General features: G+C 73.5%; 714 protein-coding genes, 8 tRNA genes, 4 pseudogenes and 1 riboswitch (1 of these 727 only partly in view). Of the genes and pseudogenes, 287 read left to right on the top strand and 439 right to left on the bottom strand.

Features of this window, described 5'->3' with window-relative positions:
* Window positions 1–628, bottom strand: partial view of a radical SAM family heme chaperone HemW gene (gene hemW / locus D1781_RS11990; protein ID WP_119482498.1) — the 5' portion only. Its footprint begins 605 nt before the window's first position; only the first 628 of its 1,233 coding nucleotides appear in the window; the start codon lies at window positions 626–628; its stop codon lies beyond the left edge, outside the window.
* A 34-nt stretch (window positions 629–662) separates the two neighbouring features.
* Between hemW and D1781_RS11995 the strand changes: the two genes are divergently transcribed.
* Complete coding sequence (locus tag D1781_RS11995) at window positions 663–1,361, top strand: HAD family hydrolase (protein ID WP_233551306.1); 699 nt, start codon at window positions 663–665, stop codon at window positions 1,359–1,361.
* A gap of 11 nt (window positions 1,362–1,372) precedes the next feature.
* Here the strand turns inward: D1781_RS11995 and D1781_RS12000 are convergent, their stop codons facing one another.
* The 3 genes from D1781_RS12000 to lepA are packed head-to-tail and all read right to left on the bottom strand — an operon-like array spanning window position 1,373 to window position 4,385.
* Complete coding sequence (locus D1781_RS12000; RefSeq protein ID WP_158590081.1) at window positions 1,373–1,873, bottom strand: DUF1990 family protein; 501 nt, start codon at window positions 1,871–1,873, stop codon at window positions 1,373–1,375.
* A gap of 35 nt (window positions 1,874–1,908) precedes the next feature.
* The gene (locus D1781_RS12005) at window positions 1,909–2,544 is read right to left on the bottom strand and encodes a DUF1990 family protein (protein WP_119482500.1); all 636 of its coding nucleotides are present in this window, start codon (window positions 2,542–2,544) and stop codon (window positions 1,909–1,911) included.
* Window positions 2,541–4,385, bottom strand: a complete 1,845-nt coding sequence (gene lepA, locus D1781_RS12010) for a translation elongation factor 4 (RefSeq protein WP_119482501.1) — start codon at window positions 4,383–4,385, stop codon at window positions 2,541–2,543. Before lepA ends, D1781_RS12005 begins: the two co-directional genes overlap by 4 nt.
* 45 nt (window positions 4,386–4,430) lie before the next feature.
* On the opposite strand from lepA, the gene D1781_RS12015 reads away from it, so the two are divergent.
* Both D1781_RS12015 and D1781_RS12020 read left to right on the top strand, forming a co-directional pair.
* Window positions 4,431–4,934: an NUDIX hydrolase gene (locus D1781_RS12015; protein ID WP_119482502.1), complete on the top strand. Its 504-nt coding sequence runs from the start codon at window positions 4,431–4,433 to the stop codon at window positions 4,932–4,934.
* Window positions 4,935–5,030: 96 nt separating this feature from the next.
* Window positions 5,031–7,166, top strand: a complete 2,136-nt coding sequence (locus tag D1781_RS12020) for a RecQ family ATP-dependent DNA helicase (protein WP_119482503.1) — start codon at window positions 5,031–5,033, stop codon at window positions 7,164–7,166.
* Between the two features lie 54 nt (window positions 7,167–7,220).
* On the opposite strand, the gene D1781_RS12025 is transcribed toward D1781_RS12020, so the two are convergent.
* Window positions 7,221–8,360 carry a pyridoxal phosphate-dependent aminotransferase gene (locus tag D1781_RS12025; RefSeq protein WP_119482504.1) on the bottom strand — a complete coding sequence of 380 codons (1,140 nt, stop codon included), beginning with the start codon at window positions 8,358–8,360 and terminating at the stop codon, window positions 7,221–7,223.
* A 151-nt stretch (window positions 8,361–8,511) separates the two neighbouring features.
* Between D1781_RS12025 and rpsT the strand changes: the two genes are divergently transcribed.
* Window positions 8,512–8,772: a 30S ribosomal protein S20 gene (gene rpsT / locus D1781_RS12030; RefSeq protein WP_119482505.1), complete on the top strand. Its 261-nt coding sequence runs from the start codon at window positions 8,512–8,514 to the stop codon at window positions 8,770–8,772.
* Between the two features lie 61 nt (window positions 8,773–8,833).
* Here the strand turns inward: rpsT and D1781_RS12035 are convergent, their stop codons facing one another.
* From D1781_RS12035 to leuS, 5 genes are all read right to left on the bottom strand, one after another.
* Window positions 8,834–10,672 carry a helicase HerA-like domain-containing protein gene (locus tag D1781_RS12035; protein ID WP_119482506.1) on the bottom strand — a complete coding sequence of 613 codons (1,839 nt, stop codon included), beginning with the start codon at window positions 10,670–10,672 and terminating at the stop codon, window positions 8,834–8,836.
* A gap of 48 nt (window positions 10,673–10,720) precedes the next feature.
* The gene (holA, locus tag D1781_RS12040; RefSeq protein ID WP_119482507.1) at window positions 10,721–11,740 is read right to left on the bottom strand and encodes a DNA polymerase III subunit delta; all 1,020 of its coding nucleotides are present in this window, start codon (window positions 11,738–11,740) and stop codon (window positions 10,721–10,723) included.
* Between the two features lie 10 nt (window positions 11,741–11,750).
* The gene (locus D1781_RS12045) at window positions 11,751–14,063 is read right to left on the bottom strand and encodes a ComEC/Rec2 family competence protein (protein WP_119482508.1); all 2,313 of its coding nucleotides are present in this window, start codon (window positions 14,061–14,063) and stop codon (window positions 11,751–11,753) included.
* Window positions 14,060–14,668, bottom strand: a complete 609-nt coding sequence (locus tag D1781_RS12050) for a ComEA family DNA-binding protein (protein ID WP_199706577.1) — start codon at window positions 14,666–14,668, stop codon at window positions 14,060–14,062. Before D1781_RS12050 ends, D1781_RS12045 begins: the two co-directional genes overlap by 4 nt.
* Window positions 14,669–14,751: 83 nt before the next feature.
* The gene (gene leuS / locus D1781_RS12055) at window positions 14,752–17,292 is read right to left on the bottom strand and encodes a leucine--tRNA ligase (RefSeq protein WP_119482509.1); all 2,541 of its coding nucleotides are present in this window, start codon (window positions 17,290–17,292) and stop codon (window positions 14,752–14,754) included.
* A 160-nt stretch (window positions 17,293–17,452) separates the two neighbouring features.
* Here leuS and D1781_RS12060 point away from each other — a divergent pair, with 160 nt between their 5' ends.
* Window positions 17,453–18,058: a DedA family protein gene (locus D1781_RS12060; RefSeq protein ID WP_119482510.1), complete on the top strand. Its 606-nt coding sequence runs from the start codon at window positions 17,453–17,455 to the stop codon at window positions 18,056–18,058.
* Window positions 18,059–18,123: 65 nt separating this feature from the next.
* Here D1781_RS12060 and D1781_RS12065 read toward each other — a convergent pair whose 3' ends face one another.
* The 4 genes from D1781_RS12065 to D1781_RS12080 are packed head-to-tail and all read right to left on the bottom strand — an operon-like array spanning window position 18,124 to window position 21,440.
* Entirely contained in the window at window positions 18,124–19,080 is a 957-nt protein-coding gene (locus D1781_RS12065) for an ABC transporter substrate-binding protein (protein WP_119482511.1), read from the bottom strand.
* Window positions 19,081–19,084: 4 nt separating this feature from the next.
* Entirely contained in the window at window positions 19,085–19,822 is a 738-nt protein-coding gene (locus D1781_RS12070) for an ABC transporter permease (protein ID WP_119482512.1), read from the bottom strand.
* Window positions 19,822–20,523 carry an ABC transporter permease gene (locus tag D1781_RS12075; protein WP_119482513.1) on the bottom strand — a complete coding sequence of 234 codons (702 nt, stop codon included), beginning with the start codon at window positions 20,521–20,523 and terminating at the stop codon, window positions 19,822–19,824. The genes D1781_RS12070 and D1781_RS12075 overlap by 1 nt, the downstream gene beginning before the upstream one ends.
* Window positions 20,523–21,440 (bottom strand): ABC transporter ATP-binding protein, encoded by a 918-nt coding sequence (locus D1781_RS12080; protein WP_119482514.1) that lies wholly within the window; start codon window positions 21,438–21,440, stop codon window positions 20,523–20,525. Before D1781_RS12080 ends, D1781_RS12075 begins: the two co-directional genes overlap by 1 nt.
* A 130-nt stretch (window positions 21,441–21,570) precedes the next feature.
* Between D1781_RS12080 and D1781_RS12085 the strand changes: the two genes are divergently transcribed.
* Entirely contained in the window at window positions 21,571–22,638 is a 1,068-nt protein-coding gene (locus D1781_RS12085) for an App1 family protein (RefSeq protein WP_407641667.1), read from the top strand.
* Between the two features lie 22 nt (window positions 22,639–22,660).
* Here D1781_RS12085 and D1781_RS12090 read toward each other — a convergent pair whose 3' ends face one another.
* Complete coding sequence (locus D1781_RS12090) at window positions 22,661–24,052, bottom strand: glucose-6-phosphate dehydrogenase (protein ID WP_119482515.1); 1,392 nt, start codon at window positions 24,050–24,052, stop codon at window positions 22,661–22,663.
* A gap of 106 nt (window positions 24,053–24,158) precedes the next feature.
* Here D1781_RS12090 and D1781_RS12095 point away from each other — a divergent pair, with 106 nt between their 5' ends.
* The 4 genes from D1781_RS12095 to D1781_RS12110 all read left to right on the top strand — a co-directional run bounded on the left by D1781_RS12095 (window position 24,159) and on the right by D1781_RS12110 (window position 28,125).
* Window positions 24,159–25,316, top strand: a complete 1,158-nt coding sequence (locus D1781_RS12095; RefSeq protein WP_119482516.1) for an acyl-CoA dehydrogenase family protein — start codon at window positions 24,159–24,161, stop codon at window positions 25,314–25,316.
* A 67-nt stretch (window positions 25,317–25,383) separates the two neighbouring features.
* Window positions 25,384–26,823 (top strand): MFS transporter, encoded by a 1,440-nt coding sequence (locus D1781_RS12100; protein ID WP_119482517.1) that lies wholly within the window; start codon window positions 25,384–25,386, stop codon window positions 26,821–26,823.
* Window positions 26,824–26,893: 70 nt separating this feature from the next.
* Window positions 26,894–26,969, top strand: a tRNA-Ala gene (locus tag D1781_RS12105).
* A 172-nt stretch (window positions 26,970–27,141) separates the two neighbouring features.
* Complete coding sequence (locus D1781_RS12110) at window positions 27,142–28,125, top strand: helix-turn-helix domain-containing protein (protein ID WP_119482518.1); 984 nt, start codon at window positions 27,142–27,144, stop codon at window positions 28,123–28,125.
* A gap of 3 nt (window positions 28,126–28,128) precedes the next feature.
* On the opposite strand, the gene rsfS is transcribed toward D1781_RS12110, so the two are convergent.
* The 9 genes from rsfS to rplU form a co-directional block, all read right to left on the bottom strand.
* Window positions 28,129–28,494, bottom strand: a complete 366-nt coding sequence (gene rsfS / locus D1781_RS12115; protein ID WP_119482519.1) for a ribosome silencing factor — start codon at window positions 28,492–28,494, stop codon at window positions 28,129–28,131.
* Window positions 28,495–28,502: 8 nt separating this feature from the next.
* Window positions 28,503–30,086, bottom strand: coding sequence for a hypothetical protein (locus D1781_RS12120; RefSeq protein ID WP_119482520.1), 1,584 nt, complete (start codon window positions 30,084–30,086; stop codon window positions 28,503–28,505).
* A complete protein-coding gene (gene nadD, locus D1781_RS12125; protein WP_267899806.1) occupies window positions 30,083–30,694 on the bottom strand; it encodes a nicotinate-nucleotide adenylyltransferase in 612 nt (203 codons plus the stop codon). The genes D1781_RS12120 and nadD overlap by 4 nt, the downstream gene beginning before the upstream one ends.
* A 17-nt stretch (window positions 30,695–30,711) precedes the next feature.
* Window positions 30,712–30,903 carry a hypothetical protein gene (locus tag D1781_RS12130; RefSeq protein ID WP_119482522.1) on the bottom strand — a complete coding sequence of 64 codons (192 nt, stop codon included), beginning with the start codon at window positions 30,901–30,903 and terminating at the stop codon, window positions 30,712–30,714.
* Window positions 30,904–30,970: 67 nt separating this feature from the next.
* Window positions 30,971–32,245 (bottom strand): glutamate-5-semialdehyde dehydrogenase, encoded by a 1,275-nt coding sequence (locus D1781_RS12135; RefSeq protein WP_119482523.1) that lies wholly within the window; start codon window positions 32,243–32,245, stop codon window positions 30,971–30,973.
* Window positions 32,246–32,298: 53 nt separating this feature from the next.
* A complete protein-coding gene (gene proB, locus D1781_RS12140; RefSeq protein WP_119482524.1) occupies window positions 32,299–33,099 on the bottom strand; it encodes a glutamate 5-kinase in 801 nt (266 codons plus the stop codon).
* Window positions 33,096–34,607: a GTPase ObgE gene (gene obgE, locus D1781_RS12145; protein WP_119482525.1), complete on the bottom strand. Its 1,512-nt coding sequence runs from the start codon at window positions 34,605–34,607 to the stop codon at window positions 33,096–33,098. Before obgE ends, proB begins: the two co-directional genes overlap by 4 nt.
* Window positions 34,608–34,689: 82 nt before the next feature.
* Entirely contained in the window at window positions 34,690–34,971 is a 282-nt protein-coding gene (gene rpmA, locus D1781_RS12150) for a 50S ribosomal protein L27 (RefSeq protein WP_119482526.1), read from the bottom strand.
* A gap of 10 nt (window positions 34,972–34,981) precedes the next feature.
* On the bottom strand, window positions 34,982–35,290 hold the full coding sequence (gene rplU / locus D1781_RS12155) for a 50S ribosomal protein L21 (protein ID WP_119482527.1): 309 nt from the start codon (window positions 35,288–35,290) through the stop codon (window positions 34,982–34,984).
* A 203-nt stretch (window positions 35,291–35,493) separates the two neighbouring features.
* On the opposite strand from rplU, the gene D1781_RS12160 reads away from it, so the two are divergent.
* Complete coding sequence (locus D1781_RS12160) at window positions 35,494–35,757, top strand: DUF4031 domain-containing protein (RefSeq protein ID WP_119482528.1); 264 nt, start codon at window positions 35,494–35,496, stop codon at window positions 35,755–35,757.
* A 148-nt stretch (window positions 35,758–35,905) separates the two neighbouring features.
* Here D1781_RS12160 and D1781_RS12165 read toward each other — a convergent pair whose 3' ends face one another.
* The gene (locus D1781_RS12165) at window positions 35,906–38,428 is read right to left on the bottom strand and encodes an Rne/Rng family ribonuclease (protein WP_119482529.1); all 2,523 of its coding nucleotides are present in this window, start codon (window positions 38,426–38,428) and stop codon (window positions 35,906–35,908) included.
* Window positions 38,429–38,712: 284 nt separating this feature from the next.
* Here D1781_RS12165 and D1781_RS12170 point away from each other — a divergent pair, with 284 nt between their 5' ends.
* A complete protein-coding gene (locus tag D1781_RS12170) occupies window positions 38,713–39,318 on the top strand; it encodes a vitamin K epoxide reductase family protein (protein WP_325048825.1) in 606 nt (201 codons plus the stop codon).
* 63 nt (window positions 39,319–39,381) lie between these two features.
* Here the strand turns inward: D1781_RS12170 and ndk are convergent, their stop codons facing one another.
* From ndk to D1781_RS12195, 5 genes are all read right to left on the bottom strand, one after another.
* A complete protein-coding gene (gene ndk / locus D1781_RS12175; RefSeq protein ID WP_119482530.1) occupies window positions 39,382–39,804 on the bottom strand; it encodes a nucleoside-diphosphate kinase in 423 nt (140 codons plus the stop codon).
* Between the two features lie 22 nt (window positions 39,805–39,826).
* Window positions 39,827–40,198 carry a DUF4233 domain-containing protein gene (locus D1781_RS12180; protein WP_233551307.1) on the bottom strand — a complete coding sequence of 124 codons (372 nt, stop codon included), beginning with the start codon at window positions 40,196–40,198 and terminating at the stop codon, window positions 39,827–39,829.
* Complete coding sequence (locus tag D1781_RS12185) at window positions 40,195–41,556, bottom strand: bifunctional folylpolyglutamate synthase/dihydrofolate synthase (RefSeq protein WP_119482531.1); 1,362 nt, start codon at window positions 41,554–41,556, stop codon at window positions 40,195–40,197. The genes D1781_RS12180 and D1781_RS12185 overlap by 4 nt, the downstream gene beginning before the upstream one ends.
* Window positions 41,549–44,941, bottom strand: a complete 3,393-nt coding sequence (gene ileS, locus D1781_RS12190) for an isoleucine--tRNA ligase (RefSeq protein ID WP_119482532.1) — start codon at window positions 44,939–44,941, stop codon at window positions 41,549–41,551. Before ileS ends, D1781_RS12185 begins: the two co-directional genes overlap by 8 nt.
* A 176-nt stretch (window positions 44,942–45,117) precedes the next feature.
* Window positions 45,118–46,290, bottom strand: a complete 1,173-nt coding sequence (locus D1781_RS12195; RefSeq protein WP_119482533.1) for an MFS transporter — start codon at window positions 46,288–46,290, stop codon at window positions 45,118–45,120.
* 217 nt (window positions 46,291–46,507) lie between these two features.
* Between D1781_RS12195 and valS the strand changes: the two genes are divergently transcribed.
* The 3 genes from valS to D1781_RS12210 are packed head-to-tail and all read left to right on the top strand — an operon-like array spanning window position 46,508 to window position 49,787.
* Complete coding sequence (valS, locus tag D1781_RS12200) at window positions 46,508–49,066, top strand: valine--tRNA ligase (protein ID WP_119483248.1); 2,559 nt, start codon at window positions 46,508–46,510, stop codon at window positions 49,064–49,066.
* A 12-nt stretch (window positions 49,067–49,078) separates the two neighbouring features.
* Window positions 49,079–49,525: a GNAT family N-acetyltransferase gene (locus tag D1781_RS12205; protein WP_119482534.1), complete on the top strand. Its 447-nt coding sequence runs from the start codon at window positions 49,079–49,081 to the stop codon at window positions 49,523–49,525.
* A gap of 1 nt (window position 49,526) precedes the next feature.
* The gene (locus D1781_RS12210; protein ID WP_199706579.1) at window positions 49,527–49,787 is read left to right on the top strand and encodes a hypothetical protein; all 261 of its coding nucleotides are present in this window, start codon (window positions 49,527–49,529) and stop codon (window positions 49,785–49,787) included.
* A gap of 79 nt (window positions 49,788–49,866) precedes the next feature.
* On the opposite strand, the gene D1781_RS12215 is transcribed toward D1781_RS12210, so the two are convergent.
* The 3 genes from D1781_RS12215 to D1781_RS12225 form a co-directional block, all read right to left on the bottom strand.
* Window positions 49,867–50,121: a hypothetical protein gene (locus D1781_RS12215; RefSeq protein ID WP_119482535.1), complete on the bottom strand. Its 255-nt coding sequence runs from the start codon at window positions 50,119–50,121 to the stop codon at window positions 49,867–49,869.
* A 28-nt stretch (window positions 50,122–50,149) separates the two neighbouring features.
* Window positions 50,150–50,413 (bottom strand): hypothetical protein, encoded by a 264-nt coding sequence (locus D1781_RS12220; RefSeq protein WP_119482536.1) that lies wholly within the window; start codon window positions 50,411–50,413, stop codon window positions 50,150–50,152.
* A gap of 355 nt (window positions 50,414–50,768) precedes the next feature.
* A complete protein-coding gene (locus D1781_RS12225; RefSeq protein ID WP_119482537.1) occupies window positions 50,769–51,374 on the bottom strand; it encodes an ArsR/SmtB family transcription factor in 606 nt (201 codons plus the stop codon).
* Window positions 51,375–51,459: 85 nt separating this feature from the next.
* Here D1781_RS12225 and D1781_RS12230 point away from each other — a divergent pair, with 85 nt between their 5' ends.
* Entirely contained in the window at window positions 51,460–53,478 is a 2,019-nt protein-coding gene (locus tag D1781_RS12230; RefSeq protein ID WP_119482538.1) for a M3 family metallopeptidase, read from the top strand.
* Here the strand turns inward: D1781_RS12230 and D1781_RS12235 are convergent.
* The 4 genes from D1781_RS12235 to D1781_RS12250 all read right to left on the bottom strand — a co-directional run bounded on the left by D1781_RS12235 (window position 53,466) and on the right by D1781_RS12250 (window position 57,192).
* Complete coding sequence (locus D1781_RS12235; protein ID WP_119482539.1) at window positions 53,466–54,314, bottom strand: aminoglycoside phosphotransferase family protein; 849 nt, start codon at window positions 54,312–54,314, stop codon at window positions 53,466–53,468. The genes D1781_RS12230 and D1781_RS12235 overlap by 13 nt on opposite strands.
* 52 nt (window positions 54,315–54,366) lie before the next feature.
* On the bottom strand, window positions 54,367–55,647 hold the full coding sequence (gene clpX / locus D1781_RS12240) for an ATP-dependent Clp protease ATP-binding subunit ClpX (protein ID WP_119482540.1): 1,281 nt from the start codon (window positions 55,645–55,647) through the stop codon (window positions 54,367–54,369).
* A 235-nt stretch (window positions 55,648–55,882) separates the two neighbouring features.
* Window positions 55,883–56,560: an ATP-dependent Clp protease proteolytic subunit gene (locus D1781_RS12245; protein WP_119482541.1), complete on the bottom strand. Its 678-nt coding sequence runs from the start codon at window positions 56,558–56,560 to the stop codon at window positions 55,883–55,885.
* Window positions 56,561–56,580: 20 nt separating this feature from the next.
* On the bottom strand, window positions 56,581–57,192 hold the full coding sequence (locus tag D1781_RS12250) for an ATP-dependent Clp protease proteolytic subunit (RefSeq protein WP_119482542.1): 612 nt from the start codon (window positions 57,190–57,192) through the stop codon (window positions 56,581–56,583).
* 274 nt (window positions 57,193–57,466) lie between these two features.
* Here D1781_RS12250 and D1781_RS12255 point away from each other — a divergent pair, with 274 nt between their 5' ends.
* The 6 genes from D1781_RS12255 to mnhG are packed head-to-tail and all read left to right on the top strand — an operon-like array spanning window position 57,467 to window position 63,584.
* The gene (locus tag D1781_RS12255; RefSeq protein ID WP_119483249.1) at window positions 57,467–60,322 is read left to right on the top strand and encodes a Na+/H+ antiporter subunit A; all 2,856 of its coding nucleotides are present in this window, start codon (window positions 57,467–57,469) and stop codon (window positions 60,320–60,322) included.
* Window positions 60,319–60,732 carry a Na(+)/H(+) antiporter subunit C gene (locus D1781_RS12260; protein WP_119482543.1) on the top strand — a complete coding sequence of 138 codons (414 nt, stop codon included), beginning with the start codon at window positions 60,319–60,321 and terminating at the stop codon, window positions 60,730–60,732. The genes D1781_RS12255 and D1781_RS12260 overlap by 4 nt, the downstream gene beginning before the upstream one ends.
* Window positions 60,729–62,279 carry a Na+/H+ antiporter subunit D gene (locus tag D1781_RS12265; RefSeq protein WP_119482544.1) on the top strand — a complete coding sequence of 517 codons (1,551 nt, stop codon included), beginning with the start codon at window positions 60,729–60,731 and terminating at the stop codon, window positions 62,277–62,279. Before D1781_RS12260 ends, D1781_RS12265 begins: the two co-directional genes overlap by 4 nt.
* Complete coding sequence (locus D1781_RS12270; RefSeq protein WP_119482545.1) at window positions 62,276–62,821, top strand: Na+/H+ antiporter subunit E; 546 nt, start codon at window positions 62,276–62,278, stop codon at window positions 62,819–62,821. The genes D1781_RS12265 and D1781_RS12270 overlap by 4 nt, the downstream gene beginning before the upstream one ends.
* Window positions 62,818–63,234, top strand: a complete 417-nt coding sequence (locus tag D1781_RS12275; protein ID WP_119482546.1) for a monovalent cation/H+ antiporter complex subunit F — start codon at window positions 62,818–62,820, stop codon at window positions 63,232–63,234. The genes D1781_RS12270 and D1781_RS12275 overlap by 4 nt, the downstream gene beginning before the upstream one ends.
* The gene (gene mnhG, locus D1781_RS12280; RefSeq protein WP_119482547.1) at window positions 63,231–63,584 is read left to right on the top strand and encodes a monovalent cation/H(+) antiporter subunit G; all 354 of its coding nucleotides are present in this window, start codon (window positions 63,231–63,233) and stop codon (window positions 63,582–63,584) included. The genes D1781_RS12275 and mnhG overlap by 4 nt, the downstream gene beginning before the upstream one ends.
* 46 nt (window positions 63,585–63,630) lie before the next feature.
* Here the strand turns inward: mnhG and D1781_RS12285 are convergent, their stop codons facing one another.
* From D1781_RS12285 to D1781_RS12315, 7 genes are all read right to left on the bottom strand, one after another.
* On the bottom strand, window positions 63,631–64,080 hold the full coding sequence (locus D1781_RS12285; RefSeq protein WP_119482548.1) for a GNAT family N-acetyltransferase: 450 nt from the start codon (window positions 64,078–64,080) through the stop codon (window positions 63,631–63,633).
* Between the two features lie 11 nt (window positions 64,081–64,091).
* A complete protein-coding gene (gene tig, locus D1781_RS12290) occupies window positions 64,092–65,561 on the bottom strand; it encodes a trigger factor (protein ID WP_119482549.1) in 1,470 nt (489 codons plus the stop codon).
* 67 nt (window positions 65,562–65,628) lie between these two features.
* A tRNA-Pro gene (locus D1781_RS12295) sits at window positions 65,629–65,702 on the bottom strand.
* Window positions 65,703–65,846: 144 nt separating this feature from the next.
* Window positions 65,847–66,368, bottom strand: a complete 522-nt coding sequence (locus D1781_RS12300; RefSeq protein ID WP_407641668.1) for a Dps family protein — start codon at window positions 66,366–66,368, stop codon at window positions 65,847–65,849.
* Between the two features lie 77 nt (window positions 66,369–66,445).
* Window positions 66,446–66,982 carry a DoxX family protein gene (locus D1781_RS12305; protein WP_119482550.1) on the bottom strand — a complete coding sequence of 179 codons (537 nt, stop codon included), beginning with the start codon at window positions 66,980–66,982 and terminating at the stop codon, window positions 66,446–66,448.
* Between the two features lie 87 nt (window positions 66,983–67,069).
* Window positions 67,070–67,666, bottom strand: coding sequence for a PepSY domain-containing protein (locus tag D1781_RS17785; RefSeq protein ID WP_199706581.1), 597 nt, complete (start codon window positions 67,664–67,666; stop codon window positions 67,070–67,072).
* A 65-nt stretch (window positions 67,667–67,731) separates the two neighbouring features.
* Window positions 67,732–68,136, bottom strand: a complete 405-nt coding sequence (locus D1781_RS12315) for a hypothetical protein (protein ID WP_119482551.1) — start codon at window positions 68,134–68,136, stop codon at window positions 67,732–67,734.
* A 213-nt stretch (window positions 68,137–68,349) separates the two neighbouring features.
* On the opposite strand from D1781_RS12315, the gene D1781_RS12320 reads away from it, so the two are divergent.
* Window positions 68,350–68,823, top strand: coding sequence for a hypothetical protein (locus D1781_RS12320; protein ID WP_147392090.1), 474 nt, complete (start codon window positions 68,350–68,352; stop codon window positions 68,821–68,823).
* A 6-nt stretch (window positions 68,824–68,829) separates the two neighbouring features.
* On the opposite strand, the gene D1781_RS12325 is transcribed toward D1781_RS12320, so the two are convergent.
* The 5 genes from D1781_RS12325 to D1781_RS12345 all read right to left on the bottom strand — a co-directional run bounded on the left by D1781_RS12325 (window position 68,830) and on the right by D1781_RS12345 (window position 71,216).
* Window positions 68,830–69,030, bottom strand: coding sequence for a hypothetical protein (locus tag D1781_RS12325; protein ID WP_119482553.1), 201 nt, complete (start codon window positions 69,028–69,030; stop codon window positions 68,830–68,832).
* A gap of 64 nt (window positions 69,031–69,094) precedes the next feature.
* On the bottom strand, window positions 69,095–69,274 hold the full coding sequence (locus D1781_RS12330) for a hypothetical protein (protein WP_119482554.1): 180 nt from the start codon (window positions 69,272–69,274) through the stop codon (window positions 69,095–69,097).
* A gap of 24 nt (window positions 69,275–69,298) precedes the next feature.
* Entirely contained in the window at window positions 69,299–70,576 is a 1,278-nt protein-coding gene (locus D1781_RS12335; RefSeq protein ID WP_119482555.1) for an excalibur calcium-binding domain-containing protein, read from the bottom strand.
* A 121-nt stretch (window positions 70,577–70,697) separates the two neighbouring features.
* A complete protein-coding gene (locus tag D1781_RS12340; protein WP_119482556.1) occupies window positions 70,698–70,934 on the bottom strand; it encodes a hypothetical protein in 237 nt (78 codons plus the stop codon).
* Window positions 70,935–70,946: 12 nt separating this feature from the next.
* Window positions 70,947–71,216 carry a hypothetical protein gene (locus D1781_RS12345; protein WP_119482557.1) on the bottom strand — a complete coding sequence of 90 codons (270 nt, stop codon included), beginning with the start codon at window positions 71,214–71,216 and terminating at the stop codon, window positions 70,947–70,949.
* A 109-nt stretch (window positions 71,217–71,325) separates the two neighbouring features.
* Here D1781_RS12345 and D1781_RS17595 point away from each other — a divergent pair, with 109 nt between their 5' ends.
* Window positions 71,326–71,490 carry a hypothetical protein gene (locus D1781_RS17595; protein WP_158590082.1) on the top strand — a complete coding sequence of 55 codons (165 nt, stop codon included), beginning with the start codon at window positions 71,326–71,328 and terminating at the stop codon, window positions 71,488–71,490.
* A gap of 33 nt (window positions 71,491–71,523) precedes the next feature.
* Here D1781_RS17595 and D1781_RS12350 read toward each other — a convergent pair whose 3' ends face one another.
* The 3 genes from D1781_RS12350 to D1781_RS12360 form a co-directional block, all read right to left on the bottom strand.
* Window positions 71,524–72,723, bottom strand: coding sequence for an LCP family protein (locus D1781_RS12350; RefSeq protein WP_119482558.1), 1,200 nt, complete (start codon window positions 72,721–72,723; stop codon window positions 71,524–71,526).
* Window positions 72,724–72,939: 216 nt separating this feature from the next.
* A complete protein-coding gene (locus D1781_RS12355) occupies window positions 72,940–73,143 on the bottom strand; it encodes a hypothetical protein (RefSeq protein WP_119482559.1) in 204 nt (67 codons plus the stop codon).
* 250 nt (window positions 73,144–73,393) lie between these two features.
* Window positions 73,394–73,810, bottom strand: coding sequence for a hypothetical protein (locus D1781_RS12360; protein ID WP_119482560.1), 417 nt, complete (start codon window positions 73,808–73,810; stop codon window positions 73,394–73,396).
* Between the two features lie 68 nt (window positions 73,811–73,878).
* Between D1781_RS12360 and D1781_RS12365 the strand changes: the two genes are divergently transcribed.
* The 4 genes and pseudogenes from D1781_RS12365 (at window position 73,879) to D1781_RS12375 (ending at window position 76,331) form a co-directional block, all read left to right on the top strand.
* Window positions 73,879–74,412 carry a hypothetical protein gene (locus D1781_RS12365; protein ID WP_119482561.1) on the top strand — a complete coding sequence of 178 codons (534 nt, stop codon included), beginning with the start codon at window positions 73,879–73,881 and terminating at the stop codon, window positions 74,410–74,412.
* Window positions 74,413–75,006: 594 nt separating this feature from the next.
* A pseudogene (locus D1781_RS18170) lies at window positions 75,007–75,147 on the top strand (recombinase family protein); the annotation flags it as partial.
* A gap of 204 nt (window positions 75,148–75,351) precedes the next feature.
* Window positions 75,352–75,993: a tyrosine-type recombinase/integrase gene (locus tag D1781_RS12370; protein WP_158590083.1), complete on the top strand. Its 642-nt coding sequence runs from the start codon at window positions 75,352–75,354 to the stop codon at window positions 75,991–75,993.
* On the top strand, window positions 75,942–76,331 hold the full coding sequence (locus D1781_RS12375; protein WP_119482562.1) for a tyrosine-type recombinase/integrase: 390 nt from the start codon (window positions 75,942–75,944) through the stop codon (window positions 76,329–76,331). Before D1781_RS12370 ends, D1781_RS12375 begins: the two co-directional genes overlap by 52 nt.
* Here D1781_RS12375 and D1781_RS12380 read toward each other — a convergent pair.
* From D1781_RS12380 to D1781_RS12410, 7 genes are all read right to left on the bottom strand, one after another.
* Window positions 76,328–77,554 carry an SIR2 family protein gene (locus tag D1781_RS12380; protein WP_158590084.1) on the bottom strand — a complete coding sequence of 409 codons (1,227 nt, stop codon included), beginning with the start codon at window positions 77,552–77,554 and terminating at the stop codon, window positions 76,328–76,330. The genes D1781_RS12375 and D1781_RS12380 overlap by 4 nt on opposite strands.
* Window positions 77,555–77,666: 112 nt before the next feature.
* Window positions 77,667–77,737: transfer RNA gene (locus tag D1781_RS12385), tRNA-Gly, on the bottom strand.
* Between the two features lie 85 nt (window positions 77,738–77,822).
* Window positions 77,823–78,443 carry a YdeI/OmpD-associated family protein gene (locus tag D1781_RS12390; protein WP_119482564.1) on the bottom strand — a complete coding sequence of 207 codons (621 nt, stop codon included), beginning with the start codon at window positions 78,441–78,443 and terminating at the stop codon, window positions 77,823–77,825.
* 147 nt (window positions 78,444–78,590) lie between these two features.
* Entirely contained in the window at window positions 78,591–78,902 is a 312-nt protein-coding gene (locus D1781_RS17605) for a hypothetical protein (protein ID WP_158590085.1), read from the bottom strand.
* A gap of 70 nt (window positions 78,903–78,972) precedes the next feature.
* On the bottom strand, window positions 78,973–80,415 hold the full coding sequence (locus D1781_RS12400) for an amidohydrolase (RefSeq protein WP_233551308.1): 1,443 nt from the start codon (window positions 80,413–80,415) through the stop codon (window positions 78,973–78,975).
* Window positions 80,412–81,503 carry an Fpg/Nei family DNA glycosylase gene (locus D1781_RS12405; RefSeq protein WP_119482565.1) on the bottom strand — a complete coding sequence of 364 codons (1,092 nt, stop codon included), beginning with the start codon at window positions 81,501–81,503 and terminating at the stop codon, window positions 80,412–80,414. The genes D1781_RS12400 and D1781_RS12405 overlap by 4 nt, the downstream gene beginning before the upstream one ends.
* A 1-nt stretch (window position 81,504) precedes the next feature.
* Window positions 81,505–82,002 carry a ribose-5-phosphate isomerase gene (locus D1781_RS12410; RefSeq protein WP_119482566.1) on the bottom strand — a complete coding sequence of 166 codons (498 nt, stop codon included), beginning with the start codon at window positions 82,000–82,002 and terminating at the stop codon, window positions 81,505–81,507.
* A gap of 208 nt (window positions 82,003–82,210) precedes the next feature.
* Between D1781_RS12410 and pepN the strand changes: the two genes are divergently transcribed.
* Genes pepN through D1781_RS12425 form a run of 3 tightly spaced genes read left to right on the top strand, consistent with a single transcriptional unit; the run spans window position 82,211 to window position 86,361 of the window.
* The gene (gene pepN, locus D1781_RS12415) at window positions 82,211–84,817 is read left to right on the top strand and encodes an aminopeptidase N (RefSeq protein ID WP_119482567.1); all 2,607 of its coding nucleotides are present in this window, start codon (window positions 82,211–82,213) and stop codon (window positions 84,815–84,817) included.
* Complete coding sequence (locus tag D1781_RS12420; RefSeq protein WP_158590086.1) at window positions 84,810–85,979, top strand: mechanosensitive ion channel family protein; 1,170 nt, start codon at window positions 84,810–84,812, stop codon at window positions 85,977–85,979. Before pepN ends, D1781_RS12420 begins: the two co-directional genes overlap by 8 nt.
* Window positions 85,972–86,361 (top strand): globin, encoded by a 390-nt coding sequence (locus D1781_RS12425; protein WP_119482569.1) that lies wholly within the window; start codon window positions 85,972–85,974, stop codon window positions 86,359–86,361. The genes D1781_RS12420 and D1781_RS12425 overlap by 8 nt, the downstream gene beginning before the upstream one ends.
* 11 nt (window positions 86,362–86,372) lie before the next feature.
* Here D1781_RS12425 and D1781_RS12430 read toward each other — a convergent pair whose 3' ends face one another.
* The 3 genes from D1781_RS12430 to D1781_RS12440 form a co-directional block, all read right to left on the bottom strand.
* Complete coding sequence (locus D1781_RS12430; RefSeq protein WP_119482570.1) at window positions 86,373–86,786, bottom strand: hypothetical protein; 414 nt, start codon at window positions 86,784–86,786, stop codon at window positions 86,373–86,375.
* The gene (locus tag D1781_RS12435) at window positions 86,783–86,968 is read right to left on the bottom strand and encodes a hypothetical protein (RefSeq protein ID WP_119482571.1); all 186 of its coding nucleotides are present in this window, start codon (window positions 86,966–86,968) and stop codon (window positions 86,783–86,785) included. Before D1781_RS12435 ends, D1781_RS12430 begins: the two co-directional genes overlap by 4 nt.
* Window positions 86,969–87,046: 78 nt before the next feature.
* On the bottom strand, window positions 87,047–87,502 hold the full coding sequence (locus tag D1781_RS12440; RefSeq protein ID WP_119482572.1) for a MarR family winged helix-turn-helix transcriptional regulator: 456 nt from the start codon (window positions 87,500–87,502) through the stop codon (window positions 87,047–87,049).
* 61 nt (window positions 87,503–87,563) lie between these two features.
* On the opposite strand from D1781_RS12440, the gene D1781_RS12445 reads away from it, so the two are divergent.
* Window positions 87,564–88,469 (top strand): alpha/beta hydrolase, encoded by a 906-nt coding sequence (locus D1781_RS12445; RefSeq protein ID WP_119482573.1) that lies wholly within the window; start codon window positions 87,564–87,566, stop codon window positions 88,467–88,469.
* 14 nt (window positions 88,470–88,483) lie between these two features.
* On the opposite strand, the gene D1781_RS12450 is transcribed toward D1781_RS12445, so the two are convergent.
* Window positions 88,484–89,158, bottom strand: coding sequence for a hypothetical protein (locus D1781_RS12450; RefSeq protein ID WP_119483254.1), 675 nt, complete (start codon window positions 89,156–89,158; stop codon window positions 88,484–88,486).
* Window positions 89,159–89,216: 58 nt separating this feature from the next.
* Here D1781_RS12450 and D1781_RS12455 point away from each other — a divergent pair, with 58 nt between their 5' ends.
* The gene (locus tag D1781_RS12455; RefSeq protein WP_233551431.1) at window positions 89,217–90,068 is read left to right on the top strand and encodes an acyl-CoA thioesterase; all 852 of its coding nucleotides are present in this window, start codon (window positions 89,217–89,219) and stop codon (window positions 90,066–90,068) included.
* 73 nt (window positions 90,069–90,141) lie between these two features.
* On the opposite strand, the gene D1781_RS12460 is transcribed toward D1781_RS12455, so the two are convergent.
* The 5 genes from D1781_RS12460 to msrA form a co-directional block, all read right to left on the bottom strand.
* The gene (locus tag D1781_RS12460) at window positions 90,142–90,612 is read right to left on the bottom strand and encodes an acyl-CoA thioesterase (protein ID WP_119482574.1); all 471 of its coding nucleotides are present in this window, start codon (window positions 90,610–90,612) and stop codon (window positions 90,142–90,144) included.
* Window positions 90,613–90,628: 16 nt separating this feature from the next.
* Window positions 90,629–92,311: an energy-dependent translational throttle protein EttA gene (gene ettA / locus D1781_RS12465; RefSeq protein ID WP_119482575.1), complete on the bottom strand. Its 1,683-nt coding sequence runs from the start codon at window positions 92,309–92,311 to the stop codon at window positions 90,629–90,631.
* A gap of 58 nt (window positions 92,312–92,369) precedes the next feature.
* Entirely contained in the window at window positions 92,370–92,924 is a 555-nt protein-coding gene (locus D1781_RS12470) for a single-stranded DNA-binding protein (RefSeq protein ID WP_119482576.1), read from the bottom strand.
* 177 nt (window positions 92,925–93,101) lie between these two features.
* Entirely contained in the window at window positions 93,102–93,827 is a 726-nt protein-coding gene (locus tag D1781_RS12475; protein WP_147392092.1) for a hypothetical protein, read from the bottom strand.
* Window positions 93,828–93,912: 85 nt separating this feature from the next.
* The gene (gene msrA / locus D1781_RS12480; RefSeq protein ID WP_119483257.1) at window positions 93,913–94,440 is read right to left on the bottom strand and encodes a peptide-methionine (S)-S-oxide reductase MsrA; all 528 of its coding nucleotides are present in this window, start codon (window positions 94,438–94,440) and stop codon (window positions 93,913–93,915) included.
* A gap of 103 nt (window positions 94,441–94,543) precedes the next feature.
* Between msrA and D1781_RS12485 the strand changes: the two genes are divergently transcribed.
* The 3 genes from D1781_RS12485 to D1781_RS17355 all read left to right on the top strand — a co-directional run bounded on the left by D1781_RS12485 (window position 94,544) and on the right by D1781_RS17355 (window position 96,793).
* Window positions 94,544–95,734 (top strand): hypothetical protein, encoded by a 1,191-nt coding sequence (locus tag D1781_RS12485; RefSeq protein WP_119482578.1) that lies wholly within the window; start codon window positions 94,544–94,546, stop codon window positions 95,732–95,734.
* A 21-nt stretch (window positions 95,735–95,755) separates the two neighbouring features.
* Window positions 95,756–96,535, top strand: a complete 780-nt coding sequence (locus D1781_RS12490; RefSeq protein WP_119482579.1) for a hypothetical protein — start codon at window positions 95,756–95,758, stop codon at window positions 96,533–96,535.
* Between the two features lie 69 nt (window positions 96,536–96,604).
* The gene (locus D1781_RS17355; protein WP_147392093.1) at window positions 96,605–96,793 is read left to right on the top strand and encodes a hypothetical protein; all 189 of its coding nucleotides are present in this window, start codon (window positions 96,605–96,607) and stop codon (window positions 96,791–96,793) included.
* A 34-nt stretch (window positions 96,794–96,827) separates the two neighbouring features.
* Here the strand turns inward: D1781_RS17355 and D1781_RS12495 are convergent, their stop codons facing one another.
* The 4 genes from D1781_RS12495 to D1781_RS12515 form a co-directional block, all read right to left on the bottom strand.
* Window positions 96,828–97,313 carry a hypothetical protein gene (locus D1781_RS12495; protein WP_147392094.1) on the bottom strand — a complete coding sequence of 162 codons (486 nt, stop codon included), beginning with the start codon at window positions 97,311–97,313 and terminating at the stop codon, window positions 96,828–96,830.
* A gap of 145 nt (window positions 97,314–97,458) precedes the next feature.
* Window positions 97,459–97,531 (bottom strand) — tRNA-Arg (locus D1781_RS12500).
* 249 nt (window positions 97,532–97,780) lie between these two features.
* Window positions 97,781–99,295, bottom strand: a complete 1,515-nt coding sequence (locus tag D1781_RS12510) for a DUF2029 domain-containing protein (protein WP_119482582.1) — start codon at window positions 99,293–99,295, stop codon at window positions 97,781–97,783.
* 83 nt (window positions 99,296–99,378) lie between these two features.
* Complete coding sequence (locus D1781_RS12515) at window positions 99,379–100,521, bottom strand: acyltransferase family protein (RefSeq protein WP_119482583.1); 1,143 nt, start codon at window positions 100,519–100,521, stop codon at window positions 99,379–99,381.
* Between the two features lie 323 nt (window positions 100,522–100,844).
* On the opposite strand from D1781_RS12515, the gene D1781_RS12520 reads away from it, so the two are divergent.
* Entirely contained in the window at window positions 100,845–101,945 is a 1,101-nt protein-coding gene (locus tag D1781_RS12520; RefSeq protein WP_158590087.1) for a capsular polysaccharide synthesis protein, read from the top strand.
* On the opposite strand, the gene D1781_RS12525 is transcribed toward D1781_RS12520, so the two are convergent.
* The 5 genes from D1781_RS12525 to D1781_RS12545 form a co-directional block, all read right to left on the bottom strand.
* A complete protein-coding gene (locus D1781_RS12525) occupies window positions 101,946–102,575 on the bottom strand; it encodes a hypothetical protein (RefSeq protein ID WP_119482585.1) in 630 nt (209 codons plus the stop codon).
* The gene (locus D1781_RS12530; RefSeq protein ID WP_119482586.1) at window positions 102,572–104,449 is read right to left on the bottom strand and encodes a S16 family serine protease; all 1,878 of its coding nucleotides are present in this window, start codon (window positions 104,447–104,449) and stop codon (window positions 102,572–102,574) included. Before D1781_RS12530 ends, D1781_RS12525 begins: the two co-directional genes overlap by 4 nt.
* A 168-nt stretch (window positions 104,450–104,617) precedes the next feature.
* Window positions 104,618–106,063, bottom strand: coding sequence for a serine/threonine-protein kinase (locus tag D1781_RS12535; protein WP_119482587.1), 1,446 nt, complete (start codon window positions 106,061–106,063; stop codon window positions 104,618–104,620).
* Window positions 106,064–106,133: 70 nt separating this feature from the next.
* Window positions 106,134–106,391 (bottom strand): DUF6458 family protein, encoded by a 258-nt coding sequence (locus D1781_RS12540; protein ID WP_119482588.1) that lies wholly within the window; start codon window positions 106,389–106,391, stop codon window positions 106,134–106,136.
* 176 nt (window positions 106,392–106,567) lie between these two features.
* Window positions 106,568–106,885 carry a DUF7882 family protein gene (locus D1781_RS12545; RefSeq protein ID WP_119483259.1) on the bottom strand — a complete coding sequence of 106 codons (318 nt, stop codon included), beginning with the start codon at window positions 106,883–106,885 and terminating at the stop codon, window positions 106,568–106,570.
* Window positions 106,886–107,185: 300 nt separating this feature from the next.
* Here D1781_RS12545 and D1781_RS12550 point away from each other — a divergent pair, with 300 nt between their 5' ends.
* Genes D1781_RS12550 through D1781_RS12560 form a run of 3 tightly spaced genes read left to right on the top strand, consistent with a single transcriptional unit; the run spans window position 107,186 to window position 110,080 of the window.
* Window positions 107,186–107,827, top strand: a complete 642-nt coding sequence (locus D1781_RS12550) for a hypothetical protein (protein WP_119482589.1) — start codon at window positions 107,186–107,188, stop codon at window positions 107,825–107,827.
* A complete protein-coding gene (locus D1781_RS12555; protein WP_119482590.1) occupies window positions 107,811–108,395 on the top strand; it encodes a signal peptidase I in 585 nt (194 codons plus the stop codon). Before D1781_RS12550 ends, D1781_RS12555 begins: the two co-directional genes overlap by 17 nt.
* Window positions 108,392–110,080: a choice-of-anchor G family protein gene (locus D1781_RS12560; RefSeq protein WP_119482591.1), complete on the top strand. Its 1,689-nt coding sequence runs from the start codon at window positions 108,392–108,394 to the stop codon at window positions 110,078–110,080. The genes D1781_RS12555 and D1781_RS12560 overlap by 4 nt, the downstream gene beginning before the upstream one ends.
* A 10-nt stretch (window positions 110,081–110,090) precedes the next feature.
* Here the strand turns inward: D1781_RS12560 and D1781_RS12565 are convergent, their stop codons facing one another.
* Window positions 110,091–111,185, bottom strand: coding sequence for a spore photoproduct lyase family protein (locus D1781_RS12565; protein ID WP_119482592.1), 1,095 nt, complete (start codon window positions 111,183–111,185; stop codon window positions 110,091–110,093).
* 146 nt (window positions 111,186–111,331) lie between these two features.
* Between D1781_RS12565 and D1781_RS12570 the strand changes: the two genes are divergently transcribed.
* Window positions 111,332–112,258, top strand: a complete 927-nt coding sequence (locus D1781_RS12570) for an aldo/keto reductase (RefSeq protein ID WP_119482593.1) — start codon at window positions 111,332–111,334, stop codon at window positions 112,256–112,258.
* 223 nt (window positions 112,259–112,481) lie between these two features.
* Here D1781_RS12570 and D1781_RS12575 read toward each other — a convergent pair whose 3' ends face one another.
* The gene (locus D1781_RS12575; RefSeq protein WP_158590088.1) at window positions 112,482–113,384 is read right to left on the bottom strand and encodes a 2-deoxy-5-keto-D-gluconate 6-phosphate aldolase domain-containing protein; all 903 of its coding nucleotides are present in this window, start codon (window positions 113,382–113,384) and stop codon (window positions 112,482–112,484) included.
* Between the two features lie 91 nt (window positions 113,385–113,475).
* On the opposite strand from D1781_RS12575, the gene orn reads away from it, so the two are divergent.
* Window positions 113,476–114,087 (top strand): oligoribonuclease, encoded by a 612-nt coding sequence (gene orn, locus D1781_RS12580; protein WP_119482595.1) that lies wholly within the window; start codon window positions 113,476–113,478, stop codon window positions 114,085–114,087.
* Between the two features lie 58 nt (window positions 114,088–114,145).
* A tRNA-His gene (locus tag D1781_RS12585) sits at window positions 114,146–114,221 on the top strand.
* 43 nt (window positions 114,222–114,264) lie between these two features.
* Here the strand turns inward: D1781_RS12585 and D1781_RS12590 are convergent.
* Both D1781_RS12590 and D1781_RS12595 read right to left on the bottom strand, forming a co-directional pair.
* Window positions 114,265–114,483, bottom strand: a complete 219-nt coding sequence (locus D1781_RS12590) for a hypothetical protein (protein WP_147392095.1) — start codon at window positions 114,481–114,483, stop codon at window positions 114,265–114,267.
* Window positions 114,484–114,551: 68 nt separating this feature from the next.
* Window positions 114,552–114,791: a hypothetical protein gene (locus tag D1781_RS12595; RefSeq protein ID WP_119482597.1), complete on the bottom strand. Its 240-nt coding sequence runs from the start codon at window positions 114,789–114,791 to the stop codon at window positions 114,552–114,554.
* Between the two features lie 104 nt (window positions 114,792–114,895).
* Here D1781_RS12595 and D1781_RS12600 point away from each other — a divergent pair, with 104 nt between their 5' ends.
* Window positions 114,896–115,246 carry a metallopeptidase family protein gene (locus D1781_RS12600; protein ID WP_119482598.1) on the top strand — a complete coding sequence of 117 codons (351 nt, stop codon included), beginning with the start codon at window positions 114,896–114,898 and terminating at the stop codon, window positions 115,244–115,246.
* A 99-nt stretch (window positions 115,247–115,345) separates the two neighbouring features.
* Here D1781_RS12600 and D1781_RS12605 read toward each other — a convergent pair whose 3' ends face one another.
* The 7 genes from D1781_RS12605 to D1781_RS12635 form a co-directional block, all read right to left on the bottom strand.
* Window positions 115,346–115,624 carry a hypothetical protein gene (locus D1781_RS12605; protein ID WP_119482599.1) on the bottom strand — a complete coding sequence of 93 codons (279 nt, stop codon included), beginning with the start codon at window positions 115,622–115,624 and terminating at the stop codon, window positions 115,346–115,348.
* Window positions 115,621–116,214 (bottom strand): nucleoside/nucleotide kinase family protein, encoded by a 594-nt coding sequence (locus tag D1781_RS12610; RefSeq protein WP_233551310.1) that lies wholly within the window; start codon window positions 116,212–116,214, stop codon window positions 115,621–115,623. Before D1781_RS12610 ends, D1781_RS12605 begins: the two co-directional genes overlap by 4 nt.
* Window positions 116,211–116,969: an energy-coupling factor transporter transmembrane component T family protein gene (locus D1781_RS12615; RefSeq protein WP_119482600.1), complete on the bottom strand. Its 759-nt coding sequence runs from the start codon at window positions 116,967–116,969 to the stop codon at window positions 116,211–116,213. Before D1781_RS12615 ends, D1781_RS12610 begins: the two co-directional genes overlap by 4 nt.
* On the bottom strand, window positions 116,966–118,396 hold the full coding sequence (locus D1781_RS12620; protein WP_119482601.1) for an ABC transporter ATP-binding protein: 1,431 nt from the start codon (window positions 118,394–118,396) through the stop codon (window positions 116,966–116,968). The genes D1781_RS12615 and D1781_RS12620 overlap by 4 nt, the downstream gene beginning before the upstream one ends.
* On the bottom strand, window positions 118,393–119,007 hold the full coding sequence (locus tag D1781_RS12625; protein ID WP_119483264.1) for an ECF transporter S component: 615 nt from the start codon (window positions 119,005–119,007) through the stop codon (window positions 118,393–118,395). The genes D1781_RS12620 and D1781_RS12625 overlap by 4 nt, the downstream gene beginning before the upstream one ends.
* A gap of 280 nt (window positions 119,008–119,287) precedes the next feature.
* A complete protein-coding gene (locus tag D1781_RS12630) occupies window positions 119,288–120,832 on the bottom strand; it encodes a molybdopterin-dependent oxidoreductase (protein WP_233551311.1) in 1,545 nt (514 codons plus the stop codon).
* Window positions 120,833–121,150: a hypothetical protein gene (locus D1781_RS12635; protein ID WP_119482602.1), complete on the bottom strand. Its 318-nt coding sequence runs from the start codon at window positions 121,148–121,150 to the stop codon at window positions 120,833–120,835.
* Between the two features lie 96 nt (window positions 121,151–121,246).
* On the opposite strand from D1781_RS12635, the gene glgX (D1781_RS12640) reads away from it, so the two are divergent.
* From glgX (D1781_RS12640) to treZ, 3 genes are read left to right on the top strand one after another with little or no spacing between them, the layout of a single operon-like run.
* On the top strand, window positions 121,247–123,469 hold the full coding sequence (gene glgX / locus D1781_RS12640) for a glycogen debranching protein GlgX (protein WP_119482603.1): 2,223 nt from the start codon (window positions 121,247–121,249) through the stop codon (window positions 123,467–123,469).
* A 7-nt stretch (window positions 123,470–123,476) separates the two neighbouring features.
* Window positions 123,477–125,855 carry a malto-oligosyltrehalose synthase gene (treY, locus tag D1781_RS12645; protein WP_119482604.1) on the top strand — a complete coding sequence of 793 codons (2,379 nt, stop codon included), beginning with the start codon at window positions 123,477–123,479 and terminating at the stop codon, window positions 125,853–125,855.
* On the top strand, window positions 125,852–127,600 hold the full coding sequence (treZ, locus tag D1781_RS12650) for a malto-oligosyltrehalose trehalohydrolase (RefSeq protein ID WP_119482605.1): 1,749 nt from the start codon (window positions 125,852–125,854) through the stop codon (window positions 127,598–127,600). Before treY ends, treZ begins: the two co-directional genes overlap by 4 nt.
* Window positions 127,601–127,669: 69 nt before the next feature.
* Here treZ and D1781_RS12655 read toward each other — a convergent pair whose 3' ends face one another.
* On the bottom strand, window positions 127,670–129,004 hold the full coding sequence (locus tag D1781_RS12655; RefSeq protein ID WP_119482606.1) for an MFS transporter: 1,335 nt from the start codon (window positions 129,002–129,004) through the stop codon (window positions 127,670–127,672).
* A gap of 90 nt (window positions 129,005–129,094) precedes the next feature.
* Here D1781_RS12655 and D1781_RS12660 point away from each other — a divergent pair, with 90 nt between their 5' ends.
* Window positions 129,095–130,309 (top strand): NAD(P)/FAD-dependent oxidoreductase, encoded by a 1,215-nt coding sequence (locus D1781_RS12660; RefSeq protein WP_233551313.1) that lies wholly within the window; start codon window positions 129,095–129,097, stop codon window positions 130,307–130,309.
* 4 nt (window positions 130,310–130,313) lie between these two features.
* Here the strand turns inward: D1781_RS12660 and D1781_RS12665 are convergent, their stop codons facing one another.
* The 7 genes from D1781_RS12665 to D1781_RS12695 form a co-directional block, all read right to left on the bottom strand.
* A complete protein-coding gene (locus D1781_RS12665) occupies window positions 130,314–130,934 on the bottom strand; it encodes a class F sortase (RefSeq protein ID WP_119482607.1) in 621 nt (206 codons plus the stop codon).
* A gap of 47 nt (window positions 130,935–130,981) precedes the next feature.
* Complete coding sequence (locus D1781_RS12670; RefSeq protein ID WP_119482608.1) at window positions 130,982–131,815, bottom strand: DUF4397 domain-containing protein; 834 nt, start codon at window positions 131,813–131,815, stop codon at window positions 130,982–130,984.
* A gap of 61 nt (window positions 131,816–131,876) precedes the next feature.
* Entirely contained in the window at window positions 131,877–133,808 is a 1,932-nt protein-coding gene (locus tag D1781_RS12675) for a hypothetical protein (protein WP_119482609.1), read from the bottom strand.
* 5 nt (window positions 133,809–133,813) lie between these two features.
* Complete coding sequence (locus tag D1781_RS12680; protein ID WP_267899800.1) at window positions 133,814–135,064, bottom strand: DNA polymerase IV; 1,251 nt, start codon at window positions 135,062–135,064, stop codon at window positions 133,814–133,816.
* 169 nt (window positions 135,065–135,233) lie between these two features.
* Window positions 135,234–135,734 (bottom strand): GNAT family N-acetyltransferase, encoded by a 501-nt coding sequence (locus D1781_RS12685; RefSeq protein WP_119482610.1) that lies wholly within the window; start codon window positions 135,732–135,734, stop codon window positions 135,234–135,236.
* A complete protein-coding gene (locus D1781_RS12690; protein ID WP_233551320.1) occupies window positions 135,731–136,303 on the bottom strand; it encodes an isoprenylcysteine carboxyl methyltransferase family protein in 573 nt (190 codons plus the stop codon). Before D1781_RS12690 ends, D1781_RS12685 begins: the two co-directional genes overlap by 4 nt.
* Window positions 136,300–137,391 carry a type III polyketide synthase gene (locus tag D1781_RS12695; RefSeq protein ID WP_119482611.1) on the bottom strand — a complete coding sequence of 364 codons (1,092 nt, stop codon included), beginning with the start codon at window positions 137,389–137,391 and terminating at the stop codon, window positions 136,300–136,302. The genes D1781_RS12690 and D1781_RS12695 overlap by 4 nt, the downstream gene beginning before the upstream one ends.
* A 75-nt stretch (window positions 137,392–137,466) precedes the next feature.
* On the opposite strand from D1781_RS12695, the gene D1781_RS12700 reads away from it, so the two are divergent.
* Window positions 137,467–138,483, top strand: a complete 1,017-nt coding sequence (locus D1781_RS12700) for a magnesium and cobalt transport protein CorA (protein WP_119482612.1) — start codon at window positions 137,467–137,469, stop codon at window positions 138,481–138,483.
* Window positions 138,484–138,534: 51 nt separating this feature from the next.
* On the opposite strand, the gene D1781_RS12705 is transcribed toward D1781_RS12700, so the two are convergent.
* The 3 genes from D1781_RS12705 to D1781_RS12715 are packed head-to-tail and all read right to left on the bottom strand — an operon-like array spanning window position 138,535 to window position 140,623.
* Window positions 138,535–138,978, bottom strand: coding sequence for an OsmC family peroxiredoxin (locus tag D1781_RS12705; RefSeq protein WP_119482613.1), 444 nt, complete (start codon window positions 138,976–138,978; stop codon window positions 138,535–138,537).
* A 49-nt stretch (window positions 138,979–139,027) separates the two neighbouring features.
* Entirely contained in the window at window positions 139,028–139,945 is a 918-nt protein-coding gene (locus D1781_RS12710; RefSeq protein ID WP_233551322.1) for an oxygenase MpaB family protein, read from the bottom strand.
* A gap of 24 nt (window positions 139,946–139,969) precedes the next feature.
* Window positions 139,970–140,623 (bottom strand): hypothetical protein, encoded by a 654-nt coding sequence (locus tag D1781_RS12715; RefSeq protein WP_119482614.1) that lies wholly within the window; start codon window positions 140,621–140,623, stop codon window positions 139,970–139,972.
* Window positions 140,624–140,799: 176 nt separating this feature from the next.
* Between D1781_RS12715 and D1781_RS12720 the strand changes: the two genes are divergently transcribed.
* Window positions 140,800–141,780, top strand: a complete 981-nt coding sequence (locus D1781_RS12720; RefSeq protein ID WP_119482615.1) for a TIGR03557 family F420-dependent LLM class oxidoreductase — start codon at window positions 140,800–140,802, stop codon at window positions 141,778–141,780.
* Between the two features lie 64 nt (window positions 141,781–141,844).
* On the opposite strand, the gene D1781_RS12725 is transcribed toward D1781_RS12720, so the two are convergent.
* Entirely contained in the window at window positions 141,845–142,081 is a 237-nt protein-coding gene (locus D1781_RS12725) for a DUF3072 domain-containing protein (protein WP_119482616.1), read from the bottom strand.
* Between the two features lie 60 nt (window positions 142,082–142,141).
* Window positions 142,142–142,813, bottom strand: a complete 672-nt coding sequence (locus D1781_RS12730; RefSeq protein WP_119482617.1) for an HAD family hydrolase — start codon at window positions 142,811–142,813, stop codon at window positions 142,142–142,144.
* 30 nt (window positions 142,814–142,843) lie between these two features.
* Here D1781_RS12730 and D1781_RS12735 point away from each other — a divergent pair, with 30 nt between their 5' ends.
* Window positions 142,844–143,338: a metallophosphoesterase family protein gene (locus D1781_RS12735; RefSeq protein WP_119482618.1), complete on the top strand. Its 495-nt coding sequence runs from the start codon at window positions 142,844–142,846 to the stop codon at window positions 143,336–143,338.
* On the opposite strand, the gene D1781_RS12740 is transcribed toward D1781_RS12735, so the two are convergent.
* Window positions 143,281–144,282, bottom strand: a complete 1,002-nt coding sequence (locus tag D1781_RS12740; RefSeq protein ID WP_119482619.1) for a hypothetical protein — start codon at window positions 144,280–144,282, stop codon at window positions 143,281–143,283. The genes D1781_RS12735 and D1781_RS12740 overlap by 58 nt on opposite strands.
* Window positions 144,283–144,380: 98 nt before the next feature.
* Window positions 144,381–145,217 carry a DUF3097 domain-containing protein gene (locus D1781_RS12745; RefSeq protein WP_233551324.1) on the bottom strand — a complete coding sequence of 279 codons (837 nt, stop codon included), beginning with the start codon at window positions 145,215–145,217 and terminating at the stop codon, window positions 144,381–144,383.
* Between the two features lie 143 nt (window positions 145,218–145,360).
* Between D1781_RS12745 and D1781_RS12750 the strand changes: the two genes are divergently transcribed.
* A complete protein-coding gene (locus D1781_RS12750) occupies window positions 145,361–146,161 on the top strand; it encodes an NAD-dependent epimerase/dehydratase family protein (protein WP_119482621.1) in 801 nt (266 codons plus the stop codon).
* Between the two features lie 116 nt (window positions 146,162–146,277).
* Here the strand turns inward: D1781_RS12750 and D1781_RS12755 are convergent, their stop codons facing one another.
* The 4 genes from D1781_RS12755 to D1781_RS12770 all read right to left on the bottom strand — a co-directional run bounded on the left by D1781_RS12755 (window position 146,278) and on the right by D1781_RS12770 (window position 150,647).
* On the bottom strand, window positions 146,278–146,742 hold the full coding sequence (locus D1781_RS12755; protein ID WP_119482622.1) for a nucleoside deaminase: 465 nt from the start codon (window positions 146,740–146,742) through the stop codon (window positions 146,278–146,280).
* A complete protein-coding gene (locus tag D1781_RS12760; protein WP_233551325.1) occupies window positions 146,739–148,211 on the bottom strand; it encodes a purine-cytosine permease family protein in 1,473 nt (490 codons plus the stop codon). Before D1781_RS12760 ends, D1781_RS12755 begins: the two co-directional genes overlap by 4 nt.
* A 93-nt stretch (window positions 148,212–148,304) precedes the next feature.
* Window positions 148,305–149,129: an SDR family oxidoreductase gene (locus D1781_RS12765; RefSeq protein WP_119482624.1), complete on the bottom strand. Its 825-nt coding sequence runs from the start codon at window positions 149,127–149,129 to the stop codon at window positions 148,305–148,307.
* A 72-nt stretch (window positions 149,130–149,201) separates the two neighbouring features.
* The gene (locus tag D1781_RS12770; protein ID WP_199706585.1) at window positions 149,202–150,647 is read right to left on the bottom strand and encodes a phytoene desaturase family protein; all 1,446 of its coding nucleotides are present in this window, start codon (window positions 150,645–150,647) and stop codon (window positions 149,202–149,204) included.
* A 74-nt stretch (window positions 150,648–150,721) separates the two neighbouring features.
* Between D1781_RS12770 and D1781_RS12775 the strand changes: the two genes are divergently transcribed.
* The gene (locus D1781_RS12775; RefSeq protein WP_119482626.1) at window positions 150,722–151,006 is read left to right on the top strand and encodes a GNAT family N-acetyltransferase; all 285 of its coding nucleotides are present in this window, start codon (window positions 150,722–150,724) and stop codon (window positions 151,004–151,006) included.
* A 17-nt stretch (window positions 151,007–151,023) separates the two neighbouring features.
* Window positions 151,024–151,515: an FBP domain-containing protein gene (locus tag D1781_RS12780; protein ID WP_119482627.1), complete on the top strand. Its 492-nt coding sequence runs from the start codon at window positions 151,024–151,026 to the stop codon at window positions 151,513–151,515.
* Here D1781_RS12780 and D1781_RS12785 read toward each other — a convergent pair.
* Both D1781_RS12785 and D1781_RS12790 read right to left on the bottom strand, forming a co-directional pair.
* Window positions 151,512–152,375, bottom strand: coding sequence for an NAD-dependent epimerase/dehydratase family protein (locus tag D1781_RS12785; protein ID WP_119482628.1), 864 nt, complete (start codon window positions 152,373–152,375; stop codon window positions 151,512–151,514). The two genes, D1781_RS12780 and D1781_RS12785, sit on opposite strands and share 4 nt — an antisense overlap.
* Before the next feature lie 75 nt (window positions 152,376–152,450).
* Window positions 152,451–153,959 carry a DUF7059 domain-containing protein gene (locus D1781_RS12790; protein WP_119482629.1) on the bottom strand — a complete coding sequence of 503 codons (1,509 nt, stop codon included), beginning with the start codon at window positions 153,957–153,959 and terminating at the stop codon, window positions 152,451–152,453.
* Between the two features lie 322 nt (window positions 153,960–154,281).
* Here D1781_RS12790 and D1781_RS12795 point away from each other — a divergent pair, with 322 nt between their 5' ends.
* On the top strand, window positions 154,282–155,115 hold the full coding sequence (locus tag D1781_RS12795; protein WP_158590089.1) for an alpha/beta hydrolase family protein: 834 nt from the start codon (window positions 154,282–154,284) through the stop codon (window positions 155,113–155,115).
* An 11-nt stretch (window positions 155,116–155,126) separates the two neighbouring features.
* Here D1781_RS12795 and D1781_RS12800 read toward each other — a convergent pair whose 3' ends face one another.
* Both D1781_RS12800 and D1781_RS12805 read right to left on the bottom strand, forming a co-directional pair.
* The gene (locus tag D1781_RS12800; protein ID WP_119482631.1) at window positions 155,127–155,855 is read right to left on the bottom strand and encodes an AAA family ATPase; all 729 of its coding nucleotides are present in this window, start codon (window positions 155,853–155,855) and stop codon (window positions 155,127–155,129) included.
* Complete coding sequence (locus D1781_RS12805; RefSeq protein WP_119482632.1) at window positions 155,852–156,358, bottom strand: GNAT family N-acetyltransferase; 507 nt, start codon at window positions 156,356–156,358, stop codon at window positions 155,852–155,854. The genes D1781_RS12800 and D1781_RS12805 overlap by 4 nt, the downstream gene beginning before the upstream one ends.
* Window positions 156,359–156,506: 148 nt before the next feature.
* Here D1781_RS12805 and D1781_RS18140 point away from each other — a divergent pair, with 148 nt between their 5' ends.
* Window positions 156,507–157,439 carry a GNAT family N-acetyltransferase gene (locus tag D1781_RS18140; protein WP_119482633.1) on the top strand — a complete coding sequence of 311 codons (933 nt, stop codon included), beginning with the start codon at window positions 156,507–156,509 and terminating at the stop codon, window positions 157,437–157,439.
* Between the two features lie 77 nt (window positions 157,440–157,516).
* Here the strand turns inward: D1781_RS18140 and D1781_RS12815 are convergent, their stop codons facing one another.
* From D1781_RS12815 to D1781_RS12860, 10 genes are all read right to left on the bottom strand, one after another.
* Window positions 157,517–158,020 carry a hypothetical protein gene (locus tag D1781_RS12815; protein ID WP_119482634.1) on the bottom strand — a complete coding sequence of 168 codons (504 nt, stop codon included), beginning with the start codon at window positions 158,018–158,020 and terminating at the stop codon, window positions 157,517–157,519.
* A gap of 316 nt (window positions 158,021–158,336) precedes the next feature.
* Entirely contained in the window at window positions 158,337–159,860 is a 1,524-nt protein-coding gene (gene gatB / locus D1781_RS12820) for an Asp-tRNA(Asn)/Glu-tRNA(Gln) amidotransferase subunit GatB (protein ID WP_119482635.1), read from the bottom strand.
* The gene (gene gatA / locus D1781_RS12825; RefSeq protein ID WP_119482636.1) at window positions 159,860–161,416 is read right to left on the bottom strand and encodes an Asp-tRNA(Asn)/Glu-tRNA(Gln) amidotransferase subunit GatA; all 1,557 of its coding nucleotides are present in this window, start codon (window positions 161,414–161,416) and stop codon (window positions 159,860–159,862) included. The genes gatB and gatA overlap by 1 nt, the downstream gene beginning before the upstream one ends.
* A complete protein-coding gene (gene gatC / locus D1781_RS12830) occupies window positions 161,416–161,727 on the bottom strand; it encodes an Asp-tRNA(Asn)/Glu-tRNA(Gln) amidotransferase subunit GatC (protein ID WP_119482637.1) in 312 nt (103 codons plus the stop codon). Before gatC ends, gatA begins: the two co-directional genes overlap by 1 nt.
* Window positions 161,728–161,824: 97 nt before the next feature.
* Window positions 161,825–162,427: a GDSL-type esterase/lipase family protein gene (locus tag D1781_RS12835; RefSeq protein ID WP_119482638.1), complete on the bottom strand. Its 603-nt coding sequence runs from the start codon at window positions 162,425–162,427 to the stop codon at window positions 161,825–161,827.
* Window positions 162,424–162,924: a GNAT family N-acetyltransferase gene (locus tag D1781_RS12840; protein ID WP_233551326.1), complete on the bottom strand. Its 501-nt coding sequence runs from the start codon at window positions 162,922–162,924 to the stop codon at window positions 162,424–162,426. The genes D1781_RS12835 and D1781_RS12840 overlap by 4 nt, the downstream gene beginning before the upstream one ends.
* Window positions 162,921–165,236, bottom strand: a complete 2,316-nt coding sequence (gene ligA, locus D1781_RS12845) for an NAD-dependent DNA ligase LigA (protein WP_119482639.1) — start codon at window positions 165,234–165,236, stop codon at window positions 162,921–162,923. The genes D1781_RS12840 and ligA overlap by 4 nt, the downstream gene beginning before the upstream one ends.
* Before the next feature lie 57 nt (window positions 165,237–165,293).
* Window positions 165,294–166,391, bottom strand: a complete 1,098-nt coding sequence (mnmA, locus tag D1781_RS12850; RefSeq protein ID WP_119482640.1) for a tRNA 2-thiouridine(34) synthase MnmA — start codon at window positions 166,389–166,391, stop codon at window positions 165,294–165,296.
* A gap of 88 nt (window positions 166,392–166,479) precedes the next feature.
* Window positions 166,480–168,387, bottom strand: a complete 1,908-nt coding sequence (locus D1781_RS12855) for a S53 family peptidase (protein WP_119482641.1) — start codon at window positions 168,385–168,387, stop codon at window positions 166,480–166,482.
* A gap of 136 nt (window positions 168,388–168,523) precedes the next feature.
* Window positions 168,524–169,663 (bottom strand): cysteine desulfurase family protein, encoded by a 1,140-nt coding sequence (locus D1781_RS12860; protein WP_119482642.1) that lies wholly within the window; start codon window positions 169,661–169,663, stop codon window positions 168,524–168,526.
* A gap of 20 nt (window positions 169,664–169,683) precedes the next feature.
* Between D1781_RS12860 and glgX (D1781_RS12865) the strand changes: the two genes are divergently transcribed.
* Complete coding sequence (gene glgX, locus D1781_RS12865) at window positions 169,684–171,708, top strand: glycogen debranching protein GlgX (protein ID WP_233551327.1); 2,025 nt, start codon at window positions 169,684–169,686, stop codon at window positions 171,706–171,708.
* A 400-nt stretch (window positions 171,709–172,108) separates the two neighbouring features.
* On the opposite strand, the gene glgP is transcribed toward glgX (D1781_RS12865), so the two are convergent.
* On the bottom strand, window positions 172,109–174,694 hold the full coding sequence (glgP, locus tag D1781_RS12870) for an alpha-glucan family phosphorylase (RefSeq protein WP_119482643.1): 2,586 nt from the start codon (window positions 174,692–174,694) through the stop codon (window positions 172,109–172,111).
* Window positions 174,695–174,823: 129 nt separating this feature from the next.
* Between glgP and D1781_RS12875 the strand changes: the two genes are divergently transcribed.
* The 3 genes from D1781_RS12875 (at window position 174,824) to D1781_RS12885 (ending at window position 181,000) form a co-directional block, all read left to right on the top strand.
* Window positions 174,824–176,929, top strand: a complete 2,106-nt coding sequence (locus D1781_RS12875; RefSeq protein ID WP_407641669.1) for an alpha-1,4-glucan--maltose-1-phosphate maltosyltransferase — start codon at window positions 174,824–174,826, stop codon at window positions 176,927–176,929.
* 51 nt (window positions 176,930–176,980) lie between these two features.
* The gene (gene glgB, locus D1781_RS12880; RefSeq protein WP_119482645.1) at window positions 176,981–179,215 is read left to right on the top strand and encodes a 1,4-alpha-glucan branching protein GlgB; all 2,235 of its coding nucleotides are present in this window, start codon (window positions 176,981–176,983) and stop codon (window positions 179,213–179,215) included.
* Between the two features lie 321 nt (window positions 179,216–179,536).
* Window positions 179,537–181,000, top strand: a complete 1,464-nt coding sequence (locus D1781_RS12885; RefSeq protein ID WP_119482646.1) for a sugar transferase — start codon at window positions 179,537–179,539, stop codon at window positions 180,998–181,000.
* Window positions 181,001–181,180: 180 nt separating this feature from the next.
* Here D1781_RS12885 and D1781_RS12890 read toward each other — a convergent pair whose 3' ends face one another.
* On the bottom strand, window positions 181,181–182,146 hold the full coding sequence (locus D1781_RS12890) for a tetratricopeptide repeat protein (protein ID WP_119482647.1): 966 nt from the start codon (window positions 182,144–182,146) through the stop codon (window positions 181,181–181,183).
* A gap of 5 nt (window positions 182,147–182,151) precedes the next feature.
* Window positions 182,152–183,885 carry a hypothetical protein gene (locus D1781_RS12895; protein WP_119482648.1) on the bottom strand — a complete coding sequence of 578 codons (1,734 nt, stop codon included), beginning with the start codon at window positions 183,883–183,885 and terminating at the stop codon, window positions 182,152–182,154.
* 242 nt (window positions 183,886–184,127) lie between these two features.
* Here D1781_RS12895 and D1781_RS12900 point away from each other — a divergent pair, with 242 nt between their 5' ends.
* Together D1781_RS12900 and D1781_RS12905 are read left to right on the top strand one after the other, a co-directional pair.
* Window positions 184,128–185,549, top strand: a complete 1,422-nt coding sequence (locus D1781_RS12900) for a DivIVA domain-containing protein (protein ID WP_233551329.1) — start codon at window positions 184,128–184,130, stop codon at window positions 185,547–185,549.
* A gap of 16 nt (window positions 185,550–185,565) precedes the next feature.
* The gene (locus tag D1781_RS12905) at window positions 185,566–186,633 is read left to right on the top strand and encodes an AI-2E family transporter (protein WP_119482649.1); all 1,068 of its coding nucleotides are present in this window, start codon (window positions 185,566–185,568) and stop codon (window positions 186,631–186,633) included.
* Window positions 186,634–186,996: 363 nt separating this feature from the next.
* Here D1781_RS12905 and D1781_RS12910 read toward each other — a convergent pair whose 3' ends face one another.
* From D1781_RS12910 to rpsB, 10 genes are all read right to left on the bottom strand, one after another.
* Window positions 186,997–187,734, bottom strand: coding sequence for an alpha/beta hydrolase (locus tag D1781_RS12910; RefSeq protein ID WP_199706587.1), 738 nt, complete (start codon window positions 187,732–187,734; stop codon window positions 186,997–186,999).
* Window positions 187,731–188,006, bottom strand: a complete 276-nt coding sequence (locus D1781_RS12915; RefSeq protein WP_119482650.1) for a hypothetical protein — start codon at window positions 188,004–188,006, stop codon at window positions 187,731–187,733. The genes D1781_RS12910 and D1781_RS12915 overlap by 4 nt, the downstream gene beginning before the upstream one ends.
* 2 nt (window positions 188,007–188,008) lie before the next feature.
* A complete protein-coding gene (locus D1781_RS17975) occupies window positions 188,009–188,602 on the bottom strand; it encodes an aggregation-promoting factor C-terminal-like domain-containing protein (protein WP_233551330.1) in 594 nt (197 codons plus the stop codon).
* A 142-nt stretch (window positions 188,603–188,744) separates the two neighbouring features.
* Window positions 188,745–189,287: a DivIVA domain-containing protein gene (locus tag D1781_RS12925; RefSeq protein ID WP_119483289.1), complete on the bottom strand. Its 543-nt coding sequence runs from the start codon at window positions 189,285–189,287 to the stop codon at window positions 188,745–188,747.
* Between the two features lie 64 nt (window positions 189,288–189,351).
* Entirely contained in the window at window positions 189,352–190,371 is a 1,020-nt protein-coding gene (locus tag D1781_RS12930) for a phosphatidate cytidylyltransferase (protein ID WP_119482651.1), read from the bottom strand.
* Window positions 190,372–190,374: 3 nt separating this feature from the next.
* Window positions 190,375–190,929, bottom strand: coding sequence for a ribosome recycling factor (gene frr, locus D1781_RS12935; RefSeq protein WP_119482652.1), 555 nt, complete (start codon window positions 190,927–190,929; stop codon window positions 190,375–190,377).
* A 42-nt stretch (window positions 190,930–190,971) separates the two neighbouring features.
* Complete coding sequence (gene pyrH / locus D1781_RS12940; protein WP_119482653.1) at window positions 190,972–191,670, bottom strand: UMP kinase; 699 nt, start codon at window positions 191,668–191,670, stop codon at window positions 190,972–190,974.
* 51 nt (window positions 191,671–191,721) lie between these two features.
* Window positions 191,722–192,834: a phage baseplate protein gene (locus D1781_RS17790; RefSeq protein ID WP_199706589.1), complete on the bottom strand. Its 1,113-nt coding sequence runs from the start codon at window positions 192,832–192,834 to the stop codon at window positions 191,722–191,724.
* 147 nt (window positions 192,835–192,981) lie between these two features.
* The gene (gene tsf, locus D1781_RS12950; protein ID WP_119482654.1) at window positions 192,982–193,809 is read right to left on the bottom strand and encodes a translation elongation factor Ts; all 828 of its coding nucleotides are present in this window, start codon (window positions 193,807–193,809) and stop codon (window positions 192,982–192,984) included.
* A gap of 93 nt (window positions 193,810–193,902) precedes the next feature.
* Window positions 193,903–195,015 carry a 30S ribosomal protein S2 gene (gene rpsB / locus D1781_RS12955; protein WP_119482655.1) on the bottom strand — a complete coding sequence of 371 codons (1,113 nt, stop codon included), beginning with the start codon at window positions 195,013–195,015 and terminating at the stop codon, window positions 193,903–193,905.
* A 434-nt stretch (window positions 195,016–195,449) separates the two neighbouring features.
* Here rpsB and D1781_RS12960 point away from each other — a divergent pair, with 434 nt between their 5' ends.
* On the top strand, window positions 195,450–195,929 hold the full coding sequence (locus tag D1781_RS12960; RefSeq protein WP_119482656.1) for a murein hydrolase activator EnvC family protein: 480 nt from the start codon (window positions 195,450–195,452) through the stop codon (window positions 195,927–195,929).
* Window position 195,930: 1 nt separating this feature from the next.
* Here the strand turns inward: D1781_RS12960 and D1781_RS12965 are convergent, their stop codons facing one another.
* From D1781_RS12965 to D1781_RS17615, 12 genes are all read right to left on the bottom strand, one after another.
* Window positions 195,931–196,845, bottom strand: coding sequence for a tyrosine-type recombinase/integrase (locus D1781_RS12965; protein WP_119482657.1), 915 nt, complete (start codon window positions 196,843–196,845; stop codon window positions 195,931–195,933).
* A gap of 82 nt (window positions 196,846–196,927) precedes the next feature.
* Window positions 196,928–197,782: a metallophosphoesterase gene (locus D1781_RS12970; RefSeq protein ID WP_119482658.1), complete on the bottom strand. Its 855-nt coding sequence runs from the start codon at window positions 197,780–197,782 to the stop codon at window positions 196,928–196,930.
* A 9-nt stretch (window positions 197,783–197,791) separates the two neighbouring features.
* Window positions 197,792–198,973: a DNA-processing protein DprA gene (gene dprA, locus D1781_RS12975; RefSeq protein WP_119482659.1), complete on the bottom strand. Its 1,182-nt coding sequence runs from the start codon at window positions 198,971–198,973 to the stop codon at window positions 197,792–197,794.
* Entirely contained in the window at window positions 198,970–200,532 is a 1,563-nt protein-coding gene (locus D1781_RS12980) for a YifB family Mg chelatase-like AAA ATPase (RefSeq protein ID WP_233551331.1), read from the bottom strand. Before D1781_RS12980 ends, dprA begins: the two co-directional genes overlap by 4 nt.
* Window positions 200,529–200,888, bottom strand: coding sequence for a YraN family protein (locus D1781_RS12985; RefSeq protein ID WP_119482660.1), 360 nt, complete (start codon window positions 200,886–200,888; stop codon window positions 200,529–200,531). The genes D1781_RS12980 and D1781_RS12985 overlap by 4 nt, the downstream gene beginning before the upstream one ends.
* A gap of 100 nt (window positions 200,889–200,988) precedes the next feature.
* Window positions 200,989–201,402 carry a nitroreductase family deazaflavin-dependent oxidoreductase gene (locus D1781_RS12990; protein WP_119482661.1) on the bottom strand — a complete coding sequence of 138 codons (414 nt, stop codon included), beginning with the start codon at window positions 201,400–201,402 and terminating at the stop codon, window positions 200,989–200,991.
* Between the two features lie 154 nt (window positions 201,403–201,556).
* Window positions 201,557–201,880, bottom strand: coding sequence for a DUF2469 domain-containing protein (locus tag D1781_RS12995; RefSeq protein WP_119482662.1), 324 nt, complete (start codon window positions 201,878–201,880; stop codon window positions 201,557–201,559).
* A 12-nt stretch (window positions 201,881–201,892) separates the two neighbouring features.
* Window positions 201,893–202,585, bottom strand: a complete 693-nt coding sequence (locus D1781_RS13000) for a ribonuclease HII (RefSeq protein WP_199706591.1) — start codon at window positions 202,583–202,585, stop codon at window positions 201,893–201,895.
* Window positions 202,582–203,322, bottom strand: coding sequence for a signal peptidase I (gene lepB, locus D1781_RS13005; protein WP_119482663.1), 741 nt, complete (start codon window positions 203,320–203,322; stop codon window positions 202,582–202,584). The genes D1781_RS13000 and lepB overlap by 4 nt, the downstream gene beginning before the upstream one ends.
* A gap of 82 nt (window positions 203,323–203,404) precedes the next feature.
* Window positions 203,405–203,755, bottom strand: a complete 351-nt coding sequence (gene rplS / locus D1781_RS13010; protein ID WP_119482664.1) for a 50S ribosomal protein L19 — start codon at window positions 203,753–203,755, stop codon at window positions 203,405–203,407.
* Window positions 203,756–203,926: 171 nt separating this feature from the next.
* Entirely contained in the window at window positions 203,927–204,313 is a 387-nt protein-coding gene (locus tag D1781_RS17610; protein ID WP_158590090.1) for a VOC family protein, read from the bottom strand.
* A 5-nt stretch (window positions 204,314–204,318) separates the two neighbouring features.
* Complete coding sequence (locus D1781_RS17615; RefSeq protein ID WP_158590091.1) at window positions 204,319–204,789, bottom strand: hypothetical protein; 471 nt, start codon at window positions 204,787–204,789, stop codon at window positions 204,319–204,321.
* Window positions 204,790–204,921: 132 nt separating this feature from the next.
* Between D1781_RS17615 and map the strand changes: the two genes are divergently transcribed.
* The gene (gene map / locus D1781_RS13020) at window positions 204,922–205,689 is read left to right on the top strand and encodes a type I methionyl aminopeptidase (protein ID WP_119482665.1); all 768 of its coding nucleotides are present in this window, start codon (window positions 204,922–204,924) and stop codon (window positions 205,687–205,689) included.
* A 44-nt stretch (window positions 205,690–205,733) separates the two neighbouring features.
* Here map and trmD read toward each other — a convergent pair whose 3' ends face one another.
* The 7 genes from trmD to D1781_RS13055 form a co-directional block, all read right to left on the bottom strand.
* Window positions 205,734–206,423: a tRNA (guanosine(37)-N1)-methyltransferase TrmD gene (trmD, locus tag D1781_RS13025; RefSeq protein WP_119482666.1), complete on the bottom strand. Its 690-nt coding sequence runs from the start codon at window positions 206,421–206,423 to the stop codon at window positions 205,734–205,736.
* Window position 206,424: 1 nt separating this feature from the next.
* The gene (gene rimM, locus D1781_RS13030) at window positions 206,425–207,039 is read right to left on the bottom strand and encodes a ribosome maturation factor RimM (protein WP_119482667.1); all 615 of its coding nucleotides are present in this window, start codon (window positions 207,037–207,039) and stop codon (window positions 206,425–206,427) included.
* Complete coding sequence (locus D1781_RS13035; protein ID WP_119482668.1) at window positions 207,039–207,275, bottom strand: RNA-binding protein; 237 nt, start codon at window positions 207,273–207,275, stop codon at window positions 207,039–207,041. Before D1781_RS13035 ends, rimM begins: the two co-directional genes overlap by 1 nt.
* The gene (rpsP, locus tag D1781_RS13040; RefSeq protein ID WP_119482669.1) at window positions 207,275–207,745 is read right to left on the bottom strand and encodes a 30S ribosomal protein S16; all 471 of its coding nucleotides are present in this window, start codon (window positions 207,743–207,745) and stop codon (window positions 207,275–207,277) included. The genes D1781_RS13035 and rpsP overlap by 1 nt, the downstream gene beginning before the upstream one ends.
* Window positions 207,746–207,919: 174 nt before the next feature.
* Window positions 207,920–208,894 (bottom strand): NAD-dependent epimerase/dehydratase family protein, encoded by a 975-nt coding sequence (locus D1781_RS13045; RefSeq protein ID WP_119482670.1) that lies wholly within the window; start codon window positions 208,892–208,894, stop codon window positions 207,920–207,922.
* Window positions 208,891–211,455, bottom strand: coding sequence for an alpha/beta fold hydrolase (locus D1781_RS13050; RefSeq protein ID WP_119482671.1), 2,565 nt, complete (start codon window positions 211,453–211,455; stop codon window positions 208,891–208,893). Before D1781_RS13050 ends, D1781_RS13045 begins: the two co-directional genes overlap by 4 nt.
* On the bottom strand, window positions 211,452–212,477 hold the full coding sequence (locus tag D1781_RS13055; RefSeq protein WP_233551332.1) for a 3-oxoacyl-ACP synthase III: 1,026 nt from the start codon (window positions 212,475–212,477) through the stop codon (window positions 211,452–211,454). Before D1781_RS13055 ends, D1781_RS13050 begins: the two co-directional genes overlap by 4 nt.
* A gap of 136 nt (window positions 212,478–212,613) precedes the next feature.
* On the opposite strand from D1781_RS13055, the gene D1781_RS13060 reads away from it, so the two are divergent.
* Window positions 212,614–213,753 carry a glutamate--cysteine ligase gene (locus tag D1781_RS13060; RefSeq protein ID WP_119482673.1) on the top strand — a complete coding sequence of 380 codons (1,140 nt, stop codon included), beginning with the start codon at window positions 212,614–212,616 and terminating at the stop codon, window positions 213,751–213,753.
* A 57-nt stretch (window positions 213,754–213,810) separates the two neighbouring features.
* On the opposite strand, the gene D1781_RS13065 is transcribed toward D1781_RS13060, so the two are convergent.
* On the bottom strand, window positions 213,811–214,611 hold the full coding sequence (locus tag D1781_RS13065) for an LLM class F420-dependent oxidoreductase (RefSeq protein WP_119482674.1): 801 nt from the start codon (window positions 214,609–214,611) through the stop codon (window positions 213,811–213,813).
* A 225-nt stretch (window positions 214,612–214,836) separates the two neighbouring features.
* On the opposite strand from D1781_RS13065, the gene D1781_RS13070 reads away from it, so the two are divergent.
* The gene (locus D1781_RS13070) at window positions 214,837–215,259 is read left to right on the top strand and encodes an ester cyclase (RefSeq protein WP_119482675.1); all 423 of its coding nucleotides are present in this window, start codon (window positions 214,837–214,839) and stop codon (window positions 215,257–215,259) included.
* Window positions 215,260–215,332: 73 nt separating this feature from the next.
* Here D1781_RS13070 and D1781_RS13075 read toward each other — a convergent pair whose 3' ends face one another.
* The 5 genes from D1781_RS13075 to ffh all read right to left on the bottom strand — a co-directional run bounded on the left by D1781_RS13075 (window position 215,333) and on the right by ffh (window position 219,552).
* Window positions 215,333–215,860 carry a YbhB/YbcL family Raf kinase inhibitor-like protein gene (locus tag D1781_RS13075; RefSeq protein ID WP_119482676.1) on the bottom strand — a complete coding sequence of 176 codons (528 nt, stop codon included), beginning with the start codon at window positions 215,858–215,860 and terminating at the stop codon, window positions 215,333–215,335.
* A 55-nt stretch (window positions 215,861–215,915) separates the two neighbouring features.
* Window positions 215,916–216,872 carry an epimerase gene (locus D1781_RS13080; RefSeq protein WP_119482677.1) on the bottom strand — a complete coding sequence of 319 codons (957 nt, stop codon included), beginning with the start codon at window positions 216,870–216,872 and terminating at the stop codon, window positions 215,916–215,918.
* Window positions 216,869–217,480 (bottom strand): DUF4166 domain-containing protein, encoded by a 612-nt coding sequence (locus D1781_RS13085; protein WP_119482678.1) that lies wholly within the window; start codon window positions 217,478–217,480, stop codon window positions 216,869–216,871. Before D1781_RS13085 ends, D1781_RS13080 begins: the two co-directional genes overlap by 4 nt.
* 3 nt (window positions 217,481–217,483) lie before the next feature.
* Entirely contained in the window at window positions 217,484–217,876 is a 393-nt protein-coding gene (locus D1781_RS13090) for a PPOX class F420-dependent oxidoreductase (RefSeq protein WP_119482679.1), read from the bottom strand.
* Between the two features lie 107 nt (window positions 217,877–217,983).
* Window positions 217,984–219,552, bottom strand: coding sequence for a signal recognition particle protein (gene ffh, locus D1781_RS13095; protein ID WP_119482680.1), 1,569 nt, complete (start codon window positions 219,550–219,552; stop codon window positions 217,984–217,986).
* A 62-nt stretch (window positions 219,553–219,614) separates the two neighbouring features.
* Here ffh and D1781_RS13100 point away from each other — a divergent pair, with 62 nt between their 5' ends.
* The gene (locus D1781_RS13100) at window positions 219,615–220,736 is read left to right on the top strand and encodes a serine/threonine-protein kinase (protein WP_119482681.1); all 1,122 of its coding nucleotides are present in this window, start codon (window positions 219,615–219,617) and stop codon (window positions 220,734–220,736) included.
* A 6-nt stretch (window positions 220,737–220,742) separates the two neighbouring features.
* Here the strand turns inward: D1781_RS13100 and D1781_RS13105 are convergent, their stop codons facing one another.
* A complete protein-coding gene (locus D1781_RS13105; RefSeq protein ID WP_119482682.1) occupies window positions 220,743–222,686 on the bottom strand; it encodes a vWA domain-containing protein in 1,944 nt (647 codons plus the stop codon).
* A gap of 87 nt (window positions 222,687–222,773) precedes the next feature.
* Here D1781_RS13105 and D1781_RS13110 point away from each other — a divergent pair, with 87 nt between their 5' ends.
* Window positions 222,774–223,289 carry a helix-turn-helix domain-containing protein gene (locus D1781_RS13110; protein ID WP_119482683.1) on the top strand — a complete coding sequence of 172 codons (516 nt, stop codon included), beginning with the start codon at window positions 222,774–222,776 and terminating at the stop codon, window positions 223,287–223,289.
* Here the strand turns inward: D1781_RS13110 and D1781_RS13115 are convergent.
* Together D1781_RS13115 and D1781_RS13120 are read right to left on the bottom strand one after the other, a co-directional pair.
* Window positions 223,286–224,275 (bottom strand): NAD-dependent epimerase/dehydratase family protein, encoded by a 990-nt coding sequence (locus D1781_RS13115; protein ID WP_119482684.1) that lies wholly within the window; start codon window positions 224,273–224,275, stop codon window positions 223,286–223,288. The genes D1781_RS13110 and D1781_RS13115 overlap by 4 nt on opposite strands.
* 46 nt (window positions 224,276–224,321) lie before the next feature.
* Window positions 224,322–224,663 (bottom strand): nucleoside triphosphate pyrophosphohydrolase family protein, encoded by a 342-nt coding sequence (locus tag D1781_RS13120; RefSeq protein WP_119482685.1) that lies wholly within the window; start codon window positions 224,661–224,663, stop codon window positions 224,322–224,324.
* 104 nt (window positions 224,664–224,767) lie between these two features.
* On the opposite strand from D1781_RS13120, the gene D1781_RS13125 reads away from it, so the two are divergent.
* Window positions 224,768–225,676: an aldo/keto reductase gene (locus tag D1781_RS13125; RefSeq protein ID WP_119482686.1), complete on the top strand. Its 909-nt coding sequence runs from the start codon at window positions 224,768–224,770 to the stop codon at window positions 225,674–225,676.
* Between the two features lie 54 nt (window positions 225,677–225,730).
* On the opposite strand, the gene D1781_RS13130 is transcribed toward D1781_RS13125, so the two are convergent.
* Entirely contained in the window at window positions 225,731–226,333 is a 603-nt protein-coding gene (locus D1781_RS13130; RefSeq protein WP_119483301.1) for an HD domain-containing protein, read from the bottom strand.
* Here D1781_RS13130 and lipB point away from each other — a divergent pair.
* From lipB to D1781_RS13145, 3 genes are read left to right on the top strand one after another with little or no spacing between them, the layout of a single operon-like run.
* Window positions 226,326–227,048 carry a lipoyl(octanoyl) transferase LipB gene (gene lipB, locus D1781_RS13135; RefSeq protein ID WP_199706593.1) on the top strand — a complete coding sequence of 241 codons (723 nt, stop codon included), beginning with the start codon at window positions 226,326–226,328 and terminating at the stop codon, window positions 227,046–227,048. The two genes, D1781_RS13130 and lipB, sit on opposite strands and share 8 nt — an antisense overlap.
* Window positions 227,045–228,097 carry a lipoyl synthase gene (gene lipA / locus D1781_RS13140; RefSeq protein ID WP_199706595.1) on the top strand — a complete coding sequence of 351 codons (1,053 nt, stop codon included), beginning with the start codon at window positions 227,045–227,047 and terminating at the stop codon, window positions 228,095–228,097. Before lipB ends, lipA begins: the two co-directional genes overlap by 4 nt.
* Before the next feature lie 52 nt (window positions 228,098–228,149).
* Window positions 228,150–228,662 (top strand): gamma carbonic anhydrase family protein, encoded by a 513-nt coding sequence (locus tag D1781_RS13145; protein ID WP_119482688.1) that lies wholly within the window; start codon window positions 228,150–228,152, stop codon window positions 228,660–228,662.
* A gap of 107 nt (window positions 228,663–228,769) precedes the next feature.
* On the opposite strand, the gene ftsY is transcribed toward D1781_RS13145, so the two are convergent.
* A complete protein-coding gene (gene ftsY, locus D1781_RS13150; RefSeq protein WP_233551333.1) occupies window positions 228,770–229,633 on the bottom strand; it encodes a signal recognition particle-docking protein FtsY in 864 nt (287 codons plus the stop codon).
* An 89-nt stretch (window positions 229,634–229,722) separates the two neighbouring features.
* Here ftsY and D1781_RS13155 point away from each other — a divergent pair, with 89 nt between their 5' ends.
* Window positions 229,723–230,604 (top strand): NAD(P)-dependent oxidoreductase, encoded by an 882-nt coding sequence (locus D1781_RS13155; RefSeq protein WP_119482690.1) that lies wholly within the window; start codon window positions 229,723–229,725, stop codon window positions 230,602–230,604.
* A 3-nt stretch (window positions 230,605–230,607) separates the two neighbouring features.
* A complete protein-coding gene (locus tag D1781_RS13160; protein ID WP_119482691.1) occupies window positions 230,608–231,411 on the top strand; it encodes a shikimate 5-dehydrogenase in 804 nt (267 codons plus the stop codon).
* A 242-nt stretch (window positions 231,412–231,653) separates the two neighbouring features.
* Here D1781_RS13160 and smc read toward each other — a convergent pair whose 3' ends face one another.
* The 3 genes from smc to D1781_RS13175 all read right to left on the bottom strand — a co-directional run bounded on the left by smc (window position 231,654) and on the right by D1781_RS13175 (window position 236,849).
* Window positions 231,654–235,040: a chromosome segregation protein SMC gene (gene smc / locus D1781_RS13165; RefSeq protein ID WP_119482692.1), complete on the bottom strand. Its 3,387-nt coding sequence runs from the start codon at window positions 235,038–235,040 to the stop codon at window positions 231,654–231,656.
* Window positions 235,041–235,127: 87 nt separating this feature from the next.
* Complete coding sequence (locus D1781_RS13170) at window positions 235,128–236,084, bottom strand: acyl-CoA dehydrogenase family protein (RefSeq protein WP_119482693.1); 957 nt, start codon at window positions 236,082–236,084, stop codon at window positions 235,128–235,130.
* A 207-nt stretch (window positions 236,085–236,291) separates the two neighbouring features.
* On the bottom strand, window positions 236,292–236,849 hold the full coding sequence (locus tag D1781_RS13175) for a hypothetical protein (RefSeq protein ID WP_119482694.1): 558 nt from the start codon (window positions 236,847–236,849) through the stop codon (window positions 236,292–236,294).
* Between the two features lie 159 nt (window positions 236,850–237,008).
* Here D1781_RS13175 and D1781_RS13180 point away from each other — a divergent pair, with 159 nt between their 5' ends.
* Complete coding sequence (locus tag D1781_RS13180) at window positions 237,009–237,686, top strand: response regulator (RefSeq protein WP_233551334.1); 678 nt, start codon at window positions 237,009–237,011, stop codon at window positions 237,684–237,686.
* Entirely contained in the window at window positions 237,686–239,065 is a 1,380-nt protein-coding gene (locus D1781_RS13185) for a sensor histidine kinase (protein ID WP_119482696.1), read from the top strand. Before D1781_RS13180 ends, D1781_RS13185 begins: the two co-directional genes overlap by 1 nt.
* A 264-nt stretch (window positions 239,066–239,329) precedes the next feature.
* Here the strand turns inward: D1781_RS13185 and D1781_RS13190 are convergent, their stop codons facing one another.
* The 3 genes from D1781_RS13190 to D1781_RS13200 form a co-directional block, all read right to left on the bottom strand.
* Window positions 239,330–240,016 (bottom strand): DUF1345 domain-containing protein, encoded by a 687-nt coding sequence (locus tag D1781_RS13190; protein ID WP_119482697.1) that lies wholly within the window; start codon window positions 240,014–240,016, stop codon window positions 239,330–239,332.
* Between the two features lie 6 nt (window positions 240,017–240,022).
* Entirely contained in the window at window positions 240,023–241,849 is a 1,827-nt protein-coding gene (locus D1781_RS13195) for a thiamine pyrophosphate-requiring protein (RefSeq protein WP_119482698.1), read from the bottom strand.
* Window positions 241,850–241,934: 85 nt separating this feature from the next.
* Window positions 241,935–242,774, bottom strand: a complete 840-nt coding sequence (locus tag D1781_RS13200; RefSeq protein WP_158590092.1) for a DUF1206 domain-containing protein — start codon at window positions 242,772–242,774, stop codon at window positions 241,935–241,937.
* A 166-nt stretch (window positions 242,775–242,940) separates the two neighbouring features.
* On the opposite strand from D1781_RS13200, the gene D1781_RS13205 reads away from it, so the two are divergent.
* Window positions 242,941–244,257, top strand: a complete 1,317-nt coding sequence (locus D1781_RS13205) for an APC family permease (protein ID WP_119482700.1) — start codon at window positions 242,941–242,943, stop codon at window positions 244,255–244,257.
* Here D1781_RS13205 and mutM read toward each other — a convergent pair.
* The 6 genes from mutM to D1781_RS17795 all read right to left on the bottom strand — a co-directional run bounded on the left by mutM (window position 244,221) and on the right by D1781_RS17795 (window position 248,147).
* Window positions 244,221–245,171 carry a bifunctional DNA-formamidopyrimidine glycosylase/DNA-(apurinic or apyrimidinic site) lyase gene (gene mutM, locus D1781_RS13210; protein WP_119482701.1) on the bottom strand — a complete coding sequence of 317 codons (951 nt, stop codon included), beginning with the start codon at window positions 245,169–245,171 and terminating at the stop codon, window positions 244,221–244,223. The two genes, D1781_RS13205 and mutM, sit on opposite strands and share 37 nt — an antisense overlap.
* Window positions 245,164–245,796, bottom strand: a complete 633-nt coding sequence (gene rnc / locus D1781_RS13215) for a ribonuclease III (RefSeq protein ID WP_119482702.1) — start codon at window positions 245,794–245,796, stop codon at window positions 245,164–245,166. Before rnc ends, mutM begins: the two co-directional genes overlap by 8 nt.
* A 58-nt stretch (window positions 245,797–245,854) precedes the next feature.
* Entirely contained in the window at window positions 245,855–246,058 is a 204-nt protein-coding gene (gene rpmF / locus D1781_RS13220; protein WP_119482703.1) for a 50S ribosomal protein L32, read from the bottom strand.
* Window positions 246,059–246,060: 2 nt separating this feature from the next.
* Window positions 246,061–246,591, bottom strand: a complete 531-nt coding sequence (locus D1781_RS13225) for a YceD family protein (RefSeq protein WP_233551335.1) — start codon at window positions 246,589–246,591, stop codon at window positions 246,061–246,063.
* A gap of 64 nt (window positions 246,592–246,655) precedes the next feature.
* On the bottom strand, window positions 246,656–247,972 hold the full coding sequence (locus D1781_RS13230) for an aspartate aminotransferase family protein (protein ID WP_119482704.1): 1,317 nt from the start codon (window positions 247,970–247,972) through the stop codon (window positions 246,656–246,658).
* Window positions 247,973–247,985: 13 nt separating this feature from the next.
* On the bottom strand, window positions 247,986–248,147 hold the full coding sequence (locus D1781_RS17795; protein ID WP_199706597.1) for a hypothetical protein: 162 nt from the start codon (window positions 248,145–248,147) through the stop codon (window positions 247,986–247,988).
* 99 nt (window positions 248,148–248,246) lie between these two features.
* Here D1781_RS17795 and D1781_RS17620 point away from each other — a divergent pair, with 99 nt between their 5' ends.
* On the top strand, window positions 248,247–249,425 hold the full coding sequence (locus D1781_RS17620; RefSeq protein WP_158590093.1) for a hypothetical protein: 1,179 nt from the start codon (window positions 248,247–248,249) through the stop codon (window positions 249,423–249,425).
* A 69-nt stretch (window positions 249,426–249,494) separates the two neighbouring features.
* Here the strand turns inward: D1781_RS17620 and D1781_RS13240 are convergent, their stop codons facing one another.
* Window positions 249,495–250,970, bottom strand: coding sequence for a glycosyltransferase family 2 protein (locus D1781_RS13240; protein WP_158590094.1), 1,476 nt, complete (start codon window positions 250,968–250,970; stop codon window positions 249,495–249,497).
* Between the two features lie 63 nt (window positions 250,971–251,033).
* Here D1781_RS13240 and cofD point away from each other — a divergent pair, with 63 nt between their 5' ends.
* The 16 genes from cofD to D1781_RS13320 all read left to right on the top strand — a co-directional run bounded on the left by cofD (window position 251,034) and on the right by D1781_RS13320 (window position 269,622).
* The gene (cofD, locus tag D1781_RS13245) at window positions 251,034–252,002 is read left to right on the top strand and encodes a 2-phospho-L-lactate transferase (protein ID WP_119482706.1); all 969 of its coding nucleotides are present in this window, start codon (window positions 251,034–251,036) and stop codon (window positions 252,000–252,002) included.
* On the top strand, window positions 251,999–253,147 hold the full coding sequence (locus D1781_RS13250) for a benzoate/H(+) symporter BenE family transporter (protein WP_199706599.1): 1,149 nt from the start codon (window positions 251,999–252,001) through the stop codon (window positions 253,145–253,147). The genes cofD and D1781_RS13250 overlap by 4 nt, the downstream gene beginning before the upstream one ends.
* A 291-nt stretch (window positions 253,148–253,438) precedes the next feature.
* Window positions 253,439–254,851, top strand: coding sequence for an NAD(P)/FAD-dependent oxidoreductase (locus tag D1781_RS13255; RefSeq protein ID WP_119482707.1), 1,413 nt, complete (start codon window positions 253,439–253,441; stop codon window positions 254,849–254,851).
* The gene (locus D1781_RS13260; RefSeq protein ID WP_119482708.1) at window positions 254,848–256,476 is read left to right on the top strand and encodes an amidohydrolase; all 1,629 of its coding nucleotides are present in this window, start codon (window positions 254,848–254,850) and stop codon (window positions 256,474–256,476) included. The genes D1781_RS13255 and D1781_RS13260 overlap by 4 nt, the downstream gene beginning before the upstream one ends.
* A gap of 611 nt (window positions 256,477–257,087) precedes the next feature.
* Window positions 257,088–257,672: a DUF805 domain-containing protein gene (locus D1781_RS13265; protein WP_119482709.1), complete on the top strand. Its 585-nt coding sequence runs from the start codon at window positions 257,088–257,090 to the stop codon at window positions 257,670–257,672.
* A 21-nt stretch (window positions 257,673–257,693) separates the two neighbouring features.
* Window positions 257,694–257,915, top strand: coding sequence for a hypothetical protein (locus tag D1781_RS13270; protein WP_119482710.1), 222 nt, complete (start codon window positions 257,694–257,696; stop codon window positions 257,913–257,915).
* A 58-nt stretch (window positions 257,916–257,973) separates the two neighbouring features.
* Window positions 257,974–258,699, top strand: coding sequence for a DUF4129 domain-containing protein (locus D1781_RS13275; RefSeq protein WP_119482711.1), 726 nt, complete (start codon window positions 257,974–257,976; stop codon window positions 258,697–258,699).
* Window positions 258,696–259,229: a hypothetical protein gene (locus D1781_RS13280; protein ID WP_119482712.1), complete on the top strand. Its 534-nt coding sequence runs from the start codon at window positions 258,696–258,698 to the stop codon at window positions 259,227–259,229. The genes D1781_RS13275 and D1781_RS13280 overlap by 4 nt, the downstream gene beginning before the upstream one ends.
* A complete protein-coding gene (locus tag D1781_RS13285; protein ID WP_233551337.1) occupies window positions 259,219–260,205 on the top strand; it encodes an AAA family ATPase in 987 nt (328 codons plus the stop codon). Before D1781_RS13280 ends, D1781_RS13285 begins: the two co-directional genes overlap by 11 nt.
* Window positions 260,202–261,464: a DUF58 domain-containing protein gene (locus D1781_RS13290; RefSeq protein WP_119482713.1), complete on the top strand. Its 1,263-nt coding sequence runs from the start codon at window positions 260,202–260,204 to the stop codon at window positions 261,462–261,464. The genes D1781_RS13285 and D1781_RS13290 overlap by 4 nt, the downstream gene beginning before the upstream one ends.
* Window positions 261,461–261,994: a hypothetical protein gene (locus D1781_RS13295; protein ID WP_119482714.1), complete on the top strand. Its 534-nt coding sequence runs from the start codon at window positions 261,461–261,463 to the stop codon at window positions 261,992–261,994. The genes D1781_RS13290 and D1781_RS13295 overlap by 4 nt, the downstream gene beginning before the upstream one ends.
* A 1,751-nt stretch (window positions 261,995–263,745) precedes the next feature.
* The gene (locus D1781_RS13305) at window positions 263,746–265,845 is read left to right on the top strand and encodes an ATP-binding protein (RefSeq protein WP_119482716.1); all 2,100 of its coding nucleotides are present in this window, start codon (window positions 263,746–263,748) and stop codon (window positions 265,843–265,845) included.
* Window positions 265,838–266,491 carry a hypothetical protein gene (locus D1781_RS17360; protein ID WP_147392097.1) on the top strand — a complete coding sequence of 218 codons (654 nt, stop codon included), beginning with the start codon at window positions 265,838–265,840 and terminating at the stop codon, window positions 266,489–266,491. The genes D1781_RS13305 and D1781_RS17360 overlap by 8 nt, the downstream gene beginning before the upstream one ends.
* A 17-nt stretch (window positions 266,492–266,508) precedes the next feature.
* Entirely contained in the window at window positions 266,509–267,567 is a 1,059-nt protein-coding gene (locus D1781_RS13310) for a ComEC/Rec2 family competence protein (protein ID WP_158590095.1), read from the top strand.
* Between the two features lie 234 nt (window positions 267,568–267,801).
* Entirely contained in the window at window positions 267,802–268,671 is an 870-nt protein-coding gene (locus D1781_RS13315) for a helix-turn-helix transcriptional regulator (RefSeq protein ID WP_119482718.1), read from the top strand.
* Between the two features lie 72 nt (window positions 268,672–268,743).
* Complete coding sequence (locus D1781_RS13320) at window positions 268,744–269,622, top strand: aldo/keto reductase (RefSeq protein WP_119482719.1); 879 nt, start codon at window positions 268,744–268,746, stop codon at window positions 269,620–269,622.
* A 105-nt stretch (window positions 269,623–269,727) separates the two neighbouring features.
* Here the strand turns inward: D1781_RS13320 and D1781_RS13325 are convergent, their stop codons facing one another.
* The gene (locus D1781_RS13325; protein ID WP_119482720.1) at window positions 269,728–270,792 is read right to left on the bottom strand and encodes a VanZ family protein; all 1,065 of its coding nucleotides are present in this window, start codon (window positions 270,790–270,792) and stop codon (window positions 269,728–269,730) included.
* Between the two features lie 130 nt (window positions 270,793–270,922).
* Here D1781_RS13325 and D1781_RS13330 point away from each other — a divergent pair, with 130 nt between their 5' ends.
* The 5 genes from D1781_RS13330 to D1781_RS13350 all read left to right on the top strand — a co-directional run bounded on the left by D1781_RS13330 (window position 270,923) and on the right by D1781_RS13350 (window position 275,179).
* On the top strand, window positions 270,923–272,245 hold the full coding sequence (locus D1781_RS13330; protein ID WP_119482721.1) for an NAD(P)/FAD-dependent oxidoreductase: 1,323 nt from the start codon (window positions 270,923–270,925) through the stop codon (window positions 272,243–272,245).
* Window positions 272,246–272,274: 29 nt separating this feature from the next.
* Window positions 272,275–273,204: an RNA polymerase sigma factor SigJ gene (gene sigJ, locus D1781_RS13335; protein ID WP_119482722.1), complete on the top strand. Its 930-nt coding sequence runs from the start codon at window positions 272,275–272,277 to the stop codon at window positions 273,202–273,204.
* 72 nt (window positions 273,205–273,276) lie between these two features.
* On the top strand, window positions 273,277–274,026 hold the full coding sequence (locus D1781_RS13340) for an SDR family oxidoreductase (protein ID WP_119482723.1): 750 nt from the start codon (window positions 273,277–273,279) through the stop codon (window positions 274,024–274,026).
* Window positions 274,023–274,436, top strand: coding sequence for a hypothetical protein (locus D1781_RS13345; protein WP_119482724.1), 414 nt, complete (start codon window positions 274,023–274,025; stop codon window positions 274,434–274,436). Before D1781_RS13340 ends, D1781_RS13345 begins: the two co-directional genes overlap by 4 nt.
* A complete protein-coding gene (locus tag D1781_RS13350) occupies window positions 274,433–275,179 on the top strand; it encodes an SDR family oxidoreductase (protein ID WP_119482725.1) in 747 nt (248 codons plus the stop codon). Before D1781_RS13345 ends, D1781_RS13350 begins: the two co-directional genes overlap by 4 nt.
* A 15-nt stretch (window positions 275,180–275,194) precedes the next feature.
* Here D1781_RS13350 and D1781_RS13355 read toward each other — a convergent pair whose 3' ends face one another.
* From D1781_RS13355 to D1781_RS13385, 7 genes are read right to left on the bottom strand one after another with little or no spacing between them, the layout of a single operon-like run.
* Window positions 275,195–276,070 (bottom strand): serine hydrolase domain-containing protein, encoded by an 876-nt coding sequence (locus tag D1781_RS13355; RefSeq protein WP_119482726.1) that lies wholly within the window; start codon window positions 276,068–276,070, stop codon window positions 275,195–275,197.
* Window positions 276,071–276,123: 53 nt separating this feature from the next.
* Complete coding sequence (gene pdxA / locus D1781_RS13360) at window positions 276,124–277,146, bottom strand: 4-hydroxythreonine-4-phosphate dehydrogenase PdxA (protein WP_119482727.1); 1,023 nt, start codon at window positions 277,144–277,146, stop codon at window positions 276,124–276,126.
* The gene (locus tag D1781_RS13365; RefSeq protein ID WP_119482728.1) at window positions 277,147–278,247 is read right to left on the bottom strand and encodes a four-carbon acid sugar kinase family protein; all 1,101 of its coding nucleotides are present in this window, start codon (window positions 278,245–278,247) and stop codon (window positions 277,147–277,149) included.
* Between the two features lie 34 nt (window positions 278,248–278,281).
* The gene (locus D1781_RS13370) at window positions 278,282–279,121 is read right to left on the bottom strand and encodes an aldo/keto reductase (protein WP_119482729.1); all 840 of its coding nucleotides are present in this window, start codon (window positions 279,119–279,121) and stop codon (window positions 278,282–278,284) included.
* 54 nt (window positions 279,122–279,175) lie between these two features.
* Window positions 279,176–280,444 carry a Bcr/CflA family efflux MFS transporter gene (locus tag D1781_RS13375; protein ID WP_119482730.1) on the bottom strand — a complete coding sequence of 423 codons (1,269 nt, stop codon included), beginning with the start codon at window positions 280,442–280,444 and terminating at the stop codon, window positions 279,176–279,178.
* 42 nt (window positions 280,445–280,486) lie between these two features.
* Entirely contained in the window at window positions 280,487–281,524 is a 1,038-nt protein-coding gene (locus D1781_RS13380; RefSeq protein WP_119483314.1) for a methionine synthase, read from the bottom strand.
* 20 nt (window positions 281,525–281,544) lie between these two features.
* Window positions 281,545–282,537 carry a DUF1852 domain-containing protein gene (locus D1781_RS13385; protein ID WP_119482731.1) on the bottom strand — a complete coding sequence of 331 codons (993 nt, stop codon included), beginning with the start codon at window positions 282,535–282,537 and terminating at the stop codon, window positions 281,545–281,547.
* Between the two features lie 123 nt (window positions 282,538–282,660).
* Here D1781_RS13385 and D1781_RS13390 point away from each other — a divergent pair, with 123 nt between their 5' ends.
* Complete coding sequence (locus D1781_RS13390) at window positions 282,661–283,602, top strand: LysR family transcriptional regulator (RefSeq protein ID WP_119482732.1); 942 nt, start codon at window positions 282,661–282,663, stop codon at window positions 283,600–283,602.
* A gap of 23 nt (window positions 283,603–283,625) precedes the next feature.
* Here D1781_RS13390 and D1781_RS13395 read toward each other — a convergent pair whose 3' ends face one another.
* Entirely contained in the window at window positions 283,626–284,000 is a 375-nt protein-coding gene (locus D1781_RS13395) for a hypothetical protein (RefSeq protein WP_119482733.1), read from the bottom strand.
* A gap of 308 nt (window positions 284,001–284,308) precedes the next feature.
* Between D1781_RS13395 and D1781_RS13400 the strand changes: the two genes are divergently transcribed.
* The gene (locus D1781_RS13400; protein WP_158590096.1) at window positions 284,309–284,932 is read left to right on the top strand and encodes a TetR/AcrR family transcriptional regulator; all 624 of its coding nucleotides are present in this window, start codon (window positions 284,309–284,311) and stop codon (window positions 284,930–284,932) included.
* 15 nt (window positions 284,933–284,947) lie between these two features.
* Here the strand turns inward: D1781_RS13400 and D1781_RS13405 are convergent, their stop codons facing one another.
* Together D1781_RS13405 and D1781_RS13410 are read right to left on the bottom strand one after the other, a co-directional pair.
* On the bottom strand, window positions 284,948–285,268 hold the full coding sequence (locus D1781_RS13405) for a hypothetical protein (RefSeq protein WP_119482735.1): 321 nt from the start codon (window positions 285,266–285,268) through the stop codon (window positions 284,948–284,950).
* An 82-nt stretch (window positions 285,269–285,350) separates the two neighbouring features.
* Window positions 285,351–285,833 carry a MarR family winged helix-turn-helix transcriptional regulator gene (locus D1781_RS13410; protein WP_119482736.1) on the bottom strand — a complete coding sequence of 161 codons (483 nt, stop codon included), beginning with the start codon at window positions 285,831–285,833 and terminating at the stop codon, window positions 285,351–285,353.
* Between the two features lie 85 nt (window positions 285,834–285,918).
* On the opposite strand from D1781_RS13410, the gene D1781_RS13415 reads away from it, so the two are divergent.
* A complete protein-coding gene (locus D1781_RS13415; RefSeq protein WP_119482737.1) occupies window positions 285,919–286,416 on the top strand; it encodes a pyridoxamine 5'-phosphate oxidase family protein in 498 nt (165 codons plus the stop codon).
* Window positions 286,417–286,447: 31 nt separating this feature from the next.
* Window positions 286,448–287,167 (top strand): NAD(P)-dependent oxidoreductase, encoded by a 720-nt coding sequence (locus D1781_RS13420; protein ID WP_119482738.1) that lies wholly within the window; start codon window positions 286,448–286,450, stop codon window positions 287,165–287,167.
* Between the two features lie 103 nt (window positions 287,168–287,270).
* Here the strand turns inward: D1781_RS13420 and D1781_RS13425 are convergent, their stop codons facing one another.
* On the bottom strand, window positions 287,271–288,296 hold the full coding sequence (locus D1781_RS13425; RefSeq protein WP_119482739.1) for an aldo/keto reductase: 1,026 nt from the start codon (window positions 288,294–288,296) through the stop codon (window positions 287,271–287,273).
* 154 nt (window positions 288,297–288,450) lie between these two features.
* On the opposite strand from D1781_RS13425, the gene D1781_RS13430 reads away from it, so the two are divergent.
* The gene (locus D1781_RS13430; RefSeq protein WP_233551339.1) at window positions 288,451–289,044 is read left to right on the top strand and encodes a TetR/AcrR family transcriptional regulator; all 594 of its coding nucleotides are present in this window, start codon (window positions 288,451–288,453) and stop codon (window positions 289,042–289,044) included.
* Between the two features lie 242 nt (window positions 289,045–289,286).
* Here the strand turns inward: D1781_RS13430 and D1781_RS13435 are convergent, their stop codons facing one another.
* The 3 genes from D1781_RS13435 to D1781_RS13445 are packed head-to-tail and all read right to left on the bottom strand — an operon-like array spanning window position 289,287 to window position 290,961.
* Entirely contained in the window at window positions 289,287–289,808 is a 522-nt protein-coding gene (locus D1781_RS13435; RefSeq protein ID WP_119482741.1) for an AAA family ATPase, read from the bottom strand.
* Window positions 289,805–290,356 carry a GNAT family N-acetyltransferase gene (locus D1781_RS13440; protein ID WP_119482742.1) on the bottom strand — a complete coding sequence of 184 codons (552 nt, stop codon included), beginning with the start codon at window positions 290,354–290,356 and terminating at the stop codon, window positions 289,805–289,807. The genes D1781_RS13435 and D1781_RS13440 overlap by 4 nt, the downstream gene beginning before the upstream one ends.
* Window positions 290,353–290,961, bottom strand: a complete 609-nt coding sequence (locus D1781_RS13445; protein ID WP_119482743.1) for a hypothetical protein — start codon at window positions 290,959–290,961, stop codon at window positions 290,353–290,355. Before D1781_RS13445 ends, D1781_RS13440 begins: the two co-directional genes overlap by 4 nt.
* Before the next feature lie 429 nt (window positions 290,962–291,390).
* On the opposite strand from D1781_RS13445, the gene D1781_RS13450 reads away from it, so the two are divergent.
* Window positions 291,391–292,140 carry a hypothetical protein gene (locus tag D1781_RS13450; RefSeq protein WP_158590097.1) on the top strand — a complete coding sequence of 250 codons (750 nt, stop codon included), beginning with the start codon at window positions 291,391–291,393 and terminating at the stop codon, window positions 292,138–292,140.
* 12 nt (window positions 292,141–292,152) lie between these two features.
* Here the strand turns inward: D1781_RS13450 and D1781_RS13455 are convergent, their stop codons facing one another.
* The 3 genes from D1781_RS13455 to D1781_RS13465 form a co-directional block, all read right to left on the bottom strand.
* Entirely contained in the window at window positions 292,153–292,884 is a 732-nt protein-coding gene (locus tag D1781_RS13455; RefSeq protein WP_119482745.1) for a DUF2071 domain-containing protein, read from the bottom strand.
* Complete coding sequence (locus D1781_RS13460; protein WP_119482746.1) at window positions 292,881–293,222, bottom strand: metalloregulator ArsR/SmtB family transcription factor; 342 nt, start codon at window positions 293,220–293,222, stop codon at window positions 292,881–292,883. The genes D1781_RS13455 and D1781_RS13460 overlap by 4 nt, the downstream gene beginning before the upstream one ends.
* Window positions 293,223–293,286: 64 nt before the next feature.
* Entirely contained in the window at window positions 293,287–293,835 is a 549-nt protein-coding gene (locus tag D1781_RS13465; protein WP_119482747.1) for a hypothetical protein, read from the bottom strand.
* A gap of 213 nt (window positions 293,836–294,048) precedes the next feature.
* Between D1781_RS13465 and D1781_RS13470 the strand changes: the two genes are divergently transcribed.
* Window positions 294,049–294,744 (top strand): hypothetical protein, encoded by a 696-nt coding sequence (locus D1781_RS13470; protein WP_147392099.1) that lies wholly within the window; start codon window positions 294,049–294,051, stop codon window positions 294,742–294,744.
* Between the two features lies 1 nt (window position 294,745).
* Here the strand turns inward: D1781_RS13470 and D1781_RS13475 are convergent, their stop codons facing one another.
* On the bottom strand, window positions 294,746–295,612 hold the full coding sequence (locus D1781_RS13475; RefSeq protein ID WP_147392100.1) for an alpha/beta fold hydrolase: 867 nt from the start codon (window positions 295,610–295,612) through the stop codon (window positions 294,746–294,748).
* Window positions 295,613–295,827: 215 nt separating this feature from the next.
* Between D1781_RS13475 and D1781_RS13480 the strand changes: the two genes are divergently transcribed.
* Window positions 295,828–296,529, top strand: coding sequence for a glutamine amidotransferase (locus D1781_RS13480; RefSeq protein WP_119482750.1), 702 nt, complete (start codon window positions 295,828–295,830; stop codon window positions 296,527–296,529).
* 115 nt (window positions 296,530–296,644) lie between these two features.
* Here the strand turns inward: D1781_RS13480 and D1781_RS13485 are convergent, their stop codons facing one another.
* From D1781_RS13485 to D1781_RS13505, 5 genes are all read right to left on the bottom strand, one after another.
* Window positions 296,645–297,535: an ABC transporter permease gene (locus D1781_RS13485; RefSeq protein WP_233551341.1), complete on the bottom strand. Its 891-nt coding sequence runs from the start codon at window positions 297,533–297,535 to the stop codon at window positions 296,645–296,647.
* Window positions 297,532–298,458, bottom strand: a complete 927-nt coding sequence (locus D1781_RS13490) for an ABC transporter permease (RefSeq protein ID WP_199706601.1) — start codon at window positions 298,456–298,458, stop codon at window positions 297,532–297,534. The genes D1781_RS13485 and D1781_RS13490 overlap by 4 nt, the downstream gene beginning before the upstream one ends.
* Window positions 298,455–299,615 carry an ABC transporter substrate-binding protein gene (locus tag D1781_RS13495; protein ID WP_158590098.1) on the bottom strand — a complete coding sequence of 387 codons (1,161 nt, stop codon included), beginning with the start codon at window positions 299,613–299,615 and terminating at the stop codon, window positions 298,455–298,457. Before D1781_RS13495 ends, D1781_RS13490 begins: the two co-directional genes overlap by 4 nt.
* A 41-nt stretch (window positions 299,616–299,656) precedes the next feature.
* Window positions 299,657–300,784 carry an ABC transporter ATP-binding protein gene (locus tag D1781_RS13500; protein ID WP_119482752.1) on the bottom strand — a complete coding sequence of 376 codons (1,128 nt, stop codon included), beginning with the start codon at window positions 300,782–300,784 and terminating at the stop codon, window positions 299,657–299,659.
* A 211-nt stretch (window positions 300,785–300,995) separates the two neighbouring features.
* Entirely contained in the window at window positions 300,996–302,657 is a 1,662-nt protein-coding gene (locus D1781_RS13505; protein WP_119482753.1) for an amidohydrolase, read from the bottom strand.
* 77 nt (window positions 302,658–302,734) lie between these two features.
* On the opposite strand from D1781_RS13505, the gene D1781_RS13510 reads away from it, so the two are divergent.
* Both D1781_RS13510 and D1781_RS13515 read left to right on the top strand, forming a co-directional pair.
* Entirely contained in the window at window positions 302,735–302,929 is a 195-nt protein-coding gene (locus D1781_RS13510) for a hypothetical protein (protein ID WP_119482754.1), read from the top strand.
* Window positions 302,930–303,178: 249 nt separating this feature from the next.
* Window positions 303,179–303,415, top strand: a complete 237-nt coding sequence (locus D1781_RS13515) for a hypothetical protein (RefSeq protein ID WP_233551342.1) — start codon at window positions 303,179–303,181, stop codon at window positions 303,413–303,415.
* A 149-nt stretch (window positions 303,416–303,564) separates the two neighbouring features.
* Here D1781_RS13515 and cofC read toward each other — a convergent pair whose 3' ends face one another.
* The 4 genes from cofC to D1781_RS13535 all read right to left on the bottom strand — a co-directional run bounded on the left by cofC (window position 303,565) and on the right by D1781_RS13535 (window position 306,609).
* Window positions 303,565–304,278 carry a 2-phospho-L-lactate guanylyltransferase gene (cofC, locus tag D1781_RS13520; protein WP_158590099.1) on the bottom strand — a complete coding sequence of 238 codons (714 nt, stop codon included), beginning with the start codon at window positions 304,276–304,278 and terminating at the stop codon, window positions 303,565–303,567.
* Window positions 304,275–305,090, bottom strand: coding sequence for a coenzyme F420-0:L-glutamate ligase (gene cofE, locus D1781_RS13525; RefSeq protein WP_119482757.1), 816 nt, complete (start codon window positions 305,088–305,090; stop codon window positions 304,275–304,277). The genes cofC and cofE overlap by 4 nt, the downstream gene beginning before the upstream one ends.
* Window positions 305,087–306,055 carry a TIGR03557 family F420-dependent LLM class oxidoreductase gene (locus D1781_RS13530; RefSeq protein WP_119483320.1) on the bottom strand — a complete coding sequence of 323 codons (969 nt, stop codon included), beginning with the start codon at window positions 306,053–306,055 and terminating at the stop codon, window positions 305,087–305,089. The genes cofE and D1781_RS13530 overlap by 4 nt, the downstream gene beginning before the upstream one ends.
* Window positions 306,056–306,147: 92 nt before the next feature.
* Entirely contained in the window at window positions 306,148–306,609 is a 462-nt protein-coding gene (locus D1781_RS13535) for an Lrp/AsnC family transcriptional regulator (protein ID WP_119483323.1), read from the bottom strand.
* Window positions 306,610–306,690: 81 nt separating this feature from the next.
* Between D1781_RS13535 and D1781_RS13540 the strand changes: the two genes are divergently transcribed.
* Window positions 306,691–307,173 (top strand): DUF2000 domain-containing protein, encoded by a 483-nt coding sequence (locus D1781_RS13540; protein ID WP_119482758.1) that lies wholly within the window; start codon window positions 306,691–306,693, stop codon window positions 307,171–307,173.
* 83 nt (window positions 307,174–307,256) lie between these two features.
* On the opposite strand, the gene D1781_RS13545 is transcribed toward D1781_RS13540, so the two are convergent.
* The 4 genes from D1781_RS13545 to D1781_RS13560 form a co-directional block, all read right to left on the bottom strand.
* On the bottom strand, window positions 307,257–307,712 hold the full coding sequence (locus D1781_RS13545) for a GNAT family N-acetyltransferase (RefSeq protein ID WP_119482759.1): 456 nt from the start codon (window positions 307,710–307,712) through the stop codon (window positions 307,257–307,259).
* Window positions 307,709–308,347, bottom strand: coding sequence for an MOSC domain-containing protein (locus tag D1781_RS13550; protein ID WP_119482760.1), 639 nt, complete (start codon window positions 308,345–308,347; stop codon window positions 307,709–307,711). The genes D1781_RS13545 and D1781_RS13550 overlap by 4 nt, the downstream gene beginning before the upstream one ends.
* On the bottom strand, window positions 308,340–308,831 hold the full coding sequence (gene coaD, locus D1781_RS13555; RefSeq protein ID WP_199706603.1) for a pantetheine-phosphate adenylyltransferase: 492 nt from the start codon (window positions 308,829–308,831) through the stop codon (window positions 308,340–308,342). The genes D1781_RS13550 and coaD overlap by 8 nt, the downstream gene beginning before the upstream one ends.
* An 83-nt stretch (window positions 308,832–308,914) precedes the next feature.
* A complete protein-coding gene (locus tag D1781_RS13560) occupies window positions 308,915–311,104 on the bottom strand; it encodes an ATP-dependent DNA helicase RecG (protein ID WP_199706605.1) in 2,190 nt (729 codons plus the stop codon).
* A 77-nt stretch (window positions 311,105–311,181) separates the two neighbouring features.
* Between D1781_RS13560 and D1781_RS13565 the strand changes: the two genes are divergently transcribed.
* On the top strand, window positions 311,182–311,739 hold the full coding sequence (locus tag D1781_RS13565; protein ID WP_119482762.1) for an RsmD family RNA methyltransferase: 558 nt from the start codon (window positions 311,182–311,184) through the stop codon (window positions 311,737–311,739).
* A gap of 129 nt (window positions 311,740–311,868) precedes the next feature.
* Here the strand turns inward: D1781_RS13565 and thiL are convergent, their stop codons facing one another.
* The 9 genes from thiL to leuC form a co-directional block, all read right to left on the bottom strand.
* Window positions 311,869–312,882 carry a thiamine-phosphate kinase gene (gene thiL / locus D1781_RS13570; protein ID WP_119482763.1) on the bottom strand — a complete coding sequence of 338 codons (1,014 nt, stop codon included), beginning with the start codon at window positions 312,880–312,882 and terminating at the stop codon, window positions 311,869–311,871.
* Complete coding sequence (locus tag D1781_RS13575; RefSeq protein ID WP_119482764.1) at window positions 312,879–313,355, bottom strand: DUF3515 domain-containing protein; 477 nt, start codon at window positions 313,353–313,355, stop codon at window positions 312,879–312,881. Before D1781_RS13575 ends, thiL begins: the two co-directional genes overlap by 4 nt.
* Window positions 313,352–314,434, bottom strand: a complete 1,083-nt coding sequence (locus tag D1781_RS13580; protein WP_119482765.1) for a D-alanine--D-alanine ligase family protein — start codon at window positions 314,432–314,434, stop codon at window positions 313,352–313,354. Before D1781_RS13580 ends, D1781_RS13575 begins: the two co-directional genes overlap by 4 nt.
* Window positions 314,435–314,457: 23 nt before the next feature.
* A complete protein-coding gene (locus tag D1781_RS17365; protein ID WP_147392101.1) occupies window positions 314,458–315,276 on the bottom strand; it encodes a hypothetical protein in 819 nt (272 codons plus the stop codon).
* Window positions 315,277–315,480: 204 nt separating this feature from the next.
* Window positions 315,481–316,476: an NAD(P)H-dependent glycerol-3-phosphate dehydrogenase gene (locus D1781_RS13590; RefSeq protein WP_119482767.1), complete on the bottom strand. Its 996-nt coding sequence runs from the start codon at window positions 316,474–316,476 to the stop codon at window positions 315,481–315,483.
* 142 nt (window positions 316,477–316,618) lie between these two features.
* Window positions 316,619–317,410 (bottom strand): lysophospholipid acyltransferase family protein, encoded by a 792-nt coding sequence (locus D1781_RS13595; protein WP_119482768.1) that lies wholly within the window; start codon window positions 317,408–317,410, stop codon window positions 316,619–316,621.
* 10 nt (window positions 317,411–317,420) lie between these two features.
* Window positions 317,421–318,743: a UDP-N-acetylglucosamine 1-carboxyvinyltransferase gene (murA, locus tag D1781_RS13600; protein ID WP_407641675.1), complete on the bottom strand. Its 1,323-nt coding sequence runs from the start codon at window positions 318,741–318,743 to the stop codon at window positions 317,421–317,423.
* Between the two features lie 80 nt (window positions 318,744–318,823).
* A complete protein-coding gene (gene leuD / locus D1781_RS13605) occupies window positions 318,824–319,426 on the bottom strand; it encodes a 3-isopropylmalate dehydratase small subunit (RefSeq protein WP_119482769.1) in 603 nt (200 codons plus the stop codon).
* Window positions 319,426–320,901 (bottom strand): 3-isopropylmalate dehydratase large subunit, encoded by a 1,476-nt coding sequence (gene leuC, locus D1781_RS13610; RefSeq protein WP_233551343.1) that lies wholly within the window; start codon window positions 320,899–320,901, stop codon window positions 319,426–319,428. Before leuC ends, leuD begins: the two co-directional genes overlap by 1 nt.
* A 355-nt stretch (window positions 320,902–321,256) precedes the next feature.
* On the opposite strand from leuC, the gene D1781_RS13615 reads away from it, so the two are divergent.
* Both D1781_RS13615 and D1781_RS13620 read left to right on the top strand, forming a co-directional pair.
* The gene (locus tag D1781_RS13615) at window positions 321,257–322,270 is read left to right on the top strand and encodes a DUF6177 family protein (RefSeq protein ID WP_119482770.1); all 1,014 of its coding nucleotides are present in this window, start codon (window positions 321,257–321,259) and stop codon (window positions 322,268–322,270) included.
* Window position 322,271: 1 nt separating this feature from the next.
* Window positions 322,272–322,592 (top strand): hypothetical protein, encoded by a 321-nt coding sequence (locus D1781_RS13620; RefSeq protein WP_119482771.1) that lies wholly within the window; start codon window positions 322,272–322,274, stop codon window positions 322,590–322,592.
* A 200-nt stretch (window positions 322,593–322,792) separates the two neighbouring features.
* On the opposite strand, the gene D1781_RS13625 is transcribed toward D1781_RS13620, so the two are convergent.
* From D1781_RS13625 to D1781_RS13645, 5 genes are read right to left on the bottom strand one after another with little or no spacing between them, the layout of a single operon-like run.
* Complete coding sequence (locus D1781_RS13625) at window positions 322,793–323,524, bottom strand: hypothetical protein (protein WP_119482772.1); 732 nt, start codon at window positions 323,522–323,524, stop codon at window positions 322,793–322,795.
* Between the two features lie 25 nt (window positions 323,525–323,549).
* A complete protein-coding gene (locus D1781_RS13630; protein ID WP_119482773.1) occupies window positions 323,550–325,727 on the bottom strand; it encodes a Tox-REase-5 domain-containing protein in 2,178 nt (725 codons plus the stop codon).
* Window positions 325,724–326,086 carry a DUF6507 family protein gene (locus tag D1781_RS13635; protein WP_119482774.1) on the bottom strand — a complete coding sequence of 121 codons (363 nt, stop codon included), beginning with the start codon at window positions 326,084–326,086 and terminating at the stop codon, window positions 325,724–325,726. The genes D1781_RS13630 and D1781_RS13635 overlap by 4 nt, the downstream gene beginning before the upstream one ends.
* A 7-nt stretch (window positions 326,087–326,093) precedes the next feature.
* Window positions 326,094–326,405, bottom strand: a complete 312-nt coding sequence (locus D1781_RS13640; RefSeq protein WP_233551344.1) for a pore-forming ESAT-6 family protein — start codon at window positions 326,403–326,405, stop codon at window positions 326,094–326,096.
* Window positions 326,406–326,428: 23 nt separating this feature from the next.
* Window positions 326,429–326,761: a hypothetical protein gene (locus D1781_RS13645; RefSeq protein ID WP_119482775.1), complete on the bottom strand. Its 333-nt coding sequence runs from the start codon at window positions 326,759–326,761 to the stop codon at window positions 326,429–326,431.
* A 272-nt stretch (window positions 326,762–327,033) separates the two neighbouring features.
* Here D1781_RS13645 and D1781_RS13650 point away from each other — a divergent pair, with 272 nt between their 5' ends.
* Genes D1781_RS13650 through D1781_RS13675 form a run of 6 tightly spaced genes read left to right on the top strand, consistent with a single transcriptional unit; the run spans window position 327,034 to window position 334,896 of the window.
* On the top strand, window positions 327,034–327,981 hold the full coding sequence (locus D1781_RS13650) for an FHA domain-containing protein (RefSeq protein ID WP_119482776.1): 948 nt from the start codon (window positions 327,034–327,036) through the stop codon (window positions 327,979–327,981).
* The gene (locus tag D1781_RS13655; RefSeq protein ID WP_119482777.1) at window positions 327,974–328,222 is read left to right on the top strand and encodes a hypothetical protein; all 249 of its coding nucleotides are present in this window, start codon (window positions 327,974–327,976) and stop codon (window positions 328,220–328,222) included. Before D1781_RS13650 ends, D1781_RS13655 begins: the two co-directional genes overlap by 8 nt.
* Window positions 328,219–329,538: an EsaB/YukD family protein gene (locus tag D1781_RS13660; protein ID WP_119482778.1), complete on the top strand. Its 1,320-nt coding sequence runs from the start codon at window positions 328,219–328,221 to the stop codon at window positions 329,536–329,538. Before D1781_RS13655 ends, D1781_RS13660 begins: the two co-directional genes overlap by 4 nt.
* Window positions 329,535–330,359, top strand: coding sequence for a hypothetical protein (locus D1781_RS13665; protein ID WP_119482779.1), 825 nt, complete (start codon window positions 329,535–329,537; stop codon window positions 330,357–330,359). Before D1781_RS13660 ends, D1781_RS13665 begins: the two co-directional genes overlap by 4 nt.
* Entirely contained in the window at window positions 330,356–334,279 is a 3,924-nt protein-coding gene (eccCa, locus tag D1781_RS13670) for a type VII secretion protein EccCa (protein WP_119482780.1), read from the top strand. Before D1781_RS13665 ends, eccCa begins: the two co-directional genes overlap by 4 nt.
* A complete protein-coding gene (locus D1781_RS13675; RefSeq protein ID WP_119482781.1) occupies window positions 334,276–334,896 on the top strand; it encodes a hypothetical protein in 621 nt (206 codons plus the stop codon). Before eccCa ends, D1781_RS13675 begins: the two co-directional genes overlap by 4 nt.
* Window positions 334,897–335,070: 174 nt before the next feature.
* Here D1781_RS13675 and D1781_RS13680 read toward each other — a convergent pair whose 3' ends face one another.
* Complete coding sequence (locus D1781_RS13680; RefSeq protein ID WP_119482782.1) at window positions 335,071–336,819, bottom strand: TIGR03767 family metallophosphoesterase; 1,749 nt, start codon at window positions 336,817–336,819, stop codon at window positions 335,071–335,073.
* Between the two features lie 258 nt (window positions 336,820–337,077).
* Between D1781_RS13680 and D1781_RS13685 the strand changes: the two genes are divergently transcribed.
* Entirely contained in the window at window positions 337,078–338,037 is a 960-nt protein-coding gene (locus D1781_RS13685; protein ID WP_158590100.1) for an arginase family protein, read from the top strand.
* Here D1781_RS13685 and D1781_RS13690 read toward each other — a convergent pair.
* The 3 genes from D1781_RS13690 to D1781_RS13700 form a co-directional block, all read right to left on the bottom strand.
* The gene (locus tag D1781_RS13690; protein ID WP_119482784.1) at window positions 338,018–338,488 is read right to left on the bottom strand and encodes a hypothetical protein; all 471 of its coding nucleotides are present in this window, start codon (window positions 338,486–338,488) and stop codon (window positions 338,018–338,020) included. The two genes, D1781_RS13685 and D1781_RS13690, sit on opposite strands and share 20 nt — an antisense overlap.
* A 38-nt stretch (window positions 338,489–338,526) precedes the next feature.
* On the bottom strand, window positions 338,527–339,585 hold the full coding sequence (locus tag D1781_RS13695) for a TerC family protein (protein ID WP_119482785.1): 1,059 nt from the start codon (window positions 339,583–339,585) through the stop codon (window positions 338,527–338,529).
* 141 nt (window positions 339,586–339,726) lie between these two features.
* The gene (locus tag D1781_RS13700) at window positions 339,727–341,025 is read right to left on the bottom strand and encodes an acyltransferase family protein (RefSeq protein ID WP_233551345.1); all 1,299 of its coding nucleotides are present in this window, start codon (window positions 341,023–341,025) and stop codon (window positions 339,727–339,729) included.
* A gap of 291 nt (window positions 341,026–341,316) precedes the next feature.
* Between D1781_RS13700 and D1781_RS13705 the strand changes: the two genes are divergently transcribed.
* Window positions 341,317–341,883: a hypothetical protein gene (locus D1781_RS13705; protein WP_119482786.1), complete on the top strand. Its 567-nt coding sequence runs from the start codon at window positions 341,317–341,319 to the stop codon at window positions 341,881–341,883.
* A 129-nt stretch (window positions 341,884–342,012) separates the two neighbouring features.
* On the opposite strand, the gene D1781_RS13710 is transcribed toward D1781_RS13705, so the two are convergent.
* The 10 genes from D1781_RS13710 to D1781_RS13755 all read right to left on the bottom strand — a co-directional run bounded on the left by D1781_RS13710 (window position 342,013) and on the right by D1781_RS13755 (window position 351,778).
* On the bottom strand, window positions 342,013–343,761 hold the full coding sequence (locus D1781_RS13710; RefSeq protein WP_119482787.1) for a DEAD/DEAH box helicase: 1,749 nt from the start codon (window positions 343,759–343,761) through the stop codon (window positions 342,013–342,015).
* A 93-nt stretch (window positions 343,762–343,854) separates the two neighbouring features.
* A complete protein-coding gene (locus D1781_RS13715) occupies window positions 343,855–344,907 on the bottom strand; it encodes a TIGR03617 family F420-dependent LLM class oxidoreductase (RefSeq protein ID WP_199706607.1) in 1,053 nt (350 codons plus the stop codon).
* Complete coding sequence (locus tag D1781_RS13720) at window positions 344,886–346,898, bottom strand: aldo/keto reductase (RefSeq protein WP_119482789.1); 2,013 nt, start codon at window positions 346,896–346,898, stop codon at window positions 344,886–344,888. Before D1781_RS13720 ends, D1781_RS13715 begins: the two co-directional genes overlap by 22 nt.
* 176 nt (window positions 346,899–347,074) lie before the next feature.
* A complete protein-coding gene (locus tag D1781_RS13725; RefSeq protein ID WP_119482790.1) occupies window positions 347,075–347,371 on the bottom strand; it encodes a putative quinol monooxygenase in 297 nt (98 codons plus the stop codon).
* Between the two features lie 63 nt (window positions 347,372–347,434).
* A complete protein-coding gene (locus D1781_RS13730; RefSeq protein ID WP_119482791.1) occupies window positions 347,435–348,046 on the bottom strand; it encodes a DnaJ family domain-containing protein in 612 nt (203 codons plus the stop codon).
* Window positions 348,047–348,098: 52 nt separating this feature from the next.
* Window positions 348,099–348,848, bottom strand: a complete 750-nt coding sequence (locus tag D1781_RS13735) for a hypothetical protein (protein WP_119482792.1) — start codon at window positions 348,846–348,848, stop codon at window positions 348,099–348,101.
* The gene (locus D1781_RS13740) at window positions 348,845–349,438 is read right to left on the bottom strand and encodes an RNA polymerase sigma factor (protein ID WP_158590101.1); all 594 of its coding nucleotides are present in this window, start codon (window positions 349,436–349,438) and stop codon (window positions 348,845–348,847) included. The genes D1781_RS13735 and D1781_RS13740 overlap by 4 nt, the downstream gene beginning before the upstream one ends.
* Before the next feature lie 63 nt (window positions 349,439–349,501).
* Window positions 349,502–350,953: a serine/threonine-protein kinase gene (locus D1781_RS13745; RefSeq protein WP_147392102.1), complete on the bottom strand. Its 1,452-nt coding sequence runs from the start codon at window positions 350,951–350,953 to the stop codon at window positions 349,502–349,504.
* Between the two features lie 113 nt (window positions 350,954–351,066).
* The gene (locus D1781_RS13750; protein ID WP_119482795.1) at window positions 351,067–351,237 is read right to left on the bottom strand and encodes a CsbD family protein; all 171 of its coding nucleotides are present in this window, start codon (window positions 351,235–351,237) and stop codon (window positions 351,067–351,069) included.
* Window positions 351,238–351,292: 55 nt separating this feature from the next.
* Complete coding sequence (locus tag D1781_RS13755; RefSeq protein WP_119482796.1) at window positions 351,293–351,778, bottom strand: Asp23/Gls24 family envelope stress response protein; 486 nt, start codon at window positions 351,776–351,778, stop codon at window positions 351,293–351,295.
* 147 nt (window positions 351,779–351,925) lie between these two features.
* On the opposite strand from D1781_RS13755, the gene D1781_RS13760 reads away from it, so the two are divergent.
* From D1781_RS13760 to D1781_RS13770, 3 genes are read left to right on the top strand one after another with little or no spacing between them, the layout of a single operon-like run.
* Window positions 351,926–352,477, top strand: coding sequence for an RNA polymerase sigma factor (locus D1781_RS13760; protein ID WP_158590102.1), 552 nt, complete (start codon window positions 351,926–351,928; stop codon window positions 352,475–352,477).
* On the top strand, window positions 352,474–353,067 hold the full coding sequence (locus D1781_RS13765) for an Asp23/Gls24 family envelope stress response protein (protein WP_119482798.1): 594 nt from the start codon (window positions 352,474–352,476) through the stop codon (window positions 353,065–353,067). The genes D1781_RS13760 and D1781_RS13765 overlap by 4 nt, the downstream gene beginning before the upstream one ends.
* Window positions 353,064–353,339 (top strand): hypothetical protein, encoded by a 276-nt coding sequence (locus D1781_RS13770; protein ID WP_119482799.1) that lies wholly within the window; start codon window positions 353,064–353,066, stop codon window positions 353,337–353,339. The genes D1781_RS13765 and D1781_RS13770 overlap by 4 nt, the downstream gene beginning before the upstream one ends.
* Before the next feature lie 13 nt (window positions 353,340–353,352).
* Here D1781_RS13770 and D1781_RS13775 read toward each other — a convergent pair whose 3' ends face one another.
* The 3 genes from D1781_RS13775 to D1781_RS13785 all read right to left on the bottom strand — a co-directional run bounded on the left by D1781_RS13775 (window position 353,353) and on the right by D1781_RS13785 (window position 355,639).
* The gene (locus D1781_RS13775) at window positions 353,353–353,673 is read right to left on the bottom strand and encodes a hypothetical protein (RefSeq protein ID WP_147392103.1); all 321 of its coding nucleotides are present in this window, start codon (window positions 353,671–353,673) and stop codon (window positions 353,353–353,355) included.
* 88 nt (window positions 353,674–353,761) lie between these two features.
* Complete coding sequence (locus D1781_RS13780) at window positions 353,762–354,607, bottom strand: helix-turn-helix transcriptional regulator (protein WP_119482801.1); 846 nt, start codon at window positions 354,605–354,607, stop codon at window positions 353,762–353,764.
* Between the two features lie 93 nt (window positions 354,608–354,700).
* Window positions 354,701–355,639, bottom strand: a complete 939-nt coding sequence (locus D1781_RS13785; RefSeq protein ID WP_119482802.1) for an SDR family oxidoreductase — start codon at window positions 355,637–355,639, stop codon at window positions 354,701–354,703.
* Window positions 355,640–355,817: 178 nt separating this feature from the next.
* Here D1781_RS13785 and D1781_RS13790 point away from each other — a divergent pair, with 178 nt between their 5' ends.
* Together D1781_RS13790 and D1781_RS13795 are read left to right on the top strand one after the other, a co-directional pair.
* Complete coding sequence (locus D1781_RS13790; protein WP_233551346.1) at window positions 355,818–356,570, top strand: FadR/GntR family transcriptional regulator; 753 nt, start codon at window positions 355,818–355,820, stop codon at window positions 356,568–356,570.
* A 138-nt stretch (window positions 356,571–356,708) separates the two neighbouring features.
* Window positions 356,709–357,470, top strand: a complete 762-nt coding sequence (locus D1781_RS13795) for an SDR family NAD(P)-dependent oxidoreductase (protein WP_119482803.1) — start codon at window positions 356,709–356,711, stop codon at window positions 357,468–357,470.
* 21 nt (window positions 357,471–357,491) lie between these two features.
* Here D1781_RS13795 and D1781_RS13800 read toward each other — a convergent pair whose 3' ends face one another.
* On the bottom strand, window positions 357,492–358,793 hold the full coding sequence (locus tag D1781_RS13800) for an L-fuconate dehydratase (protein WP_119482804.1): 1,302 nt from the start codon (window positions 358,791–358,793) through the stop codon (window positions 357,492–357,494).
* A 1-nt stretch (window position 358,794) separates the two neighbouring features.
* Window positions 358,795–359,784 (bottom strand): aldo/keto reductase, encoded by a 990-nt coding sequence (locus D1781_RS13805; RefSeq protein WP_119482805.1) that lies wholly within the window; start codon window positions 359,782–359,784, stop codon window positions 358,795–358,797.
* 126 nt (window positions 359,785–359,910) lie between these two features.
* Here D1781_RS13805 and D1781_RS13810 point away from each other — a divergent pair, with 126 nt between their 5' ends.
* Genes D1781_RS13810 through D1781_RS13825 form a run of 4 tightly spaced genes read left to right on the top strand, consistent with a single transcriptional unit; the run spans window position 359,911 to window position 363,249 of the window.
* Window positions 359,911–360,939, top strand: coding sequence for a zinc-dependent alcohol dehydrogenase (locus tag D1781_RS13810; protein WP_119482806.1), 1,029 nt, complete (start codon window positions 359,911–359,913; stop codon window positions 360,937–360,939).
* The gene (locus D1781_RS13815; protein ID WP_119482807.1) at window positions 360,936–361,694 is read left to right on the top strand and encodes an SDR family oxidoreductase; all 759 of its coding nucleotides are present in this window, start codon (window positions 360,936–360,938) and stop codon (window positions 361,692–361,694) included. Before D1781_RS13810 ends, D1781_RS13815 begins: the two co-directional genes overlap by 4 nt.
* The gene (eda, locus tag D1781_RS13820; RefSeq protein WP_119482808.1) at window positions 361,691–362,323 is read left to right on the top strand and encodes a bifunctional 4-hydroxy-2-oxoglutarate aldolase/2-dehydro-3-deoxy-phosphogluconate aldolase; all 633 of its coding nucleotides are present in this window, start codon (window positions 361,691–361,693) and stop codon (window positions 362,321–362,323) included. Before D1781_RS13815 ends, eda begins: the two co-directional genes overlap by 4 nt.
* A complete protein-coding gene (locus tag D1781_RS13825) occupies window positions 362,320–363,249 on the top strand; it encodes a sugar kinase (RefSeq protein WP_119482809.1) in 930 nt (309 codons plus the stop codon). Before eda ends, D1781_RS13825 begins: the two co-directional genes overlap by 4 nt.
* A 37-nt stretch (window positions 363,250–363,286) precedes the next feature.
* Here the strand turns inward: D1781_RS13825 and D1781_RS13830 are convergent, their stop codons facing one another.
* From D1781_RS13830 to D1781_RS13855, 6 genes are all read right to left on the bottom strand, one after another.
* Window positions 363,287–363,640, bottom strand: a complete 354-nt coding sequence (locus tag D1781_RS13830) for an L-rhamnose mutarotase (protein WP_233551348.1) — start codon at window positions 363,638–363,640, stop codon at window positions 363,287–363,289.
* A complete protein-coding gene (locus tag D1781_RS13835) occupies window positions 363,637–364,818 on the bottom strand; it encodes a mandelate racemase/muconate lactonizing enzyme family protein (protein ID WP_119482810.1) in 1,182 nt (393 codons plus the stop codon). Before D1781_RS13835 ends, D1781_RS13830 begins: the two co-directional genes overlap by 4 nt.
* A gap of 28 nt (window positions 364,819–364,846) precedes the next feature.
* Entirely contained in the window at window positions 364,847–365,782 is a 936-nt protein-coding gene (locus D1781_RS13840; protein WP_119482811.1) for a carbohydrate ABC transporter permease, read from the bottom strand.
* Window positions 365,779–366,717: a carbohydrate ABC transporter permease gene (locus tag D1781_RS13845; RefSeq protein WP_119482812.1), complete on the bottom strand. Its 939-nt coding sequence runs from the start codon at window positions 366,715–366,717 to the stop codon at window positions 365,779–365,781. Before D1781_RS13845 ends, D1781_RS13840 begins: the two co-directional genes overlap by 4 nt.
* On the bottom strand, window positions 366,714–368,084 hold the full coding sequence (locus D1781_RS13850) for an ABC transporter substrate-binding protein (protein WP_119482813.1): 1,371 nt from the start codon (window positions 368,082–368,084) through the stop codon (window positions 366,714–366,716). Before D1781_RS13850 ends, D1781_RS13845 begins: the two co-directional genes overlap by 4 nt.
* Window positions 368,085–368,204: 120 nt before the next feature.
* Window positions 368,205–368,939, bottom strand: coding sequence for a FadR/GntR family transcriptional regulator (locus D1781_RS13855; RefSeq protein WP_158590103.1), 735 nt, complete (start codon window positions 368,937–368,939; stop codon window positions 368,205–368,207).
* A 185-nt stretch (window positions 368,940–369,124) separates the two neighbouring features.
* Here D1781_RS13855 and D1781_RS13860 point away from each other — a divergent pair, with 185 nt between their 5' ends.
* Window positions 369,125–369,988: an amidohydrolase family protein gene (locus D1781_RS13860; protein ID WP_158590104.1), complete on the top strand. Its 864-nt coding sequence runs from the start codon at window positions 369,125–369,127 to the stop codon at window positions 369,986–369,988.
* A 223-nt stretch (window positions 369,989–370,211) separates the two neighbouring features.
* Window positions 370,212–370,667 carry a DUF6069 family protein gene (locus D1781_RS13865; protein WP_119482816.1) on the top strand — a complete coding sequence of 152 codons (456 nt, stop codon included), beginning with the start codon at window positions 370,212–370,214 and terminating at the stop codon, window positions 370,665–370,667.
* On the opposite strand, the gene D1781_RS13870 is transcribed toward D1781_RS13865, so the two are convergent.
* Genes D1781_RS13870 through D1781_RS13885 form a run of 4 tightly spaced genes read right to left on the bottom strand, consistent with a single transcriptional unit; the run spans window position 370,631 to window position 375,832 of the window.
* The gene (locus D1781_RS13870) at window positions 370,631–371,626 is read right to left on the bottom strand and encodes an ABC transporter permease (protein WP_119482817.1); all 996 of its coding nucleotides are present in this window, start codon (window positions 371,624–371,626) and stop codon (window positions 370,631–370,633) included. The genes D1781_RS13865 and D1781_RS13870 overlap by 37 nt on opposite strands.
* Entirely contained in the window at window positions 371,623–372,552 is a 930-nt protein-coding gene (locus tag D1781_RS13875) for an ABC transporter permease (RefSeq protein WP_119482818.1), read from the bottom strand. Before D1781_RS13875 ends, D1781_RS13870 begins: the two co-directional genes overlap by 4 nt.
* Window positions 372,549–374,192, bottom strand: a complete 1,644-nt coding sequence (locus D1781_RS13880) for a dipeptide ABC transporter ATP-binding protein (RefSeq protein ID WP_119482819.1) — start codon at window positions 374,190–374,192, stop codon at window positions 372,549–372,551. The genes D1781_RS13875 and D1781_RS13880 overlap by 4 nt, the downstream gene beginning before the upstream one ends.
* Entirely contained in the window at window positions 374,189–375,832 is a 1,644-nt protein-coding gene (locus D1781_RS13885; RefSeq protein WP_119482820.1) for an ABC transporter substrate-binding protein, read from the bottom strand. The genes D1781_RS13880 and D1781_RS13885 overlap by 4 nt, the downstream gene beginning before the upstream one ends.
* A 253-nt stretch (window positions 375,833–376,085) precedes the next feature.
* Here D1781_RS13885 and D1781_RS18080 point away from each other — a divergent pair, with 253 nt between their 5' ends.
* The gene (locus tag D1781_RS18080; RefSeq protein WP_119482821.1) at window positions 376,086–376,772 is read left to right on the top strand and encodes a DJ-1/PfpI family protein; all 687 of its coding nucleotides are present in this window, start codon (window positions 376,086–376,088) and stop codon (window positions 376,770–376,772) included.
* Between the two features lie 47 nt (window positions 376,773–376,819).
* On the opposite strand, the gene D1781_RS13895 is transcribed toward D1781_RS18080, so the two are convergent.
* Window positions 376,820–378,880, bottom strand: a complete 2,061-nt coding sequence (locus D1781_RS13895; RefSeq protein ID WP_158590105.1) for a right-handed parallel beta-helix repeat-containing protein — start codon at window positions 378,878–378,880, stop codon at window positions 376,820–376,822.
* A gap of 151 nt (window positions 378,881–379,031) precedes the next feature.
* Between D1781_RS13895 and D1781_RS13900 the strand changes: the two genes are divergently transcribed.
* The gene (locus D1781_RS13900) at window positions 379,032–379,745 is read left to right on the top strand and encodes a FadR/GntR family transcriptional regulator (RefSeq protein WP_158590106.1); all 714 of its coding nucleotides are present in this window, start codon (window positions 379,032–379,034) and stop codon (window positions 379,743–379,745) included.
* Window positions 379,746–379,751: 6 nt separating this feature from the next.
* Here D1781_RS13900 and D1781_RS13905 read toward each other — a convergent pair whose 3' ends face one another.
* Window positions 379,752–380,255, bottom strand: a complete 504-nt coding sequence (locus D1781_RS13905) for a MarR family winged helix-turn-helix transcriptional regulator (RefSeq protein ID WP_119482824.1) — start codon at window positions 380,253–380,255, stop codon at window positions 379,752–379,754.
* Between the two features lie 238 nt (window positions 380,256–380,493).
* On the opposite strand from D1781_RS13905, the gene bla reads away from it, so the two are divergent.
* Window positions 380,494–381,456 (top strand): class A beta-lactamase, encoded by a 963-nt coding sequence (gene bla, locus D1781_RS13910; protein ID WP_233551349.1) that lies wholly within the window; start codon window positions 380,494–380,496, stop codon window positions 381,454–381,456.
* Between the two features lie 77 nt (window positions 381,457–381,533).
* On the opposite strand, the gene D1781_RS13915 is transcribed toward bla, so the two are convergent.
* The 4 genes from D1781_RS13915 to D1781_RS13930 all read right to left on the bottom strand — a co-directional run bounded on the left by D1781_RS13915 (window position 381,534) and on the right by D1781_RS13930 (window position 385,953).
* A complete protein-coding gene (locus tag D1781_RS13915; RefSeq protein ID WP_119482825.1) occupies window positions 381,534–382,862 on the bottom strand; it encodes an FAD-binding oxidoreductase in 1,329 nt (442 codons plus the stop codon).
* 69 nt (window positions 382,863–382,931) lie between these two features.
* Window positions 382,932–383,879 carry an alpha/beta hydrolase gene (locus D1781_RS13920; RefSeq protein WP_119482826.1) on the bottom strand — a complete coding sequence of 316 codons (948 nt, stop codon included), beginning with the start codon at window positions 383,877–383,879 and terminating at the stop codon, window positions 382,932–382,934.
* A 74-nt stretch (window positions 383,880–383,953) separates the two neighbouring features.
* Window positions 383,954–385,048, bottom strand: a complete 1,095-nt coding sequence (locus D1781_RS13925) for a mandelate racemase/muconate lactonizing enzyme family protein (RefSeq protein ID WP_233551350.1) — start codon at window positions 385,046–385,048, stop codon at window positions 383,954–383,956.
* Complete coding sequence (locus tag D1781_RS13930; protein WP_119483351.1) at window positions 385,045–385,953, bottom strand: 5-dehydro-4-deoxyglucarate dehydratase; 909 nt, start codon at window positions 385,951–385,953, stop codon at window positions 385,045–385,047. Before D1781_RS13930 ends, D1781_RS13925 begins: the two co-directional genes overlap by 4 nt.
* Before the next feature lie 79 nt (window positions 385,954–386,032).
* Between D1781_RS13930 and D1781_RS13935 the strand changes: the two genes are divergently transcribed.
* From D1781_RS13935 to D1781_RS13945, 3 genes are all read left to right on the top strand, one after another.
* Entirely contained in the window at window positions 386,033–386,770 is a 738-nt protein-coding gene (locus D1781_RS13935; protein ID WP_119482827.1) for a hypothetical protein, read from the top strand.
* A gap of 234 nt (window positions 386,771–387,004) precedes the next feature.
* The gene (locus tag D1781_RS13940; RefSeq protein ID WP_119482828.1) at window positions 387,005–388,042 is read left to right on the top strand and encodes an isopenicillin N synthase family dioxygenase; all 1,038 of its coding nucleotides are present in this window, start codon (window positions 387,005–387,007) and stop codon (window positions 388,040–388,042) included.
* A gap of 63 nt (window positions 388,043–388,105) precedes the next feature.
* The gene (locus tag D1781_RS13945; RefSeq protein ID WP_119482829.1) at window positions 388,106–389,209 is read left to right on the top strand and encodes an epoxide hydrolase N-terminal domain-containing protein; all 1,104 of its coding nucleotides are present in this window, start codon (window positions 388,106–388,108) and stop codon (window positions 389,207–389,209) included.
* Between the two features lie 6 nt (window positions 389,210–389,215).
* On the opposite strand, the gene D1781_RS13950 is transcribed toward D1781_RS13945, so the two are convergent.
* Both D1781_RS13950 and D1781_RS13955 read right to left on the bottom strand, forming a co-directional pair.
* On the bottom strand, window positions 389,216–389,479 hold the full coding sequence (locus tag D1781_RS13950) for a hypothetical protein (protein WP_119482830.1): 264 nt from the start codon (window positions 389,477–389,479) through the stop codon (window positions 389,216–389,218).
* Between the two features lie 174 nt (window positions 389,480–389,653).
* A complete protein-coding gene (locus D1781_RS13955; protein WP_119482831.1) occupies window positions 389,654–390,625 on the bottom strand; it encodes a zinc-binding dehydrogenase in 972 nt (323 codons plus the stop codon).
* Window positions 390,626–390,720: 95 nt separating this feature from the next.
* On the opposite strand from D1781_RS13955, the gene D1781_RS13960 reads away from it, so the two are divergent.
* Window positions 390,721–391,281 (top strand): TetR/AcrR family transcriptional regulator, encoded by a 561-nt coding sequence (locus D1781_RS13960; RefSeq protein WP_233551351.1) that lies wholly within the window; start codon window positions 390,721–390,723, stop codon window positions 391,279–391,281.
* A gap of 25 nt (window positions 391,282–391,306) precedes the next feature.
* On the opposite strand, the gene D1781_RS13965 is transcribed toward D1781_RS13960, so the two are convergent.
* Entirely contained in the window at window positions 391,307–392,245 is a 939-nt protein-coding gene (locus D1781_RS13965; RefSeq protein ID WP_119482833.1) for a DMT family transporter, read from the bottom strand.
* A gap of 161 nt (window positions 392,246–392,406) precedes the next feature.
* Between D1781_RS13965 and D1781_RS13970 the strand changes: the two genes are divergently transcribed.
* Both D1781_RS13970 and lgt read left to right on the top strand, forming a co-directional pair.
* Window positions 392,407–393,042: a hypothetical protein gene (locus tag D1781_RS13970; RefSeq protein ID WP_147392105.1), complete on the top strand. Its 636-nt coding sequence runs from the start codon at window positions 392,407–392,409 to the stop codon at window positions 393,040–393,042.
* A 79-nt stretch (window positions 393,043–393,121) separates the two neighbouring features.
* A complete protein-coding gene (gene lgt / locus D1781_RS13975; RefSeq protein ID WP_119482835.1) occupies window positions 393,122–394,021 on the top strand; it encodes a prolipoprotein diacylglyceryl transferase in 900 nt (299 codons plus the stop codon).
* Here the strand turns inward: lgt and D1781_RS13980 are convergent.
* Window positions 394,012–394,560 carry a putative immunity protein gene (locus D1781_RS13980; protein ID WP_119482836.1) on the bottom strand — a complete coding sequence of 183 codons (549 nt, stop codon included), beginning with the start codon at window positions 394,558–394,560 and terminating at the stop codon, window positions 394,012–394,014. The two genes, lgt and D1781_RS13980, sit on opposite strands and share 10 nt — an antisense overlap.
* A complete protein-coding gene (locus tag D1781_RS13985) occupies window positions 394,557–394,973 on the bottom strand; it encodes a RidA family protein (protein WP_119482837.1) in 417 nt (138 codons plus the stop codon). The genes D1781_RS13980 and D1781_RS13985 overlap by 4 nt, the downstream gene beginning before the upstream one ends.
* A gap of 78 nt (window positions 394,974–395,051) precedes the next feature.
* Between D1781_RS13985 and D1781_RS13990 the strand changes: the two genes are divergently transcribed.
* On the top strand, window positions 395,052–395,435 hold the full coding sequence (locus D1781_RS13990; protein ID WP_119482838.1) for a hypothetical protein: 384 nt from the start codon (window positions 395,052–395,054) through the stop codon (window positions 395,433–395,435).
* A 33-nt stretch (window positions 395,436–395,468) separates the two neighbouring features.
* Here D1781_RS13990 and D1781_RS13995 read toward each other — a convergent pair whose 3' ends face one another.
* Genes D1781_RS13995 through D1781_RS14015 form a run of 5 tightly spaced genes read right to left on the bottom strand, consistent with a single transcriptional unit; the run spans window position 395,469 to window position 399,465 of the window.
* A complete protein-coding gene (locus tag D1781_RS13995) occupies window positions 395,469–395,990 on the bottom strand; it encodes a VanZ family protein (protein WP_119482839.1) in 522 nt (173 codons plus the stop codon).
* 49 nt (window positions 395,991–396,039) lie between these two features.
* The gene (locus tag D1781_RS14000; RefSeq protein WP_119482840.1) at window positions 396,040–396,651 is read right to left on the bottom strand and encodes a response regulator transcription factor; all 612 of its coding nucleotides are present in this window, start codon (window positions 396,649–396,651) and stop codon (window positions 396,040–396,042) included.
* Window positions 396,648–397,790: a sensor histidine kinase gene (locus D1781_RS14005; RefSeq protein ID WP_147392106.1), complete on the bottom strand. Its 1,143-nt coding sequence runs from the start codon at window positions 397,788–397,790 to the stop codon at window positions 396,648–396,650. Before D1781_RS14005 ends, D1781_RS14000 begins: the two co-directional genes overlap by 4 nt.
* Before the next feature lie 20 nt (window positions 397,791–397,810).
* A complete protein-coding gene (locus D1781_RS14010) occupies window positions 397,811–398,554 on the bottom strand; it encodes an ABC transporter permease (protein ID WP_119482842.1) in 744 nt (247 codons plus the stop codon).
* Window positions 398,551–399,465, bottom strand: a complete 915-nt coding sequence (locus D1781_RS14015) for an ABC transporter ATP-binding protein (protein ID WP_119482843.1) — start codon at window positions 399,463–399,465, stop codon at window positions 398,551–398,553. Before D1781_RS14015 ends, D1781_RS14010 begins: the two co-directional genes overlap by 4 nt.
* A 250-nt stretch (window positions 399,466–399,715) precedes the next feature.
* Here D1781_RS14015 and D1781_RS14020 point away from each other — a divergent pair, with 250 nt between their 5' ends.
* Window positions 399,716–400,789, top strand: a complete 1,074-nt coding sequence (locus D1781_RS14020; RefSeq protein ID WP_119482844.1) for a GAF domain-containing protein — start codon at window positions 399,716–399,718, stop codon at window positions 400,787–400,789.
* On the opposite strand, the gene D1781_RS14025 is transcribed toward D1781_RS14020, so the two are convergent.
* A complete protein-coding gene (locus D1781_RS14025; protein ID WP_233551352.1) occupies window positions 400,786–402,090 on the bottom strand; it encodes an alpha/beta fold hydrolase in 1,305 nt (434 codons plus the stop codon). The genes D1781_RS14020 and D1781_RS14025 overlap by 4 nt on opposite strands.
* Window positions 402,091–402,158: 68 nt before the next feature.
* Between D1781_RS14025 and D1781_RS14030 the strand changes: the two genes are divergently transcribed.
* Genes D1781_RS14030 through D1781_RS14040 form a run of 3 tightly spaced genes read left to right on the top strand, consistent with a single transcriptional unit; the run spans window position 402,159 to window position 404,276 of the window.
* Window positions 402,159–403,373 (top strand): nuclease, encoded by a 1,215-nt coding sequence (locus tag D1781_RS14030; RefSeq protein ID WP_119482845.1) that lies wholly within the window; start codon window positions 402,159–402,161, stop codon window positions 403,371–403,373.
* Between the two features lie 40 nt (window positions 403,374–403,413).
* Window positions 403,414–403,626, top strand: a complete 213-nt coding sequence (locus tag D1781_RS14035; protein WP_119482846.1) for a hypothetical protein — start codon at window positions 403,414–403,416, stop codon at window positions 403,624–403,626.
* Complete coding sequence (locus D1781_RS14040; RefSeq protein ID WP_233551353.1) at window positions 403,623–404,276, top strand: HAD-IA family hydrolase; 654 nt, start codon at window positions 403,623–403,625, stop codon at window positions 404,274–404,276. Before D1781_RS14035 ends, D1781_RS14040 begins: the two co-directional genes overlap by 4 nt.
* Here the strand turns inward: D1781_RS14040 and D1781_RS14045 are convergent.
* Complete coding sequence (locus D1781_RS14045) at window positions 404,262–404,891, bottom strand: flagellar biosynthesis protein FlhF (RefSeq protein ID WP_119482847.1); 630 nt, start codon at window positions 404,889–404,891, stop codon at window positions 404,262–404,264. The genes D1781_RS14040 and D1781_RS14045 overlap by 15 nt on opposite strands.
* 96 nt (window positions 404,892–404,987) lie before the next feature.
* Between D1781_RS14045 and D1781_RS14050 the strand changes: the two genes are divergently transcribed.
* Window positions 404,988–405,614, top strand: a complete 627-nt coding sequence (locus tag D1781_RS14050) for a class I SAM-dependent methyltransferase (protein ID WP_158590107.1) — start codon at window positions 404,988–404,990, stop codon at window positions 405,612–405,614.
* An 86-nt stretch (window positions 405,615–405,700) separates the two neighbouring features.
* Here D1781_RS14050 and D1781_RS14055 read toward each other — a convergent pair whose 3' ends face one another.
* Complete coding sequence (locus D1781_RS14055) at window positions 405,701–406,243, bottom strand: acyl-CoA thioesterase (RefSeq protein WP_199706702.1); 543 nt, start codon at window positions 406,241–406,243, stop codon at window positions 405,701–405,703.
* A gap of 165 nt (window positions 406,244–406,408) precedes the next feature.
* Entirely contained in the window at window positions 406,409–407,164 is a 756-nt protein-coding gene (locus tag D1781_RS14060) for an SDR family NAD(P)-dependent oxidoreductase (protein ID WP_119482850.1), read from the bottom strand.
* A gap of 136 nt (window positions 407,165–407,300) precedes the next feature.
* Between D1781_RS14060 and D1781_RS14065 the strand changes: the two genes are divergently transcribed.
* The gene (locus D1781_RS14065; protein WP_199706609.1) at window positions 407,301–408,173 is read left to right on the top strand and encodes a helix-turn-helix transcriptional regulator; all 873 of its coding nucleotides are present in this window, start codon (window positions 407,301–407,303) and stop codon (window positions 408,171–408,173) included.
* Window positions 408,174–408,176: 3 nt separating this feature from the next.
* Here D1781_RS14065 and D1781_RS14070 read toward each other — a convergent pair whose 3' ends face one another.
* The 4 genes from D1781_RS14070 to D1781_RS14085 all read right to left on the bottom strand — a co-directional run bounded on the left by D1781_RS14070 (window position 408,177) and on the right by D1781_RS14085 (window position 411,165).
* Complete coding sequence (locus D1781_RS14070; protein WP_119482851.1) at window positions 408,177–408,893, bottom strand: anti-sigma factor; 717 nt, start codon at window positions 408,891–408,893, stop codon at window positions 408,177–408,179.
* Window positions 408,880–409,506, bottom strand: a complete 627-nt coding sequence (locus tag D1781_RS14075; RefSeq protein ID WP_325048833.1) for an RNA polymerase sigma factor — start codon at window positions 409,504–409,506, stop codon at window positions 408,880–408,882. The genes D1781_RS14070 and D1781_RS14075 overlap by 14 nt, the downstream gene beginning before the upstream one ends.
* 7 nt (window positions 409,507–409,513) lie before the next feature.
* A complete protein-coding gene (locus D1781_RS14080; RefSeq protein WP_233551355.1) occupies window positions 409,514–410,200 on the bottom strand; it encodes a DUF4397 domain-containing protein in 687 nt (228 codons plus the stop codon).
* Between the two features lie 137 nt (window positions 410,201–410,337).
* On the bottom strand, window positions 410,338–411,165 hold the full coding sequence (locus D1781_RS14085; RefSeq protein WP_119483364.1) for an SDR family NAD(P)-dependent oxidoreductase: 828 nt from the start codon (window positions 411,163–411,165) through the stop codon (window positions 410,338–410,340).
* A gap of 85 nt (window positions 411,166–411,250) precedes the next feature.
* Between D1781_RS14085 and D1781_RS14090 the strand changes: the two genes are divergently transcribed.
* The 4 genes from D1781_RS14090 to D1781_RS14105 all read left to right on the top strand — a co-directional run bounded on the left by D1781_RS14090 (window position 411,251) and on the right by D1781_RS14105 (window position 414,934).
* Entirely contained in the window at window positions 411,251–412,243 is a 993-nt protein-coding gene (locus D1781_RS14090) for a LysR family transcriptional regulator (protein WP_158590108.1), read from the top strand.
* Window positions 412,240–413,166 (top strand): AraC family transcriptional regulator, encoded by a 927-nt coding sequence (locus D1781_RS14095; RefSeq protein WP_119482854.1) that lies wholly within the window; start codon window positions 412,240–412,242, stop codon window positions 413,164–413,166. Before D1781_RS14090 ends, D1781_RS14095 begins: the two co-directional genes overlap by 4 nt.
* A 107-nt stretch (window positions 413,167–413,273) precedes the next feature.
* Window positions 413,274–414,194, top strand: coding sequence for an SDR family oxidoreductase (locus D1781_RS14100; protein WP_119482855.1), 921 nt, complete (start codon window positions 413,274–413,276; stop codon window positions 414,192–414,194).
* The gene (locus D1781_RS14105; protein WP_119482856.1) at window positions 414,191–414,934 is read left to right on the top strand and encodes an SDR family oxidoreductase; all 744 of its coding nucleotides are present in this window, start codon (window positions 414,191–414,193) and stop codon (window positions 414,932–414,934) included. The genes D1781_RS14100 and D1781_RS14105 overlap by 4 nt, the downstream gene beginning before the upstream one ends.
* Window positions 414,935–414,965: 31 nt before the next feature.
* On the opposite strand, the gene D1781_RS14110 is transcribed toward D1781_RS14105, so the two are convergent.
* From D1781_RS14110 to D1781_RS14120, 3 genes are read right to left on the bottom strand one after another with little or no spacing between them, the layout of a single operon-like run.
* Entirely contained in the window at window positions 414,966–415,202 is a 237-nt protein-coding gene (locus tag D1781_RS14110; protein ID WP_147392108.1) for a hypothetical protein, read from the bottom strand.
* A gap of 45 nt (window positions 415,203–415,247) precedes the next feature.
* Entirely contained in the window at window positions 415,248–415,808 is a 561-nt protein-coding gene (locus tag D1781_RS14115) for a GNAT family N-acetyltransferase (RefSeq protein ID WP_119482858.1), read from the bottom strand.
* 56 nt (window positions 415,809–415,864) lie between these two features.
* A complete protein-coding gene (locus D1781_RS14120; protein WP_233551439.1) occupies window positions 415,865–416,560 on the bottom strand; it encodes a Type 1 glutamine amidotransferase-like domain-containing protein in 696 nt (231 codons plus the stop codon).
* A 77-nt stretch (window positions 416,561–416,637) separates the two neighbouring features.
* On the opposite strand from D1781_RS14120, the gene D1781_RS14125 reads away from it, so the two are divergent.
* The gene (locus D1781_RS14125) at window positions 416,638–417,693 is read left to right on the top strand and encodes a DNA topoisomerase IB (protein WP_119482860.1); all 1,056 of its coding nucleotides are present in this window, start codon (window positions 416,638–416,640) and stop codon (window positions 417,691–417,693) included.
* A gap of 97 nt (window positions 417,694–417,790) precedes the next feature.
* Here the strand turns inward: D1781_RS14125 and D1781_RS14130 are convergent, their stop codons facing one another.
* The 3 genes from D1781_RS14130 to D1781_RS14140 form a co-directional block, all read right to left on the bottom strand.
* Window positions 417,791–418,969: a sialidase family protein gene (locus D1781_RS14130; protein ID WP_199706611.1), complete on the bottom strand. Its 1,179-nt coding sequence runs from the start codon at window positions 418,967–418,969 to the stop codon at window positions 417,791–417,793.
* A gap of 250 nt (window positions 418,970–419,219) precedes the next feature.
* Window positions 419,220–419,402: a hypothetical protein gene (locus tag D1781_RS14135; protein WP_119482861.1), complete on the bottom strand. Its 183-nt coding sequence runs from the start codon at window positions 419,400–419,402 to the stop codon at window positions 419,220–419,222.
* A gap of 132 nt (window positions 419,403–419,534) precedes the next feature.
* The gene (locus tag D1781_RS14140; protein ID WP_119482862.1) at window positions 419,535–420,467 is read right to left on the bottom strand and encodes an NADP-dependent oxidoreductase; all 933 of its coding nucleotides are present in this window, start codon (window positions 420,465–420,467) and stop codon (window positions 419,535–419,537) included.
* 140 nt (window positions 420,468–420,607) lie between these two features.
* Here D1781_RS14140 and D1781_RS14145 point away from each other — a divergent pair, with 140 nt between their 5' ends.
* The 3 genes from D1781_RS14145 to D1781_RS14155 all read left to right on the top strand — a co-directional run bounded on the left by D1781_RS14145 (window position 420,608) and on the right by D1781_RS14155 (window position 424,508).
* Window positions 420,608–422,020 carry an MFS transporter gene (locus D1781_RS14145; protein WP_119482863.1) on the top strand — a complete coding sequence of 471 codons (1,413 nt, stop codon included), beginning with the start codon at window positions 420,608–420,610 and terminating at the stop codon, window positions 422,018–422,020.
* 178 nt (window positions 422,021–422,198) lie between these two features.
* On the top strand, window positions 422,199–422,909 hold the full coding sequence (locus D1781_RS14150) for an RNA polymerase sigma factor (protein WP_158590109.1): 711 nt from the start codon (window positions 422,199–422,201) through the stop codon (window positions 422,907–422,909).
* A gap of 66 nt (window positions 422,910–422,975) precedes the next feature.
* Entirely contained in the window at window positions 422,976–424,508 is a 1,533-nt protein-coding gene (locus D1781_RS14155; protein WP_119482865.1) for a glycosyltransferase 87 family protein, read from the top strand.
* A gap of 15 nt (window positions 424,509–424,523) precedes the next feature.
* On the opposite strand, the gene D1781_RS14160 is transcribed toward D1781_RS14155, so the two are convergent.
* On the bottom strand, window positions 424,524–424,940 hold the full coding sequence (locus D1781_RS14160) for a VOC family protein (RefSeq protein WP_119482866.1): 417 nt from the start codon (window positions 424,938–424,940) through the stop codon (window positions 424,524–424,526).
* A 181-nt stretch (window positions 424,941–425,121) separates the two neighbouring features.
* On the opposite strand from D1781_RS14160, the gene D1781_RS14165 reads away from it, so the two are divergent.
* Window positions 425,122–425,574: a hypothetical protein gene (locus tag D1781_RS14165; protein ID WP_119482867.1), complete on the top strand. Its 453-nt coding sequence runs from the start codon at window positions 425,122–425,124 to the stop codon at window positions 425,572–425,574.
* A gap of 40 nt (window positions 425,575–425,614) precedes the next feature.
* On the opposite strand, the gene D1781_RS14170 is transcribed toward D1781_RS14165, so the two are convergent.
* The 4 genes from D1781_RS14170 to D1781_RS14190 all read right to left on the bottom strand — a co-directional run bounded on the left by D1781_RS14170 (window position 425,615) and on the right by D1781_RS14190 (window position 428,297).
* Entirely contained in the window at window positions 425,615–426,034 is a 420-nt protein-coding gene (locus D1781_RS14170) for a GNAT family N-acetyltransferase (protein WP_119482868.1), read from the bottom strand.
* Window positions 426,035–426,085: 51 nt separating this feature from the next.
* Complete coding sequence (locus D1781_RS14175) at window positions 426,086–426,502, bottom strand: hypothetical protein (protein WP_147392109.1); 417 nt, start codon at window positions 426,500–426,502, stop codon at window positions 426,086–426,088.
* 74 nt (window positions 426,503–426,576) lie between these two features.
* Window positions 426,577–427,623 (bottom strand): LacI family DNA-binding transcriptional regulator, encoded by a 1,047-nt coding sequence (locus tag D1781_RS17625; protein ID WP_158590110.1) that lies wholly within the window; start codon window positions 427,621–427,623, stop codon window positions 426,577–426,579.
* 89 nt (window positions 427,624–427,712) lie between these two features.
* A complete protein-coding gene (locus D1781_RS14190) occupies window positions 427,713–428,297 on the bottom strand; it encodes a TetR/AcrR family transcriptional regulator (protein WP_119482871.1) in 585 nt (194 codons plus the stop codon).
* A gap of 130 nt (window positions 428,298–428,427) precedes the next feature.
* Here D1781_RS14190 and D1781_RS14195 point away from each other — a divergent pair, with 130 nt between their 5' ends.
* Entirely contained in the window at window positions 428,428–429,294 is an 867-nt protein-coding gene (locus D1781_RS14195; RefSeq protein ID WP_233551357.1) for a helix-turn-helix domain-containing protein, read from the top strand.
* A gap of 27 nt (window positions 429,295–429,321) precedes the next feature.
* Here D1781_RS14195 and D1781_RS14200 read toward each other — a convergent pair whose 3' ends face one another.
* Together D1781_RS14200 and D1781_RS14205 are read right to left on the bottom strand one after the other, a co-directional pair.
* Complete coding sequence (locus D1781_RS14200; RefSeq protein WP_119483369.1) at window positions 429,322–430,863, bottom strand: CoA-acylating methylmalonate-semialdehyde dehydrogenase; 1,542 nt, start codon at window positions 430,861–430,863, stop codon at window positions 429,322–429,324.
* Window positions 430,864–430,989: 126 nt separating this feature from the next.
* Entirely contained in the window at window positions 430,990–431,580 is a 591-nt protein-coding gene (locus D1781_RS14205) for a TetR/AcrR family transcriptional regulator (RefSeq protein ID WP_119482873.1), read from the bottom strand.
* Window positions 431,581–431,706: 126 nt separating this feature from the next.
* On the opposite strand from D1781_RS14205, the gene D1781_RS14210 reads away from it, so the two are divergent.
* From D1781_RS14210 to D1781_RS14220, 3 genes are all read left to right on the top strand, one after another.
* Window positions 431,707–432,282: a hypothetical protein gene (locus D1781_RS14210; RefSeq protein WP_119482874.1), complete on the top strand. Its 576-nt coding sequence runs from the start codon at window positions 431,707–431,709 to the stop codon at window positions 432,280–432,282.
* Window positions 432,279–433,742, top strand: a complete 1,464-nt coding sequence (locus D1781_RS14215; protein ID WP_119482875.1) for a dihydrolipoyl dehydrogenase family protein — start codon at window positions 432,279–432,281, stop codon at window positions 433,740–433,742. The genes D1781_RS14210 and D1781_RS14215 overlap by 4 nt, the downstream gene beginning before the upstream one ends.
* 68 nt (window positions 433,743–433,810) lie before the next feature.
* Entirely contained in the window at window positions 433,811–434,113 is a 303-nt protein-coding gene (locus D1781_RS14220; protein WP_119482876.1) for an EthD domain-containing protein, read from the top strand.
* 84 nt (window positions 434,114–434,197) lie between these two features.
* Here D1781_RS14220 and D1781_RS14225 read toward each other — a convergent pair whose 3' ends face one another.
* Together D1781_RS14225 and D1781_RS14230 are read right to left on the bottom strand one after the other, a co-directional pair.
* The gene (locus D1781_RS14225; RefSeq protein WP_199706613.1) at window positions 434,198–434,911 is read right to left on the bottom strand and encodes a TetR/AcrR family transcriptional regulator; all 714 of its coding nucleotides are present in this window, start codon (window positions 434,909–434,911) and stop codon (window positions 434,198–434,200) included.
* Window positions 434,908–436,203 carry an MFS transporter gene (locus tag D1781_RS14230; protein ID WP_119482877.1) on the bottom strand — a complete coding sequence of 432 codons (1,296 nt, stop codon included), beginning with the start codon at window positions 436,201–436,203 and terminating at the stop codon, window positions 434,908–434,910. The genes D1781_RS14225 and D1781_RS14230 overlap by 4 nt, the downstream gene beginning before the upstream one ends.
* Before the next feature lie 100 nt (window positions 436,204–436,303).
* Here D1781_RS14230 and D1781_RS14235 point away from each other — a divergent pair, with 100 nt between their 5' ends.
* From D1781_RS14235 to D1781_RS14245, 3 genes are read left to right on the top strand one after another with little or no spacing between them, the layout of a single operon-like run.
* Window positions 436,304–439,390 carry an alpha-mannosidase gene (locus D1781_RS14235; RefSeq protein ID WP_119482878.1) on the top strand — a complete coding sequence of 1,029 codons (3,087 nt, stop codon included), beginning with the start codon at window positions 436,304–436,306 and terminating at the stop codon, window positions 439,388–439,390.
* 55 nt (window positions 439,391–439,445) lie between these two features.
* Window positions 439,446–440,045 (top strand): TetR/AcrR family transcriptional regulator, encoded by a 600-nt coding sequence (locus D1781_RS14240; RefSeq protein ID WP_119482879.1) that lies wholly within the window; start codon window positions 439,446–439,448, stop codon window positions 440,043–440,045.
* Window positions 440,042–441,187 carry an SGNH/GDSL hydrolase family protein gene (locus tag D1781_RS14245; protein WP_119482880.1) on the top strand — a complete coding sequence of 382 codons (1,146 nt, stop codon included), beginning with the start codon at window positions 440,042–440,044 and terminating at the stop codon, window positions 441,185–441,187. The genes D1781_RS14240 and D1781_RS14245 overlap by 4 nt, the downstream gene beginning before the upstream one ends.
* 48 nt (window positions 441,188–441,235) lie before the next feature.
* On the opposite strand, the gene D1781_RS14250 is transcribed toward D1781_RS14245, so the two are convergent.
* On the bottom strand, window positions 441,236–441,703 hold the full coding sequence (locus tag D1781_RS14250) for a MarR family winged helix-turn-helix transcriptional regulator (RefSeq protein ID WP_199706615.1): 468 nt from the start codon (window positions 441,701–441,703) through the stop codon (window positions 441,236–441,238).
* A 139-nt stretch (window positions 441,704–441,842) separates the two neighbouring features.
* Between D1781_RS14250 and D1781_RS14255 the strand changes: the two genes are divergently transcribed.
* The 3 genes from D1781_RS14255 to D1781_RS14265 all read left to right on the top strand — a co-directional run bounded on the left by D1781_RS14255 (window position 441,843) and on the right by D1781_RS14265 (window position 444,348).
* Entirely contained in the window at window positions 441,843–442,400 is a 558-nt protein-coding gene (locus D1781_RS14255) for a YceI family protein (RefSeq protein WP_119482881.1), read from the top strand.
* A 109-nt stretch (window positions 442,401–442,509) separates the two neighbouring features.
* On the top strand, window positions 442,510–443,730 hold the full coding sequence (locus D1781_RS14260; RefSeq protein ID WP_158590111.1) for an MFS transporter: 1,221 nt from the start codon (window positions 442,510–442,512) through the stop codon (window positions 443,728–443,730).
* A gap of 27 nt (window positions 443,731–443,757) precedes the next feature.
* Complete coding sequence (locus D1781_RS14265) at window positions 443,758–444,348, top strand: TetR family transcriptional regulator (protein ID WP_119482883.1); 591 nt, start codon at window positions 443,758–443,760, stop codon at window positions 444,346–444,348.
* Window positions 444,349–444,427: 79 nt separating this feature from the next.
* On the opposite strand, the gene D1781_RS14270 is transcribed toward D1781_RS14265, so the two are convergent.
* Both D1781_RS14270 and D1781_RS14275 read right to left on the bottom strand, forming a co-directional pair.
* On the bottom strand, window positions 444,428–445,864 hold the full coding sequence (locus D1781_RS14270) for a DUF1996 domain-containing protein (protein WP_119482884.1): 1,437 nt from the start codon (window positions 445,862–445,864) through the stop codon (window positions 444,428–444,430).
* Between the two features lie 200 nt (window positions 445,865–446,064).
* The gene (locus D1781_RS14275) at window positions 446,065–447,579 is read right to left on the bottom strand and encodes an FAD-dependent monooxygenase (protein WP_158590112.1); all 1,515 of its coding nucleotides are present in this window, start codon (window positions 447,577–447,579) and stop codon (window positions 446,065–446,067) included.
* Between the two features lie 201 nt (window positions 447,580–447,780).
* On the opposite strand from D1781_RS14275, the gene D1781_RS14280 reads away from it, so the two are divergent.
* Window positions 447,781–448,572: a GNAT family N-acetyltransferase gene (locus tag D1781_RS14280; protein WP_119482886.1), complete on the top strand. Its 792-nt coding sequence runs from the start codon at window positions 447,781–447,783 to the stop codon at window positions 448,570–448,572.
* Between the two features lie 35 nt (window positions 448,573–448,607).
* Here the strand turns inward: D1781_RS14280 and D1781_RS14285 are convergent, their stop codons facing one another.
* A complete protein-coding gene (locus tag D1781_RS14285) occupies window positions 448,608–449,114 on the bottom strand; it encodes a GNAT family N-acetyltransferase (protein WP_119482887.1) in 507 nt (168 codons plus the stop codon).
* A gap of 189 nt (window positions 449,115–449,303) precedes the next feature.
* Between D1781_RS14285 and D1781_RS14290 the strand changes: the two genes are divergently transcribed.
* The gene (locus D1781_RS14290; RefSeq protein ID WP_158590113.1) at window positions 449,304–450,203 is read left to right on the top strand and encodes an MBL fold metallo-hydrolase; all 900 of its coding nucleotides are present in this window, start codon (window positions 449,304–449,306) and stop codon (window positions 450,201–450,203) included.
* 39 nt (window positions 450,204–450,242) lie between these two features.
* Here the strand turns inward: D1781_RS14290 and D1781_RS14295 are convergent, their stop codons facing one another.
* From D1781_RS14295 to D1781_RS14310, 4 genes are read right to left on the bottom strand one after another with little or no spacing between them, the layout of a single operon-like run.
* On the bottom strand, window positions 450,243–450,914 hold the full coding sequence (locus D1781_RS14295) for a response regulator (RefSeq protein WP_119482889.1): 672 nt from the start codon (window positions 450,912–450,914) through the stop codon (window positions 450,243–450,245).
* A complete protein-coding gene (locus tag D1781_RS14300) occupies window positions 450,911–452,140 on the bottom strand; it encodes a sensor histidine kinase (protein WP_119482890.1) in 1,230 nt (409 codons plus the stop codon). The genes D1781_RS14295 and D1781_RS14300 overlap by 4 nt, the downstream gene beginning before the upstream one ends.
* Window positions 452,141–452,143: 3 nt before the next feature.
* Window positions 452,144–452,968, bottom strand: coding sequence for a hypothetical protein (locus tag D1781_RS14305; protein ID WP_119482891.1), 825 nt, complete (start codon window positions 452,966–452,968; stop codon window positions 452,144–452,146).
* The gene (locus D1781_RS14310) at window positions 452,965–453,921 is read right to left on the bottom strand and encodes an ABC transporter ATP-binding protein (protein ID WP_119482892.1); all 957 of its coding nucleotides are present in this window, start codon (window positions 453,919–453,921) and stop codon (window positions 452,965–452,967) included. The genes D1781_RS14305 and D1781_RS14310 overlap by 4 nt, the downstream gene beginning before the upstream one ends.
* 252 nt (window positions 453,922–454,173) lie before the next feature.
* Here D1781_RS14310 and D1781_RS14315 point away from each other — a divergent pair, with 252 nt between their 5' ends.
* Window positions 454,174–454,680, top strand: coding sequence for an RNA polymerase sigma factor (locus D1781_RS14315; protein ID WP_119482893.1), 507 nt, complete (start codon window positions 454,174–454,176; stop codon window positions 454,678–454,680).
* Between the two features lie 10 nt (window positions 454,681–454,690).
* Window positions 454,691–455,491 carry a hypothetical protein gene (locus D1781_RS14320; RefSeq protein ID WP_119482894.1) on the top strand — a complete coding sequence of 267 codons (801 nt, stop codon included), beginning with the start codon at window positions 454,691–454,693 and terminating at the stop codon, window positions 455,489–455,491.
* Window positions 455,492–455,636: 145 nt separating this feature from the next.
* On the opposite strand, the gene D1781_RS14325 is transcribed toward D1781_RS14320, so the two are convergent.
* Window positions 455,637–456,416, bottom strand: coding sequence for a GNAT family N-acetyltransferase (locus D1781_RS14325; RefSeq protein WP_119482895.1), 780 nt, complete (start codon window positions 456,414–456,416; stop codon window positions 455,637–455,639).
* A 286-nt stretch (window positions 456,417–456,702) separates the two neighbouring features.
* Between D1781_RS14325 and D1781_RS14330 the strand changes: the two genes are divergently transcribed.
* The gene (locus D1781_RS14330; protein ID WP_119482896.1) at window positions 456,703–457,971 is read left to right on the top strand and encodes a glycosyltransferase; all 1,269 of its coding nucleotides are present in this window, start codon (window positions 456,703–456,705) and stop codon (window positions 457,969–457,971) included.
* A gap of 15 nt (window positions 457,972–457,986) precedes the next feature.
* On the opposite strand, the gene D1781_RS14335 is transcribed toward D1781_RS14330, so the two are convergent.
* Entirely contained in the window at window positions 457,987–459,963 is a 1,977-nt protein-coding gene (locus tag D1781_RS14335) for a helix-turn-helix transcriptional regulator (RefSeq protein WP_119482897.1), read from the bottom strand.
* Window positions 459,964–460,112: 149 nt separating this feature from the next.
* Between D1781_RS14335 and D1781_RS14340 the strand changes: the two genes are divergently transcribed.
* The 9 genes from D1781_RS14340 (at window position 460,113) to D1781_RS14380 (ending at window position 468,977) form a co-directional block, all read left to right on the top strand.
* Window positions 460,113–460,361, top strand: coding sequence for a hypothetical protein (locus D1781_RS14340; RefSeq protein ID WP_119482898.1), 249 nt, complete (start codon window positions 460,113–460,115; stop codon window positions 460,359–460,361).
* Between the two features lie 131 nt (window positions 460,362–460,492).
* A complete protein-coding gene (locus D1781_RS14345) occupies window positions 460,493–461,620 on the top strand; it encodes a glycosyltransferase (protein WP_119482899.1) in 1,128 nt (375 codons plus the stop codon).
* On the top strand, window positions 461,610–462,503 hold the full coding sequence (locus tag D1781_RS14350; RefSeq protein WP_233551359.1) for a 1,4-dihydroxy-2-naphthoate polyprenyltransferase: 894 nt from the start codon (window positions 461,610–461,612) through the stop codon (window positions 462,501–462,503). The genes D1781_RS14345 and D1781_RS14350 overlap by 11 nt, the downstream gene beginning before the upstream one ends.
* 169 nt (window positions 462,504–462,672) lie before the next feature.
* Window positions 462,673–464,487: an AfsR/SARP family transcriptional regulator gene (locus D1781_RS14355; RefSeq protein ID WP_158590114.1), complete on the top strand. Its 1,815-nt coding sequence runs from the start codon at window positions 462,673–462,675 to the stop codon at window positions 464,485–464,487.
* Window positions 464,488–464,587: 100 nt separating this feature from the next.
* A complete protein-coding gene (locus D1781_RS14360) occupies window positions 464,588–465,982 on the top strand; it encodes an FAD-binding oxidoreductase (protein WP_119482901.1) in 1,395 nt (464 codons plus the stop codon).
* Between the two features lie 13 nt (window positions 465,983–465,995).
* Window positions 465,996–466,490: a nuclear transport factor 2 family protein gene (locus D1781_RS14365; RefSeq protein WP_119482902.1), complete on the top strand. Its 495-nt coding sequence runs from the start codon at window positions 465,996–465,998 to the stop codon at window positions 466,488–466,490.
* On the top strand, window positions 466,487–467,503 hold the full coding sequence (locus tag D1781_RS14370) for an acyl-CoA dehydrogenase family protein (RefSeq protein WP_119482903.1): 1,017 nt from the start codon (window positions 466,487–466,489) through the stop codon (window positions 467,501–467,503). Before D1781_RS14365 ends, D1781_RS14370 begins: the two co-directional genes overlap by 4 nt.
* Window positions 467,503–468,258 carry an MBL fold metallo-hydrolase gene (locus D1781_RS14375; RefSeq protein ID WP_119482904.1) on the top strand — a complete coding sequence of 252 codons (756 nt, stop codon included), beginning with the start codon at window positions 467,503–467,505 and terminating at the stop codon, window positions 468,256–468,258. The genes D1781_RS14370 and D1781_RS14375 overlap by 1 nt, the downstream gene beginning before the upstream one ends.
* 80 nt (window positions 468,259–468,338) lie before the next feature.
* Window positions 468,339–468,977 (top strand): MBL fold metallo-hydrolase, encoded by a 639-nt coding sequence (locus D1781_RS14380; RefSeq protein ID WP_119482905.1) that lies wholly within the window; start codon window positions 468,339–468,341, stop codon window positions 468,975–468,977.
* Between the two features lie 22 nt (window positions 468,978–468,999).
* Here the strand turns inward: D1781_RS14380 and D1781_RS14385 are convergent, their stop codons facing one another.
* From D1781_RS14385 to D1781_RS14395, 3 genes are all read right to left on the bottom strand, one after another.
* Window positions 469,000–469,704, bottom strand: a complete 705-nt coding sequence (locus tag D1781_RS14385; RefSeq protein ID WP_119482906.1) for a helix-turn-helix transcriptional regulator — start codon at window positions 469,702–469,704, stop codon at window positions 469,000–469,002.
* A gap of 40 nt (window positions 469,705–469,744) precedes the next feature.
* The gene (locus D1781_RS14390; RefSeq protein ID WP_119482907.1) at window positions 469,745–470,152 is read right to left on the bottom strand and encodes a nuclear transport factor 2 family protein; all 408 of its coding nucleotides are present in this window, start codon (window positions 470,150–470,152) and stop codon (window positions 469,745–469,747) included.
* An 89-nt stretch (window positions 470,153–470,241) separates the two neighbouring features.
* Window positions 470,242–470,871, bottom strand: coding sequence for a TetR/AcrR family transcriptional regulator (locus tag D1781_RS14395; RefSeq protein ID WP_119482908.1), 630 nt, complete (start codon window positions 470,869–470,871; stop codon window positions 470,242–470,244).
* Between the two features lie 91 nt (window positions 470,872–470,962).
* On the opposite strand from D1781_RS14395, the gene D1781_RS14400 reads away from it, so the two are divergent.
* The 3 genes from D1781_RS14400 (at window position 470,963) to D1781_RS14410 (ending at window position 473,797) form a co-directional block, all read left to right on the top strand.
* Window positions 470,963–471,709: an SDR family NAD(P)-dependent oxidoreductase gene (locus tag D1781_RS14400; RefSeq protein WP_119482909.1), complete on the top strand. Its 747-nt coding sequence runs from the start codon at window positions 470,963–470,965 to the stop codon at window positions 471,707–471,709.
* 134 nt (window positions 471,710–471,843) lie between these two features.
* Window positions 471,844–473,028 carry an MFS transporter gene (locus D1781_RS14405; RefSeq protein ID WP_119482910.1) on the top strand — a complete coding sequence of 395 codons (1,185 nt, stop codon included), beginning with the start codon at window positions 471,844–471,846 and terminating at the stop codon, window positions 473,026–473,028.
* A 52-nt stretch (window positions 473,029–473,080) separates the two neighbouring features.
* Window positions 473,081–473,797: an SDR family oxidoreductase gene (locus tag D1781_RS14410; protein WP_119482911.1), complete on the top strand. Its 717-nt coding sequence runs from the start codon at window positions 473,081–473,083 to the stop codon at window positions 473,795–473,797.
* A gap of 117 nt (window positions 473,798–473,914) precedes the next feature.
* On the opposite strand, the gene D1781_RS14415 is transcribed toward D1781_RS14410, so the two are convergent.
* Window positions 473,915–475,609 carry an AMP-binding protein gene (locus D1781_RS14415; protein WP_119482912.1) on the bottom strand — a complete coding sequence of 565 codons (1,695 nt, stop codon included), beginning with the start codon at window positions 475,607–475,609 and terminating at the stop codon, window positions 473,915–473,917.
* 49 nt (window positions 475,610–475,658) lie between these two features.
* Window positions 475,659–476,537 carry a LysR family transcriptional regulator gene (locus D1781_RS14420; RefSeq protein WP_199706617.1) on the bottom strand — a complete coding sequence of 293 codons (879 nt, stop codon included), beginning with the start codon at window positions 476,535–476,537 and terminating at the stop codon, window positions 475,659–475,661.
* A gap of 117 nt (window positions 476,538–476,654) precedes the next feature.
* Here D1781_RS14420 and D1781_RS14425 point away from each other — a divergent pair, with 117 nt between their 5' ends.
* The 5 genes from D1781_RS14425 (at window position 476,655) to D1781_RS14445 (ending at window position 480,183) form a co-directional block, all read left to right on the top strand.
* Entirely contained in the window at window positions 476,655–477,374 is a 720-nt protein-coding gene (locus tag D1781_RS14425; RefSeq protein ID WP_119482913.1) for an SDR family oxidoreductase, read from the top strand.
* 220 nt (window positions 477,375–477,594) lie between these two features.
* On the top strand, window positions 477,595–477,822 hold the full coding sequence (locus tag D1781_RS14430) for a hypothetical protein (RefSeq protein ID WP_119482914.1): 228 nt from the start codon (window positions 477,595–477,597) through the stop codon (window positions 477,820–477,822).
* Window positions 477,819–478,559 (top strand): hypothetical protein, encoded by a 741-nt coding sequence (locus D1781_RS14435; RefSeq protein WP_119482915.1) that lies wholly within the window; start codon window positions 477,819–477,821, stop codon window positions 478,557–478,559. Before D1781_RS14430 ends, D1781_RS14435 begins: the two co-directional genes overlap by 4 nt.
* 359 nt (window positions 478,560–478,918) lie before the next feature.
* Window positions 478,919–479,305 (top strand): hypothetical protein, encoded by a 387-nt coding sequence (locus D1781_RS14440; RefSeq protein WP_119482916.1) that lies wholly within the window; start codon window positions 478,919–478,921, stop codon window positions 479,303–479,305.
* A 143-nt stretch (window positions 479,306–479,448) separates the two neighbouring features.
* On the top strand, window positions 479,449–480,183 hold the full coding sequence (locus D1781_RS14445) for a hypothetical protein (protein ID WP_119482917.1): 735 nt from the start codon (window positions 479,449–479,451) through the stop codon (window positions 480,181–480,183).
* Between the two features lie 123 nt (window positions 480,184–480,306).
* Here the strand turns inward: D1781_RS14445 and D1781_RS14450 are convergent, their stop codons facing one another.
* The 4 genes from D1781_RS14450 to D1781_RS14465 form a co-directional block, all read right to left on the bottom strand.
* A complete protein-coding gene (locus D1781_RS14450) occupies window positions 480,307–480,999 on the bottom strand; it encodes a response regulator (RefSeq protein WP_119482918.1) in 693 nt (230 codons plus the stop codon).
* Complete coding sequence (locus D1781_RS14455) at window positions 480,996–482,210, bottom strand: sensor histidine kinase (protein ID WP_119482919.1); 1,215 nt, start codon at window positions 482,208–482,210, stop codon at window positions 480,996–480,998. The genes D1781_RS14450 and D1781_RS14455 overlap by 4 nt, the downstream gene beginning before the upstream one ends.
* Window positions 482,207–483,136 carry a CPBP family intramembrane glutamic endopeptidase gene (locus tag D1781_RS14460; RefSeq protein ID WP_119482920.1) on the bottom strand — a complete coding sequence of 310 codons (930 nt, stop codon included), beginning with the start codon at window positions 483,134–483,136 and terminating at the stop codon, window positions 482,207–482,209. Before D1781_RS14460 ends, D1781_RS14455 begins: the two co-directional genes overlap by 4 nt.
* 212 nt (window positions 483,137–483,348) lie before the next feature.
* Entirely contained in the window at window positions 483,349–483,891 is a 543-nt protein-coding gene (locus D1781_RS14465; RefSeq protein WP_147392110.1) for an SMI1/KNR4 family protein, read from the bottom strand.
* A gap of 946 nt (window positions 483,892–484,837) precedes the next feature.
* Between D1781_RS14465 and D1781_RS14470 the strand changes: the two genes are divergently transcribed.
* Window positions 484,838–485,056, top strand: coding sequence for a hypothetical protein (locus tag D1781_RS14470; RefSeq protein ID WP_119482922.1), 219 nt, complete (start codon window positions 484,838–484,840; stop codon window positions 485,054–485,056).
* A gap of 47 nt (window positions 485,057–485,103) precedes the next feature.
* Here D1781_RS14470 and D1781_RS14475 read toward each other — a convergent pair whose 3' ends face one another.
* Window positions 485,104–485,916, bottom strand: a complete 813-nt coding sequence (locus D1781_RS14475) for an arginase family protein (RefSeq protein WP_119483378.1) — start codon at window positions 485,914–485,916, stop codon at window positions 485,104–485,106.
* Window positions 485,917–486,076: 160 nt separating this feature from the next.
* Here D1781_RS14475 and D1781_RS14480 point away from each other — a divergent pair, with 160 nt between their 5' ends.
* Complete coding sequence (locus tag D1781_RS14480) at window positions 486,077–486,451, top strand: Lrp/AsnC family transcriptional regulator (protein ID WP_199706619.1); 375 nt, start codon at window positions 486,077–486,079, stop codon at window positions 486,449–486,451.
* Between the two features lie 54 nt (window positions 486,452–486,505).
* Here the strand turns inward: D1781_RS14480 and D1781_RS14485 are convergent, their stop codons facing one another.
* Window positions 486,506–487,093 carry a GNAT family N-acetyltransferase gene (locus D1781_RS14485; RefSeq protein ID WP_233551360.1) on the bottom strand — a complete coding sequence of 196 codons (588 nt, stop codon included), beginning with the start codon at window positions 487,091–487,093 and terminating at the stop codon, window positions 486,506–486,508.
* A 358-nt stretch (window positions 487,094–487,451) separates the two neighbouring features.
* Between D1781_RS14485 and D1781_RS14490 the strand changes: the two genes are divergently transcribed.
* Complete coding sequence (locus D1781_RS14490) at window positions 487,452–487,634, top strand: hypothetical protein (RefSeq protein ID WP_119482924.1); 183 nt, start codon at window positions 487,452–487,454, stop codon at window positions 487,632–487,634.
* Window positions 487,635–487,754: 120 nt separating this feature from the next.
* On the opposite strand, the gene D1781_RS14495 is transcribed toward D1781_RS14490, so the two are convergent.
* Window positions 487,755–488,291, bottom strand: coding sequence for a TetR/AcrR family transcriptional regulator (locus D1781_RS14495; RefSeq protein WP_233551361.1), 537 nt, complete (start codon window positions 488,289–488,291; stop codon window positions 487,755–487,757).
* 138 nt (window positions 488,292–488,429) lie between these two features.
* Between D1781_RS14495 and D1781_RS14500 the strand changes: the two genes are divergently transcribed.
* The 3 genes from D1781_RS14500 to D1781_RS14510 are packed head-to-tail and all read left to right on the top strand — an operon-like array spanning window position 488,430 to window position 490,985.
* Window positions 488,430–489,167: an SDR family oxidoreductase gene (locus D1781_RS14500; protein ID WP_119482925.1), complete on the top strand. Its 738-nt coding sequence runs from the start codon at window positions 488,430–488,432 to the stop codon at window positions 489,165–489,167.
* Window positions 489,164–490,066: an alpha/beta hydrolase fold domain-containing protein gene (locus D1781_RS14505; RefSeq protein WP_119482926.1), complete on the top strand. Its 903-nt coding sequence runs from the start codon at window positions 489,164–489,166 to the stop codon at window positions 490,064–490,066. Before D1781_RS14500 ends, D1781_RS14505 begins: the two co-directional genes overlap by 4 nt.
* 31 nt (window positions 490,067–490,097) lie before the next feature.
* Window positions 490,098–490,985 (top strand): SDR family oxidoreductase, encoded by an 888-nt coding sequence (locus tag D1781_RS14510; protein WP_119482927.1) that lies wholly within the window; start codon window positions 490,098–490,100, stop codon window positions 490,983–490,985.
* A 55-nt stretch (window positions 490,986–491,040) separates the two neighbouring features.
* Here the strand turns inward: D1781_RS14510 and D1781_RS14515 are convergent, their stop codons facing one another.
* Window positions 491,041–491,991 (bottom strand): helix-turn-helix domain-containing protein, encoded by a 951-nt coding sequence (locus D1781_RS14515; RefSeq protein WP_119482928.1) that lies wholly within the window; start codon window positions 491,989–491,991, stop codon window positions 491,041–491,043.
* Between the two features lie 245 nt (window positions 491,992–492,236).
* On the opposite strand from D1781_RS14515, the gene D1781_RS14520 reads away from it, so the two are divergent.
* Genes D1781_RS14520 through D1781_RS14530 form a run of 3 tightly spaced genes read left to right on the top strand, consistent with a single transcriptional unit; the run spans window position 492,237 to window position 495,049 of the window.
* A complete protein-coding gene (locus D1781_RS14520) occupies window positions 492,237–493,034 on the top strand; it encodes an alpha/beta fold hydrolase (protein WP_119482929.1) in 798 nt (265 codons plus the stop codon).
* A 9-nt stretch (window positions 493,035–493,043) separates the two neighbouring features.
* Window positions 493,044–493,937 carry an aldo/keto reductase gene (locus D1781_RS14525; protein ID WP_119482930.1) on the top strand — a complete coding sequence of 298 codons (894 nt, stop codon included), beginning with the start codon at window positions 493,044–493,046 and terminating at the stop codon, window positions 493,935–493,937.
* Window positions 493,934–495,049 carry an epoxide hydrolase family protein gene (locus D1781_RS14530; protein WP_119482931.1) on the top strand — a complete coding sequence of 372 codons (1,116 nt, stop codon included), beginning with the start codon at window positions 493,934–493,936 and terminating at the stop codon, window positions 495,047–495,049. The genes D1781_RS14525 and D1781_RS14530 overlap by 4 nt, the downstream gene beginning before the upstream one ends.
* 53 nt (window positions 495,050–495,102) lie before the next feature.
* Here the strand turns inward: D1781_RS14530 and D1781_RS14535 are convergent, their stop codons facing one another.
* Window positions 495,103–496,029, bottom strand: coding sequence for an oxidoreductase (locus D1781_RS14535; protein WP_119482932.1), 927 nt, complete (start codon window positions 496,027–496,029; stop codon window positions 495,103–495,105).
* A gap of 101 nt (window positions 496,030–496,130) precedes the next feature.
* Here D1781_RS14535 and D1781_RS14540 point away from each other — a divergent pair, with 101 nt between their 5' ends.
* Window positions 496,131–496,709 (top strand): TetR family transcriptional regulator, encoded by a 579-nt coding sequence (locus tag D1781_RS14540; RefSeq protein ID WP_119482933.1) that lies wholly within the window; start codon window positions 496,131–496,133, stop codon window positions 496,707–496,709.
* A 9-nt stretch (window positions 496,710–496,718) separates the two neighbouring features.
* Here the strand turns inward: D1781_RS14540 and D1781_RS14545 are convergent, their stop codons facing one another.
* Window positions 496,719–497,438, bottom strand: coding sequence for an alpha/beta fold hydrolase (locus D1781_RS14545; protein WP_119482934.1), 720 nt, complete (start codon window positions 497,436–497,438; stop codon window positions 496,719–496,721).
* Window positions 497,435–497,866 (bottom strand): nuclear transport factor 2 family protein, encoded by a 432-nt coding sequence (locus D1781_RS14550; RefSeq protein WP_158590115.1) that lies wholly within the window; start codon window positions 497,864–497,866, stop codon window positions 497,435–497,437. Before D1781_RS14550 ends, D1781_RS14545 begins: the two co-directional genes overlap by 4 nt.
* Before the next feature lie 127 nt (window positions 497,867–497,993).
* On the opposite strand from D1781_RS14550, the gene D1781_RS14555 reads away from it, so the two are divergent.
* On the top strand, window positions 497,994–498,575 hold the full coding sequence (locus tag D1781_RS14555) for a TetR/AcrR family transcriptional regulator (protein WP_119482936.1): 582 nt from the start codon (window positions 497,994–497,996) through the stop codon (window positions 498,573–498,575).
* A 39-nt stretch (window positions 498,576–498,614) separates the two neighbouring features.
* Here the strand turns inward: D1781_RS14555 and D1781_RS14560 are convergent, their stop codons facing one another.
* The 4 genes from D1781_RS14560 to D1781_RS18085 form a co-directional block, all read right to left on the bottom strand.
* Entirely contained in the window at window positions 498,615–499,688 is a 1,074-nt protein-coding gene (locus D1781_RS14560) for an alpha/beta hydrolase (protein ID WP_119483382.1), read from the bottom strand.
* A 61-nt stretch (window positions 499,689–499,749) separates the two neighbouring features.
* Window positions 499,750–500,946, bottom strand: coding sequence for an MFS transporter (locus D1781_RS14565; RefSeq protein WP_158590116.1), 1,197 nt, complete (start codon window positions 500,944–500,946; stop codon window positions 499,750–499,752).
* Window positions 500,947–501,003: 57 nt separating this feature from the next.
* Entirely contained in the window at window positions 501,004–501,933 is a 930-nt protein-coding gene (locus tag D1781_RS14570) for a LysR family transcriptional regulator (protein ID WP_119482938.1), read from the bottom strand.
* Between the two features lie 42 nt (window positions 501,934–501,975).
* On the bottom strand, window positions 501,976–502,110 hold the full coding sequence (locus D1781_RS18085; protein WP_267899802.1) for a hypothetical protein: 135 nt from the start codon (window positions 502,108–502,110) through the stop codon (window positions 501,976–501,978).
* 75 nt (window positions 502,111–502,185) lie between these two features.
* Between D1781_RS18085 and D1781_RS14575 the strand changes: the two genes are divergently transcribed.
* Together D1781_RS14575 and D1781_RS14580 are read left to right on the top strand one after the other, a co-directional pair.
* On the top strand, window positions 502,186–502,833 hold the full coding sequence (locus tag D1781_RS14575; RefSeq protein ID WP_119482939.1) for a TetR/AcrR family transcriptional regulator: 648 nt from the start codon (window positions 502,186–502,188) through the stop codon (window positions 502,831–502,833).
* A complete protein-coding gene (locus D1781_RS14580; protein ID WP_119482940.1) occupies window positions 502,830–503,786 on the top strand; it encodes an SDR family NAD(P)-dependent oxidoreductase in 957 nt (318 codons plus the stop codon). The genes D1781_RS14575 and D1781_RS14580 overlap by 4 nt, the downstream gene beginning before the upstream one ends.
* 54 nt (window positions 503,787–503,840) lie before the next feature.
* Here D1781_RS14580 and D1781_RS14585 read toward each other — a convergent pair whose 3' ends face one another.
* Window positions 503,841–504,629, bottom strand: a complete 789-nt coding sequence (locus tag D1781_RS14585; protein WP_119482941.1) for an SDR family NAD(P)-dependent oxidoreductase — start codon at window positions 504,627–504,629, stop codon at window positions 503,841–503,843.
* 84 nt (window positions 504,630–504,713) lie between these two features.
* On the opposite strand from D1781_RS14585, the gene D1781_RS14590 reads away from it, so the two are divergent.
* Complete coding sequence (locus D1781_RS14590) at window positions 504,714–505,199, top strand: MarR family winged helix-turn-helix transcriptional regulator (protein WP_233551364.1); 486 nt, start codon at window positions 504,714–504,716, stop codon at window positions 505,197–505,199.
* A gap of 30 nt (window positions 505,200–505,229) precedes the next feature.
* Here the strand turns inward: D1781_RS14590 and D1781_RS14595 are convergent, their stop codons facing one another.
* Window positions 505,230–506,030 (bottom strand): helix-turn-helix domain-containing protein, encoded by an 801-nt coding sequence (locus tag D1781_RS14595; RefSeq protein ID WP_233551366.1) that lies wholly within the window; start codon window positions 506,028–506,030, stop codon window positions 505,230–505,232.
* A gap of 82 nt (window positions 506,031–506,112) precedes the next feature.
* Between D1781_RS14595 and D1781_RS14600 the strand changes: the two genes are divergently transcribed.
* Window positions 506,113–506,784 carry an SDR family NAD(P)-dependent oxidoreductase gene (locus D1781_RS14600; protein ID WP_119482943.1) on the top strand — a complete coding sequence of 224 codons (672 nt, stop codon included), beginning with the start codon at window positions 506,113–506,115 and terminating at the stop codon, window positions 506,782–506,784.
* Window positions 506,781–507,587 (top strand): SDR family NAD(P)-dependent oxidoreductase, encoded by an 807-nt coding sequence (locus D1781_RS14605; RefSeq protein ID WP_119482944.1) that lies wholly within the window; start codon window positions 506,781–506,783, stop codon window positions 507,585–507,587. Before D1781_RS14600 ends, D1781_RS14605 begins: the two co-directional genes overlap by 4 nt.
* Before the next feature lie 148 nt (window positions 507,588–507,735).
* On the opposite strand, the gene D1781_RS14610 is transcribed toward D1781_RS14605, so the two are convergent.
* Window positions 507,736–508,845 (bottom strand): hypothetical protein, encoded by a 1,110-nt coding sequence (locus D1781_RS14610; RefSeq protein WP_147392111.1) that lies wholly within the window; start codon window positions 508,843–508,845, stop codon window positions 507,736–507,738.
* Window positions 508,846–509,024: 179 nt separating this feature from the next.
* Entirely contained in the window at window positions 509,025–509,666 is a 642-nt protein-coding gene (locus tag D1781_RS14615) for a TetR/AcrR family transcriptional regulator (protein ID WP_119482946.1), read from the bottom strand.
* A gap of 214 nt (window positions 509,667–509,880) precedes the next feature.
* Here D1781_RS14615 and D1781_RS14620 point away from each other — a divergent pair, with 214 nt between their 5' ends.
* The 3 genes from D1781_RS14620 (at window position 509,881) to D1781_RS14630 (ending at window position 511,348) form a co-directional block, all read left to right on the top strand.
* Window positions 509,881–510,204: a DUF1330 domain-containing protein gene (locus D1781_RS14620; protein WP_119482947.1), complete on the top strand. Its 324-nt coding sequence runs from the start codon at window positions 509,881–509,883 to the stop codon at window positions 510,202–510,204.
* 13 nt (window positions 510,205–510,217) lie between these two features.
* Window positions 510,218–510,982 carry an oxidoreductase gene (locus D1781_RS14625; RefSeq protein ID WP_119482948.1) on the top strand — a complete coding sequence of 255 codons (765 nt, stop codon included), beginning with the start codon at window positions 510,218–510,220 and terminating at the stop codon, window positions 510,980–510,982.
* A gap of 159 nt (window positions 510,983–511,141) precedes the next feature.
* Window positions 511,142–511,348 carry a hypothetical protein gene (locus D1781_RS14630; RefSeq protein WP_119482949.1) on the top strand — a complete coding sequence of 69 codons (207 nt, stop codon included), beginning with the start codon at window positions 511,142–511,144 and terminating at the stop codon, window positions 511,346–511,348.
* A gap of 118 nt (window positions 511,349–511,466) precedes the next feature.
* On the opposite strand, the gene D1781_RS14635 is transcribed toward D1781_RS14630, so the two are convergent.
* Together D1781_RS14635 and D1781_RS14640 are read right to left on the bottom strand one after the other, a co-directional pair.
* Window positions 511,467–512,111, bottom strand: coding sequence for a hypothetical protein (locus tag D1781_RS14635; protein ID WP_119482950.1), 645 nt, complete (start codon window positions 512,109–512,111; stop codon window positions 511,467–511,469).
* 236 nt (window positions 512,112–512,347) lie between these two features.
* The gene (locus tag D1781_RS14640; protein WP_119482951.1) at window positions 512,348–513,310 is read right to left on the bottom strand and encodes an NADP-dependent oxidoreductase; all 963 of its coding nucleotides are present in this window, start codon (window positions 513,308–513,310) and stop codon (window positions 512,348–512,350) included.
* Between D1781_RS14640 and D1781_RS18090 the strand changes: the two genes are divergently transcribed.
* Window positions 513,200–513,973 carry a TetR/AcrR family transcriptional regulator gene (locus D1781_RS18090; protein ID WP_199706623.1) on the top strand — a complete coding sequence of 258 codons (774 nt, stop codon included), beginning with the start codon at window positions 513,200–513,202 and terminating at the stop codon, window positions 513,971–513,973. The two genes, D1781_RS14640 and D1781_RS18090, sit on opposite strands and share 111 nt — an antisense overlap.
* Window positions 513,974–514,121: 148 nt before the next feature.
* Here D1781_RS18090 and D1781_RS14650 read toward each other — a convergent pair whose 3' ends face one another.
* A complete protein-coding gene (locus tag D1781_RS14650; RefSeq protein ID WP_119482952.1) occupies window positions 514,122–514,703 on the bottom strand; it encodes a TetR family transcriptional regulator in 582 nt (193 codons plus the stop codon).
* A 45-nt stretch (window positions 514,704–514,748) separates the two neighbouring features.
* On the opposite strand from D1781_RS14650, the gene D1781_RS14655 reads away from it, so the two are divergent.
* From D1781_RS14655 to D1781_RS14675, 5 genes and pseudogenes are all read left to right on the top strand, one after another.
* Window positions 514,749–515,816 (top strand): NAD(P)-dependent alcohol dehydrogenase, encoded by a 1,068-nt coding sequence (locus D1781_RS14655; RefSeq protein ID WP_119482953.1) that lies wholly within the window; start codon window positions 514,749–514,751, stop codon window positions 515,814–515,816.
* Window positions 515,813–516,256, top strand: coding sequence for a nitroreductase/quinone reductase family protein (locus D1781_RS14660; protein WP_119482954.1), 444 nt, complete (start codon window positions 515,813–515,815; stop codon window positions 516,254–516,256). Before D1781_RS14655 ends, D1781_RS14660 begins: the two co-directional genes overlap by 4 nt.
* 263 nt (window positions 516,257–516,519) lie before the next feature.
* Window positions 516,520–516,855 (top strand): hypothetical protein, encoded by a 336-nt coding sequence (locus D1781_RS14665; RefSeq protein WP_119482955.1) that lies wholly within the window; start codon window positions 516,520–516,522, stop codon window positions 516,853–516,855.
* A 230-nt stretch (window positions 516,856–517,085) separates the two neighbouring features.
* A pseudogene (locus tag D1781_RS17990) lies at window positions 517,086–517,211 on the top strand (DNA-binding response regulator); the annotation flags it as partial.
* A gap of 251 nt (window positions 517,212–517,462) precedes the next feature.
* Window positions 517,463–517,720, top strand: coding sequence for a hypothetical protein (locus tag D1781_RS14675; RefSeq protein WP_147392112.1), 258 nt, complete (start codon window positions 517,463–517,465; stop codon window positions 517,718–517,720).
* A 241-nt stretch (window positions 517,721–517,961) separates the two neighbouring features.
* On the opposite strand, the gene D1781_RS14680 is transcribed toward D1781_RS14675, so the two are convergent.
* The 3 genes from D1781_RS14680 to D1781_RS14690 all read right to left on the bottom strand — a co-directional run bounded on the left by D1781_RS14680 (window position 517,962) and on the right by D1781_RS14690 (window position 520,603).
* On the bottom strand, window positions 517,962–518,204 hold the full coding sequence (locus D1781_RS14680; protein WP_119482957.1) for a hypothetical protein: 243 nt from the start codon (window positions 518,202–518,204) through the stop codon (window positions 517,962–517,964).
* Window positions 518,205–519,264: 1,060 nt separating this feature from the next.
* Window positions 519,265–519,645: a hypothetical protein gene (locus D1781_RS14685; protein WP_119482958.1), complete on the bottom strand. Its 381-nt coding sequence runs from the start codon at window positions 519,643–519,645 to the stop codon at window positions 519,265–519,267.
* Between the two features lie 175 nt (window positions 519,646–519,820).
* Window positions 519,821–520,603, bottom strand: coding sequence for an alpha/beta fold hydrolase (locus D1781_RS14690; protein WP_119482959.1), 783 nt, complete (start codon window positions 520,601–520,603; stop codon window positions 519,821–519,823).
* A gap of 1,207 nt (window positions 520,604–521,810) precedes the next feature.
* Here D1781_RS14690 and D1781_RS14705 point away from each other — a divergent pair.
* Window positions 521,811–522,104 carry a hypothetical protein gene (locus D1781_RS14705; protein ID WP_119482962.1) on the top strand — a complete coding sequence of 98 codons (294 nt, stop codon included), beginning with the start codon at window positions 521,811–521,813 and terminating at the stop codon, window positions 522,102–522,104.
* Between the two features lie 117 nt (window positions 522,105–522,221).
* Here D1781_RS14705 and D1781_RS14710 read toward each other — a convergent pair whose 3' ends face one another.
* The 3 genes from D1781_RS14710 to D1781_RS14720 are packed head-to-tail and all read right to left on the bottom strand — an operon-like array spanning window position 522,222 to window position 524,516.
* A complete protein-coding gene (locus D1781_RS14710; protein ID WP_119482963.1) occupies window positions 522,222–522,917 on the bottom strand; it encodes an NAD(P)H-dependent oxidoreductase in 696 nt (231 codons plus the stop codon).
* A 44-nt stretch (window positions 522,918–522,961) separates the two neighbouring features.
* Window positions 522,962–523,816, bottom strand: a complete 855-nt coding sequence (locus tag D1781_RS14715) for a fumarylacetoacetate hydrolase family protein (RefSeq protein ID WP_119482964.1) — start codon at window positions 523,814–523,816, stop codon at window positions 522,962–522,964.
* A 13-nt stretch (window positions 523,817–523,829) separates the two neighbouring features.
* A complete protein-coding gene (locus D1781_RS14720) occupies window positions 523,830–524,516 on the bottom strand; it encodes a GntR family transcriptional regulator (RefSeq protein ID WP_233551370.1) in 687 nt (228 codons plus the stop codon).
* Window positions 524,517–524,587: 71 nt separating this feature from the next.
* Here D1781_RS14720 and D1781_RS14725 point away from each other — a divergent pair, with 71 nt between their 5' ends.
* A complete protein-coding gene (locus tag D1781_RS14725) occupies window positions 524,588–525,112 on the top strand; it encodes a YbhB/YbcL family Raf kinase inhibitor-like protein (protein WP_119482965.1) in 525 nt (174 codons plus the stop codon).
* Between the two features lie 262 nt (window positions 525,113–525,374).
* Here D1781_RS14725 and D1781_RS14730 read toward each other — a convergent pair whose 3' ends face one another.
* The 6 genes from D1781_RS14730 to D1781_RS14755 form a co-directional block, all read right to left on the bottom strand.
* Window positions 525,375–525,833, bottom strand: coding sequence for a nuclear transport factor 2 family protein (locus tag D1781_RS14730; protein ID WP_119482966.1), 459 nt, complete (start codon window positions 525,831–525,833; stop codon window positions 525,375–525,377).
* Window positions 525,834–525,890: 57 nt separating this feature from the next.
* Window positions 525,891–526,673: an SDR family NAD(P)-dependent oxidoreductase gene (locus D1781_RS14735; protein ID WP_119482967.1), complete on the bottom strand. Its 783-nt coding sequence runs from the start codon at window positions 526,671–526,673 to the stop codon at window positions 525,891–525,893.
* Window positions 526,674–526,693: 20 nt separating this feature from the next.
* Entirely contained in the window at window positions 526,694–527,902 is a 1,209-nt protein-coding gene (locus tag D1781_RS14740) for an MFS transporter (RefSeq protein ID WP_119482968.1), read from the bottom strand.
* An 84-nt stretch (window positions 527,903–527,986) separates the two neighbouring features.
* Entirely contained in the window at window positions 527,987–528,577 is a 591-nt protein-coding gene (locus D1781_RS14745) for a TetR/AcrR family transcriptional regulator (protein ID WP_119482969.1), read from the bottom strand.
* 55 nt (window positions 528,578–528,632) lie between these two features.
* Window positions 528,633–529,187: an RNA polymerase sigma factor gene (locus tag D1781_RS14750; protein ID WP_119482970.1), complete on the bottom strand. Its 555-nt coding sequence runs from the start codon at window positions 529,185–529,187 to the stop codon at window positions 528,633–528,635.
* Between the two features lie 61 nt (window positions 529,188–529,248).
* On the bottom strand, window positions 529,249–530,388 hold the full coding sequence (locus D1781_RS14755) for a lactonase family protein (RefSeq protein ID WP_119482971.1): 1,140 nt from the start codon (window positions 530,386–530,388) through the stop codon (window positions 529,249–529,251).
* A gap of 166 nt (window positions 530,389–530,554) precedes the next feature.
* On the opposite strand from D1781_RS14755, the gene D1781_RS14760 reads away from it, so the two are divergent.
* On the top strand, window positions 530,555–531,130 hold the full coding sequence (locus D1781_RS14760) for a CGNR zinc finger domain-containing protein (protein ID WP_119482972.1): 576 nt from the start codon (window positions 530,555–530,557) through the stop codon (window positions 531,128–531,130).
* 193 nt (window positions 531,131–531,323) lie between these two features.
* On the opposite strand, the gene D1781_RS14765 is transcribed toward D1781_RS14760, so the two are convergent.
* Window positions 531,324–532,142: an SDR family NAD(P)-dependent oxidoreductase gene (locus tag D1781_RS14765; protein WP_233551372.1), complete on the bottom strand. Its 819-nt coding sequence runs from the start codon at window positions 532,140–532,142 to the stop codon at window positions 531,324–531,326.
* 111 nt (window positions 532,143–532,253) lie between these two features.
* On the opposite strand from D1781_RS14765, the gene D1781_RS14770 reads away from it, so the two are divergent.
* The 6 genes from D1781_RS14770 to D1781_RS14795 all read left to right on the top strand — a co-directional run bounded on the left by D1781_RS14770 (window position 532,254) and on the right by D1781_RS14795 (window position 536,754).
* On the top strand, window positions 532,254–533,018 hold the full coding sequence (locus tag D1781_RS14770; protein WP_119482974.1) for an enoyl-CoA hydratase/isomerase family protein: 765 nt from the start codon (window positions 532,254–532,256) through the stop codon (window positions 533,016–533,018).
* Window positions 533,019–533,100: 82 nt separating this feature from the next.
* A complete protein-coding gene (locus D1781_RS14775; protein WP_119482975.1) occupies window positions 533,101–533,670 on the top strand; it encodes a TetR/AcrR family transcriptional regulator in 570 nt (189 codons plus the stop codon).
* A gap of 41 nt (window positions 533,671–533,711) precedes the next feature.
* A complete protein-coding gene (locus D1781_RS14780; RefSeq protein WP_119482976.1) occupies window positions 533,712–534,527 on the top strand; it encodes an SDR family NAD(P)-dependent oxidoreductase in 816 nt (271 codons plus the stop codon).
* Between the two features lie 196 nt (window positions 534,528–534,723).
* Window positions 534,724–535,506, top strand: coding sequence for an alpha/beta fold hydrolase (locus D1781_RS14785; protein WP_233551374.1), 783 nt, complete (start codon window positions 534,724–534,726; stop codon window positions 535,504–535,506).
* A gap of 220 nt (window positions 535,507–535,726) precedes the next feature.
* Window positions 535,727–536,035, top strand: a complete 309-nt coding sequence (locus D1781_RS14790) for a hypothetical protein (RefSeq protein ID WP_119482978.1) — start codon at window positions 535,727–535,729, stop codon at window positions 536,033–536,035.
* 197 nt (window positions 536,036–536,232) lie between these two features.
* Window positions 536,233–536,754, top strand: a complete 522-nt coding sequence (locus tag D1781_RS14795) for a helix-turn-helix domain-containing protein (protein ID WP_233551376.1) — start codon at window positions 536,233–536,235, stop codon at window positions 536,752–536,754.
* A gap of 116 nt (window positions 536,755–536,870) precedes the next feature.
* Here D1781_RS14795 and D1781_RS14800 read toward each other — a convergent pair whose 3' ends face one another.
* Window positions 536,871–537,704 carry a hypothetical protein gene (locus tag D1781_RS14800; protein ID WP_147392113.1) on the bottom strand — a complete coding sequence of 278 codons (834 nt, stop codon included), beginning with the start codon at window positions 537,702–537,704 and terminating at the stop codon, window positions 536,871–536,873.
* A gap of 492 nt (window positions 537,705–538,196) precedes the next feature.
* Here D1781_RS14800 and D1781_RS18180 point away from each other — a divergent pair.
* A pseudogene (locus D1781_RS18180) lies at window positions 538,197–538,271 on the top strand (hypothetical protein); the annotation flags it as partial.
* 60 nt (window positions 538,272–538,331) lie between these two features.
* Window positions 538,332–538,625: pseudogene (locus D1781_RS18185) on the top strand (tyrosine-type recombinase/integrase); the annotation flags it as partial.
* Window positions 538,626–538,689: 64 nt separating this feature from the next.
* Here the strand turns inward: D1781_RS18185 and D1781_RS14810 are convergent.
* Window positions 538,690–538,762 (bottom strand) — tRNA-Glu (locus D1781_RS14810).
* A 142-nt stretch (window positions 538,763–538,904) separates the two neighbouring features.
* Entirely contained in the window at window positions 538,905–540,158 is a 1,254-nt protein-coding gene (locus D1781_RS14815; RefSeq protein ID WP_233551443.1) for an FUSC family protein, read from the bottom strand.
* Between the two features lie 60 nt (window positions 540,159–540,218).
* Between D1781_RS14815 and D1781_RS14820 the strand changes: the two genes are divergently transcribed.
* Window positions 540,219–540,857: an MBL fold metallo-hydrolase gene (locus tag D1781_RS14820; RefSeq protein WP_119482981.1), complete on the top strand. Its 639-nt coding sequence runs from the start codon at window positions 540,219–540,221 to the stop codon at window positions 540,855–540,857.
* A 61-nt stretch (window positions 540,858–540,918) separates the two neighbouring features.
* Here D1781_RS14820 and D1781_RS14825 read toward each other — a convergent pair whose 3' ends face one another.
* The 4 genes from D1781_RS14825 to D1781_RS14840 are packed head-to-tail and all read right to left on the bottom strand — an operon-like array spanning window position 540,919 to window position 543,659.
* Window positions 540,919–541,641, bottom strand: a complete 723-nt coding sequence (locus D1781_RS14825; RefSeq protein ID WP_119482982.1) for an ABC transporter ATP-binding protein — start codon at window positions 541,639–541,641, stop codon at window positions 540,919–540,921.
* Window positions 541,638–542,456 (bottom strand): molybdate ABC transporter permease subunit, encoded by an 819-nt coding sequence (gene modB / locus D1781_RS14830; protein ID WP_199706627.1) that lies wholly within the window; start codon window positions 542,454–542,456, stop codon window positions 541,638–541,640. Before modB ends, D1781_RS14825 begins: the two co-directional genes overlap by 4 nt.
* Complete coding sequence (gene modA / locus D1781_RS14835; protein WP_119482983.1) at window positions 542,443–543,237, bottom strand: molybdate ABC transporter substrate-binding protein; 795 nt, start codon at window positions 543,235–543,237, stop codon at window positions 542,443–542,445. The genes modB and modA overlap by 14 nt, the downstream gene beginning before the upstream one ends.
* Window positions 543,234–543,659: a TOBE domain-containing protein gene (locus tag D1781_RS14840; RefSeq protein ID WP_233551378.1), complete on the bottom strand. Its 426-nt coding sequence runs from the start codon at window positions 543,657–543,659 to the stop codon at window positions 543,234–543,236. Before D1781_RS14840 ends, modA begins: the two co-directional genes overlap by 4 nt.
* An 83-nt stretch (window positions 543,660–543,742) precedes the next feature.
* On the opposite strand from D1781_RS14840, the gene D1781_RS14845 reads away from it, so the two are divergent.
* The 4 genes from D1781_RS14845 to D1781_RS14860 are packed head-to-tail and all read left to right on the top strand — an operon-like array spanning window position 543,743 to window position 547,429.
* Window positions 543,743–544,798 carry a ThiF family adenylyltransferase gene (locus tag D1781_RS14845; RefSeq protein ID WP_119482985.1) on the top strand — a complete coding sequence of 352 codons (1,056 nt, stop codon included), beginning with the start codon at window positions 543,743–543,745 and terminating at the stop codon, window positions 544,796–544,798.
* Between the two features lie 3 nt (window positions 544,799–544,801).
* Window positions 544,802–545,992 carry a molybdopterin molybdotransferase MoeA gene (locus tag D1781_RS14850; RefSeq protein ID WP_119482986.1) on the top strand — a complete coding sequence of 397 codons (1,191 nt, stop codon included), beginning with the start codon at window positions 544,802–544,804 and terminating at the stop codon, window positions 545,990–545,992.
* Window positions 545,993–546,014: 22 nt separating this feature from the next.
* Window positions 546,015–547,019, top strand: coding sequence for a bifunctional molybdenum cofactor biosynthesis protein MoaC/MoaB (moaCB, locus tag D1781_RS14855; RefSeq protein WP_119482987.1), 1,005 nt, complete (start codon window positions 546,015–546,017; stop codon window positions 547,017–547,019).
* The gene (locus D1781_RS14860; RefSeq protein ID WP_119482988.1) at window positions 547,016–547,429 is read left to right on the top strand and encodes a molybdenum cofactor biosynthesis protein MoaE; all 414 of its coding nucleotides are present in this window, start codon (window positions 547,016–547,018) and stop codon (window positions 547,427–547,429) included. The genes moaCB and D1781_RS14860 overlap by 4 nt, the downstream gene beginning before the upstream one ends.
* A gap of 171 nt (window positions 547,430–547,600) precedes the next feature.
* On the opposite strand, the gene D1781_RS14865 is transcribed toward D1781_RS14860, so the two are convergent.
* Window positions 547,601–547,849 (bottom strand): MoaD/ThiS family protein, encoded by a 249-nt coding sequence (locus D1781_RS14865; RefSeq protein ID WP_119482989.1) that lies wholly within the window; start codon window positions 547,847–547,849, stop codon window positions 547,601–547,603.
* On the bottom strand, window positions 547,842–548,900 hold the full coding sequence (moaA, locus tag D1781_RS14870) for a GTP 3',8-cyclase MoaA (RefSeq protein ID WP_407641670.1): 1,059 nt from the start codon (window positions 548,898–548,900) through the stop codon (window positions 547,842–547,844). Before moaA ends, D1781_RS14865 begins: the two co-directional genes overlap by 8 nt.
* Before the next feature lie 72 nt (window positions 548,901–548,972).
* On the opposite strand from moaA, the gene D1781_RS14875 reads away from it, so the two are divergent.
* The 3 genes from D1781_RS14875 (at window position 548,973) to D1781_RS14885 (ending at window position 552,245) form a co-directional block, all read left to right on the top strand.
* Window positions 548,973–549,566 carry a molybdopterin-dependent oxidoreductase gene (locus D1781_RS14875; RefSeq protein WP_119482990.1) on the top strand — a complete coding sequence of 198 codons (594 nt, stop codon included), beginning with the start codon at window positions 548,973–548,975 and terminating at the stop codon, window positions 549,564–549,566.
* 13 nt (window positions 549,567–549,579) lie between these two features.
* Window positions 549,580–550,290 (top strand): ferredoxin reductase, encoded by a 711-nt coding sequence (locus tag D1781_RS14880; protein WP_199706629.1) that lies wholly within the window; start codon window positions 549,580–549,582, stop codon window positions 550,288–550,290.
* 128 nt (window positions 550,291–550,418) lie between these two features.
* Window positions 550,419–552,245 (top strand): endonuclease/exonuclease/phosphatase family protein, encoded by a 1,827-nt coding sequence (locus D1781_RS14885; protein ID WP_147392114.1) that lies wholly within the window; start codon window positions 550,419–550,421, stop codon window positions 552,243–552,245.
* Window positions 552,246–552,314: 69 nt separating this feature from the next.
* On the opposite strand, the gene acs is transcribed toward D1781_RS14885, so the two are convergent.
* A complete protein-coding gene (gene acs / locus D1781_RS14890) occupies window positions 552,315–554,285 on the bottom strand; it encodes an acetate--CoA ligase (protein WP_119483394.1) in 1,971 nt (656 codons plus the stop codon).
* 173 nt (window positions 554,286–554,458) lie between these two features.
* On the opposite strand from acs, the gene D1781_RS14895 reads away from it, so the two are divergent.
* Both D1781_RS14895 and D1781_RS14900 read left to right on the top strand, forming a co-directional pair.
* Window positions 554,459–555,712: an FAD/NAD(P)-binding protein gene (locus D1781_RS14895; protein ID WP_119482993.1), complete on the top strand. Its 1,254-nt coding sequence runs from the start codon at window positions 554,459–554,461 to the stop codon at window positions 555,710–555,712.
* 103 nt (window positions 555,713–555,815) lie between these two features.
* Window positions 555,816–556,073, top strand: coding sequence for a hypothetical protein (locus D1781_RS14900; protein ID WP_119483395.1), 258 nt, complete (start codon window positions 555,816–555,818; stop codon window positions 556,071–556,073).
* A 3-nt stretch (window positions 556,074–556,076) separates the two neighbouring features.
* On the opposite strand, the gene D1781_RS14905 is transcribed toward D1781_RS14900, so the two are convergent.
* On the bottom strand, window positions 556,077–556,757 hold the full coding sequence (locus tag D1781_RS14905) for a GOLPH3/VPS74 family protein (protein WP_119482994.1): 681 nt from the start codon (window positions 556,755–556,757) through the stop codon (window positions 556,077–556,079).
* A 116-nt stretch (window positions 556,758–556,873) separates the two neighbouring features.
* Here D1781_RS14905 and D1781_RS14910 point away from each other — a divergent pair, with 116 nt between their 5' ends.
* From D1781_RS14910 to D1781_RS14925, 4 genes are read left to right on the top strand one after another with little or no spacing between them, the layout of a single operon-like run.
* Window positions 556,874–557,233, top strand: coding sequence for a GntR family transcriptional regulator (locus D1781_RS14910; RefSeq protein WP_199706631.1), 360 nt, complete (start codon window positions 556,874–556,876; stop codon window positions 557,231–557,233).
* The gene (locus tag D1781_RS14915; RefSeq protein ID WP_119482996.1) at window positions 557,230–558,147 is read left to right on the top strand and encodes an ABC transporter ATP-binding protein; all 918 of its coding nucleotides are present in this window, start codon (window positions 557,230–557,232) and stop codon (window positions 558,145–558,147) included. The genes D1781_RS14910 and D1781_RS14915 overlap by 4 nt, the downstream gene beginning before the upstream one ends.
* The gene (locus D1781_RS14920) at window positions 558,144–558,857 is read left to right on the top strand and encodes a hypothetical protein (RefSeq protein WP_119482997.1); all 714 of its coding nucleotides are present in this window, start codon (window positions 558,144–558,146) and stop codon (window positions 558,855–558,857) included. Before D1781_RS14915 ends, D1781_RS14920 begins: the two co-directional genes overlap by 4 nt.
* 18 nt (window positions 558,858–558,875) lie before the next feature.
* Window positions 558,876–559,586 carry a hypothetical protein gene (locus D1781_RS14925; protein WP_119482998.1) on the top strand — a complete coding sequence of 237 codons (711 nt, stop codon included), beginning with the start codon at window positions 558,876–558,878 and terminating at the stop codon, window positions 559,584–559,586.
* A 69-nt stretch (window positions 559,587–559,655) separates the two neighbouring features.
* On the opposite strand, the gene D1781_RS14930 is transcribed toward D1781_RS14925, so the two are convergent.
* The 4 genes from D1781_RS14930 to D1781_RS14945 all read right to left on the bottom strand — a co-directional run bounded on the left by D1781_RS14930 (window position 559,656) and on the right by D1781_RS14945 (window position 563,070).
* A tRNA-Gln gene (locus tag D1781_RS14930) sits at window positions 559,656–559,727 on the bottom strand.
* An 88-nt stretch (window positions 559,728–559,815) separates the two neighbouring features.
* Window positions 559,816–560,769 carry a cytochrome b/b6 domain-containing protein gene (locus D1781_RS14935; RefSeq protein WP_119482999.1) on the bottom strand — a complete coding sequence of 318 codons (954 nt, stop codon included), beginning with the start codon at window positions 560,767–560,769 and terminating at the stop codon, window positions 559,816–559,818.
* Window positions 560,766–562,268 carry a glutamate--tRNA ligase gene (gltX, locus tag D1781_RS14940; RefSeq protein ID WP_119483000.1) on the bottom strand — a complete coding sequence of 501 codons (1,503 nt, stop codon included), beginning with the start codon at window positions 562,266–562,268 and terminating at the stop codon, window positions 560,766–560,768. The genes D1781_RS14935 and gltX overlap by 4 nt, the downstream gene beginning before the upstream one ends.
* A 31-nt stretch (window positions 562,269–562,299) precedes the next feature.
* Complete coding sequence (locus D1781_RS14945) at window positions 562,300–563,070, bottom strand: fumarylacetoacetate hydrolase family protein (RefSeq protein WP_119483001.1); 771 nt, start codon at window positions 563,068–563,070, stop codon at window positions 562,300–562,302.
* 142 nt (window positions 563,071–563,212) lie between these two features.
* On the opposite strand from D1781_RS14945, the gene D1781_RS14950 reads away from it, so the two are divergent.
* The gene (locus D1781_RS14950) at window positions 563,213–564,067 is read left to right on the top strand and encodes an Fpg/Nei family DNA glycosylase (protein ID WP_119483002.1); all 855 of its coding nucleotides are present in this window, start codon (window positions 563,213–563,215) and stop codon (window positions 564,065–564,067) included.
* Between the two features lie 132 nt (window positions 564,068–564,199).
* Here D1781_RS14950 and D1781_RS14955 read toward each other — a convergent pair whose 3' ends face one another.
* The 8 genes from D1781_RS14955 to D1781_RS14990 form a co-directional block, all read right to left on the bottom strand.
* A complete protein-coding gene (locus tag D1781_RS14955) occupies window positions 564,200–565,303 on the bottom strand; it encodes a branched-chain amino acid aminotransferase (RefSeq protein ID WP_119483003.1) in 1,104 nt (367 codons plus the stop codon).
* Entirely contained in the window at window positions 565,300–566,361 is a 1,062-nt protein-coding gene (locus D1781_RS14960) for a 3-isopropylmalate dehydrogenase (protein WP_119483004.1), read from the bottom strand. Before D1781_RS14960 ends, D1781_RS14955 begins: the two co-directional genes overlap by 4 nt.
* Before the next feature lie 98 nt (window positions 566,362–566,459).
* The gene (locus D1781_RS14965) at window positions 566,460–568,070 is read right to left on the bottom strand and encodes an APC family permease (RefSeq protein ID WP_199706633.1); all 1,611 of its coding nucleotides are present in this window, start codon (window positions 568,068–568,070) and stop codon (window positions 566,460–566,462) included.
* 132 nt (window positions 568,071–568,202) lie between these two features.
* Entirely contained in the window at window positions 568,203–569,795 is a 1,593-nt protein-coding gene (gene serA, locus D1781_RS14970) for a phosphoglycerate dehydrogenase (protein ID WP_119483005.1), read from the bottom strand.
* Window positions 569,796–570,031: 236 nt separating this feature from the next.
* Entirely contained in the window at window positions 570,032–571,198 is a 1,167-nt protein-coding gene (locus tag D1781_RS14975; protein WP_119483006.1) for a mannitol-1-phosphate 5-dehydrogenase, read from the bottom strand.
* A 43-nt stretch (window positions 571,199–571,241) separates the two neighbouring features.
* A complete protein-coding gene (locus D1781_RS14980) occupies window positions 571,242–571,586 on the bottom strand; it encodes a hypothetical protein (RefSeq protein ID WP_119483007.1) in 345 nt (114 codons plus the stop codon).
* Window positions 571,583–572,005: a hypothetical protein gene (locus tag D1781_RS14985; protein ID WP_119483008.1), complete on the bottom strand. Its 423-nt coding sequence runs from the start codon at window positions 572,003–572,005 to the stop codon at window positions 571,583–571,585. Before D1781_RS14985 ends, D1781_RS14980 begins: the two co-directional genes overlap by 4 nt.
* Window positions 572,002–573,240 carry an MFS transporter gene (locus tag D1781_RS14990; RefSeq protein WP_233551380.1) on the bottom strand — a complete coding sequence of 413 codons (1,239 nt, stop codon included), beginning with the start codon at window positions 573,238–573,240 and terminating at the stop codon, window positions 572,002–572,004. The genes D1781_RS14985 and D1781_RS14990 overlap by 4 nt, the downstream gene beginning before the upstream one ends.
* Before the next feature lie 28 nt (window positions 573,241–573,268).
* On the opposite strand from D1781_RS14990, the gene D1781_RS14995 reads away from it, so the two are divergent.
* On the top strand, window positions 573,269–573,583 hold the full coding sequence (locus D1781_RS14995; RefSeq protein WP_233551382.1) for an ArsR/SmtB family transcription factor: 315 nt from the start codon (window positions 573,269–573,271) through the stop codon (window positions 573,581–573,583).
* 9 nt (window positions 573,584–573,592) lie between these two features.
* Here D1781_RS14995 and D1781_RS15000 read toward each other — a convergent pair whose 3' ends face one another.
* Window positions 573,593–573,988 (bottom strand): PPOX class F420-dependent oxidoreductase, encoded by a 396-nt coding sequence (locus tag D1781_RS15000; RefSeq protein ID WP_119483010.1) that lies wholly within the window; start codon window positions 573,986–573,988, stop codon window positions 573,593–573,595.
* 42 nt (window positions 573,989–574,030) lie between these two features.
* Between D1781_RS15000 and D1781_RS15005 the strand changes: the two genes are divergently transcribed.
* Entirely contained in the window at window positions 574,031–574,426 is a 396-nt protein-coding gene (locus D1781_RS15005; protein WP_233551384.1) for a DoxX family protein, read from the top strand.
* Here the strand turns inward: D1781_RS15005 and D1781_RS15010 are convergent.
* The 12 genes from D1781_RS15010 to D1781_RS15065 form a co-directional block, all read right to left on the bottom strand.
* A complete protein-coding gene (locus tag D1781_RS15010; protein ID WP_119483011.1) occupies window positions 574,416–575,477 on the bottom strand; it encodes a C40 family peptidase in 1,062 nt (353 codons plus the stop codon). The genes D1781_RS15005 and D1781_RS15010 overlap by 11 nt on opposite strands.
* A gap of 358 nt (window positions 575,478–575,835) precedes the next feature.
* Complete coding sequence (locus D1781_RS15015) at window positions 575,836–576,966, bottom strand: C40 family peptidase (protein ID WP_119483012.1); 1,131 nt, start codon at window positions 576,964–576,966, stop codon at window positions 575,836–575,838.
* Window positions 576,967–577,250: 284 nt separating this feature from the next.
* Window positions 577,251–578,276 (bottom strand): ketol-acid reductoisomerase, encoded by a 1,026-nt coding sequence (gene ilvC / locus D1781_RS15020; RefSeq protein WP_119483013.1) that lies wholly within the window; start codon window positions 578,274–578,276, stop codon window positions 577,251–577,253.
* Between the two features lie 23 nt (window positions 578,277–578,299).
* Entirely contained in the window at window positions 578,300–578,809 is a 510-nt protein-coding gene (gene ilvN, locus D1781_RS15025) for an acetolactate synthase small subunit (RefSeq protein WP_119483014.1), read from the bottom strand.
* Entirely contained in the window at window positions 578,806–580,743 is a 1,938-nt protein-coding gene (locus D1781_RS15030) for an acetolactate synthase large subunit (RefSeq protein WP_119483015.1), read from the bottom strand. Before D1781_RS15030 ends, ilvN begins: the two co-directional genes overlap by 4 nt.
* Before the next feature lie 32 nt (window positions 580,744–580,775).
* A complete protein-coding gene (ilvD, locus tag D1781_RS15035; protein ID WP_119483016.1) occupies window positions 580,776–582,491 on the bottom strand; it encodes a dihydroxy-acid dehydratase in 1,716 nt (571 codons plus the stop codon).
* Window positions 582,492–583,164: 673 nt separating this feature from the next.
* A complete protein-coding gene (locus D1781_RS15040; RefSeq protein WP_158590118.1) occupies window positions 583,165–584,544 on the bottom strand; it encodes an NtaA/DmoA family FMN-dependent monooxygenase in 1,380 nt (459 codons plus the stop codon).
* Between the two features lie 75 nt (window positions 584,545–584,619).
* Entirely contained in the window at window positions 584,620–585,510 is an 891-nt protein-coding gene (locus D1781_RS15045; RefSeq protein ID WP_158590119.1) for a nucleoside hydrolase, read from the bottom strand.
* Between the two features lie 8 nt (window positions 585,511–585,518).
* The gene (locus tag D1781_RS15050; protein WP_119483018.1) at window positions 585,519–586,394 is read right to left on the bottom strand and encodes an ABC transporter permease; all 876 of its coding nucleotides are present in this window, start codon (window positions 586,392–586,394) and stop codon (window positions 585,519–585,521) included.
* The gene (locus tag D1781_RS15055) at window positions 586,394–587,266 is read right to left on the bottom strand and encodes an ABC transporter permease (protein ID WP_233551386.1); all 873 of its coding nucleotides are present in this window, start codon (window positions 587,264–587,266) and stop codon (window positions 586,394–586,396) included. Before D1781_RS15055 ends, D1781_RS15050 begins: the two co-directional genes overlap by 1 nt.
* Window positions 587,259–588,095 (bottom strand): ABC transporter ATP-binding protein, encoded by an 837-nt coding sequence (locus D1781_RS15060; protein WP_119483019.1) that lies wholly within the window; start codon window positions 588,093–588,095, stop codon window positions 587,259–587,261. The genes D1781_RS15055 and D1781_RS15060 overlap by 8 nt, the downstream gene beginning before the upstream one ends.
* A gap of 43 nt (window positions 588,096–588,138) precedes the next feature.
* Window positions 588,139–589,287, bottom strand: coding sequence for an ABC transporter substrate-binding protein (locus D1781_RS15065; protein WP_119483020.1), 1,149 nt, complete (start codon window positions 589,285–589,287; stop codon window positions 588,139–588,141).
* Between the two features lie 167 nt (window positions 589,288–589,454).
* Between D1781_RS15065 and D1781_RS15070 the strand changes: the two genes are divergently transcribed.
* Both D1781_RS15070 and D1781_RS15075 read left to right on the top strand, forming a co-directional pair.
* Window positions 589,455–590,120: a haloacid dehalogenase-like hydrolase gene (locus D1781_RS15070; RefSeq protein WP_119483021.1), complete on the top strand. Its 666-nt coding sequence runs from the start codon at window positions 589,455–589,457 to the stop codon at window positions 590,118–590,120.
* A 911-nt stretch (window positions 590,121–591,031) separates the two neighbouring features.
* The gene (locus D1781_RS15075; RefSeq protein WP_119483022.1) at window positions 591,032–591,370 is read left to right on the top strand and encodes a hypothetical protein; all 339 of its coding nucleotides are present in this window, start codon (window positions 591,032–591,034) and stop codon (window positions 591,368–591,370) included.
* An 85-nt stretch (window positions 591,371–591,455) separates the two neighbouring features.
* Here D1781_RS15075 and otsB read toward each other — a convergent pair whose 3' ends face one another.
* From otsB to D1781_RS15105, 6 genes are all read right to left on the bottom strand, one after another.
* Complete coding sequence (gene otsB / locus D1781_RS15080; RefSeq protein ID WP_119483023.1) at window positions 591,456–592,286, bottom strand: trehalose-phosphatase; 831 nt, start codon at window positions 592,284–592,286, stop codon at window positions 591,456–591,458.
* Window positions 592,286–593,767, bottom strand: a complete 1,482-nt coding sequence (locus tag D1781_RS15085; protein ID WP_119483024.1) for an alpha,alpha-trehalose-phosphate synthase (UDP-forming) — start codon at window positions 593,765–593,767, stop codon at window positions 592,286–592,288. The genes otsB and D1781_RS15085 overlap by 1 nt, the downstream gene beginning before the upstream one ends.
* A 12-nt stretch (window positions 593,768–593,779) precedes the next feature.
* Complete coding sequence (locus tag D1781_RS15090; protein ID WP_119483025.1) at window positions 593,780–594,565, bottom strand: fructosamine kinase family protein; 786 nt, start codon at window positions 594,563–594,565, stop codon at window positions 593,780–593,782.
* Window positions 594,566–594,651: 86 nt separating this feature from the next.
* A complete protein-coding gene (locus D1781_RS15095; RefSeq protein ID WP_119483026.1) occupies window positions 594,652–596,865 on the bottom strand; it encodes a YhgE/Pip domain-containing protein in 2,214 nt (737 codons plus the stop codon).
* On the bottom strand, window positions 596,862–599,675 hold the full coding sequence (locus D1781_RS15100) for an MMPL family transporter (protein WP_119483027.1): 2,814 nt from the start codon (window positions 599,673–599,675) through the stop codon (window positions 596,862–596,864). Before D1781_RS15100 ends, D1781_RS15095 begins: the two co-directional genes overlap by 4 nt.
* A 63-nt stretch (window positions 599,676–599,738) precedes the next feature.
* Window positions 599,739–600,317 (bottom strand): TetR/AcrR family transcriptional regulator, encoded by a 579-nt coding sequence (locus tag D1781_RS15105; RefSeq protein ID WP_233551388.1) that lies wholly within the window; start codon window positions 600,315–600,317, stop codon window positions 599,739–599,741.
* Between the two features lie 108 nt (window positions 600,318–600,425).
* Here D1781_RS15105 and D1781_RS15110 point away from each other — a divergent pair, with 108 nt between their 5' ends.
* A complete protein-coding gene (locus D1781_RS15110) occupies window positions 600,426–600,686 on the top strand; it encodes a hypothetical protein (protein ID WP_119483028.1) in 261 nt (86 codons plus the stop codon).
* A gap of 71 nt (window positions 600,687–600,757) precedes the next feature.
* Here the strand turns inward: D1781_RS15110 and D1781_RS15115 are convergent, their stop codons facing one another.
* Window positions 600,758–601,669, bottom strand: coding sequence for a DUF559 domain-containing protein (locus D1781_RS15115; protein WP_119483029.1), 912 nt, complete (start codon window positions 601,667–601,669; stop codon window positions 600,758–600,760).
* Window positions 601,670–601,816: 147 nt separating this feature from the next.
* A complete protein-coding gene (locus D1781_RS15120) occupies window positions 601,817–603,022 on the bottom strand; it encodes a mechanosensitive ion channel family protein (RefSeq protein ID WP_233551390.1) in 1,206 nt (401 codons plus the stop codon).
* 110 nt (window positions 603,023–603,132) lie between these two features.
* Between D1781_RS15120 and D1781_RS15125 the strand changes: the two genes are divergently transcribed.
* The 3 genes from D1781_RS15125 to D1781_RS15135 all read left to right on the top strand — a co-directional run bounded on the left by D1781_RS15125 (window position 603,133) and on the right by D1781_RS15135 (window position 605,848).
* Window positions 603,133–604,920, top strand: coding sequence for a glycoside hydrolase family 15 protein (locus D1781_RS15125; RefSeq protein WP_119483030.1), 1,788 nt, complete (start codon window positions 603,133–603,135; stop codon window positions 604,918–604,920).
* A 122-nt stretch (window positions 604,921–605,042) separates the two neighbouring features.
* Window positions 605,043–605,498: an SRPBCC family protein gene (locus D1781_RS15130; protein WP_119483031.1), complete on the top strand. Its 456-nt coding sequence runs from the start codon at window positions 605,043–605,045 to the stop codon at window positions 605,496–605,498.
* Window positions 605,499–605,632: 134 nt separating this feature from the next.
* A complete protein-coding gene (locus D1781_RS15135) occupies window positions 605,633–605,848 on the top strand; it encodes a hypothetical protein (RefSeq protein WP_119483032.1) in 216 nt (71 codons plus the stop codon).
* Here the strand turns inward: D1781_RS15135 and D1781_RS15140 are convergent.
* Entirely contained in the window at window positions 605,845–607,518 is a 1,674-nt protein-coding gene (locus D1781_RS15140) for an amidase (protein WP_119483033.1), read from the bottom strand. The genes D1781_RS15135 and D1781_RS15140 overlap by 4 nt on opposite strands.
* A 26-nt stretch (window positions 607,519–607,544) precedes the next feature.
* Window positions 607,545–607,616: riboswitch (Fluoride riboswitch) on the top strand.
* Window positions 607,617–607,637: 21 nt separating this feature from the next.
* Between D1781_RS15140 and D1781_RS15145 the strand changes: the two genes are divergently transcribed.
* The gene (locus tag D1781_RS15145; protein WP_119483034.1) at window positions 607,638–608,045 is read left to right on the top strand and encodes a fluoride efflux transporter FluC; all 408 of its coding nucleotides are present in this window, start codon (window positions 607,638–607,640) and stop codon (window positions 608,043–608,045) included.
* Window positions 608,042–608,419: a fluoride efflux transporter FluC gene (locus D1781_RS15150; protein ID WP_119483035.1), complete on the top strand. Its 378-nt coding sequence runs from the start codon at window positions 608,042–608,044 to the stop codon at window positions 608,417–608,419. Before D1781_RS15145 ends, D1781_RS15150 begins: the two co-directional genes overlap by 4 nt.
* A 46-nt stretch (window positions 608,420–608,465) precedes the next feature.
* On the opposite strand, the gene sufU is transcribed toward D1781_RS15150, so the two are convergent.
* Genes sufU through D1781_RS18000 form a run of 3 tightly spaced genes read right to left on the bottom strand, consistent with a single transcriptional unit; the run spans window position 608,466 to window position 611,067 of the window.
* The gene (sufU, locus tag D1781_RS15155) at window positions 608,466–608,900 is read right to left on the bottom strand and encodes a Fe-S cluster assembly sulfur transfer protein SufU (protein ID WP_119483036.1); all 435 of its coding nucleotides are present in this window, start codon (window positions 608,898–608,900) and stop codon (window positions 608,466–608,468) included.
* Window positions 608,897–610,192: an aminotransferase class V-fold PLP-dependent enzyme gene (locus D1781_RS15160; protein WP_233551392.1), complete on the bottom strand. Its 1,296-nt coding sequence runs from the start codon at window positions 610,190–610,192 to the stop codon at window positions 608,897–608,899. The genes sufU and D1781_RS15160 overlap by 4 nt, the downstream gene beginning before the upstream one ends.
* Window positions 610,193–610,233: 41 nt before the next feature.
* Entirely contained in the window at window positions 610,234–611,067 is an 834-nt protein-coding gene (locus tag D1781_RS18000; RefSeq protein ID WP_233551393.1) for a hypothetical protein, read from the bottom strand.
* A 249-nt stretch (window positions 611,068–611,316) separates the two neighbouring features.
* Between D1781_RS18000 and D1781_RS15165 the strand changes: the two genes are divergently transcribed.
* The 3 genes from D1781_RS15165 to D1781_RS15175 all read left to right on the top strand — a co-directional run bounded on the left by D1781_RS15165 (window position 611,317) and on the right by D1781_RS15175 (window position 614,010).
* Window positions 611,317–612,288: a MetQ/NlpA family ABC transporter substrate-binding protein gene (locus tag D1781_RS15165; RefSeq protein ID WP_119483038.1), complete on the top strand. Its 972-nt coding sequence runs from the start codon at window positions 611,317–611,319 to the stop codon at window positions 612,286–612,288.
* A 68-nt stretch (window positions 612,289–612,356) separates the two neighbouring features.
* Window positions 612,357–613,364 carry a methionine ABC transporter ATP-binding protein gene (locus D1781_RS15170; RefSeq protein WP_119483039.1) on the top strand — a complete coding sequence of 336 codons (1,008 nt, stop codon included), beginning with the start codon at window positions 612,357–612,359 and terminating at the stop codon, window positions 613,362–613,364.
* A 1-nt stretch (window position 613,365) separates the two neighbouring features.
* Window positions 613,366–614,010: a methionine ABC transporter permease gene (locus D1781_RS15175; protein WP_119483040.1), complete on the top strand. Its 645-nt coding sequence runs from the start codon at window positions 613,366–613,368 to the stop codon at window positions 614,008–614,010.
* Between the two features lie 24 nt (window positions 614,011–614,034).
* Here D1781_RS15175 and D1781_RS15180 read toward each other — a convergent pair whose 3' ends face one another.
* Window positions 614,035–614,721: a LysE/ArgO family amino acid transporter gene (locus D1781_RS15180; protein WP_119483041.1), complete on the bottom strand. Its 687-nt coding sequence runs from the start codon at window positions 614,719–614,721 to the stop codon at window positions 614,035–614,037.
* A 69-nt stretch (window positions 614,722–614,790) separates the two neighbouring features.
* On the opposite strand from D1781_RS15180, the gene D1781_RS15185 reads away from it, so the two are divergent.
* Window positions 614,791–615,702 (top strand): LysR family transcriptional regulator ArgP, encoded by a 912-nt coding sequence (locus D1781_RS15185; RefSeq protein WP_119483042.1) that lies wholly within the window; start codon window positions 614,791–614,793, stop codon window positions 615,700–615,702.
* A gap of 39 nt (window positions 615,703–615,741) precedes the next feature.
* Window positions 615,742–615,984, top strand: coding sequence for a DUF3263 domain-containing protein (locus D1781_RS15190; RefSeq protein WP_119483043.1), 243 nt, complete (start codon window positions 615,742–615,744; stop codon window positions 615,982–615,984).
* A gap of 57 nt (window positions 615,985–616,041) precedes the next feature.
* Here the strand turns inward: D1781_RS15190 and D1781_RS15195 are convergent, their stop codons facing one another.
* From D1781_RS15195 to D1781_RS15205, 3 genes are all read right to left on the bottom strand, one after another.
* Complete coding sequence (locus D1781_RS15195) at window positions 616,042–617,322, bottom strand: MFS transporter (RefSeq protein ID WP_119483044.1); 1,281 nt, start codon at window positions 617,320–617,322, stop codon at window positions 616,042–616,044.
* A 116-nt stretch (window positions 617,323–617,438) separates the two neighbouring features.
* Window positions 617,439–618,419, bottom strand: a complete 981-nt coding sequence (locus tag D1781_RS15200; RefSeq protein WP_233551448.1) for a helix-turn-helix domain-containing protein — start codon at window positions 618,417–618,419, stop codon at window positions 617,439–617,441.
* 177 nt (window positions 618,420–618,596) lie between these two features.
* Window positions 618,597–618,669, bottom strand: a tRNA-Lys gene (locus tag D1781_RS15205).
* Between the two features lie 57 nt (window positions 618,670–618,726).
* Between D1781_RS15205 and bcp the strand changes: the two genes are divergently transcribed.
* The gene (gene bcp / locus D1781_RS15210; protein ID WP_119483046.1) at window positions 618,727–619,206 is read left to right on the top strand and encodes a thioredoxin-dependent thiol peroxidase; all 480 of its coding nucleotides are present in this window, start codon (window positions 618,727–618,729) and stop codon (window positions 619,204–619,206) included.
* Between the two features lie 7 nt (window positions 619,207–619,213).
* On the opposite strand, the gene D1781_RS15215 is transcribed toward bcp, so the two are convergent.
* Window positions 619,214–619,615 carry a hypothetical protein gene (locus tag D1781_RS15215; protein WP_147392115.1) on the bottom strand — a complete coding sequence of 134 codons (402 nt, stop codon included), beginning with the start codon at window positions 619,613–619,615 and terminating at the stop codon, window positions 619,214–619,216.
* Window positions 619,616–619,866: 251 nt separating this feature from the next.
* Here D1781_RS15215 and D1781_RS15220 point away from each other — a divergent pair, with 251 nt between their 5' ends.
* A complete protein-coding gene (locus D1781_RS15220) occupies window positions 619,867–620,115 on the top strand; it encodes a WhiB family transcriptional regulator (RefSeq protein ID WP_119483048.1) in 249 nt (82 codons plus the stop codon).
* Between the two features lie 105 nt (window positions 620,116–620,220).
* Here D1781_RS15220 and D1781_RS15225 read toward each other — a convergent pair whose 3' ends face one another.
* Genes D1781_RS15225 through D1781_RS15245 form a run of 5 tightly spaced genes read right to left on the bottom strand, consistent with a single transcriptional unit; the run spans window position 620,221 to window position 624,739 of the window.
* A complete protein-coding gene (locus D1781_RS15225) occupies window positions 620,221–621,711 on the bottom strand; it encodes a sensor histidine kinase (protein WP_119483049.1) in 1,491 nt (496 codons plus the stop codon).
* 38 nt (window positions 621,712–621,749) lie between these two features.
* On the bottom strand, window positions 621,750–621,962 hold the full coding sequence (locus tag D1781_RS15230; RefSeq protein WP_119483050.1) for a hypothetical protein: 213 nt from the start codon (window positions 621,960–621,962) through the stop codon (window positions 621,750–621,752).
* 2 nt (window positions 621,963–621,964) lie between these two features.
* The gene (locus tag D1781_RS15235; protein WP_119483051.1) at window positions 621,965–622,843 is read right to left on the bottom strand and encodes an aminodeoxychorismate lyase; all 879 of its coding nucleotides are present in this window, start codon (window positions 622,841–622,843) and stop codon (window positions 621,965–621,967) included.
* Between the two features lie 13 nt (window positions 622,844–622,856).
* Window positions 622,857–624,110 (bottom strand): nucleotide-binding protein, encoded by a 1,254-nt coding sequence (locus D1781_RS15240; protein WP_119483052.1) that lies wholly within the window; start codon window positions 624,108–624,110, stop codon window positions 622,857–622,859.
* Window positions 624,107–624,739: a hypothetical protein gene (locus tag D1781_RS15245; protein ID WP_119483053.1), complete on the bottom strand. Its 633-nt coding sequence runs from the start codon at window positions 624,737–624,739 to the stop codon at window positions 624,107–624,109. Before D1781_RS15245 ends, D1781_RS15240 begins: the two co-directional genes overlap by 4 nt.
* 123 nt (window positions 624,740–624,862) lie before the next feature.
* On the opposite strand from D1781_RS15245, the gene D1781_RS15250 reads away from it, so the two are divergent.
* Window positions 624,863–625,138 (top strand): helix-turn-helix domain-containing protein, encoded by a 276-nt coding sequence (locus D1781_RS15250; protein ID WP_119483054.1) that lies wholly within the window; start codon window positions 624,863–624,865, stop codon window positions 625,136–625,138.
* Between the two features lie 15 nt (window positions 625,139–625,153).
* Here the strand turns inward: D1781_RS15250 and D1781_RS15255 are convergent, their stop codons facing one another.
* Complete coding sequence (locus tag D1781_RS15255; protein WP_119483055.1) at window positions 625,154–625,723, bottom strand: hypothetical protein; 570 nt, start codon at window positions 625,721–625,723, stop codon at window positions 625,154–625,156.
* A 271-nt stretch (window positions 625,724–625,994) separates the two neighbouring features.
* Between D1781_RS15255 and D1781_RS15260 the strand changes: the two genes are divergently transcribed.
* Entirely contained in the window at window positions 625,995–626,429 is a 435-nt protein-coding gene (locus tag D1781_RS15260) for an Rv3235 family protein (RefSeq protein ID WP_119483056.1), read from the top strand.
* 173 nt (window positions 626,430–626,602) lie between these two features.
* Here the strand turns inward: D1781_RS15260 and secA are convergent, their stop codons facing one another.
* Window positions 626,603–629,470 (bottom strand): preprotein translocase subunit SecA, encoded by a 2,868-nt coding sequence (secA, locus tag D1781_RS15265; protein WP_119483057.1) that lies wholly within the window; start codon window positions 629,468–629,470, stop codon window positions 626,603–626,605.
* A gap of 219 nt (window positions 629,471–629,689) precedes the next feature.
* Here secA and D1781_RS15270 point away from each other — a divergent pair, with 219 nt between their 5' ends.
* From D1781_RS15270 to D1781_RS15280, 3 genes are read left to right on the top strand one after another with little or no spacing between them, the layout of a single operon-like run.
* A complete protein-coding gene (locus tag D1781_RS15270; RefSeq protein WP_119483058.1) occupies window positions 629,690–630,994 on the top strand; it encodes an ABC transporter substrate-binding protein in 1,305 nt (434 codons plus the stop codon).
* 19 nt (window positions 630,995–631,013) lie between these two features.
* Window positions 631,014–631,970, top strand: coding sequence for a carbohydrate ABC transporter permease (locus D1781_RS15275; RefSeq protein WP_119483059.1), 957 nt, complete (start codon window positions 631,014–631,016; stop codon window positions 631,968–631,970).
* Complete coding sequence (locus D1781_RS15280) at window positions 631,967–632,869, top strand: carbohydrate ABC transporter permease (RefSeq protein WP_119483060.1); 903 nt, start codon at window positions 631,967–631,969, stop codon at window positions 632,867–632,869. The genes D1781_RS15275 and D1781_RS15280 overlap by 4 nt, the downstream gene beginning before the upstream one ends.
* A 58-nt stretch (window positions 632,870–632,927) precedes the next feature.
* Here the strand turns inward: D1781_RS15280 and hpf are convergent, their stop codons facing one another.
* The 5 genes from hpf to mtrA all read right to left on the bottom strand — a co-directional run bounded on the left by hpf (window position 632,928) and on the right by mtrA (window position 638,520).
* Window positions 632,928–633,623, bottom strand: coding sequence for a ribosome hibernation-promoting factor, HPF/YfiA family (gene hpf / locus D1781_RS15285; protein WP_119483061.1), 696 nt, complete (start codon window positions 633,621–633,623; stop codon window positions 632,928–632,930).
* A 173-nt stretch (window positions 633,624–633,796) separates the two neighbouring features.
* A complete protein-coding gene (locus tag D1781_RS15290; RefSeq protein ID WP_119483062.1) occupies window positions 633,797–634,435 on the bottom strand; it encodes a ComF family protein in 639 nt (212 codons plus the stop codon).
* 59 nt (window positions 634,436–634,494) lie between these two features.
* Window positions 634,495–636,168 (bottom strand): LpqB family beta-propeller domain-containing protein, encoded by a 1,674-nt coding sequence (locus D1781_RS15295; protein ID WP_119483063.1) that lies wholly within the window; start codon window positions 636,166–636,168, stop codon window positions 634,495–634,497.
* A complete protein-coding gene (mtrB, locus tag D1781_RS15300; protein ID WP_119483064.1) occupies window positions 636,165–637,835 on the bottom strand; it encodes an MtrAB system histidine kinase MtrB in 1,671 nt (556 codons plus the stop codon). The genes D1781_RS15295 and mtrB overlap by 4 nt, the downstream gene beginning before the upstream one ends.
* 4 nt (window positions 637,836–637,839) lie before the next feature.
* Window positions 637,840–638,520, bottom strand: a complete 681-nt coding sequence (mtrA, locus tag D1781_RS15305) for an MtrAB system response regulator MtrA (protein ID WP_119483065.1) — start codon at window positions 638,518–638,520, stop codon at window positions 637,840–637,842.
* Window positions 638,521–638,702: 182 nt separating this feature from the next.
* Between mtrA and D1781_RS15310 the strand changes: the two genes are divergently transcribed.
* The 6 genes from D1781_RS15310 (at window position 638,703) to D1781_RS15335 (ending at window position 644,597) form a co-directional block, all read left to right on the top strand.
* Window positions 638,703–639,860: a DUF7847 domain-containing protein gene (locus tag D1781_RS15310; protein WP_119483066.1), complete on the top strand. Its 1,158-nt coding sequence runs from the start codon at window positions 638,703–638,705 to the stop codon at window positions 639,858–639,860.
* Window positions 639,857–640,495 (top strand): DUF4129 domain-containing protein, encoded by a 639-nt coding sequence (locus D1781_RS15315; RefSeq protein WP_119483067.1) that lies wholly within the window; start codon window positions 639,857–639,859, stop codon window positions 640,493–640,495. Before D1781_RS15310 ends, D1781_RS15315 begins: the two co-directional genes overlap by 4 nt.
* Entirely contained in the window at window positions 640,492–641,697 is a 1,206-nt protein-coding gene (locus D1781_RS15320; protein ID WP_119483068.1) for a DUF4350 domain-containing protein, read from the top strand. The genes D1781_RS15315 and D1781_RS15320 overlap by 4 nt, the downstream gene beginning before the upstream one ends.
* On the top strand, window positions 641,694–642,641 hold the full coding sequence (locus D1781_RS15325) for an AAA family ATPase (protein WP_119483069.1): 948 nt from the start codon (window positions 641,694–641,696) through the stop codon (window positions 642,639–642,641). The genes D1781_RS15320 and D1781_RS15325 overlap by 4 nt, the downstream gene beginning before the upstream one ends.
* A 94-nt stretch (window positions 642,642–642,735) precedes the next feature.
* The gene (locus tag D1781_RS15330) at window positions 642,736–644,067 is read left to right on the top strand and encodes a DUF58 domain-containing protein (RefSeq protein ID WP_119483070.1); all 1,332 of its coding nucleotides are present in this window, start codon (window positions 642,736–642,738) and stop codon (window positions 644,065–644,067) included.
* Window positions 644,068–644,171: 104 nt separating this feature from the next.
* Entirely contained in the window at window positions 644,172–644,597 is a 426-nt protein-coding gene (locus D1781_RS15335; protein ID WP_119483071.1) for a PRC-barrel domain-containing protein, read from the top strand.
* On the opposite strand, the gene D1781_RS15340 is transcribed toward D1781_RS15335, so the two are convergent.
* The 3 genes from D1781_RS15340 to D1781_RS15350 all read right to left on the bottom strand — a co-directional run bounded on the left by D1781_RS15340 (window position 644,581) and on the right by D1781_RS15350 (window position 647,049).
* Complete coding sequence (locus tag D1781_RS15340; RefSeq protein WP_119483072.1) at window positions 644,581–645,177, bottom strand: hypothetical protein; 597 nt, start codon at window positions 645,175–645,177, stop codon at window positions 644,581–644,583. The two genes, D1781_RS15335 and D1781_RS15340, sit on opposite strands and share 17 nt — an antisense overlap.
* 212 nt (window positions 645,178–645,389) lie before the next feature.
* Complete coding sequence (locus D1781_RS15345) at window positions 645,390–645,935, bottom strand: hypothetical protein (RefSeq protein ID WP_147392116.1); 546 nt, start codon at window positions 645,933–645,935, stop codon at window positions 645,390–645,392.
* 118 nt (window positions 645,936–646,053) lie between these two features.
* Complete coding sequence (locus D1781_RS15350; RefSeq protein WP_119483074.1) at window positions 646,054–647,049, bottom strand: stage II sporulation protein M; 996 nt, start codon at window positions 647,047–647,049, stop codon at window positions 646,054–646,056.
* 106 nt (window positions 647,050–647,155) lie between these two features.
* Between D1781_RS15350 and D1781_RS15355 the strand changes: the two genes are divergently transcribed.
* A complete protein-coding gene (locus D1781_RS15355; protein ID WP_119483075.1) occupies window positions 647,156–647,977 on the top strand; it encodes an RDD family protein in 822 nt (273 codons plus the stop codon).
* A gap of 5 nt (window positions 647,978–647,982) precedes the next feature.
* Here D1781_RS15355 and D1781_RS15360 read toward each other — a convergent pair whose 3' ends face one another.
* From D1781_RS15360 to D1781_RS15370, 3 genes are all read right to left on the bottom strand, one after another.
* Entirely contained in the window at window positions 647,983–649,128 is a 1,146-nt protein-coding gene (locus D1781_RS15360) for a hypothetical protein (protein WP_119483076.1), read from the bottom strand.
* 164 nt (window positions 649,129–649,292) lie between these two features.
* Window positions 649,293–650,795, bottom strand: a complete 1,503-nt coding sequence (ahcY, locus tag D1781_RS15365) for an adenosylhomocysteinase (RefSeq protein WP_119483077.1) — start codon at window positions 650,793–650,795, stop codon at window positions 649,293–649,295.
* Between the two features lie 166 nt (window positions 650,796–650,961).
* Entirely contained in the window at window positions 650,962–651,183 is a 222-nt protein-coding gene (locus tag D1781_RS15370; protein ID WP_199706635.1) for a DUF3499 family protein, read from the bottom strand.
* A 72-nt stretch (window positions 651,184–651,255) separates the two neighbouring features.
* On the opposite strand from D1781_RS15370, the gene D1781_RS15375 reads away from it, so the two are divergent.
* Window positions 651,256–651,696 carry a metallopeptidase family protein gene (locus D1781_RS15375; RefSeq protein ID WP_119483078.1) on the top strand — a complete coding sequence of 147 codons (441 nt, stop codon included), beginning with the start codon at window positions 651,256–651,258 and terminating at the stop codon, window positions 651,694–651,696.
* Window positions 651,697–651,824: 128 nt separating this feature from the next.
* The gene (locus D1781_RS15380; RefSeq protein WP_407641671.1) at window positions 651,825–652,613 is read left to right on the top strand and encodes a polyprenol monophosphomannose synthase; all 789 of its coding nucleotides are present in this window, start codon (window positions 651,825–651,827) and stop codon (window positions 652,611–652,613) included.
* Window positions 652,614–652,658: 45 nt separating this feature from the next.
* On the opposite strand, the gene D1781_RS15385 is transcribed toward D1781_RS15380, so the two are convergent.
* From D1781_RS15385 to D1781_RS15410, 6 genes are all read right to left on the bottom strand, one after another.
* Window positions 652,659–653,891 carry an acyltransferase family protein gene (locus tag D1781_RS15385; protein WP_119483080.1) on the bottom strand — a complete coding sequence of 411 codons (1,233 nt, stop codon included), beginning with the start codon at window positions 653,889–653,891 and terminating at the stop codon, window positions 652,659–652,661.
* A 94-nt stretch (window positions 653,892–653,985) separates the two neighbouring features.
* Window positions 653,986–655,527 (bottom strand): DUF5719 family protein, encoded by a 1,542-nt coding sequence (locus tag D1781_RS15390; protein WP_119483081.1) that lies wholly within the window; start codon window positions 655,525–655,527, stop codon window positions 653,986–653,988.
* Window positions 655,518–658,550 (bottom strand): glycosyltransferase, encoded by a 3,033-nt coding sequence (locus tag D1781_RS15395; RefSeq protein WP_158590120.1) that lies wholly within the window; start codon window positions 658,548–658,550, stop codon window positions 655,518–655,520. The genes D1781_RS15390 and D1781_RS15395 overlap by 10 nt, the downstream gene beginning before the upstream one ends.
* A 139-nt stretch (window positions 658,551–658,689) precedes the next feature.
* On the bottom strand, window positions 658,690–659,010 hold the full coding sequence (locus D1781_RS15400) for a WhiB family transcriptional regulator (protein ID WP_119483083.1): 321 nt from the start codon (window positions 659,008–659,010) through the stop codon (window positions 658,690–658,692).
* A 485-nt stretch (window positions 659,011–659,495) separates the two neighbouring features.
* On the bottom strand, window positions 659,496–660,455 hold the full coding sequence (galE, locus tag D1781_RS15405; RefSeq protein ID WP_119483084.1) for a UDP-glucose 4-epimerase GalE: 960 nt from the start codon (window positions 660,453–660,455) through the stop codon (window positions 659,496–659,498).
* Between the two features lie 64 nt (window positions 660,456–660,519).
* Window positions 660,520–660,858, bottom strand: a complete 339-nt coding sequence (locus D1781_RS15410; RefSeq protein ID WP_119483085.1) for a hypothetical protein — start codon at window positions 660,856–660,858, stop codon at window positions 660,520–660,522.
* A 79-nt stretch (window positions 660,859–660,937) separates the two neighbouring features.
* Here D1781_RS15410 and D1781_RS15415 point away from each other — a divergent pair, with 79 nt between their 5' ends.
* Window positions 660,938–661,630: an SOS response-associated peptidase gene (locus D1781_RS15415; protein ID WP_119483086.1), complete on the top strand. Its 693-nt coding sequence runs from the start codon at window positions 660,938–660,940 to the stop codon at window positions 661,628–661,630.
* Window positions 661,631–661,735: 105 nt separating this feature from the next.
* Here the strand turns inward: D1781_RS15415 and D1781_RS15420 are convergent, their stop codons facing one another.
* Both D1781_RS15420 and D1781_RS15425 read right to left on the bottom strand, forming a co-directional pair.
* Window positions 661,736–662,605: an endonuclease domain-containing protein gene (locus D1781_RS15420; protein ID WP_158590121.1), complete on the bottom strand. Its 870-nt coding sequence runs from the start codon at window positions 662,603–662,605 to the stop codon at window positions 661,736–661,738.
* Window positions 662,606–662,930: 325 nt separating this feature from the next.
* Entirely contained in the window at window positions 662,931–663,668 is a 738-nt protein-coding gene (locus D1781_RS15425) for an HAD-IIB family hydrolase (RefSeq protein ID WP_119483410.1), read from the bottom strand.
* A 276-nt stretch (window positions 663,669–663,944) separates the two neighbouring features.
* Here D1781_RS15425 and D1781_RS15430 point away from each other — a divergent pair, with 276 nt between their 5' ends.
* The 4 genes from D1781_RS15430 to D1781_RS15445 all read left to right on the top strand — a co-directional run bounded on the left by D1781_RS15430 (window position 663,945) and on the right by D1781_RS15445 (window position 668,949).
* A complete protein-coding gene (locus D1781_RS15430) occupies window positions 663,945–665,465 on the top strand; it encodes a sugar transferase (protein WP_119483088.1) in 1,521 nt (506 codons plus the stop codon).
* A gap of 564 nt (window positions 665,466–666,029) precedes the next feature.
* Window positions 666,030–666,692, top strand: a complete 663-nt coding sequence (locus D1781_RS15435) for a response regulator transcription factor (protein ID WP_119483089.1) — start codon at window positions 666,030–666,032, stop codon at window positions 666,690–666,692.
* Window positions 666,689–667,933: a sensor histidine kinase gene (locus tag D1781_RS15440; RefSeq protein WP_119483090.1), complete on the top strand. Its 1,245-nt coding sequence runs from the start codon at window positions 666,689–666,691 to the stop codon at window positions 667,931–667,933. The genes D1781_RS15435 and D1781_RS15440 overlap by 4 nt, the downstream gene beginning before the upstream one ends.
* On the top strand, window positions 667,933–668,949 hold the full coding sequence (locus D1781_RS15445; protein WP_119483091.1) for a hypothetical protein: 1,017 nt from the start codon (window positions 667,933–667,935) through the stop codon (window positions 668,947–668,949). Before D1781_RS15440 ends, D1781_RS15445 begins: the two co-directional genes overlap by 1 nt.
* On the opposite strand, the gene D1781_RS17630 is transcribed toward D1781_RS15445, so the two are convergent.
* Together D1781_RS17630 and D1781_RS15450 are read right to left on the bottom strand one after the other, a co-directional pair.
* Complete coding sequence (locus D1781_RS17630) at window positions 668,946–669,119, bottom strand: hypothetical protein (protein WP_158590122.1); 174 nt, start codon at window positions 669,117–669,119, stop codon at window positions 668,946–668,948. The two genes, D1781_RS15445 and D1781_RS17630, sit on opposite strands and share 4 nt — an antisense overlap.
* Before the next feature lie 83 nt (window positions 669,120–669,202).
* The gene (locus D1781_RS15450; RefSeq protein WP_119483092.1) at window positions 669,203–671,152 is read right to left on the bottom strand and encodes a carboxypeptidase-like regulatory domain-containing protein; all 1,950 of its coding nucleotides are present in this window, start codon (window positions 671,150–671,152) and stop codon (window positions 669,203–669,205) included.
* A gap of 114 nt (window positions 671,153–671,266) precedes the next feature.
* Between D1781_RS15450 and D1781_RS15455 the strand changes: the two genes are divergently transcribed.
* A complete protein-coding gene (locus tag D1781_RS15455) occupies window positions 671,267–671,566 on the top strand; it encodes a hypothetical protein (protein ID WP_119483093.1) in 300 nt (99 codons plus the stop codon).
* Window positions 671,567–671,620: 54 nt separating this feature from the next.
* Window positions 671,621–671,869 (top strand): hypothetical protein, encoded by a 249-nt coding sequence (locus D1781_RS15460; RefSeq protein ID WP_119483094.1) that lies wholly within the window; start codon window positions 671,621–671,623, stop codon window positions 671,867–671,869.
* Window positions 671,870–671,873: 4 nt separating this feature from the next.
* On the opposite strand, the gene D1781_RS15465 is transcribed toward D1781_RS15460, so the two are convergent.
* Window positions 671,874–672,773: an FHA domain-containing protein gene (locus tag D1781_RS15465; RefSeq protein ID WP_119483095.1), complete on the bottom strand. Its 900-nt coding sequence runs from the start codon at window positions 672,771–672,773 to the stop codon at window positions 671,874–671,876.
* Window positions 672,774–673,223: 450 nt separating this feature from the next.
* On the opposite strand from D1781_RS15465, the gene D1781_RS15470 reads away from it, so the two are divergent.
* Window positions 673,224–675,812 (top strand): helix-turn-helix transcriptional regulator, encoded by a 2,589-nt coding sequence (locus D1781_RS15470; RefSeq protein ID WP_158590123.1) that lies wholly within the window; start codon window positions 673,224–673,226, stop codon window positions 675,810–675,812.
* Between the two features lie 219 nt (window positions 675,813–676,031).
* Complete coding sequence (locus tag D1781_RS15475; RefSeq protein WP_119483097.1) at window positions 676,032–676,580, top strand: YdcF family protein; 549 nt, start codon at window positions 676,032–676,034, stop codon at window positions 676,578–676,580.
* Window positions 676,581–676,592: 12 nt separating this feature from the next.
* Here the strand turns inward: D1781_RS15475 and D1781_RS15480 are convergent, their stop codons facing one another.
* Window positions 676,593–676,844, bottom strand: coding sequence for a hypothetical protein (locus D1781_RS15480; RefSeq protein WP_119483098.1), 252 nt, complete (start codon window positions 676,842–676,844; stop codon window positions 676,593–676,595).
* 279 nt (window positions 676,845–677,123) lie between these two features.
* Here D1781_RS15480 and D1781_RS15490 point away from each other — a divergent pair, with 279 nt between their 5' ends.
* The gene (locus D1781_RS15490; RefSeq protein WP_158590124.1) at window positions 677,124–678,599 is read left to right on the top strand and encodes a glycosyltransferase family 2 protein; all 1,476 of its coding nucleotides are present in this window, start codon (window positions 677,124–677,126) and stop codon (window positions 678,597–678,599) included.
* An 82-nt stretch (window positions 678,600–678,681) separates the two neighbouring features.
* Here D1781_RS15490 and D1781_RS15495 read toward each other — a convergent pair whose 3' ends face one another.
* The 3 genes from D1781_RS15495 to D1781_RS18095 all read right to left on the bottom strand — a co-directional run bounded on the left by D1781_RS15495 (window position 678,682) and on the right by D1781_RS18095 (window position 679,761).
* A complete protein-coding gene (locus D1781_RS15495; RefSeq protein ID WP_199706637.1) occupies window positions 678,682–679,161 on the bottom strand; it encodes an SHOCT domain-containing protein in 480 nt (159 codons plus the stop codon).
* Window positions 679,162–679,202: 41 nt separating this feature from the next.
* Entirely contained in the window at window positions 679,203–679,346 is a 144-nt protein-coding gene (locus D1781_RS17635; RefSeq protein WP_158590125.1) for a hypothetical protein, read from the bottom strand.
* Window positions 679,347–679,635: 289 nt separating this feature from the next.
* On the bottom strand, window positions 679,636–679,761 hold the full coding sequence (locus D1781_RS18095) for a hypothetical protein (RefSeq protein WP_267899803.1): 126 nt from the start codon (window positions 679,759–679,761) through the stop codon (window positions 679,636–679,638).
* 248 nt (window positions 679,762–680,009) lie between these two features.
* Here D1781_RS18095 and D1781_RS15505 point away from each other — a divergent pair, with 248 nt between their 5' ends.
* The 3 genes from D1781_RS15505 to D1781_RS15515 all read left to right on the top strand — a co-directional run bounded on the left by D1781_RS15505 (window position 680,010) and on the right by D1781_RS15515 (window position 682,795).
* Window positions 680,010–681,041: a M4 family metallopeptidase gene (locus D1781_RS15505; RefSeq protein ID WP_119483102.1), complete on the top strand. Its 1,032-nt coding sequence runs from the start codon at window positions 680,010–680,012 to the stop codon at window positions 681,039–681,041.
* The gene (locus D1781_RS15510) at window positions 681,038–681,304 is read left to right on the top strand and encodes a protealysin inhibitor emfourin (RefSeq protein ID WP_147392118.1); all 267 of its coding nucleotides are present in this window, start codon (window positions 681,038–681,040) and stop codon (window positions 681,302–681,304) included. Before D1781_RS15505 ends, D1781_RS15510 begins: the two co-directional genes overlap by 4 nt.
* Before the next feature lie 138 nt (window positions 681,305–681,442).
* A complete protein-coding gene (locus D1781_RS15515) occupies window positions 681,443–682,795 on the top strand; it encodes a DUF4832 domain-containing protein (RefSeq protein ID WP_119483104.1) in 1,353 nt (450 codons plus the stop codon).
* A gap of 72 nt (window positions 682,796–682,867) precedes the next feature.
* Here D1781_RS15515 and pelF read toward each other — a convergent pair whose 3' ends face one another.
* Genes pelF through D1781_RS15530 form a run of 3 tightly spaced genes read right to left on the bottom strand, consistent with a single transcriptional unit; the run spans window position 682,868 to window position 686,900 of the window.
* The gene (gene pelF, locus D1781_RS15520; protein ID WP_119483105.1) at window positions 682,868–684,670 is read right to left on the bottom strand and encodes a GT4 family glycosyltransferase PelF; all 1,803 of its coding nucleotides are present in this window, start codon (window positions 684,668–684,670) and stop codon (window positions 682,868–682,870) included.
* On the bottom strand, window positions 684,667–685,413 hold the full coding sequence (locus D1781_RS15525; RefSeq protein WP_119483106.1) for a hypothetical protein: 747 nt from the start codon (window positions 685,411–685,413) through the stop codon (window positions 684,667–684,669). The genes pelF and D1781_RS15525 overlap by 4 nt, the downstream gene beginning before the upstream one ends.
* Window positions 685,410–686,900, bottom strand: coding sequence for a hypothetical protein (locus D1781_RS15530; RefSeq protein WP_147392119.1), 1,491 nt, complete (start codon window positions 686,898–686,900; stop codon window positions 685,410–685,412). The genes D1781_RS15525 and D1781_RS15530 overlap by 4 nt, the downstream gene beginning before the upstream one ends.
* 178 nt (window positions 686,901–687,078) lie before the next feature.
* Between D1781_RS15530 and D1781_RS15535 the strand changes: the two genes are divergently transcribed.
* Window positions 687,079–687,450 carry a hypothetical protein gene (locus D1781_RS15535; protein WP_119483108.1) on the top strand — a complete coding sequence of 124 codons (372 nt, stop codon included), beginning with the start codon at window positions 687,079–687,081 and terminating at the stop codon, window positions 687,448–687,450.
* A gap of 21 nt (window positions 687,451–687,471) precedes the next feature.
* Here the strand turns inward: D1781_RS15535 and D1781_RS15540 are convergent, their stop codons facing one another.
* Window positions 687,472–688,389 (bottom strand): right-handed parallel beta-helix repeat-containing protein, encoded by a 918-nt coding sequence (locus D1781_RS15540; RefSeq protein WP_119483109.1) that lies wholly within the window; start codon window positions 688,387–688,389, stop codon window positions 687,472–687,474.
* A gap of 532 nt (window positions 688,390–688,921) precedes the next feature.
* Here D1781_RS15540 and D1781_RS15545 point away from each other — a divergent pair.
* The gene (locus D1781_RS15545; protein WP_119483110.1) at window positions 688,922–689,611 is read left to right on the top strand and encodes an arsenate reductase/protein-tyrosine-phosphatase family protein; all 690 of its coding nucleotides are present in this window, start codon (window positions 688,922–688,924) and stop codon (window positions 689,609–689,611) included.
* 72 nt (window positions 689,612–689,683) lie between these two features.
* Here D1781_RS15545 and D1781_RS15550 read toward each other — a convergent pair whose 3' ends face one another.
* Together D1781_RS15550 and D1781_RS15555 are read right to left on the bottom strand one after the other, a co-directional pair.
* Window positions 689,684–691,000 (bottom strand): UDP-glucose dehydrogenase family protein, encoded by a 1,317-nt coding sequence (locus D1781_RS15550; RefSeq protein ID WP_119483111.1) that lies wholly within the window; start codon window positions 690,998–691,000, stop codon window positions 689,684–689,686.
* A 161-nt stretch (window positions 691,001–691,161) separates the two neighbouring features.
* Window positions 691,162–692,463, bottom strand: coding sequence for a WcaI family glycosyltransferase (locus tag D1781_RS15555; RefSeq protein ID WP_119483112.1), 1,302 nt, complete (start codon window positions 692,461–692,463; stop codon window positions 691,162–691,164).
* 1,126 nt (window positions 692,464–693,589) lie between these two features.
* Here D1781_RS15555 and D1781_RS15565 point away from each other — a divergent pair.
* The gene (locus D1781_RS15565; protein WP_158590126.1) at window positions 693,590–694,948 is read left to right on the top strand and encodes a polysaccharide biosynthesis tyrosine autokinase; all 1,359 of its coding nucleotides are present in this window, start codon (window positions 693,590–693,592) and stop codon (window positions 694,946–694,948) included.
* Window positions 694,949–695,446: 498 nt separating this feature from the next.
* Here the strand turns inward: D1781_RS15565 and D1781_RS15570 are convergent, their stop codons facing one another.
* The 6 genes from D1781_RS15570 to D1781_RS15595 all read right to left on the bottom strand — a co-directional run.
* Window positions 695,447–696,514: a glycosyltransferase family 4 protein gene (locus D1781_RS15570; RefSeq protein ID WP_158590127.1), complete on the bottom strand. Its 1,068-nt coding sequence runs from the start codon at window positions 696,512–696,514 to the stop codon at window positions 695,447–695,449.
* A 2,221-nt stretch (window positions 696,515–698,735) separates the two neighbouring features.
* On the bottom strand, window positions 698,736–699,950 hold the full coding sequence (locus D1781_RS15575) for an O-antigen ligase family protein (RefSeq protein WP_158590128.1): 1,215 nt from the start codon (window positions 699,948–699,950) through the stop codon (window positions 698,736–698,738).
* Window positions 699,951–700,005: 55 nt separating this feature from the next.
* Window positions 700,006–701,100, bottom strand: coding sequence for a glycosyltransferase family 4 protein (locus tag D1781_RS15580; protein ID WP_147392122.1), 1,095 nt, complete (start codon window positions 701,098–701,100; stop codon window positions 700,006–700,008).
* 274 nt (window positions 701,101–701,374) lie between these two features.
* Window positions 701,375–702,592 carry an acyltransferase family protein gene (locus tag D1781_RS18175; protein WP_407641672.1) on the bottom strand — a complete coding sequence of 406 codons (1,218 nt, stop codon included), beginning with the start codon at window positions 702,590–702,592 and terminating at the stop codon, window positions 701,375–701,377.
* A 225-nt stretch (window positions 702,593–702,817) separates the two neighbouring features.
* Window positions 702,818–703,801: a GDP-L-fucose synthase family protein gene (locus D1781_RS15590; protein ID WP_119483119.1), complete on the bottom strand. Its 984-nt coding sequence runs from the start codon at window positions 703,799–703,801 to the stop codon at window positions 702,818–702,820.
* Window positions 703,798–704,074: GDP-mannose 4,6-dehydratase (locus D1781_RS15595; protein ID WP_199706639.1), on the bottom strand; the 277-nt coding region annotated here is incomplete at its 5' end. The genes D1781_RS15590 and D1781_RS15595, both read right to left, overlap by 4 nt.

Genomic DNA, 704,074 nt, shown 5'->3' on the forward strand with positions numbered 1-704,074 from the left:
CGAGGCTGCGCCGCCAGTCGTCGAGCGTCTCGCCGGGCGCGCCGTAGATGAGATCGAGGCTGACGTCGAGGCCCGCGTCACGCGCCCAGCCGACGACGAGCGGCACCCGCTCGGGGTCGTGGGTGCGGTCGAGCGCGCGGAGCACGGACGGCACCGCGGACTGCATCCCGAAGGACACGCGGGTGAACCCGCCCGCCGCGAGCGCCGCGAGCCCGGCCGCGTCGACGGAGTCCGGGTTCGCCTCGGTCGTGACCTCGGCGCCGGGCGCCAGCCCGACCGCGTCGCGCACGGCGCCGAGCATGTGCACGAGGTCGGCCGGGGGCAGGAGGGTCGGGGTGCCGCCGCCGAAGAACACCGTGCTCGCCGGTCGCGCGGGCAGCCCCGCGGCGTCGAGCACGCCGGCCGCGAACGCGACCTCCTCCGCCGCCTGCCCCGCGAAGTCGCCCCGCCGGGCGCCGCGCAGCTGGTCGGACGTGTAGGTGTTGAAGTCGCAGTACCCGCAGCGCACCCGGCAGAACGGCACGTGGAGGTAGAAGCCGAGCGTGCGGTCCTCCGCGCCGGCCCGCACGGAGTCCGGCAGCAGCCCGTCCGCGGGCGCGGGGTCGGCGATGGGCAGGGCGGAGGGCACGGTCCCCCATTCTCGGCTCCGGGAGACTGGTCCCGTGCGCACTCCGCCTCTTCCGACCGTGCCGTCCAGGACCGTGCTGTGGGACGTCGACGGGACCCTGCTGCTCAACTCGACGAAGGCGGGGACCTTCTACCACGACGCGATCCGCGAGGTCGCTGGCGTCGGCCCGGCGCCCGACGAGCCGCACGCCGTCGAGCACGGCAAGACGGACGCGCAGATCATCACCGAGCGCCTCGAGCGCTGGGGCGGCGATCCCGCGCTGTTCGGCGCGGTGTCGGCGCGGATGGACGAGCTCTCCGACGCCTACCTGACCGACGCCGCGCGGCGGGTGGCGGCGCCCGGCGTCGACGACGCCCTGCACGCGGTCGCGGGCGCCGGGTGGACGAACGGGCTGCTGACCGGCAACTCGCGGCACCGGGCGCGGGTCAAGCTCGCCGGGGCGGGGCTCGACGTCGACGCCTTCGACTGGGACCGCTCGTACTTCGGCGACCGCTTCGTCCGGCGCAGCGACCTCACCGCGGCGGCCCGCGACGACCTGGACGGCGCGACCGCGGTGATCCTCGGCGACACCCCCGCGGACGGCGAGGCCGCCGACGCGGTCGGGTTCCCGTTCGTCGCCGTGGCGACCGGCGTCTACTCGGTGGAGGACCTTCGCGCGACGTCCGCGGTCGTCGTCGTGCCGGACCTGGTGGAGGGCCTCCCCCTGGTGCTGGAAGCCCTCGGGCGCCTCTGAGCGTATCTTCCCTACAGGAGCGCGGAGAGGTAGCGGTCGCTGAAGCGGCGCTGCAGCGCCGCCCCGACGGGCGCGGCGAGCGAGTACGGGAAGGCGGGGCGGGAGAGCGCCCGCAGCTCGAACACCGTCTCCGGGCCGGCGCGGCGGACGAGGAACGCCTCCTCGCCCGACTCCGGGTGCCCGGGCAGGGTGCCGTAGGCGAAGCCCACGACGTCGTCCTCCCGCAGCACGCGCGTGACGCGCACCGGCGCCGTGACCGTCCGGCCGAGGATCGGCACGACGACCGCGCCCTCGAGCCCCTCCGACACCGGCGGCGCCTCGGAGCCGCTGACGGCGAGCACCCGGATGCCGCTGCGGCGCTGCACCTGCCAGTCGAGCACGGCGGCCGCGGCGGCGTCGAACGTCGCCGCGGTGCCGATCACCGACCGGCGGAGCAGGCGCCGGTGCCCGCCGGGCGTCGCGTCCTCGAGCACGGAGCCGGGCAGGAAGTCGAAGGTGAACGGCCGCAGCACGGCCTCATCCTCCCGGACGGCCGGAGGCGGGTCGCTCAGCCGGCGTTGGAGGGGTGGAGCGCCCGCACGATGCGCTCGTCCACCTTGCGCTGCAGCACGTCGGCCGAGTTCCGCGCGAAGCGGCCGAGCCGCGACGGGGACGCCTCCCAGAGCGAGCGCATCGTCACGAAGACGCCGTCGTCCGGGTCGTGCTCGACGACGAGGAACCGCTCCGCGCACTCGGTGTGCCCGCTCATGGAGCCGTAGACGAAGCCGATCCGGCCCGGCTCGTCGACGATCGACAGCACCTTGACGCGACCGCTCGCCGCGACGGGCTCGGTCGTGGAGACGGACGCCGTCATCCCCGGTGTGATCCACGGCGTGCCGTCCTCGAGGAACAGCGGGCCGGCGCCGCGCGGGGACGAGGTCACCGGCTCGGCGCGGACGTCCTCCACCCGCCAGCCGGCGGACCGGAGCGCGCCCCAGGTCATCAGCGCGCGCCCCGCCAGGTCGAAGCGGCGGGCGCCGCTGCCGATGCGGTGGCGGTACTCCGCGGAGCGGAAGCCCGCGGGCGGGAAGGAGACGACGTCGGGGCGGGCCGTGACGCCGATCGCGGCGTAGTTCATGCCGGTGTCGGCGGCGACCGCGCCGCCGCGGCGCAGCGGTCCACCGACCGCGCGGACCGCGCTCACTTCTTCGAAGCCTCTGTGTCGCCGGAGAGCGCTGCGATGAACGCCTCCTGGGGGACGTCGACGCGACCGATGGTCTTCATGCGCTTCTTGCCCTCCTTCTGCTTCTCGAGCAGCTTCCGCTTGCGGGTGATGTCACCCCCGTAGCACTTTGCTAACACGTCCTTCCGCATGGCCCTGATCGACTCGCGGGCGATGATGCGGGCTCCGATCGCGGCCTGGATCGGGACCTCGAACTGCTGCCGCGGGATGAGCTTCTTCAGGCGCTCCGTCATGAGCGTCCCGTAGGCGTAGGCCTTGTCCCGGTGGACGATCGCGCTGAACGCGTCGACCCGCTCGCCCTGCAGCAGGATGTCGACCTTCACGAGGTCCGCGACCTGCTCGCCGACGGGCTCGTAGTCGAGCGAGGCGTACCCCGCGGTGCGGCTCTTCAGCTGGTCGAAGAAGTCGAAGACGATCTCGCCGAGCGGGATCGTGTACGAGATCTCGACGCGCTCCTCCGACAGGTACTCCATGCCGATCAGCGAGCCGCGGCGGCTCTGGCACAGCTCCATCACGGTGCCGACGTAGTCCTTCGGCGCGAGGATCGCGGCCTTGACCATCGGCTCGCGGACCTCGGCGACCTTGCCGACCGGGTACTCGCTCGGGTTCGTGACGGTGACCTGCTTGCCGTCGTCGGTGGCGACCTCGTAGATCACCGACGGCGCGGTGGCGATCAGGTCGAGCCCGAACTCGCGCTCGAGGCGCTCGGTGACGATCTCGAGGTGGAGCAGGCCGAGGAAGCCGCAGCGGAACCCGAAGCCGAGGGCGACGGAGGTCTCCGGCTCGTAGACGAGCGCCGCGTCCGACAGCTTCAGCTTGTCGAGGGCCTCGCGCAGCTCCGGGTAGTCGGAGGCGTCGATCGGGTAGAGCCCGGAGAACACCATCGGCTTCGGCTCCGTGTAGCCGGCGAGCGGCTCGGCGGCGGGCTTCGCGGCGGCCGTGACGGTGTCGCCGACCTTCGACTGGCGCACGTCCTTCACGCCCGTGATCAGGTAGCCGACCTCGCCGACGCCGAGGCCCTTCGTCGGCGTCGGCTCCGGGGACGAGACGCCGATCTCGAGGATGTCGTGGGAGGCGCGGGTCGACATCATCTGGATCCGCTCGCGCGGGTTCAGCTTGCCGTCGACCATCCGGACGTAGGTGATCACGCCGCGGTACGCGTCGTAGACCGAGTCGAAGATCGCCGCGCGTGCCGGCGCGTCCGGGTTCCCGACCGGGGCGGGGATGCGCTCGACGACGCGGTCGAGCAGCGCCTCCACGCCCATCCCGGTCTTGCCGGAGACGCGCAGCACGTCGGCGGGGTCGCCGCCGATCAGGTTCGCGAGCTCGGCGGCGTACTTCTCCGGGTCGGCTGCGGGCAGGTCGATCTTGTTCAGCACCGGGATGATCTCGAGGTCGTTCTCGAGCGCGAGGTAGAGGTTCGCGAGCGTCTGCGCCTCGATGCCCTGCGCGGCGTCGACGAGCAGGATCGCGCCCTCGCAGGCCGCGAGGGAGCGGGACACCTCGTACGTGAAGTCGACGTGGCCCGGGGTGTCGATCATGTTCAGCGCGAACGTCTCGTCGCCGACCTGCCAGGGCATGCGGACCGCCTGGCTCTTGATCGTGATGCCGCGCTCGCGCTCGATGTCCATCCGGTCGAGGTACTGGGCGCGGGCGTCGCGGTCGGAGACGATCCCGGTGATCCCGAGCATCCGGTCCGCCAGCGTCGACTTCCCGTGGTCGATGTGGGCGATGATGCAGAAGTTCCGGATGCGCGCCGGGTCCGTCGCGGCGGGCTGGAGGGGCGTGAGGGCGCGGGGCATGGCGCCGACAGTCTCCCCCATGCGGCGGCCGACTAGCGTCGGGCCGTGCCGACGCCCGACTTCATCCTGCAGCTCCGCGACCGGATCGGGCACACGCCGCTCTGGCTCGTCGGCACCACCGCGGTGGTCGTCGACCCTTCGACGAGCTCAGGACACCGCGGGGACCGGCTGCTGCTCGTGAAGCGCGCCGACACCGGCGAGTGGACCCCCGTCGCCGGCATCGTCGAGCCCGGCGAGCACTCCGCCGACGCCGCCGAGCGCGAGGTGTGGGAGGAGGCGCGCGTGCGCGCCGTCGTCGAGAAGCTCGCCGCCGTCGGGGTGACGCGCGAGTACGAGTACCCGAACGGCGACCGGACCCGGTTCACGGACCACACGTACCGCCTGCGCTACGTGTCGGGCGAGCCGTCGGTCGGCGACGACGAGTCGACGGACGTCGGGTGGTTCCCCCTCGACGCGCTGCCGGAGATCCCGGAGCGCTACCTCGACCGCATCCGCCGCGCGCTCGCGCCGGGCACCGAGACGATCCTCGTCCGCGACGCCGAGGGCTGATTCCGTTTTGAAGGAGTTCCTCGCGCCGGCCGCGAAGAACTCCTTCAAAACGGAATCGGGCGAGGGGATGTCACCGGGGGCTGGCACCCTCCCGGGGTGACCGACAGCGCGACCGAGACCGCGACCGACACCCGGGCCGACGCCCTCGCCGTGCTCCGCACGCTCGTCGGGCGGCCCGACGCCGACTTCCACGAGGGCCAGTACGACGCGATCGCCGCCATCGTCGACGGCTCGCGCCGGGCGCTCGTCGTGCAGCGGACCGGATGGGGCAAGTCCGCCGTCTACTTCGTCGCGACGAGGCTGCTGCGCGACCGCGGAGCCGGCCCGACCCTGCTCGTCTCGCCCCTGCTCGCGCTGATGCGCGACCAGGTGGCGGCCGCCGCTCGGGCGGGGGTGCGGGCCGCCTCCATCGACTCCGCGAACGCGCACCTGTGGGACGAGGTGCGCGAGCGCCTCGCCGCGGACGAGATCGACGTGCTGCTCGTCTCCCCCGAGCGCCTCAACAACCCGGACTTCCGCGACACCCAGCTGCCACAGCTCGTCGAGCGGACCGGCCTGATCGTGATCGACGAGGCGCACTGCATCTCCGACTGGGGCCACGACTTCCGCCCGGACTACCGGCGGCTGCGGGAGCTCGTCGCGACCGCGGGGAGCACCCCGGTGCTCGCCACCACGGCGACCGCGAACGGCCGGGTCGTGGAGGACGTCGTCGCGCAGCTCGGCGGCGCGGAGGACGTGCTGACGATCCGCGGGCCGCTCGCGCGCGCCTCCCTCCGGCTCGGCGTGCTGCGCACGCGCGACCAGGCGACGCGGCTCGGCTGGCTGATCGAGCACATGCGCGACCTGGAGGGCTCGGGCATCGTCTACGCGCTGACGGTCTCCGCGGCGGAGGACACCGCGCGGCTGCTGCGCGAGGCCGGGTACGACGTGCTCGCCTACACCGGCAGGACCGAGAACGCGGAGCGGGAGGCGGCGGAGCAGGCGCTCAAGGAGAACCGCGTGAAGGCGCTCGTCGCCACCAGCGCGCTCGGGATGGGGTTCGACAAGCCCGACCTCGGCTTCGTCGTGCACCTCGGCGCGCCCTCGTCCCCCGTCGCGTACTACCAGCAGGTCGGGCGCGCCGGCCGCGCCACCGCGTCCGCCGACGTGCTGCTGCTGCCCGGCAGCGAGGACGAGGCGATCTGGTCGTACTTCGCGACCGCGAGCATGCCGACCCAGGAGCGGGCGGAGGCGGTGCTGCGCGAGCTCGACCCGGAGCGGCCGACCTCCACCCCGGCGCTCGAGTCGCTCGTGGACGTGAAGCGCAGCCGGCTCGAGCTGCTGCTCAAGGTGCTCGACGTGGACGGCGCGGTGCAGCGCGTGCGCGGCGGGTGGGTCTCCACGGGGCGGGAGTGGACCTACGACGCGGAGCGGTACGAGCGGATCGCCGCCGCGCGCCGCGTCGAGCAGCAGCACATGCTCGACTACGAGGCCCTGCCCGCCGGCGAGGAGGGCTGCCGGATGGAGTACCTGCAGCGCGTCCTCGACGACCCGACGGCCGCGCCGTGCGGGCGCTGCGACTCCTGCGCGGGCGTCTGGTTCCCGACCGACGTCTCCGGCGACTCCTCGGGGACGGCGGGCGCCGCGCTGCACCGGGTCGGCGTCGCCGTGGAGGCCCGCAAGCAGTGGCCGACGGGGGCCGACTCCCGCGGCCTCCCCGTCAAGGGGAACATCGCCCCGGGCGAGCGGCCCGAGGAGGGCCGGGCGATCGCCCGCCTCACGGACCTGGGCTGGGGCGGCACCCTGCGCCAGCTGCTCGCCTCGGGCGCGCCGGACCAGGAGGCGCCCCGACCCGTCGTCGACGCCGCGGTCGCCGTCCTGCGCGAGTGGGGCTGGGCCGAGCGGCCGGTCGGCGTCGTCGCGATGCCGTCGACCCGTCGGCCGCTGCTCGTCGGCTCGACCGCCCGCGCGCTCGCGGAGATCGGCCGGCTCCCCCTGCTCGGCGCGCTCGAGCCGACGACGGGGGCGGTGCCCGGCGGCAGCGGCGGCGCGAGCCTCGCTCGGCTGGCGGGGGTCTGGTCGGCGTTCCGCGTGCCCGACGACCTGCGGGAGCGGCTCGCCGAGGCGGCCGGCCCCGTGCTGCTCGTCGACGACGCGGCGGACAGCCGGTGGACCCTCACCGTCGCGTCGCGGCTGCTCCGCCAGGCGGGCGCTCCCGGGGTGCTGCCCTTCGTGCTCGCCCTGCAGGCCTGACCTCCGTCTCGGAGGCAGGTTCTCCCTGCAGGACGGAGGAGGCCCCGGAGCGGGTCAGGCGGGGCTCGGGAGGCGTCGGAGGCCCTCGAGCAGGTCCTCGCGGCTCGCGGCGGCGCAGACGCGGATCCAGCCCTCTCCCGCGGCGCCGAACGCGCTGCCGGGCGCGACCGAGACGCGGCGCTCGAGCAGGAAGCGCTCGGCCCAGCCCGTGACGTCGCCGCCGGTCGCGTACGAGAGGTCGATCCAGAGGTAGAAGGCGCCGTCGGGCTCCCGGTAGCGGATGCCGCGCTCGTCGAGGAGGGCCGTCGCGGCGCGCAGGTTCTCCCGGTAGTGCGCCGCTGCCGCGGTGACGGCGTCCTGCGGACCCTGGAGCGCGGCGACCGCCGCGCGCTGCGCCGGGGAGTTCACGCAGGAGATCAGCGCCTCCTGGAAGCTGCGGAGCAGGCTCGCGGGCGTCGGCGGCGTCACGAGGTACCCGACGCGTCCGCCGGTCAGCGCGTAGGTCTTCGAGAACGACTGCACGGTGAGCACCCGGCTCGGGTCGATCGACGCGGGGCTCACGTGCGGCAGCCCGTAGGTGAACGCCTCGTAGACCTCGTCGCTCACGATCCACAGGTCGTGCCGCTGCGCGAAGCCGACCAGCTCGCGCACGACCTCCTCCGGGAACACGACCCCGAGGGGGTTGGACGGCGAGTTGAGGATGATCGCCCGCGTGCGGGGCGTGACGAGGGCGTCGAGGTCGGCCGCGCGCGGGAGGAAGGCGTGCTCCGCGTCGAGCCGGTACGGCACCGGGACCGCGAACTGCATCCGCGGCGCCATCGTGAAGGTCGTGTAGCCGGGGTCCGGGATCAGCACCTCGTCGCCGGGCGCGAGGATCAGCCCGAGCGCGAGGTAGAGCGCCTCCGTCGCACCCGGCGTGACCCACACCTGGTCGGCGCCGACGTCGACGCCGTTGTCCCGCCGCAGCTTCGTCGCGATCGCCGACCGCAGCTCAGGGATGCCGCCGTTGCCCGTGTACCGGGTGTCGTCCGCGAGCCACGCGGCGCTGCCGGCCTCCAGCACGTGCGGGGCGACGGGCAGGTCGGGCTCCCCCACGGCGAGCGCGATGATGTCGTCGAGGGTCAGCGCGATCTCGAGGATCCGGCGGATGCCGCTCTCGGGGACGGCCAGGGCGTTCGGGGTGTAGGACGGCATCGGAGCCATTGAACCGCCGTCGCGCCGTCGCCGCCGTGCTGATAGGCTGCCGGTCGGCTTTCGGGCACCGCGCGCCCTCCGCGCCGCCCGTCGAGGCTCCTCCCCCACTGGAGCGGCCTCCCACCGATTCTCGAACAGCAGGAGCATCCGCATGGCCAACATCAAGAGCCAGATCAAGCGCATCGCCACGAACAAGAAGGCGACCGAGCGCAACAAGGCCGTCAAGAGCGAGCTGAAGACGCACGTCCGCAACGTCCGCGCCGCGGTCGCCGCCGGGGACAAGGAGAAGGCCACCGCGGCCCTCGGCCTCGCGGCGAAGAAGCTGGACAAGGCCGCCTCGAAGGGCGTCATCCACAAGAACCAGGCGGCGAACCGCAAGTCGGCCATCGCCAAGCAGGTCGCCTCGCTCTGAGCCGACCTCCGAAGGGGCCGTCCACCGAGGTGGGCGGCCCCTTCCGCGTCTCCGGGAACGGTCAGCGGCCGCGCCTGCGGGTGCCGAAGATGCCGTTCAGCACGTCGCCGAGCATGCGCTGGGTCGACCGGTTGCCGAGCACCTTCGTGACGACCGAGACGCCCTGCTGCAGCGCGCGGTCCCGGGCCGCGGCCTGCCGCTGCTGCTCGCGGCGGGCCGTCGCGAGCTCCCGGTCGGCCTCGCGGCGGTCGGCCGCGTCCTTGCGCGCCTCGGCGGCCGCGGCCTTCTTCGCCGCGGCCTCCTGCTTCGCCTGCGCTTTCGCGTCCTTCGCCGCCCGGTCAGCGGCCGCGGCGGCGTTCATCTTCGCGGTGAGCACCTCGAACGCGGTCTCCCGGTCGAGGGCGGTGCCGTAGACGGCCTGCAGGGGCGACGCCGCGACCGCGGCCCGCATCGCGTCCGGCGCGCTCGGCGCCATGGACGCCTGCGGCGCCCGGAGGCGCGTCCAGGCCACAGGGGTCGGCGCGCCGTTCTCGTTCATCACCGTGACGACGGCCTCGCCGATGCCGAGCGTGGTGAGCACCTCCTCGAGGTCGTAGGCCGACCGCGGATAGGTCTGCACCGTCGCCCGCAGCGCCTTCGCGTCGTCCGGCGTGAATGCCCGGAGCTGGTGCTGCACCCGTGAGCCGAGCTGGCCGAGCACGTCGCCCGGCACGTCCTTCGGCGTCTGCGTGACGAAGACGATGCCGACGCCCTTGGAGCGGATGAGGCGCACGGTCCGGACGACCTGGTCGAGGAAGTCCTTCGACGCGTCGGCGAACAGCAGGTGCGCCTCGTCGAAGAAGAACACGAGCTTCGGCTTCTCCGCGTCGCCGACCTCGGGCAGGTCGTTGAACAGGTCGGCGAGCAGCCACATGAGGAACGTCGAGTAGAGCGCGGGCCGGTCGGCGACGCCCGGCACCTCGAGCAGGCTCACGATCCCCCGGCCGTCCGGCGCGGTCCGCAGGAACTCCTTCGTGTCGATCTCCGGCTCCCCGAAGAAGCCCTCGGCGCCGGCGTCGGCGAACGCGACGAGCTCGCGGAGGATGACGCCGACGGTGGCGGGCGAGATGCCGCCGAGGCCGGCGAGGTCGGCCTTCCCCTCGTCGCCCGTCAGCCACTGCAGGACGGCCCGGAGGTCCTCGAGCTCCGCGAGCGCCAGCCCGTGGTCCTCGGCGTAGTGGAAGACGAGCGCGAGGCTCGACTCCTGCGTCTCGTTCAGCCCGAGCACCTTCGACAGCAGGAGCGGCCCGAAGCCGGACACGGTCGCCCGGATCGGGACCCCGGTGCCGCTGCCGCCGAGGGAGAAGTACTCGACGGGGAAGGCCGCGGGCGACCAGTCCTGGCCGATCGCCGCGGTGCGGGCGGCGAGCTTGGGGTTCGCGGTGCCGGGCACCGCGACGCCGGACAGGTCGCCCTTGATGTCGGCCGCGAACACGGGCACCCCGTGCGCGGACAGCTGCTCGGTGAGCGCCTGCAGCGTGCGGGTCTTGCCGGTGCCCGTCGCGCCCGCGATCAGGCCGTGGCGGTTCAGCATCCCGAGCGGCACGCGGACCTGCGCGTCCGGCACGGGAGCGCCGTTCAGCAGGGCGCCGAGCTCGAGCGCCGGCCCCTCGAACGCGTACCCGCGCCGGATCGCGTCGACCTGCTCGTCGTCGAGCGGGCCGGCGGGCGCGGGGCCGGAGGCCGCCGGAGCGGTCGGCGGTGCCGCGGTCGCGGCCCGGGCCGCTGCCGCCGCCGCCGCCGCGGCCGCCGCCTCCTGGGCCCGCGCGATCGCCGCCTGCGCCTCGGCCTGCAGCCGCGCCGCCTCCGCCGCCGCGGCCTCCGCCGCCGCCTTCGCCTGCTCGACCGTCGGATCACTCATGGGGCGATCCTGGCATCGCTCGGGAGCGCGCGGCAGGGAGGTCGCCGGTCAGGCGGTCTCGCCCCGCCGGGCGATGAGGCGCACCAGCCGCTCGACGGCGAACTCGGGGTCGCGGGCGCCGCTCTTGACCCGCTCGTCGGTCTCCGCGGTGAAGACGATCGCCCGGCCGAGCCCGGCGGCCTCCCAGCCGGCCGCGTCGCGCCGGGCCCGGTCGACCTGCCACGGCGCCATGCCGTGCTCGGCGGCGATCTTGGCGGCCTGCCCGCGCGCGTCGAGCACCTTCGCCATCGCCCGCAGCTTCGCGGCCAGCGCCGCGATGATCGGCACCGGGTCCGCACCGCTGTCGATCGCGTGGCGCAGGAGCACCAGCGCCTCTCCCCCGCGTCCGGCGAGCGCCGCGTCCGCGACGGCGAAGGCGTCGGTCTCCATCCGGCCGGCGTAGTAGGTCTGCACGGTGCCCTCGCCGATGTCGCCGGCGGTGTCGGCGATCAGCTGCTGGCAGGCGCTCGCCAGCTCGCCGAGGTCGCCCTGGAACGCGGAGACGAGCACGCGGAGCGCGCCCGGGCTGACCCGCCGGCCGGCGGCCCGGAACTCCGCCGCGGCGAAGGAGGACCGGTCCGCGTCCCGCTTCACCTCGGCGCAGGCGATCTCGATGCCGCCTCCCGCGCCGCCGCGCACGGCGTCGAGCAGCTTCTTGCCCCGCACGCCGCCGCCGTGCCGGAGCACGAGCGTCGCGCCCTCGTCCGGCGCCTCGAGGTAGCGGAGCGCCTCGTTCAGGAACGCCTCCGAGAGGCGCTCGACGGCGGCGACGCGGATGAGGCGCGGCTCGCCGAACAGCGACGGGCTCGCCAGCGTCGTCAGGTCGCCGGGCACCGCCGAGGAGGCGTCGAGGTCGCTCACCTCGAGGCTCGGGTCCGCGGCCGCGAGGGTCTCGCGGATCCGCCGGATCGCCCGTTCGGCGAGCAGCTCCTCCGGGCCGGAGACGAGCACGACCGGAGCGGGCCGGGCCTCGTTCCACGCGACCTGCGGGATCCGCGCGGCGGATCGCGTCGCGGCCCGGGCTGCCATGCCCTCGAACCTACTCGGCCGGGGTCCACACGGCGGCCGTCACCGGCCGCTCGGTCCACACGACCGCCCGCCCCTGCCGCCGGGCGACGAGCACGAGGCCGTCCTGGTCGGTGCGGACCGGCTGCATGCCGGTGCTCCGGAGGATCCCGAGCAGGCGCCGCGTGGGATGGCCGTAGTCGTTGCCGGCCCCGACGGAGACGACGCCGATCGGGGCTGCCGCCGCGGCGTAGAGGGCCGGGCTCTGGTCGGCCGAGCCGTGGTGCGCGACCTTCACGACGTCGACGTGGGGCACGGGTCCGGCGGCGAGCAGGGCGTCCTGCGCGGCCTCCCCGAGGTCGCCGGTCAGCAGGGCGGAGGCGCCGCGGCCGGTCACGTGCAGGGTCACGCTCGCCGGGTTCCCCGGCTCGATCCCGTCGAGCGGGTCCGGCGGCCAGAGCACGTCGAGCCGGAGGTCGTCGAGCCGTGCGGTCTCGCCGCGGTGCACCTGCTGCACGGCGGCGCCGGCGCGCTGCAGGTCGCGGCGGAGGGCGTCGCCCTCGGGGCCGTCGCTCGGCCCGACGAACGCCGTGCCGACCCGGCCGGCGAGCGCGCGGGCGGCGCCGACGTGGTCCGCGTCCCAGTGGGTGAGGACGAGCAGGTCGATGCGGTCGACGCCGAGCCGGTCGAGGCAGGCCGTGATCGGCGGCGCGTCGCGGCCGGTGTCGACGACCGCGAACCGGCCGTGCCCGCCGTTCAGCACCAGGCCGTCCCCCTGCCCGACGTCGCACGCCGCCAGGATCCAGTCGTGCGGGGTGCCGGTGAGCCGCCCGACCGCGGCACCGGCGACGCCGCCGACGACCGCGAGCAGGCCGACCGCCGCGACGACCCCGCCGAGCAGGCGCACGCGGCCGGGCGCGCGGCGGGCGAGCAGCAGGACCCCCGCGACGAGCAGCGCTCCGGCGAGCGCGGCGCCCAGCGCCCCCGCCGGCCAGCCGAGCTGCGGCAGCCGGGCGGTCGTCCTGGCGACGAGCCCGATCCAGGCGGCCGGCAGCCAGGCGAGCAGCGCGGCCGCCGAGGCCAGCGGCGGTGCGATCGGGCCGAGCAGGCACGCGAGCAGCCCGAGCACGGTCGCCACGGGCGCAGCGGGCTCGGCGAGGAGGTTCGCCACGACGCCGAAGACGGGCACGCCGGGCTGGAGGAGGACGAGCACGGGCTGGCACGCCGCCTGCGCGGCGACCGGCACCGCCAGCACGAGGGCGAGCCGGCGCGGCAGCACGCGGCCGAGGCGCTCCGCGAGCGGCGGGGCGAGGAGCAGCAGGCCGGCGGTGGCCGCCGCGCTCAGCACGAAGCCCGGGCTCCAGGCGAGCCAGGGGTCGACGAGGAGCAGCGCGAGCACGGCCACCGCGAGCGCCGGGACCCCGGCGGCGCGCCCGCCGCGGAGCGCGCAGAGCAGCGCCACGGCGGCCATCGCCGCGGCCCGCTGCACCGACGGCTGGGGCGTGACCAGGACGACGAACCCGGCGAGCGCCGCGCCCGCGAGCACCACCCGCGCCGTGCGCGGCAGCCGGAGGAGCCCGGCGAGCGCGAAGACCGCGACGGTGACGACCGCGCAGTTCGCCCCGGAGACGGCGGTGAGGTGCGTGAGCGAGGAGTCCCGCATCGCCTGCTCCAGGTCCGCCCCGACCCGGCCGGTGTCGCCGACCGCGAGGCCGGGCAGCAGCGCCGCGCCGTCGCCGGGCAGGGCGCTCGTCCGCTCGACGAGCCCGGCCCGCAGGGCCGTCGCCGCGAGCTGGAGCGGCGGCGGTGACCGGACGACCCGCACGGGGCCGAGCACCGAGCCGATCGCGGCCGCGCCGTCGGTCGGGGCGGCCGGCCGCAGAACGACCCGCGCTCGCACCGAGGCCCCCGGGCGCACCGCCGCGCCCGCGCCGTCGGCGAAGAGCAGGACCGGTACGTCGACGTCGTGGGCCGCGACCCGCGTCACCGCTCCGCGGAGCATCGTGCGGGCGCGCAACGCGCCGGCCGCGCTCGCCCCGGTCGTCGCGCTCCGCTCGTCGATGCGCACCGTGGCGACGACGGGACGTCCGAGCGGCAGCTCCGGCGGATGCCGCCGCGCGTCCCCGGCTGCGACGGCCGCCAGGACCAGGGCGGCGAGCAGCGCACCGACGACGAGCAGCGCGGCGCCGCGCGTCCGCAGCCGGGTCGCGAGGACGGCCGCGGCGGCCACGAGCGAGGCGACGATCCCGACGGGTGCCGCCGCGGGCGCGGCGACGCCGACGAGCGCGACGAGCCAGACGGCGGCGGCCGGCAGCAGGAGGCCGGACCGGACGAGGCGCCCGCTCACGGCGTCACGAGGTCGCGCAGCCCCGCGATGGTCTTCGGGCCGATGCCGCCGACCTGCGCGAGGTCGCCCACGGCGCCGAACGGCCCGTGCGCCTCCCGGTAGGCGACGATCCGCGCGGCCAGCGCCGGACCGATCTGGGGCAGGGCGTCGAGCTGCTCCGCCGTCGCGGTGCTGAGACTCACCGGCGCCGCGCTGCCGCCCGCGGCCGCGGGCGGGGCGGACGAGCGCGGCGCACCGCGCTCCGGGACCGCGACCTGCTGCCCGTCCACGACGCGGGCCGCCAGGTTGACGGCGCCGAGGTCGGCCGACGGACGGGGGCCGCCCGCCGCGGTCACGGCGTCGATCAGCCGCGCACCGGTCGGCAGCGCGACGAGGCCCGGGCGGCGCACCGCCCCCGTGACGTGCACGAGCACCGGGGTCTGCGCGGGGCTCGGCTCCGCGTGCCGGACGGCGACGGGTGACGGCTCCGTCGTGCTGCCCGCGGCCTGCCCCGCGGCGACGAGCACGGCCGCGACGAGCACGAGCAGCGCCGCGCCGGCTGCGAGCGCCAGGGGCAGCCGCCGCTCCCGCGGCAGGGCGGCCAGTCGCTCCCGGAGTCGATCCACGCGGGGACGCTAGAGCCCGCTGCGACCGCGGGGGCGGTCCGCTCCCTCCCCGGCCCGGATCCGGGCTGGGGAGGGGGCGATGGTCACTCGGTGGCGATGCTGACGACCTTCGGCGCCCGCACGACGACGCGCGCGATGCGGCGCGAGCCGACGGACCGCTGCACGAGGTCCGACGCGGTGGCGAGGCGCTCGAGGTCCTCCGCCGTGATCTTCGGCGAGACCTCGAGGCGGTCGCGGACCTTGCCGTCGACCTGCACGATCGCGGTGACGGACTCCTCGATCAGGAGGGTCGGGTCGGGCTTGCGGAAGCCGGCGAGGGCGACCGACGGCGGGTAGCCGAGCCGCTCCCACATCTCCTCCGCCGTGTACGGCGCGAAGAGGCTGAGGGCGACCGCGATCGTCTCGACCGCCTCGCGCACGGCGCCGTCGGCCCCGCCGGGGCCGCTGTCGATCGCCTTCCGCGTGACGTTGACCAGCTCCATGATCCGCGCGATCACCACGTTGAACTTGAACGTCTCCGCGAGGACCGGCAGATCGGCCAGGAAGCGGTGGGTGTGGCGCCGCAGCGACTCGTCGCCGCTCGACCAGACCACGTCCGGCGCGCTCGTGACGTCCATCGCGAGCCGGAGGGCGCGGTTCAGGAACTTCACCTGGCCGCCGGGGCGCACGTCCTCCCAGTCGATGGTGTCCTCGGGAGGGCCGGCGAACGCCATCGTGAGGCGGATCGCGTCGACGCCGAAGCGCCCGAGCTCGTCGGAGAGGCTGACGCCGCCGCGGCTCTTCGACATCTTCGCGCCGCCCGCGAGCACCATGCCCTGGTTCAGCAGCGCGCTGAACGGCTCGGTGAAGTGGACGTAGCCGAGGTCGAACAGCACCTTCGTGATGAACCGCGCGTAGAGCAGGTGCAGGATCGCGTGCTCGACGCCGCCGACGTACTGGTCGACCGGCGCCCACTTGTCCGCCTCGGCGGGGTCGAAGGCCTTCGTGTCGTCGTTCGCGGACAGGAACCGGAGGAAGTACCAGGAGCTGTCGACGAACGTGTCCATGGTGTCGGCGTCGCGCTTCGCGGGCGTGCCGTCGATCGGGTTCGGCACGTTCACCCAGTCGGTGGCCGCGCCGAGCGGCGAGGTGCCCTTCGGCTTCAGGTCGAGGCCCTCGGTCGACGGCAGGACGACCGGCAGCTGGTCCTCCGGCACCGGGATCTCGGTGCCGTCGGCGGCGTGGATGATCGGGATCGGCGTGCCCCAGAAGCGCTGCCGGGAGATCAGCCAGTCGCGCAGGCGGTAGCTCTTCGCCGCGCGGCCGGTTCCGGCGGCCTCCAGCTCCTTGATCGCCTGCTCGATCGCGCGGGTCTTCGACAGGCCGTTCAGGCTGCCGGAGTTCACCAGGCGCCCCTCGCCGGTCAGCGCGACGCCGGTGACCGCGGGGTCGACCGACTCGATGTCGGGCAGCTCGCCGTCCGGCGGGATCACCGGGATCACGCCGGTCACGGGCTGGAACGTGTCCACCACGACTTTGACCGGCAGGTCGAAGGCGCGGGCGAAGTCGAGGTCGCGCTGGTCGTGCGCGGGCACGGCCATGATCGCGCCGGTGCCGTAGTCGCTCAGCACGTAGTCGGCGGCCCAGATCGGCAGCCGGTCCCCCGACACCGGGTTGATCGCCCAGCGGCCGAGAAAGACGCCCGTCTTGGTCCGGTCCGTGCTGAGCCGCTCGACCTCGGTCGTCGACTGCACGCGCGCCAGGTACGCGGCGAACGGCTCGGCGATCTCGGCGGGCTGGCCCTCGACCAGCTCGGCGGCCAGGTCGGAGTCGGGCGCGACGACCATGTAGGTCGCGCCGTGGATCGTGTCGGGCCGGGTCGTGAAGACGGTGACCGGCTCGTCGCGGCCCTCGATGCGGAAGTCGATCCGGGCGCCGTTGCTGCGCCCGATCCAGTTCCGCTGCATCGCGATGACCTTCGCGGGCCAGGTGCCCTCGAGCTGCTTCAGGTCGTCGAGCAGCCGGTCCGCGTAGGCCGTGATGCGGAAGTACCACTGCGTGAGCTTCTTCTTCTCGACGACCGCGCCGGAGCGGTCGCTCGTGCCGTCGGGCAGCACCTGCTCGTTGGCGAGCACCGTCTGGTCCACCGGGTCCCAGTTGACCCAGCTGTCCTTCCGGTACGCGAGCCCCTTCTCGTACAGCTTCAGGAACAGCCACTGGTTCCACCTGTAGTACTCGGGGTCGGAGGTGTGGAGCTCGCGGCTCCAGTCGAAGCTGACGCCGTAGCGCTCGAACGACGCCTTCTGCTGCGCGATGTTCGAGTAGGTCCACTCGCGCGGGTCGGAGCCGCGCTTGATCGCCGCGTTCTCCGCGGGCAGGCCGAACGAGTCCCACCCGATCGGGTGAAGCACGTTGAAGCCGCGCTGCCGCCAGTAGCGCGCGGTGATGTCCCCGAACGCGAACGCCTCGGCGTGACCCATGTGCAGATCGCCCGAGGGGTACGGGAACATGTCGAGGATGTACTTGCGCGGGCGCTTGTCCTCGGGGTCGTCGGTGCGGAAGAAGCCGCCGTCCCGCCAGATCGGCTGCCACTTCTCCTGCAGCTGCGCGAACGCGGGCAGCTCGTCGGGCGTCGTCTCGGGCATCGCGGTCCTTCGTGTTTCAGGCGTGTTTCAGGCGCGGGACAGCTTTCAACTGTAGAGGTCGCTGCAGGTGCGCCCGTCCGCGTACGGGCTGCCGAGCGGGCGGACGGCGCCGTACGCTGGCCGCGACGACGAAGGAGCGCCACTGGACGCCTGGCTGACGATGCTGCTGGAGCATCTGGCGGAACTCGGCGGATGGCGGTACGTCGTCGCCTTCATCGGCATGTTCTGCGAGACCAGCCTCTTCGTCGGGCTCGTCATCCCGGGCGACACGATCGTGCTGTTCACCGCGACGGCCGGCCGCGGGTTCGGCGAGTGGCTCGCGCTCGTCACCGCCGTCGTCTCCGGCTCCCTGGCCGGCGAGACGGTCGGCTTCGTGATCGGCCGGTTCTTCGGGCCGCGCCTCATGAGCAGCCGGCTCGGCAGGCGGATCGGGCAGAAGCACGTGCTCCGCGCGGAGCGCTGGCTGGACCGCCGCGGCGGCGTCGCGATCCTGGTCAGCCGGTTCCTGCCCGTGATGCACGCGCTGATCCCGGTCACCGTCGGCGCGAGCCACTACCCCTACCGCCGATTCCTCGCGTGGACCGCGCCCGCCTGCGTCCTGTGGGCGGCCCTCTACGTGTCCGTCGGGCAGGCCGCCGGGTCCAGCTACCGCGCCCTGGCGCAGGAGCTCCACTTCGCGGGCTGGCTCGTGCTCGGCGGCGTGGTGGTCTTCCTCCTCATCGCCTGGTTCGGCAAGCGGCTGCTGCACCGCCTCGAGCGGCCCTGACCGACCGCCGGCACGGCGGAGGGCCGGCACCCCTCGCGGAGTGCCGGCCCTCGTCGGAGTACGGGTCAGAAGCCCTTCTCGGACAGCCAGGCCTTCGCGAGCGCCTGGTAGTCGGGCTTGTCGCTGCCCGACGCCTTCGTGTTCAGGTCGAGCAGGTCCTCGGTCGTCAGCTTCGCGGAGACGCCGTCGACGATCGACTCGAGGTCGCTGGTGGCCTTGCTCGTCGAGACGATCGGCACGACCTGCTGGGACGCGAAGAGGTTCTTCGGGTCGGTCAGCGTGACCAGCTTGTTCTGCTTGATGGACGGGGTCGTCGAGTAGATGTCGGCCACCTGCACCTGGTCGTTCAGCAGCGCCTTCAGGGTCGTCGGGCCACCGCCGTCGTTGATCGCCTTGAACTTGACGTCCTTCAGGCCGTAGACGGACTGCAGCCCCTTGATGCCGTCGGGCCGCGTCGCGAACTCGGGGTTCGCGGCGATGGTGACGGTGCCCGCCTTCGACAGGTCGGCGATCGAGGTCAGTCCCTTCTCCTTCGCGAAGGAGGAGGTGACGTTCAGCGAGTCGGAGTCGGCCGCCTCCGCGAAGTCGAGCGCCTTCGCGTTCAGCGTGCCGATCTTCGCGTCGATGCCCGACTTCACGGCGTCGCCCGACTTCGCGTTCGCCGTCTTGTCCAGGTAGGACAGCAGCGAGCCCGCGTACTCCGGGACCAGGTTGATCTCGCCGTTCTGCAGCGCGGGCAGGTACGCCGCGCGCGCGCCGATGGCGGGCTTGTACGAGACGCTGTAGCCCTTGTTCGCGAGCGCGCCGCCGTAGATGTAGCCGAGGATCTCGTTCTCGCCGAAGTTCGCCGAGCCGACGACGATCGACTTCGCGTCGCCGGAGGCGGTCGCGCCGCCCGATGCCGCGGCGCTGCTGCTGCTCCCGCCGCCGATGCTGCTCGAGTTCGCGCATCCCGCGAGCCCGAGGGTGAGCGCCGCGGCGACCGCCGCGGTGCCGAGGAGGCCTCGTCGTGTGATGGACATGGTGCTAGTTCCCTTCCGAAACAGGTGTCCCGGTCGGGACCGACAGGCGTCGGCCCCGTGCTGTGGTGGTCCCGCGGCCGCGGGACACCCCGCGCGGCGCGGCGAAGCGCTGGACGACGGCCAGCAGGCCGTCGACGAGCAGGGCGAGCACGGTCACGAGGATCGCGCCGGCCGTCATCTGCACGTAGTCGTTGGCGGCGAGGCCGCCGAGGATGAAGTCACCGAGGCTGTTGATGCCGAAGTTCGACACCAGGGTCACCGACGCGATGATCTGCAGCGTCGCGCCCCGGAGCCCGCCGAGGATGAGCGGCGCCGCGAGCGGCAGCTCGACGCGCCGGAGGATCTGCCACTCGGTCATGCCCATCGCGCGGGACGCGTCGATCGTCTGCCGGTCGACGGCCTCGAGCCCGGCGTACGCGCCGGCGAGCAGCGGCGGGACGCCGAGGAGGACGAACACGAACACGGCGGGCGGCAGGGCGAGCGACACCAGCAGCAGCACGGACAGCAGCCCCAGCGTCGGCACCGCGCGCACGACGTTCGCGACGACGATCGCGAAGCCGCGGCCCCGCCCGGTGTGCCCGATGTAGAGCCCGACGGGCAGCGCGACGGCGGCCGTGAACACGAGCGCGAGGAACGAGAGCCAGAGGTGGGCGCCGAGCTCCTCGGCGATGCCCGCCTGGAAGTTCACCGCGGCCCAGTGCTCGGGGTCGAGGATCCACTGGATCGCCTGGAGGAAGAGCATCAGAGGTTCGCCCCCACGCCGCCGGGAACGGCCGTCGCGAGCGTCTTCGCCGCTCGGGAGGTCAGGCGGCGCCCGCGGTTCCACGGCATGAGGGCCCGGCCGATCAGGCCGATGACGACGTCGAAGACCGCGGCGAGGACGAGCACGGCGACGAGCCCGGTGACGACCTCGGTCGCGAAGCTGCGCTGGAACCCGTCGGTGAAGAAGCCGCCGAGGCTCGGGATGCCGACGAGGGCGGCGACGGTGGCGAGGCTGATCGTGCTGACCGAGACGACGCGGATCCCCGCGAGGAGCACCGGGCCGGCGAGCGGCAGCTCGACGCGCCAGAACAGCTGGGGGCCCGAGAAGCCCTGGGCGCGGGCGGATCCGCGCACGTCGGCGTCGACGCTCGCGAAGGCGTCGGCCGCGGAGCGGACCATGATCGCGACCGCATAGATCAGGAGCGCGATCGTCACGTTGAGCGGGTTGAGGATGGGCAGCCCGAGCACGACCGGGACGAGCACCACGAGCGCGATGCCGGGGATCGTGTAGAGGACGTTGCCGAGGGTCAGCAGCACGCCGCGGGCGGCGGTCGAGCGGGAGGCCCAGTAGCCGAGGGGCACGGAGACCACGAACCCGAGGACGATCGCCGGCACGCAGAGCGCGACGTGCGCCAGGGTCGACGACCAGATCAGGTCGAGGTGGCTCCACACCCAGTCCATCAGGCGTCGCCCGCCTGGTCCGTCTTGTTCGAGACGCTGCGGGACTTCGGGCCGGCGCCCGCGGCGAGCGCGTCCGCGAGCTCCAGGCGGCCGCCCGGCGCGGCGATGAGGCCCGCCGGGTAGCCGGCGGCGTCGACGAGCAGCACGTCGTCGCCGGCGCCCCGCTCCTCCGCGGTGAGGCGGCGCTTGCCGCGCTTCGCGCCGACGAAGTCCGCGACGAAGTCGTCGGCGGGGTTCGCGAGGATCTCGGCCGGGGTCCCGATCTGGGCGACGACGCCGCCGCGCTTCAGGATGACCACCTGCGTGCCGAGCAGGAAGGCCTCGTCGATGTCGTGGGTGACGAACACGGTCGTCTTGCCGAGCTCGCGCTGCAGCCGGAGCAGCTCCTGCTGCAGCTCGTCGCGCACGATCGGGTCGACCGCGCCGAAGGGCTCGTCCATCAGCAGGATGTTCGGGTCGGCGGCGAGCCCGCGTGCGACGCCGACGCGCTGCTGCTGGCCGCCGGAGAGCTGGCCCGGGTAGCGGTTCGCGAGCGCGCGGTCGAGGCCGACGCGGTCGAGCAGCCCCAGCGCGTCCTGCCGCGCCTTCGCCTTCGGCGTGCCGGTCAGGATCGGCACCGTCGCGACGTTGTCGATCACGGTGCGGTGCGGCAGCAGCCCGGAGTTCTGCATGACGTAGCCGATGCGGCGGCGCAGCGCGACGGGCTCGACGCGCGAGACGTCCTCCTCGTCGATGAGGATCTGCCCGTCGCTCGGGTCGACCATCCGGTTGATCATGCGCAGGAGCGTGGTCTTGCCGCAGCCGGACGACCCGACGAAGACGGTCGTGGAGTGCGACGGGACGACGAGGGAGAAGTCCTCGACCGCCGTGGTGCCGTCGGGGTAGGTCTTGCGCACGTGTCGGAACTCGATGCTCATGTCAAGCCCCTTCCGGTCCGCGTGAGCCCGCTCAATATACGGACCGCTCCGGACATCCAAGCGCGCCCCCGGCCGTCGTGCAGGTTTGTGACGCCCCGTGAGCACGGGAACCGTCTGGAAGACTCGCGTCGTGGCCCCATCGACGCGTCGCCCGTTCCGCCGGCGCACGCCGCCTCCCACGGTCGAGCAGGCGATCGGCCGCGCGATGCGGATCGACAGCGCGGTCCGGGAGTTCCGGGAGCAGCGCGCCCGCCGCCGGGGTCGCGTCCCGCTCGTCGTGCCGTACACCGGCTACGGCTCGACCTCGTGGGTCCGCGTGCTCGGCCGGGTGCTCATCACGACGCAGCTGCCGTCCGAGTCGCCGCAGGAGTCGTTCCGCGGCTGGCGCAGCTTCACCGGCATCCCGATCGACGGCGCGCCCGTCCGCGTGGAGATCGGCGACACCGTGCACCACGTCGTCGCGGACTCCGGCGGCGTCATCGACGTGCGGGTGGCCGTGGAGCTGACGCCCGGCTGGCACCGCATCGTGCTGCGGACCGAGGGCGCCGGCGCCGAGTCGGCCCCGGTCGAGGCCCCGGTGTTCGTGCTCGACCCCGCCGCGCCGTTCGGCGTCGTGTCCGACATCGACGACACGGTGATGGTCACCGCGCTCCCCCGCCCGCTGCTGGCGGCCTGGAACACGTTCGTGCTGAACGAGCACGCGCGCACGCCGACGCCGGGCATGGCCGTGCTCTACGACCGCATCCGCAGGACGCACCCCGCGGCGCCCTTCCTCTACCTGTCGACAGGCGCCTGGAACGTCGCGCCGACGCTCCGGCGCTTCCTCGGCCGGAACCTGTACCCGCCGGGGCCCCTGCTGCTGACCGACTGGGGCCCCACGCCGGACCGCGTGTTCCGCTCGGGGCGGGCGCACAAGATCGAGCAGCTCGAGCGCCTGTCGGAGGAGTTCCCCGACATGCGGTGGCTGCTGATCGGCGACGACGGGCAGCACGACGAGGAGACCTACAGCGGGTTCGCCGCCGAGCACCCCGAGAACGTCGCCGCCATCTGCATCCGGCAGCTGTCCGCGGGCGAGGCGGTGCTCGCCGGCGGTCGCTCGAAGGAGGACCGGCGCGAGGAGACGACCTCGGTCTCGTGGGCCTACGCCCCGGACGGCGGCGGCTTCGCCGTCGCCCTCGAGGAGATGGGCCTGCTCTGAGCCGGCGGCCGGCGGGCGGCCGTCAGCTCCAGGAGGCCGGGCCGCTGCTGCCCGCCGCGTAGTCCTCCAGCGGCACCTCGCCCGCCTTCCAGGCGTCGAGGACGGGCTGGACGATGTTCCAGCACTGCACCGCGACGTCGCCGCGGATCGACAGGGTCGGGTCGTCGCCGAGCACGCCCCGGATCACCTCACCGTACTCGGTGACGGCGCTCTTCGGCAGGCGGCCGCTCACCTCGACCGGCTCGAGCTGGAAGGGCATCTCGCCGCCGCCCGAGGTGAACTGGAACTCGATGCGCGGCGGCTTGAAGCCGAACCGCAGCACCTCGGCGTGGCCGTCGCCGGTCTGGCCCTCGGGGCGGAACCGCACCGGGCGGTAGGTGACGCGGATCTCGTTGGCCGGGTCGCCGATCGCCTTGCCCGAGCGGAGGACGAAGGGCACGCCGCCCCAGCGGGCGTTGTCGACCTCGAGGGCGATCTCGGCGAGGGTCTCCGTCTCGTTCGCCGGGTCGACGCCCTCCTCGGCGACGTAGTCCGGCAGCCGCTTCCCGTCGACCTCGCCCGCGGTGTAGCGGCCGCGCCGCGACGGGGCGTCGGTGTTCGGGAAGACCTTGCCGCCGGTCCACACGTGGGTCACGGACAGCACCGCGGCGAGGCTGTTCCGGAGGTGCTCGGGATCGAGGTCGGAGGGCGCCTCGCAGGTGGTGACGGCGAGCACCTGCAGCAGGTGCGACTGCAGCATGTCGCGGAGGGCGCCCGCGGTGTCGTAGTACCCCGCTCGTCCTTCGAGGCCGAGCTTCTCGTCGTAGACGATCTCGACGCGCTCGATCTGGTCGGCGTTCCAGGACGACTCGAGCAGGCGGTTGTTGAAGCGCGTCGCGAGCATCGCGAGCGCCGCGCGCTGGCCGAGGAAGTGGTCCACGCGATGGATCCGCTCCTCCGGCACCACCTTGCGGAGCGCCTCGTTCAGCGCGACCGCGCTGTCGGCGTCGTCGCCGAAGGGCTTCTCCACCGCGAGCACGGTGTGCTCCGGCAGGTCCAGGTCGGCGAGCACCGCGGCGACCTTCGAGACGATCGCCGGCGGGAGCGCGAAGTAGACGACGAGGTCGCCCTCGACCTCGCCGAGCAGGCTCCCCCAGTCCTCCTCCGACGTCGGGTCCGCCTGCACGTAGCGGGTGGAGGACAGGATCGCGTCGACCGCGTCGCCCGTCGCGCCCACCTGTTCGAAGGCGCCGGAGATCGTCTCGCGCCACTCGTCGGCGCGGTCCGAGCGGCCGCTGCCGACCACCTTCAGGCCGTCGACGAGCCGCAGGTCGGACTCGTCGCCGCCCGCGATCAGGCTGCCGATGCCGGGCAGGAGCAGCCGCTTCGTGAGGTCGCCGCTCGCGCCGAGGATGATCATCGTGGTGGAGGTCACGCCGGGAGCGTAATGAGCAGCCGCTGGGCGTGGGGTGCGACCCGGCCGGGCGTCCGCGGTCCGTCCGCCGCGCGGCCGCTCGCGCGGGCGCGCGTAGCGTTGCGGCGTGCCCACCCCCGCCCTCGCCGACGACCTCCTGCAGCGCGTCGCGTCCCGCGCCGCCGCGCACGACCGCGACGGCTCCTTCCCGCACGACGACCTCGCCGAGCTCCGGGCGGCCGGCTACCTCGCCGCGCTGGTCCCCGCCGACCTCGGCGGGTGGGGCCTGACCCTCGAGCAGCTGACGCGCGAGCAGTCCCGGCTCGCCGCCGCGGCGCCGGCGACGGCCCTCGCGGTGGGCATGCACCTCGTGTGGACCGCGGTCGCCAAGACGCTGCACGACCGCGGGGACGCCTCGCTCGACTTCCTGCTGCGCGAGGCGGCCGCCGGCGAGGTGTTCGCGTTCGGCGTCAGCGAACCGGGCAACGACCTCGTGCTGTTCGGCTCCACGGTGGAGGCGGTGACCCGCGAGGACGGCTCGGTGGCCTACACGGGCGTGAAGACCCCCGTGTCGCTCTCCCCCGTGTGGACGCGGCTCGGCACCTTCGGCCTCGACGCCGGAGGCGACGAGGGCCCCCGCATCGTCTGGGCGTTCCTCGACCGCGACGCCCCGGGCATCGAGATCGACGAGACCTGGGACACGCTCGGGCAGCGGGCGACCCGCAGCGACACGACGCGGCTGCACGGCGCGGTCGCGCGCGCGGACCGGGTGGTCCGGCGCCTGCCGCCCGGCCCGAACCCCGACCCGCTGATCTTCGGCGTCTTCGTGAACTTCGAGATCCTGCTCGCGAGCGTCTACGCGGGGATCGCGCACCGCGCGGTCGAGCTGGCCGCGGAGGCGGCGAAGCGCCGCACGTCGCTGAAGCTCGGCGGCGCGCCCCGGTCCGACGACCCGGACGTCCGGCGCCGCGTCGCGACGGCGGCCCTGCTCGACGACGGCCTCGACGCGCAGATCCGCTCGCTCGCCCGCGACGTCGACGAGCGGGCCGACCACGGCGGGCGCTGGTTCGCCAAGGCCTCGGGCCTCAAGGTCCGCGTGACCGAGCAGGCGAAGGCGGTCGTGGACCAGGCGGTCCTCGTGGGAGGTGGCAGCGGCTACGCCGCGTCCTCCGAGCTCTCCCGCCTCTACCGGGACGTGCTGGCGGGCGCCTTCAACCCGTCCACGCAGGACTCGGCGCTCGGCACGATCGCCACCGCGGTGCTCGGCCCGGTGTCGCCCGCCTGACCCTCCGCCCGACCCCCTCCGCTGGACGTCGTCCGCGCCCCCAGGCGCGGGTTCCTACGCTGCCGCGGTGACCGACGAACCCCCGGCCCGGCAGCGGCACCCGAAGCTGATCCTCGCGATCTGCTGCCTCAGCCTCTTCATCGTCACGCTCGACGCGACCGTGACGAACGTGGCCCTCCCGACGATCGGGAAGGAGCTGCACGCCGGCGTCACGAGCCTGCAGTGGACGCTCGACGCCTACACGCTGACCCTCGCCGCGCTGCTCGTGCTCGCGGGCTCGAGCGCGGACCGGTTCGGGCGGAAGCGGGTGTTCCGCATCGGTCTCGTCGTGTTCGGGCTCGGGTCGCTCGCCTGCAGCGCCGCGCCCTCCGACGGCGCGCTGATCGCGGCCCGGGTGCTGCAGGCGCTCGGCGGCACGATGCTGAACCCCGTCTCGCTCTCGATCATCACGAACGCGTTCCAGGACCGGAAGGCGCGGGCCGGCGCGCTCGGCGTGTGGGGCGCGATCAGCGGGGTCTCGCTCGGCTTCGGCCCGCTCGTCGGCGGGCTGCTCGTCGAGACGGTCGGCTGGCGGGCGATCTTCTGGGTCAACGTGCCCGTCGTCGTGGCCGCGCTCGTGCTGACGACGCTGTTCGTGCCGGAGTCCCGAGCGCCGAGGCGCCGCCGGTTCGACCCGGTCGGCCAGGTGCTCGTCGTCGTGCTCCTCGCCGGCACGGTGTTCGGGATCATCGAGGGCCCCGAGCTCGGGTGGGCGTCGCCGGCGACCCTCGGGGCGTTCGCGGTCTCCGCCGTCGCCCTCGCGCTGTTCGTGCCCGCGGAGCTGCGGCGGCAGGAGCCGCTCATCGACCCCCGGTTCTTCACGAGCATCCCGTTCTCCGGCGCCGTCGTGGCCGCCGTGCTGGCGTTCGGCTCGTGGAGCGCGTTCCTGTTCTCGAACACCCTCCTCCTGCAGGACGTGAAGGGCTTCTCGCCGATCCTCACCGGCCTGCTGTTCATGCCCGCGGGGATCGCGATCCTCGTCGCGTCGCCGGTCTCGGGGCGGCTCGTCGGCTCGCTCGGCACCCGGCTGCCGATGTCGCTGGCGGGCCTGCTCATCGCCGCGGCGGCCGTCGCGCTCGCCCTCACGACCTCGTCGGCACCGGTCGCGCTGCTCGCCGTCGTCTTCGCGGTGTTCGGGCTCGGGTTCGGGCTCGTGAACGCGCCGATCACGAACACGGCGGTGTCCGGCATGCCGAACGACCAGGCGGGGGCGGCGTCCGCGATCGCGTCCACCGGCCGCCAGGTCGGCACGTCGCTCGGCATCGCCCTCGCCGGTTCCATCACCGGCGCCTCCGGCGCGGGCGGGCGGGTGCCGCGCTCGTTCGCGACCGACGCGCACCCGCTGTGGTGGACGGTCGCGGGCGCGGCGCTGGCGATCGTGGCCATCGGCTCGCTCAGCAGCTCGAAGGCGGCGGAGCGGTCGAGCGAGCGGCTCGGGGAGCTGGTCGGCGGTCGCTCCGCGGTATGACGCGCGAACCGGGTGATCGGCGCGGCCCGGCGTCGGTGTACACTCGACAGGCCGCTCCGGCGGCATGTGAGGGTCTGTGGCGCAGCTGGTAGCGCACCTGCATGGCATGCAGGGGGTCAGGGGTTCGAGTCCCCTCAGATCCACCATCGCGAAGGCCCCGTCCACGAGGACGGGGCCTTCGTCGTCCTTGATCTCGAGGCTCGCTGCGCTCGCACCTCGATCAGCGGTGTGCGGCGCTACTCCCCCGCCGCGCGATCGGCAAGCCCTCGACACCCGGGCGGTGCGCGCGGAGGATGCGAGCCCATCGAGGGAGGACGCATGACGCTGCACGGCGCGATGCCGCCCTTCACGGCTCCCTCGTCGATCGACGCGGACGGCGCGCTGCCCCGGCCGCTGATCGACCGCCAGCGGTTCGCCGGCCCCGCGGGGATGCGATCGATGCCGGTCGAGGGGCGGTTCGAGAGCCGGGACGCGGAGGGCTTCGAGGCCGAGCTCGCGCGCGTCCAGCTCGGGCCGCTCGTCCTGCGCCGGACGCGGATGACCCCGCACCGCGCCATCGTCGACGGGAGCGACCCCGAGGCGGACGGCGACATCCTCCGGCTCCTGACCGTGCGGAGCGGAACCGTCCACGCGGCGCCGCCGGGCGGCCGCCCCCAGCGGCTCGGCACGGGCGACGCGATCTTCACCAGCCGCACGAGGACGTACGCCTACCAGGCGGACGAGCCCGTCGTCGTGGTCACGGCGACGCTGCCCGTGTCGAGCCTGCCGGCCGTCGTGCAGCACCTGGAGGGCCTGCCGATCGGCCCGCTCCCCCACACGCCGCTCGTCGACGCGGTCGTCGAGCTGCTCTGGCACCTGTCCGCACGGCTCGACGAGGCGTGGACGTTCGACGCGGAGCTCGCCGCGCGCGGGCTCATCGACCTCCAGGCCGCGATCCTCACGGAGCTCATCCCCGCGCAGACCCCGCCGCCCGGGCCCGGGCGCGTCCACCGTGCGGCGGTGGAGTACATCGAGCGGCACCTCGCGGACGCCGACCTGCGGCCGCCGCAGATCGCCGCCGCGCTGGGCGTGAGCCTCCGCTACCTGCACCGGGCGTTCGACGACCGGGACCTCACCGTCGCGCGGTTCATCCGCGAGCGACGGCTCGAACGGGTCGCCGCGGCGCTGCGCGCGGCGGAGCGGCGCCCAGACCTCAGGGCGCTCGCCCTCCGGCACGGCTTCGCCGACCAGGAGCAGCTCGCCCGCGCGTTCCACCGCCGGTACGGCACGTCGATGACGGCTTACCGGGCGGCCGACCGCTGAGGGTCAGGACGCGGCGGCGCGCTCCTCGATCGGGATGACCGGGCAGTCGCGCCACAGCCGCTCGAGGGCGTAGTACGCGCGGTCCTCCTCGAGGAAGACGTGCACGACGACGTCGCCGAAGTCGAGCAGCTCCCAGTGACCGGAGCCGCGTCCCTCCCGCCGCTTGAGGGTGATGCCGCTCGCGCCGAGCCGTTCGTCGACCGCGTCGGCGATCGCGCTCACGTTCCGCTCGCTGCTGCCGGACGCGATGAGGAACGCGTCCGTGAGCGGGAGACGGCCGGAGACGTCGAGCGCCACCAGGTCCGTCGCGTTCCTCGAGAGGGCGGCTTCCGCCGCCTCCTGCACCTGGGACCTGATCTGCTGCTCCATCTGGAGGATCAGAATAGCTTGAGCACCCAGCTGCCGACGAGCAGAGTCACCACTCCCACAGCCATCGCACCGGCGACGATCGCGAGGACCGTCGGGAGGATGTTCCCGCCGCGGTGCGGCTTGGTCGAGAAGCCGCGCTCGTGCGGGGCCCCGCTGACCGCCTTCTTCGCGCTCACGGGGGCGACGCCGGCCGACGGCTCGTCCTGCGACGCCTCGTACAGGCGGTCGATGTCGGGCGAGTCGTAGAGGTCGCTGTGCGCGCCGGTCGTCGACAGACTGCGCGGCAGGTTCATCGAGCCGGTGATGAAGATGTCGCCGTTGGCGCTGACCGCCTGGGTGAGGTCCGGCTGCGGGTCGTTCGGCAGGATCAGCGCGTTCGACGAGCCGTGCGAGCCCTGGACCGAGCGGCTCAGGAGGCCGGTGAACCCCTCCTGCACCTCCTCCTCGTCCGCCCACGCGAGGGCGGGGCCGGCGGGGGCCTGCTCCTGCGGCTGGGGCTGCTGGCGCGCCTTGCGGATCAGCGCCTCGAACCCGGCGAGGTCGGTGACCTCGCTGGGCGGGCCGATCTGGTCGCTCTGGAACTGGGGCGCCTGGAACGGCGACTGCGCGGCGGCGAAGGGCTGCGCAGGGGTCGGGCCGGGAGCGGAGGACCGCGGCTCGTAGGCCTGCGGCTCCCAGTCGTCCTCGTCGTCGTCCCAGCCCTGGTCCTCGGCGCTCCACGCCTGGGCGGGCTGGATGAAGGCGGGGTCGACCCGGGCCGTCGGCCACTGGTCGCGCGGATCCGCGGGCGTCACCGGCACGGGGCTCGAGAAGGTGATCGCGTCGTCCCCGACGGGCTCGCTGAACGCCTGCGGGAGGCTGATCGGGTTCGTCGTGCTGGACGGCTGCTCGAGGTCGACCGGCTGCCGCGGGATCGCGACGGTCGGCTCGGGCGTGTACGGCTCGTCGTAGTAACCGTCGTCCTCGTAGTCGTAGCCCTCGAAGCCGGCGGGCTGCGGCGCGGGCGCGGCGCTGCGCGGGTCGGCGAAGAGCTCGACGGGCAGGCCGTCCTCGCGCACGTCGGCGCTCTCCTGCTCGCGGCGCTGCCGGCGGGTCAGCCCGGACGGGGCGTCGAGCACGGGCGGCTGGCCGAACGCCGCCGGCTGCTGCGGCGCGGCGGGCTGCTGCGGCTGCTCGGGGCGGCCGCCCAGCGGCGCCTCGCGGCGGAGCACCGCGTCCCGGACGCGGTCGAGCAGGTCCCCGTTGATGCCGGCGGCGTCCTGGCGCGGCGCGCTCGGGGTCTCCGGCACGCCGGAGCGGAACGCGTCGAGATCGGGCGCGGGCGGCGTCTGCGGCTGCTGGCCGCGGGTCAGCGCGGCCCAGATGTCCTGCGTGTCGCCGACGTCGAACCCCTGGTCAGGGGCGAACTGCGGGTTGTACTCGCCGGGCTCGAAGTCGACCACGCCGCTCGGGTGCGGCTGCTTCTCCGCGAGCGCCTCCGCCGCGCGCCGCTCGGCCTCGCGCGCGGCGCGGCGGCTCAGCGGGGCCCCGGAGGAAGCGTCGACGCCGCCACCCGCGCCCCCGCGCGTCTGCTGGTCCTGCCAAGACGTCATGCTTCGCTCCTGTACAGCCGGTGCTTGCTGATGTACTGAACCACACCGTCCGGGACGAGGTACCAAACCGGTGCGCCGTGTCGCACACGCGCTCGGCAATCCGTCGACGAGATGGCCAGCGCGGGCACCTCGAGCACGCTGACGTCGCCCTGCGGGAGCCCGGAGACCGACAGCTGGTGCCCAGGCCGCGTCACCGCGACGAAGTGGGCGAGCTCCCACAGCTCGTCGAGGTCCTTCCACGTCACGATCTGCGCGATCGCGTCCGCGCCGGAGATGAAGAAGAGGTCCGCGTCCGGGTGCTGCGTCTTGAGGTCGCGCAGCGTGTCGACCGTGTAGGTGACGCCGCCGCGGTCGATGTCGACGCGCGACACGGTGAAGCCCGGGTTGGAGGCCGTCGCGATGACGGTCATCAGGTACCGGTGCTCGGCCTCGGTGACGGGCGTCTTGTGCCACGGCTGCCCCGTGGGCACGAACACGACCTCGTCGAGGTCGAAGACCCGCTGGACCTCGCTGGCGGCGACCAGGTGGCCGTGGTGGACGGGATCGAAGGTGCCGCCCATCACGCCGATGCGGCGGCGGGTGCTCCCCGGAGGGCGGGCGGCGGTCAGCGCGCTGACGACGACCCCTACTTGTGGCCCTGCGGAGAGCCGGAGCCCGCCTTGCCCTGCACCCGGTTGCCCGCGTCGCGGTAGGACCAGGTGACGGCGGCGAGCAGCGCGAAGACGCCGATCGCGACGATGGGGAACACGACGCTCGGGACGGGGAGCGCCTGCTCCTCGTACACGGCGGCGAGCACGGCCGAAGCGACGACGGACATCGGTTCCTCCTTCACGCGCCCGGACGGGCTGTCCGAGTGTAGAGCCCGATGCCGGGCCGGCCCGCCGCTAGCCGCGCGTCTGGCCGGTCCCGCGGACGTGCCACTTCGTGCTCGTCAGCTCCGCGAGGCCCATCGGGCCGCGGGCGTGCATCTTCTGCGTGGAGATCCCGACCTCGGCGCCGAACCCGAACTCGCCGCCGTCCGTGAAGCGGGTGGAGGCGTTCACCATCACGACGGCGGAGTCCACCTCCGCGAGGAACCGCTCCGCGTTGCGGTAGGACTCCGTGACGATCGACTCGGTGTGATGCGTCGACCAGGCCGCGATGTGGTCCATCGCCGCGTCGAGGTCGTCGACGACCGCGACGGCGAGGTCCATCGAGTAGTACTCGGCCGCCCAGTCCTCGTCCGTCGCGGGCACCGCGTCGGGCACGACGGCGCGGGTGCGGTCGTCGGCGTGCAGCGTCACGCCGGCCTCCCGCAGCCGACCGAGCACCGGCGGGAGCAGGCGCTCGGCCGCCGCCGCGTGCACGAGCAGCGTCTCCGCCGCGTTGCAGACGGCGACGCGCTGCGTCTTCGCGTTCAGCACGATCGAGGTCGCGAGGTCGACGTCCGCGCTCTCGTCGAGGAACACGTGCACCACGCCGGCCCCGGTCTCGATCACGGGGACCGTGGACTCCTCGACGACCGTCTTGATCAGCCCGGCGCTGCCGCGCGGGATCAGGAGGTCGACGAGGCCGCGAGCCCGCATCAGGGCGGTCGCGCCCTCCCGGCCGAACTCGTCGACGGTCTGCACCGCGTCCGCCGGCAGCCCGACCGACGCGAGCGCGTCCTGCACGACCGCGACGAGCGCCGCGTTCGAGTGCTGCGCCGCGGTGCCGCCCCGCAGCACGACCGCGTTGCCGCTCTTGATCGCGATGGCGGTGATGTCGACCGTGACGTTGGGGCGGGCCTCGTAGATCGCGCCGACGACGCCGAACGGCACGCGCACCTGGGTCAGCTGCAGGCCGTTCGGCAGCGTGCTGCCGCGGACGACGTCGCCGACGGGGTCCGCGAGGCGGGCGATCGCGAGCACGGCGTCGGCGAGCGCCGCGACGCGCCGCTCGTCGAGCGTGAGGCGGTCGACGAGGCCGGCCGAGAGCCCGTTCTCGTCGGCGGCGGCGAGGTCGCGCCGGTTCGCCTCGATGACCTCAGCGGTGCGGGCGAGCAGCGCGTCGGCGATCGCCTCGAGCGCCCGGTTCTTCTCGGCCGTCGTCGCGGTGGCGAGGCCCGTCGACGCGGCCTTCGCCGCCCGGAACCGCGCCTCGGCGGTGTCGAGGCCGCGGCTCTCCAGCACGTCCGTCATGCGGCGAGTGTAGGCCCGGCCCTGCTCTCCCCGGATCCGGGATCCGGGGCGCGTCAGCGGGTCGGGGCGGCGGCCCGGGCGGGCTCGAACCAGGTGCCGACCCGCTCGCCCGCGAGCGCCGGCTCGACGCGCTCGGTCGCCGTCAGCAGCACCGCGATGCCGTCCTCCGCCGCCATCCGCGCCGCGGCGAGCTTCGTCGCGGCTCCCCCGGTGCCCACGCCGGTGTTCGTCTCGGTGACGAGCACGTCCGTCAGCGGGTCGCCCGCCGCGACGAACGGGATGCGCTCGGCGCCCGGCTCGCCGGGGGGCCGCGTGTAGAGCGCGTCGACGTCGGAGAGGAGCACGAGCAGGTCCGCGCGCAGCAGACGCGCGACGAGCGCCGCGAGCCGGTCGTTGTCGCCGAACCGGATCTCGTGCGTCGCGACGGTGTCGTTCTCGTTCACGATCGGCAGGATCCGCAGCGACAGCAGGGTCTCGAGCGCGCGCTCCGCGTTGCCGCGATGGGTCGGGTCGGCGATGTCGCTCGCGGTGAGCAGGACCTGGCCCGCGGTGATGCCGAACCGGTCGAGCCGCTCCTGGTACCGCTTGATGAGGAGGCTCTGCCCGACCGCCGCAGCGGCCTGCTGCACGGCGAGGTCCGTCGGGCGCTCCTGCAGCTGCAGGAACGGCATCCCCGTCGCGATCGCGCCGGAGGAGACGAGGACGACGTCCGCGCCGCGCGCATGCGCGCCGGCGAGGGCGTCCACGAGCGGCCCGAGCTGCCCCGCCCGCTCGCCGCTGATGGAGGACGAGCCCACCTTCACGACGATGCGCCCGGCGGTCTCGATCGACTCCGGCGTCGCGGGCGCGGTCATCGCGCCTCCTCCTCGCGGACGGCGCGCTCGGCGAGGCGCTCCTCCTCGAGGTCGGCGCGCGCGGCGGCCTTCGCGTCCATCCGCTCGCGGTACTCCTCGCGGCGCCCGCGCGTGGTCCGGCGGTCGGAGCCGTTGATGCGCTCGTCGGTGCCGCGGGGGCCCGTGACCAGCTCGGCCATCGAGGTGAGCGTGGGCTCCCAGTCGAACAGGATGCCGTCGCCCGGCCCGATCACGACCGCGGAGCCGGGGCGGGCCCCGGCCTCGAACAGCGCCTCCTCGACGCCCAGCTTCGCGAGCCGGTCCGCGAGGTAGCCGACGGCCTCGTCGTTCGTGAAGTCGGTCTGCTGCACCCACCGCTGCGGCTTCGCGCCGAGGACCCGGTAGACCGTCTCGGTACCGCCCTCCACCCGCACGGTGAACGGCGTCTCGTCGACCGGCTTCGGTCGCACGACGATGCGGGGCCGGAGGGCCTCGTCCGCCGCGCGCTCGGCGCGGTCGGTCTCGATGACGGCCGCGAGGGCGAAGGAGAGCGCGGAGAGGCCCTCGTGGCTCGCGGCGGACACCTCGAACACCCGGTAGCCGCGGGCCTCGAGGTACGGGCGCACCAGCTCGGCGAGGTCGCGGGCGTCGGGCGAGTCGATCTTGTTCAGCGCGACGACCTGCGGCCGGTCGAGCAGCGGGCGCGCGCCGGCCGGGACCGGGTAGGCGGCGAGCTCGCCGAGCACCACCTCGAGGTCCGTGATCGGGTCGCGGCCCGGGTCGACGGTCGCGCAGTCGATCACGTGCACGATGACGCTGCAGCGCTCGATGTGCTTGAGGAAGTCGAGGCCGAGGCCGCGGCCCTCGCTCGCGCCCTCGATGAGGCCCGGCACGTCCGCGATCGTGTACCGGACGCTGCCGGCCTCGACGACGCCGAGGTTCGGCTGCAGCGTGGTGAAGGGGTAGTCGGCGATCTTCGGCCGCGCGGCCGACATCGCCGCGATGAGGCTCGACTTGCCGGCGGAGGGGAAGCCGACGAGGGCGGCGTCCGCGATCGTCTTGAGCTCGAGGCGCACGTCGACGACGTCGCCCTCGGTGCCGAGCAGGGCGAAGCCGGGCGCCTTGCGCTTCGGGTTCGCGATCGCCGCGTTGCCGAGGCCGCCCCGGCCGCCCGCGGCCGCGAGGTAGCGCATGCCGGGCTCGGCGAGGTCGGCGATCGGCTCGCCCGACTCGTCGGTCACGACGGTGCCGACGGGCACCGGCAGCTCCACGGGCTCGCCGTTCGCGCCGTCGCGGTTGTCGCCGGCGCCCGGCCGGCCGTTCGCGGACGAGCGGTGCGGCGACCGGTGGTAGCCGAGGAGGGTCGTCACCTGCGGGTCCGCGACGAGGACGATGTCCCCGCCGTCACCGCCGTTGCCGCCGTCCGGGCCCGCGAGGGGCTTGAACTTCTCGCGCCGGATCGACACGCAGCCGTTGCCGCCGTGCCCCGCGCTGAGGTGCAGCGTCACCGCGTCGACGAACGTCGCCATGGATCCCCTCCTCGTCTTCCTGCCGATATGCGGAACGGGCGGGTCCCGAAGGAGCCCGCCCGTTGCCGATGAATGCGTCGCGTCAGGCGCCGGCGGTCTCCAGGACTGCCTCCGCCGGGACGACGATGTTGACGACGCGACGGCCGCCCTTCGCGCCGAACTCGACCGAGCCGGCCTCGAGGGCGAACAGCGTGTCGTCGCCGCCGCGGCCGACGTTCGCGCCGGGGTGGAAGTGCGTGCCGCGCTGGCGGACGATGATCTCGCCGGCCTTGACGACCTGACCGCCGAAGCGCTTCACGCCGAGCCGCTGCGCGTTGGAGTCACGACCGTTGCGGGTCGAGCTCGCGCCCTTCTTGTGTGCCATGGTCTGCTCCTCAGCCGATCGCGGTGACGCGGACGCGGCTGAGCTCCTGACGGTGGCCCTGACGCTTCCGGTAGCCGGTCTTGTTCTTGAACTTCTGGATGATGATCTTCTTGCCGCGCGTGTCCTCGATGAGCTCGGCGGTGACCGAGATCTTCGCGAGGTCGGCCGCGGCGTGCGTGACCTTCTCGCCGTCGACGAGCAGCACGGGCGCGAACGTCAGCTTCCCGTCCTCGCCGGCCTTCTGGCGGTCGACGGTCAGGACGGTGCCGACCTCGACCTTCTCCTGACGCCCACCGGCGCGCACAATCGCATAAACCACTTCGAGCCCCAACTCTTCGTTCACTGGTTGCCGCTCCGCTCGCAGCACTCCACGAGGGGGTGCCGCGCAGCAGGGCCGACCAAGTCGGATCGGTGCTCGTCGGGCCCACACGCACGGGCGGCCCACGCACCGACCGTCGATCGTACCGCATGGGCGCGGCGCCCTCCACCCGGGTCCGAGGGGCGCGGTGGGACGATGACGACGTGGCAGTGCTCGTGGACGTCCCGATGTGGCCGGCGCACGGGAGGCTGTGGGCCCACCTCGTGAGCGACGCGTCGCTCGAGGAGCTCCACGCCTTCGCGGAGCGGGCGGGCCTGCCGCCGCGCAGCTTCGACCAGGACCACTACGACGTGCCGGAGGAGCGCATCCCGGAGCTCGCCGCGCTCGGCGCGGAGCGCGTCTCGGCGCACGAGCTCACCCGCCGCCTCATCGCCTCCGGGCTCCGCGTGCGCGCGAAGGACCGCTGACGATCCACCGGACCTGATCTCGGGGCTCGCTCCGCTCGCACCCCGATCAGCGGAGGGGCACGGCACCCCGATGGTCGAGGTGCGAGCGCCGGCGAGCCTCGAGACCGCCGTGGCGACGATCCCGAGGCTCGATCGAGGACGAGCGGGCTCAGTCCTCGCCGGCGGTGAGGGTCGGCGTGGAGACGCGGCGGCTGCGGCGGCGCCCCTGGCCGGCGGCCTTCGGTGCGGGCAGCGCCTCGAGGACGGCGTCGAGCAGCCCCTCGGCCTCGCGCTTCGCCGGACGTTGGGGCTCGCGGTGCTCGGCGGGCAGGTCGAGGACGATCGCCGGCTGCTCCGGCGCCTGCTCGGGCGCCCGCTGCTCGGGCGCCCCGCGCTCCGGGGCCTTCCGCTCCGGCGCCCTCCGCTCGCGAGCCCGCTGCTCGGCGGTCCGCTGCTCCGCGGCCGGCTCGGCCGGCTGCTCCTCGTGCTGCTGGTCGTGGTGCTCGCCGTGCTCGGCGAGCTTCGTCAGCGTGGCGCCGGCGATCTGCGCGAGCGCGGTCTTCGCGCCCTCGGTGATCGCGTGCGTCGCGGGCTGCTTCTGCTGCTGGGGCTGCACCTGCTGCTGCTGCTGGCCGCTGTTGCCGTTGCCGTTGCCGCCGCGCCCGCGGCGCCGACCCTGCTGCTGCTGCTGCTCCTGCTTCTCGAGGCTGGAGTTGCCGTCGCCGATCGACTCCGCGAGCCCGACGCCGAGGCGCTTGCGCGTCATCTGCACGAGCCCGAGGGAGGTGACCTCCGCGACCTGGTGCTTGGTGCGGTCGCGCGACAGGCACTCGACGAGCCGGCGCTGGACCAGGTCCCGGTTGCTCTCGAGGACCATGTCGATGAAGTCGATGACGATGATGCCGCCGATGTCGCGCAGGCGGAGCTGCCGGACGATCTCCTCCGCGGCCTCGAGGTTGTTCTTGGTGACGGTCTCCTCGAGGTTGCCGCCGGAGCCGACGAACTTGCCCGTGTTGACGTCGATGACCGTCATCGCCTCGGTGCGGTCGATGACGAGCGATCCGCCGGACGGCAGCCAGACCTTGCGGTCGAGCGCCTTCTCGATCTGCTCGTGCACGCGGTGCGCGCTGAAGACGTCGGTGCCGCCCTCCCAGCGCTCGAGGCGGTCGAGCAGGTCGGGGGCGACCTGCTGCAGGTACCGCTCGATCGTGGCGCGCGGCTCCTCGCCGTCGACGATCAGCTTGGAGAAGTCCTCGTTGAAGACGTCGCGGACGATCTTCACCAGCAGGTCGGGCTCGCCGTGGAGCATCGTCGGCGCCTGCGCGGTCTCGACGAGGTGCTCGATCTCGGCCCACTGGTTCGCGAGCCGCTGCACGTCGATCGTGAGCTGCTCCTCCGTCGCGCCCTCGGCGGCGGTGCGGACGATCACGCCGGCCGAGTCGGGCAGCGCGTCCTTCAGGATCTTCTTGAGGCGCGCCCGCTCCGTGTCCGGCAGCTTGCGGGAGATGCCCGACATGGAGCCGTTCGGCACGTAGACGAGGTAGCGGCCCGGCAGGGAGATCGCGGAGGTGAGCCGCGCGCCCTTGTGGCCGATGGGGTCCTTCGTGACCTGCACGAGCACCTGGTCGCCGGACTTCAGCGCCAGCTCGATGCGGCGGGCCTGGGAGCCCTTGTCGCCGAGCCGGTCGCTCGCCGCCTCCCAGTCGACCTCGCCCGAGTAGAGCACGGCGTTGCGGCCGCGGCCGATGTCGACGAACGCCGCCTCCATCGACGGCAGCACGTTTTGCACGCGGCCGAGGTAGACGTTGCCGATCAGGGAGAGGTTCTGGCTCTTCGCGACGTAGTGCTCGGCGAGGATCCCGTCCTCGAGCACGCCGATCTCGACCCGGTCGCCGTTCGTGCGGACCAGCATGACCCGGTCGACGGCCTCGCGGCGGGCGAGGAACTCGGCCTCCGTCACGACGGTGCGTCGGCGGACGGCGTCGCGGCCGTCGCGGCGGCGCTGGCGCTTCGCCTCGAGCCGGGTGGAGCCCTTCAGCTTCTGCGGCTCGGTGATCGGCTCGCGGACCGGCTTGGCGCGGGTGACGACCTCGGTCGCGGCACCGCTGCCGGCGCTCGCGGGCGCGTCGGTCTCGCTCGAGCCGCGGCGGCGGGTGCGGCGACGGCGGCGCGAGCCGGCGGCCCCGTCCTCGTCGTCGCCCTGCTCGTCCGCGTCGTCCTCGGCGGGCTGCTCGACGTAGCGGGGCAGCGCCGGCGGCGCCTGGAACAGCACGGCCAGCTGCGGCCGCGCGGGCGCCGCGGCGGTCGGCTGCTCGTCGGTCGCCTGCTCGTCGGAGGGCTCGGTCGACTCGGGGCCGGCGGGCACGATCACGTCCTGCTCGCCCTGCTCGTCGGCGGCATCGTGCGCGCCGTCGCCGTCCGCGTCGTCCTCGACCGGCACCGCCTGCGGCACGGCGGGCGGCGGCAGGACCTCCTCCGGGGCCGCGACGTCGTCGCCGGACCCGGTCGTGCCGTCGGCCGCGCCGCTGCCCTCGAGGCCGCCGGCGACGCCGTCGCCCTCGGTGCCGATCGGCTGCGGCGCGTCGGCGTCGCTCAGCGGCATCGGCTGGAAGGTCGCTCGGCGCCGACGTCGCGGCGCCCGCTCCTGGCCGGCCTCGTCCTGCTCCGTGTCGTTCTCGTGGTACTCCACCATCGCTGGTGCACTCCTCACGCGGCTGCGGCTTCCGCCGCCACCGTGTTCACCTCGGTCCGCGACGCCCTGGGGCCGCCGGTCCGGGAACTCTCGATGTCGTGGCGCACCGGGGCGGTACGCCGGTGGCGGGACAAGCGCCGCCCCGCCCGGTGCATCGGCACCGCGGGGCTCGGTCCGAGGACCTGTCCAAGCGTTCGGCTCCGGGTCACCGGAACCTCCCTCGAGTATCGCACGAAGGCCGCGTCGACGCGGCAGGCCCCATACCCGGTGCGATACTGCCAGCCGTGATCGAGCGGATGAGCCGACCTTCCCTGCCGCTCGCGATCCTCCTGATCGTGGGCGGGGTCGTGGGCCTGATCGCCGCGTTCGCGCTGACGCTCGACAAGTTCGACGCCCTGGCGCACCCGGGCATCAAGGCGTCCTGCGACTTCTCGGTCCTCGTGCAGTGCACGAAGAACCTGAACTCCCCGGTCGGCTCGGCGTTCGGGTTCCCGAACCCGCTGCTCGGCCTGACGATGTTCCCCGCGCCGATCATCGTCGGCGTGGCGTCCCTCGCGGGCGTGCGGTTCCCGCGCTGGTTCTGGGCGCTGTTCAACGTCGGCATGGCGTTCGCGATCGGCTTCGTGATCTACCTGATCTCGAACAGCATCTTCAACTTCGACCTGCGGACGCTCTGCCCGTGGTGCATGGGGGTCTGGTCGGTCGTCATCCCGATGTCCCTCGCGACGACGCTCTACAACCTGCGGGAGCAGAACCTCCCGCTCGGGTCCCGCGTCGCCCGGGTCGCCGGCGGCCTCTACAGCTGGACGCCGATCATCACGCTCGTCTGCTACGTGATCTTCGCCGTCGTCGCGCAGGTCAACCTGGACGTCCTGAACCGCCTCTTCTGACGGCGGCGGGCCGCTCCCCCGGGCCGACGGGGCTGCGCCGCGGACGCGGCGCAGCCGTGCGGGTCAGCCGAACCAGAGGGCGAGCTCGCGCTCGGCGGACTCGGGCGAGTCGCTGCCGTGCACGAGGTTCTGCTGCACGCGCAGGCCCCAGTCGCGGCCGAAGTCGCCGCGGATCGTGCCCGGGGCCGCAGTGGTCGGGTCCGTGGCGCCCGCGAGGGAGCGGAAGCCCCCGATCACGCGCTGCCCGGCGACGCGGACGGCGACGATCGGGCCGGACTCCATGAACTCGACGAGCGGCTCGTAGAACGGCTTGCCGACGTGCTCCTCGTAGTGGCGCTCGAGCAGCGCCCGGTCGGCCTCGACCATGCGCAGGTCCGTGATCGAGTAGCCCTTGGCCTCGATGCGACGGAGGATCTCGCCGGTCAGGTTGCGCGCCACGCCGTCCGGCTTGACGAGGACGAGGGTCTCCTGGATCGCTTCGGACATGCTGCTCCTCGGTTCGGGTGGGTCAGGCGGTGCGACGGTCGATCCGCGCGCCGACAATCATGCTGTAGGTCCAGATGGCGGCGAAGACGAGGCCGACGAGGCCGACCGGGATGCTGACGGCGAAGGTCGCGATCAGGACGACCTGCACGATCCAGCCGAGGACGATGCCGGCGCGGCGCCGGGCGAGGGCCGCCGCGATCGCGATCAGCACGATGAGCGCGCCGCCGCCGCCGAGCGCGACGGGTGCCGGCAGGTCCCGGAGGCCGAGCAGGGCGAGCGCGGCGAGCAGCACCACGACGAGCTCGGTCGCGAGCAGCATCGCCGCGAGCGTCGCGACGACGCTGCGCGGCCTCCTCGCGCGGGGCGCCCGGCCCCGCGGCGGCTGCTCGCTCACGGCCACCCGTGCTCGCGGACCCGCTCGAGCACGGCCGCGATGAGCGTGATCGAGCCGAACACGACGACGCCCGGCTGCACCGGGTCGTCCGGCGCCCCGGCGTGGTCGGCCGCGAGCTCCTTCGCCGTCTCGAGCGCCCGCTCGAGGTCCGGCTCCACGACGACGCGCTCCGCGCCGACGACGCCGACCGCGGTCGCGGCGAGCGCGTCCGGGTCCGTCGTGCGGTCCGAGGGCGCCGTCGTGACGACGAACTCGTCGACGAGGTCGGCGGCGGCGCGGATCATCCCGGTCGCGTCCTTGTCGGCGAGCACCGCGAGGACGGCGACGACGTGGCCGAGGCGGAACGACTCCCGCAGCCCGGCGACCATGGCCGCGACGCCGTGCGGGTTGTGCGCCGCGTCCACGACGAGCAGCGGGTCGGAGCCCGCGACCTGCAGGCGGCCGGGCGAGGTCGCCCCGGAGAGCCCCTCCTGCAGCACGTCGCCGGTGAGCGGCTGCTCGCCGCCGCCGAGGAACGTCTCGACGGCCGCGATCGCGACGGCCGTGTTCTGCGCCTGGTGCGCGCCGAGCAGCGGCACGAAGAGCCCCTCGTAGCGGCCGGCGCGGCCCTGCACGTCGACGAGCTGACCGCCGACCGCGGGGGTGCGGGACAGGACGCGGAAGTCGCGGCCCTCGAGCGCGACGTCGGCCTCGGAGAGCTCGGCGGCACGGTCGAGCTCCGCGAGCGCCTCCGGCCGCTGCGCCGCGGAGACGACGGAGCGGCCGGGCTTGATGATCCCCGACTTGGTCCGCGCGATCTCGGCGACGGTGCGGCCGAGCCGCTCGGTGTGGTCGAGGTCGATCGGCGTGAAGACCGCGACCTGCCCGTCGGCGACGTTCGTCGAGTCCCACTCGCCGCCCATCCCGACCTCGATCACCCCGACGTCGATCGGGGCGTCGGAGAAGACGGCGTACGCGAGCACGGTGAGCGCCTCGAAGAAGGTGATCGGGGGCTCCCCCGCCGCAGCGAGCTCCGCGTCCGCGAGCTCGAGGAACGGCTTCGTCTGCCGCCACGCCTCGACGAGGTCCTCCTCCCCGATCGGCCCGCCGTCGACGACGATCCGCTGCCCGAGGTAGCCGAGGTCCGGGCTGGTGAAGAGGCCGGTGCGCAGGCCGTGCGCCCGCAGCACGCTCTCGATGATCCGGGACGTGGAGGTCTTCCCGTTCGTGCCGGTGATGTGCACGATCGGATAGTTCCGGTGCGGGTCGCCCATGAGCTCGAGCGCCTTGCGCGTCGCGGAGAGGCGCGGCTGCGGCGCGACCTCGCCGACGCGGCCGTAGATCTCGTCGAGCATGGTGTCGAGCGGTGAGTCAGGCATCGAGCACCGATCCTCCCGCGCGGCGCAGCTCGAAGCGCGCGCCCTCGGCCGCTCCCCAGCTGCCCGGAGCGAGCCGGGTGAGGTGGCCGTCCGCCCAGCGCAGCACGCGGTCGGTCGTGCCGGCGTCGGCCCGGGCGACGTCGAGCGTCGTCGCGAGCGTCTCGGACCGCACGAGGTCGCCGTGCGCGGCGAGCATCGCGAGCAGCTCGTCGTCGCCCTCGACGGCCAGGTCGACGCGGTCGGTGACCTCGAGACCGGCCGCGCGCCGGGCCTGCTGGACGTCGCGGATGAAGTCGCGGGCGTGGCCCTCGAGCTCGAGCTCCGGCGTCGTGGCCGTGTCGAGCAGCACGAAGCCGCCGCCCGGCAGCAGCCCGAGCGCCGTGCCCTCGGTCGCGCCGGAGCGCTCGAGCACGAGCTCGTACTCGCCGTCGAGCAGCGGCACGCCGCCGGCGACGACGCCCTCGCCCTCCTGCGCCCAGTCGCCGGCCTTCGCCGCCCTGATGACGGTCTGGACCTGCTTGCCGAGGCGGGGGCCGAGCGCGCGGGCGTTCACCGCGAGCCGCTGCGCGACCCCGTACCTCGCGCCGCTGCCGGCGTCCTCCTCGACCAGGTCGACGGCCTTCACGTTCAGCTCGTCCTGCAGGATCGCGGCGCCCGAGCCGAGGTCGGCGGCGTCCGCCGCGACCACCGTGAGCCGTGCGAGCGGCAGGCGCACCCGCAGGCCCGCCTCCTTCCGCAGCGCGAGGGCGGAGGAGACGATCTGCCGCAGCCGGCCCATGCGGGCGACGAGCGCGGGGTCGCTCGGGAACGCCGTCGCGTCCGGCCAGTCCGTCAGGTGCACGCTGCGCCCGCCGGTCAGGCCCTTCCAGACCTTCTCGGCGACGAGCGGCAGCAGCGGCGCCGCCACGCGCGTCATCGTCTCGAGCACCGTGTACAGGGTGTCGAACGCGTCGCGGCTGTCCTGCGACAGCCCGCCCGCCCCGGCGCGCACCGCCCAGAACCGCTCCCGCGACAGGCGCACGTACCAGTTCGTGAGCAGGTCGGCGAAGTCGCGGAGGCGCTGGGTCGCGCCCGTCGTGTCGTACCCGTCGAGGTCCGCCTCGAGGCCGCGGACGAGGTCGCCCGTCGCCGCGAGCACGTACCGGTCGAGCGGGTGGGTCGAGTCCGTGCGCCGCTGCGCGTCGTAGTCCTCCGCGCCGGCGTAGAGCGAGAAGAAGTAGTAGGTGCTCCAGAGCGGCAGCAGCACCTGGCGCACGCCCTCCCGGATCCCCTCCTCCGTCACGATCAGGTTGCCGCCGCGCAGCACCGGGGAGGCGAGCAGGAACCAGCGCATGGCGTCGGAGCCGTCGCGGTCGAACACCTCGGACACGTCCGGGTAGTTCCGCAGCGACTTCGACATCTTCTGGCCGTCGTTGCCGAGCACGATGCCGTGGCTGACGACGTTCTTGAACGCGGGCCGGTCGAACAGCGGCGTCGTCAGCGCGTGCATGACGTAGAACCAGCCGCGGGTCTGCCCGATGTACTCGACGATGAAGTCGGCCGGGTGGTGCGAGGAGAACCAGTCCGCGTTCTCGAACGGGTAGTGGACCTGCGCGTACGGCATCGAGCCGGAGTCGAACCACACGTCGAAGACGTCCTCGATGCGGCGCATCGTGGAGGCGCCGGTCGGGTCGTCCGGGTTCGGCCGGGTCAGCTCGTCGATGAACGGGCGGTGCAGGTCGACCTCGCCGTCCTCGTTCCGCGGCAGCCGGCCGAAGTCGCGCTCGAGCTCCTCGAGGGACCCGTACACGTCGGTGCGCGGGTGCGCCGGATCGTCGCTGCGCCACACCGGGATCGGGCTGCCCCAGTACCGGTTGCGGCTCACCGACCAGTCGCGGGCGCCCGCGACCCACTTGCCGAACTGGCCGTCCTTGACGTTGTCCGGCACCCAGTTGATGCGCTGGTTCAGCTCGCCCATGCGGTCGCGGTACTCCGTCACCCGGATGAACCAGCTCGACACGGCCTTGTAGATGAGCGGGCGGCGGCAGCGCCAGCAGTGCGGGTAGCTGTGCTCGTAGGAGCGCTCCTGCAGCAGCCGGCCCTTCGCCCGCAGGGCGCGGATGAGCGGCCGGTTCGCCTCGAAGACCTGCAGGCCGACGACCTCCGCGAGGTCGGTGCCCTCGAACATCGGGAGGAAGCGGGCCTTCTCGTCGACCGAGATGATCGTCGGGATGCCGGCCGCGGTGCCGATGAGCTGGTCGTCCTCGCCGTAGGCGGGCGCCTGGTGGACGACGCCCGTGCCCTCCTCCGTGGAGACGTAGTCGGCGACGAGCACCCGCCAGGCCTGCTCGGTGCCCCACGTCGCGGCGTCCGCGTAGACGTCCCAGAGCCGGTCGTACTGCACGTCCTGCAGCTCGCGGCCGAGCAGGGTGCGGGTGACCGCCTCCCGCGCCGCGGCGGCGGAGGCGTAGCCGAGCTCCTTGAAGTAGTCGCCGACCCGGGCGAGCGCGACGAGGTAGTCGGCGACGAGCACCTCGGCCGCGAGCGTCGTCGTGCCGCTCGGCGAACCGGTCGAGTCCGGCGCCTCGGAGTCGGAGGAGCCGTTCGGGCCGGCGGGCACGACCGCGTACTCGATCTCGGGGCCGACCGCGAGCGCGAAGTTCGTCGGGAGCGTCCACGGGGTGGTCGTCCAGGCGAGCGCCCGGACGCCGGTGAGGTCGAGCGCCTCCGCCTTCTCGCCGACGAGCGGGAACGTGACGGTGACCGACGGGTCCTGGCGGCGCTGGTAGACGTCGTCGTCCATCCGCAGCTCGTGGTTCGACAGCGGGGTCTCGTCGTTCCAGCAGTAGGGCAGCACGCGGAAGCCCTCGTAGGCGAGGCCGCGGTCGTGCAGCGTCTTGAACGCCCAGAGGACGCTCTCCATGAACTCCGGCTCGAGCGTCTTGTAGTCGTTGTCGAAGTCGACCCAGCGGGCCTGGCGGGTGACGTAGTCGCGCCACTCCCCCGTGTACTTCAGCACCGAGGCGCGGGCTGCGGCGTTGAAGGCGCCGACGCCCATCTGCTCGATCTCGTCCTTGGTGGTGATGCCGAGCTGGCGCATCGCCTCGAGCTCGGCGGGCAGGCCGTGGGTGTCCCAGCCGAAGCGGCGGTGCACCTGCTTGCCGCGCATCGTCTGGTAGCGCGGGAAGACGTCCTTCGCGTAGCCGGTCAGGAGGTGGCCGTAGTGCGGCAGGCCGTTCGCGAACGGCGGCCCGTCGTAGAAGACCCACTCGGGCGCGCCCTCGCGGCGGTCGATGGAGGCCTGGAAGGTGCCGTCCTCGGCCCAGAACGCGAGCACGTCGCGCTCGACGTCGGGGAACCTGGGGCTCGGGCTGACCGCCTCGCCGCTGTCCTTGGGGTACGCCATCCCATCCTCCGTGCACGTCTCCGGTGAACGCTGTGCACGGGGACGCCTGCCGGCGCGGTACCACCCCGCTTGGCGCTCGCGCGCCCTCTCTTGCCGCGGCTGTGACGGGCCGGCCCGCCCGGTTCTACCCCCGCCTCGCGGCGGGCTCTTCCGGGGACTCCCCGGTGATGGCCGGATCAGCGTCGCTGCGGCGATCCTACGGGCTCGGCCCGCGAGTTGCGCAGCACGACCGCGAGGCAGATCGCGCAGACCAGCGCGAGGAGCAGCAGCAGGAGCGGCTCGGGCGCGACGGCCGTGAGCGCGGCGAGCAGGACCGGCACGAGGAAGCCGACGTAGGTGGCGCTGTAGTAGACGGCGGTCAGGGCCGCGAGGTCCTCGGGCGGCGCCGTCCGCTGCACCTCCGTCAGGCCGGAGACGAGGCAGATCCCGTAGGCGGCGCCGAGGACGGCGGCGACGGGGACGCCGAGCAGGGGCTGCTGCAGCAGCGCGACGAGGGCGGCGCCGAGCACCCCGACGACGGCGACGGCGAGGCCGACCGCGAGCTGCCGACCGCCGGTCGCGCGCCCGATCCGGGCTGCGAACGGCTGCACACCGGCGCCGAAGGCGAGCGCGACGACCGCGAGCAGCGTGGCGTAGCCGATCGCGCCGCCGCCGAGCCGCCCGGCGATCGCCGCGGGCACGACGGCGAAGGCGACGCTCGCGCACCCGAACACCCAGGGCGCGGCCGGCGCGACGACCCCCAGGAAGCGGCCGCGCACGGCGCGGGGGACGCGCACGAGCAGCACGCCCGCCTCCCGGGTCTCCGGCGCGGCGAGCAGCACCGCCGCGCAGACCAGCGTGAGGACGACGTGGATCGCGTAGGGCAGCTCGGTCGGCGCCGGTCCCCACTGTGCGATCACGCCGGAGACCGCGGGCCCGAGGCCGAAGCCCGCGGTGAGGGTGAGGGACGCGCGGCGCGCCGCGACCGGCGCGGGCAGCGCCGTCGACAGCTCCTTGATCCAGCTGCTGCCGACGACCATCGCCGCGGCGACGCTCGCGCCGGAGACGAGGCGCCCGACGGCCAGCGCGGGGATCGACGCCGCGCCGAGGCCAAGGACGACGCTCGCCACGACGCCGAGGGCCGCGCCGACGAGCAGCACGGGCTTGCGGCCGAAGCGGTCCGACATCGGACCGGCGATCAGGAAGCCGGGGATGATCCCGACGATGTAGGCCGCGAACAGCAGGTCGACCTCGACCTGCGTGTAGCCCTCCTGCTGCCGGTAGAGCAGCAGCAGCGGGCTGAAGTGGTTGCCGCCCCAGGCGAGCGCGAAGACGGCGGGAGCGACCCGCCACCACGCCCGAGCCCGCACGGCGCCACGCTACGGCCTGCGCGGATCCGCAGTTCCTCCGCGACACGCCGAGCCGAGCACCTGCCGACGCGGCGTGTCGCCCGAGAACTGCGGATCGGCGGAGGATCTGCGGATCCGCGAAGGCTCGGTACGCTGGAGGTCCGCCCGACCGGGCGGACATCTGAGGCACCTGCGACACGGTGCCGCCCACACCGCGAACCGAGGTCCCGCCGTGCCCATCCCCGACAAGCCCGCGCTCGAGGGCCTCGAGCAGAAGTTCGCCGCGGCGTGGGAGCAGGAGGGCGTCTACCGCTTCCCCGGCACGGAGGGCGGCCGCGAGGGCGTCTACTCGATCGACACCCCGCCGCCCACCGCCTCCGGCTCGCTGCACATCGGGCACGTGTTCTCCTACACGCACACCGACCTGACCGCGCGGTTCCAGCGCATGCGCGGCAAGCGCGTCTTCTACCCGATGGGCTGGGACGACAACGGCCTGCCGACCGAGCGCCGCGTGCAGAACTACTACGGCGTGCGCTGCGACCCGTCGCTCCCCTACGACCCCGACTTCACGCCGCCGGCCGAGGGCACGGCGAAGTCCACCCGCGCGGGCGACCAGGTGCCGATCTCCCGCCGCAACTTCATCGAGCTCTGCGAGCGGCTCACCGTCGAGGACGAGCAGCAGTTCGAGGAGGTCTTCCGCACGGTCGGCCTCTCCGTCGACTTCACGCAGTCGTACCGGACCATCGGCGACGAGGCGCGGGCGATCAGCCAGCGCGCCTTCCTCGACAACCTCGCCCGCGGCGAGGCCTACCAGGCGGAGGCGCCGAGCCTCTGGGACGTGACGTTCCGCACCGCGGTCGCGCAGGCCGAGCTCGAGGACCGCGAGCAGCCCGGCGCGTACCACACCGTCGCGTTCGACGGCCCCGAGAGCCAGGTGGTCATCGAGACCACGCGCCCGGAGCTGCTGCCGGCCTGCGTCGCCCTCGTCGCGCATCCGGACGACGAGCGGTACGCGCCGCTCGTCGGGAGGACCGTGCGCTCCCCCGTCTTCGGCGTCGAGGTGCCCGTGGTGACGCACCACCTCGCGCAGCCCGACAAGGGCACCGGCATCGCGATGGTGTGCACCTTCGGCGACCTGAACGACGTCACCTGGTGGCGCGACCTGCACCTGCCGAACCGCGCGGTGATCGGGTTCGACGGCCGCTTCGCGAGCGAGCCGCCCGCCGCGATCGAGTCGCCGGAGGGCCGGGAGGCCTACGCCGAGCTCGCGGGCAAGACGGTGTTCTCCGCGCGCGCCGCGATGGTCGAGCTGCTCCGCGACCGCGGTGCGCTGCTCGCCGACCCGCGGCCGATCACGCACCCCGTCAAGTTCTTCGAGAAGGGCGACCGGCCGCTCGAGATCGTGTCGACCCGGCAGTGGTACCTCACCAACGGCGCGCGGCAGCCGGAGCTGAAGCAGCGCCTGCTCGACGCGGGCGAGCGGCTCGACTTCCTGCCCGACTTCATGCGGGTGCGCTACGACAACTGGGTCGGCGGGCTCACCGGCGACTGGCTGGTCTCGCGCCAGCGGTTCTTCGGCGTGCCGCTGCCGGTCTGGTACCGCCTCGACGGCGACGGCAACCCGCTGTTCGACGAGGTGCTCGTGCCCGAGGCCGACGCGCTGCCGGTCGACCCCTCCACCGACGTGCCGCCGGGCTTCACGGAGGACCAGCGCGGCGCGGCCGGCGGCTTCGTCGGCGAGGTCGACGTGATGGACACCTGGGCGACCTCGTCCCTCACCCCGCAGCTCGCGGGCGGCTGGCTGCGCGACCCCGAGCTGTGGGAGGCGGTGTTCCCGTTCGACCTCCGCCCGCAGGGGCAGGACATCATCCGCACGTGGCTCTTCTCGACGCTGCTGCGCAGCGAGCTCGCGTTCGGCGAGCTGCCGTGGAAGGCCGCCGCGATCAGCGGGTTCATCGTGGACCCCGACCGCAAGAAGATGTCGAAGTCGAAGGGCAACGTCGTCACCCCGGCGGACATCCTCGCCCAGCACGGGTCCGACGCGGTCCGCTACTGGGCCGCCTCCAGCCGACTCGGCACGGACGCCGCGCTCGACGTGACGAACCCGACGCAGATGCGGAAGGGCCGCCGCCTCGCGATCAAGGTGCTGAACGCCGCGAAGTTCATCCTCGCCTTCGACGGCGAGGCGGACCCGGCGCTCGTGACCGCGCCGCTCGACCTCGCGGTGCTGGCGGAGCTCGACCACGTGCTCGAGCAGGCGACCGCGGCCTTCGAGGCCTCCGACCACGCCCGGGCGCTCGAGATCGTCGAGCCGTTCTTCTGGACGTTCTGCGACGACCACCTCGAGCTCGTCAAGGAGCGCGCCTACGCGGGCGACGGAGCCGGCGGCGCGTCGGCGGTCGCCGCGCTGAAGCTCGCTCTGGACGCCCTGCTGAAGCTGCTCGCACCGGTGCTGCCGTTCGCGACGGAGGAGACCTGGCGGTGGACCCACAGCGGGTCGGTCCACGCCCAGGCCTGGCCGTCGACGCTCGGTCTCGACGGCGACCGGACGCTGCTCACGACCGCGGGAACCGCGCTGATCGGGATCCGCCGCGCGAAGACGGATGCCAAGGCGTCGCAGAAGTCGCCGGTAGCATCTCTGGTCATCAGCGGTCCCGAGTCCGTGCTGAAGGGCATCGAGCTCGTGGCCGACGATCTGAAGGCGGCGGGTCGGATCGCGCAGGCGGAGCTCCGGGTGGACGACTCGGTCGACGCGGTGGAGGTCTCCGACGTCGTGCTCGTGGACGACGCGCAGTAGGGGGAAGCACGGATGACGATCACGATCTCAGGGCTGACGGAGCGCGAGTTCTTCGCCTGGTACGGCCTGTTCTCAGAGTACGCGGCCGGGGCCGGCGTCGCGGTGACGGACGAGCACGTCATGCGCGTCTGGACGGCGATCCAGGCGCCCGGCGCGCACGCCGCGGTCGCGCACGACGAGTCCGGCGAGGTCGTCGGCTTCGTGCACGCCCTGCCGTTCGAGCGCCTGCTGCAGGGGGACGGCGGCCTTCAGATCGAGGACCTCTTCGTCGCGCAGGCGCAGCGGAACGGCGGCGTCGCGACGGCGCTGGTCGAGCACGTCCGCAGCAGCGCCGAGGCGCAGCAGCGGGGGCTCCTGCGCTGGGCCGTGCAGGCGGACGACGCCGCGGCCAAGGCGCTGCAGGAGAAGTTCGCGGACGCGTCCGGCGGCTGGGTGCTGCAGACCGTCCCGGTCGGCTGACGTGCAGCTCGGCACGCGCTGGCCGGTCGGCGCCGAGGCGCCCGGCCGCATCCCCGCGCCGATCCGGGCCGCGGTCCGGACGGTCGAGGCGGAGCTCGCGGACGCGGAGCAGCCCACGGCCGGCTGGGCCTGGACGCTCACGTACCTCGAGGGGAGGCCGATCGTCGACCTCGACGACGGCACCCGCATCCGGATGATCGACGACGAGGTGGCCCTGGTCACCTCGATCGAGCTCGACGAGTCCGACGAGGACGAGGACTAGCCGCCGCACCTCCGGCGGAACGACGAAGGGGACCTGCACGCCTCGCGTGCGGGTCCCCTTCGCCGTGCTGGAGCCGGGTTCACCATGTCGGGCCGGCCCAGGCGCGCTGCTCGAACGCGTCGCGCGACGCGGTCGCGGCCTCCGCCTGCGCGGCGGCGGCGCGGTCGGCACGGACGGCGCGGTCGGCACGGTGCCGGCGGTGCCGCTCGCTCCACAGGATCAGCTGCGCGCCGAGGGCGACGGCGAGGCGATCGGTCGTGGACAGCGCGGGCAGCTCGTGCAGCTCGGGCTCGACGGGCCGCACCTCGCGGGCACGGGTCGTGGTCGTGGTCATCGGTTCTCCTCCTCTCGGTCTCTCGGGGTCACCACGTCGGGCCGGCGTGGGAACGGTGCTCGAAGGCGGCGTCGCGGTCGTGGGCCGCGCGCTCGTCGGCGCGGGTGCGCCGGGAGGCCTCGGCCCGGGCCTCGGCGAGCCGGTGGGACGCGTCGTGCCGCTGACCCCAGAGGATCAGGGCGAGCCCGAGGCGCAGGGCGACGCGGTCGGCGGTGCCGAGCGGGGGCAGCTCCCCCTCCCAGCGCGCCGGTTCGAGCGCTCGGGCGCTCGGCAGGGTCCGGATCTCGGACATGGTGGTTCCTCTTCTGGTTCCGGGCGCGCGGGAGCGCACCGAGGGCCCGCCGGGCACGGCGGACGGGAGCCCGACATCGGGCGGGCGCCCGGCGAGGCCGGGCGAGAGGCGCTCAGCGATGGAGCGCGAGCGTCGTCAGGACGACGACGGGCGGTGGCGCCGGAGGCGGTCTACGGTCTCGGGAGTCCCGAGTCGGACACGACGCTCAGCAGGCGACGAGGACGCCGGCGCGGAACGTGGCCGGCGCATCGATGGAGTTCATCGGGATCATTCGGCTCACGCTCCTTTCACGATCGGCGTTCGAGCACCGTACCGGTGCGGCTCAGGCGAGCACAACCCCGTCTTCGGCGCGTCGTCACGATCCCTCCTCCCTTGATCCGGGAACGGCCTCGGCAGCACCCTCCGCGCCGACCACCGGGAACCCCCGGAACTGCAGGTCGACCCGACGCGCGCCCTCCGCCGGCTCCCGCTGCCGCCAGCGCTCGAACACGGCCCAGACCTCGGCACCGAGCTCCTCGAGCTCGGCGGGCGTCAGCCGCAGGGCCGCGGAGCCGGTCTGGGCCGCGCGGACCCACTCCTCCGGCTGGCTCGACCGTGCCGCCCAGTAGGCGGCGAACCGGCGGTTCTCGTTGTCGATGAACTCCCGCTCGACGAGGTCCCCCGCCTCGCGAGCGCCGGGCGCGGCGTCGAACACGGCGTCGGCCAGCTCGATGGGACCGGGCACGCGCTCCCACCACCGGTCGCGACCGTTGCCCCGCTCCGGGTCCTCGCGCACGTAGCCGTGCTTCTCGAGCTGCCGCAGGTGGTAGCTGGTGGAGCCGCTCGACTCCCCCAGCCGCGCGGCGAGCGCGCTCGCGGTGGCGGGACCGAGGCTCGTCAGCTCGCTGAAGATGCGCACGCGCAGCGGGTGGGCGAGCGCCTTGAGCGCCTCCACCCCGATCCGACGAGCCACCTCGGCCATGCGTCGATGATAGGACTCCGAAGACCTCTTTGCAAACGCCTCTTTGCAAACAGGTGTTCGCAGTCCGGCTGCCTAGGATCGCGGCGTGAGCGACAACCCGTTCCTCGTCCGCAGCACCCTGCCGGCCGCCCTGCCGGACTTCGCCGCGATCCGTGAGGAGCACTACGAGCCGGCGTTCGAGATCGGGATGCGGGAGCAGCGCGAGGCGGTCGCGCGCATCACGGGCGATCCCGCTCCCCCGACCTTCGCCAACACGCTCGAGGCGCTCGAGCTGAGCGGCCCGGTGCTCGACCGGGTCGCCGCGGCCTTCTTCACCCTCGCCTCCGCGCACGCGACGCCGTTCGTCCGCGACCTCGAGGGGCGGATCGCGCCGCGGCTCGCGGCGCACGCCGATGCGATCCGGCTCGACGGCGCCCTCTTCGCGCGGGTGGACGCCGTGTGGCGGGACCGCGACGGGCTCGAGCCGGAGCAGCGGCGCCTCGTCGAGCGGACGCGGACGGAGCTCCGGCTCGCCGGCGCCGCGCTCGACGAGGCCGCCAAGGCCGAGCTCCGCGTTCTGAACGAGCGCCTGTCGACCCTGTCCACGAAGTTCGACGCCGAGCTCGTCGCGGACACGAACGACCTCGCCGTCCACGTCGAGGACGAGGCCGAGCTGGCAGGGCTCGCCGCGGACACCGTGTCCGCGGCGCGCCAGGCCGCCGCGGGCCGCGGACTGGACGGGTGGCTGCTGACGCTCGTGCTGCCCACCGGCCAGCCCGTGCTCGCGGACCTGCAGCACCCCGGCCTGCGCGAGCGCGTGCTCGCCGCCTCTCGAGCGCGCGGTACCCGCGGCGGCGAGCACGACACGCGTCAGGTCCTGCTCGAGATCGTCCGGCTGCGCGCGCGCCGGGCACGGCTCCTCGGCTTCCCCCACCACGCCGCGCTCGTCGCCGTCGACGAGACCGCAGGGTCGTCGGAGGCGGTCGCGGCCCTGCTCGACCGGCTCGTCCCCGCGGCGATCCGGAACGCGCGGCGCGAGCAGCAGGAGCTCGGCGGGGACGTCTCGGCGGCGGACTGGGCCTTCCGCGCCGAGCAGCGGCGGCGCGAGGCGTACGACGTGGACCTCGCCGCGCTCCGTCCGTTCTTCGAGGCCGAGCGGGTGCTCCGGGACGGCGTCTTCGCCACCGCGGAGCGCCTCTACGGCGTCCGGTTCACCGAGCGACCGGACCTGCCCGGCTACCACCCGGACGTGCGGGTGTTCGAGGTCGCGGACGACGACGGCCCGCTGGGGCTCTACCTGCTCGACCTCTACACCCGGGACGAGAAGCGCGGCGGCGCGTGGATGAACTCGCTCGTGGACCGCGCCGCGCTCGTCGACGAGCCGCTGGCCGTCGTGATCAACAACCTCAACGTGCCGAAGCCCGACGCGGGGACGCCGACGCTGCTGCCGCTCGACAGCGTGGAGACGCTCTTCCACGAGTTCGGCCACGCGCTGCACGGGCTCTTCGCGACGGTCCGGTACCCGAAGCTGGCGGGGACGAACGTGCCCCGGGACTTCGTGGAGTTCCCGAGCCAGGTGAACGAGATGTGGGTGCTCCACCCCGACGTGCTGCCCGGCTACGCGCGGCACGTGGAGACGGGCGAGCCGCTGCCCGCCGACGTCGCGGAGCGGCTGCGGGCGACCTCGGCGTACGGGCAGGGCTTCGCGACGACCGAGTACCTCGCGGCGGCGGTGCTGGACCAGGCGTGGCACCGGCTGACCCCGGAGGAGGCGGACGCCGTGTCGGACGTCGGCCGGTTCGAGGCGGACGCGCTCGCCGCGGCGGGCTTCGACCTGCCCGCCGTCCCGCCCCGGTACGCCTCCACGTACTTCGCCCACGTCTTCGCGGGCGGGTACAGCGCGGCCTACTACGCCTACATCTGGAGCGAGGTGCTCGACGCCGACACGGTCGCCTGGTTCGAGGAGCACGGCGGGCTGCGGCGGGAGAACGGCGACCGCTTCCGGCACCTGGTGCTCGCCCGCGGCAACGCCGAGGACCCGCTCGCGGCGTACCGGGCGTTCCGCGGCCGCGACGCCGCGATCGAGCCCCTGCTCGCCCGCCGCGGGCTGGATCAGTCCGCGTAGTCCTCGCGCAGCCGCTGCAGCGTGCGACGGCTGCCGGGGTCCGGCAGGGTGATCAGCGCCTTCCAGAGCGCCCAGCCCGCCGCCCGGGTCCAGGTGTCCTCGTCGAGGACGGTGGCCTCGCGGAAGACGGCCGCGGTCGCGGCGTCGAACGAGACCCAGGCGATCACGAGATCGGAGGCCGGGTCGCCGACGGCGCAGCCGCCGAAGTCGATCACCGCGGAGAGCCGGTCCGCGTCGACCAGGAGGTTGCCCGTCGCGACGTCGCCGTGCACCCAGACCGGCGGCCGCTCCCACCGGGTCGCGAGCGCGCGGTCCAGCAGCCGGGTCGCCCAGCGGGCCTCCTCGGCGTCGGGCAGGGCGCCGATGGCCGCCTCCGCCTCGTCGCGGTAGACCGCGAGGTCGGCGCCGCGGAAGAAGTTGTGGGCGCCCGCGGCCGGCGCGCCGGTCGTACCGGCCGCCCGCAGCGCGGTGAGGAAGGCGGCGAGGTCCCGCGCGAAGCGCGCCGCGTCCACCGGCGGTGCGGCGAGCGCGGTCTCCCCCGTGATCCAGCGGTTCACGGACCACGGCCACGGGAAGCCCGCTGCGGGCCGCCCGAGCGCGACGGGCGCGGGGATCGGCAGCGGCAGGACCGACGCGAGCACGGGCAGCCAGCGCTGCTCCCGATCGACGGCGGGCACGTAGCGGACGGCGCTCGGCAGCCGGACGGCGAGCGCGTCGCCGAGCCGGAACGTCCGGTTGTCGTGCCCGCCCGGGACGACGGCCCGCACGGGCAGGTCCGCCCACGCCGGGAAGCACTCGCGGACCATCGCCGCGACGAGCGCGTCGTCGATCGTCATTGTGGCGGTCTCGAGGCTCGCTCCGCTCGCACCTCGACCGGCGGGGGCGGGGCTACGCGGACTTCTCCGCGGGGCGCACGCGACCCCGCGGCACGATCGTCGGCGCCGCGTTCTTCTCGACCGCGTCGCGGGTGATGACCACCCGGGCGACCTCGTTCGACGACGGCACCTCGAACATCACCGGCCCGAGCACCTCCTCGAGGATCGCGCGGAGGCCGCGGGCGCCCGTCTGGCGCAGCACGGCGAGGTCGGCGATGGCCTCGAGCGCGCCGTGGTCGAACTCCAGGTCGACGCCGTCGAGCTCGAACATGCGCTGGTACTGCTTCACGAGGGCGTTCTTCGGCTCCGTGAGGATCTCCATCAGGGCCTCGCGGTCGAGCGGCAGCACCGTCGTGACGACGGGGAGCCGGCCGATGAACTCCGGGATCAGGCCGAACTTGTGGAGGTCCTCGGGCAGCACGTCGCTGAAGAGCGTCTTCTCGTCCACGCGGGAGCCGAGCTGGGCGCCGAAGCCGATGCCCTTCTTGCCCACCCGCTGGCCGATGATCTGCTCGAGCCCCGCGAAGGCGCCCGCCACGATGAACAGCACGTTCGTCGTGTCGATCTGGATGAACTCCTGGTGCGGGTGCTTGCGGCCGCCCTGCGGGGGCACCGACGCCGTCGTGCCCTCGAGGATCTTCAGCAGCGCCTGCTGCACGCCCTCGCCGGACACGTCGCGGGTGATCGACGGGTTCTCCGCCTTCCTCGCGATCTTGTCGACCTCGTCGATGTAGACGATGCCGGTCTCGGCCCGCTTGACGTCGTAGTCCGCGGCCTGGATCAGCTTCAGCAGGATGTTCTCGACGTCCTCGCCGACGTAGCCCGCCTCGGTCAGCGCCGTGGCGTCCGCGACGGCGAACGGCACGTTGAGTCGCTTCGCGAGGGTCTGCGCGAGGTAGGTCTTGCCGCAGCCCGTCGGGCCGATCAGCAGGATGTTCGACTTCGCGATCTCGATGTCGTCCTTGATCGAGTCGGCGGCGGTCAGCGCGCCCTTCGCGCGGACGCGCTTGTAGTGGTTGTAGACCGCGACGGAGAGCGCCTTCTTGGCCGCGTCCTGGCCGATCACGTACTCCTCGAGGAAGGCGAAGATCTCCTTCGGCTTCGGGAGGTCGAACTCACCGGGGCTCTCCTCGGCGGCCTCCGCCAGGCGCTCCTCGATGATCTCGTTGCAGAGCTCGACGCACTCGTCGCAGATGTACACGCCGGGACCGGCGATCAGCTGCTGGACCTGCTTCTGACTCTTGCCGCAGAACGAGCATTTCAGCAGGTCGGCGCTTTCGCCCATACGAGCCATGGAGCGTCTTCTCCCCCGGGTGTCGATCGATTGGCGATGAGCCTAACCCGCGTCCCGACAGGCGGACGCGGTGCGTCGTGGCGGGTCGCAGCCCCCGTTCGCGGCCCGCGGAACGGGCGGGGCGGATGTGGCCCGTGTGACGGGAGTGGCGGCGCGTCGACCGCGGCTGCGCCGGCGGACGCGGAAGAACCCCGGACCCTGCCGGGTCCGGGGCGCTTCCGTGGAGCGGGCTCGATCAGGCCGGTGCGAGCGCCGGCGTCGCCGGGACCTGCTTGCGGCTCGAGAGCACCTGGTCGATCAGGCCGTACTCGAGCGCGTCCTGACCGTTCAGGATCTTGTCGCGCTCGATGTCGCGGTTGACCTGCTCGATGGAGCGCTTCGAGTGCTTCGCCAGCGTCTCCTCGAGCCAGGTGCGCATGCGCAGCACCTCGGCCGCCTGGATCTCGATGTCGCTGGCCTGGCCGCCCGACCCGCCGGAGGTGGCGGGCTGGTGGATCAGGATCCGCGCGTTCGGCAGCGCGAGGCGCATGCCGGGCGTGCCGGCGGCGGCGATGACCGCGGCGGCCGAGGCGGCCTGACCCAGCACGACCGTCGAGATCGGCGGCCGGATGTACTGCATCGTGTCGTAGATCGCCGTCATGGCGGTGAAGGAGCCGCCGGGCGAGTTGATGTACATGCGGATCACCTGGTCCGGGTCCTGGCTCTCGAGCACGAGGAGCTGGGCCATGATGTCGTCCGCCGACGCGTCGTCGACCTGCACGCCGAGGAACACGACGCGGTCCTCGAACAGCTTCGCGTACGGGTCCTGCCGCTTGTAGCCGTAGGCCGTGCGCTCCTCGAAGCTCGGCAGGATGTAACGGCTCGAGGGCGAGGCGGCGGTGCCGCCCGGCTCGGCCGAGTTGATCCAAGTCATTCTCTGTGTCTCCCCGGTGTTCAGAGGTCTGCGGCGCTGACGGAGGTCTTGGCGTCGGTGCCGCCGCCACCCGTGACGTCGGCGGCGGAAGCGCGGATGTGGTCGACGAAGCCGTACTCGAGCGCCTCGTCCGCGTTGAACCAGCGGTCGCGGTCGCCGTCGGCGTTCACCTGGTCGACGGTCTTTCCCGTCGCCTCCGCGGTGATCTGCGCGAGCCGGTTCTTCATGTCGATGATGAGCTGCGCCTGCGTCTGGATGTCCGACGAGGTGCCGCCGAAGCCGCCGTGCGGCTGGTGCAGCAGCACTCGCGCGTTCGGCGTGATGTAGCGCTTGCCCTTGGTGCCGGCGGTGAGCAGCAGCTGCCCCATCGAGGCGGCCATGCCGATGCCGACCGTGACGATGTCGTTCGGGACGAACTGCATCGTGTCGTAGATCGCCATGCCGGCCGTGATCGAGCCGCCGGGCGAGTTGATGTAGAGGTAGATGTCCTTCTCGCTGTCCTCGGCGGCGAGCAGGAGCAGCTTGGCGGCGATCTCGTTCGCGTTCTCGTCGCGAACCTCGCTGCCGAGCCAGATGATCCGATCGCGCAGCAGGCGGTCGAAGACGCTGGGCGTCGGGCTGAAGTCGGCCATTCGCAGCCTTCCATTCGTATGGTCTCGAGGCCTCGTCTCCTCCAGGAGCCGGGGCGTGGTGACCACGGTAGTGACCGCCTCCCCGGCGGACGGTCCTGTTCGCCGTCGGCGTTGCCGTGCTGCCCTGGGCTGCACGGGCGCTCCTTCATGGCGGACTCATGCCCGCCTCCGGGTCGCCGCCGACGCTGGTCCGGGTAGCCTCGAAGCAGCCGGTCGGTCAGCCGACGGGAGTCCGACGCCCGCCCGCCTCGACAGACGGGAGCACGCCGTGTTCATGCTGCTCACGCTGTTCGGGCTCACCGCCGCGGTGCTGCCGCTCATCACCCCGCGGCTCGGGACGAAGGCCTTCCTCGTCGGCGCGGTGCCGCCGACCGCCGCGTTCGTCGCGACGCTCGCGCAGACCGCCCAGGCGCAGGGGCCGGGCGTCCGCGAGCGGTTCGGCTGGCTGCCGCAGCTCGGCTTCGCGCTCGATCTGCGCCTCGACGCGCTGTCGTGGACGCTCGCGCTCGTCGTCACCGGGGTCGGCGCGCTCGTCCTGCTGTACTGCGTCTCCTACTTCCGCGACGACGAGCCGGGCCTCGGCCGCTTCGCCGCGACGCTCACGGCGTTCGCCGGCGCGATGTACGGGCTCGTCATCGCCGACGACGTCTACCTGCTCTTCACCTTCTGGGAGCTGACGAGCGTCCTCTCCTACCTGCTGATCGGGCACTACTCGGACCGCCGCGCCAGCCGGGGCGCCGCGCTGCAGGCGCTGCTCGTCACGACGCTCGGCGGGCTCGCGATGCTCGTCGGCCTGGTGCTGCTGCAGGACGCGGCCGGGCGGACGACGCTGTCGGGCCTGGTCGCCGCGCCGCCGGTGCTCACCGACCCGCGGGCGATCGCGGGGATCGCGCTCGTGCTCGCGGGCGCGGTGACGAAGTCGGCGATCTGGCCGTTCCACTTCTGGCTCCCCGGCGCGATGGCCGCGCCGACGCCGGTCTCCGCCTACCTGCACGCCGCCGCGATGGTGAAGGCGGGCGTGTACCTCGTCCTCCGCCTCGCCCCCGCGTTCGCGGCCGCCCCCGGCTGGAGGGAGACGCTCGTCTCCCTCGGCGTCGTCACGATGCTCGTCGGCGGCGTGCGGGCGCTGCGGGAGCACGACCTGAAGCTCGTGCTCGCGGGCGGCACGGTCGCGCAGCTCGGGTTCCTCATGATCGTGTCGAGCCTCGGCACCGCCGGCAGCGAGGTCGCCGGCGTCGCGCTGCTCGTCGCCCACGCCCTGTTCAAGTCGACCCTCTTCCTCGTCACCGGCATCGTCGACCACGCGGTCGGCACCCGCGACCTGCGCCGCATCTCGGGCCTCGGCAGGCGGCTGCCGGTGCTCGCGGGCACCGCCGTGCTCGCCGCCGCGTCGATGGCGGGCATCCCGCCCCTGCTCGGCTTCGTCACGAAGGAGGCCGCCCTCATCGCGCTGGGGCACGGCCCGCAGCCGTGGGGCGCGATCGGCCTGGCCGGCGTCGTCGTCGGCTCCGTCCTCACCGTCGCCTACGCCCTCCGGTTCGTGTGGGGCGCGTTCGCGACGAAGCGCGGCGTCGTGCAGACCGAGGTCAGCCCGGAGCGGCCCGCGTTCCTCGCGCCGCCCGCGGCCCTCGCGCTGGCGTCGCTCGTGCTCGGTCCCCTGGCGGGCCTCGTCGTCGAGCCCGCGGCCGTCCGCGCGGCGGCGGGGCTGCCCGGGGAGGCCGAGCACCTGGCCCTCTGGCACGGGCCGACGCTCGAGCTGCTCCTGTCGACCATCACCGTCGCCGGCGGCGTCGCGCTCTTCCTGCTCCGGGTGCCGGTCGCCCGGCTCCAGCAGCGGGTGCGCCTCGGCTTCACCGGGGAGGACGCCTACCGGCGCACCCTCCGCACCCTCGACATCACCGCGACGCGGGCGACCGCGACCATCCAGACCGGCTCGCTGCCCTTCTACCTCGCGATCATCCTCACCGTCTTCGTCGGCGCCACCGCAGCGGTGCTGCTCTCCACCGGGATCCTCGCCGCGCCGCCGCTGTTCGCGACGGCCGCGCAGAGCGTCACCGCGGTGCTGATGGTCGTCGCCGCGCTCGCCGCGACCGCCGCCGGGAAGCGGTTCCAGGCGGTGGTGCTGACCGGCGTGACCGGGCTCGGCATGGCCGTGCTCTTCGGGCTGCAGGGCGCGCCGGACCTCGCCCTCACCCAGGTGCTCGTCGACCTCGTCACGCTCATCGCCTTCGTGCTCGTGCTCCGGCGGCTGCCCGCCCGGCTCGGCGTCGCGCACGACACGGGCAGCCGCCCGGCGGTGCGGATCCTGCTCGGCGTCGCGGTCGCCGCGGTCATGGTCGCGGTCGTGCTGACGACGCTCGCCGCCCGCACCGCGACGCCGATCTCCGAGGCGTTCGAGCGGCTCGCGGTCGAGATCGGGCACGGCGACAACGTCGTCAACGTGACGCTCGTCGACATCCGCGGCTGGGACACCTTCGGCGAGATCACCGTGCTGGTCGCGGCGGCCACCGGCGTCGCCAGCCTCGTCTTCGTCGGCGGCCGCAGCGACCGCCTCCCGTCGCTCGGGCGCGGGAAGCGCGCGGGCCTCCTCGGCCGCCGCCGCTCCGTCGACCCGGAGGTGACGAGCGGCACCTGGCTGCTCGCCGGTCGGACGCTGCGGCCGGAGTACCGCTCGATCCTGCTCGAGGTGGCGGTGCGGCTGACCTTCCACGCCACGATCGTCGTCTCCGTGTACCTGCTGTTCGCGGGGCACGACCTGCCGGGCGGCGGGTTCGCGGGCGGCCTCGTCGCGGGCCTCGCCCTCACCGGCCGCTACCTCGCGGCCGGCCGCTTCGAGCTCGGCCTCGCGGCGCCGCTGAACGCGGGCGTGCTGCTCGGGCTCGGGCTCGTGCTGGCCGCGGGCACGGCGGTCGTGCCGCTGCTGCTCGGCTCCCCCGCGCTCACCTCGCACTACGTCGGCGCCGACCTCGGCTGGTTCGGGAAGGTGTCGTTCAGCACCTCCTCGATCTTCGACATCGGCGTCTACCTGATCGTGGTCGGCGTCGTGCTCGACGTGCTGCGCTCGCTCGGCGGCGAGGTCGACCGCGCCTACGAGGAGGCGGACGAGTCCCGGGAGGCGGTGCCGCGATGAGCGTCTCGATCGCGCTGCTCGGCGCCATGGCCGTGCTGTACGCGTGCGGCGTCTACCTGCTGCTCGACAAGAGCGTGACGCGCATCATCATCGGCGTCCTGCTCATCGGGAACGCGACGAACCTGCTGCTGCTCTCGCTGGCGGGCCCGCCCGGCGCGCCGCCGATCGCGGGGTCGGGCACGTCCTCCGACCCGCTCCCCCAGGCGCTGATCCTCACGGCGATCGTCATCACGTTCGCGGTGTCCGCGTTCCTGATGGCGCTCGTCTACCGCTCGTGGCGCCTGGCCCAGGAGGACCGGGTCGAGCGGGACGCGGCCGACGTCGCGATCGGCCAGGGCGACGCGCCGGAGCCGGAGGAGGCGTCCGCGGACGAGGAGAGCGAGTTCGACCGGCCGGGGGCCGAGCAGTGACCGCGCTCGTCCCCCTCGTCGTCATCCTGCCGATCCTCGGCGCGGCCGGCGCGCTCGTCGCCTCCGGCCGCCCGCGCCTGCAGCGCACGATCGCGGCCGTCACGCTGACCGCGGTGCTCGGCATCGGGATCGCGCTGATCGCCGCGGTCGCGGACGGCGGCATGCTCGTGATGCCCGTCGGCGGCTGGCCGGTGCCGTTCGGCATCGTGCTCGTCGTCGACCGGCTGTCCGCCCTGCTGCTGACGGTCTCGGCGGCGGTGCTGCTCGCCGTGCTCGTCTTCTCCATCGGACAGGGCATCGCGGACGGCGACGACCGGGAGGCGCCGGTCTCGATCTTCTACCCGACCTACCTCGTGCTCGCCGCCGGCGTCTTCGACGCCTTCATCGCGGGCGACCTCTTCAACCTCTACGTCGGGTTCGAGATCCTGCTCGTGTCGAGCTACGTGCTCATCACCGTCGGCGGGACGGAGCCGCGCATCCGCGCGGGGACGACCTACATCGTGGTCAGCCTCGTCTCCTCCACGCTGTTCCTCGCGGCGGTCGGCGCCGTCTACGCGGCGACCGGCACGGTCAACATGGCGCAGATCGCCGAACGCGTGCAGGCCCTGCCGCCCGGGGTGCAGGTGCTGCTGCACGTCATGCTGCTCACCGCGTTCGGCATCAAGGCCGCCGTGTTCCCGCTCTCGTTCTGGCTGCCGGACTCCTACCCCACGGCGATCGCGCCCGTCACGGCGGTGTTCGCGGGCCTGCTGACGAAGGTCGGCGTCTACGCGATCCTGCGGACCGAGACGACGCTCTTCCCGGGCCCGGAGCTGAACCCCGTGCTCCTCGTCGTCGCGGGGCTCACGATGCTCGTCGGCGTGCTCGGCGCGATCGCGCAGGCCGACATCAAGCGCATGCTCTCGTTCACCCTCGTCAGCCACATCGGGTACCTGATCATGGGCGTCGGGCTCGGGACGGCGGCGGGGACGGCCGCCGCGATCTTCTACACGGTGCACCACATCGTGGTGCAGACGACCCTGTTCCTCACCGCGGGTCTGATCGAGCGGCGGGCGGGTACGACCACCATCACCCGGCTCGGCGGCCTGCTCGCCGCGTCGCCGCTCCTCGGCGTGCTCTACCTGGTGCCCGCGCTCAACCTCGGCGGCATCCCGCCGTTCTCCGGCTTCCTCGGCAAGCTCGGCCTGCTCGAGGCCGGAGCGGCGGCGAACGACCCGCTCACCTACGCCGTCGTCGGGATCGCGGTGCTCACCTCCCTGCTCACGCTCTACCCGCTCGTGCGGGTCTGGAACGTGTCGTTCTGGCGGCCCGCCGCGCAGGTGGCCGAGGGGTCGCGCCTGACCGACGAGCTGCACGAGGACCCGTTCCGGCCTGCGACCGTCGACACCCGGTCGCTGGCCGCCCCGATGGTGCTCGCGACCGCCGGCATGGTGCTGCTCGGCGTCGGGATCACCGTCTTCGCGGGCCCGCTGTACCAGTACGCGAGCGACGCCGGCGCGACGCTGCAGGACTGGCCGGTGTACGTGCGAGGGGTGCTGGGCCGATGAGCGAGCGGAAGCGGACCACCCGCTGGACCACCGGACCGCCCCTCGTCGTCGGGCTGGTCGTGCTGTGGCTGCTGCTGTGGCGCTCGGTCGCGCCGCTGACGATCGTGACCGGTGTCGTCACCGCCCTCCTCGTCGTGCGGGTCTTCGAGCTGCCCCCGGTGCCGCACATCGGCCGGTTCCGACCCGTCGCGTCCGTCGCGCTGCTCGGGTGGTTCCTGTGGTCGGTGGTCGTGGCGTCCGTGCAGGTCGCCGTGCAGGCGTTCGCCGCGCTGCGCCCGGCCTCGCGACCGCGGTCCGGGGTGATCGCCGCGCAGCTGCGCACCCGCGACGACCTGGTCCTCACCCTCACCGGCATCATCACCTCCCTGATCCCGGGCACCGTCATCGTCGAGGTGGACCGCACCGAGTCGGTGCTCTACCTCCACGTCCTGCGCGGCGGCACGCCGCAGCAGCTCGAGGCGGCGCGACGCGGCGTCCTCGACGCGGAGCGCCGGCTGGTCCGCGCGATCGGCTCCCCCGGCGAGCAGGAGGTCGTCGCATGACCCCGCACGACGTGCTCGTCGCCGTCGTCGGCGTGCTCTTCGCCGCGGGCGCCGCGCTGACCGTGCTCCGCGTCGTCCAGGGCCCGACGATCCTCGACCGGATGATCGCGTCGGACGTGCTGCTGACCACGATGACGCTGGTGCTCGGCGCGTTCATGGCGCTCGAGCGGCGCACCGACCTGATCCCGGTGCTCCTCGTGCTCGCCGGGTCGTCGGCGTTCGCGACGATCGCGGTCGCCCGGTCCGTCTCGAAGCACGACCGACCCGAGCCGGAGCGCACGGAGGGCGACCCGCTCGCGACGGTCGGCCACGCGGAGGCGGTGCTGGAGCGGACCAAGCAGCAGGTCGCGGACCTCGACGACGAGGGGCTCGACCGCGACGACCTCCGCCCGACGGGAGGGACCGACCGATGACCATCGTGACCGACCTGCTCCTGCTCGCCGCCGCGCTGCTGACCCTCGCCGCCGGCGTGGGCCTCGTCCGCTTCGGCGACGCGCTCGCGCGGCTGCACGCGGCGACCAAGCCGCAGGTGCTCGGCCTGCTCTGCGTGCTCGCGGCCGTCGCCGTGGGCAACGGCCGCTGGGACCTCGTGCCCGCCCTGATCCCGGTGATGGGGCTGCAGCTGGTGACGATCCCCGTGTCGGCCCACATGGTCGCGCGCGCCGCGTACCGCACGGGCAACTACCGCGACGACCTGCTCACGGCCGACGAGCTGGCGCCCGCCGTGGAGCGGGCCGGCGAGCGCGAGGCCGACGCCTCCTGATCCCTCCGTTTCTTAGGCAGGACCTGCCTACGAAACGACGTTGGGGTCAGGACGGCGCGGGCCAGCGGAGGAGCAGGTCCGGCGCGCCCTCGTCGTTGTCGCCGTCGGTGCGGCCGGCGACGACGAAGCCGTGAAGGGCGTAGAAGGCGCGGGCGGGCGCGTTGCTGACGAAGACCCACAGCCGCAGGCCCGACGGGCGCAGCCGCTTCGCGTGCCCGAGGAGGGCCGTGCCCACGCCCCGGCCCTGCGCCGGCGGCGCGACGTACAGGTCGGCGAGCAGGTCGCCCTCCAGCACGAGGAAGCCCGCGGTCTCGCCATCGAGCCGCGCGAGCCGGACCTCCGCGTGCGGCAGCACGTCCGCGAGCAGGTGCGGGAGGTAGTCCTCATCGGGGTGCACCGCGGGCGGGAACGCGTCCCCCGCGGCCGCCCGCGCGGCGAGGTGGATGCGCGCGAGGGCGGGCGCGTCGTCCGCGCCCGCCCTCGTCAGCTCGATCATCGCGTCGAGGCTCAGGCCTCCGTCGCGGGCTCCACGTCCGCCTTCTTGCGGCTGCGGCGCTTCGGGGCCGGCTTCTCGGCCTCGGCCTCGGCGTCCGCGGCGTCGTCGGCGATCTGCTCGGCCTCGACGACCGTGTCCAGCTCGGCGGACGGCACGGTCTCGACGGGCTCGTCGGTCTCCTCGTCCACGACGTCGGCGACGTCGTCGGCGACGACGAAGTCGCTGAGGTCGACCGCGGCGCCGTTCGTGTCGACGACCTCGACCTTGCCGAGCAGGACGCTGATCGCCTTGCTCCGCGCGACCTCGCCGAACATCGACTGCAGCTGGTTGTTCTGCTGCAGGACCTCGATGAACTCCTGCGGCTGCATGCCGTACTGCTGCGCGGACTGCACGACGTACTGCGCGAACTCGTCCTGCGAGACGCCGATGTTCTCCTGCTCGGCGACCTTGTCGAAGAGCAGCTGCGAGCGGAACGCCTTCTCGCTCGCCTCCTTCACCTCGGCACGGTGCACGTCGTCCTCGAGCCGGCCCTCGCTCTCGAGGTGGCGGTGCACCTCGTCCTCGATGAGGGAGGCGGGGACGGGCACGTCGACCTGCGCGAGGAGCGCGTCGGCGACCTTGTCGCGGGCCTGCGAGACCTGCTCGAGGCGCTTCTGCTGCTCGACCTGGCGGACGACGTCCGCGCGCAGCTCGTCGAGCGTGTCGAACTCGCTCGCCATCTGGGCGAAGTCGTCGTCGAGCTCGGGCAGCTCGCGCTCCTTGACGGCGAGGACCGTGACGGCGATCTCCGCCTCCTCGCCCTCGTGGTCGCCGCCGAGCAGCGTGGACTTGAAGGTGGTCGACTCGCCGGCGGTGAGCGACTCGAGGGCCTCGTCGATGCCCTCGATCAGCTCGCCGGAGCCGATCTCGTAGGAGATCGCGTTGGCGCTGTCGACCTGCTCGGCCCCGATGGTGGCGGTGAGGTCGATCTGCACGAAGTCGCCGGACTTCGCGGGCCGCTCGACCGTGCTCAGCGTGCCGAACCGGCCGCGCAGCTCGTCGATCTGCTGCGCGACGTCGGCGTCGGACACCTCGATCGGGTCGACGATGACGGTCAGCTTCTCCAGCGACGGCAGCTCGATCTCGGGCCGCACGTCGACCTCGACGGTGACCTCGAGGTCGCCCGAGAAGTCCTTGGCGTCCGGCCACGCGGTGATGTCCGCCTCCGGCCGGCCGAGCGGCTGGATGTCGTTCGCGGTGACGGCCTCGCGGAAGAACTTGTCGAGGCCCTCGTTGACCGCGTGCTCGAGCACCGCGGGGCGGCCGACGCGCTGGTCGATGATGGGCGGCGGCACCTTGCCCTTGCGGAAGCCGGGGATCTGCACGTCCTCGGCGATGTGGCTGTAGGCGTGCGCGATGCTCGGCCTGAGCTCCTCCGGGGTCACGGAGATGGCGAGCTTCACCCGCGTCGGGCTCAGCTTCTCGACGGTCGTGGTGACCATGGGGGTGTTCCTCGATCCTTGTCGTGGTCTGAAGTGGTCGCGCGTCCGGGACGCGTCCCGCTGTCGGTCGGGGCGACAGGATTCGAACCTGCGGCCTCCCGCTCCCAAAGCGGGTGCTCTACCAAGCTGAGCTACGCCCCGCGGATCGACCTCCGCGAGGAGCGCCGCGGTGGAACCGGAAACGACCGGCGGCGAGTCTAGCGAGTCCCGCCCGACCTGCGGCCGGACAGGGGAAGGGGCCGCCCCGGAGCTCGTCCGGTGCGGCCCCTCGGCCCGGGATGCGGCTCAGTCGGTCGCGAGGTGCGCGGAGAGGAACCAGCGGTCCTCGACGAGCCCGCGCTCGATCTCGATGGCGACGTCCTGGCTGCTGAGGTCGATGTCGTCGAGGCCCTCGACGGCGTCGCGCACGACCTTCACCGCGGCGTCGATGTCGGCGACGACCTGCTCGATGATCTGGCCGTAGTTCTGGAAGCCGTCCTTCATGGGCGGGAGCGGGTTCTTCGCCGCGATGGTCTCGACGCGGGCGTCGATCGGCAGCCCCAGGGCGACCGTGCGCTCGGCGGCGAGGTCCGCGTACTCGCGGGCGTGGTCCACGACCTTGTCGAGCAGCTTGTGGACGGCGATGAAGTTCTCGCCGCGCACGTGCCAGTGCGCCTGCTTGCCGTTCAGGGCGAGGGCCTGCATCGCGATCACGACGGGGGCGAGGAACTGCGCGGTGCCGTTCACGTCCTCGGCGCTGGCCTGGGTCTGGTCGAGGACGGGCTCCGCCTTGGCCTCGACGTTGGTGGGCGATTCGACGTTCGTCACGTGACTGTCCTTCCGTTCGTCTCCGGGAAGTCTCCCGAGTGCATCTGGGCACCGCCCGAATGCACGCTGTGCGCCGTTCAGGAGGCGGGGGCGGAGCTGCTCTCGTCCTCGAGCGTCGTGTCCGCCGGCTTCGCGCGCTTCGCGTACTCGGTGACGGCGAAGGAGCCCGCGACACCGGCGGCGATGGCGAAGAGCCCCGCGCCCGCGCCCCACTTCGACTTCCCGAAGAGCGCGTCGAACGAGATCTTCCCGGGGCCGTCGGCAGCGATCGCGGCGGCGGCCGCGGCGAGCACGGCGTTGAACTCCCAGCCGCCCGCGCTGTTCCAGACGCCGTTCTGCAGGTGCACCTTCCGCACGGCGGTGGTCATCACCGCGATGAGCGCCGCGGAGGCCGCCGGCGTCGCGGCGCCGAGCGCGAGGGCGGCACCGCCGAACGTCTCCGCCGAGGCCGACGCGATCGCGTTCTGCCGGGGCGGGTGGATGTCGAGCGACTGCATGAAGCCCGTCGCGCCCTCGATGCCGGGGCCGTCGAAGGCGCCGGTGAGCTTCTGCAGGCCGTGGCCCACGAACAGGCCGCCGACGGTGAGGCGGAGGATCAGAGTGCCGAGCGCCATGGAGGGGTCCTCTCTCGAAGTGCCGCAGTGGGAGCGACGCTAGGAGGCCCTCCTTGTGACGAACCTCCGAGACGACGCCCCTGCGGGCTACGACCCGGTCGCCGGCGAGGGCGTCGCGTCCGCCCGGTCGAGCAGCACCGAGCCGTTGACCGCGTCGATGCGCACGTCGTGGCGCACCCCGTCCGCGTCGAGCACGTCGCCCTGCCAGGCGACCCGGTCGCCGTCCTCGTCGAGCTCGATCGCGGTGACGCGGCCCCCGGGCACGGCGGCGAGCATGCGGCCGTGCGCCGAACTCAGCCGCACCGACGCGGCGGCGACGAGCGCGCGGTTCGCGGACTGCTCGTCCGCGTCGGTCGTGTCGTCGCTCGGACCGGCGAGCACCGTGCCGTCGGCGGCGAGGTGCAGCTCCCGCACCGAGCCGTCGGCGAGCACGATCCGGACGTCCCACTCGGTCCCGTCGGACTCGTCCTCCACCTCGACGACGGTCCCCTCCCCCGCGTCCCGCTGCGCGAGGGTGGCGATCGCCGCGACGCTCGGGCCCCGCGTCGAGGTGGGGGTCGGCGACGGCGAGGCGGTGCGTGTCGGGATGCCGAGCACGGGCTGCCCCGGCGTGCACGCGGCGAGCGCGCCGACGGTGAGCGGGATCACGGCCGCGAGCGTCAGGATGCGGATGGGTGTTCGCACGGCGTTCTCCTCGATGGGTGCTCCACATCGAACCGGTATCGGCCGAACGCCGGCTGCGAGCCCGCTCAGGACTGGGGCAGGAGCGCCGAGGCGGGTGCGAGCGGCACCACGCCCTCCGCGAGCCGGAGCAGCCCGGGCTCGAGCGCGACGAGCGCGTCGGCCTGGAGCCGGGTGACGGCGAGGTAGGTCGCGGGCACCGGGTCGTCGAGCCCGAGGTCGGCGGCGATGCGCCAGGCGGTCCGCAGGGAGACCTTGTCGCCGAGCACGCGCATCGGTGTGCCCGCGATGGTGCGGAGCAGCTCGAGCGCGTCCCGCTCCTCACGCCTCCCGGTCCGCACCTCGTCGTAGAGGATCCGGAGGGCGTCGGAGCGCATCGCCGCCGGCGCGACGAGCTGGTCGCCGTCCGGGGCGCCGCGGCCCGCCTCCGCGAGCCGGACCGCGACGAGCGCGTCGATGCCGTAGCGGGTCATGCGCGGGCCTCCTCGTCCGACGGGCAGCCGTCCGCGCCGACGCTACTCCCGGCCCGTGTTGCCACTTCTGGCAACCTGAGGAGGCCTTGAGGTCGCGAGAAGTGGCAACGCCCTGCCCTCCCTGCCTCGCCGTCTCCCCGGACTGGGGATCGTGCTGCGCCCCGAGGCCGCCGACCCTGGTGCCGCGCACCCGCGCGCGGGAGGGACGGCACGATGAGCCTCAGCACTGCTGCGGGAGGAAGCGCACCCGCTCGGCTGCTCCCCCTCGCCGTGGCGGCCGTCGGCGTCGCCGGTCTGGCCGTCGAGGCCGGCCGGGTCGGCCTGCTGCTGCTCGTCGAGGGCGCGGATCTGCTCGTTCCCGCTGCCGCGGCCGTCGCCGCCCTGAGCGCCGGCGTCGCACTGCTCCTGCACCGACGTTCGGCGATGTGGGGCGGCCTGCTCGTCCTCGGTGGAGCGGCGATCTGGGCCGGAGCGGGCCTCCTCGCTCCCCTCCTCGCGGGCGGGACGACGGGCGAGTACGTGCCCTATCGCGCCGCGGGCGACCCGGTCGCGTGGTCGCTGCTGTGGTCGACCGTCGTGGTGCCGACGCTGGCAGCCGCGGGTGCGACCTTCGCCCTGCTGGGTGCCGCCGCCGCGATGCTGCGACTGGTCGGCCGTCTCACCCGCGCCGCCCGAGGGCAGGGCTGACGCCGCTCAGTCGGCGTCGGGCCTCGCGCGGCGCTGGCCGCGGAGCCGCAGCAGGAAGATCACGGCGCCGACCACGGCCAGCACGATCCCGAAGAGCATGAACGGCTGCCCGGGGTAGAGCACGATCAGGATGATCCCCATCCCGAGCTCGACCAGACCGCCGAGGCCGAACAGGCCGTAGCGCACGGGCTTCCGCTGTTCGGTCATGCCTCGACGGTACCCGCCGGTGATCGCGCCGCCTGCCCCCGGGCGGAGCCGCGGACGGCCTGCTTCATCCGAGCAGCAGCGTCAGGCCGATGAGCACGAACACCGCGCCCATCGCCAGGACGCCGAGCAGCAGGCCCGTGGCGAGCCGGCTGCGGCTCCCTCGTCGTGCTCTCGGCAGCATCGGCACGCTCGCGACGATCATGGCCGCGCCCAGCAGGAGGACGACGGAGGCGCCGTCATCCACGGGAGTCGTCGTGGACGCGCCGACTCACTCGCAGACGATGCCGTCGTGATCGCGGTCCTGGTACCAGGCGTACTCCGGGTCCACGCCGCGGACGTACGGCGCGTGGTTCGGGTGCCGCTTCAGCTCGGTGCACGTGCCGTACTGGGGATCGGTGCCGTGCGGCTTCGTCACCACGTGGTGCGCGGCGGGCTTCGCCTTCGGCTTCGGCTTGCCCACCAGCGCCGTCAGGTTCGGCTTGCCCGGCTTCGCCACGAACGGGTTCGCGCAGTAGGTCGCGAGGTCCGTGGTGAGGGCGGTCCGCTCCTTCGCGTCGACGGACAGCCCCCATCGGGACTTCACCGCGATCCAGTCCTTCACGTACGCGCAGCGGTAGGACGCCGCCGAGGGCAGGTAGGCGGTGGGCTCCTTCGAGCCCTTCGCCCGGTGCGCCTGCGGCGAGATCGCGACGAGCGCGGGACCGTAGCCGAGGTCGTTCGCGAACGCGGTGCGCTTCTTCGTCGACCAGCCGGCGGCGCCGCTCGTCCAGGCCTCCTGCAGCGGGACGAGGTGGTCGACGACGACCTTCTTCGGGCTGCGGACGACCCGCCCGTCGTACGGCGAGCGCCAGCGGCCGGACCGCACCGTGTCGCGGTGCACGGTCGCGCGCTTCGTCGACTCGGTCTTCAGCACCTCGGTCCGGGTCGTCTCGCCGTCGCGGTTCGCGTCCACCCGCTGCGGGAACCGCTTGGCGGAGTAGGAGGCGCCGCGCGTCTCCGCGCCGACACGGAGTTTTCCGAGCAGCGCGCTCGCCGCGACCTGCCCTTTCTTCGCCTTCACGACGTGCTGCCGGACGGTGGCGGTGAACCAGGTGGTCGGGTAGACGTCGTAATAGGAGCCGCGCTCGATGTCCGACTCCGTCGTGACCTCGACGTGCGCCGGGCCGGCGGCGGCCGCTCGGTGGACGCTGACGACGCGGTCGCGGAAGCCGCCGATCTCCGGAGCGTCGACGAGCACGCCGTCGATGCGGAGCTCGCTGGTCCAGTCGCTCGTCCCCTGCAGGAACGGTCCCGCGGAGGAGTAGACGACGGTGAGCGTGCCGTTCACCCAGCGCACGGTCGTCTTCGGGATGACCGGGCCGGGCACCAGCGCCGGCGGCGCCGGCAGGACGGGGCGCGTCGGCGCGGGCGTCGCCGAGTCGGTCGGCGCGGGCGTCGCGGAGTCGGTCGGCGCGGGGACGTCGGCGAGGGCTGCGGTCGGGGCGAGCACGACGGCTCCCGACAGCAGGACGGCGGCGGCGGACAGGACGGCGAGGGGTCGCTTCATCACGGCTCCTTAGGAGAGGTCGAGCGGGCACACCGTAACGACGCACCGCCCGATCCGGGAGGGCGCCACGGCGCATCTGACCCAGTCCCCCTGGGTTCTCCGGGCATGCCCGAGGGGTCCGCTAGCCGACGCCCGTGGACCGCTTCAGCCGTTCGACTAGCTCGGCGCGCTCCCGCAGGAGCGCCGCGCGGTCGGCGTCGGCCCGGTCCTCGCCGAGCCTCGCCATCGGTCCCCCGCCGCGGAGGCCGCGCTGCACCATCTCGCGCGTCTGCCGCTCCAGCTCGTCGAGGTCGCGGTCGATCGTGCGGATGCGGCTGATGAGCACGGCCTCGTCGCCGGTGATCCGGATCTCGTCCATGCGGCCTCCGCGTCAGTCCGTCGTCCGTGCCGCGAGGGCGGCGCGTTCCACGGCACGGGTTCGAAGGCGGTCGCGCCGGAGTCGGAGCGCCGCCGCTACCGCGGTGAACGCGGCGAGGGCGAGCAGCCCGTCCGCGATCGTCGCCCACGGATCTCCGAGGTCCGGGTCGAACACCACCAGCGCGACGAGGGGCGGCACGGCGACGCACGTCGCGATCAGGGCCTGCACCACGCGGCGGTGGTGGACGGCTTCGAGGATCGCCTCGACCTCGTCATCGTCCATGCGCGCAGTATCTGGGATCGGAACCCGCGGGCCGGGACGCGTCGCGATCTGCAGCGGGTACTCAGTGCACTCGCCGTCATCGATCAGTGCGCAGGCGGACCATTTCCGCATGACACCCGAGGAGACGCAGCGGCTGCTCGCGGATGTCGAGGCGGACCGCGTCGAGCCGGAGCACTACTCGCGCCGCTCGCGCGGCCGGTTCGTCGTGCCGATCGCGGTCGCCGCGGCCGTGGTCGTCGTGGCGCTCGTCGCGGCGGTCGCCCTGACCCGCTGAGCGGAGCCTGTCGCGCGGTCTCGCCGGGCGTGCTCAGCGGGAGCGGTTGACCACCGAGCACGTCTGCTGCGCGGCGGTCCGCCCGCGCAGCCCCGAGATGGTGCGCTTGTCCGGCGCAGCCTTCGTCACGGAGGGACTGCTCCTCGGGCTCGGTCGCGCGCCCACCTGCACGGCGCCGACGCCCAGGGCGTCGGCGTCGAGGACCACGGGTCGGTCCCGCTGGACCCGCTTCACGAGCCGGTCCGCGAGCACCGGGTCGGGGACGACCTTGTCGGGGTTCGCCGGGTCGGGCACGGTCGGGTACTGGACGAACACCATCCGGTCGAGGTCGACGGACTTCAGCGCCACGGCCATCCGCACGAGCGTGCCCACGTCCGCGAGGGAGGTGGAGAGCGTCACCGTGTCGGCCGTCGTGGTGGCGAGCGAGTACAGCTTCGCCGGGTCTGCGAGCGTCCCCGCCGACGTCATCTTGCGCAGCAGCGCCGACATGTAGGCCTGCTGCGACTGGATCCGCGCGAGGTCGCTGCCGTCGCCGATGCGGTGCCGGGCGCGGAGGTAGGCGAGCGCGGTCCGGCCGCGGATCGTGGAGACGCCCTTCGGCAGCCGCAGGCCCGACTTCGGATCGTTCACGGCCGTCGTCACGCAGACCGGGACGCCGCCGACCGCGTCCGCCATCTTCACGGTGCCCTCGAACGTGAACAGCCCGGCGTACGGGATGTCGACGCCGGTGAGGGACTCGACGGTCGTGACCACGCAGCCGAGACCGCCCCGCGAGTACGCGACGTTGAGCTGCTGGGCGGACATCGCGGAGTAGGTCTGCCCCGTCTTCGCGTCGACGCACTTTGGGTGCGCGATGACGAGGTCGCGGGGCAGGCTCACGACCGTGCCGCTCGTGTGGTCGGCGGAGACGTGGACGAGGATGTTCACGTCGTTCAGGGCGGCCTCGCGGGCCTTGCCGAAGCCGTGCTGACCGGCCGCGTTGTCGGCCCCGACGAGCAGCACGTTGAAGGCGCCGTCGATGGCGGTGGGCGGCGGCACCGTCTCCTCCGGGCTGAGCGGCACGGCGCCGTCGCCGGCCCGCTTCGCGACCCGCCAGAGCGCGAAGCCGGTGAGCGAGACACTGCTGATCGCGAGCACCGCGACCCCGACGAGCAGCGCCCGAGCGACGGCCGGCCAGATCGACCGCGTGGCGCGGGCGCCGTGCCGCACCACGGCGGTCGGCTTGAAGACCATTCGCGTCACCTCCGCACCCCGGGTCGACGGCGGACCGGGAGCGTGGCCCGGATGCTCCCAGCAGACCGATCCCGCGAGGCGGCGACAAGCCGGTGCTGCGCGATCGGAGCCCGGTCCGTGCTCCTCGACGGCGTGCTCTCCCTCATGCACCGGGATGTCCGCTCGGACGGCCTCCGTCACATCCCCGATCGCCGTGAGCAGCGCCTCCGCAGCGGGTCAGTGGTCGAGCAGCAGGATCAGGACGATGCCCATCGCGAAGCCCGCGACGGCGCCCGGCAGCAGCGAGAGCACGCGTCGAGCGTCCGGCGAGCGCTGCTGCCACCTCGGCGAGCCGCGCTTGGCCCGGACGACGAGCGGCCGGGCGGCGTACCCGACGCCGTAGGTGAGCTCGATGCTCACGAGGAACCAGGGGAAGCCCACGAGGTGATCCTGCACCCCTGCGGATCGACGTCCCAGCGGAGGGGATGACGGGAATCGAACCCGCACCACCAGTTTGGAAGACCTTCGACCGCACACCCGAGTTCACCGTGCGCCGCCGTGCGGTGCCGTGAGAAGTGCTGGTGAACCGTGCAATTGCATTTCCGCAAGCACGGTGTCGCACGGCACCGCACGGTGAAGAACGGCACGTCGCCATGGCGCGCTGGAGTGCTTCCGGAGTGGAGAAACCGGCTCAATCGATCGACAGGAGGCCGCCCACCGTCGACGCGAAGGTCGACAGCACAAGGAGTGCAACCGGCCCGCGGAGGGCGCCGACCTGGTCCTTCAGGACAGCCAGCGCAGCGCGCTCCTGCATCAGCTCGGGGTACTGCTGCGACGACCTCGGGCGCCCGAGCGCCTTCTCCTCTTCAGCGACGAAGTGGGCGCTTAGCGCTTCGCCGTTCGCGTTGTTGTCGTCGGGCACCCACTTGAAGACACCACGGTCGTGCTCCTCGATCGCGGCCGACCATGCCTGCTCAGCGGCGATGTACCCGTCGATCCGCGCCAGTACCCGAGCGCGCCCTCGCACTGCCGCGATGGCACCCCACACCAACGACCCGAGCTCACCGAGTCCGCCGAGGATCGTGAGGACGTAGGCCAGTGCGTGCACGAGGTGAAGGTAGAGGGCCGGGGCGACAGCGTTCCGCCGTGTCAGTACTGCCCGCAACGATCGGTGTCGTGGACATCGCCAACGTCATCGCGCTCGGCGCCTTCCTCTTGTCAGCCGTAGGTGCGTCGGTCGCTCTGTGGCAGGCCGGGATCGCGAGCCGTGCGCGCGCTGACGCGCAAGCTGCGAACGCTGCTGCCGCCGACCACGAGGCCGCGGCACTTCGCGCTGCTCAAGAGGCGGCTTCCGCAGCGAACCGGTCGGCCGAGGAGGCGAAGCGGTCGGCGGACGCGTTGGAGGAGGCGAACGAGCTCGCTCGTGCCGCGATGCCGAAGGACCGCTGGAAGCTGACCCACGTCGGCGGCGTCCGCTACTCGGTGCAGAACGTCAGCGGCGGCCTACTGATGGGCGTGGTGGTTGTCGGCCTCCGGTCGGAGGATGACGCCCGGGTCACGATGGACGGCGAGCGCTCTCGCGATGTCGTAGACGGTGAGTCCGTGACGTTCACCGTCTTCACGGCGTCGTCAATGGGGCCGGCGACGGTGGTCGTAGGGTCCGTGGACGTCAACGGTGTGCGAGACCGCTTCACGCGCACCATCAGCTGAGCCGGATCGAGGTCCTACGCTCCCCGGACGACCGACGAGCCGATCGGCCTCATCGCCTGTCCTCGCTGCCTCACGCCAAAGCAGGACGTGGGTGAGGATCTCGAGGGGCGCGAAGCGCGGTTAGAGTGCCCGGCCTGCGGCTACGTCGCCCTCTCCGCGTAAGCAGTGTCGAACCTGAGTTCTACGGTGTGCCCATGGACACCGAGACGAGGCAGGAGTGCGCGCGGTGCGGCGCCGCTCAACTCGTCGTAGTGATGATCCCCGGGCATGCTGACGTGGAGGCCGTCGTCTGCCTCGCGTGTGGTGCGACTCAGCCGGATTAGAAGGAAGGCACAGCCCCGGGGTTAGACGAGAGGACTCCGAGCTCGCGGATGACATAGTCACGAGCCTTCCGCCGGTCACGTTGCCACTGCGTCACGACTGCGCCCTTATCGGCTGCACGATGCGCTCGCTCCCCGGGACCCGACGCGTCGGCGAGAGCAGTGATCTTGTAGTTGAGCCAGTCCCACAGCACCATCTCGCGCCGACCGAGAACAGCAACGAGGGCGTTCGTGGCGAAGGTCACGGAGATGTCGGTTCGCCGACGCGAACCGCCGCGGCTGGTCCCTCGTCGTACTCGACAACGCCCTCGTCCTCACTACGCCCGGTGGACGTGCGATGGCGAACGTGCTCAACACCTTCGCCGAGTTCGAGCGGGACCTGATCTCCACCCGCACCAAGGAGACGCTCGCTGCGCGGAGAGCTGAACGGGCGTCGCACGGCGATCCCTGCCGGGCTGCTCCGTCGCACCGTCGTCAGCCGCGACGGTGGTGCCTCCTTCGGCGCGATCGCCGCCGAGCTCACCGACGAGCGGGTGCTGTCGCCGACCGGCCTGCCGACCTGGCACGAGTCGACCGTCCGCCGCGCCTACGCGACCGCGACCCGGACGGCGGTGCCGGCATGACGCTCGCGACGGACCTGATGACGCGCACCGTCGCAGAGGTCGTCGCGGCGTCGCTAGCGGCCAGTAAGCCGCGTATGAAGGCGAGCACATACTCCGGGTACGAGCAGCTGTACGCGACGCGGATCCTGCCCGTGTTCGGCCACCAGCGCATCACGGCCTTGACGAGTGAGGCAGTGGAGGCGTGGCTGGCGGACCTGGTCGCGTCCGGCCGGGAGGCGAGCACGGTGCGGAACCACTACGTCGCCCTGCACAAGGTGTTCCGGTACGCCCTCCGCCACCGGATCGTCGCCCACGACCCGTGCGCCGCGGTCGAGGTCCCCCGCGCGGGTAACCGGGACGACTTCGCGCCGGTCTTCCTCACCCCGGCCCAGCTCGAGACGATCGCGGCGGACCTCGACGCACACGACCCCTACGGCGCCGTCGTCCGATTCGGCGCCTGGACGGGCCTCCGGGCGGCCGAGATCGCCGGGCTGCGGGTACGCGACGTGAACCTCGCTGCCGGCCACGTCGAGGTGCGGCAGACGATCCGCAAGGTGAACGGCGCCTGGCACACGGATACCCCAAAGTCCGCCCGATCACGCGGAACGTGCCGATCCTGTCTCGGGCGCTCACGGCGGAGCTGCGGCGGTACCTACTGACGCACCCGACCTCGGGCGACCCGGACGCGCTGTTCTGGCCCGGCCGGGCGAACGGCAGCAGGCGGCTGGACTGGTCGCGGCCGATGGACGTCGGCGGGCTCCGCCGGTACTACCTGGTCCCCGCGGCGGAGCGGGCGGGGCTTCCCCACATGCGCCTCCACGACCTCCGCCACACCTTCGCATCGCTGACGCTGGGCGCAGGGTTCACGGCGTTCGAGGTCAGCCGGTGGATGGGCCACGCCTCGACGTCCACGACGACGGACGTCTACGGCCACCTCATCCCGACGGATCGCTCCGCTCAGATCGACCGGTTCGAGCGGTTCGTCGGAGGCATTTAGGGGCGCTGTCGCACGTGCAGCGGAATGCTTTCCAAGCCTTCTTCGGCGAATTTGGCTAGTGCAGGCCGCGCGTACTCACTTGAAACATGCAGATGCAACTTCGGCTGCGCGGTCTGCGCCTGGTAATTAAAGTGCTCTGCCGCCTGCAAAAGGGCCGACTGGTAACTTCCCCGGTGTTCCCAGCCAGTCATATCCGCGAAACCAGGGTCTACGACATAGAGGCTCCTGGGCGCCGAGCTGTTGAGCCAGCGCGATAGAGCCACATTCACATGGTCGTCGCGGAACGAGTAACCGATAACTAAGACCCGCTCCGCCGTGCGGAGAAGATCGTCGAACGCCCTAAGCATGGCAAGAAATGGCCCACGCGCACGAACTTTGCCCCGCGCACCGAAAACTACTCCCGGCCCACCCGATCCGGAGAATTCGAAGTTTTCAATGGGGCCCTGCCGAATGGTCACGAAGGGCTCCGACACGCCTCCTGGGCCATCGCGCTCAAGGAGCAACCAGTCGATCGATCCGTGCAACTTCAGCAGCCGCACAAAAGCACCTGCATCCCAATCCCAGTCCTGGGCGCCTGCCCAGGTTGTGATTCCCGTATCGCAGACCTTGCCCGCGGCCTCCGCCGCCAGCTCGATAGAACGGTCGTAGTTGAGCGTGACAATGTCGACCGGCGCTCCGCCGTTTATGTCTAAGAGCGGCTGCAGATAGTCAACTTCGGAGGGCTGAACTTCCACGAGATCCACGAGAGCGACGAGCATCTGCTTCTCGAGCTCCTTGAACGTTCGCTCGCTATCCTTAGTTCCGGTCACAGCGTGAACAAGCTGTTCAATTAGTTTCCCGGCGTCATTGAATCCGCGCGTCTGCTGCAGGGCCTTCTTCAGATTCTTGTCGAAGAACGGAGGAATACGCGCTGGTGCTCCGATGGCTTGCAATGCGGAGGACCACTCAACGAACGGCGCCACTTCGAGCGCTTCTTTCTCGCTCAACATCTGGACAGCACTGAAAAGCTGCTCGATGTCGATCCCGTCGTAGGGGTTCGCGCCCGAGGCCGACCTGTGAGCAATCATCGCTCCGACGGCATAGTTGAACGCATGCACGACGCCGCGGTGCACATTCATCGGGCTCGCCCCAAGAATAGCGCCGATCTTCTCGCTCATCGAGTTCGAAGCGGGAACACCCGCATCAACGCTCGCTCCGGCGCCAAGCAGAACCAACGTCTTCACGCGCATCACGCTAGCGACGACCGCCGACAGCGCGAGTGCTTTTAGAGTGGGTCGTGTTCGACCACGGGAGAAGCATTCTTAAGAACTCTGCTCTCACCAAGGCTCTCAGCGGAGGGGATGACGGGAATCGAACCCGCACCACCAGTTTGGAAGACTGGAGCTCTGCCATTGAGCTACATCCCCGCTGCGCCGGCGCACGGCCGACGACGGCGCCCATCGTAGCCGGGCGGCTCGCCGGAGCGGATGCTCCGCGCCGCTCCCGCCGCAGCTACACCCGGTCGGCCGGACGCCACTGGTTCGCCCGGCGTCCTCCCGCCGCCTCCGACACGATCGCGGCGATCCGGCGCTCGCGGGTCGGCGCCGTCTTCGCCGTCGACAGCCACTCGAGCAGCGCGTGGCGGGCGGACCTCGGGAAGCCGTCCCACGCCGCCCTCGCGGCCGGGACCGCGTCGAGCCCGGCGGTGAGGTCGGCCGGCTCGATGCCCTGCTCCACCTCGTCCAGCGCGGTCCAGCGGCCGCTCGCCACCGCGGCGTCGATGACCGCCTGCCCGGCGGGTCGCATCAGGCCCGCGGCGAGCAGCCGCTCCACCCGCTCCTTGTTCGGGCGCGACCAGGCGCTGGTCGGCTTCCGCGGCGCGACGTACTGCAGGGAGCGCTGCTCGTCGAACGACCTGCCTTGACCGTCGATCCAGCCGAAGCAGAGCAGCTCCTCGACGATCTCCGCGTAGTCGATTGTGCGGTCGGGTCCCTTCGGCACGACCAGCCAGACGCCGCTGCTCGTCGCCGCGTGCTGCTCGAGCCACCGGCGCAGCTCGGCGCGGTCGCGCACGGGCACCTGGGGCGCGTTCCTCCCGGTCGCCGCGGACCTCGGCCGCTCCGCCGTCGCCATGCGGCGATTCTGCTGTGAGGCGCCGACACGCGGAAGGCGCTCCGCCACGCGGTAGCCCGACCGCTGCGCGTGGGTGGACCTACCGCGCGGAGGTCGCGCCACCGCGCGTCGAGGTGCGAGCACCGCGCGAGACGCGCGAGCCCGCCCTCAGTCGAGGTCGAGGCTCAGCAGCCAGGTCTCGTCCGCGGCGCGGGCGGCGAGCACGAGGGCGAGCCGGATCTCCTCCGCCCTGGCGAGCAGCGCGGCGGCCTCGTCGGTGACCGCGTCGAGCGCCTCCGAGTCCGTCTCGGCGCCCATCCGCGTCACGGCCACCGCGAGCGCGGCCGTGACCGCCGCCTGCTCCTCGAAGAGCGCCTCGCCCGTCCCGGCGGCCGACGCGGCGCCCGGAGCCGGGAACCACGCGCGCAAGGCGTCGGCGGCGGAGCGCATCTCGGTCTCCGCGGTGCTGAGCATCGTCATGCCGGGATGGTGGCCACGACCCGCGTCCGCCGCGTGGCCCAGCTGTGAACTCGCGGTGAACGCGGGCGCGTCAGAGCGCCTGGTGCGCGATCCGGCCCCCGACGAGCGTCATCGCGACCGCGTCCGGATCGAGCTCCTCCACCGGCAGGTCGAGCGCGATGAGGTCCGCGGCGTCCCCGACCCGCGGCTGCGCGCGACCGCGGGCGGAGGCGTCGAGCGCCTCGGCGAGGTCGATCCGCTGCTCGGGGTGCCAGACCGGCTCCCCCGGCAGCGCTCGGTCGACGGCGGCGCGGATCGCGCGCCACGGATCGAGCGGCGCGACCGGGGCGTCGGAACCGAACGCGAGCGTCGCGCCCGCGTCGAGCAGCGCGCGGAACGGGTAGGCACGCCCGGTGCGGCCGGGCCAGTGCTCCGCGGCGACCTCGCGGTCGTCGAGCAGGTGCGCCGGCTGCACGCTCGCGGTCACGCCCAGCGCGGCGAAGCGCGGCAGGTCCGCCTCGGCGACGAGCTGCGCGTGCTCCATGCGGCCGCCGAGCCGCGCCGCCGCGAAGGCGTCGAGCGCGACGCTCACGGCGGCGTCGCCGATCGCGTGCACCGCGGGGACGAACCCGGTCTCCTTCGCGCGCCGGAGGAGGTCCAGCAGCTCCGCCTCCGGCACCGTGAGCAGCCCGCGGCCGCCGTCCGGGTACGGGTGCGCGCAGAAGGCGGTGCGGGTGTTGAGCGCGCCGTCGATGAGCGTCTTCAGCGGCCCGACCGTGAGCAGTCCGTCCGCGCCGAGCACGGTGCCCGTGCGGAACCCGAGCCCCGCGGCGAGCTCCAGGTCCGGCGGGTACACGCCGGCCTCGATGCGCGGCCCGGTCCAGCCGTCCGCGACGCGGGCGAGCCACGGGTCCAGGTTCCAGGTCATCTCGAGGTCCACGACCCCGACGACGCCGCGGCGCACCGCCGCGTCGAGCAGCTGCGCGACCGCCTCCGCCGAGCGGCCCGACGCGAGCGCGTTGACCTCGCGACCGACCGCGAACGCGGGCTCCTCGCGCAGGATCCCGTCCGGCCCGGGCTCGACGCCGAACCGGCGGGCGGCGAGCGTGTTCAGCCAGACCGCGTGCACGTCGTGGCTGATCAGCACGAGCGCGCGGTCCCCGCCGACCCGATCGATCGCCTCCCGGGTCGGCCCATCCGGCCACAGCCCGTCCTGGAACCCGATGCCGACGATCGGCACCTCCGGGTCCGGCCACGCGGCGAGCAGCACCGGCAGCGCGGCCTCGACCCGGCCGAGCGCGTCGGCCGCCGTCGGGGCGCCGCCGAGCGCGATCCACTGCGCGGCGAGCGCGGCCTGGGTCACGTGGACGTGCTCGTCCCACAGCCCGCGGAGCAGGACGCGGCCGTCGAGGTCGAGGGTTGGTGCGGCGCCCGCGTCGAGGTCGGGCGCCAACGCGGCGATGCGGCCGTCGCGGACGTGCACGTCGAGGACCGCGCCGTCGACCCGGGCGCGGCGGAGGAGCAGCTCCGTCACGCGTCGGGCTTCGTCTGCCAGCCGGGCGCCCAGTACAGGTTGCGGCCGCCCATGTCCTCCATCACGACCGTGCCGCGCCCGCGCGGGCTCTTCTGACCCGTCCGCTTGTAGACGTAGTGGCGCTCGTCGCGGCTCGCCATCGCACGGCGGTAGTCCTCCTCCGTCTTCAGGTCGTCGCGGGTCATCATCTGCCCCGTCTCGACGCCGACGGCGAGCAGGTGCGCCCAGTCCTTCCAGAGCTTCCGCAGCGCCGCCTCCGGGATCGACTTCCCCGGCGCGTGCGGGTTCAGGCGGGCGCGGAACAGCAGCTCGGCGCGGTAGACGTTGCCGATCCCGGCCACGACGGACTGGTCCATCAGCTGCAGCCCGATCGGCGTCGCGGACTTCCGCACGCGGGCGACGAAGCGGTCCTCCGCGCCCTTGCCGGAGTCGTGCATCGGGTCCGGGCCGAGCTTCGCGAGCAGCTTCTCGACCTGCTGCGGGTCGAACACCTCGCAGGCGGTCGGGCCGCGGAGGTCGGCGACGGCGGTCTCGGTGAGCAGCCGGAGGCGCACCTGACCGATCGGCGGGGGCGGGAACTCGCCCTCCTCCGGCTCGACCTCGCGCTCCGACTCCGACATGCGGAGGCGGGTCAGGCGCGGTGCGCCGATGGAGGCGAGGGACGACTCCGGCAGGGCGTCGACCTTGAGGTTGCGCTCGGCCGGGCCCTCCTCGGCGACGGCGAGCAGCGCGGCGGGCGCCTCCTCCAGCGCGCCCTCGCGGAGCCCGGTCGTGTCCTCGACCATCGTCCCGCGCTGGTTCGTCTGCCCCATCCGGCCGTTCGCGGAGGTGAAGGTCGGGTCGGCGGTCACCTGGCCCGCGAAGTCCCACGCGCCGTAGAGGCCGAGGTGCACGTGGAGCGTGCGCTCCCCCTCGAACTCCAGCAGCAGGTGCTTGCCGACGGCGCTCGACGCGAGGATCTCACGGCCGTCCAGCTCCTCGGCTCCGGCCGCGAAGCGCCCCTGCGGGCTGGACGCGGCGACGCGCTGCCCGACGAAGTTGCGGCGGAACTGCAGCGCGATCCGGTGGATCGAGTGGCCCTCGGGCACGTCAGGCCTGCAGGGAGTCGACCTGGTGCCCGGCGATGGCGCCGGTCGCCTCGTACTCCGCGAGCTGGGCGATGCGGCGCGCGTGCCGCTCCTCGCCGGAGAACGGCTCGGCGAGGAACAGGTCGATCAGGTGCACCGCCTCCTCCAGCGTGTGCTGGCGGGCGCCGATCGCGCAGACGTTGGCGTCGTTGTGCTGCCGCGCGAGCAGCGCCGTGGACTCGTTCCAGATGAGGGCGGCGCGGATGCCGCGCACCTTGTTCGCCGCGATCTGCTCGCCGTTGCCGGAGCCGCCGAACACGACGCCGAGCGCGTCGACGCCCTTCGCCCGGTCGTTCAGCACGCCGACCGCGGCGTTGATGCAGAACGACGGGTAGTCGTCGAGGGGCTCGTAGGTCTCCGGGCCGTGGTTCACGACCTCGTGCCCCTGGGACTCCAGGTGGTCCTTCAGATGCTTCGTGAAGTCGAGTCCGGCGTGGTCCGTGCCGAGGTGCACCCGCATGCTCCCGATCCTATGGCGGCGCGTTCCCCCTCCCTCCTGTGCGCGGATCCGCAGATCCGTCGCGACACGCCGTGCCGGAGCGCACTCCGATCGGCGTGTCGGAGCAGAAGTGCGGATCGGCGGAAGGAATGCGGATCCGCGAATCGGGCAGGCGGCCGGGCTGCGTAGGGTTGTCGGCCGAGAACGCGACGCGGATCGAGGAGTCACCATGCCCGGAGAGAACCTGACCAGGGTCGAGGCGGAGGAACGGGCCGCGATCGTGCAGCCCTCGGCGTACGAGGTCGAGCTCGACCTCACCAAGGGCCCCGAGGTGTTCGGGTCGAGGACGACCGTGCACTTCACCGCGACGCCCGGCGCCTCCACCTTCATCGACGCGATCACCCGCGACGTGCGCTCGGTGACGCTGAACGGCACGGCGCTCGACCCGGCCGAGGTGAGCGACGGCGTGCGCATCCAGCTGCCCGACCTGCAGGCGGAGAACGTGCTCGTCGTCGACGCGGACGGCGTCTACACGAACACCGGCGAGGGCCTGCACCGCTTCGTCGACCCCGTGGACGACGAGGTCTACCTCTACACGCAGTTCGAGGTCCCCGACTCCCGGCGGATGTACGCGGTCTTCGAGCAGCCGGACCTCAAGGCGACGTTCCGGTTCACCGTCACCGCGCCGGCGCGCTGGTCCGTCACCTCCAACCAGGCGACCCCGGAGCCCGAGCCCGCCGGCGACGGCGTCGCGACCTGGCGGTTCGAGCCGACCCCGGTGATCTCCTCGTACATCACCGCCCTCATCGCCGGGCCCTACCTCTCGGTGACCGACGAGCTGACCAGCGCCGACGGCCGCACGATCGCGCTCGGCGCCTTCGCCCGCGCCTCCCTGTTCGACCACCTCGACGCGGACTACGTGTTCGAGAAGACGAAGCAGGGCTTCGAGTTCTACGAGCGGATCTTCGGCGTGCCGTACCCGTTCGACAAGTACGACCAGCTCTTCGTGCCGGAGTACAACGCGGGCGCCATGGAGAACGCGGGCGCCGTCACCTTCACCGAGACCTACGTCTTCCGCTCGAAGGTCACGGACGCCACCCGCGAGCGCCGCGTCATCACGATCCTCCACGAGCTCGCCCACATGTGGTTCGGCGACCTCGTGACGATGCAGTGGTGGAACGACCTCTGGCTGAACGAGTCGTTCGCCGAGTTCATCTCCACGCTCGCGACCGCGGAGGCGACGGAGTGGAAGGAGGCGTGGACGACCTTCAACATCCTCGAGAAGAACTGGGCGTACACGCAGGACCAGCTGCCGTCGACCCACCCGATCGTCGCGGAGATCCGCGACCTCGAGGACGTGCAGGTCAACTTCGACGGCATCACCTACGCCAAGGGCGCGTCCGTGCTGAAGCAGCTCGTCGCCTACGTCGGCCGCGAGCCGTTCCTCGCCGGCGTGCACGAGTACTTCGTGAAGCACGGCTTCGGCAACACGACGCTGAAGGACCTGCTCGTCGAGCTCGAGGCGACGAGCGGCCGCGACCTCACCGCCTGGAGCGAGGCGTGGCTCGAGACCGCCGGCGTGAACACGCTGACCCCGGAGATCGAGACGGACGAGGGCGGCTGGATCACCTCCTTCACGATCAACCAGTCCGGTGCGGAGGGGTACCTGGCCTCGCGGCCGCACCGCCTGGCGGTCGGCTTCTACGAGCTGGTCCCCTCGCACGGCCCGGACACCGCTTCGCGGCGCCCGGGAACCGGCGGAGGGGGCCCAGGCGAGCGGCTCGTCCGCACCGAGCGGTTCGAGCTCGACGTGGACGGCGCCTCGACCGACGTGCCGGAGCTCGTCGGCAAGCGCCGGCCCGCGCTGGTGCTCGTGAACGACGACGACCTCGCCTACGCGAAGATCCGCCTCGACGAGGAGAGCCTCGAGACGGCGATCGACCATCTCGCGGCCATCGAGTCCCCGCTCGCCCGCTCGCTCGTCTGGAGCGCGGTGTGGGACGCGACCCGGGACGCGGAGGCGCGCCCGCGCGACTTCGTGCGCCTGGTGCTGAACAACGTCGGCAGCGAGACGGAGTCGACCACGGTGCGGCAGGTGCTGCAGCAGGCGCTGCTCGTCGCCTCCGGCTACGTGGCGCCGGCGGTGCGCGAGGAGACGCTCGTCGCGCTCGGCGACGGCCTGCAGCGGCTCGCCTTCGCCGCGGAGGCGGGCTCGGACGCGCAGTTCCAATTCGTGCGCGCCCTCGCCTCCGTCGCCCGCACGCCCGAGCAGCTCGGCGCGGTGCGCGGCCTGCTCTCGGGGAGGACGCCGCTGCCCGGCCTCGACGTCGACACCGACCTGCGCTGGGAGCTGCTGATCGCGCTCGTCGCCGGCGGCCAGGCCGACGGCCCCGAGATCACGGCGACGCTCGCCGCGGACGACACCGCCACCGGCCGCGAGTCCGCCGCGCACGCCCGCGCCGTCATCCCGACCGCGGAGGGGAAGGCGGCGGCGTGGGCGTCGGTCGTCGACTCGGCCGCGCTGCCGAACGCGACCGTGCGCGCGACGACGCTCGGCTTCCGCCGCGCGATCGACCTCGGCCTGCTCGAGCCGTACGTGGAGCGGTACTTCGCGACCGTCGAGCAGCTGTGGGAGGACCGCAGCTACGCGATCGCCGAGACCCTCGCCCGCGGCCTCTACCCGTCGCCGCTCGCCTCCCGCGCGCTCGTCGACGCGTCGCAGCAGTGGCTCGACGCGCACCCCGACGCCGCGCCGGCCCTCCGCCGCGTCGTCGTCGAGAACACGGCGTCGGTGCAGCGCGCCCTCGCCGCCCAGGAGCGTGATGCGCGTGAGTGACCTGCTGCTGCGGATCCCCACCGTGTCGAGCCTCTGGTCCGACCTGTTCGCGGTCGACGACGGCGACTGGGGCAGCACCTGGTGGGGCAAGGTCGTCCAGGTCGTCGTCATCCTGCTGATCGCCGGGATCGTCCGACTGGTCTCGCACCGCGTGATCCAGATGGTCGTCAACCGCATCGTGAGCGGGGCCAAGCGCCGCCGGGGCGCGCAGGACACGCAGGCGCTGCTGAACTCCCCGGTGAGCGCAGCGCGCGTCGTGCAGCGCACCCGCACGCTCGGATCGGTGCTGAACAACGTGCTGGCGGTCGTGATCATCGTCGTGGCGCTGATCTCGATCGTGACGGTGATCAACTCCAACATCACGAGCGCGTTCTCCCTGATCACGGCGGCACTCGGCGCCGGGCTCGGCTTCGGTGCGCAGAACCTCGTCAAGGACGTGCTGACCGGCCTGTTCATCGTCTCCGACGACCAGCTCGGCGTGGGCGACATCGTCGACACCGACCTGGCGACCGGCATCGTCGAGAACGTCGGCATCCGCGTGACGCAGATCCGCGACGTCAACGGCGTGCTCTGGTACGTCCGCAACGGCGAGCTCACGCGCATCGGCAACCGGTCGCAGGGCTGGTCCCGCGCGATCGTCGACGTCACCGTGCCGAACACGGCGGACGTCGAGCAGCTGCAGCACCGCCTGCTCGACGCCGCGAAGGCCGCGGTCGCGATGCCGGAGTACCGCGGCAGCGTGACGGAGACGCCCGAGCTGTGGGGCCTCGAGTCGGTGACCGCCGACGGCGTCGTGCTCCGCATCGTCGCCCGGACCACGGCGAACCAGCGCGACGACGTGGCCTGGGCGATCCGCACGCACCTCCGCGAGGCGCTGGAGGACGCGGGGATCAGCGACGTGCGGCTGTCGAGCGACCGGCTCGCGGAGTTCGAGTACGCGGGCGCCCTGCGAGGCGTCCGGCCTCCGCGCACCGGGTCGACCCCGATCCCCCGCCGTCGCACGACGCGGCGAGCGTCGCCGTCGATCGAGCCGACGCCGTCCGGCTCCGTGCCGCCGCAGCGTCCTCGGACGACGGCGCGCGGCACGAACGGCGCGTCGGGCGCCTCGGGCGCGACCGGGAGGACGGGTCCGAAGGCGTCGGACGACGGGTCCGATGGCTGAGGAGGCGGGCAGCTTCTACGCGGCGGTCGGCGGGCGGCCGACCTTCGAGCGGCTCGTGCGCCGGTTCTACGCCGGCGTCGCGAGCGACCCGGAGCTGCTCGCCCTCTACCCGGAGGAGGACCTGGAGCCGGCGATCCAGCGGTTGACGGGCTTCCTCGAGCAGTACTGGGGCGGTCCGACGACCTACAGCGAGCAGCGGGGGCATCCGCGGCTCCGGATGCGGCACATGCCGTTCAAGGTGAACCCCGCGCAGCGCGACCGGTGGCTGCACCACATGCGCGACGCGGTCGACGACCTGGACCTGCCGCCGCTGTACGAGGCGGAGCTCTGGGGCTACCTCGAGCGCGCGGCGCACGCGATGGTCAACACCTTCGAGGACTGACCCGGGCGGCCTCAGGCGCGGAGGAAGAGCAGCAGCCCCTGCGCGGCGGACAGCGCGAGCACGAGCACGGGCAGCAGCAGGTGCACGAGGGCGGTCGTGACCTGCTCGGCGGAGCCCGGCGCCGCGAGCAGCACCGGCGGCAGCGCCCAGACCGCGACGGCGGCCAGCAGCGCGACCTGCACGACCGCCCACGGTGCTCCGACGCTCCTCCCGCCGCGCTCCAGCGCGGAGGCGACCGCGGCGAGCGAGGTCGCCCAGACGAGCCAGATCCCGAGCACGACCCAGTTGCCGATCGCGTCGTCGACGAGCACCCGCGCGGCCGGGCCGCGCGCGCCGAGCGGCACGAGCCAGAGCAGCGCGACGGCGAGCACCCCGGCGGGCAGCAGCCACGACAGCACCACGGTGCGCCGGGCCGCCGCCGTCATGCCAGGACGAGCCGCAGGACGACGATGCCGATCGCGAGCGCCGCGACCGTCGCGACCACCACGCCGAGCAGGGCGACGAGGCCGATCAGACGGCCGGCGGCCCGGGCGACCCCGAGCGCGAGCAGGCCGGTCAGGAGCACGACCAGCGGCGAGCGCGTCGTCGCCTCGGTGTCCGTGCTCACGGTCGCACGGTACGCCCGGTCCTGGGGAGCGAGCAGCCCCTCTTCGGGCGGCCGTCCGGCGCCCGCGCGGCCCCGGCGCTACCCGGCCGGGGTGCCCACCCGCGCCTCCTCGAGCGCGCTGCGGAGCCGGGCGAGCACCCGCGCGGTCGCCGCCAGGTCCGCCGCGTCCGCCGCGGGCTCGACGAGCTCGGCGAGGAGCGCCCCGAAGGTCTCCTCCGCCTGCTCGAGGACCGAGGAGCCCGCGGCGGTCAGGACGAGCACCGAGGACCGGCGGTCGCGCGGGTGCTGCTCGCGCGCGATCCAGCCCGCCCGCTCGAGCCGGTCCATCCCTTTGCTGATGGCGCCGAAGCCGGCGGCGAAGTTGGTCGCGACGTCGGCGACGCGCGCCTCCGCGTGCCCGCGCAGGTAGCGCAGGAACTCGAACTGCGAAGCCGCCAGCCCGTGCGCGGCGCGGAGCCGTTGGTCTGCGGCGTTGTACAGCCGCGTCTCGCACCGCACGAGGTCGTCGAACAGGTCGGCCGAGGTCGATGCCATGGCATGTAGTCTACTCTCCATGCCGTGGAATGGATCAGCGGCGAGGAAGAGGCGGGGACCGATGAGCAGATCGCAGCGCGAGCACCTGGACGCACTCCTGCGGAGCGCGCCCGGAGCACCGGCCGACGAGAGCGTGGAGGGGATGCGCCGCGCCTTCGCGGCACTCATGGCCGGGTTCCCGGCGTCGCCGGAGGTCGGTCGCTCGGAGACCGTGCTGGGCGGTCGACCCGCGCTGCGGCTCGACCCCGCGAGCCCCTCGATCGACGGGGTGCTGCTCGCCTTCCACGGCGGCTCGTACGTGCTCGGATCACCGGCCACCGCCGCCGGCCTGACCTCGGAGCTCGTGCGGCGCAGCGGAGCACCCGCGATCTCCCTCGACTACCGGCTCGCCCCGGAGCACCCCTTCCCCGCGGCGATCGAGGACGGGGTCGCCGCGTACCGGGAGCTGCTGCACTCGGGCGTGCAGCCGGGCGCGATCCTCCTCGTCGGCGATTCCGCCGGCGGCGGCCTGGCGGTCACGACGTGCTTGGCGGCCCGTTCCGCGGGTCTGCCGATGCCGGCCGGGATCCTGGCGTTCTCGCCCGGGCTCGACCAGACGCGGAGCGGCGAGAGCATGCGCACGAAGGCCGAGCGGGATCCCCTCCTGAGCCTCGACGGGATCGAGCGGACCGGTCGGCTCTACCGCGGCGGCCACGACGCGACGGATCCGCTGCTCTCCCCCGCGGTCTCCGCGGACCTGCACGGGCTGCCGCCGATGCTGCTGCAGGTCGGCACGAACGAGCTGCTGCTCGACGACTCGGTGCGGCTCGCCGAGCGGGCGCGGGACGCAGGGGTGGACGTGGTGCTCGACGTCGTCGCGGACGTGCCGCACGTGTTCCCGGCGTTCTTCGCCGCCCTCGAGGAGGCGGACAAGGCGCTGGACCGCGCCGTGCTCTTCGTGCAGCAGCGGCTCCGACGTCGACCCTGAGGTCCGCGGCCGGCTCAGCCCTGCAGCGACCACCCGCGGCGCTTGACGAGCACGTGGCCGCGGAGCGCCGACAGGCGGGTCCACGGACCAGTCTCGAAGACCGGGATCTCCTCGTCGGCCTCGCCGAGGAACCCGAGGCTGTGCGCGGCGAACGCGGCGCCGGCGGGCACGTGCTCCACGGACGGGATCGGGCGACCCCAGACCTCGGCGCGGACACGGCGCACGATCGCCTCGCCGGCATCGGCCGGCAGCAGCTCGGCGACCTCGACGATGCCCGCCTTGGCGACGTCCTGCAGGGTGCCCGCGTCGGCGCTGTCCACCGGCTGCCATCCGGCCCGCGGCGGCGCGACGCCCGCCCAGGTCACCGTCGCGACCTCGGCCGGGATGCCGATCAGGACCGTGCCGTCCTCCGGGTCCGGCACGGCCGAGTCGAGCCGCGCGACGAGCGACGCGATCGGGACGACGGCGTCGAGCACCTGGTCGACGCGGATGCGGACCGTGCGCAGGCCGAGCACCGTCGGTGTCTCGTCGAGCAGCCCGCCGGGGTGCAGCACCGCGGTGTAGACGGCGAGCACGCCGCCGCCGGCGATGAGCCGGACCGAGGCGCGGTCGATGCGGTCCGCGCGGGCGAGGTAGGTGCGCAGGTCCGCGAGCGCCGTGGCGTCGGGCAGCATGAGGAAGCGGTCCATCGGGCTCACTAGACTACCCAGGGCACTGGAGGTGGGGATCCTGGAACCGCTGCCCGCGATGCTCGCCGCGTTGAACCTCGTCGACACGGGTGCGCGGACGAACGAGGACATCTTCACCGGCCCGTCGCAGTGGAGCCCGCAGGGCCGCGTGTTCGGCGGCCAGGTGCTCGCCCAGTCGGTCGTCGCCGCGTCGCGCACCGTCGGCGAGGAGCGGCCGATCCACTCGATGCACGGGTACTTCCTGCGCCCGGGCGACCTCGAGGTGCCGATCACGTTCGCGGTCGACCGCATCCACGACGGCCGGTCGTTCTCCACCCGGCGCACCCAGGCGTACCAGCACGGGCTGCCGATCCTGTCGATGATCGCGTCGTTCCAGACGGTGGACGAGGGGCTGGACCACCAGACGCCGCTGCCGGAGGGGCTGCCGGACCCGGAGTCGCTGCCGGACGAGCGCGAGCAGCTCGCCGCCATCGACCACCCCATGGCGCGGTTCTGGGCGAACGGGCGCCCGTTCGAGCTGCGGCACGTCGACGGGCCGATCTACGTGGAGCCCGGCGACGAGCGGACCGCGCAGCAGGCCGTGTGGTTCCGCTCGCGCGGGCGCATGCCGGACGACCCCGCCGTGCACCGCGCCTCCCTCGCCTACGCCAGCGACTACACGATCCTCGAGCCGATCTGGCGGCGTCACGGCGTCGCCTGGGCGACGCCCGGGCTGAAGGCGGCGAGCCTCGACCACGCGATGTGGTGGCACCGCCCGGCCCGCGTGGACGAGTGGCTCGTGTACGTGCAGGAGTCGACGAGCGCGAGCGGCGGCCGCGGCCTCTCGCACGGCCGCATCTACACGCGCGACGGCGCGCTCGTGGCATCGGTCGCCCAGGAGGGCATGACCCGCGTCCCTGCCTCCGCCTAGCCGCGAGGAACCGCGCGAGCGGCGGCCGGCTCCCCGGGTGCGGGAGGGACGGCGCCCCCGGGACGCAGGCGAATCAGCGGCGGGCGCTGAAGACGACCGGCGGTTCGAGGTAGGGCGACCACGCCTCCCGCTCCCCCGCGGTGATGCGGCGCGGCTTCTGCGTCGCGGCGTCGACGAGCACGAGCGTCGACGCCGCACGCGTGGTCAGCTCGCGCGGCTCCACGCCCTCCGGGCTCCAGACCTCGTAGTTCACGTCCAGGCTGGCGCCGCCGAGCCGCGCGATCCACACCTCGCAGTCGAGCGGCTGCCGCCCGTACGGGATCGGCCGCAGGTACTCGATCTCCTGGTGCGCGATCAGGCTCAGCGTGTCCGACCCCGGGCGCCCGTCGAGGATCGCGGGGCCCGGGTCGTCGGCGGCGTCCGACGCGGCCCAGAAGGCCTGGATCCGCACCTCCTCGAGCAGCCCGAGCATCGCCGCGTTGTTGACGTGCGCGTAGGCGTCGATGTCGCTCCAGCGGAGCCGGATCGGGACGTGCAGCCGCATCGGTCGCCGCCGCGCGTCAGGCGCGCGTCAGCTTGCGGTACGCGCCGCGGCCGACGCCGACCGACTCGGGCCCGAGCCGCTCCGCCTTGTTCTCCTCGTAGGCCTGGAAGTTGCCCTCGAACCAGTACCAGTTGCCCGGCTGCTCCTGGGTGCCCTCGTAGGCGAGGATGTGCGTCGCGATCCGGTCGAGGAACCACCGGTCGTGGGTGATGACCACCGCGCAGCCGGGGTACTCGAGCAGCGCGTTCTCAAGGCTGCCGAGCGTCTCGGTGTCGAGGTCGTTCGTCGGTTCGTCGAGCAGCAGCAGGTTGCCGCCCTGCTTGAGCGTCAGCGCGAGGTTCAGGCGGTTGCGCTCACCGCCGGAGAGGACGCCGGCCGGCTTCTGCTGGTCGGGGCCCTTGAACCCGAACGTGGAGACGTAGGCCCGGGACGGGATCTCCTGGTTGCCCACCTGGATGTAGTCGAGCCCGTCGGAGACGACCTGCCAGAGCGTCTTCTTCGGGTCGATGCCGCCGCGGTTCTGGTCGACGTAGGAGATGTCGACCGTGCTGCCGATGGTGAGGTCGCCGCCGTCGAGCGGCTCGAGCCCGACGATCGTCTTGAACAGGGTCGTCTTGCCGACGCCGTTCGGGCCGATGACGCCGACGATGCCGTTGCGCGGCAGCGTGAACGTCAGACCGTCGATGAGCACCCGGCCGTCGAAGCCCTTCTGGAGCTTCTTCGCGTCGATCACCTGCGAGCCGAGGCGCGGGCCGACCGGGATCTGGATCTCCTCGAAGTCCAGCTTCCGCGTGCGCTCCGCCTCCGCGACCATCTCCTCGTAGCGCGCGAGCCGGGCCTTCGACTTTGCCTGCCGGCCCTTCGCGTTCGACCGCACCCAGTCGAGCTCGTCGGCGAGCCGCTTGGCGAGCTTCGCGTCCTTCTTGCCCTGCACCTGGAGGCGCTCGCGCTTCTTCTCGAGGTAGGTCGAGTAGTTGCCCTCGTAGGGGTAGAGACGACCGCGGTCGACCTCGGCGATCCACTGGGCGACGTTGTCGAGGAAGTACCGGTCGTGGGTGACGGCGAGCACGGCGCCCGGGTACTTCTGCAGGTGCTGCTCGAGCCAGAGCACGCTCTCGGCGTCGAGGTGGTTGGTGGGCTCGTCGAGCAGCAGCAGGTCCGGCTGCTGGAGCAGCAGCTTGCAGAGCGCGACGCGGCGCTTCTCACCGCCGGAGAGGAACTCGACCTGCGCGTCGCCCGGCGGCGTGCGGAGGGCGTCCATCGCCTGCTCGAGCTGCGAGTCGAGGTCCCAGCCGTTCGCCGCCTCGATCTCGTCCTGCAGCTTCGCCATCTCGTCGCCGAGCTTCTCGTAGTCGGCGTCGGGCTCGCCCATCTCGAGCCCGATGGCGTCGAAGCGCGCGAGCTTCGCCCGCAGCTCCGCGACGCCGTCCTGGACGTTCTCGAGCACGGTCTTCGACTCGTCGAGCTCCGGCTCCTGCATGAGGATGCCGACGGTGTAGCCCGGCGTCAGCTTGGCCTCGCCGTTCGACGGGGTGTCGAGGCCCGCCATGATCTTGAGGATCGTGGACTTGCCCGCACCGTTCGGTCCGACGACGCCGATCTTCGCGCCGGGGAAGAAGGACATGGTCACGTCGTCGAGGATCAGCTTGTCGCCGTGCGCCTTGCGGGCGCGGACCATCTGATAGATGTACTCCGCCATGCCTCGATCCTAACTTTCGCAGGAGGCCGGGCCTCGCGGGTCGTCCGCGGGGCCGGGGTCAGAAGGGGGTGTCGTCGGCGGGCCAGTCCCCCGCCGGAGCGTTCGGACCGACCGGAACCGGCTCGCGCCGCGGCGGCTCCGCCTCCGGGCGAGCGCCCCAGTCGCCGGCGCTCACGCCGTCCGAGCCGACCGGCCCGGACGGGCTCGGGCCCTGCACGGTCCCGGCGGAGGGCGACTCCGTCGCTCGACGCCTGCCGCCGTCCGTGTAGCTGCTCGTCCCCCACCGGAGGTCGTGCCCGAGCGCCGTCGCCCGCAGCTCGGCGTTCCGGGACCGGCCGCCGCCCTCGACCGGGAACTCGTGCACCGTGAGCACGCCCCGGACGATCACCTGCTGGCCGCGATGCAGGGAGGCGTGCGCGTTCCGCGCCAGGTCGTGCCAGGCGGCGACCCGGAACCAGCTCGTCGTCCCGTCGGACCAGGAGCCGTCGGGTCCGCGGCGACGCTCGGTCGTCGCCAGCGTGAAGTTGAGCACGTCGCCCTTCGCCGTCGCGTGGAGCTCCGGCTCCTGGCCGATCCGCCCGACCAGGGTGATCGTGTTGTCGTTGTCCGCCATCGCGGCCCCTCCTCGATCCGTCCAATGGGTGCGCGGCCCCGGGGAGCCCGTGCCGTGGACGTGTCCGGGGCCGCGCGGGACCGATGGTGGAGCACCCGGAGGGCCGGCGACGGGACGCCGCAGGCCGGATCCCGCCTCTCGGGAGGATCCGGCCTGGGGAGGAGCGGACGGCGGGCCCTAGGCCAGCAGGGCGAGCGAGTCCTCGGTCCTCGCGGTCCTCGTGAGGCCCGTGTACGACGAGTACATGACCTGGTAGCCGTCGGCCGGGTCGAAGCCGTAGACGATGAAGTCGTCGGGGCTCGCGCCGTCCTGGTAGGCGTCGGCCCGGTACAGGCGGATCAGCACCCGGTCGTAGCCGAAGAAGCCGTCGCTCTTCACGGCGACGTCCTTCGCGCTCCCGATCCCCTCGGCGCCGCCGTGCGCCGCGACCCAGGCCTTCGCCTCCGGGATCGTCGCCGCGACGTCCCCGCGCTGGATGCGGTGCCGGTACTCGACCGTGAAGGCGTCGACCCGCTTCTTGGCGTACGCGGCGCTGAACGACGTGACCTTCTTCAGATAGGTCGCCATCGAGTAGTCGCGGACCACGTCGACGGAGACGGTCTTGATCCGGAGGTACGCGGTCCGGGAGTACCCGAGCACGGCCGAGTACACGACCGTGTCGGAGCGCTTCCCCGGCTTGATCATCCGCACGCGGTACGTGGCCGGCACCGAGTGCCCGTACCGGACCACCTTCTTCGCGCCCGGCGTCGCCGCGATGCTGAGCCGGTAGTCGGCCCGGTTGTAGGTCACCAGGTCGCCGCGGGTGAGCGGGTCGCGGTACGCCGACGCGTGCGCCGGTGCGCCCGCGAGGAGCGTCGCAGCGACGCCGATCGCGGCGAGCATGCTGAGGACTGATCTGCGCACGGGACCTCCTGGAGCCGCTTCCCTGCAACGAGCCTGAACGGGGACCGTATCCCCGGTCCGAGCCGCGAGGGAAGCGGCGCGCGGGTCAGGCGGCCTTGACGTACCGGGCGTACGAGCGGCGGACCTTGTTCACCTTGGGCAGCGCCACCGCGAGGCAGTAGCCCTGGTTCGGGTTCTTGGCGAAGAAGTCCTGGTGGTACTCCTCCGCGCGGTACCAGTCGCCGAGCGGGGCGAGCTGCGTGACGATGCGGCCGTCCCAGATGTCCGCGGCGCGCTCGATCGCGGCCTGGAACAGCGCCTTCTGCTCGTCGTCGGCGTAGAACATCGCCGAGCGGTACTGGGTGCCGACGTCGTTGCCCTGGCGGTTCAGCTGGCGCGGGTCGTGCAGGGTGAAGAAGACGTCGAGGATCACGTCGCGCGGGATGACGTCGGGGTCGAAGGTCACCGCGACCGCCTCGGCGTGGCCGGTCAGGCCCGTGCAGACCGTCTCGTAGTCGGGGTTCTTGAACGAGCCGCCCGTGTACCCGGACACGACGTCCGAGACGCCGTCGAGCGAGCGGTAGACGGCATCGAGGCACCAGAAGCAGCCGCCGGCGAGCACGAAGGTCTCCATGACCATCCCTTCGGAGTTGTTCGTTCCTGACAACCCGCCGGGACTCGGGGGCATTCCACCGCGCCTCCCGTCGGGGTCGTCCCCCTTCTGTACCATCCGCGGCATGTGGCAGGACGTCCTCGCCTGGTTCCAGTCCCCGGGCGGCGCCCGGGTCCTGCAGACCGCGATCATCCCCGCGCTCGCGATCCTCGTCGCCGGGCTGCTCGCCGCGGCGATCGCGCGGTCCGCCGTGCGTGCGCTCATCCGCCGGTCGGAGCGCACTGAGGCGTCCGCCGCGATCGGCGCGCTCGTCGCCGCCGGACGCGCCGCCGCCGGCCCTGACGCAGAGCGGAGCACCGATCGTCGGGCCGCGCGACTGCGCGCGGAGGCCGACGTGCGAGTGCGGCTGCTGCCGCTCGCCGGGTCCGACGTCGCCGCGGACTGGGCGTCCGCACGGCTCGACGCGCTGCAGCAGCGACCGGCGGACGCGTCGACCGCTGCCGCGCTCGACGAGCTGCGCGACCGGCTCGTGGAGTGGGCGGGCCGTCCCGCGCGTGCCAAGCGCGTCTTCGCCGTCTCCCCCGTGCCCGCGCGGGACGCCGAGCAGGCGGCCGCGCCGACGCCTCGGACCGAGCAGGCGGCGCCCGCGCCGGCACCCGCAGAGCGACCCGCTCCCCTGCCGGAGACGGCGCGCGCCGAACCCGGACCGCGTGAGGAGCCCGCCACCCGCGAGCGGTTCACCCGCCCGGCCGAGCCGACCGCGACCGGGGCGGAGCCCGCTCCTGCAGCGTCCGCTCCCGCCGCTGCCCCGGCGCAGCCCGACCACGAGCCCGCGGTCGCCGTCGCGTCGACCACCGTCCCCGCCTGGCGGCGGACCCGGGCCGGTGAACGCCTGCAGCAGGAGCACGACCGCGCCCGCACGCCCGAACCGGCCGCTCCGGCGCCGGCCGCTGCTCAGGCCCCCGCCGCGGCTCCGGCTCCTGCCGCGGAGGAGGAGCCCGAGCAGCTCGGCACCGCGCCCGTCCAGGTGCCGCAGGCCCACCGCGCGCACGGCACGCCGTCGAGCGACGCGAACGACGCCGTCCGGCTCGAGGCCCACCAGCAGGCCCGTCACGCGCGCCCGACGGACGAGGCGCCCGCCGCCACCGGCGTCGTGCCGACGCCGGTCGCCGACCCCGCTCCGGCGTGGCTCGACACGTACGACGACGAGGCGCAGGTCACGCAGAACCTCGACCTGAAGACGCCGCCTCCGGTCGCCGCGTCCGCGGTCCGCGACCGGGGCGGCCCCGGCGAGGACCTCGTCCCCCGGTCCTGACCCGGGCGCTACCGTGCAGCCGTGACCTCCGAGCAGCGGTGGCCGATCGGCCGCCCCACACCGGACGTCGGGCTCTGGACCGGCGCGGCCGCGATCGCCGTCGCCGTCCTCACCGGCGTCGAGTTCGCGATCCGCCAGCTGGCCGTCGGTCCTCGCCCGCCGCTCGACGACGTCGCCGGGCTGGTCGCCTTCAACCAGCGCACGAGCGCGGGCACGCTCGGCGTGATCCTCACGGACACCGTGCTGATGGCCGTGATCCTCGTGTTCCTCAGCGGCTTCCGGCAGCTCATCGTGCAGACCCGGCGCGACGTGCAGTGGATCGCGGACATCGCGTTCGCCGCCGGGATCGCCTACGTGGTCGTGACGCTGATCGGCGACGGCCTGGAGGGCGGCGCGGCGCTCGACGCCTCGGTCGACGGCGGGAACGGCACCGTGATCCGCGCGCTGACCGTCGGCCACGCGCTGTTCTTCGGCTCGATCGGCTGCGTGCTGACCGCGGTGGTGTCCTTCGCCTCGGGCTACATCACCCTGATCTCCGGCGCGCTGCCCCGGTGGACCGGGCGCCTCGCCGTCGTGGTCGCGGTGCCGAACCTCGTGCTCGTCGCGACGGCCTTCGGCGGCACGGACGACACCTCGTTCCGCGCCGCGGGCGGCTGGGGCTCGGTCGCGCTGGGCACCGTGCCGTGGCTCGTGTGGATCGTCTCCGTCGGCGTCGTCGTCATCCGGGAGCGGGAGCACCACCTCGAACGGGCGAAGGTCGCCCGGGATCGCACGACCGCCGCGCCGACCGCCCGCGGCTGATCCGGTCGGCCGGTCCCCGGGACGAGCGGCGACCGCTCCGAGAGCGCAGGTCTGCTCGATGATGACGACATGGGCTCTCCGGTCATGCTCGTCCTCGCCGCGGTGCTCGTGCTCGTCGCGATCGCCCTCTCGGCGATCGCGATCCGTCGGAACGGCTGGCGCGGTTCGCCGGCGACGGTGCGCGAGCGCCTGCTCGTCTACGTCCCCATCGGGCTCTGCGTCTTCTTCGCCGGCCTGCTGCTGCTCGGCACGCCGTGAGGGGGCGAGCGGACGGGCCAGCTCGCCGAGCGGATCAGTGCGCGGTCCGCTCGAGCGTGTCGAACCAGGCGCGGGTCACCTCGCGCCAGGCCGCGAGGGGCTGCAGCCGGACGATCCCGCGCGCGTCGTGGTCCCACTCCTGCAGGCCCGCCTCGTGCTCCATCTCGTACCGCCTCGCGATCGCGTCTGCGTCGATCACGACGACGGGCTCCGGCACCCGTCCACGGAAGCTGCGCGGGTAGGGCTTCAGCTGCTCGGCGATGGAGGTGACCCCTGACGTGCCCTCCGCGTAGCGGACCGGGAACCGGATCGCGGCCAGCGTCGCCGGATCGGCCCCCGGATGGTCGCGGACGAACGCTCGGTACTCCCACACGGGCAGGTCCGGCCGATCCGGCGACGCGGGGCCGGCGAGCTCGCCCATGAGGAGGTTCTCGAGATCGAGGTCCGGATGGTCCCGGAGCAGCTCCTGCCGCAGGGCTTCGCGCTCCTCGTCATCCATCACGGGGTCCCACCACGGCACGGCTCGACTGTCGCACGACCCGCCCGGGATCGACCGCGGATGTGAAGGACGGGGCCCGATCTCTGAAGCGCCAGGATCCGTTTTGAAGGAGTTCTCGGCGGCGAGGCGCGAGAACTCCTTCAGAACGGAAGGGGCGGAGCGAGCGCGCCCCGAGCAGGACTCGAACCTGCAACCTACGGATTAGAAGGCCGTTGCTCTATCCATTGAGCTATCGGGGCCGGTGGGCCGGACCGAGTGTAGGGCGCGTGTCCGCGGCCGAGTGCGGCTCCGGCGTGCGCGCCGCCGCGACGACCGGCCGCTCGACGAGACGGTGCTCTCGTTCGACGGTGGACGGGGACCGCATGCGCACCGGGCCCGAGCCCCGCTCCCCCTGGCCGCAGCGCACCACGTCTCGGCCGTGACGCTGCTGGCGGGACTCGCCTTCCTGCTGCGGGGACGGACGGCGGCGGTGAAGCACCGCGCCCGCGTCATCCACGACGCGTGGTGAGCCCTCCCGAGCGGATGACGAGGTCGTCGACCCGGAAGAGCTCCCGGTCGCGCCGGACGATCGCCCGGTTCGCCGGCGTCAGCCCGAACACGTCGCCGCGGACGAGCAGGTAGGCGTCCGCCGACCGGAGGTAGCGCATCGCGCTGCGCTGCCACACGGGGTTCCGGGGCCGGAACACCGCCTTGCCGCCCGGCGGCGTGAGCACGTAGCCGTACCCGCTCGGGTCGGAGCGGAACACGCAGCCGTCGCGGAGGTCCGGCGTCAGCCTGTTCATGAGGATCAGGATCGTCGGGTCGTCCGTGACGATGCAGCCGTCGATGCGGTCCGCGGCGGCGGTGAGGGCGGCGAGCGGCGCGACCTTCTGGTTCGAGCGCTCCACGACCTGCCGCAGGTCGACGCTCACCGCGAGGAGCAGCGCGGCGACGACGGACACGGCGAGCACGATCCTGCGCCCCCGCCGGACCCGGTCGGCGATCCACACCGTCCCGACCCCGCCGATGAGCGCCAGCGGCGCCGCCGTGAGCACCGCGTAGTGCTGGAAGTAGGAGGGCGAGAGCAGCAGCACGGCACCGGTCGCGACGAGCAGTGCGACGAACCGTCGCGCCCCGGGCGTCGCGAGCGCGAGCAGGGCGAGCACGACGACGAGCCCGACCAGCCACGGCGTCAGCTCCGGGCCCCACAGGGACGGGATGCCGCTCGTGCCGTCCTTCGACGCGATGCCGAGCATCGACCCGAGCCGCTGGTCGAGCGGCGTCCCGGTCGACTTCGGCCGACCGAGCTGCGCGAGCACCACCTGGCCCCACATCCGGGACGGAGCCGCGGCGAAGAAGGGCACGTAGCCGGCGATGCCGGCGACGGCCGTCCCGAGCACGAACCAGCCGATCCGGCGCCCGGCGAGCAGCGCCAGGACGACGAAGGGCACGACGTACCAGATCTTGAAGTCGATCGACACGCCGGCGGCGACGCCCGCGAGCAGCACCCAGCGGCGGGCGGACCGACGCGAGGCGACGTCCAGCAGGACGAGCGAGGCGAGGATCCCGGTCGTGCCGATCACCTCGAGGGTGATGGTCCGCTCGTCGTACGCGGCGGCGAAGGAGAGCGCGTAGAGCGTGCCCCCGACGAGCATCGCGGCCGGCCCCCAGCGCCGCAGCGCGACGGCGACGAGCACCCCGTTGAGCGCGCCGACGAGGGCGAAGACGGTCCGTCCGATCGCGAAGGCGGTCGCGTCGCCCGTGAGGTTCGCGAGCAGCGCGAACGGGGCGGAGGCGACCACGACGCCGGGCGGCTGCAGGAAGAGGACGTCGCGGTAGAGCAGGTTGCCGTGCACGAGGTTCAGGGCCGCGCTGAAGTGCACGCCGTCGTCGTACGTGCCGTAGAACAGCGGGCTCGGGTCGAACAGCATGTGGAGGCGCCCGATCGCCCCGATCGCGCCGACCACGAGCAGGACGACGACGGCCGGCCACCGTCGCCGTCTCGACACGGCGAGCGGCGGCATGCGAGCCATTGTGTCGGAGGCTCCGACTCGCGGCGCAGCGGCCCACGGGCCGCAGGGGATTCGACCGAGCGGTCGGTCGCGACCTAGCCGCGGACCGATCCGGCCATCTCGCGCGGGCGCTCGCCCTCGCGCTCGCGGGCGTCCCGTCCCTCCGCGGCGCCTGATGCGGCCGGCGCCGTCGCCCCGGGCCGGCGCCGGAAGAGCGCCAGGCTGGCGGGCTCGACCGCCCAGCGGGTCGCCGCGCGGACCGCGGGCGTCGCGAGGAGGAAGGCCAGCGCGACCGCGCCGACCGTGATCGCGAGCGCGCCGATCCCGCCCAGCCCGATGAGGTAGTCGTGCACGCCGGCGCTCTGCGCGACGCGGACGACGAGCCCGTGCAGCAGGAACGGGTACATCGTGAACGCCCCGAGCGCCGTCAGCCAGCTGCGCCGGCGCGGGACGAGCGCCAGGGCGGCGACGACCATGACGGCCGTCACGAGGTCGATGCCCGCGGCGAGGACGAGGTCGACGGGGAGGGACACGCCGAGCTCCGCCGCGTCCCACTGCCGGTCGAGCCAACGGACGTCGAACGCCGGCGCGAGGAACCACGCCACGACCCCCGCCGTCACGAGCACGGCGCCGGCCGCGAGGCGCACGCCGCGGGCCCGGAGCGCAGCGATGTGCTCGGGCTTCAGCGAGAGCCCGATGACGAACCACGGCAGCAGCTGCAGCACGCGTGCCAGCGCGAACCCGGTGTCCGTGATCGTCACGGTGGCGACGAGCGAGACGGCCGTCGACAGCAGGATCGGGCGCGGCAGGCTGCGCAGCAACGGCGCGCTCGCGCGCCAGACGAACAGCGCGAGCAGGAACCAGGTCACGTAGATCGGGCCCGAGAAGTGCAGCTGGAACGGCTTGTCCGCCGCCCACGACGACACCGCGGCGTACGCCGTCTGGAAGACCAGGTAGGGCACGAGGACGGTGAGCACCAGCTTCCGCCACTGGTCCGGCCGGCCCTCGAAGCCGCGCGAGAAGTAGCCGCTGAGCAGCACGAACGCGGGCACGTGGAAGGCGTACACGACCATGTAGAGGGCCTTGACGGCCTGGAAGTCGTCGATGGCCGGGTACCAGTCGTGGCCGATCACGACGAGGACGATCAGCAGGAACTTCGCGTTGTCGAGGAACGGGTCCCGAACGGTCCGGTTCGCGGCGCGTGCGGAGGCACGCGCGATGTTCCGCACCGCCGTCATGGCGACGATGCTCTCGACGAGCGCTGAACGCCGCCTTGGTGGCACCTGAAGAGCCGCCCTGCCCTTGTCCTCCTCCGCGTCAGCGGCAGCGGCAGCCCGCACCGGTCGGGCGGAAGCCGCACACGCGGTGGACGTCGCCGTGCGTCGGCTCGCGGTCGAGGCGGGGCGGTCAATGGGGGCGCGGATCCGCGTGCGCGGGCGACCTCCGGAAATGGTCGCGGCAGTGACGTCCCGCGCGTGCCGGTCCCGATGGACGGCGACGCCGCTGCTACCTTCGCGCCCATTCCGACGACCTCCGGCGAAGCAGGTGCACGATGCGAACGGTGACGGCGGCCCTGATGGCCGCGACGCTGCTGCCGGGCGGCGCGCTGCAGAAGCAGGTGGGGAGGATCGCCTACCACCGGCGCCGCCCGGTCGTCGCCCAGCGGGCGTTCGCGGGCGCGCTGCGCACCCGGCCGGACCGCGAGACCTGGCTCTACGCGGCGTCGACCGAGGAGCGGCTGAAGCGCCCCGACCGCCGCGACGCCGACGTCGCGATCGCGAACGAGCGGTTCCCGGCACCGGACTACGACGCGCGTGCGGCCTTCGCGGTCTCCACCGCACGGCCCTGGGAGCGGGACGCCGTCGCGCGGTTCGCCGCGGAGCACGCCGACCGGCTCGCCGCCGCCGCGCTCGAGCTGCGCGAGTCGGCGCGCGACACGGGCCGGGGCCGCTTCGCGTTCGTCTACTGGAACAGCCTCGACCGCCCGGACGTCGTGCAGCACTGCATCGCCTCGATGCGGGCCCACCTCCCCGCGGACCTGACCCTCGTCGAGCTGCACGACGGCAACCTCGCCGACTGGGTCGACATCGACCGCCGGATCCTCGACCTCGTCGACATCCCCGCGCACCGGGCGGACCTCATCCGGCTGCACCTGCTGTCCACCTGGGGCGGGATGTGGCTCGACGCGAGCTGCCTGCTGAACCCGGACTTCCCCGCCTTCGCCGGCACGATCCGCGACGAGGACCTCTTCCTCTTCACCTACCGCGGCTCCCGCACCGGCAACTGGTTCATCTGGGGCACGCCGGAGTCGTACCGCCTCCAGCTGCTGCGGAGCACGCTCGACGCCTGGTTCCTCGACGGCCGCCGGTGGACCAACTACTTCATGTTCCACGACGTGGTCGAGATGCTCTACTGGACCGACCCCCGCTACCGCGCCGAGTGGGACGCCGGCATGCACCTCCGGCCGGACCGCGCCTTCGACTGCCACAAGACGCTCGGCCGCTCGGTGACGGACGAGGAGTGGCGCGCGGTGCGGCGCCGCAGCCCGATCAACAAGCTCAGCTGGCGCAAGTACAACGCGCCCGAGCTGCGCGCGGACCCGACCTCCGGCATCGCGCGGCTGATGGCCGAGCCGCTGCCGGCGGGGCTGGTGTCCGCCTGATCAGGACGGTCGGCAGGCGCCCGTCCGGTCGGTGAGCAGCGCGCCGGTCTCCCGGAGGAACGCCGGGATCCATCCGCCGGGCGGCGTCTCGTCGACCGTCGACACGGTCGTCTCGAGCGCGGGGGTGCAGCGGCCGAGCACGAGCCGCGCGTCGAGCAGCGCAGAGCGGTCCGTGACGACGAGGACGCGGTACCAGCCCTGGCGCCCGGCGAGGCGGGCGATGAGCCGGGCGTCGGATCGCGCGTGCTGCTCCGCGGCGATCTCGCAGTAGACGCCCCGGTCCGGTCGGCAGATCCTGAAGTGCCGGTTCTCGTCCGTGCCCCACTCGCGCGCGCGCTCCGGGATCGACAGGAGGACGGCGGACGCCCGCCTCTCGGCGAGCATGCGGAGGGCGACCGCCTCCTTCGCCGCCGTCACGGGCGCAGGCACGAAGACGGCGTCGACCTCGTCGGGAGCGGGATCCCCGCCGGGCACGACGAACAGGAGCGCGCAGGCGAGCGCGTAGAGGCCGGCGCCGAGCAGGGCGATCGCCCCGATGACGCGGAGGCGACGGTGCACCGCGCGGCGCGCAGCGCTCCGTCGCGCCGTGAGGCGGGCGACCGCCTCCCCCGGTACGACGGGCCCGGTCACGACGCCTTCGCGCCCGCCCAGCCGCCGAGGTAGGTCAGCAGTCGTGCGGTGACGAAGCCGGCCTCGTACCCGCCGAGCGCCTGGAACCGCTCCAGCGGGCTGCCGTCCTGGGTCAGACCGGCTGCCTCGTAGTTCGCGACGGCGATCACCGGCGGCGCCTTCCGTCCGCGGAGCCCGTCGATCTCGGCGCCGAGCTGATCGCGCGCGAGATCGGTCGCGTGCCCGAGCGCGCCGTCGAACTGGATGTCGGTGATCTGGAAGTTCCGATCGAGGACCGCGTTGTTGTAGTACTTCTCGACGAGCAGCTGGTTCCGCACGTAGTTGTTCAGGCCGTAGGCCATCGCGGCGTAGGCCCCGTTGTCCGAACCGCTCTCGATGTACTTCTGCAGCGCCGGCTGGACCGCCTTCTGCTGCGCGGCGATCGCCACGTCGATGTCCGCGTTCGCGATGCCGTTCACGACGACCTCGGTCGACAGCCCGCGGGAGTCGGCGATCTCGCTGACGACCCCGGACGTGGTGAAGGCGGCGTAGTTCGCGTCGGCACCGCGCCGGAAGAAGTCGCCGACCTGGTCGAGGTCCACCTTGGTCGCGAGCTTCCCGCCGGGGTTGTCGCGGCCGACCTCGAAGACCGCCTTGGCCGACTCGATCTGCGCCTTCGCGAGCTCGAGGTAGAGCACGGCGGTGATGAAGTCGGTCAGGGTGGCCTCGAGCTGGTCGCCCGACTGCGACTTCAGCCGCTTCCCGGCCGACTCGATGCGGGCGCTCGCGAAGTCCAGGAGGCTGTACGCGTCGAAGGCACCGGCGTACGCGTTCACGAGGCCCTCGACGTCCGAGGTGCTGCGCGGCCGATAGGTGCCGAGGCTGTCGAGGTAGGAGGAGAAGGCCGCCTCCGTCGCGCTCGTGTCCGTCGCGCGGTCGACGATCGCGTTCAGACCCGAGAGTCCCTGCGTCTGCAGCGGGGTGAGCAGCTCCGCCCCCGCCGCGACCGTCTCCATCAGCGCGGCGGCCTGCTGGGCCTCCACGAACGCGCCTGCGACGAGCCCCTGCTTGCGGAGGTCGGCCGCCTGATCGGCGGCGGTCTTCGCCTGCTTCGGCACCCCGCTGGAGTCGAGGCTGCTCCGGACGGCGGCGCTGACGTCGCCGTAGTCCTGCACCGCCGCGCGGTAGCGCCCGAGCGCCGCGGTCACCTGCGCGTCGACCTTGTCGTACGACCGGTCGTCGAGCCGGGGATCGCCGTCCGCGTCCGGCACCGCGAGCCGCTTCCCCGTGAGCTCCCGGTAGGCCTCGTAGACGTCGCCGACCTCGACGACGTCGACGCCGAGCTGCCGTCCCTCGCGCACGACGTCGACCTGAGCGCCCTTCTCGTCCGGGCTGTTGCGCTGTCCGAGCGGGATGAGGACCTTCGTGTACTTCGCCTCGGCGGCGCCCTTGACCTTCTCCGGGATCCCGCCGACCGGCCCGATCGTCCCCGTCGAGTTGATGGTCCCGGTCATGGTGACCTTCGGCTTCAGCTTCTCGCCGCGCTCGAGCGCGAGCAGTCCGACGGTCTTGAGCGCGCCCGCGCTCGGCCCGTCGATCGCGCCGGTGATGCGGAAGCCGTACCGCCCCTCGAGCGGCTGCCCCGTGAGCAGCGTCGAGGTGATCGCGGCTCCCCAGGACGCGGCGCGGGAGGAGTCGCCGAGCCCGCCGACCTCGTCCTCGGAGAACTCGAGCCGGAAGCTGTGGTCCGCGGACGGGCGGCGCGAGATGACCTCGGTCCCGACGCCGCCGCTGTCGCCCTGGACGAAGAGCGGGTGGATCGTGATCGATCCGCTCGTGACCGCCTTGCTCTCCTCGGGGTCGGGAGCGGTGGTGCACCCGGCGAGGAGCAGCATCCCCAGGCCCAGCGCGGTCGCAGCGGTCCTCTTCGAAGCAGTGCGCACGGTGCGGCTCCATCGTCGATCCGGATGCCCGCGCCTCGGCGACCGGACGGGCTACACCACTGAACCGGTTCAATACATGAACGTCAACCCCGGACGGGTGACGCCTGCCAACAGGACGGGTCAGTGCCGGCCCGGGCCGCGCCCCGGCGTGCCCGCAGGCCCGCCCTTGCCCTTGCCCTTGCCGCCACCGCCGCCCTTGCCCTTCGAGGCGCCGGCGACCTTCCCCCCGCCGTTCGCCGCGACGGGCTTCTCCTTCGCGTGCTCCTGCCCGGACTGCTGGGCGGGGCCCCTCGGTCCGGAGCCCGCTCCGGGTGTCGAGGCGGACCCGCTCGAGACCGCGACCGACGCTCGCGAGCCCGCCGCGCGCTGCGGGCGCTGCCCGGACCCCCCGCCGTCGCTGCTGGCGGCCGATGCCCGGACGGCCGCGACGGCGTCGATCGTGACCGACCGCGTCGACGCGGCTCCGACGTCGAGGGTCTGCGGCGCGCGGTCCGCGGGCTGCACGGCCGCCGTCGTCACCGCGTCACCCGCGGACGGCACCGCCGTCATCGCGACGCCGGCGGTCGCAGCGACCAGGACGAGGGCGGCGAGCACGCCGGTCGACCCCTGCAGCGCGGCCTCCAGCCGACGCGGTCGCGGCGGTGCGATCACCGCGATGGGCACGGTGTCGATCGCCTCCGTCGGGTCGGGGTCCGCGTGCGCGGCGCCCACGGCGCCGAGCGACCGCAGCCGCGCGGCGACCTCGGCAGCGGAGGGGCGCGCGTCCGGGTCGCGTCGCGTCATCGCGGTGAGCAGCGACCGCCAGCCGTAGCCGAGCCGGCTCGGCACGTCGGGGTCGCGCAGCAGCCGCGCGGAGAGGGACTCCACCGCGGGCCCGGGGAAGGCGGCCTCCCCCGTCGCGGCCTCGAGGAGGGCCAGCCCGAGCGAGTAGACGTCCGAGGCGGCGCCGACGGTGCGGCCGTACGCCTGCTCCGGGCTGAGGTACCGCGCCGTGCCGAGCAGCAGGCCGGCGGTCCGCGTCGAGGCCGACTCGAGCAGCTTCGCGAGGCCGAAGTCGGTCAGCTTCGCGCGGGTGCGCCCGCCGTCGTCGCCGGCGAGGAGCACGTTGCCCGGCTTGACGTCGCGGTGCACGATCCCGAGGGCGTGGAGGTGCACGAGGCCGTCCGCGACGTCGACCGCGACGTCGGCGAGCTCGGCCGGCGGGACCGGGCCGCCGGCCATGCGCTGCTGCAGCGTGCCGCCCTCGACGAGCTCCATCACGAGCCAGGTGCTCTCGCTCGTCACGACCACGTCGTGCAGGGCGACGAGCGCCGGGTGGTCGGCCATCGCGAGCAGCTGCGCCTCGCGACGACGGCGGTGCTCCGCGATCTCGTCGGGCTCGGCGGGAAGGACCTTGACGGCCACCCAGCGCTCGAGCGCGGCGTCCCAGGCGCGGTGGACCGCGGCGTTGCCGCCGCGCCCGATCACCTCGTCGAGCCGGTACCGCGAGGTGGCGTCCGCCGAGACGTCGGGCCGGGCCGATCCAGCCGGGTCGGCGGGGTCGGCGGGGTCGCTGACGATCGTCACTGCTGCCTCCGTGGCGCGGGGCGCCGAGTCGTTGCGGCCGACGGTGCGGGCCGGCCCGGACGCTGGAGGCCTACAGGCCGTCGGAGTCGACGGTGCGGGAGGTGCGCTGGTCCACGACGGGCGTCGAGGAGCCCGCGGCCGTGCGGGAGGTGGTCACGGTGCGGCGGCCGCGCAGCGTCAGCGCGAGGCCGACGAGGAACACCACGAGACCCGCGACCATGAGGATGTAGCCCGCGGTGTTCAGGCTGATGAGGGAGGTCTGCACCTTGACCGCGAAGGCGAGGATCGCGCCGATCACGAAGAGGACGACGCCGGTTCCCATGGTCATGAGGACTTCCGATCTGCGGGTGTCGATCGATGGGCGGGAGGCGACCGAGGGTCCGATCGCCCGGGATGCGGACGCCGTGCGGGTGGCGCCTGCTGATGAGCGGTCGATAGAACTACCGGAGAATGCTGAATACCTGCCGAGTAGACCCTTCGGGCCTTCGAACCCGGGATGCGACGTCAGGTGCGCTTGGTGCTCGTGGACCGGGCGAGCCGCCCGTCCTCCATGGTGACGATCAGCCCCCGCGAGCTCTGCGCGGACTCCGTGAGCTGCTTGATCCACTCCGGGTCGATCTCGGGCACCCGCGAGCCGTTGAACCGGAAGTACAGGTCGCCTTCGGGGTGCAGCCAGATCGAGCTGCGGCCGCTGCCGGCCTCGATGCCGTCGATCCAGGACATCGAGAACCGCTCCTGGTTCCGGAGCCGCTGCACGATGACCAGCTGCAGATGCGCCAGCAGCCGATCGTCGAACTCGACCGTCCAGTTGCCGTAGGTCATCGTGCCCAAGGTCCTGCTCGTCCCCCACCCTCGATCCGGCGTCCGCCGCCACCGCACCGTCAGCCGGGCAGGCCGATCCGACCGTAGGAGGCGCCGGCTCGGGCGAACGGGGGCTTGACGCGAGCGGTCGTTCAGCGATATATCGCCACCCCTCCCCCTTGATCTGGGTACAGGGGACGGTGAGGCCGCGCACGTCGGATCGTGCAGCGCGTCGCGTCAGCCCCTGCACGACCGCGCCCGGCGTCGAGCCTGATGTCCGCCCCGCGCGACCACCGCGGAACCCGAACAGGAGCCGGACCGATGACCTCCCCGACCGCGCAGCGACGCCGCCGCCGTCGCCTCCTCGCCCTCGCCTCGGCCGGGCTCGCCCTCTGCATCGGCGTGAGCGTCACCTCGCTCGCAGCCTGGCAGCAGTCCGTGAACATCGCCGGCGATCGTGGCGCCGGTGTCGGCTCCTCGCTGCTCGACATCGAGCTGAGCCTCGACGGCGGAGGTCACTGGACATCGGTGACGGCGACCTCGACCGGGAGCCTCCGGTTCGACACCGATGCGTCGCTGCTCACCCCGGGAGACACGGTGTACGCGTCCGTCCTGCTCCGCGCCGCGGTGAACTCGCGGGGAGCGAAGGTGAAGCTGAACGGCGGCAGCCTGACGTCCGCGACGCTCCTCACCGTCCTGCGCTACGCGGCGAAGCTGAACATCGGCTCGGCGGACTGCAAGCGGACGACCTTCCCGTCCGTGGGCGACGTCCTCGTCGGAGCGGACTCGCTGCTGTCGACGAGCGCGTCGGCCGCCTTCGACGTCCCCGCTCCGACCGTCGTCGGCGACCCGGGTCAACCGGTCGGACTGTGCCTCGCCGTGTCGCTGCCGGACACCGTCTCGACGGTCTACGGCGGTCTGAAGGCCACTCCTGTCTGGCGACTCGATGCGACGTCGATCTGACCGGAGCGCTGCGAGCGCGGCTTCGCGGCTGACGGACGGCCTGCTGCTCTGCTGCGGTGTCGCCGGTCTCGTCTGCGTCGCCTGGTGGGCGCTGTCGCTCGGCCTCGGCCTCGGCCTCGTCTCGTTCGCGACCGGTTCGATGTCGCCGCGCTACCCGACCGGTTCGATCGCCGTCACCGCGCCGGTCGCCCTCGACCGGGTGCAGGTCGGCGACGTGGTCACGGTGCAGCGCGGCGGCGGTCTGCCGCCCATCACGCACCGCGTGGTGTCCGTCCGGCTCGCACCGGGCGGCGGCCGCGCCGTCGTGGCGCTGAAGGGCGACGCGAACCGCGTGGAGGACCCGGCGCCCTACACGGTCACCGCCCTTCGCAAGGTGGTGCTCCCGCTGCCGCCGGTCGCGGACGTGCTGCGGTACACCGCCTCCCCGGCGGCGGTGATCGGGATCGGCGCCGTGATCGCGGGCTGCCTGGCTTCGGCCTTCTGGCCGGAGCGGATCCGGCCGCGGCACCGTGGGGACGTCCCGCCGCGGCGAGTCGTACCGGTGCCGGCCGGACGGCGCGACGCATGACGCAGCGGCGTCAGCGGCTGCGGGCCGCGCATCGTGTCGCAGCGGGGCTGGCGGCGTTCTCGGCCGTCGCGCTCGTGCTCACCGTCGGCGTGCACCCGACGTACGCCTCCTGGGTGTCCACGACGACGCTGGGACCCTCGGTCGGCACCGCCTCGTCGTCCTGCACCACGCCGGGCGTGTACCGCACGACCGCGACGAGCCGCTACCTCGCCGGCAGCGTCGCGGGGACGCCGATCGGCGGCAGCGCGCTCGCGCCGATGACGGCCGACAACCCCGCCTCGGCCGTCGTGCTGCCCTCGAGCGCCGTCCCGCGCGGCACCGACGCGGGCACGACCGCGGTGAGCGCTGCAGCGGTCGCCTCGGCCGTCCCCGCCCTCGCGTCGGCGACGGGCGCGCAGACCCAGTACGCCGGCGCGACGAGCTCGGGACGCTCCGACGCGGCGAGCGGCGCCGTCACCGGCAGCGGCGCGGTGGACGCGAGCGCGATCGCTGCCGGCACCGCCCCGGCGGTCGGCGCGATCGACGTCAGCGGGCTGCTGGCCGGTGTCGCCGGCGGGAGCGCGGCCGCGAGGCAGCTCACGCGGCTTCGGCTGACGACCGGCCCCGCGGCGGCGACCGCCGCGCTGAACGAGTGCGCGCGGCGCTGGGGCGCCCCGCTCTCGAGCGCGCTCACGCGCTCCGCGACGGCGCCCTCGCTCGTCCTCCGGGCCCGCGCGGGCGCGGTGAAGGACCTCGTCGACTCGGCCGCGGACCGCTCGGCCGTGAGCACCGTCGTCGCCTCCGTCACGGCGGGCTCTGGCACGAGCAGCGCCGAGTCCGCCATCGGCGCCGCGGCGGGCAACGACCTCGTGGGCGCGCTGCGATCCGCCCTCGGACTGCTCGCCTCCCTCGTCGGCACGCCGTCGACGACCGTCAGCGTGACCACCGACCTCAGCGGGGTGACGACCGCGGCGCAGCGCGGCGTCGACGCGCCCGCCGGCGGGCTCCGCCTCGACGGCGCCACCGGCGACCTCACCGCCGACCTCGCGGCGCTGAGCGGCAGCGCCGCCGCCGCACCGAACACGACCGTCGTCTCCACCGCGACGACGAGCGCGATCACGTCGCGGCTGTCCGGCGCGAGCGGCGTGCTCGTCGACGGCGTCGACGCCGCCTGGGACGCGGCGCTCGCCGGGACGAGCGTCACCGTGGACGTCGCGGTGCCGCTGACCGGCGTCGGCACGGTGACCGCGCGGCTCACGGGCACCGCGGCGCAGTTCGCGGCCGGGACGGAGACCGTGACCGGACCGGCGGTGACGCTGCTGCCGAGCACCGCCCTCCCGGTCGGCCTCGACCTCTCGGCGATCACCTCGATCGCGCCGGCGCTGCTCACGCCGTCGTCGAAGGCCCCCGTCTCGACGCTCGTCGTCGCGCCGCTCACGAGCGCCGTCGCAACGGCGAAGTCGGGCCTCGACGGGACCCTGTCGACCACGCGGTCCCTGCTCGCGGGTCAGCTCGCCGTGCTGCCGACCCTGCTGTCGGTGACCGTGAACGAGCAGCCGGACGTCACGCCCTTCCCGTCCCCCGTCCCCGGCCTGGGCAGCGGGTACCAGGTGACCGCGCTGCGGGTGAAGGTGCTCGGCGGCAGCGCGCTGGACCTCGCGGTCGCCGCCGCGTCGGTCGGTCCCGACCGCACCGTGAACGAGTGAGGCGGCCGGTTCAGAAGGCGTAGCGGACGCGGCAGAACGGCAGCTCCTCGGCGAGGATCGCGAGCAGCTGCTGGAGGTGGACGCGCTTCTCGGAAACGCGGTACCGCACGTTGATCGCGCCGTTCTCGCTCCGCTTCGGCTCCTGCAGACCGGGCTGCCAGAGCACCTCCTCGGCCTTCGGGTGCCAGCCGAGGTTGACCTCGTGCAGGGCCGCGTTGTGCGTGAGCATGATCACCTCGCACGCGAGCTGCGCCTTCGCCGCCGGGCCGATGCCGTCCGCGAGCTGCCGGAACAGCTGCCGCCACTCCTCCTGCCAGCCCGGGGCGACGATGACCGGCGAGAAGTTCACGTGCACCTCGTACCCGGCCGCCACGAAGTCGTCGATCGCGGCGATCCGCTCCGGCACCGGCGTCGTGCGGATGTCGGTGAGCTTCGCCATCGCGGCGGGCATCAGCGAGAAGCGGATCCGGGTGCGCCCCTGCGGCTCCCAGTCGAGCAGCTCGCGGTTCACGTACTTCGTCGCGAAGGACGCCTTCGCCGTGTCCAGCGTCGTGAACACGTCGACGAGGTCGTGCACGTTGTCGCTGACGAGCGCGTCCGCCGAGCAGTCGCTGTTCTCGCCGATGTCGTAGACCCAGTCGTGCGGGTCGCACTGGTTCGGCTCGGGCTTCCGGCCCTGCTTGCCGACGTGGCGGTGGAGCGCGCCGGCGATGCGGTCGATGTTCGTGAAGACCGTGATCGGGTTGCTGTACCCCTTGCGGCGCGGGACGTAGCAGTAGGCGCACGCCATGGCGCAGCCGTTCGCGGTGGAGGGCGCGATGAAGTCCGCGCTGCGGCCGTTCGGGCGCACCGTCAGCGTCTTCTTCACGCCGAGCACGAGCGCCTCGCGCTTGATCCGCACCCAGCGGCGCACGTTCGCCTCGTCGCCGTGCAGCTCGGGAATCCGCCAGTGGCTCTCCACGGGCACGATCTCGGCGTCCGGCCACCGCGCCGCGATCTCGCGCCCGCGCGGCAGGTCGAGCGCCGCCGGCTCCGCGTAGATGCGCGAGACGTCGATCAGGGGCGCGGTGGTCGCGCTCGCGACGGGCGCGGCGGTGGTGGTCATCGGATCAGCGTGCGTCCGGGCACCGACACCGGCCGGGTGCCCGCTGCCGGGCGCCGGCCCCGCGTCCGCCGGAGGCGACCGGTGCGGCGGCTGAGCGCGGCCTCCGCACGGACCGGTTCCCGGCGGCGGGTGGCACCATCGGCGTCGTGAAGCAGCTCGACCTCCCCCAGACCGACCTCACCGCATCCGACGTCGTCCTCGGACTCATGCGGATCCCGGACATGAGCGACGAGGAGATCCGCACCCTCGTGCGATCCGCGCTCCACGCGGGGGTGACGATGTTCGACCACGCCGACGTGTACGGCGGCGACCACCTCTGCGAGCGCCGGTTCGGCGAGGCGATGGCCTTCTCGCCCGCCGAGCGCGAGCAGGTCGTCCTCCAGTCGAAGGTCGGCATCCGCGACGGGTACTTCGACTTCTCGACGGAGCACATCCTCGCCTCGGTCGACGAGTCGCTCGCGGCGCTGCGCACGGACCACCTCGACGTGCTCCTCCTCCACCGGCCCGACGCGCTGGTCGAGCCGGACGAGGTGGCGGCCGCCTTCGACGCGCTCGAGTCGGCCGGGAAGGTGCGGCACTTCGGCGTCAGCAACCACACGCCGTACCAGGTGGAGCTGCTGAAGCGGTCGGTCCGCCAGCCGCTGGCGTTCAACCAGGTGCAGCTGAGCGTCACCCACGCGAACCTGATCGCGGCGGGCGTGGCCTCGAACATGGCCGACCTCGACCAGTCGATCGACCGCGACAACGGGATCCTCGACTACGCGCGGATCAACGGCATCACGCTGCAGGCGTGGTCGCCGTACCAGGCGGGCTTCTTCACCGGGACCTTCATCGGCGACCGCGAGCACTACGCGGAGCTGAACGACGTGCTGGACGAGCTCGCGCAGCGGTACGACGTGACCCCGACCGGCATCGCGACGGCGTGGATCACCCGCCACCCCGCGCAGATGCAGGTGATCCTCGGCACGACGAAGCCGGAGCGCGTCCGTCAGGCCGCCGCGGGCTCCGACGTGCGCCTCTCCCGCCCCGACTGGTACCGCCTCTTCACGGCCGCGGGGCACACCGTCCCCTGAGGCGCCTCCCCCTGCGTCCCCGGGGGCCTGCTCGCGAGCACGACGGCAGGACGCAGACGCTCGCTCCGTCTTGTCGACGTCGCCGGGTCCTGCCGTCGTGCCCCCGCGAGCGATCCGGCAGGACCTGCTCACTTCAGCAGGACGAGACGCGGCCTCAGGTCCTGCTGGAGTGAGCAGGTCCTGCTCGATCGCTCTCCTGCGCCGATCGGGGGCGGGAGGCGGGTCAGCCGCGGGCGTCGAGGTACGTGCGGACGAAGTGGGTGTAGTTGTCGGCGACCTGCTTGCGGGCGGTCGCCTCGTCGATCCGCTCGGCGAGCCGGGCCTCGAGGGCGTCCCACCAGTTCGACCGGCCGATGGCGAACCCGACGAAGCCCTCCACGGGCGCGGCGACGCGCAGCCACTCGTCGAGCTGTTCGGTCGGCGCGTGCCGGCCGAGCACGATGCAGCGGCCGTCGCGCCCGTCGCGCCGCGCGGCCGCGGCGATCCGCTCCGCGTCCTCCCGCTGCGCGAGGCCCTCGATCTTCCAGATCGCCGGCTCGACGCCGTGGTCCTGGAGGAACTCGATCGCCGACACGGTCAGGCCCGGCCGCAGCTCCCGGTCGTAGCGGTCCGTGTCGCCGTCGACCTTCGCGCTGTCCTCGTCGGTCGCCGGCACGAGCAGCTCGACGATGAGGTCGAGCCCGGCGCGGCGGGCCCAGGAGGAGATCGTCGCGACCTTGTCCGCCTGCGCGGCGCGCTGCTGCGGGTCGAGGCCCGGGTTGTCGCGGATCAGCACCTTCGGGTGCTTCGAGCCGAAGAACTCGGCGTGCGTGCGCCAGTCGTGGCCGTAGGCGAAGTCGAACCACTCCTGCCCGCTCGCCTCGATCGGCATCGCCAGGCTGACTCGGTCGTCGGCCTGCGCGAGCACCGCGGGCGAGGCGCCGTACTGCTCGTCGACGAGGAACCCGGGGCGGGCGCCCTCCGGCAGGCCCGGCACGGCGTCGAGCAGGCCCCGGTAGACGAGCAGCTTGTTCGCCGCGATGCTCGCCGCCTGCTCCGGCGTCGGCGCGGACTCGAGCTCGTACAGCTTCTGCTCGATGCTGTCGCGCTGGTCCATGGCGAGGATGAAGAGGAGCGGTTCGGTCACCACAGCATGCTGCGCCCGTCCCGCTGCGCGTCGCGTGCGAGCGGCGGCGCACGACCAGGTGGCCGTCGGGGCCCTCGTTAGGATCGAGCCCATGCCTTCCGGTGACCGTCTCGTGTGGATCGACTGCGAGATGACCGGGCTCGACCTGGCGGTCGACGAGCTCGTCGAGGTCGCGGTCGTCGTGACCGACTTCGAGCTGAAGGTCCTCGACCCCGGCTTCGACGTCGTGATCAAGCCGTCGGAGGCCGCGAAGGCGCAGATGGGCGACTTCGTCACGAAGATGCACACCACCTCTGGGCTGCTCGAGGCGATGGAGCAGGGCGTGAGCCTCGAGGAGGCGCAGCGGCAGGTGCTCGAGTACCTGCAGCGCTTCGTGCCGCAGGCGGACACCGCGCCGCTCGCCGGCAACACGATCGGCACCGACCGCGGCTTCCTCGCGAAGTACATGCCGGACGTCGACCACTTCCTGCACTACCGCAGCATCGACGTCTCCTCGATCAAGGAGCTCGCCCGCCGCTGGTACCCGAAGGTGTACTACGCGGCGCCCGCGAAGCACGGCGGCCACCGCGCGCTCGCCGACATCCTCGAGTCGGTGCGCGAGCTCGACTACTACCGAGCGACGCTGTTCGTGCCGCAGCCGGGGCCGACCTCCGAGGACGCCCAGGCGTCCGCGACGCGCATCAGCGAGGCCTTCACGGCGTGAGCCGCGGCTCCGCCGCTCCGGTACACTTCTCGAGGTCCCGCGGCGACGCGGGCGCGTGGTGGGCGTAGCTCAGTTGGTAGAGCGCTGGCTTGTGGTGCCGGAAGTCGCGGGTTCGAGTCCCGTCGTCCACCCCATCCCCTCCCGGTCCCGGACCGGTTCTCGACTCGGCCGCGCCGGTCACTCCTCGCGGTCGTCGTCGCCGCCCCGGTCGCGGCGCCGCCGGTCCTCGTAGGCCGGCAGCAGCAGGACGAGCGCGAGCAGGCCGAGCGAGCCGCCGATGAACGGCAGCGCGTCCAGGTCCTGGCCGCGGGACAGCTGGATGGAGATCCTCGCCGCCGAGGAGATGATCAGCCAGAGGGCCATCGCGGCGTAGACGAAGGTGATCGTCGTCCTCATGCGCACCAGCCTGCGGTACACCGGATGGACGTCTTCCGCACGCCGCCCCTGCCGCGTGCGCGATCGGGCTACCGCTCAGGCCCGGCCTCCGCGTCCGCCGCGGCCTCCGCCTCCCGGTGCCGGGTGAGGCGCCGGTCCTCGTACGCCGGCAGGAGGAGCACGAGGCCGACGAGGCCGATCCCGCCGCTGATGAACGGCAGCGCGTCGACCTCCTGCCCCGCGCCGAGCTGGATCGCGATGCGCGCGCCCGCGGCGATCAGCAGCCAGAACGCCATGAGGACGTAGACCACGAGCAGGAGCGACCGCATGGTCCCAGGATGGCGCACCGCACCGAGGGCCCCGGCCGGATGCGCGCGACGCCGTGCCCGTGCTGCGCACCGCGCGCCGGACCGCGCCCGGCTAGCGTCGGAGGATGCCCGTGCAGCTCCCCGCCGACGAGTTCGAGCGCCTCGTGGAGGCGGAGCTCGACGCGCTGCCGGCGGACATGCTCGAGGGGCTCGAGAACATCGCGTTCGTGATCGAGGACGAGCCGGACGACGACGAGGACCTCTTCGGGCGCTACGAGGGGGTCGACCTCACGCAGCGCGGCCAGTACGGCTTCGGCGAGCTGCCCGACCGGATCGTGCTGTTCCGGCTCCCCCACCTCGACGCGGCGGAGTCGCTGCAGGAGCTCCGCGACGAGGTGCGCACGACGCTCGTGCACGAGATCGGCCACTTCTACGGCCTCGACGACGACCGGCTCCACGAGCTCGGCTGGGCCTGACTCCCGGCGCCCTGCGACCGCCGCCCGGATGCACGACGCGCTCCGCGTCGTCGCGCCGGGGGCGGGACGACGGGGAGCGCGTCGCGGCGGGAGCCGGGATCAGAGGTGCTCGGACTCCTCGTTCGGGTCGGCCTGGCCCTGCAGGTTGTCGCTGTCCTTCGCGTCGAACGAGTAGCGGACGTACTGCTCGCCGTTCAGCTCGCGGGTCTCGCCCGCGGCGTACTCGAACATCGCGTCGGTGCCGTCGACGAGCGCGTACTGGGTGATCCGGGGCTCCGGGGCGCCGTCCTGGAGGAACCGGTGCTCGGTGGTGCCCTCCAGCGGACCGTCGAGGTACTCCGCGACGTACTTGGCGGGTTCGGAGGAGGTGTCGCTCATGGCCGACGAGGATAGTGAACGTCTCCGGTGCGCGCGCCGAACAGCGCCTGCGCGAACCGTCGGCCGTCGACGACGAGATCCGCGGAGCGCACCGGGTCCTCGCGGGCGATGAAGGCGCGCTCCTGGCGCGCCCACCGCTCCCAGTGCGGCGCATAGCCCTCCCCGTCGCGGTCGAGGGCGCGGGCCCGCCGCTCGGGCGACGCCAGCTCGACCCAGATCCGCAGGTCCGCGAACGCCGCCGCGCGGCGCGAGAGCGCGCCGCAGCCCTCGACCACGAGCGGCCCGGGCGGCAGGCGGAGGGCTTCTGCGGGGCGGTCCGCCGCCCAGTCCCAGCGTCGGAGCCCGGTCGGCGCGCCGGCCGCCCGCGGCACGAGCGCCCGGTCGACGAGGGCGTCGGCGGCGGCGGTCAGGCCGTCCCAGCCCGGGTACGCGTCGTCGAGCCGGAGCAGCGCTCCGTGCCGGGCGAGCGCGGCCGCGAAGGTCGTCTTGCCGGACCCGCTGCGGCCGTCGACGAGCACGACCGCGTCCGGCCGGCCGCGTAGCGCGCGCTCCGCCGCCGCGAGCGCGAGCGCGGGGTCGATCCCGGTCACTGGAGGAGCACGAAGCGGTAGGTGCCCGCGATCAGGCCCGCGGCCACCGCGCCCCCGGCGACGACGAGCCCCGCGAGCAGCACCGCGAGGTCCGGGCGGCCGAACCGGGACGGGCGCGACCACGTCCGCGGCCCCGGCGCACCGAGCCCGCGCGCCTCCATCGCCGTCGCGAGCGCGACCGCACGCCGCAGGGCCACGACGAGCAGCGCGAACGCCTGCCCGGGCAGCCGGCGCACGCGACCCCGGTCGCCCACGCCGCGGGCGCGGCGGGCGAGCGCGATGGTCCGCCAGTCCTCGCCGAGCACCTCGAAGAGCCGCACGCCGGCGAGTCCCGCGAGCACGAACCGGTCGGGCAGGTGCAGCCGCTGGCCGAGCGCGTCGGCGAGCCGCGTCGCGTCGAGGTCGGTGAGCAGCACGACCGCGGGCAGCGCGACGGCGAGCAGCCGCAGGCCGGTCGCGATCGCGAGCGCGATGGAGCCGTCGCTGACGGCCACGAGCCCGATCCGCAGGTGCACGGTCCCGCTCTCCCGGCCGTACAGCAGCACCGTGAGCGCGACGAGCACCGAGGCGACGGCGACCGCGGCGGTACGCGGAGCGAGGCGCCCCAGGGGCACGCGCGCGAGCGGTGCGAACAGGGCGACGAGCACGACGGCCGCCGTCGCGGTCACCGCGTCGAGGCTGAGCAGCAGGACCAGGTCGATGAGCAGCACGACCCCGATCGCGGTGAGCGGGTTCACGGCCGCGACGCGGGTCACGCCGACACCTCCGCGGCCCGCCCGACCGGCACGACGCGGTGCGCGGCAGCGGCGAGCAGCGGGTCGTGCGTGACGGCGAGCACGCCGGTGCCGTCCGCGACGACGTCCGCGAGCAGCCGGACCAGGGCGGCCCAGGTCGTCGCGTCCTGCCCGAACGTCGGCTCGTCGAGCACGACGAGCCGCGGCGCCGCGGCGAGCGCGCTGCCGACCGAGAGCCGCCGCTGCTGGCCGCCGGAGAGGGTGAAGGGGTTCGCCTCGGCCAGCGGGGCGAGCCCGAGCCGGTCGAGCAGGTCGTCGACGCGGGCCCGCCGGCGCGCCTCCGGGACCTTGAGCGCCCGCAGGCCGACGCCGAGCTCCTCGCGCACGGTGCCGGTCAGGAACTGGTGCTGCGGGGACTGGAAGACGACCGCGATGCGCGTCAGGAGGTCGCGGGACCGCCACCGCTCCGGCTCGCCGCGGAGGCCGGCCGCGAGCGCCGCGGTCGGTCCGACGCGCCCCGAGACGGGCGGGAGGAGCCCGCCGAGCGTGAGCCCGAGCGTCGTCTTCCCGGCGCCGTTCGGTCCCACGACGGCGGTCAGCCGACCGCCGTCCAGGCCGAGGTCGCCGATGCGCGCCACCGGTCGGCCGCGTCCGACGACGAGGCCCTCCGCGCGGATCAGGCCCTCGCCGGGCGCCGCCGGCACCGGCACGACGGGACTCAGGCCCGGCACCCACACGCCCGCGGCGGCGAGCGCGGGACCGTGGGCCGCGAGCACCGCGCGCGACGGCCCGTCGGCCAGCACGCCCTCGCGGCCGAGCACGACGACGCGGTCGACGGCGTCCTGCCACGTGGCGACGCGGTGCTCGACCACCACGAGGGTCGCGCCGGACGCCGCGACGCCGCGCGCGACGGCGTCGCGCACCTCCTCCACGCCCTCGGGGTCGAGGTTCGCGGTCGGCTCGTCGAGCAGCACGAGGCCCGGCGCCATCGCGAGCACGCCGGCGAGCGCGAGGCGCTGCTTCTGGCCGCCGGACAGGGCCGTCGCCGACGCGTCGCCGGGCACGGCGAGGCCGACCTCGGCGAGCGCGGCGGGCACCCGCCGCCGGATCTCCTCGATCGGCACCCCGAGGTTCTCCGGGCCGAACGCGACGTCGTCGGCGACCCGGGGCAGGATCACCTGCGACTCGGGGTCCTGCAGCACGAAGCCGGCCCGGCCGGGCGCCGGGCGGCGGCCGTCGATCAACAGCTCGCCCCGCGCCTCCCCCTGGTCGTCGCCGAGCACGCCGGCGAGCGCCGCCAGCAGCGTCGACTTGCCGCTGCCGGAGGCGCCGAGCAGCAGGACACGCTCCCCCGGCTCGACGACGAGGTCGAGCCCGTCGACCGCCCAGGCGAGGCGGCCGCCGTGGCGCCAGCCCCAGCCGCGCGCCTCGATGCGGGCGGCCGTCACACCGCGCGTCGGGCGGCGCGTCCGCTCGCGAACCGGTCGAGCACGCCCGTCGCCGCGATCGCGCGCACGAGCGGCGAGCAGACCAGGCCGACGACCGCACCGGACACGACCGTCGAGACGGCGTAGACGACGGCGAAGGCGGGCGTGGACCCCGCGTAGTAGAGCGGGAGGTCGACGAGGCACTCCCCGATCCCGGCGCCGGCACCGGCGAGCAGCGCCGCGACCGGGCCGAACGAGCGGTACAGCAGGATCGCGAAGACGATCTCGGCGCCGAGACCCTGCACGAGGCCCGACAGCAGCACGACCGCGCCGTAGTAGGGGAAGACGAGCAGCTCGAGCGCCGCGGCGACGAACTCCGCGTACAGCGCCGCGCCGGGCTTGCGGACGATGAGGCCGGCGAGCGGGCCCGCGATCAGCCACGGCCCGTTCAGGACGCCCTGCAGGCCGGGGAGCAGCGGCTTCAGCGCCTCGCCCGGCCCGGTGGAGAGCGCGATCCACGCGATGAAGATCACCGCGCACGCGACGGCGACGACGCTGGCGACGACGATGTCGACGACGCGCCAGCGGAGGGTGCGACCGGTGGTGGTCGCGGTGGATGACGTGATGGTCATGGTGCCCGCCTCGGAAGGATCGAGCACGGGCGGTGTGAAGAGTCCTCCCTGCGCCGGCATGATCCGGATCAGGTCTGGGGCACGGCCGTCGGCCGCGCCCCACGGTCGGAGCTTGGAGCAGCTCCCTCTCAGCCCGGCTCACCGGACTCCCGTGTCACGCCGATCCTAGGCCCTTCGTTCTGCAGGCACCCGTCGCCCAGACAGCTCGCACGGATCGAGGCCGCGCTGGTGGCCCTCTCCGTCTCGGAGGCGTGACGTGCCTACGAAACGAAGTCGTTGGTCAGGTGATCGCGACCCGGACCGTGTGCAGCCCGGTCGCGCCGTCCGGCACCTCGCCCTGCACCTTCGCCGTCTGGACGAGCCCGTCGGCGTCCGTCGCCCGCACCCGGAGCACGTGGTCGCCGGGCGTCGCCGTCCACCGGTACCGCCACTGCCGCCAGACGTCGACGGACCAGTCCCCCGCGAGCTCGCAGTCGCGCCACGGCCCGTCGTCGACCTGGAGCTGCACCCGGGCGATCCCGGTGTGCTGCGCCCAGGCCACCCCGGCGACGGTCACGACGCCGGCCCGCGTGGCCGAGCGCGGCCGGTCGATCCGGCTCGACACCTTCACCGGCGCCTGCGCGCTGTAGCCGCGCGTGGTCCAGTAGGCGGTCGACCGGTCGAAGCGGGTGACCTCGAGCCGCGTGAGCCACTTCGTCGCGGAGACGTACCCGTACAGGCCGGGCACGACCATGCGCACCGGGAACCCGTGCAGCTGCGGCAGCGGCTCCCCGTTCATCCCGATCGCGAGGATCGAGTCCCGGTCCGGGTCCTGCAGCACGGACAGCGGCGTGCTGGCGGAGAAGCCGTCGGCGCCGGAGGAGAGCACCATGTCCGCGCCGGCCTTCGGCGTCGCGCGGGCGAGCAGGTCGCGGATGCTCGTGCCGAGCCAGACGGCGGTGCCGTTCAGGGTGCCGCCGACCTCGTTCGAGACGCACATCAGCGTCGTCGGCGACTCGTGCATCGGCAGCCGGGACAGCTCCTCGTAGCCGATGGAGAAGGGGTGCTCGACCTCGCCGGCCACCTCGAGCCGCCAGGACGCCGGGTCGATCGCGGGCGGGGCGAGCGCGATGTCGATGCGGTAGAAGTCCGCGTTCGGCGTCACGAGCGGCGTGAGCCCGGGCACGTCGAACGAGTCGCCCGCGGCGGGAGGCGCGGCGGTGCGCGAGGGCGTCGGCAGCGTCACGGCGGCGATCGCCCGCTGCGTCCCGCGCTGCCCCGCCGTCACGGCGCGGGCGACCGCGCCGGCCGCGATGCCGACCGCGGTGGAGACGATCGCGCCGCGGAGGAAGTCGCGTCGACCGCGCTCGGCGCCTCGGGTGACGAGCGCCGACAGAGAGGCGCCGCCGACGACCGCCGCGACGATCGACGGCGCCGCGTCGGGCAGGCTCGCGCCGGTCCGGGTGACCGCGGCTCCGGCCGCGACCACGCCGATCAGGGCCACCGCGACCGCGCCGAGCGGGCGCCGGCGGCGCTGCAGCAGCCCGGCCAGGGCACCGAGGCCGAGCACCACGACGAGCAGCACCGCGATGAGGAACGGCTTGTCGCCGGTGCCGAACGCCGCGATCACCGCGCTCTTCAGGAACCCCGGCGTGAGGTCGATCACGAGCGAGCCGACGGACAGGACCGGGCTCGCCGCGGCGCTGAACACCGCGGCCGTCAGCTCGCCCGCCCCGAGCGCGAGGGAGGCCGCCGCGACGCCCGCCAGCGCGGCGAGCGCGCTCGACGGCCGCTCGGCCGAGGGCTCCTCGACCGGTCGCTCGAGCAGCGGCGCGGGCTCCGTCACCTACTTCTTCAGCGCCTTCACGACGCGCGCGAGCGCCTTGCCCGAGACCCACACGAGCGGGATCGCCACGGCGGCGAGCGCCACCGGGTTCGCCTGGAACCGCACCCCGAGGCTGTCGCCGACGTAGGCGCCGACCGGCACGGCGTAGGCGCCGCCGCCTCCGCCGCCCTCCTCCTCCGGGCCGCCGCCGCCGAAGCCGTACGCGACGAGGGCGACCGGCACGAACGTCGTGCCCTCGATCTCGCGCTCCTCGCCGTAGGCGACCTGGGCACCGAACTGCTTCAGCGTGTCCGCGATGCGGACCGGCAGGGAACTCATGGGGCGACGGTAGACCCCTTCTCCACGGGCCGCGCTCTCCAAGGGCGGCGCCGATACCCTCGTCGCCGTCCACGCCCCCGTCACCTTGGAGCCGCCGTGCAGCCCTGGCCCGGAACCGCCTACCCCCTCGGAGCGACCTTCGACGGGACGGGCACGAACTTCGCCCTCTTCTCGGAGGTCGCGGAGCGGGTCGAGCTCTGCCTGTTCGACGAGGACGGCACCGAGACGCGCGTCGACCTCGTCGACGTCGACGCCTACGTCTGGCACGGCTACCTCCCGCAGATCCAGCCGGGCCAGCGCTACGGGTTCCGCGTCCACGGGCCGTACGACCCGGCGAACGGCCTGCGCTGCAACCCGAGCAAGGTGCTGCTCGACCCGTACGCGAAGGCCACGGTCGGCGCGTACGACTGGGACCAGTCGCTGTTCTCCTACACGTTCGGCGACCCCGACTCGACGAACGACGACGACTCGGCGGGCAAGGTCATGCTCTCCGTCGTCGTCAACCCGTTCTTCGACTGGGCCGGGGACCGGCCGCCGAAGACGCCCTACAACGAGACCCTCGTCTACGAGGCGCACGTGAAGGGCCTCACCTACCGGCACCCCGACGTGCCGGAGGCGGAGCGCGGCACGTACGCCGGCCTCACCAACCCGCACGTCATCGAGCACCTGCAGAAGCTCGGCGTCACCGCGATCGAGCTGATGCCGGTGCACCAGTTCGTGCAGGACTCGACGCTGCTCGAGAAGGGCCTCCGCAACTACTGGGGCTACAACACGATCGCGTTCTTCGCGCCGCACAACGAGTACGCCTCCGCCGGGCAGCTCGGGCAGCAGGTGCAGGAGTTCAAGTCGATGGTGAAGGCCATGCACGACGCCGGCATCGAGGTGATCCTCGACGTGGTCTACAACCACACCGCGGAGGGCAACCACCTCGGCCCGACCCTGTCGATGCGCGGCATCGACAACGCCGCCTACTACCGCCTCGTCGACGACGACAAGCGGTTCTACATGGACTACACCGGCACGGGGAACTCGCTGAACGTGCGGCACCCGCACGCGCTGCAGCTGATCATGGACTCCCTGCGCTACTGGGTCACCGAGATGCACGTCGACGGCTTCCGCTTCGACCTCGCCGCGACGCTCGCCCGCGAGTTCTACGAGGTCGACCGGCTGTCGACCTTCTTCGAGCTCGTGCAGCAGGACCCGATCGTCAGCCAGGTGAAGCTGATCGCCGAGCCGTGGGACATCGGCCCCGGCGGCTACCAGGTCGGCAACTTCCCGCCCCAGTGGACGGAGTGGAACGGCAAGTACCGCGACACCGTCCGCGACTTCTGGCGCGGCGAGCCCTCCACGCTCGGTGAGTTCGCGGCGCGGCTCACCGGTTCCGCCGACCTCTACGAGAACGACGGGCGGCGCCCGGTCGCCTCGATCAACTTCGTCACCGCGCACGACGGCTTCACGATCCGGGACCTCGTCTCGTACAACGAGAAGCACAACGACGCGAACGGCGAGGGCGGCAACGACGGCGAGTCGCACAACCGCTCCTGGAACAGCGGGGTGGAGGGCGAGACCGACGACCGCGAGGTGCTGACGACCCGCGCGAAGCAGCAGCGCAACTTCATCGCGACCCTGCTGCTCAGCCAGGGCGTGCCGATGCTGCTGCACGGCGACGAGCTCGGGCGCACGCAGGGCGGCAACAACAACACCTACGCGCAGGACAGCGACATCGCGTACGTGCACTGGGACCAGGCGGACGCGCCCCTGATCGAGTTCACGGCCGCCGTGTCCCGCCTCCGCAAGGACCACCCCGTCTTCCGTCGGGCGCGGTTCTTCGACGGCCGCCCGCAGCGCCGGGAGGAGGGGGCGCCGAAGCCGGACATCGAGTGGCTGCGCCCGGACGGCTCCCCCATGCAGCCCGAGGACTGGGACAGCGGCTTCGGCCGCGCCGTCGGCGTGTTCCTGAACGGCGAGGGGCTGCGCGACCGCGACGCCCGCGGCGAGCGCGTGACGGACGTCGACTTCCTCCTCTACTTCAACGCCGACCCCGACGTCGTGAAGTGCAAGCTCCCTGCGAGGACGTACGGAGCCTCCTGGGACGTCGTCGTGGACACGAGCGGCCGCAACACCGATCGTGGTCCACTTCGTGCGGGCAACCAGCTCCCCCTCGACGGGCGCTCGCTGGTGGTGCTCCAGGCCCATCAGGACCTCGAGACCGAGCCCGACCACTCGGTGGCGGCGTCGCTCGCCGTGCTCGCCAACGCCCAGGCGACCGGGCAGGCCGCCGCGCAGGTCGCCTCCGATCTCAAGCCCGACAAGAACTAGGACCCCCGTGACCGATCCCCGGCCCGCTCCCGTCTCCACCTACCGCGTCCAGGTCCGCGCCGCGTTCGACCTCCACTCGGTCGCCGAGCTCACCGACTACCTCGCCGACCTCGGGGCGGACTGGGTCTACCTGTCCCCGCTGCTCGAGGCGGAGCCGGGCTCCGACCACGGGTACGACGTGATCTCCCACGAGCGGGTCGACCCCGCGCGCGGCGGCGACGAGGGCCTGGTCGAGGCCGCGAACGCCGCGCACGGCAAGGGCCTCGGCGTGCTCGTCGACATCGTGCCGAACCACATGGGCGTCGCGACGCCCGCGAAGAACGCGTGGTGGTGGGACGTGCTGACGCACGGCCGCGACTCGCGGTACGCCGACGCGTTCGACGTCGACTGGGACTTCGGCGGCGGGAGGCTCCGCATCCCGGTGCTCGGCAGCGCCGACGACGTCGACGCGTTGAAGATCGAGGGCGACGAGCTCGTCTACTACGACAACCGCTACCCGATCGCGCCGGGCACGGCCGACGACGGCGCGGACGCGCGGACGGTCCACGAGCGGCAGCACTACGAGCTCGTCGACTGGCGGCGGGCGGACTACGACCTGAACTACCGCCGGTTCTTCGCCGTCAACACCCTCGCGGGCATCCGGGTCGAGCTGCCGGAGGTCTTCGACGCCTCCCACCGCACGATCGTGTCCTGGATCCGCGACGGCCTCGTCGACGGGCTCCGCATCGACCACCCGGACGGGCTCGCCGACCCGAAGCGCTACCTCGACGACCTCGCCGAGGCCACCGCCGGCCGCTACGTCCTCGTCGAGAAGATCCTCGAGGGCGACGAGCCGCTGCCGGAGGACTGGGCCACGGCCGGCACGACCGGCTACGACGCGCTCGGCGACGTCGACCGCGTGCTGATCGACCCCGCCGGCGAGGAGCCGCTCACCGCGCTCGCCGCGCGGCTCGGAGGCCCGACGGACTGGAAGGCGCTGATCCACGACACCAAGCGCGAGGTCGCCGACGGCATCCTCCGCTCCGAGGTGCTGCGGCTCGTCCGCACGGCGGCCGACCTGACGGACGGCTGGGCCCCCTCCGCCGGTTCCGACGCGTCGCGAAGCGACGGGGCGGCCGTGCGAGGGGACGACCCCGAGCGCCTCGCCGACGCGGTCGGCGAGCTGCTCACCTGCTTCCCCGTCTACCGGTCCTACCTCCCCCGCGGCGTCGAGCAGCTCGACGCGGCGGTCGAGGACGCGAAGCGGCACCGGCCCGACCTCGCCGCGGAGCTCGACGTCGCCTCCCGCCTGCTGCGGGACCCGTCGACCGCGGTGGCGCAGCGCTTCCAGCAGACGAGCGGCATGGTCATGGCGAAGGGCGTGGAGGACAGCGCGTTCTACCGCTTCACCCGCCTCGGCAGCCTGACCGAGGTCGGCGGCGAGCCCGACGACTTCGCCGAGACCGTGGAGCGCTTCCACGAGCGGCAGGCGCGGCGCCAGGCCGACTGGCCCGGCGCGATGACGACGCTGTCGACGCACGACACGAAGCGCGGCGAGGACGTCCGCGCCCGCATCGACGTCCTGTCCGAGACGCCCGAGGAGTGGGCCGAGACCCTCGACGCGCTCGAGCGGCTCGTCGGCTTCGGCGACCCGACGTTCGCGAACCTGCTCTGGCAGGCGACGGTCGGCGCCTGGCCGATCGAGCGGGACCGCCTCCAGGCCTACGCCGAGAAGGCGTCGAAGGAGGCCGGCGTCTCGACGACGTGGACCGCGCCGGACGAGGCGTTCGGGAAGCGGCTCACGGCCGCGGTCGACGCCGTCTACGACGACGAGACCGTCGCGACCCTGATCGAACGGGTGTCGGCCGGGCTGGACGCGCCCGGCTGGTCGAACGGGCTGTCGATGAAGCTGCTGCAGCTCGCCGCGCCCGGCGTCCCCGACGTCTACCAGGGCAGCGAGCTCTGGGAGCAGAGCCTCGTCGACCCGGACAACCGGCGCCCGGTGGACTTCGCGCTGCGGCGCGAGCTCCTCGCGGAGATCGACCAGGGCGCCCTCCCGGCGCTCGACGAGGTCGGCGCCGCGAAGCTGCTCGTCGTCGCGAAGACCCTCCGCCTGAAGCGCGACCGCCCGGAGCTGTTCACCGGCTACACGCCGCTGACCGCCTCCGGCGAGGCCGCGGACCACCTCGTCGCCTTCGACCGCGGAGGCGCGATCGCCCTCGCCACCCGCCTGCCGGTCGGCCTCGCCGAGCGCGGCGGCTGGGGCGACACGGTCGTCGACGTCGGCAGCGCGCCCGTCGTCGACGTGTTCACGGACCGCGAGTACCAGGGCGGCGAGCTGCGCGTCGCCGATCTGCTGGAGCACTACCCCGTCGCGCTGCTCGTCGAGGTCGGAGGAAAGCCGTGACCGTCCCCGTTCGCCACCCCCTCGCCGTCTGGGCGCCGAAGCCCGAGCGGCTCCGCCTCCGGCTCGGCGAGCAGACCCTCCCGATGACCCGCGCGGACGACGGCTGGTGGACGCCGGAGGGCGTCGACGACGTGCCGGCCGACGCGCGGTACGGGTACCTGATCGACGACGAGCGGACGCCGCGGCCGGACCCGCGCTCCCGCCGGCAGCCCGACGGCGTGCACGAGCTGTCGCAGCGCTTCGACCCGGCCGCATTCGGCTGGACCGACGCCGCGTGGACCGGTCGCCCCCTCGCGGGCGGCGTGATCTACGAGCTGCACATCGGCACGTTCACGCCCGACGGCACGCTCGACTCGGCGATCGACCGGCTCGACCACCTCGTCGACCTCGGGATCACGCACGTCGAGGTCCTGCCGGTGAACGCGTTCAACGGCCGCTGGAACTGGGGCTACGACGGGGTCCTCTGGTACGCCGTGCAGGAGACGTACGGCGGTCCGGAGGCGTACCAGCGGTTCGTCGACGCCTGCCACGCCCGCGGGCTCGCGGTGATCCAGGACGTCGTCTACAACCACCTCGGCCCTTCGGGGAACTACCTTCCGGAGTTCGGGCCCTACTTCTCCGAGGGCGGCGCGAACACGTGGGGCACGTCGATGAACCTCGACGGCCCCGAGTCGGACGAGGTGCGGCGCTACATCATCGACAACGCGCTGATGTGGCTGTCGGACATGCACGTCGACGGGCTCCGGCTCGACGCGGTGCACGCCCTGGTCGACAGCCGCGCGCAGCACCTCCTCGAGCAGCTCGCCGAGGAGACGGCGGTGCTGTCCGCGCACCAGGGCCGGCCGCTCACGCTGATCGCCGAGTCGGACATGAACGATCCGACCTTGATCACCTCGCGGGAGGCGCACGGCTACGGCCTCGACGCGCAATGGAGCGACGACTACCACCACGCGCTCCACGTGGCGCTGACCGGCGAGACCACGGGCTACTACTCGGACTTCGAGGGCCTCTCCGTGCTCGCCCGGGTGCTGACGCACGGGTTCGTGCACGACGGGACCTACTCCTCGTTCCGGGAGCGCCACCACGGCCGCCCGATCGACCGGCTGACGATGCCGACGAACCGGCTCGTCACGTTCGCGCAGGACCACGACCAGATCGGCAACCGCGCGGAGGGCGACCGGCTGTCGCAGTCCCTCTCCCCGCAGCGCCTCGCCGTCGGTGCGGTGCTGAACGTGATGACGCCGTTCACGCCGATGCTGTTCATGGGCGAGGAGTGGGGCGCCACGACCCCGTGGCAGTTCTTCACCTCCCACCCGGAGCACGACCTCGGCGAGGCGACGGCGAAGGGCCGCATCGACGAGTTCGCGAAGATGGGCTGGGACCCGGACGTCGTGCCGGACCCGCAGGACCCGGCGACGTTCCAGCGGTCGAAGCTCGACTGGTCGGAGCCGGAGTCCGGCCACCACGCGGGCCTGCTCGACCTGCACAAGCGGCTGATCCTGCTGCGCCGCCGGCTGTCGGACCTCACCGACCCCCGCTTCACCACGACGGAGGCCGCGGCGGACGACGAGGCCGGCGTGATCGTGCTGCAGCGCGGCGGCGTGACCGTCGCGGCGAACCTCGGCGCCGAGGAGGCGGGCGTCGCGGTGGACGGCGCGCTCGTGCTGAAGACCGCGGAGGCGGTGGCGGTCGAGGACGGCACGCTCACCCTCCCGCCCGACAGCGCGGCGATCCTCGTCGCCTAGCCCCGCGCTTCCCGCGTGCGGTCCGGTCGACCGGGCCGCCCGCGGGGCGCAGGGGGACGCTCTCGGGGCTCAGGCCCCGGCTGGGCGCGGCGGGCGCCTGCGGTCGGCGACCACGAGCGCGGCCGCAGCGCCCGCAGCCAGGGCGGCGGCCGCGCCGTCGGCGAGGTCGACCCCCGTCACGCCGGCGAGCACCACGAGCGCGGCGACGCCGAGCGCCGTGCCGAGCTGCGCCGCCGTGTTGACCGCGCCCGTCGACCCGCCGACGAGCGCCGCGGGCACGTCCGTGGCGATCGCGGTCGCCGGAATCGAGGCGATCCCGAGCCCGATCCCCACGACGGTGGTGACCGTCGCCGTGCCGAGGACGGACGGCGGGGTGAGCCCGAAGGCCGAGTCGCCGATCGCGATCCCGACGAGGCCGACCGCCGCGGCGCTGCGGGGCCGCAGCGCCGCGCCCAGCCGGGGTGCGACGAGCGCGCCGACGACGGCCCCGATGCTGGTCGGCAGCAGCGCGAGCCCGGCGACGAGCGGCGACACGTGCAGCTCCTCCTGCAGCTCGACGGTGGCCAGCACGGCGACGGGGCTGGTCGTCGCCGTGTTCACGAAGGACGCGAGCACGCCCGTCCGGAGGTTCGCGTCGCGCAGGCCGCCGGCGGGCAGCAGGGGCGTCGACGTCCTCCGCTGCTGGCCCACGAGCAGCCCGGCGAGCACGAGGCCCGCGACCAGGAGCGCGACGCCGCCGGGCCTGGTGGCCGGCTGCTCGGCGAACGACGCCCCGAGCACCAGGGAGCCGACCGCCGCGACGAGCAGCAGCCCGCCCGCCGCGCCGAGGCGCAGGACCGGGTCCCGATCCGACCGGACGGCCGCGGTGAGCGGCGTCAGGGCGAGCAGCAGCACGGCCGCGACCGGTCCCGCGATCCAGAGGACGGCGGGCCAGCCCGCGACCTGCGTGAGCAGCCCGCCGACGAGGAAGCCGCACGCCCCGGCGGTCGCACCCGCCGCCGTCCACCCGCCGAGCGCCCGTCGCCGCGCCGCAGGGTCCGGCGCTGCGGCGAGGAGCAGCCGGAGCGCGGAGGGCACCGACACGGCGGCGGCGCAGCCCTGGAGCGCCCGCGCCGCCGCGACGGTCCCGACGCCCGGCGCCAGCGCCCCGAGCACGCCGATCACGCCGAACGCGGCGACGCCGCCGAGGAGCAGGCGCCGGTGGCCGAAGCGCTCCCCCGCCCGCGCGCCGAGCACGAGGAACGCGCCGAAGGCCGTCGGGTAGGCGCTCGCGAGGACCGCGGCCGCGGACGGCGGCGCCGACAGGTCCGCCGTGATCGACGGGATCGCGGTCGTGCCCGACGTCACGCCGAGCACGTCCACGAACTGCACGAGGCAGAGCGCGAGGACGAGGGGACGGCGCATCCCGGCACGCTACGGGCGGCCGGCGACAGGGCCCCGGGCGACCCGGATCACCTTCGAAATGCACTCAGCGGGTGGTGCTTGAGTGCACTCGTGACCCGATACGAGTACGTCATCGTCGGCGGCGGCATGATCGCGGACGCCGCGGCGAAGGGCATCCGCGAGCTCGACCCCGACAGCGCGATCCTGGTGCTCGGCGACGACCCCGACGAGCCCTACACCCGGCCCGCCCTGTCGAAGCTGCTCTGGATCGACCCCTCGTTCACCGAGGACCAGGTGCCGCTCGGCACCGGCGCCAGCGGCGCCGAGGTCCGCACCGGGGTGATGGTGGAGTCGATCGACCCCGAGGCGAAGACCGTGACGGTGTCCGGCGCCGCCGACGGCCGGGACGAGACCCTCGAGTACGGCGCCCTGCTGCTCGCCACCGGCGGGTCGCCGATCGAGCTCGACGTGCCGGCCGGCGACCGCGTGATCTACTTCCGCACCTTCGCCGACTACCGGCACCTGCGCCGCCTCGCGGAGGACCGGCCGCACGTCGCGGTCGTCGGCGGCAGCTACATCGGCACGGAGATCGCCGCCGCGCTCGTGCAGAACGAGTGCCGCGTGACCCTCGTGACGCCGGACTCGGTGCTGCGCGAGAAGGTCCTGCCCGGGGACCTCGCCCGGCGCTTCCAGGGCTGGTTCGAGGACGCGGGCGTCGAGATCGTGCCCGACACCCGCATCGCCTCGGGCGAGGCGACCGAGGACGGCGTCGTCCTGACCACCGAGGACGGCGGCTCGATCGAGGCGGACGTGGTCGTCCTCGGGCTCGGGATCACCCCGAACACGGCGCTCGCGGAGGCGGCCGGGCTCGATGTCGAGGACGGGATCGTCGTCGACGAGCACCTGCGCACCTCGAACCCGTCGATCTACGCCGCGGGCGACGTCGCGAGCTACCCGGACGCGCTGCTCGGCCGCCGCCGCATCGAGCACGTCGACCTCGCCCGCAAGCAGGGCCGGGCGGCGGGGCGCGCGATGGTCGGCGACGAGACCCCGTTCACCTACACGCCGTACTTCTACTCGATGGTGTTCGGCCACCGGTACGAGGCCGTCGGCACGCTCGACTCGTCGCTCGACACCGTCGCCGCCTGGGCGGAGCCGCTGGACAAGGGCTCCGTGTACTACCTCGACGGCGACGCCGTGCAGGGCGTGCTGCTGTGGGGCAACTCCTCCGACGCCGAGCCGGACGCGCGGGACGGCGCGAAGGAGGCGCTGGCGGAGCCGACGCGGTTCTCCCGCGAGGAGCTGGCGGGCCGCACGCTCGCCTGAGCCGTCAGGCCCGCAGGGTGGCGTACAGCACGAGGTTGTCCGTGTAGCTGTGCGCCATCGGGTCGAAGGGCTCGCTGCAGGTGATGAGGCGCAGCTGCGCGTCCGGCGTCGGGCCGTAGACGGCGTCGCTCGGGAAGAGCGCCTTCTTCACCACGTGGCTGCCGTCGACCGAGAACCGCACGGTCCGGCCGTCGGACATCCGCACCTCCACGAGATCGCCGGGGCGCAGCTGCTTCAGCCGCACGAACACGGCGGGGCCGAGGATCGTGTCGAGGTGGCCGACGATCACCGCCGCGCCGACGTCGCCCGGCACGACGCCCTTCGCCCACCAGCCGGCGGTGTCCGCGAGCTCCGGCGCGACGAGCACGCCGCGGGAGTCCTGGTGCAGCCGCTCGAGCCCGGAGTCCACCCCGATCTTCGGGATGACCAGCCGCACCGGCGTCGCCGTGCTCCGCGTCGGCGCCTGCGAGACCATCGGGTCCTGGAACCGGCCGGTGCCGCCGCGGGCCTTCCGGCGCTCCGCGGCCGTCATCGACGCGAGGCGCTCCTGCTCGGCGCGCACCTGCTCCGCCGCCGCGCGCTGATCGGTCGCGTGGCGCCACGCGACCGCCGCGCCCCCGCCCATCGCGAGGATGAGGACGAGGAGCGCGCCGAGGACGCGGAGCCGCGCGGTCAGGAGTGCTGCACCTCGCTCCGCCGCCGCGCCATCGCGCCGAAGGCGGCGACGCCGCCGGTCGCGGCCAGCGCGGCGAGCAGCAGCGCCAGCGGGGCCTGGTCGCCGGCGAGGCCGCCGCCGCCCGCGGCGAGGGATCCGACGGGCGTCTCGGTCGCCGCGGCGCTGTCGAGCGCCGGGGAGACCGTCAGGTCCCCCTTCGCGTCGTCGATGACGAAGAACGTGTGCGCGCTGCCCGCGGTCACCTTCTGGGAGACGGTCTGCGTGTCGGAGCCCGCCTTCAGCTCGAGCGAGGCGGTGCCCGCCGGCACGGTGGCGTACTTCGTGACGTCGCCGAAGCCCGCGCCGCTCGCGACGGTGGTGGAACCGGCCGTGACGTCGACGTCCTTGTGCGTGACGGACGCCTGCACGACGCGGACGCGGGCGTCGCCGCCGTTCACCGCGTCGAGGTCGTCGCTGAACACGGTGGTCTTCAGGTCCGCGTTCTTGCCGATCGCCGCGAGCGTCTCGGCCTTGCCCGCCGTGATGTCGACCTTGCCGCTCACCACGGGCGTCGCGTTCGGGTCGTTCTCGCCGGCGGGGACCATCGCGAGCGCGTAGGTGCCCTGCGGCAGCCGCATGTACTTCGAGACGGCGCCGTAGCCGACGTTCTGCAGGCGGAACAGCGTCACGTCGCCGTTCAGGCTCGACAGCGTGATGTTCACGGCGGCCGTGTCGGGCGACATGTGCGCGAGCCGGACCCAGCCGTCGCGGGAGGCGGCGGAGGCGGGTGCGGCGGGCAGCGCGACGGCGACGAGCGCTGCGGCCAGCACGGCGAACAGGGGGCGACGCATGCTTCTCACGGGGAGCAGAGTATGGCCGCGCCGCCTTGGCGTCCCCCGAGCGTTCTGCCGATCACCCGTTCGGGACGAGGTCCGGATCGGGCGCGAAGACGGCGGTGATGCCGTCGTCGGTCGCGTCGATGGACCGGGTGGCGAAGTCGCCGCGGAGGTCGGAGAGGAACCGCAGCAGCACGCCCGTCTTCGTGCCGTCGCCGGGCACGCGCCGGCCGTCGATCTCGCTGACCGTGACCGCGGTGCGGACGCCCGAGTCGTCGCCGGGGACCGTGCCGAAGCCGCTGATCGTGATCGAGTGGGCGGTCACGAACTGCGCGAGCACGAGCGCGATCCGGGTGTCCACCTGGCCCTGCAGCAGCCGGGCGCGGTCCTGCCCCGCGACCTCGACGCGCGGGTTCCCGGCGAGCTGCGCGCCGACCGTCCGGCGGATGCGCGCGGCCTCCCGGCCCGCCGCCGTCGTCGGCTGCGGCGGGGCGGCCTCCTCCGCGGGCGCGCGGACGGCGCGGACGGCGAGTCGCGTGGCCCCGGTGCCGAAGGAGGCCGCCTCCGCGGAGCGGTCGAGCGCCGCGGCGGCCGCGCCGGTCGGCCGATCGGCGAGCGCGGCGTCGACGACCACGTAGTCGGCGCGCCGCCACGACGGGGAGCTGGGCACGCCGTCGGGCAGCGCGGCGTACCACCCGACGTCCGCGCGGCCGGAGGCGGCGAGGTCCGGCCATGCGCCGAGCGGCACCAGCACGGTCTGCCCGGCCGGGACGCTCGTCCGGATCCAGCGCTCGGCCCGGGCGAGCGGCTGGTCGGGCCCCCGCACGAGCCCGGTCAGGCCGACCAGCCAGACCACGACCGCGGTGACGAGGACCGCGCCGACCGCGGTGAGCCACGCCGAGCCGAGCACGCTGCGGACGAACATCGGGTGGCCGAGCGCGGCGACGCCGACGTCCGCCGCTCGCGCCGTCGCCGCCGCGACGACCGGCAGCAGGAGCACGAGCGGCACCGCGGCGTCGCCCCCGAGGGGCCAGAAGGCGGCGAGGGCGAGCACGGCGGCGACGACCGCGACGCCGCGGTCGCGCGCCCCGACGACGGCGAGCACGACGGCGGCCAGGGCGACGACGAGCGACACCGGGTCGACCCGGAGCCAGAGGGCACCGGCCGCCGCGCCGAACCCGGCCCCCGGCGGCTCGGCCGACGTGAGCGCGTCGAGCCGCGCTGTCGCGGCCGTGGCCGGCAGGGCGGCGACCGCCGCCATGCCGCCGGCGAGCAGGACCGCGCCCGCGCCGAACCCCGCGCCCGCGGCGACGAGCGGGTGCCGGGCCTCCCCCGTCCGGCCGCGCAGCCGCAGCACGAGCAGCACGGCCAGCGGCGCGACGGCGAGCAGGACGACGGGCGCGGACGCCGCCGCGACCGCCGCGGACACGCCCGCCGCGACGAGCGCCGGGACGGTTCGGCCGAGGGCGAGCCCGACGGCGAGGAGCAGCCACACGGCGGCGACCGCGACGGCGGACACCGTCGCGTGCGCCTCGACCGCGATCGAGGCGACGCCGAACACGGCGGTCGCCAGCCCGGCGGCGACCCCGCCGGCGCCGAGGCGACGCAGGACCCACCAGACCAGCACGGCCTGGGCGACGGCGAGCAGCAGCATCGCCCCGTGGGCGGCCGCGAGCACGCCCTGCACCGTGCCGCCCTGCAGCAGGTGGAGCAGGCCGCCGAGCTGCAGCCGACCGAGCGTCGGTGCCGGCAGCCACGACGTCGTGCCGGCGAGCGCGCCGGGCGCCGACGCGAGCCAGGCGCCCGCGAGGTCGAACCGCGCCGCGCCCGTCGGCACCCGCTGCGCGACCGGGCTCAGCGACTGCACGACGACGAGCAGGACGACCGCGGGCAGCAGGGACAGCACCGGGGTGAGCACGGCGGCCGCACGGCCGACGGGCCGGGGCAGCGCGAAGCGCGACGGCGACCGGTGCCGCGAGGTCTCCCGCCGCCTGCCCTGCGCCTCCACCCGCCTCAGCCCTCGCTGTCGGCGAGGCGCTCGCGGTCCGCGGGCCGGTCGAGCAGCGCCGCAGGCATGACGGCCCCCCGGCCGAAGCGGAGGGCGGCGCGGTCGGCGGCGTGCTCCACCCCGCGCCACTGCTCCTGGTCGCTCCAGAGGCCGAGCAGCTCGTCCTCGGCGCGCACGAGCTGCTCGCCCCGGGTGCCGAGCAGGCGGACCGCTCGGCCGCGCAGGTCGGCGGCGTCGAGCAGGGCGACCGTCTCCTCGTGGATGCGGCGCGCGAGGTCGGTCGCCTCCGGGACGGTGTGCGAGCGGGTGATGGTGGTGAAGTCGGAGAAGCGCACCTTGAGCGAGATCGTGCGGGCCCGCCAGCCGCCCTTCCGCAGCCGCACCGCGACGCGGTCGGCCTGGTCGAGCAGCTCCCGCTTCAGCGCGGCGACGTCGCTGATGTCGGTCGAGAACGTGTTCTCGTGCCCGATGCTCTTGTCCGCGCGGCTCGTCGTGACGCGACGGGCGTCGCGGCCCCACGCCAGGTCGTGCAGCTTGCCGCCGGCCGCGGCGCCGACCCATCCTTCGAGCACGTGCCGGGGCGTGTCGGCGAGGTCCTGGACCGTGCGGATCCCGCGGCGCTCGAGCGACTCCCGCGTGGCAGGACCGACGCCCCAGATCGCGCCGATCGGCAGCGGCCGGAGGAAGTCGAGGGCGCCCTCGGGCGGCACGACGAGCAGCCCGTCGGGCTTCGAGCGGGTGGAGGCGAGCTTCGCGATGAACTTCGTCGCGCCCGCTCCGACGCTGCAGGTCAGCCCGGTCTCGCGGCGCACCCGGGCGCGCAGGTCGGCGGCGATCTGCGCGGGCGGCCCGAACAGGCGGACCGCCCCGGCGACGTCGAGGAACGCCTCGTCGATCGACAGCGGCTCCACGACCGGGGTCACGTCGTGGAAGATCCGCATCACCCGGGCGGACGCGTCGCGGTACTTCTCGTAGTGCGGGTGCAGCACGACCGCGTTCGGGCAGAGCCGCAGGGCGCGCCCGACGGGCATCGCGGAGCGGACGCCGTAGCGGCGGGCCGCGTAGTTCGCCGAGCTGACGATGCCCCGCCCGCCCTCGTGGCCGATGATCACCGGCCGGTCCACGAGCTCGGGGTGGTCCAGCAGCTCGACCGATGCGAAGAACGCGTCCATGTCGACGTGCAGCACGGTGGCGCGCGAGCTGTCGACGTCGGCCGCGGAGACCTGCCGCTCGCCCTCGCCGCCCTTCGCCGTCACGGGCTCATTCTCCCGGTTCCCACCGACCTTCCGGGCCGATGGTCTCGAGGCTCGCTTCGCTCGCACCTCGACCAGCGAAGACTGCCGACTGGACGACGTCGACGCAGGGCGCGGCCCGTTCAGGGCCGCGGGGCGTCACGGCTGCGCCGCAGGGGCGGCGGCGCAGCCATCAGCTCTGCCGCAGGGGCTTGACCATCTCGAGCTCGAGGGAGGGCGGGTCGAGGGGGTACGGGGTCGTCCTGCCGGTCATCACGAAGCCGCGGCGGCGGTAGGCCTCGACCGCGCGCGGGTTCAGCTCGTTCACCTCGAGGCGCAGCTGGTCGCCGTGCTGCAGCGCCCAGCGCTCGACGGCGCCGAGCAGCGCGTCGGTGACGCCGGCCGCCGCCCCGCGCACGTCCGGCGCGACGTAGACCGCGACGAGGGTGGGGGTGCCCTCGGCGATGATCCCGGACATCGTGCCGAGCCAGCGCCCGTCCTCCTGCTCGGCGACGAGCCTGACGCCCGTGGGGCGCCCGCGCGCCTGCCGCTGCCAGTGCGACACCGGGTGCCGCTCCGCGGTCGCGAGCGTCTCGAGGTAGGCGATCGGCGTGTCCGCCAGCATCTCGAGCCGGAGGGCGCGCAGCCGCACCCAGTCGCGCTCCTCCACCTCGCGGACGCGGAAGGCGGTCATCGCACCGGCTCCGCGAGCGCCTGCCGCAGCGCCCGCTCCTCGGCGGGGATGCGGAACCCGAGCAGCAGCACGGCGTTCAGCACGGTGAAGACCACCGCGGTGAGCCAGGCCGTCGCGATGAGGGGCAGCACGACGCCCTCCAGGACGACGGCGACGTAGTTGGGGTGCGGGATCAGCCGGTACGGCCCGCGACGCACGAGCGGCAGGCCGGGCACGACGATGACCCGCGTGTTCCAGCGCGGTCCGAGGGTCCTGATGCACCACCAGCGCAGCGCCTGCGACCCGAGCGCGAGCACCGCCATCGGCACGGCGAGCGCCGTGATGAACGGCCGGCCGGCGAGCAGCGGCTCCAGGGCGCACGCGAGGATCAGCGCGGTGTGCAGGGCGACCATCGGCGGGAAGTGCCCGCGGCCGGACTCCCGGCCGCCGCGCTCGAACGCCCACCGCGCGTTGCGGGCGGAGACGCCGAGCTCGAGGAAGCGCTCGACCGAGGTCCCGGCGAGCAGCAGGAGGTACGCGGTGTACGCCGCCCACCACCCGGCGGTGCCGGCGAGCAGCGCTCCGCTCACGCCGCGACCAGCGCCGCGGCGGCCCTGGGCCACCGCAGCAGGACGAACTCGGCGCTGACGCCGGGGCCGAGCGCGAACAGCAGCCCGTGCTCGTCGCCCGCGTGCGGCTGCCGGAGCTCGTCCGCCAGCACGAAGAGCACGCTCGACGAGGAGAGGTTGCCGACCGCGGCCATGGAGGCCCAGCTGCGGTCGAGGGCGCCGTCGGGCAGGCGCAGCCCCCGCTGGAAGGCGTCCAGCACCTTCGGGCCGCCGGGGTGGGCGATCCAGGTGCCCACGTCGGGCACGGCGAGCCCCTGGTCGTCGAGGAAGGCGGTGGCGTCGTCCGCGAAGTTCGCGTCGATCACGTCCACCACGCCCGCGGTGAGGATGACGCGGAACCCGGTCTCGCTCGGGCGGAAGCCGATCACGCCGCCGCTGCCCGGGTAGAGCCGGCTGCGCGTGGCGACGACGTCCGGCCCGGTCACGCCGTCCCGGACGGCCCGGTGCGCGCCGACGAGCACGACGGCCGCTCCCCCGTCGCCGAACAGGCCGCTCGCGACGAGGTTGTCGGTCGAGTCGTCGTCGCGCTGCACGGTGAGGGAGCAGAGCTCGACGGAGACGAGCAGGGCGACGCCGTCCGGGTGCCCCTCCAGGTAGTCGTGCACCCGGGCGATGCCGCTGGCGCCCGCGACGCAGCCGAGGCCGAACATCGGCATCCGCTTGACGTCCTCCCGCATCCCGAGTCGCGGCACGAGGAGCGCGTCGACGCTCGGCGCGGAGACGCCGGTGACGGAGGTGAAGACGATCAGGTCGACCTCGTCGGCCCGCACGCCGGCCCGCAGCAGCGCGGTGCTGGCGGCGGCCTCGGCGAGCCGGGTCGCCTCCTCCACGAACCGGTCGTTCGTCTGGCCGAAGGTGAGGGCGTCGCGGTACTGCTCGAGCGGCAGCACGAGGTGCCGCGTGGCCACGCGCGTCGACGCGTGCATGCGGCGCATCAGCGCCTGCCGGGCGGGGTCGTGCGCGACCATCGGCGCGAGCACGTCGGTGATCGCCTGCTGCGGGTACGCGTGCTCGGGCAGGGCCGTCGCGACGCCGGCGATGCGGGACACCCGCCGAACGGTACCCCGGCATCCCGTGGGCCCGGCGTGCACGGAGCGGACGCCCGCCGTCACTAGTCTCCGCAGGTGCCGATCATCGACAACGCGGTGTACGTCGACGGGAAGCGGACGCCCGATCCGAGCAGCCTGTCCGAGACGTGCGACCTCGTGCGCGCCCGGCACGGCTTCGGGTGGATCGGCCTGTACCGGCCCGACCCCTTCGAGCTGCAGTCCGTCGCGGACGAGTTCGCGCTCCACCCGCTCGCGGTCGAGGACGCGCAGGAGGGGCACCAGCGCCCGAAGATCGAGCGCTACGGCGGCGACCGCTTCGTCGTGCTCCGGCCGGCGCGCTACATGGACGAGCAGGAGCGCGTCGACTTCGGCGAGGTCGACCTGTTCCTCGGCCCCGACTTCGTCGTCGCCGTGCGGCACGCGGAGGCGCCGGACCTGAAGGCGGTCCGGGCGCGGCTCGAGGCGGAGCCGAAGCTGCTCGCCGCCGGCCCGCTCGCGGTGCTGTACGCGGTCGCCGACCGCGTCGTCGACGACTACGGCCCGGTCGTGAACGGCCTCGAGAACGACATCGACGAGATCGAGGACCAGCTGTTCGCGGGCGACTCGGCCGTCTCGCAGCGCATCTACGAGCTCACCCGCGAGGTCATCACGTTCCAGCGGGCGATCGCGCCGCTCTCCGGGGTCCTGTCGCAGGTCCGCACGGAGATCGACGGCCAGGAGGACCTGATCGAGGTGCGCCGCGGCCTGCGGGACGTGCTCGACCACGTCGTGCGGATCCAGGAGCGCGTGGAGGGGTTCCGCGTCCTGCTGCAGAACGCGCTGACCGTGAACGCGACCCTCGTCGGGCAGCGGCAGAACGACCAGATCGAGAAGCTCACCCGCGACTCGTTCGAGCAGGGGAACCAGGTCAAGAAGGTGTCGTCCTGGGCGGCGATCGGCTTCTTCCCGGCGACGCTCGCGTCGATCTGGGGCATGAACTTCGAGGACATGCCCGAGCTGCACTGGAGGTACGGCTACCCGGTCGCGCTCCTCGCGATGCTCACGCTCGGCGTCGTGCTCTACCTCAGCTTCAAGCGCCGCAACTGGCTGTGACGGCAGGAGCGGGGCCGGTCGCGCGACCGGCCCCGCTCCCGCACGGCGGCGCTACTCGACGAGCGAGGCGCGCAGCTCGATGTCGACGCCCGTGAGGGCCTTGCTGACCGGGCAGCCGGCCTTGGCCGCCTCGGCGGCGCGCTGGAAGCCGGCCGCGTCGAGCCCCTCCACCTCGCCCTTGACGGTGAGGACGATGCCGGTCAGCTTGAAGCCGCCGGCGGCCGTGTCCGGGCCGAGCGAGACGTCGGCCGTGACCTCGAGGCTGTGCGGCGTGCCGCCCTCCTCGGCGACGTCGGCGGACAGCTGCATCGCGAAGCAGGCGGAGTGCGCCGCGGCGATGAGCTCCTCGGGGCTCGTGTACCCGTCCGCGCTGTCGGCGGCGCGGCGGGGGAACGAGACGTCGTACGTGCCGACGCCCGAGCTGCTCAGCTCGACCTGACCGGAGCCGTCCTGCAGGCCGCCGTCCCAGGCGGTGCGTGCGGTGCGAGTGGGCATGGTGATCCTTCCCGTGCGGTGCGGGCCGGTTCCGGCCCGTCGAGCAACGCTAGGCAGCAGAGCCTGAGCGTCGGGCCGCGTCGCGCTCCTCGAGCGCCCGGAGGCGGATCCGGGCCTGACCGGGCGCCGCGGCCTCGCCGAGCAGCCGGGCGGTGGAGCGGAGCACGAGCCGCGTCGCCGTCTCCTCGACCGGCAGCACGGGCCGCTGCCGGAGCATCGTCCGCGCCCAGTCCGGCAGGGTCGCGACGGCGCCGCGGTAGAGCGGCGGGTAGGTCGGCCGCAGCGCGCGCGGCAGCGGCGGCCGCCGGATGAAGCGGACCGCCTCGTGCACGCGGTCGTCCGCGCGGAGCAGCCCGGCGTCGCGGATCGCGGCGAGGCGCTGCTCGAGGCCCGCGACGCTCCGGGGCGGGTCGGGCACCCCCATCAGCTCGCCGGCGATCGCCCAGTCGCGGACGTACGCGTCCGCACCGCCGGGGATCGGTCGGTCCGAGTACCGCTGGAAGGCCCGGAGGAAGGAGTCCGCGAAGGCGATGTGCACCCACGACACGAGGTCCGCGTCCTGCGCGGCGTAGTCGACCTCTCGGCCGTCCCCGGTCGTGTAGCGGCCGCGCACGCGCTCGTGGAGGTGCCGCACCCACGTGCTCGCCCCCTCCGCCTGCGCGCGGGAGCCGTAGGTGACCGTCGTGATCCAGCGGATCGTGCCGTTCAGCCGGCCGAGCGGGTCCTCCCGGTAGCGCGAGTGGTCGTGCACGCCGGCCATGGCACCGGGGTGCAGCGCCTGCATGAGCAGCGCCCGGGGGCCCGCGACGAGGGTCGCGATGCTGCGGTGCACCTCCCACACCGCGCTCCCCTCCGCGAAGTACCCGGCGTCGTCGCCGCGCGACAGCTCCTGCACGTACGGCGGCACGCCGGAGGGCTGCCCGGAGAGCACCTGGAGCACACGGGCCTTCAGCGGATCGGTCAGCACCCCCGCATCCTCCGCCGCGCCGCCCTAGAAGTCGCCGCCGAAGTCGCCGCCGCCGAAGTCGCCCCCGCCGCCGAAGTCCCCGCCCCCGAAGCCGTCGAAGGCGCCGCCCGCGTCCTGCGCGAAGTCGCCCGCGCCATCGGCGAAGTCGTTCACGCCGTCGCCCACGTCGGAGGCGAAGTCGCCGATGCCCGGCATCACCATGTCCGCGATCGCGGAGCCGATCACCACGCCCGCGACCGTGCCGAGCAGGGAGCCGCCGATCATGGTGCCGAGCCCCGGGCCCCGGCCGCCGCCCATCGCGCCGCCGCCGCCGAGCGTGCGCTCGAGGAAGCCCGGCTGCCGCAGCTCGGACCGCGTGGCGCTGCGCGCGAGCGTGCGGGGGTCGTCGGTCGCGGGCCGGTCCGCGGCCGCCGCGTTCTGCGACAGCTCCTCGAACACGAGCCGGCGCTGCTGCGGCGTCAGCCGCGCGAACGCCTCCGCGTGCACCTCCTCCACCGCGTCCGGCGGCGCGGTGCGCAGCAGGTAGCGGTAGCGGTCGACCGCGATCTCGTCCTCGCTCCGCGCCGTACGCGCGGGCCCGCGGCCCTGCGGCGCCGACCCGTACCCGGACCAGCCGCGGCGCTGGCCGCTCTGCCCCTCGTCGTTCAGATAGCTCTTGAGACGGTCCAGCAGACCCATCGTCGTCGTCCCCTCCTCAGGCCGTCCGAGCACGCTACGGGCCCGCGTTTCGAGCGACGGCCGAAGACCCTGTGGATCGCCTATGACGCCGCGCACCGGGTTCCCCCAGCGGGCATGCGGCGGACCATCACGGAGCCGTTCGTACGCTCGGCCGCGACCGACAGAGGAGGGACCCCATGACGCGGTTCGGCTACACGTTGATGACGGAGCAGAGCGGCCCGAAGCAGATCGTGCGCTACGGCATCCAGGCCGAGGAGGTCGGATTCGACTTCGCGGTGTCGAGCGACCACTACTCGCCGTGGCTGACCGAGCAGGGGCACGCGGGCTACGCGTGGTCGATGCTCGGCGCGATCGCCCACGCGACCGAGCGGATGGAGCTGATGACGTACGTCACCTGCCCGACCGTCCGCTACCACCCGGCGGTCGTCGCGCAGAAGTCGGCGACGCTGCAGATCCTCGCCGACGGCCGGTTCACCCTCGGGCTCGGCTCCGGCGAGAACCTCAACGAGCACATCACGGGCGAGGGCTGGCCGCCGGTCGCGCAGCGCCAGGACATGCTCGAGGAGGCCGTGCAGATCATCCGCGCGCTGCACACCGGCGAGCTCACCACGTGGGAGGGCGACTACTTCCGCGTCGACTCCGCCCGGATCTGGGACACCCCGGACGGCGGCGTGCCGATCGGCCTCGCGGTCGGCGGCGAGAAGGCCGTCGACCGGTTCGCGCCGCTCGGCGACCACCTCATCGCGACGGACCCGGAGCCGGAGCTGCTGCAGGGCTGGGACGCCGCGAAGGGCGACCCCTCGTCGCGGAAGATCGGCCAGATCCCGATCTGCTGGGCGCCGAGCAAGGACCAGGCGATCGACATCGCGCACGAGCAGTTCCGCTGGTTCGCCGGCGGGTGGGCGGTGAACGCCGATCTGCCGACGCCCCACGGCTTCGCGGGCGCCAGCCAGTTCGTCCGCAAGGAGGACGTCGCCGAGCAGATCGCGTGCGGCCCCGACCTCGACGAGCTGGTCGAGGGCGTCAAGCCGCTGTGGGAGGCGGGCTTCACCGACGTCGCGGTCGTCCAGGTCGGCGACGTGCTGCAGCAGCGGTTCCTCGACGAGGTCGCCGGCCCCCTGCTGGAGAAGCTGCGCGCGGCGGCGCCGAAGGACTGAGCGTCCGTTCGTCACGACGAAGGGGCTCCGGCGATGCCGGAGCCCCTTCGTCGTGCGTGCGGGATCAGGAGTCGGAGCCCTGTCCTCGACCGGTCTCCTCCTGCAGGCGCTCGATCGTCTCGGACGCCTCCGCCTTCGTGATGTCGGCGGGGATCTGCTCCCCCGCCTGGCGGGCGAGGGTGTCGATGTAGCTCTTCTGCGCGCCGGTGGCCGGCTCGTCGCCCGTCACCCAGTCGCTCGGGTCCTTCTCGGTGCTGCTGTGCTCGGGGCCGCCGAGCATCTCCGTGGAGTCGTCGCTCATGGCCGAGAGGTTAGAACACGTGTCCGACAGGCGGCTGAGGACCGGGCCCGGCGCGCGCGATCAGTCGCGGTAGAGCGGGCTGCGGTCGAGCCCGGCCAGCAGCGCCGCCACGTCGTCGTAGACCGCGACGGCGCCCGCGTCGCGCAGCTCCGCCGCCCCGTAGCCGCCGGAGAGCACGCCGATGCAGCGGACGCCCGCGTTGACGGAGGACTCGGCGTCCCAGGCCGCGTCCCCGACCATCACGGCGTCCTCCGCCCGCACCCCCGCCTTCTCCAGCGCCACCCGGATGACGTCCGGCGCGGGCTTCGCGGCCTCCACGTCCTCCGAGGTGGTGACCTCGGAGACGGTGTCGCCCGGGTCGAGCACCTCGATGATCATGTCGAACTCCTCCTGCGGCGCCGAGGTCGCGAGCACGACCTGCAGCCCGCGGTCCGCCAGCTCCCGCAGCAGCTCCTGCGACCCGGCGAAGCGCCGCATCCGCTGCCGCTGCGCCGCGTAGTGCACCGCGTGCCGCTCCTTGACCGCGTCGCCGAGGCGCTCCGCGTCGTCGTCGAGCAGCGTGTCGAGCAGCGTCGACGAGTCCATGCCGATCGCCCGGTGCACCCGCCAGGCGTCGACGGGGTGCCCGACGTCCGCGCACGCCCGGAGCCATGCGTCGACGTGCAGGAAGTTCGTGTCGACCAGGGTGCCGTCGATGTCGAGCAGGACGGCCGTGCAGGTGGCGGTGGGCATCCGCCGATCCCATCAGCCGAGGATGGGAGCGTGCCCACCAGGTTCCTCGTGCTCGCCGACACCCACCTGCCGAAGCGCGCCAAGCGCCTGCCGGACGCGGTGCTCGCGGCCCTCGACAGCGCGGACGGCGTGGTGCACGCGGGCGACTGGGTCGACGAGGCGACCCTCGACCTGCTCGAGTCGCGGTCGCCGCGCGTGATCGGGGTCGCCGGCAACAACGACGGCCCGGGCCTGCACGCGCGGCTGCCGGAGGTGGCGCGCGCCGAGGTCGAGGGCGTGCGGCTCGCGGTCGTGCACGAGACCGGTGCCGCGACCGGGCGCGAGCGCCGGATGGACGAGCGGTTCCCGGACGTCGACGTGCTCGTCTTCGGCCACAGCCACATCCCCTGGGACACCACGACGCCGCGCGGGCTGCGGCTGCTCAACCCCGGCTCGCCGACGGACCGCCGACGGCAGCCGCGGTGCACCTACGCGCTGCTCGCGCTCGACGCGGGCGCGGCGTCCTGGGAGCTGCTCGCCGTCTGACCGTCCCACCACCGCAGCACGCGGAGCGCCCGGAGGGTGATCCAGCGGCTCGGCGCGCCCTCCTCCTCGCCCTCCATCTCGAACAGCACCGGGCCCATCCGGTGCTGCTCCATCCGCCAGAGGCCGCTCGGCAGCCGCTTCGCGCGGAGCAGCTCGACGGCCTCGGCGCACCGCTCGTCCCGCTGGGTGCGGGCGCGCCGGAGGTGGTCGAGGGCCCGGAGCACGTCGTAGTACCAGCGCGTGGGGAACGCGGGCATCGCGAAGCGGGGGTCGATGACCGCGCCCGTCGAGCGGCGCCGGAGGAGGTGCCGCTCGAGCAGGTGCTCCTCCCCCGCGAGCCGGGCCGCGTGCGCCTCGGCGGAGACGCCGCCGGCCTCCTCCCACGCGAGCAGCCCCTCGAGCACGCAGATCGTGGAGTGGAACGAGGACGGCGTGGCCGGTCCCTCGGCCCAGCAGTTCCAGCCCCCGTCGTCGAGCCGCCGCCCGAGCAGCTTCGCGACGATCGCGTCGCCGCCCTGGCCGAAGTACGCGGCGCTCGCCAGGGCCGTGCCGTTGACGCAGGGCTCGGTCTCGCCGTCGAAATAGGGCGGCACGTCCCCCTTGTCCCATCGGACCCCGTCCCGCACCCGCTCGACCGCGACGCGCACCGGCTCGGAGGAGGGGTCGGCGCCGAGGTCGCGGAGCAGCTCGAGCGAGAAGTGCGTGGCCGACCAGGCGTCGAAGAACGGGCGCGACTCGTCGACCCAGCCCGGCCGGTAGACGCCGCCGTCCCAGAGCCCGTCCTCGGCCTGCTCGGCGAGCAGCCGGGCGCCCCAGCCCTCCGTCGCGACCCTCGCGCGCTCGGCGGCGACCTGCTCCGCCGACGCGTCGGTCAGGTCCCGCAGCGCCTGCCAGCGCACCGCCGGGTCGCCGGCGAGCAGGTGCTGCAGCGCGTCGTCGCTCATCGCGCGACCGTAGCCCCGTGGGCCGACGCGCGGTACCCGTGGCCTCGCGCGGTCCGCATGCCGACCGCGCGACGCCGCAGGGACCGCGCGACGGGCGATCAGGCGGTGACGAAGTCGATCAGCTGCTCGACGCGGCCGAGCAGCGCGGGCTCGAGGTGGCCGAAGTGGTCGACGCGGCCGAGGATCCGCTGCCAGGCCCGGGCGATGTCCGCCTGGTCCTCGTGCGGCCAGCCGAGCGCCTCGCAGATGCCGTGCTTCCACTCGGTACCGCGCGGGATGACCGGCCACGCCTTCAGGCCGAGCCGCTCCGGCTTCACGGCCTGCCAGATGTCGATGTAGGGGTGCCCGACCACGAGCACGGTGTCGCCCCACGGCCGGACCGCCGCCTCGGTGAGGCGGGTCTCCTTGCTGCCCTTGACGAGGTGGTCGACGAGCACGCCGACCCTCCGGTCGGGCTCCGGCTTGAAGACCCCGAGGACCTCCTCGAGGTGGTCGACGCCCTGCAGGTACTCGACCGCGACGCCCTCGATGCGGAGGTCGTGGCCCCACACCTTCTCGATCAGGTCGGCGTCGTGGCGGCCCTCGACGAAGATCCGGCTGCCGCGGGCGACCCGCGCCTTGGCACCCTCGACGGCGAAGGACCCGGAGGCGCTGCGCAGCGGCCCGGTCGACTTGGGCTGCGCCTTCGGCACCCGCAGCGCCACCGCCTCGCCGTCGATCAGGAAGCCGGGGCCGATCGGGAAGACGCGCACCTTGCCGCGGCGGTCCTCGAGCTTGACCATGCGGCCCTCGATGCCGACGACGGCGCCCACGAAGCCGCTCGCGACCTCCTCGACGACGACGCCGCGCAGCGCCTCCACGACCTTGGGCGGCGGCGCCTTGCGCTTCCAGCCGTTGTCGGCGAGGACGTCGGTTCCGTAGCGGTCGAAGGTCACCCGACGACGGTAGGCGGCGGTCGCGGACGGGCGCGGAGGACGGTCGCGTGTCCTTCCACCCGTCTCCTCCCGCATCCGGGGATCCGGCGTCGACGTGACCGGATCCCCGGATGCGGGGAGAAACCGGGCTCTAGCGTGGGCGCGTGGCCGAGATCCTGATCACCGGCGCCGCGGGCTCGATCGGCACCGCGACGACGCCCCTCCTCCGCGCGGCCGGGCACCGCCTCCGCCTGCTCGACGTGCAGCGGCCGTCGGCGGCGACCGACGCCGACGACGTCCGCATCGCCTCCGCCGTCGACGACGACGCGATGCGGGCGGCGGCAGCGGGCACCGACCTCGTCGTGCACCTGGCGAGCTTCGCCTCCGAGCGGCCGTGGCGCGACATCGTCGACGTGAACGTCGAGTCGACGCGCGTCGCGCTCGACGCGGCCCGGGACGCGGGTGCCGCGATCCTGCTCGCGAGCTCCGTCCACGCCGCGGGCTTCGTGCCCTCCGACGAGGCGGGACCGGGCATGCCGCGCACCCGACCCGACACCTACTACGGCTTCTCGAAGGTCGTCGCGGAGGCGCTCGGCGACCTGTACGCCGACCGGTTCGGCATGCGCATCGTCTCCGCGCGCATCATGACGTTCGGCGACCGGCCGCACACCGCGCGGTCGCGGTCGACCTGGCTCTCCCCCGGCGACTTCGCACGGCTCGTGGAGGCGGCGATCGCCGTACCGCCCGGGAACCACGTGGTGTGGGGCGTCTCCGCGAACGCGCGGCGCACGGTCGACCTCGAGCCCGGTCGGGCGATCGGCTACGAGCCGCAGGACGACGCGGAGACGCACGTCGAGGCGCTCGCCGCCGAGCTCGGCCTCGCCTCCCCGGACGGGATCCGACCGGTCGGCTCCGATCCGCTCGGCGACGCCTTCACGACGAACCCGCTCGGCGAGGCCTGGTAGCCCGTTCGCGGATCCGCAGTTCCTCGACGACACGCCGCGTCGGGGCCGCCCGGAGCGGCGTGTCGCTCAGGAGCTGCGGATCGGCGGGAGATCTGCGGATCCGCGAACCGCTCAGGTCACTCCTCGCCGATGTCCTCGTTCCAGAGCGTCGGGTTCGCCGCGATGAAGTCGCCCATCATCGCGATGAGCGCGGGGTCGTTCACGACGGTGACGTGGGCGCCGTGCTCCGCGATCCAGTCCTGGCCGCCCGTGAAGCTCACGTCCTCGCCGACGATCACGCGGCCGATGCCGAACTGGCGGACGAGGCCGGAGCAGTACCAGCACGGCGACAGGGTCGTCGCCATGGTGGCGCGGCGGTAGGAGCGCTGGCGCCCCGCGGCCCGGAAGGCGTCCGTCTCGCCGTGGACGGAGGCGTCGTCGTGCTGCACCCGCCGGTTCCGCCCCGCGCCGAGCAGCCGGTCGTCCTCGTCGAAGAGCGCGGCGCCGATGGGGATGCCGCCCTCCTCCAGCCCGATGCGGGCCTGCTCCGCGGCGACCGCGAGCTTGTCCGCGTCGGTCGGGTAGCGCCGCTCGTCGCTCATGCCTCACTCGCGTCGACGTGGGCGGGCTCCTCGTAGCCGCCGGCCGGCAGGGCCGCGCCGCGGAGGGGCTTGAAGACGGGCACGAGCGCGAAGTAGAGCACGACGGCGAGGACGAAGCCGACGAGCGGCGTGAGGTCGCCGACGCCGTAGTCCGTCACGAAGCCGCCGCTGATCCGCTCGGTCGGCGCGACGAGGACGCCGGTGTAGATCGTCTGGTTCGCGAACAGCCAGATCGACAGGACGATCGCGACGACCATCGCGATCACGCCCGCCGGGTTCCGGTAGCGCGCGTCGTCGGCGAGGAACGCGGCGATGCGGGTGCCGCGCCGGTAGTACCGGTCCGCGAGCACCACGCCGAGCCAGGGCGCGATCCAGTAGGCGATGACGAGCAGGAAGTTCTCGTACGAGTTCTTCGGGTCGGTGCTGGCGATCAGGGCGATGACGAAGCCGAGCACGCCGAAGGCGCCGGCGACGATCGCGCGGCGCAGCGCGAGCGGGATGCGGATGCCCACGGCGAGGAAGCTCATCGCGCCCGAGTAGATGTTCAGCGCGTTCGCGGAGATCGCGCCGAAGAAGATCGCGAGCAGCGTGAGCTTGCCGATCACGGCCGGCATCACGGCGCCGGAGGTGAAGAGGTCGGTGGGGTTCCCCTCCCCGAAGCCGACCGCGGTCGCGGCGGCGGCGCCCGCCGCCATGAGCACGGTGCAGGAGACGAAGTTGCCGAGGCCCGCGGCGAGGCCGATCCTGACCGGCGAGGTCGTCGGCGGGAGGTAGCGCGTGTAGTCGGCGGCGTACGGGTTCCAGCCCGCCGCGTAGCCGAAGGCCGCGGACAGCGCGACCGTGAAGCCGCCGAACCCGGCGGTCAGGCCCGCGGGGCCGCCGTTCGACCCGGCGCCGAGGTGCCCGTTCACGAGCGCCGCGACGGCGGCCAGCAGGAAGACGATCCCGAGCACGACGGCCGCGTACCGCTCGAAGCGCTGCACGAAGTCGTGCCCGATGACGGCGACGCCGACCTGCACGACCACGATGACGACCAGCGCGAGCCAGATCGGCATGCCGGTGAGGGTCGCGAGCGCGAAGGCCCCGCTGACGGAGTTCGTGGCGAACCAGCCGAGCCCCGCCATCACGGTGTTGAGGCCTGCGGGCAGGATGTTGCCGCGCGTGCCGAAGGCGACCCGGCCGAGCACCATCTGCGCGACGCCGTCGCGCGGCCCCCACGCGGAGAGCAGGCCGTGGGTCAGCGCGCCGAGCGCGTTGCCGATCACGAGCGCGAGCATCGCCTGCGGGAAGCCGAGGCCGAAGAACGCGACCGCGATGATTCCGACGTAGATCGTCGCGAACTCGAGGTTCGGCGCGGTCCAGGTGGCGAGCAGCTGCCACGGCGACCCGTGGCGGCGCGCGAGCGGGATCGCCTCGATCCCGCCCTGCTCGACGAACGACTGCTGGGCTGCCGGCGGGGCCGTGGTCACGCCCCGCAGGCTACGTCCCCCGCTGCGCGCGCCACGAATCCGTCACGAGGCCGAAACACGATCGGCCCTGCACCGGATCGGCCCTGCTCGCGCTCAGCCCTGCGCGCGCTCCGACAGGGGCTGCCACTGCTCCCAGGTCTCGATCCGCTTCGCGTAGTCCGCCTTCGCGATGCCGAGCGGCGAGCGGCCGAAGAACACGCGCAGCGGCGGCTCGGCCGCGTCCACGAGCTCCAGGATCGGGCCGCGCGTCGCCGCGGGGTCGCCCGGCTCCGCGTTCCGCTGCGAGCGCTGCTCCATGACCTGCTGCCGCACGTCCGCGTACGCGGGCAGCTCCGCCGAGCGCTTCGCCGAGGGACCGGCCCAGTCGGTCGCGAAACCGCCGGGCTCGATCAGCGTCACCTTGACGCCGAACGGCGCCACCTCCTGGGCCAGCGACTGCGAGATGCCCTCGAGCGCCCACTTCGACGCGTGGTACGCGCCGACGATCGGGAACGCGCTGATGCCGCCGATCGACGACACCTGGATGATGTGACCGGATCCCCGCTCGCGCATGCCCGGCAGCACGGCCTGGGTGACCCACACCGCGCCGAACAGGTTCGTCTCGAGCTGGGCGCGCAGCTCCTCCTCCGAGACCTCCTCGACGAAGCCGAAGTGGCCGTACCCGGCGTTGTTGATCGCGACGTCGATGCGGCCGAACCGCTCCTGCGCCTGCCGGACCGCCTGCTCGACGGCGGCCTTGTCCGTCACGTCGAGCGCGAGCGGGAGGATCGCGTCCCCGTACCGCTCGACGAGGTCGGACAGGGAGCCCGTGTCGCGCGCCGTGGCCGCGACGCGGTCGCCCCGGTCGAGCGCCGCGACGGCCCACTCCCGGCCGAAGCCGCGCGAGGTGCCCGTGATGAACCAGACCTTCTCCGCCATGCGGACCAGTCTTCTCCCGGCCGGCTGAGCCTTCCGCGCACGCTGCCCGGCCGTCGCCGGCGCGGCGGGCCGTCAGGGCGCGAGGCTCGGCGGGGTGCGCACGCCGAACTCGCGCTGGAGCAGGGACCGCGCCGCGAGGTACCCGCCCTGACCGTGCACGCCCGGACCGGGTGCGGCCGCGGCCGAGCAGAGGTAGAGCCCGTCGGCGAGGTGCCAGGGATCGGCGGTGGGAAGCGGCCGCGCGAGCAGCTGCCGCAGGGTGACCGCGCCCGCGGCGAGGTCGCCTCCGGCGAGGTTGCGGTCCCACGCACCGATGTCGCGGGCGCTGCTCGCGGTCGACGCGAGCACGAGGTCGCGGAACCCGGGCGCGACGCGCTCGATCTCCGCGGTGATCAGCTCGGTGGGGTCGAGGGTCGAGCCGTTCGGCAGGTGCGTGTACGTCCACAGCACGTGCTTGCCGGCCGGCGCGCGGCTCGGGTCGAGCACGGAGGGCTGCGCGACGAGCACGTAGGGGCGGTCGGGCACCCGGCCCGCCGCGACCGCGCGCTCGGCGGCGGCGATCTCCGCCCGCGTGCCGCCGAGGTGCACGGTCGCGGTCGTCCGCGTCGCCTGGTCGCGCCAGGGCACGGGCCCGTCGAGGGCGTAGTCGACCTTCCCGATGCCGGCCCCGAACCGGAAGGTGCGCAGCCACGCGCGGACGGCGCCGGGGAGGCGCGCGCCCGCGAGCCGGAGCACGGCCGGCACGCTCGTGTCGAGCACGACGGCCCGGGCGGGCGGCAGCTCGGCGAGGTCCTCGACCGCCCGGCCGGTCTCGATCCGGCCGCCGTGCGCGACGAGGTCGGCGACGAGCGCGTCCACGATCGCCTGCGTGCCCCCGACCGGGACCGGCCAGCCGCCGGCGTGCCCCTGCACCGCGAGCGCGAGCCCCGCGGCGGCGGGCGGCAGGGTCGGCATCGGCCGGACCGTGTGGGCCATGGCGCCGGTCAGCAGCGCGGGCGCGTCCCGCCCGCGCCAGCGCCGCTGCCACAACGGGCCGCCCTGGTCGAGCGCGGCGAGACCGAAGCGCACGGCGACCAGGGGGTCCGGCGGCACCCGCAGCACGGGTCCCAACGTGAAGCGGGCGATCGCGCGGGCGTGCGCGACGGACGGGCCGAGCAGCCGCGCGTAGGCGGGTCCGTCGGGCCCGAGCCCGGCGGCGGTGCGGCCGAGGTCGCGCCAGGCGAGCGCCGCCGTCCCGTCCTCGAACGGATGCGCCCAGGACAGCTCGGGGGTGCGCAGCGTCACGCGGTCGCCGAGGCCGAAGCGGCGGAAGAACGGGGAGGCGACCGCCATCGGGTGCACGGCGGCGCCGAGGTCGTGCCGGAAGCCGGGCAGGGTGGTCGCCTCGGTGCGCGCCGCCCCGCCGGGCCGGTCCGCGGCCTCGACGACGAGCACGGAAAGGCCCGCCCTGGCCGCGGTCACCGCGGCGGCGAGCCCGTTCGGGCCGGACCCGACGACGACGACGTCCGGATCGGTCACGCGCCGATCCTCCCCCATCCGGCCGTGCGCGCCCCCGGTTGCCCGGGCGTCCCGGGCGCGTGCAGGATGACCGCATGACCGAGATCTCCGTCGAGCACGACGCCGAGCACGACCGCTACGTGGCACTGCTCGAGGGCGAGCCGATCGGCGAGCTCGTGTACCGGGACACCGCGGAGGGGCGCGTCTTCACGCACAGCGGCATCGTCCCGGAGCACGAGCACCACGGCTACGGCACGCAGATGGTGCGGGCCGGGCTCGACGACACCCGGCAGGCCGGCATCCGGCCGATCGGCCAGTGCCCGATGGTGCGCAACTTCCTGGCGGAGCACCCGGACTACGCGCGACCCCTCGAGCGCTGACGCCTACCCTGAAGGGGATGCAGCCGCTCACCGAGGACCAGATCCGCGAATCCTTCGTCAACACCACGAGGGGCGAGGCCGAACGGGTCCCGATGCCGGGTCTGCACGAGATGCTCTGGAACGACCGCGAGTACCTCGGCTGGCACGACGCGAAGGCGCCGCAGCGCGCGTACCTGACCGTCTGGCAGGGCGATCGACCGGTGTCGTTCGCGCTCCGCGCGGCGGAGCGGCGGATCCGCGGCGGCATCAGCGCCATGTGCTCCCTCTGCCACACCGCGCAGCCCGGCGACCAGGTCACCCTGTTCGCGGCGCCCCGCTCCGGCGAGGCGGGCCGCAAGGGCGACACCGTCGGCACCTACATCTGCGCCGACCTCGGCTGCAGCGCGATCATCCGCATCGCGCCCCCGGCCGCGCCGATGCAGCTGCCGCCCGAGGAGATCGTGCAGCGCCGCATCGACGGGCTGAAGGAGCGTCTCGACTCGTTCGCCCAGACGGTGCTCGCCGGCTAGTCCCGCGACCCGCGGGCGAGCTCCTCGACGAGGGTCGGCCGGGTCGGCGTCCAGCCGCCGATCGTCCGCGCCTTCGTGCCGGAGGCCTGCTGGTCGAGCAGGAGCGCGGCCGCGAAGGGGGCGCCGAGCCGCTCCTCCGTCGCCGACGGGTCCTCCGTCGCGATGCCCGCGTCGCCGGCGACGGCCGCGGACAGCTCCGCGACGGTCGGGTTCACGCCGCCGACCCCGAGCACCGGGCCGAAGCCCTCCCCCGCCGCGACGACGACGGCGTAGAGGCGCGCGAGGTCGTCGACGTGGATCGTCGTCCAGTGCTGCTCGCCCGAGCCCAGCGTCGTCAGGCGGCCGTCGTCGGTGCGCGGCTGCTGCGCGAGCAGCTGCGGGATGCCCGTGCCGCCGTCCCCGTAGACGATGCCCGGGTGGATCACGGTGAGCGCGACGTCCGCGCCCTCCAGCGCCTCGATGATCCCGGTCCGCCAGGCCGTGAGGGCGGGCGGGTCGACGGGGTCCGTCTCGGTGAGGTCGTCGCCGGCACCGTAGACCCAGACGCCGCCCGTGTGGACGTAGGGCCGGCCGGTGCCGCCGAGGGCCCGCACCGCGGCGGCGGCCACCCTGCGGTCGAACCCCTCCGCGTCGTCGCCGGCGGCCGCGAGGTGGATCACGCCGTCGGCCTGTGCGAACGCGGCGGCGATCGCGTCGGCGTCGCCGAAGTCGATCGCGACGGCGGCGGCGCCGGCCCGCTCGACGGCGAGCGCGGCGTCCTCGCTGCGGACGAGGGCGGTGACGCGATCGCCCCGCTCGAGCAGGCGCGGGAGGACGGCGGATCCGATGAGGCCGGTGGCCCCGGTCATGACGACGTGCATGGAGCCAGGCTCGCACCCGCCTCCTGAGCGCTCGACGGCCGGGCGGCGCACGCCGGGCCGGGAGCCGGCGGCGCGTCAGCCGAGGGCCAGGAAGCCCTCGAACCAGAGCTCGCGGACCACCGGCAGCACCGCGGCGCGCGTGTCGTCCGGGTCGGCGTCGAGCAGGCGTGCGACCGCGTCCGCGATCGCCCCCACCGGCAGCTCCCCGTCGCAGGCGCCGACGACGGCCGCGGCGACCGTGTCGACGCGGCGGACCCGGGCGAACCCCGTGCCCTGCCGCAGCTCGATCACGGTCGGGTCGGCGTCGCCCGGCCAGTAGTGGCGGTGCTCGGTCACGTCGGGCGCGACGACGAGCACGGTGTCCGCGAGCGCGTCGTCGGGCAGCGCCCGCTGCAGGTCGTGCGCGGCGAGGCCCGCCTCGATCGCGGCGCCGATCCCGCTGCCGACCGCGCCGTCGAGGTGCTCGAACCGGCGCAGCGTCGCCGTGCCGCGGGGCGCGCGGAGGGTGACGTACCCCGCGCCGATCGCCGTGACGCCGCGCGCCGCGAAGTCCTCGAGCCAGGCGCGCACGAGCGACCGGTACCGCGCGGTGCCGGGCTGCGCCCCGCCGTCCCGCACCCACGTCTCCGCGTACTGCGCCGGGTCGAGCAGGTCGCGCTCGACCACCCAGACGTCGAGCGGGCCCGCCCAGTCGAGCACCCGCTGCCGGGCGGCATCCAGGTCGCCGCGCACCTCCCAGTTGCCGAGCAGCTGGGCGACGCCGCCCGGCGCGAGGTGGTCGGCCGCGCCCCGGACGAGCGCCTCCACGAGCCCGTCGCCGGCGAACCCGCCGTCGCGGTACGTGTAGGCCGGCACGCCGTCCGCGCCCCGCGGCGTGATGACGAAGGGCGGGTTCGTGACGATGCGGTCGAAGCGCTCCCCCGCGACCGGCTCGTAGAGCGACCCCTCGCGGAGGTCGAGCGCGACGCCGTTCAGCGCGGCGTTGAGCCGGGCGAACTCGAGCGCCCGCGCGGAGACGTCCGTCGCGACGACGCGCGACGCGCTGCGCGCGGCGATCAGCCCCTGCACCCCGCTGCCGGTGCCGAGGTCGAGCACCGACCCCGTCCCGGTGCCGACCAGGATCTGCGCGAGGGTGCCGGATGCGGCGCCGGCGCCGAGCACGTGCTCCTCCGGCAGCTCGCCGCCGAGCGCCATCTCGCCGGGGTCGGAGGCGATCCACCACGCCGCGACCCCGGACTCGTCGGCCAGCGCGTAGGGGCGGAGGTCGACCAGGGCCCGCGCGACGCCGTCGGCCAGGCGGATCAGCCCGAGCCGCTCGGCGCCCACCGTGCCCGTGCCCGGCAGGGCGCGGTCCACCTGGTCGGCCGGGCGGTCGGCGCCGAGCACGAAGAGCGCGCCGAGGACCCCGGCGGGCGACGGCTCGCGGCGGGCGAGCTCGAGCAGGGCGGGCACCGGGTCGTCCCGGCCCAGCGCCTCGGCGGCGACGGGACCCCACGCGGCCTCGAGCCCCTCGACCGTGTACCGGGCCGCATCGAGGTCGGCGCGGAGCGAGGCGAGCAGGTCCGGGTCGGCTCCGAGAGGCACCGCGCCATTCTGCCGGACGCGCGCGAGCGGCGATCCGCTGGTCAGCGGGCGGTTCGGCGGGATGCGCGACGTGATCGGCTACGGCTCACGCGCCGCGCATCCCGCGGTACGGCGGCGCTGCGGCCGCTCGTGGTCGCCGCGGGCTGCGAGTGAAGAGAGAACAGGTGCCGCGGCGTCCGGGTCGAGGCTACGGGCCCGCCGGGCGCCGCGCGGACCGCTGCGTGCGCCCCGTTCCGGGGGTGGTCGATCACGATTCGGTACGGATCGGGCCCCGGGTCCGGGTGCGGACGGACCACCCGTCGGCGCGTCGCAGAATTGGTGCGTGCCCATCCGCCTCCCTCGTCGCGCGCTCGCGGCGATCGGGGCACTGCTCGTGACGGCCGCGATGGCGGGCTGCGCCGCGTCCTCCACCGAGGTCCCCGGGGCGCGACCCGTCGTCGCGGCGACGCCCGTCGCGGAGCCCGCCGACCTCCGTGCCGCCGGCGCCCGGCTGGTCGACGACGCGCGGTCCGCCTCCCTCGTGATCGTGCCGAAGCGGCCGAACGGCGGCCTCGTCGTCTTCCTCCACGGCTGGGGGCAGACGCGCTGGTCGCTGCTGAGCCGGCGCGAGGAGGCCGGCGTCGCGCACGCGGTCAGCGAGGCGGGGTTCACGATCCTCGCCGCCGACGGGCTCGGGAAGGCCTGGGGCGACCCCGCGAGCCTCGACGACTACCAGGACCTCATCACCCGCACGAAGAGCACCTACCGCCTGCGCGACGTGTTCCTCATGGGCGAGTCGATGGGCGGTCTCGCCACCATGCAGCTCGCGCGCCGGCTGCCCGACGTGCGGGCCGCGACGGCGTGGTTCCCCGTGTGCGACCTCCGCACCATGCACCAGCCGCGGTTCCAGGAGTCGATCCGCGACGCGTGGCGGGGACGCAGCCGTGCCGCCGTCTCGCCGGTGCGGGTCGGGGACACGCCCCTGCTCGTCTGGGCGTCGCCCGCCGACACCGTCGTGAACGCGACCACGAACGCGGCGGTGTGCGTCGCCGAGGCGAAGGCGGCCGGCGCCGACGTCACCTACTTCCGCACCACCGGCGAGCACGGCGACCCGTCGAACTACCAGCCGACGACGGTCGTCACCTTCTTCGAGAAGTACCGCACCCCGGGCGCCTGACCCGCGCCTCGTCAGAGGTGCCGGAGGAAGGCTCGCGGCGCGGCGAGGAAGGCGCGCCACTGCTGCACGAGGTCGGTGTCCTCCCACCGGGTCCGTCGGAGGCCGTGCTCCCCGACCTCGAGCACGTCCGCGCCGGGCAGCCCAGCGAGCAGCGGCGAGTGGGTCGACAGCAGCACCTGGTTCCGGTCGTCCTCGAGCAGGTCGACGAGGTGCGCGAGCAGCGCCATGCAGCCGGAGAAGGACAGCGCGCTCTCCGGCTCGTCGAGCACCCAGAGGCCGGTTCCGGCGAACCGGCTCCGGAGCAGGGCGAGGAACGACTCGCCGTGGCTGATCTCGTGGAAGCGGGGGTCGGGCGGACCGTACGGGCTCGACCCGACCTGCTCGAGGTACGTGAAGACGCCGTGCATCGTCTCGGCGCGGAGGAAGTAGCCGAAGCGCCCCGAGCCGCCGTTCCGGACGAGGGTCAGGTGCTCGTGGAGCTGGGACTCGCTCGGCCTGGTCGCGTGCAGCGTGTTCGGCGAGCCGCCCTCCGGCGACAGCCCGTAGGCGATCGCGACCGCCTCGACGAGCGTCGACTTCCCCGCCCCGTTCTCACCGACGAGCACGGTCGCGCGTCCGAGGTCGAGGCCCTCGCTCAGCAGCTGCTGCACGGCGGGGATGGTCGCGGGCCACGCTCGCCGGTCGATCGGAACCGCGTTCGCCTCGACGCGGCGGACGGGGAACCGCAGGAAGGCGGTCATCGCAGCAGGCGGCCGTAGAGGCTGGTGTCGGCGTCGAGGTCGTGCTGCAGCTCGATCCAGCCGAGCCGCTCGTAGAGCCGGCGGGCCGGGCTCGGGCGTCGTCCGGTGCCGAGCAGCGCGCACGGCTCCGGTCGGTCGGCGACGAGCGCCGTCATCAGGGCCGCGCCGATCCCCCGCCCGCGCGCCTCCGGCAGCACCGCGAGCTCGACGACCTCGAGGTGGCCGCCGAGCCAGGTGTCGGCGAGCTCCGACGAGACCCGTTCGGCCACGTGCTCGTGCCACCACTGCCCGCGGTCCCCGGTGTACGCGTACGCGAACCCGACGAGCCGGCCCGCCTCCGCCGCGCCGACGAGGGTGAAGCCCTTCCGCGCGCGATGCATCGCGAGCTGCTCCTCGCGGAACCGCGGGTTCACCCCGAGCCCGTCCGCCGCGAACGCGGCCCGGTACACGGCGTCGACCGCGTCGTCCTCCGCGTCCGTCACCAGCTCGAACGTGCTCGGCATCGCCCACCTCCGCTCGCGACGCCACCCTAGGAGCGGGCCGGCCGGTCCGCACGCTCGAGCTGCGCGCTGCAGTCGCAGCTGTGCGGGAGCGCTCGCGCGCAACTGGGACCGCAGCGCGCAGAGGAGGCCGCGGCGCGAGGATGGCGCGATGACGACGATGGTCCGCGAGGTCCTCGAGCCGGACGTCGACGCGCTGCAGGAGCTGCTCGAGGCCTGCACCGACCACACGCAGCAGGTGACCGGCTACCCGACCGGCCCGTCCGACGCCCTCAGCACGCTGCTGCAGGTTCCGGAGGGCGCCGCGGCCGATGCCAAGCGCGTGCTCGGAGCCTGGTGTGGTGGACGGCTCCTCGGCGTGGTCGACATCGTCCTCGCGCACCCCGACGCGCGGACGGCGACGATCGGGCTCCTCCTCGTGCACCCCGAGGCGCGCCGGGCGGGCCTCGGCGGCGCGCTGCAGTCCGGAGCCGCCCGCGTGGCGAGCACGGCCGGGCTCGACCGTCTGCGCGTCGGGGTGGTCGACACGGCAGCGCCCGGAGCAGCGGGGTTCCTCGAACGGTCCGGGTGGATGCCCGAGGGCGATGCCGTGCCCTACCGGTACGACCGGCTGACCAGCATCGCGAGGCACTGGAGCGTGCCGGTCCGCGAGGATGGCGTGATGACGTCCGAGCAGGGGTACGGCGACGACCACGAGTCCGGCTGGTCGTTCGGGCTGCACCACGTGCTGCTCGCGATCCCGGCCGGCTCCGAGGACGCGCTCCGCGCCTTCTACCTCGGTGTGCTCGGCATGGCGGAGGTGGCCAAGCCGCCCGCGCTCGCCGCGCGCGGCGGCCTCTGGGTGCGGGCGGACCGGCTCGAGCTGCACCTCGGCGTCGAGGCGGACTTCCGGCCGGCGAAGAAGGCGCACCCGGGCATCCGCGTGCGGGACCTCGACGCGCTGGTGCGGCACCTCGAGGCGAACGGCGTCGCCGTCGAGCGGGACGAGTCGCTGTTCCCCGGCCACCGCCGGTGCTACGCGGCCGATCCGGTCGGCAACCGCCTGGAGTTCATCGAGCGCGACGGCACCGTCCCCTCCTGGTGATCCCGTTTCGAAGGAGACCTCGCGCCGACCAGCCGAGGACTCCTTCAAAACGGAATGGAGCGGAGCGGACGCGGCGCTCAGCCGTGCGAAGCCGCGAGCGCGACCGCGCAGCCGAGGGCGAGGACGGACCAGACGCCGTAGGCCGTCCACGACAGCGCGCGGGTCCGTCGGACGCGGCGGCCTCCCGACGTCTCCGCGTCGATGGCCGCGGCCTCCCGACGCAGCGCGGCTCGGTCCACCGCGAGCTGGGTGGTCAGGGCGGCCGCGGGGATCACGGCGATCAGCGCCTGGACCGCCATCCCGAACGCGATCTGCCACACGACGGCCGACAGGGCGCTGAACGGGGTCGCTTCGTCGGACGCGATGCCGGCTCCGACGAGCACGGTCTCCGTCGCCCGGGCGAGGCCGAGCGAGCCCGCGATCGTGAGGAGGACGATCGCCAGCCACCGGTCCGCCCGCCGGAGCGGGGTCTCGACCAGCGCGGCACCGGCTCCCGGCACGACCGGGGCGGAGGCGGCACCGCGCTGCCTCGCGAGGAGCACCGCTCGGACGACGACGCCGTACGCGAAGCCGACCGGCACGAGGAGCAGGGCGCCAGGAGCACGAGGGGCGCGAGCAGCATCGCCAGGCCGCCGAGCAGCCAGGACGCGACGACCCATCCGACGACGACCGCATCGGCGATCAGCGCCCGGCGACCGTCGCGCCGGGGCGCACGGACCGGGAGCGGCGCGATCGCGGTCATGGCCGGAGGCTAGCCGACGCCCGGGCAGCCGCGAGCAGACGTCCGGACGGCACCGAGCCCGCGCTCGGGCGCCGTTCGACCCCTCGCCTTGCCGAATCGTTTTGAAGGAGTTCTCGCCTCGATCGCGCGAGAACTCCTTCAGAACGGAAGGCGGGTCAGGCCTGTGCCCGCTCCAGCACGAGCTCGCGGACGCGGGCGGCGTCGGCCTGGCCGCGCATCGCCTTCATGACCGCGCCGATCACGGCGCCGGCCGCCTGGACCTTGCCGTCCTTGATCTTCTGCAGGACGTCGGGCTGGCTCGCGAGCGCCTCGTCGATCGCGGCGATCAGCGCCGAGTCGTCGGAGACGACCTTCAAGCCGCGCGCCTGCACGACCTCCTCCGGCGAGCCCTCACCGGCGACGACGAGCTCGAGCACCTGGCGGGCCAGGCGGTCGGTCAGGTCGCCGTTCTCGGTGAGCGCGATCAGCTCGGAGACGTGCAGCGGCGAGACGAGCGTGCCCGGCTCGACGCCGCGCTGGTTCGCGATGCGGAGGATCTCCCCCAACCACCACTTGCGCGCCTGCGCGGGGGCGGCGCCCTTCGACACCGTCTCCTCGAGCTCGGCGAGCACGCCGGCGTTGAGGATGTCGCGGAACTCGCCGTCCGTGAACCCGTAGTCGGCCTGGAGGCGGCGACGGAACGCGGCGGGCGACTCGGGCAGCGCGGCGCGCAGCTCCTCGATGAGCGCGAGCGACGGCTCGACCGGCAGCAGGTCCGGCTCCGGGAAGTACCGGTAGTCGTCCGCGTCGGACTTCGGGCGGCCCGCGCTCGTCGAGCCGGTGTCCTCGTGCCAGTGCCGGGTCTCCTGCACGATCGTGCCGCCCGCGGCGAGGATCGCGGCCTGCCGCTGGATCTCGTAGCGGACCGCGCGCTCGACGGAGCGGAGGCTGTTCACGTTCTTCGTCTCGGTGCGGGTGCCGAGCCTCTCCTGGCCCCGCGGGCGGAGGGAGACGTTCGCGTCGCAGCGCAGGTTCCCGCGCTCCATGCGCGCCTCGGAGATGCCGAGCGAGCGGACGATGTCGCGGATCGTCGCGACGTACGCCTTCGCGATCTCCGGCGCGCGGTGCTCGGCGCCGAAGATCGGCTTGGTGACGATCTCGACGAGCGGGACACCGGCGCGGTTGTAGTCGACGAGCGAGTGGTCCGCGCCCTGGATGCGGCCGGTGGCGCCGCCGACGTGCGTCAGCTTGCCGGCGTCCTCCTCCATGTGGGCGCGCTCGATCGGCACCGTCCAGAGCGTGCCGTCCTCGAGCTCGACCTCGACGGTGCCCTCGAACGCGATCGGCTCGTCGTACTGGCTGATCTGGTAGTTCTTCCCGAGGTCCGGGTAGAAGTAGTTCTTCCGCGCGAACCGGCTCGTCGGCGCGATCGAGCATCCGAGCGCGAGCCCGAGCGAGATCGAGTACCGCACCGCCTCCGCGTTCACCACCGGCAGCGCGCCGGGCAGGCCCATGTCGACGGGCGCCACGAGGCTGTTCGGCACCGAGGAGTCGACGCCGGGCGCCGCCGGGTTCGGGGCGGGCGAGAACATCTTGGTCGCCGTGGAGAGCTCCACGTGGACCTCGAAGCCGAGGACCGGCTCGAAGCGCTCCAGCGCCTCGTCGAAGTCCATCAGCACGTCCGTCGCGCCAGTCGCCATCAGCGGGTGCCTCCGTCCGGTTCGGTGCCGAACCCGGGCGGCGGCACGGGTCGGCCGAGCTTCGGCGCGCGGGACAGCAGCGGCGCGCCCCACTCCGCCTCGAGCAGCGCCTCCACGGTCGCGCCCACCCGGTACAGGCGGGCGTCCTCGCGGGCGGGCGCCATGAGCTGCAGCCCGACGGGCAGGCCGTCCTCCGGCGCGAGGCCGATCGGGAGGCTCATGCCCGGGATGCCCGCGAGGTTCGCGGGGATCGTCGTCACGTCGTTCAGGTACATCGCCAGCGGGTCGTCGACCTTCTCGCCGAGCGGGAAGGCGGTCGTCGGCGCGGACGGCGACACGAGCACGTCGGCCTGCTCGAACGCCGCGGTGAAGTCGCGCTGCACGAGCGTCCGCACCTGCTGCGCGCTGCCGTAGTAGGCGTCGTAGTAGCCGGCCGAGAGCGCGTAGGTGCCGAGGATGACGCGGCGCTTCACCTCCGGCCCGAAGCCCGCCTCGCGGCTGAGCGCCATGACCTGCTCGGTGGTCGAGCGGCCCGGGTCGACGCGGAGGCCGAATCGGACCGAGTCGTACTTCGCGAGGTTGCTCGACGCCTCCGCCGGGAGGATCAGGTAGTAGGCGCTGATCGCGTACTCGAAGTGCGGCGCCTGGACCTCGACGATCTCCGCGCCCGCCTCGGCCATGCGCTTCAGCGCCTCGCCGAATCGCTGCCGCACGCCGCCCTGGAAGCCGGAGCCGTCGAGCTGGTGCACGACGCCGACGCGGACGCCCGCGAGCGAGCCCTCCGCCTTCCCGCGCCGCGCGGCGGCGGCCATCGACGGCCACTCGTCGGTGAGGCTCGTGGCGTCGTGCGGGTCGTGCCCGCCGATCACGTCGTGGATCAGCGCGGCGTCGAGCACCGTGCGGCTGACGGGCCCGACCTGGTCGAGGCTCGACGCGAGCGCGATGGAGCCGTACCGGCTCACGCCGCCGTAGGTGGGCTTGACGCCGACCGTGCCGGTGACGGCCGCGGGCTGGCGGATCGAGCCGCCGGTGTCCGAGCCGAGCGCGACGGGCGCCTCGAACGCGGCCACCGCGGCGGCGGACCCGCCGCCGGAGCCCCCGGGGATGCGGCTGAGGTCCCACGGGTTGTGGGTCGCGCCGTACGCGGAGTACTCGGTGGAGGAGCCCATCGCGAACTCGTCCATGTTCGTCTTGCCGAGCGGCACGAGCCCGGCGGCGCGGAGGCGCGCGACCGGGGTCGCGTCGTACGGCGGCACCCAGCCCTCGAGGATCTTCGAGCCCGCCGTGGAGGGCATGTCGAGCGTGCAGAGCACGTCCTTGATCGCGACCGGCACGCCGGCGAGCGCGGACGGCGCGCGGCCCTCGGCGCGGAGCCGGTCGATCTCCTCCGCCCGCGTCAGCGCGGCCGGGCCGGCGACGTGGAGGAAGGCGTGCACGTCGGGCTCGACCTCGGCGATCCGGTCGAGGTGCGCGCGGGTCGCCTCGACGCTCGAGACGTCGCCGGCGTCGAGGTGCTCGGCCAGCTCGGCCGCGGTCCACCGGGTCAGCTCGCTCATCACTGCTCCTCGCCGAGGATGGCCGGCACGCGGAAGCGGCCGTCGGCCGCGTCAGGGGCGCCGGAGAGCACCTGCTGCTGCGTCAGCACCTCGCCGACGACGTCGGCGCGCAGCACGTTGACGAGCGGGATCGGGTGGCTGGTCGCGGGCACGTCCGGCGTCGCGACCTCCTGCACCTTCTTCACCGAGTCCACGATCTGGTTCAGCTCGCCGGCGAGATGCTCGATCTCGGCCGGTTCGAGGGCGATGCGGGCGAGACCCGCGAGGTGCTGGACGTCGGCGACGGAGATCACCGGGGTGGCGTCGGGCATGGATTCGATCCTATCGAGGCCCGCCGTGCGCCCCTCCCGCCGTCGCGCGGTCCCTGCGGCGACGCGCGGTCGGCATGCGGACCGCGGGACGCCGCGGCTACCGCGCGACGGGCGGGGCCGCGAGCCAGGCGAGCAGCGGCTCGGTGACGAGCGCGGCGAGGAGGGCGTAGCCGGCGGCGTCCGGGTGGAAGCCGTCGCCCGAGTGCACGGGGCGCCGCCAGACGTCCGCCTCCGCCGTGGCGGCGAGGACGGGGACGAACGGGACGCCGAGCGCCGCGGCCTCCGCGGCGAGCGCCGCCTCGAGGAGGCGGAGGCGCTCGTTCTGCTCGTCGTCGTCGACCGCGGGCGGCCCGACGAGCAGGAGCGGGACGGGTGCGAGCCGCCGCTGCGCCTCGCGGAGGGCGTCGACCGCTGCGGCGGGCGGCAGCCCGACGTCGGGATGCGTGTCGTTCGCGCCGAACGACAGGACGACGCGCGGGTCCTCGGCGGCCGTCAGGCGGGGCCGCGCCTCGATGGCGAGCCGCCGGACCGTCTGCACGGACGTCGCGCCGCGCACGCCGAGGTTGTAGGCGGTCAGGTCCATGCCCCGCGCGATCCCGGCGGCCGCGACCCGGCCGACCCAGCCGAGCGCGGCCTCGTCCCCGGTGCCGGCCACGAGGGAGTCGCCCGCGAAGCAGACGCGCACGTCCCGCACGGTCACGCCAGGTCCTTCGCGAAGTACAGCCCCTCCGCGATCACCCCGGCGTACGGCGCGTACGCCGGGACGGGCCGGTAGCCGAGGCGGCGGTACAGGCCGATCGCCTCGGGCTGCCGGTCGCCGGTCTGCAGGATCACGCGGGTGGCGCCGGCCGCGGCGGCGTCCGCCTCGATCGCGCGGACGAGGAGCGCGCCGACGCCCCTCCCCCGGGCGGCGGGAACGGTGATCAGCCGCTTGAGCTCCCACTCGACGGACGGACCGTGCTGGAGCCGTCGGAGCGCCGCGTGCCCGAGGACGCCTCCGTCGGCGTCGATCGCGAGCCGCACGGACGTCATCGTGGCCGGGTCGATCGCGAACGCGCGAGCCCGCGCCGCCTGCTCCTCCGGGGTCGCGGACCGGCCGACGTGCGCGTAGCGGTCGCCCATCTCGGCGTCCAGGGCGTCGCGGAGGGCAGCCGCTCGCGGGTCGGCCCAGTCCACCTGCTCGAGCCGGACGGTCACGCCTCCTCGTCGCCCGCGCTCGCGGGTGCGACCGCGTCGGGGCCGCCCTCGAGCAGGCGGCGGAAGCCGTCCGCGTCGAGCTGCGGCGTGCCGAGCGCCTCCGCCTTCGTCAGCTTGCTCGCGCCCGGATTCGCCCCGATCACCACGAACGCGGTCTTCTTCGAGACGCTCGAGGCCGCCTTGCCCCCGGCGGCGAGGATCGCCTCCTCCGCCTCCTCCCGCGTGAAGCCCTCGACGGTGCCGGTGACGACGACGGAGAGGCCGGCGAGCGGACCGGCCGGTGCCGACTCGACCGCCTGCGGACCGGGGTGACCGGGGATCTCGAGCCGGACGCCCGCCGCGGCCCACCGGTCGACGATCTCGGCGTGCCAGTCGACGCCGAACCAGTCGATGAGGGCGTCGGCGATGATCGGCCCGACGCCGTCGACGGCGGCGAGCTCGTCGCGGGACGCGGCCCGGATCGCCGCGAGCGAGCCGAAGTGCTGCGCGAGCGCCCGTGCCGCGACGGGGCCGACGTGCCGGATCGACAGCGACACCAGGTAGCGCCACAGGTCGCGGGTCTTCGCGATCTCGAGGTTCGCGAGCAGGTCGACCGCCTGCTTCGACGGGAAGCGCGCGTCCGCGTCGAGCGGGGCGCCCGCCTCGCGGGCCGCCCGCCGCTCGTCGGCGTTCGCGTTCCGCTGGAACGGCGCGAGCCGCTTCTCCGTGCCGTCCTCGTTCAGGCGCGGCATCCCGGTATCGGGGTCGCGCGGCACGACGCGGATCGGCAGCAGGTCGTCCATCGAGAGGTCGAACAGCCCGGCCTCCGTGACGAGCGGCGGGGTCTCCGGGATCGACGGCTGCGTCAGCGCCGCCGCGGTCACCTCGCCGAGCGCCTCGATGTCGAGCGCGCCGCGCGAGCCGATGTGCTCGACGCGCCCGCGGACCTGGGCCGGGCAGCTGCGGGCGTTCGGGCAGCGGAGGTCGACGTCGCCCTCCTTCGCCGGCTTCAGCGGCGTGCCGCACTCCGGGCACCGCTCCGGCATCACGAACTCGCGCTCGGTGCCGTCGCGCAGCTCGACCACCGGCCCGAGCACCTCGGGGATCACGTCGCCCGCCTTGCGCAGCACGACGGTGTCCCCGATCAGGACGCCCTTCTCCTTGACGACGTCCTGGTTGTGCAGGGTCGCCTGGCGCACCTCGGAGCCCGCGACGAGCGCCTTCTCCATCACCGCGAACGGCGTGGCCCGGCCCGTGCGGCCGATCGAGACGACGATGTCGAGCAGCTTCGTGTGCACCTCCTCCGGCGGGTACTTGAACGCGGTCGCCCAGCGCGGCGAGTGGCTGGTCGCGCCGAGCGCGACGTGCAGGTCGAGGTCGTCGACCTTGATGACGATGCCGTCGATCTGGTGCTCGACCGAGGCCCGCTGCGCCCGGTACTGCTCGATGAAGCCCCACACCTCCTCGACCGTGTCGAAGACCCGGTAGTGGGTGGAGGTGGGCAGGCCCCACTCGGCGAGCAGGTCGTACACCTGGCTCTGCGCGGTCACCGGGGTGTCCCGCTCGATCTGCTCGACGGGCCAGGCGCCGATCCCGTGCACCAGCATCCGGAGGCCGCGGATGCGCGCCTCCATCAGCGCGAGCTTCTCCGGCGATTTGCCCTCGGACTTCTGCCGCAGCGACCCCGACGCGGCGTTCCGCGGGTTGGCGAACAGCCGCTCCCCCGCCTCCGCCTGCCGGGCGTTCAGCGCGTCGAAGTTCTCGACGGGGAAGAAGATCTCGCCGCGGACCTCGACGAGGTCGGGGTGCCCGCTGCCCTTCAGCCGGAGCGGGATCGTGCCCATGATGCGGACGTTCGGCGTCACGTCCTCGCCGGTGATCCCGTCGCCGCGGGTGGCCGCGGAGCTGAGCACGCCCCGCTCGTAGCGGAGGTTGATCGCGAGGCCGTCGATCTTCAGCTCGCTGAGCCAGCGCACCGGCGCCTCGGGCAGCGCCTTCGCCGCGTCCCGCTGCACCTTCTCCGTCCACGCCTCGAGCTCGCCGCGGCTGAAGACGTTGTCGAGCGAGAGCATCGGCTCGCGGTGCACGACGGGCGCGAACAGCGTCGTCTCGGGCGCGCCGCCGACGGTCCGCGTCGGGCTGTCCGGCCGGAGTAGCTCGGGGTGCTCCTCCTCGAGCGCCTGGAGGCGGCGGACCAGGGCGTCGTAGTCCTGGTCGGACGCGGTCGACTGGTCGCCCTCGTAGTACTCGTGCCGGAGCCGGTTGATGCGCGCGGTGAGGTCGGCGACCTCACCGGCCGCGTCGACGGAGGCCGGGGTCGCCGTGTCGCTCATGCGGCGAGCATAGGGGCGCCCACCGACAGCTCCCGGAGCGACGAAACGCGGCTCCGATCAGGTAGCGGGCACCGCGGCGACCGTGCGGTCGACCGTGATCTGACCGAGCACGCGCGTGCCGTCGTAGAGCACCGCGCTCTGCCCCGGGGCGAGCCCGAGGATCGGCTCGTCCGGCCGCACGACGAGCTCGGCGCCCTCGAAGGCCGCCGTCGCCGGCACCGGTTCGGCGTGCGCGCGCACCTGCACGTCGCAGCGGAACATGTCCGCGCCGGGCCGCGGACCGGCCCACGACATCCGCGCCCCGGCGAGCGCGCCGACCGCGAGCGCCTCCTTCGGCCCGACCACCACGGTGTTCGACGCGGGCTTCACCTCGAGCACGAACCGCGGGCGACCGTCGGGCGCCGGTCGCGTCAGGGAGAGCCCCCGGCGCTGGCCCACCGTGTAGGCGAGCGCGCCGTCGTGCCGGCCGACCTCCGCGCCCGTCTCGTCGACCACCGGGCCGGCCTCGCTGCCGAGCCGGCCGGCGAGCCAGCCGCGGGTGTCGCCGTCGGGGATGAAGCAGATGTCGTGGCTGTCCGGCTTCGACGCCACGCGGAAGCCGCGCTCCGCCGCCTCCGAGCGCACGACCGCCTTCGACGGCGTCTCCCCCAGCGGGAACATCGCGTGCGCGAGCTGCTCGGCGGTCAGCACGCCGAGCACGTACGACTGGTCCTTCGCCTCGTCGGAGGCGCGGTGCAGCTCGCGCCGGCCGTCCGGCCCGGTGCGCACGACGGCGTAGTGCCCGGTGCAGACGGCGTCGAAGCCGAGCGCGACGGCGCGGTCGAGCAGCGCGGCGAACTTGATGCGCTCGTTGCAGCGCAGGCAGGGGTTCGGGGTGCGACCGGCGGCGTACTCGGCGACGAAGTCGTCGACGACCTCCTCCGCGAACCGCGCGCTGAAGTCCCAGACGTAGAACGGGATGCCGATCCGGTCGGCGACGCGGCGGGCGTCCATCGCGTCCTCGATCGTGCAGCAGCCGCGCGCGCCGGTGCGGAGCGTGCCCGCGTTCCGGTTCAGCGCGAGGTGCACGCCGGTCACGTCGTGCCCCGCCTCGACGGCGCGCGCCGCGGCGACCGCGGAGTCGACGCCGCCGCTCATCGCCGCGAGCACCTTCATGCCGACCAGGCTCGCACGGTTCGGGCCCGCCCCGGCGCCGACCTCCGTCTCGCAGGCAGGACGTGCCGACGAGACGGAGGCGACGACGTCAGAGGCGGCCGAGGGCGACGAGCGCCGCCGGGGTCAGCTCCCCGAGCCCGGTCGGCAGGTCGTAGCCCCGCCGCGCTGCGAGCGAGGAGTCCCGGTCGAGGGTGACGAGCAGCGTCGGCGAGTGCCGCATGGTGGAGGTGACGGCGACCGCCCGTCGGGTCGCGCTCGGCGCGACGTCGCGGAACACGGCCGGGGTCGAACGGCCGAGGGCGTAGAGCGCCGGGTTCGCGAAGCCGATGCGCCGGCCCGTGGCCTGCTGGGCGAGCGCCATCTGCGCCGCGACGATCGGGGTCGCGAGCGAGGTGCCGCCGGCCGCGGTGGTCGTGTAGCGGCCGGACGGGCCGCTCGGGCGGAACCCGACCTGGAAGCCGGTGGTCGAGGCGGCGAGGGCCGCGACGTCGGTCGAGGTCCGCATGCCGCCCGCGAGGCCGGCCGGGACGACGCCCCGCTGGTAGCCGGGCGCGGCGAAGAGGCTGCTCGCACCGCCGCCCGCGCCGGCGGCGAAGTCGCCGGGCAGCTTCGGGGACCACTTCGCGTGCGGCTTCCCGGACAGGACCGAGACGTTCTCGCCCCAGACGGTGGTGAAGACGCGCTTCCCCTTCTTGTCGACGCCGACCGCCGTGCCGCCCACGGCGGTGACGAACGGCGACGACGCCGGGAAGTCGACGGCGGGGGTGCCGAGCAGCGCGCTGTCGTCGCCGAGGTCGCCGCTCGCGAAGTAGAGGCCGACGCCCTGACCCGCGGCCTGCAGCTGCTGGTGCAGCATCACGACCATGCTCTGCTTCGTCGCCGGGTCGGCGGAGGAGTCCGCAAGGGTGTCGAGGCCCGTCGCGCCCCAGCTGTTCGAGACGATCGACGCGAGGCCGCCGTCGAGCACGCGGGACATCGCGACGTCGAAGCCGGAGCCGCAGTCGCCGGCGCCGACGAACACGAGCCGGGCCTTCGGCGCGACCGCGTGGATCGCCTCGAGGTCGAGCGCCTGCTCCGGCTGCCAGTCCGCGGCGGAGCAGCCGAACGACTCCTCCGTCGCCGCGGGACGGATCTCGGTGTAGGCGGCGGCGGGCAGGCCGTTGCGCGTCGAGTAGGTGGCGAGGTCGCGCCGCATGGACGGCGAGCCGAACGCGCCGACGACCGCGACGGTCTGGCCGGCACCGTCGAGGCGGGACCCCTTCAGCCCGTACATCGCGCGGAGCTGGGCGGCGCTGTAGCCGCAGAGCGGGGTGCTCGCGGTGCGGGCGCCGTAGGCCTTCCGCGGGAGCTTCACGACGTGCTGGCGCCAGTAGGCGGAGCAGGGCGAGACCGTCGGCCGCTTCGTCGCCTTCGCCGCGGGCCCCGCGGTGAACCGCGGGTGGGCGAACGTGACGGCGGCCACGGAGCGCGCGACCGGCTGCGGCAGCGTCGCGGCGCGGACCGGCGCGACGCGCTGCTCGCCGTCGACGTCGAACACGTGGAGGCGGGTGGCGAAGAACGCGTCGACCTGTGCGGCGGAGCCCTTGAGCAGGAGGAAGAGCCGGCTCGACGGCACGGTCTCGACGGTGAGGCCCGCGGCGCGGACGGCGTCGGCGACCGTGTCGACGGTCGCCTGCGTCGGGGCGAAGCGCGCGGTCCACTCCTCGGGCGACAGCACCTGCCGGTACTGCGGCGAGCCCGGGGTCGAGACGGCGAGCGCGAAGGCGCGGGCGGCGGGCTCGTCGGGCAGCTGGAGGGCGAGCTCGAGCTCGACGTCGGTGGACGCGGCCACGGCGCCGCTGTCGGCGGTCGCGGACGCCCAGGCGGGGCGGGCTGCGGGCACGGCGACGCGGCGGGTGTCGGCCTGCGCGGGCGAGGCCGCGAGCAGGGAGGCGGCCGTGACGGCGGCGGCGAGGAGGACGGCGGTTCCGCGGGCGTGCGGGAACGGACGGGGCACGGGGAGGACCTCTGGGGCGAGGAGGCGGGCGCTGGGTGGGCGCCGGCTCCGGACGGGTCACCCGGAGCGGGGCGACTCTACGGTCGGGCGCCGACGCCGGACAGGCCCCCGAGCGAGGGGTCGGCTGCGCTCGGGATCAGCGGGCGACGGCGGGCGCGAGCGCCGGCAGCGCGGCGAGGAGGGCGTCCACGTCCGCCTCGCTCGACGAGTGGCCGAAGGTGATCCGCAGGGCGCCCAGGGCGGCCTCCTCCGGCAGGCCCATGGCGAGGAGCACGGGCGAGATCCGCGTGACGCCGGCGAGGCAGGCGGACCCCGTGCTCACGGAGATGCCGGCGGCGTCGAGGAGGAGCAGGAGCGACTCCCCCTCCGCGCCCTCGACCGTCACGTGGAGGTTGCCCGGCAGGCGGTCCTGGCCAGGGTCGGCGCCGCGCAGGACCGCGCCGGGCAGCTCCGCGAGCAGCCCGGCGAGCGCCCGGTCGCGGAGCGCCGCGACGCGGGCCGACTCGGCGGCGAGCCCGGCGACCGCCTCCTCCGCCGCGACGGCGAAGGCGAGGGCCAGGGCCGCCGAGGGCGTGCCGGAGCGGAGGCCGCGCTCCTGGCCGCCGCCGTGCAGGATCGGCGCGAGCGGGGCCGCGCGCCCGGCGAGCAGGGCGCCGACGCCGGCAGGTCCTCCGACCTTGACGGAGGAGAGGCTCATCAGGTCGGCGCCGCTGTCGTCGAACCGCGTGGGCACGGCACCGAACGCCGCGATCGCGTCGACGTGGACGGGTACGCCCGCGGCGTGCGCCACGGCGACGAGCCCGGGGACGTCGTTGACGGAGCCGACCTCGTTGTTCGCCGCGAGCACCGTGACGACCGCTGCGTCGGGCGCCGCCGCGAGCGCGTCCGCGAGCACCGCGGGCACGAGCCGCGCGGTCGCGTCGACCGGGACCTCGACGAGCCGGGCGCCCTCGCGCCCGAGCGCCTCCGCGGTCTCGACGGTGGCGGCGTGCTCCCCGCCGGGCACGAGCACCGCTCCCCCGCCGCGGGCGCGCCAGGCGCCCGTGATCGCGAGGTTCACCGCCTCCGTGCCGCCCGAGGTGAAGAGGACCTCGACCGGCTCGCACCCCGCTGCCGTGGCGAGCCGCTCCCGCGCCTCCTCGAGCAGCGCGCGGGCCGCCTGCCCGTGCCGGTGCACGGACGACGGGTTCCCGACCGTGCCGAGGGCCTCGGCGAGCGCGAGCGCGGCCGCGGGGCGCAGCACCGTGCCCGCCGCGTGATCGAGGTAGACGGACATCGCGTCATTAGGGTAAGCGCGTGCAGGCCGCCGAGACCGCCGTGATCGACCGGTACCGGGACCTCGGGGTCCGCCAGGGTCCCGACGGCGGCGTGCTCCGCGTGGCGAGCGCCACGGCGACCGGCATGGAGCTGTGCCTGCTGAGCGAACGGGACCCCTCCTGGGTCGAGCGCCGCGTGCGGATGCAGCGCGGCGACGACGGGATCTGGACCGGCGGGTCCGCCCTGCTGACGCCCGGGCGGCGGTACGCGATCCGCGCCGCCGGGCCCGCGGGCCCGCGCGACGCGTTCGACCGCTCGCGGCAGCTGCTCGACCCGTACGCGCGCGGCATCGTCCGCATCGACCAGGACTCCTGGCGCAGCGTCGTCGTCGACGACCGCTTCGACTGGGGCGACGTCCGCAAGCCGCGCACCCCGCTCGCCGAGTCCGTCGTCTACGAGGCGCACCTGAAGGGGCTCACGAAGCAGCTCCGGAGCGTGCCGCGAGCGCTGCGCGGCACCTACGCGGGCCTCGCCCACGAGTCGACGATCGCCTACCTCAAGGACCTCGGGATCACGGCCGTCGAGCTGCTGCCCGTGCACCAGTCCGCGAGCGAGCAGCGGCTGCAGAAGCAGGGCCTCGTGAACTACTGGGGCTACAACACCGTCGGCTACTTCGCGCCGCACGCGCAGTACGCCTCCCTCGCCGCGCAGTCCGCCGGCCCCCAGCAGGTGCTCGACGAGTTCAAGGGCATGGTGAAGCACCTCCACGCGGCCGGCATCGAGGTGTGGCTCGACGTCGTCTACAACCACACCGCCGAGGAGGGCCCGGCTGGGCCGGTGCAGAGCTTCCGCGGGCTCGACAACAGCACGTACTACCGGCAGGACGAGGGCCGGTACATCGACACGACGGGCTGCGGCAACAGCCTCGACTGCTCGCACGAGCAGACCCGCCGCCTCGTGCACGACTCCGTCCGGTACTGGGCGGAGGAGATGCAGATCGACGGCTTCCGGTTCGACCTCGCGGTCACGCTCGGGCGCGACGAGCACGTCACCTTCACGCCGCACGCGCCGCTGCTGCAGGACCTGCTCGCCGACCCCGCCCTCGCCGACGTGAAGCTGATCGCCGAGCCGTGGGACGTGGGGCTCGGCGGCTGGCAGACCGGCGGCTTCCCGAAGGGCTGGTCGGAGTGGAACGACCGCTACCGCGACACCGTCCGCGACTTCTGGCTGACCGACACGGTCGTGACGCGCAACGGCGGCCTCGCCCGGACCGGGATCGGCGCGCTCGCGAACGAGCTCTCCGGCTCCTCCTGGCACTTCTCCGCCGACCGCGGCCCGCTCGCGAGCGTCAACTTCGTGACGGCGCACGACGGGTTCACGCTCGCGGACCTCACCGCGTACAACGCGAAGCACAACCTCGGCAACGGCGAGTCGAACCGCGACGGCACCGACAACAACCGCTCGTTCAACTTCGGGATCGAGGGCGCGACGCGGGTCGAGCGCGTGCTCGCGGACCGGCGGCGGGCGATGCGGAACCTGCTCGGCACGCTCCTGCTGTCCGCGGGCGTGCCGATGCTGCTCGCGGGCGACGAGCTCGGCCGCACGCAGCGGGGCAACAACAACGCCTACTGCCAGGACGCGCCGGTGAACTGGGTCGCCTGGAACCTCGCGGACTGGCAGACGGAGCTGCACGACGTGGTGCGGCGGCTGATCCGCATCCGCCGCGAGCACCCCGCCCTGAGGCCGGCGGAGCACGCCGACGCGACGAGCGCGAACCGCATGTCCTGGTTCAACGCCGACGGCCTGACGATGGACGAGGCGGCGTGGAACACGCCGGAGAACCGCACGCTGCAGTACCTCGCGCAGACGGAGGGCGACGCGACCCTGCTCGTCGTCCACGGCGACGAGACGACGATGCGCGCGGCGCTGCCCGAGGTCGAGGGCGTCGAGGACTACGAGCTGCTGTGGACGAGTGCGGACGACACCGCGTTCGGCCTGCACTCGGCGCCGGGCGAGCACATCGCGATCAGCGGCCCCACCCTCCTCCTGTACGCCGCCCGCTGAGGCCGAGCCCGCACCCCGCGTCGAGCGATCCAGCAGGACCTCGTCGCTCCAGCAGGACCAGGAGGGCCCGCACGTCCTGCTGGACCGCGGATGTCCTGCTCGATCGCTCTCACACCCGCGCAGGAGCCCGCGGCAGAGCCCGGGGGTCCCTCCGTCCTGCCGGCGCGGCTCGGTCCTGCTGAGGCGCTCGACCCCGGGCCGCGTCGAGCGATCCAGCAGGACCTCGTCGCTCCAGCAGGGCCAGGAGGGCCCGCACGTCCTGCTGGACCGCGGATGTCCTGCTCGATCGCTCCCCCACCCGTGCAGGAGCAGGGCGGCAGGACCCGGCTACGACGGCAGGACCCGGAGGCGCCCCGGTCCTGCTGACGCTCCTGGGTCCTGCTGTCGTGCGCCGGGCCCGTCAGTGGGCGACGGAGACGAGGCCCATCTCGGCCGGGTTGGCCAGGTACTCGTTCTTCGGGACGACGCGCACGTTGTAGCCGAAGGAGCCCGGCCGCGAGAGCGTGACGGTGCCCGCGAAGGTGTGCGAGCCGTCGAGCACGATCGCGCCGGTCGTCGTCGCGACCGCGTCGTCCTCGAGGGGCGCCAGCTCCACCGTCGCGGTGTTCACCAGGTCGTCGCCCTCGCGGGAGGTGCCGTAGACGACCTCGACCGCCACGTCCTCCGGCTTCAGGGACCCGAGCTGCACCTGCGCGCGCACGTGCAGCCGGTCGCCGACCTGCGGCACGCGGGCGAGGCCGCCGGACTCCACGTGCACGACCGAGACGCCGCTCCAGGCGCCGGACACGACGCCCTTCCACGCGGCGAGCTCACGGCCGCCCGCGTAGTCGCCTGCGGTGATCGCCTCCGCGGCCTTCGCCGCCGGGGTGTAGAGCCGCGTGACGTACTCGCGGACCATGCGGTCGGCGGACAGCTCCGGCGACAGCGACGCGAGGGTGTGCCGCACGTTCGCCATCCACCGGGTCGGCACACCGTTGCTGTCGCGGCGGTAGAAGCGCGGCGCGATCTGGTTCTCGATCAGGTCGTACATCGCCTCGGCCTCGAGCTTGTCGCGCTCGGCCGCGTCGCCGGCGGCGTCGGCCGACGGGATCGCCCAGCCGTCCTCGCCGTCGTAGTACTCGTTCCACCAGCCGTCGAGGATCGACAGGTTCAGCACGCCGTTCAGCGCCGCCTTCATGCCCGACGTGCCGCACGCCTCGAGCGGACGGAGGGGGTTGTTCAGCCAGACGTCGGTGCCCGGGTAGAGCACCTGCGCCATCGCGATGTCGTAGTTCGGGAGGAAGACGATGCGCCGCCGGACCTCCGGGTCCTGCGTGAAGCGCACCAGCTTCTGGATGAGGCGCTTGCCCTCCTCGTCGGCCGGGTGCGACTTGCCCGCGATCACGATCTGGATCGGCCGCTTCTTGTGCGTGAGGAGCGCGGTGAGCCGCGCCTCGTCCTCGAGCATCAGCGTCAGCCGCTTGTAGGTCGGCACGCGGCGGGCGAAGCCGATCGTCAGCACCTCGGGGTCGAGCAGCTCGTCGAACCACGCGGGTGCGGAGGCGCCCGGGTTCTCCTCGTGCCACGCCGCGGTCACCCGGCGGCGGGCGTCCGCCACGAGGTTCGCGCGCATCCGGTTCCGGACCGCCCACAGCTCGGCGTCGCTCACGCCCGGCCCCGCCCAGTCCGCCGCGGTCGTGTCGGAGGTGCCGAGCTTCCGCTGCGACAGCTCGAGCAGCTGCGGGTCGGTCCAGGTCGGCGCGTGCACGCCGTTCGTGACGGACGTGATCGGCACGTCGGAGGAGTCGAAGCCCGGCCAGAGACCGTTGAACATCCCGCGGCTCACCTCGCCGTGCAGCTGGGAGACGCCGTTGGCGTGCTGGCCGAGCCGGAGACCCATGACGGCCATGTTGAACACGTCGTCGGAGCCGCCCGGGTAGTTCTCGGTGCCGAGCGCGAGCACCTCCCACACGTCGACGCCGGGCAGCAGCTCGCCGGAGAAGTACTGCTGCACGAGACCCTTGTCGAACCGGTCGATGCCGGCGGGCACGGGCGTGTGCGTCGTGAAGACCGTGCCGGCGCGGACGACCTGCAGCGCCTCCGCGAAGGTGAGCCCGTCGTGGATGAGCGTCGAGATGCGCTCGAGGCCCTGGAAGCCCGCGTGGCCCTCGTTGGTGTGGAACACCTCGGCCTCGGGGCGCCCGGTCAGCTCGGTCCAGATGCGGAGGGCGCGCACGCCGCCGATGCCGAGCAGCACCTCCTGCAGCAGGCGGTGCTCGCCGCCGCCGCCGTAGAGGCGGTCGGTGACGTCGCGGAGGGCGTCCTCGTTCTCCGGGATGTCCGTGTCGAGCAGCAGCAGGGTGACCCGGCCGACCACGACCTGCCAGATGCGCGCGTGCAGCGTGCGCCCGTGCGGCAGCGCGAGCGAGACGAGCGCCGGGGCGCCGTCCGCGTGGCGCGTGAGGGTGAGCGGCAGGCCGTCCGGGTCGAGGACCGGATACGCCTCCTGCTGCCAGCCGTCCGCGGAGATCGACTGCTTGAAGTAGCCCGACCGGTAGAAGAGGCCGATGCCGGTCAGCGGCAGCCCGAGGTCGGACGCGCTCTTCAGGTGGTCGCCGGCGAGGATGCCGAGCCCGCCCGAGTACTGCGGCAGGGCCGCGGCGATGCCGAACTCCGGCGAGAAGTAGGCGATGTGCGCGGGCGCGTCGGAGAGCGACTGGTACCACCGCGGCTCGCTGCTGTACGTCGCCAGGTCGTCGCGGAGCGCGTTCGCTCGCGCGACGAAGTCGGCGTCGCCCGCGAGCGCCTCGAGCCGCGCGGGGCTGACGGCGCCGAGCAGCGCCACCGGGTCGCCGGCGATCGACTGCCAGATCTGCGGATCGATCTCCGCGAAGAGCCGCCGCGTCGGCTCGTGCCACGACCACCGGAGGTTCGCAGCGAGCTCGTCCAGCGCCGACAGCGACGCGGGCAGCACGGTTCGGACGGTGAAGCGACGGATTGCTTTCACGGGGCGTTGGCTCCTCGACGTCGGCTGGCTCCGTCACCCTAGAGCGTCCCGGTGACGCCGATGGAAGCGCTTGCATCCGCGTCGTGCGGCGCCCATGCGGCTTTCAATCGGTTCTCCTATGGTGTGCGCGTGGCTGACACCCAGGCAGCGGAAGGCGGACCGGCGACGACGCGGTCGCGGAGCACCGGCGTGCGCTCGGCGCAGGCGCGGCGCACGTCGAAGAAGGCGGAGGCCTGGACCCCGGTCCTCGGCCGCATCCCGATCCTCGACCTCTCCCCCCAGCAGCCCGACGACCTCTGGCCGGCGAAGGCGTTCGACGGCGAGGTGGTGCCGTTCGGGGCGACGGTGTTCAAGGAGGGCCATGACGTCATCGGCGCCGGGCTCGTGCTCACCTCGCCGACCGGCCGCATCGTGCGCCGCCCGATGGTGCAGGTGAACCCGGGGCTCGGCCGGTGGGCCGCCTCCGCGAAGGTCGACGAGGTCGGCCCGTGGACGTGGCGGGTCGAGGCGTGGCTCGACGACTGGGGCACCTGGCTGCACGACGCCGGCATCAAGATCCCCGCCGGGATCGACGTCGAGCTCATGTTCGAGGAGGGCGCGCGGCTGCTCGAGCGCGCCGCCGAGGAGGGCACGCGCGGCGAGGACGCGCCGGCGCTGTTTCGCGACACCGCGGGCGCGCTGCGCGACGCCGGGACGGACCCGCAGACGCGCTGGGGCATCGTCACCGAGGGCCGCGTCGCCGACACGATCGCGCTGGCGCCGATCGCGAGCCTGCTGACCCACGGCCCGGTCCGCACGCTGCGCGTCGAGCGCCTCCGCGCGGGCTACGGCGCCTGGTACGAGTTCTTCCCGCGCTCCGAGGGCGCGATCCGGCACGACGACGGGTCCTGGACCTCCGGCACCTTCCGCACGGCGGCGCTGCGGCTGCCCGCCGTCGCGGAGATGGGCTTCGACGTCGTCTACGTGCCCCCGGTGAACCCGATCGGCCGCACCAACCGGAAGGGCCCGAACAACACGCTCACGGCGGGCCCGAACGACCCGGGCTCCCCCTACGGGATCGGGTCGGAGGCCGGCGGGCACGACGCGATCCACCCGGACCTCGGCACCGAGCAGGACTTCCTCGACTTCCTCGACGCGGCGAAGCGCCTGAACCTGGAGGTCGCGCTCGACATCGCCCTGCAGGCGTCGCCCGACCACCCGTGGGTGCAGGAGCACCCGGAGTTCTTCACGACGCTCGCCGACGGCTCCATCGCCTACGCCGAGAACCCGCCGAAGAAGTACCAGGACATCTACCCGCTGAACTTCGACAACGACCCCGAGGGGTCGTACGCGGAGATGCGCCGGGTCTTCCAGGTGTGGATCGACCGGGGCGTGCGGATCTTCCGGATCGACAACCCGCACACGAAGCCGCTCGCCTTCTGGGAGCGTCTGCTGCACGACGTGAACGCCGCGCACCCGGACGTGATCTTCCTCGCGGAAGCCTTCACGCGCCCGCCGATGATGCGCGGGCTCGCGAAGGTCGGGTTCCAGCAGAGCTACACCTACTTCACCTGGCGGAACACGAAGGAGGAGCTGACCGAGTACCTGGTCGAGCTCTCCCAGGAGACGGCCGACTACATGCGGCCGAACTTCTTCGTGAACACGCACGACATCCTCACGCCGTACCTCCAGTTCGGCGGCTGGGCGGCCTACAAGATCCGGGCCGCGCTCGCCGCGACCTCGGTGCCCGTCTGGGGCGTCTACTCGGGCTACGAGCTGGTCGAGAACGTCGCCCGGCCGGGGGCCGAGGAGAACATCGACAACGAGAAGTACGAGTACCGGCCGCGCGACTGGGCGAAGGCGGCGATGCTCGGCACGACGCTCGCGCCCTACATCGCGCGGCTCAACGGCATCCGCCGCAGCCACCCGGCGCTCGGGCAGCTGCGGAACATCCACTTCCACTGGACCGAGTCGGACGCGGTGATCGCGTACTCGAAGCACCTCGACGCCGAGTTCACCGGCACGGGGCGCCCGGACACGATCATCGTCGTCGCGAACCTCGACCCGCACGGCGTCCGCGAGACGGTCGTCCACCTCGACCCGACGGCGTTCGGGCGGCTCCCGGGCGACTCGTTCGTCGTCCGCGACCTGATCACCGGCGCCCGCTGGCAGTGGGGCGCCGACGACTACGTCCGCCTCGATCCGTTCACCGAACCCGTCCACGTCCTCGTCGTCGAGGACGACCAGGACCACTGATCGTCCTCGCCGTCCTGGACGCCTGTCCTGACGGCCACCCGGGAGGCCACCATGCCGAAGAAGACCGACGTCGCCGCCGATCTCACGACCACCGACGCGCCCGCCGACGCGGGCCCCATCGCGCCGATCCCCGCGGACGACGAGCTCGCGCGGCTCGCGGACGGGACGCACTCCGGGCCGCACGCCGTGCTCGGGCAGCACCCGATCGAGGGCACGGAGGCCGTCGTGATCCGCGCGCTGCGCCCGCTCGCCGTGCAGGTGGTGGCCGTGCTCGAGAACGGCGCGCGCATCGAGCTCGGGCACGTCGGCTCGGGCGTGTGGCAGGGTGTCTCCGTCGCCGGCTTCCAGGACTACGTCCTCGAGACGACCTACGAGGGCGACGCGGTCTGGACCGCGGACGACCCCTACCGGTTCCTGCCGAGCGTCGGCGAGGTCGACCTGTTCCTCTTCGGCGAGGGCCGCCACGAGCGCCTCTGGGAGATGCTCGGCGCGCACCACCGCGAGCTGCAGGGCGTGTGGGGCACCTCGTTCTCGGTCTGGGCGCCGCACGCGCAGGCCGTGCGCGTCGTCGGCGACTTCAACTCGTGGGACGGCCGGCTGTACCCGATGCGCCGACTCGACGAGACCGGCGTCTGGGAGCTGTTCATCCCGGCGCTCGACCCGTACAACGCCTACAAGTTCGAGATCCTCACCCGGGCCGGCGAGTGGATCGAGAAGGCCGACCCGATGGCCCGCCACGCGGAGCGCCCGCCCGCCACGGCGAGCGTCGTCACGGAGAGCTCGTACCGCTGGAGCGACTCCGCCTGGATGAGCGCGCGCGCCGCCTCGAACCCGGTCGAGCAGCCGATCAGCGTCTACGAGATGCACTTCGGCTCGTGGCGGAAGGACCTCGGCTACCGGGAGGCGGCCGACCAGCTGATCGACTACCTGCACGAGACGGGCTACACCCACGTCGAGTTCCTGCCGCTCGCGGAGCACCCGTACGAGCCCTCCTGGGGCTACCAGGTCACCGGCTACTACGCGCCCACCTCCCGCTTCGGGCACCCCGACGACCTGAAGTACCTGATCGACCGCCTGCACCAGGCGCGCATCGGCGTCTACATGGACTGGGTGCCGGGGCACTTCCCGAAGGACGCGTTCGCGCTCGCGAAGTTCGACGGGGAGCCGCTGTACGAGCACAGCGACCCGCGGCTCGGCGAGCACATGGACTGGGGCACGCTGATCCCGAACTTCGGCGACAGCCAGGTGCGGAACTTCCTCGTCGCCAACGCCCTGTACTGGCTGGACGAGTTCCACGTCGACGGCCTCCGCGTCGACGCGGTCGCGTCGATGCTCTACCTCGACTACTCCCGCAACGAGGGCGAGTGGGTGCCGAACAGGTACGGCGGCCGCGAGAACCTCGAGGCGATCGGGTTCCTGCAGGAGACCACCGCGACCGCGTACAAGCTGCACCCCGGCATCGTGATGATGGCGGAGGAGTCGACGAGCTGGGGCGGCGTCACGCACCCCACCTCGGGCGGCGGCCTCGGGTTCGGCCTGAAGTGGAACATGGGCTGGATGAACGACTCGCTGCGGTACGTCGCGAACGACCCGATGTGGCGCAGCTACCACCAGAACGAGCTGACCTTCTCGTTCGTCTACGCGTTCAGCGAGAACTTCATCCTGCCGATCAGCCACGACGAGGTCGTGCACGGCAAGGGCTCCCTCATCGGCAAGATGCCGGGCGACCCGTGGCAGCAGATCGCGAACGTCCGCGCGTACCTCGCGTTCCAGTGGGCCCACCCCGGCAAGCAGCTGCTGTTCATGGGCCAGGAGTTCGGCCAGCGCAGCGAGTGGAGCGAGGAGCGCGGCCTCGACTGGTGGATGCTCGACCAGCCCGCCCACCGTGCCCTGCTCGGCTACGTCGGCCAGCTGAACCGGGTCTACCGCGAGAACGCGCCGTTCTGGCAGCAGGACGTCTCCGCGGCCGGGTTCAGCTGGATCGACGGCTCGGACGCGGGCAACAGCGTCGTCGCCTTCCTCCGCTGGGACCGCGACGGCAACCCGATCGCCTGCGTCTTCAACTTCTCCGGCCGCCCGATCGGCGACTACCGCATCGGGCTGCCGTTCGCCGGCACCTGGGAGGAGCTGCTGAACAGCGACGCGGAGGAGTTCGGCGGGTCCGGCGTGGGCAACTACGGCTCCGTGGTGGCCGAGGCGGAGCCGTCGCACGGCCAGCCCGCGTCGGTCGTGCTGACCCTCCCGCCGCTCGGCGCCCTCTTCCTGCGCCCCCGCGCCCGGAAGTAGCGCCCCGCGCGCTCCCCCGAGCCTCGAGACCGCCGTCGCGGAGGTCTCGAGGCTCGCGCGCGCTCGCCCCGCGCCCGACGGTGCGGAACCCCGGGACCGGGGTTCCGTGCACGGCTCCCCCGAAGTGGGGTCCGCAGAAATGGGGACACCGCTTGTCCGCACAGCGGCACCGGTAATAGCGTCTGATCACCCCCGAGCGGCGGTCCCCGTTCCCCAGACGAGGAGCCGCCCAGCCCCGAAGCGGAGGCGTCCCCACGCCCCCGCCCCGGACCGACGTGCGCCCGAAACGCCGCCGGCCCCGGTCCGATCACCCGAAGGACCATGACCGCCTCCCCCATCACCCTCCCCGCGACCCCCGCGCGGACCGCGACCGGCCGACGCTGGTCGCAGCGCCTCGCGATGCGGCTCGCCGCCACCGACGCCCTCGTCGTCGCGCTCACCGTCCTCGTGGCGCACCTCGCGGCGTTCGGCGCCGCCGGTCGCGCCGCGACGACGAGCCGGTACGCCGCCGACCTCCCGTACGCCGTGATCTCGCTCGGCCTCGCCGTGCTGTGGCTGACCGCCCTGTGGGTGGTCGACTCGCGCGACGAGGACGAGATCGGCACCGGCACGACCGAGTACCGCCGCGTCATCCGCGCCGGCGTCGCGACGCTCGTCATCACGATCGTCGTCGGCTTCTTCCTCGGCATCGACCTCTCCCGCGTCTGGGCGAGCGCCGTCGTGCCCGCGGGCACCGCCCTGCTGCTCGCCGGGCGCTGGGGCTGGCGCCGCCACCTCATGCGCCGCCGGGCGCTCGGCCTCGACTCGCACCGCGTGGTCCTGCTCGGCTCGACCTCCACGGTCGTCAGCACGGCGCTCGACCTCGCCCGCCAGCCGGGCCACGGCTACCGCGTCGTCGGCGTCGCGCTGACCGACGGCCCGTCCGAGGGCACGGTCGCCGACCTCCGCATCGTCGGCGCGGTCGACGACGTGCCGAACGCGCTCCGCGCGCTGGAGGCCGACACCGTGATCGCCACGAGCAGCGAGCACCTCTCCGCCGAGCGCCTCCGCGACCTGGCCTGGCACCTCGACCCGCAGCAGCACCACCTCGTCGTCGCGCCGAGCATCACCGACGTCGGCGGGTCGCGCATCCACCTCCGCCCGGTCGCCGGCCTGCCCCTCATCCACGTCGAGACGCCGCACCAGGCGGGCCTGGGCCGCGCCATGAAGCGGGTGTTCGACGTCGTGGTCGCGTCGATCGCGCTCGTGATCCTGGCGCCCGTGCTGCTGGTCGTCTCGGTGCTCGTCCACCGCGACAGCCCCGGCGGGGTGCTGTACCGGCAGGAGCGCATCGGCCGCGACGGCGAGCCGTTCTCGATCCTGAAGTTCCGGTCGATGACCGCGGACGCGGACGTCCGCCGTACGGAGCTGACCGCGGGCCTCGGCAAGGGCCTGTTCAAGATGGCGGACGACCCGCGCATCACCCGCGTCGGCCGCGTCCTGCGCCGCTACTCCCTCGACGAGCTGCCGCAGCTCATCAACGTGCTGCGCGGCGAGATGAGCCTCGTCGGCCCGCGCCCGGCGCTGCCCTCGGAGGTGTCGGAGTACGACCGCCGCGAGCTGCGCCGCCTGGCGGTCACGCCCGGGCTCTCCGGCCTCTGGCAGGTGAGCGGCCGCTCGGACCTGGAGTGGGCCGACGGCATCCGCCTCGACCTCTACTACGTCGAGAACTGGTCGATGACGCAGGACCTGCAGATCCTCTGGCGCACGGCCCGCGCGGTCGTCACCTCCTCCGGCGCCTACTGACGGGTCGGCGACGACCCGGGGTCGCCCGTGCAGGCCGATGTCGGCGATGCAGGCCGGATCGGCCGGATCCGGCCTGCAGGAGCGACATCGGCCTCCAAGCCCGACCCCTGTCGGACCCACGACGCCGGACCACTCGAACCACCCGCCCGCCGACGCGCGGATCGCCCGTCCCGCGCCGCCTCAGTACAGCAGCGTCGCGAGCCGCCGGCGGGCCGCGACGACGCGCGGGTCGTCCGTGCCGGTGAGGTTGAAGTAGTCGAGCAGGCGCGTGCGGATCGCGGTGCGGTCGTCGCCGGAGGCGGTGGCGAAGGCGTCGAGCAGCCGGTCGAACGCGTCCTCGACATGGCCGCCGGCGACGTCGAGGTCCGCCACGGCGAGGGCGGCCGCGACGTCCTTCGGGTCGTCCGCCGCCGCGGTGCGGGCCTCGGCCGGCACGGTGCGGAGGCGGTCGAGCAGCTCGACCTGGGCGAGCGCGGCGGGGGCCGCGGCGTCCCGCGGGTCCTGGGCGATCGCGGTGCGGAACAGGCGCGCGGCCTCCGCGTAGTCCTGCCGATCGATGGCCGCGTAGGCCTCCTGGTGCAGCGGCGGGAGCGGCTCGGGCTCCGGCTCCGCCGCGGGAGCGCCCTCCTGGTCGGCGCCGGCGACGCCGGGCACCGTGCCGGTCACGCCGTTCTGCGCGGCCAGCTCGAGCACCTGGTCGAACAGCGGCCCCATGCGCTCCTCCGGCAGCACGCCCGCGAACAGCGGGACGGGGCTGCCGGCGACCACGGCGACCACCGTGGGGATCGACTGGGCCTGGAACGCCTGGGCGATCTGCGGGCTCGCGTCCGCGTCGACGATCGCGAGGAGGAGCCGACCCGCGGCCGACTCGACCACGCGGCGCAGCGAGACGGCGAGGTCCTGCGACGGCGTGCTCCACGTCGCGACCAGCGCCACGACGACCGGGACGGTGCGCGACAGCTCGACGAGCTGCGGGAACTCGGCGTCGCCGACCTCGACGACCACGTCCGACGGCGGCGCCTGCTGGCCGTCGGGGGCCGGACCGCGCGCGGACTGCGCCGCCTGCTGGTTCTGCCGGGCGACGAGCGGGGAGAGGTCGATCGCCCCTCGGAGCCCGCCGGGGGGCGGGGCTGGAACAGCGGCCACGGTCCTCACAACTCCTTCGCGGAAACCAGCCCCTGATCGTAGCCGAGCAGCGTCACCGGCTCCTTCGAGCCGGCGGAGGGCACCGAGAAGAGCAGCTGGTACCCGTACACGGAGCGGATGCCCTTCCCGGTCGAGTCCGTCTTCGACAGGATCTTCGTCCCGCCGCTCGGGCGGACCGTGACGCCGCTGCGCTTCGGCTTGACCGTCCACTGCTCGTCGAGCTGCACGGCCACGAGGGCGCCCGCGCCCGCGGTGGTCAGGGCGACGACCGACTGCGGATCCGAGGGCAGGTCCTTGAAGGTGATCCCGGCGGTCGAGCCGAGCTTCTTCGCGATGGCCTTCTTCGCCTTCTCGCCGACCGCGCCGAGCAGCGGGTCGTCCGTCGTCGCGAAGGCCTTCGCGGCGTCGGCCTGCGCGTCCTGCAGCACCGCGCCGTACTCCCCCGCCAGCTCGGCCGGCTCGACCGCCAGCACGGGCGTCGTCGGCACGAGGCGCTTCGCGCCCTCGAGCGCGGAGGGGAGGCTGAGCGCCTTCTTGCTGTTCACGAGGGCCATCGAGTACTGCACCTTGTAGTCGGCGCGGGGATCCTGCTGCACGAGCGCGAGGGCGACGGGGGCGATCTTCTTCGACTTCGTGTCCGCGACCGTCACGAACAGCGTGCGGGGCCAGGTCGCGGTCGCCTCGGGGAGGATCAGCTTCAGGTCCGCGCGCTTCGTCGGCGCGAGGGCGGGCGGGAGCGCCGCCTTCTTGTCCTTCTTCCGGATCTTGTACGCCGCGGTGCGGAGGGCCAGCGCGGGGCCGGTGAACCGCTCCGCGAGCGCCTCGGCGTCGCGGTCGGCGTCCGCGGCGGCCTCGACGGCCGTCACGCGCTGCACGATGCGCGTCGCCTGCGCCTCCGTCATGGAGGCGGCGGGCGCGGCCGCCGCGGTCGCGGGGCCGGCGGCCGGGGCGAGCAGCGCGGCGACGACCGCCGCCGCGAGCCCGCCGCCGCCGAGCGCCACCCGGCTGCGGACGCTGCGGCGCCCGCGGCCCGGCACCGGCGCCGCGGAGGCGGGGCGCTGCGGGCGGTACTTCGGCGGCTGGGGACGCCGCGGCATCTTGGCCGGCGGCTTGCGGCGCGGGCCGCGCGACCGGCGCACGTGGATGAGCGCCCAGAGGTAGAGGAGCAGCCCGACGACGGCGAGCGCGCCGCCGGCGACGATCAGCGGCACGGCGAGCGGCGTCGCGGTGCGCATCGGCCAGGTGAGGCGGACGTCGGAGGGGGCGGCGGAGGCGCCGTCCGCGGCGACGAGCACGGACATGTTCGCCGGCACGTTCACCGTCCAGCCGAGGTCGCCCTGCGCGCGGCGCTGGTCCACCCAGAGGTCGGAGCCGTCCGGGTCGGGGGTGCCGCCGCGCAGGCCGCCGACGACGGGGGCCGTGCGCACGGCGGGCTTCTGCATCGCGCCGGCGTCGTCGACGCGCAGCTCGGCGTAGCGCTGGCCGGACAGCCACGCGGTGACGTCGCCCGTGCGGCCGTACGCCGCGAACGCGACCTTCGAGCCCGCGAGCCGGAGGCGCTGCTGGCCTTCGTGCGACCGCAGCACCGACCCGGGCACGACGACGTAGTGCACGCCGGAGGGGACGTCCGCGCTGACGCTGACGTGGTCGGCGGGCTTCAGCACGGTGCGCTGGGCGACGCCGGCGGCGACGAGCACTCCGGCGATGAGCAGGGTGACCAGCGCGATCGCGAAGCGCACACCGTCTCCTCTCGTCCGGCGGGATCGGCGAAGTCGGCGACAGGTCGCGCCCGTGGCGTCGACCGGCCTCGGAGCGGCGTGTCCCGCGATGCGCGGCCCCCAGAACGCGGGTCAGCATAACCGGCGGCCCCCGCGGGGCGACGCATGTCGGCGGGCGCGCCGGAAGCGCCGGACCTACACTCGTCCACACCGTGCGGCGCTGCCGTCCGCGCGACGAACCCACTGCTGACGAGGAGCGACACGTGTCCGACGAGTCCGGCTTCACCACGGCGATGCGCGGCTACAACCGCGACGAGGTCGATCGTGCGATGCAGGAGCTGCGGCGCGAGCTGATCAAGGCGAACTCCTCGCTCGCCGAGGCGCAGCGCGAGGTGAAGCGCCTGGGGCAGCGCGTCGAGGAGCTCGACGGGGAGCTCGAGGAGGTCGGCAGCCCGACGTACTCCGGCCTCGGCCACCGCCTGGAGAGCCTGCTGCGCCTCGCCGAGGAGCAGTCCACCCGCGTGATCGCGCAGGCCGACATCGACTCCGAGCGGCTGCGGGCCGCGACCCAGGCCGACGTGGACCGCATGCGGGTCGAGGCCGCGGAGCTCGCCGAGCGGCTGCTCGGCGACGCCCGCGAGCAGTCCGAGGCGATGCTCGCCTCCGCCCGGGCGGAGGCGGACCAGCTGGTCGAGCGCGCCGAGCTGCACGCGGAGACGACGACGCAGGACGCGACGCGGGAGGCCGCCGCGATCCGCGGCGCCGTCGCGACGGAGGCCGCCGAGCTGCGCGGCACCGCGAAGCGGGAGGCCTCCGCGGTCCGCAGCGCCGCCGAGCGGGAGGCCGCGGAGCTGCGGGTCGTCGTCGAGCGGGAGACCGCCGCGGCGAAGGAGGACGCGCAGCGGATGACGCGCGAGACCGAGTTCGCCCGCGCCGAGCTCGACCGCGAGCTCGCGGCCCTGCGCGCCGACGTCGAGGCCGAGGTCGAGCGGACCCGGACCGAGCTGCGGCTCGAGGTCGAGCGCGCCCACGCCGACCTGTCGCGCAAGGCGGAGCTCGCCCGGGCGGACGTCGCCCGCGAGACGGAGACCGCCCGGCTCGCCGCGGCCCGCGAGGCGGAGGCCGCGCGCGCCGAGCTGCTCGAGGAGCTCGAGGGCATGCGGCGCGCGCAGCAGCGCGAGCACGAGGCGACGCGCAACGCGCTCGCCGCGGACCTCGCCGAGCTGCGGGACGCGACCGAGCAGGAGATCGAGCAGGCCCGCCTGGACCTCGACGTCGAGCTGAAGGCGCGGCGCGACGAGGCCGAGCAGGACTACCTCGCGCGGCACCAGGAGGCGGTCGCCTCCACGCAGCGCTACCTCGACGACGCGAACGCGCAGCTGTCGGACGCCATCCGCCGGGCCGCCGACAAGCGGCTCGAGGCCGACGCCCTGCAGATGCAGATCGAGGTCGACGGGCGCCGATCCCGCGAGGCCGCGCAGGCCGAGGCGGCGGAGCTCGTCGCGACGGCCCGCGACACGGCCCACGCGATCGTCACCGAGGCCGAGCAGCGCTCGGCGCAGCTGGTGCGCGACGCGGAGGACCGGCTCGCGGAGCTCCGCGAGGAGCGCGACGGCATCGCCCACTACTTCGAGTCGCTCCGCGGCGCGCTGGGCAGCGCGCAGCCGGTCGACGTCGAGTCCTGATCGGCGCGCGGACCGCATGAAGGTCCAGAACCCGTTCCGGACCGGCCTGGTCGGCACCCTCGGCGTCCTGCTGGCGCTCGCGATCGGCGCCGCCGTGCTCCAGCTCGCGACGATCCTCACCTACGTCGTCGCGGCCGCCTTCCTGGCGCTCGGCCTCGACCCGCTCGTGAGCCAGCTCGAGCGGCTCCGGATGCCGCGCTGGCTCGCGATGCTGATCGCGGTCGTCGTCGTGATCGGCGTCTTCGTCGCGATCGCGTTCCTCATCGTCCCGGTGATCGTCACGCAGATCGGCAGCCTCGTGAAGGGCATCGCCGACTTCGCCAGCCAGTACCAGGGCTGGAACGACTTCGTGAACCAGGTCCAGACCGCCGTGGGCAGCTCGATCAAGGTCAGGGACCTGATCGACCAGGCGGTCGCCTACCTGCAGGACAACGCGGGGACCATCACCGGCGGCGTGCTGTCGGTCGGCGTCGGCATCATCGGCGGCATCGGCGGCGCCGTGATCGTCGTGATCCTGACGCTGTACTTCACGGCGTCGATGCGGGAGTTCAAGGGCGCGCTGTACCGGATGGTGCCGATGTCGCGCCGCGCCCGCTTCGCCTCGATCGCGGAGCAGATCTTCTCATCGGTCGGCCGCTACGTGATCGGGCAGGTCGGCCTGGCGCTCGTCAACGGGGTGCTCAGCTTCATCTTCCTGTCGCTGATCGGTGCGCAGCTGCCGGCGGTGTTCGCCTTCATCGCCTTCCTCGGCAGCCTCATCCCGCTCGTCGGCACCGTCTCCGCGGCCGTGCTGATCGTGCTCGGCCAGCTCGTGCTCGCGCTCCCGGTGCACACCGGCGGCGGGCTGCCGATCTGGCTGTGGGTCGCGATCTACTACCTCGTCTACATGCAGCTCGAGGCGTACGTGCTCAGCCCGAACATCATGAACCGCGCGGTGAAGGTGCCGGGCGTCGTCGTCGTGATCGCGGCGCTGGTCGGCGGCACGCTGCTCGGCATCCTCGGCGCGCTCATCGCGATCCCGGTCGCCGCCGCGGTGCTGCTCATCATCGACCAGGTGATCGTCCCGCAGCAGGCGGAGGCCTAGCCCGGCCCCGCTTCGTTCCCCGCTGGTCGGGGTGCGATCGCAGCGAGCCTCGAGACCACCCCGCGGCTCCGGATGGTTTCGACACGGGCGCGGAGCGCCCGGCTCAACCACCGTGCGGAGCGCGCGCAGCGAGCGCAGCCGCTGGTCGGGGTGCGAGCGCAGCGAGCCTCGAGACCACCCCGCGGCACCGGGTGGTTCCGACACGGGCGCAGAGCGCCCGGCTCGACCACCGTGCGCAGCGCGCAGCGAGCCCACCCGCTGATCGAGGTGCGAGCGCAGCGAGCCTCGAGACCACCCCGCGGCTCCGGGTGGTCTCGACCACCGTGCGGAGCGCGCGCAGCGCGCCCACCCCCGCCCTTGCGGTCAGTCGACGACGAGGGCGGCGGGGACCGTCGTGGGGAGCGGGGACGCGGCCGGGTTGACCACGCGGACGATCTCGTCGAGCGCGCGGCGCACCTGCGGCTCCCCCACCCACAGGTGCTTGGCCCCGTCGACGGCGATCAGCTCCGCCTCCGGCACCACCGCGAACCGCTCGCGCGCCTCGGCCGGGCGGAGGAAGTCGTCGAGCTCCGGTACCAGCGCGACGAGCGGACGGCCGCTGCCGTGCCACCGGGCCAGCTCGCTCTCGGAGGTCCGGTGCAGCGGCGGCGACAGCAGGATCGCGCCCTCGACGTCCTCCGCGAGGCCGTACTTCAGCGCGAGCTCGGTGCCGAACGACCAGCCCACCAGCCAGGGGTGCGGCAGGCCGCGCCCGGTCGCGAACGCGACCGCGGCGGCGACGTCGTAGCGCTCCGCGACACCGCCGTCGTACTCCCCCTCGCTGGCGCCGCGCGGGCTCGACGTGCCGCGGGTGTTGAACCGCAGCACCGCGAGGTCCGCGAGCGCGGGCAGCCGGTTCGCGGCCTTCCGCAGCACGTGCGAGTCCATGAAGCCGCCGTGCGTCGGCAGCGGGTGGAGGGTGACGAGCGTCGCGACGGGCTCGCGGTCGACCGGTACGGCGAGCTCGCCGACGAGGGTCAGACCGTCCGCGGTGTCGAACGCGACGTCCTCGCGCCGCGCGGCGAGCACCGTGCCGCTGCGGACCTCGACCTGCTCGCTCACGCCGCACGCCAGCAGTGGGCGTGCCAGTGCCGCCGGGCCTCGAGGTCGGCCTGGTCGCCGAGCACGCCGTCCGCGCGCCACACGACCACGTGGGCCACGCCCTCCTCCACGACCCCGCCGCACCCGGGGCAGCGGTACTCCTTCAGCGCCTGGGCGGCCGAGATCGGCTGCACGTGCCACGACCGGCCGCGCCGCTCCTCGACGCGCGCGGCACCGGCGAGGCGCAGCGGCGGCGGCTCGTCGTTCGAGCGGAACCGGTTGCGGCGCGGCACGATCAGTACCAGTTGACGGCCTGCGAGTGGGCCCACGCCCCGCACGGGCTGCCGTAGGAGCCGGCGATGTAGCCGAGCCCCCACGTGATCTGCGTCTGCGCGCTGTTCTGCCAGTCGCCGCCGGCGGTCGCCATCTTGCTGCCGGGCAGGGCCTGCGGGATGCCGTAGGCGCCGCTCGGGTTCGCGGCGTGCGTGTTCCAGCCGGATTCCTTGTTCCAGAGCTTCACGAGGCAGCTGAACTCGCTCGGCGCCCACCCGCGCGCCGCGACCGCCTTCGCGGCGAACGTCTGCGCCGTGCCGACCGGGGTCGTGTAGCTCGCGACGCCGCTCGAGCCGCTGCCGGCCTTGGCGCCCGTGCCGCCCCCGCCGATCACCTGCACCTCCGCCTCGGCCTTCGGCGCGTCGACCGCCTTGAACCCGTCGCGCTTCACGTCGACGAGCACGTAGCCGCCGTCGATCTCGTACCGCTGCACGCCCGACGCCTTCACGAGGGCGGGCTGCTGGTAGAACGGCGCCGCGGTCGCCCCGGCGTACGGGTCGGTCACGGTCACGAGCGCGATGCCGGCGCTCGCGAGCATCGCGAACAGGCCGAGCACGAGACGCCCCCGGGACCTCGGTCGCACGGGTGCTGCGGTCGACGTCGGGGGGACGGTGGTTCCAGGTGCTGCCACGATCGGAAGAGCGTACCCGAGGGCCTCGGCGGCCCTCCCTCCGCCACCCCGCGCGATCAGGCCGCGGTCATCGCACCGCGAGCATCGCCTCCACGAGGCCGTCGATCAGCACGTCGACCTGCGCCTCGCTGTACCCGCCCCGCTTCGGGCGGAACGCGATCGATCGAACCCGCTCCACGGGCACGTTCGAGCCGTCCTCGAAGTACGACCGCGCCTCCTCGGCGAACCGGTCGACGTCGGCGACCGAGTAGCCGATGTGCGCGAAGCCGACACGGGTGAACCGCCTGCCCGCCGGCCGTTCCAGCCGGGCGATGATCTCCTTCGCGAGCTGCCGCGTGCTCGCGTAGTACGCGCGCTCGCCGCCGGACCGCACCGCCGCGTCCCGCTCCCGCACCGCGAACGCGTCCTCGAGGCGCTCGAGCGCCGCGTCGACCGCGGGGGTGGCGTAGCCGCCGCGCCGCATGGTGAACGCGGTGCGACGGATGTCCGCGGCGCGCAGCGACCCAGGACCCGCGTCGAACTCGGCGCGCGCGACCGAGATGAACCGGTCGACCTCCTCCGGGTCGTACCCGAGTCGGCGGTGTCGTTCGCGCGGGAAGGTCGACGGCATGGCCGACATGATGCCGGAGCGCGGGCCGCGCGGCCCCCGTTCGCGGGGTCCGGCGTGTCCGCGGTCAGGCCGTGGCGAGGAAGAGCGCGAGGGCGACGGCCGCCGACGGCAGCACCGAGTCGAGCCGGTCGAGCAGGCCGCCGTGGCCGGGCAGCCACGACGACATGTCCTTGACGCCGATGTCGCGCTTGATCATCGACTCGCCGAGGTCGCCGAGCGTGCCCGTGGCGAGGATCACGACGCCGAAGACCGCGCCGAACCAGATCGGGCGGTCGAGCAGCAGCGGCGCGAGCACGGCGCCGAGCACGATCGTCGCGACCGCGGCGCCGGCCAGCCCCTCCCACGTCTTCTTCGGGCTGATCCGCGGCGCCATCGGGTGCTTGCCGAAGCGCAGGCCGGTGACGTAGGCGAACACGTCGCTCGCGACGACGACCGCGAGGAACGCGAGCGTCCACCACTGGCCGCCCCGCTGCGCGAGCAGCACCACGGCGGACGTGCCGAGGCCGGTGACGTACAGCTGGACGAACGCCGTCACGAGCAGGTCGCGCCCGAGCAGCCGACCGGCGACGGGCCGGGCGGGCTGCTGCAGCAGCCGCCACAGCACGGCGACGACCACCGCGAACACGACCGCCGCGAGCCAGCCGCCCGGGACCAGCGGCGTCGGCAGGCGGCCGGCGCCGGTCTGGTCGGGCGCGGGCAGCACCGACACGTAGGCGGCGGGCACGGCGAGCACGCCCGCGACCGCGGCGCCGACGCGCGGCACCCGGATGCCCGCGTGCCGCACGGCGACCGCGAGCTCCGAGGTGCCGAACCCCACGAGCGCCATCGCGAGCAGCACGAAGATCGGCTTCCAGATGACGAGGCTGACGATGACGAGCGCCCCCAGGCCGACGCCGAGGCCGATCGCGCCGACCAGGTTGCGGCCGCTGCGCGCGGTCAGGCGCGCGTTGGCCTCGTCGAAGTGGGCGCGGGTCTGCCGCACCTGGTCGCGGATCTCACCGCGGGTCGCGCGGATCTGCTCCTGCAGCTCGGCGGAGTTCCGCGGCCGCCGGGACCGCCCCGTGCCGGGCCCCCCGTCCGTCACCGCTCAGACCTCGAGCAGTTCGGCCTCTTTGCGCTTCAGCGCCTCGTCGATCTGATCGACGTGGCGCTTCGTCAGCGCCTCCAGCTCCTTCTCGCCGCGCGAGATCTCGTCGTCGCTGACCTCGCCGGTGAGGGCGTCCAGGTCGTCCTTCGCGCGACGGCGGATGTTGCGCACGGAGACCTTCGCGTTCTCGCCCTTGTCGCGGACGATCTTCACGAACTCCTTGCGGCGGTCCTGCGTCAGCTCCGGCATCACCACGCGGATGATCGAGCCGTCGTTCGACGGCGTCGCACCGAGGTTCGGCGCCGTCGCGATCGCCTTCTCCATCTCCTTCAGCGCGCCCTTGTCGTAGGGCGTGATGACGAGCATGCGCGCCTCCGGCTGCTGCAGGCTCGCGAGCTGGCCGAGCGGCGTCGGGGTGCCGTAGTAGTCGACCGGGATGCGCTGGAACAGCGCCGGGTTGGCGCGGCCGGTCCGGACGGTGTTGAAGTCGTCCTTGGCCACCTCGACCGCCTTGGTCATGCGGTCGCCCGCCTCCTGCAGCACGTCGGCGATCACCGGCGACCCCTCTCCTCGAACAACCCTGGAAGCCTACCGGCGTCAGGCTGAGACGACCGTGCCGACCTCGGCCCCGCGGATCGCGTCGGCGATCGAGCCGTCGCCCTCGATGCCGAAGACGCGCATCGCCATGCCGTTGTCCATGCAGAGGCTGAAGGCGGTGGAGTCCACGACCTTGAGGCCCTTCTGCAGCGCCTCCGAGTACGTGACGCTCTCGAGCTTCACCGCGTCGGGGTCGAGGCGCGGGTCGGCGGAGTAGACGCCGTCGACGCCGTTCTTCGCGACGAGGACCTCGTCCGCGTGGATCTCGAGCGCGCGCTGCGCGGCGACCGTGTCGGTCGAGAAGAACGGCAGGCCGGCGCCGGCGCCGAAGATGACGATGCGGCCCTTCTCGAGGTGCCGGATCGCGCGGCGCGGGATGTAGGGCTCCGCGACCTGCGTCATCGAGATCGCGGACTGCACGCGGGTCTGCACCCCGGTCTGCTCCAGGAAGTCCTGCAGCGCGAGGGCGTTCATCACCGTGCCGAGCATGCCCATGTAGTCGGCCCGCGTACGGTCCATGCCGGCCTGGCTCAGCTCGGCGCCCCGGAAGAAGTTGCCGCCGCCGACCACGACGGCGACCTGGACCTCGGTGGAGGCCGCGGCGATCTGCTCGGCGATCGACCGCACCACGTCCGGCGCGACGCCGAACGTGCCGCCTCCGAGCGCCTCGCCCGACAGCTTCAGGACCACACGACGCATCCGCTCCCCCTCACGTTCCGGACGAGGCTAGTGGACGCGCGGCGGCCATCCTCAAGCGCGGGCACCGAGCGGGACGGCGAAGACCGGCCAGGCGTGGTGGCCGCCCGGGCCCGTGGTGACGCCGAGGATCAGCGCCGCCGAGCCGTCCGGGGAGCGCAGCACCGAGCACCCCTCGGGCTCATACGCGCCGCCCGGCCAGGCCCCGTCCACCTGCCCGAGCGTCGGGAACGGCGTGATCGCCGTGCGGACCCCGGACACCCAGTCGAACTGCTCGAGCGCCATCGGGTCGCTCGGCACCGGGGCGCCGGAGCCGCCGTTGCCGAGGCCGACCCAGCGGAACAGCGTGCTGTCCACGGTGGCGAAGCCCTGCAGCGTGGGCGCGTTCACGGGCAGGGTCATGCGTCCGCAGGGCGCGTCGACGCCCTGGACGAGGTCGCTGATCCGGCGGCGGGTGTACCGCTCCTGCCGGCCGGTCGTGAAGTCGAACATCCGCTCCACGGCGAAGCCGCGGTCCCAGTCGAAGGCGTAGACGGCCTCCTGCGGCGCGCCGGCGTCGTTCGGGAACTGCGGGAGCCAGGTCACGCCGCCAGGGATCCCGTCGATCGCCCAGGTGCCCGGCGTGTACGCGAACCGGGCCAGGCGGCCGCCGTTCGGGTCGCTCTGCGGCACGGGGCCCTGCAGGCTCATCCACACGTCGTGCCCGCCGTCGGGGCGCGGCTCGACGTGCAGGCCCAGCCCGTGGCCGCCGTCGACCACGACCATCGCGTCGAGCTCGGGGTTGGCGGTGGCGGAGGTCGCGGGGCCGGTGCTGCGCGCGATGACGGTCGTGTACCGGCCCTCCGCGGTGCCCTCGCGGGACTGCGTGGTGAACAGCTCGCCGGTGCGGCAGACCTCCACCTGCTGCAGCACAGCGCCGGACGTGCGCGGGACGAGCGAGGCGACCTGCGCGGGCGGGCCGAGCATGACCGGCGGCGGAGGCGGCGGAGGCGCCGTCGGTGCGGCCGTCGGTGACGGCGGCGGCGGTGCGGCGGGCGACGGCGTCGGGCGCGCGGTCTCCACCGTCGCCTGCGACGCGCGGGCGCCGAACGCGGCCACGGCGACGGCCGCCGAGCCGACGCCGACCGCGCCGCCGACGAGCAGGGCGCGTCGCGAGTACTCGATCATCTCCCCGCGCCCCTCGACCTGGACCGGCCACGCTACGCCGCTGCGCGGTCCGACCGGCCGCGACGACCCGGTCCCGCGGCGATCCGCCCCCGGACGCGCGAAGCGCCCCGCGACCGGTCGGCCGCGGGGCGCTTCGACGGGGTGGGACTAGGCGCCGACCTTGATGCGGGCGAAGCCGGAGACCTCGAGGCCCGCGTCCTTCAGCACCTTGCCGGTCGCGACCTTGCTGTCGCGCGCGTACGGCTGGTCGACCAGGACGACCTCCTTGAAGAAGCCGGTGAGCTTGCCCTCGACGATCTTCGGGAGCGCCGCCTCGGGCTTGCCCTCGTTGCGGGTCGCCTCGGTGAGGACCTGGCGCTCGTGCTCGACAGCCTCGGCCGGGACGTCCTCGCGGGTCGCGTACTTCGGGTCGTAGACCGCGATGTGCTGCGCGACGGAACGGGCCGTCTCCGCGTCGGTGCCCGAGTAGCCGAGCACGACGCCGACCTGCGGCGGCAGGTCCTTGCTCGTCTTGTGCAGGTAGATGGCGAAGTCGTCGCCCTTCACCTGCGCGACCGAGCGGAGCTCGACCTTCTCGCCGAGCAGCGCGGCCTCGTCGTCGATGTAGGACTGGACGGTCTTGCCGTTCAGCGGGGCTGCGTTCGCCGACGCGACGTCGGTCGCACCGGCGGCGGCCACGGCGCCGAGGACCTCGGCGGCGAGGGAGGTGAAGCGGTCGTTCTTCGCGACGAAGTCGGTCTCGCTCGCGAGCTCGATCAGGGTCGCGACGCCGTTCTCGGCGACGGCGGTGACGAGGCCCGCGGTGGTCGAGCGGCCGGAGCGCTTCTCGACGCCCTTCAGGCCCTTGACCCGCAGGATCTCGATCGCCTTCTCGATGTCGCCGTCGGCCTCGACCAGGGCGTTCTTGCTGTCGAGCATGCCCGCGCCGAGGCGGTCACGCAGGGTCTTCACGTCAGCGGCGCTGAATGCGGCCATGGCTGACTCCTTTCGTGTTCTGGCGAACGGCCGGGCCGCCCGGGCGGCGAGGGTGTCGCTGCTCGGACGGCCGGCCGGAGGTGGTGGAGGGGCTCAGGCGGAGGGCTCGGGGTCCTCGGTCGCGGCCGGGTCGGTGACCTTCGCCGGGCGGCGCTGGGCCGGGGTCGACTTCGCGAGCTCCTCGGCCTCGACGTCGGCCTCGGTCTGCGGCGCGTGCTCCGGCACGAGGCCCTCGACGGTCTCCGCGGCGAGGTCGGCGTCCGCCTGCGCGTCCGCGTCGTTCTCCTCGGTCGGCTCGGCGGGCGCGACGTCGGCCGTCGCAGCCGCGACGCCGGCGCTCGCGTCGGCCTGGTCCGCGACGACGGTGTCGATGCGGTCCTGCGTGTCGGCGGTCTGGCCGGTGACCCGGTCGTCGACCTGCTCGACCTGCAGCGACAGCGCCTCCGGGTTCTCGGTCGCCTGGAGGAGCTCCTGCTCCCACTCGGCGAGCGGCTCGGCGTCGGCCTGGTTCGTGCCCTGGTGGCGCTGGATCAGGCCCTCGGCCGCCGCGTCCGCGATGATCCGCGTGAGCAGGGCGACGGAGCGGATCGCGTCGTCGTTGCCCGGGATCGGGTAGGCGAGCTCGTCCGGGTCGGCGTTCGTGTCGAGGATGCCGATCACGGGGATGCCGAGCTTCTTCGCCTCGTCGACGGCGAGGTGCTCGCGCTTGCTGTCGATGACCCACATCGCGCTCGGGGTCTTCGTCAGGTTCCGGATGCCGCCCAGGGTCTTCTCGAGCTTGTCGCGCTCGCGACGCTGGATCAGCAGCTCCTTCTTCGTGTAGCCCTTCGACGTGTCGTCGAAGTCGACGAGGTCGAGCTCCTTGAGGCGGTTCAGACGCTTGGCGACCGTCTGGAAGTTGGTGAGCAGACCGCCGAGCCAGCGCTGGTTCACGTAGGGCTGGCCGACGCGCGTCGCCTGCTCGGCGATCGACTCCTGCGCCTGCTTCTTCGTGCCGACGAAGAGGACGGTGCCGCCGCGGGCGACGGTCTCCTTGACGAAGTCGTACGCGCGGTCGATGTAGGTCAGCGACTGCTGCAGGTCGATGATGTGGATGCCCGAGCGCTCCGTGAGGATGAAGCGCTTCACCTTCGGGTTCCAGCGACGCGTCTGGTGCCCGAAGTGGACGCCGCTGTCGAGCAGCTGGCGGATGGTGACGACGGCCACGGCCGCATCTCCTGTTCTGCGCCCGTGCGGGCGCGTTCTCGGTTGTCCGCCGGACGCACGGGATCGTGCGCCGGCCCTGGCGCCCTGCGGCCCGGCCGCCCCAGGTGCTGGGGACCGATGGCCGGTGCTGCGCATGTGCGGGCGCGCGAAGTCATCTCGCGAGCGAGATGCGCCCAGAAGTCTACCAGCCGCGCTCCCCCGCGCCGACGCCGTCCCCGAGCCCCCGCAGCGAGCACGACAGCAGGAGGAACGGCGTCCTTCGGCAGGAAGAACCGGCTGCAGCAGGAAGGACGGGAGCGTTCCTCCCTGCTGCAGCGGATTCTTCCTGCTGTCGTGCTCACGTGGATGCGAGGCGGGTCGCGCGGCGGCCAGGCGTCGTCCCCTCCCCAGGGCCGTGAGGTGCGGAGGCGGGGTGCGGCGGGGAGCATGCGCGGATGCTCCGGCTCGGCGCGCTCCTCCTGCTGCTCGCGGCGGCCGCGCCCCCGGCGTCGCCGCCGGCCTGGTCCTGGCCCACCGCGTCGCACGCGGTGGTGCGCGGGTTCGAGGCCCCGGCGACCGTCTACGCGGCCGGGCACCGCGGCGTCGACGTGCGAGCCGCCCCGGGCGAGCCCGTCCGGGCGGTGGCGGACGGGACCGTCGCCTTCGCCGGCCCCGTCGTCGACCGCGGCGTCGTCGCGATCGACCACGCCGGCGTGCGCTCGAGCGTGGAGCCGGTGACGCCCGCGGTGCACGCGGGCGACGCGGTCCGCCGGGGCGAGGTGATCGGTCGGATGTCGACGGGAGGGCCGCATCCGGCGGGCGTGCTGCACCTCGGCGCGCGGGTCCGGGCGGGCGACGGCTGGGTCTACGTCTCGCCGCTGCTCTGGCTCGGCGGCGCGCGCCGGGCGGTGCTCCTGCCGGACAGCGCCTGGTGAGTCAGCTGCGCGGGTGCGCCAGCCGGTAGCTCTCCGCGAGCCGCTCCATCGACACGTGCGTGTAGATCTGCGTCGTGCCGAGGCTCGCGTGGCCGAGCATCGCCTGCACCGCGCGCAGGTCGGCCCCGCCGTCGAGCAGGTGCGTCGCTGCGGAGTGGCGGAGCGCGTGCGGGCCGGAGGGGCCGGACCCGGGCACCGCCTCCAGCAGCCGCGAGGTCAACCGGTGCACGCTGCGCGGCCCGAGCCGGCCGCCCCGGTCGCCGAGGAAGAGCGCGGCGCCGGCCGCTCCCCCGCCGCGCTCGGCGAGCACGGGGCGCCCCCGGTCCCGGTAGGCGGTGATCGCGCGGGCCGCGGGGACGCCGAACGGCACGACGCGGTCCTTCGCGCCCTTGCCGGTGACGCGGACGGTCAGCGCGGACAGGTCGACGTCGTCGAGGTCGACGCCGCACGCCTCCGAGACGCGCAGCGCCGAGCCGTAGATCAGCTCGATCAGGGCGAGGTCGCGGAGCGCGGAGGGGTCGCCCTCAGCGGCGCGGGCCTCGAGGCCGGCGAACAGTTCCCGGACCTGGTCGCTGCCGACGACGCGCGGCAGGCGGCCCTGCGCCTTCGGCGCCCGCAGCCGCGCGCCGGCGTCGATGGCCGTGCGGCCGGTGCGGTGCAGCCAGGCGGTCAGGCTGCGAGCGGCCGCCGCACGCCGGGCGATCGTCGCCCGCGCGAGCTTCCGCTCCGTCGCCTGCCAGAGCCAGTCGCGGAGCAGCTCGAGGTCGACCCCGTCGACGTCCTCCACCTGCTGCGTCGCGGCGAACGCGACGAGGTCGGCGAGGTCGGCCCCGTAGGCGTCGATCGTGTTCGGCGAGTAGGCGCGCTCGCGCTCGAGGTGGTCGCGGTGCGCCGCCACCGCCTCCGTCAACCGCATGCCCTCAGCGTGCGCCACCGCGGGCGAGGTCTCCGCGCGACCCTCCGACGTCCGTGCTCGACGGGATCAGTGCTCGACGGGATCAGTGCTCGACGTCGACGCCCATGGTGGAGAAGACCTCCTCGGGCGTGCTGTCGAGCACGTGGTGCGGATCGGCGGGCAGCGACGAGTAGCCGACGCGGCCGTCGTCGTAGAGCGAGAGGACGCCGGCGGCCCGCGCGCCGTCCACCGCGATCACGCCGCCGCCCGGCCGCGTGAGCCGGATCGTGTACGCGGTCGCCGGCGCGACGTGGACCGGGACGCCGGCGAACACGGCGCTGGTCGCGTAGTGGAGGTGGCCGCCGAGGATCGCGCGGACGTCGGAGCCCTGCAGGGCGGCCTCGAGGCGGTCCTGGCCGGTGAGGTGCAGCCGCGCCATGGCGGTGACCTCGACGGGGACCGGCGGGTGGTGCAGCGCGAGGACGGTGCCGTGCTCGGCCGGCTCGGCGAGGACGCTGCGCAGCCAGTCGGCCTGCTCCGCGTCGACGCCGCCCTCCACGTGGCCGGGGATGGAGGTGTCGAGGGCGACGACGCGCAGCCCGCGAACCTCGATGACGCGGTCGAGCGGGGCGTCCGACGCGGGCTCGCCGAGCAGCCCGGTCGCCATCGCGGCGCGGACGTCGTGGTTGCCGGCCGCCCAGACGACCGGCCATCCCGTGCGCTGCGTCGTCTCCCGGGTCACGGTCGACGCGGCGAGGTAGGCGTCCGCCTCCCCCGCGTCCGCGACGTCGCCGGTGTGCACCAGCGCGTCGATCGGGATGCCGCTGCCCTCGAGCGCGGCGAGCGCGCCCGAGTAGGTCGCGGCGACCCGGACCCGGCCGTGCAGCACCCCGGAGGAGGTGAAGTGGCTGTCGCTGACGTGGCCGACCCGATGGGTGGCGAGGGGCTCCCTGGTCACACCCGGACGCTACCGACCTCCCCTGACGCTCCGTCCCGTCGGAGAGCGGGACCAGCCCGTCGCGCTCTGCACGGCCGCGCCGGCGAGCGACAGCATGCCGAGCGCGGCGGTCGTGTCCGTGACGCCGAGCCCCGCCCGCGCCGCGAGGTCGCGCGCGGTGCGCGGACGCGTGGTGAGGACCTCGAGCACCCGGGTCTCGGTCGGATCCGGGTCCGGCAGGTGCTCGAGGCCGTCGAGGACGACGGCCTCGTCGGGGTCCCGCGCCAGCTCGGCCATGTCGGCGGCGTCGCGGACGAGCACGGCCGCGTACTCGCGCAGCAGCCGGTGGGTCCCGACGGAGGTCGCCGAGTAGACGGAGCCCGGCACCGCGCCGAGCGGCCGCCCGAGCTCCGCGGCGTGCCCGGCGGTGTTCATCGCCCCGGACCGCGCGCCCGCCTCCACGACGACGGTCGCGCGCGCCAGCGCGGCGATCACCCGGTTCCGCTTGAGGAACCGCTCGCGCATCGGCCGGGCGCCGGGCGGCATCTCCGCGAGGACCACGCCCTCACGGGCGATGCGCGCGAGGAGGTCCGCGTGCTGCGCGGGGTAGAAGCGGTCGAGGCCGCCCGCGAGCACCGCGACCGTGAGCCCGCCGCTCGCGAGCGCGGACCGGTGCGCGACGCCGTCGATCCCCATCGCGGCGCCGGAGACGATCACGAAGCCGCGATCCGCGAGCCCGCACGTCGCGTCGGTCGTCACGCGCTCGCCGTAGGCGCTCGCGGACCGGGAGCCGACCACGGCGACGGAGCGACCGAGCGGCGGGACGGGCCCGGCCGGTGCCAGCGCCCAGAGCGCGAGCGGCGCGTGGACGCCCAGGTCGGCGAGGCCGCCGGGCCAGTCGGGGTCGCCCGGCAGCAGCAGCCGCGCCCCGATCCGCGCCGCGTTCCGCAGCGCGCGCACGAAGGCGTCCTCGTCGACGCGCGGCGCCCAGCGCTCGAACGCACGGCGCAGCTCCGGGTTCGGCGTGGGCGGGGCGTCCCGCCGCAGCGCGTCGAGCGCGTCGGCGGCGCCGTACGTCTGCACGAGGGCCCCGGCCGCCCCGTCGCCCGGTTCGACGACGGAGGTCCAGGCCGCCGCGGCGAGCACGCCCTCGGGGTCCGTGTCCGCGCGGCCCGGACGGACGGCCGGCAGCAGGTCGAGGACGGCGCTCATGCGTCCGGGCTCCGGAGGGCGAGCGCGAGCGAGATCTCCCGGCGCCCCGGGCGGTCGTTCCCGGCGAGGTCGGCCAGCGTCCAGGCGATCCGCAGCACGCGGTCGTGGCCGCGGAGCGAGAGCGTGTTGCGCTGCAGCGCCGCGAGGAGCGGCGCCCGCGCCTCGTCGGCGACCGCGTGGTCCGGGTGACGCAGCCAGGAGCCCGGCACCTCCGCGTTGATCGACCACTTCGTGCCGGCGAGGCGGCGGGCGGCGCGCCGCCGCGCCTCCAGCACGCGCGACCGCGCCGTCGCGGTGGTCGTGGCGGGCATGCCGACGCGCACCTGCGCCTCGGTGACACGGTCGAGCCGCACCTGGATGTCGATGCGGTCGAGCAGCGGACCGGACAGCCGGTGCGCGTACCGGTCGCGGACCGTCGGCGTGCAGGTGCACTCGCGGTCGGTCGAGCCCCACTGCCCGCACGGGCAGGGGTTCCGGGCGAGGACGAGCTGGAACCGCGCCGGGAAGTCGGCCCGCGCGGCCGCGCGGTGCACCGACACCCGGCCGGACTCGAGCGGCTGCCGCAGCGAGTCGAGGACCGCGCTCGGGAACTCGGGCGCCTCGTCGAGGAACAGGACGCCGCCGGAGGCGCGGGTGACGGCGCCGGGGTGGATCCGGCCCGTGCCGCCGCCGATGATCGAGGCGGCGGAGGCGGTGTGGTGCGGCGCCTGCCACGGCGGACGTCGCCGCAGCCGGTCGATGCCGTGGCCGGCGAGCGAGGCGATGCTCGTCGCGTCGAGCGCGGCGTCGCCGGTCAGGTCGGGCAGGAGCCCCGGGAGGCGGTTCGCGAGCATCGTCTTGCCGGCGCCGGGCGGCCCGGTCATCAGCAGGTGGTGCCCGCCGGCGGCCGCGACGACCAGCGCCTCGACGGCCTCCGCGTTGCCGATCACCTCGCCGAGGTCGAGCGGCGAGGTCCGCTCGGGCTGCACGGGCGGCCCCGGGATCGGCTCGACGTCGACGGGCTCGAGGTCCGCACCGCACCGGATCGCGAGCGCACGCAGGCTCGGCACCGCGACCACCTCGATGCCGTCCACCAGCGACGCCTCGGCCTCGCTCGCGGTCGGGACGACGATCCGCGACCGGCCGGCGCGGCGGGCCGCCCGGACCGCCGGCAGCACGCCGGGCACGGGGCGCAGGCGCCCGTCGAGCCCGAGCTCGCCGAGGTAGACGGTGTCGCCCACGGCCTCCCGGTCGACGACGCCGGTCGTGCCGAGCACCGCGACGGCGATGCCGAGGTCGAACCCGGAGCCCTGCTTCGGCACCGCGGCCGGCGACAGGTTCACCGTGAGGTGGCGCGACGGCATCTCGAAGCCCGAGTGCTCGACCGCGCTGCGGACGCGCGCCTGCGCCTCCCGCAGCGCCGTGTCCGGCAGCCCCACGAGCCGGAGGCCCGGGGTCTGGTTCGTCAGCGCGGCCTCGATTTCCACGATCCGGCCGGTGAGCCCCTCGAGAGCGACCGCCGCCGCGTGGGCGGTCGCGGCCGGCACGGCGGGCACCGCCGGGGACACCGCGGCGCTCACGCCGCGGCCCGCAGGTGGTCGATCGACGCCGCCGCGTGCCGGGGCAGGAGGACGCCGATCAGGTCGATGCGCGTCGTCCGGGCGCCGACGCCGCGGTGGGCCCGCCGCCAGGCGCCCGCGAGCACGCAGAGCCGGGTGAGCTTCTCGGGCACCACCGCCTCGAGCGGATCGCCGTAGCGGACGCTCGACCGCGTCTTCACCTCCACGATCACGAGCTCGCGTCCGTCGAGCGCGACGATGTCGACCTCGCCCGACGCGCACCGCCAGTTCCGGTCCAGGATCCGCCACCCGAGGGCGGTCAGGTACGCCGCCGCCTCGTCCTCGCCGCGTCTGCCCACGTCGTCCTTCTGCGCCATGGCGAGGAGGCTGGCCCGCGCCCTGCGCCGGTGGGCCCGGATCGGCGCGGGCGGCGCGAGGACGCGCCGGATCCGGCCTGGGGAGGAGACGAACCCGGCGTCAGTCGCAGCGGCGGAGGCGGATCAGCGGGATGACGCGGTCGCCGGCGCGCTCCTGCTGGTCCGCGAAGAACGGGAAGCCGGCGACGAGCTCCGCCCACGTCTGCTGCCGCTCGGCGCCGGTCAGCTCCTCCGCCACGGCGCGGTCTCGCCGGCCGTCCGGGGTCTCCACATGCGCGTGCGGATCGGCCCGGAGGTTCTGCACCCAGTCCGGGTCGACCGCGGCGCCGTCGTTGCTGCCGACCACGAGCGGGTCGCCGTCGAAGTCGACGAACATCATCGGCGCCGTGCGCGGCTCACCGCTGCGACGCCCGGTCGTGGTGAGCAGCACGAGGCGGTCGCGGTGCAGCCCCTCGATCTCCTCGCCGGCGCGGAAGCGGCGGATCACCTCGGCGTTGAAGGCCCCCATGTCCATGCGGGCACTCTGCTCCGGAACGTCCCTCCGCGGAAGACGCGCGGATCCGCAAGAACTCCCCGACACACCGTCTTCAGGACGGTCTGCAGCGGCGTGTCGGCCCAGAACTGCGGATCCGCGGAGGAAGTGCGGATCCGCGAAGCGCCGTGAGCGGCTACTCGTCGAGGGCGAGCTCCTGCGGCAGCTCGAGCTCCTTCGCGGAGAGCTCCTCGACGTTGACGTCCTTGAACGTCAGCACGCGCACGCTCTTCACGAAGCGGTCGGCCCGGTAGACGTCCCAGACCCACACGTCGTGCATCTGCAGCTCGAAGTAGAAGTCGTGCTCGGTGTCCCTGCGGGTCAGCTCGACCTCGTTCGCCAGGTAGAACCGTCGTTCCGTCTCGACGACGTACTTGAACTGGCTCACCACGTCGCGGTACTCGCGGTAGAGCTGGAGCTCGACCTCCCGGTCGTAGTCCTCGATCTCGTCGTCGTCCATGGTCGGACGATTCTACGTTTCGTCCGCGGCTTCGACGGCGGTTCCCGGGAGAGCGTGCAGCCAGGTGCGCCGATGCCAGTCGCAGGGGCCGTGCTCGTCGATCGCGGCGTAGTGCGCCTTGGAGGCGTAGCCCTTGTTGCTGCGCCAGCCGTAGACGGGGTGCGTCTCGTGCCGCTCGATCATCAGGGAGTCGCGGTGCACCTTCGCCACGACGGAGGCGGCCGACACGGCGGCGCAGTCCCGGTCGGCCTTGATGCGGGTGACGACCTGCGGCAGCAGCGGCAGCCCCGCGGCGATCAGGCCGGGCGTCAGCCAGTCCCAGTTGCCGTCGAGGAGGACGACGGCGCCGCTCAGGCCCACGCCGAGCGCGACCAGGCCGCCGATCGCGCGGGCGCCCGCGAGGCCGAGGGAGCGGGAGATCCCGTCCCCATCGATCTCGTCGTTGCCGGCGAGCCCGACCGCGCTGGCCGCCGACCAGGCGCGGACGCGGGGCTCGAGCGCGACGCGGTCCGCCTCCGGCAGCAGCTTCGAGTCGCGGAGGCCGTTCGGGATGCGCTTCCGGTCGGGGTCGAGCACCGCGACGCCGACGCCGACGGGACCCGCGATGGCGCCACGACCGACCTCGTCGCAGCCGATCACGACGGTGGCGCCGGCGGCGAGCAGCGCTCGTTCGACGGACAGGCCGGGAGGACGCCCGGCGGTCACGTGCCGGGGGCGGGCACGCCGCCGAAGGTGTCCGGGTAGTCGGAGAGCCAGCTCCAGTGCGAGACCGGCCAGGACAGGACGAACGCGCGGCCGACGACGTCCTCGACCGGCACGAACCCCTTCGAGGGCGTGTCGCCGTTGAAGCGGGAGTCCTTCGAGTTGAAGCGGTTGTCGCCCATGACCCAGAGGCGGTCCTTCGGCACCGTGATGTCGAAGGAGACGCCGGAGACCGCGCGGCTGCCGGGCTGCAGCACGACGTACGGCTCGTCGAGGGGCGCGCCGTTGACGCTCATCTGCCCGAGGGCGTTGCAGCAGACGACGTGGTCGCCGGGCAGGCCGATCACGCGTTTGACCAGGTGGTTGTTCGCGTCCTGGTTCGACAGGCCGACGAGCGAGAGGATCCAGTCCCCCGCCGCCTCCACCGGGTTCGACGGCGCGGCGACCTGCTCGCCCTCGAGCCAGCCGCCCGGGTCCTTGAAGACGACGACGTCGCCGCGCTGCAGCGGCACGAGGCCGGGCACGAGCTCGTTGACGAGGATCCGGTCGCCCACCTGCAGCGTGTTCTGCATCGACACGGAGGGGATGTAGAAGGACCGGATCAGGAACGTCTTGATGAGGAATGAGGCCAGCACGGCCACAACCACGATGACGACGAGGTCCCGCAGGAACGCAGCGGCCCCCCTGCTGGGACGGCGCCCGGTGCGTTCCGGTGCGTTCCGAGGGGGGCTCTGGACCATGTCGGTGACGACCTCCCCCGCCTGGCGCGCGCAGGCCGACGACCTGCGCGCGCCAGTGTACGGGGGCGGATCAGCAGGGGCGTCAGCCCTCGCGCTTCTCCTTGATCTTGGCCTTCTTGCCGCGCAGCTCGCGCAGGTAGTACAGCTTCGCGCGGCGCACGTCGCCACGGGTGACGACCTCGATGTGGTCGATCACCGGCGAGTGCACCGGGAAGGTGCGCTCGACGCCCACCTGGAAGCTGACCTTGCGGACCGTGAAGGTCTCGCGGACGCCGGCGCCGGAGCGGCGGATGACGGCGCCCTGGAAGACCTGGATGCGGCTGCGGTTGCCCTCGACGATGTTCACGTGCACGCGAACGGTGTCGCCGGGACGGAAGTCGGGGACGTCGGAACGGAGGCTGGCGGCATCGACCGCGTCGAGCAACTGGCTCATGTGTGGACTGCTTCCCTGGGCGCGCCGCCGGTCGGCCCGGTTCGGGGCGCTGCGTTCAGCGCCGGGCGAGACGGTGCCGCAGGCTTGGAAGAGTCCCCCAGCGGCAGGAACGGCCGCGGCACGATCGACCATTCTGGCACACGGCGGGCGCGACCGGCTCGCGGGCGGGGCTCAGGCCTCCTGCACCAGCTGCACGAGGTGCCCGTCCGGGTCCGCGACCCACGCGATCAGGAGCCGTCCGAGCCACGGCGAGGCCCGTCGCAGGACCGGGACGCCCGCCTGCTCGAGGCGCGCGAGCTCCCCCGGCACGTCGTCCGTCCAGACGACGACGGCCGCCCGGCCGTCGCCCGGGGCCGCCGGCAGCCCGTGGTCGTCGCGGACGGAGGCGCTGGTCGCGAGGCCCAGCCGCATCCCGTCGAGCGCGACGTCGACATGGATCGGGGCACCCACCGCGGGCGTGCGGAACGCCTCCTCGAATCCGAGCCGGGCGTAGAACGCCGCGGCGCGCTCGGCGTCCTCGACGAGGAGGACGACCTGCGGCGACCGGAAGCGCGCCACCGGCCTCAGCGGGTCGAGGGCTTGATCACGACGTACTCGCCCGCGTCGAGCGGCGGACGCTGCGGCGTCTGCGGCGGGCGGCCGAAGGCGGACATCGTCTGCTGCACGCGGGCCCGCACGTCGCGGGCGAGGAGCGTGCCGCCGAGCCAGAACCCGCCGATCGCGGCCGCCGCCGCGAGCAGGCCGAACCAGGCGGTGGCGGGCCCGAAGAAGCCGACGCCGATCACGCCGAGCTGGAAGGCGGCGAGCACCCCGATCGCGGGCCCGTCGAGGGCGCGGGCGCGCCGCACGGCGGAGCGCGCGGAGAACAGGAGAGCCAGCCCGAGCTCGGCGACGAGCACGATCGGGGCGAGGAGCACGACGCTGAGGAACCCGCCGACGCCGGCGCCCCAGACCGCGTAGCCGAGCAGCAGCCAGAGGGGCAGGACGGCCGCGGCCGCGAACTGCCAGGCGAAGAAGGCCCGTCGAAGTGCCATGGCGCGATGCTAGGCGCGTCCGGGTGGCCCGGAGCGGTCGTTCGCCCAAGGCATAGGAAGCGCTGAGCATCGCCCGTGGACGGCGGTGCCGGACGGCCCGGTTAGGGTCGTCCGGACACCTGAGGAGGCATCGTGATCGAGTTGCGCACCCCCGCCGAGATCGAGGCGATGCGCCCCGCGGGCCGCTTCGTCGCCTCCGTGCTCGAACGGCTGGCCGCGGAGGCCGCCGTCGGCGTGAACCTGCTCGAGCTCGACCGCATCGCGCACGACATGATCCGCGAGCGCGGCGCCGAGAGCTGCTACATCGACTACCACCCCTCGTTCGGCGCGAGCCCGTTCGGGAAGGTGCTCTGCACCTCGGTCAACGACGCCGTGCTGCACGGCCTCCCCCACGACTACGCCCTGCAGGACGGCGACGTCGTGAGCCTCGACTTCGCCGCGAGCGTCGACGGCTGGGTCGCCGACAGCGCGGTCACCGTGATCGTCGGCACGCCGCGGCCGCAGGACGAGAAGCTGATCGAGACCACGCAGCGCGCCCTCGAGGCGGCGATCGCCCAGGCGCGGCCCGGGTTCAAGCTCGGCGACGTCTCCGCGGCGATCGGCGACGTGTGCCGCGCGGCCGGCTACTCGGTGAACCTCGAGTTCGGCGGGCACGGCGTGGGGCGCACGATGCACGGCGACCCGCACGTGGCGAACGACGGGCGCCCGCACCGCGGGCTGAAGCTGCGCCCCGGGCTGGTCATCGCGATCGAGCCGTGGCTGCTCGAGACGACGGACCGCATCTTCACGGACCCGGACGGCTGGACGCTCCGCAGCCAGGACGGCTCCCGCGGCGCGCACTCCGAGCACACCGTCGCGATCACCGAGGGCGACCCGATCGTCCTGACCGCGCGCGGCTGACCGCGCAGGCGCCCCGCGCGGTCGCCCGGCGAGGCGGGCGACCCTCAGCCGGGCGGGAGGAGGTCCGGGCGGACGCGGCGCGTGCGCTCGAGGGACTGCTCGCGGCGCCAGCGCGCGACGGCGCCGTGGTCGCCGGAGCGCAGCACCGGCGGCACCTCCCGGCCGCGCCAGACGGCGGGCTTCGTGTAGGAGGGGTACTCGAGGAGGCCGTCCTCGTGGCTCTCCTCGGTGAGGCTCTCCGGGTTGCCGATCACGCCGGGCAGCAGCCGGCCGACCGCCTCCACGATCGCGAGCACGGCGACCTCGCCGCCGTTCAGCACGAAGTCGCCGAGGCTGATCTCCGCCACCCGGGCGCGCGAGGCGGTGTCCTCCACGACGCGCTGGTCGATGCCCTCGTAGCGGCCGCAGCAGAAGACGAGCCGCCGCTCCCCCGCGAGGCGCTTCGCCGCCGCCTGGTCGAAGGGCGTGCCTGCGGGGGTCGGGAAGACGACGAGCGGGTCGTCGCCGTCGGCGAGCAGGCCGTCGAGCACCTCGCCCCACGGCTCCGGCTTCATCACCATGCCGGCGCCGCCGCCGTACGGGGTGTCGTCGACGGTGCGGTGCCGGTCGTGCGTCGCGTCCCGGAGGTCGTGCACGTGCACGTCGAGCAGCCCGGACGTCCGCGCCTTCCCGAGCAGCGAGACGTCGAGCGCGGCGAAGAGGTCCGGGAAGATCGTGACGACGTCGAGCCGCACGTCAGTCCTGCTCGGCGCGCGCCGGTCGGTCGTCCTCGTCGGCGCCGGGCTCGAAGAGGCCGTCCGGCGGCGTGACGACGACGCGGCCGCCCTCCACGTCGACCTCGGGCACGAGGGCGCGCACGAACGGCACGAGCACCTCGCGGTCCGCCCCTCCTGAGCCCGTCGAAGGGCCGAGCCGCACCACGAGCAGGTCCTGCGCGGGGAGGTGCTCGAGCCGGTCGATCACGCCGACGGTCTCGCCCTCGCGGACGACGTCGAGGCCGACGAGCTGATGGTCGTACCAGGCGTCCGGCTCCGCGGCCTCGTCCGGGTCCTGGTCGATCCAGAGGATCGCCTTGACCAGGCTCTCGGCGGCGGAGCGGTCCGTGACGTCGACGAAGAAGCCGACGGGCTGGCCGTTGTACCAGCGGAGCTCCGCGAGCTCGATGCGCCTGCCGTGCCAGGGCGACGACTCCGGCACCTGCAGCGAGAAGGAGGCGCCGGGCGTGAAGCGCCGGTCGGGGTCGTCGGTGAAGAGCTCGAGCTTGAGCCCGCCCTTCAGACCGTGGGCCTTCGTCAGCCGCCCGACGCGGAGCTGGGTCTGCGCGGAGTGGTTGTGCCCGGGCGCCGCCATCAGCGGTCGACGTCGACGACGTCGACGCGGACCCGGCGGCCGTCGGCCAGCGCGCTGATGACGGTGCGGAGCGCCTTCGCGGTGCGGCCGGAGCGGCCGATCACGCGGCCGAGGTCGGCCGGCGCGACCCGCACCTCCAGCACCTCGCCGCGGGGCGACGAGTGCGACTCGACGCGGACGTCGTCCGGCGCGTCGACGATCCCCTTGACGAGGTGCAGGAGGGCGGATTCGAGCATCAGGAGTTCTGGACCTGCTCGGGCGTCTCGTGCTCGACGGTCGACGACGCGTCGATCTCGTCCGCACGCTCGGCGTCGGCAGCGGCATCGGCGTCGACGGCCGCCTCGGCGTCCTTCAGGGACTCCTTGGAGCGGACGACGGAGCCCTTCTTGGCGTCCGGCGTGAAGGCGACCTTCTCGCCCTTGACCTCGACGGTGCTCTTCGCGTCCTTGTCGCCCTTGAAGCGACCCCAGTCGCCCGTGAGCTTCAGCAGCGCCGCGACCTGCTCGGTCGGCTGCGCGCCGACGCCGAGCCAGTACTGCGCGCGCGCGCTGTCGACCTCGATGACCGAGGGGTGCTCGGTCGGGTGGTACTTGCCGATCTCCTCGATCACACGACCGTCGCGCTTGGTGCGCGAGTCGGCGACGACGATGCGGTAGTAGGGGGCCCGGATCTTGCCGAGCCGCTTCAGGCGGATCTTGACAGCCACAGTTCGTGGTTCCTCACGTGAGTCGATGCGTTGACGATCCGCTGCCGAGGGCGTGGGGCACACTCGGCGTTCGGACCAAGAAGTCCATCCGCCAGCCTGATAGAGGGTCGAGGCTCGCGGACCCGGCGGATCATTCTGCCAGACCGCGGCGCTTCCCGCTCCCGGCTCCGCGTGTCACCCGGCGGCGTGGTGCTCGGCGAGGCGGCGGAGGCCCTCGGTCACGCCGACCTCGGGCCTCCAGCCGAGGTCGCGGCGGGTGCGGCGCAGGTCGAACCAGTGTGCGGTCGAGAGCTGCTCGGCGAGGAACCGGGTCATCGGCGGCTCGTCCTGCCCCGGGCGGACGCGCCACACCGCCTCCACGACCGAGCCGGCGGCCTTCGCGGCGCCCGCCGGCACCCGGCGGGCCGGCGGGGCGATGCCGGCCGCCGCGCAGAAGCCGCCGATCAGCTCGGCGATCGGGCGCGGCTCCCCGGAGGTGAGGACGTAGGCGTTCCCGTGCACCCGGTCTGCGGCGTCGAGGGCCGCGCGGATGCCGGAGACCGCGTCGTCGAGATAGGTGCTGTCGACGAGCGCAGCGCCCGACCCCACCAGGGGCAGTCGACCGGCGGCGGCCCGCTCCTGGATCCGCGCGACCAGCTGCGGGTCGCCGGGTCCCCAGACGATGTGCGGGCGGACCGCCACGACGGCGAAGCCGGGCGCGTCGGCCCCGAGGGCGACGAGCTCCGCGGCGGCCTTCGTGCGGGCGTAGGCGCCGTGGGCGCGCTCCGGCTGGGCGGGCGGCGCGTCCTCCCCCATGATCGCCGCGCCCGTGTGGGCGACGGAGGGCGACGAGACGAAGACGAAGCGCCGCGCACCCGCCCGCTTCGCGGCGCGGACGAGCGCGCGGGTGCCCTCGATGTTCACGGCGACGAAGTCCGCCTCGTCACCGGCGAACGAGACCTTCGCCGCGAGGTGCACGACGCCCTCGACGCCCTCGACGGCCCGCTCGACGCTCGACCGCTCCATGACGGACCCGAGCACGTCCTCCGCGCCGTCGACGCCGCTCGGCCGGCGCTGCAGCGTCCGGACCTCGTACCCGGCGGCCACGAGGTCGCGCGCGACCGCGGCGCCGAGCCAGCCGCTCGCACCGGTGACGAGCACCCGGCTCACGGCGTCGTCACCGGCCCGCCCTCGAGCACGCCCGTCGCCCAGCGGGCCATCCGGGCGCGGTCGATCTTCGCGTTGTGGCGGATGTCGGTCGGCAGCTCCGGCACGGCGAGCACGGCGGCGACGGGCCGGTCGACCTCGAGTCGCACCGCCGCGGCGAGCGCGGGGTCGGCGAGCGGCCCCGCCTGCCCCTCCACGATGACGACGAGCTGCTGCGTGCCGCGCGGGCCGACGCCGACCGCGGCGGCCCGGGAGGCGCCAGCGCGCTGCGCCGCGAGCTCCACGCCGACCGGCGTGACGACGCCGTCGGCGGTCGTGACGACGTGCGGCAGCCGTCCCTCGACCCACAGGCGCCCCTGCGCGTCGAGGTGGCCGACGTCGCCGGTGCGGTGCCACTCCTCGTGCGGGGTGCCGGCCTTCGCCGCGGCGTCCGTGCGCCACAGCCGGTCGTACCCGGCGAGCATGTGGGGCGCGTGCACCTGGATCTCGCCGGTGACGTCGGCGTCGGTGGTCGTGGCCGCCCCGGGGCGGCCGTCGTCGTCGAGCGGGGCGATGCGCACCTGCGCCCGCGCGGTCGGCGGCCCGACGCAGACGCCGTCGCCCTCCCCCGCCTCGTGGATCGCCTCGCGCGTGACGTCCGCGACGAGCAGGGTCTCGGTCATGCCGTACGGGGTGCGGAGGGAGGCGTTCCGGAGCACCTCCTGCGCACGGTCGAGCAGGGGTGCCGCGACGGGCGCGCCGACGGTGAGCAGCAGCCGGACCCCGTCGAACTCGGCCGGGTCCGGGTCGGTCGCGAGCACGTTCGTCAGCGCGGCCGGCGACAGGAACACGGCGTCCGCGTCGATGGCCGCGACGGCACGGGCGAGCCCGGCCGCGGTGAGCGTCGCGGGTCGCGTCACGTCCATGTCGGGCACGGCGGTGCGGCAGCCGAGGGTCGGGCCGAGCAGGGCGAACGGCGCGAAGCCGGCGACGAGGCCGGTGCCGCGGTCGATGCCGTACTGGGCGACGAGCGCGTCGCGGACCCCGGCGAGCCGGGCATGGGTGTAGCGGACACCCTTCGCCGGCCCGGTCGAGCCGGAGGTGAACAGCACGGCGGCGAGCGTCTCGGGCGCGGGCTCCGGCGGCAGCGCGCGCCCGCTGCCGAGGCGCGCGAGCTCGGGCAGCGTGTGCTCCACGCCGAGCGCCGCGCGGGCGAGCCGGGAGAGACCGGTCGGTGCGATGCGGGTGCCGGGCCAGCCGAGCGACCGGGCGGCGGCCAGCGCGGTCGGGATGCCGATGATCCAGCTCGGGCGGGCGCCCTTCACGGCGCGGGTGAGGCCCTGCACGCCGAGGCCGGCGTCAGCCACGACGACCACGGCGCCGATCCGGAGGCACGCGTAGAGCGCGGCGGTGAGGTCGGCGCCGGGCGGCACGAGCAGGGAGACGCGGTCGCCCCGCTGCACCCCGATCGCGTGGAGGCCGGCCGCCAGCTCGTGCACCCGCCGGGCGAGCAGGCGCCAGGAGATCGTGCGGGTGTCGTCGCCGTGCAGCTCGACGAGCGCCGGTGCGTCGTCGTCGGCCCGGGCGTCGAGCTCGGCCCACATCGCCCGGGTCTCCACCGCCGGGACGACGGCGCCGGGCGCGGAGCGCGCGGGCGTCGGCGCGACGACCCAGTCGAGCACCGCGCCGGCGACGTCGGCGTCCTCGGGCAGCAGGTGGCCGGCGCCCTCGAAGCGGTGCACCGCGGCGTGCGGGAGGCGCCGCATCAGGTCGTGGAGGTACCGCTCCTGGAACACGGGGTCACGGGGTCCCCAGAGCAGCAGGGCGGGCGCGGCGAGCGCGGCGAGCCCTGCCGCGATCCGGTCGACCGCCTCCCGGCTCGGGTGCGCGTCGGTCGAGGGGATGTCCGCGACGAACTCGCGAATCCCCTGCCGCCGCGCCGCGCCGCGGTACGGCGAGCGGAAGGCGCGGCGCACCGCCGGGTCGAGGCGGGGATGCGCGATCGCGAGCGTGGTGTCGAGGAACGCGGTGGTGTGCTCGGTGCCGACGGAGGAGGCGGCGAGGGCCGCCTTGAGCGCGGCGGGCAGCGCCGCGTGGCCGTCGACGGCGGTGTTGGTCAGCACGAGGCCGGCGAGGAGGTCCGGGTGCTCGAGCGCCCAGCCGGACACGATCACGCCGCCCCAGTCGTGGCCGAGCGCGACGACGGGGCCCTCGAGGCCGAGCGCCTCGGTCAGCGCGCCGAGGTCGCGGACGCGGTCGGCGACGCGGCGCACCGCGTCGGTGCGCTCCGACCAGCCCATCTCGAGCTGGTCGACCGCGACGACCCGCCACGCCGGCGCGCCGGCTCGGGCGCGCTCGATCGACTCGTCCGCCAGAGCCCGCCAGAGGTAGCTCCAGGTCGGGTTGCCGTGCACCGCCAGGATCGTGCCGACCGGCTCCGCGCCGGCGGCGACGAGGGCGCCCTCCGTGTCGAGCACGTGGTGCACGACCTCGCGGCCGAGCACCGCGTCGTGGACCCGCACGAGGCGGGACCAGGCGGGGTCGAGACCGGGCAGCGCGGGCGGCAGCGTCGCTGCCGCGGTCACCAGGCCAGTTCGAGCATCGAGGTGTTGATGCCGCTGCCGACGCCGCAGAGCAGCACCCGCTCGCCCTTCTGGAGCTTCTCCGACTCCTGGGCCAGCGTGATCGGGATGGAGGCCGACCCGACGTTGCCGAGGCTCGGGTAGGTCACCGGGACGCGGCCCGGGTCGATGTCCGCGGCCTTCACGAACGCGGCCGTGTGGGCGCTGGACACCTGATGCATGATGTAGCGGTCCATGTCGGACCAGTTCCAGTCGCGCTTCGCCTCGTTCCAGGCGGCGGTGACGAGCTCCATGCCGCGCTTCAGCAGCGACTTCGTGTCGGTCGTCATGCCGTCCATCGAGCCGATGCAGAGCTCGTTCCACTCCGTGCCGGCGCGGGTCACGCCGCCGACGAGGCGGTGGCCCTCCGGGTGCTGGTCGGCGCGGCCGAGCACCGCCGCGGCGGCGCCGGAGCCGAGGGTCAGGCTCGCGAACTCGTTCATGAAGGCCTGGCGGTCGAGCGCCTCCGACTGGGCGAGGCGCTCGATGGTCGTGCGCTGCATCCGGTCGATGTCCTCGCCGTCGATGACCATCGCGTAGTCGACCTGGCCCGCGTCGATGAGGCCCGCGGCGAGGCTCATGCCGTTGACGAAGCCGAGGCAGGCGTTCGAGACGTCGAAGTTGATGGCCGAGGTCGGCAGGCCGAGCCCGTGGTGGAGCCGCGTCGCGACGGAGGGCTCGAGGTGCTCCTTCGTGATCGACGTGTTGATGAGCAGACCGACGGAACCGGCCGGGACGCCCGCCTCGCGCAGCGCACGCTCGCCCGCCTGCACCGCGGCCTCGTGGGAGGAGAGGCCCGGACCCCAGTTGCGGCGCTCGATCACCCCGGCGACGCGCTCCAGCAGCCCGACGGGGAGGCGGAGGCGCTTCAGGATCGGGTCGAGCTTGCGTTCGATCTCGACGGAGGTCGTCACGAGCGGGCCGAGCACGCTCGACACGGAGAGGAGGGCGACGTTGCGGTACGTCGAGGTGGCGTTGCCGTTCACACGGGCTCCTGGCTGCGAGATCCGGCGCGCCGAGACGGGCGCGTTGGTGCCCCCATTCTGCCTGCTCCTCCTGACCGCGGCGGTCGGCGGCGGCGACCCCTCGGGCTCTCGATGGCGGTCTGCCAGGATGACGCGCATGGCGATCGACTTCGCGCGGTCCGACCGCTCGACGCTCGGGATCGAGTGGGAGCTGGCGCTGGTCGACCGGTCCACCGGTGATCTCGTGCCCGCCGCGCCCGAGGTGCTGGCGACGACCGAGGTGGTCTCGGAGGACGGCGCGGAGCGCCTCACGAGCGAGCTGCTCACCAACACGGTCGAGGTCGTGACCGGGGTGAACCGCACGGTCGCGGAGGGGATCGCGGACCTCGAGCGGACGATCGAGCAGGTCCGGCGCACCACCGATCCGATGGGGCTCGAGCTGATCTGCTCGGGCACCCACCCGTTCGCCCGCTGGCAGGACCAGCAGGTGACCGACAAGGAGCGGTACGTCACGCTGCTCGACCGCACCGGCGTCTGGGGTCGCCAGCTGCTGATCTGGGGCGTGCACATGCACGTGGGTCTCGACGACCCCGCGAAGGCGCTGCCGGTGCTCGAGGCGATGCTCGTCTACTACCCGCACCTGCAGGCGCTGTCCGCCTCCTCCCCCTTCGTCTTCGGCGAGGCCGCCGGGTACGCGTCGAGCCGGGCGATGCTGTTCCAGCAGCTGCCGACCGCCGGGCTGCCGCCGCAGCTCGCCTCCTGGCGCCAGTACGAGTCGATCGTCGAGGACCTGACGAAGGTCGGCGTGATCGACCACTGGGACGAGATCCGGTGGGACGTCCGACCGTCGGCGAAGTGGGGCACGCTCGAGACGCGCGTCTGCGACGGGCTGCCGACGACGTTCGAGGTCGGCGCGACGACCGCCCTCGTCCAGTGCATCGTCGACGACTTCTCCGAGCGCCTCGACGCCGGGGAGGAGCTGCCGACGCTGCAGCCCTGGTTCGTGCGCGAGAACAAGTGGCGCGCGGCCCGGTACGGCCTCGAGGCGAGCATCATCGTCGACCGCGACGGCGAGCAGCGGCAGGTCGAGGACGAGATCCGCGCCCTCGTCGCCCGGCTCGAGCCCGCCGCCGAGCGCCTCGGCTGCGTCCAGGAGCTGCAGGACGTGCTCACGATCCTCGACGTCGGCGCCTCCTACCAGCGGCAGCAGCTCGCCTCCGCCCGCGCCGGCGGGGACCTGCGCGCCGTCGTCACCTCCCTGATCCGCGAGATGCGGGAGGGCGTGCCCCAGCGCTGAGCGCTCCCTCCGTCTCGCAGGCACGGCGTACCTGCGAGACGGAGGGGGCCAGGCCGATCAGCCGTTCTTCGCGTCGCGCCAGCGGACCCAGCGCTCGACCGGGGCCCAGTCGATCTCGGGCCCGCTCACGCCGATCGTGAACAGGCGCACGCCGGCGTCGAACAGCGCCGCGGCCTTCGCGTCGTCCGCTCCGCGCAGCTCGTTGCCGATCTCGATGTCGGCGACGTCGCGACCGACCGTCTCCGCGTGGCGCTGGAGCACGTCGAGCTTGCGGCCGAGCTCGTCCGGCGCGACGAAGGAGTGCCAGATGTCGGCGTGCTCGGCGACGATGCGGAGGGTCTTCTGCTCCCCCGCGCCGCCGATGAGGATCGGGATGCGGCGGACGGGCGCCGGGTTGAGCCGCGTCCAGCGGTCGCGGACGATCGGCAGGTCGTGCGCGAGGGCGTCGAGCCGGCTGCCGACGGTACCGAACGGGTAGCCGTACTCGTCGTAGTCGCGCTGCGCCCAGCCGGAGCCGGTGCCGAACACGAAGCGGCCGCCCGAGATGTGGTCGACGGTGCGGGCCATGTCGGCCTGCAGGTTCGGGTTCCGGTATGAGTTGCAGTTCACGAGCGGGCCGAGCTCGACGCGCTCCGTGGCCTCCGCCCACTGCGCGAGCTGCGTCCACGCCTCGAAGTGGAGCCCGTCGGGATCGCCCGACAGCGGGTAGAAGTGGTCCCAGTTCATGACCATGTCGACGCCGAGGTCCTCGGCGTGCACGGCGGCGTCGCGGAGCTCCGCGATCGGGAGGTGCTGCGGGGCGATCTGGACCGAGATGCGGACGGGACGGTCGCCCGCGCGGAAGGCTTCGCTGCTCATGGGCTCAGGCTAGGACGGGCCGCCCGGACACGCGGCGGACGAGCAGCTCGGGCGCATGCACGTACGGCGCCGTCGAAGCGGTCCTCGAGCACGCGGCGGTGGTCGCGCCGGCCTCGGACATCCTCCAGCCTCTGCGGAGCGGCCGCCCAGGCTCCGTCCCTCCGCGTCGCGTAGGCATGCAGGGCCCGCAGCTCGCGGTGCACGGCACGACGAAGGAGCCCACCCATGACTGAAGCCGACGACCGCGCGAAGACCAACCTCGAGGCGCAGGGCCGGATGGGCGAGATCGTCGCCGCCGGCGAGTACGACCGGCTCACCGAGGTGCTCGCCGACGGCCTCGTCGACCACGACCCGGCGCCGGACCAGGCACCCGGACCCCGCGGCATCGGCGAGTTCTGGACGACGTTCAAGGAGGCGTTCCCGGACGTCGCGCTCGAGCCCGTCCAGGTGATCGCGACCGAGGACTTCGTGACCGCCGTCCTCGAGGTCAGCGGGACGCACCGCGGCGAGTTCCTCGGCCACGAGGCGACCGGGAAGTCCTTCCGGGTCCGCGGGATCCAGGTCGGCAAGTTCGAGGACGGGAAGATGACCGACCGCTGGGGCGCGACCGACACCCTCGGGATCCTCCAGCAGCTCGGCCTCGCCTGACTCCTGCGATCTGCGTTCACGGATCAGGGAATCGCGAAGCGATTCCCTGATCCGTGAACGGTTCAGCGCCGGGTCAGGCGCCGGCGCCGCCGAACTCGCCCGTGCCGACGAGGATCGCGCGGCCGAGCGTGTGGAAGTGCAGGTTGAAGCCGAGCACCGCCGGCGTGATGTCGGGGTCGACGCCGAGCGACTCGACGTCGGCGGCGTGGACGACGACGAAGTAGCGGTGGACCCCGGTGCCCTGCGGCGGGGTCGCGCCCGTGAAGGCGGCCTGGCGCAGCTCGTTCTTCAGCAGCACGGCGCCCTCCGGCAGCGGGCCGCCGGCGGGGAGGGACGTGACGTCGGCGGGGATGTCGGCGACCGCCCAGTGCCAGAAGCCGGAACCGGTCGGGGCGTCGGGGTCGTAGACCGTGACCGCGAAGCTCTTCGTGCCGGCGGGCGGGTCGGACCAGGTGAGCTGCGGCGAGCGGTCCTCGCCGCCGGCGTCCGCGCCGTACAGCGCGGCGGGCAGCGGCTGGCCGTCCGTGATGTCCTCGCTCGTCAGCGGGAACGAGGGCACCGGGTCGAGGCGGGCGTAGGGGTCGTAGTCGCGATCGCTCATGGGGCGAAAGTAGGACCGGCCGCCTGGGGACGCGCTCGGCCGGCTCCCGGCCGAGCTACGGCCGCCGCAGGATCGAGCGCAGGGTCTCGCCGAGGTCGGTGTGTTGGAACGTGAAGCCGGCCGCGAGCAGCCGCTCCGGCACGACCCACCGGCTCTTCAGCACGAGCTCCGTCTCCGTCCGGATCGCGAGGCTGCCGAGCTCGAGCATCCACCGCGAGGCCGGCAGCCCGACCGGGACGCCGAGCGCGCGCCGGAGCTCGGCCATCAGCTCCCGGTTCGTGCTCGCCTCCGGGGCCGCGAGGTTCAGGACGCCGTCGAGGTCCTCCCGCCGCCGGACGAAGTCGATCGCGCGGACGGCGTCGTCGAGGTGCACCCACGAGAACCGCTGCCGGCCGCCCGACGAGGTCGGCCGGTAGCGGTGGTGCACGCCCGCGGCGATGCGCGCCGGGGTCCCGGGCCAGGGGCCGTCGAGCTGCGGACCGCCGAGCCCGACCCGCGTGAGCCGGGTCAGCGGCACCATGACGCTGCCGCGCCCGAGGACGATCGCGGTGCGCAGCGCCACCCGCCGCACGCCGGGCAGGTCGGGGGCGAGGAACGCGCGCTCCCACGCCTTCGCGACCTCGACCGAGAAGCCCTCGCCGAGCTCGCCTCCGCCCTCGGTCTGCGGACGGTCGTCCGCGTGGCGGTAGATCGTGGCGGTGCTCGAGTTGATCCAGAGCGGCGGCGGGCTCGCCGCGGCCGCCGCGGCCCGGCCGAGCTCCTCCGTGGTCTCCGTGCGGGACCGGAGGATCTCCGCCCGGTTCGACGCCGTGTAGCGGCAGTTCACGCTCCGCCCGGCGAGGTTCACGAGCAGGTCCGCGCCGTCGAGCAGCCGGGTGATCGCCGCCGTGTCGCCCCAGGCCGCGTCCGCGCCCAATCGGCCGATGGTGCGGACCTCCTCCCCCGCCCGTCGGCGCTCAGCGGCCAGGCGGCGGCCCATGAAGCCGGATGCGCCGGCGATCACGACGGTCATGCGTCCTCCCGCGGCCGGATCGCGTAGGTGAAGGCGCCGGCGTACTCGTAGATCCTGCCGACGATCGGGGCGTCGACGGTGAGCGCGACGCGCTGGCGATCCGCGACGGGATCGAAGCGCTCGGTCAGCGTCACGCGGGGCGAGAGCGGACCGAGCGGCAGGCGAAGGGGGCCGAGTCGAAGGCGGACCGCGATCGAGTCGAGGCGGAGCCCGCCGTCGACCACGGCGGGACGGAACGCGGCCTCGATGCGGACGGGGTCGCCGATCCGGTCGACGACGACGCCGGGACCGGTCGCGACGGTCTCGTCGCGCATGATTAACCGGCGACCGTCGACCCGGATCCGCCGCACGGCCGCGACGCCGGCGCCCTCCGGCGTCGCACGGTTGCGGACGTCGAACGGCACGTCGGTCGCCCGCACCGGGAACAGCGACGGGCCGCCCAGCAGCCGCAGGACGGGTCGCAGCCAGCGACGGGGCGTGCCGACGACGTCGAAGACGCCCTCCCCGACCCCCTCCGCGTCGGGCGGGACGGCGGCGAAGTAGGCGCGCAGCTCGGGCCGCAGCCCCCTGATCGCGTCGCCGAGGGCGACCTCCCAGGGCGACGGCACGGATCAGCCGCGCGGGCTCGAGACGCGGCGCGGGGCGATGCGGAGCAGCACGCGCTGCCCGCCGCCGCCGAACTGCGGGTACGGCTTGCCCAGGTACTTCTGCGACAGCTCGTCGATGTGCTCGCGGGCGCCGTCGGTCGTGACCTCGCGGACCTCGCCGCGGATCTGCACGTAGTCGGTCGGACGCGCCGGGTCGGACAGCGTGAGGGCCACGCGCGGGTCGCGCCGCACGTTGCGCAGCTTCTGGTGCCCCTCGACCGTGTTGATCAGGACGTCCTCGCCGTCGGTGTCGACCCACACCTGCGTCACCTGCGGCGACCCGTCGGGCATCGTCGTGGCGAGGTAGCAGATGCTCGCGGAGCGGAGGAGGTCGAGGACCGGCGCGGGGAGTTCCATCGGCCCGACCCTACGGAGCCCCTCCTGTGTGACTTTGCTCACGCTTCTGGACGCCGAGTCGGCGACTCGGCGTCCAGAAGCGTGAGCAAAGTGAGGGTGAGAGCGGCTCAGCGGCCGAGGAGCTTCTGGAGCTTCTCCAGGTCCTCCGCGCTCGGCTGGCCGTCGCCGCCGGCCGCCGCGCCGCCACCGAGGCCGAACCCCGCTCCCCCGGCGCTCTGCGGCTTGAGCGAGCGCCCCTCGGCGAGCGCCGCGTTCTCCGCGGCGCGCTTCGCGGGGTTGCCCGACTTCGAGCCCTTCTTCTTCTGCTGCACCTGCTTGCGGCCGCCGCCGCCGTAGCCCACGGGGCCCATGCCCGGGATCTGCGGGACGCCGCCGCGCGCGACGGTCTTCATCATCTTCGCGGCCTGGTCGAACCGCTGGACGAGCTGGTTCACGTCCGTCACGGTCATGCCCGAACCGCGGGCGATGCGGAGGCGGCGGGAGCCATTCAGCAGCTTCGGGTTCTGCCGCTCGGCGGGCGTCATCGACTGGATGATCGCCTCGGTCCGGACGATCTCGCGCTCGTCGAACTGGTCGAGCTGCTCCCGCATCTGCCGGGCGCCCGGCAGCATGCCGATCATCTTCATCAGGCCGCCGCGGTTGCGCAGCTGCTGCATCTGCTTGAGGAAGTCGTCGAGCGTGAACTGGGAGGTCGCGATCTTCTCCGCGAGCTCCATCGCCTCCTGCTCGTCGAACGTGGCCTGCGCCTGCTCGATGAGCGTGAGGATGTCGCCGAGGTCGAGGATGCGGCTCGCCATGCGATCGGGGTGGAACGGCTCGAAGTCCTCGAGCTTCTCGCCCGTCGACGCGAAGACGATCGGCCGGCCCGTGACGGAAGCGACCGACAGCGCCGCGCCGCCGCGGGCGTCGCCGTCGAGCTTCGTCAGGACGACGCCGGTGAAGTCGACGCCCTCCTGGAAGGCCTTCGCCGTCGCGACCGCGTCCTGACCGATCATCGCGTCGATGACGAACAGGACCTCGTCCGGGTCCGTCGCCTTCCGGATGTTCGCGGCCTGCTTCATCAGCTCCTGGTCGACGCCGAGGCGACCGGCCGTGTCGATGATGACGACGTCGTGCTGCTTGTCGCGGGCGAAGCGGACGGCGTCCTTCGCGACGCGGACCGGGTCGCCGACGCCGTTGCCGGGCTCCGGCGCGAAGACGGTCGCGCCGGCCTGCTCGCCGACGACCTGCAGCTGCTGCACCGCATTCGGGCGCTGGAGGTCGGCCGCGACGAGCAGCGGGGTGTGGCCGTCGTTCTCGAGCCACTTCGCGAGCTTGCCCGCGAGCGTCGTCTTGCCGGCGCCCTGGAGGCCCGCGAGCATGATCACGGTCGGGGGCTGCTTGGCGAACTCGAGCCGCCGCTGCTCCCCGCCGAGGATGCCGATGAGCTCGTCGTTGACGATCTGCACGACCTGCTGGGCCGGGTTGAGGGCCTTGTTGATGTCGGCGCCGAGGGCGCGTTCGCGCACGTTCGCGGTGAACTGCTTCACCACGTCGAGGTTCACGTCGGCGTCGAGCAGCGCCCGGCGGATCTCGCGGACCGTGCCGTCGACGTCGCTCGCCGTGAGCACGCCCTTGCTGCGCAGGTTGGCGAGCGCGGCGGTGAGTCGATCCGACAGGGATCCGAAGGTGGCCATGGGTCCAGGATTCTACCGGCGGCGCCGCAGCCCGGGCGCGGCGGATGCGGGATCATGAGCGCGTGACGGAGCTCTTCGCGGGGCGCTACGCCTTCGTCGACCTGCTGGGCTCCGGCGGCATGGGCACGGTGTGGCGCGTCTGGGACGCGAAGCGGCGGGAGTACGCCGCCGCGAAGCTGCTGAGCCGCTCGGACAGCACCTCCCTCCTCCGGTTCATCCGCGAGTCCTCGTGGCGGGTCGAGCACGACCACGTGGTCACGCCCACCGGGTGGGCCGCGGAGGACGACCGGGTGCTGTTCACGATGCCGCTGGTGCGCGGCGGCACGGTCGCGGACCTCGTCCGCGACTTCGGGGCGCTGCCGCTCGGGCTCGTGCTCGACCTCCTCGACCAGCTGCTCGCCGCCCTGACCGCGGTGCACGCGGCCGGCCTCGTGCACCGGGACGTCAAGCCGTCGAACCTCCTGCTGGAGCCGCCGGGGTCCGACCGGCCGCGGCTGCGGCTGTCCGACTTCGGCATCGCCGCCCACGTGGACGACCCCCGCTTGACGCGGATCGGCGAGGCGGTCGGCACGCGGGGCTACGCCGCGCCGGAGGTGCTGCGCGGCGCGGACCCCGACCCCGCTCAGGACGTCTACGCGGTCGGGGTGCTGGCGGCGGAGCTGGTGACGGGTCGCCGGCCCGGCGCCGGCGCGTCGGGACTCGGGGACCATCCGCTCGCCGCGCTCGTCGCCGCGATGACGGAGGACGACCCCGGACGGCGGCCCACGGCAGGAGGGGCGCGCCGCACCGTCGCCGGACTGACCGCCGCCCCCGGGCCCGAGCGGGGCGGGGACCCGGTCGAGGTGTTCGACCACGTGCCCGAGCTGCCGGACGGCTGGGCGCCGGACGGCCCCGTCCCCCTCGACGACGCGGGGACGCCGGTCCCGGTCCCGGCACCTGCATCCGAGGCCCGACCGGAGCCGGAGCCGGAGCCGGCGGCCGTGCAGGCCGCGACGCGCCCGGCGCCCACGAGGCCGGCCGCGACGCGCATCCTCCAGGAGCCGGGGCCGGACACCGAGCCGCTGCCGCCGGCGATGCGGCCGGTGCCGCGCCGCCGCGGCACCGGCTGGCTGCCGCTCGCCGTCGTGCTGCTGCTGGTCGGCGCCGTGAGCCTGATCGGCGGCGCGGTCCTCCTGCTGCGGTAGGTCGGCTCACCCGGCCCGACGGCGCAGCCGGAACAGGATCAGGGCGACGATCCCGCCCGCCAGCGCGAGGACGCCGAGCGCGATCGCCGCGACCCCGACGACACGTCGGACGGGCTCGAACGCGTCGGGAGCGGCGGCCCGGCTCCGCGAGCCGTCCGCGGCCGGCCCCGAGCGGGATGCCGACGGCGCGCTCGAGGGCGCCGAGGTCGCCGTCCCGACGGTGCCGTCCCGGGATGCGGCGACCGCGTACGCGGGCGATCCGGCGGCGGAACCGCGGACCGCGGTGCTCATCGTGAAGGGCACCGCGTAGTCGCGGTCGTCCCCACCCGGCGTGAGGAGGGACACGAGCACCAGGTACCGTCCGGCCTCGCTGGCGGCGCGCGCCGTGCTCTCGATCTGGAAGCGGTTCCGGTAGGCGACCGCGTTCGTGTACTGGTAGACGCTCACGCCCTCCGATCCGGCGTACAGCGCCGTGTTGGAGCGGCGGGAGCCGGGGTCGCCGGCGTAGGCGACGTTCCCCTGCGCGTCCGCGCGGGACGGCGAGAGGATCGAGACGGCGAGCACCGGGGGCCGACCCGAGCCCAGGCGGCTGCCGAGCCCTGCGGAGATGGTCGGTCGCACCTGGGCGGCGAGCGACTGGCCCCAGTCCACGTCGACGGAGAACGCCTGCAGCTCGCCGGGCACGATCGTGCCGGAGATCGCACCGGGGTCGATCGGGGTCGCCGCGGCGAGGGAGGACCCGCCGACCACCTGCTTCGCCTGCTCCGACAGGTCGAGGGCCGTGAACGCGGGGGTGGAGGCGGTCTCCGGCAGCGACCCGACGTCGCGGACCGGTGCCTCCTCCCGCACCCGCAGCTCGAGCGGGACGTCGATCGCCGCGCCGAGCGAGGACTGGCCCTGCGCGCCGTGCGTCACCTGCACGACGTAGTCGCCGGCCTTGAGGCACCGCTGCTGGGACTGGTCCAGCGAGCTCGGGATGGCGAGCGACGCCGTGATGAGCGGGGTGAAGCCCGTCCCGACGTTGAGACCGGACCGCTGACCGCACGAGTAGCCCTCGGGACCGAGGACCACCAGGTCGATCACGTCACCGCTCACCCGGGCGCGGGAGTCGACGGAGACGTGCAGCGTGGAGCCCTCCACGGTCCGGCGCACCCGGTAGTAGAGCGTCTTCCGGTCCCCCGTGCTGCTGCCGAGCGTGTCCAGCCAGTCGCCGTTGCCGAGCAGCGGCGATCCCTGCTGCGCGACGGTGCCGCGCACGGGCGTGCCCGTCTCGCGGAAGGGCTGGGCGGCGCGGGTCGCTGTCGTGTCGAGCGCGTTCGACAGGTCGTCGGCGCTGTCCGCGTCGTAGTACTCGCCCTGCCCCTTGTCCGCGATGCACTGCAGGGCGTCGCGCGCCTTGCCCGACACGTCGAGCCCCACGACGTCGATGCGGAGCGAGATCCCGTCCTTCGCGAGGGACGCGGCGACCGGGCACGGGTCGGGCGCGCAGGTCGGCTCCCCGTCGGAGACCAGCACGATGGTGCGCTGCCCGGTGGCGCCGAGGTCCTTCCCGGCCTGCTGGAGCGCGTAGCCGATCGGCGTCTCGCCGAAGGGCTTCACGCGGTCCACGGCCGCGTCGAGCGCCGGGCGGTTGCCGGTGCCGAGGTCGGCGATGCGCTGCGAGTCGGTGCAGGCGCGCCCCGACGCCTTCGACTGCGTCGCGCCGAAGGTGCGCATCCCGACCCGCTGCGCGTCGGGCAGGCCGTCGACGACGTCGTGCAGCGCCTCCTTCGCGGCGGCGATCTTCGTGCCGCCCTCGGGCAGGCGCTCCGCCATCGAGCCTGAGGCGTCGAGGACGAGCATCATGCTCCCCGGGTCCTCGGCGGGTGCCGCCGATGCCGGCCGCGCGACGGCGCCGCCGGCGAGCAGCAGCGCGACGCCGACCAGGGCGGGTGCAGTGAAGCGGTGCATGTCCCCTCCTCCAGAAGTTTCCGATAGCAAATCACAGCGTGTTCACGATCGCAAACATTCCTGGCAGACTCGGACCGGGAGGACGAGATGACGGACGACGACGACATCGCGCGCAACCGTGAGGCCCAGGCGCGGCTCTACGGCCTGCCCGTCGGCGACCTGCTGCGGCGCTACAGCGACGCGCTCGGCGTGACGCAGGGCCGGCTCGCCGACCTGCTCGGCGTCTCCGCCCCGATGCTGTCACAGCTCGCGAACGGGCGGCGCGTCCGGTTCGGCAACCCGGTCTCGGTGCAGCGCCTGCAGGCGCTGCACGCCGCCGTGCTCGAGGTCGAGGCCGGGCGCCTCGCCCGCGAAGGCGCGATCGAGCGGGTCGAGGCGAACCGGGCCGCCGACGTCTTCACCGCCACCGCGCCGGCCGAGCCGGACCCCGTCGAGGCGGTGCAGCGGCTGTTCGCCCTCGCCGGCGCGCCCGAGGAGCACCGAGCGGCCGCCGCGCTGCTCGACCCCGCGCACCCCGGGATCGCCCGGCTGCTGCGCGCCGCCGGTGCCGGCGGGGCCGAAGACCTGCGCGCCCTCCTCGCCGCCGCTCGCGCGGCCGACTAGGCGGGTCGGCCCGCAAGGAGGCGGAGGAGGCCGCGCTCCTCGTCGTCGGTCAGCCCGGCGCCGTGCGGGTGCTCCGCCTGCGTCTCCTCCCACGCCAGCACGTCCCGCAGGGTCTCGTCGAGCGGGCGGTGGGTCAGGCCCGCCGCCCTCGCCTTCGCGCCGCTGCGCGCGGTGAAGCCCTGCCAGTCCGGGTCCGCGAGCCAGAGCGGGAGGCTGCGCGGGCCCGCCCACTCGGCGACACCCTGCTCGGCCAGCCACGCCTCCGGCGCCGCGGCGACCTCGGCCGTGGAGCGCGCCGCCCGGTGCGCGGCCGCGAGGTGCTCCGCGAGCGGCACCTCGGGGCCGACCGCGTCGAACACCCCGCCCGTCCCGTCCTCGGCGCAGCGCACGAGCCACGCGGCGAGGTCGCGCACGTCGATCAGCTCGGTCGACCGCTGCGGCGCGTCCGGCACCACCACCGCGTCACCGACGGGGTGGGCGAAGCGCCACGGCCAGTACCCGGAGCGGCCGGAACCGTCGCCCGGGCCGCCGATCAGCCCGGCGCGGGCGATCATCGCGCGGTCGCAGAAGCCGGCGAGCACCGCCGCTTCGCAGGCGACCTTCGCCGACCCGTAGTCCTCCATCGACGCCATCCGGTCGGCCTCGAGCGGCGGCAGGAGCGGGAGGGACTCGTCGCCGTGGCGGGTGGTCGTGTCCGCGTACACGTTGCCGGTCGAGACGAACAGGTACCGCTCGGCGTCGAGCGCGGCGACCGCGCCGCGGACGTGGCCGGGGTGGCGGGCGACGTCGACCACCGCGTCCCACCGACCCTCGGCCGCGGCGTACGCGTCGGGCCGGTCGCGGTTCGCGCGGATCAGGCGCGCGCCCTCCGGGACGTCGCCGGACTCGCCGCGGGCGAGGCACGCCACCTCGTGGCCGCGTGCGAGCGCCTCCGCCGCGATCGTGCCGCCGAGCCAGGCCGTGCCGCCGAGGACGAGGATCCGCATGGCGCGATCCTGCCGCGGCCGCACCGGCGACGCCTCCGGGATCCGCTCAGGGCAGCGCCGGCGCGTCCGGTCCCGGCGGGTACAGGCGCTCCCACTGCAGCCACTTGGCGTCCATCGCCGCCTCGACGTCGACGCCGTGGCGCCGGGCGAGGAGGAGGACATGGCCGAGCACGTCCGCGACCTCCTCGGTCAGACGGCGCTCGACCTCCTCCGCGTCCCGTCCGCGGTCCTTGCCGCGGCCGGTGCGCGCGAGCTGCACCTGCGTCAGCTCTCCCAGCTCCTCGACGAGCTTGAGGACGAACCAGTCGTCGTCCCGCGTGAAGCCCTCCCGGACGGCGTACCCCGCCGAGATCCGTTCGAGCCGGTCCGAGAGCGAGGCGAGGTCCACGGGCGCAGTCGAACGGCGGCCACCGACGCCGCCGAGCCCCCGCTGGTCGAGGTGCGAGCGCAGCGAGCCTCGAGACCGCACCCGCCCCCGCTACCGTCGCTCGGATGCGCACCACTCCCGTCGCCGGGCTCGACCTGACCGCCCTCACCATGGGCTCCGCACCGCTGCCGACCCCGGTCGCGCGGGCGGTCGACCTGCTCGACGAGGGCTGGGAGGCGGGCATCCGCGCTCTCGACGCCGCCGACGGCACGGGGGGCGCGGAGTCGGCCGCCGGACGCTGGCTCGAGGAGCGGCAGCCGGAGGGCGTCGTCGTGCTCTCGGGCCTCGGCACCGTGGTCGGGCAGGGGCGCGGTGCGGACCTCTCCCCCGCGCGGATCGACGGGCACGTCGCCGCCGCCGTCCGCCGGCTCGGCCGCGTGGACCTCGGCTGGCTGCGCGGCGCGGACGCGGAGACCCCGCTCGAGGACACCCTCCAGGCGCTCGCGGGCGCGATCGAGGGCGGGCGACTCCGCGCCTGGGGCGCGGGCGACGTCGATGCCTGGGCGCTCGAGGGGCTGCTGGCCGAGGCCGACCGCACCGCGCTCCCTCGGCCCGCCTTCGTCCGGGTGCGCCTCAACCTGCTCGAACGTGGCGCGCTCCAGGACCTCGCCCCGCTCGCCGCGGGCGAGGGCGTCGTCCTGCTCGCGGGCGCGCCGCTCGGCGGGGGCCGTCTGACGGGGCGGCACGTCGCCGCCGAGGAGAGCGCGGCGGAGGCGATCCGCTTCGGCGCTCCGCGCGACACCCCGATCGACCCCGCCCTCGACGCACTGGTGGCGCTGCGGGACCTGGCGCGCGACCTCGAGCTGTCGCTCGAGGGCCTGGCGCTCGCCTGGCTGCTCGCCACCGACCCGGTGGCCTCGACGATCGCGACGCCGCGGGCGAAGGCCGACTGGGATCCGGTGCACGAGGCGCTCGAGCGCCCGCTCGACGCGGAGACGGTCGAGCGGCTCGAGCACCTCCTCCCCCAGCCCTGATCCGTTTTGAAGGAGTTCTCGGGCTTTCGCGCCGACATCTCCTTCAGAACGGAATCAGCGGAGGTGCTCGAGCGGGTTGCGGGCGAGCTTGTCGCGCAGCCCGCCGGCGAGCAGGCGCGCGGCGTGCGAGGTCGGCTTGCGCTCGGCCTGCTCGGCGACGCGGTCGCCGAAGTCGGCGGCGAGCGCGCCGCGCGGGTAGGCCTCCAACACCTCGAGCAGGTACTCGCGGGGCAGGGCGTCGGGCCGGGCGCCGGAGATGTCGAGCCCGGTCGCGATCTCGAGGAGGTGCCCCTCCACGTCGAGGTCCGGGTCGACCTCGGGCCAGTTGTGCCGCTCGATCACCTCGACCAGGCGCTGCTGCTGATCCCGGGTCCAGTCCGCGCCCGCGCCGAGCACCGCGGCGACGTGGCCGCCCGCGATCTCGTACGGCGTCCGGACCGCGTCGAACTCCTCCGCGAGGCCCAGGTCGTGCAGGAGCGCGGCGACCGCGAGCAGCTCCCGGTCGGGCCGCAGCCCGAGCACCTCCGCGAAGCCCGCGGCCCAGTACCAGCTGCGGACGCCGTGCGCCGCGAGGGCCGGCGTCAGGTAGCGCGCGGCCAGGTCGAGCGCCGCACGGACGGTCGGGGTCTCGGGCGGGCGGAGGTCGTCGATGCGCACCTCCGTCATCCTGCCGGAGGCGTCCGCGACCCGACGTAGGGTTGCGACCGTGATCGACGTCGCGTTCACGCGCCTCGCGCCGGACCTGCTCGACTACCACGAGGGCTGGGCGCTGCAGCGTTCGGTCCACGCGGAGGTCGTCGCCGGCACGCGGCCCGACTCCCTGATCCTGTGCGAGCACGAGGCGGTCTACACGGCCGGCAAACGGACGGCGCCCGACGAACGCCCCGTCGACAGCACCCCGGTGGTCGACGTCGACCGCGGCGGCAAGATCACCTGGCACGGACCGGGCCAGCTGACCGGCTACCCGATCCTCCGCCTGCCCGACCGGCACGAGGTCGTCGCGTTCGTCCGCGACCTCGAGGCGATGATGATCGACGTCGCGGCCCGCTTCGGCGTGACCGGCGAGCGGGTCGAGGGCCGCAGCGGCGTCTGGGTCCGGAACGGCGGCGGCTGGGACAAGATCGGCGCCATCGGCCTCCGGGTCGAGCAGGGCGTCACCATGCACGGCTTCGCCCTGAACTGCAGCAACGAGCTGACGGCGTACGACCGGATCGTCGCCTGCGGCATCCGCGACGCGGGCGTCACGACCCTCTCGGCCCTGACCGGCCGCACGATCACGCCCGCCGACGCGGCGCCGATCGTCCTCCAGCACTTCCGCGACGGCGTCCTCGGCCTCGCGCACCGCACCGACAGCACGAAGGTGGCCGCATGACCGACCTCGCGACGCCCAAGGTCGTCCGACTCCCCTCCACCGGCCTCAGCCCCGAGCAGGAGGCCGCGCAGGCCGGCCACCGCCGCATGCTGCGCCTCGAGGCCCGCAACGCGGAGACCCCGATCGAGCGCAAGCCCGAATGGATCCGCACCACTCTGAAGCAGGGCCCGGAGTTCCAGGCGCTGCGGAACCTCGTCAAGGACGAGGGCCTGCACACCGTGTGCCAGGAGGCCGGCTGCCCGAACATCTCCGAGTGCTGGGAGGACCGCGAGGCCACCTTCCTCATCGGCGGCTCGCAGTGCACGCGGCGCTGCGACTTCTGCCAGATCGACACCGGCAAGCCCGCGGACTACGACCGCGACGAACCGCGCCGCGTCGCCGAGTCGGTCGCGCAGATGCGCCTCCGCTACGCCACCGTGACCGGCGTCGCGCGCGACGACCTGCCCGACGAGGGCGCCTGGCTGCACGCCGAGACCGTGCGGGAGATCCACCGGCAGAACCCGGGCACGGGCGTCGAGATCCTCGCGACCGACTTCTCCGGCAACCCGGACCTGCTGGCCGACGTGTTCTCCTCCCGCCCCGAGGTGTTCGCGCACAACGTCGAGACCGTGCCGCGCATCTTCAAGCGCATCCGCCCGGCGTTCCGGTACGAGCGCTCGCTCGGCGTGCTGACGCAGGCGCGCGACGCGGGCCTCGTCACGAAGTCGAACCTGATCCTCGGCATGGGCGAGACGGCCGACGAGGTGCTGCAGGCGCTGGAGGATCTCCACTCGGCCGGCACCGACATCATCACGCTGACGCAGTACCTGCGCCCGACGCCCCGGCACCTGCCGGTCGCACGCTGGGTCACCCCCGCGGAGTTCGAGGACTTCAAGGTCGCGGCGGAGGAGATCGGGTTCCTCGGCGTGCTCGCCGGGCCGCTGGTGCGTTCGTCGTACCGCGCCGGCCGGCTCTACGCGCAGTCGATGGCCGCCAAGGGCCGCGCGCTGCCCGAGGGTCTGCAGCACCTCGCCGACCCGACGCTCGGCTTCGCGCAGGCGGTCGGCTGACCCGTCCCCCGTCACCCGGCCGCTGCGGCGGTCGGCGGGGCATGCTGGCCGGATGGCGACGATCCTGCCCTTCGAGGGCGTGCTGCCCCGTGTCCACCCCTCCGCGTACCTCGCCCCGACCGCGACGCTGATCGGCGACGTGGTCGTGGAGGCGGACGCCGTCGTCATGTTCGGCGCCGTGCTCCGCGCCGACCGGGACCGGATCGTCCTCGGCCGCGGCAGCAACCTGCAGGACAACGTCGTCGTGCACGGCGACCCGGGCTCGCCCGCGCTGCTCGGCGCCGGGATGAGCGTCGGCCACGGCGCGGTCGTGCACGGCTGCACGATCGGCGACGACTGCCTCATCGGGATGAACGCGACCGTGCTGAACGGCGCCGAGATCGGCGCGGGCTCCCTCGTCGCCGGCGGCGCGGTCGTGCTCGAGGGCACGCGGCTGCCGGCCCGGACGCTCGCCGCGGGCGTGCCGGCGAAGCCGCGGCGGGAGACCACGGACGAGGAGGTCGACCGGATCCGGCGGAACGCGCGGACCTACCGGGACCTCGCCGCCGCCTACCGGCGCGGGTGACGGTTCGCGGATCCGCAGAATTCGGGCGACACGCCGGTCGCGAGTGCTCGGTCGGCGGCGTGTCGGGCAGGAACTGCGGATCCGCGGAGGAAGTGCGGATCCGCGAATCAGCCGACGAGGCCCTGCGCGAAGACGTTCGGGGTGAAGCCGGTCAGGTCCTGGATGCGCTCGCCCTGGCCGATCAGCTTGATCGGGATGCCGGTCTCGTCCTGCACGCGGAGCACGAAGCCGCCCTTCGCGGAGCCGTCGAGCTTCGTGATCACGAGGCCGGTCACGCCCGCCGACTCGATGAAGGCCTGCGCCTGCATCACGCCGTTCTGACCCGTCGTCGCGTCGAGCACGAGCAGCACCTCGGCGATCGGCGCGAGCTTCTCGACGACGCGCTTCACCTTGCCGAGCTCGTCCATCAGGCCGCCCTTGGTGTGGAGGCGGCCGGCGGTGTCGATCAGCACGATCTCGGTGCCGGTCCGCTGAGCGTACTCGACGGTCTGGTACGCGACGGAGGCGGGGTCCTGGCCCGGGTGCTGCGGCCGCACGACCGCGGCGCCGGCGCGCTCGGCCCACGTCGCGACCTGCTCGACCGCGGCGGCGCGGAAGGTGTCGGCCGCCCCGACGACGACCGAGCGGCCGTAGTTGCCGACGAACTTCGCGAACTTGCCGATCGTCGTCGTCTTGCCGACCCCGTTCACGCCGACGATGAGCACCACGGCGGGCCGGTCGGTCAGCTTCAGCGTCGGGTCGAAGCCGGCGAGCCGCTCCTCCACGTCCTCCCGCAGCATCCGCTGCAGGTCGCGCGAGTCCGTCGTGCTGTACCGGTCGACCTTCTCGCGGAGGTCGGCGAGCATCGACTCGGTGATGTCGGGGCCGAAGTCGGCGCCGATCATCGCCGCCTCGAGGTCGTCCCAGGTGTCCTCGTCGATCGTCCGCACGGTCCCGAAGAGGTTCCGCAGCCGCGCACCGAATCCCGCCACGGGAGCCAAGGCTATGGGCTGCCCGCTCCCTGCCCGCACCCATCCGGCCGGGGCTACCGTCGCCCCGCTCGTTCGAGGAGAGGACCGCCATGCCGTACACCCCGAAGACCGCCCTGCTCGGCACCGGGACCATGGGCGTCGGGATGGCCCACTCGCTCCTCCGCGCCGGGCTGCCCGTCACGGTGTGGAACCGCCACCCGGAGAAGGCGGCCTCGCTCGCCGACGACGGCGCGACGGTCGCGGAGAGCCTCGAGGAGGCGCTCCGCGGCGCCGAGGTCGTGGTGACGATGCTCTTCGACGCGGACTCGGTCGCCGAGGTGATGGAGCAGGCGCTGCCCGCCTTCGAGCCGGGCACGGTCTGGGTGCAGACCACGACGGTCGGCCGCGACGGGATCGCGCGCCTCGCCGAGCTCGCCAAGACCCACGGCGTGCCCTTCTACGACGCCCCGGTCGTCGGTACCAAGCAGCCGGCGGAGGACGGGAAGCTGACCGTGCTCGCCGCGGGCCCCGAGGCGACGCGCGACGCGGTGCAGCCGGTGCTCGACGCGATCGGCGCGAAGACCGTGTGGCTCGGCGAGGAGGCGGGACCCGCGAGCGCTCTCAAGCTCGTCGCGAACTCGTGGGTCGCCACGATCACCGCCGGCACCGCCTTCGGCATCGCGCAGACGCGGGCGTTCGGGCTCGACCCGGCGCGCTTCCTCGAGACGATCTCGGGCGGCGCCGCGGACAGCCCCTACCTGCAGACGAAGGGCCGCGCGATCGTCGAGGACCGCACCGACGACCCGCAGTTCGCCCTCGACGGCCTCCGCAAGGACCTCGGCCTGATCCGGGACGCGGACGAGGCGGCGGGCGTGCCGACGGTGCTCGTCGACGCGCTGCTCGCCGCCTACGGCACGGCCGCGGACCGGGGCCGCGGCGGCTCCGACGTCGCCGCGGTGGTCGCGGCCTTCGAGGCCGACCGCGATGCTTGAGCGGTGCTGAACAAGGACACCTCCGTCTGCATCTCGCTCGCCGGGCGGCCGAGCAACCTCGGCACCCGCTTCCACAACCGGCTCTACGGGGAGCTCGGGCTCGACTTCGTCTACAAGGCGTTCACGACGAGCGACCTGGAGGGCGCGATCCGCGGCGTGCGGGCGCTCGGCATCCGCGGCTGCTCCGTGTCGATGCCGTTCAAGACCGCGGTCGTCCCGCTGCTCGACCGCCTCGAGGCGTCTGCGGCGGACATCGACGCGGTGAACACGATCGTCAACGACGCGGGCGTGCTCACCGGCTCGAACACCGACGTGGAGGCGGTCGCCGCGCTGCTCGCGGAGCGGGACCTCGACCGGGCGAGCCGCGTCGTGGTCCGCGGCAGCGGGTCGATGGCCTCGGCGGTGTCGGCGGCGTTCGCCCGCGCGGGATTCGGCCACGTGACCCTCTGGGCGCGGAACGCGGCGGCCGGCGCCGCCATCGCGGAGCGCGACGGCCACCGCTTCACCGACGCCGACCCGGACGACGCGGACGTGCTCGTCAACGTCACCCCGCTCGGCATGGCGGGCGGGGAGGAGGGCGTGCTCGCGTTCGACCCGGACCTGATCCGCGGCGCCCGCGCGGTGTTCGACGTCGTCGCGCTGCCCGTCGAGACGCCGTTGATCCGTGCGGCTCGAGCGGCCGGTCTGCCCGTGATCTCGGGGGCGGAGGTGCACGCCCTGCAGGCCGCGCTGCAGTTCGAGCGGTACACCGGCGTGCGCCTCTCCCGCGACCAGGTCGAGCGCGCGCACGCCTTCGCCCGCGCCTGACCGCTCCTCCATTTCGAAGGCGATTCGGCCGGCCGAATCACTCTCGAAATGCACCACAAGAGGGGATATGGCGTTATCGGGAATCGGAATAGATTTCCTGTACAGCCGCTACCCGAGTGGGAGCGACCGCCAGGTCAGTTCCCGCAACAGCTCGAACGACTGCTCGCCGCGGCCGCCGTCGCAGCGCTGGGCCACCCCGCAACGGCCCCGCGCGACGGCGGGCGCGGTGGGAACCGCCGCCCTCAGGACCGCGCCGCGAGCCGCTGGCCGATGACGTTCGAGACGCCGTCCTGCCGCATCGAGACGCCGTAGAGCGCGTCCGCGATCTCCATCGTCCGCTTCTGGTGGGTGATGAGGATCAGCTGCGACGCATCGCGGAGGGACGAGATCACCTCGAGCAGCCGGCCGAGGTTCGCGTCGTCGAGCGCCGCCTCGACCTCGTCGAGGATGTAGAACGGGCTCGGCCGCGCGGTGAAGATCGCGAGCAGGAACGCGACCGCTGCGAGCGACCGCTCGCCGCCGGAGAGCAGCGACAGGCGCTCGATCTTCTTCCCGGCGGGTCGGACGGCCACGTCGATGCCCGGCTCCTCCCCGCCCTCCGTGAGGCTCAGCCGACCGCTGCCGCCCGGGAAGAGCACCGGGAAGATGCGCTCGAAGGCCGCCTCGGTGTCGGCGTAGGCGGCGCTGAAGATGTCGTGCATCCGGCGGTCGAGGTCCTCGACGATCTTCAGCAGGTCGGCCCGCGTGCGGTGCAGGTCGGCGAGCTGCTCGCCGAGGTGCGCGTGCCGCTGCTCGAGCGCCGCGAACTCCTCGAGCGCGAGCGGGTTGACGCGGCCGAGGCGGGCGAGACGCCGCTCGGCGGTCGCGAGGCGCCGCTCCTCCTCCTGCCGGTCGAGCCCGTCGATCGCGGCCGCCGCGAGGGCGTCGGCGTCGAGCCCGAGGTCGGCCATCCCCTTGTCGCGCACGGACTGGAGGGAGACCTGCTGCTCGTAGAGCCGCATGTCGAGGTCGCGGGCCCGACGGTCGAGCTCGCCGACGTCGGTGCGCGCGGCGGCGAGCCGGGCACGGGCCTCCCGCAGCTCGGCGCTCATCGCCGCCCGCTCCCGCTCGGCGAGCGCCAGCCGGCTGCGCGCGTCGACGAGGGAGGCGTCGACGGAGGCCTGCCAGGCGGGCACCTCGGTCAGCACGGCCTCAGCGGCCTCCCGCTGCAGCGCGCGCTCGGCCGCACGGCGCGCGGCGCGCTCGGCGGCGGCTTCGGCGGCGCGGGCCCGCTCGTCGAGGGAGCGCACCCGCGCCCGCTCCGCGTTCAGCCGCTCCTGCAGCGTCCTGCCCTCGAGGCGTGCCGCGACGGCGGCCTCCCGGGCCGCGTCGACCGCGGCGGCGAGCGGGACGCGCGCTCCGCCGTCGACGACCGGTCGCTCGGCGGCGCGGGCGGTCTCGAGCGCTGCCGACGCCGCGTCGCGCGCGGCGAGGGCGTCCTGCCGCCGCGCCGCCGCCTCCGCGGCCTGGGCGGTCGCTCGGGTCACCTCGGCGGTCGCCGCATCGGCTGCCGCGACGAGGGCGGCGCGGCGGCGCTCCTCGGACCGGGCGGCGTCGGTGCGCTCCCGCTCGCGCCGCTGCGCGGCCTCCGAGGCGGCGCGAGCGGTCTGCTGTGCGCTGCGCGCGGTCCGGAGCCGGTCCCGTGCGTCGGCGACGCGGCCGGCGAGGTCCTCCGCAGCGGCGGCCGCGGCGTCGCGATCGGCGGTGAGCTCGAGCCCCGACGCGCCGGCGCCGGCGGTGCGGAGGCGGGCGGCCGTCACGAGCTCCCCCGCCGCGGTGGCGGCGACCAGCTCGGTGCCCTCGACCGCGGCCCGCGCGGCAGGGAGGTCGAGGACGAGGACGACGCCGCGGAGGAGGGCGAGCACGCCGCTCGGGGCGCGGACGACGTCGATCGCGGGGGTCCCGGCGGTCGGCCGCTGCTCCGGCGCGACGGCGGCTGCGGCGACGAGGTCGACGGCCCCGAGCGGCGCGACGGCCGGTGCGGAGGCGGCGGGGTCATCGACCACGGCGGCGTCGAGCAGCGGCCCGAGCACCGCGCCGACCGCGGTGCGCCAGGCGGGGTCGATGTCGACCAGGTCCTGGAGGCGCCGGGCGCCGGGCAGCGCGCCGAGCACCTGGGCGACGGAGGGCGGCGCCGCGGTCGCCGCGGTGAGCGCCGCGAGCCGGGCGTCGACCGCGCTCTGCTCGCGCTCGAGCGCGTGCAGCGCTGAGCGGGCGGCGTCGACCTCCGCGGACGCCGCCACGAGCGCCTCGTGCACCGCGGCGTCGTCGCCGGTCGGCCCCTCCGCGGTCGGCTCGGGCAGCTCGGCGAGCGCGGCGGCAGCGGCCTCCGCTCGCGTGCGCGCGGCCGCGAGGGCGCCGGCCCGCCGCTCCCCCTCCGCGTCCGCAGCGGCGGCGCGCGAGCCCGCGGCGGCCGCGTCCCGCTCGAGCGCGGCGACGGCGCGGTCGTGCTCGGCGACCCGGGCCGCGTCGGCAGCGATGCGCCGGTCGACCTCGTCGAGCGCCGCCTGCGCGGCGGCGAGGTCGACCTGCGCCGCCTCCGCGGCGGACTGCACGGCGCCGACCCGGGCCTCGAGCGACGCGACGAGGGCGACCGCATCCGCCCGCTCCACGCTCGACGGACCCGCCGCGGCTGCTGGCGCCTCCTCCGGCGCGAGCAGCGCGACCCGCGTCGCTGCGGACTGCGCGAGCACGCGGAAGCGCTGCTGCACGCCCTCCAGGTCGATCGCGGTGCGGCGCAGGCCGTCGAGGCCGTCGTCGGCGGCCTCCCGCTCGAGCACGGCGGCGCGGGCCTCGAGCCGCTGCTCGCCGTCGGCGGCCACGTCCCGCGCGGTCGCGAGCTCCTCCTGCTCGGCGGTGAGCGCGGCGACGGAGGCGGCGAGCCGGGCGGCGTCGTGGGCGAGGAGGCGGGTCCGCGCGTCGCGGACCGCGGCCTGGATGTCGCCCGCCTCGCGCGCGATCTCCGCCTGCGCCCCGAGCGGCTTGAGCTGGCGCTGCAGCTCGTCCTTCAGGTCCGTCAGGCGGGTCAGGTTCGCCTGCATCGAGTCGAGCTTGCGCAGCGTGCGCTCGCGGCGGCGGCGGTGCTTCAGGATCCCGGCGGCCTCCTCGATGAAGCCGCGGCGCTCCTCCGGTGTCGCGCGGAGCACCGCGTCGAGCTGCCCCTGACCGACGATGACGTGCATCTCGCGGCCGAGCCCGGAGTCGGAGAGCAGCTCCTGCACGTCGAGCAGGCGGACGGAGTCGCCGTTGATCGCGTACTCGCTACGGCCGTCGCGGAACAGCGTGCGGCTGATCGCGACCTCGCTGTACTCGATCGGCAGCGCGCCGTCCGCGTTGTCGATCGTCAGCACGACCTCCGCGCGGCCGAGCGGCCCGCGGGTGGCCGTGCCAGCGAAGATCACGTCGGCCATCGAGCCGCCGCGGAGGTTCTTCGCGCCCTGCTCCCCCATCACCCACGCGAGCGCGTCGACGACGTTCGACTTGCCGGAGCCGTTCGGGCCGACGATGCAGGTGACGCCCGGCTCGAAGACGAAGGTCGTGGGCTGGGCGAAGGACTTGAAGCCCTTGAGCGTCAGGCTCTTCAGGTGCACGCTCGCGCTCCCTCCGCCCGCCGGGCCCGCGCCCGGCTCGAGGGTAGCGAGTCGGTCGGACACGCCGGGAGGCGGGTCCGGCGGCGGTCAGGCGCCGAGCCGCTCCTGCAGCGCGGCGCGGATGGCGGGGCGCATGCCGAACCCGAGCAGGAAGTGCGCCTCGCGGAGGAGGCGGTCGGCGCGCGAGCCGCGGATGACGCTGCGTCCGCCATCGTGCACGGCCAGCGCCGCTGCCGCGCGGACCGCGAGCGCCGAGCAGGCCGCGCGCGCGGCGGGCAGCCCGGCGACGTCGGCCGCGAGCAGGGCGTCCCGCGTCCCGGCGACCTCCGCGAGCAGCGGCTCCGACTCCGCCCAGGTCGCGGCGCGGGCGGCGACGCCGAGCGCGAGGGCGCCGTTCCCGGCGAGCCCGGCGGCGTCCGCGACCGCCCACTCCTCGGGCGTCACGCGGCCGAGCAGGCGGTCCTCCGGCACCGGCACCCCGTCGAAGGCGAGCGTCACGGTCGCGGAGGCGTTCGCCGCGACGAGCGGCGCCAGGTCCGCGCGCATGCCCGGGCCGACGTCGACGAGCGCCGTCGCGATCGCGCCCTCGTCGTCGACCGCGGCGACGCGGAGCACCTGCGCGACGCCCCACCCCGTGACCCAGAGCGCGCTGCCGTCGAGGCGCCGCGCTCCCGGCCGACCGCTGAGCCGCAGGGGCTGCGGGCCGCGGACGGCGGTGATCACGACGCCCGCGCGGAGCCGCCCGGTGGCGAGGTCGGGCGCGAACGCGGCGACCGGGCCGGAGGCGGTCGCGACGGGGCCGAGCGCGCCCTGGTGCTGCAGCCACACGAACGCCGTCGCGAGGCAGCCGCCCGCGAGCGCCGCGGCGACGTCGACGCGGTCGTCCAGGCTCGGCCCAACCGCGGCGAGCCCCGTGAGCCCGGCCTCGTCGAGCGCGCGCAGGTGCGCCTCCGGCACCCGGTCCGCCGCGTCGACCGCCTCCGCGTCCGGCAGCAGCACCTCCTCCGCGACCCGACGGGCGGTCTCGACGACGCTCTGCACCACGGCGCCATGCTTCCACCCGCCGCTGCGGGGGCGGTCTCGAGGCTCGCTGCGCTCGCACCTCGACCAGCGGGGTCGGCTCGCTTCGCTCGCACCTCGACCAGCGGGCAGGGGCGGCCACACGATGGTTGAGCCGGGCGCTCCGCGCCCGGGCCGAAACCACCCCGGAGCCGCAAGATCGGCGGTCGAGGTACGAGCGGAGCGGGAGGGCTAGGAGCCCTGCTTCGCCTCGCACTTCGCCTGGAAGCGCGCCTGCACGGTCTTCACGTTCTGCTGGATCGTCGGGCCGTAGTCGCCGGCGAGCGCCTTCTGCTCGATCTTCTCCGCCTCGGCCTTCCGCTCGTCGGTCTTCGCCTTCAGGCCGTGCAGCGTCTTCAGGTCGGCGCGGAGGGACGCGGGCAGCGCGGCGGCGAGGGCCCGCTCAGCGGCCTTCCCGCCGCCCACGACGCGGGCGATCTCGCCGGCGCGTGCGCCGTAGCCGCCGGCGAGCGCCCTCTGCCGGATCGCCTTCCGCTCGGCCGCGCGGTCAGCGCCCTTCGGCTCGCTGCGGAGCTTCTTCAGGTCGGTCTTCAGCTGCCCGGGCATCGCGCCGCGCAGCTCCGCGCGCAGGTGCACGCCGCAGGCGGCGGGGGTGGTGGAGGCGCTCGGCGTGCCGTCGCCGGTCGCGGCGAGCGCCGCGGTCGTGCCGCCGCCGACGGCGAGCAGCACGGCGGCGCCGGAGGCGACCAGCACGGCCGTGCGGCGGGTGGAGCGGAGGGGTTTGATCATGTCGTCCTCGTCGGTCGGGGTTCGGGCCGTCGCGCGGGGCAGCGGTGGGAGCAGTGTGCGAGCCCCGGGCTCGGCGCGCGTTCGGGGAATGTTCGAGGCGTGTAAAGCGGGCCGAGGCCGAGCGGTTCGACCCCGCCGGGAGCCGCTTGAATTGCGCTCGTGGACGCCAGAGGGCTCGTGCTGATCGCGGAGGACGAGCCCGCGATCGCCGACCTCGAGCGCCTCTACCTGGCGGACGCGGGGTTCGGCGTGCACGTCGAGCGGACCGGCGACGCGGCCCTGGCCGCCGTCGACCGGCTGCGGCCCGTCGCGATCGTGCTCGACGTGGGGCTGCCCGGGCGGGACGGCCTCGACGTCTGCCGGACGCTCCGGGCCCGCGGCGACTGGACGCCGGTCGTGTTCGTCACGGCCCGCGACGACGAGGTCGACCGGCTGCTCGGCCTCGAGCTCGGCGGGGACGACTACCTGACGAAACCGTTCTCGCCGCGGGAGCTCGTCGCGCGCGTGCGGGGTCTGCTGCGCCGCGCCGCCCTCCCGGCGACCGCCGCACCGGTCGTCGTGGGCGGCGTGGAGCTCGATGCCGAGCGGCGGACCGTGACGGCCGCGGGGCGCCGCGTGGACCTGACCGCGACCGAGTTCGACCTGCTCGCGAAGCTGATGAGCGCGCCGGGCCGGGTGTTCACCCGCGAGCAGCTGCTCTCGAGCGTCTGGGGCCAGGCCGACTACGGCGGCGGCCGCACGGTCGACGTGCATGTGGCGCAGCTGCGGGCGAAGCTCGGGGACGCCTCCCCCATCCGCACGTCGCGCGGCGTCGGCTACGCCGCGGACGTCGGCTGATGCGCGGGCTGTCGCTCCGCATCCTCGCCCTGTCCGTCGGCCTGGTGCTCGCGACCACGCTCGCCGCCGGGCTCGCGACCGTCCAGCTCGCCCGGGGGGCCGCGGCGAGCGAGCAGCGCAGCGAGCTCGTCGCGCAGGCGTCCCTGATCACGATCCAGTCCGCCCGGCTGGCCACGCCCCGCTTCCTCCGCCGGATCGGCACCGGGCTGGACGGCTCGGTGCTCGTCGTCGTCGACGCGGACGGCGCCGTCTCCACCTCGACCGCGCCGGGCAGGAAGCAGCTGATCGCCGCCGTGACGGGGGCGGGGCGGGAGGCGGCGACGTCACGCGGCCGGGTGTCCACGACCGTCGACCTGCGCGGGCGGACGCAGCTCGTCGAGGCGCGGCCGATCCAGGACGGCGGCGCGATCGTGCTGTCGCGGCCGCAGAGCGCGCTCAGCCGGACCACGCGCGACCTCGTCGGCCGCATCCTCCTGGTGCTGCTCGTCGCGCTCGCGGTCGCCGCGGTCGCCGCCGTGTGGCTGTCGCGGCGGCTGGCCCGCCCGCTGCGGGCGACCGCCCGGGCCGCGCAGCGGCTGGCGCACGGCGAGCGCGGCGTCGCGGTGCCGGAGGACGGGCCGGGCGAGGTCGGCGACGTCGCGCAGGCGCTCCGCGCCCTCGACACCGCGCTCGCGCAGAGCGAGGGCCGTCAGCGGGAGTTCCTCCTGTCCGTCTCCCACGAGCTGCGCACCCCGCTGACCGCGCTGCGCGGCTACGGGGAGGCCCTCGCGGACGGGCTCGTGCCGCCCGGCAGCACGCAGGAGGTCGGCCGGACGCTCGTGCGCGAGACCGAGCGCGTCGAGCGGTTCACCGCCGACCTCCTCGAGCTGGCGCGGCTCGAGGCCGACGACTTCTCGATCGAGCCCGCCGCCGTCGACCTCGGCGGCGTCGCGGAGGAGGCGCTCGTCGCGTGGCGGGCGCGGGCCGACGCGGAGGGGGTCGAGCTGCGCACCGAGGGGTTCGAGCGGCCGGTGCTCGCCCGGGCGGACCCGAGGCGGACCCGGCAGGTGCTCGACGGGCTCGTCGAGAACGCCCTGCGCGCGACGCCGGCCGGCGGCGAGGTCGTGCTCGTCGCCGTGCGCGGGCAGGACGCCTCCGGCATCGCGGTGGAGGACTCGGGGCCGGGGCTCTCGGACGAGGACCTCGCCGACGCCTTCACCCGCGGCCTGCTGCGCGAGCGTTACCGGGAGACGCGCGCGGTGGGCACGGGGCTCGGGCTCTCGATCGCGACGCGCCTCGCGGCGCGCATGGGCGGCCGGGTGCGCGCCGAGCACGCGCGCGAGCGCTCGGGCGCCCGCTTCGTGCTCGAGCTTCCGGAGGCGGTCGCGGACCCGCGATAGCGCGGTGCGCGGTCTCGAGGCTCGCTCCGCTCGCACCTCGACCAGCGGGGAGGAGAGGTGACCCCCGGTGGTTGAGCCGGGCGCTCCGCGCGGGAGGGGCGGCGACACGATGGTTGAGCCGGGCGCTCCGCGCCCGTGCCGAAACCATCTCGAAGCGCGATAGCGCGGTGCATGGTCTCGAGGCTCGCTGCGCTCGCACCTCGACCAGCGGAGAGGGCGAGCGGAGCGTACGGCGGCGGATGTGGCGGGTCGGCAGCGAGCGGGTCAGCTCAGGAGGGAGACCCCGCGGGCGATCACGAGGGCCAGGATCACGAAGGCGACGAACGCCTCGAGGCCCATCGCGATCTTCGCGCGAGTGGTCAGCGGCATCACGTCGGTCGGCGAGAACGCCATCGAGTTCGTCAGCGAGAAGTAGAGGTAGTCGATGAAGGCGGCGACCCAGCCGCTCTTCTCCGACGAGCCCGAAGCGACCTCGCGCACGGCGTCCGCGTCCTCGTCCTGCGGGAACCGGAAGTCCGCGTGGGGCAGCCGATTCCGGGGCTGGACGGTCCGGGCGACCGGGCCGCCGCGGTCGATCTCCCAGTACGCGAGCCCGTAGGCGATCACGTTCGTGACCCACACCTGCAGCGTCGCGAGCAGGATGACCGGCCCGTCCGACGGCTTCGCGGTCAGCAGGGCGTGGATGACGAACGCGAGCGCCGCGTGGTTCGCGACGAGCAGCAGCAGTACCTGGGCGGTCGACAGCCCGCGCGACCACCGGGTCTCCCGGTCCACCCGCCTCGGGTTCAGCAGGACCACCGGCACGATCAGGACCACGCCGAGGACCACGACGACCGCCCGCAGGACGACGGGCACGTCGCTCGGCAGCGTCGCGTACAGCGCGAGCGCGACGACGATCGCTAGGACCGGCGGCCACCGGTACTCGGCGGCCGAGCGACGCTGCTGCGCCATCGGCGGCTAGCCCTCCTTCGAGCCGAGGTGGAGGGCGCCCTTCACGCGCTCGATCCCCTCCGACACGATGCCCTCGGCGGAGTCGACGAGCACCTGCGGCGCGAGCGGGTCGCCCTTCGCGAACGCCTTGACCGTGTTGTTCCGGTACTCGCTCGTGATCTTCGGCGGCAGGGGCGGCGCGTTGCGGGTGACGACGTCGTCGATGACGGTGACGCCCCGGTGCGCGAGGGCGGCCTCGACCGCGGCGGCGGCGTCCTCGTCCTTCGTGACCGTGATCCCGTTGAACCCGAGCAGCCGCGCCCAGCCGGCGTAGTCGACGCTCTCCACGTCCTGCGAGGTGCGCCAGACCGGGTTGCCGTCCTCGGTCCGCATCTCCCACGAGACCTGCGCGAGGTCGTCGTTGTGCATGACGATCACGACGAACGTCGGGTCGTCCCAGGCGGCGAGGTGCTTCTTGATCGTGATCAGCTCGTTCATGCCGAGCATCTGGAAGGCGCCGTCACCGATCGTGCAGATCACGGTGCGGTCGGAGTGGGCGAACTTCGCGGCGATCGCGTAGGGCATCGCCCCGTTCATGCTCGCGAGGCGTCCCGACAGGTCGCCCTGCATCCCGCGGCGGAGGCGGATGTGGTGGCCGTACCAGTCGGCCGTCGTGCCGGCGTCGCAGGTGACGATCGCGCCCTCCGGCAGGCGGCGGTTCAGCTCGTGGAAGATGCGCCGCGGGTTGCCGCCGTCGGGGAAGGTCAGCATCGCCTGCCGCTCCATCTCCTGCTCCCAGTCGTGGAACTCGGCGGCGATCTTCTCCTGCCAGGAGCGGTCCTCCTTCTGCTCGAGCAGCGGGAGGAGGGCGTCGAGCGTCGACCTCACGTCGCCCCACAGGTTGACCTCGGTCGGGTACCGCACGCCGAGCTGCTCGGGCTTCAGGTCGACCTGCACGCCCCGCGCCTGCCCGCTCTTCGGCAGGAACTCGCCGTACGGGTAGTTCGTGCCGAGCAGCACGATCGTGTCGCAGTCCTGGATCTGGTGGAGGCTCGGCAGGGAGCCGAGCAGCCCGACCTGCTGCGAGTGGTACGGCACGTCGGCGGGGATCACGTCCTTGCCGCGCAGCGCCGTGATGATGCCCGCGCCGGTACGGTCGGCTGCGGCGAGCACCTCGTCGGTGGCGCCGCGGGCGCCCGCGCCGACGAGGAAGGTGACCCGCTCCCCCGCGTTGATCACCTCGGCCGCGCGGCGCAGCTCGTCCTGCGGCGGCGTGATGCGCGTGGAGGCGGCGACGGCGCTCGAGCGGGACACCCAGTGCTCGGCGCCGAGCTCGCCCACGTCCATCCCCTGCACGTCGTGCGGGAACACGATGACCGCCGGCTGGAGGCGCGCGATCGCCGTGCGGAAGGCGGTGTCGACGACCGCGAGCGCCTGGTCGGGCGTCGTGATCGTCTGCACGTAGCAGGCGACGTCGGCGAAGACCCGCTCGAGGTTGTCCTCCTGCTGCGTGAACGTGCCGATGGAGGCGAGGCCCTGCTGCCCGACGATGGCGACCACGGGCACGTTGTCGCTCTTCGCGTCGTACAGCCCCGTGATCATGTGGAAGGCGCCGGGGCTGGAGGTCGCGATGCAGACGCCGACCTCGCCGGTGAACTTCGCGTGCGCCGTCGCCATGAAGGCGGACATCTCCTCGTGGGTCGGGCGGATGTACTCGAAGCCCTCGCCCTTCCGCTCCGCCTTCCCGAGCGCGCCGTCGAACTCGCCGATGCCGTCGCCGGGGTACCCGTAGACGCGGTGGACGCCCCACTCGTGCATCCGCCGGATCACCGCTTCGCTGACCGTCTGACCCATGTCCGCTCCCGTCCGCGCCTCGTGGAGGCGACCCCGGGAACCGTATGACCGCTGATCGGGAGGCGGCAGAGCGCGGGCTGAGCGGCTAGGCGGTGCGGGCGATCCGGGCCCGGATCAGGGCGTACAGCCCGGCGAGGATCCAGCCGACCCCGACCGCGATGAGCAGCACCTGGCCGAACGGGCTGCCCGAGAAGCCCGCGAGCGCGGCGTCGAGGCCGCCGACCCGCTCGGCGTCGACGGTCCACGCGGCGAACAGGAGGGTGCCGCCGACGAGCAGGATCGTCACGCCCTGGGCCACGTACGCGACGGAGCCGAGCGCGAGGACGGACCAGCGCTGCCCCTCCTCCTCCGGCAGCCGGATCGTCTTCACGAACCGCTGGGAGATCCCGAGCCAGATCATGCTCGCGCCGATCACGACCACGACGACCCCGCCGAGCGCGAGCACGAGCTGCCCGCCCGGCACGTCGAAGAGCGTGCGGCTCGCGGCGGCCCGGTCCGCGTCGTCGAGCGCGTGGGCGCCGAACGCGAAGCGCGCGGCTGTGAGGCCGATGACGGCGTAGACGGAGCCCCGGCCCCAGAAGACGAGCCGCTGCCGCCACCGCTCGAGCGGCTTCGGGTCCTGGTACAGCGCGCCTTGGACGACGAGCCAGAGGAACAGGGCGGCGTTGCCCGCGGCGACGAGGCCGAGCAGCACGACGCCGCCGGGCACCGCGCGGATCGCGCCGAACGCGCCCTGCGCACCGGGGTGCGCACCGTCGACGTGCGCGGCGAGCAGCAGGGCGAGGACGCCGATCATGCCCCGCAGCAGGGCGGAGGCGGCGTAGCCGGACCGGGCGACGGCGCGGACCCACGGGGTCCCGCTCGCGGTGCGGGCGAAGCGCTCGGCGTCGTCGAGCCGCTCCTCGAACCCGGTCACGGGGTCCACGGGCGCTCGACGCCGCCCGCCGCCGCCCGCCCGCTCCGCACCCGTCGAGGCTAGGCGACCCGCGCTCCGGTACCGCGGAACGCCTGGGGATTCCACCCGCGCGGAGGATCCGCCTTCCCCGTACCGTGCGGCGGGTGTGCCGCCCGCTGCCCTCCCGGACCCGCCTGTGACCGCCGTCGAGCCCGACCAGCGCACCGACTCCAAGCTGAAGCAGGTCGTCACCGGTCCCCTGCTCTTCCTCTTCATCCTCGGCGACGTGCTCGGTGCGGGCATCTACGCGCTGATGGGCGTGCTGGCAACGGAGGTCGGCGGCGTCCTGTGGCTGCCGCTCGTCGTCGCCCTGCTGCTCGCGCTGCTCACCGCGGGCTCCTACGCGGAGCTCGTGACGAAGTACCCGCGGGCCGGCGGCGCCGCCGTCTTCGCGGAGCGCGCCTTCGGCAAGCCGCTGCTGTCGTTCCTCGTCGGCTTCTGCATGCTCGCCGCGGGCGTCGTCAGCGCCGCGGGCCTCGCGCTCGCGTTCGCCGGCGACTACCTCGCGACGTTCCTCCCGGTGCCGCCGATCCCCGCGGCGATCGTCTTCCTCGCCCTCGTCGCGCTCGTGAACGCGCGGGGCATCCAGGAGTCGACGCGCGGCAACGTCGTCATGACGGTGATCGAGGTCAGCGGCCTCGTCATCGTGATCGTCTGCGTCGCGGTGATGCTCGGCGGCGGAGGCGGCGACCCGTCCCGCGTCACCGCGTTCCCGGACGGCGCGAACCCCGCGCTCGCCACGCTCGGCGCCGCGATCATCGCCTACTACTCGTTCGTCGGCTTCGAGACCTCCGCGAACATCGCGGAGGAGGTCCGGGAGCCCTCCCGCGTCTACCCGAAGGCGCTGTTCGGCGCGCTGATCACCGCCGGCGTCGTCTACGTGCTGGTCGGGCTCGCGAGCTCGATCGCGCTGCCGCCGGAGCAGCTGAGCAAGAGCTCCGGCCCGCTGCTCACCGTCGTCTCCGCCTCCGGCGTCCCGGTGCCCGAGTTCGTGTTCAGCCTGATCGCCCTCGTCGCCGTCGCGAACGGCGCGCTGCTGACGATGATCATGGCGAGCCGGGTGACCTTCGGCATGGCGGAGCAGCACCTGCTGCCGAGCGTGCTCGGCCGCACCCTGGCGAAGCGCCGCACGCCGTGGGTCGCGATCGTCGTGACCACGGTGGTCGCGATGGCGCTCACCCTGGTCGGCGACCTGTCGCTGCTCGCCTCGACCGTGGTGCTCCTGCTGCTGTTCGTGTTCATCGCGGTGAACGTGTCGGTGCTGGTGCTGCGGCGGCAGCGGGTCGACCACGCGCACTTCCGCGTGTGGACGGCCGTGCCGGTGCTCGGCGTCGCGTCGTGCGTGCTGCTGCTCACGCAGCAGGAGGGCCGGGTCTGGCTGGTGGGCGCGATCGCCCTCGTCGTCGGCGCGGTGCTCTACTTCGCGGCCAAGCTGGTGCCCTCGCGGGGCTGACGCGCGGCGCGCGGGCGGCGCTGGCAGCTCGGGCAGAGGTGGCTCGACCGGTTCATGAAGGCCTCGCGCACGATCGGCCGGCCGCACCGCGCGCACGGCCTGCCCTGCTGCCCGTAGGCGTTGAGGCGCTGCGAGAAGTAGCCGGAGGCGCCGTTCACGTTCACGTACTGGGCGTCGAAGCTCGTGCCGCCGTCCGCGAGGGCGCGCTCGAGCACGAGGCGCACCTCGGCGAGCAGGCGGCGGACCGCGGGGCGCTTCAGCGACGCCGTCGGCGCCTCGTAGTGGAGGCGGGCGGCCCAGAGCGCCTCGTCCGCGTAGATGTTGCCGATCCCGGACACGAGGGTCTGGTCGAGCAGCGCGCGCTTCAGCCCGGTGCGGCGCGCGAGGAGGCGCTCGACGAAGCGGTCGTCGTCGAACGCGGGGTCGAGCGGGTCGCGGGCGATGTGGGCGACGTGCTCTGGCACGAGCGGCTCGGTGCTGCCGAGGCCGCCGGGCGCGCCGTCCGCGGTCGGCACGAGGGGGTCGAGCGCGAGCGACCCGAAGATGCGCTGATCGGCGAAGGCGACGACGAGATCGCCGTGCTCGGGGTGCTCGAGCGAGATCCGGACGCGCAGCTGCCGGTCGGCCGCCGCGTCGGGCGTGCGGAGGAGCAGCTGCCCGCTCATGCCGAGGTGGCCGAGCACCGCGACGGGCGCCTCCTCCCCCTCCGGCTCGACCGGCAGCCAGAGGAACTTGCCGCGCCGGACCGCGCCCGCGAGGCGGCGGCCGACGAGGCGGCGCTCGAAGTCGGCGACGCCGCCGAGGTGACGGCGGAGGGAGCGCGGCTCGACGACCTCCACGCCCGTGACGAGCGCGCCGGCGACGGCCGGCTCGAGCCCCGCGCGGACGACCTCGACCTCGGGCAGCTCAGGCATGGAGCGACCGGTAGGCCTCCCAGGCCGCGGCGACCTCGGCCTGCTTCTTGCTGGTCCCCGTGCCCGTCGCCGTCACCAGGTCGCCGACCGTCACGGTCGCGGTGAAGACCCGGGCGTGCTCGGGGCCCTCACCGTCGACCGAGTAGACGGGCGGGGTCGCGCCGCGTGCGGCGGCGGCCTCCTGCAGCGCGGTCTTCGGGTCGGTGACCGCGCCCGTGGAGGCGGGGTCGTCGGCGAGCGGCTGGACGAGCCGGAGCACGAGCGCCTCCGCGTCCTCGCTGCCGGCGGACAGGAACGTCGCGCCGATCAGGGCCTCGACGGCGTCGGCGAGGATCGACGGCTTCTCGGCGCCGCGGGTCAGCACCTCGCCGCGGCCGAGCAGCAGGTGCTCGCCGAGGCGGAGGGTGCGCGCGATCGACGCGAGCGCGACGGTCGAGACGAGGCCCGCGCGACGCTTCGCGAGGGCGCCCTCGTCGTCGTCCGGGTACCGCTCGAACAGCATCATCGTGACGGCGCGCTGGAGCACGCTGTCGCCGAGGAACTCGAACCGCTCGTTGTCGGCGGTGCCGTGCTCGTAGGCGTACGAGCGGTGCGTCAGCGCCGTCTCGAGGAGAGCGGGCTCGATCTCGACGCCGAGCGCCGAGACGAGGGATGCGCGGTCGGGCGCTGCGGCGCCCGCCCGATCAGGCGTCGGCGACCCGGCGACCCTTGTACTCGAGGTACAGGGGCACGCCGTCCGAGCCCTCGACCACCTTGGCGCGGTGGGGCAGGGAGTACACGACCTTGCCGTTCTCGATGGTCTTGACCAGGGTCGGCACCTCGGCCTTCCACTGCGACCGGCGCGACCGGGTGTTGGAACGCGACTGCTTCCGCTTGGGAACCGCCATGGCTATCTCTCTTCCGTCTTGTCCTGGTCCTGCACGAGGCCCTGCAGCGCGGCCCAGCGGCCGTCCACGGGCTTCTCGCGCTCGGCATCGGCCGTGATCAGGCTGATGCCGGGACCGAGATCGAGGTCCTCGCAACCGTCGACGCACTCGGGCTGGAAGGGCAGTGACAGCACCACCGCGTCCCGCACCACCGGCTCGAGATCGAGCAGGTCGCCATCGAGCTGGTGGTCGAACGGTTCGTCAGCAGGGTACCCGAAGAGCTCGGCGAACTCGACCTGCACGGGCAGGGACACCGGAGCGAGGCACCGGGCGCACTCGCCGTCGGCCGTCCCGGTCACGCTTCCGGAGGCGAGGACGCCCTCGTGGAGCGACTCGAGCTTCAGGTCGATGTCGAGGTGCGACCCCTCCTGCACCGCGACGAGGCCCTCGCCGAGGTGCTCGGGCACCGCGATGTCGAGGTGCCGTTCGCGCATCTCACCGGGGTGACGGACGAGGTCGCGCACGTTCTGGATGTAGGGGCTGCGCGCGTTCACGACCGAGAAGCGTACGCGCGCCCCTCCGCTCCCCCGCGCGGGTTCGCCGCCGGCGCACGCCGCGTCAGGGCAGGACGGCGTCGTAGATCGCGATCGCGCGGGCGACCTGCTCGTCGGTGACGATGCAGGGCGGCACGACGTGGATGCGGTTGTCCTGCACGAACGGGAGCAGGCCTGCGGCGACGAGCTGCGCCTTGAGCCGCGCCGTCTCGGCGGCGGGCAGGGGCGCGCGGGTCGCCGGGTCCTCCACGAGGTCGAGCGCCCAGAAGACGCCGAGGCCGCGGACCTCGCCGATCACCGGGTGCCGCTCGGCGAGCGTGCGCAGGGCGGGGCCGAGCACGTCGGCGCCGATGCGGCGGGCGTTCTCGACGATCCCCTCCTCCCGCATCGCGTCGATCGTCGCGACGATCGACGCCATCGCGAGCGGGTGCCCGGAGTAGGTGAGGCCGCCCGGGAAGACGCGGGTGTCGAACTCGGCCGCCAGCGCCGGCGGGATGATCACGCCGCCCGCGGGCACGTACCCGGAGTTCACGCCCTTCGCGAAGGTGATCACGTCGGGCACGATCCCGTCGGGGTTCAGCGTCGGGTTCTGGAACGCGAACCAGTCGCCGGTCCGGCCGAAGCCGGCCATGACCTCGTCGAAGATCAGCACGATCCCCCACCGGTCGCAGATCGCGCGGAGGCCCGCGAGCCAGCCGGGCGGCGGCACGATGACGCCCGCGGTGCCGGGCACGGTCTCGACGAGCAGCGCCGCGATCGACCCGGGCCCCTCCGCCTCGATGATCCGCTCGAGGGCGCGCAGGGCGCGCTCGGCCTCCTGCTCCGGCGTCGCGGACCAGAACTCGCTGCGGTACGGGAACGGGCCCCAGAAGTGCACGTGCCCGCGGCTGTACTCGTTCGGCACCCGCCGCCAGTCGCCGGTCGCGACGATGGCCGCGCCGGTGTTGCCGTGGTACGAGCGGTAGGCGGACAGCACCTTGTCGCGGCCGGTCGCGAGCCGCGCGAGGCGGATCGCGTTCTCGTTCGCGTCGGCGCCGCCGTTCGTGAAGAACACCTTCGAGAAGGGCTCCCCCGCGACCGCGAGGATCCGCTCGGCGGCGAGCCCGCGCGTGCGGTTCGCGTGCGCGGGCGCGACGGTCGGCAGGATCGCCGCCTGCTCCTGGATCGCCGCGACGACCTTCGGGTGCGTGTGCCCGATGTTCGTGTTGACGAGCTGGCTGGAGAAGTCGAGGAGGCGCGTGCCCTCCTCGTCCCACACCTCGGCGCCCGAGCCGCCCGCGATGACGAGCGGCTTCAGCGCGCCCTGCGCGCTCCAGGAGTGGAAGACGTGCCGGTCGAGCTCGAGGGTGGTCGCCTCGGCGACGTCCTGCTGCAGCGTCATCGCGTCCTCCTGCTCAACGCCCGTCGCCGCCGGGGCGCACCGCGGCGTCGTCGCGCACGGTCACCTTCCGCACGCCGGGCTCGCTCGTGTCGACGTCCACGCGCGGCGCGGCGTCCTCCTCCGTCGCCGCCGGAGCGGTCGTGAGCTGGTCGCGGCGAGCGTCCTGGTCGGTCACGTCCCCGACTCTAGGGGCGGCCCGGGCGCGCCGGCCCGGGGATACTCGAACGGCGAGCGCCGCGCGGAGCGGCCGGGACGGGGCGGGAGGAGCCGGCGGATGTCGCTGCTGCTGCCCGAGGGCGCTCGCCTGCTCCACATCGGCCCGGCGAAGACCGGGACGACGAGCCTGCAGAACGCCTTCCACGTCAACCGCGACGCGCTGGCGGCGCACGGCGTGCACTACGCGGGCCGGGGCAAGCAGCCGCGGTCCGCCGCGGCCGCCGCGGTGCTGGGGCGCCGGCTCGCCGGGCACACGCCGGGGCTCGAGGCGTGGCCGCAGCTCGTCGCGGAGGTCGCCGCCTCGACCGCGAAGCGCGTCGTGATCTCGAGCGAGACCTTCGCCCGCGCGGAGGACGACGGCGCCGCCCGGGTGATCGAGGCGTTCGGGGCCGAGCGCACCCACGTCGTGATCACGATGCGGCCGCTCGCGGACATGCTCCCCTCCTCCTGGCAGCAGTACGTGCAGACCGGGTCGCGGCGGTCGTGGGCGGAGTGGCTCGACGAGATGCTGCGGTCCGGCGACACGCTGCACGGCGAGCAGCCGGAGTTCTGGCGGAAGACCCGCATCGACGCGCTCGCCCGCCGCTGGGGGGCGCTCGTCGGGCCGGAGCGGGTCACCGTCGTCTCCCTCGCCGCGGCGCCGCGCGACTTCGTGCTCCGCACCTTCGAGCAGCTGACCGGGCTGCCGACCGGCGTGCTCGTGCCGCACGCCGCGGCCGACAACGGCTCGCTCCCGCACGCGGTCGTGGAGGTGCTGCGGCGCTTCAACACGGCCTACGGCGACCTGCCCGGCGCGACAGCCGACGTGCAGGCGGGGCTGATCGAGTTCGGGGCCGTGAAGCGCCTCCGGCGCCACCCCGAGCTGCTCGAGGCCGACGACCGCATCGAGGTCCCGCGATGGGCGGCCGACCGTGCGGCCGAGATCGTCGACGAGATGCTCGCCGGGGTCCGGGCCGCGGGCGTGCGGACGGTGGGCGATCTCGACGCCCTCCGGATCCCGTCGCGGCCGCCGGTCGAGGCCGTCACCGAGCCGAGCGCGGTGAGCACCGCGGCGGCCGCGGAGCTGCTCGTCGGGATGATGCTCGCGGCCGGGCACGGCGTGCCGACGTTCGACCACATCCAGGGCCGGGTGCCGGTGCCGAAGGCCGACCTCGACGGCGTCGCGACCCGGCGCCTCGTCGGCTACGCCGCGCGCCGCGTGCTGCGCAGCACCCGCCGCCGCCTGCGCCGCGGCTAGCCCCCTCCCGCCACTTCCGTTTTGAAGGAGTTCTCGCGCGATCCGCCCGAGAACTCCTTCAAAAGGGAACTAGCGGCGGAGGCGGCGGAGGGCGCGGCCCGCGAGGCGGCGGGCGGCCGGGATCGCACCGCGGCGCTCGGCGCGGAGCAGGAGGCGGCCCTTCGCATCGACCGCGAGCGCCACGCGCAGGGGGCCGATCGACACGGGAGGCGCGGCGACCGGTGCGCGCACGAGCGGCGCGGCCGGCGAGCGGCCGGTGAGCGCGGTCCGCAGCCGCCACGCACCCCCGTCGAGGGCGCCGGAGGCGAGGTCGACGGCGGCGGTGCCGGTGAGCACGCCGTCGGCGGCCTCGGTCGTCGTCGTGGCGCGCACGAGCACGCCGTCGCCGCGGCGCAGGTCGGCCTCGAGCGCCGCGTCGGCCGGGAGGTCGCCCAGGTGCTCCAGCTCGGCGAGCGCGGGGAAGTCGGGCGGCAGCGCCTGCAGCGCGTCCGGCAGCGGCGCGCTCCACCCGGGCTCCGCGCGGAGCGACACCCGCAGCCGGTCGCCCGCGATCTCGGCGTCGGTGACGGCGACGACCGGCGTGAGCGCCGCCTCCCACTCGGCGAAGGCGACGACGTCCGCCTCCCGCCCCTCGAGCAGCAGCCGGCCGACGAGCCGGTCGGGCGCGGGCAGCCGGTCGATCTCCGCCGTCGGGTAGCGCGCCCGCACGAACGCGCCCGCCGCGGCGAGCAGCCCGTCGCGGTCGCCCGTCCCGAGCAGGCGCCGGCCGCGGAGCCGGCTGAGCGCCTCCGTCCGCAGCCACCGCGAGCGCATGACCACGCGCCGCTCCTCGTCCGGCACCTCCGCGTCGACGACCGCGACGCTCTCCGCCGCGTTCGCGTAGTAGCCCGCCCACTCGATCGGACGGCGGGAGGCGTTGCCGCCGTCGTCGCGCAGCACGAACCAGTAGACGATCGAGTCCGCGTAGACGCTCACCCGCCGGGCTCGCACGTACGCGGTCGTGACGAAGACGTGGTCCTCGAGCCGCCTCGGGCCCTCCGGGAACCGGATCCCGTGCTCGTTCAGGAACGCCCGCCGGTACAGCTTCTGCGGCGTCAACGAGGTCATCAGCAGGCCCGGGTCCTCCTGCGCGTCGACGAGGGTGCGGGCGAAGATCCGGGTCGGCGCCGGCCGGTCCACGCCGACGATCCGCCCGATGACGACGTCGGAGCCGCGCTCGTCCGCGAAGTCGACCAGCCGCTCGAGGGCGTCGGGCGCGAGCCGGTCGTCGTGGTCCGCGAGGAACACGTAGTCGCCCCGCGCGGCGTCGATCCCGAGGTTCCGCGGGCGCCCCGGCCAGCCGGAGGCGGGCGTGCGGATCACGCGGAAGTGCGGCGACTCGGCCGCGGCCGCGTCGAGCAGGTCGGGTGTGCCGTCGGTCGAGCCGTCGTCGACGAAGACGACCTCGAAATCGGCCGGGTCGAGCGTCTGCGCGCGCAGCGAGTCGAGGAGATCCGTGATCCACCGCCCGGGGTCGTGCACCGGCACGACGACGCTGACCCGCACGGCGCGATTCTTCCGCACGAGCGGGTTCGAGCGGAGGTCGGACCGCTCACTAGGTTTGAGGCGATGGCCACCGACCGCATCGTCGTCCTGGCGGGAGGGGTCGGCGGCGCGAAGTTCGTCCGCGGCCTCCGCGCCCTCGTGCGACGCGACCTCCCCTCCGCCTCGATCACCGTCGTCGCGAACACCGGCGACGACCTGTGGCTCGCGGGCCTGCGGGTCACGCCGGACCTCGACAGCCTCATGTACGCGCTCGCCGGGGTGAACGACGAGCAGCGCGGCTGGGGCCGCGCGGGCGAGACCGAGCGGGTCAGCGCCGAGCTCACCGCCTACGGCGTCGGCTGGCCGTGGTTCACGCTCGGCGACCTCGACCTCGGCACCCACATCGCCCGGTCGTCGATGCTGCGCGACGGGCTGCCGCTCTCCGCGGTCGTCGAGCGGCTCAGTGCACGGTGGCCGCTCGGCGTCCGCCTGCTGCCGGCGACGGACCAGGAGGTGGAGACCCACGTCGTGACCGACGAGGGCGAGCTGCACTTCGAGGAGTGGTGGGTCCGCACCCGCGCCGCCCTGCCCGCGCGCGGCTTCGTGCAGCACGGCGTCGAGCACGCGACCGCGGCGCCGGGCGTCGCGGAGGCGATCCGCGACGCGGACGTCGTGCTGCTCGCGCCCTCCAACCCCGTCGTGTCGATCGGCACGGTGCTCGGCATCCCCGGCATCCGGGAGGCGGTCCGCGCGACCGCGGCGCCGGTGATCGGGCTCTCCCCCGTCATCGGCGGCTCGGTCGTGCGCGGGATGGCGGACGCCTGCCTGGCCGCGATCGGCGTCGCGACGGATGCGGCGGCGATCGCGCGGCATTACGGCGCGCGCTCCACGGAGGGCGTGCTGGACGGCTGGCTCGTCGACGAGGCCGACGCGGGCGCCGTCGAGGCGCTGGAGGCGGACGGGATCCGCGCTGAGGCCGTGCCGCTCTGGATGACCGACGACGACGCGACCGGGGCGATGGCCGCCGCCGCGCTGCGGCTGGCCGGGCGGTGAACCGCGGGTCGGTGGTGCAGCCGGCGCTTGCGGGCGTCGTCGGCACGGTCACCGGCTTCTTCGGGTCCGTCGCCGTGCTGCTCGCCGGCCTCACCGCGGCGGGCGCCTCCGCAGCGCAGGCGGCGTCGGGGCTCGCCGCGCTCTGCGTCGTCATCGGGTTGCTGTCGATCGCGGCGTCCCTCCGCCTTCGGATCCCGATGTGCTTCGCGTGGTCGACGCCCGGCGCCGCGCTGCTCGTCGCCGCGCACCCCGGCTCGTTCGGCACCGCGGTCGGCGCCTTCGTGCTCGCGGCCGCGCTCGGGATCGTCACCGGGGCCGTGCCCGCCCTCTCGCGCGCGATCGACCGCATCCCGGCCGCGCTGACCGGCGGGCTGCTCGCGGGCGTGCTGCTGCCGTTCTGCCTCGCGCCGGTCCGGGAGGCGGTCGCGACCCCGTGGACGGTCCTGCCGATCGTCGTCGTGTGGTTCGTGCTCTCGCGGTTCGTGCCGCGCGCGGCCGGACCCGTCGTGATCCTCGCGGCGCTCGTGATCACGGTGCTGCAGGGGTCGGCGGGTCGGGTGCTGCCGCCCGCGCCGGTCTTCACGGCGCCGTCGACCGATCTCGTCGGCATCGTCGCGGTCGGCGTCCCGCTCTACCTCGTGACGATGGCGGGGCAGCAGCTGCCCGGGCTCGCGGTGCTGCGGGCGAACGACTACCCGCCGCCGACCCGGTTCGCGCTGGTCGCCTCCGGGCTCGGCAGCGCGGTCGCGGCGCCGTTCGGCGGCGTGCAGCTGAACCTCGCCGCGATCACGGGCGCGATAATGATCGGCCCGGACGCGGGCGAGGACCGGTCTCGGCGCTTCGTCTCCGGCGTCGCCTCCGGGTGCACCTACCTCGTGCTCGCGGGTATTGCCGGTGTCGTCGCGGGCCTCGTCGGCGAGCGCCCGCCCGCGCTCGTGGAGGCGGCCGCCGGGCTCGCCCTGATCGGCGCGTTCGTGAACGCGATCTCCTCCGCGCTCCAGCGCCCGGACACCCGGGTGCCCGCCGCGATCACCTTCCTCGTGGTCGGCTCCGGCATCGCGGTCGCGGGCGTCGGCAGCGCCTTCTGGGGCCTGGCCGCGGGCGGCCTCGCTCTCGCGATCCTGACCCCCCGCCGACCGGCCTGACCGCCCCTCCGCCGGTCGAGGTGCGAGCGCAGCGAGCCTCCCAACCATCCCGGGGTCGCCGTGGTTTCGACACGGGCGCGGAGCGCCCGGCTCGACCATCGAGATCCGCGCCGGTCGAGGCGCGAGCGCAGCGAGCCTCGAGACCACCCCGAATTCCGTTTTGAAGGAGTTCTCGCGCCTCGCGCGCGGGAACTCCTTCAAAACGGAATCCGTAGCGCGGACGTAACACGACGATCGATACGCTCGCTCGAGCCCGTCTGCACCGACGGGATCCGCAGCCCGGAGGCCCGCATGCCGCAGACCGTGTTCGACCGGCCGGTCGACTCCCGACTCGTCGACGCGGCCCTCGCGGACACCCGCCCGGGCAGCTTCTGGCTCGACCGCACGCCCGGCGAGCGCCATCCGGCGCTGACCGCGGACCTCGACTGCGACCTGCTCGTGGTCGGCGGCGGCTACACCGGTCTCTGGACCGCGCTGCAGGCGAAGCGCCGCTCCCCCGCCTCCCGCGTCGTCGTGCTGGAGGCGCGCACGAACGGCTGGGCCGCCTCCGGCCGCAACGGCGGCTTCGCGGAGGCGAGCCTCACCCATGGGGAGTCGAACGGCCGCACCCGCTTCGCCTCCGACTACGACGCGCTCGACGCGGACGGCCTCGCGAACCTCGACGCGATGGAGGCCGACGTGCTCGGCTTCGCCCGCAACGCGAACTGGGAGCGCACCGGCGTCTACGGCGTCGCCACCGAGCCGCACCAGGTCCCGTGGATGGAGGAGGACGCGGACGGCGACCGCGGCTTCTACCTCGACGGCCCCGCGATGCGCGCTGCGGTCGCCTCCCCCACCTACCTCGCCGGCGTCGAACGCCCCCGCGACGCCGCCCTCGTCGACCCGGCCCGCCTCGTCGACGCGCTCGCGAACGCCTGCGCGACCGCCGGTGTCGAGCTGTTCGAGCACTCCCCCGTGCTCGGCATCGAGCGCGCCGACCGCGGCGTCGTCGCCCGCACCGCCGCCGCCCGGGTCCGCGCCGACCGGGTCGCGCTCGCGACGAACGCGTTCCCGACCCTGCTGAAGCGCCTCCGCCTCTTCACCGTGCCGGTCTACGACTACGTGCTGATGACGGAGCCGCTCTCCGCCGCCGACCGCGCCGCGATCGGGTGGGAGGGTCGGCAGGGCGTCGCGGACAGCGCGAACCAGTTCCACTACTACCGGCTGACCGACGACGACCGGATCCTCTGGGGCGGCTACGACGCGATCTACCACTACGGCGGCCGCATCCGCCCCGAGTACGAGGAGCGCCCAGAGACGTTCCGCAAGCTCGCCGGGCACTTCCAGACGACGTTCCCGCAGCTCGAGCACGTGCGCTTCACCCATCGGTGGGCGGGCGCGATCGACACCTGCAGCCGGTTCTGCGCCTTCTTCGGCACCGCCTGGGGCGGGCGGGTCACCTACGCGCTCGGCTTCACCGGTCTCGGCGTCGCGGCGACGCACTACGCGGCCGACGTGATGCTCGACCTGCTGGAGGGAAAGGAGACGCGGGCGACGACCAACGAGATGGTCCGCTCGACGCCGCTGCCCTTCCCGCCCGAGCCGGCGACGTGGCCGGCCGTGCAGGCGACCCGCTTCGCGCTGGATCGCGCGGACCACCGGGAGGGGCGTCGCGGCGCGTTCCTCCGGACGCTCGACGCCGTGGGACTGGGGTTCGACTCGTGACCGGAGACCTGCTCGTGGCCGACGGCCGCCTCTTCACCCCGACCGGCCTCGTGGAGGCGCCGCTGCTCGTGCAGGGCGGCGTCATCACCGCGATCGGCACGGACGCCCGGGAGCGCGCGACGCCGGGCACCCCGGAGCTCGACGCCCGCGGCGGCCTCGTCGTGCCGGGCTTCCAGGACAGCCACGTGCACCCGTACCACGCGGGCATCGACCTCCTCCGGCTCGACCTGTCGGAGGCGCGGGACGCGGAGGACGCGCTCGCCCGCATCGCGACGTACAGCGCGGCGAACCCGGACCTCGAGTGGGTCCGCGGCGGCGGCTGGTCGATGGAGTGGTTCCCGGGCGGCGTCCCGACCGCGGCCGCGCTCGACGCCGTGACCGGCGGCCGCCCCGCCTACCTCTCGAACCGCGACGGGCACGGCGCGTGGGTGAGCACCGCGGCGCTCGAGCGCGCCGGGGTCACCGCGACGACGCCCGACCCGACCGACGGCCGCATCGAGCGCGACGCCGCCGGGAACCCGGTCGGGATGCTGCAGGAGGGGGCGATGGACCTCGTCTCCGACCTCCTGCCGCCGACCACCGAGGACGAGATCGACGAGGCGTTCCGCATCGCGCAGCGCCGCCTGCTCGCGTGGGGCGTGACCGGCTGGCAGGACGCGATGATCGGCGTCGTCCACGGCCTGCCGGACCTGCTCGCCTCCTCCCTCCGCCTCGCCGACCGCGGCGAGATCGTCGCCCACGTCGTCGGCGCGCTGTGGTGGGAGCGGGACCGGGGCCTCGAGCAGGTCCCGGAGCTGATCGAGCGCCGCGCCCTCGCCGCCGGCCGCGAGCGCTTCCGGGCGACGAGCGTGAAGATCATGCAGGACGGCGTCGCCGAGAACTTCACCGCGGCGATGCTGCGGAACTACCTCGACCACGACGGCCACGACTCCGGCAACGCCGGCAAGAGCTTCGTCGACCCCGAGCTGCTCACGCGAGCCGTGACGGCGCTCGACGCGGAGGGGTTCCAGGTCCACCTCCACACGCTCGGCGACCGAGCGGTGCGGGAGGCGCTCGACGCGATCGAGACCGCCCGCACCCTGAACGGACCGCGCGACGCCCGGCACCACCTCGCGCACCTGCAGGTGGTGCACCCGGACGACGTGCCGCGGTTCGCGGCGCTCGGTGCGGTCGCGAACGCCCAGCCGCTGTGGGCTGCGCACGAGCCGCAGATGGACGAGCTGACGATCCCGTTCCTCGGCCCGGAGGCGGCCCGCTGGCAGTACCCGTTCGGCTCGCTCGCCCGCGCGGGCGCTCGGATCGCGTTCGGCAGCGACTGGTCGGTGACGACGGCGAACCCGCTCGAGATCCTCCACGTCGCGGTGAACCGGGCGGCCTACGGCGCGGAGCGGCAGGACCCGCTGTACGGCGAGCAGGGGCTCTCCCTCGGCGACGCCCTGACCGCGGCGACGGCGGGCAGCGCGTACGTGAACCACGACGAGCAGCGCGCCGGCCGCCTCGTGCCGGGCCTCGCGGGCGACCTCGCGATCCTCGACCGCGACATCACCGCGGCCCCGGTGAACGAGATCGGCGCGGCCCGCGTCGTCGCGACAGCGGTGGGAGGCGAGGTGGTGGCGGAGGGCTGACCCTCCCCGCCCCGCGCCCGGCCGCCCCCGCCCCGCTCCGCGCGACCCCCGCTGGTCGAGGTGCGAGCGAAGCGAGCCTCGAGACCACCCCGCCCTCTTCCGCGCTGCGCACCCCGCCACGTCCGCCCCCGCTGGTCGAGGTGCGAGCGAAGCGAGCCTCGAGACCACGCACGTGCACCGCGCGCAGGGCCGCATCGCGGCCGTAGGACGCGTCGGCCCTTCCGCACCTACACCCGCTCCTCGGTCCTACGCCCGCACACCGCACCCGACGTCCGACGCCGCTCCCCCGCCAGCGTCCGCGCCTCGGCTCCCGCTCGCCTCCGCTGGTCGAGGTGCGGGCGCAGCGAGCCTCGAGCGATGTCCTGAGGCTCTCGAAGGGACCACCCCCGCACGATTCGCAGGCCGTTGTCGCGGACGCAGGCCGGATTCGCCCGATCCGTCCTGCACATCCAGCGAAGTCCTGCACACGCCGCGCCGCGAGACCACCCCGCCCCCGAGATGCTTTCGGCACGGGCGCGGAGCGCCCGGCTCGACCACCGTGTCCCGCGGGTCGCGCCCGCGCGCACGCCCTCGGAATTGGTGCGCACCCCTCCCTTCCCGATACTGGGCGCATGTCCGACGCGCGCAGCACGCCGCCCCTGTGGGCCCCCGACTACTCCGCCGACTTCACGGGCTCCATCGCCCGGTTCTGGAAGAAGTACGTGCAGTTCAGCGGCCGCGCGAGCCGCCGCGAGTACTGGTGGACCTACCTCTTCGTCGGATTGGTCTACGTCCTCTCCCTGACGCTGCTGTACGGGGGCCTGGGCCTCTGGTACGCGACGTCGGACGGCGAGGGCGTGCCGCCCGTGATCTTCCCGATCGGGGTCGCGCTCACCGTCGGCTGGTTCTTCGCGACGGCGATCCCGTGGCTCGCGCTGGAGGCCCGCCGCCTCCACGACGCGAACATGTCCGGCTTCCTGCTCTTCATCCACCTCGCGTCCGGGCCGGGCGCGCTGGTCGTCTTCATCCTCTGCCAGCTGAGCCCGAACCCGCTCGGCCGCCGCTTCGACGCCCCTCCCGGGGAGGCGCCCCGGTACGCCCGCGTCGGTGATTGGCCGGCCGCGCCGGGCGAGCCGGACACCCCGTACGCCGTCGGCTACTACGGCGCGCCGGGCACCCAGGCGCCGCAGGCGCCCGCGCCGCGCATCGAGGAGTAGGCGCCCGCGCATACTCGGACCATGGAGTGCCCGCCGACCCGCGCCGAGGCCTGGCTCGAGGAGCACGAGGGCGACCTGGCCGGGCTGCCGACCGCGGACGCGATCGCGCTGATCGAGTCGGCGGGGCTGCGGGTGCGGGTCCTCGACCGCGGCGCCCGGCTGCTGTCGCCGGAGACGTGGGACGACCGCGTGAACCTCCGCGTGACGGACGACGCGGTGGTCGGCGCCGTCTCCGCCGGCTGACCCCGGCAGTCGGGGGTCCCGGGTCCGATCGGTGCCGAGCGGCAACTAGCCTCGGCGGGTGCGCCGACGCGACGGGGAGGACGGAGCGCCTCCGGCCCGCCGCCGCGCCACCGGCCGCTGGGTGCTCCCGGTCGTGCTCGCGGGCGCCGCGGTCGTCGTCCTGAGCACGGCCCTCGAGGGCCCCGCCCGCGTCGTTCCGTTCTTCGGTCCCGGCGGCGGGAAGCGGTTCGACGTGCCGCCGCCCGTTCCGCCGAAGAACCGGGTGCCGCCGCTGCAGCCCGGGAACTTCGAGCTGAACGCCGTGATCGGCACGATCCTGCTGGTGCTCGCGGCGCTCATCGGGCTCGCGATCGCGGTCGTGCTGATCCGGCTCATCCTCTCCGCGCTCCGCGGTCGCAAGCGGCGGCTCGGCCTGCGCGGCACGGCGGCGCTCGACGCCGAGCCGCAGCTGGCCGACGCCCCGACCGTGCTCCGCGGGATCGCCGCCGCGATCGACGCCCTGCAGGAGGACCGGGAGCCGGGCGACGCGGTCGTCCGCGCCTGGCTGGGTCTGCAGCAGGCGGCGGAGGACGCCGGGTTCGCCCGCTCCCCCGCCGAGACCCCGACCGAGTTCACCGGCCGCGTGCTGAGCCGCACCGGCGCCGACCGCGCCGCGCTGCGCACCCTCCTCGGCCTCTACCTCCGGGCGCGCTTCGGCGACGACGTGATCAGCGCCGCCGACGCGGCCGCCGCCCGGCAGGCGCTGCGGGCGCTCGAGACGTCGTGGGAGCGGGTGGAGGCGTGAGCGTCGGGGTCGTCGTCCGCGTCGCGGTCATCGCGCTGTTCGTCGCGGGGCTGGTCGGCGGCGCCGCACGGGTGCTCGGGCTCGACGGCCCGCACGCGCTCACCGTCGGCTGCGGCGTCTTCGCGCTCGTGCTGATCCTCCTGACGCAGCGCAGCGTCGTGCCGCCCGCGGACCTCGAACCGCAGCAGGCCGACGCGTCGACCGGCGGCCGCCGCGACCTCGAGCAGCTCGCCTGGTCGATGGTCGAGCACCGCACCCACATCCGGGGCATCGTCATCAGCCGCGTCCGGGCGATCGCCGCGCACCGGCTCGCCGAGCACGGCCTCGACCTCCGGCGCCCGGAGGACGACGCCACGATCAGCGCCCTCCTCGGCGCCGACGCGTTCGCGGTCCTCCGCCCGGACCGCGAGAAGCCCGTCTCGCCCCGCGCCTTCGACGCGGCACTTCGTGCCGTCGAACGCCTCCCGCCGCCCGAACCGCTCGGCCCCGCCCGCGCGATCCCCGAAGACAGGACGACCCGTGCCGACTGACCCGCAGCTCTCCATCCCCGACGTCGCCGCGATCGGCCGGGAGGTGCTCGACCGCGTCGGCACCGTCGTCGTCGGGATGCGCGACGGCCTCGAGCTCGCCCTCGGCACCGTGCTCGCGGGCGGGCACGTGCTGTTCGAGGACGCGCCGGGCCTCGGCAAGACCCTCGCGGCGCGCAGCCTCGCGACCGCGCTCGGGCTCGACTTCCGCCGCCTCCAGTGCACCCCGGACCTGCTGCCCTCCGACATCACTGGCTCGTTCGTCTACGCGCCCGCGACCCGCGAGTTCGAGTTCCGCCCCGGCCCGGTCTTCACGGGCCTGTTCCTCGCGGACGAGATCAACCGCACCTCGCCGAAGACGCAGTCCGCGCTGCTCGAGGCGATGGCGGAGGGGCAGGTCACGATCGAGGGCCGCAGCCTGCCGCTCCCCCGCCCCTTCCACGTCGTCGCGACCTCGAACCCCATCGAGTACGAGGGCACGTACGCGCTGCCGGAGGCGCAGCTCGACCGGTTCCTCGTGCGGCTGTCCGTCGGCTACCCGGACCGCGGCGGGGAGGCGCAGGTGCTGCGGAACCGCGTGCAGCGGCGGCACGAGGCGGCGCCGATCTCGCCCGTCATCGACGCCCGCACGCTGCTCGCGATGCAGGCCGCGGTCGAGGCGGTGTTCGTCGACGACGACGTGATCACCTACTGCGTCGACCTCGCCGCGGCGACGCGGAACGTCGCGCAGGTGCAGGTCGGCGCCTCACCGCGCGGCTCGCAGGGGCTGCTGCTGCTCGGGCGGGCGCTCGCGGTGCTCGACGGCCGCGACTTCGTGACGCCGGAGGACGTGAAGCGCTGCGCCGTCCCCGTGCTCGCGCACCGGCTGACGCTCACCGCGCAGGCGTGGGCGTCGGGCGTCGACCCCGCCGCGGTCGTGCAGCACGCGGTCGCGGAGGTGCCCGGTCCCCCGGTCGTCGGCCGCGCCGGGGTCCGGTGAGCGCACCGACGCAGCAGCGCTGGCACCGCCGCGGCGGCGGGGCCGCGCTCGGGATGCTCGCGATCGTGATCCTCGGCGTCGGGCTGGGCTTCGGCCGCGCGGACGTCGCCCTGCTCGGGCTGCCGCTCGCCGCCACCGCGGCCGTCACCCTCCGCCGACCCGTCGGCGCCGCCTCCGCCGCGATCGCGGTGTCGGTCGAGGACGACGAGGTCGTCGCCCGCGTGCAGGTGGAGGGCGCCGCGGGCGTCGACTTCGTCGTGCTCTCGGCCGGCGCCTACGAGGAGCCGCCGACCACGGTCGTCGTGAGCCCGAGGCGCGCCGAGGACCTGGAGGCGCGCCTCCCCGTCCTGCACAGCGGCCCGCAGGAGGTGCTCCGCGTGAGCGGCCAGGTGTTCGCGGCCGGCGCCGACCAGGTGCAGCACCTCGACCCGAAGGTCGCCCGCGCGACGATCGCGCCGAAGCGGAAGCGGGTGACCTCCCTGCTTCTGCCGCACCGCCTGACGAACCGCCCCGGCGGCCACGCCGCGCGCCGGCTCGGCGACGGCCTCGACTTCCGCGACCTCGCCCCCTTCACACCGGGCGACCGGCTGCGTCGCATCGACTGGCGCGCGACCGCCCGTTCGCCGCGCCCGGAGTCGGACCTGATCGTGCGGCGGATGGACGCGACCGCGGAGGCGGCCGCGGTGATCGTGCTCGACAGCCGCGACGACGTCGGCCCGGCGGTCGTCGAGTGGGGCAGCAACCGCCCGGCCCGCAAGGGCACGGCGTCGCTCGACCTCGCCCGCCCGGCGGTCGCGGCGATCGCCGCGAGCTACCTGGAGGCGGGCGACCGCGTCGCCTTCCACGACCTCGTCCGCACCGGCGCGAGCGCGCGCAGCGGCGGCGGGAGGCGCAAGCTGGAGCAGGTCCGCGCGGTCGTGACGCAGACCGTCCCGCGCCCGGGCGGCTCGTTGAAGGCGCCGGTGCTGCCGACCGCCGCGGTCGTCTACCTGGTGTCGACGTTCCTCGACGAGGACGTCGCGGGCCTCGCAGTGCTGTGGCGCAACGCGGGCCACCGCGTCGTCGCGATCGACGTGCTGCCCGCGCCGAGCCTGGAAGGCGCCGACGAGGAGCACCGCCTCGCGCACCGCATCCTGCAGCTGGAACGCACCGACCGCCTCGACCGCCTCCGCCGCCTCGACGTCACCGTCGTGCCGTGGCAGGACGCCGACCGCGACGTCCTCCTCCGTCAGGCCGAGCGCTACCGGGGGCCGCGATGAGCGCCTCCACGCGCCCCAAGGTGCGCGCGGTCTTCCCGATCGGCCCGTGGGTGCCGGGCGTCGCGCTGCCGATCGCGGTCGCGCTGGTCGGGATCCTCGCCTCGCTGCTCGTGCTGCAGGAGCTGCTGCTCGTCGTCGGGGTCGTGCTGTCGGTCGTCGCCGCGTTCCGCGTCCGGACCCCGGCGCCGTGGCTGCTCGTCGCGCTGCTCGTCGTCGGACAGCTGCTGCGTGACCCGGCCGGCCTCGACGCGTCGCTCGCTGGCATCGTCCTCGCGCTGCACCTGCTCGTGGTTCTCGTGCTGCTGGCGCGGGCGGTACCGGTGCGGTCACGATTGCAGCTGGCCGCACTCGGTCCCGCCGCGCTGATGACCGGGCTGATCCAGGTCGTAGCGCAGGTGCTCGTCGCCATGCTTCTCGCGGCGCAGGACGTACTCAACGTGCTGCCGACGGCCTCGACCATAGGCGGGGCGCTCCTTACTGCAATCGCCGGTCTGCTGGTCCTGACGCGGACCGTCGAGCGCGACGCGTGAGCGCCTTCGCAGACCGCTCGGAATCGCCGCAACGGCGCGGTGAGTGCGGCGAACGAGGCGACGGCGGGATCGAGGAACACCATGCGATTGGGTTGGGAACGGTGGGTGGAAGGTCCCGCTACGCCGGGCACACCGCGGTGACGCGATCGTCGGACTCGGCACGACCTCGCCCGATCAGACATACATAGCGCGGACATGTGCTGGGCTCAGTACGTGGCGCGTTTTACGATCGCGTCACGCTCGTTCCCTCCGAGGCGTGTTCGCCAAGTCGGTGATCATGCCGCGACCGAGACAGCCCGGTTCGGAGAAGCGCAGTGCGGCACTCCTGCCGACCTGATCGCGTGCCAGGCGCAAGTACCGCGTGCGGGCCAGAGGGCGTCCGCACTGCCGCAGATCAGTCCGATTCCACTGCCAGACGGGGGCCGATCGCAGCTCGCCCGCGGCCGCTCCCTTCGTGTCGTTCAGCTCCGGCGGACCTCGAACCGTCACCGACTACCACCAGTGTCGCGCGCTGGATGACCGACCCCGCTTGTAGCGTGTGCACATGAAGCCCACCGCCCCCCGTGTCCTATGACGGCAGCTTCTGAATCGGTCATCAACACCCTCGCACAGGAGAGCCGCGGGTTCACGGCGGCCGAGTGGAACCAGTTGAACGCTCTGACTGATTCGAACTTCACCTCATCCGTCCTACGCCAACAGTTCTCACTCGAGGGATTACGACGGTCCGGAACGTTCTTCACCGGCGCCGCCTGGAGCGACAGGTTGTGGACGCTTGTCCGGCCGACGCTGGGCTCGCACGCTGTTGTCGTCGACCCAGCTTGTGGCGCGGGCGACCTCCTAACGCCGGGCATTGCACTCCTCCAGAGGGATCATGTGGAAGCGACATTTCACGTCAACGACCTGCAAAGGGAGTGGGCCAGCATCGCGTCTTCGCGTTTGAGGATCGCGAGCGGCGGTGCGATTACCGTTCGCGAATCCAACGGGGACTTCCTTTCAGATAGCGACAGCGTCGCACACGCGACACACGTGCTTTTGAATCCACCATACGTACCCGTCCTGGCACAAACTTCGTGGGCGCAAGGACGCGTGAACGCTGCAGCACTTTTCGTGCACCGCGCTCTCGGGGCCATGCCTGAGGCTTCACACCTCTTCGCGATCTTGCCGGACGTCCTCCGATCGGGTTCCCGCTATGCCAAGTGGCGTCGCGAAGTCGAGCTGCTCGGCGGCACACAGGCCGTCATCCCTTTAGGTCAATTCGATGCCGACACCGACGTGCACGTCTTTTTACTTCACGTCGTAGTCGGAGCGCCCTCGAGCGTCGCTTGGACTCCCGCTTTCGAGATGCAATCGCAACGCCGGACAGTCGGCGAGATGTGCGACGTGCGCGTCGGCCCTGTGGTTCCACACCGAACACCTGAGACGGGTCCAGAGGTGCCATACGTGACCGCCCGATCCCTTACATCAGGTACATCACTTGTTCGGCGATTCGACGGCAGAACACACCTCGGACCCCTAGTCCTACTCAATCGAACATCCAGGCCCGGACAGCGTCCCCGTTTACGAGCGCGCTTGTATACCTCCTCAACACCACTGGCCGTAGAGAATCACCTGATCGTCCTCACACCACGAGATCAAACTCTCTCAGCCTGCGAGGAATTACTGGAGATTCTCGACTCGCGTACCTCCTGCGAATACATCGACAGTCAAATCGCCTGCCGACACCTCACGGTCGGTTCGGTCAAAGGAATCCCTTGGACGACGTAGAGGACAGCACACCCCGCATTCGGTTCGCGCCTAGCATTCTTAAGAGGCTTGGCGAGGAACTGAATCCCAATATTGATCAGGGATTGCTGGAGCTTGTAAAGAATGCGTACGACGCAGACGCTCTCCACTGCACCATTGAACTAAACCCTGACGGCACCGATTGCATCATCATCCAGGATGACGGTCGAGGCATGAGCGCCGACGAGATCATCAATGGATGGCTTATACTCGGTGCGTCAGCTAAGCGCTCCTCCGAACGCACTCATCTAGGCCGCGTGCCGGCGGGAAACAAGGGATTGGGCCGACTAGCCGCCCTCCGCATTGGCCATCGAGCCGTCATGACATCGGCAACGGCCACCGGCCCCGCTTTCACCGTGAATCTCGACTGGGATCTATTCGACAAAGCTTCAACCGTCGATGAGGTGTCCGTCGACGTTCAGCAGTCCCGCGCGACAGGAACTCCCGGGACGCGCATAGAAATACACAACTTGCGACATCCGATCGGACGGATCGAGGCCCGACGATTGGCGAGAGCCCTCGTTCTTCTCGCGGACCCGTTTTCTGATACGCCGAACTCCTTCCAGCCAACGCTCCTGAGCGCCGAATATGCCGACCTCGCCGAGCAAGTCGCGCATCGATACTTCGATCAAGCAGACTTCCACCTATCTGCAGAAGTCAAAGATGGTCGCGCCCGCGCAACAATCTCCGACTGGCGAGGCAACGTTCTTTGGACTGCCGAACACGAGGAAATCCTCCGAGCGAGACCTCGATCGGAGACAGAACCAGCTCAAGCGACGACGTACCAGATACCAAATACCTTCTTCGACTTCTGGGTTTTCATCCTCTCCCAGGAGACCTTCTCCAGCAGGCCCGTGCAGTTATCTGCGGTGCGCGAATGGCTGCAGTCCTTTGGCGGCGTGCACGTCTATGTGAACGATCTGCGTGTTGCCCCATATGGAAACGCGGGAAACGACTGGCTGGACCTAAACCTCTCGCGCGCGCGTAGCCCGGAGGACCGGCCGAGCACAAACACCGCAATAGGTCGACTAAGGGTCGAGGACGACAAAGACGCACTGCCTCAGAAGACAGACCGGACCGGATTCATAGAAACCGGCGCGTTCGACGACCTACGACGCTTTGCGACGGATGCTCTCGACTGGCTGGCACGTAAACGCAGAGAACTTTCAGAAGCGAGGCGCCAGCAAAAGCGCGAGGACGCCGCACGAAACGCCAGAGCCAGCAGCGAAGCCGTCCGGAACCAGATCAGGAATATAGCGGACGAGGGTAAGCGTCTCGAGGTCGAAAAAGCGTTTGATTCCTATGAACGATCGCGAGATCAAGAGAATGAAACGCTACGCCGTGAGATTCAACTATATCGCACTTTGTCGACCGCAGGCATAACGGCAGCAACGTTCGCTCACGAATCAACGGGCAACTCTCTCAAGCGCATCAGCATACTGAGCAACGCAATGAAGGGCATGTTGGAGCGCGACGTGCCTGAGTTGTACCAGAGCAAGTACGCCTCCGTTATCAGCCGCGTTGGGTCAGCCGTTGAGTCGCTCAACGTCCTCACCTCTGCCACGACTTCGCTTATAAATCAGGACAAGCGGCGCATCGGCCGAGTTATACCCGACCAGATTGTGCTGAACATCATTGACGTGTTCGAGCCGTTCTTGCGCGGACGTGATGTACTTGTTGCCTCCGAGATACCAACCACAAGAAGGCCGTTCCTGCGGGGGTCCGAAGCCGCTTTGGAATCGATAGTCACGAATCTCTTGAATAACAGTCTTAGTTCGTTCGAGCGCACCTCTGGTGTGGAACGAAAGATCCAACTGCGGACAGCCTCAGAGAACGGCAACTGGATCTTGCATGTCGACGACAGCGGTCCAGGAATCACCGACATTGATCCGGAGGAAATTTGGCAGGCGGGAGTAACCCAGCGCCCTGGAGGAACTGGACTCGGTCTGACCATCGTTCGAGACACAGTGCTCGACCTGAACGGCACCGTCGAGGTGCAGCCGCACGGCGAACTAGGCGGCGCACAGTTCACAGTATCCCTTCCAGCACTAGGAGTAGTCAATGATTGACGTGTTGCCTCCGATTTCACGAATCAAGGTCATCGACGACAATCCAGATGTGCGTCAGGACATTGCACTGCAAGTCGAGTTGCTGAATAGATCTGTCGTCGAGGAAACTGGTCCCCTAGGAAGTCTCGACGACTATCTCTCCAGACCTCAGAACGCTGACGCGGCGATAAGCGACCATCAACTTAAGCCTTCCGGGTACGCGTCATTCGATGGTGCCGACCTTGTCGCTTCATGGTATCGCGTAGGCTTCCCCGCAATTCTGTGCACCAGTTACGAACGAGCCTCGGTCGATCGCTTGCGCAGCCTAAGACGATGGCTACCGGTTGTGTTGGGCCCCAACGACCTAGATCCCGACGGGCTCCTTGAGGGCATTCGGCTTGTGCAGCGCGAGATTCACGGTCGCTTCACGCCGCAGCGCAAGCCACGCCGAGCGTTAATTCGGTTCACCGAATATCTCCCAGACACAAACGTCATTCTCGCCAAGGTGCCAGGATGGTCGGCTGAAGCAGTCGACATTAGGGTGATTGAGTTGCCCGAGCAGTGGCGAACAGATCCGCGCCGCCTCGAAGGTAGACGCGTCTTCGCCACTGCAAACTTGGAAGCGCAGCGGTTTGAAGATCTGTATGTGACGGGTTGGAATTCATGACAACGGCGACTAGCGGCTTGGGCGATCTGCTCAACGTCGACATTCTTGATGTCGGTCATGGGAGTTGTGTGGTTGTACGAGCTGCGGACTCGGTTGTTTTGATTGACACGGGTCCGAACGGTGCAATTCTGGAGTACTTAGATCGTGAGGGCATAACCGAGGTTGACTGCGTAGTAATCTCGCATGCCGACGCCGACCATGTTCGTGGACTTTCGGCGATGCTTTCTGACGGGCGTGTTGTCCGACGCATTTACTGGAACGGCGATTCTGGGAAGGACTCGGACCTTTGGGAAGACATCGTGTGGCAACTCGACGATCTCGACGCTCAAGGGATTTTGCAGGCGCAGGACGAGGCCGGCAGAGGCGGAGTGATCTCAACTGGGGTGCCCACCGTTGAAGTCGCATTACTCGCGCCAGGCCTTGGCTTCCGTCGAAGGGGCGCGGGATCCACGGATCGCGCTGGTCGACAAATCACGTCCAACTCGATCAGCGTTGTAGCGCAAGTCAGAGTTGACGGAAGAGGTCTGCTTCTCATCCCAGGCGACCTCGACACGGTCGGGTTTGAGAACCTCGACGTTGCCCCGACGCAGTTGAAGTCGCAGTACCTCGTCCTGCCCCATCATGGCGGCCTGGGAGGAACGGGCCGCGCCACATACGAACTAGTCCGCTCCTTGGTCACCGCCGTCGAGCCCGAGCTCGTATTTGTCTCCAACGGAAGGCTGGTGAAAGCAAATCCGCGCGCAGAGGTCGTGGCAGCGGTCGCATCTGCGGTTCCAACCACATCGATTGCCTGCACGCAATTATCAAGCCGCTGCCATCCAACTGCCGTAGCCAGAGCAGGCGACAGCCGGCCCTATTCGGGCGGTTGGGGCAGAGGACGCTCGTGCGCCGGAACCATCCGACTCACGAGAACGAACGGAATTGACGCTCCTTTAGATCGCAGTGCACACCTCGCGTTCATTTCGACTGAGGTCGCCACCCCCCAGTGCGGCGTTCTCGGCACGGTAGCAAGGAGCACCGCGCCAGAGGCCGAGGTCGAGGTCGAACCGACGTCTGGTGCTCAGGTCACGGTGTAAGAGGGAGCCAGGAAACCGACACCCCTCAAGCGCGACAGCGAGAGCAGCACTCGGAGGTCGCCCAAGTTGTGCTGTTGAATTGGTGTCCGAGACTGCGTGACGGTCTCGAATTAAACTTTGTTGCCTGTGAAGGCTGACATGTAACTCCGAAGCACGCGGCCCGACGACGCGGCGCATTCGAGGGGTGCTGTCAGCCCCTCCCTCGCCTCAGCCGCGGGTCCTAGCGTCGAGGACATGGACACCCGAGTCGAGATCCGCGAATTCCTCACCTCGCGGCGTGCTCGCCTGACGCCGCAGGCGGCCGGGCTGCCCGCGTTCGGCGGCAACCGCCGGGTGCAGGGGCTGCGGCGTGAGGAGGTCGCGATGCTCGCCGGGGTCAGCGTCGACTACTACACGCAGCTCGAGCGCGGGCGGCTCACCGGCGTCTCCGACACCGTGATCGAGGCGCTCGTGCGGGCGCTGCGGCTCGACGAGGCGGAGCGGGAGCACCTGTTCGACCTCGCCCGCGCCGCGAACGACTCCCCCGTTGCACCGCACGCCCGCCGGACGGCGGAGGCGGTGCGGCCCACGATCCAGCGGATGCTCGACGCGATCACCGAGGCGCCCGCGTGGGTGCGGAACGAGCGCTTCGACCTGCTCGCCGGGAACGCGCTAGGGCGGGCGCTCTACTCCCCCGTCTTCACGATGCCCGGCCGGGTCAACACCGCCCGCTTCGCGTTCCTCGACCCCGCCGCGAAGACGTTCTTCCGCGACTGGGAGCACACCGCCGACGACACCGTCGCCACCCTTCACGGCGTCGCCGGCCGCAACCCCTACGACAAGCGCCTCACCGACCTGATCGGCGAGCTCTCCACCCGCAGCGAGGCGTTCCGGCGCCGCTGGGCCGCCCATGACGTGCGGTTCCACCGGACCGGCCTCAAGCGCCTGCACCACCCCGTCGTCGGCGACCTCGACCTCACCTTCGAGGCGCTCGAGCTGCCCGCCGACCCCGGCCTGCTCATGCTCGTCTACGGCGCCGAGCCGGGCACCCCGTCCAGCGACGGGCTCCGGCTGCTCGCCACGCTGCAGGCGACCGAGCGGGCCGCGGCCACCGCCGACGACTGACCCGCCTCCGCAGGCGACCAGCACGTCCGTCCGAACCCGGACGGTTCCCCGAAACACGGAAGGAGCATCCGCATGCTCACGCTCAACAACGGCGTTCAACTGCCGGAGATCGGCTTCGGCGTCTTCCAGAGCGCCCCCGACGAGACGACGGAGGCGGTCCGCCTCGCCCTCGAGACCGGCTACCGCCACATCGACACCGCCGCGGTCTACGGCAACGAGCGGGAGGTCGGTGAAGGCATCCGCGCCTCCGGCCTCGACCGCGACGAGGTCGTCGTCGAGACGAAGGTCTGGGTCTCCGACTACGGGTACGACCAGACGTTGCACGCGTTCGAGAAGGCGATCGGCAAGCTCGGCTTCGACACGATCGACGTGCTGATCCTCCACCAGCCCGCGCCGGACCGCTTCGAGAAGACCCTCGACGCCTACCGGGCCCTCGAGCGCCTCCTCGCCGACGGCCGGGTGCGGGCGATCGGCGTCAGCAACTTCATGCCGCACCACCTCGAGCGGCTGCTCGCCGAGACCGAGGTCGTGCCGGCGCTGAACCAGATCGAGCTGCACCCGTACTTCCAGCAGCGGGACGTGCAGGAGGCGGACCGCGCCGCCGGGATCCTCGACCAGGCGTGGTCGCCGATCGGCGGGATCACCTTCTACCCCGGCTTCCGCGAGGGCCGCCGCAGTGTGCTGGAGGACCCGACGATCGTGGCGATCGCCGAGGAGCACGGGAGGACGCCGGCGCAGGTCATGCTCCGCTGGCACGTGCAGCAGGGGCGCAACGCGATCCCGAAGTCGACGAACCCGGGCCGGATCCGCGAGAACTTCGCCGTGTTCGACTTCGCGCTGACCGACGCGCAGATGGCGGCGCTCGACGCGCTCGACACCGGCTTCCGCAACGGCCCCGACCCCGACGGCGCGGACACGAGTCGCTTCGAACGGGTGATCCCGGAGGCCTAGAGCCCCTGTCGGATCGAGCAGCACCTCGTCGGTTCCGGCAGCCGCTTCGGGCTCCGGAGGCTGCCGGAATCGACGGATGCTGCCGGAGCCGACGCGGGGGCAGGCTCAGTGCGACGGCGCTTCCGCCTCGGCCTGCTCGACCGCCCGTTGCCCGCGCCGGGGGCCGGCGAGCGCGACGATGCGACCGCCGGACACGATCCGGCTGAACCCGCGCCGGTCCTTGGTCGCGATGGCGGCGATGAGCGTGACGACGACGAAGACGCCCTGCAGCACGCCGATCAGGCCGAGCAGGCAGTAGCCGACCACGCCGAACAGCGCCTGGCGCCAGCGGCCGCCCGCGGGGGCTCCCGGGGTGATGAGCACGAGCGCCTCCCCCGCCGATCGACCCGTCCGCAGGACCAGGACCAGCTCGAGCACCGCGGGGACGCCCCACGTCACCAGCTGCTGCACGACCGGCAGATCGGCGGCGTCCGGTCCGCCGCCGAACGCGGTCCACACGCCCCACAGCGCGGACAGCACGAACTGGACGAAGCCGATCACGACGGCGTCCGCGAACAGCCCGAGCAGCCGGCGGCCGAGGCGCACCGGCACGGGGTGGAGGGCGACCGGCTGCGCCCGCCGTGGCCGCGCGAGCCGGGCGACGGCGAGGCAGCCGACCACCGCGCCCGTCGTGTTCGCGATGAGGTCGTCGACGTCGAACAGGCGGTACGCGCACGAGTAGATGCCGTAGATGCCGGTCAGCTGCGTGACCTCGATGAGGAGGGAGCCGAGGAACCCGAGCACGAGCGCGACGAGCACGCCGCGATGCAGGAGCAGGCGCACGCCGAGCCCGAGCGGCACGAACAGCGCGATGTTGAGCACCACCTGCAGCAGCGCGGGGTTGTGCAGCAGCGCGCTCGGCGATCCGACGCCGAAGTGGAGGACGTCGCCCACGAAGGCGAAGGGGTGCAGCTGCGGCGCCGCGCAGCGGGTCAGCTCGCGCGCGGGAGGCGTCGGCAGCAGCGTGTAGGCCCACAGCGCGCAGAAGTAGACCGCGCCGGCGAGGAGCTGCGTGACCGCGAGCGGTGCGAGACGCCCCTCCCGGCGGTAGAGCACCGCGGCGACCGGCACGAGCAGGAGGACCGAGAGCGGGACGCCGAGGATCAGGGCGATGACGGCGTTCCGGAGCACGGGGCCCGATCCTTCCAGCCCCTGGTCGTCGGCGTTCTTCGCGGGGAACGAATCGCACTGCGCGACGCGACCTCACATCACGCCCGCGCATCTCGTCATTCGAGTGACAGGACGAGGAGCGAGGTGCCGGATGCAGGAGATCCTGATCGTCGGTGGCGGGTACGCCGGGTTCTACGCCGCGTGGCGGCTCGAGAAGCGGCTGCGCCCCGGTGAGGCGCACGTCACCCTGGTCGATCCCCGCCCGTACATGACCTACCAGCCGTTCCTCCCCGAGGTGACCGCGGGGTCGGTCGAGGCACGGCACGCCGCCGTGTCGCACCGGCGCCACCTGCGGCGCACCCGGCTGGTCTCGGGCTCGGTCACGCGGATCGATCACGCGCGCCGACGGGTCACCGTCGAACCGCTGGACGGCGCCGCCTTCACGCTGCCGTACGACACCGTCGTCGTCACTGCGGGCGCGGTGACGCGGAAGTTCCCGGTGCCCGGTCTGGACGAGCAGGCGATCGGCATGAAGCACGTCGAGGAGGCGGTCGCGATCCGCGACGCGATCCTCACCGGCTTCGACCGTGCGTCGGTCCTGCCGCGCGGGCCGGAGCGGCAGAAGCTGCTCACGGTCACCTTCGTCGGCGGCGGCTTTTCCGGCATCGAGGGCTTCGGGGAGACGCTGTCGCTCGCCACCGCCCTGCTCCGCCGCTACCCGGAGATCGCGGCGGACGAGCTGTCGTTCCACCTCGTCGAGACGCGCGGGCGCGTGCTGCCGGAGGTGAGCGAGGGGCCGGGCCGGTGGGTCGTGCGCCATCTCGAGCGGCGCGGCGGCCGGATCCACCTGGACACGCAGCTGCTGTCCGCCGTCGACGGTCACCTCGTGCTCTCCACCGGGGAGGAGTTCGACACCGGCCTGCTCGTCTGGGTCGCGGGCAACGCGGCGAACCCGGTCGTGACCTCGCGCACGGACCTGCCGCTGACGGCGATCGGGCTCGTCCGGGTGCGGGCCACCCTGCAGGTGGAGGGCGAGGACGGCGTGGTCCCGGGAGCATGGGCCGCCGGTGACGACGCCGCGGTGCCGGACCTCACGTCACCCCGCCCGGGAGCGACGACGGTGCCGAACGCGCAGCACGCGGTGCGGCAGGGCAAGCGCCTCGCCGCGAACCTCATCGCCACCCTCCGCGGCCGCGCGCCCCGCCCCTATGTCCACCACGGGCTCGGCGTCGTCGCGACGCTCGGGCTCGGCCACGGCATCTTCCAGTACAAGCGGCTGGTCGTGACCGGGCCGGTCGCCTGGCTCATGCACCGCGGCTACCACGTGCTCGCGGTCCCGACGTGGGAGCGCAAGCTCCGGGTGCTGCTGATCTGGGTGAGCGCGGTGTTCGGCGGGCGCGACATCGTGTCGCTGGCCGCTCTCGCGGAGCCCCGCCGCGCGTTCGTCAGCGGCGAGGCGCCGACAAGGGCGTGAGCAGGCCAGGGTGGAGGCACGGAGGGCCGATGGACCAGGAGCCGCTTGACGCGACCGTCGACGAGCTGATGCGGGAACGCCGTCGGCTCCTCGCCCTCGGCTACCGGATGCTCGGCACCCTCGCGGAGGCGGAGGACGCCGTGCAGGACACCTACGCACGGTGGTACCGGATGACGGACGCCGAGCGCGCAGCGGTCCGGAACCCGCAGGGCTGGCTCACCCGGACGATGAGCCGGATCTGCCTCGACGTGCTCGGCTCCGCGCGGCGCCGCCGCGAGCGCTACGTCGGCGAGTGGCTGCCGGAGCCCGTGCCCGCCGACCTGTTCGCCGGGACCGCGCCGCAGCCCGCCGCGGTCGGGGCCGATCCGCTCGACCGCGCCACCATCGACGACGAGGTGAGCACCGCGCTCCTGATCGTCATGGAGGCGATGACGCCGGCCGAACGCGTCGCCTTCGTGCTGCACGACGTGTTCGCGGTTCCGTTCGAGGAGATCGGCGCGATCGTCGGGCGCAGCACGGCCGCGGTCCGCCAGCTCGCGACCTCCGCACGTCGCCGCGTGCGCGACCACGACCTGCGGACACCCGATCGGACCGAACACGACGCGGTCGCCGCCGCCTTCGCCCGGGCCTGCGCCACGGGCGACCTCCAGGCGCTGACCGCGCTGCTGGACCCGTCCGTGACGCTGGTCTCCGACGGCGGCGGCGTCGTCAGCGCTGCTCGCCGTCCGGTGCTCGGCGTCTCCAACGTGGCGCGCTTCATGCTCGGGGTCATGGTCAAGCAGCCGACGCTGCGGCTCGAGCCTCGTCGGACGGGCGACGGGCTCGCCTTCACGGCCATCGCGCCGGACGGGTCGGTCCGCTCGCTCGTCAACCTGGGGGTTCGGAACGGGCGGGTCACGGACGTCTGGATGCAGGTCAACCCGCAGAAGCTCGGAGCCTGGATCGCGCCGCCCGCCTGACCTCACGGATCGACGCCCGACGTCGTCATCTTCTCGAGGCCGCGCAGCGCGGCCGGGAAGGACGACCGGGTCATGAGGATCTTCATCGCAGGCGGCCGCGGGCACGTCGGCGGGCGGCTCGCCGAACGGCTCCGCCGGGACGGGCACGAGGTGGTGGCGGGGTCGCGATCGAACGGGATCGACGTCGTCACCGGCGAGGGGCTCGGCGCCGCGCTCGTCGGCGTCGACGCCGTGGTCGACGTACTCAACGCGCAGGTGATGGAGGCGGAGGCGTCCATCGAGTTCTTCCGCGGCACGACCCTCCGGCTCCTCGCCGCGGAGCTGACGACCGGTGTCCGGCACCACGTGCTGCTCTCCGTCGTTGGCGCCGACCGCGCGACCGGGAACGGCTACTACGCCGGGAAGGTCGCGCAGGAGGACGCCGTCCGCGACGAGGAGGTGCCGTTCACCGTCGTCCGCGCGACGCAGTTCCACGACTTCGTGCCGACGATCGCCGACTGGCTGACGGTCGACGGCGTCGTGCAGGCGCCGCCGACGCTGCTGCAGCCCGTCGACGTGGACGACGTCGTCGACCTGCTCGCCGAGATCGCGACCGGTGGACCGCTCGGCGAGGTCGTCGACATCGCGGGCCCCGACCGCTTCCACCTCGACGACCTGATCCGTTCTGCGCTCGCGAAGGAGGGCGACGCGAGAACCGTGCGGACCGTCGACGGCGACGCGCTCGGCGCGACCGACGCGCACTCCCTCGTCCCGCTCGGCGCGCATCGGACCGGCGCGCGCCGCTTCCCCGGCGCCAACGGCGTCCCGCCGGTGCGCGCATGAGCGCGATCAAGCGCATCGCGCTCGCGATCTCCGCCGCCCTCGGCCTCTTCGTCGGCGGGTGGGCGACCATCACGCCACGCGGGTTCTACGAGGCGTTCCCCGGCGTGCTCGGGCACTGGATCGACCTCGACGGCCCGTACAACGAGCACCTCATCCGCGACGTGGGCGGCCTGTACCTCGCGCTGGCCGCAGCGAGCGTCGTCGTGCTGGTCCTGCGCAGCGCGTGGGCACCGCTCGGGGCCGCTTGGACGGTCTTCGGCGCGCTGCACCTCGCGTACCACGCGACGCACCTCGACGGGTTCTCCACGGCCGACGCGGTGGGCGCGATCGTGTCGCTCGCGGTCAGCCTCGGGCTCGGGGTCGTCCTGCTCGTGCCGACCCGGCGACGGGCCGAGGCGGTGACCCGATGAGGCTCGCGGTCGCCGGTGCGACCGGGACCGTCGGGCGGCACGTCGTCGCGGCCGCCGAGCGGGCGGGCCACGACGTCGTCCCGCTGTCGCGGAGCGCCGGGACGGACCTGCTCGCCGACGTCGGCGTGGCGGCCGCGCTCGCCGCCGCGGACGCGGTCGTCGACGTGACGAGCACGGCCGCGCTCGGGCGCCGGCGGTCGGTCGCCTTCTTCACGCGGGTGACCGAAGTGCTCCTGCGCGCCGAACGACTCGCCGAGGTTCCGCACCACCTCGCCCTGTCCGTCGTCGGGATCGACCGGATCGACGCCGGCTACTACGCGGGCAAGCTCCGCCAGGAGGCGCTCATCGCCGCGTCGCCCCAGCCCTCGACGGTGCTCCGGGCCGCGCAGTTCCACGAGTTCGCAGGCCAGGTCGCGGGCCTCGCTCGACTCGGTCGCTGGACCGCGGTACCCCGGGCGCTCGTGCGACCGATGGCCGCCGAGGAGGTGGGCGCTCGCCTGGTGGAGCTCGCCGCAGCTCCCCCGTCGGGTCGAGCCCCCGACCTCGTCGGCCCCCGCGACGAGGTGCTCGCCTCCATGGTCCGGCGCCTGCTCGATGCTCGGGGCGACCGGTCCCGCGTCGTCGAGCTCGCGCTCCCCGGCCGGTACTGGCGCGGCCTCGCGTCCGGCGCGCTCCGCGGCGACTCCGCTGCGACCCGCGGGACGCTGACGTTCGACAACTGGCTCGCGATGTCCCGTTGGTGAACGGAGCCGTGCTCGTCAGTCGTCCATTGCCGACGATGTGACCTCCACGGCGAGCGCCGAGATGCGGTCCTCCCGCTCCTCCTCATGACCCGTGATCGTCACGACGGCGTCGCCGTGCACGATCACGAACTGCCCGTACCTGCCCTCGAACCGCCAGGCGTCGCCCGGGCCCGCCCAGGTGGCGATGCCGTAGCGGTCCATCGGCGCCTCCCGCCCGGTCTCGAACCAGTCGGCGTGCATCGCGTCGACGAACGCGGCGCTGACGAGCTGGCGGTCCGCCCACCGGCCGCGGTCGAGCAGGAGATCGCCGATGCGCGCGAGCTCCTCGGTGCGCAGCTCCAGCCCGGTACCGCCGACGATGAAGCCGAGCGGGCAGCGGTGCCACTGCGGGTTGTCGATCCCGAGCGGCCCGAACAGCCGGGGCAGCAGCCAGTCGCGCACGTCGCCGACGACGGAGGCGAGCATGCGCATCGCGACGTAGGTGCTCGCGTCCGAGTACTGGAAGACGCGACCGCGCGACGGGAGGACCAGCATCGCCGCGGCGAGGTCCGGCTGCGGGAACGGCTGGTGCCCGAACCAGCGGAAGTCGATCCCGCTCGTCATCGTCAGCAGGTGCCGCAGCGTCACCGCCGCGACACCGTCGTCGAGCGGCAGGTCGCCGAAGACCTCGCCGACGGTCAGGTCGAGGGTGAGCAGCCCTTCGTCGACGGCGATTCCCGCGGCGAGCGCGGAGACGCCCTTCGACACCGAGTACAGGTTCTCGCGGTCGTCGCTGCGCCAGCGATGGGAGGCGAGCTCCGACCCGACGCGGATCTGCACGCCGTAGACGCCGAGCCGCTCGCGGTCGACGGCGGCGACGAAGGACTCGAGGGCATCGGCGGCGCTGACCATGTCGGCAGCGTAGGGAGGGCGTCGGACGATCCGCCCGGGCGCGGGGTCGTCGGCTAGCGGAGCGCCTCCACGACCGCGCCCCAGCCGGGCGCCAGCTCGGCGGCGCGCTCGCAGGCGAGCAGCATGCTGGCGTCGCTCGCGACGCCGGTGCCGGCGATGTCGAACGCGGTGCCGTGGTCGACCGACACCCGCACGGCAGGCAGCCCGACGGTGATGTTCACGCCGTCGTCGCCGTACATCGACTTGAACGGCGCGTGGCCCTGGTCGTGGTAGCAGGCGATGAGGATCTTCCACCGCCCCCGGCGCATCGCGGCCGGGAACAGCGCGTCGGCCGGGATCGGGCCGTCGACTGGGATCCCTTCCGCGACGGCCGCGGCGACCGCGGGCGCGAGGACGTCGGCGTCCTCGTCGCCGAAGAGGCGGTTCTCCCCCGCGTGCGGGTTCAGGCCGGCCAGCCCGATCCGCTCGTCCGGACGGCCGAGCGCCCGGCCGAAACCGTGCGCGAGGCGGAGCACCTGGCCGGTGCGGGCGACGGTGACGTCGTCGATGGCCTGCCGCAGCGAGACGTGGGTCGTCAGGTGGAACACGTAGAGGTCGCCGGCCGACAGCACGAGGCTGAAGTCCTCCACGCCGAACTCGTGCGCGAGCAGCTCGGTGTGCCCGGCGAAGCGGTGGCCGGCCGCGTGCATCGCGGCCTTGTTGAGCGGCGCGGTCACGATCGCGTCGGCGCGGCCCGCCTTCACGAGGTCGCAGGCCGCCACGACGAAGCGGTAGGCCGCATCGCCGGCCACGGGGTCGAGCGATCCGAAGGCGACGCCGTCGAGCGAGGGCCCGGTCTGGATCAGCTCGATCGTCTTCGGGTCGTTCGTGGCCGCCCGCGGATCGTCGAGGAGGACGAGGGCGTCCTGGGCGAGACCGACCGCGGCGATGCCGCGCCGCATCGAGGCTTCATCGCCGATCACGACGGGCCGTGCGCGCCGGCGCAGATCGTCGTGGAGCAGCAGCGTCTTCGCGACGACCTCCGGGCCGATCCCGGCGACGTCGCCCAGGGTCACGGCGAGGGTGGGTGCGGGCATCTACGGTCCCTTCGTCAACGTGGTGATCACGCGGTCGAGCGTCTCCGGGTCGCCGAACCCGCCGGACTTGGTCGCGATCAGCAACCCGTCGCGGGAGCCGCCCCGCACCCGGCCCCACGGGACCCCGTGCGCCAAGGATCCCAGCAGGCGCACCCCGGACGCGCCCAGCGCACGCAGCAGCGCGTCCGCGCCGTCGCCGCCCACGACGACGACGGCCTCGGCGTCGTCGTGGAGGCGGTCCGCGGCGGCGTCCGCGGTGCTCCGCGCCGTCGCGAGGGCGGTGTCGTGATCGACGCGGTCGCCGTCCAGGGGCGGCGGCGCGACGACCGGCCAGCGGTCCCCCGCGGCCGCCACTTGTCGCCGGGCGAGCGGATGCGCGGAGGTGACGAGCACGAGACCTCGGGCTGCCCGGGGCACCTCGGGCGCAGGGAGCTCTTCGCCGTCGCGGTGCTGCAGTCGGCCCAGCGCTGCGGCGAGTCCGGACGAGCCCACCAGCAGCACGCGCTGTCCGAGGGGCTCGACAACGCGGGCGAGCGAATCGAGGTCCTCCTCCGTAAACGCGTCGACGACCACGGTGTCGCGGGTCCCGACGATGGCGGGCACGTCGTCCACGGCTACCAGCGGGGCGTCGAACAGCGCGGTGAGCCGGTCCTCCCGGGCCGGCGCGACCGCGTCCCGACCTGCCACCGCCCGCATCGCGGGCTCGCCGTGCACGAGCACCCGGCCGCCCTCGACGGTGCGCCCGAGGACGGGGGCAGCCGGGCAGACGACCGCGGTCACCGGGTGTGGAAGGGCGTGCCGGACGGCCTCGACGTGCTCGGCCGGCCAACCCCGGAGCGTCGAGTCGACCTTCGCGAACACCCGGACCGAGGACCCCTCCGCGGCGGCCTCGACGGCTCGCCGCACGCCCGGCCCATCGTGGACGGCGAGCGCGCGGGAGCCGGTCGAGACCGCAACGACGTCCGCATCGGCCGGCGCATCCGCTCCGGCCACCCGGTACTCGACCGCGCCGACGCCGAGAAACCCGAGCGCGGCGTCCAGCGCCCCGGTCGTGTCGTCGGCGACGACCAGCCACCTCGGTGCTCGCGCCCCGCTCGGCACGGCCGCCTCCGACTCCCGAGCCCGGCGGCCGTCGTCAGTCGACGTTGATGTCGTCGGGGTCGGCGGCGAGCCGCGTGTTCTCGTCGAGCGCGTCGATCGCGGCCATCTCCTCCGCGGTCAGCTCGAACTTCGCGATGTCGAGGTTCTCCCGCATGCGCTCCTTCGAGCTCGACTTCGGCAGCGCGATGACGCCCGTCTGCAGGTGCCACCGCAGCACGACCTGCGCGGGCGTGACGTCGTGCGCCTCTGCCGCGGCCTTGATCGGCGCCAGGTTGAAGATGTCGTAGCGGCCCTGGCCGAGCGGCGCCCACGCCTCGGTCTCGATGCCGTGCTGCGCCTGGAAGGCGCGCAGCTCCCGCTGCTGGAAGGTCGGGTGCAGCTCCACCTGATTGACCGCCGGCGTCACCCCGGTCTCCGCGATGATGCGCTCGAGGTGCGGGATCGTGAAGTTGCTCACGCCGATGCTCCGCGCCCGGCCGTCGGCGCTGAAGCCGGTGAAGGTGCGCCAGGTCTCGGCGTAGCGGTCGTTCTTCGGCATCGGCCAGTGGATCAGGTACAGGTCGATGTACCCGAGGTCGAGCGCCTCGAGGCTGCGCTCGAACGCGCCCTCGACGTCGCCGGCCGCGTGGTGGTCGTTGCGCAGCTTGGTGGTCACGAAGACGTCCTCGCGCGAGATCCCGGAGGCGCGCACCGCGGCGCCGACCTCGGCCTCGTTGCCGTAGCCGGTCGCGGTGTCGATGTGGCGGTAGCCGACCTCGAGCGCGTCCTCGACGGCCTGCTGCGTGACCTCCGGCTTGATCAGGAAGACGCCGAACCCGATCTGCGGGATCTGCGCGCCGGAGTTGAGCGGGAGGGACGGGACGGAGAGGACCATGCCGCCAGCGTACGAGGGGGCTCCTGCGCGGCCCCGGCGGCATCGACGCGGACGCTAACCGTCAGCGGGCCCCTCCGCGAGGGCGCCGCTCCCCCGCGATCGCCCGGCGACGGCCAGCGCGATCGCGAGCACGAAGAAGGCGCTCATCCCGATCGCCATCACGAGCACGGTCTGCGCGCCGAGCAGCCCGGTCAGCGGCGTGGTGAGCGCGCCGGCGAGGAAGGGCAGGCCGCCGCTCAGGGCTGAGGCGGTGCCCGCGTACCGGCGGCCCTCGCGCTGCGCGATCGCGGAGTTCGACGGCAGGTAGCCGCCGAGGCCGAACGTCATGACGGCGAGGCAGATCCAGACGGCGGGCAGCGGCGCGACCCGCGGAGCGGCGAGCAGCGCGACCGCGAGGAGGGCGAGCACCGCGACGCTCGCGATCGTGAAGGCGATGCGACGCAGCACCTCCGGGCCCAGCCGCATCACGAACGCCCGGTACAGCAGGCTGCCGCCGATCATCGTCGCCGCGTCCGTCGCGAACACGACGGTGTAGGCGGCGGGCGTCAGGCGCAGGTCCGTCTGCAGCACGATCGACGAGCCGCCGATGTAGATGAAGAACCCGCAGGTGACCAGGCACTGCACCGCGACCGGCGTGATGAAGGGGCGGTGCCGGAGCAGCTCCCCGGACCGGGCGAGCAGCTGCCGGAGGCCTCCCGGGCGCCTCCGGTCCGCCGGCAGGGTCTCCGGGATGCCGGCGAGCGCCGCGACCGTCATCAGCACGCCGACGACGGCGAGGAACCAGAAGATCGCGCGCCAGCCGCCGAACGGCAGCAGCAGGCCGCCGATGGCCGGGCCGGCCACCGGGCCGATGAGGCTCACCGCGGTGAGCGTGCCGAACTTCGCAGCCGCGCGCCTGCCCTCGAACGTGTCCGTCACGACCGCCCGGCCGACGGAGGCGCCCGCGCCCGCCGCGAAGCCCTGCGCGAGGCGCGCCACGATCATCAGCACGACGGAGGTCGACAGCGCGCAGACGACCCCGGCGATCGTGAAGGCGATCGTCGCCGCCACGATGATGCGGCGCCGGCCGCGCGCGTCGCTGATCGGGCCGACGACCAGCTGCCCGAGCGCGAGCCCGCCGATGCAGGCCGTCAGCGTGAGCTGGACCAGCGTGTCCGAGGTCTGCAGCGAGTCCCGCATCGCGGGCAGCGCGGCGATGTAGGTGTCGGTCGCGAGCGCGGAGGTGCCGGTGACCGCGATCAGCGCGAGCGTCGAGGGCGCGAGGCGGCGGCCGCCGGCGGAGGCGGCACCGGCCGAGTCGGAGGACTCGGACGACGACGGCACGCGTCGAGTGTGCGACCGGGCGCCTGTGCGCCCGGCCTCACCTCAGGCCTTCGCGCCCTCGAGCTGCTCGCGGAGCAGGCCCGCGCCCGCCGCGAGCGCGCTCAGCTTCTGCTGCGCGACGTCGCGGGGCAGCGGCGCCATCCCGCAGTTCGTGCTCGGGATCAGCTTGTCCGCGTCGACGAAGGCGAGCGCCTTGCGGAGCACGTCGGCGACCTCCTCCGGCGTCTCGACCTGCTCGCTCGCCACGTCGATCGCGCCGAGCATGACGTTCTTGCCGCGGATCAGCTCGATCAGGTCCACCGGCACGTGCGAGTGCTGGCTCTCCAGCGACACGGTGTCGATCGACGACTGCTGCAGCAGCGGGAAGGACTGCTCGTACTGCCGCCACTCGGCGCCGAGCGTCGCCTTCCAGTCGTTGTTCGCCTTGATCCCGTAGCCGTAGCAGATGTGCACGACGGTCTCCGCGCGGAGGCCCTCCGCGGCGCGCTCGAGCGTCTCGACGCCCCACGCGCGCACCTCGTCGTGGAAGACATTGAAGGCGGGCTCGTCGAACTGGATCACGTCGACGCCCGCGGCCTCGAGCTCCCGCGCCTCCTGGTTGAGGATCGTCGCGAACTCCCGCGCCAGCTTCTCGCGGCTGCCGTAGTGGCGGTCGGCGAGGGTGTCGACCATCGTCAACGGCCCCGGGAGGGCCCACTTGATCGGCCGGTCGGTGAGGCTGCGGAGGAAGGCCGCGTCCTCGACGAAGACGGGGTGGTCGCGGCGCACGTCGCCGACCACGGTCGGCACGCTCGCGTCGTACCGGTCGCGGATGCGCACCGTCTCCCGGTGCTCGAAGTCGACGCCGCTGAGGTGCTCGATGAACGTCGTGACGAAGTGCTGTCGGGTCTGCTCCCCGTCGGCGAGCACGTCGATGCCGCGGCGCTGCTGCTCCTGGACGACGGCGCGCAGGGCGTCCTGCTTGCCCTCGACGAGCGCCTCCCCCTCCAGCTTCCACGGCGACCAGAGCTGCTCCGGCTCCGCGAGCCAGGACGGCTTCGGCAGGCTGCCGACGATCGCGGTCGGCAGCAGCGAGGGCACGAGGGGCGAGTCGAAGGCGCTCATCGGGCGATCGCCGGCTGGGCGGCGGCCCACTGCTCGAGGACGTCGCGGTGCGGGTTCATGAAGTGCTCCTCGGTGAATCGGCCCTGCGTGATCGCGAGGCGGCTGCGCTCCTCGCGGTCGTAGTCGATCAGCGTCCGGGAGAAGTCCTGCTCCTCCAGGCTCGGCCTGTAGACGGCGCCCGCGGCGGCGTTCGCGTTGTAGACCTCCGGCCGGTAGATCTTCTGGAACGCCTCCATCGTGCTGATCAGGCCGACCAGCTGCAGGTCCGTGTAGTCGTTCAGCAGGTCGCCGCGGAAGTAGAAGGCGAGCGGCGCGACGGCGCCGCGCGGCATGAAGTACCGGACCCGCAGGCCCATCTTCGCGAAGTACTCGTCCGTCAGCGAGTAGTCGTCCTGCTGGTACTCGACCCCGAGGACCGGGTGGCGGTTGTCCGTGCGGCGGTACGTCTTGCTGGTGGAGACGCTGATGCAGATCACCGGCGGCTGCGAGAAGCGCTCCGCGTAGGCGTCCGAGTCGAGGAAGGCCTGGAACAGCTTCCCGTGCAGGTCGCCGAAGTCCTCCGGGATGTTCGGGCCGGCCGGTCCCTTGCCGGCCGCGGGCAGGCGCACGCTGAAGTCGTAGTCCCGGACGTAGGAGGAGAAGTTGTTGCCGACGATCCCGTGACGGCGCGCGCCGGTCCGTCCGTCGACGATCGTGACGTCGAGCACCTCGAGCAGCGGGAACTCCCGGTCGGCCTCCCCCGCGGTGAACTCCAGCTCGACGGAGACGATGTCGAGCTCGAGCCCGTAGCGGTCGCCGCCCGGGTTGTCCCAGTCCGCGAGGTCGTTGAACCGGTTCCGGATCATCGTCAGCGCACGGCGGAGGTTCTGCTGCCGCCCCTCGCCGCGGGCCAGGTTGGCGAAGTTCGTGGTGACGCGGGAGCTGGTCGAGGGCGTGTAGTCCTCGTCGAACCGGGTGGTCGTGATGCGGAAGCCGAAGTCGTTCGCCATGCGCGGCCAATCCAGTGCCTGATCGGCCGGGGCGGCCTGTCGGAAGTCGTCCCCGTCATCATGCAGGTCGCCGAAGGTCATCGGGTAATCGGACGCCGCGATGCGCTCCTATAGTCGGCGGCTATGGCCCGACGGACGAGCGGCGTGACGCTGCAGCAGCTCCAGTACTTCATCGAGGTCGCTGCGGAGGGGTCCATCTCGGCGGCCGCCGACCTGCTCTACGTCGCGCAACCCACCCTCTCCGCCGCGATGCGGGACCTCGAGACCCGGGTCGGGCGGGACCTCCTCGTCCGCTCCGCGCGCGGGGTCGCGCTCACCACCGACGGCACCGAGTTCCTCGGCTACGCGAAGCAGGTCGTGGAGCAGGTCGCGCTGCTCGAGCAGCGCTACCTCGGCCGGCCGCCGTCGCGCCGCCTGCTCGGGGTGTCGACGCAGCACTACTCGTTCGCCGTCGACGCCTTCGTGCGGATGGTGAAGCGCACGGAGGGGGCCGAGTACGAGTTCTCCCTGCGGGAGACCCGGACCTGGGACATCATCGAGGACGTCCGGACCCTCCGCAGCGAGCTCGGGATCGTCTACCGGAACGACTTCAACCGGGACGTCATCGACAAGCTGCTGCGCGACTCGGGGCTCGTCTTCCACCCGCTGTTCCTCGCCGAGCCGCACATATTCATCTCGCGGAAGAACCCGCTCGCGTCGCGGGGCCGGGCGACGCTCGCCGATCTCGCCGACCTGCCGCGGCTCACGTTCGACCAGGGCGCGAACAACTCCTTCTACTTCGCGGAGGAGATCCTCTCGACGCTGTCCAGCAAGCGGGAGATCCGCGTCTCCGACCGGGCGACGATCTTCAACCTGATGATCGGGCTCGACGGGTACACGATCTCGACGGGCATCATCAGCGACGACCTCGACCCGGAGATCATCGCGGTGCCGCTCGACGTCGACGAGCGCATCGAGATCGGCTGGATCGGCCACGCCTCCATCCCGCTCACCGAGCTCGCGCAGCGCTACCTCGAGGAGGTGCGGGCCGTCGTCGCCGAGTTCGGGGTGACGCTACTCGGCTGAGTGCGCGTCCGGAGCGATCGGGCTCAGGCCCCCGAGCTCTGGGACGCCGCGCTCGCGGCGAGCGCGAAGATCCAGAACAGGGTGACGGACGCGCCGATGGCGAGGGTCAGACCGCCGGTGACGAGACCGGTGATCGCCGCGCCGCGACCGACGGCGATGCGCGAGGCCTGTCGGAGGCCGAGCACACCGAACACGACGCCGAGCACGGCCGGCACGAAGCTGATGAAGGCGAAGAAGAGGCCGACGAACGGGATGACCATCCAGACGCCGAGGACGATCGCGACGATGCCGAGTACGAGCGCTGCGGTGGCGATGCCGTTGGACGGCGCGCGGACGACCTGCTGGTAGATCACCTGCGAGGAGCCGACGTTCGAGGCCGGACCGGGTGCATAGGACATGATCGGACCGTATTGGTTTGCGTTGACGACCTACAACGACCCCGAAGAGGGGTTCTCCGCCCGGCAGGTGAAGAAGCGCCCTTACTCCGGAGCCTAAGATTTGGTCCTCGTCTCCCCCGGCCTGCCTGGGCGCATCGGGAGCATCATCCCCCGCCCCGGTGGCACCCGGCCTGGGCGTGGCGAGCGGACGGCGCGTCCGGGATCGTTCATCGATCCGCTCGGGAACGACGCGGACGGGGCCGCGCGCCTCGCTGACGCAGTGCCGATGCTCTCGGTGGGCATCGGCCCATACGGATGGACCGCACCACTTGACCGACCTCCTCGCTGGACCGGACGCCGCGACCGAAGCGGTGCGGACCGCGGTCATCGAGGCCGCGATCGCGCTGTTCCGCGAGCAGCCCCTCCATCACGTCGCGCTCGATGAGGTCGCCGCGGCGGCCGGCATCTCGACGGCCGAGCTGACCGCGATCCACCCCACGGTCGACGACCTCGTCATCGCCGTCATCCGCGCCTGGAACCAGCGCCGCACCGCGCCGCTCATGCCGATCGCGGAGGGGCACGGCGCCGTCGCGTTCCTGCGAGCGATCGTGCTCGCGAACGCCGCCGACCCGGCCCTGATGCGGCTGCTCACCTCCGCCGCCACGATCGCGGCGACCCCGACCCTGCCGCAGGCCGAGCAGCTCCAGGCGTCGTGGATCCACTTCCACGCGATCGTGCAGCGCGCGCTCACGCAGGACGTCGCCGTCGGCCGCGAGCCCGCGACGATGGAGCCCGCTCGCGGCGCGGAGCAGCTCATCGCGCTCTACGAGGGCCTGCAGCTGCAGTCGATGGTGCGACCGCACATGGACGTCGTCGAGGCGTACGACCGTGCGGTCACCCGCCTCCGCGACGGCTGGTCGCGGGACTACCCGCCGTCCGTCTGGGAGATCTGACCCGAGCCGCTCGGCTCAGGAGTCGCGGCCCACGGCGGGTTCGCCGACGAACTGGTGCGCCTCCGTCGCGAGCTCCAGCCAGTCGTCCGTGTCCTGGACCGAGACCCAGCGGCCCTTCGCCGGCTTCGGGGCCTCCACCGCCTGCGCGACGCCGCGCTCGACCAGGTCGGTCGCGCGCTGCTCGGGCAGGTCGACGACGAGCGACCCCTCCGATTCGTAGGCGAACAGCGCGCCCTTCACGAGGAGCCCGTCAGGGCCGTCGGTGACGTCGTCGTCGACGTCCGCGAGCAGCTCGCCCTTCACCGCGTCGAACTCGGGGGTCCCGAAGGCGCTCATCGCCGTCCTCTCCGTGAGCGAGCCGGTCCGGCTCGGTCGATCTCAGCACGATCGGCGCACCCGTCGCCACCGGTGCTCGCGCTCAACCGCTCCAGAGCTGATCGCCGTCGCGCGGGCGGGCGCCGTCGGTCGCGCGGATGATCGTGAGCAGCAGGGCATTGAGCCGATCGCTCTCGTCGGGCGAGAGCCCGACGTCGCTGAGGTCGTTCGCGCCGAGCGCGATGCTGCGCACCCCATCGAGCGCCCGGCCGCCCTCCTCCGTGAGCCGGACCGGGTTGGGCCGACCGCGGGCCCGGTCGCCCGCACGGGCGATGAGCCCGCGCTGCTCGAGGCCGTCGAGCAGCGGCGCGATGGACTGCGGGCGGACCAGCACCGCCCGGGCGAGCGCCGCCTGCGTCATCTCCTCCTCCACGGCGAGGTGCGCGAGGACGCCGAACTGCACCGGGTTCAGCCCGTGCTCCGCGAGGCGGTCGGTCAGCCGCTGCCCGACGAGGCGGGCGACGCGGACGATGCTCCAGGTCAGGTTGGCGTCGAGCTCGTCGGCCGACATCCGGGCGCTTGCCATCCCTCGCACACCTCCTCGTCAGGGTCCGACCCTACCGTCGAAGAAACAGATTCCTGTTAGAGAGAGAGAGAGAGAGGGACGATCCATGAGCGACTCCACGACCGACGACCGCAAGCACGTCGCCGACCTGGTGAAGAACGCCCGCGTGGCGATGCTGACGACGATGACCGAGGACGGCAAGCACCTGAGCCGTCCGATGGGCCTGCAGGAGGTCGAGTTCGACGGCGACCTGTGGTTCTTCGCCTACGACGACTCCGCCAAGGTCGCGCAGATCCGCGCGATGCCGTCCGTGAACGTGTCCTTCACGGACGACAAGGGCCACTCCTGGACCTCGATCGCCGGCGAGGCGCAGATCGTCCACGACCGCGCGAAGGCGGAGCAGCTGTGGACGCCCGTACTGAAGGCCTGGTTCCCGGACGAGCTCGAGACGCCGGGCCTCACCCTCATCAAGGTCGAGGCCGACAGCGCCGAGTACTGGGAGGGTCCGACCAGCACGGTCGCCTTCGCCGCGAAGAACCTCCGCGCGGCCGTGACGGGCGACCCGAAGAGCGACGCCATCACGAACGACACCGTCGAGCTCTGAGCCCGCTCGAGCCCCGGCGCAGGAGGTCCTGATGAGCGACGACCCGGCCCGCAGCCCCGCCGCACCCCGGCGGGTCCTCGTCCTCGGCGCGAACGGACCGTCCGGGCGCCGCACCGTGCAGCAGGCGCTCGACCGCGGACTCGCGGTCGTGGCGCTCACCCGGCACCCGGAGGCGTTCCCGATCCGGCACGAGCGACTCGAGGTGATCGGCGGTGACGCGACGGATCCGTCGACGATGGACTCGGCCGTCTCGCGCAGCGACGCGGTGATCTCGGTCATCGGGGTGGCCTACACGTGGTCGCCGGTGGACGTGTACTCCGGCGCCGCGCGGCTCGCGCTCGAGTCGATGCGGCGGCACGGCCTGCGCCGGATCGTCGTGGTCACGTCGATGGGCGTCCCGCGCAAGGTCGAGGAGGGCGGGCCCGTGCGGCGCGTGCTGCTGCAGGCGTTCCGGTCGACCTTCACGAAGACGCTCTACGACGACATGCTCCGGATGGAGGACATGGTCTCGACGAGCGGGCTCGACTGGACGATCGTGCGCCCACCCGGGCTCTCGGACGACCCCGCGCGCGGCTACGAGATCGCGGGGTCCCGCCTGGACTCGCCGGCCATGTCGCGCGACGACCTGGCGGCGAGCCTGCTCGACCTCCTGGACGACGACGAGTGGGTGGGCCGCATCGCGAACGTCGCGACGCCGGGCCTCCGCCTCGAGCTCATCCCGACGATCCGCAAGGAGGTCCTGAAGCGCTGAGCGTCTCCGTCTCTGTTCGCGGATCCGCAGAAACGAGGCGACACGCCGCGATCGAGAGGTCGATCGCGGCGTGTCGCCCCGGAATTGCGGATCCGCGCATCGGCTATGCGGCGGAGCGCTGCGCTTCCGGACGGCGGCGCAGGGCGGGGTCGCCCACCTCCGGGCCGCGGTAGACCATGTCCATCGCGCCGATGCTCTCGCCCGGCGGGACGATCGCGTCGATCCGGTCGAGCACCTCGTCGGAGAGGCGCACGTCAACGCCGGCCAGGGTGTCCTCGAGCTGCGCCATCGTGCGCGGCCCGGCGATCGCGGAGGTGACCCCCGGGTGGCTGAGCACGAATCCCATCGCGAGGTGGGTCAGCGGGATGCCGACCTCCTCGCTCAGCGCGATGAGCTGCTCGACGGCGGCGAGGCGGCGCTCGTCGCGGAAGTGGCGCATCCCGGAGAAGTTCGAGCGGAACTCGCCGTTCTCCTGCCCCGCGCGGTAGCGACCCGTGAGGGTGCCGCCGGCGAGCGGGCTGTAGACGAGCGTGCCCATGCCGTATCGCTGCGCGACCGGCAGGATCTCGCGCTCGATCTCACGGTCGAGAATCGAGTAGTTCGGCTGCTCGGTGCGGAACCGCTCGAAGCCGCGGCGGTCCGAGACCCACTGCGCCTCCACGATCTCGGAGCCGCGCATGGAGGAGGTGCCGATCGCGCGCACCTTGCCCTGGCGGACGAGGTCGGTGAGCGCGGAGAGGGTCTCGTCGACGTCCGTGTCCGGGTCCGGGCGGTGCAGCTGGTACAGGTCGATGTAGTCGGTCCTGAGGTTGCGGAGCGAGCGCTCCACCGCCTGCATGATCCAGCGGCGGGAGGCGCCGCGGTGGTTCACGTCGTCGTCGACCGGGCCCCAGAACTTGGTGGCGAGCACGACCTCGTCGCGCCGGCCGGCGAGCGCCTCGCCGACGACCTCCTCCGAGTCCCCGTAGCGGTCGGCGGTGTCGATGAAGTTGATGCCGGCGTCGAGCGCGCGGTGGATGATGGCGATCCCCTGCTCGCGATCGGGGTTGCCGATCGAGCCGAGCATCATCGCGCCGAGCGCGTAGGGGGTGACCTTGATGCCGGTGCGGCCGAGCGTGCGGTACTGCATTGCGGACTCCTCGTTCCCGCCGCCCCGATCGGGCGGCGTCGTGGTTCTGGATCGGGAGCGCGGTCACGGCTATGCTCGAGTCGTATCCGGAACAGCGTTCCTGCTACTGACGACCATAACCGGAACATTGTTCCGGATGCAAGCGAGGACCCGCATGTCTTCCAGCCCGACCACCGAGACCGCCGCCCCGGCGCGGCGGAAGCGCGCCGACGCGCTGCAGAACCTCGATGCCCTGCTCGAGGCGGCGAAGGCGGTGTTCGCGGAGGCGGGCGTCGACGCGCCCGTGCGCACGATCGCCGAGCGCGCCGGGGTCGGCGTCGGCACCGTCTACCGACACTTCCCGCTCCGGTCCGACCTGATCTCCGCGGTGTTCCGCCGGGAGATGGACGCCTGCGTCGACGCGGCCGACGAGCTGGAGGCGGCGTACCCGCCGGGCGAGGCGCTCGACCGGTGGGTGCTGCGCTACACGGAGTTCGTCGCCGCGAAGCAGGGCCTCGCGGCCGCGCTGCACTCCGGCGACGCGGCCTACGAGCCGCTCGCGGAGTACTTCTCGACCCGGCTCGCCCCGACCCTCGCGCGCCTGCTCGCCGCCGCACGGGCCGCCGGCGCGGTCGAGCAGGAGGTCGATCCGACCGAGTTCCTCGGCGCCGTCGCGAATCTCTGCCACGGCACCGGGCCGAGCACCCGCGGCCGCGAGCACGCCGAGCGCATGGTGCGCCTCCTGCTCGCCGGCCTCCGCGCCTCCTGACCCGGGACTTCGCTCACGCTTCTGGACGCCGAGACGTCGCTTCGGCGTCCAGAAGCGTGAGCAAAGTGGAGGTCAGCGGTCGCTGAAGCGGCCCGCGCGCCCGGTCCCGGTCGGGCACGGGGTCGGAGACGAGCTGCACACGTCGTCCTGCTCCGTTCGCGGATTCGGAGAACTCGACCGACGCGCCGCGCCGACTCGGTCGTCGGCGGCCTGTCGCCCCGGCACTGCGGATCCGCGAACGCTCAGCGGAGGGCGATGTCCGCCACCTGCTGCGCGACCTCGGCCGGGGTGAGCCGGGAGGTGTCGACGACCTCCGCCTCCGCCGCGAGCCACCCGTCGTAGGCGGCCAGGTACTCCTCGACGTACCGGTGCCGGAACGCCGACGGCCCCATCACCGCATCGCCGTCGATCCGGGCGCGCAGCGTCGCCTCGTCCGCGTGGAGGAGCACGTGGCGCACCGGGACGCCGTACCCGTCGAGGCCGTCGCGGATCTCCCGCCAGTACGCCTCCACGAGCACCGTCATCGGCATCACCAGCACCCCGCCCGTGTACTCGAGGAGGCGCCGGGCGGTCTCCACGACGAGCGGCCGCCACGGCGGCCAGTGCTGGAAGTTCGCGAGGTCGGGTAGCGCGGGCCGAACGTCCATCAGGGTCTCGCCGACCTTCTCGGCGTCGAGGATGCGGGAGCCCGGGATCCGCTGCTGCACGAGGGCGCTCGTCGTCGTCTTCCCGACGCCGTGCGTGCCGTTGATCCAGACGATCACCGCGCCTCCCCTCCGCCCGCGTCCCGCACGAACCAGAGGGAGTCGCCGCGCTCGGGGTCCGCGTCCACCCGTCCGGAGGCGTGGAAGCCGACCTTCTCGGCGACGCGGCGGGAGGGCGCGTTCCACGCGCGGATCGTGGCCCAGAGCCGCCGCCACCCGGCGGCGTCCGCTGCAGCGACGACGGCGCGGGCCGCTTCGGTCGCGAACCCGCGCCCGTGAGCGCCGCGGAGCAGCTCGTACGCGAGCTCGGGCTCGTCCTCGCTCGCCTGCCCGACGATCAGCCCGCAGTAGCCGACGAAGCCGGGCTGCGCGCGCCGCTCGATCACGAGGAGCGCGAGCCCGGTGCGCTCGGTGCCGCGCAGGCCCTCGCGGATCTGCTCCTCCAGCTCCGCGACCGTCGGGTGCCCGTCAGGCGTGATGCGACGCCGCGCGCGGGAGTCGCGCTCGGCCCAGAGGCCGCGCAGCGCCGTCGCGTCCGTCTCCCGCCACGGGCGGAGCAGGAGCCACTCGGTCTCGAGGCGGGTCGGCACGGCGCGGAGGGACGTCATCGAGCGGCGAGCTCGTGCTGCGAGAGCGACCGGCTCGGGCTCGGTGTCGCCGACGCGTCGGGCAGGTACGGGTTCGGCAGGCCGGGATCGTTCGGCTTCGGCACCGTGAAGTCCGGCGACAGGTCGCGAGTGACCGCGTTCAGCCCGAGGTAGCCGACGGCGGGCGACCAGATCACGTCCATGTGGAGGTAGCGCCCCCGGATCTCCTCGCCGACGCAGGTCCAGTGCGAGAAGGCGTCGAGCCCGGCGGGGTCCGAATCGGAGGGCGTGCCGGGCAGCCGCTCCGTGCACCTCGGATGCTCGACGCCGCTGTAGGCCCGCGTCCGCAGGAGGGCGTCGATCGACTGCTCCACGTAGACGCGTGACGGCGGGTCGTGGACGGGCACGCAGCTGCTCTGCGGTCCGCCGTATGCCCGGGTGACGCACGTCGAGGGCGATGCCGGCCCGGGATCGATCGGCCGGCCGTCCGCGTCCCGCGGCGCGTCCGCCGGCACGGCCGTCGACGACGTCGCGCAGGCGCTGAGGGCGACCAGCGCGAGCAGCGGGATCGCGAGGACGCCGACGAGGCCGGAGGCCCGTCGCGGCCGCAGGCTCGACCGGATCATGGCGAGGAGTCAACGGCATCGTGCGGCTCGACGCATCCCCCGAGCGACGGATGCGCCGAGCGCGATCCCCTGCCGAGGAGGAGTGACCTCGCCGCGTCTGTCGACGCCGTCGGGCAGGCTCCACGCACCTCGACGAGCTGTGCGGGCGCTCGCATGCCTACCCGAGCACGCGGGGCCTGCCCAAGGCTCGACCGCGGTCACGGGCCGGCAACGATCGACTCAGGTCGCTTGAGCGGATCTCCCTGCGGCCGGACAGTACGGAGCGTGTGGAGGAGCGTCGTCCAAGCGGTGACAGCGGGAGCCGTGTGCCTCGCCGCGCTCGTGCTCCCCGGATGCGCGTCGTCGAGCTCGGGCGGGGGCGCAGAGGGCTGCTCCCCCGCCCGTCCGCACGTCTCCGCCGACGTCCTGCGTCCGGGCGACCTGGTGACCGTGAGCGTCAGCGCGGTCGCCTGCCGTCCGACGTTGACGGATGGAGGGCGGGTCACTCTGGACTGGCGGGACGGCGCGGGCGGCAGCACCCGCATCGGCACGACGACGGCGCACCCGTCCGGCGCGTTCGACCAGGAGGTCAGGCTCCCCCGATCCTCCGCGATCGGCGGTGGCGAGATCACGATCTCGGGCGTCGAGGCGCCCTGCGCGGACACGGGGTCCTGCGCCGCCTACGGAGCCTTCGTGACCGTCGTCGACCCGGAGCCGGACTTCGCCGCCGACGATCGCGCCAACCACGTCGCGGCGGACATCGCCGACCGCATGCAGGCGGCCATCGAGCACCGGGCCTCGTTCTTCGAGATCAGCATCGTGCCGGACGGGCTCGAGGTCGTCCTCCACACGTCGAGGTTCGACCGCGAGCGCGCAGCGGCGGAGCGCGCGTTCGAGGCGGCCCGCGCGGTCGTCCCGGCGGCGGACCGCGCTATCGCGGACGGCGCGCACCTGCATGTGCTGCTCGTGCAGCACGACCGGGCCGCGCTCGAACGCCTGACGACGCGCATCGCGCACGACGGGGCCTGGCAGCGGCGGAACAGGATCCAGCTGAGCCAGTGGGGTCCGGACAGCGCGACCGACTCGGTCCGCATCGCCGTCGTCCACTACAGCGACGCCGCAGCGATCCGGCTGCTCGAGCGGTACGGCGATGCGATCAGCGTCTCGACGCTCAACGCCCCGCTCGGGAGCCCGTCGTAACCGGGCCCGGGTTCAGGCCCGGCTCACGAGCGGACGGACCGCCTCCGGCGTGATGGCCGGGCGCTCCCAGAAGAACGGAACGTCGCGCATCGCGACCGCGCTGTCGAGCACCGCCGAGCCCTCGGGCAGCGCGTCGAAGAACGAGGAGCGGATGCCCAGCACCTCGGCGGGCTCCACCGCCCACTCCGTCGACGTCAGCGCGATCGGCTCCACGCCACCGCCGCGCTTCGGCGACCAGCCGACCGCGCCGTCCTCGTGGAAGGCGGACGCCGCCTCGACGGTCGGGAAGAGCGTGCTCGACCAGGTGCCGCCGAGCCGGACATCCACGTCGACCGACGTCTCCCGCGACGTCATCGCGACGCGGAACCGGTCCTCGGTCTCGTCGAGATCGAAGCGCGCCGGCTTCTGCACGCCGGGGAACAGCCGGCCGCCGGCGAGCACGGGCAGCAGCGCGGAGCTGTGGCGCTCGACGATGTAGACGCCGGTGCGGACCCGGTCGCCCTCCTGCCACTCCACCGCGACGCGGTGGGCGACGTTCTCGGAGCGGAACCCGGCGCGGGGGCGCAGCCAGCCGGGCCGGATCGACTGGAGGCCGATCATGCAGACGCCGGCGACGGCGCTGCCGTCGACGAGCTGCGGGCGGAACGGCTCGGGCAGCAGGGTCTGCGCGACCTCCGGGTCGACCCGGTAGCTGATCAGCAGACGTCGCCGCACCTGCGCGCGGAGCGTCGCGAGGCCGGTCATGCGATCGCCTCCCCGGCCTCGGTCGCCTTGGCGCCCCTGCCCTTGCGGACCTGCCGGAGCACGATCTGCTCGGGGCACACGGCGGAGAGGAAGTCGCCCACGGACAGCGCGAGCCGGTCGCTCGCGAGCGAGTACAGGATGCGGTTCGCGTCGCGCCGCTCGGTGACGAGGCCGGCGTTGCGGAGCACGCCGAGGTGCCGCGAGATGGTCGGCCCGGAGGCGCTGAACCGGGCGGCGATCGCACCGGCTGCGAGCTCGCCGTCCTTCAGGTCCTGCAGGATCTGACGCCGCGTCGGATGGGCGAGCGCCTCGAAGACGTCGGTCGCACTGTCGGTCATGTTCGCAATATAGCCATGGTGCTAGATACGCAGCAAGCTCACCTGCGCAGAGCCTCGCGTTCCATCATCGGTCGCGAGGCTTGAACGGGATGGGCGGCCGCGGCTCCGGCGGTGCTGCGTCCGGGCTCCACGCGGCCACGACGCCCTGGAACTCCTGGAACCGCGCCTCGTCGGCGCGGAGCAGAGCGGGCACGGTGCCGCCGACCCCGAGGTGACGCCGCCGATCGTCCAGGAGCTCGACGACGCCCGGCCGCATCTCCGTCAGCTCCTCCCGCTCGGAGACGATGGCCAGGCCGTTCGTCCTGTTGACCCAGACGCACTCGGGGAACCGAGCGGTGAGCGTGTTCCCGAGGAAGACGATCGCGGCGTGCAGCAGGTCCTCGTCCGACTCCAGGGCCTCACGGTGGGCGCGGACGAAGTGGGCGAACGTCCACAGGTCGACGAGCGCGCGGGGGTCGGTCCCGAACGTCTCGGCGAGGTCGACGAACGGCCGGTATCCGATCGCGTGCCGCACGGGCGGCGGCTTCGGCGGGTCCGCGGAGGTCACCACCCACGTCGAGCCCGACTGCGGCGGCAGGGGTCGGGGCTCCCCCGGGAACAGCGGACCGTCCATCCCGCGACGCTAGCGACCCGGCCCTTCCGCCGGGCCCTCGATCCCGGAGGCGGCGCCATGCGGCGAGCAGGACCCGCGGCGTAGCGTCGCCGCGACGAGGGGGTGCGGATGCGGCGAGCGGCTTCAGCGCTGGTCATCGCGACCGCAGCGGTGCTGCTCGCCGGGTGCACTTCCCCCGGGCCGAGTCCGGCGCCGTCCACCGCGACCGTCACGGTGACGCCGACCGCGACGCCGTCGGGTGCGACGCCCAGCGCGAGCGCCTCGGCCGCTCCGACCTCCGCGCCGAGCCCGGTCTCCTCCCAGCAGGGCGGTGGGAAGGGCTGCTCGCAGAACGGCGTGCCCATCCCGTCGGGTGCGGCCACCGCGACGATCGCGGACGTCGACGAGACCGACTCGGACGCGACCGAGTTCTACGCGGAGCAGCCGCACGAGTTCGGGGTGCACACGAAGTCCGGCGCGACGGTCGCGTTCCGCGACGACCTCGTCGGCGGAGGCACGCACAGCGGCTGGACGGCGCGCCTCGACCTCGCGGTCGTCGCGGTGCTCGACGACGGACGCGCAGCGGACCTGTACTCGTTCGTGAACTGCCGGTTCGTGCAGCCGAAGGGCGTCGACGGCAAGCCGTACACCTTCCTGCTCGCCGGCTTCGGCACCGCGGGGACCGGCGTCGGCTGCTCCTCGTACGTCGACGGTGCGCGGAAGCTCGTCGGGCTGAACGCGGTGAAGCTCGCGAACGGGCGGTACCGCATCGACTCGACCGAGGTGAGGGTCGCCGCGAATGGGCTGACCGCGACGAACGGCGCGACCACGAGGGGCACGACCACCTACGCCGCGGACAGCCCGCAGGTCCGCGCGGCGAACACCTCGACATGCGGGGACGTGCCGAAGGCAGGCTCGAGGGGCGAGTGACCTAGCGGTCCTGCTCCCGGAGGAACGACTCGACCTCGCGGACGAACCCGGCGGGGTCCTCGATCTGCGCCGCGTGCCCCACGCCCGGCAGCGTCCGGGTGCGCGCGTGGGGCAGCGCGGCGGCCGCGGCCCGGAGCTGCTTCACCGGCAGCACCGCGTCCCGTTCGCCCCACAGCACGAGGGTCGGCGTGCGGCGCTCGACGAGCGGTCGGAGCGCCTCCGCCCGCCACCGGCGTCGCACGCCCAGCCAGCCGCCGAGCTCGTGCACGACCTGGAAGTAGGCGCGGCGCTTGTCGCGTCGACTCACCCGCTCCAGCCCCTCCGCGATGAGCCGCCTCGTCGCGAACGCCTTGTCCGCGAAGAGCATCCGCGTCTGGATCCGGGCGGCGACCCGGCGGAACGCGAGCAGCGCAGGGCCGACCCCGTGCACCGCCATCAGGCGCAGCCCGATCGTCCCGCCCGAGGCGAAACCCGGCGACGAGGAGAGCACGAGCGCGGACACCGCGGCCGGGTCGTCCGCGTGCAGGCGCAGCGCGACGGCACCGCCCATCGAGTTGGCGACCGCGACGACCGGCTCGCGGACTCCGAGCGCCGCGAGCGTGCGGCGCACGACCTCGGTCATGGAGCGGAGCGTGACCCGCTCCGACCAGGCCTCCGAGTCGCCGCACCCCTCCAGGTCGATCGCGATGACCCGCCGATCCGCGGCGAGGGCGGGCACGACCTCCGACCAGTCGCGGCGGTCGCGGCCGACGCCGTGCAGGAGGAGCAGCGGATCGCCGTTGCCCGCGACCGTGACGCCGACCCGGTGCCCGTCGACGAGGCGGGTCGCCCGCCACTCCGGCCCGCGCTCCGACATCGCTGCTCGCACGGCATCGCCTCCCCCGCCCCAGCGTGCGCCGCTCCGCCTGAACGGGACCGGCGCGGCCCCTGGGCGGGCTGCGAGCGCGTCGGCAGGCTCCGAGCACGTCGGCAGGTCAGGAGGAGGCGTTCAAGCCTGGCGAAGCGCGCAGGGCCTGCCGAGGCGGCGCACCGGAGCCGCTTGGATGGAGGCACTCCTCCCACCGCGATCCCGAACGGAGCCGCATGGCGCGCACCGCGGTCGTGCTCCAGCACGCCCCGACCATCCACCTCGGCAACATCCGGCCGGTGCTCGAGGAGCACGGCTACGACGTCCGCGTCGTCGACGTGACGACCGAGGACGTCGCGGCGATCGATCCGGCCGACGCCGACCTCGTCGTCGTGCTCGGCGGCGAGATGGGCGCGTACGAGGTCGAGGCGTACCCGTTCCTCGAGGAGGAGCAGCGCCTGCTGCGCGAGCGGCTCGCGGCGGAGCGGCCGACGCTCGGCATCTGCCTCGGCGCGCAGCTGATGGCGCGGTCGCTCGGCGAGCGCGTCTACCCGGGCGGCACGCGGGCGATCGGCTACCGCCCCGTCGAGCCGACGCCGGCCGGGGCGGACTCCCCCATCCGGCACTTCGCCGGCGTCCCCGTCGCGCAGTGGCACGGCGACACGTTCGAGCTGCCCGCGGAGGCGACGCTGCTCGCCTCCTCCGCCGACTACCGGAACGAGGCCTTCGCGATCGGCCGGCACGCGCTGGCCGTGCAGTTCCACCCGGAGCTCACGCCCGAGATGCACGAGCAGTGGATCGCGGACAGCCCGGACGAGCTCGCCGAGCACGCGATCGACCCCGAGGCGCTCCGCCGCGAGCGGGAGCGCTACTCGGCCCGGATGCAGCAGGCCTCCCGCGCCGCCTTCTCCGAGTGGCTCGCCGGCCTGGACGGCTGACGCCTCCGTCGCGGATCCGCAGAAATCGGCCGACACGCCGCGCGGGCAGCCTCCGCACGCGGCGTGTCGGGCGAGAACTGCGGATCCGCGCAAGAAATGCGGATCCGCGAAGGGGTCAGCCGCCGGCGAGGGTGCTCGCGAGGCTCATTCCCTCGCCCGTGCGGCGCCGGGCGGTGACCAGCACGATCGCCACCAGCGCCAGCGCGACCAGCGTGAGCAGCAGCATCAGCGTCGACATCGCGGCGATCGACGGCCGCAGCGCCGAACGGATCGACGCGAACACGTAGACCGGGAACGGCGTCGCGTCGGCGGTCGACACGAAGCTCGAGAGCACCGTGTTGTCGAGGCTCAGCGTGAACGACAGCAGCGCGCCCGAGATCACCGCGGGCCGCATCAGCGGGAACGTGATGTCGAGGAAGCGCCGGAGCGGTGGAGCGCCGAGGTCGGCCGCGGCCTCCTCCAGCGACTCCGACAGGCCCGCCATCCGCGCCCGCACGATGAACGTCACGACCGCGCACGAGAACAGCGAGTGCGCGATGATCAGCCGCACGATGCCCGCGTTCAGCGGCGTCAGCCCCCACTCCGTGCCGAGCGTCACGAACCACGGCAGGAGGGAGACGGCGTTCACGATCTCCGGCGTCACCATCACGAGGCCGAGCAGCGCGGTGAGCCAGCCGATCCAGCGCGCGCCGGCCCGGCGCGCGACCGCGACGCCGGCGAGCGAGCCGAGCACCGCGGAGAGCAGCGCGGAGAAGACGCCGACGTAGATCGACACCTGCACGCCGCTCGTGATCGCCGAGTTCGTCAGGGCGTCCGCGTAGGCACCGAGCCCGAAGCCCTGGTACGACTGCAGCAACCGACCCTCGTTGAACGAGTAGGCGACGATCACGAGCACGGGGAAGAAGAGGAACAGGAACCCGAGCACGCCCCAGACCCCGAGCAGCACGGTCGCGGCGTCCGGGCGGCGCTTCCGCGCCTGCGGGGTGCCGGAGGCGAGCGCGGTCACGCCTCCGCCTCCACGATCGCGACGCGCTCGTGCCGGTCGACGAGCGCCTTCACGAGCCGGAACAGCAGCGCGAACACCACTACGACGGCGAGGATCGCGATCATCAGCACGATCGCCATCGCGCTGCCGAGCGCCCAGTTCTGCGCGACGTTGAACTGCGTCGCGACCTGCTGGCCGACCATGCTGCCCGCCGCTCCGCCGAGCACGCTCGGGGTGATGTAGTCGCCCATCAGCGGCACGAAGACGAGCAGCAGCCCCGCCGCGATGCCCGGCATCACGATCGGGAGGGTGACCCGCCGGAAGGTCTCGAGCGCGTTCGCGCCGAGGTCCCGGCTCGCCTCCAGCAGCCGGTGGTCGAGCCGCTCGAGCGTCACGTACAGCGGCAGGATCATGAGCGGCAGGTAGTTGTAGACGACGCCGAGCTGCACGGCGCCCGGCGTGTACAGCAGCTGCGGTGTGCCGAGGCCGAGGCCGCGGGAGATGTCCGCGACGAACGACGTCGGGCTGAGCACGATCTGCCAGCCGATCGTCCGGACGAGGAAGTTCGTCCAGTACGGCACGAGGACGAGCGCGAGCGCGATGCCCTGCAGCCGCGCCGGCAGCTTCACCGCCATCCAGTACGCCATCGGGAACGCGATGACGAGGCAGAGCAGCGTGCCGATCAGCGAGATCTGCAGGGTGCGCCCGAACACCGCGAGGAACGTCGGGTTCAGCGCCTCCACGTACCGGTCGAGCGACAGCACGTCGTTCGCGTGCGTGACGTAGAGGCTCGGCTTGCGGCCGAACGAGTACCAGAGGATGACGAGGAACGGCGCGACGAAGAAGAACAGCAGCCAGACCGTGATCGGGGCGGCGAGCACCCCGATGCTCCAGCGGAGGCGCCGGCCCGCGGTGCGCGGGGCCGGCAGGGCGAGCGCGGTCACGAACCCGCCGCCGCCTGGATGTCGTTGAAGATCTTCACGCGCTGCTCCTGCGACTTCGGCACGATGTTGAACTCGAGCTTCTTCGACTCCTCGGACGTGTAGAAGATCAGGTCCGGCCGCTCGACGTCCGCGGACTTCGTCTGGTCCTCGATGCCCGTGGTCAGGGTGTCGTAGCCGATGTACTCGAGCTCCTTCAGCGACACGTCCGGCTTCAGCACGTAGTCGATGAAGGCGTGCGCGGCGTCGACGCTGTCCGCGCCCTTCGGGATCGACCAGTTGTCCTGGAAGCGGCTCGCGCCCTCCGTCGGCTTGACGAAGCGGTAGCGCTCCTTGTCGTCGTTCTCGATGATCCCGAGGCGGGCGTCGCCGTTCCACGCGTGGGCGAGCACGCGCCCGCTCTGCGCGATCGTGTTCGACACGTACGACTCGAACTGCTGCACGTGCGGCGCGATGTTCTTCACGAGCCAGTCGCGCGCCTCGTCGAGCGTCGCGCTGTCGTTCGTGTTGATGTCCTCCCCGATCGAGAAGAAGTAGGCCCAGAGGATCTCGTTCGGGTCGCCGAGCAGGCTCGTCTTGCCCGCCGCCTCCTTCTGCGCGGCGTCGAAGAAGTCCTTCCAGGTCGTCAGGTCGCGCTTGATGACGGTGGTGTCGTAGACGTAGCCGGTGACGCCGGCGGCCTTCGGCACGCTGTACCTGTTGCCCTTGTCGAACTCGGTGTCGAGCGCCTCGGCGCGCACGTTCTTCAGGTTCGGGAGCTTGTCGTGGTCGAGCTCCTCGAGCAGGCCGAGCTCCACCATCTGCGGCACGAAGCCGAGCGTCGGGACCACGAGGTCGTACCCGCTCGTGCCCTTCGCGGCGGAGAGCTTCGCGATCATCTCCTCGTTCGAGTCGTAGCTGCCGAGCTTGACGGAGGCGCCGCCGCTGGTCTTCGCGAACGACTTGAGCACGGCCGGGTCGTCGTACTCGCCCCACGTGTAGAGGTTGAGCGTGCCGGAGCCGCCGCCGGCCGCACCGCCGCCACCGCCGCCCGTCGAGGGCGCGCACGCGGCGAGGGCCGCGGCGGCGCCGGCACCGACCACGCCGCTGAGGAACAGCCGGCGCGAGAGGTCCTTCCGGATCACGGAGGGGACGAGGACGTTCAGCGGGCGGTCCGGCACGGCGTGCTCCTTGCGGTTCGGGGTCGTCGGGGAGGACGGGGTCAGGCGGGGTAGACCATCGGGGCGTCCGCGGGCCACCGGCAGGTGACGGTCGCGCCGATCGTCGCGGGGATCTCGACGCCCCACGGCACGCGGGCCATGACCTTCTGCCCGCTCGCGGTGATGGTCACGACCTGCAGGTAGGAGCCGAGCCGGCTGACGCTCATGAGCGTCGCGGTGACCGCGTTCGGCTCGTCGGGCGCCGGCCCGTCGGCGACCGCGATCGACTCGGGCCGGACCGCGACGACGGCTGCGGCACCCGGTGCGACGTCGCCGCCGCGGGTCGCGTGGACGGCCCCGTCGGCGACCTGCACCGCGACCGCCGTCGAGTCGGCGCCGGTGACGGTGCCCTCGAAGAAGTTCTGCTGGCCGATGAACCCGGCGACATAGGCGGAGGAGGGCCGGTCGTACACCTCGGCGGGCGACCCGATCTGCTCGATCCGACCGCCGTTCATCACGGCGATCCGGTCGCTCATCGTCATCGCCTCCTCCTGGTCGTGCGTGACGAACACGAAGGTGGTGCCGAGCTGCTGCTGCAGCAGCTTCAGCTCGATCTGCATCTCCTCGCGCAGCTTCCGGTCGAGCGCCGACATCGGCTCGTCGAGCAGCAGGACCGCGGGCCGGTTCACGAGCGCGCGGGCCAGCGCGATGCGCTGCTGCTGGCCGCCGGAGAGCTGCGCGGGCATGCGCGACGCGAGGTGCTGCATCCGCACCATCCCGAGCGCGTCGGCCACGCGATCGGCGATGTCCGCCTTCGGCACCTTCGCGTACTTCAGCCCGTACGCGACGTTCTTCGCCACGGACATGTGCGGGAAGAGCGCGTAGCTCTGGAAGACGGTGTTGACCGGCCGGCGGTAGGGCGGGGTGGTGCCCATCGCGGTGCCGCCGATGGTGATCTCGCCCTCGTCCGGCAGCTCGAAGCCGCCGATCATCCGCAGCGTCGTCGTCTTGCCGCAGCCGGACGGGCCGAGCAGGGAGATGAACTCCCCCGCTGCGATCTCGAGGTCGAGCGACTTGACCGCCCAGTTCTTCGCGTAGAGCTTCGAGACGCCCGCGAGCACCACGCGACCCGCACCGGGGTCGTCCGCCACGAGGTCGGCTGGCGGGGCGGCGATCGCGGTGTCGGTCATCGGATCGGGGGCTCCTTCGGTGCTGCGGCGCGGCGGCCGGGCACCGCTTCGCTGACCTGAACGTAGGGTGCACGGAACGACGAGGACAACCTCAGCACGCGACCGGAACCGACCTTTTACACGATCGAAACGGGCGCCAGCAGCGGGAACCGCACTCGAACGCCCCCATGGCGACGGAATTCGTCGGTGGCGCCCACAAAGGCACTCGCGGTCAACGGGCGTGCACGACGCGTCCCGCGCTCACCGTCGCGGCGGTGCGCACCGCGTGCAGCGCCTCCGCCGGCTGGAGGAACGGGTCGCGGTCGGCGACGGCGACGTCGGCCCGTCGCCCGACCTCGAGCAGCCCGGCCTCGTCGTGGTGCGCGACCCGCGCGGAGCCGGCCGTGTAGGCCGTGAGCGCCTGCTCGAGCGTCAGCGCCTCGTGCGGCCCGAGGGGCTCCCGCAACGAGCCGGCCTCGATGCGGGTCACCGCGACCGCAATCGCCTGCCACGGGTCCGGCGTCGACACGGGCCAGTCCGAGCCCATCGCGAGCGGCACGCCGGCCGCGGCCATGGACGCGAACGCGTACTGCTGCTCGAACCGCTCCCGGCCGACGAGCGGCAGGTTCAGGTCGACCATCTGGTCGCTCCGGCACGCCCAGAACGCCTGGAGGTTCGCGGTCGCACCGCTGCGGGCCATCCCGGGGACGTCCGCGAGGTCGACCTGCTGCAGGTGCGCGAGGTGGTGGCGCAGGCGCCCGCCGTCGGCGACGCGGTTCGCGAGCTCGATCGCGTGCAGCGCATCGGCCACCGCGCGGTCGCCGATCGCGTGGATGTGCAGCTGGAACCCGGCCGCGGCGAGCGCGGGGGCGACGGCGTCGAGCACCTCGGGCGCGAAGTGCGTCGAGCCGGTCTCCGCGGTCGGGCGGCCGTCGGCGTCGAGGTAGGGCGCCTTCATCGCGGCGGTGCGGCTCTCCGGCACCCCGTCGAGCATGATCTTCACGCTCGTCGCGCGGAAGCGGCCGCCGGCGGACCCCCGGCGGTCGCCGATCCGGTCCCGCGCCGCGACCAGCCCGGCGACGACCCGGTCGACGTCCGCGACGCCGATGCCGCGCTCGAGCCACAGCGCGCCGGAGACGAGCACGGACAGCCGGCCGGCGTCGATCGCGGCGAGATAGGCGTCGGTGGGGTCCCGGACACCGGAGTAGGCGCCGATGATCGCGTCCTGCCAGCCGGTCACCCCGAAGCCCGTCAGGTACCGCTGCGCCTCGTCGAGCGCCGCGACGTGCTCCGCGTCGGTCGGCACGGGCAGCAGGTCCGCGAGCAGCTCCATCGCCCCCTCCTGCAGCGTCCCGGAGGGGGCGCCGTCGGGGTCGCGGTCGATGTGCCCGTCGGCGGGGTCGGCGCGGTCCCCGTCGATGCCCGCGGCGGCGAGCGCGGCCGGCGAGACCCACGCGCCGTGGTGGTCCGCGTTGACGAGGTAGACCTTGCGCCCGGGCACGACCCGCTCGAGTGCGTCCGCGCGGGGCAGCCCGCGCTCGAAGTCCGCCATGTGCCAGCCGCCGCCGACGATCCACTCGTCGTCGGGATGCGCGTCGGCGTAGGCGCGGATGCGGGCGAGCGTGTCCTCGGCGCCCACGGCGTCGGTGAGGTCGCACCGGAGCCGCTCCCCGCCGCCCTGCGCGGGGTGCACGTGCGCGTCGACGAACCCGGGGCCGACGAGCCCTCCCGGCACGTCGAGCACCTCGGCTCCGGGGCCCGCCGCCTCCCGCGCCTCGGCGAGACCGCCGATCGCGACGATCCGGCCGTCCCGGACGGCCACCGCGGACGCGGACGGGTGGAGGGCGCGGCCGGTGAACAGGCGTGCGCCCGCGACGACGAGCGGTCGGGTCATGCCCCCGCACGCTAGCGGGCGGCGACACGGCCCGTCCGCGTCAGGCCCTTCCAAGCCGGTACCGGGAGGATCGCGGCATGGACCACATCCTGGGCGCGCTCCTCGGCATCGGCCTGCTCGTCGCGAGCATCGTCTGCTTCCCGCTCGGGTTCGCGCTCGAGGCGGTCAACCCGTTCTTCCTGCCGGCGTTCTTCGTGCTCGGGATCCTGCTGCTCTCCGCGACGCTGCCGGTGCCGATCTTCATCCTCGACCGGCTCGACGGCCGGAACTGAGCGGGGCGCGCGCACCGCACTCGCGGGCGCCACACCCCGGGCCTCCAGGGTCGCGACCTAGCGTCGCCGGACCGGACGAGGAGGACCTCATGAGCACTGCGCCCGACCGACGCGACCTGCCGCTGCCCGACTACGACCCTCCCCGTCGCACGGCCTGACCGCCGCTTCGCGTCGCCCAGGAACCGGCTCCGTGGGCCCATTCCCTTAGGGACCCTGCCGAGCCGCATCTCGGCGCTCGACGCCGACGGCGTGCAGCAGCTGCTCGAGTACGAGGAGGCGCACGGCTCGCGCCTCCCGGTCGTCGAGGTGCTCCGCCACCGGATCGAGGCGCTCGAGCAGGGCGCGCAGCCGAGCGGCGCGGTCGAGCAGTCGATGCCGGAGGTGTCGAGCACGCAGGGCGGCTCCCCGGTGTCGCCAGCGACGGCCGGCCCGGTGATCAACCCGCCGTCGCACGGCGACCCGACCAACCCGGCGCAGCCGCGCTGAGCCCGGGCGCCCGCGAAAGGGTGCACCCTCGCGCGGTACTCCTGCCGCCGCGCGGTCGGCATGCGTACCGCGCGGCGGCACGGGTACCGCGCGGCGGCACGGGTACCGCGCGACGGCACGGGTACCGCGCGACGAGCGGGGCGCCGCGGTCAGCGACCGGCGGGACCCCGGCGGTCGCGGCCGATGTAGCGGCTCTGCCCGATCCCGCGGACCGGGGTCGCGACGGCGCCGGCCGACGCCTCGAGCCCGATGCCGGAGGCGTCGAGCACCGCGCGGGTGTGCTCGCCGACTCCGAGGCGGATCGCGGCCGCGAGGTCGTCGATCGTGTCGACGTCCCGGCGGAGGCGCTCGGTGCCGCGGATCAGCCGGTGGCCGAGGTCGCGGTGGCGCGACGCCGAGCCGACGCCGAAGGCGGGCAGCAGCGGCACGCCCGGCTGACCGGTGAGCATCACCGTGCCGGTGCTCTGCGCGTCCGCGACGACGCCGAGCGGGATCTCCTCCGCGATTTCGAACGTGCGCTCGAGGTCCTCGGGCTGCAGCGCGGGCAGGTCGCCCGCGAGCACGGCCTGGCCCCAGTCCGGCCACCGGTCGTTCGCGACGCGAAGGCCCGCGGCGATCGCGTTGTTCAGGCCGGGGGCGCCCTGCGTGACGACGGTCACGGCGACGGGCAGCGACAGGTCGTCGACGAGGTGCGGGTCGTCCGTCGTCACGAGCAGCATCCGCACGTGCGGTGCCGCCGCGACCGCGTCGAGCGTGTCGCGCGCGAACGCCTCGGCGAGCGCCGCACGGTCCGGCCGGTCGCCGAGCCGGCGCTTGCCCTCGCTGAACCGCTTGATCGGGACGATCACGACCCAGTCGATCACCACGCACCTCCATCGACCGGCGCGTCCGCGACGTCGCCGGTCTCCTTCGTCGCTTCCGAGTACCCGTCGGAGTAGCCGTCGGCGTAGGCCTCCGCGCTCCCCTGCCGGAACATGTCGCTCTCCCCGAGCCGCACGATCGAGCGCGCGCCGGGGCCGTCGATGTCGAGCACGTGGTGCCCGAGGCCGCGGACCACCGCGACCGGCCGGTTCTCCGCCTTGCCCTTCACGAGGTCCGCCATCGAGGCGATCTCGTCCGCCACGGCGACGATCGTGACGCCCATCGGGCGGCCCGTCGAATCCGGCTGCCCCCGCAGGTCGTCCACCGGCGCGACGCCCGCTACGCCGATCGCGATGTCCGTCTGCCCGTGCCGCCACGGCCGACCGAGCGTGTCCGTGACGACGACGCCGACCGGCACCCCGGCGGCGAGCATGAGCGCGGTCCGCAGCCGGGCCGCGGAGGCGTCGGGGTCGAGCGGGAGCAGCAGCACCGTGCCCGGCGCGACGTTGCTCGCGTCGACGCCCGCCGCGGCGCCGACGATGCCGAGCCGGTTCTCCACGATCCGGGTGATGCCGCCGCCCGGCTGCTCGCGCACCGCGACGACGCGGACCGTCTCGTCCGTGATCGCCTGCTCGCGGTCCTCCGCGACGACCTGGCGGCCCTCCGCCTTCGACACGACCTTGCTCGACACGACGACGATGTCGCCCGCCTCGAGGTCGCCGACCGCGGCGACGAGCAGCGCGGCGAGGTCGTCGTCCTCGTGCACCTCCGGGATGCCGTCCGGCGCCCAGACGCGGACCTCCGCGGCCGTCATCGATGCAGCTTCGGCAGGACGTCGCGCGAGAACACGTCGATCCACTCGCGCTGGTTCCTGCCGACGTTGTGGAGGTAGATCCGGTCGAACCCGAGGTCCGCGTAGCGCTGCAGCGCGCGCAGGTGCTCGTCGGGATCGGCGGAGATCACCATGCGGCCCTCGAAATCCTCGGGCCGGACCATCTTCGCCATCTGCTCGAACTCGAACGGACTGCGGATGTCGCCCTTCGGGAACTTCATGCCGCCGTTCGGCCACTCGCGGATCGCGTTCGCGAGCGCCTCCTCGTCGGTCGGCGCCCAGGACAGGTGCACCTGGAGGACCTTCGGCGCCTTCGCCGGGTCCTTGCCCGCCTCCCGCTGCCCGGCGTCGAAGCGCTCGAACAGCCCGGAGATCTTCTCGAGCGGCGCACCGACGGTGATCAGGCCGTCGACGGCCTTGCCGGCGCGCTTCGCCGTGATCGGCCCGGCCGTCGCGACGAGGATCGGCGGGCGCTCGTCCATCGTCCACAGCCGCGTGGATTCGAGCTTGAAGTACCTGCCGTCGTGCTTGACGTCCTTGCCCGCCTGCGAACCCGTGAAGAGCTTGTCGATGATCTCGATCGCCTCGAACATGCGGTTGATCCGCTCGGGCGCCTCCGGCCAGTAGCCGCCGACGACGTGCTCGTTCAGCGCCTCCCCGGACCCGAGGCCCAGCCAGTGCCGTCCCGGGTACATCGCGGCGAGCGTCGCCGACGCCTGCGCGACCATCGCGGGGTGCCACCGGAAGATCGGCGCGGTGACGCCGGGGCCGAAGTCGCCCGTCGTCCGCTCGCCCACGGCGGTCAGCACGTTCCAGACGAAGGCGCTGTTGCCCTGCGCGGGCACCCACGGCTGGAAGTGGTCCGCGGCCATCACCCCGGTGAAGCCCTTCGACTCCGCGTAGGCGGAGAGCTCGACGGCCTCGGACGGGTGGAACTGCTCGAGCATCGCGGCGTAGCCGATCTGGAGCGCTGACACCCCGTCATCCTTCCACCTGCCGCTGAGCCGTCGACCGCCCGTGCTCGGCGGGCGCGCGGCCCTCAGTCCTCGGCGACGGGCGGGATCACGGCGGGGCGGACGTGCTCGTAGACGACGCTCGTGCGCACGTCGGCGACCTCCGCCCGCTCCGTCAGGCGGTCGATGACGAAGGCGTAGAGCGCGTCGTTGTCGCGGACGGCGACGTGCAGGAGGAAGTCCTCGGACCCGGAGACGACGAAGACCCCGACCACCTCCGGCAGCTCGATCGCCCAGGTGCGGAAGCCGTCGATGTTCGGGCGGCTCGGCGGGCGGATGCGGACGGCGATGAGGGCCTGCACGCCGCGGCCGATCGACGGGAGGTCGACCTCCAGCCGCGCGCCGCGGATGATCCCGCGGCGGATGAGCCCGCGCACCCGGTCGAGCGCGGTCGTGGGTGCGACGCCGACCGCCGCGGCGACGGCGCGGTTCGTCTGCCGCGCATCGCGCTGGAGCTCGGCGAGGATCGCCGTATCGAGTTCGTCCATGCGCGCCATTCCAGCACCTCGGCCGTACGTCGTACGAGCAGCGCCGCCTCCCGGCGCCGGCGCCTCCTACGATCCCGTCGCATGACGGACGAGGCACGGACCGGCCCCGTGGGCTTCGAGCCCGGGGAGATCGACCAGAGCGCGTCGACCCGCGACGCCCGGCTCAAGTGGGTGATCGCGGTCGACGCCGATCAGCCCGAGGGGCGACGGGCGAACGCGATCGCGTGCGTCGCGGCGGCGTTCGGCGCCCGCGTGCCCGGGCTGCTCGGCACGGACGGGATCGACGCGGACGGCGTCGCGCACCCGGGGCTGCCGTGGGCGGGCTGCAGCCTGCTCGCGGCGGACGCCGAGCGCCTCGTGGCGCTGCGCGGCAGGGCCGCCGAGGAGGAGGGCGTCCTCGTGATCGGGATGCCCGCCGCGGCCCAGGAGTCCCGGGTCTACGACGAGTACCTCGCGAACCTGGCGGGGACCCCCTCCGCGGACCTCCGCGAGATCGCGATCGGGCTGATCGGGCCGAGGAAGGCCGTCGAGCGGCTGACGAAGAAGCTGCGCCTGCTCGGCTGAGCCCCGGTCCCCCGTCGCGCGGTGCTCGTGCCGTCGCGCGGTCGGCACACCGACCGCGCGACGGCACGGCTACCGCGCGAGGTTCAGGCGGTGAGGTCGAAGCGGAGGAGCGGGAGCATGCGGCCGGCACGGGTGTCGCTCTCCACCTCGCCGATCCGCTCGGCACCGACCGCGCGGTAGAACCCCTCCGCGTTCGGGTCCGCGCCGATCGTCAGCGAGCGGTATCCCGCCTCCCGCGCGCGGACGAGGAGCGCCTCGAGCAGGGCGCGGCCGATGCCCTCGCCGTGCCGGGACGGGTCGACGAACACGGCCCACAGCCGGCCGTCCGGCGGGGCGCCGAGCACCGCCGTCGCGCCGACCAGCACGTCGCCCTCCGCCTGGACGAGCGGACCGAAGCGCTCGACCTCCTCCGGGCTCCACGTGAGCTCGTGCCGGCACGCCTCGAGGAACGCCGCGTCGTAGCTCCACGACGCCTTCGCGCGCATCGCGAGCGCCGACAGCGCGGCCGCCTCGCTCGGCCGCGCGACCCGGATGCTCATGCCCTCGCGAGCGCCTTCGCGATGTAGCGGTGCACGTCGTCCTGCAGGCGGATCGCGCCGGCGGCCTCCGCGTCGAGCAGCGCCTGCGCCGCGGCCGGGTCCTGCCGCGTGAACCAGCCGCCGATCGTGACGCCGTGGTCCGGTCGCTCGACGACCTCGATCCCGTCGCCCGCCTGCACGTCGCCGGCGCGGATCACGCGGAAGTAGGCGCCGGGCGCGCCGTACGCGCGGAACCGGTCCTGCCAGCCCTTCACGCCCATCCGCCGCTCGAAGACGCCGCACGGCGTGCGCGGGCTCGTCACCTCGAGCACGGCGCCGCCGACGCGCCACCGCTCGCCGATGACCGCGCCGGTGACCTCGACGCCGCGGGTGCGCAGGTTCTCCCCGAACGTTCCCGGCGGGATCTCGCGGCCGAGCTCGCGGGCGAAGTGCTCCGCGTCCTCCTCCGCGTACGCGTAGACGGCCTGGTCCTCGCCGCCGTGGTACTTGCGGTCGGCCTGCACGTCCGCGTGCAGACCGAGCTTCCGGATCCGGATCGGCTTCGCCGACGGCCGCTTGTCGATGGCGGTCGTGCCCACGCCGCCGCGGTCCGGCAGCAGCTGGTGGACGACGCACACCGCGACGAGCTCAGCCACGGACGGGTCCCTCCGGCTGCAGCGCCGCCGCGACCGCGCGCGGCACGTAGGGCGCGATGTCCCCGCCGAGCGCCGCGACCTGGCGGATCAGCGAGCTGGAGACGTGGCTCGTCGCGGGCTGCGCGACCAGGAACAGGGTCTCGACACCCGCGAGGTCGCGATTCACCATCGCCATCGGCGTCTCGTAGGCCGCGTCCGTCGACGAGCGGAGCCCCTTCACGAGCGCCTCCGCCCCGACCTTGCGGCAGTAGTCGACGAGCAGGCCGCTCGACAGCGAGTCGACCTCGACGCCGTCGACGCCGGCCTCCGCCAGCGACTCGCGGATGAGCCGCACCCGCTCGTCCACCTCGAGCAGCGCCTGCTTGCCCGGGTTGTGGGTCACCAGCACGTGGACCCGGTCGAAGAGCCGGGCGGTCCGCCCGATCACGTCGAGGTGTCCGAGGGTGACCGGGTCGAAGGAGCCCGGGACGACGGCGATCCGCACGGCCCCATCCTCCCGGATCGCCCCGCCGATCCGCACCGCCTTCGTTCCGTAGGCGACGGCTGCCTACAAGACGAAGGGGTGGGTCAGTTCTTGTCGAGGAAGGCGCGCGACTCCTCGTCGCTCGTCCGCTCGATCGCGGCGCGGAGCGCCGAGTAGGCGTCGAGGGCCGGGTCCTCGGCGAGCAGCGCCGCGGCGGTCGCGCGCGCCTGCTCGATGATCTCTCCGTCGCGCGTGACGCGCAGGAGCTTCAGCTGCGATCGGCCGCCGGACTGGGAGGCGCCGAGCACGTCACCCTCGCGCCGCAGCTCGAGGTCGGTCTGCGCGAGGGCGAACCCGTCCGTGGTCGCGGCGACCGCCTCCACGCGCTCGAGGGCGGGCGTGCCCTCCTCCGCGTGGGTGACGAGCAGGCAGAGCCCGGGCAGACCACCTCGACCGACGCGGCCGCGCAGCTGGTGCAGCTGCGAGACGCCGAACCGGTCCGCGTCGAGCACGACCATGAACGTCGCGTTCGCGACGTCGACGCCGACCTCGACGACCGTGGTGGCGACGAGCAGGTCGATCCGGCCGTCGGCGAAGGCGGTCATCACGGCCTCCTTCTCCTCCCCGGACATGCGCCCGGTGAGCGCCTCGATGCGGCGGCCCGCGAGCGCCGGCTGCGTGCGCAGGTCCGCGAGCACGCCGGCGACCGTCGCGCGGGGCGGCGCCCCGTCCTCCACGGCGAGCAGGTCGCCCTCGTCGTCGTCCGCGCCGATCGCCGGGCAGATGACGTACCCCTGCCGGCCCTGCTCGATCTCCTCCCCCGCCCGGCGCCACACGTTCGGCAGCCAGCGCGGCTTCGCCGCCAGCGGCACGACGTGGGAGGTGATGGGGGCGCGCCCGGCGGGCAGGCCGCGGATCGTCGAGGTCTCGAGGTCGCCGAACACCGTCATCGCGACGGTGCGAGGGATCGGCGTCGCCGTCATCACGAGGGTGTGCGGCGCGCTGCCCTTGCGGCGCAGGATCTCCCGCTGCTCGACGCCGAAGCGGTGCTGCTCGTCGACGACGACGAGGCCGAGGTCCTCGAACTCGGTCGAGTCCGACAGCAGCGCGTGGGTGCCGACGACGATCTTCGCCCGCCCGGTGATGATCTGCAGCGCCGCCTTCCGCCGCGCGGCGACGCCCATCTGCCCAGTGACGAGCGTCGGCATCAGCTCCGCGGAGAGGTCCGGCCCGAGGATCTTCGCGATCGAGCGGAGGTGCTGCGCGGCGAGCACCTCCGTCGGCGCGAGCAGCGCGGCCTGGCCGCCGGTCTCGGCGACGACGAGCATCGCGCGCAGGGCGACGAGCGTCTTGCCGGACGCGACCTCCCCCTGCAGCAGCCGGTGCATCGGCACCTCGCCCGCGAGGTCGCCGAGGATCTCCGCGCCGACCGCCTTCTGGTCGTCCGTCAGCTCGAACGGCAGCGCCGCGTCGAACCGCGCGAGGTAGCCGCCCGGGCTCGGCACGCGGGGCGTGGCCGCGAACATCGCGCGCACCGCCCGGCGCTGCAGCAGCGCGGTCTGCAGCAGGAACGCCTCGTGGAAGCGGAGGGTGCGCTTCGCCTGGATCCAGTCGCCGTCGTGGGCGGGCCGGTGGATGCGTCGCAGCGCCGCCTCGAAGCCCATCAGGTGCGCGGTGCGGCAGACCTCGAGCGGCATCGGGTCGTCGATCCCGGTGATCGCGCCGAGCGCGAGCTCGATCGCCTTCTCGATCTTCCAGGTGGTCAGGGAGGCGGTCGCCGGGTAGATCGGCAGCGGGGTCTCCTCCCACCGCCTCGCCCCCTCCGGGTCCTTCTCCGGATCCGGCGGCTCCTGCCCCTCCTCCGTGAACATCTGGTGCTGCGGGTGCGCGAGCTGCCGCATGCCCTTGTAGAGCTTGACCTTGCCGCTGAAGAGGCCGCGACGCCCGGGCACGAGCGCGTTCGCGTTCTTCTCGTCGGTGATGAAGGGCTGGTTGAAGAAGACGAGGGAGAGCGTGCCGGTGCCGTCGGAGATCAGCACCTCCTGCATCGAGCCGCGGCGGTTGCGCAGGCCCCGGCTCGTGGCGCGCAGCACCTCCGCGACGATCGTGACGTCGGTCTCGAGCGGGAGGGCGTCCAGGCGGCTGAGCTCGCCGCGCTTCACGTAGCGGCGCGGGTAGTGCGCGAGGAGGTCGCCGACGGTGCGGAGGTCGAGCTGCTTGTCGAGCAGCTTCGCGGTGCGATCGCCCACGACGGCGGCGAGTCGCTGATCGAGCGGCCCCGCCATGCCTCCCATGCTACGGAGCCGCGCCGACACCCGGCGGCCGCGCCTCCCGATTCCCGCCGGCGCCGCGGGTGCGGGAGGGTGGAGGGGTGAGGATCGTCGCGGGGTGGGCCGGGTCGCTGCAGCTCGCGGTGCCGCCGGAGGGGACGCGGCCGACCAGCGACCGCACCCGTGAGGCGCTGTTCTCCATGCTCGAGTCCCGCGACGCGATCGGCGGGGCGCGGGTGCTCGACCTCTACGCCGGGTCGGGCGCGTTCGGGCTCGAGTCGCTGAGCCGGGGCGCCGCCTCCGCGGTCCTCGTCGACAAGGCGCCGAGGGCCGTGCGGGTGCTGCGGGAGAACGCGGCGCGGCTGCGGAAGGCCGCACGCGGCCCGCTCGAGGTGAACGTCGTGCAGCAGTCGGTGCACCCGTTCCTCGCGAGCGCGGCGTCCGGCGTCGGCCTCGCGTTCCTCGACCCGCCCTACGACCTGTCCGACGAGCACGTCGCCGCGGACCTGGTCGCGCTCGCGCCGCTGCTCACCCCCGAGGCGGTCGTGCTGGTCGAGCGCTCGTCCCGCTCCCCCGAGCCGGCGCTCCCCGCCTCCCTCGTCCTCGAGCGCACCCGCACGTACGGCGACACCGCGGTCCACGTCATCGCCCCCGCCTGATTCCGTTTTGAAGGAGTTCTCGACGCGAGCGCGCGAGAACTCCTTCAAAACGGAAGCGGACTTGTCACCAGGCGGCCTTCTCGGCGCCCGCGGAGGGCGTGTCGTGACGAGTCCGCGCCCCGCTGCGGGTCAGGAGGCGCTGAACGAGTCCCAGCCCGCCGCGTCGACCGGGGCGCCGTCGATCGCGACGCCCGGGCCGCCCTCGCGGACCCGGCCCAGGCGGCGGAAGCCGGCGGGCGGCTCGCCCGGGAAGCAGGCGAGGAGCCCGTGGTCCTCGCCGCCGCCGAGCACGAGCGAGAACGCCTCGTTGCGGCCCGGCGGCTCGGCGGCGCCGTCGACGCCGTCCGCTCCGGCCGCGGTGATCACCGCGTCGCCCTCGGCCTCGATCGCGGTGCGGTCCAGATCGAGCAGCACGTCGCTCGCCTCCGCGATTCTTGTCGCGTCGAGCAGGAGGCCGTCGGACACGTCGAGCATCGCGGTCGCCCCGCCCTCCGCGGCGCGCACCCCGTCCGCGACGGGCGGCCGCGGCGCGAGCTGCTCGGCGAGCAGCGGCCCGTGCCGGCGCCGGAGCGCGGCGATCGCGTCGGCATCCTCCTCCCCCGTTGCGAACAGGAGGCGCAGCCCTGCGGCGGCGAGACCGAGCCGCCCCGAGTAGGCGACCACGTCGCCGGGTCGCGCGCCGGACCGCAGCACGGGCTCTCGGCCGTCGAGCGAGCCGGTCACCGTGACCGACAGCGCGAGCACGGGCGACCGGGTGAGGTCGCCGCCGACGACGCCGACGCCCGGCGCGAGCTCGGCGCAGGCGGCGGCGAGCCCGTCGGCGATGCCCTCGAGGTCCTCGACCGGCGTCTCCCCCGGCGCCGCGAGCGCGACGAGCAGGCCGGTGGGTCGGCCGCCCATCGCGGCGACGTCGATCAGGTTCGTCGCCGCGGCCTTCCAGCCGAGCTCGAACGGCGTCGACCAGGCGCGGCGGAAGTCCGGTCCCTGCACCATCGCATCGGTGCTGAGGAGGACGAGGCCGTCAGGCGCCGCGAGCAGGGCCGCGTCGTCGCCGGGGCCGAGCAGCGCCTCCGCCCGTGCCAGCCGAGGGATGATCCGCGCCAGTGCCGCCCGTTCGCCGACGGTCGCGAGGTCGTCGGTCACGAGGAGGTGTCCGAGTCGGCGAGGCACTTCCTGCCGTCGCGCTGCGTCGCCGCGGCGATCGGGTCCGAGAGCGTCTCGAGCACCGTGATCGCCTGCACGGCCTTCGGGTCCAGCACGACCTGCGTGCCGGGCTGGCGGCCGAAGGTGGTGAGCACCTGCCGGTCGGCCCCGGCGATGCGCTCCTCCTCCAGCAGCCAGTCGACGCCGCCGACCGTCTGGCACGGGATGCCGCTCGCCTCCGCGGTCAGCACCCCGCAGGTGAGCGTGACGGCGGCCGGGTTCCCCCACGCGCCGGTGCCCTGCGCGTCCGTCTCGCGGCGGTCGAGCGTGCCGATGCGGTCCGGCAGCCGGACGACGACGCCGGCGCAGCGCGTGCTCGTGGCCTGCGGCGCCGGCGTCAGCGACACCGTCGGCGCACAGCCGGCGAGGAGAAGGGTCACGGCGACGAGCGGCAGGGCGAGGGCCCGCCTCATCGGGCGAGCTCGACCAGCTCCGCGATCAGGTCCGGGTAGGACAGGCCGGACTCCTGCCAGCACCGCGGGAACATGGAGATCGGCGTGAAGCCGGGCATCGTGTTGATCTCGTTCACCACGAACCCCTCCTCGGTGAGGAAGAGGTCGATCCGCGCGAGCCCGCGACCGTCGATCGCCTCGAAGGCGCGCTGCGCGGTGCGCTCGAGGTCCATCTGCTCCCCGTCGCCGAGGCGCGCGGGGCAGATCAGGTCCACGCCGGGAGCGTCGAGGTACTTCGCCTCGAAGTCGTAGAACTCGCGGCCGGTCACGACGATCTCGCCGACGGCGGAGACGCGGGGCTCGCCGCCGGTGCGGCTGCCGAGCATGCCGATCTCGAGCTCGCGGCCGACGAGGCCGCGCTCGACGAGGACCTTCGAGTCCTCCGCGAACGCGCGGTCGAGCGCGTGGTCGAGCTCCTCCGGCCCCTCCACCTTGGACACCCCGACGGACGAGCCGGCACGGGCCGGCTTCACGAACACCGGGTAGCCGAGCGCGGCGACGCGACGGCGGAGGAACGCGGTGTCGCCCGCGCGGTCGGAGGGGTGCAGCGTCACCCACGGCGCGACGGGCACCCCGGCCGCCTGCAGGACGGTCTTGGTGAAGTGCTTGTCCATGCCCATCGCCGACGCGAGCACGCCGTTGCCGACGTAGGGCAGGCCGATCAGCTCGAAGAGGCCCTGGATCGTGCCGTCCTCGCCCCACGGCCCGTGGAGGATCGGGAACGCGACGTCGATGTGGCCGAGCGACTCCTCGGAGCCGTCCGGGCGGCGGACCTTCAGCTCGCGCGTCGTCGTCGACTCGGGCCAGAGCACGCGGGAGCCGTCGTCGCGCACCTCCGGCAGGTGGTCCGGGTCGAGCGCGAACGCGGACGGGTCGTCCCGCTCGAGCACGAAGGCGCCGTCGCGGGTGATGCCGACCGGCACGACCTCGTACCGCTCCCGGTCGATCGCGCCCAGCACGCCGCCCGCGGTCGCGCAGGAGATGCTGTGCTCGCTCGACCGTCCGCCGAAGACGAGCGCGATCCGGGTCTTCTCCGCCACGAGGCGAGGCTATCGACTCCGCCTCACAGGCGGTGGGGCCGCGGGCCTGAGGCCGCGGACGACCACCGGGCCAAATGCGGTCGGAGCGCGGCGGCGAGGCCTGGCAAGCCGGCACGGTTCATGAGTCCGCGCTCGCCCACGATGTCCCAGTGGTCCATGGACTTCCACTGCTCGAGCGCTTCGCGCTGCGCCTCGGCAAACTCCGGAACCTTCTCTCGAGCCACGAACGCCGGGCCAACCATCTTGGGCTTCCGGCCGAGCCACACGTACCCGATTGGACGCACCTCCTCCTCCGCGGAGTCCGCGAGCCAGCAGCCGTTCACGTAGCAGATGACCTGACTGCTGTAGCGGTCGCCGGACTCCTCGAGGATGTGCTCACCGGCGGGACAGTAGTCGAAAGCACTATTGACCATCGCGCCAAACTTCGCTTCGATCCCGACAACGGGGAGCCATTCGGATTGGCCGTTCGCGAGCCGCACACCGCGCTGCGCCACGAAGAGGTCGGGCACGATCCTTGTCGAGCGTCCGTCTCGCATCCGAAGTCGCGCCGGGATGTCGTGCGCTCCGACCAGCCGAAGCTCTCGCGAACTTCCCGTCCCCACCTCAGCTCGCTCGATGAGGTCCGGCTCCGCGCCGGTAAGGCGAAGAAGGTGTACGACGAGAGCACCTTCGAAGACTCCGTCTGCCGCGCAGAGCAGGTCCGTGTAGGCCCGCTCCCGAAGCGGCAGACCGTGTTCTGCTTTTGTCAACGCAGAGACGAAGGCGTTGATAACGCCACTGCCGTGATCCTGTTGGAAATGCTTCGGCGACTTCAATTCGGCCAGAGCTCGGTGCAGCGACATCTATCGAATCAACCAGAACCAGCAACGTCAGACAACAACCAGTTCGCGGGACGAAGTCACCAACGGAAACGGAAGAGTCCGAGTTCCTCCCTTCGCGGATCCGCAATTCCTTCGCAACACGCCGCGGTTCGGGTCCCTTACATTGGCGTGTCGCCCCGGAACTGCGGATCCGCGGAGGAAATGCGGATCCGCGAAGAGGGGCGACTACTCGCCGACCGGGAGGGGGTCCGCGGCGACGTGCGGGGCGATGTCGCGCGGGTCGAGGGTGCCGGCGATGACCTGCGAGACCTGGGTGCAGATCGGCATCTCGACGCCCTTCGCGGCAGCGAGGGCGAGGACCGGCTCGAGAGAGGCGAGCCCCTCCGCCACCTGGTCCATCGTGCGGAGCACGTCGTCCTTCGTGTAGCCCTGCCCGAGGAGGCGGCCGGCGCGGTTGTTGCGGGAGCGCGGCGACTCGCTCGTCGCGATCAGGTCGCCCATGCCCGCGAGGCCCGCGAGGGTGTCCGGCTGCGCGCCGAACGCGCTCGCGAAGGCGCTCATCTCCGCGAGGCCGCGGGTCAGGATCGAGGCCTTCGTGTTGTCGCCGTACCCGACGCCGACGACGATGCCGACCGCGAGCGCGATCAGGTTCTTCAGGACCCCGCCGAACTCCGTACCGATCACATCGGTGTTGACGAAGGTGCCGAAGTAGCGGTTCGCGCAGACCGCGGCGACCCGCATCGCGGTGTCGAGGCTGGAGGCCGCCACGACCGCGGCGGTCGGCTCCTCGCGGGCGATCTCGAGCGCGAGGTTCGGGCCGGAGACGACCGCGATCCGATCGTCGTCGAGGCCGAGCCCCTCCCGGATCACCTCGCTCATCCGCAGCCCGGTGCCCTCCTCGACGCCCTTCATCAGGCTGACGACGACCGCGCCGGGCGCGAGCGCGGGGCCGACGTCGCGGAGCAGGCCGCGGAGGGACTGGCTCGGCACGGAGAGGAAGACGATCTCGGCGCCGCGGAGGGCGCGGCGGAGGTCGCTCGTCGCCTCGATCTCGTCCGGCAGCGCGATGCCGGGCAGGTAGTCGTCGTTGCGGCGGCGGTGCTCGATCGCCCGTGCGACCGCGTCGCGCCGGGCCCACAGCTCCACATCGTTGCCGGCGTCGGCGAGCACCTTCGCGAAGACGGTGCCCCAGCTGCCCGCACCGAGGACCGCGACCCTCATCGGGCCGCCCAGGTGCGGGGTGGTCTCGAGGCTCGCTCGGGCGCGGTTCCTGAGGCTCTCGAAGGGCGCGCCTCGACCAGCGGAGCCAGCGGCAGGGACGGGAGGAGGGCCGACGGGCGGGCGAGCAGCGGGGCACCGGACATCAGAAGGTGCCCGTCTCCGTCTGGCCGTGCTTGACCGGGTCCCAGCGCTCGGTCGGCGCGGTCTCGCCGCGGAGCTCCTCGAGCAGCCCGGTGATCGCCGTCATGATGCGGTCGGTCGCGGCGTTGAGTGCAGCGCGGTCGGCGACGCGGCCGAGGTCGGAGAGGTCGACCGGGTCGCCGAACACCACCTCGATGTGCGCGCGGGGCCGCACCCGCAGCTTCGTGGTGTTGACCGGCATGAGCCCCTGCGAGCCCCAGTGGGCGGCGGGGATCACCGGCAGCCCGAGCTGGAGGGCGAGCCGCGCGGCGCCGGTCTTGCCGCGCATCGGCCACAGGTCCGGGTCGCGGGTCAGCGAGCCCTCGGGGTAGACGATGACGCCCTGCCCCTCGGCGATGATCCGCTTCGCGGCCGCGAGCGGGATCGCGCCGCGGGCGGCACCGCCCCGCTCCACCGGGATCTGCCCGACGGCCCGGAACGCGGCGCCGACCACGGGGATCGTGAACAGCGACGCCTTCGCGAGGAAGCGGGGCGCGCGACCGAGCCGCCAGACCGCGACCGCGACCACGACGGGGTCGATGTTCGAGACGTGGTTCGGCGCGAGGATGAACGGCCCGGTCGCGGGCAGCTTCTCCCGGTTCCGCACGCGGATCGTCGTGACGGCGCGCATGAACGGCACGATCGGCGCGGCGAGCAGCCACCACGCCGACGGCCGTCGCTTCTCCGCGTACGGCTTCGCCGGCCTCGTCCGGACATCCGCGAGGGCGGGCTCGCCCGCCTCCCGTTCGACCATCGCAGCGGCCTCAGCCGTCGACGCTGAAGCGCGCCCCCAGGGCCTTCAGCTTCTCGCCGAAGTTCTCGTACCCGCGGCTGATGATCCCGACGTTGCGCACGGTGCTCGTGCCCTCCGCGGTCAGCGCCGCGATCAGGTGCGAGAAGCCGCCGCGCAGGTCCGGCACCTCGATGTCCGCGCCGTGCAGCGGCGTCGGGCCGGTGATGACGGCGGCCTGCTCGAGCTCGCGGCGCGGGACGCGACGGTTCGGCGCCGCGAAGCCGCGCGGGTGCACGCGGATGTCCGCGCCCATCTTCTGCAGCGCGTCGGTGAAGCCGAAGCGGTTCTCGTAGACCGTCTCGTGCACGGTGGAGACGCCGTCGGCCTGCGTCAGCGCGACGATCAGCGGCTGCTGCCAGTCGGTCATGAAGCCGGGGTGCACGTCGGTCTCGATGACGACGGGCTTCAGCGCGCCGCCCGGGTGCCAGAAGCGGATGCCGTCCTCGAGCACGTCGAACGCGCCGCCGACCTTCCTGAACACGTTCAGGAAGGTCATCATGTGCTCCTGCACCGCGCCCTTGACGAACACGTCGCCCTTGGTCGCGAGCGCCGCGGACGCCCAGGAGGCGGCCTCGTTGCGGTCGAAGATCGCCCGGTGCGCGTAGCCCTTGAGCTCGCTCACGCCCTCGATCAGGATGACGCGGTTCGGCTCGACCGAGATGATCGCGCCCATCTTCTGCAGGATCGCGATCAGGTCCATGATCTCGGGCTCGATCGCGGCGTTCCGCAGCTCCGTCGTGCCGCGAGCGCGCACCGCGGTGAGCAGCACCTGCTCGGTGGCGCCGACGCTCGGGTACGGCAGGTGGATGTGCGCGCCGTGCAGGCCGTTCGGGGCCGACAGCCGGATGCCGGCCGGCAGCTTGTCGACGATCGCGCCGAACTTGCGCAGCGCGTCGAGGTGGAAGTCGATCGGGCGGTCGCCGATCCGGCAGCCGCCGAGGTCGGGGATGAAGGCCTCGCCGAGCTGGTGCAGCAGCGGTCCGCAGAACAGGATCGGGATGCGGCTGGAGCCGGCGTGCGCGTCGATCTCCTTGACGTGCGCGCGGCGGACGTTGCGGGTGTCGAGCAGCAGCTCGCCGGGCTGCACGCCCTGCGTCACGGAGACGCCGTGGATCTCGAGCAGGCCGCGGACGACGCGGACGTCGCTGAGGTCCGGCACGTCGCGCAGCACGCTGATGTCCTCGGACAGCAGCGACGCGACCATCGCCTTCGTGACGAGGTTCTTCGCCCCGCGCACGTCGACCGTGCCGCGGAGCGGCTTGCCGCCCTCGATCGTCAGCCGGTCGAAGGTCAGGCCGACGCTGGCGCCCGCGCGGGCGGCGTCGGAGGTGACCGCGATCTGAGCGGTGTTGGGCGCGGGGCTGAAGGCAGTACTCAAGATTCCCTAACCGGCAAGGTCCGGGGTCGCCACGCTGCGCGGCCCTGTTCGAACTGGGTGATGAGCGCCTCGTCGCGCAGCGTGAGACCGATGTCGTCGAGGCCCTCCAGGAGCCTCCAGCGAGTGTAGGCATCGATCTCGAACGGGTACGTCTCCCCCGAAAGGGTGACGGTGCCCGCCTGGAGGTCGACGGTAGCCGCCGCCCCCGGGTCCGCTTCGATCGCGGCCCAGCATGTCGCGATCACGTCCTCGGGCAGCACCCCGGTCAGCAGGCCCTGCTTGCCGGAGTTGCCGCGGAAGATGTCGCCGAACCGCGGCGCGAACACCGCGCGGAAGCCGTAGTCGCGCAGCGCCCAGACGGCGTGCTCGCGGCTCGACCCGGTGCCGAAGTCCGGCCCGGCGAAGAGCACCGACCCCTGCGCGTACGCCGGGTCGTTCAGCACGAAGGACGGCTCCTGGCGGAGGTTCGCGAACAGGGCGTCGTCGTAGCCGGTCTTCGTCACCCGCTTCAGGTAGACGGCCGGGATGATCTGGTCGGTGTCGACCGCGGACCGCTTCAGCGGGACGGCGACGCCGGTGTGCGTGGTGAACGGCTCCATCAGGCGAACACCTCCTCGATGACGTCGGAGGGGGCGGAGAGCGTGCCGCGGATCGCGGTCGCGGCGGCGACGAGCGGCGACACGAGGTGCGTGCGGCCGCCCTTGCCCTGCCGGCCCTCGAAGTTGCGGTTCGAGGTGGAGGCGCAGCGCTCCCCCGGGGCCAGCTGGTCCGGGTTCATGCCGAGGCACATCGAGCAGCCCGCGAAGCGCCACTCGGCGCCGAACTCCTCGAAGACCTTGTCGAGGCCCTCGGCCTCCGCCTCCAGCCGCACGCGGGCCGAGCCCGGCACGACCATGACGCGGACGCCGTCGGCCTTCTTCCGCCCCTTGACGATCGACGCGAAGGCGCGCAGGTCCTCAATCCGGCTGTTCGTGCAGGAGCCCATGAAGACCGCGTCGACCGGGATCTGCTTGAGCGGGGTGCCGGGTGCGAGGTCCATGTACTGCAGCGCCCGCTCGGCGGCGGCCCGCTCCTGCGGGTCGGCGATCGCGGCCGGGTCCGGCACCTCGCCGGCGAGGGTCGTGCCCTGGCCCGGGTTGGTGCCCCAGGTGACGAACGGCTCGAGCTCGTCGGCGTCGAGGAAGACCTCCGCGTCGAACACGGCGTCGTCGTCGGACGGCAGGGTCTTCCAATACTCGACCGCGGCGTCCCAGTCGGCGCCCTTCGGCGCGTGGGGCCGGCCCTCGAGGTAGTCGAAGGTCGTCTGGTCGGGTGCGACCATGCCGGCGCGCGCGCCCGCCTCGATCGACATGTTGCAGATCGTCATCCGGCCCTCCATGGAGAGCGATCGGATGGCGGACCCGCGGTATTCCAGGACGTAGCCCTGACCGCCGTTGGCGCCGATCTTCGCGATGACGGCCAGGATGATGTCCTTCGCCGTCACGCCGGGCCTCAGCGTGCCCTCGACGGTGATCGCCATGGTCTTGAACGGCTTCAGCGGCAGCGTCTGCGTGGCGAGCACGTGCTCGACCTCGCTCGTGCCGATGCCGAACGCCATCGCGCCGAACGCGCCGTGCGTGGAGGTGTGGGAGTCGCCGCAGACGACCGTGATGCCCGGCATGGTCAGCCCGAGCTGCGGGCCGACGACGTGCACGATGCCCTGCTCGGCGTCGCCGAGGGAGTGCAGGCGGACGCCGAACTCCTGCGCGTTGCGGCGCAGCGTCTCGATCTGCGTGCGGCTCGTGATGTCCGCGATCGGCTTGTCGATCTGCAGCGTCGGGGTGTTGTGGTCCTCCGTCGCGATCGTGAGGTCGAGGCGGCGGACCGGGCGGCCCTCGGCCCGGAGGCCGTCGAAGGCCTGCGGGCTGGTGACCTCGTGCACGAGGTGCAGGTCGATGTAGATGAGGTCGGGGGCGCCGTCCTCACCGCGCTTGACGAGGTGGTCGGCCCAGACCTTCTCGGCCAGGGTGCGGGCGCCGTCGCGATGCGGGCGCTGAGGTGCGGGAGCGGTCTCGACCGCGTTCGATTCCGTCATGGGGAAGTCCTCCAGAGAAGAGATGTTCCCGGCAGGTCGAGACCTCCGCGACGAGGGAGCCGGTGGGTTCAGACCTCGTCGCGGCACGGAAGGAGGAGCGTGCCGCGGAGCATGGAGTGCACGTTACCACCGTGTTACGGCGGAGCGCGGGTGCGGTGCTGCGTCGTGCGCTGCAGCGGATCGTCGACGGGGAGGCGCTCCGCGAGCAGCCGCTCGAGCAGCGCGAGCCGCCCTTCCTCCTCCCGCCTCTCGGACGATCGGTCGCAGCCGTGGAGCGGATCCCCGTGGCGGAGCCGTGCGCGCACGGCGGCCCTCGCCCGGGCTGCGGCGCAGCAGGGCGCGGCAGGATGGCGGCGTGACGACGGGCGAGGCGCGACCGCATCCGCTCGTCGACGGCATCGACGGCGACGAGATCGTCAGCCGGAGCGACCGGGAGGTCGTCGCGCTCACGCCGCTCCGCGCCGATCTGCTCGTCGCGGCCCACGCGGCTCGGCGCCGCGTGCGCCTCGTCACGCCCGCGACCTCGCGGCTGACCGATCCGCTCCGCGACGCGCTCGTCTCAGCGGGCGGGTCCTGGGTCGTGGAGGACGGTGCGGGCGCCGCGTGGGACGGGCTGCTCGGTCTGGCGACCGACGGCACCGGCGTCGCGCCGTCGTTCCTGCGTCCGGTCGAGGCAGAAGCCCTGCAGCTGGTCGTGACCGCATCGTTGCGGCACCGCGCGGAGGCCGCCACGCGCATCGGTGCCGCGCTCGAGCTCGTCGCCGGCCTCGGTCGAGGCGGCCCGACCGGCTGGGGCCCGCACGAGCCGGTCGAGTTCCCGTGGGATCCGGCCGCCGTGACCCGGCACCTCGCGGCTCGCGCGCCGGAGGAGTCCCGCGTGGTCGTCGCCGGCTCCTCGATGATCGGCAGCACCCTCGTCCAGCGGACCGACAAGGGGGTCGAGGAGGTGCTGCAGGCGCTCGTCGCGCTCGGACCCGTCGGGGCGTCGTCGACCGACGCCGCCCTCGAGCAGGTCCCGGCCCGCCTGCGGATGCTCGCGGAGGACGCGCTGCCGCTCTTCGCCTCCGTCTTCGCGCGCCCCGGCCGGGCGGATCTCACGACCGCGCCGCACCTGCAGGCGCCGCCCGTGCCGGTCGCGGTGCTGATCGGCGCCCCGGGCGTGCGCGACCTCGCGCTCGACGTGCCGCAGCTGGTCGACCGCTTCGGCGCGCTCGTCGTCGGCCGCCCGCGGATCCCCGGCGTCGTCGTGCCGTTCGGCGGCGCGGACGGCGGCTGGGCCGCGCTCGAGCGCTTCATCGACGTGGTGGGGCGCGAGCGCGTGCGCGCCGTCCTTCGCGGCATGCCGGCGCCGGGTCGGACGGAGGTCTGACATGCCGCACGAGCGCACCCTCCTGACGGCGACGCCGCCGACGCCCGAGACCTGGCTCGCCGCGCTGCGCACGGTCGTCCCCGCCGGGGTCGTGCAGGTGCTGCCGGGTGCCGCCGCGCAACTGGTCGACCCGGCCGGCGAGGTGCTCGCGACGGTGACGCTCCCCCGCGCGATGTCGTCGCCGCCGGAGGCGCGTCGCCTGCTCGGCGTCGATGCCGAGGGAGGTGCGTGGTGGAGCGACGTCGTCGCGCCGCAGGTCGACGCGACGCTGACGGCCGTGCTCCGCGAGGTCGCGGACCGGTGCGGCGGGAAGGTGGCCTGAGCGAGCCTCAGGCGTCGAGCGGGACGTCGGGCGCTTCCCACGACGCCTGCTCGCGGTCGACCGGGTAGGTCAGCCGCTCCGTCTCCAGCCAGAAGGTCGAGCACCTCGGGCAGCGGCGCGGAGCTCATCCGAGATCACGCGCCCTCCCGAGGCGCGGCCCCTGTCGGCCGCTGCGGCGAGGCCTGTCCGCACCTCGTCCGTCATGCGCGGTCTGCGCCCTCCGGCTCCCGCTCAGGGATGGGGTCGAAGCTCGACTCCGCGAGGAACGTCGTGACTCCCTCGAGCGCCCGGGACGCCTCCCACGGCGGATCCAGCACGGCGAGCGCACCGCCTCCGAGGGCCGTCACCCGGTACTCGGCCGGCAGCCGGAGGTCGGGCACCAGTTCGCTGGAGAAGTACGTGGCGTAGCCCGGCCAGGGCGTGCGCGGCGGGAGCCTCGGAAGCCCTCGCGTGACGTCGCGGTCGTAGGTCGCCGCTCGCGCGGGCTCCCACGCCTCCGCGAGCACGCGGACCAGCTCGACCCGGTCCTGCTCCGTCGCGGCGTCCATCCAGCCCGCGGAGGCCGACACCTTCACCGTGTTCGCCGGCATCCGCGGACCCCCGACGACGACCCCCGCCATCACCGCGATCGTGACGAACGGCAGCGACTCGTCCGCTGCGGGCCCGTCGACGCCCTGCGCGACGTCGAGCGTGAAGCCGGCGAGCGGCTGGACGGCTCCGTCCGACCCGCGCTCACGGTGACGCTCGACCCAGTCGACCAGCGCCTCGTGCTCCGAGGCGACGGGCGTCCGGTCGTGCAGGTCGAACCAGTCCCGCCGCTCCAGGCCCTGCGGCACGGGGACGCCCGCGAGCATCCGCGAGACGGCCTCCGCGACCCGGTCGACGCCGGCGGCGCGGCCGCCCCACTCCGCGACCGCCACGAGCTTCAGCACGGCGCCATCCTCCCGCACCCCACGGTCAGCGCGTCTTCGGCGTGTAGTAGACGTCGACGGGGATGCCCTGCTCCTCGAAGAAGTCCCGCACGTGCTCGGCCGCGACCGGGTTGGAGAAGTGCCACTCGACCACCGCGTCGGCGGGCACCACCGAGAGCTGCCGCTCCGCCTGAGCGGCGAGCTTGGCGAGCTGGCCGTTCTGGATGGTCAAGGACGCGTCCGGCTTGAACGGGACCCAGTAGCCGTACTTGGCGTCGAGGTAGACCTGGTGCGGCGGGTCTCCCCGGAGCACGAACCCGTCGAAGTCGACCGAGCGGGCCGGGCCCTCGACCTTGTACTCGTACAGCCCTCCGCTGCCGAGGCGGTCGGTCCCGGAGATCTGGGCCTGGTAGTCCGCCCACGCGGTCCCGCTCCGGTGCCGCTCGACCCACTCCCCCGGGCCGCCGGCGTGGTCGCCCACGGTCACCGGCGAGTGAGCGGGCAGGCCGGGATGCGCGGGATCGCCCGATCCGTACGAGTCGGCGGGCCCGCGGAGCTCCGGGTGGGTGATCGTCGGACCGTCGACCGGTGCGCCGGCTCCGGCGTCGACCGGTCCGGTCGCGGAGGGCTCGTGCAGCCCCGAGGACGCGCCGTCACCCGCGGTCGGCGCAGGGGCGTCCGCGCCGGGCTCGTGGACCGCGGGCGGCTCATGCACCACCGGCGGCTCATGCACCACCGGCGGCTCATGCACCACCGGCGGCTCATGCACCACCGGCGGCTCATGCACCACCGGCGGCTCGTGGACCGCGGGCGGCTCGTGGATCGTCAGGTCGTCGAGCTTCAGCCCCGACAGCGCGCCCGCGTCGAACTCCGGCTTCGCCAGCTCGGCCGCGAGCTTTGCCGCATCGGCGTCCGACAGGCCCTTGATCGTCGCCTTCAGCGCGTCGGCGGAGAGGCCGCGCAGCGTGCCGATCGAGCCATCGGCGAGCATGTCGGCGACGCGGGTGCCCTCGGCGACCTTCGCCGCGTCACCGGCGATGCCCGCGGCCTTGGCCTCGCCGGCCCCGGGGATGAAGAAGCTGGCGATGTTCGCGACGGAGTTGCCCGCGGCGCCGCCGGGGTTCTCCGTCCAGTTCTTGAACACCTGGTCGGCCTTGTAGGCCTTCGGATCCCACCATTTCTGCGGCAGGGTCAGGCCGACGAAGCCGGCGACCGTGCCGTACAGGGCGGTGCCGTCCGCGGCGGTCCAGTCCTCGGCGCCCTGGCGCACGTCGGGCGGCAGCCAGTCGAAGGCGCCGGACTGCAGCAGCTGCATCCGCAGCGCGGGGTTCACCGGGATGGCGATCGAGCTGACGAGATGCGTCAGACCGAGCCACGCCTGACCCGTCGCGTCGAGGTCCTCCTTGCCGGCCTCGACGACCTGGTCCCAGTCGCCGTGGAGGATCCCGTCGCCCGCCTTCCACACGGCGTCGGGGTTCAGCCCGCTCAGCGTGTTCAGCGACTTGATCGTGCCCCAGCCGAACCCGACGATCACGCCGTCCCACAGGAAGTGGGTCGGGAAGGTCGTCGCCTTCTCGGAGCACGACTCCTTGCGGTCCGAGGTCGAGCCCCAGGGCGTCTGCTGCAGGTCGTCGCTGCGGAGCTGCTCCGCGGCCGCCCGCTCCTCGGCCGCGCCCTTCGCGCCCAGACCGACGGCCGCACGGATCGCGGTCGCGCAGCGCTGCTGCGCGTCGAGCCAGTCCGCCTCGGCCTGGGCGACCTGCCGGATCAGGGAGTTGTTCTCGTCGTTGAGGTCGGGATCCTGGTCCCAGGAGTCGATCTGCTGCGGGTGCGGGATGCCGAGCGTGTAGCCGCTCGACACCCACTCCGTGCGGGAGTGGAACGAGTTCGTCTTCGCGACGAACGAGGTCGCCTGCGAGCGGAGGGAGTCGAGGCGCGCCTTGATCGGCTCGACCTCCGACGCGTACGCGGACAGGGCGCGCGCGATGCCGTCCAGGGAGTCGCCGATCGCGGTCGTGGTCGTGCCGACGGGCGTCATCGCGGTGTAGAGCGACTCGGTGCCGGTGGCCTCGAAGACCCCCGGCATGCGCTGCCAGTCGCGGACGATCTCGGCGCCCTGGTCGCGGACCACGCCGCCGTTCCGGCCGATGCCCGTGGCGCCGGTGCGGACCGCCTCGAGGTCGAGATCGGCGCCGGGGATGCCGGAGGGGTCGATCTTCGTCATCGCGGCACCGCCCCGCCGCGCGCCATGGAGCGGAGCACCTGCGTCTCGGTGAGCGCGCCGGTCGCGAGCCCGACGATCTGCTGCGCCATCGTCTCGTCGCCCTCCAGCACCGCCTTCCCCGCGTCCGCGGCGCCGTGCAGCACGGCGGGGACGCGCGAGCGCACCTCCTGCAGCTGCGCGCCGAGCGTCTGGAACGCGTCCTGCAGAGCACCGCCGACGATCGCGGAGGACGCACCCGTCGCGGCCGACGACACGTGCCCTTCCAGCGCGGTGACGGCCTTGTCGATCGGCTGCGCCGACTTGACGACGGCGCCGATGACGGCGTTGACCCCTGCGGGGTCGACCCGGTACCCGGTCACGACCGGGTCAGCCGATCGCGTCGACCGCGCTCTTGGCCTTGGCGAGCGTCTGGTGCGCGGTCTGGTCCGTGGTGGAGAGCGAGCTGCGCAGCGTCGAGATGATGTTCCGCACCTCGGCCGCCGCCGCCTTCCAGCGCAGCTCCTTGCCGTGGTACTCGTCCGACACCCCGTCGGCCTGGTAGTCGGCCATCGCCGCGCGGACGTCCGCGTCACGCTGGTCGATGAGCGCCTCGAGCTGCGCGGCGACGGCGTTGAAGTTGTCCTGGGCGCTCTGCGACGCGGCGACGTCGTAGTCGCGGCGGTCCATCTGGTTCGGCACGGGGATCTCCTCCTGTCCGTCGTTCAGCGGCTCGAGAACCGGGCCGCGTCGAACGACACCGAGCCCATGGCGCTGGTCGCGTCGTCCGCCATCTGCTCGTCGCCCGCGTGGAACGTCGTGTCCATGCCGCGGATGCCGCCGAGCACGGCGGCGAGCGACTGGTCCAGCTCCGCCGCCACCTGGTCCGACTCGCCCTTGAAGCGGTCGAACGCGGCGCGGCCCGCGCCGTTGAAGCGGTACTCGATCGGCTCGGCGGCGTGGAGCAGCGCCTTCACCTGCGCGCCGAGGTCGCCCGACGCCGACGAGGTGCGCTTGCCCAGCTGGGCGAGCGTGTCGGCTCCCATCGCGAACTTCATGACGTGACCATCCTTCGATCAGGGGTTCTTCTCGCAGCGTGCCGAGCGCACCTGGGCGGGTGCTGAGCGGCGCGAGCCGGGGTGGGGGCTCACGTCCCATGCTGCGCCGATCGTGGCCCCGTGTCCACCACCACCCCCGGATCCGCGGGGTCGCGACCCTTCGGCGGCCCGGTCGGTTCGACATGAAAGGCCTGATGGCCTGAGAATTGGGGGTCCGCGGTCGCCCGCCGTGGAACCAGAGTGGACTTCCCCATCCCGAACGGACCCGTCCCATGCCCAACGCGCTGCTGCCCGCCGCGACCTGCGGCCGATGCGCGGCCTCCGTCGCGCCGGGAGCCGCGCGCTGCGCGGTCTGCGGCGTCCGGCTCGAGGGCGTGGCGCCGGGCAGCGCGCTCGCCGGAGGCGGTCCGCTCGACGGCGTGCTCGCCGCGTCGGGCGCCCGGCGGCGGACCGCGGTGCTCGTCGACCTGGTCGTCGCGCTCGCCGCGGGCGCCGTCGTCGCCGCGCTGGTCGAGCTGGCGTCCCGCGCCCTCGCCCGCGATGCGCTGCTCGCCGCGGGCGCCGGCGTCCTCGCCGCGCTGGTCGTGCTCGCCGCGCTCGTCGGCGCGCTCCGCGCCGCGGGGCGGTCGCCCGGCCGCGCGCTGCTCGGGCTGCGCACGGTCGACGCGCTGAGCGGCCTCCCGACCCGGGAGGCGGGCGCCGCCTCCGCCGCCGTGCTCACGGGCCGCAGCAGGTCGCTCGTGACCGCGGACCTCCGGCACGGCCGGGACCCCGTCGCGCCGCGGATCGTGCCCGTCGCGCTCGCCGCCGACGCGCTGCCGGAGGCGCCCGTGCCGACCGCCGCGGCCGCCCCGACGCCGGTCGACGCCGTGGCGGCCCGGCTCGTGCTCGATTCGGGCGACGAGCTCGTCGTCGACGGGCCCGTGCTGCTCGGACGGGCGCCGGAGCCGAGGCCCGGTGTACGACGCGTGCACGCGCTCCCCGACCTGAGCCGCGGCATCGCCCGCACCCACCTCCTCGTCGACTGGACGGAGGGGCTGCTCTGGGTCACGGACCTCGGCTCCCCCGGCGGCACGAGCGTCCGCTCGGACGCCGGCGCGTTCCGCCCGCTGGTGCCGGAGGTGCGGACCGCGGTCGCGCCGGGCTGGCGGATCCGGCTCGGCGGCCGCGAGCTCACCGTGCGGTCGGTGGCCGTGGAGGAAGGGGTCACCCGTGGCTGACGAGACCGACGCCGTCCTGCTCGAGGCGGTGCGCACGCACCGCGGTCGCCTGCGCGGCGCGTTCCTGCTCGGCGAGCTCGCCGAGCGCCGCGCGGTCGAGGACAACGTGAAGCGGGTCGTCGGCAGCCTCGTGCTCGCGGCGGTCGTGTGCGCCGGCTGCGTCGGCACCTCGCTCGTGCTGCACGCCCTCGCGGAGCAGGAGGCGGCCGCCGCCGCGGCGTCGACGGGAGCGGCACGATGAGCGACTTCACCCGCATCACCGTGGTCGGCTCCCAGCGCCGCGCCGTCGTGGTCGTGCCGAACGACGAGACGGTCGGGACGCTCGTGCCGCAGCTGATGGACCTCCTCGGGGAGCCGGCGGCCCGGGTTGCGCGGCCCCTCACCCTGACCCGCCTGACCGGGGAGCAGCTCGACCCGGACCGCTCCCCCGCGGAGCTCGCGGTCGCCGACGGCGAGCTGCTCCGCCTCGTCCGGCTCGACGAGGCGCCGCCGCCGCCCGAGGTCAGCGACGTGACGGACGCGGTGAGCGACTCGCTCGCCGACCGACACGACCGCTGGGACGCGCCGACCCGCGTCGTCGCCGGAGCCGTCGGCATCGGTCTCGCCGCCGCGGGCGCCGGGCTGTCCGCCCTCGCCGCGCCTGCGCCCGCGCCGCTGCTGCCGGCGGCTGCCTGGGCGCTCGCGCTGCTCGCTGCGCTGGCGCTGGGCCTCGGCCGCCTCCGCCGCGCCCAGGGCGTCGCGCTCGCCGTCGCGCTCGGTCTCGTGCCGGCCGTCGCGCTCCCGGCGGCCGCCCTGCTGAGCGGCCGCGGGCCCGTTGCGACCGCGATCGCGGTCGGCGTGCTCCTCGCGCTGCTCTGGACGACGCTGCTCCTCGGCCACGGCGTCGCGTCGCGCAGCCGCGCCGCGACGCTCGGCGCGCTGCTCGGCCTCGGCGGTGCCGTCCTCCCGCTCGTCCTGCTGGCCGTCGGACTGCCGCTCGGCCGGGTCGGCGCCGTGACCGCGGTCGTCGCCGTCGTCGCCGTCGGGCTCCTGCCCGCCGCGGCGATGAGCGCGTCCGGGCTCGCGGCGCTGGACGACCGGGTCATCGCGGGACGGCTCACCCGGCGCGACGAGGTGCGGACCACGCTCGCGTCGGCCTACCGGACCCTGACCTGGTCGACCGCGGCCCTGGCGGCGACGCTCGCCGCCGCGCTTACCGCGACCGTGCTGGGCCCGGACCCGTGGCTGCTCGGCACCGCGGGCGCGGTCGCGCTGGTCGTCGCGCTGCGCACCCGCGCCTTCCCGCTCCGCTGGCAGGTGCTCGCGCTCTGGGCGGCGGTCGCGGTGCCCGCGGCCGTCGCGATCGCGGGGCTGCTCGTCCCCGCGGCCGCCGCCGGGACGTTCGCCCTCGTCGCCGTCGTGGTCGGGGTGCTCGCGGGGGTCTCACCCGCACCGCACCGCCGCGCCGGGCTGCGGCGCGTCGGCACCGTGCTCGAGGCGGTCGCGGTCGTCGCGCTCGTCCCCCTCGTCATCGGCGCGTTCGGCGTCTACGCGGAGCTGCTCGGAGCGTTCCGGTGAGCCTCGCGGCGGCGGCGATCGCCCCCGCGCTGCTCGGCGGCGCGGCGGACCGGCAGGCGGAGCTCGAGGCCGCCGACCGAGCCATCCGCGCGCCCCTCGCCCTCAGCCGCCGGATCGGCTTCGCGCAGCTCGCCGGCGGGGTCGGCGCCTCGACCACGGTCGCGGCGGTGGCCGCGCTCATCGCGGTGCGTCGCCGGAGCCCGGTGCTCGCGGTCGACGCGGCCGCCGGCCCGCGATCGCTCCGCTGGCAGGCGGGGCTCGGCACCACTGCGCCCGCCCCGGTCGACGCGCGCCGCACCCGCCCGCAGTCGCAGGCCGACGCCCTCGCCGGCCTCCCGCTGACCGACACCGGCGTGGCCGTCCTCGACGTGCACGGCGACGACGACCGGGCCGCCACCGAGACCGCGTGGGCGGAGCACGTCGCCCCGCTCGCCCGCTTCTGCCCCGTCGTCTGCACGGACTGGGGCGTCCGCGGCGCCGGCGCCGACCTCGGCGGGATCGCCGCCGCGTCGAGCACGGTCTGCGTCGTGACGCGGGCGGACCGGGGCGCCCTGGAGCGCGCCCTCGCCGCCGCCGGAGCCGTGCGCACGCTGCCGAACCGCCCCGACGTCGTGGTCGCCGCGGTCGACGTCGGCCGCACCGGCGGGCGCCTGCCCCGCGGCTTCGGCGCGGGCGTCGGCGTCCCGGTCGTCCGCGTGCCGTTCGAGCCGGCCCGCCGCGCCGCCGAGCCCGTACGCGGCGCCGACTGCTCCGCGGCCACCCGCGCCGCGCTGATCCGGCTCGCCGCCGCCGTCATGGCCCCGGCCGGAGGCGTCCGATGAGCCTCCGCATCGTGCACCGGCCGGCGCGCATCACCCGACCGGTCGCCCCGCCCGACCCCGACGTCCTCGCCCCGCCGCCCGCGCTCGGCGACGGGCCGCTCTCGGGCATCCCGATCCAGACGCTGCTGCCGGTCGTCGGCTCGCTCTCGTCGATCGTGATGATCGTGGTGCTCCGCAACGCGAACCCGGTGTTCATGGTCGTCGGCGCCGTGATCCTCGTCGTCGCGCTCGTCGGCGGCGTCGGCGCGGCCCTCTCCTCCCGCGGACAGGCGGCGCGGCAGCGGCGGCTGCAGCGCGGCCGCTACCTGGACTTCCTCGAGCGCACGCGCACCGAGCTGCGGCGCCGGGCGCAGGAGGTGCGCGCGCGGGCGTCGATGCTCGACCCCGAGCCGGGCGCGCTGCTCGACCTGATCCGCGACCCCGCACGGCTCTGGGAGCGCCGCCGCGGCGACGCGGACTTCCTCCGCGCCCGGATCGGCGCCGGCGAGGTGCCCTGGTTCCGGCTCGCGCTGCCCCGCGACGAGAACCCGGTGCAGCCGTTCGACCCGATCATGCGGGCCGAGGCGCAGCTCGTCGTCGACCAGTACTCCGCGATCGCGGGGATGCCCGTCGCCGTCGACCTGGAGCGCGCGGGCCACGTCTCGATCGTCGGCGACCCGGAGGAGGTGCTCGGCGTCGCGCGGTCGCTCGTCGCGCAGCTCGCCGCCCTGCACTCGCCGGAGGACCTGCACCTCGCCGCCGCGTTCCCCGAGTCGGCCGCAGCGGACTGGACGGGGTTCGACGCGCTGCCGCACGCGGTGGACGCGACGCTCTTCGACGGCCCGGTTCCGGCGCGGCGGGTCGCGCCCGACGCCGCCTCCCTCTCGAGCGTGCTCGGCGGCGACCTCGCCGACCGCGCGCAGGTCGCGGCGACGGCGAAGCGCAGCACCGGCGACACGGGCACGACCGGGCTCGCCCGCCTCGTGGTGCTCCTCGACGACCGCGGGCACGTGGCGTCGACGCTCCCGGTGCCCGACGCCGACCTCGTGCTCGCGGACCTCCAGGTGACCGCGGTGCACCTGCTCACCGACCGCCTCCACGAGCCCTCCGACGTCACCGTGCGGATCACCGTCGCGGACGGCGACGCCGTGGTCACCGACGTGCGGCGGGTCGATGACGGCCAGGTCGAGGAGCGCGTCGCGCGCCTCGACGCCACCCCGGCGCCGCTGTTCCGCGCCGTCGCCACGGCGCTCGCGCCCCTCCGGCTCAGCCTCACCGCCGTCGACGAGGCGGAGTCGGCGGAGGGCGTGAGCATCGCGGAGCTGCTCGGCATCGGCGACGTCACCGGGGTGTCGCCGGAGACGGCCTGGACCCCGAGGAGCCCGCGCGACTTCCTCCGGGTGCCGATCGGGCTCGACGACCTGGGCGCTCCGGTCCTGCTCGACCTGAAGGAGTCCGCCGAGCTCGGCATGGGGCCGCACGGCCTCTGCGTGGGCGCGACCGGGTCCGGCAAGAGCGAGATGCTGCGCACCCTCGTGCTCGGGCTGGCGCTCTCCCACTCCCCGGACGACCTCGCGATGGTCCTCGTCGACTTCAAGGGCGGCGCGGCCTTCGCCTCCTTCGCGGGCCTGCCGCACGTCGCCGGCATCATCGACAACCTGCAGGACGACGCGCAGCTCACGGAGCGCGCTCGGGCCTCCATCGCGGGCGAGGTCGTGCGGCGGCAGAAGGTGCTCCGCGACGCCGGGAACCTCGCCTCCGTGTCGCACTACGCGGAGCTGCGTCGCGAGCGGCCCGACCTGCCGCCGCTGCCGCACCTGCTGCTCGTCATCGACGAGTTCGGCGAGCTGCTCACGGCCGAGCCGGAGTTCATCGAGCTGCTGATCACGATCGGCCGCATCGGCCGGTCGATCGGCGTGCACCTGCTGCTGTCGAGCCAGCGCATCGAGGCCGGGAAGCTGCGCGGCCTCGACACCTACCTCTCGTACCGGATCGGCCTCCGCACGTTCTCGGAGGCGGAGTCGACGACGATCATCGACCGGCCGGACGCCTTCCACCTGCCGGCGATCCCGGGCTACGCGTACCTCAAGGTCGACACGACGGTGTTCCGCCGGTTCCGCGCGGGCTACGTCTCGGGCCCGCTGGAGGCGGTCTCGGCGCCCGCCCCGATCGCGGCGCCGCGCGCGATGCTGCTGCCCGTCCACAACGGGCTCGCGGCGGCCGAGCCGGGCGACGAGCCGGAGCTGCAGCGCCCCCGGGTGGGGCGCGCGCTCGTGGACGAGGCCGTCGACCGGCTGGCGGACGCCGAGCGCGCCGTCGCGCCGGTCTGGGTGCCGCCGCTGCCCGCCCGGCTCGCGCTCTCCCGGGTCGTCGCCCCGGAGCGGCGGGGCGCCGCGCCGATGCGGGTGCCGCTCGGCCTGCTCGACGACCCGGCGGGGCAGCGCCAGGAGCCGTGGCTGCTCGACCTCGCCGCGGCCGGCGGCCACGCGGCCGTCATCGGCGCGCCCGGCTCCGGGCGCAGCACCGTGCTCCGCACGATCGCCGCCGCGACCGCGCTCTCCACCGAGCCGGGCCAGGTCGCCGTCTACGGCATCGACCTGTCCGGCGGCGGCCTCGCGGCGCTCGAGGCGTTCCCGCACGTCGGCGGCGTCGCGACGCGCGCCGACCCGGCGACGGTGCAGCGGCTGCTGGAGGAGGTCCAGCTCATGCTCGCGGAGCGGGAGCGCGTGCTCCGCGAGCGCCGCATCGACTCCCCCGCCGAGCTGCGCCGCCGTCACGCGGCGGGCGAGGTGCCGGAGCTGCGCGCGGCGGACGTCGTGCTGCTCGTCGACGGCTACGGCGCGGTCCGCGGCGAGTTCGAGCGGTTCGACGAGGCCCTCGCCGACCTCCTCCAGCGCGGCAGCGGCTTCGGCGTGCACCTCGTGCTCGGGCTCACGCGCTGGAACGAGCTGCGGATGAGCCTGCAGCCCCTCGTCGGCACCCGCATGGAGCTGCGGCTGAACGATCCGGCGGACTCGCTCATCGACCGCCGCCTGATGCGCACGATCCGACCGGACCAGCCCGGCCGCGTGCTGACCGAGGGCCGGCTCTTCGCCCAGGTCGCCCTCCCCGTGCTCGACGACGTCGCGGACGCCGACCTGCCGACCGCGCTCGAGGAGCTCGCGGCGAGCACCGTCGCGGGCTGGGCCGGGCCGGCCGCCGCGCCGATCCGCCTGCTGCCGACCTCCCTCGACCCGGCGGAGCTGCCCGACCCGTTCGACGAGCCGGACCGCGTGCCGATCGGGCTGCGGCAGGACACGATGACGCCCGTCGCGCTCGACCTCGAGCGGACGGACCAGCACCTGCTCGTGTTCGGCGACGTCGGGTCCGGCAAGACGACCGTGCTCCGCGGCGCGATCACCGGGCTGGTCGACCGGTACACGGCGGACGAGCTGGTCGTCGCCGTCATGGACACCCGCGGCGGGCTCCGCGACGTGTGCCCCGACGAGTACCTGGGCGGCTCGGCGGCCAGCAGCAGCGAGGCCCGGCAGCTCGCCGCGGCGATCGCGGTGGAGCTGGACAAGCGGCAGGCGGACCGCGCGTCGGGGCCGCGGATCGTGGTCGTCGTCGACGACTTCGACATCCTCTCGTCGGGCGGCACGAGCCCGCTCGAGCCCCTGCTCCCCTTCCTCCCGAGCGCGCGCGACCTGCGCCTGCACGTGCTGCTCACGCGGCCCGTCGCCGGTCTGCAGCGGGCGCTGTTCGACCGGTCGCTGCAGGCGCTCCGCGAGACCGGCGGCACGACGCTGCTGATGTCGGGCGACCGCGCGGAGGGCCAGATCCTGCCGCGGGTCTACGCGGAGCCGATGGTGCCGGGTCGCGGGCGCCTGCTGCGCCGCGGCGACTCGGGCGTCGTCGTGCAGGTCGCCGCCTTCCAGGGCGCCGTCGAGGCCCGCCGATGACCGATCCGGAGGAGCGGAAGGAGGGCGGCGTCCGCGTCGTCGTCGCGGGCACGGGCGGCGGCGTCGGCGTCACGACCGTCACCGCCCTGCTCTTCGAGGGCATGCGGTCGCGGCCGCTCGGCGCCCCGCGACTGCTCGACCACGCGGGCGGCGACGTCGGCGACCGCCTCCCGAGCGGCGACGAGGTCGCCCGCATCGACCCGCTGGTCCGGCTGCAGGACGCGGGCCGGCACGCGGCGCGGATCGGCCTCGACGTGCTCGCGCGACCGCACGACCTGCTCGTGGTCGTCGCGCCGCGCACCCCGCTCGGCGTCGCCGACGCGCGCGCCCTGCTGGCGGAGGTCGATGCGCGCACGGGCCTGCAGGGCCGGCGCCGCACCGTGCTCGCGCTCGATGCCCCGTTCGGCCCGGTTCGGGACGCCGACGACCTGGAGGCGCTCCGGAGCGACTTCGAGCGGCGGAGCGTCCACGCGATCCCGCCCGACCCGGCGCTCGCGGTCGGCGGACGGATCGCGATGCCGCGGCTCGCCCGACCCGCGCGCCGAGCGGCCCACGAGCTCGCGGCACACGTCGCGGATCTCGTCGCGCGCCACCGCGCCGGCGGCCGCTCCGCCTGACGCGCAGGACCTCGCGCCGGGCCGGCGAGCGATCCAGCAGGACCCTGGAGCTCCAGCAGGACGCAGCGGCCCTCCTGGTCCTGCTGGAGTGCTCAGGTCCTGCTAGATCGCTCAGGTCCTGCTCGATCGCTCAGGTCCTGCTGGATCGCTCAGGTCCTGCTGGATCGCTCCGGGTCAGAGCTGCACGGCCGACGGCAGCGGGAGGAGCAGCTCCGCGTTGCGGTCCGTGCGCGCGCCGCGGTAGTGCAGCGCCGTCGCCCGCGGCCGGTCCCAGCGGTCCGGGTCGTTCGCGGCGATGTCGCGCGAGAGCGACGCGAGCTCCAGCGGCGTGCCGAGGCCGCCGTGCCAGGCCGCCTCGGCGGCCGAGTCGACGAGGGTGACGAAGACCGACACCGTCCCGTCGCGGTTGTCGGCGAGCTCCACGACCCGCGACTGCTGCGGCCAGTCGATGTGGCTCGCCGTCGTGACCTCCCAGAAACCGCCGGACCGGCCGGTCGCGCGGTGCGCGACGACGACGTCGCGGTGCACGTGCCCGTTCACCCACAGCAGCACCTGCGGGTGCGCGAGCAGGAGGCGGACGAGCTCGCGGCCCTGCACGCGCGGCTCGGGCGCGCGGCGCTGGCCGCCGAGCACGTTCCCGAGCGTCCCGGAGGTGTGGTGGCTGCAGATCACGGTGGCGCGGTCCGGCTCGGCCTCCAGCTCCCGCTGCAGCCACGCGAACTGCTCCAGGTCGAGCGACCCGTCGCCGTCCCCGTGCTCGTTCACGGTGTCGAGGACGATCAGCCGGAGCGGCCTCCCGGACCCGCCGGCGGCGAGGGGCGCGTCGGCCGTGTAGTACGCGGTGCCCTCCCGCAGGTTCTCGTCCGTCAGCCCGTACCCGACCGGGGTGCCGGTCGTGCGGAAGTGCTCCGCGACGACCTCCTTCCGGCTCAGGAGGCGGCGCGCCGGGTCGGCCGTGACGTGCCGGCGGTCGAGGTGCGCGAGCACGCGCGCGTCGCCGCGCATCAGCCGATCGACGAACGCCTGCGGGGCGAGCCCCTTCGGCAGTGCCACCGGCTTGCTGCTGCCGACCGCGAGCTCCGCGAGGGCGTCCGAGACCGCGAAGCCGCCCCGGACGAGCCCGTCGTGGTTCCCGTGCGCGGTGAACCAGGGCATGTCGAGCCCGGTCGCACGGAAGGGCCGGATCGCGGCGGCGAAGAAGCCGTGCGCGTGCGGGAACCCGTAGTGCTGCGTGTACCGGTCGCGCTTGCCGCCCTCCGGGCGCCAGTAGGTCGTGGACGAGTGGTCGAAGGACCGGCTGCCGACGCCCTCGTAGACCCCGCGGCGCCCGCTGTCGGGCACGATCCGCCCGCCGTCGAGCAGGTCGATCGACCAGCGCAGCTCGTTGTACTGGCAGCTGTCCGCGGCGTCCCCGGTGCTGATCGCGAAGGCGGGCCGCAGGCCGGTCGCCGGCGCCGCCCTGACCGCGTTCACCGCGCGCACCATGCTCTCCGCGACCTGCGTGGCGAGCGCGTCGTTCGGCCGGTGGACGCCGCCGTACTTCGGGCCGGAGCGGTCGCGGAACCGGTCGAGGAACTCGATGCGGCCGGGCGACTGCGCGTCCTGCACGTGGATGTCCGTGAGGTGGACGAACGCCGCGACCGGCACGCGCCGCCCCTTCCGCGACGCGGAGGCGTGCGCGAGGTCGTCGCGGACGAGGTGCCCCTCCCCGGCTCGGACGACGTGGTGCCGCCACCCGTGCGCGTTCGGCGCGCTGCGCACGACGGTGCGGTCGACCGTCGTGGTGTCGGGAGACGCCGCCGACGGCAGCGGCTGCGCCTCGGCCGGTGCCTCCGCGACCGCGACCGCGACGCCCGCTCCGGCGCCCAGCGCGAGCGCCGCCCTCCTCGTGACCGCCCCGATCGACCCGGTCCGCTCGTCCATCCCGTCGCTCCCCTCGGGCGGCGGGTGGGAGGCCGACCGGGCCGAGCGTCCCGAGCAGCGGTGGCGGCGCCGTGAACGGCCGGCGTCGCCGGCTCTCCGCGCCGGTGGCACGGAGCGGACCGTCGCCCGAATCGCGCGTGACGCGTCGGTGGCCGGGAGGAACGGCGGGTGGCGAGGAGTGGTCTCGAGGCTCGCTTCGCTCGCACCTCGACCAGCGGAATCCAGCGGTCGCGCCTCCGGGCACGGGAGGATCGGGGCGTGGACGTCGAGGTCATCGGGGCGCCGACGAGCGCCGGAGCGCATCACGCCGGGCAGGAGCTGGCGCCCGCGGCGCTGCGCCGGCACGGCCTGCTCGACCGGCTGCGGGAGGGCGGCCTCGTCGTGCACGACGCCGGCGACGTCGACGGGTCCGTGTTCCGGCGCGATCCCCGCCGCACGGTCGCCCGGAACCTCGACGAGGTCGTGCGGGTGGCGACCGCGGTCGCCGACGAGGTCGAGCGCGCCACGGCCTCCGGGCGGTTCGCGCTCGTGCTCGGCGGCGACTGCACGATCGAGCTCGGCGTCGTGGCCGGCGTGCAGCGCGCCCTCGGCGGCGCACGGCTGCTCTACCTCGACGGCGACGCCGACCTCTCCTCCGAGCGCCATCCCGGCAGCGGGATCCTGGACGCCTCCGGCGTCGCCCACCTGCTCGGCGTCGCCGACGACGCGCTCGCCCGGCTCGGCCCGCGCTTCCCGATGCTGCAGGACCGCGACCTGGCGCTGCTCGGCTACGACCCGGACGACGTGGACGCGGTCGACCCGGAGGCGTTCGAGCAGCACCAGGGCCTGCTGCACGTCGACCACCGCTCGCTCGCCGCGCACCCGAACGGCGCCGTGCTCCGGGTCGCGGAGGCGATGGTCGAGGACGGCGTGACGCTCGTCGTGCACTTCGACGTCGACGCGGTCGACTCGGCGGACCTGCCGCTCGCGAACTACCCGCACTACGGCGCGGGCGTGCCCCTCACGACGGCCGCGGAGGTGCTGGAGGGGCTGCTCGCCCTCCCCGGCGCGCGGGCGCTCACCCTGACCGAGGTGAACCCGACGCACGACCCGGGCGGCGCGGAGCTCGAGCGGTACGTGCACGCCGTCGCCGACGCGCTCCTCACGGCGCTCGCGCCGGACGGCGGCGGCGCGACGCACCGCCACGACCGACCGCGGCTCAGTCCCGGTTCTCGCTGAGCCGCGCCGCGACCACCTGCGGCATCAGGGCGGCGAGGTCGGTCTGCACGTGCAGCGCCGCCTCCACCTCGTCGGCCTCCGACAGCGGCTCCCCCACCAGCAGCTCGTGGAAGCCCTCCGGCCAGGGCGTGCCGGTCACGGCCGCCCAGGTCCGCCAGGCGACGAACGCCTCCGACAGCGGCTGCGCGGAGACGACGTCCTCCACCTCGTGCGCGACCGTCTCGACCATCTCGCCGACCGACAGCCGCTCGCCGCGGTGCGCCCGGATCCGCTGGTCCGTCAGCTGCGCGATCGGCCGCCACGCGGGGGTGCCGAGCAGCTGCGACGGCTGCCGCGGCAGCCGCACGATGGCCGGCGGCGGGATGACGCCCGGGCCGATCACGTGGTGCTCGGGCGCGCGGCGATGCCAGATCGCGGATCGTCGGATCCGCCCGAACATGCCGCCCAGCACGAGGCGATCGTAGGCGCCCCTCGCCGGGAGCGCACCGGTCAGTCGTGGTGCTGGGCGCGCTCCTCCTCCTCGGCCTGGCGCTCCCGCTCCGCGGCGATGTGCGACGGCTTCAGGTCCGCGAGGGAGGCCTCCGGGTTCCGCTTGATGCTGATGAGGCTCGCGATCGTCGCGACCGCCATCGCCGCGACGATCACGCCGAGCGAGAGACCGGTGCCGATCTCGGGGACCGCGGTGATGTGCTCGCCGCCGTTCAGGAACGGCAGCTCGTTCTCGTGGAGCGCGTGGAGGATCAGCTTCACGCCGATGAAGGCGAGGATGAACGCGATCCCGTACTTCAGGTACTTCAGGCGCTCGACCAGGTCGCCGAGCAGGAAGTAGAGCTGGCGGAGCCCCATCAGGGCGAAGATGTTCGCGGTGTAGACGATGAACGGGCTGTCCGTGATGCCGAAGATCGCCGGGATCGAGTCGAGCGCGAACAGCACGTCGGTGGCGCCGATCGCGATCAGCACGATGAGGATCGGCGTGAACATGCGCTTGCCGTTCACGGTCGTGCGCAGCTTGCCGCCGTCGTACTCGTCGGTCACCGACAGGTGGCGCTTCGCGAAGCGGATCAGCGCGGTGTCGGTCTGGTCGCCGTGCTCGTTCCCGAAGGCCTGCGTGATGGCGGTGTAGATGAGGAACGCGCCGAAGATGTAGAAGATCCAGCTGAAGTTCTCGATCAGCTGCGCGCCGATCAGGATGAAGATCCCGCGGAAGATCAGCGCCAGGATGATGCCGATCATCAGCACCTCCTGCTGCCGCTTCTTCGGCACGGCGAAGCCCGCCATGATCACGATGAAGACGAACAGGTTGTCGATCGACAGCGAGTACTCGGTCAGCCAGCCGGCGACGAACTCGGTGGCGTGGTCCGGGCCGTCGACGACGAGCAGGACGCCCGCGAAGATCAGCGCGAGCACGACGTAGAAGACGACCCACAGGGTCGACTCCCTCGTGGTCGGGACGTGCGGCCGCCGGTAGGCGAGCACGATGTCCGCGATCAGGATCAGGACGATGACGGCGAGCGAGACGATCTCGAACGCGACGGGCACGGCGGGCACTGGGACTCCTCGAGGGCAGGGAACGGCCTCGAACGTCTCTCCCCGCCCTCGTGAGGGCGCCGCGCTCCCGGATCCGCCGGCGATGCGGATCGTGCTGACGAGAGGCGCGATGACGGGATACTCCCCTTCGCGCCCCGAACCCTACCGGGTCGCGGACCCGCTCCGCTGCCCCCGCACCACCGTGTCCCGGCGACCTCGCGCCAGCAGCACGGCGAGGCCGAGGGCGGCGGCGCCCCAGACGAACCCGGCGAGGTCGAGGCCGAGCTCCATGGCCCAGAAGGGCGGCACGACCGCGAGCACGCCCGCGACGACGAGCACGGGCGTCGAGGGGGTGGGGCCGACGCGCTTCGGGCCGCGCTCGAAGCGCGCGAGGCCGAGCGAGAGCACGAACAGCATGACGAGCACGGACAGGTCGCCCGGGATGCGCGCGAGCCACCACGCCGTGGTGCCGACCGCCGGCACGACCCCGGGCGCGACGAGCACGAGCGCGGCGACCGCGATGACGAGCAGCAGGTGCCACAGGTAGACGGTCATGAGCCGCGTGCCCGCGACCGCGACGAAGGCCTGCGCCGGCCGCGTGCGCATCAGCGCGTCGAGCGCCGGCTTCGCGAGCACGAAGAGGGCCGTCTGCCCGACGCCGATCAGCACGAGCGGCAGGGTCGGCGGGTTCAGGTCGTCGAGCATGTCGGGCGAGTAGAGCCCGGAGGAGCCGAGCACGCCGACGGAGGCGAAGGCGAGCGCCGCGAGGCCGAGGAGGGCCGGACGGCCCAGACGACCGAGCGTGCCGTCGGCGAGGAGGAAGCCGATCTGCTGGACGAGCGGCCAGACGAGCAGGAGGTTCAGCAGGCCGACCTCCTGCACCCCGGTGGCGCCGCGGAGCGCGTCCACCGCGACGACGCCGGCGGCGAGGGCGGCGAAGGTCACGACCGGACGGGTCTCGTGCAGGCGGATCATCAGCGGCACGAGGGCCTGGCACACCAGGTAGGCGGCGAGGAACCAGAGGGGCATCCCGAGCCCGTGGGCGAGCAGCTGCGCCATCGGGACGGGCAGGCGCGCCGCGGTCGCGAGCAGCACGAGCGCGCCGACGAGGACGTACCAGGCGGCGGCGGGCGTGCCGAGGCGCAGCAGGCGCGCGCGGAAGAAGTCCGCGCCGTCGCCGCCCTTGCGCTGCGTCGAGCGCCAGCCCTGCCACGAGGCGAACCCGCCGACGACGAAGAACAGCGGCATCAGCTGGCCGAACCAGCTCGCGACGGGGAACCACGGCTGGTCCTGGACGATGTTGCGCCAGCCGACCCCGCCGTCCGGCCGCACCTCGAGGCCGAGCATCAGCGAGTGCAGCACGACGACGAGCAGCACGCAGGTCACGCGCACGAGGTCGACGGACAGGTCGCGCTTCGCGAGCAGCGCCTGCCGCTCGTCGGACGTCAGCGGGGCGGACACCGGGTCTCCGTTCCTGCCCGTCCGCGAGCCGGAGGGGCAGGACGATCGTGGGGTCCGCACCGCGGATCGCCGAGACCGTTGTGGCGGGTCGACAAGATCCGCGGCCGGTGCTCGGCCCGCGACCGGCGTCGGGAGCACACGGTGCCCGGGGTTCCCGGGGGGCGTGCCCTCGCGCGATAGCCCACTCCCCTGACAGGGAGGCTCGGCGGACGTGCACCGGACGCGGACCTCGCACCGTGCCCGGGCCCAGGCACGTCGCGCACGGTGGCCCGCACGGACGAAGGAGGACACATGTCTGAACGGAACACCCTCGTGCACTCGTTGCACGACCTCGGACTGGCGGCCTGGTTCGGCGGCGGGCTCATGGGCGTCGTCGGCCTGAACGGCGCGGCGTCGAAGGCGAAGGACCCGACGGAGCGCCTGCGGCTCTCCTCGATCGGCTGGGGCAGGTGGGCCCCGGTCCAGTTCGCCGCGATCGCGGTGCACGGCATCGGCGGCATCGGCCTGATCCTGGGCAACAAGGGTCGGCTCGCGAGCCAGGGCGAGGCGCGCTCGAACACGGCGGTCAAGCTGATCGTCACCGGCCTCGCGGGCGCCGCGAGCGTCGCGGCCGGGCTGGCCGGCACGCAGATCGCGAAGCACTCGGACGAGGGCGCCGTCAGCGTCACCGAGCCGAGCGGCGGCGCGTCCGACGAGCTGAAGACCGCGCAGCGCAACGAGAAGTGGCTGCAGTGGTCGATCCCGGTGCTGACCGGCGTGCTGCTGGTGCTCGGCGCCCAGCAGAGCGAGCAGTACCGCCCCGCGGCGGGCTTCGGCGAGAGCGTCCTGAAGAAGGCGAAGGGCGTCGTCGGCCGCTGACGATCCCGATGGTCCCACCTCGCTGATCGAGGTGCGGAGCGCAGCGGAGCCTGGAGATCACCATGGTCTCGAGGTCCGCTGCGCTCGCACCTCGACCGGCGGAGCGGTGACGGGTGTTCGGGGGCTGGGCTAGCGGTCGCGCTGCGGACGGCGCGGGCGGTCGCCCGTACCGCCGGCGCGACGCAGGGGGCCGCCATCGCGGCGCAGCTTGATCAGCTGGCCGCTGATCCGCGTGCCGGACAGCTTGTCGAGCACGTCGCCGGACAGGTCGACGGGCAGCTCGATCAGCGAGAAGTCCTGGCGGATGTCGATCCCGCCGAAGTCGTCGCGGGTGAGCCCGCCCTCGTTCGCGAGGGCGCCGATGATCTGGCGGGGCTCGACGCGCTGACGCCGACCCACGTCGAGGCGGTAGGTCGTCCGCGGGCCGGACGACGACGACCGGCTGCGCCGCTCGGACGTGCTGCCGCGGTCCGGGCGGTCGACATCGAAGCGCTCGAAGCGCTCCTTGCGGTCGTCCTCCGGCGAGAGCAGCAGCGGGGTGTCGCCCTGCGCGACGACCGCGAGCGCGGCGGCGACGTCCGCCTCCGGCACGTCGTGGTGCTCCACGTAGTGGGCGATGATGTCGCGGAACCGGGCGATGCGGTCGGTCTGCTCGAGCGCGGCGGTGATGCCGTCGTCGAAGCGGCCGAGGCGGGTCGCGTTCACGTCCTCCGCCGTCGGCAGCTGCATCTGCGTGAGCGGCTGGTGCGTCGCCCGCTCGATCGAGGTGAGCATCCGCCGCTCGCGCGGCGTGACGAAGCTGATCGCCTCGCCGGACCGGCCCGCGCGGCCCGTGCGGCCGATGCGGTGCACGTACGACTCGGTGTCGATCGGCAGGTCGTAGTTCACGACGTGGCTGATCCGCTCGACGTCGAGCCCGCGGGCGGCGACGTCGGTGGCGACGAGGATGTCGAGCTTCCCGGACCGCAGCTGGTTGACCGTCTTCTCCCGCTGCGCCTGCGCGACGTCGCCGGAGATCGCGGCCGCGGTGTAGCCGCGGGCGCGGAGCTTCTCCGCGAGCGTCTCGGTCTCGTTCTTCGTGCGGACGAAGACGATGACGCCCTCGAAGTTCTCGACCTCGAGGATGCGGGTGAGCGCGTCGATCTTCTGCGGGTAGGAGACGACGAGGTAGCGCTGCGTGATCGTGGCGGAGGTCGTGGTCGTCGTCGCGACCGTGATCTCCTCCGGGTCGTGCAGGTACTGCTGCGAGATGCGGCGGATCTGCGACGGCATCGTCGCGGAGAAGAGCGCGACCTGCTTCGTGTCCGGGGTGTCCGCGAGGATCGTCGCGACGTCCTCCGCGAAGCCCATCTTCAGCATCTCGTCGGCCTCGTCGAGCACGAGGTACTTCAGCTCGGAGAGGTCGAGGGTGCCCTTCTCCAGGTGGTCCATGATCCGGCCGGGGGTGCCGACCACGATGTGGACGCCGCGGCGCAGCGCGGACAGCTGCTGCCCGTACCCCTGGCCGCCGTACACGGGCAGGATGCTGACGCCCTTCAGGTGCGCGGCGTAGCTCTCGAACGCCTCGCACACCTGCAGGGCGAGCTCGCGAGTGGGGGCGAGCACGAGGGCCTGCGGCGCGCTCTGCGCGAGGTCGAGGCGGGAGAGGATCGGCAGGGCGAACGCGGCCGTCTTGCCGGTGCCGGTCTGGGCGCGGCCGACGACGTCGCGCCCCGCGAGGAGCGTCGGGATCGTGGCGGCCTGGATCGCGGACGGCGTCTCGTAGCCGACGTCCTTCAGGGCCTTGAGGACGGGCGCGGCGAGACCGAGGTCGGCGAACGAGGGCACGGCGGGAGCAGGATCGGTCACGTCCTGCTCGATCGAGTCAGGAGCGGGCATCCGAGAAGGGTACCGGGCGCCGGTGCGCCCCACTTGCTCACGCTTCTGGACGCCGCGTCCTCGGATCGGCGTCCAGAAGCGTGAGCACTTCGGTCAGGGGGCGCGGAGGGCGGCGACGAGCGCCGTGCGGGTCTGCGCCGCGATCGGCGCGCTGGAGCTGAAGGACAGCCGCGTGACGAGGCCGCCGAAGCGGCGCCGCAGCTCGGCGGCGACCTGGTCGGCCGTGCCGACGGCCGCGAACGCCTCGAGCACGTCGTCGTCGACCAGGTCCGGCATCGCGTCCCACTCGCCGCGCCGCGACGCCGCGTGGAGGCGGTCGTGCAGGTCCTCCCAGCCGTGCGCCGCGAGCACCGGCAGGTAGGCGGGCGTGCTGCCGTAGAAGGCGATCTGCCCCTTCGTCGCCCGGATCGCCGCGTCGAGGGCGGGTCCGTCGTCCCCGATGGCGACGAGCGCGGGCAGCGCGACGCCGATGCCCGCGGCGTCGCGGCCCGCGGTCTCGGCGCCGCGCCGGAGCGCCGGGAGGCTCACCTCCGCCAGGTAGCGGGCGGTCGTGAAGCTGTGGGCGTGGAGGCCGTCGCCGACCTCGCCCGCGACCTCCGTCATCCGCTCCCCGACCGCGGCGATCCACACGGGCGGCGGCCCGCCGGGCAGCGGCCGCGGGCTGAAGAACGGGGTCATGAGCGTGTGCGTGTAGAACTCGCCCTGGAAGCGCAGCGGCTCCCCGGTCTGCCAGGTCGCCCAGATCGCGCGCACCGCCCGGACGAACTCGGCCATCCGCGCGGCCGGCTTCGACCACGGCATCGAGAACCGCCGCTCGATGTGCGGGCGCACCTGCGAGCCGAGGCCGAGCAGGAAGCGGCCGCCGGAGATCGCCTGCAGGTCGAAGGCGCTCTGCGCGACGGTCATCGGCGTGCGGGCGAACGCGACGGCGATCGTGCTGAGCAGCTCGATGCGGCTCGTCTCGCGGGCCGCGAGCGCGAGGGAGAGGAACGGGTCGTGGCTCGTCTCGGCGGCGCCGACGCCGTCGAAGCCGGCGGCCTCGGCCTCGGCCGCCCGCTCGGCGAGGGCGAGCGGCTCGATGCCCGGGTCGCCGCCGACGTCGAGCTTGAAGGGGCGCTCGACGCTCACGCGCGCAGGTCCAGCCACGCGACCTGCTCCGGCGCGAGCTCGACCGACAGGCCCCGCATCGACGAGCGGGCCTCGGTGATCGACCGCGGGCCGAACAGCGGGAACGTCGGGAAGGGCTGCGCGAGGACGTACGCGAGGGCGACCGCGGTGGCGGGCACGCCGAGCTCCTCCCCCAGCTGCTGCGCCCGGCGCAGCCGCTCGAAGTTGTCGTCGCTGTAGTAGCAGCGGACGAGCTCCTCGTCCTCGAGGAAGTCCGGCCGCGCGCGGGCGAAGAAGCCGCGCGCCTGCGACGACCAGGGCAGCAGCGGCACCTGCCGCTCCTCCAGCCACCGCTTCGACGCCGGGTCCGTCGCGTGCCGGCAGCCGGCCCACGGCACGTCGTACGCCTCGGCGAGGCCGAAGTGGTTGCTGAGCACCGCGAGCGGCTCCCGCCCGTTCGCCGCCGCCCAGGCGTTCGCCTCGTCGAACCGCTCCAGGCGCCAGTTCGAGACGCCGTAGACGCGGATGCGGCCCGCGCGGCGGTGCTCGTCGAGCACGTCGACGAACTCCCCGACCGGCACGCTCTCGTCGTCCCGGTGCATCAGGTAGACGTCCGCGTAGTCGGTGCCCTGCCGCTCGAGGCTCTCGAGCAGCTGCCGGCTGAGCGACTCGGGGTCGCAGTGCGGCGTGTGGGCGCCCTTCGTGATGACGACGACGTCCTCGCGGATCCCGCGGTTCTGGATCCACCTCCCGAGCCGGCGCTCGAGGGCGCCGTCGCCGTAGATCCACGCGGTGTCGAAGGCGTTCCCGCCGCGCTCGACGAAGTGGTCGAAGAGGGCGGAGGCGTGCGCGAGGTCCGGCTGGTTGTCGACGCCGAGGACCAGGCGCGACATGCGCTTGCCGACGCCGGGGATCTCGCCGTAGCGCATGGGGTTGTCGGGCTCGACGCGCAGCGGGCGCCGCGAGACGGTCGGGATGTCGGCGTCCTCCGCCTCGAACGGGTAGCGCAGGCCGATGGCGGCCCGCCAGCGGTCGAGCGTGTGCGCGGCCGCGAGGGTCTCGTCGAGCGTCATCTCCGCGGCCTCGACCTCGCCGGCGGCCGCGACGCGGGCGGTCGCCTCCGCCTCGAGCGAGTAGGGGCGGTCGACGGGGAAGGACAGGGAGCGCGGCTCCTCGTCGGCGACCTCGATCTCGACGCGCGGGTCCTCGCCGACCGCCCACGGCAGCGGCAGGTGGATGCGGCCCTTCGAGCCGAACACGGTGAGGTCGTTGCGGTCCTGCACGCGCACGCCGCTGCGGATGGAGGCGGTCACGCCGCCGCGGTACACGAGGTCGGCGACCGCCCACTCGTCGACGCCGGTCGGTCCGATGCTGCCGGAGGCGGTGAGCTCGACGGGCTCCGCGACGGGCACCCCGGTGGCGGTCGCGGCGATGAGCGCGGCGTACGTGAGCGGGTAGCAGCCGACGTCGAGGATGCCGCCGCCCGCCGTCGCCTGCTCGTACAGCCGGCCGGTGCGGTCCGGGTTGCGGAACGCGAAGGACGCGTCGATGTGCTGCACGGTGCCGATCGCGCCGCTGCGGATCAGGTCGAGCACCGCGGCGGTCTGCGGGTGGAACCGGTACACGAACGCCTCGACGAGCGGCACGCCCGCGGTGCGCGCCGCGTCCACCATCGCCATCGCCTCGCCGTGGTTCACGCCGAGGGGCTTCTCGCAGAGCACGGGCTTGCCCGCGGCGATCGCGTCGAGCACGAGCTGCGCGTGGCCCGGGTGCACGGTCGCGACGTAGACGGCGTCGACGCGCGGGTCGGCGAGCGCCTCCGCGTACGTGCCGGCGCTCGCGTCGCCGAAGCCGAGGTCGGCGGCCCACTCGACGAAGGAGGCGGACCGGGCCGGGTCGCTGCTGCCGACCGCGACGAGCGCGCCGGTGCTGCCGACGAGGTCCGTGACGAAGGTCCGCGCGATGCCGCCGGGGCCGAGCACCGCCCAGCCCGTCGTCGCGCCGCTCCCGGTCGTCCCCGCTGCTGACATCGTCGTCCTCCCGCCGGCGCCGTGTCCGTCCACGGCCGCCGCTCGACGCTACGCAGGGGGTTCGCGGATCCGCAATTCCGGGGCGACGCGCCGCGTGAGACGGGTCCCGGACCGGCGTGTCGGCTCGGATCTGCGGATCCGCGCAAGATCTGCGGATCCGCGAGTCAGCGGGGAGGTCAGAGGGTCGAGCGGATCTCGCTGCGCCAGAGGGTCGGCGGAGCGGCGAGCAGGTCGCCGAGGCCCGACGCGCCCTCGGGCGTCGCCCGCCAGGCGCGGTAGGCGTCGTCGCGCTCGACCGACGTCCAGCGCTCGACGACCGTCACGTGCGCCGGGTCGGCGACGTCGTGCAGCACCTCGATGCCCTCGTTGCCGTCGAACGCGCGGGTGTCCGCGAGGATCGCGTCGAGCGCGGCGGGCGCGCCGTCGAGCACGTCGTCGCGGAGGCGCAGTTCGAGGATCGAGATGACGGCCACGGGGTTCCTCCTGATTCGGGTCGGTCCCGCGATCGTAGGTCGGGCCGACCGGGAGGATCCGGGTCAGCCCGCCCGGCGGGCCCGCCGTTCGCGGCGTCGCTCCCGCCACGTCATCGCGGCGAGCCGGGCGGCCTCGCGGGCCCGCTCCTCCTCCGCGGCGCGCTCCCGCGCGGCCCGGCGCTCGGCCGCGCGCACGCGCCACGCCGCGACCTCCGCGTCCACGTCCCGCGGGCGCGTGATCACGGGGGGCCCGCCGAGCAGCTGGCGCCGCGCCTCCTTGACGCGCCGGTTGAAGTCGTCGAGCGCCTCGCGGACGGCGGTCTCGGTCGGCAGCGCGTCGAGGCGCTCGAGCATCCCGGCGTCCTCGGTGCGGAGCGTCAGCGCGGGCGGACCGAGGCCGGTCAGCTGCTCCCGCTCGATCTTGCGACGGATCCACCAGTCCGGGTCGCGCACCCCGCCGAGGTCCTGCAGCGGCTTGCCGGCGCCGGGGAGGCCGTCGAAGTCGCCGCGCCGCATCGCCTGCTGGATCGCGATCTCGACGGCCTGGGCCCGCTCGTCCATCGTCGGCTGCCCGCGGTCCGACGGGTCGTCGGGCTCCTCGGCGCTCCGCGCATCGCGGTCCAGCCGGTAGCGGGCCGTGCTCAGGCGCGGGTCGTTCGGGCGTGGTCTCGTCATCAGCAGGAGGACTCCTCCTCCCACGGTAACCGCCGCGCCTGGACCGCCCGCGTCAGTGCGCGTCGTCCTGGCCCATGAGGTGCACCGAGCGGCCGTGGCAGCCGGCCGTGCGCCAGTCGTACGGCTGGTCGGTCTGCGGTCCGTAGTAGGCGTCCGAGAAGGCGGCCTTCTGGGCGGCCGTCATCCCGGCCGTGGCGATCCCGTGGGCGTGCTCGTAGACCGGGTCGTACAGGAACCCCTTGCCGGCCATGCAGTGCATGTCGAGGACGGCCTCCTCGCCCCAGATCTCGCCGAACCCGATCGACGCCGTCCAGGAGCGGATCTCCGCGTCCGTGCGGACCCGAGCGCCGGTCGGGCCGACGAGCCCGGAGGCGCTGCCCGCGCCGGAGGTCGGCGGCGGGGTCGCAGGGGTGGTCGGCGTCGCCGGCGGCGTCGACACCGGTGCCGTCGGCGGGGCGGTGGTCGCCGGGGGCGGACTCGTCGGCGGCGTGGTCGCCGTCGCGCTCGGCGACGGGGAGTCGAGGGGCGACGCGGTCGGAGGCGCGTCGGCGGTCGGCGAGGTGATCCCCGCGGGAACCTCGTCGGGCGCGGAGGTCGGCCGCAGCACGGTCACCCCGACGGCGGCCGCGGCGACCAGCGCGGTCACCCCGGCGACGGCGGCGAGCTCCATGGTCCACGACCGGCGGGAGCGCGGCGCTCCCCCGCCGGCACCGGCGCCGACGGGCCGGGCGAGGCGCACGCGGCGCTCGAGCTCGGCCTGCGCGGCCGCGGCGAAGACGGGGTCGGGCGTCGAGCGGATCATGAGGCGGACTCCTTGACGAGGCGGGCCGAGGCCCGCGGCACGGGGGCGTCGTGCTCGAGCAGCACCCGGAGGCGGGTGCGGGCCCGGACGAGCCGCATGCGGGCGGCGCCCGGGTTCAGGCCGACGGCCGCGCCGGCCTCGGCGGTGGTGAGGCCGTCGATGACGGTGAGGGTGACGAGCGCGGCGTCCGTCGCCGACATGCGGCGCAGCGCGGCGCCGATCTCACGGCGCAGCTCGCGGCGCTCCAGCGCGTCGGTCGCGGTCTCGGCCGCGTCCTCCGCCTCCTCCCGCGGCAGCTGCGCGAGCACCCGCTGGTAGCGGATCGCGCCGCGGACGCGGTTGCGGCTCAGCAGCGTCGCCGTGGCGAGCAGCCAGGGCAGCACCGACCCGTCGACGAGGTGGACGTCGGCGCGGCGCCGCCACAGCTCGAAGAACGCGGAGGCCATGACCTCGTCGGCGTCGGCGGGGAGGACGACGAGCCGGAGCGCGTGGCGGAAGACCCGGCGGTGGTGCCGCTGGAACAGCTCGCCGAACGCCCGCTCGTCCGCGACGAGGGCGCGCGACCACTCGACCTCATCGCTCTGGAGCACCGTCACACCCGGGTATGTCCGGACCGCGCCGGAGTGTCACACGCGGTTCCTCCGTCCGACCGATCAGTCGTCGAGCGAGAGGGCGCGGCGCACCGCGCGGCGCAGGCCGAGGTCCGCGACGAGGAGCGCCGCGGTGTCCTCGAGCGCCGCGCGGGCGGCGTCGTCCCAGGCCCGCGGGGCGCGGTCGAGCAGCACCAGCGAGCCGGCGACCGTGCGGTCCGCGTTCTGCAGCGGCACCGCGGCGACGGCCCGCACCCCGCCGCCGAGCACGAGGGGGTGCGCGCGGAGGTCGCGGTCCTGCCACGCGTCCTCGACGAGGACGGCGCCGGACCGGGCGGCCCGCAGGACCGGCAGCCCCTCCGGCGACGCGGTCGCGGCGCCGGCGCGGGCGGCGACGGTCTGCCCGGCCGCGGGGTCGCCGAGCAGGGCGATCGCGGCCGTCGCGCCGGACGCGCCGAGCAGCAGCCGGAGGGCGGCGTCGAACGCGGCGCTCGCCTGCTGCGGCGGCCCGTCGACGACGGGCGGCTCGGCGGCGGGTGCGGCGCCGCCCGGCCGCAGCTCCAGCAGCATGTCGACGAGGATCTGCTGCAGCTCGACCGCGAGGTCGTACAGCCCGACCCGGTCCGCCGGGCGTCGGGCGGTCATCCGGCGCAGCAGGTCCGCGAGCCGGGGCGGGATCCCCTCCGGGATCTCCGGGTCGCGGTCGAGCCGCGCGAACGCGCTCCTCGTCACCGATCCCGGGAAGACCACGCGGCCCGTGATCGCCTCGATCATCACGAGGCCGAGCGAGTACACGTCGCTCGCGGGCTCGGCGTCGAGCCCCTCCACCTGCTCGGGGCTCAGATACGCCGCCGTGCCGGTGGTGAACTCGCTGAGGTCCGGCTCCCCCACCCGTGCGGCGATGCCGAAGTCGGTCAGCTTCGCGACGACGGGTCGCGCGCTGCGCAGGCCGGAGATGAGGATGTTGCTCGGCTTCACGTCGCGGTGCAGGAAGCCGACCTGGTGCATGTGGTCGAGGCCCTCGGCGATGTCGAACCCGAGCCAGCAGGCGTCCGCCGGCGTCATCGGGCCGCGCCGGAGCCGCTCGTTCAGCGCCTCGCCCGGCACGTACTCCATGACGAGGTAGAGCTGCCGCCCCTCCGGGCCCTCGTCGATGCCCGCGTCGAGCAGCGTGGTGAGGGCGTAGTGGTTCAACGACGCGCTCACGCGGGCCTCGACGCGTTCGAGGCTGCCCGCGTCGGGCGGGGCGACGCGACTGTGGAAGACCTTGACGGCGACCTCGCGGCCGAGCAGGCCGTCGTGCGCGGCGTACACGTTGGCCTCGCCGCCGGAGCCGAGCACGCGGCGCAGCTCGTAGCGCCCGGCCAGCACGATCGGCGCGGTGGTCGCCGGTGCGAGCGGCTCGGAGGCCCGGACGTCCGCGGCCTGGACGGCCGGATCGGCGCTGCGACGCCGGAAACCGAGCGCGCGTGCGGCGCCGCGGGGTCGGCGGAGCGGCGGCACCTCTGCCGTCACGGCGTCCTCCTCACCTGCCCCGTCGCACGGAGCGCCGTCGTGCGAACCATACGCCCGCACGCAGACATCGGGCGCGGGCGGCCGTCCGGCCGCCCGCGCCCGATGGGTCGTGATCAGCGGAACGCGTCCTTCACGTCCTCGCCGACCTTCTTGGCCTGCGCCTTGGTCTGGTCGGCGCGACCCTCGGCCTCGAGGGACTCGTTGTCCGTCGCCTTGCCGACGGCCTCCTTGCCCTTGCCGACCAGGTTCTCGGCCGCGTTCTTGATCTTGTCGTCGAGCGCCATGCGCTGCTCCTCTCTCGTTCTTCCTCTGGGGATCGCCGATGGATGCGGCGACGTCTTACCGGACGCGCGCGGGCTCGGCCTTCGCGTCGTCCTCGCCGGGCACGTCGATGTCGGCGATCGTGATGTTCACCTCGGTGACCTCGAGGCCCGTGAGCTGCTCCACCGCGTCGATCACGGCGCTGCGGACGTCGTCCGCGAGGCCGTGCAGCGGCACCGGGTACTCGGCGATCACGACCAGGTCGACCGCGGCCTGCTTCTCGCCGACCTCGACGGACACGCCCTGCCCGCGGTCCTGGCCGCCCACGCGGGAGCGGAGGGCGCCGATCGCCCGGGCCGCGCCGCCGCCGAGGTCGTGCACGCCGGCGACGGAGCGCGCAGCGATGCCGGCGATCTTCTCGACGACCGAGTCGTCGATCGTCGTGGTGCCGATCGTGGTCGCCTCGGTCGTCGCGCCCGTGGGCTGCGCGGGGGTGCGCTTCGCCGCAGGGCTCGCCGCCGTGGTGGTCGTCGCGCCGGTCGTGGTCGGGGTCGTGTTCGACATCCGGTTCGGTCCTCCTTCTCGTGCGGGACCTGCTCGGTCCCGCCTCGTTCTCGTGCGTCATGAGGAAGGAGGCGACCGATGCGGGGATCCTCACATCGTCCAGCGGACTCCCAGAAAAAAGCGTGCACTCGGCCGCATCCTCTCTGCATGGAATCCACCGGCGCGAGCGGGGACCTCCTCGCGCTGGCGGGAGACGGCCTCCTCGCCGGCCGCGCCGCGGACGGCGACAGCCGCGCGTTCGGCATCCTGATCAGGCGGCACGCGCCCGTGCTCCGCGCGTACGTGAACCGCATCACGCGGCGCCCGTCCGACACCGACGACGTGCTGCAGGAGGTCGCGCTGGCGGCGTGGCAGGCGCTGCCGCAGCTGCAGAACCCGGACGCGGTGAAGGGCTGGCTCTTCCGCATCGCGGAGCGGCAGGCGTTCGCGATGCTGAGGAAGCAACCCCAGACCGCGGAGATCGACGAGGAGCTACCGTCCGCAGACGACTCCCTCGCCCGCTTCGACGACCGCGACCTGCTCCGCGGGGCGCTCTCCCGGCTGCCCGCGCAGCAGGCGCGGGTGTGGGTGCTCCGCGAGGTGGGCGGCCTGTCCTACGACGAGATCGCGGAGGAGCTCGACGTGCCGGTGAGCACCGTCCGCGGCGCCCTCGTGCTGGCCAGGAAGAAGCTCCTCGACGTGATGGGAGGAACAGCATGACCGATGCACGACCGCCCAGCGGCCCCTTCGAGGACCTCGACGGGCACACGCTCGACGAGCTCGTCGACTACCTCGATCGCGGGCGCACGCCCCTCGACCCGGGCATCGAGGCCTCCCCGGCCTGCCGGATCGCGCTCGCCGGGCTCGAACGCCTGCGCCTGATGGCCGGCGGCCTGCTCGAGGAGGACGCCGCCCTCGAGCGGACCCACCCGGACTGCTGGATGACCACGGTGCTGGACCGCATCTCCCTCGAGGCGCGACCCGGCCGCCGCTTCCCGGTGCCCGGCCTGCCCCCGGGCACCGAGGCGACCGTGACGGAGGGCGCGCTGCGCGGCCTCGTCCGTGCGGTCGGCGACTCCGTCCCGGGCCTGCTCACCGGCCGGGTGCGGATCGAGCCGCAGGAGCCGGGCGACCGGATGGACCTCGACATCGAGGTGTCGATGTTCTACGGCTTCCCGATCGAGGACACCGTCGCCGAGTTCCGGCGCCGGGTCGTCGAGATCCTGCCGCGGCAGGCGCCCTTCACCGTCGGCCGCCTCGACGTGCGGGTCGCGGACGTCGTCGAGCTGCCGGGAGCGGGAGCGCCGTGACCGACCAGCTCGAACCCGCGGCGAAGGACGCGGTGACGGTCGCCGTCTCCGCCGTGCCGGGCGTCCGCGTGCTGTACCCCCTGTCCGGCCTGCCGGGCTCGGCCGTGGTCCGCCTCCGCGACCACGAGGACGCCCTCACCTGCGAGCTCCGGCTGGCCACCGACGCCGCGGTGCCCGCGCGGGAGGTCGTGCAGGGCGCCGCGGGCGCCGCCCGTCGTGCGCTCGGGCGCGAGGACGTCGTCGTGCGGCTGGAGATCGCCTCCATCGAGTGAGGTCGGCCCGCGCTCATGCGATGCGCACCGGCGCGGGGCCGGCGGGCGCGAAGCGCCGCCGGAACTCCTCGTCGTCGAGCACGACCGCGCCGCGCGGTCCGACCGCCGCGCCCACCACGAGCCAGTCGCCCGCCATGAGCTGCCGTTCGATCCCTCGGACCTCGAGCTCGAGGTGACCGGCGCGGTCGCCCCATCCGCGGTACTCGATCCGGCGCCGCACGACGAGCGGCGGCTCCAGGGCGTCCGCCCAGTCCGCCATCGCCGACGCCGAGGCCGCCGTCCCGTCGAACCGGTGCGCCTCGACCCGGAGCGGTCGCAGTCGGAACCGACCCACCGCACTCCCCTCCTCCGCGGACCGTCGGTCGGTCCACCGGGAGAAGGAGTCGCGGAACGGCCCGATCGTCACGCCGCGTCGAGAATTCTCACGATCCCGCGGTCGCCGCGCGGTGGCCGACCATGGAGAGCAGCTGCAGCTTGTCCGCGTCCTCCGAGCCCGGCTCCGCGGTGAGCACCAGCAGCGTCTGGTTCTGCTCGAGGTCGGAGAGCACCTGGCACTGCAGGGTCATGACCCCGACCTCGGGGTGCTGCAGGCGCTTGTCCTGCGGCGGCCGCGCGCCGACCTCGTGGACCGCCCAGAGCCGCGCGAACTCCGGGCTGCCGGACAGCATCGCGTCGACGATCTCCGCAGCCGGGGAGCCGGGCCCCAGCTTCGCGAGCGCCGCCCGGGTGTCCGCGACGAAGAGGCGGGAGGTCGCGGCGTGGTCCTCCTCCGGGTACACGTCGCGCGAGGACGGGTCCATGAACCAGCGGTAGGCGATGCTCCGCATCGGGCCGCGGAACCGGGTCTCATCGCCGAACAGGGCCCGCGCGGGCCCGGTCTGCACGAGGGTCTCCCCCATCTCCCCCATCACCTGCGCAGGCGTGTCGGCGAGGCGGTCGAGCACGCGCATGAGGCCGGGCGTCACGTGCTGGCTGCGCATCCGGCGGGCCGGCGCGGTGTGGCCCGCGAGACGGAACAGGTGGTCGCGCTCGTCGAGGGTGAGGCGGAGCCCGCGCGCCATCGCGGCGAGCATCTGCACCGACGGCTGCGGCCCCCGCGCCTGCTCGAGCCGGCTGTAGTAGTCGACGGACATGTCGCACAGCGCCGCGACCTCCTCGCGGCGGAGCCCCTCCGCGCGCCGCCGCGCGGAGCGGCCGAGACCGACGTCCTCCGGCTGCAGCGCCTGCCGTCGACGCCGGAGGAAGTCGGCCAGCTGCGCCCGGTCCATCACGTGCCTCCTGCTCCTGGGACGGCGTCCGCCGCCCCTCGATGCTCGCGCGGAACCGGGCGGACGGTCCAGGGACCGCCGATCCCCCGCTCGTCAGCGGGGCGCGCGGACCCCGGTCAGGCGCTCCGACTCCGCCCAGATGCGCTTCGCATCCTCCTCGCTGCGGAGCCGCGAGTAGAGCCGCTGCTCCGCGGGCGCGCCGCCGAGGTGCAGCGGTCCGCCCGGACCGAAGAAGCGGCCCCCGTCCTCGCCCGGGCGCGTGGCCGCGAGCACCGCGGGCAGCGCCGCGGACTCCGCGGTGCCGAGCAGGATCCCGCGCCGCGACAGGCCGCGGATCACGCGGAGCGCCGCGGTGTCCCGCTCGCGCCCCATTCCGGGCTGCGCCGCGAGGAGGTTCGTGGGCGTGACGCCGGGGTGCGCGAGGTCGCTGCGGATCCCCCACCCCGCCGCCGTGCTCCGACGCTGCAGCTCGAGGCCGAACAGCCCGAACGCGATCTTCGAGGAGCTGTACGCGCGGCCCGGGTGGTACGAGCGCTCCTGGTTCAGGTCGTCCCAGAGGACCGCGCCGGAGTTCGCCGCGACGCTGATCTGCGAGACGACGCGGGCTCGGCCCGCCTGCAGCAGCGGCAGGAGGCGCAGGACCAGCGCCGCGTGGCCGAGGTGGTTCGTGCCGAGCTGGAGCTCGAAGCCGTCCGCCGTCGCCCGGCGCGTCGGCGGGGTCATCAGGCCGGCGTTGCCGACCAGCATCTGCAGCGGCCGCCCCTCCGCGAGCAGCGCGTCCGCGAGCGCCTCGACGGACGCGAGCGAGGCGAGGTCGAGCGGGCGGACCTCGATCCGCGCGCCGGGGACGGCGGACCGGATCCGATCGGCGGCGGCCGCGCCCTTCGCGGCGGAGCGGACGGGCAGCAGCACCTCCGCGCCCGCGCGGGCCAGCCGGCTCGCGATGTGGAACCCGATGCCGTCGCTGCCGCCGGTCACGAGCGCGGTGCGTCCCGTCTGGTCGGGCACGGCGATGTCGATGCTCCGGGGCATCCCGGTCTCCCTCCTCCCGGCGGCGGTCGCCGCCGGACGTCGACCAGGCTGCCGCGGCTCCGCGCCCGCGGGCAGGCCGGGCTCGTCCGCGGATCGGCGATCCCTCCTTCGCGCGGCGCGGGGGCGGGGTGGCAGGTCGGCGGGACGGCGGACGTCGACGGCTCCCTACGATGAGCGCGTGAGCGACGACACGGCCGACGGCGAGGCAGCACGGAGCCAGACCGACGTGGTCGTCGAGGGCGTGAAGGCGATGATCGTCTCGGGCGAGCTGCGCCCCGGCGACCGGCTGCCCGTCGAGAAGGACCTGGCGGCGCGGCTCCGCGTCTCCCGGGGCTCGCTGCGCGAGGGCGTGCGGGCGCTGGCGACCCTCGGCGTGCTGCACACGCGGCAGGGCGCGGGCACCTACGTCACGTCGCTCGACGCCGCGGCGCTGCTCGGCCCGATGGGGCTCTTCGCGGAGCTCCGCGGCGAGGAGCAGGCGCACGACCTGCTCGGCGTCCGCCGCGTGCTCGAGGCGGAGAGCGCCGCCCGTGCGGCCCGCCTGCGGACCGAGGAGGACCTCGCCGAGCTGCGCGCGATCCTCGACGGCGTCGACGAGCTGCTGCGGGCGGGCGGCGAGCTGGACGCCCAGGCGTTCATCGACGCGGACACGCGCTTCCACACGACGATCGCGCGAGCGAGCGGCAGCCCGACCCTCGCCGCGCTCATCGACGGGCTCGTCGGGCGGACGCTGCGGGCGCGCCTGTGGCGGGCGATCACCGAGCAGCACGCGAACGCCGAGACGCAGCGGGAGCACCGCGCGGTGCTCGCCGAGCTCGAGGCGGGCGAGCCCGAGCGGGCCCGGGTCCGCATGTCCGTCCACGTGCTCGGCGTCGAGGAGTACGCGGACAGCCACGACGCGGAGGGCTACCCGCCGGCCGGAGCGGCATGAGCGCGAGGTGATCTCGAGTCCCTCGGTCGGGAACACCGCCCGTGGGGCCCATCGCTCCGCTCGCACCTCGGTCAGGGGAGGGGCGTCGGCGCGTCCGTAGGATCGCACTGGCCGACGGCGGCCGGGGACGGAGCGGACATGGGCGAGTTCGACGGGCTCAGGGCGGTCGTGACGGGCGGCGCGTCCGGGATCGGCCTCGCCACCGCGCTGGCCCTCCGAGAGGCGGGCGCGGCGGTCGCCGTGCTCGACCGCTCCACCGACGTCCCGGACGGGCTGCACGCCGTCGAGGCCGACGTCGCCGATCGCGCCGGCGTCGAGTCGGCCGTCGCGGCCGCGGCGGAGGCGCTCGGCGGCATCGACGTGCTCGTCAACAACGCGGGGATCTCCGCCGTCGGCACCGTCGAGGACAACGACGACGCCGAGTGGGCGCGGGTGCTCGACGTGAACGTGACCGGGATGGCCCGCGTCACCGCGGCCGCCCTGCCCTGGCTGCGCCGCTCGTCGCGCGCCTCGGTCGTCAACCTCTGCTCCCTGGCCGCGCTGCACGGCCTGCCGCAGCGCGCGCTCTACGCCGCGAGCAAGGGCGCGGTGCTCGCGCTGACCTACGCGATGGCGACGGACCACGTGTCGGAGGGCATCCGCGTGAACTGCGTGCGCCCGGGCACGGTCGCGACGCCGTTCGTGGACCGGATGCTGCAGCGCTTCCCCGACCCGGCGAAGGAGCGCGCGGCGCTCGACGCGCGGCAGGCCACCGGGCGCATGGTCACGCCGGAGGAGGTCGCCGGCGCGATCCTGTACCTCGCGAGCCCGCGGTCGGGCTCGACCACGGGCACCGCGCTCGACGTGGACGGCGGCGCCTCCCACCTCCACCCGCGCCCGGTGCAGGCGACGCAGGACTGAGGCGGGGCCGAGCCCGCCCGCTCAGCGGGACGACCAGTACGACCCGCTCGGGTAGACGTACTCCGCGACCGACGCGTCGAGCATGCGCGCGCTGTAGCCCGGCTGCGACGGCAGCACGTACTTGCCGTCGATCACGACGCACGGGTCCGTGTAGTGCTCGTGCAGGTGGTCGACGAACTCCGTCACGCGACCCTCGAGGCTGCCGGAGACCGCGACGTAGTCGAAGACGGAGAGGTGCTGCACGAGCTCGCACAGCCCGACGCCGCCCGCGTGCGGGCAGACCGGGACGCCGAACTTCTTCGCCAGCAGGTAGACGGCGATGATCTCGTTCGGCCCCGCGAGCCGCGCCGAGTCGAGCTGGCAGAAGTCGATCGCCTCCGCCTGGAAGAGCTGCTTGAAGAGCACGCGGTTCATGCCGTGCTCGCCGGTCGCGACGCCGACGGGCGCGACCGCCCGCCGGATCGCGGCGTGGCCGAGCACGTCGTCCGGGCTCGTCGGCTCCTCGATCCAGAGCGGGCGGAACTCCGCGAGCCGCTCCATCCAGGCGATCGCCTGCGGCACGTCCCACACCTGGTTCGCGTCGATCATGAGGTCGACGTCCCAGCCCACGACCTCCCGCGCGATCGTGAGCCGCCGCACGTCCTCCTCGAGGTCGGCGCCGACCTTGAGCTTCAGGTGGTGGTAGCCCGCGTCGACCGCCTCCTGCAGCAGACGCCGCAGCTTGTCGTCGCTGTAGCCGAGCCAGCCCGCGCTCGTCGTGTAGCAGGGGTAGCCGCCCGCCGCCTCGAGCTCGGCGATCCGCTCGGCCCGCGTCGGCGCGAGCTCCTCGAGCATCGCCACCGCCTCGTCGCGCGTGAGGGCGTCGGAGAGGTAGCGGAGGTCCGCCGCGTCGACCAGCTGCTCCGGCGTCATGTCGACGAGGAGCCGCCACAGCGGCTTCCCCGCGCGCCGGGCGGCGAGGTCCCACACCGCGTTCATCACGGCGGCCATGCCGAGGTGCTCGACGCCCTTCTCCGGGCCCAGCCAGCGCAGCTGGCTGTCCGACGAGAGCTCCCGGTAGATGCCCCCGAGGTCGCCGACGACCTCGTCGACGTCGCGGCCGATCAGGGGCGCGGCGCGCTGCTCCGCGGCGGCGCAGCAGAGGTCGTTCCCGCGCCCGATGGTGAAGGTGAAGCCGTACCCGGCGACGTCGGGGTCGTCGGTCTCGAGCACGAGGTACGCGGCGGAGTAGTCGCCGTCCTTGTTCATCGCGTCGGAGCCGTCCTGCGACAGCGAGGTCGGGAAGCGGACGTCGTAGGTGCGGGCGGCGGTGATCGTCGGCATGTCAGGACTCCGGTGTCGTGGCGGTTCTGCGGAGGAGACCGGCGGCCTCGAGGTCCGTCCAGACAGCATCGGGCACGACGGTCGCGGCGCGCGCGACGCCCTCGGCCACCTGCCCCGGGTCGCGGAGGCCGAGGAGCGTCGAGACGACCGCCGGGTGCCGCTGCGGGAACACCGTGGCGACCTCCGGCAGCGTCACGCCGTGCGCCTCGCAGACGTCGGCGATGCGGTTCGCGCGCGCGACGACCTCGGGCGGCGCCGCGGCGTAGTCGTACTGCGCGTCGGCGGGCGGGCGGCGCGTGCTGAGCAGCCCGGAGTTGTAGACGCCGCCGACGACGACGCCCACGCCCCGCTCGAGCGCGGCGGGCAGGAGGTCGTCCTCCGCGCCCTGCTCGAGCAGCGTGTACCGGCCCGCGCAGAGCACGAGGTCGACGTCGGTCTCGCGGACGAAGCGCGTGAGCATGGCCGACCGGTTCATCCCCGCGCCGATCGCACGGACCACGCCCTGGTCCCGCAGCTCGACGAGCGCGGCGACACCGGTCGTGGACGCCTCCGCCCAGTGCGCGTCGGGGTCGTGGAGGTAGACGACGTCGACGCGGTCGACGCCGAGCCGCTCGAGGCTCTGCTCGAGCGACCGCAGCACGCCGTCGCGGCTGAAGTCCCAGCGCCGCACCGTGGTCGCCTCGACGGCGAAGCCCTGGTCGTCCTGCCGCCCGGCGCCGCCCGGGTCGGGCACGAGCAGCCGCCCGACCTTGGTCGAGAGCACGTACTCGTCGCGCGGCCGACCGGCGAGAGCGGCGCCGAGCCGGCGCTCCGCGAGGCCCACGCCGTAGTGCGGGGCGGTGTCGAAGTACCGGACGCCGGCGGCCCAGGCCGCGTCGACGGTCGCCGCGGCCTCCTCGTCCGTGGTCGCGGTGTAGAGGTTGCCGAACGGCGCGGTGCCGAGCCCGAGCGTCGGGAGCCCCGGCGAGGGCCTCGTCGTGTCCTGCGTCATGTCGCCGTTTCCGATCCGAGACATCGGATCACTTCGTCGGGATCTGGCTGCTTTGGCCGGTGTTCGACCGCCGCCGAGCATAATAGGTCGGGTGTTTCCCGTCAGGGGATCGAGAACGGAGCGTCGATGCTGACCGCGCAGTACGTCGGGGACCGGACCGTCGAGACCAGGGAGGCGGAGCCCGTCGCCCCCGGGCCGGGCGACGTGCGGATCCGTGTCGCCTACACCGGACTCTGCGGCACGGACCTCCACGTCTTCCACGGGAGCATGGACGCCCGCGTGACCACGCCGCTCCCGTTCGGCCACGAGATGAGCGGCACGGTGGAGTCCGTCGGCGCCGACGTCACCTCAGTCGCGCCCGGCGACGCCGTCACCGTGATGCCGCTCGACTGGGACGGCACCTGCCCCGCCTGCCTGGCCGGCAACCAGCACGTCTGCCAGAACCTCGACTTCATCGGGATCGACTCCCCCGGCTCCCTCCAGGAGCTGTGGACCGTGCCCGAGCGCGTCGTCGTGCCGATGCCCGCCGGGGTCCGCCTCGACCACGCCGCCCTCGTCGAACCGGTCGCGGTCGCGGTGCACGACGTGCGCCGCTCCGGCCTCGTCGAGGGCGAGAAGGCCGTCGTCATCGGCGGCGGCCCGATCGGGCTGCTCATCGCCACCGTCGCGCGGCGCTTCGGCGGCGACGTCGTCGTCGCCGAGGTCGACGCGAACCGCCGTGCGCAGGTGGAGGCGCTCGGCTTCACCACGCTCGACCCGCGCGCGGTCGATCAGGTCGCACGGGTCGAGGAGTGGACCGGCGGCGCCGGCGCCGACGTCGTGTTCGAGGTGTCCGGAGCGGCGAAGGCCGTGCTCGGGGCGACCTCGCTCGCGAAGGTCCGCGGCCGCCTCGTCGTCGTCGCGATCCACCCCACGCCTCGGGAGATCGACCTGCAGCGCCTGTTCTGGCGCGAGCTCACGATCATCGGCGCGCGCGTCTACGAGCGGCAGGACTTCGAGACCGCCGTGCGCCTCGTGGCCGACGGCGACGTCCCTGCGGACGTGCTGATCACGAAGATCGTGCCGATCACCGAGGTGCAGGAGGCGTTCGGCCTGCTCGAGCAGGGCGCCGCGATGAAGGTGCTCGTCGACGTGCAGTCCGGCGCCGGCGCATGAGCGGCCCCTTCGACCTGACCGGTCGGCTCGCGGTCGTCACCGGCGCGAAGCGCGGCATCGGCCGCGCGTTCGCGGAGGCCCTCGCGGCAGCGGGCGCCGACGTGATCGGCGTCAGCGCCACGATCGAGCCGGAGGGCAGCGCGGTCGGCGCCGCGGTCGAGGCGCTCGGCCGACGGTTCGAGGCGCGCGCGGTCGACTTCGCGGACCGCGCCGCGGTGGTCGCGCTCGGCGAGGAGCTCGCCGAGCGCCGGGTCGACGTGCTCGTCAACAACGCCGGGACGATCGAGCGGGCACCGGCCGCCGAGCACCCCCTCGAGCTGTGGGACCGGGTCCTCGAGGTCGACCTCTCCAGCCAGTTCGTGCTCACCCAGCTCGTCGCCCGCGGCATGCTCGCGCGCGGCGAGGGCCGCGTGATCTTCACGGCGAGCCTGCTCAGCTTCCAGGGCGGCATCAACGTGCCCGGCTACACCGCGGCGAAGTCGGGCGTTGCGGGCCTCGTCCGGGCGCTCTCGAACGAGTGGGCGGCGCGCGGCGTGACGGTCAACGGCATCGCGCCGGGCTACATCGCGACCGACAACACGGCCGCGCTGCAGGCGGACGCGGACCGGTCGCGGCAGATCCTCGAGCGCATCCCCGCCGGCCGCTGGGGCCGCGCGGACGATCTCGGCGGCGCCGTCGTGTTCCTCGCCTCCCCCGCCGCCGCGTACGTGACCGGCGCCGTCCTGCCCGTCGACGGCGGCTGGCTCGGCCGATGAGCGCCGCGACCGCCGTCCTCGGACGGGTCCGGGTCCTGCCGGTCGTCTCCCTGACGGACGCCGCGCTCGCACGACCGCTCGCCGAAGCCCTCCTCGCGGGCGGGCTGCCGATCGCCGAGATCACGCTCCGCACCCCGGCCGGGCTCGCCGCGATCGCGGCGGCGGCCGCCGTGCCGGGCTTCACGGTCGCCGCGGGCACGGTGCTGACCGCGGAGCAGGTCGACGCCTGCGTCGACGCGGGCGCCGGGATGATCGTCTCCCCCGGCCTCGACGACGCGGTCGTCGCCCGCGCGCAGGAGCGCGGGGCGGCGGCGGTGCCCGGCGTCGCGACGGCGACGGAGGTCCAGCGGGCGCTCGCGGCGGGCTGCACCGACCTGAAGCTGTTCCCCGCCGGCCTGCTCGGCGGACCGGACCTGATCCGCGCGCTCGGCGCACCGTTCCCGCAGGTCCGCTTCGTCCCGAGCGGCGGGGTGTCGGCGGCGACCGCGCCGGACTACGCGGCGCTCCCGAACGTGCTCGCCGTGAGCGGCAGCTGGATGGTGCCGGCGGACGCCGTCGCGTCGGACCCCGCCCGCATCACCGCGCTCGCCCGTGAGGCCGTCGCCGCCGTGTCCGCGCTCGTGCCATGAGCGTCCTGACCCTCGGCGAGGCGCTCGGCGTGCTCCACACGGGCGAGTCGATCGCGCACGCCTCGCACCTGCGGATCGGCACGGGCGGGTCGGAGGCGAACGTCGCCATCGGCCTCGCCCGGCTCGGGGCGCCGGTCGCGTGGCTCGGCCGCACGGGCGACGACGGGCTCGGCCGCCGCGTCGTCCGCGAGCTGCGGGCCGAGGGCGTCGACGTGCGCGCCGTGGTCGATCCCGCCGCGCCGACGGGCCTGCTGCTGAAGGAGACCGACGGCGCGGGCCGCACGGAGGTCGTCTACCACCGCCGCGGGAGCGCGGGCGGCCGGCTGGCGCCCGAGGACCTCGCCGCCGCGGACGGCGTCCCCGTCGAGCACCTCCACGTGACGGGCATCACCCCGGCGCTGTCGGCGAGCGCGGCGGCGACGGTCGACGCGGCGCTCGACCGGTGGTCGGGCGTCCCGGTCTCCTTCGACGTGAACCACCGCTCCCGCCTCTGGTCCGGCGAGACGGCCGCCCCCGCCTACCGCGCGCTCGCGGCCCGTGCGGACGTCGTCTTCGCCGGCTTCGACGAGGCGCTGCTGCTCGCGCCCGACGCGGCGGACCCCGAGGACGCGGCCCGCCGGATCGCGGCGCTCGGCCCCGCCGAGGTCGTCGTCAAGCTCGGGGAGGACGGGGCGCTCGCGCTGGTCGACGGCGAGGTGCTCCGGATGCCGGCCGTGCCCGTCCGGGTCGTCGACACCGTCGGGGCCGGCGACGCCTTCGTGGCCGGCTGGCTGGCCGAGCGCGTGCTCGGCCGCCCGGTCGAGGAGCGCCTCCGCACCGCCGTCCGCGCCGGCGCCGCCGCGTGCACGCACGCGGGCGACTGGGAGGGCTTGCCCTTCCGCCGCGACCTGGAGGCGCCGGTCGCCCTCGAGCCCGTCCGCCGGTGAGGGCGGGCCCGCCCCGAGCCGGGCGGGCCGCCGTGGCTCAGCCCTCGGGCGAGAGGTGCCAGACCTCGGTGAGGTCGCGCCACGGGCCGCCGGGCGCGCCCGGCTCCGGGTCGACCTGGCAGGGGCCGGTGAACGTCCACCACCGCTGCGTCTCGGGGTCCTCCCCGATGAAGGCGAGCGCGGCGTCGAGGTCGTCGCCGCGGTACTCGTAGTAGCCGATCAGCAGGTCGTCGCGCACGAAGATCGTGTAGTTCTCGAACCCCGCCTCGCGGAGGCGCTGCTCGACCGCGGGCCACACGTGGGCGTGCAGCTCGAGGTACTCCTCGCGCTTCTCCGGCGCGAGCCGCGTCATCTGGCAGACGCGGCGGACCGGGCGCTCCGCGGCGGTCATCGCCGGGCCTCGAGCGTCTCGACCACGGCGGGCGCGGAGTCCTCGGGCACGAGCCGGAGCCCGGCCCGGGCGGGGCGCACGTGCGGGCCGCTCGCCCGGGTCCACCCGGCCGCGGGCGTCAGGCCGAGGATCAGGGCCTCGTCGAGCACGATGCCCGCGCCCGGCTCGTCGCCGAGCACGATGCCGCCGTCCTCGATCCGCTGGTCGAGCGTCACGCCCAGCGGCTGGCCCAGGTCCTGGACCTCGGAGGTGAGGTGGTTGGGCATCGCGGTGGCCGCGGCGGCCGTCACGGAGGTGAGGCCGACGGGGCTGACGGGCAGGTCCTGCGCGTGCGCGATGGTCGAGACGCGCAGCGCGTGCGTGATGCCCCACGAGCCGTTGAACTGCACGACGTCGACCGCGTCGGCGGCGAGCAGCGGCCGGTACTGCTCCAGGCCGGTGAGGTTCTCCCCGGTCGCGACGCCGGCGTCGACGCTGCGGCGCACGTCGGCGAGGCCCGCCGCGTCCCAGCGCCGCAGCGGCTCCTCCACCCAGGTCAGGTCGACCGCCGCCTCGATCCGCCGGATGTGCCGCACCGCCTGCGAGCGGTGCCACGACTCGTTCGCGTCGAACATGAGCGCCGGGTCCGCGGAGTTGCGGCGCATCACGTCCTGCGCGATCCGCAGCCGGCGGATGTCGTCGGCGACGTTCCGGCCGCCCTTGATCTTCGCCTGCGAGAAGCCGGCGTCCGCGAACGCGGCGTAGAGGTCGTGGAGCTCGTCGTCGGTGAGGCCGAACTCGAGCCCGGACGCGTAGCCCGGCACGAAGCGGGACCGGCCGCCGAGCAGCCGCCACAGCGGCTCCCCCGCCGCCTTCGCCTTCAGGTCCCAGAGCGCCTGGTCGATCGCGCCGATCGCGGCGAAGACGAGGCCGTTGTGCCCGGTCTTGAACGCGAAGGCGAGCATCCGGTCGTAGAGCCCGGTGACGCTGCGCGGGTCCTCGCCGTCGACCGCCGGGAAGACCCGGTCGACGTCGGCGAGGGAGGAGGCGCTGAGCCCGATCCCCTCCACGCCCTCGTCGGTCGTCAGGACGAGCGCGTGGAGCGCGGTGCGCGTGCCCTCGCTGACCCCGTTCACGTCGCCGACGGGCCGGTGCCACTCGTGCTGCGTGGTCAGGATGCGGTAGCCGGTGATCTTCATGCGGTGGTCCTCGCGTCGATGCGGTGCGTCATTCCTTCGTCCCGCCCGCGGTCATGCCCTCGACGAGGAAGCGCTGGGAGAAGAGGAACACGATCAGGATGGGGAGCACCGACACCACGGTGCCGAGCGCCAGGGTGGGCAGCTGCACGGACTCCGAGCCCGCCGAGCTCGGGTTGAACGCCGGCGTCGACGACAGCAGCGTCGACAGGCCGACCTGCAGCGGGTAGCTGTCGCTCGAGGGCAGCATCACGAAGGGCAGGAAGTAGTTGTTCCAGTTCTGCGTGAAGGAGAAGAACCCGACGAGCGCGACGACGGGCGCCGCGAGCGGCAGCGCGACGCGGAAGAAGACCTGCAGCTCGTTCGCGCCGTCGAGCCGCGCCGCGGCGAGCAGCGAGTCCGGGATCGACGTCGAGAAGTAGATGAAGGCGAGGTACACGCCGAACGGGTAGAACGAGAACGGCAGGATCACGCTGAGCGCGGTCCCGACGAGGCCCAGCGCGTTCATCTCGAGGAACACGGGCAGCACGAGCGCCGTGCTCGGCATGAGCATGACGACGAGCGTGAGCACGAGCAGCACCCGCCGCCCGCGGAACTCGGTGAGCGCGAGCGCGTAGCCCGCCGGGATCGAGATCACGAGCGTGAGCACGAGCGCCCCGAGGGCGTAGAGCACCGAGTTGCCGAACCACGTGTAGACGGCGCCGTCCTGGAACGAGAACAGCTGGTCCCAGTTCGCGGCGAACGACCCGAACGAGCCGACCGTGAACGGTCCCTGCCGGATCAGCTCGCCGCCGGTCTTCGTCACCGCGAAGAGCACCCACACGATCGGGACGACGAAGAAGAGCGCGAAGACGACGAGCACGACGCCCGCGATGCCGCGGCCGCTCCAGCCCGCGACGCCGAGGCCCGTCGAGCGGCGACGGGCCGGGGCCGAGGTCGACCCCGAGGTCGAAGCCGTGGTCGTCATGCGTCCTCCGTCGAGAAGAGCCCGCCGCGCCACACGAAGAGGGCGGACAGCGCGATCGACACGATCAGCAGCAGCACCGCGATCGCGGAGGCGCCGTTGAAGTCGTTCTGCGCGAAGGCGTACTGGTAGGCGAGCTGGTTGAGCGAGTAGTCGTTCGGCACGACCGCGTTGCTCGCCTGCGACAGCAGCGTCGGCTCGACGAAGAGCTGGGTGCCGGCCGCGAGCGAGAGCACGGACATGTAGGCGATCCACTTCCGCATCAGCGGCAGCTGGATGCGCGTCGCGATCTGCACCGCGTTCGCGCCGTCGAGCCGGGCCGCCTCCATCACGTCGACCGAGATGTTGTTCAGCGCGCCGAAGAGCACGACGATCCAGCCGCCCGCGCCGGTCCAGAACGCGATGATCGCGAAGATCGCGGGCAGGTTCGCCGGCGCGATCGTCTGGTTGAAGCTCTGGAACCCGAGGGCGTGGAGCAGCGGGGCGACCGGGCTCGCGGAGGGGTCGAGCACGAACAGCCAGAGCAGCACGCTCGACGCCCCGGCCAGCGCGCCGGGGATGTAGTAGAGGAGGCGGAACACGGCGCTGACCCGGCGCGACCGGATCCCGTGCACGAGCAGGGCCAGCAGCACGACGAGCACGAGCAGGCTCACGAGCCAGATCACGAGGTAGAGGGCGACGTGGCCGACGTCCGCGAAGAAGCGGTAGTCCCCGATCACCTTCGCGAAGTTCGCGATCCCGACGAAGGCGCCGTCCGCGTCGGTGAAGGCGAGCACGAGGGCGTAGACGGCGGGGGCCAGCCCGAAGGCGAGCGTGAAGAGGACGTAGGGCGCGATGAACACGGGCCCGATGGACCGGGCGCGCGTGCGCCGGCCGGCTCGCCGCCGGCCCGTGAGGGCCGGGCCGGCGGCGAGCGGTGCAGCTGCGGGGGTCGTCACTTGACGGTGTACCCGTTGACCTGCGCCTGGTTCTTGATCTCCGTGCCCCAGGCGGCGAGGCCGTCGGCGGTCGGCTTGCCGCTCGTGATCAGCGGCTGCATGACCTTCGCCCAGATCGCCTCCTGCGAGAAGGAGCCGTAGCCCCAGCCGGACCACACCTGCGACGCGGCCGTCGTGATCGGGTCGAGGCTCGTGGCGTAGTAGCCGCTCGACGCCTGCTTCGCGAGCCACTTCGCCGCGGCCGGCGCGTACGCCGGGTAGCCCGGGGCCTGGTCGACCTGGTAGCCGTCCTGCGTGGTGACGTACTGCGCGAACTTCGTCGCCGCGGCGAGGTTCTTCGAGTGGCTCGAGATGAACCAGGTGCCGCCGCCGACGTCGCCGGTCACGGGCTGCTCGCCGTTCCACGCCAGCGGGTCGGCGACGCCGAGCTCGCCCTTCGGCAGGTTCAGGGAGTCCTTGTTGTTGAAGATCGCGCCGGCGAACCAGGCCGGCCCGGGCATGAGCAGGACCTTGCCGGAGTACTTCTTGACGAAGTCGGGGCTGAAGACGCTGAGCGTCGACAGCGACTTGTTCGCCACCCCCGCGTCGATCAGGCCGGCGGCGCGCGTGCACTCCTTCGACGTCGTGTTCACCGTGACCTCACGGGCGCCGGTGATGTCGTTCGCCTGGCACTTGCTGCTCCACATGAAGATCTCGGGCCACGGGTCGCCGACCGAGCCGGTGATGTACCCGGGGTGGTCCTTCGCGACCTTCGCGGAGAGCTGCTGGTACTCCTCCCACGTCTTCGGGAGGGAGTAGCCGAACTTGTCGAGCAGGGTCTTGTCGTACCAGAGCACGTTCTGCGCGAGGTCGTTGCGGAGGCAGTAGACCGTGCCGTCGACGGTGCAGGGGTCGAGCGAGCCCTTGGCGAAGTCGCCGAGCACGGAGCTCGGCACGAGGCCCTTGTCGAGCACGGCGGCGTAGGGCTGCTTGCCCGCGGTCTTCTGGCTCGCCCACGCGGCGTCGTTGTTCTGCGTCGAGAACACGACGTCGGGCCAGCCGCTACCGGAGCGGTCGAACAGCGCCATCTTCGTCTTGAACGAGTTCGAGCCGTTGGCGGAGCCGTCGTAGGTGACGGTCTTGACCTTGACGGACGGGTTCGCGTCCTCGAACGCCTTGACGGCGGGAGCCCGGGTGGCGTCCACCCAGACCGTGATCGTGCTGCTCTTCGACTGCTGGGCCTCGTCGAAGCCGTACTGGCCGCTCGAGCCGCCCTGCGCCTTCGAGCACCCGGTGAGGGTGGCAACGAGGGCGGCGGTGGCGATCCCGACGATGCCGATGCGCCGGCCGATGCGGCGCGCGGAGGAGGGGTTCATCGGTTCCTTCATCTGTCGACGTCCTTGACGACTGCGCGTTCGCGCGGTGAGTCGTAGCAGATCATACATATGACCTTTGCGCCAGGCAGACGTCGGCCTGTTGCGCGATCGTGATCCGACCGCAGTGCGCCGTCAGTGCTCGGGGCGGCTCCGCCGCCGCCACGCCTCGACGATGTGGTCGTTCATCGCCGTCCTCGCCGTGCCGCCGTCGTGCGCGACGATCGCGCGGAGCACCGCCTCGTGCTCGTCGAGCGTGCGCTGCGTCGCGTCCGCCGGCGGGTGCCCCTCGAAGCGGGAGAACTCGCGGGCGCGGCTGTAGAGCGTGTCGGCGATGTTGCCGGCGAGGAAGTTGCCGGAGAGCCGCATGACGGTCCGGTGGAACTCGGCGTCCGCGTCGCGGAACCGCGCGTAGTCGTGCTCCGCGTCGCGCATCAGCCGCATGGCCTCCTGCACCTCCGCCACGCCGTGCTCGTCGGCCCGGTCGGCCGCCTGGCCCGCCATGACGGCCTCGAGCGCGCCGCGCACGAGCGTCAGCTCGTCGAGCGTGTGCAGCTCCTCGTCGTGCGCGATGACCGCCGACAGCACCAGCGGGTCGAGCACGTTCCAGTGCGCGTGGGGGCGCACCTGCGTGCCGCGGCCCTGCTGGATCGTGACGAGCCCCTTCTCCTCGAGCCGCTTCATCGACTCCCGGATGATCGTGCGGCTCACGCGGAAGTAGGCCGCGAGCGCGGCCTCGGGCGGCAGCAGCTCGTCCGCCGCGTAGCGCCCGGCGACGATGGAGTCCGCGATCTCCCGCATGAAGGTGTCCGCCGGACGCGCCTGGCTCTCCGGGGCGGTGAGCCCCCGGAGCTCGAGCGGTGCACTCATCGGATCCGATCCCATCTCCCCGGCCGTCGCCGATGCCGCCGCGGGTCGGCACCAGTGTCGCCCCTCGGGCGCCGGGAGCACGACCGCCGACCCAGCGCGCGGCGCGAGCGCGAGCATTCATCTGATGACTCGTGGCAGGATCCTGCACGCGGCCCGGCACGACCGGTCGCAGGCAGGAGAGCACGGTGGCTCAGGAGAACCCGTTCGTCGACGCGCACGTCCACTTCTGGGACCGGTCCCGCCTCACGTACCCCTGGCTCGAGGAGGCGGGCGACGCGCTGCCCGCGCGGTTCCTGCCCGAGGACCTCGACGCGCTGGACGCCGTCGCGGAGGCGGTCGTGTTCGTGCAGGCCGACTGCGTCCCCGAGCAGGGCGTCGCCGAGGCCGCGTGGGCCGCGGAGCTCGTCCGGGCCCGCGGCGGGCGCGGCGGGGTGGTCGCGTTCGCCCCGGTCGAGGACGCCGCGGCGCTGCCCGGCGCCGTCGACGCGCTCCGCGCGATCGACGGCGTGGTCGGCGTGCGCCGGCTGCTGCAGGACGAGCCGGAGGACCTCATCCGGTCCGACGCCCTCGCGGCGGGGCTGCGCGGGCTCGCGGCCGCCGGGCTGACGTTCGACGCGTGCGTGCGGCACCACCAGCTCGATGCACTCCTCGCCCTGCGCCGCGCTGCGCCCGACGCGGCGATCGTGCTCGACCACCTCGGGAAGCCTCCGGTCCGCGAGGGCTGGGGCGCCCCCGCCGCGAAGCGCTGGCACGCCGCGATCCGCGCCCTCGCGGCCGAGCCCGGCACGACGGTCAAGCTGTCCGGTCTCGCTCCCGAGGCGGGTCCGGGGCCCGTGGCGGCGCAGGTGCGGCCCTTCCTCGAGGCCGCGCTCGAGGCGTTCGGCGCGGACCGATGCATGGCCGGCAGCGACTTCCCCGTCTCCGCGGCGCCCGCCGACGCGCCCTCGTACGGTGCCTGGTTCGACCTCGTGGCGGAGCTCGCCGGCTCCCCCGCGGAGCAGGACGCCGTGCTCGCCGGCACCGCCCGCCGCGTGTACGGACTCGGCTGACCGGTCACCCCCCTGCTGCGGCTCCGCGCCGCGTCGTGCGGCTGAAGCGCGCGACTGCGGCGCTGCGCCGGACCCCAGTCGCGCGCTCCCACCGCACGTGCGCCGCTGACGCCGCTACTCCGACGGGAGGAGCGGCGGTTGCTCCCCGGGCCGGACGCCTCCGCGGCGCAGTCGCGGGAGCGTGGGGCCGCGCCCGCTCGGGGCGCCCAGAAGGAGGAACCCCATGACCTCGGCCGCCCTGCCCGCCGCCAACCCGATCGGGCGCATCGCCCTCGCCGCCGTGCTCGCGGCCGTGCTCACGAGCGCCGTGAACGTCGGCATCGCGCTCAGCGCGGTCGCCCTCGGCGTGCCGCAGACCCCCGCCCTCACGCCGCCCGCCGACATCACGCTGTCCGTCGTCGCGGGCGTCGGCGGTGCGATCGGCTGGGCGGTCGTGCGCCGCCACGCGGCGGACCCGCGGCGGGTGCTCCGCCGCCTCGTCCCCGCCGTGCTCCTGATCTCGTTCGTCCCCGACGCGGTGCTCGCGCTCCTGACCGTCGCGGACACGGGGACCGCGCCGATCCTCGCGCTGATGCTGATGCACGTCGCGACCATCGCGATCGCCGTCGCAGTCTACGCCCGGACGCTGCCGGTCGCGGCCGCTCAGCCGAGCGCGACCCGCGGGTCGATCAGGCTGTAGACGACGTCGACGACGAAGTTCGCGGCGGTGATGAGGAACGCCGCGAACAGCGTCACCCCGACGACGGTCTGCAGGTCCGTGGTGCCGACCGCGCTGATCAGCAGCGAGCCGAGGCCCTGCATCGAGAACACGCGCTCCGTGATCACCGCGCCGCCGAGCAGCCCGCCGAGGTCGAGCCCGAACACCGTGACGACCGGGATTAGCGCGTTCCGCAGCCCGTGCCGCACCACGACCGCGCGCTCGGTGAGGCCGATGGCCCGAGCGGTGCGGATGTGGTCCTGCCCCAGCTGGTCGATCACCTCCGACCGCGTCAGGCGGGCGTAGATCGCCGCCTGGAGGAAGGCGAGGGCGCTCCACGGCAGCAGCAGGTGGACGAACCAGCCGACCGGGTCCTCGGTGAAGGGCTCGTACCCGCCCGTCGGCAGCCAGCCGAGCGTGAAGCCGAACAGGAGGATCGCGAGCAGGCCGACGAGGTAGGCGGGCGCGGAGACGCCCGCGATCGCCACGGTCATGATCGCTCGGTCGAGCGCCCTCCCCCGCCGCACCGCGGCGAGCGTGCCGCCGAGCACCCCGGCGACGAACCAGAGCACGGCGGCGCCGATCGCGATCGATGCGGTGACGGGCAGGCGGGTGAGGATCAGCTCCGTGACCGGGGTGCTCAGCTGGAACGAGTAGCCGAAGCAGGGCGCCGGGCAGTCGACCACGCCGGTGCCGGAGCCGAAGCGCCGGCCCGTGACGATGCCGGAGAGGTAGTTCCAGAGCTGCCCGTACCAGGGCGCGTCGAGGCCGAGGTAGCGCTGCGCCGCCGCGTAGTTCTCCGGCGTGCACGGCTTGCCGCAGGACAGCCGGGCGGGGTCCGCGGGCAGCAGGTAGAAGACGAGGTAGGTCGCGAGCGCGACGAGCAGCAGCACGAGCACGATGCCCGCGAGCCGGTACGCCAGGAAGCGGACGGCCGTCATCGGTTCGGCACCACCCGGTCGTCCACGACCGGCGTCGCCGCCGAGCGCCGCCCGCGGCTCACCCGCGGGTCGAGCGCGTCGCGCAGCCCGTCGCCGAACGCGTTGAAGGCGAGCGTGAGCAGGAACAGCGCGCCTCCCGGGAACACGAGGTACGCGGGATCGACCCGGAACCAGGCGACGGCGTCGCCGATCGACCGGCCCCAGGAGGGCGTGGGAGGCGGCACCCCGACGCCGAGGAACGACAGCGCCGCCTCCGTGCCGATCGAGGCCGGGATGAGGATCGTCGCGTAGACGATGATCGACGCCCCGACATTCGGCAGCAGCAGGCGGGCGAGCACGTGCCCCGCGGGTGCGCCCATCGCCTCCGCCGCGGTGGCGAAGGTGCGCGACCTCAGCGACAGCACCTGCCCGCGGATGACGCGGGCGACCGAGGGCCAGCCGAAGAAGCCGATGATCAGGACGATCAGCAGCGGCTTCGGGAACGAGGCCGCGACGACCGCAGTCAGCGAGATCATGAAGACGAGGCTCGGGAACCCGAGCATCACGTCGACCACGCGGCTGACGACGCGGTCGACCCACCCGCCGAAGTACCCGGCGACGAGGCCGACGGCGACGCCGACGAGCACGGACGCGGCCGAGGCCCCGACGCCGACGAGGATCGAAGTGCGGGCGCCGTAGACCACGATCGCGAAGAGGTCGCGTCCGGACAGCGGCTCGACGCCGAACCAGTGCTGCGCCGAGATCCCGCCGCCGAACCCGCGGGGCGCGCCCGAGTCGTCCAGCGCATCGAGGTGGTAGCGGTACGGGTCCTGGCCCGGGATCGCCGTGAGCAGCGGCGCGAGCACCGCGGCGAGCACGAAGAGCAGCACGACGATCCCGCCGGCCAGCGCCCACGGGTCGTGCCGGAGGTGGCGGAGCACGGTCACGGCTGCACCTCCAGGGCGCGCCGCTCCTCGCGGCGCGCGGCCTGCAGCCCCGGGTCCGCGACCGGCACCGCGGCGAGCAGCCGCCGCGTGTACGGGTCGGCGGGCTCGCTCAGTACCCGGGCGGTCGGCCCGCGCTCGACGACGCGGCCGTCGCGGAGCACGACGACGGTGTCGGCGAGCCGCCGCACGACGGCGAGGTCGTGGCTGATCAGGAGGCAGGCGAAGCCGAGCCGCGCCTGCAGGTCCGCGAGCAGGTCGAGTACCGCCGCCTGCACCGACACGTCGAGGGCACTCGTCGGCTCGTCGGCGATGAGCAGCGCGGGGTCGAGCGCGAGCGCACGGGCGATCGCGACGCGCTGCCGCTGCCCGCCGGACAGCTCGTGCGGATAGCGCCGCGCGAAGTCGCGGGGCAGCCGCACGGCGTCGAGCAGCTCGGCGACGCGCTCCTCCCGCTGGTCGCCCGACCGGTCCGTGTGGAGCAGCAGCGGCTCGGCGATGCTCCAGCCGACCGTGGTCCGCGGGTTGAGCGAGGAGGCCGGGTCCTGGAAGACGGTGCCGATGCGGGCGCGCACCTCGCGGCGCGCGCGGCGACCGGCACGGCGGAGGTTCACCCCCTCGACGCTCGCGCCGCCGTCGGCGAGCGGCGCGAGGCCGAGCAGCGCGCGGCCGGCGGTCGACTTGCCGGAGCCCGACTCCCCCACGAGGCCGACGACCTCGCCCGCGCGCACCTCGAGGTCGACGCCGTCGAGGGCGCGGAGCGTCCGCCCCCGCCGCGAGTAGGACACGACCGCCTGCTCGAGCACCGCGACCGGGCGCCCGGCCGGGGCGCTCGCGGGCACGTCGCCGCCGACCAGCGTCGGCACGGACGCGAGCAGCTCGCGGGTGTACGGGTGCTCCGGCTCGAGGAGCACCCGGCGCACCGGCCCGCGCTCGACCGTCTCGCCCCGGCGCAGGACGAGCACGTCGTCCGCGAGGTCGGCGACCACGCCCATGTCGTGCGTGATCAGGAGGATCGCGGTGCCGCGCTCGGCGGCGAGCGCCCGGAGCAGGTCGAGGATGCCCGCCTGCACGGTCACGTCGAGCGCGGTCGTCGGCTCGTCCGCGATCAGGGCGACCGGATCGTTGCTGATCGCCATCGCGATCATCGCCCGCTGCAGCTGCCCGCCGGACAGCTGGTGCGGGAAGGACGCGGCGATCCGTCGCGGGTCCGGGAGCCCGACGGCGGCGAGCAGCTCCGCGACCCGCGCGCGCAGGGCGGCGCGACGGCCGCCCCGGTGCACCCGGATCGCCTCCGCGACCTGGTCGCCGACCCGGTACACCGGGTCGAACGCGCTCATCGGCTCCTGGAACACGGTCCCGACGCGGCCGCCGCGCACGCGGCGCAGCGCGCCGCGGTCCGCACCCAGCAGCTCCTCCCCCTCGAGCCGGATGCTGCCCGAGACCGACGCGGTCGGCGGCAGCAGCCCGAGCACGCTCATCGCGGTCAGGCTCTTGCCCGAGCCGGACTCGCCGACGAGCGCGAGCACGCGGCCCGGGTGCAGGTCGAAGCCGACCGAGTCCACGACTCGGCCGGCTCCGCCCGGGAACGCGACGACGAGGTCGCGGACCGCGAGGACCGGGCTCCCTGCCCCCTCCGTCACTGCTCGATCGTGAGGGTCATGTAGTCCGGGTAGGCCGGGAACGACGGGATGAAGAAGTTGCCGACGCCGGAGCCGTGCAGGAACGAGTTCTTGGCGTAGGTGAGCGGCACGATCGGGGCGTCCTGCATGATCCGCTTGTCGATCGCGGCCCACTGGGCCTGCGCCTTCGTCTGGTCGACCTCGGCCTGCGCCGCCGCGATCGCGGTGTCGACGTCCTTGTTCGCGTACTGCGAGAGGTTGAAGTTGCCGTTGCCGATCTGGCTGGAGTCGAACAGGGGCGAGATGTTCGCGTTCGCGGACGGGAAGTCGGGCTGCCAGCTCGACAGCGCGAGGTCGAAGTCCGGGTTCGACTTCGCGACGTCCGTGGAGAAGGAGTCGACGTCCTCGGTCTTCAACGTGACGGTGATGCCGGCGCGCTTCAGGCCCTGCTGGATCGCCTGCGCCTCGGCGAGCGAGGCGGCGTCGTTCTGGGTGAGCAGGGTGAGCTTCAGGCCGGTCACGCCCGCGGACGAGAGCAGGCTCTTCGCCTTCGCGACGTCGCCCGACTCGGGCGCCGGGTAGAGGTCGTAGTCCTGGCGGCCGGCGATGCCCGGCGTGATCAGCGTCGAGGCGTAGGCGCCGGCGTTCGACCCGCCCGAGGCGACCAGGTAGGCCTTCTTGTCGACCGCGTACTCGAGCGCCTGCCGCACCTTCAGCTGCTGCAGGTCGCCGCGCCTCGTGTTGATCGCGAGGTACTGGATCGGGCCGGCCTGGGAGGTCGCGAGGCGGGACTTCGCCGACGGGTTGCCGTTCACGGCCGCGAGGTCGGAGGCGCCGAGGTACTGCGCGCCGAAGGCCGTCTTGAAGGAGCCCGTGTCGTTCACGAGGTTCTGCACGACCGTGTTCTGGTTCTGGCTCTCCTGGAACACGACCTGGTCCGCCTCGGCCGTGCGGACGGAGTCCGTCGCCTTCGACCAGTACTTGTTGCGCACCAGCGTGACCGACGTGCCGTCCTTGATCGACTGCACCTTGTACGGGCCGGAGGTGATCGGCGCCTTCTTGTAGGTCGCGGGGTTGCCGTTCGACTCCTTGACCGGCGAGAACGCGGGCATGGAGGCGATCCACGGCCAGTCGCCGAAGGCCTTGTTCAGGTGGAACACGATCGTCTTCGCGTCCGGCGTCTCGATCGAGTCGAGCGACTCGCCGTCGAACGGGCCCTTGTAGTCGCTGCCGCCCTCGAGCAGCGTCTTGTGGTAGCTGAGGCCGCCCTGCAGCTGGTCGCTGAAGGAGCGCTCGATGCCGTACTTGATCGACTCGCTCGTGATCGGGCTGCCGTCGGAGAACTTCAGCCCGTCCTTCAGCGTGTAGGTCCAGGTCTTCCCGTCGTCGCCGGCCGTGCCGGTGCTCGTCGCGAGGTCGGGCACGACCTTCGCGTCCTGCCCCTTCTTCACGTCCCAGGTCGTGAGACGGCGGTCGAGGAAGCTGAGGGACGTCGTCGCGAGGTTCTGGCTCGAGGCCGGGTCGATCAGGAACGTGCTGGAGGGCGTGAGGACCGTCAGCGTCGACTTCTGGTCGGCGCCCGACGAGCCGCCGCCGGTGCAGCCGGTGAGCACGAGGGCGGACGCGGCGAGCAGGGCGACGAGTGGAGCGGTGGTGCGCATCCCTCAAGCCTGAACGACGCAGCCCGGGAGCCCGCGCCGTGTGACGCTCCGTTGCAGCGCGCCCCGGCTCCTCGCGAGATGCGCGCCGCAGTCGCAGTTGCACTCGAGCGCTCCGGCGCAACTGCGACCAGGACGCGCAACTCGGTCTCGAGGCGCCTTCGGCGCACCTCGACCGGCGGGGCGCTCCCCCGTTCCGCTGGTCGAGGTGCGAGCGCAGCGAGCCTCGAGACCACCTGCAGCGCAGTATTGCTCCGTGACCGAGACCGTCCGCTTCGTCGCCCTGCTCTTCCCCGACGTCACCCAGCTCGACCTGACCGGGCCGGTGCAGCTGTTCTCCCGCCTGCCGGGCGCGGAGGTGCACCTCGCGTGGCACGACACGGCGCCGGTGGCGACGGACGCCGGGTTCTCGATCGTGCCGACGACGACGTTCGCGGACGCGCCGCAGGCGGACGTGCTGCTGGTCCCCGGCGGTCAGGGCGCCTTCGACCTGCTGGCCGACGACGTCGCGCTCGACTTCGTGCGCGAGCAGGCGCGTGGTGCCCGCTACGTCACGAGCGTCTGCACCGGCGCGTTCGTGCTCGGCGCCGCCGGCCTGCTCGAGGGGCGACGGGCGACGACGCACTGGGCGTCGCACCCGATGCTCGACCTCGTCGGCGCCGTGCCGACGCACGCGCACGTGGTCCGCGACGGGAACGTGCTCACGGGCGGCGGCGTGACGAGCGGTCTCGACTTCGCGCTCACCCTGATCGCCGAGCTCGCGGGCGACGACGCGGCCCGGCGCGTGCAGCTCACGATGGAGTACGACCCGCGGCCGCCCTTCGACGCAGGGGCGCCGGGCCGGCCGGAGGCGGACCCGGAGCAGGTGCGCCGCGCGACGGCGGATGCCCGGGCACGGCGCGAGCCGCTCGTCCGGGCCGCGGTGGAGCGCCGGGCCTCCTGACCGGGAGGTGGGGCGGAGCCGCGACCGGCTCCGCCCCGCCTCGGGGATCAGCGCGGGTCGGTCGCGCCGGGCAGCAGCCCGAACCGCGGCTCGATGCCCGCGGCCTTGATGACCGCGCGGGCGTCGGCCGGCCAGTCCGTGCCGCTCACCTTGGTGTTGTCCCGCACCGTGATGCGGTGGGTGTCGGCGTTCGGCGTCTGCACGACGCCGTCGTTGTACCAGTTCTGCTCGATGACGTCGTCGAGCGTGTCGTTGTCCGCGTAGGAGTTCGTGAAGATGAACACCCCGCTGTCCTGCACGACGTTCTTCCGCATCGTGACGTACCGCGAGCCCTCGTCCAGGTAGAGCCCGACGGTGTGCAGGTTGTCGTAGATGTAGTTGCCGCTGTACACCGCGCCCGGGTTCGCCGAGAGGTTGTAGAGGCTGCCGCCGTCGTGGAAGACCTTCTTCGTCCCGTGGATGAGGTTGTCCTTCTCGACGGTGTCCTTCAGCGTCGTCGGCGTCGTGTAGACGGGCTGGTAGGCGTAGAGGCCGCGGGTCCGGTAGTCGTTGCTGCCGCCCGGGTCGTTGGCGCCCCAGCCCCATCCGACGTCGATCCCGTCATAGGCGAGGTTCGACACCTCGTTGTGCGCGATGACCGCATGGGTGACGTAGGTGGAGAGGATGCCGGACATCTCCTTGTAGTCCTTGGCCACATCGGTCACGAGGTTGTTGTCGAGTATCACGTCCCGCACGATCATGCGGCGGTCGCTCGGGTGGTGCGCGTCGGGCGAGATGCCGCCGACCACGACACCGGCGCCGCCGAGGTCCGTGAACAGGTTGTGGTGCACCGTGATGCTGCTCGCGCCGAGCCCGGTGCCGCGGCCGTTCGCGTTCGCGTCGTTGCCGATCCCCAGCCCGACCTGGCCGAGGTGCGTGAAGGCGTCGTCGGAGAACCGGATGCGCGTCGACGCGGCGACCTGCACGGCGGCCGGCATCTGGTGCCAGCCGTTGCGCGCGCCCTCGAACTCCGTGCAGCCGGACTGGCAGGAGGTCAGGTAGTCCGCGGGCTGCGGGTACGCCTTCGGGATGAAGGCGCCGTTCTGCTGGTCGGCGTACCCGATCGACGTGCTCGGCGAGAGCCAGGTCGAGTGGGAGAACGCGATGCCGGAGAAGGCGAGGTCGTGGACCGGCCGCGCCCGTGTTCCGCTGATCCGGACGAGCGACTGCAGCTGCGGCAGCACGAACGACGACGTTGAGGGCCGCTCGCCCGCCTTCGCCCGGTAGTAGAGCCTCCCGTGCCCGGGGTCGAGGTACCACTGACCCGGCTGGAGGAAGGACTTCGAGTTCTCGAGCAGCAGCGTGCCGCCGGCGAACGGCTTCGCGAGGGTGTCGTAGCCCCAGTTGTTCATCCGCCAGGCGGGCTGCTGCATCGTGACCGTCGTGCCGCTGATAGCGGCGACGGGCGCGTAGCGGTCGGTGAAGGAGTCCTGGCTCTCCACCTCGATCCGGCGCTGGTCCGGCAGGCCGTCGAGCGCGGCGGCGAGCGCGGGGTCCGTGATCGTGAACCCGGTGTCGGTGACCGAGATCGCGCTCCGCTGGATCTGCATCGCGGCGCGGGGGGCTTCGGCGCCGTCCTTGTACAGCTGGCGGCTGTCGTGCCCCTTCGGCACGGACGCGACCCACACGTCCTTCGCGCTGTCGGCGGTGCGCCAGCCGCGCACGGCGACGCCTCCGGAGATCACCGGGTGCTGCCCGGGCGCCGCGGTCCAGGTGACGGGCGCGCCCTTCCGGCCCGAGTCGCCGGGCGCGAAGTCGAGCGGCTCGGTCAGGGCGTAGGTGCCGCCGCGCAGCTGCACCGTGACGCGATCGCCCGTGGCGACGGCGGCGCGCGCCTTCCGCTGCGCCGCCTGCAGGGTGCGCAGCGGATGCCGCGAGGACCCGCCGGCGCGGTCGCTGCCGTGGGGCGACACCGTGATGATCCGGACGTGCGCTCCGTGCGCTCCGTGCGCTCCGTGCGCTCCGGTCGTCGGCGCGGCGATCGCCGCACCGCCGGGTGATCCGATCGCCGCGAACGCGGCCGCCGCCACGACGGCGAGCGCCGCCCCGGCTCCTCTGACTGCTCTCATCGAGTCCTGCTCCTTTGCGGGTGGCTTATGGATGTCATTCATCCCGGCCAAGAACGACATTCATCTGACGACTCGAGGAAGTCAACAGCCGACACGGGGCGTGCAGTTACAGTCAGGGTTCTGCCAGGAAGGCGCCGCTGCGAGGAGGACCGTGCCCGCTTCCTCCGGATACCGCCCCGGCTACGAGGTGGCCGTCGACCGCCTGCTGCTCTACATCGCCGAACGCGGCCTCCACGCGGGAGACCGCCTGCCGACGGAGGCGGAGCTCGCCGGCGAGCTCGCGCTCGGGCATCGCACGGTGCGCGAGGCGGTCAAGATGCTGTCGGCGATCGGCCGGGTCCGCGCGGAGCGCGGGCGCGGGCTGTTCGTCGGCGATGAGACCAGCGGGCTCGCCGGTCCGCACGCGACCGTCTTCCGGCCCACCGACGTCGAGCACATCGCGATGCTGTTCGAGTTCCGCGTCGTGCAGGAGGAGGCCGCCGCTCGCCTCGCGGCCTCGCGCGCGCGCCCCGAGGCGCTCGAGCCGCTGCAGGCGGCGATCAGCGCGGGCGAGCGGGCCGCCGCGGCGGGAGATCTGGCCGCCTTCGCCGAGGCGGACGACGCCTTCCACGTGGCGCTCGCGGAGGCCGGACGCAACGTCTTCTTCATCGACGCGGTCAGCCGGGTCCGCGCCCTGCAGGACCAGGTGAGCTTCCTGGAGCTCGACCAGCGGGTCCCCGATGCGGCGCGCTCCCTCGAGGAGCACCGCGCCGTGCTCGCCGCGGTGGTGTCGGGGGACGTCGACGACGCGGCACGGCTCGCCGCCTCGCACGTGCGGCAGGCGCTGGCCGACTACCGAGCGGCGATCGCCGCGAAGCTGGGCTGAGGCCGGTCAGCCCTCGGCGGTCCGACGGCGGCGCGGGGCGGCCGAGCGCGGCGGGACGGCCCGCACGTGGTCGCGGACCGGCGCGAGCAGGCCGGCGAGCGCCTCGATCTGCTCCGCCGTCAGCGGCGCGAGCAGGAGCCGCTGGATCACCTCGACGTGACCCGGGAACACGGCCGCGAGCCGCTCGCGACCCGCGTCGGTCAGGGTCACGACGACGCTGCGCTCGTCGTCCTCCGCCGGGGCACGGGTGACGAGCCCGGCCTGCTCGAGCAGCCCGGCCTGGTAGGTCAGGCCGCTCCGGCTGTAGACCACGCCGTCGGCCAGCTCGGTCATCCGGCGGCTGCCCGAGGGCGCGTCCCCGAGGGTCGCGAGCAGCTGGAACTGCACATAGCTGAGGTCGCCCGCCTCCTTCAGCTGCTGCTCGACCGCGTGCCGGAGCAGGCTGCTCACCTCGATCAGCGAGAAGTACGCGCCCAGCTGCACCGGGTCGAGCGTCGGTTCGTCCGCCATGCCCGCATCCTAGGTGCTACGAATTCGAAGCGCGAGGAGCGGGCTCTGGCCGTGCGCGGCCTCGAGGCTCGCTCCGCTCGCACCTCGACCAGCGGGGACCAGAGCGGCGAGGGCGGCGACCGGGCGTGGTCTCGAGATCTGCTCTGCTCGCACCTCGATCAGCGGAGACCGGAGCGGCGAGGGCGGCGGATGCGCGGCTGCGGCCGCCGACCCGGACCCCGTCGGCGAGGCTGGACCGGTGGACCTGGGCGCGCGGAGACGGACGGGTGCCTGCGGGCGGGCGGCCCGGGCGGTCGTCGCGAGCGCCCTCGTCGCGGCTGCGCTGGCGGGCTGCTCGAGCGGCTCCGCGACGTCGTCGCCGTCCGCTCCCCCGTCGACCGCGTCTCCCTCCTCCTCCGACGCCGCGGCGGAGCAGGCGCTGCAGCGGGAGCTCGACGACCTCGAGGCGCGGTACGGCGCCCGGCTCGGCGTCACCGCGATCGACACGGGCACCGGTCGCCGGCTGACCCACCGGGCGGACGAGCGCTTCGCCTTCGCCTCGACGAACAAGGCGTTCATCGCCGCCGCGACGCTGCGGTCCGCGTCGGCCGCGGACCTCGACGCGGTGGTCCGCTACGCCCGGAGCGACCTGCTCGCCTCCGCGCCGATCACGTCTCGCCACGTGGACACCGGCATGACGGTGCGGGCGCTGCTCGACGCGGCCGTGCGGTACAGCGACAACACCGCCGCGAACCTCCTCGTGCGACGGCTCGGCGGCACGGCCGCGGTCGAGCGCTTCCTCCGGTCGATCGGCGACCGGACGACGTCCGTCGACCGCCTCGAGCCCGACCTGAACACGGCGACGCCGGGCGACGAGCGGGACACGACGACGCCCGCCGCCTCCGCCCGCGACGTCGAAGCGGTGCTGCTCGGCTCCGCGCTGCCGCGCGAACGGCGCGCGGTCCTCGACGACCTGATGACGCGCAGCTCCACCGGGGGCCTGTACATCCGGGCGGGCGTGCCCGCCGGCTGGGCCATCGCCGACAAGACCGGCAGCGGCGCACACGGCACGCGGAACGACATCGCGGTCCTGCGACCGCCGGGGCGCGCGCCCATCGTCCTCGTCCTGCTGTCGCGCAGGGTCGCGGAGGACGCGGCCTCGGACGACGCGCTCCTCGCGGACGCGACCGCGGCCGTCGTCCGGGCGCTCGACCGCGCCTGATCGCTCGTGCGACGCGCAGCGGCTGATGCGACGCCGCGCGCGACCGCACGAGCCGCTCGGCGTCGCACGAGCGCGGGTCAGCCGAGCAGGCGGGACCGGAGGAAGCGACCGTCGGGGTCGGCGGCGTCCGCGATCCGCCGTGCTCGGTCCCGCACCGCGTCCGGCAGGGCGTCGGGCACGGCGGCCGCGCCCTCGATCCACGACCCGGGCGTGCGGCCGGTGTCGGCCACGGACCAGACGGCGCGGGCGCGAGCGAAGCCCTCCTCGATCGCGTCACGCGGCGCCCGGCCGAGCGCGCCCACCGCGTGGAAGACGAACGCGCCCGGCGGGGTGACCATGGCGCCGTCCCTCCGCGTCGGGGCCCCGGCGACGTGCCGGAGCTCCAGCATCACGATCGGCGAGCCGGGCTCCGCCGCGGTCGAGAGCAGGTCGGCCGCGAGCGCGGGCGTGCCGGCGTCGAGCCAGCGCGCGTCGCCGATAGCGGGCACCGGGTCCGGCGGATCGAGGTGGATGCGCGTGAGCTCCGCGGCGTCGGTCGGCCCCCACCCGTCGACGACGGGCGTCGCGGCACGCCGCATCGCGTCCAGCAGCGGCGCGGCGCCGTCCGGGCCGTTCGGGTCGGCGATCGCGAGGTGGACGGCGACGCGGCCGCGCAGCGCCTCCGGGAACCGGGGCGCAGGCGGCAGGTGCAGCACGGAGAGGCTCGTGGAGACGGAGGGCCCGACGCCGTCGATCGCGGCCGTCCAGGCGCCGACCACCTCCGGCAGGGCCGCGACGGGCCAGAGCAGCGCGCCGGCGTGCAGCGCGGGGACCGGGACGAGGTCGAGCTCGAGCGCGGTGGCGACGCCCGCGCCGCCCGCCCCGCGGAACGCCCAGATCGCGTCGCGGTCCACCGCCTCGTCGGCGTCGTCGGCGGCGATGCGCGCCCGGCCGGCGGCGTCGAGCCAGTGGACGCGGCGGAGGGAGCCGCTCGCCATGCCGTCGCGCCGGACGAGCCAGCCGATCCCGCCGCCCGCCGTGTAGCCGGTGACGGCGACGGTCGCCGCGGAGCCCGCGAGCCCCATCAGGCCGTGCCGCTCCGCCGCGCCGTTGACGGCCGACCACGTCGCGCCGGCGCCGACCACCGCGGTGCGCCGCTCGGCGTCGATCGCGACCTCCGCGAGCCGGGAGGTGTCGAGCAGCACGACGTCGTCACCGAGCGCCGCGCCCGCGCCGTGCCCGGTGGCCTGGACGGCGACGCGGAGCGGACGGCCGAGGTCGCGTTCGAGGGCCGCGACCTCGGCGAGCGCTTCGGGAACGTCGGCGGCCGTGCGGATCGTCGCGACGCGGAGCGGGTGCTGCTCGGTCGCGGCGTTGTGCGGGCGGGTGGCGGAGGCGTAGTCGGCCGAGCCGGCGTCGAGGAGCACAGCCCGACGCTACTCCGAAAGCGGAAGAATCCGTCCGCTTCTTCTCGTGGCCTGCACCGGCCGGCCCGCTCAGCGCGGCGGCGCGAACGCCCGCCGCAGCCCGGCGGTCAGCTCCTCGAGCGCCTGCGGTGCGCTGCGGCTGAGCCTCGGGAAGGCGAGGAACCCGTGGGGCATGCCGGGGTAGAGGGTGCTGCGCACGGGGACGCCCGCCCGCTCGAGCGCGGCGGCGTAGCGGAGCCCGTCGTCGCGCAGCGGGTCGTGCTCGGCCACCTGGATCAGCGCGGGCGGCAGCCCGGTGAGGTCGGCGGCGAGCAGCGGCGAGACGAGCGGGTCGGCGGGGTCGTGGCCGGCGAGGTAGTGGGCGCGGAACGCGAGCGCGTCCGCCTTCGTGAGGACGGGGGCGTGCGCGTTCTCATCGAGCGACGCGCTGCCCAGCGTGAGATCGGTGGCGGGATAGATCAGGCCCTGGAACGCCAGGCGGGGGCCGGACCGGTCGCGGGCGAGCTGCGCGACGACGGCCGCGAGGTTGCCGCCGGCGCTGTCGCCGACGACGGCGATCCGCTCGGCGTCCGCGCCGAGCCGGTGTGCGCGCTCGACCACGCCGAGCAGCGCCGACCAGCAGTCATCAACGGCGGCCGGGAACGGGTGCAGCGGCGCCAGCCGGTAGTCGACGGAGGCGACGACGGCGCCGGCGCCCTGCGCGATGCTGCCGGCGAGCCAGTCGTAGCCGTTCAGCGAGCCGCCCGCCCACCCGCCGCCGTGGAGGAGCAGGACGAGCGGGAGCCGGCCGGGCACCCGCGGCCGGTACAGGCGCACCGGGACGTCGCCCGCCTCCCCCGGCACGGTCTCGTCGCGCCAGCGGACCCCGCGGACGCGGCCGCCGAGCAGCGCGTCGAGCAGGAGGTCGTGCGGCGTCGGGCGCTGCGCCCGCACGATCTGCTCCGGCGTCCGGTGCGAGACGGAGAGCGCTCCGAGCGCCCGCCCGACGAGGCGCAGCCGCAGTCCCATCCGTGCCATGCGGCTCCCCTCCGTCGCGCGGGACCGAGTCTCCCCGCGCCGCCACGCCGGGCCTGCGAGCTGACTGAGCGCGCTCAGGCGAAGGCGATGCCGAGGCCCGCGTGCGGCTCGTGGAGGACCCGGCCGCCCGCGACCCGGACGGGCGACGGGCCGGCGAGCACGCCGAGGTGGGCGAGCTCGGCGCCGTCGACCACCTCCACCGGCGTGGGATGCCGCAGGGCGGGAGCGACCTGGGCGCTCAGCTCGGGCAGCAGGTGCAGGGCGACGTCGACCCCCGCTTCCGCGCACACGGCGTCGATCGCGGCGAGCGGCGTGATCCCGCCGATGCGGACCTGGTTCGGCTGCAGCGTGCGGACGGCGCCGGACCGGGCGAACTCGGCGAATCGATGCCGGGTGCCGAGGTTCTCGCCGCACGCGATCGGGACCGGGGTGCGCGCCGCGAGCGCGACGTGCCCGGCCAGGTCGTCGGCGCGCAGCGGCTCCTCGATCCAGGCCGGGTCGAACGCGGCGAGGGCGTCGAGGGCGGCGGTCGCGCGGTCGAGGTTCCAGCGCTGGTTCGCGTCGATCATGAGCGGCCGGTCGCCGACGACCTCGCGGACGGCCGCGACGCGCTCGAGGTCGCGGGCGAGGTCCGGCGACCCGACCTTGATCTTCACGGCCGGGAAGCCGCGGTCGACCCACGACCGGGCCTGCTCGACGAGCGCCTCGAGGTCGACGTGGAGGTTCACGCCGCTGCCGTACACGGGCGAGGAGGGGGCGACGGGTGCGCCGAGCAGCGCGGCCAGCGGGCGGTCCGCCCGACGACCGGCGAGGTCCCAGAGCGCGAGGTCGAGCCCGGCCATGGCGATCGTGGTGACGCCGCTCGAGCCCGCCTCGTGCAGGTGCCGCCAGAGCGGCTCCCACAGCGCGACCGGGTCGACGCCGCGGCCGAGCGCGAAGGCGCGGACGTCGTGCCGCAGCATCGCGGCGACGCTGGCCGCGCCGATCGACGGCGTCCACGCGAACCCGGTGCCGGTCGCGCCGTCGCTGTCCGTGACGGTGGTCTCGAGGTAGGTGACGGCGGGCACGTCGGACCCCCACGAGCGGGCCAGCGGCACGACGACCGGCCGGACGGCGAGGTCCGCGATCGTCGCCGACGAGTCGGTCGGCGACGCCCAGGCGGCGGTCACGCGAGCTCGGCGGCGAGCTCGCGGCCGCGCGCGAGGATCTGCGCCAGCTGCTCCTCCTGTCGCGGGTCGGGGTCGACGAGGGGCGGCCGGACCGCGCCGACGGGCACGCCCTGCAGCCGCAGGCCCGCCTTCACGAGCGAGACGCCGAAGCCCGGCGTCTCGTCGCGGAGCGCGACGAGCGGCAGGTAGAACTCGCGGAGCACGCGCAGCCGCCGCTCCTCGTCCTCCGCGACGTACGCGTCGTAGTACGCCGTCGCGATCTCGGGCGCCATCGCGAACGCCGCGGACGAGTAGAGCGGGACGCCGATGCCGCGGTACGCCGCCTGGCTCGCCTCCGCGGTGAGGAGCCCGTTGAAGAAGGCGAAGTCGTCGCGGACCTCGCGGACGACGGCGACGATCTCCTGGACCCGCGCGACGTCCCCGGCGCCGTCCTTGAAGCCGATGATCCGCGGGTCCGCGGCGAGGCGGCGCATGAGGGCCGGCGGGTACAGGGCGGTGCCGCGGTTGTAGACGACGACGGGCAGCGGGCTCGCACCGGCGACGGCCTCGACGTAGCGCTCCAGCCCGCTCGCCGGGCCGGTGACGAGGGAGGGCGGCAGCAGCAGGACGGCGTCCGCGCCCTCGTCCGCGGCCCGGGCGGCGAGCCGCGCGGCCTGGGTCACCGAGCCGCCGACGCCGGTCACGACGGGGACCGCGCCGCCCGCCGCCTCGACCGCGATCCGCGTGACGGCGACGCACTCCTCGAGCGTCAGCGCGTGGAACTCCCCCGTGCCGCAGCCGGCGAAGACGCCGCCGGCGCCGTGCGCGACGCCCGCCGCGACGTGCTCCCGCAGCACGGCGGGCGCGACCTCGCCGTCGTCGCCGAACGGGGTGACCGGGAAGAACAGGACGCCGTCGAACCGCAGGGTCATGCCTCCAGCCTGGCCCGCCGGCGAACGGCGTCGCTGAGCGCCGCACCTCCGCCGGTACGGACAGGATCGAGCCATGGTCCTCCACGTCGAGCGCTACGACGCCCGCGAGCGCTCCGAAGCCTTCCGGCGCGCGATCGGCGAGGAGGCGTTCCCGCCGTGGCTGATCCACGGCGATCCCGACTCGGACGTCTGGTGGGACCGGGTGCGCCGCTGGTTCCCCGAGCTCCACGTCGTCCTCGAGGACGACGACGGACCGGTCGCGTCCGCATGGGGCGTGCCGCTGGCGTGGTCCGGCGCGGTGGACGACCTGCCGTCCGGGTACACCGAGTCGCTCCGTCGGGCGGTGGAGGGTCACGAGCAGGGCGCCCGACCGACGGCGCTCGTCGTCTGCGCGGCCGTGGTCCTTCCCGAGCGAGCGCGCAGCGGCCTGGCGGGGCGGCTGCTCGAGGCGATGCGGGACCTCCCGGCCGCGGCGCACCTCGCCCACGTGCTGGTCCCCGTGCGACCGACGCTGAAGGGGCGGTACCCGCTCGCCGACATCGACGCCTTCACGCGGTGGGCACGTCCCGACGGCCTGCCCCTCGACCCCTGGCTCCGCACCCACGTGCGCATCGGCGGTCGGATCATCGCGACGGCACCGGCGTCGCAGACGCTCCGCGCGTCGGTCGCCGACTGGGAGGCATGGAGCGGGCTCGCGCTGCCCGCTTCCGGGCCGTACGTCGTTCCGGACGCGCCCGCGCCGCTCGTGGTGGACCGGGACGCGGACGTCGGGGTGCTCGTCGAGCCGAACGTGTGGGTGCAGCACCGCTGACCTCCCCGTCGGCTCCGGCAGCCTCCGTCCGTCCCGGCAGCCGGATCCGCGCGGATCGGGTGCCGGAACCGACGGACCGGTGCGGGGACCGACACCGCCCGGGCGGCGTTCACACGCCTGCAACACGTGCTCGGTAGCGTCGAGGCGCCGAGTTCAACGGACAGCGAGGCCCTCCGGGGTCGGGAAAGCGGACACCTCCGGCGATCAGTCCCGATCGACCCGCAAGGAGACCCCATGACCGAGTTCACCGTTCCCGTCGTCGACATCAGCGCGTACGTGCGCGACGGCGTCGAGGCCGACCGCGCCGCCGTCGCCGCCGCGATGGACGCCGCGTGCAGCGCCTTCGGCTTCGTCCAGATCGTCGGCCACGGCGTCCCGGGCGCGACCGCCGACGGGCTCGCCTCCGCCGTCGACGACCTGTTCGGGCTGCCGCTCGAGTCGAAGAAGCGGTGGCGCCGCCCGGCGGGCGAGAACCGCGGGTACACGCCGCCGAAGTCGGAGAGCCTCGCGCTCAGCCTCGGCGTGCAGTCCGAGACGCGCATGAAGGACTTCTTCGAGGCCTTCAACGTCGGCGCGGAGGCCGCCGACCACCCCGGCGAGGCGCTGCTGGCCGAGCACTACGCCGCGAACACGTGGCCGGAGGTCGCGGGCTTCCAGGAGCGCATCGACGCATGGCGGACCGAGGCCGCGCGCGTCGCCCGCACGATGTGCCGCATCTTCGAGGACGCCCTCCGCCTGCCCGCCGGCCTCCTCGCCCGGCAGGCGACGCACCCGATCGAGGTGCTCCGCATGAACAACTACGCCCTGCCCGAGGGGACCGCGGTCCAGCTCGACGAGGACATGATCGGCATGGGCGAGCACACCGACTACGGGATCGTCACGATCCTCTGGGCGGACCGGGTCAAGGGCCTGCAGGTGCTGCACGACGGCGTCTGGAACGACGTGATCCCGGTGGAGGGCGCCCTGCTCGTCAACCTCGGCGACCTCACGACCCGGCTCACGAACGAGCGATGGCCGTCCACCCTGCACCGCGTGAAGCCGCCGATCGTGGGCGGGACGATCCAGCGCCGCCGCTCCGCCGCGTTCTTCTTCGACGGCGACCCGGAGGCGCTGTTCGGCCCGCTCGACCCGTTCGTCGACGAGTCGCACCCGGCGCTCTACTCCCCCGTCACCGGCGACGAGCACTTCCGCGCGAAGCTCGCGGGCTCGCGCGCCGGGGTGCTGAACACGAAGGCGGAGCGCGAGTCGCAGCGCGTCGTCGCCGTCGGCTGACGCCGCAGGAGGGGCGGGCGACGCGCCGCTGCGGACGTCGGCCGCCCCTCCTAGCCTGCTCGCGTGAGCGATCCCGTCTCCGCCTCCCCGCCCGCCGTCACGGACGCCGCGATCGCCGACCTGCGCGACCGGCTCGCACGGTTCCGGCAGGTCGAGACCGCCCGCGGGCACGACCTCGACGGCACTGCGCCGGAGTGGATCGCGCGGCTCGTGCAGCGCTGGCGGGACGACTACGACTGGCGTGCGCACGAGCAGCGCGTCCGCGACCTGCCGTGGCGCCTCGTCGAGACGTCCCGCGGCCCGATCCGCGTCGTGCACCACCGCGTCCCCGGTGCCCCGACGGTCGTGCTGCTGCACGGCTGGCCCGACTCCGTGCTCCGGTTCGACCGCGTCGCACCGCTGCTGCGGGACCTCGACGTCATCGTCCCCGCCCTGCCCGGCTTCCCCTTCGCGGCGCCGGTGCCCTCCGGGGGCGTCGGCGCCGCGGAGGCGGGCGCGCTGCTCGCCGAGGCCCTGGCCGAGCTCGCGCCCGAGGGCGCGGTCCTCTCCGCCGGCGACGTCGGCACCGACGTCGCCGAGGGCGTCCTGCTGCACGACCGCAGCCGGGTGGCGGCGCTGCACTTCACGGACGTGTCGCAGTACCACTTCCTCCACGGGCTGCCCGAGGACCTCACGGCGGAGGAGCGCGCGTACGTCGAGCGCGGGCACGCGTGGCAGGCGGCGGAGGGCGCCTACATGCATGAGCAGTCGACGCGGCCGCTCACGCTCGCGGTCGGGCTCGGCGACTCCCCCGCCGGGCTGCTGGCCTGGATCGGCGAGAAGCTCGACCGGTGGACGGACCACGGCGGCGACCTCGCTGCGGTGTTCTCGGACGACGAGCTGCTGACGTGGATCTCCGCCTACTGGTTCACCGGCAGCATCGGCACCGCGATCACCCCGTACGCCGTGCCGAGCAGGAAGCCGGAGGACCGCGTCGCGATCCCGACCGTCTTCACGGTCTTCCCGCGCGACCTCGTGAACGCGCCGCGGTCGTTCGCGGAGCGGCTGTTCGACGTGCGCGGGTGGACGGAGCACGCGCACGGCGGCCACTTCGCCGCGTGGGAGCAGCCGGAGGCCTACGCGAGCGGCGTCCGCGCCGCGGTGGCTGCTCGCCGGCCGCTCCGGTAGCCCGCTTCAGCTCGCCCGGCGCCGCGCCGGAGGCTCGTCCCACTCGTTGAACGCCGGGTGCCCCGTCAGGCGCTCGAAGGCGCCCGCGTACCAGCTGGCCGCGTGCTTCGGCACCGAGTAGGTGATCGACAGGTCGTGCAGCTCGCACGGGACGCCCAGCTCGAGGTAGATCTTCTTCGCGTCCGTGACCAGATGGAGCCGGTCGTCGTACCGGATGCCGACGTTCCGGTGCTCGGGCGGACGGGCGGTCACCAGATCGGCGATGTTCACGGCTCGTGAGCTCCTTGCTCGTACCGCGAGGCCGTGCGCGCTCACGACCCCGCTCCTGCACCTCCGCCCCGGCCGTCGCGGACCTGCCGCGCGGGAGGCGAGGGATCGAGTCTCACCCGCGATGCCGAGAGCGTCGTGTGTGCGCACCCGGTGCGTCTCCGCCGCGCACCGGGCTCACCCGAGGGCGGGATCGAGCACGAAGCGGCCGAACAGGTCTCCGGCGTCCATCCGCCGGTGCGCCTCCGCGGCGGACCCGAGCGGGAGCACCGCCTCCACGACCGGGGTCGGCGCACCGCCCCGACCGGCCGCGGCGAGCTGCTCGGCGCGGACCCGGTCGCGATCCGCGACGGGCACCGTCGCGAGGCTGAAGCTCGCGAAGGACCGCGACCGCTGGAAGTCCCGCAGCAGCGCCGCGCCGAAGTCCGGCGGCGGGTACCCGCCGACCGCGCCGACGAGCACGAGCCGGCCGTTCGACGCGAGACGCTCGAGGAAGGCGGGCATCGCGGCCCCGCCGACGACGTCGATCACGACGTCGAACTCGGCGGGGGCGGAGGGATCCCCGGACCCGTCCCGGTCGAGCACGTGCGTCGCGCCGTGGGCCCGGAGCCGCGCCCCGCGCGCCGCCGACGACGTCGTCACGGCGACCGCGCTCGCGCCGCCGTGCACGGCGAGCTCGACGGTCGCGACGCCGATGCTGCCCGCCGCGCCGCGGACGAGCACCGACTCCCCCGCGGTGAACCGGGCGTGCGCGAGCGCGAAGTGCGCGACCACGCCCGCGCTGCCGAGCGCGACCGCATCGGCCGAGCCGGTCTCCGCGGGCAGGGCGACGACGTCGGCCACACCCGCGACCGCGAGCTCGGCGTAGCCGCCGCTCGTGCCCGTGAACGCCCACACCCGCCGGCCGATCCAGCCCAGGTCGACGCCCGCGCCGACGGTCTCCACGGCGCCGGCGACCTCGCTGCCGGGCACCATCCCCTGCGGGTACGCGGAGCCGAGCATGCCGCGGCGGATCATCGCGTCCACGCCGCCGACGCCGATCGCCTCGGTCCGGATCACGACCTGCCCGGGTCCGGCGACCGGATCCGGCACCTCCCGCACGACCAGCCCGTCCGGGTCGCCGAACCGCTCGATCACCGCTGCGCGCACTGCGCCACCTCCGTCTGGTCGATACTGCGGGGACGGTAGTGGACGCCTGCGTCCGCTTGACGGAAGTGGGAGCGATGGCCGCGACGGTGCCTCGGATGCGGTCCGACGCGCGCGAGAACCGGGACCGGATCGTCGCAGCAACCCGCGCGCTGTTCGGGGAGCGCGGGCTCGAGGTCGGGATGCGGGAGGTCGCGCGGCGGGCGGAGGTGGGCCCCGCGACCCTCTACCGGCGGTTCCCGACCCGGGACGCGCTCGTCGACGAGGCGTTCGCGGCCGAGATGCTCGCCTGCCGCCGGATCGTCGAGGACGGCTGCGGCGATCCCGACGCGTGGCGCGGGCTCACCACGACGATCCGCGCGCTGGTCGCCCTGTCCGTCCGCAACCGCGGCTTCGTCGATGCGCTGCTCGCGTCGGCGCCTCCGCCGCCGGGGCTGCTCGCGCACCGCCGGGAGCTGCTCGGGCTCCTCGACGGCCTGGCGGTCCGGGCGAAACGGGAGGGCGCGCTCCGCTCCGACGTCGCCGTCGGCGATCTCGTCCTCCTGCTGCAGGCCGGCCGGGGTCTCCCCGCCGGCCCGGCGGCGCGGGTCGACCGGGCGGCTCGTCGGTTCGCCGACCTGACGATCGACGCGCTCCGCACCCGGCCGGCGGGCCGCTGAACCCGCGCCGGCTCGCGCTCGCGCCTCACTCGGCGGCCCGGCGCGGGACCAGGACCACGAGTGCGAGCGCGGCGAGCAGCAGGAGCATCCCGAGCAGCGCGACCGGGGCGAGGCGCTCGCCGAGGACGGCGACGCCGAGCACCGCGGCGAGAGCGGGCTCCGCGAGGCTGAGCGTGCCGACCGCGGACGCGCTCGAGCGCCGCAGCCCGAAGACGAACGCGGCGTAGGCGGCGGCGGTCCCCGCGAGCCCGGTCCACGCGATCTGCAGCACCGTCGGCCCGTCGAGCAGCCCGTCGGGGTGCGCGACGAGCAGCGGCGACAGGAGGACGCCGGCCACGAGCAGGCTCGCGGCGGTCGCGGGCAGGGCCGGCGCCCCCGCGTCGAGGAACCGCTTCGCGGCGACCGTGTAGACGCCGTAGCAGGCGCCGGCGACGAGCGCGACGAGCACCCCGGCCGTCGAGGCGCTGCGCGGCCCGGCGGGGACGAGGACGAGCGCGCTGCCGGCGATCGCCGCCGCGGTCGCGAGCACCCAGCCGACGGCGATGCGCTCCCCCGTCCAGAGCCGCGCGCACAGCCCCGTCGCGACGGGGGCGACGCCGAGCGCGATCGCCGTGCCGAGCGCTGCGCCGAGCTCGTGCACCGCGTGGGCGAACGCCACCTGGTAGACCCCCGTCGCGATCGCGGCGAGCGCCACCCAGCCGCGCACGCCGCGACGGAGCAGCACGCCCCAGCCGCCCGTGCGGAGGCCGAGGAGCGCCAGGACCGCGCCGCCCACCAGGAGCCGGCCGACGCCGAGCGCGCCCGGATCGGCGGCGGGCCCCGCGAGCACCTGCGCCGGCCCGACCGTCCCCCACAGCGCCGCCGCGAGCAGCACGGCCGCCGGTCCGACGAGGCGGTGCCCGCTCCGTGCCCCGGCGACGGACCCCGATCGGTCCCGCGCACGCCGCGCCGTGATCGCTCCCACGCCGTGACCGTACGCACCCGTCGGGAGCGTCCCGTCCCGCGCCGTACGCCGTACGGCGGCAGGCCCGCTCCGCCGATCGCGGCCGTTCCCTCGCGGCGCGTCGCGCCCCTCCGCCGGATCCTGTGCGCCTGCCCCGGATCCGGCAGCGCTACCGTGCGCCCGTGCCCGTCGAGCCGCAGGACCAGCCGGACGCGCTGGAGGCGGCGCGACGGGCCCTGTACCGGCCCGGCGCGGGCGCCGAGGAGGTCGCCGCGTTCCAGCGGATGCGCACCGGGGCCCCGGCCGGCGGCGCGCACCCGGGGATGGACGCGGGCGCGCGGCCGCGCACGGTCCCGCGCCACCCGCTGCCGCTGCTGGGCGGCCTCGGTCTCGTCGTCCTGCTGGCGACGGGAGCCCTCACCGCGGTGCTCGCGCGGCAGGCACCGCCCGCGACGCAGCCGTCGGCCACGGCGCGGCCGCTCGCGACGGCCGCCGCAGCGGCCGTGCCGTCGGCGACCGCAACCGCGCCGACCGGGTCCGCCCTCCCGCCCGACTGGAAGGGCGCGCGGGTCGTGGCCGCCGCAGGACCCGCTCGCGGATCGCAGTACCTCCCGACCGGCGTCCCGGCGGAGGCGTTCCTCCTGCTCGTCGACTGCCCGACCGGGGACGGGACCTGGCGCGCGGCGTGGGACGGCCTCGTCACCCTCAGCGCACCGTGCGGGCGCCCGAGCGCCGTGCCGCTGACGCCGACGGGCGGCACCCTGCGGGTGAGCGTGGACGGCCTCGAGCCGTTCTCGGTGTCCCTGCTCGCACGCTGAACGGCGCGGCCGGGCGCCGCGCGGAGGCGCCGGGCCGGGCCAGACTCGGACGGTCCGCCGCGGACGTCGAAGGAGGACCGTGCCCGTTCCCGCCGCCATCCCCAGCCCGCCGACGGCGTGGGCGGAGCTGCACCTCGGCCCGCTGACCGTCCACACGTACGCGCTCTGCATCCTCGCCGGCATCGTCGCGGCGATCCTCGTGACGCAGCAGCGCCTCGCGCGGCGCGGCGTGCCGCGCGGGATCGTGCTCGACGTGGCGATCTGGGTCGTGCCCCTCGGGATCTTCGTCGCCCGGATCTACCACGTGCTCACGCACACCGGCGACTACTTCTTCGCGGGCGCGGACCTGTGGAACGTGCTCGCGATCTGGGACGGCGGGAACGCGATCTACGGCTCGATGCTCGGCGGCGCGCTCGGCATCTGGATCGGGTGCCGTCGCGCCGGGCTGCGGTTCTGGGCGTTCGTCGACGCGATGGCGCCGGGCATGCTGCTCGCGCAGGCGATCGGGCGGCTCGGCAACTGGTTCAACCACGAGCTCTTCGGGCTGCCGACGACCCTGCCGTGGGGCCTCGAGATCCCCGCCGGCGACCCGCACCTGCCGGCCGGCGTCGCGCCGGGAACCCTGTTCCACCCGCTGTTCCTCTACGAGATCGTCTGGAACCTGATCGGGATCGGCATCATCCTGCTGCTGGAGCGGCGCTTCCGACTCCAGCGGGGCCGGGCGATCGGCGTCTACCTCGTCTGGTACGGCCTCGGCCGCAGCTGGCTCGAGGCGATCCGCATCGACCCGACCAGCGACGCCTTCCTCGGCGTGCCCGCCAACGACTGGGCGTCGTTCGCGGCCGTCGCGATCGGCGTCGTCGTCCTCGTCGTGAAGGGCCGCCGGCACCGCGACCCCGAGCCCTCCCCCTGGCTGCCCGGGCGCGAGCCGATCGTGCAGGACACGACTGCTGCGGAGGTCGTGGCCGCTCAGCGCTGAGCGACCACCGCCTGGAGCAGGCGGATCGCGGCACCGAGATCGCCGGAGGCGAGCAGCCCGGGCCCGAGCGGGCCGGACGGGTCGTCGCCGAGACGCGGGAGGCGCGCGAGCGCCGTGCGCACGGCGGCCGTCATCGCGGCCGCCTGCCGCTGCACCTCGCGGTCCCGCGCTTCCGCGTCGTGCGGGTGGGCGAGCGCGGCAGCCCGCGACGCGTACGCGGCGGCGCCGAGCGCGTGCGCGCCCATGTGGGCGACGGCGGCGGCCTGCGCGGCGGCGCGCGCGGCCGCGGCGCCCGCCGGCGTCGTCGCCCGGTGCGCGGCGCGGCCGGCGACGAACCGGCGGCGGATCTCCCCGGCGGCGTCGAGCTCGCCGCGGGCGAAGGCCCGCGCGCGCTCGATCGCCTCGCGCGGCACCCCCACGCCCGGCGCCTCCGCCTCGAACACGGGCAGGACCCGCTCCGCGCAGTCCGCGGCCCACGCGGCGACCGTGCGCCGGTCCTCCTCCGTCAGCGTCTGCGCCGACACCGTCCCGGCCGTCATCGGGCGCCTCCAGCGGGGCGCGCCGCCGTCGCCTCGATCTCGACGAGCTGGTCCGCGTAGCCGAGCACGGTCACGCCGACCAGGGTCGCGGGCACCTCGAGGTCGCCGAGGCGCTCCCGCACGACCGCCCACGCGGCGCCGAGGTCGTCCCGCCGGCTCGAGGCGACGAGGATCCGGAGGAACGCGAGGTCGGTCCGCGCCGCCTCGCACGCCGCGAGCACCCGATCGAGGTTCTCGAGCGCGCGCCGCGTCTGCGCGACGAGGTCGCCCGGCGCCGTCGTCGTCCCGTCGTCCTCGAGCGGGCAGACCCCGGCGAGCAGCAGCAGCTCGCTCCCCTCCGCGACGGCCGCGGCGTCGGCGTACTCGGCGTGCCGCAGGTCGGTCGAGCGGAGGAGACGGACGGCGGGGGTCACACGGGAACCGTAGGCGGGCCCTCGCGATCCGGCCACCGAGGTGCGACCCTGAGGGCCCGACCGCCGAGGGAGGCCGCCGTGACGCCGCTGCACGAATTCCTGCGCTCCTGGGAGCGGGCGTGCGACCGGCGGGACCTGCCGAAGCTCGTCGCGGAGGTCGCCGTGCCGGAGGGGGCGCAGTCGCCGGCGGCGCGGATGGGCCGTGAGCACCTGCTCGCCTGCGCGCTCGACCCGCACGAGGCGGATGCGGTGCTCAGCGAGATCGCCCTGCTGACGCTGACCGACGACGGCGCCGAGACCTGGCGGCTCCGCCGCCTGAGCGGGCAGCAGGCCGCCTTCATCACCGGCGGCCGCCTGTCGGCGCACTTCGCGCGGTCGTTCGTGCTCGCGACGGCCGTGGTCCCCGCCTCGGCGTCGAGGCCGCGCCGAGCGCGCGAGGACGCGGCCGACGGCGGCCGCTGACGGGCGCTCCGACCCGCTCCGCTGAGCAGCCGCTCAGGCCCCGCCCGCGACCGCCTGCGGACCGGACCGGCGGAGTGGCAGGGCGACGAGGAGCGCGAGCGCGGCCAGCACGCCTCCCGCTGCCGCCCCGACCGCGTTGCTCCAGAGGTCGTCGGTGTCGCACGCGCGTCCGAGCGGCACCACGGCGCCCTGCACCACCTCGATGCTCGCGGAGAGGGCGACGGCACCGAGGACGACGAGCAGCGGACGCCGCGTCGCGAGGCCGCCGAAGTACGCGAGCGGGACGAACAGGACCATGTTCGCAAGGCCCGTCACCCCGGGCGAGAACGGTTCCCACTGGATCGCGCAGAACGCGGGCGCCGGCTCCGCGGAGGACGGCGTGAGCGTCAGCGCGAGCACCGCGACCCCGCCGAGCACGGCGAGCACCTGGAGCGCCCGGCGAGCCCGGTCCCCCGCCCGGACCAGGAGCAGGCCGGCGCCGACGCACGCCAGCACGAACCCCGCGAACAGCGCCGGCACGAAGGCGTGCAGCATCACCAGCGCCGTCGAGACCACCGCTGCACAGTACGGGCGCCCCGGTCGGCGGACCGCGCCGCACCGCCGCTCAGGCGAGCAGCCAGCCGCGCTCCGCGGCGATGCGGACCGCCTCCGCCGCGTTGCGGGCGCCCGTCTTGCCGATGCCGGCGGAGAGGTGGTTGCGCACCGTGCCCTCGGAGAGGTGCAGGCGCCCGGCCACCGCGAGCGCCGTGCCGTCGTCGCGGAAGGCGAGCAGCACGTCCCGCTCGCGCGGGCTGAGGGGCGAGGGACCGACGGCGAGCGACTCCGCGGCGAGGTCCGGGTCGACGACCCGCTCCCCCGCGGCGACGCGGCGGACGACCGCGGCGAGCCGGGCGGAGGGCGTGTCCTTCACCACGAAGCCGGAGGCGCCCGCCTCGAGCGCGAGCCGCAGGTAGCCCGGGCGGCCGAACGTCGTGACGATGAGGCTGCGGCAGGCCGGGTGCCGCGCCGCGAGCTCGCGCGCCGCGGCGATGCCGTCGAGCCCCGGCATCTCGACGTCGAGCAGCGCGACGTCGGCCCGGGCCGCTCGCGCCGCGTCGACGACCTCGTCGCCGCGACCGACCTGCGCGACGACCTCGAGGTCCTCCTCCAGGTCGAGCAGCGTCGCGAGCGCCCCGCGGACGAGCGCCTGGTCGTCCGCGACCAGCAGGCGGATCACCGCTGCACCCGCAGCTCGAACCCGCCGCCGGGTCGCGCCCCCGCGTCGAGTCGGGCGCCGACCGCGGCAGCGCGCTCGGCGAGGCCCCGCAGCCCCGACCCGCCCGCCGTCGCCGCCGCCGCCGGGGCCGCCCCGTCGTCGCGGATGCGCACGCCGTTCCGCGACAGGGCGATCGTGCACGTCGTGGCGGAGGCGTGCCGCAGCACGTTGGTGACGCCCTCCCGCACCGCCCACGCGGCGACGGACCGCAGCTCGGGCCGCACGACCGAGGCGGGCGACGGGACGTCGAGCGCGACGCCGCCGGCCGCGAGCGCCGTGCCGGCGACCGCGAGCTCGCCCTCGAGCGTCACGGAGCGGAACCCGGCGACCGCCTGCCGCAGATCCGCGAGCGCCTCCCGCGCGAGGCGCTCGACGTCCGCCATCTCGGCGTGCGCGGCGGCGGGGTCGCGCTCGGCGAGCTTGCCCGCCAGCTCCGACTTCACCGCGACGACCGTGAGCGAGTGGCCGAGCGAGTCGTGGAGGTCGCGGGCGAAGCGGGCCCGCTCCTCGTCGACCGCGAGCCGGGCGATCTCGTCGTTCGCCGCCCGCAGCCGCACGGTCTGCCGGACCTGGTGCCCGAAGGCGACCATGAGGGTGCCGACGCTCGCGGTGATCCACCACGTCGCGCCGATCGAGTCCGGGAACCCGAGGAGGGCGGCGAGACCGAGGGCCAGCGCGGTGACGACCCCGACGAGCACGAGCCCGGCCGCCTGCGACGACCAGGTGAACGCCGCGACGGAGAGCACCAGGATCCAGGTCCACATCGCCGCCTCGCCGACGAAGGGGAACAGCGCCGCCGAGAGGGCGAGCAGGCCGAGCGTCGCACCGACGCGCACCTCCTCCCGCTCCGGCCAGACCAGCGGCGGGACGAGCAGGTAGCAGGCGTAGTAGACGGCCAGCGCGACCGTCGCGACCACGCGCTCCCGCGTCGAGGCGCCTGGCGCGGACCAGACGCCGACGACCTCGAACACCTGGTAGATCAGGCCCACCGAGCCGCCGGCGTACCAGCGCCAGGCGCCGCGGTGGACCAGCCGGTCGAGCAGGCCCAGGTCGCCCCTCGCCGCGCCCATCAGCGGCGCCGTGCGCGTCACGTCCGTCACGAGCGTCACCGTAGCGACGGTCAGGCGCGGGCCGCGTCGCGCCGGTACCGCCACGTGATGAGGGCGGCGAGCACCACGGTCCAGGCCGCCAGCACCGCGATCGGCGCGAGCACGTCCCACGACCCGGCCGCGCCGAGCTGACCCAGCCGGTTGAGCCAGTACGAGGGCATCGCGCGGGCCACGTCCGACATCCAGGCGGGCAGGATCGAGAGCGGCACCCACAGGCCGCCGAGGATCGACAGGCCGAGGAACGTCACCATGAACAGCGGCTGCGCGAAGTCCGGGGGCGCGAACTGGCCGATCAGGATCGCGATGAGCGCGAAGGGCACGATGCCGATCCACAGCCCCGCCCCCGCCGCGAACCAGGCGGCCGCACCGAGGTGCGCGTGGAGGGCGAGCACGGACACGAGCACCACCGCGGTGATCGCGACGGCCGCGATCAGCAGCGCGGCGACGATCTTCGAGGCGAGGTAGACGAGCCCGGTGAGCGGGGTGAGGCGCAGCTGGCGGTTCCAGCCGATCGCGCGCTCGTTGACGATCGCGAAGGCCTGGGACAGCCCGGCCATCATCGCGCCGTACCCGCCCATCTGGACGGTCGTCTCGACGACCCACGGCAGGCGGAGCGCGTGGTCGATCGCACCGTTCGCGCCGTACGCGGTGCCGAAGATCAGCAGCATCGCGATCGGCACCACGAAGGTGAAGACGAGCGAGCGCACGTTGCGCAGCTGGCGGCCCGCTTCGAGCAGGACGTAGCGGGGGTTCATCGGGACTCCTCGGCGGGTGCGGTGGTCAGGGCGAGGAACGCGTCGTCCATCGTGCGGGCGGCGACCTCGACGTCGTGGGCGTCGGCCCGCTCCGCGAGCACGAGCCGGAGCACGGCGTCGGAATCGGTGGTCGCGATGCGCAGCCGGTCGGCGCGGGCGTCGACGAGCTGCACGGCGGGCAGCGCCCGGAGGCGGTCGTCGAAGCCGTCGACCGGCCGGCGGAGCGCGAAGGCGAGGGTCCGGCCCGCCACGACGGCCTTCACCTCGGCGGGGGTGCCGTCGGCGACGACCCGGCCGCGACGCATCATGACGACCCGGTCGGCGGAGGCGTCGGCCTCCTCGAGGTAGTGGGTCGCGAAGACGACGGTGCGGCCGGTTCCGGTGAGCTCCCGCATCGAGGCCCAGAAGGCGCGACGCCCCTCCACGTCCATCGCGGCGGTCGGCTCGTCGAGGATCAGCAGCTCCGGGTCGGAGACGATCGCGACCGCGAACCGGGCCCGCTGCAGCTGGCCGCCGGAGAGCCGGCCGACCTTCTGCTTCGCGAAGGCGGTGACGCCGGCGCGCTCGAGGGCCTCGGCGACCGGCAGGGGGTGGCGGTGCGCCGCGGCGACGAGCGCGACGCTCTCCGCGACCGTGGTGGTGGGCAGGAGCGCACCGCCCTGCAGCATCGCGCCGACGCGGCCGGCGACGACCGCGTCGCGCGGGGCGCCGCCGAACAGCTCCGCGGTGCCGCCGGAGGGGCGGGCGAGGCCGAGCGCGAGGTCGATCGACGTCGACTTGCCGGCGCCGTTCGGGCCGAGCAGGGCGACCACCTCGCCGCGCTCGATGGTGAGGTCGACGCCGTCGACGGCGGTGAGCGGCCCGAAGCGCTTGACGAGCCCGGTGAGCCGGATGGGCGGTGCAGCGGTCATGGCTCGAGGTTCCCGCGCGAGCGCCGCCGGTGCCTCGGCCCGCTGTCACGACCGTGCCATGACATTCCTCACGGGTCGATCTCGCGGATCCGCAGTTCCGACCCGACACGCCGGTCGCGTCATACGCGCGCACGGCGTGTCGGGCTGGATCTGCGGATCCGCGAAGGAAGTGCGGATCCGCGAAGTCGAGCGCATGAGCGTTCGGAGGGGCCGCTGCTCGATCCTCAGCCGGACCCGCCAGGATGCGGGAGTGTCCGCGCCGTCGCCCGCTCCCGTCGGGGAGCTCCGGGAGGTGCGCCGCGGCGGCTTCACCATCAGCCGGCTGCACCGCACGGGGCCGGACCCGTTCCGCGCGCTGCTCATCGGCGGCCGTGCCGTGGTCGGGCCGACCCGGCCGGAGTCGGACGCGCGCTGGTTCGCGGAGCACCTCGCGGACCGCACCTGGCTGCGGCTGCGCCGCGGGATCGACCTCGACGTGCTGTGGGAGCTGCGGCCCGTGCTGCAGGCGATCCGCGGCTCCGCGACCTCCTGGCGGCTGTGGCGGTACGACGCGGTGGTCATCATGCTCGCCGCGGCCGCCGGCGGCTCGGGGTCCCGCGTACGCCTCACCGGCGTGCCCCGCCTCGTCGCGGCGGTGCTCGAGCGCATCGCCGCGCTCAGCCGAGTGCTCGTGGTCACCTTCGACCCGGCCACGGGCCGCCCGTCGGTCCGGCGCGGCGGCGAGGACCCGGCCTCGGTGGAGCGCATCACCGTGCCGCGCGACGCCAGGGACGGGGCGGACCGGCTCGCCGCCACCTTCGCCGCGGCGGCCGTCGCCACCGACCGGCCCCGGCCACCGAGCCCGCGGCCGACCGACGAACCCGGCCGGCTGAAGGCGCTGCGGGAGCTGGATCTGCTCGACCGGGCCGTCTCCCCCGAGCTGCTCCGGCTCGTCCGCGGCGCGCAGCAGGCGTTCGACACCGACCTGGTCTCGATCAACGTGCTCGAGGACGAGCGCGCGGTCGCGCTCGCGGTCTCCGGCGGGGTGCGGGCGATGGAGCTGCCGCGCCGCCTCGCGCTCTGCAACCTCGCGATCGCCTCGCGGGACGCCGTGGTCGTGGAGGACGCCTGGGCGCACCCGGAGCTCGCCGAGAACCCGCTGCTGCACGGCACCCGGCCCATCCGCTTCTTCGCGGCGTACCCGATCGAGTCGGTCGACGGCCACCGGATCGGCGCCTTCTGCCTCTACGACGCCGAGCCGCGGTCCGCGGACGAGGTCGACGTCGGCCTGCTGCGCGACCTCGCCCTGCTCGCCGAGGTGGAGATCGCGCAGCTGGGCCGCTAGCGCCGGGGGCCGCCGCGGTCGTCGAGCATCCGCTGGAGGTGCCGCACGACCTCGCCGCCGCTCGCGCGGATGCCGTCGTGCTCCCACTCGTCCGTGACCCAGGTCGTCAGGTTCGCGATCTCGCCCGCCGTCTGCAGCTGCAGGTCCGCGTCCACGTAGAGGTCGTCGAAGTAGACGGCGGCGACGACCGGCACCTCGTTGGCCGCGAGGCGCGCGTGGTCGTACCGCGCGGGCCAGTCGGCGCGCTCCTGCAGCACGTGGACGGCGGGACCGAACGGCCGCAGCAGGCGGATCTCCTCGAACATCCACGGGTAGAACATCTCGCCGGTGAACCGCAGCGGCCGCGCGGTCTCCGCGAACTCGGGGTGCCGCTCGTGCTCGGTCCGCACCGCCCAGCGGGTGGCGCCGGAGGTGTCGTCCGTGTACTCCGCCGCCTCCTGCAGGGCCGCCCAGAGCGGGTTCTCCGCGAACGACGTCGCGGTCTGCACCGCCTCGAGGAAGGCGTCGGAGAGCCGGCCGCCGCTCCCGAACGCCGTGTCGAGCAGCCAGTGCAGCTCCTCGAACCCGTGCTGCATCCCGAACCGGGCGCCGCCCGCGAACTGCAGCCGCCGCACGGTGAGGCGGTCGCCGTCGGGCAGGCGGACGTCCTCCGCGGCGAGGAGGTCCGCGATGCGGGCGATCACCGCGGCGTCGCCCGGGTAGCGCTGCTCGAACCGCCGGTTCTTCGCGAGCGCGCGCGGGTACGTGCGGCGGTACAGGTCGGCGGCGTCGGGGTGCAACGACGGCAGGCCGCCCGTGATCATCGACGCCGCGAGGCCCTCGGGCGCCGCGGACAGGTACTCGAGCGTGATCCAGCCGCCGTAGCTCTGGCCGAACGTCGTCCACCGCCGACCGCCGTACACGGTCTTCCGGAGGTGCTCCGCGTCCCGGACGATCGAGTCCGCGCGGAACCGGGCGAGGAAGTCCGCGCCCTCCTCCGCGCTGCCGAAGCCCGCCATGCGCGCCGCGTCCACCCGTGAGCTGCGTCCGGTCCCCCGCTGGTCGAGCAGCACGACCCGGTGGCGCTCGAGCAGCACGCCGATCCAGCTCGACGCGTCGACGGGGCGCGGCGAGGCGCCGCCGGGCCCGCCCTGGAGGAAGAGGACGAGCGGCAGGTCCTCGTGCGAGCGGTGCGCGGCCGTCAGCTCCCGCGCGAAGAGGGTGATCGACGGGCCGTCGTCGGGAGCGGACCAGTCGAGCGGCACCGCGACCTCGTGGTCGGTCACGTGCAGGCCGGGCATCGTGTACTCCGCGGTGATCACGCGACGATCCTGCCCCGGGGTTCCGACGGCTCGCCGCCGAGCAGCGGCCGTCGCCGGAGTCCCGAGCCGTGAGCACGCCCGCACCCGCCTCGACCGGGTCCGACCGCCGCCGCCGAGCGATCGGCCTCGTCGTCGCCCTGCTGGCCGCGCTGACGACGGGTGCCGCGGGCGACGACCCGGTGGTCGCGCTCACGGTGCGGATCACGACGGCCGGCGGCGCCGTCGTCACGCGCACGACCCGGTCCGTCGTGCCGAGGACGGCGGTCCCCCGCGTCGGTGACCAGGTGCGGGTGCGGTTCGACCCGGCGGACCCGGCCGAGGTGCTGCTCGACCTGCGGCGCCGACGTCCACGCTCCGCGCGCTGTCGGCCGGGCGCGCGAGACTGCCGGAGGCGGAGGGGGCGCATGAGCGGGTCGTCGCATCTCGTGATCACCGGACGCGCGGTCGTGGTCGGCAAGGAGCCCGACGGCGACTCCGTGCGGTTCGCGCCCGACGACCCCGCGCTCCTGCGGCTGCTGGACCACGGCGACCGGGCGCGGGTGTCCGCGGACGGCAGCGTGCAGCTGCGCTTCGACGGCGTCGACGCTCCCGAGCTGCACTACCAGGACGCTGCGCAGCCGCTCGGCGCGGCAGCGCGCGACCGGCTGCTCGAGCGCCTCGGCTTCACGGCCGTCGAGGTCGCCGCCGACGGCACGACGATCGCCGCCGCGACGCCCGAGCAGGTGCGGATCGCGGTCCTCGCCCGGCTCGTCGAGATCAACGGGCGCCCTGTCGCCGTGGTGCTCGCGGGCGGGGCCGCGGACGCGCTGGCGCCCTCGGCCGGGCGGTGGATCGAGCTGACGCCCGCGCTGCTGGCGTCGTCCGTGAACGCCTGGGCCGCCTCGACCGGGACGGCGTACCCGATGCTCTACAGCTCGACGGACACCGCCCTCCGCGACGCGTTCCGGGAAGCCGCCCGGACGGCCCGTGCCGCCCGGCTCGGCGTCTGGGCGCGGGACTCGTCGGCGTCGTTCTCCGTCGCCGACGCGGCGGCGATCGGCCCGGACGGCGCGCTCGTCTGGCCGAAGCTCTTCCGCCGCGCCGCCGACTTCGTCCGCCTCCGTCGGCCCGGCGACACCCTGCCGGCCTGGCTGGCCGCGACACCGCTGCAGGACGACGACGTCCTCGTCGGGCCGGGCCCGGGCGGCACGGCCGCCGTCCCGCTCCACACCCTGCTCGAGCAGGACGGCGAGCGGGTCGTCTTCTCGGCGGACCCGGTCGACCTCACCGTCGTGGAGCGGTGACACGGGCGGAACGCCCAGGGCCCGCCCGTAGCGTCGCCCCATGAGCGATGCGACCGAGGACCAGCCGACCCAGGACGGCCCGATCATGGACGGCGCCGAGGATGCGACGAAGGACGAGCAGCTCTCGGGGCTCATCGAGCAGGTCGTGAACGACCACGAGGACGAGGGCGCGAGCGGCATGGCCGACCGCCTCCGCGACCGGCTGCCCGCCACGGAGGCGGCGCCGGAGGACCCGGGCGACACGGTCGAGTGACCCCGGACCGAGCGCCCGGCCCGGCCGTCCGCTGGCTGCTGCTCGACGTCGGCGGCGTGCTCGAGCTCGTCGACGACGCCGCGTGGCCGCTGCGCTTCCGGGCGCGCTGGGCCGAGCGCCTCGGGCTGACCGAGCAGGAGTACGACCGGCGGCTCGAGTCCGCGAACCTGCCGGACACGCGCGTCGCGACGGGCGTCGCGGACCGGTTCTGGTCCGGCTACGGCGCGGCGCTCGGCGCGACGCCGGCGCAGACCGCCGAGCTGGTCGGGGACTTCTGGGACGAGTACTGCGGCGTCGTGAACGCGGAGCTGCTCGCGGCGCTGCGCTCGCTGCGCGGCGCGGTCGGGCTGGCGATCCTCTCCAACTCGGGCGACGGCGCCCGCGAGGAGGAGGAGCGGCGGTTCGGCTTCGCGAGCCTGTTCGACCCGATCCTGTACAGCCACGAGATCGGCGTGAGCAAGCCGGATGGGCGGGCGTTCGCGATCGCGCTCGCGCAGATGGACGCCCGGCCGCACGAGGTGCTGTTCATCGACGACGTCGACGAGAACGTCGAGTCGGCGCGACGGCTGGGCCTGCACGCGCACCTCCACGAGGACACCGCGGGCACGCTCGCGGTGATCGCGCAGGCGGTCGGATCAGCCGCCCGCTGACCGGGGCGCCGAGCAGAACGCCGTCGTGCTGGTCCTGGTGATCCGCTGCTCCCAGCGGCTGCCGGCCCGGCTCGCCCCGAACTCGTCCAGCCCGCCGGACAGCACCTGCTCGGCCCGACGCGCCTGCTCGAGCGACGACGGCTCGCCGCCTGCCGACGGCACGTCGGCGGTCCAGTCGTGCGTGCGGACGAAGGCCTCGAGCCGGGCGAGCTGCGCCAGGCCGGCCGGGGTGGGGTGCGCGAGGGCGACGAAGAACTCGAGGTGACAGCCCGCCGGATCCCCTGGGACCGTGAGCCGCGCCTCCACCGCGCGCGGCTCCGCGGACGGGCTCGGCGCCGCGGTCGTCGGCGCGGGGCCGCTGCGCGCAGCGACGATGCCGACGCCCAGGGCGGCGAGGGCGAGGCCGCCGACGAGCAGCGGGACGAGGAGCCGTCCGCGCCGACGAGGGCGCGACGGGATCGCGACGGCCGGCTCCGGATCCGGCGCGATCGACCGGTCCTCCTGCGCCGCCTCGGCCGTCAGCGCGGCGATCACCGCCGGGTCCGGGTTCCGCCCGTACACGCGGGCGAGGCGGTCGCGGCGGTCCTCGAGCCCGGAGGACGACCGCTCGTGCACGCCGCGAGTGTGCCGCTCCCGCGGGGCCGCGGCAACCGGTCGTCCCCGGGGCCGGGGGCGCCGCGGATGTCGGACGCCGCTGCTCGGATGCTCGACATGACCCCCGAGGAGCAGCCCGAGCGCGCCGGTCTCGAGGCCGTGCAGCGTGCGTACGGGTCGTGGTCGGCCGCCTACATCGACCTGTTCGACGGCGCGGGCAAGGCGTCCCAGGAGGACCGCGACCGCATCACCCGGTGGGCCCGGTCGGTGACGGGGCCCGTCCTCGACGCGGGGTGCGGACCCGGGCACTGGTCGGCGCACCTGCACGGGCTCGGCGTCGAGGTCGAGGGCGTCGACGCGACCCCGGCCTTCGTCGAGCACGCGCGGCGGGCGCATCCGGAGGTCGCGTTCCGGCAGGGCGACCTCCGCCGCCTCGACCTCGCCCCGGCGTCGCTCGGCGGGGTGCTCGCCTGGTTCTCCCTCATCCACACGGAGCCGGACGAGGTCCGCGGAGCCCTCGCATCGTTCGCGGCCGCGCTCCGGCCGGGCGGCTCGCTGCTCATCGGCTTCTTCAGCGGTGCGGCGCTCGCGCCGTTCGAGCACCGCGTGGTGACGGCGTGGGCGTGGCCGCCTGACGACCTCGCGCACGCCGTCGAGGACGCGGGTCTCGAGGTGGTGGACCGGGACGAGCAGGTGCAGCCCTCCGGACGGGTCTTCGCGAGCATGCGCGCGCGCCGACGCTGAGGCCCGCGCTGCGGGGGCGGTCCGCTGCTGGTGCGCGGGCGCGCTCGGCGGGATCTGCAGCGGCGGGCCCCGTCAGCCGGCGCGGGTCAGACCCAGACGCTGGGCGCCGCCGACCGCGTGGACGGCAGCGCGACCGCCGCCGCCCAGTCCTGCAGCCAGGGGTCGGGCGGGGCGGTCGCGGTGTCGACGCCGAGCAGCTCCCCCAGCTCCGCGGTGCGGACCACGCCTCCGGAGCGGCGGAGGAACACCCCGCGCACGACGCCGCGGGCGAAGACCTCGCCGTCGACGGTGAAGCGCTGCTCCATGAACACGGAGCGCTCGTCGTAGCCCGTGATCCGGGACTCGAGCACGAACCGCTGCCCGAGCCGGAGCGACTTGCGGTAGGTCATCGTGGACGACGACACCACCGGGTACAGGCCCTGCTCGACCATCCGCCGCCAGAGCCCGGTGCGCAGCAGCAGGTCCCAGCGCCCGATGTCCATCAGCGACAGGTACTTGCCGTTGTTGACGTGCCCGAAGACGTCGATGTCGGTCGGCAGGGCCCGCATGCCGAGCCGCCCGACGTCGCCGACGGCGAGCCGCGACCGGCGGCGCCAGGTCCGCCGCACGAGCAGGGTCCGGAACCACATGTGCACGGCGGGACGGTAGCCATCCCACGGCCATCGGCGCCGATCGTTGGAGGAGCCGGACAACCCGGCCTCCCTCCCCCGCGACGCGGACTTGTCACCTCCTGCCCTCTCGACGACGTCGGAAGGGCGTTTGGTGACAAGTCCGCGCCTTGACGGTGCGGATCGTCAGAGGTTCTGGCCGCCCGAGACCTCGATGCGGGCGCCGTCGACCCAGCGGAAGTCGTCCGACAGGATCGCGGCGACGGCGGAGCCGATCTCGTCCGCCTCGCCCGCACGGCCGAGCGCGACCTGGTGGGCGACCGCCTCCGCCACCTGGGGCACGTCGCGCACGGCGCCCCCGCCGAAGTCGGTGGCGATGGCGCCCGGGGCGACGACGTTGACGCGGATGCCGCGCGCCGCCAGCTCCTGCGCCTGGTAGCGGGTGAGCACCTCGACGGCGCCCTTCGTGGCGGCGTAGGCGCTGTAGCCGGGGCCGGTGAAGCGGGCGAGCCCGGAGGACACGTTCAGCACGCGGCCGCCGTCGGCGAGCACGGGCAGCAGCCGCTGCGTGAGGAAGAACGGCGCCTTCAGGTTGGTCAGCAGCACGCGGTCGAACTGCTCCTCCGTGGTGTCCGCGAAGAGGGCGAGCTCGCCGATGCCCGCGTTGTTCACGAGGGCGTCGAGCCGCTCGGCCCCGAACCCGTCGCGCAGCGCCTGCTGCACCTCGTCGACCAGCGTCCCGATCGACCCGGGCTCGGCCGCGTCGAACCGCAGCATGCGCGCGGTCCCGCCCGCGGCGGCGATGCCCGCAGCGACCTCGTCGGCCGCCTGCCGGTTGCTGCTGTACGTCCCGATGACGCCCCAGCCCGCGCGAGCCAGGTGCTCGGCCATGCTGCGGCCCAGGCCGCGGCTCGCTCCGGTGATCAGCACGATCCTGCTCATGAGCACTCCTCCTCGTCGTCCGCGGCGTCCGCCGCTGGATCCACCGTGCCGCCGCCGGCGGCGCGTTCCCCCGCCGCGCTCATCCCCGGATCGACGGTCCGGGGATGCGACGCGGCAGGCGCAGCACACTGGAGGCGTGGATCGACAGCAGCTCGGCGAGTTCCTCCGCAGCCGACGGGAACGCCTCCGCCCGGAGGACGTGGGCCTGATCGGCGGCGGCCGCCGGCGCACGCCCGGCCTGCGCCGCGACGAGGTCGCGCTGCTCGCGAACATGTCCACGGACTACTACGAGCGCATCGAGCAGGGTCGCGGGCCGCAGCCGTCGGAGGCGATGCTCGGCGGCATCGCCCGCGCCCTGCGGCTCACCCTCGAGGAGCGGGACCACCTCTACCTCCTCGGCGGCCGGCAGGCGCCGCCCGCGCACGTGCCCTCCTCCTGGGCCGACCCCGGCCTGATGACGATCCTCGACGCGCTCGCGCCGACCGTGCCGGCGCTGATCACCGGCGAGCTGAGCGCCGTCGTCGCGCAGAACACGATGAACGTCGCCCTCCTCGGCCCGCTGGCGGACCGCGGCGGGCAGGAGGGCAACTTCCTCTGGCACTGGTTCACCGACCCCGCCTACTCGGTGCTCTACGCGGAGAACGACCGCCGGGCGCTCGGCCGCACGTACGTCGCGGAGCTGCGCGCCGGGACGGCGCGCCGGCAGGGCGACCGGGCCGCGCTCGCCCTGGTGGACCGCCTGCTCGCGGCGAGCGAGGAGTTCCGGGAGCTCTGGGCGCTGCAGGAGGTGGCCGCGGCGAACCGGTCGACGCGGAAGGTGCTGCAGCATCCCGTCGTCGGCCGGCTCGACTGCCTCTGCGACGTGGTCGTCAGCCCGCCTTCGGGGCAGCGACTCGTGCTGTTCCGCGGCTCGCCCGGCACGGACGCGGCGGAGAAGCTCGCGCTGCTGTCCGTGATCGGCAGCCAGGACCTCGCGGCGGAGGCGTCCCGGGCGCAGCAGGGCTCGTAGCGGCTAGGACCGCAGCGCGCCCCGCACGATCGAGTCGCCGGAGTGCGCCGGGTTCCCGTCCCGCGGCTCGTCGGAGACGTCGACGAGGCGGAACCGGTCGAGGTCGAGCCCCGCGGGCACCGCGAACGTGCCGCGCTCGCCGTGCAGCATCCCGAGGCTGACGAGCCGCTTCGCGCCGTCGGTCATCAACCACACCTCGTGGTCGCTGGTCGAGGCCGCCCGCACGTCGGTCCGCACCTCGAGCACCCGCTTCCCGTCCGGCAGCGCCTCCACCACGGCGGTGCCGCTGCTGCCGGGCCACCCCGGGAACGCGTCCAGCGAGGCGGCGGCGATCCGCTGCGGCTGCTGCCGCAGCGCGAGCAGGCCGGCGGCCGTGCCGCCGACGACGAGCACGGCGGCCGCCGCGGCGACCACGGCGACGATGCGCCGCCGCCGGTTCCGCGGCCGCAGCGGCACGACCACGGCGGGCTCCCGATCGGCCGGCGCCCCGGCGAGCGCGGGGTCGAGGCCGAGCTCGTCGACGATGCCGGCCCAGACGCGCGGGCTCGGCTCCTCGAGCACCGGCTCGTCGCGGCGGGCGGCGCGCACCGGCCGGGCGTAGCGGTCCACCTCGGCGGCGCAGTCCGCACATCCGGCGACGTGCAGCCGGTCGCTCGCGGGCACGGCGTGCTCCTCGCCGAGGGCGAGCAGCGCCAGGAGGTCGGCGTCAGGATGCGGCATCGGCCACCTCCAGGCGCAGCCGCATCCGCTCGAGGCTGCGGCGGATCAGGCTCTTGACCGTGCCGAGCGGCATGCCGAGCCGCTCCCCGATCTGCTGGTGCGTCAGGTCGTCGTAGAACGCGAGGCGCACCACCTGCTGCGCCCGCGGCGGGAGCCGGGCGAGCTCGTCCTCGACGAGCACCCGGTCGGCGAGGTCGACCGTGGTCGCCGGCTCGTCGTCCCACTCATCCGGCAGCTGCGACGCCGCCGTGCGGGCGCGGGCGCTCAGAGCGTCGGCGATCTGGTTCCGGGTGATCCCCACGAGCCAGGCGGACAGCGCCGCGCGGTCGGGGTCGAACGTCTCGCGGCGCCGCCAGGCGGCGACGAAGACCCGCTGCACGACGTCCTCCGCATCCTGAACGTGGCCGAGGCCGCGGAGCGCGAGCGTGTAGACGAGGGCGCTCCAGCTCCGGTACGCGGCCGCGAGCGCCGCTTCGTCGCCGGCGCGGAAGGAGGCGCCGAGGACGCGCACGTCCTCGTGCACCGGTTCGTCCTCGATCGCGCTGATGCCGCAGGGTACCGCGACGTCCGCGACGGCGGGCCGCTCGCCGATCAGCGCTCGACCCGCCGTCACGGTCCCGTCAGCGGTTGGTCTTGACGGTCTGCACCGCGACGGTCAGGTTCCCCTGAGCCGCGCTGCCCCACGCGTAGACGATCGTGTCGGTGTACCGCTTGACCTTCACGTCCGCGGGTCCGATGACCGGCTTGGTGGTGCCCGCGAGCGCGACGGCGATCGAGTACGTGCCGGCCGGCACGTTCGCCTTCGACTGCTTCGGGTTGCGCAGGTTCTTCATCGACGCCGTGCCGTTCGCGAACACGTCCACCGCGGGCGCCGCGGCGATGTGCCGGACGATCAGCCGGCCGTCGCCCTTCGGCGTCTTCTTGAGCGTGTTCAGGTAGAGCGTCGCCGTCGGCTTGCCGGAGGCGGTCAGGTGCGCCGCGACCGTGTAGTTCCGGTGCGCGTGCAGCTTGATCTTCTTCGGGCCGATGATCGGGTGCTTGTCGTTCTTCGCCGTCGCGGCCGTGATGCGGACCGTGTAGGTGCCCGCCTTCACCGTGAGCGGGCCGGCGAGCGTGCCCGGCTTGAAGTCGTTCAGGACCCGCTTGTGGTTCAGGTAGACGTCGACCGGGGTGTTCGGCACGGCGTGGAGCACCGACAGCTTCGTCGTCGGAGCGGGGCGGTGGGCGGGCGCGGCCTGGGCGGGGGCGGCCAGGCCGACGGTGAGCAGTGCTGCGGCGGCGATGCCGCTGATCAGTGCCTTGCGCACGATCGGACTCCTTCATGGGATGTCGTGGGCCGCCGGCGGCGCCCCATCACTCCCACTACGGCTGCGAGGCCACCGGCGGATGCGGCCGAACCTGGGAATCCGCTGTCGACCGCATCCGCTGCTCGTCGCCACCGGGTTCAGTCGCCGGAGCCCTCCCCGAAGGCGCGGAGCGCCAGGGGCTGCCACCGCCGCCAGGTCGCGAGCCGCTCGTCGTAGATCGCCGCGATCTCGTCGAAGGACCTCCCGAGCAGGACGCGGTGCGGGGGCTCGGCGGCGTCGACGATCTCGAGGATCGCCGCGCGCGTCGCCCGCGGGTCGCCCGCCTCGAAGCCGGGCGCGGCGGCACGGACGCCGTCGTACGCCGCGATCGCCGCGCTCCGCCGCGACCCGCGGCTGAGCCAGTGCGTCGCGTAGGGGCCGGGCTCGACGTTCGTCACCCGCACCCCGAGCGGCTCGACCTCCTGCCACAGCGACTCCGACAGCCCCTCCAGCGCCCACTTCGACGCGTGGTACGCGCCGATGCCCGGGAAGGCCCGGACGCCGCCCTCGCTCGTGACCTGCAGCAGGTGCCCGCGGCCCTGCTCGCGCAGCACCGGCAGCACCGCCTGCGTCACCCAGACCGCGCCGAAGAAGTTCGTCTCGAGCTGCTCGCGCAGCTCCCGCTCCGTGAGCTCCTCCACCATCCCGAACTGGCCGTAGCCCGCGTTGTTGACGACCACGTCGATCCGGCCGAAGCGCCCGCGCGCCTCCTGGACCGCGGCGAACACCGCCTCGCGGTCGGTGACGTCCAGCGCCAGCGCGAGCGCCGCGTCGCCGAAGCGCTCGGGGTAGTCGGCGATGCTCTCGGGCCGGCGCGCGGTCGCGACGACGCGGTCGCCGCGCTCGAGTGCGGCCTCGGTCCACTCGCGGCCGAAGCCCGTGGACGCGCCGGTGATGAACCAGGTCCTGGTCGTGCCGTTCGTCATGCCCTCCACCCTGCGCTTGTGCAAGACCTTCCACCAGCGAATACTGGGATACCTCGACATGCCGGATCGGAATGGGAGGCGGTGGGTGCCCGACCTCGACACGGCCCTCCTCCGCGTGCTGCGCGCCGTGCTGGACACCGGTTCCTTCACCACCGCGGCGGCCGAGCTCGGCTTCACGCAGTCCGCCGTCTCGAAGCAGATGCGGACGCTCGAGTCCCTGGTCGGCGCACCGCTGTTCGTGCGCGGCGCACGCGGCGTGCAGGCGACGCCGACCGGCCTGCTCGTCGCGGACCGGGGCGCACGGGTGCTGGAGCAGCTCGCGCTGCTCGACCGCGAGCTGTTCGAGCTGCGCTCCCCGCTCGCCGGGCACGTGGTGCTCGGCGGGTTCGCCACCGCCGCCGTCCGGCTGGTGCCCGCGACGATCGCGCGGGTGCAGCGCGACCATCCCGGGGTCGCGCTCGAGTTCGAGGAGGGGTCGACGCCGCAGCAGATCCGCCGCCTCCGCTCGGGTCGGCTCGACCTCGCCCTGCTCGCGGTCGGCGAGGGGCTGCCGGACTACGACCTGCAGGGCGTCGCCCGGGAGGACCTGCCCAGCGGGCCGCTGCTGGTCGCGGTGCCGGAGCGGCACCGCTTCGCCGCACGCGGCACCGTGAGCGTGGACGAGCTGGCCGAGGAGCGCTGGATCGGCGGCCGCACCCCGCGCGGCGATCCGCACTTCGGCGCCTGGCCGAGCCTCTCGACGCCCCGGGTCGTCACGGAGATCGGCGACTGGTCGATGCGCCTCGGCTTCGTCGCCGCAGGGATCGGCATCACGACGATCCCGGGCCTGGCGGTCGGCGCCCTGCCGCACGGCGTCGTCGCCGTGCGGGTGGACGACCCCGGCTGGCGGGGGCGGCGGCTCCTGCTCGCCTGGATCGGCGAGCTCTCCCCCGCCGGGCGGGTCGTCCGCGCGGCCGTCCGCGCGGAGGCGGCCGTGCTGAGCGCGGAGGCCGGCGGCGGCCCGGACGGCGCCGCCGGGCCACGGGCCGCGGATCGGCCCGTGGACGCAGCGGTGCCGGGCCGAGAGGATCCGGCATGACCACCGCGACGGCCGCGCTCCCGATCCGCAGCTCCCGTCCGACCCGCGCGACCGCGGGCACGGTGGGCGCCGACGCGCTCCGCGCCCTGCCGTCGACGCTGCTCCGCGAGACGACCGACGCCCTCGGCCCGCAGGTCGCGCTGCGCGAGTTCGTCGATCCCCTCCGGACCGCCTTCGTGCTCCCGCCGAGCGACGCCCTCGCCGTGATCGTCGTCACGCGCGGCCACTACGTGCTGCAGACCGGGCCGGCCCGGGCACGGGCGCACGCGCTGATGTCGCCGGGCGCCTCCTCCGTCACGCGGCCGGGTCGCGAGATCCACGCCGCCTGGCGGACGAGCGCACCGGTCGACCTGCGCTCCCTGCACCTCCACGTCTCCCGCGCGCTGCTCGACCGGACCGCGGAGGAGCTCGGGTCGCCGAGCACGGAGGGACCCGACTGGCTGCGGCGCGGCGATCCCTTCGTGAGCACCGTGCTGCGCCAGCTCGCCGCCGACGTGCGGGCGGCCGCGCCCCGCCTGCACCTCGACACCCTCGTCCAGGCGCTGCTCCACCACCTCATCGCCCAGGACCGCCCGGATCCGCGCGCAACCCCGCCGCTCGGCGCCCGGGCGCTCGCCGAGGTCGTCGACCTCATGCAGGCGCACGCCGAGGACCCGCTGACGCTCGAGCGGCTCGCCGAGGTCGCGCACCTCAGCCCGCAGCACTTCCTGCGACGGTTCGCCGCGGCGACCGGCAGCACCCCCGTCCGGTACCTCACCCGGATCCGCATGGAGCGCGCGGCCGAGCTGCTCCTCGACGACGCTCTGGCGGTGCAGGACGTCGCGCTGCGGTGCGGGTACGCCGACCACTCCGCGTTCAGCGCCGCCTTCCGGCGCTTCTGGGGCCGCTCCCCCAGCGAGCACCGCCGCGGCGCCGGATCCTGAGCAGGACCGCCACAGCCCGCGGTCGTCCCGCCACCGTCCGGCCGCCCCTCGCGGGCGAGCCTGGCACCGGGAGCCCTCCGAGCGGGAGGCTCCGGGAAGGCGGACCCATGACGAGGACAGTGCTGGTGTCCGGAGCCTCGAGCGGCTTCGGCGCGATGACGGTGCGGGAGCTCGCGCTCGCCGGCGACCGCGTGTACGCGGGCATGCGGGCGGTGGACGATCGCAACCGCCCGGCCGCGGACGACGCGCGGGCGTTCGCCGCCGAGCACGGCGTCGACCTGCGGCCGATCGAGCTCGACGTGAGCGACCAGGGCTCGGTCGACCGGGCGGTCGCCCGGGTGATCGAGGAGAGCGGGCGCATCGACGTGCTCGTCCACAACGCCGGGCACATGGTGCTCGGCCCGACGGAGGCGTTCACGGTCGAGCAGATCGCCGAGGTCTACGACACCAACGTGCTGTCGACGCAACGCCTCAACATCGCCGTCCTGCCGCACATGCGCGAGCAGCGGGACGGCCTGCTCGTCTGGGTCGGCTCCTCGAGCGCCCGCGGCGGCACGCCGCCCTACCTGACGCCCTACTTCGCGGCGAAGGCGGCCGAGGACTCCCTCGCCGTCGGCTACGCGGTCGAGCTCGCCCGGTTCGGCATCGACACGGTGATCGTCGTGCCCGGCTCGTTCACGACGGGTACGAACCACTTCGCGCACGCGGGGCACGCGGCGCGCGACGACGTCGCGGCGGCCTACGAGGAGCGGTATCCGGACCTGCTCGAGAGCGTGGGCGAGCGGCTCGCGGACCTCGCGCCGGCGGACCAGGACCCGCACCAGGTGGCCGTGCGGATCCGGGAGGTCGTCGCGCAGGAGAAGGGGACGCGGCCGTTCCGCGTCGTGGTCGACCCCGCGGACGACGGCGCGGGCCGCGTGTACGAGGTCGGCGACCGCGTCCGCCGCGAGTTCTACGAGCGGATCGGCCTGACCGACCTCCTCACCCCCGCGGTGGACGCCCCGGCCACGACGGGCGCGGACCGGTGACGGGCCCGGAGACGAGCCGTCGGGTCGCCCTGGTCACGGGCGGCTCGGGCGGCATCGGCCGCGCGGTGGTGGACCGGCTCGCCCGCGACGGCTACGACGTCGCCGTGCACTACGCGGGCAACGAGGCGCGGGCGCAGGAGGCGGTGGCCGCCGTCCGGCAGCAGGGCGGCCGCGCCCTCGCGGTCGGCGGCGACGTGGCCGACGAGGTCGCGATGGGGACGCTGTTCGACACCGTCGAGCAGGCCCTCGGCGGCATCGACGTCGTCGTGAACACGGCCGGGATCATGGTCCTCGGGCCGGTCGTCGGCTTCGACCTCGCGGACCTCGACCGCATGCACCGGACGAACATCCGGGGCGCGTTCGTGGTGTCGCAGCTCGCGGCCGCGCGCCTCCGCGCGGGCGGCGCGCTGATCAACTTCTCGACGTCGGTGACGCGGCTGCAGTTCCCGACCTACGCGGCGTACGTCGCGTCGAAGGCGGCGGTCGAGGGGCTGACGCTGATCCTCGCGCGGGAGCTGCGCGGACGGGACGTCACCGTGAACGCGGTGGCGCCCGGCCCGACCGCGACGCCGCTGTTCCTCGACGGAAAGAGCGAGGAGGAGGTCGGCCGGCTGCGGTCGGCGGCGCCGCTCGAGCGGCTGGGGCAGCCGGACGACGTCGCGGAGGCGGTCGCCTTCCTCGCCGGCCCGGCCCGATGGGTGAACGGGCAGGTGCTGTTCGTCAACGGCGGCATCGGCTGATCGGCGCCGCGCCGCGGTCGGGTCCGCGCGGTCAGGAGTAGAGCGACCGCACGTCGTGCGGGTCGTGCTCCTCCGCGCCGGGCTCCCGCGGCGCGCTGCGCCGGACCGTCGCGAGGGCGCGGGCGAGCTGCTGCAGCCCGTCCGCGGCACGGAGCAGGTCGGCGACGACGAGGTGCTCGGGCAGCCGTTCGGCCGCCTCCTGCGCCCGCGCCCGGTCCTCGAGGTCGATGAGGCCCTGCACGGCGGACACCAGTTCGTCGCTCGTCACCACGACATGGTCGTCGCTCGCGGTTGCGAGAACGGCGGGCGCGGTTCAGCCCGCGGGGGCGAGCGCGCGCTGCCAGACCTCGTAGGCGCACGGCTCGGCGAGCGCGTCGGCGAGCTCCGGGTGGTCCTCCGTGATCGACCCCTCGCCGACGCGGCGGTAGCCGAGGCGGGAGTACCAGGCGCGCAGCCGCTCCTTCGAGGGCTGCTCCCGACCGATCGGCACGAGCAGCTCGAGCTGCATCGTCGTGGCGCCGGCCGCCCCGACGTGCGCCTCCGCGGCCCCGACGAGCGCGGCGCCGAGGTGCCCGCCCTGCGCCGCCGGGTCGACGGCCAGCATGCCGAACCCCCAGCGGTCCGGGCCGAGCGCCTGCACCCGCACGACGCCGACGAGGCCGTCCGCCGCGCGGGCGACGAGCAGCCGCCCGGCACGCAGGTCCTCCCGCAGCTGCGCCGCGTCGACGCGCGGCGTGCCCGGCCGCCACATGCCCGCCTCCCCGATCGCGTACGCCGCGTTCACCACGGACGCGAGCCGCGCGACCAGCGCCTCGTCGTCGGCCGCGGTCGGATCCGGCACGGCGATCGTCGGGGCGGGAGCGGGTCCGGTCACGGCCGACCATCTTCGCCGTCGTCGGCCGGGAGCCCGGTCATCGAGCGACGGCCTGCTCACCGGGAGTCGACGACGGTCCCCCGCTCGTCGTACCGCAGCCAGTGCCCGTCGCCGACGACCTCGGGCTCGGCGCCGGGGTCGCGCACGAGCAGCGCGGAGGCGTCGTCGAGGAACCACACCGGCGCACCGAGCGCCGCGGCGCCCGCGGCGGCCCAGGCCGTCGCGTCCTCCGGCAGGAACGGGGCGCCGAGGTGGCAGAGGACGGTCCAGTCGAGCAGCGGCACGGCGGCCGCGACGTCGTCGCCGAGCTCGAGCATCGCCACCTCCTCGTGGTCGTCGAACGCGTCGACCGCGTCCGCGTGCCGCGTCGAGAAGATCATCGAGCCGGCGGACATGCCGACGTAGACCCCCCGCTCGAGCACCTCCTCGAGCACGGGCACGAGCCCGGTCGCCCGCCACGCGTGCGCGAGCCAGTGGTTGCTGCCGCCGTACCCGAACACGACGTCGGCGCCCCGGAGCCGCGACTCGAGCAGCGCGCGGGGCCCGCCGAACAGCGACACGACGTCGAGCTCGGCCCAGCCCAGCGAGTGGAGCTGCTGCAGGTGCCGCAGCAGCATCGAGCTGTCGCCCGGGAACGGGAGGATCGCGTCGATCACGACGGCGACGCGCGATTCGGCCACCGGCTTCCCGGTCAGGGCGACGAGCGCGTCCAGGATCGGTCCCGGCGTGATGCCGCCGGAGGTGAGGAGCATGCGCACGGGCGGCAGCCTGGCACCGCGACCGGCGGCGCGGAAGCCCTCGCCCCGCGGCAGCGGTAGCGTGCGGCGACGTGAGCGACCCTGCGGCGACCCTCGTCCGCGCGCTGCGCCGCACCGGGCTCCACCGCGTCGGCACGAGGCCCGACCGCTGGATCGACGATCACGGCGCCGCGGTCGTCGACCCGGTCGTGCTCGCGCGGCTGTCGGCGCTCGCGCTGCCGCCGGCCTGGTCGGACGTCTGGGCCTCGTCCGACGCCGGGGCGCGGGTGCAGGCGACCGGCGTCGACGCGCGCGGACGCACGCAGTACCGCTACTCGGCGGAGGCGCTGGACCTCGCGGCGAGGGACAAGTTCCACCACGTGCTCGACTTCGGGGCCGGGCTGCCGGAGCTGCGGGCGCACGTGCAGGCGCACCTCGATCCGGAGGACGGCGACCGCCCCTCCGTCCGCCGCGCGACCGCGGCGATCGTGCGGATCCTCGACCGCGGGCTGCTCCGGGTCGGGAACGGGCGCTACGCCCGGGACAACCACACCTACGGCCTGACGACGCTGGCGGCGGAGCACGTCGCCGTGCACGGCCCGGCGATCGAGTTCGCCTTCGTCGGCAAGGAGCACCGTCCTTGGCACGTGGTGCTCGAGGACGAGCCGGTCGCCGCGGTGATCGGCGAGCTGCTCGCGCACGCGGAGACGCCGTCCGCCCCGCTGTTCGCCGTCGGCCCGCCGGGCCGGCGGCAGGAGGTCACGAGCGCCGCGGTGAACGCGTACATCCACGGCCTCACCCGCGTGGCCGCGTCCGCGAAGACGTTCCGCACCTGGGGCGGCACCGCGATCGCGGCGGCGGTGGCCGCCGGTGCGACGGCGGACGGGATCGCGCACTCCCGGCGTGCCGACCTCGCGCCCGTCGACGTCGCGGCCGCGATGCTCGGCAACACCCGCGCGGTCGCCCGGGCCTCCTACGTCCATCCGGCCGCGATCGAGGCGGGCCGGAGCCCGGAGGTCGTCGCCGCCGTCGACGCCGCGGCCGACCGGGTCGGCAGCCGCGACGTCCATGCGGTCCTCGACGACCCCGCGGTCGTGCGCGCGGTCGCCGGGCGGCTCGGGGTCGCGGACGCGTCGGCCGCGGCCTGACCCGCGCGCCGATCCGCCGCGGATCGTGCCGCTCGACCACCCCGTCGGGCCGCCGGGACCGGAGCGCCTCCGCGCCCGGCCCGGCGGTCCGACGCGGTCAGCCCCGCACGGAGACGACGCCGGCCTCGATCGGTGCGCTCTCGCCGTACTGCGCGCCTGTGATGACGAAGACGAGGCCCCGGTTCCCGGGCGCCCCGGGCCCGTCGAGCGGGATCGTCTGCCGGCTGTAGCCGGCGGGGATGGGCGTCGCGAGCCGCGTCCACCGCCGCGGGTCGCCGAGGCGGTGGTTGATGAAGAGGTCCTGGTCGTCGTTGCCGGTGACGATGATCACGCCGTCGCGGGTGCCGTCGTCCGCCCATGACACGACCGGGGCACCGTTCGGCGCACCGCCGTTCTCGTCGAGCAGCGGCGTGTCCTTCGCGAATCGGAATTCCTCCGGATCCTTCGCGATCCGATAATGCACGTGGTACGAGTACTCGTCCTGATCCGGGTTCGCCGGGTCGTCCGGCTCGCCGAATTCATAGGTCATGATCCAGCGGTCGCCGCGAATTCGCGCGATCGTCGTCATGCCGGGTCGCTCGGCATAGGCGGTGCCGGTCGCATCGTCCACGACGGGACCCCAGGTGCGCAGGTCCCGGCTCGTCTGGTGCGCGAGCTTCTGCCCGAACTTCGGATCCCGCTGGTCGGAGTAGTAGCAGATCAGCCTCCCCTCGTGCAGGAGCAGGAAGGGCTCCCACACCGGGGTGGCGCCGTTCGTCGTGTCGGGCCTCCCGCCGCGGGCGACGGTGCTGAGGAACGTCCACGTCAGGCCGCGGTCGGTGCTCGCGTAGAGCTGGATCTCGGTGCTCGTGAACGTGCCGAAGTTGTTGCAGGCGAAGAGCAGCGCGCCCTTCGGCAGGCCCGCGAACGCCCGCGGCAGCTCGTAGAGGTAGGGCTGCAGGGCGACGCCGGTGACCGGGATCGTGCTGTACTTCGACCAGGTGCGCCCCTGGTCGTCGCTGCGGTAGAGCGGGAAGCCGGCGGTGCCGAACGCCTGGTAGGTCGCCAGCAGCGTCTTCGACCTCCCGGCCGCGCCGGACGTCAGCCGGACCGCCCGGGCGTAGGACCCGTTGACGGAGGCGTCGGTCACGAGCACGGGGCCGAAGGGCGCGAGGCCGCCGGAGCCTCTCGGCGCGGTCGCGGCGAAGGCCGGGCCACCGGCACCGACGGCGGCGCCGACGGCGACGGCCGCGCCGCCGCCGAGGAACATCCGGCGGGAGAGCGATGAATTGCGCAATTGCGCAATTCCGTTTCCGAGCGCGTCGGAATCGGACATGGAGACCTCCTCATCGAGTTCCCCCGCGGTGGCGCACTCCCCTGTGCGCGACCCGAATTCGGGGGCCACATCCGCAGGCTACGTCCGCATTCTTCGCGAATGCAAGAGCAATTCCCGGCGACGATGGGCCCGGGAATTCGACACGCCGAGCGCGCGAGCACGGAAGGCCGAGTCGCTCACGCACCCGCCGCCGGACGCGGGCAGGCCGGTCTCAGTGCTGGGCGAGCGAGGCGTCCACCCAGGTCTGCAGCGCCGGCCAGTGCTCGTGCGCGACCTCCCGCTGGTCATCGGTCCTCGCCGCGACGACGTAGCCGGACGCGTCCAGCCGGAGGAAGACGTGCCCGAGCCCCAGCCCGGGCGGGACGCCGTCGAAGGTCTCCGGGGACTCCGTCATGGACCCGAGCGTCGCAGCAGCGGTCGCGAGCCCGGCGCGGAGACGCTGGCGATCCGCTGAGCGTCCTGCGCCCGGAGGCGAGGAAGCGGCCCCGGAGGCGCACCGAGCTCTCCAGGGCCGCTCCCCCGGATCTCACGCCGCGAGGACGATCACCTTGCCGGCGACGGGGCCGGCGGCCGCCTCGGCGTGCAGGGCCGGCAGCTCGGCGAGCGGGATGCGGCGGGTGACCTCGACGGTCAGCCCGCCCTCGTCCACCAGCGCTGCGAGCCGCGCGAGGCGCTCGCGGTTCGGCAGCACGAAGACCACCTTGGAGCCGATGCCGCGCGCTGCGTCGTCCGGCGCGGGCATCCAGGCGGTCGTGCTGACGACCACGCCGCCGTCCCGCACGAGCGCGACGAGCGCGGTGAACCGCTCCGGCTCGATCGGCGCCAGGTTGAGCAGCACGTCGACCTGCTCGGGGACGCTCTCGAGCAGGTCGGCGGTCGTGCGGTCGACGACCTCGTCCGCGCCAGCGGCCCGGACCGCGTCGATGCTGCGCGGGCTCGCCGTGGCGATCACGTGCGCACCGGCGCGCTTCGCCAGCCGGATCGCGTACTTGCCGACGACGCCGCCCGCGCCGACGATCAGCACGCGCCGGCCCGCCTGCAGGTCCGCGTCGTCGAACAGCGCCTGCCACGCCGTCAGCGCGACGGAGGGCAGGGCGGCGGCGTCGGCCAGGGGGATGCTCGTCGGCGCCGGGACGACCGCCTCGGCCGGGGCGACCACGTACTCGGCGGCGCCGCCGTCGCGCTCCATCGGGAGGAAGCCGAAGACGGCGTCTCCCACCGCGAGCCCTTCGACGCCCTCGCCGACCGCGTCGATCGTGCCCGACACGTCGTAGCCCGGCACGTGGGGCAGGACGACCGGGATCGGGAGGAACCCGGCCCGCATGCCGTTGTCCGCCGCGTTGAAGGCGGAGGCCGCGACCCGCAGCCGCACCTGGCCCGCCGCGGGGACGGGCGTCTCGATCTCCTCGACGCGGAGCACCTCGGGACCGCCGACCTCGTGGAACCGCACTGCCTTCATGATCCGATCCTCTCCTCATCTGCTTCGGATTCGAAGCAATGGGAAGACCGTAGCACCGCTTCGAACTCGAAGCAATTATCGGTCGCCGCGCGGGGACGGCGCTCGCCGGACGACGGAGGACGACCCCGTAGCGTTGCCGCGTGAGCGGTGCTGCGACGGGTAAGGCGCCAGCGCTGAACCGCCCGCTCGCCGTCCTCGTCGCCGGTGCGTTCTTCCTCGAGAACCTCGACGGGACGATCATCCAGACCGCCGTCCCGGCCATCGGCCGCGACTTCGGGCTGCGGGCCGTGGACGTGAACGCGGCGATCACGGCCTACCTGCTCGCGGTCGCCATCGGGGTGCCGCTCGGCGGCTGGCTCGCGGACCGGCTCGGCGTGCGGCCCGTGTTCCTGAGCGCGATCGCGCTGTTCACGCTCGCCTCGATCGGGTGCGCGTTCAGCACCGGGATCGTGGCGCTGTGCGTGCTGCGGGCGATCCAGGGCGTCGCGGGGGCGCTGATGGTTCCGGTGGGCCGGCTCGCCGTCCTCCGCGCCACCCGCACCCGCGACCTGATCACCGCGATCGCGTACCTGACCTGGCCCGGTCTGCTCGCCCCGGTGATCGCGCCCGCGATCGGCGGCCTGCTCACCGACACCGTCGGCTGGCCGTGGGTGTTCCTGATCAACGGGCCGCTCGGCGTCGCGCTGCTGATCGCCGGTCTGCGTCTCGTGCCGCGCAGCGACGTGCGCGAGCGCCGCGGCTTCGACGTCGTCGGCTTCGCGCTGCTCGGCACCGGGCTGGTCGCGCTGCTCCTCACGCTCGAGGGCCTGGGCGATCCCGCTTCGGGTCGCACGGGGCTCGTCGTGCTCGGCGCGGTCGCCGTGCTGGCGCTCGTCGCCGCGGTCGGCTGGATGCGCCGCGTCGAGCACCCGCTGCTCTCCTTCCGCTCCCTCGGCATCCCGACGTTCCGGGCGAGCAACCTCGGCGGCGGCGTCTACCGGCTCGTGGTCTCCGCCCTGCCGTTCCTCTACACGCTGCTCTTCCAGGTGGGCTTCGGCTGGTCGGCGGCGCTCGCCGGCGTCGTGGTCGTCGCGGTGTTCGTCGGCAACCTCGCGATCAAGCCGTTCACGACGCCGATCATCCGGCGGTTCGGGTTCCGGACGACGATCATCGGCAGCAGCGTCGCCGGCGCCGCGCTGTCCGCCGCGTTCGTGCTCGTCGGGCCGTCGACCCCGATCCCGCTGCTGGTCGCCGCGCTGCTCGTCGCCGGCGCGTTCCGCTCGATCGGCTTCACCGCCTACAACTCGATCCAGTTCGGCGACGTGCCGCCGGAGCTCACCTCGGGCGCGAACACGCTCGCGGCCACAGTGCAGCAGATCGCGATCGGGTTCGGCATCGCGGTCGCCGCGCTCGCCGTCCGGGCGATGCTCGCGCTGGCGTCCGTCGTCGCACCGGGCGAGCAGGACCTCGGGTACCGCTGGGCCTTCGGCGTCGTCGCGGTGGCGCTGCTCATCCCGGTGATCGAGACCGCGCTGCTCCCCCGCCATGTCGGCGCGGCGGTGGCCGCGCGCTGACCCGCGCGCACCTGCGGCCTCGGACCGGACGCACCGGCTCGCGCCGTGCGGCACAATTGGTCCGAGCCAGACCAATCGGCTCGCTCCACGGCTCCGAACGTCCCGTGTCGCTGCCGATGCGTTCTGCAGCGCACCGGAGGACGTCCCGGTGCAGCCCCGGTTCGCAGAGGTGGTCCGAGTGTCGATCAGGAGCACCGACGACGGCGTCGACGCCGGGCTGGTCCGCCGAGCCCGCGCCGGTGACGGATCCGCGTTCGCCGAGCTGCTCCGCTGCCACGGCGCCGCGATGCGTCGCGTCGCCCTGCGCTACACGCGGAACGCCGCGGACGCCGACGACGTCGTGCAGGAGGCCGCGATCAAGGTGTGGCGCAACCTCGACGCGCTCCGGGAGCCCGAGAAGGCCCGGGCGTGGATGCTGCAGATCACCGCCAGGGAGGCGCTCGGCCGCGCGACGACCGCGCGCCACGACCACGAGCTGACCGAGGACGCCGCGTCGATCGCGGGTCCGGACCTCGCGGTGGACCGGTTCGACCTGCACGACGGCCTCCGGACCGCGCTCCGCGCCCTCCCCGAGCAGCAGGCCACGGCCTGGCTGCTGCGCGAGGTGCACGACCTCAGCTACCGCGAGATCGCCGACCGCATGGACGCCCCGGAGAGCTCCGTGCGCGGCTGGCTCGTCCTCGCGCGCAAGCGGATCCAGCGGGCCATCGACGAGTGCTGCCCGACGGCCCGGCCCCGCGCCGTCGAGGTCCGGCTCCCCGTCGGCGGCGACCGGCCGCCGGTCGTGCAGCCCGAGGCGACGCCCGTCGCCACCTACCCGCCGGCGCCGACCGCCACCGCGACCGCCTCGGTCGGCCGCCGGTCACGACGGAGCATCGACCGGCGCTGATCGGCGGGACGCCCTCGACCCGCGCGGCGCGATGCCGTTCACTGGGGGCGGCGCGAGGAGGCGACGATGGCGATGGCGCGGCGTCGGGTGCGGGCCGAGCTGGTCGCCGTGCTCGTCGTCTTCGGCGCGGTCCAGGTGCTGCTGCAGCGGGCGCAGGATCGGCTGTGGCGGAACGGGCTCGGGCCGTCCGGCGCCGCCGAGTACCCGCGGCCCGGCGCCGACGTCGTCGCGGGTGCCGCGGACGCGACCACGGTCGTCCTGCTCGGGCTCGCCGCGTGCGCGGTGTTCGGCCTGCTCGTGCTGCGCGCGGGCCGCTACGCCGCGGTCGGAGGCGGACGGCCGGCGGTCGCGGTGCTCGCGCTCCTCGCCGTGGGCTGGTGGCTGGCGTCGCCGACCCTCTCCATCGACGCCTACTCCTACCTGTCCCACGGCCGGCTGGCCGCTTCCGGAGCGAATCCCTACCTGACGGCGTCGGCCGACGTCGCCGGGTCGCCGTACGGCGCGCGGCTCCTCGCGGCCGGGTGGCAGCCGGTGCATCCGCAGTCGCCGTACGGCCCGCTCTGCACGGGCATCGAGCGCCTCGCGGTCGTGCTGTCCGGGGACGACGTCCGCCTCGGCGTCCTGCTGATCGAGCTGCCGCAGCTCGCCGCCGTCCTCGGCACGGCGGCGGTGACCGCCCGCTTCCTCCGCGACGCGGGACCGGAGCGTCGCCTGCGCGGCGTGCTCCTCGTCCTGGCGAACCCGCTCGTGCTCGTCGAGCTGACCGGCGACGGCCACGTCGACGCGCTCATGGCGGCGCTGCTCGTGCTGGCGATCCTCGCCGCGGCGCGGGCGCGCACGGCGCCCGCGATCCTCGCGCTCGCGCTCGCCGTGCTCGTCAAGGTGAACGCGCTGCCCTTCGTGCTCCCGATCGCGGTGGCGCTCGTCGTGCTGCGACGCGGGGTCCGGGAACTCCTCGTCGGCGCGGCCGTCGGCGGCGCGGCGGCGATCGCCGTCGGCGCGGCGCTCGCCGCGCCGTACTGGGCGGGCCCGGCCACCTTCACCGGGCTCGCTGCGAGCGGGACGCCGTCGTTCGGCTGGAACGTCGCCGGGCTCCTCCGGTCGCAGCTCGCGCCGCCGGAGGCGTCCCTGTACTCCCCCGACCAGGCGGCGGGCGGCGTGCTCCTCACGCAGGTCCTCCTGGTGGTCCTGCTCGTCGCCGGGACCGCCGCAGCCAGCCTCCGGGTGCGGACGCCCGCCGACCTCGCGCGTGCGTGCGGCGTGGTCGCCCTGCTGGTCCTGCTCCTCCTGCCGCTCGAGTGGCCGTGGTACGCCGCGCTGCCCGCGGCCGTGCTCCCGCTGGTGCCGTCCCGGGCGCACGCGATCGCGGTGCTGGTGCTCGCCGCGGGCTCCCGGATCGTCGCCCCGATCGGCGATGCCGCGCAGGTGGGGGCCGTCGGGACCGATCTGTTCGAATCCGTGCAGCCCCTGGTCGGCCAGACGCTGCCCGCGCTGATCGGGCTGGCCCTGACGGTCCCCGCACTCGTCCGACGAGGCGGCGTCGGCCCCGGACGAACGGCATCGGACGCGACGCGGGACGAACCGCGAGCGGGCGAATGACGTCGCTGCGCGCCCCTACGAGGCCGACGCGGCGATGTTCACGAGCCAGGTGAAGCCGTACGGGTCGACGAGCATGCCGAAGCCGTCGCCCCACGCCGACGCGGTGAGCGGCTGCAGCACGGTCGACCGCTCCGCGAGCCCGTCCCAGTACCCCTGCAGCTCGGCGCGCTCCTCGCCGCCGAGCGAGATCGCGACGTCGTCGCCCTTCGTGAGCCGCAGCCGCTCGGGGCGGTCCGCGCCCATCAGCACGAGCCCGCTCGCCGTCGTGAGCTTGGCGTGCATCACGAGGTCCTCCTCGCTCGGGTCCTGCGCGGCGCGGTAGTCGCCGAAGGTCGCGACCTCGAGCTCGCCGCCGAGCGCGCCGCGGTAGTACTCCATCGCTTCGCGGGCCTGTCCGCGGAAGTTGAGGTAGGGGTTCAGGACGGTGGGCACGGGTGCTCCTCTCGCTGGTCCGACGCTGGACGCGCCCACTGTGGCACCCGACTCGGACATCGCCCCGGGCGGTGCCTCCCCCTGCAGGAGGAGCCCCAGACCTCGCGGTTCAACGCGGAGGCGGAGCCGCTTCGGTCGAGCGCCCGATCCGCCCGCGGCGGCCGTCCGATGGGATCGACGCATGACGATCCGCGCTCACGCCCTCCTGATCCTCCTGCCCCTCGCTGCCGGTCTCGTGCTCACGACCACCGGGTGCAGCGCCATCGAGAACGCCGTGCACAAGACGCACGAGGAGCGGTTCGCCGACCGCGCGGCGGCCGAGCAGGGCTGGAAGGGCGTCGCCGCTCCGGCCTGGCTGCCCGACGACGCCACCGACATCCGCAACCTCGCCACGAACGACGAGACGAACTCCGTGATCCTGGCCCGCAGCACCGCCCCGCTGCCCGCCGGATGCCGGGAGGCCGACCGGCGGAGCATCCCCTTCGACACCGCCTCCTGGGCGCCGACGCTCGACCGCTTCCCCGACCGCGTCGAGCGCTGCGGCGACTACGAGGTGATGCGGGTCGACGGCGCGTGGCTCGGCTGGTTCACGGCCACCGAGGCGGGGCAGACGCCCGCTCCCGTCGCGGGCTGATCGCTCGACGGTCGCGCGCGTCCGGACCGGGATACGGTGCTCAGCGCATCCGCCACATCCCGGTCCGGTCGGGCGCGACGTCGAGGAAGCCGCGGGACTCGTACAGCCGGCGGCCCGGCGGGTCGGCCGTGAGCGTCACGTACGCGCCCGGCTCCGCCCGCGTGCGGATCTCCTCGAGCAACGCGTCGAGGACGGCGCCGCCGATGCCGCGTCGCTGGTGGCCCGGGAGGGTCGCCATGTCGGCGACGAGGAAGTACCAGCCGCCGTCGCCCACCACGCGCCCCATCGCGACGACCTCGCCGCGCTCGGTCTCCACCCGTCGGAACGCCCAGCTCCCCGCGATCGCCGCCTCGGCCTGCCCCGTCGTCTTCGGCGACAGGCCCGACTCGCGCCGCAGCCGGAGGTAGTCCTCGGGTGCGGGCGCGCCCGGGAGGAGCAGGTAGCCGGCGGCGAGCGTCATGCCGCCAGTGTGGCCGAGGGCGCTCCGACGGCGTCCGGCCCTCCCGCCGCCCTACCCGCCGAGTCCCTCGATCCTGACGACGGCCCGGTCCTCGCGCCCCGACGTCCTGCACGCCGCAGGCGCACGGACGTGCGCCGAGCCGAACGCGATGCCGACCGCGAAGCCCGGCACCGCCACCACCCGGCCCTCGGCGTCGCGCAGCGACAGGTCGTCCCCGGCGGAGTACCCCGCCGGGAACACGAGCCCCGTCGCGCCGGCGAAGAAGCAGACCCGATCGCCGCGCCGGACCGCCCGCACCGTCCGGGACGCACCGACGTCGAAGACGGCAGCCGGATCGGTGCGGACCGCAGCGCTCGTCGAGACCGCGAGCCCGTCGCTCCGCGCAGCGCAGCCCGACAGCGCCGCGAGCAGGGCGCCGATGCCCACCAGCAGGATCGCGAGCCGAGCGCGACCCGCTGCTGCGCTCACCACCACCCCATGCCCACGAGCGTCCGCCCCCTCCGGAGCGCGGCGCGATCGTCCGGTCGTGTGCGCGGCGAGCCTCAGGAGGTCGCGCGGACGATCAGCTCCGGGGTCAGCAGCCGGTCGGTGCGCGGCTCCCGTCCCGTCTCGGCCGCGTCCCGCATCGCCTGGAGCACTGCGGCGCCGAGCGCCGCGAAGTCCTGGGCGACGGTGGTCAGCGGCGGGATCAGGTAGCCGGCCTCGGGGACGTCGTCGAAGCCGACGACGGCGACGCGCTCGGGGACCGCGACCCCGGACGAGTGCAGCGCGGAGAGCACGCCGATCGCCGTCTGGTCGTTGGCGCAGAACACCGCGTCGACGTCGCCGCGGCTCGCCAGCGCGAGCCCCGCGCGGTGTCCCGCCTCGGCCGTCCAGTCCCCCTGCAGCACGATGGCGGGCAGACCGCGCGCCTCCACCTCCCGGCGGTACGCGCGCAGCCGGCGCAGCGCGTCGAGCGACGCGGCCGGGCCCGCGACGTGCGCGATCCGCCGCCGGCCCCGGGCGACGAGGTGCTCGATCGCGGCACGGACGCCGGCGTCCTGGTCCACCGCGACCGCCCGCCGGTCGAGGTCGACCGCGCCCTGCGAGGCGGCGATCAGCGGCACGGCCCGCGGGACCTCGAAGACCCGCCGGGCGACGCCCTCGGTGACGCCGATCAGCGCGATCGCGCGGGCTCCCCGGCGCTGCAGGGCGGCCATCGCCTCGTCGACGTCCGCGACGGCGCCGAGGCGCAGGGTCGCGGCGGTCGTCGTCCACCCGTTCAACGCCGCCGCCGCGTCGATCCCCCGGACCGTGCTCGCCGTCCCGAACTGGTGCGGGTCCTCCGCGACCACGCCGAACGTCGTCGTGTAGCCGCGCACCAGGTCGCGCGCCGCGGCGCTCGGGTGGTAGTCGAGCGCCTTGACCGCCGCCTCCACCTTCGACCGCGTGGTCGCCGTGACCCTCGGGTCGCCGTTCAGCACCCGCGACACCGTCTGGTAGCTCACCCCGGCGTGCTGCGCGACGTGCTTCAGCGTCGGCGGACGGCGGACGGCCTCCCCGGCGCCGACGACGCCGGGCGACGGGCTGCCTTCATCCTCGGGACCCACGGGTCCACCGTGCCGCACCGACCCTGCGATCGCGACCCGGGCGCGGCCCCGGGCCGGCTCCGTCCCCCGGGGACGACGGCCGCGCGGCGCTACCGCGACGGGTCCTCGCGCCGCGCCGCGATGCCGAGGAGGAAGATCCGCCGCTGCTCCTCGGCGAGCTCGGCCCAGCCCTGCACAGCGGTCATGGGCTGCGCGAGCATCGCCCCGAAGCGGACGACCGTGCCAGCGGTCACGTCGCTCCGCACCGAGCCGTCGTCGTGCCCGCGCTCCACGAGGGCCGCGAGCGCGGTGCGGAGCCGCTCGCGCAGCGCGACGGTCTCGGGCCCGTCGAAGGCCGGCGCCCCGTGCAGCGGCAGCACCAGCTCGTCGCGGTGCTCGAACGACCGCCGCAGGAAGCGGCCGATCGCGTCGAGGCCCGTACCGCCCTCGGCGAGCGCGTCCTGCGCCACCTCGATGAGGATGCCGGCCGCGCGCTGCTGCATGGCCTCGAGCAGCGCCTCCCGGTTGGGGAAGCGCCGGTACAGGGTCCCGATGCCGACTCCGGCGTCCGCGGCGATCCGGGCCATGGGCACCGGGCGGCCCTCGCCGAGCCCGGCGCGGACGGCGGCCGCGAGCAGCCGGTCCGCGTTCTGCGCCGCGTCCGCGCGCAGCCGCTTCGGGCCGTCCTCGTCCACGGAGCACGACCGTACCCGCCGGCCCCCGTCGCGCGGCCGACAGGACCGTCGCGGGCCCCGCGGAGACCGGGGTCTCGCAGGGCCCCCGTCGGCACGCGGCAGCGGTGCCGCGCCGACCTACGATCGGCCCGTGGACGACGCATCGAACCCGCTCGGGGCCTATCTCCGCGCCCGGCGCGAGCTGATCACGCCGGAGCAGGCGGGCCTGCGGACCGAGGGCGTCCGACGCGTGCCGGGCCTGCGCCGCGAGGAGGTCGCGATGCTGGCCGGCATCAGCGCGGACTACTACCTGCGGCTCGAACGCGGCCGCGACCGCAACCCCTCCGTGCAGGTGCTCGAGGCGGTCGCCCGGGTCCTGCAGCTCGACGACGAGCACCTCGAGCACCTGGTCACCCTCGTCGCCTACGTGCCGAGGCGGCGACGGCCGCGCCCGCGCAGGGAGACCGTGCCCGCGAGCCTCCTGAGCCTGCTCGACTCGCTCGCGCAGCCCGCCTTCATCGAGGGCCGCTACTTCGACGTGCTCGCCACCAACCGGCTCGCCCGCAGCCTGTCCCCCGGCCTCGCGCCGGGCCGGAACCAGCTGCGCGACCTGTTCCTCGATGCGGAGGAGCAGGCGCGGTACCCGGACTGGCCGGGGATGACGGAGTGCTTCGTCGCGAGCCTCCGGCAGGCGGTCGGCACGGACATCGACGACCCGCGGTTCATCGAGCTCACCGGCGAGCTCGCCCTCGCGAGCCCGCGGTTCCGGCAGCTCTGGGCGCGCCACGAGGTGCGCGCGCAGCAGCGCACGGTCATCCGGTTCGAGCACCCGCAGGTCGGCGCGCTGACGCTGCACCGCGAGCGGATGAGCATCGGCGGCACGAACGGGCTGATGCTCGTCGTGTACCACCCGGAGCAGGGCTCCTCCGAGGCCGACAAGCTCGCGCTGCTCGCCTCGGCCGGTCTGCCGGCGGCCGCGGACGAGCGGGCGCCGCGTCCGAGCCCGGCCGAGGTCTGAGCAGGGCCCGGCGGCCGCGCCGGGCCGTCAGCTCCGGGGGAAGCCGAGGTCGACGCCGCCGTGCGAGGGGTCGAGCCAGCGGGACGTGATCGCCTTCTGCTGCGTGAAGAACTTCACGCCCTCCGCGCCGTGCGCCTTCGTGTCGCCGAACAGCGACTGCCGCCAGCCGCCGAAGGAGAAGGTGGCGACGGGGACCGGGATGGGCACGTTGATCCCGATCATCCCGACCTCGACCTCGTGCTGGAACCGCCGAGCCGCGCCGCCGTCGTTCGTGAAGATCGCGGTCCCGTTGCCGAACGCGCCGGAGTTGATCAGCGCGAGCCCCTCCTCGTAGGAGCCGACCCGAACGACCGACAGCACGGGCCCGAAGATCTCCTCCGTGTACACGCGGGAGGTCGTCGGCACCCGGTCGATGAGGGTCGGCCCGAACCAGAAGCCGTTCGCGTCCCCGTCGACCGCGACGTCGCGCCCGTCGACGACGACCTCCGCGCCGTCCTCGAGCGCGACGTCGACGTAGGAGGCGACCTTGTCGCGGTGCTGCCGGGTGACGAGCGGGCCCATGTCGCACGACCGCCGGCCGTCACCGATCCGCAGCCCGGCGATCCGCTCCCGCACCCGCTCGATGAGCGCGTCCGCCACCGGCTCGACGGCGACGACGACGGAGATCGCCATGCACCGCTCCCCCGCCGAACCGAACCCGGCGTTCACCGCGGAGTCCGCCACCAGGTCCAGGTCCGCGTCGGGCAGCACGAGCATGTGGTTCTTCGCCCCGCCGAGCGCCTGCACCCGCTTGCCGTGCTTCGCCGCGGTCTCGTAGATGTACTGCGCGATCGGGGTCGAGCCGACGAAGGAGATCGACCGCACGTCCGGGTGCATCAGCAGCCCGTCGACCGCGGTCTTGTCGCCGTGCAGCACGTTGAAGACGCCGTCCGGCAGCCCCGCCTCCTTCCACAGCGCGCCGAGCCAGTTCGCCGCCGACGGGTCCTTCTCGCTCGGCTTCAGCACCACCGTGTTGCCCGCCGCGATCGCGATCGGGAAGAACCACATCGGCACCATGGCCGGGAAGTTGAACGGGCTGATGATCCCGACCACGCCGAGCGGATGCCGGATCGAGTAGACGTCGACCCCGGTCGACACCTGCTCCGAGAACTCGCCCTTCAGGTGGTGCGCCAGCCCGGTCGCGAACTCGACGACCTCCTGGCCGCGGCTGATCTCGCCGAGCGCGTCGGACAGCACCTTGCCGTGCTCGCTCGTGATGATCTCGGCGAGCTCGTCCTTCTTCGCCTCGAGCAGCTCGCGGAAGCGGAACAGGATCGACTGGCGACGCGCGAGCGACAGGTCCCGCCACGCCGGGTAGGCCGCGCTCGCCGCGGCCACCGCGCGGTCCACGTCGGCCTGGTCCGCGAGCCCCACGCGCTTCGTGACCACGCCGAGCGCGGGGTCGAACACGTCGCCCGTCCGACCCGATGCCGACGGGACGGGCTCGCCGCCGATCCAGTGCTGTACGAGACCGACCTCCTCCGGGTCGAGGACGGCGGGACGCTCGTCGGAGGTGCTGGTCGTCGTCATCGCGGGCTCCTTGCCGTGCCGGGTCGGACTCGTCCGGTCGAGGCCGCCGCCGACCCGCGGACGGTTCTCCTCGGATCCGAACACTAGGGGCGACCGGCGGATCGTGCACGACGGTCCGGGCCGGGCTCAGCCGCCGACCGCGGAGGCGGCACCGGCCGCGGTCAGCGCACGACTGCTCCGCAGGAACGAGGCGGCGAGCGCGCCCCGATGGTCGAGGTACCCGCTGACCATCACCCCGTCGCGCAGCAGCATCAGGGCGGCTGCGACGCCCTCGGGATCGGCGAGCCCGAGCGGACCGATCATCTCCTCGAACAACCGCCGGCACCGATCCCGGTGCTCCTCGACGGCGCGGCGCACGCCGCTGCCCGCGTCGGGGTACTCGGCCGCCGCGTTGATGAAGGCGCAGCCGCGGAAGCCGGTGGCGCACGCGGCGGTCTCGAGCTGCTCGGCGAGCAGCTCGAGCGCCCGGTGGGGATCACCGCCCGCGGCGTCGATCGCCATGCGCATGCCGGCCCGCTCGGCCTCGGCGAGGATCCGGAGGTAGGCGACGACCAGGTCGTCCTTGCTCCTGAAGTGCCGATAGAACGACACCTTCGTGGTCCTCGCGTGCTCGACGATGCGCTCCACGCCCACGGCGCGGAGCCCCTCGGCGTAGAAGAGCGCCGTCGCCGCCGCGAGCAGCCGCCGTCGGACCTCGCTCGCACCCCGCTCCGCCACAGCGCCTCCCCTCCTGCTCCGGCTGCCTCACCGCTCCGGTTGCGATGAATAGTTCCACACGGTACTTTTCTTGTGAAGTGACCGGTCGTTTTACCGGCGCACACCACCAGTCGAAGGAATGCGGACGTGACGACGATCGACCTCCAACCCACCGCCGGGGCGCTGCGCCGGCTCTACCTCACCCGGTTCGCCTTCGCCGTCGTGTGGGCGGTCCTGCTCGTGGCGAGCACGGCCGCGCTCAGCACCGGGAACGCGCTCGGCCCCCTGACGATCGCGCTCGTCGTCCTCTACCCGCTGTTCGATCTCGCGGCCGCGATCATCGACCGTCGGTCCACACGGAACGAGCGTCCTTCGGCGCTCCTGGTCGTCAACATGGCGCTCAGCCTCGCGACGGCGGTCGGGCTCGTCCTCGTCCTCGTCGGCGGCGCGGGTCCGAGCGGGGTGCTGCTCGTCTGGGGCCTGTGGGCCGTCACCGCCGGGCTGGTCCAGCTCGCCGTCGGCATCGGCCGCCGGCGCATGGGCGGCCAGTGGGCGATGATCCTGTCAGGCGGCATCTCGGTGCTCGCCGGAGCGGGCTTCGTCGCCTCGAGCCGAGCGGGCACCTCCGTGACCGGCATCGCCGGGTACGCCGTCCTCGGCGGTGTGTTCTTCCTCGTCTCCGCGCTGCGGCTCGGCCGCGCCGCGAAGGGCGCGACCCGATGAGCGCGCAGGAGTTCGACGTCGTCGTCATCGGCGCCGGCCCCGTCGGCGAGAACGTCGCGGACCGCGTCAACCAGGGCGGGCTGTCCGTGGCCGTCGTCGAGGCGGAGCTGGTCGGCGGGGAGTGCTCGTACTGGGCCTGCATCCCGACGAAGGCCCTGCTGCGCGACGCCGCAGCGCTTCGCGCCGTTCGACACCTGCCGGGCGCCCGCGCCGCCGTCACGGGCGACCTCGACGTCGCCGCCGTCCTGCGGCGCCGCGACCGGTTCGCGGACGGGTTCGCGGACGACGGCCAGGTCGACTGGCTGACCGCCGTCGGCATCACGCTGGTCCGCGGCCACGGGCGCCTCAGCGGCCGGCGCGCCGTGACGGTGACCGGCCCTGACGGCGGGACGGTGCAGCTCGCCGCCCGGCACGCCGTGGTGCTCGCGACGGGAACGAGCGCGGCCGTGCCCCCGATCCCGGGCCTCGCCGACGCTCGCCCCTGGACCAGCCGTGACGCGGCCTCGTCGTCCACCGTCCCGGACCGCCTCGCGATCATCGGCGGCGGCGTCGTCGGCACGGAGATGGCGACGGCGTACCGGGCGCTCGGCGCGGCGGTCACGCTGATCGCCCGCGACGGCGTGCTCCCCGCCGTCGAGCCGTACGCCTCGTCACTCGTCGTCGATTCGCTGCGCGCCGCCGGCGTCGAGGTGCTGATCGGGGCGAGCCCGACGGCCGTCGAGCGGGACGCGACCGGCACGGTCCGCATCACGCTCGCCGACGGAGCGTCGGTCGAGGCGGACGAGGTCCTGGCAGCGACCGGCCGAGCGCCGAAGACCACCGACCTCGGCCTGGAGCAGGTCGGCCTCGTGCCGGGCGACTGGCTGACCGTCGACGACACCCTGCGGGTCGTCGACGGCAGCGGAGCGCTGCTCGACGGGGGCTGGATGTACGCAGCCGGAGACGTGAACCGGCGGGTGCTGCTGACCCACCAGGGCAAGTACCAGGCCCGAGCGGTCGGCGACCTGATCGTCGCGCGGGCGAAGGACGAGCCGGTGGACACGGCGCCGTGGGGCCGGCACGTGCCGACCGCGGACGACCATGCGGTCCCCCAGGTCGTCTTCTCCGAGCCGGAGATCGCGTCCGTCGGTCTCACCCTGCGTGCCGCCGAGGCCGCTGGACGACGCGTGCGATCGGTCGAGTACGACCTCGGCGCCGTCTCGGGCGCGGCGCTGCAGGCCGACGACTACCGCGGTCGGGCCGGGATGGTGATCGACGAGGACACGAGCACCGTCGTCGGCTTCACCGCCGTCGGCCCCGACGTCGCCGAGCTGCTGCAGGCCGCGACCATCGCCGTCGTCGGCCAGGTCCCGCTGCACCGGCTGTGGCACGCGGTCCCCGCGTTCCCGACCGTGAGCGAGGTCTGGTTGCGGCTGCTCGAGACGGCGGGCCGGGACACCGCGGATCGACGACCCGCCTGAACGACGACTCCCCCGGCTGCAGCCGTTGCCGGACCATCCCGAAGAACACGAAGAGCGAGGAGAGGGCGATGCCCACCAGGATCACGATCATCATCGACGACCCGACGGACCCGGAAGCGTTCGAGGCGGTGTACCGGAAGGTGCGCGACGCCGCCGCGACGTTCCCGAAGCTGGAGCGCCTCGAGTCGGCGAAGGTCTGGCCGAAGGAGGACGGGACCCCGACACCCGCCTACCGGACGCTCGACCTCTGGTTCGCGAGCTACGAGGACGCCAGCGCGGCGACCGCGACGCCCGTCGCCGCCGAGGTCTTCGGCGGCCTCCTCCAGAGCGGGACGACCATCACCGGCCTGTTCTCGGACATCGAGCAGTAGCGACCGTCAGCCACACGGGGCGCCTCGGCCGCAGCATCGCGCTGCGACCGAGGCGCTCTGCCGTCGGTGCCGTCGCTCGGACGATCAGGCCGCCGGAGGCGCCAGCAGGTCCTCCAGCAGCGTCATGCCGTCGTACATGTCGATCTCGGGGTCGAGCAGCCACTGGGTGGAGAGCCCGTCGAGCGCCGCGATGAGCAGCTTGGCGGCGACGTCGAGCGAGATGTCGTCTCGCACGGTGCCCGCCTCGCGCGCCGTCTGCAGGACCAGGCGGGCGTCCCGCCGGATGCGGTCGTACCGTTCCCGGAAGTACTCCCGCGAGTGCTCGTTGCGAGGCTCGAGCGCCATCGCCACGAGGCTCTGCCGGAGCGCCATCAGGCCGGGGGCGCGACGCGCGTACTGCGCCGCGAGGGCGGCGAACCCCGTGACGCCGACGCCGGTCTCGTGCGCCTCGACGATCGACAGCCGGTCCTTCTCCTCCAGCACCGCGAGGAAGAGCTCCTCCCGGGTGTCGAAGTACCGGCGGAGCGCCGCGTGGCTGACGCCGATCGCCTCGCCGATCGCCCGGAGCGACGTCCCTTCCAGGCCCAGCTCGGTGAAGACCTCGATGGTGCGGTCGAGGATCTGCTGCCGCCGCATGACCCCCTTGGCGTACCGCCCGCGCGTGCCCGTCCCCGAGATGGCGGACACCTTCGCCCCGGCCTCGTCCATCGGCGCCGCCTCCCGTCCGCACTCGACCGCCGCGACGACGGTACCGGGCCCGGGGCGGCGCCGGTCGGAGATCGACGCCGGACGGGTCACCGCACCTTCTTGACCCGGGTCACGCTGAGCGCTCCGACGACGCCGGCGACGGCGCCGCCGATGAAGAGCCCCGGGTAGCCGAATGCGGCGATGACGCCGGGCGCCGCGACCGGGAGCAACGACTGCGGCAGCGACTGGGCGAGGTTGGCCACGCCCAGGTCCTTCGCGGCGGTCTCGTCGCTCGGCAGGACGTCGGCGATGAGGGCCAGCTCCACCGCGAAGAACGCGCCGGCGCCCGCGCCGAGGATCAGCTCGCCGACCAGCACGGCGGGGATGGAGGTCGCGAGGGCGATCACGAGGAGGCCGACGGCCGCGACCACGGAGGAGATGATCACGAACAGCTTGCGCCGGCGCAGCCGGTCGGACAGCCAGCCGAGCACCGGCGTGATCAGGAGGATGCCCACCGCGTTCGCGAGGATCGCTTCGAAGACCAGCGTCGGCGCCTGCGCGTCCGAGACGTGGAACACGGAGATCAGGAAGTACGTCAGATAGCTGGTGGCCGTGAACTGCGCCGTGGTCATGAAGAACCGCGTCAGCCACGCCCAGCCCAGGTCGGGGTTCTTGCGCGGGTTGAAGACGAACGAGCCGAGCAGCGCCTTCAGGCCGAACGGCTCCGTCCGGCGCTCGGCGAGCACGCGGTCCCGGATGGGCGCGACGGCCGCGATCATGAGGACCAGCCCGATGAGGCTGGGGACGAGGTACTGCACGAGACCCGCCGGGAACAGCTGCACGAAGAAGGTGGCGAGCACCCCGCCGAGGTTCTGGGCGAGACTGATGAACGACGCCGTGCGGCCGCGTCGTTCGGGCGCGATCTGGTCGGGCAGCAGGGCGATGAGCGCAGCGAGCGCGAAGTTCATGCCCACCTGCGCGATCGCCCAGCCGAGCAGGACGACCGGCGCGCTCGGCGCGAAGGCGATCACCACGATCCCGACGTAACCGATCGCGGCCCCCGAGAACACCCAGGGCTTGCGCATGCCGATCCGGCTGGTGGTGCGGTCCGAGAACCGACCGGCCAACGGGTTGGCGACCAGGGAGAACAGGGCTCCGACGCCGAGGACCAGGCTCAGGTTGCCCGCGGCGGTGCCGGGGTCGATCTCGCGCAGTCGCAGTGCGATGACCACGACCAGGGGCGGGATGAGGGCGATGGACCATCCGAGGATGGCGATCGGGATGGCGAACGCCGCGTAGCGCGAGCGTCCGGGCCGGCTCGCGGAGGCAGGCCCCGCTGCGACCGGCGGGATCACCGTCGGGCCCGATGCGACGGGCACGGGGAGGGGGTTCGACTCGTCCACGTTGACTTCTCTCAGGGAGGGGCCGGTGCTGGTTCCGACCGAGCAGGTGTCACCGTAGCACCGAATAGTTCCAGGTGGAGCTTTCTGTTACGGTGCCGCCATGACCGACATCGGCGTCCAGATCGAGCAGCGCGTCGCGAACCTCGTCCGCGAGCACCTCACGCCCGCGCTCTTCGCACGGACCCTCCCGCTCGGCGTGACCGCATGGGAGGTGCCGGACGAGCCGGTGCCGTTCCCGGAGGCGGTCGCGCAGGAGTTCACGCCCTTCGCCGTCGGCTCGCCGTGGGGCAGGCCGTGGGGAACGACGTGGTTCCGCATCACGGGCTCCGTGCCCCCGGGCTGGGGCCGCGAGGGGACGGTCGTCCAGCTGTTCGTCGACCTCGGGTTCTCGAGCCTCATGCCCGCGTTCCAGGCGGAGGGCCTCTTCTTCCGTCCCGACGGCACGATCGTGAAGGGCGTCGAGCCCTTCAACCACGTCGTGGAGGTCGTGGGCGACTCGGTGGACCTCTACGTCGAGGCGGCGTCGAACCCGAACATGCTCGAGCACTTCTTCCTGTCCGCCGCTGCCGGCGCTGGCGGCGGCATGGTGGCGGCGCTCCCCGGCGCGTTCATGCCGCCGCCGAGCGGGCACCACGCTCGACTGGGTCGCAAGTCGACCGCCGGCGACGCCCCCGTCTACGTGCTGCGCAGCGTCGCGCTGATCGAGCGCGACCTCGCCGTGGACGCCCTGCTCGCGGACATCACGGCGCTCACAGGCCTCGTCGGACAGCTCGACGCGTCCTCGCCGCGTCGCGCCGAGCTCCTCGCCGCGCTCGAGCGGATGTGCGACGCGGTCGACCCGCAGGACGTGCCGGGCACGGTGGGGGCAGCCCGGGCCGCGCTGCAGCGCGTCCTCGCGTCGCCGGCGAACGCGAGCGCGCACTCGATCGTCGCGGTCGGCCACGCGCACCTCGACTCCGCCTGGCTCTGGCCCACCCGGGAGACCGTGCGCAAGACGGCGCGGACCTTCTCCAACGTGCTCGACCTGATGGATGCGGATCCGGAGTTCGTCTTCGCCGCGTCCAGCGCGCAGCAGTACGCGTGGGTCCAGGAGTTCTACCCCGACCTGTTCGACCGGATCCGGCAGCGGGCGGCCGAGGGGCGGTTCGTGCCCGTCGGCGGCATGTGGGTCGAGAGCGACGTGAACATGCCGGGCGGCGAAGCGCTGGTGCGGCAGTTCCTCGTCGGCCAGTCCTTCTTCAAGCGGGAGCTCGGCGTGCTCGCCCGCCAGGCGTGGCTGCCGGACTCGTTCGGGTTCACGCCCGCTCTGCCGCAGATCGCGCTCGGCGCGGGCACGGACAGCTTCCTGACCCAGAAGATGTCCTGGAACGACACGAACCGCATGCCCCACCACACCTTCTGGTGGGAGGGGCTCGACGGCAGCCGCATCTTCACGCACTTCCCGCCGAACGACACCTACGGATCGGACCTCGGCGCCGCCGACCTGGCGAAGGCGCAGCGGCAGTACGCCGAGAAGGGCGCCTCGAACGTGTCGATGACGCTGTTCGGCTGGTACGACGGCGGCGGCGGACCCACGCGCGACATGCTCGCGGCGGCGCGGAGGACCCGCGACCTCGAAGGCTCGCCGACAGTCGCCCTCGGCTCCCCCGCCGCCTTCTTCGCGGAGGCGAAGGCGACGCTGGAACGACCCGCGGTGTGGACGGGCGAGATGTACCTCGAGACCCATCGGGGCACGTACACCTCGCAGGCCCGGACCAAGCGCGGCAACCGCCGCAGCGAGCACCTCCTGCGCGAGGCCGAGCTCTGGAGCGCCACGGCGAGCGCTCGCAGCCTGATCGACTACCCGTACGACCGGCTCGACGCGATCTGGCGCACGGTCCTGCTCCAGCAGTTCCACGACATCCTGCCCGGCTCGGCGATCGGCTGGGTGCACGACGAAGCGGAGGCGCACTACCGGCGCATCGGCGACGAGCTCGAGTCGATGATCGACGTCGCGCTCCGCGCACTGGCCGGGCAGGGCAGGACGCCGCTGCAGTTCAACGCCGCGCCCGTCCCGCTCGACGGCGCCGCGCCGCTCGGCGCGACCGTCCTCGGAGCGGACGTCGCACCCGCCGCGGCAGCTCGTCCCGTCGCCGTGCCGGGCGGATTCCGGCTCGCCAACGACCGGCTCGCGGCCGGCTTCGACCCGGCCGGCCGCCTCGTGTCCCTGGTCGACCTGCCGTCCGGGCGCGACCTCGTCCCGCCAGGGACCGCCGCGGCCGTGCTGCAGGTGTTCCGGGACCGCCCGAACCTCTTCGAAGCCTGGGACATCGACCGCTCCTACGCGAACACCGTGATCGAGCTCGTCTCGCCGGACTCGGTCGAGATCGTCGGCGACGCGCTGACCGTCACCCACTCCTCCGGGTCGTCCCGCTTCGTGCAGCGGTACCGGCTGGGCGTCGACGCGCGGGACCTGCTGATCGAGACCGAGGTCGACTGGCACGAGGAGGAGAAGCTGCTGAAGCTGGCCTTCCCGCTCGACGTCCGGGCGGACGCGGCATCCTCCGAGATCCAGTTCGGGCACGTCTCCCGGCCGACCTTCACCAACACCTCCTGGGACGAGGCGCGCTTCGAGACGGTCGCGCACCGCTGGATCCACGTCGGCGAGCCGGGATTCGGCGCGGTCGTGGCGAACTCCGCGACCTACGGGCACGACGTCACGCGATGGACCCGCCCGGACGGCGGCACCACGACGCAGGTCCGCGAGTCGCTGCTGCGCGCCCCCAAGTTCCCGGACCCGGAGGCGGACCAGGGGCTGCACGTCTTCCAGACGAGCCTCGGCACCGGCGCCACCGTGCTGGACGCGGCGACTGCGGGGTACCGGCTCAACCTGCCTCTTCGCACCGTGCTCGGCGACCCCGCGACCGCGGGCCGGCCGCTGGTGACCGTGTCCGCGCCGTCGGTCCTCGTCGAATCGGTCAAGCTCGCGGAGGACCGGTCGGGCGACCTCGTGGTGCGGCTCTACGAGGCGTCGGGCACGCGGACCGGGGCGACGATCGGCATCGGCGCCCCGTACTCGAGCGCCTGGCTGACGGACCTCCTCGAGGAGGACCTCCAGCAGCAGACGTGGCGACCCGGGGACGAGATCCGCCTCGAGCTCCGGCCGTTCCAGATCGCGACCGTCCGGGTGCGCGTCGTCCGCGACTGAGAGTGCGATCCGCCTATGACCCGTAGGTGAGACCTATGGGTCATAGGATGGACGCATGGCCGGTCGTCTGTCCGAAGGAGATCTCGAGCGCGCCGCAGAGGCGATCGCCGACGAGCAGGGGCTCGACGGCGTGACCATGAGCTCCGTCGCGACCCGGCTCGGGGTGCGCCCGCCGAGCCTGTACGGCCACGTCGCGGACCGCGGCGGCCTGCTCGATCGACTCTCCGCGCACGCCCTCGAGCGGCTCGCCGACGACCTGTCCGTCGCGGTCGCCGGCCGCTCGGGCCCTGCCGCCCTGCGCGCGTTCGCCGACACGCACCGGACGTTCGCGCGGCGATCGCCCGGCCTCTGGGCCGCGCTGCACCGCCCGGTGCCTCCGGGCAGCCCGGGGGTCGCGGCCGGACGGCGGATCTCGACGCTGACGGCCGCGATCCTCCGGGCGTACCCGATCCCGGACGACGACCTCGTGCACGCGATCCGGCTGCTGGGCGCCGCCGTGAACGGCTGGATCGCCCTCGAGCGCTCGGGGGGCTTCGCGCACAGCGCTCCCGATGCCGACGCGTCGTGGACGCGGGCGCTGCAGGCCCTCGACGCGCTCTTCGACGCCTGGCCGACCACCGCCTCGTCCCCGCTCACGAAGGAGACCTCCCGATGATCCACGCCACCGACCTCCGCCCCTTCCTCTCCGAGGTCGCCGAGGTGGAGCGCACGCCCCGCGGGCAGCGACCGCACCGCCTCCCCGCCCCGATCCGTCGGCGGTTCCCGGACCCGCAGCTGCTCGCGATGGAGGCGCAGCCCTCCGGCGTACGCCTGACCTTCCGGACGACGGCGACGCGCGTGGCGCTCACCGTGATCGCGAGCCGCCTCGGCTTCGCCGGGATCGACCGCCCGCGCGGTCGGATCGATCTCACCGTCGACGACGTATTCGCCGGGTCGTCGGTGCTCACCGGGGGCGACCTCACGGAGACCGATCTGCGCACCGGCTCGACGACGGTCCGCCCGGGCGACGCGCACCGGGCCGCCTTCGAGGACCTGCCCGCACGGGACAAGACCGTCGAGCTCTGGCTCCCGCACAACGAGTCCGTCGAGCTCGTGCGGCTCCAGGCGGACGCCGAGCTGCGCCCCGTCCACGACGACCGCCCGCTCTGGCTCCACCACGGCAGCTCGATCAGCCACGGCTCGAACGCGGTCGGGCCGACCGCGATCTGGCCCGCGGTCGCCTCCCGAGCAGCGGGCCACCGCCTCCGCAACCTCGGCTTCGGCGGGAGCGCGCTGCTCGACCCCTTCGTCGCCCGCACCATGCGCGACCTGCCGGCGGACGTCATCAGCCTCAAGGTCGGGATCAACATCGTGAACCTCGACGTGATGCGCCGGCGGGCGTTCACCGCGGCGCTCCACGGCTTCCTGGACACCATCCGGGACGGGCACCCGTCCACCCCGCTGCTCGTCGTCACGCCGATCTTCTGCGGGATCCACGAGGACACCCCCGGACCCGGCGCGATCGACCCCGCGAGCCTCCAGACCGGCGCCGCCCGGTTCATCGCCACGGGCGCGCCCGGCGACACCGCGCTCGGGCGCCTCACGCTGCGGGTCGTGCGAGAGGCGATCGGCGAGGTGCTCGAGCACCGCGACGATCCGGCGCTGCACCTGGTCGACGGCCTGCGCCTCTACGGGCGGGAGGACGCCGAGCGCATCCCGTTGCCCGACGGGCTCCATCCCGACACGGACGGCCACGCGCTCATCGGCGGCCGGTTCGCTCCCCGGCTCCGCGAGCACGGTCGCACCCGCGCGAACTGACCGGGCCTCGCCGCACCGGATCCGGGCGCGGTGAGCCGGTCAGCCGGCTCACCGCGCCCGGAGGTGCTCGCTCAGCGCGGCCGAGACCTCGTGCGCCTGCGCGAGCCCTTCCGGCGTCAGCGCGTCGACGAAGAGCTCTCGGATGAGGCCGAAGTGCGCCGCCGAGGCCTGCCGGAAGACCCGCAGCCCCTCGGCGCTGAGCACGACCTCCGCTCCCCGGTCGTCCGTCGCGCAGTCCTCGCGCCGGATCAGCCCGCGCCGCTCCATCCGCGGCAGGTGGTGGGAGAGCCGGCTGCGCTCCCAGTGCGCCGCGTCCGCGAGCGCCGACGAGCGCAGACGTCGCCCCTCCGCCTCCGACAGCGCGAGCAGCACCGCGTAGTCCCCGCTCGAGATGCCCGTCCGGCGCTGCATCGCGCCCGCCATCGCCGACCGGATCCGCTCACCCGTCTCGACGTACTCGCGCCACACCCGCAGCTCGTCCGCGGTGGGCGTGCCGCGTCGCCGCTCGATCTCCACCGGGTCTCCTCGTCCGTCGTCGCCGAGCCCAGCGTAGGGAATATCGCGAAGTCATTGACGCTTCAACGACCTCGGACGCGTGATTGACGCGTCAATCAACAGACGCGACCGCGTCCCCACCGCCATCAGGAGCAGGACCATGACCATCACCGCAGCGCACGTCGCCGGCTATCGCACCGGCACCTGGAAGCTCGACCCCGCCCATTCGGAGATCGCGTTCTCCGTGCGGCACCTGGCGATCAGCAAGGTCAAGGGCGTCTTCGAGCAGTTCGACGTCACGGTCGTGGCCCCGGAGGATCCCGCCGACGCGACGGTCGAGGCGACGATCGAGATCGCCTCCGTCAACACGAAGCAGGCGCAGCGCGACCAGCACCTCCGCACCAGCGACTTCTTCGCCGCGGACGAGCACCCGCAGATGCGCTTCCGCTCCACCGCGCTGCACGCCGAGGAGGACGGCGACTTCGTGCTCGACGGCGAGCTCACCCTGCGCGGCGTGACCAGGCCGGTCTCCCTGAAGGGCGAGTTCGGCGGGATCGTGACGGACGGCTACGGCCAGACGAAGGCGGGCGTCGAGGCGAAGACGAAGATCGACCGCCACGACTTCGGCGTGAGCTGGAACGCGGCCATCGAGGCCGGCGGCATGACGCTCGGCGACGAGGTCACCATCACCTTCGACCTGCAGTTCGTCCTGAGCTGACCCACGACACGGCTGCTCCGCCCGGCTCGGTCGAGCCGGGCGGAGCAGCGTGACGCCGCAGCGGACGACGAGGCATCAAAACTGACCGGTCAGTAATATCGTGGTCCTCGTGACCAGCACCTCGACCCGCCCCTGGGGACCGTCCCTCGCCGTCCTCTCGGTCGTCACCGCGATCGCGGTGAGCACCATCTACCTCCCGCAGCCCCTGCTCACCGAGTTCATCGGGCAGCTGGGCACGACGACCGCGGCGGCGAGCGGCATCGCCACGGCCGTGCAGCTGGGCTACGCGCTCGGCATCTTCCTGCTGGTCCCGCTCGCCGACCACGTGCAGCCCCGGGCGCAGATCAGCCTCCAGATGCTGCTGCTCGCGGCCGGCCTCGTCGTCACCGCGGCGCTCCCGGGCGCCGGCTCCGTGGCGGCCGGGTTCTTCGCGGTCGGCTTCGTCGCGAACATCGCGCAGCTGATCATCCCGACCGCGTCCCGGATCGCGCCCGCCGAGGCGAAGCAGGCCACGACCTCGGCGCTCGTGGGGTCGCTGCTCATCGGCATCTTCGGCGGCCGGATCGTCGCGGGCCTCCTGGGCGGGGTCGTCGGGTGGCGCGGCGTCCTGATCGTCTTCGCGGTCCTGGTGCTGCTCTGCGTGCCGCTCGTGCGCCGGGCCGTGCCGAAGGACCTGACGACGGCCGAGCGCGTCGGCTACCACCGGATCCTGCTCCGAACCGTCCGACGCGTCGGCACGAGCCGCGTCCTCCGCGAGAGCGCCGTCATCCAGCTCTTCGGCTTCGCCGCCTTCAACGCCGTGTGGACGGTGATGGTGCTCCACCTCACGCGGACGCTCGGCTGGGGCGTCGCGGCCGCCGGCCTCTTCGGGCTCGTCGGTCTCGCCGCCGGCGTCGTCGTGCTCCTCGGGGCGCCGGCCGTGCAGCGGCTCGGCAGCACCCGGACGGTCACCGCGTCGATCGTCGTGCTCCTGCTGGCGCTGGTGGCCGTCTCGGCCGACGCCGACGCGATCTGGCTGTTCGCGCCCACCGTGTTCGTGCTGACCTGGGCGAACCAGCTGCTGCAGTCCGCCAACCAGGGCCGGGTGCTGCAGGCGAACGCGGACGGAGGGGCCCAGGCGAACACCGTGTTCATGACGGCGGTCTTCCTCGGCGGGTCGCTCGGCGCCGCGCTCGGCCCGATCGCCTTCGAGCGCGGCGGGATGCCGGCCGTCGCGCTCCTCGGCACCGGCCTGGTCGCCGTCGCGGGCGTCGTGTGGGCGGTGTCGTCGATCGCCTCCCGCCGCCGCGAGGCCCGCCCGTCGGCGACCTCGTTCGGCGAGGCCGTCTGAGACGCTGCTGCGGACGAGGGGGAACAGGTGACCAGGTACGACCGAGCGGAGACGACGGCGCGGATCTTCCGCGCGGCGGTGCAGGAGTTCGCCGAGCACGGCATCGCGGGGGCCCGCGTCGATCGGATCGCGGCCGACGCCGACGCCGGCAAGGCGCTGATCTACACCTACTTCGGCGACAAGGAGGCGCTCTTCGCCGCAGTGCTCCGGTCCCGGATGACCGAGCTGGCGGAGGCGGTCGTGCTGCGACCGGACCGGGTGGGCGAGTTCGTCGGCGACCTGTTCGACTTCATGACGGCGAACCCCGACGTGCTGCGCCTGGTGTCGCAGGAGGCCCTGCACCTCCCGCCCGACGCCGTGCCGGACTTCGCCGAACGCCGGGACCACTACGCCGGGAAGACGCGCGCGGTGGCGGAGGCGCAGGCCGCCGGGCTCGTCGACCCCGCGCTCGAGCCGTCCTTCGTCGTGCTGTCGCTCATGGGCCTGGTCAGCTGGTTCGTGGCCGCGCCGCAGATCACGCGCCTGGTCCTCGACGAGCCCGACGGCGCCGACCTCCGGCGCCGCTACCGGCAGCACCTCGTCGAGGTCGCCCGGCGCATGCTCACGCCCGGAGGCTGAGCCTCCGCTCCGGACCGGCGCGGATGCGCCGGCCGGAGCGGAGGCCAGGTCAGGTCAGGTCAGGTCAGGTCAGGTCAGGTCAGAACCCTCCCGCGGCGTTGCACTTCACGCCCTGGTCGAGGCAGTCGCGCACCCGCTGCGCGAGCGCGTCGTCGTCCCACGCGTTGAAGAAGTCCGCGTGCATCGAGAACGTCGTGCCCGACGCGAGGCTGATGTGCTGCACGTCCATGCCGGCCGGGTAGTCGATCACCAGCGACACGTTCGGGATGGGCACCGGGAACGCGGCGGGGCACTTCCCGGCGACGACCTCGGCCACGTGCGACTTGTGGTCGGGGCTGTCGAGGTGCTTCCCGTCCCAGCAGTCCGCGAACACGACCTGGCGCACGATGTGCGCCGTCTTCGCGCAGATCGGCATCGTGCCGTCGGCGGAGCGCCCGATCGACCCGCCGATCCCGGCGCAGAAGAAGTGGTTCCCCTGGTGGTCGGGGGTGTCGGTCTGCGTCATCGCGTTGCCCGTCAGCTCCTTGAAGCCGGCGGGGAAGGGCTGCGTGCGGCTCGGGTCCTTCAGGCGCGAGCCGTAGTACACGGTCACCTGCGTCGGGTCCTGCTGCACGCCGTTCGCGTACAGGGTCGGCACCCAGTACGCGGACTCGTCCTGCTGGGGCGTGCAGTTCGTGGTCGCGGCTCGCAGCGACCCGAGGGTCGACGACGCGTTCGTCGAGTCGTTGCCGAAGAACGTGTGGTGGTGGGACGCGCCGGGCATGCCCGGGAAGACGATCGGGTCGTCCTTCGCGAAGTGGCTGACCGTGCAGGTGGCGTGGAACTCCGGGACCTTCACGGGGTTCCCGGTGATCTTCGCCGGCGTGCGGGCGAAGAACGCCTTCGTCGCCGCGGCCTGCTTCGCCGGGTCGACGGGCACCCACTCCCCCTTGGGCGGCGCGATCATGCCGCCACCGGCCGGCATGGACATCGACGGCGAGCTCGACGGCATCGGCATGGAGGACGGCATCGAGTCCGAGGCGCCGACCGAGAACCAGTTCAGGTTGACGAAGTCGCCCTTCGTCGGGCTGGCGAAGACGACGGCGATCGTGTGCTTCCCGGCCGGCGCGCCGGTGGTCATCGCCTCGGCCGTGACCCAGCGCTGCCATCCGCCGGTGCCGCGCGACGGCACGCTCGCGAGCAGCGGGCCGGTCGGCGAGTCGAGATGCAGCTCCACCGCTCCGGTGTGCGAGGTGGCCGACGCGATCCGGGCCTCGACGTCGAGCATGCCGCCCGCGCCGAGGTCGACGCCCTGGTACTGCGCCCAGTCGCCGGACTCGAGCCAGCCGAGGTTGCTCCCTCCTCCCGTGTCCGAGGTCGGTTGTGTTCGGACGCCGTGCTGGGCGCTGTACGACTCCGCCTGCACGGTCCCGGCGGGGGCCGCGGACGCGGCCTGCGCCGAGACGGCTGCGCCCGCCGCGATCAGCGGGAGCGCGGCGAGGGTGGCGATGACGGTCCGCTTCGGCGTGCGACGCATCGTGGTGCTCCTTCCGGCGGCCTGGCGGGCCGCTCGTTCGGGTGGAGGGCGAGTGCCCGGGTGCGACCCAACCGGTCTCGGTGGGACGTGCGGCGATCGGCGTCGTCGTGTCGCCGTGCAGTCGGGAAAGCTCCCTCTGCGCGGAAGTCGGTTGACACGATCGGCGCGTCGCGAGTAGACGGCGCCCGGAAGTGGCGCGCTCAGCGAGCGGCGACCGGAGCGGGGAGCTCGGGCAGCGGGAACCCGACGGCGCGGAGCGCGCGGTCGAGCGACTCCCCGACCGGGCCGTCGGCCGGGGCGGTCCACGCGATGCGGCCGTCGGGCCGCACGAGCACGGCGCGCGGGGCGTCGAGCCGCTCGCGTCGCGACCGCGGCAGACGCCGGATGACGACGTCGTCCGCGGCGAGCTCAAGCGCCTGTCCGAGCGGCGCGAGCAGGTCGTCGTCCCGCACGAGCAGGACAGGCCGGCCCGGCTCGAACGCCGCGGCCAGCTCGGCCGCGTCCGGTCCGGGCAGCGCCAGGCGCTCGGCGCCGGTCGCCGGCTCGCCGTCCGCCGCAGCGGGCTCGAGGCCCGCGACCCACGCCGCGATCGCCTCGTTCCCGTCCTCCGTCGCCAGCAGCCGGTCGAACGTCGCACGGGTCGCGAGCTGCGCAGGCGTCCTCGCCGTGATCAGCGCGCCCTGCGTCAACGTGGAGATCCGCAGCTGCTCCCCGTACGCCCGACGCTCCGCGGCGTAGTCGTCGAGCACCGCGTCGTCGGCCGAACCGCGGACGAACGCCGCCGCCCGCCAGCCGAGCGCCATGGCGTCCTGGACGCCCGCGTTCAGGCCGAGGCCGCCGGTCGGCCAGTGGACGTGGGCGGCGTCGCCGGCGAGCAGCACCCGCCCGCTGCGGTAGGTCGCCGCGAGCCGGTTCGCGTCGCCGAAGCGCGACAGCCAGGTCGGGTCGCGGAGGCCGAAGTCGGTGCCGGCGATGTCGCGCACGGACGACCGCAGGGTCTCGAGGTCCAGCGCCTCGTCCGCGTCCTGCCGTCGTGGATCCCAGCCCGTGAGGCGGTGCCGGCCGTCGGGCAGCGGCGCGACGATGAGCGCGCCGCCCGCCGTGCGCACCCGGTAGCCGGGCGCCGGAGGGGCCTCGAGCACGACGTCGCCGAGGAAGCCCCAGGTCGCGCTCGGTTCGCCCTCGAAGGGGATGCCGGCGAGCTCCCGCACGGTGCTCCGTCCGCCGTCGGCGCCGATGACGAGCGCGGCCTCGAGCGCGTGCTCGACGCCGTCGCGCTCGTACGTCACGCGCGCGGCACCGGCCTCCTGCGCGAGGCCGGTCACCTCCGCGCCGGTGACGACGTCGACGCCGAGCTCGCGAGCCCGCTGCTCGAGCAGCGACTCGGTCGTCGTCTGCGGCACCAGGAGCAGGTAGGGGAAGGCCGTGTCGAGCACGTCGAAGCGGATGCGCTCCTCGAGCAGGCCGAAGTGCCAGGCGGGGACCGGTCTGCCCGCCGCGACGAAGGCGTCCGCCATGCCGCGGAGCGCCAGGATCTCGAGCGTGCGGGGCATGAGCCCCAGTGCGCGGGCGTGCGCCGATCGCCCGGTCCGCTTCTCCAGGACCGAGGTCCTGACGCCCGCCAGAGCGAGCTCGCTCGCGAGCCACAGGCCGGTCGGCCCAGCGCCGACGACGACGACCTCGCTCTCGGTGCGAGGGGATGCGGTTCCAGGCATGACGACTCCAAGGGCGACGGGTCCAGCGGGTGCGGGCCGGCCGGCGACGGGCCCCGATCCGCGGGTGCGAGCCTCCCGGTCCACGGCGCCGCTCGGCATCGGTGTTTCCACCGGATCGGCGAGGACGCCCGGATGCGCGCCGATGAGCACACGGTGGAACCACCGATGCCGAGGGCGTGAGCCGCTCCCTACGGTCCCGGCATGAGCCGGATGACGATCGACCCCGCCGAGGACCTGCGTCACGACACCGCTGCCGATGCGCTGCAGCGGGCGTACGCGCTCTTCGCGACCCGGATCCCGGGCGGCAGCGTCAGCAGGGACGCGAGCGGCGTGGAGTCCGTCGTGATCCCCGTGCCGAAGGCGCGGATGAACGGGCTGCTCCTGCCGCGGGGCGGCGTCGACCCGGCGCGGCTCCGCCGCCTCGCGGCACCGTTCGCCGGCGGGCCCTGGTCGATGAGCGTCATCGACGCCGAGCCCGCGGGAGTCGCGGCGCTCGCGGCCGAGCTGGGGCTCACCCGTACGGCCCTCCCGTCCCTGACGGCGCCCATCCGTCCGACGCCGCCCGGAGCGGCGGGATCCGACGCGACCGAGATCCGGACGGCGTCGACCGACCGGGAGCGCCTGCTGTGGGCGACGACCTGCGACCTCGCCTACGGGTCCCCGGCCGGGTTGACCGCACGGCTGCTGACCCCGGAGCTCGCCGCGGCACCGGAGGTGCGCGCCCACCTCGCCTGCTTCCACGGCCGCCCGGTCGCGACGGCGCTGACCGTGCTCGACGACCGGGGCTGGCTCGGCCTGTTCACGGTCGGGACGGTCCCCGAGGCGCGGAGGAAGGGGATCGGCGAACGGCTGGTCCGCTTCGCGCTCGAGGACGGCGCCCGGCGGGGCGCGCGGACCGCGTACCTGCAGTCGAGCGCCATGGCCCGTGCGCTCTACGAGCGCATCGGCTTCCAGGACGACGGGCATCCGATCGTGTCCTTCGAGACCGTCTGACCGGCGGAGGCGGACGCGGCGCGCCGGCGGGTCCGTCAGTCCGGGCGCGCGGCGGGCGCGTGCCGCTCGAACCAGTCCCCTGCGCGGCCCCCGAGCTCCGACGGGTCCGCCTCCCGCACCGCCGTGAAGCCGTTCCGCGTCAGCACGCGGCGCGACGCGACGTTGTCGCGGGCGGCAGCGGCGCGCAGGAGCCGCATGCCGTAGCCGCCCCACGCGAGCGCGCACAGCGCGCGGACCCCCGCGGACGCGAGGCCCCGGCCGGCCGCCTCCTCGGCGACGCGGTAGCCGACGTCGGCCGTCCCGGCACGGAGGCGGTGCAGGTTGAAGCGCCCGAGCATGCGCCCGTCGTCGTCGATCAGCAGGTGCTGACGGGTCGTACCGGCGTCCTGCTCGGCGAGCAGCGCGGCGAACTCGGCGGGGAACGCGGCGAACCAGTCGTCGCCGCGGTCGCTGACCGTCCGCGCGAAGAACGCGCGGTTGCGGCGCTCGAACGTCAGCACCGCCTCGGCGTGCTGCACTCCCAGCGGCTGCAGCTCCGGCACGGGGGCGACGATAGCGCCGGGCCCGCGCCCCCGTCCCCTCCTGCGGTCGCGTCGGGTGCGGTGGTTCCACCGATGCGGGGCCCCTGTGCCGGCTGGTCGACTCGAGGTCGACGACGTCCGCCGTCGGAAGGCCGAGGACGTCCCGGTGCCGGCGACCGCCGCGCCGCCTCGCACCCGATCGGAGCCCGGATGACCGCCGCCCCCGCACCCGCCTCGACGCTCGACCTGGGCGGAGCGGTCCTGACCTATCTGCCCGACGGCGAGTTCCGGGCGGAGCCCGGCATCGCCTACCCGACAGGCAGCGACGACGTCCTCGGATCCGGCCTCGACGTCCTCGACGCCGACGGCATGCTCGTGCTCAGCATCGGCGCCGTGCTCGTCACCACCCCGCGGCACCGGGTCCTGATCGACACCGGCATCGGCGACCGCACCATCGCGCTCCCCCGGCCCGGCACCACACGCGACGCCTTCATGCGCGGGGGCGGGCTGCTGCAGAGCCTCGCCGCGGCCGGCGTCGCGCCGGAGGAGATCGACGCGATCGTGCTCACGCACCTGCACGCCGATCACGTCGGCTGGATCGGCAGCGGGCTGGACGGCGCGCAGGCGACCTTCCCGAACGCCGAGATCTGGGTCACCGACGCCGAGTGGTCGCACTGGACCGGCGAGGAGGGCGCGGCCGACGCGGTCGGGCCGCGCGCCCAGGAGCTGGCGCTGATCGGGCCCCGCCGGCGCGTGCTCGTGCCCGGGACGGAGCCGATCCCGGGCATCACCGCCGTCGACACCGCCGGGCACACGCCCGGTCACGTCGCCCTCGAGGTCGCCGGGGCCCGTTCGCGAGCACTCGTCCTGGGCGACGCCGTGCACTGCCCCGCGGAGCTCGTCCGCCCGGACGTGGTGTGGGCCGGCGACCTCGATCCGACGAGCGCGATCCGCACCCGTCACGCGCTCCGCGACCGGCTCGCCGACGGCGAGCTGATCGTGGTGGGACCGCACTTCCCCGACGCGGTCTTCCGCCGGACCGGCACGGCCACCGGGGTGGAGGAGGCGGACGCGGCCACCCCTCGGCTGCACCTGCTCGACGCGGAGTGACGCCCGGCGCACGCCCCGGTCCGGTCGGGCCCCGGCGCGTCAGGCCCGGCCGGCCGGCCGGGTGAGCCCGTGCTCGTAGGCGTAGATCACGGCGTGCACCCGGTCGCGCAGCTGCAGCTTGGCGAGCACGCGGCCGACGTGGGTCTTCACCGTCGACTCGGACAGGAACAGCTGCTCCGCGATCTCCTGGTTCGACGCTCCGGCGGCGATCGCGAGCAGCACCTCCCGCTCGCGCTCGGTCAGCGCCTCCGTGCCGTCGCTCCCCTCGGGCGCGGCCGGCAGGGTGCCCCGCGTCGCCTCGATCACCCGCCGCGTGACACGCGGGGAGATGATCCCGTCCCCCGCGGCGACGGTCCGCACGGCCCGGACGAGCTCGTCACCGGCCACGTCCTTCAGCAGGAAGCCGCTCGCACCGGCGTTCAGCCCGCCGAACGCGTACTCGTCGAGGTCGAACGTGGTGAGCAGCACCACGTGGACCGTTCCGGATGCCTCGGTGATGCGCCGGGTCGCCTCGATGCCGTCCATCCCGGGCATCCGCACGTCCATGAGGACGACGTCCGGGCGCAGGTCGAGCGCGCGGCGCACGCCGGCGGCGCCGTCGCCGGCCTCCCCCACGACCTCGATGCCGGGAGCCGCGTCGAGCACCATGCGGAGGCCGACGCGGACGAGCTCCTGGTCGTCGACGAGCAGCACGCGGAGTTCGGCGGTCATGCGGGGTCCTCCCGGAGCGGGTCGACGGTGATGCGGAGCCGGGTGCGCCACCCGCGTCCGCCCAGGTCCGGTCGCGGTCCGGCCTCGACGGAGCCGCCGTACAGGGCGGCGCGCTCGCGGAGGCCGAGCAGGCCCCGGCCGGAGCCGACCGATGCGGCGGCGGGGCCGCCGGCGCCGTCGTCGGCGACCTCCACCTCCGTGTCGGCGGCGAGCCGCACGCGCACCTCCACGCGGCTCGGCAGCCGCGCGTACCGGAGGGCGTTCGTCAGCCCCTCCTGCACGGCGCGGTAGACGACGAGCTGCGCGGCCGGGTCGAGCTCGGCGGTCCCGCTGCGCTCGAGCACGACCGGCAGCCCGGCCGTGCGGTAGGTGCCGACGAGGGAGTCCAGGTCGGCGAGCCCCGGCTGCGGCTCGAGCACCGGGTCGACGTCGTCGGGGCCGAGCACGCCGAGCAGGCGGCGCATGTCGCGCAGGGCGCCGCGGCCGACGTCGCCGACCTGCCGGCTGACCGTGGCGGCGCGAGCCGGGTCGGACTCGGCGGTCGCTGCGGCGCCGTCGCTCAGCCGGACCATGACCGACAGGCCGTGCGCCACGACGTCGTGCAGCTCCCGGGCGATCCGCGCCCGCTCCTGGGCGACCGCGAGGCGCGCCCGTCGGTCCCGCTCCTCCGCCAGCTGCGCCGTGCGCTCCAGGACGGCGGCGAGGTACCGGCGCCGGTCGCCCGCGGCCGTGCCGATCAGCAGGCCGCCGACGATCGCGACGACCGCGAAGAACAGCGCCGGGGTCCTCGCCCCGGTCCGGCCGTACTCGAGCGCCAGCACCTCGACGACGAGCGCGGCCGCGCCGGCGACCGCGGCGCGGTTCGAGCGGTGGACGGCGAGGGCGTGGACGGACACCGCGAGCGGGACCACGAGCGGCCCGCGCTCGTCGACGAGCCCGAGCAGCACGGACGCCGCCACCGCCACGAGCGGGACGAGCGGGTGCGTGCGGCGGAGGAGCAGCGCTGCGGAGGTGATCGCGATCGCGATCGACCAGGGGCCGCCGAGCACCTCCCACAGCGGACCGGCGAGGCCGACGAAGTCGACCTGCACCCACCCGACCAGGAGCGCGACGACCACGACGACCGCGTCCACGACGCGCGGGTGCGCCGCACCGAACCGGCGCAGCACGCCCGGCGGGCGCGGCAGGCGCAGCCCGTCGTCCGGTTCCCGGTCGATCGCGGTCACGGCTCAGACGTCCCGGCGGACCAGGGCGGACGCCGCCGCCGCGCCCGGGACGACGAGCCACGCCGCCGTCACGACGGCGTCGCCCGCGAGCGCCGCAGGTCCTGCGGGGTCGTGGAGCGCCGTGAGCACGGGAGCAGCGTAGGTGAGCGTGAACGGCGTCAGGTCGACCCCGATCACCGCGCCGAGGAGCCCGGCGACCGTGGGACCGACGAGGAGGAGGGCGAGGACGATCGCGATCCCCGCGGCGGTGCTCCGGGTCAGCGTGCCGACGGCGAGCGCGAGCAGGGCGACGATCAGCAGGAGCGCGGCCGAGGACGCGGCGTCGCCGGCGACGGCCGACCAGGGCGCCTCGAGCCGCGCGGCGGACAGGAACGGCGCCGACACGACCGCGCCGCCGACGAACCCCAGCGCGGCGAGGACCGCGGTGGCGGCGAGGACCACGACGGCCTTCGCGGCCGCGACGACGGGTCGCCGCGGCACGGCGAGGTAGGTGCTCACGGCGGCGCGCGCGGTGTACTCGCTGCCGGCGGCGATCGCGGCCAGCACGACGACGGCGAGCTCGCCGGCGTGCGTGCCGATGTCCACGACGTCGGCCCACGCCGCGGCGGGCGGCACCCCGACCGGCGCGTGCTGCGCGGTCTGGGCGTAGGCCCACGCCCGCAGCAGCATGCCGCCGGCGATCAGCAGCGGCACCGCGGCCAGGGCCGTGCGGAGCGAGCGGAGGGAGGTCAGCTTGCCGAGCTCGGAGCGGAGGACGCCGCGGAAGCGGACGCGCGAGCCGTCGCCGCGGGCGGCGCCGGAGGGGCGGAGGGGGTGGACGGCGGTCATGAGCGGGTCTCCTCCGTCAGGCGGTCTGCGCGCTCGTCGGCGCCGGGCAGGGGTCGCGTCCGGTAGCGCGCGGCGTCGGCGGTGAGCGCGAAGTAGGCGTCCTCGAGCGACCGCTCGACCGGTGCGAGCGCGGTGAGGACGACGTCGTGGTCGGCCGCGATGCGGGCGATCCGGTCCGGGGTCAGCCCCGTCACCTCGGCGCGGTGCGGCTCCGTCTCGAGGACCGAGCCGCCGGCGGCGACGAGCGGGCCGACGATGCGGGCGAGGTCCTCGGCGCGGAGGCGGACGCGCAGGGGCGCCGCCGCGTCGAGCAGCTCCTGCAGCGACGCGTCGGCGAGCACGCGACCGGCGCCGAGGACGAGCACGTGGTCGACGGTCTGCTCGACCTCGCTCATGAGATGGCTCGAGATCAGGACGGCGCGCCCCTCCGCCGCCATCCGGCGGGCGAGCGCGCGGATCCAGAGGACCCCCTCCGGGTCGAGGCCGTTGACCGGCTCGTCGAGCAGGATCGCGGCGGGGTCGCCGAGCAGCGCCGCCGCGATGCCGAGGCGCTGCGTCATCCCGAGCGAGAAGGTGCCCACGCGGCGCCGGGCGACGTCGCCGAGACCGGTGAGGTCCAGCACCTCCCCCACCCGGCGCCGGGGCAGGCCGTGCGTGTCCGAGATCGCCCTGAGGTGCGCGCTCGCGGAGCGGCCCGGATGGAGCGCGCGGGTGTCGAGCATCGCTCCCACGCTCCGGATCGGCGCCGGCAGGTCGGCGTAGGCGCGGCCGTCGACGGTCGCGCGCCCGGAGGTCGGTCGGTCCAGGCCGAGGATCATGCGCAGCGTCGTGGACTTGCCGGCGCCGTTCGGGCCGAGGAAGCCGGTGACGCGGCCGGGTTCGACCCGGAACGAGACGTCGTCGACCGCGACCGCGGGGCCGTAGCGCTTGGTGAGGTGGGTGACTTCGATCACCCGACCGACGCTAGGAACCGCGGGGCGCCGGCGGATCGCCCGCGGGACGCATCGCGGGTGGTACCGCGGGACCACGCGCCGTCGCCGTGGTCCGAAGGTGCCGCCGATCCCCTCCTCCCGGCCGATCCGGCCGAGCGGCGCTCCTCCCTACCGTCGGCGCGGCGCCGCCCGACCGGCCCGGGTGCGACCGGCCTGTGGGCGCAGCGCCCCTGCCGGACATGTACCGGTCGGAGGCAGAAGGAAGGAGCCCGAGTGGCGATCGACGAAGGAGCGTTCCGCGAGGCGTTCGCGGCCGAGTACGACGACCTGACCCGCTTCGTGCGGCGCAGGTCCGACCCGGAGCACGCGGAGGACGTGGTGGAGGAGGCGTTCGTCGTGCTCTGGCAGCAGCGCACGATGCCCGATCCCGTGCGGCCGTGGCTGTTCGCGACGGCGCGGAACCTGATGCTCAACGCGGACCGGGGCCGGCGTCGGCGGGACGGCCTCGCCGTCCGCATCGCCGGCCACCTCGACCTCGAGCCGGTCGACCGCACCGGCGACGCGGACCTGCGCATGGACGTGATCGCCGCCTGGCGCACGCTCGCGCCCGCGGACCAGGAGGTCCTCGCGCTCGCCGTGTGGGAGGACCTCCCCGCCGCGGAGGCGGCGCAGGTCCTCGGCTGCTCCCGCACCGCCTACCTGATGCGGCTCTCCCGAGCCCGGGCGCGGCTGAAGCCGCTCCTGCCCCACCCCTCCGCCCGCCTGACCGCGACCGTCTGAAGGAGACACCATGACCGGGACCACGACCATCGACACCCTGCGCGCGCTCGACCCCGAGCCCGCCGCCCCGACCGACGACGTGCGGCGGCGACGTCGCGACGCGATGATCGAGCGGGTCGTCGCCGCTCCGCAGCAGGCCCCCGCGGGCTCCCCGCGAGCGCGCCGGGCCCGGCGCCGGGCGGTCCTCGTCGTCGCGGGCGTCGCCGTGCTCGCCGCACCCGCCGCGGTGCTCGGCGGGCACGCCGCCCTCCGCCAGCTCGACCCGACCGCGCACGGCCTCGACGGCGCCGACCTCGCCGCCTGGGTGAGCACGTCGACGCCGCGCTCGGCGACGCAGCTGTCCGCGGACGCGAAGCAGTGGTGCATCGACGCGACCGACCGGCAGGCGGGGAAGGACGCACCGGTCTCGATCTCGGGCGGCGACCAGCGCGGCGCGGTCGCGTCGATGGTCATCCACCGCGGCCCCTGGACGGACATGTGCGTCACGAGCTCGACCGGCGGCGGCGGGATGTGGGAGCTCGCCTCGGGCCCGCAGGAGCCGATCGCGGCGATCGGCGACCGCGCGGTGCGGCTCCAGTCCTCCGGCACGTCGGGCGGCGACGTCCGCATCGGCTCGGCCTGGGGCCAGGCCGGCCGCGACGTCCGCTCGTTGGTGCTGCGCGCCGGCTCGCGGAACGTGAACGCGGTCGTGGTGGACGGGCTCTGGATCACCTGGTGGCCGGGCGGCGAGGACTCGGACGACGTCGCGCGCACCGCGACCGTCACCTACACGGACGGCAGCACGGCCGTCGTCGCCCTGCCGAGCGCATGAGCGTCGAGATCGCCGGGTTCCGCGTGCCCGTCACCGTGCAGGTCGTCCCCCGTGCGCCGACCGCGCTGATCCTCGCGACGCCGTAGCCCGGCCCGGATCGACCAGGACGCCGGCGAGCACCCGCTCGTCGGCGTCCTGCCGTCGCTCAGGCCGGCTCCTCCGGCGGCAGCCAGCGCTCGATCCGCGCGACGGTCTCGAACCCGAGCCGGCGGTAGACCGACTCCCCCGCGCTGCTCGCCTGCAGCGTGAGCACCTCGGCCCCGTCCGCGACCGCCCGCCCGACGGCCGCCGCGACGAGCAGGGTCGCGAGCCCGCGACCGCGGTGGCCCTCCTCCGTCGCGACGAGGTAGACCCCGCCCACGGTGCCCGTCAGGTGCAGCTCCGCGGTCGCACGGAACGCTCCGTCGACCATGGCACCGAACCGCGTCAGGCGACCCGTCACGGCGACCCGGTCCCGATCGACGCGCAGCAGCGCGGCGCGGTCGCGGAGATCGAGCCCCATCGCCGGCATCCAGGCGGTCGTCCAGCCGGGCACGTCCTCGACGACGTCGACGACCCTCGCCTGCGCGCCGCCGGGCGGCACCGCGAGGCGGCGCACGTCCTCGGCCTGCACGGCCATCACGGGCATGCCGCCCACCCGGCGGCCGCCGAGCGCCTCGAGGTCCGCAGCGGTGCCGGGTGCGGCGTCGGGCGCGACGTCCCAGAGCCACGGCACCCCGCGCAGGCGCCGCCGAGCGACGGGCAGCGCCTCCGAGACGGGCGCCGCGTTCCCCGTCACCGCGTTCAGCGCCGCGCTCGCGATCCCGCTGCGGAAGGTCGTCACCGGACCGCCGCCGCGCCCCTCCAGGCCCCAGCCGGTGAAGTAGGAGCGGTAGTTCTCGAGCAGGGGCAGCGGATCGATCGCGGATGCGGCGTCGTCGGCCATGGTTCCTCCTCGGCATCCAGCCCGCGCGGAAGCCCTCGGCGAGAGCGGGTGCGGGCCGCGTCGGGACCAGCCGATCGCGTCTCGGCGGCCGGGCGCATCGGCGGAACCACCGGAGGCGTCCGGACCCGGGTCCGGTGGAAGCACCGATGCCGGAGCAGGGTCCCGCGTCCGACGATGACGGCTCATCGATCGAAGGAGCCGCCGTGCGCATCCAGGTCTCCGCCCTTCCCGCCACGACCGCCGACGTCGACCCGACGTCGGCGCGCTGATCGGCCCGGGGACCCCGATGCGGATCGCCTGGGTCGTGGCCGGCACCCGCGGCGACGTGCAGCCCGCCGCCGTCGCCGCGGCCGCGCTGCAGCGGCGCGGCCACGAGGTCGCGCTCGCCGCACCCGACGACCTCGTGCGCTTCGGCACCGCCCTCGGCGTCCGCAGCACGCCGCTCGGCGTCGACGTGGGCGAGTTCCTCCGCTCGGAGGAGGGCGCGGCATGGCTGGCCGCCGGGGACCTGCAGCGCTACCTCGCCGGGCTGCTCGCCCACAAGCAGCGCCATCTCGCCGCGCTGACGGACTCCCTGCTGAGGACGACCGAGGGCGCGGACCTGATCGTCGGCGGCGGGCTGCTCCGCGAGGAGGCGGCCGCGCTCGCGGAGCTCCGCGGCGCCTCCCTCGTGTTCACGGGGTACGCGCCCCGCTTCCCGAACCGCGCGTACCCGCCGATCGGCCTGCCGCAGCGCCCGCTGCCCGGTGCGCTGATCACCGCCGCGCACCGCCTCGTGGTCCGACGCACGGCGCGGGTCGGCGCACCGTTCGCCGCCGACTTCCGCCGGGGCCTCGGGCTCCCCGCGCATGCGTCGGCCGCCGCCGGGCGGGTCGTCGAGCCGCAGCTCTACAGCCGCCACCTCGTGCCGCGGCTGCCGGACCGACCCGCTCGGCCGCTGCTCGGGTTCGTGCGGCCGACCACGGCGCAGCACGCCGCCTGGGGCGAGCCGGGCATCGACCCGGCCCTCGAGGCGTGGCTCGCCGACGGGCCGCCTCCCGTCTGGTTCGGGTTCGGGAGCATGCCGCTGCCGCGCCTCCGCTCCGTGCTCGACGTCGTGCAGCGGGCGGCCGAACGGCTCGGCGTCCGCGCGCTCGTCGGCGTCGGTCGGCAGGGCGCCGACAGGCCCGGCGCGACGGACGACCGCGTCCGGGTCGTCGGTGAGATCGACCACGGAGCCGTGCTGCCCGCCTGCGCCGCCGCGGTGCACCACGGCGGCGCCGGGACGACGGCCGCCTCGGTGGGCGCGGGCCTGCCGACGCTCGTCTTCGCCGTCGCCTTCGACCAGCCGTTCTGGGGCCGGCGGCTGGCGGAGCTCGGCATCGGGTCCGGGTTGCCGTTCGCGGCGTTCGAGGAGGACGCGCTCGTCGACGCCCTGCGGCCCCTGCTCGATCCGCGCACCGCGGCGCGCGCCCGGGCGGTCGCCGCCCTGCTCCGCGAGGACCGGCCGCTCGACCGGCTCGCCGAGCTGGTCGAGGGGCTGCCCGCGCCTCGACCCCGCCGGACGACGACGTGAGCGGAGCACGGGCGCTCAGCCCTGCGACCGCGCGAACCGCGCGACGAGCCGGCTGCGCGACGGGACGTCGAGCTTCACGAAGATGCTGCGCAGGTGGGACTCGACGGTCCGGATGCTGAGGTGCAGCCGCTCGGCGACCTCCTTGTTGCTGAGGCCCGCGACGACGCCGTCGGTCACGCGCCGCTCGGCCGGGGTGAGCAGCCGCAGGTCGGCCTCCTCCCACCGCTCGAGGTCCGCGGCGAGCGCCCGCCGCGCGGTCCCGTCCTCGATCAGCCCCAGGGCGCTCCGCGCCGTGCTCGTCACCTCGCTGCGCGTCTCCTCGTCCAGGTCGGCGTCGCGGAGCAGGTGCAGCACCTCCGACGAGACCCGCGCGCGTTCCGGCACCCACTCCATCGCCGAGGAGGCCCGCAGGACCGCGAGCGCCCGGTCGGCGCGGTCGCGCGGCCGGTCGCGGGCGTCGGCGATCCAGGCCTCGATCCGGTCGGCCTGCAGCGCGGGCAGGCGCCGCGTCGTCCCCTCCCCGAGGCGGCGGATCGAGGCGGCGATCGCCCCCGCCCGGTCGACGTCGCCCTGCAGCACCCGCGCGCGGGCCAGGTCGACGTCGACCCAGAGCCGGCGCCCCGGCTCGCGGACCCCGATCCGCTCCGCGGTGTCGACGGCGTCCTCGAGGTGCGGGATGGCGGCGGCGGGGCTCCCGGTCCGCGCCAGCAGGAGGCCCTGCAGCGCCGATCGGGCGATGCGGCCCATGGAGGCCGTGTCGGAGGGCGTGCTGCCGACCGCGCGCACGACCTCGTCGAAGTCGCCGCGTTCGAGGGCGAGCAGCCCCGCCGCGCGCAGCGCCGCCGGGGTCGCATGGACGTCGCCGGACAGCGCCGCCCGCTCCTCGAGCCGTCGCGCGGCGGAGGCGAAGCGGCCGAGCAGCACGTCGACCTGCGCGGCGTGCACGAGGAGGGTGCGGGTCAGGACCGCGTCGCCCGCGACGCGCGCCTCGACGAGCAGCGCCGCGATCGCGCGGTCGCTCTCCTCCACGCGATCGGCGACGTGGGCGTACATCGCCCGCTTCGACGCGACGGTGTCCTCGAGCAGCAGGTCCGGCACCTGCGCCTCGAGAGCGCCGAGCTCGGCGAGCAGGCCCTCGTCGAAGCCGCCTCCGGTCAGCAGGGTCGCGTAGAGCAGCCGGCTGAGCGCGGCGCGCTGGAACCCCGGGGAGAACCGGTCGGAGCGCAGCTCGGGCAGCGCGCGTTCGAGCCGGGCCCGCACCTCCCCGAAGTGCTCCCCGATCCCGGCGAGGTAGACGGCGGTGACCTCCCGGTTCGGGTGATCGGCCGGCAGCGCGTCGTGCACGCGCTCGAGGCGCTGCCGCGTGGCGGACTGCCCGGAGGACTTGTAGGCGGCGGAGATCAGCAGGTCGGCCGCCTGCTCGGCCTCGTCGCGGTCGAGCGCAGGCCAGTCGAGCGCCTCCAGCACGGTCGCCGCCTGCTCGGACCGCCCCGCGACGTGGGCCTGCGCAGCGAGGCGGAGCTCTCGCCGGATCCTCGCCCGCCGGTCGTCGCCGGAACGGGCCGCGGCCCGCGTCCAGAGATCCAGCGCGACGCCCACGGCACCGGCCCGCTCGGCGTCGAAGGCCGCGCGCTCGAGCTCCCGCGCGAGCGTCTCGTCCAGGCCGACCGGTTCGGCGAGGTCGCGCTGGCGGGCGGCCTGGGCGGGCGGGAGACCGGCAGCGGCGAGCCGCCGGTGGAGCGCCCGCCTGTCGTCCTCCGGGAGCGCCCCGAGCGCCTGCGCCGCGACGTCCCTGTCGGCGGGACGGAGCGCCCCGTCCTCGAGCACGAGCAGCCCCGCTCGGACGGCCGCGTCGACGTGCCGAGCGGCACCGCCGAGCAGCGCCGGCGCGTCCCGGACGGGCACGCGGTCGAGGGCGGCCACCGTCTGCACCGCGGTCAGCACGCCCGGATCGAGCGCGGCGGGATCGAGGCGGTCGTCGGAGGTCGGCACGCAGGCGATCCCACACCATCCGCGTCGACGCGCTGTCGACGCGGGCGCCGCCGGTCCGGTGCTTCCGCCGATGCGCCGCCGCGGCCGTCGGCGCAGAGTCGGCCACGTCGCCGACCGGCGCCCCGCCGCCCCGTCCGAGAGGGAAGCCCATGACCGCCGTGCCCACCCGCGCCGACGCCGCGGTCGCCGACCTCGCCCGGCTGCTCCGCGACCCCGGCCACGTCCCCTCCTGCGCCCGCGTCGCCCTGCGCGTCGGCGTCGGTCTGATCGCCTGGTCCCGGCGCCTCGCCGACCGCGCGGCGGCAGCGGACCGGGCGGAGCGCACGGGAGCCGCAGGCGGGGCGCGGCGCGCCCGCGACCGGGCGCTCGAGCGGCGGTTCCTCTCCGGTCCCCGCTGAGCGGACGCGGGTTGGGTGGTTCCACCGATGCCCCGGTCGCCGCCCGCTCGCCACGATCGTCCCCCGAGAGGCCGCCTCGGCCCGTCCGCCGGAAGGGCGGGCGGCGGAGCGGTCGGAGGCAGGAGGAGCGCATGCGGATCGCGTTCAGCGGGACCGGCTTCGTCGGGCACCTGGTGCCGATGGTGCCGCTCATGCAGGCCGCCGTCGCGGCCGGGCACGACGTCGCCGTCATCACGAGCGGCGAGCTGGAGGGCTTCCTCCGCCGGGAGGCGTCGGAGGCCCTGACCGTGCTGCCCGCCGGGCCGCTCGCCGGCGAGACCATGCGCCGGATGGACGCCGAGCTCGGCCTCAGCCCGGCCTCCGACCCGGTGCCGCCCGTCATCGCGGAGTTCTTCGCAGGCCGCCTCGTGGACGCGGGCGTCCACGAGGCCCTGCGGAACGCGGAGGCCTGGGGTCCGGATCTCGTCGTCGGCGAGACCATGGACCACATCGGCCCGTTCGTCGCCGCCGCCGTGGATGCGCCGTTCGTGCGCCACACCTTCGGACCGACCCGGCCGCGACCGCTCACGGACGCCCTCCGGGTCGTCGCCGAGCGGCGCGCTCGTCTGCTCGCGCTCCCGATGGCCGAGCCGGTGGCGATCGTCGACGTCTTCCCCGCCGCCCTGCAGCCGGACGCCCCGACGCCCGCCGTGCCGGTGCTGCCGATCCGCCCCGAGATCCACGGCGGCGGCGGGCCGGGCCCCGCGCCCGCACCGGCCGCGCCGGGCACGCGCCGCGCCCTCGTCACCTTCGGGACCGTGTTCACCGATCCCGGCCTGCGCGACCGCGCCGCCGACTCCTTCGACGCGGACCGCTGGGACCTCGTCGTCACGACCGGCGCCGAGCGCAGGCCGCCGAGCGCGGCGCGCAGCCGCGCCTACGTCGCGTTCACCCCGCTCGGCGACCTGCTGCCCGGCACCGACGTGCTCGTGACCGCCGGCGGCGCCGGCACCGTGCTCGCCGGGCTGCGCGCGGGAGTCCCGATGGTCGTCGTGCCGCAGGGCGCCGACCACGAGATCAACGCGGCGCGCGCCGAGCAGGCCGGCGTCGCCGTCGTCGTCCGCGACGCCGCGGACGTCGGGCCCGCTGCCGACCGGATCGCCGGGGATCCCGCGATCCGGGAGCGGGCCCGCCGGATCGCCGCGGAGATCGCGCTGCTGCCGCCCGCCCCGGCGGTCCTCGCCCAGCTCGAGCGCCGGGCGGCGGCCCGTGTCCGCTGAGACCGCCGACCGCGTGCCGCTCGCGGTCTGGGTGAGCGGCGCACGGCCGCGGACCCTCACCCTGAGCGTCGTCCCCGTCGTGCTCGGCACCGCTGCAGCCGCGCTCGACGGCCGGGTGGTGCCGGGGCTCGCCCTGCTCGCGCTCGGGACGGCGCTGCTCCTCCAGGTCGGCGTGAACTACGCGAACGACTACTCCGACGGGGTCCGCGGCACGGACCGGTTCCGCGTCGGGCCGGCCCGCCTGACCGGGTCGGGCGCCGCGCGGCCGCACCGGGTGCGCGCGGTCGCGATCGCCTCCCTCACCGCGGCCGCGGTCTGCGGCGCGGCGCTCGCGGTCGCGTCGGGGCTGTGGTGGCTGCTCGCGGTCGGCGCGCTCGCCCTCGCGGCGGCGTGGCTGTACACCGGCGGCCCGCGGCCCTACGGCTACGCCGGGTTCGGCGACGTCGCCGTCTTCGTGTTCTTCGGCCTGGTCGGCACGCTCGGCACGGAGCTCGTCCAGGCGGGGCGCGTCTCGCTCGACGGCGTCCTGGTCGCCGCGGCGGCCGGGTGCTTCGCCTGCGCGGTGCTCATGATCAACAACATCCGCGACGTCGGGCCGGACTCCCGGTCGGGCAAGCGCACGCTCGCCGTCCGCCTCGGGCTCCGCCGCGCCCGCACGGCCTACGCCGTCCTCCTGGTCCTGCCGTACGCCGTCGCCGCCGCGCTCGTGCCGGCGCATCCGGGCGCGCTCCTGGCGCTGCTGTCGCTGCCCCTCAGCGCCTCGGCGCTCGCGATCGGCGTCCGCGCCGTCCCGGCTCCGGCGCTCGTCACCGCCCTGAAGCGCACGTCGGCGGGAGCCCTGGTCTTCGCCGTCGCGCTCGCGGTCGGCCTGGTGCTGGGCTGACCCGCCCGGCGCCGGGCCGTCCGCCCGCAGTGGTCCTCCGGTACCACCGCGATCGGGTCCGACGGTCGATCCGCGCTCGCCGGCCCCTTCCTAGCGTCGATCGGACGGGGCGGACCGCACGTCCCGAACGACCTCGGGGCGCCCGATGCGCCCGGAACAGGAGACGCACATGCTGCTCGGCCTGACGCGGCTGGACGCCGACCGACCGGACGCCGGGGCGCCGGCCGGGCTCGCGTTCGAGGTCCTCGGCCCCGTCCGCGCGTGGCACGACGGCGTCGAGATCGACCTCGGCACGCCGCAGCAGCGCGCGGCCCTCGCCGTGCTGCTGCTCGCGGAGGGCAGCGCCGTGCCGGTCGACGAGGCGGTCGAGCGCCTCTGGGGCGAGGCCGCGCCCCGGAGCGCGCGCGGCGTCCTCCGCACCTACATCTACCGGCTGCGCCGAGCGCTCGAGGACGCCTGCCCCGGCAGCGACCTGATCGAGTTCCAGACCGGCGCCTACCGGATGCGGCGGACCGGCTACCGGCTGGACGCCGCGGAGCTCGAGGACCTGATCGGCACCGCCGAGGACGTGCGCCGCTTCGACGCGACGAGCGCGCGGGACGCCCTGCGCGCCGCGATGCGGCTCTGGCGGGGCGAGGCGCTGCAGGGCGTCGACGCGCCGTGGCTGGACGGCCGACGCGGCTGGCTCGAGCAGCGCCGCGTCGACGCGCTCATCTCGCTGTTCCCGCTCGAGCTGGCGGGCGGCGAGCCCGGGCCGGTGCTCCACGCGATCGCGGACCTGCGGGCCCGGCTGCCGACGCACGAGAAGCTCGCCGAGCTGCAGATGACCGGGCTGTGGGCCCGCGGCGAGCGCTCGGCCGCGCTCGCCGTGTTCGAGGACGTGCGCGCCGCGCTCGGCGACGAGCTCGGCGTGGACCCGGGCCCGGAGCTGCAGGCGCTGCACCTCCGGATCCTCCGGGCGGAGCCCGCGCCCGCGACCCCCGGCGCAGCGGCCGCGCCGGCCCGGCCGGCACCGTCCGAGCTGCCGCGCGACGGCGCCGTCTTCGTCGGACGCCGGCGCGAGATCCGGGCGATGCACGCGCGGCTCACCGCGCCGCAGCCCCAGCACGTCGGCATCGCGGGCCTCGGCGGCATGGGCAAGACCCGCCTCGCGGTCCGCGTCGCGCACGCCGCCGCCGCCGCGTTCCCCGACGGGCGGCTGTTCGTGCAGGTCGGGTCGACGCCGGTCGAGGCCGTGCTGACCCGCCTGCTGGTCTCGATGGGGGTCCGGGCCGAGGCGGCGGAGGCGCCGATGCCGGAGCGGCTCGCGACCTGGCGGACGCTGACCGCGGACCTCCGGGTGCTCGTCGTGCTCGACGACGTCGCCCCCGGCGCCGACCTGGCGCCGCTCGTCCCCGCCGGCGACCGATCCGCGGTGATCGCCACCGCGCAGCGCCGCGTCCTCGACCTGCCCGGGGTGCGGTGGACGCGGCTGGAGGCGCTGTCGACATCCGAGTCGGTCGAGCTGCTCGCGGCCCACGCGGGCCGGGACCGGATCGCCGCCGAGGAGGCGACGGTGCGGCGCCTGGCCGAGGAGTGCTCGAACATCCCGCTCGCCGTCGAGGTCGCCGCGGCGCGCCTGACCGACCGGCCGTCGTGGACCATCGCGGAGCTCGAGCAGCAGCTGCTCGACGACCTCGCGAGCCCCGTCGTGATGCAGGAGGACTGCGCGATCGTCGACGCACCCCTCGCCCGCGCGGAGTCGCTGCTCGACGGGGAGGCGCTCGCCGCGCTGCACGGTCTCGCCGCCCTCATCGCCGACGGGCAGCCCTTCACCCGGGACTGGGCGGCGGACCGCCTCGCGCTCGACGCCGCCCGGGCGACGGCCCTGCTCGAACGGCTGGTCGACGCCAACCTGCTGCTGCCGCTGCCCGGCCGGCGCTACCGCTGCCTGACCCTCGTCGCCGCCTACGCCCGCCGGCAGGCGGCCGCCCGCGGCGCATGACCGAGCGGCGTCGACCGGGCGTCGACGCCGCATCGACACGGCCGCGGTCGACTCGGACCCGAGCCGCTCCCGACCAGGGGCGGCCGATCGGAAGGACACGATGAGCACGACGACGGACACGACCTCCCGGGTCGGCGACGGCACGTTCGACGACCTGACCGGCCGGGTGCGGGGCGACGTGCTCCGGCCCGGCTCCCCCGGGTACACGGAGGCCTGCACGGGCTACAACCTCGCCGCGGTCCGGCTGCCGGACCTCGTCCTGCGGGCGGCCGACGCCGCCGACGTCGCCGCGGCGGTCGCGTTCGCGGCGGAGCGCTCGATGCCCGTCGCGGTGATGTCGACCGGGCACCAGGCCGGCCGGCCGATCGAGGGCGGCCTGCTGATCCGCACCGGGGCGCTGACGGAGGTGACCGTCGACCGCGAGCGCCGCTCGGCGCGCATCGGCGCCGGAGCCCGCTGGCAGGACGTGCTCGCGGTCTCCCTGCCGCTCGGCCTCGCGCCGCTGCACGGGTCCTCCCCCGTCGTCGGGGTGGTCGGCTTCACGCTGGGCGGCGGGATCAGCCCGACCATGGGGCGGGCGCACGGCTGGGCGGTCGACCACATCCGCGCGATCGACGTGGTCACCGCGGACGGCACCCCGCTGCGGGTCGCCGCGGACCGCCACCCGGACCTGTTCTGGGCGCTGCGCGGCGGCCGCAGCGACTTCGGCGTCGTCACCGCGCTCGAGATCGACCTGTTCCCCGTCGGCGCCTTCGCGGGCGGCGGCCTCTTCTTCGAGGGCGCGCAGCTCGAGCCGGTGCTCGCCGCCTTCCGGGCGCTGACCGCCACGGCGCCGGACGCCCTGTCGACCTCCCTCGCCCTGCTGCGGATGCCGCCGCTGCCCGGCGTCCCGCCGCTGCTGGCCGGCCGCTTCGTGCTCCACCTCCGCGTCGCCTTCCTCGGCGAGACCGCCGACCTCGACCCGCTGCTCGAGCCCGTCCGCGCCGCGGCGCCCGCCCTGGTCGACACCGTCGGCCCGCTGCCGTACGAGCGGTTCCCCGAGATCCACGCGGACCCCGTCGACCCGGCGCCGCTCACCGAGCGCGGCGCGATGCTCCGCGACCTGCCCGCGGACGCGGCGGAGGCGCTGCGCGAGGTCGCCGGTCCCGACTCCGGGATCCACGTCGAGATCGTCGAGCTGCGGCACCTCGGCGGCGCGATGAGTCGGGAGCCCGGCACCGGCTCCGCGGTCGACCACCGCGACGCGCGGTACAGCCTCTGGTGCGCCGTCGTCGGTACGCGCGACGACCGCCCGGACGCCGTCCGGGACGCCGCCGACGTCGTCGACGCCCTCGCGCCGTGGGGCACCGGCCGCCACTACCTCAACCACTCGGCCGGCGACCCGCTCGAACGGCCCTTCACCCCGGCGGCGCTGGAGCGCCTCCGGGCGCTCAGGGCGAGCGCCGACCCGCACGGCCGGTTCCGCCCGCAGCACGTCCTCGACCCGTCCGAATAGAAGGAGCACCACCATGGACCGACCCCTGACCACCATCGATGCCGGCGCCGACGCGGCCGCGCTGCAGCGGATCCCGCTCTCCTGGGCCCGGGCCCTCGACACCGGCGACGCCGACGTCCTGACCCTCCTGCTGACCGACGACGTCGTCGTCGACCTGACGCCCGCGACCACGAGGATCGGCCTCGAGTTCCCCGTCCTCAGCGGGCGCGAGACGGTCGTGCCGACGATGATCGGCGCGGTCGGCCCGCTCGACACGATGCACATGGTCACGAACACGACCGTCCGCGACGAGGACGGCGGGTTCGTGATCGAGGCCAACGCCCTCGCCCAGCACTTCCTGCCCGGCGAGGGCCCCCTGCCCGACCGGACCCGCCACGCGCTGATGGGCAACCGGTGGACCTTCCGCGTCCGCCGCGAGCCCGACGGGCTGCGCGTCGCGCGCTTCACCATGGACTGCGCCTGGTTCGAGGGCGACCCGATGGTGCTGCTCGCCGCCGTGGCGCAGTGAGCGCCGCGACCTCCGAGGCGCCGGCCTCCCTCGACCCCGCGGCGCTGCGATCGACCGGCGTGCTGCGCGCCTTCGTGCCGGAGCGGTTCGGCGGCCGGCGGGACACCGCGAGCGGGGTCGCCCGCCGCATCGCGGACGTCGCCTCGTGGGACGCCGACGCGGGATGGCTCGCGGCCGTCGCCGCGGTGACCAACCTCGCCGTCACCGAGCTCCCGGACGGCGCGCAGCGCGAGGTCTGGGGCGACGGCCCCGACGTGCTCGTCGTCGGGACGCTCGCCCCGCAGGGCGCGGGTGCGCCGGCCGGCGACGACCTGCTGGTCGACGCCGTCTCGTCCCCGGCGAGCGGGCTCGATTCCGCGGACTGGGTGATCGCCACCGTCCTGGACCGCGGCACCGGGGCGCCGACCCGGGTGCTCGTGCCCGTGGCGGACGTGCGCGTCGAGGCGACCTGGAACGCGATCGGGCTGCTCGGCGCCCGCGGCGACACGGCGCACCTCGAGTCCGTCCGGGTGCCGGGCCACCGCCGCCGCCCGCTGCCCCCTGCAGGCGGCGGGGCGCCGCTGACCTTCTTCGCGACGCTGTGCTTCGGCGCGGCGGTGGTCGGGGCCGCCCGAGGCGCCGCCGCGGCCGTCACGACCGCGGTCGACGAGGCGGGGCCGGCCGGGCGCTGGTCGCGGCCGGACGTGCGGGCGGCGACCTCCGCCGCGCTGCGCCGTGCGCATCGCGCCGACGCGCTGCTCGAGGGAGCGGTCGCCGCGCTCGGAGCACGCACGGCCGTCGACGCGCTCGGCGACCGGGCCCGAGCGCTCGCCGCGGACGCCGTGATCGGCGCGGTGCAGGAGGCCGAGCGCGCCCTGCCCGAGCTGATCGGCGCGCTCGGCCCGGCCGCGCTCGCACCCGACCACCCGCTCGCCCGCGCGCTGGCGGACGTGACCACGGGTGCGCGGCACACCGCGCTCTCCGGCACGAAAGCGGCGCTCGCCCACGAGGCCGCGCTGTTCGGGCGGCCGTGATGGAGCAGGTGACCCGCGACGTCTTCATGGTCCGCGGCACGGCCGTGAATCAGGTGCTGCTGCGCGAGGGCCGCGACCTCACCCTGATCGACGCCGGGTACCCGCGGGACGCGGCCCGCATCGTCGCCGCGATCGAGCGGATCGGCCACCGCCTCGACGACGTCCGCGCCGTGCTCGTCACGCACGCGCACGTCGACCACGTCGGCGGGCTGCCGGCCCTCCTGGCCCGCCGCTCCGTCCCGGTCCTCGCGCACCCGCGCGAGGTGCCGAACGCGCGCGGCGACGTCCACGAGCAGGCGGCGCCCCGCGACGTCGTCCTCCGCTCCCTCAGCCCGCGAGGCATCGGCTGGCTCGCTTCGATCGTCCGCGCGGGCGGGAGCGCCCACGTCCGCGTCCCGACCGTCGTGCCGTTCCCCCGGAGCGGTGCGCTCGACGTGCCGGGGCGGCCGACGCCGGTCCTCAGCGCCGGTCACACCAGCGGGCACACGGCCTACCTGCTGGCGGCGGAGGGGATGCTCGCGACGGGCGACGCGCTCGTCACCGGCCACCCCCTCCTGCCGTGGCGCGGACCACAGCTGCTGCCCGAGCTGTTCGCGAACGATCCGAGCGGGGCGCTCGACGCCCTGACCGAGCTCGCCGGGCAGCCCGCGGACATCGTCCTGCCCGGTCATGGCGCGATCTGGCGGGGCGACCTCCGGGAGGCCGCCGACCTGGCCCGCGCCGCGGCGCCCCGATCGACGGCCCGGGCGGACTGACGAGTCCCGATCGGCCGGAACGGTCCGGACACCGATGTGTACGGTGTCCACCAGAAGTCGTTCTCAGGGAGGGGCGCCGCATGAGCGCAGGACGCCGCATCACGATCACGCCGCTGCTCGTCGGCGACCTGCTCGTCGCCGAGGACACGCGGCTGCCGATCCTCGTGCACCTGATCGACCATCCGGACGGGCGCGTGCTCGTCGACACGGGCGTCACCGAGCCGCACCCCGCCCTCGCGGACATGGACCCTCGCCTGCATCCGCTCGGCGAGCACGACCTCGACCTCGCGTCGATCGACCTGGTCGTGAACACGCACCTGCACGCGGACCACTGCGGCGGCAACCACCTGTTCGCCGGCACGCCGGTCCTCGTGCAGCGCACCGAGCTCGCGGACGCGTCCGAGCAGGAGGGCTACACGCTGCGCGAGTGGGTGCACGCGCCCGGCGTCGAGTACGTGCCGGTGGACGGGGACCGCGAGGTGCTCCCCGGCGTCCGCCTCCTCGCCGCGCCCGGGCACACCCGCGGGTCGCAGGTCGTCGTGGTGGACGCCGTCGACGGCGAGGACGGCCCGGTCGTGATCGCGGGCGACACCGCGGTCTGGGGCGGCGAGCTCGACGAGCCGACCACGGAGGGGCAGCGCCGCATCCGGTCGCTCCAGCCGGCCGCCGTGTGGCTGGCGCACGCGGCGGACCCCTGGCGGCCGCCCCGGTCCGCCTGAGCGCGTGACGGGTGCCTCGGCCTCAGCCGAGGCGCCGCGTCGGCCACCGGGCGAGGTCGGCGTCGAGCAGCGCGGCATCCCGGGGCGTGAAGACCTCGTCGAGGATCTCGAGCCGGGCGATCCGCTCGAGGTGGAAGCCGCGGATCGCGTTGCGAAGACGGCACCACCCGGCGAGGAGCCAGGAGTCGCCGGCCCGCAGCAGCTCCATCGCCTCGACGTCGCGGTACGTCGTCCCGCTGCCGTCGCCCTCGGCGCCGAGGTAGGCGATCCGCACCACGCGGTGCGAGGCGAGGGCGTCGGAGAGCATGCCGATCGGCACCGCGCCGTCGAGCGGCGCGACCGCGTCGACCACCCGCATCCGCTCGAGCATCGCCTGCACGGGCGCGCGCTGCGCGTCGCTCATGGTCGATGAGATCTTCGCGCGCGCCCGGCGCGCGGCCCCCTGGTAGGGCGACGACTCGAGCAGCGCGAGGCCGGCGAGCACGGCCAGCGACTCGGCGGCGGAGAGGTTCAACGGCGGCAGGGAGTAGTCGCGCAGGATCGAGTAGCCGCCCGTGGCGCCGCGATCCGCGTAGATCGGCACCCCGGCGATCTGCAGCGACGCGATGTCGCGCTCGATGGTCCGGGCCGACACCGCGAACTCGGCCGCGCGCCGGGAGGCGGACCACGGACGCGTCGCGCCGCGGAGCAGGTCGACGAGGGCGTACTGCCGCTCGGCTCGCTTCACGGCTCGAGTCTCGCAAACGCATCCGCGCGGGCGCGTCCCATCAGCCGCGCATGCTCCGCCGGCCCCCGACGGACCAGACGCGCCGGACGCGGCCGTCCTCGTCGAAGTCGAACACGTCGACCCCGCCGGCCGTCGCCCCGTCCTCCTCCACGTCCCACAGCAGCCGCCCGTGCAGGCCGTCGACGGCGCTCGCGATCCGGGTGAAGACGGTGGCCGGGTGCCGGCCGTGCCACCACGCGAGGTACCGCTCGAAGTCCTCCGCGGTCCGGATGTCGTCCGCCGGCGTCGAGCCGTCGGGCTCGGTCACCGCGAAGCGGATCCGGAAGTCGTCCGCGCAGAGCTCCCTCGCGAGCGCCCCGTCGCCGTTCCACATCGTCAGCCAGAGGTCGAGCGAGCGCTCGGCGCCGGTCGTGGTGGCGGTGGTCGTGGGGCTGGTGATCCCGGTCATGGGACCACTCTCGGAGGGCGCCGCGACAACGGTGCGTCGGTGTTCGTGCGATCCCGTTCCCTGTCGCGGGACGGCGACCTCGTCGCTCCTCAGGTCCAGGCGCCGTCCTCGGTGCCGAGGCGCTCGTGCCCGAGCGGCGTGATCGGCACCGCGGTGAGGCTCGTGAGCCCCATCTGCAGCAGGGTCGCCCGCGCGACGCCGGCCCGGCCGAGCGTCGACATGCCCTCGATGACGGCGCAGAAGTACGTGCCGAGCGCCTCGGCGTCGGCCCCGGCGTCGATCTCCCCCGCGTGCTGCGCGTCGACGATGCAGGCGGTGTAGTCCGCGCGGATGTCGTCGAAGGCGGTGGCGACGGTCGCGGCGACCTCGGGGTCGCTGCCGGACAGCTCGACGGCGGCCCGGAGGAAGAGCGAGGGCGACGCCGCGGCGGACCCGTGCTCGACGGCGGTGCTCACCAGCTTCGTGCGGATCCGCACGATCGGGTCCTCCGCGCTCCGCATGACGGTCGAGACGGCGTCGACGGCGCTGGACGTGTCGCTGAGGAAGGCGCGCATGAAGAGCTCCTTCTTGCCGCCGAACGCGTTGTAGAGGCTCTGCCGGGCGAGCCCGGTCGCCTCGAGCAGGTCGTCCAGCGAGGTCCCGGCGAAGCCGGTCTCGGCGAACGTCCGGCGGGCTCGATCGACGACGTCCGCCTCGTCGAACATGCGCGGTCGGGGCATGCGGACCTCCTCCGAGGGTTATTTGACTGATCGATCCAGTATGGCCTACGGTTCTGGAACAAGCAGTCTACAACTCGACTCGGAGGACATCATGGCAGCAGCACTGCAGGGGAAGACGGCGCTCGTCTCGGGCGGCACGTCGGGCATCGGCCTCGCGGTCGTCCGCCGCTTCGTCGCGGAGGGCGCGCACGTCTTCGTCACCGGACGCCGGCAGGAGGCGCTCGACGCGCTGGCCGCGGAGCTCGGCGACGCCGTGACCCCGATCCGCGCGGACGCGACGGAGCCGGACGGCATCGCCACGGTCTACGCGGCGGTCGCGGCACGCGGCGCCGGCCTGGACGCGGTCCACGTCAACGCGGGCATCGGCGAGTTCAAGCCGCTCGCGCAGGTCACCGCCGAGGACATCGACCGCACCTTCGGCACGAACGTCCGCGCGACCACGCTCGCGGTGCAGGGCGCGCTGCCGTACCTCCACGAGGGCTCGGCGATCGTCGTCACCGGCTCGTCCTCGGCGTCCGGCACCGAGCCCGCCTTCGGGCTCTACGGCGCCTCGAAGGCCGCCGTCGCGACGCTCACCCGCACCTGGGCGGCCGAGCTCGCGCCCCGCGGCGTCCGCATCAACACCGTCGTGCCCGGGCCGACCGAGACGCCGGGCCTCAAGGGCCTGGCCGGGGAGGACGGGGACGCGCTCGTGGCGAAGATCGCCAGCCGCCTCCCCTTCGGCCGCGTGCTCGCACCGGAGGAGGTCGCCGCCGCGGTCCTCTTCCTCGTGTCCGACCAGAGCTCCGGGATGACCGGCAGCGAGCTGGCCGTCGACGGCGGCAGCACGATCGTCTGACCCGCCCGGATCGGGGGCGCGGCCGGCCGCGACGATCCGGCTGCCGCGCCCCTGCACCTCCTCCCCCGCCGGCGACCGCCGGCCCCAGCGGGACCCGACGTCCCGCACCGCACCGCAGCACAAGGAGCACGACCATGACCCGCACGCGCACGGGCGGCTGGTTCGGGATCGCGGCGGTCGCCGCCGGATCCTTCGCGACCGTCCTCTCCGAGTTCCTCCCCATCGGACTCCTCCCCTCCATCTCGCACGACCTCGGCGTCCCGATCGGGACCACCGGGCTGATGGTCGTCACGACCGGGCTCGCCGCCGCGGTCGCGGCCCCCGCCGTGGCCGTGACGACCTCCCGGCTGGACCGCCGGACCGTCCTCGCCGGCCTCAGCGCGGTGCTCGTGCTCGCCGACGTCGTCGCCGCGACCGCGGCCGCGTTCCCGGTCCTGCTCGTCGCCCGGGTCCTGGTCGGCGTCGCGCTCGGCGGGTTCTGGGCCGTCGGCGCCGGCATCGCGTCGCGGCTGCTGCCGCCCGAGGACACCATCCGCGGGACCTCGTTCATCACGGCCGGGATCTCGATCGCGACCGTCGTGAGCCTGCCGCTCGGCGCGATCATCGCCGCGACCTCGACCTGGCGCCTCGCGTTCGTGATCGGCGCCGCGCTCGGCGTGCTCGCGCTCGTGCTGCAGCTGATCGCCCTTCCCGCGATCCCCTCGCAGGAGCGCGTCCGTCCCGTCGAGCTGCTGTCCCTGTTCGCCGTCCCGCGCGCCCGCACCGGCCTGATCGTCGCGGCGCTGCTCTTCGCCGCCCAGTTCGCGGCCTACACCTTCATCAGCCCGTTCCTGCAGGACGCGGCGCGGATCAGCCCGGCCGGGATCTCGATCGCCCTGCTCGTGTTCGGGGTCTCCGGCATCGCCGGCAACTTCGTCACCGGCACCGCGCTCGCCCGCTCCGTCCCCGCGACGCTCGTGGCCGGCGGCCTCGTGCTCGCCGCGGCCGTGGCCCTGCTCCCCCTCGTCGCGCACCTGCCGGTCGCCGTGTTCGCGCTGCTCGTCGTGTGGGGGCTCGTGTGGGGCGGCCTGCCCCTCGGCCTCCAGACCTGGATGGTCCAGGCGACGCCGGCGGGCGCCGAGGCCGGCCTCGCGATGTTCGTCACGACGCTCCAGGTCGCGCTCGCGGTCGGGTCGACGATCGGCGGCGTCGTCGTCACCGCGTCCGGGACCGCCGTCGACTTCGGGTTCGCCGCGGTCCTCGCGCTGCTCGGCTCGGCCGCCCTGGTCCTGCTCGGCCTGCCGACCCTCCGGGCGCGGGCCGCCCTCGCCTCCCACTGACCCCGTCGCTCCCCGCGACGACCCCCACCCCGCACCACGGAAGGAACCGACCATGTCGAACCACGACCAGAAGCGCCTCCTCCTCATCGGAGGCGGCTCCGGCATCGGGCACGCCATCGCCCGGGCCGCGCTCGAGCGCGGCGATCAGCCGATCATCGGCGCGCGCGACCCCGAGCGCACGGCCGCCGCGCTGCCCGCGGCGCTGCACGACGTGCCCCTGGTGCACGCGGACCTCGCCGACGAGGACAGCGTCGCGGCGCTCGCGCAGGAGGGGCCGTTCGACGCGGTCGTGTCGCTCGCGGCGGCCTCCGCGAACGGCCCGATCGCGACGCTCGACCGCGCCGCCGTCCACGCCGCGTTCGACGCCAAGGTCGCGGGCCCGATGCTGCTCGCGAAGCATCTCGCGGGCTCCATGCGGCCGGGCGGCGTGTTCGTCTTCTTCTCCGGCGTCGCCGCGTGGAAGCCGGCGCCGGGCCTCAGCGCGATGGCGACCGTGAACGGCGCCGTGGCCTTCATGGCGGAGGCGCTGGCGGTGGAGCTCGCCCCGGTCCGCGCGGTCGCGGTGTCGCCCGGGATCGTCGACTCCGGCCTCTGGGACTTCATGGGCGACGACGGCAAGCGGGACTTCTTCGCGGCGACCGCGGCCGCGAACCCCGCGCGACGCGTCGGTGCTCCCGCCGACATCGCGGGCGCCGTCCTCTTCGCGGTCGACAACACCTTCGTCACCGGCACCACGCTCCAGGTCGACGGCGGCGGGCGCCTGGCCTGACCCGGCTCACGTCCGCTCCGCGGATCCGCAGCTCCTCCCCGACACGCCGGGATCGGCACGGCTTCAGCCGGCGTGTCGCCCGAGATCTGCGGATCCGCGGAGAGCGCGGGAGGCGCCCTAGCCGCGGGCCTTGAGCTCCGGGAACTGGTCGTCGCGCCACTCGTCGGGCAGCCGCTCGCCGGCGGCGGCCGCGTCGGCCTCCCGCTGCCGCAGCTCGACGCGGCGGATCTTGCCGGAGATGGTCTTCGGCAGCTCGAAGAACTCGATGCGCCGCACCCGCTCGTACGGCGGCAGCTGCTCGCGCGCGTGCCGCAGCACGGCGAAGGCGGTGTCGCCGTCCGCGGCCCAGCCGTTCGCGAGCGCGACGTAGGCCTTCACGAGGTTCAGCCGGGTGGGGTCCGGCGCGGGGACGACGGCCGCCTCCGCGACCGCCGGGTGCTCGATGAGCACGCTCTCGACCTCGAACGGCGACACCTTGTAGTCGGAGGACTTGAAGATGTCGTCGGTGCGGCCGATGAAGGTGATCCCGCCGTCGCCGTCCCGCTGCGCGACGTCGCCGGTGCCGTAGAACCGGCTCTCGGTCGCCGCGCCGGTCCCCGGGACGCCGAGGTAGCCGGCCATCAGGAACGGCGCGCCCTGCGCGAGGTCGAGGGAGATCTCCCCCTCGTCCGCCTCCTCGCCGGTGATCGGGTCGATGAGGGTGATCGCGACGCCGGGCAGCGGGACGCCCATCGACCCGCTCCGCACGGGGCTGCCCGGCGTGTTCGCGATCGTGGCCGTGGTCTCCGTCTGGCCGTACCCGTCCCGGATGGTGAGCCCCCACGCGTCGCGGACGCGCTCGATGACCTCGGGGTTGAGCGGCTCCCCGGCGGACAGCGCCTCCCGCAGCGCGGCCGGCCGTGCACCGAGGTCGGCCTGGATCAGCATCCGCCAGACGGTCGGCGGCGCGCAGAAGGTCGTCACCCCGGCCCGGTCGAGCTGCGCCCGCAGCGCGACCGGGTCGAACCGCCGGTAGTTCGACACGAAGACGGTCGCCTCGGCGTTCCAGGGGGCGAAGAAGCAGCTCCAGGCGTGCTTCGCCCAGCCGGGCGAGCTGATCGCGAGGTGCACGTCGCCGGGCCGGAGCCCGATCCAGTACATCGTCGTGAGGTGGCCGACGGGGTACGAGGTCCGGGTGTGCACGACCATCTTCGGGCGGCTCGTGGTGCCGGAGGTGAAGTAGACGAGGCAGGGATCGTCGCTGCGGACGGCGACCTGCGGCAGCGGATCCGTGGAGGCGGCCGCGTCGCCGTAGTCGAGCCAGCCCTCGGCGGCGCCGCCGACGGCGATGCGCGTGAAGCCGTCGAGCTCCGCGAACTTGCCGGCGTCCTCCGCGTTCGCGATCACGTGCCGCACGAGCCCGCGCTCGACCCGGTCGGCGAGGTCGTGGGCCGCGAGCACCGTGGTCGTGGGGAGGATGACCGCGCCGATCTTCATCACGGCGAGCATCGACTCCCACAGCTCGACCTGGTTGCCGAGCATGAGCATGACGTGGTCGCCGGGCCGGACGCCCTGCGCGGCGAGCCAGGCGCCGACCCGGTCGGACCGCTGCCGCATCGAGTCGAAGGAGACGCGCTGCTCGCTGCCATCCTCCTCCACGATCCACAGCGCCGTCCGCTCGTTCCCGAGCGCGATGCGGTCGAACCAGTCGGTCGCCCAGTTGAACGCCGGGCCGACGTCGGGCCAGACGAACTCGGCGGAGGCCCGACGGTGGTCCTCCCGCAGCTCGATCAGGCGGTCGCGACTCGCGCGGAAGACCTCGTCGGCAGCCATGGCCACATCATGCCCTGCGCCGTGCCGCGCGCCGCCGGGCGGTGGCGCCCTACGCCGCCGGACGGCCGACGACCCGCGCCGCTGCGACGAAGGCGTCGAGCAGCCGCGATTCGCGGCCCTGCGCCCACCCGAGGTGGACCGCCGTCGGCGGGAGGTCCGTGACGGGGACGTACCGCACGTCGGGCCGGCGGTAGAAGCGGGCGGTGGACAGCGGGAGGATCGCGATGCCCTGCCGCACGGCGACCAGCTCCAGCTTCTCCTCGACGGTGCGGCTCGGTGACCGGGACCCGCCGCGGCCCCGCCGCATCTCGGCGGCCACGCCGGCCCACTCCGGCACCGCGGCCGGGTCCTGCAGGAGGTGCTCCTCCGCGAGGTCGTCCATCAGGACGCCCGACGCCGCGGCGAGCGCGTGATCGGTCGGCAGCACGACGACCCGCGGCTCCGCGAAGAGGGGCTCGGTCGACAGGCCCGCCGCGTCGAAGGGACGCCGCAGGTAGCTCACGTCGGCGCGGCCGTCGTGGAGCACCCGGACCTGGTCGTCCCACCCGGTGCGCACGACCTCGATCGTCACGTCGGGGCAGGCGCGTCGGAACGCCAGGACCGCGTCGCTGACGACGAGGCCGGGCATGAACGCGACGGTGAACGACGCCTCTCCGCGGGCGGCGATCGCGATGCGGCGCCGGACCGCTGCGGCGGACGCGAGCAGCCCTTCGGCCTCCGTGCGGAGGAGGCGGCCGTGCTCGGTCAGCTCGGTGCCCCGGGTGTCGCGGACGAACAGCCGCACGCCGAGCTCGTCCTCGAGCGCTCGGATCTGTCGCGAGAGCACCGGCTGGGCGATCATCAGCACCTCGGCCGCCCGCCCGAAGTTGAGCTCGTCCGCGACGACGGTGAAGTACCGCAGCTTGCGGAGGTCGAGGTCCCGGTGCACGCGACGAGCCTGCCACGGCCGCTCATACCCGTCGGGCATCACGGAGGGTCGAAGAGGTCTTGGACCGGCACGCACCGCGGGATCGAGACTCGATCCGTCTTCGACGAAAGGGATCTCATGTCGCTCACGGGCACGCGCGTCGTCATCATCGGCGGAACCTCCGGCATCGGCCTCGCGACCGCGCACGCGGCGATCGACGCGGGGGCGCAGGTCGTCGTCGCATCGAGCCGGCAGGCGAGCGTCGACGCGGCCCTGGACGAGCTCTCCCCCGAGGCGACCGGTCGGGCGCTGGACGTGCTCGACGCCGACGCGGTGCGCGCGTTCTTCGACGGCGTCGGCCCGTTCGACCACCTCGCCTACACGGCGGGCGAGCCGCTCCGGCTCCTGCCCGTCGACGGGATGGACGTCGACCGGGCGCGCGCCTTCTTCCAGGTCCGCTACTTCGGAGCCCTGACCGTGGTCGGGCCGGCCGCGAAGCACATCCGGCCGGGCGGCTCGATCACCCTCACCTCGGGCTCGGCGCGCACCCGACCGGGCGCGGGCTGGTCCGTCGCATCCAGCCTGTGCGGTGCGACGACCAGCCTCGCGGGCGCCCTCGCCGTGGAGCTGGCGCCCGTGCGGGTGAACGTCGTCGAGCCGGGCATCGTCCGGAGCCCGCTGTGGAGCGCGATGAGCGCGGACGAGCAGCAGGCGATGTACGACGAGCAGGCGGCCCTGCTCCCGGTGGGCCGCGTCGGGGAGGTCGACGACGTCGCGGCCGCGTTCCTCTACTCCATGACCCAGTCGTTCATGACCGGTTCCGCGATCCCCGTCGACGGCGGCGCGCTGCTGGTCTGACCACCCGCGGGCGGCGTCGACCCGCGCTGCCGGGTCGACGCCGGGCGGGGCCCGCTGCGGCCCCGTGGACCGCGGGTCCCTGGAACCCCGGGCCGTCGGCGTCGAACTCCCGCACGCTCTGAGAGGGTGCCGCTGTGGAGGCACGCTCTTCTCGGTCCACGGGTCGCACCGCGAGCCCCTGGCGCGCGGTCGGATCCCCGTCCCCGTCGCAGGGGCCGGCATGAACGCCGCGTCCGGCGTGTCCGGCGGCGCGTTCTGGTTCACGCTCGCGCTCGTGAACGCCGGGCTGGCGGAGGGCAAGGGCCGCTCCCGGCTGGCCTGGTTCCTGCTGTCGCTCCTGCTCGGCCCGCTCGCCACGTTCCTCGTCGTCGTGCTCGCACCCGCATCGGCCGGCGCCGACCCGTCGGGACCCGTCTCCGCCTCCATCGCCCCGCCGGCGGACTCGTGAGCGCGGCCGGCAGCAAGCGCGACCGCCGCGACGCCGCCCGCGAGCACGCGGCCGAGCTCCGAGCGGCAGAGTCCCGCCGACGGCGTCGGCGACGGCTGATCGTCTGGAGCAGCACCGCAGCCGCGGCCGCCGCCGCCGTGGTGATCGCCCTGATCGTCTCCGGCTCGTCGCCCGCCCGCGCGCCACGCGGCTCGGCGGCCCCGGCCGCCGCGCTCGGGCCGGAGGGCATGGCGGTCGAGTCCGGCACCGTCCTCGCGGCGAACACGACCGACGCCTCCGGCGCGACCCGGGACGGCATCAGCTGCGACACCGGCGAGGGCGCGGCGGAGCACATCCACACCCACCTCGCGGTCTACGTCGACGGCCGGCTCCGCCCGCTGCCCGTCGGCATCGGCGTCGTCGACCCGTCGGTGGAGGCCGCGGGCACGCCCGACGCGTTCGCGCAGGCCACCCGCTGCTACTACTGGCTGCACGTCCACGCGAGCGACGGCGTCATCCACGTCGAGGCGCCCACGAGGAGCACGTTCACGCTCGGGCAGGTGTTCGCCGTCTGGCGGCAGTCGCTGTCCTCCACCGACGTCGCCGGCGCGACCGGGAAGCAGACCGTGTACGTCGACGGGAAGGTCGTCACCGGCGACCCCTCCCGGATCGCGCTCGGTCCCCGCGAGGACATCCAGATCGACGTCGGGAAGGCGGTGCCCTTCCGGCCCGTCGACTGGAGCCGGAGCGAGCTCTGAGCCGCGACCCGCGACCCGCACGCGACAGCCGCGGTTCCCGTGGCGTGCGCGGTCCGGTGGGGCGCGGGTCCGCGAACGCCGTCGTCGCGTCGTCCCCCGAGATCGGGCCGAGCCCGATGAGGGCCGCAGCCTCCGGCGTCCGCGTCGGCAGGATCCCGTCCGGCGCCTGGCTCTCGGCCTGCATCGGCGCGTCCGACGGGGATGCGCCCCCAGTCCGCAGCTCGCCGCGGCGAGTGCGAGACGGTCGCGCTCGGCGACGACCTCCCGCACCCGGGAGACGGCCTGCGTTGGAGGCGCACGATGGTCGCTGCGCCCGCGTCCAGGACGCGGACCGACGCACCCCTTGGGAGACCGCACCGATGACCACCACGCACGAGCAGCACGAACCGGCGCAGGGCCTGCACGACCTGATGACGCCCGAGGTCAACGTGCAGCGGATCATGCGGACCGGCACCGTGTGGTTCTCGGTCGCGGTGGGCACGGTCGGCGTCGTCCTCGGCCTCGTGCTCGCGTCGGGCTGGCGCCCGGCGCGGCTGCCCGCGCCCGATCAGCTGCTCTGGTGGGTCGGGGCGCTCGTCGTGGTGCTCAGCATCGGGCTGCTCGGCTGGTCCGGCTGCCCGATCCTCGAGGTCGACGTGCCGACGGCCGACCGCAACAAGACGCGCACGATGCAGTGGGGCACGGCCCTGTTCATCATCGGCGGGGCGCTCGCCGCCACGGCGCTGCTGCTCGGCCCCGGCAGCTGACGCCGCGTCGCCCGACCGCACGGCGGGACCCGATCGAGGAGGTCGCCCTTCACGAATGCGCAGAGCGCGACTGCGTGGATGCGCGGATCCTCACCTGAACCGGGGGGCGCGCGCCGGTCCGCGCCCCTCCAGAGTGGTGTCCCATGCAGGGCACGACCATCCAGCGACCGAGCCCCGTGCACCACGACGGCGCCCGGGTCTGGGATCTGAGCTCGGCGACCGGGTCGCGGACCCTGCCGCGGGCCCGCCCGAACCACGCGGGAGCGATCGCGGCCGCCTTCGGCGTCGCCGCGCTCCTCGCCCTCGCCGTCCCCTCGGGAGACGGCGTCACGCGCCTGTTCATCGTCATCGGGCTCGGCGCGATCGCGGCCCTCGTCGGGTTCTCGGCGCTGCGCCGCCGTCAGACCATCGCGGCGCTCCTGCTCGCGGTCGTCGGCATCGCGGCGCCGGCGATCGCGATCGCCTGCGTCGTCCTGCAGTCGGCGCAGACGCCCGCCACCGTCACCAGCGCGATCGTGCAGCGCGCGACGCTGCAGCCCGACTCGAGCGCGCTGATCCCCACGCGCGAGTTCGACGGCCTGCCGACCGACGAGCGGGACGCGATGAAGGCGTTCGTCTCGGCGACCGCGCAGCAGATCCAGTCGCTGCACGGCGCCTGGGCGCCGCTCCCGCACGGGCTGCAGAACGCGAACGGCACCCTGGTGGAGAGCGACGGCCTGTTCCGTGGCACGGCCCTCGGCGGGCTGCCGTCGGGCGCCAGGCTCGCCTACGAGGTCTCGACCGACGGGACCGCGTTCCGGATCTCGATCGCCTCGGCGAAGCACCCGGACGCGCGGATCTGGGCGGACCGGGGCCTGCAGATCCTGACCAACGGCTGATCCGGCAGCCGGCGAGAGCCGACCCGCCGGACGCGGTCCGACCGGCGCGACGGCGACCGCAGTGCGTCAGGACCGCTCCCGGTCGTCTCCGTCTCGTAGGCACGACCCGCCTACAAAAAGCTCTCAGCGGGCGCCCCTCCGGTCCGCGCCGTTCCGCCCGGGCGGCTCCACGACCCGGTTCTGGTACGCCCAGACCACGGCCTGCAGGCGGGAGCGGACGCCGAGCTTCGGCAGCATGCGGGCGAGGTGCGACTTCACCGTGGAGACCTCGATGACGAGGGCGGCGGCGATGTCCTCGTTCGACATGCCCTGCGCGAGCAGCTCGAGGATCTGCAGCTCCCGGTCGGTGAGCAGGTCGGTGCCGTGCGCGGTCACCGGCTGCAGGCTCCGTCGCTGGGCGAACTCCCGCAGCACGCGTCGCGTCACCGCCCGGTCGAGCGTCCCCTCCCCCGACGCGATCCGCCGCACCGCGTCGACGATCTCCTCCGGCTCCGCGTCCTTCAGCAGGAACCCCGACGCCCCGGCCTCGAGCGCGCCGAAGACGAACTCGTCGATGTCGAAGGTCGTCAGCACCAGGACCGGCACGGGGACGTCGGCGTCCGGTCCGGCGAGCTCGCGGGTGACCTCGATGCCGGTGCGGCCCGGCATCCGCACGTCGAGGCAGGCGACGTCCGGCGCCAGCTGACGCGCCAGGCGCAGGGCCTCGTCGCCGTCGGCGGCGAGGCCGACGACCTCGATGTCCGGCTCGAGGGCGAGCAGCGCCGCGAGCCCGTTCCGGGCGAGCGCCTGGTCGTCCGCCACGAGGACCCGGATCACGGCACGTCCTCCGCGGTCCGGTCCCGCGGCAGCACCAGCCGGACCGCCCAGCCGCCGTCACCGTCCGGGCCCGCCTCGAGCGCGCCGCCGACCAGCTCGGCGCGCTCCCGCATCCCGACGAGGCCGAAGCCGCCGCTCGAGCCGGGTGCGGGTGCGCCCGGCGCCGCGTTCCGCACCGACACGACGTACTCCCCCGCCTCCCGGCCGTCGAGGTCGACGGTCACCGCCGCCCCGGGCGCGTGCACAGCGGCGTTCGCCAGCGACTCCTGCACCATGCGGTGCCCGACGAACTGGGCGAGCGGACCAACGTCCCGCGGCTCCGTGCCGAGCCGCCGCAGCTCGATCGCGCGGCCCGCGGCGCGCGCCGACTCGACGAGCTCCCGCACGGTGGCGAGGGTCTCGACCCGGTCGGGCTCGTCCGCGCCGTCGCGCAGCAGGCCGACGAGGCGGCGGAGGTCGTCGAGCATGGCGCGGCTCTGCGTGCGGACCTGGCGGACGCCGGCCTTCGCGGCCGCGGGGTCGGTGTCGATCTGCCGATCGATCGCCGCGGTCATGAGCGCCATGCTCGACAGGTGGTGCGCGGCGATGTCGTGCAGCTCGCGGGCCATGGCCGTGCGCTCGCCGGCGACGGCGGCGCGGACGAGCGCCTCCCGCTCGCGCAGCCCGGCGGCGAGCTCCGCGTCGCGCGCCCGGCGCGCATCCCGCCGCGCCGTCACGGCCGAGGTGACGGCGGCGGGCACGCCCACGACGACGAGCCCCTGGACGAGCCCCGAGCCGATCGCCGGCAGGAGGGGCAGGTCGCCCGAACCCGCGGTGTCGGCCGCCTGCCCGATCGCGACGAGCACGGCGGCGGCGAGGAGCGAGGGCGCCTGGGGCCCGGTGCGTCCGGCCGCCGCAGTCCGCACCGCGGCGACGATCACCGCGAAGTCGGCGAGGTTCCCGATCCCGGTCGGGGCGACGAGGCCGACCAGGGCGGCGACGGCGGCGACCGCGACCAGCACCGTCCTCGGCCGGACGCGCGCGAGCAGGAGCGCCGCGGTCTGGAGCCAGAGACCGGCCGCGAGCACCCACCACGCGGGCCCGCCCGGCGCCGGCGCCTCCGCGGGCGGCAGCAGCACCGGCGACGCCGCGAGCGCCGCCGTCGCGACGGCGCCGGCGCCGAGCGCCAGGAGCAGGTCCTGGACGCTCGGCATCCGTCGAGCCGTCGTCACGGGCGCGATCCTAGAGGCGCCTCGACGGGCCGCTCCGGGATCGCGACGGCGCCGACGGGCAGCCCGAGCCGCCCGCGGGTGCCGATGATCACGGCGCCGGCGGCGATCACCGCACCGACGAGCAGCGCGAGCTGGGCGCGGTCCGCGTCGAGGGACGGGAACATCTCCGACCACAGCACCGAGACGGTGTTGTTGAGGCTGACGTGGAAGAGCATCACGATCGGCAGGCTCTGACCGGAGCGGTTGAAGAGCCAGGCGACGACCACGTTGAACGCGATGCAGAACGCGACGAACTCGACGACGTGGGTCCAGGTGACCTGCGGCCAGCCGCCCCACTCGGTGAGGAACAGGGGCAGGTGCCACGCGCCCCACAGCGGCCCGAGGACCGCGGCCGCGCCGAGCGGACCGAACCGGTCCTGCAGCGGGGACAGGGCGAAGTCCCGCCAGCCGGGCTCCTCCGCGAGGCCGGTGGTCAGCATCTGCAGCACCAGCGACGGCACGAGGGCCGCGAGCGCGAGACCGCTGGGCGCCCGCACGTCACCGCCGCTGAACAGCACGCCGAGGAGCAGCACCGCGGCCGGCACGCTCAGCAGCGCGACGGCGTACCAGCCGGGCGCGACGCGCCAGCGCAGCAGCCGCCCGGCCCACCGGCGCAGCCCCGCCCGGCCTCCGGCGATCGCGGTCACGATGAAGGCCGCGCCGAGCGGGCCGAGGTAGGCGCCGAACAGCATGCCCGTGAGCTGGCTGGTGCCGAGGACGACGGGGAACGAGAAGTCCCAGACGCCGAGCCCGTTCCGGGACAGGATGTAGGGCGTCCAGGCGATCCAGCTGAGGCCGAGGGCCAGGACGAAGAACGCCGTGAGCGGGCGTCTCCGGATCAGCTGGACGACTCCACCCGGTGCGGTGCGTGCCGATGCCGTGGTCATGACGGATCTCCTTCCGAAGCGGCCCCGATCAGGGCCGTGAACGACGGTAGGAATCGCGCGCGCCGCGCTCGACGGCCGAAAGGACGGGCTTCCGGGATGCATCCGAAGGATGCAGGGACGCCGACGGACCGTGGTGCCGCGCGCGCGGGTGCGGCGAGCCGCTCGGCGGAGGCCCGCAGCGAGCGTCTTCGCGCGCGGCAGGTGACGACGCGTCAGTCGTGGAGCAGCGCGACGAACGCCGTGAAGGAGGCCGCGAGCGGCACCAGGCCCGTGTCGACGCTCCAGTAGGCGACGGACGGCGCGTCGCGGTCCTCCCGGAAGTCGAAGCAGAGCACGTCGCTGCCGAGGCACTCGGCGAACGGGATCACGCCGTCGTCCAGCACGCCCTCGAGGGGGAAGCGGCGCGTGACGAGGTTCGAGAACGAGTCGGGCTCGAAATGGAGCAGGTGCTCGACGCTCTGCACGAAGCCGCCCGGCAGGTCGAACGAGGCGGGCGACGGACGGACGCCCTGGTGCTCGGCCGCGACCTCGAGGAAGTCCTCCGGCAGGGGCCAGCGACCGATCGCGCGATAGGTGCCGATCACCTGCTCCGCGATCGCCCTCGGTGCGCCCGGAACCGCCTCCGGCACCCACTCGACCAGCTCGAGCGCGCTCGGCCCCGCGGGGCGTGCCGGCTCGGGCGGCGGCGCGGACGGCGCCGGTGGTTCGACGAGCGATCGCAGCCAGCCGCGGAACGTCCGACGGGAACCGTTCATCGCACCCGGCCTCGCGCCGCCCCGTGCCGCGAGGACGATCCCGTGGTCGTGGTCGTCGGCGTCGTCACGGCCGCGACTCTCCACGGGTCTCCCGAGCGTCCGCTGAGGCCGAGGTCGTCACGGGCCGGGACGCCCTCGAACGTCGTCGCGAGCTCGAAGCGACCGGCTGCTCCCCCCGGCTCCGCGGCGCCCGGCGACATCGCATCGCGCGTCGCAGGGGTCCGCGCAGGCGCGGGTCCGATCCGGTGCGGACCGACCGATTCGCGGCCGGCTCGCAGCCGCGGCACTGCCGCCTCCCCGGCGCACCGCAGCCCGATCCGCGAGCCTCGTGTCCTCAGGCGATCGAGACGAGCGGCCCACCCATGATGTTCTCCGTGCCCGCGGGCAACGCGCTGATCTTCTCCGACTCGGACGGCGTGCTCCTCGACGCCCCGGTCACCTCGGCGCGCAGCCGGGACGTCGTGGTGCCGTCCACGGAACTCGGGTGATGCCGGTTCATGTCGACCGTCCGGAAGGCCATGCAGTGCCCCCGCGCGGGCTGCTCGGAATGGGCGATGTTCGCGACCCAGGAGGACGTCCGCGACGGGGACGTCCTGCTCTGGCAGTGCGGCGCCGGGCACCGCGGGCCGCACGTCGTCGCTGCACCGGCCTGATCGCGCGCCGCCCCAGCACGCCTGCGGACGACCGGGCCGTCACCCGCCGGTCCGTCCGCTCACGGGGATCGACGCGGTCGTCCGGATGGCGACGAGCACGCCCGGCGGCTCGGCACCGAGCGGCACGTCCGGCGTGAGGACGACCTCTCGCACGCGCGCCGGAGTCCTCCGCGACGCGACCCTCGTCCAGCGGAGACCCGCGAGGCGGTGCCGGAACCTGGCAATGTCCCCGCCGCGTCGTCTCCGGCGTGGACTCGCCTTGTGTCCGGGGATCGATCATGCGACGGTGCGGCATGGTCGATGTCGACGAGCTCTACGTGGGGACGCTCGCGACGCTGCGTCGCCCTCCTCCGACCGTCGAGCAGACCGCCGACCTCCTCATGCAGCTCGTCCGCGAGGCGTTGGAGGCCGCCTGGGAGGAAGGGCGAGGCCGCGGGGCCGCCGAGTGGACGCAGCTGGACCTGCCCGGCAACCCCTACTCCGCGGAGGAGTGGCCCGACTGGTCGCTCTGACGCCGAGGCGGCCGGACGATCGGCGCGGCGGAGGATCGCCTCCGGCGTCACCGCCGCAGCAGCGGGGCGAGCGCGTCGAGCAGGGCGTCCACGTCTGCGGGCCGGTCGGCCGCGTCCTCGAGCTCGCCCAGCTCGACGCCGACGACCTCGTTCCGCGCGAGCACCGCCGCCGCCCGGTGGAGCTGCTCGAGGCGAGGACCGCCGGGGACGGCGTACTCGGTCGGCACGATGCCCGGTTCGAGCACGTCGCAGTCGATGTGCACGTAGACGGGCCTCCCGCCGACGGCATCGGTCAGACGATCCGCGAAGGCGTCGTCCACGGGTACGACCGGGACGCCGGTCCGACGGATCGTCTCGTCCTCCGCCGGATCGACGTCGCGCGCCCCGGCGAGCACCACCCGCTCGGCTGTCAGGCCGGCACCGAGGCCCGAGTCCCACAGGCCGAGCGGCCCGGCGAGCGCGAGGCCGCCGAGGTACCCGGTCGAGGTCGTGAGCGGGGTGTTGAGATCGGGGTGCGCGTCGAACCACACCACGAGCGCGTCCGGGCGTGCAGCGGCCACCGCCGGCAGCGTCGCCAGTGCGACGGCGCACCGGCTCGACGCCGTGAAGGGGTGGAGCCCCGCCGCGAGCTGTTCCTGCACCACCTCCTGCATCTGCCGCAGCTCGGGGAGCGCCGCATGCAGCTCGACCTCCCACCCGGCTGACAGGGCCGGCGAGGGCGACCCGATCGTTCGGAGAGGCACCTCGAGACGGTCGGCCGCGGCGTCGGCGAGACGCAGCGATCCGAGCATCGCCCGATCGTTGCGGTCGCCGGCCCGGCCGGCGAAGCGATTGACGACGCTGGACCTCTGCAAGGACATGTCCTCGACCGGAGGGATCATCGAAGTGAGGCCTCAACACGCGATCAGCGGGCTTCACGCAGGGCGGTGCCGCAGATCGCGACTCACGAATACGCTGATCGCGTGGTTGACGATCTCGATCGACGGCTGATCGGCCTGCTCCGCACGGACGCGCGCGCCGGTGACCGAGCTCGCCCGAGCACTCGAGGTGGACCGCTCGACGGTCAGCGCACGCATCGAACGACTGACCCGGGACGGGGTGATCGAGGCGTTCACCGTCCGTCTCGCCAACGAGGTCGACGCCGACGCCCTGCAGGGCGTGACGACGATCAAGCTCGCTCCGAACGCGAGCCGAGCAGCCGTGCGCACCATCCGCGGACTGCCCGAGATCGAACGGCTGCACACGACCATCGGCGCCTGGGATCTGATCGCGCACCTCCGGGCCGCTGATCTCGGCACGTTCGACGAGGCCATCGAACGCATCCGTGCCGTCCCCGGCGTGCTGGACACGCAGACCAGCCTGCTCTTCAACTCGCTCACGACGAGACGCGACTGAGCCGCGGCGAGCCGATGCGGCGGACGCGGCCACGACGGACCCGCCGCACGCGGGTCACTCCCCGTGTCGGACCACGACGACGTCGATCGTGCTGCGCAGCTCGAACCCCATGGCGTCGTAGAGGGCGATCGCGGGGTTGCCGGCGGTGACGTGGAGGAAGGGGCGCTCTCCTTCGTCCTTGATGCGCGCGGCCGCGATGGCGACCAGGCGTCGTGCCAGCCCTCTCCCCCGATGAGCCGGGCTGGTGCAGACCGCACTGATCTCCCGCCATCCACCCGTGGCCAGCCGTCGTCCGGCCATGGCCACGAGGCGACCGAGCTCGTCCCTCACACCGATGTAGCCGCCCAGGTCGACGGTGTGCTCGAGGAACGGGCCGGGATGCGTCTGCTCGACGAGCTCGAGCATCGCCGGCACGTCGTCCAGCCCGAGGTCCACGACGTCGGCGGCACCACCGAGCGCGAGCGCGAGCGTCGGCGTCTCGACGAGCTGCAGGCACTCCAGGTGCGCCTCGATCCTCCAGCGGTCGGGCACCCGGGACGGTGGGGTCGCGAACAGCGCCACGGCGTCGCCGGACGCGAGCTCGGCGAGATCGTTCCAGGCCGCGCCGGATCGGTCGTCCACGACGGCGGCGAACGGCGTCACGGTCGGGCAGTACCGCGCAGCACGTCCGACACGGAGCGCCTGGTGTCGATGCGGACCGTCGAGCGACGACCGGACAGGAGAGTCGAGCTCATGCATCATGCATGCCTACTGCACCCCGGACCCCCGCCCCTCCCCCGCCGGACGCGGACGGGATCCGCCCTCGAGCGCCGAACGGGCCGGCAACAATTCGTGCCGCTGCCTGCGGGCCGGGCCGGATCCCCGCACGGGCCGGTGCGCGGCGAGCGAGGGTGATGTGTCGCCGACCCGTGTCGGCCGACCGATGCGGAGCGCCCGCTGGGCGTCCCTGGTCGTTCCGGGGCGACGTGCTCGCGCAGGGCTCCATGGGGAGGATGGACACGTGAAGTGGTTGCTGACCATCGGAATCGTGCTGCTCGCGGTCGCTGCAGGACTGCTGATCGGGGGCCTGACGTGGCCCGCGATCATCGTCGGCGTGATCGGCCTGATCGTGCTGCTCGCAGCGCTGTTCCGGCGCTCCGGTCGTCCCGGCGACTTCAGCCGGAGCGGCTGGACCGGCCAGTGACGTCGGACCGTCGACGCCGCGGACGGTGATCGCGGACATGCGGCGTGACCGGAGCCCTCGGCGCCCGTGGCCGCAGCGTCGTGACGGTCCGGTGACCGCCGGGCCGGCGGCGACCGCCCGTCAGGGATCGGCGCGCGCTCCACGCAGCACGTTGTCGACGAGCTCGTCCGCGAACGCGAGGGTCAGCGGCTCGTCGGGGATGAGCAGCCGGTGGTAGCAGGCGCCCCAGAGCTGATCGACGACGATGTCGAGGCTGAAGCCCTCCCGCAGCTGCTTGCGCGCACGGGCGCGTTCCAACGCCGCCCTGGCGAGCTCGCGTCGGGGGCGGGAGTAGTTGCGCGAGAACTCCCTCCAGAGGGCCGGGTCCATCTGGGCGGCCCCGATCAGCTGCCGGATCACCGGCCCGCCTTCGTCCGCCGTCAGAAGGCGCACGAACGAGCGCAGCTGTGTCCGGAGGTCGGTCTCGATGTCCCCGGTGTCGGGGAAGCGGAGCGCGGCCTCGGAGCGCGCGAAGTAGGCCTCGGCGGCGAGGGCCCCGGCGCTCGGCCACCACTTGTAGAGGGTGTTCTTGCTCGAGCCGGCAGCGGCCGCCACGCGGTCGAACGTGACCGCGGGCAGCCCCTCGGCGGTGAGCAGCTCGACCGCTGCGCGCAGCACGCCCGCTCGCACCTCGTCAGCCGGCCGCCGGCCACGACCCCGCCGGACGGGACCGCCGCTCGGCTCTGCATTTGTGAACATGTCGATCATTATGTACGCTCGTCGAAGTGAACGGCTTGTTCACATCGAGGAGGGCTCATGACCGAGCAGACCGAGCGCGTCGCGCTCATCACCGGCGGATCCGGCGGGATCGGCAGATCGATCGCACTGCGGCTGGCCGAGGACGGCATCGCCGTCGCCGTGCACTACAGCGGCAGCAGGGAACGGGCGCACGACGTCGTCGACCGGATCCACGGGATCGGCGGGCGCGCCATCACCGTCAGCGGGGACGTCGCGGACGAGACGGCGATGGCCGCCGCGTTCGCCGAGACGACCGAGCGGTTCGGCGGCGTCGACGTCGTCGTCCACACGGCGGGCGTCATGCCGCTCGCCCCGATCGCCGACATGGACCTCGCGGTCTTCGACGAGGTCCAGCGGACCAACGTGCGCGGCACCTTCGTCGTCGACCAGCTCGCTGCGCGAGCGGTGCGCTCGGGCGGAGCGATCATCAACTTCTCGACGTCGGTCACTCGGCTGCAGCCCCCGTCGTACGGCGCGTACGCCGCGAGCAAGGGCGCCGTCGAGGCCCTGACGCTGATCCTGGCGCGGGAGCTGCGCGGTCGCGACATCACCGTGAACGCGGTCGCCCCCGGTCCGACGGACACGCCGCTGTTCCGCGAGGGCAAGCCGCAGGCGGCGATCGACGCGATCGCGGGTGCGAACCCCATGCAGCGGCTCGGCACGGGCGCGGACATCGCCGAGGTCGTGTCCGCACTGGCCGGCCGAGCGCGCTGGATCAACGGACAGGTGCTCTACGTGAACGGCGGCGCCGCGTGACCCGCGCGCAGTCGGAGGCGCTGTCCCGGATGCTGCGGGAGGGGCCGCTCGATCTGGGCGGCGAGCCCGCGGTCCAGCGGCCGCTCCTGGACGGCCTGCTCACGGCCCACCCGCTCCCCGACGACGTCCGCACAAGTGACGGCGTGCTGAGCGGCGTCCCGGTGGTGGAGGTCGAGCACGCCGACGGCGCTCACGGCACCGTGCTGTTCTTCCACGGCGGCGCGTACGCGATCGGATCCGCGCGGGGGGCGGCAGGCATGCTCGCCGAGATCGTGACGCGGACCGGGGTCCGCGGCATCAGCGTCGAGTACCGGCTCGCCCCCGAGCACCCCTACCCGGCAGCCGTGCACGACGCGCTCGCCGCCTACCGCGGTCTGCTCGACCAGGGCGTCGCCCCCGGGTCGATCGTCGTGGCCGGGGAGTCCGCGGGAGGCGGGCTCGCACTCGCGCTGCTGCTGGCCGCCCGTGCCGCCGGGCTGCCGCAGCCGGCCGCCGCGTTCGTGTTCTCGCCCTGGGCCGACCTCACGCTCTCCGGGTCGACGCTCGGCTCGAAGGCCGAGCAGGATCCCGCCCTCTCCTCCGCGGCGCTGCGCACCCGCGCCGCCGACTACCTGGCCGGCTCGGACCCCGCCGACCCGCTCGTCAGCCCCGCGCTCGCCGACCTGACCGGGCTGCCGCCGCTGCTGCTGCAGTGCGGGTCGGCGGAGATCCTCCTCGCCGACGCCCTCCGGCTGGCCGTGCGCGCAGCCGAGGCGGACATCGCCGTCGAGCTCGCGGTCACCCCGCACGCACCCCACGTGTTCCAGGGCTTCCCCGCGGTCGTCGACGAAGCCGTCGTCGCACTCGACGACGCGGCCGCCTTCGTCTCCCGTCACCTCCATGGCGCCGCTCGTCCCTGACCGGGGACGAGCGGCCGGAAAGGACCGCTCCATGTCCGTCGTCCTCGTCACCGGTGCCGCCACCGGCATCGGTCGCCTCACCGCGGTCGCCCTCGCCCGAGCCGGGCACACCGTCCACGCGAGCATGCGCGACCCCGAGGGCAAGAACGCGGCCCGTGCGGAGGACCTCCGCTCGCTCGCCCGGGCCGCGGACCTCGACCTCCACGTTCTCGAGCTCGACGTCCTGTCGCAGGAGTCCGCCGACGCCGCGGTGGCGGAGGTGGTGCGCCGATCGGGCCGCATCGACGTCGTCATCCAGAACGCGGGCCACCTGCTCGTCGGGTACACGGAGTCCTTCACCGCGGAGGACCTCGCGCACCTCTTCGACGTGAACGCGATCGGTGCGCAGCGCGTGAACCGGGCCGCGCTGCCGCATCTGCGCGCGCAGCGCTCCGGCGTCCTGGTCTACGTCGGGAGCACGACGACGGTCAGCGTGCCGCCGTTCCTCGGTCCCTACGTCGCTTCGAAGTTCGCGTTCGACGCGCTCGCGCAGGTGACGGCGTACGAGGTGGGGCGGTTCGGGGTCGAGACGGTGGTCGTCATGCCCGGCGCGTTCACGACCGGCACGAACCACTTCCCCGACGCGGGTCGCGCGAGCGACACCGCCCGAGCCGCCGCCTACGCCGAGCTCGACCCGCTGGTCGCCCGGAACGAGGAGGCCACGGCGTCGCTGTTCGACCCCGCCGTGGATGCCGACCCGCAGTCCGTCGCCGACGAGATCGTCCGGGTGCTGGCGCTGCCCGTGGGTGGGAAGCCGCTGCGCACGGTGGTCGACTTCACGCAGTCGCACGTGCAGGACGTCCTCGACGTCGCCGAGCGCGAGCGGGTCGACTTCGTCACGCGACTGGGCTTCGCCGACCTGCTGTCGGTCGAGCGCTGATCGCCGTCGAGCACCGACCGCCGCGAGCGCGTGCCGGCCGGCACGCGCTCGTCGGTCAGTCCTCGGGCTCGATCGCGCGTCTCGCGTCGACGTCGAGCGGACGGGCCCCGCGACCCGCACGGATCGCCTCGGGAGCGCCGGCGCCGGCATCCGCCAGCGCGTGCCGGAACGAGGCGGTGCGGGAGAACCCCGTCCGTCGCGCGACGTCGGCGACGGACAGGTCCGTGTCGGTCAGCAGCGCGACCGCGAGCTCGAGGCGCTTCCGCACCAGGTAGCGGTGCGGGGGGACGCCCATCACCTCCGTGAAGAGCCGCGCGAAGTGGAACTTGCTCACTCGCGCCGCTCGGGCCATGTCGTCGAGCGTCAGCGGCAGCGCGAAGCTGCTGTCGATCAGGTCGACCGCGGCCGCGATCCGCTGGTCGCGCCGCCGGTGGCCGCGGTCCCCGGTCCGCTCGAGGCCCAGGTGACGCTCGACCAGGTGGAGGGCGAGCCAGTGCGCCGCGGCCTGCGCATAGAGCTCGGACGCGCCTCGCGCGGCCGCCCGCAGGATGACGAGCGACATCGCTGCGAGGTCCGGGTCCTGCACAGGGCCGCCGGGCCACCTCGCTCCCTGCCGCGACCCGGTCACGGCGTCCTGCGCCTCCGCGATCGTCGCAGCCGGCAGGTACAGGTTCACCTTCTCGAACGACCGGACCCCGTCGACGGGCAGGCGACGCAGCGACAGCCCCTGCCCGCCGTCGGTGAAGCCGACCGACGCAGCGCCGTAGGCGTGCACCTGCCGCGGAGCGGACCCGAACAGCTCCAGGCGCTGACCGCCGCGCAGCCCGATCACGACCGTCCGGTCCGGGGTCGGAGGCAGCTCGAGCACGTCCCGGTGCGCGTGGACGACGTGGCGCTCGACGAGCAGCGCGCTCCACCCGGCCGCGGCGCTCGACGCCTTCACGGTGCGCGGGATCGAGGCCAGGCTCAGGGCGGACAGGGGCGACACCCGCGATGCGTCGGCCATCACGACCTCCCTCCGCTCGGCACGAGTATCCCCCACAAAGAATCGCGCACCTCCTTGCTGTCCTCGTCCGCCGGTTCGGCGTTCCGGCCGCCGTTTCGCGACAGTCGTTCGAGCCGACGGACCGCGCGGCGACGACCGAGCGCTCGACCCGAGCACCGTCCACGACGAGGAGCACGCATGTCCGTCCGGTTCAGCACAGGAGCGTCCCGCGACCTCGCGTCGGCGCCGACGCGGAGCGCACGGCCGTGATCCTCGAGACCGGCGACGAGGGGGTCGGCTCGCCGGTGGTGCTGCTGCACGCCCGTCCCGCGGACCGCAGGCAGTGGACCGCGGTGTCCGCCGTCCTGGCGGCTGCAGGACACCGGGTCATCGCGCCCGACCTCGCCGGCTTCGGCGCCAGCCCCGTGGATGCGACGGCGCCGTCCGCACCGTGGCGCGACGTCACCGACACGCTCGACGCCGTCGGGGTGGCCCGCGCGCTCCTCGTCGGCAACTCCCTCGGCGCGCAGACCGCGCTGCAGGTCGCGGTGACCGCGCCGGAGCGCGTCTCGGGTCTCGTCCTGATGGGCTACCGGCGTCACGACCAGCCGGCGAGCCCGCGGCTGCGGGACGCGTGGGCGGCCGAGCGTCGAGCGCTCGACGCGGACGACCTGGACGCCGCGGTCGACGCCGGGCTGAACGCCTGGCTGTCGCCGTGGAGCGGGCGCGGGCCCCGACAGGTGCTCGCCGCCGCACTGCGGAGGGACCTCCTGAGGCGGTCGGACGACCCCGCGCCGCGCCTCGAGGACGACCCGCTCGACGACGACAGCTGGGCCGAGCGCGTCGTCGCGCCCGCCGTGATCCTGCACGGCGCCGACGACATGCCCGACTTCGCCATCGGCGCCGAACGGCTGCGGGTCGCGCTCGGCGCCGGCGAGATCGAGACGGTCGCCGACGCGGCGCACCTCGTGCCCCTCGAGCAGCCCGCCGCCGTCGCGGCGGCGGTGCTCCGCCTGCTCGCGGCGACCGATCGGGTCGCCGACCGCCCCTTAACCGAAGAGTGAGGACCGACCATGAACCAGCTCCTGACCGACGTCGGCGGATCCACCATCGCCGGCAAGACGGTGCCGCGGTTCGGCTTCGGCACCATGCGGCTCACCGGCCGCGGGATCTGGGGGCCGCCGGACGACCGCGCGGAATGCGTCGCCGTGCTCCGGCGCGCGGTCGAGCTCGGGATCCGGCTGATCGACACCGCCGACTCGTACGGGCCCTTCGTCGCCGAGGAGATCATCGCGGAGGCGCTCGCGCCGTACTCGGACGAGGTCCTGATCGCGACGAAAGCCGGGCTCACCAGGAACGGACCCGACGTGATCGATGGTCCGGACGGTCCGAAGCGGCTCGGGCCGGCCGCCTGGCCACCGGTCGGCAGGCCCGAGTACCTCCGGCAGCAGGCGCTGATGAGCCTCCGACGGCTCGGGCTCGACCACATCGATCTCTTCCAGCTGCACCGCATCGACCCCCGGGTGCCGCTGGAGGACCAGGTCGGCGAGCTCGCGCTGCTGCAGCAGGAGGGCAAGATCGTCGACATCGGCCTGTCGCAGGTGACACCCGATCAGCTCGCCGCCGCCCAGCAGGTCGCGACGATCGCGACGGTCCAGAGCCGGTTCAACGTCGCCGACCGCTCATCCGCCGAGGTCCTCGCGCTCTGCGAGGCGCAGGGCATCGGCTTCATCCCGTTCGCACCCGTCGCGCAGGGCGCGCTCCCCACCGACGGCGCCCTCCGCCGCATCGCCGACGAGCACGACGCGACGCGGGGCCAGGTGGCGATCGCCTGGCTGCTGGCGGTCTCGCCCGTGACCCTGCCGATCGCGGGGACCTCGAAGGTCGCGCATCTGGAGGAGAACCTCCGCAGCGCCTCGCTCCGGCTCACGGACGCCGAGGTCGCCGAGCTGACCGACGCCGCATGACCGCGCCCGATCGTCCTCGAGCCGGCGCGGACGCAGCGCCGCCGAGCACCGACGAGCGCGTGCTCGAGGACCTGCGGCGCCGCGTGTCCGCCTTCCGGCGCGTCGACCTGTTGCCCGAGCGCGACCGGCGGCTCGGCGTCGACCCGGCCCTCCTCGAGCGCCTGCTCGACGAGTGGGAGCACCGCTACGACTGGCGTCCCTTCGAGCACCGCGTCCGGGCGCTCCCCTGGGCGCTCATCGACGATGCGGCCGTGCCGCTCCGCGTGGTCGACCGGCCCGCGGCATCGGACGCGGCACCGGTCGTCGTGCTCCTGCACGGCTGGCCCGACTCCGTCATGCGGTTCGAGAAGGTCCTGCCGGCGCTGCGGGACGTCCACGTCGTGATCCCGGCGCTGCCCGGCTACCCCTTCGCCGCACCCGTCCGCGCCGCGTCGCCCGCCTCCGCTGCGGACATCGGCGAGGCGGTGGTCGCCGCGATGGCCCGGCTCGGTCACGAACGGTACGTCGTGTCGGCCGGGGACGTCGGTACCGACGTCGCCGAGGCCATGGCCTGGTCGCATCCGGAGCACGTCGCGGCCCTGCACCTGACGGACCTCTCCCACCACCACGCGCTCGTCGATCCGCCGACGGACCTCGACGCGGACGAGGCCGCGTACCTGCAGCGCGTGCAGCGCTGGCACGCCGAGGAGGGCGCCTACGACCATCAGCAGTCGACGCGGCCGAACACCCTGGCGATCGGACTGGGCGACTCCCCCGTGGGGCTCCTGGCGTGGATCGTCGAGAAGCTGACGACGTGGTCGGACGACCGGTCGCCGGCCTTCAGCTCGACCGACCTCCTCGACTGGGTCACGGCCTACTGGGTCACCGGCACCATCGGGACGTCGTTCGCGCCCTACGCGCACCGGTCGCAGCCGGGCCGCGCGCCCTCACCGGTCGGCTTCACGCTCTTCCCGCGCGACATCGTGAGCGCGCCGCGTCGGTTCGCCGACCGCTTCTTCGACATCCGGATCTGGCGGACGGCGGCCGGTGGCGGCCACTTCGACGCGTGGGAGCGGCCGATCGACTACGCGGACGGCATCCGGGCGGTCGTCGACGCGACACCACGGATCTGACCCGGGTCGGGCGCACCGGCGTCAACGCGGGGACTCCGCGGCCGAGCTCGCGCTCAGGCCGCGACCGAGTCGAGGTAGCGCACGCCGGTGAGGCGTTCGGAGACGTGCCAGAGCTGCTCCCCGAGGCCGGTCTCGAGCGCGACGAGACCTGGCGCGACCTCCCCCACCGGGCCCCGGGCCTCACCGCGCCCGGTCGGCCCGAAGAAGGCGCCACCGCGGACCGACGGATCGGTCGCCGCGAAGAGCTCGGCCCTGGCCCCCTCCTCCGCCGACTGTCCGAGCAGCGCGGTCACCGAGCGCACGAGCAGGCGCTCGGCCGCCGTGGCGCCGTTCCGCGCGAGCGTCGTCTTCGCGATGCCGGGGTGGGCGAGGACCGCGATGGTCCGCGACCCGTGCTCGACCAGGCGACGGTGGAGCTCGAGCCCGAACACGGTGTTCGCCAGCTTCGCCCGCTGGTACGCGCGCCGGGAGTCGTACCCGGCCTCGTCGTCCAGACGATCGAGGTCGAGCCGCCCGAACCGGTGCTCGGTCGAGCTGAGCACCACGACCCGGGAGCCCGGCACCTCGGTCAGGAGCGGGAGCAGCAGCCCGGTGAGCGCGTAGTGTCCGAGGTGGTTGACGGCGAGCTGCAGCTCGTGCCCGTCGGCCGAGCGGCGGAACGGACCGCGCATGGTGCCCGCGTTGTTGATGAGCAGGTCCACCTGGTCGAGATCGCGTCGAACACCCTCGGCGAACCCGCGGACGGAGTCGAGCGAGGCGAGGTCGAGCTCGCGGACCTCGATCCGCGCCGACGGGAGCTCGGCCCGGATGGCCTCCGCCGCGGCGCGTCCCGCGTCGAGCCGCCGCGCAGCCAGGACCACGGAGGCTCCGCGGGCCGCCAGCCGCCGGGCGGCGACTGCGCCGAGCCCCGCGTTCGCTCCGGTGATCACGGCGGTCCGGCCGCGCTGATCGGGGATCTCATTCGATGTCCATGTCCGCACGTGCCGCTCCTGACCGTAGGTAACCAAGCGTTTACCAAAGTCACTGTACTCCAGGGTCGATCCGCGATCGACACCGGAACCGCTCGCACTACAGTCCAGGGGTGGCGGGAGACGCGGCGGCGACGAGGGCGTCGATCCTGCGAGCGGCCATCGCGGAGTTCTCGGAGTTCGGCTACCGCGGCGGCCGGATCGAACGCGTGTCGGCGATGTCCGGCGCGAACAAGCGGATGATCTACGTGCACTTCGGCGACAAGGAGGGCCTGTTCAGCGCAGCCCTGCACGCCGTGCTGTCGCGGTTGACCGCCGAGGTGCCCATCACCGAGGACGACCTGCCCGGCTACGCGGTCCGACTCTTCGACCACCTCGAGTCCCATCCCGAGGCGGCGCGCCTGAGCGCGTGGCGCCAGCTCGAGCGGCCCGACCTGGGCCCGGACAACGACGACCTCTACCGCGGCAAGTTCGGCGCGCTGTCGCCCGGCAGCCCGGGACCGCAGGACGAGGCGCTGGTCGTCGACGCGCTCGTCCTGCTTCAGGGCATGGCCGCGGCGCGCCAGATCAGCGGCGCTGAGGCACTGCACGCGCTCGCGGCCGGCCGGCCGGCCGCGGAGGACCGCGCCCGGTACCGGCACAGCCTCGGCATCGCCGCACGCTCGGTGGTCGAGCGGCTGCTGGGCTCCTGAGCGCGGGCCTCAGGCCGCCGAAGCGAGGATCCGGACGATCTCGTCCGCGACCAGGTCGGGCTGCGAGAGGAAGGGGTGGTGCCCCGTCGGCAGCTCGACCCGATGCGTCGCGCGGGCGGCGTGCGCGCGCTGCAGCTCCACCGACGTGGTCCGGTCGTCGGCGCAGACCAGATAGGTCGACGGCACGTCCTGCCACGCCGCGCGCGTCGTCGGCGTGACGAAGGCGGAGGCGGATTGCGGCACGACGCGGCTCCATGCGCCCGCCCGCTCGCCGGGGTCCGCGACGTCCTGCAGGAAGCGCGCGGCGAAGGACCGCTCGTCGTAGCCGGCCACGCGCACGGTGCCGTCGCTCCCCGGCGCGATCGAGACCGGGTCCCGCTCGTCGGCCATGATCCCGCCCTGCGACGACCCGACGTCCGGCAGGTACGAGCTGATGTGGAGCAGGTGGGCGACGGCCGGGTGCGCCGCTCCCTCCGCGATCACCGTGCCGCCGTAGGAGTGCCCGACGACCAGGGCCGTGCCCTCGACCTCGTCGAGCGCCCGGTGCAGGGCCGCCGCGTCCTCCAGGAGACCGGCGGAGCCCGCCGGCGCGTCCGTCTCGCCGCAGGACGGCAGCGCGACCGCGCGGCTCGGAGCCCCGGTGCGATGCTGCACGCGCTCGGCGGCGTGGCGCCACCACCAGGCGCCGTCGCGGACCAGGGCGCCGTGGACGAACAGGATCTCGGTCATCGTGCTTCCTCGCTGTCGCTGGAGGGATTGGGGGCGGGCCGTGCCGGCCGCGGGGCGAGCGGCACGATGTCGAGACGGGCGATGCGCCCGTCGTCGAAGCGGAGGACGTGCAGGACCCTGGCGCGGCTGCGCACCTCGCCCGCGAGGCCCCGCACGACCTGGTCGATCAGCACGGCGCTCGTGCGGTCGTCGACCCGCGCGACGCCGATCGGGACGTCCTCGGTGCGGGTGCGGGACCACTGCTCGGTCCAGTAGGCCCGGAGCGCCGCGCGCCCGTGCAGGCGGGCGTTCCCGTCCGGCCAGTCGACGTCCGTCGTGACGAGGCCGAGGAGCTCGTCGAGCCGCTGCGCGGAGTAGGCGCGGTAGACGCGGACGACGACCTCGTCGGCGTCCGGATCGGGCCGGGGAAGGGCGTGCTGGTCCGCCATCGCCTGCTCCTCCTGCCGCGCCGCCCGGGACCGGGCGCTGAGATTGACGTAATGCACATTACAACAATTACGACGCCCGCTCGCCGCCGTGCGGCCCCCTCGCCTGCTGCTGCGAGCATGGTCCGCCATGGGGCGACGCGCGCAGCCGGAGATCAAGGAGCAGCTGCTCGAGCGGTGCACGGACTACGCGCTCGCGCACGGGCTGCCGGACGGTCTGGACGAGTTCGCGGCCGAGACGGGGACGTCGCCGCGCATGCTGCTCTACCACTTCGGCACCCGCGACGACCTGTTCCGTGCGGTGCTCGCCGCGGCGCGGAGCCGTCAGGTCGCCATGTACACGGCGCTGCTGCGCCCTCGTGACGACGAGCCGTACACGGCCGTGCTCGAGCGGGCGTGGGCGAGCATGACGGGCCCGTCGGGGCAGCCGTACCTGCGGATCTTCAACGCGCTGCGCCAGGACGCCGAGCAGCGCCTGTGGCCGGGCTTCCGCCGGATCGCGACGACGGACTGGCTCGGCCCCCTCGAGCAGGGGCTCGGCAGCATCGGACGGGCCGAGGACGCGACGCTCGTGCTCGCCGTCATCCGCGGGCTCCTCGCCGACCTCGAGGCGACCGACGACGCACCCCGGGCGGACGACGCCTTCCGCCGGTTCATCGCCCTGCTCGATCGGGACGTCGCCCGGTCCCCGACGGCCGCACCCGGCTCCTGAGGGCCCGCTCCTGCACGACCGACGGCGGCGTACGGGCGGCTACGAGGCCCGCGCGCCGTCGTCCGGGCGCAGGCCCCGGTCGCGGAACCAGGTCCGCATCACGTCGACGAGCCCGACCTTGCGCTCGAGGGGCGACCAGTGCCCGGACTCGAGGTCCACGACGGTGAGGTCCGCGCACGCGTCGCGCATGGGGTCGCCCTGCCGGTTGCCGACGACGGTGCAGATCACGTCCCACGCGCCGTTCACGAAGAGCACGGGCTGGCGCAGGCGCCCGCCCTCCGGCGCCCGGCGCGCGTAGGCGAGGTCCGCGTCGTCGTTGACGTACCAGGCCGACGACGGACCGAACCCGGTCGCGGTGAAATCGTCGACCAGCCGCTCGAAGTCGGCGGGCGGCCACAGCGAGGGGTCGGGAGGGGTGGCCGGCGCGCGGTGCGCCGACCCGAACCGACCGTGGTTCCGGGTGACGAGCGCGTGAGGCGCGACCCGTCCGACCGCTGCGGGATCGCCCGCGCGGTAGATCGATGCGAGCGACGCCGCCGGGTCGGCGTCGAGGTCGCCGACGGCCGTCTCGAAGTCGGTCGTGTAGAAGCGGTAGTAGTCCCACTGCCCGTCGGGGTACTCGTCCGCCGGGTAGATGGAGCGATCGACCAGGGGCACGATCGTGTCGAGGGCGTGGCCGCTCGGCTGATAGGCCAGGGACACCAGCACCACGGCGCGCGCACGGTCGGGCTCGTGCGCGGCGACCGCGCCCGCCACGACGCTCCCCCAGTCGTGCCCCGCCCAGACCGCCGGCGCCCCGCCGAGGTGGTCGTGGAGCTCGACCATGTCCGTCACGACCTCCTCGATCGTGTACTCGGCACGGTCGGCCGGGGCGGACGAGGCGCCGAACCCGCGCAGGTCGGGAGCGACGCAGTGCCAGCCGTCGGCGGCGAACGCCTCCAGCTGCGCGCGCCAGATCAATCCGATGCTCGGCCACCCGTGAAGGAGGATCAGCAGCGGCCCGTCGACGGGGCCGCTCTCCAGGAACGCCGTCGAGTGCCGCGGCGTCGTGAAGGAGCGCTGCACGAGCGCGGGCGCGCCCGTCGCGGAGCTGCTCTCAGGGAAGTCGGTCATGCGCACTGCCTCTCGTTCCGATGTCTGCTGCCTGCGCGGTCGGGGCGTCGTGCGGTCCGGCTCATGCCGCCGGCACCTCGGCGACGTCCGGCCGCGCTCGCGGCCGGACGAGCGCGACGAGCAGCCCCACGACCGCGATGCCCGCGGAGACGAACGGGAGCGAGGAGGCCGCGAGACCGCTGCCGAGCACCAGGCCGCCGATCACCGCGCCGAGGCCCTGCCCCGCGTAGATGCTCGACGAGTTCAGGCTGACGGCCACCGTCGGGCTGTCCGGCGCCAGCTCGATGACGCGGACCTGCTGCGGCGGCGTCGACGCCGTGAACGTCGCACCCCAGAGCAGCACCAGCGGGATCGCGACGAGCGGCGTGCGTAGCACGGGGACGAGCGCGAGCACGACGGCCTGGAGCGCGATCGTGGCGAGGAGGACGCCGCGCGGCGCGAACCGGTCGACGAGGGGCCCGGCAGCGAGGGTGCCGCCGAACGCGCCGAGCCCGTAGACGATCAGCAGGAGCAGCAGCGCCGCGCCGCTCGCGTGCACCGTCGCGCCGAGGATCTCCGAGACGTAGGTGTAGGCGCTGATCCCCGCGGCGACGACGAGCACGGTGACGAGGAGCACGAGCAGCGCCGGCCCCGACCGCGCCAGCGCCAGCACGGCGGCCGGCCGCACGGCGCGGGCCCGCGGCAGCGAGCGCGTCCCGACGGCGACGCCGACCGCGGCGAGCACGCCGAGCACGGCGACGACGAGCAGCGCGCTCCGCCAGGTCGAGAGCCCCGAGATCCCGAGGCCGATCGGCACGCCGACGGCGAGGGCGCCGTTCAGCCCGCCCTGCACCACGGCGAGCGCAGCGCCCGCGCGGTCCGGCCCGACGAGCGCGGCGGCGGCACCGAGGGCCGCCGGCGTGTAGAGCGCGGCACCGAGCGCGGCGACGACCCGGCTCGCGAGCAGCAGGGGGAGGTCGGGCGCCGCGGCGGTCAGGAGGTTGCCGACCACGAGCAGCACGAGGGCGACGAGCAGGACCGGCTTCAGGGCGAAGCGACCCGCGAGGGCCGCGAGCAGCGGGGCGCCCACCGCGTAGACGACGGCGAAGACCGTCACCGCCTGGCCGACGGCGGCGGTCGAGACGTCGAGGTCGCGCGCCGCCTCCGGTAGCACGCCGCTGAGCGCGAAGAGGCCGGTCCCGACGGCGAACGCCCCGAAGGCGAGGACGACCACGGCACGCCAGGGGTGACCGGCGTCATCCGGGGTCGAGGCGCGCACCCGCCGAGCCAACCCGTTCGGGGCCGAGCGATCGAGCACCGGATCGAGAGCGGTCGTTCACTCCTCGTGAACGACCGCAGCTGGAGCGGTCGTTTCGCGGGACCGCTGCGATTCCACCGCGGCTCCACGCAGCGCGCGGACAGGCCCGGACCGGTCGCCCGAGCGCGTGACCAGCAGGACCGGGCTCCTCGGCCCGGGTTCCGCCAGCGCGCGGATGCTGACGCCGTGGGGCGCCGCGCTCGTCATGTGGTCGTGCACGAGCGCCGTCGCGCCGCTGATCGCGACGAACGGCAGCAGCAGCTCGTGGCTCTGCATCCGGTGCGACCGCCAGCGCGGGTGGGCGTCGGCGTCGGCGAACCACGCGACGATCCGGTCGTGCAGCCCGGGGGCGACGGCCCGGTCGGTCAGCAGCACCGGTCGCCCGTCGAGGTCGCCGCGGGTCAGCGGCCTCTCGACGCGGGCCAGCGGGTCCGAGTCGGGGATCGCGAGGAGGGTGTCGATCGTCTCGCCGACGACGAGCTCGTCGAGACCGCTGCGCAGCACCGGACCGCGGAGGATCGCCGCGTCGACCTCGCCGCGCTGGACCGCCGAGGCCGCCTCGTCGCTCCACATCGACCGACCGGTGGGCTGCAGCGCCGGCACCGACTCCGTCAGACGCGCCAGGATCGGGCCGAGGAAGGCGCTGAGGTTCGGCCCGACCGCGACGGACAGCTTCGTCGCGGCCGCCCCCGAGAGGTCCGCCGCGAGCTCGCGCATGGCGTCGACCCGTGCCAGCGCATCGCGCGCCGCCTCGACCAGCTGCAGCCCCGCGGCGGTCATCGCGACCCGCCGGCTCGACCGGGAGAAGAGCTGGACCCCGAAGTCCTGCTCGAGCAGCTGGATCCGCTGCGTGACGGCGGCGGGCACGACGTGCAGCCGCGCTGCGGCGCGGGCGAAGTGCAGCTCCTCCGCGACGACGACGAACGTCTCGAGGTCTCGCAGCTCCATGCGTGCAGCCAACCATCCGGCCGTCGGAGCGCGCTGCGCAGCTCATCCGCCTCCGAGGCCGGCGAGCGCGATCGCGATCAGGCGATGGGCGCCTGATCTCGCCGCGGGGACGCTCGGCTCCGGAGCCTCTGCGAGGGCTCCGCTGGTCTGGTCGAACAGCGCGACGGTGGTGTCCATGGTGCTCCTGCCTGGTCGACGAGGAGTGTGCGCCCGGTCTGGACAACTTGTCAACCAACCGGTTAGATAGTGCTCATGGAACGGAATGCGGATGCGACGAGGCGAAGGATCATCGCCGCCGCGTCGGAGGAGTTCGCGGAGCACGGGCTCGCCGGAGGGCGCGTCGACCGGATCGCGGAGCGCGCCGAGGCGAACAAGGCGCAGATCTACCACTACTTCGGCAGCAAGGAAGCCCTGTTCGACCGCGTCTTCGACGCCTTCGTGGAGGCGAACCTCGCGGCCGTCCCGCTGCGGGTCGAGGACTTCGCGGACTGGGTGGTCGACATCGCCGACTACTACCTGCGGGAGCCGGACCTCATCCGGCTCGGGACCTGGGCACGGCTGGAGCGCACGCCGCACGGCGACCTCTACGCGCGGCACGGCGGGATCTCCCCCGAGGTCCTGGACCGGGTCGCCGACGGCCAGCGCAGCGGCGCGCTGGTGGACGACGTCGCGCCGGTCGACCTGTTCTGCATGGCCGTCGCGCTGGCCGGCACCTGGGCCCAGGCCTCGATCAACATCACGGCGACCGCGGACGATCCGCCCGAGGTCCGCGAGCGGCGACGCCGAGCGCTGCGGCGGACGGCCGCCGCCGCGTTCACGACGGAACGACTTCAGGAGCAGAACCGCCTCCGGGCTGCCGATCCGGCGGACCGGGCTGCGCGGACGGAGGAGGGATCATGACCCGCATCACCGGGATCCGAGGGCTGACGGCCGGATCGAGCGCGCAGGAGGTCGTCGACGGCGTCGACCTCGACGGCCGGGTGGCGGTGGTCACCGGGGCGTCGTCCGGCATCGGGGTCGAGACCGCCCGGGCGCTCGCTTCCGCGGGGGCGCGGGTCGTGCTCGCGGTCCGTCGGCCGGAGGCCGGCGAGCGCGTGGCGGAGGACATCCGCCGGTCGACGGGCAGCACCGCGGTCGCCGTGCAGGAGCTCGTGCTCGACGACCTCGGGTCGGTCGACCGGTTCGTGGACCGCTGGTCGGGCCCGCTGCACGTCCTCGTGAACAACGCCGGGATCATGGCGACGCCGGAGCGGTACACGTCCGCCGGCTGGGAGCTGCAGTTCGCGACGAACCACCTCGGGCACTTCGCGCTGGCCACCGGTCTGCACGACGCGCTCCGGGATGCGGACGACGCCCGGGTGGTGTCCGTCGCGTCGACGGGCAGCAACGACTCCCCCGTCGTCTTCGAGGACCTCTTCTTCCTCCGACGCCCGTACGACCCGTCGGAGGCGTACGGGCAGTCGAAGACCGCGAACGTGCTGTTCGCGGTCGGGGCCTGGCAGCGCTGGGCCGGCGACGGGATCACGGCGAACGCCTGCATGCCGGGCGGGATCTGGACCAACCTGCAGCAGCACTGGGACCCGGAGGTCCTGCGGCGCGAGCAGGCGCGCGCCACCGACGTCGTGAAGACCCCGCAGCAGGGCGCGGCGACCTCGGTGCTGCTGGCGACCGCGCCCGAGCTGAGCGGCGTCGGCGGCCGGTACTTCGAGGACTGCCGCGAGGCCGAGATCGTGCCGGAGGTCCTCGACGGCCTGCACGGCGTGCGGGACTGGGCCCTGGACCCCGTCGCGGCGGAGCGACTCTGGGACGTCTCGCTCGCCCTGCTCGACGCCGAGCGGCGGCGCACCCGCTGACGAGTCGAACGGGTCCTCCGCTCGTCGGCGGGCGCGCCGCAGACGACCGACCGATCAGAGCACGGTCGGGAGCACGCCGCCTTCGGCTCGGAGCGCCGCGCCGTTCGTCGCCGAGGACGCCGCGCTCGCCAGGTAGAGCACCAGGTTGGCCACCTCCGCCGGCTCGATGAAGCGCTCGATCAGGCTCGGGCGGCTTCCCGCGATCGCCGCCTTCACGTCCTCGACGGCGAGGCCCTGGTCCGATGCGAGCCGTTCGACCGCCCGGGCGACGCCGTCGGAGTACGTCGGACCGCCGAGGACGGAGTTCACGGTCACCGCCGTCCCCCTGGTCCGCTTGGCGAGCCCGTTCGCGAACGCGAGCGTCGCGGCCTTGGTGGCGCCGTAGTGCAGCATGTCGGCCGGGACGTCGACCCCCGATTCGCTGGCGATGAAGACGATCCGCCCCCATCTGCGCGAGATCATCCCCGGCAGCACGCGGCGGGACAGGCGCACCCCGCTCAGGACGTTGACGTCGAAGTACCGACGCCATCCGTCGTCAGCGATGGCCTCGAGCGGCGCGATGTCGAAGAGACCGACGTTGTTGACGAGCACATCCACGTCGTCGAGCCCGGCGAGGAGGTCCTCGACCTGCCCGTCGTCGGCGAAGTCCGCGACCGCGCCGGAGACGACCGCCCCCGGCACCTCCTGCCTCAGCCGCGCCACCGCGGTGGACAGCCGCTCCGCGTCGCGGCCGTTGAGGGTGACTCGTGCGCCCTCCGATGCCAGCGCGCGGGCGACGGCGAAGCCGATCCCCTGCGTGGAACCGCTGATGAAGGCGGTCCTGTCCTGCAGCCCCAGATCCATGTCGAATCCTCCTGATTCTTGCTCGAGCAAGCGAACAGGAACCTACCTGACTTGCCCGAGCAACCAGTTCGCTATCCTGCGACGGTGCCGGACGACCACGACATCGCCCTCCGCGGCGAGGACCTCGAGACCTGGGCCGCCTTCGCGACGATGCTGGAGTGGTTGCCGCCCGCGCTCGACGCACCGCTGCAGCAGGGCTTCGGGATCACGCACTTCGAGTACGGCGTCCTGTTCGCGCTCGCCGACGCCGACGAGCGGACGCTGCGCATGAGCGTCCTGGCCGGGTACGCCAACAGCACGCTGAGCCGCCTCTCCCGCGCGGTCGGTCGACTCGAGTCACGAGGCTGGGTCCACCGCTCGGCCGATCCGACGGACGGCCGGTCCACGCTCGCGGTCCTGACGGACGAGGGCCTGCGCCGGTTCGAGCTGGCGACACCGGTGCACGTCCGGAACGTCCGCCGCCTGGTGCTGGAGACGACGACACGGTCGCAGCAGAAGCAGCTCCGGGAGATCTCGACGCGGGTGATGCGCGCCCTGCGGGCGTCGGGGCAGTGGTCGAGCGCGCGGTGATCCCGGCGCCGCGCACGTGATGGAACAGCGTCAACCGTTCCGATCGTTGAGGAGCGCGAGCCCCGCCCGGGAGGCGTCGGTGACCGCGCGGTAGACGACGAGCTCCTGGCCCGGTGCCGCCCGCACGTCGAAGGTCTGGATGCGCAGGTCGATCTCGCCGCCGTGCGGGTGATGGAACGTCTTCGACTCGAGGCGGCGGCCGACCACGAGCCGGTCCGCCCACATCGCGCGGAAATCGGCGTCCGCCCCGACACGATCGAGCACGCGTCGGATGCGGTCGTCGGCCGGCTGAGCGGCGTGCAGGATGCGGAAGCCTGCGACGGTGTTCCGCGCGACGACGTCCCAGTCGGAGTACAGCCCTCGCATCTCCGGTACGAGGAAGGTCGACTCGAGCAGGTTGCGGGTGCCCGGGAAGCCGAGGAACAGGGCTTCGGCGAGCGGGTTCGCAGCGAGGACGTCGAACGCCTGGCCCAGCACGAACGCGGGATGCGCGCGCCAGTCGCCCAGGAGCCCGAGCAGGTCGTCCTCCACCCGCTCGTCGGTGGCGCCAGCGCGCGGCGGCGTCAGCCCCGCGAGGCGGTAGAGATGACCGAGACCGTGCTCGTCGAGGCGGAGGGCGCGCCCCACGCCGGCCGCGACGGCGCCCGACGGGGCGGTCTCGCGCCCCTGCTCGAGCCGCATGTAGTAGTCGACGCTCACGCCGGCGAGCATCGCGACCTCCTCGCGCCGCAGGCCCGGCACCCGCCGCCGCTCCCCCTCCGACAGACCGACGTCCGCCGGTCGCACGCGATCGCGAGCGGCCTGCAGGAACTCTCCGAGGGCGGACGGCACGTGCCGAGGGTAAAGGGGGTGCGGTGCACCCGGGTGCGGCAGGGCGTTCCCCCGCCGGCGGAGCCGATGGACGGTGGAGGCCATGGAGGACAGCACGCACACCGGCGCTCTGCTCGTCGTCGGCGCAGGTCCGGGAGTCGGCATGGCCGTGGCGCGGCGCTTCGGCGGCGTTCCGGTCGGACTGATCGCCCGCGACGAGGTCCGCCTGCGGGCGATGACGGAGACCCTGCGGCTGGAGGGGCGGACCGTCGCGTCCGCGGCGGCCGACGCGTCGGACCCGACGGCGCTGCGCGCGGCCATCGGCCGGATCATCGCGGAGCTCGGGGGCATCGACACGGCGTGCTTCAGCCCGCTCCCGCCGGTCGCCACGATCAAGCGGGCTGCGGCGACCGACGCGGAGGACCTGCTGACGGCCCTCGCGCTCGTCGTGGGCGGTGCCGCCACGACCGTGCGCGCGGTGCTGCCCGGGATGCTGGCGCGGGGATCGGGCCGGCTGCTGTTCACGACCGGTTCCGGCGCCCTCCATCCGAGTCCGGAGCGGGCCTCCCCCGCCGTCTACACGGCGGCGCAGACGGCGTACATCGACGTCCTGCGGCGCGATCTGAGCGGCCGCGGAGTCGCTGTGGCGCACGTCGCGGTCGTCGGTCCCGTCGGAGCGGACGGGCATCGCCCCGAGGACGTCGCCGACGCCCTCCACGACCTCGCAGACGAGGGCGGAAGCACCGTCCTCCACCTCACCGAAGGAGCACGATGACGAACTGGCTGATCACCGGAGCGAGCCGCGGCCTGGGCCGCGCCTTCGCCACTGCGGCGCTCGAGCGCGGCGACCGGGTCGCCGCGACGGCGCGCGACACCGCTGCGCTGGACGCGTTGGGCACGCGGTACGGCGACCGCGTGCTCCCGCTCCGGCTCGACGTCACGGACGAGACGGCCGCACGGGCGGCCGTGCGCGAGGCCGCGGCTCGGCTGGGCCGCTTGGACGTGGTCGTCAACAACGCCGGCTACGGGCACTTCGGTGCGGTCGAGGAGCTCTCGACGACGGAGGTGCAGGCGCAGCTGGCCACCAACCTCTACGGCCCGCTGTGGATCTCGCAGGCGGCCCTCCCGATCATGCGCGCGCAGGGCGGCGGCCGGATCGTCCAGATCTCCAGCCTGGGCGGCATCGGCGCATTCGCGAACCTCGGCGCCTACCACGCGTCGAAATGGGCGCTCGAGGCGTTCTCCGAGTCCATGGCGGTCGAGGTCGCCGGAGCCGGCATCGGCGTCACGATCGTCGAGCCGGGCGGCTACGAGACGGACTGGTCGGGGCCGTCGGCGATCCGATCGGCTCCGCTGCCCCCGTACGACGAGATGCGGGCGGCCGCCGCTGCGCGGCGCGGCGATTCAGCCAGCGGTTCGCCGGATGCCGCGGCGCGGGCCCTCCTCGCGATCGTCGATGCGGAGGAGGCACCGCGACGAGTCGTCCTCGGCGCGCAGGCCCTGCAGGTCGCTCGCGGCATCCTCGAGCAGCGACTGGCCGGCTGGGAGCAGTGGTCGGAGGTCAGCGAGTCCGCGTGATCCTGGCACGGTCGTCCCGTCGCCCGGAGCCGTCCCGCGAACTCCCGTCACCGCCGCACGAGGGGGCCGCCCTGGATCGGCTGCGCGAACGGCCCGGCCGGTCGACGGTGCGGCTCGGCCGCGATCCTCGACTCGAACAGGCCGCGTCTCACGCGCGGACGAGCGTCCGCGGGTCGAGGGTCGCTCCGTCGAGACCGAAGACCGCGTGCTGCCGGCCGTCGGTCACGATGATCCGGCCGAGGCCGATGCGGACGGAGCCGGACGTCCCGTACCGGGTCGTCGAGATCGCGACCTCGCCGTCCTGCCCGAACCGGTACACGAGGCCCTCGGTGCAGGGACCTTCGTCGCTCGTCTCGATCGCGACCAGGCCGTCGTCCCACGACGCGAAGTCGACCGTCTGGCAGCGTTCCGGCTGGTCGTCCGTCACGAAGCGAGGGGATCCGCCGCGCAACGGGATCGTGACGAGGCCCTCGTCCGGTTGCAGCACCCTGCACGCGACGCTGTTCGCCGCCGCAGCAGCGCACGAGATGCAGGACCGCGGTGCGCCGACGAAGACCGTCCGCCAGGTCCCCCCGTCGGACCAGGACTGGAACTTCACCTCCGAGGAGGCGCAGAGGTCGTCGATCTGCTTCGGGTAGGCGATCACGCCGCTGTCGCCGACCTGGATCTCATAGCCGACACCGCCGGCGATGGCGTCGGGGAAGGGGACGCCGAGCTCGACCTCCGACCCGTCGAGCCGCACCCGGACCAGGCTGGACTCGGCGTCGGGCCGGGGCTGCCCGATCCGCCGCACCACCCAGCCGTCGGGAGCGGCGGACGCCAGGGAATCCGTCGTCTTCAGCGCGACCCGCGCCGTCGCGCCCGTCGAGAGGTTCCGGTACCGCACCCGCCGCTCCGTCCACCTGGTCCAGCCCGCGGTCTCGACCAGGGAGTCGCCGACGAGGGAGAACCCGCTGGAGCGATCGCCGCGGAAGCCGGGAAGCGGCGTGACGCGACCGGAGGCGTCCGTCGCGAGCAGCAGGTCGCGCTCCTGCCGCTGCGGCGTCGGATCCTCCACGGACGCCTGCCGTCCGTAGACGAGGTGGCGGGCGTCGGACGCGACGGGGACCACGCGGGCGTCGGCCGGACGGGTCGCCGCGGGCGTCGGAGGAGTCGCCGGATGGTCGCGCGTCGAGCCCAGCGGACCGGCCACCGTGGCGACGAGCACAGCGAGCGCCACGATCGTGACGGGTACGACGACCGTCGCGATTCTTGTCAACGAAGCTCCCTCGGACCGGCCTCGCATCTTCGTCGCGGATCGGCCGCGGAGCAAGCACAGACGTCCCGCCCGCAGGAGGGAGCGTTCGGCGCGCGCGCTTCTGCGAGCGCTGCACCGCCCGCGGACACGAGCAGCCCCCGGCATGACCGGGGTTCCTCGTTGCGCGACCCCGGCGGGACCTAGACTCGCGTCACCGCCCTCGGGTTCTGTCGGTCCCTCTTGAGGTGCTTGCGGTTCGCGGTCAGTACCTCGTCGGAGAGCGCTGGGTCGGCTTGCGCGACGGCGCGGGCGAGAATCACCGCGCCGACCATCTGCGAGAACAGCGCGATCGCCTGCGTGCGGGCCGCTGACGGCGAGAGGTCGATGTCCTCCTGCTCGGCGCGTTGGCGCAGGATCGCCGTGATCGCCGTGATGTACCCCTCGAGCCCGGTCCGGTAGGCCTCCTGCGGCGCTTCCCCATGTCGGCCGGCATCGACGGGCAGAGCGGCGGAGGGGCACCCGGTCTCCGGGTGATCGCGGTGATCGGCCGCGACGTAGGCGTCGACCATCGCGTCATACGCGGCACGGGCAGAGCGGGGATGTGCGTCTCGGATGGCTCCGAGTGCGGCGAGCGAGTCGGCGAAGCCCTGCTCGTAGACCTCGAGCACGAGGGCTTCCTTGGACGGGAAGTGGTTGTAGAAGCCACCGTTGGTCATGCCAGCGGTGGCCATCAGGTCCTGGATGCCGATGCCGTCGACGCCGTGCAGCTTGAAGCCCTGACTGGCTGCGCTGACGATCCGGTCCCGGTTGAGCTGCTTCTGCTCCCGAGTGATGCGCGGCATACCCGCCCCCTGCTCGCCTCGACGCCGATCTGCGGCGCAGGTCGAGGTGAACCTCGTCCCGTTCTGATGTTAAGCAACATCAAAGTTGGCCGCAAGTGCCACCGACGGCTTGACACGATTCACTGTCGGTCAACATCATTGAGCCCATCGATGTTGACCAACATCGTTACGAGGGCCAGGCCACCTGGCTCGTTCAGCCTCACGAGGAGACCTCATGTCCGACACCACGACCGCCCGCACCCCCGCCTACAGCATCACGGAGGTCTTCGAGGTCCTCGACCCGGCGGGCGCCCAGCGCTACTCCGAGCTGACTCCGCCGACGGTCGAGCAGTACGGCGGCCGCTTCCTGGTCCTCGGCGCCGCCCCCACGGCGGCCGAGGGCGACGCTGGGATCGTCGCTGCGGTCGTCGAGTGGCCCGACATGGAGACCCTTCACACCTGGTACGACTCCGCGGAGTACGCCCCCGCCCGAGCGATCGCCGCGACCGCGATGCGCCGCCGGCTGGTCTTCCTCCCCGGCATCACCCCGGCAGCCTGAGGCGACGGCCACCATGTTCCGCCCGGTCGCCCCGCCCGACAGCAGCGAGTTCGCAGGCCGACGCGTCGTCGTCACCGGAGGATCCCGAGGCATCGGCGCCGCCATCGCGCGACGACTGCTCGACGGCGGAGCGACTGTCGTCGTCACCGCCCGCAGCCAAGCCGACACACCCAGCGGCGCGATCTTCATCCCCGGAGACATCAGCTCCATCGACGGCGTCACCAGGTTCACCTCCGCAGCCCTCGAGGCACTCGGCGGGATCGACATCCTGATCAACAACGCCGGCGCCGCCCGCGCGCATCCAGGCGGTATCGCGACCATCCCGGACCAGGAGTGGCTCGACGCGCTCGAACTGAACTACCTCTCCGCAGTCCGGGTCACCAACGCACTCCTGCCCCGGATGCTTCAAGCGGAGGGCGCGCGAGCGATCGTGAACATCTCGTCCAAGGCCGCGGCCACCACGCCACCACCGCTGGCCCACTACGGCGCGGCGAAAGCGGCACTGAACGCGTACAGCAGGGCACTGTCGAAGGAACTCGCTCCCGCAGGCATCCGTGTGATCGCGATCTCCCCCGGAACCGTCACCAGCCCTGGAGCGGACGCGATTCGACAGGAGGTCGCTGACGCGCAAGGACTGCCACTCGATGCCGTCACCCCGAGCATCCCGCTGGGCCGGCTCGGCGACCCGCAAGACATCGCTGAGGCGGTTGCCTACCTCGCGTCAGAACGCGCTCAATGGATCACCGGAATCAACCTGACCATCGACGGCGGCAACTGACGCAGCTCCTCAATCACATCGGGAGACCAGCCCTACCGGCGGCGCGAGCCCGGGCCGCCGGTAGGGCGCTGGCGTCTGAAACGCGTGCTCGTGAGACAAGCACCGGTGGCCGGGAGGCGTCAGCACCTGCCTGACGATTCCAGCTCTTAGAGTTCGGCGATGGAGTCGGAGCTGGGCTGCCCCGTGTGCCGAGCAGGAGCGCACACGATCGACATCCCAGAGGTGGGCGTGAGCTTGATGAGTCACGTGATCGTCCGCCGGTGCCCTGCCTGCGCGACCTACTGGCTTGAGACCGAGCGCTACCTGGCGGCCGTCTCGGATGACGAAGCTCGACGGGAAGCGCCCGACGTCCTCGCGGCTGGCTGACGCTCAACCGGTCTCGCTCCCCTACTTGGAATACGACTTCCGCACTGCTTCTCGAGCGCGGTCGATCGCCGAACACCTCGGTCTTCCCCGCTCTGAACCGGCGCAGCTACGACGCAGCTCAGATACCGGTGAGGGCACGAACGGCGGCTCGCAGACGGGCCGCTTCGCGTTCTTGCTGCCGGACCCGCGGCCGCTTCCAGGTGCCCCAGTTCTCGGACCAGTCGCGGAACACGGATCCCGGCCCGCCCGCGGGCAGGTCCAACTGGGTGAGCAGGACGGGGAGCGGGATGTACGCGATGTGGGTCAACACGTTCGCGCGCGGGGTCTGCGGACTACCACCGCGCTCGAACGGGTAGTCCGGCAGCCGAGCCACGGTCTCGCCGTCCTCGACAAGAAGGGCGGTGTGCTGGTCTTCGAGCACCACCGACAGTGGGCCATCGGGTGCGGGCACGAAAGACGGCACGCGCATGAGCCCGGCGTCGTCCAGCCGCCCGATGCTGCGACGCCTCTCGCGCAGCATGAACAGCACCATCCATGCCTGAACGATGTCGAACCTGCCCTCGATGACGGGCCCTTGGAAGTTGCCGCGGCTCCATGTCGCGACGCGGAGCCACTCGTCGCCCGCGGGCTCGACGATGACATCCGGGCCGCCTTCTGCGATCAGGGGCTGCGGTCCGAACTCGCCCCGCTCGCCCCTCTCACGCGACGGATGCAACGGCGGAAGCCACTCGGCCAGCAACGGATCAATCGTGCGCTGCCCCAATCCAGCCCCTCTCGACCGTCCCGGACGCTCATCCTGCCGAGCGACGCGGTGCGCACAGGACGACACAGATGGAGGTGAGCTCAGCTCTCCGAGTGCATCGCGTGTCAGTCACCGTGCGAACGAGACGCTCCGATGCCCTGCTCATCGGCATCAGGTTCGCGTCTCGAGTTGTTCTGGCGCAGCGCGTCCGCTGCGACTTCCTTCTGACGCGTTCGATCTCGTCGCGTACAGCGGTGTCAGATGTCGACGACGACCTTGCCGTGGACATGGCGCCCGGATTGCAGCTCGACGGCAGCGCCGATCTGCTCCATCGGGAAAGTCGCGGCGATCGGCAGGCGGATCCTGCCCTCCGCGACGTGGCGCGCGATCTCCTCGAGGGCGCCGGGAGCCGCGTTCGCGCCGTTCGCCGGCACGATGCCGTCGATCTGTGCGGCGATGGTGGTGATGCGCGCATCGGACACGCCGAGCTCTCGAGCCACCTCGGCTGTGTCCGTGCCGTGCAGGTCCAGCGCCGCAGTGACGCCATCGGGCGCGAGCTCACGCACCCGATCGGCCAGCCCGGGCCCGTAGATCACCGGCTCGGCGCCGAGGTCGCGCAGCGAGTCGGCGGAGGCGGCAGAGCCGGTACCGATCACCCGAGCACCCGCAAGACGCGCGAGCTGGACGACGAAGACGCCGACACCGCCGCCTGCTCCGCCGACGAGCACGGTGTCGCCCGGAGCGAGCCGCACGACTGCCAGTGCCGCAGCTGCCGTCGAACCCGCGATGGTCAGCGCAGAAGCGGTGCGGTCGTCGAGAGCCTTCGGCGTGTGATGCGCGCTGCCTCCGACCGCGATCGCTCCGTCCGGTTCGACCACCACGTACTCGGCGACCGTCCGTGACAGCGCGCCGCCGAAGACCCGGTCCCCGATGGAGAACCCCGCCACGCCCTCACCGACTTCGTCGACGACCCCGGCGTAGTCCGTGCCGAAGCCCGACGGGAGACTCAGGCGGAACCGAGCAGCAGTATCCGCATCAGACGTCATGAACCAGTCCATCGGGTTCAAGCCCGCCGCCGTCACCTTCACACGCACCTGCCCGGCTGCGGCATGAGGGGCAGGAACCGCAACGACGCGAAGCGCCTCAGGACCCCCGAATCGTTCGACGAACTGCACCGCTCGTCCGAGATCCGTCGCCACATCTCGGGTCTCAGCAGTCATGGGGATACGTCTCCTCGCATCGAAGAACGAGCCCGAAATGGACTATGTTCCGTTCGGCCAGCGACCGTAACACAGATCCGGAGCGTGTTCCGTTTGACGTCATCGCAGGTACGTGAGCCGAGATCGGACGCGGCCCGGAACAGGAAGCAGCTGCTCGAGGTGGCGACGCGCGTTCTCGCGACCGCTGGCGCCGAGACCTCGATGCGAGCGATCGCGCGGGAGGCAGGAGTCGGCGTGGCGACGTTGTACCGCCACTTCCCGACACGCGAGTCCCTCGTGGATGCGGTGTACCGCGATCAGGTCGAGCGTCTGACGACAGGAGCTGGGGAACTCCTTGCTCGCCTTCCACCTCGCAAGGCTCTCCGCGAGTGGATGGACCTCTTCGGCGACTGGATCGCGACCAAGAACGGCATGCTCGACACCATGGCCGCGATGATCGAAGCCGGCGAGCTGGCGCACGCACAGACGCGAACAGAGTTGCTCACTGCGATCGACGTGCTGCTCGACGCCGGGCGAGAAGCCGGCCAGATCCGGGAGCACGTCACCGCGGACGACATCGCCGCCGGACTCATCGGCATCTTCACCGTCGCCCACCCGCCCGAGCTGGAACGAGCAGAACGGCTGCTCGACATCTTCAGCGACGGCCTGCGACCGCCTGATTGACCACCGAGCCAGGCGCCGCTCCCGCCGCGGAGACCGCCCAGATCCCGTGGCGCGAGACGTCTCACTCCTCCGCTCCTGAGACGTCCCACACCCGTGCGCGTGAGACGAGCTGCCGCGTGACCATGCAGCCCCGGCGCAGAATGACGGTCTAGTCGCGCTGGCGGCTCGTGAGTCCCGCTCGAACGACAGCCTCAAGGGCTGCGCGTCGCCGAAGATGCACGGTCGCAGCATCGTCACCAGTGGCGACGACCGTGAGCGACCCCTGCGCCCAGGTTGCAGCGGTGCTGATCAGCAGCGACCACACGTCCTCGGCGCTGATGTCGCTGCGGATCACCCCGCGCGCCTGCTGGTCGGAGATGGCGGCGAGGTGGCGCGCGTCGTTGTCCTCGAGGCCGTCATAGAGGTACCCCTGCTGTACCCGCTCAAGCCGCTTCCACATCACGAGGCGCAGCAGCGCCGGGTCGGTGAGGTAGTCGTCGTAGAGGCGCACGGCGTACCCAGGCAGGTCATCAGCGGCGAAGGGCGCGCGATCGGAGTTGCCGATGACGTGGTCCTGGAACACCGCGTCGAAGAGCTGCTCCTTCGAGCCGAAGTACGCGTACAGCATCGGCTTGCTCGCACCGGAAGTCTCCGCGATCCGGTCCACCCGCGCTCCGGCGATGCCGCGCGCCGCGAACTCCGCCGTTGCCGCGTCGAGGATCCGTTGCCGAGTACGAGTCGCGTCTGCCACCCGCCCAGCCTACGTTGCTACCGACCGGTAGGTAGTGTTGGCGGCATGGACACCACAGCGCTCCTCTCGCAGCAGGTCGACGGACCCCTCGTGCCGACCACGATCCACCGGCGGGATCTGCGCCCCGACGACCTCGACGTCGTCGTGAGGTACTGCGGCGTCTGCCACTCCGATCTGCACGCTCTGCACACTCCGCCCGAGCAGGGCGGGACATTCCCGCTCGTGCCCGGGCACGAGTTCGTCGGCGAGGTCGTCGCCGTCGGCGAAGCGGTGATCGAGTTCCGCCCGGGCGACTCAGTGGCCGTGGGCAACATCGTCGACTCGTGCGGAGAGTGCCGGATGTGCCTCGCGGGGCAGGAGAACTTCTGCGAGCAGTTCCCGACCCTCACCTACGGCGGCCGGGACCGGCATGACGGCACCATCACGCAGGGCGCGTACGCGAACCGCTACATCGTGCGCGACCGCTTCGCGTACCACCTCCCGGCGTCCCTCGACCCGGCAGGCGTCGCGCCGCTGATGTGCGCCGGCATCACGGTCTGGGAGCCGCTGCGCGCAGCCGGCGTCGGGCCTGGCACCCGGCTCGGCGTGGTCGGGCTCGGCGGCCTCGGTCACCTCGCAGTCCGGTTCGGCGCCGCTCTCGGCGCCACAGTCACGGTCTTCACCACCTCGTCCGCGAAGAGCGACGACGCACGCGCACTGGGTGCCTCCGCCGTCGTCGTGTCCACGGATGCCACCGCGATGCAAGGGCAACGCGGGAACCTCGACGTCATCCTCGACACCGTCGCGGTCGAGCACGATCTGGCGCCCTACCTCCACGCGCTGGATCTCGACGGGACGCTCTTCTCCATCGGGTACCTGGGCCCGGTGACCGTGCAGACCACGGACCTGCTCGTCGGCAGGAAGCGCCTCGCCTCCGCCGGCAGCGGAGGCCGCCAGCACACCCAGGAGATGCTCGACTTCTGCGCGCGCCACGGCCTCATCGCAGACGTCGAAGTGCTGCCCTCCTCCAGCATCGCCACAGCGTTGGACCGCCTGGCGAGCAACGACGTCCGCTACCGCTTCGTCCTCGACCTCAACGACCTCAGGTCCGCCGGCACGGACGAGCACCGATGATCCGAGACGACGAGCACGACCACCCCCTCCTGCCGCCCGAGGTGCTGCGCGCGCTCGACATCGACCGGCATTCGACTGCGTGGCAGCGGACCGTGGACATCACCACGACCGGCGCGAGAACCGGACGCCCTCGCCGGATCGAGATCTGGTTCCACAAGATCGAGGGCCGCTGGTACCTCAGCAGCACCCCGGCGCGGCGGTCGTGGTACGCGAACCTCCTCGCGCACCCTCGTTTCGTGTTCCACCTCAAGCACGGGATCCGCGCCGACCTGCCCGCCATCGCCGTTCCCGTGCCGGATCCAACGGAGCGCCGGCGGATCTTCCAGCACATCGTGGACGACTTCAATCAACCTCACGATCCCGCTCGGGTCGGCCGCGCCCAGCACGTGGAGGACTGGCTTGCGGCCAGCCCGCTGCTCGAGATCCGTTTCGCCGCCTGACGCAGCACGCACCCAGACAGGTCGCGAGCGAGCTACCGATGTCTCAGATACCTGCTCGCGAGACGCGCTTGATGCTGCGACCACATCGCGTCCATTTGGGCGATGCTGTGCCAGTGTCTCGCGTGCGGATGCCTCACGGTCGTGTTCTTCGTCCAGGGTTGTTGGTCGCGGTGGCCTTCGTTGCGGTGGCAGGTCTGAGCGGCTGCGCAGACTCAACGACGACCGACGCCCGCTACGACGCTTGGTACGACCAAATCTAGACCGTGTTCCGCGACCCGGACGGAGTCAGCGGCGGCGGCGGCGTCGAGCCAGGGACCGTGCACCTCGGGATGATGCAGCCCGGGAAGTGGACGGTGTACGCCGTCTGCAACAACATCGACCTACTCCACCTCCAGATCCGCAGCGCCGGCAAGACACAGGCCGAGACCGATATCCCCTGCGGCGTGACCATTGCCATCCCGGTCACGGTGACCGCGGCAGGAGCACGGGACTTCGCGATAGCGACGAGCTACCCCAAGGGCGCTGATGGCCCCGCTTGGTGGAGCGCCCAGGTGAACAGCACCACGTGGCGGCAGACCCAGTCCTTCAGCTTCAAGTGACAGAAACTGCGGTAGCGGTGTCTCGAACGCTAAGGCGCGCTTGATCGAGCTGCTGCTGCACCCGGTGGCTGACTGGGTAGGTGAGCACCCGGACCAGACCCGCCAATCAAGCGAGAAAGTGTTCACCGGGTTCTTTTGGCCGTGGATCCGTGGCTAGGCGCTCGGACTTCCAAGCGGAGCTCTGGTGCTTAGCGGGGTGATCGCGAGCGGCATCGGCTTCGAGGTGATAAGCCGAGGACTACGTCCGACGCATCCGCGCCAAGTACGCCCGAGTCGGTCGCCTAGCCTCCACCAAGGTCGACCTCTACAAACGCGCCGTGGAAGACGGGTTCCTCCCCGGACCCACCCACCCCTGACCACGCGGCCAAGCTTGACCCTTCCGAGCGGACCGGGCACCGGCCCGGCCCGAACGGGCCGAGCCGGTACCTATGGGCGAACTGTCTCGAAAGGACCTACCAGACAAGAATCCACCTCGAACCATCAAGAGTCGTCAAAGAGGGCGCTCGTCCCGGGACATCTCACTTCCCTGGACGCGAGACGTCCCAGTCCCCTGCCGGAGAGACACCTCGACTCTTGCGTCACCCGAATACATCTCTACATTGAGGTGATGGCAGCAGAGGACCAGCAGGTGACCGACGAACTCGTGTTGAGCGACCTGCCCGGGAAGCTGGCGGTCCTCGTCTTCGCCCTCGCAACGCTCGCGCTCGGGTGGGAACTGTGGGGAGTCATCTTCGCGTTCGGCTTCTTCCCTCGGTCTCTCAATTCGAGCGACTTCATCGGCGTCGCCTTGTTCACGACCGGCTGGCTCGGGCTCCTCGCCGGCCTACTAGTGCTCCGCCACCGCCGCCGAGACGCCGCTGGCTGACCCTGCTGAACCAGAGCCGTCGAGGACCTTTGGCCGTCAACCCGACGGCACCTCTCACATCCCTGCTCGCGAGACGCTTCGCCTGCCGTCTCGTGCAACGCCCGGCGCGCTGCGCCTGGGACCAGTAGCAGCTCCGCAAGCCCCGAATCGATTTACGGGTCAGTCCCGCTAACAACGCCACCGCCTAGCAGTCCGCTGGTTGCGAAGGAGGTCGCCTTGCGCCACGGCGCTCGATTCCCACTCAGTCGAGCATCTCTACTCGAAGTCCTGTCCCGGCAAGCGCTTCGACCTGGGAAAGCAGATTAGGGGCCACTTCGGCCGGCGCACCGAGAGCAAGCACTCGGATCCGGGAGGGTGGGGCGCCCACGAGGATGACCTCCGCTGCGGGCTGATACTCGCTGAGCCAGAACCGGATCTTCTCCCACGCGTTCTCGGCGAGCTCAAGATGCCCCTGCACAGCGACCAGGTCGAAGCGGTAAGTCACAAGCAGAGGCTAAGACGAGCGAGAGGCACCGCGAGTGGCGCGCGCTGAACGGCGCACTGCGTCTTACGGTCGAGCGCTGGGAACGGTGCTCCATGCGCGCCGAATCTCTACCCGTGAGTTGCCACGGGCATCGGCCAAGTCGGCCCCTCGAACAAATGCCGCAGCTACTGAAGCGCGCTCGTGAGACGTCTCGACCCCGTGCTCGTGAGACATCTCATCTACCTGGCCGCGAGACGTCGCGTCACTCACGCCGTACCGGACCATCCAAGCGAGCGACGTCCCCGTCAACCGGTCAAAGACCGCCGCTGATACGCGTCCAGGCGGTCTTCCCCGCCGCGCGGTCGAAGGCGACCGTGGGATCGTCAGTACCGTTCGGCGAGCCGGCTCGCTCCAGCCCATTTGGCGCAGCGTGACGCGCGCGGACGGCACGGATGACAACTCGTACTGCCACAACAATGCCGACCACGCATGCCGCGATCACAATGAGCAAGGTCACAAGCGACCAGAGAGCACTCAAACTCATCTGCGCACTCTGGCACCCGAATCGGCATTGCGACAGTCCCCCGCCCAGCGAACCCGGTGAACCATTCATGAATCAGCAGAAGGTTCCCGTCGTGGCTGGCCAGCACTGCGGAGGCAGCAAGTCTCAAAGCATCAACGGGAAGCGTTTCAGCACCTGGTGGCAACACGTCTCACTCCCCTACAGGCGAGACTCCCGGCTCACTGCCGACGAGCCTGCGATGGGGTACTCGCGGTTCCAGCCCCGCCCGTCGACGGCTCCGGGCGAGCATCGCGGATCCCGGCGGCCACCCCGCGCCGTATGACCCAGTAGAGCGCGACCAGTCCACCGACGACCAGGATCACCGGTGCCACGTAGGCCATTACGACAAGGACAAAGGCTGCGCCGTGCACGCGCGCACCTTACGGAGGGACGTGCTTCAGAGACAGTCGGGACACCCGGACTGGCGGAGGCCGACACCCGCTGGCCATGTCCCCGCTGCCTGCTCGTCTCAATTGCCTGCCCGTGGGACGTGGCCGCAACAGTCGGGTCGCCTCGCCCTCACACGAAACCCCAACCGAGGACCCCAAGCACGACGAAGGCGACGAGTACTCGCGATGCCACGCGCCGCGTTGCAGCGGTCTTCTCCCGGCCCCGCATCCACCGCAGGAACACCGCTGCGACCGCTACCGCGACCAAGACGAAGCCGGCTCCAATCACGAGGCGTTGCCACAGAAGCAGCCCCACCTCCGCCAGCGCCACACGGACTCCCGACCCGCAAACCAGGAGGGACAGGATCAGCGGAATGGACCTTCCCGAGATCGCGGCGTTCGGCCGGCTCCGCTCTGGGTGCGACGCGGAGTAGCGGCGCTCCCAACGCCAAGCTGCAATCGTCAGGACGACGCCCACGATCAGGATGCAGACACCGACCACAACAGCCACCCTGCTGTCCTACCTCGGTTCACGCTGCCAACACGAACGATGCAGCAGCTCCTGAGCGAGTCCCAGCAACCCGCTCCCGAGACGTCCCACTTCCCTGCTCATGAGACGTCTTCCTCGCCTCGATAGCGAAGGCAGGGCCGGTTCGGCGCTCACGCTCGCAACGGGCGAGCCGCGCTCAAGCGGTGCTGTCGAGAATCAGCCTGGTCGCTTCGTGCGGTGCATCCCACTGCGGGAAATGACCACACCGATCGAACCAGTGCAGCACCGCGTCGGGGAAGAGCTCGATGGCACGCGCGGCCTGTCTCGGCACGGTCACCAGATCACGACGACCCCAACCGATCGTGACCCGGCCGGGCACCGAACCAGCCGGGGCGCCCTGCTGCTTGGGCCCCTTCGTCAGGGCGTCCATGGCAGCACCGGTCGCCGGCGAGTCGGCCAGCCCGCGCACGTCCGGCAGCACGGTCTCGCGCAAGAGCGCCCACGGCCGTGCCGACAACTGCGCAAGCAGCACGGTCCTCCCGGCAGGGTTGCTGAGCAGCGCTGGCAACACGGGTCGCAATGCTCGAACCGCAGCGATCGATGGCCGCAGCGTGGCGCCGAAGACGGCGACCTCACGGTCGCTCCAGAAGCCGCCCGGATCCAACGCCACCGTGTCACCGCCGACACCCCGCCGTGCAAGCTCGAGCACGATTCGACCGCCCATGGACTGACCGACGGTCGAGACACCGCCAAGACCCTGCTCGCGGATGAAGTCCGCGACCGAATCGGTCAAGGTGGCGATCGAGACCTCGCCGGTCAACGGTGGCGTCTCGCCGAACCCCGGCAGGTCGACAGCGATCACCTCACGGCTCTCGGCCAGTCCGTCGAGTATCGGGGACCAAGATCGCCACCCAGCACCCAGACCGTGGACGAGCAACAGCGGACTGCCGCTCCCTCGTCTCACATGATTCAACGTCACACCATGACGCTAGCTCTCTCGAAACTCGAGGTGTTCAGTTCACACCGCATACGGATTAGCGGTCCCATTGCTCTACGAACGGCACCCGCCCCATCAACGCCATCCGCGACCGTGACGACCCCTCCGCCTGCGGGATCGAGCGACCGGCGACGGCGTCGAAGAAACCCGACTCCAGTCGCACGTCACCACCGAGCAGGCGCAACCTCCAATAACTTCACTGTGCCAAGCGCCCCCAAGCCCGACACGTCTCACAGCCCTGCTGGCAAGACAGGGCTAGGCGAGCGCCTCGGGTGGCGCTGTCAGCCACACAAGGTCCACACCCTGCGGTCCGTCTATGCGCGCCGCTAGTGCGTAGCCCCTGCTGCCGCGGTGCTGTATTGCCCACAGTTGCGCCTCCGCGACTGTGGCCCTATCGATGTTGTAGGACGTCACTCGACCCGGCTCGAGCACCGTGACGCGGAAGCCAGACGCACGCGCCTCCTGCGTCGCATCTCGCTTGTCAACCAAATGGACGTCCATCGCGCAAACCTACTAACCATCAGGCGACACCCGTCGCAACTGCCTGCCCGCGAGACATCTCGCTTCTCTGCCGTTGAGACTTTCCACTCCCCGCTCGTGAGACGAGTTCAGCCGTCGAAGTCCGCTAGCGAATAGACACGGTCGTTCCACTCCACCCGGTATCGATCGCGATTCTCGACCTCGAGACCATCGCCGTGCGATCCATAAGCGAGCACGCAGTGCACTGCGAGTAACGAGACCTCGTGCTGCTGCCAGCCGGGAGGCTGCCACAGCTGCAGCCCGTCGAGTCTGTCGCGGATCCGTCCGGATGCTCCGAATTGGATCGAGCGACGCAACCACGTGGAGCCAGCCGAAGGTTCGGACTTCCCGCAAATCACGGGAACGCAGCGCCCGAACCAACTGACCGCAAAGAGGTCGGTCGGAGTGGCACCCGAGCCCCCAAGTGCTCCGGCGTAGTAGAACCCAAGGGCCCTATCCAGGTCCTCGAGCACCAGTCGAGCGCTCGGGCTCGCTCTGGCATCAGAGTCGACCTTCCGGAGTGTCACGGCTCATCCTCCGTCGCGAGCAGTCGACTGAGAGCGACGCCGCTTAGGCGTGTCAGATCCCGCATGTGCGATGTTCCGCTTGCCTGGTCGCGCGACGCCCTGCCCTGCTCGTTGCCCCCTTGCAACTGGTGCAGGCTGGCGACATGACCGACTTCCCTCAGGACGGAACAGAGCTGCCGGAAGGGTTCAGTAGTCGCTGGGCAAGCACGGTGGGCACTGAGGACGGGTTCGCCTTGGAACTGCTGAGCGACGACGAAGTCGTGCTCGAGGTGTATCGCGACGACCTACAGCAGGGCGCTTTGTTCTTGAGAACGTCCGGCCCCTCACGGGTACCCCTAGCGGCGGTCCACTGGTTGCTCGAGACGGCTGCGCGCGAGATGCCGGCGCACGTCGCCGACGAGGATCGCGACTACGGCGAGGTTCCGCCCAAGTCGTAGGCGCGCGACGCGCCCTCGGCAGCATCAACGCAGGTCTCAGCGCCCTGCTTGTGGGACACATTGCTTCCAGGGGCGGCTCCGGTAGACCCAAGAGGATGTTCGGCGCGGGCGCACGGATCAGCGCGGGCGCGCGGCGCCGGCGGGAGCAGTGGGCCGGTCGAGGATGGCACGGAAAGCGCTGTGCACGTCCGCGAGGGCGTTGGCTCGGCCGTTCGCGTCGTCGCGCGCCGGGCCGAAGGTGACGACCGGCTCGAGGACCTCGAAGCCGACGAACTCGAAGATCCCACGGTGGATCGGGTAGAGGAAGCGGTCGAGGTCGCCGAACCTCCCACCTTCGGTGAAGGAGGTCTCGGAGCCGCCGGTCGTCGCGAGCACGATCGCGCGCCGGCCGTGCATCGCCGCGTCCTGGAAGAGGCCGAGCTCCCCGCCGAAGACGCCGCCGCTGACGAACACTCGGTCGACCCAGCCCTTCAGCACCGCGGGCAGCGCGAACCACCAGACCGGGAAGGAGAGCACGAGCAGGTCGGCGGCGAGCAACAGGTCCAGCTGGGGGGCGACGTCGGGCGCGAGCGTGCCGGCCGCCCAGGCCGATGCCTGCTCGGCCTGCGGCTTGAGCGGGCGGCGCGCGGCGGGGAACTCCGTGATGTCGAGCACGGGGTCGAAGCCGAGCGCGTACAGGTCGACGACGTCCACCCGGTGGCCGCTGTCGCGGAGCGCGGCCGCGGCCGCGTGCATCTGGGCGGTGCAGAACGAGTCGGGCTCCGGGTGCGCGTGCACGATCAGCGCCCGCGGGCGGGGGTCCTCAGTCGGCATGTCGGGTCCTCGATCTCCTCGGAACAGGGCAGCGGGCGTCCTCGTCACTCGAACGTCTGAACCATCTGGCCGAGGTGCTCGATGCGGCTGACGAGTCGGTCGCCTTCGGCGAGGAACCGTCGCGGCGTGCGGCCCATGCCGACGCCCGCGGGTGTGCCGGTCAAGATCAGATCGCCGGGAAGCAGGGGCAGCACCGCAGACAGCCCGGCGATCAGGTGCGGCACGTCGACGATGAGGTCGGCGGTGGTGCCGTCCTGCACGACCTGCCCGTTCACCGCGCAGGACAGCCGCAGGGCGTCCGGGTCGGGGAGCTCGTCGGTTGTGACGAGCCACGGGCCGAGCGGCAGGAAGCCAGGGTGTGACTTGCCGAGGCTGAACTGCGGCGCCGGGCCCGCCATCTGCAGCACCCGCTCCGACAGGTCCTGCGCCACGGTCAACCCTGCAACGTGCGCCCACGCGTCCTGCGGCGGTACGCGCCGGGCGACACGGCCGATCACGACGGCGAGCTCGACCTCCCAGTCCACCTCGACCCGTCCGGTCGCGTCGCCGTGCGGCAGCGCGACGCGCGTGTTCGGTCCGGTGATCGCGGTGGCGAACTTCGTGAACACCGGCGGCAGGCCGGCGGGCGTCTCGAAGCCGGCTTCGGCGGCGTGGTCCCGGTAGTTCAGGCCGATGCCGAACAGCTGACGGGGCGCCGGCGTAGGCGCCCCGAGCGCCGCGGGGTCAATCTCCGCGCCGCCGTGCAGCGAGGTCCCGCTCGCCCAGGCGCGGAACTCGTCCCACCGCTCGTACACGTCCTGGACGGCGGGTCCGAACCGCCCGCCACTGACCTCGGCGACGTCGTGGGCGCGGCCGCCGTGCAGCAGCACGAGGCGTTCGTGCAGATTCGCGATGCGCATCAGGCGCCTCTCCTCAGTCGTTCGCGGGTGCCGGCCGGTCGAGCCCGGCGGCGGTGTGGCCGAGGTGCTCCGCGAGCAGCCGTTGACCGGCGTCGGCGTCGCGCTGCAGCGCGGCCCGCTCGAGCGCACGATGCTCATCCACGAAGCGGCGGTCCGGCGTGCGGTGCACCGACCAACGCCGCGCGAGCTCGGTCGCGGTCCACAACCGGTCGGACATCTCCAGCAGCACCGGGTTGCCGCAGGCCGCGAGCAGCGCGCGGTGGAAGCGGCGGTGCGCCTCGGACCAGGCATCGGAGAAGTGCGGCGACCCGTCGGAGTCGGTCAGCGGCGTTCCCTCGAGCCGATGCAGCGCGGCGCGGACCGCGGCCTCCCACTCCAGGTCGCCGTGCTCGATGGCGAGACGCAGCATCGGCGGCTCGAGCAGCTTCCGCGCCGCCGCCAGCTGCTGCCACCGCTCGTCGTCGACCGCGGGCACCTGGAACCCGCGATTCGGCAGCCGTTCCGCCAAGCCCTCGCCCACGAGCCGGAGCAGCGACTCGCGCACCACAGCCAGGCTCACCCCGCACCGGTCGGCCAGCGCCTGCGGCCTCAGCGCAGACCGTGGCGCGACGTCGCCGCGCATGATCTCCGCGCGCAGCAGCGCGTACACCCGCTCGGAAGGGCTCCGGTGCTCCGCCTCGAGCATCACGACATCGACCACGGCACCAGTATCGCCCAGAATCGATTATCGTGCCATCATCGATCTCATTTGATCCCCTTGAAGGAGCACGCATGACCGAGAACGACCCATTCGCCCGACTGCCCGAAGTTCCCGGCTTCACCGTCACCAGCAGCACGCTGCGGGACGGCGACGCCCTGCCGCTCGCGCAGCTGTCCGGCATCTTTGGGGTGCCCGGCGGCGGCGACGTGTCGCCCCAGCTGTCGTGGCGCGGCGCACCGCCCGAGACCCGCGGCTACGCCGTGACCATGTACGACCCCGACGCTCCGACCGGCTCGGGCTTCTGGCACTGGGCGGTCGCCGACCTGCCGGCCTCCGTCACCGAGCTGCCCGAAGGCGTCACCGACCTGCCGGGCGCGGCGTTCGCCTTGCCGAACGACGCCCGCGCCGCACGCTTCATTGGCGGCGCACCGCCCGCCGGCCACGGCCCGCACCGTTACTTCATCACGGTGCACGCGCTGGACACCGACCAGATCGGCGTGCCGGCAGACGGCACCCCGGCCTACCTCGGATTCACCATGGCCAGTCACATCCTCGCCCGCGCCACCCTGCACGCAACCGCCGAGACCCCCGCGTGAGCGCGACTCGCCCGGGAGCGGCGTGAGCCGCCCCCGGGCGAGCCTTCAACTCCTCGGCAACCGGAGCGCGAGCAACACGACCGTCACCGAGGCTCTGGTGGGAGACGAGATGGAGCCGCCTACGCCCGCGTCGCCTCGAGTGGCCACCGCTGGTCTCACCCCCCTGCCCGTGAGACGTCCCACTCCCCTGCTCACGAAACATTCGAGGCGCTCTTCGACACAGAGAACCCCACTGCTCCGGCCGAGGAGAGGGTGCGCATGGTCAGCGCGCTAGCGTGCGGGTTTCGCTCCAGTCGAGGATGAGTCGGCGGGCCGCAAAGAGCCATCGGCCGTTGATCTTGCGGAAGTCGTCGAGGTAGCGGAGTGAGGCGACCATGATTCTGCGGTCGCCGTCCTCGGTCCAGAGGTGGTGGGCGATGGTGTAGCTCTCGCCGGTTGCCGTGTCGCCGTTGAGGTTGATGCGGCTCTGCCCGTTGAAGTGCGTGGTGACGTCGTACTGCCGGAGGTCTTCGAACACGGGCATGAGCGCGTCTCGGCCGTGGAGGACGTATGTGGGGTCGGTGTCGGCGCCGGCCATGTGGACCGCGAATCGGGTGTCCTCGGTGAAGAGTGCTGCTTGCCCTTCGGCGTCTCGTCGGTCGGCGCAGTGCGCGTAGGCGTCGAAGAGGTCGCGGATGGCGAAACGATCCTCGAGAGCGGGGGTGTCTGTGGTTGAGGGCATGGGGCTGTTCTCCTGCTCGACGGGCGGCTGACGCTTGGTTGGTGGTCCCGGCCGGCCTCAGGCGGCGGTCGTCGGGAAGGCGACGCCGGTCAGTTGGTCGAGTTGGAGCAGCAGCCGGTCTTGGAACGCGGTGCTGCTGGCCGCCGGGTGCGCCGCTCGCTCACGCTGGTGATAGAAGTGCCGGCCGGTGACGGTGGCGGTGGCGTCGTTGCTGGTGGCGAGCCAGGTCTGGGTGCGGTGGGCTGCGTCGAGGTCGTCGGGCGCGCCGGGGCCGCCCATCTTCGTTGCGACCCAGCCGGGTTCGACCGAGTTGGAGTAGATGTCCGTCCACCTCCGAGCGACTGCGAACGCGAGGGTGGTGTCGAAGAGTTTGCTGTCGGAGTACGCCTGGACGCCGTCCCAGGAGCGAGCGGTCCAGTCGATGTCGTCGAGATCTGCTTCACCGCCTTGCTGCATGCCGCTGCTGAGGTAGATCAGGCGCTTCGGGCGTCGCATCAGCGCTGTCAGGAGGTACGGCGCGAGGACGTTGACGGCGAGGACGGCTGCGTGGCCCTCCGGTGTGGCGCCTCGTTCGTGCTGCCGGTAGCCGAGTCCGGCGTTGTGGATGACGGCGTCGAAGGGATCGAGGGCGTTCGCTTCGGCTGCCAGAGCGGTGACTTCTGCCTGGTGTCCGAGGTCGGCGATGAGCACCTTGGTGCTGACCGGGATGTGGCGGCGCAGCTCTTGCGCACGCGTCTCGTTCCTGGCGTGGAGGACGACGTCATGTCCGTCGTCGAGGAGCTGCCGTGCGGCGTTGTATCCGAGACCGTCGGTGGAGCCGGTGATGAAGACGCGAGCCATGGCGATGTCCCTTTCGGTGGTCAGTGGTCGGTGTCCGGCTGGTGCCGGGAGGTCGGCAGCAGCACGAGAAGGGCTGTGGCGGTGACGATGCCGCCGATGAGCACGACCGCTCCCGCTCCGGGTCCGGCGATGACCAGGCCGCCGACGAGTGCGCCGAGACCGATGGCGAGGTTGTAGGCCGAGACGTACATCGAGGTCGCGGCGTCCGCCTGCCCGCTGGCGACGGAGACGCGGAACACCCAGGTCTGCAGCACGACCGGAAGGGCGGCGTATGCCGCACCCCAAAGGACCAGGGCGACTGCGACGAGGGGGAACGACGCTCCGAATGCCGAGAGCCCGACGAGTGCGGCGGCGAGTAGCGCGACGGTGATCAGGAGTGTGCGCCGCAGCGACCGGTTCAGCAGCGGCGCGATGGCGAAGTTGCCGACGAGTCCCGCGGCGCCCCAGATGACCAGGACGAGACCGACCGATCCTCCGGGGACGCCGGTGACGTCGGTCAGGAACGGGGTGATGTAGGTGAAGGCGAGGAAGTTGCCGATCATCGCCAGTCCGGTGACGGCGACCGCGACGCGCAGCGCCGGCAGCTTCCACACCGGCTGCTGCCGTCCTGTCGTGGTCGGCTTCGAGGCGGGGACGGATGGGATGACGAGCAGCCCGATGAGAAGCGCGACAGTGGAGAGCGCGCCGAGTGCAGCGAAGGTGAACCGCCAGGACGTGTGTTCTCCCAGCGCAGTGCCGAGCGGGACGCCCAGTACTGAGGCGAGCGAGAGCCCACTGAGCACCAGGGAGGTCGCCCGCACGCCATGCTCGCTGCTGACGATCCGCACTGCGGTCGCGGCCCCGATGGACCAGAACACTCCGATCGCGAGGGCGATGAGCGCCCGTCCGGCGAGGAGGACGACGTAGTTGGGCGCGAGGCCGGCGATGAGGTTGCCTGCAGCGCACGCGGCCAGCAGGACAACGACGAGCAGCCGCCGGTCCATCCGGCTCGTGAGTGCGGTCATCGGGCTCGCCAGCACGCCCACGATGAAGGCGAAGCCGGTGACGAGGAACCCGGCAGTGCCGACGCTCACCCCGGTGCCGTGTGCGATCTGCGGCAGGAGACCGATCGGCATCAGCTCGGTGCTGACGAAGGCGAACAGCGCGACGGCCAACATCACGACGGCGGTCCAGGCGCGGGCAGCGGTATGTGGCGCGGTCACCGGTACGGGTGGGTTCGTGGTGGTCATGCGACTCCTAACAACTCCAACGTTTGCGTTGGTAACAACGCTAGAACTTTCCCTACCCAACGTCAACGTTGGTTCAGCGGGGTTTCAGGGTGCGGCGCACATCTTTCGTGCGGCGTTCGCGACCGAGGTGCGGCGGCGCTGTCGGGCACTGGAGTCGCTCGATGGGCCGCCCACCATGTGGGCCACTTGAGGCACTGCGGCCCACCAGGCCGACAGCGCAAGGACCATGAAGACCATGTCCGCCGCGTCGATGCCGTCATCGAGGATGCCGGCGGCTTGGGCGCGGCGGAAGGCCGCGACCTTGCGCTGGTAGTGCTGGGTGCGGATCGCTTCGTCCGCGATCTCCTCGGTGCGCTCCAGCGCTTCCCAGTGCAGCAGTCGGACGAGCTCCGGATGATCGAGGTGGTAGTCGAAGCAGCGAGCAGCGAACTCGCCGACTCCGTCGGCTCCGATCGTGTCAATCGGGACGGCGCTGGCGATGCGCTCGAGCTCGTCACCGAGGACGACGGCGAACAGGTGCTCCTTCGTGCCGTAGTTGCTGTAGACCCGTTCCTTGTTGACGCCGGCTCGAGCGGCGATCGCTTCCATCCGGGTTCCGGCGAGGCCGCGTTCGGTGAATTCGGCGGTGGCGGCGTGCAGGATCTTGCGCTTCGTCTCGGCGGGGTCGCGGACCATGTGCCGAGCGTAACAACGCTTCCGTTGGATTGGCGGGGCAGTCCGCTCAAACGTGTCACGTTGGCGCTCCGGCAGTGTCCTGCAGGATCTGCCGCAGGCGGCGGAGGCCGTCCCGATAGCGGGTCCTGCTGGCGCCGGCGGCGATCTCGAGCTGGTGGGCGATCTCGACGTGGCTGAGGTCGTCGAAGTGGTGCATGAGCAGTGCGGTGCGCTGGTAGTCGCTGAGTTGCGCCAGCGCGGCCTTCAGGTGCGGTCGGTACCAGGCGAGTGCGGCGTGCTGTTCGGGTCCGTAGTCGACTTCGTGGGCTTGCCGGAGGCCGTATCCGAGGTCGCGGGTTCGGGCGGCCTGCACGCTGCGGACGCAGTCGACGGCGCGTCGGTGGGCGACCGTCCTCAGCCAGGTGCCGAAGCCGCCGCGGGTCAGGTCGACCATGTCGGGGCGTTGCCAGAGCTGGAGCCAGAGATCTTGCGCGACCTCCTCGGTGAGGTCGCGGTTGAGGGTGACGTGGTCGATGCGGGCGAGCAGCTGCGGCTGGTAGCGGGCGCGGAGCTGAGCGAGGGCGCGTTCGTCGCGGTCTCGGACGCGGGCGAGCAGGTCGTGATCATCCATGGGGAGCAAGGAGCGAGGCGGGTGGTGCGGGCTGCGTGAGCGGCCCGCACCACCCGGGTCATCAGGAGGCGACGATGCCCTCGGCGCCGATGGCGCCGGGGACGGTGACGGCGCCGATGTTGCGCAGCGCACCGTTGGTGGCGACCGCGAACTCGTCGACGATGCCGGCGGCGCCGGTCTGGACGTACAGGTAGCGGCCGTCGCGTGTGGCGGCAGCGTCGACCGTGCCGGCGTCGGTGGCAGTGGTTCCCGTGCTGGTCAAGGAACCGTTGCGGCCGAGGGAGTATCCGCTGACGGTGCCACTGCCGGCGTTGGAGGCGTAGACGTGGTGGCCATCGATGACGATCCAGCAGCTGGCCTTCTGCCCGGTCGCGACGGAACTCCGCTGCGTGAGGGTGCCGTCCTGGTTGACGGTGAAGGAGGCGACGGCGTTCGGGCCGGCCTCGCTCGTGACCAGCGCGCCGCGGTGGTCGAAGGAGAACCCGAACGGCACATCGTTCGGCAGGGCTGTCACGACCGGCTTGGCGGCCAGTCCTGCGTGGCCGAAGCCGAACACGTCGAAGGCGCTGGTGTTGCCCTTGGTCGACACGACGACCTTGGAGCCGTCGGGGGTGAACGCGATCTCGGCCGGGGTGTGGGTGAACTCGGGCGTGGCGTTCGGGTCGAGCCCGAGGGTGCGGTGCCAGCTCGGCACCGCGATCAGGCGTCCGGCGTGGTGGAGGTAGCCCTGGATCGAGCCGCCGTCGCGGGCGTTGAGGACGAAGACGCGGTTGCCGTGCGCGGTGACGCTGACCGGGAACTGGCCGTGCGAGCTGACCTCGTGTCGGTGCACGAGTCGGTCGCCGCGGATAGCGAAGGACGTCACGGTGTTGCTGCCGGCGTTGACTGCGAACAGCGACGAGCCGGAGCGCACCAGCGAGCCTTCCGAGGCGGTGTGGTCGACGACCGACCCGTCCAGCGCTCCCCCGGTTCCGCCGGTGCGGTAGCTGCCGGCCGGGCGCAGCGTGCCGTTGGAGAGCCGGTCGTAGGCCACCACCGAGTTGTGCGCGGTGCTGTCGGTCTGCACGAAGACGGTGCCGGCGACGCGGTGGTGCCCGTGGAGGTCCGGGCTCGCGGTCGCTGCGTTCGCGGTTGCGGCGCCGCCGGCGACGAGCGCTGCGGCTGCGGCCGCGGCGAGGGCGATCCGGGAGGAGGTGTGCATGGCGATCGGGTCCTTCGTTCTGTCGGTGCCGCGACGTCCATCACGGCGCCGTAACGGTAAGTGAGCGGTTTACCATTAGCAAGTCGAGACCGAGCGAAGTACGCGGCCACCGGTTGAGCGAAGCCGCCCAAGGGGTTCCGACGAAGTGGTGAGACAGGATGAGGACATGGCCACACAGGAGCCGACGCCCGCCCCAGGCGAGGAGCTGTCGGTTGCTCTCGCGCTGGTGAACACGAAGGTGTCCGGCACGCGCGGCGTCTTCGATCGGTTGAGCGAGGCCGAGGACGCCGATCAGTGGCTGCGCCGGAACGGGCTGACCGAAACGGGACAGGCGACCGCATCAGAGTGGTCGGATCTGGCCCAGTTGCGCGCTGACGCCCGGTCCGTGCTCGAGGCACTGGAGGCGCACCGCGCTCCGGAGGACACGGTCCTCGGCCGCCTCAACACGGTTGCAGCCGCACCAGTCCGGCCCGTGCTTCGCACGCACGGTCCGCGACTGGAGCTGCAGTGGGAGCCGACGTCGGCGGAACCGCCTGCTGCTCGGGTCGCACGGGACCTGGCGGCGTTCGCGGTCTCCGAGGCCGCCGCGAGGGTGCGGACATGTGCGGCGGACGACTGCGATCGCATGTTCGTGCCGGATCACGGGAGGCGGATCTGGTGCTCCCCGGCCTGCGGGAACCGGATGCGCGTGCAGCGCCACGCCGCGAAAGCTCGCGCGACTCGTCTCTCTTCGGCCCGGTAGTCGCCCGCTCCTTCCCGAGAGGCCGGCTCCACCGCGGCGCCCGCGCTCGACAGGCGTTGCACGTCTCTCGCACGCACCCCGAGCCGAAACGACCGAAGGGTCAGCCCCGCAGGGCAGCGGCAGGACTGGTCCCTGCCGCTGCCCGCACGGGCCTGGCTCCTGCCCCGCTCAGCGCGGTCGTGCCGTTGCGGGCTCAGACCGCGAGGCGGCCGCCGTCCACGGGCAGGACCGCGCCGTGGATGAAGGAGGAGGGGCCGGCGGCCAGGAAGACGATCGCATCGGCGATCTCCTCGGCAGTGCCCGGACGACCTGCAGGGCCCTGGGCTGCCAGCGCGGCGAGGTCGTCTCCCATCACGGCGGTGCCTTCGGTCCTGGTCGGGCCCGGGCTGACGGCGTTCACGCGCACACCCTTCGGCCCGAACTCCGCAGCCCACGCCTTGGTCAGCAGCACCAGCGCGGCTTTGCTGGAGCCGTACAGGGCCATCCCGTCGGCGCCGAAGTCCGCCACCATCGTGGTCACGTTGACGATCGCGCCGTCGCCGCGCTGCACCATCGCCGGCGCCAGTGCGGCGACGAGGAAGTAGGGCGCTTTGACGTTGGTGGCGTAGACGCTGTCGAAGTCCGCCTCCGTCGTCGCAGGCGTCGGGCCGAACGGGAACACACCCGCGTTGTTGATCAGCACGTCGACCCGGTCGCCGGTGAGCCGCCGCGCTTCGGTGGCGACCACAGCCGCACTGGAGGCGTCGCGAAGGTCCGCCTGGATGAAGTCGGCTCGGCCGCCACGCTGACGGATGGTCTGCACGACGGCGTTGCCTCGCTCGACGCTCCGGCCGGTGATGACGACGTGCAGGCCGAGGAGCGCGAGCTTCTCGGCAGTCGCCCGTCCGATACCGCTCGTTCCGCCCGTGACGAGGGCGCTGTGGGAAGTAGCCATGAGAAGTCCTATCTGCACAAACCTGTTCAGGTTCTCTGACCATAGCCCCCGCCTCGTCACGGTTGCGACCAGGAACACCGGCCCGTGCACCCCACCCCGACGCGACTTGACAAGACCGAACAGGTCGGTACAGTTACCGATGTAGCCGAACGGACCTGTTCGGTTAAGCGCACTGAGCAAGGAGCCGTCATGACCACCCCCGCCTACTTCGACAAGTACCAGAACCTCGCCTTCAGCCGCGGCGAGGACGGCGTGCTGGTGATGCGGTTCCACACCGACGGCGGCCCGCTCACCTTCACCGGACAGACCCACGAGGACCTCCCCCAGGCCCTCGAGGACATCTCCCTCGACCGGGACAACAAGGCGCTCGTGATCACCGGCACCGGCGACCAGTTCATGAAGGACATCGACGGGCCCAGCCTCGGCGAGATCTTCAAGCCCGCCGCATGGGAGAAGACCCGCGTCGAGGGCCGCAAGGTCCTCGAGCGCCTCCTCGACCTGCCGATCCCGGTCGTCGGCGTCGCCAACGGCACCGCAACCATCCACTCCGAGTACCTGCTCCTGGCCGACGTGCACATCGCCTCCGAAAAGGCCACCTACGGGGACTTCCCGCACCCCGCCTTCGGCATCACCGCCGGCGACGGCCTGCACGTGGTCTGGGAGGAGATCGCCGGCACCGCCCGCGCGAAGTACCTCCTCTGGACCGGAGAGTCCATCGACGCGCAGACCGCGCTGCAGTGGGGCGTCGTGAGCGAGGTCGTCGAGCACGACCGCGCCCTCGAGCGCGGCCTCGAGATCGCCCGCAAGCTCGCCGCGAAGCCGGCGCTGTACCGGTCGCTGCAGAAGCAGACGCTGAACCTCAACCTGCGCCGCCGCCTCACCCAGGACGTCCCGTTCGGCATGGCCCTCGAGGGCCTCACCGCCGCCGACCTCGCCTACCAGCAGCAGGCATGACCCCGCGCGCGGTGGACGCCACCGGTTCCGGTGGCGTCCACCGCACGGGCCTAGTCTGAACAGATCCGTTCAAGGAGTCCGCATGGCAACCATCCCCCGCACCCGACGCCGCCCCGCCCTGGAACGCGTCGTCAAAACCGCGGACCGGCTCTTCTACGCCAACGGCATCCACGCCACCGGGGTGGACACCATCGCGGACGAGGCGAACGTGTCCAAAGCGAGCATGTACACCTACTTCCGGACGAAGGACGATCTCGTCGGCGCCTACGTCGAAGGCCGCAGCCTCGCCTGGCGTGACCACCTCACCGCCCAGCTCGACGCTGCAGACTTCTCCCCCGAGGCGAAGATCCTGATGGTGTTCGACCTGCTCGGACAGTGGTTCACCACCGACGAGTTCAACGGCTGCCCGTTCATCAACGCGGAAGCGGAGAGCACGAAGGACTCCCCCGCCCACGACGCGAACGTCAGCCACCGCAGCTGGATCCGCGGCCTGTTCGCCGACCTCAGCGCCCAAGCCGGCGTCACGGACCCGACCGCCACGTCGACCAGGCTCGCGATGCTGTACGACGGCGCGATGGTCGGCGCGCACACCGAACCCGCCATCGCCTGGGCCACCGAAGCCCGCGCAGCAGCAGCACTCCTGCTGCATTGAGCCACCGGTCGCCCGGACTAGGCGGCAGCGAAGGAACACGCATGGACCTGACCGACCGATCCGGGATCATCACCGGCGCCGGCAGCGGCATCGGACGAGAACTCGCCGTGCAACTCGCGACCAGGGGCGCCTCCCTGCTCCTCGTCGGGCGCCGGCAGGACGCGCTGAACGAGACCGCCGAACTCGTCACCGCTGCAGGCGGAATCGCCCACGTGTTCGTCGCCGATGTCACCGGCGAGAAAGCACCCGAGGCGATTTTCGAACAGGCACGGGACCAGCTCGACACCGTGGACCTGCTGATCAACAACGCCGGCAACGTGCGCGCCGGGCGGCTGGAGGACACCGACCCGGCCGACATCCGCGCCATGGTCGACCTCAACCTGACCGCTCCGATCCTGCTCACCCGCGCCGCTCTGCCGGAACTGCGACGCGCCGCCTCCGCCCGACGAGCGCTCGTGGTCACCATCTCCAGCGGCATCGCCCTGGTGAACCTGCCCTTCTACACGACCTACGCCGCCACGAAGACAGGAGTCGCAGCGTTCGGGCACGCGCTGCGCCGCGAGCTCCACGGCACCGGCGTGCACGTCGCCACCGTCTATCCCGGCGCGACCGCCACCGCGATGATGGACTCCTCCCACGCCGGAGAAGCGCTCGGCTTCGGACGCCGCACTACCGCAGACGTCGTCACCGACGTGCTCGCAGCACTGGAACGGGACGAGCACGAGATCAACACCGCCCTCCCCAGCCGCCGCCGGCTGCAGGAGCTGCATGCCACCGCACCGCTGGAAGTCGACGCCGCACTGGCCCCACAGCTGGCCGACCTCGAGGCCGCCGTCCGCTCCCACCGGAGCATCTGACCCCTGAACCGGCAGCGTCGCGTGCGCCGACGCTGCCACTCCTGTGCCGTGCCGATCCGATCCGATCGGCGCGGCGCACCCCTGAGAGGGCGACTCGCCCGAAGGAGCTGCAACGACCACCGCAACCCACCACCGCACCACCGAGATCGAGGGCCGCACCGTCGCCTACCGGGAAGCAGGCCCCGCCGACGCTCCCGTGGTCGTGCTCCTCCACGGCTTCCCGGCCTCATCCGCCATGTTCCGCAACCTGATCCCCCAGCTCGCGGACCGGTACCACGTCATCGCACCCGACTACATCGGATTCGGGCACTCCGACGCACCTCGCATCGAGGAGTTCGAGTACACGTTCGACCACTTGACCGACGTCGTCGAGGCGCTCCTCACCCAGCTCGACGTGAAGACGTTCGCCATGTACGTGCAGGACTACGGTGCGCCCGTCGGATGGCGCCTCTACCTCCGCAACCCGGACCGGATCACCGCGATCGTGTCGCAGAACGGCAACGCCTACGAAGAAGGATTCGTCGACGACTTCTGGGCGCCGCTCTGGCGCTGGGCGAAGGACGGCAACGCGGCCGACGAAGCGATCCTGCGCAGCACCTTCACGACCGACCTCGTCCGCTGGCAGTACACCAACGGTGTCGAGGACCCCACCCTGGTCGACCCGGACACCTGGACTCGCGACGTCGCACAGATCAACCGGCCCGGGCAGCCCGAGGTGCAGCTGGCCCTCTACCGGGACTACCCGACGAACCGACCGCTCTACCCCGTGCTCCAGCAAGCGTTCCGAACCCACCCGAAGCCGCTTCTTGCCATCTGGGGCGAAGGCGACCAGATCTTCGGTCCCGGCGGAGCACGAGCCTTCACCAAGGACCTCCCCGACGCTCGCGTCGAACTGCTTCCCGGTGGCCACTTCCTGCTCGAGTCACAGCTCGACAACGTCGCCTCGTCCATCCGCACATTCCTCGCAGAGAACCTCTGACGAACACCCCTGCCTGTGGGGCCCGGCAACCCGGCCGGGCCCCACAGACAGGAGACTCACCCCTCTCGTCGTCGCCACTGATCGCCCGCCATAGACACAGCCGTCGTCTCAATTGCGAGCACGTGGGACGTCTCACTCCCCTGGCCGCGAGACACCTCGGCCGCGGGGTGAAGTTGGGAGGGCGCAGCACGGACCGAATTCGCCGACATACGCTCGGCCGGTGACGATCTATCCGGGCGATCCCCGTGATCGCTTCCGGAGCCGACGAAGCCTTCTTCACGGACTCGCGGGTCTCCTGTTCCTGCCCGCGCAGGGACTCTTCCTGGTTCAGGCGCTCCGGACCGGAAACGCCGCGCTCTGGGTCGCATGGGTCGTGGTGCTCGTGGCCCTGATCGCCGCCGCCATCGTCTGGCTACGCGCGGACCACCACAGAGGCGGAGCAGCAGCGCCCTGGACTCCCGGACCGCTGCTCATCATAGAAGGCGTCGCTCTCCTACTTGGCCTGCCCGTTGCCTTCCTCATGCACTGACCACCCCACAGCACTGGCTGTGCGCGAGCATCCGACCCACCTGGTACCAAGTGAGTGCGCTGCCCCGGTGCGCCGGGGTTGTCATGACGGTCGTCGCCGCTGGGTGACGGGCCGGTGGCGGCCGGTTGGCGTGTCGTGGCGGGCGGCTGACGTGGTGGCCCTCGAAGGTCGGAAGAACCATGAGGACCATGAATCGCATGCAGATCACGACGCTCCGCCAGAATCTGGGTTGGACGCAGGAGCGCCTTGCTACGGAAAGCGGCGTCGGAGTCCGGACCGTCCAACGCTTGGAAGCTGGTCACGACGCGAGCCTCGAGACTTTGTCGCTCGTATCTGCCGCTCTGCGAGTTCCCGTGCGCGAGCTGTTCACTGCCGTCGAGGGACACGACCTCGATCCTCGCGTGGAAGCAATGGCGCTTCGGACAGAGCTGCAGCAAGGCGCCCGCGACCGGATGATCGCCAACGGTCGCCTGCTCTTCTTCCTGGTCGGCATCGCCGTCAGCGCGATCGCTCTGTTCTCCGGTCAGTGGGGAGCACTGATCTTGCTGGCCTACTGGGGCGGCTGCTACCTGCTCGTCCGACAGTTCCGGCGCCACGTGCTCGAGCCCCGCCTGGATGCGGCATACCCGCTCTCAAGAACCACTCTGCGACCGAACGCTCACCGACGTACGCCCGTGGGCGGCCGACTGGCTGACGATGGCACCTCGAGCGCAAGCTGAACCGACTACGAATCACCCCAAGCCCCTCGATCGCGCGCCCTGCCGCCCGGTCCACCTGCTCAGGTGACGTCTCAGTCCCCTGCACGCGAGACGCAGGTGGATACACGTCAGCGGCGTCAGGTGATCCGCCAGCGCCAGTAGTCCTCGGGATCTCGGTCCCAGTGCTCGTGCTCAGGGTCAGGCGCCGCCAGGTCAGTGAGCCAGAACGTCGCGTCCGGGTCCCAACCCGCCAGGAGGGTTTGGCCGCCTTCGACCGGAAGCGGTCTGCCTGCTGTGCTCAGGTAGGCGGCCATCGTGAGGTGGATCGCGTCGTACTCAGCAGCGGCCGCAGCGAAGTCCGGCATGAACCAGCGCGTGGCCTGCCCGGTCGCACGCCACCAGTCGTGCCGCCGGCTGGCGGACACCTCCAACGGCCACCGCTCGACGAGCGCGCGCCAATCTTCTGGACAGCGGAGTTCGAGTACGGCCGCGTCCGGCGGGACGGCGCGGCTACGAGCGAGCGCACGGTCGAGGCCGTATTCGTCCTCCTCCAACCGGAATCGGATCGGCACACCGTCCGAGGAGCGGCGACAGGTCTCGACGATGGTCGAGCCACCGACCCAGGGCTTCGACCACCACTCTCCGCTCCACGGTGCCGTCAGCTCCTCGGGCCGATCACGAGCGGCCCGAGCCTCGTCCTCCTGCACGTGCAGTCGCCAGCTCTCGAGCGCCGCTGATGCAGGAGTCTGCGGCGTGAAGGTCGGCTGGCCAGTGGAGCGGGTGGCTGTCTCCACCTGCCCATCGAGCTCGATGGAAGTTCCGAGGGTCTGGAAGCCTGGCGATGCGCCCGCGGCAGCAGCGACCTCTTGCAACGCCTTCCGCAGCGGATCGCTGGCGAGCACCTCGTCATCGAGGTCCGGCTCCTGCCAGTACCGCGCGAAACCCACGGCTTCACCGAACGCGATCAGCACAGCACTCTCGTCGGAACGAGCAAGAGCCTCCAAGTCCGTCGACTCGAGCACCTGACACACCAGCTCGAGAACCTCCTCGCGCGACACCGACCACGTCGGACGCCCAATAGCTGGCGGGCAGAACGCGTACGCGAGCTCGAGAAGCCACCGGCGCCCCCGAGGGCCCCCGACGAGATCCAGATCAGCCGAAGCCACGTCGCGACGCTAACCGTCGCGCGTTGCACCGAGTCGGATCGCCGGCCGAACGCGCACCGCTGCTGGTCTCAAAGCCCTGCTCGCGAGACCGGGCAAGGAGCCAGACCAAGACGCTCGAGCGGTCGCTCCGGGAGGTGCCGCGGATGATGCTCACCGTCACGTTCGAGCCCGACACCGACCTGCCAGCCGATGCCGGCGCGCTGGGGCACCTGCTGCACAAGCACCCCGATCGTGTGCTCCCCGGGCGACGTGCACGTCTTCCACCCGGAGTCGACGCCGGAACGCTGCACGGTCGCGATGGTGCTCGAGGTCGACCCGATCGCGCTGGCGCGCAGCACGCGCTTTCGCGGGGACGCCGGGGTGCTCGGCCAACAGATCAACGACCGGCCCTACGTCGCCTCCAGCTCCAGCATGCTGGCCGTCGCCCGCGCCGCCGGCCACCTGCACAACCACGTCTTCCGCAACGGTTGGTTCGACCCCGCCGCGACCGCGATCGACCTCGATGGGCTGACGCCCCACGAGCACCGGAACACTGCCGCGAGCCTCGCGGCGGGTGCCGGGGCGAACGTGAAGGCGGTGCAGCGGATGCTCGGCCACGCGTCCGCCGCGGTGACGCTCGACGTGTACGCGGACCTGTTCGACGACGACCTGGCGCAGGTGGCGAAGGCGCTCGATCACCGGGCGATGCAGACGAATGTTGCCAATCTGTTGCCACGACGCCTCTGACGCGGCGGTCGCCCGACCGCAGATACGACAAAACCCCCGGTTTGACCGGGGGTTTTGTCCTGCGTGACCCCAGCGGGATTTGAACCCGCGTTACCGCCGTGAGAGGGCGACGTCCTAGGCCGCTAAACGATGGGGCCGCATGCTCCGCTTCCGCGCAGCGGTTGAAAAGTATGCCACATCCGAAGGCCCGCTTCGAACCGGGCCGGGTCCTCCCGATCGAGTCGCCACTCGATGTCGGTCAGAGGGCCGGAGAACGACGACGAGTGGCGACTCGTGCGGTCAGCGCCGCCGGCGGAGGCGGGCCGGGCTGAGCACGGGGATCATGCCCGTCGCGTCGGGGCGCAGGAGGTGGACGGGCGCCTCCCGCTCCAGGTCGAGCTGTTCGAGCACGTGCTCGACCGCGGCGAGCACCGAGCCCTGCAGCATCCAGAGGTCGGGGCGCTGCCGCGGGTCGAGGTCGAGCAGGGTCAGCTCCGTGAGCACGGCGCGCGCCTCCCGCACCGAGTCGAGGGTCCGGTCCCGGGCGGACTCCCGGTCGGGCCGGGTGCCGTCGTACTCGGCCCGGACGAGGTCGCCGAAGGCGCGGAGGCCCGCCGCGACGTCCTCGAGGACGACCGCGAAGGCGCGCCGCAGCTCCACCTCGGCACCGTCGTCCTCGACGGGTCGCGACGCGGCTCGGGCGAGCACGACCAGGAGCGCCCGCTCGGCCGCGAGGCAGCGGTCGAGCCGATCGAGGGCGCCGCGCAGCGCGGGGTGGACGGTCGCGGTGGCGAGCGCGAGCGGGTTGAGCACGCGGGTCCGCTCGACGGTCTCGAGGGCGCTCGACGCGTCAGCGGTGTCCCGCGCGAGGTGGTCGGTCCAGTCGACCCACGCCCCGACCTCCTCCCGCGCCGGCGGCCGCGTCGCGAGCGTCTGCGCGATCTCCGCGAGCAGGGCGCCCTGCGAGCGCGCGACTCGGCTGACCGACTCCCCCGCCTGGGCGTTCGGGATGGCGACGGGCACGACGAGCGAGAAGACGATCCCGACCGCGGTGCCGATCAGGGTGTTGACGACGCGGGTCTCCGCACCGAGGCCGGGCGACGCGACGGCGAGGATCAGCATCGCGCTGATCGGCGTCTCGAGGGACTGGTCGCCGAGGCGGAACACCTTCGCGAGCACGAGCGACGCCGCGATCACGAGCGCGAGGCTCCACCAGGACAGCCCGGTCCAGGACGTGACCACGACGGCGACGAGCACGCCCGTCAGCACGGCGCCGACCCGCACGAGCCCCATGCGCAACGTGCCGACGGTGGAGGCCTGCACGACGAGCAGCGCCGTCAGCGGCGCCGTCAGGTCGAGCAGCCCCGGGGACACGAGGTCCGCGACGAGGTACGCGATCACCGCGGCGACGGTCAGGCGCAGGATCTGCGCGGCGCCCGGCCGCAGCCGCGCCGGCACCTCCGCCCACGTGGTCGGGAACGACGGCCAGATCCAGTCGAGCACGCGCCGGATCCGGAGCCGCGCGCGCAGGCGGCGTCCCTCCCCCGGCCGCATCGTCACGCCGCCTCCCTCCTCCGCAGTGCGCGCACGGCCGTGCAGTGGTCGACTGGACCCATGCGCATCACGAAGCTCGAGCATGCCGCCCTGATCCTCGAGGAGGCGGGGCGTCGCCTCGTCGTCGACCCCGGCGGCCTCACCAACCCGATCCTCGGCGTCGACTCGGTCGACGCGGTGGTCATCACCCACGAGCACGCGGACCACTGGACCGGCGACCAGCTGAAGCGGCTCCTCGACGCCAACCCTGGCGTGCCGATCCTCGGCCCCTCCGGCGTCGCCCGCGCGGCCGAGGGCTTCGACGTCCGCGTCGTCGCCCCGGGCGAGACGGTCGAGATCGCGTCGTGGACGCTCCGCTTCTTCGGCGGCAACCACGCAGTCATCCACGCCTCCATCCCCGTGATCGAGAACGTCGGGGTCCTCGTCAACGAGCGGCTCTACTACCCCGGCGACTCCTTCTACATCCCGCTGGGCGTCGAGGTCGACACCCTGGCAGCACCCGCGGGCGCGCCCTGGCTGAAGATCTCGGAGGCGATGGACTACGTGACGCAGCTGAAGCCGAAGCGGGCGTTCGGCACCCACGACGGCGTGCTCTCCGCCGCGGGCGTCGGCCTCGTGCACGACCGCCTCAAGGCCGTGACGGAGGCGGCCGGCGGCGAGTACTTCGCGCTGAAGGCGGGCGACACGATCGACGTCTGACCCCGCTGCCGTTCCTTCCCAGATCCGGGGAACCGGCGTTCGCAGCGCCGGTTCCCCGGATCTAGGAGGAGACGAGTGCGGCGACGACCGGGTCCGCGGGCGCGGCGCGGAGGGCGGCCAGCGGACCGCGCTGCACCACGCGGCCGGCGTCGAGCACGACCACCTGGTCGGCGAGCGCCTCCGCGTCCCGCACGTCGTGCGTGACGAGGAGCGCGGACCCGTGGAAGGCGGCGAGCTGCGCGCGGACCGCGTCCCGGAGCCCGGGGCGCAGCTCCGCGTCGATCGCGGCCAGCGGCTCGTCGAGCAGCACGAGCGCGGGCTCCCGGGCGAGCGTCCGGACGAGCGCGACGCGCGCTGCCTGCCCGCCGGAGAGCTGCGCGGGGCGCCGGTCGCGGAACTCCCCCAGCCCGGCGTCGGCGAGCAGCGCGTCCGCCCGCTCGCGGGCCGCGCGCCTTCCCAGGCCGCCCGTCCGCAGCCCGAACGCGACGTTGTCGCGCACGTCGAGGTGCGGGAACAGTGCGGCCTGCTGCTGGACGACGCCGACCGCCCGGTGCTCGGGCGCGGTCCAGCGACCGGTCTCGACGTCCTCCAGCACGGCGCCGTCGAGCACCACGCGCCCGGAGTCGAGCGGCACGAGCCCGCCGATCGCGCCGACCGCGGTCGACTTGCCGGCGCCGTTGCGCCCCATCAGCGCGACCACGCGACCGGCGGGCACCGCGAGGGCGGCGTCGAGCACGAAGTCGCCCCGCGCCACGCGGAGGGCCGCGTCGAGCGCCCCGTTCACCGCGCGAGCCCCTGCAGCCACCGGTCGCGCAGCGCGACGAGCACCACGAGGGCGACGACCACGAGCACGACCGAGATCGCGATCGCCGCGTCCGGGTCGCTGTTCAGGGCGAGGTAGGCGGCGACGGGCAGCGTCTGCGTGATCCGGGGCAGGCTGCCCGCGAAGGTGACCGTCGCCCCGAACTCGCCGATCGCGCGGGCGAACGCGAGCACCGCGCCGGCCGCGACGCCCGGCGCGGCGAGCGGCAGCGTCACGCGCACGAACCGCGTCCACGGCCCGGCGCCGAGCGTCGTCGCGGCGACCGCGAAGCGACGGTCCACCCCGCGCAGCGCGCCCTCCACCCCGAGCACGAGGAACGGCAGCCCGACGAAGGTCTGCGCGACGACCACGGCCGCGGTCGTGTACGGCAGCTGGAAGCCGAACGCCTGGAACATCGGCGCTCCGAGCAGCCCGACCCGGCCGAGCAGCAGCAGGAGCGCGACGCCGCCGACGACCGGCGGCAGCACGAGCGGGGTCGTCACGAGCGCGCGGGCGAGCCGGCGCAGCGGGGACGGCCAGCCGTCCACGGCGGACAGGACCACCGCGAGCGGCACGCCGAGCACCACGCAGCACCCCGTCGACGCCGCGGCGGTGCCGAGCGAGAGCCCCAGCGCGGGCAGCACGGTGCCGCCGCCGAGCAGCGCGGGCAGCTGCGCCCACGGCGCCTTCACCAGCAGCGCGACGAGCGGGCCGACGAGCAGCAGCAGGGCGAGCGCCGCGGGGACCAGGACCGCGCGCGGGATGCGCGCGAGCGGGTCCCGCCTACTGCGCCGCAAGGAACCCCGCCGCCTGCAGGTCCGACTCGTGCGCCCGCACCCAGTCGACCCAGGCGGCGGCCAGCGCCGGGTTCTTCGAGCCCTTGAGCGCGGCGATCGGGTAGTCGGTGATCGCCTTCCCGGCCTCCGGGAACGGGATCCCCTCCACCGTCGACCCGGCGCTCCGCACGTCGGTCGCGTAGACGAGGCCCGCGTCCGCGTTGTCCCCCGCGACCTTCGTCAGCACGCTCGTCACGTCGGGCTCGTAGCTGTCCGGCCTCGGGGTCACCCCTGCGAGCGCGAAGACCTGCGTCGCCGCGACCCCGCACGGGACCTCCTTCGCGCAGACGACGACGGTCTTCGCGGCGTCGCCGAAGTCCCGCAGCCCGGTGACCTTGCCGGGGTTGCCCTTCGGCACGGCGATCTCGAGCCGGTTGCGGGCGACGACGACGGGCTCGGCCGCGGTGAGCGAGGCGTCGGAGACGGTCCGCATCGTCGTCGTGCTCGCGGCGACGAACACGTCGACGGGCGCCCCGGAGACGATCGCTGCGGCGAGCGCGGAGCTGCCGCCGAAGCCGAAGGTGACGGTGGTGCCCGGGTGCTCCTGCTCGAACGACCTCGCCAGCGCGGGGAGCACCCGGTTCAGGCTCGCGGCGGCGTCGACCGTGATCGAGCCGGTGAGGGTCGGCGAGGAGGACGGCGCGGCCGAGCCGGAGGAGGCGGGCAGGTCCTGGGCGCAGCCGCCGAGCGCGAGCAGGGCCGCCCCGGCGAGCAGCGCGGCGACGGGGGCCCGGCGGCTCATCGGGCGTCCTTCCTCGCGTCGGCGTGCTCGATCACGACGGTGGTCGCCTTGACGGAGGCGGTCGCGACGACACCGGGCTCGAGACGGAGGTCGTCCGCCGCCTCCCGGCTCATCAGCGAGACGAAGCGGAAGGGGCCGGCCTGCAGCTCGACCTGCGCCATCACCGTGTCCCGCACGACGCGCGTGACGATGCCCGTGACGCGGTTGCGGGCGGAGGAGGTGCCGCCGGCGGGGAGGAGGCGCGCGAGCGGCGACTCCGCCGCGATCTCGCTGGCGAGCGCGGCGAGCGCGGCGCCGTCCACGGTGGCGGGACCGCCGGTGCGGTCGACCGCGATGCGGCCGGCGTCGGCCCAGCGGCGGAGCGTGTCGTCGCTGACGCCGAGCAGCGCCGCCGCCTCGGTGATCCGGATCCGGTCGACCACAGCCGCTCCTTCCGCATCTGCGTGCATATTGGAGCCTATCGGCCGCATCCGCGGAGGCAGGACGACGGTGGTGGGATGGAGCCATGGCCGACGCACGATTCGCCCGACAGGTGCGGCTGGCGGGGTTCGGCGAGCGCGGGCAGCAGGCGCTGGAGCGCGCGCGGGTGGTCGTCGTCGGCGCGGGCGGCCTCGGCTCCGCGGTGCTGCCGGTCCTCGCCGCGTCCGGCGTCGGGGAGGTCGTGGTCGTCGACGACGACCGCGTCGAGACGACGAACCTGCACCGCCAGACCCTCTACGGCCCGGACGACGTGGGCCGGCCGAAGGCGGAGGTCGCGGCCGCCCGGCTCACGGCCATCGGCGGCCGCGCGACCGCGGTGCTCGAGCGGGCGACCGCGGCGAACGCCGCCGCGCTCGTCGACGGCGCGGACCTCGTGATCGACGCGACGGACGACGCGGACGCGCGGTACGCGCTCGACGACGCGACCGCCGCGACCGGCGTCGACCTCGTCTGGGGCTCCGCGATCGGCTACGCCGGACAGGTCGGCGTCGCGGCCGCCACCGGCCCGCGCTGGCGGGACCTCTTCCCCCGGCAGCCCGCGGCCGGCGGGCAGGACACGTGCGCGGTCGTCGGTGTCCTCCCGAGCCTCTGCACGACGGTCGGCGGCGCGATGGCGACCGAGGCGCTCAAGCTGCTGAGCGGCGTCGGACGCCCGCTCGCGGGCCGGGTCCTGGTCTTCGACGCGGCCGCAGCGACGGTCCGGGAGATCGCGTACGGTGCAGCCGACGAGACACACGTCGAGGAGAGCGGGGAGACCATGGCGGAGGTCCAGGAGATCTCGGCGGACGAGACGGACGCGCTGCTGCGCTCGGGCGCGGACGTGACCCTGCTCGACGTGCGGGAGCCGTGGGAGGCGGAGATCGCCGCGCTCCCCGGCGCGGTCCTGATCCCCCTCGGCGAGCTGCCGGACCGGGTGGGCGAGCTCGACCCGGACCGCGAGGTCATCGCCTACTGCCACGGCGGCGTCCGCAGCCTCCGCGCGGCCGGCGTGCTGCAGGGCGCGGGCCTGAAGGTGCGGTCGATGGCGGGCGGCATCGACGCCTGGAGCCGCACGGTCGACCCCGACGTCCCGAGGTACTGAGCGATGGCACGCCGCCGCACCGTCGACGAGCACGCCGCCCGCATCGCCGCCCTCGTCGGCCCGAGCCTGAACCAGCGGGACGCGGAGATCGTGCCCCTCGCCGCCGCGCTCGGCCGGGTCCTGGTCGAGCCCGTGGTCACCGCGGGCCCGCTCCCGCCGTTCCGCAACGCGCAGATGGACGGCTACGCCGCCCGGCACGCCGACGTCCGGCGCACGCCGGTCGTCCTCCCCGTCGACGGCGTCCAGCCCGCGGGGCCCGCGGTGCGGACGACGCTCGAGGCGGGGCACCTGCTGAAGGTCATGACCGGCGCGCCGGTCCCCGAGGGCGCGGACTGCGTCGTCCCCGTGGAGCAGACCGCCGAGGAGGAGGGCGGCGTCCGCGTCCTCCGCACGGTCGAGCCGGGTGCCTTCGTGCGCGAGGCCGGCAGCGACGCCCTGCCCGGCACCGTCGTCGTCCCCGCGTTCACGCACCTCGCGCCGCGGCACCTCGCCGCGGCCGCGGCAGCCGGCGTGGCGGAGGTCGCCGTGCGCCGCCGGCCCCGCGTCGCCGTGATCGCGACCGGTGCCGAAGTCGTGCCGCCGGGCGCCCCGCTCGAGCTCGGCCAGGTGCACGACGTGAACGGCATCGCGCTCTCGGCGCTCGCCGCCGAGGCCGGCGCGGAGATCGTGCTCGTCGACCTGACGCCCGACGACCCGGCCGCGTTCGAGCGGTGCCTCGAGCGCGCGGTCGCCGAGTCCGACCTGGTGCTCACCGCCGGCGGCGTCTCGAAGGGCGACTTCGAGGTCGTGCGGCAGGTCCTCGAGCCGCTCGGCGCGGACGTGACGGAGATCGCGATGCAGCCGGGCGGCCCGCAGGGGTTCGCGTCCGTCCGCGGCGTGCCCGTCGTCTGCCTCCCCGGCAACCCGGTCTCCGCGCAGGTGTCGTTCACCGTCTTCCTCCGCCCGCTGCTCCGCGCCGCGGTAGGGCTGCCGCCCGTCGCGCCGCAGGTGCTGCCGCTCGCCGCCGCCCTCCACTCGCCCAAGGGCAAGCGGCAGTGGCTGCGCGGGGTCGTGAAGCACGGCAGCGTCTACCCGGTCGGCGGTCCCGGCTCGCACCTCGTCGTCGCGATGGCGGGCGCCGATGCGCTGATCGACGTCCCCGCCGAGACCGACTTCGTGGCGGCCGGCAGCAGCGTCTCCGTCCTCCCGCTCTGACGCGCCCGACGAGAATGGCCGCATGGCCGGCACATTGACCCACCTCGACGACGACGGGCGAGCCCGCATGATCGACGTCGGGGGCAAGCCGGAGACGCGTCGGGAGGCGGTCGCCCGCGGCCGGATGGTGACGACCGCGGAGGTCGTCCGCCTGCTCGTCGCGGACGGCCTGCCGAAGGCGGACGCGCTCGCGACCGTGCGCGTCGCGGGCATCGCCGGCGCGAAGCGGACCAGCGACCTGATCCCCCTCTGCCACCCGCTGCCGATCGACTCGGTGACCGTGGACCTGCGGCCGGAGGGCGACTCGGTCGTCGTCGAGGCGCGGGTCTCGACGACGGGCCGGACCGGGGTCGAGATGGAGGCGCTGACCGCCGTCGCCGTCGCCGGGCTGACCCTGCACGACATGATCAAGGCCGTCGACCCCGGCGCCACGATGACCGACGTGCAGCTCGTCGAGAAGACGGGCGGGAAGCGCGGGCACTGGACCCGCGACGCCGTCGAGCCCGCCGCCCCGCCCGCCCGCGTCCGCGGCGGCCGGGTGCTGGTCGTCTCGACCGGCGCGGCCGTCGGCACCCGCGAGGACACGACCGGCCCGCGCATCGTCGCGTGGCTCCGCGAGCAGGGGCTCGAGACGCCGGACGCGGCGGTCGTCGCGGATGCGGACGTCGCCGCCGGGCTCCGCGCCGCGCTGCAGGACGGACCGGAGGTGCTCGTCACGACCGGCGGCACGGGGCCGAGCCCGACCGACCGCACGCCGGAGGCGACGACCGCGCTGCTCGACCGGCCGTTCCCCGGCATCGCGGAGGCGCTCCGGGCACGGGCGGGCACGCCGACGGCCGCGCTCGGCCGCGGCGTCGCGGGGGTCGCCGGTCGCACGGTCGTCGTGAACCTCCCGGGCTCGACCGGCGGGGTCGACGACGGGCTGGCGGTGCTCGCCGACCTCCTCCCCCACCTCCGCCATCAGCTCCGCGGCGAGGCGGACCACGAGCACGGCGCGCACCAGTCGACGCCGCGGGGCGAGCAGTGAGCGTCGCCCTGGCCTCGGTGACGTCCGAGCCGATCGACGCCGCCGAGGTGGAGGCCGCCGTGCTGTCCGACGCGGACGGCGCGCTCCTCACCTTCCGCGGCGTGATCCGCGACCACGACTCCGGGCACGCCGTCACGCGCCTCGACTACTCGGCGCACCCCGACGCGGCCGCATTCCTCCGCGCCGCGTGCGAGCGGGTCGCGGAGGCGACCGGGCTCACCGTGGCCGCGGTGCACCGCGTCGGCGAGCTGACGATCGGCGACGTCGCGCTCGTCGCCGCGGTGAGCGCGCCGCACCGCGCGGAGGCGTTCGCCGCCTGCAGCGACCTGGTCGACACGATCAAGGCCGAGGTCCCCATCTGGAAGCGGCAGCACTCCCCCGACGGCACCACGGAGTGGGTCGGCCTGTGATCGATGGCCTTCGATCCGCGAGCGGATCGAAGGCTGTGCTGCGCCCTCGGCCGTGAACCGGCCTCGGGTCCGCAGCGGCCGCACTCGGGCCCTTCGTCGGTGGCGCCCGGGCGTCGTCGGCTTCGCCGGCCCCACCCGGTGATCGAGGTGCGAGCGGAGCGAGCCTCGAGATCAGCCGCCGGCGAAGGGCGGGAGGACGTCGACCTGCGCCTTGAGCGGCCGCGCCGGGTCGCGGGTCACCGTGCCGTCGACGAGGAGGGACCCGGTGTCGAGCACGCGCTGCATCGCCGGGCCGTATCGGTCCGCGAGCCAGGAGCGCAGCGCGCCGGCGGTCGGCTCGACGGTCACGCGCTCCTCCTCGCGGCCCGCGGCCTCCGCCGCCGCCGCGAAGTAGCGCACGAGCACGGTCGTCTCAGCCACCGATGGCCCCCATGCTCCGCTGCGGCCGGACGAACGACGCGCGCTCCATCCCGTGCCCGGCCTGCTTGCCCCACATCGCCGCCCGCCAGCGGTCGGCGATCGCGGCGTCCTCGGCCCCGCCGCGCAGCAGCGGCGCGAGCGGGGTCTCGTCGTCCCCGAACAGGCAGGAGGCGACGGCGCCCTCCGCGGTGAGGCGGGTGCGGTCGCACTCCGCGCAGAAGGCGCGCGTGACGGAGGCGATGATCCCGACGGTCGCGTCGGTCTCGGCGACGTGCCACAGCTCGGCGGGCGCGGAGGGGTCGTCGCGCCCGATCGGCTCGAGCACGAAGCGCGTGCCGAGCACGGCCAGCAGCTCGTCCGCGTCGACGACGGCGTCCCGGCTCCAGACGCCGTCGGCGTCGAGCGGCATCTGCTCGATGAAACGGAGGTGGACCCCGGCGTCGACGGCCCACGCGAGCAGCTCCGCGGCGTCGCCGAGCGTCTCCCGCATCAGCACCGCGTTCACCTTGACCGGGTCGAGGCCCGCGTCGCGCGCCGCGGCGATGCCGGCGAGCACCGACGGCAGGCGGTCCCGCCGCGTCAGCCGGGCGAAGTGCTCGCGGTCGACGGTGTCGAGCGAGATGTTCACCCGGTCGAGCCCGGCCGCGAGCAGGGCGGGCAGCCGCTTGTCGAGGCCGATCCCGTTCGTCGTCAGCGCCATGGGCAGCCCCGGCGCGGCGGCCCGGGTCGCCGCGAGGATGTCGGCGAGGTCCGCGCGCATCAGCGGCTCGCCGCCCGTGAACCGCACCTCCCGCACCCCGAGGTCGCGGGCCGCGATGCCGACGAGCCGGCCGATCTCCTCGGGCGTCAGCAGGTTGGCGCGCGGGATCGCGGGCAGCCCCTCCTCCGGCATGCAGTAGGTGCAGCGGAGGGAGCACTTCTCGGTCACCGAGACGCGCAGGTCGAACGCGGTCCGGCCGAACCGGTCGACGAGGCCGGGGACAGCGGGGCGGTCGCTCGTGTCGACGGCGGCCCCGACGACCCGCGGGGTCCCGATGTTCATCGCCGTCACGGAGTCCAATCTCGCACAGCGCGGAGGGGCGTCCGCGTGGAAGCATGGAGCCGACCAGGAAGGGGCACCACCATGGCGATCTTCTCCCCCGGTTTCCGCGGCCGCCGCCGCGAGACCAACCCCGCGCTGCCGCCCGGCCAGTACGAGGAGCACGGCTTCCCCGTGCTCACCGCCGGGCCCACCCAGCGCGTCCGGACGGACGACTGGAAGTTCACGCTCACCACCGAGACCGGCGACGCGAAGTCCTGGTCGTGGAGCGAGCTGATGGACCTCGGCCCCGAGACGATCGACACGAACATCCACTGCGTGACGAGCTGGTCGAAGTTCGGCACGACGTGGCGCGGCGTCTCGGTCGACAAGCTGCTCGACGGCGTCGAGACGAAGGCCGGCTACGTCATGGCCGGCAGCTACGGCGGCTACACGACGAACCTGCCGATGGCGGACCTCGCGGGCGGCCAGGCCTGGATCGCGTTCGAGTTCGACGGCCGGCCGCTCGCCGCGGAGCACGGCGGCCCGGCCCGCCTGCTCGTGCCGCACCTCTACTTCTGGAAGAGCGCGAAGTGGGTCAACTCCCTCACGCTGATGGAGCGGGACAAGGCCGGCTTCTGGGAGAGCCTCGGCTACAACATGCACGGCGACCCGTGGCTGGAGGAGCGCTATTCCTGACGCGAACGCCTGGGTGACGGCGGTCGTCGTCGGGGAGACCCGCGAGACCGCGACGGCCCGGGCGCTGCGCTTCTCCGCGTCGGGGCTGCGGCCCGCGCTCGCCGGGCAGCACATCGACATCCGCCTGACCGCGGAGGACGGGTACACCGCGCAGCGGTCCTACTCCCTCTCCTCCGCCGCCGGCGCCGACCCGATCGAGGTCACCGTCGAGCGGTTCGAGGACGGGGAGGTCTCCCCCTACCTCGTGGACGGCGTCGCCGTCGGCGACGCCGTGGAGGTGCGCGGCCCGATCGGCGGCTGGCTCGTCTGGCGCCCCTCCGACGACCGCCGCCCCGTGCAGCTGATCGCCGGCGGCTCGGGCGTCGCCCCGCTGATGTCGATGCTGCGCACGCGGGAGGCGGCGCGGTCGACCGTCCCGTTCCGGCTGCTCTACGGCGTGACCGACCCGGACCGCGTCTACTACCGCGACGAGCTGGACCGCATCGCGGCCGACGGGGTGCAGGTGGACCTCCGCTACTCCCGACGGGTGCCGGAGGGCAGCCCGCTGCACGCGGGGCGGCTCACCCGGGACGACCTCGCGGCCCTGGTGGTGCCGCCGGCGGAGGATCCCTCGGTCTTCGTCTGCGGTCCGACCGGGTTCGTGGAGGCGGTCTCGGACGCGCTGCTCGCGCTCGGGCACCCGGAGGAGCGGATCCGCACGGAGCGGTTCGGACCGACCAGCTAGGCCCGCCGTCCGGCGTGTCGCCGCAGGACACGCCCCCGCACCCCCGACTCTGGGGGCGTCCCCAGGCGTGCTGCGGACCGCACCCGCACGTACCGTGGGCGTGCCGCATCCGCTCTGGGGGGACCGTCATGCGCTCTGCCGCTGCACCTGCTCGTCCGCGAAGGGCCGCCCTGCGGCTCCGCCGCCGCATCCGCACCGGGGTCGCCGCGCTCGTGCTCGCCGCCGTCGCCACCACGGGAGCGCTCGTCGCGCTGCCCGCGCAGGCGGCGGAGAAGGGACCCTCGATCAAGCTCGTCCCGGGCGACCGCGTGATCACCGCCGCCTGGGGCGCGGTGCCCGGCGCGACCTCGTACACCGTGCGCCTGTCGAAGAAGAAGTCGCTCAGTCACGCCCGCGTCGTCACGACGAGGTCGCGGTCCGTGAAGCTCACGAAGACGGCGAACGGCACGAAGTACTACGTCGGCGTCACCGCGAACCGCGCCGTGATCACGCCGAGCACCGTGCGCAGCACCGTCGTCTCGGCCAAGCCCGCCAAGGGCGTGCCGTTCCCGGTCGGCAAGGTGACCGTGAAGTCGGGCCCCGCGGAGAACCAGGTCACGGTGTCCTGGACCGGCGGCGGCCGCGCGAACAAGGTCGCCGTCGTCGCGGGCTCCGAGGTGCTGACGGAGGGTCGGACGTTCCACTCCGGCTGGTACCCCGCGACCACGCGCTCCATCACGCTGACGGTGCCGGCGAAGTACCGCGCCTACGTCGGCGCGGGCACGGGCAACCCGGTCTGGGTCAAGGTCGTGCAGTCGAACGGCACGTCGAACGCCTACGGCGCCTTCTACTCCTACGCCCGCAAGTACCGCCCCTCCCCTCCGGGCACCTGGGCCTTCGCGAAGAGCGTCGTCCCGGCCGCCGACGTCGACCGCCTCACCGTCGCCGAGCTCAACACGCAGAGCGTCGGCTCGACCGACACCGCCAGCCCGGTCAACCGATGGGACCAGCGCGTCGGCCGCGTGGCGAAGCTGATCAACACGACGTCGCCGAAGATCGACCTGCTGCTGACGGCGGAGCTCGCGACGAACGTCACGGATGGCTGCGGCAACAAAGCCGTCGACCCGTACCGCTGCCGTAGCCACACTCAGGTCGCGGACCTCGCGAAGCTCGTTCCCGGTCTGGCTCAGGCCGACTTCGACACCTACGACCGCGTGCTCGACCGAATGAACACCAAGGACCGCGCCGGTCACAAGCCTTGGGACGGCAAGGTCACGAACGGCGCTCACGTCTTCTTCAATCCCGACCGGCTGCAGCTCCTGGACTACGGCTACTACTCGCCGGCGATGAGCCCCTCCGACCACTCGCTCGCGCGCGTCGAGGGCCTCGGCGTCTCGCCCTGGTCGGTGTCGGCCGTCGGCGCCGACCGCTGGCTGACCTGGGCGAAGCTCCAGGTGAGCTCGAGCGGCCGCGTCTTCTACGCGCTCGCCGCGCACTTCCCCGTGGGCGACTCCGCAGCCGTGCGCGCGGCGCGCGTGCAGGAGGCAGCGAAGGTCCGCGCGGCGATCGAGGCGCGGGCCGCGGGCACGCCGATCGTCTTCGGCGGGGACTTCAACTCCGACGCCACGCGCAACCCGCAGTCGGTGCAGCCGGTCTTCATCAAGGGCGGCTGGTTCGACACGGCCGCGGTGAGCGCGAAGTCGCAGCGCACCGGCATGAAGGTCAGCTCCGCGAACAGCTCGGGCCCGCAGGACTCCTCGAACCCGAAGGACTCCGGCTACAACCGCCGGCCGAACTGGCACAAGTACGAGACCAGCCGGATCGACTACATCCTGACCAAGAACAGCCCGTACACGTTCCGCTACGCGAACGTGCTGCGGCTCCACGCGGACGGCACGTTCGACAAGTCCGTGCAGGGCTCCGACCACAACATGCAGCTCGCCGAGGTGGGCATCGCGGGCACCCCGCAGCCCTAGGCCCGGCCGATTCCGTTTTGAAGGAGTTCCTGCGCGGATCGCGCAGGAACTCCTTCAAAACGGATGGGGTCAGTCCTCGGGGGCGGCCGTCGCCATCCCGCCGCGGATCGTGTCCATGACGGTCGTGTCGGCGAGGGTCGTCACGTCGCCGACCGGCCGGTTCTCGGCGACGTCGCGCAGCAGGCGGCGCATGATCTTGCCGGAGCGGGTCTTCGGCAGCTCGGCGACGACCAGGATCTGCCGCGGCCGCGCGATCTTGCCGATCTGCTTCGCGACCCACTCGCGCAGCTCCGTCGCGACCTCGGGACCGCCGTCGCCGGCCTCCCCGCGCAGGATCACGAACGCGACGACGGCCTGCCCGGTCGTCTCGTCGGAGGCGCCGACGACCGCGGCCTCCGCGACCTTCGGGTTCGCGACGAGCGCCGACTCGATCTCGGTGGTGGAGAGCCGGTGCCCCGCGACGTTCATCACGTCGTCGACGCGGCCGAGCAGCCACAGGTCGCCGTCGGCGTCCTTCTTCGCGCCGTCGCCGGCGAAGTACTTGCCCGGGAACCGGGACCAGTACGTCTCCCGGTACCGCTCGGGGTCGCCCCAGATCGTGCGGAGCATGGAGGGCCACGGCTCGGTGAGCACGAGGTACCCGCCCGACCCGTCCGGCACGCTGTTCCCGGCGTCGTCCACGACGTCCGCCCCGATGCCCGGCAGCGCCTTCATCGCGGCGCCCGGCTTGCCGGCCGTGACGCCCGGCAGCGGGCTGATCATCAGGGAGCCGGTCTCGGTCTGCCACCAGGTGTCGACCACGGGCGTGCGGCCGCTCCCGATGTGCTCGCGGTACCAGACGTACGCCTCCGGGTTGATCGGCTCCCCCACGCTGCCGATGATGCGCAGCGACGACAGGTCGTACTTCGCCGGGATGTCCGCGCCCCACTTCATGAAGGTGCGGATCGCCGTGGGCGCGCAGTAGAGGATCGAGACGCCGTAGCGCTCGACGATCTCCCACCAGCGACCCTTGTGCGGCGCGTCCGGCGCGCCCTCGTAGATGACGGAGGTCGTGGCGTTCGCGAGCGGTCCGTAGACGACGTAGGAGTGCCCGGTGACCCAGCCGATGTCGGCCGCGGTCCAGTAGACGTCGGTCTCGGGCTTCAGGTCGAAGACCTCCCACTGCGTCCAGGAGGTGCCGAGCAGGTAGCCCGCGGAGGTGTGCAGGATCCCCTTCGGCTTCCCGGTCGTGCCGGACGTGTACATGACGTAGAGGGGGTGTTCGGCGTCGAACGCCTGCGCCTCGTGGGTCCGCTCGGCGACGTCGACCGTGTCGTGCCACCAGAGGTCGCGGCCGTCGACCATCGCGACGTCGGACCCGGTCCGCTTGACGACCACCGTGGTCCGCACGTCCGGGCAGCGCTCGAGCGCCTCGTCGACGACCGGCTTCAGCGGCACCTCGGCGCCCTTGCGCCAGCCGCCGTCCGCGGTCAGCACGACCCGAGCGTCGCAGTCGAGGATGCGCGTGGCGAGCGCGTCCGCGGAGAAGCCGCCGAACACGACGGTGTGCGGGGCGCCGATGCGCGCGCACGCCAGCATCGCGACGACCGTCTCGAGGATCATCGGCATGTAGATCGCGACCCGGTCGCCGGCCTGCACGCCGAGCCCCTCGAGCACGTTCGCGGCCTGGCAGACCCGCTCGGTCAGCTCGCGGTAGGTGACGGAGGACCGGTCCCCGTCCGGCTCGCCCTCGAAGTGGTAGGCGACCCGGTCGCCGAGCCCGGCCTCCACGTGCCGGTCGAGGCAGTTCACCGCGACGTTGAGCTTCCCGCCGACGAACCACTTCGCGAACGGGGCGTCGGACCAGTCGAGCACCTGCTCGAACGGCTCTGCCCAGGTCAGGCGCTTCGCCCGCTCGCCCCAGAACGCGACTCGGTCGGCGTCCGCCTCCGCGTAGATCGAGGCGTCGACGTTCGCCTGCGCGGCGAACTCGGGGCTGGGCGGGAACGTGCGGTCCTCGGAGGCGAGGTTGTCCAGCGCGGAGGTCGTGGTGTCGGTCACGGGTGCGGCGTCCTTCCGGGCAGCGTCGACGGCGCCCACGGCCGAATCTACGCGGAGGGCGGCCGGAGCCGCCTGCACCGCGCATCCGGAGCGCGCGGTGCGGGCGCAGCGATCCGTCGATTCGGCCGCTCGGGCGCGGCGTGATAGGCCGGAGCCGACGCGGAGGAGGCGGCATGACGCGGATGGTGGTCGTCGGCGGCGGCGCGAGCGCGGTGCTGACCGCGGCGGCGGCGACGCGGCACGAGGGCGTCGAGGAGGTCGTCCTCGTCGAGCGGTCCCCGCGGCCGGGCCCGGGGCTCGCCTACGGCGCGGCCGCGCCGCACCACCGCCTCAACTCCCCAGCGGGCCGGATGAGCGCGTGGGAGGACGACCCGGCGCACTTCCTCGCCTGGTCGGCCGGGACGACGGAGCCGCAGGGCGCCGCGGACTTCTCGCCGAGGCGGTTCTACGGGGACTACCTCGAGGCGGTGCTGCGGGCGCTGCCGCGGGTCCGGGTGGTCCGCGGGGAGGCCGTCGGCCTCGAGCGCGGCGTCGACCGCGCCGACACCCGGGTGCGCCTGGCGGACGGGGACGCGCTGCGCGCCGACGCGGTCGTGCTCGCCCTCGGCAACCCGCCGCCGTCGGGGCGCGCCGCGGACCTCGCCGCCGCCGGGACCCGCGTCGTGCGCGATCCGTGGGCGCCGGGCGCGCTGGACGGGCTGGGCCGCGACGTGCTGCTGATCGGCACGGGCCTGACGACGGTCGACGTCGCGACCTCGCTGGCCCGGGCCGACCCGGCGGTGCGACTGACCGCGACGAGCCGGCACCTCCTGCTCCCCCGGGTGCACCTGGACGAGCCGCAGCCCGCGGGCCCCGGCATCGCAGGAGAGCCGCGGCGGCTCGCGGACGTGATCCACGGGTTCCGCGACCGCCTCCGCGCCGCGGAGACGGCCGGGACCGCCTGGCAGGCCGAGGTCGACGGCGTCCGCCCGCAGGTCAACCGGCTGTGGGCGGCGCTCCCGAGCGCCGACCGGGTGCGCTTCGTGCGGCATGTGTCGCGGCACTGGGAGGTGCACCGGCACCGCATGAGCCCGGTCGTCGCGGCCGAGCTGCAGGCGCTGCTCGACGGCGGCCGGCTGGTCCTCGGTGCCCCGGTCGGCGCGTACGACGCCGTCGTCGACTGCACCGGTCCCCGACCCGTCGCCTCGCGCGGGTGGAACCCGCTCGTGGACGACCTCCTCGCGCGCGGCGCGGCCCGGCCGGACGCGCTCGGCATCGGGTTCGAAGTCGACGCCGAGGGACGGGTGCGGACGGCGTCCGGCGCGGTGGACGACCGGCTGCTGGTCGTAGGTCCCGCTCGCCGCGGGTCGCAGTGGGAGTCCACCGCGATCCCCGAGATCCGTGCCCACGCGACGGCCGTCGCGGGCGCCGTCGCCCGGCTCCGCTGACCCTCCTCCGTCCCCGCACCGCGAGCGCCGCCGATCGTCGAGCGCAGGCGGAACATGCGGCTGACCAGGAGCGTTGTACTCCTTGGAGCAGAAGGAGGACCCGATGAACGGTGATCGAGTCGAGGTCGTCGTCGACATGGGCGACGGCACGAGGACGTACGAGGTCGAGGCGACGCGGGCCGGCCGGCGGGTCGACGTGCGGACCGGGCGGGGCCTGGTCGAGGTCGTCGAGGTGACGCGCGGCGGCACGCCCGTGCGGACGGCGCGGTTCATGGCGCAGCGCGTCGTGGCGATGGTGGAGCACCCCGCCTCCGACGAGAGCGGCGCGGAGGAGGTCGTCACGCTGCACCGCGCGGCGTGAGCCTCAGCTCGTCGTCGCGACCGTGGTCGTGGCGATCACCGCGGTCGTGGTGACGGCGGTCACGGCCGCCTGAACGGCCTCGCGCACGGCGGCCGCCGCCCAGTCGCTCTCCGCGAGCGCGGCGACGCGGCGCTTCGCGTCGCGGGCGCCCGCGCCGCGCAGGTCGAGCACGGGCGCGAGCCGGTCCAGGGCCCCGAGGATGCCGGCGAGCGCGACAGAGCGCTCGTCCGGCGCCGCGCCGGCGACCACGACGGCGGCCAGCCGGTCGCGCACCGCCGCCTCGTGCGTCGACGCGGTCGCGGGCCAGCGGGTCCGCGGGAAGAGCCCCAGGACCCGGTCGTCGTGGCGCTCGAGCAGCCCGCGGCCGGCGAGGCGCTCGGCGAGGCGGTCCTCGAGGCCGTCGCCGACCCGTCCGGCGAGATCGGCCGCCGTCCGCGGCTTCTCGGCGATCAGGGCGCGGGCCGTCGCGAGCACGTCGTCGTCGACGGGCACCTCGGTGACCGCGACCTTCGGCGTGCGCCAGCGACTCGTCGCGGGTTCGACAACGACCGCTCCGCGCAGCGCGAGCTCGGCGAGCACGGCCGCGCCGAGCGGCACGCGGACGTCCACCCACATGGCGGGCGTCGTGCCCTTCTCGTCGTCGAGCAGGAGCAGCAGCAGGTCCTCGGCGATCAGCGTCTCCACGGCCCGCACGGTAGGGCGCTCGCATCGGAGCCGACTGCGGATCGCCGAGCAGGGCCTTGACAGCACGACGCGAGGTTCCTAGGTTCATTGGTCAAGTAATGAACCAGGGAGGCGCGGTGCTCACGGACGATCGTCCGATCTTCCAGCAGATCGCGGATCAGCTGGCCGACGGCATCCTCGCCGGCACGTACCCGCCCGGTGCGGCGGTGCCGTCGACCAACGAGCTCGCCGCGTTCCACCGCATCAATCCCGCGACCGTCGGCAAGGGCGTCAACGTCCTCGTCGACGCCGGCGTGCTCGAGAAGCGCCGCGGTCTCGGGATGTACGTCACGGAGGGCGCGCGCGAGCGCCTCCTCGCCGATCGGCGGGCGGCGTTCGCCCGCGACTTCGTCGCACCCCTGCTCGCGGAGGCCGGCTCGCTCGGCCTGCCGGTCGCCGAGGTGCACCGCATCATCGACCAGGAAGTGGAGCAATGACCGCATCCGCGATCCGGCTGACCGGCGTGAGCCGGCGGTTCGGCAGGACGACCGCCCTCGACGACGTGACGGCGGAGGTGCCCGCGGGCGTCGTCTGCGGCCTGCTCGGCCGCAACGGCGCCGGCAAGACCACGCTCATGTCGATCCTCGCCGGGCACGACCGCCCGTCGGCCGGCACCGTCGAGGTGCTCGGCAGCGACCCGTTCGAGCACGCCGACGTGATGGGCTCGATCAGCCTCATCCGCGACAACCAGCGCTACCCGGAGGACTTCAAGCTGAAGCACGTCCTCCGCGTCGTGCCCCGCTTCCACGAGCGGTGGGACGCGGAGCTCGCCGCCGAGCTGATCGACGCCTTCCGCCTGCCCTCCCGCACGACCGTGAAGAAGATGTCGCGCGGCCAGCAGTCGGGCCTCGGCATCGTGATCGGGCTCGCCTCCCGGGCGCCGCTCACCGTCTTCGACGAGCCCTACCTCGGGCTCGACGCGACCGCGCGCCGCGTCTTCGCGGACCGCCTGCTCGCGGCGCGGCTCGACGATGCGGCGGCGCGCACGATCGTGCTGTCGACGCACCTGATCGACGAGATGGAGCAGCTGCTCGACCACGTGGTCGTGCTCGACGGCGGCCGGCTGGTCCGCACGGGCACGACGGAGGAGGTGACCGCGGGCGCCCACTCGCTGAGCGGCGCGGCGGCGGCGGTCGAGCGGGTCGCCGCGGGGCGCACGCCGCTCAGCAGCCACCGCGTCGGCGGGCTGCTGTCGCTCGTGTTCGCCGGCGAGGCGCCCGCGGGGCTCGCCGAGGAGGCGGCCGCGGCCGGCGTGCAGGTCGCGCCGGTCGGGCTGCAGGAGCTGGTCGCGGCGTTCGGCGCGGGCGACGGGGCCGAGGTCCGGGCCGAGCGCGAGGGAGCGGCGGCATGAGCGCCGCGATGTCCGCGCCCGCGCGGCCGGCGTCGCCCGGCGACGTCGTGGCGCTCCAGTACGGCAACGCCTACCGGATGCTCGGCGTACCGCTCATCATCCTCGGCGCGGTCGTCGCGCTGACGGTGGCGATCTCGGTGATCGTGCTCCGCGCCGGAGGCGACCTCGGGAGGGCGGACTTCAACGCGAGCGTGCTGTACAGCGTGCTCGGCTACACGGTCGCGATCGGGGTGCAGAACGTCTCGTCGAGCTTCCCCTTCGCCCTGGCGCTCGGGTCGACCCGCCGCACGTTCGTGCTCGGGAACCTGGTGACCGCGCTCGCGCAGTCCCTGCTCGTCGCCGTGCTCTCGGTCGCGCTGCTCGGCGTCGAGGTCGCGACGCGGGGCTGGTTCATCGGCGCCTCGGCCTTCGGCTCCGTCCTGCTCGGCGACGGGGACCCGCTCGTGCTCGGCGGCGTCGTGTTCGCGACGATGCTCGGCGCGCTGAGCGTCGGCGGCGTCTTCGGCGCCTGCTGGATCCGCTTCGGCGCTCGCGGTCCGCTCGTGCTCTCCCTCGGGGCCGCCGTCGTGGTCGTCCTGCTGCTGCTCCCGCAAATCGTGGGCCTCGCCGCCGCCTTCCGCCCGTGGTGGATCGCCGTCGGCATCGCCGCCCTCATCGGCCTCGCCACGGTCGGCGAGTACCTGTTCCTGCGGCGCGCCAGCGTCCGCTGATCCCCGTCCGGAGTCCCCATGTCCACCACCGTCGCCCGGCCGGCGTCCCCCGTCGCCGTCCTCGCCCTCCAGTACGCCAACCCGAGCCGCATGGTCTCGATTCCGCTGATGATCCTCGGCGCCGTCGTCGTGGTGACGACCGGCATCGTGGTCGTCCTGGCGCGGTCGGGCGCCGACGGCGAGCTCCAGTCGAACGGGGCGATCATCTGGAGCCTCGTCGGCTTCATCGTCGCGATCGGCGTCCAGGCGGTCGCCGTGACCTTCCCGCTCGCCCTGGCCCTCGGCACCACCCGGCGGGCCTTCACCGCGGGCGTCCTGCTGACTGCCGTGCTCGAGTCGGCCCTGCTCACCGGGTCGGCGCTCGTCCTGCTCGGGCTGGAGGCGCTGACGGGCGGATGGTTCGTCGGCGCCCGGGTGCTCGGCGACGCGACGCTCGGCGGCGGGGACGCGCGGGCCCTCGTGGCGGTCATGTTCCTCGCCTCGCTGTCCGCGATCCTCGCCGGAGCGGCCTTCGGCGCCGCGTGGGTCCGGTTCGGCGCCCGCGGTCCGATGGTGCTGGGGCTCGCGATCGCCGCGGGCGCCGTGATCGCGCTGCTCGCGCTCGCGCCGGCCTTCGGCGCCGTGGGCGAGGCGTTCGAGCCGTGGTGGCTCGCCGTCGCGGCGGCGGTCGTCATCGCGGCGTCGACCGCGGGCACGTACCTGCTGCTCCGCCGGGCGGCCGTCCGCTGATCGTCCGGATCGTCCCGGGAACACGTCAGGCCCGCTGCTCCATCAGGAGCGGCGGGCCTGTTCGACGTGCTGGGGTACCTGGACTCGAACCAAGAACAACTGAACCAGAATCAGCCGTGTTGCCAATTACACCATACCCCATTGCAACCATCCGGTTGCGGGTGGACCCTGGTGCCGGGGCCGGTCGAAGAGTCTACCGGACGCGGAGGGCCGCTCGCTCCGCCACGCGCTAGCCGCGCGGACGCGGCGCCTTCGGCGGCCGGTGGAGCACAGTGCCGGTGAGCCCGGCGACGCGGCGCACGACCGGCGGACGGAGGGCGGCGACCAGCCCGCCGGTGAGCAGCAGCGAGACGACGAAGACGACGACGCCGACCCAGCTCTCGTCGTCCCGGACCGCGTAGATGTGGTTCAGGTTCCGGACCGCGCCCGTCGCGAGCACGAGGAAGACGTGCACGGCGGTGAAGGCGACGAGGAACCACATCGTCCACCAGTGGATCGTCTTCGCGGTGCGCAGCGGGAAGCGGGCGTCGAGGAACCGCAGCCGCGCCGCGAAGCCCGGCGCCGCGCGCAGGCCCGTCAGCACGGCGATCGGCCCCGCCACGTAGACGACGGCGAAGTAGCTCAGCTGCTGCAGCGCGTTGTAGTTCACCCAGCCGTTCTCGGTCGGCCAGGCGAGGGACGCGTACTGCAGCCCCGCGGACACCGCCTGCGGCACGACGGACCAGTCCGTCGGCACGATCCGCGCCCAGTGCCCCGACGCGGCGGCGAGGACCACGAACAGCACGCCGTTCAGCACCCACAGCGTGTCCGCGACGTAGTGCGACCACAGGTCGATCGCGATCCGGATCGGCGGGTTCGCCGTACGGATGCGGCCGTCGTTGCGCCGCGTCCAGAACGTGGTCGGCCGGCCGCCGCGATGGATCCGCCACCCGGACCGGACGGTGAAGAGGAGGAAGACGGCGTTCAGCCCGTGCTGCCACGCCGCCCAGGCGGGGAAGCCCTCCGGGGTGCCGTCGAGCCGCGGGGCCGCGCCCGGGAAGGCGCCCACGAACGCCTCCCCCGCGGGCGAGAAGCGGAGCAGCCGTGCCGCGATCACGACGAGGACGGCGAGGACCACCGCGCCCGCGACGAGCCAGGGCAGGCGGCGCCGCGTCCGTTCAGCGGGAGGGGCGCCGGTGCTCACGCGGCGAGCGCCGTGCGCAGCTTCCGGACGCGCGCGAGCGTCTCGTCGCGGCCGAGGATCGCGAGGGACTCGAACAGCGGCGGCGAGATCCGCCGCCCGCTCGTCGCGACGCGGACGGGGCCGAACGCGACGCGCGGCTTGAGGCCCAGCTCCTCGATCAGCGCGCCCTCGAGCGCGGCGCGCACCGACTCGACGCTCCACTCCCCCGCGGCGGCGAGCGAGACCTCCGCGGCCGCGAGCACCTCCTCCGCGTTCTTCGGCAGCGCTGCCACCGCGGCCTCGTCGAAGTCGAGCCGGTCGGCGGTCGTGAAGAAGGAGGCGAGCAGCTCGGGCGCCTGCCCGAGCAGCTGCATGCGCTCCTGCACGAGCGGCGTCAGCTCCCGCAGCAGCGCGAGCTGCTCCGCGGTCGGCTCCGCCGGCAGCACGTCGTGGACCTGGAGGTAGGGCACCATCCGGCTCGCGAGGTCGCCGGGCTCGAGGCGGCGGATGTGGTCGCCGTTGATCGACTCCGCCTTCTTCAGGTCGAAGCGGGCGGGGTTCGGGTTCACGTTCCGGATGTCGAACGCCTCGGCGAGCTCCGCCTGCGAGAACACGTCGCGGTCCGGCCCGATCGACCAGCCGAGCAGCGCCAGGTAGTTGAGCAGGCCCTCCGGGATGAAGCCCCGCTCCCGGTGGAGGAAGAGGTTCGACTCGGGGTCGCGCTTCGACAGCTTCTTCGTGCCGTCGCCGAGCACCAGCGGCATGTGGCCGAAGCGCGGCACCCACTGCGCGACGCCGATGTCGATGAGCGCGTGGTACAGCGCGATCTGGCGGGGCGTCGAGGGCAGCAGGTCCTCGCCGCGGAGCACGTCGGTGATGCGCATGAGCGCGTCGTCGACGGGGTTGACCAGCGTGTAGAGCGGGTGGCCGCCCGGGCGGACGACGACGAAGTCGGGGAAGGACCCGGCGGCGAAGGTGATCGGGCCGCGGATCAGGTCGTCGAACGACAGGTCCTCGTCGGGCACGCGGAGGCGCAGCGCGGGCTGCCGGCCCTCGAGGGCGTGCTGCGCGCGCTCCTCCGGGTCCCGCTCCCAGTTGCCGTAGCCCTGCTGCACCGGCCGGCCCTCGGCGCGGTTCCGCGCCTCGATCTCCTCGCCGGTCATGTACGACTCGTACAGGTGACCGGAGGCGGTGAGGCGCTCGATCACGTCGCGGTAGATCTCGCCGCGCTGCGACTGGCGGTACGGCCCGTCCGGACCGCCCTTCAGCACGCCCTCGTCCCAGTCGAGGCCGAGCCAGCCCAGCCCGTCGATGATCTGCTCGAACGACTGCTCGCTGTCGCGGGCGGCGTCCGTGTCCTCGATGCGGAAGACGAAGGTGCCGCCGGTGTGGCGCGCCTGCGCCCAGTTGAACAGGGCGGTGCGGACCAGCCCGACGTGGGGCAGACCGGTGGGCGAGGGGCAGAAGCGCACGCGGACGTCGGAGCCCGTGGCGTTCGTGAACGGATGGGCGGTCGACATGGCGATCGCCGAGTCTACCGAGACGCCGGCGTCAGCCCCGGGCCCGCGTCGGGTTCACGAGCCGGCCGATGGTGCCGATCTCGATCTCCACGCGCTGCCCGGGCTCGATCTCGAGGCGGCCGAGGGGGCTGCCGGTCAGGATCAGGTCGCCGGGGAGCAGGGTCCAGACGTCGGAGACGCGCGCGACGATCTCCGGGATCGACAGCACGAGGTCCCGCGTGTGCCCGGTCGAGCGCTCCTCGCCGTCGACGACGGTGCGGATGGGCACCCCGCGCGGGTCGAGGTCCGTCTCGATGAAGGGGCCGATCGGGCAGAACGTGTCGTAGCCCTTCGCACGGGCCCACTGCCCGTCGTCGAGCATCTGGTCGATCGCGGTCACGTCGTCGGCGATCGTGTACCCGAAGATCACCTCGTCGGCGTCCTCCTCCGGCACCCGCTTGGCGACGGCGCCGATGACGATGGCGAGCTCGCCCTCGTGGATGACGCGCCCGGGCACGGGCGGCAGCTGGATCGCGTCGCCGGGGCCGACGACCGAGGTGTTCGGCTTGAGGAAGATCACCGGGTCGGTCTTCGACCCGGCGGGCAGCAGCGCCTCCACGCCCGGGTAGTTGAGGCCGATGCCGACGACCTTCGACCGCGGGATGACGGGCGCGAGCAGGCGCGCCTCGGCGAGCGGGATCCGCTCCCCCGTCGTCTCGAAGCCCTGGAACATCGGGTCGCCGGCCAGGACGACGAGGTCCTCGTCGTCGACGATGCCGAACTGCGGGTCGCTGCCCCCGGACGTGAACCGCGCGATCTTCACCCCGGAACCCTACTCAGCCCGTTCTCTCCCCACATCCGGGGAACCGGCGCCGCAGCGCCCGGTTCCCCGGATGCGGGGAGGGAACCCGGGTGAACACTCCGGATCCAGCGCACGAACGGCCTGATCGGAGGAGAATCGACGCATGCCCGAGATGCCGGAGGTGCACGCCCTCGCCGACGACCTCGCCGAGCGGATGGTCGGGCACGCGATCGCCCGCTTCGACGTGCTGACGTTCTCCGCGCTGAAGACGTTCGACCCGCCGGCCACCGCGGTGATCGGGCTCGAGGTGCGGGACGTGACGCACTTCGGGAAGTTCCTCGACGTCGACCTCGGCGACCTGCACGTCGTGGTCCACCTCGCGAAGGCGGGGTGGATGCGCTGGTACGACGTCCTGCCGACCGCACGGAACCGCGTGATCGCGGCTCGCATCGGGCTCGACGACGGATCCGGGGTCCAGCTGACGGAGGCCGGGACGAAGAAGTCGCTGTCGATCTCGGTCGTGCGGAACCCGCTCGACGTGGAGCGCGTGGCCACGCTCGGCCCGGACCCGCTCGACGACGCGTTCACCGTGGAGCGCTTCGCGGAGGTGCTCGCGGCGGCCGGGAAGGCGCAGATCAAGGGCGTGCTCCGCGACCAGGCGCGCATCGCCGGAATCGGCAACGCCTACTCGGACGAGATCCTGCACGCCGCGAAGATGTCGCCGTTCAAGCCCGCCGCGATGCCGCCGGAGGACGTCGAGCGCCTCTACGACGCGATGCGCACGACGCTCGCCGATGCGATCCGTCGCTCGCAGGGCCTCCACATGGCGGACCTGAAGGGCGAGAAGAAGGCGGGCATGCGGGTGCACGGCCGCACCGGCGAGGCCTGTCCCGTCTGCGGTGACACGATCCGGCAGGTGCGCTTCGCCGACAACAGCCTGCAGTACTGCCCGACCTGCCAGACCGGCGGCAAGCCGCTCGCCGACCGCGCCCTGAGCCGCCTCGGCATCACGCTCTGATCGCGCCGGCTCGCCCCGCTGGACGAGTCGGCCGCCCGCTCCGGTGGTTGAGCCGGGCAGGGCAGGAGCACATCGCTCACGCTTCTGGACGCGCGCGCGGCGCTTCGGCGTCCAGAAGCGTGAGCGGAGCTCTCAGGCGAGGCGGTGCATCCAGCCGTGGTGGTCGGGGCGGCGGCCGTACTGGATGTCCGTCAGCTCCTCGCGGATGCTCATCGTCAGCGCGCCGGGCTCCGCGTCGGGGGCGCCGATCTCGAAGTCGCGGGCCTTCAGCCGACCGATCGGCGTGATCACCGCGGCCGTGCCGCACGCGAACGCCTCGACGATCTCGCCGGACTCCACGCCGCTGCGCCACTCGTCGATCGCGAAGCGGCGCTCCTCCACGACGTGGCCGCGCTCCTCGAGCAGGCGGATCACGGAGGAGCGCGTGATGCCCTCGAGGATCGTCCCGAGCTCCGGGGTGACGACACGGCCGTCGCGGTACACGAAGAAGACGTTCATGCCGCCGAGCTCCTCGACGTACGTGCGCTCCTCCGCGTCGAGGAACAGGACCTGCTGGCAGCCCTGCTCGTACGCCTCCGCCTGCGGCAGCAGGCTGGCGGCGTAGTTGCCACCGGTCTTCGCCGCGCCCATCCCGCCGCGCCCCGCTCGCGACCAGTCCTCCGACAGCCAGATCGAGACGGGCGCGATGCCGCCCGAGAAGTAGGCGCCGGCGGGCGACGCGATGACGTGGAAGTCGACGCCGTGCGCGGGCCGCACCCCGAGGAACGCCTCCGACGCGATCATGAACGGGCGCAGGTAGAGGCTCGTCTCGAGCGCGCCGGGCACCCACTCCTTGTCGATCCGCACGAGGTGCTCGATCGCGGCGACGAACGCGGCCTCCGGCAGCTCGGGCAGGGCGAGGCGGCGGGCGGAGCGCTGCAGCCGCTCGGCGTTCGCCTCGGGCCGGAACGTCCAGACGGAGCCGTCGGCCCACCGGTACGCCTTGAGGCCCTCGAAGATCTCCTGCGCGTAGTGCAGCACCGCGGCGGCGGGGTCGAGGACGAGCGGGCCGTACGGCTTCACGACGGCGTCGTGCCAGCCCTCGGCCTCCGACCAGGCGATCGAGACCATGTGGTCGGTGAAGTGCTTGCCGAACCCGGGGTCGGCGAGGATCGCCTCCCGCTCCGCCTCGGCGCGCTTCGCGGGCGACGGCGTCGTGTCGAACGGGAGGGAGAAGGCGGTGGTCGTGTCGGTCATCGGTGCTCCAGGGAGGGGAGGGCGGCGCGCACCGCGCTGCCGATCTCGGTCGTCGTCCGGGCCGCTCCGCCGCGGGCGGCGAGGTCCGCGGTGACGGCCGCGGTGATCCGGTCCGCCGCGGCGCCGAGGCCGAGGTGGTCGAGCAGCAGCGCGGTGGAGAGGATGGCGGCTGTGGGGTCGGCCTTCCCGGTGCCGGCGATGTCCGGCGCCGAGCCGTGGACCGGCTCGAACATCGAGGGGAAGGCGCCGCTCGGGTTGATGTTCCCCGATGCCGCGAGACCGATGCCGCCGCTGATCGCGCCGGCCAGATCGGTGAGGATGTCGCCGAAGAGGTTGTCCGTGACGACGACGTCGAACCTAGCAGGGTCGGTCACGAGGAAGATCGTCGCCGCGTCGACGTGGAGGTAGTCGACCGCGACGCCCGGGAACTCGGTCGCGACCGCATCGACGGTCCGCTTCCAGAGCGAGCCGGCGAACGTCAGCACGTTCGTCTTGTGCACGAGCGTCAGCTTCGAGCGCCGGCCCGCGGCCTTCTCGAACGCGTAGCGGACCACGCGCTCCACGCCGTAGGCGGTGTTGACGCTCACCTCGTTCGCGACCTCCGCCGGCGTGCCGACGCGGATCGCGCCACCGTTGCCGACGTACGGCCCCTCGGTCCCCTCGCGCACGACGACGAAGTCGACGGCGCCCGGGTCCTTCAGCGGGCTCTCGACGCCGGGCCAGAGCACGGTCGGCCGGAGGTTGACGTAGTGGTCGAGCGCGAAGCGGAGCTTCAGCAGCAGGCCGCGCTCGATGTTCGCGTCCTTCAGCCGCGGGTCCCCCGGCACGCCGCCGACGGCGCCGAGCAGGATCGCGTCGTGCGCCGCGATCGCGGCGAGCTCGTCGTCCGGCAGCACGTCCCCGGTCGCGAGGTACCGGTCAGCGCCGAGCGAGAACGCGGTCGTCTCGATCACGGCCTCGTCGCCGACGGCCGCGTCGAGCACCTGCAGCGCCTCCCCGATGACCTCCGGACCGATCCCGTCGCCGCCGATGACCGCGAGACGGATGGTGCGCGCCACTGAGACTCCTTGCTGCCGAGGGATCCCAGGCTACAAGCGTCCGTTTCGAAGGAGTTCCTGCGCGTCGACGGCAGGAACTCCTTCAAAACGGACGCAGGTCAGTCGAGGACGCGGTTCGGGTCGCGGACCGGCTGCCCCTCGACGTACGGGGCGCGCGGGATGACCCGACCGCTGAAGAACGCCCGCCCGCGACGCCAGTACAGCGCGATCAGCACGAAGCCGACGAGCAGGCCGACGATGCCGACGACGGCCGTGGCGCCGATGCCGAAGATCGTCACGTTGCCGCCGTCGTCGTCCGTCAGCCAGTCCGGCAGGGCATACTGCTGCACCCCGTACACGAAGATCACCGCGAGGAAGGCCGCGCCGAGGAAGGGGAACAGGCCGCGGAACACGAAGTTCCGCGGGCTGGTCAGCAGCGTGCGGCGGTAGAACCAGACGCAGGCGAGCCCGGTGAGGCCGTAGTAGAACGCGATCATCAGGCCGAGCGAGCCGATCAGCGCGGCCAGCAGGTTCTGGCTGATCAGCGTGAACAGCAGGAAGAACGCACAGGAGGCGATCCCCATCCCGATCGTCGACCAGGTCGGCGTGAGGAACCGCGGGTGCATGCGCGCGAAGGCGGCCGGCATCGCCTTGTGGACGGCCATCGACAGCGACGTGCGGGCGGTCGGGAGGATCGTGGTCTGCGTCGAGGCGGCCGCCGAGGTGAGGATCGTCGCGGCGAAGAGCACCTGCAGGACGTGCCCGATCGCGCTGCTGCCGAACACCTCCGGCGCCATGGCGCTGAAGACGTCGTCGACGTTGGCCGGGTTGCCGAGGCCGACGCCCTTCGTCCCGACGCCCGCGAACGAGATCGTCGCGACCGTGACGAGCAGGTAGGTCGCGAGCAGCAGCACGGTGGAGAGGACCGCGGCGCGGCCGGGCGTCCTCCCCGGGTCCTTCGTCTCCTCGTTCACCGCGACGGCGCTGTCCCAGCCCCAGTAGATGAAGATCGCGGTCAGCAGGGCCGGCGCGAGCACGTTCGCGAAGTCCATGCCCATCGGGTTGAACCAGCTCCAGTCGAACGGGATGGAGTACGACTCCCCCTGGCCGGTGCCGACGCGGATCAGCGCGGTGAGCGCGAAGACGAGCAGCAGGACGAGCTCGAAGCCGAGCAGCGCGTACTGCATGCGCGCCGAGATCTCGATGCCGCGGTAGCAGATCCAGGTCATCAGGGCGATCCACAGAAGGCCGAGGATCGTGGAGGCCCACACGTTCGCGCCGAGCGCGGCGACCGCGGGGAGGCCGAAGCCGCCGATGAACACGAACGTGTACTGGCCGGCGATGTAGGCGAGGTTCGCCATGACGATGACGTCGGCGATGATGATCGCCCAGCCGCCCATCCACCCGGTGACCGCACCGAACGCGCGCGTGGCCCACGTGAACGTGGTGCCGCAGTCCGGGTCCGTCTGGTTCAGCTCCTTGTACGCCTGCGCGATGAAGTACATCGGGATGAACGCCAGGATGATGACGGCCGGGGACTTCAGGCCGGCGAGCAGGTCGCCGCCGCCCGTCGCGACGATGAACCCGAGGCTCGCGGCGAGGCTGTACGCCGGGGCCGTGGAGGCCGTGGCGACGACGACCGAGCCGACGAGCCCGATCGCCCCCTTCTTCAGCCCCTTGTCCCCGGCCCGGGACTCCTGCGCGACGGTGGTGATGAGCGGTTCGGACACTGCGCCTCCAAACACCCCCGGCCGCGACGATGCACCCGGGGAACGATCCGGCGCGAGCCTAGCCCTGTCGAGGTTTCCGACGGATCACGCCACCTGGCGACCTCATGACCGCCGATCCCGGCGGTCGCGGGGTCATTCCGCGACGAGATCGATGGCGACGAGGCGGGAGGCGTCGATGCGCGCGCGGATGTCGTCGAGCACGTCGGCCGGCGCCTCCGAGTCGATCGTCAGCACGCTGAGCGCGGTGCCGCCGGCGACGTCCCGCGCGATCTGCATCGCGGCGATGTTCACGCCGGCCTCGCCGAACGCGGAGCCGTACTGCGCGACGATGCCGGGCCGGTCCGTGTAGGTGAACACGACGTGGTGCGCGGCGATCGGCACCTCGACGTCGTAGCCCTCGATCCCCGTGATCTTCGCGACCTGCTTCGGGCCGGTCAGCGTGCCCGACACCGAGTGCGTCGCACCGGTCGTCGTGGCGCCGCGGAGGGAGATGACGTTGCGGTAGTCGGTGCTGGCCGCGTCCGTGATGAGGCGGACCTGGATCCCGCGCTCCTCCGCGAAGAGCGGGGCGTTGACGTACGAGACGTTCTCGGTGAGCGTCCGCACGAACAGGCCCTTCAGCGCCGCGAGCTTCAGGACGCTGACGTCGTACTCGCTGAGCTCGCCGCGGACCTCGACGTCGAGGGTCGCGATCGGGCCGTCGGCGAGCGCGGCGAAGACCTGGCCGAGCTGCTCGACGAGCGGGATGCCGGGGCGCACGTAGGGGTCGATCACGCCGCCCGCGACGTTGACCGCGTCCGGAACGAGCTCGCCGCCCAGCGCGAGGCGCACGCTGCGGGCGACCGCGACGCCCGCCTTCTCCTGAGCCTCGTCGGTCGAGGCGCCCAGGTGCGGGGTGACCTGCAGGTTCGGCTGCGCGACGAGCGCGGGGTTCTTCGGCGGCTCGGAGACGAACACGTCGAGGGCCGCGCCCGCGATCAGGCCGGCGGCGAGGGCGCGCTCGAGCGCCTCCTCGTCGATGATGCCGCCGCGGCTCGCGTTCACGATCCGCAGCGACGGCTTCGCGACCGCGAACTCCGGGTCGCCGATCAGCCCGGTGGTCTCCGGCGTCTTCGGGATGTGCACGGTGACGAAGTCGGCCGTGCGCATCAGGTCGTCGAGCGGCAGCAGCTGGACGCCGAGCTGCTGCGCTCGCGCCGGGGTCACGTAGGGGTCGTAGGAGACGAGCGTCACGCCGAACGGGGCGAGGCGCTGCGCGACGAGGGTGCCGATGCGGCCGAGACCGACGATGCCGACCGTCTTCTCGTAGAGCTCGACGCCCGTGAACTTCGAGCGCTTCCACTCCCCCGCCTTCAGCGAGGCGTGCGCCTCGGGCAGGTGGCGAGCGAGGCCGAGGAGGTGCGCGATGGCGAGTTCCGCCGCGGAGACGACGTTCGACGTCGGCGCATTCACCACCATGACGCCCGCCTTCGTCGCGGCCGGGATGTCGACGTTGTCGAGGCCGACGCCCGCGCGGGCGACGACCTTGAGCCGGGATCCGGCGGCGATCGCCTCGGCGTCGACCTGCGTCGCGGAGCGCACGAGCAGCGCGTCCGCGTCGGCGAGCGCCGCGAGGAGCGCGGGCCGGTCGGTGCCGTCGACGTCGCGGACGTCGAAGTCGGGGCCGAGGGCGGCGACGGTGGCGGGAGAGAGCTGCTCGGCGATCAGCACGACGGGCTTGGTCACGGTCCAGCAGCCTAGCGACGCTCGCGCGAGGGGGCTTCGTCGTCGTCATGCGGCGACTTCGCCGCTGGTCGAGGTGCGAGCGGAGCGAGCCTCGAGACCACCGGGACCACGAGATCGCGCGCGATGGCTCCGACACGGGCGCGAAGCTCCCGGCTCAACCAGCGGGCTGATCCGGCGCCCGCCCCGATGGTCGAGGTGCGAGCGCAGCGAGCCTCGAGACCACCAGCACTCGGCGGCTACCGCGAGGAGGCTCCCTGGAACAGCTCCAGCAGCTCCGCGAACAGCGGGTGGCCCGGCTCGACGCCCGTCACCACGGTGACGGCGCCGTCCGGCTCCTCCTCGCGGAGGATGCGCTGCAGCTCCACGCTCTCCGGGTCCTCGGGGACGTCGAAGCGGAGCGCGACCGCGACGCCGCGGAGCAGCGCCTCGTGCGGGAGCCCGCGCTCGGCGAGCTGCGACGCGGGCCCGATGAACCGCTCGGCGCGGCTGAGCTTGCGCAGCGGGCCGCGGCCGACGCGCTCGACCGTGTCCGGCAGCTCCGGGTTGGAGAGCCGGTCGAGGATCTTCCGTCCGTAGGCCGCCTGCTCCGCCTCGTCGAGGCCGAACTTCGCCACGAGCAGGGAGCGCGTCTCGCCGATCGCCGCCTCCACCTCGCTGCGGATGGCCGGGTCGGTGATGGCGTCGGTGATGGAGCGGATGCCGCGCGCGAAGCCGTGGTAGGCCGCGGTGGCGTGCCCGGTGTTGACCGTGAAGAGCTTCCGCTCGATGAACGGCGCGAGGTCGTCGACCCAGTGCACGCCGACGATCTCCGGCGGCTCGCCGCCGAACGGGGTGCGGTCGATGACCCACTCGTGGAACGGCTCGAGCACGACGTCGAGGCCCGCGTCCGGCGCCTGCGCCGGCACGATGCGGTCGATCGCGGTGTTCGCGAAGGCGGCGACGGCGTCGAGCCGGTCGGCGTCGGCCTCGGGCAGCGCGGCGCGCACCTCCGCCTCGAGCAGGTCCGTCGCGTTGATGGCGTTCTCGCACGCGAAGACCGCGATGCGACGGCCCTCGATCGCGTCCTCGCCGATCTCGATCCGGCGCTCGATCCCGCGGGCGATCACCGGCGCGATGAACGGCAGGACGCGCGGGCCGACGGCGGTCGTGACGACGTCGGCGGTCGCGATCTCGTCGACGAGCCGCGCCTCGTCCGTCCGGCTGTTGATCGCGCGGAAGTCGGTGACGACGCTCGTCCGGCCGCCCTCGCCGATCTCCGTGACCGTGTACGAGTCGGCGGCGTCGAGCGCGTCGATCAACGCGTCGCTCACGTCCGCGAAGACGACCTCGTACCCGCTCTCGTGCAGGAGCTCCCCGACGAAGCCGCGGCCGATGTTCCCGGCTCCGAAGTGCACCGCTTTCATGGCGCCGACGCTATCGCGCCCGGCCGCGGCGGCGCCGGGAGGATCAGAGGGCGCCGATGACGCCGAGGAAGAGCGCGTACTGGCTGAGGGAGAGCGCCTCGGAGACGCAGAGCGCGAGCAGCAGCAGGAGGGCGAGCGGCAGGAGGGCGCGCCGGCGCCCGACCACGAGCGCCGCGATCCAGCCGACCACGGGGATCGCGATGCCGCCGACGAGCAGGATCCAGGCGGTCGCGGTCAGCTGGCCGCCGGCCGCGGTGGCGAGGCCGATCCACGCGAGCAGGTTCGAGATCGCGCCGAAGGCCTGCCACCCGAAGGCGAGCAGGAAGAGGGCGGCGACGAGGACCCGGGGCGCGAGCCGACCGCGCCGCACGGGCACGACGGCGCTCACGCGGCGGCCAGGATCGCGGGCCACGGCACGAGCAGCAGCGCGCCGAGCAGCAGGAGGGCGAGCCGGCGGGACGGGAGGCGCACCCGCAGCGCGACGACGACGTACCAGACGAGCGGCGCGGCGATCGCGAGCACCCGCCCGGCCAGGTTGAGGACGAACGCCAGGACCTCGACCGGGGTGCCCGCCCCCGGCGTCAGCGACGCGGCGATCTGCGTCTCGAACGCGCTGCGGATCCAGAACGCCGTCTCGATCACCGCGACGCCGCCGAGCACGCCGACCAGGAGCAGGGCGAACCCGCCGCCGGACGCGGTGCGGCCGTCCTCGGCGCGGTCGTCGATCAGCGGCGCGGGGCGCCTCGGTGCGGCGAGCGCGTCGTCGCCGTCCCAGGAGAGGGCGTCCTCGTCGCTCGGATCGGTCATCGTCCGTCGATCCTGCCGCATGGCCGGGGCGGCCCCGCGCGGTCAGGCCGTGACGGCGCGGCCCGCGCCGCGGACGCGCAGCCCGGCCGCGAACACCAGCAGGGCGAGCAGGGCGGCCCCGCTCCGGCGAGCGGGACCGCGGTCGGACCGGAGGCGAGCGCCGCGCCGCCGACGACGGGCGCGAGGCCGATCCCGATGTACATCGCCGTCGAGTACCACGACAGCACGATGCCTGCGGCGGCGGGCTCGAGGCCGACGAGTCGCGCCTGCACCGGCACGACGACCGCGAACGCGGTCACGCCCCAGAGGGCGAAGACGGGCAGGTCGAGCAGGTAGGAGGCGGCGCCGACCGCGAGCAGGCCGAGCACCAGCACCTGCCCGAGCAGCGCGCCGAGCGCCACGGGCGCGCTCCCCCGCCGGTCCGTGAGCCGGCCGGCCAGCATCGTCCCCGCGATCCCGGCGACGCCGTAGACGAGCAGCAGCAGCGCGAGGAGCACCCCGCTGCCGCCGGTCGCCGCCGCGGTGACGGCGGAGCTGTAGATGTAGACGATGTTGAAGCTGGCGGTGGCGAGCACCATGGCGCCGAGCGCGAGCAGGACGCGGCCGTCGGCGAGGGGCGCGAACCGGGCCGCGAGGCCGATCCGCGGCGGCTCGGGCAACCGGCGCACGAGGAGCGCGACGGCGCCCGCGAGCACGACGGCGAGCCCGGCGAGCACGCCGAGCGACAGCCGCCAGCTCCCGAGGGAGCTGAGGGCGGTGCCGAGCGGCGACCCCACCGCGGACGCGAGGGTGAAGCCGAGCCCGGCGATGGCGAGCGCACGGCCGCGGAACGCCGGCGGCAGCACCGAAGGTGCGGCGGCGGTCGCGGCCGGCACCAGCACGGCTCCCCCGACGCCGGCGACGTTCCGGCCGACGAGGAAGGGCGCGAACGCCGTCGCCGCGGTGGCGAGCACCGTGCCGAGCCCGACGAGCAGGATGCCCGCGCTCAGCACGGCGACCCGCGGCACGCGGGCGAGCGCGATGGACGCGGCCGGGGCTACCACGGCGACGACGATCGCGTACGCGGTGATGGAGACGCCGACCGTCTGCGGCGTCACGCCGAGGTCGTGGGCGACCTCGGGCAGCAGCCCGGCGATCACGAAGCCGTTGGTCGCGACGACGAACAGGCACGCCGCGAGGAGGCCCAGCCGGAGGCGGAGCGCGCCGGGGATGCGGTATCGTTCGATGTCGGTCATACAGTCAGCCTAGGAAACAGTTCGATCCATGTCAAACAGTTTGCCGGAGTACCCGACGCCCGACCTCGCCGAGGTCGAGCTGGTCGACGTGCTCCGCGCGCTCGCCGACCCGATCCGCCTGCAGATGCTGCGGGTGCTGGCGGACGGCGTGCCGCACTCGAAGAGCCCCGCCGAGTGGGGCTTCGACGTGCAGAAGTCGACCATGTCGCACCACTTCCGCACGATGCGCGAGGCCGGCCTGACCGAGACGCGCATCGACGGGCGGACGCACACCATCCGCCTGCGCCGCTCGGAGCTCGACGAGCGCTTCCCGGGCCTGGTCGCCTCGCTGCTCACCGACTGAACCGGCCCGTCACGCGTCGGTGATCCGGAGGACCACCTCCCCCGGCCCCTTGCCGCGGGTGAGCAGCCGCTCGACCCACCGGTAGAGCACGAACTGCACGCCGTACTTGCGGCGGTGCCCCGCGAGGAGCCGCTCCTGCTCGCCGGCGTCGTCCACGAGCTCGGCGACGCCGTGCACCACGGGGGCCCCTGGCCGCACGCGCCCGCGCACGTCGCTCTCCCGCAGCTCGACGCGCGGGTCGCGGCGCAGCCGCTTCGCCTTGCCGGTGCCCGCACCGGTGAGGACGACGAGCGCGTCGTCGGCCGGGGCGATCCAGACGGCGGTGGCGACCCCGACGCCCGACTTCCGGAAGGTGGTGAGCGAGACGTAGCGGCGGGTGCCCGCGGCGCGGAGCTCGGGACTCATGCGCTCACGGTACGCGCGGCCGGGTGTGATCGGCTGTTCGGCGTGATCCGACCCGCCACCGCCGTCCGCATCGTCATGGTCGGGGCGCTCTCCGGCATGGGCGCGCTGCACTTCGCGCCCCGCTCCGCGCGGACGATGGCGGCGATCGTGCCGCCGCGCCTGCGCGACCGGCCCCTGTCCGCCGAGCGCCTCGTGCAGCTGACCGGCGTGTGCGAGCTCGCGGGCGCGGCCGGCCTGGTCCTTCCCCGGACCCGGCCGGCCGCCGCCGTCGCGCTCATCGCCTTCTACGTCGCGGTCTTCCCCGCGAACGCGTACGCCGCGCGGCACCCGGAGCGGTTCGGGCCGGTCGCCGTCCCCTTCTGGCCCCGGCTTGCGGGGCAGGTCGGCATCGCGGCCCTCACCGCGTTCGCGGCGACGGGCGGTCGCGTCAGCCGGTGAAGCGGGCCACCACCGGCGCGAGGTCGCCGGTGCGCACGGCGATCTCGCGCACGTTCCGGCCCGGCATCGGCGCCTCGATCATGTTGCCGCTGCCGGAGTAGATGGCCACGTGGTAGTAGTCGCCGCTGCCGTAGAAGAGCAGGTCGCCCGGCTGCGCGCTGCTGTAGGGCAGGAGCAGGCCCTTGCTCGCGGCGAGCCGGTACTGCACGTTCACGCCGTGACCGCCGATGTTGCGGCCGACCGAGGCGAACGCGCCCATGGTGAGCCCGGAGCAGTCCCACGAGCTCGGGCCCGCCGCGCCGAAGACGTACGGCTCGCCGATCTGCGCGCGGGCGAAGGCGAGCACCTTCTGCGCGACGGAGGCGTCGGACGGGAGGTCCTTGTACGCCTGCTTGTTCGCGGCGTTCGAGCCGGGCGAGCGCTGCTCCTCCGCCTTCGCGACGAGCAGCCGCGCGGCGTCGGACGTCTTCTTCGCCTCGGCGTAGAGCCGCTTCGCGTCCTTCGCCTCGTTCTCGGCGTCGGTCGCGGCGAGCTCCGCCTGCTGCTGCAGGTCGTCGGCCTGGGACTGGTCGCGCTTCGCGTCCTCGGACAGCTGGGCCGTGTCGGAGGTGAGCTCGCTCATCCGGCTGAGGTGGTAGAGCTTCTCGCTCGCACCGGTGCCCGACAGCAGCACGTCGGCGGTCTGGCCGATGGACCCGCCCGTGCGGGCGAGCTGCGCGGCGACGGTGGCCGCCCGAGCGCGGGAGCGCTGTGCGATGACGGCGGCGCGGTGGGCGGCGTCGCCCAGGTCGTCCGCGCGGCGGTCGGCCGCGTCGCTCGCCTGCTTGGCCTTCAGGTAGGCCTCGCCGGCCTTCTCGGCGGTGCGGCCGGCGGCCTCCGCCTTGCCCCGCAGCACGGGGATGCAGGACTCGAGCGCGTGGCCCTTCAGCTTGGCGACGTCGTCGCAGCGGCCGTTCGCGGCGGATGCGGTCGTGACGCCGGAGACGGCGATGGCGCCGGCGACGAGGGCGGTGATCGTGAGTCCTGCGGTGGTCCGGGCTCTTCTCGGCACGGGGGTTCCTCCTGTTGTCGCACCGCGATGGCCGTGGGGGTACGGCTCCAGGGCCCGTCGGAGCGCGCGAAGGACAGGGGTAGGCGGTGCGCGCAGCGGGACGACGGGGTGGTCGCGATGTCGTGGCCGCGCTTGGGGCGGCGGGCCGCGGGCGAAGGTAGCAGCGACGGCGGGCCGTCGCACACCCTGGGCGTTATCGGAACGTGATCCGAGCGCGGCGTGTCGGTCCCCGACGGGAGGCCATCGGTGCGCTAGTGCCCTGGAAAACCCCGGTCAGCGCGCGGATTCGTTGACGTCGCAACCGGCCGGCGAGAAGGTTCGCGCGCGAACCGCTGCGCTTCCGCTTCGCGGAAGCGCGTCAGCCGAAGTGCGCGGCGCTGCCGACGAGGTCGCCGGTGCGCACGGGCGCCTGCCGGACGGTCGAGCCCGGGTACGGGGCCTCGATCATGAGCCCGTTGCCGGCGTAGATCGTGACGTGGTACATGTCGCCGCCGCCGTCCGTGTAGAACAGCAGGTCGCCGGGCTTCGCGTCCTTCATCGGGACGAGGTCGCCCTGGGCTGCGGCCTTCCGGTACTGCGCGGTGGCGGAGTGGATGCCGATGGAGATCCCGGCCTTCGCGTACGCGGTCAGCGTGAGGCCGGAGCAGTCGTAGGAGGAGGGCCCGGCGGCGCCGAAGACGTAGGGCTTGCCGATCTGCGACATCGCGAACCGGACGACGCGCGAGCCGACCGATCCGCCCTGCGAGGCCGCGTCGTCGGACGGCAGGCACGCGCCGACGGGCGAGGAGCCCACGTCGCCGCAGACCGCGTCGGGGTCCTCGCTCGCGCCGAGCAGCGCCCGCTGCTCGGCGAGGGCCGCCTCGACGTCCTGCTTCGCGCTCGCGGCCTCCTTCTTGGCGGCCGCGTAGGCCTTCGCCGCCTTGTCGGACGCCGTCTTCGCCGCGGTCGCCTTGTCCTCGGCGACCCCGCGGAGCCGCTCGGCCTCCGCCTGGTCGGCCTGGGCCTGGTCGAACAGCAGCTGGCTCTGCACGGACAGCTGGCTCGTGGTGGAGAGGCCGCCGAGCACACCCTGCGCGGTGCGACCGTTCAGCAGCAGGTCGAGCGGGAGGGTGCCCATGTTCGTGCGCGCGAGCTGCGCGGCGACGGCGGAGGCACGGGTCTTGGAAACCAGTGCGGTGGCGGCGGCCTCGTCGGCGGCGGCCTGCGCCTGCTCGAGCGCCTGCTGGGCGTCGTCGGCGGCGGCCTTCGCGTCGTGGGCCTTCTCCCCGGCCTTCTGCGCCGTCTCGCCCGTGGTCTCGGCGACGCGCTGGAGCGCGACGATGCGCTCCGCGAGCGCCCGCACCGCGGGGTCCGGCTTCGGGGTGGCGGTGACGGAGGGCGAGGGGGTCGGCGACGGCGGGTCGGCGAGCGCGACGGCCGGCGTGCCGAGCACCAGCGCTGCGGACAGGAGCGCGGCTGCTGCGCCGCGCGCTCGGTTCGCTGATGCCATCGGGAGTCCTCCCGCGGGCAGCGCGGCGCGGAGCAGGGCCCCACGCGTGCGTTCGGGGTGCCCGCGCGTGTTCATCGGCCGACGGTCGGGTGGCCGCCGATGGCGCAGACGCTAGCAACCCGGGCTGGGAACCGCGACACACCGGGGAGGATCCGGCGGATCCGGTCCCCGTCCGGGTACACCGCGTCCCCCGTCCGGCCCCGAGCGGGCCCGGAGACGCCGACAGGCCCCTGGAGTCCTCCAGGGGCCTGTCGGCGTGACGCGGGCGCGCCTCCGTGCTGGGCTCAGCGGGCGACGGAGCCCTCGGTGTAGTCGTCGTCGGACTTGCGCCAGGCGAAGAGGGCGCGCAGCTCGCGGCCGGTCTCCTCGATCGGGTGCTGCTCGCCCTTCTTGCGGAGCTCGAGGAACTCCTTGCCGCCGTTGTCCTGGTCGTCGATGAACCGCTTCGCAAAGGCGCCGTTCTGAATGTCCGCGAGGACGGCCTTCATGTTGTCCTTGACGTGCGGGTCGATGACGCGGGGACCGGAGACGTAGTCGCCGTACTCGGCCGTGTCGGAGACGCTCCAGCGCTGCTTGGCGATGCCGCCCTCCCACATGAGGTCGACGATCAGCTTCAGCTCGTGCAGCACCTCGAAGTAGGCGATCTGCGGCTGGTAGCCGGCCTCGACGAGGGTCTCGAAGCCGTACTGCACGAGCTGCGAGGTGCCGCCGCAGAGCACGGCCTGCTCGCCGAAGAGGTCCGTCTCGGTCTCCTCGGTGAAGGTCGTCTTGATGCCGCCGGCGCGGAGGCCGCCGATCGCGCGGGCGTAGGACCAGGCGAGGTCCCAGGCCTTCCCGGTCGCGTCCTGCTCGACGGCGACGATCACGGGCACGCCGCGGCCGGCCTCGAACTCGCGGCGCACGGTGTGGCCCGGGCCCTTCGGGGCGACCATGACGACGTCGACGCCCTTCGGCGCGGTGATGTAGCCGAAGCGGATGTTGAAGCCGTGGCCGAACAGGATGGCGTTCCCGTCCTCGAGGTTCGGCGCGATGTCGTCGGCGTAGAGGTGCCGCTGCACCTGGTCCGGCGCGAGGATGACGATCACGTCGGCCCACTTCGCGGCGTCCGCGGGGGTGTGCACGCGGAAGCCCGCGTCCTCGGCCTTGGTGCGGCTCTTCGAGCCCTCCTTGAGGCCGATGACGACCTCGACGCCGGAGTCGCGGAGGTTCAGCGCGTGCGCGTGGCCCTGGCTGCCGTACCCGATGACGGCGACCTTCTTGCCTTGGATGATCGAGAGGTCGGCGTCGTTGTCGTAGACGATGTCGGTCATTGCTGTCTCCTTCTTGGGTGCGCTCAGGAGCGCGGGATGCGTTCGGTGATGGACTTCGGCCCGCGCCCCATGGCGAGGAGGCCGGACTGGGCGAGCTCCCGGATGCCGTACTGCTCGAGCATCTTCAGCAGGCCGGCGGTGCGCTGGCTGCCGGCGACGAGCTCGATGACGAGCGCCTCGGGGGTGACGTCGACGACCTGCGCGCGGAACAGCTCCACGATCTCGAGGACCTGCGGGCGCGTGGCGGTGTCGACCTTGACCTTGACGAGCACGTGCTCGTGCAGGACGGACTGCTCGGGCTCCAGCTCGACGATCTTGATGACGTTGATCAGCTTGTTCAGCTGCTTCGTCACCTGCTCGAGCGGCAGCTCCTCGACGTCGACGACGACCGTGATGCGGGAGAGGCCCTGCACCTCGCTGCTGCCGACGGCGAGCGACTCGATGTTGAAGCCGCGGCGGGCGAACAGCCCGGCGACACGGGTGAGCAGTCCCGGCTTGTCTTCGACGAGCAGGGACAGGACGTGACGGCTCACCGTTCCTCGGCTCCCGCGATCGCGTCCGCCTCGGACACCGGCTCCACGCCGCCCTCGGGAGCGGGCATGACGAAGTCGGGGTCGACGCCGCTGCCCGGCGCCTCGTCGTCCCACGAGGGAGCGTGGTCCCGGGCGTACTGGACGCCCGAGTTGCTGACCCCCTGCGGCACCATCGGCCAGACCATCGCGTCCGCGGACACGACGAAGTCGATGACGACCGGGCGGTCGTTCGTCTCGAGCGCGAGGCGGATCGCCGCGTCGACGTCCTCCTCCTTCTCGACCCGGATGCCGAGCGCGCCGTACGCCTCCGCGAGCTTCACGAAGTCGGGCACGCGCACGGAGCCGTGCCCGGTGTTCAGGTGGGTGTTGGAGTAGCGGCCGTCGTAGAACAGCGTCTGCCACTGCCGCACCATGCCGAGCGACGAGTTGTTGATCACCGCGACCTTGATCGGGATGTCGTTGATGACGCAGGTCGCGAGCTCCTGGTTCGTCATCTGGAAGCAGCCGTCGCCGTCGATCGCCCAGACGACGCGGTCGGGCTGCGACACCTTCGCGCCCATCGCGGCGGGCACGGCGTAGCCCATGGTGCCGGCGCCGCCGGAGTTCAGCCAGGCGCCCGGGCGCTCGTACCTGATGAACTGCGCCGCCCACATCTGGTGCTGCCCGACGCCGGAGGCGTAGACCGCCTCGGGGCCGGAGATCTCGCCGATGCGGGTGATCACGTGCTGCGGGGAGAGCAGGCCGTCGCTCGTCGGCGTGTAGCCGAGCGGGTACTGGTGCTGCAGGCTGCGGATGCGCTCCCACCAGGCGGCGTAGGGCTGCGCGGGCTGCGCGCCGAGGTCGCGGAACGCGCTCGCGAGGTCGCCGAGGACCTCCTTCGCGTCGCCGACGATCGGCACCTCGGCGGTGCGGATCTTGCCGATCTCCGCCGGGTCGATGTCGATGTGCACGACCTTCGCGTCCGGCGCGAACAGCGACGCCTTGCCGGTGACGCGGTCGTCGAATCGTGCGCCGACGGCGACGAGCAGGTCGGACTCCTGCAGCGCGAGCACCGCGGGCACGGTGCCGTGCATGCCGGGCATGCCGAGGTTCGACGGGTGGCTGTCGGGGAACGCGCCCCGCGCCATCAGGGTCGTCACGACGGGCGCGCCGGTGAGGTCGGCGAGGGCGAGCAGCTCGTCGTCCGCCCGCGCGCGGACGACGCCGCCGCCGACGTAGAGCACGGGGCGTTTGCCCGAGGCGAGCAGCTGCGCGGCGGCCTGGACCTGCTTGCCGTGCACCTTCGCGATCGGCCGGTAGCCGGGCAGGTCGAGCTTGACCGGCCAGACGAACGGCGCGGTCTCCTGCTGCGCGTCCTTCGTGATGTCGACGAGGACGGGCCCGGGGCGGCCGGTGGAGGCGATGTGGAAGGCGGAGGCGATCGCGAGCGGGATGTCCGCGGCCTGCTTCACGAGGAAGGAGTGCTTCGTGATCGGCATCGTGATGCCGACGATGTCCGCCTCCTGGAAGGCGTCCGTGCCCATGAGCGTCGAGAACACCTGGCCGGTGATCGCGAGCAGCGGCACGGAGTCCATGTAGGCGTCCGCGATGGCGGTCACGAGGTTCGTGGCGCCGGGGCCGGAGGTGGCGATGGCGACGCCGACGCGGCCGGACGCCGCGGCGTAGCCCTCGGCCGCGTGACCGGCGCCCTGCTCGTGCCGGACGAGGATGTGGCGCAGGGTCTTCGCCTCGAGCAGCGGGTCGTAGACGGGCAGGATCGCGCCGCCGGGCAGGCCGAACACGTCGGTGACGCCGAGCAGCTCGAGCGTGCGGACGACCGCCTCGGCCCCGGTGATCAGCTCGGGCTCGGGGCCGCGGGTGGCGTGCTGGTCGCCGCCCGCGGCACGCGCCGGCGTCCGCACGGCGGACGGCAGCGGGGTGGTCGGTGAGGACATGGGTTCCCCTTCGCGGGAGTCGGGATCGTCCGTCAGCCGGTCACGGCACCGACGGCTGCGGACTGCACGAGCTTCGAGTACTTCGCGAGCACGCCACGGGTGTACCGGGGAGGGAGAGGCTCCCAGCCGTTTCGGCGGGATTCCAGCTCAGCCGGGTCGACGAGGACGTCGAGCGTGCGGGAGGCGATGTCCACCCGTATCGGGTCACCGTCTCGGAGGAAGGCGATCGGACCTGCGTCCACCGCTTCCGGCGCGATGTGGCCGATGCACAGGCCGGTTGTGCCGCCCGAGAATCTGCCGTCGGTGAGCAAGAGTACATCCTTGCCGAGGCCGGCCCCCTTGATCGCGGCGGTGATGGCGAGCATCTCGCGCATGCCGGGGCCGCCCTTGGGGCCCTCGTAGCGGATGACGACCACGTCGCCGGCGTTGATCTCCCCGTTCGTGAGCGCGTCCATGGCGCCGCGCTCCCGCTCGAAGACGCGGGCCGGGCCCTCGAAGACGGCGGCGTCGAAGCCGGCCGTCTTCACGACCGCGCCCTCCGGCGCGAGCGAGCCCTGCAGGATCGTGAGCCCGCCGGTCTCGTGGATCGGGTTCTCGAGGGTGCGCAGCACGGTGCCGTCGAGCGGCGCGATGTCCATCTCGGCGAGGTTCTCGGCGACCGTCCTCCCGGTCACGGTCAGGCACTCGCCGTTCAGGAGGCCCGCCTCGAGCAGCGCCTTCATCACGACCGGGACGCCGCCGACCCGGTCGACGTCGTTCATCACGAAGCGGCCGAACGGCTTGAGGTCGCCGATGTGCGGCACCTTCGAGCCGATGCGGTTGAAGTCGTCGAGCGAGAGCTCGACCTCCGCCTCGTGCGCGATGGCGAGGAGGTGCAGCACGACGTTCGTGGAACCGCCGAACGCCATGGCGACGGCGATCGCGTTCTCGAACGCGGGCTTGGTGAGGATGTCGCGGGTGGTGATCCCCTGCTTCAGGAGGTTCACCACGGCCTCGCCCGAGCGGTGCGCGAGGTAGTCGCGGCGGCGGTCCGCGCTGGGCGGGGCGGCCGAGCCGGGCAGCGCCATGCCGAGCGCCTCGGCGACGGACGCCATCGTGTTCGCGGTGTACATGCCGCCGCAGGAGCCCTCGCCGGGGGCGAAGGCGCACTCGATGCGCTTCGCGTCGGCCGCCGACATCTTCCCGGCCTTGACCGCGCCCACCGCCTCGAACGAGTCGATGATCGTGATGTCCTTCTCCGTGCCGTCGGAGAGCTTCACCCACCCGGGCGCGATCGATCCGGAGTAGACGAAGACGGACGCGAGGTCGAGCCGCGCGGCGGCCATCAGCATCCCCGGCAGCGACTTGTCGCAGCCGGCGAGCAGCACGGAGCCGTCGAGACGCTCGGCCTGCATGACGGTCTCGACGCTGTCGGCGATGACCTCGCGGCTGACGAGCGAGAAGTGCATGCCCTCGTGGCCCATCGAGATGCCGTCGGAGACGCTGACCGTGCCGAACTGCAGCGGGTAGCCGCCACCGGAGTGCACGCCCTCCTTCGCCGCCTGCGCGAGCCGGTCGAGGCTCAGGTTGCAGGGCGTGATCTCGTTCCAGGAGGATGCGATGCCGATCTGCGGCTTGTCCCAGTCCGCGTCGCCCATGCCGACGGCGCGGAGCATGCCGCGCGACGTCATGGCCTCGATGCCGTCCGTGACGACCCTCGAGCGCGGCTTCACGTCCACGGCGGCCTCGGATCCGGGCGTTTCAGACATGTGCCGAGTTTATGGCCCGGGATCGGCAGGCCGATCGCGGGCCGCAGCGAGCGGCTCCACTCCCCTTCTGCTGGTCGAGGTGCGAGCGCAGCGAGCCTCGAGACCACCCCGCACCCGACGCCGACTGGAGGTGATTTCGGCACGGGCGCAGAGCGCCCGGCTCAACCACCGCGGGGCTGCGCTCCTCCCACGCTGGTCGAGGTGCGAGCGCAGCGAGCCTCGAGACCACCGCGACCATCCAGCACGTCCGGGGTGGTTTCGGCACGGGCGCGGGGCGCCCGGCTCGACCACCGCGGGACTGCGCTCCTCCCTCGCTGGTCGAGGTGCGAGCGCAGCGAGCCTCGAGACCACCGCGACCATCCAGCACGTCCGGGGTGGTTTCGGCACGGGCGCGGGGCGCCCGGCTCGACCACCGCGGGACTGCGCTCCTCCCTCGCTGGTCGAGGTGCGAGCGCAGCGAGCCTCGAGACCACCGCGACCATCCAGCACGTCCGGGGTGGTTTCGGCACGGGCGCGGGGCGCCCGGCTCGACCACCGCGGGACTGCGCTCCTCCCTCGCTGGTCGAGGTGCGAGCGCAGCGAGCCTCGAGACCACCGCGACCATCCAGCACGTCCGGGGTGGTTTCGGCACGGGCGCGGGGCGCCCGGCTCGACCACCGAGGGGTGGTGGGCGTCAGCGGGCGAGCTCGGCGCCGAAGTGGTTTGTCAGGTGGGGGCCCGTGCCGATGAGCTGCTCGCGGAGCGTTCCCGTCGAGGGCTCCTCCGGGAGGCGGCCGCGGCGGCGGAGCTCCGGGACCACCCAGCTCGCGAAGTCCTCGAGGTCGGTCGGCGCGAAGATCGGCTCGAGCAGGAACCCGTCGAGGTCCGTCTCGTCCATCAGGTGCTCGAGCTCGTCCGCGACCTCGGTCACGGAGCCGGTGACCTGGAAGCCGCGGGTGCCGCGGCCCTTCAGCTGGTCGAGGATCTCCCGCACGGTCGGCGCCGGCGAGCCGTCCTTCGGCAGGAACCGGTCGATGTTGCTCTGCCCCATCTGCCCGACCTTGCCGTCGGACACGAGCTGCTCGAGCGACCGGTCCGGATCGAGCGACAGCAGGTCGATCCCCGTGTTGCCGGAGTAGAGGACGTTGACGACCTCGTCGGTCTGCAGCGCGTCGAACTCGGCGCGCTGGGCGAGGGCCGCCTCCCGCGTCTCCCCCACCGTCACCGTGACGCCGACCATGATCCGGATCGAGCCGGGATCGCGGCCCTCGGCGGCGGCGCGGGCGCGGATGTCGGCGACGTTCGCCTTCGTCGCGGCGACGGTCGTGCCCTGCACGAACACGCACTCCGCGTTGTGGGCGGCGTAGGCGCGACCGCGGGCGGAGGTGCCCGCCTGGAACAGCACGGGTGTGCGCTGCGGCGACGGCGGCGTCGCGAACCAGCCGGAGGAGCGGTAGTACTCCCCCGCGTACTCGATCTTGTGGACCTTCTCGGGGTCGGCGTACCGGACCGCCTCCCGGTCCTCCTCCACCGCGTCCGGGTCCCACGCGGTCTGCCAGTAGCGCAGCGCGAGCTCGAGGTACTCGTCGGCCTGGTCGTACCGGTCGTCGTGCTGGCGCATCTCGTCGTGGCCGAAGAGCTTCGCGATCGCGTCCTGCGACGAGCCGGTCACGATGTTCCAGCCGACCCGCCCGCCGGTCAGCGCGTCGAGCGTGGCGAACGTCCGCGCGGTCTGCACCGGGTGGTCGAGCCCGGTGCCGGAGGTGAACACGAAGCCGAGCCGCTCCGTCTCGTACGCGAGCACGGGGATGAGGTAGCTCGGGTCGATGCCCGGGAAGTTGATGCCGCCGGTCACCGACAGCGGATGGAGGGCGCCCTGCACGGTCGGGTAGCCGTAGCCGCCGGCGAAGAAGAGGAAGTCGAACCCGGAGCGGTCGAGCAGCTTCGCCACCTCGACCCAGTACCTCGGGTCGCGGTACTCGATCGACCGGCTGCGCGGGTGCGGCCAGCTGAGCGTGCCGCCCACCTGCACCGCCGCCACCTCGAACACCCCGAGCCGCATGCGCTTCGTCATCGTTCCTCCTCCTCCTCGCGTCGCGCGGTCGCAGCGGCGTCGCGCGGTCCGCATGCGGACCGCGCGACGCCACCGCTACCGCGCGTCGTGGTCCTGCTGCTCGCCGAGTCCTCGGGCGATCCGGTCGGCGAGCGCCGTCCGGGCCGCGTCCACGTCGACGTCGGTCGCGACCCGCACGGTGCCGGGCCCGTCGAGGCGCTGCACCGCGCCCGCAGGTCCGTCGTTCCCGTCGGCGACCCGCACGGCACCAGGCGGGGTGAGTTCGAAGAGCTCGGGCTGCAGGATCGCGAGCGCCGTCAGCGGGTCGTGCGGGACCTCGAAGTCCTCGCTCCAGCGGCGCATCCACGCGCGCATCTCGGTCGCGACCACGGCGCCGAGCGGCCCGGTCGCCTCGAAGCGGGCGACCTCCTCCTCGCCGAACCGCACGCGCCGTGTGATGTCGACGCCGACCGCGGTGATCGAGAGGCCGGAGTCGAGCACGCGTCGCGCGGCGACCGCGTCGGAGGCGAGGTTGTGCTCGCCGACGGCGGGGTCGGCCCAGTCGCCGCCCATCACCGTGATGCCGTCGAACGCGGCTCCGGCGTCGAGCGCCGCCGCGACGGAGGTGAGCGGCCCGATCGCGAGCAGGTGCGCGCCGGCGGCGCGGTCGACGAGCAGCCGGACGCCCGGCGACGGCTCGCCGGCCGCGGACGGCAGGGGCGGGAGCTCGCCGTACGCCGCGCCCTCGATCCCGGCCCACCAGACCGGCTCGCCCGACGCGGTCTCCTGCTCCCCCGCCGCGACGTCGACCGTGCGGCCGGTCAGCTCGGCCATGTGGAGCACGATCCGCGCGCGCAGCACCGTGTCGCCGTAGCTGGTGCAGACGCCGCGGAGATCGATCTCGGGCGAGCCCCACAGCAGCGCGAGCGCGAGCTCGTCGTCGACGTCGGAGCCGAGGTCGGTGTCGAGCAGGAGCGGCAGGGGCACGGGAGCGGTCAGCGACCCGCGGAGCGGCCGGCGTCCGGACCCCACTCCGACAGTACCGCGGCCTCGATGATCGCGGTGATCGTGTACAGCACCACCGAGACCACGGTCACGAACACGGTCGACGCCCAGATCAGCTGGTAGTCGAACGCCGCCTTCGCCTGCGTGATCGTCGCGCCGAGCCCGGTCGTGGTGAACAGGTACTCGTAGAGCATCGCGCCGGTGATCGCGCCCGGGACCGCGATGCGCATGGACGCGAAGAAGTGCGGCAGCGCGGTCGGGATCGCGACCTTGCGCAGCACGGTCAGCCGGCTGCCGCCGTACACGCGGACCAGGTCGACGGACTGCTGCCCGACCGAGCGGAGCCCGACCGTCACGTTGACGAGCAGGGGGAAGAACACGACGACCGTGCCGATGAGCGCCGCGGTGACCGCGCCGTTGCCGAACACGATGTAGATGACCGGCGCCATCGCGAGCAGCGGCACCGTGCGCAGCAGCATCGCGACCGGCATGAACATGAACTCGACCGGCCGGAACATCGTGAACGCGATGGACACGAGCACCGACAGCGGCACGCCGACGAGGAAGCCGATGGACGCGTCCTGCAGCGTGACGCCGAGCAGCGCGAACAGCTTCGCGCGGTGCCCGGCGGCCGTGCCGCCGTCGCCGTCCTCCGTGAAGTAGCGCAGGACGTCGAGCGGCCCCTTCGCGATGAAGGAGGAGATGTTCGTCGTGCTCACCGCGAGCTGCCACAGCGCGAGCAGCACGACGAGGGAGATCAGGACCGTGCCGACGGTCACGCCGGTGCGGCGGGCCGTGTAGGCGACGGCGGCCCGCGCGGAGGCGGAGACGACGGGGCCGCGGACGGCGGTCGCGGTGGCGGTCATCAGAACGCGGCCTTCCTGGTCCGGTCGCCCGCGGACCACGGGGTCAGCAGGCGGCCGATGCGGTCGATGAGGAAGTAGGCGGCGCCGGCGACGGCGCCCGACGTGATCGCGAGCACCCAGACCCGCGTCGCGTCGTTGTAGAACTGCGCGTTCAGCAGCAGCACGCCGATGCCGGAGTCGAGGCCGACCGCGAAGTACTCGCCGAGCACCGCGCCGAGGAAGGCGGCGGGCGCGGCGATCTTCAGGGCCGCGAGCAGGCTCGGGAGCGCCGCGATGAGGCGCACCTTCCGGATCTCGGTGAGGCGGCTTCCGCCGTAGGCGCGCACGACGTCGAGCTGCGTGGTGTTCGCGGACTTGAGGCCGAGGATCGAGCCGATCACCGTCGTGAAGACGACGCTCAGCGCGGCGAGGAACACGCTCGTGGTGCGGGAGCCGGCCTGCGACATGATGGCGACGAGCGGGCCGATCGCGGTGAGCGGGAGGCAGGAGGTGACGACCGCGAGCTGCGTCGCGAGCCCCTCCGACCTCGGCACGAGCAGCACGATCAGCGCGAGCACGAGCGCGACGCCGTTGCCGATCAGGTAGCCCTCGCCCGCCGCGAGGCTGGTGACGCCGATCGCCTCCCAGTAGGACGGATCGCCGACCGCGCGGCCGAACAGCTGCAGCACGTCGAGCGGCGTCGGGATGGCGCCGTCGCGCCCGAACGGCGACACGGCCACGACGGCCCACAGCACGACGATCAGGACGACGCCGATGATGCCGCCGACCCACGGCGGCATCGCGGCGAGCGACCTCAGGCCGCGGGAGGGGCGCGCACCGGCCGGCGTGCCGAGCACGACGCTCGGCGCGACCTCGGTGAGCGGCTCACTCATCCGGCTCGCCCTTGCCGCCGAAGAGGATCTCGGAGAGCCGGTCGACGTAGTCGTGGAACTCGGGCGTGCGCATCAGCTCGGGCACGCGCGGGCGCGGCAGGTCGATCTGCACGACCTCCGCGATCCGGCCGGGCCGCGCGCTCATGACCGCGACGACGTCGGAGAGGAACACGGCCTCGCTGATGCCGTGGGTGACCATGAGCGTCGTCGCGGGACGCTCGGTCCAGATGCGCAGCAGCTCGACGTTCATCCGCTGCCGGGTCATGTCGTCGAGCGCGCCGAACGGCTCGTCGAGCAGCATGATGCTCGGCTGCACGACGAGGCAGCGGGCGATGGAGACGCGCTGCCGCATGCCGCCGGAGAGCTGCGCCGGCTTCGCCTTCTCGAACCCGCGGAGGCCGACGAGGTCGATCAGGCCCTCGACGAGCGCGTCGTCCGCTTTCAGGCCCGCGACCTCGAGCGGCAGCCGGATGTTCTTCTCGACGGTCCGCCACGGCAGCAGCGCCGAGTCCTGGAACGCGATGCCGATGGAGTGGTCGCGCTGGATCTCCGCGGCCGTCCGGCCGTTCACGCCGACCGTGCCGGTCGTCGGGGTCTCGAGCCCCGCGAGGATGCGCAGGATCGTCGACTTGCCGCAGCCGGACGGGCCGAGGAGGGACAGGAACGAGTCCTTCTTCGTGCCGAGGTCGACCTGCGACAGCGCCTGCACGGACTTGCGCCCGAGGGAGAAGGTCTTCGTCAGCCCCTGGATGTTGATGCCGGAGGCGAGCTCCGGGTTCGCCACCGGGTCCGACGTCGCGACCGCGGTGCTCGTCACGATGTCCGTCATGGGACCTTCTCCCTCGTGCGCTCGTTCGATGGTGCCGAGCGGCTCAGCTGGCGCTGGAGCTCGCCGACGGGACCGGGAGGCTGACCTTCAGGTCCGGGTTCTCCTTGTAGACCTCCTCGAGGAGGCTCAGGTCGAACAGCTGCTCGGCCTTGATGGAGTAGCCCATCGCGGCGAGCGACTTGATGTTCTCGTCGATGAGCGCCTGCGTCATCGTGAACAGGCCGTTGGCGGTGACGTCGGCCGTGACGATGAGGGTGTTCTGCGCCACCGCCTCCTTCGTCTGCTCGTCGAGGTCGAGGTCCTTGCCGAAGTTCGCCTTCTTGCCGTACTTGGTGACGGCGAGCTCGGCGGACTTGTCCGGGTCCTTGACCGCGTCGGTCCAGCCCTGGATCTCGGCCTTGAGGAGCGCCTTCAGCAGGTCGCGCTTCTGCTCGATCGTGTCCTGCAGCACCGTGAAGGTCTCGGCGACGAACGGCAGGCCGTTGTCGGCGAAGCCGAGCACGACGGGCTTCTTCCCCTCGGCGGCCGCGAGGATCGGCTCGTTGGTGATGTACGACATGTGCGCGTCGTACTTGCCGGAGATCAGCGGGGCGATGTCGAAGCCGGTGGTGACGATGGTGACGTCGCTCTTCGCGATGCCGTTGGCCTTGAGGAAGCCGTCGATGATCGTGTTGTTCGCGCCGGCCTGGACGCCGAGCTTCTTGCCCTTGAGGTCGGCGACCGTGCGGATCGGGGTGCCGTCCTCGAGCGACATGAGGCAGAACGGGTTCTTCTGGTACGTCGTGCCGATGATCTTGAGCGGGGCGCCCTTGATGATCGACGGCGCGGTCGCGATCGGGGCGGAGAGGCCGACGAGGGCCTTGCCGGAGATGATGATCTCCTCGGCGGTGGTGCTGCCGGAGCCGCCCGCGAGGAGCTCGACGTCGCTGAAGCCGGCGTCCTTGTAGTAGCCGTTCTCGGTCGCGTGGAACTCGCCCGCGAACTCGATGTTCTTGATCCAGGACAGCTGGACGGCGATCTTGCCGAAGTCCTGCTTGGCGCCGCTGGAGCCGCTCGCGGCGGTGCCCGCGCTGTCGCCCCCGCCGGAGCAGGCGGCGAGCAGCAGACCGCTGCCGAGCAGGCCCGCACCGACGCCGCCCATGCGGAGGAAGGAGCGGCGGTCGAAGGCGGAGGGGATGGTCTGTCCGGGCATGCGGGGTCCTCGCTCTTGGTGGGGGCCGGGTGCTGTGTCGAGCAGGACGGTAGCCAGCGCGCGTTTCCCCCACGTTTCGGGGGCGTCACGATCGGGCAGCGGCGCCGCGCCCGCGGTGCACGCATCGTCGTGCGGGCGGGGTGGTACTGCCGGGTACCGTGTGCTCGATGCGCGCCGGCACCGCTCTCTCCGCCCGCCGGATCGTCGTGCTCGACTTCGACGGCACGGTCGCCGTCGGCGACGAGCCCGTGCTCGCGTACTTCCGCGGCGTCGCCGGGGACGGGGCGGACGAGGCGTTCGCGAGCTGGGTGCGGACCGGCGAGGGCTTCCGCGACGGCTACGCGCTCGTCGCGGACTGGGCCGCGGCGCACGACGTCGCGGAGGCCGTCCGCGCCCAGGCGTACGCCGCCAGCCGGGCCGCCCTGCACGACGGCACCGCCGCGGTGACCGCGCCCGCCGGCCTGGCGGACGCGCTCGCGCGGCGCCCTGCGGACGTGCGCTGCGTGCTCGTCACGAACGCGCCGGTCGACGGGATCGAGCCGACCCTCGAGCGCCTCGGGCTCACCGGGCTGCTCGACGGCCTGATCGGCGACGCCGGCAAGCCCGCGGGCATGGCCGCCGTGCTCGAGCGCCTGCTCGCGGCGGACGGCCTGGCGCCGGCCCGCCTGCTGTCGGTCGGCGACGTGTGGCGGAACGACCTCGAGCCGGCCGCCGCGATCGGTGCGGCGACGGCGTTCGTCGACCGCTTCGGCCGCGGCGAGGGCGCGCCCACCTTCCGCGGACCGACCCTGGAGGCGCTGCTGCCCGACGTCGAGCGGTGGTGGTCGGCGTGACGTTCCTCGTCGTCGCCGCGGTGGTGCTCGGCATCGGCGCCGCGACCTTCGTCGCGACCCGCATCGCCCGGCTGGTGGCCTACCTCCGGCGCCGCTGACGCCGCCAGGGAATTGCGCGTCCCAGTCGCGATCGCCCTCGAGCGCTCGCGCGCAACTGCGACTGCGACGCGCAGGTCCGCGTCCGATGCGGTGACCTGCCCCGACGCGGATGCTCCTCCCCAGGGGCCAGGGCTGCGGCTGTCGCGGTCCTGCGCCATCCTCCCCGCCGTGTCCGTCTGGGATCTCGAGCTCGTCGTCGTGCGGGACGGCTCGCACACGAGCGGTGAGCGCGGTGCGATCACGCGCGACGTCGAGCGGGCCGTGCTCGTCCGGCTGCGCCGCGGCGTCTGCGCGCCGCGCGCCGGCTTCGAGATGCTGTCGCCGGAGGAGCGCCATCTCGCGCGGATGCGTGCGGTCGCCGCGTCGACCTCGCATCCGATGGTGTTCTCGCACGCCTCCGCAGCGGTCCTGCACGGCCTCCCGGTGCTCCGCTCGCGGCTCGGCCGCGTGCACACCACCTCGCCCCGCGCGGCCGACCGGGGTCACGACGGCATCGCGGGGCACGTGTTCACCGTCGTCGCGGACGAGGTCGTGCGGATCGGCCCGATCTGGGCGACCTCCCTTCCGCGGACCGTCATCGACCTGGCCGGCGGATCGCCCTTCGGCGAGGGCCTGATGGCGGCGGACGCAGCGCTGCTCCGCGGCGTCCCGAGGGCCGTGCTCGAGCAGGCGGTCGACCTCGCCGGCCCGCGTCAGTCGAGTCGCCGGATCGCGACGGTGATCGCGGTCGCGCACCCGGGCGCCGAGTCCGCGGCGGAGTCGATGAGCCGGTCGAACCTGATCCGCACGGGTTACGAGCCGCCGAGCTGCAGGTGGAGCTCCGGGACGACCGCGGCTTCGTGGCGGTGCTCGACTTCCTGTTCCGCCGGTTCCGGGTGGGCGGCGAGGCGGACGGGCTGCAGAAGTACCTCGACCCCGCGCTGGCGCCGCTCGGCGCCGGCCGGGCGGTCGTGCGCGAGAAGCTCCGCGAGGACCGGGTGCTGCCCCTCGTCGCCGGTCTCGCCCGCTGGGGCTGGCCGGAGGCGACGAACGCGCTCCTGCTGCGGGAGAAGCTCGCCCGCTTCGGCGTGCAGCCCGCCTCGCCGCGAGCCACGATCGCGGACTACGCTGCGGCGGCGCGCGACGCCCGGCCCCGGCTGCGCCGGGCGTGACCGTACTGAGCGCTCCCGTCGCAGTTGCGCGCGAGCGCTCGTGGGCAACTGCGACTGCGGCGCGCAGCTGCGAGAGGACCCGCGATCAGTTCGTGTGCGGGGAGTCCTCGAGCGCGGCCGCGCGGAGGGAGGCGAGGGCGGAGAGCACGCTCGCGACCTGCGCAGGACCCTCCACCCGGTGGTCCGCGGCCGTCGCGCCGTCGCCGCTCTTCAGGCCGAGGTCGTCGGCGGTGAGCGCGACGAACGCGTCCTCGTCCGTCACGTCGTCGCCCGCGTAGAACACGGCGGTGGCGCGGGTGTAGCGGCGCAGGTGCTCGACCGCCTCGCCCTTCGTCGTCGAGCGGACCGAGAACTCGATCACGTTCTTGCCGAGCCGCACCTTCGCCTCCGGCGCCTCCGCCTTCAGCTCGTTGATCGCGACCAGGTGCGCGACCCGGCTGTGCCGCTCGGTCGCCAGCCGGGTGTGGAGCGCGAACCCGGCGGGCTTCGGCTCGATCCAGACGGAGTCGAGCGTGCCCGCGATCTGGTCGAGCACCTGCCCGAGCACGCCCAGCTGCTCCCGCTCGTCCTCGTCGAGCGCGAGCACGTCGTCGGGCTCGTCGAGCCGCAGCTCGATGCCGTGCGAGCCGACGAGGAGCACGCGGTCGTCGAACGACGCGACCTTCTCGAGGTCGTCGAGGGAGCGGCCGGAGACGAGCGCGACGCGCGTGGCGGGCAGCGCGATCAGCCGCTCGACCGCGGCGCGCGCCTCCGGGGTCGCCCGCGCCTTCTCCGGGTCGTCGACCTCCGGGGCCAGGGTGCCGTCGAAGTCGAGCGCGACGAGCAGGCGCGGCGTGCCGGCGAGCGTCGCGAGCGCGTCGCGGAGCCCGCGGCGCAGGCCGCCGCCCGACGTCGCGGGCCGGTCGCCCTGCGCCATCACTCCGCCGCCGCGGCGGCCTTGGCCGACTCGGTCGGCCGGAGCTGGGCGAGCGCGTCGAGGAAGTCCTTCGACCAGCGCTCTACGTCGTGGGTGAGCACCCGGTGCCGGAGCGCGCGCATCCGCGTCCGGCGCTCCTGCCGCGACATGTGGACCGCCGTGAGCATCGCGCGCTTCAGCCCCTCGATGTCGTGCGGGTTCACGAGCAGCGCCTGCTTCAGCTCGTCCGCGGCGCCCGCGAACTCGCTCAGCACGAGCACGCCGTCGTCGTCGGCGCGGGTCGCGACGTACTCCTTCGCCACCAGGTTCATCCCGTCGCGGAGCGCGGTGACGAGCATCACGTCAGCAGCGAGGAACAGCGCGACCATCTCCTCCCGCGGGTAGCCGTGATGGAGGTAGTTGATGGCGGAGTGCGCGATCGTGCCGTACTCGCCGTTGACGCGGCCGACGGTCAGCTCGATCTCGTCCCGCAGGGCCTTGTAGGTCTCGACGCGCTCGCGGCTCGGGCTCGCGATCTGCACGAGCACCGTGTCGTCGACGTCGAGCTTCCCCTCCGCGAGCAGCTCGGCGTAGGCCGCGAACCGGTGCCGGATGCCCTTCGTGTAGTCGAGCCGGTCGACGCCGAGCATGATCGTCGACGGGTTGCCGAGGTCGTGCCGGATCTGCGCCGCCCGGTCGCGGACGTCCTGCCGCTCGACGAGCTCGACGTAGGAGCGCGCGTCGATCGAGATCGGGAAGTGGCGGGCGACCACGGTGCGGGGCTGGTCCGACATCGAGTTCGGCCACCGCCCCTCCCCCGCGGCCGGCAGCTCGACGCGGCCGTGCCCGGTCGGCACGTGGAAGAGGCGACGGACCGCGCGGAGGAAGTTGCCCGCGTCCGCCCGCCGCTGGAAGCCGATGAGGTCGGCCCCGAGCAGCCCCTCCACGATCTCGCGCCGCCATGGCAGCTGCGAGAAGAGGCCGTAGGCGGGGAACGGGATGTGGTTGAAGAACCCGATCACGAGGTCGGGTCGCAGCTCGCGCAGCATCCGCGGGACGAGCTGCAGCTGGTAGTCCTGCACCCACACCGTGCCGGCGTCCGCGGCGATGGCGGCGGCGGCCTCCGCGAACTTCCGGTTCACCTCGACGTAGGCCTCCCAGAAGCGGCGGCTGTACGTCGGCTGCGCGATCACGTCGTGGTAGAGCGGCCAGATCGTGTCGTTCGAGAAGCCCTCGTAGTAGAGCTCGATCTCGCTCGCGGACAGGCGCACGGGCACGAGGTGCAGGCCGCCGGTCTCGAAGGCGTCCTGGTCGTCGTCCGCGGTGCCCGTCCAGCCGATCCAGGCGCCGTCGTTGGCGCGCATCACGGGCTCGAGCGCCGTCACGAGGCCGCCGGGCGAGGTCTTCCAGGAGGGCGATCCGTCGTGGGTCGTGATCCGGTCGACCGGCAGCCGGTTCGCGACGACCACGAAGTCGAAGCGCTCGTCCTCGATGTCCGCCATGGCGGGCCCAGGCTACCCGGCGGCCGCTGATGGCAGGTCGAGCGCGCTCCTCGCGGCCGAGACGAGCGGCGCGGCGTAGGCGGCGCCGTGGCTCGCGGCGTGCACCGCGAGCGGATGCAGCTGGTGCAGCTCGAGCCGGTCGCGCCAGCCGTCGCGCAGCGGGTGCGCCTCGTCGTAGCCGCGGTAGACCTCGCCGAGGAACGGGCAGCCGAACAGCGCGAGCATCGCCAGGTCCGTCTCGCGGTGGCCGCCGGAGGCGGCGGGGTCGATCAGCACCGCGCCCTCCGCGGTCCACTGCACGTTGCCGTTCCAGAGGTCGCCGTGGATGCGGGCGGGCGGCTCGCCGTCGTCGAGGTCGCCGGCGGCGAGGCGGTCGCAGGCCTCCTCCACGAGCCGGAGGTCGGCGCCGCCGATGTGCCCGCGCTCCGCGGCCCGCCGGGCGTACGGCAGCACCCGCTCGGCGCCGTAGAACGCGCCCCAGGTCGGCCAGCCCGCCCGTCGGGTGCTGAGCGGCTGGTTCCCGATGAAGGTCGGGCCGTCCCAGTCGTCGGGCGGCACCCCGAACGCGGCCGCGCCGGCGTCGTGCGTCGCGGCGAGCGCCGCCCCGAAGGCGCGCGCGTGCCGGGCGCTCGGCCGGTCCTGGTCGAGCGCCTCGAGGTCGATGCGACCGGGCTCCACCGCCAGCACGGCGACGACGCGGGCGCCGCCCGCGGCTGCGAGCCAGCGCAGCCCCGCCGCCTCCGCCTCGAAGAACCCGTCGGGGGCGTCCGGTCGGCGCTTCGTGTGGACGCGGGTCACCCGCCGATCGTAGGAACCCCGCCTCCGTGCGACCCGTCCCTCCGTTCCGCAGGCAGGACCTGCCGACGGAACGGAGGGAGGCGGGTTCAGGTGAGGGCGGGCGTCGCGCCGAACAGCGCGGTGGAGGTGCGCCGGCGCGCGACGACCGCGACCGTCAGCACGAACGCGAGCACCGCCCACAGCACGAGGCCGAGCAGCGCGGTCGCGACCGTGCCCGCGGACGCGCCGGTCAGCACCGCCGTCGTCGCGTTCACCGCCTGCGTGAGCGGCAGCAGCGGGCTGATCACCTGGAACGGCTGCGAGACGAGCTCGATCGGGTAGATGCCGCCGACCGCCACGAGCTGGACGCCGAGGAGCACGATCGACAGGACCGTGCCCGCGCTGCCGAACACGGCCTGCAGCAGCTGGTGGATCGCGAGGAACGCGACGCCGGCGACCAGGGCGACGAGGAACAGGACGGGCAGCGCCGACCAGGTGACGCCGAGCGTCGCGGCGAGCAGCACGACGATCAGCACGGCCTGCACGACGGCGACGACGACCCCGCGGAGCAGGGCGCCGCCCACGAGGCGGCCGGTGCCGACGCCGGTCGCGAGGAGCCGGCGGGAGACCGCGCCGAACAGCAGCACCAGCGCGGCCGCGCCGATCCAGAGGCCGACCGGCACGATGAGCGTCGACACGATCTGGCCGGGGCCGGAGAGCGGGTTCTCGCGGGTGGCGGAGGCGTCGACCGGGTTCGCGATGACCTTGCCGGCCCGCTCCTGCTCGGCCTTCGAGAGGTTCGGGACCTGCTTCGCGCCGCTCTGCAGCCCGGAGCCGATCCTGTTCGCGCCCGACGCGAGCTGCCCCGCGCCGTCCGCGCTCTGCCGCACGCCGTCGGTGAGCTGCGCCGCACCGGTCGAGAGCCGGTCGGCGCCCGAACCGAGCTGGTCCGCGCCGGAGGCGAGCTTCCCTGCGCCGGCCGCTGCGGACGAGATGCCGCCCGGCAGCTGCGCGAGGCCGGACGCGAGGCTCGACGTGCCGCTGTCGAGGGCGCCGCCGCCGGAGGCGAGCTGCTTCCCGCCCGCGGTGATCGCCGGGCCCGCCGCGGCGAGCGGCTTCGCGCCCTTCGCGAGCGCGGTGCCGCCCTCGGCGAGCTGCGGGCCCGCGTCGCGCAGCGCCGCGAGGTCCTTGCTGGTCGCGGTCTGCTGCGAGCCGGCAGCGAGGGCGGCCTGCCCGGTCGCGGCGGTGTCGAGCCCCTCGGCGATCTGCGTGAGCGCGGCCCGGCTCTGCGCGGAGATCGTCGGGTCCTGGAGGACGCTGCGGATGCCGTCCGCGGCGCTGCGGCTGCCGTCGGCGAGCTGCGACTGCGCGCCGGCGGCGGTCGCCGAGCCGGAGATGATCGCGCCGAGCGCCTGCGTGGTGCCCGAGGCGTAGGTCGATGCCCCGGTGCCGTAGTCGCGGGCGCCGTTCGCGAACTTCGTGACACCGTCGGCGTACTCCGAGACCTTCCCCGTGTAGGTGGAGACGCCGTCGGTGTACTGGTCCACGCCGGAGGCGAGGCGCTTCGCGCCGTTCGCGGCGCCCTGCGCGCCGGACGCGGCGGTGCCGAGGCCGGTGGCGAGGGAGCTCGCGCCCGAGCCGAGCTGCCGGGCGCCGTTCCCGAGGGAGCTCGCGCCGGTGGTCAGCTGGTCGCCGCCGTCCGCGGCCTTCCCGAGGCCGGAGGAGAGGGAGTCCGCGCCGTCGCCGAGCTTGTTCGCGCCGTCGGCCGCCTGCAGCAGGGAGCTGCGGACGGTCGCGTAGCCGCCGTAGAGGCCCGACACGACGCTGGTCGTGATCTGGCCGCCGACCGTGGACGCGATCGTGTCGCCGACGACGCCGCCGATCTGGCTGACGAGCGTGCCGTGCGCGTCGTCCGTCGTGATGCGGATATCCGCCTGCTTCGGCGAGCTGCCGGAGACCGAGGAGATGGACTTCGAGAACGTCTTCGGGATGGTGACGATCGCGTAGACGTCGCCGTCGGCGAGCATCCGCTTCGCGTCCTTCGCGTTCGTCAACGTCCAGTCGATGGAGGCGCCGGCGTCCGAGGACGCGGGCTTCGTGAGCCCCGTCACGACGAGGCGGCCGGCGGCGACGGTGCTGGTCTTCCCGTCCGCGCCCTTGGTCTGGATGAGCTGGTCCTGGTTCACCAGGGCAGCGGGGATGCGGGCGGTGCCGTTGTCGGCCGCGGCGAGCGCGGCGACGAAGACGCCGAGCACCACCGCGGGCACGATCGCGACGATGAGGAGCCGGGTCAGCGGCGCTCGGAGGATGCGGCCGATCATGCGGAGACCTCCCTGCGGGTCGGGGCGGCGCCGAGCCGAGTGGCGGCGCGGTCGGGCGGCGAGGTGACGACGACGGCGGTGCGTTCGCCGTCGGCGACGAGGTCGAGGAGGGCGCCGAGGCGGTCCAGCGCCTCGGGCCCGAGGTCGCCGGCGTCGACGACGACGGCCACGGCGCCGCCCGCGGCGGCGGCCAGGGCGAGCACCGCGAGGCGCTCCTCCGGCGGCAGCTCGCCGAGCGGGCGCTCGCGGACGACCGCCTCCGGCAGCACCTGCAGCCAGGAACGGACCGAGCCCGAGCGGCGGCGACGCGGCGCGAAGCGGAGCCGCTCCCCCACGAGCGCGGCGGGCGTCGCGTCGGCGGCGGACCCGTCGTCGATCACCGGGGCGGCGACGAGGCGCAGCTCGCGCGCACCGGTCGGCGCGACGGCGCCCGCGACCTGCACGCGACCGGCGGCCGGCTCGAGGTGGCCGGTCAGGGTCGCGACGACGCCGCGTCGGGCGAGCGCGGGCACCGAGATCGCGGTGGTCGTGCCGCGCTCCGCGTGCACGCTGAGCGGCGCGGTCTCGAACGGCGCCGGCGGCACGAGGTCCGTGGAGGAGAGCGCCCAGCGGCGCTCGCCGTCCGCCCACGCGACGTCCTCCGTGTGCTTGACGATCCCCTCGCCCTCGATGTCGACGGTCGGCAGCAGCCGGTCGAGCCACCGCGGCAGGTACCAGGCGGCGCGGCGGAACAGGAACATCACCGCGGGCACGAGCGTCATGCGGATGAGGAAGGCGTCGAACAGGATCCCGACCGCGAGGGTGAAGGCGATCGGCTTGATGGTGCCGGAGCCCTCCGGGATGAAGGACGCGAAGACGAAGATCATGATCAGGGCCGCCGCGGTGACGACGCGCACGCCGCCCGCGAAGCCGCGACGGACCGCCTGGCGGTAGTCGCCGGTGTGCGCCCACGTCTCGCGCATGCCGGACACGATGAAGACCTCGTAGTCCATCGAGAGCCCGAACAGGATCGCGACGCCGAGGATCGGCAGGAAGCTGAGCAGCGGTCCGGGCTCGACGTGGAGCAGGGAGGCGCCCCAGCCCCACTGGAACACGGCGACGGTCGCGCCGATGCTCGCCGCGAGCGACAGCAGGAAGCCGACCGCGGCCTTGAGCGGCACCACCAGCGAGCGGAACACCGCCATCAGCAGCACCACCGACAGCCCGACGACGACCAGCACGAACGGGATCAGCGCGTTGCCGAGCCGGGTCGAGATGTCGATCTGGACCGCCGTCGAACCGGTCACGGAGATCGGCATGTCGTACTGCCGGTCGAGGCTCGCGGAGAGGTCGCGGATGCGGTTCACCAGCGCGATGGTCTTGTCCGAGGTCGGCCCGGAAGCGGGGATCACCTGCATGATCGCGGTGTCGAGCGTCGCGTTCGGGGTCGGCTTGCCGACCGCCTTCACGTCGGGCAGCGCCGCGATCCGGTCGCGCACCCGGTCGAGGTCGTTGATGAAGTCGTTGTTCTGCGTGACGTCGATCAGCAGCACCAGCGGGCCGTTGCGGCCCTCGCCGAAGTACTTCGTCGTGAGGTCGTAGGCGACGCGCGGGCCGGAGCCCGGCGCCTCCGTGCCGTTCGTGGGCAGGCTCAGCTGCATCGACGCGGCCGGGATCGCCAGCACGCCGAGGATCGCGACGACGACGACCAGGAACAGCGCCGGCACCTTCTCGATGAGCGCGCCCCAGCGCGCGCCGACGGTGCGCGGGCGCCCCTCCGCCGCAGCGAGCGCACGCGTGCGGACCCGGGACCCGGCCTTCGGGACGAGGCGGTTCCCGGCGAGGGCCAGCACGGCGGGCAGCAGGGTCGTCGACCCGCAGACGGCGAGGAACACGGCGAAGGCGGCACCGACGCCCATCACGCTGAGGAACGGGATCTGCACGATCAGCAGGCCGACGAGGGCGATGATCACGGTCGTCCCCGCGAACACCACGGCGGTGCCCGCGGTGGCGACCGCCTTCGGCAGCGCGTCCTCGATCGGCACGTCGAGCGCCAGCTGCTCCCGGTAGCGGGAGATGACGAAGAGGCCGTAGTCGATGCCGACCGCGAGCCCGAGCATCAGGGCGAGCGTCAGGCTCGCGCTGGCGACGTCGGTGAAGTTCGCGGCGAACATGAGGCCCGCGACGGAGAGCAGCACGCCGATGATCGCGCTGATGAGCGGCATGCCGGCCGCGAGCAGCGAGCCGAAGGTGACGATCAGCACGACCGCGGCGAACGCGAGCCCGAACACCTCCGTGATGGAGGGGCCGAAGGCGGTGTTCTGGAAGACCTGGCCGGTGAACGCGACCTGCATCCCGGCGTCCTTCCCGATGGAGGCCGTCTTCTGCAGGTCGGCGAGGGTCGCCTTCGTGACGCTGCCCTCTCCCCCGGAGAACTGGATCGACACGATCGCGGCGCGGTGGTCGGCGGAGACCGCGTTCACGGCGTACTCGCTGAACGGGCTCGACACCGTCTCGATGCCGTCGATCTTCTCGATCGCGTCGATCGTGTCCGTGATCGCGCGCTTCGGGTCGCCCTGGTCGACCCGGCTGCCGGCGGGCGCGACCATCACGGCCTGCGCGCTCGCACCGGCGGCCTGCGGGAACACGGCGTCGAGGCGGTCGAGCGCGGTCTGCGACTCCGTGCCCGGGATCGTGAAGCCCTCGCTGAGCTTGCCGCCGAAGCCGAACCCGGCGCCCGCGACGGCCAGGATGATCACGAACCAGGCCGCGAGGACGCGCCACGGATGGGCGTGGCTCAGGCGGCCGAGCCGGAACAGGAACGCGGTCATGGGTGCCGTCCTCGATCAGTGGGTTCGGTGCGACGGCGGTGTCGCGCGGATGGGTGGAACCGGTCAGGCGGGTTGCGCGGCGGGGCCGAGCACGAACTCGCCGAGCACGTCGACGAGTCCGGCGCGGAGCTCGTCGTCCGGCACGTGGGCCGGGGCCCAGCGGTCCGCGGCGACGAGCATGAAGGCGGCGCCGGCCAGGGCGACGCCGAAGCGGAGGACCTCCCGCTCGCCGCCCTGCCCGGGGGCGAGGCGGTCGGCGAGGTCGCGGACGAGGCGGTCCGCCTCGTCGATCACGGCGTGGCCGGCGAGGGCCTGGCCGTGGTTGAAGATGACCGCGATCGCGAGGCGGTGCTCGAGCAGGTAGTCCACGAACCGGACGAGGAACGCGCGCCGGGGCGCGGCGTCGGCGATGCGGGCCATCTCGTCGACCACGCCCGCGAGGTCCTCGACGGCGGGCCGGAGGGCGGCGTCGAGCAGCGCCTCCTTGCTGGCGAAGTGGTAGAGCACGCTCGACTTCGAGAGCCCCGCGTCGGCCGCGATGCGCTGCAGCGAGGCGCCCTCGAAGCCGACGACCGCGAACTGGCGCAGCGCGGACTCGAGAAGCGGCGCGGAGCCGCGCAGCTCCCGAGTCCTGTCCTGCACGATCGGTCAGCGTACTGCACGATCGGTCAGTGCCCGCGTCCCCGTCCGGGGTGTGCTCGGGCGCTTCCCAGTGGCCGCACCGGAGGGGCCCAGTAGGCTCCCGAGGTCATGGGCACCCTGCGCAAGTACCTCATGAACGGGGCGATCATCTCGTCCGTCCTCTCGGGCGTCTCGGCGTACCGCCAGGGTCGCAAGAACCCGACCGACTGGCGCACCTACCTCACCTGGATCGCCTGGGCGCTCACCCTCATCGTCGCTCTCGGCACCGTCCGCAAGGACTCGATCGACCCGTCGGCGCCTCGCGTGGCCGCGGGCCCGAAGCTGAGCAACCCGAAGAAGAAGGCGAAGAAGGACAAGAAGGACAAGTAGTCCCGCTCCCTGCTCGCGAGTTGCCACTTCTTGCGACCTGAGGCTGCGTCGGGGTCGCGAGAAGCGGCAACTCATGCCGTGGGCGGGCGTCTCCGGTCGAGCGTGCGTCGGATCCGGCCGATCGTGTCCTCGGGATGGTCCTTCGCGTCGTCCTCGGTGACCCGGATGATGTGCCAGTCCTCGTCCTGGAGCGCCTCCTTCCGCGTGATGTCCTTTCGGAACCGGTGCTTCTCCCGATGCCCGTCGCCCTCGTACTCGACCCCGACGCGCTCGCGCCGGTAGACGAGGTCGACCTCGGCGATGAACCGGCCGAGCCGGTCGTGGATCCGCACGTTGATCTCGGGCTCCGGCAGGCCGTTCCGCACGAGGAAGAGGCGGAACCGGGTCTCCGCGGCCGAGCGGGACCCGATCCGGAGCCGCCTCGCCGCCGAGGCGAGCTTCGCGTGGAAGTGCCGCGCCGGATCCGAGGCGACCTCGACGAGGTGCTCGAGCATCAGCCGAGCGCGAGGCCTTCCCTTGGCGAGCAGCGCCTCCCCTGCGACGACGAGCTCGTCCTCGCTCAGCAACCAGGCCAGCTGCGCCCACGCCTCCCACGGGTTGGCGAGCGGGAGGTCGGCCCGCACCCACACCAGACCAGGGCGATCGATGACGTGGTGGCCGCGGACCCGCCGATCACGCGGCGCGCGCAGCGGCTTGCGGACGGACACGTGCAGCACGACCTCCCGCTCGAGACGCAGCGGCAGCCACATGCCGTGCAGGAGGGCGGCGGTCGCATGGCTGAAGAACTCGCCCTCCGCCATCTTCGGCAGGTAGGCGCGCGCGAGGTCCGCGATCGACGCGGGTGCCGCGGGCGCCCGGACGCCGGAGAACGGCGAGGAGAGGTCCTTCGCTCGAAGACGTGATGGCGACACCCCCTCCCGCCTGGCGGTCTCGACGGAGAACGGGGCGTGTCGGAGGTGCTGGGGCAGCGGCTCGGCGGTCACCCCTCCACACTGGAACAGCGGCGGTCCGGAGGCCTCCCTCCCCTGTCCGAGCGACCTGGGGAGGGAGGGAACCCGCCCGGGTCTTGCCGCTTCTCGCGACCACGAGCGGGTCGCAGGTCGCAAGAAGCGGCAACTCGCGAGCCAGGGTCAGCGGGGGCGCTGGACCTGGACCGGGCCCGTGAAGTCCTTGCCGCGCGCGTCGCCCTCCTTCGAGCCGCCGAACAGCTCGCGGTCGCCGCGCTCGCCGGTCCGGATGCGGCGCTCGCGGCCGGCGTCGCCCGTCGGCTCCGTCATCAGCACGCGGGTGCGCGGCAGGGCGGCCGGCTGCTCCTCGTGCAGCCACCGGATCAGCTCCTCGCGCACGAAGCAGCGCAGGTCGAAGAGGGTGCCGGCGTCGACCGCGCTGACGAGCACCCGCACGTGGATCGTGCCGCCGACCGCGTCGGTCACCTGCAGCACGGCGACCCGGCCGTCCCAGAGCTTCGTCCGGGCGAGCACGCGGTGCAGCTCGTCCCGCATCGCCTGCACGTCGACCTGCCAGTCGAGGTCGAAGTCGACCGACTGCATGAGCTGGGAGGAGGTCCGCGTCCAGTTCTCGAACGGCGTCGTCGTGAAGTAGGTGGAGGGCAGCACGAGCCGCCGGTCGTCCCACACGTGGAGCACGACGTAGGTGAGCGTGATCTCCTCGATCCGCCCCCATGTGCTGTTCGCGACCACCACGTCGTCCACGCGGATCGCTCCGGAGAACGCGAGCTGCATGCCGGCGATCACGTTGCCGAGGGTCGACTGCGCGGCCAGGCCGCCGATGATCGAGACGACGCCCGCCGAGGCGAGCAGCGAGGTGCCCGCGGCGCGCGCCTCCGGGAACAGCAGCAGCGACGACGCGAACGCGACGATCACGATGACGACGTAGACGACCCGGCGGATGATCAGGACCTGCGTCCGGACCCGACGCGCGACCCGGTTGTCCGCCACGTCCGTGCGGTACCGGGCCAGCACGAGGTCGACGACCAGCGACACGAGCGCGCCGACGAACCAGGCCGCGAGCGCGATCACCAGAATGTTGAACAGCAGGTTGACGACGTGGTCGACGTCCTCCTGCCCCACCGGCAGCCCGCGGAGCGCGAAGGCGACCGCGATCCAGACGCCGACGGCCATGAGCAGCCAGCGGAAGGGCCAGCGGAGGCGGTGGACGGCGCGCTCCGGCCAGCCCCGGCGTCGCGCGACGAGGCGGAAGATCCACCCGATCAGGGCGGTGACCACGAGGGCGGCGATGACCGCGATCGCGATCGAGACCAGCAGCCGCGACCACACCGTCTGCGTCGCGGCGTACCAGAGCGAGACGATGTCCACGGCTGCTCCCTCCCGCGGCGGGCGCGCTCGCGTCCCGGGCCATGATGCCGGAGGCGGCTCCGCGGGCGCCCACCATGCAACGTGCGGGGTCGCGCGGGCAGGATCGGCGCATGCCACTGCCGATCGAGGACTACGCGATGATCAGCGACTGCCAGTCGGCGGCGCTGATCGGCCGGGACGGCAGCATCGACTGGCTCTGCTTCCCGCGCTACGACTCGGGCAGCATGTTCGGCGCGCTGCTCGGCGACGAGTCGCACGGCTGCTGGCGGCTGGCCCCGGCGGACGAGACCGCGACGTCCACGCGCGCCTACATCGAGAACACCTTCATGCTCGTCACCCGGTGGTCGACGCCGACCGGCGAGGTCGAGGTGACCGACTTCATGCCGCACGGGAACCGCTCGGCCGACATCGTGCGCCGGGTGCGGGGCGTCCGCGGCGCCGTCGACATGCAGCAGCGGGTCGCGGTGCGCTTCGACTACGCCCGTGCCGTGCCGTGGGTGCGCCAGGTGCAGGGCGAGCAGGGGCACGGCATCATCGCGACAGCCGGCCCGGACGCGGTGATCATCCGGGGCCCGCGGCTGCGGGCGCGCGGGGAGCTGCACGAGGGCGTCTTCACGGTGCGGGAGGGCGAGACGGTCGACATCGTCCTCCACTGGTACCCCTCCTACCGCGACGCGCCGCCGCCGCTCGACGTCGACGCCCTCGCCACGACGACGCAGGCGTGGTGGGAGGACTGGACGAGCGGGATCTCGCACCAGGGCCGGTACCACGACCACGTGGTCCGCTCGCTCATCGTGCTGCGGGCCCTCACCCACGAGGACACCGGCGGCATCGCGGCGGCCGCGACCACGAGCCTGCCGGAGCAGTTCGGCGGCGCCCGCAACTGGGACTACCGGTACACGTGGCTGCGCGACGCCTCGCTCACGCTCTCCGTGCTCATCAACCACGGCTACGTGGAGGAGGCGGCGGACTGGCGCGCCTGGCTGCTGCGCGCCATCGCCGGCGACCCGGCGGACGTGCAGATCATGTACGGCCTCGGCGGGGAGCGGGACATCCCCGAGCGCGAGCTGCCGAACTTCCCCGGCTACCAGGGCGCCTCCCCCGTGCGCATCGGCAACGGCGCGGTCGACCAGTACCAGGCGGACGTCATCGGCGAGGTCATGGTCGCGCTGCAGGAGGCGCGTGAGCACGCCGTGCCCGACCAGCGCCACGCCTGGCCGGTGCAGCGCGCCCTCATGGAGTTCACGGAGGCGAACTGGCGCCGCAAGGACAGCGGCATCTGGGAGATGCGCGGCGCCGAGCGCTTCTTCACCCACTCCCGCGTCATGGTGTGGGCCGCGTTCGACCGCGCGATCAAGGCGCACGAGCGCTTCGGCCTCGACGGGCCGGTCGAGCGATGGCAGGAGCTGCGCAGCCGGATCGAGGAGGAGATCGAGGAGCAGGGCTTCGACGCCGAGCGGAACACGTACGTGCAGTCCTACGGCTCCACGGAGGTGGACGCGTCGCTGCTGATCCTGCCGCAGGTCGGGTACGTCAAGGCGACGGATCCGCGCATGCTCGGCACCATCGCGGCGATCGAGCAGGACCTGATGCCCGACGGCCTCGTGCTGCGGTACCGCACGCAGCACAGCGACGACGGGCTGGCGCCCGGGGAGAACCCGTTCCTCGCCTGCAGCTTCTGGCTCGTCGAGCAGTACGCGGTGAGCGGGCGCCACGACGACGCGGTCGCCCTGATGGACCGGCTCGTCGGGCTCGCGAACGACGTCGGCCTCCTGTCGGAGGAGTACGACGTCGAGCACGGCAGGCAGGCCGGGAACACCCCGCAGGCCCTCACGCACCTCGCGCTCGTGCGCGCGGCGGACGCCATCGAGTCGGGTCGGGACATGCGCGCCCGCTGAGCCCCCGTCGCCTGGACGCGCCGAGCGCGACGTCCAGGTACCTCACCGAGAGCGTCCAGACGGCATCCATAGCGTCGATGTCACGCGTGCGAATCCGCGTGTGACGTGAAAGGAGCGCTCCCATGGCGCAGGTCATCGAGACCATCGACGTCGACGTCCCCGTCGACAAGGCGTACAACCAGTGGACCCAGTTCGAGTCCTTCCCGCAGTTCCTGAGCTTCGTGGAGTCGATCCGCCAGACGGACGACACGCACAACCACTGGACGGTGAAGATCGGCGGCGTCGAGCGCGAGTTCGACGCGGAGATCACCGAGCAGCACCCCGACGAGCGCGTCGCCTGGAAGAGCCTCGACGGCACGACCCACGCGGGCGTCGTCACCTTCCACAAGCTGTCCGACACCTCCTCCCGCGTCGCGGTGCAGATCGACTGGCAGCCGGAGGGCTTCGTCGAGAAGGCCGGCGACCTGCTGAACTTCGACACCCGCAGCGTGAAGAAGGACCTCGAGCACTTCAAGCAGTTCATCGAGAGCACCCCGAGCGAGACCGGCGCCTGGCGCGGCGACGTGCCGCGCGACTGATCGCGCATCGACGACGCCCCGGCCGCCTCCCGGCGCCCGGGGCGTCGTCGTGCCCGGACGGCGACACGCCGCCCCGGGTTCACCGGGCGTTCTCCCGCCCCGCCTACGGTCGGCCCGAGATGAATCCGCACCGCATGGCGAGGAAGGCCGACCGGGAGCTGCTCCAGGCCGCGGCCGCGTTCGAGCAGTCCGTGATCATCGCGCCCGACCGGCCCGCGCCGGCGCTCCCCGCGTTCGTCGGGCTGCTGCGCGCCGCCGGCGGTCTGACCCGCTTCGCGGTCGACGTCGCGTTCGACTGGGACCGCACGGACCCGATCGACCTCGAGCCCCGCATCCTCCGCGCGGCCTAGTCCCCGCCGAGCGGCGGCGTCCTCGGCGGCGCGTGCCGCTCGCTCACGCCGGTCGCCTCCATCGCGGCGGCGAGCGCGAGCAGCCGCGAGTCGTCCCAGGCGCGGCCCGCGATCGTCAGCCCGATCGGCATGCCGATGTCCGCCATCAGCCCCATCGGCACCGTGACGGTGGGGATGCCGAGGTGCCGGATCACGAGGTTGCCGTTCGCGACCCGGGTGCCGTTCCGCCAGGCGAGGTCGGCGGAGACCGGGTCGACGTCCGCGTCCGCGGGGCCGACGTCCGCGACGGCGGGGAACACGACCGCGTCGAGGCCGAGCTCGTCGAGCTGCGCCTCGAAGTCGACCTCCCGGGTCCGCTCGAGCCCGCGCACCCCCTCACCGATCGCGGGGATCCCGGTCAGCGCGGGGACGCCCCGGCGCGCGCGGACGACGTACTCCGCGAGGTCCACGTCCGGCTCCGGGTAGCGGTCGGGCAGCGCGCCCTCGGGGTGCGGGAAGATCCGCGGCCCGTCGACGTCCGCGAGCCGGTGCAGGGCCGGGTCCCCGTTCCAGGCGAGGAAGCCGTCCCACGCCCAGATCGACAGGTCCCAGAGCTCGCGCTCCGCGAACTCCGGCGGCACGAGCCCGCGGTCCACCATGTCCGCCGCGCCGGGCCGGTCGCGCTCGTAGCGCGAGACGACGGGCAGGTCGATCTCGACGACGGTCGCCCCCTGCGCCTCCAGCCGCTCGCGGGTGATCCGCCAGCGCTCGAGGACGGAGGCCCGCGTCTCGATCGGGTGCGGCGCCTCCCGGTCCTCGCCGATGTACATGCGGGGCACGCCGAGGCGCACGCCCGCGAGGGACGCGCCCTCGGCGAGCGCCGGGTAGGAGGCGGGCCGGACCGCGTCGACGGCGGGGATCGGGACCCAGGGCTGGAGGCGCCAGAAGTCGCCCGTCGGGTCGGGGTCGGGCGCGACGATCACGTCGAGCACCGCGAGCAGGTCGGCGACCGATCGCGTGTGCGGCACGACGACGTCCATCGTCGGCACGAGCGGCCAGTTGCCGCGGACCGAGATCACGCCGCGGGACGGCGTGTACGCGACCAGGCCGTTGTTCGAGGCGGGCGCCCTCCCGGACGACCAGGTCTCCTCCCCCAGGCCGAACGCGGCGAAGCTCGCCGCCGTCGCGGTGCCGGAGCCGTTGGAGGAGCCGGAGGCGAACGCGGCCGTCAGGAAGTCGGCGTTGTACGGGCTCTCGGCGCGGCCGTAGACGCCGCGCTGCATCCCGCCGTTCGCCATCGGGGGCATGTTCGTGAGGCCGAGGCAGATCGCGCCGGCCGTGCGCAGGCGGGCGATCGTGAACGCGTCGCGCTGCGCGACGAGGTGCTCGAACGCGGGCGACCCGGCGGCGACCGTGAGCCCGCGGACCGCGTAGCTGTCCTTCGCCGTGTAGGGGATGCCGTCGAGCGGGCCGAGCGACGCCCCTGCGACGCGGCGGGCGTCGGAGGCGCGGGCCTCGGCGAGCGCGTCGGGGTTCGGCACGGGCACGGCGTTCAGCCGGATGCCGGCCGAGTCGTACGCCGCGATGCGCTCCAGGTGCGCGGCGACCAGCTGCTCGGCCGTCACCGCGCCGCGGTCGAGCGCGTCGCGCAGGTCGGCGATCGACGCCTCCGCCACCTCGAACCGGGTCACGGGCCGATCCTGCCAGCCGCGCTATCGTCGGCGACGGCGATGGAGCTCGCCTCGGCCTCGGCCGGAACCGCGGAGACGCTGATGGCCCCTGCCGTCCCTCGCCGACGACCGGAGCCCGCATGACCGACCCGCCCCCGCTGCACCTGCGCCCGGCGCTGCTCGGCGTGGTGCTGGCCGGCGGCGCCGTCGGCACGGCCGCGCGGGAGGCGCTCTCGCTCGCGATCCCGGACGTCGGCGACCTACCGCTCGCGATCCTCGTCATCAACGTCGCCGGCGCGTTCGTGCTCGGCGTGCTGCTCGAGGCGCTGCAGCGCCGCGGCGCCGACGAGGGCCGGCGACGGACGCTGCGCCTCGGTCTCGGCACCGGGTTCTGCGGCGGGTTCACCACGTACAGCACGCTCGCCGTCGGCGTCGGCGAGCTGCTCCGCAGCGGCTCGGCGGGCATCGGGGTCGCCTACGGCGTCGGCTCGGTGGTCCTCGGCGCGGTCGCGGCCTGGTTCGGCATCCTCGTGGGGAGCCGGCGATGACCCCGGGCCTGTTCGTCCTGCTGTCCGTCGCGGGCGGTGCGGGCGCGGCGCTCCGCTTCGTCGTGGACGGCGTCGCCCGCGGCCTGCTGGGTGCGCGGCTGCCGTGGGGCACCGCCGCGATCAACGTCTCGGGCTCGTTCCTGCTCGGCGTCCTCACGGGCCTCGCCACCCGCGGGATGCCGGAGGCGGTGCTCGGCGTGCTCGGCACCGGGCTCCTCGGCGGGTACACGACGTTCAGCACGGCGAGCGTCGAGACCGTGCGCCTCCTGCAGCAGCGCCGCGTCGGCGCCTCGCTCGGCTACGGCGTCGGCGTGCTGGTGCTCGCCGTGGCGGCGGCGCTCCTCGGCCTCGCGGTCTCCTCCTCGACCCGGTGAAGCGCCGCGGACGCGGCCGGATCCCCGGATGTGGGAAGAAACGGGGTCAGAGGGCGCGGAGGGCGTCCTCCGCCGCGACCCACGCGAGCATCGCGCACTTCACCCGCGCGGTGTAGCGGGAGACGCCGCCGAGCACGACGGCATCCCCGAGCAGCTCCTCGTCGGGCTCGATCCGACCCTTCGAGCGCATCGCCGTGCGGAACGCCTCGATCCGCTCCTGCAGCTCCGGGCCCGTCAGCCCGGGCGCGAGGTCCGCGAGGATCGACGCGGACGACTGCGAGATCGCGCAGCCGTCGCCCTCCCAGCGGATCCGGTCGATCCGTCCGTCGGCGACGTGCAGCTGGAGGGTGACCTCGTCGCCGCAGGTCGGGTTGATCTGGTGCGACGACGCGGCGGCGCCCTCCTCCAGCCCCTTCGCGTGCGGGTGCCGCGCGAGGTCGAGGATGACCTCCTGGTAGAGCCCGCCGAGCCCGGTGCTCATGCGCGCACCCCGAAGAAGTCGACGGCGTCGCGGACGCCCTCGAGCAGCAGCTCGACCTCGTGCCGCGTCGTGTGCAGCGCGGTGCTCGCCCGCGTCGATGCGGTGACGCCGAGGCGCCGGTGCAGCGGCTGGGCGCAGTGGTGGCCGACGCGCACCGCGATGCCGCGGTCGTCGAGGAACTGGCCGACGTCGTGGGCGTGCACGCCCTCGACCGCGAAGCTCGCGAGCCCGATGCGGGGCTCCCCCGGGCCGGGGCCGAGCAGGCGGACCCCGTCGACGTCCGCGATCCCCGCCGCGAGCAGGGCGCCGAGCTCCGCCTCGTGGGCGGCGACCCGCGCCATGCCCACCCCGTCGAGGTAGCGGGCCGCCGCGGCGAGGCCGATCGCCTGCGCGACGGGCTGCGTGCCCGCCTCGAACCGCTGCGGCGCCGGGAGGTACTCGGCGCGCTCCATCGTCACCGTCGTGATCATCGACCCGCCGGTGAGGAAGGGCGGCAGCGCGTTCAGCAGCTCGCGGCGGCCGTAGAGCCCGCCGATGCCGGTCGGCCCCAGCATCTTGTGGCCGGAGAACGCGGCGAAGTCGACGTCCAGCGCCTTCACGTCGACCGGCAGGTGCGGCACCGACTGGCAGGCGTCGAGCACCGTCAGCGCACCGGCGGCCCGCGCGAGGGCGACGAGGTCCGCGACCGGCGCGACCCCGCCGAGCACGTTCGAGACGTGGCTGAAGGCGACGACGCGGGTCGCCGGCCCGATGATGCGCGCCGCCTCGTCGAGCCGGAGCGCACCGGCGTCGTCGATCGGCACGTACCGCAGCGTCGCGCCCGTGCGGGCCGCGAGCTCCTGCCACGGGATGAGGTTCGCGTGGTGCTCGAGCTCGGTGACGACGATCTCGTCGCCCGCGCGGAGCCGGAACCGGTCCGCCTCCGCGCCGCCGCGACCGGTGGAGGCGTTGCCGATGGCGTAGGCGACCGTGTTCAGCGCCGCCGTCGCGTTGCCCGTCCAGACGAGCTCGTCCTCGTCGGCGCCGATGAAGCCCGCGACCGTCGCGCGCGCGTCCTCGAACCGCTCCGTCGCCTCGGCGGCGAGCGTGTGCGCGCCGCGGTGCACGGCGGCGTTCTCCCGCTCGAGGTACGCGCGTTCGGCGTCGAGCACCTGCCGGGGCTTCTGGCTCGTGGCGCCCGAGTCGAGGTAGACGAGGCGCTCGGTCTCGAGGATCGGGAAGTCCGCGCGGAGCGCCAGCACCTCGTCGTCGGACAGGGACTGCTCGGCTCGCACGCCCTGAGTGAGGGTCACGAGTCCAGCGTAAGGACGTCGGGAGCGCGCGGTGCGCGAGGTCAGGCGCAGAGCCCGGCGGAGCTCCGCGCGACGATGAGCGACGTGCTCGCGGTCGCCGTCCGGCCGACGGCGTCGGTGAGCACGATGGACGCGGTGTAGGCGCCGGGCGCGAAGCGGCCCCTGACCGTGCCCGACCACGGGACCGAGAAGAGCATCCGCCGGGTCGCGCTCGGCACCCGGACGGTCGCCACCGTCGTTCCGCCGCGGGTGATGGTGACGGTGCCGCGGGTCGGCACGGGCCGCCCGGTCGAGTCGGCGATGCGGGCGGGCTGCACGGTCCGGACGTACGCGGGGAAGGTGTCGGCGGACGGCGTCCATGCCGGCCAGGTCATCGGCACGCCGTTCAGGCGCACCACCTGCCATGCGATCCGCCGCTGCGTCGGCGTGATCACGCCGCAGCCGAACCCGCGCAGCTGCACCGCGGAGGCGACGTCGACGACGCCCCGGACCGTCGTGCGGAGCGTCCGGCCGCCGACGCGCAGCACGGCGGTGGCGGAGGCGGCCCCCGCTCGGAGGGCGTCCGTCGGCACGGCGACCTCCTCCTGCCCGGTCGCGCTGCGAACCGGCACGCTCGCGGACGTGCGGCCGACCGCGAGGGTCACCCGGCCGGTGAACGGCGCCGCGTAGCCGTCCGCGTCGACCGCCGCGACCTGCAGCCGGACAGGGTTCGTCGACAGCGGGTCGGACAGCTGCAGGAACACGCGCGCGGGCGCCGCCTCCGCCTCCGATGCCGAGACGGCGAAGGCCGTGGCGGCCGCGCCGGCGACGAGGACGGCGAGCACGGTCCGGAGGGGACGTCGTCGGAGGGCGGCCCGGGGCGTCGCATCGCGCATGCCTCGATCGTGCGGACGACCGGCGCGGAGGCGGAGCGCCCGGCCGCGGCTGCACGCATCGACGAGCCCCACTCCGGGGGCGTCGGACGGTACCGCTCCTCGTCCGGACGCGCATCCCGACGCGTCACGCGGCGTCGCGCCGGGTCATGTTCCGCAACGCGATTCGACGGGTCCCTGGGCCTCCCGCACCCTCGTCAGGGACGCCGGCGAGATCCGCCCGGCTCGCGCACCGGAAGCAGAGGCCGCAGCATGACCACCGCCCCCGACCCCGACGCCCCGCGGCTGCCCGAGCGGCAGCGCCGCCGGGGCCCGATCATCACCACGATCGTCGTCGCCGCCGTCGTCGTCATCGCCGTCGTCGTGACGCTCGTGCTCGTGAACCGTCCGAACGGCGGGAGCGGCGCGGCCGCCGCCGGGGACGACCGGCCCGCGCGCACGGTCACGATCGGCATCGCGGACATCTCGCAGCCGTACTGGAAGACGTTCGCCTCGCTCGCGAAGCAGCGGCTGAACGTGACGGTGAAGTACGTGAACTTCACCGACTACAGCCAGCCGAACCCGGCGCTGAAGCAGCAGCAGCTCGACCTCAACGAGTTCCAGCACCTGCAGTACCTCGCGAACTACAACATCACGAGCGGCGACGACCTGCAGCCGATCGGCGCCACCGCGATCTACCCGCTCCCGCTCTACTCGGCGAAGTACGACGCCGCGTCGAAGCTGCCCGCGAAGGCGAAGGTCGCGATCCCGAACGACGCCGTGAACGAGGCGCGCGGCCTGCTCGTGCTGCAGAGCGCCGGCCTGCTGACGCTGAAGGGCGGCGGCACCGCGTTCTCGACCACGAAGGACATCGCGACCGCGAAGATCGAGGTCCAGCCCATCGACGCGTCGCAGACCGCGACCGCACTGAAGAACGGGTCCGTCGCCGCGGCGATCGTGAACAAGAACTACGCCGTCGACGCCGGCCTGCCGAAGAGCCAGGTGATCGCGAGGGACGACCCGTCGTCGGCCGCCGCCGAGCCCTACGTGAACGCGTTCGTGGCCCGCAAGGCCGACGCCGACGACCCCGTGCTCATCAAGCTGGCGGCGCTGTACCACACCGCCTCCGTGACGGACGAGGTGCAGCGGGAGAACGGCGGCGACGCGGTGTTCGAGACCTGGGGCCCGGAGAAGCTGCAGCAGATCCTGGCGAAGGTGCAGGCCGACGCGAAGGCCGCGCAGTAGTCGATCCCCCATCGGGTCCCGGTGGCCCGCCCGGCGACGGGCGGGCCACCGGCACGGAAGGAGCACGCGTGACCGCCTCGGTCCGCCTCGAATCGGTGTCGAAGGCCTACGGCGCCGTCCGCGCCGTCGACGACGTCTCCCTGACGGTCGAGCGCGGCTCGATCGTCGGGGTCATCGGCTACTCCGGCGCCGGCAAGAGCACCCTCGTCCGGCTCATCAACGGGTTGGAGCGCCCGACCTCCGGCCGGGTCTTCGTCGGCGACGACGAGATCACCGCGCTGAGCGAGCGCCGGCTGCGCCCGGTCCGGCGCGGGATCGGCATGATCTTCCAGCAGTTCAACCTGTTCCGCTCGCGCACCGTCGCCGGGAACGTCGGCTACCCGCTGCGCGTCGCCGGGGTGCCGAAGGCGGAGCGCGACGCGAGGATCGCGCGGCTGCTCGAGTTCGTCGGGCTGCTCGAGAAGGCGCACGCGTACCCGGAGCAGCTCTCCGGCGGGCAGAAGCAGCGCGTCGGCATCGCCCGCGCGCTCGCGACGGACCCGCACCTGCTGCTGGCCGACGAGGCGACGAGCGCCCTCGACCCGGAGACGACCGCGGACGTGCTCGCGCTCCTACAGCGCGTCAACCGCGAGCTCGGGATCACGATCGTGCTCATCACGCACGAGATGGAGGCGGTCCGCGCCATCGCCGACCGCGTCGTCGTGATGGACGGCGGTCGCGTCGTCGAGCAGGGCGCGCTCTACGACGTCTTCGCCTCCCCCTCCTCCCCCGCCGCGACGCGGTTCGTCCGCGGCGCGCTGCACGACCGGCCGTCCCCCGCGGTGCTGCAGCGGATCCGCGCGGCGCACGACGGCCGCATCGTCACCGTGGCGGTGACCGACCGGCCGGGTCTCGTCGGCGCGATCGCGACCGCGCTGTCCGGCGTGGCGGCGGAGCTCGTGCACGGCGGCATCGGCGACCTCGGCGGCCGGTCCGCCGGCGCGCTCACCTACGCGCTCTCCGGGTCCGACGCCGAGGTGGAGGCGGCGTTCGCCGCGCTCGCCGCCGCCGACCTGCGCTTCCAGGAGGAGGACTGAGATGGACTGGGAGAGCTACCTCACCGCGATCGGCCAGACGCTCTACATCGTCGCGATCTCGATCGTCGTCTCGGGCGTGCTCGGGCTCGTGCTCGGCGTCGCGCTCGCGGTGACCCGCCGCGGCGGGCTGCTGTCGAGCCCCGCGGTCTACACGGTCCTGAACGTGGTCGTGAACATCGTGCGGCCGATCCCGTTTATCATCTTCGTCACCGCGGTCTCGCCGCTGACGATCGCGGTACTCGGCACCTACATCGGGCCGACCGCCGCGACCTTCGCCCTCTCGCTCTCCGCCGCCTTCGCCGTCTCGCGGATCGTCGAGCAGAACCTCGTCGCGGTCGAGCCCGGCGTGCTGGAGGCGGCGCGCGCCGTCGGAGCGTCGCCGGTCCGGATCATCCTCACGGTGCTGATCCCCGAGGGGCTCGGCCCGCTGATCCTCGGCTACACGTTCCTCTTCGTCGGCATCGTCGACATGTCCGCGCAGGTCGGGCTGATCGGCGGCGGCGGCCTCGGCGACTACGCGATCACGTACGGCGTGCAGCGGTCGAACTACGAGGTCGTCTACATCACGATGATCACGATCGTCGTGCTCGTGCAGCTCGGCCAGTTCGCCGGCAACCGGCTCGCCCGGGTCGCCCTCCGCCGCTGACCGCTCCGGTCCCGGCGACCGCGCTCAGGCGCCGAGCAGCAGCCCGAGGCCGAAGCCGATCATGACGACCGCGATCACCGCGTCGAGGACGCGCCAGGCGCCCGGCCGGGCGAGCACGGGCGCGAGGCGGCGGCCGCCGAACCCGATCGCCGAAAACCAGAGGCAGCTGGCGGCGACCGCCCCGAGCGCCCACCACCAGCGCAGCCCGTCCGGCTGCTGGTTCGCGACGGCGCCGAGGAAGACGAGCGTGTCGAGGTACACGTGCGGGTTCGCCCAGGTGAACACCGCCATGGCGAGCAGCGCGCGGGCGGATGCCGCGGTGCGCGGCGGCGCCTGCTCGAGCACGACCGTGCCGCCGCCGCCGAGCGGGCCGGGTGCGGGGCGCTCGTCCGGAGCCGCCGCGAGGCCGACCCGGGCGGGCCGGATCGCGCGTCGAGCCGCGACGACGCCGTACACGAGCAGGAACGCGGCGCCCACGAGCCGGGCGACGACGAGCGCCGCGGGCACGTGCTGCACGATCGCCCCGACGCCGACCACGCCCGCCACGATGAGCAGCGTGTCCGAGCCCGCGCAGACGACGACCGCCGCGACGGTCGTGCGGCGCGGCGCGGTGGCGCTGAGGCGCAGCAGGTAGGCGTTCTGCGCGCCGATCGCGACGATCAGGCCGAGCCCGGTGCCGAGCCCGGCGAGAACGGCGAGGAGGACGAGCACGGTCCGACGCTAGATACCGGCTGCGATGCAGTCCAGTTCAGGTTCCTTTGCCTCCATAAGATCAGCTTCATGCCGCGCTTCTCCTCCAACCACCTCGAGACCCTTCTGACGGCGGTCGACACCGGCTCCTTCGAGGCGGCGGCGCGGGCGCTCTCCATCACCCCGTCCGCCGTGTCGCAGCGGATCCGGGCGATGGAGGCGCTCGCCGGCCAGGTGCTGCTCCAGCGGGCCGCCCCGATCCGGCCGACCACCGCCGGCGAGACCGTGCTGCGGCTCGCGCGTCAGGTCCGGCTCCTCGACGAGGAGGCGAGCCGGGCGCTCGACGGCAGCGGCGCCGCCGTGCCGAGCCTGCCGATCGCCGCGAACGCCGACTCCCTCGCCACCTGGTTCCTCGACGCGCTGGTCGAGGTCCGTCGCGAGGCGGACGTGGTGTTCGACCTCCACCGCGAGGACCAGGCCAGGACGGCGGCGCTGCTGCGCGACGGCACCGTGCTGGCGGCGGTGACCGCCGAGCGCCGCCCGGTCCAGGGCTGCGTCGCGGTGCCGCTCGGGATCGACCGCTACCGGGCTGTCGCCTCGCCCGCCTTCGTCGATCGGCACCTGCCGGGCGCGACGAGCGGCCGCGACGTGCTCGCCCGGCTCGACGCCGTGCCGCTGGTCGACTTCGACCGCGACGACGACCTGCAGCAGGGGTTCCTCCGCCGCGTCGTCGGGCACGCGCCGCGGTCGCCCCGGCACTTCGTGCCGTCGTCCGCCGACTTCGCCCGGGCCGTCGAGCTCGGCCTCGGCTGGGGCCTGCTGCCGGAGTCGCAGGCGCTCGAACCCCTCGCGGCGGGCCGCCTGGTCGAGCTCGCCCCCGGGCGCGTCGCCGACGTCGTGCTGTGGTGGCAGCACTGGAACCTGCGTTCGACACTCCTCGACGCGGTGACCGCGGCGGTCCGGCGTGTCGCGGCGGAGCACCTGCGGCCGTCGCCCGTCTGATCGCGGAACGATGTCGGTGGGGTCGAACACACTTACCACATGCTCACCCACGCAGACATCCGGCTGCTCGAGTTCGAGGACACCCACCCTCGCCGCACCGGCCTCAAGAACGACGCGATCATCCACCGGCTCGGCATGAGCCCGGCCCGCTACTACCAGCGCCTCGACCAGCTGGCGCGGCAGCAGGCGGTGATGGACCGCTACCCCCGTCTCGCCGACCGCATCGGCCGGGTCGCGAAGCGACGGCAGGAGGAGCGGGCGCAGCTCCGCCGCTGGCTCTGACCCGATCCGCGCGCGCTGCACGACGCGCCGTCAGGGCGTGCCGTCGGCGACGTGCGCTCAGCGGGCCGCCTGGATCGGCGCCGGCCGGTCGACGCCTGCCGGCAGCACGCGGCCGAGCACCGCCGCCCCGGCGAGCGCGAGGAGCATGCCGACGGCCACCACCGGCGCCCACGCCCACGGCACGCCGCTGCCGAGCAGGACCCCCGCGACCGGCGGCCCTATGAAGCCCGCGACGGAGACGACGGTCGACCCGAGCGCGTTGTAGCGCGCCCGCAGCGCGTCCGTCGCGAGCTCGTTCGGCAGACCGCCCGCGACGGGCGAGAACAGCGTCTCGCCGAGCCCGAACACGCCGAGCGACACGACCAGCCCCGCCGCCGCGGCCGCCCCGTGCAGCGCGGGCAGCGCTGCGGCGGCGGAGACCGCCCACGCGACGGACCACAGCGCGCCGGCGAGGAGCAGCAGGCGGGAGCGCCGCCAGCCCGCGGTGAGCCGGACCACGAGCAGCTGGCTCACGACGATGACCGCCGTGTTCACCGCGAACCCGATCCCGACGACGCCGGGGTCGACGCCCACCACCAGCGTGGCGAAGGCCGCCCACGGGCCGTCGAGCTGGGCGTACCCGAAGAGCGAGAAGAGGAACGCGCACGCGAGGAAGCCGACGAACGGCCGGTTCGTCAGCACCGCCCGGTAGCCGCCCGGGCCGGAGCGCTCCGCGCCGTCCTCCTTCGGGACCGGCGCGAACCCCGGGCTGCGACGAAGGCCGAGCAGGACGATGGCCGCGTAGGCCGCGGTCGTCGCCGCGTTCACCAGGTAGATCACCTGGAAGGTGACGGGGCGGTCGACGGACACCACCGCGCCCGACACGAGCCCTCCGATGCCGATGCCCGCGTTCAGGATGCCGAAGCGCAGCGCGTACGCCCTCGGCCGCTGCTCGGCGGGGAGCTGCGCCGCGACCATGCCGTTGAGGGCCGGGAAGACCACGGTGTTGCCGACGGCGGACAGGGCGACCGCGAGGAAGGCCTCGGCCGTGCCGGCCTGCGGCGCGAGCAGCGCGGCGCCGGCCGCCTGCACGACCATGCCGCCGACGGCGAGCCGGCCGAGGCCCACCCGGTCGCCGAGCGCACCGGCGACCGGGGCCGCGGCGAACGCGAGCACCGCGCCGACGGCCGACGCGGCGCCGGCGAGCGGCAGCGGCAGCCCGCGGACGCCGTGGAGGTAGACGAACAGGAACGGCAGCGTCAGACCGGTGCCCAGGGTCGAGACGAAGGTCCCGACGAGCGTGAGCCGCCACGCCCGGCGGCCGGCGGCGAGCCGTTCGTCGCTCCAGCCGTCGCTCACCGCAGCACCGTAGTCGGCGGCCGCGACAGCGCCGGACGGCGCCCCGCCAGGACCGGGCCGTCAGCACGGGTCCGTCGGCGCAGCCCCGTCGGCGCAGCCCTGTCAGCGCAGCCCCGTCAGCGCAGGGGCGCCGGCGGACGCCCGAGGTCCACGAGCGCCGCGTACTCCCCGATCGTGACGCCGTAGCGGGCCTTGAAGGCGCGGGTGAGCTGGTCGCGGCTGCCGAACCCGCTCCGCTCCGCGAGCGCGCCGATCCTCGGCAGCCGGCCGTCGTTCCGCAGCCGTTCGCCGATGAGGTCGAGGCGCCGCTCCCGGATGTGCCGGGCGAGCGAGCTGCCGTCGACGTTGAAGACCTGGTGCACCCAGCGCAGGCTCACGCCGAACTCGGCGGCGATCGACTGCGGCCCGAGGTCGGGGTCGTCGAGCCGGCGCTCGATGTGGTCGAGGATGCGGGCGCGCAGGTCGTGCTCCACGCCCTCCGGCACGGAGTCCTCGACCACCGCGACCGCCACGGCGCGCAGCGCCCGTGCCGCGGGGCACTCCGGGCCGCCGGCCTCCGGGTCGAGCACCTGGCCGGCGAGCGCGAGCAGACCGGCCGTGATGCGGGTGGCGGGGAGCTCCCCGATCGACGCCCCGACCGCGGCTCGGGCCTCCGGCCCCAGGTGCACCGGCTGCAGCGCGACGAGGACGGTGCTCGTGCGGACCGGGACGCCGAACCGCAGCGGGTCCGTCGTGCTGAGCAGGTGGACCGACCCGGCTCCCCCGTCGACGCCCCTGCCGTTCGTCCAGTAGCGCACGCGCCCCTCGGTGACGAGCACCAGGTGCACGGACGCCGGGTCCCGGGACGCGGGCCGTGCGCCCGACACCGGCGTCGTCGACCAGGCGCCCACCCGCGCGCCGTCGAGGGCGACGGCGCTCCACGACGCGTCGAACCCGGCCGGGTCGGGCACGGCGACGCGGACCCGCTCCTGCAGCCGGCGCAGGCCGCCGGCTCCGCGCCAGGACTCGACGGCGACGCCGGGCCGCTCGGTCCCGCGGCGCACCCGGTCGGCGGCCGGGCGCTCGTCGTCGAACGCGGAGCCGGGCGGCAGGGTCATGACCACCGGGCCGCCCTCGGCGACTCGGAAGACGAGGCTCCGATCACCGGACCAGCATCATCGCCGAGGTGGGTCTTGTCTGCCCTTGGAAGTCGGGGTCGACCCTGCGATCACGTCCGCAGGAACGTCGAAGGGCCGGTCCGTCCGGACCGGCCCTTCGACGTGCAGTCTGCGCGGTACACCCCCCGGGACTTGAACCCGGAACCCACTGATTAAGAGTCAGTTGCTCTGCCAATTGAGCTAGAGGTGCGCACGGCCGCTCAGCGGCCGAGCAGCAAGATTAGCAGAAACGAGAGGACCCTCCTTCATGACGGACACGACGCTCCGGCTCGCCGCCGGCGACCAGGCCCCCGACTTCACGCTGCCCGACTCGACGGGCGCCTCGACCGCCCTCGCGGACTACCGCGGCCGGAAGGTGGTCGTGTACTTCTACCCGGCGGCCATGACCCCCGGGTGCACGACCGAGGCGTGCGACTTCCGCGACAACCTGAACTCGCTGTCCTCGGCCGGGTACCAGGTCATCGGGATCTCGAAGGACCAGCCGGCGGAGAACGCCAGGTTCGCGGAGCAGGAGTCGCTGAACTTCCCGCTCCTGTCCGACCCGACGCTCGAGGTCCACCGCGCGTACGGCGCCTACGGCGAGAAGTCGCTCTACGGCAAGAAGGTCGAGGGCACGATCCGCTCCACCTTCGTGCTCGACGAGCAGGGCCGCGTCAGCCTGCCGCTCTACAACGTGAAGGCGACGGGCCACGTCGCGAGCCTGCGCAAGAAGCTCGGCGTCGACTGAGCCGCGGTCAGGAGGCGCCGGTGCTCCGCGCCGTCGCCTCCCGGACCGGCCGCGTGAACAGGAGCACGAGCACGACGACCGCGGGGACGACCGCGGCCGCGGCGAAGAGCTGTCCGCCCTGCCCCTGCAGCGCGTAGATGCCCACGAACGCCTGCACGACCTGCCAGACGACCCCCGGGGTGCGCGACCAGGGCCGCGCGCGGAAGGTGCCGACCGCGACGAGCGCGAGCAGCGCCGCCGCGACGGCGAAGGTGCCCGCGACGCCCCAGGTCGTCGCCGGGTACTGCCCGCTCGCGCCGACGACGGCGTTCACGGCGAAGCCGAGGACCGCGATCGCCTCCAGCGCTTCGACGACGGCGACCACCACCAGACCGGCGGGACGGCGTACAGGGTCCGTGGAGGCGCTCACAGGTACATCCAACCGCGACACCCTTGATCCGGCTTCGGTGCTGTGTCACCATGTTTCCGGTTCGTTTCGATGCCCCCGAAGTCGTGGGCATACGGTGACACGAACAAGAGGGACGGGCGACCGCCCCTCTTCGGCTGTCCGGGGCTGTGACCGCCCCGAGCCCCGTCACCCGGAGAACATCGAGCGGACGCTGACTGCCCGGCGCCGCCTGCTGCCGCCGGGACGACTGAACGAATGAAGGAGCGCCCCGGATGGATTGGCGTGACCGAGCGGCCTGCCTGACCGCGGACCCCGAGCTGTTCTTCCCCGTCGGCAACACCGGGCCGGCGGTGGATCAGATCGAGCGCGCGAAGTCCGTCTGCGGCCGCTGCACGGTCACCGAGTCCTGCCTCCAGTACGCGCTCGAGACCTCGCAGGACTCGGGCGTCTGGGGCGGTCTCTCCGAGGACGAGCGCCGCGCCCTCAAGCGCCGCGCCGCCCGCGCCCGCCGCTCCGCCTGACCTCGAGCATCCTCCAGGCCGTCGTCGTCCATCGGACGACGGCGGCCTGAACCGTTGCCGGCCGGCCGGCGATCACTTCGTGAACCGGTCGCACCGCGATGCGGGTCACTCGGTGAAGTTGAACGGCACCGCGATCGTCACCTCGGTGCCGCGGCCGGACATGGTGTGCCAGTCGATCAGGCCGCCGAGCTCGCCCTCGATGAGGGTGCGCACGATCTGCGTGCCGAGCCCCGTGCCGACCTTGCCCTCCGGCAGGCCCACGCCGTTGTCGCGGACGGAGACCGTGAGGCCCTCGTCCGCGCGGTGGGCGGTGATCACGACGTTCCCCTCGCGGCCCGCGAGCCCGTGCTCGACCGCGTTCGTGACGAGCTCCGTGAGCGCGAGCGCGAGCGGCGTCGCGTAGTCGCTCGGCAGCACGCCGAACGCACCGCGCTTGATGGGGTGCACCCGCGTGTGGTGGGTCGACGCGACCTCCGCGATGAGCATCAGCACCCGGTCGAAGACCTCGTCGAAGTCGACGCTCTGCGCGAGGCCCTGGCTCAGGGTGTCGTGCACCACCGCGATCGCCGACACGCGCCGGGTCGCCTGCGACAGCGACTCGCGCGCCTCCTCCGAGTTCGAGCGGCGCGCCTGGATCCGCAGCAGCGAGGCGACGGTCTGCAGGTTGTTCTTCACCCGGTGGTGGATCTCGCGGATCGTCGCGTCCTTGGTGATGAGCTCCTGCTCCTGGTGGCGCAGCTCGGTCACCTCGCGGCAGAGGACGATCGCGCCGACACGCTCCTCGTCGTGCCGGACCGGGATCGCGCGGATGGAGAGGGTCGAGCCGCGCGCCTCCACCTCGGTGCGCCACGGCGCCTTGCCGGTCACGACGACGGGCAGCATCTCGTCGACGCCGAAGCGCTCGGGCAGCAGCTCGGTGACGACCTGGGCGAGGTTCTGCCCCTCCAGCTCGCCGGAGAAGCCGATGCGGTTGAAGGCGGAGAGCGCGTTGGGGCTCGCGAAGAGCACCGTGCCGTCGACGTCGAGCCGGATCAGGCCGTCGGAGGCGCGCGGGGCGCCGCGGCGCGGCGCGGTCGGCGCGGTGAGCGTCGGGAAGTCGCCGGTCGCGATCATGCGGAACAGATCGTTGGCGCAGTCGTTGAACGTGAGCTCCTGGCGGCTCGGCATCCGCGCCTCGGAGAGGTTCGTGTGGCGGGTCAGGACGGCGATCGGGCCGATCGTCTGCTGCGGGCCCGCGGAGGGCGAGGTGCGGCGCAGCACCGGGACGGCGCGCACGCGGGTCGGCGTCTCCTCGAACCAGTCCGGCGCCGACGAGTCGAGGATCGCGCCGCGCTCGAAGGCGTCGGTGACGAGCCGCTTCCAGTCGGGCTTGATGACCTGCCCGACGAAGTCGCGGTAGAAGAGCGTGGCGGCGGAGGACGGCCGCGCGTGCGCGACGGCGACGAACTCGCCGTCGATCGACGGGGTCCAGAGCACGATGTCGGCGAAGGCGAGGTCGGCGAGCAGCTGCAGGTCGCCGAGCAGCGCGTGCAACCAGTTGAGGTCGTCCTCGCTGGACCGGCTGTGCGCGCTGACGAGCTCGCTCATGGTCGGCATCCCCGGATTCTACGGACGTCCCGGCGCCCGCCCGGACGTCAGTGGCGCGGCAGCGAGTAGACGCCGTCCGCGTCGGCGACCGCGCCCGTCGCGACGAGCCGCGCGACGACGTCGCCGAACGGGTCGGGCTCGCCCATCGACGGCAGCGCCCGCCGGTCGAGGTCCTCGGGCGGCAGCGCCGCCCGCAGCTGCGCGAGCGTCGCCGGACCGGCGGCGAGCCGGTCGAGGATCCGTCGTTCCGCCTCGTCCACGGTCAGTCGCGCCGAGCGAGCAGGTGCGCGTTCAGCTCGGCCGTGAAGCCGGCGTCGATCGGCCGGTCGACGCCGTCGACGGACCGGATCGGCGCGGCGTTGCGCACGCTCGACAGCAGCCAGAGCGCGTCGGCGGTGTCGAGCGCGTCGCGCGTCAGCAGCTCGTAGGAGGTGGTCATCCCACGGCTGCGGGCGAAGCGGAACGCCTCCGCCTGCGTGGTGCCGGCGAGGATGCCGAGGCTCGTGGAGGGGGTGAGCAGCCGGTCGCCGCGCTTGACGAGCAGGTTCGACGTCGGACCCTCGAGCAGGTATCCGTCCGCGCTGATGAAGAGGGCGTCGTCGGCGCCGCGGCGCTTCGCCTCGCGCGACGCGGCCATGTTGACCGCGTACGAGAGGGTCTTCGCGCCCTGGAGCAGCCAGGGCAGCTCCGCGACGCGGTCGTGCTGCAGCCCGCGGTCGAGCACCACCGCACGGACGCCCTCCGTCCGCGCCGCCGTGTGGTCGGGCGAGGGCGAGCCGAGCACCCAGCCGGTGGGCTGCCCGGTGCCCTCGACGCCGCGCGTGTAGACGAGCTTCACGAACGCCTCGCGGTGCTCGGCGAGCCGCTCCGCGACGGCGATCGTGGCGGCGCGCCAGGCGGCCTCGTCGGGCTCGGGCAGATCGAGCATCGCCGCCGACCGGGCGAGGCGGGCGAGGTGCGCGTCCACCGCCTGGGCGCGTCCGCCGCCGACGCTCATCGTCTCGAAGACGCCGTCGCCGCGCGTGGCGCCGAGGTCGAGCACGGTCAGCAGGGGCGCGTCGGGGTCGGCGAAGCGGAACGGCTCGGCGGCCGCTCCCCCGGCGGCGGGAGCGGTCAGGACGGCGAGGATCCGGTCGGGCACGGACCCATTCTGCTCAGAAGGGCGCGGGGCGGAGCCTGCGCAGCACCGCGGGTGCCCGCCGCGGGGGCCGGGCCGGCCGGTCGAGGAGGTGGTCGGCGGCGAACCGGCGGAGGGCGGCGGTCGCGGCGGACCGGGGCGCGGCGTCGCCGAGGGTCCTGGCGGTGAGCAGGGCGGCGTCGCAGGCGACGGGGTCGGAGGGCACGAGCACGACGTCCTCGATCCCGCCGAACCGCTGCAGGCTCGCCCGGATCTGCGCGCCCGCGCCGAGCCCGACCGCGCTCTGCCGCACCTTCGTCACCACGGCGCGGACGCGGTGGGGGTCGACGAGCTCGACGAGGTCGCCGAACGCCCGCACGTAGCGCGCGAGCCCGATCGGGTCGCCCGCTCCGATCGCCACGACGGTGTCGGCGGCGCGGAGCGCGGCGATCGTCGCGGCGTTGCGGCGCGGGGCGAAGAGGTCGCTCACGATCTCCTCGTCCGCCTCGAGGTTGAAGCCCGTGTCGACGATCGTGTGGTCGGCCCACGTCCGGCACTGGTCGAGCACCTTCGTGATGCGATCCGCCGACAGCTCCGGCCAGCGGGCCGGGCGCCCGATCCCGGTGAGCACCCGCAGCTCGCCGCGTGCGCACCGGTACCGCTGCGCGACGCGGTCGAGCTCCTCGCCGGTCAGCGCGCCCGCGGCCGCGAGCCGGCACGCGGCCGCGAGGCCGGGCGCCTCGTCGAGCAGCCCGAGCGACGGCGCGACGGCAGCCCCGATCGTGTCGGCGTCGACGAGCGCGACCCGGAGGCCCGCCGCGGCCAGCTCGCCCGCGAGGGCGATGGCCGTCGTCGTGCGGCCCGGCGCACCGGCCGGTCCCCAGACGGCGGTGACCCGCCCGGGTCGGGGCGCCGTCGGCGCCGGCGTCGTCACCGGCTCCATCGCGGGGCCCGCGGCGATCCGCAGCGCGACGTCCTCGGCGGAGGCCGAGGCGTCCATCGGCTGCCGCACCCCGAGCGCGGCGGCGTGACGACGCCCCTCCTCCCCCTCCGCGAGCACCACGACGGCCGCGCCGGCCTGCGCCGCCGCGAGCAGCAGCGGCGAGTCGAGGTGCTGCGGCCCGGCGCTGGCCAGGAGGACGCCGGGGCGGAGGCGGTCAAGCGCCTCCGCGGCCTCGCCCGCGCCCGGCGGCCGGGCGACGACCAGCAGGCCCGCGACGCCGAGCTCCGGCAGCAGCCGGTCCTCGACGTGCGGCGCGAGGGAGAGGACCACGGTCACGGGCTCGGTCACGGTCGTCCTCCGCCGATCTCGACGGCGGACAGGCGTGCGCCGCCCGCCTGCGCGGCGAGGACCGCGGCGACCTCGTCCCGCGGGACCTGCAGCTCGACCGAGTCGTCCGACGCGCCCGCGATCAGGCCCTGCGGGGCGGACACCCGCGTGACGACGGCGTCGCCGACGAGGACGACCGGTGCGGCGTACCGGTTCTCGTTCGGGTCGGTCCTCGCCGCGGACCAGAGGTCGACCGTCGAGCCGACCGCGACCCCGGCCGCGAGCGGCGACGCCAGGTCGACCACGACGGTGGCCGACGAGACGGCCGTCGTCGTGCCGACCGCCGAGCGGGGGACGATCTCCCCCGCCGCGATCGGCCGGGTCGCGACGAGCCCGTCCGCCGGCAGGGCGCCGGACAGGTAGAGGCCCGCGGCGTCGCCGAGGCGCACGGTCGCGGGAGCGAGTCGCGAGGCGGTGACGCGGTCGCCGGCGACGATCGCCGAGCCGGCCCGGTAGACGACGACCGTCCGGGTCAGGGCGGCGACGAGGGCGGTCGTGCCGAGCGCGGACGCCGCGATCAGGACGACGCCGATGAGGATGCGGGGGTCCAGCAGCCGGCGGCGCCGGCCGGCGAGCGGAAGGGCGACCATGCGGGCTCCTCGACGGGTGGGGACGCGCCATGCTGACGCCTCCGCGACCGCGCCGTCGGGAGTTATCCACAGTTCGAGGACGCCCCGGTCCGGCGGTCGGGGCCGCTGCCATGCTTGCCGACCATGACCGCAGCCGACCCCGCCGACCTCGTCGGGCGCTTCCTCACCGTCGCCGAGACGGCGGAGGTGCTGCGGGTGTCGGCGACCCAGGCGTACGCGCTGGTCCGGTCCGGCGAGCTGCCCGCCATCCGCATCGGCGCGGCCCGGCACTGGCGCGTCGAGCGGACGGAGCTGGAGGCGTTCATCCAGGCGCGGTACGAGGAGGAGCGCCGCCTCGCGCACTGGAACCAGACCGAGTTCGCGATCCTGCCCGAGCTGCGGCAGGGTCCCCTGCTCTGACCCGGGGCGGGCCGCTCAGTCGACGCGGACGAGCAGGAGCCCGGCGAGGGCCAGCACCTCGATCCGCGCGACCGAGGAGGCGCGGCGCCAGCCGTCCGCGGGGTGCACGGCGAGGTCGAGGTGGTCGCGCCCCACCCGGTCGATCGTCCCCGTGACGGTGCCGCCCGCGACCGTCAGCTGCACGGGCCGTCGACGGCGCGCGAGGTCGCGGAGCACGAACGCGAGCCCGATGCGATCGGTCACGGCGCCGACCGCGACCGGCTCCAGGCTGCGCTGCAGCTGGGCGGGGGTCGGGAGCAGCGCGGCGACGGCCGCGAGCGGCAGCACGGCCTGGGCGCCCGTGCCGACGAGGTCGCCCGAGACCCAGTCGCGGCCGACGGTGCGCGGCATGAGGTCGATGATCGACCGGTCGACCAGCCGGACCGCGAGCGGGCCGCCCTCCGCCCCGATGGCGGCGACGCGGTCGCGCAGCGCCGCCCTCCCGACGCGGAGGCGCTCCTCCTCGAGCTCCGCCTCCCGCTCCTCGGCGCCCAGCCCGTGCTCGAGCTGCCCCTCGAGGTCGGCGAACAGCTCGTCCCAGCGCACCGGCGCACGCTACCGACCGGCCCGCCGACCGGGGCCACTTGTCCACAGCCCTTCCGTTCTGAAGGAGTTCTCGGCGCGTGCGGGCGAGAACTCCTTCAGAACGAACTGCGCGTGCGCGCCCGCCGGTACCGCGGGAAGCAGGGGCGGCAGCTCGTCACTTATCCACAGATCCGCGGGATCGCTGGACGGCCCCGCGCACCATTTGCTTGGGTATGGCCACCCGCCTCGCCCGGGCGGTCCGCGAAGCCACCCGTTCGCCCCGGAGTTCCCCATGAGCGCCGTCCCGCCGCAGCCGCCTGCACGCCGTCACCTGACCGCGGTGCGGTCCGACGAGTTCTTCGACCGCCAGCGCACCCCGCGCTCCGAGCTGCCCGATCCCTCGGTGCTCGTCGAGAACCTCGCCACCGGCGTCGTCGAGGTGCTGGGCGGGGTGCGCGACCTCGAGCAGCTCGGCCGATGGCTGTCGGAGAGCGTCTACCGCCACCTGCTGCGCCGCTCGATCATCGCGGCCCGCGGCCGCGCCGTGCGCGGGCAGGCCGCCGCGCGACCGGTCGCCAAGGTCGCGGCCACGCGGATCACCTACCCCGCCGGCGACGTCGTCGAGGCGACGGTGCTGCTCCACGGCGCCGCCCGCACGCGCGCGGTGGCGATCCGCCTCGAGGGGATGGACTCGCGCTGGCGCGCGACGGCTCTCGCCGTGCTCTGACCCGTCAGGACGCGGGCTGATGTCGTGCTCGCGCCGCTCGCGCCTCGACCGGCCCGCCGTCGGTCGAGGCGCGAGCGGCAGCGAGCCCCGAGACCACCACGCCGCCGGATGCGAGCGAGCCCCGGGCCGCTCGTGCGAGGCGGTCCCGGGGCTCGCCCGACGCGGTGCTGCGCCTACTGCTGCCCGCGCTCGGCGGCGCGGCGCTGCTGGCGGTTCTGCTGGCCGCCCTGCTGACCGAAGGCGCCCTGCTGCTGCCCGAAGGCGCCGCGGGACGGGGCCGGACGCTGCGGCGCGGGACGCTGCGGACCGCCTCGCTGCGGGCCCTGGCCGCCGCGCGTCGGCTGGTCGTCGACCTCCGGGAACTCGCCCGCGAACGCCGCCTCCTGCTGCGCCGCCTCGAGCTGCGCCTTCGCGGTGGCCGCCCGCTCGAGCAGCCCGCGCTGGTTGCGCACCTCGACGCTGCCGTCGTCGGACGGGGCGCTGAACCGGAGGGTGTCGTTCGACTGACCCGCCTCGAGCCCGCGGGCGTTGACGCCGCCGGGCTGCACCTCGACCTCGAGGTTGTAGAGGAAGCCGATCGACTCCTCGCGGATCGCGCCCATCATCGTCTGGAACATGGAGTAGCCCTCGCGCTGGTACTCGACCAGCGGGTCGCGCTGCGCCATCGCCCGCAGGCCGATGCCGTCCTTCAGGTAGTCCATCTCGTAGAGGTGGTCGCGCCAGCGGCGGTCGATCACGGAGAGCACGACGCGGCGCTCGAGCTCGCGCATGGCCTCCTCGCCGAGCTCGTCCTCGCGGCGCCGGTACGCGATCTTCGCGTCCGACAGGATCTCGCGCTTGATGAAGTCGCGGTTCACGCGGCCCTTGCTGCCGGCCTCCGCGAGCACCTCCTCGATCGAGATCGAGATCGGGTACAGCGTCTTCAGCTCGGCCCACAGGGCGTCGAAGTCCCAGTCGTCGCCCGAGCCCTCGCCGGTGTGCGAGTCGACGACGTCGCCGATCACGGCCTCGAGGAACGTCTGCACCCGGACGTGGATGTCGTCGCCCTCGAGGATGTGGTGGCGGTCGCCGTAGATCGCCTCGCGCTGCCGGTTCAGGACGTCGTCGTACTTGAGGACGTTCTTGCGGATCTCCGCGTTGCGGGCCTCGACCTGCGACTGCGCGGAGCGGATCGCGCGGGAGACGACCTTCGACTCGATGGCCAGGTCGTCCGGCACCCCGGAGCGGCCCATGAGCGCCTCGGCGGCGCCCGCGTTGAACAGCCGCATCAGGTCGTCCTGCAGCGACAGGTAGAAGCGGGACTCCCCAGGGTCGCCCTGGCGCCCGGAGCGGCCGCGCAGCTGGTTGTCGATGCGGCGGGACTCGTGGCGCTCGGTGCCGAGCACGTAGAGGCCGCCGGCCTCGACGACGCGCACCGCCTCCTGCTCCACCTCGGCCTTGACGGCGCCGAACACGCCGTCCCACTGCGCCTCGTACTCGTCGGGCGTCTCGGACGGGGACAGCCCGCGGGCCGTCATCGCGGCGACCGCGAGGAACTCCGCGTTGCCGCCGAGCATGATGTCGGTCCCGCGGCCCGCCATGTTCGTGGCGACGGTGACGGAGCCGTACCGGCCGGCCTGGGCGACGATCGCCGCCTCGCGGGCGTGGTTCTTCGCGTTCAGCACCTCGTGCCGCACGCCCTTCTTGGCGAGCAGCTTCGAGAGGTACTCGCTCTTCTCGACGCTGGTCGTGCCGACCAGGACGGGCTGACCGCGGCGGCTGCGCTCCGCGATGTCCTCCACGACCTGGTTGAACTTCGACTCCTCGTTCTTGTAGATGAGGTCCGGCTGGTCGATGCGCCGCATCGGCTTGTTCGTCGGGATCGGGACGACGCCGAGCTTGTACGTCGACATGAACTCGGCGGCCTCGGTCTCGGCCGTGCCGGTCATGCCCGACAGCTTCTTGTAGAGCCGGAAGTAGTTCTGGAGCGTGACCGTCGCGTAGGTCTGGTTCTCCGCCTTGACCTGGACGTTCTCCTTGGCCTCGATGGCCTGGTGGATGCCCTCGTTGTAGCGCCGGCCCACGAGGATGCGCCCCGTGTGCTCGTCGACGATGAGCACCTCGCCGTTCATCACGACGTAGTCCTTGTCGCGCTTGAACAGCGCCTTCGCCTTGATCGCGTTGTTGAGGAACGAGATCAGGGGCGTGTTCGCGGACTCGTAGAGGTTGTCGATGCCGAGGTAGTCCTCGACCTTCTCGATGCCGGGCTCGAGCACGCCGACGGTGCGCTTCTTCTCGTCGACCTCGAAGTCGGTGCCGGGCCGCAGCTGCTTCGCGAGCTGCGCGAACTCGGCGAACCACCGGTTCGCCTCGCCGCTCGCGGCGCCGGAGATGATGAGCGGGGTGCGGGCCTCGTCGATGAGGATCGAGTCGACCTCGTCGACGATCGCGAAGTAGTGGCCGCGCTGCACGAGCTCGGACGGCTGCCACGCCATGTTGTCGCGGAGGTAGTCGAACCCGAACTCGTTGTTCGTGCCGTAGGTGATGTCGGCCTGGTACTGCTCGCGGCGCTCCTCCGGGGTCTGCCCGGAGAGGATCACGCCGGTCGTCATGCCGAGCGCGCGGAAGACGCGGCCCATGAGCTCCGACTGGTACGAGGCGAGGAAGTCGTTGACCGTGACGACGTGCACGCCGCGCGACGCGATCGCGTTGAGGTACGCGGGCATCGTCGCCACGAGGGTCTTGCCCTCGCCGGTCTTCATCTCGGCGATGTTGCCGAGGTGCAGCGCCGCGCCGCCCATGACCTGCACGTCGAACGGGCGCAGGCCGATGGTGCGGGAGGCCGCCTCGCGGACCGCCGCGAAGGCCTCGGGCAGCAGGTCGTCGAGCGACTCCCCCGCGGCGTAGCGCTCGCGGAGCTCCGCGGTCTCGCTCCGCAGCTCGTCGTCGCTGAGGTGCCGGAAGTCCTCCTCCAGGTGGTTCACCTGGTCGACGATGCGCTGGAGCTTCCGGAGCAGTCGCCCTTCGCCCATGCGCAGGGCCTTCTCGAGCACGTTCGCCACGTGGGCTCTCCCTCCGGCCCGGCCCGAAGCAGCCGGAACGTCAGCGATCGAATCTACCGCAGGCCCCTCGTCCGGGGGCGCGGGACGGCTCGCCGGTGCGTCGAGCGCTTGCGCGGGCGCCTGGGAACACGCCCCCGCCGCATCGGAGGGTGCTGAACGGGAGGCGATGCCCAGCGCGCTCACCGCTTGGATGGGGCGCTCCCGATCGGAGGATCCTCCATGCCCGTCTCTCGACGAACCCTGCTCGCCTCCGCCGGCGCGGCCTCCCTCACGACCCTGCTCGCCTCCTGCGCCGGCTTCACCGGCCAGTCCTCGAACGGCGGTGGCGGCGGCTCGTCGAAGGGCGCCGGCACCATCACCTTCACCACCTGGGCCTCCGACACCGAGAAGGCCGCCTACCAGCAGCTCATCGCGTCGTTCGAGAAGGCGCACAAGGGCGCCAAGGTCACCGCGAACTTCGTGCCCTACGCGCAGATGTTCACGAACATCGACGCGCAGCTCTCCGCCGGGAAGGCGCCGGACGTGTTCCGCGCCGGGTACGGGCAGATCGGCGGCTACGCCAAGCAGGGCGCCCTGCTCGACCTGTCGTCGTCGCTCGGCAGCGAGAAGAGCCGCTTCATCCCGGCGTTCTGGGAGGCGGTCAACTACGACGGGAAGCCCTACGGCGTCCCGCAGCAGACCGACACCTCGGCGATCGTCTACAACAAGCAGCTCATGTCGGACGCCGGCATCACCGCCTTCCCCGACTCGCTGGACAAGGCGTGGTCGTTCGACGAGTTCGCCGACGTGATGTCGAAGCTGCGCGCGAAGCTGCCCGCCTCGAAGTTCCCGTTCGCCTACAACTGGCAGCTCGCCGGCTCGCCGCGCTGGCTGTCGTGGCTGTTCGCCGCGGGCGGTCGCCTGCTCGACCAGGACCTGACGAAGGCCGCGCTGCCCTCGGCGGCCGGCACCAAGGCGCTCGACTACACCAAGGCCTTCTTCGAGAAGCAGTGGGTGCCGCAGAACTCGAGCACGAAGTCGAACACCTACGCCGACACGACCTGGCTCGCCGGCACGACCGCGATGGTCTCCGCGGGCAACTTCCTGCTGCCGGAGTTCACGAGCGCCAAGTTCGACTGGGGCGTGACCTACCTGCCGAAGGACCAGCGCGGCGCGGACGACCTCGGCGGCAACGCGCTCGTCGCGACGAAGGACGGCAACACGGAGCTCGCGACCGAGTTCCTGAAGTACATGGTCAGCGACGACGCCATGAGCGTGTTCTGCGGCAAGGCGCTCGAGCTGCCGACGCTGCAGAGCCTCGTCGGCAAGGACCTCGACTGGGACGCGCCGAAGGGCGTCATGCCCGTGTTCGTCGACCAGGCGACGACGATCACCGCCGACGACGTCGCGCAGCTGACCGTGCCGGCCTCCGCCGCGATCACCACCGTGCTCACCGACCAGCTCGAGGCCGCGTTCCGGCAGGGGCAGTCCACCTCCACGACCCTCGCGAACATCGCGACGGGCGTGAACAAGGCGGTCGCGTGACGCACCAAAGGCCGGCGCGATGACCGGCGTCACCGCGGGCTCGGCCGGCGCGGTCGCGGCGGCGACCCGGCGGCCGCCCGCGCCGCGCGGCTCCAGCCGGCGCCGGGCGCGCCTGCGCGAGACGCTGACGGGCTACGCCTTCGTCGGCCCGAACCTCGTGCTGCTCGGGCTCTTCCTCCTCTACCCGCTCGTGCTCGCCGCGGTCCTGTCCTTCTCGCGGTACACCGGGTTCGGGTCGCCGGAGTGGATCGGCATCGGCAACTACGCCGACCTGCTCTCGGACGCCGTCTTCTGGCGCGCGCTGATCAACACGACGGTGTTCACGGTGGCCACGCTCACGCTGTCGCTCGGCCTCGGCCTCGGCCTCGCGGTGCTGCTGAACAAGGCGCTGCCCGGCCGCGCGGTCTTCCGCACGATCGTCTACGCGCCGATGGTCGTCTCGGGCGTCGCATCGGGCCTCATCGGGGTCCTGATGTTCGACGAGAACACCGGCGTCGTCGACAAGGCGCTGATCGCGGCGGGCCTGCCGCCGATCCCGTGGCAGTCGAACGGCGGCGCGGCGATGGTCGCCGTGATCCTGATGACCGTGTGGGGCCGGACCGGCTTCAACATGGTCATCTACCTGGCGGGGCTGCAGGGCATCTCGGAGGAGCTGTACGAGGCGGCGGAGCTGGAGGGCGCGAGCGCCTGGCAGCGCTTCCGCTCGATCACCGTCCCGCTGCTCGGGCCGTCGACCTTCTTCCTCCTGATCATGAACGTCATCTACTCGTTCCAGGTCTTCGACCTCGTCTTCGTGCTCACCGGCGGCGGGCCCGGCAACGCGACGACGATGCTCACCACCTACGCCTACGCGAACGCCTTCACCACGCGCGCGCAGGGCTATGCGGCGGCGATCGGGATGGTGCTGCTCGTGCTGATGCTCGGGTTCGCCGCGGTGCAGTGGCGGCTCAACCGCGGACGGGACGTGACCGGATGACCGCGACGGCCGGGACCCGCACCCGCACCCCGTCCGCGGGCGTCGCGACCACCCGTAGTGGCCACCTCAGGTCGCGGCGGCGCCGGAACCGCGTCACCACGATCGTGCGCTTCGTGATCGCCCTCGTGGTCTGCGTCGTGATGGCCTTCCCGTTCTACTGGATGGTCGTCGTGTCGCTCTCCCCGAAGGACGACCTGTTCTCGACCGTGTTCAAGCTGTGGCCGTCCCGGCTCACCTTCGACAACTTCACGGCTCTGTTCGCGACCTACGACATCTCGACGTGGTTCGGGAACTCGCTCGTGATCACGGCGTTCGTGACGGTGCTAGGCGTCGTCGTGAACCTGCTCGCCGGGTACGCCTTCGCGAAACTGCGCTTCCTGGGCCGCGGCGCGATCTTCTTCGCCGCGCTCGCGACGCTCGTGCTGCCGGTGCAGGTGACGATGGTGGCCCAGTTCCGGCTCGTCAGCGACCTCGGCTTCTACGGCACCTACTGGGCGGTGATCCTGCCGTCCGCGGCGACCGCGACCGGGGTCTTCCTCGCGCGGCAGTTCATCCTCGGCATCCCGGACGAGCTGCTCGAGGCGGCGAAGCTCGACGGCGCCGGCTCGTTCCGCCTGTTCCGCTCCATCGTGCTGCCGCTGTGCCGGCCGCTCATCGCGGTGCTCGTCGTGCTGATCGCGATGGCCACCTGGAACGACTTCGCGTGGCCGCTGATCGCGCTGAAGCAGGACTTCCTGTTCACACTGCCGATCGGGCTGCTGTTCCTGCAGGGCCAGACGACGCCGGACTTCACGCAGATCATGGCGCTGTCGCTGATCGCGATCCTGCCGATGATCGCGCTGTTCCTCGCGACCCAGCGCTACTTCGTGCAGGGCATCGCCCGCAGCGGCATCCGCTGATCCGTTTCGAAGGAGTTCTCCGCGCGATCCGCGGAGAACTCCTTCAAAACGGACCCAGTCAGGCGGAGGCGGCGCCCGACGATGCGAGGACGCGCTCGGCGACCTCCTCGCGGCCGTCCAGGGCGATCACGCCGTAGTTCCAGCCGACGCGGCGGTACACGACGCTCGGCTCCCCGGTCGCGACGTCGATGAACAGGAAGAAGTCGTGGCCGACCAGCTCCATCCGGTCGACCGCCTCCTCGACGGTGAGCGCCTCGGCCGGAAACTGCTTCCTGCGGATCACGACGGGGCTCGCCGCCTCGTCCGTGCGCTCCTCGGCGAGCTGCTCGACCGCGTCGTCGGTCGCCTCCGCCTGGCGCAGCAGGGCGGCGTCGGCGGGGACGACCCCGTGGGCGGCGAACGCCTGGGTGCTCGCGTCGTGCAGGCTCTCGAGCCGGTTGCCGTGGCCCCGGTGCACCTTCTTGCGGTCCTTCGCGCGACGGATCCGCTCCATCAGCTTGTTCAGGGAGACGTCGAAGGCCGCGAACTTGTCGATGCCGGACGCCTCGGCCCGCACGACCGGGCCCGGTCCGATGAGGGTCATCTCCACCCGGTCGTCGCCGGCCGTGCCGTTCGTCTCGTGGTGGCGGCAGAGCCGCACCTCCAGGGCGAGCGCACGGTCCGCGAGATGCTCGACCCGCTCCGCCTTCTCCTCCACGTAGGAGCGGAAGCGGTCCGTGATCTCCACGTTGCGACCGATGAGCGTGACGTCCATCGGGACCTCCCTCTGTCGCGGCGCGCCGCCCTGGTCGGACCTCCCTGGTCGCCTGGCGGCGGCCCCCGCGGAGGGCCGGGCGGTCTTCTTCGACGCCGTAGAGGAACGCTAGACCGCCTGCCCCGCCCGCGTCACTCCCCACTCATCGGACTCCTGGGTGCCACGCCGAGGACTCACCGGCGCGGCGTGGAAGCGAGCGTCGCCGCGCCGACGACCCTGCCGCCGGCCGCGGCGACCGCCCGCGCCGCCTCGGTCAGCGTCGCCCCGGTCGTGACGACGTCGTCGACGAGCAGCACGCGGGCGCCCGCCGCCGCCGGCCGCGCCGCCATCACGCGCTCCAGGTTGGCGATGCGCTCCTCCCGCCCGAGCCGCACCTGGTCCCGGGGTCGGCGCACGAGCCGGAGCAGGTCCGCGTGCGGCAGACGCGCGCGGCGCAGGAGCAGGCGGACCGGGTCGTAGCCGCGCTCCACCGCGGATCTGCGGGTGCGCGCCATCGGCACGAGCAGCAGCCCGTCGCCGTCCACCTCGTCGAGCGCCGCGGCGACCGCTGCCCGCAACGCGACGGCGAGCGGTCCGGCGAGCCCGGTCCGCCCCTCGTTCTTGAACGCGACGACGACCGGCTGCACGACTCCCGCGTAGTCGAGCGCACTCGCGACGCGCAGCCCCGCGACCGTCCGCCGCGACACCTGCGGCCGCAGCCGGAGGCGGCACTCGGCGCAGAGCGCGGGCCCCGCCAGGCCGCAGCCCGTGCAGTCGACGGGCAGCACGAGCTCCTGCAGGAGCCCGGCGACGCGAGGGAGGGACGTGGGCACTCGCGCAGCCTGCCGAGACGCGGCGCGCTGCGCACGGCCGCAGCCTGGGGAGGAGCGGATCAGCGCTGGACGGCGAGCACCGACACGTCGGTCTGGACCTTCGACTCGGCCTGCCAGAGGTTGTTGTTCCAGACCCAGAGCGCGCCGCTCTCGAGCCGCACCCGCAGGTCGGCCTGCTCCGAGGTGCCGACGATCGTCCGCGCGTTCGTCAGCTGCCCGAGCGCCAGGTCGACGCCGCCGAGCTGCTGCACGCGGACGCGGTCGGTCGTGTTGTCGGGCGCGCTCGACAGCACGGCGACGGCGCCGTCGTCCTGCCAGGTGGCGTCGATCCCCTTGCCGCCGCCGCCGACCGCGACCTCGTAGTGGGCGGTCGTCAGCCCGATCGGCGTGCCGTCCGCCGTGCGCTCGATGCCCGCGACGATCGCCTGCGGGCCGGTCGAGTCGTTCTGCACCAGCACGAGCATCCGGGTGCCGTCCGGCGAGGCCTCGATGGCGGTCACCGAGTCGCCGGGGATGCCCCCGATCAGGCTCACGGTCTTCTTCCCGTTCCAGGCCTGCAGACCGCCCGGATCGGTCTTCGGGATCGAGTACACCCAGCCGCGCTGATCGACGGTGGGCGGCAGGAGGTCGGCGCGCTCGTCCGCGATGCGCGGGGCGCCGCTCGCGCCGACGACCGCCACCCGCTGCGAGCCGTCGAGGACGGCCGCGAACTTCTGCCGCATCGAAATCGTGACCGCGCTCGGCCGGGTCGCGGCGATCCGCCGGCCCAGCGTCGGCTCCTCCGAGAAGTCACCGTTCGCACCGAGCGTGCCGAACCGGCCGCTCAGCAGCACGTAGGCGTCCAGGCTGCCCGGCTGGTTGACGAGCTGCTCCGCGCGGGGCGCGATCCTGCCGTTCACGACGAGGCGGACGGCCGTCGGCGTGGGCAGCAGCGCGGACTGGATCAGCTGCTGCTGCATGCGGGTCAGCGTCGCCGCGTTCGGCTCGGCCCCGGCGACGCGCAGGGCGACCGTGTACGTGCCCGCCGGGCCCTCCACGATCCCCTGCAGCTGGGCGCCGCTCAACGCGTTCGCGGTGATGCCGTTCGCGAGCGGCCCGGCCGGCCCGTTGATGAGCGTGCGGACGACGTCCTCGAGCCGGGGGCCGCCGGACGAACCGGACGACTGCACGGGGAACCAGCGCACGTCCGGCACCAGGCGGGTCCACGTCGGATCGAAGAACTCGAGGGCCTGCGGGCGGTACTGCCGCTGGAACACCGACGGGCCGAGCACGATGCCGTCCGGAGCCGAGGCGATGCGCCACTGCCCGCGCTGCTGGACGAGGTCGAAGTCGAGCGGGACCGTCTTCGTCTCCGCGACGTACACGCCGTGCTCGTTCACGCTCGCGCTCGTCGGGACCTCGAACCGCAACGCCGTGTCGCTGACGGTGACGACGGTCGGCTGCGCCTCCTGCACGAGCACCCGATCCCGTGGCTTCCACCGCTTGGCGAACTCGGTGCTGAGGTACTGCTTCGCGACCTTCAGATCGCCTCCTGCGCTCGCAGCGCTGAGGAAACCGGTCACGATCTCGCGGGGGTTCGCGCCCGCGGCGGGCGGGTTCGGCAGGTAGATGATGCTGGTGTCGTTCGGCCCCTCGGTCGAGCCCGCCTGGACCGTGCCGCTCGTCGGGATCTCCGCGCAGCCGGTGAGGACCAGGGCGAGGACGGCGAGCGCGCCGATCGCCGCGCGCCTCATGACCCGACCCGAGCGGGTCGGCGGAGCAGCGAGCGCTTCTGCTGCTTCGGCTCCGGAGCGGCGTCCGCCGGGACGAGCGGGACCGGGCGCGAGTCGTCGAGCGCGCCGGAGTCGCGGGGCAGCGTGAGGACGAAGTTGGTCCCGTCCCCGCGCCGGCTCCAGACCTCGAGCGTGCCGCCGTGCAGGACGGCGTCCTCGAGGCTGATGGCGAGCCCTAGGCCGGTGCCGCCGATCCGCCGCTGCCGGGACGGGTCGGCCCGCCAGAACCGGTCGAAGACCCGCTCGGCGTCCTGCGGCGCCATGCCGATCCCGTGGTCCCGCACCCCCACGGCCACGGCGGTGCCGGAGCTGTCGACCGTGATGTCGATGGGCCGGCCCTCGCCGTGCTCGAGCGCGTTGGCGAGCAGGTTGCGCACGATGCGCGCGATCCGTCGGGAGTCCACGTCCACCGGAGCGTGGCCGCCGGGCGTGTGCACCCGCATCGCGCTCCCGGTCTCGTCGACCAGCGCGCCGAGGGCGTCGACGCCCTCGCGGACGAGATCGACGAGGTTCGTCGGCTCGCCGCGCAGGTCGGCGGCGTGCGCGTCCATCCGGCTGATCTCGAGCAGGTCGGCGAGGAGGGCCTCGAAGCGTTCGACCTGGGCCTTGAGCAGCTCGGCCGAGCGGGCGGTCGGGGCGTCGTACCGCTGCCGCGCGTCGTAGAGCACGTCGGAGGCGAGCCGGATCGTGGTCAGCGGCGTCCGCAGCTCGTGCGATACGTCGGACACGAAGCGCTGCTGGACCCGCGACAGGTTCGCCAGCTGGGTGATCTGCCGCTGCAGGCTCTCGGCCATCCGGTTGAAGGAGGTCGCGAGCGTTGCGACGAGATCGCCGCCGCGCACCGGGATGCGCCGCTCCAGGTGGCCGTCCGCGAGCTGCTCGCTGGTGGCCGCGGCCGTGCGCAGCGGCGCGACGACGAGGTTCGACACGAAGGCCGCGACGCCGCCGATGAGCACGAGCAGCGCGAGGCCGCCGATGAACAGGGCGCGCTGGACGACGGTCAGCGTCTCCTGCACGTCGTTGAAGTCGTAGATGAGGTAGAGCTCGCTCCGGCCGCCCGCGAAGGTCAGCACGTCGCCGACGATCACGGCGGGGTGCACCTCGCCGCTCTTCACGGGGACCGCGATGGACTGCCAGTGCTGGCCGCCGCCCTTCAGCAGCGTCTCCCGGAGCGCCGGGCTGATCAGCTGCTCGATCCCCTCGCCCTCGGAGGTCGCGACGCGGGCGAGCGGGATCGAGCCCGGCGTCGGCGTGTTCACCCAGACGAGCTCCGTCGGCCTGGCGACCTGGATGACGCTGCTGATCGCCTGCGCCTGGACGCTCTCGAGCACCGACGAGTCCGCCGACGGGGTGTTGAGGATGATCTCCTGCGCGGAGTCGGTGGCGCGCTGCGACTGCGACTCGACCTGCGCGAGCCGGTCCTGGAACAGGCCCTGCGCGATCGTGTACGTCACGACCGCGCCGACGGCGGCGAGCGCCAGCGACGACAGCAGCAGCGTGACCGCCACGGCGCGCACCTGCAGGGAGCGCCGCCAGAGCCGCACCGGGGAGGCGAACCCGCTCCGGACGCGCGTCGCCGCGACCGCCGCGCGGAGCGACGCCGGTGTGCGGTGCTGCTCCGCGGTCATGGGATCAGACGGCGGCGCCGGCGCGGTAGCCGACGCCGCGGACCGTGGTGACGATCCGCGGGTTCTCGGGGTCGACCTCGACCTTGGCGCGCAGCCGCTGCACGTGGACGTTCACGAGGCGGGTGTCCGCCTTGTAGTGGTAGCCCCACACCTGCTCGAGCAGCATCTCCCGGGTGAACACCTGGTGCGGCTTCGACGCCAGGGTGTGCAGCAGGTCGAACTCGAGCGGCGTGAGCGGGATGGCCGCGCCGCCGCGCGACACCTCGTGGCCGGCGGCGTCGACGGTCAGGTCGCCGATGCGGAGGCGGTTGCCGGGGACGGCGGCCGCGGGGCGGAGGCGGGTGCGGATGCGGGCGACGAGCTCCTTCGGGTCGAACGGCTTGACGACGTAGTCGTCCGCGCCCGACTCGAGGCCCTCGACGACGTCGGCGGTGTCCGACTTCGCGGTCAGCATGATGATCGGGGCGCCGCTCTCGGCCCGGATCGTGCGGCAGACCTCGATGCCGTCGACGCCGGGCAGCATCAGGTCGAGCAGCACGAGGTCCGGATCGGTGGCGCGGAAGCGCGCGAGCGCCTCGGCACCGTCCGAGCAGAACACCGGCTCCCAGCCCTCGCTCGAGACCACGATGCCGATCATCTCCGCCAGGGCGGTGTCGTCGTCGACGACCAGGATCCGACCGCTCATGCCGCCTTCCGGGAACGCTCAGGTCGCCGCGTCTCCATCGACGGGCGAAATCGGGGTGGGGTCAGCGTAATCGAACCGTGACACACGCCGTGCCCCCTGTTCGGCGTGCGGATGCGGATCCGGCCGATGTCCCCCGCCGCGAGGCGCAGACCGGCGGGGGCGCGGCGTGAAAGCATGCACGCATGGCTGATCAGGGCGCCGACTGGACCTCGCCCGGCGGCGGACCGCGGCGCGACGCGGACCCGCCCCGGTACGGCGAGCGGATCCCGGGCTGGACCTCGCCCGCGGAGCAGCAGCCCGCCCCGGTCGTCCCGCAGGCCTACACGCCGCCGCCGAAGCCCGGACTCGTGCCGCTGCACCCGCTGTCGTTCGGGCAGCTGCTCGGCGGCGCCTTCCAGGTCATCCGCTACAACCCCCGCGCCACGGTCGCTCCCGCGCTCATCATCAGCTTCCTCCAGAACCTCCTGGTCCTCGGCCTGACCTACGGGATCGGCATCGCGACGTTCGACCGCGTCGAGCGCGCGACCAACGACGCCGACCGCGCGGCCATCGCGCTCGGCGGCGCCGCGACCGGCGGCGCGGCCGCGCTCGCGGTGATCGTCGCCAGCGTCATCGCCACGGCGCTGCTCCAGGGCATCCTCACGCGCGTCGTCGCGGACGGCGTGCTCGGCCGGCGTCCGACGGCCGGCGAGGCGCTGCGCGCCGCGGGCCGCCGGTTCTGGCCGCTCGTCGGCTACTCCCTGCTGCTCGGCGTGATCCAGCTGGTGCTGGTCCTCGTGCTCGCCGCGAGCGTGGTCGGTCTGGTCGTCGCGTTCTCGGGCGTCGCGAACGACATCGGCATCCTCTACGCGGTCCTCATCGCCATCCCGATCGGGCTCGCGCTCCTCGTCGTCTACGGCTTCTTCGCGGTCAAGTTCGCGCTCGCGCCCTCCGCCATCGTGCTGGAGCGCAAGCCGGTCCTCGCCTCGATCCGCCGCTCGTGGACCCTGACGCGCCGCGCGTTCTGGCGCACCTTCGGCCTGCTCGCGCTCGTCACGATCATGGTCTCGGCCGCGGCGCAGATCGTCTCGCTGCCGTTCTCCATCCTCGGCAGCGCGATCGCCGGCCTGCTCTACCCGAACAGCGGCGGGGACGTGCAGAGCACCCTCGTCACCGCGCTCGTCTCGAGCATCCCCGGGGTGCTCGTCACGGTCGTCGTCACGGGGATCGGCCAGATCGCGCAGGTCGGCGCGATCGTGCTCGTCTACCTCGACCGCCGGATGCGCACCGAGGGCCTCGACCTCGAGCTGCGCCGGTTCGTCGAGCAGGGCGGCGACGACCCGTACGAGCGGATCGGATGACCGTGCTGCCGGCCGCCGTGCCGGTGGCGCCCGACGCGGGCACCGCGCGCCGGTGGCTGCTCGACGAGCTGGCGAAGCCGGCGTACGCGGCCGCGCAGCCGACGCCGTGGGACCGCGCGGTCCAGGCGTTCCTGCAGTGGTTCACCGGGCTGTTCGACGTGCGCGGCTCCAGCACCCCGCCGATCCTGCTCGCGGTCGCGATCGCCGTGGTGGTCGCCGTGCTCGTCGTGGCCCTGCTGCTGTTCGGCCTGCCGCGGCGCAACCGGCGGAGCCGGACCGGCTCGCTGTTCGGCGACGACGACCGGCGGTCCGCCGACGAGATGCGCCGCGCGGCGGAGGCGGCGGTCGCCCGCGGCGACTTCTCGCTCGCGGTGCTCGAGCGCTTCCGCGCCGTCGCTCGCGGCCTCGACGAGCGGACGCTCGTCGCCGTCTTCCCCGGCACGACCGCCTCCGCGTTCGCCTCGACCGCGGCCCGCGCCTTCCCCGCGGAGCACGGCGAGCTGCAGGCCGCCGCGGAGCTGTTCGACGGCGTCCGGTACGCCGACGAGACCGCGACGCGGGAGGACGCCCTCTCCGTCGCGGCGCTCGACGACCGGCTCGCCGCAGCCCGACCCGCGGCGCTGGAGCCCGCGTGACGTCGACCGCGGCACCCGAGGCCGTCACCCCGACCGTCCGCGCCACCCTCCGCCGCGCCCGGTTCTGGATCGTCGCCGCGCTCGTGGTCGCGGTGATCGGGATCGGCACCGCCGTTGTGAACTCCACGGCGTCCCTCGGCGGCGACTTCGACCCGGCGAACCCGGGTCCGGAGGGCGCCCGCGCGCTCCGCAGCGTCCTCGAGCAGCAGGGCGTCCGCGTCCGCGTGACGAGCACGGTCGCGGAGAGCGGAGCCATGCCCGGCACGCTCCTCATCGACGACGCGGAGGCGGACCTGACGCCCGCCGCCTGGCGCCGGCTGCTCGACGGGCGCGAGCGCGTGGTCGTCGTCTCCCCCGGCCGCGCGGCGCTCGACGCGGTGCTCCCGGGCACGCAGGCGTCGGGCAGGCCGTCCGGCCGCACGGCGAGCGCCGGCTGCGACCTGCCGCTCGCGCAGCGGGCGGGGGCGATGTCGCTGACCGGCGTGCGCCTGAGCCTCCGCTCCTCCGCCTCGACCGTCTGCTTCTCCGACGGCGGCGGACGCGCCCAGCTCGTCGCGGGCGCGCACGACGGCGTGCAGGTGCTGCTCCTCGCCGACCGGGCCGCCTTCACGAACGAGCACGTCGCCGCCTCCGGCAACGCCGCCGTCGCGCTCGGGGCGCTCGGCAGCGGCCGCGACCTCGTCTGGTTCCGGCAGTCGCCGACCGACCCCGCCATCGCCGGGGCGCCGAGCCTGCAGGACCTCACCCCGCCGTGGGTGACCCCGCTCGTCGCGCTGCTGCTGCTCGGCGGCCTCGCCGCCGCGCTCTGGCAGGGCCGCCGGCTCGGCCCGATCGTCGTCGAGGCGCTGCCCGTCGCGGTCCGCTCCCGCGAGACCGTCGAGGGGCGCGCCCGCCTCTACAACCGCGGCGCCGCCCGCCTCCACGCCGCCGACGCGCTGCGCATCGGCGCGATCCGGCGGATGGCGCCGAACCTCGGCCTGTCCCGCACCGCCTCCGTGACCGAGGTGATCGACGCGACCGTGCGGCTCACCGGCCGCCCGCGGCAGCAGGTCGAGGCCGTGCTGCTCGCCGAGGAGCCCGGCGGCGACGGCGACCTCGTGCGCATCTCCGACGACCTCGCCCGGCTGGAGGCGGCCGTCCGCGCGGCCGCCGTGCCCGGCGCCTCCTCCTCCCCCACCTCCCCGACGTCTGGAGACCGATGACCGACGACCTTCGTGAGCGACTCGCCGCCGTCCGCACGGAGGTGGGCAAGGCCGTGGTCGGCCAGGAGGCCGCCGTCAGCGGCCTGATCGTCGCGCTGCTCGCGCGCGGCCACGTGCTGCTCGAGGGCGTGCCCGGCGTCGCGAAGACGCTGCTGGTGCGCTCCCTCTCCGCCTCCCTCGCGCTCGACACGACGCGCGTGCAGTTCACCCCGGACCTGATGCCGGGCGACGTGACCGGCTCGACCGTGTTCGACGCCGGCACGGGGAAGTTCGACTTCCGGCCCGGGCCCGTGTTCACGAACCTGCTGCTCGCCGACGAGATCAACCGCACGCCGCCGAAGACGCAGAGCGCCCTGCTCGAGGCGATGGAGGAGCGGCAGGTCACCGTCGACGGCGTCTCGCGGCCGCTGCCCGACCCCTTCCTCGTCGCGGCGACCCAGAACCCCGTCGAGTACGAGGGCACCTACACGCTGCCCGAGGCGCAGCTCGACCGCTTCCTCATGAAGATCGTGCTCGACCTGCCGGCGCGCGACCAGGAGGTGGAGGTGCTCGTGCGGCACGCGGGCGGCTTCGACCCGCGCGACCTGTCGCAGCTGCAGCCCGTCCTCACGCCGGAGCAGCTGCGCGCGGCCCGCGCGGCGGTGCGCGACGTCCGCGCGACCGACGACGTGCTCGGGTACGTCGTCGACCTCGTCCGCGGCACCCGCTCCGCGCCGTCCGTGCAGCTCGGCGTCTCGCCCCGCGGTGCCGCCGCCCTGCTCGCCGCGTCGCGGGCCTGGGCGTGGCTGCGCGGCGCGCCCGCGCTCACGCCGGACCACGTGCAGGACATGGCGCTGCCCGTGCTGCGGCACCGCATCCGTCTCCGCCCCGAGGCGGAGCTCGAGGGCATCTCCGTGGACGCGGTGCTGCGCAGCATCATCGCGACGGTCCAGGTCCCCCTGTGATCGCCGCCCTCAGCGCGGACTTGTCACCAGACGCCCTTCTCGACGCCCGGGAAGGGCGTCTGGTGACCAGTCCGCGCTCCCCGGAGGTGCGGCCGTGGTGATCACCGGGCGGGTGCCGCTGCTGCTGCTGATCGGCGCGGTGCCCGTCGTCGTGCTCGGCTCCTTCGGCGCCGGCTGGGCGGTCGGCACCCTCGTCGGCTGGCTCGCCCTGGTCGTGCTCCTCGTCGTGCTCGACACCGCGCTGGCCACGAGCCCGCGGCGGGTGCGGCTGGACCGCGAGCTGCCCGGCGCCGTCCGGCTCGGCGAGCCGACGGAGGCGACCCTGCTCGTCACGAACCCGGGCACGCGGGCGATCCGCGGGCTGCTGCGCGACGCCTGGCAGCCCTCCGCGGGCGCGACCCCGACCCGCTGGGCGCTCGACCTGCCCGGCGGCGAGCGCCGCGCCTTCCGCGCGACCCTCGTGCCCGTCCGCCGTGGCGAGCGCCGCGCCGAGCAGGTCACCGTCCGGTCGCTCGGCCCGCTCCGCGTCGCCGGGCGTCAGGCGACCCTGAAGGCGCCCGGAGCCGTGCGGGTGCTGCCGCCCTTCCGGTCGCGCCGCCACCTCCCGAGCCGGCTCGCGCGGCTCCGGGAGCTCGACGGCCGCACGCTGCTGCAGGTCCGCGGGCAGGGCACCGAGTTCGACTCGATCCGCGACTACGTCCGCGGCGACGACGTGCGCTCGATCGACTGGCGTGCGACCGCCCGCAACCCCGCGCTGCCGGGGGCCGGGCAGCGCCTCATGGTGCGCACGTGGCGGCCGGAACGCGACCGTCGGGTCGTCGTGGTGGTCGACTCCGGCCGCACCTCCGCGGCACGCATCGACGACGAGCCGCGACTCGACACGGCGTTCGAGTCGACCCTGCTGCTCACGGCCCTCGCGGCCCGGGCCGGCGACCGCACGGACCTGCTCGTCTGGGACCGCCGCGTCCGAGCCCGCGTGCACGCCGCCGCGCCGTCGGACGTGCTGCACCGGATGGTCGACGCGATGGCGCCCGTCGAGCCCGAGCTGCTCGAGACCGACTGGTCGGGCGTGCCCGCGCAGGTCCGCGCCCTCACCTCGCAGCGGGCCCTCGTGGTGCTGATCACCTCGCTCGAGGGGTCCGGCACCGCCCGGGCGCTGCTCACGATGCTCCCCCAGCTGACCAGCCGGCACCTCGTCGTGATCGCCTCCGTCACCGATCCGGCCGTCGTCGCGATGACCGAGGAGCGCGGGAACCTCGACGAGACGTACCTCGCCGCGGCGGCCGAGCGGACCCTGCTCGACACGGACCGGATCGCCGCGGCGGCGCAGCGGCTCGGCGCGCAGGTCGTCACCGCGCCTCCCGCGGACCTGCCGCCCGCGCTCGCCGACCGGTACCTCGCCTTGAAGGCGGCTGGACGCCTCTAGCGCTCGCACGACCTGCACGGAACCCTTTGACCGGCGACTCAGGTCGTGCTGGCCGCCTGCCCAGCCTGATCGGCGACCGTTGAGCGATCGGATCCGGAGGGGACATGATCACGAGCGAGGACATCGACCGCATCATCGGCGCGGACGCCCTGGACAGCCAGGACGACCGTATCGGTGAAGTCAGCCAGGTCTATGTGGACGAGTCGACCGACAACCCGACGTGGGTGAGCGTGCGGCTGGGGCTGCTGAGCGGTGCCGAGGTGCTCGTGCCCCTGGACGACGCGGAGTGGGACGACCACGCGCTGCACGTCACCGTCGAGCGGCAGACCGCGCGGGAGGCCCCGCGCAAGGAGATGGACGAGCCGCTGACCGAGGCGGAGCAGGAGCGGCTGTACACGCACTACGGCATCCCCACGGTGCGGCACCCGCGGTCGGAGCTCGGCCTGATGGAGGTCGACCCGGACGACGTCTGCTACGCCGTGCACGAGGACGCCGCCGTGGAGGCACGGGACCTCACGCGGGCGTCGTGAGGGCGGTCCGCTCCACGACGACCAGCACGCGCTGCGGCGGCGTCGTACCGCTGACGGCGCCGGCGACCGTGATCCAGGGCCCGTCGGCGAACCGGTACTCGGCCGAGTAGACCACCGTCACCGCTGCCCGTCGGTCGGCACGGGATCGGTAGACGTGACTCGTGCGCGTCTCGGTCAGCTCCTCCTGGCCCAACGATGCCCACGAGCCGCCGGCCGTGGAGGTGGCGCGGGTCGAGCCGTCGCCGTAGTCGAAGCGGTAGGCCCGAGGCGTGAAGCGCACCTGCGCCGTGTTCCCGAGCAGCTCTCCGGACACCGTGATCGGGGTGGACTCGACCCAGAAGTTCGCCGGGACCCCGATCACCGCCCATCCGTCGGGCTCGGCGCGCAGGGTCGCGGTCGCGGGCAGGAACCGGGCGACGTCGGCGATCGTGACGGTCGCCGCGGGAGCCCCGGGCGTTCCCGGCTGCGCGGGATCGATCGGGATGAGCGGGTTGAGCAGGTTCGTGGCACGCAGGTCGCACGACTGCCCGGCGCCGTAGCAGGCCGCATCGAGCAGCGCCTGGAGCTCGTCATCGGTCAACGGCCGCCCCGGTCCGCCCGGCCGCGCGGGGGTGCCCTTCGAGCCGCCGGTGCCGGAGTGGACGGTGCCGACGACGTCGACCCCGGTCCCGTTGGAGGTGCCGGAGGTGCAGAGGCCAGCACGTGCCAGCGCGCCTGAACATGGTGGAGAAGCCGCCCCCGCGACATCTGCGCTACCAGTGACAGAAGCTGTGATTACAGCTGCCACCACCGCTAGCAGATTGAGTCGCCTGCCCAAGTTCCGTTCTCCATCAGGATCACCCTGCGATTCCGCACGGCGAACGAGGGCAAAAACGTCTGCCGCCCTGGCCTACTTTTTGGCGTCACGTCCTTGCCCGCCTCATTCACAAGCCGCACGTCCGAGAGGTCGATACATGCGTATGCCGTCAGCTTGCCGTCGCGAAGGTTGGCCGACTGCTGCTGGAACTTGATCAGCTTGGTTGCCCCGGTGGTGTGAAGTCCGCGAGCAGACAGCTGCTCAAAGGACTTCGACTCCTCCTCGTATGCTGCGGTTGAGAGATAGGACCGCAAGCGCGAGTAGCCCTCGTTACCGGCCTCCGAAACGACCTCGAGGTCATTCAGGTAGCGGCGATAAGTCGCTTCCGCGCTACGCACAAGACCCTGCTCGTTTAATGTCTCCTGCGTGACCGAAGTTTCCTGGGGCGACTGCGTCGGCACGGTCTCCGGGGTGCATCCGGCGAGTACGCACGCACCCACCGTCAGAGCAAGCGCCGCTGCAAGGCGCACCCTCCCGATCACACGGTCAAGTTAGGCCACACCCGCCGCCCCAGACGAGGGTTCTCCACAGGCCACCGGCTCGAGTTACCAGTTCTTGCGGGTCGAAGGCCCCTTCAGGTCGCGAGAAGTGGCAACTCGGTCAGTCGGCGATGATGCGGCGCGCGCCCGCGGCGAAGGGGTCGAGGTCGCCCGTCTCCCCCGCGCGCACGGCCCGGCCCCCGACGAAGACCATGTAGAAGAGGAACGCGGCGAGGGCGAGCGCGCCGATGCCGATCTTGACCGGCCAGGGCAGCGGCGAGGGCGTCACGAAGCCCTCGAGGATGCCGGATACGAAGAGCGAGATCGTCAGCCCGACGGCGATGATGAACATCGCCCGCCCGTCCTCGGCGAGCGCCTGCCCGCGGGTCCGCGCTCCCGGCGCGATCCACGCCCAGAACACCCGCATCCCGGCGGCCGCGGCGACGAAGACGCTGGTCAGTTCGAGCAGCCCGTGCGGCGCGATGTAGAGGAAGAACGTGTCGGCGTGGCCGTAGCCGATGAGGATGCCGCCGGTGAGGCCGACGTTCATCGCGTTCTGCAGCAGCACGTAGGGCACGTAGAAGCCGAGGATGCCGAAGGCGATGCACTGCGCGGCGATGAACGCGTTGTTCGTCCAGACCTGCCCGGTGAACGAGGCCGCCGGGTTCTCGCTGTAGTACGCGGTGAAGCCGGTGTTCACGAGCTTCCGCAGGTCGGCGTCCGTGCCGAGCGCGGCGCGGACCGACGGGTCGTTGGCCGACCAGACGCCGTAGGCGACCGCGACGACCGCGCTGGCGGCCGCGGCCCAGAACGTCCACCACCGCACGCGGTACAGCGCGGCGGGCAGCTGCAGGAGGAAGAACGCGGGCAGCTGGCTCACCACGTTGCGGCCGGTGCCCGTGAACCGCATCCGGGCACGTGACAGCGAGACCGACAGCCGGTCGCCGAGCGGCACGGAGCCGGCGGTCGTCGTGATCTCGGAGAGGTCCGCGGCGCCGTCCTGGTAGCGGACGATCAGCTCGTCGCTGTCGCGGCCGTCGAGCCGCCCCTTGCCGGCGAGCGCGTCCAGGCGCTCCCACTCGGCCTGCCGGGCGGAGCGGAGCGCGTCCAGATCCACAGATGGAGCCTACGGGCACCTCCTGCAGCCCGCGCGGCGCCTCGGGCCCCAGAAGACGGGAGGAGGCGAGCGCCCCGCGGTCGCAGGGCGCCGGTAGGTTCGGGGCGTGGCCGACACCGCTCCGGACGATCTCGGCATCGTCACGGGCGAGGCCGTCGCCCTCGAGGTCCGCTCGACCAGCTGGCCGCTGCGGGCGCTCGGCGCGCTCATCGACTTCCTCTGCGAGCTCGGCCTCTTCCTCGCGCTGATGTTCGGCGTCCTCGCCCTGCTGGACTTCGACCAGGCGCTCTCCCGGGCGCTGCTGATCATCGACCTCGTGCTCTCGTTCGTGATCGCGCCGACGATCCTCGAGACCGCCACGCGCGGCCGCTCGGTCGGCAAGCTCGCGATCGGCTCGCGCATCGTCCGGGACGACGGCGGCGGCATCGCGATGCGGCACGCCTTCATCCGCGCGCTGAGCGGCGTCGTCGAGATCGTGTTCACGCTCGGCGGCCTGGCCGCCGTGGTCGGTCTGCTGAACCGGCGCGCGAAACGGGTCGGCGACCTCCTGGCCGGCACGGTGAGCCAGCACGAGCGCGTCCCGAGGCCCGTCGAGAACGCGGTCGGGGTGCCGGACTCGCTCACGGAGTGGGCCGCGATCGCCGACGTCGCGCGCCTGCCCGACCCGCTCGCCCGTCGCATCGCGGCCTTCCTGGCGCAGGCGCCCCGGATGGTACCCGCGAGCCGTTCCCGCCTCGCCTCGGAGCTGGCTGCGGAGGCGGCGCCGTACGTGGCACCGGCTGTCGAGACGTCGCCGGAGCTGCTGCTCGCCGCGATCGCCGCGATCCGGCGCGACCGGGAGTTCACGGCGCTGATGCTCGAGCGTCAGCGCTTCGAGGACCTCGCGGCGACGCTCTCCGCGACGCCGCACGGCTTCCCCGACCGCTGAGCCGTTCAGCCGACCGGCAGCTCGACCCGCCGCTCGGTGCCGTCCGCGAGCCAGGTGACCTGCACTGACACCTTCCGCCCTTCGACCCGGAGGACGGAGAACGGCAGCGAGCCGCCGGGCTCGACCGGCTTCCCGCGCGTCTCCACGGGCCGGACGAGGTGGCGGTCCTCCCCCGCGCCCTCGATGACCGCCTGCTCCGCGGTCGCGCCGCCGACGTTGACCGCCTCGTAGCGCTGCCGGCCGACCGCCCGCACCTCGAAGCGGGCGGGGCCCGACGGCCGCTTCGTCGCCCGGTCGGGCGCGGAGTACGTGCCGCGGGAGCGGGAGGGCAGCGGGATCGCGCCCGTTCGGAGGGCCTCGGCCCAGTCCAGGGGCGGTGCGTCCCGCGCGCCCGCTGTGACCTGGCCGGTCGCGGAGCGGACCGTCGGCTCCGGCTCCGGCTCCGGCTCGGGCTCCGGCTCTGGGCGGGGCTGCGGGGCCGCCGCGGGCTCAAACTCGGACTCGGGCGCGGGCTCGGGCTCGGGCTCGGACTCGAGCTCGGGGGCCGGCTCGGGCCCCGACTCCGACCGGAGCTCCGGCTCCGGTTCGCGCTGCTCCTCGAGGTCTGAGACCACCGCGGGCGCCGGCGCCGGCCGGGGCTCGGGCTGCGGAGCGGAAGCGGCCGGGCCGGGTGCCGCGATCACCGGAGCAGGAGACGCCGGCGCCGGTGCGGGAGCAGCGGCCGGCTCCGGTGCGGCCTGGGCAGCAGACCCGGAGGCAGCGGGCGCCGGCGCGACGGGAGACTCGGTGATCGGCGGTCTCGGCTCGACCACGCGCTGCTCGGTCGGCGACTCGTCGACCGGCGTCTGCGCGACCCGCGGCGGCAGCATGAGCGGCCCGGTCGGCAGATCGGCGACGTCGCCGAGCGACCGGACCTGCAGCGCGTTCAGCCGGTCGACCACGTTCTGCGCGGACCGGGCGGCCTGCTCCGCCTGCGTGCGCGCCTGGAGCGCCGCCTCCTCGGCTGCGGAGGCGCGCTGGCGGATGAGCGTCGCGCGCCGCAGAGCTGCTGTCCCCTGCACGTACCCGATGACGCCGCCGACGAGGCCGAGCGCGCCCAGGACGACGGCGATGATCGACACGATCAGCGCCGCGGACGCGTTCTGCTCCACGGCTCAACGCTATCGATCCGCCGACGACGTCCGCAGTCCCCCGCCTCCGGTCGCCGAGGCAGGAGCACGACAGCAGGACGGAACGACATCGGCAGGACAGGAACGCTCGTCCTGTCCTGCCGATGTCGCAGGGTCCTGCCGTCGTGCTCCGGCGAGCCGGCGGGTCAGTAGCGGTAGGTGTCCGCCTTGAAGGGGCCGTCGCGGTCGACGCCCAGGTAGGCGGCCTGCTTCTTCGAGAGGCGGGTCAGCCGCACCCCGAGCGCGTCGAGGTGGAGGCGGGCCACCTCCTCGTCCAGCGCCCGCGGCAGCGTCGCGACCGAGACCGGGTACGCCTCCGGAGTCGTCCACAGCTCGAGCTGGGCGAGCACCTGGTTCGTGAAGCTCATCGACATCACGAACGACGGGTGCCCGGTCGCGTTGCCGAGGTTCATCAGGCGCCCCTCGGACAGCAGGATGATGCTGCGGCCGTTCGGCAGGCGCCACTCGTCGACCTGCGGCTTGATGCGCACGCGCTCGGCGCCGTCCAGCCGCTCGAGGCCCGCGACGTCGATCTCCGTGTCGAAGTGCCCGACGTTGGCGACGATCGCGAGGTGCTTCAGCGACAGCATGTCGTCGACGGTCACGACCTTGGCGTTGCCCGTCGCCGTGACGACGATGTCGATCTGGCCGGCGACCTCGGACAGCGGGACGACCTGGAAGCCCTCCATCGCCGCCTGCAGCGCGAGGATCGGGTCGATCTCCCCGACGATGACGCGGGCGCCCTGGCCCTTCAGCGCCTCCGCGGCGCCCTTGCCGACGTCGCCGTAGCCGACGACGTAGGCGGTCTTGCCGCCGATCAGCACGTCGGTGCCGCGGTTGATGCCGTCCACGAGCGAGTGGCGGATGCCGTAGCGGTTGTCGAACTTGCTCTTCGTCACCGAGTCGTTGACGGAGATCGCGGGGAACAGCAGCTCGCCGTCGCGGTCCCACTCGTGGAGGCGGTGCACGCCCGTGGTCGTCTCCTCCGAGACGCCGCGGATGTCCTGGGCGATGCGCTGCCAGCGCTCCGGGTCGCGGTCGAGGGAGCGGCGGAGCACGTCGAGGAGCGCCCGCTGCTCGACGCCGTCGTCGTCCTTCGTCTCCGGCACGCGGCCGGCCCGCTCGTACTTGACGCCGCGGTGCACGAGCAGGGAGGCGTCACCGCCGTCGTCGAGGATCATCGTGGGGCCGATCCAGTCACCGCCCTCGGCGACGGCCTCGGCCGACCAGTCGAAGATGCGGTCGGTGCAGTCCCAGTACTCCTCGACCGTCTCGCCCTTCCAGGCGAAGACGGGCACGCCGCGCGGGTCCTGCACGGTGCCCTCCGGGCCGACGACGACGGCCGCAGCCGCCTCGTCCTGCGTGGAGAAGATGTTGCAGCTCGCCCAGCGCACCTGCGCGCCGAGGGCGACGAGCGTCTCGATGAGCACCGCCGTCTGCACCGTCATGTGCAGCGAGCCGGCGACGCGCGCGCCGGCGAGCGGGCGGCTCCCGGCGTAGCGCTCGCGGAGCGCCATCAGCCCGGGCATCTCCTGCTCGGCGAGGCGGATCTGATGACGACCGGCCTCAGCGAGGTCGAGATCGGCGACCTGGTACTCCAGGGTCGGACTGTCGGGCTCCGAATCGCGGGACGTGTCCAGAAGAGTCATCCGGACATCATCCCAGACGTCGCGCCTCCCGTCAGGCCGCTCGCGCACCTTCACGGATCCGCAATTCCTCCGCGACACGCCGGGCACGACGGACCGGCGCACGGCGTGTCGGGCCGGAACTGCGGATCCGCGTCGGAAGTGCGGATCCGCGGAGGAGCGGTGCGGGTCAGTAGGAGGGCTCGTCGGCCGGCGCCGTGATGCGGAGCACGCTCCAGCCCTTCGGCGCGGACATCCGCTCCGCGTGGTGCTCGCACAGGTCGTAGCTGTGCGGCTCGGGCGACGCGGACAGCGGGCCGAGCACTGCCATCGAGTCCGCGTAGACGTAGGTGAGGGTCGCGACCGCGGGCTCGCGACAGGTCTGGCGCGAGCAGGGGCGGATGGTCACCACGCGCGCATGGTAGGCACACACCCGCGGTCACGATCCCGTTGCCGCCCGGCGCGGCGCGTACCATCGCTCGACATGGCCCGCTCCGGTCGCGTATCCCACGCGCCGTCTCAACGGGGCGGGTTCCGGAATCGGCACGGCCGCGGGCTCCGCTCCTCCGTCACCGGGCCGCACCTGCCCGTGCTCCGCACCCGCGCGGAGACCTTCGAGGGCGCGGTCGCCGAGACCGCCGACTACCTCCGCGGACTCTGGCCGGAGGACCTCGCCGACGTGTCGTTCGAGATCGCCGGCATCCCCCGCGCGGTCGGGCCGAGCGGCCTCGACCGGTGGTGGGTCGACCAGCACGCCCGGCGGATCGTGCTCTACCGCCTGCCGATCGAGCGGCTCTCGCACCTCCACGTCGACGACGAGGCGCACCAGCGCATGTATGTCGAGAGCTGCGTGTTCCGCGCCGTCGCCGAGCTGCTCGGCCGCGACCCGTGGGACCTGGCGCCGGACCGCTTCCGGCACTTCTGAACGCGCGCCGCCCGCGAACTGGGTGCAGGCCGACCGCGCCCGACACCCTGACGGGTGCGCCGCGCTCCCCCGGCGCGCGTGGGACCATGCCATCCGCATCGCGTGCCGGAGATCCGAAGGAGGGGGACGTGAACCGAGCCCTGGTCGTCGTCCCGACCTACGACGAGCGGGAGAACCTTCCGATCGTCATCGCGCGCACCCTCGCCGCGACCGGCGACGACGTGCACCTGCTGATCGTCGACGACGCCTCCCCCGACGGCACCGGCGCCCTCGCGGACGAGCTCGCCGCCGACGAGCCCCGCATGCACGTGCTGCACCGCGCGGGCAAGGAGGGCCTCGGTCCCGCCTACCTCGCCGGGTTCGCCTGGGGCCTCGAGCGCGGGTACGACGCGATCGTCGAGATGGACGCCGACGGCTCCCACCACCCCGAGGACCTGCCGCGGCTGCTCGCCCAGCTCGCGGACCACGACCTCGCCCTGGGGTCCCGGTGGGTGCCCGGCGGCCGCGTCGAGAACTGGCCGCGGCGCCGGTTGCTGCTGAGCCGTGGCGGCAACTGGTACACCCGCGTCGCGCTCGGCATCGACGTGCGCGACGCGACCGGCGGGTTCCGCGCCTTCCGGGCGAAAGCGCTCCGCCGCATCCGGCTGCAGGACGTCGCCTCCCACGGCTACTGCTTCCAGGTCGACCTCGTCTGGCGGGCCCTGCAGAGCGGCCTCCGCGTTGTCGAGGTGCCGATCGTCTTCACCGAGCGGGTGCTCGGCGTCTCGAAGATGGACGGCGCGATCGTGCTCGAGTCCCTCCGGCTCGTCGCCTGGTGGGGCCTGCGTCGCCGGGTGCGCGCCGCCTACGAGCTCGTGGTGCACCACCGCCGGCTCGGCTCGGTGCGCGCGAACAGCTCCCGCGTCGACGCGGTCTGAGCCGACGCGGTCCCAGTCGACGCGGTCCGAGTCGACGCGGTCCGATCAGCCGCGGCGGTCGGCGCGGACGTAGCGCTCGACCGCGCGCCCCGCTCCCCGCTTCGCGGCCCGCGCGACCTTGTGCAGCGGCTTCTCCACGAGCCGGAAGAAGCCCCACCCGGTCAGCACGGCGAGCGGCACGCCGATCAGGCCGACGACCGGCCAGTTCCAGTCGCCGAGCAGGAAGGCGAGCGTCGCCAGCACGGGCAGGTGCACCAGGTAGAGGCTGAAGGAGATCCGGCCGAGGAACTGCGGCACGCGGCGCTCGAGCAGGTGCCGGAACCGGGTCGCCGCACCGGCGCAGACCACCACACCGACGGCGCCGAGCGCCTCCATGCCGATCAGGGCATGGCTCCCGTCCGACCCCATCGGGACGATCGGCGCGAGGAGGAACTCGCCGACGAGCAGCAGCGCGCTCAGCACGAGGACCACGACGAGCACCCGCTTGGCCCCGCGGGACTCGCTCCAGCCCTCGATCGCCCGGAGGCGCACGGCGACGAGCACGCCGAGGAAGAAGACCGGCAGGTACTCGAGGGGCTGGATCCCACCGACCGTGCCCGCGACGCCGAGCCCGACCGCGAGCAGCCCGGCGGGCAGCCACCACCGCTGCAGCAGCACGGCGACGACGAGGAAGCCCGGCAGCAGCAGGGAGAAGAGGAACTCCCACTTCAGCGTCCAGAGCACGTTGTCGTACGGGACGACCTGCCCCATGAGCGAGAACTGCACGACGAGCCGCGGCCAGCTCCAGTCGGACTGCACCTGGCGCGCGAGCCAGCTGTCGCCCGTGACCTGCTGCGGCAGGCGCGGCACGATCACGAGGAGCAGGCTCGCGAATGCGATCGCCGCCCACGCCGGCAGGAGCAGGCGGACGACCCGGCTCGCGACGAAGCCGGGCCACGAGAAGTCGACCCGCTTGAGGGCCGGCAGCACGACGACGCAGCCCGAGAGGACGAAGAAGACGAGCACGGCCTCGTGGCCCGCGGTCAGCAGCTTCAGCGGCGTGCGCTCGAGCCACCACCAGGCGCTCAGCGGGGCGGGCTCCCCCGGCGGCTGCGACACCGGCTGCGCGATGAGGAGCACGTGGTGCAGCACGACGATGAACGCGGCGACCCCGCGGAGGCCGTCGAGCGCGTGCAGCCGCTCGCGGTTGCGCCGACGCGGCACGACGGGCTTCGCGACGACCGCGGAGGGCTCCGGCGCACGGCCCTGATCGGGCTCGGACCGCACCTCGACCGTCATCGGCCCGCCTCCGGCTGGGCGACGGGTCTCGGCATGCGCGAACGGTACCCGACGGGCCTGCGGCGACCAGGCGTGTGCGGCTTCCGATCGCGCATCAGCGCGTGATGCGGACCGCCTCCGCCGCCTGGTCCGCCGCCGAGACCGGGTACCCGGCGACGGCGTCCGCGCCGGCGTAGCTCATGCCCGCCCGCAGGCCGCCGGCGCCGCGCAGGACGAGGAGGCCCGTCGTGACGGGGACCGCGATCGATCCCTTCGCCGGCACCTTCACCGTGGCCTCCGTCGCGCCGCTCAGGCGCACCGTGGCCGCGGCGCCCGTGCTCGCGAGGGTGAGGACCGGGGACGGCGCGTCGACCACGGCGACGGCGGCGGTGCCGCTCAGGCCGGGGGCCGCGGCGAACCACGCCAGGTCGATGCCGCGGGCCGTGGAGGTCGAGGAGGGGTCGGCCTGCGCGGACGACGTGGAGGTGTCCGCCGGCCCGTCGCCGCCGACGAGACCGGCGTCGCTGCCGAACTCGGCGCCGCCGTCGGTGCCGCCCGTACCGGCGGCCGGCGCGCCGTCCTCCGGGGTGCGGGAGGCGCCCGCGTCGCCGACGACCGCGGTGCGCACGCCGGTGACCACGGGCTGCTCGGCGGTGACGCGGATCGTGTAGGTGCCGTCGGCGAGGCCGTTGACCGGGAAGTCGGTGACGACGCCGGCGGCGACGCGGCGGCCGACGGTCACCTTCTGGCCGCCGCCGTCCGGCGTCGCGGTGATGGAGACGTCGGTCGCATCGGCGCCCGGCACGAGCACGCGGACGACGGTCTGCAGGTCGGCGAAGTCGTCGGCGCGCTGCGCGACCGCGACCGCCGCGGCGCCCGCGACGCGGACGCCCGGCACGACCTGGACGCGTGCTGGCGCGGTCGTCGGGCCCGTCATGTCCACGCCGCCGGACTCCAGGCCGCGGACGGTGCGCTGCTCGAGCGCGGCTCCGACGCGGCCGCCCGTCGAGGTCACCCGGACGACGGTGCCGCCCGCGGACGGCGCGACGCCGGCCAGCGACACCGCCTTGCGGCCCTTCGCGGGCACGACCAGGTCGCTGAAGGAGGCGGCGTCGACGGCGCCGTTCTCGGTCCAGACGCGCACGCCGACCTGCGCCGCGACGGGCGACGGGTTCGCGAGGGTGAGGACGGTGGTCCGGCCCGTCGTCGTGGCGCCCGCCGCGAACCAGACGTCGCTCGCGGGAGCGCTGCAGGTGGTGGCGACGAGACCCGCCGCGTCGCCGACCGTCACCTGCTCGGCCTGGGCCGCGGCGATGGCGCCCGCGGAGCTCGCGGCCGGGGCGCTCAGGGCGCGCGGTGCCGTGCCGCCCTTCACCTCGCCCTTGCCCAGCGCCGTCGACTTCGGCTTCGTGCCGCCGACCGTGCCGGTCACTCGCTTCGGCGAGCCGGTCGCGCTGAGCGCGTCCGCGTCGGCGGGGTCCGCGCCGACCGCGATCGCGGGGCCCGGGCAGACGAGGGACTGGGGCGCGGACGACGGGGTGGCCACCTGTGCACTGTCGCCGGCGCCGAAGGCGGGCAGCTGCCCGACGATCCCGGCGGCCAGGGCGCCTGCGGCGACGAGCGCGGTCGCGCCGAGCACGCGTGCGTTCACCGCCACGAGCCCACCTCCTCGCGGGCCGGGGCGCCGGCGGGCTGCAGCTCGCGGGCCATGACCTGCTCCGGGGTCCGGACCACGGGCTCGGGGCGCGGCGCGATGGACCGCACGTCGGCCCGCGGCGCCTGCACGGCGGGCAGCGGCCGAAGGCGCTGGGTCAGCCGCGAGGTCGGCAGGGCGAGCAGGGCGGTCACGCCGAAGACGATGCCCTGCAGCAGCAGGACGAGGACGCCGATCGGGCTGCCGGTGTTCGACGGCCCGGTGAGCAGGCGGATCGGCCCGGTCGTCCTCAGGTCGTCGAAGCGGTAGAGCGTGCCGTCGGCGGTGGTCGACACGACGGAGAGCAGCGGGTTCGCACCGAGCGCGCCGCGCGCCTCCGCGAGGGCCGACTGGGCACCGGCGCCGCCCTGGAGCAGCACGTACCCGATGCGGTAGGCGTTCAGGCTCGCGGCGAGGTCGTCGCCGGTCGGCTGCACGAGGCCGGCGGCGAGCCGGGCCAGGCCGGTCGTCTCGCCGAACCCGGCGGTCGTCTGCAGCGTGCTCAGCGTCTCGAGGGTCCGGCCCTCCCCGCGCGTGAGCCGGCTGCGGTACCCGCCGTCCGACTGCGCGGTGAGCGTGAGCATGCCGAGGTCGGGCGTCTCGGCGCCCTCCGCGGCCACGAGCGCCGGCACGGTCGCGGTGCTGCCGGGCTTGACGTGCGCGGTGCCGAGCAGCACGCCGACGAGGAGCGGGGACACCGCGGCGGCGATCGCGAGGGCGGCGGTGATGCCGATCACGGCGGCGCCACCGGCGCGGACGCGGCCGGGCGTGCGCCCGCCGCGACCGATGGGCAGGTTCGCCGCAGCGGCGAGGCGGTCGAGCCCGCACACGGCGGCCTCGAGCGCGGCCAGCCAGGCGAGGCTGAGGCCGGCGCCGGGCCACACCGGGATCGGCGTCGACCCGTCCGCCACGACCTGCAGGCGGGTCGCCAGCACGGCGAACACGAGGCCGCCGACCCCGAACACGCCGATGCGGATCGGGACGCTCTGCTTCGGCCAGAACAGGCCGATGAGGGCGAGGAGCAGCAGGGGCACGCCGAGCGCCCAGACGAAGGCCGCGGAGGCGCCCGCACCGAGGCCCAGGGGCGCCGTGAGGCCTTCCCAGGCGTCGCTCGCCCACGAGGGCCAGCCCGACGCGAGCTGCAGGACCGTGAAGAGGCCCTCGGGCAGCCCGAGCAGATGGGCGCCTTCGGCCGGCGCGACGACGGGGCCGGGGTCGGCGAGCACGCCGATGAGGCGGCCGTTCATGGCCTGCTCCGCGATCAGCGGCAGGAACAGCACGGCGGCGGGGATCGGCAGCGGCAGGATACGCGCGATGCGGCTCCGCTCCCCCGTGCGCACGGCGAGGCCGAGCGCGACGGCGGCGACCCACGCGACGAACAGCAGCGGCAGCAGGACGGGCGAGCAGGCGGCGATCAGCGCGCCGAGCAGGCCGAGCCATGCCGCCGCCGTCCACGAGGAGCGCACGCGGAACGCGGCGAGGAGGACGAACGGCGCCGCGAGGTGCACGAGCACGCCCCCGATTCGCCCGGTGTCGAGCGCGACGACGAGGGTCGGCGCGAAGGCCCAGAGCAGGCCGCCGACGACGCGGAGCGGGCGCCGCTTCGTGAAGCGGGCGGTGGCCAGCCAGCCGCCCGCCGCGGCGATGGGCAGGGCGAGCAGCCAGAGCCCGACGACCGCGGCCGAGGGATGCCAGAACGTGATCGAGCCGAGCACGGCCAGGACCGCGTTGAAGGGGTCGGCGGGGCCGACGAAGCCGCCGCCGAGCGGGTGGACGCCCCAGCCGACGTTGCGCCAGAGCGACTCGATCGATCCGAGCGGCAGCAGCTGCCCACCCGTGATCGCGGCGGCGCCGACGAGGGGCTGGAAGAGCACGACCGCGAGCGCCCCCACGGCCAGCACGGTCGCCATGCCGCCGCTCGTGAAGAAGTGGAGCGACTCGTCGTGGTTCGCGGGTCTGCCGTTGTCGCGCGCCAGCGCCCTCCGGTGGCGCACCTCCCGCCACGTCTGGCGGAGCGGCGCGATCGCGGCCCAGCCCGCCTGTCGGTCGCGCGCGATCCGTGATCGGGACCGGGCGATGGCCGCGAAGCGGGTGCCCATCACGACGAGCGCGGCGAGCAGCTCCGCAGGCGCGGAGCCGGGTCGCTTGCGGAGGATCTGGCCGAGGGCCCGCACGACCGCGATCGGCAGGATCGACAGCCAGTGCAGGGGCACGAGCGGCAGCGCCGCGTAGACGAGGCGGCGGTGCAGCTGCGCCTCGCGGGCGAGGCGCACGCGGCGCGCCTCCGTGGTGGAGGCGCCGAGCAGCCGGGTGCCGGGGGCGTCGGGCCCGGCGGAGCGCACGCGCGCGTTCGGCACGAGCGCGACGCGGTGGCCGGCGAGACGGGCGCGCACGCAGAAGTCGAGGGCGTCGTCGATGGCGGGGAGCGCCCGGTCGAAGCCGCCCAGCTGCTTCCACGCGGCGGCCTGCACGAGCATGCCGCCGGCGGCGACCGCGAGCACGTCGCTGTGTCGGTCGTACTGGCCCTGGTCGAGCTCCGGCTCCGCCATCTCGACGGCAGTGCCCCAGGGCGTCATCGTCTCGCCGTAGGAGTGGAGGTAGGCGGGCGCGTCCCACTGCATCTGCTTGGGGCCGGCCACGACCACGGAGGGCGCCGCCTCCACCGCCTGCAGCAGCCGCTCGAGCGCGGCGGGCTCGGGGGCGTTGTCGCTCGCGAGCAGCCACAGCCACTCGTGCTCGGTCGCGTCGATGCCGGCCGACTTCACGCCGGTCTCGACCGCGTGGCCGAAGGTCGCCCGGACGGCGACGCGCGCGTGCACGGTGGGCTCGACGCCGTCGATGATCGTGCTCGTGACCGGGCTCGTGCCGAGCTGCACGACGACGAGGCGGTCGGGCAGCCGCGTCTGCATCGTGATCGCATCGAGGGTGTCACGCAGATGGTCGGCCCCGTCCGCCGCGATGAGGATCGCGGTGACAGATCTCGGCACCGGGACACGGTAGGTGCCCCCTCGGCGTGCCGCCGCGCCGCCGCGCCGGACGGTTCGCATCTCCATAGGAGCGCCCGCAGACACGGGAAGGGCCGTGGACCCCATGGTCCACGGCCCTTCCCGATGGTCGTGCGGCGCCTCAGGCCGTCTTGCGCAGCTTCCGGCGCTCGCGCTCGGACAGGCCGCCCCAGATGCCGAAGCGCTCGTCGTTCTGCAGCGCGTACTCGAGGCACTGCGACTTCACCTCGCACGAGGAGCAGATCCGCTTCGCCTCGCGCGTCGATCCGCCCTTCTCGGGGAAGAACGCCTCAGGATCGGTCTGCGCGCAGAGCGAGTCGGCCTGCCAGCTCAGCTGGTCGCCCTCGTCGTCGGCGACGCGACGGACCTTCGGCACACCGAGCTCGACCGGGTCGACGAACCAGTCGGTCGGAACGGATGCCTGATAGGGGGAAACGGTCATCGAAGATCGTCCTCTCAATGCTTCCGGAGCCCCGCGCTCCGAAAGCGTGGGGGTAATTACACACAGGTGATTCAGAACGGCGCAAGGCCGAATGCGTGCACGGATCGCGAGGGCGTGCACGACCTGCGGTCCTCTCAGGCGGCCCGGAGGTGGCGGTTCACGCGCCGTCGAGAAGCCTTGAAACGACCTGGGACCCGCCGCTGTGACCAGGCATTCTTCTTCGATGCCCCCTCAGGAACCCGGGTAGCGGCGTCAACCCTCAACGGGGGGTCGAATGCTTGCGACACGCCGATAACGACAGTCGCTTCGTAACACGACCGTTACATCCGAGTTCCGCGTGTCGGCGGGAGGTTCGAATCCGTGTTCGACGCATTCCGAATTCGGAACGCCGGTCGCCCCCCCCGAAGAGGGGGCATGCTTCACGCTTCGATGCAATTCGGCGCCCTATCACGGCCGAATAACGGGTGTCGAATCCGACACGCCGGTCACGCCGCGCGGCGGGCCTCCCAGGCGGAGGAGACCATCTCGCGCAGGGTGTGCCGCATGCGCCAGTCGAGGTCGCGCGCCGCGAGCTCGCCCGACGCGACGATGCGGGCGGGGTCGCCGGGGCGCCGGGGAGCGATCTCCGGCGTGAAGTCGATGCCGGTCACATCCGCCACGGTGCGCATGATCTCGCCGACGCTCACGCCGTCGCCCGACCCGAGGTTGTAGACGGGCTCGACCGGCTCCCCCGCCGCGAGGCGGCGGGCCGCGGCCACGTGCGACACCGCGAGGTCGGCGACGTGGATGTAGTCGCGCACGCACGTGCCGTCCGGCGTCGGGTAGTCGTCGCCGTTGATTCGGGGCGTCCGCCCGTCGAGCAGGGCGTCGAACACGAGCGGGAAGAGGTTGTGCGGGCTGGTGTCGAAGACGTCCGGCGTCCCCGACCCGACGACGTTGAAGTAGCGGAGCGCCGTGTGGTGCAGCCCGACCGCTCGGCCCTGGTCGGCGAGCAGCCACTCGCCGATGAGCTTGGACTCGCCGTAGGGCGACTCCGGGCTCTTCGGGGTCGCCTCCGTGACGAGGTCGACGTCCGGCGTGCCGTAGACGGCGGCCGACGACGAGAAGACGACCTTGTCGACGCCGGCGTCGGCCATCGCGGCGAGCAGCGTCGCGGTGCCGGTGACGTTCTGGGCGTAGGTGTGCAGCGGCTGCTGCACGGAGACGCCCGCATACTTGAAGCCGGCGACGTGGATGACCCCCTCGACCTCGTGCTCCTCGAAGGTGCGGGTGAGCAGCTGGCCGTCGAGGATGCTGCCGCGGACGAACGCGACGCCCTCCGGCACGAAGTCGCGGTGGCCGCTCGAGAAGTCGTCGATGACGACCGGCGTCAGGTCCGCGTCGCTGAGCGCGCGCACCACGTGCCCGCCGATGTAGCCCGCGCCGCCGGTGACCAACCACGTCATGAGCGCGACCCTATCGACGGGGCCGGACGCCGTCGCGGGGCCATGCCGTGTTCCGTGGAGGAGTTCAGTGGAGGATCCCGGCGGCGACCGTGGCGGCTGCGGCGACGGCGACGAGGATCGCGACGGGAAGTCGCGGCGCCGCTGAGCGGGGGCTCGGGACCCGCTGCGCGGCGGGCGCGGCGACGGCGGCCTGCGCCTCCCGGAACGTCCGGTACGCACCGATGAGCTCGCTGTCCGAGCCGGTGGCGATCCAGCGCCGGCCGCGCTCGACCGTGCCGAGGTGGCGGCCGTCCCGCCGGGCGGCCCAGGCGCCGTCGCGCATCGCGCGCCAGACGACGTCGGCCTGGCCGTCCTCGACGGCAGGGGCGGAGGCGGTCAGCGGGGCGCGCATCGTGATCGTCATGGCCGTTCCTTCCTCCTCCCGGACGCTAACGGGAGGCTCGGACGTGCGCGTGAACAGCCGGTGAAGGGAGGATCGAGCCATGTGCGGGCGCTACGTGGTGACCAAGGCCGTGACGGATCTGCTGCCGGAGCTGATGGACGGGCTCGGCGGCCTGCCCGACGACTACAACGTCGCGCCGACCGCGATGGTGCCGGTGGTGCGCGACCGGCACGGCGAACGGGCGCTGCCGGAGGTGAAGTGGGGCTTCCTCCCCTCCTACGCGAAGGACGTGAAGCAGCGGCCGCAGCCGATCAACGCGCGGATCGAGACGGTGGCGACGTCGGGCATGTTCAAGCGGGCGTTCGCGCGGTCGCGCTGCATCGTGCCGGCGCTCGGCTACTACGAGTGGGTCGTCACGCCGACCGGCAAGCAGCCGCACTACATCCACGCGCCGGAGGCGGGGCTCGCGATGGCGGGCGTGCTGTCCGCGTGGGCCGACCCGACGAAGGACCGCGACGACCCGGACCGCTGGCTGATCTCGATGGCGATCATCACGAGGGACGCCCACGTGGCGCCAGGCGAGGTGCACGACCGGATGCCGGCCTGCCTCTCCCCCGAGGGCTACGCGACCTGGCTGCGCGAGGACGCGTCGTCGGCGGACCTGCTGGACCTGCTCGAGGACGAGTCGCTTGCGGTGGCGCAGACGCTGGAGCACTACGAGGTGAGCCGCGACGCGAACAGCGTCCGCAACAACGGCCCGGGCCTCATCCACCCCCTCCCGCCCGCCTCCTGACCTCTCTTCCTCTCCGAGCGCGGACTTGTCACTCGATGCCCTTCCCAGGCCTCCTCGAGGGCGACTGGTGACAAGTCCGCGCCTCAGCGGGCAGTACCGAGCGTCTCAGCGGGCGAGGGCGGCTCGAACGCGCTCGACGGTCTCGGCCGGGCGCAGCTGCAGGTCGTCCTTCGTCACTCGCACGACCCGCCAGCCGAGGTCCTGCAGCCGCTCGTACTTGAGGATGTCGTCGCGCATCGCCTGCTCGTCGAAGTGCTGGCGCCCCTCGTACTCGACGACGACGCGCTGCGCGACGAAGACGAGGTCGCATTCGCCGACCCGCAGGCCCGCCTCGTCGAAGATCTCGCGGTTGATCGCGGGCTCGGGCAGACCGGCCTGAACGAGGAGGCGTCGCAGGCGGGTCTCCATCGCCGACCGCACGCCCTCGCGCAGCAGGGGCAGCGCTCGGTTCAGCAGCTGCTGGCGCGGGCGGCCGCCGACCGCCACCGCCGACTCGAGCTCGTGGAGCCGCCGCGGACGGCGACGGTTCTTCGCGAGCAGGCTCTCGCCCGCCACGACGAGGTCCTCGAGGCCGAGGATCTGCGCGAGCTGGCACCACGTCTCGATCTCGTCCGCGACACGGACCCCGAGGTGGAGACGGACCTGCCCGGGCCGCGGGACCAGCTGGTGCCCCTTGACGAGGTGGTCGCGCGGCGCCCGGACGCCGGTGGGCACGGAGACGTGGAGGAACGGGCTCCGCTCGAGCGCGCTCGGCAGCCAGATGCCCCCCAGCAGCGCCGCCGTGACGTGCGAGAAGAAGGCCGCGGGGTGCATCTTGACGGCGCAGGTCCGCGTGCGGTCGAGCACGCCGTCGAGCCGCCCCGCGGTGCGGACGCCGCGGAACGGCGCCGCGAGCCGAGCGCCTCGCAGCTGCTTCGCCGTCAGGCCGCGAGCGGCGGCGTCCCGGACGTGGAACGGTCGGTCGTCGATCTCCATCCGGCGACGATGACGCCGCCGGACCTCCTCCGACGGGCCGAAGTCGCGGCCGTGCGGGCATCTCACCCTGCGGAGGGAACGATCCAGCGCGCGCTTGTCACCAGGTGCCCTCTCGAAGCCGCCGAAGGGGCGGCAAGCGCCGAGTCCGCGCTCCAACCAACGCGGGCTTGTCACCAAGTGCCCTTCTGACCGCTGAAAGGGCATCACGCGCCAAGTCCGCGCCTCGTCGACGCGGACTTGTCACCAAGTGCCCCTCTGACGGCGCAGGAAGGGCATCGAGCGACAAGTCCGCGCTGCAGCCAGCCCGCGGACACCGCAAGGCGGGTCAGCGGGCGGTGATCGCCTCGATCACCGAGACCGTGTCCTCCCAGCCCTCGACGGCGACGGTAGGGACGCCGAGCGCCTTCACCGGGTAGTCGTTGCCGTCCGGGTCGAGGCGGTCGCCGATGAAGAGGGTCTCGGCGAAGGGGATGCCGGTCAGCTCCGCGAGCCGCCGCATGCCGTACGCCTTGTCGATGCCCCGCCGCGTGATGTCGACGGAGGTCGAGCCGCCGCTGCGCACCTCGAGGTCCGGAAGGCGCTCCTGCACCGCCGCTCGGATGCGGTTCTTCTTCTCCCCGGTCGGGTCCCACGCCTTCTTCTCGTCGAGCGGCGCCTGCTGCCCGAGCGCGGAGTAGGTGATCTGCGAGCCGCGGTCCTCGAGCGCCGGCCCCCAGGTCTGCTCGGCCCAGAGCTCGAGCCGCTTCGTCTCCTCCTCGACCGCCGCCATCGCGCGCTGCTTCTCGTCGTCGGTGAGGTCCTCCGCGTACACGCAGGTGAGGCCGTCCGCGGTGAGGCGCCAGTACTGCGTGCCGCAGGTCGGCATGAGGTGGAGGCGGGCCGCGAGCGCGTCGGGCAGCTCGCCCAGGCGCGCCACCACCTGGGTGCGGAACTGCTCGATCTGACCGCCCGAGATCACGCAGACCTCGGACACCTCGAGCAGGCGCAGCAGCGCCTCGCGGACCGGGTCCGGCAGCGGCGCCTTCGACGGCGCGAGGGTGTCGTCGAGGTCGAAGGCGGTCATGCGGGGGCGGAAGGGCACGGTCGTCACCACGCCGCCACGCTAGGGCACCGCTTCCGACCCGTTCGCAACTGGGGATGGCGGGGGGTCGATGCGCGTGCTAAGTGAGCGCATGCTTGGGTAACGAACAGGTAACGCGCGCCGGGCAGGATTACGCACGGCCTTGCGCGCCCCTCCTCCGGGGGCGACCATGAACCGTCCTGAGCCAACGGTAACGACGCCCGCGCTCACCGCCTTGCCACGCCGCACCCGAATGCGGCCCCACGTGACGAAGGATTCATGGAATCAGGAGCCCTTGGCGACGCCATGCCCGACGGCAGGTTGAGCGTCACCCGTGCCGGCGCGTTCGGTGCGACGACGTTCGCCGTGCCCGACCTCCATCTCACTACTTCCGCTCAACGGGTCGGGTGGCGGACCGGCTACCGCTTGGCTCTGATCGGCACGGATCTCGCGACCGTCGCGATCTCGCTCCTCTTCGCCCAGGCCGTCCACGAGCGGAACCTGGATCCGGCGCAGTACCTCGTATGGGGGATGGCGCTCGGCGTCGTCTGGATGGGCATGCTCGCCGCCATCCGCTCCCGCGAGGTGCGCGTGCTCGGCGCCGGTACCTCCGAGTACCAGCGCGTCGCGAAGGCGACCGGCGTCGCCTTCGGCGCCTTCGCCGTGATCATGGTGCTGCTGAAGCTCGACGTCGCGCGCGGTTACCTCCTGGTCGCACTGCCCGTCGGACTGCTGCTGCTGCTGGCCGAGCGGTTCCTCTGGAGGTCCTGGCTGATCGCCCGCCGCCGGGAGGGGCTCTGCCTCATCGGCGCGGTGGTCGTCGGCAACCACCAGGACGCGACGCGCGTCACGAACGAGCTGATCAAGCACCACCACGCCGGCTACCGCCCGATCGGCGTCTCCTACACCGACGGCACCGGCGGCGCGCAGTTCGCGGCGGCCGACGGCCGCAACGTCCCGCTCGTCGAGTTCCCCATGCTCGCGGACACCGTCCGCGCCACGCACACCCGCGCGGTCATCGTCGCCGGCGAGCTTCCGGGCGGCAAGGAGGCCATCCAGGACCTCGGCTGGCAGCTGGAGAACTCGAAGACCGAGCTGATCCTCACCTCGCGCCTCACCGACGTCGCCGGCCCCCGCATCCACATGCGCCCGGTCGACGGCCTGCCGATGCTGCACGTGGACCTGCCGCAGTACGCCGGCCTCAACCACACCATCAAGCGCGGCATCGACCTCGCGCTCGCCGGCACCGCCGTCCTGCTGCTCTCCCCCGTGCTCCTCGCGGTCGCGCTCGCCGTGTACCTCGAGGACCGCGGCCCGGTCCTGTTCCGGCAGGAGCGCGTCGGCGTGGCCGGCAGCAGCTTCACGATGTTCAAGTTCCGCAGCATGGTCGTCGACGCGGAGGCGCGCCTCGCCGCGCTCGCCCGGCAGAACGAGGGCGCGGGCCTGCTGTTCAAGATGAAGGACGACCCGCGGATCACGCGCACGGGTGCCTTCATCCGCCGCTACTCCCTCGACGAGCTGCCGCAGCTGTTCAACGTGCTGAACGGCACGATGAGCCTGATCGGCCCGAGGCCGCCGCTGCCGCGCGAGGTCGCCGCCTACGAGGGCCGGGTGAACCGGCGCCTGCTGATCAAGCCGGGCATCACCGGGCTCTGGCAGGTGAGCGGCCGCTCCAACCTGTCGTGGGAGGAGAGCGTGAAGCTCGACCTCTACTACGTGGAGAACTGGTCCATCACGACCGACTTCATGATCCTCGTGAAGACGGTGCGCGCCGTCCTGCATCGCGACGGCGCCTACTGATCCACCCGCCCCGGGGTTCGGGACGGCGCGTCCGCCGTCTCCTCCTGGGCCGCTCCGAGCGGCAGGCCGTCCAGGTCGATCCGCGGGGGGCTCGAGACGGTAGACGACGGCCGCGACGACCACGGCCAGCAGCACGACGACCATCGCGGGCCACGGCGAGACCGCGAGCCACAGCACGAGGGCGGTCACCGTGCCGCCGCCGAGCGCACTCAGCGCGATCCGGTCCCGCAGCGCCATCGCATCCCCCGACACGAGCCGTGACCGGGGACCCCCTCCAGCGCGACGCCGGAGCCCCGAGAGGATTCGAATCCTCCTCCTTCCGCTGAGCGGATGGAAGCGGCGCGCCGAGCCGTGTACGGACCGTCGCACGAGGGCGGTCGGCAGACACTCGCGAACCATTCGGGAACCGCCCACTCCACGCTGAGCGAGCGCAACAGGACTGCGTCCGCTGCACGTCCGTTGCGCTGCGCAGACCAGAAGCGCCCTGAGAACCGAGGGATCGACCGCTACTGTGCTGACCTGAGAGCCCGCAGTGACGGGAGTCGGACGGAGGCGAACCGAACCATGCCCGCTCCTGTGAACGCACCGCTCCGCGTCGGCCTCGTCGACGACCACGAGGTGATCGCCGCCGCCGTCCACGCCGCGCTGCGGCAGACCCGCGAGCTCGAGCTGGTGGCGTCGGCGCCCACGGTCGACGGCCTCTTCGCCCGCGCGGCCGGCCGGCTCCACCTCGTCGTGCTCGACCTGCGCCTCGCCGACGGCTCCTCTCCCGCGAACAACGTCGAGCGGCTCGTCAACGCCGGGTGCAACGTCATCGCGTTCACGAGCGGCGAGAGCCCGTACCTCCTGCGCACCGTCGCTCGCACCGCGGTGCTCGGCATCGTGCGCAAGAGCGAGCCGCTGCACGCGCTCACGAACGCGCTCCTCCGCGCCGCCTACGGCCAGCCGGTCATCACGGCGGAGTGGGCGTCGACGGTCGAGAACGATCCGCTCATCACCGACGCGCGCCTCTCCAAGCAGGAGCAGCGGATGCTCGCGCTCTTCGCCGACGGCAACACCGCGCAGAGCGTGGCGGAGGAGGCCGGCATCGCCGTCTCCACGATCGAGGACTACGTCCGCCGGATCCGCGCGAAGTACGCGCGCGCCGGCCGGCCGGCCGTCACCAAGGTCGACCTCTACAAGCGCGCCGTCGAGGACGGATTCCTCCCCGCTCCGAACGAGCAGTGACCGACCCCGCCGACCCGCGCATCCCGCGGGAGATGGCGGCGGACGTCGCGGCGCCGGCCCGCTGGGCGCTGCTGCGCCGCATCGCGGGGAACCACGCGGAGGAGCGGGTCACCCGCGTCGTCGCCTTCGCGTTCCTGCCCGCCGCGGTGCTCTTCGGCGTGCTCGCGGCCCCCTCCATCGCGGAGCAGGAGGACCTGTGGCCGGCGTGGTGGAACGTCGTCGCGTTCGTGATCGGCGTCGCGCCGTCGGCGGCGCTCGGGCTGGCCTCGTTCGTGGCGCCGTTGCGCGTGCTGCGGCTGATCGCGCAGATCGACGTGTGGGGCACCCTCGCGGTGCTGGCCTCCATCCCGTTCGTCGTCATGCCGGTCCACACCCTGACGACGCCGATCTGGTTCGCCGACGTCAGCGGCCTCGGCCTGGTCTCCGTCGCGCTCGCGTTCCGCCCGTGGGGCACGATCCTCGTGTCGCTCGCGGGCGCCGCGCTGTCCTTCGCCGACCGGCTCGCGCTGGGCGGACCCGGCTCGGCCACGGCCGGGCTGCAGGTCGGGCTCTACGTGCTGCTGCTCACGCTGACGTTCGTCGCGCTCGGCGTCACGAGCGTCGCCGCGGCCCGCGCCGCGGACGTCGCGGAGGCCGAGGCGGAGGAGGCGACCGCGGCGGCGGCGGCGGACGCGGCCCAGGAGCGGGAGCGCGCCCGGGTCAACGAGCTCGTGCACGACCGGGTGCTCGCGACCCTGCTGACCGCGGCACGGGAGCTGCCCGGCGGCGGCCTCGAGCGCCGGGACGCCCAGCGGGCGCTCGACGGGCTCCGCGCCCTGCTGCAGGACGACCTGCCCCCCGTCGACCTGTCCGGCGAGGACCTGCTCTGGAAGGTGCAGGCGATCACCACCGACCTCCTGCCGGAGGCGCTCTTCAACTACGAGCTCGAGGACGCGGACGACGTGCCCGGCGAGGCGGCCGACGCGATCGTCGACGCCGCGGAGGAGGCGATGCGCAACTCGCGCCGCCACGCGGGCGCCGCGAACCGGACGGTGCACGTGCGGGTCGCGCGAGGCGTCGTGGGGATCGACGTGCTCGACGACGGCGTCGGCTTCGACCGTGCGGCGGTGCCGCCCGGCCGGCTCGGGCTGAGCGACAGCATCGAGGGCCGGATGCGGGCGCTCGAGGGCGGGTCCGCGGTCATCGTCTCCCGGCCGGGCGTCGGCACGCGGGTCAGCCTGCAGTGGAGCGCCGAAGGATGATGGACCGTCTGCTGGGCGCGCCGCCCTCGCGCTCGCAGCGCCTCCTCCGCTCGATCCTCGGCGGCGGCGCCGTCTACTTCGCCCTGTTCGCACTGGTGCACGTCGTGCTCGCCTTCACGTCGGCCGGGACGAACGCCTGGGACCTGGTGAGCCTCGTGCTCGTGCTGGTCCCGCAGTGGGTCCTGATCCGGCGCCGCACGCTCGACCTGCCGCTGCGCCCCTCCATCATGCTCGCCCTGATCGTCGGCGCCGCGGCGCTCACCGGCCTGCTGTCCATCGCCGACGTGGCCCGGCCGGACGGCTACGACGCCTGGTTCCTCGGCGCCGTCGCGTTCGACCTGCTCGGCCTCGCCGTCGCCGGCCGCTTCGGCTCGGCGTGGGTCGGGATGGGCGTCGTCGCGGCGCTCTGCATCGGCTGGGCGCTGCTCGGCGGCCGGCCGGTGGGGATCGGCATCGGCCTGGTCGTGCGGCACGTCGCGACGCTCGCCGTCGGCACCGCGCTCGCGGTCAGCCTCCGCAGATCGAGCGCGACGGCCGTCATCGCGCGCGGCGTGCAGCGGCGGCGCCGCATGGAGGAGGACGTCGCCCGCGCCCGGGCGAGCGCCCGTCGCTCCCAGGTCGAGCAGGTGCTGGAGCAGGCCGGTCCGGTCCTCCGCTCCATCGCGGAGGGGCGACCGACGACGCCGGAGGAGCGTCGGCAGATGCTCGTGATCGAGGGCGCGCTGCGCGACCAGATCCGGACGCCGCGGCTGAACGCCTCCGAGCTGCGCTCGGTCGTCGACACGGCCCGGCGACGCGGCGTGAACGTGCTGCTGCTCGACGAGGCGGACGCCGCGGGCGACGACGCACGGCTGCACGCGGTGCACTGGCTCGCGGAGCGCCTGGCCGCGACGCCGGAGGGCCGGTTCGTGGGCCGCCTCCGCGACACGGAGAACGGCGGGGTCCGGGTGAGCGCGGTCCGCGACGAGCAGGGGGAGGCCGAGGTCTTCGGGACCCGCGAACCCGTCGGGGGCTAGCGGCGGACCGGAGCGCGCAGCGCGAGGGGCGCGGGCGTCGGGAAGCCGCTGTAGGGCGCGTCGCGGTGGTCGCGGGCGTGGATGACGCCGCCCGCGAGGAACGCGAACGCGACTGCCGCGAGCGCCCAGACGCCGGCGACCGCCAGGACCAGGAGCACGACGGTGAGCATGCAGAAAGTGAGACAGTTCCACCTGAGCATCCGCGCAGAACGCGGTGTGCCTGCGCGGTGAGATCGCGCGCTGGGACCGGTCGTCAGTGCGCGCGGACGTGCAGCACGATCGCCTGCACGTCGGTCGTCGCGCCGTCGCTGAGCGTGAAGGTCCCGGTGGGCGGCAGGTAGAACCACGGGCCGTCCACCGCGGGCGCGCTGCCGCGGAAGGAGTCGGCGTCGTACTCGTAGGTGCCGGGTACGAGCCCCGGGATCTCGACCCTGCCGCCGTTCGTCCTCGGCCCGAAGCGGACCGCGGCGCCGTTCGGCCCGTCGGCCTTCCCGGTGATCTCCGGCACGCCGGCGCCGCTGGAGATGAACCAGCCCTTGAACACGGCGGGGTTCGGGCCGGCCTGCAGGTCGACGGCGTTCTGCCCGCTGCGCACGATCACGCCGACGGGCTGCGAGGCGGTGCGCGTGCCGGCGTCGACCACCACGGGGTACGCGCCCGGGACGAGCCCCTCCACCGTGTAGGCGCTGGAGGCGGCGATCGTCGCGGCGCGCTGCAGGAGGGCGGCGTCGCCGACCTGGACGCGTCCGCTGGTGCCGTTGGCGACGGTGCCGCTCAGGGTGACGGCGGGCTGCGTGATGACCACGTCGGCGGTCGTCGCCGTCGTCCCCGCGACGGTGACCGCCTCCCCCATCCGCGCGAGCGACGGGTCCTCGGGCTCGGTGACCGCATAGATGCGGTAGCTCCGGCCGGGCTCGAGACCCCCGACGGAGTAGCGGCCGTCGCTGCTCGCCGTCGCGGCGCGGACGATGCGCCCGGACGTCTCCTCCACCACGACGCGGACGCCGGCGGAGGTGCCGCCCGCCGCGGGATCGGGGTCGGTGACCCGGCCGGCGATCCTCCCAGCCGCCTCCACCTCGGTCGCGACGCCGACGTCGCCCAGCACGTCGGGCACGGTGACGGAGAAGGTCTCCGGCACCACGGAGTCGGCGGTGCGCTCGACGGGCGCGATCGCGGCGGTCTCCGGGGTGTCCGGCGTGACGGCGGGGCTCGGCGAGGCCGTGGAGGCGGTCGGGGTCGGGGTGGAGGTCGCACCCGGGATCGGCACCTCGATCGCGGCTGCGCCGGTCGTGGCCGGCTCGTCGAACCGGCCGACCTCGACGGCGTACTCCCCCGCGGCGACGCCCGTGAACGACCAGGCGCCCTTGTCCGAGGTCCGCGTGGTCGCGAGGACCTCGTCGTCCTGCTCGAGCAGCACCGGGACGCCCGCGCCGACCGCGCCCGTGGAGGTGCGGACCGTGCCCGAGACGGTCGCCCCGGTGACCGGCTGCGAGAGGGTCACCGTCGTCGTGCCGCCGGACGGGACGATCGCGTTCCCGACGACGGGCAGGCCGGGCGCCTTCGGCACGAGCACGACGCCGTACTGCCCCGGCGCGAGCAGCCCGGACCGGAACCGTCCGCGGGAGTCGAGGCGGAGCGTCTGCACGACGGAGTTGTCGGCGCGGCGCACCTGCAGGGCGGTGACGCCGCTCGCGGGGACCGGGCTCGTGCCGGTGATGCGGCCGGCCTCCTGCAGCTTGATGTGCACCTCGGCGGCGCCGCCGGAGAGGCTGCGCGCGGTCGCGAGCGGGCGGCCCTGGTACATCGGCGACGGCGCGTTCCCGGCCGGCGAGGCGGAGATGACGCCCCGCACGATCGCCCTGCCGTCCCGCTCGAGGATCGTGTGCAGCGAGTCGGGCGCGGTGCCGGCGTAGGCGTAGCCGTCGAGTGTCGCCGAGACGTCGAAGGTGAAGCTGCCGGTCGCGTCCGTGGTCGTCCGCGAGACCGTTCCGCCCGACGTGGTCCAGAACCCGACGGGGAAGAAGGGCACGGGCTGCCCGTTCACGGTCACGTCGCCGCGGACGGTCGTCGTCTCGCCGGAGTTGGCGGTGACGGCGGGCAGCAGCGCGGCCGCCACGATGACGACGCCGATCCCGAGCATCGCGAGCAGGTCGAAGCCTCGACCGCGGGGACGGCGCACGCGGCGGGCCGCGACTGCGCTCATGCCTCCCCCGTCCGACGCGCCTTCCCCGGCGCGCGCCGGGATCGAGTCAACCAGCCCCCGGCAGCCCGCGGGCGCGTCGTCCGACTTGCGGGCCCGCCGACCCCTGTGGGCAGGATGGCGGCGGGGACCACGGAGGAGGGGACGATCGCGAACCGGAGGACGGCAGCACGCCTGTGCTCGGCGCTCGGCGCCGCACTCCTCGTCGCCGCGCTCGTGCTCGCCCTGCTGCCCGGCTCCCCCGCCTCGTGCGGGTCGCTGCTCGCGCCGATGTACCCGCCCGCCGAGGGCGTGGCCTGCGCTGCGGCCCAGGTCGTGTGGTTCCCGGCGGTCGTCGCCGCGGGCGCGGGCGGCCTGGTGCTGCTCGGGGCCGGGGCAGTGGTGATCCCGTCGCGGCGGACACGCCGTCGGCGCTGAACCGCGGTCGTGTCGCACCCCCGGACGGGGGTCGCGGTCCGGTAGGAATTCCGCATGTGGATCGCGCTCGTGCTCGCCATCGTCGCCGGCTGGGTCGTGCTCGCGGCGCTGATCGCGCTCGCGATGGGGCGCGCCGTCCGCGTCGCCGAGCGGCGCCGCCCGAAGGCGCGCGTCCGGCGCCCGGCGAAGACCGCGTTCGGCCGCGCCGTGCAGGCCGCGACGGGCCAGATCCCCGTGATCAGCAGCCGCACGCTGAAGGCGGTCACCGGCGCCATCCCGATCATCCGGCCGCGCAACACCTGATCGCTCACGCGGCCTCGACGCTGAGCCGCACCCGGACGCCCCGGCCCAGCTCGAGCACCTCGCCGCCCATGACGGGCCGCGGCACGTCGAGCGGGGCGCCGTCGAGCACGGTCTCGCCCGTGCCGGGCACGATCCACCAGGCATCGCCGCGGACCTCGACGACGAGGTGGTCCCGGCCGACGCCGGGCCGGTCGAGCACCAGGTCGTTGTGCCCGCCGCGGCCCATGCGCACGACCCCTGTCGCGGCCGGCACCGTCCGCACGTCCGTCCCGTGCACCACCACGAGGTCGCCCGGCACGCCCGTCGCCGCGGGGTAGACGGCGGTGGCGAAGGGGCCCGCATCGTCGGCGAGGCCCCGCGGGAGCACGTCCGTCAGGGCGTCGTCGCGGCGCGTCAGCACCTGATCGGGCGCCGCGACGACCGGTCGGTGCGGGGCACGGCCGGGAGCCGCGGACGCCGGGCGGCGACTCGATCGGACGAAGGCCTGGCGCGGGCGGAGGCTGATGTCCCGCACGAGGCGCACCTGCGGCGGTGCACCCACGATCCAGCCGCCCTGCGAGGTGAGGTCGCGGTAGAAGGCGGTCAGGTCCTCCTCGGCCGCCTCGACGCCGAGCGCGTCGGCGATGGACTCGTGCGCCTCGGGTCCCACGTGGACCTCGAGCTCCTCGGCGGCGACGCGGCGCCCCGCCGCCGTGCGCTCCCCCACCCCGCGGAGGCGTCGCGCGAGCGCCCGCTGCGCGGCGACGCCGTCCCGGGGCCGGCCCGGGGTCAGGCCGTCGACGATCAGCCGGCCGACGCTGCGGGCGCTCGTCCCCGTCACCTTCCCGACGGCGCGGACGACGAGCGCGACGGCACCCGCGCCGACGAGCAGCCCGAGCACCAGGCCGAGCCAGAGCCATCCCATGGGCGCAGAGTATGCAGGGCGCGGGTAAGGAGGGATCCGTCGGCAGGACGAAATCCGGGAGCCGTCGGACCGATGCCTGAGCCTCTACGTAAAGGTCCGAAGAACTACGCAACAACGTGCCGGATCTGTGCGACGATGGGATCGGCCGTCCAGGGGTGGGCGGCCGGTTGGGTAGAGCGCCCGTGCGAGGGCAGAGTTGATGCGCCGTGGGGACGGCGCCTGCTCCTCGAAGGCGCGCGAGGGTGCGGACCGCCGGGGAGGCGATCCGCACCCCGCTCCCCTCGCGTCGTACGCGGGCCGGGGAGTACGTAGAAGCCGCCCCCATCCGCTCGGGGCTTGGCACCGAACCTCCCGGGATGCCACGCTCGTCGGCGTCCCCGCTTCCCCCAACCGCTCACCACAGGTCCCTGAATGCCCCCTCGCGAGTTCTCACCTGCCCGGACACCGCACGTGACCGGCTCGCAGGAGGCGCTCGTGCCCTACATCGGCCGCGCCGCGCTGCTGCGCGCGGCAGGGCTGCGGGTCGAGGCGGGCCGCGGCACGGTACTCACCGGACCGGCGGGCGTGGGCAAGAGCCGCACGCTGCAGGCGATCGTCGAGCTCGCCGAGCGCGGCGGCACCCGGGCGGAGCGCCTGCTCGCCTCCAAGGCGAGCGCCGCCGTGCCGCTCGGCGCCTTCCTCCCGCTGCTCCCCCGCGACGCGATCGACGAGGCGCGGGCGGCCGACCCCCTGGGCCGCGCCGCCGTGGTCCGCTCCGCGGTGCTGGCGCTCGGCCTCGAGCTGCTCGCCGTCGACGACGCCCACCTCCTCGACGACGCGTCCGCGGCCCTGCTGCACGACCTGGCGCGCGCGGGCGTCGTCGTCGTGATCGCCCTCGACCCGTGCGCGACCGGTCCTGACGTGCTGCACGCCGTGCCCGAGACCGCCCGCGCCGAGACCGTCGAGGTGCCGCCGCTCACCCAGGAGGAGACGGCCGAGTTCGCGGAAGCGGTGCTGCAGGGCACGATCGACGCGGGCAGCGCGCTGACCCTGCACCGGGCGTCCGGCGGCATCCCGCTCGCCCTCCGCGAGCTGCTCGAGGACCAGCTGCGGTCCGGCGGCGTCGATCGCACCGGCGACCTGCTCTCGATCCGCGAACCCCTCCGTGCGGCGACGCCGGTCGACGCCCGCGTCCGCGCCGGGCTCGCCGGGCTCGACGGCGACGTGCGGGAGTGGGTCGAGCTGGTGGCCGTCGCGGAGCGCGTCCCGATGGACCTCGCGGCCGGTCTGGTCGACGACGGCGCCGCCGACCAGGCGGAGGCCGGCGGCTGGGTGCGGCTCGACGGCCACCGGCAGTACCGGATCGCGCAGCCGCTCCACCGCCGCCCCGTGCTCGACACCGTCGGCTCCCGCGCGCGTCGGCGGGCGCTGCAGGCGCTCGTCGACGCCGGGCGGAGCCTGCCCCGGGAACCGACCGCCGACGAGCGGGTGCTGCTCGGGCGCTGGCGGCTCGAGCTGGGCGAGGACCTCGCCCGCGACGAGGCGCTGCAGCTGGCCGTCCTGACGTCGCCGTCCCAGCCGGAGCTGCGGGAGCGCTTCCTCCGCGTCGCGGCGGCGGACGGCGACCCGACCGCGCTCGCGGCGCTGGCGCAGCATCTCGTGGCGAGCGGCTCGCTCGAGGAGGCCGAGCGCCTGCTCTGGCGCGCGGAGGCCGCCGGCGGTTCCGAGGAGCGGATCGCCGCCCTGCTCGCGCTCGCGACGGGCCTCGGCGAGCGCCGCAGCACGGAGGCGCTGGCCGACCTCGACCGCGCGCTGGAACGCCACCCGCAGTCGCTCGATCTGCTCGGCGTGCAGGTGGCGCTGCTGCAGGCCGAGGCGCGCAGCAGCGAAGCGGCGGCGGCCGCCGAGCGGCTCGCCGCGCTGCCCGCCTCCGGCGCCGGCTCGGTGCTGGGCGAGGTCTACGGCGCCGTGGCGATGGCGGCGCGCGGCGACCGCGAGGCCGCGACCCGCATGGCGGACGACCTGCGCCCCCTGGCCGAGCGGTACGTGCACCAGCTGCCGGAGGGCCCGATGCTGCACGCGTGGCTGGAGGCGACCGTGCCGTGGGTCACCGCCCGCGACGCCCGGATCGTGGTGCGGGTCGGGCAGGCCGGCTACGACCAGACGCTGCGCGACGGGCTGCGCCCGGACCGCGCCCGCTTCGCGCACCTGCTCGCCGCGGGTCGCCTGGCGCAGGGCGACGCGCGGACCGCGGTGCGGCTGCTGCGGGAGGCGGAGGCCGTGCCCTGCTTCTGGCGGGACAGCCAGCGACCGGACATCGTGGCCAACCTCGTCGAGTCGCTCGTGCTGGCGGGCGAGGCCGACGAGGCGGAGCGGACCCTCGAGCGCCTGCGGGCGATGCGGCGGACGCCCGACCAGGAGGGCGCCGTGCGGCTGGCCGAGGCCGCCGTGCTCATGGCGCAGGGCGAGCGCGACGCTGCAGCCGCGCTCGCCCTCGAGACCGGCGACGCCGCGGCGGCGCGCGGCGAACGCGCCGCGGCGGCCGACGGCTGGACCGCGGCGCTCCGCTACGGCAGCGAGGAGGCCGCGCGGCGGCTCCAGGACCTGACCGATCTGCCCGCGGGCTCCGTCCGCGCCCTGGTCGTCGAGCACGCCGCGGCGCTGCTCGCGCACGACCCGTCCCGGCTCACCGCCGTGGCCGAGGCCTACTGGGCCGCCGACGCGCGGCTGCTCGCCGTCGAGGCGGCGGCGGAAGCGGCGCGCACGGCGATCGCCGCCGACGACACGGTGGAGGCGACCGCCGCCACCGAGCGCGTGCTGCGCTGGAGCGTCGCGACCCCGGGCCTCGCCGATCCGCTCGCGGGTGCGCTGCCGCTCGCGGGGCTGACGACCCGGGAGCAGGAGATCGTCCGGCTCGCCGCGACCGGGCTGCAGGATCGCGAGATCGCGGCCGAGCTCGGCATCTCCGTCCGGACGGCGCAGACGCACCTCGGGCGCGCCTTCAACAAGCTCGGCGTGCACCGGCGCCAGCAGCTGGCGCGCCTGCTGCCCTCGATCTGACGGCGCCGGCTCAGGCGGACCACCGGCTCCGGCCGTCGCGTCGCGGGCCGATGATCCGCGACCCCCGGCTGGGTGTTCCGGGAGTACGAGCAGGATCTTGCACCTTCAGCGCAGGTTGCGGAAGAAGGGGGCCTCGAGCCGGCGCGCTAGCCTCGGACCGTCGGGCGTGCTGCGGCGCATCGCGTCCGTCGCAGCGGTCCGCGCCTGTCGGGGAGGGTCGTGACGACCGGTGCCGTGATCCGCATGCGGGTGCGCCGCGCGGGTCTGCTCGGGCTCGGCGGGCTGCTCGTATGGGCGCTCGTCGGCCTGCCGTTCTTCGTCTTCCCGACCGTCGACCCGGTCCCCCGGCGCGCCGACGCCGTACTGGTCCTCGGGCCGCCGGTGCACGAGCGGGTGGAGGTCGCGGAGCGGCTGCTCGCCGAGGGGCGGGTGTCCGCGGCGCTGGTCTCCGTCCCCTACGACCGGGTGCCGCCGGAGACGGCGGCCCTGTGCGCGCAGCCACGCGTCACCTGCTTCGACCCGTCGCCCCGCACGACGCGCGGCGAGGCGCGGGCGCTGCGCCGGTTCGCCGAGGAGCGCGGCTGGCGGAGCGTCGTCGTCACCTCGATGCCGGCGCACCTCGCCCGCGCGCGGGCGATCGTCGGCCGATGCTTCGACGGACGGATCGCGATGGTCGCCGACGCGGAGGGGCCCTACCTCGGCTGGCCGTACCAGTACGCCTACCAGACCGCCGCGACGGTCAAGAGCTGGTTCCTGCCCGGCTGCTGACGGAGCTGAGGATCAGCCCCAGCCGCCGTCGTCGCCCGACCCGCCCTCGTCGTTCCGGTACAGGCTGTCCGGCACCGCGACGTCCGCCTCCGGCGCCGGGTAGCGGAGGGGCCGGGGCTGCAGCACGGTGCGCGCTCGACCGAGGAGCCGCGAGAGGAGCCCCGGCGCGGGCGCCGGCACGAGCGACACGGCCGGAGCAGCGCTGCTCGGCGTGCGGGTCGCAGGAGCGGCGAGCCGCTGCCGGCGATCGGTCGAGGTCGTCATGGCGGCGAGCGTAGGTACCTGTGGACCCGCTGAGACGCACCACGCCGGTGTGCCTCGAATTGGTCGCGTGGCCCTCGCGCGCCTTCGCGGAGGGGTCCGGGAGGATCGTCTCGACGCCGTCGACCCGGCCTCACGAGCACTCGCCCCTGCTTTCAGGGGAGGAGCAGGTTCCGCAATCTGCCACGCCGATGCAGTGCGTCCTCTTGGGACGCCTCCGCGTGCACCATGGGCGGATCGCAGCCGGGGAAGCCCGGATGCGCTGAGGAGGTCCGGTTCGCGATGAAGGTTTCCGTCGTCGTCCCCGTGTTCAACACCGGGGCCGAGATCGAGGCGCTGATCGAGTCCCTCCGCGCGCAGTCGCTGCCGCGGTCGGAGTGGGAGGCGGTGTTCGTCGACGACGGGTCGACGGACGGCACGCCCGACTTCGTCGAGCACCTGATCGCCGGCGACGAGAACATGCGCCTCTTGCGCGAGAAGCCCTCCGGCTGGCCCGGGCGCCCGCGCAACGTGGGCATCGACCACGCCCGTGGCGACTACGTCTTCTTCAGCGACGACGACGACACGCTCGGCCCGGAGGCGCTCGAGCGGATGGCCGCCTTCGCCGACGAGCACCGTTCCGACGTCGTGATCCCCCGCACCGTCGGCAAGAACCGCGGTGTGCCCGCCATCACGCGGACCGTCGTCGACGCGCAGCGCGAGCCCGCGCTGATCATGTCGTCGCTCGCGCCGCAGAAGCTGTTCCGGCGGGCCTTCCTCGTCGAGCAGGGCATCCGCTTCCGCGAGGGCCACTTCCGCCTCGAGGACCACCTGTTCGTGTCGACCGCCTACCTCCGGGCGACGCGCGTGAGCACGTTCGCCGACTACCCCTGCTACTACCTCGCCTACCAGACGGGCCGCCCGCACATCTCGCAGCAGCAGCCGGACTGGCACGGCTACTTCGGCAGCGTGCGCGCCTGCCTCGACGGCGTCGACGCCGAGTGCCGCGACCCCGAGGTCGCCCGGGTCATGCGCAGCCGCTGGCTGCGGGTCGAGGCGCTCTCCCGCCTCCGCGGCGTCGGGTACGAGAAGAACGCGTCGCCCTCGCTCGTCGAGGAGGTGCGGTCGCTGCTCGTCGACCGCTTCCCCGTCGAGGAGCTGCAGGCGCTGAAGCCGATCGACCGCATGCTCGCCCTGCTGCTCGTCGAGGGCCGCGTCGAGGAGGCCGAGGCGCTCGCGCACTGGGAGTCCTCGCTCTCCGTCGCGACCGAGGTGACGAGCGCGAAGGTGGAGCGCGGCGGTACCGTCCGCATCGCCCTGCGTTCAGCGCTCCAACCGGGGTCACCGCTGCCACGGGTCACGAGCGACCGCGTCCGCTACCCGAGCGGAGCGGAGCTGCTCGAGCACGTCGCGGGCTACACCCGGATCGGCGTGGAGCTGCAGCAGGCGAAGACGAAGGTGCGCCGCCCGCTCGAGGTCGCCTACGGCGCGGAGGGCGAAAGCGTCGCGACGCTCGCCGTCGGCGCCGAGCCGCTCGTGCCCGGCCGCTGGGACGTGCTCGCGCTCGCGGGCGAGCACCGCTCGCGCCGCCGCCGCGCCGTGCAGGCGGGCGAGGGCCTGCGCCTCCCGTCCCGCAGCCGCCGCGTGGGCGCGATGGCCCTGGGCTTCACCGACGTCGGCCGCATCTCGATCCGGGTGCAGCGCTTCACCCCGACCTCGTTCGCGCGTCGAGCGGCCCGCAAGCTCCGCCGCACGGTACTGGTCCCTCGCCAGGGCTGACGTCCGCGCCGGCCCGCACTCCCAGCGCTCCTACTCCGTCGGTCGAGATACGAGCGCAGCGAGTCTCGAGACCACCCCGCACCTACTTCAGCAACCGCCGCTTCGCCCCTTCGAACTCCGCCTCGGTGAGCACCCCCGAGTCCCGCAGCCGAACGAGCCGCTCGAGTTCACCCGCGATGGACTCGCCGGCGGCACCCGTGGCAGTCGGCAGCGCCTCGGCGACACGCGCCAGATCGGCGAATTTCCCGGTGAACCGCTCCGGCTGCCCGAGCACACGCAGCGCGAGCCCGTGGTCTCCCACACGCACGTCAGCGACGACAGCAAGGGGCCACGCCTCTTGCGACTGCGACACGAAGCCGAGCCCGCTGAACAGCAGTCGCCGGTCGGTGATCATCAGCGCCCCGGCATGTCCGTGCTCCGCGCGGACGGCGCGCACCCAGAGGCGCTCGGACTCGCCCGTCTGGAGCATCGACCGCACGACCGCGACGTGACGCTGTACCGAGACCATGCCTTCAGCATGGCGGCTCGACTCCGCTGCCGCAGCGACGATGTCGTCGCCCACGCGTGCCCTCTGAGCGCGCATCTCCTCGACGAGCGCTGCGCTTATCGGTCGGCGAGGTCCTCGTCGATGCGCGCGTACATCTCGTCAAGGGGCCCGCGAGCGGCACTCCGCTCGTCGTGGGGCTGTGTCTGCTTCTCGGGACGCATCTGCGCGTGGGCGCGCAGGAACGGCAGGGTGAGCGCCATCGGCGCCTCGCTTTCGGGTAGCGCCGTGTGGGTGCACGGCATTCGGGGAGTTCACGTCATCGTGATCAGCGCATTCTTCCCCTGGAACCCTGGGCGTCGACAGACCCCGATCTAGGGACATGCCAAGAGGCGGCCGCGCCATCGACCACTGGAACTCGGCTCGAACTCGTTCCCGACCGTCATCTCGGCGTCGTGGACCCACCGAACAGCTCTGACGAGGAGCAACCGACACGATCATCGCCCGCCGAAGGCGGGAGAAGTGCGCCGACTCGACCGCGACCGCGCCTCACTACGACTGCTCGTCGTCCTGCTGGTGCTCGTCGAGGTCGCCGTACAACCGGTCGAGCGGCGCGCTGACGTGCTCGAGCCACCACGCGCGAACACCGCGGCGTGTTCGACGGGTCGGGTACAGCACGGGCACCTCCTTGTGGCCGAGGAAGAAGTGTGCACCTTCAACAGCGTCGCGAGACAGATCGCCGACCAGGCCTGCGTAGGCCCCGTCCGTGTGCGGCAGACCGTTTGCGCGACCGATCGCCTAATCAGGACGACATGACAGGCGTGCTCCGCCGGGCCCCTCCTCGTTGGGTGCTCATCCGACAGCCTCGTGGCGCACCGTCGGCGGACTTGCGTACGGTGCTGTGCACCCGGCCCGCGAGGAGCACAATGCACTGCACCCTGGTCCCGCCCTACATCCTGCAGGCGCTCGCCCGCCAGGACGATCCCGCCGTCCGTGACGCCGCAGTGCGCACGCTCGCCTTCGAGAAGACCTTCGCCGTCAGCCGCCTCATCGGGGATCGGGCGTTACGTCAGGCCACGGCGACGACCGCGCCGCGTCTGCAGCGACTGATCCACGATGCCCTCAACGGCGAGGACCTGCCCGGCGAGCTGGTCCGACGCGAGGGCGCTCCTGCGAGCGCCGACGTCGCGGTCAACGAGGCGTACGAGGGGCTCGGCGACACCTGGGAGCTCTACCTCGGCGTCTACGGCCGGAACTCGATCGACGACGCCGGGCTGGCACTCTCCGGCACCGTCCACTTCTCGGAGCAGTACGACAACGCGTACTGGGACGGCGAGCAGATGGTGTTCGGCGACGGGGACGGCATGCTCTTCAACCGGTTCACGATCTCCGTCGACGTGATCGGGCACGAGCTCACCCACGGCGTCACCGGCGCGACTGCCGACCTCGCTTACAAGAACCAGTCGGGTGCGCTGAACGAGTCGATCTCCGACGTGTTCGGATCGATGGTGAAGCAGTACTCGCTCGGGCAGACCGCTGAAGAGGCGGATTGGCTCATCGGCGCCGGCCTGCTCGCGGAGAGCGTGAACGGGGTCGCGCTCCGCTCCATGCGGGCTCCCGGCACGGCGTACGACGACGAGCGGCTCGGCGGCAAGGACCCGCAGCCCGCCCACATCCGCGACTACCTGCGCACGACGAGCGACAACGGCGGCGTGCACACGAACTCGGGGATCCCGAACCACGCGTTCTACCTCGCTGCGGTCGCGCTCGGCGGCAATGCCTGGGAGCGAGCGGGCCGCGTCTGGTTCGAGACGCTGACCGGCGGCGAGCTGCGGTCCGACGCCACGTTCCCGCAGTTCGCGCAGCTCACCGTCGCGACTGCGGAGCGGCTGCTCGGTACGGAGGCGCGGAAGGCGGTCGCCGAGGCGTGGGCCGGGGTGGGGCTGGTGACGTCATGAACGTCCAGCGAGTGGTGATCACGCGGAGCGGCGGCTTCACCGGCATCAGCGTCACCGCCGAGGTCGACGATGCGGACGAGGCGGCGAAACTGACGGAGGCGGTCCGCAGCGCCGCCGACCGTCCGGCCGGCCGAGGCCGGGACGACTTCGTCTACGAGTTCACGATCGTGACGACCGAGACGACTGATCGCATCGACCTCACGGGCTCGCAGCTCCCCCGCGACCTGCGTCCGGTGGTGCAGGCCTTGCTCGCGCGCTCCTGACACGCCCGTCTCTCCTCAGATCCGGGGGTCCGGCGCCTCTGAGGCGGGATGCTCGGATGCAGGAAGAAAGGAAGAGGACGCACCGGGACGGCGCGTCCGGCTGGTTGACTGGGCCGACTGCTGCGGAGGGAGCCGCCCATGTCCCTGAGCCGCCGCGTCCGGTTCGGCCTGATCGCCGCCGCGACCGTCGTTGTACTCCTGGTCGTCGCGCTCGTAGTCGTGCTGACCCTCCCCCGTCCGCTCGCCTCGGTCGACGTGGCCACGACGACCGCGGATCTCACGAACCCGGAGCGGGGCTGGACCGACGCGGTCGACCTCACGCAGCCGGACTCGATCACCTCGGCGCAGCGCGACGGCGTGACCATCGTGCACACCTACGTGCGGCTCGACGCCTACCGCGACAGTGCGATCCCGGCCGACTTCCTCGCGACGCTCGACCGGGGCTTCTCCGCTCTCCGATCGGCGCACATGAAGGTGGTGCTGCGGTTCGCCTACAACTTCGACGGCGCCGGACCCGACGCGCCCCTCGCCCGCATCGAGGAGCACGTGGCGCAGGTGAAGCCGGTCCTGGCCGAGAACCAGGACGTCGTCCTCGCCTTCGAGGCCGGCTTCATCGGCGCGTGGGGCGAGTGGCACGACTCCACGAACGGGCTCGCGACCGCCGCGGGAAAGGCTGCGGTGCTGAAGGCCGTGCTGAAGGCGTTCCCGTCCTCGCGTGACGTCGCGCTCCGCTACCCCTACGACATCCGGGCGCTCGTACCGAAGCAGGTGACCGCCGGCACCGCGTACGGCGGCTCCGCCGCAGCCCGCATCGGGAACCATCAGGACTGCTTCCTCAGCAGCGACCCCGACGACCGCGGCACCTGGGGGCAGAACGGCGGCACGGTCGAGGGAGACAAGGCTCTGGTGGCCTCGCTCGGCCGCTACACGATCGTCGGCGGCGAGATCTGCGGGACCTCTCCGCGGACGACCTGTCCGACCGCGCTCTCGGAACTCAACCGCCTTCACTTCACCTACCTGAACCGGCAGTTCGACGCGAGCGCCCTCGCGCTGCTGCAGCAGGGCGGCTGCTCGAGGGAGATCGGTCAGCGACTCGGCTACCGGCTCGCCGTCACCCGTGTCGAGTGGACGCAGGAGGCGGACCACGAAGGAACGTTCCGCCTCGAGCTCACGGTCCGTAACACCGGCTTCGCGCACGTCGTCAACGCTCGCCCCGTCTACGCGGTGCTCAGCAGAGGCGGGACGAGCGTGCCGGTCCGCCTGCGTACGGACGTCCGCACCTGGGCCGCGGGCGCGACGACGACCGTCAGCGAAGACGTGCGCCTACCCGCGTCTGTGGCGCCGGGACGATGGGCTCTGAGCCTGTGGGCGCCGGACGCGGCTGCTGACCTTCGCGACATCCCCGAGTACGCGATCCGGTTCGCGCAGGCGGATGGTTGGGACGCAAGAACGGGGCGGAATGCCCTACCCGCGACCGTCACCGTCGATTGAGCCCGGCGATGACGACTGTTCACGGATCAGGGGACCCGGTCCGTCAGGTCCCCTGATCCGCGCACAGCAGCGCTACGCGGCGCGGCGGTCCTGCTGAGAGGAGGACTCCGCCGGCGAAGCCGCCGGAGCCGGCTGTCGCACCGCGGGCAGCGGCTGACCGGTGACAGGCAGCGGCACGGGAAGGGTCTCGAGGAACTCGACCTCGGGCACCGAGCCGAAGCGCCGGTAGACGGACCGGTAGAGCGCCATCGCCGTGTCGATGTGGAAGTAGTGCTCGACTCGAGCGCGCGCGTTCTCGCTCAGCCGGGCGAACAGCGCCTCGTCGCTCATGAGCCGCCTGACCGAGTCCGCAAGCCCGTCGACGTCATGCGCCGGCACGAGCAGGCCGCACGAGTCGACGACGCCGGTCGGTGCGGCATGCGCGTCCTGCACCACGATGGGATCCTCGACCAGCTGCTTCATGCCGCCGACGTAGGTGCCGATGGTGGGGAGGCCGATGGTCATCGCTTCGAGCACGACGATGGGCTGGCCCTCGTTGTGACTGGGCAGCACGAGCGCGTCATAGTTGCCGAACCGCTCCCGCAGGTTCACGCTCCCGAAGAACTTCACGTACCCGTCGAGGCCGAGCTCGTGGCACGTGCGGCGACAGAGCTCGACGTACTCCGGCATCTCCTCGTCCGGCCCCATCACGTCGAGCTCCCAATTCGTCACCCCTTCCGCGACGAGTTGCGCCATCGCCTTCAGCAGGTCGAGCAGTCCCTTGATCGGCACGACACGTGCGGCGTAGGCGAGCCTCCAGATGCGGTCGTCGCCCGCGAGCCGGCTCTGTGCCAGACGGGCATCGAACACGGCTCGCGCCTCGTCGAAATGCGATGGAGTGACTCCGTTCGCGAGCACGATCGACTTGTCGGGGTGCCCACCGAGGCCGGCGGCCTCCTCGATCGCATCGGGATAGAGGTACGTGATGAGGTCCGCTGCACGGTAGGCGACGAGCCCGCTGTGCGCCCACCAGGCCATCCAGGCGCGCTGGCGGGGCGTGACCCGCGTCTGCTGCGGCTCCATCGCGGACGTCTCGTAGTGATCGAGCGTGCGCCACTCGTCGCGCGTGACGAGCGTGTCCATGCTCCGCTCGAGCAGGTGGTTGATCGTGTCTCGCGCGTACAGGTTGTGCTCCGTCAGCAGGAAGCTCGCGCCGTGCTGACGGGCCCCCGCTGCCGCGAGGAGTGCGGCAGCGCCGGTCGTGTGCGCGTGGTAGACCGTCGCCTTCGGCAGCACCAGATCCGTCACGGCGAAGGCGAGCGAGAAGAACTCCCGCAGCTCCCAGAACAGCGCCGTGAAGGAGAGACCTGCTCGGGCGAAGTACTCCCGGGCCCGCGTCATGAATGCGGCCGAGCTGATGACCGGCCAGATCCGGAAGGTGCGCGTGAGCGGGTTGATGCCGTCGTCGTAGAGCGACCAGAGCGCGTCGTCGTCGCCGGCGAGGTGGTCGTCCAGCGCTGCGAACAGCCGGTCGACGACCGCCTTCGTCGCCTTCCGCCCCAACCGGGAGTCGCGGGGCCGGAGGTCGAGGAAGCCCTGACGATGCTCGCGCATGCTCTGATAGACGGGCATGACCCACTGCACCTGCGGCGGTACGTCGTACTTCTCGACGCTCGGGGAGTCGCCGTCCCACGCGATGTGGATGATGCCGATCCGGCGGTTCGGGTTCGCCTCGGCGATCTGATGCACCACCGCGGACAGCCCGCCGGTCAGGTACGGGTAGGTCGACTCGCAGACGATCGCGACATCGACCGGCGCGTAGGACGCGCGGCGGGACCGGCCCGTGCGCTTCGGCGCGGTGCGGGTCGCGGCGTGGGCCGGTCTGCCGTAGGTCATCGGCTGGTCCTCCAGGTGTTCAAGGGGCGATCGGCGTCGGTGGTGACGGTGTCGACCAGCGCGGCGAGCTCGGTCTGGACCCGGCGGTCGGCGGCGGTGGCGCCGGCGCGGTCCTGGTCGTCGTACGAGAGGGCGTGGACGCGGACGCCACGCGAGCGGACGCCGCGCACGGCCGCCAGCACCTCGTCCATCCATCGCGACTCGTCCACCGAGCGGAAGCCCACGACCTCGGGCGTGAGGTCCTCGAGCAGCACGGCGTCGAGCGCCTCGACGAGCGGCCAGAGCGCGAAGCCACGGTTGAGGAACCAACGCGGTTCATGCGGCGTGCGCTCCCCCACCCGTGCCAGGTATTCGATCGCGAGCTCCGCGCGATTCGGAAGCATGCGGTCGAGGTCGTCGACGAACAGCCCGGTGCTGCGGGCGCCGTCCGCCGCGAATGCGGCCACGGCCTGAGCGACGGCCCAGTCGAGCGCTTCCGGCCGGTCGAGGTCGAGCCGCGGCAGTCCCCACCGCGCGTCTCGACCGGTGATCGGCGGCGGGTCGGCCATCCGGTCGTAGTGCCAGGGGTCGACCGTCGTCGGGTTGACGTAGACGTAGCGGCGGCAGTGCGGGAAGACGTCGGCGAAGCCGCCGTCCTGCACGAGCGGGTGGTACGGCTCGAGTACGACGTCGCCGGTACCGATCGCGGTCAGCAGTGGAGTCTCCGGCGGCTCGACACCGAAGTAGATGGAGACCCCGCTCATGCCGACAGCGCCGATCGCCAGAACAACGAGTACTCCGGCAGCCGCCACGCCTGGCGGTTGAGGAAACCGGTGGCAACGGCGACGACTGCGTACGTCGCGCCGATGGTGAGCAGCATCTCCGCGGGGGTGACGTGCACGACCTCGGTGATGACGATCATCGGCAGCAGCACGAGGCCGCTCACCGCGACGGGGACGCCGGGGCGAAGCATCCCGTAGGTGTAGACCTGCGCGAGCATGACCACCCCGATGCCGGATACGGCGAGGACACCGAGGAACAGAGGCACGCCGTCCCACTTCGCGGCGCCGACGATCAGCACCGTGACTCCTGCGAGCAGCGCCTCGACGATCGTGACCCGCAGGAGGCCGCGCCCTGCGTGCTCGCGCATCTCCCGCAGATCGCGCTCGAGGGCCTCGTACGGCATGACGCCCATGGACCGGCGCAACCGGTCGATCCGGCGCCACATCGGCTCGGCGCTGGTCTCGAAGAACACGTGATAGCTGACGATCGCGGGCAGCATCCCGGCGAACACCGGGCCGGCGAGGAAGCGGGCCGGGTCGGCGGCGAGCACTGCGAGCGGGATGCACCAGAGCGGCAGCACGTCCGCGACGCCCCGCGTGACTGCGGCGGAGAGCACACCCGCAGGCACCCGCCCGATGCGCTGCGGCCGGACCTGGACCGCGGCGACGACGAGGATCGTCGCCTGGGCCACGATCGCGGCGGTCGCAGGCGCCCATACCAGCGTCGGCATGATCAGCAGAGCGGCCGCATAGCTGCTCCATGTGACGAGCAGGGATGCCTTCCCGCCCGTGGCGTAGCTCGCGACGAGCAGGGCGGAGAGCAGCAGATGCAGCTCCACGACGCCGACGAGCGCAGCCGTCGCCTCCGGGCTCCACGCGAGCCCGTAGGCGATGAGGAGCGAGGTGAGCAGCGCGATCGGTGCCCCGATCACAAGTGCGCGCGGAATGGCACGGAGGCTTTGCGCGCCCACCCGCCACCGATCGGCGCGCTCGATGCCGTCGATGAGGCGGTACACGGGCGCGGACACGGTCTGCGCGAGCAGCGGCGCGAGCGTCGCCGCAGTGACCATGACAGAGGCGACCGACTGCCCGCCGATCCGCATCTCGTGCAGCTGGACCGCGACCAGCGGGTAGACGAGCGCGAGGGCGACGAGGGGGAAGACCTGCACCGCGAGCAGGGCGACGAGGCGCGTGACGCGGACGCCGAGCGCACGCTCGGCCGACGTCGATTCGACGGTCATGAGATGCCTTTCGGGAGGCAGAGGCACGACGTCGGGCCGAAGGGCGGGGTGATCGGGGAAGGGAACAGAAGGGAGTCGTCGGACACCGTAGGGATCCCCCGAACGAGGCACAACCGCGGAATCCAGGTTGTGGGACGGCGCCAGATGTGCTGGTGCGATCCGCTGAAGGCTGGAAAACTTCTGAATTTGGGCCCCGACGAGGTCGAAAGGGGAGGACGAGCGACTCACCCAGACGTCGCCGCGTCGACCTTGCGGACGATGCCGCCCCTCGGCTGTTCAGCGAATCGTCACCCGAAGCGGCGCTGAAACCGCTCTCCCTGTTTCATTCGGGCGTGAAGGGGGCCACTATCGACGTCGGTCCGACACGGGACTGCAGGACCGCGCGACGGAGCGCGGAGGAGGTTCGATGTATGAATCGGCGATCCGAGCTGCGGTGCGCGCCGCACGGACGTGGACGCCCGAGGTACCCGATCTGGTGGGCGGGCTCGACTGCTGCGACCTGTGCCTCCGCCGCTACCGAGCCCTCGTGCTGAACGGTCCTCTGCAGGATCTGCCGCACGGCGTCGTGCACGCCGCGGTGTCTGAGATCGACGACCTGCTGCGTGCACGCAACGCATCGGGTGCACCGGCGGTGGGCGGACTTCTCGTCATCGCTCTCGAGGAGCTCGGCGTAGCGGCGCACTGCTTCAAGGAGCTTCGCCGCCGGGACATCGAGCCGGCGATCGAGCGATACCTCGCTCGCACGCGCGAGGACGGGTTCCCGCTGCCCCTCGGGTGACGCGCACCGCGGCCGACTGCGTCAGTACGTCTCGAAGCGCAGCAGGTCCGGCCGCGACCGGCCGTGGACGATCAGGGTGATGTCTGATCGTCGCTGATGATTCCAGGTGCCGTACCAGCGCCGGGGCATCGTCACCGTCCAGACCCCGTTCGTCATCACGGGGTCGACGATCACGAACCGGGCGCTGGACCGGTCCGACGCGATCCGCATGCCGTATTTGTTCCCAGAAGCCTGCGGACGGACGAGCACGGTCCGGCCGGTGCTCCGCTCGAAGTTGAACCCGGAGAACCCGTTGTCGATCGCCCGGCAATCGACCAACCGCACGTCGCTCGACTGCCAGAAGGCGAAGCCCATCCCGGCGGTGTTGCGCGTCGCGGTCACGTCGCACGCGACGAGGCCCTTCGAGCCGTTGACGCCGAACCCTGACGCGCCGACGCCGTCGCCGTCGACGACGACGTGCGACCAGCGCGATCCGACCGTCCGGTAGTCGTTGATGCCGAACGTCTCCCCCGGAGGCGCACCGTCATCGCCCGGGATGTGCTCGACGCGCAGCCGGGAGGCGCGCAGGTTCCGCACTCGGTCGATCCGGAGCCCGTTGTAGAGGTGTCCCTGCGCCGTGCCGCGCACGGTGAAGCCTTCGAGCACCCGGGCCGCGCCGGTGACCCGGAGCACGGAGAGCTGGTTGGTGTGCGGGAACCGCTTCGGGATGGACCGGGCGCGCGTGGACGAGTGCGCCCGCACCTGGATGACCGAGGCTCGCCTACCGCGTCCGACGAGCCCGGCCGCCGCCGGCCCGAGCACGCCGCCGTCGACCGTGCCCTCGGCGGGCGTGAAGTTCCGGACGGAGATGGTGCGCCGTCCGATGTCGACGATCCGTCCCTGCGCGGAGGCGACCCGATCCGTGAACGCTTTTGAGGAGGGCAGCGCGCCGTAGGACACCCGCGGTACCTTCACCGAGCGAGCGGCGGCACCGCACTGCACCGTGCCCGCACGTGTGGCGGTGCGAGTGCTCCTGGTCGCAGCAGGAGTCGTCGTCGCGGCGTCGGCGGTCGTGGAGTTGCAGCCCGTGAGGGCGAGAACGAGGAGGACGGCTGCGAGCACGCGGGCGCGCGGGCGTGACGAGGGCATGGGCTCCTGCCGTGGGTGGCGGCTGGGGACCGCTGGGGAGGCGGCCGATTCGGGTCGGCTGACCTTAGCGGTTCGAGGCCCCGCAGGGTAGTGGCCCGGCAAACGGAGCGGCGCAATCACGGGCCTGTTAATTAAGGTGCAATCGGAGCAGACCGCGAGCCTCACCCCCCTGCGCTGGTCGAGGTGCGAGCGAAGCGAGCCTCGAGACCACCCCCGCTCACTAATCGAACTCACAGCCTCGGATCGCGCGCCACGCCGTGTCGTTCCCCGGGTGATACCACCTGCACCCTCATCCTGAGAGTGACCCCCATTCGGGGGCCGGGACTGCACCGGGAGAAGACCGATGGGCACTGTGCTGATCGTCGACGGCAGCGATGTCTGCCGAGGTCCGATCATCGAGTTCGCGCTGCAGAAGCAGTTCGCCGGCGAGGGGCCGCTCGCCGCCGAGACGGTGATCAGCCGCGGCCTCGAGGCGCAGAACCACGACCTGATCTGCGACCTGGCCGCCGGCCGTCTCGGTCAGTCGATGCGGGCCGCGACGTTCTCGGTCAGCCACCGCAGCCGCCCGATCACGGTCGAGGACGCGGAGCAGGCCGACCTGATCCTCACCGCGGAGCGTCACCACCGATCGGCGGTCGTGCGCCTATCCCCCATCTCCCGCGGACGTACCTTCACGCTGAAGGAGGCCCTCGTGCTGACCTCCGTCCTCACGGACGAGGTGCGGACGGGCCGCTCTCCGCGCCCCACCGATCTGGCGAACACCGTCGCGCTGCTCGACGAGGTCCGCGGTTCCATCCCGCTCATCGAGCCGCCGATGCACACGAGCGTCTTCCACCGCGACCGCGCCCTGCCTGCAGCGGACCCGCTGGCCCTCGTCGACGGTCACGAGGACGCGGCGATCCATCGCCACGCGACCGACGAGGCGTATCAGGTGGCGCTGACCCTGGGCAGCCGCCTGGTCGACCTCACCGAGGACCCGATGGCCCGCATCGGCGGCACCCCGAACGACTGGTGGTGGCGCCAGCACGCCTGAGCGAGGTGGCCGTTCTCGGCCCCGGCCGATCGACACAACCTCGGTTGTTGGGCGTCCTTCCTGCACCTCGGTTCAGGGGCGTCCCATTCCGATGTAGGTCCATCCCGCCCCACGCCACGTCTCCGGATCGAGCACGTTGCGCCCGTCGATGATGAGCGGCGTGCGGACGTGTGCCCTGAGCGCGACCGGGTCGAGCTCCCGGTACTCCTTCCACTCCGTGACGAGCACGACGCAATCGGAGCCGTAGAGCGCGTCCTGCGTGTCCGTCGCGAACCCGAGTTGCGGCTGCAGGCGGATCGAGTTGGGGATCGCCTCAGGATCCGTCGCGATCACGTGCGCGCCGCGCCCGTTCAGCTGCACGGCGACGTCGAGCGCGGGGCTGTCGCGCACGTCGTCGGAGTCCGGCTTGAACGCCAGCCCGAGCACGGTGACCTTCTTCTGGAACACCTGCCCGCCAAGCGCCTCGACGACGAGGTCGACCATGCGCTGCCGCCGACGGAGGTTGATGGCGTCGATCTCCTTTAGGAACGCGACGGACTCCCCTCGCCCGAGCTCCTCGGCACGAGCCGAGAACGCGCGGATGTCCTTCGGAAGGCAACCGCCGCCGAATCCGATCCCGGCGTTCAGGAAGCGACGGCCGATGCGAGCGTCGTACCCGATCGCATCGGCGAGCTTCGTGACATCGGCTCCGGCGACTTCGGAGATCTCCGCCATCGCGTTGATGAAGCTGATCTTCGTCGCGAGGAACGCATTCGCGGCGACCTTCACGAGCTCGGCGGTCTGGTAGTCGGCGACGACCAGCGGCGTCTCGTGCGAAAGCGCGGTCGCGTAGACCTCGTCGAGCAGTGCCTTCGCAGTTGCGGCATCGCGTTCCTCGGCGGGTAGCCCGTAGACGAGGCGGTCCGGCGCGATCGTGTCCTTGACGGCGTACCCCTCGCGGAGGAACTCAGGGTTCCAGGCGAGGAGCGCGCCGGATCCTGCGTCCTTGACCTTCTGCGCCAAACGTGCGGCCGTCCCCACGGGAACGGTCGACTTCCCCACGATCAGGTCTCCGTCAGACAGGTGCGGGATGAGCGCCTCGATGGCGGCATCGACGTAGGTCAGGTCCGCGGAGTTCGACCCGCGCGCTTGCGGGGTTCCCACGGCGACGAAGTGCACTCGCGCTCCGCGCACCTGCTGCATCGAGGTCGTGAACGCGAGCCGACCGGTTGCGCCTGCAGACTTCAGGATCTCGGGCAGCCCCGGCTCGAAGAACGGAGCCTCCCCTGCGGCGAGCGCTTGCACCTTGCCGGGATCGACGTCGACGCCGACCACTTCGTGCCCGAGCTCCGCCATCGAGGCCGCGTGCACAGCCCCGAGATAGCCACAACCGATCACAGAAATTCGCACAGCAGCGCCGTCCTTCGAGGGAGGGAAGAAGGTGCCACAGTCATTGTGGCGAGGGGATGGGTGACACCCACCGCCAGCGCAACCTTATGCAGTGGCGACGCATCGACTCCAGTGCCCGAGGAGCGGAGCACGCTTGGCATGGGTCCGCGGGCGGCTTGCGTCTATGCACCGGCGCTCAAGTCGTGCTGCGCAGGTCGCGTCTCGCCGACCATACGAGAACCCTGACGAGACGACCGTCGCTCGCGTCCGGATTGCACGACCCGCGTGAGCAGGTTCTCGAATCGATCGATCGCTGCGGTCTCCGACAGCACGCGCTGCTGATAGTGCTGGCCGTTCCGTCCCAGAGCGTCGGCTCGCGCGCTGTCGTCCCGCAGCTCGAGTGCGGCTGCGAGCAGGGCGGCGGGCGTCGCCGGCGCGATGCGGAGACCCGCGTCGGCGGCGGTCACCTCGTGCGCAGTGACACTGCCCGAGTCCGTCGCCGCGATCACCGGGCGGCCGCTCGAGAAGTAGGACGTCAGCTTGCTCGGCACGGCCATGTCGCGCAGGCCGGCGTGCTCGTTGACCAGCAGCGCGTCCGCGGCGCGCAACGCCGGCTGGTACTCGTCAGCGGGAAGCGGATCCAGGAAGCTGACGGACCGCACCCCTTCTGCTTTGGCCTCCAACCTGGCCCGCTCACCGCCGTTCCCCATGAGGACGAACCGGACCGGAGCGCCTCGCTCATCGGCGAGTCGGCCGGCTTCGATCACGTTGTCGAGGTCCTGCTTCTTCCCCATCGCGCCGGAGTGCAGCACGACCGTCTCGTCGGGTGGCCACTTGAGACGCTCCCGATCGACCTCTCGGTCCCCGACCGCGCCCTGCTGAAGGTGGGTCCAGTTCCGGACGACCTCGATCCGTTCCGCCGGAGTACCGAGCTGCCTGACAACCTCGGCGAATCGCGCGTGGATGACCCCGACCCCGTCGGCGTTCCGCAGCACAGCGGACTCCATGGCCCGGATGAATCGGACGACGGCGCCGTCCTCGGCGCCGCCCTGGGTCTCGACCATGCCAGAGCTGTACACGTCTTGGACCCACACGACGGACGGGGTGCGGGTCAGGTTCGCGCGCAGCAGAGCGAGCCCGGTCGAGAACAGGGCGGGCGAGACAAACAGCACCACGTCCGGCCGCCCCCACCGGGCTGTCATCGCCCACAACCCAAACGAGATCTCCGAGAGCATTCGCCGCACGCCGCTCGGCCGAGAAGGCACGTAGTGCCGCAGGCGTCGGACCATCACGCCGTTGAGACGCTCGGTCCTACTCCACCCTTCATAGCCATCAGCGATCCGCCACTCTGGATAGTGCGGCATGGTCGTGATGACGCGCACTCGGTGGCCACGCACAGCCATGCCCCGACTGAGCGCAGCGGTGTAGGGCGCAATCCCGGTCGGCTCAGGGGCGTAGTTCAACCCTATGACCAGGATCTTCACTCGTCGCCCCCTCGACTCGGTGCCGCCAACACTGCCATCCCGGCGCCATCGACCGCCGACCCGAGTACGCCCACGAACGGCCGGACCGATGTGCGCGGGCAGGTGCGTCAGATCGTCACGGAGATGTGAACGGGTTCGGCACCATCATGCCTGACCGCTGTTGCCCGGACGCTCCCATCTTCGACCGACTCTCGCAGACGGCTCCCGAAGCAACCACCTTCCGACAGACGCAACGGTGCCGATAGCCTTGACGCTGCAGCGTCGCTCAGGCTCGCCGCATCCGGCGTGCCACCACCCGAGCCGCTGAATGTGCGAGGAGCACGAGTGACAAACGTCCCCCCAGCAAGCCCAGCCGACCCTCCGGTAATCAACCTCGCCGACGCGCCAGGTGAACGCGCTGCATGGGATCGCCCTCTCTGGCAGGTGCTCGCCTGGTCCGTCGTCGAGCTCGTGCTAGTTACAAATCCGTGGCAGATCAGTTCGGCGCTCCGGGTTGCAGCACTGCGCGCATTCGGCGCGAAGATCGGACATCAGGTCGTCTTTCGCCCCCGCACTCGCGTTCGCTTCCCGTGGAAGCTGAGCATCGGTCATCGCAGCTGGATCGGCGAAGGTGTCTGGCTCCACAACCAAGCGCGGATCACAATCGGATCAGACGTCGTCATCTCTCAGGAAAGCTTCCTCACGACCGGCAGTCACCGACACCGTCGTGACATGGCGCTCATCACGCGACCGATCACGATCGGGGACGGTGCCTGGGTCACGTCCCGCGCAATGGTCCTCGGAGGCACAACGCTTGGACGGTCTGTGCTCGTGCGCCCCATGAGCGTCGTTCAGGGATCATTCGATGCGAATTCAGTCGTGTCCGGCAATCCAGCCACCACAGTCGGACGCCGATTCAATCATGCGCCCTCCGGGCGCTACGCGAGGGATACCTAGTGCCCGGACTCGCCTCCGACTTAGTCCTCACTAGGATGAAGGCCCCTGAAGCCGAAACGGCGGCCGCTTCCGTCTTGAGATACGTTGCTCCCACTGGCGTAGCAAGTGACACGCCGCCTTCGCCGTCACGGCGCAGCAAGAAATCAGACCTCAGTACAGCGCCGTGCGCAACTCCCAAGAACGAGGAATGATGGGACTTCGCGAATACTTAGGCATTCTTCGGAAGAGCCTCCTGCTCATGGGTGCGTGCGTCCTACTCGGCGCCGGACTCGCCACGGCCTGGACACTGACTCGCACTCCAACTTATGACTCGGAGAGCCAGGTTTTTGTCTCGACGCAAGGCGGCGGAAGCCTCGCTGACCTCGCGCAGGGCTCGACGTTCACCCAGTCTCGAGTCGCCACTTATACAGCGCTCGTCACAACACCAACCGTCACTAGCGCCGTCATCAAGAGCCTCAACTTGAATGAGACAAGCACTAGCCTCCCATCATCCATCTCGGCATCGAATCCAACTAACACCAACCTGATTCAGATCACCGTCACGCAAAAAAATCCTGCACTGGCCGCGTCGATCGCGAACGCACTGGCAGATCGCCTGACGCAAACAGTGCAGGAACTTGAAACACCCGTAGGCGACAGCAGCAGTCCAGTTAAACTGACAAGAGTCTCAACCGCGCAACCATCCCCTCGCCCGTCGAGCCCAAACGTCGCTCTCAACATCACATTCGGCATCCTCCTCGGACTCATCACAGGCTTGATCATTGCCTTCGTAAGAGAACTCGTGAACACGAAGGTTCGGACAGCTTCGGACCTCGAACAAGTCTTGTCCGTGCCAAATCTCGGACTCATACCCTTTCGCAAGGACGTTCAGCTTCAACCCCTCGTCGTAATCAACTCGCCGACCAGCACCAGCGCGGAAGCATTTCGCATGCTTCGAACGAACCTCCGCTTTATCGAGATGGGGAAGAACAGGTGTTACGTGGCGACATCGAGCCTTCCCACCGAAGGTAAGTCAACAACGGTAGTGAATCTCGCTATCGCCTTGGCGGAATCAGGCTCGAAAGTCGTGGTGGTCGACGCTGATCTACGCCGACCGCGCGTTGCAGAATACCTCGGGATTGACGGCAGCGTCGGCCTAACCGATATCCTGGTCGGCGGCGCTCATTGGAAGTCGACGATGGTCGAGTGGGGCAACGCGGGGCTTCACGTGCTTCCCTCTGGCCCCATTCCTCCGAATCCCAGCGAGCTGCTCGGCTCCGAGGAGATGACGACACTCCTCGCGGTGTTGAGCAGTCAGTTCGAGATTGTCCTCTGCGACGCGCCTCCACTTCTGCCAGTTACTGATTCTGCGATTTTGGCCCGCGCAACAGACGGCGCAATTCTCGTTGTTGCCGGCGGCCGCACATCCCGTGGCCAGGTCGCCAATGCGGCCGCTAGTCTCACCGCAGCGGGAGCGAACATAGCCGGTACTGTCCTCACGATGGTGCGCGGATCCCAGTCCTATGGGTACGCATATGAATATGCAGATAAGCAAACCGGCGCCGCCTGACGAATCCGGCTGACGGGGTTTTGATCACCCCCGCACAACGTCGGAACGAGAACCTCTACCACACCTAAATAGCGACTTATCCTCCTCCAGCTCAGGCGAGGAGTCCGAGCAGACCGAGCAATTGAGGGTTCTGACCGTGTCCAGCAGGGGCCAACAACGACTCTTCGTACGAACGAAGACCGTTCCGGAAGAACTATTCTCCACAGAAAAATCGATTGAGTCGGACACAGCCAAAGCATCACTACGCTGGCGCGCGGATCTCAGCCATCCTCAACCGTGGCGCGCTTTGTGGACGGCTGAAGCGAGTTGTAACTATCAGCATGGGGAGTCTTCCCCCATACCGTTATATGCGGGACGAGCGATTGCGTACTAGCGGGAGGGAAGGTTCAGACTGACACACGCAGTGCAGCGTCACGCAAACGGGCAGTTTCAGCAGCAGCGCTGACCTCAAGCGTGGGCAGCCAGCAACGATTGCGAACGGCTTCTCAAGCACCGTACTCACTCGCGGCGCGCTCGAGCAATATCCTCCAACTCGAAACAGGCCTCAATGCTCAACTGACGCCATTCACTTGCAGCGGCGAGCGCCCATGCTGAGTTCACCATCTCGCCAACCAACAGCGGATCTCGTAAACTCCGAATAGCCCGCTCGATCCAGTCATCACCCTCAATCTCCATGTAATGCACACCTGGAGATGCTCCAATTCCCTCAGCCGCAACGCGAGTCGCGACGACGGGAACGCGAGTTCCCATCGCCTCGAGCACCTTGATACGTGAGCCTCCACCTTGCATGTGAGGGGCTACGAGAGCGTGATGATCCGCCATGGCGGCCCGCGCGTCTGGTACGCGCCCAACGAAATCAAATCTGGGGTCCCGCGCGCACAACTCCCGAGCCTCCGATTCTGGCCCGCTGCCAGCGACCGTGACCCTAAAGTCGTTTGTGCTCGCTTGAGCCGCCCGTGAAAGTCGCCGGAGCGCGTCAATATTCGCCGAATAGCCAAGCGACCCGAGAAAAAGCAGCCTAGGGCTTTCGTGCTCTCCGAGGAACGAACGCTCGAGGTCGAGGAGGGTCGTTCCGTTCGGCACGACCCTCACAGTCGAAGAGCGCGGCAACGCGTCCTTGTCTTCGTCACTGACCACCCAAGTGCTGGCTGAGGCCTCCACGTACCGGTGCTCGAACCGCTCCGTGAGCTGCACCTGACGGGCAAGTAGAGCCCTCTCGGGCCAACGGTGCCCGAGAGAGCCTGCTATACGTTTCAACCGCGCACTATTCACATTATGCGTGTCTAGAACGGTACGGCTGAGTAAACGGTCGGGAATCGTGGCCCATGCAAAAGGCTGATTCGCCAGGATAACATCGGGGTCGAGTGCACTCAACTCATCAGTGACCCAAGCCCGCAAGGATTTTTTCCCTGCGGGATAGTAATGCTCAATCGCCATACGCCTCGCTGTGGCAGATAAGTACGCGGAGCGAGGCATTCGGTAGGGCACGCCAACGTCGGGCGGTGGAAAGCGCACGTCGGCCTCAGTCCAGGGATCTTCTCTTGAGTCCAGCACGAACCACGTCACGTCGAACGTCCTCGCGAACTCGGAAGTGAGCCCTTCGAGGCGCACACGTTCCCCGGCGTCTCGCGCGCCTACCCCGTACCAACTGACGATAGCCAACTTAGGCAAGTGAACCACCTTGCCCGTCGCGACCTTCGACAGACATGAGGGCCGACTCAGAGAGCTCGCGCCACACGTCCCCAGCGGAGATGTGTGCAGATTCAACATGCGTAATCAGGTCGTGCCGCGGGGAAATATATCGCCGGTGACGCCTCCTGACAGACAAAGCAAGCAGGTTTATGAGAAGGCGCATCGGAACTCTGACGAGACCTTTCATCCAAGACTTCGGGCTGGATCGAAGATTGAGATCGCGATTCAGATGTCGCCAGGAAAACGGACGTATGCCCTGAACTGTCGCCCCTGTCGCATGAGCGAACGGAGCGCCGCCATACATCACGAATCTGAGCGTGGACGCGTCCGATTTGAGGATAACTCCCGGCACTGCATAAGACGATGTTGGATGGGAAATCTCGCGCCAGCCAGACGCAATAGGCCGCGATGACATTCGCACCGGGCGTAACGGCTGACTCCGATGTGTCGCGTGCCACGCCCTATCGTCTGGCGTGTACAACGCAAGATATGCGTCAGGAGAGGAGACGAAGCCCGCGACTAGAGCGGTGAGAGCCGAAGGTCGGTAGATGTAATCATCCTCACAAAAAACAACAAGCGTCGCTCCGTCCCTCACCCGCGCCAACGCCGTATTCAGGGCAAGTTTGAACGAGCGACGATTGTTTCCAGCAGACACGAGGTGAACGTCAGCGAACTTTGCATAGACCGGCTCCGTTCCGACGGGCACACCTCCGTCCGCGATCACGTCGACTGTGACCGGAGCATCAAGTTCTCCGACGGCAATTCGGAGAGTTTCCGCGCAAGCAACCTTGCTGAACCAGTCCGGCCGGTTCTTTTTATTCGACCTCGGCGTCGTTCTAACAACGACCGCAACCCGCACCTCAACCACCTAAGTCCTCCGTCCCAAATCTTCTTCGCACCCGCAGTTCCCGCAGCAACAGTAACCACCAAAGCGGCACCATGATCGCCGACGCCAGAGCGAGGCCTCCGACAGCACCAAGCAAACCAAAGGAGGCTGCTCCAGTCACCGAAAGGCCGAATAGCAATGGGCCGTACAGCAGGTTGAGTTTGAAGATGTACCGGGTGGCCCCAAGCACCCGAAACACGATCGATGCGCCCGTAGTCGCACCCTGTAGCGCCATAAAAAGCGCCACCGGCACGAGAACGACAACCGTCGTACGCCAAGATGCACCCAACACCATGACGCCAGCAGACGCCGGGACGAGCGTCCAGACTAGGCCCCAGCCCGCAAAAGCAAGAAATAGGACGCCACCCACAACTACGGACCAAAGGACCAGTCGGCGAGGGCTAGCCCGACTTCGTCTCAGCTCAGGGATACTGAACTGGACCGCGCCGCTGCTCAGCACTCCCACTGGCCCCATGATCGTCTGAGCTCCCCGGATTGCTCCGACGGCCGATAGACCTGCGAGCCCCGAAACTGCAAGGAGCGATAGTTGAAGCGCGCCTAATGCAGTAACCATCTGACCTACCAGCGGGAGACTGATCGCTCGGTTCGCGTACAGAAATTCCCTCGTCCCGACAACGCTCGGCGCAGGGCTCCAGAGCTTAAGAACTGTGACACCCGCAACGGAGGAAATTAGCGCCCCCACACCCCATGTCCCACTATAGAGCACCACACTTCTACTGCCAGCTAGAGTCAGAAACAAGAACCCGAGCAGCTGCGATGTAAACCAAATTCCATCAATAAGCAATGCGACCGCTGGCTTATGCCTAGAGAAGGCGATGCTGCGCAACGTATCTTGAACCACAACGAACGGCATCGAAACCGCAACGGCCATCAACGGCCCTGAGAGAGGCGAGGAGAAGATAACCGCTACAACACAGGTCGCAGCGCCGACGAGAGCGCTCACGACCAGCGCGGCCCCAATTGCTCCCAATTCTACGCCGCGGTCGGCAGCAGTCGCTCTGATCAGAACGATCTGTCCCGCAATGCACTGAACGACACTAAGCGTGAAGACGTAGACGGTAAATCCTACAGTGAAACCACCGAACTCGCTAGCCCCGACTTGGCGTGCGACGAACACGCTCACAGCCGCTGTGATGAGGCTCGAGATGCCCTGGTCACCAATAGTCACTGCGAGGCGAAAGCTAGCGCTCATGGGTTATCCAGTAGTTGGCGCCGCCGCCCCAGCAAGTGCGCACCCATAATTACGCCGAACATGACCCAGAAGACCGGCAATGCAATCGTAGATACGGAGAGCCATGAAATCATGAACATTCCGAGCCATGCCGCAGCCCACCATGTATGCCGGTTCAGCAGCAGAAACGCAAGCAGTGCCAGTATCGCCGAGAACAAGGGCACGCCAGACAATAACCCGCCCTCAAGAAGTACCGCGAGATAGGAGTTCCCGGCTTGATTGTATGCGGTCAGTTCAACTCCGCGCACGTGAACGAGACTCGGGAGCACGTAACGAGACTGCCCATCTCCAATTCCAACTAGCGGATGTGCAGCAATCAATCGGAGACTTGCGTCATTCAGCGCTGCACGAACAAGGGAAGAGGCATCCTGCGCGTTCAAGATCCGGTCAACACGGTCCACCACCGCTAGCGCGACGGGAGTTTGCCCCACAAGAAACAGCACCGCCGCACTCGCCCCAACATACGCGATCAGCCGCGGGCCGCGAGTGATCATGAAAGCCGCGATATAACACGCAGCAACTAGAAGCGGTCCGAACGCGAGCGAAGACAGCCCACTCACTAGCAAGAAAACTCTTCCCACCTCAGGACGTAGGCGGGGTGAGATTAGGCGACTATGGGCCACCGCGACCCCGTATAGACAGAAGAAGCCGTAATACGCAGGTTCGCTGTAGAAGCTTTCAGGTCGAAGATAGCCGTTTGCGGCTCGGAAACGGAGGTCAAGAACGTTAGATAACTGTCCGCTCCCAATATTGAGATCAACCAGTTGCACGGCGCCAACAAGGGCACCGGCCACCGCCAAGAGGTATACGGCAGAAACCGATATCCGAAGTGAATGCTCTGTGCATGTAAGGGCGAATACTAACGCAATAATGGCGAGTTGGAACTCGTGAAAGAGACTTAAGAGCAGCTGCAATTGAACCACACCTGGATCCAATAGTCCTCTTAACAACTGCGAGAGAGCAAGGGCGACTAACCACAGAAACAATATCGCGAGAACAGGCGAACTCCGCCGTGCTTTCGGAACTATCGAATGTAGCGCGGTACGCACGAGCCACAGCGTAGACGCGAGAGTGAATATCGGCGTGGGAACGTGAAATACGTCTTCCAGGTAAAGGTCGTACTTCTCCAGGAAGACCGACGCAATCATCGCGGTGAGCAGAGTGTCTCCCATGCGGCCAGACGGGATGTACCTCGCAACTGCTACGTCACCGCGGTCGACTGGCGATTCAATCATCTTCTGCCACTTTCAAAGCCATCCGATGTCGCGATACCCAATCAGACCGACTCGTCAACGCCCTGGCAATGCGTGGCTCCTGGGAAGCCAGCTTCGCCGCCTTCCGCACGGCCTCAGCAATTGCCTGTGGAGAGTCACCGCTAGCGAGCACCCCATCCAATTGGACAACGGGCTCCGCCATCCCGGATGACGGGTGTGTCACGAGAATCAATCCGCATGCGGCACCTTCGAGTAAAGCCAGAGGCAGCCCTTCTCCAGTCCCCGCCGAGGTGAAGATTAAGATTTCACACGCTCTATACGCCACTGTTGGATCTGCGAGATGGCCAGCAAAGATAACCCTCTTGGGGGCATATATGCCTTTCGCGAGAGTCTCAAGTTGATCCCCGGCTCCTACAAATAGAAGATCGATATCGGCTTCAACAGCCGCCTCAATAGCAAGGTCAGGACGCTTGCCGGTTTCCACGCGACCGATCCACAGCGCGGATACTTCTGATTCGGCGATGTTGAATCGCTTCTTTGCTGCTTTGACTTCGCCTGAAGCTGGCGCGGCATATCGACTGACATCGACTGTATTCGGTATCACCTCGACTCGTCCGCTGACCCCGACAGATTTGACGTCTGAAGCCACCGCGCTACTTACCGCTATAATCGAGTCCGCATAACGGCTCGTGCGCCTGTACAACTTCCCGAGTATGCGAGAACGCCAAGACCGGCGAAACCGGCCGTGCTCCGTCCACACCACGTTCCCGTAACGCCGGAGTACTTTCGAAAGGCCAAGCTGCTCACGTTTGAATTGTACGTGGAAGGTCGCCCCGCGATGCTTTCTGGCGATGCGGGCAACTGCTATGCACTGCAGCGGCCATTTGAGCAGCGACAGCAGCGGACTTTCGGCACCCCACTTGTTCGTTAGGCCCGCCCTGCCGAAGATTGGGAGTCCTGCTTCCGCCCACCCCGGGATGTGTCCGATCAAGCCGACTGGTATACCTGCGGTCCTCATTTCTGAGTAGAGATCTACCGCATAGCGCTCCGCTCCCCCGAGACCAGTCGTACCAGCGACAAGGACGCACTCATGCACTTTGCTTTTCACCTCTGAGGAACCCTCCCTGAGCCCAGACCCACCACGGCCTTACGGCGTGGATCGACGGAGACGCATGAACTGAACTCGCGGACTGGGAACTATTTGCCGGCGCAACGACGCAGCTGCGGTGAAGAGATAGACCTGGTCGCCTTCCGCAGTTCATCATCGTCCTCCAAATTTGCGTCGTCGAGTGATGTCACGGGGGCGCTCGACACGCCAAGAAGCGTCGTCAACATATGACCCCGCGTGACTCGTCGCGCTGTAAGCGCCACGCCTCACGGCGCTAAGGCTTTGACCCACGGCGCGTAGCTTCATATTGGTGCCGTGCGATCTCTGTGCCAGCGCTTAACCGGTCCGACGCGCTAATCGCTCGCGCCACCCTTCTTGCCAGAGAATGACTGGGCCGTTCGATTAGCAGATTAAATGTCCAGCCAACAGTCACCGCGACTGGTATTGACAGGAGCGCGGCAAGCCATTCCCAATCGGGTCGCGCCAGAAGCGCTGCGCTCACAATGATGGGTTCGTGCACTAGATAGAGGCTAAAGGACACCTTCCCGAGCCACGTGATGGCCGGGGTCGTCAGAAGGCGCCTTGCGGTGCCGGTCTGTGCCGATATGAATACAATGACTACGGCACTAGCTATGACTATTGGAAATGCGAAGTCAACGGCGTGCAATGCAGCTGGCAAGCCTACAATTGCCCACGTACAAGTGAATGCGGCACTCGTTGCGATTGTAATGACCGTCCAGATAAGACGGGACGAGGCGCTCGATTGAATTCGTTGCGCGATGTCCGACACCTCATTCCAGTGGACGGCGAGGAGCACACCAAGAGCGAAGACGGGTAGGTATTGAAGTATTCCGATGTGAGTGGCGCGCCCGATCGTGGATGCGGCGAGTGCAATTCCTGCTAGCACCCACGGGTGGGCGCGCAGTCGCGTTGCAATCAGAATGTAAAGGGGCAGCAACAGTGAGAAGAGAACCTCATATTGTAACGACCACAGAGGGCTATTAAGCTTCGATGCTCCTGTTACCACAAATACATCCAACAGAACGCGCCAAGGGGTGAGTTCTTGGTGATGAAGGTTCACCCAATAGCTGAGGGCTGGGTCGGTACGCCGGACTACGGTCGTTGCCCACACCAGAGCTAATGCGACCGACGCGGCCAAGGGCACGTATAGGCGCACTAAGCGTTGTGGATAGTAGGCCCTCCAATCAAAGTGCGACCGGTGCGCCATTATCGGGAGCGTTAGCACAAGTCCACTCAGTACAAAAAACACCATCACCGACTCATTGCCAGCCCAGAATAGGTGAAGCGGTGTATATGTGAAGGCCCATTCAAACCATGTGTGCTGGACTGGTATATTATAATCCAGCGCCGCAAATACCGGGATAGTCAATACGGCATGATTGATGACCACCGCCGCGGCTGCTGTGCCTCGTAGGCCGTCGAGGCTAGATATGCGCCCTTGCCCATGTGTGGTCGCCGGCGGCTGTGTCACAGGACTTCCTTTGGTGATGAGTCGCGCACTCTAAGGTGCCAAGCGCGCAGCGCGTGCCGCCCAGCATCGGACGACTATTTCCTGTCTCGTGGTTGGGCGACTTCGTGGTATTACGGTCAATCCGCGGGGTCGAGGTGGGGTCTGCCCTCCGAGCGAGCCTCGAGCTTCTGTCATAGACAGGACTCGCGAAGTTCGCGCGGGGAGCTCGTGGCTCAAATGGTCGATTTAGGTTCTGACGATCTCGGCGTGCGCGCGGAACCAGTCGACGGTGGACGCCACGCCCTCAGCAAGTCCAATTTTCGAGCTCCAGCCGGCCGCAGTGAGCTTGCTCACGTCCAGGAGCTTTTGAGGAGTCCCGTCCGGCTTCGTCGTGTCCCACTCGGTGTCACCGGTGTAGCCGACGACTTCGGCGACGGTCTCCGCGATCTCCTTGATCGTCACGTCCGAGCCGGTCCCGACGTTCACCTGAGCCGGGCCGTCGTAGTGCTCCAGCAGGTGCAGGCAGGCATCGGCCATGTCATCGACGTGCAGGAACTCTCGCCGGGGGCTGCCGGTTCCCCAGTTCGTCACCGAAGTCGAGCCCGACGCCTTTGCCTCGTCGTACCGACGGATCAGGGCCGGCAGGACATGGGAGCCCTTCGGGGAGAAGTTGTCGTTCGGCCCGTAGAGGTTCGTGGGCATGGCCGAGATCCACGGCAGCCCGTACTCGCGGCGCACCGACTGCACGCCGAGGATGCCGGCGATCTTTGCGATCGCGTACGCGTCGTTCGTCTCCTCCAGGTGCCCGGTGAGGAGGGTGTCCTCCTTGATGGGCTGCGGCGCGAACTTCGGGTAGATGCAGCTGGACCCGAGGAAGAGCAGGCGCTCCGTCTCCTGCGCCAGTGCCGCGTCCATCACGTTGATTTGGATCCGCAGGTTGTCGCTGAGGAACTCGACCGGGAAGGTGCTGTTTGCGAGGATGCCGCCGACCTTCGCGGCTGCGAGCACGACGTACCTCGGCTTCGTCTCGGCTATGAACGCGAACACTGCGTCACGGTTCTTCAGATCGAGCTCGGCCGAGGTGCGGCCCACAATGTCCGTGAACCCTTCGGCCTGGAGCTTGCGGACGATCGCGGACCCGACGAGCCCGCGATGGCCGGCGACGTAGACGCGGGCGTCGCGATCCAACGGCGTCGGGGTGTACTCGACCCCGCCCTTGAGATCCGTCATGCGCCGACGCCGAGTGCGGCGTTGTGCTTCGAGGCCCAGGAGTCGAGCCGAACAGTGTCGATCCACGGCCGACCCTCGTGCTCGAGCGCCTCGACGTCCGCGTCGACCATCAGCTTCGCCAGCTGCAGCCCGTCGACCGTCGGCGTCCAGCCCAGCTCGGTGCGTGCCTTCGTCGCGTCACCGATCAGCGCGTCGACCTCCGTCGGGCGCAGGTACCGCTCGTCGAACCGCACGTAGTCGTCCCACTTCAACCCCACGTGCGCGAACGAGGTC

The organism is Amnibacterium setariae, assembly GCF_003581425.1.
GTDB classification, from domain to species: domain Bacteria; phylum Actinomycetota; class Actinomycetes; order Actinomycetales; family Microbacteriaceae; genus Amnibacterium; species Amnibacterium setariae.

Excerpts from the sequence above, each read along its gene's own strand:
- lepA (WP_119482501.1), bottom strand. The coding sequence starts at position 4,385 with ATGCCCCGCGCCCTCACGCCCCTCCAGCCCGCCGCGACGGACCCGGCG.
- D1781_RS12025 (WP_119482504.1), bottom strand. The coding sequence starts at position 8,360 with ATGCCGTCCTACACCCCGAACGCCCTGGCCGTCCCCGAGAGCGGCATC.
- rpsT (WP_119482505.1), top strand. The coding sequence starts at position 8,512 with ATGGCCAACATCAAGAGCCAGATCAAGCGCATCGCCACGAACAAGAAG.
- D1781_RS12035 (WP_119482506.1), bottom strand. The coding sequence starts at position 10,672 with ATGAGTGATCCGACGGTCGAGCAGGCGAAGGCGGCGGCGGAGGCCGCG.
- holA (WP_119482507.1), bottom strand. The coding sequence starts at position 11,740 with ATGGCAGCCCGGGCCGCGACGCGATCCGCCGCGCGGATCCCGCAGGTC.
- leuS (WP_119482509.1), bottom strand. The coding sequence starts at position 17,292 with ATGCCCGAGACGACGCCCGACGAGCTGCCCGCGTTCGCGCAGCTGCAG.
- D1781_RS12060 (WP_119482510.1), top strand. The coding sequence starts at position 17,453 with ATGCTGCTGGAGCATCTGGCGGAACTCGGCGGATGGCGGTACGTCGTC.
- D1781_RS12065 (WP_119482511.1), bottom strand. The coding sequence starts at position 19,080 with ATGTCCATCACACGACGAGGCCTCCTCGGCACCGCGGCGGTCGCCGCG.
- D1781_RS12070 (WP_119482512.1), bottom strand. The coding sequence starts at position 19,822 with ATGCTCTTCCTCCAGGCGATCCAGTGGATCCTCGACCCCGAGCACTGG.
- D1781_RS12075 (WP_119482513.1), bottom strand. The coding sequence starts at position 20,523 with ATGGACTGGGTGTGGAGCCACCTCGACCTGATCTGGTCGTCGACCCTG.
- D1781_RS12080 (WP_119482514.1), bottom strand. The coding sequence starts at position 21,440 with ATGAGCATCGAGTTCCGACACGTGCGCAAGACCTACCCCGACGGCACC.
- D1781_RS12110 (WP_119482518.1), top strand. The coding sequence starts at position 27,142 with ATGACGCTGCACGGCGCGATGCCGCCCTTCACGGCTCCCTCGTCGATC.
- rsfS (WP_119482519.1), bottom strand. The coding sequence starts at position 28,494 with ATGGAGCAGCAGATCAGGTCCCAGGTGCAGGAGGCGGCGGAAGCCGCC.
- D1781_RS12120 (WP_119482520.1), bottom strand. The coding sequence starts at position 30,086 with ATGACGTCTTGGCAGGACCAGCAGACGCGCGGGGGCGCGGGTGGCGGC.
- D1781_RS12130 (WP_119482522.1), bottom strand. The coding sequence starts at position 30,903 with ATGTCCGTCGTCGCTTCGGCCGTGCTCGCCGCCGTGTACGAGGAGCAG.
- D1781_RS12135 (WP_119482523.1), bottom strand. The coding sequence starts at position 32,245 with ATGACGGACGTGCTGGAGAGCCGCGGCCTCGACACCGCCGAGGCGCGG.
- proB (WP_119482524.1), bottom strand. The coding sequence starts at position 33,099 with ATGACCGCGCCCGCGACGCCGGAGTCGATCGAGACCGCCGGGCGCATC.
- obgE (WP_119482525.1), bottom strand. The coding sequence starts at position 34,607 with ATGGCGACGTTCGTCGACGCGGTGACGCTGCACCTCAGCGCGGGGCAC.
- rpmA (WP_119482526.1), bottom strand. The coding sequence starts at position 34,971 with ATGGCACACAAGAAGGGCGCGAGCTCGACCCGCAACGGTCGTGACTCC.
- D1781_RS12165 (WP_119482529.1), bottom strand. The coding sequence starts at position 38,428 with ATGGTGGAGTACCACGAGAACGACACGGAGCAGGACGAGGCCGGCCAG.
- ndk (WP_119482530.1), bottom strand. The coding sequence starts at position 39,804 with ATGTCCGAAGCGATCCAGGAGACCCTCGTCCTCGTCAAGCCGGACGGC.
- D1781_RS12185 (WP_119482531.1), bottom strand. The coding sequence starts at position 41,556 with ATGCCTGACTCACCGCTCGACACCATGCTCGACGAGATCTACGGCCGC.
- ileS (WP_119482532.1), bottom strand. The coding sequence starts at position 44,941 with ATGGCGTACCCCAAGGACAGCGGCGAGGCGGTCAGCCCGAGCCCCAGG.
- D1781_RS12205 (WP_119482534.1), top strand. The coding sequence starts at position 49,079 with ATGACGATCACGATCTCAGGGCTGACGGAGCGCGAGTTCTTCGCCTGG.
- D1781_RS12215 (WP_119482535.1), bottom strand. The coding sequence starts at position 50,121 with ATGACCACGACCACGACCCGTGCCCGCGAGGTGCGGCCCGTCGAGCCC.
- D1781_RS12220 (WP_119482536.1), bottom strand. The coding sequence starts at position 50,413 with ATGTCCGAGATCCGGACCCTGCCGAGCGCCCGAGCGCTCGAACCGGCG.
- D1781_RS12225 (WP_119482537.1), bottom strand. The coding sequence starts at position 51,374 with ATGGCCGAGGTGGCTCGTCGGATCGGGGTGGAGGCGCTCAAGGCGCTC.
- D1781_RS12235 (WP_119482539.1), bottom strand. The coding sequence starts at position 54,314 with ATGACGATCGACGACGCGCTCGTCGCGGCGATGGTCCGCGAGTGCTTC.
- clpX (WP_119482540.1), bottom strand. The coding sequence starts at position 55,647 with ATGGCTCGTATGGGCGAAAGCGCCGACCTGCTGAAATGCTCGTTCTGC.
- D1781_RS12245 (WP_119482541.1), bottom strand. The coding sequence starts at position 56,560 with ATGACTTGGATCAACTCGGCCGAGCCGGGCGGCACCGCCGCCTCGCCC.
- D1781_RS12250 (WP_119482542.1), bottom strand. The coding sequence starts at position 57,192 with ATGGCCGACTTCAGCCCGACGCCCAGCGTCTTCGACCGCCTGCTGCGC.
- D1781_RS12255 (WP_119483249.1), top strand. The coding sequence starts at position 57,467 with ATGCTGCTCACGCTGTTCGGGCTCACCGCCGCGGTGCTGCCGCTCATC.
- D1781_RS12260 (WP_119482543.1), top strand. The coding sequence starts at position 60,319 with ATGAGCGTCTCGATCGCGCTGCTCGGCGCCATGGCCGTGCTGTACGCG.
- D1781_RS12270 (WP_119482545.1), top strand. The coding sequence starts at position 62,276 with ATGAGCGAGCGGAAGCGGACCACCCGCTGGACCACCGGACCGCCCCTC.
- D1781_RS12275 (WP_119482546.1), top strand. The coding sequence starts at position 62,818 with ATGACCCCGCACGACGTGCTCGTCGCCGTCGTCGGCGTGCTCTTCGCC.
- mnhG (WP_119482547.1), top strand. The coding sequence starts at position 63,231 with ATGACCATCGTGACCGACCTGCTCCTGCTCGCCGCCGCGCTGCTGACC.
- D1781_RS12285 (WP_119482548.1), bottom strand. The coding sequence starts at position 64,080 with ATGATCGAGCTGACGAGGGCGGGCGCGGACGACGCGCCCGCCCTCGCG.
- tig (WP_119482549.1), bottom strand. The coding sequence starts at position 65,561 with ATGGTCACCACGACCGTCGAGAAGCTGAGCCCGACGCGGGTGAAGCTC.
- D1781_RS12305 (WP_119482550.1), bottom strand. The coding sequence starts at position 66,982 with ATGGCGCTCGGCACTCTGATCCTCCGCCTCACCGTCGGCGGCCTGTTC.
- D1781_RS12315 (WP_119482551.1), bottom strand. The coding sequence starts at position 68,136 with ATGACCCGCTACGGCATCGACGCGCTCGTCGCGGTCCGGCTCGCGGAG.
- D1781_RS12320 (WP_147392090.1), top strand. The coding sequence starts at position 68,350 with ATGAGCCTCAGCACTGCTGCGGGAGGAAGCGCACCCGCTCGGCTGCTC.
- D1781_RS12325 (WP_119482553.1), bottom strand. The coding sequence starts at position 69,030 with ATGACCGAACAGCGGAAGCCCGTGCGCTACGGCCTGTTCGGCCTCGGC.
- D1781_RS12335 (WP_119482555.1), bottom strand. The coding sequence starts at position 70,576 with ATGAAGCGACCCCTCGCCGTCCTGTCCGCCGCCGCCGTCCTGCTGTCG.
- D1781_RS12340 (WP_119482556.1), bottom strand. The coding sequence starts at position 70,934 with ATGGACGAGATCCGGATCACCGGCGACGAGGCCGTGCTCATCAGCCGC.
- D1781_RS12345 (WP_119482557.1), bottom strand. The coding sequence starts at position 71,216 with ATGGACGATGACGAGGTCGAGGCGATCCTCGAAGCCGTCCACCACCGC.
- D1781_RS17595 (WP_158590082.1), top strand. The coding sequence starts at position 71,326 with ATGACACCCGAGGAGACGCAGCGGCTGCTCGCGGATGTCGAGGCGGAC.
- D1781_RS12350 (WP_119482558.1), bottom strand. The coding sequence starts at position 72,723 with ATGGTCTTCAAGCCGACCGCCGTGGTGCGGCACGGCGCCCGCGCCACG.
- D1781_RS12370 (WP_158590083.1), top strand. The coding sequence starts at position 75,352 with ATGACGCTCGCGACGGACCTGATGACGCGCACCGTCGCAGAGGTCGTC.
- D1781_RS12390 (WP_119482564.1), bottom strand. The coding sequence starts at position 78,443 with ATGGCGACGGCGGAGCGGCCGAGGTCCGCGGCGACCGGGAGGAACGCG.
- D1781_RS17605 (WP_158590085.1), bottom strand. The coding sequence starts at position 78,902 with ATGACGATGCTCAGCACCGCGGAGACCGAGATGCGCTCCGCCGCCGAC.
- D1781_RS12410 (WP_119482566.1), bottom strand. The coding sequence starts at position 82,002 with ATGCGGGTGCACCTCGGCACGGACCACGCCGGACTCGACTTCACGAAG.
- pepN (WP_119482567.1), top strand. The coding sequence starts at position 82,211 with ATGCCCGGAGAGAACCTGACCAGGGTCGAGGCGGAGGAACGGGCCGCG.
- D1781_RS12425 (WP_119482569.1), top strand. The coding sequence starts at position 85,972 with ATGGCTGAGGAGGCGGGCAGCTTCTACGCGGCGGTCGGCGGGCGGCCG.
- D1781_RS12430 (WP_119482570.1), bottom strand. The coding sequence starts at position 86,786 with ATGACGGCGGCGGCCCGGCGCACCGTGGTGCTGTCGTGGCTGCTGCCC.
- D1781_RS12440 (WP_119482572.1), bottom strand. The coding sequence starts at position 87,502 with ATGGCATCGACCTCGGCCGACCTGTTCGACGACCTCGTGCGGTGCGAG.
- D1781_RS12445 (WP_119482573.1), top strand. The coding sequence starts at position 87,564 with ATGAGCAGATCGCAGCGCGAGCACCTGGACGCACTCCTGCGGAGCGCG.
- D1781_RS12450 (WP_119483254.1), bottom strand. The coding sequence starts at position 89,158 with ATGGACCGCTTCCTCATGCTGCCCGACGCCACGGCGCTCGCGGACCTG.
- D1781_RS12455 (WP_233551431.1), top strand. The coding sequence starts at position 89,217 with ATGCTCGCCGCGTTGAACCTCGTCGACACGGGTGCGCGGACGAACGAG.
- D1781_RS12460 (WP_119482574.1), bottom strand. The coding sequence starts at position 90,612 with ATGCGGCTGCACGTCCCGATCCGGCTCCGCTGGAGCGACATCGACGCC.
- ettA (WP_119482575.1), bottom strand. The coding sequence starts at position 92,311 with ATGGCGGAGTACATCTATCAGATGGTCCGCGCCCGCAAGGCGCACGGC.
- D1781_RS12470 (WP_119482576.1), bottom strand. The coding sequence starts at position 92,924 with ATGGCGGACAACGACAACACGATCACCCTGGTCGGGCGGATCGGCCAG.
- msrA (WP_119483257.1), bottom strand. The coding sequence starts at position 94,440 with ATGGAGACCTTCGTGCTCGCCGGCGGCTGCTTCTGGTGCCTCGATGCC.
- D1781_RS12485 (WP_119482578.1), top strand. The coding sequence starts at position 94,544 with ATGTGGCAGGACGTCCTCGCCTGGTTCCAGTCCCCGGGCGGCGCCCGG.
- D1781_RS17355 (WP_147392093.1), top strand. The coding sequence starts at position 96,605 with ATGGGCTCTCCGGTCATGCTCGTCCTCGCCGCGGTGCTCGTGCTCGTC.
- D1781_RS12510 (WP_119482582.1), bottom strand. The coding sequence starts at position 99,295 with ATGCCGCCGCTCGCCGTGTCGAGACGGCGACGGTGGCCGGCCGTCGTC.
- D1781_RS12515 (WP_119482583.1), bottom strand. The coding sequence starts at position 100,521 with ATGACGGCGGTGCGGAACATCGCGCGTGCCTCCGCACGCGCCGCGAAC.
- D1781_RS12530 (WP_119482586.1), bottom strand. The coding sequence starts at position 104,449 with ATGCTGCTCCTCGCCGGGTGCACCACCGCTCCCGACCCCGAGGAGAGC.
- D1781_RS12540 (WP_119482588.1), bottom strand. The coding sequence starts at position 106,391 with ATGACCATGGGAACCGGCGTCGTCCTCTTCGTGATCGGCGCGATCCTC.
- D1781_RS12545 (WP_119483259.1), bottom strand. The coding sequence starts at position 106,885 with ATGACCTACGGCAACTGGACGGTCGAGTTCGACGATCGGCTGCTGGCG.
- D1781_RS12550 (WP_119482589.1), top strand. The coding sequence starts at position 107,186 with ATGACCTCCCCGACCGCGCAGCGACGCCGCCGCCGTCGCCTCCTCGCC.
- D1781_RS12555 (WP_119482590.1), top strand. The coding sequence starts at position 107,811 with ATGCGACGTCGATCTGACCGGAGCGCTGCGAGCGCGGCTTCGCGGCTG.
- D1781_RS12560 (WP_119482591.1), top strand. The coding sequence starts at position 108,392 with ATGACGCAGCGGCGTCAGCGGCTGCGGGCCGCGCATCGTGTCGCAGCG.
- D1781_RS12565 (WP_119482592.1), bottom strand. The coding sequence starts at position 111,185 with ATGACCACCACCGCCGCGCCCGTCGCGAGCGCGACCACCGCGCCCCTG.
- orn (WP_119482595.1), top strand. The coding sequence starts at position 113,476 with ATGCCTTCCGGTGACCGTCTCGTGTGGATCGACTGCGAGATGACCGGG.
- D1781_RS12590 (WP_147392095.1), bottom strand. The coding sequence starts at position 114,483 with ATGAGGACGACGATCACCTTCGTCTACGCCGCGATGGCCCTCTGGCTG.
- D1781_RS12595 (WP_119482597.1), bottom strand. The coding sequence starts at position 114,791 with ATGCGGTCGCTCCTGCTCGTGGTCTACGTCCTCATGGCGTTCTGGCTG.
- D1781_RS12600 (WP_119482598.1), top strand. The coding sequence starts at position 114,896 with ATGCCCGTGCAGCTCCCCGCCGACGAGTTCGAGCGCCTCGTGGAGGCG.
- D1781_RS12605 (WP_119482599.1), bottom strand. The coding sequence starts at position 115,624 with ATGAGCGACACCTCCTCCGAACCCGCCAAGTACGTCGCGGAGTACCTC.
- D1781_RS12625 (WP_119483264.1), bottom strand. The coding sequence starts at position 119,007 with ATGACCATCACGTCATCCACCGCGACCACCACCGGTCGCACCCTCCGC.
- D1781_RS12635 (WP_119482602.1), bottom strand. The coding sequence starts at position 121,150 with ATGAGTTCCCTGCCGGTCCGCATCGCGGACACGCTGAAGCAGTTCGGT.
- D1781_RS12655 (WP_119482606.1), bottom strand. The coding sequence starts at position 129,004 with ATGCGCCGTCCCCTCGTCCTCGCGCTCTGCCTCGTGCAGTTCGTGGAC.
- D1781_RS12665 (WP_119482607.1), bottom strand. The coding sequence starts at position 130,934 with ATGGGCGGGGGCGCGGCGGTCGCGTGGCGCCACGCGACCGATCAGCGC.
- D1781_RS12670 (WP_119482608.1), bottom strand. The coding sequence starts at position 131,815 with ATGCGTCGCCCCCTGTTCGCCGTGCTGGCCGCAGCGCTCGTCGCCGTC.
- D1781_RS12685 (WP_119482610.1), bottom strand. The coding sequence starts at position 135,734 with ATGACCGCCTTCCGCGTCCGCGAGGTGGAGGAGCGCGACTGGGTGCGG.
- D1781_RS12705 (WP_119482613.1), bottom strand. The coding sequence starts at position 138,978 with ATGCCCACTCGCACCGCACGCACCGCCTGGGACGGCGGCCTGCAGGAC.
- D1781_RS12715 (WP_119482614.1), bottom strand. The coding sequence starts at position 140,623 with ATGGGTCTGCTGGACCGTCTCAAGAGCTATCTGAACGACGAGGGGCAG.
- D1781_RS12720 (WP_119482615.1), top strand. The coding sequence starts at position 140,800 with ATGACGCGGTTCGGCTACACGTTGATGACGGAGCAGAGCGGCCCGAAG.
- D1781_RS12725 (WP_119482616.1), bottom strand. The coding sequence starts at position 142,081 with ATGAGCGACGACTCCACGGAGATGCTCGGCGGCCCCGAGCACAGCAGC.
- D1781_RS12730 (WP_119482617.1), bottom strand. The coding sequence starts at position 142,813 with ATGCCCACCGCCACCTGCACGGCCGTCCTGCTCGACATCGACGGCACC.
- D1781_RS12740 (WP_119482619.1), bottom strand. The coding sequence starts at position 144,282 with ATGAGCGACGACGCGCTGCAGCACCTGCTCGCCGGCGACCCGGCGGTG.
- D1781_RS12755 (WP_119482622.1), bottom strand. The coding sequence starts at position 146,742 with ATGAGCGACGAGCGGCGCTACCCGACCGACGCGGACAAGCTCGCGGTC.
- D1781_RS12765 (WP_119482624.1), bottom strand. The coding sequence starts at position 149,129 with ATGGCGGAGAAGGTCTGGTTCATCACGGGCACCTCGCGCGGCTTCGGC.
- D1781_RS12775 (WP_119482626.1), top strand. The coding sequence starts at position 150,722 with ATGACCGAGATCTCCGTCGAGCACGACGCCGAGCACGACCGCTACGTG.
- D1781_RS12780 (WP_119482627.1), top strand. The coding sequence starts at position 151,024 with ATGCAGCCGCTCACCGAGGACCAGATCCGCGAATCCTTCGTCAACACC.
- D1781_RS12785 (WP_119482628.1), bottom strand. The coding sequence starts at position 152,375 with ATGCACGTCGTCATGACCGGGGCCACCGGCCTCATCGGATCCGCCGTC.
- D1781_RS12800 (WP_119482631.1), bottom strand. The coding sequence starts at position 155,855 with ATGACCGCCTTCCTGCGGTTCCCCGTCCGCCGCGTCGAGGCGAACGCG.
- D1781_RS12805 (WP_119482632.1), bottom strand. The coding sequence starts at position 156,358 with ATGCCGAGCACGTTCGAGCTGGTGACGGACGCGGAGGACGACGCGGTC.
- D1781_RS18140 (WP_119482633.1), top strand. The coding sequence starts at position 156,507 with ATGACGACGATGGTCCGCGAGGTCCTCGAGCCGGACGTCGACGCGCTG.
- gatB (WP_119482635.1), bottom strand. The coding sequence starts at position 159,860 with ATGGCGACTGGCGCGACGGACGTGCTGATGGACTTCGACGAGGCGCTG.
- gatA (WP_119482636.1), bottom strand. The coding sequence starts at position 161,416 with ATGAGCGAGCTGACCCGGTGGACCGCGGCCGAGCTGGCCGAGCACCTC.
- gatC (WP_119482637.1), bottom strand. The coding sequence starts at position 161,727 with ATGCCCGACGCCACCCCGGTGATCTCCGTCGCCGACGTCCAGCACCTC.
- ligA (WP_119482639.1), bottom strand. The coding sequence starts at position 165,236 with ATGAGCGACACGGCGACCCCGGCCTCCGTCGACGCGGCCGGTGAGGTC.
- mnmA (WP_119482640.1), bottom strand. The coding sequence starts at position 166,391 with ATGAAGGTGCTCGCGGCGATGAGCGGCGGCGTCGACTCCGCGGTCGCC.
- D1781_RS12860 (WP_119482642.1), bottom strand. The coding sequence starts at position 169,663 with ATGTCCGTCTACCTCGATCACGCGGCGGGCACGGTGCTGCGCCCCGCG.
- glgB (WP_119482645.1), top strand. The coding sequence starts at position 176,981 with ATGCCGAAGAAGACCGACGTCGCCGCCGATCTCACGACCACCGACGCG.
- D1781_RS12885 (WP_119482646.1), top strand. The coding sequence starts at position 179,537 with ATGACCGCCTCCCCCATCACCCTCCCCGCGACCCCCGCGCGGACCGCG.
- D1781_RS12905 (WP_119482649.1), top strand. The coding sequence starts at position 185,566 with ATGAAGGTCCAGAACCCGTTCCGGACCGGCCTGGTCGGCACCCTCGGC.
- D1781_RS12925 (WP_119483289.1), bottom strand. The coding sequence starts at position 189,287 with ATGCCGTCGACCTTCCCGCGCGAACGACACCGCCGACTCGGGTACGAC.
- pyrH (WP_119482653.1), bottom strand. The coding sequence starts at position 191,670 with ATGCGTCGTGTGGTCCTGAAGCTGTCGGGCGAGGCGCTCGGAGGCGGC.
- D1781_RS17790 (WP_199706589.1), bottom strand. The coding sequence starts at position 192,834 with ATGATCGAGTACTCGCGACGCGCCCTGCTCGTCGGCGGCGCGGTCGGC.
- tsf (WP_119482654.1), bottom strand. The coding sequence starts at position 193,809 with ATGGCCGCATTCAGCGCCGCTGACGTGAAGACCCTGCGTGACCGCCTC.
- D1781_RS12960 (WP_119482656.1), top strand. The coding sequence starts at position 195,450 with ATGCTCCGGCTCGGCGCGCTCCTCCTGCTGCTCGCGGCGGCCGCGCCC.
- D1781_RS12965 (WP_119482657.1), bottom strand. The coding sequence starts at position 196,845 with ATGCGGTTGACGGAGGCGGTGGCGGCGCACCGCGACCACCTCGAGCGC.
- dprA (WP_119482659.1), bottom strand. The coding sequence starts at position 198,973 with ATGAGCGCCGTCCTCGACCTGCTGCCGGCCGTCCGTCCGGGCCGCGCG.
- D1781_RS12985 (WP_119482660.1), bottom strand. The coding sequence starts at position 200,888 with ATGGCGCAGAAGGACGACGTGGGCAGACGCGGCGAGGACGAGGCGGCG.
- D1781_RS12990 (WP_119482661.1), bottom strand. The coding sequence starts at position 201,402 with ATGGACATGGGGGCCTTCAACGCCGAGGTGATCCGCCGCTTCCGCGCC.
- D1781_RS12995 (WP_119482662.1), bottom strand. The coding sequence starts at position 201,880 with ATGGACGACGACGAGATCGAGGACTACGACCGGGAGGTCGAGCTCCAG.
- lepB (WP_119482663.1), bottom strand. The coding sequence starts at position 203,322 with ATGGTCCAGAGCCCCCCTCGGAACGCACCGGAACGCACCGGGCGCCGT.
- rplS (WP_119482664.1), bottom strand. The coding sequence starts at position 203,755 with ATGAGCCAGTTGCTCGACGCGGTCGATGCCGCCAGCCTCCGTTCCGAC.
- D1781_RS17615 (WP_158590091.1), bottom strand. The coding sequence starts at position 204,789 with ATGGCACTTCGACGGGCCTTCTTCGCCTGGCAGTTCGCGGCCGCGGCC.
- rimM (WP_119482667.1), bottom strand. The coding sequence starts at position 207,039 with ATGGCGGCGCCCGGGCACAACCACTCCGCGCAGACCCAGCTCCGCGTC.
- D1781_RS13035 (WP_119482668.1), bottom strand. The coding sequence starts at position 207,275 with ATGCTCGAATCCGCCCTCCTGCACCTCGTCAAGGGGATCGTCGACGCG.
- D1781_RS13060 (WP_119482673.1), top strand. The coding sequence starts at position 212,614 with ATGGCGATCGACTTCGCGCGGTCCGACCGCTCGACGCTCGGGATCGAG.
- D1781_RS13065 (WP_119482674.1), bottom strand. The coding sequence starts at position 214,611 with ATGAGCAGCGAAGCCTTCCGCGCGGGCGACCGTCCCGTCCGCATCTCG.
- D1781_RS13070 (WP_119482675.1), top strand. The coding sequence starts at position 214,837 with ATGACTGAAGCCGACGACCGCGCGAAGACCAACCTCGAGGCGCAGGGC.
- D1781_RS13075 (WP_119482676.1), bottom strand. The coding sequence starts at position 215,860 with ATGAGCGATCGCGACTACGACCCCTACGCCCGCCTCGACCCGGTGCCC.
- D1781_RS13080 (WP_119482677.1), bottom strand. The coding sequence starts at position 216,872 with ATGACCGTCGTGATCGCCGGCGCATCCGGCTTCATGGGCCGCCGCCTG.
- D1781_RS13090 (WP_119482679.1), bottom strand. The coding sequence starts at position 217,876 with ATGGAACTCCCCGCGCCGGTCCTCGACCTCCTCCGCTCCGCGAGCATC.
- ffh (WP_119482680.1), bottom strand. The coding sequence starts at position 219,552 with ATGGCCACCTTCGGATCCCTGTCGGATCGACTCACCGCCGCGCTCGCC.
- D1781_RS13105 (WP_119482682.1), bottom strand. The coding sequence starts at position 222,686 with ATGCACCGCTTCACTGCACCCGCCCTGGTCGGCGTCGCGCTGCTGCTC.
- D1781_RS13110 (WP_119482683.1), top strand. The coding sequence starts at position 222,774 with ATGACGGACGACGACGACATCGCGCGCAACCGTGAGGCCCAGGCGCGG.
- D1781_RS13115 (WP_119482684.1), bottom strand. The coding sequence starts at position 224,275 with ATGCGGATCCTCGTCCTCGGCGGCACGGCCTGGCTCGGCGGCACGATC.
- D1781_RS13125 (WP_119482686.1), top strand. The coding sequence starts at position 224,768 with ATGCGCACCACTCCCGTCGCCGGGCTCGACCTGACCGCCCTCACCATG.
- lipB (WP_199706593.1), top strand. The coding sequence starts at position 226,326 with ATGCGCACCTCCGTCATCCTGCCGGAGGCGTCCGCGACCCGACGTAGG.
- lipA (WP_199706595.1), top strand. The coding sequence starts at position 227,045 with ATGACCGACCTCGCGACGCCCAAGGTCGTCCGACTCCCCTCCACCGGC.
- D1781_RS13145 (WP_119482688.1), top strand. The coding sequence starts at position 228,150 with ATGGCGACGATCCTGCCCTTCGAGGGCGTGCTGCCCCGTGTCCACCCC.
- D1781_RS13155 (WP_119482690.1), top strand. The coding sequence starts at position 229,723 with ATGCCGTACACCCCGAAGACCGCCCTGCTCGGCACCGGGACCATGGGC.
- D1781_RS13175 (WP_119482694.1), bottom strand. The coding sequence starts at position 236,849 with ATGATCAAACCCCTCCGCTCCACCCGCCGCACGGCCGTGCTGGTCGCC.
- D1781_RS13185 (WP_119482696.1), top strand. The coding sequence starts at position 237,686 with ATGCGCGGGCTGTCGCTCCGCATCCTCGCCCTGTCCGTCGGCCTGGTG.
- D1781_RS13190 (WP_119482697.1), bottom strand. The coding sequence starts at position 240,016 with ATGGCGCAGCAGCGTCGCTCGGCCGCCGAGTACCGGTGGCCGCCGGTC.
- D1781_RS13195 (WP_119482698.1), bottom strand. The coding sequence starts at position 241,849 with ATGGGTCAGACGGTCAGCGAAGCGGTGATCCGGCGGATGCACGAGTGG.
- mutM (WP_119482701.1), bottom strand. The coding sequence starts at position 245,171 with ATGCCTGAGCTGCCCGAGGTCGAGGTCGTCCGCGCGGGGCTCGAGCCG.
- rpmF (WP_119482703.1), bottom strand. The coding sequence starts at position 246,058 with ATGGCGGTTCCCAAGCGGAAGCAGTCGCGTTCCAACACCCGGTCGCGC.
- D1781_RS13230 (WP_119482704.1), bottom strand. The coding sequence starts at position 247,972 with ATGACGCTGCAGCAGGACGTCGCCGAGGCGACCACCCTCGAGCTCGAC.
- D1781_RS17620 (WP_158590093.1), top strand. The coding sequence starts at position 248,247 with ATGTCGCTGCTGCTGCCCGAGGGCGCTCGCCTGCTCCACATCGGCCCG.
- cofD (WP_119482706.1), top strand. The coding sequence starts at position 251,034 with ATGGCCACCGACCGCATCGTCGTCCTGGCGGGAGGGGTCGGCGGCGCG.
- D1781_RS13255 (WP_119482707.1), top strand. The coding sequence starts at position 253,439 with ATGCCGCAGACCGTGTTCGACCGGCCGGTCGACTCCCGACTCGTCGAC.
- D1781_RS13265 (WP_119482709.1), top strand. The coding sequence starts at position 257,088 with ATGTCCGACGCGCGCAGCACGCCGCCCCTGTGGGCCCCCGACTACTCC.
- D1781_RS13270 (WP_119482710.1), top strand. The coding sequence starts at position 257,694 with ATGGAGTGCCCGCCGACCCGCGCCGAGGCCTGGCTCGAGGAGCACGAG.
- D1781_RS13295 (WP_119482714.1), top strand. The coding sequence starts at position 261,461 with ATGAGCGCCTCCACGCGCCCCAAGGTGCGCGCGGTCTTCCCGATCGGC.
- D1781_RS17360 (WP_147392097.1), top strand. The coding sequence starts at position 265,838 with ATGATTGACGTGTTGCCTCCGATTTCACGAATCAAGGTCATCGACGAC.
- D1781_RS13315 (WP_119482718.1), top strand. The coding sequence starts at position 267,802 with ATGGACACCCGAGTCGAGATCCGCGAATTCCTCACCTCGCGGCGTGCT.
- D1781_RS13320 (WP_119482719.1), top strand. The coding sequence starts at position 268,744 with ATGCTCACGCTCAACAACGGCGTTCAACTGCCGGAGATCGGCTTCGGC.
- D1781_RS13330 (WP_119482721.1), top strand. The coding sequence starts at position 270,923 with ATGCAGGAGATCCTGATCGTCGGTGGCGGGTACGCCGGGTTCTACGCC.
- sigJ (WP_119482722.1), top strand. The coding sequence starts at position 272,275 with ATGGACCAGGAGCCGCTTGACGCGACCGTCGACGAGCTGATGCGGGAA.
- D1781_RS13340 (WP_119482723.1), top strand. The coding sequence starts at position 273,277 with ATGAGGATCTTCATCGCAGGCGGCCGCGGGCACGTCGGCGGGCGGCTC.
- D1781_RS13345 (WP_119482724.1), top strand. The coding sequence starts at position 274,023 with ATGAGCGCGATCAAGCGCATCGCGCTCGCGATCTCCGCCGCCCTCGGC.
- D1781_RS13350 (WP_119482725.1), top strand. The coding sequence starts at position 274,433 with ATGAGGCTCGCGGTCGCCGGTGCGACCGGGACCGTCGGGCGGCACGTC.
- D1781_RS13355 (WP_119482726.1), bottom strand. The coding sequence starts at position 276,070 with ATGGTCAGCGCCGCCGATGCCCTCGAGTCCTTCGTCGCCGCCGTCGAC.
- pdxA (WP_119482727.1), bottom strand. The coding sequence starts at position 277,146 with ATGCCCGCACCCACCCTCGCCGTGACCCTGGGCGACGTCGCCGGGATC.
- D1781_RS13370 (WP_119482729.1), bottom strand. The coding sequence starts at position 279,121 with ATGGTCCTCTCCGTCCCGTCCCTCCCGCTCAACTCCGGCGCGCAGATC.
- D1781_RS13385 (WP_119482731.1), bottom strand. The coding sequence starts at position 282,537 with ATGGCGAACGACTTCGGCTTCCGCATCACGACCACCCGGTTCGACGAG.
- D1781_RS13390 (WP_119482732.1), top strand. The coding sequence starts at position 282,661 with ATGGCCCGACGGACGAGCGGCGTGACGCTGCAGCAGCTCCAGTACTTC.
- D1781_RS13395 (WP_119482733.1), bottom strand. The coding sequence starts at position 284,000 with ATGTCCTATGCACCCGGTCCGGCCTCGAACGTCGGCTCCTCGCAGGTG.
- D1781_RS13405 (WP_119482735.1), bottom strand. The coding sequence starts at position 285,268 with ATGAGCGCCTTCGGGACCCCCGAGTTCGACGCGGTGAAGGGCGAGCTG.
- D1781_RS13410 (WP_119482736.1), bottom strand. The coding sequence starts at position 285,833 with ATGGCAAGCGCCCGGATGTCGGCCGACGAGCTCGACGCCAACCTGACC.
- D1781_RS13415 (WP_119482737.1), top strand. The coding sequence starts at position 285,919 with ATGAGCGACTCCACGACCGACGACCGCAAGCACGTCGCCGACCTGGTG.
- D1781_RS13420 (WP_119482738.1), top strand. The coding sequence starts at position 286,448 with ATGAGCGACGACCCGGCCCGCAGCCCCGCCGCACCCCGGCGGGTCCTC.
- D1781_RS13425 (WP_119482739.1), bottom strand. The coding sequence starts at position 288,296 with ATGCAGTACCGCACGCTCGGCCGCACCGGCATCAAGGTCACCCCCTAC.
- D1781_RS13430 (WP_233551339.1), top strand. The coding sequence starts at position 288,451 with ATGTCTTCCAGCCCGACCACCGAGACCGCCGCCCCGGCGCGGCGGAAG.
- D1781_RS13440 (WP_119482742.1), bottom strand. The coding sequence starts at position 290,356 with ATGACGTCCCTCCGCGCCGTGCCGACCCGCCTCGAGACCGAGTGGCTC.
- D1781_RS13445 (WP_119482743.1), bottom strand. The coding sequence starts at position 290,961 with ATGATCCGGTCGAGCCTGCGGCCGCGACGGGCCTCCGGCCTCGTCGGC.
- D1781_RS13455 (WP_119482745.1), bottom strand. The coding sequence starts at position 292,884 with ATGACCGGCCTCGCGACGCTCCGCGCGCAGGTGCGGCGACGTCTGCTG.
- D1781_RS13460 (WP_119482746.1), bottom strand. The coding sequence starts at position 293,222 with ATGACCGACAGTGCGACCGACGTCTTCGAGGCGCTCGCCCATCCGACG.
- D1781_RS13465 (WP_119482747.1), bottom strand. The coding sequence starts at position 293,835 with ATGGACGGTCCGCTGTTCCCGGGGGAGCCCCGACCCCTGCCGCCGCAG.
- D1781_RS13480 (WP_119482750.1), top strand. The coding sequence starts at position 295,828 with ATGGCGCGCACCGCGGTCGTGCTCCAGCACGCCCCGACCATCCACCTC.
- D1781_RS13500 (WP_119482752.1), bottom strand. The coding sequence starts at position 300,784 with ATGACCGACACCGCGATCGCCGCCCCGCCAGCCGACCTCGTGGCGGAC.
- D1781_RS13505 (WP_119482753.1), bottom strand. The coding sequence starts at position 302,657 with ATGACCCGACCGCTCGTCGTCGCGGGCGCACGCCTGTTCACCGGCCGC.
- D1781_RS13510 (WP_119482754.1), top strand. The coding sequence starts at position 302,735 with ATGGACCACATCCTGGGCGCGCTCCTCGGCATCGGCCTGCTCGTCGCG.
- cofE (WP_119482757.1), bottom strand. The coding sequence starts at position 305,090 with ATGACGGCCGCGGAGGTCCGCGTCTGGGCGCCGGACGGCATCCCGGAG.
- D1781_RS13530 (WP_119483320.1), bottom strand. The coding sequence starts at position 306,055 with ATGCTCGAGCAGTTCCACCCGTCCGAGGCCGTCGAGCTCTCCGCCTAC.
- D1781_RS13535 (WP_119483323.1), bottom strand. The coding sequence starts at position 306,609 with ATGGACGAACTCGATACGGCGATCCTCGCCGAGCTCCAGCGCGATGCG.
- D1781_RS13540 (WP_119482758.1), top strand. The coding sequence starts at position 306,691 with ATGACGGACGAGGCACGGACCGGCCCCGTGGGCTTCGAGCCCGGGGAG.
- D1781_RS13545 (WP_119482759.1), bottom strand. The coding sequence starts at position 307,712 with ATGAGCATCCGGGTCGCGCGGCCGAGCGAGGCGGCCGCGCTGTCGGCG.
- D1781_RS13560 (WP_199706605.1), bottom strand. The coding sequence starts at position 311,104 with ATGGGAGGCATGGCGGGGCCGCTCGATCAGCGACTCGCCGCCGTCGTG.
- D1781_RS13575 (WP_119482764.1), bottom strand. The coding sequence starts at position 313,355 with ATGAGGCGGGCCCTCGCCCTGCCGCTCGTCGCCGTGACCCTTCTCCTC.
- D1781_RS17365 (WP_147392101.1), bottom strand. The coding sequence starts at position 315,276 with ATGTCGCTGCACCGAGCTCTGGCCGAATTGAAGTCGCCGAAGCATTTC.
- D1781_RS13590 (WP_119482767.1), bottom strand. The coding sequence starts at position 316,476 with ATGAGGGTCGCGGTCCTCGGTGCGGGCAGCTGGGGCACCGTCTTCGCG.
- D1781_RS13595 (WP_119482768.1), bottom strand. The coding sequence starts at position 317,410 with ATGGTCGAACGGGAGGCGGGCGAGCCCGCCCTCGCGGATGTCCGGACG.
- leuD (WP_119482769.1), bottom strand. The coding sequence starts at position 319,426 with ATGGAGCCGTTCACCACGCACACCGGCGTCGCCGTCCCGCTGAAGCGG.
- leuC (WP_233551343.1), bottom strand. The coding sequence starts at position 320,901 with ATGACGGAATCGAACGCGGTCGAGACCGCTCCCGCACCTCAGCGCCCG.
- D1781_RS13620 (WP_119482771.1), top strand. The coding sequence starts at position 322,272 with ATGCCGCACGAGCGCACCCTCCTGACGGCGACGCCGCCGACGCCCGAG.
- D1781_RS13630 (WP_119482773.1), bottom strand. The coding sequence starts at position 325,727 with ATGACGAAGATCGACCCCTCCGGCATCCCCGGCGCCGATCTCGACCTC.
- D1781_RS13645 (WP_119482775.1), bottom strand. The coding sequence starts at position 326,761 with ATGAAGTTCGCGATGGGAGCCGACACGCTCGCCCAGCTGGGCAAGCGC.
- D1781_RS13650 (WP_119482776.1), top strand. The coding sequence starts at position 327,034 with ATGCCCAACGCGCTGCTGCCCGCCGCGACCTGCGGCCGATGCGCGGCC.
- D1781_RS13660 (WP_119482778.1), top strand. The coding sequence starts at position 328,219 with ATGAGCGACTTCACCCGCATCACCGTGGTCGGCTCCCAGCGCCGCGCC.
- eccCa (WP_119482780.1), top strand. The coding sequence starts at position 330,356 with ATGAGCCTCCGCATCGTGCACCGGCCGGCGCGCATCACCCGACCGGTC.
- D1781_RS13675 (WP_119482781.1), top strand. The coding sequence starts at position 334,276 with ATGACCGATCCGGAGGAGCGGAAGGAGGGCGGCGTCCGCGTCGTCGTC.
- D1781_RS13680 (WP_119482782.1), bottom strand. The coding sequence starts at position 336,819 with ATGGACGAGCGGACCGGGTCGATCGGGGCGGTCACGAGGAGGGCGGCG.
- D1781_RS13705 (WP_119482786.1), top strand. The coding sequence starts at position 341,317 with ATGTCTGAACGGAACACCCTCGTGCACTCGTTGCACGACCTCGGACTG.
- D1781_RS13710 (WP_119482787.1), bottom strand. The coding sequence starts at position 343,761 with ATGCCCGCTCCTGACTCGATCGAGCAGGACGTGACCGATCCTGCTCCC.
- D1781_RS13720 (WP_119482789.1), bottom strand. The coding sequence starts at position 346,898 with ATGTCAGCAGCGGGGACGACCGGGAGCGGCGCGACGACGGGCTGGGCG.
- D1781_RS13730 (WP_119482791.1), bottom strand. The coding sequence starts at position 348,046 with ATGACGAGACCACGCCCGAACGACCCGCGCCTGAGCACGGCCCGCTAC.
- D1781_RS13735 (WP_119482792.1), bottom strand. The coding sequence starts at position 348,848 with ATGATCCGCTCGACGCCCGACCCCGTCTTCGCCGCGGCCGCGCAGGCC.
- D1781_RS13750 (WP_119482795.1), bottom strand. The coding sequence starts at position 351,237 with ATGGCGCTCGACGACAAGATCAAGAACGCGGCCGAGAACCTGGTCGGC.
- D1781_RS13755 (WP_119482796.1), bottom strand. The coding sequence starts at position 351,778 with ATGTCGAACACGACCCCGACCACGACCGGCGCGACGACCACCACGGCG.
- D1781_RS13760 (WP_158590102.1), top strand. The coding sequence starts at position 351,926 with ATGGAATCCACCGGCGCGAGCGGGGACCTCCTCGCGCTGGCGGGAGAC.
- D1781_RS13765 (WP_119482798.1), top strand. The coding sequence starts at position 352,474 with ATGACCGATGCACGACCGCCCAGCGGCCCCTTCGAGGACCTCGACGGG.
- D1781_RS13780 (WP_119482801.1), bottom strand. The coding sequence starts at position 354,607 with ATGGACCGGGCGCAGCTGGCCGACTTCCTCCGGCGTCGACGGCAGGCG.
- D1781_RS13785 (WP_119482802.1), bottom strand. The coding sequence starts at position 355,639 with ATGCCCCGGAGCATCGACATCGCCGTGCCCGACCAGACGGGACGCACC.
- D1781_RS13795 (WP_119482803.1), top strand. The coding sequence starts at position 356,709 with ATGGGCGAGTTCGACGGGCTCAGGGCGGTCGTGACGGGCGGCGCGTCC.
- D1781_RS13800 (WP_119482804.1), bottom strand. The coding sequence starts at position 358,793 with ATGCCGACGATCACCGCCGCCCGCACCTACGACGTCCGCTTCCCGACC.
- D1781_RS13805 (WP_119482805.1), bottom strand. The coding sequence starts at position 359,784 with ATGACGCAGGACACGACGAGGCCCTCGCCGGGGCTCCCGACGCTCGGG.
- D1781_RS13810 (WP_119482806.1), top strand. The coding sequence starts at position 359,911 with ATGCTGACCGCGCAGTACGTCGGGGACCGGACCGTCGAGACCAGGGAG.
- D1781_RS13815 (WP_119482807.1), top strand. The coding sequence starts at position 360,936 with ATGAGCGGCCCCTTCGACCTGACCGGTCGGCTCGCGGTCGTCACCGGC.
- eda (WP_119482808.1), top strand. The coding sequence starts at position 361,691 with ATGAGCGCCGCGACCGCCGTCCTCGGACGGGTCCGGGTCCTGCCGGTC.
- D1781_RS13825 (WP_119482809.1), top strand. The coding sequence starts at position 362,320 with ATGAGCGTCCTGACCCTCGGCGAGGCGCTCGGCGTGCTCCACACGGGC.
- D1781_RS13830 (WP_233551348.1), bottom strand. The coding sequence starts at position 363,640 with ATGACCGCCGCGGAGCGCCCGGTCCGCCGCGTCTGCCAGATGACGCGG.
- D1781_RS13835 (WP_119482810.1), bottom strand. The coding sequence starts at position 364,818 with ATGAAGATCACCGGCTACCGCATCCTGACCACGCAGCACGAGTGGCAC.
- D1781_RS13840 (WP_119482811.1), bottom strand. The coding sequence starts at position 365,782 with ATGACGACCACGGCTTCGACCTCGGGGTCGACCTCGGCCCCGGCCCGT.
- D1781_RS13850 (WP_119482813.1), bottom strand. The coding sequence starts at position 368,084 with ATGAAGGAACCGATGAACCCCTCCTCCGCGCGCCGCATCGGCCGGCGC.
- D1781_RS13855 (WP_158590103.1), bottom strand. The coding sequence starts at position 368,939 with ATGAGTGCACCGCTCGAGCTCCGGGGGCTCACCGCCCCGGAGAGCCAG.
- D1781_RS13865 (WP_119482816.1), top strand. The coding sequence starts at position 370,212 with ATGACCTCGGCCGCCCTGCCCGCCGCCAACCCGATCGGGCGCATCGCC.
- D1781_RS13870 (WP_119482817.1), bottom strand. The coding sequence starts at position 371,626 with ATGACGGCCGTCCGCTTCCTGGCGTACCGGCTCGCGGGCATCGTGCTC.
- D1781_RS13885 (WP_119482820.1), bottom strand. The coding sequence starts at position 375,832 with ATGCGCACCACCGCTCCACTCGTCGCCCTGCTCGCCGCGTCCGCCCTC.
- D1781_RS13895 (WP_158590105.1), bottom strand. The coding sequence starts at position 378,880 with ATGAGAGCAGTCAGAGGAGCCGGGGCGGCGCTCGCCGTCGTGGCGGCG.
- D1781_RS13905 (WP_119482824.1), bottom strand. The coding sequence starts at position 380,255 with ATGGCGGACGAACCGACGCTCGACCCGGTGCAGCTGGGCGCGTACTTC.
- D1781_RS13920 (WP_119482826.1), bottom strand. The coding sequence starts at position 383,879 with ATGGCACGGATGGGACTGCGGCTGCGCCTCGTCGGGCGGGCGCTCGGA.
- D1781_RS13935 (WP_119482827.1), top strand. The coding sequence starts at position 386,033 with ATGGTCCTCCACGTCGAGCGCTACGACGCCCGCGAGCGCTCCGAAGCC.
- D1781_RS13940 (WP_119482828.1), top strand. The coding sequence starts at position 387,005 with ATGACCGAGTTCACCGTTCCCGTCGTCGACATCAGCGCGTACGTGCGC.
- D1781_RS13960 (WP_233551351.1), top strand. The coding sequence starts at position 390,721 with ATGCGGTCCGACGCGCGCGAGAACCGGGACCGGATCGTCGCAGCAACC.
- D1781_RS13980 (WP_119482836.1), bottom strand. The coding sequence starts at position 394,560 with ATGACGGCCGGGACGGTGTCGGCGCAGACGCTGACGGAGGAGGACCGG.
- D1781_RS14010 (WP_119482842.1), bottom strand. The coding sequence starts at position 398,554 with ATGAACCCCCGCTACGTCCTGCTCGAAGCGGGCCGCCAGCTGCGCAAC.
- D1781_RS14015 (WP_119482843.1), bottom strand. The coding sequence starts at position 399,465 with ATGACCGCTGCACCGCCCATCCGGCTCACCGGGCTCGTCAAGCGCTTC.
- D1781_RS14035 (WP_119482846.1), top strand. The coding sequence starts at position 403,414 with ATGAGCGATGCGACCGAGGACCAGCCGACCCAGGACGGCCCGATCATG.
- D1781_RS14050 (WP_158590107.1), top strand. The coding sequence starts at position 404,988 with ATGACCCCCGAGGAGCAGCCCGAGCGCGCCGGTCTCGAGGCCGTGCAG.
- D1781_RS14055 (WP_199706702.1), bottom strand. The coding sequence starts at position 406,243 with ATGTGGTTCCGGACCCTGCTCGTGCGGCGGACCTGGCGCCGCCGGTCG.
- D1781_RS14060 (WP_119482850.1), bottom strand. The coding sequence starts at position 407,164 with ATGAGCAGGATCGTGCTGATCACCGGAGCGAGCCGCGGCCTGGGCCGC.
- D1781_RS14070 (WP_119482851.1), bottom strand. The coding sequence starts at position 408,893 with ATGCCGCATCCTGACGCCGACCTCCTGGCGCTGCTCGCCCTCGGCGAG.
- D1781_RS14085 (WP_119483364.1), bottom strand. The coding sequence starts at position 411,165 with ATGACGAACGGCACGACCAGGACCTGGTTCATCACCGGCGCGTCCACG.
- D1781_RS14095 (WP_119482854.1), top strand. The coding sequence starts at position 412,240 with ATGACCACCGCGACGGCCGCGCTCCCGATCCGCAGCTCCCGTCCGACC.
- D1781_RS14100 (WP_119482855.1), top strand. The coding sequence starts at position 413,274 with ATGACGAGGACAGTGCTGGTGTCCGGAGCCTCGAGCGGCTTCGGCGCG.
- D1781_RS14120 (WP_233551439.1), bottom strand. The coding sequence starts at position 416,560 with ATGCTCCTCACCTCCGGCGGCATCACGCCGGGACCGATCCTGGACGCG.
- D1781_RS14135 (WP_119482861.1), bottom strand. The coding sequence starts at position 419,402 with ATGACGGAGTCCCCGGAGACCTTCGACGGCGTCCCGCCCGGGCTGGGG.
- D1781_RS14140 (WP_119482862.1), bottom strand. The coding sequence starts at position 420,467 with ATGAAGGCAGTGCGGTTCCACGAGGTCGGCGGTCCCGAGGTGCTCCGC.
- D1781_RS14155 (WP_119482865.1), top strand. The coding sequence starts at position 422,976 with ATGGCGATGGCGCGGCGTCGGGTGCGGGCCGAGCTGGTCGCCGTGCTC.
- D1781_RS14165 (WP_119482867.1), top strand. The coding sequence starts at position 425,122 with ATGACGATCCGCGCTCACGCCCTCCTGATCCTCCTGCCCCTCGCTGCC.
- D1781_RS14170 (WP_119482868.1), bottom strand. The coding sequence starts at position 426,034 with ATGACGCTCGCCGCCGGCTACCTGCTCCTCCCGGGCGCGCCCGCACCC.
- D1781_RS14200 (WP_119483369.1), bottom strand. The coding sequence starts at position 430,863 with ATGACGACGACCAGCACCTCCGACGAGCGTCCCGCCGTCCTCGACCCG.
- D1781_RS14215 (WP_119482875.1), top strand. The coding sequence starts at position 432,279 with ATGAGCGCGCAGGAGTTCGACGTCGTCGTCATCGGCGCCGGCCCCGTC.
- D1781_RS14220 (WP_119482876.1), top strand. The coding sequence starts at position 433,811 with ATGCCCACCAGGATCACGATCATCATCGACGACCCGACGGACCCGGAA.
- D1781_RS14235 (WP_119482878.1), top strand. The coding sequence starts at position 436,304 with ATGACCGACATCGGCGTCCAGATCGAGCAGCGCGTCGCGAACCTCGTC.
- D1781_RS14240 (WP_119482879.1), top strand. The coding sequence starts at position 439,446 with ATGGCCGGTCGTCTGTCCGAAGGAGATCTCGAGCGCGCCGCAGAGGCG.
- D1781_RS14245 (WP_119482880.1), top strand. The coding sequence starts at position 440,042 with ATGATCCACGCCACCGACCTCCGCCCCTTCCTCTCCGAGGTCGCCGAG.
- D1781_RS14255 (WP_119482881.1), top strand. The coding sequence starts at position 441,843 with ATGACCATCACCGCAGCGCACGTCGCCGGCTATCGCACCGGCACCTGG.
- D1781_RS14270 (WP_119482884.1), bottom strand. The coding sequence starts at position 445,864 with ATGCGTCGCACGCCGAAGCGGACCGTCATCGCCACCCTCGCCGCGCTC.
- D1781_RS14275 (WP_158590112.1), bottom strand. The coding sequence starts at position 447,579 with ATGCCTGGAACCGCATCCCCTCGCACCGAGAGCGAGGTCGTCGTCGTC.
- D1781_RS14280 (WP_119482886.1), top strand. The coding sequence starts at position 447,781 with ATGAGCCGGATGACGATCGACCCCGCCGAGGACCTGCGTCACGACACC.
- D1781_RS14290 (WP_158590113.1), top strand. The coding sequence starts at position 449,304 with ATGACCGCCGCCCCCGCACCCGCCTCGACGCTCGACCTGGGCGGAGCG.
- D1781_RS14295 (WP_119482889.1), bottom strand. The coding sequence starts at position 450,914 with ATGACCGCCGAACTCCGCGTGCTGCTCGTCGACGACCAGGAGCTCGTC.
- D1781_RS14305 (WP_119482891.1), bottom strand. The coding sequence starts at position 452,968 with ATGACCGCCGTCCACCCCCTCCGCCCCTCCGGCGCCGCCCGCGGCGAC.
- D1781_RS14320 (WP_119482894.1), top strand. The coding sequence starts at position 454,691 with ATGACCGGGACCACGACCATCGACACCCTGCGCGCGCTCGACCCCGAG.
- D1781_RS14325 (WP_119482895.1), bottom strand. The coding sequence starts at position 456,416 with ATGGCCGACGACGCCGCATCCGCGATCGATCCGCTGCCCCTGCTCGAG.
- D1781_RS14330 (WP_119482896.1), top strand. The coding sequence starts at position 456,703 with ATGCGGATCGCCTGGGTCGTGGCCGGCACCCGCGGCGACGTGCAGCCC.
- D1781_RS14340 (WP_119482898.1), top strand. The coding sequence starts at position 460,113 with ATGACCGCCGTGCCCACCCGCGCCGACGCCGCGGTCGCCGACCTCGCC.
- D1781_RS14345 (WP_119482899.1), top strand. The coding sequence starts at position 460,493 with ATGCGGATCGCGTTCAGCGGGACCGGCTTCGTCGGGCACCTGGTGCCG.
- D1781_RS14355 (WP_158590114.1), top strand. The coding sequence starts at position 462,673 with ATGCTGCTCGGCCTGACGCGGCTGGACGCCGACCGACCGGACGCCGGG.
- D1781_RS14360 (WP_119482901.1), top strand. The coding sequence starts at position 464,588 with ATGAGCACGACGACGGACACGACCTCCCGGGTCGGCGACGGCACGTTC.
- D1781_RS14365 (WP_119482902.1), top strand. The coding sequence starts at position 465,996 with ATGGACCGACCCCTGACCACCATCGATGCCGGCGCCGACGCGGCCGCG.
- D1781_RS14375 (WP_119482904.1), top strand. The coding sequence starts at position 467,503 with ATGGAGCAGGTGACCCGCGACGTCTTCATGGTCCGCGGCACGGCCGTG.
- D1781_RS14380 (WP_119482905.1), top strand. The coding sequence starts at position 468,339 with ATGAGCGCAGGACGCCGCATCACGATCACGCCGCTGCTCGTCGGCGAC.
- D1781_RS14390 (WP_119482907.1), bottom strand. The coding sequence starts at position 470,152 with ATGACCGGGATCACCAGCCCCACGACCACCGCCACCACGACCGGCGCC.
- D1781_RS14395 (WP_119482908.1), bottom strand. The coding sequence starts at position 470,871 with ATGCCCCGACCGCGCATGTTCGACGAGGCGGACGTCGTCGATCGAGCC.
- D1781_RS14400 (WP_119482909.1), top strand. The coding sequence starts at position 470,963 with ATGGCAGCAGCACTGCAGGGGAAGACGGCGCTCGTCTCGGGCGGCACG.
- D1781_RS14405 (WP_119482910.1), top strand. The coding sequence starts at position 471,844 with ATGACCCGCACGCGCACGGGCGGCTGGTTCGGGATCGCGGCGGTCGCC.
- D1781_RS14410 (WP_119482911.1), top strand. The coding sequence starts at position 473,081 with ATGTCGAACCACGACCAGAAGCGCCTCCTCCTCATCGGAGGCGGCTCC.
- D1781_RS14415 (WP_119482912.1), bottom strand. The coding sequence starts at position 475,609 with ATGGCTGCCGACGAGGTCTTCCGCGCGAGTCGCGACCGCCTGATCGAG.
- D1781_RS14425 (WP_119482913.1), top strand. The coding sequence starts at position 476,655 with ATGTCGCTCACGGGCACGCGCGTCGTCATCATCGGCGGAACCTCCGGC.
- D1781_RS14430 (WP_119482914.1), top strand. The coding sequence starts at position 477,595 with ATGAACGCCGCGTCCGGCGTGTCCGGCGGCGCGTTCTGGTTCACGCTC.
- D1781_RS14440 (WP_119482916.1), top strand. The coding sequence starts at position 478,919 with ATGACCACCACGCACGAGCAGCACGAACCGGCGCAGGGCCTGCACGAC.
- D1781_RS14445 (WP_119482917.1), top strand. The coding sequence starts at position 479,449 with ATGCAGGGCACGACCATCCAGCGACCGAGCCCCGTGCACCACGACGGC.
- D1781_RS14460 (WP_119482920.1), bottom strand. The coding sequence starts at position 483,136 with ATGACCACGGCATCGGCACGCACCGCACCGGGTGGAGTCGTCCAGCTG.
- D1781_RS14465 (WP_147392110.1), bottom strand. The coding sequence starts at position 483,891 with ATGAACGGTTCCCGTCGGACGTTCCGCGGCTGGCTGCGATCGCTCGTC.
- D1781_RS14470 (WP_119482922.1), top strand. The coding sequence starts at position 484,838 with ATGGTCGATGTCGACGAGCTCTACGTGGGGACGCTCGCGACGCTGCGT.
- D1781_RS14475 (WP_119483378.1), bottom strand. The coding sequence starts at position 485,916 with ATGTCCTTGCAGAGGTCCAGCGTCGTCAATCGCTTCGCCGGCCGGGCC.
- D1781_RS14500 (WP_119482925.1), top strand. The coding sequence starts at position 488,430 with ATGACCGAGCAGACCGAGCGCGTCGCGCTCATCACCGGCGGATCCGGC.
- D1781_RS14510 (WP_119482927.1), top strand. The coding sequence starts at position 490,098 with ATGTCCGTCGTCCTCGTCACCGGTGCCGCCACCGGCATCGGTCGCCTC.
- D1781_RS14515 (WP_119482928.1), bottom strand. The coding sequence starts at position 491,991 with ATGGCCGACGCATCGCGGGTGTCGCCCCTGTCCGCCCTGAGCCTGGCC.
- D1781_RS14525 (WP_119482930.1), top strand. The coding sequence starts at position 493,044 with ATGAACCAGCTCCTGACCGACGTCGGCGGATCCACCATCGCCGGCAAG.
- D1781_RS14530 (WP_119482931.1), top strand. The coding sequence starts at position 493,934 with ATGACCGCGCCCGATCGTCCTCGAGCCGGCGCGGACGCAGCGCCGCCG.
- D1781_RS14545 (WP_119482934.1), bottom strand. The coding sequence starts at position 497,438 with ATGACCGAGATCCTGTTCGTCCACGGCGCCCTGGTCCGCGACGGCGCC.
- D1781_RS14550 (WP_158590115.1), bottom strand. The coding sequence starts at position 497,866 with ATGGCGGACCAGCACGCCCTTCCCCGGCCCGATCCGGACGCCGACGAG.
- D1781_RS14555 (WP_119482936.1), top strand. The coding sequence starts at position 497,994 with ATGGGGCGACGCGCGCAGCCGGAGATCAAGGAGCAGCTGCTCGAGCGG.
- D1781_RS14560 (WP_119483382.1), bottom strand. The coding sequence starts at position 499,688 with ATGACCGACTTCCCTGAGAGCAGCTCCGCGACGGGCGCGCCCGCGCTC.
- D1781_RS14570 (WP_119482938.1), bottom strand. The coding sequence starts at position 501,933 with ATGGAGCTGCGAGACCTCGAGACGTTCGTCGTCGTCGCGGAGGAGCTG.
- D1781_RS18085 (WP_267899802.1), bottom strand. The coding sequence starts at position 502,110 with ATGGACACCACCGTCGCGCTGTTCGACCAGACCAGCGGAGCCCTCGCA.
- D1781_RS14575 (WP_119482939.1), top strand. The coding sequence starts at position 502,186 with ATGGAACGGAATGCGGATGCGACGAGGCGAAGGATCATCGCCGCCGCG.
- D1781_RS14580 (WP_119482940.1), top strand. The coding sequence starts at position 502,830 with ATGACCCGCATCACCGGGATCCGAGGGCTGACGGCCGGATCGAGCGCG.
- D1781_RS14585 (WP_119482941.1), bottom strand. The coding sequence starts at position 504,629 with ATGGATCTGGGGCTGCAGGACAGGACCGCCTTCATCAGCGGTTCCACG.
- D1781_RS14600 (WP_119482943.1), top strand. The coding sequence starts at position 506,113 with ATGGAGGACAGCACGCACACCGGCGCTCTGCTCGTCGTCGGCGCAGGT.
- D1781_RS14605 (WP_119482944.1), top strand. The coding sequence starts at position 506,781 with ATGACGAACTGGCTGATCACCGGAGCGAGCCGCGGCCTGGGCCGCGCC.
- D1781_RS14615 (WP_119482946.1), bottom strand. The coding sequence starts at position 509,666 with ATGCCGCGCATCACTCGGGAGCAGAAGCAGCTCAACCGGGACCGGATC.
- D1781_RS14620 (WP_119482947.1), top strand. The coding sequence starts at position 509,881 with ATGTCCGACACCACGACCGCCCGCACCCCCGCCTACAGCATCACGGAG.
- D1781_RS14625 (WP_119482948.1), top strand. The coding sequence starts at position 510,218 with ATGTTCCGCCCGGTCGCCCCGCCCGACAGCAGCGAGTTCGCAGGCCGA.
- D1781_RS14630 (WP_119482949.1), top strand. The coding sequence starts at position 511,142 with ATGGAGTCGGAGCTGGGCTGCCCCGTGTGCCGAGCAGGAGCGCACACG.
- D1781_RS18090 (WP_199706623.1), top strand. The coding sequence starts at position 513,200 with ATGAGGGGCAGGAACCGCAACGACGCGAAGCGCCTCAGGACCCCCGAA.
- D1781_RS14640 (WP_119482951.1), bottom strand. The coding sequence starts at position 513,310 with ATGACTGCTGAGACCCGAGATGTGGCGACGGATCTCGGACGAGCGGTG.
- D1781_RS14655 (WP_119482953.1), top strand. The coding sequence starts at position 514,749 with ATGGACACCACAGCGCTCCTCTCGCAGCAGGTCGACGGACCCCTCGTG.
- D1781_RS14660 (WP_119482954.1), top strand. The coding sequence starts at position 515,813 with ATGATCCGAGACGACGAGCACGACCACCCCCTCCTGCCGCCCGAGGTG.
- D1781_RS14675 (WP_147392112.1), top strand. The coding sequence starts at position 517,463 with ATGGCAGCAGAGGACCAGCAGGTGACCGACGAACTCGTGTTGAGCGAC.
- D1781_RS14705 (WP_119482962.1), top strand. The coding sequence starts at position 521,811 with ATGACCGACTTCCCTCAGGACGGAACAGAGCTGCCGGAAGGGTTCAGT.
- D1781_RS14710 (WP_119482963.1), bottom strand. The coding sequence starts at position 522,917 with ATGCCGACTGAGGACCCCCGCCCGCGGGCGCTGATCGTGCACGCGCAC.
- D1781_RS14715 (WP_119482964.1), bottom strand. The coding sequence starts at position 523,816 with ATGCGCATCGCGAATCTGCACGAACGCCTCGTGCTGCTGCACGGCGGC.
- D1781_RS14725 (WP_119482965.1), top strand. The coding sequence starts at position 524,588 with ATGACCGAGAACGACCCATTCGCCCGACTGCCCGAAGTTCCCGGCTTC.
- D1781_RS14730 (WP_119482966.1), bottom strand. The coding sequence starts at position 525,833 with ATGCCCTCAACCACAGACACCCCCGCTCTCGAGGATCGTTTCGCCATC.
- D1781_RS14735 (WP_119482967.1), bottom strand. The coding sequence starts at position 526,673 with ATGGCTCGCGTCTTCATCACCGGCTCCACCGACGGTCTCGGATACAAC.
- D1781_RS14740 (WP_119482968.1), bottom strand. The coding sequence starts at position 527,902 with ATGACCACCACGAACCCACCCGTACCGGTGACCGCGCCACATACCGCT.
- D1781_RS14745 (WP_119482969.1), bottom strand. The coding sequence starts at position 528,577 with ATGGTCCGCGACCCCGCCGAGACGAAGCGCAAGATCCTGCACGCCGCC.
- D1781_RS14750 (WP_119482970.1), bottom strand. The coding sequence starts at position 529,187 with ATGGATGATCACGACCTGCTCGCCCGCGTCCGAGACCGCGACGAACGC.
- D1781_RS14755 (WP_119482971.1), bottom strand. The coding sequence starts at position 530,388 with ATGCACACCTCCTCCCGGATCGCCCTCGCCGCGGCCGCAGCCGCAGCG.
- D1781_RS14760 (WP_119482972.1), top strand. The coding sequence starts at position 530,555 with ATGGCCACACAGGAGCCGACGCCCGCCCCAGGCGAGGAGCTGTCGGTT.
- D1781_RS14770 (WP_119482974.1), top strand. The coding sequence starts at position 532,254 with ATGACCACCCCCGCCTACTTCGACAAGTACCAGAACCTCGCCTTCAGC.
- D1781_RS14775 (WP_119482975.1), top strand. The coding sequence starts at position 533,101 with ATGGCAACCATCCCCCGCACCCGACGCCGCCCCGCCCTGGAACGCGTC.
- D1781_RS14780 (WP_119482976.1), top strand. The coding sequence starts at position 533,712 with ATGGACCTGACCGACCGATCCGGGATCATCACCGGCGCCGGCAGCGGC.
- D1781_RS14795 (WP_233551376.1), top strand. The coding sequence starts at position 536,233 with ATGCAGATCACGACGCTCCGCCAGAATCTGGGTTGGACGCAGGAGCGC.
- D1781_RS14815 (WP_233551443.1), bottom strand. The coding sequence starts at position 540,158 with ATGCGGCCGGGGGAGGGACGCCGCCTGCGCGCGCGGCTCCGGATCCGG.
- D1781_RS14820 (WP_119482981.1), top strand. The coding sequence starts at position 540,219 with ATGCGCATCACGAAGCTCGAGCATGCCGCCCTGATCCTCGAGGAGGCG.
- modA (WP_119482983.1), bottom strand. The coding sequence starts at position 543,237 with ATGAGCCGCCGGGCCCCCGTCGCCGCGCTGCTCGCCGGGGCGGCCCTG.
- D1781_RS14845 (WP_119482985.1), top strand. The coding sequence starts at position 543,743 with ATGGCCGACGCACGATTCGCCCGACAGGTGCGGCTGGCGGGGTTCGGC.
- D1781_RS14850 (WP_119482986.1), top strand. The coding sequence starts at position 544,802 with ATGGCACGCCGCCGCACCGTCGACGAGCACGCCGCCCGCATCGCCGCC.
- moaCB (WP_119482987.1), top strand. The coding sequence starts at position 546,015 with ATGGCCGGCACATTGACCCACCTCGACGACGACGGGCGAGCCCGCATG.
- D1781_RS14875 (WP_119482990.1), top strand. The coding sequence starts at position 548,973 with ATGGCGATCTTCTCCCCCGGTTTCCGCGGCCGCCGCCGCGAGACCAAC.
- D1781_RS14885 (WP_147392114.1), top strand. The coding sequence starts at position 550,419 with ATGCGCTCTGCCGCTGCACCTGCTCGTCCGCGAAGGGCCGCCCTGCGG.
- D1781_RS14895 (WP_119482993.1), top strand. The coding sequence starts at position 554,459 with ATGACGCGGATGGTGGTCGTCGGCGGCGGCGCGAGCGCGGTGCTGACC.
- D1781_RS14900 (WP_119483395.1), top strand. The coding sequence starts at position 555,816 with ATGAACGGTGATCGAGTCGAGGTCGTCGTCGACATGGGCGACGGCACG.
- D1781_RS14915 (WP_119482996.1), top strand. The coding sequence starts at position 557,230 with ATGACCGCATCCGCGATCCGGCTGACCGGCGTGAGCCGGCGGTTCGGC.
- D1781_RS14920 (WP_119482997.1), top strand. The coding sequence starts at position 558,144 with ATGAGCGCCGCGATGTCCGCGCCCGCGCGGCCGGCGTCGCCCGGCGAC.
- D1781_RS14925 (WP_119482998.1), top strand. The coding sequence starts at position 558,876 with ATGTCCACCACCGTCGCCCGGCCGGCGTCCCCCGTCGCCGTCCTCGCC.
- gltX (WP_119483000.1), bottom strand. The coding sequence starts at position 562,268 with ATGTCGACCGCCCATCCGTTCACGAACGCCACGGGCTCCGACGTCCGC.
- D1781_RS14950 (WP_119483002.1), top strand. The coding sequence starts at position 563,213 with ATGCCCGAGATGCCGGAGGTGCACGCCCTCGCCGACGACCTCGCCGAG.
- D1781_RS14955 (WP_119483003.1), bottom strand. The coding sequence starts at position 565,303 with ATGACCGACACGACCACCGCCTTCTCCCTCCCGTTCGACACGACGCCG.
- D1781_RS14975 (WP_119483006.1), bottom strand. The coding sequence starts at position 571,198 with ATGAAAGCGGTGCACTTCGGAGCCGGGAACATCGGCCGCGGCTTCGTC.
- D1781_RS14985 (WP_119483008.1), bottom strand. The coding sequence starts at position 572,005 with ATGACCGATCCGAGCGACGAGGACGCCCTCTCCTGGGACGGCGACGAC.
- D1781_RS14990 (WP_233551380.1), bottom strand. The coding sequence starts at position 573,240 with ATGACCGACATCGAACGATACCGCATCCCCGGCGCGCTCCGCCTCCGG.
- D1781_RS14995 (WP_233551382.1), top strand. The coding sequence starts at position 573,269 with ATGTCAAACAGTTTGCCGGAGTACCCGACGCCCGACCTCGCCGAGGTC.
- D1781_RS15000 (WP_119483010.1), bottom strand. The coding sequence starts at position 573,988 with ATGAGTCCCGAGCTCCGCGCCGCGGGCACCCGCCGCTACGTCTCGCTC.
- D1781_RS15015 (WP_119483012.1), bottom strand. The coding sequence starts at position 576,966 with ATGGCATCAGCGAACCGAGCGCGCGGCGCAGCAGCCGCGCTCCTGTCC.
- ilvC (WP_119483013.1), bottom strand. The coding sequence starts at position 578,276 with ATGACCGACATCGTCTACGACAACGACGCCGACCTCTCGATCATCCAA.
- D1781_RS15030 (WP_119483015.1), bottom strand. The coding sequence starts at position 580,743 with ATGTCCTCACCGACCACCCCGCTGCCGTCCGCCGTGCGGACGCCGGCG.
- ilvD (WP_119483016.1), bottom strand. The coding sequence starts at position 582,491 with ATGTCTGAAACGCCCGGATCCGAGGCCGCCGTGGACGTGAAGCCGCGC.
- D1781_RS15040 (WP_158590118.1), bottom strand. The coding sequence starts at position 584,544 with ATGACGAAGCGCATGCGGCTCGGGGTGTTCGAGGTGGCGGCGGTGCAG.
- D1781_RS15050 (WP_119483018.1), bottom strand. The coding sequence starts at position 586,394 with ATGACCGCCACCGCGACCGCCGTCCGCGGCCCCGTCGTCTCCGCCTCC.
- D1781_RS15055 (WP_233551386.1), bottom strand. The coding sequence starts at position 587,266 with ATGAGTGAGCCGCTCACCGAGGTCGCGCCGAGCGTCGTGCTCGGCACG.
- D1781_RS15060 (WP_119483019.1), bottom strand. The coding sequence starts at position 588,095 with ATGACGGACATCGTGACGAGCACCGCGGTCGCGACGTCGGACCCGGTG.
- D1781_RS15065 (WP_119483020.1), bottom strand. The coding sequence starts at position 589,287 with ATGCCCGGACAGACCATCCCCTCCGCCTTCGACCGCCGCTCCTTCCTC.
- D1781_RS15070 (WP_119483021.1), top strand. The coding sequence starts at position 589,455 with ATGCGCGCCGGCACCGCTCTCTCCGCCCGCCGGATCGTCGTGCTCGAC.
- otsB (WP_119483023.1), bottom strand. The coding sequence starts at position 592,286 with ATGGCGCAGGGCGACCGGCCCGCGACGTCGGGCGGCGGCCTGCGCCGC.
- D1781_RS15085 (WP_119483024.1), bottom strand. The coding sequence starts at position 593,767 with ATGGCGGACATCGAGGACGAGCGCTTCGACTTCGTGGTCGTCGCGAAC.
- D1781_RS15095 (WP_119483026.1), bottom strand. The coding sequence starts at position 596,865 with ATGATCGGCCGCATCCTCCGAGCGCCGCTGACCCGGCTCCTCATCGTC.
- D1781_RS15100 (WP_119483027.1), bottom strand. The coding sequence starts at position 599,675 with ATGACCGCGTTCCTGTTCCGGCTCGGCCGCCTGAGCCACGCCCATCCG.
- D1781_RS15110 (WP_119483028.1), top strand. The coding sequence starts at position 600,426 with ATGGGCACCCTGCGCAAGTACCTCATGAACGGGGCGATCATCTCGTCC.
- D1781_RS15125 (WP_119483030.1), top strand. The coding sequence starts at position 603,133 with ATGCCACTGCCGATCGAGGACTACGCGATGATCAGCGACTGCCAGTCG.
- D1781_RS15130 (WP_119483031.1), top strand. The coding sequence starts at position 605,043 with ATGGCGCAGGTCATCGAGACCATCGACGTCGACGTCCCCGTCGACAAG.
- D1781_RS15135 (WP_119483032.1), top strand. The coding sequence starts at position 605,633 with ATGGCGAGGAAGGCCGACCGGGAGCTGCTCCAGGCCGCGGCCGCGTTC.
- D1781_RS15145 (WP_119483034.1), top strand. The coding sequence starts at position 607,638 with ATGACCGACCCGCCCCCGCTGCACCTGCGCCCGGCGCTGCTCGGCGTG.
- D1781_RS15150 (WP_119483035.1), top strand. The coding sequence starts at position 608,042 with ATGACCCCGGGCCTGTTCGTCCTGCTGTCCGTCGCGGGCGGTGCGGGC.
- sufU (WP_119483036.1), bottom strand. The coding sequence starts at position 608,900 with ATGAGCACCGGGCTCGGCGGGCTCTACCAGGAGGTCATCCTCGACCTC.
- D1781_RS18000 (WP_233551393.1), bottom strand. The coding sequence starts at position 611,067 with ATGCGCGATGCGACGCCCCGGGCCGCCCTCCGACGACGTCCCCTCCGG.
- D1781_RS15165 (WP_119483038.1), top strand. The coding sequence starts at position 611,317 with ATGACCACCGCCCCCGACCCCGACGCCCCGCGGCTGCCCGAGCGGCAG.
- D1781_RS15175 (WP_119483040.1), top strand. The coding sequence starts at position 613,366 with ATGGACTGGGAGAGCTACCTCACCGCGATCGGCCAGACGCTCTACATC.
- D1781_RS15185 (WP_119483042.1), top strand. The coding sequence starts at position 614,791 with ATGCCGCGCTTCTCCTCCAACCACCTCGAGACCCTTCTGACGGCGGTC.
- D1781_RS15190 (WP_119483043.1), top strand. The coding sequence starts at position 615,742 with ATGCTCACCCACGCAGACATCCGGCTGCTCGAGTTCGAGGACACCCAC.
- D1781_RS15200 (WP_233551448.1), bottom strand. The coding sequence starts at position 618,419 with ATGACCCTGCCGCCCGGCTCCGCGTTCGACGACGAGCGCCCGGCCGCC.
- bcp (WP_119483046.1), top strand. The coding sequence starts at position 618,727 with ATGACGGACACGACGCTCCGGCTCGCCGCCGGCGACCAGGCCCCCGAC.
- D1781_RS15220 (WP_119483048.1), top strand. The coding sequence starts at position 619,867 with ATGGATTGGCGTGACCGAGCGGCCTGCCTGACCGCGGACCCCGAGCTG.
- D1781_RS15225 (WP_119483049.1), bottom strand. The coding sequence starts at position 621,711 with ATGCCGACCATGAGCGAGCTCGTCAGCGCGCACAGCCGGTCCAGCGAG.
- D1781_RS15245 (WP_119483053.1), bottom strand. The coding sequence starts at position 624,739 with ATGGTCGCCCTTCCGCTCGCCGGCCGGCGCCGCCGGCTGCTGGACCCC.
- D1781_RS15250 (WP_119483054.1), top strand. The coding sequence starts at position 624,863 with ATGACCGCAGCCGACCCCGCCGACCTCGTCGGGCGCTTCCTCACCGTC.
- D1781_RS15260 (WP_119483056.1), top strand. The coding sequence starts at position 625,995 with ATGAGCGCCGTCCCGCCGCAGCCGCCTGCACGCCGTCACCTGACCGCG.
- D1781_RS15270 (WP_119483058.1), top strand. The coding sequence starts at position 629,690 with ATGCCCGTCTCTCGACGAACCCTGCTCGCCTCCGCCGGCGCGGCCTCC.
- D1781_RS15275 (WP_119483059.1), top strand. The coding sequence starts at position 631,014 with ATGACCGGCGTCACCGCGGGCTCGGCCGGCGCGGTCGCGGCGGCGACC.
- D1781_RS15280 (WP_119483060.1), top strand. The coding sequence starts at position 631,967 with ATGACCGCGACGGCCGGGACCCGCACCCGCACCCCGTCCGCGGGCGTC.
- hpf (WP_119483061.1), bottom strand. The coding sequence starts at position 633,623 with ATGGACGTCACGCTCATCGGTCGCAACGTGGAGATCACGGACCGCTTC.
- D1781_RS15295 (WP_119483063.1), bottom strand. The coding sequence starts at position 636,168 with ATGAGGCGCGCGGCGATCGGCGCGCTCGCCGTCCTCGCCCTGGTCCTC.
- mtrB (WP_119483064.1), bottom strand. The coding sequence starts at position 637,835 with ATGACCGCGGAGCAGCACCGCACACCGGCGTCGCTCCGCGCGGCGGTC.
- mtrA (WP_119483065.1), bottom strand. The coding sequence starts at position 638,520 with ATGAGCGGTCGGATCCTGGTCGTCGACGACGACACCGCCCTGGCGGAG.
- D1781_RS15310 (WP_119483066.1), top strand. The coding sequence starts at position 638,703 with ATGGCTGATCAGGGCGCCGACTGGACCTCGCCCGGCGGCGGACCGCGG.
- D1781_RS15315 (WP_119483067.1), top strand. The coding sequence starts at position 639,857 with ATGACCGTGCTGCCGGCCGCCGTGCCGGTGGCGCCCGACGCGGGCACC.
- D1781_RS15325 (WP_119483069.1), top strand. The coding sequence starts at position 641,694 with ATGACCGACGACCTTCGTGAGCGACTCGCCGCCGTCCGCACGGAGGTG.
- D1781_RS15335 (WP_119483071.1), top strand. The coding sequence starts at position 644,172 with ATGATCACGAGCGAGGACATCGACCGCATCATCGGCGCGGACGCCCTG.
- ahcY (WP_119483077.1), bottom strand. The coding sequence starts at position 650,795 with ATGACTCTTCTGGACACGTCCCGCGATTCGGAGCCCGACAGTCCGACC.
- D1781_RS15375 (WP_119483078.1), top strand. The coding sequence starts at position 651,256 with ATGGCCCGCTCCGGTCGCGTATCCCACGCGCCGTCTCAACGGGGCGGG.
- D1781_RS15385 (WP_119483080.1), bottom strand. The coding sequence starts at position 653,891 with ATGACGGTCGAGGTGCGGTCCGAGCCCGATCAGGGCCGTGCGCCGGAG.
- D1781_RS15400 (WP_119483083.1), bottom strand. The coding sequence starts at position 659,010 with ATGACCGTTTCCCCCTATCAGGCATCCGTTCCGACCGACTGGTTCGTC.
- galE (WP_119483084.1), bottom strand. The coding sequence starts at position 660,455 with ATGACGTGGTTGGTCACCGGCGGCGCGGGCTACATCGGCGGGCACGTG.
- D1781_RS15410 (WP_119483085.1), bottom strand. The coding sequence starts at position 660,858 with ATGACGATCACGATGCGCGCCCCGCTGACCGCCTCCGCCCCTGCCGTC.
- D1781_RS15415 (WP_119483086.1), top strand. The coding sequence starts at position 660,938 with ATGTGCGGGCGCTACGTGGTGACCAAGGCCGTGACGGATCTGCTGCCG.
- D1781_RS15420 (WP_158590121.1), bottom strand. The coding sequence starts at position 662,605 with ATGGAGATCGACGACCGACCGTTCCACGTCCGGGACGCCGCCGCTCGC.
- D1781_RS15425 (WP_119483410.1), bottom strand. The coding sequence starts at position 663,668 with ATGACCGCCTTCGACCTCGACGACACCCTCGCGCCGTCGAAGGCGCCG.
- D1781_RS15430 (WP_119483088.1), top strand. The coding sequence starts at position 663,945 with ATGGAATCAGGAGCCCTTGGCGACGCCATGCCCGACGGCAGGTTGAGC.
- D1781_RS15435 (WP_119483089.1), top strand. The coding sequence starts at position 666,030 with ATGCCCGCTCCTGTGAACGCACCGCTCCGCGTCGGCCTCGTCGACGAC.
- D1781_RS15445 (WP_119483091.1), top strand. The coding sequence starts at position 667,933 with ATGGACCGTCTGCTGGGCGCGCCGCCCTCGCGCTCGCAGCGCCTCCTC.
- D1781_RS17630 (WP_158590122.1), bottom strand. The coding sequence starts at position 669,119 with ATGCTCACCGTCGTGCTCCTGGTCCTGGCGGTCGCCGGCGTCTGGGCG.
- D1781_RS15450 (WP_119483092.1), bottom strand. The coding sequence starts at position 671,152 with ATGAGCGCAGTCGCGGCCCGCCGCGTGCGCCGTCCCCGCGGTCGAGGC.
- D1781_RS15455 (WP_119483093.1), top strand. The coding sequence starts at position 671,267 with ATGGCGGCGGGGACCACGGAGGAGGGGACGATCGCGAACCGGAGGACG.
- D1781_RS15460 (WP_119483094.1), top strand. The coding sequence starts at position 671,621 with ATGTGGATCGCGCTCGTGCTCGCCATCGTCGCCGGCTGGGTCGTGCTC.
- D1781_RS15465 (WP_119483095.1), bottom strand. The coding sequence starts at position 672,773 with ATGGGATGGCTCTGGCTCGGCCTGGTGCTCGGGCTGCTCGTCGGCGCG.
- D1781_RS15480 (WP_119483098.1), bottom strand. The coding sequence starts at position 676,844 with ATGACGACCTCGACCGATCGCCGGCAGCGGCTCGCCGCTCCTGCGACC.
- D1781_RS15490 (WP_158590124.1), top strand. The coding sequence starts at position 677,124 with ATGAAGGTTTCCGTCGTCGTCCCCGTGTTCAACACCGGGGCCGAGATC.
- D1781_RS17635 (WP_158590125.1), bottom strand. The coding sequence starts at position 679,346 with ATGGCGCTCACCCTGCCGTTCCTGCGCGCCCACGCGCAGATGCGTCCC.
- D1781_RS15505 (WP_119483102.1), top strand. The coding sequence starts at position 680,010 with ATGCACTGCACCCTGGTCCCGCCCTACATCCTGCAGGCGCTCGCCCGC.
- D1781_RS15510 (WP_147392118.1), top strand. The coding sequence starts at position 681,038 with ATGAACGTCCAGCGAGTGGTGATCACGCGGAGCGGCGGCTTCACCGGC.
- D1781_RS15515 (WP_119483104.1), top strand. The coding sequence starts at position 681,443 with ATGTCCCTGAGCCGCCGCGTCCGGTTCGGCCTGATCGCCGCCGCGACC.
- pelF (WP_119483105.1), bottom strand. The coding sequence starts at position 684,670 with ATGACCTACGGCAGACCGGCCCACGCCGCGACCCGCACCGCGCCGAAG.
- D1781_RS15525 (WP_119483106.1), bottom strand. The coding sequence starts at position 685,413 with ATGAGCGGGGTCTCCATCTACTTCGGTGTCGAGCCGCCGGAGACTCCA.
- D1781_RS15535 (WP_119483108.1), top strand. The coding sequence starts at position 687,079 with ATGTATGAATCGGCGATCCGAGCTGCGGTGCGCGCCGCACGGACGTGG.
- D1781_RS15545 (WP_119483110.1), top strand. The coding sequence starts at position 688,922 with ATGGGCACTGTGCTGATCGTCGACGGCAGCGATGTCTGCCGAGGTCCG.
- D1781_RS15565 (WP_158590126.1), top strand. The coding sequence starts at position 693,590 with ATGGGACTTCGCGAATACTTAGGCATTCTTCGGAAGAGCCTCCTGCTC.
- D1781_RS15575 (WP_158590128.1), bottom strand. The coding sequence starts at position 699,950 with ATGGGAGACACTCTGCTCACCGCGATGATTGCGTCGGTCTTCCTGGAG.
- D1781_RS15590 (WP_119483119.1), bottom strand. The coding sequence starts at position 703,801 with ATGACGGATCTCAAGGGCGGGGTCGAGTACACCCCGACGCCGTTGGAT.